The organism is Janibacter melonis, from assembly GCF_003721155.3.
Lineage (GTDB): Bacteria > Actinomycetota > Actinomycetes > Actinomycetales > Dermatophilaceae > Marihabitans > Marihabitans melonis.
In genome coordinates, this window is record NZ_CP044548.2 from 1414514 (window position 1) to 2312140 (window position 897627).

At 72.7% G+C, this 897627-nt stretch carries 859 protein-coding genes, 16 tRNA genes, 3 pseudogenes and 2 riboswitches (2 of these 880 only partly in view); of the genes and pseudogenes, 340 read left to right on the forward strand and 538 right to left on the reverse strand.

What is annotated here, in order from left to right:
• On the reverse strand, window positions 1-1150 hold the 5' portion of the coding sequence (locus EEW87_RS06645; RefSeq protein WP_123093314.1) for an acetolactate synthase large subunit. 755 nt of this gene lie to the left of the window's left edge; 1150 of the gene's 1905 nt are visible here — the first part of the coding sequence; the start codon lies at window positions 1148-1150; the stop codon falls past the left edge of the window.
• Window positions 1151-1491: 341 nt separating this feature from the next.
• On the opposite strand from EEW87_RS06645, the gene EEW87_RS06650 reads away from it, so the two are divergent.
• A complete protein-coding gene (locus EEW87_RS06650; RefSeq protein WP_123093315.1) occupies window positions 1492-2412 on the forward strand; it encodes a GNAT family N-acetyltransferase in 921 nt (306 codons plus the stop codon).
• Window positions 2413-2498: 86 nt separating this feature from the next.
• On the opposite strand, the gene EEW87_RS06655 is transcribed toward EEW87_RS06650, so the two are convergent.
• From EEW87_RS06655 to EEW87_RS06665, 3 genes are all read right to left on the reverse strand, one after another.
• Complete coding sequence (locus EEW87_RS06655) at window positions 2499-2948, reverse strand: DUF4189 domain-containing protein (protein WP_123093316.1); 450 nt, start codon at window positions 2946-2948, stop codon at window positions 2499-2501.
• A gap of 97 nt (window positions 2949-3045) precedes the next feature.
• Window positions 3046-3567: a SixA phosphatase family protein gene (locus tag EEW87_RS06660; protein WP_123093317.1), complete on the reverse strand. Its 522-nt coding sequence runs from the start codon at window positions 3565-3567 to the stop codon at window positions 3046-3048.
• 38 nt (window positions 3568-3605) lie between these two features.
• Entirely contained in the window at window positions 3606-4526 is a 921-nt protein-coding gene (locus tag EEW87_RS06665) for a 2-hydroxyacid dehydrogenase (RefSeq protein WP_123093318.1), read from the reverse strand.
• Between the two features lie 116 nt (window positions 4527-4642).
• On the opposite strand from EEW87_RS06665, the gene EEW87_RS06670 reads away from it, so the two are divergent.
• On the forward strand, window positions 4643-5260 hold the full coding sequence (locus EEW87_RS06670) for a hypothetical protein (RefSeq protein ID WP_123093319.1): 618 nt from the start codon (window positions 4643-4645) through the stop codon (window positions 5258-5260).
• A gap of 66 nt (window positions 5261-5326) precedes the next feature.
• On the opposite strand, the gene gatB is transcribed toward EEW87_RS06670, so the two are convergent.
• From gatB to EEW87_RS06695, 5 genes are all read right to left on the reverse strand, one after another.
• The gene (gene gatB / locus EEW87_RS06675; protein WP_123093320.1) at window positions 5327-6880 is read right to left on the reverse strand and encodes an Asp-tRNA(Asn)/Glu-tRNA(Gln) amidotransferase subunit GatB; all 1554 of its coding nucleotides are present in this window, start codon (window positions 6878-6880) and stop codon (window positions 5327-5329) included.
• Window position 6881: 1 nt separating this feature from the next.
• Window positions 6882-8408, reverse strand: a complete 1527-nt coding sequence (gene gatA, locus EEW87_RS06680) for an Asp-tRNA(Asn)/Glu-tRNA(Gln) amidotransferase subunit GatA (protein ID WP_123093321.1) — start codon at window positions 8406-8408, stop codon at window positions 6882-6884.
• Window positions 8409-8482: 74 nt separating this feature from the next.
• On the reverse strand, window positions 8483-8779 hold the full coding sequence (gatC, locus tag EEW87_RS06685; protein ID WP_123093322.1) for an Asp-tRNA(Asn)/Glu-tRNA(Gln) amidotransferase subunit GatC: 297 nt from the start codon (window positions 8777-8779) through the stop codon (window positions 8483-8485).
• A gap of 208 nt (window positions 8780-8987) precedes the next feature.
• The gene (locus EEW87_RS06690) at window positions 8988-9788 is read right to left on the reverse strand and encodes a carbon-nitrogen hydrolase family protein (RefSeq protein ID WP_240341668.1); all 801 of its coding nucleotides are present in this window, start codon (window positions 9786-9788) and stop codon (window positions 8988-8990) included.
• Complete coding sequence (locus tag EEW87_RS06695) at window positions 9781-10326, reverse strand: SRPBCC family protein (RefSeq protein WP_123093324.1); 546 nt, start codon at window positions 10324-10326, stop codon at window positions 9781-9783. The genes EEW87_RS06690 and EEW87_RS06695 overlap by 8 nt, the downstream gene beginning before the upstream one ends.
• 30 nt (window positions 10327-10356) lie before the next feature.
• On the opposite strand from EEW87_RS06695, the gene EEW87_RS06700 reads away from it, so the two are divergent.
• Both EEW87_RS06700 and tpx read left to right on the forward strand, forming a co-directional pair.
• A complete protein-coding gene (locus EEW87_RS06700; RefSeq protein WP_068274472.1) occupies window positions 10357-10794 on the forward strand; it encodes an HIT family protein in 438 nt (145 codons plus the stop codon).
• 66 nt (window positions 10795-10860) lie between these two features.
• On the forward strand, window positions 10861-11355 hold the full coding sequence (gene tpx, locus EEW87_RS06705) for a thiol peroxidase (protein WP_068274468.1): 495 nt from the start codon (window positions 10861-10863) through the stop codon (window positions 11353-11355).
• A gap of 124 nt (window positions 11356-11479) precedes the next feature.
• On the opposite strand, the gene EEW87_RS06710 is transcribed toward tpx, so the two are convergent.
• Window positions 11480-11929 carry a mycothiol transferase gene (locus EEW87_RS06710; RefSeq protein ID WP_148041619.1) on the reverse strand — a complete coding sequence of 150 codons (450 nt, stop codon included), beginning with the start codon at window positions 11927-11929 and terminating at the stop codon, window positions 11480-11482.
• A gap of 5 nt (window positions 11930-11934) precedes the next feature.
• Window positions 11935-14166 (reverse strand): NAD-dependent DNA ligase LigA, encoded by a 2232-nt coding sequence (gene ligA, locus EEW87_RS06715; protein ID WP_123093326.1) that lies wholly within the window; start codon window positions 14164-14166, stop codon window positions 11935-11937.
• Window positions 14167-14224: 58 nt separating this feature from the next.
• On the opposite strand from ligA, the gene EEW87_RS06720 reads away from it, so the two are divergent.
• The 3 genes from EEW87_RS06720 (at window position 14225) to EEW87_RS06730 (ending at window position 17027) form a co-directional block, all read left to right on the forward strand.
• Window positions 14225-14836, forward strand: coding sequence for a hypothetical protein (locus EEW87_RS06720; RefSeq protein ID WP_123093327.1), 612 nt, complete (start codon window positions 14225-14227; stop codon window positions 14834-14836).
• A gap of 103 nt (window positions 14837-14939) precedes the next feature.
• Window positions 14940-16439, forward strand: a complete 1500-nt coding sequence (locus tag EEW87_RS06725; protein WP_123093328.1) for a long-chain-fatty-acid--CoA ligase — start codon at window positions 14940-14942, stop codon at window positions 16437-16439.
• Window positions 16440-16538: 99 nt separating this feature from the next.
• Window positions 16539-17027 (forward strand): DUF4395 domain-containing protein, encoded by a 489-nt coding sequence (locus tag EEW87_RS06730; RefSeq protein WP_123093329.1) that lies wholly within the window; start codon window positions 16539-16541, stop codon window positions 17025-17027.
• Here the strand turns inward: EEW87_RS06730 and EEW87_RS06735 are convergent.
• Window positions 17024-17674, reverse strand: coding sequence for a response regulator (locus EEW87_RS06735; protein ID WP_068274458.1), 651 nt, complete (start codon window positions 17672-17674; stop codon window positions 17024-17026). The genes EEW87_RS06730 and EEW87_RS06735 overlap by 4 nt on opposite strands.
• Window positions 17671-18921: a sensor histidine kinase gene (locus EEW87_RS06740; protein WP_123093330.1), complete on the reverse strand. Its 1251-nt coding sequence runs from the start codon at window positions 18919-18921 to the stop codon at window positions 17671-17673. Before EEW87_RS06740 ends, EEW87_RS06735 begins: the two co-directional genes overlap by 4 nt.
• A gap of 119 nt (window positions 18922-19040) precedes the next feature.
• Between EEW87_RS06740 and EEW87_RS06745 the strand changes: the two genes are divergently transcribed.
• The gene (locus tag EEW87_RS06745) at window positions 19041-19772 is read left to right on the forward strand and encodes a GAP family protein (protein ID WP_123093331.1); all 732 of its coding nucleotides are present in this window, start codon (window positions 19041-19043) and stop codon (window positions 19770-19772) included.
• On the opposite strand, the gene EEW87_RS06750 is transcribed toward EEW87_RS06745, so the two are convergent.
• From EEW87_RS06750 to EEW87_RS06760, 3 genes are read right to left on the reverse strand one after another with little or no spacing between them, the layout of a single operon-like run.
• Window positions 19769-20239, reverse strand: coding sequence for a hypothetical protein (locus EEW87_RS06750; RefSeq protein WP_123093332.1), 471 nt, complete (start codon window positions 20237-20239; stop codon window positions 19769-19771). The genes EEW87_RS06745 and EEW87_RS06750 overlap by 4 nt on opposite strands.
• On the reverse strand, window positions 20236-21237 hold the full coding sequence (locus EEW87_RS06755) for a uroporphyrinogen decarboxylase/cobalamine-independent methonine synthase family protein (RefSeq protein ID WP_318825908.1): 1002 nt from the start codon (window positions 21235-21237) through the stop codon (window positions 20236-20238). Before EEW87_RS06755 ends, EEW87_RS06750 begins: the two co-directional genes overlap by 4 nt.
• Window positions 21238-21263: 26 nt before the next feature.
• The gene (locus EEW87_RS06760; protein ID WP_123093343.1) at window positions 21264-21539 is read right to left on the reverse strand and encodes a DUF1905 domain-containing protein; all 276 of its coding nucleotides are present in this window, start codon (window positions 21537-21539) and stop codon (window positions 21264-21266) included.
• A 311-nt stretch (window positions 21540-21850) separates the two neighbouring features.
• Between EEW87_RS06760 and EEW87_RS06765 the strand changes: the two genes are divergently transcribed.
• On the forward strand, window positions 21851-23290 hold the full coding sequence (locus EEW87_RS06765; protein ID WP_163562391.1) for an HNH endonuclease signature motif containing protein: 1440 nt from the start codon (window positions 21851-21853) through the stop codon (window positions 23288-23290).
• A gap of 52 nt (window positions 23291-23342) precedes the next feature.
• On the opposite strand, the gene mnmA is transcribed toward EEW87_RS06765, so the two are convergent.
• The 10 genes from mnmA to EEW87_RS06815 all read right to left on the reverse strand — a co-directional run bounded on the left by mnmA (window position 23343) and on the right by EEW87_RS06815 (window position 32604).
• Window positions 23343-24494 (reverse strand): tRNA 2-thiouridine(34) synthase MnmA, encoded by a 1152-nt coding sequence (mnmA, locus tag EEW87_RS06770; protein WP_123092350.1) that lies wholly within the window; start codon window positions 24492-24494, stop codon window positions 23343-23345.
• Window positions 24495-24499: 5 nt separating this feature from the next.
• Entirely contained in the window at window positions 24500-25684 is a 1185-nt protein-coding gene (locus EEW87_RS06775) for a cysteine desulfurase family protein (RefSeq protein WP_123092012.1), read from the reverse strand.
• Between the two features lie 76 nt (window positions 25685-25760).
• Window positions 25761-26579 (reverse strand): undecaprenyl-diphosphate phosphatase, encoded by an 819-nt coding sequence (locus EEW87_RS06780; protein ID WP_123092013.1) that lies wholly within the window; start codon window positions 26577-26579, stop codon window positions 25761-25763.
• A gap of 105 nt (window positions 26580-26684) precedes the next feature.
• Entirely contained in the window at window positions 26685-27554 is an 870-nt protein-coding gene (locus EEW87_RS16960; protein WP_123092014.1) for a VldE C-terminal domain-containing protein, read from the reverse strand.
• Between the two features lie 170 nt (window positions 27555-27724).
• Window positions 27725-28681, reverse strand: a complete 957-nt coding sequence (locus tag EEW87_RS06790) for an electron transfer flavoprotein subunit alpha/FixB family protein (RefSeq protein WP_123092015.1) — start codon at window positions 28679-28681, stop codon at window positions 27725-27727.
• Window positions 28682-28714: 33 nt separating this feature from the next.
• Window positions 28715-29497 carry an electron transfer flavoprotein subunit beta/FixA family protein gene (locus EEW87_RS06795; RefSeq protein WP_068277733.1) on the reverse strand — a complete coding sequence of 261 codons (783 nt, stop codon included), beginning with the start codon at window positions 29495-29497 and terminating at the stop codon, window positions 28715-28717.
• A gap of 176 nt (window positions 29498-29673) precedes the next feature.
• Window positions 29674-30333: an acyltransferase gene (locus tag EEW87_RS06800; RefSeq protein ID WP_123092016.1), complete on the reverse strand. Its 660-nt coding sequence runs from the start codon at window positions 30331-30333 to the stop codon at window positions 29674-29676.
• Window positions 30330-31283: a class I SAM-dependent methyltransferase gene (locus EEW87_RS06805; protein WP_123092017.1), complete on the reverse strand. Its 954-nt coding sequence runs from the start codon at window positions 31281-31283 to the stop codon at window positions 30330-30332. Before EEW87_RS06805 ends, EEW87_RS06800 begins: the two co-directional genes overlap by 4 nt.
• Window positions 31283-32059 carry an enoyl-CoA hydratase/isomerase family protein gene (locus EEW87_RS06810; protein ID WP_068277739.1) on the reverse strand — a complete coding sequence of 259 codons (777 nt, stop codon included), beginning with the start codon at window positions 32057-32059 and terminating at the stop codon, window positions 31283-31285. The genes EEW87_RS06805 and EEW87_RS06810 overlap by 1 nt, the downstream gene beginning before the upstream one ends.
• Window positions 32056-32604, reverse strand: a complete 549-nt coding sequence (locus EEW87_RS06815; RefSeq protein WP_068277741.1) for a T3SS (YopN, CesT) and YbjN peptide-binding chaperone 1 — start codon at window positions 32602-32604, stop codon at window positions 32056-32058. The genes EEW87_RS06810 and EEW87_RS06815 overlap by 4 nt, the downstream gene beginning before the upstream one ends.
• A 35-nt stretch (window positions 32605-32639) precedes the next feature.
• Here EEW87_RS06815 and glgX point away from each other — a divergent pair, with 35 nt between their 5' ends.
• Window positions 32640-34832, forward strand: coding sequence for a glycogen debranching protein GlgX (gene glgX / locus EEW87_RS06820; protein WP_123092018.1), 2193 nt, complete (start codon window positions 32640-32642; stop codon window positions 34830-34832).
• A 160-nt stretch (window positions 34833-34992) separates the two neighbouring features.
• On the opposite strand, the gene EEW87_RS06825 is transcribed toward glgX, so the two are convergent.
• Both EEW87_RS06825 and glgP read right to left on the reverse strand, forming a co-directional pair.
• Window positions 34993-35697 (reverse strand): maleylpyruvate isomerase family mycothiol-dependent enzyme, encoded by a 705-nt coding sequence (locus EEW87_RS06825; RefSeq protein ID WP_123092019.1) that lies wholly within the window; start codon window positions 35695-35697, stop codon window positions 34993-34995.
• A 98-nt stretch (window positions 35698-35795) separates the two neighbouring features.
• Complete coding sequence (glgP, locus tag EEW87_RS06830; RefSeq protein ID WP_123092020.1) at window positions 35796-38375, reverse strand: alpha-glucan family phosphorylase; 2580 nt, start codon at window positions 38373-38375, stop codon at window positions 35796-35798.
• Window positions 38376-38507: 132 nt separating this feature from the next.
• On the opposite strand from glgP, the gene EEW87_RS06835 reads away from it, so the two are divergent.
• From EEW87_RS06835 to glgB, 3 genes are read left to right on the forward strand one after another with little or no spacing between them, the layout of a single operon-like run.
• Window positions 38508-40583, forward strand: coding sequence for an alpha-1,4-glucan--maltose-1-phosphate maltosyltransferase (locus EEW87_RS06835; protein WP_396326605.1), 2076 nt, complete (start codon window positions 38508-38510; stop codon window positions 40581-40583).
• On the forward strand, window positions 40583-41986 hold the full coding sequence (locus EEW87_RS06840; RefSeq protein ID WP_163562392.1) for a maltokinase N-terminal cap-like domain-containing protein: 1404 nt from the start codon (window positions 40583-40585) through the stop codon (window positions 41984-41986). Before EEW87_RS06835 ends, EEW87_RS06840 begins: the two co-directional genes overlap by 1 nt.
• Window positions 41983-44304 carry a 1,4-alpha-glucan branching protein GlgB gene (gene glgB / locus EEW87_RS06845; RefSeq protein WP_123092021.1) on the forward strand — a complete coding sequence of 774 codons (2322 nt, stop codon included), beginning with the start codon at window positions 41983-41985 and terminating at the stop codon, window positions 44302-44304. Before EEW87_RS06840 ends, glgB begins: the two co-directional genes overlap by 4 nt.
• A gap of 78 nt (window positions 44305-44382) precedes the next feature.
• On the opposite strand, the gene EEW87_RS06850 is transcribed toward glgB, so the two are convergent.
• From EEW87_RS06850 to EEW87_RS06870, 5 genes are all read right to left on the reverse strand, one after another.
• Complete coding sequence (locus EEW87_RS06850; RefSeq protein WP_224766976.1) at window positions 44383-44865, reverse strand: C40 family peptidase; 483 nt, start codon at window positions 44863-44865, stop codon at window positions 44383-44385.
• 285 nt (window positions 44866-45150) lie between these two features.
• The gene (locus EEW87_RS06855; RefSeq protein WP_123092023.1) at window positions 45151-46116 is read right to left on the reverse strand and encodes a co-chaperone YbbN; all 966 of its coding nucleotides are present in this window, start codon (window positions 46114-46116) and stop codon (window positions 45151-45153) included.
• Window positions 46117-46144: 28 nt separating this feature from the next.
• Window positions 46145-47113: a hypothetical protein gene (locus EEW87_RS06860; RefSeq protein WP_123092024.1), complete on the reverse strand. Its 969-nt coding sequence runs from the start codon at window positions 47111-47113 to the stop codon at window positions 46145-46147.
• The gene (locus tag EEW87_RS06865; protein WP_123092025.1) at window positions 47110-47910 is read right to left on the reverse strand and encodes a hypothetical protein; all 801 of its coding nucleotides are present in this window, start codon (window positions 47908-47910) and stop codon (window positions 47110-47112) included. The genes EEW87_RS06860 and EEW87_RS06865 overlap by 4 nt, the downstream gene beginning before the upstream one ends.
• A gap of 109 nt (window positions 47911-48019) precedes the next feature.
• The gene (locus EEW87_RS06870) at window positions 48020-49492 is read right to left on the reverse strand and encodes a serine/threonine-protein kinase (protein WP_123092026.1); all 1473 of its coding nucleotides are present in this window, start codon (window positions 49490-49492) and stop codon (window positions 48020-48022) included.
• 132 nt (window positions 49493-49624) lie between these two features.
• On the opposite strand from EEW87_RS06870, the gene EEW87_RS06875 reads away from it, so the two are divergent.
• Window positions 49625-50131 carry a hypothetical protein gene (locus EEW87_RS06875; RefSeq protein WP_123092027.1) on the forward strand — a complete coding sequence of 169 codons (507 nt, stop codon included), beginning with the start codon at window positions 49625-49627 and terminating at the stop codon, window positions 50129-50131.
• Here the strand turns inward: EEW87_RS06875 and meaB (EEW87_RS06880) are convergent.
• Both meaB (EEW87_RS06880) and EEW87_RS06885 read right to left on the reverse strand, forming a co-directional pair.
• Window positions 50112-51089, reverse strand: a complete 978-nt coding sequence (gene meaB, locus EEW87_RS06880) for a methylmalonyl Co-A mutase-associated GTPase MeaB (protein ID WP_307785248.1) — start codon at window positions 51087-51089, stop codon at window positions 50112-50114. The genes EEW87_RS06875 and meaB (EEW87_RS06880) overlap by 20 nt on opposite strands.
• 2 nt (window positions 51090-51091) lie before the next feature.
• Window positions 51092-52291 carry an acetyl-CoA C-acetyltransferase gene (locus EEW87_RS06885; RefSeq protein ID WP_123092028.1) on the reverse strand — a complete coding sequence of 400 codons (1200 nt, stop codon included), beginning with the start codon at window positions 52289-52291 and terminating at the stop codon, window positions 51092-51094.
• 141 nt (window positions 52292-52432) lie between these two features.
• On the opposite strand from EEW87_RS06885, the gene mce reads away from it, so the two are divergent.
• The gene (gene mce, locus EEW87_RS06890) at window positions 52433-52888 is read left to right on the forward strand and encodes a methylmalonyl-CoA epimerase (protein ID WP_123092029.1); all 456 of its coding nucleotides are present in this window, start codon (window positions 52433-52435) and stop codon (window positions 52886-52888) included.
• Between the two features lie 155 nt (window positions 52889-53043).
• Here mce and EEW87_RS06895 read toward each other — a convergent pair whose 3' ends face one another.
• The gene (locus EEW87_RS06895; protein WP_123092030.1) at window positions 53044-53832 is read right to left on the reverse strand and encodes an SDR family NAD(P)-dependent oxidoreductase; all 789 of its coding nucleotides are present in this window, start codon (window positions 53830-53832) and stop codon (window positions 53044-53046) included.
• A 234-nt stretch (window positions 53833-54066) separates the two neighbouring features.
• Here EEW87_RS06895 and ccrA point away from each other — a divergent pair, with 234 nt between their 5' ends.
• Both ccrA and EEW87_RS06905 read left to right on the forward strand, forming a co-directional pair.
• A complete protein-coding gene (gene ccrA, locus EEW87_RS06900) occupies window positions 54067-55407 on the forward strand; it encodes a crotonyl-CoA carboxylase/reductase (protein WP_083969113.1) in 1341 nt (446 codons plus the stop codon).
• Window positions 55408-55517: 110 nt separating this feature from the next.
• Window positions 55518-56492 (forward strand): SDR family NAD(P)-dependent oxidoreductase, encoded by a 975-nt coding sequence (locus EEW87_RS06905; RefSeq protein ID WP_123092031.1) that lies wholly within the window; start codon window positions 55518-55520, stop codon window positions 56490-56492.
• A 142-nt stretch (window positions 56493-56634) separates the two neighbouring features.
• Here the strand turns inward: EEW87_RS06905 and EEW87_RS06910 are convergent, their stop codons facing one another.
• Both EEW87_RS06910 and EEW87_RS06915 read right to left on the reverse strand, forming a co-directional pair.
• Complete coding sequence (locus tag EEW87_RS06910; protein ID WP_123092032.1) at window positions 56635-56913, reverse strand: hypothetical protein; 279 nt, start codon at window positions 56911-56913, stop codon at window positions 56635-56637.
• Between the two features lie 209 nt (window positions 56914-57122).
• Window positions 57123-58358, reverse strand: coding sequence for a 3-hydroxyacyl-CoA dehydrogenase family protein (locus EEW87_RS06915; RefSeq protein ID WP_123092033.1), 1236 nt, complete (start codon window positions 58356-58358; stop codon window positions 57123-57125).
• A 98-nt stretch (window positions 58359-58456) separates the two neighbouring features.
• Here EEW87_RS06915 and nucS point away from each other — a divergent pair, with 98 nt between their 5' ends.
• Window positions 58457-59152, forward strand: coding sequence for an endonuclease NucS (gene nucS, locus EEW87_RS06920; protein ID WP_068277795.1), 696 nt, complete (start codon window positions 58457-58459; stop codon window positions 59150-59152).
• 37 nt (window positions 59153-59189) lie between these two features.
• Here nucS and EEW87_RS06925 read toward each other — a convergent pair whose 3' ends face one another.
• Window positions 59190-59555: a hypothetical protein gene (locus EEW87_RS06925; protein WP_123092034.1), complete on the reverse strand. Its 366-nt coding sequence runs from the start codon at window positions 59553-59555 to the stop codon at window positions 59190-59192.
• 76 nt (window positions 59556-59631) lie between these two features.
• Between EEW87_RS06925 and EEW87_RS06930 the strand changes: the two genes are divergently transcribed.
• Window positions 59632-60165, forward strand: coding sequence for a type 1 glutamine amidotransferase domain-containing protein (locus tag EEW87_RS06930; protein WP_068277800.1), 534 nt, complete (start codon window positions 59632-59634; stop codon window positions 60163-60165).
• 156 nt (window positions 60166-60321) lie between these two features.
• A complete protein-coding gene (locus tag EEW87_RS06935; RefSeq protein WP_123092035.1) occupies window positions 60322-61341 on the forward strand; it encodes an aldo/keto reductase in 1020 nt (339 codons plus the stop codon).
• 58 nt (window positions 61342-61399) lie between these two features.
• Here the strand turns inward: EEW87_RS06935 and EEW87_RS06940 are convergent, their stop codons facing one another.
• Complete coding sequence (locus EEW87_RS06940; RefSeq protein ID WP_240341685.1) at window positions 61400-63415, reverse strand: protein meaA; 2016 nt, start codon at window positions 63413-63415, stop codon at window positions 61400-61402.
• Window positions 63416-63572: 157 nt separating this feature from the next.
• Complete coding sequence (locus EEW87_RS06945) at window positions 63573-63935, reverse strand: STAS domain-containing protein (protein ID WP_163562393.1); 363 nt, start codon at window positions 63933-63935, stop codon at window positions 63573-63575.
• 178 nt (window positions 63936-64113) lie between these two features.
• On the opposite strand from EEW87_RS06945, the gene EEW87_RS06950 reads away from it, so the two are divergent.
• Window positions 64114-64746 (forward strand): cob(I)yrinic acid a,c-diamide adenosyltransferase, encoded by a 633-nt coding sequence (locus EEW87_RS06950; RefSeq protein ID WP_123092038.1) that lies wholly within the window; start codon window positions 64114-64116, stop codon window positions 64744-64746.
• Here EEW87_RS06950 and EEW87_RS06955 read toward each other — a convergent pair.
• The 19 genes from EEW87_RS06955 to rpmE all read right to left on the reverse strand — a co-directional run bounded on the left by EEW87_RS06955 (window position 64733) and on the right by rpmE (window position 80628).
• Window positions 64733-65164, reverse strand: a complete 432-nt coding sequence (locus EEW87_RS06955; protein WP_068277819.1) for a DUF2550 family protein — start codon at window positions 65162-65164, stop codon at window positions 64733-64735. The genes EEW87_RS06950 and EEW87_RS06955 overlap by 14 nt on opposite strands.
• Before the next feature lie 12 nt (window positions 65165-65176).
• A complete protein-coding gene (locus EEW87_RS06960; protein ID WP_068277824.1) occupies window positions 65177-65440 on the reverse strand; it encodes a F0F1 ATP synthase subunit epsilon in 264 nt (87 codons plus the stop codon).
• Between the two features lie 75 nt (window positions 65441-65515).
• Window positions 65516-66025, reverse strand: a complete 510-nt coding sequence (locus EEW87_RS06965) for a DUF2752 domain-containing protein (RefSeq protein WP_123092039.1) — start codon at window positions 66023-66025, stop codon at window positions 65516-65518.
• On the reverse strand, window positions 66022-66525 hold the full coding sequence (locus tag EEW87_RS06970) for an NINE protein (RefSeq protein ID WP_123092040.1): 504 nt from the start codon (window positions 66523-66525) through the stop codon (window positions 66022-66024). The genes EEW87_RS06965 and EEW87_RS06970 overlap by 4 nt, the downstream gene beginning before the upstream one ends.
• A gap of 87 nt (window positions 66526-66612) precedes the next feature.
• Entirely contained in the window at window positions 66613-68079 is a 1467-nt protein-coding gene (gene atpD, locus EEW87_RS06975) for a F0F1 ATP synthase subunit beta (RefSeq protein ID WP_123092041.1), read from the reverse strand.
• Window positions 68080-68091: 12 nt separating this feature from the next.
• Window positions 68092-68994: a F0F1 ATP synthase subunit gamma gene (locus tag EEW87_RS06980; protein ID WP_123092042.1), complete on the reverse strand. Its 903-nt coding sequence runs from the start codon at window positions 68992-68994 to the stop codon at window positions 68092-68094.
• 106 nt (window positions 68995-69100) lie between these two features.
• The gene (gene atpA / locus EEW87_RS06985) at window positions 69101-70735 is read right to left on the reverse strand and encodes a F0F1 ATP synthase subunit alpha (protein ID WP_123092043.1); all 1635 of its coding nucleotides are present in this window, start codon (window positions 70733-70735) and stop codon (window positions 69101-69103) included.
• A gap of 91 nt (window positions 70736-70826) precedes the next feature.
• Entirely contained in the window at window positions 70827-71642 is an 816-nt protein-coding gene (locus EEW87_RS06990; RefSeq protein WP_123092044.1) for a F0F1 ATP synthase subunit delta, read from the reverse strand.
• Complete coding sequence (locus tag EEW87_RS06995; protein ID WP_123092045.1) at window positions 71642-72274, reverse strand: F0F1 ATP synthase subunit B; 633 nt, start codon at window positions 72272-72274, stop codon at window positions 71642-71644. Before EEW87_RS06995 ends, EEW87_RS06990 begins: the two co-directional genes overlap by 1 nt.
• Window positions 72275-72326: 52 nt before the next feature.
• A complete protein-coding gene (locus EEW87_RS07000) occupies window positions 72327-72536 on the reverse strand; it encodes an ATP synthase F0 subunit C (protein WP_191563861.1) in 210 nt (69 codons plus the stop codon).
• A 106-nt stretch (window positions 72537-72642) separates the two neighbouring features.
• On the reverse strand, window positions 72643-73464 hold the full coding sequence (gene atpB, locus EEW87_RS07005; protein WP_123092046.1) for a F0F1 ATP synthase subunit A: 822 nt from the start codon (window positions 73462-73464) through the stop codon (window positions 72643-72645).
• Window positions 73461-73826 carry an AtpZ/AtpI family protein gene (locus EEW87_RS07010; protein ID WP_123092047.1) on the reverse strand — a complete coding sequence of 122 codons (366 nt, stop codon included), beginning with the start codon at window positions 73824-73826 and terminating at the stop codon, window positions 73461-73463. Before EEW87_RS07010 ends, atpB begins: the two co-directional genes overlap by 4 nt.
• Window positions 73823-74242, reverse strand: coding sequence for a Cg1360 family ATP-synthase-associated protein (locus EEW87_RS07015; RefSeq protein ID WP_123092048.1), 420 nt, complete (start codon window positions 74240-74242; stop codon window positions 73823-73825). Before EEW87_RS07015 ends, EEW87_RS07010 begins: the two co-directional genes overlap by 4 nt.
• Window positions 74243-74860: 618 nt before the next feature.
• A complete protein-coding gene (locus EEW87_RS07020; protein ID WP_123092049.1) occupies window positions 74861-75997 on the reverse strand; it encodes an MraY family glycosyltransferase in 1137 nt (378 codons plus the stop codon).
• Window positions 75998-76054: 57 nt separating this feature from the next.
• Window positions 76055-77332 carry a serine hydroxymethyltransferase gene (locus EEW87_RS07025; protein ID WP_068277860.1) on the reverse strand — a complete coding sequence of 426 codons (1278 nt, stop codon included), beginning with the start codon at window positions 77330-77332 and terminating at the stop codon, window positions 76055-76057.
• Window positions 77329-78075, reverse strand: coding sequence for an L-threonylcarbamoyladenylate synthase (locus EEW87_RS07030; RefSeq protein WP_123092050.1), 747 nt, complete (start codon window positions 78073-78075; stop codon window positions 77329-77331). The genes EEW87_RS07025 and EEW87_RS07030 overlap by 4 nt, the downstream gene beginning before the upstream one ends.
• A 271-nt stretch (window positions 78076-78346) precedes the next feature.
• On the reverse strand, window positions 78347-79243 hold the full coding sequence (prmC, locus tag EEW87_RS07035; RefSeq protein ID WP_123092051.1) for a peptide chain release factor N(5)-glutamine methyltransferase: 897 nt from the start codon (window positions 79241-79243) through the stop codon (window positions 78347-78349).
• Window positions 79240-80325 carry a peptide chain release factor 1 gene (prfA, locus tag EEW87_RS07040; protein WP_123092052.1) on the reverse strand — a complete coding sequence of 362 codons (1086 nt, stop codon included), beginning with the start codon at window positions 80323-80325 and terminating at the stop codon, window positions 79240-79242. The genes prmC and prfA overlap by 4 nt, the downstream gene beginning before the upstream one ends.
• Before the next feature lie 87 nt (window positions 80326-80412).
• On the reverse strand, window positions 80413-80628 hold the full coding sequence (gene rpmE, locus EEW87_RS07045) for a 50S ribosomal protein L31 (protein WP_068277874.1): 216 nt from the start codon (window positions 80626-80628) through the stop codon (window positions 80413-80415).
• Between the two features lie 207 nt (window positions 80629-80835).
• On the opposite strand from rpmE, the gene EEW87_RS07050 reads away from it, so the two are divergent.
• Window positions 80836-81399: a GNAT family N-acetyltransferase gene (locus tag EEW87_RS07050; RefSeq protein WP_123092053.1), complete on the forward strand. Its 564-nt coding sequence runs from the start codon at window positions 80836-80838 to the stop codon at window positions 81397-81399.
• On the opposite strand, the gene EEW87_RS07055 is transcribed toward EEW87_RS07050, so the two are convergent.
• From EEW87_RS07055 to argS, 10 genes are all read right to left on the reverse strand, one after another.
• On the reverse strand, window positions 81329-83356 hold the full coding sequence (locus EEW87_RS07055) for an ATP-binding protein (RefSeq protein WP_123092054.1): 2028 nt from the start codon (window positions 83354-83356) through the stop codon (window positions 81329-81331). The two genes, EEW87_RS07050 and EEW87_RS07055, sit on opposite strands and share 71 nt — an antisense overlap.
• Window positions 83356-84807, reverse strand: coding sequence for a glycosyltransferase family 2 protein (locus EEW87_RS07060; RefSeq protein ID WP_123092055.1), 1452 nt, complete (start codon window positions 84805-84807; stop codon window positions 83356-83358). Before EEW87_RS07060 ends, EEW87_RS07055 begins: the two co-directional genes overlap by 1 nt.
• Window positions 84807-85922, reverse strand: coding sequence for a HEAT repeat domain-containing protein (locus EEW87_RS07065; protein WP_123092056.1), 1116 nt, complete (start codon window positions 85920-85922; stop codon window positions 84807-84809). Before EEW87_RS07065 ends, EEW87_RS07060 begins: the two co-directional genes overlap by 1 nt.
• 1 nt (window position 85923) lies before the next feature.
• Window positions 85924-86298: a response regulator transcription factor gene (locus tag EEW87_RS07070; RefSeq protein ID WP_123092057.1), complete on the reverse strand. Its 375-nt coding sequence runs from the start codon at window positions 86296-86298 to the stop codon at window positions 85924-85926.
• A gap of 175 nt (window positions 86299-86473) precedes the next feature.
• Complete coding sequence (gene rho, locus EEW87_RS07075; RefSeq protein ID WP_123092058.1) at window positions 86474-88534, reverse strand: transcription termination factor Rho; 2061 nt, start codon at window positions 88532-88534, stop codon at window positions 86474-86476.
• 176 nt (window positions 88535-88710) lie between these two features.
• Entirely contained in the window at window positions 88711-89727 is a 1017-nt protein-coding gene (thrB, locus tag EEW87_RS07080; RefSeq protein ID WP_123092353.1) for a homoserine kinase, read from the reverse strand.
• Between the two features lie 11 nt (window positions 89728-89738).
• Window positions 89739-90839, reverse strand: coding sequence for a threonine synthase (gene thrC / locus EEW87_RS07085; protein ID WP_123092059.1), 1101 nt, complete (start codon window positions 90837-90839; stop codon window positions 89739-89741).
• Window positions 90840-90843: 4 nt separating this feature from the next.
• On the reverse strand, window positions 90844-92181 hold the full coding sequence (locus EEW87_RS07090; protein WP_123092060.1) for a homoserine dehydrogenase: 1338 nt from the start codon (window positions 92179-92181) through the stop codon (window positions 90844-90846).
• A gap of 20 nt (window positions 92182-92201) precedes the next feature.
• Window positions 92202-93653 (reverse strand): diaminopimelate decarboxylase, encoded by a 1452-nt coding sequence (lysA, locus tag EEW87_RS07095; protein ID WP_123092354.1) that lies wholly within the window; start codon window positions 93651-93653, stop codon window positions 92202-92204.
• A 16-nt stretch (window positions 93654-93669) separates the two neighbouring features.
• Window positions 93670-95313 carry an arginine--tRNA ligase gene (gene argS / locus EEW87_RS07100; protein WP_123092061.1) on the reverse strand — a complete coding sequence of 548 codons (1644 nt, stop codon included), beginning with the start codon at window positions 95311-95313 and terminating at the stop codon, window positions 93670-93672.
• Window positions 95314-95446: 133 nt separating this feature from the next.
• Between argS and EEW87_RS07105 the strand changes: the two genes are divergently transcribed.
• A tRNA-Arg gene (locus EEW87_RS07105) sits at window positions 95447-95519 on the forward strand.
• A 426-nt stretch (window positions 95520-95945) separates the two neighbouring features.
• Here EEW87_RS07105 and EEW87_RS07110 read toward each other — a convergent pair.
• From EEW87_RS07110 to EEW87_RS17215, 6 genes and pseudogenes are all read right to left on the reverse strand, one after another.
• Window positions 95946-96110: a methionine/alanine import family NSS transporter small subunit gene (locus EEW87_RS07110; RefSeq protein ID WP_123092062.1), complete on the reverse strand. Its 165-nt coding sequence runs from the start codon at window positions 96108-96110 to the stop codon at window positions 95946-95948.
• Entirely contained in the window at window positions 96107-97693 is a 1587-nt protein-coding gene (locus EEW87_RS07115) for a sodium-dependent transporter (RefSeq protein WP_123092063.1), read from the reverse strand. Before EEW87_RS07115 ends, EEW87_RS07110 begins: the two co-directional genes overlap by 4 nt.
• 123 nt (window positions 97694-97816) lie before the next feature.
• Complete coding sequence (locus tag EEW87_RS07120; protein WP_123092064.1) at window positions 97817-98845, reverse strand: hemolysin family protein; 1029 nt, start codon at window positions 98843-98845, stop codon at window positions 97817-97819.
• A complete protein-coding gene (locus EEW87_RS07125) occupies window positions 98842-100176 on the reverse strand; it encodes a hemolysin family protein (RefSeq protein WP_123092065.1) in 1335 nt (444 codons plus the stop codon). The genes EEW87_RS07120 and EEW87_RS07125 overlap by 4 nt, the downstream gene beginning before the upstream one ends.
• A gap of 428 nt (window positions 100177-100604) precedes the next feature.
• Complete coding sequence (locus tag EEW87_RS16965; protein WP_225985836.1) at window positions 100605-100778, reverse strand: hypothetical protein; 174 nt, start codon at window positions 100776-100778, stop codon at window positions 100605-100607.
• 62 nt (window positions 100779-100840) lie between these two features.
• A pseudogene (locus tag EEW87_RS17215) lies at window positions 100841-100942 on the reverse strand (hypothetical protein); the annotation flags it as partial.
• A gap of 357 nt (window positions 100943-101299) precedes the next feature.
• Between EEW87_RS17215 and EEW87_RS07135 the strand changes: the two are divergent.
• The 5 genes from EEW87_RS07135 (at window position 101300) to EEW87_RS07155 (ending at window position 107886) form a co-directional block, all read left to right on the forward strand.
• Window positions 101300-102262 (forward strand): ABC transporter ATP-binding protein, encoded by a 963-nt coding sequence (locus EEW87_RS07135; protein ID WP_123092066.1) that lies wholly within the window; start codon window positions 101300-101302, stop codon window positions 102260-102262.
• Window positions 102259-103059 carry an ABC transporter permease gene (locus EEW87_RS07140; protein ID WP_123092067.1) on the forward strand — a complete coding sequence of 267 codons (801 nt, stop codon included), beginning with the start codon at window positions 102259-102261 and terminating at the stop codon, window positions 103057-103059. Before EEW87_RS07135 ends, EEW87_RS07140 begins: the two co-directional genes overlap by 4 nt.
• A 122-nt stretch (window positions 103060-103181) precedes the next feature.
• A complete protein-coding gene (locus EEW87_RS07145; RefSeq protein ID WP_123092068.1) occupies window positions 103182-107030 on the forward strand; it encodes a multifunctional oxoglutarate decarboxylase/oxoglutarate dehydrogenase thiamine pyrophosphate-binding subunit/dihydrolipoyllysine-residue succinyltransferase subunit in 3849 nt (1282 codons plus the stop codon).
• Between the two features lie 10 nt (window positions 107031-107040).
• The gene (locus EEW87_RS07150; protein WP_068277920.1) at window positions 107041-107226 is read left to right on the forward strand and encodes a DUF6104 family protein; all 186 of its coding nucleotides are present in this window, start codon (window positions 107041-107043) and stop codon (window positions 107224-107226) included.
• A 12-nt stretch (window positions 107227-107238) separates the two neighbouring features.
• A complete protein-coding gene (locus EEW87_RS07155; protein WP_123092069.1) occupies window positions 107239-107886 on the forward strand; it encodes a GDSL-type esterase/lipase family protein in 648 nt (215 codons plus the stop codon).
• 273 nt (window positions 107887-108159) lie between these two features.
• Here EEW87_RS07155 and EEW87_RS07160 read toward each other — a convergent pair whose 3' ends face one another.
• From EEW87_RS07160 to rfbB, 3 genes are all read right to left on the reverse strand, one after another.
• Window positions 108160-108996 (reverse strand): lysozyme, encoded by an 837-nt coding sequence (locus EEW87_RS07160; RefSeq protein ID WP_123092070.1) that lies wholly within the window; start codon window positions 108994-108996, stop codon window positions 108160-108162.
• Window positions 108997-109216: 220 nt separating this feature from the next.
• Window positions 109217-110602, reverse strand: coding sequence for a sugar nucleotide-binding protein (locus EEW87_RS07165; RefSeq protein WP_123092071.1), 1386 nt, complete (start codon window positions 110600-110602; stop codon window positions 109217-109219).
• A gap of 2 nt (window positions 110603-110604) precedes the next feature.
• Window positions 110605-111603 carry a dTDP-glucose 4,6-dehydratase gene (gene rfbB, locus EEW87_RS07170; protein ID WP_123092072.1) on the reverse strand — a complete coding sequence of 333 codons (999 nt, stop codon included), beginning with the start codon at window positions 111601-111603 and terminating at the stop codon, window positions 110605-110607.
• Window positions 111604-111692: 89 nt separating this feature from the next.
• Here rfbB and EEW87_RS07175 point away from each other — a divergent pair, with 89 nt between their 5' ends.
• From EEW87_RS07175 to rfbA, 3 genes are all read left to right on the forward strand, one after another.
• On the forward strand, window positions 111693-111878 hold the full coding sequence (locus EEW87_RS07175) for a helix-hairpin-helix domain-containing protein (RefSeq protein WP_123092073.1): 186 nt from the start codon (window positions 111693-111695) through the stop codon (window positions 111876-111878).
• 66 nt (window positions 111879-111944) lie between these two features.
• The gene (locus tag EEW87_RS07180) at window positions 111945-112406 is read left to right on the forward strand and encodes a PGPGW domain-containing protein (protein ID WP_123092074.1); all 462 of its coding nucleotides are present in this window, start codon (window positions 111945-111947) and stop codon (window positions 112404-112406) included.
• A gap of 64 nt (window positions 112407-112470) precedes the next feature.
• Window positions 112471-113331: a glucose-1-phosphate thymidylyltransferase RfbA gene (gene rfbA / locus EEW87_RS07185; RefSeq protein ID WP_123092075.1), complete on the forward strand. Its 861-nt coding sequence runs from the start codon at window positions 112471-112473 to the stop codon at window positions 113329-113331.
• A 112-nt stretch (window positions 113332-113443) separates the two neighbouring features.
• On the opposite strand, the gene EEW87_RS07190 is transcribed toward rfbA, so the two are convergent.
• Window positions 113444-114031, reverse strand: coding sequence for an arsenate reductase/protein-tyrosine-phosphatase family protein (locus EEW87_RS07190; protein WP_123092076.1), 588 nt, complete (start codon window positions 114029-114031; stop codon window positions 113444-113446).
• A gap of 80 nt (window positions 114032-114111) precedes the next feature.
• On the opposite strand from EEW87_RS07190, the gene EEW87_RS07195 reads away from it, so the two are divergent.
• The 11 genes from EEW87_RS07195 to EEW87_RS07245 all read left to right on the forward strand — a co-directional run bounded on the left by EEW87_RS07195 (window position 114112) and on the right by EEW87_RS07245 (window position 125998).
• Window positions 114112-115584: a tyrosine-protein kinase domain-containing protein gene (locus EEW87_RS07195; protein ID WP_240341669.1), complete on the forward strand. Its 1473-nt coding sequence runs from the start codon at window positions 114112-114114 to the stop codon at window positions 115582-115584.
• 85 nt (window positions 115585-115669) lie between these two features.
• Window positions 115670-117412: a polysaccharide biosynthesis protein gene (locus EEW87_RS07200; protein ID WP_240341670.1), complete on the forward strand. Its 1743-nt coding sequence runs from the start codon at window positions 115670-115672 to the stop codon at window positions 117410-117412.
• A complete protein-coding gene (locus tag EEW87_RS07205) occupies window positions 117409-118533 on the forward strand; it encodes a DegT/DnrJ/EryC1/StrS family aminotransferase (RefSeq protein ID WP_123092078.1) in 1125 nt (374 codons plus the stop codon). The genes EEW87_RS07200 and EEW87_RS07205 overlap by 4 nt, the downstream gene beginning before the upstream one ends.
• Window positions 118530-119129 carry a sugar transferase gene (locus tag EEW87_RS07210; RefSeq protein WP_123092079.1) on the forward strand — a complete coding sequence of 200 codons (600 nt, stop codon included), beginning with the start codon at window positions 118530-118532 and terminating at the stop codon, window positions 119127-119129. The genes EEW87_RS07205 and EEW87_RS07210 overlap by 4 nt, the downstream gene beginning before the upstream one ends.
• Window positions 119129-119752, forward strand: coding sequence for a NeuD/PglB/VioB family sugar acetyltransferase (locus EEW87_RS07215; RefSeq protein WP_205473789.1), 624 nt, complete (start codon window positions 119129-119131; stop codon window positions 119750-119752). The genes EEW87_RS07210 and EEW87_RS07215 overlap by 1 nt, the downstream gene beginning before the upstream one ends.
• Entirely contained in the window at window positions 119749-120972 is a 1224-nt protein-coding gene (locus EEW87_RS07220) for a glycosyltransferase family 4 protein (RefSeq protein ID WP_163562394.1), read from the forward strand. Before EEW87_RS07215 ends, EEW87_RS07220 begins: the two co-directional genes overlap by 4 nt.
• Window positions 120969-121991, forward strand: coding sequence for a polysaccharide biosynthesis protein (locus EEW87_RS07225; RefSeq protein ID WP_123092082.1), 1023 nt, complete (start codon window positions 120969-120971; stop codon window positions 121989-121991). Before EEW87_RS07220 ends, EEW87_RS07225 begins: the two co-directional genes overlap by 4 nt.
• Window positions 121988-123103: a polysaccharide biosynthesis C-terminal domain-containing protein gene (locus EEW87_RS07230; RefSeq protein WP_123092083.1), complete on the forward strand. Its 1116-nt coding sequence runs from the start codon at window positions 121988-121990 to the stop codon at window positions 123101-123103. Before EEW87_RS07225 ends, EEW87_RS07230 begins: the two co-directional genes overlap by 4 nt.
• A complete protein-coding gene (gene wecB, locus EEW87_RS07235; RefSeq protein WP_123092084.1) occupies window positions 123100-124233 on the forward strand; it encodes a non-hydrolyzing UDP-N-acetylglucosamine 2-epimerase in 1134 nt (377 codons plus the stop codon). The genes EEW87_RS07230 and wecB (EEW87_RS07235) overlap by 4 nt, the downstream gene beginning before the upstream one ends.
• Window positions 124234-124442: 209 nt before the next feature.
• Window positions 124443-124793, forward strand: a complete 351-nt coding sequence (locus EEW87_RS16975) for a DapH/DapD/GlmU-related protein (RefSeq protein ID WP_275898490.1) — start codon at window positions 124443-124445, stop codon at window positions 124791-124793.
• Between the two features lie 23 nt (window positions 124794-124816).
• A complete protein-coding gene (locus tag EEW87_RS07245; protein WP_148041580.1) occupies window positions 124817-125998 on the forward strand; it encodes a glycosyltransferase in 1182 nt (393 codons plus the stop codon).
• 1317 nt (window positions 125999-127315) lie between these two features.
• On the opposite strand, the gene EEW87_RS07250 is transcribed toward EEW87_RS07245, so the two are convergent.
• Genes EEW87_RS07250 through EEW87_RS07275 form a run of 6 tightly spaced genes read right to left on the reverse strand, consistent with a single transcriptional unit; the run spans window position 127316 to window position 134084 of the window.
• Complete coding sequence (locus tag EEW87_RS07250; RefSeq protein WP_123092087.1) at window positions 127316-128830, reverse strand: hypothetical protein; 1515 nt, start codon at window positions 128828-128830, stop codon at window positions 127316-127318.
• Window position 128831: 1 nt separating this feature from the next.
• Window positions 128832-130097 carry a lipopolysaccharide biosynthesis protein gene (locus EEW87_RS07255; protein WP_123092088.1) on the reverse strand — a complete coding sequence of 422 codons (1266 nt, stop codon included), beginning with the start codon at window positions 130095-130097 and terminating at the stop codon, window positions 128832-128834.
• A 10-nt stretch (window positions 130098-130107) separates the two neighbouring features.
• On the reverse strand, window positions 130108-131097 hold the full coding sequence (locus EEW87_RS07260; protein WP_123092089.1) for a Gfo/Idh/MocA family protein: 990 nt from the start codon (window positions 131095-131097) through the stop codon (window positions 130108-130110).
• 1 nt (window position 131098) lies between these two features.
• Window positions 131099-132187 carry a DegT/DnrJ/EryC1/StrS family aminotransferase gene (locus EEW87_RS07265; RefSeq protein ID WP_123092090.1) on the reverse strand — a complete coding sequence of 363 codons (1089 nt, stop codon included), beginning with the start codon at window positions 132185-132187 and terminating at the stop codon, window positions 131099-131101.
• Window positions 132184-132780 (reverse strand): acyltransferase, encoded by a 597-nt coding sequence (locus EEW87_RS07270; RefSeq protein ID WP_123092091.1) that lies wholly within the window; start codon window positions 132778-132780, stop codon window positions 132184-132186. Before EEW87_RS07270 ends, EEW87_RS07265 begins: the two co-directional genes overlap by 4 nt.
• Window positions 132777-134084 carry a nucleotide sugar dehydrogenase gene (locus EEW87_RS07275; protein WP_123092092.1) on the reverse strand — a complete coding sequence of 436 codons (1308 nt, stop codon included), beginning with the start codon at window positions 134082-134084 and terminating at the stop codon, window positions 132777-132779. Before EEW87_RS07275 ends, EEW87_RS07270 begins: the two co-directional genes overlap by 4 nt.
• Window positions 134085-134260: 176 nt before the next feature.
• Between EEW87_RS07275 and cysD the strand changes: the two genes are divergently transcribed.
• The 11 genes from cysD to EEW87_RS07330 all read left to right on the forward strand — a co-directional run bounded on the left by cysD (window position 134261) and on the right by EEW87_RS07330 (window position 149800).
• Window positions 134261-135175, forward strand: coding sequence for a sulfate adenylyltransferase subunit CysD (gene cysD / locus EEW87_RS07280; RefSeq protein WP_191681395.1), 915 nt, complete (start codon window positions 134261-134263; stop codon window positions 135173-135175).
• Complete coding sequence (locus EEW87_RS07285; protein WP_123092094.1) at window positions 135175-136536, forward strand: sulfate adenylyltransferase subunit 1; 1362 nt, start codon at window positions 135175-135177, stop codon at window positions 136534-136536. The genes cysD and EEW87_RS07285 overlap by 1 nt, the downstream gene beginning before the upstream one ends.
• Window positions 136537-137162: 626 nt before the next feature.
• The gene (locus EEW87_RS07290; protein WP_275898495.1) at window positions 137163-138221 is read left to right on the forward strand and encodes an HNH endonuclease signature motif containing protein; all 1059 of its coding nucleotides are present in this window, start codon (window positions 137163-137165) and stop codon (window positions 138219-138221) included.
• A gap of 189 nt (window positions 138222-138410) precedes the next feature.
• Window positions 138411-139718, forward strand: a complete 1308-nt coding sequence (locus tag EEW87_RS07295; RefSeq protein ID WP_123092096.1) for a glycoside hydrolase 5 family protein — start codon at window positions 138411-138413, stop codon at window positions 139716-139718.
• Between the two features lie 192 nt (window positions 139719-139910).
• Window positions 139911-141086: a GNAT family N-acetyltransferase gene (locus tag EEW87_RS07300; RefSeq protein WP_123092097.1), complete on the forward strand. Its 1176-nt coding sequence runs from the start codon at window positions 139911-139913 to the stop codon at window positions 141084-141086.
• Window positions 141083-142534, forward strand: coding sequence for a sugar transferase (locus EEW87_RS07305; protein ID WP_123092098.1), 1452 nt, complete (start codon window positions 141083-141085; stop codon window positions 142532-142534). Before EEW87_RS07300 ends, EEW87_RS07305 begins: the two co-directional genes overlap by 4 nt.
• Window positions 142524-144623, forward strand: coding sequence for a glycosyltransferase (locus EEW87_RS07310; RefSeq protein WP_123092099.1), 2100 nt, complete (start codon window positions 142524-142526; stop codon window positions 144621-144623). The genes EEW87_RS07305 and EEW87_RS07310 overlap by 11 nt, the downstream gene beginning before the upstream one ends.
• Window positions 144620-146059, forward strand: a complete 1440-nt coding sequence (locus EEW87_RS07315) for an oligosaccharide flippase family protein (RefSeq protein WP_163562395.1) — start codon at window positions 144620-144622, stop codon at window positions 146057-146059. Before EEW87_RS07310 ends, EEW87_RS07315 begins: the two co-directional genes overlap by 4 nt.
• Window positions 146056-148014 (forward strand): O-antigen ligase family protein, encoded by a 1959-nt coding sequence (locus EEW87_RS07320; protein ID WP_123092101.1) that lies wholly within the window; start codon window positions 146056-146058, stop codon window positions 148012-148014. The genes EEW87_RS07315 and EEW87_RS07320 overlap by 4 nt, the downstream gene beginning before the upstream one ends.
• A complete protein-coding gene (locus EEW87_RS07325) occupies window positions 148011-148781 on the forward strand; it encodes a polysaccharide deacetylase family protein (RefSeq protein WP_123092102.1) in 771 nt (256 codons plus the stop codon). Before EEW87_RS07320 ends, EEW87_RS07325 begins: the two co-directional genes overlap by 4 nt.
• Window positions 148781-149800 (forward strand): glycosyltransferase family 4 protein, encoded by a 1020-nt coding sequence (locus tag EEW87_RS07330; protein ID WP_123092103.1) that lies wholly within the window; start codon window positions 148781-148783, stop codon window positions 149798-149800. The genes EEW87_RS07325 and EEW87_RS07330 overlap by 1 nt, the downstream gene beginning before the upstream one ends.
• 99 nt (window positions 149801-149899) lie before the next feature.
• Here EEW87_RS07330 and EEW87_RS07335 read toward each other — a convergent pair whose 3' ends face one another.
• On the reverse strand, window positions 149900-151060 hold the full coding sequence (locus EEW87_RS07335; protein ID WP_123092104.1) for an NAD(P)-dependent malic enzyme: 1161 nt from the start codon (window positions 151058-151060) through the stop codon (window positions 149900-149902).
• A gap of 188 nt (window positions 151061-151248) precedes the next feature.
• On the opposite strand from EEW87_RS07335, the gene EEW87_RS07340 reads away from it, so the two are divergent.
• The 4 genes from EEW87_RS07340 (at window position 151249) to sodN (ending at window position 156149) form a co-directional block, all read left to right on the forward strand.
• Window positions 151249-153150: a hypothetical protein gene (locus EEW87_RS07340; protein ID WP_123092105.1), complete on the forward strand. Its 1902-nt coding sequence runs from the start codon at window positions 151249-151251 to the stop codon at window positions 153148-153150.
• Window positions 153151-153290: 140 nt separating this feature from the next.
• On the forward strand, window positions 153291-155333 hold the full coding sequence (locus EEW87_RS07345) for a zinc-dependent metalloprotease family protein (protein ID WP_123092106.1): 2043 nt from the start codon (window positions 153291-153293) through the stop codon (window positions 155331-155333).
• A gap of 2 nt (window positions 155334-155335) precedes the next feature.
• Window positions 155336-155707, forward strand: coding sequence for a S24/S26 family peptidase (locus tag EEW87_RS07350; RefSeq protein WP_205473791.1), 372 nt, complete (start codon window positions 155336-155338; stop codon window positions 155705-155707).
• Between the two features lie 40 nt (window positions 155708-155747).
• Window positions 155748-156149 carry a superoxide dismutase, Ni gene (gene sodN / locus EEW87_RS07355; protein ID WP_123092107.1) on the forward strand — a complete coding sequence of 134 codons (402 nt, stop codon included), beginning with the start codon at window positions 155748-155750 and terminating at the stop codon, window positions 156147-156149.
• Between the two features lie 81 nt (window positions 156150-156230).
• Here sodN and EEW87_RS07360 read toward each other — a convergent pair whose 3' ends face one another.
• From EEW87_RS07360 to EEW87_RS17140, 3 genes are read right to left on the reverse strand one after another with little or no spacing between them, the layout of a single operon-like run.
• On the reverse strand, window positions 156231-157562 hold the full coding sequence (locus EEW87_RS07360; RefSeq protein WP_148041581.1) for an HD-GYP domain-containing protein: 1332 nt from the start codon (window positions 157560-157562) through the stop codon (window positions 156231-156233).
• Complete coding sequence (locus EEW87_RS07365; protein ID WP_123092109.1) at window positions 157559-158944, reverse strand: HD domain-containing phosphohydrolase; 1386 nt, start codon at window positions 158942-158944, stop codon at window positions 157559-157561. The genes EEW87_RS07360 and EEW87_RS07365 overlap by 4 nt, the downstream gene beginning before the upstream one ends.
• Before the next feature lie 19 nt (window positions 158945-158963).
• Window positions 158964-159098, reverse strand: a complete 135-nt coding sequence (locus EEW87_RS17140; RefSeq protein WP_264156495.1) for a hypothetical protein — start codon at window positions 159096-159098, stop codon at window positions 158964-158966.
• A gap of 188 nt (window positions 159099-159286) precedes the next feature.
• Between EEW87_RS17140 and EEW87_RS17260 the strand changes: the two genes are divergently transcribed.
• Complete coding sequence (locus tag EEW87_RS17260; RefSeq protein WP_370670760.1) at window positions 159287-159361, forward strand: 50S ribosomal protein bL37; 75 nt, start codon at window positions 159287-159289, stop codon at window positions 159359-159361.
• 91 nt (window positions 159362-159452) lie between these two features.
• Here the strand turns inward: EEW87_RS17260 and galE are convergent, their stop codons facing one another.
• The 3 genes from galE to EEW87_RS07380 are packed head-to-tail and all read right to left on the reverse strand — an operon-like array spanning window position 159453 to window position 161450.
• Window positions 159453-160472, reverse strand: a complete 1020-nt coding sequence (gene galE, locus EEW87_RS07370) for a UDP-glucose 4-epimerase GalE (protein WP_123092111.1) — start codon at window positions 160470-160472, stop codon at window positions 159453-159455.
• 4 nt (window positions 160473-160476) lie between these two features.
• Window positions 160477-160776 carry a mycothiol system anti-sigma-R factor gene (gene rsrA / locus EEW87_RS07375; protein ID WP_123092112.1) on the reverse strand — a complete coding sequence of 100 codons (300 nt, stop codon included), beginning with the start codon at window positions 160774-160776 and terminating at the stop codon, window positions 160477-160479.
• Window positions 160773-161450: a sigma-70 family RNA polymerase sigma factor gene (locus EEW87_RS07380; RefSeq protein WP_123092357.1), complete on the reverse strand. Its 678-nt coding sequence runs from the start codon at window positions 161448-161450 to the stop codon at window positions 160773-160775. The genes rsrA and EEW87_RS07380 overlap by 4 nt, the downstream gene beginning before the upstream one ends.
• 300 nt (window positions 161451-161750) lie before the next feature.
• On the opposite strand from EEW87_RS07380, the gene EEW87_RS07385 reads away from it, so the two are divergent.
• A complete protein-coding gene (locus EEW87_RS07385; protein WP_123092113.1) occupies window positions 161751-162620 on the forward strand; it encodes a hypothetical protein in 870 nt (289 codons plus the stop codon).
• A gap of 216 nt (window positions 162621-162836) precedes the next feature.
• Here the strand turns inward: EEW87_RS07385 and EEW87_RS07390 are convergent, their stop codons facing one another.
• Together EEW87_RS07390 and EEW87_RS07395 are read right to left on the reverse strand one after the other, a co-directional pair.
• The gene (locus EEW87_RS07390; RefSeq protein WP_123092114.1) at window positions 162837-164078 is read right to left on the reverse strand and encodes a fatty acid desaturase family protein; all 1242 of its coding nucleotides are present in this window, start codon (window positions 164076-164078) and stop codon (window positions 162837-162839) included.
• Complete coding sequence (locus tag EEW87_RS07395) at window positions 164075-165202, reverse strand: ferredoxin reductase (RefSeq protein ID WP_123092115.1); 1128 nt, start codon at window positions 165200-165202, stop codon at window positions 164075-164077. The genes EEW87_RS07390 and EEW87_RS07395 overlap by 4 nt, the downstream gene beginning before the upstream one ends.
• 100 nt (window positions 165203-165302) lie before the next feature.
• Between EEW87_RS07395 and EEW87_RS07400 the strand changes: the two genes are divergently transcribed.
• The gene (locus EEW87_RS07400) at window positions 165303-166598 is read left to right on the forward strand and encodes a PucR family transcriptional regulator (RefSeq protein WP_240341671.1); all 1296 of its coding nucleotides are present in this window, start codon (window positions 165303-165305) and stop codon (window positions 166596-166598) included.
• On the opposite strand, the gene EEW87_RS07405 is transcribed toward EEW87_RS07400, so the two are convergent.
• Together EEW87_RS07405 and EEW87_RS07410 are read right to left on the reverse strand one after the other, a co-directional pair.
• On the reverse strand, window positions 166579-167217 hold the full coding sequence (locus EEW87_RS07405; protein WP_123092117.1) for an alpha/beta hydrolase family protein: 639 nt from the start codon (window positions 167215-167217) through the stop codon (window positions 166579-166581). The two genes, EEW87_RS07400 and EEW87_RS07405, sit on opposite strands and share 20 nt — an antisense overlap.
• Window positions 167214-168056, reverse strand: a complete 843-nt coding sequence (locus EEW87_RS07410) for an SOS response-associated peptidase (RefSeq protein ID WP_123092118.1) — start codon at window positions 168054-168056, stop codon at window positions 167214-167216. Before EEW87_RS07410 ends, EEW87_RS07405 begins: the two co-directional genes overlap by 4 nt.
• Before the next feature lie 90 nt (window positions 168057-168146).
• Between EEW87_RS07410 and EEW87_RS07415 the strand changes: the two genes are divergently transcribed.
• From EEW87_RS07415 to EEW87_RS07430, 4 genes are read left to right on the forward strand one after another with little or no spacing between them, the layout of a single operon-like run.
• Window positions 168147-168650 (forward strand): DoxX family membrane protein, encoded by a 504-nt coding sequence (locus EEW87_RS07415; protein ID WP_068277524.1) that lies wholly within the window; start codon window positions 168147-168149, stop codon window positions 168648-168650.
• 5 nt (window positions 168651-168655) lie between these two features.
• A complete protein-coding gene (gene aroA, locus EEW87_RS07420; protein WP_123092119.1) occupies window positions 168656-169951 on the forward strand; it encodes a 3-phosphoshikimate 1-carboxyvinyltransferase in 1296 nt (431 codons plus the stop codon).
• The gene (gene rsgA / locus EEW87_RS07425; RefSeq protein WP_123092120.1) at window positions 169951-171024 is read left to right on the forward strand and encodes a ribosome small subunit-dependent GTPase A; all 1074 of its coding nucleotides are present in this window, start codon (window positions 169951-169953) and stop codon (window positions 171022-171024) included. Before aroA ends, rsgA begins: the two co-directional genes overlap by 1 nt.
• A 43-nt stretch (window positions 171025-171067) precedes the next feature.
• Entirely contained in the window at window positions 171068-171865 is a 798-nt protein-coding gene (locus tag EEW87_RS07430) for an inositol monophosphatase family protein (RefSeq protein ID WP_068277516.1), read from the forward strand.
• A gap of 70 nt (window positions 171866-171935) precedes the next feature.
• Here the strand turns inward: EEW87_RS07430 and EEW87_RS07435 are convergent, their stop codons facing one another.
• The 4 genes from EEW87_RS07435 to ggt all read right to left on the reverse strand — a co-directional run bounded on the left by EEW87_RS07435 (window position 171936) and on the right by ggt (window position 178033).
• Window positions 171936-173333, reverse strand: a complete 1398-nt coding sequence (locus EEW87_RS07435) for a M16 family metallopeptidase (RefSeq protein WP_123092121.1) — start codon at window positions 173331-173333, stop codon at window positions 171936-171938.
• Window positions 173330-174628, reverse strand: a complete 1299-nt coding sequence (locus EEW87_RS07440; RefSeq protein WP_068277509.1) for a M16 family metallopeptidase — start codon at window positions 174626-174628, stop codon at window positions 173330-173332. Before EEW87_RS07440 ends, EEW87_RS07435 begins: the two co-directional genes overlap by 4 nt.
• 54 nt (window positions 174629-174682) lie before the next feature.
• Window positions 174683-176095 (reverse strand): NAD(P)/FAD-dependent oxidoreductase, encoded by a 1413-nt coding sequence (locus tag EEW87_RS07445; protein WP_240341672.1) that lies wholly within the window; start codon window positions 176093-176095, stop codon window positions 174683-174685.
• 75 nt (window positions 176096-176170) lie between these two features.
• Window positions 176171-178033, reverse strand: coding sequence for a gamma-glutamyltransferase (ggt, locus tag EEW87_RS07450; protein WP_123092123.1), 1863 nt, complete (start codon window positions 178031-178033; stop codon window positions 176171-176173).
• A 90-nt stretch (window positions 178034-178123) separates the two neighbouring features.
• Here ggt and EEW87_RS07455 point away from each other — a divergent pair, with 90 nt between their 5' ends.
• The 3 genes from EEW87_RS07455 to EEW87_RS07465 all read left to right on the forward strand — a co-directional run bounded on the left by EEW87_RS07455 (window position 178124) and on the right by EEW87_RS07465 (window position 180113).
• The gene (locus tag EEW87_RS07455) at window positions 178124-178324 is read left to right on the forward strand and encodes a hypothetical protein (protein WP_123092124.1); all 201 of its coding nucleotides are present in this window, start codon (window positions 178124-178126) and stop codon (window positions 178322-178324) included.
• 116 nt (window positions 178325-178440) lie between these two features.
• Complete coding sequence (locus EEW87_RS07460) at window positions 178441-178950, forward strand: VOC family protein (RefSeq protein ID WP_123092125.1); 510 nt, start codon at window positions 178441-178443, stop codon at window positions 178948-178950.
• A complete protein-coding gene (locus tag EEW87_RS07465; protein WP_123092126.1) occupies window positions 178947-180113 on the forward strand; it encodes an alpha/beta hydrolase in 1167 nt (388 codons plus the stop codon). The genes EEW87_RS07460 and EEW87_RS07465 overlap by 4 nt, the downstream gene beginning before the upstream one ends.
• Before the next feature lie 69 nt (window positions 180114-180182).
• On the opposite strand, the gene EEW87_RS07470 is transcribed toward EEW87_RS07465, so the two are convergent.
• Both EEW87_RS07470 and EEW87_RS07475 read right to left on the reverse strand, forming a co-directional pair.
• Window positions 180183-180259 (reverse strand) — tRNA-Met (locus EEW87_RS07470).
• A 348-nt stretch (window positions 180260-180607) separates the two neighbouring features.
• Window positions 180608-183580, reverse strand: coding sequence for a UPF0182 family membrane protein (locus tag EEW87_RS07475; RefSeq protein ID WP_225985140.1), 2973 nt, complete (start codon window positions 183578-183580; stop codon window positions 180608-180610).
• 82 nt (window positions 183581-183662) lie between these two features.
• Here EEW87_RS07475 and EEW87_RS07480 point away from each other — a divergent pair, with 82 nt between their 5' ends.
• Window positions 183663-184232 carry a PPA1309 family protein gene (locus EEW87_RS07480; protein WP_123092127.1) on the forward strand — a complete coding sequence of 190 codons (570 nt, stop codon included), beginning with the start codon at window positions 183663-183665 and terminating at the stop codon, window positions 184230-184232.
• A gap of 59 nt (window positions 184233-184291) precedes the next feature.
• Here the strand turns inward: EEW87_RS07480 and EEW87_RS07485 are convergent, their stop codons facing one another.
• Window positions 184292-185371 (reverse strand): YlbL family protein, encoded by a 1080-nt coding sequence (locus tag EEW87_RS07485; RefSeq protein ID WP_123092128.1) that lies wholly within the window; start codon window positions 185369-185371, stop codon window positions 184292-184294.
• An 87-nt stretch (window positions 185372-185458) separates the two neighbouring features.
• Between EEW87_RS07485 and EEW87_RS07490 the strand changes: the two genes are divergently transcribed.
• Window positions 185459-186910 carry a zinc-dependent metalloprotease gene (locus EEW87_RS07490; RefSeq protein ID WP_240341673.1) on the forward strand — a complete coding sequence of 484 codons (1452 nt, stop codon included), beginning with the start codon at window positions 185459-185461 and terminating at the stop codon, window positions 186908-186910.
• Window positions 186903-187454 carry an NUDIX hydrolase gene (locus EEW87_RS07495; RefSeq protein ID WP_123092129.1) on the forward strand — a complete coding sequence of 184 codons (552 nt, stop codon included), beginning with the start codon at window positions 186903-186905 and terminating at the stop codon, window positions 187452-187454. Before EEW87_RS07490 ends, EEW87_RS07495 begins: the two co-directional genes overlap by 8 nt.
• On the opposite strand, the gene EEW87_RS07500 is transcribed toward EEW87_RS07495, so the two are convergent.
• Window positions 187438-188007 carry a M48 metallopeptidase family protein gene (locus tag EEW87_RS07500; RefSeq protein ID WP_123092130.1) on the reverse strand — a complete coding sequence of 190 codons (570 nt, stop codon included), beginning with the start codon at window positions 188005-188007 and terminating at the stop codon, window positions 187438-187440. The two genes, EEW87_RS07495 and EEW87_RS07500, sit on opposite strands and share 17 nt — an antisense overlap.
• Before the next feature lie 116 nt (window positions 188008-188123).
• On the opposite strand from EEW87_RS07500, the gene EEW87_RS07505 reads away from it, so the two are divergent.
• Window positions 188124-188990, forward strand: coding sequence for a hypothetical protein (locus EEW87_RS07505; protein WP_123092131.1), 867 nt, complete (start codon window positions 188124-188126; stop codon window positions 188988-188990).
• Window positions 188990-190309: an ABC1 kinase family protein gene (locus EEW87_RS07510; RefSeq protein WP_123092360.1), complete on the forward strand. Its 1320-nt coding sequence runs from the start codon at window positions 188990-188992 to the stop codon at window positions 190307-190309. The genes EEW87_RS07505 and EEW87_RS07510 overlap by 1 nt, the downstream gene beginning before the upstream one ends.
• Window positions 190310-190394: 85 nt before the next feature.
• On the opposite strand, the gene EEW87_RS17145 is transcribed toward EEW87_RS07510, so the two are convergent.
• The 5 genes from EEW87_RS17145 to nudC form a co-directional block, all read right to left on the reverse strand.
• Entirely contained in the window at window positions 190395-190520 is a 126-nt protein-coding gene (locus tag EEW87_RS17145; RefSeq protein WP_263596791.1) for a hypothetical protein, read from the reverse strand.
• A 25-nt stretch (window positions 190521-190545) separates the two neighbouring features.
• Entirely contained in the window at window positions 190546-190842 is a 297-nt protein-coding gene (locus EEW87_RS07515) for a WhiB family transcriptional regulator (protein ID WP_083969036.1), read from the reverse strand.
• A 102-nt stretch (window positions 190843-190944) separates the two neighbouring features.
• Entirely contained in the window at window positions 190945-191115 is a 171-nt protein-coding gene (locus tag EEW87_RS07520) for a hypothetical protein (RefSeq protein ID WP_163562396.1), read from the reverse strand.
• A 119-nt stretch (window positions 191116-191234) separates the two neighbouring features.
• Entirely contained in the window at window positions 191235-193352 is a 2118-nt protein-coding gene (locus EEW87_RS07525) for an ATP-dependent DNA helicase UvrD2 (RefSeq protein ID WP_192826162.1), read from the reverse strand.
• A 12-nt stretch (window positions 193353-193364) separates the two neighbouring features.
• The gene (gene nudC, locus EEW87_RS07530) at window positions 193365-194273 is read right to left on the reverse strand and encodes an NAD(+) diphosphatase (RefSeq protein ID WP_123092132.1); all 909 of its coding nucleotides are present in this window, start codon (window positions 194271-194273) and stop codon (window positions 193365-193367) included.
• Between the two features lie 67 nt (window positions 194274-194340).
• Between nudC and EEW87_RS07535 the strand changes: the two genes are divergently transcribed.
• A complete protein-coding gene (locus tag EEW87_RS07535) occupies window positions 194341-195519 on the forward strand; it encodes a phosphotransferase (RefSeq protein ID WP_148041582.1) in 1179 nt (392 codons plus the stop codon).
• Between the two features lie 24 nt (window positions 195520-195543).
• On the opposite strand, the gene EEW87_RS07540 is transcribed toward EEW87_RS07535, so the two are convergent.
• The gene (locus EEW87_RS07540) at window positions 195544-198846 is read right to left on the reverse strand and encodes an ATP-dependent helicase (protein ID WP_123092134.1); all 3303 of its coding nucleotides are present in this window, start codon (window positions 198844-198846) and stop codon (window positions 195544-195546) included.
• On the reverse strand, window positions 198843-202079 hold the full coding sequence (locus tag EEW87_RS07545; RefSeq protein ID WP_123092135.1) for a UrvD/REP family ATP-dependent DNA helicase: 3237 nt from the start codon (window positions 202077-202079) through the stop codon (window positions 198843-198845). The genes EEW87_RS07540 and EEW87_RS07545 overlap by 4 nt, the downstream gene beginning before the upstream one ends.
• A gap of 99 nt (window positions 202080-202178) precedes the next feature.
• Here EEW87_RS07545 and EEW87_RS07550 point away from each other — a divergent pair, with 99 nt between their 5' ends.
• The 3 genes from EEW87_RS07550 (at window position 202179) to EEW87_RS07560 (ending at window position 203572) form a co-directional block, all read left to right on the forward strand.
• Window positions 202179-202859 carry a TetR/AcrR family transcriptional regulator gene (locus EEW87_RS07550; protein WP_123092136.1) on the forward strand — a complete coding sequence of 227 codons (681 nt, stop codon included), beginning with the start codon at window positions 202179-202181 and terminating at the stop codon, window positions 202857-202859.
• A 43-nt stretch (window positions 202860-202902) separates the two neighbouring features.
• Entirely contained in the window at window positions 202903-203124 is a 222-nt protein-coding gene (locus EEW87_RS07555; protein WP_123092362.1) for a DUF3107 domain-containing protein, read from the forward strand.
• A 181-nt stretch (window positions 203125-203305) separates the two neighbouring features.
• Window positions 203306-203572, forward strand: coding sequence for a GlsB/YeaQ/YmgE family stress response membrane protein (locus EEW87_RS07560; RefSeq protein ID WP_123092137.1), 267 nt, complete (start codon window positions 203306-203308; stop codon window positions 203570-203572).
• A 69-nt stretch (window positions 203573-203641) separates the two neighbouring features.
• Here EEW87_RS07560 and EEW87_RS07565 read toward each other — a convergent pair whose 3' ends face one another.
• Window positions 203642-204352: a ferritin-like fold-containing protein gene (locus EEW87_RS07565; RefSeq protein WP_123092138.1), complete on the reverse strand. Its 711-nt coding sequence runs from the start codon at window positions 204350-204352 to the stop codon at window positions 203642-203644.
• A 207-nt stretch (window positions 204353-204559) separates the two neighbouring features.
• Between EEW87_RS07565 and EEW87_RS07570 the strand changes: the two genes are divergently transcribed.
• Both EEW87_RS07570 and EEW87_RS07575 read left to right on the forward strand, forming a co-directional pair.
• Window positions 204560-206152, forward strand: a complete 1593-nt coding sequence (locus EEW87_RS07570; RefSeq protein WP_123092139.1) for a DEAD/DEAH box helicase — start codon at window positions 204560-204562, stop codon at window positions 206150-206152.
• A gap of 12 nt (window positions 206153-206164) precedes the next feature.
• Window positions 206165-207847, forward strand: a complete 1683-nt coding sequence (locus EEW87_RS07575; RefSeq protein WP_148041583.1) for a glycosyltransferase family 4 protein — start codon at window positions 206165-206167, stop codon at window positions 207845-207847.
• 117 nt (window positions 207848-207964) lie between these two features.
• Here EEW87_RS07575 and EEW87_RS07580 read toward each other — a convergent pair whose 3' ends face one another.
• The 4 genes from EEW87_RS07580 to EEW87_RS07595 are packed head-to-tail and all read right to left on the reverse strand — an operon-like array spanning window position 207965 to window position 213558.
• Window positions 207965-208564, reverse strand: coding sequence for a hypothetical protein (locus tag EEW87_RS07580; protein WP_123092141.1), 600 nt, complete (start codon window positions 208562-208564; stop codon window positions 207965-207967).
• 56 nt (window positions 208565-208620) lie between these two features.
• Window positions 208621-210366 (reverse strand): glycosyltransferase family A protein, encoded by a 1746-nt coding sequence (locus tag EEW87_RS07585; RefSeq protein WP_123092142.1) that lies wholly within the window; start codon window positions 210364-210366, stop codon window positions 208621-208623.
• Window positions 210367-210424: 58 nt separating this feature from the next.
• Window positions 210425-212455 (reverse strand): glycosyltransferase family A protein, encoded by a 2031-nt coding sequence (locus EEW87_RS07590; RefSeq protein ID WP_123092143.1) that lies wholly within the window; start codon window positions 212453-212455, stop codon window positions 210425-210427.
• A gap of 2 nt (window positions 212456-212457) precedes the next feature.
• Window positions 212458-213558: an NAD(P)-dependent alcohol dehydrogenase gene (locus tag EEW87_RS07595; protein ID WP_404811900.1), complete on the reverse strand. Its 1101-nt coding sequence runs from the start codon at window positions 213556-213558 to the stop codon at window positions 212458-212460.
• An 84-nt stretch (window positions 213559-213642) separates the two neighbouring features.
• On the opposite strand from EEW87_RS07595, the gene EEW87_RS07600 reads away from it, so the two are divergent.
• Entirely contained in the window at window positions 213643-215034 is a 1392-nt protein-coding gene (locus tag EEW87_RS07600) for a hypothetical protein (RefSeq protein ID WP_148041584.1), read from the forward strand.
• A 135-nt stretch (window positions 215035-215169) separates the two neighbouring features.
• Here the strand turns inward: EEW87_RS07600 and EEW87_RS07605 are convergent, their stop codons facing one another.
• The 3 genes from EEW87_RS07605 to purU form a co-directional block, all read right to left on the reverse strand.
• Window positions 215170-215943, reverse strand: coding sequence for a ParA family protein (locus tag EEW87_RS07605; RefSeq protein WP_068277444.1), 774 nt, complete (start codon window positions 215941-215943; stop codon window positions 215170-215172).
• 70 nt (window positions 215944-216013) lie between these two features.
• A complete protein-coding gene (locus EEW87_RS07610) occupies window positions 216014-216862 on the reverse strand; it encodes a PHP domain-containing protein (protein ID WP_068277442.1) in 849 nt (282 codons plus the stop codon).
• A 34-nt stretch (window positions 216863-216896) separates the two neighbouring features.
• Window positions 216897-217811: a formyltetrahydrofolate deformylase gene (purU, locus tag EEW87_RS07615; RefSeq protein WP_123092145.1), complete on the reverse strand. Its 915-nt coding sequence runs from the start codon at window positions 217809-217811 to the stop codon at window positions 216897-216899.
• Between the two features lie 107 nt (window positions 217812-217918).
• Between purU and EEW87_RS07620 the strand changes: the two genes are divergently transcribed.
• Entirely contained in the window at window positions 217919-218428 is a 510-nt protein-coding gene (locus EEW87_RS07620) for a SigE family RNA polymerase sigma factor (RefSeq protein ID WP_123092146.1), read from the forward strand.
• Window positions 218418-219539, forward strand: coding sequence for a hypothetical protein (locus EEW87_RS07625; protein ID WP_123092147.1), 1122 nt, complete (start codon window positions 218418-218420; stop codon window positions 219537-219539). Before EEW87_RS07620 ends, EEW87_RS07625 begins: the two co-directional genes overlap by 11 nt.
• Before the next feature lie 3 nt (window positions 219540-219542).
• Here EEW87_RS07625 and EEW87_RS07630 read toward each other — a convergent pair whose 3' ends face one another.
• On the reverse strand, window positions 219543-220334 hold the full coding sequence (locus EEW87_RS07630) for an enoyl-CoA hydratase/isomerase family protein (RefSeq protein WP_123092148.1): 792 nt from the start codon (window positions 220332-220334) through the stop codon (window positions 219543-219545).
• Between the two features lie 146 nt (window positions 220335-220480).
• On the opposite strand from EEW87_RS07630, the gene EEW87_RS07635 reads away from it, so the two are divergent.
• Window positions 220481-221536 (forward strand): MaoC family dehydratase, encoded by a 1056-nt coding sequence (locus tag EEW87_RS07635; protein ID WP_123092149.1) that lies wholly within the window; start codon window positions 220481-220483, stop codon window positions 221534-221536.
• 158 nt (window positions 221537-221694) lie between these two features.
• Here EEW87_RS07635 and EEW87_RS07640 read toward each other — a convergent pair whose 3' ends face one another.
• Window positions 221695-222612, reverse strand: a complete 918-nt coding sequence (locus tag EEW87_RS07640) for a GxxExxY protein (protein ID WP_123092150.1) — start codon at window positions 222610-222612, stop codon at window positions 221695-221697.
• Window positions 222613-222913: 301 nt separating this feature from the next.
• On the opposite strand from EEW87_RS07640, the gene EEW87_RS07645 reads away from it, so the two are divergent.
• From EEW87_RS07645 to EEW87_RS07655, 3 genes are all read left to right on the forward strand, one after another.
• Window positions 222914-223999 carry a hypothetical protein gene (locus EEW87_RS07645; protein WP_123092151.1) on the forward strand — a complete coding sequence of 362 codons (1086 nt, stop codon included), beginning with the start codon at window positions 222914-222916 and terminating at the stop codon, window positions 223997-223999.
• A gap of 91 nt (window positions 224000-224090) precedes the next feature.
• The gene (locus EEW87_RS07650) at window positions 224091-225581 is read left to right on the forward strand and encodes an aminopeptidase P family protein (RefSeq protein ID WP_123092152.1); all 1491 of its coding nucleotides are present in this window, start codon (window positions 224091-224093) and stop codon (window positions 225579-225581) included.
• Window positions 225554-226195 carry a cation efflux transmembrane domain-containing protein gene (locus EEW87_RS07655; RefSeq protein ID WP_240341675.1) on the forward strand — a complete coding sequence of 214 codons (642 nt, stop codon included), beginning with the start codon at window positions 225554-225556 and terminating at the stop codon, window positions 226193-226195. The genes EEW87_RS07650 and EEW87_RS07655 overlap by 28 nt, the downstream gene beginning before the upstream one ends.
• Here the strand turns inward: EEW87_RS07655 and EEW87_RS07660 are convergent.
• Together EEW87_RS07660 and pdxR are read right to left on the reverse strand one after the other, a co-directional pair.
• Window positions 226192-226923, reverse strand: a complete 732-nt coding sequence (locus EEW87_RS07660; RefSeq protein ID WP_123092153.1) for a PIG-L deacetylase family protein — start codon at window positions 226921-226923, stop codon at window positions 226192-226194. The two genes, EEW87_RS07655 and EEW87_RS07660, sit on opposite strands and share 4 nt — an antisense overlap.
• 37 nt (window positions 226924-226960) lie before the next feature.
• Window positions 226961-228430 carry a MocR-like pyridoxine biosynthesis transcription factor PdxR gene (gene pdxR, locus EEW87_RS07665; protein ID WP_163562397.1) on the reverse strand — a complete coding sequence of 490 codons (1470 nt, stop codon included), beginning with the start codon at window positions 228428-228430 and terminating at the stop codon, window positions 226961-226963.
• A gap of 86 nt (window positions 228431-228516) precedes the next feature.
• Between pdxR and pdxS the strand changes: the two genes are divergently transcribed.
• Together pdxS and pdxT are read left to right on the forward strand one after the other, a co-directional pair.
• Entirely contained in the window at window positions 228517-229473 is a 957-nt protein-coding gene (gene pdxS / locus EEW87_RS16980) for a pyridoxal 5'-phosphate synthase lyase subunit PdxS (protein WP_225985138.1), read from the forward strand.
• Window positions 229470-230096 carry a pyridoxal 5'-phosphate synthase glutaminase subunit PdxT gene (gene pdxT / locus EEW87_RS16985; RefSeq protein WP_240341676.1) on the forward strand — a complete coding sequence of 209 codons (627 nt, stop codon included), beginning with the start codon at window positions 229470-229472 and terminating at the stop codon, window positions 230094-230096. Before pdxS ends, pdxT begins: the two co-directional genes overlap by 4 nt.
• A gap of 106 nt (window positions 230097-230202) precedes the next feature.
• Here the strand turns inward: pdxT and EEW87_RS07675 are convergent, their stop codons facing one another.
• The 4 genes from EEW87_RS07675 to EEW87_RS07690 form a co-directional block, all read right to left on the reverse strand.
• On the reverse strand, window positions 230203-231195 hold the full coding sequence (locus EEW87_RS07675; RefSeq protein ID WP_123092155.1) for a hypothetical protein: 993 nt from the start codon (window positions 231193-231195) through the stop codon (window positions 230203-230205).
• Window positions 231196-231264: 69 nt separating this feature from the next.
• Window positions 231265-231852 carry a general stress protein gene (locus EEW87_RS07680; RefSeq protein ID WP_068277412.1) on the reverse strand — a complete coding sequence of 196 codons (588 nt, stop codon included), beginning with the start codon at window positions 231850-231852 and terminating at the stop codon, window positions 231265-231267.
• An 84-nt stretch (window positions 231853-231936) separates the two neighbouring features.
• Window positions 231937-232806, reverse strand: coding sequence for a trypsin-like serine protease (locus EEW87_RS07685; protein WP_123092156.1), 870 nt, complete (start codon window positions 232804-232806; stop codon window positions 231937-231939).
• A gap of 59 nt (window positions 232807-232865) precedes the next feature.
• A complete protein-coding gene (locus EEW87_RS07690; RefSeq protein WP_068277408.1) occupies window positions 232866-234068 on the reverse strand; it encodes an acyl-CoA dehydrogenase family protein in 1203 nt (400 codons plus the stop codon).
• Window positions 234069-234248: 180 nt separating this feature from the next.
• Between EEW87_RS07690 and EEW87_RS07695 the strand changes: the two genes are divergently transcribed.
• Window positions 234249-235100 (forward strand): serine protein kinase RIO, encoded by an 852-nt coding sequence (locus EEW87_RS07695; protein WP_068277406.1) that lies wholly within the window; start codon window positions 234249-234251, stop codon window positions 235098-235100.
• Between the two features lie 6 nt (window positions 235101-235106).
• On the opposite strand, the gene EEW87_RS07700 is transcribed toward EEW87_RS07695, so the two are convergent.
• The 4 genes from EEW87_RS07700 to EEW87_RS07715 all read right to left on the reverse strand — a co-directional run bounded on the left by EEW87_RS07700 (window position 235107) and on the right by EEW87_RS07715 (window position 239128).
• On the reverse strand, window positions 235107-236006 hold the full coding sequence (locus EEW87_RS07700) for a L,D-transpeptidase family protein (RefSeq protein WP_123092366.1): 900 nt from the start codon (window positions 236004-236006) through the stop codon (window positions 235107-235109).
• 198 nt (window positions 236007-236204) lie between these two features.
• Window positions 236205-237002 (reverse strand): L,D-transpeptidase family protein, encoded by a 798-nt coding sequence (locus EEW87_RS07705; RefSeq protein ID WP_123092157.1) that lies wholly within the window; start codon window positions 237000-237002, stop codon window positions 236205-236207.
• A gap of 173 nt (window positions 237003-237175) precedes the next feature.
• Window positions 237176-238045, reverse strand: a complete 870-nt coding sequence (locus EEW87_RS07710; RefSeq protein WP_123092158.1) for an HpcH/HpaI aldolase/citrate lyase family protein — start codon at window positions 238043-238045, stop codon at window positions 237176-237178.
• Between the two features lie 3 nt (window positions 238046-238048).
• Entirely contained in the window at window positions 238049-239128 is a 1080-nt protein-coding gene (locus EEW87_RS07715; RefSeq protein WP_123092159.1) for an HpcH/HpaI aldolase/citrate lyase family protein, read from the reverse strand.
• Window positions 239129-239243: 115 nt separating this feature from the next.
• Here EEW87_RS07715 and EEW87_RS07720 point away from each other — a divergent pair, with 115 nt between their 5' ends.
• The 4 genes from EEW87_RS07720 to EEW87_RS07735 all read left to right on the forward strand — a co-directional run bounded on the left by EEW87_RS07720 (window position 239244) and on the right by EEW87_RS07735 (window position 242862).
• On the forward strand, window positions 239244-239756 hold the full coding sequence (locus tag EEW87_RS07720; RefSeq protein WP_123092160.1) for a hypothetical protein: 513 nt from the start codon (window positions 239244-239246) through the stop codon (window positions 239754-239756).
• Window positions 239757-239807: 51 nt separating this feature from the next.
• Window positions 239808-241076, forward strand: a complete 1269-nt coding sequence (locus tag EEW87_RS07725; protein WP_123092367.1) for a magnesium transporter MgtE N-terminal domain-containing protein — start codon at window positions 239808-239810, stop codon at window positions 241074-241076.
• The gene (locus tag EEW87_RS07730) at window positions 241069-241644 is read left to right on the forward strand and encodes a DUF1003 domain-containing protein (protein ID WP_123092161.1); all 576 of its coding nucleotides are present in this window, start codon (window positions 241069-241071) and stop codon (window positions 241642-241644) included. Before EEW87_RS07725 ends, EEW87_RS07730 begins: the two co-directional genes overlap by 8 nt.
• Window positions 241645-241716: 72 nt before the next feature.
• Complete coding sequence (locus EEW87_RS07735; protein ID WP_123092162.1) at window positions 241717-242862, forward strand: Mrp/NBP35 family ATP-binding protein; 1146 nt, start codon at window positions 241717-241719, stop codon at window positions 242860-242862.
• A 115-nt stretch (window positions 242863-242977) separates the two neighbouring features.
• On the opposite strand, the gene EEW87_RS07740 is transcribed toward EEW87_RS07735, so the two are convergent.
• From EEW87_RS07740 to sigE, 3 genes are read right to left on the reverse strand one after another with little or no spacing between them, the layout of a single operon-like run.
• Window positions 242978-243388 carry a twin-arginine translocase TatA/TatE family subunit gene (locus EEW87_RS07740; protein WP_123092163.1) on the reverse strand — a complete coding sequence of 137 codons (411 nt, stop codon included), beginning with the start codon at window positions 243386-243388 and terminating at the stop codon, window positions 242978-242980.
• Window positions 243389-243391: 3 nt separating this feature from the next.
• A complete protein-coding gene (locus EEW87_RS07745) occupies window positions 243392-244969 on the reverse strand; it encodes a S1C family serine protease (RefSeq protein ID WP_192826161.1) in 1578 nt (525 codons plus the stop codon).
• Between the two features lie 34 nt (window positions 244970-245003).
• Window positions 245004-245675, reverse strand: a complete 672-nt coding sequence (gene sigE / locus EEW87_RS07750; protein ID WP_123092164.1) for an RNA polymerase sigma factor SigE — start codon at window positions 245673-245675, stop codon at window positions 245004-245006.
• A 131-nt stretch (window positions 245676-245806) separates the two neighbouring features.
• Between sigE and EEW87_RS07755 the strand changes: the two genes are divergently transcribed.
• Window positions 245807-246439, forward strand: coding sequence for an O-methyltransferase (locus tag EEW87_RS07755; RefSeq protein ID WP_123092165.1), 633 nt, complete (start codon window positions 245807-245809; stop codon window positions 246437-246439).
• Window positions 246440-246443: 4 nt separating this feature from the next.
• Here EEW87_RS07755 and EEW87_RS07760 read toward each other — a convergent pair whose 3' ends face one another.
• From EEW87_RS07760 to dapE, 7 genes are all read right to left on the reverse strand, one after another.
• Window positions 246444-246800, reverse strand: coding sequence for a hypothetical protein (locus tag EEW87_RS07760; protein ID WP_123092166.1), 357 nt, complete (start codon window positions 246798-246800; stop codon window positions 246444-246446).
• Between the two features lie 184 nt (window positions 246801-246984).
• Entirely contained in the window at window positions 246985-247158 is a 174-nt protein-coding gene (locus tag EEW87_RS07765; RefSeq protein WP_123092167.1) for a DUF3117 domain-containing protein, read from the reverse strand.
• A 143-nt stretch (window positions 247159-247301) separates the two neighbouring features.
• Window positions 247302-248558, reverse strand: coding sequence for a hypothetical protein (locus EEW87_RS07770; RefSeq protein ID WP_192826160.1), 1257 nt, complete (start codon window positions 248556-248558; stop codon window positions 247302-247304).
• On the reverse strand, window positions 248558-249037 hold the full coding sequence (locus EEW87_RS07775; RefSeq protein ID WP_123092168.1) for an SRPBCC family protein: 480 nt from the start codon (window positions 249035-249037) through the stop codon (window positions 248558-248560). Before EEW87_RS07775 ends, EEW87_RS07770 begins: the two co-directional genes overlap by 1 nt.
• On the reverse strand, window positions 249034-249399 hold the full coding sequence (locus tag EEW87_RS07780; RefSeq protein ID WP_123092169.1) for a DivIVA domain-containing protein: 366 nt from the start codon (window positions 249397-249399) through the stop codon (window positions 249034-249036). Before EEW87_RS07780 ends, EEW87_RS07775 begins: the two co-directional genes overlap by 4 nt.
• A complete protein-coding gene (locus tag EEW87_RS07785) occupies window positions 249399-250127 on the reverse strand; it encodes an LOG family protein (protein WP_123092369.1) in 729 nt (242 codons plus the stop codon). Before EEW87_RS07785 ends, EEW87_RS07780 begins: the two co-directional genes overlap by 1 nt.
• Window positions 250128-250191: 64 nt before the next feature.
• Window positions 250192-251265, reverse strand: a complete 1074-nt coding sequence (gene dapE / locus EEW87_RS07790; RefSeq protein WP_123092170.1) for a succinyl-diaminopimelate desuccinylase — start codon at window positions 251263-251265, stop codon at window positions 250192-250194.
• A gap of 179 nt (window positions 251266-251444) precedes the next feature.
• On the opposite strand from dapE, the gene EEW87_RS07795 reads away from it, so the two are divergent.
• The 4 genes from EEW87_RS07795 (at window position 251445) to EEW87_RS07810 (ending at window position 254394) form a co-directional block, all read left to right on the forward strand.
• Window positions 251445-252173 carry a type IV toxin-antitoxin system AbiEi family antitoxin domain-containing protein gene (locus EEW87_RS07795; protein WP_123092171.1) on the forward strand — a complete coding sequence of 243 codons (729 nt, stop codon included), beginning with the start codon at window positions 251445-251447 and terminating at the stop codon, window positions 252171-252173.
• Entirely contained in the window at window positions 252143-252352 is a 210-nt protein-coding gene (locus EEW87_RS07800; protein ID WP_163562398.1) for a DUF559 domain-containing protein, read from the forward strand. Before EEW87_RS07795 ends, EEW87_RS07800 begins: the two co-directional genes overlap by 31 nt.
• A gap of 219 nt (window positions 252353-252571) precedes the next feature.
• Window positions 252572-253498 (forward strand): 2,3,4,5-tetrahydropyridine-2,6-dicarboxylate N-succinyltransferase, encoded by a 927-nt coding sequence (gene dapD, locus EEW87_RS07805; RefSeq protein WP_123092173.1) that lies wholly within the window; start codon window positions 252572-252574, stop codon window positions 253496-253498.
• A gap of 2 nt (window positions 253499-253500) precedes the next feature.
• Window positions 253501-254394 (forward strand): hypothetical protein, encoded by an 894-nt coding sequence (locus EEW87_RS07810; protein ID WP_225985136.1) that lies wholly within the window; start codon window positions 253501-253503, stop codon window positions 254392-254394.
• Between the two features lie 99 nt (window positions 254395-254493).
• Here the strand turns inward: EEW87_RS07810 and EEW87_RS07815 are convergent, their stop codons facing one another.
• The 3 genes from EEW87_RS07815 to fdxA all read right to left on the reverse strand — a co-directional run bounded on the left by EEW87_RS07815 (window position 254494) and on the right by fdxA (window position 257416).
• Window positions 254494-255777, reverse strand: coding sequence for a citrate synthase (locus EEW87_RS07815; RefSeq protein ID WP_123092174.1), 1284 nt, complete (start codon window positions 255775-255777; stop codon window positions 254494-254496).
• A 143-nt stretch (window positions 255778-255920) separates the two neighbouring features.
• Complete coding sequence (gene dapC, locus EEW87_RS07820) at window positions 255921-257093, reverse strand: succinyldiaminopimelate transaminase (RefSeq protein WP_123092175.1); 1173 nt, start codon at window positions 257091-257093, stop codon at window positions 255921-255923.
• Window positions 257090-257416: a ferredoxin gene (fdxA, locus tag EEW87_RS07825; RefSeq protein ID WP_068277350.1), complete on the reverse strand. Its 327-nt coding sequence runs from the start codon at window positions 257414-257416 to the stop codon at window positions 257090-257092. The genes dapC and fdxA overlap by 4 nt, the downstream gene beginning before the upstream one ends.
• A gap of 12 nt (window positions 257417-257428) precedes the next feature.
• Here fdxA and EEW87_RS07830 point away from each other — a divergent pair, with 12 nt between their 5' ends.
• Complete coding sequence (locus EEW87_RS07830; RefSeq protein ID WP_420810349.1) at window positions 257429-258442, forward strand: GNAT family N-acetyltransferase; 1014 nt, start codon at window positions 257429-257431, stop codon at window positions 258440-258442.
• Window position 258443: 1 nt separating this feature from the next.
• Here the strand turns inward: EEW87_RS07830 and EEW87_RS07835 are convergent, their stop codons facing one another.
• From EEW87_RS07835 to typA, 6 genes are read right to left on the reverse strand one after another with little or no spacing between them, the layout of a single operon-like run.
• Window positions 258444-259052 (reverse strand): 4'-phosphopantetheinyl transferase family protein, encoded by a 609-nt coding sequence (locus EEW87_RS07835; RefSeq protein WP_123092177.1) that lies wholly within the window; start codon window positions 259050-259052, stop codon window positions 258444-258446.
• Complete coding sequence (locus EEW87_RS07840; protein WP_123092178.1) at window positions 259049-260812, reverse strand: VanW family protein; 1764 nt, start codon at window positions 260810-260812, stop codon at window positions 259049-259051. Before EEW87_RS07840 ends, EEW87_RS07835 begins: the two co-directional genes overlap by 4 nt.
• A gap of 4 nt (window positions 260813-260816) precedes the next feature.
• Window positions 260817-261302, reverse strand: coding sequence for a flavin reductase family protein (locus tag EEW87_RS07845; protein ID WP_123092179.1), 486 nt, complete (start codon window positions 261300-261302; stop codon window positions 260817-260819).
• Window positions 261299-262168: an N-acetyl-1-D-myo-inositol-2-amino-2-deoxy-alpha-D-glucopyranoside deacetylase gene (gene mshB, locus EEW87_RS07850; RefSeq protein ID WP_123092180.1), complete on the reverse strand. Its 870-nt coding sequence runs from the start codon at window positions 262166-262168 to the stop codon at window positions 261299-261301. The genes EEW87_RS07845 and mshB overlap by 4 nt, the downstream gene beginning before the upstream one ends.
• Window positions 262165-263910, reverse strand: coding sequence for an ABC transporter substrate-binding protein (locus EEW87_RS07855; RefSeq protein WP_123092181.1), 1746 nt, complete (start codon window positions 263908-263910; stop codon window positions 262165-262167). The genes mshB and EEW87_RS07855 overlap by 4 nt, the downstream gene beginning before the upstream one ends.
• Before the next feature lie 31 nt (window positions 263911-263941).
• On the reverse strand, window positions 263942-265837 hold the full coding sequence (typA, locus tag EEW87_RS07860) for a translational GTPase TypA (RefSeq protein ID WP_123092182.1): 1896 nt from the start codon (window positions 265835-265837) through the stop codon (window positions 263942-263944).
• 335 nt (window positions 265838-266172) lie between these two features.
• Here typA and EEW87_RS07865 point away from each other — a divergent pair, with 335 nt between their 5' ends.
• The 5 genes from EEW87_RS07865 to EEW87_RS07885 all read left to right on the forward strand — a co-directional run bounded on the left by EEW87_RS07865 (window position 266173) and on the right by EEW87_RS07885 (window position 272112).
• Entirely contained in the window at window positions 266173-267795 is a 1623-nt protein-coding gene (locus EEW87_RS07865; protein WP_404811913.1) for an ABC transporter substrate-binding protein, read from the forward strand.
• 109 nt (window positions 267796-267904) lie between these two features.
• Window positions 267905-268912, forward strand: coding sequence for an ABC transporter permease (locus EEW87_RS07870; protein ID WP_123092184.1), 1008 nt, complete (start codon window positions 267905-267907; stop codon window positions 268910-268912).
• The gene (locus tag EEW87_RS07875) at window positions 268909-269892 is read left to right on the forward strand and encodes an ABC transporter permease (protein ID WP_225985135.1); all 984 of its coding nucleotides are present in this window, start codon (window positions 268909-268911) and stop codon (window positions 269890-269892) included. The genes EEW87_RS07870 and EEW87_RS07875 overlap by 4 nt, the downstream gene beginning before the upstream one ends.
• Before the next feature lie 4 nt (window positions 269893-269896).
• Window positions 269897-270952, forward strand: coding sequence for an ABC transporter ATP-binding protein (locus EEW87_RS07880; protein ID WP_123092185.1), 1056 nt, complete (start codon window positions 269897-269899; stop codon window positions 270950-270952).
• Window positions 270949-272112 (forward strand): ABC transporter ATP-binding protein, encoded by a 1164-nt coding sequence (locus tag EEW87_RS07885; RefSeq protein WP_123092186.1) that lies wholly within the window; start codon window positions 270949-270951, stop codon window positions 272110-272112. The genes EEW87_RS07880 and EEW87_RS07885 overlap by 4 nt, the downstream gene beginning before the upstream one ends.
• Before the next feature lie 83 nt (window positions 272113-272195).
• On the opposite strand, the gene EEW87_RS07890 is transcribed toward EEW87_RS07885, so the two are convergent.
• From EEW87_RS07890 to EEW87_RS07925, 8 genes are all read right to left on the reverse strand, one after another.
• Complete coding sequence (locus EEW87_RS07890; RefSeq protein WP_123092187.1) at window positions 272196-273395, reverse strand: ABC transporter ATP-binding protein; 1200 nt, start codon at window positions 273393-273395, stop codon at window positions 272196-272198.
• Complete coding sequence (locus tag EEW87_RS07895) at window positions 273388-274419, reverse strand: ABC transporter ATP-binding protein (RefSeq protein ID WP_225985134.1); 1032 nt, start codon at window positions 274417-274419, stop codon at window positions 273388-273390. Before EEW87_RS07895 ends, EEW87_RS07890 begins: the two co-directional genes overlap by 8 nt.
• Before the next feature lie 2 nt (window positions 274420-274421).
• Window positions 274422-275354, reverse strand: coding sequence for an ABC transporter permease (locus tag EEW87_RS07900; RefSeq protein WP_123092189.1), 933 nt, complete (start codon window positions 275352-275354; stop codon window positions 274422-274424).
• On the reverse strand, window positions 275347-276273 hold the full coding sequence (locus tag EEW87_RS07905) for an ABC transporter permease (RefSeq protein ID WP_123092190.1): 927 nt from the start codon (window positions 276271-276273) through the stop codon (window positions 275347-275349). The genes EEW87_RS07900 and EEW87_RS07905 overlap by 8 nt, the downstream gene beginning before the upstream one ends.
• Before the next feature lie 93 nt (window positions 276274-276366).
• A complete protein-coding gene (locus EEW87_RS07910; RefSeq protein WP_224766799.1) occupies window positions 276367-278040 on the reverse strand; it encodes a peptide ABC transporter substrate-binding protein in 1674 nt (557 codons plus the stop codon).
• A 200-nt stretch (window positions 278041-278240) separates the two neighbouring features.
• Window positions 278241-280361, reverse strand: a complete 2121-nt coding sequence (gene malQ / locus EEW87_RS07915) for a 4-alpha-glucanotransferase (RefSeq protein WP_123092372.1) — start codon at window positions 280359-280361, stop codon at window positions 278241-278243.
• A 66-nt stretch (window positions 280362-280427) separates the two neighbouring features.
• The gene (locus EEW87_RS07920; RefSeq protein ID WP_123092191.1) at window positions 280428-281372 is read right to left on the reverse strand and encodes a universal stress protein; all 945 of its coding nucleotides are present in this window, start codon (window positions 281370-281372) and stop codon (window positions 280428-280430) included.
• A gap of 26 nt (window positions 281373-281398) precedes the next feature.
• A complete protein-coding gene (locus tag EEW87_RS07925) occupies window positions 281399-281845 on the reverse strand; it encodes a deoxycytidylate deaminase (protein WP_123092373.1) in 447 nt (148 codons plus the stop codon).
• Between the two features lie 57 nt (window positions 281846-281902).
• On the opposite strand from EEW87_RS07925, the gene glsA reads away from it, so the two are divergent.
• A complete protein-coding gene (glsA, locus tag EEW87_RS07930) occupies window positions 281903-282883 on the forward strand; it encodes a glutaminase A (protein ID WP_163562399.1) in 981 nt (326 codons plus the stop codon).
• On the opposite strand, the gene EEW87_RS07935 is transcribed toward glsA, so the two are convergent.
• The 3 genes from EEW87_RS07935 to EEW87_RS07945 form a co-directional block, all read right to left on the reverse strand.
• Window positions 282874-283338 carry an SRPBCC family protein gene (locus tag EEW87_RS07935; protein ID WP_123092193.1) on the reverse strand — a complete coding sequence of 155 codons (465 nt, stop codon included), beginning with the start codon at window positions 283336-283338 and terminating at the stop codon, window positions 282874-282876. The genes glsA and EEW87_RS07935 overlap by 10 nt on opposite strands.
• Before the next feature lie 55 nt (window positions 283339-283393).
• Complete coding sequence (locus tag EEW87_RS07940) at window positions 283394-283720, reverse strand: DMT family transporter (RefSeq protein WP_123092194.1); 327 nt, start codon at window positions 283718-283720, stop codon at window positions 283394-283396.
• 14 nt (window positions 283721-283734) lie between these two features.
• Window positions 283735-283799, reverse strand: a riboswitch (guanidine-III (ykkC-III) riboswitch).
• Between the two features lie 69 nt (window positions 283800-283868).
• Window positions 283869-284390 carry a glycine cleavage system transcriptional repressor gene (locus tag EEW87_RS07945; protein ID WP_123092195.1) on the reverse strand — a complete coding sequence of 174 codons (522 nt, stop codon included), beginning with the start codon at window positions 284388-284390 and terminating at the stop codon, window positions 283869-283871.
• A gap of 131 nt (window positions 284391-284521) precedes the next feature.
• Here EEW87_RS07945 and EEW87_RS07950 point away from each other — a divergent pair, with 131 nt between their 5' ends.
• The gene (locus tag EEW87_RS07950; RefSeq protein ID WP_123092196.1) at window positions 284522-286201 is read left to right on the forward strand and encodes an HNH endonuclease signature motif containing protein; all 1680 of its coding nucleotides are present in this window, start codon (window positions 284522-284524) and stop codon (window positions 286199-286201) included.
• Between the two features lie 28 nt (window positions 286202-286229).
• Here EEW87_RS07950 and EEW87_RS07955 read toward each other — a convergent pair whose 3' ends face one another.
• From EEW87_RS07955 to EEW87_RS07965, 3 genes are all read right to left on the reverse strand, one after another.
• Entirely contained in the window at window positions 286230-286679 is a 450-nt protein-coding gene (locus tag EEW87_RS07955) for a DUF6357 family protein (protein WP_148041585.1), read from the reverse strand.
• 35 nt (window positions 286680-286714) lie between these two features.
• A complete protein-coding gene (ychF, locus tag EEW87_RS07960; RefSeq protein ID WP_123092198.1) occupies window positions 286715-287800 on the reverse strand; it encodes a redox-regulated ATPase YchF in 1086 nt (361 codons plus the stop codon).
• Between the two features lie 96 nt (window positions 287801-287896).
• The gene (locus tag EEW87_RS07965) at window positions 287897-288442 is read right to left on the reverse strand and encodes an NUDIX domain-containing protein (RefSeq protein WP_123092199.1); all 546 of its coding nucleotides are present in this window, start codon (window positions 288440-288442) and stop codon (window positions 287897-287899) included.
• A 77-nt stretch (window positions 288443-288519) separates the two neighbouring features.
• Here EEW87_RS07965 and EEW87_RS07970 point away from each other — a divergent pair, with 77 nt between their 5' ends.
• Window positions 288520-289815: a DNA recombination protein RmuC gene (locus EEW87_RS07970; RefSeq protein WP_123092200.1), complete on the forward strand. Its 1296-nt coding sequence runs from the start codon at window positions 288520-288522 to the stop codon at window positions 289813-289815.
• Between the two features lie 89 nt (window positions 289816-289904).
• Here the strand turns inward: EEW87_RS07970 and dacB are convergent, their stop codons facing one another.
• From dacB to hutH, 5 genes are all read right to left on the reverse strand, one after another.
• The gene (dacB, locus tag EEW87_RS07975; RefSeq protein ID WP_123092201.1) at window positions 289905-291293 is read right to left on the reverse strand and encodes a D-alanyl-D-alanine carboxypeptidase/D-alanyl-D-alanine endopeptidase; all 1389 of its coding nucleotides are present in this window, start codon (window positions 291291-291293) and stop codon (window positions 289905-289907) included.
• A 167-nt stretch (window positions 291294-291460) separates the two neighbouring features.
• The gene (gene hutI / locus EEW87_RS07980) at window positions 291461-292630 is read right to left on the reverse strand and encodes an imidazolonepropionase (protein ID WP_123092202.1); all 1170 of its coding nucleotides are present in this window, start codon (window positions 292628-292630) and stop codon (window positions 291461-291463) included.
• The gene (gene hutG / locus EEW87_RS07985; protein WP_123092203.1) at window positions 292627-293544 is read right to left on the reverse strand and encodes a formimidoylglutamase; all 918 of its coding nucleotides are present in this window, start codon (window positions 293542-293544) and stop codon (window positions 292627-292629) included. The genes hutI and hutG overlap by 4 nt, the downstream gene beginning before the upstream one ends.
• Entirely contained in the window at window positions 293541-295229 is a 1689-nt protein-coding gene (gene hutU / locus EEW87_RS07990; RefSeq protein WP_123092204.1) for a urocanate hydratase, read from the reverse strand. Before hutU ends, hutG begins: the two co-directional genes overlap by 4 nt.
• 79 nt (window positions 295230-295308) lie before the next feature.
• On the reverse strand, window positions 295309-296898 hold the full coding sequence (gene hutH, locus EEW87_RS07995) for a histidine ammonia-lyase (protein WP_123092205.1): 1590 nt from the start codon (window positions 296896-296898) through the stop codon (window positions 295309-295311).
• 90 nt (window positions 296899-296988) lie between these two features.
• Here hutH and EEW87_RS08000 point away from each other — a divergent pair, with 90 nt between their 5' ends.
• The gene (locus EEW87_RS08000) at window positions 296989-297744 is read left to right on the forward strand and encodes an IclR family transcriptional regulator (RefSeq protein ID WP_224766989.1); all 756 of its coding nucleotides are present in this window, start codon (window positions 296989-296991) and stop codon (window positions 297742-297744) included.
• 120 nt (window positions 297745-297864) lie between these two features.
• A complete protein-coding gene (locus EEW87_RS08005; RefSeq protein WP_123092207.1) occupies window positions 297865-298437 on the forward strand; it encodes a hypothetical protein in 573 nt (190 codons plus the stop codon).
• 27 nt (window positions 298438-298464) lie between these two features.
• On the opposite strand, the gene EEW87_RS08010 is transcribed toward EEW87_RS08005, so the two are convergent.
• The 4 genes from EEW87_RS08010 to EEW87_RS08025 form a co-directional block, all read right to left on the reverse strand.
• Window positions 298465-299028, reverse strand: coding sequence for a universal stress protein (locus EEW87_RS08010; protein WP_123092208.1), 564 nt, complete (start codon window positions 299026-299028; stop codon window positions 298465-298467).
• A gap of 11 nt (window positions 299029-299039) precedes the next feature.
• Entirely contained in the window at window positions 299040-300518 is a 1479-nt protein-coding gene (locus tag EEW87_RS08015) for an MFS transporter (RefSeq protein ID WP_123092209.1), read from the reverse strand.
• Between the two features lie 157 nt (window positions 300519-300675).
• Window positions 300676-301689, reverse strand: coding sequence for a 4-hydroxy-3-methylbut-2-enyl diphosphate reductase (locus tag EEW87_RS08020; protein WP_123092210.1), 1014 nt, complete (start codon window positions 301687-301689; stop codon window positions 300676-300678).
• Between the two features lie 81 nt (window positions 301690-301770).
• Window positions 301771-302358, reverse strand: coding sequence for a GNAT family N-acetyltransferase (locus EEW87_RS08025; RefSeq protein ID WP_318825911.1), 588 nt, complete (start codon window positions 302356-302358; stop codon window positions 301771-301773).
• Between EEW87_RS08025 and xseA the strand changes: the two genes are divergently transcribed.
• Together xseA and EEW87_RS08035 are read left to right on the forward strand one after the other, a co-directional pair.
• Complete coding sequence (gene xseA / locus EEW87_RS08030; RefSeq protein ID WP_068277234.1) at window positions 302357-303592, forward strand: exodeoxyribonuclease VII large subunit; 1236 nt, start codon at window positions 302357-302359, stop codon at window positions 303590-303592. The genes EEW87_RS08025 and xseA overlap by 2 nt on opposite strands.
• Before the next feature lie 10 nt (window positions 303593-303602).
• On the forward strand, window positions 303603-303851 hold the full coding sequence (locus tag EEW87_RS08035; RefSeq protein ID WP_123092374.1) for an exodeoxyribonuclease VII small subunit: 249 nt from the start codon (window positions 303603-303605) through the stop codon (window positions 303849-303851).
• 36 nt (window positions 303852-303887) lie between these two features.
• Here the strand turns inward: EEW87_RS08035 and EEW87_RS08040 are convergent, their stop codons facing one another.
• Window positions 303888-304448 (reverse strand): DUF4245 family protein, encoded by a 561-nt coding sequence (locus tag EEW87_RS08040; RefSeq protein WP_068277231.1) that lies wholly within the window; start codon window positions 304446-304448, stop codon window positions 303888-303890.
• 138 nt (window positions 304449-304586) lie between these two features.
• Here EEW87_RS08040 and glpX point away from each other — a divergent pair, with 138 nt between their 5' ends.
• Together glpX and EEW87_RS08050 are read left to right on the forward strand one after the other, a co-directional pair.
• Complete coding sequence (glpX, locus tag EEW87_RS08045; RefSeq protein ID WP_068277652.1) at window positions 304587-305588, forward strand: class II fructose-bisphosphatase; 1002 nt, start codon at window positions 304587-304589, stop codon at window positions 305586-305588.
• A 5-nt stretch (window positions 305589-305593) separates the two neighbouring features.
• A complete protein-coding gene (locus EEW87_RS08050; RefSeq protein WP_123092212.1) occupies window positions 305594-306493 on the forward strand; it encodes a carbohydrate kinase family protein in 900 nt (299 codons plus the stop codon).
• Between the two features lie 192 nt (window positions 306494-306685).
• On the opposite strand, the gene EEW87_RS08055 is transcribed toward EEW87_RS08050, so the two are convergent.
• The 4 genes from EEW87_RS08055 to EEW87_RS08070 form a co-directional block, all read right to left on the reverse strand.
• Window positions 306686-307663: a carbohydrate ABC transporter permease gene (locus EEW87_RS08055; RefSeq protein ID WP_123092213.1), complete on the reverse strand. Its 978-nt coding sequence runs from the start codon at window positions 307661-307663 to the stop codon at window positions 306686-306688.
• Window positions 307663-308703, reverse strand: coding sequence for a carbohydrate ABC transporter permease (locus EEW87_RS08060; RefSeq protein WP_307785194.1), 1041 nt, complete (start codon window positions 308701-308703; stop codon window positions 307663-307665). The genes EEW87_RS08055 and EEW87_RS08060 overlap by 1 nt, the downstream gene beginning before the upstream one ends.
• Before the next feature lie 83 nt (window positions 308704-308786).
• Window positions 308787-310154: an ABC transporter substrate-binding protein gene (locus EEW87_RS08065; RefSeq protein ID WP_123092214.1), complete on the reverse strand. Its 1368-nt coding sequence runs from the start codon at window positions 310152-310154 to the stop codon at window positions 308787-308789.
• A gap of 252 nt (window positions 310155-310406) precedes the next feature.
• Window positions 310407-311855, reverse strand: coding sequence for a GH1 family beta-glucosidase (locus EEW87_RS08070; RefSeq protein WP_123092215.1), 1449 nt, complete (start codon window positions 311853-311855; stop codon window positions 310407-310409).
• Between the two features lie 46 nt (window positions 311856-311901).
• Between EEW87_RS08070 and EEW87_RS08075 the strand changes: the two genes are divergently transcribed.
• A complete protein-coding gene (locus EEW87_RS08075) occupies window positions 311902-312429 on the forward strand; it encodes a beta-class carbonic anhydrase (RefSeq protein WP_068277218.1) in 528 nt (175 codons plus the stop codon).
• Window positions 312430-312462: 33 nt separating this feature from the next.
• Here EEW87_RS08075 and glmM read toward each other — a convergent pair whose 3' ends face one another.
• The gene (gene glmM, locus EEW87_RS08080; RefSeq protein WP_123092216.1) at window positions 312463-313812 is read right to left on the reverse strand and encodes a phosphoglucosamine mutase; all 1350 of its coding nucleotides are present in this window, start codon (window positions 313810-313812) and stop codon (window positions 312463-312465) included.
• Between the two features lie 150 nt (window positions 313813-313962).
• Between glmM and EEW87_RS08085 the strand changes: the two genes are divergently transcribed.
• Window positions 313963-315114: a glutamate--cysteine ligase gene (locus EEW87_RS08085; protein ID WP_123092217.1), complete on the forward strand. Its 1152-nt coding sequence runs from the start codon at window positions 313963-313965 to the stop codon at window positions 315112-315114.
• 38 nt (window positions 315115-315152) lie between these two features.
• Here EEW87_RS08085 and truA read toward each other — a convergent pair whose 3' ends face one another.
• From truA to rplM, 3 genes are read right to left on the reverse strand one after another with little or no spacing between them, the layout of a single operon-like run.
• Window positions 315153-316046 carry a tRNA pseudouridine(38-40) synthase TruA gene (gene truA, locus EEW87_RS08090; protein ID WP_123092218.1) on the reverse strand — a complete coding sequence of 298 codons (894 nt, stop codon included), beginning with the start codon at window positions 316044-316046 and terminating at the stop codon, window positions 315153-315155.
• 23 nt (window positions 316047-316069) lie between these two features.
• Window positions 316070-316576 (reverse strand): 30S ribosomal protein S9, encoded by a 507-nt coding sequence (gene rpsI, locus EEW87_RS08095; protein WP_068277213.1) that lies wholly within the window; start codon window positions 316574-316576, stop codon window positions 316070-316072.
• Between the two features lie 33 nt (window positions 316577-316609).
• Window positions 316610-317053, reverse strand: a complete 444-nt coding sequence (gene rplM / locus EEW87_RS08100; protein WP_068277211.1) for a 50S ribosomal protein L13 — start codon at window positions 317051-317053, stop codon at window positions 316610-316612.
• 176 nt (window positions 317054-317229) lie between these two features.
• Here rplM and EEW87_RS08105 point away from each other — a divergent pair, with 176 nt between their 5' ends.
• Together EEW87_RS08105 and arr are read left to right on the forward strand one after the other, a co-directional pair.
• Complete coding sequence (locus tag EEW87_RS08105) at window positions 317230-317802, forward strand: winged helix-turn-helix domain-containing protein (RefSeq protein ID WP_123092219.1); 573 nt, start codon at window positions 317230-317232, stop codon at window positions 317800-317802.
• Window positions 317799-318218, forward strand: coding sequence for an NAD(+)--rifampin ADP-ribosyltransferase (gene arr / locus EEW87_RS08110; RefSeq protein WP_123092220.1), 420 nt, complete (start codon window positions 317799-317801; stop codon window positions 318216-318218). The genes EEW87_RS08105 and arr overlap by 4 nt, the downstream gene beginning before the upstream one ends.
• Window positions 318219-318291: 73 nt before the next feature.
• Here the strand turns inward: arr and EEW87_RS08115 are convergent, their stop codons facing one another.
• From EEW87_RS08115 to infA, 8 genes are all read right to left on the reverse strand, one after another.
• Complete coding sequence (locus EEW87_RS08115; RefSeq protein WP_123092221.1) at window positions 318292-321402, reverse strand: pullulanase X25 domain-containing protein; 3111 nt, start codon at window positions 321400-321402, stop codon at window positions 318292-318294.
• Window positions 321403-321593: 191 nt separating this feature from the next.
• Entirely contained in the window at window positions 321594-322145 is a 552-nt protein-coding gene (gene rplQ / locus EEW87_RS08120) for a 50S ribosomal protein L17 (RefSeq protein WP_123092222.1), read from the reverse strand.
• Between the two features lie 54 nt (window positions 322146-322199).
• The gene (locus EEW87_RS08125; protein ID WP_123092223.1) at window positions 322200-323225 is read right to left on the reverse strand and encodes a DNA-directed RNA polymerase subunit alpha; all 1026 of its coding nucleotides are present in this window, start codon (window positions 323223-323225) and stop codon (window positions 322200-322202) included.
• 168 nt (window positions 323226-323393) lie between these two features.
• Entirely contained in the window at window positions 323394-324002 is a 609-nt protein-coding gene (rpsD, locus tag EEW87_RS08130; RefSeq protein ID WP_123092224.1) for a 30S ribosomal protein S4, read from the reverse strand.
• A 26-nt stretch (window positions 324003-324028) separates the two neighbouring features.
• Entirely contained in the window at window positions 324029-324427 is a 399-nt protein-coding gene (gene rpsK / locus EEW87_RS08135) for a 30S ribosomal protein S11 (protein WP_068277192.1), read from the reverse strand.
• Window positions 324427-324804 carry a 30S ribosomal protein S13 gene (rpsM, locus tag EEW87_RS08140; protein ID WP_068277189.1) on the reverse strand — a complete coding sequence of 126 codons (378 nt, stop codon included), beginning with the start codon at window positions 324802-324804 and terminating at the stop codon, window positions 324427-324429. Before rpsM ends, rpsK begins: the two co-directional genes overlap by 1 nt.
• A 254-nt stretch (window positions 324805-325058) precedes the next feature.
• Entirely contained in the window at window positions 325059-325172 is a 114-nt protein-coding gene (rpmJ, locus tag EEW87_RS08145) for a 50S ribosomal protein L36 (RefSeq protein ID WP_006592630.1), read from the reverse strand.
• Window positions 325173-325254: 82 nt separating this feature from the next.
• On the reverse strand, window positions 325255-325476 hold the full coding sequence (infA, locus tag EEW87_RS08150; RefSeq protein ID WP_007928045.1) for a translation initiation factor IF-1: 222 nt from the start codon (window positions 325474-325476) through the stop codon (window positions 325255-325257).
• A 285-nt stretch (window positions 325477-325761) separates the two neighbouring features.
• Here infA and EEW87_RS08155 point away from each other — a divergent pair, with 285 nt between their 5' ends.
• Window positions 325762-327423, forward strand: a complete 1662-nt coding sequence (locus tag EEW87_RS08155) for a BCCT family transporter (protein WP_123092376.1) — start codon at window positions 325762-325764, stop codon at window positions 327421-327423.
• On the opposite strand, the gene meaB (EEW87_RS08160) is transcribed toward EEW87_RS08155, so the two are convergent.
• The 4 genes from meaB (EEW87_RS08160) to EEW87_RS08175 form a co-directional block, all read right to left on the reverse strand.
• Window positions 327396-328388 carry a methylmalonyl Co-A mutase-associated GTPase MeaB gene (gene meaB / locus EEW87_RS08160; RefSeq protein ID WP_123092377.1) on the reverse strand — a complete coding sequence of 331 codons (993 nt, stop codon included), beginning with the start codon at window positions 328386-328388 and terminating at the stop codon, window positions 327396-327398. The genes EEW87_RS08155 and meaB (EEW87_RS08160) overlap by 28 nt on opposite strands.
• On the reverse strand, window positions 328381-330576 hold the full coding sequence (scpA, locus tag EEW87_RS08165) for a methylmalonyl-CoA mutase (RefSeq protein WP_123092225.1): 2196 nt from the start codon (window positions 330574-330576) through the stop codon (window positions 328381-328383). The genes meaB (EEW87_RS08160) and scpA overlap by 8 nt, the downstream gene beginning before the upstream one ends.
• A complete protein-coding gene (locus EEW87_RS08170) occupies window positions 330573-332453 on the reverse strand; it encodes a methylmalonyl-CoA mutase family protein (protein ID WP_225985133.1) in 1881 nt (626 codons plus the stop codon). The genes scpA and EEW87_RS08170 overlap by 4 nt, the downstream gene beginning before the upstream one ends.
• A gap of 168 nt (window positions 332454-332621) precedes the next feature.
• The gene (locus EEW87_RS08175) at window positions 332622-333128 is read right to left on the reverse strand and encodes a winged helix-turn-helix transcriptional regulator (protein WP_123092226.1); all 507 of its coding nucleotides are present in this window, start codon (window positions 333126-333128) and stop codon (window positions 332622-332624) included.
• Window positions 333129-333235: 107 nt separating this feature from the next.
• Between EEW87_RS08175 and EEW87_RS08180 the strand changes: the two genes are divergently transcribed.
• The 3 genes from EEW87_RS08180 to EEW87_RS08190 are packed head-to-tail and all read left to right on the forward strand — an operon-like array spanning window position 333236 to window position 334881.
• Window positions 333236-333877 (forward strand): dihydrofolate reductase family protein, encoded by a 642-nt coding sequence (locus tag EEW87_RS08180; protein WP_123092227.1) that lies wholly within the window; start codon window positions 333236-333238, stop codon window positions 333875-333877.
• A gap of 12 nt (window positions 333878-333889) precedes the next feature.
• Window positions 333890-334456, forward strand: coding sequence for a dihydrofolate reductase family protein (locus EEW87_RS08185; protein ID WP_123092228.1), 567 nt, complete (start codon window positions 333890-333892; stop codon window positions 334454-334456).
• Entirely contained in the window at window positions 334453-334881 is a 429-nt protein-coding gene (locus EEW87_RS08190) for a YybH family protein (protein WP_123092229.1), read from the forward strand. The genes EEW87_RS08185 and EEW87_RS08190 overlap by 4 nt, the downstream gene beginning before the upstream one ends.
• 3 nt (window positions 334882-334884) lie before the next feature.
• On the opposite strand, the gene map is transcribed toward EEW87_RS08190, so the two are convergent.
• The 34 genes from map to rpoB form a co-directional block, all read right to left on the reverse strand.
• Window positions 334885-335733, reverse strand: a complete 849-nt coding sequence (gene map / locus EEW87_RS08195; RefSeq protein WP_123092230.1) for a type I methionyl aminopeptidase — start codon at window positions 335731-335733, stop codon at window positions 334885-334887.
• A gap of 14 nt (window positions 335734-335747) precedes the next feature.
• Window positions 335748-336311 carry an adenylate kinase gene (locus tag EEW87_RS08200; protein WP_068277172.1) on the reverse strand — a complete coding sequence of 188 codons (564 nt, stop codon included), beginning with the start codon at window positions 336309-336311 and terminating at the stop codon, window positions 335748-335750.
• Window position 336312: 1 nt separating this feature from the next.
• Entirely contained in the window at window positions 336313-337638 is a 1326-nt protein-coding gene (gene secY / locus EEW87_RS08205; protein ID WP_123092231.1) for a preprotein translocase subunit SecY, read from the reverse strand.
• Window positions 337639-337842: 204 nt separating this feature from the next.
• A complete protein-coding gene (gene rplO, locus EEW87_RS08210) occupies window positions 337843-338325 on the reverse strand; it encodes a 50S ribosomal protein L15 (RefSeq protein WP_068277166.1) in 483 nt (160 codons plus the stop codon).
• 2 nt (window positions 338326-338327) lie between these two features.
• Window positions 338328-338510 (reverse strand): 50S ribosomal protein L30, encoded by a 183-nt coding sequence (gene rpmD / locus EEW87_RS08215; protein WP_123092232.1) that lies wholly within the window; start codon window positions 338508-338510, stop codon window positions 338328-338330.
• Window positions 338510-339175 carry a 30S ribosomal protein S5 gene (rpsE, locus tag EEW87_RS08220; protein WP_068277159.1) on the reverse strand — a complete coding sequence of 222 codons (666 nt, stop codon included), beginning with the start codon at window positions 339173-339175 and terminating at the stop codon, window positions 338510-338512. Before rpsE ends, rpmD begins: the two co-directional genes overlap by 1 nt.
• 37 nt (window positions 339176-339212) lie before the next feature.
• Window positions 339213-339587 carry a 50S ribosomal protein L18 gene (gene rplR, locus EEW87_RS08225; RefSeq protein WP_068277158.1) on the reverse strand — a complete coding sequence of 125 codons (375 nt, stop codon included), beginning with the start codon at window positions 339585-339587 and terminating at the stop codon, window positions 339213-339215.
• Between the two features lie 3 nt (window positions 339588-339590).
• Window positions 339591-340127: a 50S ribosomal protein L6 gene (gene rplF, locus EEW87_RS08230; RefSeq protein WP_068277153.1), complete on the reverse strand. Its 537-nt coding sequence runs from the start codon at window positions 340125-340127 to the stop codon at window positions 339591-339593.
• 11 nt (window positions 340128-340138) lie between these two features.
• Complete coding sequence (gene rpsH, locus EEW87_RS08235) at window positions 340139-340537, reverse strand: 30S ribosomal protein S8 (RefSeq protein ID WP_068277152.1); 399 nt, start codon at window positions 340535-340537, stop codon at window positions 340139-340141.
• 145 nt (window positions 340538-340682) lie between these two features.
• Entirely contained in the window at window positions 340683-340868 is a 186-nt protein-coding gene (locus EEW87_RS08240; RefSeq protein ID WP_068277143.1) for a type Z 30S ribosomal protein S14, read from the reverse strand.
• A gap of 1 nt (window position 340869) precedes the next feature.
• On the reverse strand, window positions 340870-341448 hold the full coding sequence (rplE, locus tag EEW87_RS08245; protein ID WP_123092233.1) for a 50S ribosomal protein L5: 579 nt from the start codon (window positions 341446-341448) through the stop codon (window positions 340870-340872).
• A 1-nt stretch (window position 341449) separates the two neighbouring features.
• A complete protein-coding gene (gene rplX, locus EEW87_RS08250) occupies window positions 341450-341788 on the reverse strand; it encodes a 50S ribosomal protein L24 (RefSeq protein ID WP_225985132.1) in 339 nt (112 codons plus the stop codon).
• A 3-nt stretch (window positions 341789-341791) separates the two neighbouring features.
• The gene (rplN, locus tag EEW87_RS08255) at window positions 341792-342160 is read right to left on the reverse strand and encodes a 50S ribosomal protein L14 (RefSeq protein ID WP_068277134.1); all 369 of its coding nucleotides are present in this window, start codon (window positions 342158-342160) and stop codon (window positions 341792-341794) included.
• Window positions 342157-342417, reverse strand: a complete 261-nt coding sequence (gene rpsQ, locus EEW87_RS08260; RefSeq protein ID WP_123092380.1) for a 30S ribosomal protein S17 — start codon at window positions 342415-342417, stop codon at window positions 342157-342159. Before rpsQ ends, rplN begins: the two co-directional genes overlap by 4 nt.
• A gap of 23 nt (window positions 342418-342440) precedes the next feature.
• Window positions 342441-342698 (reverse strand): 50S ribosomal protein L29, encoded by a 258-nt coding sequence (gene rpmC, locus EEW87_RS08265; protein WP_068277123.1) that lies wholly within the window; start codon window positions 342696-342698, stop codon window positions 342441-342443.
• Entirely contained in the window at window positions 342698-343117 is a 420-nt protein-coding gene (gene rplP / locus EEW87_RS08270; protein ID WP_068277117.1) for a 50S ribosomal protein L16, read from the reverse strand. Before rplP ends, rpmC begins: the two co-directional genes overlap by 1 nt.
• On the reverse strand, window positions 343117-343935 hold the full coding sequence (gene rpsC / locus EEW87_RS08275; RefSeq protein WP_068277115.1) for a 30S ribosomal protein S3: 819 nt from the start codon (window positions 343933-343935) through the stop codon (window positions 343117-343119). The genes rplP and rpsC overlap by 1 nt, the downstream gene beginning before the upstream one ends.
• Window positions 343935-344342, reverse strand: a complete 408-nt coding sequence (gene rplV / locus EEW87_RS08280; RefSeq protein ID WP_123092234.1) for a 50S ribosomal protein L22 — start codon at window positions 344340-344342, stop codon at window positions 343935-343937. The genes rpsC and rplV overlap by 1 nt, the downstream gene beginning before the upstream one ends.
• Window positions 344342-344623: a 30S ribosomal protein S19 gene (rpsS, locus tag EEW87_RS08285; protein WP_068277107.1), complete on the reverse strand. Its 282-nt coding sequence runs from the start codon at window positions 344621-344623 to the stop codon at window positions 344342-344344. The genes rplV and rpsS overlap by 1 nt, the downstream gene beginning before the upstream one ends.
• Before the next feature lie 15 nt (window positions 344624-344638).
• Complete coding sequence (rplB, locus tag EEW87_RS08290) at window positions 344639-345475, reverse strand: 50S ribosomal protein L2 (protein WP_068277103.1); 837 nt, start codon at window positions 345473-345475, stop codon at window positions 344639-344641.
• Between the two features lie 18 nt (window positions 345476-345493).
• Window positions 345494-345793, reverse strand: a complete 300-nt coding sequence (gene rplW, locus EEW87_RS08295; RefSeq protein WP_068277101.1) for a 50S ribosomal protein L23 — start codon at window positions 345791-345793, stop codon at window positions 345494-345496.
• Window positions 345790-346440, reverse strand: coding sequence for a 50S ribosomal protein L4, sunset domain variant (rplD, locus tag EEW87_RS08300; RefSeq protein WP_068277100.1), 651 nt, complete (start codon window positions 346438-346440; stop codon window positions 345790-345792). The genes rplW and rplD overlap by 4 nt, the downstream gene beginning before the upstream one ends.
• 1 nt (window position 346441) lies before the next feature.
• Window positions 346442-347098, reverse strand: coding sequence for a 50S ribosomal protein L3 (rplC, locus tag EEW87_RS08305; protein ID WP_123092235.1), 657 nt, complete (start codon window positions 347096-347098; stop codon window positions 346442-346444).
• A gap of 16 nt (window positions 347099-347114) precedes the next feature.
• Window positions 347115-347423 (reverse strand): 30S ribosomal protein S10, encoded by a 309-nt coding sequence (gene rpsJ / locus EEW87_RS08310; protein WP_012867945.1) that lies wholly within the window; start codon window positions 347421-347423, stop codon window positions 347115-347117.
• Between the two features lie 370 nt (window positions 347424-347793).
• Entirely contained in the window at window positions 347794-348897 is a 1104-nt protein-coding gene (locus EEW87_RS08315) for a YihY/virulence factor BrkB family protein (RefSeq protein ID WP_205473692.1), read from the reverse strand.
• Window positions 348898-349025: 128 nt separating this feature from the next.
• Window positions 349026-350219: an elongation factor Tu gene (gene tuf, locus EEW87_RS08320; protein WP_123092236.1), complete on the reverse strand. Its 1194-nt coding sequence runs from the start codon at window positions 350217-350219 to the stop codon at window positions 349026-349028.
• A 110-nt stretch (window positions 350220-350329) separates the two neighbouring features.
• A complete protein-coding gene (gene fusA / locus EEW87_RS08325; protein WP_123092237.1) occupies window positions 350330-352444 on the reverse strand; it encodes an elongation factor G in 2115 nt (704 codons plus the stop codon).
• A gap of 101 nt (window positions 352445-352545) precedes the next feature.
• Complete coding sequence (rpsG, locus tag EEW87_RS08330; protein ID WP_123092238.1) at window positions 352546-353016, reverse strand: 30S ribosomal protein S7; 471 nt, start codon at window positions 353014-353016, stop codon at window positions 352546-352548.
• Window positions 353016-353390: a 30S ribosomal protein S12 gene (rpsL, locus tag EEW87_RS08335; protein WP_068277083.1), complete on the reverse strand. Its 375-nt coding sequence runs from the start codon at window positions 353388-353390 to the stop codon at window positions 353016-353018. The genes rpsG and rpsL overlap by 1 nt, the downstream gene beginning before the upstream one ends.
• A 324-nt stretch (window positions 353391-353714) precedes the next feature.
• A complete protein-coding gene (locus EEW87_RS08340) occupies window positions 353715-354263 on the reverse strand; it encodes a GNAT family N-acetyltransferase (protein WP_163562400.1) in 549 nt (182 codons plus the stop codon).
• A complete protein-coding gene (locus EEW87_RS08345) occupies window positions 354260-354553 on the reverse strand; it encodes a hypothetical protein (RefSeq protein WP_068277080.1) in 294 nt (97 codons plus the stop codon). The genes EEW87_RS08340 and EEW87_RS08345 overlap by 4 nt, the downstream gene beginning before the upstream one ends.
• 126 nt (window positions 354554-354679) lie before the next feature.
• Window positions 354680-354955, reverse strand: coding sequence for an HU family DNA-binding protein (locus EEW87_RS08350; RefSeq protein ID WP_068277078.1), 276 nt, complete (start codon window positions 354953-354955; stop codon window positions 354680-354682).
• Window positions 354956-355152: 197 nt separating this feature from the next.
• Window positions 355153-359052 carry a DNA-directed RNA polymerase subunit beta' gene (locus tag EEW87_RS08355; RefSeq protein ID WP_123092239.1) on the reverse strand — a complete coding sequence of 1300 codons (3900 nt, stop codon included), beginning with the start codon at window positions 359050-359052 and terminating at the stop codon, window positions 355153-355155.
• Between the two features lie 127 nt (window positions 359053-359179).
• Window positions 359180-362662: a DNA-directed RNA polymerase subunit beta gene (rpoB, locus tag EEW87_RS08360; protein WP_123092240.1), complete on the reverse strand. Its 3483-nt coding sequence runs from the start codon at window positions 362660-362662 to the stop codon at window positions 359180-359182.
• Between the two features lie 329 nt (window positions 362663-362991).
• Here rpoB and EEW87_RS08365 point away from each other — a divergent pair, with 329 nt between their 5' ends.
• Window positions 362992-364224, forward strand: a complete 1233-nt coding sequence (locus tag EEW87_RS08365; protein ID WP_123092241.1) for a phospholipase D-like domain-containing protein — start codon at window positions 362992-362994, stop codon at window positions 364222-364224.
• A 126-nt stretch (window positions 364225-364350) separates the two neighbouring features.
• On the opposite strand, the gene rplL is transcribed toward EEW87_RS08365, so the two are convergent.
• The 7 genes from rplL to EEW87_RS08400 form a co-directional block, all read right to left on the reverse strand.
• Window positions 364351-364737: a 50S ribosomal protein L7/L12 gene (gene rplL / locus EEW87_RS08370; protein WP_068277068.1), complete on the reverse strand. Its 387-nt coding sequence runs from the start codon at window positions 364735-364737 to the stop codon at window positions 364351-364353.
• A gap of 84 nt (window positions 364738-364821) precedes the next feature.
• Window positions 364822-365445: a 50S ribosomal protein L10 gene (gene rplJ / locus EEW87_RS08375; RefSeq protein ID WP_068277066.1), complete on the reverse strand. Its 624-nt coding sequence runs from the start codon at window positions 365443-365445 to the stop codon at window positions 364822-364824.
• 335 nt (window positions 365446-365780) lie between these two features.
• Entirely contained in the window at window positions 365781-366521 is a 741-nt protein-coding gene (gene rplA / locus EEW87_RS08380) for a 50S ribosomal protein L1 (protein ID WP_068277064.1), read from the reverse strand.
• 198 nt (window positions 366522-366719) lie between these two features.
• Entirely contained in the window at window positions 366720-367157 is a 438-nt protein-coding gene (rplK, locus tag EEW87_RS08385; protein ID WP_123092242.1) for a 50S ribosomal protein L11, read from the reverse strand.
• Between the two features lie 92 nt (window positions 367158-367249).
• The gene (gene nusG / locus EEW87_RS08390; protein ID WP_123092243.1) at window positions 367250-368152 is read right to left on the reverse strand and encodes a transcription termination/antitermination protein NusG; all 903 of its coding nucleotides are present in this window, start codon (window positions 368150-368152) and stop codon (window positions 367250-367252) included.
• Between the two features lie 76 nt (window positions 368153-368228).
• A complete protein-coding gene (secE, locus tag EEW87_RS08395) occupies window positions 368229-368489 on the reverse strand; it encodes a preprotein translocase subunit SecE (protein ID WP_068277056.1) in 261 nt (86 codons plus the stop codon).
• Between the two features lie 57 nt (window positions 368490-368546).
• Window positions 368547-368619, reverse strand: a tRNA-Trp gene (locus EEW87_RS08400).
• A gap of 207 nt (window positions 368620-368826) precedes the next feature.
• Here EEW87_RS08400 and EEW87_RS08405 point away from each other — a divergent pair.
• The 5 genes from EEW87_RS08405 (at window position 368827) to EEW87_RS08425 (ending at window position 375348) form a co-directional block, all read left to right on the forward strand.
• Complete coding sequence (locus tag EEW87_RS08405; protein ID WP_163562401.1) at window positions 368827-370167, forward strand: aspartate aminotransferase type Ic; 1341 nt, start codon at window positions 368827-368829, stop codon at window positions 370165-370167.
• Between the two features lie 5 nt (window positions 370168-370172).
• A complete protein-coding gene (locus EEW87_RS08410) occupies window positions 370173-371234 on the forward strand; it encodes an adenosine deaminase (protein ID WP_123092245.1) in 1062 nt (353 codons plus the stop codon).
• The gene (locus EEW87_RS08415; protein ID WP_205473694.1) at window positions 371231-372529 is read left to right on the forward strand and encodes a D-arabinono-1,4-lactone oxidase; all 1299 of its coding nucleotides are present in this window, start codon (window positions 371231-371233) and stop codon (window positions 372527-372529) included. The genes EEW87_RS08410 and EEW87_RS08415 overlap by 4 nt, the downstream gene beginning before the upstream one ends.
• On the forward strand, window positions 372526-373728 hold the full coding sequence (locus EEW87_RS08420; RefSeq protein WP_123092246.1) for an amino acid deaminase/aldolase: 1203 nt from the start codon (window positions 372526-372528) through the stop codon (window positions 373726-373728). The genes EEW87_RS08415 and EEW87_RS08420 overlap by 4 nt, the downstream gene beginning before the upstream one ends.
• Window positions 373729-373848: 120 nt before the next feature.
• Window positions 373849-375348 carry a S8 family peptidase gene (locus tag EEW87_RS08425; protein ID WP_123092247.1) on the forward strand — a complete coding sequence of 500 codons (1500 nt, stop codon included), beginning with the start codon at window positions 373849-373851 and terminating at the stop codon, window positions 375346-375348.
• Window positions 375349-375422: 74 nt separating this feature from the next.
• On the opposite strand, the gene EEW87_RS08430 is transcribed toward EEW87_RS08425, so the two are convergent.
• From EEW87_RS08430 to EEW87_RS08475, 10 genes are all read right to left on the reverse strand, one after another.
• Entirely contained in the window at window positions 375423-376496 is a 1074-nt protein-coding gene (locus EEW87_RS08430) for a UDP-N-acetylmuramate dehydrogenase (RefSeq protein WP_123092248.1), read from the reverse strand.
• Window positions 376496-376921 (reverse strand): MaoC family dehydratase, encoded by a 426-nt coding sequence (locus tag EEW87_RS08435; protein WP_068277035.1) that lies wholly within the window; start codon window positions 376919-376921, stop codon window positions 376496-376498. The genes EEW87_RS08430 and EEW87_RS08435 overlap by 1 nt, the downstream gene beginning before the upstream one ends.
• Window positions 376918-377370: an FAS1-like dehydratase domain-containing protein gene (locus EEW87_RS08440; protein WP_123092249.1), complete on the reverse strand. Its 453-nt coding sequence runs from the start codon at window positions 377368-377370 to the stop codon at window positions 376918-376920. The genes EEW87_RS08435 and EEW87_RS08440 overlap by 4 nt, the downstream gene beginning before the upstream one ends.
• 88 nt (window positions 377371-377458) lie before the next feature.
• Entirely contained in the window at window positions 377459-377629 is a 171-nt protein-coding gene (gene rpmG / locus EEW87_RS08445) for a 50S ribosomal protein L33 (protein WP_068277029.1), read from the reverse strand.
• 143 nt (window positions 377630-377772) lie between these two features.
• Window positions 377773-377846, reverse strand: a tRNA-Met gene (locus EEW87_RS08450).
• A 43-nt stretch (window positions 377847-377889) separates the two neighbouring features.
• Window positions 377890-377962, reverse strand: a tRNA-Thr gene (locus tag EEW87_RS08455).
• 95 nt (window positions 377963-378057) lie between these two features.
• Window positions 378058-378474, reverse strand: a complete 417-nt coding sequence (locus EEW87_RS08460; protein ID WP_240341570.1) for an acyl-CoA thioesterase — start codon at window positions 378472-378474, stop codon at window positions 378058-378060.
• Complete coding sequence (locus tag EEW87_RS08465; RefSeq protein ID WP_123092251.1) at window positions 378467-379075, reverse strand: DNA-3-methyladenine glycosylase I; 609 nt, start codon at window positions 379073-379075, stop codon at window positions 378467-378469. Before EEW87_RS08465 ends, EEW87_RS08460 begins: the two co-directional genes overlap by 8 nt.
• Window positions 379072-379503 (reverse strand): hypothetical protein, encoded by a 432-nt coding sequence (locus EEW87_RS08470; protein ID WP_123092252.1) that lies wholly within the window; start codon window positions 379501-379503, stop codon window positions 379072-379074. Before EEW87_RS08470 ends, EEW87_RS08465 begins: the two co-directional genes overlap by 4 nt.
• Before the next feature lie 81 nt (window positions 379504-379584).
• Window positions 379585-379665 (reverse strand) — tRNA-Tyr (locus tag EEW87_RS08475).
• Between the two features lie 89 nt (window positions 379666-379754).
• On the opposite strand from EEW87_RS08475, the gene EEW87_RS08480 reads away from it, so the two are divergent.
• Complete coding sequence (locus tag EEW87_RS08480) at window positions 379755-380249, forward strand: YajQ family cyclic di-GMP-binding protein (RefSeq protein ID WP_068277021.1); 495 nt, start codon at window positions 379755-379757, stop codon at window positions 380247-380249.
• On the opposite strand, the gene EEW87_RS08485 is transcribed toward EEW87_RS08480, so the two are convergent.
• Complete coding sequence (locus EEW87_RS08485; protein WP_123092253.1) at window positions 380240-380905, reverse strand: hypothetical protein; 666 nt, start codon at window positions 380903-380905, stop codon at window positions 380240-380242. The genes EEW87_RS08480 and EEW87_RS08485 overlap by 10 nt on opposite strands.
• A 99-nt stretch (window positions 380906-381004) precedes the next feature.
• Between EEW87_RS08485 and gntA the strand changes: the two genes are divergently transcribed.
• Window positions 381005-381730, forward strand: coding sequence for a guanitoxin biosynthesis heme-dependent pre-guanitoxin N-hydroxylase GntA (gene gntA / locus EEW87_RS08490; RefSeq protein WP_163562402.1), 726 nt, complete (start codon window positions 381005-381007; stop codon window positions 381728-381730).
• Window positions 381730-382401 carry a DUF1989 domain-containing protein gene (locus tag EEW87_RS08495; RefSeq protein WP_123092255.1) on the forward strand — a complete coding sequence of 224 codons (672 nt, stop codon included), beginning with the start codon at window positions 381730-381732 and terminating at the stop codon, window positions 382399-382401. The genes gntA and EEW87_RS08495 overlap by 1 nt, the downstream gene beginning before the upstream one ends.
• Here the strand turns inward: EEW87_RS08495 and EEW87_RS08500 are convergent.
• From EEW87_RS08500 to fabG, 11 genes are all read right to left on the reverse strand, one after another.
• On the reverse strand, window positions 382398-383219 hold the full coding sequence (locus EEW87_RS08500) for a hypothetical protein (RefSeq protein ID WP_123092256.1): 822 nt from the start codon (window positions 383217-383219) through the stop codon (window positions 382398-382400). The two genes, EEW87_RS08495 and EEW87_RS08500, sit on opposite strands and share 4 nt — an antisense overlap.
• Window positions 383220-383336: 117 nt before the next feature.
• Entirely contained in the window at window positions 383337-384683 is a 1347-nt protein-coding gene (locus EEW87_RS08505; RefSeq protein WP_123092257.1) for an MFS transporter, read from the reverse strand.
• A gap of 127 nt (window positions 384684-384810) precedes the next feature.
• Complete coding sequence (locus EEW87_RS08510; RefSeq protein WP_123092258.1) at window positions 384811-386481, reverse strand: AMP-binding protein; 1671 nt, start codon at window positions 386479-386481, stop codon at window positions 384811-384813.
• Window positions 386482-386495: 14 nt separating this feature from the next.
• Window positions 386496-389687 (reverse strand): carboxyl transferase domain-containing protein, encoded by a 3192-nt coding sequence (locus EEW87_RS08515; protein ID WP_123092259.1) that lies wholly within the window; start codon window positions 389685-389687, stop codon window positions 386496-386498.
• Window positions 389688-389716: 29 nt separating this feature from the next.
• Window positions 389717-390913, reverse strand: a complete 1197-nt coding sequence (locus tag EEW87_RS08520) for an acetyl-CoA C-acyltransferase (protein WP_123092260.1) — start codon at window positions 390911-390913, stop codon at window positions 389717-389719.
• Window positions 390914-390958: 45 nt separating this feature from the next.
• Window positions 390959-392041, reverse strand: a complete 1083-nt coding sequence (locus EEW87_RS08525) for an acyl-CoA dehydrogenase family protein (RefSeq protein ID WP_123092261.1) — start codon at window positions 392039-392041, stop codon at window positions 390959-390961.
• A complete protein-coding gene (locus EEW87_RS08530; RefSeq protein WP_123092262.1) occupies window positions 392038-393207 on the reverse strand; it encodes an acyl-CoA dehydrogenase family protein in 1170 nt (389 codons plus the stop codon). Before EEW87_RS08530 ends, EEW87_RS08525 begins: the two co-directional genes overlap by 4 nt.
• Window positions 393200-394417, reverse strand: a complete 1218-nt coding sequence (locus EEW87_RS08535; protein ID WP_123092263.1) for an acyl-CoA dehydrogenase family protein — start codon at window positions 394415-394417, stop codon at window positions 393200-393202. Before EEW87_RS08535 ends, EEW87_RS08530 begins: the two co-directional genes overlap by 8 nt.
• A gap of 19 nt (window positions 394418-394436) precedes the next feature.
• On the reverse strand, window positions 394437-395969 hold the full coding sequence (locus tag EEW87_RS08540; protein ID WP_123092264.1) for a class I adenylate-forming enzyme family protein: 1533 nt from the start codon (window positions 395967-395969) through the stop codon (window positions 394437-394439).
• Complete coding sequence (locus tag EEW87_RS08545) at window positions 395966-396784, reverse strand: SDR family NAD(P)-dependent oxidoreductase (protein WP_123092265.1); 819 nt, start codon at window positions 396782-396784, stop codon at window positions 395966-395968. The genes EEW87_RS08540 and EEW87_RS08545 overlap by 4 nt, the downstream gene beginning before the upstream one ends.
• Before the next feature lie 14 nt (window positions 396785-396798).
• Entirely contained in the window at window positions 396799-397560 is a 762-nt protein-coding gene (gene fabG, locus EEW87_RS08550; protein WP_123092266.1) for a 3-oxoacyl-ACP reductase FabG, read from the reverse strand.
• Window positions 397561-397674: 114 nt separating this feature from the next.
• Between fabG and EEW87_RS08555 the strand changes: the two genes are divergently transcribed.
• Window positions 397675-398145, forward strand: a complete 471-nt coding sequence (locus EEW87_RS08555) for a MaoC family dehydratase (RefSeq protein WP_068276990.1) — start codon at window positions 397675-397677, stop codon at window positions 398143-398145.
• On the opposite strand, the gene EEW87_RS08560 is transcribed toward EEW87_RS08555, so the two are convergent.
• Genes EEW87_RS08560 through EEW87_RS08570 form a run of 3 tightly spaced genes read right to left on the reverse strand, consistent with a single transcriptional unit; the run spans window position 398135 to window position 400623 of the window.
• Window positions 398135-398641, reverse strand: a complete 507-nt coding sequence (locus tag EEW87_RS08560; RefSeq protein WP_123092267.1) for a thioesterase family protein — start codon at window positions 398639-398641, stop codon at window positions 398135-398137. The two genes, EEW87_RS08555 and EEW87_RS08560, sit on opposite strands and share 11 nt — an antisense overlap.
• Window positions 398638-399588: an NADPH:quinone oxidoreductase family protein gene (locus tag EEW87_RS08565; protein ID WP_123092268.1), complete on the reverse strand. Its 951-nt coding sequence runs from the start codon at window positions 399586-399588 to the stop codon at window positions 398638-398640. The genes EEW87_RS08560 and EEW87_RS08565 overlap by 4 nt, the downstream gene beginning before the upstream one ends.
• A gap of 33 nt (window positions 399589-399621) precedes the next feature.
• Window positions 399622-400623: an NADP-dependent oxidoreductase gene (locus tag EEW87_RS08570; RefSeq protein ID WP_123092269.1), complete on the reverse strand. Its 1002-nt coding sequence runs from the start codon at window positions 400621-400623 to the stop codon at window positions 399622-399624.
• Between the two features lie 161 nt (window positions 400624-400784).
• Between EEW87_RS08570 and EEW87_RS08575 the strand changes: the two genes are divergently transcribed.
• The gene (locus EEW87_RS08575; protein ID WP_123092270.1) at window positions 400785-401567 is read left to right on the forward strand and encodes an SDR family oxidoreductase; all 783 of its coding nucleotides are present in this window, start codon (window positions 400785-400787) and stop codon (window positions 401565-401567) included.
• Between the two features lie 332 nt (window positions 401568-401899).
• Here the strand turns inward: EEW87_RS08575 and EEW87_RS08580 are convergent, their stop codons facing one another.
• The 4 genes from EEW87_RS08580 to EEW87_RS08595 are packed head-to-tail and all read right to left on the reverse strand — an operon-like array spanning window position 401900 to window position 405596.
• Entirely contained in the window at window positions 401900-402577 is a 678-nt protein-coding gene (locus tag EEW87_RS08580; protein WP_068277624.1) for a TetR/AcrR family transcriptional regulator, read from the reverse strand.
• Window positions 402578-402587: 10 nt separating this feature from the next.
• On the reverse strand, window positions 402588-403619 hold the full coding sequence (locus tag EEW87_RS08585) for a phosphotransferase family protein (protein ID WP_068276974.1): 1032 nt from the start codon (window positions 403617-403619) through the stop codon (window positions 402588-402590).
• 22 nt (window positions 403620-403641) lie between these two features.
• Window positions 403642-404865, reverse strand: a complete 1224-nt coding sequence (locus EEW87_RS08590; protein WP_068276973.1) for an acyl-CoA dehydrogenase family protein — start codon at window positions 404863-404865, stop codon at window positions 403642-403644.
• A 56-nt stretch (window positions 404866-404921) separates the two neighbouring features.
• Entirely contained in the window at window positions 404922-405596 is a 675-nt protein-coding gene (locus tag EEW87_RS08595) for an HAD family hydrolase (RefSeq protein ID WP_123092271.1), read from the reverse strand.
• Window positions 405597-405668: 72 nt separating this feature from the next.
• Here EEW87_RS08595 and EEW87_RS08600 point away from each other — a divergent pair, with 72 nt between their 5' ends.
• Window positions 405669-407057 carry an MFS transporter gene (locus EEW87_RS08600; protein WP_240341571.1) on the forward strand — a complete coding sequence of 463 codons (1389 nt, stop codon included), beginning with the start codon at window positions 405669-405671 and terminating at the stop codon, window positions 407055-407057.
• Window positions 407054-407869 (forward strand): enoyl-CoA hydratase-related protein, encoded by an 816-nt coding sequence (locus tag EEW87_RS08605; RefSeq protein ID WP_123092272.1) that lies wholly within the window; start codon window positions 407054-407056, stop codon window positions 407867-407869. The genes EEW87_RS08600 and EEW87_RS08605 overlap by 4 nt, the downstream gene beginning before the upstream one ends.
• 3 nt (window positions 407870-407872) lie before the next feature.
• Here the strand turns inward: EEW87_RS08605 and EEW87_RS08610 are convergent, their stop codons facing one another.
• Genes EEW87_RS08610 through EEW87_RS08620 form a run of 3 tightly spaced genes read right to left on the reverse strand, consistent with a single transcriptional unit; the run spans window position 407873 to window position 409457 of the window.
• Complete coding sequence (locus EEW87_RS08610; RefSeq protein ID WP_123092273.1) at window positions 407873-408454, reverse strand: methylated-DNA--[protein]-cysteine S-methyltransferase; 582 nt, start codon at window positions 408452-408454, stop codon at window positions 407873-407875.
• Entirely contained in the window at window positions 408451-408915 is a 465-nt protein-coding gene (locus EEW87_RS08615; RefSeq protein ID WP_123092274.1) for an RNA polymerase sigma factor, read from the reverse strand. Before EEW87_RS08615 ends, EEW87_RS08610 begins: the two co-directional genes overlap by 4 nt.
• Before the next feature lie 2 nt (window positions 408916-408917).
• Window positions 408918-409457, reverse strand: coding sequence for a methylated-DNA--[protein]-cysteine S-methyltransferase (locus EEW87_RS08620; protein WP_225985126.1), 540 nt, complete (start codon window positions 409455-409457; stop codon window positions 408918-408920).
• Between the two features lie 99 nt (window positions 409458-409556).
• On the opposite strand from EEW87_RS08620, the gene EEW87_RS08625 reads away from it, so the two are divergent.
• Window positions 409557-410546 carry an NADPH:quinone oxidoreductase family protein gene (locus tag EEW87_RS08625; RefSeq protein WP_225985125.1) on the forward strand — a complete coding sequence of 330 codons (990 nt, stop codon included), beginning with the start codon at window positions 409557-409559 and terminating at the stop codon, window positions 410544-410546.
• A 6-nt stretch (window positions 410547-410552) separates the two neighbouring features.
• Here EEW87_RS08625 and pepN read toward each other — a convergent pair whose 3' ends face one another.
• The 3 genes from pepN to htpX are packed head-to-tail and all read right to left on the reverse strand — an operon-like array spanning window position 410553 to window position 414541.
• Complete coding sequence (gene pepN, locus EEW87_RS08630) at window positions 410553-413018, reverse strand: aminopeptidase N (protein WP_123092276.1); 2466 nt, start codon at window positions 413016-413018, stop codon at window positions 410553-410555.
• Between the two features lie 27 nt (window positions 413019-413045).
• A complete protein-coding gene (locus EEW87_RS08635; protein ID WP_123092277.1) occupies window positions 413046-413675 on the reverse strand; it encodes a class I SAM-dependent DNA methyltransferase in 630 nt (209 codons plus the stop codon).
• Entirely contained in the window at window positions 413675-414541 is an 867-nt protein-coding gene (gene htpX / locus EEW87_RS08640; protein WP_068276942.1) for a zinc metalloprotease HtpX, read from the reverse strand. The genes EEW87_RS08635 and htpX overlap by 1 nt, the downstream gene beginning before the upstream one ends.
• A 166-nt stretch (window positions 414542-414707) precedes the next feature.
• Between htpX and EEW87_RS08645 the strand changes: the two genes are divergently transcribed.
• The gene (locus EEW87_RS08645; RefSeq protein ID WP_123092278.1) at window positions 414708-416231 is read left to right on the forward strand and encodes a M28 family metallopeptidase; all 1524 of its coding nucleotides are present in this window, start codon (window positions 414708-414710) and stop codon (window positions 416229-416231) included.
• Window positions 416232-416299: 68 nt separating this feature from the next.
• On the opposite strand, the gene EEW87_RS08650 is transcribed toward EEW87_RS08645, so the two are convergent.
• From EEW87_RS08650 to EEW87_RS08695, 10 genes are read right to left on the reverse strand one after another with little or no spacing between them, the layout of a single operon-like run.
• A complete protein-coding gene (locus EEW87_RS08650; RefSeq protein WP_123092279.1) occupies window positions 416300-417787 on the reverse strand; it encodes a proton-conducting transporter transmembrane domain-containing protein in 1488 nt (495 codons plus the stop codon).
• Window positions 417784-419298: a complex I subunit 4 family protein gene (locus EEW87_RS08655; protein ID WP_123092280.1), complete on the reverse strand. Its 1515-nt coding sequence runs from the start codon at window positions 419296-419298 to the stop codon at window positions 417784-417786. The genes EEW87_RS08650 and EEW87_RS08655 overlap by 4 nt, the downstream gene beginning before the upstream one ends.
• The gene (locus EEW87_RS08660) at window positions 419295-421052 is read right to left on the reverse strand and encodes an NADH-quinone oxidoreductase subunit 5 family protein (RefSeq protein ID WP_123092281.1); all 1758 of its coding nucleotides are present in this window, start codon (window positions 421050-421052) and stop codon (window positions 419295-419297) included. Before EEW87_RS08660 ends, EEW87_RS08655 begins: the two co-directional genes overlap by 4 nt.
• Window positions 421049-421357, reverse strand: coding sequence for an NADH-quinone oxidoreductase subunit NuoK (gene nuoK, locus EEW87_RS08665; protein ID WP_068276927.1), 309 nt, complete (start codon window positions 421355-421357; stop codon window positions 421049-421051). Before nuoK (EEW87_RS08665) ends, EEW87_RS08660 begins: the two co-directional genes overlap by 4 nt.
• Complete coding sequence (locus tag EEW87_RS08670; RefSeq protein WP_123092282.1) at window positions 421354-421869, reverse strand: NADH-quinone oxidoreductase subunit J; 516 nt, start codon at window positions 421867-421869, stop codon at window positions 421354-421356. Before EEW87_RS08670 ends, nuoK (EEW87_RS08665) begins: the two co-directional genes overlap by 4 nt.
• Complete coding sequence (locus tag EEW87_RS08675; RefSeq protein ID WP_123092283.1) at window positions 421862-422401, reverse strand: 4Fe-4S binding protein; 540 nt, start codon at window positions 422399-422401, stop codon at window positions 421862-421864. Before EEW87_RS08675 ends, EEW87_RS08670 begins: the two co-directional genes overlap by 8 nt.
• A complete protein-coding gene (gene nuoH / locus EEW87_RS08680; RefSeq protein ID WP_123092284.1) occupies window positions 422398-423363 on the reverse strand; it encodes an NADH-quinone oxidoreductase subunit NuoH in 966 nt (321 codons plus the stop codon). The genes EEW87_RS08675 and nuoH (EEW87_RS08680) overlap by 4 nt, the downstream gene beginning before the upstream one ends.
• The gene (locus EEW87_RS08685) at window positions 423356-423886 is read right to left on the reverse strand and encodes an NADH-quinone oxidoreductase subunit C (RefSeq protein ID WP_123092285.1); all 531 of its coding nucleotides are present in this window, start codon (window positions 423884-423886) and stop codon (window positions 423356-423358) included. Before EEW87_RS08685 ends, nuoH (EEW87_RS08680) begins: the two co-directional genes overlap by 8 nt.
• A complete protein-coding gene (locus EEW87_RS08690; protein ID WP_123092286.1) occupies window positions 423879-424499 on the reverse strand; it encodes an NADH-quinone oxidoreductase subunit B in 621 nt (206 codons plus the stop codon). Before EEW87_RS08690 ends, EEW87_RS08685 begins: the two co-directional genes overlap by 8 nt.
• Complete coding sequence (locus EEW87_RS08695) at window positions 424499-424855, reverse strand: NADH-quinone oxidoreductase subunit A (RefSeq protein WP_123092385.1); 357 nt, start codon at window positions 424853-424855, stop codon at window positions 424499-424501. Before EEW87_RS08695 ends, EEW87_RS08690 begins: the two co-directional genes overlap by 1 nt.
• 182 nt (window positions 424856-425037) lie before the next feature.
• On the opposite strand from EEW87_RS08695, the gene EEW87_RS16990 reads away from it, so the two are divergent.
• From EEW87_RS16990 to EEW87_RS08710, 3 genes are all read left to right on the forward strand, one after another.
• Window positions 425038-425592, forward strand: coding sequence for a DUF4870 domain-containing protein (locus EEW87_RS16990; RefSeq protein WP_225985123.1), 555 nt, complete (start codon window positions 425038-425040; stop codon window positions 425590-425592).
• Window positions 425593-425619: 27 nt separating this feature from the next.
• Window positions 425620-426093, forward strand: a complete 474-nt coding sequence (locus tag EEW87_RS08705) for a hypothetical protein (RefSeq protein WP_123092287.1) — start codon at window positions 425620-425622, stop codon at window positions 426091-426093.
• A 765-nt stretch (window positions 426094-426858) separates the two neighbouring features.
• On the forward strand, window positions 426859-428481 hold the full coding sequence (locus EEW87_RS08710; protein WP_123092288.1) for an HNH endonuclease signature motif containing protein: 1623 nt from the start codon (window positions 426859-426861) through the stop codon (window positions 428479-428481).
• Between the two features lie 63 nt (window positions 428482-428544).
• On the opposite strand, the gene EEW87_RS08715 is transcribed toward EEW87_RS08710, so the two are convergent.
• The gene (locus EEW87_RS08715) at window positions 428545-429363 is read right to left on the reverse strand and encodes a crotonase/enoyl-CoA hydratase family protein (RefSeq protein ID WP_123092289.1); all 819 of its coding nucleotides are present in this window, start codon (window positions 429361-429363) and stop codon (window positions 428545-428547) included.
• A gap of 208 nt (window positions 429364-429571) precedes the next feature.
• Between EEW87_RS08715 and EEW87_RS08720 the strand changes: the two genes are divergently transcribed.
• The 4 genes from EEW87_RS08720 to rarD all read left to right on the forward strand — a co-directional run bounded on the left by EEW87_RS08720 (window position 429572) and on the right by rarD (window position 435837).
• Window positions 429572-431440, forward strand: coding sequence for a 2-oxoacid:acceptor oxidoreductase subunit alpha (locus EEW87_RS08720; RefSeq protein ID WP_192826159.1), 1869 nt, complete (start codon window positions 429572-429574; stop codon window positions 431438-431440).
• Between the two features lie 2 nt (window positions 431441-431442).
• A complete protein-coding gene (locus EEW87_RS08725; protein ID WP_123092291.1) occupies window positions 431443-432594 on the forward strand; it encodes a 2-oxoacid:ferredoxin oxidoreductase subunit beta in 1152 nt (383 codons plus the stop codon).
• A 160-nt stretch (window positions 432595-432754) separates the two neighbouring features.
• Window positions 432755-434830 carry a PhoX family protein gene (locus EEW87_RS08730; protein WP_192826158.1) on the forward strand — a complete coding sequence of 692 codons (2076 nt, stop codon included), beginning with the start codon at window positions 432755-432757 and terminating at the stop codon, window positions 434828-434830.
• A 77-nt stretch (window positions 434831-434907) separates the two neighbouring features.
• Window positions 434908-435837: an EamA family transporter RarD gene (gene rarD, locus EEW87_RS08735; protein ID WP_068276890.1), complete on the forward strand. Its 930-nt coding sequence runs from the start codon at window positions 434908-434910 to the stop codon at window positions 435835-435837.
• On the opposite strand, the gene EEW87_RS08740 is transcribed toward rarD, so the two are convergent.
• The 17 genes from EEW87_RS08740 to EEW87_RS08820 all read right to left on the reverse strand — a co-directional run bounded on the left by EEW87_RS08740 (window position 435821) and on the right by EEW87_RS08820 (window position 455151).
• On the reverse strand, window positions 435821-436825 hold the full coding sequence (locus tag EEW87_RS08740) for a polyprenyl synthetase family protein (protein ID WP_123092388.1): 1005 nt from the start codon (window positions 436823-436825) through the stop codon (window positions 435821-435823). The two genes, rarD and EEW87_RS08740, sit on opposite strands and share 17 nt — an antisense overlap.
• 5 nt (window positions 436826-436830) lie before the next feature.
• Complete coding sequence (gene nuoN, locus EEW87_RS08745; protein ID WP_123092292.1) at window positions 436831-438411, reverse strand: NADH-quinone oxidoreductase subunit NuoN; 1581 nt, start codon at window positions 438409-438411, stop codon at window positions 436831-436833.
• Window positions 438411-440042, reverse strand: coding sequence for an NADH-quinone oxidoreductase subunit M (locus EEW87_RS08750; protein WP_123092293.1), 1632 nt, complete (start codon window positions 440040-440042; stop codon window positions 438411-438413). Before EEW87_RS08750 ends, nuoN begins: the two co-directional genes overlap by 1 nt.
• A complete protein-coding gene (gene nuoL / locus EEW87_RS08755) occupies window positions 440042-441886 on the reverse strand; it encodes an NADH-quinone oxidoreductase subunit L (RefSeq protein WP_123092389.1) in 1845 nt (614 codons plus the stop codon). Before nuoL ends, EEW87_RS08750 begins: the two co-directional genes overlap by 1 nt.
• Window positions 441887-441992: 106 nt before the next feature.
• Window positions 441993-442292: an NADH-quinone oxidoreductase subunit NuoK gene (nuoK, locus tag EEW87_RS08760; RefSeq protein ID WP_068276877.1), complete on the reverse strand. Its 300-nt coding sequence runs from the start codon at window positions 442290-442292 to the stop codon at window positions 441993-441995.
• On the reverse strand, window positions 442289-443062 hold the full coding sequence (locus tag EEW87_RS08765) for an NADH-quinone oxidoreductase subunit J (protein ID WP_123092294.1): 774 nt from the start codon (window positions 443060-443062) through the stop codon (window positions 442289-442291). The genes nuoK (EEW87_RS08760) and EEW87_RS08765 overlap by 4 nt, the downstream gene beginning before the upstream one ends.
• Entirely contained in the window at window positions 443059-443667 is a 609-nt protein-coding gene (gene nuoI / locus EEW87_RS08770) for an NADH-quinone oxidoreductase subunit NuoI (protein WP_068276870.1), read from the reverse strand. Before nuoI ends, EEW87_RS08765 begins: the two co-directional genes overlap by 4 nt.
• Window positions 443660-445066, reverse strand: coding sequence for an NADH-quinone oxidoreductase subunit NuoH (gene nuoH / locus EEW87_RS08775; protein ID WP_123092295.1), 1407 nt, complete (start codon window positions 445064-445066; stop codon window positions 443660-443662). The genes nuoI and nuoH (EEW87_RS08775) overlap by 8 nt, the downstream gene beginning before the upstream one ends.
• Entirely contained in the window at window positions 445063-447537 is a 2475-nt protein-coding gene (locus tag EEW87_RS08780) for an NADH-quinone oxidoreductase subunit G (protein ID WP_123092296.1), read from the reverse strand. The genes nuoH (EEW87_RS08775) and EEW87_RS08780 overlap by 4 nt, the downstream gene beginning before the upstream one ends.
• On the reverse strand, window positions 447534-448859 hold the full coding sequence (gene nuoF / locus EEW87_RS08785) for an NADH-quinone oxidoreductase subunit NuoF (RefSeq protein WP_123092297.1): 1326 nt from the start codon (window positions 448857-448859) through the stop codon (window positions 447534-447536). Before nuoF ends, EEW87_RS08780 begins: the two co-directional genes overlap by 4 nt.
• A 3-nt stretch (window positions 448860-448862) precedes the next feature.
• Entirely contained in the window at window positions 448863-449756 is an 894-nt protein-coding gene (gene nuoE, locus EEW87_RS08790) for an NADH-quinone oxidoreductase subunit NuoE (protein WP_068276858.1), read from the reverse strand.
• Window positions 449756-451096, reverse strand: coding sequence for an NADH-quinone oxidoreductase subunit D (locus tag EEW87_RS08795; protein ID WP_068276855.1), 1341 nt, complete (start codon window positions 451094-451096; stop codon window positions 449756-449758). The genes nuoE and EEW87_RS08795 overlap by 1 nt, the downstream gene beginning before the upstream one ends.
• On the reverse strand, window positions 451096-451980 hold the full coding sequence (locus EEW87_RS08800) for an NADH-quinone oxidoreductase subunit C (protein WP_083968989.1): 885 nt from the start codon (window positions 451978-451980) through the stop codon (window positions 451096-451098). The genes EEW87_RS08795 and EEW87_RS08800 overlap by 1 nt, the downstream gene beginning before the upstream one ends.
• Entirely contained in the window at window positions 451977-452564 is a 588-nt protein-coding gene (locus EEW87_RS08805) for a NuoB/complex I 20 kDa subunit family protein (RefSeq protein WP_123092298.1), read from the reverse strand. The genes EEW87_RS08800 and EEW87_RS08805 overlap by 4 nt, the downstream gene beginning before the upstream one ends.
• 19 nt (window positions 452565-452583) lie before the next feature.
• On the reverse strand, window positions 452584-452943 hold the full coding sequence (locus EEW87_RS08810; RefSeq protein WP_068276849.1) for an NADH-quinone oxidoreductase subunit A: 360 nt from the start codon (window positions 452941-452943) through the stop codon (window positions 452584-452586).
• A 75-nt stretch (window positions 452944-453018) separates the two neighbouring features.
• The gene (locus tag EEW87_RS08815) at window positions 453019-454344 is read right to left on the reverse strand and encodes a geranylgeranyl reductase family protein (protein WP_068276846.1); all 1326 of its coding nucleotides are present in this window, start codon (window positions 454342-454344) and stop codon (window positions 453019-453021) included.
• A 111-nt stretch (window positions 454345-454455) separates the two neighbouring features.
• A complete protein-coding gene (locus tag EEW87_RS08820) occupies window positions 454456-455151 on the reverse strand; it encodes a demethylmenaquinone methyltransferase (protein WP_123092299.1) in 696 nt (231 codons plus the stop codon).
• 97 nt (window positions 455152-455248) lie between these two features.
• Between EEW87_RS08820 and EEW87_RS08825 the strand changes: the two genes are divergently transcribed.
• Window positions 455249-456574, forward strand: coding sequence for an isochorismate synthase (locus EEW87_RS08825; RefSeq protein WP_123092300.1), 1326 nt, complete (start codon window positions 455249-455251; stop codon window positions 456572-456574).
• Between the two features lie 47 nt (window positions 456575-456621).
• Window positions 456622-457881, forward strand: coding sequence for a GNAT family N-acetyltransferase (locus EEW87_RS08830; protein ID WP_163562404.1), 1260 nt, complete (start codon window positions 456622-456624; stop codon window positions 457879-457881).
• A gap of 334 nt (window positions 457882-458215) precedes the next feature.
• Here the strand turns inward: EEW87_RS08830 and EEW87_RS08835 are convergent, their stop codons facing one another.
• The 10 genes from EEW87_RS08835 to EEW87_RS08880 form a co-directional block, all read right to left on the reverse strand.
• Window positions 458216-459139 carry a carbohydrate ABC transporter permease gene (locus EEW87_RS08835; protein ID WP_083968986.1) on the reverse strand — a complete coding sequence of 308 codons (924 nt, stop codon included), beginning with the start codon at window positions 459137-459139 and terminating at the stop codon, window positions 458216-458218.
• Window positions 459139-460059 (reverse strand): carbohydrate ABC transporter permease, encoded by a 921-nt coding sequence (locus EEW87_RS08840; RefSeq protein WP_123092302.1) that lies wholly within the window; start codon window positions 460057-460059, stop codon window positions 459139-459141. Before EEW87_RS08840 ends, EEW87_RS08835 begins: the two co-directional genes overlap by 1 nt.
• An 88-nt stretch (window positions 460060-460147) precedes the next feature.
• On the reverse strand, window positions 460148-461479 hold the full coding sequence (locus EEW87_RS08845; RefSeq protein ID WP_068276832.1) for an ABC transporter substrate-binding protein: 1332 nt from the start codon (window positions 461477-461479) through the stop codon (window positions 460148-460150).
• A gap of 210 nt (window positions 461480-461689) precedes the next feature.
• Window positions 461690-463423, reverse strand: a complete 1734-nt coding sequence (menD, locus tag EEW87_RS08850; protein WP_123092303.1) for a 2-succinyl-5-enolpyruvyl-6-hydroxy-3-cyclohexene-1-carboxylic-acid synthase — start codon at window positions 463421-463423, stop codon at window positions 461690-461692.
• Between the two features lie 25 nt (window positions 463424-463448).
• Window positions 463449-464294 (reverse strand): DNA-formamidopyrimidine glycosylase family protein, encoded by an 846-nt coding sequence (locus tag EEW87_RS08855; protein ID WP_123092304.1) that lies wholly within the window; start codon window positions 464292-464294, stop codon window positions 463449-463451.
• Between the two features lie 56 nt (window positions 464295-464350).
• Window positions 464351-465937, reverse strand: coding sequence for a hypothetical protein (locus EEW87_RS08860; RefSeq protein ID WP_123092305.1), 1587 nt, complete (start codon window positions 465935-465937; stop codon window positions 464351-464353).
• Window positions 465934-466275 carry a hypothetical protein gene (locus EEW87_RS08865; protein WP_123092306.1) on the reverse strand — a complete coding sequence of 114 codons (342 nt, stop codon included), beginning with the start codon at window positions 466273-466275 and terminating at the stop codon, window positions 465934-465936. The genes EEW87_RS08860 and EEW87_RS08865 overlap by 4 nt, the downstream gene beginning before the upstream one ends.
• Before the next feature lie 95 nt (window positions 466276-466370).
• Window positions 466371-467318 (reverse strand): o-succinylbenzoate synthase, encoded by a 948-nt coding sequence (locus EEW87_RS08870; RefSeq protein WP_240341690.1) that lies wholly within the window; start codon window positions 467316-467318, stop codon window positions 466371-466373.
• A gap of 38 nt (window positions 467319-467356) precedes the next feature.
• Window positions 467357-467764: a VOC family protein gene (locus EEW87_RS08875; protein ID WP_123092307.1), complete on the reverse strand. Its 408-nt coding sequence runs from the start codon at window positions 467762-467764 to the stop codon at window positions 467357-467359.
• Window positions 467765-467793: 29 nt separating this feature from the next.
• Complete coding sequence (locus EEW87_RS08880; protein WP_123092308.1) at window positions 467794-468135, reverse strand: DUF2200 domain-containing protein; 342 nt, start codon at window positions 468133-468135, stop codon at window positions 467794-467796.
• A 33-nt stretch (window positions 468136-468168) separates the two neighbouring features.
• Between EEW87_RS08880 and EEW87_RS08885 the strand changes: the two genes are divergently transcribed.
• Window positions 468169-469584 carry an MFS transporter gene (locus tag EEW87_RS08885; protein WP_232311889.1) on the forward strand — a complete coding sequence of 472 codons (1416 nt, stop codon included), beginning with the start codon at window positions 468169-468171 and terminating at the stop codon, window positions 469582-469584.
• Here the strand turns inward: EEW87_RS08885 and EEW87_RS08890 are convergent.
• The gene (locus EEW87_RS08890) at window positions 469527-470486 is read right to left on the reverse strand and encodes a hypothetical protein (protein ID WP_148041586.1); all 960 of its coding nucleotides are present in this window, start codon (window positions 470484-470486) and stop codon (window positions 469527-469529) included. The genes EEW87_RS08885 and EEW87_RS08890 overlap by 58 nt on opposite strands.
• Window positions 470487-470629: 143 nt before the next feature.
• Between EEW87_RS08890 and EEW87_RS08895 the strand changes: the two genes are divergently transcribed.
• The 3 genes from EEW87_RS08895 (at window position 470630) to EEW87_RS08905 (ending at window position 473924) form a co-directional block, all read left to right on the forward strand.
• Window positions 470630-471577 (forward strand): 1,4-dihydroxy-2-naphthoyl-CoA synthase, encoded by a 948-nt coding sequence (locus tag EEW87_RS08895; RefSeq protein ID WP_123092310.1) that lies wholly within the window; start codon window positions 470630-470632, stop codon window positions 471575-471577.
• Window positions 471578-471862: 285 nt separating this feature from the next.
• Entirely contained in the window at window positions 471863-472444 is a 582-nt protein-coding gene (locus EEW87_RS08900) for a TMEM165/GDT1 family protein (protein WP_123092311.1), read from the forward strand.
• Window positions 472445-472511: 67 nt separating this feature from the next.
• Window positions 472512-473924, forward strand: coding sequence for a GntP family permease (locus EEW87_RS08905; protein ID WP_123092312.1), 1413 nt, complete (start codon window positions 472512-472514; stop codon window positions 473922-473924).
• Window positions 473925-473988: 64 nt separating this feature from the next.
• Here EEW87_RS08905 and EEW87_RS08910 read toward each other — a convergent pair whose 3' ends face one another.
• Window positions 473989-474462, reverse strand: a complete 474-nt coding sequence (locus EEW87_RS08910; protein ID WP_225985117.1) for a DoxX family protein — start codon at window positions 474460-474462, stop codon at window positions 473989-473991.
• Between the two features lie 82 nt (window positions 474463-474544).
• Between EEW87_RS08910 and menE the strand changes: the two genes are divergently transcribed.
• Genes menE through EEW87_RS08925 form a run of 3 tightly spaced genes read left to right on the forward strand, consistent with a single transcriptional unit; the run spans window position 474545 to window position 477912 of the window.
• Window positions 474545-475729, forward strand: coding sequence for an o-succinylbenzoate--CoA ligase (menE, locus tag EEW87_RS08915; protein ID WP_240341572.1), 1185 nt, complete (start codon window positions 474545-474547; stop codon window positions 475727-475729).
• A gap of 38 nt (window positions 475730-475767) precedes the next feature.
• Window positions 475768-476637 (forward strand): 1,4-dihydroxy-2-naphthoate polyprenyltransferase, encoded by an 870-nt coding sequence (locus tag EEW87_RS08920; RefSeq protein WP_123092314.1) that lies wholly within the window; start codon window positions 475768-475770, stop codon window positions 476635-476637.
• Between the two features lie 18 nt (window positions 476638-476655).
• On the forward strand, window positions 476656-477912 hold the full coding sequence (locus EEW87_RS08925; RefSeq protein ID WP_123092315.1) for a PQQ-dependent sugar dehydrogenase: 1257 nt from the start codon (window positions 476656-476658) through the stop codon (window positions 477910-477912).
• A gap of 115 nt (window positions 477913-478027) precedes the next feature.
• Here the strand turns inward: EEW87_RS08925 and EEW87_RS08930 are convergent, their stop codons facing one another.
• The 7 genes from EEW87_RS08930 to EEW87_RS08960 form a co-directional block, all read right to left on the reverse strand.
• Window positions 478028-478921, reverse strand: a complete 894-nt coding sequence (locus tag EEW87_RS08930; protein WP_148041587.1) for a DUF6226 family protein — start codon at window positions 478919-478921, stop codon at window positions 478028-478030.
• 70 nt (window positions 478922-478991) lie between these two features.
• Window positions 478992-479291, reverse strand: coding sequence for a DUF4229 domain-containing protein (locus EEW87_RS08935; RefSeq protein WP_123092317.1), 300 nt, complete (start codon window positions 479289-479291; stop codon window positions 478992-478994).
• Window positions 479291-480328, reverse strand: coding sequence for a c-type cytochrome biogenesis protein CcsB (gene ccsB, locus EEW87_RS08940; protein WP_123092318.1), 1038 nt, complete (start codon window positions 480326-480328; stop codon window positions 479291-479293). The genes EEW87_RS08935 and ccsB overlap by 1 nt, the downstream gene beginning before the upstream one ends.
• Window positions 480325-481965: a cytochrome c biogenesis protein ResB gene (gene resB, locus EEW87_RS08945; protein ID WP_240341573.1), complete on the reverse strand. Its 1641-nt coding sequence runs from the start codon at window positions 481963-481965 to the stop codon at window positions 480325-480327. Before resB ends, ccsB begins: the two co-directional genes overlap by 4 nt.
• Window positions 481962-482702 (reverse strand): cytochrome c biogenesis CcdA family protein, encoded by a 741-nt coding sequence (locus EEW87_RS08950; RefSeq protein WP_068276782.1) that lies wholly within the window; start codon window positions 482700-482702, stop codon window positions 481962-481964. The genes resB and EEW87_RS08950 overlap by 4 nt, the downstream gene beginning before the upstream one ends.
• 7 nt (window positions 482703-482709) lie before the next feature.
• Window positions 482710-483321: a TlpA family protein disulfide reductase gene (locus tag EEW87_RS08955; protein ID WP_123092319.1), complete on the reverse strand. Its 612-nt coding sequence runs from the start codon at window positions 483319-483321 to the stop codon at window positions 482710-482712.
• On the reverse strand, window positions 483318-484127 hold the full coding sequence (locus EEW87_RS08960; protein ID WP_083968981.1) for a histidine phosphatase family protein: 810 nt from the start codon (window positions 484125-484127) through the stop codon (window positions 483318-483320). The genes EEW87_RS08955 and EEW87_RS08960 overlap by 4 nt, the downstream gene beginning before the upstream one ends.
• Window positions 484128-484325: 198 nt before the next feature.
• On the opposite strand from EEW87_RS08960, the gene EEW87_RS08965 reads away from it, so the two are divergent.
• The gene (locus EEW87_RS08965) at window positions 484326-484793 is read left to right on the forward strand and encodes a VOC family protein (RefSeq protein WP_123092320.1); all 468 of its coding nucleotides are present in this window, start codon (window positions 484326-484328) and stop codon (window positions 484791-484793) included.
• On the opposite strand, the gene rsmI is transcribed toward EEW87_RS08965, so the two are convergent.
• Window positions 484769-485593: a 16S rRNA (cytidine(1402)-2'-O)-methyltransferase gene (gene rsmI / locus EEW87_RS08970; protein WP_123092321.1), complete on the reverse strand. Its 825-nt coding sequence runs from the start codon at window positions 485591-485593 to the stop codon at window positions 484769-484771. The genes EEW87_RS08965 and rsmI overlap by 25 nt on opposite strands.
• Window positions 485594-485621: 28 nt before the next feature.
• Here rsmI and EEW87_RS08975 point away from each other — a divergent pair, with 28 nt between their 5' ends.
• The 5 genes from EEW87_RS08975 to EEW87_RS08995 all read left to right on the forward strand — a co-directional run bounded on the left by EEW87_RS08975 (window position 485622) and on the right by EEW87_RS08995 (window position 493053).
• A complete protein-coding gene (locus EEW87_RS08975; RefSeq protein WP_123092322.1) occupies window positions 485622-487256 on the forward strand; it encodes a dolichyl-phosphate-mannose--protein mannosyltransferase in 1635 nt (544 codons plus the stop codon).
• A 30-nt stretch (window positions 487257-487286) separates the two neighbouring features.
• On the forward strand, window positions 487287-490871 hold the full coding sequence (locus EEW87_RS08980) for a TM0106 family RecB-like putative nuclease (protein WP_123092323.1): 3585 nt from the start codon (window positions 487287-487289) through the stop codon (window positions 490869-490871).
• A 104-nt stretch (window positions 490872-490975) separates the two neighbouring features.
• Window positions 490976-491365, forward strand: coding sequence for a DUF1304 domain-containing protein (locus tag EEW87_RS08985; RefSeq protein ID WP_123092324.1), 390 nt, complete (start codon window positions 490976-490978; stop codon window positions 491363-491365).
• A gap of 141 nt (window positions 491366-491506) precedes the next feature.
• On the forward strand, window positions 491507-491965 hold the full coding sequence (locus tag EEW87_RS08990; RefSeq protein WP_068276760.1) for a MerR family transcriptional regulator: 459 nt from the start codon (window positions 491507-491509) through the stop codon (window positions 491963-491965).
• Window positions 491966-492012: 47 nt separating this feature from the next.
• Window positions 492013-493053, forward strand: coding sequence for an NAD(P)-dependent alcohol dehydrogenase (locus EEW87_RS08995; RefSeq protein WP_123092325.1), 1041 nt, complete (start codon window positions 492013-492015; stop codon window positions 493051-493053).
• Window positions 493054-493128: 75 nt separating this feature from the next.
• Here the strand turns inward: EEW87_RS08995 and EEW87_RS09000 are convergent, their stop codons facing one another.
• Entirely contained in the window at window positions 493129-493587 is a 459-nt protein-coding gene (locus tag EEW87_RS09000) for an Lrp/AsnC family transcriptional regulator (RefSeq protein ID WP_205473695.1), read from the reverse strand.
• 115 nt (window positions 493588-493702) lie between these two features.
• Between EEW87_RS09000 and EEW87_RS09005 the strand changes: the two genes are divergently transcribed.
• Window positions 493703-494518 carry a hypothetical protein gene (locus tag EEW87_RS09005; protein WP_123092327.1) on the forward strand — a complete coding sequence of 272 codons (816 nt, stop codon included), beginning with the start codon at window positions 493703-493705 and terminating at the stop codon, window positions 494516-494518.
• Window positions 494519-494530: 12 nt separating this feature from the next.
• Here the strand turns inward: EEW87_RS09005 and EEW87_RS09010 are convergent, their stop codons facing one another.
• The 3 genes from EEW87_RS09010 to EEW87_RS09020 are packed head-to-tail and all read right to left on the reverse strand — an operon-like array spanning window position 494531 to window position 497395.
• Entirely contained in the window at window positions 494531-495565 is a 1035-nt protein-coding gene (locus EEW87_RS09010) for an NAD(P)-dependent alcohol dehydrogenase (protein WP_163562405.1), read from the reverse strand.
• Entirely contained in the window at window positions 495562-496341 is a 780-nt protein-coding gene (locus tag EEW87_RS09015) for a metal-sulfur cluster assembly factor (RefSeq protein ID WP_123092395.1), read from the reverse strand. Before EEW87_RS09015 ends, EEW87_RS09010 begins: the two co-directional genes overlap by 4 nt.
• 10 nt (window positions 496342-496351) lie before the next feature.
• Entirely contained in the window at window positions 496352-497395 is a 1044-nt protein-coding gene (locus EEW87_RS09020) for an amidohydrolase family protein (RefSeq protein WP_123092328.1), read from the reverse strand.
• Between the two features lie 288 nt (window positions 497396-497683).
• Here EEW87_RS09020 and EEW87_RS09025 point away from each other — a divergent pair, with 288 nt between their 5' ends.
• Both EEW87_RS09025 and EEW87_RS09030 read left to right on the forward strand, forming a co-directional pair.
• Window positions 497684-499171, forward strand: a complete 1488-nt coding sequence (locus EEW87_RS09025) for an AAA-type ATPase lid domain-containing protein (RefSeq protein WP_123092329.1) — start codon at window positions 497684-497686, stop codon at window positions 499169-499171.
• A gap of 44 nt (window positions 499172-499215) precedes the next feature.
• Window positions 499216-499701, forward strand: a complete 486-nt coding sequence (locus EEW87_RS09030; protein ID WP_123092330.1) for a cupin domain-containing protein — start codon at window positions 499216-499218, stop codon at window positions 499699-499701.
• 5 nt (window positions 499702-499706) lie between these two features.
• Here the strand turns inward: EEW87_RS09030 and EEW87_RS09035 are convergent, their stop codons facing one another.
• Window positions 499707-501284 carry a bifunctional NAD(P)/FAD-dependent oxidoreductase/class I SAM-dependent methyltransferase gene (locus EEW87_RS09035; protein WP_123092331.1) on the reverse strand — a complete coding sequence of 526 codons (1578 nt, stop codon included), beginning with the start codon at window positions 501282-501284 and terminating at the stop codon, window positions 499707-499709.
• Window positions 501285-501351: 67 nt separating this feature from the next.
• Between EEW87_RS09035 and EEW87_RS09040 the strand changes: the two genes are divergently transcribed.
• Window positions 501352-501912, forward strand: a complete 561-nt coding sequence (locus EEW87_RS09040) for a helix-turn-helix domain-containing protein (protein WP_123092332.1) — start codon at window positions 501352-501354, stop codon at window positions 501910-501912.
• Between the two features lie 73 nt (window positions 501913-501985).
• Here EEW87_RS09040 and EEW87_RS09045 read toward each other — a convergent pair.
• A tRNA-Ala gene (locus tag EEW87_RS09045) sits at window positions 501986-502061 on the reverse strand.
• Between the two features lie 99 nt (window positions 502062-502160).
• Between EEW87_RS09045 and EEW87_RS09050 the strand changes: the two genes are divergently transcribed.
• Window positions 502161-503483, forward strand: coding sequence for an AI-2E family transporter (locus EEW87_RS09050; RefSeq protein WP_123092333.1), 1323 nt, complete (start codon window positions 502161-502163; stop codon window positions 503481-503483).
• Between the two features lie 100 nt (window positions 503484-503583).
• Here EEW87_RS09050 and EEW87_RS09055 read toward each other — a convergent pair whose 3' ends face one another.
• The 3 genes from EEW87_RS09055 to EEW87_RS09065 form a co-directional block, all read right to left on the reverse strand.
• Window positions 503584-504504 carry a hypothetical protein gene (locus EEW87_RS09055; protein ID WP_123092334.1) on the reverse strand — a complete coding sequence of 307 codons (921 nt, stop codon included), beginning with the start codon at window positions 504502-504504 and terminating at the stop codon, window positions 503584-503586.
• 291 nt (window positions 504505-504795) lie between these two features.
• The gene (locus EEW87_RS09060) at window positions 504796-505455 is read right to left on the reverse strand and encodes a GNAT family N-acetyltransferase (protein ID WP_240341574.1); all 660 of its coding nucleotides are present in this window, start codon (window positions 505453-505455) and stop codon (window positions 504796-504798) included.
• Entirely contained in the window at window positions 505452-506846 is a 1395-nt protein-coding gene (locus tag EEW87_RS09065) for a UTP--glucose-1-phosphate uridylyltransferase (protein WP_123092335.1), read from the reverse strand. Before EEW87_RS09065 ends, EEW87_RS09060 begins: the two co-directional genes overlap by 4 nt.
• A gap of 24 nt (window positions 506847-506870) precedes the next feature.
• Between EEW87_RS09065 and EEW87_RS09070 the strand changes: the two genes are divergently transcribed.
• Entirely contained in the window at window positions 506871-507479 is a 609-nt protein-coding gene (locus tag EEW87_RS09070; protein ID WP_240341575.1) for a 5-formyltetrahydrofolate cyclo-ligase, read from the forward strand.
• On the opposite strand, the gene EEW87_RS09075 is transcribed toward EEW87_RS09070, so the two are convergent.
• A complete protein-coding gene (locus EEW87_RS09075) occupies window positions 507454-510114 on the reverse strand; it encodes a penicillin acylase family protein (protein WP_318825912.1) in 2661 nt (886 codons plus the stop codon). The two genes, EEW87_RS09070 and EEW87_RS09075, sit on opposite strands and share 26 nt — an antisense overlap.
• A gap of 38 nt (window positions 510115-510152) precedes the next feature.
• Here EEW87_RS09075 and EEW87_RS09080 point away from each other — a divergent pair, with 38 nt between their 5' ends.
• The gene (locus EEW87_RS09080) at window positions 510153-511679 is read left to right on the forward strand and encodes a potassium/proton antiporter (protein ID WP_123092337.1); all 1527 of its coding nucleotides are present in this window, start codon (window positions 510153-510155) and stop codon (window positions 511677-511679) included.
• A gap of 174 nt (window positions 511680-511853) precedes the next feature.
• A pseudogene (locus EEW87_RS16995) lies at window positions 511854-511994 on the forward strand (FmdB family zinc ribbon protein); the annotation flags it as partial.
• A 14-nt stretch (window positions 511995-512008) separates the two neighbouring features.
• Here the strand turns inward: EEW87_RS16995 and EEW87_RS17000 are convergent.
• The gene (locus tag EEW87_RS17000; protein WP_240341699.1) at window positions 512009-512176 is read right to left on the reverse strand and encodes a hypothetical protein; all 168 of its coding nucleotides are present in this window, start codon (window positions 512174-512176) and stop codon (window positions 512009-512011) included.
• A gap of 68 nt (window positions 512177-512244) precedes the next feature.
• Here EEW87_RS17000 and EEW87_RS09090 point away from each other — a divergent pair, with 68 nt between their 5' ends.
• Both EEW87_RS09090 and EEW87_RS09095 read left to right on the forward strand, forming a co-directional pair.
• Window positions 512245-512883, forward strand: coding sequence for an SAF domain-containing protein (locus tag EEW87_RS09090; protein ID WP_123092339.1), 639 nt, complete (start codon window positions 512245-512247; stop codon window positions 512881-512883).
• A gap of 120 nt (window positions 512884-513003) precedes the next feature.
• Entirely contained in the window at window positions 513004-513378 is a 375-nt protein-coding gene (locus EEW87_RS09095; RefSeq protein WP_123092340.1) for an MscL family protein, read from the forward strand.
• Between the two features lie 76 nt (window positions 513379-513454).
• On the opposite strand, the gene EEW87_RS09100 is transcribed toward EEW87_RS09095, so the two are convergent.
• Genes EEW87_RS09100 through EEW87_RS09110 form a run of 3 tightly spaced genes read right to left on the reverse strand, consistent with a single transcriptional unit; the run spans window position 513455 to window position 517938 of the window.
• Window positions 513455-513655 (reverse strand): hypothetical protein, encoded by a 201-nt coding sequence (locus tag EEW87_RS09100; RefSeq protein ID WP_123092341.1) that lies wholly within the window; start codon window positions 513653-513655, stop codon window positions 513455-513457.
• Window positions 513652-517257 (reverse strand): DUF4011 domain-containing protein, encoded by a 3606-nt coding sequence (locus EEW87_RS09105; RefSeq protein ID WP_148041588.1) that lies wholly within the window; start codon window positions 517255-517257, stop codon window positions 513652-513654. Before EEW87_RS09105 ends, EEW87_RS09100 begins: the two co-directional genes overlap by 4 nt.
• 24 nt (window positions 517258-517281) lie before the next feature.
• On the reverse strand, window positions 517282-517938 hold the full coding sequence (locus tag EEW87_RS09110; RefSeq protein ID WP_163562406.1) for a hemerythrin domain-containing protein: 657 nt from the start codon (window positions 517936-517938) through the stop codon (window positions 517282-517284).
• A gap of 235 nt (window positions 517939-518173) precedes the next feature.
• Between EEW87_RS09110 and katG the strand changes: the two genes are divergently transcribed.
• Window positions 518174-520444, forward strand: coding sequence for a catalase/peroxidase HPI (gene katG, locus EEW87_RS09115; RefSeq protein ID WP_123092344.1), 2271 nt, complete (start codon window positions 518174-518176; stop codon window positions 520442-520444).
• A 64-nt stretch (window positions 520445-520508) separates the two neighbouring features.
• On the opposite strand, the gene EEW87_RS09120 is transcribed toward katG, so the two are convergent.
• Window positions 520509-520685: a hypothetical protein gene (locus EEW87_RS09120; RefSeq protein ID WP_163562407.1), complete on the reverse strand. Its 177-nt coding sequence runs from the start codon at window positions 520683-520685 to the stop codon at window positions 520509-520511.
• A gap of 81 nt (window positions 520686-520766) precedes the next feature.
• Between EEW87_RS09120 and EEW87_RS09125 the strand changes: the two genes are divergently transcribed.
• Together EEW87_RS09125 and EEW87_RS09130 are read left to right on the forward strand one after the other, a co-directional pair.
• Window positions 520767-521306: a 2'-5' RNA ligase family protein gene (locus tag EEW87_RS09125; protein ID WP_123092345.1), complete on the forward strand. Its 540-nt coding sequence runs from the start codon at window positions 520767-520769 to the stop codon at window positions 521304-521306.
• 204 nt (window positions 521307-521510) lie between these two features.
• Window positions 521511-521774, forward strand: a complete 264-nt coding sequence (locus EEW87_RS09130; RefSeq protein ID WP_068276707.1) for a GlsB/YeaQ/YmgE family stress response membrane protein — start codon at window positions 521511-521513, stop codon at window positions 521772-521774.
• Between the two features lie 123 nt (window positions 521775-521897).
• Here the strand turns inward: EEW87_RS09130 and EEW87_RS09135 are convergent, their stop codons facing one another.
• The gene (locus EEW87_RS09135) at window positions 521898-522080 is read right to left on the reverse strand and encodes a hypothetical protein (RefSeq protein ID WP_148041590.1); all 183 of its coding nucleotides are present in this window, start codon (window positions 522078-522080) and stop codon (window positions 521898-521900) included.
• A gap of 85 nt (window positions 522081-522165) precedes the next feature.
• On the opposite strand from EEW87_RS09135, the gene EEW87_RS09140 reads away from it, so the two are divergent.
• A tRNA-Arg gene (locus EEW87_RS09140) sits at window positions 522166-522237 on the forward strand.
• Between the two features lie 83 nt (window positions 522238-522320).
• On the opposite strand, the gene EEW87_RS09145 is transcribed toward EEW87_RS09140, so the two are convergent.
• From EEW87_RS09145 to merA, 4 genes are all read right to left on the reverse strand, one after another.
• Window positions 522321-522749 (reverse strand): tyrosine-type recombinase/integrase, encoded by a 429-nt coding sequence (locus EEW87_RS09145; protein WP_123092346.1) that lies wholly within the window; start codon window positions 522747-522749, stop codon window positions 522321-522323.
• On the reverse strand, window positions 522667-523578 hold the full coding sequence (locus EEW87_RS09150) for a DDE-type integrase/transposase/recombinase (protein WP_123092347.1): 912 nt from the start codon (window positions 523576-523578) through the stop codon (window positions 522667-522669). The genes EEW87_RS09145 and EEW87_RS09150 overlap by 83 nt, the downstream gene beginning before the upstream one ends.
• Window position 523579: 1 nt before the next feature.
• Window positions 523580-524182 (reverse strand): recombinase family protein, encoded by a 603-nt coding sequence (locus EEW87_RS09155; RefSeq protein ID WP_123092348.1) that lies wholly within the window; start codon window positions 524180-524182, stop codon window positions 523580-523582.
• 220 nt (window positions 524183-524402) lie between these two features.
• The gene (merA, locus tag EEW87_RS09160; protein ID WP_017838447.1) at window positions 524403-525803 is read right to left on the reverse strand and encodes a mercury(II) reductase; all 1401 of its coding nucleotides are present in this window, start codon (window positions 525801-525803) and stop codon (window positions 524403-524405) included.
• A 105-nt stretch (window positions 525804-525908) separates the two neighbouring features.
• On the opposite strand from merA, the gene EEW87_RS09165 reads away from it, so the two are divergent.
• Complete coding sequence (locus EEW87_RS09165; RefSeq protein ID WP_007928756.1) at window positions 525909-526298, forward strand: heavy metal-responsive transcriptional regulator; 390 nt, start codon at window positions 525909-525911, stop codon at window positions 526296-526298.
• Window positions 526299-526603: 305 nt separating this feature from the next.
• On the opposite strand, the gene EEW87_RS09170 is transcribed toward EEW87_RS09165, so the two are convergent.
• Window positions 526604-526966 (reverse strand): ArsR/SmtB family transcription factor, encoded by a 363-nt coding sequence (locus EEW87_RS09170; RefSeq protein WP_123092349.1) that lies wholly within the window; start codon window positions 526964-526966, stop codon window positions 526604-526606.
• Window positions 526967-527055: 89 nt separating this feature from the next.
• Here EEW87_RS09170 and EEW87_RS09175 point away from each other — a divergent pair, with 89 nt between their 5' ends.
• From EEW87_RS09175 to EEW87_RS09205, 7 genes are all read left to right on the forward strand, one after another.
• Window positions 527056-527523 carry an ArsI/CadI family heavy metal resistance metalloenzyme gene (locus tag EEW87_RS09175; protein ID WP_151914859.1) on the forward strand — a complete coding sequence of 156 codons (468 nt, stop codon included), beginning with the start codon at window positions 527056-527058 and terminating at the stop codon, window positions 527521-527523.
• An 83-nt stretch (window positions 527524-527606) separates the two neighbouring features.
• Window positions 527607-528614, forward strand: coding sequence for an ACR3 family arsenite efflux transporter (gene arsB / locus EEW87_RS09180; protein ID WP_240341692.1), 1008 nt, complete (start codon window positions 527607-527609; stop codon window positions 528612-528614).
• Complete coding sequence (locus EEW87_RS09185; RefSeq protein WP_123093785.1) at window positions 528611-529228, forward strand: arsenate reductase ArsC; 618 nt, start codon at window positions 528611-528613, stop codon at window positions 529226-529228. Before arsB (EEW87_RS09180) ends, EEW87_RS09185 begins: the two co-directional genes overlap by 4 nt.
• Before the next feature lie 93 nt (window positions 529229-529321).
• A complete protein-coding gene (locus EEW87_RS09190; RefSeq protein ID WP_205473827.1) occupies window positions 529322-529684 on the forward strand; it encodes an arsenate reductase ArsC in 363 nt (120 codons plus the stop codon).
• Window positions 529685-529746: 62 nt separating this feature from the next.
• Window positions 529747-530103 (forward strand): arsenate-mycothiol transferase ArsC, encoded by a 357-nt coding sequence (locus EEW87_RS09195; RefSeq protein ID WP_123093789.1) that lies wholly within the window; start codon window positions 529747-529749, stop codon window positions 530101-530103.
• Window positions 530104-530276: 173 nt separating this feature from the next.
• Window positions 530277-530636: a Cd(II)/Pb(II)-sensing metalloregulatory transcriptional regulator CmtR gene (cmtR, locus tag EEW87_RS09200; protein WP_123093783.1), complete on the forward strand. Its 360-nt coding sequence runs from the start codon at window positions 530277-530279 to the stop codon at window positions 530634-530636.
• Entirely contained in the window at window positions 530633-531235 is a 603-nt protein-coding gene (locus EEW87_RS09205; protein ID WP_048695616.1) for a cadmium resistance transporter, read from the forward strand. Before cmtR ends, EEW87_RS09205 begins: the two co-directional genes overlap by 4 nt.
• A 222-nt stretch (window positions 531236-531457) precedes the next feature.
• On the opposite strand, the gene EEW87_RS09210 is transcribed toward EEW87_RS09205, so the two are convergent.
• Together EEW87_RS09210 and EEW87_RS09215 are read right to left on the reverse strand one after the other, a co-directional pair.
• Window positions 531458-532633, reverse strand: a complete 1176-nt coding sequence (locus EEW87_RS09210; RefSeq protein WP_123093782.1) for a sensor histidine kinase — start codon at window positions 532631-532633, stop codon at window positions 531458-531460.
• Window positions 532630-533349 carry a response regulator transcription factor gene (locus tag EEW87_RS09215; protein WP_275898482.1) on the reverse strand — a complete coding sequence of 240 codons (720 nt, stop codon included), beginning with the start codon at window positions 533347-533349 and terminating at the stop codon, window positions 532630-532632. Before EEW87_RS09215 ends, EEW87_RS09210 begins: the two co-directional genes overlap by 4 nt.
• 257 nt (window positions 533350-533606) lie before the next feature.
• Between EEW87_RS09215 and EEW87_RS09220 the strand changes: the two genes are divergently transcribed.
• From EEW87_RS09220 to EEW87_RS09230, 3 genes are all read left to right on the forward strand, one after another.
• Window positions 533607-534221, forward strand: coding sequence for a DUF305 domain-containing protein (locus tag EEW87_RS09220; protein WP_123093781.1), 615 nt, complete (start codon window positions 533607-533609; stop codon window positions 534219-534221).
• 65 nt (window positions 534222-534286) lie between these two features.
• On the forward strand, window positions 534287-536635 hold the full coding sequence (locus EEW87_RS09225) for a heavy metal translocating P-type ATPase (protein WP_275898483.1): 2349 nt from the start codon (window positions 534287-534289) through the stop codon (window positions 536633-536635).
• 130 nt (window positions 536636-536765) lie between these two features.
• Window positions 536766-537383, forward strand: coding sequence for a CueP family metal-binding protein (locus tag EEW87_RS09230; protein WP_123093780.1), 618 nt, complete (start codon window positions 536766-536768; stop codon window positions 537381-537383).
• A 255-nt stretch (window positions 537384-537638) separates the two neighbouring features.
• Here the strand turns inward: EEW87_RS09230 and EEW87_RS09235 are convergent, their stop codons facing one another.
• Entirely contained in the window at window positions 537639-538076 is a 438-nt protein-coding gene (locus EEW87_RS09235; protein ID WP_123093779.1) for a hypothetical protein, read from the reverse strand.
• 161 nt (window positions 538077-538237) lie between these two features.
• Entirely contained in the window at window positions 538238-538657 is a 420-nt protein-coding gene (locus EEW87_RS17295) for a DUF7878 domain-containing protein (RefSeq protein WP_455429290.1), read from the reverse strand.
• A 480-nt stretch (window positions 538658-539137) separates the two neighbouring features.
• Between EEW87_RS17295 and EEW87_RS09245 the strand changes: the two genes are divergently transcribed.
• The 4 genes from EEW87_RS09245 to EEW87_RS09260 all read left to right on the forward strand — a co-directional run bounded on the left by EEW87_RS09245 (window position 539138) and on the right by EEW87_RS09260 (window position 541049).
• The gene (locus EEW87_RS09245) at window positions 539138-539473 is read left to right on the forward strand and encodes a cupin domain-containing protein (protein WP_123093777.1); all 336 of its coding nucleotides are present in this window, start codon (window positions 539138-539140) and stop codon (window positions 539471-539473) included.
• Between the two features lie 20 nt (window positions 539474-539493).
• Window positions 539494-539781: a hypothetical protein gene (locus EEW87_RS09250; protein WP_123093776.1), complete on the forward strand. Its 288-nt coding sequence runs from the start codon at window positions 539494-539496 to the stop codon at window positions 539779-539781.
• 157 nt (window positions 539782-539938) lie between these two features.
• Entirely contained in the window at window positions 539939-540640 is a 702-nt protein-coding gene (locus tag EEW87_RS09255; RefSeq protein ID WP_123093775.1) for a helix-turn-helix transcriptional regulator, read from the forward strand.
• A 241-nt stretch (window positions 540641-540881) separates the two neighbouring features.
• Window positions 540882-541049, forward strand: coding sequence for a CsbD family protein (locus EEW87_RS09260; RefSeq protein WP_123093774.1), 168 nt, complete (start codon window positions 540882-540884; stop codon window positions 541047-541049).
• A gap of 9 nt (window positions 541050-541058) precedes the next feature.
• Here the strand turns inward: EEW87_RS09260 and EEW87_RS09265 are convergent, their stop codons facing one another.
• Complete coding sequence (locus tag EEW87_RS09265) at window positions 541059-541475, reverse strand: hypothetical protein (protein WP_123093773.1); 417 nt, start codon at window positions 541473-541475, stop codon at window positions 541059-541061.
• Window positions 541476-541600: 125 nt separating this feature from the next.
• On the reverse strand, window positions 541601-541810 hold the full coding sequence (locus tag EEW87_RS09270; RefSeq protein WP_123093772.1) for a hypothetical protein: 210 nt from the start codon (window positions 541808-541810) through the stop codon (window positions 541601-541603).
• Between the two features lie 70 nt (window positions 541811-541880).
• Between EEW87_RS09270 and EEW87_RS09275 the strand changes: the two genes are divergently transcribed.
• The 3 genes from EEW87_RS09275 to EEW87_RS09285 all read left to right on the forward strand — a co-directional run bounded on the left by EEW87_RS09275 (window position 541881) and on the right by EEW87_RS09285 (window position 544393).
• Window positions 541881-542675 (forward strand): mechanosensitive ion channel family protein, encoded by a 795-nt coding sequence (locus tag EEW87_RS09275; protein ID WP_123093771.1) that lies wholly within the window; start codon window positions 541881-541883, stop codon window positions 542673-542675.
• A gap of 123 nt (window positions 542676-542798) precedes the next feature.
• Window positions 542799-543599: a DUF2382 domain-containing protein gene (locus EEW87_RS09280; RefSeq protein WP_123093770.1), complete on the forward strand. Its 801-nt coding sequence runs from the start codon at window positions 542799-542801 to the stop codon at window positions 543597-543599.
• A gap of 92 nt (window positions 543600-543691) precedes the next feature.
• Entirely contained in the window at window positions 543692-544393 is a 702-nt protein-coding gene (locus EEW87_RS09285) for a hypothetical protein (protein WP_123093769.1), read from the forward strand.
• Between the two features lie 537 nt (window positions 544394-544930).
• Here the strand turns inward: EEW87_RS09285 and EEW87_RS09290 are convergent.
• From EEW87_RS09290 to EEW87_RS09300, 3 genes are all read right to left on the reverse strand, one after another.
• Window positions 544931-545350: a leucine zipper domain-containing protein gene (locus EEW87_RS09290; RefSeq protein WP_123093768.1), complete on the reverse strand. Its 420-nt coding sequence runs from the start codon at window positions 545348-545350 to the stop codon at window positions 544931-544933.
• Between the two features lie 63 nt (window positions 545351-545413).
• Window positions 545414-545746: an ArsR/SmtB family transcription factor gene (locus EEW87_RS09295; protein ID WP_123093786.1), complete on the reverse strand. Its 333-nt coding sequence runs from the start codon at window positions 545744-545746 to the stop codon at window positions 545414-545416.
• A 110-nt stretch (window positions 545747-545856) separates the two neighbouring features.
• Window positions 545857-546507, reverse strand: a complete 651-nt coding sequence (locus tag EEW87_RS09300) for a TetR/AcrR family transcriptional regulator (RefSeq protein WP_240341576.1) — start codon at window positions 546505-546507, stop codon at window positions 545857-545859.
• A 190-nt stretch (window positions 546508-546697) separates the two neighbouring features.
• Between EEW87_RS09300 and EEW87_RS09305 the strand changes: the two genes are divergently transcribed.
• Window positions 546698-547573: a MerR family transcriptional regulator gene (locus EEW87_RS09305; RefSeq protein WP_123093766.1), complete on the forward strand. Its 876-nt coding sequence runs from the start codon at window positions 546698-546700 to the stop codon at window positions 547571-547573.
• A 774-nt stretch (window positions 547574-548347) separates the two neighbouring features.
• Here EEW87_RS09305 and EEW87_RS09310 read toward each other — a convergent pair.
• From EEW87_RS09310 to EEW87_RS09325, 4 genes are all read right to left on the reverse strand, one after another.
• Window positions 548348-549052 (reverse strand): DUF4304 domain-containing protein, encoded by a 705-nt coding sequence (locus EEW87_RS09310; RefSeq protein WP_123093764.1) that lies wholly within the window; start codon window positions 549050-549052, stop codon window positions 548348-548350.
• A gap of 464 nt (window positions 549053-549516) precedes the next feature.
• Window positions 549517-550749, reverse strand: coding sequence for a hypothetical protein (locus tag EEW87_RS09315; protein ID WP_163562411.1), 1233 nt, complete (start codon window positions 550747-550749; stop codon window positions 549517-549519).
• Window positions 550750-550828: 79 nt separating this feature from the next.
• Window positions 550829-551431: a hypothetical protein gene (locus EEW87_RS09320; RefSeq protein ID WP_123093806.1), complete on the reverse strand. Its 603-nt coding sequence runs from the start codon at window positions 551429-551431 to the stop codon at window positions 550829-550831.
• Entirely contained in the window at window positions 551428-551925 is a 498-nt protein-coding gene (locus tag EEW87_RS09325; protein WP_123093807.1) for an RNA polymerase sigma factor, read from the reverse strand. Before EEW87_RS09325 ends, EEW87_RS09320 begins: the two co-directional genes overlap by 4 nt.
• 464 nt (window positions 551926-552389) lie before the next feature.
• Between EEW87_RS09325 and EEW87_RS09330 the strand changes: the two genes are divergently transcribed.
• Window positions 552390-552914: a hypothetical protein gene (locus EEW87_RS09330; RefSeq protein WP_148041650.1), complete on the forward strand. Its 525-nt coding sequence runs from the start codon at window positions 552390-552392 to the stop codon at window positions 552912-552914.
• Between the two features lie 86 nt (window positions 552915-553000).
• Here the strand turns inward: EEW87_RS09330 and EEW87_RS09335 are convergent, their stop codons facing one another.
• Window positions 553001-555355 carry a transglycosylase domain-containing protein gene (locus tag EEW87_RS09335; protein WP_163562412.1) on the reverse strand — a complete coding sequence of 785 codons (2355 nt, stop codon included), beginning with the start codon at window positions 555353-555355 and terminating at the stop codon, window positions 553001-553003.
• Between the two features lie 442 nt (window positions 555356-555797).
• Between EEW87_RS09335 and EEW87_RS09340 the strand changes: the two genes are divergently transcribed.
• Window positions 555798-556598: a hypothetical protein gene (locus EEW87_RS09340; RefSeq protein ID WP_148041652.1), complete on the forward strand. Its 801-nt coding sequence runs from the start codon at window positions 555798-555800 to the stop codon at window positions 556596-556598.
• A 156-nt stretch (window positions 556599-556754) separates the two neighbouring features.
• Here EEW87_RS09340 and EEW87_RS09345 read toward each other — a convergent pair whose 3' ends face one another.
• The 3 genes from EEW87_RS09345 to EEW87_RS17270 form a co-directional block, all read right to left on the reverse strand.
• A complete protein-coding gene (locus EEW87_RS09345) occupies window positions 556755-557741 on the reverse strand; it encodes a glycosyltransferase (protein ID WP_163562413.1) in 987 nt (328 codons plus the stop codon).
• Window positions 557742-558555: 814 nt separating this feature from the next.
• Entirely contained in the window at window positions 558556-559080 is a 525-nt protein-coding gene (locus EEW87_RS17265; protein ID WP_123093688.1) for an RES domain-containing protein, read from the reverse strand.
• A gap of 69 nt (window positions 559081-559149) precedes the next feature.
• Window positions 559150-559524, reverse strand: a complete 375-nt coding sequence (locus EEW87_RS17270) for an antitoxin Xre/MbcA/ParS toxin-binding domain-containing protein (protein WP_123093689.1) — start codon at window positions 559522-559524, stop codon at window positions 559150-559152.
• A gap of 118 nt (window positions 559525-559642) precedes the next feature.
• On the opposite strand from EEW87_RS17270, the gene EEW87_RS09360 reads away from it, so the two are divergent.
• A complete protein-coding gene (locus tag EEW87_RS09360) occupies window positions 559643-560833 on the forward strand; it encodes a hypothetical protein (protein ID WP_123093690.1) in 1191 nt (396 codons plus the stop codon).
• A gap of 198 nt (window positions 560834-561031) precedes the next feature.
• On the opposite strand, the gene EEW87_RS09365 is transcribed toward EEW87_RS09360, so the two are convergent.
• The 7 genes from EEW87_RS09365 to EEW87_RS09395 all read right to left on the reverse strand — a co-directional run bounded on the left by EEW87_RS09365 (window position 561032) and on the right by EEW87_RS09395 (window position 566580).
• Window positions 561032-561123 (reverse strand) — tRNA-Phe (locus EEW87_RS09365).
• 146 nt (window positions 561124-561269) lie between these two features.
• Window positions 561270-561839 (reverse strand): hypothetical protein, encoded by a 570-nt coding sequence (locus EEW87_RS09370; RefSeq protein ID WP_148041640.1) that lies wholly within the window; start codon window positions 561837-561839, stop codon window positions 561270-561272.
• Window positions 561840-562499: 660 nt separating this feature from the next.
• Window positions 562500-563498, reverse strand: a complete 999-nt coding sequence (locus tag EEW87_RS09375) for a hypothetical protein (protein WP_123093692.1) — start codon at window positions 563496-563498, stop codon at window positions 562500-562502.
• 101 nt (window positions 563499-563599) lie between these two features.
• On the reverse strand, window positions 563600-564052 hold the full coding sequence (locus tag EEW87_RS09380) for a hypothetical protein (RefSeq protein WP_123093693.1): 453 nt from the start codon (window positions 564050-564052) through the stop codon (window positions 563600-563602).
• Window positions 564053-564607: 555 nt separating this feature from the next.
• A complete protein-coding gene (locus EEW87_RS09385; protein WP_123093694.1) occupies window positions 564608-565156 on the reverse strand; it encodes a Pycsar system effector family protein in 549 nt (182 codons plus the stop codon).
• Entirely contained in the window at window positions 565146-565766 is a 621-nt protein-coding gene (locus tag EEW87_RS09390) for a type II CBASS E2 protein (protein ID WP_123093695.1), read from the reverse strand. The genes EEW87_RS09385 and EEW87_RS09390 overlap by 11 nt, the downstream gene beginning before the upstream one ends.
• Window positions 565767-565776: 10 nt before the next feature.
• Entirely contained in the window at window positions 565777-566580 is an 804-nt protein-coding gene (locus tag EEW87_RS09395) for an adenylate/guanylate cyclase domain-containing protein (RefSeq protein ID WP_205473700.1), read from the reverse strand.
• A 379-nt stretch (window positions 566581-566959) separates the two neighbouring features.
• Here EEW87_RS09395 and EEW87_RS09400 point away from each other — a divergent pair.
• Window positions 566960-567058: transfer RNA gene (locus EEW87_RS09400), tRNA-Ser, on the forward strand.
• Between the two features lie 137 nt (window positions 567059-567195).
• On the forward strand, window positions 567196-567378 hold the full coding sequence (locus EEW87_RS09405) for a hypothetical protein (protein WP_123093696.1): 183 nt from the start codon (window positions 567196-567198) through the stop codon (window positions 567376-567378).
• A gap of 9 nt (window positions 567379-567387) precedes the next feature.
• On the opposite strand, the gene EEW87_RS09410 is transcribed toward EEW87_RS09405, so the two are convergent.
• Entirely contained in the window at window positions 567388-567903 is a 516-nt protein-coding gene (locus EEW87_RS09410; RefSeq protein WP_148041641.1) for a hypothetical protein, read from the reverse strand.
• Entirely contained in the window at window positions 567900-569186 is a 1287-nt protein-coding gene (locus EEW87_RS09415; protein ID WP_123093698.1) for an alpha-hydroxy-acid oxidizing protein, read from the reverse strand. Before EEW87_RS09415 ends, EEW87_RS09410 begins: the two co-directional genes overlap by 4 nt.
• A 95-nt stretch (window positions 569187-569281) precedes the next feature.
• Here EEW87_RS09415 and EEW87_RS09420 point away from each other — a divergent pair, with 95 nt between their 5' ends.
• Window positions 569282-570700 (forward strand): HNH endonuclease signature motif containing protein, encoded by a 1419-nt coding sequence (locus EEW87_RS09420; protein ID WP_123093699.1) that lies wholly within the window; start codon window positions 569282-569284, stop codon window positions 570698-570700.
• A 19-nt stretch (window positions 570701-570719) separates the two neighbouring features.
• Here the strand turns inward: EEW87_RS09420 and EEW87_RS09425 are convergent, their stop codons facing one another.
• The 4 genes from EEW87_RS09425 to EEW87_RS09440 form a co-directional block, all read right to left on the reverse strand.
• Window positions 570720-572201, reverse strand: coding sequence for a glycoside hydrolase family 15 protein (locus EEW87_RS09425; protein ID WP_123093700.1), 1482 nt, complete (start codon window positions 572199-572201; stop codon window positions 570720-570722).
• A gap of 90 nt (window positions 572202-572291) precedes the next feature.
• Entirely contained in the window at window positions 572292-573197 is a 906-nt protein-coding gene (locus tag EEW87_RS17150) for a C40 family peptidase (RefSeq protein WP_275898484.1), read from the reverse strand.
• 3 nt (window positions 573198-573200) lie between these two features.
• Window positions 573201-573371, reverse strand: a riboswitch (cyclic di-AMP (ydaO/yuaA leader).
• A 108-nt stretch (window positions 573372-573479) separates the two neighbouring features.
• Window positions 573480-574202 (reverse strand): iron-dependent transcriptional repressor DtxR, encoded by a 723-nt coding sequence (locus tag EEW87_RS09435; protein ID WP_123093701.1) that lies wholly within the window; start codon window positions 574200-574202, stop codon window positions 573480-573482.
• Window positions 574199-575443, reverse strand: coding sequence for an MFS transporter (locus EEW87_RS09440; RefSeq protein WP_225985113.1), 1245 nt, complete (start codon window positions 575441-575443; stop codon window positions 574199-574201). The genes EEW87_RS09435 and EEW87_RS09440 overlap by 4 nt, the downstream gene beginning before the upstream one ends.
• A gap of 64 nt (window positions 575444-575507) precedes the next feature.
• Here EEW87_RS09440 and EEW87_RS09445 point away from each other — a divergent pair, with 64 nt between their 5' ends.
• Entirely contained in the window at window positions 575508-576287 is a 780-nt protein-coding gene (locus EEW87_RS09445; RefSeq protein WP_123093703.1) for a hypothetical protein, read from the forward strand.
• On the forward strand, window positions 576284-577567 hold the full coding sequence (locus EEW87_RS09450) for a hydroxyacid-oxoacid transhydrogenase (RefSeq protein ID WP_123093704.1): 1284 nt from the start codon (window positions 576284-576286) through the stop codon (window positions 577565-577567). The genes EEW87_RS09445 and EEW87_RS09450 overlap by 4 nt, the downstream gene beginning before the upstream one ends.
• A 13-nt stretch (window positions 577568-577580) precedes the next feature.
• On the opposite strand, the gene EEW87_RS09455 is transcribed toward EEW87_RS09450, so the two are convergent.
• On the reverse strand, window positions 577581-579572 hold the full coding sequence (locus EEW87_RS09455) for an acyltransferase family protein (RefSeq protein WP_123093705.1): 1992 nt from the start codon (window positions 579570-579572) through the stop codon (window positions 577581-577583).
• A gap of 46 nt (window positions 579573-579618) precedes the next feature.
• Between EEW87_RS09455 and EEW87_RS09460 the strand changes: the two genes are divergently transcribed.
• The 4 genes from EEW87_RS09460 (at window position 579619) to EEW87_RS09475 (ending at window position 585321) form a co-directional block, all read left to right on the forward strand.
• Window positions 579619-581622: an acyltransferase family protein gene (locus EEW87_RS09460; RefSeq protein WP_163562416.1), complete on the forward strand. Its 2004-nt coding sequence runs from the start codon at window positions 579619-579621 to the stop codon at window positions 581620-581622.
• An 84-nt stretch (window positions 581623-581706) separates the two neighbouring features.
• Window positions 581707-582630 (forward strand): LppX_LprAFG lipoprotein, encoded by a 924-nt coding sequence (locus tag EEW87_RS09465; RefSeq protein WP_123093707.1) that lies wholly within the window; start codon window positions 581707-581709, stop codon window positions 582628-582630.
• Entirely contained in the window at window positions 582627-583751 is a 1125-nt protein-coding gene (serC, locus tag EEW87_RS09470; protein WP_123093708.1) for a phosphoserine transaminase, read from the forward strand. Before EEW87_RS09465 ends, serC begins: the two co-directional genes overlap by 4 nt.
• A gap of 4 nt (window positions 583752-583755) precedes the next feature.
• Window positions 583756-585321 carry an ArnT family glycosyltransferase gene (locus EEW87_RS09475; protein ID WP_123093709.1) on the forward strand — a complete coding sequence of 522 codons (1566 nt, stop codon included), beginning with the start codon at window positions 583756-583758 and terminating at the stop codon, window positions 585319-585321.
• A gap of 165 nt (window positions 585322-585486) precedes the next feature.
• Here EEW87_RS09475 and EEW87_RS09480 read toward each other — a convergent pair whose 3' ends face one another.
• From EEW87_RS09480 to EEW87_RS09490, 3 genes are all read right to left on the reverse strand, one after another.
• Window positions 585487-586770 carry an MFS transporter gene (locus EEW87_RS09480; protein ID WP_123093710.1) on the reverse strand — a complete coding sequence of 428 codons (1284 nt, stop codon included), beginning with the start codon at window positions 586768-586770 and terminating at the stop codon, window positions 585487-585489.
• Window positions 586771-586774: 4 nt separating this feature from the next.
• Window positions 586775-587146: a MarR family winged helix-turn-helix transcriptional regulator gene (locus EEW87_RS09485; RefSeq protein ID WP_083968156.1), complete on the reverse strand. Its 372-nt coding sequence runs from the start codon at window positions 587144-587146 to the stop codon at window positions 586775-586777.
• 233 nt (window positions 587147-587379) lie between these two features.
• On the reverse strand, window positions 587380-588864 hold the full coding sequence (locus EEW87_RS09490) for an NCS2 family permease (protein ID WP_123093711.1): 1485 nt from the start codon (window positions 588862-588864) through the stop codon (window positions 587380-587382).
• A gap of 31 nt (window positions 588865-588895) precedes the next feature.
• Here EEW87_RS09490 and EEW87_RS09495 point away from each other — a divergent pair, with 31 nt between their 5' ends.
• The gene (locus EEW87_RS09495) at window positions 588896-589189 is read left to right on the forward strand and encodes a DUF2530 domain-containing protein (protein ID WP_083968158.1); all 294 of its coding nucleotides are present in this window, start codon (window positions 588896-588898) and stop codon (window positions 589187-589189) included.
• A 16-nt stretch (window positions 589190-589205) separates the two neighbouring features.
• On the opposite strand, the gene EEW87_RS09500 is transcribed toward EEW87_RS09495, so the two are convergent.
• The gene (locus EEW87_RS09500) at window positions 589206-589958 is read right to left on the reverse strand and encodes a DUF3027 domain-containing protein (RefSeq protein WP_123093712.1); all 753 of its coding nucleotides are present in this window, start codon (window positions 589956-589958) and stop codon (window positions 589206-589208) included.
• Window positions 589958-590353 carry a cold-shock protein gene (locus EEW87_RS17155; protein ID WP_068269679.1) on the reverse strand — a complete coding sequence of 132 codons (396 nt, stop codon included), beginning with the start codon at window positions 590351-590353 and terminating at the stop codon, window positions 589958-589960. Before EEW87_RS17155 ends, EEW87_RS09500 begins: the two co-directional genes overlap by 1 nt.
• A gap of 206 nt (window positions 590354-590559) precedes the next feature.
• Here EEW87_RS17155 and EEW87_RS09510 point away from each other — a divergent pair, with 206 nt between their 5' ends.
• Window positions 590560-591894 carry an MFS transporter gene (locus tag EEW87_RS09510; protein ID WP_240341577.1) on the forward strand — a complete coding sequence of 445 codons (1335 nt, stop codon included), beginning with the start codon at window positions 590560-590562 and terminating at the stop codon, window positions 591892-591894.
• A gap of 3 nt (window positions 591895-591897) precedes the next feature.
• Here EEW87_RS09510 and EEW87_RS09515 read toward each other — a convergent pair whose 3' ends face one another.
• Entirely contained in the window at window positions 591898-592806 is a 909-nt protein-coding gene (locus tag EEW87_RS09515) for an aldose 1-epimerase family protein (RefSeq protein WP_123093713.1), read from the reverse strand.
• A gap of 109 nt (window positions 592807-592915) precedes the next feature.
• Here EEW87_RS09515 and EEW87_RS09520 point away from each other — a divergent pair, with 109 nt between their 5' ends.
• On the forward strand, window positions 592916-595138 hold the full coding sequence (locus EEW87_RS09520) for a helicase-associated domain-containing protein (protein ID WP_123093714.1): 2223 nt from the start codon (window positions 592916-592918) through the stop codon (window positions 595136-595138).
• 87 nt (window positions 595139-595225) lie between these two features.
• Here the strand turns inward: EEW87_RS09520 and EEW87_RS09525 are convergent, their stop codons facing one another.
• The gene (locus EEW87_RS09525; protein ID WP_229299946.1) at window positions 595226-596164 is read right to left on the reverse strand and encodes a hydroxymethylglutaryl-CoA lyase; all 939 of its coding nucleotides are present in this window, start codon (window positions 596162-596164) and stop codon (window positions 595226-595228) included.
• 33 nt (window positions 596165-596197) lie between these two features.
• On the opposite strand from EEW87_RS09525, the gene EEW87_RS09530 reads away from it, so the two are divergent.
• From EEW87_RS09530 to EEW87_RS09545, 4 genes are all read left to right on the forward strand, one after another.
• The gene (locus EEW87_RS09530) at window positions 596198-596695 is read left to right on the forward strand and encodes an O-acetyl-ADP-ribose deacetylase (protein WP_123093716.1); all 498 of its coding nucleotides are present in this window, start codon (window positions 596198-596200) and stop codon (window positions 596693-596695) included.
• A gap of 103 nt (window positions 596696-596798) precedes the next feature.
• Window positions 596799-597287 (forward strand): hypothetical protein, encoded by a 489-nt coding sequence (locus EEW87_RS16815; protein WP_201467742.1) that lies wholly within the window; start codon window positions 596799-596801, stop codon window positions 597285-597287.
• A gap of 51 nt (window positions 597288-597338) precedes the next feature.
• Entirely contained in the window at window positions 597339-598982 is a 1644-nt protein-coding gene (locus tag EEW87_RS09540) for a DNA repair helicase XPB (RefSeq protein ID WP_123093717.1), read from the forward strand.
• A gap of 48 nt (window positions 598983-599030) precedes the next feature.
• Entirely contained in the window at window positions 599031-599252 is a 222-nt protein-coding gene (locus EEW87_RS09545) for a hypothetical protein (protein WP_068269701.1), read from the forward strand.
• A gap of 63 nt (window positions 599253-599315) precedes the next feature.
• Here EEW87_RS09545 and EEW87_RS09550 read toward each other — a convergent pair whose 3' ends face one another.
• On the reverse strand, window positions 599316-599741 hold the full coding sequence (locus EEW87_RS09550; RefSeq protein WP_148041642.1) for a hypothetical protein: 426 nt from the start codon (window positions 599739-599741) through the stop codon (window positions 599316-599318).
• Window positions 599742-600061: 320 nt separating this feature from the next.
• Window positions 600062-600226 carry a hypothetical protein gene (locus tag EEW87_RS09555; protein ID WP_157089943.1) on the reverse strand — a complete coding sequence of 55 codons (165 nt, stop codon included), beginning with the start codon at window positions 600224-600226 and terminating at the stop codon, window positions 600062-600064.
• 133 nt (window positions 600227-600359) lie between these two features.
• On the opposite strand from EEW87_RS09555, the gene EEW87_RS09560 reads away from it, so the two are divergent.
• From EEW87_RS09560 to EEW87_RS09580, 5 genes are all read left to right on the forward strand, one after another.
• Window positions 600360-601085: a response regulator transcription factor gene (locus EEW87_RS09560; RefSeq protein ID WP_123093719.1), complete on the forward strand. Its 726-nt coding sequence runs from the start codon at window positions 600360-600362 to the stop codon at window positions 601083-601085.
• The gene (locus EEW87_RS09565) at window positions 601085-602605 is read left to right on the forward strand and encodes a sensor histidine kinase (protein WP_123093720.1); all 1521 of its coding nucleotides are present in this window, start codon (window positions 601085-601087) and stop codon (window positions 602603-602605) included. The genes EEW87_RS09560 and EEW87_RS09565 overlap by 1 nt, the downstream gene beginning before the upstream one ends.
• A gap of 245 nt (window positions 602606-602850) precedes the next feature.
• Window positions 602851-604146, forward strand: a complete 1296-nt coding sequence (locus EEW87_RS09570; protein WP_123093721.1) for a S1C family serine protease — start codon at window positions 602851-602853, stop codon at window positions 604144-604146.
• Window positions 604147-604401: 255 nt separating this feature from the next.
• On the forward strand, window positions 604402-606456 hold the full coding sequence (locus EEW87_RS09575; protein WP_163562417.1) for a DUF2339 domain-containing protein: 2055 nt from the start codon (window positions 604402-604404) through the stop codon (window positions 606454-606456).
• Between the two features lie 47 nt (window positions 606457-606503).
• Complete coding sequence (locus tag EEW87_RS09580) at window positions 606504-606800, forward strand: WXG100 family type VII secretion target (RefSeq protein ID WP_068269721.1); 297 nt, start codon at window positions 606504-606506, stop codon at window positions 606798-606800.
• A gap of 70 nt (window positions 606801-606870) precedes the next feature.
• Here the strand turns inward: EEW87_RS09580 and EEW87_RS09585 are convergent, their stop codons facing one another.
• The 9 genes from EEW87_RS09585 to EEW87_RS09625 form a co-directional block, all read right to left on the reverse strand.
• Window positions 606871-609393: an ABC transporter permease gene (locus EEW87_RS09585; RefSeq protein ID WP_123093795.1), complete on the reverse strand. Its 2523-nt coding sequence runs from the start codon at window positions 609391-609393 to the stop codon at window positions 606871-606873.
• On the reverse strand, window positions 609390-610139 hold the full coding sequence (locus tag EEW87_RS09590; protein ID WP_198150271.1) for an ABC transporter ATP-binding protein: 750 nt from the start codon (window positions 610137-610139) through the stop codon (window positions 609390-609392). Before EEW87_RS09590 ends, EEW87_RS09585 begins: the two co-directional genes overlap by 4 nt.
• 151 nt (window positions 610140-610290) lie before the next feature.
• On the reverse strand, window positions 610291-612210 hold the full coding sequence (locus EEW87_RS09595) for a potassium transporter Kup (protein WP_123093793.1): 1920 nt from the start codon (window positions 612208-612210) through the stop codon (window positions 610291-610293).
• A gap of 237 nt (window positions 612211-612447) precedes the next feature.
• The gene (gene groL / locus EEW87_RS09600; RefSeq protein WP_068269732.1) at window positions 612448-614073 is read right to left on the reverse strand and encodes a chaperonin GroEL; all 1626 of its coding nucleotides are present in this window, start codon (window positions 614071-614073) and stop codon (window positions 612448-612450) included.
• A 267-nt stretch (window positions 614074-614340) separates the two neighbouring features.
• Window positions 614341-614910 (reverse strand): hypothetical protein, encoded by a 570-nt coding sequence (locus EEW87_RS09605; RefSeq protein WP_123093792.1) that lies wholly within the window; start codon window positions 614908-614910, stop codon window positions 614341-614343.
• A gap of 118 nt (window positions 614911-615028) precedes the next feature.
• Window positions 615029-615481, reverse strand: a complete 453-nt coding sequence (locus EEW87_RS09610; RefSeq protein ID WP_123093791.1) for a hypothetical protein — start codon at window positions 615479-615481, stop codon at window positions 615029-615031.
• A gap of 85 nt (window positions 615482-615566) precedes the next feature.
• Window positions 615567-615857, reverse strand: a complete 291-nt coding sequence (locus tag EEW87_RS09615) for a DUF3263 domain-containing protein (RefSeq protein WP_068269737.1) — start codon at window positions 615855-615857, stop codon at window positions 615567-615569.
• Window positions 615858-615989: 132 nt separating this feature from the next.
• Complete coding sequence (locus EEW87_RS09620; protein WP_123093790.1) at window positions 615990-617366, reverse strand: pyridoxal phosphate-dependent decarboxylase family protein; 1377 nt, start codon at window positions 617364-617366, stop codon at window positions 615990-615992.
• Between the two features lie 46 nt (window positions 617367-617412).
• A complete protein-coding gene (locus EEW87_RS09625; protein ID WP_068269745.1) occupies window positions 617413-617772 on the reverse strand; it encodes an ArsR/SmtB family transcription factor in 360 nt (119 codons plus the stop codon).
• 83 nt (window positions 617773-617855) lie between these two features.
• Between EEW87_RS09625 and EEW87_RS09630 the strand changes: the two genes are divergently transcribed.
• The 5 genes from EEW87_RS09630 (at window position 617856) to EEW87_RS09650 (ending at window position 621364) form a co-directional block, all read left to right on the forward strand.
• Window positions 617856-618323, forward strand: a complete 468-nt coding sequence (locus EEW87_RS09630; protein ID WP_123093814.1) for an ArsI/CadI family heavy metal resistance metalloenzyme — start codon at window positions 617856-617858, stop codon at window positions 618321-618323.
• An 83-nt stretch (window positions 618324-618406) separates the two neighbouring features.
• Complete coding sequence (gene arsB, locus EEW87_RS09635; RefSeq protein WP_240341693.1) at window positions 618407-619414, forward strand: ACR3 family arsenite efflux transporter; 1008 nt, start codon at window positions 618407-618409, stop codon at window positions 619412-619414.
• On the forward strand, window positions 619411-619824 hold the full coding sequence (locus EEW87_RS09640) for an arsenate reductase ArsC (RefSeq protein WP_123093510.1): 414 nt from the start codon (window positions 619411-619413) through the stop codon (window positions 619822-619824). The genes arsB (EEW87_RS09635) and EEW87_RS09640 overlap by 4 nt, the downstream gene beginning before the upstream one ends.
• Before the next feature lie 47 nt (window positions 619825-619871).
• A complete protein-coding gene (locus tag EEW87_RS09645) occupies window positions 619872-620546 on the forward strand; it encodes a uracil-DNA glycosylase (protein WP_201467756.1) in 675 nt (224 codons plus the stop codon).
• Window positions 620543-621364, forward strand: a complete 822-nt coding sequence (locus EEW87_RS09650) for an SGNH/GDSL hydrolase family protein (protein ID WP_123093512.1) — start codon at window positions 620543-620545, stop codon at window positions 621362-621364. Before EEW87_RS09645 ends, EEW87_RS09650 begins: the two co-directional genes overlap by 4 nt.
• Window positions 621365-621397: 33 nt before the next feature.
• Here EEW87_RS09650 and EEW87_RS09655 read toward each other — a convergent pair whose 3' ends face one another.
• A complete protein-coding gene (locus EEW87_RS09655) occupies window positions 621398-622552 on the reverse strand; it encodes an LCP family protein (RefSeq protein WP_123093513.1) in 1155 nt (384 codons plus the stop codon).
• A gap of 61 nt (window positions 622553-622613) precedes the next feature.
• Between EEW87_RS09655 and EEW87_RS09660 the strand changes: the two genes are divergently transcribed.
• Window positions 622614-623777, forward strand: coding sequence for an acyl-CoA dehydrogenase family protein (locus tag EEW87_RS09660; RefSeq protein ID WP_123093514.1), 1164 nt, complete (start codon window positions 622614-622616; stop codon window positions 623775-623777).
• A 36-nt stretch (window positions 623778-623813) separates the two neighbouring features.
• Here EEW87_RS09660 and EEW87_RS09665 read toward each other — a convergent pair whose 3' ends face one another.
• A complete protein-coding gene (locus tag EEW87_RS09665; protein WP_148041624.1) occupies window positions 623814-624761 on the reverse strand; it encodes an alpha/beta fold hydrolase in 948 nt (315 codons plus the stop codon).
• A gap of 77 nt (window positions 624762-624838) precedes the next feature.
• On the opposite strand from EEW87_RS09665, the gene EEW87_RS09670 reads away from it, so the two are divergent.
• The 3 genes from EEW87_RS09670 to EEW87_RS09680 all read left to right on the forward strand — a co-directional run bounded on the left by EEW87_RS09670 (window position 624839) and on the right by EEW87_RS09680 (window position 627012).
• Window positions 624839-625603 (forward strand): SDR family NAD(P)-dependent oxidoreductase, encoded by a 765-nt coding sequence (locus tag EEW87_RS09670; protein WP_123093592.1) that lies wholly within the window; start codon window positions 624839-624841, stop codon window positions 625601-625603.
• Window positions 625604-625684: 81 nt separating this feature from the next.
• Window positions 625685-626608: a hypothetical protein gene (locus EEW87_RS09675; RefSeq protein WP_123093516.1), complete on the forward strand. Its 924-nt coding sequence runs from the start codon at window positions 625685-625687 to the stop codon at window positions 626606-626608.
• Window positions 626605-627012: a GntR family transcriptional regulator gene (locus EEW87_RS09680; RefSeq protein WP_123093517.1), complete on the forward strand. Its 408-nt coding sequence runs from the start codon at window positions 626605-626607 to the stop codon at window positions 627010-627012. Before EEW87_RS09675 ends, EEW87_RS09680 begins: the two co-directional genes overlap by 4 nt.
• Window positions 627013-627048: 36 nt before the next feature.
• On the opposite strand, the gene EEW87_RS09685 is transcribed toward EEW87_RS09680, so the two are convergent.
• From EEW87_RS09685 to EEW87_RS09750, 14 genes are all read right to left on the reverse strand, one after another.
• Window positions 627049-627759, reverse strand: coding sequence for a class III extradiol ring-cleavage dioxygenase family protein (locus EEW87_RS09685; RefSeq protein WP_123093518.1), 711 nt, complete (start codon window positions 627757-627759; stop codon window positions 627049-627051).
• Window positions 627756-628622, reverse strand: a complete 867-nt coding sequence (gene folP, locus EEW87_RS09690; protein WP_123093519.1) for a dihydropteroate synthase — start codon at window positions 628620-628622, stop codon at window positions 627756-627758. Before folP ends, EEW87_RS09685 begins: the two co-directional genes overlap by 4 nt.
• Window positions 628619-629596 (reverse strand): glucosyl-3-phosphoglycerate synthase, encoded by a 978-nt coding sequence (locus EEW87_RS09695; protein WP_123093520.1) that lies wholly within the window; start codon window positions 629594-629596, stop codon window positions 628619-628621. Before EEW87_RS09695 ends, folP begins: the two co-directional genes overlap by 4 nt.
• A gap of 137 nt (window positions 629597-629733) precedes the next feature.
• Window positions 629734-630303, reverse strand: coding sequence for a DoxX family protein (locus EEW87_RS09700; RefSeq protein WP_123093521.1), 570 nt, complete (start codon window positions 630301-630303; stop codon window positions 629734-629736).
• Between the two features lie 152 nt (window positions 630304-630455).
• Window positions 630456-631733 (reverse strand): 4-aminobutyrate--2-oxoglutarate transaminase, encoded by a 1278-nt coding sequence (gabT, locus tag EEW87_RS09705; RefSeq protein WP_229300360.1) that lies wholly within the window; start codon window positions 631731-631733, stop codon window positions 630456-630458.
• Between the two features lie 53 nt (window positions 631734-631786).
• Window positions 631787-632632 carry a glycosyltransferase family 2 protein gene (locus tag EEW87_RS09710; protein WP_123093523.1) on the reverse strand — a complete coding sequence of 282 codons (846 nt, stop codon included), beginning with the start codon at window positions 632630-632632 and terminating at the stop codon, window positions 631787-631789.
• Entirely contained in the window at window positions 632625-633599 is a 975-nt protein-coding gene (locus tag EEW87_RS09715) for a glycosyltransferase (protein WP_123093524.1), read from the reverse strand. The genes EEW87_RS09710 and EEW87_RS09715 overlap by 8 nt, the downstream gene beginning before the upstream one ends.
• Window positions 633596-634666, reverse strand: a complete 1071-nt coding sequence (locus tag EEW87_RS09720; RefSeq protein WP_123093525.1) for a glycosyltransferase — start codon at window positions 634664-634666, stop codon at window positions 633596-633598. Before EEW87_RS09720 ends, EEW87_RS09715 begins: the two co-directional genes overlap by 4 nt.
• A complete protein-coding gene (locus tag EEW87_RS09725; RefSeq protein ID WP_123093526.1) occupies window positions 634667-635377 on the reverse strand; it encodes a glycosyltransferase in 711 nt (236 codons plus the stop codon).
• Window positions 635374-636750, reverse strand: a complete 1377-nt coding sequence (locus EEW87_RS09730; RefSeq protein WP_123093527.1) for a bifunctional PIG-L family deacetylase/class I SAM-dependent methyltransferase — start codon at window positions 636748-636750, stop codon at window positions 635374-635376. Before EEW87_RS09730 ends, EEW87_RS09725 begins: the two co-directional genes overlap by 4 nt.
• A complete protein-coding gene (locus tag EEW87_RS09735) occupies window positions 636747-637769 on the reverse strand; it encodes an acyl-CoA dehydrogenase family protein (protein ID WP_123093528.1) in 1023 nt (340 codons plus the stop codon). Before EEW87_RS09735 ends, EEW87_RS09730 begins: the two co-directional genes overlap by 4 nt.
• Entirely contained in the window at window positions 637766-638785 is a 1020-nt protein-coding gene (locus EEW87_RS09740) for an SDR family NAD(P)-dependent oxidoreductase (protein ID WP_123093529.1), read from the reverse strand. The genes EEW87_RS09735 and EEW87_RS09740 overlap by 4 nt, the downstream gene beginning before the upstream one ends.
• Window positions 638782-639963, reverse strand: coding sequence for a zinc-dependent alcohol dehydrogenase (locus EEW87_RS09745; protein ID WP_123093530.1), 1182 nt, complete (start codon window positions 639961-639963; stop codon window positions 638782-638784). Before EEW87_RS09745 ends, EEW87_RS09740 begins: the two co-directional genes overlap by 4 nt.
• Window positions 639964-639976: 13 nt before the next feature.
• The gene (locus EEW87_RS09750) at window positions 639977-642061 is read right to left on the reverse strand and encodes a catalase (protein ID WP_123093531.1); all 2085 of its coding nucleotides are present in this window, start codon (window positions 642059-642061) and stop codon (window positions 639977-639979) included.
• A gap of 147 nt (window positions 642062-642208) precedes the next feature.
• Here EEW87_RS09750 and EEW87_RS09755 point away from each other — a divergent pair, with 147 nt between their 5' ends.
• The 4 genes from EEW87_RS09755 to EEW87_RS09770 all read left to right on the forward strand — a co-directional run bounded on the left by EEW87_RS09755 (window position 642209) and on the right by EEW87_RS09770 (window position 644518).
• Window positions 642209-642922 carry a helix-turn-helix transcriptional regulator gene (locus EEW87_RS09755; protein ID WP_224766850.1) on the forward strand — a complete coding sequence of 238 codons (714 nt, stop codon included), beginning with the start codon at window positions 642209-642211 and terminating at the stop codon, window positions 642920-642922.
• A gap of 3 nt (window positions 642923-642925) precedes the next feature.
• Window positions 642926-643387: a transporter substrate-binding domain-containing protein gene (locus EEW87_RS09760; protein ID WP_123093532.1), complete on the forward strand. Its 462-nt coding sequence runs from the start codon at window positions 642926-642928 to the stop codon at window positions 643385-643387.
• Window positions 643384-644379, forward strand: a complete 996-nt coding sequence (locus EEW87_RS09765) for a cation diffusion facilitator family transporter (RefSeq protein WP_123093533.1) — start codon at window positions 643384-643386, stop codon at window positions 644377-644379. Before EEW87_RS09760 ends, EEW87_RS09765 begins: the two co-directional genes overlap by 4 nt.
• 66 nt (window positions 644380-644445) lie before the next feature.
• Window positions 644446-644518: transfer RNA gene (locus EEW87_RS09770), tRNA-Thr, on the forward strand.
• Window positions 644519-644596: 78 nt separating this feature from the next.
• Here the strand turns inward: EEW87_RS09770 and EEW87_RS09775 are convergent.
• The 5 genes from EEW87_RS09775 to EEW87_RS09795 all read right to left on the reverse strand — a co-directional run bounded on the left by EEW87_RS09775 (window position 644597) and on the right by EEW87_RS09795 (window position 650439).
• Window positions 644597-645325 carry a transglycosylase family protein gene (locus tag EEW87_RS09775; RefSeq protein WP_123093534.1) on the reverse strand — a complete coding sequence of 243 codons (729 nt, stop codon included), beginning with the start codon at window positions 645323-645325 and terminating at the stop codon, window positions 644597-644599.
• Window positions 645326-645640: 315 nt separating this feature from the next.
• Window positions 645641-646363 carry a transglycosylase family protein gene (locus EEW87_RS17160; RefSeq protein WP_123093535.1) on the reverse strand — a complete coding sequence of 241 codons (723 nt, stop codon included), beginning with the start codon at window positions 646361-646363 and terminating at the stop codon, window positions 645641-645643.
• A gap of 128 nt (window positions 646364-646491) precedes the next feature.
• Window positions 646492-648138, reverse strand: a complete 1647-nt coding sequence (locus EEW87_RS09785) for a threonine/serine exporter family protein (protein ID WP_123093536.1) — start codon at window positions 648136-648138, stop codon at window positions 646492-646494.
• 10 nt (window positions 648139-648148) lie between these two features.
• Window positions 648149-649927, reverse strand: a complete 1779-nt coding sequence (locus tag EEW87_RS09790) for a serine/threonine-protein kinase (RefSeq protein ID WP_123093537.1) — start codon at window positions 649925-649927, stop codon at window positions 648149-648151.
• 83 nt (window positions 649928-650010) lie between these two features.
• On the reverse strand, window positions 650011-650439 hold the full coding sequence (locus EEW87_RS09795; protein ID WP_123093538.1) for a CBS domain-containing protein: 429 nt from the start codon (window positions 650437-650439) through the stop codon (window positions 650011-650013).
• An 81-nt stretch (window positions 650440-650520) separates the two neighbouring features.
• Between EEW87_RS09795 and EEW87_RS09800 the strand changes: the two genes are divergently transcribed.
• Window positions 650521-651966 carry an alpha,alpha-trehalose-phosphate synthase (UDP-forming) gene (locus EEW87_RS09800; protein ID WP_123093539.1) on the forward strand — a complete coding sequence of 482 codons (1446 nt, stop codon included), beginning with the start codon at window positions 650521-650523 and terminating at the stop codon, window positions 651964-651966.
• On the forward strand, window positions 651963-652730 hold the full coding sequence (gene otsB, locus EEW87_RS09805) for a trehalose-phosphatase (RefSeq protein WP_224767008.1): 768 nt from the start codon (window positions 651963-651965) through the stop codon (window positions 652728-652730). The genes EEW87_RS09800 and otsB overlap by 4 nt, the downstream gene beginning before the upstream one ends.
• A 124-nt stretch (window positions 652731-652854) precedes the next feature.
• On the opposite strand, the gene EEW87_RS09810 is transcribed toward otsB, so the two are convergent.
• Window positions 652855-653904 (reverse strand): LacI family DNA-binding transcriptional regulator, encoded by a 1050-nt coding sequence (locus EEW87_RS09810; RefSeq protein WP_123093540.1) that lies wholly within the window; start codon window positions 653902-653904, stop codon window positions 652855-652857.
• Window positions 653905-654090: 186 nt separating this feature from the next.
• Between EEW87_RS09810 and EEW87_RS09815 the strand changes: the two genes are divergently transcribed.
• From EEW87_RS09815 to EEW87_RS09825, 3 genes are all read left to right on the forward strand, one after another.
• Window positions 654091-655194, forward strand: a complete 1104-nt coding sequence (locus tag EEW87_RS09815) for an ABC transporter ATP-binding protein (RefSeq protein ID WP_068269844.1) — start codon at window positions 654091-654093, stop codon at window positions 655192-655194.
• 106 nt (window positions 655195-655300) lie between these two features.
• Window positions 655301-656548: a DUF4032 domain-containing protein gene (locus EEW87_RS09820; RefSeq protein ID WP_068269847.1), complete on the forward strand. Its 1248-nt coding sequence runs from the start codon at window positions 655301-655303 to the stop codon at window positions 656546-656548.
• Complete coding sequence (locus EEW87_RS09825; protein ID WP_123093541.1) at window positions 656545-657147, forward strand: RDD family protein; 603 nt, start codon at window positions 656545-656547, stop codon at window positions 657145-657147. The genes EEW87_RS09820 and EEW87_RS09825 overlap by 4 nt, the downstream gene beginning before the upstream one ends.
• A 25-nt stretch (window positions 657148-657172) precedes the next feature.
• Here the strand turns inward: EEW87_RS09825 and rlmB are convergent, their stop codons facing one another.
• The 3 genes from rlmB to ptsP form a co-directional block, all read right to left on the reverse strand.
• On the reverse strand, window positions 657173-658123 hold the full coding sequence (gene rlmB, locus EEW87_RS09830) for a 23S rRNA (guanosine(2251)-2'-O)-methyltransferase RlmB (RefSeq protein WP_163562420.1): 951 nt from the start codon (window positions 658121-658123) through the stop codon (window positions 657173-657175).
• Window positions 658123-659556: a cysteine--tRNA ligase gene (gene cysS / locus EEW87_RS09835; protein ID WP_123093543.1), complete on the reverse strand. Its 1434-nt coding sequence runs from the start codon at window positions 659554-659556 to the stop codon at window positions 658123-658125. Before cysS ends, rlmB begins: the two co-directional genes overlap by 1 nt.
• A 62-nt stretch (window positions 659557-659618) precedes the next feature.
• A complete protein-coding gene (gene ptsP, locus EEW87_RS09840) occupies window positions 659619-661316 on the reverse strand; it encodes a phosphoenolpyruvate--protein phosphotransferase (protein WP_123093544.1) in 1698 nt (565 codons plus the stop codon).
• Between the two features lie 200 nt (window positions 661317-661516).
• Between ptsP and EEW87_RS09845 the strand changes: the two genes are divergently transcribed.
• Genes EEW87_RS09845 through EEW87_RS09860 form a run of 4 tightly spaced genes read left to right on the forward strand, consistent with a single transcriptional unit; the run spans window position 661517 to window position 665656 of the window.
• Window positions 661517-662284: a DeoR/GlpR family DNA-binding transcription regulator gene (locus EEW87_RS09845; RefSeq protein WP_123093545.1), complete on the forward strand. Its 768-nt coding sequence runs from the start codon at window positions 661517-661519 to the stop codon at window positions 662282-662284.
• Window positions 662281-663243 (forward strand): 1-phosphofructokinase family hexose kinase, encoded by a 963-nt coding sequence (locus EEW87_RS09850; RefSeq protein ID WP_123093546.1) that lies wholly within the window; start codon window positions 662281-662283, stop codon window positions 663241-663243. Before EEW87_RS09845 ends, EEW87_RS09850 begins: the two co-directional genes overlap by 4 nt.
• A gap of 40 nt (window positions 663244-663283) precedes the next feature.
• Window positions 663284-665377 (forward strand): PTS fructose transporter subunit IIABC, encoded by a 2094-nt coding sequence (locus EEW87_RS09855; protein WP_123093547.1) that lies wholly within the window; start codon window positions 663284-663286, stop codon window positions 665375-665377.
• Window positions 665378-665395: 18 nt separating this feature from the next.
• Window positions 665396-665656 carry an HPr family phosphocarrier protein gene (locus EEW87_RS09860; RefSeq protein ID WP_068269872.1) on the forward strand — a complete coding sequence of 87 codons (261 nt, stop codon included), beginning with the start codon at window positions 665396-665398 and terminating at the stop codon, window positions 665654-665656.
• A 407-nt stretch (window positions 665657-666063) separates the two neighbouring features.
• Here EEW87_RS09860 and EEW87_RS09865 read toward each other — a convergent pair whose 3' ends face one another.
• On the reverse strand, window positions 666064-666714 hold the full coding sequence (locus tag EEW87_RS09865) for an MBL fold metallo-hydrolase (RefSeq protein ID WP_225985109.1): 651 nt from the start codon (window positions 666712-666714) through the stop codon (window positions 666064-666066).
• A complete protein-coding gene (locus tag EEW87_RS09870; RefSeq protein WP_123093548.1) occupies window positions 666714-667802 on the reverse strand; it encodes an S-(hydroxymethyl)mycothiol dehydrogenase in 1089 nt (362 codons plus the stop codon). Before EEW87_RS09870 ends, EEW87_RS09865 begins: the two co-directional genes overlap by 1 nt.
• Before the next feature lie 129 nt (window positions 667803-667931).
• Here EEW87_RS09870 and EEW87_RS09875 point away from each other — a divergent pair, with 129 nt between their 5' ends.
• Together EEW87_RS09875 and EEW87_RS09880 are read left to right on the forward strand one after the other, a co-directional pair.
• Window positions 667932-668288, forward strand: coding sequence for a hypothetical protein (locus EEW87_RS09875; RefSeq protein ID WP_123093549.1), 357 nt, complete (start codon window positions 667932-667934; stop codon window positions 668286-668288).
• Window positions 668281-669000 carry a type 1 glutamine amidotransferase gene (locus EEW87_RS09880; protein WP_123093550.1) on the forward strand — a complete coding sequence of 240 codons (720 nt, stop codon included), beginning with the start codon at window positions 668281-668283 and terminating at the stop codon, window positions 668998-669000. Before EEW87_RS09875 ends, EEW87_RS09880 begins: the two co-directional genes overlap by 8 nt.
• A 3-nt stretch (window positions 669001-669003) precedes the next feature.
• Here the strand turns inward: EEW87_RS09880 and EEW87_RS09885 are convergent, their stop codons facing one another.
• The 3 genes from EEW87_RS09885 to ispF form a co-directional block, all read right to left on the reverse strand.
• Window positions 669004-669663: a hypothetical protein gene (locus EEW87_RS09885; protein WP_148041625.1), complete on the reverse strand. Its 660-nt coding sequence runs from the start codon at window positions 669661-669663 to the stop codon at window positions 669004-669006.
• Window positions 669660-670721: a hypothetical protein gene (locus tag EEW87_RS09890; RefSeq protein ID WP_148041626.1), complete on the reverse strand. Its 1062-nt coding sequence runs from the start codon at window positions 670719-670721 to the stop codon at window positions 669660-669662. Before EEW87_RS09890 ends, EEW87_RS09885 begins: the two co-directional genes overlap by 4 nt.
• Window positions 670722-670797: 76 nt before the next feature.
• The gene (ispF, locus tag EEW87_RS09895) at window positions 670798-671283 is read right to left on the reverse strand and encodes a 2-C-methyl-D-erythritol 2,4-cyclodiphosphate synthase (protein WP_123093553.1); all 486 of its coding nucleotides are present in this window, start codon (window positions 671281-671283) and stop codon (window positions 670798-670800) included.
• Between the two features lie 57 nt (window positions 671284-671340).
• On the opposite strand from ispF, the gene EEW87_RS09900 reads away from it, so the two are divergent.
• Window positions 671341-672462 (forward strand): NAD(P)-binding domain-containing protein, encoded by a 1122-nt coding sequence (locus EEW87_RS09900; protein ID WP_123093554.1) that lies wholly within the window; start codon window positions 671341-671343, stop codon window positions 672460-672462.
• On the opposite strand, the gene ispD is transcribed toward EEW87_RS09900, so the two are convergent.
• Complete coding sequence (ispD, locus tag EEW87_RS09905) at window positions 672401-673114, reverse strand: 2-C-methyl-D-erythritol 4-phosphate cytidylyltransferase (protein WP_123093555.1); 714 nt, start codon at window positions 673112-673114, stop codon at window positions 672401-672403. The genes EEW87_RS09900 and ispD overlap by 62 nt on opposite strands.
• Before the next feature lie 10 nt (window positions 673115-673124).
• Complete coding sequence (locus tag EEW87_RS09910) at window positions 673125-673607, reverse strand: CarD family transcriptional regulator (protein ID WP_068269899.1); 483 nt, start codon at window positions 673605-673607, stop codon at window positions 673125-673127.
• 127 nt (window positions 673608-673734) lie between these two features.
• Between EEW87_RS09910 and EEW87_RS09915 the strand changes: the two genes are divergently transcribed.
• Window positions 673735-674259: a hypothetical protein gene (locus EEW87_RS09915; protein WP_123093556.1), complete on the forward strand. Its 525-nt coding sequence runs from the start codon at window positions 673735-673737 to the stop codon at window positions 674257-674259.
• Between the two features lie 100 nt (window positions 674260-674359).
• On the opposite strand, the gene EEW87_RS09920 is transcribed toward EEW87_RS09915, so the two are convergent.
• Both EEW87_RS09920 and EEW87_RS09925 read right to left on the reverse strand, forming a co-directional pair.
• Window positions 674360-675040, reverse strand: a complete 681-nt coding sequence (locus tag EEW87_RS09920) for a response regulator transcription factor (protein ID WP_068269902.1) — start codon at window positions 675038-675040, stop codon at window positions 674360-674362.
• A complete protein-coding gene (locus tag EEW87_RS09925; RefSeq protein WP_123093557.1) occupies window positions 675037-676215 on the reverse strand; it encodes a sensor histidine kinase in 1179 nt (392 codons plus the stop codon). The genes EEW87_RS09920 and EEW87_RS09925 overlap by 4 nt, the downstream gene beginning before the upstream one ends.
• A gap of 165 nt (window positions 676216-676380) precedes the next feature.
• Here EEW87_RS09925 and phoU point away from each other — a divergent pair, with 165 nt between their 5' ends.
• A complete protein-coding gene (phoU, locus tag EEW87_RS09930; RefSeq protein ID WP_123093558.1) occupies window positions 676381-677040 on the forward strand; it encodes a phosphate signaling complex protein PhoU in 660 nt (219 codons plus the stop codon).
• 185 nt (window positions 677041-677225) lie between these two features.
• Here phoU and EEW87_RS09935 read toward each other — a convergent pair whose 3' ends face one another.
• From EEW87_RS09935 to EEW87_RS09950, 4 genes are read right to left on the reverse strand one after another with little or no spacing between them, the layout of a single operon-like run.
• Window positions 677226-677957, reverse strand: coding sequence for a phosphoglyceromutase (locus EEW87_RS09935; RefSeq protein WP_123093559.1), 732 nt, complete (start codon window positions 677955-677957; stop codon window positions 677226-677228).
• 10 nt (window positions 677958-677967) lie between these two features.
• Window positions 677968-678528 (reverse strand): type III secretion system chaperone family protein, encoded by a 561-nt coding sequence (locus EEW87_RS09940; protein ID WP_123093560.1) that lies wholly within the window; start codon window positions 678526-678528, stop codon window positions 677968-677970.
• Window positions 678525-679766: a D-inositol-3-phosphate glycosyltransferase gene (mshA, locus tag EEW87_RS09945; protein WP_123093596.1), complete on the reverse strand. Its 1242-nt coding sequence runs from the start codon at window positions 679764-679766 to the stop codon at window positions 678525-678527. Before mshA ends, EEW87_RS09940 begins: the two co-directional genes overlap by 4 nt.
• Window positions 679767-679786: 20 nt before the next feature.
• Window positions 679787-680575, reverse strand: a complete 789-nt coding sequence (locus EEW87_RS09950; protein WP_148041627.1) for a hypothetical protein — start codon at window positions 680573-680575, stop codon at window positions 679787-679789.
• A 33-nt stretch (window positions 680576-680608) separates the two neighbouring features.
• Between EEW87_RS09950 and EEW87_RS09955 the strand changes: the two genes are divergently transcribed.
• A complete protein-coding gene (locus tag EEW87_RS09955) occupies window positions 680609-681412 on the forward strand; it encodes a class I SAM-dependent methyltransferase (RefSeq protein WP_123093562.1) in 804 nt (267 codons plus the stop codon).
• On the opposite strand, the gene EEW87_RS09960 is transcribed toward EEW87_RS09955, so the two are convergent.
• The 7 genes from EEW87_RS09960 to EEW87_RS09990 form a co-directional block, all read right to left on the reverse strand.
• Window positions 681401-681709, reverse strand: a complete 309-nt coding sequence (locus tag EEW87_RS09960) for a DUF2516 family protein (RefSeq protein ID WP_068269924.1) — start codon at window positions 681707-681709, stop codon at window positions 681401-681403. The genes EEW87_RS09955 and EEW87_RS09960 overlap by 12 nt on opposite strands.
• The gene (dtd, locus tag EEW87_RS09965) at window positions 681706-682164 is read right to left on the reverse strand and encodes a D-aminoacyl-tRNA deacylase (RefSeq protein WP_123093563.1); all 459 of its coding nucleotides are present in this window, start codon (window positions 682162-682164) and stop codon (window positions 681706-681708) included. The genes EEW87_RS09960 and dtd overlap by 4 nt, the downstream gene beginning before the upstream one ends.
• A gap of 2 nt (window positions 682165-682166) precedes the next feature.
• Window positions 682167-683147 carry an asparaginase gene (locus tag EEW87_RS09970; protein WP_123093564.1) on the reverse strand — a complete coding sequence of 327 codons (981 nt, stop codon included), beginning with the start codon at window positions 683145-683147 and terminating at the stop codon, window positions 682167-682169.
• A gap of 34 nt (window positions 683148-683181) precedes the next feature.
• Complete coding sequence (locus tag EEW87_RS09975; protein ID WP_068269933.1) at window positions 683182-683799, reverse strand: hypothetical protein; 618 nt, start codon at window positions 683797-683799, stop codon at window positions 683182-683184.
• Window positions 683800-683822: 23 nt separating this feature from the next.
• Entirely contained in the window at window positions 683823-684347 is a 525-nt protein-coding gene (locus tag EEW87_RS09980) for a helix-turn-helix domain-containing protein (protein WP_123093565.1), read from the reverse strand.
• A gap of 195 nt (window positions 684348-684542) precedes the next feature.
• A complete protein-coding gene (ygfZ, locus tag EEW87_RS09985; RefSeq protein ID WP_123093566.1) occupies window positions 684543-685571 on the reverse strand; it encodes a CAF17-like 4Fe-4S cluster assembly/insertion protein YgfZ in 1029 nt (342 codons plus the stop codon).
• Window positions 685568-686005: a Fur family transcriptional regulator gene (locus EEW87_RS09990; RefSeq protein ID WP_123093567.1), complete on the reverse strand. Its 438-nt coding sequence runs from the start codon at window positions 686003-686005 to the stop codon at window positions 685568-685570. The genes ygfZ and EEW87_RS09990 overlap by 4 nt, the downstream gene beginning before the upstream one ends.
• A gap of 55 nt (window positions 686006-686060) precedes the next feature.
• On the opposite strand from EEW87_RS09990, the gene EEW87_RS09995 reads away from it, so the two are divergent.
• Window positions 686061-687080 carry an LCP family protein gene (locus EEW87_RS09995; protein ID WP_229299900.1) on the forward strand — a complete coding sequence of 340 codons (1020 nt, stop codon included), beginning with the start codon at window positions 686061-686063 and terminating at the stop codon, window positions 687078-687080.
• A gap of 30 nt (window positions 687081-687110) precedes the next feature.
• On the opposite strand, the gene EEW87_RS10000 is transcribed toward EEW87_RS09995, so the two are convergent.
• On the reverse strand, window positions 687111-687605 hold the full coding sequence (locus EEW87_RS10000; protein WP_068269948.1) for a heme-binding beta-barrel domain-containing protein: 495 nt from the start codon (window positions 687603-687605) through the stop codon (window positions 687111-687113).
• Window positions 687606-687686: 81 nt separating this feature from the next.
• Window positions 687687-688514, reverse strand: a complete 828-nt coding sequence (locus EEW87_RS10005) for a hypothetical protein (RefSeq protein ID WP_123093569.1) — start codon at window positions 688512-688514, stop codon at window positions 687687-687689.
• Between the two features lie 42 nt (window positions 688515-688556).
• Between EEW87_RS10005 and EEW87_RS10010 the strand changes: the two genes are divergently transcribed.
• From EEW87_RS10010 to pstB, 8 genes are all read left to right on the forward strand, one after another.
• Window positions 688557-689249 carry a winged helix-turn-helix transcriptional regulator gene (locus tag EEW87_RS10010; RefSeq protein ID WP_068269953.1) on the forward strand — a complete coding sequence of 231 codons (693 nt, stop codon included), beginning with the start codon at window positions 688557-688559 and terminating at the stop codon, window positions 689247-689249.
• On the forward strand, window positions 689246-690133 hold the full coding sequence (gene mshD / locus EEW87_RS10015) for a mycothiol synthase (RefSeq protein WP_123093570.1): 888 nt from the start codon (window positions 689246-689248) through the stop codon (window positions 690131-690133). Before EEW87_RS10010 ends, mshD begins: the two co-directional genes overlap by 4 nt.
• Window positions 690134-690140: 7 nt before the next feature.
• Window positions 690141-692390, forward strand: coding sequence for an RNA degradosome polyphosphate kinase (locus EEW87_RS10020; protein WP_123093571.1), 2250 nt, complete (start codon window positions 690141-690143; stop codon window positions 692388-692390).
• Window positions 692390-693349 carry an NUDIX hydrolase gene (locus EEW87_RS10025; protein ID WP_123093572.1) on the forward strand — a complete coding sequence of 320 codons (960 nt, stop codon included), beginning with the start codon at window positions 692390-692392 and terminating at the stop codon, window positions 693347-693349. The genes EEW87_RS10020 and EEW87_RS10025 overlap by 1 nt, the downstream gene beginning before the upstream one ends.
• Before the next feature lie 201 nt (window positions 693350-693550).
• Window positions 693551-694663 (forward strand): phosphate ABC transporter substrate-binding protein PstS, encoded by a 1113-nt coding sequence (pstS, locus tag EEW87_RS10030; RefSeq protein WP_224766741.1) that lies wholly within the window; start codon window positions 693551-693553, stop codon window positions 694661-694663.
• A gap of 96 nt (window positions 694664-694759) precedes the next feature.
• Complete coding sequence (gene pstC / locus EEW87_RS10035) at window positions 694760-695704, forward strand: phosphate ABC transporter permease subunit PstC (protein WP_123093573.1); 945 nt, start codon at window positions 694760-694762, stop codon at window positions 695702-695704.
• On the forward strand, window positions 695704-696822 hold the full coding sequence (pstA, locus tag EEW87_RS10040; RefSeq protein WP_123093574.1) for a phosphate ABC transporter permease PstA: 1119 nt from the start codon (window positions 695704-695706) through the stop codon (window positions 696820-696822). Before pstC ends, pstA begins: the two co-directional genes overlap by 1 nt.
• A gap of 28 nt (window positions 696823-696850) precedes the next feature.
• Complete coding sequence (gene pstB / locus EEW87_RS10045) at window positions 696851-697630, forward strand: phosphate ABC transporter ATP-binding protein PstB (protein ID WP_123093575.1); 780 nt, start codon at window positions 696851-696853, stop codon at window positions 697628-697630.
• A 101-nt stretch (window positions 697631-697731) separates the two neighbouring features.
• Here pstB and EEW87_RS10050 read toward each other — a convergent pair whose 3' ends face one another.
• The 9 genes from EEW87_RS10050 to EEW87_RS10090 all read right to left on the reverse strand — a co-directional run bounded on the left by EEW87_RS10050 (window position 697732) and on the right by EEW87_RS10090 (window position 705886).
• Entirely contained in the window at window positions 697732-698724 is a 993-nt protein-coding gene (locus EEW87_RS10050) for an inorganic phosphate transporter (RefSeq protein WP_068269976.1), read from the reverse strand.
• Window positions 698725-698727: 3 nt separating this feature from the next.
• Entirely contained in the window at window positions 698728-699351 is a 624-nt protein-coding gene (locus tag EEW87_RS10055; protein WP_068269979.1) for a DUF47 domain-containing protein, read from the reverse strand.
• 78 nt (window positions 699352-699429) lie between these two features.
• Window positions 699430-699627 carry a hypothetical protein gene (locus EEW87_RS10060; protein ID WP_123093576.1) on the reverse strand — a complete coding sequence of 66 codons (198 nt, stop codon included), beginning with the start codon at window positions 699625-699627 and terminating at the stop codon, window positions 699430-699432.
• Between the two features lie 255 nt (window positions 699628-699882).
• Window positions 699883-700431, reverse strand: coding sequence for a hypothetical protein (locus EEW87_RS10065; protein ID WP_123093577.1), 549 nt, complete (start codon window positions 700429-700431; stop codon window positions 699883-699885).
• Window positions 700432-700490: 59 nt separating this feature from the next.
• Window positions 700491-701222, reverse strand: coding sequence for an enoyl-CoA hydratase/isomerase family protein (locus EEW87_RS10070; protein WP_163562421.1), 732 nt, complete (start codon window positions 701220-701222; stop codon window positions 700491-700493).
• Between the two features lie 14 nt (window positions 701223-701236).
• Window positions 701237-701887, reverse strand: coding sequence for a LutC/YkgG family protein (locus tag EEW87_RS10075; protein WP_123093579.1), 651 nt, complete (start codon window positions 701885-701887; stop codon window positions 701237-701239).
• On the reverse strand, window positions 701884-703347 hold the full coding sequence (locus EEW87_RS10080) for a lactate utilization protein B (RefSeq protein ID WP_123093580.1): 1464 nt from the start codon (window positions 703345-703347) through the stop codon (window positions 701884-701886). Before EEW87_RS10080 ends, EEW87_RS10075 begins: the two co-directional genes overlap by 4 nt.
• A complete protein-coding gene (locus EEW87_RS10085; RefSeq protein WP_123093581.1) occupies window positions 703344-704144 on the reverse strand; it encodes a (Fe-S)-binding protein in 801 nt (266 codons plus the stop codon). The genes EEW87_RS10080 and EEW87_RS10085 overlap by 4 nt, the downstream gene beginning before the upstream one ends.
• The gene (locus tag EEW87_RS10090) at window positions 704141-705886 is read right to left on the reverse strand and encodes an L-lactate permease (RefSeq protein WP_123093582.1); all 1746 of its coding nucleotides are present in this window, start codon (window positions 705884-705886) and stop codon (window positions 704141-704143) included. Before EEW87_RS10090 ends, EEW87_RS10085 begins: the two co-directional genes overlap by 4 nt.
• Before the next feature lie 146 nt (window positions 705887-706032).
• On the opposite strand from EEW87_RS10090, the gene EEW87_RS10095 reads away from it, so the two are divergent.
• Window positions 706033-706764, forward strand: a complete 732-nt coding sequence (locus EEW87_RS10095; protein WP_123093583.1) for a FadR/GntR family transcriptional regulator — start codon at window positions 706033-706035, stop codon at window positions 706762-706764.
• A 15-nt stretch (window positions 706765-706779) separates the two neighbouring features.
• Here the strand turns inward: EEW87_RS10095 and EEW87_RS10100 are convergent.
• The 7 genes from EEW87_RS10100 to EEW87_RS10130 form a co-directional block, all read right to left on the reverse strand.
• Window positions 706780-706852 (reverse strand) — tRNA-Lys (locus EEW87_RS10100).
• A 162-nt stretch (window positions 706853-707014) separates the two neighbouring features.
• Entirely contained in the window at window positions 707015-707722 is a 708-nt protein-coding gene (locus tag EEW87_RS10105; RefSeq protein WP_148041628.1) for a helix-turn-helix transcriptional regulator, read from the reverse strand.
• A gap of 92 nt (window positions 707723-707814) precedes the next feature.
• Complete coding sequence (locus EEW87_RS10110; protein ID WP_123093585.1) at window positions 707815-708177, reverse strand: hypothetical protein; 363 nt, start codon at window positions 708175-708177, stop codon at window positions 707815-707817.
• 2 nt (window positions 708178-708179) lie between these two features.
• On the reverse strand, window positions 708180-709118 hold the full coding sequence (locus tag EEW87_RS10115) for a hypothetical protein (protein ID WP_123093586.1): 939 nt from the start codon (window positions 709116-709118) through the stop codon (window positions 708180-708182).
• A 75-nt stretch (window positions 709119-709193) separates the two neighbouring features.
• Window positions 709194-709793: a helix-turn-helix domain-containing protein gene (locus tag EEW87_RS10120; RefSeq protein WP_123093587.1), complete on the reverse strand. Its 600-nt coding sequence runs from the start codon at window positions 709791-709793 to the stop codon at window positions 709194-709196.
• A gap of 1 nt (window position 709794) precedes the next feature.
• A complete protein-coding gene (locus tag EEW87_RS10125) occupies window positions 709795-710232 on the reverse strand; it encodes a VOC family protein (RefSeq protein WP_123093599.1) in 438 nt (145 codons plus the stop codon).
• Between the two features lie 56 nt (window positions 710233-710288).
• Window positions 710289-711545, reverse strand: a complete 1257-nt coding sequence (locus EEW87_RS10130; RefSeq protein ID WP_123093588.1) for a DUF445 domain-containing protein — start codon at window positions 711543-711545, stop codon at window positions 710289-710291.
• Between the two features lie 40 nt (window positions 711546-711585).
• On the opposite strand from EEW87_RS10130, the gene EEW87_RS10135 reads away from it, so the two are divergent.
• From EEW87_RS10135 to EEW87_RS10190, 12 genes are all read left to right on the forward strand, one after another.
• Window positions 711586-713022 (forward strand): GuaB1 family IMP dehydrogenase-related protein, encoded by a 1437-nt coding sequence (locus tag EEW87_RS10135; protein WP_123093589.1) that lies wholly within the window; start codon window positions 711586-711588, stop codon window positions 713020-713022.
• Between the two features lie 88 nt (window positions 713023-713110).
• Window positions 713111-714175, forward strand: a complete 1065-nt coding sequence (locus EEW87_RS10140) for a PHP domain-containing protein (protein ID WP_123093590.1) — start codon at window positions 713111-713113, stop codon at window positions 714173-714175.
• A 102-nt stretch (window positions 714176-714277) separates the two neighbouring features.
• Window positions 714278-714350, forward strand: a tRNA-Glu gene (locus tag EEW87_RS10145).
• A 44-nt stretch (window positions 714351-714394) separates the two neighbouring features.
• A tRNA-Asp gene (locus tag EEW87_RS10150) sits at window positions 714395-714468 on the forward strand.
• Window positions 714469-714493: 25 nt separating this feature from the next.
• A tRNA-Phe gene (locus tag EEW87_RS10155) sits at window positions 714494-714567 on the forward strand.
• A 212-nt stretch (window positions 714568-714779) separates the two neighbouring features.
• Window positions 714780-715337, forward strand: a complete 558-nt coding sequence (locus tag EEW87_RS10160) for a DUF2231 domain-containing protein (RefSeq protein ID WP_123093591.1) — start codon at window positions 714780-714782, stop codon at window positions 715335-715337.
• Window positions 715338-715447: 110 nt separating this feature from the next.
• Window positions 715448-716899, forward strand: coding sequence for an HNH endonuclease signature motif containing protein (locus tag EEW87_RS10165; RefSeq protein ID WP_163562422.1), 1452 nt, complete (start codon window positions 715448-715450; stop codon window positions 716897-716899).
• Window positions 716900-716973: 74 nt separating this feature from the next.
• Entirely contained in the window at window positions 716974-717837 is an 864-nt protein-coding gene (locus EEW87_RS10170; RefSeq protein WP_205473702.1) for an NAD(P)-dependent oxidoreductase, read from the forward strand.
• Between the two features lie 134 nt (window positions 717838-717971).
• Entirely contained in the window at window positions 717972-718376 is a 405-nt protein-coding gene (locus tag EEW87_RS10175) for an ArsR/SmtB family transcription factor (RefSeq protein WP_123093725.1), read from the forward strand.
• A complete protein-coding gene (locus tag EEW87_RS10180) occupies window positions 718373-719275 on the forward strand; it encodes a cation diffusion facilitator family transporter (protein ID WP_123093726.1) in 903 nt (300 codons plus the stop codon). Before EEW87_RS10175 ends, EEW87_RS10180 begins: the two co-directional genes overlap by 4 nt.
• 67 nt (window positions 719276-719342) lie before the next feature.
• Entirely contained in the window at window positions 719343-721220 is a 1878-nt protein-coding gene (locus EEW87_RS10185) for a glycosyltransferase family A protein (RefSeq protein ID WP_148041644.1), read from the forward strand.
• 20 nt (window positions 721221-721240) lie between these two features.
• Complete coding sequence (locus EEW87_RS10190; RefSeq protein WP_123093728.1) at window positions 721241-723403, forward strand: glycosyltransferase family 4 protein; 2163 nt, start codon at window positions 721241-721243, stop codon at window positions 723401-723403.
• 160 nt (window positions 723404-723563) lie between these two features.
• On the opposite strand, the gene EEW87_RS10195 is transcribed toward EEW87_RS10190, so the two are convergent.
• The 4 genes from EEW87_RS10195 to EEW87_RS10210 all read right to left on the reverse strand — a co-directional run bounded on the left by EEW87_RS10195 (window position 723564) and on the right by EEW87_RS10210 (window position 728967).
• Window positions 723564-725687, reverse strand: a complete 2124-nt coding sequence (locus tag EEW87_RS10195) for an acyltransferase family protein (RefSeq protein ID WP_163562423.1) — start codon at window positions 725685-725687, stop codon at window positions 723564-723566.
• Window positions 725684-726775, reverse strand: a complete 1092-nt coding sequence (wecB, locus tag EEW87_RS10200; RefSeq protein ID WP_123093730.1) for a non-hydrolyzing UDP-N-acetylglucosamine 2-epimerase — start codon at window positions 726773-726775, stop codon at window positions 725684-725686. The genes EEW87_RS10195 and wecB (EEW87_RS10200) overlap by 4 nt, the downstream gene beginning before the upstream one ends.
• Window positions 726776-726838: 63 nt before the next feature.
• Window positions 726839-727996, reverse strand: a complete 1158-nt coding sequence (locus tag EEW87_RS10205; protein ID WP_123093731.1) for a glycosyltransferase family 2 protein — start codon at window positions 727994-727996, stop codon at window positions 726839-726841.
• Window positions 727993-728967 (reverse strand): glycosyltransferase, encoded by a 975-nt coding sequence (locus EEW87_RS10210; RefSeq protein WP_123093732.1) that lies wholly within the window; start codon window positions 728965-728967, stop codon window positions 727993-727995. Before EEW87_RS10210 ends, EEW87_RS10205 begins: the two co-directional genes overlap by 4 nt.
• Before the next feature lie 104 nt (window positions 728968-729071).
• On the opposite strand from EEW87_RS10210, the gene EEW87_RS10215 reads away from it, so the two are divergent.
• On the forward strand, window positions 729072-729629 hold the full coding sequence (locus EEW87_RS10215; protein ID WP_123093733.1) for a hypothetical protein: 558 nt from the start codon (window positions 729072-729074) through the stop codon (window positions 729627-729629).
• Here the strand turns inward: EEW87_RS10215 and EEW87_RS10220 are convergent.
• On the reverse strand, window positions 729617-731020 hold the full coding sequence (locus tag EEW87_RS10220) for a glycosyltransferase family protein (protein WP_163562424.1): 1404 nt from the start codon (window positions 731018-731020) through the stop codon (window positions 729617-729619). The two genes, EEW87_RS10215 and EEW87_RS10220, sit on opposite strands and share 13 nt — an antisense overlap.
• A gap of 132 nt (window positions 731021-731152) precedes the next feature.
• Between EEW87_RS10220 and EEW87_RS10225 the strand changes: the two genes are divergently transcribed.
• The 5 genes from EEW87_RS10225 to EEW87_RS10245 all read left to right on the forward strand — a co-directional run bounded on the left by EEW87_RS10225 (window position 731153) and on the right by EEW87_RS10245 (window position 736522).
• Entirely contained in the window at window positions 731153-732412 is a 1260-nt protein-coding gene (locus EEW87_RS10225) for a nucleotide sugar dehydrogenase (protein WP_123093735.1), read from the forward strand.
• Window positions 732413-732444: 32 nt separating this feature from the next.
• Window positions 732445-733320, forward strand: coding sequence for an ABC transporter permease (locus EEW87_RS10230; protein ID WP_240341578.1), 876 nt, complete (start codon window positions 732445-732447; stop codon window positions 733318-733320).
• Window positions 733307-735037, forward strand: coding sequence for an ATP-binding cassette domain-containing protein (locus tag EEW87_RS17220; RefSeq protein WP_123093737.1), 1731 nt, complete (start codon window positions 733307-733309; stop codon window positions 735035-735037). Before EEW87_RS10230 ends, EEW87_RS17220 begins: the two co-directional genes overlap by 14 nt.
• Window positions 735034-736173 (forward strand): glycosyltransferase family 4 protein, encoded by a 1140-nt coding sequence (locus EEW87_RS10240; RefSeq protein WP_123093738.1) that lies wholly within the window; start codon window positions 735034-735036, stop codon window positions 736171-736173. Before EEW87_RS17220 ends, EEW87_RS10240 begins: the two co-directional genes overlap by 4 nt.
• Window positions 736174-736324: 151 nt before the next feature.
• The gene (locus EEW87_RS10245; RefSeq protein ID WP_123093739.1) at window positions 736325-736522 is read left to right on the forward strand and encodes a DUF3073 domain-containing protein; all 198 of its coding nucleotides are present in this window, start codon (window positions 736325-736327) and stop codon (window positions 736520-736522) included.
• Window positions 736523-736540: 18 nt separating this feature from the next.
• Here EEW87_RS10245 and EEW87_RS10250 read toward each other — a convergent pair whose 3' ends face one another.
• Window positions 736541-737161 (reverse strand): helix-turn-helix transcriptional regulator, encoded by a 621-nt coding sequence (locus EEW87_RS10250; protein ID WP_123093740.1) that lies wholly within the window; start codon window positions 737159-737161, stop codon window positions 736541-736543.
• The gene (gene purM, locus EEW87_RS10255; protein ID WP_123093741.1) at window positions 737161-738267 is read right to left on the reverse strand and encodes a phosphoribosylformylglycinamidine cyclo-ligase; all 1107 of its coding nucleotides are present in this window, start codon (window positions 738265-738267) and stop codon (window positions 737161-737163) included. The genes EEW87_RS10250 and purM overlap by 1 nt, the downstream gene beginning before the upstream one ends.
• 139 nt (window positions 738268-738406) lie before the next feature.
• On the opposite strand from purM, the gene EEW87_RS10260 reads away from it, so the two are divergent.
• The 3 genes from EEW87_RS10260 to EEW87_RS10270 are packed head-to-tail and all read left to right on the forward strand — an operon-like array spanning window position 738407 to window position 740679.
• Entirely contained in the window at window positions 738407-738964 is a 558-nt protein-coding gene (locus EEW87_RS10260) for a DinB family protein (protein WP_123093742.1), read from the forward strand.
• A 48-nt stretch (window positions 738965-739012) separates the two neighbouring features.
• Window positions 739013-739453: a MarR family winged helix-turn-helix transcriptional regulator gene (locus EEW87_RS10265; protein WP_224766745.1), complete on the forward strand. Its 441-nt coding sequence runs from the start codon at window positions 739013-739015 to the stop codon at window positions 739451-739453.
• A 14-nt stretch (window positions 739454-739467) separates the two neighbouring features.
• Window positions 739468-740679 carry an MFS transporter gene (locus tag EEW87_RS10270; RefSeq protein ID WP_123093743.1) on the forward strand — a complete coding sequence of 404 codons (1212 nt, stop codon included), beginning with the start codon at window positions 739468-739470 and terminating at the stop codon, window positions 740677-740679.
• Window positions 740680-740815: 136 nt separating this feature from the next.
• Here the strand turns inward: EEW87_RS10270 and purF are convergent, their stop codons facing one another.
• Window positions 740816-742387, reverse strand: a complete 1572-nt coding sequence (gene purF / locus EEW87_RS10275) for an amidophosphoribosyltransferase (protein ID WP_123093744.1) — start codon at window positions 742385-742387, stop codon at window positions 740816-740818.
• 39 nt (window positions 742388-742426) lie between these two features.
• Window positions 742427-742735: a hypothetical protein gene (locus EEW87_RS10280; RefSeq protein WP_123093745.1), complete on the reverse strand. Its 309-nt coding sequence runs from the start codon at window positions 742733-742735 to the stop codon at window positions 742427-742429.
• A 60-nt stretch (window positions 742736-742795) separates the two neighbouring features.
• On the opposite strand from EEW87_RS10280, the gene EEW87_RS10285 reads away from it, so the two are divergent.
• A complete protein-coding gene (locus tag EEW87_RS10285; RefSeq protein ID WP_225985107.1) occupies window positions 742796-743875 on the forward strand; it encodes a Gfo/Idh/MocA family protein in 1080 nt (359 codons plus the stop codon).
• 14 nt (window positions 743876-743889) lie between these two features.
• Here EEW87_RS10285 and EEW87_RS10290 read toward each other — a convergent pair whose 3' ends face one another.
• Window positions 743890-744264 carry a sterol carrier family protein gene (locus EEW87_RS10290; RefSeq protein WP_123093760.1) on the reverse strand — a complete coding sequence of 125 codons (375 nt, stop codon included), beginning with the start codon at window positions 744262-744264 and terminating at the stop codon, window positions 743890-743892.
• Between the two features lie 33 nt (window positions 744265-744297).
• Between EEW87_RS10290 and EEW87_RS10295 the strand changes: the two genes are divergently transcribed.
• From EEW87_RS10295 to EEW87_RS10315, 5 genes are all read left to right on the forward strand, one after another.
• A complete protein-coding gene (locus tag EEW87_RS10295; protein ID WP_123093746.1) occupies window positions 744298-745110 on the forward strand; it encodes a spermidine synthase in 813 nt (270 codons plus the stop codon).
• A 176-nt stretch (window positions 745111-745286) separates the two neighbouring features.
• Window positions 745287-746327 carry an iron-siderophore ABC transporter substrate-binding protein gene (locus tag EEW87_RS10300; RefSeq protein WP_123093747.1) on the forward strand — a complete coding sequence of 347 codons (1041 nt, stop codon included), beginning with the start codon at window positions 745287-745289 and terminating at the stop codon, window positions 746325-746327.
• Window positions 746328-746334: 7 nt separating this feature from the next.
• The gene (locus EEW87_RS10305) at window positions 746335-747390 is read left to right on the forward strand and encodes a FecCD family ABC transporter permease (protein WP_123093748.1); all 1056 of its coding nucleotides are present in this window, start codon (window positions 746335-746337) and stop codon (window positions 747388-747390) included.
• A 71-nt stretch (window positions 747391-747461) separates the two neighbouring features.
• Window positions 747462-748475, forward strand: a complete 1014-nt coding sequence (locus EEW87_RS10310; protein ID WP_123093761.1) for a FecCD family ABC transporter permease — start codon at window positions 747462-747464, stop codon at window positions 748473-748475.
• On the forward strand, window positions 748472-749335 hold the full coding sequence (locus EEW87_RS10315) for an ABC transporter ATP-binding protein (RefSeq protein ID WP_123093749.1): 864 nt from the start codon (window positions 748472-748474) through the stop codon (window positions 749333-749335). The genes EEW87_RS10310 and EEW87_RS10315 overlap by 4 nt, the downstream gene beginning before the upstream one ends.
• Here the strand turns inward: EEW87_RS10315 and EEW87_RS10320 are convergent.
• Both EEW87_RS10320 and EEW87_RS10325 read right to left on the reverse strand, forming a co-directional pair.
• A complete protein-coding gene (locus EEW87_RS10320) occupies window positions 749293-749970 on the reverse strand; it encodes an HAD family hydrolase (protein WP_163562425.1) in 678 nt (225 codons plus the stop codon). The two genes, EEW87_RS10315 and EEW87_RS10320, sit on opposite strands and share 43 nt — an antisense overlap.
• A gap of 22 nt (window positions 749971-749992) precedes the next feature.
• Window positions 749993-750457: a MarR family winged helix-turn-helix transcriptional regulator gene (locus tag EEW87_RS10325; protein WP_123093751.1), complete on the reverse strand. Its 465-nt coding sequence runs from the start codon at window positions 750455-750457 to the stop codon at window positions 749993-749995.
• A 123-nt stretch (window positions 750458-750580) separates the two neighbouring features.
• Here EEW87_RS10325 and EEW87_RS10330 point away from each other — a divergent pair, with 123 nt between their 5' ends.
• Window positions 750581-751756 carry an MFS transporter gene (locus EEW87_RS10330; protein ID WP_123093762.1) on the forward strand — a complete coding sequence of 392 codons (1176 nt, stop codon included), beginning with the start codon at window positions 750581-750583 and terminating at the stop codon, window positions 751754-751756.
• 31 nt (window positions 751757-751787) lie between these two features.
• Here the strand turns inward: EEW87_RS10330 and purL are convergent, their stop codons facing one another.
• From purL to EEW87_RS10350, 4 genes are read right to left on the reverse strand one after another with little or no spacing between them, the layout of a single operon-like run.
• A complete protein-coding gene (gene purL / locus EEW87_RS10335) occupies window positions 751788-754064 on the reverse strand; it encodes a phosphoribosylformylglycinamidine synthase subunit PurL (RefSeq protein ID WP_123093752.1) in 2277 nt (758 codons plus the stop codon).
• Window positions 754061-754732, reverse strand: coding sequence for a phosphoribosylformylglycinamidine synthase subunit PurQ (purQ, locus tag EEW87_RS10340; RefSeq protein ID WP_123093753.1), 672 nt, complete (start codon window positions 754730-754732; stop codon window positions 754061-754063). The genes purL and purQ overlap by 4 nt, the downstream gene beginning before the upstream one ends.
• Complete coding sequence (purS, locus tag EEW87_RS10345) at window positions 754729-755022, reverse strand: phosphoribosylformylglycinamidine synthase subunit PurS (protein ID WP_123093754.1); 294 nt, start codon at window positions 755020-755022, stop codon at window positions 754729-754731. Before purS ends, purQ begins: the two co-directional genes overlap by 4 nt.
• A gap of 43 nt (window positions 755023-755065) precedes the next feature.
• Window positions 755066-755761, reverse strand: a complete 696-nt coding sequence (locus tag EEW87_RS10350) for a hypothetical protein (RefSeq protein WP_148041645.1) — start codon at window positions 755759-755761, stop codon at window positions 755066-755068.
• A gap of 174 nt (window positions 755762-755935) precedes the next feature.
• On the opposite strand from EEW87_RS10350, the gene EEW87_RS10355 reads away from it, so the two are divergent.
• Window positions 755936-757699, forward strand: a complete 1764-nt coding sequence (locus EEW87_RS10355) for an alpha/beta hydrolase (RefSeq protein ID WP_163562426.1) — start codon at window positions 755936-755938, stop codon at window positions 757697-757699.
• Between the two features lie 193 nt (window positions 757700-757892).
• Window positions 757893-759653, forward strand: a complete 1761-nt coding sequence (locus EEW87_RS10360; protein WP_163562427.1) for an alpha/beta hydrolase — start codon at window positions 757893-757895, stop codon at window positions 759651-759653.
• A gap of 69 nt (window positions 759654-759722) precedes the next feature.
• Here the strand turns inward: EEW87_RS10360 and EEW87_RS10365 are convergent, their stop codons facing one another.
• The 3 genes from EEW87_RS10365 to soxR all read right to left on the reverse strand — a co-directional run bounded on the left by EEW87_RS10365 (window position 759723) and on the right by soxR (window position 761897).
• Complete coding sequence (locus tag EEW87_RS10365) at window positions 759723-760688, reverse strand: phosphoribosylaminoimidazolesuccinocarboxamide synthase (protein WP_123093122.1); 966 nt, start codon at window positions 760686-760688, stop codon at window positions 759723-759725.
• Window positions 760689-760854: 166 nt separating this feature from the next.
• Window positions 760855-761325: a hypothetical protein gene (locus tag EEW87_RS10370; protein ID WP_151914995.1), complete on the reverse strand. Its 471-nt coding sequence runs from the start codon at window positions 761323-761325 to the stop codon at window positions 760855-760857.
• Between the two features lie 107 nt (window positions 761326-761432).
• A complete protein-coding gene (gene soxR, locus EEW87_RS10375) occupies window positions 761433-761897 on the reverse strand; it encodes a redox-sensitive transcriptional activator SoxR (RefSeq protein WP_240341579.1) in 465 nt (154 codons plus the stop codon).
• A 55-nt stretch (window positions 761898-761952) separates the two neighbouring features.
• Here soxR and EEW87_RS10380 point away from each other — a divergent pair, with 55 nt between their 5' ends.
• On the forward strand, window positions 761953-763365 hold the full coding sequence (locus EEW87_RS10380; protein ID WP_123093119.1) for an MFS transporter: 1413 nt from the start codon (window positions 761953-761955) through the stop codon (window positions 763363-763365).
• Window positions 763366-763496: 131 nt separating this feature from the next.
• Here the strand turns inward: EEW87_RS10380 and purD are convergent, their stop codons facing one another.
• A complete protein-coding gene (purD, locus tag EEW87_RS10385) occupies window positions 763497-764777 on the reverse strand; it encodes a phosphoribosylamine--glycine ligase (protein ID WP_123093117.1) in 1281 nt (426 codons plus the stop codon).
• Between the two features lie 269 nt (window positions 764778-765046).
• On the opposite strand from purD, the gene EEW87_RS17030 reads away from it, so the two are divergent.
• Window positions 765047-766054 carry a helix-turn-helix transcriptional regulator gene (locus EEW87_RS17030; RefSeq protein ID WP_123093115.1) on the forward strand — a complete coding sequence of 336 codons (1008 nt, stop codon included), beginning with the start codon at window positions 765047-765049 and terminating at the stop codon, window positions 766052-766054.
• Between the two features lie 83 nt (window positions 766055-766137).
• Window positions 766138-768375, forward strand: a complete 2238-nt coding sequence (locus EEW87_RS10395) for a HelD family protein (RefSeq protein ID WP_123093113.1) — start codon at window positions 766138-766140, stop codon at window positions 768373-768375.
• 82 nt (window positions 768376-768457) lie between these two features.
• Here the strand turns inward: EEW87_RS10395 and EEW87_RS10400 are convergent, their stop codons facing one another.
• The gene (locus EEW87_RS10400; protein WP_068272198.1) at window positions 768458-768637 is read right to left on the reverse strand and encodes a DUF5302 domain-containing protein; all 180 of its coding nucleotides are present in this window, start codon (window positions 768635-768637) and stop codon (window positions 768458-768460) included.
• Between the two features lie 186 nt (window positions 768638-768823).
• Between EEW87_RS10400 and EEW87_RS10405 the strand changes: the two genes are divergently transcribed.
• Window positions 768824-770113, forward strand: a complete 1290-nt coding sequence (locus EEW87_RS10405; RefSeq protein WP_123093111.1) for an adenylosuccinate synthase — start codon at window positions 768824-768826, stop codon at window positions 770111-770113.
• A gap of 33 nt (window positions 770114-770146) precedes the next feature.
• Here the strand turns inward: EEW87_RS10405 and EEW87_RS10410 are convergent, their stop codons facing one another.
• The 5 genes from EEW87_RS10410 to EEW87_RS10430 form a co-directional block, all read right to left on the reverse strand.
• Window positions 770147-770932: a helix-turn-helix transcriptional regulator gene (locus EEW87_RS10410; protein ID WP_163562428.1), complete on the reverse strand. Its 786-nt coding sequence runs from the start codon at window positions 770930-770932 to the stop codon at window positions 770147-770149.
• Window positions 770933-771248: 316 nt separating this feature from the next.
• Window positions 771249-771656 carry a DUF3151 domain-containing protein gene (locus EEW87_RS10415; protein ID WP_123093107.1) on the reverse strand — a complete coding sequence of 136 codons (408 nt, stop codon included), beginning with the start codon at window positions 771654-771656 and terminating at the stop codon, window positions 771249-771251.
• Between the two features lies 1 nt (window position 771657).
• Window positions 771658-772692: a class II fructose-bisphosphate aldolase gene (gene fbaA / locus EEW87_RS10420; RefSeq protein ID WP_123093105.1), complete on the reverse strand. Its 1035-nt coding sequence runs from the start codon at window positions 772690-772692 to the stop codon at window positions 771658-771660.
• A 114-nt stretch (window positions 772693-772806) separates the two neighbouring features.
• A complete protein-coding gene (locus EEW87_RS10425; protein ID WP_123093103.1) occupies window positions 772807-773280 on the reverse strand; it encodes a hypothetical protein in 474 nt (157 codons plus the stop codon).
• A 260-nt stretch (window positions 773281-773540) separates the two neighbouring features.
• A complete protein-coding gene (locus EEW87_RS10430) occupies window positions 773541-774740 on the reverse strand; it encodes an aminotransferase class I/II-fold pyridoxal phosphate-dependent enzyme (RefSeq protein WP_123093101.1) in 1200 nt (399 codons plus the stop codon).
• A gap of 113 nt (window positions 774741-774853) precedes the next feature.
• On the opposite strand from EEW87_RS10430, the gene EEW87_RS10435 reads away from it, so the two are divergent.
• Window positions 774854-775378 (forward strand): SigE family RNA polymerase sigma factor, encoded by a 525-nt coding sequence (locus EEW87_RS10435; RefSeq protein WP_123093099.1) that lies wholly within the window; start codon window positions 774854-774856, stop codon window positions 775376-775378.
• Window positions 775375-776853 carry a hypothetical protein gene (locus tag EEW87_RS10440; RefSeq protein WP_123093097.1) on the forward strand — a complete coding sequence of 493 codons (1479 nt, stop codon included), beginning with the start codon at window positions 775375-775377 and terminating at the stop codon, window positions 776851-776853. The genes EEW87_RS10435 and EEW87_RS10440 overlap by 4 nt, the downstream gene beginning before the upstream one ends.
• Here the strand turns inward: EEW87_RS10440 and EEW87_RS10445 are convergent.
• On the reverse strand, window positions 776813-777433 hold the full coding sequence (locus tag EEW87_RS10445) for a LysE family translocator (protein WP_123093095.1): 621 nt from the start codon (window positions 777431-777433) through the stop codon (window positions 776813-776815). The two genes, EEW87_RS10440 and EEW87_RS10445, sit on opposite strands and share 41 nt — an antisense overlap.
• 94 nt (window positions 777434-777527) lie before the next feature.
• On the opposite strand from EEW87_RS10445, the gene EEW87_RS10450 reads away from it, so the two are divergent.
• Window positions 777528-778826, forward strand: coding sequence for an acyltransferase family protein (locus EEW87_RS10450; protein WP_123093093.1), 1299 nt, complete (start codon window positions 777528-777530; stop codon window positions 778824-778826).
• A gap of 164 nt (window positions 778827-778990) precedes the next feature.
• Here the strand turns inward: EEW87_RS10450 and EEW87_RS10455 are convergent, their stop codons facing one another.
• The gene (locus EEW87_RS10455) at window positions 778991-779812 is read right to left on the reverse strand and encodes a response regulator transcription factor (protein WP_123093091.1); all 822 of its coding nucleotides are present in this window, start codon (window positions 779810-779812) and stop codon (window positions 778991-778993) included.
• 251 nt (window positions 779813-780063) lie between these two features.
• Here EEW87_RS10455 and putP point away from each other — a divergent pair, with 251 nt between their 5' ends.
• Window positions 780064-781572 (forward strand): sodium/proline symporter PutP, encoded by a 1509-nt coding sequence (gene putP, locus EEW87_RS10460; protein WP_123093089.1) that lies wholly within the window; start codon window positions 780064-780066, stop codon window positions 781570-781572.
• A gap of 65 nt (window positions 781573-781637) precedes the next feature.
• Here the strand turns inward: putP and EEW87_RS10465 are convergent, their stop codons facing one another.
• Entirely contained in the window at window positions 781638-782285 is a 648-nt protein-coding gene (locus EEW87_RS10465) for a TrmH family RNA methyltransferase (RefSeq protein ID WP_123093087.1), read from the reverse strand.
• A 143-nt stretch (window positions 782286-782428) separates the two neighbouring features.
• Here EEW87_RS10465 and EEW87_RS10470 point away from each other — a divergent pair, with 143 nt between their 5' ends.
• A complete protein-coding gene (locus EEW87_RS10470) occupies window positions 782429-783085 on the forward strand; it encodes a DedA family protein (RefSeq protein WP_123093085.1) in 657 nt (218 codons plus the stop codon).
• A gap of 147 nt (window positions 783086-783232) precedes the next feature.
• A complete protein-coding gene (locus tag EEW87_RS10475; RefSeq protein WP_123093083.1) occupies window positions 783233-784036 on the forward strand; it encodes a DUF6226 family protein in 804 nt (267 codons plus the stop codon).
• A gap of 91 nt (window positions 784037-784127) precedes the next feature.
• On the opposite strand, the gene EEW87_RS10480 is transcribed toward EEW87_RS10475, so the two are convergent.
• The 4 genes from EEW87_RS10480 to EEW87_RS10495 all read right to left on the reverse strand — a co-directional run bounded on the left by EEW87_RS10480 (window position 784128) and on the right by EEW87_RS10495 (window position 788334).
• Entirely contained in the window at window positions 784128-785297 is a 1170-nt protein-coding gene (locus EEW87_RS10480; RefSeq protein ID WP_123093081.1) for an ABC transporter permease, read from the reverse strand.
• Entirely contained in the window at window positions 785294-786244 is a 951-nt protein-coding gene (locus tag EEW87_RS10485; protein ID WP_123093079.1) for an ABC transporter ATP-binding protein, read from the reverse strand. Before EEW87_RS10485 ends, EEW87_RS10480 begins: the two co-directional genes overlap by 4 nt.
• Before the next feature lie 90 nt (window positions 786245-786334).
• Window positions 786335-787015 carry a response regulator gene (locus EEW87_RS10490; RefSeq protein ID WP_123093132.1) on the reverse strand — a complete coding sequence of 227 codons (681 nt, stop codon included), beginning with the start codon at window positions 787013-787015 and terminating at the stop codon, window positions 786335-786337.
• On the reverse strand, window positions 787012-788334 hold the full coding sequence (locus EEW87_RS10495; RefSeq protein WP_123093077.1) for a sensor histidine kinase: 1323 nt from the start codon (window positions 788332-788334) through the stop codon (window positions 787012-787014). The genes EEW87_RS10490 and EEW87_RS10495 overlap by 4 nt, the downstream gene beginning before the upstream one ends.
• A gap of 164 nt (window positions 788335-788498) precedes the next feature.
• On the opposite strand from EEW87_RS10495, the gene EEW87_RS10500 reads away from it, so the two are divergent.
• Window positions 788499-788885 (forward strand): hypothetical protein, encoded by a 387-nt coding sequence (locus tag EEW87_RS10500; RefSeq protein WP_163562429.1) that lies wholly within the window; start codon window positions 788499-788501, stop codon window positions 788883-788885.
• Here EEW87_RS10500 and EEW87_RS10505 read toward each other — a convergent pair.
• From EEW87_RS10505 to serS, 9 genes are all read right to left on the reverse strand, one after another.
• Window positions 788871-789968: a hypothetical protein gene (locus tag EEW87_RS10505; protein WP_123093075.1), complete on the reverse strand. Its 1098-nt coding sequence runs from the start codon at window positions 789966-789968 to the stop codon at window positions 788871-788873. The genes EEW87_RS10500 and EEW87_RS10505 overlap by 15 nt on opposite strands.
• Window positions 789965-791077, reverse strand: a complete 1113-nt coding sequence (locus EEW87_RS10510; RefSeq protein WP_123093073.1) for an aminoglycoside phosphotransferase family protein — start codon at window positions 791075-791077, stop codon at window positions 789965-789967. The genes EEW87_RS10505 and EEW87_RS10510 overlap by 4 nt, the downstream gene beginning before the upstream one ends.
• The gene (locus EEW87_RS10515; protein ID WP_123093071.1) at window positions 791074-792915 is read right to left on the reverse strand and encodes an ABC transporter ATP-binding protein; all 1842 of its coding nucleotides are present in this window, start codon (window positions 792913-792915) and stop codon (window positions 791074-791076) included. Before EEW87_RS10515 ends, EEW87_RS10510 begins: the two co-directional genes overlap by 4 nt.
• A complete protein-coding gene (locus tag EEW87_RS10520; RefSeq protein ID WP_123093069.1) occupies window positions 792912-794069 on the reverse strand; it encodes a glycosyltransferase family 4 protein in 1158 nt (385 codons plus the stop codon). Before EEW87_RS10520 ends, EEW87_RS10515 begins: the two co-directional genes overlap by 4 nt.
• Entirely contained in the window at window positions 794066-795391 is a 1326-nt protein-coding gene (locus EEW87_RS10525) for a glycosyltransferase family 4 protein (protein WP_123093067.1), read from the reverse strand. Before EEW87_RS10525 ends, EEW87_RS10520 begins: the two co-directional genes overlap by 4 nt.
• Complete coding sequence (locus tag EEW87_RS10530; protein WP_123093065.1) at window positions 795381-796583, reverse strand: glycosyltransferase family protein; 1203 nt, start codon at window positions 796581-796583, stop codon at window positions 795381-795383. Before EEW87_RS10530 ends, EEW87_RS10525 begins: the two co-directional genes overlap by 11 nt.
• Before the next feature lie 197 nt (window positions 796584-796780).
• Window positions 796781-797440: a response regulator transcription factor gene (locus EEW87_RS10535; protein ID WP_123093063.1), complete on the reverse strand. Its 660-nt coding sequence runs from the start codon at window positions 797438-797440 to the stop codon at window positions 796781-796783.
• Between the two features lie 62 nt (window positions 797441-797502).
• The gene (locus EEW87_RS10540; protein ID WP_123093061.1) at window positions 797503-798939 is read right to left on the reverse strand and encodes a sensor histidine kinase; all 1437 of its coding nucleotides are present in this window, start codon (window positions 798937-798939) and stop codon (window positions 797503-797505) included.
• Window positions 798939-800258: a serine--tRNA ligase gene (serS, locus tag EEW87_RS10545; protein ID WP_123093059.1), complete on the reverse strand. Its 1320-nt coding sequence runs from the start codon at window positions 800256-800258 to the stop codon at window positions 798939-798941. The genes EEW87_RS10540 and serS overlap by 1 nt, the downstream gene beginning before the upstream one ends.
• A gap of 34 nt (window positions 800259-800292) precedes the next feature.
• Between serS and EEW87_RS10550 the strand changes: the two genes are divergently transcribed.
• Complete coding sequence (locus tag EEW87_RS10550; protein WP_240341580.1) at window positions 800293-801429, forward strand: diacylglycerol/lipid kinase family protein; 1137 nt, start codon at window positions 800293-800295, stop codon at window positions 801427-801429.
• Between the two features lie 64 nt (window positions 801430-801493).
• Here the strand turns inward: EEW87_RS10550 and EEW87_RS10555 are convergent, their stop codons facing one another.
• On the reverse strand, window positions 801494-802897 hold the full coding sequence (locus EEW87_RS10555) for a GntP family permease (protein WP_192826147.1): 1404 nt from the start codon (window positions 802895-802897) through the stop codon (window positions 801494-801496).
• Window positions 802898-803044: 147 nt separating this feature from the next.
• Here EEW87_RS10555 and EEW87_RS10560 point away from each other — a divergent pair, with 147 nt between their 5' ends.
• Window positions 803045-803767, forward strand: coding sequence for a FadR/GntR family transcriptional regulator (locus EEW87_RS10560; protein WP_123093057.1), 723 nt, complete (start codon window positions 803045-803047; stop codon window positions 803765-803767).
• A gap of 134 nt (window positions 803768-803901) precedes the next feature.
• Here EEW87_RS10560 and EEW87_RS10565 read toward each other — a convergent pair whose 3' ends face one another.
• Together EEW87_RS10565 and EEW87_RS10570 are read right to left on the reverse strand one after the other, a co-directional pair.
• Complete coding sequence (locus tag EEW87_RS10565; protein ID WP_123093055.1) at window positions 803902-805323, reverse strand: HAD-IB family hydrolase; 1422 nt, start codon at window positions 805321-805323, stop codon at window positions 803902-803904.
• Window positions 805324-805376: 53 nt separating this feature from the next.
• Window positions 805377-806852: a cryptochrome/photolyase family protein gene (locus EEW87_RS10570; RefSeq protein ID WP_123093053.1), complete on the reverse strand. Its 1476-nt coding sequence runs from the start codon at window positions 806850-806852 to the stop codon at window positions 805377-805379.
• A 45-nt stretch (window positions 806853-806897) separates the two neighbouring features.
• Between EEW87_RS10570 and EEW87_RS10575 the strand changes: the two genes are divergently transcribed.
• The 3 genes from EEW87_RS10575 to EEW87_RS10585 all read left to right on the forward strand — a co-directional run bounded on the left by EEW87_RS10575 (window position 806898) and on the right by EEW87_RS10585 (window position 809039).
• Window positions 806898-807452: a nucleosidase gene (locus tag EEW87_RS10575; protein WP_205473704.1), complete on the forward strand. Its 555-nt coding sequence runs from the start codon at window positions 806898-806900 to the stop codon at window positions 807450-807452.
• Window positions 807453-807611: 159 nt separating this feature from the next.
• Window positions 807612-808415 (forward strand): endonuclease I family protein, encoded by an 804-nt coding sequence (locus EEW87_RS10580; RefSeq protein ID WP_123093049.1) that lies wholly within the window; start codon window positions 807612-807614, stop codon window positions 808413-808415.
• A 21-nt stretch (window positions 808416-808436) separates the two neighbouring features.
• The gene (locus EEW87_RS10585; protein ID WP_123093047.1) at window positions 808437-809039 is read left to right on the forward strand and encodes an ATP-binding protein; all 603 of its coding nucleotides are present in this window, start codon (window positions 808437-808439) and stop codon (window positions 809037-809039) included.
• A gap of 142 nt (window positions 809040-809181) precedes the next feature.
• Here the strand turns inward: EEW87_RS10585 and EEW87_RS10590 are convergent, their stop codons facing one another.
• Window positions 809182-810705: an amidohydrolase gene (locus EEW87_RS10590; RefSeq protein WP_123093045.1), complete on the reverse strand. Its 1524-nt coding sequence runs from the start codon at window positions 810703-810705 to the stop codon at window positions 809182-809184.
• Window positions 810706-810805: 100 nt separating this feature from the next.
• Between EEW87_RS10590 and EEW87_RS10595 the strand changes: the two genes are divergently transcribed.
• Together EEW87_RS10595 and EEW87_RS10600 are read left to right on the forward strand one after the other, a co-directional pair.
• Window positions 810806-810967 carry a hypothetical protein gene (locus EEW87_RS10595; RefSeq protein WP_157089963.1) on the forward strand — a complete coding sequence of 54 codons (162 nt, stop codon included), beginning with the start codon at window positions 810806-810808 and terminating at the stop codon, window positions 810965-810967.
• Window positions 810968-810970: 3 nt separating this feature from the next.
• Window positions 810971-811792, forward strand: coding sequence for an NAD-dependent epimerase/dehydratase family protein (locus EEW87_RS10600; protein WP_123093043.1), 822 nt, complete (start codon window positions 810971-810973; stop codon window positions 811790-811792).
• Here the strand turns inward: EEW87_RS10600 and EEW87_RS10605 are convergent.
• Both EEW87_RS10605 and EEW87_RS10610 read right to left on the reverse strand, forming a co-directional pair.
• The gene (locus EEW87_RS10605) at window positions 811765-812244 is read right to left on the reverse strand and encodes an EVE domain-containing protein (protein ID WP_123093041.1); all 480 of its coding nucleotides are present in this window, start codon (window positions 812242-812244) and stop codon (window positions 811765-811767) included. The two genes, EEW87_RS10600 and EEW87_RS10605, sit on opposite strands and share 28 nt — an antisense overlap.
• A complete protein-coding gene (locus EEW87_RS10610) occupies window positions 812241-812942 on the reverse strand; it encodes a maleylpyruvate isomerase N-terminal domain-containing protein (RefSeq protein WP_123093039.1) in 702 nt (233 codons plus the stop codon). Before EEW87_RS10610 ends, EEW87_RS10605 begins: the two co-directional genes overlap by 4 nt.
• 79 nt (window positions 812943-813021) lie before the next feature.
• Between EEW87_RS10610 and EEW87_RS10615 the strand changes: the two genes are divergently transcribed.
• A complete protein-coding gene (locus EEW87_RS10615; protein ID WP_123093037.1) occupies window positions 813022-813888 on the forward strand; it encodes an oxygenase MpaB family protein in 867 nt (288 codons plus the stop codon).
• Window positions 813889-813954: 66 nt separating this feature from the next.
• Window positions 813955-814371 (forward strand): tetratricopeptide repeat protein, encoded by a 417-nt coding sequence (locus EEW87_RS10620; RefSeq protein ID WP_123093035.1) that lies wholly within the window; start codon window positions 813955-813957, stop codon window positions 814369-814371.
• A gap of 190 nt (window positions 814372-814561) precedes the next feature.
• Here EEW87_RS10620 and fumC read toward each other — a convergent pair whose 3' ends face one another.
• Entirely contained in the window at window positions 814562-815968 is a 1407-nt protein-coding gene (gene fumC / locus EEW87_RS10625; protein WP_123093033.1) for a class II fumarate hydratase, read from the reverse strand.
• A 122-nt stretch (window positions 815969-816090) separates the two neighbouring features.
• On the opposite strand from fumC, the gene EEW87_RS10630 reads away from it, so the two are divergent.
• Complete coding sequence (locus EEW87_RS10630) at window positions 816091-816567, forward strand: SRPBCC family protein (RefSeq protein WP_123093031.1); 477 nt, start codon at window positions 816091-816093, stop codon at window positions 816565-816567.
• Here EEW87_RS10630 and EEW87_RS10635 read toward each other — a convergent pair.
• Both EEW87_RS10635 and EEW87_RS10640 read right to left on the reverse strand, forming a co-directional pair.
• A complete protein-coding gene (locus EEW87_RS10635; protein ID WP_123093029.1) occupies window positions 816557-817192 on the reverse strand; it encodes a DUF5701 family protein in 636 nt (211 codons plus the stop codon). The two genes, EEW87_RS10630 and EEW87_RS10635, sit on opposite strands and share 11 nt — an antisense overlap.
• Window positions 817193-817203: 11 nt before the next feature.
• Complete coding sequence (locus EEW87_RS10640) at window positions 817204-817794, reverse strand: LOG family protein (RefSeq protein WP_240341583.1); 591 nt, start codon at window positions 817792-817794, stop codon at window positions 817204-817206.
• A gap of 241 nt (window positions 817795-818035) precedes the next feature.
• On the opposite strand from EEW87_RS10640, the gene EEW87_RS10645 reads away from it, so the two are divergent.
• The 4 genes from EEW87_RS10645 (at window position 818036) to EEW87_RS10660 (ending at window position 820879) form a co-directional block, all read left to right on the forward strand.
• Entirely contained in the window at window positions 818036-819199 is a 1164-nt protein-coding gene (locus EEW87_RS10645) for a sterol desaturase family protein (RefSeq protein ID WP_123093025.1), read from the forward strand.
• A gap of 70 nt (window positions 819200-819269) precedes the next feature.
• Window positions 819270-820052 (forward strand): PIG-L deacetylase family protein, encoded by a 783-nt coding sequence (locus tag EEW87_RS10650; protein ID WP_224766956.1) that lies wholly within the window; start codon window positions 819270-819272, stop codon window positions 820050-820052.
• A 65-nt stretch (window positions 820053-820117) separates the two neighbouring features.
• Window positions 820118-820300 carry a hypothetical protein gene (locus tag EEW87_RS10655; protein ID WP_123093021.1) on the forward strand — a complete coding sequence of 61 codons (183 nt, stop codon included), beginning with the start codon at window positions 820118-820120 and terminating at the stop codon, window positions 820298-820300.
• 54 nt (window positions 820301-820354) lie between these two features.
• Complete coding sequence (locus EEW87_RS10660; RefSeq protein WP_123093019.1) at window positions 820355-820879, forward strand: ferritin; 525 nt, start codon at window positions 820355-820357, stop codon at window positions 820877-820879.
• A 4-nt stretch (window positions 820880-820883) separates the two neighbouring features.
• Here the strand turns inward: EEW87_RS10660 and EEW87_RS10665 are convergent, their stop codons facing one another.
• The 7 genes from EEW87_RS10665 to EEW87_RS10695 form a co-directional block, all read right to left on the reverse strand.
• Window positions 820884-821381 carry an ASCH domain-containing protein gene (locus EEW87_RS10665; protein ID WP_123093129.1) on the reverse strand — a complete coding sequence of 166 codons (498 nt, stop codon included), beginning with the start codon at window positions 821379-821381 and terminating at the stop codon, window positions 820884-820886.
• 4 nt (window positions 821382-821385) lie between these two features.
• The gene (locus EEW87_RS10670) at window positions 821386-822057 is read right to left on the reverse strand and encodes an HAD-IA family hydrolase (protein WP_123093017.1); all 672 of its coding nucleotides are present in this window, start codon (window positions 822055-822057) and stop codon (window positions 821386-821388) included.
• A gap of 44 nt (window positions 822058-822101) precedes the next feature.
• Window positions 822102-822392 (reverse strand): GNAT family N-acetyltransferase, encoded by a 291-nt coding sequence (locus EEW87_RS10675; protein WP_123093015.1) that lies wholly within the window; start codon window positions 822390-822392, stop codon window positions 822102-822104.
• Between the two features lie 5 nt (window positions 822393-822397).
• Window positions 822398-822646, reverse strand: a complete 249-nt coding sequence (locus tag EEW87_RS10680) for a hypothetical protein (protein WP_123093013.1) — start codon at window positions 822644-822646, stop codon at window positions 822398-822400.
• Window positions 822647-822717: 71 nt separating this feature from the next.
• Window positions 822718-823398, reverse strand: a complete 681-nt coding sequence (locus EEW87_RS10685) for a DUF998 domain-containing protein (RefSeq protein WP_123093011.1) — start codon at window positions 823396-823398, stop codon at window positions 822718-822720.
• Between the two features lie 6 nt (window positions 823399-823404).
• Window positions 823405-824334 carry an alpha/beta hydrolase gene (locus EEW87_RS10690; protein WP_123093009.1) on the reverse strand — a complete coding sequence of 310 codons (930 nt, stop codon included), beginning with the start codon at window positions 824332-824334 and terminating at the stop codon, window positions 823405-823407.
• 99 nt (window positions 824335-824433) lie between these two features.
• A complete protein-coding gene (locus EEW87_RS10695; protein WP_123093007.1) occupies window positions 824434-825309 on the reverse strand; it encodes an aminotransferase class IV in 876 nt (291 codons plus the stop codon).
• A 40-nt stretch (window positions 825310-825349) separates the two neighbouring features.
• Between EEW87_RS10695 and EEW87_RS10700 the strand changes: the two genes are divergently transcribed.
• Window positions 825350-826561: a cysteine desulfurase-like protein gene (locus EEW87_RS10700; RefSeq protein WP_318825913.1), complete on the forward strand. Its 1212-nt coding sequence runs from the start codon at window positions 825350-825352 to the stop codon at window positions 826559-826561.
• Window positions 826562-826622: 61 nt separating this feature from the next.
• On the opposite strand, the gene EEW87_RS10705 is transcribed toward EEW87_RS10700, so the two are convergent.
• From EEW87_RS10705 to EEW87_RS10715, 3 genes are all read right to left on the reverse strand, one after another.
• Window positions 826623-827630: an aldo/keto reductase family protein gene (locus EEW87_RS10705; RefSeq protein WP_123093005.1), complete on the reverse strand. Its 1008-nt coding sequence runs from the start codon at window positions 827628-827630 to the stop codon at window positions 826623-826625.
• Window positions 827631-827657: 27 nt separating this feature from the next.
• Window positions 827658-828212 (reverse strand): antibiotic biosynthesis monooxygenase, encoded by a 555-nt coding sequence (locus EEW87_RS10710; RefSeq protein ID WP_123093003.1) that lies wholly within the window; start codon window positions 828210-828212, stop codon window positions 827658-827660.
• A gap of 89 nt (window positions 828213-828301) precedes the next feature.
• Entirely contained in the window at window positions 828302-828682 is a 381-nt protein-coding gene (locus EEW87_RS10715; protein ID WP_123093001.1) for an MmcQ/YjbR family DNA-binding protein, read from the reverse strand.
• A 132-nt stretch (window positions 828683-828814) separates the two neighbouring features.
• On the opposite strand from EEW87_RS10715, the gene EEW87_RS10720 reads away from it, so the two are divergent.
• Window positions 828815-829201 carry a hypothetical protein gene (locus EEW87_RS10720; protein WP_123092999.1) on the forward strand — a complete coding sequence of 129 codons (387 nt, stop codon included), beginning with the start codon at window positions 828815-828817 and terminating at the stop codon, window positions 829199-829201.
• Window positions 829202-829255: 54 nt separating this feature from the next.
• Here EEW87_RS10720 and EEW87_RS10725 read toward each other — a convergent pair whose 3' ends face one another.
• The 4 genes from EEW87_RS10725 to EEW87_RS10740 are packed head-to-tail and all read right to left on the reverse strand — an operon-like array spanning window position 829256 to window position 833611.
• Window positions 829256-829864, reverse strand: a complete 609-nt coding sequence (locus EEW87_RS10725) for a nucleotidyltransferase family protein (RefSeq protein ID WP_240341584.1) — start codon at window positions 829862-829864, stop codon at window positions 829256-829258.
• Complete coding sequence (locus tag EEW87_RS10730; protein ID WP_123092997.1) at window positions 829861-831969, reverse strand: xanthine dehydrogenase family protein molybdopterin-binding subunit; 2109 nt, start codon at window positions 831967-831969, stop codon at window positions 829861-829863. The genes EEW87_RS10725 and EEW87_RS10730 overlap by 4 nt, the downstream gene beginning before the upstream one ends.
• Window positions 831966-832973 (reverse strand): FAD binding domain-containing protein, encoded by a 1008-nt coding sequence (locus tag EEW87_RS10735; protein ID WP_123092995.1) that lies wholly within the window; start codon window positions 832971-832973, stop codon window positions 831966-831968. The genes EEW87_RS10730 and EEW87_RS10735 overlap by 4 nt, the downstream gene beginning before the upstream one ends.
• Window positions 832970-833611, reverse strand: coding sequence for a (2Fe-2S)-binding protein (locus EEW87_RS10740; RefSeq protein ID WP_240341585.1), 642 nt, complete (start codon window positions 833609-833611; stop codon window positions 832970-832972). The genes EEW87_RS10735 and EEW87_RS10740 overlap by 4 nt, the downstream gene beginning before the upstream one ends.
• 220 nt (window positions 833612-833831) lie before the next feature.
• Here EEW87_RS10740 and fdh point away from each other — a divergent pair, with 220 nt between their 5' ends.
• The 5 genes from fdh to EEW87_RS10770 all read left to right on the forward strand — a co-directional run bounded on the left by fdh (window position 833832) and on the right by EEW87_RS10770 (window position 841839).
• Window positions 833832-837158 carry a formate dehydrogenase gene (gene fdh, locus EEW87_RS10750; RefSeq protein WP_123092991.1) on the forward strand — a complete coding sequence of 1109 codons (3327 nt, stop codon included), beginning with the start codon at window positions 833832-833834 and terminating at the stop codon, window positions 837156-837158.
• Entirely contained in the window at window positions 837155-838291 is a 1137-nt protein-coding gene (locus EEW87_RS10755) for a 4Fe-4S dicluster domain-containing protein (RefSeq protein WP_205473708.1), read from the forward strand. Before fdh ends, EEW87_RS10755 begins: the two co-directional genes overlap by 4 nt.
• A complete protein-coding gene (nrfD, locus tag EEW87_RS10760) occupies window positions 838288-839424 on the forward strand; it encodes an NrfD/PsrC family molybdoenzyme membrane anchor subunit (protein ID WP_123092989.1) in 1137 nt (378 codons plus the stop codon). The genes EEW87_RS10755 and nrfD overlap by 4 nt, the downstream gene beginning before the upstream one ends.
• 31 nt (window positions 839425-839455) lie before the next feature.
• Window positions 839456-840751 carry an L-lactate MFS transporter gene (locus tag EEW87_RS10765; RefSeq protein WP_123092987.1) on the forward strand — a complete coding sequence of 432 codons (1296 nt, stop codon included), beginning with the start codon at window positions 839456-839458 and terminating at the stop codon, window positions 840749-840751.
• 230 nt (window positions 840752-840981) lie between these two features.
• Window positions 840982-841839 (forward strand): SCO6745 family protein, encoded by an 858-nt coding sequence (locus tag EEW87_RS10770; RefSeq protein ID WP_205473709.1) that lies wholly within the window; start codon window positions 840982-840984, stop codon window positions 841837-841839.
• Window positions 841840-842066: 227 nt separating this feature from the next.
• On the opposite strand, the gene selD is transcribed toward EEW87_RS10770, so the two are convergent.
• Window positions 842067-843074: a selenide, water dikinase SelD gene (gene selD / locus EEW87_RS10775; RefSeq protein WP_123092983.1), complete on the reverse strand. Its 1008-nt coding sequence runs from the start codon at window positions 843072-843074 to the stop codon at window positions 842067-842069.
• Window positions 843075-843137: 63 nt separating this feature from the next.
• Window positions 843138-843233 (reverse strand) — tRNA-Sec (locus tag EEW87_RS10780).
• Between the two features lie 91 nt (window positions 843234-843324).
• Between EEW87_RS10780 and EEW87_RS10785 the strand changes: the two genes are divergently transcribed.
• From EEW87_RS10785 to EEW87_RS10800, 4 genes are read left to right on the forward strand one after another with little or no spacing between them, the layout of a single operon-like run.
• Window positions 843325-844428: a C2 family cysteine protease gene (locus tag EEW87_RS10785; RefSeq protein WP_123092981.1), complete on the forward strand. Its 1104-nt coding sequence runs from the start codon at window positions 843325-843327 to the stop codon at window positions 844426-844428.
• Window positions 844425-844793, forward strand: coding sequence for a hypothetical protein (locus EEW87_RS10790; protein WP_148041607.1), 369 nt, complete (start codon window positions 844425-844427; stop codon window positions 844791-844793). The genes EEW87_RS10785 and EEW87_RS10790 overlap by 4 nt, the downstream gene beginning before the upstream one ends.
• A gap of 51 nt (window positions 844794-844844) precedes the next feature.
• Entirely contained in the window at window positions 844845-846137 is a 1293-nt protein-coding gene (gene selA / locus EEW87_RS10795) for an L-seryl-tRNA(Sec) selenium transferase (protein WP_123092979.1), read from the forward strand.
• Window positions 846134-847891, forward strand: coding sequence for a SelB domain-containing protein (locus EEW87_RS10800; protein WP_123092977.1), 1758 nt, complete (start codon window positions 846134-846136; stop codon window positions 847889-847891). The genes selA and EEW87_RS10800 overlap by 4 nt, the downstream gene beginning before the upstream one ends.
• Before the next feature lie 126 nt (window positions 847892-848017).
• Here EEW87_RS10800 and EEW87_RS10805 read toward each other — a convergent pair whose 3' ends face one another.
• From EEW87_RS10805 to ppk2, 4 genes are read right to left on the reverse strand one after another with little or no spacing between them, the layout of a single operon-like run.
• Window positions 848018-848851 (reverse strand): SGNH/GDSL hydrolase family protein, encoded by an 834-nt coding sequence (locus EEW87_RS10805; RefSeq protein ID WP_123092975.1) that lies wholly within the window; start codon window positions 848849-848851, stop codon window positions 848018-848020.
• Complete coding sequence (locus tag EEW87_RS10810) at window positions 848848-849201, reverse strand: DUF952 domain-containing protein (protein ID WP_123092973.1); 354 nt, start codon at window positions 849199-849201, stop codon at window positions 848848-848850. The genes EEW87_RS10805 and EEW87_RS10810 overlap by 4 nt, the downstream gene beginning before the upstream one ends.
• Window positions 849198-850220, reverse strand: coding sequence for an LLM class flavin-dependent oxidoreductase (locus EEW87_RS10815; RefSeq protein WP_268884191.1), 1023 nt, complete (start codon window positions 850218-850220; stop codon window positions 849198-849200). Before EEW87_RS10815 ends, EEW87_RS10810 begins: the two co-directional genes overlap by 4 nt.
• 13 nt (window positions 850221-850233) lie before the next feature.
• The gene (ppk2, locus tag EEW87_RS10820) at window positions 850234-851130 is read right to left on the reverse strand and encodes a polyphosphate kinase 2 (protein WP_123093125.1); all 897 of its coding nucleotides are present in this window, start codon (window positions 851128-851130) and stop codon (window positions 850234-850236) included.
• Window positions 851131-851252: 122 nt separating this feature from the next.
• On the opposite strand from ppk2, the gene EEW87_RS16825 reads away from it, so the two are divergent.
• From EEW87_RS16825 to recD, 6 genes are all read left to right on the forward strand, one after another.
• A complete protein-coding gene (locus EEW87_RS16825; protein ID WP_191563631.1) occupies window positions 851253-851417 on the forward strand; it encodes a hypothetical protein in 165 nt (54 codons plus the stop codon).
• A gap of 112 nt (window positions 851418-851529) precedes the next feature.
• Window positions 851530-852153, forward strand: a complete 624-nt coding sequence (locus tag EEW87_RS10825) for a DUF3105 domain-containing protein (RefSeq protein WP_123092969.1) — start codon at window positions 851530-851532, stop codon at window positions 852151-852153.
• Window positions 852153-852776 carry a DUF305 domain-containing protein gene (locus EEW87_RS10830; protein WP_123092967.1) on the forward strand — a complete coding sequence of 208 codons (624 nt, stop codon included), beginning with the start codon at window positions 852153-852155 and terminating at the stop codon, window positions 852774-852776. The genes EEW87_RS10825 and EEW87_RS10830 overlap by 1 nt, the downstream gene beginning before the upstream one ends.
• Before the next feature lie 149 nt (window positions 852777-852925).
• A complete protein-coding gene (gene recC / locus EEW87_RS10835; RefSeq protein ID WP_123092965.1) occupies window positions 852926-856324 on the forward strand; it encodes an exodeoxyribonuclease V subunit gamma in 3399 nt (1132 codons plus the stop codon).
• Window positions 856321-859764: a UvrD-helicase domain-containing protein gene (locus EEW87_RS10840; RefSeq protein WP_123092963.1), complete on the forward strand. Its 3444-nt coding sequence runs from the start codon at window positions 856321-856323 to the stop codon at window positions 859762-859764. The genes recC and EEW87_RS10840 overlap by 4 nt, the downstream gene beginning before the upstream one ends.
• Window positions 859761-861623: an exodeoxyribonuclease V subunit alpha gene (recD, locus tag EEW87_RS10845; protein WP_123092961.1), complete on the forward strand. Its 1863-nt coding sequence runs from the start codon at window positions 859761-859763 to the stop codon at window positions 861621-861623. Before EEW87_RS10840 ends, recD begins: the two co-directional genes overlap by 4 nt.
• A gap of 116 nt (window positions 861624-861739) precedes the next feature.
• Here recD and EEW87_RS10850 read toward each other — a convergent pair whose 3' ends face one another.
• From EEW87_RS10850 to EEW87_RS10870, 5 genes are all read right to left on the reverse strand, one after another.
• A complete protein-coding gene (locus tag EEW87_RS10850; protein WP_123092959.1) occupies window positions 861740-862546 on the reverse strand; it encodes a M57 family metalloprotease in 807 nt (268 codons plus the stop codon).
• Between the two features lie 366 nt (window positions 862547-862912).
• Window positions 862913-863746, reverse strand: a complete 834-nt coding sequence (locus EEW87_RS10855) for an ABC transporter permease (RefSeq protein ID WP_123092957.1) — start codon at window positions 863744-863746, stop codon at window positions 862913-862915.
• Window positions 863743-864726 carry an ATP-binding cassette domain-containing protein gene (locus EEW87_RS10860; RefSeq protein ID WP_404812064.1) on the reverse strand — a complete coding sequence of 328 codons (984 nt, stop codon included), beginning with the start codon at window positions 864724-864726 and terminating at the stop codon, window positions 863743-863745. The genes EEW87_RS10855 and EEW87_RS10860 overlap by 4 nt, the downstream gene beginning before the upstream one ends.
• 59 nt (window positions 864727-864785) lie before the next feature.
• Window positions 864786-865769: an NAD(P)H-binding protein gene (locus EEW87_RS10865; RefSeq protein WP_123092953.1), complete on the reverse strand. Its 984-nt coding sequence runs from the start codon at window positions 865767-865769 to the stop codon at window positions 864786-864788.
• On the reverse strand, window positions 865766-866320 hold the full coding sequence (locus EEW87_RS10870; protein WP_163562432.1) for an SRPBCC family protein: 555 nt from the start codon (window positions 866318-866320) through the stop codon (window positions 865766-865768). The genes EEW87_RS10865 and EEW87_RS10870 overlap by 4 nt, the downstream gene beginning before the upstream one ends.
• A gap of 40 nt (window positions 866321-866360) precedes the next feature.
• Between EEW87_RS10870 and EEW87_RS10875 the strand changes: the two genes are divergently transcribed.
• The gene (locus EEW87_RS10875; protein WP_123092949.1) at window positions 866361-866804 is read left to right on the forward strand and encodes a VOC family protein; all 444 of its coding nucleotides are present in this window, start codon (window positions 866361-866363) and stop codon (window positions 866802-866804) included.
• A gap of 52 nt (window positions 866805-866856) precedes the next feature.
• On the opposite strand, the gene EEW87_RS10880 is transcribed toward EEW87_RS10875, so the two are convergent.
• On the reverse strand, window positions 866857-867804 hold the full coding sequence (locus tag EEW87_RS10880) for an SPFH domain-containing protein (RefSeq protein ID WP_163562433.1): 948 nt from the start codon (window positions 867802-867804) through the stop codon (window positions 866857-866859).
• Window positions 867805-867904: 100 nt separating this feature from the next.
• Here EEW87_RS10880 and EEW87_RS10885 point away from each other — a divergent pair, with 100 nt between their 5' ends.
• From EEW87_RS10885 to EEW87_RS10925, 9 genes are all read left to right on the forward strand, one after another.
• On the forward strand, window positions 867905-868573 hold the full coding sequence (locus EEW87_RS10885; protein ID WP_123092945.1) for an alanyl-tRNA editing protein: 669 nt from the start codon (window positions 867905-867907) through the stop codon (window positions 868571-868573).
• Entirely contained in the window at window positions 868573-869592 is a 1020-nt protein-coding gene (locus EEW87_RS10890; RefSeq protein WP_123092943.1) for an NAD(P)H-dependent flavin oxidoreductase, read from the forward strand. The genes EEW87_RS10885 and EEW87_RS10890 overlap by 1 nt, the downstream gene beginning before the upstream one ends.
• A 17-nt stretch (window positions 869593-869609) precedes the next feature.
• Window positions 869610-870416, forward strand: a complete 807-nt coding sequence (locus EEW87_RS10895; RefSeq protein WP_123092941.1) for a MerR family transcriptional regulator — start codon at window positions 869610-869612, stop codon at window positions 870414-870416.
• 168 nt (window positions 870417-870584) lie between these two features.
• On the forward strand, window positions 870585-871631 hold the full coding sequence (locus tag EEW87_RS10900; RefSeq protein WP_191680416.1) for a Gfo/Idh/MocA family protein: 1047 nt from the start codon (window positions 870585-870587) through the stop codon (window positions 871629-871631).
• Window positions 871628-872602, forward strand: coding sequence for an NAD-dependent epimerase/dehydratase family protein (locus EEW87_RS10905; protein WP_123092938.1), 975 nt, complete (start codon window positions 871628-871630; stop codon window positions 872600-872602). Before EEW87_RS10900 ends, EEW87_RS10905 begins: the two co-directional genes overlap by 4 nt.
• Before the next feature lie 2 nt (window positions 872603-872604).
• Window positions 872605-873747, forward strand: a complete 1143-nt coding sequence (locus EEW87_RS10910; RefSeq protein WP_123092936.1) for a DegT/DnrJ/EryC1/StrS family aminotransferase — start codon at window positions 872605-872607, stop codon at window positions 873745-873747.
• Entirely contained in the window at window positions 873744-874388 is a 645-nt protein-coding gene (locus EEW87_RS10915; protein ID WP_123092934.1) for an LbetaH domain-containing protein, read from the forward strand. Before EEW87_RS10910 ends, EEW87_RS10915 begins: the two co-directional genes overlap by 4 nt.
• Window positions 874388-875491, forward strand: a complete 1104-nt coding sequence (locus tag EEW87_RS10920) for a DegT/DnrJ/EryC1/StrS family aminotransferase (RefSeq protein WP_123092932.1) — start codon at window positions 874388-874390, stop codon at window positions 875489-875491. The genes EEW87_RS10915 and EEW87_RS10920 overlap by 1 nt, the downstream gene beginning before the upstream one ends.
• A gap of 4 nt (window positions 875492-875495) precedes the next feature.
• Complete coding sequence (locus EEW87_RS10925) at window positions 875496-876941, forward strand: oligosaccharide flippase family protein (RefSeq protein ID WP_123092930.1); 1446 nt, start codon at window positions 875496-875498, stop codon at window positions 876939-876941.
• Window positions 876942-877004: 63 nt separating this feature from the next.
• Here EEW87_RS10925 and EEW87_RS10930 read toward each other — a convergent pair whose 3' ends face one another.
• From EEW87_RS10930 to EEW87_RS10940, 3 genes are read right to left on the reverse strand one after another with little or no spacing between them, the layout of a single operon-like run.
• Window positions 877005-877802, reverse strand: a complete 798-nt coding sequence (locus tag EEW87_RS10930) for a WecB/TagA/CpsF family glycosyltransferase (protein ID WP_205473711.1) — start codon at window positions 877800-877802, stop codon at window positions 877005-877007.
• Complete coding sequence (locus EEW87_RS10935; protein ID WP_123092928.1) at window positions 877799-878878, reverse strand: hypothetical protein; 1080 nt, start codon at window positions 878876-878878, stop codon at window positions 877799-877801. Before EEW87_RS10935 ends, EEW87_RS10930 begins: the two co-directional genes overlap by 4 nt.
• 49 nt (window positions 878879-878927) lie before the next feature.
• A complete protein-coding gene (locus EEW87_RS10940) occupies window positions 878928-879620 on the reverse strand; it encodes a hypothetical protein (RefSeq protein WP_148041606.1) in 693 nt (230 codons plus the stop codon).
• Between the two features lie 136 nt (window positions 879621-879756).
• Here EEW87_RS10940 and EEW87_RS10945 point away from each other — a divergent pair, with 136 nt between their 5' ends.
• Together EEW87_RS10945 and EEW87_RS10950 are read left to right on the forward strand one after the other, a co-directional pair.
• Entirely contained in the window at window positions 879757-880605 is an 849-nt protein-coding gene (locus EEW87_RS10945) for a YveK family protein (RefSeq protein ID WP_123092924.1), read from the forward strand.
• On the forward strand, window positions 880605-881963 hold the full coding sequence (locus EEW87_RS10950) for an O-antigen ligase family protein (protein WP_192826196.1): 1359 nt from the start codon (window positions 880605-880607) through the stop codon (window positions 881961-881963). The genes EEW87_RS10945 and EEW87_RS10950 overlap by 1 nt, the downstream gene beginning before the upstream one ends.
• A gap of 11 nt (window positions 881964-881974) precedes the next feature.
• Here EEW87_RS10950 and EEW87_RS10955 read toward each other — a convergent pair.
• From EEW87_RS10955 to EEW87_RS10970, 4 genes and pseudogenes are all read right to left on the reverse strand, one after another.
• Window positions 881975-882310 (reverse strand): annotated as a pseudogene (locus EEW87_RS10955) (NUDIX domain-containing protein); the annotation flags it as partial.
• 122 nt (window positions 882311-882432) lie between these two features.
• A complete protein-coding gene (locus EEW87_RS10960) occupies window positions 882433-883374 on the reverse strand; it encodes a hypothetical protein (protein WP_148041605.1) in 942 nt (313 codons plus the stop codon).
• On the reverse strand, window positions 883371-885761 hold the full coding sequence (locus EEW87_RS10965) for a glycosyltransferase (RefSeq protein ID WP_163562434.1): 2391 nt from the start codon (window positions 885759-885761) through the stop codon (window positions 883371-883373). Before EEW87_RS10965 ends, EEW87_RS10960 begins: the two co-directional genes overlap by 4 nt.
• A 55-nt stretch (window positions 885762-885816) precedes the next feature.
• Window positions 885817-886725 carry a glycosyltransferase family 2 protein gene (locus EEW87_RS10970; RefSeq protein WP_163562435.1) on the reverse strand — a complete coding sequence of 303 codons (909 nt, stop codon included), beginning with the start codon at window positions 886723-886725 and terminating at the stop codon, window positions 885817-885819.
• 52 nt (window positions 886726-886777) lie between these two features.
• Here EEW87_RS10970 and EEW87_RS10975 point away from each other — a divergent pair, with 52 nt between their 5' ends.
• Both EEW87_RS10975 and EEW87_RS10980 read left to right on the forward strand, forming a co-directional pair.
• Window positions 886778-887980, forward strand: a complete 1203-nt coding sequence (locus EEW87_RS10975; protein WP_123092918.1) for a glycosyltransferase family 4 protein — start codon at window positions 886778-886780, stop codon at window positions 887978-887980.
• Window positions 887977-888828: a glycosyltransferase family 2 protein gene (locus tag EEW87_RS10980; protein WP_123092916.1), complete on the forward strand. Its 852-nt coding sequence runs from the start codon at window positions 887977-887979 to the stop codon at window positions 888826-888828. Before EEW87_RS10975 ends, EEW87_RS10980 begins: the two co-directional genes overlap by 4 nt.
• Window positions 888829-888998: 170 nt before the next feature.
• Here EEW87_RS10980 and EEW87_RS10985 read toward each other — a convergent pair whose 3' ends face one another.
• Both EEW87_RS10985 and EEW87_RS10990 read right to left on the reverse strand, forming a co-directional pair.
• On the reverse strand, window positions 888999-889565 hold the full coding sequence (locus EEW87_RS10985; protein ID WP_123092914.1) for an acyltransferase: 567 nt from the start codon (window positions 889563-889565) through the stop codon (window positions 888999-889001).
• Between the two features lie 4 nt (window positions 889566-889569).
• Complete coding sequence (locus EEW87_RS10990; protein ID WP_123092912.1) at window positions 889570-894369, reverse strand: DUF4082 domain-containing protein; 4800 nt, start codon at window positions 894367-894369, stop codon at window positions 889570-889572.
• 226 nt (window positions 894370-894595) lie between these two features.
• Between EEW87_RS10990 and EEW87_RS10995 the strand changes: the two genes are divergently transcribed.
• Both EEW87_RS10995 and EEW87_RS11000 read left to right on the forward strand, forming a co-directional pair.
• Entirely contained in the window at window positions 894596-896050 is a 1455-nt protein-coding gene (locus tag EEW87_RS10995; RefSeq protein ID WP_123092910.1) for a protein adenylyltransferase SelO, read from the forward strand.
• Window positions 896051-896190: 140 nt separating this feature from the next.
• On the forward strand, window positions 896191-897627 hold the 5' end (the start) of the coding sequence (locus tag EEW87_RS11000; RefSeq protein WP_123092908.1) for an AfsR/SARP family transcriptional regulator. It continues 1500 nt past the right edge of the window; 1437 of the gene's 2937 nt are visible here — the first part of the coding sequence; the start codon lies at window positions 896191-896193; the stop codon falls past the right edge of the window.

Here is an 897627-nt window from a genome sequence, read left to right on the forward strand (position 1 = left end):
CCCAGCCCTGAGTGCGGCGCACCCAGCCCGACAGGTCGGGGCGGGGGGCCTCGGAGGCGGCGACGGCGGCGGTGAGCTCGGCGATGATCGCCTTCGCGTCACCGACGATCGGCACGTCGGCGATCCGGTTCTTGCCGATCTCGGCCGGGTCGATGTCGGCGTGGATGACCTTCGCGTCCGGGGCGAAGGAGCTCAGCTGGCCGGTGACCCGGTCGTCGAAGCGGGCGCCGAGGGTGATGAGCAGGTCGGCGCGCTGGAGCGCGGTCACCGCGGCGACCGACCCGTGCATGCCCGGCATGCCGAGGTGCAGCGGGTGCTGGTCGGGGAAGGCGCCGCGCGCCATGAGGGTCGTGACGACGGGGATGCCGGTCGCCTCGACGAGCGCGGCGAGCTCCTCGTGGGCCCCGGCGCGGATGACGCCGCCACCGACGTAGAGCACGGGCTGGCGGCTGGCCGCGATGAGCTTGGCCGCCTCGCGGATCTGCTTCGCGTGCGGCTTGGTCACCGGGTGGTAGCCGGGCAGGTCGACCTGCGGGGGCCAGGCGAAGGTGGTGCGGGCCTGCAGGGCGTCCTTGGCGATGTCGACGAGGACCGGGCCGGGTCGGCCGGTGCTCGCGACGTGGAAGGCCTCGGCGATGACGCGCGGGATCTCCGCGGCGTCGGTCACGAGGTAGTTGTGCTTGGTGATCGGCATGGTGATGCCGCGGATGTCGGCCTCCTGGAAGGCGTCCGTCCCGATCGCGGCCGAGGCCACCTGACCGGTGATGGCGACCATCGGCACGGAGTCCATGTAGGCGTCGGCGATGGCCGTCACGAGGTTCGTCGCGCCCGGGCCGGAGGTGGCCATGCACACGCCGACCTTGCCGGTCGCGGTGGCGTAGCCCTCGGCGGCGTGGCCGGCGCCCTGCTCGTGGCGCACGAGGATGTGGCGGACCTTCACCGAGTCCATGAGCGGGTCGTAGGCCGGGAGGATCGCACCGCCGGGGATGCCGAAGACGACCTCCGCACCGACCGACTCGAGCGAGAGCACGAGGCTCTGGGCGCCCGTCACCGGGACGGGGGCAGGGGGGTGCGCGGCCTGCGCCTGACGAGCGATGCTCGCCGGGCTGGGTGCAGGCGGCGTCGACGACTGGGTCGCGCTGTCGCTCACGGCTTGGCTCCACTTCTCGTGTCGGTCCGGACCATCATCCGCCCCATGAAAAAACCCTCCAGTCCTGGGGCGAGGACATGAAGGGCGCGCGCTGCGGTCGAGCGAGTCGCTCAGGCAGCGCGCCGGTGAAGTACGAGGGTGATGGCCACGGGAGCACTGTCCTCCCGGCCTCGCCGCGGTGTCAAACTTCGAGACAGAGGGGACCACATCGTGGACAATCGCTGGAGCGAAGGGAGAGGTCTCGAGGCTCCTCGCTGCGCTCGTCGCACCTCGACCGCCACCACGGGGGCTCGACCCGATAACCGGGTGACAGGGGCGGGCGGGTGCGCGAGCCTTCGGGGATGGACGCCTCACCCACCCTCGACATCGCCCTGCCCGAGGGCCTCGCCGCCCGCCCCTTCACCGCGGCGGACGTCTCCCCCTTCGTCACGCTCGTCCGGGCGACCGAGGCGCTCGACGCCGGCGAGGCGCTCATCGAGGACGCGGACGTCTCGGCCGAGTGGCGCGGGCCGAGCCTCGACCTCGCGCGCCGCTCGATCGGGGTCTACCGCGGCGAGACGCTCGTCGCCGGGGGCTTCCTGCGGCCGAGCGACACCGGCCTGCTCGCCGTGCACCCCGACCACCGCGGTCAGGGCATCGGGACTGCCCTGCTCGCCTGGGCCCGTCGCACGGTGGCGCGCGACGGCGGCACCACCCACGGGCAGAGCGTGCCCGTGGGCAGCACCGCCGAGGAGCTCCTCGTCGACGCGGGCGGGCGGGCGACCTACGACGCGTGGATCCTCGAGCTGCCCGCCGACAGCCCGGTACCCACGGGGGTGCCGAGCGGCTACGAGCTCGGGCTGGCCCGGGCCGAGGAGCTGCCCGACGTGCACCGGGTCGTCGAGACCGCCTTCGGGGAGTGGGAGGGGCGCCGGCCGGTCGGCTACGAGGACTGGCGCGCCTTCTTCGTCGAGCGTGACGACGCCGCGCCGTGGCACCTGCAGGTCGCGCGCGACGGGTCCGGCCAGGTGGTCGGCGTCGCGATCGTCACGGGGGCCGAGGGCGACGTCGCCTTCGTCCACGAGCTCGCCGTCGACCGCGAGCACCGCGGTCGCGGTCTCGGTGCGGCGCTGCTCGGGGTGGCCTACGCCGCCGGCCGTGAGCGCGGGCTCCCCGTCGGGCAGCTGTCGACCGACTCGCGCACCGGGGCGCTCGGCCTCTACGAGCACATCGGGATGCACGTCACCTCGACGTGGCGTCACCTCGAGCTCGACGCCGGCTGACCCGCCACGTACAGCAGCGGCGGCCGACCGTGAGGTCGACCGCCGCTGCTCGTCAGGTCACGCAGACCGTGGTGTCGATGCGTTGCTCAGTAGTAGCGCGTCGTGCACAGGTAGATGCGGGTCTTGACCGTGCCGGCAGAGGAGCTGCCCTGGGCCTGGCGCTGGGCCTCGCGGACGGCAGGCCACTTCGCGAAGTCCGTGCCGTAGCCGTAGCGGACCGGACGGTTCTTGCTGTCGTACTTCACCGCGACGGCGGCGCAGCCGTTGCGGACGGCGACGATGTTCTTGCAGTAGCCGTCGTTGCTCGAGTACTGCGTGTTCTTCTTGCAGCGGTTGAGCGCGTACTGCTTCGCCAGGGTCGAGCTGCCGTAGTCGTTGATGTAGCCGACGTCGAGCGTGCGGGTGTTCATCGCGATCGCGCCGTAGTAGACGCGGCGGCTCTCGTCGCTCGGCGCCGAGGTGGAGGGCAGGGCGGTCGCGGCGGTCAGGCCCACGGCGGCGAGGGCGACAGCAGCGCCCCGGATCATCGTCTTCATGTTCACTTTCTTCCCCTGTGACGTGGTGCGGCCGGTCGCCGCACACGGAGGCTATCGGCTGGGGGGCCTGGCTACGACGGGGAGCACTCCCCGCTCGTCACGGGGTGCGGAAGTCCTCGAGGGAGGCGGCGCCGAAGCTGAGGTCGCTCCACTGCCCCTGGTAGCGCAGCACCGCCGCAGCACCGGGCGGGAAGCCGAGCGAGAGCGCCTCGTGCGCCGCGTCGGCACCCTCGCCGTCGGCGAGCAGGCTCACCGCGGCCGGCACGGTCGGCGCGTGACCGACGACGAGGACGAGCTCGGCGTCGGGTGTCGACTCACGCAGCACCTGCAGGACGTCGTCGACCTCGCCCTCGTAGAGCCGCCGCTCGACCTGCACCTCGGCCTCGGCGCAGCCGCCGCAGGCGATCGCCTCGACGGTCTGCCGCGCGCGGGCGGCCGGCGAGGTGATGACCTCGTCGCACCCCATGCCGTGCGCCCGCAGCCAGCGCCCGAAGTCCTCAGCGCGCTCCTGCCCCTGCTCGGTGAGGGCCCGCTCGGCGTCCTGGCCTCCTGGCGGGGCAGCGGCCGCCTCGGCGTGACGCACCAGCACGATCGTCTTGGACTCCGCTGCCCGTGTCATGGCGCTAGTCAACTCTCATCGGGGCCTGCTCGCCAGGGTCAGCCGTGCCCCACGACGTTGATCGGGTCCTCACCGGCGCCGAGAGCGCGCAGCTGCTCGCGCAGCAGACGCACCCCGCGGGGCCGGAAGGCGGTGCTCATCCCACCGACGTGCGGCGTGACGAGCACGCCCGGCGCGGACCACAGCGGGTGGTCGGCGGGCAGCGGCTCGGGGTCGGTGACGTCGAGCGCGAAGGAGATCCTCCCTGCGTGGCGCAGCACCGCGTCGGTGTCGAGGACGGGTCCGCGGGCGACGTTGACGACGAGCGCGCCGTCCGGCAGCGCGCCGAGCAGCTCGTCACCGAGCAGCCCCGCCGTGGCGTCGGTCAGCGGCACGATGACGACGACGACGTCGTGCTGCGGCAGCAGCTCGGGCAGCTCGTCGACGCCGTGGACGCTGTCGACGAGGTCGTCGCCGGCGCGGGCCCGGGAGGCCACCGCGGTGACCGAGACCTCGAAGGGGGCGAGCCGCCGGGTGATCGCGCGGCCGATCGAGCCGTAGCCGAGGAGCAGGACCCGGCTGTCGGCGAGCGAGCGGCGCTCGCGGCGGTGGGCGGTCCAGCTGCCGCTCGTCATGTCGCGGGCCGCGTCGTCGATGCCGCGCAGGGAGGCCAGGGCCAGACCCACGGCCAGCTCCGCGGTCGAGTCGTCGTGGACCCCCGCGCCGTTGGCCAGCGCCACCCCCTTCGGCAGGACGGGAAGGACGTCCTCGTACCCGGCGGAGAAGAGCTGGACGAGGCGGACCGACGGCTTCTGCGCGACCGGCTCGACGCTGCGCGCGCCGCCCATGTACGGCGCGACGAAGACCTCGACGTCCTCGTCGGGCACCGGGCCCTCCGGGTCCCAGACGACGGGCGTGATCCCGTCGACCGGGCCGACGTCGTCGAGCCAGGACTGGTCGGGGAAGGAGACGGTCACCATGGCGGCGAGTCTAGGTTGAGTACTTCTGCTCATGGACAGCGCGGGCCTGTGGTGGGTCCCTATGAGGACGGCGCTGGAGCCGTCGGCGCCGACGAGCACGAGAGCAGGGACCCATCATGCACCGACAGCGTCATCTCGCCCGCTCCGCGGCCGTCCTCGCAGGGGCGGCCCTCCTCGCCGCGGCGAGCGCCGTGCCGAGCAGCGCCGCCCCGGACCCGCGGGGCGCCGGGCGCGACATCACCCCGACGACCGACCACCGCTACGCGACGAGCTGGGTCGTGCTCGGCGGGGGCTTCCAGAACGAGTTCGGCCCGCCGATCCGGGGCAACCGGCACCAGGTCAAGCTGACGACGGACAACGGCGTCGTCAGCGGGTCGATGCGCTCCTACTACTGCCCGGCCGGCGCGAGCGTCAGCCCGACGTGGGCGTCGTCGCGGTGCGTGCACCGTCAGACGATGACCTTCGAGAACTTCGAGCGGCAGAAGGTCGGCCGGGTCAGCTCTACCGGCCTCTCTGCGAAGCAAGAGGGCCTCATCGTCGGGCGCCGCGGCACCGATCGCTGGCCGATCGAGCCGGACTTCACCCTCTACGCCAGCGGACCGGTGACCGACGACGGCGACGGGACCTTCTACTCCTTCTGGCGCGAGGCGACCGTCTCCGGCTCGTTGTCCGGGCGCCCGATCCTCACCGGCGCGAAGCAGGAGGGCTACATCGGCGGCTACGGACCGGCCTGACCGCGAGGACGCGCGAAGGGGGCCGCCCGGGTGATCCCGGGCGGCCCCCTTCGGGCGCTGCGTCGCTCAGGCGCCGAGGCGGGAGAGGATGATCTCGCGGGCCCGGCCGGCGTCGGCCTGGCCGCGCATCTCCTTCATCACCTGGCCGATGAGCGCGCCGGCGGCCTGCACCTTGCCGGCGCGGATCTTGTCGGCGATGTCGGGGTTGGCGGCGATGACGGTGTCGACGGCCGCCTCGAGCGCACCGTCGTCCTGGACGAGCTCGAGGCCCCGGGCGTCGGCGACCTGGGTCGGTCCCCCTTCGCCGTCGAGGACGCCCTCGAGGACCTGGCGGGCCATCTTGTCGTTGAGGCGACCGGAGGCGACGAGCGACTCGAGCTCGGCGACGTGCGCCGGGAGCAGACCGACCTGACCGGCGTAGGTCACGAGGTCGACCCCCTCGCCGTTGGCCCGGCGGGACGGCTCGCCGAGCCACCACTTGCGGGCCGCCTGCGGGGTCGCACCCGCCGCGACGGTCGCCTCGACGATCTCGAGCGCGCCGGCGTTGAGGACGTCGCGCATCTCGAGGTCGGAGTAGCCCCACTGCTCCTGCAGGCGCTTGCGGCGCTGGGCCGGCGGCTCGGGCAGGGTGCCGCGCAGCTGCTCGACCCACGCGTCGTCGGGGGCGACGGGCACGAGGTCGGGCTCGGGGAAGTAGCGGTAGTCCTCGGCGTCGGACTTCTCGCGGCCCGAGGTCGTCATGCCGGTGTCCTCGTGCCAGTGACGCGTCTCCTGCACGATCGAGCCGCCGGACTCGAGCACGGCCGCGTGGCGGCAGATCTCGTACCGCACGGCGCGCTCGACGGAGCGCAGAGAGTTGACGTTCTTGGTCTCCGAGCGGGTGCCGAGCGGCACGGCGAGCTGCTCGGGCGAGCGGGCGTCGTCGCCGGCCTTCGCGCGCAGCGAGAGGTTGACGTCGCAGCGCATCGAGCCCTGCTCCATCTTCACGTCCGAGACGTCGAGGGCGCGCAGCAGGTCGCGCAGCGCGGCGACGTAGGCGCGGGCCACCTCGGGCGCGCGCTCCCCCGCACCGACGAGCGGCTTGGTGACGATCTCGATGAGGGGGATGCCGGCGCGGTTGTAGTCGACGAGCGAGTACTCGGCACCGTGGATGCGACCGGTGGAGCCGCCGACGTGCCAGCTCTTGCCGGTGTCCTCCTCCATGTGCGCGCGCTCGATCTCGACGCGGTAGACCTCGCCGCCGTCGAGCTCGACGTCGAGGTAGCCGTCGAAGCAGATCGGCTCGTCGTACTGCGAGGTCTGGAAGTTCTTCGGCATGTCCGGGTAGAAGTAGTTCTTCCGGGCGAAGCGGCTCCACGGCGCGATGGAGCAGTGCAGCGCCAGACCGATCCGGATCGCCGACTCGACGGCCGTGGCGTTGACGACCGGCAGGGCGCCGGGCAGGCCGAGGCAGACCGGGCAGACCTGGGTGTTGGGCTCGGCGCCGAAGGTCGTCGCGCAGCCGCAGAACATCTTCGTCGCGGTGCCGAGCTCGACGTGGACCTCGAGGCCCATGACCGGGTCGTAGACGCCGAGGGCCTCGTCGTAGCCGAGGACGGCGTCGGCGCGGGTGGTGCTCATCTCAGGCTCCCTGGGTGGTGGTCGTGCCGGTCAGGGCCGGGGCGCGGTCGAGGAGGTGGCCGCCCCACTGCGCGACGAGACGCTGCTCGAGCGCGGCCCCGACGGAGTAGAGGCGGTCGTCGGCCATGGCGGGCGCGAGCACCTGGAGACCGGCGGGCAGGCCGTCCTCGTCGGCCAGGCCGCTCGGCAGGGACATGCCCGGCAGACCGGCGAGGTTGGCCGGGATCGTCGCGATGTCGCCGCGGTACATCGCCATCGGGTCGTCGGTCTTCTCGCCGAAGCGGAAGGCCGTCGTCGGGGCGGTGGGGCTGACGAGGACGTCGGCGCTCTCGAAGGCCTTCGCGAAGTCGTCGGCGATGAGGCGGCGCACCTTCTGGGCGCTGCCGTAGTACGCGTCGTAGTAGCCCGAGGAGAGGGCGTAGGTGCCCAGGATGATGCGGCGCTTGACCTCGTCGCCGAAGCCGGCGTCCCGGCTGGCCGCCATGACCTGCTCGGCGGAGGGGGCGTCAACCCCCTTCGGGCCGACGCGCAGGCCGTAGCGCATGGCGTCGAACTTCGCGAGGTTGCTGCTCGCCTCGCTCGGGAGGATGAGGTAGTAGGCGGCGAGCGCGTAGGTGAAGCTCGGGCACGAGACCTCGACGACCTCGGCGCCGGCGTCGACGAGGTGCTGGACGGCCTCGTCGAAGCGGGCCTGGACGCCGGGCTGGAAGCCCTCGCCGGTGAGCTCGCGGATGATGCCGATGCGCATGCCGGAGACGTCGGCGCGCTCGGCGGCGGCGACGACCGCGGGCACCGGGGCGTCGATCGACGTCGAGTCCATCGGGTCGTGGCCGGCCATGACCTCGTGGAGCAGCGCGGTGTCGAGGACGGTGCGGGCGCACGGGCCGGCCTGGTCGAGCGAGGAGGCGAGCGCGACGAGGCCGTAGCGCGAGACCCCGCCGTACGTCGGCTTGACCCCGACGCTGCCGGTGACGGCGGCCGGCTGGCGGATCGAGCCACCGGTGTCGGTGCCCGTCGCGAGCGGCGCCTGGAAGGAGGCGACGACGGCGCTCGAGCCGCCGCCGGACCCGCCGGGCACGCGCTCGAGGTCCCAGGGGTTGCGGGTGACGCCGTAGGCGGAGTGCTCGGTGGACGAGCCCATCGCGAACTCGTCCATGTTCGTCTTGCCGAGGATCGGCAGGCCCGCGTCCTTGAGTCGGCGCACGACGGTCGCGTCGTACGGCGGCTCCCAGCCCTCGAGCATCCGGCTGCCGCACGTCGTCGGCATGCCGATCGTCGTCATGACGTCCTTGACCGCGATCGGGACGCCGGCGAGACGGTGGAGGGACTCCCCCTTCGCCCGGCGGTCGTCGACCTGCTGGGCCTGCTCCATCGCCACCGCGCCGGCGACGTGGAGGTAGGCGTGCACCGACTCGTCGACGGCGTCGATGCGGTCGAGGTGGGCGCGGGTCGCCTCGACGGAGGAGATCTCTCCGGAGGCGAGGGAGTCGGCCAGGGCGGCGGCGGTCAGCCGGGTGATGTCGCTCAAGTTCGGTCCTTCGGGGCGGGTGTCGCGGCGGGCTCGGGGTGCGAAGGGGGCGTGGCCGCCCCCGTCGGCGGCGCTCAGTCCTCGGTGAGGATGCGCGGGACGGAGAAGCGCTGCTCCTCGGCCAGCGGGGCGGCGGCGAGCGCCTCCTCCGGCGTGAGGGAGGGGCGGACCTCGTCGGGGCGGGTGACGTTGACGAGCGGCATGGGGTGGCTCATCGGCTCGACGCCCTCGGTGGGCGCCTGCTGCACCTGCGCGACGTGGCTGAGCACGGTGTCGAGGTCGCTGACGAGCCGGTCCAGCTCCTGCGGCTCGAGCTCGATCCGGGCCAGGGAGGCGAGGTGGGCGACGTCGTCGCGGGTGAGGTCGGACATGGCGGCCAGTCTACGGACCGCTGCGGCTGGCCCGTCCACCTCCCGGCCGCCCCCGACCCGGGGCCGGGACGACGAGGCCGCGGCCCCCTTCGCCGTGCCGCGACCGGGCAGCCCGGTCGTGACCGGGCAACCCCGGGCCGACCGAGACATACCTCGGCCCACGAAGGGTTGCCCGGTCACCGCTGGGCTTCCCGGTGGACGCAGGCGGTCAGAGGATGGGGACGCGACGGCGGGTGGCGGCGACCGGGGCGGGGTCGAGATCGGCGACGAGCATCCCCGGGGCGGCGTCGAGCCGGGAGCGGACCGCGCCGGTCGGGTCGGCGAGGACCGAGCGCCCGATGCCGAAGGGGCCGTCGCCGGACTGCGGGGTCCAGGCCTGGCCGACGCCGAGGAGCCAGGCCTGCGCGTCGTGGGCGCGGGCCTGGGTGAGCAGGTCCCACTGGTCAGCCTTGCCGGGGCCGTCGCCCCACGACGCCGGCAGGACGACGAGCTCGCTGCCCCGCCGGCCGAGCTCGGTGAAGTGGTCGGCGAAGCGGACGTCGAAGCACGTCGCCAGCCCGACGGTCCAGCCGTCGACCTGCGCCGTGACGACCGCGTCGCCCGCGGCGACGGTGTCGGACTCGCGGGAGTCGAAGGCGTCGAAGAGGTGGATCTTGCGATAGCTCGCCTCCTCGACCCCGGCGCCGGTGAGCAGGAGCGTGTTGTGCACCCGGTGCCGCACCTGGCCGTCGACCTCGACGTCGTCGGCAGGGGTGAAGAGCCCGACGACCGCGACGACGCCGTGGTCGGCCGCGGCCCGGCGCACCCCGTGGGCGAAGGGGCCGTCGAGCGGCTCCGCGGCGGTGTCGAGCCGCCGGCTGAAGGGCGCCATCGTCGCCTCGGGGAAGACGACGAGACGTGCCCCGGCCTCGGCAGCTCGCCGCACGCCGTCGACGACCTGCGCGAGGTTGTCCTCGACGTCGTGCGAGGCGACGAGCTGGACGCCGGCAACGCGCATCGGCTCAGGCACGCGGCTCCCCCTTCGCGCTCTCCTGCGCCTCGAGCGCCGCGCGGGCCTCGAGGTCGGCTCGCGCGACGAAGACGACCTGCTCGTCGCGGCACGCGGCGGCGAAGGCGTCGATCCGCTTGCGGATCTCGCGCCCGAGCAGCCACTGCCCGATCGTCACGCCGATGCGGCGGAACCACGGCGGGCCGACGATGTCATAGGTGTACTTCCACACCGCGCGGGTGCCGTCACCCTCGGGCGTGAAGCGCCACCCCCCGCCGAAGCGGGAGAAGAAGGGCGGGCCGCTCACCATCGTCATCCCGACCGACGTCGGCGGGCGCCACGACACGTACTCGCTGACCATCGTCGGGCTGATCGGGCCGAGGAAGGCCGACCGGGTGAAGGTCCGCACGCCGGTCGCCGGGTGCTGCGCCCCGTCGAGGAAGTGCTGCTCGCGGATGAAGGGGTCCCAGCCGCGGCGGATCGCGCCGTGGGTCTGCGAGACCGCGAAGGCCAGCTCGGGCGGGACGGGCACGTGGACGTCGGCGCTCACCTGGGGCATGACCCCACCGTAGGCCCCTAGGGTGGCGCCATGGCCACGCTCTTCAGCCAGATCATCGCCGGCGAGATCCCCGGGCGCTTCGTGTGGGCCGACGACGTGTGCGTCGTCATGCTCACCATCGAGCCGCTCACCGACGGGCACTGCATGGTCGTGCCGCGCGCCGAGCTCGAGCAGTGGACCGACGCCGACGAGCAGACCTGGGCCCACCTCCAGCGGGTGGCGATGGCCGTCGGTCGGGCGCAGCAGGCCGAGTGGGAGGCGCCGCGGGTCGGGATGCTCCTCGAGGGCTTCCTCGTGCCGCACCTTCACGTGCACGTGTGGCCCGCGTGGTCGCCCGCCGACGTCGAGCCGCACTCGCCGATGCGTGATGTGCCCGACGACCGCTTCGAGTCGGCGGCGCAGCGTCTGCGGGAGCGGCTGCGGGCCGACGGGCACGGCGAGCACGTCGTGGGTCCCGGACCGCTCTGACCCGCCCGGTGCCGCCAGGCGGACCCCGGCGTGACATCGGGGCTCGTCGTGGGGTTGGCTGGGCTCATGGCTAACACCGCACTCAAGGGCAACCGCGTCACGACCGTCGGCGAGCTCCCCGCCGCCCGCACGAAGGCCCCGGCCTTCGAGCTCGTCGGCGAGGGCCTCGCGCCGCTCACCTCCGGCGACCTCACCGGCCGCGTCGTGCTCAACATCTTCCCGAGCGTCGACACCGGCATCTGCGCGCAGAGCGTGCGCACCTTCAACGAGCGCGCCGTCGACCTCACCGACACCACGGTCGTCAACGTCAGCAAGGACCTCCCCTTCGCGCAGGCCCGCTTCTGCGGCGCCGAGGGCATCGACAAGGTGAAGATGGGCTCGGCCTTCCGCTCCTCCTTCGGCGAGGACTACGGCGTGACCCTCACCGACGGCCCGATGGCCGGGCTGCTCGCCCGCGCGGTCGTCGTGCTCGACGCGGACGGCACCGTCCTGCACAGCCAGCTCGTCCCCGAGATCGGCCAGGAGCCGGACTACGACGCGGCCATCGCCTCGCTCGGCTGACCCTCCCCCTCCAGACCTCGAGAGCCGCGCCGTCGCACCAGACGGCGCGGCTCTCGTATGTCATGGGCGAAGGGGGGACAGCCCGGGCGTCGTCGACCCCGCCGGACGGCGGGCCGGCAGCAGGTCAGGACCGCAGCAGGTCGACGGTGAGGTCGACGTGGCCGAGGTGCTGGAAGAGCTCCTCGACGACGTGCAGCGCGACGAACTCCTGGGTGATGACCTCGGGGTCGCCGTCGTCGCGCGGGGCGGGCCCGCGGGGGGCCGCCCCCGGCTCGAAGCCGACGAGGTCGTCGACCCAGCGCCGCCGCTGGGCGGCGACGAGCTCCTCGAGCTGGGCGAGCGTGCCGGTGGCGGTGAACTCGCTCGCGCGGTCACGGCTGATGGTGCGCCCCGCGATGGCCTCGCCGCCCCAGCGCTCCATGACCCCGCAGCAGTGGACGACGAGCGCGTAGACGCTGTTGGCCCCCTCGACGTCGGGGCGGGTGCTCAGCAGCTCGTCACCGAGGTCCTCGGCCCGGCCGAGCATCTTCACCAGGGCCGTGTCGACGTACCACTGGACGCTCTCGCGGGTCACGCCGCTCACTGCTCCCCCGCCGAGCTCTCGTCCTGCTCCACGTCCCCTTCGCCCTCGTCCTCGCGGCTGTCCTCGGTGGCGAAGGCCGCGACCGTGCCCGTCTCGAGCAGCTCGCGGAACTGCTCCTCGTCGAGGATGCGCAGCCCGAGGTCCTCGGCCTTCGTCGCCTTCGACCCGGCGTTCTCGCCGACGACGACCCAGTCGGTCTTCTTGCTCACCGAGCCCGACGCCTTGCCCCCACGGGAGAGGATCGCCTCCTTCGTCTCGTCGCGGCTGAAGCCCTCGAGCGAGCCGGTGACGACGACGGTGAGGCCCTCGAGCGTGCGCGGCGTCGACTCGTCGCGCTCGTCCTCCATCCGCACCCCGGCCGCCGCCCAGCGGTCGACGATCTGGCCGTGCCACGAGGCACCCGGCCCGTCGAACCACTCACGCACCGAGTCGGCGATCGTCGGGCCGACGCCGTCGACGGCCGCGAGCTGCTCCTCGCTGGCCTCGCGGATGGCGCTCATCGACCCGAAGTGCTGGGCGAGCGCACGCGCCGCGGTCGGGCCGACGTGGCGGATCGACAGGGCGACGAGCACGCGCCACAGCGGCTGCTGCTTGGCCTGCTCGAGGTTGGCGACGAGCCGCGCGCCGTTGGCCGACAGCACGCGCCCGTCGACGACCGCCTCGGGCGGGTCGGACTTCTTGGCCGCCCGTGTGTAGAGCGGCACCCGGGCGACGTCCTCGTCGGTGAGGTCGAAGAGGGTCGACTCGTCGGCGAGGACCCCGGCGTCGAGCAGGCTGATCGCGCCCTCCCAGCCGAGCGCCTCGATGTCGAGCGCCCCGCGCCCGGCGAGGCTGAAGAGCCGCTCGCGCAGCTGGCTGGGGCAGGACCGCGCGTTGGGGCAGCGGATGTCCTTGTCGCCCTCCTTCTGCGGGGCGAGGCGCGTGCCGCAGGACGGGCAGTGGGTCGGCATCTCGAACTCGCGCTCGCTGCCGTCGCGCAGCTCGGCCACCGGGCCGAGGATCTCGGGGATGACGTCGCCGGCCTTGCGCAGGACGACGGTGTCGCCGATGAGCACGCCCTTGCGGCGCACCTCGTGCGCGTTGTGCAGGGTGGCCATCGAGACCGTGGACCCGGCGACGGTCACCGGCTCCATGACGCCGAAGGGGGTGACCCGCCCGGTCCGGCCGACGTTGACCTGGATGTCGAGCAGGCGGGTGTTGACCTCCTCGGGCGCGTACTTGTACGCGATGGCCCAGCGGGGCGCGCGCGACGTCGAGCCGAGCCGCCGCTGCAGCGCGATCTCGTCGACCTTGACGACGACCCCGTCGATCTCGTGCTCGTAGTCGTGCCGACGCCGCTCGACCTCGGCGATGAAGTCGGTGACCTCGTCCATCGAGCCGAGCACCCGGTAGTGCGTCGAGGTCGGCAGGCCCCACGCCTGCATGAGCTCGTACGCGTGGCTCTGGCTGTCGATCTCGAAGCCCTCGCGGCGGCCCGTGCCGTGGACGAGCATGTGCAGCGGCCGCGACGCGGTGACCCGCGGGTCCTTCTGCCGCAGCGAGCCGGCCGCGGAGTTGCGCGGGTTGGCGAAAGGGGCCTTGCCCGCCTCGACGAGCCCGGCGTTGAGCTCGGCGAAGCCCTCGAGCGGGAAGAAGACCTCGCCGCGGATCTCGACGAGGTCGGGCACCGGGGCGTCGCCGCCCTCGAGGCGCTCGGGGACTTCGGCGATGGTCCGCACGTTCATCGTCACGTCCTCGCCGGTGCGCCCGTCGCCGCGGGTGAGCGCCCGGGTGAGGCGCCCCCCTTCGTAGAGGAGGTTCACGGCCAGGCCGTCGATCTTCAGCTCGCACAGGTAGTGCACGTCCGAGCCGACCTCGCGCTCGACGCGGGCGGCCCACTCCTGCATCTCCTGCGCGCTGAAGGCGTTGTCGAGGCTGAGCATGCGCTCGAGGTGGTCGACGGCGGTGAAGTCGGTGGAGAAGATCGCCCCGCCGACACGCTGCGTCGGGCTCTCAGGGGTGCGCAGCGAGGGGTGCGCCTCCTCGATCTCCTGCAGCCGCCGGATGAGCCGGTCGTACTCGCCGTCGCTGATCGTCGGCGCGTCACGCACGTGGTAGGCGAACTGCGCCGCCGTCGCCTGGTCGGCCAGCTCGCTCCACTCCTCGCGCAGGGCGTCGGGCACCTGGTCCGGGGTCTCCGGGGTGTGCTCGGCGGCGGCGTCGCCGGAGGTCTCGGGGATCTCGCTCACCCGCCAATCCTGCCGCACCCCACCGACAGCGTGACGCGGGCAGTGCGACGATGTCGCCATGGACGAGACGCCCCGCCCGCACGACGCCCGGGTCGACCTCGGGCGCCCGGAGCCCGGGCGGGCGGGCCTGCGCTGGGGGCTTGCCGCCCTCTGGCTGCTCGTCTGCGTCGTCATGATCCTGCGGGCCTTCCTCACGACCCGCTCGCCCGGGGTCGGCGCCTTCGTCCAGGTGGCCGTCTTCGCGGCGCTCGCCACCCCGGCGGGCAACCTCCTCGCCGCCGCGTGGCGCGCCCGGACGCACCCCACGACCGTCGAGAAGGTGGGCGACGACCTCGTCATCACCTCACCCGCCTTCCTCACCGACGCCCTCGTGGTCCCGGTCGAGGACGTCGCCGAGGTCCGACACGGGCAGGTCGGCCCTCCCGGCGAGACGAAGGGGTGGCCCGCGCTGAGCGCGGGGCCCGACCCCGAGGTCGGGCTGCTCCTCGCCCGGCCGACCGCTCTCCCCGCACGCGAGCCCGCGCCCTGGACCGGCCACGAGATGCCGCGACGCCAGCGTCTCGCCGTCGCCGTCCTCATGACCTCGTCCGACCCGCGCACCGCCGCCGAGGCGATCGGCGCGCTCGTCGGGGTGCCCGCCGTGGAGGTTCGAGACGCACGGGTCTCCTGACCGGCGGACCCCCCTTCGCCGGACAACCCCCGGACCCGCTCTTCCGCTGAGGGGCTCGGCGGGTGAGGATGAGGGCTCCCGCCGACCTACCGAGGAGTCACCGATGACGAACCTGGCGAGCAACCTCGTCGCAACCGCCCAGAAGCACCCGGACGAGGTGGCCATCCGGCTCGACGACGCCGAGCTGACGTGGAGCCAGCTGCACGGCCTCGCCGCGAAGGCCGCCGGGGCGATCCGGGCGGCCGGTGTCGAGCCCGGTGACCGGGTGGCGCTCATCCTGCCCAACGTGCCGGCCTTCCCCGTGCTCTTCTACGGCACGCTCCTCGCCGGCGGCACCGTCGTGCCGATGAACCCGCTGCTCAAGTCCGGCGAGATCGAGTACTTCTTCTCCGACTCGGGCGCGAAGCTCGCCTTCGTCTGGGGCGACTTCGTCGACGAGGCGGTGAGCGGTGCGCAGGACCTGAGCACCCGCGTCATCCGCTCCGGCCCGCTCGGCCCATCGGAGGAGGACCTCTCCCCCGCGGACCCGATCGCCGAGCCGACGGAGCGCGACCCCCAGGACACGGCGGTCATCCTCTACACCTCGGGCACGACCGGGCGCCCGAAGGGGGCCGAGCTCACCCACCGCAACCTCGACCTCAACGCGCAGCGCTCCGCCGAGAACATCATGGAGATGACCTCCGACGACGTCATCATGGGCTGCCTGCCGCTCTTCCACGTCTTCGGCCTCACGTGCGGGCTCAACGCCGCCGTGCGCTCGGGCGCGACGCTCACCCTCATCCCGCGCTTCGACCCCGCGAAGGCGCTCGAGGTCGTCCAGCGCGACCGCGTGACGATCTTCGAGGGCGTGCCGACGATGTACGGCGCGATGCTGGGCCACCCGTCGGCGCAGACCACCGACACCTCGAGCCTGCGCACCTGCGTCTCCGGCGGGTCGGCCCTGCCCGAGGACACGATGCGCCGTTTCGAGGAGGCCTTCGACACCCAGATCCTCGAGGGCTACGGCCTGTCGGAGACCTCGCCGGTCGCGTCCTTCAACATGCCCGACGCCCCGACGAAGCCCGGCACCATCGGGCGGGCCATCCCCGGCTGCGAGATGAAGCTCGTCGACGCCGACGGCAACGACGTCCCGCCCGGCGGCGGGGTCGGCGAGATCGCGATCCGCGGCGACAACATCATGAAGGGCTACTGGGGCAAGCCCGAGGAGACCGCGACGGCGATCCCCGACGGCTGGTTCCGCAGCGGTGACCTCGCGACGGTCGACGACGAGGGCTACTTCACCATCGTCGACCGCAAGAAGGACCTCATCATCCGCGGCGGGATGAATGTCTACCCGCGCGAGGTCGAGGAGGTCCTCTACTCGCACCCGGACGTCGTCGAGTGCGCCGTCGTCGGCGTGCCGGACGAGCTCATGGGCGAGGAGATCGGCGCGGCCGTCGCGCTCGCGCCGGAGTCGACGACGACGCTCGAGGAGGTCCAGGCCTACGTCAAGGAGCGGATCGCCGCGTACAAGTACCCCCGCCGCATCTGGCAGCTCGACGAGCTGCCGAAGGGGCCGACGGGCAAGATCCTGCGCCGCTCGGTCGAGGCGCCCGCGGAGTGACCCGCGGCGCGACCCGGTGGTCGTGACGTGACGAAGGGGGTGGCCCAGGCCACCCCCTTCGTGCTTATGGCTCCCATAACCCGACGTTATGATCTGGCGGTGAGCTTCTTCGTCTTCCCCAACCCCGTCAACGAGAAGGCGGCCCGCACCGTCGCGGCGGTCGTCGCCGCGACGAGCGCCCTCGTCCTCGTCACCGGGTGGTGGTGGCTCACGGTGCCGCTCGCGCTGGGATTCCTCGGCCGGGTCCTCGCCGGGCCTCGGCTCAGCCCCCTCGGCTGGGTCGCGATGCGGGTCGTCGCGCCCCGTCTGGGCGAGCCGGTCCTCACGCCGGGACCGCCCAAGCGCTTCGCCCAGGGCATCGGCGCGGTCGTCTCGACGACCGCCGCCGTGCTCTCGTTGGGGCTGGGGCTGACCACCGCCGCCGCCGTGCTGCTCGGCGTGCTCACGATCTTCGCGCTGCTCGAGTCGGCCGCCGGCTTCTGCGCCGGGTGCTGGGCCTTCGGGCACCTCATGCGCCTCGGCGTCATCCCCGAGGAGACCTGCGAGGCCTGCGCCGACATCCGGCTGCGCAGCCGCGCGACGGTCTAGGCCAGACCGCGCTCGCGGGCGAGGATCGCCGCCTGCACCCGTGATGCGCAGCCGAGCTTGGCGAGGACGCGCGACACGTGGGTCTTCGTCGTGGCCTCCGAGATGTGCAGCTCGGCGGAGATCTGGGCGTTCGACAGACCCTGGGCGAGCGCACGCAGCACGTCGACCTCGCGGGGCGTGAGGGCGAAGGGGGAGCCCCCCTCGACCTCCTCGGCCGGCGGCGAGGGCTCGGGAGCCGCCGCGAAGCCGGCGATGACGTGCCGGGTGACCTCGGGCGCGAGGACCGCTTCGCCGGCCGCGACGCGCTCGACGGCGTCGACGAGAGGGCCGGCGTCGACCGTCTTGAGCAGGTAGCCGTCGGCCCCCGCCCGCAGCGCACCGGAGACGTGCTCGTCGATCTCGAAGCTCGTGAGCACGAGCACCCGCGACAACGACTGCTCGACGATCTCGCGGGTCGCGGCGATGCCGTCGACGCCGGGCATCCGCACGTCCATGAGGGTGACGTCCGGCCGCAGGGCGCGGGCCTGCTCGACCGCCACCCGGCCGTCTCCCGCCTCGCCGACGACGTCGAGCCCGTGCGCCTCGAGGAGCAGGCGCAGCCCGGAGCGGACGGTCGCGTGGTCGTCGGCGATGAGGACGGTCGTCATGCGCTGCTCTCCTGGGTGCCTGTCTTCTGGGTGCTCTCCTGGGTGCCTATCGTGCGGGTGCTCGTCTCGTAGGTGCTCGTCTCGCGGGTGCTCACACGGTGGAGGGGGACGGCGGCGCGCACGCGCCACGAGTCCCCGGACGGGCCGGCCTCGAGGTGGCCGCCGAGCGCCTCGACGCGCTCTCGCATCGAGCGCAGCCCGAGGCCCAGTCCCGGCTCGTCGCGGTCCGGCCCCTGGGGCAGCGGCGAGACGACGGTGAGGACGAGGTCGTCCTGCACCGCGACGGCGACCTCGGCCCGCGGGGAGGCGGCGTGGCGGGCGACGTTGTGCAGGGCCTCCTGGAGCACCCGGTAGAGCGCCTGGCCGGTGGGGGCGGGCAGCTCGGGCAGCGGGTCGGGGTCGAGGCGCAGGGCGACCTCGGTGCCCCGCGACCGGGAGTGCTCGACGAGCGCGGGGAGGTCGGCCAGGGAGGGCGAGACGGTCATCGGCACGTCCGGTCGCAGGACGGCGAGCATCGACTGGAGCTCGCGGACCGCGTCCTTCGAGGTGGCGCGGACGACCTCGAGGGCGCGCCGCTGCGACCTCTCGTCGTGCAGCCCGGCCTCGGCATGGATGGTGATCGCCGCGAGGCTGCCGGAGAGCGCGTCGTGGAGGTCGCGGGCCATCTGCTCGCGCTCGCCCCGCCGCTCCTCGCGGGCGCGCAGCTCGGCGAGCCGGGCCTCGTCCTGGGCCTGCCGGCGCTGCGCGGCGAGGAGGTCGAGGGAGCGACGGCTCGAGCGCCCCCACCAGAAGGACGTGCCGAAGACGGCGAAGACGGTGAGCGCGGTGAGCACGCCGTCCTGCAGGTCGCCGGTGAGCGCCCAGACCGCGAGACCGCTCGCGGCGACACCGATGCCGATGGCCCAGTCGAGGGAGACGACGGCGCGTCCTCGGCCGTGCAGCCCGGCGGCGTAGACGAGCTCGATGATGACGAGGAGCGAGCCGATGCTGCCGCCGTACGCCGTCTCGACGGCGAAGACGACGACGCCCAGGGCGAGGCAGGTGAGGGGCCGCACCCTGCGCCACACCATGACCGCGCACAGCAGGAGCAGGGGCACGAGGTGCCACCAGCGCCCGCTCGGGCCGCGCGTGCCCTGGCCCCAGATGTCGACGAGGTCGATGGCGACGAGGACCGTGCCGAGGAGCGCCATGAGCGCTGCCCCGCGCAGGTCGAGGCCGATCGCCTCGGCCCTGCGCTGCGTCGTCACGACGTCATCGAACCACGGGGCCCGGCACCGGGCGTCATCCGAAAGGCGGACGCCGCGGCCGAGGCTGCTCCCCCTTCGGCCGATGTGCGCGACACGTCGCGCGGGTCACGGTGGCTGCCATGGACCTGCCCCAGCTGCTCACCCTCGCCGTGCTCGCCCTCGTCGACTCGACGAGCTTCGGCACCCTGCTCATCCCGCTGTGGTTCATGCTCGCGCCGGGCCGGGTGCGCCCTGGCCGGGTGCTCGTCTTCCTCGGCACGGTCGCGGGCTTCTACTGGGTCCTCGGGGTGGCGCTGGCTACCGGGCTGCTCACCGTGGCCGGCGACCTCGGGCAGTGGCTCTCGACGACGACCGGCACCCGCGTCCAGGTGGCCGTCGGCGTGCTGCTGCTCGCGACCGGCGTCCTCATGCCGACGAGGAAGAAGGGCGACGGGGGCGGCACGACGAGCCGGCGGGTGCACCGCTGGCGCGACCGGGCGATGGGTGTCGACGGGCAGCGCGGCGGCACGGGGGCCCTCGTCGGTCTGGCTGTCGCCGCGGCCGCGATCGAGGCGGCGTCGATGATCCCCTACCTCGCCGGCATCGGGATCGTCACGAGCGCGCCCGTCGGCGCGGCGGAGCGGGCGCTCGTGCTCGCCGGGTACTGCGTCGTCATGGTGCTCCCGGCGCTGCTCCTGCTCGGTCTGCGGCTGGGGCTCGGGCGACGTCTCGAGCCGGTGCTGCGGCGCGTGGCCGCGTGGATGGAGCGCACGTCCGGCGAGACCGTGGCCTGGGTGCTCGCGATCGTCGGGCTGCTGATCCTGAGCAACGCGGGCGACGCGGGGCTCCCGGGATGGATGCCCTTCGGCTAGCGCCGGCGGCGCCGCTCGTTCCACATGACGACGGCCGTGAGGATCGAGCTCGCGAGGAGGGCGGCCTTGGGCAGCTGGGTCCACAGCGACCACGTCGAGTAGTCGTAGCCCCGACGACCGGGTGCGACCCAGAGCTCGCGCCGGTCACCGGTCTCGACGCGGCCGTCCCCGCGGCAGGCGACCCACCAGCCCGTGCGGGTCCGGCCGTCGTCGTCGGTCCACCTGACGTCCACGCGGTCACCGACGTCGTTCTTCGCGCACCGGTCGGTGTTCGCCGTGACGTGGGTGACCATCACCTCGCGCCGGTCGGTGAGACCGAGCGCGTGGTGCCGCCAGTCCCCCATGAAGACCATCATCCCGAGCGCGACGACGACGAAGAGCCCGAGCATCCACCGGGTCATCTGCCACCACGTGCGCCAGAGGCGCCGGGCGAAGGGGGGCCGCCCCGGGGAGCCGGTCTGCGTCACCGGCCGCTCTCGGCCAGGGCCTCGGCGAGGTCCTTCGCGGTGCGCAGGGTCGCGACGGCGGACGCCGGGGTGGCCCCGGCCAGACCGCACGTCGGGGTGACGACGACGTCGGCCAGGCTCGCCGTCGTCAGACCGATCCGCCCCCAGGCCCCGGTGAGCCGGTCGTGGGCGGTGCGCCAGTCGGCGCCGACCCGCACCGCTCCTGCCCACAGGTGCGCTCCCCCTTCGACGGCCGCGGCGAGCTGCTCCCAGCGCGAGCCGTCGAGGAGGGTCGTGTCGAGCGAGAGCCCGTCGGCACCGGCCTCGTGCAGGAGCGTGACGGGGACCTCCGCGGCGCAGCAGTGGACGACGGTGCGGTGGTCGCCGGCGGCGTCGAGGACGACGCGAAGGGAGTCGCGCACCTCCGAGCGGTCGACGGCACGCAGCCGCCCGTACCCGGACTGCGTCGGCAGCCGCCCCTCGAGCACTGCGGGCACCGCGGGCTCGTCGACCTGGACGACGAGGTCGGCGCCGGGGACGAGCCGGGCGACCTCGGCGACGTGCGTGCGCAGGCCCTCGGCGAGCGACTCGGTGAGGTCGCGACGCGCGCCGTGGTCGCTGACGACGCGCTCGCCACGGGTGAGCTCGAGGGTGGCGGCGAGGGTCCACGGACCGCTGACCTGGAGCTTGAGCGGGCCCTGCCAGCCGTCGTAGGCCTCGGCGAGCTCGTCGAGGTCGTGGCGCAGGTGGGCCGCGGCCCGGCCCTCGTCGCGGCCGGGGCGGTCGACGAGCCGCCAGCCGAAGGGCTGGGTCTCGACGTGCAGGCCCTCGAGGAGCGATGCCGCGCGGCCGACCATGTCGGCCCCGACCCCGCGGCCGGGGAGCTCGGGCAGGTGGGGCACGCCGTCGCCGAGGAGGTCGCGCACGGCCCGGACGGCCTCGCGGGGGCTCTCGCCCGGCCAGCTGCCGACGCCGCTCACCCGGGTCGTCATGGGCAGGTCGGGGCTCGTCGAGGTCACGCCGGGCATCATCGCACCGGCGTCGCTCACAGGGTGAGCCGCAGCCGCACGGTGTCGCCGACGCCCACCCTCTCGGCGCGCTGGACCGCGACCTTGATGGGCACGTAGTAGCCGCCCTCGCGGGGGAAGAGCGAGGTGGTGAAGTCGGTGGCCCCCACCCGGCCCGACACCGGGATGCACCCCCAGCCGTAGGTGAGGTCTCGCGCGACATCGGCCACCTCCTGCGCCTGCGCGGCCGGCATCACCGCGAAGACGTAGGGCGCCGGCCCCCGCCACTCGACGACCTCCGCCTCGAAGTCCATGTCCACCCCGCCATCGTGGCACCACCCCCCGTCAGCCTTGGGAAGGCTGATGGTCGAGGGGGGAGGGGCGCTTGGTGGTTGAGGTGCGAGGGCCGCCAGGCCCGAGCCTCGAGACCACGGGGCCGTCGATGGTCGAGGTGCGAGGGCCGCCAGGGCCCGAACCTCGAGGCCACCCGACAGCTGGAGGTCGAGGTGACGCGCCATCGGCGGTTGAGGCGCGAGGTCCGCCAGGCCCGGAGCCTCGAAACCCTTGCTGACCGTTCACCGACAAGGCCTGGCCTGTTCGAACACCTGTTCGATATCGTGGAGCCATGGCGACGATGCCGCAACTCCTCGACCCGGGCACCCCGGGCCAGAGCCGCGTGCCAGCCCTCCTCGACCAGGCCCACGCCGTCGTCGACAGCCTCCAAGAGGCGATCGCCGCCGACCAACGCACCGCTGGGCGGGCCCTGCGCGCCGATCTCGTCGAGGTCGAACGCCTCGCCCGACGTGTCGAGGCCGCACGGCTGCGCCTGGTCGCCCGGGCGGACTCCGTGCGCGTGGCGGAGCGCACCGGGCACACCGACACCGGGGCCTGGGTCGCACAGTCCACGAACGGCGACCGACGACCCGCCTCACGCGACGTACGCCTCGCCACCGCCTTGACCGCGCCCAGCACGCCACCCCCAAGTGACTCCCCTGATCAGACCCCTGTCGGTCTGACCCTCGTCGGCTCTGAATCCCCTAGCACCCCGCCCGAACCGCCGCAGCCCGAGCTCGCCCGCACCGCCGCAGCCCTCGACGACGGGCGGATCAGCGCCGACCACGCCCGCGTCATCACCCAGGCGATGGACGACCTCCCCGACGGGCTCACCCTCGAGCAGCGCCGCGCCTGCGAGGCCGAGCTCCTCCTGCTCGCGGTCAACCGGGCACCGGCCAAGCTACGGATCGCCGCCAGGCGCGTCCTCGAAGCCGTCGAACCCGACGAGGACGTCGTCGACGCCCACGAGGATGACGTCCTGGCCTCCGAAGAAGCCCACGCCCGCGACGAGTCGGCCTTCTGGATCCGCGACAACCACGACGGCACCATGACCGGGCACTTCACCGTCCCCTGGGCCGCCGGCGCCATCCTCGGCAAGGTCATCGACGCCATGACCGCACCCCGACGCCGCACCCAGCCCGGCTCGGACACCGTGATCACCGAGCCCAGCGACCTCGCCCGCCTCACCGGCGACACCCGCGTCGACGAGCTCGACTGGCAGCACCGCCGCGGCCTGGCCTTCGCCGACCTCCTCACCCGCATCCCCACCGACCACCTCTCCCGCAAGGTCGCCGCCACCCTCCTGGTCACCACCCGACTCGACGACCTCACCGCAGACCTGCGCCGAGCCGGGAGCACCGACGCCGGCGACCACCTCGACGCCGGCACCATCCGCCGCATGGCCTGCGCCGCCGGGATCATCCCCGTCGTCCTCGGCGGACCCTCACAACCCCTCGACCTCGCCCGCCAGAAGCGGCTCTTCACCGAAGCCCAAGCCCTCGCCCTATCCCTGCGCTACGACACCTGCGCCGCCCAAGGATGCGAACGCCCCTTCGCCTGGACCGAGATCCACCACCTCCACGCCTGGCGAGACGGCGGCCAGACCGATCTGCTCAACGCCATCCCCCTGTGCGGCTACCACCACCGCATGATCGACGGACCCGACTGGCAGCACACCGTCCACCGCGCACACGACGACACCGCGACGATCCACTTCCACCGGCGCACGTAGAAGGACGCACGCGGTGATGACGCGGCGGCGGTCCCGGAGGGGGTGTGCGCGGTCAGCGGGCGGTGGACGCGATGGTCGCCGAGCCGACGACACGAGTGCCCTCGTAGAGCACGACCGACTGGCCCGGCGCGATGCCGCGCACGGCCTCGTCGAGGTCGACGACGAGGCGAGGGCCAGAGCCGTCTCCGTCCTCAAGGCGAGGGCCGGAACCGTCCTCGTCCTCACGGCGAGGGCCGGAGCCGTCTCCGCCCTCGAGGCGGGCGCGGGCCGGGATCTCCTCGCCGTGGGCGCGCAGCTGCGCACCCACGCGCACCTCGCCGGTCGGCGCGGGACCGCACCAGCGCGGCTGGGTGCCGACGACCTGGCGCACGCCGAGCAGGTCGGAGGTGCCGATGAAGACGCGGTTGCTCGAGGCGTCGACCCGGGTGACGAAGCGCGGCTCGCCGTCGAGGCTGCTGCGCTCGAGGCCCAGGCCCCGTCGCTGACCGACGGTGAAGCCGTAGGCGCCCGTGTGGGCGCCGACGACCTCGCCCGAGCGCTCGTCGACGACCTCGCCGGGCCGCTCACCGAGCCGGCCTGCGAGCCAGCCGCGGGTGTCGCCGTCGCTGATGAAGCAGATGTCGTGGCTGTCGGGCTTGCGGGCGACGGAGAAGCCTCTCTCCTGCGCCTCCTCGCGCACCTGCGGCTTCGTCGAGCGCCCGAGCGGGAAGAAGGTGCGGGCCAGCTGCTCGGCGTCGAGGACACCGAGGACGTAGCTCTGGTCCTTGGCCGGGTCGACGGCGCGGTGCAGCTCGCGGCCTGCTTGACCCTGCTCGACCTGCGCGTAGTGACCCGTCGCGACGGCGTCGAAGCCGAGGGCGAGCGCCTTGTCGAGGAGCGCGGCGAACTTGATCTTCTCGTTGCACCGCAGGCAGGGGTTGGGCGTGCGCCCGGCCTCGTACTCGGCGACGAAGTCGTCCATGACGTCGCGCTGGAAGGCCCCGGCCATGTCCCACACGTAGAAGGGGATGCCGAGCCGGTCGGCCACCCGGCGGGCGTCGCCGGAGTCCTCGATCGTGCAGCACCCGCGCGCGCCCTCGCGCAGCGTCGCGGCGCTGCGCGACAGCGCGAGGTGGACGCCGACGACGTCGTGGCCCTCGTCGAGCATCCGGGCGGCGGCGACGGCGGAGTCCACCCCACCGCTCATGGCGGCGACGACACGCATGGCGATCAGGCAGCGCCGCTGGCGCGGCGGGCACGGTCGACGGCGTCGGGCAGCGCGGAGAGCGCGGCGTCGACGTCGGCCTCGGTCGAGGTCCACCCGAGCGAGACGCGCAGCGAGCCGCGGGTCTCCTCCTCGCTGCGCCCCATGGCGAGCAGCACGTGGCTGGGCTGCGGCACACCGGCCTGGCAGGCCGAGCCGGTCGAGACCTCGACGCCGGCGGCATCGAGCAGGTACAGCAACGAGTCGCCGTCGCAGCCGGGGATGGTGATGTGGGCGTTGCCGGGCAGACGACGGGTGACGTCACCGAGCTCCCAGCAGCCGGAGACGCGGATGCTCGGGTCGATCTCACGGGCGCGGGTGAGGAAGCGGTCGCGCAGCGCGGCGACCCGGGCGGCCTCGGTCTCGATCTCGCCGACCGCCTCGGTGAGGGCGGCGGCGAGGCCGGCGATGCCCGCGACGGCGACCGTGCCGCTGCGCAGCGAACGCTCCTGGCCCCCGCCGTGGCTCGTCGGGACGAGCCGGGCGTCGCGCCGGGCGAGCAGCACGCCCACCCCGGTCGGCCCGCCGAACTTGTGCCCGCTCACGGCGAGCGTGTCCGCCTCGACCGCGGCGAAGTCGACGGGCAGGTGGCCCGCGACCTGCACCGCGTCGGTGTGGAAGGGGATGGCGTGCTCGTGGCACAGCCGTGCCATCGCGGCGACGTCCTGGACCGTGCCGACCTCGTTGTTGGCCCACATGACGCTGACGACGGCGACAGAGGCCGGGTCCTCCTTGACGGCGGCGCGCACGGCGTCGACCTCGATCGTGCCGCACTCCCCCGGCTCGACGAAGGTCAGCCGCGCCCCGGAGGTGTCGGCGAGGTGGGTCGCCGCGTCGAGCACCGCGTGGTGCTCCATCCCGGACAGCACGACGCGGTCGCGGGCGGGGTCGGCCTGGCGCGCGGCGAGGTAGGAGCCGAGCAGGGCGATGTTGTCGGACTCGGTGCCGCCGGAGGTGAAGATCACCTCGGACGGACGGGCACCGAGGGCATCGGCGACCGCCTCGCGCGACTCCTCGAGGACGCGCCGGGCCGCGCGGCCGGCGGAGTGCAGGCTCGAGGGGTTGCCGACGCGAGCCATCTGCGCGAGGACGGCGTCCCGGGCGACCGGGCGGATCGGGGTGGTCGCCGCGTGGTCGAGGTAGGTGCTCATCGCCGTCGAGTCTAGGCCGCCCACCTGTGGGGGCGGCCCGCCCGTCCTGCGGGGTCGGATCCCCCTTCGCCCTCGGTCAGGCGGCGATGACGCCGGTGCCCAGGAGGACGAAGAGGACGAGGGCGAGCCCGATCCGGTAGATGACGAAGGGGCGGAAGGTGTGGGTGGAGATGTAGCGCAGCAGCCAGGCGATGACCGCGTAGCCGATGACGAAGGAGATGACCGTCGCGACGGCGATCGGGCCCCACGCCGGCTCGACCGGCTCGTCCGCGATGTCGAAGAGCTGCTGGAAGCCCGAGAGCAGCACCGCGGGGATCGCGAGGAGGAAGGAGTAGCGGGCGGCGGCCTCACGGGTGTAGCCCATGAAGAGACCACCGGCGATCGTGCCCCCCGAGCGCGAGACGCCCGGGACGAGCGCCAGCGCCTGCCACAGGCCGTAGTACAGGCCGTGCCGGACGGTCAGCTGCTCGAGCTGGCGGTCCTGCTTCGCCCGGCGGTCGGCGACGTCGATGACGAGCGCGAAGACGAGCAGCATCGTCGCGGTGATCCACAGGTTGCGCGCCGGACCGGTGATGACGTCCTTGAGCGCGATGCCGAGCAGGCCGATGGGGATCGAGCCGAGGATGACCATCCACCCCAGGCGTGCCTGCGGGTCGCTGTGCGGGAGCTTGCCCGCGACGGCGAGGCACCACGACCGGATGATCCCGGCGATGTCCTTGCGGAAGTAGACGAGGACCGCCGCCTCCGTGCCGAGCTGGGTGATCGCCGTGAAGGCCGAGCCCGGGTCCTCGCCGAAGAAGCGCCCGACGATCGACTGGTGCGCGCTCGAGCTGATGGGCAGGAACTCGGTGAGCCCCTGCACGACGCCGAGGACGATCGCCTGCAGCCAGTCCATGTGTGGTGCTCCTGTGGGGTGGGGGTGGGTCGAGGAGGATCATGCCCTGCCGGACGTGCGAGACCCCGGGCGGGTGGTCCCGCCCGGGGTCGTGCGGGGGCTGGGTCAGCCCACCGAGATGTGCACGTGGTCGAAGTGGTTCTGGGTCGGGTCGCCCCGGTCCTCCATCGGCTTCCACGAGCCGCCGGGCATCCAGATCCGCTGCTTCCAGATGACGTACTTCACGTTGAGCTCGCTCGCGTGCTGCTGCACGAAGGCCGCGACGGCGTCGCCGTCGGCCGAGCCGCACATGACGTCGACAGCGTTGCCGGTGCCGTGGTCGCCGGGGTCGCCGGCGCGGTAGCCGCCGATGTTCGTCAGGTGGGGGTACTGCGAGCGGACCGCGGAGTAGACCGCCTGGGCGTTCGGGCCGAGGCCGACGGCCTGGGCCTGCGCGAGGTAGCTCGTCGTGTCGAGGCCACCGGCGGGCGCGGGGGCCTGCGTCGTCTCCTCGGGCGTCGCCTCGGGCTCGGGAGCCTCCTGCTCCTGCGGATCGGGCTGAGCCTCCTCGGTCTGCTCGACCGGCTCCGGGGTCTCCTGCTCGACCAGGGGCTGGGGCTCCGGCTTCGGGACCGGCTTGGGCTCGGGCTTCTTCACCGCGCCCACGTCGAGGTCGCCGGCCGACATCGCGCTCTGCAGCACGGGGGCGGGCAGGTCGGTCGGGACGGCGAGGGCGACGCGAGCGGTGCTGCGCTGCGCGGCGTCGTCGCCGCGGCCCTCGAGCATCGAGCTGGCCCGCGAGGACGCGGAGGCGTCGGGGGTGGGCTCGGCGGAGGCCGCACCGGTCGCGGTCGGCGCGGCGACGAGGGCGGAGGCGCCGACGACGAGGCCGACGCAGGCGGCGGACTTCAGGGCCGCGCCGCGGGGCAGCGTGCGCGAGAGGGAGCGCCGGGCAGGGGCACCGTGACGCGCCGCGTGCTTGGGAGGCTGGGTCACAGGGGGCAGACCTTCGCTTCGGGGGCAGAGCAGACCCGGCTCTGGCGAGCCGGGGTACCACCACAGTAGCGAGACCCGGGCGTGAAGTCACATTTCGATAACGCGCCGTGACGCACGTCGCCCCCGGCCGGTCGGCCGGGGGCGAGCTGCGCGTGCGGGCGAAGGGGGTGTCAGCCCTTCTTGCCCTTGACCGCCTCGGTGGCCTGCGGGAGCACCTGGAAGAGGTCGCCGACGACGCCGAAGTCGACGAGCTCGAAGATCGGCGCCTCCTCGTCCTTGTTGACGGCGACGATCGTCTTGCTCGTCTGCATGCCGGCGCGGTGCTGGATGGCACCGGAGATGCCGGCCGCGACGTAGAGCTGCGGGCTGACCTGCTTGCCGGTCTGGCCGACCTGGCTGGTGTGGGGGTACCAGCCGGCGTCGACCGCGGCGCGCGAGGCGCCGACCGCGGCGCCGAGGCTGTCGGCGAAGGCCTCGACCGGGGCGAAGTCGCCGCCGGTGCCGCGGCCACCGGAGACGACGATGGCCGCCTCGGTGAGCTCGGGACGACCGGAGGCCTTCTTCGGCTCGGACGCGGTGATCTTCGCGGCCTTGGCGGCGTCGGAGATCTGCGGGGTGAGCTCCTCGAAGGCACCAGCACCGGCGGCCTGCTCCGGGGTGGCGGAATTGGGCTTGACGGTGATGATCGCGGCGCCCTGGGTGACGCGGGACTTCACGCTGTAGCTGCCCGCGAAGACGGACTGCGTCGTGACGGGGCCACCCTCGCCGGCCTGGACGTCGACGGCGTCGGTGATGAGACCGGAGCCGGTCTTGACGGCCAGACGCGCGGCGACCTCCTTGCCGGCGGCGTTGCTCGGGATGAGCACGGCCACCGGGCTCGAGGCCTCGACGATCTGGGCGAGGACCTCGGCCTGGGGGGCCACGAGGTACTCCCCGACGGCGGGGTCGGAGACGGAGATGATCTTCTCCGCGCCGTAGCGGGCGAGCAGGTCCTTCGCGGTCTCGGCGCCGGGGCCGATGAAGACGGCGGTCGGCTCGCCGAGGCGGCGGGCGATCGTCAGCATCTCGGCGGCGGGCTTCTTCACCACGCCCTGGGCGTGGTCGACGAGCACGAGTACTTCAGCCATGGTTGTGTCTTTCCTCCTGGTCCTGGGCGCGGCTCAGACGAACTTCTGCGCGGCGAGGAAGTCGGCCAGCTTGCTGCCGCCCTCGCCCTCGTCGGTGACGATCTCGCCCTGCTCGCGCGGGGGACGCTTCGTGGTCTCGAGGACCTCGGTCCACGCGTTGGCCTGGCCGACCTGACCGGCGTCGACGCCGAGGTCGGCGAGGCTCCACGTCTCGACCGGCTTCTTCTTGGCCGCCATGATCCCCTTGAAGGAGGGGTAGCGCGGCTCGTTGATCTGGTCGGTGACCGAGACGAGGGCCGGCAGCGAGGACTCGATGGTCTCGCTCGCGGTGTCGCCGTCGCGGCGGATCGTCACGGTGCCCTCGGAGACGGTGAGCTCGGAGGCGTAGGTGACCTGGGGCAGGCCGAGACGCTCGGCGAGCATCGCCGGGACGACCGACATCGTGCCGTCCGTCGACGCCATGCCGGTGAGCACGAGGTCGGGGGTGCCGAGCTTGGTGATCGCCTCGGCGAGCACGAGCGAGGTCGCGGGGGCGTCGGAGCCGGCGATCGCGTCGTCGAGGACGTGCACGCCCTTGTCGACACCCATCTGCAGCGACTTCTTCACGGCGTCGGCGGCCGCCTCGGGGCCGATGGTGAGGACGGTGATCTCGCCCTCGCCGGTGGCCTCGACGATCTTCAGGGCCTCTTCGACGGCGTACTCGTCGAGCTCGGAGAGGAGGCCGTCGACCCCGTCACGATCGGTGGTGTGGTCCTCGGTGAACGTGCGGTCGGACTGTGCGTCCGGCACGTACTTGACGCAGACGACGATGTTCATCGCTGGCTCGTCCTCTTCCTCGTGTGGGTCTGGTGTCCGCCGGCCCCGCCTCGCCCCTGGGTGTGCCCCGGGTCGGGTGCAGGCCGACTCCCCCCGACGGTATCCCTCTGCCTGCGCCGCGCGGCCATCGAGGCGCCATGACCCTCACCACACGTCCACGCACGAAGGGGGGCGGATCACCCCTTCGTCGGCGCCGCCGGGTCCTCGCCCCGGGTGCGCACGACGCGTCCGGGGACGCCGACGACGATAGAGCGGGCCGGATAGCTCGCGCGGGCGATCGTGCCGGCGGCGAGGACGCTCTGGTCGCCGACGTCGGTGCCGCGCAGGACGACGCACTTCGTCGCGACCCACACGTCGTCGCCGATGCGCACGGGCGACTTGACGATGCCCTGGTCCTTGATCGGGATCTCGAGCGAGTCGGTGCGGTGGTCGAAGTCGCAGACGTAGACGTCGTCGGCGAAGAGGCACGAGCTGCCGATCTCGATGTCGAGCCAGGTGTTGATCGTGTTGCGGGTGCCGATGACCGTCTTCGCGCCGATGCGCAGGGTGCCCTCGTGGGCGCGCAGGCGGGAGTGGGGGCCGATGTGGACGAAGGGGCCGACGACGAGCCGCCCGAAGCCGGGCCGGACCTCGAAGCGCACGTCCGGGCCGATGAAGCACGGGCCCTCGAAGACGAGACCGGGGTTCGCCGCGCGGGCGCGGATCATCCGCAGGTAGCCCAGGAGGTGGTGGTGGGTCCACGCGCGGTTGCTCACGACCCAGGCGACCCAGCGCGCGGCGCCCCAGCGCTCCCCCGCCGCGAGGGGCGGGCGGCGCAGCCGCGCGACGAGGCTCACCGCGGCTTCACGCCGGTGACGCCGACGTTGTAGAAGAAGCGCTGCGGCACGACCCGGGCGAGCACGTCGTCGACGCGCATGAGGCGCTGCCAGCCGCGGTAGGCGAAGATCGCCCAGCGCAGCCCGAGCGCGTCCTCGCGCACCGCGCACTCGAAGGTCCGCACGGGCCAGCCGAAGACGGCCGAGGCGAGCTCCTCGGTCGCGGTGCCCACGTGCTCCGCCCCGGCCCGGCGGGCGGTCTCGGCGAGCTCGTCGGGGTCGAAGGTGTGCAGGTCGACGACCGCCTCGAGGGCGGCCGCTCGCGAGGACTCGTCGAACTCGGCCTGCGGGCGGGCCCAGCGACCGCGCAGCGGCGGCAGCGCGACGACCCGGGTCGCGACCTCCCACGTCGCCCGGCCGAGCGCGCGGGCGTACTGGTGGCCGATCCGGGTCGGCTCCCCCGCGATGACGAAGCGCCCGCCGGGGCGCAGCACGCGCAGCACCTCGCGCAGCGTCGCCTCGACGTCGGGGATGTGGTGGAGCACGGCATGGCCGACGACGAGGTCGAAGCTGTCGTCGTCGTAGGGCAGCGACCCGGCGTCGGCCACCCGGCCGTGGGCCTCGAGACCGAGCCGGCGCGCGTTCTCCTGCGCCGCCTCGACCATGCCGGGCGAGAGATCGGTGACGTGGACCTCCCGCAGGAGGCCGGCGAGCACGAGGTTGAGCGAGAAGAAGCCGGTGCCGGCGCCGAGCTCGAGAGCGCGCCCGTAGGGCACCTCCTCGCCCGGCAGCCGCCGGCCCCGCACGACCCGCTCGAAGCGGTCGCGCACGACGGCGGTGCACCGCTCGTCGAAGCTGATCGACCACTTCTCGTCGTAGGTCTGCGCCTCCCAGTCGTGGTAGAGCACCTGGGCGAGGGTGTTGTCCTCCCAGGCGTGCTCCACGTCCTGCGCGCTCGCCGGCTGCGGCATCAGGCGCCCTCGAAGGTCGCCTTGCCCGGGCCGTCCTCGACGAAGGAGCGCATGCCGGTCGTGCGGTCCTTCGTCGCGAAGAGCCCGGCGAAGAGCATCCGCTCGATCTCCAGCCCGGTCTGCAGGTCGACCTCGAGACCGGCGTCGATGGCCTGCTTCGCGGCGCGCAGGGCGTACGCCGGGCCGGTGACGTAGGGCGCCACCATCTCCTTGGCCGCCTCGAGCACGTCGCCCTCGACGACCCGGTCGACGAGGCCCATCGCCAGCGCCTCCTCGGCGTCGACGAAGCGGCCCGAGAAGACGAGGTCCTTGGCCTTGGCCGGCCCGACGAGGCGGGCGAGACGCTGGGTGCCCCCGGCCCCGGGGATGACCCCGAGGAGGATCTCGGGCTGGCCGACCTTCGTCCCGACCTTCGCCACCCGGAAGTCCGCGCACAGCGCGACCTCGTAGCCCGCGCCGAGCGCGAAGCCGGCGATCGCGGCGACGGTCGGCTTGGGGATGCCAGCGAGCTTGCGGGTGAAGTCCTGCAGCGCCTGGGAGTGGTCGACCATGTCCGTGTAGGACATCGTCTGCATCTCCTTGATGTCGGCGCCGGCGGCGAAGACCCGCTCCCCGCCGTAGAGGATGACGGCGCGCACGTCGGAGCGCTCTGTCGCCTCCTCGGCCGCGGCGACGAGCTCGCGCTGCACCTGGGCGTTGAGCGGGTTCATCTTCGGGCGGTCGATCCGGATGACCCCGATGCCGCCCTCGACCTCGAGGGTGACGAAGTCGCTCACCGGGGCAGCTCGCCCTCGCCCGGGGCGGGGGCCGCGGCGTCGGCGCCCGGCTCGCCCTCGCCCGGCTGCATGCCGGGGACCTGGCCGGTCGCGCGCTGGTGCCACAGCTGCACGCCCTGGATGACGAGGGGCACGGCGATGCCGAGCAGCCCGCGCACGTCGGCGCCGCGGGGCAGGATGTGCTCGCTCGTCACGAGGAGGGTGTCGTTGGCGACGGCGGCCTTGACGAGGTTGAAGGCGACGTTGACGTCGTTGCTGATCTTGAGGCGCTCGAGCTCGTCGGCGGGCACCGGGTCCTCGAGGGACCACTGGCCGAAGACGCGCAGGACGTTGGACTCGTCGTCGGCGCAGCGCACGAAGAGCTGCTGGTCCTCGAAGGCGAAGGCGACGTCGCCGTCGTCGTCGATGCGGGACTCGACACCGAGCTCGGTGAGGGCCTCGTTGACACGGTCGCGAAGGGGGGCCTCGGCGGGGGCGTCGTCGCCGCCCTGGGCGGGGCCGCCGGTGCTGGGGGTGAAGTTCGGCAGTGCGGTGGGATCGCTCATGCCCCCCAACGTACCTACTGCCTACAGTTGCGACCATGCCGCCGCACACCCGCCTCGACGACGTCGCGGCAGCAGCCCCGCGTCGAGACGCCACCCCGCTCGACCACGCCCCGGTGCCGGGGGCTCACCTCGTCGCCGGCGGGCTCGAGGTGGCGGTGCACGCCCCCTTCGCCACGGCGGTGACGCTGTGCCTCTTCGGGCCCAGCGGAGACCCCGCGCAGGAGCGTCAGGTGCGGCTCGTCCAGCGGCGGCGCGGCTGGTGGTCCGGCCGGGTCGACGGGGTGGGCGCCGGCGAGCGCTACGGGTACCGGGTGGACGGGCCGTGGGAGCCGGAGGCGGGCCACCGGCACAACCCGGCGAAGGTGCTCCTCGACCCCTACGCGCGGATGGTCGACCGGGTGCTCGACGCCTACCCGCCCGCGCTCTTCGGCCATGTCGTCGGCGATGACGGCCGCGCCGACATCGCCGTCCGCAGCGATCTCGACTCCGCGGGCGTCGCCCCGCTCGGGGTCGTCGTCGACGAGCGCTTCGACTGGGGCGAGCACCCCCGACCGCGTCGCGAGCTCGCCGACAGCGTCGTCTACGAGGTGCACGTGCGCGAGATGACCGCCACGATGCCCGGGGTGCCCGAGCACCTCCGCGGCACCTACGCCGGCATGGCGCACCCCGCGTGCGTCGAGCACCTGCTCTCGCTCGGCGTCACGGCGGTCGAGCTGCTGCCGGTGCACCACTTCGTCTCCGAGCCCGAGGTGCTCGCCCGGGGGCTGGTCAACCACTGGGGCTACAACACCCTCGGCTTCTTCGCCCCGCACCTGCCGTACGCGTCGACCACCGACCCGCAGGGCGCGCTCGACGAGCTCAAGGGCATGGTGAAGATGCTCCACGCCGCCGGCATCGAGGTCATCCTCGACGTCGTCTACAACCACACGGCGGAGCAGTCGGTGCAGGGCGCGACGCTGTCCTGGCGGGGTCTGGCCGGGCGCACGTCCTACCGGCTCGACGAGCGCGGCCGTGACGTCGACGTCACGGGGTGCGGCAACACCCTCGACCTGCGCGACGCGACGACGCAGCGGATGGTGCTCGACTCCCTTCGCTACTGGGTGACGCAGTGCGGGGTCGACGGCTTCCGCTTCGACCTCGCCGTCGCGCTCGCCCGCGGCACCCACGACGACTACGACCCCGGCCACCCCTTCCTCACCGCGCTGCGCACCGACCCCGTGCTCAGCGGCGTGCACCTCATCGCCGAGCCGTGGGACGTCGGGCCGCACGGCTGGCGCACCGGGCAGATGCCCCCGCCGCTCGCGGAGTGGAACGACCGGTACCGCGACGCGGCTCGGGAGTTCTGGCTCTCCGACCTCGCGGTCGCGCGCGGCGCGCGTCAGGGCTCGAGCACCCATGGCGTGCGCGAGATCGCGACCCGGCTCGCGGGCTCGCGCGACCTCTTCGGCAGCGGCGAGCGAGGCCCGGCGAGCTCGATCGGCTTCGTCACCGCGCACGACGGCTTCACCCTCGCCGACCTCACCGCGTACGACGTCAAGCACAACGAGGCCAACGGCGAGGACGGTCGCGACGGCAGCGACCACAACCGGTCGTGGAACCACGGGGTCGAGGGGCCCACCGACGACGCCGAGGTGCTCGCGCTGCGCCGGCGCTCGCGGCGCAACCTCCTGGCCACCCTCCTGCTGTCGACCGGGGTGCCGATGATCGCCGCGGGCGACGAGATCGGCCGCACGACGCAGGGCAACAACAACCCGTACTGCCAGGACGGGCCGCTCACGTGGCTGGACTGGGAGCTCGGGGCGGAGCAGGAGGACCTGCTCGCGACGACCCGCGCCCTCAGCGGGTGGCGCCACGAGCTGGCGACCCTGCGCCATCGCCGCCACTACACGGGGAGCCCGCTCGACGACCACGGGGCGAGCGACATCGGCTGGTACGACGAGCACGGGTCGGCGATGACCCACCAGTGGGGCGAGTCCTCGCGCCGGGTCCTCCAGATGCACCTCGACGGCGCTCCGCTCGGGCACCGGTCCGCGCTCGTCGTGCTGCACGGCGCCGGGCACGACGGCCGCGTCGTCCTGCCCGCCCCGCCGGGCGTGGCGGGCTTCGAGCTGTGGTGGGACTCGGCCTGGGAGCGCCCCGACGAGGGCGAGCGGGTGCACGTGCCCGCGGGCGAAGGGGTGGACGTCACCGCCGCGAGCATCCGCCTCTACGTCGCCACCCCCGCCTGACCCGTCGCTGGCCGAGCCCCTCGGTGGTCGAGGTGCGAGCGCCAGCGAGCCTCGAGACCACTGCGTCCTTGTTGGTCGGAGGTGCGAGCGCCAGCGAGCCTCGAGACCACCTTGCTGGTCGAGGTGCGAGCGCCAGCGAGCCTCGAGACCACCGGCCTCGCTACGGCGTGAGGGGCATCCGGAGCACCTCGCGGGCGACGACCTCGTCGCCCGCGTACGTCGTGCGCTCGTCGTCGAGAGGGGCGCGCTGCCACAGCGCGAGGTAGAGGTCGGCGGCGGGGGCGCTCACCTGGGCGACCGGGTCGCCGTCGCCGATGACGACCTCGACCGGGGCGTCGGTGGCGACGAGCCGGACCGCCGCGGGGATCGGGTCGAGCCACCCCTTCGCCAGCCTCCGGGGCACGAAGACCTCGACGACCTCGGCCACCCCGTCCGCCGCCACGTCGACGGGGACCGGGCTCGTCTCGCCGACGAGCGCGAGCTCGACGTCGACCCGGTGCACGGTGTGCTCGTGCACCTGCCGCCGCTGCCAGAAGCCGACGGTGCGGTCACCCCGCTCGAAGGTCCACGCAGGTCTCGCCGGGTCGCCGGCGATCGTCTCGCGCAGCTCGCGGGCGCCCTCGTCGAACCACCCGGCCAGCCCCTCCGGCTGCGGTGGCGTGCTCTCCGTGCGCCCGTGCCCCTCGCGGACCGCGCCGACGACCCAGCGGTGCACGCCGCCGAGGTGCCCGACGAGGTCGGCGAGCTCCCACCGCGGGCAGGTCGTCAGCGACCGGCTCCAGTCGTGCGCAGACGCGTCGCGCAGCAGCGCCTCGATCCGGGCGATCTCGTCGTCGAGGGCGGCAGCGCTGCGTGCGGGGTCCATGACCCGATGATGCCGCCCCGGACTACGCCGAGGTATGGCGATCGGCCCCGGATCCACGGATCCGGGGCCGATCTGCCATACCTCGGCGAAGGGGAGGGTCAGGCGTTGGTCACGAGACCCATCGAGGACTGGAAGGCCATGTGCTCGTGCGTGGGCAGCACGCGCACGGTGTAGCCGAACTGGCCGGTGGTCTCGATGGCGACCGACCCGGCGTACTTCGCCGTGCCGTTGTCGTAGCGCTCGACGAAGGACAACGAGCTCGCGGTCCAGTCCGAGATGTCGTCCGTGGCGATGGCCGCGGTGCCGGTGACGACCTGGACGTCGACGTCCTTCGGGTCGAGCCCGTCGAGCGAGACGTAGGCGTCGACGTGGAGGGTCTCGCCGACCTGCGGGTCGTCGGACAGGCCGCTGGCCTCGACGTGGTCGACGCTCAGCTTCGGCCAGGCGGCGCGCACCTTGCCCTTGTAAGCGGCGAGGTCACGAGCACCGGCGTGGCCGTCGGCGCTCACGGCGGCGTTGCCCCGAGCCGTCGGCGTGTAGAGCCGCTCGGTGTAGTCGCGGACCATGCGGGTGGCGAGGACCTTCGGGCCGAGGGTGCTCAGCGTGTGGCGCAGCATCTCCAGCCAGCGCACGGGCAGGCCCTGCTCGTCGCGGTCGTAGAAGATCGGGGCGACGTGCTTCTCGACGAGGTCGTAGAGCGCGGCGGCCTCGATGTCGTCACGACGGTCGGGGTCCTCGACGCCGTCGGCCGTCGGGATCGCCCAGCCGTTCTCGCCGTCGAACCACTCGTCCCACCAGCCGTCGAGGATCGAGAGGTTGAGACCGCCGTTGAGCGCGGCCTTCATGCCCGACGTGCCGCAGGCCTCGAAGGGGCGCAGCGGGTTGTTGAGCCAGACGTCGCAGCCCGGGTAGAGGTCCTTGGCCATCGCGATGTCGTAGTTGGGCAGGAAGACGATGCGGTCGCGGACCTCGGGGTCGTCGGCGAAGCGGACCATCTGCTGGATGAGCTGCTTGCCCGTCTCGTCGGCGGGGTGGGACTTGCCGGCGATGACGAGCTGGATCGGGCGCTCGGGGTGGGTGAGCAGGGCCTTGAGCCGCTGTGGGTCGCGGAGCATGAGCGTGAGGCGCTTGTACGTCGGCACGCGTCGGGCGAAGCCGATCGTCAGCACGTCGGGGTCGAGCACCGAGGTGGTCCACCCGAGCTCGGCCTCGCTCGCACCGCGCTTGAGCCAGCTCGAGCGCAGCCGGCGGCGAGCCTCGTCGACGAGCTGCTGGCGCATCTCGCGCTTCGTCGCCCAGACGCGGTCGCCGGGGATCGCGCCGATCTCGGACCAGCGGTCGCCCGTCTCGAGGTCGGCGCCGCCGATGTGCTCGCGGGCGAGGTCGAAGACCCGGTCGTCGACCCAGGTCGGCGCGTGGACGCCGTTGGTGATCGACGTGATCGGCACCTCGACGTCGTCGAAGCCCGGCCACAGCCCGTCGAACATCTCGCGGGAGACGACGCCGTGCAGCTGGGAGACGCCGTTGGCGCGCTCGGCCATCCGCAGGCCCATGACCGCCATGTTGAAGACGCCGCGGCTGCCGCCCTCGTAGGTCTCGGCGCCGAGCTCGAGGAGACGCTCGGTGGGCACGCCCGGCAGGGCCTGCTCGCCGCCGAGGTAGAGCTCGACGAGCGAGGCGTCGAAGCGGTCGATGCCCGCGGGGACGGGGGTGTGGGTCGTGAAGACCGTGCCGGACTTCGTCGCCTCCATCGCCTCGTCGAAGGTCATCGAGCCCTGCTGGGTGAGCTCGCTGATCCGCTCGACGCCGAGGAAGCCGGCGTGGCCCTCGTTCGTGTGGAAGACCTCGGGCGCGGGGGCGCCGGTGAGCCGGGACCAGGCGCGCAGGGCGCGGACCCCGCCGATGCCCAGGAGCATCTCCTGCTGCAGGCGCTGCTCGCCGCCGCCGCCGTAGAGCCGGTTGGTCACCTGGCGCATCGCGTCGTCGTTGCCCTGGACGTCGCTGTCGAGCAGCAGGAGGGGCACGCGGCCGACCTGGGCGCGCCACACGTGGGCGTGCAGCTCGCGGCCGTGCGGCATCGCCAGGGTGATCGTCACGGGGGTGCCGTCGTCCTCGCGCAGGAGCGAGAGCGGCAGGCCCTGCGGGTCGAGCACGGGGTAGTCCTCGCGCTGCCAGCCGTCGGCGTTGAGGGACTGCTTGAAGTAGCCGGTCTTGTAGAAGAGCCCGACGCCGACAATCGGCACGCCGAGGTCGCTCGCGGCCTTGAGGTGGTCGCCGGCGAGGATGCCCAGACCACCGGAGTACTGCGGCAGCACCTCGGTGATGCCGTACTCCGGGCTGAAGTAGGCGATGGCGCTCGGCGCGCCCTCGGTGCGCTCGGCGTACTCCTGGTACCACTGGCGCGACCCGAGGTAGCGGTCGAGGTCGGCCTTGGCCTCCTGGACCCGCTGGACGAAGGCGGGGTCCTCGGCGAGCGCGCGGAGCTCGGCCGGGCTGAGGGCGGAGAGCAGCCGGACCGGGTCGCGGCGCACGCTGTCCCAGCGCGCGGGGTCGATGCTCGCGAACAGCTCGCGGGCGGGGCTGTACCAGCTCCACCGCAAGTTGGTCGCGATCTCGCCCAGGGCGGCGATCGGCTCGGGCAGGACGGTACGGACGCTGAAACGACGGATGGCCTTCACACCCCGAAGGGTAAGCGCACGGGCTCCCCCTTCGCCAGGTTCTTGCAAACGATGACGTGACCTTGCAGGTCACGGCGATGCACCTGCCCCTTCCCTCGTCCGTGCTCCCACCGGGCCGGTAGCGTCGCGACGGTGAGGACCGACGCCGCACCCGACCCCACGCCCGCCACGACCTCGCGCCTGCGCGTGCCACGCAGCCAGGCGCCCCAGGTGCCGCTCGGGCGCATCCCCGTGCTCGACGTGCGCCCGTGCGTCGACCACGGCGACCGACCCGCGAAGTCGGTCGTCGACGAGCCCTTCGACGTCACCGCGACCGTCTTCCGCGAGGGCCACGACGCCGTCGCGGCGAGCGTCGTGCTCACCGACCCCGACGGCGCCGAGAGCGTGCTGCCGATGACGTGCGTCAACCCGGGCCTGAGCCACTGGCTGCGCGAGGTGAGCGCCGACCGCCCCGGCTGGTGGAGCTATCGGGTCGAGGGCTGGTCCGACCCCTGGGGCACATGGCTGCACGACGCGACGGTGAAGATCGACGCCGGCGTCGACGAGGAGCTCATGCTCGCCGAGGGCGTCCTCGTCCTCGAGCGCGCCCTCGACGTGCCGGGCCGCTCCCCCGGCGGTCGCCAGCTCGTCCGCGACGCCCTCGAGGCGCTCACCGCCCCCGGCGACCACAGCCCGCGTGCCCGGCTCCACGCCGCGTCGACGCCCGAGCTGCGCACCGAGCTCGAGGTGACGCTCCCCCTACGTGAGCTCGTGACCGCCAGCGACGACCTGCCCCTGCTCGTCGAGCGCGAGCTCGCCCTCGCCGGTGGCTGGTACGAGATCTTCCCCCGCAGCGAGGGCGCCTACCTCGACGAGGAGACCGGGCGCTGGGTCTCGGGGACCCTGCGCACCGCTGCCGAGCGGCTGCCGGCGATCGCGGGCATGGGCTTCGACGTCGTCTACCTCACCCCGATCCACCCCATCGGCACGACGGCGCGCAAGGGCCCGAACAACACCCTCGACGCCGGCCCGGAGGACCCGGGCTCGCCCTACGCCATCGGCTCCCCCGACGGCGGGCACGACGCGATCCACCCCGACCTGGGCACCTTCGAGGACTTCGACGCCTTCGTCGCCCGGGCCCGTGAGGTGGGGCTCGAGGTCGCCCTCGACATCGCTCTGCAGTGCTCGCCGGACCACCCGTGGGTCACCGAGCACCCCGAGTGGTTCACCACGCGCGCCGACGGCACCATCGCCTACGCGGAGAACCCGCCGAAGAAGTACCAGGACATCTACCCGGTGAACTTCGACAACGACCCGGCCGGTATCTACGCCGAGGTGCGCCGGGTCATCCAGGTGTGGGTCGACCACGGCGTCACCCTCTTCCGGGTCGACAACCCGCACACGAAGGCCGTCGAGTTCTGGCAGTGGCTCATCGCCGACGTCGCCCAGGACCACCCTGAGGTCATCTGGCTCTCCGAGGCCTTCACGAAGCCGGCGATGATGCACACCCTCGCCAAGGTCGGCTTCCAGCAGAGCTACACGTACTACGCGTGGCGCAACAGCGCCTACGAGCTCGACGAGTACCTCACCGAGCTCTCCGGCGAGTCCGCGGCGTACATGCGCCCGAGCTTCTGGCCGACGACGCACGACATCCTCACGCCGTACATGCAGTTCGGCGGTCCGGCGGCGTGGAAGGTCCGCGCGGCGCTCGCCGCGACCCTCGTGCCGACGTGGGGCATCTACGCCGGCTACGAGCTCATGGAGCACGTCGCCCGCCCCGGCGCCGAGGAGCAGATCGACAACGAGAAGTACCAGTACAAGGACCGGCGCTGGTCGGACTACGAGCCCGGCGGGCCGCGCGAGGGGCAGTCGCTCGCCGGGTGGCTGACGATGCTCAACCGGATCCGGCGCGACCACCCGTCGCTGCGCCTGCTGCGCAACTACCGCCGCCACCACGTCGACGACGAGAACTTCCTCGCCTTCAGCAAGTCGCGGGCCCTGCCCGACGGGAGCACCGACACGGTGCTCGTCGTGGCCAACCTCGACCCGCACAGCACCCGCGAGTCCACGGTGCGCCTCGACATGGGCGCGCTCGGCATGGAGGGCTGGGAGCGCTTCGAGGTCGAGGACCTCGTGACCGGCGCGGTGTGGGAGTGGGGCCAGGACGCCTTCGTGCGCCTGGGCGCCGACGGCGAGCCGGTCCACGTCCTCGCGGTGCGGGGGCGCTGATGGCCACCGTCCACGACGTCACCCTCACCCCCGGCAAGGACGACCTCGTCCTCGCCTGGGTCGGCGCCCAGCGCTGGTACCAGGCGAAGGGGCGCACCCCCCGGCTGCGCCGGCTCGACTCGTGGCGCCTCGACGACCCGGCCGGCGAGGTCGGCATCGAGACCCTCGTCTACGAGGACCTCTCCGGCGCCGACGGCGGGCCGGGCGTCACCTACCAGGTGCCCCTCACCTACCGCGGCGCCCCGCTGCCGGGGGCCGACGACGCCCTCGTCGGCGAGCTCGACCACCCCGTCCTCGGGCACCGGTGGGTCTACGACGCCCCCCACGACCCGGTCTACGTCTCCCAGCTGCTCGCCCTCGTGCGGGGCCGGGCCCAGGCGCAGGAGGGCTCGGTCTCCGACACCCCGAGGCCCGACGTCGCCGGGGCGCCGCACCTGGCGTGGACGAGCGATCCCGAGGTCGTGACCAGCTCGGTCCTGCGCGGCGAGCAGTCGAACACCTCGGTCGTCGTCGAGACCGGCGCCGAGCCGGTCATCGTCAAGGTCTTCCGCACCCTCTCCCCCGGCGACAACCCCGACGTCACCCTCCAGGGCGCGCTCGGCGCGGCGAACTGCCCGTACGTCCCCGCGACCGTCGGCCACGTCGCCGGCGCGTGGCGGGACGCCGACGGGCAGACCCACCTCGGCCACCTCGCCGTCGCCCAGGAGTACCTGCGCGGCAGCCGGGACGCGTGGCGGGTGGCGCTCGAGCGGGCGAGCTCGGGCACCCCCTTCGCCGACGAGGCCCGCGCCCTCGGGGTCGTCACGGCCGACATCCACCACACCCTCGCCCGGGTGCTGCCGACCCGGCCGGCCGACGACGATCTCGTCGCCGCGCAGGTCTCCGGCATGCGCCGCCGGGCCTCCCTCGCCCTCGGCGAGGTGCCGGCCCTCGCCGAGCACGAGCCGGCCTTCCGCGACGTCTTCACCCGGGCCCGGGCCGCTCGCTGGCCGGCGATGCAGCGCATCCATGGCGACTACCACCTCGGCCAGGTGCTCCACGTGCCCGACCGCGGGTGGGTCGTCATCGACTTCGAGGGCGAGCCGCTGCGCCCCCTCGCCGAGCGCAACGCCCTCGACGCCCCCCTTCGCGACGTCGCGGGCATGCTGCGCTCGATCGACTACGCGGGCGCCTCCAGCGGGCTGCCCGACGCCGAAGCGGCGGCCTGGGCGGCCGAGACCTCCCGGGCCTTCCTCGAGGGCTACGCCGAGGCCGGGCACGACGCCCGCGACGACGCCGCCGTCCTCACCGCGCTCACCCTCGACAAGGCCCTCTACGAGGTCGTCTACGAGGCGCGCAACCGACCGACCTGGCTCGCGATCCCCGTGCGAGCCGTGACCCGACTCCTCCAGGAGGACGTGTGACCCCGATCCCCGAGTCCGCCCTGCCCGGCGCCCTGTGGGCGCTCGCGCACGGGCGGCACAGCCAGCCCCACGACGTGCTCGGCCAGCACCTGCTCGACGAGGGCCTGCAGGTCCGCGTCCTGCGCCCCCTCGCCGAGCGCGTGCGGGTCCGCTTCGAGGACGGCGTCGAGATCGACCTCGAGCACGAGGACCACGGCATCTTCGCCGGCACGCGCCCCGACGCCGAGCGCACGATGGACTACCGCGTGCTCACGACGTGGGGCGGTCACGAGGTCGAGCAGGACGACCCGTACCGCTTCGCGCCGACGCTCGGCGACCTCGACCTCCACCTCGTCGGCGAGGGCCGCCACGAGGAGCTGTGGACCGTCCTCGGCGCGCACGTGCGCCGCTACCCCGGGCCGCTCGGCGAGGTCGAAGGGGTGAGCTTCGCCGTGTGGGCGCCGCGGGCCAAGGCGGTCAGCCTCGTCGGCGACGTCAACGGCTGGAACGAGACGGCGCACCCGATGCGCGCGCTCGGCAGCTCGGGCGTGTGGGAGCTCTTCGTGCCGGGCATGGCCGCGGGCGACCTCTACAAGTTCGCGATCCGCGGCGCCGACGACGTCGTGCGCCACAAGGCCGACCCGATGGCCCGGCGGGCCGAGGTCGCCCCGGCGACGAGCTCGGTGGTCACCGAGAGCACGTACACGTGGCAGGACGAGGAGTGGTTGACGCAGCGGGCCGAGCGCAACCCGCACACCGGGCCGATGAGCATCTACGAGGTGCACCTCGGCTCGTGGCGCCAGGGGCTCAGCTATCGCGAGCTGGCCGAGCACCTCGTCAACTACGTCGCCGACCTCGGCTTCACCCACGTCGAGCTGCTGCCCGTCATGGACCACCCGTACCCGCCGTCGTGGGGCTACCACGTGACGAGCTACTACGCGCCCAACTCGCGCTTCGGCTCCCCCGACGACTTCCGCTACCTCGTCGACGCGCTGCACCAGGCCGGCATCGGGGTCATCCTCGACTGGGTCCCGGGGCACTTCGCCACCGACGAGTGGGCGCTCGTGCGCTTCGACGGCCTGCCCCTCTACGAGCACCCCGACCCGCGCAAGGGCTGGCAGCCGGACTGGGGCAGCTACGTCTTCGACTTCGGCCGGCTCGAGGTGCGCAACTTCCTCGTCGCCAACGCGCTGTACTGGCTCGAGGAGTTCCACGTCGACGGGCTGCGCGTCGACGGCGTCGCCTCGATGCTCTACCTCGACTACAGCCGCAAGGACGGCGAGTGGGTGCCCAACGCCCACGGCGGCCGCGAGAACCTCGAGGCGATCGGGCTGCTCCAGGAGGCCAACGCGACGGCCTACAAGCGGGTCCCCGGCGTCATCACCATCGCCGAGGAGTCGACGGCCTGGCCGGGCGTCACCCGCTCCACCGACCAGGGCGGTCTCGGCTTCGGCCTCAAGTGGAACATGGGGTGGATGAACGACTCGCTGCGCTACCTCGGCGAGGAGCCGGTCAACCGGCAGTACCACCACAACCTGCTGACCTTCGCGATGATGTACACGTACGCGGAGAACTACCTGCTGCCGATCAGCCACGACGAGGTCGTCCACGGCAAGGGCTCGCTGCCCCGCAAGATCCCCGGCAGCGACTACGACCAGCTCGCGACGCTGCGCGCCTTCCTCGCCTACATGTGGGCCCACCCCGGCAAGCAGCTGCTCTTCATGGGCATCGAGTTCGCGCAGACGAGCGAGTGGGCCGACGGACGCTCGCTCGAGTGGCACCTGCTCGACCACGCGTCGCACTACCGGGTGCACAACCTCGTCAAGGAGCTCAACGCCACATACACGGCCGGCACCGCGATGTGGGCGCTCGACACCGAGCCGGCAGGCTTCGAGTGGCTGGACGCCGACGACAACGGCGGCAACACGCTGTCCTTCCTGCGCTTCGGCGAGCGGGACCGCACCGGTGACGTCCTCGCCGTCGCGGTGAACTTCGGCGGCGCCGACCGCGAGGTCGTCCGGCTCGGGCTGCCGCGCGGCGGCGACTGGGAGGTCGTCCTCGACACCGCCGGCTTCGACGAGCACAGCTCGCCGAGCCAGGGCGGGGTCGTCCTCACCGCGCAGGAGCACCCGTGGCAGGGGCAGCCCTGCTCGGTCGAGGTGCGCATCGCACGGCTCAGCGCGATCTACCTCCGCCCGGTCGCCGCGTCCTCGGACGCCGAGGACGGGCGGTCCGTGGAGAGCTCCGTCGAGCCGACCGGGACGCCGGCTCCCGTGGCCGCCGCCCCGGCGCCCCGCCCGGCCCCGGACCCGCCGATCGGTGGCGTCGGCGGCGCCTGAGCGGCCCGCCGAGAGCATGACGAAGGGGGTGACCCGGCCAGGTGCCGGGTCACCCCCTTCGTCGTGGGCGGGGTGCGCTCAGGAGGCGCGGAGCGTGCCGTAGCGCACGTCGGAGGTCCAGATCTTGCGCTTCTTGACCGTGGAGCCGGAGCGGGAGGCGTCGACGACGTAGCCGTTGCCCGCGTAGATGCCCATGTGGTACGCCGGGGCGCCGAAGAAGACGAGGTCGCCCGGGCGGGCCCAGCGCTTCGAGATCGCGCGCACGGAGCGGCGCTGCTGCTCGGCGGTGCGGGGCAGGTTGGCCCCGGATCGCTTGTCGTAGACCGTCTGGGTGAAGCCGGAGCAGTCCGCGCCCGTCCACAGCGAGGTGCCGCCGTAGCGGTACGGGGTGTCGCCGACGCGGCTGTTGGCGAGCACGTAGGACTGCCAGATGTTCGAGCGCGAGGTCGTGATGTCGCTGGCGGAGGCGCTCGAGGGGGCGAGCACCTCGCTCACGGCGGTGCCGGTGGCAGCCAGGGCGACGGCGGCGAGCAGGGCGGAGGTCTTGCTGAGATGGCGCACAGGGGGTCGTTTCTCACGGGGACACGGCCGGGCCGGACCGCGACGCAGCCCCCGGGATCACCCGAGGGCTGTGCGCACGGCGCCCCCACGACCCACCCGCGAAGGGGGATCCAGGCCGCGCCGGCCGTCGTCAATGGTCACGGAGAGGTCACGGTGATGTCAAGGCGAGGTCACGACCCCCGTCCCAGCTTTCCCGCCCAGGGCGGGAAAGCTCGACCTCGGGAAAGAACATTTCCTTCCCGAGGTCGAATGTTCCCGCCCTGGGCGGGAAAGTGAGCAGGCCGCTCAGAAGAGGGCGCTCATGAGGGCGGTGCGGCCGCGGCGGACGCGCTCGTCCTGGGCCCCGACGACCTCGAAGAGGTCGAGCAGGTGGGCCTTGGCGCGCTCGCGCTCGTCCTCCTGCGTCGCGCGCACGACGTCGACGAGGCGGGCGAAGGCGTCCTCGACGTGCCCGCCGAGGACGTCCAGGTCGGCGACCATGATCGCCGCGTCGACGTCGGTGGGGTCGGCGGCCGCGGCCTCGCGTGCCTGCTGGAGGTCGACGCCCTGGGTGCGGGCCATGAGCGAGACCTGAGCCAGGCCGAGGCGCGCGTCCTCGTCGGACGGGTCCTGGGTCAGCGCCTGCTCGAAGGCTGCCGCCGCCGCCGCGAGGTCACCGCGCTCGACGGCGTCGTACGCCTCGACGTGCAGCGGCAAGAGCTCCTCCTCGACCTGCTCGGCCCCGAGGTCACCGATCTCGACACGACCGGTGACGCCCTGCTTGACGGCCAGCTGGAGGAACTCGGCGAGCACCCGGTCGAGGTCCTCCGCGCTCGGCACGTCCGGGAAGAGCGGGATCGCCTGGCCCTGGAGCAGCCCGATGGTGATCGGCATCTGCGGCGGGCGCAGCGCCTGGAGGATGCCGGGGTTGGTGGCGAGGTCGATGCTCACGACCTGCACCCGACCCTGCAGCCGCTCGGCGGCCGGCACGACGACGTCGAGCGCGGCGCGGCTCTGCGGGCTCTGCGAGGACCACAGGACGGCGAGCGCGGGCACGCTGACCGAGCGCTGGACGAGCTGGTTGAAGCTCGCGTCGTCACCGACGACGACGACCGGCGAGGCGAAGGGGTCGCCCCCGGCGGCCGCACCACCCGCGGCCGCGCCACCCGCCCCGGTCGGTCCGGCGCCACCCCCTGCAGCAGGGGCGGGAGCGGGCTGGCCAAGGGCGCCGAGGTCGACGGCGCCGCGGAGCGAGGAGTGCGGTTCGGTCATGCCCCGATCTTCGCAGACGGCCCCGGGGTCAGGATCCCTTGGCCGAGGAGAGCTGCTCGGAGGCGCCGACGACGGTGACGTCGCCCCCCTTCGGCGCGACGACGGCCACCGTCTCGAGGTGCTGCACGCTCAGCCGGTCACCGACGGTGTCCTCGCCGACGAGGTCGGTGAGCTCGTCGGGCAGGGTGAGCTCCTTGGCGTCCTCGCCGGCAGAGATGGTGTCCGTGCGGGTGAGCGTCGTGATCGTCAGCGTGCCGCCGTCGGCGAGCGGGAAGACCATCCCGTCCGAGGAGGGCTGGTGCGAGACCTTGTAGCTCGCGAGGTCGCCGAGCCGGTCGGCCTGCTTCGCGGCGTTCGTGCGCAGCGCGCTCGAGAAGGGGTCGTCGACGGCGACGCCCTTCGGGTCGCTCTTCGGTGCGGGGTAGGACACGGCCTTCGCCCACCGGGCGACGGGCTGGAGGTCCTTCGAGCCGACCTTCGTCGGCACCTCGACCGCGCCGTCGCTCTCGGCGAGCGCGGGCACGGTGGCCCCCGCCGCCATCGGCACCGAGGCGTAGAGGCGGTACTGCGAGCGCGGGCTGTCGGCGACGAGCACGTGGAGGTGCTGCTCCTCGTCCTGCTGCGAGGTCGCGAGGATCGTGCGCGGCCAGGACGTGCCCTTGCTCACGGCGATGACGGTCGGCTCGGCGGAGGGGGCCAGAGCCGCGCCCTCGCCCTCGACCTGCTCGACGTCGACCTTCGCGTCGGCCGCCTCGAGAGCCGGGCCGGTGAGCACGGTCTTGCGGTCCTTCGCGCTGCCCTTGCCCTCGGCGTCGAGCGCGACGCCGACCTCGCCGAGCACCCGCTGGGTGACCTGCGCGCCGGCGGAGTCGGAGATCGACTGGCCCTGGGTGTCCTCGGCGGGGGCGTCGTGCAGGCCGGCGAGCGAGGAGCAGCCGCCCAGCGCGAGCGGGGTGGCCAGGGCCAGGGCGGCCAGACGGGTGCGGCGGGGGGTCATCGGGTCTCCTTCGTCGTCGGGTCTGCCGGCTGTGCGGGCGTCCCGGTCTCGTCGGTCGTGTCAGGGGTGGCCGTCGCGTCGGCCGTGCTGAGCACCTGCGTCTCGTCGGTCTCGACGGCCCCGTCCGCCGCGTCGGTCTCGACGGCCTCGTCCCGGCGGCCGTCCTCGGACTCGCGGCCGTCCTCGACCGGTCCGCCGGCTCGCGGGCCACGCCCGCCGCGCACTGCGAGGTAGACGCCGCCGATGAGCAGCACGAGGCCCACGACGAGCAGGACGAGCGCCCGGGTGGACCAGCCGCTGTCGGTGACGGTCATCGTCACCTCGCTCAGCCGGGCGTCGTCGCCCGCGGTGACGACGAGGGTCTGGGGCGCGGCGTCCTGGGTGACGGTGAGGGCGGCCTGGCCCGTGCCGCGGGACTCGCCCTGCCACAGGTCGTAGGTCTGGGGGTCGGCGCTGCCGGAGCCGCTCGTCGTCGTCTCGAGCTCCCAGCCCGTGACGGACACGCCCTGCGCGCGGGCGGCCTTCGCGTCCTGCATCACCGAGTCGACGTCCGAGGGACGGGCCAGGCCCATCCACACGGGGGCGTCGCCGTCGGCGGCCGCGCGGACGGTGACGTCGGAGTCCGTGCGGTTGAGCACGTCGGGCGGCAGGACGAGCGTCGAGTCGCCGGGGGCGGCCGTGAAGGTGGCCGTCCCGGACGTCCCGAGCTGGGTCACGAACCACCCGCCGACGAGCGCGCAGACGAGCCCGAGCACCGCGACGGCGGTCCCCAGGGCACGGGTGATAGGTCGGTGCACGATGTGCTTCCTTCAGCTCGACGACGGCCGCCGGAGGGACGGCCTGACCATCCAGGGTGGCAAAGATCGCCGAAGGTCACAAAATCGTAAAGAGATTCTCAGCCGGCAGTCAGCCGGCGGAGTCGATCTTCAGGGCCCCGTCCTCGCGCACCAGCGTGATGCTCTGACCGCTCATCGTCTGGGTCCCGTCGTGGTCACGGGTGAGGGTGAAGCTCACCTCTCCGGTGTCCTCGTCGACCTCGACCTGGGAGGCGCTCGTCGAGGAGAAGCCGGACCACAGCTCGACGTAGGCCGCCTCGCCGCCCGCGGCCTGCTGCATCCGCGGCGTGAGCGAGCGCCAGGTGGCGCGCGGGTCCGAGGACAGCCGGGAGTAGTGGTCGGTGACGAAGGTGCGCACCTCGTCCTCGGGGAAGGCCGGGGCGTCGCCCGCGGGCTGCGCGGTGCTCGCCCCGCCGGCCGAGCTGGACAGGGCACCGGTGCCCTCGCGCGCACCCCCGGCCCCGTCGTCGCGGCCCGCGAGCAGGGCCAGACCGGCGGCGAGGAGGAGCAGGACGCCGCCCACGGCGAGCCAGGGCACCCACCGGCGCCGCGGCGAGCGGTGCGCGCCGCGGTGCGCCGGGACCGGGACCGGCCGCGCCTGGCGCAGGTCGGAGCGGGTGGGCGGCGCGGACGCCCGGGAGGGCGGGGTCGAGGTCGACGGCGGCGAAGGGGGAGCCACCGGCCGCATCGCGGCCGTGGGCGCGGAGGTCGCCGGGACGCCCTGGCCCTCGGCGACGCGCTGGAGGTCGGCCCGGGCCTGCGCCGCGCTCCCCCGCCTCGCGGGGTCGCGGTCGAGGAGCCGCTCGAGCACGGGTGCCAGGGGCCCCGCAGAGGTCGCCGGCTCGGGCGGGTTGGTCGCGATGTGACGCAGGGTCGCCAGCGGGTTGCCCTGCGAGCGGTACGCGTCGTGCCCCTCCACGGCGAAGTAGATCGTCGCGCCGAGGGCCCACAGGTCGCTCGCCTCGCTCGGCTCGTGCCCGTCGGCCACCTCGGGGGCCATGTACGTCGGCGTGCCCGTCACCATGCCGGTGCTCGTCAGCTGGTCGTCGGCGCCGGCCCGCGCGGTGCCGAAGTCGGCGAGCTTGGGGCGCCGGTCGCCGATGAGGACGTTCGCGGGCTTGATGTCGCGGTGCACGACGCCGGCCGCGTGGGCGGCGACGAGCGCGGCGGCGAGCTGGGCGCCGAGATCGGCCGCGCCCCGCGGTCGCAGCGGCCCCCGGGCGCGCACCGCCTGGGCGAGGGTCGGCCCGTCGACGTACTCCATGACGAGCCACGGGGCGCCGTCGTGCTGGACGACGTCGTAGACGGCGACGACGTTGGGGTGGTTGAGCGCGGCCGCGTGCCTCGCCTCGCGCATCGCGCGGCTCGTGCGGTCGTCGGTCTCGCCGGGGAAGGCGCCGAGCTGCTTGATCGCCACGTGCCGGCCGAGCCGCTCGTCACGGGCCAGCCACACGACGCCCATGCCGCCGCGACCGACGGGCCGCTCGGTGCGGTACCGCCCGGCGACGAGGCCCGGTCCGGGCTCGGTGGTCTTGACGCTCACCGACCCCACGATAGGTGGGTCGGTGCCGTCGGTGGCCCCACGTCCCCTTACCCGCCCGGTCGTGGCACCCGCGCGGGCCCCAGGCCGGGGGCCTAGATTGTCCCCGTCAGCATCACGAGCAAGGGGAGCACCATGTCCTACCAGCAGCCCGGGTACCCGGGCGCCGCGCCGTCGCCCTACGGGGCCCCGAAGAAGGACAACACCCTGTGGTGGGTCCTCGGCGGGATCGGTGCCGTCGTCCTCCTGTGCTGCTGCGGCGTGCTCGGCTTCTTCGGCTTCGCCGCCTACCAGGCCGACCAGGCGATCGAGAGCTACACCTCGTCGTCCTCGAGTGGCAGCGCGGGCACCCCGGTGACCGAGGGGCAGGCCGTGACGATCTCGGACGGCAGCATCGCCTCGGGCTGGGAGATCACGTCCAACGCGCTCGGCCTCGAGCCCTCGGGCATCGAGGTCACCAACACGACGTCGACCGCGCAGACCTACTTCTTCTACGTCAACTTCACCCAGGGCGGCACCGAGGTCGAGGACGCGCTGTGCACGACGAGCTCGGTCCAGCCCGGCGAGTCGGCGACGGCCAGCTGCCTGTCGACGGTGCCCGAGGGCACCGACTACGACGGGCTCACGATCTCGACGAGCTGAGCCCCGCCTGCTCGAGCAGGCGGTCCGCCGCGGCGAAGGGGTCGAGCCCGCCGTCGAGGACCTCCTGGGCGAGCGCGTCGAGCCGGTCCTCACCGGCGTCGCCGGCGAAGCGGCGGCGCAGCCCGGCGAGGGCGAGCGCCTCGATCTCGTCGACGGTGCGCCGCCGACGGCGCGCCTCGAGCCCGCCGTGCTCGCGCGACCACGCGAGGTGGGCGTCGACCGCCTCGACGATCTCGCTCATGCCCGTGCCGTCGAGGGCGACGGCCCGCACGACCGGCGGGCGCCACAGGTGCGGCTCGGTGCGGTCGCCGAGGCTGACCATCCGGCGCAGGTCGCGCACGGTGTCGTCGGCCCCGGCCCGGTCGGACTTGTTGACGACGAAGACCTCGCCGATCTCGAGGATGCCGGCCTTGGCCGCCTGGATCCCGTCGCCCATGCCCGGGGCGAGGACGACGACCGAGGTGTCGGCGAGCCGGGCGACCTCGACCTCCGACTGACCGACGCCGACGGTCTCGAGGAGCACGACGTCGAAGCCGGCGGCGTCGAGCACCCGGATCGCCGAGGGGGCCGTCGCGGACAGGCCCCCGAGGTGGCCCCGGCTGGCCATGGAGCGGATGAAGACGCCGTCGTCGCCCGCGTGCTCGCTCATCCGGATGCGGTCGCCGAGCAGGGCCCCGCCGGAGAAGGGCGAGCTGGGGTCGACGGCGAGGACCGCCACCCGGCGCCCCGCCGCCCGCAGGACCGAGACGAGCGCGCTCGTCGTCGTCGACTTGCCGACCCCGGGCGCACCGGTGAGCCCGACGACATGGGCTCCCCCGACGTGCGGCGCGAGCGCCGCGACGATCTCAGGAAGTGCCGGGTGCTCGTCCTCGACGAGGGAGATGAGCCGCGCGACGGCACGCGCAGTCCCCTCCCTCGCCGCAGCGACGAGAGAGGGGACGTCGACGGGTCGGGGCACGATCAGGCGCTGGGCACCCGCAGGACGAGGGCGTCGCCCTGGCCGCCGCCACCGCACAGGGCGGCCGCACCGACACCGCCGCCCCGGCGCTTGAGCTCGTGGGCGAGCGTCAGCACGACGCGGGCGCCGGACATGCCGAGCGGGTGCCCCATCGCGATGGCGCCGCCGTTGACGTTGACGATCTCGGGGTCGATGCCCAGCTGCTTCGTCGACGCGATGCCGACAGCGGCGAAGGCCTCGTTGATCTCGACGAGCTGGAGGTCGGCGGGGCTGATGCCCTCCTTCGCGCAGGCCGCCTCGATGGCGTTCGCGGGCTGCGCCTGGAGGCTGGAATCCGGGCCGGCGACGACGCCGTGCGCCCCGATCTCGGCGAGGTAGTCCAGACCCAGCTCCTCCGCCTTCGCCTTGCTCATGACGACGACCGCGCAGGCCCCGTCGGAGATCTGCGAGGCCGAGCCGGCGGTGATCGTGCCGTCTTTGGCGAAGGCGGGACGCAGCCGGCCCAGGCTCTCGGTGGTGGTGTCGGCGCGGATGCCCTCGTCCTGGGCGAAGACGACCGGGTCGCCCTTGCGCTGGGGCACCTCGACCGGCACGACCTCCTCGGCGAGCCGGCCCTCGGCCCACGCCTTCGCGGCGGCCTGGTGGCTGCGCGCGGCGAAGGCGTCCTGCTCCTCGCGGGAGAGCTGCTCGCCCGAGCTGTTGCCGGTCTCGGTGAGCGAGCCCATCGCCTGGCCGGTGAGGACGTCGTAGAGGCCGTCGTAGGCCATGGAGTCCTGCAGGGTCGCGTCGCCGTACTTGATGCCGTCGCGCGACTTGGGCAGCAGGTGCGGGGCGTTGGTCATCGACTCCTGGCCGCCGGCGACGACGACGTCGAACTCGCCGGCGCGGATGAGCTGGTCGGCGAGCGCGATGGCGTCGATGCCGGACAGGCAGACCTTGTTGACGGTGAGCGCCGGCACGGTCATCGGGATGCCGGCCTTGACGGCCGCCTGCCGGGCGGGGATCTGGCCCTCGCCGGCGGTGAGCACCTGGCCCATGATCACGTAGTCGACGTCCTGCGGCGAGACGCCCGAGCGCTCGAGCGCGCCCGCGATCGCGAAGCCCCCGAGGTCGGAGCCGGAGAAGCCCTTGAGCGAGCCGCTCATGCGGCCCATCGGGGTGCGAGCTCCCGCGACGATGACGGAGACGGGACGGTCAGACATGCCAGGCCCTCCAGAGGGGTTCGTGGGGTCGCCGACGTCGACGTCGACTGCCAGGCACTCTAGCCACGCCCGCCGACGGCGTCGCGGTCGCTGGGTGGCAGGTCACAGACAGCCCCGCGCCGCCGCTCCTATGCTCCGCCCATGACGCCCAGCACCAGCCCCCAGCCGCACGGCGACCTCTTCACCCACATCGACCACGTCGGTGTCGCGGTGCCCGACCTCGACGACGCCATCGCCTTCTACCGGGACACCTACGGCATGGAGCTGGCCCACGAGGAGGTCAACGAGGAGCAGGGCGTGCGCGAGGCGATGATGCGCGTCGGCGCCTCCGGCTCGTGCATCCAGCTCCTCGCGCCGCTCGACGAGACCTCGACGATCGCGAAGTTCCTCGACCGCAACGGCCAGGGGATCCAGCAGCTCGCCTACCGGGTCGAAGACATCGACGCCGTGTGCGCGACCCTGCGCGAGCGTGGCCTGCGCCTGCTCTACGACACCCCGAAGCGCGGCACGAGCGACAGCCGGGTCAACTTCATCCACCCCAAGGACGCCCGCGGCATCCTCGTCGAGCTCGTCGAGCCCGCCGCCGCCCCTCACTGACGAGACACCGGCGCCGGCTTGTCGGCCCGGCCCCGGGAAACCCTCGCGCACCCGGGCAATGACCCGGGGGCGCGGGGGTTTCCCGGTCGCGGCACGGTGTCCCGGGCGTGGTGCGAAGGGAGCGCCGTCACCGGCACGTCGTCGGCGGCCGGGCCTCAGGGGCGCAGGTAAGACGCCCCGTTGAGGTCGAGCACCGCGCCCGAGGCCCACTGCGCCTGCGGCGAGGTGAGGTAGAGGACCGCCTCGGCGACCTCCTGAGGGGTCGCCACCCGTCCGAAGGGGCTCTGGGCACGGACCGCGTCGCCCCGCGGCCCGGCGAGGGTCTCGTCCTGGCGCTCGGTGGCGACGAAGCCCGGGGCCACCGTCGCCACGCTGATGCCGTGCGGGGCGAGCGCGATGGCGAGCGACTGCCCCATGGCGTGCAGACCCGCCTTCGCCGCCCCGTACGCCGGGTGGTCGGGCTCGCCGCGGTAGGCCCCGCGCGACCCGATGGTGACGACCGCCCCCGCGGTCCCGGTCGCGATCATCGAGCGGGCGACGAGATGGGTGACCGCCGCCGGTGCGAGGAGGTCGACGTCGACCATCGAGCGCCACGCGCGCTGCCACGTCTCGAAGTCGACGTCGTCGACCCGGTGGTGGCTCGCGGCGCTCGGGGCGACCGCGGCGTTGTTGACGAGCACGTCGAGGTGACCGAGCGCGTCGACCGCCTCGCCCACGACCCGCTGGGCGACGTCGTCGTCGGTGAGGTCGCCCCCGACGAGGACGTGCCCCTCCCCCGCGAGCATCTCGATCGTCTCCTGCCCGGCAGACCGGTCGGAGCCGAAGTGCACGGCGACCCGGTCGCCGCGACCGGCCAGCGCGACGGCGACGGCGCGCCCGATGCCGCGCGAGGCGCCGGTCACGAGGGCGGTGCGGCGCGGGGTCGGGTCGGGGGTGTCGGGCATGTCGGCTCCTCGAAGGGGGTGGCGGTCCCAGCACCGTAGACGCCCCCGGGGCAGCACCGCCGGGCAGCGCCGACGGCACTGCCCCTTCACGGCACGACGGTGAGAGCCAGGTCACCGCGTGACCGGTCTCTCACCGCCGCCGTGGCTCCCCCTTCGCTGGCTACCTTGACCACCAGGCGCCCGCCGGGCGCCGTCCACCCCGACCGACCGAGAGGCCGAGGAGCACACATGTCGATCGACGCGATCCGCGACGCGATCCTGACCGGCGACCGCAGCGAGGAGACCTACGCGGGTCTCGCGGTACCGACGACCTACCGGGGCGCGACCGTGCGCAAGTCCGAGGTCGAGATGTTCGCCGGGCTCGACAGCCGCGACAAGGACCCCCGCAAGTCGCTGCACATCGACGAGGTCGAGATCCCCGAGCTCGCCCCGGACGAGGCGCTCGTCGCCGTCATGGCGAGCGCGATCAACTACAACACCGTGTGGACCTCGATCTTCGAGCCGGTGTCGACCTTCGGCTTCCTCGAGCGCTACGGCCGGCTCAACGAGTGGTCGAAGCGGCACGACCGCGACCACCACGTCGTCGGCTCCGACCTCGCCGGCGTCGTCCTGCGCACCGGCAGCCACGTGAGCCGCTGGCGCACCGGTCAGGAGGTCGTCGCGCACTGCCTGTCCGTCGAGCTCGAGGACCCCGAGGGCCACGACGACACGATGATGGACCCGCAGCAGCGGATCTGGGGCTTCGAGACCAACTTCGGCGGGCTCGCCGAGCTGGCGATCGTCAAGGCCAACCAGCTCATGCCCAAGCCGGACCACCTCACGTGGGAGGAGGCGGCGGCCCCCGGCCTGGTCAACTCCACCGCCTACCGCCAGCTCATCTCCAAGAACGGCGCCGCCCTCAAGCTCGGCGACCGCGTGCTCATCTGGGGCGCCTCGGGCGGTCTGGGCTCCTACGCCACCCAGATGGCGCTGGCCGCCGGCGCCGAGCCGATCTGCGTCGTCTCCTCGCCCGACAAGGCCGAGATCTGCCGCCGCATGGGCGCCGAGCTCATCATCGACCGGCGGGCCGAGGGCTACCGCTTCTGGGACGAGGCCGGCACGACGCAGGACCCGAAGGAGTGGCAGCGCCTGGGCAAGAAGATCCGCGAGCTCACCGGCGGGCACGACGTCGACGTCGTCTTCGAGCACCCGGGCCGCGAGACCTTCGGCGCGAGCGTCTACGTCGCGCGCAAGGGCGGCAAGATCGTCACCTGCGCGTCGACGTCGGGCTACATGCACGAGTACGACAATCGCTACCTGTGGATGAACCTCAAGAGCATCATCTCCAGCCACTTCGCGAACTACCGCGAGTCGTGGGAGGCCAACGAGCTCATCAACCGCGGTCTCATCCACCCGACGCTGTCGAAGACCTACCCGCTCGAGCAGGTCGGCCAGGCCGCCCTCGACGTGCACCACAACCTCCACCAGGGCAAGGTCGGCGTCCTCACGCTCGCCCCGGAGGCCGGTCTCGGCGTGAGCAACCCGGAGAAGCGGGCCCGCTTCGAGAGCCAGATCAACGCCTTCCGGGACGTCTGAGCGGGGCTGCCGGGTCTGACCGGACCGAGGGCGAAGGGGGGCGCACCCGGGCGGGTGCGCCCCCCTTCGCGTCGGCGTCCCGGCACGACCGCCGCGGCTAGCGTGACGTCATGACCCGCATCCGCAGCCGCTTCGACGACCGCACCACCGCGCTCGAGGTCGTCGCCGACGTCGACCTCACCGGGCGGCGGGCGGTCGTCACCGGCGGCGCATCCGGCATCGGGGTCGAGACCGCACGCGCTCTCGCCCACGCCGGGGCGCAGGTGACGCTCGCCGTGCGCGACGTGGAGGCCGGTCAGCGGGTCGCCGCCGACATCGCCGAGAGCAGCGGTGGCCCCGCCCCGTCGGTCGTGCCGCTCGACCTCGCTGACCTCGCGAGCGTCGACGCGCTCGTCGCGGCGTGGTCCGGGCCGCTCCACCTGCTCGTCGCCAACGCCGGGGTCATGGACACCCCGCAGGGCACGACGGCGCAGGGCTTCGAGCTCCAGCTCGGCACGAACCACCTCGGCCACCTCGCCCTCGCGACCGGGCTGCACGACGCGCTGGCGGCCGGGGCCGCCGAGGTCGGCCAGGCCCGGGTGGTCGTCGTGTCCTCCAGCGGCCACGCCGCCTCGCCCGTCGTCCTCGACGACCTCTTCTTCGAGCGCCGGCCGTACGACCCGGGGCTGGCCTACGGGCAGTCCAAGACCGCCAACGTCCTCTTCGCCGTCGAGGCCACGCGCCGGTGGGCGCACGAGGGCATCACCGCCAACGCGCTCATGCCCGGCGGCATCTGGACCCCGCTGCAGCGCCACTGGTCGCCCGAGCGGCTGGCCGCGGCACGTGAGCAGGCGGCGCAGGCCGAGGCGGCCGGGGCCTTCCGGACGAAGACCACCGAGCAGGGCGCGGCCACCTCGGTCTTCGTCGCGACCTCGCCGCTGCTCGACGGCGTCGGGGGGCGCTACTTCGAGGACTGCCAGGAGGCCGAGGTCGTCGAGGAGCTCCAGGGGCTGCGCGGGGTGCTCCCCCACGCCCTCGATCCCGACGCCGCCGCCCGGCTGTGGGAGGTCAGCGAGGATCTCCTGCGCTCCGCCCGCGCCGCCTGAGGCCCCCTCCTCCCCCCTTCGCCACGGGGGGCTACAAAACCCTGCCAGCAGCCTCTTGACGTGCCAGCAGGGTCTCGACACCCTGCTGGCACGTCAAGAGGCAGCCAGCAGGGTCTTGTAGACCCGGGGGCCGAAGGGGTGGTCAGCCGCCGCGGCGGGCGCGCCAGCACACGGTGTGCCAGTGGCGGCGGTCGTCGACCGACCCGAGGGCGTCGTCGGGCCAGACGACGACGTGCGGGGTGCCCGGGGCGATCTCGTGGTGGCACTCCGGGCAGCGGTAGGCGCGGGTCGAGCTGTGGCCCGACAGCGGCCGCACGAGCCACGCCCGCCCGAGCCAGGTGACCCGCTGCGGCCCGCCGCGGTGCACGGCGCCGGGCAGGGGGAAGGGCTCCTCACGGCGGCGACGGTTGGCTCTGGGCACGCGACCATCATGCGTCAGGACGCGGATGAGGCCCGCACCTGCGTCGCAGGTGCGGGCCTCGTGTCCTCCCCCCGGAGGTCCGCGTCGGCGGCTGCTCCAGACGCTGACCTCGGGGGTCAGAGGTGGGTCTCACCGCGGCCGGGAGGATCGCTCCCGACCTGACACCTGACACATTGGCACATCGTGTCGGGTGACCGCAGAGATTCGAGCTACTTCGTGTAGGTGAGGAATCCCGAGCCCGTCTTGCGGCCCAGCCGGCCCGCCTCGACGTGCTCGACGAGGCGTTGAGCAGGCACGAGACCCGGGTGGCCGAACTCCGCGAGCAGCTCGCGCTGGATCGCCAACGAGACGTCGAGACCCACGACGTCGAGCAGCGCGAAGGGGCCCATGGGGTACTCGTGCTCGGCCACGACGGCGGCGTCGATGTCCTCGGCGCTGCCGTGCCCCTCCTCGAGCGCCCGCACCGCGTCGTTGAGGTAGGGGAAGAGCAGCGCGTTGACGATGAAGCCCGAGCGGTCGGCGCACGAGACCGGCACCTTGCGCGTGCGGGCGCAGAGCGTGCGCACGGTGTCGAGGACGTCCTGCGCGGTCTGGTCGGTGCGCACGACCTCGACGAGTCGCATGACCGGGGCCGGGTTGAAGAAGTGCATCCCGACGACGTCCTGCGGGCGGCTCGTCACCGCGGCGAGGTCGGCCACCGGCAACGAGGAGGTCGTCGTCGCGAGGATGGCCCCGTCCCGGCAGACCCGGTCGAGGTCGGTGAAGAGCTCGGTCTTGACGTCGATGTCCTCGGCGATCGCCTCGACGACGAGGTCGGCGTCGGCGAGCGCGTCGCGGCTCGTCGCCCCCGTGAGGCGTCCGAGCACCGCGTCGGCCTCCTCGCGCGTCGTGCGCCCCTTCTCGACCGACCGGTCCAGCGCCCGCGAGATCGAGGAGCGCACCGCGTCGACCTTGTCCTGCGTCCGGGCGACGTAGGTCACCGGGTACCCGGCCTGGGCGAAGACCTGGACGATGCCGGTCGCCATCGTGCCGGAGCCGACGACGCCGACCGTCTCGACGGTGCGCACGTGCTCGTCGGACCCGGCGGGTGCCGGGGTGCTCTCGTCGGGCACGACCTCGTCGGAGCCGGGGGCGGCGTACGTGTAGAAGCCCACGCCGGCCGCGCGACCGGTGCGGCCCTGCGCGACGAGCGCGTCGAGGACGGGGCGGGGCTGGTGACGCACGTCGCCGGTCTGCGCGTAGAGCTCGGCGAGCGCGTCGCGCACCCGGTCCAGCCCGAGCTCGTCGACGACGGCGAGCGGGCCGCGCGGCAGACCGCAGCCGAAGCGCATGCCGGCGTCGATGTCCTCGCGGGAGGCGTAGCCCTCCTCGTACATGGCCACGGCGTGGTTGAGGTAGGGGTAGACGAGGGTGTCCGCGATCGTGCGGCTGGCAGTTGCTGACATGACGGAAGTGTTGTGGACCCGACGCTCCCGCCGACAGCCCTTGACCGCGTGACGGTCCCCACCTGAGGCCTTCGTCACGGCACGTAGGGTGGTCGGCCGTGAGACTCGTGATCGCGACGTGCAGCGTCGACTACGACGGGCGCCTGTCGGCGCACCTGCCCCTGGCCGACCGGCTGCTCCTCGTCAAGGCCGACGGATCCGTCCTCGTGCACAGCGACGGCGGCTCCTACAAGCCGCTCAACTGGATGTCGCCGCCGTGCGCGATGGCCGAGGTCGAGCCGGACGAGACGGAGGCGGCCGAAGGGGTGCGCCTGGTCTGGGTGGTCCAGCACGCGAAGTCTGAGGACCGGCTGCGGGTGAAGATCCACGAGGTCCACCACGACAGCTCCCACGCCCTCGGGGTCGACCCCGGGCTCGTCAAGGACGGCGTCGAGGCCCACCTGCAGAAGCTGCTCGCCGAGCACATCACCACTCTCGGCGAGGGCTGGACGCTCACCCGGCGCGAGCACATGACCGCCATCGGACCCGTCGACATCCTGTGCCGCGACGCCGCCGGCGGCCACGTGGCCGTGGAGATCAAGCGGCGCGGCGAGATCGACGGCGTCGAGCAGCTCACCCGCTACCTCGAGCTGATGAACCGCGACCCGGCCCTGCGCCCCGTCACCGGCATCTTCGCGGCCCAGTCGATCAAGCCCCAGGCGCGCACCCTCGCCGAGGACCGCGGGATCCGCTGCGTCGTCCTCGACTACGACGCGCTGCGCGGCATCGACTCCAGCGAGCACCGCCTCTTCTGACGGCCGTCCACGCCCACCGGTGCGCTCGCACCGACCGTCACGACCGGCGCGGCCACGGCAGCCGGGTGATCCCGTCCTCGTCGACCTCGAGGCGGGCGACCGCCCCTTCGCCCAGCGGCTCCTCGCCGACCACCGAGGCGACCTCGCCCGGTCCGGCGAGCGCGAGCACGCACTCGCCGCGGTAGCGGTCGGCGACCTCGACGATCGCACCCGTGCGGAGCGCGGGCAGCGTCTCGACGGCCACCCCGAGGGCCTCGGCGAGCCGGGCCGCCGCCGCGCCGTCGACCGCAGGGCCGTGGAGCACCACCGCGACGCGCTCGCCGCTGACCTGCGCAGACACCCGCGGGACGTCGCCGGCGGCCCACGTCACGAGGAGCACCGTCGCCGGGCAGAAGAGCGCCATCTCCGCACCCTACGAGCCCCCTTCGTCTGCCTACAGTGACAAGACCCCCTCATCGTCCAGTGAAGAAGGAGCCGACATGGCTGACCAGAAGAAGGTGGCCTTCGCGGTCGCCGCCGAGGGCATCGAGCAGGTCGAGCTCACCGAGCCGTGGCAGGCCGTCAAGGACGCCGGCGCGCAGCCGGTGCTCGTCTCCGTCGAGTCCGGTGAGGTCCAGGGCTTCAACCACCTCACGGCGGCCGACACCTTCCCCGTCGACCAGACCTTCGACGCGGTCTCGGTCGACGACTTCGACGCGCTCGTCCTGCCCGGCGGCGTCGCCAACCCCGACGCGCTGCGCACCGAGGAGGCGGCCGTGGGCTTCATCCGCGACTTCGTCACCTCGGGCAAGCCCGTCGCCGTCATCTGCCACGGCCCGTGGACCCTCGTCGAGGCCGGTGTGCTCGACGGGCGCCGCATCACGTCCTGGCCGAGCCTGCGCACCGACATCACCAACGCCGGTGGCCAGTGGGTCGACGAGGAGGTCGTCGTCGACGGCAACCTCATCTCGAGCCGCAACCCCGACGACCTGCCGGCCTTCAACCGGGAGATCACCAAGGCCCTCGGCGCCTGAGCCCGTCCGCTGCGCCCCGTCGTCCCCGCCCGGGACGGCGGGGCGCGGCGCTGCCCGGGGGCCGCCGCGTCGAGACCGCGCAGCCGCCCAGCCCACCCCGCCCCACCCTCGACGCACCCTTGACGCCGACCGGGTCGACGGGAGCACCGTAGGGGGATGACCACAGAGCACACCCCCACCGCTCCCCTGGCCCGCCGCACCCTCGGCTCGGCCGCCCACGGCACCGACCTCGAGGTCTCCGCCCTCGGCCTCGGGTGCATGGGCATGAGCGAGTTCTACGGCACCCCCGACGAGCAGGGCGGCATCGAGACGATCCACCGCGCGCTCGACCTCGGCGTCACCTTCTTCGACACCGCCGACATGTACGGGCCCTTCACCAACGAGCGTCTCGTCGGGCGCGCCCTCGCCGGGCGCCGCGACGAGGTCGTCCTCGCGACGAAGTTCGGCAACAAGCGCGGCGAGGACGGCGCGCGCCTGGGCATCGACGGCTCCCCCGACTACGTGCGCCAGGCGTGCGACGCCAGCCTCGAGCGGCTCGGTGTCGACCACATCGACCTCTACTACCAGCACCGCGTCGACCCCACCGTGCCGATCGAGGAGACCGTCGGCGCCATGGCCGAGCTCGTCGCGGCCGGCAAGGTGCGCCGCATCGGCCTGTCCGAGGCCTCGCCCGAGACCATCCGCCGGGCGCACGCGACCCACCCCGTGACCGCCCTGCAGACCGAGTACTCGCTCTTCACCCGCGACCTCGAGGACGAGATCCTGCCGACCCTGCGCGAGCTCGGCATCGGTCTCGTGCCGTACTCCCCGCTCGGCCGCGGGATGCTCACCGGCGCCCTGCCCGAGCCCGGCCAGGGCGACAGCCGCACGAGCGCGTACTTCCCGCGATTCCAGGGCGAGGCGCGAGAGACCAACCTCGCCCTCGTCGAGCGGGTCCGCGAGATCGCGCAGACGAAGGGGTGCACCCCCGGCCAGCTCGCCCTCGCCTGGGTCCTCGCGCAGGGTGACGACGTCGCCCCCATCCCCGGCACGAAGCGGGTGCGCTACCTCGAGGAGAACCTCGCGGCCACCGCCGTCGAGCTCACCGAGGACGACCTCCAGGCGCTCGAGCACGCCGTGCCGCGCGACGCCGTCGCCGGCGACCGCTACGGCGACATGTCGACGATCGACGGCTGAGCCGGTCCGCAGACGCACGAAGGGGGAGGCGCTCGCCTCCCCCTTCGCCCGTCCGACCTCAGACCGGCTGGGCCTGCCCCGCCGGCAGCTCCCGCGAGGCACGGATCACCTCGACGAAGCGGGCCATGATCTCGTTGAGCCCGAAGTCCTTGGGGGTGAAGACCTCGGCGACGCCGAGGGCCTTGAGCGCGGCCGCGTCGGACTCGGGGATGATGCCGCCGACGATGACGGGGATGTCGCCCGCGCCCGCGTCGCGCAGGCCGTCGAGCACGTCGGGCACGAGCTCCATGTGCGAGCCCGAGAGGATGGAGATGCCGACGAGGTGGACGTCCTCGGCGACCGCCGCCGAGACGATCTGCTCGGGCGTGAGCCGGATGCCCTGGTAGATGACCTCGAAGCCGGCGTCCCGGGCGCGCACCGCGATCTGCTCGGCGCCGTTGGAGTGGCCGTCGAGCCCGGGCTTGCCGACGAGGATGCGCAGCCGCTCGCCGAGCTCGGCCTCGGTGCCCCGCACCGCCTCGCGCACCGCGACGAGCTCGGCGCTGCCGCCGTCGGCCGCGCCGACGGACCCAGAGACACCGGTCGGCGCGCGGAACTCGCCGAAGACGTCGCGCAGGGCCTGGGCCCACTCGCCGACGGTGATGCCGGCGCGGGCGCACTCGAGCGAGGCCTCCATGAGGTTCTCCTCCGTGCCCGCCGCCGTCCGGAGGCGCTCCAGGGCGGCCGCGGCACGCGGGCCGCGCTCGGCGTCGGCGTCACGCTCCTCGCGCCAGCTCCGCACGGCCTGCGCGGCCGCGGCCTCGACCCCGGCGTCGACGGTCTGGATCGCGCTGTCGAGGTCGGCGGTCAGGGGGTTCGGCTCGGTGCTCTCGAAGCGGTTGACCCCGACGACGACCTCCTGCCCGTCCTCGATGCGCTGACGACGCAGCGCGTGGCTGGCGACGAGGGCCGACTTCATGTAGCCCGACTCGACGGCCGCGACGGCCCCGCCCAGCTCGGCGACCCGGGCCATCTCGGCGCGCGCCCCCTCGACGAGCTCGGCGACCTTGCCCTCGACGACGCGCGAGCCGGCGAAGAGGTCCTCGTGCTCGAGCAGGTCGGTCTCGTAGGCGAGCACCTGCTGCATGCGCAGCGACCACTGCTGGTCCCACGGGCGCGGCAGGCCGAGCGCCTCGTTCCACGCGGGCAGCTGCACAGCCCGGGCGCGGGCGTCCTTGCTCAGGGTGACGGCGAGCATCTCGAGCAGGATGCGCTGGACGTTGTTCTCGGGCTGGGCCTCGGTCAGGCCGAGGCTGTTGACCTGGACCCCGTAGCGGAAGCGGCGCTGCCGGGCGTCCTCGACGCCGTAGCGCTCGCGCGTCAGCTCGTCCCACAGCTGGACGAAGGCGCGCATCTTGCACATCTCCTCGACGAAGCGCACCCCGGCGTTGACGAAGAAGGAGATCCGGGCGACGACCGTGCCGAAGTCCTCGGGAGCGACGACGCCGGAGTCGCGCACGGCGTCGAGCACGGCGATCGCCGTGCTCATCGCGTAGGCGATCTCCTGCACCGGGGTGGCCCCCGCCTCCTGCAGGTGGTAGCTGCAGATGTTGATCGGGTTCCACTTCGGGATCGTCGTGACCGTGTAGTTGACCATGTCGGTGATGAGCCGCATCGAGGGCCCGGGCGGGAAGACGTAGGTCCCCCGGCTCAGGTACTCCTTGATGATGTCGTTCTGCGTCGTGCCGGCGAGCCGGGCGACGACGTCGGCGGGGTCCTCGCCACTTGTCTCGGCCTGCTCCTCGGCGGCGACCTGGTACATCGCGAGGAGGTACATCGCGACGGCGTTGATCGTCATCGAGGTGTTCATCTCCCCCAGGGGGATCTCCTCGAAGAGCTGACGCATGTCGCCGATGTGCGAGATCGGCACCCCGACCTTGCCCACCTCACCGCGGGCGAGGACGTGGTCAGGGTCGTAGCCGGTCTGCGTCGGCAGGTCGAAGGCGACGGAGAGCCCGGTCTGCCCCTTCGCGAGGTTGCGCCGGTACAGGGCGTTGGAGGCGGCGGCCGACGAGTGGCCGGCGTAGGTGCGCATCACCCACGGCCGGTCCCGCTCGGGTCGCGCGGGGGCGGCCGCGGGGGTGGGCACGTCGGTGGCGTCAGGCATGTCGCGAAACTACCGGCGCGGCTCGCGCGTGGGCAGACCTCCTGACGGTGAAAGGCACCACACCGAAGGGGCGAGCCCGGCCTCGTCAGACCGCGGCGGCCCGACGTCGGGCCGGCACGACAGGCCGCTCGGCGGCCGTCTGCTCGAGGAGGATCCGGCGCCGGCCGGCTCGCAGGAGGAGGCGGCGGGTGCGCTCGTCGGCGCCGACGACGCGCAGCCGGCGACCGTGCTCCGCCGCGCGGACGTGGGCGGCGACGAGGGTGGCCATCCCGGCGGGGTCGAGGACCCCGGAGGCGCTCATGTCGAGCAGGATCGGGCCCTCGCCGCTGCGGATGAGGCTGGCGAGCTCGTCGCGCACGTCGGGTGCCGTCGCGCGCGAGAGCGGGACCTGCACCCTGACACGGCTGCTGCCGCCCCCGACCGGGACGAGGCTGGCGATGCTGCTCATCATGCTCCCTGCCGGCGCCGCCCCCGCGGCGCCTGTCACGAACTATGACGCGTGAGCAGCCCGATCGGTTGGCACCTCGCCGTCACGATCGGGTCACGACCCACGGGTCACATGAGTCGAGGTCGACCGGCTCACCTGCGTCGACGTCGACCGGCCCGCGCTCTGCGACGATGGCGACATGGTCCACCTGACGAAGATCTACACGCGCACCGGCGACGACGGCACGACGGCGCTCGGCGACTTCGGTCGCACGCGCAAAACCGACCCGCGCCTGGCCGCTTACGCCGACACCAACGAGGCGAACGCCGCGATCGGCGTGGCACTGGCGTCTGGCGAGCTGCCGCAGGACGTGCGCGCGACGCTCCTGCGCGTGCAGAACGACCTCTTCGACTGCGGCGCCGACCTCTCGACCCCGCTCGCCACCGACCCGGAGCACCCGCCGCTGCGGGTCCTGCAGCAGTGGGTCGACGAGCTCGAGGCGGACTGCGACACCTATCTCGAGCGGCTCGAGCCGCTGCGCTCCTTCATCCTGCCCGGCGGCAGCGTGGCCTCGGCCCACCTCCACGTCGCGACGACGGTCGTGCGGCGCGCCGAGCGCTCGGCCTGGGCCGCGGTCGAGGAGCACGGCACCGAGCCGGGCGAGGGTCGGGGCAGCGGCGGGATCAACCTCGTCGCGGTGACCTACCTCAACCGCCTGTCGGACCTGCTCTTCGTGCTCGCCCGGGTGGCCAACCTCGAGGCCGGCGGTGACGTGCTGTGGCAGCCCGGCGGCGGCCGGTCGCAGGAGCCCGAGCGGGTCAGGCGACGTTGACGTCGCGCCCGGGGGGCGAGGACTCCAGCCACGAGCGCATGGCCATGTAGATGCCGCGCTCGACGGCGAGGGGCGTGGGCTCGCTCGTCGTGTGGTCGCCGACGTCGACACGCAGCGCGCCGACGAGACCCGGGATGGTGATGCGCTCCTCGGCGGGGGTCGACAGCTCGAGGTGGGCGCGGTCCCACTCGAGCCCGGGACGACGCCGGGTCGAGACGACGGGGTACCACGAGAGGGTCTGGGGCCCCAGGCGCAGCAGGCCCAAACGCCACCGGCGCCCGTCGCGGCTGACCGCGGCGAGCGCCAGGGGGTAGCCGCCGGAGATGGCCCGGCGGCGCAGGACGAGTCCTGCGAAGAGGAGGACGACGAGGAGCAGCGCGAGACCCAGGACCAGCTCGGCGACCTGGAGCGCGCTCACGACGTCGTCAGATCAACGAGTCGTCGTGGAGACGGTCTCGGCGACGATCGTCACCGTGTCGTGGTCGACCGAGAGGAAGCCGCCGTCGACGCTCGCGGTGCGCTCACCGCCCTCGGTCGTGATGACGACGTCACCCTCGACGAGCACGCCGAGGAGGGGCGTGTGACCCGGCATGATGCCGATCTCGCCGTCGATGCTGCGGGCTCGGACCATGCGGGCCTCGCCGGACCAGACCTTGCGGTCGGCGGCGACGAGCTCAACGTTCAGGGCGCTCACGTGGGAGTCCTTCGGGGTCGGGAGGGTTGTCCAGGGTCCATCGTACCGGCGCCCCGGGGGTGCGCCCGACCGGTCTCAGGCGACGACGACGGACCAGGTGTCGTGGCCCTGCGAGATGCTCCACACGCGGAAGACCGACCAGCCGATCCACAGCCCGAAGAGCACGACCGCGGGCTTGGCCGAGATCCAGCCGAGCATCCGCTCGGGCGGTCGGCGACGCACGAGCGCGTACGCGACGTAGAGCGCGGCGAAGGCCGCCATCGCCATGAGCAGCAGGCCGAAGGGGTTGTACCAGAAGGCCCCCGCCACGTCCCCGTGGGCGACGTGGACCCACGCGCGGGTCATGCCGCACCCGGGGCACGGCATGCCGAAGAGGAGGCGGAAGACGCACGAGGGCCGGCCCGAGTCGACGTCGCCGACCGGCCACAGGGCGGCGATGCCGATGCCGACCGCGCCGACGGCGCCGAGCGCGATCGCGGTGGCGCGCGCGCTCAGGCTGTACCCGCGGGCTAGATGGACCGGCCCCTGCGGGGCGGGAGGCCCCGGGGGGTTCTGGGGCGGTCCGCCCACGGGTGCGTGGGTCACGGCAGCGGGCGTCCGTCGGCGTCGACCATCTTGCGGGTGGCGACGAGGATGACGTCGACGAGGGACCAGATGCCCAGCCCGCCGCACGTGAGGAGCTTGAGGACGCCGAGACCGGTCTGCCCGAGGTAGAAGCGGTCGACCCCGAAGCCGCCGACGAAGATCGACAGGAGCAGCGTCGTCATCCACTCGCGGCTGCTGAAGAGCCCGGGCACCTGCTTGGCCTGGAACCACTGGCCCTGCGGCGAGGTGCGCACCGGGGCGTCGCCCTTGAGCTGGCCCGACATCGCCATGCCGGCGAGGTCCTGGTAGCTCATCGGGCCGTACTCCTGGCCCATGGCCGAGACGTAGTACTGGCTGCGCGAGGCGTCGCCGCCGGGACCGCCGGGAGCCTGGTAGGACGGCGCGGAGCCGTAGCCCTGGCCGGGCGTCTGGCCCTGGCCGGGCCCCTGTCCCTGCGGGTATCCGTGCGGCTGACCGGAAGGCGGCGGAGGCATGCTCATGCGCGTGATCCTATCTGGCGCCGGGCACTGCGAGAGCCCGCCCCCGACGACGTCGGGGACGGGCTCTGGCTGACCGGTGCTGCGAGGTCAGAGGTTCTTCTGGATCTCCGCCCACTGGCGCTCGACGTCGTCGAGGCCACCGCACATGAAGAAGGCCTGCTCGCCGACGTGGTCGTACTCACCGTCGCAGATCTTCGTGAAGGCCTCGATGGTGTCCGCCAGGGAGACCGTCGAGCCCTCGATGCCGGTGAACTGCTTCGCGACGTAGGTGTTCTGCGACAGGAAGCGCTGGATCCGGCGAGCCCGGTTGACGAGGATCTTGTCCTCCTCGGAGAGCTCGTCGATGCCGAGGATCGCGATGATGTCCTGCAGCTCCTTGTTGCGCTGGAGGATCGACTTCACGCGCACCGCGGTGTCGTAGTGCTCGGCGGTGATGTAGCGGCGGTCGAGGATCCGGCTCGTCGAGGTGAGCGGGTCCACGGCCGGGTAGATGCCGAGCGAGGCGATCTCACGGGAGAGCTCGGTCGTCGCGTCGAGGTGCGCGAAGGTCGTCGCCGGGGCCGGGTCGGTGTAGTCGTCCGCGGGCACGTAGATCGCCTGCATCGAGGTGATCGAGTGACCACGCGTCGAGGTGATGCGCTCCTGGAGCACACCCATCTCGTCGGCCAGCGTGGGCTGGTAGCCCACGGCGGAGGGCATGCGACCCAGGAGGGTCGAGACCTCGGAGCCGGCCTGCGTGAAGCGGAAGATGTTGTCGATGAAGAGGAGCACGTCCTGCTTCTGGACGTCGCGGAAGTACTCCGCCATCGTCAGCGCCGACAGGGCGACGCGCAGGCGCGTGCCCGGCGGCTCGTCCATCTGGCCGAAGACCAGAGCGGTCTGGCCGAGGACGCCGGCCTCCTCCATCTCGACCATGAGGTCGTTGCCCTCACGGGTGCGCTCGCCGACACCGGCGAAGACGGAGACACCACCGTGGTCGCGGGCGACACGGGCGATCATCTCCTGGATGAGGACGGTCTTGCCGACGCCCGCACCGCCGAAGAGGCCGATCTTGCCACCCTGGACGTACGGGGTGAGCAGGTCGATGACCTTGATGCCCGTCTCGAACATCGTGGTCTTGCTCTCGAGCTGGTCGAAGGAGGGCGCGTTGCGGTGGATGCCCCAGCGCTCCTGCACGTCGAGGGTCTCGCCCTCGGCGAGGTTCATCACCGCGCCGGTGGTGTTGAAGACCTTGCCGAGCGTGACGTCGCCGACGGGCACCGTGATGGGGCCGCCGGTGTCCTGCACCTGGGTGCCGCGGACGAGGCCGTCGGTGGGCTGCAGGGAGATCGCGCGGACCATGTTGTCGCCGATGTGCTGGGCGACCTCGAGGTTGATCGTGCGGCTCTCGCTGCCCTGACCGGTGCTCGCGATCTCGCTGGTGAGCAGGTTGTACTGCTCGGGCATCGCGTCAGCCGGGAACTCGACGTCGACGACGGGGCCGATGATGCGGGAGATCCGGCCGACGCCGCCGGCCTGGGGGGTGTCCTGGGTGGACTCGATGGTGGCAGTCATTACCTGTCCTTCTTACTTGGACTCGGCGAGGGCGCTCGCGCCGCCGACGATCTCGGAAATCTCTTGCGTGATCTCAGCCTGGCGGGCCTGGTTCGCCAGACGGGTGTACATCTTGATGAGCTCCTCGGCGTTGTCGGTCGCCGACTTCATCGCGCGCTGACGCGCCGCGAGCTCGGAGGCGGCCGCCTGGAGGAGGCAGTTGAAGATCCGCGCGTTGACGTACTTCGGCAGCAGCGCGTCGAGGAGCTCGTCCACGCTGGGCTCGAACTCGTAGAGCGGGAAGATCTCCGACTCCTCGGGCTCCTCGACGCCGTCGACGACCTCGAGGGGCAGCAGCCGGATGACCTCGGGCTCCTGCGCGACCATCGAGACGAAGCGGGTGAAGACGACGTGGACCTCGTCCACTCCCCCTTCGCCCTCGGTGTCCTTGACGAAGTCCTCGACGAGGCGGCTGCCGATCTCGCGGGCGTCCTCGAAGGTCGGCTTCTCGGAGAAGCCGGTCCACTGCGCCGCGAACTCGCGCTTGCGGAAGCTGTAGAAGTTCACCGAGCGACGGCCCACGAGGTAGGGGACGACCTCCTTGCCCTCGTCCTGGAGGCGGGCGACGAGGCGCTCGCTCTCCTTGAGCACGTTCGCGTTGTAGCCACCGGCGAGGCCACGGTCCGCGGAGATGATGAGCACGGCGGCCCGACGGACCTGCTCGGCCTCGCTGGTGAGCGCGTGCTCCTCGTCGGAGAAGGTCGCCACGGCCGAGGCCGCGCGGGTCAGCGCGCGGGCGTACGGCGTGGATGCGCGCACTGCCTGCTGCGCCTTGACGACGCGGGAGGCCGCCATGAGCTCCATGGCCCGCGTGATCTTCTTGGTCGCGCTGACGGACCGGATGCGCTGCCGGTACTCCCGGATCTGCGCTCCCATACGTTGCCGCCTCTCTGGGTCTTGTCGCGAAGGGGATGTCTGTGGGTGGCCGCGGGTGCGGCCGGCTGACCGGTCCGGGCGGGCGGTGCCCGCCCGGACCTCGTGGTCAGCGCTTCTGGCGGACGATCTGCTCCTGGTCGGAGTCGAGGGCGTCGTCGCCGTCCTCGGAGCTCTCGACCGTGGTGCCCGCGTCGCCCCGGGGCTGGAAGCCAGCCTTGAAGGAGTCGATCTCGGACTGGAGCGCGGACTCGGTCGAGTCCTCGAACTTGCCGGTCTCGCGGATCGCGTCGAGCAGCTCCTGCTTCGTGCGGCGCAGGTGGTCGAGGAAGTCGGCCTCGAAGCGCTGGACGTCCTCGACCGGGATGCTGTCCAGCTGACCGGTGGTGCCGGCCCAGATCGAGACGACCTGCTCCTCGACGGGCAGCGGGTCGGCCTGCTTCTGCTTGAGCAGCTCGACGAGACGCGCGCCGCGGGCGAGCTGCTGCTTGCTCGCGGGGTCGAGGTCGGAGGCGAACATCGCGAAGGCCTCGAGCGCGCGGTACTGGGCGAGGTCGAGCTTGAGACGACCCGAGACCGACTTCATCGCCTTGATCTGCGCGGCACCGCCGACGCGGGAGACGGAGACACCCACGTCGATGGCCGGGCGGACGTTGGAGTTGAAGAGGTCGGCCTGGAGGTAGATCTGGCCGTCCGTGATCGAGATGACGTTGGTCGGGATGTACGCCGAGACGTCGCCCGCCTTCGTCTCGATGATCGGCAGACCGGTCATCGAGCCCGCACCGAGCTCGTCGGAGAGCTTCGCGCACCGCTCGAGCAGACGCGAGTGCAGGTAGAAGACGTCACCCGGATAGGCCTCGCGGCCCGGCGGGCGGCGCAGCAGCAGCGACATCGAGCGGTAGGCCTCGGCCTGCTTGGACAGGTCGTCGAAGACGATGAGGACGTGCTTGCCCTGGTACATCCAGTGCTGGCCGATCGCCGAGCCGGTGAAGGGGGCGAGGTACTTGAAGCCGGCGGCGTCGGACGCGGGGGCCGCGACGATGGTCGTGTACTCCATCGCGCCGGCCTCCTCGAGGGTGCCCTTGACCGCGGCGATCGTCGAGCCCTTCTGGCCGATGGCGACGTAGATGCAGCGGACCTGCTTCTCCGGGTCGCCGGTCTCCCAGAACTGCTTCTGGTTGATGATCGTGTCGACCGCGACCGTCGTCTTGCCGGTCTGCCGGTCACCGATGATCAGCTGACGCTGGCCACGGCCGATCGGGGTCATCGCGTCGACCGACTTCAGACCGGTCTGCAGCGGCTGGTGCACCGACTTGCGCTGGACGACGGTCGGCGCCTGCAGCTCGAGCGCGCGGCGCTCCTCGCTGGTGATCTCGCCGAGACCGTCGATGGGCTGACCGAGGGGGTTGACGACGCGGCCGAGGAAGGAGTCGCCGACGGGGACCGAGAGGACCTCGCCGGTCCGCTTGACCTCCTGGCCCTCCTCGATCTTGGCGAAGTCACCGAGGACGACGACACCGATCTCGTGCACGTCGAGGTTGAGCGCGATGCCGAGGGTGCCGTCCTCGAACTCGAGCAGCTCGTTGGTCATCGCCGAGGGCAGGCCCTCGACGTGGGCGATGCCGTCACCGGCGTCGGTGACGCGGCCGACCTCTTCACGGGAGGCCGCGCCCGGGTTGTAGGACTGGACGTAGCCGTCCAGGGCGTCCCGGATCTCCTCCGGACGGATCGAGAGCTCCGTCATCTGTCTCTTCTCCTCGGGTGCCGGCTGTGGTGAGCCGGCGGTCGGTGTGTGGTGCGTGGGGTTGTGTGCGTCGGTCGAGCCCGAAGGGGGCTCAGCCGCCGGCCAGGTGGCGGCGGGCCTCGTCGAGACGCCGCAGGACGGTCCCGTCGACGACCTCGTCGCCGACCTGGACCCGGATGCCGCCGATGACGTCCGGCTCGATGAGCTGCTGGACGAGGATCGGCTTGCTGTAGATGCGCTGCAGCGCGGACGCGAGGCGACCGGTCTGCTCCGTCGTGAGCGGCGCCGCAGTCGTGACGACCGCGGTGAGCTGCTCGCGACGGGCCGCCGCGTACCGCAGGTAGGTGTCGAGCACGGTGTCGAAGCGACGCCCGCGCGGGGCGAGCACCGCCTGACGAGCGAGCCGGACGCTCTCCGGCGCAGCCTTCTCGCGCAGCAGGGTCGAGACGACCTCTGCCTTGCCGGCGGCGTCGCCCTGGCGGTTGGTCAGGGTGTCGCGCAGCTCAGGGCTGGCCGCGACGACCCGCTCGAAGCGGAAGAGCTCGTCCTCCACCGTGTCGATCCGGCCCTCCTGCTCGGCGCCGACGAGCGAGGCCTCGACGGCCAGCCGCTCGGTGGTGTCGGACAGGTCGCGCTCCTGCGACCAGCGGCCCGCGACGAGCGCCGAGACGATGCTCGACGCGGCCTCGGACACCTTGCCCGCGAGCAGACGCTGCGCCAGCGCGGCCTTGTCCGAGCCCTCGCGAGAGGGGTCGGCCAGGGCACGGCGCAGCGTCGCGTTGTCGTCGAGCAGGGCGGTGACCGCGAAGAGCTCGTCGGCGAGGACGGCCTTGTCGGCCACCGTGGGCAGGGCGGCGTCGAAGGCCGCCCGTCCCTGCCGGACGGCTCCGCGCGAGCTGCCGCGCATCAGGAACCCTGACCGTCGACGTCGAGCGTGCCCTGCGTCGGCGTCGAGGAGGCGCCGACCTTCTCCGGCTGGACCTGACCCGACTCGAGCTCGGCGAGGAAGCGGTCGATGATCGACTGGCGCGACGCGGAGTCGCTCAGCTCGTGACCGACGATGCGACCCGCGAGGTCGGTGGACATCCGGCCGACCTCACCACGCAGCGACACCGACGCCTGCTGGCGCTCCGCGTCGATCTGCTTGTGAGCGGACTCGGTGATGCGAGCAGCCTCGTCCTGAGCCTGCTGACGCATCTCCGCGACGATGCTCGCACCCTCGGCGCGCGCGTCCTCGCGGATCTTCGCGGCCTCGGCACGGGCGTCGGCGAGCTGGGCCTCGTACTGGGCCTTGGCCGCCTCGGCCTCGGCCTGGGCGTTCTCGGCCTGGGCGATGCCACCCTCGATAGCGGCGTGGCGCTCTTCGTAGGCCTTCTCGAGGTTCGGGGCGACCTTCTTCGCGACGACCCAGTAGAGGATCGCGAACATGATCAGCCCGAAGATGAGCTCCTCGAGGTGCGGGATGAGAGGCATGGTCTCGCCTTCTCCACCCGCCGTCGCGAGGCTCACGACCGACGTTGCGGTTGCCGTGATGTGCACGGAGTACTCCTAGGGGACGTCGAGCTGGTTCTGACGAGGTGTCTGACCGAGGTCAGAGGACGAACGCGAGAACCAGACCGAAGATCGCGAGGGCCTCGGCGAGCGCGAAGCCGAGGATGGCGATCGGCTGGAGGAGGTTGCGGGCCTCGGGCTGGCGGGCGACACCGTTGATGTACGCGGCGAAGATCAGGCCGACGGCGATGGCCGGGCCGATCGCGGACAGGCCGTAACCGATGAGCGAGAGGGAGCCGGTGATTTCCATGAGTCTTTTTCCTCTTCCGTTTCTGTGGTTCCCCCGGCGACGCGGCGCCGGGAAGTTGTGGGGTGCTATTCGGTTGTGCGGTGGTGCAGCTTCGTAGCGCCGTCGATCAGTGGTCGTCGGCGAGGGCGCCGGCGATGTAGCTCGCGGCGAGCAGGGTGAAGACGAACGCCTGGAGGAACTGCACCAGGGCCTCGAAGAGCATCATCACGCCGGCCATGAGGAAGGTCGGCAGGGACAGCGCCTTCATGAGCGCACCGTCGGACTCGAGCAGGAAGTACGCGCCCGCGGTGACGAAGAGGTAGATGAGCATGTGCCCGGCGAACATGTTGCCGAAGAGTCGCAGCGCGAGCGTCAGCGGCCGGGTGATGAAGTAGGTGACGAGCTCGAGGACGAGGATCACCGGGGCGATCCAGCCCGGCAGGCCCGGGGGCACCATGTGCTTGAAGTAGCCGACGAAGCCCATCTTCTGGAAGCCGATCCAGTGGTAGACGACGTAGACGACGAGCGTCAGGGCGATCGGGAAGCCGATCTTGCCCGTGACGGGGTTCATCGCGAGCGGGAAGATCCCCATGAGGTTGTAGAAGAGGATCATCGTGAAGAGCGTCGCGAGGAGCGGCACGAAGCGCCGGAACTCCTTGGTGCCGATCATGTCGCGGGCGACCGAGTTGCGCGGGAGGTTGTAGAAGCCCTCGAGCATCCACTGGCCCTTGGAGGGCACGACAGCCGCGCGGCGGCTCAGCGCGATCATCACGAAGGACAGCACGCCGGTGACGATCGCGGCCCAGGCCATCTGGTTGGTGACGGTCAGACCGCCGACCTCGAAGAGGGGCTGCCAGAAGATCTCCGGCGTGGGGGCCGTGTAGCCCTCGCCCTCGCCGGCGGCCATGGGCGCGAGCGCGGCGATGTGCGCGGGCGCAGTCAGGATCACGGGTTCTCCTCGTTGTGTGGCTTGGCTCCGGGCAGCGCGGTATCGCCGCCGCTCGTGGGTGCCTGAGACGTACCGTACCGGAGCCAGATGACGTAGAGCGACAGCCCCATCCCGACCACGACGCCCACCGCGACGATCAGCGACGTGCCGAGCCATCGGTCGAGCAGCCATCCGGCGCCGCCGAAGAGCACGGGTCCGGTGACCAGGTAGGCGAGGACGGTCGCGCCGAGCGCGTCCGCCTGGGCGGTGGGGCTCGGCCCCTCGGTCTCGGTGGACCAGCGGTGTGCGTCCGGGGCCACCCCTTCGCGCCGGGTGACGAGGCGCGGTGCAGGGGTGTCGGTCTTGCGGGGACGGGGGCTCATCGCGCCCCTCCGGGGTAGATCTCGTGGCGAGCACGGGCGTACCCGGCGATCTGGCCGGCCTGCAGCACGACGGTCTGGGCGACCGTGGCGGCGGCGAAACCCGCGCTGTGGAGCCATTCCTGGTCCCTCACGGCGAGCAGGACGGCGACGAGGATGATGAGCTGGCCGATGTACACGACGAGGGCTCCAGCCATCGTCGCGCCCGGGTCTCCCGACATGATGAGGCGCATCGCGACGAGGCCGACGAGCATGATGACGGAGGCGGTCGCTGCTCCGGCGAGGGTGGACCAGCCGGCCCTCTCCCCCGCGGCGAGCCACCCGATGACCGGCGCGGCGACGCACCCGGCGACGCCTGCGATCACGACACCGCGAAGCATGCCCGTGATGGGCTCGCGGGTGGTGCGCGTGGCGGTCATGGCGTCCTTCGGCACGGGATCTGGTCGAGGCTCGAGCGGGCCCTCACGGCCCGTCGTCGGCGCTTGTGAAAGTTATCACAAGCGCCTCCGACCCCGCGACTCGAGCGCGACGAGCGGCCGCCGTCCCACCCCTTCGGGCGGTCGTAGCGCGAAGGCCCCAGGGCCCAGGCCTGGACACCACCTACCCCCGAGAAGTTGGCGCCAGCACCGGTTGCAGCACGAGCATCTGCCAACTTTCCGAGCACACGGGTCGTCTCAGGGCTCGCTGACGCTCGCACCTCGACCACCAACGCCCTCTCGCTGGTCGAGGTGCGAAGGCCGCCAGGCCTGAGCCTCGAGACCACCCGCCCCCGAGAAGCTGACACCAGCACCGGTTGCAGCACGAGCATCTGCCAACTTCCCGAGCAGCGACGTGGTCTCGAGGCTCTTCGTCGCACCTCGACCACCAACGCCCTTGCGCTGGTCGAGGTGCGAAGGCCCCCCGGGCCTGAGCCTCGAGACCACCCGCCCCGAGAAATTGGCACCAGCACCGGTTGCAGCACGAGCATCTGCCAACTTCCCGAGCACCCGGTCGTCTCGGGGCTCGCTGACGCTCGCACCTCGACCAACCAAGAACGGTCAGGCGTCGAGGCGGCGGCCGTGGCGGTCAAAGGTCTTGGGGCGGTGGCCGGGGCGGGAGAAGCGCGGGAGCCACGCGGTGAGGACGACGGCGACGGCGAGCAGCGCGAGGACGCCGACCGAGGCGAGCTCGGCCGGCATGACGACGAAGCTCACCGAGCCGGCGGCGACGACGAAGGCCCACCACCACAGCAGGAGCACCGCGCGGCGGTGGCCGTGGCCGATCCGCAGCATGCGGTGGTGCAGGTGCTGGGCGTCGGGGTGGAAGGGGCTCTGGCCCCGAGCGGTGCGGCGCACGACGGCGAAGAGGACGTCGAGCAGCGGCAGCAGCATGATCGCGATCGGCACGAGCAGCGGCAGGATCGTCGCCGCGACCGGGTTGTCGCTCACCTGGCTCGGGTTGACCGCACCGGTCGTGCTGATCGTCGCGGCGGCGAGGAGCAGCCCGAGCAGGAGCGCCCCGCTGTCGCCCATGAAGAGCCGGGCGGGGAAGAAGTTGTGCGGCAGGAAGCCCAGGCAGCACCCGAGCATCGCGGCGGAGATGAAGGTCGCCGAGCTGAAGACGTTCGGCGGGTTGTACGAGGCCGAGATGAGATAGCTGTACACGAAGAACGACCCCGCGGCGATCGCGACCGTCCCCGCGGCGAGCCCGTCGAGCCCGTCGATGAAGTTCACCGCGTTCGTCGCGAGGACGACGACGAAGATCGTCAGGATGACGAGGACCGGCGCCGGCAGGACCGTGACGACCCCGAGCGGCAACGAGAAGAACTGCACGCCGGAGAAGGCCATGATCCCGGCGGCGACCAGCTGCCCGCCCAGCTTCGTCGCCGGGTCGAGGTCGCGGACGTCGTCGATCGCGCCGACGAGGCAGACGACCGCCCCGGCGGCGAGCACCCCGACGAGCTCGCGCGTCTCGAAGACCTGCGAGAGGAAGGGCAGGCGCCACGCGAGCAACGTCGCGGCGGCGTACCCCATGAGGATCGCCACTCCCCCGAGACGAGGGATCGGCACGGTGTGCACGTCGCGGCTGCGGACCGGGGTGTACGCCCCGGTCCGCACCGCGATCGCCCGCATGGCGGGCACGCACAGGTAGGTCGTCGCCAGCGCCACGAGGACGACGAGCAGGTACTCACGCACGCGCCGCCTCCGTCGTCACTCGTGATGTGGTCAGCCCCGGGCCCGGTCGGGCCCGGCTCAGCGAGGGTAGGCGGGGAAGGCGGTGACGAGCTCGTCGACGCCCGCGCGCACCTGCTGGCTCACGGCGTGCTCGGGGTCGGCGTCGCCCTGGGTGACGGCGACGTGGATGAGCTCGGCGATGGTCGCCATCTCGGCCTCGCCCATGCCCTGGGTCGTGACGCACGGGGTGCCGACGCGCACGCCCGAGGCGATGCCCGGCTTCTGCGGGTCGTTGGGGATGGCGTTCTTGTTGAGCACGATCCCGGCCGCGTCGGCGCGCGCCTCGGCGTCCTTGCCCGTCACGCCGACACCCTGGAGGTCGAGCAGCGCGAGGTGCGTGTCGGTGCCACCGGTCGTCGGGCGGATGCCGCGCTCGGCCAGGCCGGCCGCGAGCGCCTGGGAGTTGGTGATGACGCGCCGGGTGTAGTCGGCGTACTCCGGGCTCGCGCACTCCTTGAAGTTCACGGCCTTGGCCGCGATCGTGTGCATCTGCGGCCCGCCCTGCATCATCGGGAAGATCGCCTTGTCGAGCGCCGCCGCGTGCTCGGCCTTGCAGACGAGAGCGCCTGAGCGGGGGCCGCGCAGGACCTTGTGGGTCGTGAAGGTCACGACATCGGCGAAGGGGACGGGGCTGGGGATCGCCTTGCCGGCCACGAGACCGATGAAGTGGGCCGCGTCGACCCAGAAGATCGCGCCGACCTCGTCTGCGATGGCGCGGATCCGCTCGAAGTCGATGAGGCGCGGGATGGCCGAGCCGCCGGCGCAGATGACCTTCGGGCGGTGCTCCTTGGCCAGGCGCTCCATCTCGTCGTAGTCGACGTCCTCGGTCTCGGGGTGCACGCCGTAGTGGACGGCGTCGAACCACTTGCCGGAGAAGGAGACCTTCGTGCCGTGGGTGAGGTGGCCGCCGTGGGGCAGCGACATCGCGAGGATCTTCTCGCCGGGCTTGAGGAAGGCGCCGTAGACGGCCTGGTTCGCGCTGGCGCCGGAGTGCGCCTGGACGTTGGCGTGGTCGGCGTCGAAGAGCGCCTTGCACCGGTCGATGGCGAGCTGCTCGGCCTTGTCGACCTCGCTGCAGCCGCCGTAGTAGCGCCGGCCGGGGTAGCCCTCGGCGTACTTGTTCGACAGCGTCGAGCCGAGCGCGGTGAGCACCTCGGGGCTCGAGAGGTTCTCGCTGGCGATAAGCTGCAGGCCCGAGCGGATCCGGCCGAGCTCGGAGAGGAGCACGTCGGCGATCTCGGGGTCGAAGGCGCGCAGGCCCCCGAAGTCGGAGCCGTAGAAGGTGTCGTCGGTCATCGCGTGGGTCCTTCGCTCTCTGCGGTGTCGCTGTCGATGTCGCTGGTGTCGAGATGGGTCGTGGAGGTGTCGTCCACGGAGGCGGACGGCGGGGGCGGCTCGGCCGGCTGGGCGTCGGCGAAGACCTGGCGCACCCGCGAGGCCGGCAGGGCCCCGCTGCGCAGGATGACCGGCTCGTCGCCGGTGCAGTCGACGATGGTCGACGGCTCGCCGCTGGGACGGGGCCCGCCGTCGAGGTACACGGCGACCGACGCACCGAGCTGCGAGGCGGCCTCGACCGCGGTGCGGGCCGGCGGCTCGCCGGTGCGGTTCGCGCTCGTCACGGCCATCGGGCCGACCTCGGCGAGGACGGCGAGCGCCAGCTCGTCGTCGGGCATGCGCAGGGCGACGGTGCCGCGGGTCTCGCCGAGGTCCCAGTGCAGTGAGGGCTGGGCGTGCACGACGACGGTGAGCGGCCCGGGCCACTCGGCCTCGACGAGGTCGCGGACCCAGGCCGGCACGTCGCGTGCCAGGCCGTCGAGGGTGCGCTGGTCGGGCACGAGGACCGGCGGCGGCATGTCACGACCGCGACCCTTGGCGTCGAGGACGGCCTGGACCGCCTCCGCCGAGAAGGCGTCGCAGCCGATGCCGTAGACGGTGTCGGTGGGGATGACGACGACCTCTCCGGCGCGCACCGCGTCAGCGGTCGTCGTGATGGCGTCCTCGCGGCTGTCCGGCGAGGTGGCGTCGACGACGGGGCTCATGGGCCACACCCTATGGGGCGTCGCCCAGATGCCCCCTCCCCCCTTCGCCCCACGGACGCGGCTGACCCTCTAGGTTCGGGCCACGTGACGCCCCCGTCACCCATCGAGAGGAGATCTTCATGCGTGGTTCCGGGACCATCTGGACCATCGTCGGCGTGCTCGCGATCATCGCGCTGCTCATCTGGATCCTCGCTCGCGTCTGACGCGACGGCGACGCACGAGGCCCCGCCGAACTCCCTGCCGGCGGGGCCTCGCTGCGTCTGCGGGCAGGTCAGGGCAGGCGACGGGCCCGCGTCATCCGGGGCCGACCGGTGAGGTCCTCGACGTCGTCGACCGCTGACCACAGCCCGGTCGCCGAGATCGCGCGCGGCAGGCTCTCGCCCTGGGTGTCGGCGTGCTCCATGACGAGCAGCCCGCCGGGTCGCAGCAGCACGGCCGCGCTCGCGGCGACGGCGACCGGCACGGCGAGCCCGTCGGCGCTGCGCCCGTAGAGCGCGATGCCCGGGTCGTGCTCGGCGACCTCCGGGTCGACCGGCACGGCACCGTCGGGGATGTACGGCGGGTTGCTCACGACGACGTCGACGGCGCCCACGAGGTCGGCGACCTCGTCGATCGACCGCGGGTCGGCGGACGCGTCGCCCTCGACGACGCGCACCGGGAGCCCGGTGCGCTCGACGTTGTGCCGCGCCCAGGCCACGGCCTCGGGGCTCAGCTCCACCGCGACGACCTGCGCCCCGGGGGCCTCGTCGGCCACGGCGAGCGCGAGCGCCCCCGACCCGGTGCACAGGTCGACGACGACGGGGGCGGCTCCCTCTTCGCCCTCCCGGCGGGAGAGCTCGGCGAGGACGAGGTCGACGGCGAGCTCGGTCTCGGGCCGGGGCACGAAGACCCCGGGGCCGACCGCGAGCTCGAGGTGACGGAAGGGCGCGACCCCCGTGAGGTGCTGCAGCGGCACCCGGCGGGCGCGCTCGGCGACGAGCCCCGCGAGACGCTCGCCCGCGGAGGCGTCGAGGTCGGAGCCCAGGAGCAGCCGGCGCTCGACCTCGCCGCGCCCCACGTCGAGGACGTGGGCGAGGAGCAGGACCGCGTCGGTGCGGGCGGAGGAGATGCCCGCCGCGGCGAGCTCGGCCTCGGCCGCGCGCACGACGTCGCGCAGCGGACGGCTCATCCGTCGAGGGCGGCGAGCTGGGCGGCCTCGTCGGCCGCGACCGCGGAGTCGACGACGGCGTCGAGGTCGCCGTCGAGGACGCTGTCGAGGTTGTGCGCCTTGAAGCCGGTGCGGTGGTCGGAGATCCGGTTCTCCGGGAAGTTGTAGGTGCGGATCCGCTCGGAGCGGTCCACGGTGCGCACCTGGCTGCGCCGGGCGTCGGCCGCCTCGGCCGCGGCCTCGTCGACCGCCAGCTGGTGCAGGCGGGCGCGCAGCACGCGCATCGCCGACTCCTTGTTCTGCAGCTGCGACTTCTCGTTCTGGCACGAGACGACCAGGCCGGTGGGCAGGTGGGTGATCCGCACGGCGGAGTCGGTCGTGTTGACGCTCTGGCCACCGGGGCCGCTCGAGCGGTACACGTCGATCTTGAGGTCGTTCGCCGCGATGTCGACCGTCACGACGTCGCCGACGTCGGGCATGACCCACACACCGGCGGCGGAGGTGTGGATACGCCCCTGGCTCTCGGTGACGGGGACGCGCTGGACGCGGTGGACTCCCCCTTCGTACTTGAGGCGGGCCCACGGGGCCTCCCCCGGCGCCGGCGTGCCGCGCGAGCTGATCGCGACCTGCACGTCCTTGTAGCCGCCGAGGTCGGACTCGGTGGAGTCGAGGATCTCGGTGCGCCAGCCGTGCTTCTCCGCGTGGCGGAGGTACATCCGCAGGAGGTCGCCGGCGAAGAGGGCCGACTCGGCTCCGCCTTCGCCCGCCTTGACCTCGAGGATGACGTCGCGGTCGTCGTCGGGGTCGCGCGGGATGAGCAGCCGGCGCAGCCGGTCCTCGGCCTGCTCGAGCCGCTCGGCGAGCGCGGGGAGCTCCTCGGCGAAGGAGGGGTCCTCCTGCGCGAGCTCACGGGCGGCCTCGAGGTCCTCGCCCGCGCCGACCCACTCGGCGTGCGCGGCGACGACCGGGCCGAGCCGGGCGTAGCGCGAGTTGATCTCGCGCAGCCGCTCGGGGTCGCCGACGACCTCCGGGTCGCCGAGCTGGGCCTCGAGGGCCGCGTGCTCGTCGACGAGGCTCTGCCCAGAGGACGACGGGTCGAGCACGGCAGGGACCTCCAGGAGGTGGACGACAGGGGTGCGGAGACGACGACGCGCCGGCCAGCGTGATCGCTGACCGGCGCGTCGGAGGCGTTACTTCGCGGCGGTCTGGCCGTAACGCTTCTGGAAGCGGGCGACGCGGCCGCCGGAGTCCATGAGCTTCTGCTTGCCCGTGTAGAACGGGTGGCAGGCGCTGCAGACCTCGACGCGGATGCGGCCGCCGTCGGCGGTGCTGCGCGTCGTGAACTCGTTGCCGCAGGTGCAGGAGACCGTGGTCTCCGCGTAGCTGGGGTGGATGTCCTTCTTCACGTGATCTCCTTGGATCTCATCCGGGTCGGCGGGCCCACCGCATCTGGGATGCGTGCGGTGCAGGTCCTGCGCTCGAGGCGCCAGCCGTGAACCGGTCCAACGGGTGATTCTGCCAGAGGATCTGACGTGGTCCATAACCGCGCCCGCCCGCGCGGCATTCCCCGACCGCCCCGACGGCCGCTCGGACCGGTGCGGCATCATGCGGGCATGGCCCGACGACCGCTGCGCCGTGACCGCCGACCCGCCCTCGAGGAGCGCCCCGGGCCGGTGGAGGGCTCGGTCGTGCGGGCCGCGACCGCCGCCGACATCGGCTCGGTCATCGAGCTGCGCATCCTCATGTTCGAGGCCATGGGCACCCCGGACGAGGACCTCTACGACCCCCGGTGGCGCGCTGACGCCGCCCGGTGGCTCCAGCTGCACCTCGACGACGCCGGGGTCGCCGTCGTCGTCGCCGACGTCGGGGGCGCCGTCGTCTCGTGCGCCATGGGCCAGGTCGTCGACCTCATGCCCTCCCCGACCCGTCGCGGTGACGTCGGCGGGCTGCTGACGAACGTCGCGACCTTCCCGAGCCACCGTCGCCGCGGGCTCTCGCAGGCCTGCGTCGAAGGGGTCCTCGACTGGTTCACGCAGTCCACCCGGGTCGACGTCGTCACGCTCAACGCGACGGCCGAGGGTGCCCCGATGTACGAGGCCCTGGGCTTCACGCCGTCGCAGTTCCCGGAGATGCGGGCTCGGCTGACGCGTGAGCCGACCCCGCCCGAGGCAGGGTGACCGTCACCGTCGTGCCGACGCCGACGCTCGACGCGAGCTCGACACCGCCGCCGTGCATGCGGGCGATCGTCTCGACGATGACGAGACCCAGCCCGGTGCCCTGCACCTGCTGCTCGCGGGCGTTGCTCGCCCGGTAGAAGCGCTGGAAGAGGTGGGCCTGGTCCTCGTCGGGGATGCCCATGCCGGTGTCGCGGCAGATGACGCGGACCCACGCGTCGTCGGCCTCGATGCGCAGCTCGACGCGGCCGCCGCGCGGGGTGAACTTCACGCCGTTGCTCGTGAGGTTGCCGATGGCCCGCTCCACCTGGTCGCGCTCGACCTCGACCGGCTGCGAGTGGGTGCCGGTGCTCACGACGAGCTCGACGCCCGCCGCGTCGGCGACGGGCTTCATCGACTCGCCGACGGAGGTGACGAGCAGACGCATGTCGAGGACCCGGCGCTCGGCGCCGGCGGCGCCGCTGTCGAGGCGGTTGAGCAGGAGCAGCTCGTCGATGAGCAGGCGCAGCCGCGAGACGTTGCGCGAGATGACCTCGAGCGCGTGGGCCTGACGGGGCTGCAGCGGCCCGAAGTCGCCGTCCTCGATGAGCTCGAGGTAGCCGGCGATCGAGGTGAGCGGGGTGCGCAGCTCGTGGCTCGTCGTCGCGACGAAGTCGGACTTCTGCGCGTCGAGCGCGGAGAGCTCGGCGACGACGCGCCGCTCGGCGAGGGCGTGCCCTGCGTACTCGGCGACGCGCCGGATGGCCTGCTCCTCCGAGGCCTCCCAGTGGTGCTCGCGCATCGCGGCGATCGACAGGATGCCGACGACCTCGCCGGAGACGACGAGCGGGTGCAGCGCCCAGGCCCGCACCCCGTGGAGGTCGGCGGTGCCGGCGAGCCGGTCGGGGAAGAGGGCGAAGATCTCGTCCGGCGTGTGGCCGAAGAGGGCGGGGACGTCCGCGAGCATCTCGCGCAGCGACGGCACGGAGATGTCGACGAGCAGCGGGGTGAAGTCGGCCGACGGCGAGCGGTAGCTGCCGGCGGTGACGATCTCGTCGCCCTCGATCTCGTAGATCGTCGTCGCGTCGACGCCGAGCCGCGCCGAGAGCTCGCGGCAGGCGTCGTCCCACGTGCCGTCGGCCTCGTCGTCGCGCCGGGAGAGCTGCCCGACGACCCGACTGGTGAGCCGGTAGAGGTCGAGCTGTCGCTCGCGCTCGCGGCGCATCGAGTCGTTGACCTCGGCGAGGGAGTTGAAGGCGGTCGCGACGGCCCGGACCTCCTGGGCGCCGCGGGTCGTGTCGGCGCGGGCGGCGACGGCGCCGGCCTCGTGGTTGACGACGGTGCTGTACAGGGAGCGAAGGGGGGAGATGAGGTAGCGCCGCACCTTCCAGCTCTGGCGCAGGGTCGCGCTGAGCGCGACGAGGCTGGCGAGGATGATCGCGACGAGCGAGATGCTCATGGCCGCGCGGTAGCGGTCGCGACGCCCCTCGCGGGCCGCGCTCACCTCCTCGACGAGGTCGTCGTGGGCGACCTCGACGCGGTCGAAGGTGGCCGCCGTGCTCGAGATGTCGCCCTCGCGGCCGTCGGCGACACGCGTCACCTGCACGTCGACGGCCGCGAACCACCGGTCCCCCGCGTCGACGAGCTCGTCCATCGCCTCGGCCCCGACCTGGCCGCCGGCGAGCTCGCGGAACTCCGCGGTCTCCCGGCGGAACTCCTCGCGGTCGGCGCGGTAGCGCTCGAGGTACATCCGGTCCTTCGTCAGCAGGTAGCCGCGGTACTCCGACTGGGCGTCGGTGATCGCGACGCGCATCCGGCTCGAGCCGTCGATGAGCGGGGTGAAGCGGGTGGCCGTCGTCGTCACCTCGTGCCGGATGTAGACGACCGCGCCGGCCGACAGCGCCGAGATCGCGAGGATGACGCACGACAGGAGGAGCACGAGGCGCTCGAGGACCCGCGCGACGGTGTGCTGGGGGCTCATCAGCCCTTGCCCTCACCGGTGTCGAAGCCGGTGCGGGTCATCGTGCCCCACACCTGCTTGCGACCGGTGAGGCTCTGCACCCAGCCCTCGATGCGCCACACGGCCGTGGCCTGCCGGTACCCGACGTTCTCGACGACCGCGGCCGCGAGCGTGCTCGCGAGGTCACGCCAGCGCGGGTACTTGTGGAAGCTCAGCTCCTCGACGGTCATCGCCGCGAGCGTGACGAGCGCGGCGTAGACGTACGCGACGGCCATGAAGAGCAGGAAGTACGAGACGTCGATGACCCCGAGCAGCGTGCCGAGGACGACGAGGACGAGCCCGAAGAGCTCGAGCGCCGGGGCGATGAGCTCGAAGAGCCAGTAGTACGGCAGCGCGATCATGCCGACCCGGCCGTAGCGGGGGTTGAAGAGCATGCCGCGGTAGGCCCACAGGGTCTCCCACAGCCCGCGGTGCCAGCGGGCGCGCTGCTTGCGCAGGACCTTCGCCGACTCGGGGACCTCGGTCCAGCAGATCGGCTCGTTGATGAACTGCACGCGGTAGTCGCGCTTCTGCCGGCGCAGGTGCTTGTGCACCCGCAGCACGAGCTCGAAGTCCTCGCCGATGCTGCTCGGGTCGAGCCCGCCGACCTCGACGAGCACGTCGCGGCGGAAGATGCCGAAGGCCCCGCTGATGAGGATGAGCGACTTCAGGCGGGACCAGCCGGAGCGGCCGAGGTGGAAGGCGCGCAGGTACTCGACGACCTGGATCCGGGCCAACCAGTTCTTCGGCATCCGCACCTCGGTGACACGACCTCCTCGCACGAGGCAGCCGTTGACCGCGCGGATGACGCCGCCCGCGGCGACCATGCGCACCGGGTCGTCGGCGAAGGGCTTGACGACCGACAGCAGCGCGTCGGGGTCGAGGATCGAGTCCGAGTCGACGAAGACGACGAGGTCTTGCGAGGCGTAGTTGATGCCGACGTTCATCGAGTCCGAGCGACCGGAGTTGGCCTTGCGGACGACGGTCAGGCGGGTCCGGCCGTTGCGCGGCACGTGCACCGAGGTCGGCTGCTCGCGCACGGTGATGTCGCCGGGCATGCGCCGCGGGATCTCGACGAGGTCGAACGTCTCGCGCAGCACCTCGAAGCCGCCGTCGGTGCTGCCGTCGTCGACGACGATGACCTCGTGGCGCGGGTAGTGCAGCGCGAGCATCGACTGCACCGCGAGCCGGATGCCCACCTCCTCGTTGTGCATCGCGGCGACGACGGAGACACCGGGCACGAGGCCGGAGCCGACGAGCTCCTCGCGGCCCGCGTACGGCAGCTGGCGCATCGAGCGGCGGAACTCCAGGCTCGACATGACGACGAGCACGAGATAGCTCGTGTTGATGACGAGGAAGTAGACGAGGACCGGCAGCGCGATGACGGAGAAGATCGTCTCGACGACCGGGCGAAGGGGTTCGAGCCAGTCCATCAGCGACCACCGGCCCCGGAGCCGGCGCGCAGCTCGAGCAGGGCCCTGCCGTAGCTCGTCGCGGCGCGGGTGACGTCGTCCTCGGGCGAGGTGCGCTCGGCGACCTCGTGGAGGGCGGCGATCCCGGGGCTGTCGAGGTCGACGAGGGACTGCGCGGCGAGCTCGCCGACACGGGCGTCCTCGTCGGAGAGCAGGTCCGCGAGCGCGGCCACGGAGGCGCGCCCGCCGAGCTCGGAGAGGGCGCGGACGGCGGAGAGCCGCACCGTCTGGTGGTGGCCGGGGGCGGCGAGGTCGACGAGCGACGGGATGTCGTCGGGTCGGCCCACGCGGCCCAGGGCCTCGGCGACGGCGGCGAGCACGGTCTGGTCCTCCTCGATGGCGAGCAGCGAGCGCAGGGACTCGCGCTGCGAGACGTGCTGGGCGACGCCGATCGCGCGCGCGGCGACGGCGCGGGTCGTCGGGTCGTCGCTGAGCAGCGCGGCGCCGACGGTGTCGGCGGTGCCCGGGCCGAGCTGGGCGAGGGCCTCGGTGACGACCCAGGCGGGCAGCGCGCCGCGGCCGCGGCGGGCGGGCTTGACCGAGCGCAGCAGCGGGCCGGCGGCGACGTCCTCGCGCAGCATGCCGAGCGCGCGGGCGGCGGTCACGGCCGCGCCGCGGTCGCTGTCCTGGAGCAGGGGCGCGACGGAGCGGGCCTCCCCCTCGACGCGCATGAGCCCGATCGCCCACGCGGAGCGGGCACGGCGTGTGCCGGAGGACGAGGCGAGACCGTCGCGCGCCCGGCGCACGACGCCGTGGCGCTGGAGCAGGCCGACGAGCTGCTGGGCCGGTGCACCCCGGACCTTCGACAGGAGGGAGACGAGATACCCGTCGACCGCCTCGAGACCGCTGAGCGGCACGGACAGCAGGCGCTGCACGGAGCTGCCGTCCTCGTCGTCGCCGGAGGCGATGGTGAGCACGTCGCGACGGATGGGGTCGATCTGGCGGCGGTCGCGCGCCGCCTTGCGGCGGCGCTGGATCCGGGCGAGGACGATCGTCGCGGCGAGCAGCACGGCCGTGACGGCCATGATCCAGAGCGACAGCCGCAGCACCCAGGCGCTGACGACGAAGTCGGGCATGTCAGCCGCGGGCGAGCAGCGAGCTCACCCGGTGGACGAGCTCGCGAGGGCTGAACGGCTTCGTGAGGTAGTCGTCCGCCCCGGAGCTGAAGCCCGCGTCGACGTCGACGTCGCGCGACCGGGCGGTGAGGAGGATGACCTTCGTCTCGGCCAGGCTGTCGTCGGCGCGGATCTCGCGCAGCACGTCCAGACCCGACATGCCCGGCATCATGACGTCGAGGACGGCCAGGGTCGGGCGCACCTCGCGCACGCGGTCCCAGGCGGAGTCGCCGTCAGCCACGGAGATCACCTCGTAGCCGGCGTTCTCGAGCTTGAAGGCGACGAGGTCTCGGATGTCGTCGTCGTCGTCGGCGACGACGACCGTCTGCTCCGCCATGCGCTGAGCTCCCCAGATCTGGTGTGGCGTGGGCTGTGGATGCGGCGATCGTACCTGCCGAACCGTGCGCCCTCGACCGGACGCCCGTGGCGCGTCGGGACGCGAAGGGGGGGACCGCCACCTCGTGGTGACGGTCCCCCCTTCGTCCGGCGAGACCCGGATCGGGTCGGCCCGGTCAGGCCATCTCGTCGTCGTCCATCTTGATCGAGCTGTTCTGCGAGACCTGGACGAGGAACTCGTAGTTCGTCTTGGTCTTCTTCAGCCGGTCGATGAGGAGCTCGACACCCTGCTGCTGGTCGAGGGCCGCGAGGACGCGACGCAGCTTCCACATGATCTTCAGCTCCTCGGGGGCGAGGAGGATCTCCTCGCGCCGCGTGCCCGAGGCGTTGATGTCGACGGCGGGGAAGATGCGGCGGTTGGCCAGCCCACGGTCGAGCTTGAGCTCCATGTTGCCGGTGCCCTTGAACTCCTCGAAGATCACCTCGTCCATGCGCGAGCCGGTCTCGACGAGCGCCGTCGCGAGGATGGTCAGCGAGCCGCCGTCCTCGATGTTGCGCGCGGCGCCGAAGAACTTCTTCGGCGGGTAGAGCGCGGCCGAGTCGACACCACCGGAGAGGATGCGCCCGCTCGCGGGGGCCGCGAGGTTGTAGGCGCGACCGAGCTTGGTGATCGAGTCGAGCAGCACGACGACGTCGTGGCCCATCTCGACGAGGCGCTTGGCCCGCTCGATGGCCAGCTCGGCGACCGTCGTGTGGTCGTCGGCCGGGCGGTCGAAGGTCGAGGAGATGACCTCGCCCTTGACGGCCCGCTGCATGTCGGTGACCTCCTCGGGACGCTCGTCGACGAGGACGACCATGAGGTGGCACTCGGGGTTGTTCGTCGTGATCGCGTTGGCGATGGACTGCATGACCATCGTCTTGCCGGCCTTCGCCGGGGCGACGATGAGCCCGCGCTGGCCCTTGCCGATCGGGGCGACGAGGTCGATCATCCGCGTCGTGAGGACGTTGTGCTCGGTCTCGAGGCGCAGGCGCTCCTGCGGGTAGAGCGGGGTGAGCTTGCCGAACTCCGGACGACGGCGGGCGTCGTCGGGCGTCATGCCGTTGACGGTGTCGAGGCTGACGAGCGGGTTGTACTTCTGGCGGTTGTTCTTGCCGCCGACCGTGTGCATGCCCTCGCCGTCGGTGCTCGTGCGGACCTTGCCGGTCACGGCGTCGCCCTTGCGCAGGCCGTGGCGCTTGACCATGCCGAGCGGGACGTAGACGTCGTTGCTGCCGGGCAGGTAGCCGCTCGTGCGCACGAAGGCGTAGTTGTCGAGGACGTCGAGGATGCCGGCCGCCGGGACGAGCACGTCGTCGTCGTGGACCTGCACCTCCTCCTGGTCCTGACCGCCACCGGCACCGCCGCGGCGCTTGTCACGACCGCGGTTGCGACCGCGGTTGCGACGGCGGCGGCCGCCCTCGTCGTCGTCGTCACGGGGGCCGTTGTTGCCCTGCTGACGGTCGCGGTTGCCCTGCGCGCCGCCCTGGTCGCGGCTGCCCTGTCGGTCGTCACGACGCTCGTCACGACGCTCGCCGCGGGAGTCGTTGCCGCCCTGCTGACGGTCGTTGCCCTGGCGGTCGCCCTGCTGGCGGTCGCCACGGGACTCGTTGCGGTCGCCCTGCTGACGGTCGCCACGGGACTCGTTGCGGTCGCCCTGCTGACGGTCGCCACGGGAGTCGTTGCCGCCCTGCTGACGCTCGCCCCGGGAGTCGTTGCCCTGGCGGTCGCCCTGCTGGCGGTCGCGACGCTGCTCGCGCTGCTCGCCCTGCTGGCTGTCGTCGCGACGGCTCTCGCGCTGCTCGCGGTCGCCGCGGGAGTCCTCGCCCTGAGCACGCTCACGGGTCTGCTCCTCGCGGGCCGGCTGCTCGTCGCGGGCCTGAGGGGCGCTGTCGCCGCCCTGGCCGGAGCCCTCGGGACGCTCGGCGCGGCGGCGACGCGGCTCGGCGCGCTCCCCCGTCGCCTCGGCGGGGGTCTCGCCCTGATCGGCCGCGGGGGCCTGGGGGGCCGAGCCGGAGCCGGACTGCTTGGTCTTGATGGCGGCGACGAGGTCGCTCTTGCGCATCTTCGCGGTGCCGGAGATGCCCATGCTGCTCGCGAGCTGCTGGAGCTGGGCCAGGCGCATCGCGCTCAGGGCGCCGGATCGGCGCGGGGGCTGCTCGGCGGTGGCGCCGGGCTCGCCGGTGATGGTGTCGGTCACGAAGGATCCTTTCCCCTCGCTCGTGCCTGCTCAGGGGCAGGCCAGGTGCGCCCCGTCAAGTGCGGGGTCTCAAGGAGTGCCACCGCTGCGCGCCCGCGGACCGGGCGAACCTGCAGGTGGTGAGAAGCTCCGCCCAGCTCAGCGCACGGGAGGCGCCGGGGCTCGTGGAGCTGGCTTCAATGTATCACCGTGACGACGGCGCACCCGTCATCCGGCACATCTGGGGACAGCACGCGCCAGCCGGGCGTGCTCTGCGCGACGACGCGGGCCTGCTCGACCCGGGTGCTCGTCGTGAGCACGAGGACCGACGGGCCGGCCCCGGAGATGACGCCGGCGTGGCCGTGCGCGCGCAGCTCGTCGACGAGCGACATGGCCGCGGGATAGCTCGCGCGGCGGTGCTCCTGGTGGAGCACGTCGACCGTGCCCGCCATGAGCGCGGACGGGTCGTTGGTCAGCGCGTGGACGAGCAGGGCGCCGCGGGCGGTGCTCTGCGCGGCGGTCGACAGCGAGACCGACTCGGGCAGCACGCTGCGCGCGAGGGCGGTGCTCAGCCGCGTGCTCGGCACGCAGACGAGGACGGCGACGTCGTCGTGCAGCGGCAGCCGCGTCGTCGCGGTGACCTGTCCCGCGTCGCCGGGCGTCATCACCGACACCGTCGCTCCCCCGTAGACGCTCGCGGAGGCGTTGTCGGGGTGGCCCTCGAGGGCGCTCGCGACCTGGTTGACGACGTCGAGCAGCCGCGCGCGGACGTCGGGGTCCGTCGCGTCGTCGAAGGGGGTGGCCTGCGGGCAGCACAGCGCGGCGGCCGCGAGGGCGCCGGTGACGATGGCCGTGGCGGAGGAGCCCAGGCCGCGGCTGTGCGGCACGGCGTTGGTGCAGCGCAGGTGCAGTCCGGCCGGGGTCGGCAGACGGAGGTGCGCGGTTGTCGCCGCGAGGCTGCGCACGACGAGGTGCGACGCGTCGAGGGGGACGGCCCCCTCCCCTTCGCCGCTCACCTCGACGACGACGCCGGGCTGCTCGGTCACGGTGACCGTGCACTCGTCCCAGACGCCGAGCGCGATGCCGACGCTGTCGAAGCCCGGGCCGAGGTTGGCGCTTGAGGCGGGCACGCGGACGGTGACGCTCGCGCCCGCCCGCGGCTCGCGCCACGCACCGGCCGCGGCGTCGGCGGTGCTCGTCCCCACGGTGCTCATCGCGGGGGTGCTCACCCGTCGAGACCGAGGGCGCGGGCGACCTCGAAGGCCTCCGCGGTCACCCGGACCGGCTCGACCTCGTCGCCGTCGGCGGTGCGCAGGGCCCACTGCGGGTCCTTGAGACCGTGGCCGGTGACGGTGCACACGATCGTCGCGCCCGGGGGGACGGCGCCGGCGGCGTGCTGCTTGAGCAGGCCGGCGACGCTCGCCGCGCTCGCGGGCTCGACGAAGATGCCCTCGGTCGAGGACAGCAGCCGGTGCGCCTGGAGGATCTCGTCGTCGGTGACGGAGTCGATGAGACCGCCGCTGTCGTCGCGGGCCTGCACGGCCTGGTGCCACGACGCGGGGTTGCCGATGCGGATCGCCGTCGCGATCGTCTCCGGGTCGTCGACGGGGTGGCCGTGGACGAGGGGTGCGGCGCCGGCGGCCTGGAAGCCCCACATCGCCGGGGTGCGCGTCGCGACGGGGGCGAGCTCGCCGGAGACGCCCTCGGTCGGCTCGGCGTACTCGCGGTAGCCGCGCCAGTACGCAGTGATGTTGCCGGCGTTGCCGACGGGCAGGACGTGGATGTCCGGGGCGTCGCCGAGCGCGTCGACGATCTCGAAGGAGGCGGTCTTCTGGCCCTCGATGCGCGCGGGGTTGACGGAGTTGACGAGCTCGACGGGGTAGGTCTCGGCGAGCTTGCGCGCGACGTCGAGGCAGCCGTCGAAGTTGCCGTCGACCTGGAGCAGGGTCGCGCCGTGCGCGATGGCCTGGCTCAGCTTGCCCATGGCGATCTTGCCCTCGGGCACGAGGACGGCGCACGTCATGCCGGCCTTCGTCGCGTACGCGGCCGCGGAGGCGCTCGTGTTGCCGGTCGAGGCGCAGATGACGGCCTTCGCCCCGGACTTCGCCGCCATCGACATCGCGGTCGTCATGCCGCGGTCCTTGAAGGAGCCGGTGGGGTTGAGGCCCTCGTACTTGACGAGCACACGGGCGCCGACGCGCTCGGAGAGCTGCTCGGCCTCGATGAGCGGGGTGCCGCCCTCGTGCAGGGTGACGACCGGCGCCCCCGTGAGCATCGGCAGACGGTCGGCGTACTCGCGGATGACCCCGCGCCACTGGTGCGCCACGGCGCTAGCTCCCTTCGACCCGCATGACCGAGGTGACATCGCCGACAGCGGGGAGGGCGGCGAGGGCGTCGACGGTCGCGGCGAGCGCGGCGTCGGGCGCCATGTGGGTGACGACGATGAGCTGGGCGTGAGAGGTGCGCTCTCCCCCGGGCTCGCCGTCCTCGTCGACGACGACCTGCTGGCGCACGGTCTCGATCGAGACGTCGTGCTCGGCGAAGGCCTGGGCGACCACGGCGAGCACGCCCGGGCGGTCGGCCACGTCGAGGCTGATGTGGTAGCGCGTCTGGGCGCTGCCCATGGGCAGGACCGGCAGGTCGGCGTAGGCGATCTCGCCCGGCCCGCGGCCGCCGGAGACGTGGTGGCGGGCGACGGCGACGACGTCGCCGAGGACCGCGCTGGCCGTCGGGTCGCCACCGGCGCCCTGGCCGTAGAACATCAGCTCGCCCGCGGCGTCCGCGCCGACGAAGACGGCGTTGTACGCCTCGCGGACGGCGGCGAGCGGGTGCGTGCGCGGGATCATCGCCGGGTGCACGCGCACCGAGATGCCCTCGGCGCCCCCGTCGTCGCTCGTGCGCTCGCAGATGGCGAGGAGCTTGACGACGCAGCCCATCTCGCGGGCGGCCCGGATGTCGCTCGCGGTGACCTCGGTGATGCCCTCGCGGTAGACGTCGGCGCTCGAGACGCGGGTGTGGAAGGCAAGGGAGGCGAGGATCGCGGCCTTCGCCGCGGCGTCGAAGCCCTCGACGTCGGCGGTCGGGTCGGCCTCGGCGTAGCCGAGGGCCTGGGCGCGCTCGACGGTCTCGCCGAAGCCCGCGCCGGTCGTGTCCATCGCGTCGAGGACGAAGTTCGTCGTGCCGTTGACGATGCCGATGACGCGGCGCACGTCGTCGCCGGCGAGCGACTCGTGGATCGGCCGCAGGATCGGGATCGCCCCGGCGACGGCGGCCTCGTAGTAGAGGTCGACGCCGGCCGCGTCGGCGGCGGCGTAGAGGGTGGGGCCGTCCTCGGCGAGGAGCGCCTTGTTGGCGGTGACGACGCTCGCGCCATGCTCCATCGCGCGCAGGATGAGCCCGCGGGCGGGGTCGATGCCGCCGATGACCTCGACGACGATGTCGGCGCGGGTCACCAGTCCTTCGGCGTCGGTGGTGAAGAGCGCGGGGTCGAGCCCGAGCTCGCTGCGGTCGCGCCCGGCGCGCCGCACGGCGATGCCGACGAGCTCGATCGGGCGCCCGACGCGGGCCGCCAGCTCGGCGGCGTTGCCGGTGAGCTTCTGGGCCACGGCGCCGCCCACGGTGCCGCACCCGAGCAGGGCGACCCGGATCGGGGTCTTGTCGCTGTCCATGCCAGCTCCTCCTTGGTCCATCACTCGTCGACGTCCAGCGCGAGGATGTCCTCGACAGTCTCGCGACGCACGATCACCCGTGCCCGGCCGTCCCGCACCGCGATCACCGGCGGACGAGGGGTGTGGTTGTACTGGCTCGACAGGCTGCGGCAGTACGCCCCGGTGCCGGGCACCGCGAGCAGGTCGCCGGGGCCGACGTCGGCCGGCAGGTACTCGTCCATGACGACGATGTCCCCGCTCTCGCAGTGGCGGCCGACGACACGGGTCACGGCGGGCGCGGCCTCGGAGCTGCGGCCGGCGAGCGTGCACGAGTAGTCGGCGCCGTAGAGGGCGGTGCGCACGTTGTCGCTCATGCCGCCGTCGACGCTGACGTAGGTGCGCACGGCGTCGCCGGTGACCTGCACCTGCTTGACCGTGCCGACCTCGTACAGCGACAGGGTGCTCGGGCCGGCGATGGCGCGGCCGGGCTCGATGGAGATGCGCGGGCGCGGTGCGGGGGCGTCGCCCTCGACGAGCTCGTCGAGCACGCGCATCTCGCGGTCGCAGACGGCCGCCATGTCGGCGCCGAGGTGCGCCGGGGTCATCGGGTCGTGCTCGGAGGTGTAGGCGATGCCGTAGCCGCCGCCGAGGTCCATCTCGGGCATGTGCAGCCCGTGCTCCTGCAGGACGGCGACGTGCAGCCCGACGAGGCGACGGGCGGCGATCTCGAAGCCGGAGACGTCGAAGATCTGGCTGCCGATGTGGCTGTGCACGCCGCGCAGGTCGAGCACGCCGTCGTGCGCGAGGACGGCCTCGATCGCCTCGGCGGCGGAGCCGGAGGCGAGGGAGAAGCCGAACTTCTGGTCCTCGTGGGCGGTGGCGATGAACTCGTGGGTGTGCGCCTCGACGCCGACGGTGACGCGCACCATGACGGGGGCGATGACGCCGAGCTCGGTGGCGACCTGCGCGACCCGCTCGACCTCCTCGAGGGAGTCCAGGACGATGCGCCCGACGCCGTAGGACAGGGCCTGGCGGATCTCGGCGAGGCTCTTGTTGTTGCCGTGCAGCGCGAGCCGCTCGGGCGGGAAGCCGACGCGCTGGGCGACGGCGAGCTCGCCGCCGCTGCACACGTCGAGGCTCAGCCCCTCCTCCATGACCCACCGCGCGACGGCGGAGCACAAGAAGGCCTTGCCCGCGTAGTAGACGTCGGCCCCGCCGCAGACGGCGACGAAGGGGCGGGTGAAGTCGTCGGCGAAGGCGCGGGCCCGGGCGCGGAAGTCGTCCTCGTCGACGACGTAGGCCGCCGTGCCGAAGTCGCGGGCGATCTGCGTGACGGGCACCCCCGCGACGGCGAGGACGCCGTCGTCACCGCGGGTGACCCCCTTCGACCACAGCTGCGGGAGCAGCTCCATGACGTCGTTGGGGTAGGGCAGCCAGTGCGGGGCGGCGCCGTAGCCCTCGGCGTGGAGGGCGCCGGCCTCGTGGGCGCGCATGTTCAGAGCCATGAGGTCACATCCGGTCCGGTGCGGAGACCCCGAGCAGGGTCAGGCCGTTGGCGAGCACCTGGCGGGTGGCGTCGTTGAGCCACAGCCGGGTGCGGTGGGTGTCGGTGACCTCCTCGTCGCGAAGGGGGCGCACGCGGCAGGTGTCGTACCACTTGTGGTAGCGGGTGGCGAGGTCCTCGAGGTAGCGCGAGACGCGGTGCGGCTCGAGCAGCTCGGCCGCCTGGGCGACGACGCGGGGGAAGTCGCCGATGATCGCCAGGAGCGCGGCCTCGGTCGGGTCGACGAGCAGCTCGGGGGCGAAGCCCTCCTCGCGCAGCACGCCGTCCTCGATCGCCAGGCGCGTGACGTTGGCCGTGCGGGCGTGGGCGTACTGCACGTAGAAGACCGGGTTGTCGTTGGTCTGCTTGCGCAGCTCCTCGCCGTCGAGCGAGAGGGGGCTGTCGGCCGGGTAGCGCTCGAGGTTGTAGCGCACGGCGTCGGCGCCGATCCACGACACGAGGTCGCGCAGCTCGATGATGTTGCCGGCGCGCTTGGACAGCTTCGCGCCGCCGAGGTTGACGAGCTGGCCGATCTTGACCTCGATGTTGTGCTGCGGGTTGTCGCCCGCGCACGCCGCGATGGCCTTGAGCCGGCCGATGTAGCCGTGGTGATCCGCGCCGAGGAGGTAGATCTTCTCGTCGTAGCCGCGGTCCTTCTTGCTCAGGTAGTACGCGGCGTCGGCGGCGAAGTACGTCGGGATGCCGTCGGCGCGGATGAGGACGCGGTCCTTGTCGTCGCCGAAGTCGGTGGTGCGCAGCCAGACGGCGCCGCCCTCGTCGTAGACGTGGCCCTGCTCGCGCAGCCGGGCGACCGCGCCGTCGACGGCGCCGCCGTCGTGCAGCTCGACCTCGGAGAACCACACGTCGAAGTGCACGCCGAAGTCGGCGAGGGTCTGCTGGATGTCGCGCAGCTGGGCCTGGTAGGCCAGCGAGCGCACGAGCGGCAGGGCCTCGTCGTCGGGCAGGTCGGCGGCGTCGGGGCGCTGCTCGCGCACGGTCGCGGCGAGGTCGTCGACGTAGGCGCCGGGGTAGCCGCCCTCGGGGGTGGGCTCGCCGCGCATGCTCGCGAGGACGGAGGCGCCGAACTTGTCCATCTGGGCGCCCGCGTCGTTGATGTAGTACTCGGCCGTGACGTCGGCGCCGGTGGCCTGGAGCAGCCGGCGCATCGCGTCGCCGAGCGCGGCCCAGCGGGTGTGGCCGATGTGCAGCGGGCCGGTCGGGTTGGCCGAGATGAACTCGAGGTTGATCGTGCGCCCGGACTCGCTCGTGCCGTGGCCGAAGGTGTCACCGGCCTCGACGACGGTGCGGGCCAGCTCGCCGGCGCTCGCGGCGTCGAGGGTGATGTTGAGGAAGCCGGGACCGGCCACCTCGACCTCGGCGACGCCGTCCGCGCGGCCGAGGTGGTCGGCGATGACGGTCGCGACGTCGCGCGGGGGCCGACCGGCCCCCTTCGCCAGCTGCATCGCGACGTTGGTGCTCCAGTCGCCGTGGCCCTTGGCCTTGGGTCGCTCGACGCGCACGACGTCGGGGACGTCGACGGCGAGGTCACCGGCGTCGACGGCAGCGGTCAGGGCATGACGGATCGCGGTGGCGAGCTCTTCGGGGGTCACCCGCAGGAGTCTAGGAGCCGTGGCGCGGGGCCCGGGCGGGTGTCCAGCACGGCCGGGTGCCGCGATGGTGCGGATGCGAGGCCCCGGCCCGCGCGGTGCTAACCTGCACCGGCGCCCGCACCGTCGGGCGCACGCCTCCGTAGCTCAGGGGATAGAGCACTGGTTTCCGGTACCAGGGGCCGCAGGTTCGAATCCTGCCGGGGGCACCGATCGGCAGCCCGCTCCGCGGGCGCCGAGCGGAGCCCATGGCAGAAGCAACAGGCGCCTCGAACGCAGTGAGAGCACCGACGGGGGCACCCCACACAGCCCATGGCAGAAGCAGCAGACGCCTCGAATGCAGCGAGAGCGCCGACGGGAGCACCGAGCACCGGCCGCGACGAGATCGCCAGGCCCAGAGCGAGACTTCTCCCCCTCTTCGCGTGACTAGAGCCCTGCCCCGTACGTACGGGGCAAGGGCGGAGTCACCCGGCACGGACCCCGCCAGCACGTCCGACCCGCAGCAGGTCGTCCCCCTTCGCGGCGGTCCGACCCACCCACCGACGACGCGGGCCACCACGCCGTAGTGGTCGTGATCACGACCAGTACGGCGTGGTAGCCGGGGGTCTAGCGGGGTTGGGTGGCAGCGAAGGGGGTCAGCCCTCCCCGCGCGTGGTCCCCGCCCCGGTCCCACCGGCGCGCGCCGCCTCGCGGGCGGCGACCCGGCGGTCGCTTCGCACGAGCCAGATCACCGAGACGACCAGGCCGCCCCAGATCGTGCCCATGGCCAGCAGCATCATGAGGATCGCGGTCGTCGTCATCGGGCACCCCCGGTCGTGTCGGCGTGGTCGTCGGCGAGCTGGTCGCTGCCCGGGTCGTCGAGCTCGATCCCCCGCTGCCACGGCAGCCGCGCGAGCAGGAGCGCGATGACGGGCAGCGCGATGACGAGGCCCCACCCGAAGGTCCACAGCAGCGAGCTCGGGTAGCCCTCGTACGGCGTCTCGACGTTGTCGACGAGCTCGAGGACGAGCATGACGACGAGGACGAGGGGCACGAGTGCGGCGACGAGCACCCGCCACCAGGCGCCGAGCCGGATCGAGCTGTGGACGTTCATGTGGTCGGCGAGCGGGCGGAGCCGGCGCCACACCCACCCGATGGCGAGCATCGACAGCGCGGCGACGAGCAGGATGCCGAAGCTGTTGATGAAGTTGTCGACCGTGTCGAGCACGTACAGCCCGCCGGTCGTGCCGAGCAGCACGCAGGAGACGACGGCCATCGGCAGCCCGATGATCATCGTCGCGGCGACACGGCCCGCGCCGGTCTTGTCACGGATCGCGCTGATGCCGACCTCGACGATCGAGATGAGCGAGGTGAGCCCGGCGACGACGAGCGAGCCGAAGAAGAGCACGCCGAGGAGCACGCCCGCGGGGGCCTCGTTGAGGATCGCCGGGAAGGCGACGAAGGCCAGCCCGATGCCCTGCGCGACGACCTCGTCGACCGGCTGGCCCGAGCTGCTCGCGAGGAAGCCGAGGACGGCGAAGACGCCGAGACCGGCGAGCAGCTCGAAGCTCGAGTTCGAGAAGGCGACGACCGCCCCGGACCCGGTGAGGTCGGTCTTGCGACCGACGTAGCTCGCGTACGTGATCATGATGCCGAAGCCCACCGACAGGCTGAAGAAGATCTGCCCGAAGGCGCTCACCCACACCCCGGGCTCGGCGAGCGCAGACCAGTCGGGGCTGAAGAGGGCGTTGAGCCCGACGCTCGCACCCGGCAGCGTGAGCGCGACGACGACGAGGATCGCGAAGGCGATGACGAGCGCGGGGATGAAGATGACCGCGGTCCGCCCGATGCCGGCCTGGACGCCGAGCGCGAGGACGCCGAGCGTCACGACCCACACGACGACCATCGGGATGAGCACCCCCGGCACGACGTCGAGCGTCGGCCCGGGGGTCTCCGCGGCCCGGAGGAAGTCGCCGAAGAGGAAGGCCTCGGGGTCGCTCCCCCACGCCTTGTCGACCGAGAAGCCGGTGTAGCGGATCGCCCAGGCGATGATCGCGGGGTAGTAGATGCCGATGACGACGGTGATGAGCACCTGCCACCAGCCGAACCACTCGCCCCGCTTCGAGATCCGCCGGAAGGCCAGCGGCGCGGACCCGCGGTAGCGGTGCCCCATCGCGTAGTCGAGGAAGAGCATCGGGATGCCGGCGAGCAGCAGCGCGACGAGGTACGGCACGAGGAAGGCGCCGCCGCCCCCTTCGTAGGCCACGTACGGGAAGCGCCAGATGTTGCCCAGGCCGACCGCCGACCCGATGGCGGCGAAGATGAAGGCCTTGCGGGTGCCGAAGCCGCTCTTCTCGGACGCCCCGGCGAGCTCGCCGGAGGTGGTGCTGCTGGTGGTGCTCACGTCACTCCCTCGTCGGTGCACCGCGGGCAGACGACCTGGCTCGCGGCACCGCGCACAGTGCCACGGACGTCGGGGCACCCGCAGCGGGCGTCGCGGGCTGAGACCGCGCCGGGCGAAGGGGGGTCAGCGCTGGGTGGAGTCGGTGACCTCGCCGACGAGCTCCTCGATGACGTCCTCGAGGAAGACGACGCCGAGGGTGGCCCCCTCGTCGCCGATGACCCGGGCGACGTGGGCACCGGTCTGCTGCATCGTGCGCAGCACGTCCTCGACCTCGTCGGCGCGCTGCACGGTCGCCAGGCGACGGACCCGCTTGACCGGCACGGGCTGAGAGCGCTGGACGTCGTCGGCGTAGAGGACGTCCTTGAGGTGCAGGTAGCCGCTCAGCTCGCCGGAGCCGTCGACCGTCGGGTAGCGCGAGAAGCCGTGCCGGGCGACGAGCCGCTCGATGTCGTCGGGCGTCGCGTCGACCGGGACGGTGACGAGGTCGGCGACGGGGATGCCGACGTCCGCGGCGTCCTTGTCGGAGAACTCGAGCGCGGCGCCGACGAGGCCGTACTTGTCGGTCTCGACGAGGCCCTCGCGGTGCGACTCCTCGACGATCGTCTGCACCTCCTCGACGGTGAAGGCGGTGGCGAGCTCGTCCTTGGGCTCGATGCCCATCGCCCGCACGAGGGCCTTCGAGAGCCAGTCCATGCCGGCGATGATCGGGCGGGTGAGGCGCATGACGACGACGAGCGGGGGCACGAGCCAGCGGGCCGCGCGCTCGGGGCCGGAGATCGAGATGTTCTTCGGCACCATCTCGCCGACGACGACGTGGAGGTAGACGACGACGAGGATCGCCAGGACGAGCGAGGTCGCGTCGGTGAGCCCCTCGGGCACGCCGAGGCGGATCATCACGGGCTCGAGGGCGTGGTGCAGGGCCGCCTCGGAGATCGCACCGAGGAGGACCGAGCACACGGTGATGCCGAGCTGGCAGGTCGCGAGGATGACGCCCGTGTGCTGCAGCGCCTCGACGGCGAGCGCGGCCCGCTTGTCCCCCGCGTCGGCGAGCGGCTCGAGCTGGCTGCGCCGGGCGGACATCGCGGCGAACTCGGCACCGACGAAGAAGGCGTTGAGCAGCAGCAGGACGACGGTGATGATCACGGTGATCACGCGCGCTCACCCCCTTCGGTCGTGGCCTGGTCGTCGGTCGAGGTCGGGGTGAAGCGCAACCGGTCGACCCGGCGCGCCTCCATGTCGACGACGGTGACCTGCCACCCGTCGAGGGTGGCGACGTCGCCGACCGAGGGCACGCGGCCGAGCTCGTGCATGACCCAGCCGCCGACGGTCTCGTAGGCGGACCCCTCGGGCACCTCGGCGCCGAAGCGCTCGCGCACCTCGTCGGGGCGCCACAGGCCCGGCACGGTCCACGACCCGTCGGGCAGCTGGCGGCCGGTCGTCTGGCTGCGGTCGTGCTCGTCGCTCACCTCGCCGACGATCTCCTCGACGAGGTCCTCGAGGGTGACGACACCGGCGGTGCCGCCGTACTCGTCGACGACGACGCCGAACTGCAGGCCGGCGTCGCGCAGCTGGAGGAGCAGCGGGTCGAGGCGCAGGGTCTCGGGGACCATGACCGGCGCGACCATGAGGGCGGAGATCGGCACGGCCGCGCGCTTCTCGTGGGGCACGGCGATGGCCTTCTTCACGTGCACGACGCCGTCGACGTCGTCCCAGTCCTCGCCGGTGACGGGGAAGCGGGAGTGCCCGGTCGCGCGGGCGAGCGCGACGAGCTCCTCGGCGCTCGCGGTGCGGTCGATGGAGGTCGCGCGGTTGCGCGGGGTCATGACGTCCGCGGCGGTCTGCTCGCCGAAGCCGAGCGAGCGGGTGACGAGACGGGCGGTGCCGGAGTCGAGCGTGCCGGCCTCGACGGAGGTGCGCACGAGCGAGGCGAGCTCGGCGGGGCTGCGGGCCGCGGAGAGCTCCTCCTGCGGCTCGATGCCCAGGCGGTGGAGCACCCAGTTCGCGGAGCCGTTGAGCACGAAGAGCATGGGGCGCAGGAGGGTGGCGATGACGCGCATCGGGGTGGCGACGACCTTCGCCGTGCCGAGCGGGGCGGAGACCGCGAGGGTCTTCGGCACCATCTCGCCGACGATCATCGAGAAGCCCGTCGCGAGGAGCAGCGCGATGACGCTCGCGGTGTTGGCCGCCCCGCGCGGGCCGAGCCCGGCGGCCTCGAGCAGCGGGGTGATGAGCGCACCGATCGCGGGGTTGGCGACGAAGCCGAGGACGAGGGTCGTGATCGTGATGCCGACCTGGCACGCACCGAGGAGCGTGGAGAGGCGGCGAAGGGAGATGAGCACCGGCTGCGCCCGGGAGTCCCCCGCGTCGACGGCCCGCTGGACCGTCGGGCGGTCGAGGGCGACGAGCGAGAACTCTGCGGCGACGAAGAGGGCCGTGCCGAGCGTGAGGAGCACACCGAGGAGCAGGAGTAACCAGGGCGTCATGATGTCGCGATCCTACGGTCCGCGTCGTTGGTGGAGGTGCGGAAGCCTTCGCCGGCCGAGGTGCGAGAGCCTTCGCTGGCCGAGGTGCGAGGAGCGGTGTTGCTGGTCGAGGTGCAGGAGCCTTCGCTGGTCGAGGTGCGACGAAGGAGCCTCGAGCCACGGCCGCGCGGTTTCGAGGTGCAGGATCCTTTGCTGGTCGAGGTGCGAGGAGCGCAGCGACGAGCCTCGAGACCACCGCCGCGCGGTTTCGAGGTGCAGGAGCGTTCGCTGGTCGAGGTGCGACGAAGGAGCCTCGAGACCACCCCCGCACGGTTTCGAGGCTCAGGCCTGGCGGCCTTCGCACCTCAACCACCAAAGGCCCCTTCGCTGGTCGAGGTGCGAGGAGCGCAGCGACGAGCCTCGAGACCAACCCCGCGTGGTTTCGCACCTCAACCACCAGGGGGACGGCCACCCCTTCGCCGTGATCTCTTGACGATGACGTCCCACTGGTCGGCGATCAGCGCCTCGCGCTTGGCTCGCGACCAGCCCTGGACCTGCTTCTCGAGGGCGTAGGCCTGCGGGATCGTCTCGGTCTCCTGAGACCAGACGAGCTCGACGGGCATGCGGGAGCTCGTGTAGCGGCTGCCCCGCCGGTCGCGTGCTGCTGCAGACGCTTCTGCAGGTCGCGGGTGCTGCCGACGTAGTAGCTGCCGTCGGCGCAGCGGAGCATGTAGACGTGGGGCATGGCTGATCTCAGCAGAGGCCCCGCTCGCGGCCGGTGAGTCATCCACAGGGTCCGTGGTCTCGAGGCTCCTCCGTCGCACCTCGACCACCAACGGTCTTCCCCGCACCTCGACCAGCGGGACGTTCGGTGGTTGAGGTGCGAAGGCCGCCAGGCCTGAGCCTCGAAACCCGGCTGTGTGGTTTCGAGGCTCCTTCGTCGCACCTCAACCACCAAGAACTCCTTCGTCGCACCTCGACCGGCAAAGACTCCTCGCACCTCGACCAGCAACGGCTCATCCCTCGGGGGGAGGGGGGCTCAGACCTGGGGTGGATGTGCGGGGTGAGGTGGCACTGGTTCGATGGGTCTCGACCGAGAGACCGTAGTGACGACCCGGCGCGCGTGCGCCAGAGGGAGAGCAGGATGGCCGACCGCGGCACCGCGATCGAGGTGCGCAACCTGTCCAAGCGTTTCGGGGGCTTCACCGCCGTCGACGACGTGAGCTTCGACGTCAGACCAGGGAGGGTGACGGGCTTCCTCGGGCCGAACGGCGCGGGCAAGACGACGACCCTGCGGATGCTGCTCGGTCTCGTCGAGCCCTCGGCCGGGCAGGCGACGATCGGCGGCACGCGCTACCGCGACCTGCCGAGCCCGCTGACGACGGTCGGTGCAGCCCTCGAGGCGACCTCCTTCCACCCCGGGCGCAGCGGCCGCGACCACCTGCGGGTCATGGCCTCGACGGCCGGCATCCCCGACTCTCGCGTCGACGAGCTGCTCGAGCTCGTCGGCATCCCCGCCGCCGCCCGCAAGCGGGCCGGCGGCTACTCGATGGGCATGCGCCAGCGCCTCGGTCTCGCCGGCGCCCTCATCGGCGACCCCGAGGTGCTCCTCCTCGACGAGCCGAACAACGGTCTCGACCCCGAGGGCATCCGCTGGATGCGCGGCTTCCTGCGCCACCTCGCCAGCGAGGGCCGCACCGTCCTCGTGAGCAGCCACATGCTCGGCGAGGTCCAGCAGACGGCCGACGACGTCGTCATCATCGCCAACGGCCGCCTTGTGCGCTCCGGCACGCTCGAGGAGGTGCAGGGCGGGGCGAAGAGCTTCGTGCGCACCTCCGACGCCGACGCGCTCGCCGGTGCCCTGCGCATCGCCGACGTCACCGCCGAGCCCGCCGACGGCGGTCTCGTCGTCGAGACCGACGACCTGCGCCTCATCGGTGACGTCGCCCTGCGCGCCGGCCTCCCGGTGTGGGAGCTGACGAGCCGCAGCGGCGACCTCGAGTCGCTCTTCTTCGCGCTCACCGACGGCACGAGCCGCAACTACTCGACTCAGGACGCCCCGGTGGAGCAGGACGCTCTCATCGGTCAGGAAGGGGCGAACGAATGATCAGCGTCATCCGCTCGGAGATCCGCAAGCTGCGCACGACGCGGATGTGGTGGGCGATGGCCCTCGGCATCTTCGTCGCGGGCGCCGTCTTCGCCGGCTTCTTCGCCGTCGTCTACACGATCGACGACCCCGGCACCGGCGCCCCGGCGATGACCGGCACCGACGCCCAGGTCGCCAACACCGTCTACACCGCGGGTCTCGGCGTCGGCTACCTGCTCCTGCTGACCATCGGTGTCATGCAGATCGGCTCGGAGTACCGGCACAAGACGATTACCGGCACCTTCCTGGCCACCCCGCGCCGGATGAAGGCCCTGCTCGGCAAGGTCCTCGCCCTCGTCGTCATCGGCATCGGCTACGGCCTCGTCAGCCTCCTCGGCTCGGTGAGCGTCGGCGCCGTCGTCCTCAGCATGCGCGGCATCGAGCCCTTCCCCGACGTCGAGATCCTGCGCTCGCTCGCGCTCAGCCTGCTCGCCCTCGCCCTGTGGGCGCTCATCGGGCTCGGCGTCGGCATCCTCATCCCCAACATGGTCGCCGCGCTGCTCGTCGGCATCGGCACCGCGTGGATCGTCGAGCCCCTCGTCGGCTTCGGGCTGTCCTTCAACGACTTCGCCAACGAGCACGTCGTGAAGTTCTTCCCGAGCCAGGCGACGAACGCGATGATCGACCCGGTGACCGTCTCCGGACCGGGCATGGCCGAGCCGCTCTCGTGGTGGGCCGGCGCCCTGACGCTCACCGCGTACGCGGTCGTCCTCGCCGGTCTCGGCGTGCTCCGCGCGTCGCGCCAGGACGTCACCTGATCGAGCCTGCTCGAAGCGCGAACGCCCCTCCGACCTGGAGGGGCGTTCGCGTTAGGCTTGCCGGGTGCGGCCCGTGGCTGCGGGCTGACCTGACGCGACCTGTGGAAAGAGGCGTACCCGCCGTGCCCGACCAGCCTGATGGCCCCACCAACCTCAGCGACTTCGGTCCGAACGAATGGCTCGTCGACGAGCTCTTCGAGCAGTACAAGCAGGACAAGAACCTCGTCGACAAGGCGTGGTGGTCCTACTTCGAGAGCTACCGACCGGGTGAGGCGAAGGGGGGCAACGGCCAGTCCCCCGCCGCCCCGGCGCAGGAGGCGAAGGCTCCCGCGAAGGCGCCGGTGACCCAGGAGGCCAAGGCACCCGCGAAGGCTCCGGCCAAGGCACCAGCCAAGGCCCCGGAGAAGAAGGCCGAGCCGGCCACCTCCGAGCCCAAGGCCTCCCCTGCCGCGAAGAGCTCGACGGCGAGCGAGAAGAACGCCGACGTCAAGGAGGCGACGGCGCCCACGCCGCGCGACCCCGACAAGCCGAAGGTCGAGGCGCCCTCGCAGCGCGAGGACGAGACGGTCCCCCTTCGCGGCGCCGCTGCCCGCGTCGTGTCCAACATGGAGGCCTCTCTGGAGGTGCCCGTCGCGACCTCGGTCCGCGCGGTCCCCGCGAAGCTGCTCATCGACAACCGCGTCGTCATCAACAACCACCTCGGCCGCGCCCGCGGCGGCAAGGTGTCCTTCACGCACCTCATCGGGTACGCGATGGTCAAGGCGCTGACGAAGATGCCGTCGATGAACGTCGGCTACACGACCGACGAGAAGGGCAAGCCGGTCCTCGTCAACCCGGCGCACGTCAACCTCGGCATCGCCATCGACCTGCCCAAGCCGGACGGCTCGCGCTCGCTCGTCGTGCCCTCCGTCAAGGGCGCCGAGACGATGACCTTCAGCCAGTTCTGGGCGGCCTACGAAGTCGTCGTGAAGAAGGCGCGCGACAACAAGCTCACCGTCGAGGACTTCCAGGGCACGACGATCTCGCTGACCAACCCCGGCGGCATCGGCACGGTCCACTCCATCCCGCGGCTCATGAAGGGCCAGGGCGCCATCATCGGCGTCGGGGCGCTCGACTACCCCGCCGAGTGGCAGGGCGCGAGCGCCGAGACGATCGCGCGCAACGCCGTGAGCAAGCTGCTCACCCTCACCTCGACGTACGACCACCGGATCATCCAGGGCGCCGGCTCCGGCGAGTTCCTCGCAATCATCCACCAGCTGCTCCTCGGGCAGCACGGCTTCTACGACGAGATCTTCGAGAGCCTGCGCATCCCCTACGAGCCGGTGCGCTGGGTCCAGGACATCTCCGCCACGCACGACGACGACATCAACAAGGTCGCCCGCGTCCAGGAGCTCATCCACGCCTACCGCGTGCGCGGCCACCTCATGGCCGACATCGACCCGCTCGAGTACAAGCAGCGTCGCCACGCCGACCTCGACATCACGAGCCACGGCCTGACCCTGTGGGACCTCGAGCGCAACTTCGCCACCGGTGGCTTCGGCGGCGAGTCCTTCCTCAAGCTGCGCAAGATCCTCGGGATCCTGCGCGACAGCTACTGCCGCAGCACCGGCATCGAGTACATGCACATCCAGGACCCCGAGCAGCGCAAGTGGATCCAGGACCGCGTCGAGGTCGGCTACAAGCGCGCGACGAGCGACGAGCAGCTGCGCATCCTGCGCCGGCTCAACGCCGCCGAGGCCTTCGAGACCTTCCTGCAGACGAAGTTCGTCGGCCAGAAGCGCTTCTCGCTCGAGGGCGGCGAGTCCGTCATCGCGATGCTCGACCGCATCCTGTCCAACGCCGCGACCGAGGGCATCGACGAGGTCGGCATCGGCATGCCGCACCGCGGGCGCCTCAACGTCCTGGCGAACATCGCCGGCAAGAGCTACGGCCAGATCTTCCGCGAGTTCGAGGGTCAGCTCGACCCCCGCTCGGTCCAGGGCTCCGGTGACGTCAAGTACCACCTCGGCACCGAGGGCGAGTTCACCGGCGACGACGGCTCGAAGACCAAGGTCTACCTCGCCGCGAACCCCAGCCACCTCGAGGCGGTCAACCCGGTGCTCGAGGGCATCGTGCGCGCCAAGCAGGACCGGCTCAACCGCGGTGGCGAGGACTTCCCCGTCCTGCCGATCCTCATCCACGGCGACGCGGCCTTCGCCGGCCAGGGCGTCGTGGCCGAGACCCTGCAGCAGTCGCAGCTGCGCGGCTACCGCACCGGCGGCACGATCCACGTCGTCATCAACAACCAGGTCGGCTTCACCACTGCGCCGTCCTCGAGCCGCTCGTCGGTGTACTCCACCGACGTGGCCCGGATGATCCAGGCGCCGATCTTCCACGTCAACGGTGACGACCCGGAGGCGTGCGTGCGCGTCGCCGAGCTCGCCTTCGCCTTCCGCCAGGCGTTCCACAAGGACGTCGTCATCGACATGGTCTGCTACCGCCGCCGCGGTCACAACGAGGGCGACGACCCCTCGATGACCCAGCCGCTCATGTACAACCTCATCGAGTCCAAGCGCTCGGTGCGCAAGCTGTACACCGAGTCGCTCATCGGTCGTGGTGACATCACCTCCGACGAGGCCGCCGCGGCGCTCAAGGACTACCAGGCCCAGCTCGAGCGGGTCTTCGTCGAGACGAAGGAGGCCCTCAAGGCCGGCACCCCCGTCGCCCAGGAGCGGGACGAGGACTCCTCCTCCGAGGTCGACGACAACGCCGGTCTCGAGCGCCCGACCTCGCAGTCGAGCGACGCCCCGCGTCGCACCGCTGCGGAGACGGCGATCTCCGAGACCGACCTCCACGCGATCGGCGACATCTTCGCCAACCCGCCGAGCGACTTCACCGTGCACCCGAAGCTCGCGCAGGCCATGGCCAAGCGTGCCGAGAGCACGCACAAGGGCGGCATCGACTGGGCCACCGGCGAGCTCCTCGCCTTCGGCTCGCTGCTCCTCGACGGCACCCCCGTGCGCCTCACCGGTCAGGACAGCCGCCGCGGCACCTTCGTGCAGCGGCACGCGGTCCTCATCGACAAGGCGACCGCGGAGGAGTGGACGCCGCTGAACTACCTCGGCGCCGGTCAGGCCCGCTTCTGGGTCTACGACTCGCTGCTCTCCGAGTTCGCGGCGATGGGCTTCGAGTACGGCTACTCCGTCGAGCGGCCCGACGCCCTCGTCCTGTGGGAGGCGCAGTTCGGCGACTTCTGGAACGGCGCGGCGACGATCGTCGACGAGTTCATCTCCTCCTCGGAGCAGAAGTGGGGCCAGAACTCCTCCGTCGTCCTGCTGCTCCCCCACGGCTACGAGGGCCAGGGGCCGGACCACTCGTCCGCCCGCATCGAGCGCTTCCTCACGCTGTGCGCGCAGAACAACATGACGGTCGCCTACCCCTCGACGCCGGCGAGCTACTTCCACCTGCTGCGTCGTCAGGCGTACAGCCGGCCGCGTCGTCCGCTCATCGTCTTCACCCCGAAGTCGATGCTGCGGCTCAAGGCCGCGGCCAGCGCGCCGGAGGACTTCACGCAGGGCAGCTACCAGCCGGTGCTCCCCGACCGTGACGGCCCCACCGGCGAGAAGGTCGACCGCGTCATCATCGCCAGCGGCAAGGTCATCTACGACCTCGAGGCCGAGCGCAAGAAGCGCGGCGACGACGCGACGGCGATCCTGCGTCTCGAGCGCTTCTACCCGCTCGCCGGCGCCGAGCTCGCCGAGGCGCTCGCGCAGTACCCGAACGCCGAGGTCGTCGTCGTGCAGGAGGAGCCGCAGAACATGGGCGGCTGGCCCTTCCTCGCGCTCAACCTGCCGCAGGCCCTGGCCGAGCACGGCGAGCAGCGCCCGCTGCGCGTCGTCGCCCGTCCCGCGAGCGCCTCGCCCGCGGCCGGCACGGCCAAGAAGCACGCGGCGGAGCAGGCGGCGCTCATGCAGGCCGCCTTCGACCGCTGATCGGGGCCGCGTGTACTTCACCGACCGCGGGATCGAGGAGCTGACCGCACGCCGGGGTGACGAGTCCGTCACCCTGGAGTGGGTCAGCGACCAGCTGCGCACCTTCGTCGACCTCCACCCGGAGTTCGAGACGCCGGTGGAGCGGCTGGCCTCGTGGCTGGCGCGGCTCGACGACGACGAGCTGGACGACGAGTAGGTTGGCGACATCATGAGCACCGACCCGCAGTTCACCCCCAGCGCCGCCGTCGCGAGCGCGCCCGGAGACGACGGAGAGCGGCGCGTGAGCGTCGTCTTCATCGGCGACTCCTTCGTCGCCGGCGTCGGTGACCCGAAGGCCCAGGGCTGGGTGGGTCGCGTCATGGGCCGCACGGTCCTCGACGGGGCCCACCTCGCCCACTACAACCTCGGGGTCGGCGGGCAGACCTCGGGCGACGTCTCGCAGCGCTGGCTCACCGAGGCACCGCTGCGGTGGGAGGGCGCGAGCGACCGTCGGCTCGTCGTGTCCTTCGGTCGCGCGGACGCCGAGACCGGGGTCTCGCTCGCGCGTCACCGGCTCAACCTCGCGAACATCCTCGACGAGTGCGCGAGCCGGGGGGTCGCCCCCTTCGTCGTCGGTCCGGCACCCGCCGCCGACGCGGAGGTCGACGCCCAGCTGACGCAGATCACCGAGGCGCAGCGCGACGTGTGCGAGCGCCGCGGCGTCCCCTTCGTCGACGTCTTCGCGCCGCTCGCCGGCCACGAGCAGTGGGACTCCGACATGGCGAGCAGCCTCGACGGCGTCCACCCCGGCCAGGCCGGCTACGGCCTCATCGCCTGGCTCGTCCTGCACCACGGCTGGAGCGACTGGATCGCCTGACCGGTCCGCTGCGACCCCGTTCGTGCCCCGGCGCGACGGGGGTCGCTGCATGTCCAGCCGGTGGTCTCGAGGCTCCCGCCCTGGCGGGCAGTCGCACCTCGACCAGCGACGCTCGCCGCAGCGCCCCGCCGACCAAGCCCGGATGGGGCGGTCGACGGGACGCTGTGGGCGTACCCCCTTCGCCTGTGGATGCCGAGTCGAGGTACCCGAGCGAGCCCTGACTCACGCGAGCACCTCGACCCGGTCAGGGGGAGGCGAAGGGGGACGGAGGGGTCAGCCGGTCGCGAGCGCGCGGAGGCGGTCGAGGCTGCCGTTGAAGACGTTCTGGTCGATGGGGGTGTCGGAGTACTGCCAGAAGGTGTAGTAGCTCCACCCGGTCGGCAGGGTGCCGGCGGCGGTGCTGTACCGCGCGATCCACAGCGGCACCTCGGCTGCGAAGCGGGTGTCGTGGCCGACGCACTGGTTCCACCAGTTCGTGTTCGTGTAGATGACCGGCGCGCGACCGGTGCGGGCCTTGTACCGCTTCACGAAGTCCTGGATCCACGTCACCATGCCGGCCTGCGTCTTGCCGAAGCACGTGGCGCCGTAGGGGTTCCACTCCATGTCGAGCGCGCCGGGGAGGGTCTTGCCGTCCGCCGACCAGCCGCCGCCGTTGTTGACGAACCAGTCCGCCTGGGCGGTACCGCTCGAGCGGTCCGGCAGCGCGAAGTGGTACGAGCCGCGGATGAAGCCCTGGGTGTAGGAGCCGGTGTACTGGTGGTTGAAGGAGGGGCTCTTGTAGCTCGTGCCCTCCGTGGCCTTGACGTAGGCGAAGCGCTTGCCGGCCGCCCACTGGCCCGCCCAGTCGACCTGGCCCTGCCAGTTCGAGACGTCGATGCCGCTGACCGTCGCGGTCACACCGGACTCGCGCGCGGTGCTCTTGTCGAGCTGGCTGGCCTTGAGCGGGGTGCCTCGCTCGCGCCAGCCCATGTAGGCCTGACCGGGCTCGGTGATGCCCGCGGAGCGGGCGCCGGAGGTGGGCTCGGGGGCCGGGGCGTTCCCGGCCGTGGCGGTGGGGGCCACCGCGGTGAGCGCGGCGACGGCGGCGGTGGCGATGAGGGCTCGGCGCATGCTCGAAGGCTAGAAGCGAGCCCAATCCCCCTGCACCCCATGGGGATCCATCGTCTGGTCAGGAGTGCGTCAGCCCAGGTCAGTGCGCGGTCAGATGAGTCAGCGGGGCGTCGTGTGGTTTCGAGGCTCAGGCCTGGCGGCCTTCGCACCTCAACCACCAAAGCCCTTCGATGGTCGAGGTGCGACGAGCGCAGCGAGGAGCCTCGAGACCACCGAAGCCCTACCGCGCGAGGTGCGCTCGAAGCCTCTCGTCCTGGTCCACCGGCTCCCAGCCGGTGGCGGCGATCTTGTCCAGCGAGAGGGTGCTGTGGCGGGGGCGGGGGGCCATGGGGCGGCCGTCGGCGTACTCGGCCGTGCTCACGCCGGTGACGTCGGACCCGGACCTCCCCCGCAGCTCGAAGACCGCCGTCGCGACATCAGCCCACGACCGGCTCGCTCCCCCGCTCGTCACGTCGTACGTCCCGGCCGGAGCCCCGACCTCGAGTAGGTGCGCGACCGCGCCCGCGAGGTCGTCGGCGAAGGTGAGCCGCCCGTGCTGGTCGTCGACGACGCGGGGTGACACCCCTTCGTCGGCCAGGCGGGCCATCGTGTCGACGAAATTCGCCCCGTCACCGATGACCCACGACGTGCGCAGCACGTAGTGGCGCGGGACGACGGAGACCGCGAGGTCGCCGGCAGCCTTGCTCTGCCCGTAGACCCCGAGCGGCGCGAGACCCTCCTCCTCGTCGTGCACCTCGGCGGTGCCGTCGAAGACGTAGTCGCTCGAGACGTGCACGAGGGTGAGGTCGTGGCGCACGGCGAGCGCGGCGAGCCTGGCGACGGCGGTCGCGTTGGCGGCCCACGCCTCGCGCCGGCCGGGCTCGCTCTCGGCATGGTCGACGGCGGTCATCGCGGCGGCGTTGACGACGACGTCGACCCCCGACCAGTCGAAGGCCTCGAGCGCCGCCGGGTCCGAGATGTCGAGGTCGGCGCGGGTGACCCCGCGCGCGTCCGGCAGGGCCCGCATGAGCGCGCGGCCCACCTGGCCGTGGGCGCCGAGGACGAGCACCCGCTGCGCGGTCCGGGCGAAGGGGGTGACCCCCGCCAGGGTCGGGTTGCCCCGGTCCTTGTCGCTGATCTCCGCGCGCTCGAGCGGGATCGGCCAGTCGATCGCGGCATCGGGGTCGTCGAGCGCGAGCGCGGGGTAGGTGAGCCCGGGCTGCCAGTGCGCGTTGACGAGATAGCTGTACGCCGTGCCGTCCTCGAGGGCCTGGTAGGAGTTGCCGACGCCACGCGGCACGAAGACCGCGACCCCCGGGTCGACCTCGACGGTCACCGTCGTGCCGAAGCCGTCGCCCTCGCGCAGGTCGACCCACGCGCCGAAGACGCGCCCGGTGACGACGGAGACGAGCTTGTCCCACGGCTCGGCGTGGATGCCACGCGTGGCTCCCGCGCTGTCGTTGTACGAGACGTTGTGCTGCACCGGCCCGAAGTCCGGCAGCCCGAGCGCGGTCATCTTCGCCCGCTGCCACGACTCTTTGAACCAGCCGCGGGCGTCCCCGTGCACGGGCAGGCGCAGGACGAGCAGCCCCGGGATCGCGGTGGTCTCGACGCTCAGCTCGGCCACGGTCAGTGCCCCTTCGCCGCGTACGTGGCCTCGGTGGCCGCCTTCTGCGGGCGCCACCAGTCTTCGTGCTCGCGGTACCACTGCACCGTGCGCTCGAGCCCCTCGCGGAAGTCGCCGTACCGCGGCTCCCAGCCGAGCTCGGTGCGCAGCCGCGTCGAGTCGATGGCGTAGCGCATGTCGTGCCCGGCCCGGTCGGTGACGTGATCGAAGTCGTCGGGGTCGCGCCCCATGATCTCGAGGATCGTGCGCACGACGGTGAGGTTGTCCTGCTCCCCGTCGGCGCCGACGAGATAGGTGCGGCCGCTCTCCCCCTTCGTGAGGATCGTCCACACGGCGCTGGAGTGGTCGTCGGCGTGGATCCAGTCGCGCACGTTCGCCCCGGCGCCGTACAGGCGCGGGCGGACCCCGTCGATCAGGTTGGTGATCTGGCGCGGGATGAACTTCTCGACGTGCTGCCACGGGCCGTAGTTGTTCGAGCAGTTCGAGATCGTCGCGGGGATGCCGAAGGAGCGCACCCACGCGCGCACGAGGTGGTCGCTGCCGGCCTTCGTCGCGGAGTACGGGCTCGACGGCTGGTAGGGCGTGGCCTCGGTGAAGCGGGCCGGGTCGTCGAGCTCGAGGTCGCCGTAGACCTCGTCGGTCGAGACGTGGTGCAGCCGGGTGCCGTGGCGGCGCACCGCCTCGAGGATCGTGTACGTGCCGACGATGTTGGTCCGCACGAAGGGGGACGGGTCGGCCAGCGAGTTGTCGTTGTGCGACTCGGCGGCGTAGTGCACGACCGCGTCGGCCTGCTCCACGAGCGGGTCGACGGTCTCGGCCTCGGCGATGTCGCCGACGACGAGCCGCACCCGGTCGGCGGGCAGGTCGGCGAGCGAGGCCTCGCTCGAGGCGTACGTCAGCTTGTCGAGGACGGTGACGTGGGCGTCGGTCGTCGCGACGACGTGATGGACGAAGTTGCTGCCGATGAAGCCGGCTCCGCCGGTGACGAGCAGTCGCTGCATGCCTTGCAGGGTATGGGTGCCCGAGGTGCGCGCACCGGGCTTCGGGCAGATCCCGTGCGGTGCAGGGCTGCCCGTCCTACCGTGGGCGCATGAGCGAGGACCGGGGACCGACCTTCGACGGGGTGCGCATCGGACGGCCCGCGACCGGGGCGCTCGTCGACGCGGGCTACCGCTCGCAGGCCGACCTCCCGGAGGACCTCGAGGAGCTGCTCGCGCTGCACGGGGTCGGCCCGAGGGCCGTCCGGCTGCTCGACGAGGCACGCAGGGCCACGTGAGGGCCTGATCTCCCGGCTGACGCGCTTACGATCCCCGCAGCCCGTCACCCACCCGAGGAGCTCACGATGGCCGGTCCGGCCGTGATCAAGAAGGTCGCCATCCAGGTCGCCGGATGGCTGCTCGTGCTCGTCGGCATCGCCGCGCTCTTCCTGCCCGGCCCGGGGCTGCTCGCCCTCTTCGCCGGCATGGCGCTGCTCGCGACGCAGTACGAGTGGGCGGAGCGCCGGCTCGAGCCGGTGAAGAAGGCGGCCCTGCGCACCGCGGCCGACAGCGTCTCGAGCTGGGGCCGTATCGCCCTGTCGGGCCTGCTCATCGTCTTCCTCGTCGGCGCCGGCGTCGTGTGGGGCCTGCAGCCCCCGGTCCCGTCGTGGTGGCCCCTCGACGCGAGGTGGTGGCTCCCCGGCGGCTGGGGCACCGGCGGCTCCCTCATCGCCTCCGGCGTCATCGCCGCGGCGATGCTCGTCTACAGCTATCTCAACTTCCGCGGCATCCGCGACGACGAGGCCCGCGAGGACCAGCGGGTCTGACTCCCCCTTCGCCTGATCCCCCGAACGCCGGACGCGAAGGGGTGCGCCGCCCTACCGTCGTCGCATGCGCGGCATCATCCTCGCCGGGGGGACCGGCTCGCGACTGCACCCGATCACGCTTGGGACGAGCAAGCAGCTCGTGCCGGTCTACGACAAGCCGATGGTCTACTACCCGCTGTCGACGCTCATGCTCGCGGGGATCCAGGACGTCCTGCTCATCACGACCCCGCACGAGGCCGACGGCTTCCACCGGCTGCTCGGCGACGGCTCGCAGATGGGCATCAACCTCACCTACGCGGAGCAGCCCTCGCCCGACGGGCTCGCGCAGGCCTTCGTCATCGGCCGCGACCACCTCGCCGGCGGCAAGGCGGGCCTCGTCCTCGGCGACAACATCTTCTACGGGCCGGGTCTGGGCACCCAGCTGAGGCGTCACCACGAGATCGACGGCGCCGCGATCTTCGGCTACCGGGTCGCTGACCCGACCGCCTACGGCGTCGTCGAGGTCGACGGCGAAGGGAGGGCGATCAGCCTCGAGGAGAAGCCCACCCATCCGCGGAGCGACCTCGCGGTGCCGGGTCTGTACTTCTACGACGAAGGGGTGGTCGACCGTGCCGCCGCCCTGCGTCCGAGCGCACGGGGCGAGCTCGAGATCACCGACCTCAACCGCGGATACATGGAGGAGGGGCGCCTGCAGGTCGAGGTCCTCCCCCGCGGCACGGCGTGGCTCGACACCGGCAGCTTCGACTCGCTCAACGACGCGAGCAACTACGTCCGCACGCTCGAGGGCCGGCAGGGCCTCAAGGTCGGGTGCCCCGAGGAGGTCGCCTGGCGCATGGGCTACATCGACGACGACGGCCTGCGCGAGCGCGCCGAGCCGCTCATCAAGAGCGGCTACGGCCAGTACCTCCTGAGCCTTCTCGCCTGAGGCGCCCCTCGCCGGTCGAGGTGCGAGCGAGCCCTTCGCTGGTCGAGGTGCGAGCGAAGCGAGCACCCTGCTGGTCGAGGTGCGAGCGCAGCGAGCCTCGAGACCACCGACCTCACCCCGTGACGCGTTCCAGCCACACGACCCGCTCGACCGCGGCGTCGATCTCACGAGCCATGACGTCGAATGCAGCGTCCTCTCGGCGGTACGGGTCGGCGACGTCGTCGACGCCCTCCCCCACACGCGCACGACCACGCTCACGCGCGAGATGCGTCGGGATTGCGGCCCAACGCTCCTCGGGAGTCGTCAGGCCGGCGAGCCGCTCGGTCCACGGCTGCGTCTGCTCGGCAGAGTCGATGAGCCGGGCGATCTCCTTGATCGTGTACGCGCGCTTGAGCAGACGAGGCGCGTAGGACAGCACGGCCTTGCGGTGGTCGACCGCCATCGGCAGCACGAGGTCGATCCCGTCGAGGTCGCGCTCGGAGATCTGACGGGCGCGGAAGTCCGTGTGGACGATCCCCTTCGCGTCCAGGTGTCGTGCGCTGCCCGGGTCGACCGCGTTGTCCACCAGAGCGCCGACACCGGCGCTGGTCACCTCGAACGCACCGGGGCGCACCGTCTCGAGGCCCTGGGCGAGCAGCAGGTGAGCGTAGGGAGAACGGCAGATGTTGCCGGTGCACACGGTCATGATCCGCACGGTCATGGCTCCATCATGCCTGCGCGACGAGCTCCGCTGGGGCACACCCCGCCTGCACAGTCGCCGCACGCGGCCTCTGACCCGGTGTGCGAGAATCTCACCGCTTTGGCACACAAATCTCAGGGGTCACACACGTGGAGCTGCAGGACTACATCAGGATCGTTCGGAAGCGCTGGCTGACCATCGCTCTGACGACCCTCGTCGTCGTCGGATTGGCCGCCCTCATGACGGCGACGGCGACCAAGCAGTACGCGGCGAGGACGCAGTTCTTCGTCTCGGTGTCTGGCGCCGACGACAGCACCCAGCTCCAGCAAGGTGGGACCTTCGTGCAGCAACGCGTGAAGTCCTACGCGGAGCTGTTCAAGACCGCGAAGGTTCTGGCACCAGTCGCGGAGGAGCTCGGCGACGGTACGACCTCGGCGGACCTCGACGGGACCATCACCGTCACCACCCCGCCCGACACGGTGATGCTCGAGGCGGCCGTCACCGACCCGAACCCGGAGCGTGCGCAGAAGGTGGCCGCCGCGATCGGCGAGACCTTCCCCGCGGTGATCGACGAGCTCGAGCGTCCGTCGGACAGCAGCAAGCGCAGCCCGGTCAAGGTGAGCCTCGTCGCACCTGCTGAGGCCTCCGGCAGCCCCGTCTCCCCCCAGCCGGTTCGCAACATCGTTCTCGGAGTGATCCTCGGTCTGCTGCTCGGCCTCGGCCTGGCAGTGGTTCGCCACCTCATGGACACCACGGTGCGGTCCACCGACGACGTCGAGGAGATCACCGAGGACCCGATCATCGGCGCGGTCCACTTCGACCCGCGGGCGGGCAAGGAGCCGCTCATCGTCGAGACGGATCCGACCTCCCCGCGCTCCGAGGCCTTCCGCTCGCTGCGGACCAACCTCATGTTCGTCAACGCCGCCACGCACCCTCGCACCATCGCGCTCACCTCCTCGATCCCCGGTGAGGGCAAGAGCACGACGATCGCGAACCTCGCCCTGACGCTGGCGCAGTCGGGCTCACGCGTCTGCCTCATCGAGGGCGATCTGCGTCGCCCGCGCCTGCTCGACTACCTCGGTCTCGAGGGTGCGGCTGGCATCACCGATGTGCTCATCGAGCGCGCGACCCTCGACGACGTCATCCAGCCCTACGGCGAGCACGGCCTCGACATCATCGGCGCCGGCCCGATCCCGCCAAACCCGAGCGAGCTGCTCGCCTCGGACGCGATGTCGATGGCGCTTGCCCAGCTCTCGGCACGCTACGACTACGTGCTCATCGACACCCCCCCGGTGCTCCCGGTCACCGATGCCGTGGTGCTCTCGACGAAGGTCGACGGCCTCATCGTCCTCGTCGGCACGACGATCGTGCGCAAGGAACAGCTCGAGGCCACGATCGACGCGATCAAGGCTGTCGACAACAACCTGCTAGGACTCGTCCTCAACCGTGTCGGCACGAGCGCGGGCGACGGCAATGCCTACTACGGCTACTACGACTACCAGCCGGACCCGAGCAAGATGGTCGATGCCTCGCGGGCTGACAAGCGTCGCGCACGAGCACGGGTCGGCCGCTGAGAGCACGCTGATGCGAAACTCCACCCCCCGCAGATCGGTGCGCTGGCTATGGGCAGCGGTTGACTCGCTAATCGTCGTGGGGTCAGTGGTCATTGCCGCCTTCCTGCGGTACGACTTCGACGCCGACCTCGCACTCGCCACACCCGTCCTGACGTTGACCGCGCTCGCGGTCGCGGGCCAGCTCGTCCTGGGCTCGATCATCGGGCCGTATGCCGTCGGCCACGAACGAGGGTCGTACGAGGAGATCGTCGACGTCGGCAAGACGGTGGTCGCCTGGACGCTCCCGCTCGGCATCGTCGGCATGTTCGTCGACCAGCGCTTCGGCCCACGCAGTCTCGCCTTCACGGGCGGAGCGTTGGCCATGCTCGGGATGTTCGGTGCGCGCTTCGTGCTGCGTGCCGCGCGCACCCGTCCTGATCAGCTCACCGCCAGCCACAAGCGCGTCCTCATCATCGGCGCGGGTGACGGCGGCCGCCAGGTCGTCCGGTCGCTGCGTCGTGACCGCGGCGCCGGCCTCATGCCAATAGGGCTGCTCGACGACGACTCGCACAAGCGACGCCTGCGCATCGAAGGTGTGAGGGTTCTCGGCACCAGGGCCGACCTACCGGAGGTCGCAGAGCAGACCGAGGCCACCACGGTGGCAATCGCCATCCCGAGCGCCGACGCCGGCATGATCAAGGACGTCCGCGACACGGCTGCGGAGCTCGGCCTCGACGTCATGATCCTGCCGCGCACCTCAGAGCTCTTCGGTCGACCGGACGCCAACAGGCTGCGTTCACTTGATCTCGCCGATCTGCTCGGGCGTCGACCGATCGAGCTCGACCGGTCCGCGATCGCCGAGCACATCCAGGGACGCACCGTCCTCGTGACCGGAGCCGGCGGGTCGATCGGCTCCGAGCTGTGCCGGCAGATCGCTCGGTTCGGACCGAGCAAGCTGCTCATGCTCGACCGCGACGAGTCAGCGCTGCACGCCACCCAGATCTCGGTGACCGGCAAGGGACTCCTCGACGACGACAGCGTCGTGCTCGCCGACATCCGTGACGAGGACCGACTCCTCGAGGTCTTCGAGCAGCATCGTCCCGAGGTCGTCTTCCACGCTGCCGCGCTCAAGCACCTCCCCTTGCTCGAGCAGTATCCGATGGAGGCGTGGAAGACGAACGTCCTCGGGACTCTCAACGTGCTGCGCGCGGCGCACGCGGTCGGTGTGCGCACCTTCGTCAACATCTCCACGGACAAGGCTGCCAACCCGAGCTGCGTGCTCGGCTACAGCAAGCGGGTGACCGAGCGCCTCACCGCCGACTACGCCGAGCGCGACGAGCACACGTACGTATCGGTGCGGTTCGGCAACGTCCTCGGTTCTCGGGGATCGGTGATCACCGCCTTCACCGCGCAGATCGAGCAGGGCGGCCCGGTCACCGTCACCCACCCGGACGTCGAGCGGTACTTCATGCTTATCCCCGAGGCCTGCCAGCTCGTGCTCCAGGCCGCGGCGATCGGTCGCGACGGCGAGGTCATGGTGCTCGACATGGGCCAGCCCGCGAAGATCCTCGACGTCGCCGAGACCCTCATCGAGATGTCGGGGCGCCGAGACGTCGACATCGTCTTCACCGGGCTACGTCCAGGCGAGAAGATGTCCGAGGAGCTCTTCACACCGGGCGAGAGCATCCGCGAGACGGGGCATCCCCTGGTGTCCAGCGTCGACGTGCCGATGATCTCTGCGGACGCGGTCGCACGGACCCGCCACCAGCACCCGCCAGCGAGCGCCGACTGGATGCGGCGGGCCGCTGTCCCCGTGACCGACTCCAGCCGTGAAGGGGCTACCGCGTGAGCGAGCGCATCTACCTGTCGAAGGCGCACGTCACCGAGGTGGAGGAGGGGTTCGTCCTCGACGCCGTCCGGTCCGGCTGGGTCGCTCCACTCGGTCCGCATGTCGACGCGTTCGAGGCCGAGATCGCGGAGCGAGCGGGCGTCGAGCACGCCCTGGCACTGTCTTCGGGGACTGCCGCTCTGCATCTCGCCCTGCTGCATCTCGGCGCGCGGCCCGGGTCCGTCGTCCTCTGCGCGTCGATGACCTTCGCGGCCACCGCCAACGCCATCGCCTACACCGGCGCAGAGCCGGTCTTCGTCGACTCCCGCGACAGCGACGGCAACGTCGACGCTGATCTCATGCTGAAGGCCGCGGACGACCTCGCTCGCGAGGGCCGCGAGGTCGTCGCCGCGTGCTCCGTCGACCTCTTCGGCCGGGCGTGCGACTACCCGACGCTCGAGGCCGGCCTGGCCGACCGCGGCATCCCCCTCGTCGAAGATGCCGCGGAGAGCCTGGGCGCGAGCTTCGCCGGACGCCCTGCGGGATCTTTCGGCCGGGCCGCGGTCCTCTCCTTCAACGGCAACAAGATCATGACCACCTCCGGCGGGGGCATGCTCGTCAGCGACGACGCCGACCTCATCGCCCATGCCCGCAAGCTCTCCACGCAGGCGCGCGAGCCGGTGCCGTGGTACGAGCACACCGAGATCGGGTACAACTACCGGCTGTCGAACGTGCTGGCGGCGCTCGGACGCGGCCAGCTCTCCCGGCTCGACGAGATGATCAGTCGTCGACGCGAGATCCGCTCGACGTACGTCGCTGGCTTGGGCGACCTGGAGGGAGTGCGGTTCCTCTTCGACGACGACGCCCGTTACGTCGACAACTGCTGGCTCACCACCCTTGTCGTCGACCGCCACGATGTGTCGGCAGACATGATGGTCGCCGCGATGGATCGCGAGCAGATCGAGGCCCGCCACCTCTGGAAGCCCATGCACCTCCAGCCCGTCCACTCGACGTCCCGCATCTTCGACGAAGGGGTGAGCTCGCGTCTCTTCGCGCAGGGTCTGACCCTCCCCTCGGGGTCTGCTCTCACCGATGCTGAGATCGAGCGTGTGATTACGACGCTGAGGGGCGTCCTGTCGTGATCGACGCCAAACGCGGTCTGGATCTCGCGCTGACTCTTCCTGTGTTCGCCCTGACGTTGCCCATCCAGGCAGCAGCGGCCCTCGCGGTCCGACGCAGTGTCGGACGGCCGATCCTCTTCCGTCAGCGGCGCCCCGGACTGCACGGAGAGGCCTTCGAGATGGTCAAGTTCAGAACCATGATCGCTCCCGATCCGGAGCGCGGTCTCGTGACAGACGAGCAGCGCCTGACCAAGGTCGGAGCCTTCCTCCGGAGCACGAGCATCGACGAGCTTCCGACCCTCTGGAACATCGTCAAAGGAGACATGAGCCTCGTCGGCCCTCGCCCTCTCCTCATGCAGTACCTAGAGCGGTATACCGACGAGCAGGCGCGCCGTCACGAGGTGCGTCCTGGCCTCACCGGCCTTGCCCAGGTCAACGGGCGTAACAACATCTCCTGGGAGGACCGCTTCGCCTACGACGTCGAGTACGTCGAGAGTCGGAGCATGCTGATGGACCTTCGCATCTTGCTTCGCACCGTCCGGCAGGTGCTCAGACGGGACGGGATCTCCGCTGAGGGGCATGCGACGATGTCCGAGTTCATGGGCTCGCGGCGCTGATGCGTGATCTTGTCATCGTCGGAGCCGGCGGCTTCGGGCGCGAGACCGTCGACACCGTGCGTGCCATCAATCGTGGCAAGCCCACCTGGAGGATCCTCGGTGTCATCGACGACTCCCCCTCTCCTGCCAACCTTAACCGGCTTGCGGCTCTCGACCTGCCGCACCTCGGTGGGTTGGCTGCGCTTCCTCCTCGATCTGCGGTCGCACTCTGCATTGGTGCTCCGGCGGACCGCTCACGCTTGGCGCAGCGCCTCGAACCTGATGTCGAGCTGCCGTCTCTCATCCACCCGAGCACTCAGATCGGCAGCCTCTTTCGGCACGGCCACGGCTTGATCACGCTGGCCGGGACCTCCATCGGTACGAACGTCCGCGTCGGCGATCACGTGCATCTCAACGCGCACGCGGTGATCGGGCACGACGTGCACCTCTCGGACTTCGTCAGCGTCAACCCGAATGCCACGGTCTCAGGCGAGTGCGCAATCGGCACTCAGGTGCTTGTCGGTGCGGGCTCGACTGTCCTCCAGGGCCTGACTGTGGGCCGTGGATCGACCGTCGGCGCCGCTGCATGCGTCACCCACGACGTGCCCGCCACTCGGACCGTGAAAGGGGTCCCGGCACGATGAAGGTCGGTTTCGTTTCCCAGTGGTACCCGCCCGAGCTCGGCACTGGTGTTCCACGAGCAATCGCCCAGGGCCTCGCGCGCCTTGGCAATGAGGTCCATGTCCTCACAGGATTCCCGAACTACCCCTCAGGGCAGCTGTACCCCGGTTACTCAATCTCTCGCTACATGTGCGAGCAGGACGAAGAGGTCAAGGTCCACCGGGCCCCGCTCTACCCCGACCACAGCCGAAGCGCTGTCCGAAGGATGGCCAACTACGTCTCGTTCGCCGTCGGGGCCTCCGCCGTCAGCCTCCGCAACCTCCCAACGCCCGACGTCTGGCTGACATACAGCTCCCCGGCCACAGCCGCGATTCCTGCGATGCTGCCCCGTCGCCATCGGGCCCCGCACGCGATGATCATCCAGGACCTGTGGCCGGACAGCGTGATCGGGAGCGACATGGCGGGCGGGCGGGCCTCACAAGTCATGGCCGGGCCGCTCCACGCATTCTCCCGGGCAACGTACAGGTCAGCAGATGGAATCGGTGTGATCTCGCCGGGCATGCGACAGGTGCTCGTGAGCCGCGGAGTGGATCCGGCGGTGATCCACGACACGCCCAACTGGGTGGATGGAGGGAGCGGTCCTCGTCCCTCTCAGGCCGAGGACCGCACTTCCCTCAACCTGCCTACGAACGGCGCGATATTCCTCTATGCCGGCAACCTCGGTGAGATGCAGGAACTTGTACCTCTTATCGAGGCGTTCGACCGCGTGACCGGCGCTCATCTTGTCCTCATGGGGGGTGGCGCGTCACGCGACCGTGTCGTCGAAGCTGCGCAGGGTCGCACCAACGTGCACGTACTGCCGCCGGTGGACGCGGGTGTCGTCCGGGCTTACCAGCACGCAGCGGACGTCCTGGTCGTCTCTCTCCGGGACACACCCCTGCTCCGAGTCACCATGCCCAGCAAGGTCCAGTCTTCGATGGCGGCCGGAAGAGCGATCTTCGTCCACGGCGCGGGCGATGTCGCGGATGTCGTACGTCGAGCCGGTTGCGGGGCGGCGGCCGTCCCGCGTTCTTCCGAGGTCGCGGTATCGATACAGCAGCTCGTCGACGCGGGCGCCCAAGCCCGTGAGCAGATGGGCGCGAGGGCGCGTGACTTTTACGACGCCAACTTCTCGGCCGCGGCGGGGTCGCGTCGAGTGCACGACCTACTGATCAGCACTGTGGAAAGGCACGGCAACCGATGACCGACTTCAGCGGAGCGACGATTGCCATCTCGGGAGGGACGGGCTCCTTCGGCAGGACCATGGTGCGTGATCTCCTCCAGGAGGGCGCCGGAGCCATCCACGTGCTCAGCCGCGACGAGGCCAAGCAGGACGAGATGCGCCAGTCGCTCGGCGACTCCCGGGTGAAGTTCTTCATCGGTGATGTCCGCGACCGGCACAGCGTCGACTCCGCGATGGTCGGGGTCGACTTCGTCTTCCACGCAGCCGCGCTCAAGCAGGTCCCGAGCTGCGAGTTCTTCCCGGACCAGGCGGTCAAGACCAACGTCGTCGGCAGCCAGAACGTCATCGAGTCGGCTCACGCCCACGGTGTGCGCTCGGTCGTCTGCCTCAGCACGGACAAGGCCGTCTACCCGGTCAACGCCATGGGCATGTCGAAGGCGCTCATGGAGAAGACGGCTCAGGCCTTCGCCCGCAACAACCCCGACTCCCCCACGACGGTCTCGGTCACCCGCTACGGCAACGTCATGTACAGCCGAGGCTCGGTCATCCCGCTCTTCGTCAGCCAGATCCGGCAGGGCAAGCCGCTCACGCTCACCGAGCCGACGATGACCCGCTTCCTCATGTCCCTCGGAGAGAGCGTCGACCTCGTCAAGCACGCCTTCCACCACGCCGAGCCCGGTGACCTCTTCGTGAAGAAGGCCCCGGCCTGCACGGTCGAGACCCTCGCCCGCGCGGTCTCCGAGCTCATGGGCGTCGAGCCCAACCTGCGCAAGATCGGCATGCGCCACGGCGAGAAGATGTACGAGACCCTCCTCTCCCGCGAGGAGATGATCAAGGCCACCGACCAGGGCGACTACTTCCGCGTCCCGCTCGACGCGCGTTCGCTCGACTACAGCGTGTACGTCGAGGACGGCGAGGACGGCGCGCTCCAGGCGCACGACTACGACTCCGGCAACACCGAGCAGCTCAGCCTCGAGCAGACGAAGGCCCTCGTCGCCGCCCTGCCGGAGATGCAGATGGTCATGGGGGTCAGCGCGTGAAGATCCTGCTGACCGGCGCCCACGGGTTCCTCGGGTGGCACACCCGCCTGCGGCTGCACGCGCTCACCGACCACGAGGTCGTCCCCGTCGGCCGCCAGGAGTGGTCCGACCTCCCCGAGCTCCTCGAGGGCTGCGACGCGGTGATCCACATCGCCGGCGTCAACCGCGCGGACAGCGACGACGAGGTCGAGGGTGGCAACGTCTCGCTCGCCGACGGACTCGCCGCCGCCATCACCTCCAGTGGAGGCGCGACGAGGGTGGTCTACGCCAACTCCATCCAGGCTGGCAACGGCACCCCGTACGGCCGAGGCAAGGAGTCCGCCGAGCGCGTCCTGCGCACGGCTGTCGAAGGGGTGGGCGGCCACCTCGTCGACGTGCGTCTGCCGAACATCTTCGGCGAGCACGGCCGTCCGCGGTACAACTCTTTCGTCGCGACCTTCGTCGACTCCACCGTGCGCGGTGAGTCGCCGACGATCAACGACAACCAGGTCGGACTCCTGCACGTGCAGGACGCCGCCCAGGCGCTTCTCGACGGGTTGACGACCGAGCAAGGCGTTGTCGACCCCGAGCCCGAGACGCACGGCGTGGTCGAGGTCTGGGACCTGCTGCAGGAGTTCAAGGCCAGCTACGTGCCCAGTGGCGAGATCCCCGATCTGAGCACGAAGTTCCGGATCGACCTCTTCAACACCTTCCGGGCGGCACTCTTCCCGGACCACTACCCCATCCAGCTCGTCCCGCACAGCGACCCTCGTGGCTCCTTCGTCGAGACCGTGCGGTGCCGCGGTGGTGAGGGGCAGACGTCCTTCTCCACGACGGTCCCCGGCATCACCCGCGGCGAGCATTACCACCTGCACAAGATCGAGCGTTTCGCCGTCATCTCCGGGACGGGGACGATGGAGCTGCGCAAGATGTTCACCGACGAGGTTCTGACCTTCCCCGCCAGCGGCGACCAACCGGTGGCGATCGACATGCCCGTCGGGTGGGTGCACAACATCACCAACACCGGCGACGAGGTGCTGCTCACGCAGTTCTGGAGCCACGAGCTCTTCCGCCCAGACGCACCCGACACCTTCGCCGAGCCCGTCCGTCCCATGAAGGAGCAGCCCGCGTGAAGGTCATGACCGTCGTCGGCACCCGCCCCGAGCTCATCCGCCTCGCGCGCGTCCTGCACCGACTCGACGACACCGAGGGCATCGAGCACGTGCTCGTGCACACGGGCCAGAACTACGACTACGAGCTCAACCAGGTCTTCTTCGACGACCTCGGGATCCGCAAGCCCGACCACATGCTTGGCGTCGACACCTCAAGTCTCGGAAAGGTCCTCGGAGGGACTCTCGCAGCTGTCGAGGAGGTCATCCTCGCGGAGCGCCCGGACGCGATGCTCGTGCTCGGCGACACGAACAGCTGCATCGCCGCGCTCATGGCGCGCCGGATGCGGGTGCCGGTGTACCACATGGAGGCGGGCAACCGCTGCTTCGACCTCAACGTGCCGGAGGAGACCAACCGGCGCCTCGTCGACCATGTGAGCGACTTCAACCTCGTCTACACCGAGCACGCACGACGGAACCTCCTCGCAGAGGGCCTGCACCCGCGTCGCATCCTCAAGACCGGCTCGCCGATGCGTGAGGTGCTCGACGCCTACCGCACGCAGATCGACGCGTCGACAGTGCTTGATGACAAGGGCCTCACCGAGGGCGGGTACTTCCTCGTCTCCGCGCACCGCGAGGAGAACGTCGACTCGCCGGATCGCCTCCGGATGCTGCTCGACTGCCTCACGGCCGTGCACAGCACCTTCGACCTGCCCGTCTTCGTGTCGACTCACCCGCGGACCCGTAAGCATCTCGAGGCACTCCCCGACTGGTCCGAGCCCGAAGGGGTGATCTTCAGCGACCCGCTCGGCTTCCACGACTACAACAAGCTCCAGCTGTCGGCAGCGTGCTGTCTGTCCGACTCGGGCACCATCGCCGAGGAGAGCTCGATCCTCGGCTTCCCGGCGATCACCCTCCGCGACTCCATCGAGCGGCCAGAAGCCCTCGACACCGGCGGGATCATGATGACCGGGCTGCACACCGACGACGTCGTAGCGGCCGTTCGCCTCGCCATGGGTTCCGGGTACCGGCGCGAGGGCATCAGCCACCTCACCCCGGACGACTACCTCATCGACAACACCAGCGAGCGCACGGTGAAGTTCATCCTGTCCACCGCGCATCGGCACCACGACTGGGAGGGGATTCGACGATGACCCTGATCAGACGATCGAGCGGCACATACCGTGCCCTTCGCAGAGCGCGATCGCTTTCCGTGCGTTATGCAAAGCGCCTGGGGAGTGTCCACCCCACGGCCTCGGTACACCGGACGTGCCGAACGGCAACGGATCTGCGTGCAGACGAGTGGGTCTATATCGGTCCCGAGTGCTGGATCGCCCCGATGACCTCGGTAGGTAGGTACACGATGCTCGGCCCTCGCGTTGCCATCGTCGGCGATGACCATGTCTGGGACTCCGCAGGGACCCCAACGCAGTTCGCTGGACGGCCGGTGGAACGTCGCACGGACATCGGACGAGACGTGTGGATCGGTTATGGCGTCACCGTGATGCGAGGCGTCACCATCGGCGACGGCGCCGTAGTTGCGGCAGGGGCAGTCGTGACCCGGGACATCCCCGCGTTCGAGGTGTGGGCCGGCGTGCCCGCACGGAGGATCCGCGATCGGTTCGGCCCAGACGAACGCACAGCGCATCTCGCGACGCTCGATGGGCCCCTCCTCGATCGGCCCTCCTTCGCACAACCCCAGGCCCGGGCGTGACGGGGCGCCCGCAGGTCCTCTTGGTGATCGGGTACTTCGACTGGTTCAGCGGCTACCAGGAGACGGGTCTGGCGCGAGCCCTTGCGGCGCGTGCGGACGTTCAGGTGCTGTGCAGCAACAGGGTCAACCCGCTCTTCACCGACGAGCACCTCGCCAGCATCGGCGTCCCCCGCTCGTACCCGACCGGTACGACCCATGAGCAGGGGGTGACGATCACGCGCCTGGCAGTGCGCGAGTGGAGGTCGATGGTGTGGCCTCGCCCCTCCGCCGATCTCCCAGTCGACAAGATCTACGATCTCGTCATCCAGATGATGCCCGGCCAGCTCTTGCCGGTACTGACTCGCCCTGGAAAGACCCCGCGATCCCGCGTAGTGCTCTACGGCGACAACCAAGCCATGTACGCCAACCTCACCGGGTGGCAGGCGCGGATCAAGCAGGGAGTCTTCTCGGCTACCAAGGGCTCGCTCTACCGGCGGCTCAACAGGGGCGCGGACTCGATCCTCTGCTATACGCCGAACACCGTGTCCAAGATCCGCCGGTACAGCGCAGGCAGCCCGGTGGATCTGCTGCCACTCGCGTACGACCCAGATCTCTTCTTTGTCGATGCCGCTGCGAGGTCAGCCGGCAGGCAGGAGATTGGGGCCCAAGAAAACGACCTCGTCCTGATTGCTCCCGGCAAGCTGCAGACGCAGAAGCGCTTGGACACGGTGGTACGTGCGGTGTCGCAGCTCCCTGCATGGCGAGAGCGAGTGCACCTGTTGTTCGTCGGTGGGGCATCGGGACCGGTAGCGGATGCCATTCGGAGGGCCGCATCGGAGGCCGGGCTCGACGCCCAGCTCACTATGCTCCCGTTCGCTGACTCTCACCGCCTCAACATGATGTTCAATGCCGCTGACGTCGGGGTGTGGCCTCTCATGCCGGCTATCACCATCCAGCAGGCGATGGCCACCGGTCTATTTGTGGTGCTGCCAGACAACGACCTCGTGCGGCACCTCGTGCGGCCATCCACCGGGCGGCTCTACGACCCCGGCCCCGCTGACCCAACTGCGCCGCTGGCCGCGAGCCTTGGAGCAGCATTCAAGGAGCTAACTGTCGTCGACCACCCTGACGCTCGCCAGGACCGGGCAGAGATCAACGGCTGGCTCGCGACTCCAAGCCTTGCAGAACGTCTTCTCCGAACGATCGAGGACGGGGACGCCCGATGACCGCCAAGACCAGCAATGACCCTGTGTCTTCTGACGCACCAGCAATGCCACGGAGGACCGGGCGCTGGTTCGTCATCTCCCTCGTATCGATCACGATCTACGCACTAGCGATCCAGTACACCTACACCCAGGTCATCGCCCCCACTTTCGGATACCTCGGCGAGCGTTCCCGTACACCCGACTTGCTAGCCTACGCAATCGGCATCTTCGCCACTGTGCTTCTCAGCTACACGCTGCCCACGCGCATCAATACACTAGTCAACTTCTCCTTGTGGGTGTTGTTCGCCTTCATGGTCGTCCCTCTGATCTTGGTTCCATTCTTCGCGGACCTGGGAACGGATCGACAAGCGCTGACAATCGCTGGTACCGCGTTCATCTCGTTCGGCGGCGTGAGCCTCGCGGTTCGCGACCGGAGGTGGGAAGGCGTTCCAGTCAGCCCGCTCCCACCAGTTGCGTTCTGGTTCTGCATTGGTGTGTTCAGCCTGGCCACCCACGCATACATCTTCAGCGTTTCCGGGTTCCAGCTCGCCAGCATCTCGCTCACCCAGGTGTACGACATCCGCGACACCTACCGGGAGACTGTCCTCCAAGCTGGGCCGTTCTATGCATATGCGGTGCGTCTGCAAGGCAATGTCGTCAACCCGCTGATCCTGACGAAGGGATTGCTCGGGGGACCCCGTTGGCTCGTAGCCGCGGGTGCCTTTGGCCAGCTGGTTATCTACTCAGTCACGGGCTACAAGCTCACGCTGCTGTCCGCCGTCGCAGTAGTAGCTGTCACCACGCTCTACCGGTTCCGGCGGCGATCTCGCGGCGCCGACATCCTGCTCGGAGCAACCGGTGTCGCAGTGCTGGCAATCGTGTTCGACTACGTCACGGGCTCGATCGTGGCCTCCACAGTCTTCGTCTACCGCCTCATGATCGTGTCGGGGACCCTGCCAGCGGTGTACTTCGATTTCTTCGAGAGCCAACCGCACGCACTGTGGGGGGACTCATTCCTGTCGTCATTCGTTACTTACCCATATAGCACCTCGGTGGCGCACCTCATCGGCGCTTACCACACGGGTAGCCCCGAGGTCACCGCGAACAGCAACTACATCGCTGACGGTTACGCCAACCTAGGACTAACGGGTGTCGCGGTGGAAGCGATAGTTCTGGCTCTGCTCCTCCTGCTACTCGGAAGCGCCGCTCGTGGATTGCCCGGAGCAATGACAGCCGGCCTGATGGTCACTCCGCTGTTCGCCCTGGTGAACTCAAGCCCCTTCACATCGATCCTTTCCAACGGGTTCCTCCTGGCTGGCATCATCCTCATGTTCGCCCCTAGAACGGGCTGGGGCCCCTTCGACGAAGAGACCGGGACGCCCGAAGCGACGCGTAGAGATCGTCGACGACACCGAGGTTCCTCGGGTCACCGACGAGCGGCCCCGCTCGAGACCCGGAAAAGTTGAGCCGGTAGGCGACCAGCCCGTCAAGTGCCCCTTCCCGCACCAGCTGCGCCATGTCACCGGTGACAGCTCTCACGTACGGGGCGTCGGCCGCGCCCGGCGAGTCTTGCTCGACGCCAAGTCGAGCTGTGTAGAACATGCCTATCAGGGGTACACGCGACACGGACTCCATGGATGCTGCGCCAGATGTCTGCCGCGTCCAGGGCCCGTTCGGCGTCAGACCGAGTGGCGCTGCTCCGTCAAGGCTGACCTGGTCCAGCACGACAGCAACACCCCGTGGGCTCGCGGCCCTGTGTACGCGGATGGTCAGCGTCCGATGCCCAGCAAGGTCGTCGGGAACCTCAGCCATGAGCACCGATGCCGACCGCTGCTGAATGCGTCGGGTTACGAGAGCCCGGCCATCGAGAGAGATGGAGATGGAGTACTGCCGAGACTGATCCGGCGGGGCGTTGTCAAGGAAGGTCATCGAGAGCTTGCCCGGTCGGCCCGGGATCTCCACGCCGTGGGTGATCTGTGCCGCCCCCTCTTCGCCCGGCCCATGCGTGCTCGCCGGGAAGGTCACCTGCCAGCAAGGGTCCGACGTTTGGCAGCTCGAGACAGACCGGATGAACCGCGTGGTCTCGATCACTCCCTCCGGGTCCGTCGTGTTCTGCGGCGCGTGGCTGACCTGCCGAGGTCCGGCGAAGGCGTAGATCACCCCATCAAGGACGTTCCGGAAGCGGGGAAAGGTAGCGGTGTCCCCGGCGAAGTCCTGGCCGTACATCACACCTAGCACGTCTAGCCGGGGAGCCTCGGCGCGCGCTGCAGCTCTCATCTCGACCAGGTCCGCCGGCGCAAACCTGAGGTGGATCCCGTCGTCCGCGCGCAGGTCTGTCGCAGAACCCAGGTCGTCGATGGCGATCGCGACGATATTCGGATGGGCCGCCGCCACCTTGCCAATCGCCCGGAACCACGCCACGTAGTCCCAACCGTACGGCCGGTAGGTGCCCGGCCCCGACTGGAGGGGCGGGACGAGGTACACCACCACCTCGATGTCTGCCTCCGCGGCTTCCTCCGCAAACCGGGGTAAGTCCTCCCAATCGGAAAGCCCAAGATGAGTCGGAACGCTGCCCCCCAGCCGATCTGCAAGATGCTGACGATCAGGGATGAGGTAGTAGTACCGGTCAACGCCCGTCTCCTTGAGCGCTTCGACGGTTCCAGAGATGTCCATGCGTCCATCCTCGGTCAGCAGGGGTGCGCCGTAGCTCCCTAGACCTGCGGGAGGCGACCACTCAGCGTCCTGCTGCTGGTCGCTCTGCATGATCAGCAGACTGACGAGCACTCCGACGAGCAGGATGGCAAGACCTGCGACGACGCGGAGTCGTCCGGTCTCGCTGAGGCAGGCCCTCACCTCAGCTCTCGCCCACTGCAGCCAAGGACAGGCCCCACAGCGCCGCGTAACTCAGCACCATCGCTCCACTCAGCAGCCAGGTGGTCTGGAGTGGCGGCAGGCCCATCGCAGCACCCCCGAGGACGGCTCCTGCGCACAGCAGGAGCCTGCCGACGTCCCAGGTGGCCTGCCAACCCAGACGTCCCATGACGACCAGAGTCTGCGACAACGGAGAGGCCACGAGCTGCAACATCAGCGCTGGCGCCAAGGCACGCGCATACTCCCCACTCGCCTCCCACTCCTCGCCGAGGAAGATCCGGAAGAGCAGCGGGCCCGCTGCGAGAAGCACTAAGGCACCCAGGGCGCCAACGGCAATAAGGGTGCGCGACGTTTTCACGAACTGCCTCCGCAGGCCACCTCGGTCATGACGTCGCGCCTCGGCGAACTCCCCGAGGAAAACCTGCGCTACGGAGACCCCGAACAACGCGACTGGCATGGCGAGCACCCGCTGGGTCATGCCCAACCAGCCCGCGACCGTGGCGCCGAAGACGCTCGACGCGAGGAGGACCGGCGCTTGGAGGCCGAGAGAGTTCACTAGACCAGACGGCGCCATGATGAGCGGGAACCGTCGGTACTCCCGCGCAAGCGAACGCCGAGCTGCGGCGTCCGACGGGCCCAGCTCGCCGCGGACGGCCGCCAGCAGGGCCCATACCCCAACCAGCTGTCCGAGCAGCAGCCCGCCCGCGAGGCCGTGTGCGCCTAGCCCGAGCAGGCCGGCCGAGAGCTGGAAGAACACGACTCCAGCGGCCTGGAGGACGTTCCGACGCGCGATAGCGGCGTACATCTTGAGTCGGATTGCGGTCTGGTTGAGGAGGACGAAGGCCCCCATCGCGCCAGCCGTCAGGGGAACCCACATGAGGATGTTCGCGTCATCCGGACTCAGGCCGAGCAGGGAAGCGAACCACGACTTGGCCAGTAGCACGGTCGCGAGGAGCGCGACTGTGACGAACGCGCAGATCCTCATCCCGAGCGCGAGCAGCTCTCGCGCATCGTCGTCTCGGCGAGGTAGTGGGATCGCGAGCTCGAAACGCAGCGCCATGATCACGGCTGCGGGGATGAGCAGTGCATTGGCGACGGCGAACGGACCGAACTGCTCGGGCGCGAAGAGCCTCCCGAGCACCGGGGATGACAGCAGAAGTATGAGCTGAGCCCCAGCGGTGCCCGAGAGGATCGCCAGGATGCCCTTGCGCCCAGCGCTGAGCTTGGGCCAGCGTCGAAGCGCGGGCATCAGCTCGAGGTCACGACAACGACACGGATTGGCCGGACGTGGCAGACTCCAAGCAGGCCTGAGCCACAGTGACCGTGGCCAGCCCCTGCTGGAGGGTGACGATGTCTGCGTCCTTACCCAGCACCGCGTCCCTGAAGTTCTCGTGCTCTACACGGAGGGGCTCGGGCTTGGGGATCGCGTATCGGTGGACATCTCCCTCGGAGACGCCTCGGAACTGGCTCAACCCGGCCCAGGTGGTCGCGACCTTGCCGTTTTCGAAGAAGGTGAGGTCCGCGGTCAAGGTGTCCGCGACGAGAGTCCCCTTCTCACCCGTGATGACCGTCGAGCGCTCCTTGAGGGGAGAAAGCCAGTTGACGAGGTGGTTGACCACCGTGCCGTTGCTCAGCAGACCTGTCACGGCGACGAGGTCCTCGTGCGGCCGTCCGGACCGATGCGCGGTCTGCGCCGAGACAGAGGCGTAGCTCTGCTGGGTGACCCAGGCCGTGAGGTCGATATCGTGGGTCGCGAGGTCCATGACCACGCCGACGTCTGCGATCCGGCCCGGGAATGGCCCCTGACGGCGGGTGACGACCTGGTAGACGTCGCCGAGGTCACCGGCCTCGATGCGCGCCCGCGCCGACTGAAGGGCGGGGTTGTACCTCTCGATGTGCCCGACCCCGCCGACGAGGTCCCTGCTCTCGAAGGCCTCTGCGAGCTGAGTTGCTACGGCGACGTTCTCGGCCAGCGGCTTCTCGACGATCGCGTGCACTCCGGCCTCAGCCAGGACCAGACCGACCTCGAGGTGGAATGCGGTCGGAACGGCGACCACCGCGTAGTCGACCCCGAGGTCGACGAGAGCCTCGACGGTGTCGACCACAGGCCTGCCACCAGCGACGCCGTGCTTGTCCCCGTCGGGGTCGACGATCCCGACGAGATCCACCCCGTCGAGACTGCCCAGGACGCGCGCGTGGTGGCGGCCCATCATCCCGGCGCCCACCAGGCCGGCGCGCAGATTCGCCATCTCAGGCACCCGCCTTCGCGAGCGAGCCGACGGCCGAGACGATCCGCTCGAGGTCTGCCTCCGAGACCGACGGGTGGACGGGCAGTGAGAGACACTGCGCGGCCGCTACCTCGGTCGCCGGCAGATCGACGTCCGCGCGGAAAGGTGAGAGCCGATGGTTCGGCACGGGATAGAACATGCCGGAGCCGATCCGGTGCTCCTCCTTGAGGGCCCGCGCGAAGCCGTCCCGGTCGTCCTCCACCCGCACCGTGTACTGGTGGTAGACGTGCACGGCACCATCGGCGACCGGGGGCGGCGTCACGCCGTCGAGGTGCTCGGTGAGGAATCGGGCGTTCTGCTGCCGGCGCGCAGTCCATGCGTCGACCTTGGTCAGCTGCACCCGGCCGATAGCGGCGTGGATGTCGGTCATCCGGTTGTTCAGGCCGACGACCTCGTTGTGGTACTGCTGCTCCATGCCCTGGTTGCGGTACAGGCGCACCTGACGGGCAACGTCGTCGTCGGCGCACGAGACCATCCCGCCCTCGCCGGAGGTCATGTTCTTCGTGGGGTACAGCGAGAACATCGCGAAGGTGCCGAACGCCCCGACGGGCGTGCCGTGCAGCGAGGCCCCGTGTGCCTGTGCGGCGTCCTCGAAGATCTTGAGGTCGTGACGTCGCGCGATCTCTCCGAGCGCGGTCATATTCGCGGGGTGCCCGTAGAGGTGCACGGGCATGATGCCAAAGGTCCGGTCGGTGATCGCGGCCTCGACGGAGGCGGGATCGAGGCAGAACGTCTCGGGGTCGATGTCGGCGAAGATCGGAGTAGCCCCGGTGAGCGCGACCGAGTTCGCCGTCGCGGCGAAGGTGAAGGAAGGCACGATCACCTCGTCGCCGGCTCCGACACCGGCTGCCAGCAGACCCACGTGCAGACCTGAGGTGCCCGAGTTGACCGCGGCGCACGGTCGCCCGAGGCCGAAGTGAGTCGAGAACTCCTCTTCGAACGCCTTGACCTCGGGCCCCTGGGCGATCATGCCGCTGCGCATGACACGCGTGACCGCCTCGATCTCCTCCTCACCGATGAGGGGCTTGGCCGGGGGGATGAAGTCGTTCATCGGGTCTCCTCCGTCAGCTGGCCGTCGACCTCGACGTACCGCTCACCGGTTCGCGGGCACACGTACACACCTTCTCCTTCTGGGTCGAGCGGGACGCCGGCGCGGCCGACCCACCTGATGCGTCGAGCGGGGACGCCCGCGACGAGCGCGAAGTCGGGCACGTCCTGGGTGACCACCGATCCGGCGGCGACAAGGGCCCATCGTCCGATCGTCACGGGTGCGACGCAGACCGACCGGGCGCCGATTGAAGCGCCGGTACGACAGGTCACGCCGACCGCCTCCCAGTCGTCGCCACGCTTGAGCGTCCCGTCCGGTGCCACGGACCGGGGGTAGTGGTCGTTCGTGAAGACGACCGCCGGGCCGACGAAGACCCCGTCCTCGAGGACGGCGGGCTCGTAGACGAGGGCGTAGTTCTGCAGCTTGCAGCTGTCTCCCATGCGCACGCCTGTGCCGACGTACGCTCCGCGCCCGACGATGCAGTTCGTACCCAGGGTGGCACCCTCACGGACCTGCGCGAGATGCCACACGGAGGTCCCGTCGCCGAGGGTCGCAGAGGGGTCCACGTCAGCGGAGTCGACTACCCGGACGCTCATCGGCGAGCACCTTCTCCGACCACCAGGACCGGGACACCGTCGAAGCGGCTGCGGTCCAGCACCCGGCGACCGTCGACGACCAGCGCGACCCCAGGCACCTCGTCCTTGCCGATCTCCCGGTACTCGGGGTGATCGGCCTGCACGACGACGACGTCGACCTGCTCGCCGAAGGTATAGGGGCTCCATCCGAAGCTCGACAGCTCCTCGTCGGAGTACATCGGGTCGTGGACCAGGGCGTCACCGCCGGCGGATCGGATGGCGTCCACCGTGGCGAAGACCCCGGAGAACGCGGTCTCCTTCACCGACCCTCGGTACGCCGCACCGAGGACCGCGACCCGCTTGCCGCTCAGGGAACCACCGAGAGCATCGACGGCCAGGCCCACCGTGTAGGCGGGCATCCCGGCGTTCGCGGCACGGGCCTCACGCACCACCGTCGCGTCGGGGTCGTTCCAGAGGTACAGGCGCGGGTAGACCGGGATGCAATGGCCGCCGACCGCGATACCGGGGCTGTGGATGTGGCTGAAGGGCTGGGAGTTGCTCGCCTCGATGACCTGGTGGACGTCGATCCCGTTGGCCGCCGCGAACTTGCCGAACTGGTTGGCCAAGCCGATGTTCACGTCGCGATAGGTCGTCTCGGCCAGCTTCGCGAACTCGGCGGCCTCGGCCGACCCGAGATCCCACACGCCGTTGCCGCGCGGGAGGTCGGGTCGCTCGTCGAACTGCAGCACCTGCTCGTAGAAGCTCTTCGCCCGCTGCGTCCCCTCGTCCCCGAGCCCACCGATGAGCTTCGGGTACTTGCGCAGGTCAGCGAAGACGCGCCCCGTGAGCACCCGCTCGGGGCTGAAGACGAGGTGGAAGTCCTCCCCTTCGACCAGGCCGGACACCTCCTCCAGACGCGGCTTCCACCGCGTGCGGGTCGTCCCGACGGGGAGAGTGGTCTCGTAGACCACGAGCGTGTTGTTCTCCCGCCGCAGGCCGCGCCCGATGTCGTCGGTCGCCGAGTCCATCCAGCCGAAGTCCGGCCGAGCCTCGTCATCGACGAAGAGTGGGACGACGACGACGACGACGTCGCTCTCGCTCACGGCCTCTGCCGTGTCGGTGGTGGCGACGAGGCGCCCCGACGCGACGACCTCGGAGAGCCGCGCGTCCAGATCGGCCTCACCCGGGAATGGTTCTGATCCCCTGTTCACCTGCTCGACGACCGAATCGCTGACATCTGCGCCGAAGACATGGGCTCCGGATGCTGCGAACTGAACTGCCAACGGGAGGCCGATCTTCCCCAGACCGACGACGGTGACCTTCACGGTGCTCCATTCATGAGTACGGCAAGCCGTCGCGAGTGTATCGGGGAGCGATCGGGCGGGCTCCGCGGCCCGCGGTGACCCGCGTCCGGCGGCCCCATCCAACACCTGAGCACGAGTTTGGGCTGGCATAACGCGTCGTTATGCTTCGAAGGTCGTCCCCAGAGAGGTCTCCCTTCGTGCCCCCCACCGCTCCCCCGCGTGCGCTGACGCACCTCGACGTGCTCGAGTCCGAGTCGATCCACATCATCCGTGAGGTCGCCGCGGAGTTCGAGCGACCCGTCTTGATGTTCTCCGGCGGCAAGGACTCGATCGTCATGCTCCGGCTGGCCGAGCGCGCCTTCGCACCCGCCCGGATCCCCTTCGGCCTGCTGCAGGTCGACACCGGCTACGACTTCCCCGAGGTCCTCGCCACCCGCGACCGCTGGGTCGATCGCCTGGGCGTCGAGCTGCACGTCGCCTCCGTCGAGGAGGCGATCGCCGACGGCACGGTCGTCGACGACGGCAAGACCTCGCGCAACCGCCTGCAGATCGGCACGCTGCTCAACGCCATCGAGGAGCGCGGGTACACCGCTGCCTTCGGCGGTGGCCGGCGCGACGAGGAGAAGGCCCGCGCCAAGGAGCGCATCTACAGCCACCGCGACGACTTCGGCCAGTGGGACCCGAAGAACCAGCGCCCCGAGCTGTGGTCGCTCTACAACGGCCGGATCCACGAGGGCGAGCACATGCGCGTCTTCCCCCTGTCGAACTGGACCGAGCTCGACATCTGGCAGTACATAGCCCGCGAGGACCTCGACATCCCCGAGATCTACTACTCGCACCGTCGCCGGGTCTTCGAGCGCGACGGGATGCTGCTCACGGAGAGCGAGCACAACCCCCTCCGCCCCGGTGAGGAGGCGCAGGAGCGCCAGGTGCGCTTTCGCACCGTCGGCGATCTCACTCTCACCGGGTGCGTCGAGTCCGACGCCTCCACCGTCGAGCAGATCATCGACGAGATCTCCATCGCGCGGCTCACCGAGCGCGGCGCCACCCGTGGCGACGACCGCTTCAGCGAGGCCGCCATGGAGGACCGCAAGAAGGAGGGGTACTTCTGATGGGCATCGACCTGCAGACCACTCAGCTCGAGGCCGAGGAGGCCCTGGTGACCACTCCTTCGACCGCCACCGATCTCGACCTCGGGATCCTGCGGGTCGCGACGGCCGGGTCCGTCGACGACGGCAAGTCCACGCTCATCGGGCGACTGCTGCTCGACAGCAAGGCGATCTTCGAGGACCAGCTCGAGGCGGTAGAGGCGACGAGCCGCGCGAAGGGTCACGACCACACCGACCTCGCGCTGCTGACCGACGGCCTTCGCAGCGAGCGTGAGCAGGGCATCACGATCGACGTCGCCTACCGGTACTTCTCGACGCCGCGGCGCAAGTTCATCCTCGCCGACACCCCCGGGCACGCCCAGTACACGCGCAACATGGTGACCGGCGCCTCCACCGCCGACCTCGGGCTCGTCCTCGTCGACGCCCGTCACGGGATCACCGAGCAGTCGCGCCGGCACACCGTGCTCCTGTCACTGCTCCAGGTCCCGCACATCACGCTCGTCGTCAACAAGATGGATCTCGTCGGGTACGACGAGGCGGTCTTCACGCAGATCCGCGACGAGTTCGAGGACTTCGCCGGCCGGCTCGACGTGCCGACGACGAGTGCCTTCCCGATCAGCGCGCTCGCCGGCGACAACGTCGTGACTCCCAGTGACGCGATGCCGTGGCACAGCGGGGGCAGCCTGCTCGACCACCTCGAGACCGTCGAGACGGCCTCGGACCTCGGCAGCGAAGGGGGCGTCCCCTCCCGTTTCCCGGTGCAGTACGTCATCCGGCCGCAGCAGGGTGAGTACCGCGACTACCGCGGCTACGCCGGGCGCGTCGAGGCGGGGACCTTCGAGGTGGGGCAGCAGGTCGTCGTGCTGCCGAGCGGCATGCGGACGACGATCTCCGGCATCGACGTCCTCGGCGAAGAGCTCGAGCAGGCCGTGACCTCGCAGTCCGTCGTGCTCCGGCTCGCGGACGACGTCGACGTCTCCCGTGGCGACCTCGTCGCGGGGGCTGGCGAGCACGAGCCCGAGGTGACGCGAGAGCTGACGGCGACCGTGTCGTGGATGGCGACCGGTGAGCTGCACGAGCGGCAGAAGCTGCTCCTCAAGCACACCACCCGCACCGTGCGCGCCGTCGTGCAGGGCGTCAGCTCGCGTCTCGACATCAACTCGCTCGAGCGCGACCGTGACGCGAGCACGCTGGAGCTCAACGAGATCGGCTCGGTCACGCTGCGGCTCGCCCAGCCCCTCGTCGTCGACCCGTACGCCGACATCCGGTCGACCGGGTCCTTCATCCTCATCGACCCCGCGACCGGTGCGACAGTCGGCGCCGGGATGATCTCGGGGACGCACGGCGAGGACTACGCGATCTGACACCTGGGGTGGTCTCGAGGCTCGTTCCTCGCACCTCGATCAGCACAGCCGTGGTGATTGAGGTGCGAAGGCCGGTTTCGAGGCTCGGGCCCTAGCGGGCCCTTCGCACCTCAACCAGCAGGCCCCTTGGTGGTTGAGGTGCGAAGGCCCCCTGGGCCTGAGCCTCGAAACCTGGGGGACCGCGCCTCGAAACCCTTGCTGACCGCTCACCGACAGGGTCTGGATTGTTCGAACACCTGTTCGATAATGTGGGGTCATGGCGACGATGCCGCAGCTCCTCGACCCGGGCACCCCGGGCCAGAGCCGCGTGCCAGCCCTCCTCGACCAGGCCCACGCCGTCATCGACAGCCTCCAAGACGCGATCGCCGCCGACCAGCGCACCGCCGGGCGGGCGCTGCGCGCCGACCTCGTCGAGGTCGAGCGCCTCGCCCGACGCGTCGAGGCCGCCCGACTACGCCTCGTCGCCCGCGCCGACGCCATCCGAGTCGCCGAGCGCACCGGGCACACCGACACCGGAGCCTGGGTCGCGCAGTACACCAACAGCGACCGGCGACCCGCCTCACGCGACGTCCGCCTCGCCACCGCCCTGACCGCACCCAGCACGCCACCCCCGGGCGACTCCCCTGATCCGACCCCGACCGGCCTCACCCTCGTCAGCACCGACACCCCCAGCACCGCCGCAGGCCGAGCTCGGCCGCACCGCCGCCGCCCTCGACGACGGGCGGATCAGCGCCGACCACGCCCGCGTCATCACCGGTGCGATGGACGACCTCCCCGACGGGCTCACCCTCGAGCAGCGCCGCGCGTGCGAGGCCGAGCTCCTCCTCCTCGCGGTCAACCGGGCACCGGCCAAGCTGCGGATCGCCGCGCGCCGCGTCCTCGAAGCGGTCGAAGAAGACCAGGACGTCGTCGACGCCCACGAGGACGACGTCCTCGCCGCCGAAGAGGCCCACGCCCACGAAGAATCCGCCTTCTGGATCCGTGACAACCACGACGGCACCATGACCGGGCACTTCACCGTCCCCTGGGCCGCCGGTGCGATCCTCGGCAAGGTCATCGACGCCATGACCGCACCCCGACGCCGCGTCCAGCCCGGGTCGGACGCCGTGGTCACCGAGCCCAGCGACCTCGCCCGCCTCACCGGCGACACCCGCGTCGACGAGCTCGACTGGCAGCACCGCCGCGGCCTGGCCTTCGCCGACCTCCTCACCCGCATCCCCACCGACCACCTCTCCCGCAAGGTCGCGGCCACCCTCCTGGTCACCACCCGACTCGACGACCTACGAGGGGACCTCCACCGGGCCGGGAGCACCGACGCCGGCGATCACCTCGATGCCGGCACCATCCGTCGCATGGCGTGCGCCGCCGGGATCATCCCCGTCATCCTCGGCGGGCCCTCACAACCCCTCGACCTCGCCCGCCAGAAGCGTCTCTTCACCGAAGCCCAGGCCGTTGCCCTGTCCCTGCGCTACGACACCTGCGCGGCCCACGGGTGCGAACGGCCCTTCGCGTGGACCGAGATCCATCACCTCTTCGCCTGGCGAGACGGTGGGCTGACCGACCTGCTCAACGCGGTCCCCCTGTGCGGCTACCACCACCGCATGATCGACGGACCCGACTGGCAGCACACCACCCAGCGCGCACCCGACGACACCGTCACGATCCACTTCCATCGGCGCACGTGAGCGGGCGGGCAGTATGCGGGTCGAGCCTGGGCACGTGACCGTTTCGACGCCGAAACGCGACTGAACTGAGTCTCGACAGACGGTGCCGTGGGTCACAGGTGCGCCAATACCTTTCTCGCACAGGCCCCGTCGCCCCCTCGGCGTGGCCTGCTCCCCCGCCCGCCTCGCGCTGAGGAGCGTGCTGTGCGAATGACGCAACCCCCTGCCCACGCCCATCTGCTGCGTCGAACGGCCGGTCTCGTCGCCGCCGTCGCCGCCGCCGGACTCGTCGTCACGGCGACCACCGCAGCGCCACCCGCCGAGGCCTCGTCCTCGACAGCTGCCGGGTCGAAGCCCACCCCCGCACCGACGAGCACCAGCAAGCCCAAGACCACCGCGAAGCCGAAGACCACCGCAAAGCCGAAGACCACGGCGAAGCCCAAGGCCACGAGCACCCCGAAGCCGACCGCCAAGCCCAAGCCCAAGCCCGCGAGCACCCCGAAGCCGACCGCCACCCCTTCGCCCGCCGTCATCTCCGCTCCCGCCGCCGGCACGACGAACCCCCGACCGGCCCTGGGCGTGCAGTACCACGGCATGTGGTCGGACCAGACGCCCGCGATGCGCGCGAAGGTCCTCGACCAGCTCGCCGCCAACGGCTCCGAGTGGGTCCGCATCGACGTCTCCTGGGCGATGATCGAGCCCAAGCACCAGCAGTACGACATGCAGTGGGGCGTCCCCTTCGTCGACACCGTGCTCAAGGAGGTCGAGGACCGGGGCCTCAAGGCGATGGTGACCTTCTGGCTCACTCCCGACTGGGCCAGCTACGGCAAGGGCGAGCGCTACGCGCCGCGCTACCCGACCGCCTACGGCCGCGCGGCCGGCTGGGCCGCCAAGCGGTGGGGCCACACGGTCGACGCGTGGGAGATCTGGAACGAGCAGAATCACCCCGACTTCTTCACCACGGCCGACCCCGTCGCGTACACGAAGATGCTCTGCTCGGCCTACACCGAGGTCAAGAAGGCCGACACGAGCCCGGTCGTCTACGGCGGGCTGCAGTACAACGACGCGGCCTTCGTCAAGAAGACGTACACGGCCGGGGCGAAGGGGTGCTTCGACATCCTCGCGACCCACCCGTACTCGGCGCCCTCGGACTTCTCCCCGTCCCGCGACGGCGGGGCTCCCTGGGGCGTGACCCGGGTGCGCGACGTGCGCGCCGTCATGATCGCCCAGGGCGACGCGGCCAAGCCGATCTGGTTCACCGAGCTCGGCTGGTCGACCGGGCAGATCCCCAACCCGCAGCCCTGGCAGCGGGCGGTGAGCGAGGCCACGCAGGCCGACTTCCTCGAGGAGACAGTGGCGCTCACCCGCAGCAGCTATCCCTACGTCAAGGGCATCATCTGGTTCCGCGAGCGGGACCGCACCGGCGGCAACCCCTACGAGGACGGGTACGGCCTCATGCGGGCCGATCTCACCCCGAAGCCGGCCCTCGCCCGGCTCAAGGCGGTGGCCTCCTCGTGACGCGCTTCTTGACCATCTCTTGACGATTTCCTGACCAACCCTGGACAAACGGTGATTGAAGGATCACCCTCATGGCACGATGCACCTTGGATTACTCGGGGGTAACGAGCTGTAGGGGGCTGGGTCATGGGGACAGGTCTAGGCACGACGGAGGTCGCGCGCGCGACGGCTCACGCGCCGACACCGCCGACGGTGCGCAGGGGTGATCTCTCAGAGCTCGGTGAGCCGGTCGCCCGGCTCCACGACCTCGCCGGGGTCCCCCTGCGCACCCACGCCCGCGACCTGATCTCGTGGGCTCGGACGGTCGGGCAGGACGTCACCGTCGTGCTCGTCGAGGACGAGACAGGTGCGCCCGTGGCCGCTGCGCTGCTCGAGGTGCGGGTGCGCCGGACCCCGGTGGGGTCCTTCGCCTCCGCCCGGCTCGCCGGGCACGCAACCCTCGACCACCAGCGCCTCGTGGCCCTCGACGACGAGGCCGCCCGCGCGCTCGCCGGGGGCATCCACGACCTGCTCGCCGCGCACACCGCGTGGCGGTGCGAGCTCGAGCTGCTGCCCGTCGGCGACCCGGTGGTCGCCGAGCTGGCACGGCTCTCCCCCTTCGCCGAGACCACGGCGGACGACGCGACCCCGCAGGTGATCTGGCCGACCGAGCGCACCGAGCGCACCTGGGCGGCGAAGAAGACGCGTCAGCGCACCCGCACCGCGCAGCGACGGGCCGATGAGAGCGGGCGCGACTGGTCGGTGACCCACGCAACCGAGGCGAGCTGGGTGCTCGCCGCGCTGCCGGCGACCCTCGACCTGCGTCTCGAGCGCGAGCTGGAGTTGGGGCGCAGCGACTCGCTCGCCGACACCCGCCAGCGGGCCGCCCACGTCGAGCTCTCCGAGAGCCTCGCCGCGCGCGGCGTGCTCGAGCTGTGGCAGCTGCACGTTGACGGGATGCTCGGGGCCTACCTGCTCGCGGCCCGCGACGGCGACATGATCCGGCTCGTCGACGGGCGGATCCACCCCGACGCCGAGGACCTCTCGCCGGGCGTCATCCTGCACGGGCACGCCCTGCAGACCTGGCACGCCGACCCCAGCATCACCGGGGTCGACCTCGGCCGGGGGCTGACGAACTTCAAGCGCTCGCTGCGCACGCAGGACATCGACTCCGAGGCCACCGTGCTCTGGTCGCACCCGGCGCTCGCGCGGCTGGAGCAGCAGCGCACCGCGGTGGTGGACGGTGCGAGGTCTGCGCTGCGCGCCGCCCGCGACCGCTCCCCCGCTGTCGCGCGGGCCGTGCACGCCGGGCGTCGCGCCCAGACCTGGGCCCGCGCCCACCGCCCTGCTGCCACCGGCGGGAGCGCAGCACACCGGGACGTGTCGTGAAGCGCGGCGGCGAGCGCGAGCTCGTCGGCGGGGGTGGCGGTGGCGTCACGGCGGTGTCGGCCCCGGTGCCGGCGGCTCGGGCCGCGGCCGAGCGGATCCGCTCGCGGCGCCGGCGCGGGTGGATGCGGGCGGTCGACGTCACGGTGCTCGCGCTGCTCGTCGCAGCCGACCTCGCGGTGCCCGCGTTCACGCTCGTGGCTCACCCCGACCAGTGGCTCTCGGCGCTCGGCCTGGCACTGGGCATCCTCGCGATCGGCAGCTGGGCGGGCCTGTACCGCAGGCGCTTCCACAACAGCGTGCTCGACGAGCTGCCGTGGATCCTCGTGGCCGGTGCGGTCGGCGTCGGGGCCGCGGCGGTGCTGCCGCTGCTCGTCGGCGAGCCCACCCCGGACCGCCTCCGGGCCGTGCTGCTCGAGCTCGCGATCGCGCTGCCGCTCGGGCGCGGGCTCGTCTACGCCGGTCTGCGTTGGTGGGTCGGGGCGCACCCGGCGCGCCAGACCCGGGTGCTCGTCGTCGGCGAGGACGACCGCGCCGCGCAGCTCATCGAGCGCATCGAGTCCCACCCCGGTGAGGGCGTCGTCATCGCGGGGGCGGTGGCGGACGGCGAGCCGGCGACCCCGGAGGTCGAGGTGCTCGGCGGGGTCGCAGACCTCACCGACGTCGTGCAGCGACGCCGGATCGACGCGGTGATCCTCACCGACGCGAGCGCGCCGGAGTGGCGGCTCGCGCACTCGCTGCGGCGGCTGCCGCGGCGGCTCAAGGTGCTCACCGTGCCGGCCGGGTACAGCCTGCGGCTGCGCGGCGGGCGGGTGAGCGACCAGCTGTGGGACATCCCGGTGCTGCCGGTGACGCCCGGCCCGCTGAGCGGGCCCGGGTGGTGGGCCAAGCGGGCCTTCGACGTCGTCGTCGCCGGGACCGCCCTGCTCGTGCTCTCGCCGCTCCTGCTCGTCGTCGCCCTCGCGGTGCGCCTCGAGATCGGGCGGGGCGTGATCTTCCGCCAGGAGCGCATCGGGCGCGACGGTCACCCCTTCGTGCTCTACAAGTTCACCTCGCTCAAGCCCACGGCCAGCCGCGAGGCGGAGACGACGTGGAGCATCGCGCACGACGACCGGGTCGGCCCGGTCGGGCGCTTCATCCGGGCGAGCTCGATCGACGAGCTGCCGCAGCTGGTCAACGTGCTGCACGGCGACATGAGCATCGTCGGGCCGCGACCCGAGCGGCCGCACTTCGTCGAGCAGTACGCCGACCTCTACCCCGGGTACGAGGACCGCCACCGGGTGCCGGTCGGGCTCACCGGGTACGCGGCGGTCAACGGGCTGCGCGGCGACACCTCGATCTCCGACCGAGCCAGCTTCGACAACAGCTACATCGACAACTGGTCGATGTGGGAGGACGTGAAGATCATCGTCAGGACCGTGCGCAGCGTCATCGGTCGTCATGGTCGCTGAGGCCGCCGTCACCCAGGAGACCCAGGGCACGCGCCTGCGGGTGTGCGTCGTGCTGCCCTCGGCCACCCGTGGGGGCGCCGAGATCTGGCAGGAGCGGCTCGCCGCCGCCGGCTCGCGCCTCGACCTCGAGGTCGTCGCGCTCGCCGAGGGCGACGCGGCCGCGCAGTGGCGCCGCCTCGGCGTGCCCGTCACCGTCGTGCCCACCGGCACCCGGGCGAAGGGGGCGGCACGCACCGTCGCGCAGGTGGCCGCGCGGCTGCGCCGCACCCGTCCGGACCTCGTGCTCGGGCACGGCGTCAAGGCCGGTCTCGTCGCCGCGGCCGCCGGGGCGATGTCGGGGACGCGCTCGGCCTGGGTGCGCCACGACGACTCCTTCGAGGGCGGGCTGGTGCGGCTGCTCGACACGCTCGTCGACGGCCGGGTGAGCTCGGCGCAGCGGCTGACGACCGGTCGGCCTGCAGGTCTCGTCGTGCCGCCGCCGCTGCCCACCGGCACGGTGGGTCGCGCCGAGGCGACGGCCCGGCTCGGGCTGGCCGACGACGGGCTGCTCCGGGTCGCGATGGCGACGCGGCTCGCGCCGTACAAGGGGGTCGACGACGCGATCCGGGCGGTGGCGCAGGTGGACGGGTGGGCGCTGCACGTCTACGGGGTGGCCGACGCGGCGTACCCGGGCGAGCGGGGACGGCTCGTCGCTCTCGCGGAGAGCCTCGGGGTCACCGGGCGGGTGCACCTGCACGACCCGGTCGACGGCATCGGCTCGCTGCTCGCCGCGCACGACGCGCTGGCAGTGCTCACCCGGGCGGACCGTGACGCCCGGGTGACGGGCGAGTCGCACAGCATGGCGGCGCACGAAGCGCTCGCGTGCGGGGTGCCGGTCGTCGCGACCCCGCCGCTGGAGCAGACGCTCGGCGAGGGCTGCCTCGCCGTGCCCGCCGGCGACCCGGCGGCCGTGGCCGCCGCGCTCGTCGGGCTCACCGACGCCGCCGTCCGCGCTCGGGTCGCCGCCGCCGGTCGGGAGGTCGTCGCGGGCGAGGACCCGCACGCCGCTGCCGCGGCTCTCGAGCGCCACCTGGCGGCGGTCGCCCTTCGTCCCGGTGCGGGCCGCGTCGACGGTCCCCCGGTCTCGGTCATCACCACCGTCCTCGGCGAGGCCGAGGGGCTTTGCACGCTGCTCGACCAGCTGCGCCCCCAGCTCGGGCCGCACGACGAGGTCGTCGTCGTCGACGGCGGGTCGCGCGACGCGACCGTCGACGTCGCCCGGGCGCACGCGCAGGAGGACCCGCGGGTCACCGTCGTCGTCTCGCCCGGCGCGGGCATCTCGGCCGGGCGCAACATCGGCATCGAGCGCGCCCGCCACGACCTCGTCGCGTGCACCGACGTCGGCTGCGAGCCGGCGGCGGGGTGGCTGACCTCCCTTCGCCGGGCGGCCGCGGACCACCCGGGTGCGCTGCTCACCGGGGTCTACGACGTCACCGCGACGACGCCGCTGCAGCGCGCGCTCGCCGTCACCGGGTACCCCGTCGTCGAGGAGTCGACGCACCCGACGCCGCTCACGCGGCTGCACGGGCGGCTCTTCGGGCGCGCCTTCGACCCGACGATGCCGACCGGGCGCTCGATGGCGCTGCACCGGGACGCGTGGCGCGAGGTCGGCGGCTTCCCCGAGCACCTCGCGACCGGTGAGGACGTGACCTTCGGTCGGGCGGTCGCGCAGCGCCGACCGGCGGTGCTCGTCACCGACGCGCTCGTCACCTGGGAGCAGCGCCCGACCCTGCGCAGCACGCTGCGGATGTACTACCGCTACGGGCAGGGGTCGGGGCACTCGCGCGACGCGCTGCTCCTCGCCCGCGACGCGGTGCGCGCCCTGGCCTACCCGGCCGGGGTCGCGCTCGTCGCGCGCGGTGGTGCCGCGCGGGGCCTCGCGCTGGCCGCCGGCGCGCTCTACCTCAGCGTCCCCGCCCTGCGCGCGGCCCGCGGGCCGCAGCCCGTGCGCACCACCCTGCTCGTCGCGCCGGTGAGCGCGCTGCGCGACGGGGCGAAGGTCCTCGGCGCGCTCGACGGCCTGCGCCACCCTCCGGACGGGGACGCGTGACCCGACAGGCAGAGGCACGTCGGATGACCCGGGCCGCCGTGACGCTCAGCGTCGGCGAGGTGCTCGGCAAGCTGGCGACCCTGCTCATGCTCGGGCTGCTCGCCCGGGCGCTCGGGGTGGCCGACTTCGGCGCCTTCTCCTTCGGGCTCGGTCTCGGGCTGCTCCTCGCGTCGGCGACGACGCTCGGCCTCGACCAGCGTCTCGTCCAGCTGACGGGCGGCGACCCGCAGAGCCTGTCGGCGCGGCTGTCCTCGCTGCTCGCTGTGCGGCTCTCGCTCGCGGCGGCGGTCGTCGTGCTCAGCGCGGTCGTGCTGCCGCTCGCCGTCGCTGACGACGTGCGCTGGCACGTCACCCTCGCCCTCGTCGCGGCGGCGTGCTGCGACGGGGTGACCGAGGCCTTCCGCTCGGCAGCGAGCGCGCGGCACGTGCAGGGCGGGCCGGCGGTGGTCCTCGTCGTCCAGCGCTTCCTCGCGCTCGGGCTCGTCGTCGCCGCGGTCGAGCTCGGCGGGGGCATCACCGGGGCGGCGGTGGGCTACCTCGCGGCGTCGGTCGTCGGGGTGGTCCTCATGGCGCTCGTCGCGCGGGTGCGGGCCGACGTGCGGCCGTCGCCCGCGGCCGTGACGCGGGGGCACGTGCGCGACTACGTCGTCGCGGTGCGGGTGACGGGGCTCAACGACCTCGTCTCGATGGCGCTCTTCCGCATCGACGTCGTCATCATCGCCTGGCTCGCGGGCACCGTGGCCGTCGGCTACTACACGGCGGCCTACCGCCTGCTCGAGACCGTGCTCTTCATCAGCTGGTCGATTGCGCGCGTCATCCTGCCGGCCCTGGCCGACACCTCGCTGCGGGCGGTGGAGCGCTCGCGGACGGTCGCGACGGCGCTCGTCGTCGTCACCGCGGTGTACCTGCCGTACACCGCGCTGCTGCTCACCCGGGGCGAGGAGCTCGTCGCGCTGCTCTTCGGCGAGGACTTCGGGTCGCGGGCGATCATCCTGTGGCTCGCCCCGGCGCCGCTCTTCTTCGGGGTCGCGCAGGTGGCGCTCATCGCGCTGCTCGCGCTGCGCCCCGACCCGGCCGTGCTGCTCGCGAGCACCCTCGCCCTCGTGACGAACGTCGCGCTCGACGTCGCGCTCATCCCCCTCTACGGGCCGGTTGCGGCCGCGGCGGCGACCACCGCCGCGTACGCCGTGCAGGCGGTCGTCGTCGTCATCGCCCTGCGCCGACGGGTGGCACCGGTGCACGTGCGGCGGGCGCTCGTCGTGTGCACCGGGGCGGCCCTCGTCGCCGGCGCGACGATGCTGCTCCCGGTGCACGTCGTGCTCGCCGCGGTCGTCGGCGGGATCGTCTACGTCGGGCTGTGGTGGCTGGCGAGCCGGCGCTGGGACCGACCGACCCACGACCTCGTGCGCTCCGTGCTCACGTCGGGGGCGTCATGAGCACCGTGGCGGCGCGTCCGGCGCCGGTGGCCGGCGCGACGCCGCAGGGCTCGGTGGCCGAGAGGGGTCACGAGGTGCCGACCGCCCGGGCCGCCGGTGCACCCGGTGCCGTCGGCCCGGCGGCGCCGTACGCCCTGCCCGACGCGATCACCGGCGCGCTCGTCGTCCTCGCTCTCGGCGCGCCGTGGGCGCCGGGCCTCGTCCTGCCGGTGAGCCTGCTCGTCGCGGTCCTCTGGGGGCTGCGCGTCGTCGACACGCGGCGGCTCGCCCTGCCGCCTCTCGTCGTCGTCGCCGCGGGCATCCCCCTCGCCCAGGCGGTCGCCGTCCCCACCGCCGTCGACCCGGTGCGCTCGGCCGTGCTCACGGTGGCGAGCGCCCTCGGGTGGGCCTGCGCTGCGGCCCTGGCGACCCTGACCCCGCGCCGCCGCGCGGTGGTGCTCGGCTCCCTCGTCGTCTCGCTCCTCGTCGTGTGCGCCCAGGCGAGCACCGACCTCGGCGGGCTGACCAGCCGAGCCGGTGGGTCCGTCGTCGACGGCCGCGCGCAGGGCCCCTTCGCCCAGCCCAACGAGCTCGGCGCATACGTCGTGCTGCTGCTGCCCGTGTGCGTCGCCCTCGCCTCCCGCCCGCGCAGCCGGGCCGCTCGCGCGCTCCTCGGCCTGGCCGTCGTGCCGGTGCTCGCCGCGCTCGCGCTCAGCCTGTCGCGCGGGGCGTGGATGGGCGCCGCCGCCGCGACCGCCGTGCTCGTCCTCGTGCTCCCCCGGCTCGTGCCCGCCGTCGCCATCGCCCTCGGCGGGGTGAGCACGGTCGTGCTCGGTCTCGCGCTGCTCGGCACGACCGGGCCGGCGGCGGTCGTCCTGTCGCGCATCGGCTCGCTCGGCGACCCGTCGCGCTCCCCCGACGACCACCGCCCGCAGATCTGGGAGCTGGCCCTCGACGCCGCGGCGCACCGACCCGTGACCGGGGTCGGGGCCGGGGGGCTCGAGACCTGGGCGACGCGCACCGACTCCGCCCTCACCCTCGAGACCCCGCTGCACGCGCACAACCTCGTGCTCACCGTGCTCAGCGAGACCGGCGCCGTCGGCGCCCTCGTCCTCGTCGCCCTCGCCCTCGTGCTCCTGCACGGGCTCTGGCGCGCGGCCACGAGCACCACCTCGTGGCTCGTGGCCGCGCCGCTCGCCGGTCTCGCCGGCGCCGCCGTCCACGGCCTCATCGACATGCCGTGGCGCAACCCCGCTCTCACCGCGACGGCCTGGCTCCTCGCCGGCGCCGCGGCCCACGTCCACCGACCCCTTCGACCTCGAGCTGAGAGGCCCACCGTGACCCCCAGGACCACGCGCGCCCACGACCAGGCCGCGACCACCGACCGTGCCCCCGAGCGGGCCGTCGACCGCACCCCCGAGCAGGTCGTCGACCCGACCCCGGTCCGGCGCCGCCGGGCCTGGCCGCTGCCGACCGTGCTCGCGGTCCTCGCCTCCGCCGCGCTGGTCGCCGGCCTGTACTACCTGCCGACCCAGCACGAGGCGACCGCCGTCGTCGGGCTGCGCAGCGAGGCGGCGAGCGAGGGTCAGGCGACGACCGGGCCCGACGAGCTCAAGCTCATCGCCCAGCAGTACTCGGTCGCCCTGTCCGACGAGGCCGCGGTCGACGAGCTCGTCGACGAGCTCGGCATCCCCGCGATGAGCACCGCCGAGGCGACGGTCGACCCGGAGACGACGACCGTGCGCATCGCCGCCCGCTCGGACGACCCGCAGGAGGCGAGTGACCTCGCCGACCGGATCGCGCGCAGCGCAGAGGCCCGGGCCGACGAGGACCCGCAGGTCGTCGCGACGACGCTGTCGACGGCCAGCCCCGACCACACCCGGGTGACCCCGCCGAAGCCGCTGCTCCTCGCGTGCGGGCTGTCGGCGATCCTCGTGCTCGCCGTCGGGCTGTGGCTGCTGCGGCGGCAGCGATGAGCGGGCGCACGCCGCTGGTGCTCATGTACCACGGCATCGGCGACGTCCCTGCGGCGTCGGACCCGGACAACCTCTACGTGCCCGAGGCGGCCTTCGCCGCCCAGCTCGACCACCTCGCCGCGCGCGGGTGGACGGTGCTCGACGAGGCCGGCTACCTCTCGGCGCTCGACGGCGCGCCGACCCCGCGGCGCTCGGTGCTCATCACCTTCGACGACGGCTACGTCTCCGTGCTCGAGCGGGCCGCGCCACAGCTCGCACGACGCGGCATGAGCGCGATCTGCTACGTCTCGCCGGGGCTCGACGGGCAGGCGCCGCTGCCCGGGATGCCGCCGGAGTCACGCCTCATGACGGCCGCCCAGATGCGCGAGCTGTCCGCGGCCGGTGTCGCGCTCGGGTGCCACGGCTGGGCGCACGAGTCGATGCCGGGCATGAGCACCGAGCAGCTCGAGCAGTGCACGGTCCGTGCTCGCGACGAGCTGCACTCGCTCGTCGGCGAGCGTGTCGCGACCTTCGCCTACCCCTACGGCCACCACGACCAGGCGGCCCGCGAGGCCGTCGCGGCCGCGGGCTTCGCGTGCGCGCTGGCGACGTACGACGGCGCGGGGCGCCTCGCGATCCCCCGCGTCGACATCAACGCCACGGACACCGCGCGGACCTTCGAGCTCAAGCTGAGCCGGGTCTACCCGCTCGCCCGGCGGGCCCTCGGATCCGCACCCGCGGTGCGCCGCGCCGCGCACCGCGTCCTCGGCCACGCGGCGAGGTCGTGATGCGCCGGATCCTCCACGTCACCGACTGCTACAGCACCGGCGTCGGGCGGGCCATCGACACCGTCGTGTCGCTGACGCCCGAGCACGAGCACCACCTGCTGTGGGCCGGCGAGGACGACCCGAGCGGGGTGGGCTTCGCGAGCACGCGCCCGCTGCCCCGCGGTCTGCCCCAGCGGGTGCGGGCGGTGCGCGAGAGCGTCGCCCGGACCGGCAGCGAGATCGTCCACGCGCACTCGAGCCGGGCCGGGGTCTACGCCCGCCTCACCGGTCTCGACGCCCGAGTGCTCTACCAGCCGCACGCCTACAAGCTGCTCGACCCGGCGCTGCCCGCCCCCGCCCGGGCCGCCGTCGCCCTCGTCGAGCGCGCGCTCGGCCTGCGCACCGACACCGTCGTCGTGCTGTCGGAGGAGGAGCGCGCCCTCGCCGCGCGGCTCACCCCTTCGGCCGCGAAGGTGCTCGTGCCCAACGTGCCGAGCCTGGCCCGGCCCGCCCCCGTCGTCACCGACCCGGGTCGCACGGGGCCGCCGCCGCGCACCGTCGTCATGTCGGGGCGGGTCAGTGCGCAGAAGGACCCCGAGTACCTCGTCGCCGTCGCCACCCGGCTGCGCGAGCTCGACCCCGGGGTGTCGGTGCGCTGGCTCGGGAGCCCCGACGACGCCCGCCTCGCGGCGCGGCTGCGCGCGGCCGGGGTGGAGGTCACCGGGTGGCTGCAGGCCGACGAGCTCACCGCCGCCCTGCGCGACGCCGGGGTCTACCTGCACAGCGCCGCGTACGAGGGCTTCCCGCTCAGCGTGCTCGACGCCGCCGCGTGCGGCCTGCCGGTGCTCGTGCGCGACATCTCGGCCTTCGCCGGGACGCCGCTCGTGCGGGTCGCCGGTCCCGAGGACGCGACGACCCGCGTGCTCGAGGTGCTGCGCGGGGGCGAGGCGTGGCAGGCCGCGGCGGCCGGTGGCCGCGACCTCCTCGCATCGATGGACCCCGCCGTGCAGCGGGCGCGTCTCACCGATCTCTACGGCTGAGGGACTCGCCCTTCGAGGCTCGCTGGCGCTCGCACCTCAGGGAGCGAAGGGGGCGGTGCCGGGTCGCCCGGCACCGTCCCCTTCGACGTCTCGTGGCTGTCAGCCCGCGTGGGCGGCGACGGCGGCGGCGACCGCCTCGGCGACGCCGTCCTGGAAGACCGGCGGGATGATGAGGTCGGCGCGCGGCTCGGGGACGAGGTCGGCGATGGCCTGGGCCGCCGCGAGCTTCATCTCCTCGGTGATCTGCACGCCGCCCGCGTCGAGCGCCCCGCGGAAGATGCCGGGGAAGGCGAGGACGTTGTTGATCTGGTTCGGGTAGTCGCTGCGACCGGTGGCGACGACCGACGCGTAGCGGTGGGCGACGTCGGGGTGCACCTCGGGCGTGGGGTTGGCCAGCGCGAAGATGATCGGACCCTCCGCCATCGAGGCCACCTGCTCCTCGGGCACGGTGCCGCCGGAGACCCCGACGTAGACGTCGGCGCCGACGAGCGCGTCGCCGAGCGAGCCGGTGAGGCCGCGCGGGTTGGTCTGCTCCGCGAGGCGCTGCTTGTGCGCGACGAGGTCTGTGCGACCGGGCTCGATGATGCCGCGCGAGTCGGCGACGATCACGTCCTCGACACCGGCGAGCTGGAAGAGGTCGCTCACGGCGACCCCCGCCGCGCCCGCGCCCCCGATGACGACGCGCAGCGAGGACAGATCGCGGCCGACGACGCGGCAGGCGTTGATGAGACCGGCGAGCGCGACGATCGCCGTGCCGTGCTGGTCGTCGTGGAAGACGGGGATGTCGAGGCGCTCGCGCAGCCGGCGCTCGATGTCGAAGCAGCGCGGCGCCGAGATGTCCTCGAGGTTGATCCCGCCGAAGGACGGGGCCATCCGGGCGATGGCGTCGACGAGCTCGTCGACCGAGCCCGACTCGATGGTGATCGGCACGGCGTCGACCCCGGCGAAGTGCTTGAAGAGCACCGCCTTGCCCTCCATGACGGGCATCGCGCCGAGGGGGCCGATGTCACCCAGGCCGAGCACCGCGGTGCCGTCGGAGATGACGGCGACGGTGTTGTTGCGGGCGGTGAAGCGGCGCGAGAGCGAGGGGTCCTGCGCGATCGCGAGGCACACGTCGGCGACACCGGGGGTGTACAGCAGCGACAGGTCCTCGAAGCCGCGCAGCGGCTTCGTCGCCCGTACCTCGACCTTGCCGCCCTCGTGCGCGGCGAAGGCGGGCGCCGTGAGGTCGTAGGAGGTGGTCTGCTCGGGCTGGCTCACGCGAGCGATCCTCGCACAGGGGGCGAAGGGGTGGGCAGGGCGTCCGGGCGTGGTGTCGGCCTCATCTGCCGCCCTGGACCATGCGCTGCGAACCGTCCGTCCGGGTCATGCCGGGGAGCCTCCGGCGGGCCTACCCTGCTCCCCTGAGCCGCGCCACCGGCTCACCCTTCGCGCCACCCGAGGTCGACATGGCTGCTCCGCTCCGCATCCTCGTCCCGCTCCTCTCCGCCGTCGTCCTGGCCGCCGGCGCCGCCGCTCCTGCCAGCGGCTCGCCGCCGGGCGCCTCCGCCGCGGCGGGCACCGTGCGGATGACGGGCGTCGTGCTGCGCACCCCCGCCGAGCCGGGCCAGCCCGCCCGCACCGGGCTGCGCGTGGGCAGCCGGCTCGTCGCGACGAGCGGTGCCGGCATCGAGCGCACCCCGGCCGGCTCGCAGGTCACCGTCGACGTCGGTGTCCCGCCGACGGCCGGCCCGTCGGGCGACCGGGTCGCCGCGAGCATCGACGCCGCGTCGCGGCAGGGCGCGCCCGCGCTCGCCGTGCAGCGGGTCGTCAGCTCGACTCCCCCGGTCGCGCAGGCGTACACGCCCGCGACCCGGGCGCTGACGATGGTCAACGTCACCCCGCGGGGAGCCACCCCGGACCCGATCGGCACCCCCGCCCTCACCACCCAGGTGAGCGCGTCGAGCACCTTCTGGCAGCAGCAGTCCCGCGGCGAGCTGCGCCTGGCGATGTCGGGCGCGCTGCGCCCGTCGTACACCGCGTCGGTCGACTGCTCCGACCCCTTCGCCCTGTGGGACGAGGCCGCCCGCCGCACCGGGTACGTCGACGCCGACAACACCTCGCTCGTCCTCGTGCTGCCCGGCAACGCCGCGTGCTCCTACGGGCTCGGCACGATCGGCGGCTCGCCGAACAGCGGGGGCTACATCTACTACACGGGCGACAGCCCCGACGTCCTCAGCCACGAGGCCGGCCACAACATGTCGCTCATGCACGCCGACCGGCTGGCCTGCCCGACGCCCGACGCCCGCCAGCTCGGCTGGGACGACTTCGGCACGTCGTGCGAGCTCGCCGCCTACGGCGACGGGCAGGACATCATGAGCGTCGACCTCATCGGCTCGCCCTCCCCGATGCTCTCGACGCCCCAGGCGCTGCGCACGGGGATGCTCGAGGCGAGCGCGGCGACCGTGCTGCCCGGCACCGGTACGTCGAGCGTCACCCTGCTGCCGGTCGCCGGGCGGACCGGGCTGCGCTCCGCGCGGGTGACCAACCCCGCGACCGGGGTGACGTACTACGTCGAGTACCGGCGGGCGAGCGGGCTGGACGCCGAGAACGCCTGGGGCCACCGCACCGGCGTGCGGGTGCTGCGGTGGAACTACGACAGCACCAACGAGACCGTCCTGCTCGACCCCTCTCCGACGGGCACGTGGGACGACGCCGACCCGGTGCTCGACGTCGGCGAGACGCTGACGACCTACGACGGAGGTCTGCGCATCCGCACGGTCTCGGCGGGCACGAGCTCGGCGACCGTCGAGGTGACCAGCTCGGTGACGCTGCGCGACTTCACGATGAGCGCCGGTCCGTCGATCAGCGGCACCCGGGGGGTCGGGCGCACGCTCACCGCGAACCGCGGCGCGTGGAGCCCGACGCCGAGCAGCACGAGCTACCGATGGCTGCGCGACGGCGTCGCGATCTCGGGGGCGTACTACAGCACGTACACCCCGCGCACGGCTGATGCCGGCCGGTACCTCAGCGTGCGGGTCACCGTGCGGCGCCTCGGGTACCGCGACGCGACGGCGACGAGCTCGCGGGTCGGCATCCCGATCTACGCGACGACCGCGCCGCGCATCGGGGGCACCGCTCAGGTGGGTCGCACGCTCACCGCGTACGTCGGGTCGTGGACGCCGACGCCGTCGACCTACGGCTACCAGTGGTACCGCGGCAGCACGGCGATCTCCGGGGCCACGGCGAAGACCTACGTCGTGCGCTCCTCCGACGCCGGGGCGAAGATCCGGGCGCGGGTCACCGCGCGACGCACCGGGTACAGCAGCGGGTCGGCGTACACGGCGTACACGGCGGCGGTCACGCGCTGAGGGGGTCGGGAAGGGGGCGAAGGGGGCGTCGCCTCCTCGTCGTGAGGGGCTGACACCGGCCGCTACTACGCTGCCCCCGGGGCCGGACCCGGGCCTCAGGGCGGCGGCCCGACGTCACGCACCGCACAGCTGAGGACCCCATGACCCACCGACCTGTCGTCGGCGCGATCGCCGCGTGCGCTGCCCTCGCCGTGGCCGCCCCGGCCGCCGCCACCCAGAGCCCGTCGACGGTGTCGTCCTCGAGCAGCGCCACGCCGCTCGTCCGGCTCACCGGCACGCTCCTGACGACCGCGGTGGAGCCGGCCCACGGGTCCACGCTCACCCCCGGGCCCGCTCACGCCGCCGTGCGGGTGTCCGGCCGGCTCGTGCCGGTCGACGCCGGGGCCGTCGCCGACGTGCCCTCCGGCAGCCGGGTCACCCTCGACGTGCGCGTGCCCGACCCCGTCGTCGACGCCGCCGAGCAGGGCGACCGGCTGCGGGTGCCGACGCTCGCCGGCCGGACCGCTACCCATGACCTCGGAAGCGCCGACGTCGACGCCGCGAGCGACGACTCCCCCGCCACCGCGGGATCCGACATCGGCCGGGCGACGACAGACCAGGCGATCGCCCCGGGCAGTGAGCCGCTCGCCGTCGAGGAGGTCGTCTCGACCCGGGCCGCCGCGGCCGCGGCGTACACCCCGGCGACCCGTGAGGTCACGGTCGTCAACGTCGTCCCGCGCGGCGGCACCGCCGACCCCGCGACGAGCGCCGAGATCAGCAGCATGGTGAGCGGCACCGACGCCTTCTGGCGGGCCAACTCGCGCAGCACCCTCAAGGTCTCGCTGGCGCGGGTCGCCCCGTCCTTCCGCTCCTCCTACGGGTGCGACGAGCCGTGGAAGATGTGGCAGGACGCCGCCGCCCGGCTCGGGTGGCCCGGCAGCTCGGACACGACGCTCGTGCTCGTGCTGCCCGAGCGTCTGCCCGAGTCGCTGGGCTGCGGGTACGGGCTGGGATCGCTCGGCGAGTCCCCCAACAGCTCGGGCTACGTCTACGGGATGGGCACGGCCGTCGACCTCCTCGCCCACGAGATCGGGCACAACATGTCGCTCGACCACGCCGACGTGCTCACCTGCGAGACGAGGGCGCAGGACGCGGCCGTCAGCCGTGGGCGGTGGCCGAGCCGGTGCAGCGAGTGGGAGTACGCCGACGGCCAGGACATCATGAGCCTCGACGGCGAAGGTCCGTCGGGCATGCTCTCCACCCCCCGCGCGTGGCAGCTGGGGCTGCTCGAGCGCTCCGCCGTCACCTCGGTGCCGAGCGGTCGGACCACGCGGGTCACGCTGCGCCCGCTGGCCGGGCGCACCGGGGTCCGCGGCGCCACCGTCGTCAGCTCCTACTCCGGGGCCCGCTACTGGGTCGAGTACCGCACCCCCGCCGGCCGCGACCGCTACAACACCCTCGGCCAGCGCACCGGCGTCCGCGTGCTGCGCATGGGCCCGAGCGGCACGACGGTCCTGCTCGACCCGACGCCCACGGGCGACATGGACGACGAGCTGCGCCTCACCGCCGGCCGCACGCTGCGCAGCTACGACGGGCGCATCCGGGTCACGACCGTCTCGACCTCGAGCACCGCCGCGGTCGTCGACATCACGGCGTCCTCGAGCGCGACGTCCTTCTCCCGCGTCTCGGCCCCGTGGGTCGCCGGCACCCGGGGCGTCGGCCGGACGCTCACCGCACGCGACGGGGGCTGGCTGCCCGTCCCGGCGTCGTACACCTACCGCTGGTACCGGGGCGGCTCCCCGATCAGCAGCGCGACCGGGCGCACCTACCGCCCGACGACCGCCGACGCGGGCCGCTACCTCTCGGTGCGCGTCATCGCCTCCGGGCCGGGCCTGCTCGCGACGAGCCGCACCTCGGCCGCGGTGGGCATCCCGATCTACGCGACGACCCGGCCAAGCGTCGCGGGCAACCCGCGGGTCGGGCGCACCCTCGAGGCCCGGGTCGGGAGGTGGACCCCGTCACCGACGAGCTACGCCTACCGCTGGTACCGCGACGGCCGGGCGATCTCGGGTGCGACGGGCAAGACCTACCGGGTCACGTCCGTCGACGCCGGGCACCGGCTCCGGGCCGTCGTCACCGCCCGCCGGTCGGGGTACAGCACCGGATCGACCTCGACCTCCTCCACGGCCGCCGTGACCCGCTGACCGTGGCTCTCCCCTTCGCACTCGTCCGCGTCACCGGCGCCTCGATGGAGCCGACGCTGCGCGCCGGCGACCTCCTGCTCGCGCGGCGCGGGGCGAGCGTGCGACCCGGCGACGTCGTGCTGTGCGACCTGCCGCCCGACCCGTGGGGCCGGCCGCGCCCGACCGCCGTCAAGCGCGTCACCGGCACCGACCCCGACGACCCCGGTCGCTGGTGGGTCGAGAGCGACGACCCACGGGCCGGGGTGAGCTCCTTCGACCCGACGGTGGGGTCGCTGCCGCCGGAGGCCGTCCACGCGCGCGTGATCCTGCGAGTCCGTTGCAGGAAGTGGGATCTGCGGGTCCGCCGAGTAGGTCCGGCGCCCGCGCGCGACTAGGTTTGGACGTGGACCTGCCCACCATGACGAGAGGACAGACATGCGTCTGCGTGACCTCCTGCACATCCCCACCGTGAGCGCCCACTGCGACCTGCCCTGCGGTGTCTACGACCCCGCCCAGGCCCGCATCGAGGCCGAGTCGGTCAAGGCCATCATCAAGAAGGTCGCCGACAGCGACGACCCCGACTTCCGCACCCGCGCGGTCGTCATCAAGGAGCAGCGCTCGCAGCTCGTCAAGGAGCACCTGTGGGTGCTCTGGACCGACTACTTCAAGCCGCCGCACTTCGAGAAGTACCCGCAGCTGCACAACCTCGTCAACGAGGCCACGAAGCTCGCCGGCGCCTCGGGCACCAAGGGCGAGTTCGACGAGGCCAAGGCCGACGAGCTCCTTGCGAAGATCGACGAGATCGACAAGATCTTCAAGGAGACCAAGCAGGCCTGATCTCGGCCCGCTGACGAAGGGGGACCCACGCGATCTCGCGCGGGTCCCCCTTCGTCGTGCTCGGGGTCGTCCAGCGCGCGCTCAGCCCTGCGAGACGACCTCGTCGAGCGCCTCGACGACCTCCGGGTCGTACTCGTAGCCCAGCCCGAGGTGGAGCCGCTCGAGGGCGAGGTGGACGACGCGCTGCCCGTGGGCACCCTCGGTGAGGTCGTCGTAGGCGTTGACGACCTTGATGATGCGGGCCTCGACCGGCAGCTCGCGGCCGATCTCGAGCTGCTGGCGGTAGGGCTCGTGGACGGCGGCGAGGACCTCCTCGAGACCGGGGGTGTCGAGCGCGGTCCGGGCGATCCGGCGCGAGGACTCGATGACGGTCTCGAGCGACTGCGGCGACGCGTCGATCGTCATGCCGTGCTCGAGCGGCACCTCCAGACCCACCTGGCCGATGTCGTGGAGCAGCGCCGCGCGCTCGACCGAGTGCAGGCTGCGCTCGGTGAGGCCGAGGCGGCGGCCGACCTCGACGGAGAGGTCGGCGACCCGCTGCGGGTGCCCGGGGCGGCCGCCCGCGGCGATCGCCGGGATGCGCGAGAGCACGACGAGCGCCTCGCCCTGGGCGCGCTGCACCGCGAGGTAGCGCCGCTGCGAGAGCAGCACGAGCGTGACCGGCAGGACGTACAGCGGCAGGGCGACCAGCCCGAGCACCGGGTAGCTCACGGCGATGAGCGGCCCCGAGGCGGCCACCGCGCCCGAGGTCACCGAGTCGAGGAGGAGCGCGCGCTGGGCGCCAGGGGCGCCGACCTCGCGCGAGCCCACCTGGACGAGCACCTGGGCGGTGCGCTCGACGAGCCAGCCGAGGAGCGCGCACAGCAGCAGCAGGGTCGCCGTGGCCGGGCTCGACAGGTCACCGCCCCAGGCCCACTGGAGCAGGGTGCCGCGGTCCTGCGTGGAGATCCCCCGGCAGGCGACCGTCGTGGCCGCCGCGCCGAGGAAGCGTGCGGCCGCCGGGCCGAGCTGCACCGGGCGGCCGAGGAGCCACGCGATGAGCTGGCTGGCGAGGAAGAAGACCCCGAGGATCGCGATGACCCGTGCGGCGGAGGCGAAGCCGCCGGGCGTCACCGCCGGGGTCATGGCCAGAGCGACCGCCGCGGCGGTCGAGATCGGGGCGGCGTGCCGCGAGACCGCGAGGCTCGGCATGACCTCGCCGAGGACGATGCTCGTCCCGGTGATGAGGACGAACCACGTGGGGAAGGACAGCCCGGGCGGGTCGAGGAGCAGGGCGACGCCGAGGACGAGGGCGGCGGTGGCCAGGACGATGCGGGGGCCGACGACCATGAGGGCGCGGGGCGGGCGCAGCCGTCGCTCGCGACCGCCGGGTCGGCTCGGGCCGATCGACGGGTGGGTGCTCGGCGCGCTCATCGGCGCTTCCTCGCGCTCGCGGCGACCCACCGGGTCATCTCGGGATCGGCCTGCTCGACGACGGACCACGACCGGGTGATGAGGTGCAGCTCGTCGTCGTCGACGGGAGCCGGGCGGGACCCGCCCTCGCGCGTCGGCTGGAGGACGGAGGGGTGGCGCTCGGCGATTGTGGTCAGGGCCTCGACGCAGTAGGGGTCGAGGCTGCGGCCGGACTTCTCGGCGCACCGGCGCAGCGCTTCTGCCGTGCTCAGCCCGTCGCCGACGTGCGGCTGGACGAGGCTGACCCAGGTGTCGGCGACGGTGACGATGCGCGCCTCGAGGGGGATGTCGCCGCCGGACCTGCCGTAGGGGTAGCCGCCGCCGTCCCACAGCTCGTGGTGGGCGAGGACGGCAGGAACGGCCGAGCGCAGCGGGCGCACGCCGTGGAGCATCTCGGCGGCGACGTCGGGGTGACGCACGAGGGTGTCGAGGTCGCGCGCCGCGACCTGCTCCTCGAGCAGACGTGCGCGGTCGAGCGAGAGCAGACCGATGTCGTGCAGGGCACCCGAGGAGCGCACCGCCTCGACCTCGCGATACGACAGCGCGAGCTCCTCGGCGACGGCCGTCGCGACGCGGGCGCACAGCTCGGCGTCGGCGCGTGCGCCCGGGGCGCGGATGTCGAGCGCCTCGACGAGACCCTGGAGCATCGTCTCGTAGACCTGGTGCTCACGCGTGTACTGCATCAGGCCCCATTGCGCGAGGACGAGCGTGGGCAGCAGCAGCACCACGGCGAACCAGCCGAGACCGACGGGGTCCCAGAGCAGGACGAGGAGGTACGCCGTGATGCCGTACCCGAGGTAGGCCGGCGTGATCTGCGGCGAGAGCCCGGCGATGATCGTGCTCACCGGGGTGCCCTCGGTGATCCGCAGGATGCCTGCAAGGCTCAGCAGGTTGGTCAGGCCCAGACCGAGTGCGAGGAGCGCTGCCCCCAGTGCGATAGAGGCCGGTGACGAGCCCGACGACAAGGTCCCGGGCAGGACGGTCGTCGCCAGACCGGACCCGACGAAGACGCCGAGGACAGGCCATGACGCGTTGAAGGCAAACCGGCTGACGCTGCGGCGGTAGACCCATGCCGTCGAGATCCCATGGATCAGCATCGCCCCCGCAGGACCGACGAGCTGCACCGAGGCGAGCAGCACGACCGAGTGCAGCTGGATCGACACGTGCCTGATCGGCAAATTAGGGATGGCACGGGCGACGAAAGCGAGGAGCAGCAGCGGAACGGCCGCTCCCAGACGGTCCGGTAGCCCCCAGGTGACGGCTGCCAGAACGACGCTCGCGCTGCTGGCAGCAGCCAGCAGCGCGAGGTACAGGTTGGTCCCGCGCTCGACAGATGAGGTCATCTACGCGCGGGACGTGACGTCAGATCCAGTCGAAACCGCGGACGATCTTCGGAGCAGCAGAGGACGCGTCGTCCGCCGAAGCGGCCGAGGCGGCAGCGACACCACCGATGAGGGCCGCGACGGCCAGGGCGAAGGCGACAACAGTGCGCTTCATGATCACACCACACTTTCGAGATAACCCGGGAGGGGACCGGGGGCGGACCGTAGCCGCGCCTCAGTGGCGTGCGCTGGTCTCGTGTCCGCACGGTAATCTTGCCACAGCGGGTCATGAATCCGTATGGGATAGTTGAAGAAATCACCAAACCGGATGCGTCCCGTCCGGCACGACGGAGGAGGTCCCCCATGAGCAAGCGCGCGCGCAAGCGTCGGTCCCGCAAGGGCAAGGCCGCGAACCACGGTCGCAAGCCCAACGCCTGACCGGCCCGTCCCCGCAGGGGACGACGAAGGGGGCGCCCCACCATCTGGTGGGGCGCCCCCTTCGTCATGCCCGAGCCCTGCTCGAGCCGGCTCAGCCGGGGAAGCCCTCGGGGTTGGCCGACTGCCAGCGCCACGTGTCGGCGCACATGTCCTCGATGGTGCGGGTGGCCCGCCAGCCGAGCTCGCGCTCGGCGCGCTCGGTGCCGGCGTAGACGACGGCGAGGTCGCCCGCGCGCCGGGGCGCGATGTCGTAGGGCACCTGCGCACCGCTCGCCCGCTCGAAGGCGTCGACCATCTGCAGCACCGAGGTCCCCTGCCCCGTGCCGAGGTTCCAGGCGCGCGCCCCGATCTCGGGGTGCTCGGCGAGGTGGTCGAGCGCCGCGACGTGGCCCTCGGCGAGGTCGACGACGTGGATGTAGTCGCGCTCGGCGGTGCCGTCGGCCGTCGGGTAGTCGTCGCCGAAGACGGCAAGCCGCTCGCGGCGGCCGACCGCGACCTGGGAGATGAAGGGCATGAGGTTGTTCGGGATACCCTGCGGGTCCTCGCCGATCCGGCCCGACACGTGCGCGCCGACCGGGTTGAAGTAGCGCAGCAGCGCGACCTGGAAGCCCGGGGAGGCGGCGGCGACGTCGGTGAGGATCTGCTCCTGCATGACCTTCGTCCACCCGTACGGGTTGGTCGCCGAGGTCGGCAGCTCCTCCGTCATCGGCACGGGAGCGCCCTCGCCGTAGACCGTCGCCGATGACGAGAAGACGAGGCGGCGCACGTCGTGCCGCTCCATCGCCCGCACGAGCGAGAAGGTCGAGCCGATGTTGTTGCCGTAGTACTCGAGCGGCTGCTCGGTGGACTCCCCCACGGCCTTGAGCCCGGCGAAGTGGATCACCGCGTCGAAGTGCTCGTCGGCGAAGAGCTGGGCGGTCTTGTCCTCGTCGCGCAGGTCGAAGCCGTGCACGGTGATCGCCGCGCCCGAGAGCTCCTCGAGCCGGGCGACGACCGTGGGCTTGGAGTTGACGAAGCTGTCGACGACGACGGGCTCGTGCCCGGCCGCGAGGAGCGAGAGGACGGTGTGCGAGCCGATGTAGCCGGCGCCGCCGGTGACGAGGACGCGCATCCGCTCAGCCGTCGTAGCGGATCTCGGTGTACTCCTGCACGACCCCGCCGTCGACGGAGTAGGTGCTGAAGGACTGCATGATCGTCGTCCGCAGCGCGGCCGGCGCCTGCTCGCGACCGCACGAGCGCTTGACGAGCGCCTTGACCATGCGCTCGAGGTCGTGCTCGTCGAGGCAGGGCTGGCACCCGCGCAGGTGCTCGGCGATCCGCTCGTGGTCGGCCTCGGTCATCTCGCCGTCGAGGTACTCCATGATCCGGTACATCGTCTCGGAGCAGTCGACATGGTCCTCGGCGTGCTCGCTCATGACGTCCCCCCTTCGCGTCCGGTGGTCTCCTGGGCCGCGCCACCGATCCCTCGGTCGCGCGCGTAGTCGGCGAGCTTCTCGCGCAGCAGACGGCGCCCGCGGTGCAGGCGCGACATCACGGTGCCGATGGGCGTGCCCATGATCTCGGCGATCTCCTTGTAGGCGAAGCCCTCGACGTCGGCGAGGTAGACCGCCATGCGGAAGTCGTCCGGCAGGTCCTGCAGCGCCCGCGTCACCTCGGTGTCGGGCATGTGGTCGAGCGCCTCGACCTCCGCGCTGCGCAGCCCACGGCTCGTGTGCGACTCGGCCTGGTGCAGCTGGTAGTCCTCGACCTCGGGGCTGCTCGACTGCTTGGGCTCGCGCTGCTTCTTGCGGTACGTGTTGATGTAGGTGTTGGTGAGGATGCGGTACATCCACGCCTTGAGGTTGGTGCCCGGGCGGTACTGGTGGAAGGCCGCGTAGGCCTTCGCGTACGTCTCCTGGACGAGGTCCTCAGCGTCGGTCGGGTTGCGCGTCGTGCGCATGGCCGCGGAGTAGAGCTGGTCGAGCAGGGGCATGGCCTCGCGCTCGAAGCGGGCTCGACGCTCCTCGGGCGACTCGGACGAGACGTCGACGCCGGCATCGGCGGCAGCCTGCTCCTCGTCGCTGAGCGGTGGGGTGATCGGCTTGGTCATCGCGCTCCAGCCTAGCGGGGCGCTGGTGCGGTCGACGGCGGGCAGCACGAGCACGTGGTGGCCTCTCGCAGTCGGGACAGGGTCGCTCATCTCAACATCCCTCCCCCACCCGGCATTCCCCCGCCCGCGCGATGCCCCGCCCCCCCTTCGCCGAGGTATGGCAATCGGTCCGCTGACACCTGCGGATCCCGGCAGATCTCCATACCTCGGCGATCCACAGGGGCGCTGCGGCCGGGTCCTCGGTCCACAGGCGGGCGGACCCGTCTCGCGCGGGGGCGGGCGAAGGGGGAGAACCGAGCCATGGACCTCCCGGTCGCCCTCGGCGACGCCTTCACCCTCGAGCACGCGCGAGCGCAGGAGCGCACGGGCGCCTTCCGCTCCGGCTTCGACATCCCGTCCTCCGGCATCCGGGTGCGGCGCGGGGTCGAGCTCACGCTGCCCGAGCGGCTGGGGCTCCTGCGCGCGGTGCTACCACCTGACATCGCCTTCTCCCACGACACCGCGGCCGAGCTCTGGGGCCTGCCCCTCCCCGCTCGGGGCGCGGCGCCCGACCCCTCGGTGCACGTGATCCGACCGATCCACCGACCCCCCGTCGTGCGGCGAGGAGTCGTCTCGCACAAGGGCATCGGCACTCGTGACATCGCCGAGGTCGAGGGCCTGCCGGTGACGACGGTCGTCGACACGTGGTGCGACCTCGCCGCCAGCTGGTCCCGGGCAGCCCTCGTCGCCGCCGGCGACGTCCTGGTGCGCGAGCACGGTGACGAGCACCTGCGCGAGCTCGTCAGCGACCTTCGCGGCTGCCGCGGCGTGCGGACCATGCGCGAGCTGCTGCCCCTGCTCCGCGCGAGGTCCGCGTCACCTACCGAGTCGCAGGCCCGGCTCGTCTTCCACGACGCGGGGCTGCCCGAGCCGGAGCTCAACGTCGAGATCTTCGACGACGTCGGCGGCGGGCTCGCCACCCCCGACTTCACCTGGCGCGCCCAGAAGGTCGTCGGGGAGTACGACGGCGACCAGCACCGCACGGATCGCACCGCGTGGCAGTACGAGCGAGATCGCCGTGCGCGCCTCGAGGACCACGGGTGGACCTATGTCGAGATGGCCTACATCCACCTCGTCGACCCGGCGCGGCGAGAGCAGCTCGTCCGTCGTCTCGCGGCGCACCTGCTCTGAGGCCGGTCGCGCCGACGCCTCACGGCTGACCGCGCGCCCCCTTCGCCCGTCCCCCCTTCGCCCCTCGCGCTCCCCCTTCGCCCCTCGCCGAGGTATGGCAATCGGCCCTGATCCACGCTGGATCAGGGCCGATTGCCATACCTCGGCGGGGCTGGGGGGACCCGGGCCCGGAGGTGGCGGGGCTGGGACGACCGAGCCCGAAAGGGGCGGGTCGGGTCAGGCGTAGATGTGCCGGGTGGCGCGGGCGCGCTTCTTCAGGCCCTTCATCCCCTGGGTGGCGAGGATCTTCAGGGTCTGCGCCGAGCTCGTCGCGTTCGGGCGCGAGAGGCGGAAGATCTCCGACCACGCGGAGGCGACCTGGCGGGGCAGGCTGCCCTCGACGTAGGTGAGGTCGTACTTCTCGAAGAGGGCGCGCACCTTCGGCTGGACCTCGGCGAGCTTGATGCTCGGCATGTCCGGGAAGAGGTGGTGCTCGACCTGGTGGCTGAGGTAGCCGGTCATGACGTGCATCGCGCGGCCGCCGCTGATGTTGGCCGAGCCGAGCATCTGACGCAGGTACCACTCGCCGCGGGTCTCGCCGTCGATCGAGGTCTTCGTGAAGGTCTCGACGCCGGACGGGAAGTGCCCGCACATGATGACGCTGTGCGTCCAGTAGTTGCGCACGACGTTGGAGACGACGTTCGCGGCGAGGGTCGGCAGGAAGTTCGGGCCCGACAGCAGCGGCCACAGCACGTAGTCGCGCGCGGCGAGCTTCTTGATCTTGTTGACGACGACCTTCGCGTCCCGCTGGAACTCCGGGTTGGACTTGCGGCCCTTCCAGTTCTTGCCGAGCTCGAGGTCGTAGGCGGCGATGCCGTACTCGAAGAAGGTCGCGTTGACGGCGTTGAGCAGCGGCTGCGCGAGGTAGATCGGGTACCACTTCTGGGCGTCGTCGACGCGCATGATCCCGTAGCCGAGGTCGTTGTCCTTGCCGACGACGTTCGTGTACGTGTGGTGGACCTCGTTGTGGCTGTGCTTCCAGTGCTCCGAGGGCGAGACGTTGTCCCACTCCCACACGCTCGAGTGGATCTTCGGGTCACGCATCCAGTCCCACTGGCCGTGCATGATGTTGTGCCCGATCTCCATGTTGTCGAGGATCTTGGCGACGGACAGTCCGGCGGTGCCGACCACCCAGGCGATCGGGTTGCCGGAGAAGAGCAGGACGCCCCGGCTACCGATCTCGAGGTAGCGCTGGGTCGCGATGATCTTGCGGATGTAGGCGGCCTCGCGCTCGCCGAGCGAGTCCATCGCCTCGCGGCGGATCTCGTCGAGCTCGCGGCCGAGCTCCTCGATCTGCTCGGGGCTCAGGTGCGAGATGGGGCTCGGCGTCGCGTTGACGACAGTGTGGATCTCCTCCGACCGGCCGCCGGTGATACGGGCGTCGGTGCGGGTGGGGGTGCGCTCCAGGGTGGCAGTCATGCTCGCTCCTTCTGCTGGATCGTGCAGGCGCCCGCGGCGGCCGAGATGCAGGTCTGCACCTTCACGGGCGGGTCGTCGGTCGTGGTCTCGGTGACGATGCCGGTGCGCAGGTCGCGCACCGCGCCGTCGGTCAGGGGCAGGACGCAGCCCATGCAGATGCCCATCCGGCACCCGCTGGGCATGAGGACGCCGGCGTCCTCGGCGGCGTCGAGGATGGTCGTGGCGCCGTCGACCTCGAAGGTCGGGCTGGCCGTGGGCCGGGCGGTGTCGAGCATCGTCACCGAGCCGCCGTCGCCGGTCACGGCGAGGACGGGGCGGAATCGCTCGACGTGCATGGCCTCGGTGAGGCCGTGGCCGGCGAAGTGCTCCTCGAAGGCGTCGAGCATCGGCGTCGGGCCGCAGGCCCAGGCCTGCCGCTCGCGCCAGTCGGGCACGACGTCGTCGAGCATCTGCGGCGAGAGCATGCCCTCGTCGTCGGTGTGCCGGACGACGACCCGCACGCCGGGGCGCTCGGCGGCCAGCTCGGCGGCGAAGATGACGTCGGCCGGCGTCGGCGCGCTGTGCAGCAGCACGACGTCGGTGCCCGACAGGTCGTGGCTGCGCAGCATGCCCATGACGGGGGTGATGCCGGAGCCGCCGGTGACGAAGAGGAGGCGCTCCGGGAGCACCTCGGGCAGGACGAAGTCGCCGCTGGCCTGGTCGAGCATGACGAGGGTGCCGGGGCGGGCGTCGTGCACGAGGTGGCGGCTGACGAGACCGTCGGCCATCGCCTTGACGGTGATGGTGATGAGCCCGTCGGTGCGGTCGGCCGGCGAGGTGATCGAGTAGGCGCGCCAGCGACGCACCCCGTCGATGTCGATGCCGAGGCGGATGTACTGACCGGCGCGGTGGCCGGCCCAGTCGCGACCGGGGCGCAGGGTGATCGTCGCGGCGTCCGCGGTCTCGGGGGTGATGGCGACGACCCGGGCGCGCAGCTCGGCGCCGGCGCGCAGCGGCGCGACCATGTCGAGGTAGTCCGTCGGCAGCAGCGGGGCGGCGAGGACCTCGGCGACGCGGGTCGCGGAGGTGCGCAGCCGGGCGAAGGGGGAGCCGGCCACGCGGTCGGGTCGGGCATCAGTGGTCATACATCCATGATGTCGGTCCGGACCCCCCGCGGGACTGTCCACCCGGCGTAGTCTTCACCTCCAGATGTTGTGCGCAACGAACAAGATCGAGGTGGATGTGGTGCCGGACACCCCCAAGACCCGCTCTCAGGGCAGTAGCGAGCGGACCCGCACGTCGTCCCCGTCGCCGCCCCCCGCGGCCACCCGTACGGCTGCACAGGCGGCCGAGCTCGCCCTCGACGAGCAGACCGCGCGCTCCCTTCGCTCCCACCTGCCGGAGGTCGCCGAGTCGGTCATCGCCGCGATCATCGAGGAGGTCCCGTCCTACAGCGCGCCCTTCCAGGGCCGGATGGGCCGGGTCATCGAGCAGGCGGTGCGCACCTCGCTCGACTCCTTCCTCGACGCGGCCTCGGCGGCGTCGGCGTCGGGCGCGAGAGAGGGCGAGCAGACCTCGATCGGGGTCGGGGTGCAGGCCGCCGAGCAGCTCGGCCGTGCCGAGGCCCGCGCCGGCCGACCGGTCGACGCCCTGCTGTCGGCCTACCGCGTCGGCGCCCGGGTCTCGTGGCGCGAGGTCTCGCGCATGGCCGTCGCCCAGGGCGCCGAGGCCGCGACGCTCGGACGCTTCGCCGAGGTCGTCTTCACCTACATCGACGAGCTGTCGGCCGCGAGCGTCGCCGGGCACAACGCCGAGACGCACACCGCCGAGCGCGCGCGCATCGTCAACCTCGACCGGCTCGTGCGCAGCCTGCTCGTCGGCGCCCCGGAGACCCGGCTCGTCGAGGCCGCGCAGCTCGCGCGATGGACCCCGGCGCGCACCTTGACCGTGGTCCTCGTCGCCGGCGAGCGCGCGCTCAACACCGCGGCGATGCTCGACCCGCGCACGCTCTCGCTCGGCGAGGACCTGCCGCCGGTGCGGGGGCTCCCCGCCCCGGACCGCGTCGCCGCCCTCCTCGTGCCCGACGCCGGCGGCCGGGCCCGCGGCGCCCTGCTCGACCTGCTCTCCGGGCGCGACGCCGTCGTCGGCCCCGCCGTCCCGTGGACCGAGGCCGACCGCTCCTACGCCCGGGCGGTGCGGGCCGCGGTGCTCCCCCGCGAGAGCGGCACCGTCCTCGACACCGACGCGCACCTCGCCCAGATCGTCCTCGCCGCCGACCCCGAGACCCTCGCCGACCTGCGCGAGTCGGCGCTCGCCCCCTTCGCCGATCTCACCGAGGGCAGCGCCGAGCGGCTCGCCGAGACCCTGCGGGCCTGGCTGCTGCTCCAGGGCCGGCGCGAGCTCGTCGCCGAGGCGCTCCACGTGCACCCGCAGACGGTGCGCTACCGCATGGGGCAGGTGCGCGAGCTGCTCGGCGACCGGCTGCAGGACCCCGACGCCGTGCTCGAGCTCGTGCTCGCCCTCAGCGCGCGACCGAGCTGACGAAGGCGGTCACCGCCGGCACGACGTCGCGCTGCGGGGCGGTGAGGCTGTGGGTGCCCGCCACCTCGCTGACGACGACGGAGCGCACGCGCTCGCCGAGCGCCTCGCAGACGTCCTGCGGCCCGCCGAAGGGGTCGGCGCGCCCCTGCACGACGGCGAGCGGCAGACCGGACTCGACCGGGGCGAGGAGCTCGCCGACGCGGCTGTGCCCGAGGTCCTTGCCGGGCGGCACGAGGGGGAAGGACAGCGCGAGGACAGCGTCGGCGTCGACCGCGACGCACGTGCGGCACGCGACCCGGGCGCCCGCGCTGCGACCGCCGACGACGAGCGGGCGGGGCAGCGCCCAGCGGCCCCGGGTGAGCGAGCCGAGCAGCGGGACCCAGGCCGCGTCGAGACGTGAGGGTGGCGAGGCGACCCGCCGGCCCGCGACGCGCCACGGCATCTCGACGAGGGCGACGGTCCACCCGAGCGAGGGCAGTGCCTGCGCGATCGCCTGGAGGTCGGTGGCGTCGACCCCGCCGCCCGCCCCGTGGGTGAGCACGACCGACCCCGCGTCGCCGCGCGGGCCGAGGTGGACCCGCGCCGGACCCTCCGGCGTCTCGACGGCGCGCTGCCTCATCCGCCGATCACCTCGCCGGTCTCCGGGTCGACGACACCGACGAGCTGCGAGGTCGGGATCGGCTCGACGAGGCCGGGGCCGTTGCCGGCGCTGCCGTTGACCGCGGTCGAGACGGGGTGCGCCGCGAGGCGCCCGGGCAGGCTGATGTCGAGCATCTCCTGGACGTGACCAGGATCGGTGAGGTGCGGGTCGAGCCAGTCGTCCCAGACGTCCGGGTCGAGGACGAGCGGCTGGCGGTCGTGGATGCGGTCCATCCCGGGGTCGGCCGCGGTCGTCACGACGGCGAAGGTGGTCAGCCAGGCGGCCGGGTCGTCGGGGTCGGCGACGCCCGGGTCGCGCCAGAACTCGTAGAGCCCGGCGAGCGCGAGCGGGGCGTCGTCGCCGCGGTGGATGTAGAAGGGCTGCTTGCGCGGCTTGCCCTTCGCGTCGAGGGCGACCGGCGAGCGCTGCCACTCGTACCAGCCGTCGGCGGGCACGAGACAGCGCCGGCTCGTCGCCGCCTTCGCGTAGGACGACTTCTCCAGCGCGGTCTCGGCGCGGGCGTTGATCATCCGGATGCCGACCGAGGGGTCCTTCGACCAGCTCGGCACGAGACCCCACGTCATGAGGCGCAGCTGGCGGGCGGGCTCCCCCTTCGTGCCGTCCTCCTCGCGTACCGCCCGGGTGAGCACGACACGGGCCTGCTTCGTCGGCGCGACGTTCCAGTCCGGGGTGCCCGGTGGCGGCTGCTGCGGGTTCTTCAGCACGGAGCGGCTCGGCTCCGCGGTGCGGTCGAGCTCGACCTGCAGCGCAGCGACGATCTCCTCCATCTCGGCCGATGCCGCATAACGCCCGCACATGCGGGTCAGCCTAGGCACCCCGCGAGGATCACCAGTCCCGCAAGACGTCATACGGTAGGCGCGTACCTGTCCAGCGACCCAGGAGTGACCATGCTCGTCCGACGACTCGCCCGTCCGATGCTCAGCGCCATCTTCATCTCCGGCGGCATCGGCGCCCTCCGCCACGCGCAGGGCCACGAGCCCATGACCGAGAACGTCAAGCCCTTCCTGAAGAAGATCGGCGTGCCGACCGACGACATGGAGACCCTCATCCGCGCCAACGGCGCCGTGATGGTCGGTGCCGGTGCCCTCCTCGCGATCGGCCGCCTCCCCCGCCTGTCCAGCCTGGCCCTGCTCGTCTCGCTCGTCCCGACCACGGCCACCCACGACTTCTGGGCGCAGAGCGACCCGCAGGCCAAGCAGATGCAGCAGATCCAGTTCTTCAAGAACCTCGGTCTGGCCGGCGGCCTGCTCCTCGCCGCGGTCGACACCGAGGGCAAGCCCGGTCTCGGCTACCGCGCGAAGATGGCCGGCGACAGCCTCGGCCGCTCCGCCCACACCGCCAAGCTCGAGGCCCGGCTCGCCGCCGCGAACGCCAAGAGCGCCCTGAGCTGACCCGCATGGATCATCCCGACTGGTCGGCGCCGGCGAGCCCCGGTCCCCTCGACGCCAGGGTCGCCCTGCCCGGCAGCAAGTCCCTGACGAACAGGTACCTCGTCCTCGCCGCGCTGGCCAGCGGCACCTCCCGGCTGCGCGCCCCGCTGCGCTCGCGCGACACCGAGCTCATGGCCCAGGCGCTGCGCGCGCTCGGGACCGGGGTCGAGGACGCGACGGCCGCGCGCGGCGCCCTCGCCCCGGACTGGATCATCACCCCGTCGGCGCTGCGCGGTGGCGGTGAGGTCGACTGCGGCCTCGCCGGCACCGTCATGCGCTTCGTCCCGCCGGTCGCGGCGCTGTGCGACGGGCCCGTGGCCTTCGACGGCGACGAGCACGCGCGGGTGCGCCCGATGGCGGCGGTGCTCGACGCGCTGCGCGACCTCGGCGTGCGCGTCGAGGACGACGGCCGGGGCGCGCTGCCCTTCGTCGTCCACGGCACCGGGTCGGTGCGCGGCGGCCGGGTCGTCATGGACGCCTCGGCCTCCTCGCAGTACGTCTCGGCGCTGCTCCTCGCGGGGTCCCGCTTCGAGGAGGGGATCACCGTCGTGCACGAGGGCGGCCCGCTGCCCTCCCTCCCCCACGTCGAGATGACCGTCGAGGCGCTGCGCGACGCCGGCGCGGTCGTCGACGACTCCGAGCCGAGCACGTGGCACGTCGAGCCCGGCGAGCTGCTGCCGCTCGACGTCACGGTCGAGCCCGACCTGTCCAACGCCGCCCCCTTCGTCGCCGCGGCCCTCGTCTGCGGCGGCACGGTGAGGGTGCCGCACTGGCCTCAGCACACGACGCAGGCCGGCGACCGGATCCGCGAGCTGCTCGCGGGCATGGGCGCCGAGGTCGTGCGCGAGGGCCAGGACCTGCGGGTCACCGGTCACGGCCAGGTCGGAGCCTTCGACGTCGACCTGCACGACACCGCCGAGCTCACGCCCGTCGTCGCCGCGCTCGGGGCGCTCGCCGACGGCCCGTGCCGCATCCGCGGGGTCGCCCACATCCGCGGCCACGAGACCGACCGGCTCGCCGCCCTGCGCACCGAGCTCGAGGGCTTCGGGGTCGGGGTGGAGGAGCTCGAGGACGGGCTCGTCATCCGACCGGCGCCGTTGCGGGCGCACTCGATGCGCACCTACGCCGACCACCGCATGGTCATGGCCGGTGCGGTCCTCGCGCTGCGCGCGCCCGGCACGGTCGTGCTCGACCCCGGCACCGTGGCCAAGACCCTGCCGAGCTTCACCGGCCTGTGGTCGGACATGCTCGGGCAGCGCTGATGCCGGGCCGGGGACGCGTCTACGACGAGCGCGACGTCCGCGTCCGGCCCAGCCGCCGCGGCACCCGCCCGCGCACGAAGGAGCGTCCCGCCCACGACGACGCCGTCGTCGGCATGGTCACGGCCGTCGACCGCGGCCGGTGGACGACCCTCGTGCCGGCCGACGCCGCCGGGCCCGAGCGGGTCGTCATCGCCATGCGGGCGCGCGAGCTGGGGCGCAGCCCCGTCGTCGTCGGCGACGAGGTGGGCATGGTCGGCGACACCTCCGGCGTCGAGGGGTCGCTGGCCCGGATCGTGCGCATCCAGGAGCGCCGCACGCTGCTGCGCCGCACCGCCGACGACACCGATCCCTTCGAGCGGGCGATCGTCGCCAACGCCGACCAGCTCGTCGTCGTCTCGGCCCTGGCCAACCCCGAGCCGCGTCCCCGCCTCATCGACCGCTGCCTCGTCGCGGCGTACGACGCAGGTCTGGACCCGCTGCTCGTCCTCACGAAGTCCGATCTCGCGAGCGGCGAGGACTTCCTCGCCCAGTACGCCCCGCTCGACGTGCCGCACGTGACGACCGCCGTGCTCGAGCCGGGCAGCGAGGGCCTCGCCGACCTGCAGCATCGGCTCGCCGGTCGGATGAGCGTGCTCGTCGGTCACTCCGGCGTCGGCAAGTCCACGCTCGTCAACGCGCTCGTGCCCGACGCCGGGCGAGCCATCGGTCACGTCAACGACGTCACCGGGCGCGGCCGCCACACCTCGACCTCCGCCGTCGGCCTGCGCCTGCCGCCCCTCGACGGGTCGGACGACGCCCAGGGCAAGGACACCCCGTCGTCCGGGTGGATCATCGACACCCCGGGCATCCGCTCCTTCGGTCTCGCGCACGTCGAGCCCGACCGGATCATCGGGCACTTCCCCGAGCTGTCGCAGGGCGCCGAGGAGGGATGCCCGCGCGGGTGCACGCACGACGAGCCCGACTGCGGGCTCGACGAGTGGGTGGAGCAGGGGCACGCCGGGCCCAACGGCGAGCAGCGGCTGGACTCCTTCCGACGCCTGCTGCGCGCCCGCACGCCGCAGACCGGGGACTGAGGGGTCCCGGGGACGGGGCCGCCCGTCGGCTACGTTGACCGGCATGGATCCCAGCCCCTACGGAGACGACCTGCGCCTGGCGCACGTGCTCGCCGACCAGGTCGAGCCGATCACCATGGGGCGCTTCCGCGCCAGCGACCTCGTCGTCGAGTCCAAGCCCGACCTCACCCCGGTGACCCAGGCCGACCGCGACTGCGAGGCGACGATCCGCTCCCAGCTCTCGCGCTACCGCAACCGCGACGCCGTCATCGGCGAGGAGTTCGAGCCGACGGGGCACAGCAAGCGGCAGTGGGTCATCGACCCCATCGACGGCACGAAGAACTACGTGCGGGGCGTGCCCGTGTGGGCCACGCTCATCGGGCTCGTCGAGGACGGCGAGTGCGTCATGGGCCTGGTCTCGGCCCCGGCGCTCGGCCGACGCTGGTGGGCGGCGAAGGGTGCCGGCGCGTGGTCCGGCCGCTCGCTCGCCAAGGCCGAGCAGATCCACGTCTCGAAGGTCGGCGAGGTCTCCGACAGCTCCTTCTCGTACTCCTCGATCGACGGGTGGCGCGAGGCCGGACGCGGCATGTCCTTCCTGCGGCTGACCTCCGAGGTGTGGCGCACGCGGGCGTACGGGGACTTCTGGTCCTACATGCTCCTCGCCGAGGGCGCGGTCGACGCCGCCGCGGAGCCCGAGCTCGAGCTCTACGACATGGGGGCGCTCGTCGCGATCGTCACCGAGGCCGGTGGGCGCTTCACCTCGCTCGAGGGCGAGGACGGCCCGTGGGGTGGCAACGCCCTGGCGACGAACGGCCTGCTCCACGACGCCTACCTCGATCGTCTCGCCCCCGACGAGTCCTGACGCGAGCTACCACGCAGTACTGGTGGTGATCACGACCAGTACTGCGTGGTAGCCGGAGGGGTAGGCGGCGTCAGGCGGGGACGACGCTCACGGGACCGATGCCGAGGGCCTCGACCTCGTCGCGGTACGCGGAGGCGTCGCCGACGACGACGACGGTCCAGTCGGTGCCCACGTCCTCGCGCCACGCGGCGTCGAGGTCTTCCGGGGTGAGCCGGCGCATCGCGGCGACCGTGTCGGAGGTGAAGGTGAGCGGGAGCCCGTCGGCCGCGAGGTGGGCCAGCTCGTCGGCGAGCGCGTCGGCGGTCGCGTACCGGCCCGGCGCGGTGAGCGTCATGAAGTCCACGCCCGACGTCGCCTCGACCGGGGTCACCCCGTCGGCGACGCCGCGCAGGATCTCGTCGAGGAGGCGAAGGGAGTCGACCGTCGCGTCGGCGCGCACCGACCCTGAGACGACGAAGGTGCCGCCGACCTGGCGCGGGCGGAAGCCGCTGCGGATGCCGTAGGTGTAACCCTTCTCCTCGCGCAGGACCGCGTCCATCCGGGCGTTGGGGGCTCCGCCGATGACGTAGCCGAGCACCGGGAAGGCCGGCCACCGCGGCGCCCGGCGGTCGGGGCCGGACGTCGCGAGGATGAGCTCGGACTGCACCGAGCCGGGGCGGTCGACGAGGACGACCCGCGCGGCGTCCTGCGCCCGCGGGGCGGGCACGCGCTCCCACTCCTGCGCCGGGCCCGGCGTCGTCCACGATCCGAGGCTGGCCTCGAGCAGGCCGTCGACGTCGACGTCGGTGAGGTCCCCGGCGACGACGACGGTGCCGCCGTGGGGGTGGACGTGCTCGCGGTGGAAGGCGACGACGTCGTCACGGGTGATCGCGGCGACGCTCTGCGCCGACCCCGCGCCGGGGCGGCTGGCCCGGGTCTGCGGGTCGTAGTACGTCGCGGCCAGCTGGCGCATCGCGCGGTGCGGCGCCGACGCGCGCTCCTGCTCGATGTCCTGCAGCCGGGTGCGCACCGCCCGGGTGACCTCGCCCGGCGCGAAGGCCGGCTCACGCACGATCTCGGTCATAAGGGTGAGCGCCTCGCCGAGATGACGCTGCGGCACGTCGAGGTCGACCCCGAGCGAGCCCTCGCTCATTCCCGCGCCGATCCCGACCCCGAGCCGCTCGAGCATCTCGGAGAGCTCGCGCTGGTCGTGCTGCTGGGTGCCCTCGTCGAGCAGCCCGGCCATGACCCACGCGACGCCCTCGAGCTCACGCGGCTCCGCGCGAAGGGGGAGCGGCAGGGTGAGGCGCACGGATGTCACGTACTGACCGGGCACGTCGAGGACGAGCGCGGTGAGGCCGTTGGGCAGCTCGCGCACGCGCGGCTCGGGGAAGGTCCACTCCCCCGCGGCCGCGACCTCGGGCCGCCCCGGCTGACCGCTCGCCTCGTCGGTGCTCGTCTGGTCGGTGCTCGTCTGGTCGGTGCTCATGCGGCCACCTCCGTGCCGGCGCTCGTGCGGTAGGCGACGACGGCGCGCGCCTGCGGTCGCAACCACCGGGCCGCCGCCGCGCGCACCTCCTCGGCGGTGATCGCCGCTGCCTCGTCGAGGAAGGTGTTGATGTGCTCGGGGTCGTCGTGCAGCGAGGTGTAGTGGCAGATGATGTCGGCCCGCTCGTCCTTTGCCGCGAGCGCGGAGAGCCACGCCCGCTCGGTCTGGGCGAGCACGGCGTCCATCTGCGCAGCGGTCGGCCCCTCCTGCGCGAAGCGCTCGAGCTCCTCGCAGATGCTCGTCTCGACCTCGTCGAGCGAGGCGCCGTCGGCGATGTCGGCGACGACGAGCCCGAGGCTCACCCCGTCGACGAAGCCCATCGCCGTCGACTGCACGTGGTTGGCGCTGCCCTGCTCGCGCACGAGCTGCTGCTCCAGCGGCGAGAAGCTCAGGCCCGCGAGGCAGTCGAGCGCGACGGAGCAAGCAAGGAAGTCCCGCCGGCTCTGCCCCGACTCGGCCGGCAGCCGGAAGGCGAGGTGCAGCCGGTCGTTGGGCACCTCGGCCTCGGTGATCTCGTGGCGCACGGGAGAGGTGAGCGGCTCGAGCTGGGCGAGGGGCTCCCTTCGCGGCTCGGCACGGTGCTCGACCCACCCGAGGTAGCGCTGCGCGAGCTCGAAGCCGCGCTCGGGCGTGACGTCGCCGCACAGCGTGAGCACCGTGTTGTCCGGAGCGTAGTGAGCCCGGAAGAACGCGTGGACGTCCTCGAGGGAGGCGGCGTCGAGGTCCTCCATCGACCCGATCGTCGGGTGGTGGTAGGGGTGACCCTGCGGGAAGACCGTCTCGTACACCGTCGTCATCGCCTGCCCGTAAGGCTGGTTGTCGTAGCGCTGACGCTTCTCCTCCTTGACGACGTCGCGCTGGTTGTCCAGCGCCTCCTGCGTCACGGCGGCCAGGAGTGCGGCGTGCCGGTCGCCCTCGAGCCACAGCGCGAGCTCGAGCGCCCCCGTCGGCACCGTCTCGAAGTAGTTCGTGCGGTCGAACCACGTCGTCGCGTTGAGCCGCCCGCCGACGCCCATGAGCGCCTGGAAGTGCTCGCCCTCGGCGACGTGAGCGCTGCCCTGGAACATCAGGTGCTCGAAGAGGTGCGCGAAGCCGGTGCGGCCGGGCGCCTCGTGACGGCTGCCGACCCCCACCCAGAGGTTGACGGTGACGGTCGGGCTCGTGTGGTCGGGCTGGACGACGACGCGCAGCCCGTTGCCGAGCGTCCTCGTCTCGATCGGGTAGTCCAGGGGCATGGCGTCACCCTAGACGCCGCCCCTGGGCCACCCGCCCGCCAGGACGGGCCGGGCTCAGGCGGCGGAGCCGGCCCCGCCCTCGGCGCGGCTGTCGTCCTCGTCGTGGTCGTCCCGTTCCTCGCCGACGCGCGGCATGCGCGGGTAGGCCGCCTCGTGCCCGAGGTCGTCCATCGCGTTGCGCGCGAAGACCTGCTGCATCGTCATGACGCGCTCGCCGCGGCTGTCGCCGAAGAAGGTGATGAACCAGTTGAGCAGGGTCGACACACGCGTCTTGAAGCCCACCATCGCCATGAGGTGCACGGCGAGCCACGCCATCCACGCGATGAAGCCGCTGAAGTTGATCTTGCCGACGGAGGCGACGGCGGAGAACTTCGAGATCGTCGCCATCGAGCCCTTGTCGCGGTAGACGAAGGGGTCGGCCGGCGCCCTGCCCTCGAGACGCCGCACGATCTGGTCGGCCGCGTAGCGCCCGCCCTGGATCGCGAGCTGGGCGACGCCCGGGTAGCCCTTGAGGTTGACCATGTCGCCGATGACGAAGATCTCGGGATGACCCGGCACGGTGAGGTCGTCCTCGACGTGCACGCGGCCCGCGCGGTCGACCTCGGCACCGGTCTGCTCGGCGACCATCCGGCCGAGGGGCGACCCTGCGACGCCGGCGGCCCACACCTTCGTCATCGCGTCGATGCGTCGACGCTCGCCGCCCTCGTCCTCGACCTCGATGCCGGTCTCGTCGACGTCGACGACCTTCGCGCCGAGCTGGACGTCGATGCCGCGCTTGGTGAGGCTGGTGCGCGCCTTCTCCGAGAGGCGGTCCCCGAAGGTCGGCAGCACCTTCGGCGCCGCGTCGAGGAGCACGACGCGGGCGTCGTGCGGGTCGATCCGGCGGAACTCGCGCTTGAGCGTGCGCTGCGAGACCTCGGCGATCTGGCCGGCCATCTCGACACCCGTCGGGCCCGCGCCGACGACGACGAAGGTGAGCAGCCGCTCGCGCTCCGCCGGGTCGTCGGCGAGCTCGGCGAGCTCGAAGGCCCCGAAGATCCGACCGCGCAGCTCGAGGGCGTTGTCGATGTCCTTCATGCCCGGCGCGTGCCGCGCGTAGTGGTCGTTGCCGAAGTAGGACTGACCGGCGCCGGCGGCGATGACGAGGCTGTCGTAGGGCGTCGTCGTGTCGCGACCGACGGCGCGGTGGGTCACCGTGCGGGCCTCGACGTCGATCGCGTGCACGTCGCCGAGCAGCACCTCGACGTTGGCCTGGTGGGCGAGCACGTCACGCGTCGTCGGGGCGATGTCGCCCTCGGAGAGGATGCCCGTCGCCACCTGGTAGAGCAGCGGCTGGAAGAGGTGGTGGGAGGTGCGCGAGACGAGGGTGACGTCGACATCGGCGCGGGCGAGCGCCTTGGCGGTGAAGAGACCGCCGAAGCCCGATCCGATGATGACGACACGGTGCCGGCCAGTACGTGCGTTCACCCCATCCATTGTGCCCGCCTCCCTCTCCTGGCGACGAAACGGCGGCACCTCGCTGTCCACCCTTCGGTCGGCCGCCTAGTGCAGTCCGTGGCCACGACGACCACGCACGACCCGGGCCGCCCCGCCGTCCCCGCGCACGGTCTCGGCGGCCGCGACGAGGGAGCGTCCCTCGGCCGCCACCCCCGAGGCGTTGCCGATCCAGCGCTGCGGCGAGAGCCGGTGACCGCGGGCGGTGAGCTCCACCCCGATCGGGCTCGTCGCCAGACCCAGGTCCGCCCCTTCGGCGGCGTTGCGCGAGCTGAGCCGGGGTGCCGCGATGGCGTCGACGAGGTCGAGGTCGCGGTCGAGGTAGCCCAGGAGGATCTGGGCGACGCTCGTGATGATCGTCGCGCCACCGGGCGTGCCCGCGGTGACCTCCGGGCGCCCGTCGCGCAGGACGACCGTCGGGCTCATCGACGAGCGCGGCCGCTTGCCGGGACCGGGCAGGTTGGGGTCGGGCACGCCCGGGGTGAGCGGCACGAAGTCGAAGTCGGTGAGCTCGTTGTTGAGCAGGTACCCGTAGCCGGGCACGGTGATGCCCGAGCCGCCGGTCTGCTCGATCGTCAGCGTGTACGAGACGACGTCGCCCCACCGGTCGACGACGTTGAGGTGGGTCGTCGACTGGCCCTGGGTGGGCTGCCCCTGCCGGCCGCCCCCGCCCGGGGCCTCCTCGTAGTCGCCGTCCGGCGAGCCGAAGGGGACGGGCCGGGCCATCGCCCGCTGCGGGTCGAAGAGCAGCGCGCGCTCGCGGGCGTAGCCGGCCGAGAGCAGCTCGTCGACCGGGACGCCGGGCACGTCACCGACGTAGCGGTTGCGGTCGGCGAAGGCGGTGGCGCTCGCCTCGGAGAACCAGTGGTAGTAGTCGGCCTCGGGCAGGTCACGCACCCGTCGCCCGGTGCGCTCCTCGTAGGCGCGCATGAGGAGCAGGATCTGGCCGACGGCGATGCCGCCGGAGCTCGGCACGTCCATGCCGCGCACGTCGTGGTCGCGGTAGCGCACCCGGGTCGGGGCCTGCACCGGCGCCCGGTAGCGCTCGAGGTCACGCATCGTCAGCTGCCCGCGGTAGACGTCGACGCCCGGCGCGGTCGTGGGGTTGCGCACCTCGTCGACGATCGCCCGGGCGACCCGCCCGCGGTAGAGCTCGCCGACGCCGTGACGACGGATGAGGGCGTAGGTGTCGGCGAGATCGGGGTTGCGCATCGTGTCGCCGACCTCGGGGACCCGCCCGCCGGGCAGGTAGACCCGTGCGGTCTCGGGGAAGCGGCGGAAGCGCTCCTCGTTGGACTCGGTGTGGCTGCGGTAGTACGCGTCGACGACGAAGCCGCGACGGGCGAGCTCCTCGGCGGGGCGCAGCAGCTGGCGCAGGCTGCGCCGGCCGAACTGCCGGGCCGCGACCTCCCAGGTCAGCGGGGTGCCGGGGACGCCGACGGACAGCCCGGAGCTCACCGTCGCGTCGAAGGGGAGGGCGGTGCCGGCCCCGTCGGTGAGCGAGGTGTCGGTGAAGCTCGCGGGCGCCGTCTCGCGCCCGTTGATCGTCCACGTCCGCCCGGTGCGGGTCTGGTGGTAGACGAGGAAGCCGCCGCCGCCCAGCCCGCACGAGTACGGCTCGGTGACGCCGAGGGTGGCCGCCATGGCGATCGCGGCGTCGACGGCGTTGCCGCCCGAGCGCAGGACCTGGATGCCCACCTCGCTCGCATAGGGGTCGACGCTCGACACCGCTCCCCCGGAGCCGATCGCCTCGGGCACCTTGAGCGGCTCGGGGACCGGCCGCGGGTGGTGGGGTCGGTGACGGCGGGACGAAGGGGGTGCCGGCGCGGCTCCCGCAGCGGGGGCGGCGAGCGCGCCGACGGCGCCCGCCCCGGTCGCGGTGAGGACGGTACGACGGGAGATCTCGGCCATGTCAGCTCCTGTGATGACGCGGGGTCTCCATCGTGGCCCAGGTCACCCGATCTCGCCTCCGGGGGCCGACGAGCGGTGCAGGATGCGGGGATGACGATCGGTCACGAGCACCCGACGAACCCACCCCAGCTGGTCTGCCCGCTGTGCAGCGGCACGAGCTTCCAGAAGGAGATCGCCAAGAGCGACTCCCGCTGGGGCTTCACGACGCACAAGGTGACGATGATGATCTGCACCCGCTGCGCTCACATCCTGCACTTCTACAACCACCGCTCGATCTTCGACATCGACTGAGCGGGCCGGGCCGGGCCGGGCCGGGTCGGGTCGGATCGGTGATTGTTGAAGGAACAAGTTCTTCGGGTATGTTGCTGGTTAGAGCAACAACCATCAGCGACTCGAAGGACCGCACCATGACCGTCAGCCCCGTCCGCCTCAACCACGCCGTGCTCTTCGTCGCCGACCTCGAGCGCAGCGTCGACTTCTACTCCCGTGCCTTCGGCATGGTCGTCATGGCCCGCGAGTCCCGCGCCGACGCGGCCTTCCTGCGACTGCCCCGATCGGGCAACCACCACGACCTCGGTCTCTTCGGGGTCGGGCAGCAGCCGCCCCGCCCCCGCGGGTCGATCGGTCTGTACCACCTCGCCTGGCAGCTCGACACGATCGACGAGCTGGCGCAGGCCCGCACGACGCTCCTCGAGCTCGGCGCGTACACCGGAGAGTCGAGCCACGGCGCGACGAAGAGCGTCTACGGCGCCGACCCCGACGGCAACGAGTTCGAGATCATGTGGATGCTCCCCCGCGCGAGCTGGGGCGACTTCGAGGACAGCGCCCCGGTCGAGCGCCTCGACCTCGACGCCGACATCGCCCGCTGGGCGGGCGTACGGACCGCCGCCGAGCTCGTCCCGGTGGCCGTGGCGTGAGCGCCACCCCCTTCGCCCCTCCCGTCGTCGCGACCCACGGGTCCACCGACCCGGCCGCCCCGCTCGTCGTGCTGCTGCACGGCCGCGGCTCGGACGAGCAGCAGATCCTCGCGCTGGCGCCGCACCTGCCGACCGGCGTGGCCTACGCGGCGGTCCGCGCCCCTATCGCCGAGGGCGGCGGCTACGCGTGGTTCGCCAACCGCGGCATCGGGCGGCCCCAGGCCGACTCGCTGCGCGAGACAACCGCGTGGTTCGGCCAATGGCTGGACGAGGTCGCCCCCGCCGGGCGCCCCGTCGTCCTCGTGGGCTTCAGCGGTGGCGCGGCCTTCGCGGGCGCGCTCGTGCTCGCGGACCCGGCGCGGTACGCCGGCGCGGCGGTCCTCTACGGCACCCTGCCCTTCGACGCCGGCCTGAGCACCGACCCCGGCCAGCTCGCCCACCTGCCGGTCTTCGTCGCGCAGGGGGACGCGGACCACGTCATCCCCCGCGAGCTGCTCGACCGGACCTGGCAGTACCTCCTGTCCGAGTCCGGCGCCCCGACCGTGGCGCTGCGCCAGCCCGGTGGCCACCAGCTGACCGCCGAGGTCGTGCACCGGCTCGCCGAGTGGGTCGCCCACCGGCTCGGTCACGTGATGCACCAGGGAGCGGTCGAGGCCGGCACCCGTCCGGCACCGACCTGGCCGACCCTCAGCGGCGAGCTGCCCCACCGCACGGGCCCGCGCCCCGCGGTGAGCTGGACCATCCCGCAGCAGCAGGAGTCGCAGACAGCTCCCGTCGAGCTGCAGGAGAGGCTCTACGAGCACCTGCGCTCGCTCCGCGGCGTCGAGACCGGCCCGTCCCGGATCTCGGTCCCCGGCGCCCGCGGTCTCGTGCTGCACGAGGGCTCGGAGGACCCGCAGGCCTACCTCGTGGCGGAGGTCGGCGAGTTCGCCCACCTGCACCCGGCGCACGACGGGTCGATGCACCTCGTGCTCCCGGCCGATCTCGCCGCGGACGTCTCGGCGAAGGGGTGGGGTCGCCCGCACATGTGGGCCGGCACCCGGCTCTCGCCCGGCTTCATGATGGTCTTCGGGCCGCGTGACGAGGTCGAGCTCGCCGTCGTGCGAGGGATCGTCGAGGCGAGTCACGCGTACGCCTCGGGCGCCACGGCTCTCGCCGTCTGACCGCCCGGCGCCGCGAGGCGCGGGAGCACGACGAAGGGCCCGGACCAGATGGTCCGGGCCCTTCGCGGGTGGTAGCGGGGGCAGGATTTGAACCTGCGACCTCCGGGTTATGAGCCCGGCGAGCTACCGAACTGCTCCACCCCGCGTCGTTGCTCTGCCAAGGTTACGCGTCCGCGTCCCCTGGACCAAATCGAGGTCCGAGGCGGTGGTCTCGAGGCTCGCTGCCGCTCGCACCTCGACCCGCAAACCCTTGGTGGTCGAGGTGCGAAGGCCGCCTGCGGCCTGAGCCTCGAGACCACGGCTTCGTGGTCTCGAGGCTCGCTGACGCTCGCACCTCGACCAGCGACGGCCGGCTCGCTGCCGCTCGCACCTCGACCAGCGAAGACCGGCTCGCTGACGCTCGCACCTCGACCAGCGAAGACCGGCTCGCCGGCGCTCGCACCTCGACCAGCGAAGACCGCCTCGCCGGTGCTCGCACCTCGACCGACAAGCGGTCAGCTGGCGGCGGACTCGTCGAGGGTCGCGGAGCCGCCACCGGGCTGGTTGCGGGCGGCCTCGGTGAGCGCCTTGCGCAGATCTGCCTGGGCCTTGCCGTAGGCCTCGAGGTCGCCCTTCTTCAGCGCCTCCTGACCGCGCTGGTAGGCGCCCTGCATGTCCTCGATCGCCGCGCGCAGCGCCCGCTCCTTGGAGGTGAGCGGACCCGTCGGCTCCTGCTCCCCCTTCGGCGGCTGCGTGCCCCCGTCGTCGCCGCTCGGGGTGTCGGCGCCGGAGTCGCCCTCGAAGAGCTGGTCGAGCGCGCCCTCGAGCGTGCGCGCCCAGGCGATCCGTCCGCCGAAGGAGACGATGACGACGCGCATCGAGGGGTAGGAGTTCTCGTTCGTGCCGGAGAGGTAGACCGGCTCGACGTGGAGGAAGCCCTCGCCGACGGGCAGGGTCATCTGGTTGCCCAGGAGCACCTTGCTCGACCCGCGGTTGTTGTTGTTGAGGTAGTCGGTGAGCGTCTGGTCGGTGTCGGCGCCCTTGACCGAGCTGCTCGCGATGTCGTTCTGCACCTGCCCCGGTCCGGGCACCGTCGTCGAGCGCGGCACCGCGAGCATCCGCAGCTGGCCGTACCCGGAGGCCGGCTTGCCCGCGATGTCACCGGCGTCGGAGTCGACGGCGAGATAGCCCGCCATGACGTCGCGGTCGCCGTTGGGGATGTACGTCGAGGTGAGGGACCACGAGGCCTCCTGCTGGCTCGGCATCGCCATCGTGAGGAAGTACGGCGGCTGGGCCACCTTCTTCTCGGCGAGGACCGTCGGGTCGCTCGGCACGCGCCAGCGGTCCTGACCGGCGCGGAAGTCGCCGGCCGAGGTCACGTGGTACTCCGCGAGCACCGCGCGCTGCATCCGGAAGAGGTCCTCCGGGTAGCGCAGGTGCGACATGAGGTCGCCGCTGATCTCCGAGCGGGGCTTCATCAGCCCTGGGAAGGCCTTGTCCCAGGCGGAGGCCACCGGGTCCTGCTCGTCCCAGCGGTAGAGGGTCACGGTGCCGTCGTAGGCGTCGACCGTGGCCTTGACCGAGTTGCGCATGTAGTTGATCCGGTCGGCGTTGATCGCCGCCGCCCGCTGGGTCTCCACGGACGAGACCGTGCCCTCCTGCACCCCGGAGACGCTGAAGCGGCTCGCGTAGGGGTAGGTGCGCGACGTCGTGTAGCCGTCGACGACCCACTGGATCCGGCCGTCGACGACGGTCGGGTAGGGGTCGTTGTCGAGCGTGAGCCACGGCGCGACGCGGGCGACGCGCTCCTTGGGCGTGCGGTGCTCGAGCAGGCGCGACTGGCTGCCGACGGCGTCGGACAGGACGAACTTGAGGTCGCGATGGGTGATCGCGAAGGCGGCCTGGCGAAGGGGGGACCCGATGGAGACGCCGCCGTCACCGGTGTAGGTGTAGCGCCCCTCCTCGCCGCCCGACGGGCGGTCGACCTCGCGGGCGGGCGCGCCCTCGTCGCCACCGACGATGGAGAACTGCGTCATCCGCTCGCCGAAGTAGATCCGCGGCTCGTACTCCTCGACCTCGGAGAGGTCGAACCACGCCGGGGTCCCGCTGCCCGAGACCTCGGACCCCTTCGCCGCGACGAGGCCGTAGCCGTGGGTGTAGACGGTGTGGTCGTTGACCCAGTCCCGCCGGTCCGCCGGGAGCTTCGACAGGTCGAGCTCGCGGGCCCCGACGACGGTGTCGGTGGACTCGCCGTCGATGTCGTAGCGGTCGACGTCGAGGTCCTCGGGGAAGGAGTAGTACGGCTGCTGGGCCTGCAGCTGCTGGAAGGTCGGGGCGGCGACGTTCGGGTCGAGCAGACGGATGCCGGGGATCGTCGCGGCGTCCTGGCGCAGCTGACCGGCGGAGATCTCGGAGACGGCGTCGTACTCCTCGGTCTCGACACCGGCGACGTCGTACGCGGCGCGCGTCGCGTCGATGTTGTGCTGCAGGTAGGGCTGCTCGAGCGAGGAGCGCGACGGGGTGACGCGGTAGGTCTCGACGAGCGCCGGGTAGATGTTGCCGACGATGATCGACAGGCCGACGAGGGTCGCGACGCCGATGACCGGCAGGCGCCAGCTGCGGCTGCGCACCGCGGCGAAGAAGAGCCCGGCGCAGATGACCGCCGCGACGGCGAGGATGTACTTCGCGGGGATCACGGCGTTGGCGTCGGTGTAGCCGACACCGGTGAGCACGGAGGTCTCGTGCGTCGTCAGGGAGTGCGCGTCGAGGACGTAGGAGACGCCGCGCAGCAGCGCGAGGACGGCGCCGACGACGGCGAGGTGGAGGAAGGCGGCCCGCGTCGAGCGCCCGCGGCCCGGCGGCTGCAGGCCCCCGTAGATGTAGTGCGCGAAGGCTGCCGCCACGAGGCAGCAGATCGCGACGACGGTGAGGTAGCCGACGACGAAGGAGTAGAAGGGCAGGCCGAAGAGGTAGTAGGCGAGGTCGCGACCGAACTGCGGGTCGGTGACGCCGGTCGCCGCGCCGTTGCGCCACAGCAGCCACTGCTGCCACTGCCCGGCGGCGGTGAGGCCGCCCATGAGGCCGAAGAGCAGCGGCACGCCGATGGCGATGTGCCGGCGCAGGGGGGCGATGACCTGGCGGTACTGCGACAGCGCCTGCTCCCCCGGCGACGTCGGCCAGCTCATCGGGCGGGAGCGGAAGGGGATGACGAGGCTCGCGGCCAGCGGGAGCGCGATGAGCAGCCCGCCGAGCACGAAGAGCAGGGTCTGCGTGCGGATGCGGCTCCACCACTCGCCGCTGTAGCCCAGGGCGTCGAACCACAGCGCCTCGGTCCAGATCGAGGCGAGGACGAGCACGGCGACGACGAGCGCCGCGACGACGGCGAGGACCCTCAGGCCCCGTGTGCGCATCGACGAGGGCGCCGCGGCGGCCCCGCCCTCACGACCGGTCTGGGCGTCCCCGTCCTCGGGTGGCTGCTGCGTGCTCATCGGTCACCTCGTGATCGTCGCGACCCCATCGGTCGTGGCGGGGCCCAACCTACCTACCGGACCTGGGCGCCCGTGCGGCAGCATGTCATCCGTGCCTGACACCCCTTCGCCGACCGCTGACAAGCCCTCCGAGCCGACGACCGAGCCCCTCGCCCGGTGCGCCCTCGAGACCGAGCGCCACGTGGCCGAGGGCGGCTGGGACCAGCCGCCCAGGCTCTTCGCGCTCGTCGAGACGGCCGAGCTCGTCGCCGCCGAGCCGAGCCTGCGCGACTCCATGGACGTCACCGACGTGCTGCCCGGCTCGCTCACCGCCATCGAGCAGGAGGGCGTGGCCCGCACGAGCGACGTCGAGTCGCTCCTCGGCCGCCTCGCCTGGCCCGAGACCGTGCACGGGGCGGCCATCGCCCTCGAGCGCGTCGTCGTCCCGGCGGGCGCCGAGCGCGACCTTCCCTCGGACCCCGTCGCCGCGACCGAGCAGCTGGCCCAGCACCCCGAGCGCGAGGACATCCGTCTGCTCGTCGCGGTGCACCGCGACGGACGCGCCATCTGCCTGCTGCGCCAGCGCTCGAACGACAGCGACGACCGCGTCGCCACCGGCGAGGACATCGCCCCCGGGCTCGTCCACGCGCTGCGCGCGACGCTCGAGGACTGACCCCGCGGGGCTGGCCCCGCAGGGCTGACCCCCGAGGGCAGACGCGTCGGGAGCGACCCTCAGCGGGTGCCGCAGGACGGGAGGTCGCCGACCTCCCCCTTCGCCGCTCCCTCGACGGCGTCGACCGCCGCGTCGAAGTCGTCGACCTCGAGGACGGTGAGCCCGTCGGGCACGTGCCCGGCGACCTCGTCGCAGTTGTCCGTCGGGGCGAGGAAGTACTGCGCCCCCGCGTCCCGGGCGCCGATCATCTTCTGCCGGATGCCGCCGATGGGGCCGACCTGGCCGGAGTCGTCGATCGTGCCGGTGCCGGCGACCGAGCGCCCACCGGTCATCTCCCCCGGGGTGACGAGGTCGCGCACGGCGAGCGCGAACATCGTGCCCGCGCTCGGGCCTCCGACCTCGCCGGCGTCGATGCGCACCTCGTAGGGGTAGTCGAAGAGCGGCTCGAGACCGACCCCGATCCCGGCCCGCCCGCCTCCGAGGTCGGCCGTGCGCAGGGTGATCTCGCGCTCGGCGCCCTTGCGGCGCACGGTGAGGCGCACGTCCTCTCCGGGCTCGCGGTCCGAGATCGCCGAGACGACGTCGCTCACGTGCTCGGTGGCGACGCCGTCGACGGCGGTCACCTCGTCCTTGAGCTCGAGCCGGCCGTCGGCCGGCAGGTCGCCCGCGATGGAGGCGACGACGTTGTCCTGGGGCACGTCCTCGCCGGTGCTGCGCAGCGCCACCGCGATCGCGCTCTTCTGCGAGCCCTGCATCTCGGCGGCGTTGAGCTGCTGGATCTCCTCCTCGGAGCGCCCCGTGCCGAAGACGGTCTGCTCGGGCACGACCTTCGCGTCGCGGTCGACCTTGCCGAGGACCCACTCCCACAGGGTGATGTGCTCCTCGGGCCCACCCTGGACGGTCACCGTCGTGAAGTACAGGTGCCCCGAGGTCGGGTAGGTCCGGTGGCCCTCGACGTCGACGACGCGCTGGGCCGCGCTGCCCTCGCCGCGCGAGGCGAGGGTGTCGCTCACCGGGCCGGGGGCCTCGATCGCGTACGGGACGCGGATGGTCGCGAGGACGAGGGAGACGCAGAGGAGCACCATCGACCACCGCATCACCCGCCACGCGAGATCGTCCACGCGTCGGGTGTCGATCATGCTGGCTCCGGATCCTCAGGGGGTGCGGGAACCTTTGGTCGGCGCCCGTGGTTGGGTTCTACGTCGACGCCATCCTAAGGAGGCACCGTGACAGACCCCGTAGACCCCGGTACCGGACCCGACGACGAGCTGCCCGAGGAGATCGCCGCGATCTTCCGCGAGCTCACCGGGGGCGCTCCGCTGCCCCCCGAGGTGGCCCGTCAGCTGGGCGCCATGGGCATCGCCGACGCCGACCCGTCGGCCGTGCGCGCGATGGCCGACCAGATGCGCGCGATGTTCAGCCCCACCGCCACGGCGAAGGGGGTCGACCTCGCCGCCGCGACGGCGGCGGCCTGCGAGGCCGCCCGGGCCGAGGGCGACGTCAGCGTCGGCGAGCGCGAGGTCGCGCTCGCCGAGCAGGCCGTCCGCGTCGCCCAGCTGTGGCTCGACGAGGTGACCGACCTCGAGGCGCCCGCCCTCACCGGCACCGCGATGTCCCGCTCGACGTGGGTCGAGGAGACGATCGGCACGTGGGCGCGCGTCGTCGAGCCCGTCGCCGACGGCGTCTCCGGCGCGATCCGCGACTCGATGACCGCCCAGCTGACCGGTCCGGACGCCCCCGACCTCAGCGCGCTCGGCGTGCCCCCGGGCACCAACCCGCTCGCGCTCGCCGGGCAGCTCACCCCGATGATCAACCGGATGGGCAGCGCGCTCGTCACGGCCCAGGTCGGGCAGGCCGTCGGCGCGCTCGCGACGAGCACCGTGAGCGGGACGGAGGTGGGCATCCCGCTGCTCACCGACCGCGTCGCGCTGCTGCCGGCGAACATCGCCCAGGTCGCCGACGGTCTCGACGTGCCGGTCGACGAGGTGTGGCTGCACCTCGCGCTGCGCGAGACCGCCCGGATGCGCCTCTTCACCGACGTGCCGTGGCTCGGCCCGCAGATCCTCACCGCGGTCGAGGAGTACGCCCGGGGCATCGCCATCGACACGAGCGCGATCGACCGCGCGGTCGCCGAGCTCGACCCGCAGGACGTCGGCGGGATGCAGCAGGCCCTCGGCAGCGACCTCTTCCGCCCGGCGCCCTCGCCCGCCCAGAAGGCCGCGCTCACCCGTCTCGAGACCTGGCTCGCCCTCATCGAGGGGTGGGTCGACGTCGTCACCGCCCAGGCCGGCGGCGCCCACCTGCCGAGCACCGACGCGCTCGCCGAGACCGTGCGCCGGCGGCGCGCGACCGGCGGTCCGGCGGAGCGGACCTTCGCCACCCTCGTCGGGCTCGAGCTGCGTCCGCGCCGGCTGCGCGACGCGGCGAACCTCTTCGCCGCCCTCGAGGACGCCGGCGGCGCCTCGGCCCGTGACGCGGCGTGGGCCCACCCGGACGTCGCCCCGACGGGCGCCGACCTCGACGACGTCCTCGGCTACGTCGAGCGCAGCACCGGCTCGACCTCCGGGGCGCAGGACGTCACCGGTGGCATCGACATGGACGCCGAGCTCGCCGCCCTGCTCGACGCCGAGACCCGCGGGGAGGGCGACGGCGAGGGCGACGGCCGCACCGGTGGCTGACCTCGCGACCGACCTCGAGCGGGTCCTGCGCACCTGGCAGGCGCCCGACGAGGAGCAGGAGCAGCTGCGCCGCGACTACCTCGAGCACCTCGCCGCCCACCCGGGCGCCGTGCTGCGCGACGGGCCGCCGGAGCACTTCACCGTCGGCGTGCTCGTCCTCGACGCGACGCTCACCTCGGCGCTGCTCACGCTCCACGGCAAGGCGCACCGGTGGTTCCAGCTCGGCGGCCACCTCGAGCCGGGTGACGCCGACGTGCTCGCCGGCGCGCTCCGCGAGGCGGTCGAGGAGTCCGGGCTGCCCGCCGACCAGCTGACCCTGCACCCCGAGCCGGTCCATCTCGACCGGCACGAGCTCGTCGGGTCCTTCGGGCGGTGCCGCGAGCACCTCGACGTGCGCTACGTCGCCGTCGCCGCGCAGGACGCGCGCGAGATCCGCAGCGAGGAGTCGCTCGACCTCGCGTGGTGGCCGGTGGGGGCGATGCCGGCCGACTCGGCCGACGAGCTCGACCCCCTGGCCGCCGCCGCGCTCAGGCGGGTGGGCTGACCCCGTCGCCCTCGGCGGTCTCGGGCGCCGGCTCGGGCCCGTCGTCCCACGCCGTCTCGTCGCGACCGGACCACCCCTCGAGGTAGCCCCGGGCGCGCTCGCACGACGGGTACCGGTCGAGCAGCGCGTAGAAGTCGCGCCCGTGCCCGGGCACCAGCAGGTGCACGAGCTCGTGGGTGAGGACGTAGTCCTGCACGTAGCCCGGCATCCCCTGCAGCCGGTGGCTGAGCCGGATCGTGCCCTGGCTCGGGGTGCACGACCCCCACCGGGTGCCCTGGTTGGTCACCCAGCGCACGCTCGTCGGCACGGCTCGGCCCTCGAGGTGGCGCCGGGAGAGGTCACGCGCCCGCTCGACGAGGTCGACGTCGCTCGGGCGGCGTCGGGCCTCGCGGGCCAGGACCTTCTCGCCCATCTCGCGCACGTAGCGCTGCTCGACCCGGTCGGCGAGGCCGGCCGGGAGGAGGACGACGAGGCGCTCGCCGTCGCGGTGGGCCGACACCGTCTTGCGCCGGCGCGCGCTGCGGCGGATCTCGACGTCGGCGAAGCCTTCCATGGGCTCGACCCTAGGGCCCGGCGGCGACAGCGCGGGCGAGGGGTGTGGACAACCCCGGACCTCGAGCGCGGGGCCAGTGGCAGTCTGCGACGACCACCCCGGCGAGACGAGGACCCATGGAGCGCCACCCCCGGTTGACCCGGCCGATCCACCCCCTGCTGCGCCCCGACGGGTCCATCCAGCTCGGTCTCGACCCCGGCAGCGCGCTCGTCGCGACCGGCGTGAGCGCGGCGGAGTGCCGCTGGGTCACCACCCTCGACGGGTCGCGCAGCGAGGAGCAGGTCCTCGCCGACGCGGCGCAGCACGGGCTGACCCCCGAGCGCGCGGGCGAGCTCGTCCGCGCCTTCGCCGCGCAGGGCGTGCTCGACACCGAGGGCGTCCTCGAGCCGCTCGAGCGCCGCGTCGTCGTCGTCGGCGCCGGGAGCGTGCCCGGCCATCTCGTCGACGTCCTGCGCGAGGCCGGCATCGGCGAGGTCGTGCGGTGCGTCGAGGACGCCGACCCGACGAGCACCGACCTCGCCGTCATCACGAGCACGGTCCCCGTGCCGGCCGGAGCCGGCGAGCCCTGGCGCCGCGCTCGGGTGCCCCACCTGCCCGTGTGGTGCGGGCCCGACCACGCGAGCGTCGGGCCGCTCGTCGTCCCCGGCGAGGGGCCGTGCCTGCAGTGCCTCGAGCTGACCCGCGTGCACCTCGACCCCGCCTGGCCGTGGATCCGTGCGCAGATCAGCCGCCCGCGGGTCGGGCCGGTCGTGCCCGTCGAGACGCACGCGTGCGTGCGCAGCCTCGTCGTCGGCATCGCGGCGTCGGTGGCCCTCGACGTCCTCGCCCACGGCCCGAGCGCCTCGGGCTGGTCGCTCGACGCGTGCGCGCCGGGCCCCAGCTTCGAGCGGCGGCACTGGGAGCGTCACCCCGGGTGCCCCCGCTGCGCATCGGTCACCTCGTCTGCGGTCGGATCTCAGGTCCAGCAGTCACAATGGGCGTGATGTCTCAGATCCCGCGCAACGCTGCCCGACGGACCGCCCGCCTCGCCTCCATCCCCCTCGGCGCAGCAGGGCGCAGCGCCGTCGGCCTGGGCCGACGTGCCCGCGGCGAGTCGGCCGAGGTCGTCAACGAGGAGATGCGCCGGCGCACCGCCGAGCAGCTCTTCGCCGTCCTCGGCTCGCTCAAGGGCGGTGCGATGAAGGTCGGGCAGACCCTGAGCGTCCTCGAGGCCGCGATGCCCGAGGACCTCGTCGAGCCCTACCGCGAGATGCTCGTGCGCCTCCAGGACGCCGCTCCCCCGATGGACCAGGCCGAGGTGCGCCGCATCCTCGACCTCGAGCTCGGCCGCGACTGGCGCACGACCCAGATCCGCGACCTCACGCCCGAGCCGGTGGCCGCGGCCTCGATCGGGCAGGTCCACCGCGGCACGTGGCACGACGGGCGCACCGTGGCCGTGAAGATCCAGTACCCCGGCGCCGACTACGCCCTGCGCAGCGACCTGCAGCAGCTGGCCCGCCTCGCGCGCGTCATGGGCACCCTCGCCCCCGGCATGGACGTCAAGGCGGCGACGACCGAGCTGCTCGAGCGCGCCGACGAGGAGCTCGACTACCCGCTCGAGGCCCGCAACCAGCAGACCTTCGCCGACGCGTACGCCGGCGACGACGAGGTCGCCGTGCCGGCCGTCGTCATGCACACCGAGCACGTCCTCGTCACCGAGTGGCTCGACGGCGTGCCCCTCAGCCAGATCATCCGCGAGGCGGACCAGGAGGTGCGCGACACCCTCGGCACGCTCTACCTCGAGCTCGCGGTGCGCTCCCCCACCCGCGCGGGTCTGCTCCACGCCGACCCCCACCCCGGCAACTTCCGCCTCACCCCCGACGGCCGCCTCGGCGTCGTCGACTTCGGGGCGGTCGCCCATCTGCCCGACGGGCTGCCGCCGGCGGTCGGCCGGCTGGCCCGCCGCGCCCTCGAGGGCGACGCCGCGGCCCTCGTCGAGGGGCTGCGCGAGGAGGGCTTCGTGCGGCCGGGGGTGCGCATCGACGCCGACGACCTGCTGAGCTACCTGCGCCCCTTCATCGAGCCGCTGAGCCACGAGACCCACCACTTCAGCCGCGAGTGGCTGCAGCAGGTCTCCGCCGGGGCGATGGACATGCGCAGCCGGGAGTTCGTGACCGGCGCACGTCTCAACCTGCCCCCGGAGTACGTGCTTGTCCACCGCGTCTTCCTCGGCAGCACCGCCGTGCTCTGCCAGCTCGGCGCTCGGGTCTCGGCGCGCTCCATCATGGAGCGCTACCTGCCCGGCTTCGCCGACCCCGCGTAGGTCCGGGCACAGGTCGACCCCGCACCGGGGGTCGGTACGGGGTCGACGAGGGCGGCCGGCACGCGGTCCGACGGGCACCTGCCCGTCATCGGATCCGGATGTGCATCGGCACGGGCTGACGCAGCTCGGCCCGCTCACGGCGGGAGAGCACGTGCTGCGGCTGCGGCACGTGGCGGCGGCGCGACTGCAGGATGCGCTGGACGGGGGTCATCGGCGGGCACCTCCTCTCAGGGGGCTCAGACGGGCAGCGGATGCTTGCGGGGACGGCCTCGCGGCCGCTTGCGGGGGATGACCCGACCGGCGTCGAAGAGCTCGCCGCCCCACACGCCCCAGGGCTCGCGGCGCTCGAGGGCGCCCTCGAGGCACCGCTGACGCACGGGGCAGGTGGCGCACAGAGCCTTGGCGAACTCGACACCGTCGGGGGTGTCGGCGAACCAGATCTCCGGCTCCTCGGTCAGGCACGGTGCGCTGCCCGTCAAGGACGGCAGACGCACCTGCTGATGCGGTGGGTGGGTGGTCGGTACGGCAGACATGAGGGTGCTCCTGGGGGGTGATCTGCGGGGGGACAAGAAAAGGCCGCGGTATCCGATGGATGCCGCGGCCTGTGTGGCGAGGACGAGAGGTCCTCCCTTCGTCTAGCGAAGGGGGGATCCCGGTCCTGGAGGTCGCGGGTCATCGAGAGGGGCGGCGCCGAAGAGATTGACGATGCCGAAGGGGGCACGGGTACGTCCGGCGAGGGACGGCACGAGACCCAGGTGGGCAGCGCGGGACGCCAGCTCGACGGTGATGACGATCTGCTTCTCCATGTGCACTGCCCTCCTCTCGTGGGATCTGCGACTCGATCACGCCCAGGCGCGACCGACTGACCTTCCGAAGGTTAGGGCACCTGCGATCGGGGCCACAACCTATTTAACGAGCGGCTTCGTCAGGGGGTCTGCGAGGGCTCTCGGCCGGCGACGATCGCGAGCACGTCCTCGCCGTACTGGTCGAGCTTGCGCGCCCCGACCCCGCTGATGGCGAGCAGCCCTCGGGTGTCCTTCGGCTCGGCCTCGGCGATCGCCTCGAGGGTCGCGTCGGTGAAGACGACGAAGGCGGGCACGGCCTGGGTCTTCGACAGCTCGCGGCGCCATGCGACGAGCCGCTCGTAGAGGGCCTCGTCGTAGGTGGGCGGGCAGGCGGGGCAGCGCCCGGAGGCGCGCTGGGTCGCGGTGACGAGCTCGGCGCCGCACCCCTTGCAGTGCCGCACCCGGGCGGTGCGGGCCGTGCGACCGCCGCCCGAGCCACGGCCCCCGCCGCTGCGCTTGGGCTCGGAGATGGCGCCCTCGCCGAGGACCTCCGACAGCGGGGCGAGGAAGCGGCTGACGCGCCGGCTAGGGCGCGCCCCGGGGGTGCGCGCCCGGGCCCACGACAGGTGCAGCTCGTCACGGGCACGGGTGAGCCCGACGTAGAGCAGCCGGCGCTCCTCCTCGATCTCGTCGAGGCCCTCGGCCATGACGATGGGCATGAGCCCGTCGGAGCAGCCGACGAGGTGGACGACGGGCCACTCGAGCCCCTTCGCCGCGTGCAGGGAGGCGAGGGTCACGCCGTCGACGGCGGGCGCGTGCTGCGCGGCGGCCCGCTCGTCGAGCTCGCGCACGAGATCGGCGACCCGGGTCGTCGGGGTCGTCGCGGCGAGCGACTCGGCGAGGTCGACGAGAGCCTTCAGCGACTCCCACCGGGCCCGCACGGCACCCGAGCTCGCCGGCGGCTCCGGCTGCCAGCCGACACCGGTGAGCACGTCGGCGACGAGATGGCCCAGGGCCGCCTCGCCGTCGTCGGTGCGCGCGGCGCCGCGCAGCAGGACGATGGCGTCACGGACCTCGCGGCGGGAGAAGAAGCGCTCGCCGCCGCGCACGAGGTAGGGCACGCCGACCTCGGACAGGGCCGACTCGAGCGCCTCCGACTGGCCGTTGGTGCGGAAGAGCACCGCGATGTCGCTCGCGGGGGTGCCGGCCTCGACCCGGCGACGGATCTCGCCGGCGACCCAGGCGGCCTCCGCCGGGTCGTCGTCGAGCGCCGTGAGCGTGGGCGCGGACCCGCCCGAGCGCTGCGCGGCGAGCTCGACCCCGGCGCTGCGCCGGCTCACCGGGGCGGTCGAGAGCATGCGGTTGGCGAGGTCGACGACCTGAGGGGTCGAGCGGTAGTTGCGCACGAGCCGCACGGTCTGCGCCCCCGCGTGGGTGCGCCCGAAGTCGAGCAGGTGGCGCGGGCTGGCGCCGGTGAAGGAGTAGATCGTCTGCATCGGGTCGCCGACGACGCACACCTCGTGACGCCCGCCGAGCCACAGCTCGAGGAGACGCTGCTGCAGCGCGTTGACGTCCTGGTACTCGTCGACGACGAAGTGGCGGTACTGCTGGCGCACGGTCGCGGCGATGTCCTCGCGGTCCTGGAGGATGCCGACGGTGAGCAGCAGGACGTCCTCGAAGTCGATGACCCCGCGCTCGCCCTTGACCTCCTCGTAGACCCCGAGCAGCCGCGCCATGCCGCTCTCGTCCATGCCCGGCGGCTCACGTCGCGCTCGCCGGGCCGCCGCGGCGTAGGTCTCGGGGGTGAGCAGGCTGACCTTCGCCCACTCGACCTCGGAGGCGATGTCGCGCAGCTCGGTGCGGTCGAGGCGCAGCTGCAGGCGCGAGGCGGCCTCGGCGACGACCGACGCCTTGTGCGGCAGGATCTCCGGCGCCGCTCCGCCGATGGCCTGGGGCCAGAAGTAGTGCAGCTGGCGAAGGGCCGCCGCGTGGAAGGTGCGGGCCTGGACCCCGCCGACACCGAGGTCGCGCAGCCGGACACGCATCTCGCCCGCGGCCCGGGCGGTGAAGGTCACGGCGAGCACGCGCTGGGGCTGGTAGACGCCGCTGTGCACGCCGTAGGCGATGCGGTGGGTGATCGCCCGGGTCTTGCCCGTGCCCGCGCCGGCGAGCACGCACATCGGACCCGTCGGGTGCGCGGCGACCTCGCGCTGCTCGGGGTCGAGGGCGTCGAGGACGTCGTCTGCGGAGGGGGTCACGACCGCATGGTCTCAGAGCGCGCGGACAGCCCCGATGTCGGAGGGGCGGGTCAGCGGGCCGCCGAACCACTGCTCGATGAGCCGCGCCGAGATCGACACAGGGGCGGGGCGGCGCAGCTCGCCGTGCTCGAAGGCCTCGGCGAGCTCGGCCCGGGTGAACCACCGGGCGTCGGCGATCTCGGTGCCGTCGGGGGTGAGCTCTGCGGAGGTGGCGCGCGCGGTGAAGCCGACCATGAGCGAGCCGGGGAAGGGCCAGGGCTGGTCGGCCTGGTAGGTGACGTCGACGACCTCGAGGCCGACCTCCTCGCGCACCTCGCGCGCGACGGCGCCGGCGAGGGTCTCGCCGGGCTCGACGAAGCCGGCGAGCACCGACATCCGCCCCTGCGGCCAGCCCGCGCCCTGGGCGAGCAGGAGGCGGTCGTCGGCGTCGACGACGGCCATGATGACGGCGGGGTCGGTGCGCGGGTGGTGGTCGCTGCCGTCCTGCGGGCAGTGCCGCACCCAGCCCGCCTGCGCGAGCTCGGTCTGCGCCCCGCAGCGCGGGCAGCGCGGGTGCGTGCGGTGCCAGTTGTCGAGCGCGACGGCCGTCGCGGCGTGCCCCGCCTCCTCGGGGGTGAGCAGGTCGGCGACCTGGCGAAGGGGGGTCCCCCCGTCCCCGCCGAGCGCGGCGAGGAGGAGGTGGGGACCGAGGCGGCCGAGGAGGGCGAGGTCGCGTCCGGCGTCGCCGGGCTCGACCGGCCGCGTGGCCAGCCGCGCTCCGTCGCCCGAGCGCTCGACCGCCACGGCCATGCCGCCGGCCTCGAGGACGCGGGCCGCGGGGTCGCGTCGCAGCGTCTCGAGGGCGTCGGGGTCGGCGCGCAGGTGCGCCTGACGGTCGAGCACGGCCCCGGAGAAGACGAGCTCGTCGAAGGGGTGCACCATGCCCGCCACTGTAGATCCGTCGTGGCGCTCCCCCGCGCCCGGAGCCCCGCGCCGTACCGTGGGGGCCGTGACTTCTCCTGCCGGTCGTGGACCTCTCGCCCTCGCCGCGCTGGCCAGCGCTGCCGTCCCCGGTCTGGACCCGGTGAGCGTCGAGCCCGTCGCTGGTGCGACGGGGGCGCGCTACGACGTCGCCCTCGTGCAGGACGCCGAGCACCGCCGGTGGGTCATCCGCTGCCCGCGCTCCGCGGCCGCCTCCGCCCAGCTCGAGCAGTCCTCGGCCCTCACCGCGCTCCTCGCGCGCCGCCTGCTCCTGTCCGTCCCCGTCGTCAAGGGATGGGTCGCACTGCCCGAAGGGGGACGCGCCGCCGTGCACCACTACCTCGCCGGTCGCCCCGTCGAGCTCGAGCTCCTCGGGCCCGGCCCGGGTCTCACCGCCAGCCTCGGACGCGCCGTGGCCTCGGTGCACAACCTCGACGTCGCGATCTACGACGAGGCCGGCGCCGCGACCTACGACGCCGAGGCCTACCGCAGCCGCCGGCTGGCCGACCTCGACCGCGCCGCCGCGACCGGCCGGGTGCCGACCGGTCTGCTCGCGCGGTGGGAGTCCCAGCTCGAGGACGTCGGCCGATGGCGCTACAAGCCGACCGCGACGGTCGGGCGGCTCACCGGCGAGCAGGTCCTCGTCGGCGAGGACGAGCAGGGCGAGCTCGTCGTGCGCGGGCTGCTCGGCTGGGAGGACGCACGGGTCGCCGACCCCGCCGACGACCTCGCCGAGGTCGTCGGCCGGCTCGAACCGGACGCCCTCGACACCTTCATGGAGGCCTACGCGCACACGCGGGTCGACCGGCCCGACCGGCACCTGCTCGAGCGCGCCCGGCTGTCGTACGAGATGACGCTCGTGCGCCAGATGATGGCGGCGGTCGCGGCCGGAGACCTCGACCGGGCCGAGGAGCACGCCGCCGCGATGCGTCGCCTGGAGCAGCAGACGGGCAGCCCGGACGAGGCCGACGACACATCCGCGGGTGCACCCGCGACCTCCGGGGCGGCCCCGGCCGGTGCGAGCCCTGCCGCGGGGCTCGCGGACCTCGACGACGACCAGCAGCTCGACAACCTCGTCGACGGGCCCGTCCACGTCGACGTCACCGACGTCGACGTGGTCGGGCAGACCCAGCCGATGGAGGCCAGGCCCACGGGCGAGGAGCCCGACGGGTCCGCCGAGCCCGGCAGCGGGCCCGTCCGCGGCTGACCTCGAGCCGCCCAGGCCTCAGGCTCAGGCCTCGTCAGGCCCCAGCAGGGCGGCGATCTCGGCCTCGTCGGCGAGCGGGGGCTTGACGGTCTCGCCCGTCGCGCCGTAGTAGAAGGCTGCACGCACCTGCTCCGCGGGCAGACCCGTCCAGCGCGCGTACGCCACGCGGTAGACGCTCAGCTGCAACGCGGCTGCTGCCGCGCTCTCGCCGGTCGGCGGGCGCCCGGTCTTCCAGTCCACGATGGTCACCCCGCCGTCGGGGTCGGCGAAGACCGCGTCGACCCGCCCGCGCACGGCGCGCCCGGAGATCACGACCTCGAGGCTGAGCTCGACCTCGACGGGGGTGCGCTCGGCCCACGGGCTGGCGAGGAAGCGCTCGCGCAGCGCGGGCAGACCCGGGTCGTCGACCGCGGCGTCGGCCCGACCCGGCAGGTCGTGCACGTCGACCATCGCCGCGGCGCCGTAGTGCTGCTCGACCCACGCGTGGAAGGCGGTGCCGCGCCGGGTGTGCGGGGAGGGGGCCTGGGGCATGGGCCGACGCAGCCGGGAGGCGAAGTCGGCCTCGTCGCGGGCCAGGGAGACCAGGGCCGAGGTCGACAGGTGCTCGGGCAGGGCCACCTGGGGCGAACGGCGGGCCCGCGCCGCGTCACGCTCGCGCAGCAGCAGGGTGATCTCGTCGTCGAGCGGGTGCCGGTCGGTCGCGCCGTCGAGCGCGGGTGCCCCGCCGAGGACGACGGGCACCGCCTGCTCCATCGCGGGCCGGTCTTCCGAGGTCACGGGGGCCGGCCACACGACAGCACGTTCGAGCTCGAGGAGGGGGTTGGGCTCGCCGGGCTCGGGCATCGGGGCCTGGGCGATCTGGTGCACGCCGGGCAGGGCGACGACCTCGTCGAAGAAGCGCGAGGGCAGGCGCGGGGTGCGACCGGTGCTCGCCCATACCGCCGAGGTGAGCAGCAGGTGCTGCCGGGCCCGGGTGAGCGCGACGTAGGCGAGGCGGCGCTCCTCGGTGATGACCTGCTCACCGCCCGCGCTCTTGAAGGCGTCGACGTCGTCGCGGATCTCGTGCGGGGTGGCACCGTGCTCGGCGAGCTCGGGCAGCCCCCCGCGGTCGCCGCGCAACGGGTACGGGAGCCCTCCCTCGGTCGCGGCGAGCCAGCCCGGGTCGGTGACCCGTCCGAGCTCCCAGCCGCCGTCGACGGCGCGCGCCCGGGCCGCGTGCGAGGGGAAGGTGCCCTCGACGAGACCGGGCACGGCGACGACGTCCCACTCGAGCCCCTTCGCCGCGTGGCAGGTGAGCACCTGCACGGCGTCGGGAGTCGGCTCGACGACGGGCCGGTCGAGGCCGCGCTCCTCGGCGATGGCCGCCTCGACCCAGTCGACGAAGCCGCCGAGCGTCGCCCGGTCGGCACCGGCGGCGAACTGCGCGGCGACGTCGGCGAAGGCGTCGAGGTGAGCCCGCGCCGCGCCGGCGCTCCAGCCGGGGCGGGCGAGGACCTCGACGTCGACGCCGAGGACCCGCTCGGCCTCGACGACGAGATCGGGCAGGGGCTGTCCAGCGGCGAGGCGCAGCCGGCCGACCCCGGCGGCGAGGGCCCGCAGCCGCGACAGGCCGCGGGCGCTGATGTGCTCGCCCCCCGGTCCCCGCCACTGCTCGTCGGGCAGGTCGTCGAGCGCGTCGACGATCGTCAGCTCGTCGCGAGAGTCCGGGGCGAGGTCCTGGCCGACCCCGCGCTGGGGCGGACGCCCGCTCGCCCGCGCGTACGCGGCGAGGGCGGCGATGTCCGCTGCGCCGAGCCGGCAGACGGGCCCGGTGAGCAGCCGCATGAGCCGGTCGCCGCGGGCAGGGTCCTGCACGACGGTGAGGAGGGCGACGACGTCGGCGACCTCGGGGGTGAGCAGCAGACCGCCGAGGCCGACGACCTCGTGCGGGATGTCACGGGCCGCCAGGGCAGCCGTGATCGCGGTGAACTGCGAGCGCTTGCGGCACAGCACCGCGGCCGAGCGTCGTCCGTCGCCGCGTCGCTCCTGCACCCACCGTGCCACGAGGTCGGCCTCGGCGGCGGCGTCGCTCACGCGCGCCGCCCACACCTGGCCGCGGCCCGCCCCGGGCCGGGCGTCCAGGGGCAGCACCGGCACGGCGCTGCCCGCCCGCAGCGGCTCTGCCACGGCGTTGGCCGCCTCGAGCACCGCGTCGTCGTTGCGCCAGCTGCGCGACAGGTGGAGCACCGGCGCGCCGCCGAAGCGCTCGGGGAAGGTCGCGAGCGTCGTCGCGCTCGCCCCTCGCCAGGCGTAAATCGACTGGTGCGGGTCGCCGACCGCCGTCACCGGGCTCGGCGGGCGCCCCTGCGGGGCGAAGAGGCTCGTCATGAGCACGAGCTGCGCCTCGGAGGTGTCCTGGAACTCGTCGAGCAGCACGACGCGGTAGCGGCCCCGCTCCCCAGCACCGACGACCGGCACCTCCTGCGCCAGCCGGGCAGCGAGCGCCATCTGGTCGCTGAAGTCGAGCACCCCACGCTCGTGCTTGAGGTCGAGGTAGCGGCGCACGACGGGGAGCACGAGCGCCCGTCGGCGCAGGGCGGTCGCCTGGTCCCGGACGGCCTTGAGCCCCTTCGGCGCGGCGGCGTCGGCGGCGAGCCACCGGCCGGCGACCGTCTCGAGGTAGGCCTGCGCCTCCTCGGGCGCCCTCAGGTGCTCGGCGAGCTCGCCGGACAGCGCGAGCACCATCGAGGTGACCGTCGACTCGACCCAGTCGAGCTCCTCCATCGGGCCGTCGTAGGACAGGACGGCCTCGTGCGCGAGCTGCCACGACGCCGCCTCGGTGAGCAGCCGCGCGTCGCGCTCGCGTCCCAGCAGCGGCCCGTGCTCGCGCACGAGCGCGCCCGCGTACGAGTGGTAGGTCGTCACGGTGGGCGCCCCGGGCAGCACGAGCGCGCCGGCGTCGTCGCGCTCGGGCGGCGACCACAGCCCCGAGTCGGCGAGCGCCGCGAGCCGGGCACCCACCCGGTCGGCGAGCTCGCCCGCGGCCTTGCGGGTGAAGGTGAGCCCGAGGACCTCCTCGGGGCGCACGAGGTCGTTGGCGACGAGCCAGACGACGCGCGCGGTCATCGTCTCGGTCTTGCCCGACCCGGCCCCGGCGACGACGAGCTGGGGCTGCAGCGGGGCCTCGACGATCGCGGCCTGCTCCGGCGTCGGGGCATGCTCCTGCCCCAGGGCACGGCTGACGTCGAGCGCCGAGTAGCGCGGTCCGTCGGCGACCGCGGTCGTGCTCGCCCGACCGGCCGGGAGCAGGTCGGCGAGGTCGTCGAAGAGGCTCGGCTGGTCGCTCATCGCAGGGTGCCCCCTTCGTGATGGGTCGGGCAGGAGGTGCGCACGGGGCACCGCGAGCACATCGCCTCCTCGGGGCGGGCGACCATGTGCGCCGCGGACATGCCGTCGGCGGCCGCCGCGACCGCGTCGTGCGCCCACCGCGGGTCGTCGGCGTCGCGCAGGGGCACCTGCGCCTGGACGAAGGTGCGCGACGTCGCCGCCCGCCCGAGCTGCACGAGCACCGCGCCGGCGCTGCTCGAGCCGTGCTCGCCGAAGCCGCCCTCCTCGACGGCGACCTGGTACGCGCCGAGCTGGCGGTGCTCGGCGAGCTCGTCGCCCGTGGGCTTGGTCGAGCCGGTCTTGAGGTCGACGACCCGCAGCGCCCCGTCGGCGTCACGACGCTCGAGCCGGTCGACCCTGCCGCCGATGCGGGCCCGGCCGACGGTAGCGGCGAAGGGGATCTCGACCCCCGCGAGCGACCACCCCTCGGTGCGGGCGCGCACGTAGTAGTCCGCGAGCCACCGGCCCATGACCTGGGCACGGCGCAGGTGCTGCTCGCCGACCCAGCCCGGGGGCTGCCCGAGCTGGGGCCAGCGCCGCTCGATCTCGGCGGCGATGCTCGCGTGGTCGGCGTCGGGCAGGTCCTCGGCGACGGCGTGGACGAGGGTGCCGATGTCGGCGGAGACGTGACTGGCTCCCCCGCCGCCCGAGCTCGTGAGCAACCAGCGCAGACCGCAGGTGTCGAAGGCCTCGACCTGCGAGGGCGAGACCCGGACGAGCTCGTCGGGACCGCGCAGCGGGCGCTCGTCGCTGCGGTCGCGCAGCGCCCACCACTGGTCGGGGTCGGCGCCGCGCACGCCGACCTCGCGCAGGTGCGCCAGCCGGGTCGCCGCGAGGTGCGCCCGCTCGGGCTCGGCGAGCTCCTGGCGCAGCCGGGCGACGACACCGACGAGGTCGAGCGGCATCGGCGCCTCGTGCGTCTCGCGCCGACCGACCCCCGCCGGCAGCGGGTCGACGACGGAGAGGAAGGGCGAGGGCTGCTCGTCCTCGGAGGACACGGCGGTGAGCAGCACGTGCTCGCTCGCCCGGGTGATCGCGACGTGGAGCATCCGCGTCTCGTCGTAGCGGACCTGCGCGCGAGCCGCCTCAGCACGGTCGTCGGCGCCCGGGTCGCCCGGTCCCGAGCCGACCGCGGCACGACCGGTGACGACGTCGACGAGCTCGGTCGAGCCCAGCAGCGACCCGCGCAGGCGCAGGTCGGGCCACACGCCCTCCTGCACCCCGGCGACGACGACCCGTCGCCACTGCCGGCCCGCGGCGGCGGCCGGCGTGACGATGGCGACGGCCCCGGTGTCGGGGCTGCGGTCGGCCAGGGAGTCCGCGGCGACCTCCTCCTGGGCGACGGAGAGCAGGAAGGACTCGGGTCCGCTGCCGGGCCGGGCGTCCTCGTGGGCCGCCGCAGCCGAGAAGAGCGCGACGACGGCGTCGAGGGCCTCGTCGGCCCGGGCTCCCCCGGCGCCGCCGGCGAGCGCCCGCTCGCGCCAGAGGTCGGCGACCTCCACGGCCTCCCACGCCGCCCAGAGCACCCCTTCGCCGCTCACGCCCTGCGCCCACCGTCCGTCCTCGACGACGGCCGCGGCGCGCGCAGAGGCGACGACCCGGGCGAGCCGCGCCAGCGGCGCGACGTCGGGGCGCTCGAGGAGGAGGTGGTCGACCCAGGCCGGGTCGACGGTGCCGTGCTGGAGCAGCTCGTCGCTGGAGCGCCCGCCCTCGTCGGCGAGCTCGGCCGCACGCAGCGCGCGACGCAGCCGGCGCACGGCGACGGTGTCGGCCCCGAGCAGCGGCGAGGTGAGCAGGGCCAGGACCTCCTCGACGTCGGGCAGCTCGCGGTGCCCGCGCTGGAGGTCGACGACGAGACGCAGGAGGAGCAGCAGCGGGGCGACGCTCGGCTGGTCTCGAAGGGGGACGTCGGCCGAGGCCGAGGTGACGGGCACGCCCCGGGCGGCGAGCACCCGGCGCAGCGTCGACTGCCGCCCCGCCCCGCGGACGACGACGGCGAGCTCGTCCCACGGGACGCCGTCGACGAGGTGGGCCCGGCGCAGGGCGTGCGCCACGTAGCCGGCCTCCTGGGCCTGGGAGCGCAGCACCCGCACGGTGCACGTGCCGTCGTCGTGCGCCGCGCTCGCGCCGCGGTGCACCCCGCCGCCGAGCGCCCCGATGCGGGCGACGACGCGTGCGTCCGCCTCGGCCACCGCGGCGGCCACCCGGTAGCCCGTGCGCAGGACCACCCGCTCGACGCGGCGACCGGCCCAGTCGCCGAGGAAGAGCGCGGGGTCGGCCCCACGGAAGCCCTGGACGCTCGAGTCGGGGTCTCCGAGGAGCACGAGGGGCACTCCCGAGGCGGCGAAGACCCGCAGCAGCCGGGCTGCCGGGGCGGTGAGCTCGTGCGCGTCGTCGACGACGACGCAGCCGACGGAGCGCAGCGCGCGCACCCGGGCCTCGGCGTCGCCCTCGAGCAGCTCGGCCGCGGCGGTGAGCACCCACGCCGGGTCATAGGCGCCGGGTGTCGCGAGCGCACCGACCTGCTCGTACTCCTCGAAGACCTCGGCCGCCGCGACCCACTCCGGGCGCCCGTGACGCGCCCCGAGGTCGCGCAGGTCGTCGGCGGTCAGCCCGTGCTCGACCGCCCGCATGAGCAGGTCGCGCAGCTCGTCGCGCATCGCCCGGGTGGGCAGGGCCTCGTGGAGGCGCTGCGGCCAGCGCGGACCGGTACCGGTCTCCGCGTGGCCGGCGAGCAGGTCCGAGAGCACGAGGTCCTGCTGGGCGCCGGAGACCAGGCGTGGCGGCGGCAGCCCGTCGACCGCTGCCTGCGCGCGGAGCACGGCGAAGCCCAGGCTCTGCACCGTGCGGGCGAGCGGGACCGCGGCCGCGCCTGTGAGCCCCGAGGTCACCGCGTCACGCAGGTCGGCGGCCGAGCGACGGGTGGCGCCGACGAGGACGACCTCGTCGGGCCGGCACTCCCCCGTGCGGACGCGGTCGAGGGCGGCCTCGACCGCCACGGCGGTGCGGCCCGTGCCCGGTCCGCCGAGCACGACGAGCACCTCGGCCCGCGCGTCGACCGCCGCGGCCTGGTCGTCGTCGATACGCTCCCGGCCGAGCCGGCGCACCCCGCCGACCCGAGGGCTCAGGTGACGCGCGAGGGCGACCGAGGTCGCCCCCTTCGCCCCCGGTCCACTCGTCTGCGTCGTCGTCATGCACCCATCCCATCACCCGTGCCCGACAGCCCACCGACGCCCGCCGCGGGGGCTACCCGTGGGTACGATGAGGGGTACGGCTCAGACGCGGGAGGACCCATGACCAGCACGCCCCACCGGGTGCAGCGGCTGCCGCGCGCGCAGCGCCGAGCCCAGCTCCTGCAGGCCGCCCAGACCGTCTTCGTGCGCAAGGGCTACCACGCCGCCGCGATGGAGGACATCGCCGACGAGGCGGGGGTCTCCAAGCCCGTCCTCTACCAGCACTTCCCCGGCAAGCTCGAGCTCTACCTCGCGCTCCTGGAGAGCGAGTGCGACCGCCTCGAGAGCCTCGTCCTCGAGGCCCTCGACAGCACCGACGACCACAAGGAGCGGGTCTACGCGACGATCGCGGCCTTCTTCGAGTTCGTCGGCGACGAGGGCGAGGCCTTCCGCCTCGTCTTCGAGTCCGACCTCACCGGCGACTCGCGGGTGCGTCATCGCATCGACGCGCTCGAGGCACAGCTCGGCGACGCGATCAGCCACCGCATCGCGCAGGACACCGGTCTGCCCAAGAGCTTCTCCGACCTGCTGGGCGTGACCCTGGCGGGCATGTCGCAGGTCTCCGCCCGGGCGTGGCTCGCGCACAGCGCGACCATCCCGCAGGCCGACGCGGCCCTGGCCGCGGGCCACCTCGCGTGGCGCGGCCTCAGCTCCTACCCCAGCCAGGCGACGCTGCGCGGCGGTGCGGGCACCGAGACGGGCGAAGGGGGAGCCGCGGGCGGCGGTGACGGCGGCGCCTGACAAGATCGGCTCGTACACCGCACCTGCGAAGAAGGGACCCTCCGTGGAGGTCAAGATCGGCATTCAGAACGTCGCCCGCGAGATCGTCATCGACGCCACGGGCAGCGAGGACCAGATCGTCGCCGCCGTCGAGGCGGCGCTGGGCGGGCAGGCCCTCGACCTGCGTGACGAGCGCGGTCGCCGCGTCGTCGTGCCCGCCGGCGCCCTCGGCTACGTCGACCTCGGCGAGCCCTCGCGCGGCCGAGTGGGCTTCGGCGCCTCCTGACGTCGTCCGCCCAGGTCAGCAGCCTGGCGGACGTCACGGGGCGGCGTCCAGCGGTCTCTCAGGATCCCTGGACGCCGTCCCCGATTTCGTGCCTCAGGTGTCCTAGCATCGAGCGCATGGCCGGGTCTCCGGCCAGTCACCCCCCGGCGCACCCTGCCGGGATCTTGAAAGGAAGGCTCCCATGCTCTGGACCATCATCGTGGCCATCATCGTCGGCGCCATCATCGGTGCCCTCGCACGTCTCGTGCTGCCGGGCCGTCAGTCGATCTCGATGGTCGTCACGATCATCCTCGGCATCCTCGGGTCGCTCATCGGCTCCTGGATCTACGCCTCCCTCGGTGGCGGCGAGACCAATGGCATCGACTGGATCGCCAACGCCATCGGCGTCGTCTGCGCCGCGGCTCTCATCGTCATCTACGGCATGGTCACCGGACGCAAGCAGGTCTGAGCGTCACGAACCTTCGCGAAGGCCCCCGGCTCCCGCCGGGGGCCTTCGTCGTGCCAGGGCTAGGCCGCGCTAGGCCGAGAGGCCGAGACGCGCCATGCGCTGCTGGTGGGCGTCGGTGAGCCGCTGCATGATCGCGCCCATCTCGCCGAGGTCGGCACCGGGCCGCGAGTGGCTCTGGCCGAGGATGAGCTCGACGAGCGCCTCGCGGTGCGCCGCGACGAGCTGGCCCTGCGAGAGCGCCTCACCCATGAGCCGGCGCCCCCACAGCGCGAGCGGCCCGGCGAGGTGGCGGTCGGCCCGGATCTGGGCCCGCACCTCCTCGACGATGACGTCGGTGCGCCCGTCGTCGGCCGAGGCCGCGGCGATGATCGCCCGCGACTCGTCGTCGACGAAGACGGAGATCTCACGGAAGAAGTCGTCGGCGATCCCGTCGCCGATGTAGGCCTTGACGAGCGCCTCGGCGAGGTTGCGCGGCGCGGTGCGCGCGTGGAAGGAGTCGAAGGCCTCGACGAAGGGGGACATCGCGGCGACGGGGTCGGCGCCGAGGGCGCGGATGTGCCCGACGAGCAGCTCGTGGCTGTGGAACTCGCCGACCGCCATCCCGGCGACCGCGGTCTTGAGGCGCAGGTCGTCGGTGAGCTCGCTGTCGGCCGCCATCTGGGTGAAGCCCGACATCGTGCCGTAGGCGATCGCGCCGAGGAGGTCGACCACCCCTTCGCGCTCTCGCTCGCCGAGGTGCGCTCCGGCGCTCGCGGCGCTCGTCGAGGGGCTGTCGCTCATGAGACTTCAGCGTAGTCGTCGTCTCGGGGGCAGGCGGCTACCATGGGAGGGACCACGGTGCCCGGTCGGCACGCATCTTCTCGCCGGTCCGCGACGGACCGGCAGGCGGCGCCCAGCACGACGCCCCGCCCGCAGACCTCCGATCGGCCCGCCACGACGGCGTGACCCCACGTGCCCGCCGCTGATCGAGAGACCTCTGCACACCACATGAGCGACATCACCGAGCAGACCCCTGCCGCGACCGAGCCCGAGACCCTCCCCACCGTGGAGGAGACGGTCGAGCCGGTGGCGCAGGACGCCCCGCAGCCCACCTTCGCCGACTTCGGCGTCCACCCCGACATCGTCGCGAGCCTCGCCGACGGCGGGATCATCCACCCCTTCCCCATCCAGGCGATGACCCTGCCCGTGGCCCTCGGCGGCCACGACATCATCGGCCAGGCCAAGACGGGCACCGGCAAGACCCTCGGCTTCGGCGTCCCGATCCTCGACGGCATCGACACCGAGACCGACGACACCCGCCCCCAGGCCCTCGCCGTCGCCCCCACCCGTGAGCTCGCCGTCCAGGTCGCCAGCGACCTCGAGAAGGCCGGCAAGCGCCGCGGCATCAAGGTCCTCACCGTCTACGGCGGCCGGGCCTACGAGCCGCAGATCGAGGCGCTGCGCGAGGGCGTGCACGTCGTCGTCGGCACCCCGGGCCGTCTCATCGACCTCGCCCAGCAGAAGCACCTCGACCTCTCCGCCGCACGCACCGTCGTGCTCGACGAGGCCGACGAGATGCTCGACCTCGGCTTCCTGCCCGACGTCGAGAAGATCATGGCGATGACCCCCGCGGGCCGCCACACGATGCTCTTCTCCGCGACGATGCCGGGCGCCATCGTCGCCCTCGCGCGTCGCTACATGAACCAGCCGACCCACATCCGCGCGATGACGGAGGACGGCGAGGACCGCCAGACCGTCAAGGCGATCGAGCAGTTCGTCTACCGCGCCCACGCGATGGACAAGGTCGAGATGCTCGCCCGCGTCCTGCAGGCCAAGGACCGCGGTCTGACGATCATCTTCAGCCGCACCAAGCGCACCGCCGCGAAGGTCGCCGACGAGCTGACCGACCGTGGCTTCGCCGCGGCCTCGATCCACGGCGACCTCGGCCAGGGCGCACGCGAGCAGGCGCTGCGCGCCTTCCGCAACGGCAAGGTCGACGTCCTCGTCGCGACCGACGTCGCCGCCCGCGGCATCGACGTCAGCAACGTCACCCACGTCGTCAACTACCAGTGCCCCGACGACGAGAAGACCTACGTCCACCGCATCGGTCGCACCGGTCGCGCCGGCAACACCGGCGTCGCGGTGACGCTCGTCGACTGGGACGACATGACGAAGTGGTCGGTCATCAACCGTCAGCTCGACCTCGGCATCCCCGAGCCCGTCGAGACCTACTCCTCCTCGCCCAACCTCTACGAGGACCTCGACATCCCGCAGGGCGCGAAGGGGCGTCTGCCCCGGGCCCAGCGCACCCGCGAGGGCCTGTCGGCCGAGGTCCTCGAGGACCTCGGCGAGACCGGCAAGTCCGGCGGTCGTCGCCCCCAGGGCGGTCGTGACGGCGGTCGCGGTCGTGGCGAAGGGGGTCGTGGCGACGGTGGCCGTGGCGATGGCGGTCGTGGTCGTGGCTCCCGCGAGGGCGGGGAGCGCCGCGAGGGCGCCTCGGCGTCCGGTGAGGGCGCCCCGCGCCGCAACCGCAACCGTCGCCGCACCCGCGGCGGGCAGGACGGCCAGACGAGCACGGGCTCGGCCCCGGCCCAGGGCTGAGGACTGCCGCCGGTGCCCTCGGGCCCTCGCGCCCGACGGGCGCTCACCAGTGCTGCGCGACGCGGGTACCGCGTCGCGCAGCGGCTGCGTCCGCGGGCGAGCGCGTCCGACGGCCGCCCGGCCGCGTCGGTGTGCGCCGAGCTCGAGGCGCTGACGCAGGAGGGCCGCGGTGACGCCGCGGTCGCCCTCGTGCGCCGTGAGCTCGACGCGCTGGGCCGCGACGTCGTTTTCCTCGACCTCGCCCGCCGCGCCGCGTCGCGCGCCGGCGAGCCGACGCTCCAGCTCGAGGTCGTCCGCGCACAGCTCGCCGCGACCTCGCGGCTCGAGGCACCGGTCCGGGCGCGCCTCGAGCGCGCCCGCCGGCAGGTCGAGGGCCGGCTGCGCGAGACCGACCCGTCGTGGGCGCCGGGCGTGCCCGCCGAGGTCGTCAGGAGCGCCGTCGAGCTGCTCGACCAGGCCCGCGCCGAGCGGGGCGGGGGTCTCCCCCTTCGCCCGGCTCACCTGCTGAAGATCGCGCTCCCCCAGCGCCAGTCCGGCTACTCCGTGCGCACCCGGTACAACCTCGCGGCCCAGGTCGAGGCCGGGCTTGACCCGGTGGCGGTCACCGCGCTCGACTTCGCCGCCGACGACGACTCGCCGCAGGACGTCCACGGCGTGCCGCACCACCACCTCCGGCGCGCCGAGGTGCCGGTGCACGAGACCCACGACGAGCACCTCGACGCGTACGCGAGCGCGCTCGCGCCGGTGCTCGCCGGTCTCGCCCCCGACCTGCTCCACGTGCACTCCGGCGGCCGCGGGTACGAGGCCGCGCTCGTCGGCGGCGCCGTCGCCCAGGCCCTCGGTCTGCCGTGGGTCTACGAGGTGCGCGGCTTCTTCGAGGCGACGTGGAGCCCGGACCCCGAGCACGCCGAGGTGGCCGAGACCTACCGGCGCCGGCGCGCGGCCGACACCCGCGCGATGCTCGCCGCCGACGCCGTCGTCACCCTCTCGGAGTCGATGCGCGGCGACATCGTCGGTCGTGGGGTGCCCGCCGAGCGGGTGCACGTCGTGCCCAACGGCGTCGACGCGCAGGCCTTCTCGCCGCGCGAGCGGCGCCCCGAGCTCGTGCAGCGCTACGGGCTCGAGGGCCGCTTCGTCTTCGGCTACGTCTCCAACCTCGACCACTACCGCGAGGCGCAGGAGCTGCTCGTCGACGCCGCGATGGCGCTGCGGGCGAAGGGGGTCGACGCCACCGCCCTCGTCGTCGGCGACGGGCAGCGACGGGCCGAGGTCGAGGCGCACGCCGCGGCCGTCGGCGCGGGCGACGCCGTGGTCTTCACCGGGCGGGTCCCGCACGACGAGGTCCTCGACCACTACGCGCTCATGGACGTCTTCGTCGTCCCGCGCGTCGACGAGCAGGCCGCCCGGCTCGTCACCCCGCTCAAGCCCTTCGAGGCGATGGCGGCGGGCCTGCCCGTCGTCGTCTCCGACCTGCCCGCGCTCACGGAGATCACCGGGGCGGGTGCGCGCGGCGAGTCCTTCCCCGCCGGCGACGGCACCGCGCTCGCCGACGTCCTCGCCCGCCTGCACGCCGACCCCGCGCGGCGGGCCGAGCTCGCCGCGGCCGGTCGCGAGTGGGTGAGCACGCAGCGCTCGTGGAGCGCCAACGGCCCCCGCTACCAGGCCGTCTACGACGCCGTCCTGCGCGACCGCTGACCCCGCCGCTCCCCCTTCGCCCCGGGCTACGAAACCCTGCTGGCTGCCCTTCGACGAGCCGGGACCCTTTCGAAAGGGTCCTGACTGATCAAGAGGCAGCCAGCAGGGTTTCGTCGGTCAGGGGGTCCCGTCGAGGATCGGCGAGCACTCGCGGCCCTTCGTGGCCGGCGTGCGCCCGCACAGAGTGTGCTGGAGCACGAAGGTCTGCTCCTGCTCGCGGCCGTCGACCTCGTAGGTGACTCGCACAGCGCGGATGGGCACGTCTTGGACGCGGTCGACCGTCAGCCCGAGGACCAGCGACCACGTCCGGGAGCCTCGCGGCAGCGGTCCCGCCGGCAGGCCGGTGCGGAAGTGGTCCGCCGCTCCTGGGTACCTCGCGAAGATCGAACGCGGCGGGAACCTCGACTCCGCGAAGGCCATCTTCGACCCGCTCGAGTCCATCCAGCCCACGCCGGCCAGCGTGACGCCGTCGCCGGCGTCGATCGCCACGTCGGTGACCGTGACCGGTCTCTGAGCGGGGTCGGAGTGGACCGGTCCGAGCGACCACGACATCGGCACGTCCACGTCTGCCGTCGTCGAGAGCGCGGCGTTGGTCAGCTCTCGGATCGACAGGGCGTCGGCGGGCCCCTCACGCCACTGCGCGGTCGACCACCAGCCCAGACCGGCGACGAGCACGAGGGCGACGACGGCCAGGGCCGCGACGACGGGACGCTTCATGCCCGGACGCTAGCGGCACGAGAGACCCGTCGCAGCCGGTCGGCGCAGACGCGCCGTCAGACGTCGACGTGCTCACGCGGGTCGCCGTAGAAGGCGACGCGCCCCGAGGCGTTCATGAAGCGCGCGTCCTCGATCGTCCACGTGTGCGCGTGCCGGTCGGTCCCCCGGATCGACACGTAGCCGAAGCGGTCGGAGGAGTACGTGCGCATCCCCGCCGCCTGCACCCGGTCGAGCAGGTCGGTGTCGACGGCCCGCGGCAGGTCGGAGAAGCGCAGCCGCCGCATGACCTCGCCCTCGACGAGGATCGAGCCGCCCTGGACGAGCCGTGTGTACCGGTGCTCGTCCTTGGGGAAGCGCAGGACGACCGCGCCGGTGCTGCGCAGCCACGTGTAGTGGCACCACTTGCCGACGACCTGTGCGCCGGAGACGGCGAAGGCGTCGACGAGGTCGGTGAGGTAGTGCCGCCCGTAGTAGTTGTCGTCGTCGACCTTCGCGACGTAGCGCCCGTCCGCGGCGTCGACGCCGAGGTTGAGGCAGGCCCCGAGCGTGAGGTCGGAGCGGGCCTGGCGCACGACGACGTCCTCGATCCCGCGGTCGCGCATCATCGCCTCGACCTCGGCGGGACGGTCGTCGAGGCCGTGGAGCACGAGGACGAGCTGGACGTTGCCGTGCTGCGTCTCGACCTGCCGGGCGATGTTGTCGGCGACGGTCGTCAGCTCGTGCGACCTGTTCGTCGACACGACGGCGCTCACCCCGCGGTCGCCGCACACGCCGAGCGGGGTGCGCCGGGGCGGGTCGACGAGACCGGCGAGCCGGGAGATCGAGCTCACCCGGTCGGCGAAGGTGTGCCCGGCGCGGGCTGCGCGACCGGCGACGAGACCGGCCCGGTCGACGAGCTCGTCCTGCCACAGCGCGGCGACGACCTGCTGACGCATCGCGTCGTCGCCCTCGGCGACCGCGACCCCTTCGGCGATGTCGGCGGGCAGCCGGTCGGCGGCCTCGGGCGTGGCGAGGACGGGCGTGCCGGAGGCGGCGGCCTCGACGACCTGCCACCCCACCTTCGGCCGGTCGGCGACGACGGCGAGCGACCGGTAGTGGGCGAGCATCGGCCGGTCGCCGTCGGGTGCGGAGGCCGAGCCCTGGGCGCCGAGGACGTCGAGACGGGTGGGCTGCGCCGGCGCGAGCCGCGTCACGTCGTAGCCGGGGTCCCCGGTGATCGCGACGGCCTGCTCGCGCCGGCGGGCGGGCCCGGTGCGGGCGGGCGAGTGGACGAAGGGGTCGGCAGCCGGCCCGAGATGGGTGACCTCGCCGCCGAGCTCGGCGGCGTAGGCGGCGACGGCCTCGGCGTCGTCGACGGCCACGCGCAGCCGCGGGTCCGCCTCTCGAAGTCGCTGCAGCGCACGGGAGCCCGCCATCTCGACCTGGCTGCCCGTCACCCAGGCCACGACGGGGATCCCGCAGCCGTGCGCGGCGGCGGCGAGCCGGACCTGGTCCTCGAGCGGCGCCTGCGCCGCGACCTCGCTGCTCGCGTCGACCTCGAGGAGCACGACGTCGGCCCCGACGACCTCGTCCTGCAGCCGCAGCAGGGGCGCGAGCCCGCGACGGACCCGCTCCCCGGCGTGGACGACGGCCCGCGGTGCGCTGGCGCGCGGTGCCGGCACCTCCTCGACGAGGGGCGCCGCGACGAGCGCGTGCCGGGCGCGGGCCGCGCGGGCCGCGCGCTGGTCGGCCGTCGCGTCACCGACGAGGCGTCGTGCCCGCTGCACGGGTCGGCGCAGGCTCGTCGACAGGTCCTTGGCCATCATGCTCCTCGCACGCGTGAGTGCCGCCCGGTCCCGGGCAGGCGGTGGTCACAGGATGTCAGGTGCGCGGGCGCACCTGGACCGCGACCTCGTCGCGGGCGGCGGCGGCCGGCACCCACCGCGGGGCGGGCACCCCCCACGTCGCGAGCTCGTCCTCGACGGCGGCCCGGGTCCACGCCAGGGTCACCCGGTGCGTGTGCGCGCCGTCGGGCTCGCCGACGAGCACCGCCCCGGCGCTGACGAGCGGTGCCGGGCGTCCCGCGACGGCGACCTCGGGCGTGCGCACCCACACGACGACGGCCTCGACGGCCTCCTCGGGGTGCACCTGGGTGACCGTCCCGGCGTCGACGAGACGCCGCACCGCGGCCTGCAGGCCCTTGCGGTACAGGCGCATCCGCGCGGGGTTCTCCCGGTGCAGGAGCGCGACGCGCAGACCGCTGGCGGCGAGCGCCTCGAGGTCCGCGGCGAGCGATGCCGGGTCGACCATCGTGTCGGCCGCGTCGTCGACGACGAGGACGTCGACGCGAGGGTGCGGCGCGTCGCTCGTCCACGCGCGCGGGGCGGCGAAGGGGGCCCGCTCACCCAGGGTGACGGGCTCCCCCTTCGGCAGGGTGCGGTGCCACGCCTTGTAGGCGGAGCGGTAGGCCAGGCGGCCGCCGACGCCCCACCCGACGCCGAAGTCGGCGCGCGACAGAGACCCGGGCCGCAGCCGCGTGAGCTGCAGCGCCGGCTCGACCGTCGGGGGCTCGACCCCGGTGACCGCGACGACCCGCGCGTCGTACTCGCTGTCCGCGCTCTTGCGGACCTCGTCGAAGGGGCCGACGAGGGCCAGGGTCGAGCGGCGCAGCATCGGGCCGGCGGCGTTGTGCCGCACGGCGGGGTAGCCGGGCCAGGCGAGGTGGAGCCGGTCGTCGCCGCGCAGGGCGAGCGAGCGGGTCATCGGCAGGTCGGGGTCGGCGAGGAGCGGCAGCAGCGCGCGCTCGACCCGCTCGGGGTGGATCCAGTCGTCGGCGTCGAGGAAGGCGACGTACTCCCCCGTCGCCGCCGCGACTCCGTCGTTGCGTGCGCGGTAGGCGCCGCCGTTGCTCTCCCGGGTGACGACCCGGGCCCGCGGGTGCAGCGCCGCCGCACGGGCGATCGTCTCGGCGTGCTCGGGGCCCGAGGCGTCGTCGACGACGACGACCTCGACCTGCGGCCAGGTCTGGTCGAGCAGGGCGCGCATCGCCGTCGTCAGCCACGGACCGGGGCGGTAGGCGGTGACGACGACGCTGACGAGCGGCAGCACGGCGGGGTCGCCACCGGCCTCGCGGACCCGCGCGGGCAGACCCTCGCGGAGCACGGCGAGCTCGGCCGGGTCGGGACCGACCCGGTCCAGCACCGGCAGCTCCTCGAAGGCGGCGACCGCCTCTGCGCCGACGACGTCGGCGAGCTCGTCGTCGTCGAGCAGCCGCGGCACGAGCATCCCCGCCTCGCGCCACCGGCGGGTGACGCCGGACCACCACGTCGCCTCGTCGCCCCCGAGGTCGGGGTGCGCGAGGTCGGTCTCGATGTCGGCCCGCTCGTCGGCGGAGAGGGTCGTGAGCAGGGCGAGCTCTCGGCGCAGCTGCTGCTCGCCCGGCCCGGCGACGACGAGCGGCCCCGGCTCGGCCGCGCCACGCATCCCGCGCAGGAGCGCGTGGGCGTAGAGCAGCGCCTGGCGCCCGGTGAGCTGGTCGGCCGCGCCGTCGGCGACGAGCCGCGAGACGACGTCGACGCCTGCCCGGACGTCCTGCCCGTCGTCGCCGACGAGGAGGAGCTCGGCGTGCCCGGCGCGCCAGCTCGGCGACCCGGTGCGCTCGGCGAGGAGCCCGGCGACGTCGCGCAGCAACGCCCCCTTCGTCCGCAGACCCGTCGCGACGACGTCGTCGACCCCGATCTGCTCACCCGCCCGGGCGTACGCGGCGAGCAGCGGGTCGACGTCGCCGAGACGCGTCGGGCGCAGCCGTGCCCGCAGCGGCTGGAGCACCCGCCGACGCGCGGCGGGGTCGCCGCTGACGACGGCTCGGACCCCTCCCGCGGCGAGGGTGCGAGCGCGCTGCAGGCTGGCCACGCTCAGGCCGGGGTGATGGTGGAGGTGTCGATGACCGCGCGGTAGCGCACGTCGCCGGCGACGACGCGCTCGTAGGCGGCGTCGACCGCCGTCGTGTCCGTGGCGTCGACGTGCTCGACCGTGGCGGCGATGCCGTGCTCGGCGCAGAAGTCGAGCATCTCCTGGGTGTCGGGGATCCCGCCGATGTTCGACCCGGCGATCGCCTTGTTGCCGACGATGAGCGAGCCGGGCGCGACGACGAGGTCGCCCGGGGGCAGCCCGACGTTGACGAGCGCGCCCTGGGGACGCAGCAGGCGCACGTAGTCCTTCATGTCGAGGTCGGCGCTGACGGTGTTGATGATGAGGTCGAAGGAGCCCTTGGCCGCGCGGAGCGCACCCTCGTCCTTCGTCGCGATGTGCGTGCTCGCCCCGAGGTCCTTCGCGTCCTGCGCCTTGGCGTCCGAGCGGCTGATCGTCGTCACCTCGGCACCCATCGCCGCGGCGATCTTCACCGCCATGTGCCCCAGTCCGCCGACGCCGACGACGGCGACCCGACGACCCGGCCCGGCCCCCCAGCGCTTGAGCGGGACGTACGTGGTGATCCCGGCGCACAGCAGCGGGGCGGCGACGTCGAGATCGATCGCGTCGGGGACCCGCACGACCATGCTCTCGCTGACGACGACCTGCTGGGCGTAGCCGCCCTGCGTGATCTCGCCGTGGTAGTCCTTCGCGTTGTACGTGCCGACGGACCCGCGCTCGCAGAACTGCTCGTCGCCGTTCTTGCACTGCTCGCACTCGTGGCAGGCGTCGACGAGGCACCCGACACCCACGCGGTCGCCGACCGTGTACCGGGTGACGGCGGCACCGACGGCCGCGACGGTGCCGGCGATCTCGTGGCCGGGGGTCATCGGGTAGTGCGCGGGACCCCACTCGTCACGCACGGTGTGGATGTCCGAGTGGCAGATGCCGGCCCACGCGATGTCGATGAGGACGTCGTCGTCACGCAGCGCGCGACGCTGCAGACGCACCGCCTCGAAGGGGGCCCCGGCGGACGGGGTGGACAGCGCCGCCGTCTCGAAGGGGGTGCTGCCGTCGCGCTGGTCGGTGGTGGCCGAGCTGCTCACATGTGCCTCCTGGTCTCGCTCGCGGGGAGGGCTCCCCGCATCACGTCATCGTGACACGGCGCGGGCTGTGCCAGGGTGTGCGGGGTGAGCAGGTGGGGACGGGCAGCAGCGGTCGTGGCGCTCTCGACGGGGGCGCTCGGGCTCTCGGGGTGCGGCGACAGCGCGCCCGAGCGGGCGGCCCAGCTCAAGAGCGACCTCCAGGGGGTCCAGGGGGTCGCCTCGGTGGAGACGTCGACACCGAGCACGGGCCTCAGCCGCGCCGTCGAGGCGGAGGTGACCCTGTCGGGCGATCTCGACCGCGCCGCCTACGAGCGGGTCGCGCAGGCCTACCAGGACTTCCGCGACGACGACAGCAAGGGGATCTTCGGCAGCGAGGCCCAGGTGAGCGTCATCAGCGGCGAGGACAGCGCCCAGGTGCCCCGCGAGTCGGACGACCTGCCCCGCGCGGCCGGCTACGTCGAGCGGCTGTCGGGCGAAGGGGACCCGGTCACCGGCTTCGAGCTGCTGTGGTCGACGCGGCCCCGGATGAGCGTCATGACCGACGACCCGATGGCGACGATGCGCTCGTTGGCCACCGGCGACCGGGCGCTGCAGGGCGGCGGCGACCACCCGGTGCGCCTCACGACGACGACCAGCGGCACCGACGGCGACCTCGACCTCGAGGTCGAGCTCGGCACCCCGGGCATCGGCGGCGTGCTCGACGAGGTCGAGCAGGCGCGGGGCGCCCTGGAGAGCAGCGACCTCAGCCCCGTGCTCCGGCTGCGCGACGACGCGCTCACCATCGAGATCGGCGGGGGCGGCACCTCCGGCGGTGTCACGCCGCAGCGGGTGCTCGACACCCACGACGACGTCGCGCGGGCGGTCTGCCCCGACGTCACGCTGACGACCACGAGCGGCGCCTCCCGGATCTTCGGCTGCGTGGACACCCAGCCCATGCACACCGCGCTCGACGGGCTCGGCGACGTGGAGCCGACCAGCCTGCGCAACCGGGACCGCGACCGCGACCGGCTCACCATCGCGCTGGGCTCGCCGGACGACCTCGCGAGCGCGGCCACCGCCGACCTCGGTGACGGCGACGTCGTGCTGTCCTCGGGCACCGGCACCAACGGCACCGTGAGCATCGGGGGCACGGCGTCGCAGCGCTCCAGGCTCGCGCCGCTCGCCCTCGCCGCGCACGCCCCGGGCCTGCACGTCACGGCCGGCAGCGCGTCGGAGCACGACGGCGTCGACCTCGCGATCCGCGGGCGCCTGGGCAACCCGCAGACCACCTTCCGCGCGATGCGCGACGCCGGGTGGGAGGGCGATGTCGTCCTGGGCTACCGGTCCTTCGGCCGCGACCGCTCCGAGCTGCGCTGGCGCAGCAGCGCGACCGGCCCGGCCGTCGACATCGGCCCGCTCGACGGGGACGCCGACGGCAAGCGGATCTCCGACCAGTCCCAGCGCATCATCGACGCCTGGGACGCCAGCGCCGGCTGACGCCATCCCGCCCGAGATCTTGGCACCCGCGCTGGTTGCAACCCGAGCGCGTGCCGGCTTCTCGGGAGGCAGACCCGAGATCTTGGCGCCAGCGCTGGTTGCAACCCGGGCGTGTGCCGGCTTCTCGGAAGGGGTCTAGAGGCGGGGCAGGAGCGACGCGGCGACGTCGCGGTAGGCCTGGGCGCCCTTGCTCGTGCGGGCCGTGTCGAGGACCGAGCGACCGATGGCGGGGGCCTCGGCGAAGCGCACGGTGCGCGGGATCGGCGGGCTGAGCACGGGCAGGCCGTAGCGCTCCCCGAGGTCGGCAAGCACCTCGCGGGCGTGGTTGGACCGGCCGTCGTACATCGTCGGCAGGATGCCGATGACCTCGAGCTTCTTGTTGAGCAGGCGGCGCACGTCGCGCACGGTGTCGAGCAGCTGGCCCACCCCGCGGTGGCTGAGCATCTCGGCCTGCATCGGGATGATGAGCCCGGTGCTCGCGGTGAGCGCGGCGAGGGTGAGCACGCCCAGGCTCGGGCTGCAGTCGAGCAGGACGACGTCGTAGTCGGCGCGCACCTCGTCGATGACGGAGGAGAGGACGAACTCACGGCCGGGCTTGGTGAGCAGCTGCGCCTCGGCCCCGGCGAGGTCAATCGAGGCGGGCAGCAGGTCGATGCCCTCGCCGGCCTCGACGAGCGCGTCACCGATCTCGGCCTGGCCGAGGACGACCTCGTGGGTCGAGAGCTCGACGACGTCGGGGTCGATGCCGAGGCTGAAGGTCAGGCTCGCCTGGGGGTCGAGGTCGATCAGCAGCACCCGCTTGCCGTGCTCGGCGAAGGCTGCGGCGAGGGAGGCGACGGTGGTGGTCTTCGCGACGCCGCCCTTCTGGTTGGCGACAGCGATGATCGCGGCCTTCTTCTTGCGTGGCACGGGCTTCCTCCGGGTGCGGGCTCGGTCGGGGGACCGCGGCCATCGTCTCAGGCCGGGGTGCCGATCGGGGTCAGGCCCGCAGGACCGCGACGGGGCTGCTGGCGAGAGCCTCGACACGTGCGAGCGACTCGGCAGAGGTCGTGTGCTCGGCGAGCCGGTTGGGCTTGCCGTCGCCGTGGAAGTCGCTGCTGCCCGTCGGGACGAGGTCGAGCTCGGCGGCGAGGTCGGCGGCCAGGGCCCGCCCGGCGTCGTCGTGGTCGCGGTGCATGACCTCGATGCCGCTCAGCCCGCCGGCGGCGAGCTCGCGGACGTCGTCGGCCCCGATGACGCTGCCCCGGGTGATCGAGAAGGGGTGGGCGAGCACGGGCACCCCGCCCGCCTCGCGCACGAGCCGCACCGCGTCGGCGGTCTCGAGGGAGAAGTGGCGCACGTAGTACGGGCTGCCGTTGTAGAGCCAGCGCCCGAAGGCCGCGCTGCGGTCGGGCACGACCCCCTTCGCCACGAGGACGTCGGCGATGTGCGGGCGGCCGGGCGTCGTGCCCGGCACGAGGAGGGCGTCGACCTCGGGCCAGCTGATGTCGATGCCGTCGGCGGCCATGAGCTCGACCATCTCGCGCAGCCGTGGCAGCCGGTCGTCGACGACCCGCTCCATCGCGGCCCGCAGCTCGGGGTGGTCGCGGTCGAAGAGGTAGGCGAGCAGGTGCACGCTGCGACCGCCGTGCTTCGTCGACAGCTCGGCGCCGCGGACGAGTCCCACGCCGTGCTGCGCGGCCGCGTCGGCCGCCTCGTCCCACCCGGCCGTCGTGTCGTGGTCGGTGAGGGCGATGACGTCGAGCCCGCCCTCGGCGGCCTGGGCGACGAGCGACGTCGGGGAGTCCGTGCCGTCGCTGACCAGGCTGTGGGTGTGCAGGTCGATCACGGCGCCAGCCTACGGGCTGGCCCCGACAGCGCGGTCAGCTGAAGACGACCGTCCGCTCGCCGTGGAGCAGGACCCGCGACTCGGCGTGCCAGCCGACGGCACGGGCGAGGACCCGCGCCTCGACGTCGCGCCCGGCGGTGACGAGCGCGTCCGGCGCGAGGCGATGGTCGACCCGTGCGACGTCCTGCTCGATGATCGGCCCCTCGTCGAGCTCGGGGGTGACGTAGTGCGCCGTCGCGCCGATGAGCTTGACCCCGCGCCGGTGCGCCTGGTGGTAGGGCTTGGCGCCCTTGAAGGACGGCAGGAAGGAGTGGTGGATGTTGATGACCTGTCCGGCCATCCGCCGCGCCAGCCCGTCCGAGAGCACCTGCATGTAGCGGGCGAGGACGACGAGCTCGACGTCGTGCTCGTCGACGATCTCGAGCAGCCGCGCCTCGGCCTCGGGCTTGGTCTGCGCGGTCACCGGCACGTGGTGGAAGGGGATGCCGTAGCTCGCGGCCAGCCCCTCGAGGTCGCGGTGGTTGGAGACGATGGCGGGGATCTCGATCTGCAGCGACCCGGTGCTCTGGCGGAAGAGCAGGTCGTTGAGGCAGTGGCCGAAGCGGCTCACCATGACGAGGGTGCGCAGCGGCCGACGGGCGTCGTGCATCTGCCACGTCATCGCGTGGCGCTCGGCGACCTGCGCGAAGTCCTCGCGCAGCTGCTCCAGGCCCACTCCCCCTTCGTCCGCGAAGTCGACGCGCATGAAGAAGTCACCGGTGAGGGTGTCGCCGTACTGCTGGCTCTCGGTGATGTTGCCACCGCGCTCGAAGACGAACCCGGAGACGGCGGCGACGAGACCGGGCCGGTCGGCGCAGGCCAGGGCGAGGACGACATCGGTCGTCGGGGCGGGCGAAGGGGTGGCCGGTGCGGTCACGGATGGGTCTCCTCGGGCGGGTGGTCGGGCCATTCTGCGGGCCGACACGGCAGGATGCCACGGCATCTCAACCTTCTGGCCGGTCGCCACGTCGTAGAGGTGAGCAGGCCCGACCGGGCCGAGGACGAAGGGGTGAGCGCATGGGCATCCGAGCCGCAGGCGCCGTGGAGGCGGAGTTCGCGGACTTCGTCCGCGAGGCGTCGCCCCGGTTGCTGCGCACCGCGTACTGGGTGTGCGGCGACGCCCACCAGGCGCAGGACCTCGTGCAGTCGGCGCTGGAGAAGGTCTACCTGCGCTGGTCGCGGCTGCGGGGCGGCGACCCCGTCGCCTACGCCCGGCGCTGCCTGGTCAACGAGCACACCGACACGTGGCGGCGCCGCCGCCGCGAGTCGCTCACCGAGGTGCCGGCGGAGCAGCCGGTCACCGACGCGGAGCCCGAGGACACCCGGGCCCTGCACCGCATGCTCGCAACGCTTGCACCGCGCGAGCGCCAGGCGGTCGTCCTACGTCACTACGTCGGTCTCAGCGAGGCCGAGACGGCGCAGACGCTCGGCTGCTCGGTGGGCACCGTGAAGAGCAGCTGCTCGCGCGGCCTGGCCCGGTTGCGCGAGCAGATGACGCAGGAGGAGGGGACCAGCCGTGCGCAGTGACACCGACACCCGAGGACCCGGTGGGGGTGACTTCGGGGAGGGGGACCTCGAGGCGCTCTTCCACGCGGCGCCCGTGCCCGACATGGGCGTCGACACCGGAGCCGTCGTCGCCGGGGCCCGTCGTACCCGGACCCGCCGCCGCGTCGCCGCCGTCTCCGGCGTCACCGCCCTCGCGCTCGTCGTGGGCGGGGCGTGGCTCGGCCTGCCCGGGAGCCGCGACCGCGCGAGCACCGACCCCGCTGCCCCGACGTCGACGAGCGCGTCGACGGCACCCGTCCGCACGACGCTGGAGGTGGCAGACATGTATCTCGAGGGGTCCCGGGTCCCCGGCGTCACCTACGACCTCCGGCTCGACCCCGGTGCAGGAGCCGACGGCTCGGACCGGGTCTCCGTGACCGGCGGCGGCCACCGCACGCAGGTCGACCTGCGGGCCGACGAGGTCGTCGGCACCGCCGGCGTGACGCGGCGTCTGGGCCCACGGGACTACGTCGTCGTCGTGAGCACCTCGGTGGACGGCGTGAGCGTCCAGCGACGGGCCGACGACGACCTCGAGGGCGGCTCGACGACCGGCCGGGCCGAGCTGGGCGGCAGCGGCCTGCGGGTCTTCGCCGTCCGCTTCGACCGCACGGTCCGGGCCGCCGACGTCGTCGGCACTCTCTCCTACGACAGCTCGTCCCGTCGCGTGCTCTCGGCCCTCCCCGACGGCCGGCCCGGCCCGGCGCAGTCGGCGCCGGTCCCCGGTCACGACGCCGTGCTCTACGTCGACGAGGCCCTCGGGGTCATCGGGGTCGAGGGAGGGGTCGGGGGCGTCAGCGCGCCGCTGACGGGGATCGACGACCTCGTCGCGCTGTCCTGGGGCGACGACACGGCGATCCGCGCCGCCGGCGTCTTCCCCGAGGGCGCCGACGCGGTGTCTGCGACGGCACGGTGGAGCGCTCCTGGCGGGTCGGGCGGCGGGGCCGACGCCGTCCTCGTCACCCTGTCGGGCGGCCGCCGGGCATGGTTCGCCGAGCTCCCGTCGCCCGACCTCGACCGACGCGCCACCGCCTCCCTCAGGTGGACCGACGCCGACGGCGTCGTCCACGCAGGAGGCGGCGAGCAGCGTCGCTGACCCTCACCCCAGCCCGGGCCACCGGGGCGCGCGCTTCTCGGCGAAGGCGCGCACCCCTTCGGCCCGGTCGGCGCTGAAGGCGGTGTCGTGCCAGCGCGCGTCCTCGACGTCGAGGCCCTCGTCGAGCGGCAGGTCGAGCCCGACGCGCATCGCGGCCTTGGCGTTGCGGACCCCGATCGGCGAGTGCCGGGCGATGCCCGCGGCGAGCTCGAGGGCCCCGTCGCGCGCGTCCTGCACGACCCGGTCGGCGAGCCCGATCCGGTAGGCCTCCTGCGCGTCGAGCCGGCGGGCGGTGAAGACGACGTCGGCGGCCCGCGACCAGCCCACCCGGCGGGCGAGCAGCTGGGTGCCACCGGCACCGGGGATCACCCCCACGGAGACCTCCGGCAGCGCGAAGACCGCCCCCTCCCCCGCCACGATGAGGTCACAGGTGAGCGCCAGCTCGCAGCCCCCGCCCATCGCGAAGCCGCCGACGGCCGCGACCGTGGGCACCGGCAGGTCGAGCAGTGCCCGGTACGCCACCCGGTTGCCGGGCCGCTGCGCCCGCAGCTCGTCGTCGCTCAGGCCGTTGCGCTCCTTGAGGTCCGCACCGACGCAGAAGGCTTTCGGGTGGCTCGAGGACAGGACGACCGCGCGCACCGAGGTGTCGTCGCGCAGCTCCTCCCCGGCCTCGCGCAGCGCGGTGGCCATCGCCGTCGAGACGGCGTTCATCGCCTCCGGCCGGTCCAGGACCACCTCGACCACGCCGTCGGCGTGGCGCTCGAGTCGGATGAGGGGCGTCGTCGCACTCGTCATAGGGCACTTCTAGCAGTCCGGGCCGACCGCCCGGCGGGGCGGGCGGGTCCCCCTTCGCGCTGTAAGACGGCTCACGAAGGGGTCAGCCGCCCGCCGACCCGGTGCGAGGATGACCGCCGCACCCACCCCCGCCCGAGAGGTCATGCATGTCCACCAAGACGGTCGCCGGCAACTACTTCGAGGACTTCGCGGTCGGGCAGGAGATCGTCCACGCGACGCCGCGCACGGTGACCGAGGGCGACATCGCGATGTACACGGCGCTGTACGGGTCGCGCTTCGCCGCGACGAGCGCGTCGACCGTCGCCGCCTCGATGGGCCTGGAGCGGATGCCGGTCGACAGCCTGCTCGCCTTCCACCTCGTCTTCGGCAAGACCGTGCCCGACATCTCGCTCAACGCGGTCGCCAACCTCGGGTACGCGGGCGGGCGCTTCGGGGTGCCGCTCTACCCGGGCGACACGGTGAGTACGCGCAGCACGGTCATCGGCCTCAAGCAGAACAGCAACGGACGCACCGGTGTCGTCCACGTGCGCTCGGTGGGCACGAACCAGCACGGCGAGACCGTCCTCGACTACGTGCGCTGGGTGATGGTGCACAAGCGTGACGTCGACGCCCCGGCGCCGGAGACGGTCGTGCCGGAGCTGCCGGGTGCGGTCGCCCCGGAGGACCTGCACGTCCCCTTCGAGATCGCGACGGGGGCCTACGACACCGTCCTCGCCGGGTCGCCCCACCTGTGGGACGACTACGAGGTCGGCGAGCGCATCGACCACGTCGACGCGATGACCGTCGAGGAGAGCGAGCACATGCTCGCCACACGGCTCTACCAGAACACCGCGAAGGTCCACTTCAACCAGCACGCGCAGGCGGCGACGACGATCGGGCGCCGGCTCGTCTACGGCGGTCACGTCATCAGCCACGCGCGGGCGCTGAGCTTCAACGGGCTCGCCAACGCGCAGATGGTCGCGGCGATCAACGGGGGGACGCACGCGAACCCGACCTTCGCGGGAGACACGATCTACGCCTGGTCGGAGGTGCTCGACGTCCTCGAGCTACCCGGGCGCACCGACGTCGGCGCCCTGCGGCTGCGCACGGTCGCGACGAAGGACCTCCCGTGCGCCGACTTCCCCTACCGCGGCGAGGACGGCCGCTACCTCCCTCAGGTCGTCCTCGACCTCGACTACACCGTCCTCGTCCCCCGCCGCTGACCGGACCGCCTCGCTGGTCGAGGTGCGAGCGCCAGCGAGCCTCGAGACCACCCAGAGCCCACGAGACCGCCTCGGCCGCCGCGCACCGGGAGACCTGCGACGGGCCGGGACGCGTCTCGGTCGGCTCCGGGTTTCCCGGTCCGGGGCGGTGTGCCCGGTCAGTCGGAGCGGACGAGCGCGGCGGAGATGAGCTGGGCGACCCGCAACGGGTGGTCCAGGTCCGACCAGACGAGGCGGACGACCTCGAGACCGAGCGAGCGAAGGGAGTCCTCGCGCCGCTTCTCGAGGACGAGTGCCTCTCGCCCCTGGGCGCCCTCGTACTTCACCAGGCCGTCGAACTCGACGACGACCTTGCCCGACACGAGGAAGTCGACCCGACCCACGAGCCGGCCGTCGGGACCGCGCACGTCGACCTGGCTCTCGAAGGGCACCCCCATGTCGGTGAGCAGGAGACGGGTCCGCGTCTCGCCGGGTGACTCGCTGGCGGGGTCGGCCAGGGCCAGCACCGAGCGCGCCCTCTCACGGCGAAGGGGGCCCGAGGCCCGGCGCTCGAACGCCTCGGCGACCTCTTCCCTCGTGCACACGGACGTGCGCAGGGCGTGGTCCAGCGGCACGAGTGCCGCGGCCACCCCGGCCTCGAGACCCACCTGCGCGACCGCCACGGCGACCGGCACGCAGCGCACGCCGCCGGCCCGGACCGGGTTCTCACCGGTCCGCGACGGGTGGAGCCGCACCCCGTCGCGGTGACGGAGGCGGTCGACCTCCACGACGAGGTCGACCCTGCTCAGGTCGACCCCCCAGAGGGGCAGACCGTGCAGCGCCAGGGCGGCCTGGTGCGAGGCGCTCGACCTCGGTCGACCGAGCATCACGGCTCGTGCCCGCAGCGCCAGACGCACCTCGGGGGTCGCTGCCGACCAGATCTCGCCGGCGACGTAGGCGTCGCGCCGCACGCGGACGAGCTCTCCCCGTCGCACCAGCCCGGCGAGATCGGCCTCGCTCGTCTCGCACTGGCGCGCCTGCGTGGAGGTGCACACCCCTGCCTGCCCGATCATCAGCGCCTGGAGCCGTGTGTTCATCCCGCCATCGTGGCGAGGGACGCGACGACGACCGCGGCGTCATCCACAGGCCCGCGCCGGGCAACCCTGCGCGGACCGGGACGTCGGGCACGCCCCGGGACATGTCCCGGTCCGGGGCGGGCATCCCGGTCCGGGGCGGGCATCCCGGTCCGGGGCGGACGTCCCGGTCCGGGACGGTGTGCCCGGCCCGCCCGGCACGAGACCCGACCGTGACATCACGCCCGACAACCGACTCGTCGTGACCGGAGTCAGAGAGGCAGAGCCACCGCAGGGGCTGGCTCACCTCAGGGGAGGACCCACCATGACCCGCACCACCGCCCGCCGCGCCGCGCTCGTCGTCGCCGCCGCCGCCCTCGTCGCACCCGTCGCCACCTCGGCCCAGGCCGCCGTCGGCGCGGCGCCCACCGCCTCGCCCGGCTGGAGCGTCAGCGCCCACCTGCCGACCGGGTCACCGTCGTGGCGCGGCCAGGACCTCGTCCTGTCGAGCCCGGGTGGCACCTCGAAGACCGTCCTCGGCCGGGTCGGTCGGGGCGAGCGCGTCGTCGACGTCTCCGCCGACGGGCGCCGCGTGCTCACCGTGGACCGTCGCGGCGGTGACCCCCGGGTCGTCGCCCACGACACGACGGCGGGGACGCGCTCCACCTTCGCCGTCTCGAAGCTGGAGCAGGTCCGGTACCTCGACGCCGCCGGGTCGAAGGTCGTCGTCGTCCGCGGCTGGGAGGAGACCGACCGCGTCGTCGAGGTCCGCAGCCCCGGGGGCACCCTCGTGCGCACGCTGCACACCCCCCGCCGCGGCACCCTGGACGCGCCGAGCGTCATCAGCACCCCCGACGGCTCGAAGGTCGTGCTCAACCGCTCCGGCCGTCTGCGCAGCGTCGACGCGAGGACCGGCGCCACCATCAGCACGCTCTCCGGCCGCACGGGCTACTCGGCGTGCGCCCCGACCCGCTGGTGGGGCACGAGCGGGCTCGTCGCGACGTGCTCGGTGACGAGCGGGTCGCTCCGGGGCACCGAGCAGGTGCTGCGCGTCCCCTTCGTCGGCACCTCCTCGCGGGTCACGACGACGGCGGGCGGCATGGGCATCGGATGGATGGACGCCTGGGCCCACCCGAAGGGGACGGTCGCGCTGAGCATCAACGGCTGCGGCCCGGCCACCGCCCACCGCCTCACCGCGGGCGAGCCGGAGATCGCGCTCGGCGTCCCGAGCGACCACACCGAGGTCCAGACGGTCGTCGGCGACGGCCTGTACCACCTCGCCAGCGGCGCCAGCTGCGGCGGCCCCGGCACGGTCCGCCTCGCGCGCCACGACCTGTCGACCGGCCGTAACACGACGGTCCTCGGTGGCGGCACCGTGAGCAGCGTCGCCGTCGTCGACATGTACCAGTGACACGAGGCGAAGGGGGACCCGGCCGCGTGCAGTCGGGTCCCCCTTCGCCGTCGCCGGGTGCCCTGACGGCGGGTCGTGCCACGATGGGCCGGTGAGCGAAGAGCAGACCAAGCCCGAGAACCGCGCCCGCCCGACCACCGACGAGTTCCGCACCTTCGTCGCGCAGGGCTGGGCCCCGCGCTCGACGCAGCTGCCGGAGCTGACCGAGGCGGCCCGCCGCGCCGCCGTGCGCCGCGACGAGCTGTCGGCCGCCTTCCCCGGCGACCGCCTCGTCATCCCCGCCGGTGGCCTCAAGGTCCGCTCCAACGACAGCGACTACGTCTTCCGCCCGCACACCGCCTTCGCCTACCTCACCGGTCTCGGTGCGGACCGCGAGCCCGACGCGGTGCTCGTCATGGAGCCGACGGAGCAGGGCGGGCACGAGTCCGTCCTGTACTTCCGCCCGCTGGCCGGCCGCGACACCGAGGAGTTCTTCGGCGACTCTCGCTACGGCGAGTTCTGGGTCGGTGCCCGCCCGAGCATCGAGGACGTCGAGGCCGAGCTGGGCCTCACCGGTGCGCACGTCGACGGCTTCGCCGACGCGGTCGGCAAGGACGCGGGCGCCGTCACCGTGCGCGTCGTGCGCGACGCCGAGGCCAGCCTCACCGCGCGCGTCGACGAGCTGCGCACCCAGAACGGCGCGCAGCCCGAGGCCCTCACCGCTGCCGACGACGAGCTCGCCCACCGCGTCTCGACGATGCGCATGGTCAAGGACGACTGGGAGCTCGGGCAGATGCAGGACGCCGTCGACGCGACCCGCGTCGGCTTCGACGCCGTCATCGCCGAGCTGCCGACCGTCGCCGAGCGCGGCCGCGGCGAGCGCTGGGTCGAGGGCGTCTTCGGCCTCCACGCCCGCCACCAGGGCAATGGCGTCGGCTACGACTCGATCTGCGCCGCGGGCGACCACGCCAACACGCTGCACTGGATCAAGAACACCGGCGACATCGCCCCCGACGAGCTCCTCCTGCTCGACGCCGGGGTCGAGGTCGACAGCCTCTTCACCGCCGACGTCACCCGCACCCTGCCGATCAACGGCACCTTCACCGACGCGCAGCGCGAGGTCTACGACGCCGTGTGCGACGCGCAGCAGGCCGGCATCGACGCGATCCGCCCGGGCGCGAAGTTCTCCGACGTCCACGCCGCCGCCATCCGGGTCATCGCCGAGCGCCTCCACGGCTGGGGCCTGCTCCCCGAGGGCGTCTCCGTCGAGGACACCCTCGACACCGAGCACGGCCAGTACCACCGCCGCTGGATGGTGCACGGCACGAGCCACCACCTCGGTCTCGACGTCCACGACTGCGCGCTCGCCACCCGCGCCGAGTACATGGACGCCGAGCTCGCTCCCGGCATGGTCCTCACCGTCGAGCCCGGCCTGTACTTCAAGGCCGACGACCTCCTCGTCCCGGAGCGCTTCCGCGGCATCGGGGTGCGCATCGAGGACGACGTCGTCGTCACGCAGGACGGCTCGCGCAACCTCACCGGCGAGTGGCCGCACACCTCCGCCGAGGTCGAGGCGTGGATCGCCGAGGTGCAGGGGCGCTGACCGGCACGGCCGACAGGGCCCGGCTGCGCCGGGTCGTCCTCGTCGTCGCCGGGCTCAACCTCGCGTACTTCGTCGTCGAGGCCGCGGTCGCCCTCGCGGCGGGGTCGGTGGCGCTGCTCGCCGACAGCGTCGACTTCCTCGAGGACGCGTCGATCAACCTGCTCGTCGCGCTGGCGCTGGGCTGGCCGCTGGCCCGCCGAGCGGCAGCGGGCAAGGCGATGGCGGCGGTCATCCTCGTCCCCGCGCTGGTCGCGGGGTGGCAGGCCGTGCAGCGCGTCGGCGACCCCGTCGCGCCGGACGCGGGCCCGGTCGTCCTCGCCTCGCTCGGCGCCGTGGTCGTCAACGGGGTGTCCGCGTGGCTCCTGCTCTCGGGGCGCAGCCACGGGGGCTCGCTGAGCCGGGCGGCCTTCCTGTCCGCGCGCAACGACGTCCTCGTCAACCTCGCGATCATCGCGATGGCAGCGCTCACGGTCGCGACCGGCTCCGGCGTGCCGGACCTCGTCCTCGGCTGCGCGATCATCGCGCTGGCCCTGCACGCCGCCCACGAGGTGTGGGAGGCCAGCGAGGTCGAGCGTCTCGACGCGCGGGCGCTGGCCGGCGAGCCGATCGGCTAGCGGGTGAAGACCTCGAGCAGCAGCGCGTGCGTGATGTCTGGGTCGCCGAGACGCTCCGCTCCCCCGCCGAGCGAGCCCTCGACGATCTCGCGCGGGCTGGGGAAGCTCTCCGGCAGCGCCGCGTTGTAGAGCCGGTGCTCCTCGAGCGACTCGACGGCCCGCTCCGCGTACCCGGTGACGTCGACGTAGTGCGTCGCCTCGGGCGAGGCGGCGAAGGCGATCATCCGCACGTGCCAGGGCTCGAGACCGTCGGCGGCCAGCTCGGGGTGGATCCACCTGTTGCCCGCGTCGGCGCAGGCGTCGATGACGGCCTGGCCCACGGCGCGGTGGTCGGCCTGGTTGAGCTGACCGGGGCCGAAGACCTCGTGCCGGTTGAGGCTGACGACGAGATCGGGCCGGGTCCGACGGATCTGCTCGGCGACGAGCCGGCGAAGGGGGATCCCGTACTCGATCGTGCCGTCGGCGAGATCGGCGAACTCGACCCGGTCGACGCCGACGACCGCGGCGCTCACACGCTCCTCGTCGGCGCGCGCCGGAGCCGCGTCGACCGGGTCCATGCCCTCGATCCCCGCCTCGCCGCGGGTGAGCAGGTAGTACGAGACGTCCTTGCCGTCGTCGGTCCAGCGGGCGACCGCGGCGCTCGTGCCGTACTCGATGTCGTCGGGGTGGGCGACGACGCACAGGACCGTCTCGATCCCGTCCTCGTCCAGGGGCTGCAGCTCGCTCATGCCGCCAGCGTAGGGATCCCGCTCGTCCAGCGAGCCGCTATCGGGCGGATGACCCGGCACCGGCGAGCAGCGGGCGCAGCCGGCGCAGCCCGCGCTCCAGATGGGGCGAGCCGAGCCCGATGACGAGCCCGTGCCGGGGCAGGTCGGCGCTGACGACGAGACCTCCCGGGTCCGCCCAGTAGTCACCCATGCCGGCGACGAGCACCCCGGCCCGGGCCGCGGCGTCGACGACGGCGTGCTCGCGCTCGGCGTCGGCGCCGAGCAGCTCGACGACCCCGTGCAGACCGCCGTCCATAGGACGCAGCCGCGCCTCGGGCAGGTCCGACAGGGCAGCGACGGCGAGATCGCGTCGCGCCCGGTAGCGGCGGCGCATCCTCCCGGTGCGCCGCCGCAGGGCCCCGGCGTCGAGGTACTGAGCGAGCGCGTCCTGGACCGTGGCGGGCACCGGCGAGCCGAGGTCGCCGCGCAGCGCGAGGACGTCTGGGCGCAGCCCGTCGGGCACGAGGGCGTGACCGACCCCGATGCCGGGGGCGAGGACCTTCGCGAACGACCCGAGGGTGACGACCACCCCGTCGTCCTCGCCCCCTCGCCGGTCGAGAGCGGCCAGCGCCGGCACGGGTTCGCCCGTGAAGCGCAGCTCGCCGTCGTAGTCGTCCTCGACGACGACGGCCCCGTGCGCCCGCGCCCAGCCCACGAGCGCGAGCCGGCGGGCGACGGGCATCGCGCCGCCGAGGGGGTACTGGTGGCCGGGTGTCACGAGGACGACGTCGGCCCCCGGCTCGTCGTCGAGGAGCTCGACGGACAGCCCGTCGCCGTCGACGGGCACGGGTCGGACCTCGTGCCCGAGGGCGGCGACGACCCGCCGCAGCGCCGGGTACCCGGGGTCCTCGACGACGACGCGAAGGGGGCGTCCCGCCCGCCGGGAGAGGGTCGTGAGGACGAGCTGCAGGCCCTCGCGGACCCCGGCGGTGACGACGACCGCATCGGGGTCGACGGCCGTCCCCCGGGCGACCCGGACGTGCTCCGCGAGCGCGGCGCGCAGCGCGGCCGAGCCCTGCGACGGGTGCTGGGTGCCCGCCCCGGCGGCGGCCTCGCGCCACGCCGCCCGCCACGTCGGGTCGACGATGCCGCTGACGTCCGGCTGCCCCGGGCGCAGGTCGGCCACGGACGCGTCGACCCGACGTCCAGGTCCGGCCGATGATGTCGAGGTCGGCCGGGTCGCCCGGCCGGGCACCGGGTGGTCGGCGAGCCCGGGGTCGACCCGGGTCGCTCCCTGGTCCGCGACGAGCCAGCCCTCGCCGTGCAGCTGGTCGAAGGCGGCGACGACCGTGCCCCGCGAGACCCCGACCCGCTCGGCGAGCGTGCGGGTCGAGGGCAGGACGTCCCCGCCCCGCAGCGCACCCGACTCGATGGCACGCCGGATCCCGTCGGCGACCTGCACGACGAGCGAGATGCCGGCGCCGCGGTCGACGACAAGCGGCAGGTCGACGTCGTGGGGATGTCTCACCCCGCCCACGCTACTCGAAGTGGTCCATCGCAGATCCGCCGTTCTGGATCTTCTCACTGGACCACTCCGCGTCGCACGCTGTCCGCATGAGCACGCAGACCCCCCTTCGCCCGACCGACCCGACCGACCCGATCACCCCGAGCGCCGACGGGCCCCGCGCCGGCACCGACCTCGTCAAGCGCGGTCTGGCCGAGATGCTCAGAGGCGGCGTCATCATGGACGTCGTCACCGCCGAGCAGGCGCGCATCGCCGAGGACGCCGGCGCCGTGGCCGTCATGGCCCTCGAGCGCGTCCCCGCCGACATCCGCGCGCAGGGCGGCGTCGCGCGCATGTCCGACCCCGACCTCATCTCCGACATCGTCGACTCGGTCTCGATCCCTGTCATGGCCAAGGCGCGCATCGGCCACAGCGTCGAGGCGCAGGTCCTGCAGCACCTCGGGGTCGACTACGTCGACGAGTCCGAGGTCCTCTCCCCGGCCGACTACACGCACCACATCGACAAGCACGCCTTCGAGGTCCCCTTCGTCTGCGGCGCGACGAATCTCGGCGAGGCGCTGCGTCGCATCGCCGAGGGCGCCGCGATGATCCGCTCGAAGGGGGAGGCCGGCACCGGCGACGTCTCCGAGGCCGTGCGGCACATCCGCACGATCCGCTCCGAGATCGCCCAGCTGCAGGCGCTCCACGCGAGCGCGCCCGAGGAGCTCTACACCCGGGCCAAGGAGCTCGCCGCGCCGATCCAGCTCGTCACCGAGGTGGCCCGGACCGGCCGACTGCCCGTCGTGATGTTCACCGCCGGCGGCGTCGCGACGCCGGCCGACGCGGCGATGCTGCGCCAGATGGGCGCCGAGGGCGTCTTCGTCGGCAGCGGGATCTTCCTCTCGGGCAACCCGGCCGCCCGCGCCGAGGCGATCGTGCGCGCGACGACCTTCTACGACGACGTCGAGGCGATCACGGCCGCGTCGCGCGGGCTCGGCGAGGCGATGGTCGGCATCAGCGTCGCCGACATCCCGGCGCCGCACCGCCTCGCCGACCGCGGCTGGTGAGCGCGGCCCGGGTCGGCGTCCTCGCCCTGCAGGGCGGGGTCGCCGAGCACGAGCGGATGCTCGCCGGTCTCGGCGCGACACCGGTCCCCGTCCGCTCCCCCGCGCACCTCGTCGGGCTCGACGCCCTCGTGATCCCCGGCGGTGAGTCCTCGGTGCTCGACCGTCTCGTCGACGTCGCGGGCCTGCGCGAGCCGCTGCTCGAGGCGGTGGGCGGCGGGTTGCCCACCCTCGGCACGTGCGCCGGGCTCGTCCTGCTCGCCGCGAGGGTCGAGAACCCCGCCCCCGGCCAGCGCAGCCTCGGCGTCCTCGACGTCACCGTGCGCCGCAACGCCTTCGGGCGCCAGGTCGACTCCGTCGAGACGTGGGCGAGCTGGCGGGTGCCGGGCGGCCCCGACCGCATCCGGGCCGCCGCGATCCGCGCCCCCGAGGTGCTCGACGTCGGTCCGGGTGTCGAGGTCGTCTCGACGATGGCCGTCGACGGCGTCGACCGCGTCGTCGGCGTGCGCTGCGGCGCGGTCCTCGCGATCTCGCTGCACCCCGAGCTCACCGGCGACACCACCGTCCACGAGGCCCTCCTCGCGCAGATCCGCTCGGACGCCCCAGCCCCCGCCCTCACCCGCTGACCCGCCCCCTCGTTCGCCGAGGTATGGAGATCGGTCGCCGGAGGCTCGCTCTGACGACGGATTGCCATACCTCGGCGAAGGGGGGTCAGGGCTGGGCGAAGGGGGGTCAGGGCTGGGTGGTCGTCCGGCGCAGCAGGGCGACGACCTCGTCCGAGACGTCGGCCTCGAGCGCGCCGTTGCTCACGACCCCGCCGGGGCCGCACGCGCCGGTCGTGACGTCGAGGACGACCGGGGCTCCCCGCTCGTAGCGCGCCTCGACCTGCCAGCGGTCGGCGGTGTCGTCGACGCACAGCAGGTCGCCCGACGCCGCACGGGTGTGCAGCGCCCTGAGCGCCGCGAGCAGGCGTGGGCGGTCGGCCCGCAGGACCGCGAAGGTCCCGCTGCTCGGGCCCGGTACGTCGGAGTCGACCCGGCAGACCCACATCACCTCCGGCTCCCCCGGCACGAGCTCTCGCTCCACCCCGGCCCGCCCGACCGGTTGCGACCCACCGCACACCGGCCGCTCGCCCTGCGTCGGCACGACCCAGCCGCCGTCGGCGACTGCCTTGGCGACCTGCTGGCCGACGCCGCCACCGGCGCTGAAGTCGCCGTTCGAGCTGAGGACGCACGCGTTGACCTCGTCGGTCGCCGACACCCACACCGTGCCGGTCGGGTAGCCGAGCCCCAGGAGCTGGCGGGTGATGGGGCCGTCCATCAAGGTGCACGCGTCGATCTGCTGGGCCCGTGGCGCACCGGTCAGGTCTGCGGCCATCTGCTCCAGGCCCTCGGTGAGCACGACCTGCTCCGTGAGCGGTCGCGGTGGTGCCGCTGGGGCAGAGCTGTGCCCGGCGTCGTAGCGGCACACCAGGGCCCGGGTCGGGGCCTGCGCCGGTGCGAGGGCATCACCCGGGTCGAAGCCGTCCGGCGCGTCGTACGTCGGGACGACAGGGCGGTCCTCGGTCCCGTCGTAACGGGCGGGGCAGCTCAGCAGAGCGGGCGGCGGGGGTGTCGCCACGGGCGCGCCGTCACCGGCGCGGGCCGCCGCGGCGGTCGTCCCGGCGAGACCGGCGGCGAGCAGGCCGCCCACGACGAGGGCGATGGTCGGACGAGGAGATGCCATGACGGCTCCTGACGGCGGGGGTGGTCCCCCTTCGACGCCGTCGGCGCGCGTCTGGTTCCCCCGGGTGCGTCAGGCGCGCGGGTGGTCGCGCGTCTCGCGCGCCGCGCGGGCCGCCGCGGCGCGGTCGGCCTCCTCGCGCATGATGCGGGCCTTCTCGACGGCGGCACGCATCGGGTCGTGCTCGGCGAGCAGCTCGCGCGCCTGCTGAACGTGACGGTGCTCGACGAGGACCTCGTACCGGGTCGCGACGACCTGGCTCACCGAGGTGAAGTCGCGCTGCCCGCCGGTCGCCTTGTAGCCCAGCCAGCCCCACACGAGCCCGAAGAAGGCACCGATGATCATCGTCGAGAGCATCCGCACGAGGAACTGCTCGCCGCCCTCGAAGACCGCGAAGACGAGGCCGACGAAGACACCGATCCACACGCCCGAGAGCGCCCCGCCGAGCAGCACGCGCCCGGTCGTGAGGCGTCCGGTGACGCGCTCGATCTGCTTGAGGTCGGTCCCGACGATCATGACGTCCTGCACGGGGAACTCACGGTCGGCGAGGAAGTCGACCGCCTGCTGCGCCTCGGGGTACGCGTCGTACGTGCCGAGCGACTGGGGGAACTCCAGGTGCAGGATCTGCTGACGGGCCGCGGTCAGCGGGGTCTGGCTCATGGCGCGATTGTCTCACCGTCCGCTGGACGAGGGCTGTGAGGGCCGTGCCCCGGTCACCCGACCGGGGCACGGCCCGTCGCGGGGTCAGCGCAGGGTCACGAAGGGGGCGAGGAAGGCCCGGGCGGGGGCGGTGTCGAGGCGGTAGACGACGTTCGTCGCCTTGCACGGGACGTCACCGGTGATCGTCGTCCCGGCGAGGACCTGCTGGCCGGCGACGGTGACGAAGTTCGGGCCGCCGCTGTCGCCGTAGCAGGCGCCGCCGTACCCCTTCGACTCGTTGATCGACAGGCGCACCCAGCTCTTCGTCAGGGCGTTGAAGCCCTCGCTGGCCTTGAGGCGCACGCCGCCACCGGGGTGCGTGTGACCGCCGGGCCCGTTCTGCGCCTCGGCGGTGCCGTAGCCGACGACCGTCCACGGCGCGCGCGCCAGGGTCGTCCCGCCGACCCGGTCGAGCTGACCCGCGGTCGGGAGCGTCGCCGGGGTGAAGTCCCAGATGTCCGCCGGGGTGAAGTCGCGCCCGGCGAAGTCGACGACGGCGATGTCGGCGGTGTCGCTCGCCGGGCCGGGGTAGCGCGCGTCCTGGTGCGGGTCGCCCTCGACGACCCAGCCGTTGGCGAGGAAGAGGTCGGCCTGCGCGCTCGGCGAGAGGTCGGCGTGCTCGTCGAGCAGGCTCTGCACGTCCTCCTCGAGCGAGACGAAGGTCCGGGTGCCCGCCGGGGAGCCGTCGGTGCAGTGCGCCGCCGTGAGGAAGGTGTCGTCGTCGACCATCGTCCCGCTGCACCGCCAGTCGAAGCGGTCGGGCACGCCGTCACCGGTCGTGTCCCACAGCGCGAGGTAGGCGCCGACCTCGGTGCGCTCCGGGGCGGGCTGGGCGTTGTAGGTGTTGATCGCCGCGGCCGGCGAGGCGGCGAGCAGGGTCACCGCACCGGCGGCGACGATGGTGGAGCGCTTCATGGGTGTCCTCTCGAGGGGCGGGCCGAGCGACCCGGCTGGCAGGAGGGTAGACCCCCCGCTCACCCCTTCGCGGGGTAGTCCTTGAGGATCGAGCGGCCGATGATCATCTTCTGGATCTCGGCGGTGCCCTCGCCGATGAGGAGCATCGGGGCCTCGCGGTACAGGCGCTCGATCTCGTACTCCTTGGAGTACCCGTACCCGCCGTGGATGCGGAAGGACTGGCCCACGACGTCGGCGCAGTACTCCGCGGCCATGTACTTCGCGATCCCCGCCTCGAGGTCGTTGCGCTCGCCCTTGTCCTTCAGCCGCGCCGCCTTGACCATGAGCTGGTGGGCGGCCTCGACCTTGGCGGCCATGTCGGCGATGCGGAAGAGGATCGCCTGGTGGTCGACGATCTTCTTGCCGAAGGTCTCGCGCTGCTGCGCGTACGCCACCCCCAGCTCGAAGGCCCGCATCGCCAGCCCGCACGCCCGGGCCGCGACGTTGACCCGGCCCACCTCGACCCCGTCCATCATCTGGTAGAAGCCCCGACCGGGCTCCCCGCCGAGGATCTGCGCGGTGCTCGTGCGGTGGCCGTCGAGGACGAGCTCGGTGGTGTCGACGCCCTTGTAGCCCATCTTCTCGATCTTGCCCGGCACCGTCACGCCCTGAGCCGTCTCGCCGAAGCCCTCGGTCTTGTCGACGAGGAAGGTCGTCATGTTCTTGTGCGCGCTGTCCGCGCCCAGGTCGGTCTTGACGAGCACCGCGACGAGGTTGGCGCTGCCCCCGTTGGTCAGCCACATCTTCTGACCCGTGATCGTCCAGTCGTCGGACTCCCCGTCCCGCACGGCCTTGGTCTTGATCCCCGCCACGTCCGAGCCCAGCCCCGGCTCGCTCATCGAGAAGGCCCCCCGGATCTCCCCGGTGGCCATCTTCGGCAGGTAGTGCTCCTTCTGCTCGGTCGTGCCGTGCTTGAGGATCATGTACGCCACGATGAAGTGGGTGTTGATGATCCCCGACACCGGCATCCAGCCCCGCGAGATCTCCTCCACGCACAACGCGTACGTCAGCAGCGACTCACCCAGCCCGCCGTACTCCTCGGGGATCATCAGACCGAAGATCCCCATCTCCTTCATCTGGTCCACGATCCCCTGCGGGTACTCGTCCGCGTGCTCCAGCTGCTGAGCCACCGGGATGATCTGCTCGTCGACGAACTCACGCACCAGACCCAGCAGGTCGTGCTGCTCCTCGCTCAGGCCGTCGGTCGTCTGCAGTCGGGACATGATCGGTGAGCCGCCTTCGCGTCTGGGGGGCGCGCCGGGGCGCGCGAGAACTCCTCGATCCTGCCTCAGCGCACCGTCGCGGGGACAGGCCCGCCGGGCGTGGGATGGGACACGCTGCGAGCCGCCCGCAGCCGGTAATTCGGTTGCCGGGCGAAGGGGTGCAGCGCTTCCCTGGACGGCATGGCTCACCAACCCTTCCACCTCCCCGCGCGGGAGGGACTCGCCCCGGCGGGCGCCTTCGCCGTCGACTCGGCGCCCGACGCCCCGCCCGAGGGCGAGCGCTGGACCTCGTGGGACCGCGCCAGCCACGGCCCCGGTCCGCTGCCCGAGTGGGTCGTCACCGACCTCGGCGCCGTCGACGCCGATCTCGGCGTGCTCAAGACCGGCAAGGAGGCCGACGTCCACCTCGTGCGGCGCTGGGTGCCCGGCACCGGTCGCGCGTGCCTCATGGCGGCCAAGCGCTACCGCAGCGCCGACCACCGCCTCTTCCACCGCGACTCCGGCTACCTCGAGGGCCGCCGGGTGCGCAAGAGCCGCGAGATGCGGGCGATGGCCCGCCGCACCGCCTTCGGCAAGGAGATGATCGCCGGCCAGTGGGCGATGGCGGAGTTCGCCACGCTCTCTCGGCTGTGGGCCGAGGGCCTGCCGGTCCCCTACCCCGTCCAGCTCGACGAGACCGAGATGCTCATGGAGCTCGTCGGCAGCGACGGCGCCGTGGCACCCCGCCTCGTCCAGCTGCGCCCCGGCCCCGACGAGCTCGCCGACCTCTTCGAGCAGCTGCGGGGCTTCATGCTCGACCTCGTCGAGCTCGGCTGGACCCACGGCGACCTCTCGCCGTACAACGTCCTCGTCCGCGACGGCGACCTCGTCGTCATCGACTGGCCTCAGGTCGTCGACGTCGTCGGCAACCCGCGCGGCATGGACTTCCTCGACCGGGACCTGCGCACGATGTGCACGTGGTTCGTGCGCCGCGGTCTCGAGGTCGACGTCGAGGAGCTCGTCGGCGAGGTGTGCGCGGCAGCCTTCGGGTGAGATCCGTCAGCGCACGACGACGGTGCTGCCCACGGGCATGAGGTCCTGCGACCAGATGAGGTCCATCGCCGGGTCGCTCACCCGCGCGCACCCGTGCGACGCGGGCCAGCCGGGCACGGAGGCGGCGCCGTGGACGGCGATGCCGCCGTTGAAGTACCGCGGGCGGTAGAGCGTGCCGAGCTTCGCGACCTCCGACCCGTCGTAGACCCGCCCGACCGCGAAGGTCCCCGGCGGCGTCACCGCCACGGCGAGACCGTCGTAGGAGCTCTCGTAGGTCTCGCCCGAGCCGGTGCTCGTGCTGATCGCCCAGCGCACGCTGCCGTCGCGCACGACGTAGAGCAGCTGGCGCTCGAGGTCGATCTCGACGCGGTCCGGCGCGCCCGCCCCGACCGTCGGCCGGGTCCCGTCGGCCACGGCGCGCAGCGTGCGCGGCCCGGCGACGCCGTCGCGGTCCAGGCCCGCCTGCTTCTGCAGCGCGAGGACCGCCTGCTCGGTGAGACCGCCGTACGTGCCGTCGGCCGTGCCGCCCCAGTAGCCGAGCCGTGTGAGCGAGCGCTGCAGCGAGCGGACCCGTGGTCCGGAGTCACCCGGGCGAAGGGAGGTGTCCCGCGGCGTCGCCGACGGCGAGGGCGTCGAGGTGCTCGACGACGAGCTGCTGGACGGCGCGCTGCTCGAGGAGCCCGTGCTGCTGGGCGAGGTGCTGCTTGACGAGGTGTCGCTCGTCGACGTGCTGGTGGACGACGCGCTCGGCGCGGTCGTCGACCGGCCGGTGGAGGTCTGGCTCGCGGGCCCGCCCGCGTCGCTCGTGCCGCCCCCGGCGCAGGCCCCCAGCCCGAGCACGAGACCGGCGACGAGCGCTGCCGACCCGGTCGCGCGACGGCGCTCCCCCTTCGCCCTGCCGACCATCACCATCACCTGTCCTGACCGCCCGAGGGCGAGAAGCTGGTGTGGCGGCGCCCCCTGCGCGCCGCCACACCCCTAGGACGCGGCGACCCCGACGACGGTTGCCCTCGAGCGCCCTTCGTGACCTGCTCGTGACCTGCGGGCAGACCACGGGCCGCGCACCCGGTGAGGTGCGCGGCCCGTGGTGGCGGACGAGAGGGGTCAGTAGACCCAGACGCGGCTGCCGATCGGGGCGAGGTTCGCCGACCAGATGTAGTCGATCGCCTTGTTGTCCAGGCGGGCGCAGCCGTGGCTGGCCGGGTAGCCGGGGATCGAGGGCGAGCCGTGGATCGCGATGCCGCCGTTGAAGTACCGCGGGCGCCACAGGTTGCCCAGGGGCGCACGACGCATGCCGTCGATGGCCCGCTGGAAGGCGAAGCGCCCGCTCGGGGTCGTCGCGTAGAGGTAGCGCCCCGAGGCCGAGGACCAGTAGCGCTCGCCGTTGCCGGTCGAGGTGTTGAAGACCCACTTCACCTTGCCGGCGCGCACGAAGAGGATGACCTGGCGGCCCTTGTTGATCTCCATGATGTTGCCGCTCTTCGTCCGCGAGACGGGGCGGTAGATCGTGTCGACGGCCTTCCACGTGTTCGGGCCGCAGACCCCGTCGCGGGAGAGCCCACGCATCTTCTGCAGCGCCATGACGGCCTGCTGGGTGCTGCTGTCGTAGACGCCGTTGGCGCCCTTGCACCAGTAGCCGTTGGCCCGCAGCTTGGTCTGCAGCGACTTCACCTGCCAGCCGCGCGAGCCGAGCTTGAGGGTCGGGCGCGAGGCGGCACCGGCCACCGAGGGCGCGGCGAGCGCGGTCGCGCCGACGGCGACGGTGGCCGCCCCGAGACGCAGGACGGTGCGGCGGTCGGACCGGGCGGTCTCGACCGGCGCGATCTCGAGCGGTGCGATCTCGAGCGGTGCGATGTCGACGCGGGTGGTGCCGACGGCGTGACGAGGCTGATAACGAGACATGTGTACGTGCTCCCCTGGACTGATCGGTGCCGGCACCCGATGTGGTGCCCCCCTGCTTCGACGACGCACCGGCCCGTCCGGTTGTCTCGAGCCGCTGACAATCTACTGCGACCTGTCAACACCCGCGAGCACTCGTCCCCAGGCGCGCCGGGACGGACGCGGCGTCCGTGACCTCAGCCGCGGGCGGAGATCACCTCGTGGGTCGCGAGCACCCGCTGCGCGACGTCGACGTGCAGCTGCTCGACCATCTTGCCGCCGTAGGTGACGACGCCGCCGCCGGCGCCCTCCTCCCAGGCCGCGAGGACCCCCTTCGCGTCCTCGACGGCCTCGGCCGACGGGGCGAAGACCTCGTTGCACACCTCGACCTGGCCGGGGTGGATGAGGGTCTTGCCGTCGAAGCCGAGGTCGCGGCCCTGCTCGCACTCCGCGCGGAAGCCCTCGACGTCGCGCACGTCGTTGTACACGCCGTCGAGGATCGCGACGCCCGCCTCGCGGGCCGCGAGGAGCGACCACGACAGAGCGGTGAGCAGCGGGGCACGGCCCGGCACGTGGTCGGCCTGCAGCTCCTTGACGAGGTCGTTGCTGCCGATGACGAGGGCGGCGAGGCGGTCCGAGGCACGGGCGATCTCGCGCACGTCGAGCACCGCGGTCGGCGTCTCGACCATCGCCCACAGCCGCGTGCTCTCCGGCGCCCCGGCGGCCTCGAGGGCGACGACGAGCCGGCGGACCTCGTCGGCGCTGCTCACCTTCGGCACGACGACACCGGCCGGACCTGCCTGGGCGACCGCGTCCATGTCGTCGTCGTGCCACTGAGTCCCGATCGCGTTGACGCGGATCGTCAGCTCGCGCTCGCCGTACTCGCCCGAGGCGACGGCGGCGCACGCCGCGTCGCGGGCGGCGGGCTTGTCGGCCGGTGCGACGGCGTCCTCGAGGTCGAGGATGAGGGCGTCGACGGGCAAGGTCTTGGCCTTCTCGAGGGCCCGGGCGTTGCTGCTCGGCATGTAGAGCACCGAGCGGCGGGGGGTGTAGGCGAGCTCGCTCATCGCTCAGGCCTCCTGCGTCGCGTAGAGCTCGGCGAGCTCGGGGTCGCCGGCGGAGAGGCGGTCGGCGAGCTCGAGGATGACGAGGCACTGCTTGAGGCTCGCGTCGTCCTCCATCTTGCCGTCGAGCATCACCGCGCCCGTGCCGTCGCCCATCGCCTCCTTGACGCGGCGCGCGTGCGCGACGTCCTCGGCGGAGGGGCTGAAGACGCGCTTGGCGATGTCGACCTGGACCGGGTGCAGCGACCACGCGCCGACGCAGCCGAGGAGGAAGGCGTTGCGGAACTGGTCCTCGCACGCGACGACGTCCTTGATGTCGCCGAAGGGGCCGTAGTACGGGAAGATCCCGTGCATCGCGCAGGCGTCGACCATCCGCGCGATCGTGTAGTGCCACAGGTCCTGCTGGTGGACCGAGCGCGGCGCGGTCACGGGGTCGACCCCCTCACCGAGGTCGCGAGAGGGGTCCTCGCGCACGAGGTAGCCGGGGTGGCCGCCGCCGACGCGCGTCGTCTTCATCCGCCGGTCCGCGGCGAGGTCGGCCGGGCCGAGGCTGATGCCCTGCATGCGCGGGCTCGCCCCGCAGATCTCCTCGACGTTGGCCATGCCGCGCGCGGTCTCGAGGATCGCGTGGACGAGGATCGGGCGGGTCAGACCGGCCTTGGCCTCGAGCTGGGCGAGCAGGCGGTCGACGTAGTGGATGTCCTCGGCGCCCTGGACCTTCGGGACCATGACGACGTCGAGCTTGTCGCCGATCTGCGTCACGAGGGTCGTGAGGTCGTCGAGGGCCCACGGGCTGTCGAGGCTGTTGATCCGCGTCCACAGCTGGGTGTGCTCGCCCAGGTCGGTCGCGCGGGCGATGTCGACCAGGCCCTGGCGGGCGGCCTCTTTCGACTCCGCCTTGACCGCGTCCTCGAGGTTGCCGAGCAGGACGTCGACGGTGCCGACCATGCCGGGGACCTTCGCCGCCATCTTCGGGTTGCTCGGGTCGAAGAAGTGGATCATCCGGCTGGGTCGGGCGGGGACCTCGCGGACCGGGGCGGGCGCCCCGACGGCGAGCGGGGCGAAGAAGTCCTTGGCGCTGCGCATGACGGGGTGCAGGTCCTTTCCGAAGGGGGCAGGGCGAGTCGGTCGCGAACGTACCAGCGTGCGCCCCGGCCCGGTTATGACGCACGACACCCGCCCTCCTGCGAGGATCGGGCCCATGGTCAACCTCAGCGCGGTGACGAGCGAGGCGCTCTCGAAGTCGGACCTGCTGTGGCTGCGCACCCCCGAGCGCGAGCGCGCGACGTGGTTCGCCGTCGTCGGCGCGGGCACCGACCTGCCCGAGGGCTCAGTCCTGCTCGTGAGCGGCGGGGGCGAGCCCGACCTCGGGGCGCTCCCCGACCCGGTCGAGCTCGTCCTGCGCTCGAAGGGGGACGGCCGCCGCCTGCTCGTCCTGCAGGCCCGGGCGCTCGCCCTCGACCCGGCCGACGAGCGCTGGCAGCCCGCCGCCGAGACCGCCCTGGCCGCCCGGCTCAACGCCTCCGACGGCACCCTCGAGCGCTGGCGCGAGGGCGCGACGCTGTGGCTGCTCTCCCCCTTCGGCCAGCCCCTCGACTCCCCGGCGGCCGCGCCCTCGACCGAGCTCGTCGCGGCCCCCGTGCGTCCGAGCGCCGCCGCCCCTCAGGTCCGTCGACCCTGGCACCTCGGGGGTCGGCGCACCCGTCGTCGCTGAGGCTCGACGGCGGCTCGGCCGCACGACGGGTCGGCCACTACTGTGGTCGGCGTGAGTGCCTCGTCCCGCTTCTTCGTCGCCCGGCTGGCGAGCCTCAACGTCTTCGACCCGCTCGGCGACCAGGTGGGCCGGGTGCGCGACGTCGTCGTCACCTTCAGCTCCGGTCGCCGCCCGCGCGTCATCGGCCTCGTCGTCGAGGTCCCCGGTGCCCGCCGCGTCTTCGTCCCGATGACCCGGGTCACCTCCGTCGAGGGCGGGCAGGTCATCACGACCGGGCTGGTCAACATGCGCCGCTTCGAGCAGCGCGCCAACGAGACCCTCGTGCTCGCCGAGCTCCTCGAGCGCACCGTGAGCGTGCGCACCGACGACGGCCCGGTCGAGGCGACGGTCGAGGACATCGGCGTCGAGCAGGCGAGCAACCGCGACTGGATGGTCACCCGCGTCTTCGTGCGCGCCGGCCGACGCAGCACGCGGGGGCTGCTCACCCGACGCCGCGGCGAGACCTTCACCGTCCCCTTCGAGGACGTCACCGGGCTGCACACGAGCGACGCCGACCAGTCGGCCGCGAAGTTCCTCGAGCAGTTCGAGGACTCCAAGCCCGCCGACCTCGCCGAGGTCGTCACCGACCTCACCCCGAAGCGGCGCGCCGAGGTCGTCGCCGCCCTCGACGACGAGCGCCTCGCCGACGTGCTCCAGGAGCTCGACGAGGAGGAGCAGTCCGAGATCATCGGCACCCTCAAGCAGTCGCGTGCCGCCGACGTCCTCGAGGCGATGGACCCCGACGACGCCGCCGACCTGCTCTCCGCCCTCGCGCCCGAGCGCGCCGAGGGGCTGCTGCAGCTCATGCGGCCCGACGACGCCGCCCCCCTGCGCCGGCTGCTCACCTACGAGGAGAACACCGCGGGCGGTCTCATGACGACCGAGCCGGTCGTCCTCGGCCCCGACGACTCCGTCGCCGAGGCGCTGGCCGTCGTGCGCCGCGAGGAGATCGCCGCCGGCCTGGCCGCGACCGCCTACGTCTGCCGCCCGCCGCACGAGACGCCGACCGGCAAGTACCTCGGCATGCTCCACATCCAGCGCCTGCTGCGCGAGCCCCCGCACGCCTCGGTCGGGTCCTTCCTCGACACCGGAGTCGACCCGCTGCGCGCCGACGCGCCGCTCGGCCAGGTGACGCGCACCCTCGCGACGTACAACCTCATCTCGGTGCCCGTCGTCGACGACCAGCAGCGTCTCATCGGCGTCATCACCGTCGACGACGTGCTCGACCACATCCTCCCCGAGGACTGGCGCGACGAGCGGCACGAGGTGACCGATGGCTGAGCGCGACGGCAAGCCCCGTCAGCGGCGTCCCGACGCCCGCTCCGACGTGCGCGTCGACCAGCCGCGCGAGCTGAGCCGGCGCACCCTGCGGCGCCCCTCGAACCTCAGCACCGAGTCCTTCGGCGTGCTCTCGGAGAAGTTCGCCCGCTTCATGGGCACCCCGACCTTCCTGCTGTGGATGTCGGTCTTCGTCGTCGCCTGGCTCGCGTGGAACACCTTCGTGCCCGAGGCGGCGCAGTTCGACCCGCGCTCGCTCAACTACACGCTGCTCACGCTCATCCTCTCGCTGCAGGCCAGCTATGCCGCGCCGCTCATCCTCCTCGCGCAGAACAGGCAGGACGACCGCGACCGCGTCGCGCTCGAGCAGGACCGCGTGCAGGCCGAGCGGGCGCTCGCCGACACCGAGTACCTCACCCGCGAGGTCGCGGCCCTGCGGATCGCGCTGCGCGACGCCGCGACGCGAGACTTCGTGCGCAGCGAGCTGCGCTCGCTGCTCGAGGAGATGGAGGAGAAGGGTCTCGAGGTGCGTCTGCGCGAGCAGGCGGAGGGCCCCGCCCCGAAGGGGTGAGCTCGCTCCCCCTTCGCCCCGGACGCCGGAGGCGATGACAGCGGTGTCGCCGACGGCGCCTAGCATGGAGCAATGCCCTCGACCCACCCCACGATCACCGACGAGATGCTCCGCGAGGCGTTGAGCACCGTCATCGACCCCGAGATCCGCAAGCCGGTCACCGAGCTCGGCATGGTCGAGTCCGCCGAGGTCGACGCCTCCGGGCACGTCGCCGTGACGATCCTGCTCACCGTCTCCGGGTGCCCGATGAAGGACACCCTGACGACCGACACCGAGCGCGCCCTGCGCGGTGTCGAGGGCGTCACCGACGTCACCGTCACGCTCGGCGTCATGTCCGACGAGCAGCGCGCCGAGCTGCGCCAGATGCTGCGCGGCGGCACGGCCGAGCGCGCGATCCCCTTCGCCAAGGCCGGCTCGCTCACCCGCGTGTACGCCATCGCCTCGGGCAAGGGCGGCGTCGGCAAGTCCTCGATCACCGCCAACCTCGCGGCCTCGCTCGCGCAGCAGGGCCTCAAGGTCGGGGTCGTCGACGCCGACATCTACGGCTTCTCGATCCCGCGCATGCTCGGCGTGACCCACCAGCCGACGCAGGTCGACGACATGATCCTGCCGCCCGTCGCGCACGACGTGAAGGTCATCTCGATCGGGATGTTCGTCCCCGGCAACCAGCCCGTCGTGTGGCGCGGCCCGATGCTCCACCGCGCGCTGCAGCAGTTCCTCGCCGACGTCTTCTGGGGCGACCTCGACGTCCTGCTCCTCGACCTGCCGCCCGGCACCGGCGACATCGCGATCTCCATCGCCCAGCTCATCCCGAGCAGCGAGATCCTCGTCGTCACCACCCCGCAGCAGGCGGCCGCCGAGGTCGCCGAGCGGGCCGGCTCGATCGCGATGCAGACCCACCAGCGCATCGTCGGCGTCGTCGAGAACATGTCGTGGCTCGAGCTGCCCGACGGCTCCCGCCAGGAGATCTTCGGCTCCGGTGGCGGCCAGTCCGTCGCCGACAGCCTCACCCGCACCGTCGGCGCCCCCGTGCCGCTGCTCGGGCAGATCCCCCTCGACGTCACCCTGCGCGAGGGCTCCGACGGCGGCACCCCCGTCGTCCTCGGCCACCCGGAGAGCGCGGCCGCGGTCGCGATCCGTGGCGTGGCGAAGGGGCTGGCCTCCCGCTCCCGCGGCCTCGCCGGCCGCTCGCTCGGGCTGAGCCCCACCGGGCGCTGACCCGCGCAGGGTCACCCACCGAGGTCACCCACGACGAGGGCCCCCGCCGCGCATGCGGTCGGGGGCCCTTCGTCATGACCGGGCGGGTCGGACCCAGGGTGGCAGGCGAGCTGCGTCAGGTCGCCTCGAGGTCGTAGGGCGTGCCCTCGAGGGGCTCCGGCGCGGCGTCGTCGTGGCGCACGTCCTCGTCGCGGTCACGACGCCGACGGGACAGCCCGTCGATGTCCGCGCGGGTGGAGGTGCCGATCTCGCGCACGTCGCGCACCGAGTCCTCGATCGGCTCGAGGAGCGCCTCGCGCACGATCCGCCGCGGGTCGTACTGGCGCGGGTCGTACTGACGCCAGTCGATGTCCTCGTACTCCGGGCCGAGCTGGTCCTGGAGCTGGCCCCGCGCGTCGTTGGCCATCCGGCGGGCGCCGACGACGAAGCGTGCCAGCTTTTGCGCGTACTCGGGCAGGCGGTCGGGTCCGAGGATCACCACCGCGAGCACGATGAGGATGATGAACTCCCAGCCGTTCATCGGCATGGCTCAGTCCTCCTCCGCGGCCTCGAGCGTCATGGTCAGCTGACGCTCCCTGCCGTCGCGCTGGACCGTCAGCTGCACCGTATCGCCCACGGCCTTGGCCCGGATGCGCACCACCAGCTGGTCGTTGTCGCTGACCCGTCGGCCGTCGATCTTCGTGATGACGTCGCCCGCCTCGACACCGGCCTTGTCGGCCGGCCCGTCGGGCACGACCGGCTCGGTGCCCTGGACCGCGTCGGGCAGCACGCGGGCGCCCTCGCCGGAGTACTGCGTGTCGAGGTGCACCCCGATGACGGGGTGCACGGCCTCACCGGTGCTGATGAGCTGGTCGACGGTGCGACGCACCTGGGTGCTCGGGATCGAGAAGCCGACGCCGATCGAGCCCGACGCCGAGTCGCGGGCACCCCCGGGGATCTGCGCGATGGCCGAGTTGACGCCGACGACCTCGCCACGGGCGTTGAGCAGCGGCCCGCCGGAGTTGCCGGGGTTGATCGCGGCGTCGGTCTGGATCGCGCTGATGTAGGACTGGTCGCCCTGCTCCCCCGCCGCCACGGGCCGCTCGAGCGCGCTGACGATGCCCGCGGTGACCGTGCTGTCGAGGCCGAGCGGCGAGCCGACGGCGACGACCTGGTCGCCGACGACGACGTCGTCGGAGTTGCCGACGGGCAGCGGCTTCAGGCCCTTGGGGTCGACCTCGAGGACGGCGAGGTCGTAGCTGACGTCCCGGCCGACCAGCTCGGCGTCGCGCCGGGTGCCGTCGGCGAGCTCGACGACGATGGTGCCGTCGTCACCGGCGGCGGAGACGACGTGGTTGTTCGTCACGACGTGGCCCTTGCCGTCGTAGACCCAGCCCGAGCCCGTGCCCCCGCGGCCGGAGCTGCCGACGCGGATCGTCAGCACGCTCGGCACCGCGCGACCCGCGATGGCCGCGACCGAGCCCTCCGGGCGCTCGACGGGCGGGCCGTCGAGGGTGACGACGCCCGTCCCTGCCTGCTGGTCGGCCGCGAGGCCACCGATGGCGCCACCGGCCGTGCCGGCGAGCAGCGCGGTCGCGGCGACCGCGGTCGCGGCACCGAGGAAGGAGACCTTGCGCCGTTCGCGCCGCGGCGCCGCGGCCACCGGGGCCGGGCCGGGCTGCGGGGCGCCTGCGGTCCACGTCGGGTAGCCCTGCTGCTGCGGCTGCCCGTAGCCGTAGCTCGCGGCGTAGGGGTCGTGCTGGGGCTGACCCGCGTAGGGGTCGTGCTGCGCCTGCGGCGCGGCGTACGGGTCGTCCTGCGGGGCGACCTGGGGGTCGTGCGGCCCGGCGTACGGGTCGGGCGCGGACTGGTCGCCCGGCTGCGCTGCGGACCACCCGGGGGCGAAGGGGTTGTCCCCCGCCGGCGCGGGAGCCTCCTGCGCGCCCGCCGGCGCGGCAGCGTCCTGCGCGGGCTGCGAGGCGCCCTCGTGCTGCTCGGAGGGCAGCGCGTCCTGCTGCGGCGACACCGGCTGCTGGGGCGGCAACGCCTGGGTGTCCTCCGCCGCGGGCAGCGGCTGGGTGCCGTCGGCCCGCTCGGGGGTCTCCGGGTGGTCGCTGCTCTGCGTCATGTCGTCGATTCTGCCTTGCCGGGGCGGGCAGCCGTCACTGCACGGGGGCGGCGACCGGGAAGCCGGACACCGTGGGCCGACCGCGGCGTCCGCCGCCGGTGCGGCGCGGGGCGCTCGGGCGCTCGGCGGGCTGGCGGTGGGCGAGCGACTCCCGCAGACGGGCCCGGCCGCGGTGGATCCGCGAGCGGACCGTGCCGAGCTTGACCCCGAGGACGTCCGCGACCTCCTCGTAGGTCAGCCCCTCGAGGTCGCACAGCACGACCGCGGCGCGGAACTGCGGGGGCAGTGCGTCGAGAGCGGCCTGGATGTCGGCGTCGAGGTGGGTGCGCTCGTAGACCTCGTGGGGGTCGGGGCTCGTCGTGCGCAACCGGGCCGCGAGGCCCTCGCCGATCGCGTCGAAGCGCAGCCGCTGAGAGCGGCGGGCACGGTCGAGGAAGAGGTTGGTCGTGATGCGGTGCAGCCAGCCCTCGAAGGTGCCGGGGCTGTAGGAGTCGAGCGAGCGGAAGACGCGCACGAAGACGTCGTGGGTGAGGTCCTCGGCGTCGTGGTGGTCGCCGGTGAGGCGGTAGGCCAGCCGGTAGACCTGCGGGCCGTGCTGCTCGACGACCTCGTGCCACGTGGGCGGGGTCCAGTCGAGCGACTCCTGCGTGCTCACGTCGCCTCCTGTGCGTGCTGCGCTCGGCGGCCGGTCCCGCCGACGTCGCATCTGCCGACACGGGAATCTTGGGCCATCCACCTGGGGAAAGCCTGAGCGCTGTCCAGGCCTGCGCGGTGAGTGCACGGGTGCGTGGACGGCGGCCCCGGGCCGTCCGGAGGCTGCGACTAGGCTGGCCCGCCATGAGCGGATCGCGCCTGAACAGCTATGTCTATGCCGAGGACTTCGTCTCCGAGCCCGAGATCGCCGAGACCGCCCGCCGCTCGGGCGAAGAGCTCGGCGCGACCCCGGTCGGCACCGGGGCAGGTGCCGCGCTGCGCCTGCTCGCCGCCGCGAGCCGGGCCCAGCACGTCGTCGAGATCGGCACGGGCGCCGGCACCTCAGGCCTGTGGCTGCTCGCCGGCATGCCCGACGACGGCGTCCTCACGAGCATCGAGCTCGAGCCCGAGCACGCCCGGGCGGCCCGACGGGCCTTCGCCGACGCGGGCATCCCCTCGCAGCGCACCCGCGTCATCGTCGGCCGCGCCGACGAGGTGCTGCCCCGGATGACCGACGGCGCGTACGACATGGTCCACGTCGACGCCGACACGGGCGCCTACCCCGCCTACGTCGAGCACGCGATCCGGCTGCTGCGCCCGGGCGGGGTGCTGGCCCTCGACAACATGCTCTGGCACGACCGCGTCGCCGACCCGGCCCAGCGCGACGAGACGACGCGCGTGCTGCGCGACCTCGGCAAGTCGCTGCGCGACGACGACCGCCTCCTGCCGGCACTGCTGCCGGTGGGCGACGGCCTGCTCGCGGCCGTCAAGCGCTAGCGGGTCAGAGGGTGCCTGGGCCGGCGCCGCGGCGGAACTGCGCCGGGCCCTCGGCCACGGCGACGACCTCGAAGGCCTCGATGCTCAGCGGCGCGGACCCGATGATCTCGCTGCCCGGCGACTGCGCCGCCCGGCCGGCGAAGTCGGCCTGGAAGTCGTCGCGGGCCTTCTCCTCGCCGAAGACGTAGGTCCCCTCGAACCACTCGCCCTCGCGCATCCGCCACGTCTTGAAGGCGAGCCCGTCGAGGAACATGAAGCTCGCCATCGACGTGCCGACGACGTACTCCCGCAGCTCCTGGGCGACCTCCGGCGAGGTCTCGGTGAGGGACCAGCGCACGGCGAGCCCGTAGCCAGCGTTCATGGATGAGGCCTCCCAGCCGTCAGGGGTGTCAGGAGCGTGCACCGTAGCCCGCGGCCTGCCGGACCGTCAGCCGGATGTCATCATCCGGGCGCCTCGCGGCGGTGAGGGGCCACCCCTTCGCCTGCGCCCCCCGGGGACGACGACGGCCCCCGACGCGGGTGCGTCGGGGGCCGTTCGGCGGGTCCTACTTCAGGCCCTCGCAGCTGTCGATGGCCTGGCCCAGGGCCTTGACCTCGTCGGGGGTCATCTCGACGACGAGACGGCCGCCACCTTCGAGGGGCATGCGCAGGACGATCCCCCGTCCTTCCTTCACGACCTCAAGGGGTCCGTCGCCGGTCCGAGGCTTCATTGCCGCCATGATGCAATCCCTTCTCGTCACCGCCCGACCACCGGGTGGTGGCAACGGCGCCGGTCGCGCCGCCGTACGTTACCCGCCATTATCCCAGGCGATCCGGATCACTCCTAATCCGACGTGGGCGCGTCGCTCCCCGTCGCCCGTGCTCACGGAGGTGTGACGTGCCACGGGACGTACGGCAGCAGGCCGCACGACCACGCGAGGATGCCGCCGACGAGGCAGACGGCGACGACCGCGACCCGCAGCCGCCAGTGCCGTACGACCTCGCGGCCGGTCGAGGTGCGCATCGCCACCGACGCGACGAGCGCCGCCAGGGGGAAGTCGAGGAGCAGGAAGCGCCACATGCTCGTGATCGGGCGGACCACGGCGAAGAGGTAGAGCGGGTAGGCCATCGCCCACATGCGCACCTCGAGCGGCATCCACGCGCCGTGCCGCCCGATGACCAGGGCGACGTAGGTCGCGACGAGCGCCACCATGACGAGGACCGAGATGAGGCCGTGCTCGCCCCACGCCCAGCTGAACCACAGGACGAAGGGGCCCTGGTCGGGGCGCTGCCCCCACGCCGCCTGGACGTCGAAGAAGGCCCCCGGCAGGCCGGACACGTAGCCGACCGTGAGCGGCCAGGCGACCGCCGAGAGGGCGGTGGCCAGGAGCATGACGACGACCTGCGGGCGGTCGTGGCGAAGGGGGGCCGTGCCGGCCGCGCGGTCCTCGCGCCACCGCAGCCACAGGTGGACGAGCACGGCGAGACCGAGCGCCGGGGCGACCGCGCGGGTGTAGCCCAGGACGAGCGCGACGACGGCGAAGGCGAGGTACTGCCGCCGCATGAGGAGCAGCAGCGCCCCGGCGATGAGGCACGCGGCGAGCGCCTCGGTGTACGGCAGGACCATGACGCCGGTCGCCGGGTAGAGGCACCACAGCGCGGCGGCGACGAGGGCGAGCCGCTCGCGGGCGGGCTGGGAGCCGGCGTGGACGGGGAAGGACAGGACCTTCCACACAAGGACGACCGCGAGCGCCCCGAGGACGAGGTTGAGCAGGACGGCGGCGGTCGTGAAGCCCAGCCCGGTCGTCATGAGCAACCGCACGAGGAGGGGGAAGACCGGGAAGAAGGCCCACTGGCTGTAGGTGATCTGGCCCGTCGTCGGGTCCGCCGGCAGCGGCACCGGGTAGCCCTCGCGCACGATCCGCTCGTACCACTCGGCGTCCCACAGCTGGAGCATGTCGGTGAGGGTCGGGTCGAGATGCCCGACGCCGGCGGGCGCCTGGTAGTACCGGGCGGCGACCCAGATGGCGGCGAAGGCGACGAGCCGCGAGACGACGTAGACGGCGAGCAGCGTCCGCACGGGGTGGCGCAGCACGGTGGTGCTCCACCGCTCGCGGGCGGCGAAGGACAGCCCGCTCATCAGCCCCTGCCGTGGGGCGGGACCGGCGGCAGCGCCGGCAGGCCCGCGAGGGTCCCGTCGAGGATGCGGGTGAGCAGCTCGGAGGTGGCGCGTCGCGAGAGCCGGTCGGCCGGACGGCTGAGGGCGCGCAGGAGCGCCGAGGTCGGCACGGCCTCCTCGGTCCAGGAGACCTCGGATCCTCCGTCGACGGGGCGCACGACGATCTCGGCCCAGCCGGAGAGCAGCCGCCCGGACTTCACCAGCCGCAGCCGCGCGGGCTGCGCCGGTGGCGGGTCGAAGCCGGTGACCGTCATCGGGTCGTCGAAGCCGAGCGGCCCGAGCGAGGTCCGCATGACGAAGGTCCCGCCGAGGGCGAGCTCCTCCTGCCGCGTGATCCGGGTGAGCGGGACGTGGCGGCCGTGGGCCGCCATGTCGGTGACGCGGTCCCACACCTCCTGGACGTCGGCTGCGACGCGGCGACGCTCGGTGACGGCGCTCATGCGCGCTCCTGGGTAGTGGAGGGCTCGGTCGTCGACGGCGTGGTGGTCGGGCGCGAGGTGGTCGCGGGCGAAGGGGGAGCCGCCTCCCCCGAGGGGGTCACGGGCTGCTGCGCCTCGAGCTCGGCGATGCGGGCGTGGAGCGTGTCGAGGACGTCGTCGACCTGGTCCATCCGGTAGCCGCGCAGCGCGGTGTCGAAGCGGATGTCGTGGATGTCCGCGGCGTGGACGTCGGCGCCCAGGCCGGTCGACGGGGTCGTCGAGACCGGGGGCGGTACGGGGTCGACGCTCGCGCGGCCGACGACGAGCGACCCGAGGCCCACGACGAGCAGGATCGCGACACCGATGAGGAAGACCCAGACCATCACTCGGGTCCTTGCTGGGTGAAGTGCGGGTGCGGGCGCTCGTCCTCGTACTCGCTGACGATGCGCACGGCGTGCGCCGGGTCGTCGGTGAGGTGGAGCAGGTCGACGTCGACCTCGCTGATCGTGCCGGCCGGCACCGCGGTGCCGCGCAGCCAGTCGAGCAGCCCGCCCCAGTAGTCGGTGCCGAGCAGGACGATGGGGAAGGAGGTCTTCTTCTGCGTCTGCACGAGGGTGACGGCCTCGAAGAGCTCGTCGAGCGTGCCGAAGCCGCCGGGCAGGACGATGAAGCCCTCCGCGTACTTGATGAACATCGTCTTGCGAGCGAAGAAGTAGCGGAAGTTCACGCCGAGGTCGACGTAGGGGTTGAGCCCGGCCTCGAAGGGAAGCTCGATCCCCAGACCGACGGAGACGCCTCCCCCTTCGCGCGCCCCCTGGTTGGCCGCCTCCATCGCGCCCGGCCCGCCGCCGGTGATGACGCCGTAGCCGGCGAGCGCGAGCCGGCGACCGACCTCGACGCCCATCGCGTACTCGCGGGTGCCGGGCTTGGTGCGGGCGCTGCCGAAGACGCTGATCGCCGGCCCGAGCTCGGCGAGCGCGCCGAAGCCCTCGACGAACTCCGCCTGGATGCGCAGGACGCGCCACGGGTCCGTGTGGACCCAGTCGGCGGTGCCCCGGGTGTCGAGGAGACGCTGGTCGGTGGTCGAGCTGGGCACCTGGGCGCCGCGCATGACGACCGGCCCCTTGTGGTACGCCCGCTCGCTGTCCTCGTGCCGCTGGCTCACGCCGCCGACCCTACGCGAGCCAGCGCATCATGGCGGCCTCCGCCTCGCGCAGCTGCGCGGTGGGGCAGCGCTCCTCGTCGTGGTGGGCGAGGTTGGGGTCGCCCGGGCCGAAGTTGACCGCCGGCACCCCGAGCGCGGAGAAGCGGGCGACGTCGGTCCACCCCTCCTTCGGGCCGACGGGCACGTCGAGCGCGGCGACGAAGGACTGGGCGGCGGGCCGGTCCAGACCCGGGCGGGCCCCTTCGGCGAGGTCGGTGACCGTCAGCTCGTAGCCGGGCAGGACGCTCTGCACGTAGGCGAGCGCGTCGTCAGCGCTCTTGTCCGGCGCGAAGCGGTAGTTGACCGTGATCGTGCACGCGTCGGGGATGACGTTGCCGGCGATGCCGCCGGTGATGGCGACCGCCTGGAGCGCCTCGTGGTAGGTCAGCCCGTCGACCTCGACCGAGCGCTCCTCGTGCTCGCCGAGGCGGCCCAGCACGTCGGCGGCGTCGTGGATCGCGTTGTGCCCCTTCCACGGGCGGGCGGAGTGGGCGGCGATCCCCTTCGTACGGATCTCGACGCGCATCGTGCCCTTGCACCCGCCTTCGACGGCGGCGGCGGTGGGCTCGAGGAGCACGGCGAGGTCGGCGGCGAGCAGGTCGGGGCGGGTGTCGCCGAGGGCCTTGAGCCCGTTGTGGCTCTCCTCGATCTCCTCGGCCTCGTAGAAGATGAAGGTGATGTCGCGGGAGGGCTCGCGCACCTCGTGGGCCAGGCGCAGCTGCACCGCGACCCCGCCCTTCATGTCGACGGTCCCGCGGCCGTAGAGGACCTCCTCGCCGTCGACGACCTCGCGTCGCACGGGCAGGTTCGGCGGGTCGGTGAGCGGCACCGTGTCGATGTGCCCGGCGAGCACGACCCGCTCCTCCCGCCCGAGGTCGGTGCGCGCGACGACCGTGTGCCCGTGCCGGGTCGTCGTGAGGTGCGGCAGCGCGCGCAGCGCCTCCTCGATCGCGTCGGCGATCGCCTCCTCCCCCAGGCTCACCGACTCGACGTCGCAGAGAGCTGCCGTGAGGGTGACGATGTCCGTGCTGAGGTCCAGGCCCATGCCCCGCACCCTACAAACCCCCCTCCGACCCGTGACAAAACCCTGCTGGCTGCCCTTTGGTGAGCCAGCAGGGTTTCGAGAAGGTCCTGCCACATCAAAGGGCTGTTGGCAGGGTTTCGTAGGAGCAGGGCTGTGGAGAGACGATCGGCGCGAAGGGGGATCCGGGCCAGACTTCGGCGATGGAGGACACCCTGCCGCTGCTCGCCGCGATCGAGGTCAACGGCGTCTTCACCACCGGGGCCGCCGGCAGGGCCGGCGTGCATCGCCTCGTCCTGCAGCAGATGCGTCGGGCCGGTCTCATCACCCAGGTGGTCCGGGGCGTCTGGAGCATCTCGCCTCCCGCGGATCCCGCAGACATGCATGTCTTGCGCACCGTGGCGTACCTGTCGCGTCTGACCCGCCGCACAGCCGCCGACTCGGTATCGGCCCTCCTGCTGCACGACCTGCCGGTCGTCGAGGCCGACCTCGGGCTCGTCCACCTCGTGCGGGCCGAGGCGGCGTCGACCCGGCTCGAGAAGGGCTACACGTTGCGGACATATCGTCGGGACGTCGTCACCTCGGACCGCCACCCGCTGGTCGCGACCCCGGTCCCCGCAGTCGGACCGGCGGACGCCGCAGTCGCCGCAGGTCTGACCGAGCGGCCGATCACCGCGCTCGCCGCCGCCGACGCGGCGCTGCACGAAGGGCTGGTCGCGCCCACCGACCTCGAGGCGGCCGTGGCCCGGGTCCCGAGAGGGACGCGCGGCATCGGGGCCGTGAGGAGCGCACTTCGGCTCGCTGATGGTCGGCGCGAGTCACCGGGCGAGAGCTTCACCGCGCTGGTGTGCGACCTGCTCGACGTGCCGCTCACCCCCAGGTCGACATCGGCCCGTGGCGCGTGGACTTCCTCATCGCGGGCACCCGGGTGATCCTCGAGTTCGACGGCGCGCTGAAGTACACGGACCGCCAGGTCCTCGTCGACGAGAAGACACGCGAGGACGACCTGCGTGCCCGGGGGTACGTCGTGGTGCGGCTCATGTGGCGAGACCTGAGGCAGCCGACGATCGCACGGGCCAAGATCAGTCGCGCCCTCGCCCTGGCCGCCTGACCCCCCTTCGCCACCACCCCCTCTAGTCAGCCTCTCCGGGCACACCCCGCCGGCCTGCAAAACCCTGCCAGCAGCCCCTTGACGTGCCAGGACCCTGTCGAGACCCTGCTGACTCATCAAGACCCAGCCAGCAGGGTTTTGTAGCTCCCGGGCCAGGCGACCACGGGGAGACGGCAAGCGAGTTCGGGGCAACGGGCAGCAGTTCGTAGACTCCGGGGCATGACGACGCGCGCAGCCTGGGGCCATGGGATCGCCACGACGACGACGGACGGCACGGTGCTCGACACGTGGTACCCGCAGCCGCGGCTCGGGCAGGCCCCTGAGGCCGACCAGGTGCCCACCGAGCTCACCGCCCTCGCCGGGCAGGACGAGGCCCGGGGCGTGCGCACCGAGGTCGTCACCGTCGCGGTCGACCTCGACGCGGCCCCGCAGGACGCGAGCGACGCCTACCTGCGCCTGCACCTGCTCTCGCACTGCCTCGTCGAGCCCAACTCGATCAACCTCGACGGGCTCTTCGGGGTGCTCACCAACGTCGTGTGGACCAACCACGGCCCGTGCGCGGTCGAGGGCTTCGAGACCACCCGCGCCCGGCTGCGCACCCGCGGCCAGGTCACCGTCTACTCCGTCGACAAGTTCCCGCGTCTCGTCGACTACGTCATCCCGGCCGGCGTGCGCATCGGCGACGCCGACCGCGTGCGTCTCGGCGCCCACCTCGCCAGCGGCACGACCGTCATGCACGAGGGCTTCGTCAACTTCAACGCCGGCACCCTCGGCACCTCGATGGTCGAGGGCCGGATCAGCCAGGGCGTCGTCGTCGGCGACGGCTCCGACATCGGCGGCGGCGCCTCGACGATGGGCACCCTCTCCGGCGGCGGCACCCAGCGCGTCGCCATCGGCCGGCGCTGCCTCGTCGGCGCCGAGGCCGGCGTCGGCATCGCCCTGGGCGACGACTGCGTCGTCGAGGCCGGGCTCTACCTCACCGCCGGCACGAAGGTCGCCCTCCCCGACGGCACCGTCGTCAAGGCGCGCGACCTCTCCGGCCGCAGCGGCCTGCTCTACCTGCGCAACTCGGTCACCGGCGCCGTCGAGGCCAAGGACCGCACGGGTGACGGCGTCGCCCTCAACGAGGCCCTCCACACGAACTAGCCATGCCGCCCCGCCGTCCCACCGCCGACCGCCCGCCCCTCGCCGAGGAGCGGGCGGTCTCGCGCGCCCGGGTGCGCCGCAACCGCGCGCTCGTCGCGAGCGTGGCCGTGCTCGGGCTCCTCGGCTGCGCCGCGTGGTGGGTGCGCGACAAGGTCATCACCCCGTGGAGCGAGTCGTGCGAGGCGACCGCGCTCGAGCAGGACGTGAGCTTCACCCCTGAGCAGATGCACAACGCCGCGACGATCGTCCAGGTCGCCGAGCGCCGCGGCCTGCCCGCCCGCGCCGGCTCGATCGGGGTCGCCACGGCGATCCAGGAGAGCAAGCTGCGCAACATCACCTACGGCGACCGCGACAGCGTCGGCCTCTTCCAGCAGCGCCCGAGCCAGGGCTGGGGCACCGTCGAGCAGATCCTCGACCCCCGCTACTCGACGAACGCCTTCTACGACGCGCTCGTCAAGGTCGACGGCTGGCAGGACATGCGGATCACCGAGATCGCCCAGGAGGTCCAGCGCAGCGCCTACCCCGAGGCCTACGCCGACCACGAGCACGAGGGCCGCACCATCGCCTCGGCGATCTCCGGCCACTCCCCCGAGGGCCTGGTCTGCCGCCTCGACCCGCCGACGGGCGTGGGCGACCGCGAGCGTCTCGTCGAGAGCCTGCGGACCGAGACCGGGTACCGCGCCGACACCGGGGACGGCGTCGTGGTCGTCCGGGCCTCGCAGGAGCGTCGCGCGTGGGGTGTCGGGGCGTGGGCGGTCGCGACGGCGAAGGGGCACGGCGTCACCTCCGTGCAGGTCGGCGACCGCGTGTGGACCCGCGAGGACGGGTCCAGCTGGTCGGCCGCACCGGACCCGGTCGACGCCTCGACCGTCCGGATCACCCTCGCCGACGGCTGACCCGCCCCACGCCGAACCCGCTCCGAGCACGACGAAGGGGGACCACCCGGCCGGGTGGTCCCCCTTCGCTCGACCTCGAGGTCAGCGCCTATCGATGAGTCAGCGCTCGTCGATGCCGACGTAGTCGCGCTCGGTCTCGCCGATGTAGATCTGGCGCGGACGGCCGATCTTGGTCTTCGGGTCCTCGATCATCTCGCGCCACTGGGCGATCCAGCCCGGGAGGCGGCCGATGGCGAAGAGCACGGTGAACATCTTGGGCTGGAAGCCCATCGCCGTGTAGATGAGGCCGGTGTAGAAGTCGACGTTCGGGTAGAGCTTGCGCTCGACGAAGTAGTCGTCCTTGAGGGCGATCTCCTCGAGCTTCATCGCGATCTCGAGCTGCTCGTCGCCGCCCATCTTCTCGAGCACGGTGTGCGCCGCGTCCTTGACGATGGCCGCGCGCGGGTCGTAGCTCTTGTAGACGCGGTGGCCGAAGCCCATGAGACGGACGCCGTCCTCCTTGTTCTTGACCTTCTTCATGAAGGTCTCGGCGCCGTCGTCGGACTTCTGGATCTGCTCGAGCATCTCGAGCACGGCCTGGTTGGCGCCGCCGTGGAGCGGGCCGGACAGGGCGTGGATGCCGGCGGAGACCGAGTTGAAGAGGTTCGCGTGGGCCGAGCCGACGAGGCGGACGGTCGACGTCGAGCAGTTCTGCTCGTGGTCGGCGTGGAGGATGAAGAGCTGGTCGAGCGCCTTGACGATCTCGGGGTCGAGGTCGTAGGGCTCGGCCGGGAAGCCGAAGGTCATCCGCAGGAAGTTCTCGGTGAGCGAGAGCGAGTTGTCCGGGTACAGGAAGGGCTGGCCGACGCTCTTCTTGTGCGCGTACGCGGCGATGGTCGGCAGCTTCGCGAGGAGGCGGATCGTCGAGATCTCGACCTGCTCGTGGTCGAAGGGGTCGAGGCTGTCCTGGTAGAAGGTGCCCAGCGCCGAGACGGCCGAGGAGAGCACCGGCATCGGGTGCGCGTCGCGCGGGAAGCCGTTGAAGAAGGCCTTGAGGTCCTCGTGGAGCATCGTGTGGCGGCTGATCCGCTCCTCGAAGTCCTCGAGCTCGGAGGTCGTCGGCAGCTCGCCGTAGATGAGCAGGTAGGCGACCTCTGTGAAGGTGGACTTCGAGGCCAGCTGGTCGATCGGGTAGCCGCGATAGCGCAGGATGCCCTGGTCGCCGTCGATGTAGGTGATCTTCGACTCGGCCGAGGCGGTGTTGACGAAGCCGACGTCGAGCGTGGTGTTGCCGGTCTCCTTCATCAGGCTCGAGATGTCGTAGCCGCTGTTGCCCTCGGCGGCGGGGATCAGCGGGAAGCTCAGGTCCTTGCCCCCGGCGGAGAAGGTGGCGCTGTCAGTCATAAGAAGAACTCCTGCCCTTTCGCAGTCGTGACGCCTGGCCCGTCACGCCCGGGTGAGGGCAGACGCACCGCGTGGTCTCGTCCGAAACTACCCCAGCCGTCGCGGCCCGATCCACACGGGCCCACCCTGGGGAACGCCGGCGCTCAGGCCGTGAGCCGGGCTGCGGCAGCGGCGATCTGGGCGTCGGTGGCCGTGAGGGCGATGCGCACGTGGTGCGCGCCGGCCGCCCCGTAGAAGGTGCCCGGCGCCACGAGCACGCCCCGGTCGGACAGACGGCGAAGGGTGGTCGCGGCCGGCTCGTCGGCCGTCGCCCACAGGTACAGCCCGGCCGCGGAGTCCTCGACGCGCAGGCCGAAGGCCTGCACGGCTGGCAGGAGCACGTCGCGGCGGGCGGCGTAGCGGGCCCGCTGCTCGGCGACGTGGGCGTCGTCGGACACCGCCGCGGCGAGGGCGGACTGGACGGGGGCGGGCACGATCATGCCGGCGTGCTTGCGGACCTCGAGGACGCGGCGCACGAGGATCGGGTCTCCGGCGACGAAGGCGGCGCGGTACCCGGCGAGGTTGGACTGCTTGCTCGTCGAGTACACGGCGAGCAGGCCCTCGTGGGAGCCCTCGCACACGCGCGGGTCGAGGATGCTCGGCGTGGTGGGCAGCTCGTCGTAGGACTGGCCGCGCTCCTCCTCGGAGCGCCAGTCCAGCTCGGCGTAGCACTCGTCGGAGGCGACGACGACACCGCGCTCGCGCGCCCAGCGCACGACCTTGCGCAGGTGCTCGACCCCGAGGACGCGCCCGGTCGGGTTGCTCGGGGAGTTGAGCCACATGAGGCGCGGGGCGGAGGCGCCGCTCACCGGCCCCAGCGCGGTCGTCGCGTCGGCCGGCACCGGGGTCGCCCCGGCGATCCGGGCGCCGACGTCGTACGTCGGGTACGCGACGGTCGGGAAGACGACGGACTCACCGGCACCGATGCCGAGCAGCGTCGGCAGCCAGGCGACGAGCTCCTTGCTGCCGATCGTCGGCAGGACCCCGTCGGGGTCGACGTCGGGCGCACCGCGACGCCGGGCGAACCACGCGGCGACGGCCTCGCGCAGCGGCGGGGTGCCGTACGTCTGGGGGTAGCCCGGGGCGTCGGCGGCCGCGCGCAGCGCGTCCTGGACGACGGCCGGGGTGCTGTCGACGGGGGTGCCGACGGAGAGGTCGACGAGCCCGTCGCCCTGCGCCTGGTCCGCGCCGGAAAAGGCTCTCGCCCGCTCCTTGAGCGGAGCGAGCGAGTCCCAGGGGAAGTCCGGCAGGCCGGAGAGCCCGGACGCCGTCGTCACTCGTCGTGCTCCTGCGGGGGCAGCGCGGCGATGAGGGGGTGGTCCTTCTTGATCATGCCCATCTTGGCGGCGCCGCCGGGGCTGCCGAGGTCGTCGAAGAACTCGACGTTGGCCTTGTAGTAGTCGGCCCACTCCTCGGGGGTGTCGTCCTCGTAGTAGATCGCCTCGACCGGGCACACCGGCTCGCACGCACCGCAGTCGACGCACTCGTCGGGGTGGATGTAGAGACTGCGCTCACCCTCGTAGATGCAGTCGACCGGGCACTCCTCGATGCAGGCCTTGTCCTTGAGGTCCACACAGGGCTGGGCGATCACGTACGTCATGGCGGCAATACTATGCCGCTCGTGACGGCGTCGGCGGTGAGGTACCCCTTAGGTTCGCGGATGGCGATCCGGACCCGGATCCCGGCGGGCGCGCCCGACCTGCCGGGCTCCCCCACCCTCACCGACACGGTCGGCGAGGTGCTCGCCGTCGACGACGAGAGCGTCGTCCTGGCCACCCGCCGCGGCGAGGTGGCGCTGCCCCTCGGGTCCGTCGTCGCCGCCCGCGTCATCCCGCCGCGACCGACCCGTCGGGGCGCCCCGGAGCGGGCGATCGGCATCGAGGACCTCCACCGCGTCATGACGAAGGGGAACCCCGGCCTCGAGGTCGCGTGGCTCGGCACCCCCGGGCGGGGCTGGATGCTGCGCGCCGGGCTCGGCTTCACCGGTCGCGCCAACTCCGCGCTCCCCCTCGGCGACCCGGGCACGACCGATGAGGAGGCCGTCGAGCACGTCGTCGCCTGGTACCGCGAGCGCGACCTCGTGCCGCGCCTGCAGGTGCCGCTGCCGCTCCACGTCGCGCTGGCGGACGACCCCTTCGCCGCGCGGCTCCTCTCCCAGGGGTGGACCCCGATCACCCCCGCCCTCGTGCTCACCGGGCGGGCCGTCCCGGCCAGCCCGGCGCCGCCGGGGTGGCGGCTCGAGCAGCGCGACAGCATCGACGACGCGTGGCTCTCGGCGAGCGGGGCGGGCATCACCGACCACCGCGAGGCGGCACGAGCCGTGCTCGGCGCGCCCCGGGAGCAGGTCTTCCTCCACGCCCGCGACGCCGACGGCGAGCTGCTGGGGGTCGGGCGGGCGAGCATCGACGACGGGTGGACCGGCGTGTACTCGGTGCACGTCGCCGAGCGGGCCCGACGTCTGGGCGTCGGGCGATGGCTGACGACGGCGGCGACCGCCGCCGGGGCGCAGCGCGGCGCGAGCCTGGTCTACCTCCAGGTCGAGACCGACAACCTGCCCGCGGTCCGTCTCTACGAGGACCTCGGGCTGCGCCGGCACCACCACTACGCGTACCTGCGCCTGCTCTAGCTCAGGTCAGGCACACCCACGCGACGGCGCCCGTGGGGGCGTCGAGCCGCTCGAGGCGGCCCTGCGGCGCGCTCCCGTCGAGCAGGACGCTCCGGTCCTCGGCCACCTGCACCGACGACATCGGCAGGGCCAGACCGGTCCCGAGGGCCTTGAGGTAGGCCTCCTTGGCCGCCCACAGCAGGGCGAAGCCCTCGGCGTCGGCAGGCTCGGGCTCGCCGGGCGAGACCACCCGGGCGACGAGCGCCGCCGACGGCGGGCGCGACCGGACGAGCTCGACGTCGACGCCGACCGGCCGCGCGGACGCGGCGACGAGGACGTGCGGGCCCGAGTGCGACGCGCTGACGTGCCACCCCTGCGCGGCTCCCGTGGGCACGGGCCGGCCGTGCGGCAGGTCGCAGTCGGGGCAGTCACGCCGCAGGCCGACGTCGGCCGGGTCGCAGCCCGCGAGCTCGCCGACCACCCGCCGCATGAGCGCGGCGGCCCCGACGAAGCGCGCCTGCTCCTCGGGCGCGGACTTGGCCGCGAGCCGCTCGCGCTCCCCGTCGTCGAGCACCGAGCGCCAGCCCGGGTCGACGTCGGCGACCGCGAGCCACCGCACGAGGGAGGTCACGGGTTGGTGCAGGTGACGTCGTCCTCAGGGATGTAGTGCGTGTCGAAGGTGCTCGTCGTCGCGGCACCGCCGGCGACGGGCTTGAGCACGCGCGTCACCGTGACGTCGAAGCCCGGGGTCGGCGCCTGGGGCACGCACCCCTTCGAGTCGTCGGTGATCGTCTTGGGCTGCACGACATTGCGCCGCGGGCCCTTCTTCGCCTCGACGTCCCACGTCTTGACGCCGTAGAAGCTCACCGTCACCTGCGAGTTCGTGGCGTTCGCGCGGATGAGGATGCCGCCCTTGGTGTTGTTCGTGAAGCGGTTGTCGACGTCCGGGTAGCTGATCGTCGCCTCTCGGCCCTCGGGGTAGCGCGAGATGTAGAAGGAGTGGGGGTGGAACTCCTCGATCCGCGCCCCGGAGAAGAAGACGGCGTTGAAGAGCGTCGTCGACAGCTGGCTGATGCCGCCGCCGTAGTCCTCGGCGAGGCGGCCGTTCATGATGACGCCCGCCGACTTGTACCCCTTCGCCGCGGTGCGCGGCCCGAGGTGGTCGTTGAGGCTGAAGGTCTGTCCCGGGCCGACGTAGGCGCCGTTGAGCCGGCTCGCGGCGAGCTTGATGTTCTCGACGCGGGGCCCGTAGGTCGACATGTACGTCGTGAAGGTGGAGATCTCCTCCTTCGGGATGGTCTTGCGCGCGATCGCGGTCGTCACCTCGGGCTTCGTCGCCTCGGAGGGCACGGCGGCGGTGCGCTGGTCGCCCGACTTCGCCATCGCGGCGACGACGGGCGCGGCTACCCCGTCCTTCTTCAGGCTCAGGCCGGACTGGCTCGGCGTGACCGAGAAGTCCTGGGAGCCGCTGAGGACGACCTCGGCGTCCTTGGCCGGGCGAAGGGTGCCCGAGCTCGTGCCCGCAGCGACGACCGCCGCGGAGACCTTGGCCTCGTCGACGTCGTAGGACAGCTCGCCATTGTCGGCCGACACCGTGACCGCCTTCATGAGCTCCTTCGCGGGGACGCTGAAGCTCACGCTCCGCGCCGCCCCCTTCGCCGCCGGGTCGGTCGTCGTGATCTTCACCGGGCCGTCGGCGAGGGGGTCGAGCTCCTCGGTGGTGAAGCGCTCGATCTCGTCCTGGGCCAGCGTCGGCTCGAGGGTCGAGATCTTCGCGGAGTACGTCCGGGTCTGCGGCCAGCCGGAGGAGATCTGCTCGACGAGCGCGTCGCGGTCGACCGCGCGCCCGGTGGCGGACTTCTTCGTCACGACCTCGCCGTCGGTCACCGCGACCGACCCCTCGACGGGCTTCTTCTCGAAGGTCTTCGCGGCCGTGGCGACGGCGCTGGTCAGCGCGTCGTCGTCGACCTCGGCCTCGAGGTCGCGCGAGGTGCCCCCGCGCACGTGGGCGACGACGTCGGCGGGGTTGAGGCTGAAGCCGGTGAGCCCGGCCAGCGACGCGTCGTAGTCGACGGTCAGGCCGGCCTTCGCGGGATCGATGCGGGTCTTCGTGCCGGCGCCCTCGACCTGCAGGGGCTGGGTCACGGCGTCCTTCGTGCCCCGCTCGAGGGCGGCCCGCGCCTCCGACTCGTCCATGCCGCCGATGCTCACGCCGCCGACGGTCGTGCTCGCGGGCACCCGGTCGCCGAAGTACACCGCGGTGCCGACGTAGAGCGCCCCGAGGACGAGGAGCACGAAGAGCCCGGCGAGGACCCCACGGCCGCGGCGGCGCGGCCCCTGGCCGTCCAGCTCCTCGTCCGTCAGGCGGCCGTCGTCGCGGCGGTCACTCATGCATTCACCTCGTGCTCGTGTACGTGCTGCGGTAGTAGACCAGCGGGCTGCCGCTGTCGGCGTGGTCGGCCCTGACGACCTCGGCGACGACGATGACGTGGTCGCCCGCCACGTGCTCCTCGACAGTCTCGCACTCCATGGTGGCCAGGGCTCCGTCGAGCAGGACGACCCCGGACTCGCCGCGGTGGTGCGGGACCCGGGTGAGCTGGCCCTGCAGGGGGCGCCCCGGGGTGCTCAGCCAGCTCGCGATGCGCCGGTGCTCCTCGGCGAGGACGCTCACGCCCCACCGGCGCGCCGTGCTCACGGCGTCCTGGAAGCCGCTGTCGAGACGCACGCAGAGCAGGACGAGCGGCGGCTCGAGGGAGACGGACGTGAAGGCGTTGGCGGTCATCGCGTGGTCGTGGCCGTCGACGGTCGTCGTCACGACGCACACACCCGTCGCGAGCCGGCTCATCGCCTGGCGCAGCGCGGCGCTGGGCTCGAGGCTCATCGGCGCACCGCCTCGGCGAGGGGTCGGCGAGCGGGGGACGAAGGGGGGACGAGCGCCCCGGTCTCGACGTCGAGCTCGGCGTAGCCCTCCCGCCCCGAGAGCCGGGCCGCGATGTCGTTGGACAGCGCGTACTGGTCGCCCTCGACGCTCACCTGGGTGCGGTGCTCGCGCAGCGCGGCGACCTGGCCGGCGACGGCCTGCGGGTCGACGACCTCGAAGGCGACGAGCTCGTCGGGCACGACCTGGGGCGGGTGCTCGCCCGTCGGCAGGGTCCACGAGGCGCGTGCCGGGCCGTGCTGCGCGAGGTGGGCCCGGTCCTCGTCGGCCCAGGTGCGCGGGGTGAGCACGGCGAGGACGACCGGGCGGGCGGCCGTGGGCAGGGCGGCGACCGCGGCGCAGACGACGCGGTGCGTCTGGACGTGGTCGGGGTGGCGGTACCCGCCCTGCGGGTCGTAGGTGATGACGAGGTCGGGGTCGACCTCCTCGACGACGGCGCGCACGAGGGCCGCCGCCTCGGCGACGTCGGCCCGGGCGAAGGCGCGGGGGTCGTCCTGCGAGGGGGTGCCGACCATGCCCGAGTCCCGGTAGCGCGAGAGCGTGCCCGCTCCCTCGCCGAGGACGCGGTGCTGCGCGCCGATCGCGCTCATCGCGCGGCGCAGCTCCTCACGGCGGTAGGGCCCGAGGGTGTCGTCGTGATCGGCGTCGAGGTGCGCGAGCTCGGGCGGGATGACCTCGCCCTGCTCGCCGAGGGTGCACGTGAGCACGTGCACCTCGTCACCGGCGGCGACGTGGTGGGCGAGGCAGACCCCCGTGGCGATGCTCTCGTCGTCGGGGTGGGCGTGGACGAGGAGCAGGCGCAGGCTCACCGAGCCACGCCGATCGTGCCCATCTCCGGGGTGCCCCCGAAGACGGCGTTGCTGCTCAGCCCGGTGACCTCCTGGCCGGCGACGAAGGTCGACCGGTGCTGCACGAGCGGGACGTAGCTGCCCTGCTCGAGCAGGGTGGTGTCGACCTTCGTCCACGCCGCGGCTCGCCGGTCGGCGTCGGCGACGGCCATCGCCTTGTCCATCGCCGCGTTGACCGCGTCGTCGCGCACGTAGCCGTAGTCGCGTCCGGAGGAGGCGCTCGTGATGTTGATCCGGTCGTCGAAGAGCGGCGGGAGCACCGTCGCCGCCGAGGGGTAGTCCGCGCCCCAGCTCGACCAGAAGACGTCGTACTTCTTCGCCGAGGCCGGCTGCGCGATCGTCGTGTAGTAGTCCTCGCCGAGGCCCTCGAGCTCGACGACGAAGCCCGCCTTCTCCCAGCCGTACTTCAGCGCGGCCATCGCCGCGTCGCTCTGCTCGCCCGAGCGGTAGGCGACCCGGATGCGCGGGCTCTCCTGCTTCGCCCGGGTGAGCAGGGCACGGGCGGCCTCGGGGTCGCCGGTGGGGCCGCGGTCGAGGACCGGCTCGTGGGCGGAGGGCAGGGCGGTGCTGAGCAGCGACCACACGGGGGTGGCGACCGCCTGGCCGCCGAGGGCCCGTGCGTAGCCCTCGCGGTCGGTCGCGAGAGCGAGGGCGGTGCGCACCCGGGCGCTGCGCATGACCTCGCTCGTGTGGTTCGGCGCGAGGTAGTCGACGATCTGGCCGTCGCCGGTGACGCTCTGCACCTGGTCGGCGGCGTCGGCCACGGGCTGCTGCAGCCCGTCGGGCAGCGGGTCGAGGAGCACCGAGCGCGAGCCGTCGTCGCCGTCGGTGATCGTCTCGACCGCCTCGACCGGCTCGACTCCCTCGCGGTGGACGATGCGCTCGAGGGTGGGCTCGCGCACCGGGTCGCTCTGCTCGTCCCACTCCTCGTTGCGCACCCACGTGCCGCCCTCACCGGGCTGCCACGCGTCCTCGAGCTTGTACGGGCCGTTGGAGTAGGCGAGGTAGGCGGAGTCGTCGCCCTTGTCGGTGCTGCGCTTGACGGGTGCGAACTCGGGGGTGGAGACGACCTCGCCGAAGTCGGCGACGGGCTCGCTGAGCCGGTAGGTGATCGTGTCGCCGGAGCACGTGACGGCGGCCTGGATGAGGTTCGTCGCCCCGGCGCTGCGACCCGCGCTGCCGAAGGGGCCGGGGTAGCGCGAGCTGCCGTCCGGCTTCTTCGGGATGTCGAGGTAGGTCAGCGCGTACCCGGCGGAGGCGGTGTCCTTGCTGAAGGAGCGGGAGACCCCGTAGCGGAGGTCGCCGCAGGTGATCCGCGAGCCGTCCTGCCAGCTGACGCCCTTGCGCAGGGTGAAGGACCACCGCGTCTGGTCCTTGCTCGCCCGGCCGGTGCTCGTCGCGAGGTCGCCGACGAGCTCCTTCTGCCCGGCGAGGTCGGTCGCGGGCGCGTAGGTCGTCAGCGTGCGCAGGTAGGTGCGGCCGGCGAAGGCCGACTGCTGGCGCGAGGTGATCCGCTGGGGGTCCCAGGAGAGGACCGGGCCCTGGGAGAGCACCGTGAGCTGCTGCTCCGGGCCCGCGAGGGGTGTCGTGCTCGCGCCCGACGCGCCCCCTCCCCCGCCGCCGTCTGCCGAGGTGCACGCGGAGACGAGCAGCAGGCCGCTCGTCGTGACGAGCGCCGCGGCGCGGCGGGGGGTGGGGGTCATCGGTGAGGTCCTCCTGGGGACGTCCTGGGGCTCAGCTGCGCGAGCGGGCCAGCCGGTTGCGCAGCACCTGGTCGAGCTCGACCTTGCGGATCCGCACGGCGTCGGGGGTGACCTCGACGCACTCGTCCTCGCGGCAGAACTCCAGCGACTGCTCGAGCGAGAGCTTGCGCGGGGGCACGACCTTCTCGAAGTTGTCCGCGGAGCTGGCGCGCACGTTGGTGAGCTTCTTCTCCTTGGTGATGTTGACGTCCATGTCGTCGGCGCGGGAGTTCTCCCCGACGATCATGCCCTCGTAGACCTCGGTCGTCGGCTCGACGAAGAGCGTGCCGCGCTCCTGGAGGTTGACCATCGCGTAGGCGGTGACGGGACCGCTGCGGTCGGCGACGAGCGAGCCGGAGATGCGCGTGGTGATCGTGCCGAACCACGGCTCGTAGCCCTCGAAGACGTGGTGGGCGATGCCGGTGCCCCGCGTCTCGGTGAGGAACTCCGTGCGGAAGCCGATGAGCCCGCGGCTGGGCACGAGGAACTCCATGCGGATCCAGCCGGTGCCGTGGTTGGTCATCTGCTCCATGCGCCCCTTGCGGGAGGCGAGGATCTGGGTGATTGCGCCGAGGTGCTCCTCGGGGGTGTCGATCGTCAGGCGCTCGACCGGCTCGTGGGTCTTGCCGTCGACCTCGCGGGTGACGACCTGCGGCTTGCCGACGGTGAGCTCGAAGCCCTCACGGCGCATCTGCTCGACGAGGATGGCGAGCGCGAGCTCACCTCGGCCCTGGACCTCCCAGGCGTCGGGACGCTCGGTCGGCAGGATGCGCAGCGAGACGTTGCCGACGAGCTCGCGGTCGAGCCGGTCCTTGACGAGGCGGGCGGTGACCTTCGTGCCGCGGGTGGCGCCACGGCCGACGAGCGGCGAGGTGTTCGTGCCGATGGTCATCGAGATGGCCGGCTCGTCGACGGTGATGACGGGCAGCGCGACGGGGTTCTCGGCGTCGGCGATGGTGTCGCCGATCATGATCTCGGGGATGCCGGCGATGGCGATGATGTCGCCCGGACGCGCGGGCTTGTCCTCGAGCGGCTTGCGCTCCAGGCCCTCGGTCATGAGCAGCTCGGTGATCTTCACGCGCTCCTGCGAGCCGTCGTGACGGCACCACGTGACCTGCTGGCCCTTGCGGATCTCGCCGTTGAAGACGCGCAGCAGGGCCAGGCGACCGAGGAAGTTGCTCGAGTCGAGGTTGGTGACGTGCGCCTGGAGCGGGGTCTCGTCGTCGTAGGCCGGCGCCGGAATGGTCTCCATGATCGTGCGGAAGAGCGGCTCGAGGTCGCCGTTGTCGGGCAGCCCGCCGTCCTCGGGACGGTTGAGGCTGGCCGCTCCCGCCTTCGCCGAGGCGTAGACGATGGGGAACTCGATCTGGTCCGCGTCGGCGTCGAGGTCCATGAAGAGCTCGTAGGCCTCGTCGACGACCTCGGCGATGCGGCTGTCGGGACGGTCGACCTTGTTGATGCACAAGATGACCGGCATCTTCGCGGCGAGCGCCTTGCGCAGGACGAAGCGGGTCTGGGGCAGCGGGCCCTCGGACGCGTCGACGAGCAGGACGACGCCGTCGACCATCGACAGGCCGCGCTCGACCTCGCCGCCGAAGTCGGCGTGGCCGGGGGTGTCGATGATGTTGATGGTGACGCCCTCGGGGGCGTCGAAGTCAGAGGCGGACGGACCGGTGTAGCGGATCGCGGTGTTCTTCGCGAGGATCGTGATCCCCTTCTCGCGCTCGAGGTCACCGGAGTCCATGACGCGGTCGACGGAGCCGCTCTTGTCGTGCTCGCCGAAGGTGCCGCCCTGCCACAGCATCTTGTCCACGAGGGTGGTCTTGCCGTGATCGACGTGGGCGACGATGGCGACGTTGCGCACGTCTGAGCGGGTCTTCATGGGCATGAGCGCGATTGTCTCAGCAGGAGCGCCGATGCCGGAAATCCGCGGTCGCGCCCGCGGCCCGCTCCCGACCCTCCGGGCGAAGGGGGACCCCCTTCGCCTGCTCGGTCTCAGACCGGTAAAGGCGTCGCCGACGGCCTACCCAGCGGGTGCTCACTCGATTAGGTTCACCAACCAGCCGCGTCCATGGCGCCTCGGCCCCCTCCGGGTGACCGCGTCACAGGGTGGCTGCCGAGGGTCACCGACTCCTCGGTCGACCGAACGCCACACCAGCGAGGTAGACGATGTCCATGCGGAAGTCCACTCCCGTGGTCCTCCTGGCCACGGCCGCTCTGACCATGAGCGCCTGTGCCCAGAGCGACCGCGAAGACAGCGGCAGCGGTGACAGCGGCGGCGACTCCGCCGCCACCGACGCCACCTTCACCTTCGGCGCCGCGGGCGCGCCGGAGGTCTTCGACCCCTTCTACGCCAGCGACGGCGAGACCTTCCGCGTCACCCGCCAGATGTTCGAGGGCCTCGTCGAGGTCAAGCCCGGCAGCGCCGAGATCGGCCCGGGCCTGGCGGAGAAGTGGGAGCCCAGCGAGGACGGCAAGACCTGGACCTTCACCCTGCGCGAGGGCGTGAAGTTCACCGACGGCGAGGAGTTCAACGCCGAGGCCGTCTGCGCGAACTTCGAGCGCATGGCCGACCAGAACGAGACCGCGCAGGCCGGCCCGGCCGAGTACTGGGCCTACTCCATGGAGGGCTTCGGCGACGACTCGCTCTACCGCTCCTGCAAGGCCACCGACGCCAAGACCGTCGAGCTGAAGATCTCTCGCGCCACCTCGAAGTTCCCGGCGATGCTCTCGTTGTCGGCCTTCGCGATGCAGTCGCCCAAGGCGCTCGAGTCCGGCGACGCGAACAACGTCAAGAAGCAGGGCGAGGGCTTCGCCTACCCGAAGAACGCGCAGGAGCCCGTCGGCACCGGCCCGTACACGCTGGAGAAGTACGACACCGCGAACAGCACGGTGACGCTCAAGCGCAACGACGAGTACTGGGGCGAGAAGGCCAAGAACGCCGAGATCGTCTTCAAGATCATCCCCGACGAGTCGACCCGTCGTCAGGAGCTCGAGGCCGGCTCGATCAACGGCTACGACCTGCCGAACCCCGTGGACTGGAAGGGCCTGGAGGACTCCGGCAACACCGTCGAGGTCCGCCCCGCCTTCAACATCCTCTACGTCGGCCTCAACCCCGAGAAGAACACCAAGCTCAAGGACCTCAAGGTCCGCCAGGCGCTGTCCATGGCCGTCGACCGCGAGAACCTCGTGACCTCCCAGCTGCCCGAGGGCGCTGTCGCCGCGTCGCAGTTCATGCCCGACACCGTCAAGGGCTACAACTCCGAGCTGCAGCCCATGAAGAAGGACGTCGAGGGCGCCAAGAAGCTGCTCAAGGAGGCCGGCGCCGAGGGCATGGAGCTGACCTTCGCCTACCCGAGCGAGGTCACCCGGCCGTACATGCCGAACCCGCAGAAGATCCACGAGGCCATCCGCCGCGACTTCGAGGCGGTCGGCATCAAGGTCAAGGTCGTCACCAAGCCGTGGAACGGCGGGTACCTCGACGGCGTCGACAACGGCCAGTTCGACGCGTGGCTGCTCGGCTGGACCGGTGACTACGACTCGGCCGACAACTTCATCGGCACCTTCTTCGGCAACCTCAAGAGCAACGACTTCCACACCTCGGCGACCGACTTCGGCTCCGACCTGAGCAAGGAGCTCAAGGAGGCCGACCAGACGGTCGACGAGGCCGAGCGCACGACGATGTACGAGGAGCTGAACAAGAAGATCGCCGAGGAGTACATCCCCGGGCTGCCGATCTCGCACAGCCCGCCCGCGCTCGTCGTCGGCGAGGGCGTCGAGGGTCTCACCGCGAGCCCGCTGACGGCCGAGCAGTTCGACACGGTCACCGTCGAGGGCGGCAAGTAAGCCCTACGTCGGCCGATCTGTCCCGACACCCAGGCTGGGGCCGTCTGCTCCGGGTCACCCCCGGACCAGGCGGCCCCACCGCCTGTCGAGCGCTAGGAGGCACCTACCCGTGCTGAGATTCATCGTCCGCCGGCTGCTCCAGCTGGTCCTCGTCGTCTTCGTCCTGTCGATCCTGCTCTTCGCCTGGCTGCGCGCGCTGCCCGGCGGCGTCGTCTCCGCGATGCTCGGCGAGCGCGCGACCCCCGAGAGCCGCGCCGCTCTCACCGCCGAGCTGGGGCTCAACGACCCCCTCCCCGTGCAGTACTGGCGCTTCCTCCAGCGCGCCCTCCAGGGCGACTTCGGCGCCTCGACCTCCGTGCAGGTCGGCCGGCCCGCGATGGAGGTATTCCTCGAGCGCTTCCCCGCGACGATCGAGCTCGCCCTGGGCGCGATGCTCATCGCGCTCCTCCTCGCGATCCCGCTCGGCTACGTCGCCGCCCGGCGGCGCGGCAGCGCGCTGGACAACCTCTCGGTCGTCGGCTCGCTCGTCGGCGTGGCCGTCCCCGTCTTCTTCCTCGCCTTCCTGCTGAAGTACTACTTCTCGATCAAGCTCGGCTGGCTGCCGGTCTCCGGTCGTCAGGACGTCGGCGACGCGACCCGGGTCACCGGCTTCTTCGTCCTCGACGGCATCCTCACCCGCGAGTGGGACGCCTCTCTCGACGCCCTCAAGCACCTCGTCCTGCCGAGCATCGCCCTGGCCTCGATCCCCTTCGCGATGATCTTCCGGATCACCCGGGCGAGCGTCCTCGACGTCCTCGACGAGGACTACGTGCGCACCGCCCAGTCCAAGGGCCTGGGCTCGCGGGTCATCCGCGGGCGGCACGTCATGCGCAACGCGCTCCTGCCGATCGTCACCGCCGTCGGCCTGCAGACCGGCGCGCTGCTGGGCGGTGCGGTGCTCACCGAGACCGTCTTCAACTTCCCCGGCATCGGCCAGGCGCTCTCGCAGTCCTTCAGCAGCCGCGACTTCGCCGTCCTGCAGGTGATCATCCTCGCGGCGGCCATCGTCTACGTCCTCGTCAACCTCGTCGTCGACGTCCTCTACGCCGTCATCGACCCCCGAGTGAGGACCCGATGAGCACGACCCCCACCACCCCCGAGCCCGGCACGCCGCGTCCCATGCCGCGTCCCGGCGACCGCAAGCGGGCCCGCATCGACGCCCTCGCCGAGGCCGGCGCGGTCTCCGACTCCCCCGGGACGAGCCTCATCGCCTCGGCGTGGAAGCGGCTGCGCCGCAACCCCGTCTTCCTCGTCGGGCTGGCGATCACGACGGTCTTCGTCCTCATCGCGCTGCTCGCGCCGCTGCTGGCGCCGAACGACCCCACCGAGTGGCTGCTCAAGGTGAGCGCCCAGAAGGACCCGGTCCCCGCTCCCCGGGACGGCTTCCCCCTCGGCGGTGACGACAAGGGCAGAGACCTGCTCTCCCGCCTCATCGTCGGCAGCCGGCAGACCCTCGTCGTCGGTGTCATGGCCACCCTCATCGGGCTCGCCGGCGGCGTCGTCCTGGGCACCCTCGCGGGAGCCTTCAGCGGCTGGGTCGACAGCGTCATCATGCGCGCGGTCGACGTCATGCTCTCCATCCCCAGCCTGCTGCTCGCCTTCTCGATCTCGGCGCTCGCCGCCCGGCCCAGCCAGTGGACGCTCATCATCGCGATCGCCATCGTGCAGATCCCGATCTTCGCCCGGCTCCTGCGGGGCGCGATGCTCGCCCAGCGCAGCAAGGACCACGTCCTCGCGGCCCGGGCCCTCGGCGTCAAGCGCTCGGCGATCGTCCTGCGCCACATGCTGCCGAACTCGCTCGGCCCGGTCATCGTCCAGGCGACGCTCGTCCTCGCGACGGCGATCATCGACGCGGCCGCGCTGTCCTTCCTCGGCCTCGGCAACCCCGACGACCGGACCCCGGAATGGGGCCAGATGCTCGGTGCGTCGCAGAAGTACTTCTACGACTACCCGCACCTCGCCTTCTACCCGGCGATCTGCATCATCGTCGTCGCGCTCGGCTTCACCCTCATGGGCGAGTCGCTGCGCGAGGCCCTCGACCCCAAGACCCGGAGGTGACGCCATGACGGCGACGAGCACCCAGCACCCCCGCCCCACCGGTGGCGGCGCGACCCCGCTGCTGTCCGTGCGGGACCTCACCGTGACCTTCACCCGCTCCGGCGAGCAGCCCTTCACCGCGGTCGACGGGCTGAGCTTCGACGTCTCCCCCGGTCAGACCGTCGGCCTCGTCGGCGAGTCCGGCTGCGGCAAGTCCGTGACCTCGCTGGCGATCATGGGCCTGCTGCCCGCTCGCGGCAACACCGTGACGGGCACGGTCGACTTCGAGGGCACCGACCTGCTGACGCTCTCGGACAAGGCGATGCGCGACCGGCGCGGCCAGGAGATCGGCATGATCTTCCAGGACCCGCTGTCCTCGCTCAACCCCGTCGTGCCGATCGGGCGCCAGGTCACCGAGGTCCTCGAGCGGCACAAGGGCCTGTCGAAGAAGGCCGCCCGCCCGCTCGCCCGCGACATGCTCGCCAAGGTCGGCATCCCCGACCCCGAGCGTCGTCTCTCCGAGTACCCGCACCAGCTCTCGGGCGGTATGCGCCAGCGCGCGCTCATCGCGATGGCGCTGGCCTGCGAGCCGCGCCTGCTCATCGCCGACGAGCCGACGACGGCCCTCGACGTGACGATCCAGGCGCAGATCCTCACCCTGCTGCGCGACCTCGTGCAGGAGATGGGCACCGCGCTCATCATGATCACCCACGACCTCGGCGTCGTCGCCGGCCTGTGCGACGAGGTCAACGTCCTCTACGGCGGCCGGCTCGTCGAGCGCGGCGACCGTCACCCGCTCTTCGCCGAGCCGCGCCACCCCTACACCGGTGGCCTCCTCGCGTCCGTCCCCGGTCTCGAGAGCGCTCGCGGCGAGCGGCTCAACCCGGTGCCCGGGTCGGTCGCCGACAACCTGCCGTGGACGAGCGCGTGCGCCTTCGCGCCGCGCTGCTCCAACGCCGTGGACCGGTGCCGCGAGGAGACCCCCGGTCTCGCCGAGCGCGACGCCCGCGTCGTGCGCTGCTTCAACCCCCTCCACGGCGAGCCCTCGCCGGCGGAGCAGACGACGGAGGTGACCCGATGAGCGCGCGGTCCACGACGAGCACGGACGGCACCCGGACGAAGGGGAAGGACGGCGACGTCCTCGTCGACGTCCAGGGCCTGAAGGTCCACTTCCCCATCAAGCGGGGCGTGATCTTCGACAAGACCGTCGGTCACGTCTACGCCGTCGACGGTGTCGACCTGCAGATCCGGCGCGGCGAGACCTACGGGCTCGTCGGCGAGTCCGGCTGCGGCAAGTCGACGATGGGGCGCGCGATCCTCGCGCTCGAGGAGATCACCGAGGGCACCGTCACCTTCGACGGCGAGGCGCTCACCGACCTGCGCGGCGACGCGCTGCGCCGGCGCCGCCAGGACCTGCAGATGGTCTTCCAGGACCCCATGGGCAGCCTGGACCCGCGGCAGAGCGTCGAGTCGCTCCTCGTCGAGGGCATGCAGGCGCACGGGATCGTCAAGGACGCGAAGGAGGCGGCTCCGCGCCTGAAGCAGCTGCTCTCCGACGTCGGCCTGCCCGCCGCCGCGCTGAAGAAGTACCCGCACGAGTTCTCCGGGGGCCAGCGCCAGCGCATCGGCATCGCCCGGGCGCTGTCGGTCAACCCCGAGCTCGTCGTCGCCGACGAGCCGGTCTCGGCGCTCGACGTCTCGGTGCAGGCGCAGGTCATCAACCTCCTGTCCGACCTCCAGGAGGAGTACGGCCTGACCTACCTCGTCATCGCCCACGACCTCGCGGTCGTGCGGCACATCTCCGACCGCGTCGGGGTGATGTACCTCGGCGGTCTCGTCGAGGAGGCCGACGCCGACGACCTCTACGCCCAGCCGCTGCACCCGTACACGCGGGCGCTGCTGTCGGCGGTGCCCGTCCCGGACCCGGTCGTCGAGGACTCCCGCGAGCAGATCCTGCTCAGCGGCGACCTCCCCTCCCCCGCTGCCCCGCCGAGCGGCTGCCGCTTCCACACGCGCTGCCCGTGGCGTCAGGAGACCCGCTGCGACGACGAGCGGCCTCAGCTGCGGGTCGTCGAGGTCGACGGCGTCCCCGCGGGGCACAAGGTCGCCTGCCACTTCGCCGAGGAGATCGAGCGCGGCGAGATCCAGCGCCACGCCGTCGAGACCGTCGTCGAGGACAAGCCCCAGGCCCTCCGCGACGCCGAGGCGGCCGCGATCACCGACGAGATCCCCTTCTCGTAGGACGTCTCCCCCGAGCACGACGAAGGGGGCCGGTCACCTCACGGTGACCGGCCCCCTTCGTTCGTGCGGGGCGACGTCGACGCTCAGGCGCCGAGCTCTCGAGAGTCGGAGCCAGGTCGCTCGTCGACCCGCGCCGGGTCACGGTCGACGTCGTCAGCCGGGGTGTCGGGCTCGTCGCGGTCGGGCGCGATGCCCGCCTGGTCGTCCGGGTCGACGTCGACGATGCCGGTGCCGAAGAGCGTCGAGTGCTCGCTCGCACGGACGTCCTCGGTGGCGATGACCTCGCGCACCTCGGCGAAGTGGCAGCGCGAGAGGTGGCCGCCCTCGCCGTCGGGTCGGATCTCGAGCAGCGGGGTCTCCTCACGGCACAGGTCCTGGGCTCGCCAGCACCGCGTGTGGAAGTGGCAGCCCTTCGGCGGGTTCGCCGGCGAGGGCACGTCACCGGTGAGCGTGATCTGGTCACGCTTGCCGCGCAGCGTCGGGTCCGGCACCGGCACCGCGGAGAGCAGCGCCTGCGTGTACGGGTGCGTCGGCCGGCTGTAGACCTCGTCCTCGTCGCCGATCTCGACCATGCGGCCGAGGTACATGACCCCGACCCGGTCAGAGATGTGGCGCACGACCGAGAGGTCGTGGGCGATGAAGACGTAGGAGAGGTTGAGCTCGCGCTGCAGCTTCTCCATGAGGTTGATGACCTGCGCCTGCACCGACACGTCGAGCGCGGAGACCGGCTCGTCGCAGATGAGCACCTTCGGGTTGAGCGCGATGCCCCGGGCGATGCCGATGCGCTGACGCTGACCGCCCGAGAACTGGTGCGGGTAGCGGTTGATGTGCTCGGGGTTGAGCCCGACGAGGTCGAGCAGCTCCTGCACCCGCGCCCGGCGCCCCTTCTTCGGCACGACGTCCGGGTGGATGTCGAAGGTCTCGCCGATGATGTCGCCGACCGTGCGCCGCGGGTTGAGCGAGGTGTACGGGTCCTGGAAGACGATCTGGATGTCGCGACGCATCTTGCGCATCGCGGCGCCCTTGAGCGAGTGCATCTCGACGCCCTCAAACTCGACGGTGCCCTCGGTGGGCTCCTCGAGACGCATGAGCAGCCGGCCGAGCGTGGACTTGCCGCAGCCGGACTCGCCGACGATGCCGAGCGTCTCGCCGCGACGCAGGTCGAAGTCGACCCCGTCGACGGCCTTGACGGCGCCGACGGTGCGCTGCAGGACGCCGCCCTTGATCGGGTAGTGCTTCTTCAGGCCTCGGGCCTTGAGGATGATGTCGCTGTCGTCAGGCATTGAGGACCTCCTGCGAGTAGTGGCAGGCCGCAGCCCGGTTGAGGCCGACCGGCTCCAGCGGCGGGCGCTCCTGGACGCAGTTCTCCCGGGCGAGCACGCAGCGCGGGTGGAAGGCGCAGCCGCTCGGGATCCGCATGAGGTTCGGCGGCAGGCCACCGATCGCCGCGAGCTCCTGGCCCTTCTGGTCCAGGCGCGGGATCGACTCCAGCAGGCCCTTGGTGTACGGGTGCGCCGGGTTGGCGTAGATGTCGTGGACGTCCGCCTCTTCGACGATGCGCCCGGCGTACATCACGGCGATGCGGTCCGCGACGTCGGCGACGACGCCGAGGTCGTGGGTGATGAGGATCAGGCCCATGTTGTACTCGGCCTGCAGCTCCTCGAGCAGCTCCATGATCTGCGCCTGGACGGTGACGTCGAGGGCGGTGGTCGGCTCGTCGGCGATGAGCACCTTGGGGTCCAGGGCGATCGCCATGGCGATCATGATGCGCTGACGCATGCCGCCGCTGAACTGGTGCGGGTAGGCCTTGACGCGCTCGCGGGCCGCGGGGATGTTGACCCGCTCCATGAGGCGCACGGCCTCGTCGTAGGCGTCGGACTTGTTCATCCCGCGGTGCTTGCGGAACATCTCGCCGATCTGCCAGCCCACCGGGAAGACCGGGTTGAGCGCGCTCAGCGCGTCCTGGAAGACCATCGAGATCTCCGGGCCGCGGGTGCTGCGGCGACGGTCCTCCGGCATGGTCAGCAGGTCCTCGCCGCAGTAGCGGATGGCGCCACCGGCGATGCGGCCCGGGGGCATCGGGAGGATGCCCATGATCGCCTGGGCGGTCACGGACTTGCCCGAGCCGGACTCGCCGAGGATGGCGAGGGTCTTGCCGGCCTCGAGGCTGAAGTTCACGCCGTTGATCGCCTTGGCGACGCCGTCGTCGGTGACGAACTCGACGTGGAGGTCGTCGACCTCGAGGAGCTTGCCGTCGACAGGGGTGAAGTCGTTCCCCGTGGTGGGGGCGGTACGGGTACGTGCCATGGTCATCGGCTCCTCGGGTCGAAGGCGTCGCGCACGGCGTCGCCGAGCATGATGAAGGCCAGCACGGCCAGGCTCAGGAAGAGGCTGGGGAAGACGAGCGGCCACCACGCGACGCGGATGTAGTCCAGCGAGCCGGAGATGTCGATGCCCCAGGAGACCGCGGGCTCGGCCAGGCCGATGCCGAGGAAGGACAGGGTCGCCTCGGCGGCGATGTACGCACCGAGGTTGATCATCGACACGACGATGACCGGGGCCATCGCGTTTGGCAGGACGTGCGAGCGGATGATCCGCCAGGGGCTGGCGCCCAGGGCGCGGGCGGCCTGGACGTAGTCGTTGGGCTTGACCTGCAGCGCGGAGCCGCGCATGAGGCGGGCGACGCTCGGCCAGCCGAGGATCGACAGGGCGATGACGACCTTGAGGACGACGGCGAAGTAGCCGCTGTCGACCTCGTTGGGGAAGGTCGACATGAAGAGGATGCCGCCGAGCAGCAGCGGGATGGCGAAGAAGATGTCCGTCACCCGCATGAAGATCGTGTCGAAGATCCCGCCGAAGTAGCCGGCGAGGATCCCGATGACCGAGCCGACGGTCAGGGTCGCGAGCGTCGTGAGCACGCCGACGAGGATCGAGGCGCGGGCGCCGTAGATGCACCGGGCGAGGACGTCACGGCCCTGGAGGTTCGTGCCGAAGAGGTGCTCGCTGCTCGGGGGCAGGTGGCTGTCCTTGAGCGCGCCGGAGGCGCCCGGATCCTGGCTGGTCAGCAGCGAGGGGAAGACGGCCATGAGGATGAAGGCCGTGATGAGGACCAGCGAGGCCCAGAAGATCCAGTTGCGGCGCAGCTGACGCCAGCCGTCGGACAGCAGCGAGCGGGACTCGTCGACGTCGCCCCCCTCGGGGGTGTCCTGGCGCACGAGCATCTCGTGAGTGGCCTCAGTCATTGCTGATCCTCGGGTCGAGCACGCCGTAGAGAAGGTCGACGAGCAGGTTCATGAGCAGGTAGACGAGCACGAGCGCGGTCACCGACCCGACGACGGAGACGCCGTCACGGACGCGGACCGCGTTCGCGATGAAGCCGCCGACACCGGGGATGTTGAAGATCGCCTCCGTGACGATCGCGCCGCCGAGCAGGGCGCCGAAGTCGGCGCCGGCGAAGGTGACGACCGGGATGAGCGAGTTGCGCAGGGTGTGGACGCCGATGACGCGGTTCCGGGTCAGGCCCTTCGCGGTCGCGGTGCGCACGTAGTCGGCGCGCAGGTTCTCGACGAGGCTCGTGCGGGTGAGTCGCGCGACGTAGGCCAGCGAGAGGGACCCGAGGACGAGGCCGGGCAGGAGGAGCTCGTAGAAGGTCGCCTGCGAGCTCACGGTCACCGGGAAGATCTGCAGCTTCACGCCGAAGGCCGTCTGGGCGACCGAGCCGAGCACGAAGCTCGGGATCGCGATGACGAAGAGCGTCGAGACGAGCACGAGGCTGTCGACGAAGCCGCCCTTGCGGATGCCGGCGAGGACGCCGGCGAGGACACCGACGACGAACTCGAAGCCGAGCGCGATGAGGGCCAGCTTGGCGGTCACCTTGAAGCGGCTCGCGAGCTCGGAGGCCACGTCGAGGTCCTGGTAGGTGGTGCCGAGATCACCGCGGACGACGTTGCCGAGGTACTTGACGTACTGCAGCAGCAACGGGTCGTCGAGGTTGTTCTCCTTGCGGAACTGCGCGATGAACTCTGGCGAGCACGGCTTGTCTCCGCACTTGTTGGCCGTGGGATCACCCGGTAGGGCGAAGACCATCCAGTAGATCAAGAACATCGCGATGAGCGCGACCGGCAGCATCTGCAGCAGTCGCCTCAGGACGAACTTCGTCATCGTCTCTTCTTCCTGTGCTCGGCGCGCCCGCGTCAGCGAGGGCGCGCCTGCGGCGGCGCCCCCCGGGTGTGGGGGACGCCGCCGCAGGTTACGTCACTTGACCGTGACAGTCGCCACGTCGATGGTGCCGAAGGGGGTCAGCTTGACGTTGTCCACCTTGTCGCTCCAGCCGGCGATGGCCTGGCCGTACCAGAGCGGGATGACCGGGAAGCCGTTGGCCAGCTCGGCCTCCGCCTCCTGGTACTTGGTGTTCGCGGCCTCGGCGTCCTCGCCGGCAGCGGCCTCCTTGAGGAGGGTGTCGAACTTCTCCGAGGAGTAGTCACCGTCGTTGGAACCGGCGCCCGTGCCGTACAGCGGGGCGAGGAAGTTCTCGATGGACGGGTAGTCCATCTGCCAGCCGGTGCGGAAGAGGCCCTTCATCTTCTTGTCGGTGACGAGCGCGCGCATCGTGGCGAAGTCCGGGTAGGACTTGCCGACGCACTTCACGCCGAGGGCGTCGGTGATCGAGGAGCAGGTCGCGTCGACCCACGCCTTGTGGTCACCGTCGGCGTTGTAGGAGATGGTGATCGTGCCGTCGTAGCCGCCGGCCTGGTCGAACATCTCCTTGGCCTTGGCCTTGTCGTAGGTGCACGCGTCGCCGCACGCACCCTCCTTGTAGCCGTCGACGGCCGGGGAGACCCAGCCGGTGGCCGGCTGACGGGTGCCCGCGAAGATCTTGTCGATGATCGTGTCGCGGTCGATGGCCATGGAGATGGCCTTGCGCAGCTCGAGGTTGTCCTCGAAGGTCTTGTCGGCCTTCGGCGAGGGGAAGCTGATCGACTGGAAGACGCCGGTCGCCTTCTGCTCGGTGCGGTCGGGCAGGTCGCCCTCGTACTTCTTGCCCGCGAGAGCCGAGGTGGGGAGCTGGTCGAGGATGTCCAGCGTGCCCGCCTGCACGTCCTTATAGGCGGCGTCGGTGTCCTGGTAGAACTTGAAGGTCACCTCGTCGGCGTTGCCCGCGAAGTCGCCCGTGTACTCCGGGTTCTTCTCGAGCACGACCTGCTGGCCCTTGTCGTAGGTCTTGACCATGTACGGGCCGGCGCCGACCGGCTTGTCGCCGAAGGCCTTGCCGTCGTCCTCGAAGAAGGACTCGGGGAGCGGCGCGAAGGCGGTGTAACCCAGGCGGACCGGGAGGTTCGAGACCTTCTCGGTGGTCTTGATGGTGAAGGTGGTGTCGTCGACGACCTTCAGGCCCGACATCTCGTCGGCCTTGGCCGGGCTGCCCTCGCAGTCCGGGACGTCGACCATCTCGCCGGACTCCTTGTCCTTCTCCTTCTTCGTGCCGCAGTCCATGTCGGCCGCGCCGTCGATGACGTCGAAGAAGTAGGAGGAGAGGGTGGCGTTCTTGCCGGCGCGGTTCCAGTTCCACGCGTCGACGAAGCTCTTGGCGGTGACGTCGGTCCCGTCGGAGAACTTGCGGCCCTCCTTGAGCTTGACGGTGAAGGTCTGGTTGTCCTCGGTCTCGATGGACTCGGCGAGGTCGTTCTCGGGCTCGGCGGTCTCGGGGTTGTAGTGGACCAGCTTCGCCGTGACGGCGTCGAGGATGTTGCCACCGCAGGTCTCGTTGGTGTTACCCGGCACGAGCGGGTTCTGCGGGGTGCAGCCGTGGATCGAGAAGGAACCGCCAGCCTGGCCCTCGCCCCCGCCACTGCCGCTGTCCGAGCTGCTGTCGCCACCGCCGCACGCAGTCGCGACGAGCGCGGCTGCGGAGATTCCGGCAATGGCCATCGCGCGAGAGTTGACTCGCATAGATGTCCTCCTACGAATAAGCCGCCACGTTGGCGGACTCCCCGGACCGAGTCCGGTCTTGGTCGCAGCACGGTCGTCGCTGCAGGGGCAATCTCAACTGATGAGAAGTCGGTTGCGCCACGGTCGTGGAGGTGTCGAGACCCAACTGTGACCCGTCCGTCACCCTCAGGGGTGACTCGTCAGACAGGATCGCCGGCCCCGGCGACGACGTCCTCGAGGGTCAGCGGGCGGCCCTGCGCGTCGGCGAGCGGGAGCCGCCAGTTCGGGTACTCCTCGTCGGTGCCGGGCTGGTTGATCGTCCGCGTGTCGCCGACGAGATCGGTGAGGGCGACGCCGCGCAGGACCGACGGGGTGGCGGCCAGCCAGCGGTGGAGCGCGGCGACGACCTCGGGCACGTCGCCCCGGCGCTCGGGGGCGAGATGCCCTGCCTCGACGAGCGCCTCCTCCATCGTCGCGACCGTGTCGCGCTCGGCGGCGAGCTCCTCCTCCATCGACCGGGTGAGCAGCCCGAGCCCGTCGCGCAGCTCGACGTGCCGCAGCTCGAGGTAGCCCGCCGTGGGCGGCAGGTCGTGCGTCGTCACCGAGGCCAGGCACAGGCGGCGGTAGTCCTGCGGCGGGAGCGGACGTCCGTCCTCGCCCTGCTCGAACCACACGATGCTCGTGCCGAGCACCCCGCGCTGGAGCAGGTACTCGCGCACCCAGGGCTCGACGACCCCGAGGTCCTCGCCGACGACGACGGCGCCGGCCCGGTGCGCCTCGAGCGCGAGGATGCCGATCATCGCCTCGTGGTCGTAGCGCACGTAGGCCCCGTCGGTCGGCGCGTGGCCCACGGGGATCCACCACAGACGGAAGAGCCCGATGACGTGGTCGACCCGCACTCCCCCGGCGTCGCGCAGCACGGCGCGGATCATGTCGCGGTAGGGCGCGTACCCGAGCTCGGCGAGACGGTCGGGGCGCCACGGCGGCTGCGACCAGTCCTGGCCACGCTGGTTGAACTGGTCCGGCGGCGCCCCGACGGTCACCCCGCGGGCGAGCGCGTCGCCGAGGGCCCACGCGTCGGCCCCCTTCGGGTGGATGCCGACGGCGAGGTCGTGGACGACCCCGAGCCGCATGCCCGCGTCCACGGCGGCCTCCTGGGCCGCCGCGAGCTGCTCCTGGAGCACCCACTGGACCCAGCAGGCGAAGCTGATCTCGCCCGTGTGCGCACGCTGGAAGTCCGCGACCGCGGGCGAGGCCGGGTCGCGCAGCTCGGCCGGCCAGTCGGTGGCGAAGTGGGGCCCGTGCACCTGGGCGACGACCCACCACGTCGCGAAGAGGAGCAGCCCCTCGCCCTCGGCCTCGTACCAGGGCTGCATCCGCTGCGCGTGCAGCGGGCCGAGCTCGGCGTAGGCGATGCGCAGCGCCTGGTGGCGCAGCGCCCAGCTCGCGTCGCGGTCGAGGACGTCGGTGCGGTTGAGCGGCGCCGCCTCGGCGGCGAGGTCGTCGATCCTGGCCCGCGTCCCGGGCTCGAGCCGGTCGAGGTCGGGCAGGGTCGCGATGTCGACGTAGAGGGGGCTGACGAAACGGCGCGAGGTCGGCAGGTACGGCGAGGGCTCGACCGGCGCGACCGGCTCGGCCGCGTGCAGCGGGTTGACGAGGACGAAGTCGTGACCGTGCTCCCGGGCGGCCCACCGCGACAGCTCGCGCAGCACCCCGAGGTCGCCCAGGCCCCAGGAGGTCTCGGAGCGCACCTGGTAGAGCTGGGTGGTCAGACCGGTCGCGGCCCGCTCGTCGAGACCGGCCGGCAGCTCGAGGGCGTCGGGGACGGCGACGAAGGTCGCCCGTCGGGTCGTCGGGTCCGGCAGGGCGTCCTCGCCCTCCACCTCGGCCACGAGCTCGTGGTAGCCCAGGGGCAGGCCCGCGGGGATCTCGAAGGCGGCCTCGCCGACGAGCACCCCGTCGACCTCGACCGGCGCCACGTCGTGGGGCACCTGGTCGAGGTCGAGACGGCCTCCCCCTTCGAGCTCGACGTGCACCCGCACCGCGCGGCCGTGCTGCACGTGGACCGCCAGTCGGTAGGGGTGCGACGTACGGGCGACGACCGTCGCGGGCAGCGTGCGCCGCCAGGGCGCCTGCCGGGTCCGGCGAAGGGAGCCGCGCACCGCGTCGTCGTCGGAGACGTCCTCGCCGAGCGCCGTGAGCACCTGGCGCAGGGCGTCCTGCGGGATGTGGGTGTGCACGCCCTTCCAGTCCCAGTACTCGGTCGAGACCCCCTTCGCGTGGGCCAGGTCGACGAGGTCCGAGGGCAGGGTGTCACTCACGACGCCCACGATGTCCGATGGGACGCCGCGCGAGGACGAAACACACCGACGATCTTCGCCGTCGGCTCAGCCGCGGGTGACGAGGACCGGGCAGGGCGCGGCCTCGAGCACCCGCTGGCTCACCGAGCCGAGGAGCAGACCCCGGAAGCCGCCGCGCCCGCGAGTGCCGACGACGATGAGGTCCTCGTCGCACACCTCGTCGAGCAGGACGTCGGCGGCGCGCCCGCGGCGCACCTCGACGCTCACCTCGGGCATCCCCTGGGCCTTGGCCTCGATGCCCGGCGCCGTCGTCATGCCGTGCTCGACGTCGGCGCGGGCCTCGGCGAGGACGCCCTCGGCGACCTTGCGGTACCGGGTCTCCACCTGCTCCCACGCGGGCGTGCCGGGCTCGGTGACGACGACTCCGTCGACGACCTCGACCCGCCAGGCGGTGAGGACGAGGACCGGGGCGCCGGCGTGCCGGGCGACGTCGAGCGCGGAGCGGGCCGCGGCCCGGGAGTGCGAGCTGCCGTCGACGCCGACGACGACGCGGGCCGGGCCCGCGCCCGAGCCCTCGGGGACGAGGACGACGGGAGCGCTCGCGTGCTGGATGACGGCGGCCGAGACGCTGCCGAGGACGACCCGCTCGAGGCGGCTCGCCCGGCTCGACCCGACGACGACGATGGCGGCCTGCTCGGCGGCGTCGACGAGGACGCGCGAGGGGCTCCCGGTGAGCGACTGCGAGGTGACGGGCACGTCCGGGGCGATCTGGGCGATGCGCTCGAGGGCGTCGGTGACGGTCGCGTCGGCACCCGCGAGGAGCTGGTCGACGACCGCCCCCGCCCCCGCTGACTCAGGTCCCCCGAAGGCGGACACCCCGATGTCCGCGACGCTCACGACGTGCAACGACGTGCCTCGTCGCTGGGCGGAGCGGGCCGCCCAGGCGAGCACCGCCTCGTCCTTGCTCGTGCCGTCGACCGCGACGACGACGGCGCCTGCTGGAGTGCTCTGGTGCTCTGCTGCGGTGCTCATGCCTCATGGTGGCACCGGTGGGCGGCTCACGCCCAGGTTGTCAGCGAGTTTCTGTCGTGCTCTCCCCCGGGCCAGACGGCGCGCACGATCCCGGCCGCGGCGAGCGCCTTGCGGCAGCCCGGGCACGGCGGGTCGGTGATGTAGGCCGTCGCCCCCTTCGTGTCACGGGTGGCGAAGAGCAGCGCGTTGACCTCCGCGTGGATCGCGATGCAGAAGCCGGGGGTGCCGGGGCGGTCGTAGTCGCCCAGGCCCGGCACGGTCTCGTAGTCGAGCGCGCCCCGAGGGCAGGCCCCCTGGAGGCAGTCCGGCTCCCCCGGCGCGGCGCCGTTGTAGCCGGTCGCGATGATCCGGTGCTCGATGGTGAGGACGGCGCCCACCCGGCGCCGGGTGCACTTCGCCCGGGCGGCGACAGCCGTCGCGATGCCGAGGAAGTACTCGTCCCACCCGGGGACGGTGGCTGGCTGCACGCTCATGGCGGGCAGGCTAGTGCGGTGGGGGGACCCGGCAGGCCCGCGCATAGTGTGGGGCCGGTGACCCGCTCCTTCGCCGAATACCTCTCCTCCACCCTCGACGCGGTGCGGGAGGACTCAGGCGGCGAGGTGCACGGGGTCCCGTCGGCGCTCGCCGAGGCCGACCCCGACCGTCTCGGCGTCGCCCTGTGCACGACCGAGGGCGAGATCTTCGACTCCGGCGACTCCGAGCACGAGATGACCATCCAGTCCGTCGCCAAGGCCTTCGTCTACGCGCTCGTCCTCGACGAGTACGGCGTCGAGGAGGTCATGGAGCGGGTCGACGTCGAGCCCTCCGGAGAGGCCTTCGACGTGCTCTCCGTCGAGCCGGAGACGAAGCGGCCGCGGAACCCGATGATCAACGCCGGTGCGCTCGTCGTGCACGGCATGGTCGGTGGCCCGAGCTCGAGCTGGGAGGACCGCGACCGGCTCGTCCTCGAGGGCCTGTCCCGGCTCGCCGGGCGCGAGCTCACGCTCGACGAGCAGGCTGCGGAGGAGGAGCTCGCCGCTGCCCACCGCAACCTCGCCATCGCGCACATGCTCCGCGGCGAAGGGGTGATGGAGGACGACCCGCGCGACGTCGTGCAGGGCTACATCCGGCAGTGCTCGGTGCTCGTCACCACGCGCGACCTCGCCGTCATGGCGGCGACGCTGGCCACCGGCGGGCGCCAGCCGATCACCGGCGAGCGCGTGCTCTCGGTCGCCTCGAGCCGCCAGGCGCTGAGCGTCATGACGACGTGCGGCATGTACGACTCCGCGGGCGACTGGATGTCGGAGATCGGCATCCCCGCCAAGAGCGGGGTCTCCGGCGTGCTCGTCGGGGCGATCCCCGGCCGCTTCGGGCTCGCGACGTACTCGCCGCGCCTGGACCGCCACGGCACGAGCACGCGCGGGCGCGCGGTCTTCGAGCGGATGAGCCGCGAGCTCGACCTGCACCTGCTCACCGACCCCGCCGCCCGGCAGGACCTGTGGACCGAGCTCGTGGAGTCCGGTCAGGCCTGAGGTGTACCGCCGGCGGCCTCGGCGCGCTGCGCGAGCTTGTCGAGCGAGGCGCTGAGGTTGCGCTCGGTCGTGGACTCCGCTCGCGCACGGCGGCGCTCGTCGGTGAGCTCGCGCCAGTCGTAGGTGTGGGTCGCACGGCAGCGGCCCTCGCCGAGCGGCTCGACCTCCCAGCGCCACTCGTGACCGGCGGGCTCGCCGCCGTCGTCGCCCGGCCGCCACGCGATGAGCCGACCCTCCTCGAAGACGACGACGCGGTTGTCCCGGACGTTGCCCTTCGTCGTGCGCATCGCGAAGACCTCGCCGGTCGCCCGGACCCGGCCGCCGCGCACGAGCTCGACGACGTTGTCGTTGCCGTCCCAGCTCGCGTGCTGGGCGGGGTCGGCGACGAGCTCGAAGACGGTGGCGGCGGGGGCGTCGATCTCGCGGCTGGCGGAGATCACCTGGGGCTGGCTCATGGGCTCAGTCAACCCGCCCGCGGGGCTGGGGGCCACCCCTTCGCCCCCGGTCGGGTCAGTGGCCGCCGTCGCTCACGAGCTTGAGGCCGATGATGCAGCCGACGAGGCCGGCGATGAGCAGCATCTTGGCGACCGAGGCGGTCTCTGCGCCGGTCGCCATGCCGTAGATCACCGTGAGGGAGGCGCCGACGCCCACCCACACCGCGTAGGCGGTGCCCGTCGGCAGGTCGCGCATGGCGTAGGCGAGACCGCCCATGCTCGCGAGGAGCGCGACGGCGAAGACCGTCGTCGGGACGGGCTTGCTCAGGCCCTCCGAGCGGCCGAGAGCGGTGGCCCAGACGGCTTCGAGGACACCGGAGATGATGAGGACGACCCAGGGCATGGCACGACTCCTTCGACGACACGTCTTGTCGCGATCCGGGTACGTGACCTCGTCCGGTCGCCGCGGTGCGCGGCTTGCCTCCTACTGTGCCGGGCCGGGGCGGAGAAGGCCAGTCGGGGCTCGGCGGAGGGTCGCGACGGGGTCGGCGTCAGGTGGTGACGGGGTCGGCGAGGTCGAGGTCGACCATGAGCTCGTCGGCGATGGCCTCGAGGCGCTCGCGCAGCGGGACGCCGGCCCCCTCGGGGACGACGAGCCGCGCCCGGACCTCGAAGAGCAGACCGCCCGCCATCGGCGCCTCGCTCGTCGCCGTCTGCATCTCCTCGATGCCGACGCCGGCGGACGCGATCGCGGCGGAGACCTGGGCGACGATGCCCGGGCGGTCCTGGCCGACGAGGTGGAGCAGGGTCGGCTCCCCCGCCGTGGCCGGCTGCGGCTGGGTCTCGCGGACGACGACCGTGATGCCGTCGGCGGCCAGACCCTCGAGGGCGGAGCGAAGGGGGGCCACGCCCTCAGCGGGCACGGAGACGAGGACGACCCCGGCGAAGGTGCCGGCCAGATGGGCCATCGAGCTCGTCGTCCAGCTGCCGCCGCGGTCGGCGACGACCTGGGCGAGGCGCGAGACCAGGCCGGCGCGGTCGTCGGCGGTGACGGTGAGCACGAGGTCGGTCATGGGCTCAGCGTAGGGGCGGGTGGGGACAGGGGGTAGGGCTGACCACGGTCGGCGGCGGGCGGCGTCGTGGGCTGTCGGTGGGCTGCCCTGGGCTGCCGTGGGCTGTCGGTGGGGCTCGTATATTCGTACACATGTTCGACGACGCCATGAGATTCGCGGAGCAGGCCCGGTTGGGGTTCGGGGCGTGCGCGGCCACGGCGGAGGTCGTCGGCGGGTCGATCGCGACCTCCGATCTCGCCGAGATGCTCGTCGCTGTCGAGCGCGCCCGGCGGGCCGCCGACGCGGCTGAGCTCGCGCTGCTCGCCGAGCTGTCCCGGCGCGAGCGGGACCCGTCGGGTGCGGGCGAGATCCGGCTGCCCGACGGGGCGACCGCCGACTTCTGCGGCGACGAGGCCGCGATGACGCTCGACTGCTCGATCGCCGTCGCCGACCGCAGGTGCCGCCTGGCTGCGCGCCTGTCGAGCGACCTCGCTGCTCTCGTCGCGCCTCTCGTGGCGGGCGAGGTGCCCGAGCGGACGGTGCAGCTCGTCGCCACGGAGACGCGCGACGCGTCACCCGAGGCCGTCGCGGCCGTCGTCGCGCACGTCCTTGCCCAGAAGCGCGGCAGCGAGCACTCGCGGCTCGTCGCGCTCGAGCACCGCGAGCTCGCGCGGGCCTGTCGCCGGGTGCTGATGAACGTCGACGAGGGCATCCTCGAGCGGCGCGCGGCGCAGAACCGTCGCGACCGCACCGACGTGCACCTCGACCCCGGCCCGCTCGGGACGAGCGTCGTCTCGGCGGTCCTGCCGACGGAGCTCGCCGTCGTCGTCTATGCAGCGGTCGAGGACCTCGCCGCCCGGGCGGTGCGCGACGAGCCGGGACTGCGCCTCGGCGCAGCGCGGGCTCAGGCCTTCGTCGACCTCGCACTTCGAGGGGTCGAGGTGCGTACGCGGCTCGACCTCACCGTGCCCGTGATGACCGGTGCTTGCGCCGGGCCGGACCGCACGGCGTCCGCCCCCACCGGCGGGGGCGAAGGGGGCGAGCCCGCTGGGTCCGTGCGAGGAGCCACCCCAGGTATGCGGCCCGGCGGCGAGGACGTCCGTGGCGTGCGGCTCGACGGCGAGGACACCCGCAGCGTGCGCCTCGGCGGCGTCGAGGTGCCGGGCGCGGGCTGGATCCCCGCCGAGGTCGTCGACGCGATCCGTCGGAGCGATGACCACGAGCTGGCCCGGGTGCTCCTCGACGCAGACGAGGGTCATGTCGTCGCGTCCGGTCAGCCCCAGCCCGGGTACGTCCCCCGTCCGGGGCTGCGTCGGCTCGTGCAGACCCGCGACGGGACCTGCCGGATGTGGGGGTGCACCCGCCCAGCGGTGCAGTGCGACCTCGACCACGCGCAGGCCTGGCCCCTGGGAGAGACCTCCTCGCGCAACCTCGGCTCCCTGTGCCGGCGCCACCACCGGCTCAAGCAGCACCCGCGGTGGGGCTACGAGCTCGACGCCGAGGGTCGGGCGACCTGGACGGCGCCAGGAGGGACGAGCCGGGTGACGTGGCCCCGGACGTGGGCGGTCGAGAGGCCAGCGCCTGCGAGACGGGCGCCTGAGAGATCGAGACCCGCGAGATCGAGACCCGCGAGAGCGAGATCGGAGCCGTGGGCCTCGGAGTTGGAGCCCGGAGCGCCAGAGACGTCACCAGAGCCCGTGACACGACAGCCGACCGCACCGGGGGCCTCGACACCAGGGACCCCTGCCCACGAGGCACCTGCGGGCGGGCGAGGTGACGACGAGCTCGCCCTGGCCTCGCCCCCCGTCCCGGGGGCGGACCCACCCTTCTGAGGCGGCTGGTCCGCGAGCGCCGCTGGTCTCAGACGCCGAGGTGCTTGCGGACCCTGGCCCAGTCCGACTCCGCCGTCGCCGACTGCGCCGCCTCGTAGTAGCGACGGGACTTGAGCAGCTGCAGGCTCACGTGATGGGCGACGAGGACGCGCCGGTCGACCCGGGCCCGGCGCAGCGTCTCGTCGACCTCCTGCGGGGTGCCGAGCAGCACGGGATCCAGCAGCGCTGCCGCCGCCTCCTCGTCCCACGGCCCGGCGACACCGGCGTCGTAGCACAGCGGCAGCAGGGCGGCGTAGAGCAGCAGGTGACGGCGCACGCTCATGCGCACGACCTCGGCGTGCTCGTGCGTCACCGGGACGGTGAAGGTCCGCGGGCCGTGCAGCGCGTCGGCCCCGCCGACGACGTCGAGGAGCAGGCGGCCGTCGTCGTCGACGACGGCCGGCATCCAGGTCCCACGGGAGAAGAGAACCTCAGGCATGCGCCGATCCTCGCCCCTTCGCCCGATCGACGGGATCAGACGTTGAAGCGGAACTCCACGACGTCGCCGTCCTGCATGACGTAGTCCTTGCCCTCCATGCGCACCTTGCCGGCCTCCTTGGCCTTCTGCATCGTGCCGAGGGTGTCGAGGTCCTCGAAGGAGACGATCTCGGCCTTGATGAACCCGCGCTGGAAGTCGGTGTGGATGACCCCAGCCGCCTGCGGCGCGGTCCAGCCCTGACCGATCGTCCAGGCGCGTGACTCCTTCGGGCCGGCCGTGAGGTAGGTCTGCAGCCCCAGCGTGTGGAAGCCGGTGCGCGCGAGCTGGTCCAGACCCGACTCGGTCGCGCCGAAGCCCTCGAGCATCTCCTGGGCGTCCTCGGGGGACATGTCCATGAGGTCCATCTCGAGCTTGGCGTTGAGGAAGACGGCGTCCGCCGGCGCGACGAGCGCGGCGAGCGAGGTCTTCAGCGCGTCGTCGGTCAGCTGGTCCTCGTCGAGGTTGAAGACGTAGATGAAGGGCTTGGTCGTCAGCAGCCCGAGCGAGCGCGCCTCGTCGAGGTCGACGCCCGCGGCCTCGCCCGCGGCGTAGAGGGTCTTGCCCTCCTCGAGGACCTTCTGCGCGGCGAGCGCGTTCTCGTGGAGCGGCTTGGACTCCTTCTTGATGCGGGCCTCCTTCTCGAGGCGCACGACGGCCTTCTCGAGGGTCTGGAGGTCGGCGAGGATGAGCTCGGTGTGGATCGTCTCGATGTCGGACTCGGGCGAGACCTTGCCGTCGACGTGGACGACGTCGCCGTCCTCGAAGGCGCGCACCACCTGGCAGATCGCGTCGGCCTCACGGATGTTCGCAAGGAACTTGTTGCCCAGCCCCTCGCCCTCGGACGCGCCGCGCACGATGCCGGCGATGTCGACGAAGGAGACCGTCGCGGGGAGGATCTTCTCGGAGCCGTGGATCTCGGCGAGCCGCTCGAGCCGGGGGTCCGGCAGAGGGACGACGCCGACGTTCGGCTCGATGGTCGCGAAGGGGTAGTTCGCGGCGAGGACGTTGTTCTTCGTCAGAGCGTTGAACATCGTCGACTTGCCGACGTTGGGGAGACCGACGATTCCGATGGTGAGTGCCACGGGGACAGGAGTCTACCGGCGGGCGAAGGGAGGTCCTGCCCACCCCTTCGCGCCGGGGCCGGTGCGGCCCTCGGTCGGGGTCGCCCGAGGGCGTCCTCAGCGGTCCTGCGAGTTCTCCAGGTAGCGGGTCGGGCCGGGCGTCGCGACCTGCCGGATCATCTCGACCGTGTACGGCGCGACGTGGTCCGCGAGGTCGTCCGGTGCGACCCAGTGGACCGCCCGGATCTCGCGGGGCTGGAGCACCGCACGCTCCATGAGCGCGGAGTCGACGGTGCCGAGGTCGAAGAGGAGGAGCAGGGCGTCGTCCCACCCGCGGTAGGGCGGCAGCCAGTTGACCGCGGCGAGGGACCCGACGGGCAGGTCGAGACCGAGCTCCTCGGTGACCTCGCGATGGACGCAGGTGGCCGGGGACTCCCCCGGGTCGACGACCCCGCCGGGCAGGTCCCACGCGCTCTTGTAGACGAGCTCGCACAGGAGCACCTCGCCGCGCTCGTTGCGCAGCAGGCCCTGGGCGATGAGCCGCTTGGTCGGCAGCCGGTCGTTGAGGACCTGGATGAAGGCGAGCTGACCGGACTCCGTGCTGAGGTCGGGGCGCGGGGCGGAGGCCTTCACCTCCTCCTCGCGGGGCTCGTCACGAGTCATGCTGCGAGGCTACCCGCGCCGGCGCGTCGCGCCCCGGGCGGACCCCGGCTGTCGGAGGGCGGTGGTTGGGTGACGCCATGGACATCACCGCCCTGCTCCTCGGCACCGTGCTCGGCGTGCTCCTCGGTGCGGCGACCCTCTGGGGCCTGACCCGCTCCGAGGTGGCCGGCGTGCGCGCCCGCGCGGCCGAGGACGGGTCGGCGACCCGCGAGGGCCTGGCCGCCGCGAGCGCGGAGCGCGACGTGCTGCGAGCACGCGTCGTCGACCTCGAGGCGAGCCTGTCCGAGGACGCCCAGACCGCCGCGACCCTGCGCCCGATGCAGGACGCGCTGCGCCGCGTGGCGACCCAGGTCGAGACCCTCGAGCGCGACCGGGTCGACCAGTTCGCCACGGTGCGCGAGGTCCTCGGCCGGGTCGAGACGAGCACCCGGCGCGTCTCCGACGAGGCGAGCTCGCTCGCGTCGTCGCTGCGCGTCTCGTCGGTGCGCGGCGCGTGGGGCGAGACCCAGCTGCGCCGGGTCCTCGAGGTCTCCGGCATGCTCGCCCGCTGCGACTTCGACGAGCAGGCCCGGGGCACGACCCCCGACGGCGGCGCGGTGCGCCCCGACGTCGTCGTGCGCCTGCCCGGGGGCAAGCACCTCGTCGTCGACGCGAAGGCCCCGATGAGCGACTGGCTCGCGGCCCAGGGCGAGGGTGTCGACCCGGCCGAGCACGAGCGGCTCCTCCGTCGGCACGTCGCCGCCCTGCGAGGACACGTGCGCGTCCTGTCCGGCAAGCAGTACTGGTCGGCCTTCGAGCCCTCGCCCGAGATGGTCGTGTGCTTCGTCCCGTCGGAGGCGACCCTGTCGGCGGCCCTGGCCCGCGACCCGGGTCTGCACGAGGAGGCGATGCGGGCGCACGTCGTGCTCGCCTCCCCCGGCACGCTCCTCGCCCTGCTGCGCACCGTGGCCTACGGGTGGCAGCAGGACGCGCTGACGCGCAGCGCGCAGGACCTGCTCGCCCTCGGTCGCGAGCTCTACCAGCGCCTGTCGACCCTCGGCGAGCGCACGAGCGCGCTCGGCCGCCAGCTGACGAAGAGCGTGGAGAGCTACAACGCGATGGTGGGCACCCTCGAGACGAGGGTCTTCGTCTCCGCCCGGCGGATCGCCGAGATGGGCCTGTCGACCCAGGCGATCGACGAGCTCGAGCCCTCGACGGCGGCCCCCCGCCCGCTGAGCGCGCCCGAGCTCGTGGGCACCGACGACTCCCGACCGCGCTCGCTGGGAGAGGAGCTCGACTCCGCCGCCGGCGATCTCGGCCGCGCCGAGCTGGACCTCGACCTCGCCCCACGGACCCGACGGGACAGCCGTCCGGACGTGGCCGACGCAGGCTGACCCGACGCCGCAGGCCGTCCCCGGCCCGCCCGCACGCCGGTCTCAGCGCACGGTCGTCACACGCGCGCGGTCGTCACATGCGCACGTCGTCACATGCACAGGGTCGTCGTCGCGACGAGCGCGTCGATGCGCCCGCGCAGGTCGGCGTCGTAGGGCTGACCGTTGCTCACGACCGCGAAGACGCGCTCCTTGCCGTCGGTGCCCTTCGCGATGCCGGCCATGGCGCCCGCGTCGCGCAACGACCCGGTCTTCGCCCGCACCCGACCGACGGCGCACGACGCCGGCGCGGTCTCGAAGCGGTTCTGCAGCGTGCCGGTCCGGCCCGCGATCGGCAGGGAGGCGTCGGCGAAGATCACCGGTCCGAGCGAGGGGTGCTTGCGCAGCGCGAGGACGAGCTGGGCGAGCGTGTGGCTCGTCAGCCGGTCCGAGCGCGACAGTCCGGAGCCGTCGGCGATGACGGAGCCGTAGGTCGACACGCCGTACCCGGCCACTTGCGAGCGCGAGTAGGACGTGACACCGGCCCAGGTGCGCGAGGTGCCGGCCTTCATGCCGGAGGCCCAGAGCAGCTTCTCGGCGTAGTCGTTGTGGCTGACGCGCAGCATGTCGCCCACGATCGTGCGCAGCTCGGGCGAGCGGCCGGACGCGATCTGCTGAGCACCCGACGCGGTCGCGCCGCGGCGCAGGTCGCGCACGCTGATCCCCCGCGAGCGCAGCTCGGAGCGGAAGCGGTCGCCCGCGTCCATCGAGGTGTCGGAGACCATCCGGCCGTCGTGCACGAGCGCGCGCACGGGCGTCACCCACTGCCCGACGTCCGAGGCCTCCCACCCGGTCGCGTTGCGCGGTGCGGGGAAGAGCGTGTCGTCGACCCGCAGCGAGATCGAGCGGATCCCCCGCTTCTTCAGCTGGTAGGCGGTCGACGCCGCCATCTGGTCGAGGCGGTAGCTGCTCACCGTCGGGTCGCCGACGCCCTTGAGGTAGACGTAGTCCCCGCGGCTGCCGGCCCGCAGCACCGGGGTGACGAAGCGGTGCCGGGTGCCGAAGGTGCGCAGCGCGGTCGTCGCGGTGAGCAGCTTCATCGTCGAGCCGGGACGCAGCGCCTTCGTCGCCTGCTTGCTCCAGATGCGCGACCCGCTGCTCGTGTCGAAGACCGACCCGCTGAAGCTCGACCCGAAGCTCGTGCTGCGGGAGCTGAGCCGTGTCGGCAGGCCGCTCGCCGGCAGGCCCGCGGTGGAGCGCGCCGTGCCGTCGACGCTGCGGGCCGGGCCCGTGTGCGACGGGGCGACGAAGGGAGGGACCACTCCCGTCGTCGTCTCGCTGTGCTCGCCGCTGCCGCCGGGGTCCGGCGGCGTCGTGGCCTGCGCCGGCACGCGGGCCGGCGCGGGGTCGGCGGTCGCGGGAGCGGCCAGCCCCAGCGCGGCGACGAGACCCGCCGCCGTGAGGAGGGTGGTCGTGGTGGCGGTACGGCGGGGGTGGCGCATGGGGTCCCTCGGTCCTGGTGCGGGGCCAGGGTCGGGGTCCTGCGGATGCGCGGCACCCCCTGGCTGGTGCGCGCGACGAGCATAGCCAGGCGGGCCAGACCCCGCCCGCCGGCGCGGAGGACGACGGCACCCGTCAGGCCCGGAGCAGGACCGGGGCGCGACCGCCCTCAGACCTCGAGCACCCGCGCGAGCGGCACGCCCGCGCGATAGCTGAGGTGCAGGTGGTTCGGCGCGTCGAGGACCGCGAGATCGGCCCGCGCCCCGACCTCGACCCGGCCGATGTCGTCACGCCGCAGGGCGCGAGCCCCGCCCCGGGTGGCCGCGACGACGGCCTCGCTCGGCGTCATCCCCATCTCACGCACCGCGAGGGCGACGACGAAGGGCATCGAGCTCGAGAAGCACGTCCCCGGGTTGCAGTCGCTCGCGAGCGCGACCGACACCCCGGCGTCGAGGAGCGCCCGGGCGTCCGGGTACGGCGAGCGGGTGGAGAACTCCACGCCCGGGAGCAGCGTCGCGGTGGTGGTCCCCGCGCTGTCGACGAGCGCGTCGACGTCGGCGGTCGACAGGTAGGTGCAGTGGTCGACGCTCGCCGCGCCGAGCTCGCAGGCCAGCTGCACGCCGGGGCCGTGGCCCAGCTGGTTGCCGTGCACCCGCAGCCCGAGACCGGCGTCCCGACCGGCGACGAGCACGGCGCGCGACTCCTCCCCCGTGAAGGCGTGCGGCGACGCGGGCTCGCAGAAGACGTCGACCCACCGGGCGTACGGCGCGCAGGCTGCGAGCATCTCGCCCGTCACGAGGTCGACGTAGGCCGACCGGTCGGCCCGCATCTCCTCGGGCACGACGTGCGCCCCGAGATAGGTCGTCTCCGGCGTGACCTCCCCCGCCAGCCGCAGCGCCCGGACCTCGTCGACGACGGTGAGCCCGTAGCCGGACTTCACCTCGACGGTCGTCGTGCCCTGGGCCCGCATCTCGGCGACCCTGCCCGCGAGGAGCGCCCTCAGCTCGTCGTCGCCGGCTGCCCGGGTCGCCCCGACCGAGACCCCGATGCCGCCCCCGTCGTAGCGCTCGCCGGCCATCCGGGCGGCGAACTCCGCCGAGCGGTCCCCCGCGAAGACGAGGTGTGCGTGGCTGTCGACGAAGCCGGGCAGCACGCACCGGCCCTCGACGTCCACCACCGCGTCCGCGGAGGGCGCCGACGCAGCCGGACCGACCCACGCGACCCGTCCGTCCTCGACGACGAGCGCATGGTCGCGCCGCACGCCGGCTCCCCCGTCGCCCGTGCCGTCGCACGTGACGAGCTCGCCGATGCCCGTGACGAGGGTCGAGCCGGCGCTCATGCGCCCCGCCGCCGGGCGGTCTCGCGGGTGATGACGCGGTGGATCAGCCGGGCTGCGACCCGGGCGGTCCGGGCGTCGGCGTCGAGCCTCGGGCACAGCTCGGTGACGTCGAGGTGGACGAGGCGGCCGCTGTCGACGACCGCGTCGCAGATCGCCTGGATGACGACGGGGGGCACCCCGAGGGCGGCCGGAGCGCTCACCCCGGGGGCCGCGGACCCCGGCAGCACGTCGAGGTCGATGGAGAGGTAGACCTCGTCGACGTCGGCGACGAAGCGGGAGACGAGCTCGAGCGGCGCCTCCGCGTCCTGGCAGTCGTCGTCGAGCACCCACTGGGCGCCGATCTCGCGCGCGGTGTCGAAGAGGGCCGTCGTGTTGCTCGCGGTGCTCACCCCGATCGCCGCGTAGCGCACGTCGAGCCCGCGCTCGCGTCGGTCGCGCGCGATCTGGAGGAAGGGCGTGCCCGACGTCGGCCGGTCCGCCTCGCGCAGGTCGAGGTGGGCGTCGAGGTTGATCACCCCGAGCCGCGGCGGGTGGCCGAGCCCGAGATAGCTCCCGTACGCGCTCTCGTGCCCGCCGCCGAGCACGACGGTGAGCGGGGCGTCACGACGCGCGCGGGCCACCGCCTCACCGAGCCGGCGCTGGGCGTCCTCGAGGTCGTCGTCCTCGACCGTGACGTCGCCGTGGTCGACGAGGGTGAGGTCGTCGTGGACGGCGAGCGAGGCCAGCGCCGTGCGCAGCGCCGCCGGGCCCTCCACCGCACCGACCCGACCACGGTTGCGCCGCACCCCTTCGTCGCTCTCGAAGCCGACGATCGCGGCGTCCGCGGGCCCGCCGGGCTCGCTCACCGTGTGCCAGAGCCGACGGTGCGCGGGACCGGGCCCGTCGTGGCGACCCTTCCAGACGAAGGGGGTCACGCCCCCTCCCCGTCGCGGACCACCGGGGTCATCGGGACCCGCACGCCGCGCTCCTCCGCGACCTTGACGGCGCGCGAGTAGCCGGCGTCGGCGTGGCGCAGGACGCCCATGCCGGGGTCGTTGGTGAGCAGGCGCTCGAGCTTCGCGGCGGCGAGGTCGGTGCCGTCGGCGACGCCCACCTGACCGGCGTGGATGGAGCGGCCGATGCCGACGCCCCCGCCGTGGTGGATCGACACCCACGTGGCGCCCGAGCTCGCCGCGGTGAGCGCGTTGAGCAGCGGCCAGTCGGCGATCGCGTCGGAGCCGTCGAGCATCGACTCGGTCTCGCGATACGGCGAGGCGACCGAGCCGGAGTCGAGGTGGTCGCGCCCGATGACGATCGGCGCCTTGACCTTGCCGTCGCGCACGAGCTCGTTGAAGAGCAGCCCGGCCCGGTGACGCTGCCCGTAACCCAGCCAGCAGATCCGCGCCGGCAGCCCCTCGAACTCGACGTGCTCGGCGGCCGCGTCGAGCCAGCGGTGCAGGTGCTCGTCGTCGGGGAAGAGCTCCTTGAGCGCGGCGTCGGTGACGGCGATGTCCTCGGGGTCGCCCGAGAGCGCGACCCAGCGGAAGGGGCCGAGCCCCTCGCAGAAGAGCGGGCGCACGTAGGCCGGGACGAAGCCGGGGAACTCGAAGGCCCGGGCGTACCCCGCCTGGCGCGCCTCGTCGCGGATGCTGTTGCCGTAGTCGAAGACCTCGGCGCCCTCGTCCTGCAGCTCGACCATCGCCTGCACCTGGGCGGCCATCGACTCGCGCGCCTTCTTCGTGAAGCCCTCGGGGTCGGCCTCGGCCTCGCGCTGCCACTCGTCGACGGCGATCTCGGCGGGCAGGTAACTGAGCGGGTCGTGCGCGCTCGTCTGGTCGGTGACGACGTCGACGCGGATCTCGCCGGCCCGGTGCCGACGCAGCATCTCCGGGAAGACCTCCGCCGCGTTGCCGACGATGCCGATCGACAGCGCGCGGCGCTCCCCCTTCGCCCGCTCGGCACGGGCGACCGCGTCGTCGAGGTCGTCGGCGATCTCGTCGAGGTAGCGCTTGGCGACGCGCCGCTCCAGACGCGAGCGGTCGACGTCGACGACGAGGCAGACGCCGCCGTTGAGGGTGACCGCGAGCGGCTGCGCGCCGCCCATGCCGCCGCACCCGCCGGTGAGGGTGATCGTCCCGGCGAGCGTCCCGTCGAACCGGCCACGGGCGACCGCGGCGAAGGTCTCGAAGGTGCCCTGGAGGATCCCCTGCGTCGCGATGTAGATCCACGACCCGGCGGTCATCTGGCCGTACATCATCAGGCCCTCGGCCTCGAGCTTGCGGAACTCCGGCCACGTCGCCCAGTCGCCGACGAGGTTGGAGTTGGCGATGAGCACGCGCGGCGCCCACTCGTTGGTCCGCAGCACGCCGACCGGCTTGCCGGACTGCACGAGGAGGGTCTCGTCGGGCTGCAGGTCGCGCAGCGTCTCGACGATCGCGTCGAAGGCCTCCCAGCTGCGCGCCGCCCGACCGGTGCCGCCGTAGACGACGAGGTCGTCGGGGCGCTCGGCCACCTCGGGGTCGAGGTTGTTCATGAGCATCCGCAGCGGGGCCTCGGTCTGCCAGCTGCGGGCGGTGATCTGGGTGCCGCGCGGTGCGCGGACGGGACGGGCGCCGTCCATGGGGTGCTCCTCGGGTGGGTCGGGTCGGTGGTCGTCGGGCGAAGGGGGGTCAGTGCGAGTGATCAGCGCACTCCGAAGATCAGTGCAGGGGGCCGGTGACGGACTCGGCCGCGAGGACCGGGCCGCCGTCGTGCACGGTGAGGTAGCAGATCTCGAGGTCCCGGCCGAGGTCGCGGTCCGGGCCGGGGGCGGTCGAGGTGAGCGAGTCGAGCTCGGCGATGACGGCGGCGGTGGCCGGGGCGGGCTCCAGTGGCGCGCGGAGCGCGATGCCTCGGGCGGCGGTGACGAGCTCGACGGTGAGGACACGGGTCAGGGCGTCGACCGAGCGGCGCAGCTTGCGCGCGCCGGCCCAGCCCATCGACACGTGGTCCTCCTGCATCGCGCTGCTCGGGATGGAGTCGACGCTCGCGGGCGCGGCGAGACGCTTCATCTCCGAGACCATCCCGGCGGCTGTGTACTGCGCGATCATCAGGCCCGAGTCGGTGCCCGGGTCGTCGGCGAGGAAGGGCGGCAGCCCGTGCGAGCGGGAGACGTCGAGGAAGCGGTCCGTCCGGCGCTCGCTCATGCTCGCGACGTCGGCGGCGACGATCGCCAGGAAGTCCAGGACGTAGGCGACGGGTGCGCCGTGGAAGTTGCCGTTCGACTCCACCCGGCCGTCGAGGGTGATGACGGGGTTGTCGACCGCCGAGGCGAGCTCGGCGTCGGCGACCCGGCGGGCGTGGGCGAGGGTGTCGCGCGCCGCCCCGTGCACCGAGGGGGCGCAGCGCAGCGAGTACGCGTCCTGGACGCGGGTGCAGGCGTGGGGGTCGCGGTGGCTCTCGCGGATCGGGCTGCCTGCGAGCACGGCCCGCAGGTTGGCCGCCGACTGCGCCTGCCCAGGGTGCGGGCGCAGCGCCTGCAGGTCTGCGGCGAAGACGTCGTCGGTGCCGAGCAGCCCCTCGACGCTCATCGCGCACGCGATGTCGGCGGTCGTCAGCTGCACGTGGAGGTCGTGGATCGCCAGGCACAGCATGCCGAGCATGCCGTCGGTGCCGTTGATGAGGGCCAGGCCCTCCTTCTCGTGCAGGAGGACGGGGGTCAGGCCGGCCTGGGCCAGCGCCTCGGACGCGGGCATCGCGTCGCCCGGCACCGACACGTCGTGGGCAGCCATGACCTCCCCCTCGCCGATGAGGACCATCGCGCAGTGCGCGAGCGGGGCGAGGTCGCCGGAGCAGCCGAGCGAGCCGTACTCGCGCACGACCGGGGTGATCCGCTGGTTGAGGAGCGCTACGTAGAGCCGCAGCGTCTCCTCGCGGATCCCGGTGCGCCCGGTCGCGAGGGTCTGCACGCGCAGGAGCATGAGGGCGCGCACGACCTCCTCCTCGACGGGGTCGCCCATGCCCGCGGCGTGGCTGCGCACGAGCGAGCGCTGCAGCTGAGTGCGCTTCTCGTGCGGGATGTGCGTCGTCGCGAGCGCGCCGAAGCCGGTCGACACCCCGTAGTGGGCGACGGTGTCCTCGGCGAGGTCCTCGACGACGGTGCGCGAGACGCGCACGCGCTCCCACGCGGCGTCGGAGATCTCGACCTGCGCCTCGAAGCGGGCGACGGCGACGACCTCCTCGACGGTCAGCGGGCGGTCGCCGATGCGGATGGTGGTCTCGGGGGTCTCGACGTCGACGATGTGCGGCATGCATCCATGGAAGCGCGCGGGTCACCCCCGCGACCACCGCGCACGCGCCACTACTGTCTCGGATCCGAGACATGGGCGTACGCTCGGGCGGTGCCCCAGGTCCCCGCCGCCGGCCACGCCCTGCGCCTGCTGTCCTACCTCGCCGGCCGCGTCGAGCCGGTGCCCGCCGCGCAGCTCGCGCGTGACCTCGAGCTGCCCCGCAGCACGACCTACCACCTGCTCGCCGAGCTGGCCGAGCACTCGTACGTCACCCACTACCCGGACGAGCGCCGGTGGGGCCTGGGCGTGGCCGCCTTCGAGCTCGCGAGCGGCTACCAGCGGCAGAGCCCGCTGCAGCGCCTGGCCCGCCCGGTCCTCCAGCGCCTCGTCGACGAGACGACGCACAACGGTCATCTCGCCGTCCTGCACGGCCGCGACGTCCTCTACGTCGTCGAGGAGCGCGCGCCCGGGCGGCCCCTCCTCGTCTCCGACGTCGGCGTGCGGCTGCCGGCGACGACGACCGCGAGCGGGCTGGCCATGCTCGCGGCCCTGCCCGCCCGCCAGGTCACGGCCCTCTACCCCGACGCCGCCTCGGTCGTCGCGAGCGCCGGGTCACCGGCCACCCCGTCCGCCCTGCGCCGTGAGCTCGTCGCCGTGCGCCGCCGCGGTCACGCCCTCGAGAGCGGGTCGGTGACCCAGGGCTTGGCCTCCGTGGCGCTCGCGGTCCTCGACCGCACCGGGCAGCCGCTCGCGGCGGTCGCCCTCACTTACCCGGAGGGCACGGTGACGGGGCCCGAGGAGCTGCTCGTCCCCCTTCGCCGCTCGGTCGCGACGATCCACCGCCGGCTCGGGACGCCCGCCACCTGACGAGGAGGTGGCCGGCTGATGAGCCCCCTCTCATCGACGGCTCACCGTGGCCTCACGCGGACCCGGCAGCGTTGCTCTCGCGGCGCACCGGCGCCGCTGCCACTCACCGAGGAGACCAGCATGTCGACCACCCGGATCATCAGCACCCTCGCCACCGCCGCCCTCGCCACGACCGGCCTCGTCGCCGTCGCGGCGCCCGCCCAGGCCGACCGGACGTGCTCCGGCACGATCACCGGCCGCACCATCGACGACGACGTGGTCGTGCCGGCCGGCGCGACGTGCAAGCTCACCAAATCGGTCGTCAAGGGCAACGTCATCGTGCGCCGCGGCGCGACCCTGCAGGGCTGGCAGAACAGCATCGACGGCAACATCCAGTCCGAGGGCCACCGCTACGTGCGCAACACGTGGGGCCGGGTCGACGGCGACGTCCAGCTCGAGGGCGGCAGCATGCACCACCTGCGCGGCCTCACGGTCGACGGCAACATCCAGCTCGAGGGCAACCGCTCGACGCAGAACGTCATCCGCAACCGGGTCAAGGGCGACATCCAGCTCTTCTCGAACCGCTCCGGCACGAAGTACGTCTACGACAACTCCGTCGACGGCAACCTCCAGTGCAAGAGCAACACCCCGGCGCCGAAGGGGTGGAACAACACCGTGCGCGGCACCAAGGAGGACCAGTGCCGCCGGCTCTGACCGGCGGCACTGGTCACCCCTGGCCCCCTAGCGCCGGGCGGGCGGGCGGTAGCCCGGCCGCCCGGCCGTGCCGGCGGAGCGGACCGCGGCCCGCCCGACGGCGCGGCCGGCGCGCTCGACGAGCCCCGGCTCCTGGCCCGAGATGTGCGGCGGCATGACGACCACCGGGCAGCTCGCGTCGTAGATGAGCCGCTGCGCGAAGAGCGGTGCCCCCGTCAGCGCCCGTGGCGCGTCGATGACGAGGAGGTCGGCGCCGACGGCGGCGTCGAGCAGGACCTGGCGGTCGCTGCCGCGGACGAGCCGGACCTCGGCGTGGTGGTCGGGCCCGAGGACCTCCTCGACGTCGCGCTCGAGGGCGGTGCGCTCGGCACCCTCCAGCTCGCCCTCGGTCGGCCCGGCCGCAGCCATGACCCCCGCGGTGCTCGCCTGGGGGGCGCCCACCCGCCAGGCGCGCACGGCGACGAGGTGGCCGTCGTTCGCGGCCACCTGGCCGGCGGCCCACCGCAGGGCGGTCGGCGACTTCGAGGTCGCGCTCACGCCGACGACGACGGTGTACGGACGCTCTCCCGCGTCCGGACGCATCTCGCTCATGTCGTCCTCCCTCAGACCGGCAGGTTGACGGTCTCGTTGCCGTGCTCGTCGTAGCTCGTGAGCGGCGGGGCGATCTCCTCGAGGGACTTGCCCTCGGCGTCGACACCCCAGACCGCCGCGACGAGCGCGCCGACGAGCATGATCCCGGAGGCGATGAGGTACCCGACGAACATCGGCCCGCGGTCGCCCCCGTCCCCGATGAGCCAGCCGTAGAAGACCGGACCGATGGCGCCGAAGACCTGCGCGATGGCGAAGAAGTACGAGATCGCCTGGCCGCGCACCTCGAGCGGGAAGATCTCCGAGACCGTGAGGTAGCCGGCCGAGGCGCCCGCGGAGGCGAAGAAGAACGCCACGCACCAGAAGATCGTGTGGGTGAGCGGGCTCAGCACGTCGGCGTTGAAGAGGAAGGCCGAGATCGCCAGGACGACCGCCGCGAAGGCGTAGCACCCGCCGATCATCTTGCGCCGGCCGACGGTGTCGAAGAACGGCCCGAGCAGGAGGGGCCCCAGCAGGTTGCCGAGCGCGAAGGGGAAGAAGTACAGCGCGGCGCTTGAGGGTGTCTGGTCGTAGAAGTTCTGGAGCACCAGGGAGTACGTGAAGAAGATCGCGTTGTAGAGGAAGCTCTGCGTGATCATCAACGTCGCGCCGAGCACCGTGCGCGTCGGGTACATCTGGAAGAAGACGTAGGACAGCTGCTTGGGGGTCAGGCCCTCGCGGGCCTTGATCCACATGCCGTCCTTCTCCTCGTCGTGGTCGGGCAGGGTCTTGCCCTCCGACCGGACCTTCTCCTCGATCGCGGAGACGACCCGCTCGGCCTCCTCGCCGCGCCCGTGGGTGACCATCCAGCGAGGGCTCTCGGGGATGTGCCGCCGCAGGTAGATGATGCCGAGACCGAGGACCGGGCCGATGAGGAAGGCGATCCGCCAGCCGATGTTCTCGCCGACGATGTCGGGGTTGAGCAGCCAGTACGAGGCGAAGGCGCCCATGCCGGCGCCGAACCAGTACGTGCCGTTGATCGCGAGGTCGACCCGGCCGCGGAAGCGCCCCGGGATGAGCTCGTCGACCGCGGAGTTCACGGCGGAGTACTCGCCGCCGATGCCCATGCCGGCGACGAAGCGCAGCGCGAAGAAGACCCACATGTTCGGCGAGAAGGCCGCGAGGCCGGACGCGACCAGGTAGAGCGCCAGCGTCATGACGAAGAGCTTCTTGCGGCCCAGGGTGTCGGTGAGCCGGCCGAAGAGCAGCGCACCGGTCACCTGACCGATGAGGTAGACCGTGCCGGCGAGCCCGACGTCGGTCGCGTCCATCCCGAGGGTCTTCTCGAAGCCTCCGGAGGCGACGATCTGGACCTCGAGCCCGTCGAGGATCCACGCCGTGCCGAGACCGAAGATCACCATCCAGTGGAACTTCGACCACGGCATGTCGTGCATGCGCGCGGGGATCAGGCTGCGGACCGGCTTGTCCTGCTCCGTCGCCTCAGCTGTGGACATCCATACCTCCCAGGGCCACCGGCTCGTCGCGCCGTCGCGTCGAGCACCGAGGGGGACGTTACGCCTGGGAGTCGGCTGAGAGGGGTCGACGACGGGGGGTCAGAATCCGCCCCCTTCGCCCGGGTGTCTGCGCAGGTCAGGCCACTGCCTGAGCAGGTCAGCGCAGCTGACCGGCGTCCTCGAGGGAGCCGGCGTCGTGGCGCATCTTGTCGTCCATGCCGGCCGCCTTGAGGTCGCGGCGCAGCTCCATCGGCAGGGCGAAGAGCAGGCTCTCCTCCGCGGCGACGACCGGCTCGACGTCGGCGTAGCCGTGCTCGGCGAGCAGGGCGAGGACGTCGCGCACGAGGATCTCGGGCACAGAGGCGCCGGAGGTGACGCCGACGGTGCGCACGCCCTCGAACCACGCCGGGTCGATCTCTTCGGCGTAGTCGACGAGGTGCCCGTCACGGGTGCCGTGCTCGAGGGCCACCTCGACGAGACGCACGGAGTTGCTCGAGTTGCGCGAGCCGACGACGATCATGAGGTCGCACTGCGCGGCCATCTGCTTCACGGCGAGCTGGCGGTTCTGGGTGGCGTAGCAGATGTCGTCGCTCGGCGGGTCCTGCAGCGCGGGGAACTTCTCGCGCAGGCGGCGCACCGTCTCCATCGTCTCGTCGACCGAGAGGGTGGTCTGCGAGAGCCAGACGACCTTCTCCGGGTCGCGGACCTCGATCTCGGCGACGTGATCGGGCCCGTCGACGAGGGTGATGTGCTCGGGCGCCTCGCCCGAGGTGCCGATGACCTCCTCGTGGCCCTCGTGGCCGATGAGGAGGATGTCGAAGTCGTCGGCGGCGAAGCGGACGGCCTCGCGGTGGACCTTCGTCACGAGCGGGCAGGTCGCGTCGATCGTCTTCAGCGACAGGGCCTTGGCCTCCTCGTGGACGACCGGGGCGACGCCGTGCGCCGAGAAGACGACGGTCGCACCCTCGGGCACCTCGCCGGTCTCGTCGACGAAGATCGCGCCGCGCTTCTCCAGCGTCGTCACGACGTGCTTGTTGTGCACGATCTCCTTGCGGACGTACACGGGCGGGCCGTAGAGCTCGAGGGCCTTCTCCACCGCGACGACGGCGCGGTCGACGCCGGCGCAGTAGCCACGGGGGGCGGCGAGCAGGACGCGCGGGCTGTCAGACATGTGCTCATCGTAGGCGAGCGCCCTGGGCGGACTCTGTGCGGCGGTGGCCGAGACCGGTGCCCGGCGACGGGCGAGGGCGCCCTAGCCCAGCACGAGCTTCATCCCCACGTGGCTCACGGTGAAGCCGAGGCGCTCGTAGAAGCGGTGCGCACCCGTCCGGCTGCTGTCCGAGGTGAGCTGGACGAGCTCGCACCCCTCGGCGCGGGCCCTCTCCAGCGCCCACCGCACGAGCTGCTCCCCCACCCCCGCGCCGCGCATGTCGGCGGCGACGCGGACCCCTTCGAGCTGGCCGCGCAGCGCACCCCGCCGGGACAGCGACGGCAGGACGGAGAGCTGGAGGGTGCCGACGACCTGCCCGTCGAGCTCGGCGACGACGAGGACCTCGCCGGGGTCGCCGGCGATCCGCACGAAGGCGGCGTCGTACGGCGCGAGATCTGCGGGGTCCTCACGGGACTGCCCCAGCGGGTCGTCGACGAGCAGCGCGACGATCGTCGGCACGTCCTCGAGGGCGGCCTCGCGGACGACGACCCCGCCGGCGGGGTCGCGGGGCGGCTCGATCTGCTCGGGCGAAGGGGTCATGAGCGGCCACCCTGCCACGCCCCCTTCGCCCCGGCCCAGCCGTCCGCCCGCCGGGGCGTCGTCACCGGTGCGACCTACAGTGACCCCCATGAGCGCCCTGCCGGAGAAGGCTGCCGACACGACGGCCGAGCAGCCGTGGCCGGTGCGCGTGCTGTCGATGAAGATCCAGGACTACGTCGAGCGGATGTCGGTCACCTGGGTCGAGGGCCAGGTCGTCCAGCTGACCCGGCGGCCCGGCGCCCGGACCGCCTACCTCACCCTGCGCGACCCGGACGTCGACATGTCGTTGTCGTGCTCCGTGCGCGTCACCGCGCTGGACGCGATGGCGACCCCGCTGAGCCAGGGCGCGCGCGTCGTCGTCCAGGCCAAGCCGAGCTACTGGAGCCAGCGCGGGTCGCTGTCGATGGACGTGCGCCAGATCCGTCCCGTCGGCATCGGCGAGCTGCTCGCCCGCGTCGAGTACCTGCGTCAGCACCTCGCCGCCGAGGGGCTCTTCGACGCCGACCGCAAGCAGCCGTTGCCCTTCCTGCCCCGCCGCGTGGGGCTCATCTGCGGGCGGGCCAGCGCGGCCGAGCGCGACGTCGTCGAGAACGCCCACCGCCGGTGGCCGGGGCTCGACTTCGAGATCCGGCAGGTGGCGGTGCAGGGCGCGCAGGCCGTGACCGACGTCGTCGAGGCGCTCCGGGCGCTCGACGCGATGCCCGAGGTCGACGTCGTCGTCATCGCTCGGGGCGGCGGGGCGGTCGAGGACCTCCTGCCCTTCAGCAACGAGTCGATGCTGCGCGCGGTGAGCGCGGCCCGCACCCCCGTGGTGAGCGCGATCGGCCACGACGTCGACCGTCCCCTGCTCGACCTCGTCGCCGACGTGCGCGCCTCGACCCCGACCGACGCCGCCTCGCTCGTCTGCCCCGACCACGACGCCGAGCTGCGCACGGTCGCGACCGCCCTGAGCCGGATGCGCGGGCAGGCACGCAGCAGCCTCGACCGCGAGCGCCGTGCGCTCGTGCAGCTGACGTCGCGGCCGGTGCTCGCCGACCGGACCGCGCTCGTGCGGGCCCAGCGCGAGGTCGTCGCGACGCTGCAGCACCGCGCCCGCTCGCGGACGGAGTCGATGCTGCACCGCGAGCGCGACCGCGTGGCCCACCTGCGGGCCCAGGCCCGGGTGCTGTCCCCGCAGTCGACGCTCGACCGGGGGTACGCGATCGTCCAGCACCGCGGCGGCGCGGTCGTCCAGTCGCGCGGAGACGTCGAGGCCGGCGAGCTGCTGCGGGTCACCGTCGGCGACGGCGACTTCGCCGTCGAGGCCGTCGGTGGCGGGTCGTAGGGTGGCGGCCATGAGCCAGGAGCAGACCGAGCCCCGCCCGGTGGCCGAGCTGAGCTACGAGGAGGCCCGCGACGAGCTCGTCGCCCTCGTCGCGACGCTCGAGTCGGGGCGCAGCGGGCTCGAGGAATCGATGCGGCTGTGGCAGCGCGGCGAGGAGCTCGCCGCCCACTGCACGACGTGGCTCGACCGCGCCGAGCGCAGCCTCGGCGAGGACGGGTCAGACGACGACGGGTCGGCGCAGGACGCCGAGCAGGACTGAGCGGCTCGCTCGGGGCGCTCGCGCCCCGCGGGTGGGTCAGCGGTTGACGGGGGCCGCGACGAGGTGGTCGGCGAAGGTCTCGAGCTGCTCGAAGGTCCCCGTGCCGGTGACGAGCGTCGTCAGCTCGCCCGTGCCCTCCTGGCGGTCGACGAGGCTGCGCTGCACCTTGCCCTCGCGGTCGCGCTTGACCCAGGTGGTGCCGTCGTCGGTGGTCACCGTGCCGACCCGGGCGCCGTTGTTGGTCTGGGTGTCGACCCATGAGTCGGTCGCGTCGACGGCCTGCTGCACGGCGACGTACGCGCCGTCCGGCGTCGTCCACGTCGCGCTCCACATCTGCACGTCGTCCTTGCTGCGCACGAAGCGCTGCGAGACCGGCGTCCACCCCTCCGGCAGGTCCTCCGCGTACTCGTACGGGACCCCCGACTGCTGGGCGCGCTGCTCGGCGGCGGCGACGACGTCGACCTGCTCGGCGGTCACCGAGCTCGTGCGGGCGACGGCGAAGAAGATCACCGCGGTGAGCCCGCCGACGACGAGCAGGGAGCGGATGACGTTGGCCACCGACCCCTTCGCGTAGTGGCTGACCGAGCTCTGACTCATGCTCGAGATTGTCGCATCCCGACCTGACCGCGCCGACCACCCGTGGTCGGGTGCACCCCCACCCCCGCGCCCTCGATAGGCTCGGCGCAGGCGCCCCGCGCCCGCACGACGACGCGCCACGACAGTGAGGACCGGCCGATGAGCCCGACGACGACCCCCGACCGCAACCTGGCCCTCGAGCTCGTCCGGGTGACCGAGGCCGCCGCGATGGCCGGAGGCCGCTGGGTCGGCTTCGGCGAGAAGAACCTCGCCGACGGCGCCGCCGTCGAGGCGATGCGCGCGATGATCTCGACCGTGCAGATGCGCGGCACCGTCGTCATCGGCGAGGGCGAGAAGGACGACGCCCCGATGCTCTACAACGGCGAGGAGGTCGGCGACGGCGCCGGCCCCGAGTGCGACGTCGCGGTCGACCCGATCGACGGCACGACCCTCACGGCGAAGGGGATGCCCAACGCGGTCTCCGTGCTCGCCGTCGCCGACCGCGGCAGCATGTACGACCCGAGCGCCGTCTTCTACATGGACAAGCTCGTCACCGGTCCCGAGGCGGCCGACGTCGTCGACATCCGCCTGCCCGTCGCGGAGAACGTGCGCCGCGTGGCCAAGGCGAAGGGGTCCGACGTCGAGGACGTCACGGTCGTCATGCTCGACCGCCCCCGCCACGAGGCGCTCGCCCGCGAGGTGCGCGACGCCGGCGCCCGCATCCAGTTCATCTCCGACGGCGACGTCGCGGGGGCGATCACCGCCGCCCGCTCCGACAGCGGCGTCGACCTGCTCCTCGGCATCGGCGGCACCCCCGAGGGCATCATCACCGCCTGCGCCATCAAGTGCCTCGGCGGCATCATCCAGGGCCGTCTCGCGCCGGTCGACGACGACGAGCGCCAGCGCGCGATCGACGCCGGGCACGACCTCGACGCGGTCCTCACGACCGACGACCTCGTGCGCACCGACAACTGCTTCTTCGTCGCGACCGGCATCACCGACGGCTCGCTGCTGCGCGGGGTGCGCTACCGCGGCGGCGGCGCGGTGACGCACTCGCTCGTCATGCGCAGCCGCTCGGGCACGATCCGCACCATCGAGGGCCACCACCGCCTGACGAAGGTCGAGCAGTACTCCGCTCTCGGCCCGTCCTCGCAGGGCTGAGCGCCGTGCACCGGGTGCTCGTGGTCGGCGAGGCGCTCGTCGACGTCGTCGACCGCGACGGGGCTCGCTCCGAGCACGTCGGCGGCAGCCCGGCCAACGTCGCGATGGGCCTGGCCCGGCTGGGCCACCCGACGGTCCTCGCCGCGTGCGTCGGTGACGACGAGCGCGGCGACGTCGTCGTCGAGCACGTCACCGGGCACGGCGTCGAGCTCAGCCACGGCACCGTGCGCCCCGGGCGCACCTCGACCGCCCAGGCGCTGCTCGCGCCCGACGGCTCGGCGACGTACACCTTCGAGATCGAGTGGGACCCGACGCTCGACGGCCTCGGCGAGGCCGGGCACGTGCACACGGGGTCGCTGGCGACCGTCCTGCAGCCCGGTGCGGTCGACGTCGTCGCACTCGTGCGGGAGCGGCGCGAGGCCGCGAGCATCTCCTACGACCCGAACATCCGCCCCGCCGTCGTCGGCGAGGGCGACCACCGCACGGGCGTCGAGGAGGTCGTCGCGCTGTCCGACGTCGTCAAGGGCAGCGACGAGGACGTCCGCGAGCTCTACGGCGACGTCGACCTCGACGACGTCATGACCCGCTGGCTCGGACTCGGCGCCGGTCTCGTCGTCATCACCCGCGGCGCCGACGGCGTGGTCTGGCGGGCGGCGTCCGGGGCGTCCGGCTCGGCCCCCACGCGCGCGCCCGAGGTCGCCGACACCGTCGGCGCGGGTGACTCCTTCATGGCCGGGCTGCTCTCGGGCCTGCTCGACGCGGGTCTGCTCGGTCCCGCCACCCGCGAGGCCCTGCACGCCGCGGACGAGGCCGCCCTCGCCCCGGCCCTGGACCGGGCGCTGACGACGAGCGCGATCACCGTCGGCCGCCCCGGTGCCTACGCCCCCGACCGCTCCGAGCTCTGACCCCCCTCCCCCTTCGTCCACGACCCCACGCGCCCCACGTTTCTCGGGTGACCCGATAAACCCCGGCTTTGCATGAGTAAGAAACTCGTGCGAAGCCGGGGTTAGTCATGCTGAGCGGGCCGCAACCGCCCGCCGCACGCGAGACGGCCGGCACCCGAAGGGGGGTGCCGGCCGTCTTCGGTCGAGCCCGGGTCAGCCCTTCGTGCCACCGGCCAGCAGGCCGCGGACGAAGTAGCGCTGGAGGGCGAGGAAGACGATCACCGGCAGCGCCATCGAGATGAAGGCTGCGGCCGACAGGAGGTACCAGCGGCCACCGAGGGTGCCCGAGATCTGGTTGAGCTCCATCGTCAGCGGTGCCCGGTCCGGCGAGCCGCCGAGCATCGTGATCGCGACGAGCAGGTCGTTCCAGACCCACAGGAACTGGAAGATCCCGAAGGAGGCGAGCGCCGGGGCCATGAGCGGCAGCATGATCTTGAAGAAGATCCGCACGTGCCCGGCGCCGTCGACGCGGGCCGCCTCGATGAGCGAGGCCGGGATGTCCTTCATGAAGTTGTGCAGCAGGTAGACCGCCAGCGGCAGCGCGAAGATCGCGTGCGAGATCCACAGCGCCCAGAAGGACCCGCCCATCGTCCAGCTGCCGATCTTGATCTGCTGGTACATCTGCACCAGCGGCAGCAGGGCGATCTGCAGCGGCACGATCTGCAGCGCGAAGACCGCGACGAAGAGCGCGTTCTTGAAGGGGAAGTCCATCCACGCGAAGGCGTACGCCGCGAGCGAGGCGAGGAGCAGCGGCAGCATGACCGACGGGATCGCGATGACGATGGAGTTGATGACGAAGTCCGTCATCGACACCGGCATCTCCGCGCCGCCGCCGAGGACGTCCTTGTAGTTCTGCAGCGTGAAGCCGCCGTTCCACAGGGCCGACCACCAGCCGGTGCTCTGGATGTCCTCCTGGTTGCGGAAGGAGGTGACGAGCAGGCCCACCGTCGGGGTCGTCCACGCGATGGCGAGGACGACGGCGAAGAAGGACCCCCACGGCGAGGTCACCGCACGGGCGGCGTTGCCTGCGGCACCGCCGCGCTTGCGCCGGCGCGGCCCGGCCGCGTCGGGAGAGGCCTGCTTCGGGTCCGGGGTGTCCGCTGGGTCGATGGCGGGGGTGAGGGTGCTCATCAGGCGTCCTTCCTCATCTGGATGACGTTGAAGATGATGATCGGCATGACGAGCAGGAAGATGACGAGGGCGATGGCCGCGCCGAGACCGGGCTCCTGGGTGACGAAGGAGCGCCGGTAGAACTCGTTGGCGAGCACCGAGTTGCCCTGCGTGCCGCCGTCGGTGGCCTGGACGATGTCGAAGGCCTTGAGGGTCGCGATCGAGATCGTCGTGAGCACGACGACGATCGAGGGGCGGATGCTCGGCAGGGTGATGAAGCGGAAGAGCTTCATGCCCGAGACGCCGTCCATCTTCGCGGCCTCGATGATGTCGTCGGGGATGCCCTTGATGGCTGCCGAGAGGATCGTCATCGCGAAGCCGGCCTGGATCCAGATCATGATGACGATGAGGGCCAGGGTGTTCGTCGGGATCGCCCCGTCGGGCGCCCGCAGGAAGTCGACCATCGGCAGCCCGACGGCGTTGAGGATCGCGTTGATGAGACCGATCTGGGTGTCGCCGCCGCCGTTGTAGCTGTAGACGAACTTCCAGATGAGGGTCGCGCCGACCATGGAGATCGCCATGGGCATGAAGATGAGCGCCTTGGCGACGGCCTCGCCCTTCGCCCGGTCGACGAGCACCGCGTAGAGCAGGCCGAAGGCGGTCGCGACGAGCGGCACGAGGATGACCCAGAGGAAGGTGTTGCGGATGACCTCGGGCAGACCGGGGGTCGTCCACAGCTTGGCGAAGTTCTCGAAGCCGACGAACTCGGGCTTGCTCGAGGTGTACCCGCCGAAGTTGATGTCGAAGAACTTGCCGTTGTAGAAGGACCGACGGATCGTGAGGATCGCCGGGTAGATCAGGCCGATCGCGATGAAGAGGAGCGTCGGCCCGACGAAGGCGGCGGCCTGGACGCGCTCGCCCACCCGTCCCTTGAAGACCGATGCGAGCAGCAGGATGCCGAGGAAGACGGCACCGAAGACCGCCAGGCCGACGAGCATGGTGACGAACTTGCCGGACGTCTCTCCGGCCGTGGCCGCGGGCAGGATCAGGGCGTGGAGCACGGGCACCTCCTTTGGTGCGGGGATGACGATGCCTCGGCGGGCGGGTGGGCACCCGCCCGCCGAGGCATCAGGGCGACGTCAGATCAGCTGGAGGGCCAGGACTTCTCGATGTTGTCGAGGGTGGTCTTGTCGTCCTGACCGTTGATCCAGTTGGTCATCTCCGACCAGAAGGTGCCGGCACCGACGGCGCTGGGCATCATGTCCGAGCCGTCGAAGCGGAAGACAGCCTTCGGGTCCTGGAGGATCTCCGCGGACTGCTGGTCGAGGGGGCTGACGAGGTTCTTCGGGTCGAGACCCTTGTTGGCGCTGACCCAGCCGCCGCTCGTCGTGGCCTTGGCCTTGGCGTTGGCCCAGTCGGGCGAGGCGAGGAAGGTCTGGAAGGCCTTGACCTCGGGGGCGTCACGGAAGGCGGCGACGAACTCGCCACCACCGAGGACCGGCTTCTCCTCGCCGTTGCTCGGCAGGTAGAAGGCCCACACGTCGCCGTCCTCGGCCACCTTCGTGCCCTTGGGCCAGTTGGCGGCGTAGAAGGACGCCTGACGGTGCATGTAGCACTTGTTCTTCAGGATCGGCTGGCCGCCGTCCTGGAAGGTCGTCGTGGCGATCGACTTCACGTCGCCGAAGCCGCCGTTGACGTACTTGCTCTCCTTGAGGATCTTCGCGTCCGCGGCGAGGGCCTCGGCGACCTTCGGGTCGTTGAAGGGGATCTCGTGCGCGACCCACTTGTCGTAGGTCTCAGAGTCCGCCGTGCGCAGGAGGGTGTCCTCGAGCCAGTCCGTGCCCGGCCAGCCAGTGGCGGTGCCCGAGCCGAAGCCGGCGCACCAGGGCTTGGCGCTGGAGTCGTCGGCCGCGATCTTCTCGGTGAGGGTCATGAGGTCGTCCCAGGTCTCGGGGACCTCGTAGCCCTTGTCGGTGAAGGTCTTCGGGGAGTACCAGACGTAGCTCTTGACGTTGGCTCCGAGCGGGGCGGCGAAGAAGGTGTCGCCGACCGTGCCGTACTTCTTCCAGTCCTCGCCGAAGTGCTCGTCGACCATCTTCGCGGTCGACTCGGGGGCGGGGACCATCTTGCCGGTGTCGGCCATCGTCGCGAGCAGGCCCGGCTGCGGGATGAAGGCGATGTCGGGCAGGTTGCCGCTCTGGGCGCGCTGCGGGAGGTTCTTCTCGAAGTCCTTGTCACCCTCGTACTTGATGGTGATGCCGGTGCACTCCTCGAACTCCTTGTAGGACTCCTTGTGCGGGGCGTCCTCGGGGGTGACGATCGAGGTGTAGATGGAGACGGTCTTGCCCTGGAGCTCGGACTTCATGTCGCACCACTTGGAGTAGTCCGTGGTGTCCATGGCGGCGCCGCTCTCCTCCGTGGAGGACGACCCGCCGCAGGCTGCGAGGCCGACGACCGCGAGCGCGGCGATGCCGACCGAGGCGCGCGCCCGGCGCGAGGTGTTGAAGGACATGTGGATCCCTTTGCTCTTCGTCGCACCGACGGACCTCGACGGCGCCACCGACCACAGGTGGTCGAGCGGTCCACGCGGCGAGCCGACTCCCCCGCAGACCTGCGGTGACAGTGAACCGCTCACCGCAGGAGGTGCGCCACGGAATCGCCCCAACTCAGCCGTAACGATCCGGTAACCCGGTCGACGCACGAAGGGGGACGAGCCCACGCGAGAGGGCCCGGCGGCCGTGGCCGCCGGGCCCTCCTCACCTCCTCAGCGCCGGTCGCGGTGCGACCTCGCGAGGTCCCGCAGCCACAGCGCCGAGTCCTTCGGCGTGCGCTCCTGGGTCTCGAAGTCGACGTGGACCACCCCGAAGCGGCGGTCGTAGCCGAAGGCCCACTCGAAGTTGTCGAGCAGCGACCAGGCGAAGTAGGCCCGCACGTCGACCCCGTCGTCGATCGCGTCCGCGACGGCGCTGACGTGCCCCGAGTAGTAGCTCGTGCGGTCGAGGTCGTGGACGGCACGGCCGCCGTCCTCGTCGGTGCTCACCTCGTCCTCGTAGGCGGCGCCGTTCTCCGTGATGATCAGCGGCAGACCGGGGAAGTCGTCGCGCAGGCGGCGCAGCATGCCCGACAGCGCGGACGGCTCGACGAGCCACCCCATCCGGGTGCGCTCCCCCTCGGGCTCGACGAAGTCGACGCCGGTCGCCCCGACCCAAGGGGTGGCCGAGCCCTCGCCGTGGCCGCCGCTGCTGCTCGGCTCCTCGCCCTCGGCGAGACCGCGCACGATCGTCGGCGTGTAGTAGTTGATGCCGAGCGCGCTCACCGGCACGTGCGCGAGCGCCTCGTCTCCGTCGCGCACGAAGGACCAGTCGGTGACGTGGGCGGTGTCCTCGAAGAGGTCCTGCGGGTAGGCGCCGCGCAGCATCGGCCCGGTGAAGATCCGGTTGCCGACGGCGTCGAGCCGGCGGGCGGCGTCGACGTCGGCCGCGCTGCTCGGGTCGGCCGGGCGGATCGCGTGGTGGTTGAGGGTGACCATGACCGACGCGTCGTCGCCGAGCTCGGCGCGGATCGCCCGGGCGGCCAGGCCGTGGCCGAGGTTGAGGTGGTGGGCCGCCGCGAGCGCGGCGGCCGGCTCCGTGCGACCCGGCGCGTGCACGCCGGAGGCGTAGCCGAGGAAGGCCGACACCCACGGCTCGTTGAGCGTCGTCCACGTGCTGACGAGGTCGCCGAGCTCGCGGGCCAGCACCCCGGCGTACTCGGCGAAGCGCTCGGCGGTCTCGCGCACCGGCCAGCCGCCGGCGTCCTCGAGCGGCTGCGGCAGGTCCCAGTGGTAGAGCGTGACGACGGTGTCGACGTCGCGCTCGCGCAGACCGGTGAGCACCCGCTTGTAGAAGTCGAGCCCCTCCTGGCTGACCGCTCCCGAGCCGGTCGGCACGATCCTCGGCCAGGCGACGGAGAGGCGGTAGGCGTCGAGACCGAGGTCGGCGACGAGCTCGACGTCGCTCTCCCACCGGTGGTAGTGGTCGCACGCGACGTCGCCGGTGTCGCCGCCCATGATCATGCCCGGGGTGTGGCTGAAGGTGTCCCAGATGGAGGGGCCACGTCCCCCTTCGTCCACCGCCCCCTCGATCTGGTACGACGCGGTCGCGGCTCCCAGTCGGAAGCCGGCGGGCAGCCGGGCGGCGAGATCGGCGGGCGGGATGACGGGGTATCGCTCCATGGGGCCATCCTGCCGGTCGTAGGCTGGTGCCGTGACGCAAGAGAGCATGAGCACCAGCCCTGTCGACCTCGGCGCGACCGACCACGCCTTCGACGACCTCCTCCAGGCCAACCGCGACTTCGCCGAGGACTTCGCCCTCGCCGGCTTCGACGGCGTGGCCCGGGCCGGCGTCGCCGTGGTCACGTGCATGGACAGCCGCATCGACCCCCTGGGGATGCTCGGCCTGTCCCCCGGCGACGCGAAGATCTTCCGCAACCCCGGCGGGCGGGTCACCGCCGCCGCGCTCGAGGCGATCGTCCTCGCCGTGCACCTGCTCGGGGTCGAGCGCGTCCTCGTCGTGCCGCACACGCGGTGCGCGGTCGCCTCCTCGACGGAGGAGCAGCTGCGCGAGGCCGTCGCCGCCTCGGCCGGCATGGACGCGTCGTGGCAGGCCTTCAACGTCGTCACCGACCAGGTGCAGACGCTGCGCCAGGACGTCGCCGCGGTGCGCGCGCACCCCCTCGTCGCCGGGCGCGTGCGCGTCGGCGGCTTCATCTACGACGTCGACAGCGGGCTGCTGCAGCAGCACGTCTGACCGGGCCCGGGGCAGCCGCCCCGACCCCCAGGGTCAGAGCGCGAGGCGCTCCCGGACGACCCCGGCGAGCGCCTCGCCGACCTGCTGCGCGTGCTCCTGCGTCGGGGCCTCGACCATGACGCGCACGAGCGGCTCGGTGCCGGACTTGCGCATGAGGACACGACCCGAGCCGGCGAGGCCCGCCTCGTGCTCCTGCACCGCGCTGCGCACGCCCTCGTCGGTGTCGACGCGGGACTTGTCGACGCCCCCGACGTTGATGAGCACCTGGGGCAGCCGGGTCATGACGGAGGCCAGCTCGGCGAGCGGGCGCCCGGTCGCGGCCACCTGCGCGGCGATCATCAGACCGGTGAGCACGCCGTCGCCGGTCGTGCCGTGGTCGAGCATGATGACGTGCCCGGACTGCTCGCCGCCGAGCGAGTAGCTGCCGCGGCGCATCTCCTCGAGGACGTAGCGGTCGCCGACGCCGGTCTGCTTCACGGCGATGCCGGCCTCGCGCATGGCGTTGAGCAGACCGAGGTTGCTCATGACGGTCGCGACGAGCGTGTCGTCGGCGAGCCGGCCGCGCTCCTTGAGCGCGATCGCGAGCACCGCCATGATCTGGTCGCCGTCGACGACCTGACCCGTCGCGTCGACCGCGAGGCAGCGGTCGGCGTCGCCGTCGTGGGCGATGCCGAGATCGGCGCCGTGGGTGACGACGGCCTCCTGCAGCTGCTCGAGGTGGGTCGAGCCGTAGCCGTCGTTGATGTTGAGCCCGTCCGGGCTGGCGCCGATGACGTGCACCGTCGCGCCGGCGAGGCGGAAGACCTCGGGCGAGACCTCGCTCGCCGCCCCGTGCGCCGCGTCGAGGACGACCGTGAGGCCCTCGAGCGAGCCGGGGACCGCGAGGAGGAGGTGGCGGATGTAGCGCGCCCCGCCGTCGGCCATGACCTGGACGCGGCCGACCTCGGCGCCGGTCGGGCGCAGCGGCTCCTGGCCCATGCGGGCCTCGATCTCGTCCTCGACGGCGTCGGGCAGCTTGTGCCCGCCCCGGGCGAAGAACTTGATGCCGTTGTCGGGCATCGCGTTGTGCGACGCCGAGAGCATGACCCCGAAGTCGGCGTCGGTGTCGGCGGTGAGGTAGGCGATCGCCGGGGTCGGCAGGACGCCCGCGTCGTAGACGTCGACGCCGGCCGAGGCGAGCCCGGCGACGACGGCGGCGGAGAGGAACTCACCGGAGGCCCGCGGGTCGCGGCCGACGACGGCGCGGGGGCGGTGCCCGTGCTCGTGGTCGCGCCGTCGCAGGACGACGGCGGCGGCCTGTGCGAGGGAGAGGGCGAAGTCCGCGGTGATGACGTCGCCGTTGGCGAGCCCGCGCACGCCGTCAGTGCCGAAGATTCGTGCCATGTCGCTCTCGGTGCCTTCCAGTTGGGGATCGGCCCCCCGGCAGGCAGCCGGCGTGAGGACCTTGCGGCTCGCAGCACGATACCCGCGACCTAGGCTGGAGTCCTCCGCGACCCACGGCAGGTGGGCCGACGAGCAGGAAGGGCTCCGCCCGTGATCGACTTCCGCCCCTCCGCGGGCCCGACGCTCGGCGTCGAGTGGGAGCTGGCCCTCGTCGACGGCGACACCCTCGACCTCGTGCCGCGCGCCGACGACGTCGTCGCCGGCGTGGCCGAGGCCCTCGACGACGAGCACGTCTCCGCCCGCGTCCACCGCGAGCTGCTGAGCAACACCGTCGAGATCGTCACCGGCATCTGCGACGACGTGCCGCAGGTGAGCGCCGACCTCGACTCCTCGCTGCGCGCGCTGCGCCAGGTCACCGACCCGCTCGGTCTCGAGCTCATGTGCGCCGGCACCCACCCCTTCGCCCAGTGGCAGAGCCAGCAGGTGAGCGAGGGCGAGCGCTACGCCACCCTCATCGACCGCACGCGGTGGTGGGGCCGCCAGATGGTCATCTACGGCGTCCACGTCCACGTCGGCATCACCGACGCCGCGAAGGTGCTGCCCATCCTCAACGGCATGCTCACCTACGCCCCGCACCTCCAGGCGCTCTCGGCGTCCTCGCCCTTCTGGGCCGGCGAGGAGACCGGGTACGCGAGCAACCGCGCCCAGATGTTCCAGCAGCTGCCGACCGCCGGGCTGCCCTTCCAGTTCGACACGTGGCCGGAGTACGAGCGCTACGTCGACGACCTCATGATCACCGGGGTCATCGACGAGCTCAAGGAGATCCGCTGGGACATCCGCCCGGCGCCCCACCTCGGCACGCTCGAGATCCGCGTCTGCGACGGCATCCCGACGCTGCGCGAGCTCGCCGCGATCACCGCGCTCGTCCAGTGCCTCGTCGTGTGGCTCGACGACCGGCTCACCGACGGCGGCACCCTGCGCACGCTGCCGCCGTGGCACGTCCAGGAGAACAAGTGGCGCACCGCGCGCTACGGCATGGACTCGATCATCATCTGCGACGACCGCAACCGCGAGCGGCTCGTCACCGAGGACCTCGCCGACCTGCTCGAGCGCCTCGCCCCGGTCGCCCGCCGCCTCGGCTGCGAGACCGAGCTCGCCGACGTCGAGCAGATCACCCGCACCGGCGCGAGCTACCAGCGCCAGCTGCGCGTCGCGCAGGAGGAGGGCACCCTCGTCGGCGTCGCCCGCTCCCTCGTCGACGAGCTGCGCACCGGGCAGCCGGGTCGACCCGGCCTCGCCTGACCGAGGGCGAAGGGGGACGCGGGCCGACGGGAGACCCGTCAGTCCCGGCGGGCGCGGGCCTCACGGGCGCGCGCGGCCAGCCGGTCGTCGTCGGGGTAGCTGACCTCGACCAGGCTCAGCCCGTGCGCGGGCATGACCTTGACACGGGGGTCCCGCACCCCGGCGGTGAGCACCTCGAGGGGCCATCCGGTCCCCTGCCGGCCCTGCCCGACGGGCACGACGGCACCGACGAGAGCACGCACCATCGAGTGGCAGAAGGCGTCGGCGACGACGCGGCCCTCGACGAGCCCGTCCTCGGTGCGCCGCCACGAGTGCTCGACGAGTGTGCGGGTGGTCGTCGCGCCCTCGCGCCGCTTGCAGAAGGCGGCGAAGTCGCGCAGCCCGAGCATCGCCGTGGCCGCCTCGTCCATCGCCGCGACGTCGAGCGGCTCGCGCAGGGCGACGACGTCGTGACGTCGCAGCGGGTCGCGCCGGCCCGGGTCGTCGCCGATGAGGTAGCGGTAGCGCCGCTGCAGGGCGGAGAAGCGCGCGTCGAAGCCCTCGGGCGCCCGGGTCACGGCGTGCAGCGCGACATCCGGGGGCAGCATCCCGCGCAGCCGGGCGAGCAGGGCCTCCTGCGGGCTGCGTTCGCGACGGCCGCGTGCGGCCTCGAGCGCCTCCGGCGGCAGGTCGACGTGGCAGACCTGCCCGGCGGCGTGCACCCCGGCGTCGGTGCGCCCCGCGACGACGACACGGACCCCCGAGGTGCGGCAGATCGTCTCGAGCGCGCTCGTCAGCTCGCCCTCGACGGTGCGCAGGCCCGGCTGAGCAGCCCACCCCGCGAATCCCCCGCCGTCGTAGGCGAGGTCGAGGCGCAGGCGCACGACGAAGGGCCCCACCGCGTGGTGGGGCCCTTCGCCGTCGGCGGGTCGGGTCGAGGAGGGCAGAGCCATCTGACGAGACCGCGCCAGCGCGATCAGCGCTTCGAGTACTGCGGCGCCTTGCGCGCCTTCTTCAGACCAGCCTTCTTGCGCTCCGGGACGCGGGCGTCACGGGTGAGGAAGCCGGCCTTCTTGAGGGTGTCGCGGTTGAGCTCGGGGTCCACGCCGTTGAGGCTGCGGGCGACGCCGAGGCGGACCGCACCGGCCTGGCCGGAGGGGCCACCGCCGTGCACGCGGACGAGCACGTCGTAGGCGCCGTCGAGCTCGAGCACCGTGAAGGGCTCGGCGACGATCTGCTGGTGGACCTTGTTCGGGAAGTACTCCTCGAGCGTGCGCCCGTTGATCTTCCACTCGCCGGTGCCGGGGACGATCCGCACGCGGGCGATGGCCTGCTTGCGGCGCCCGGTGCCGGCGCCGGGGGCCGAGGCCGAGGGACGACGAGCCGGCTCGGCGTCGCCGACGGGGCCGTCGGACTCGGAGGTGTAGGAGGTGAGCTCGACGTCGTCGCCGAGCTGCTCGGTGGTGTCGGTGGTGTCAGCCACGTGTCAGTCCTTCGTCGTGATTCTGCGCGCGGCTTACTGCGCGACCTGGGAGATCGTGTAGGGGGTCGGCTGCTGGGCGCCGTGGGGGTGCTCCGCACCGGCGTAGACCTTGAGCTTGCTCAGCTGCTGGCGGCCGAGGGAGTTGCGGGGCAGCATGCCGCGGATCGCCTTCTCGACGGCGCGCTCCGGGTTCTTCTCGAGCAGCTCGGTGTAGGAGGTCGAGCTCAGACCACCCGGGTAGCCCGAGTGGCGGTAGGCGCGCTTCTGCTCGGCCTTGGAGCCGGTGAGCGCGACCTTGTCGGCGTTGATGATGATGACGAAGTCGCCGGTGTCGACGTGCGGGGCGAAGGTCGTCTTGTGCTTGCCGCGCAGGAGGATCGCAGTCTGGCTCGCGAGACGGCCGAGGACGACGTCAGTGGCGTCGATGACGTGCCACTGACGGGTGATGTCGCCCGCCTTGGGGGTGTAGGTACGCACAGGTGCAGCCTTTGTGTCGTGTCGTTCGGGGTACCCGACAATTCTACGGGCGGGCCGCACACCGCCCGAAATCGCGGGCGCACCCCCTGGAGCCCTACGGGCGAGCGGGATCCGGCGGACTCCGCCCGGCGCGACGCGCTTGCCCCGCCGCGGATCGCACACTTATTGTGCGATCCATGAGCACCCCGGGCACCCCCGACGGCTGGCGTCTGCTGGCCCACCCGCTGCGCACCCGCATCCTCGCGCACCTGCGGCTGCACGGCGGCTCGACGTCGGCGGAGCTGGCCCGGGCGCTCGGCACGAACTCGGGCGCCACGAGCTACCACCTGCGCACGCTCGCCGAGGGCGGGCTCGTCGAGGACACCGGTCTGGGCAACGCCAAGACCCGGGTCTGGGCCCTGCCCGACGAGGACGACGACGACCTCGTCGTCACCCGTGTCGGCACGGACGACGACGACCCGCTGAGCGCGCAGGACGAGGCCTGGCTGGCGCACGACCACGTCGAGCACCTCGCCGCGCGCGCCCATGCCTGGGTCGACGCCGCGCCGACGTGGCCCCTCGTGTGGCAGGAGGAGGCCGGTCTGCACGACCAGGCCGTGCTCGTCGACGAGGAGCAGCTCGTCGCGCTGCGCACCGAGGTCATGCGCACCCTCGAGCGCTACCGCCGGATCGGCGCGGGCACCCCGGGCGCGAAGCGCGTGGCCGTCACCCTCGCGGTGCACCCCGTCGACCGGACCCCGCGGTCATGACCGGCGAGCGCCCCCTCGACGAGGGGCCCTTCTTCCACGGCACGCGGGCCCCCCTTCGCCCCGGTGACCACCTCGTCGCCGGACGCCCCTCGAACTACCGCGCCGGCCTGACGATGCGCCACGTCTACATCACCTCGCTCGTCGACGGGGCCGCTCTGGCCGCCGAGCTCGCCGTGCTGCTCGGGCCGGAGGGCAGCGAGCCGCACGTCTACCGCGTCGAGCCCACCGGCCCCTACGTCGACGACCCGAACGTCACCGACAAGAAGTTCCCCGGCAACCCCACGCGCTCCTACCGCACGAGCGCCCCGGTCCTCGTCGTCGAGGAGGTCACGGGGTGGACCCGGCTCACGCCGGAGGCCCTCGACCTCTGGCGCGAGCGCCTGGCGGCTCTGAGCCAGGCCGAGATCATCAACTGATCCGGCCGGGTCGACGAAGGACCGTCACCTCGAGGTGACGGTCCTTCGTCGAACCATGCGAAGGGGGCGCCCCCTAGCTGCTCGTCGCCTGGCCGACGTGCGTGGCCGAGTCGTAGGAGAAGACGGTCTTCGCGCCGTCGGCCGGCACGGTGACGGTGATGTTGCCGCCCGTCGGCGACCCGCCGGCCCCGTAGCTCGTCGTCCACGACAGGTCGTGGGCAATCTTGAAGCTCCACGTACCCGCGGGGATCTTCGTCGTCGCCCACGTGTACGTGCCGTCGCCGTCCTTGTCCTGCAGCCACGGGCGCATGCACGCCGGCGACCAGTCGGCCGCGCAGCCGAGCTCGGACTGGTAGTCACCGGGCGCCGTGACGACCGGGCCGTCCTCGGACGTCGTCGCCCAGTGCGTCGTCGGGTCGTAGTAGAAGCTCACGGGGCCGTCGGTCTCGTAGGAGATGTTCGCGCCGTCGCGCTCCCCCTTCTCGCCGTAGTTCTCGGTCCACGTCCGGTCGAGCGCGGCCTTGAAGGCGTAGGGCCCGGCGGGGAGGGTGTAGCTGCCCTTCCAGATCGAGTCCTGCGGGTCCAGCGTCAGCTGCGCCTGGTCGCACCACGGCTCCCAGTCGGCGGCGCAGCCCATCTCCGAGTTGTGGGTGCCCGCGACGGCGACAGCACCGGGCTGCGTGGCCGGCGGGTCGCCGATCTCGGCCTCGGGCGCCGGGCCGGTGGCGGAGACGACGCTGGCCCAGTCGCTGTCGGCGGAGACCCGGCCCGCGGCGTCCTCGACGACGACGCGGTACTCGAGCATCGTCCCGAGCGCCATGCCCTCGACGTCGTGGAAGACGCGGTAGGGCGCGTTGTCGTCGGTGCCCACGGTGCGCCAGGTCTTCGTGCCGACCGGGCGGTAGAGGACGGTGGCCTGGGCGAAGGTCCCCGAGGTGACGTCGGCGGAGATCTCCGCGCGCCCGCCGACGGCGTGGTCGGTGCCGGCGTTCAGCTCGACCGTCGGCGCCGCGGTGCCGGTCGAGATCGTCCGGTTGGCCTTCCACACGCGCACCGACAGCGGAGGCACGGTGACGCTCACACGGCCGTCGGCGCCGGGGCGCACCGACGGGGCGCCCGGCGTCACCGGGGTGAAGAGCGCGCCGTCGTAGCGACCCTTGCCGGCGCGGGCCGACCCCTTCGTCCACGTCGCGAAGCTCGCGGTCTGCGTCGTCGTCGAGTTGTTCGCCGCGACGACGTACTCGATCTTCTTCGACGCGTCGAGACGGGACACGGCGAAGATGCCGGCGTCGTCGGAGGCGTACCGCGCGACCTGCGCCCCGTCGGCGAGCGCGGGGTGCTTCGCGCGCATCCGGGAGAGCTCGGCGACGTGGCGGTAGAGCGGGTGGGTGCGCGAGTAGCGGTCGCGCGATCCCTCCGGCCCGGCGAGGACGTCCTCGGCGTTGTAGATCGAGGTCTTGCTGGCGAACATGTCCTGGCGCGCGAGCTGGTCGCCGCCGGTGCCGATGAAGCCCTGCTCGTCGCCGTAGTACGTCACCGGGTTGCCGCGGGTGGTGAACATCAGGCTCTGCGCGAGGCGCACGCGGGCGAGGTGCTGCTTCTCGTCCGTGCTCGAGTCCTTCAAGAACATCGAGGCGCGGCCCATGTCGTGGTTCCCGAGGAAGGTCGGCAGCTGGTAGGCGTTGCTGTCCGCATCGGTGTACCAGTCGTCCTTGGCGAAGAAGTCGGCGAGCGTCGCGGCCGACTTCCCCTTCGCGAAGTCGACGCCCTGCTGCTGGAAGCCGAAGTCGAGGGTGGCCTGGAGCTTGCCGCGGGTCGTGTACTCCGACATGACCGCGGGGTTGCCGTCGTAGACCTCGCCGAAGGCGAAGAAGTCGTCGTTCTTCTTCTGCGCGTGGGTGAGCAGGTCGGGCATGAACTGCTGCCAGAACTCGAGGTTGACGTGCTTGACGGTGTCGATCCGGAAGCCGTCGATGCCGAAGTCGGCCCACTGCTTGTAGATCTCGCCCATGCCCTCGACGACCTCGGGGCGCTCGGTGAAGAGGTCGTCGAGACCGATGAAGTCGCCGTACGTCGAGCTCTCGCCGGCGAAGGTCGAGTCACCGCGGTTGTGGTACATCAGCGGGTCGTTGAGCCACGCCGGGACCTTGACGTCCTTCTCCGCGGGACGCACGAAGGGGGTGTACGGGAAGGACGTGCGGTCCATCGCCGGCCACTGCGAGGCGGGCTTGCCGACGAAGTCGCGGTCGTCGAAGGCCGTGCCGCTCGTGTCGGTGTACGGCGAGGACTTCTTGCTCTTGTACGTGTACGCGCCCTCCTCGTAGTCGATGACGTCCGCGGTGTGGTTGGTGATGATGTCGAAGAAGACCTTCATCCCCTTCTTGTGCGCGGCGTCGATGAGGGTCTTCATCTCGGCGTTCGTGCCCAGGTGCGGGTCGATCTGGGTGAAGTCGGTGATCCAGTACCCGTGGTAGCCCGCGCTCTCCTCGCCGGCCTTGCCCTGCACCGGCTTGTTCTTGAAGCTCGGGGTGAGCCAGATCGCGGTCGTCCCCATGCCCTTGATGTAGTCGAGCTTGCCGGTGAGGCCCTTGAGGTCACCCCCGTGGTAGAAGGCCTTGTCGCTCGGGTCGTACCCGGTGCTCAGGCGCCCGCCGGTGAGCCCCCCGCGGTCGTTGGCGGTGCTGCCGTTGGCGAAGCGGTCGGCCATGACGAAGTAGAAGCGCTCGCGCCCCAGCGGCCCGCGCAGCGAGTCGGCGGCGGCCTTCTTGTCCGCGCTGCTCGTCGCCCCGGCGAGGCCGAGCGGCGTCATGGTGGTGACGTGGCTCGTCTCGTCGTAGCTCACCCGCAGCCGGGCCGGGCCCTCGAGCACGAGCGGCACGTTCGAGCCGTCCTTGACGCCCCCGGCGCCGTAGTTCTCGGCCCACCCGTCGTCGATGGCGACCTTGTACTCGTAGCTGCCGGCGGGCAGCGAGATCGTCGCCGACCACGTCTTCCCGGAGGCATCCTGGACGAGGTGGGCCTTCGCGCACGCGGGGTCCCAGTCGGCGGCGCAGCCGAGCTCGTCCTGCAACGAGCCGACGAGGGTGACGCTGCTCGGCTCGGCGGCGCTGGCGGGGGCGGACAGGGCGAAGGGGGCGGCCGCGAGGGCGATCGCGAGGGCTGCGGCGTGGGGGCGTCGGACCATGGGGTGCTCCTTGCGGGTCGCCCTCGCCGTCGAGGGCAGTCGGGCGGAGCGTAGGCCCGCCGTGACCTGCGGCGACAGGTGATCGCGGACTTCTTGGACAACCCTTTACCGAGCAGCCCTCCCGGGCACGACGAAGGGGTGAGCCCCCGCTGCTGCGGGAGGCTCACCCCTTCGTCAGGTGAGGGCCTGGGTCAGGCCTTCTCGCCCTCGGTCGACTCCGTCGACTCGGTGGCCTCGGTCGAGTCCGTGGCCTCGGCCGCGGGGGCCTCGGTCTCGGTCGTCCCGTCCGTGGTCTCCGGCGCGTCCTGCGCCTCCTCGTCCTTGGCCGAGCGCGCGGTGGCGGCCTCTGCCTCGGCGACGACGGCGCGCTTGGGCTTGGCGGAGACGGGCTCGCGCACGAGCTCGATGACGCACATGGGGGCGTTGTCGCCCTTGCGCGGCGCGATCTTCGTGATGCGGGTGTAGCCGCCCTCGCGGTCGGTCATGTCGGGCGCGATCTCGGTGAAGAGACGGTGCACGACACCCTTGTCCTTGACGACCGTCATGACCTTGCGACGGGCGTGCAGGTCACCGCGCTTGGCGAAGGTGACGAGACGCTCGGCGAGCGGGCGCAGACGCTTGGCCTTGGCCTGCGTCGTCGTGATCTGGTCGTGCTCGAAGAGCGACTGGGCCAGGTTGCCGAGCATGAGGCGCTCGTGCGCCGGGCCGCCACCCAGACGACGTCCCTTGGTGGGGGTGGGCATGGTGATTCTCCTTGAGTTGCAAGCCGACCCGGACGGGTCAGGCCGTCGGGTGGGTCAGAGCTGCTCGTCCTCGACGAAGGACTGGTCGTCCTCGTAGTCCTCGTCGCCGTAGCTGTCGACGATCTGGCTCGGGTCGAAGCCGGGAGGGCTGTCCTTGAGGGCCATGCCCATGCCGTGCAGCTTGGCCTTGACCTCGTCGATCGACTTCGCGCCGAAGTTGCGGATGTCGAGCAGGTCGGCCTCGCTGCGACCGACGAGCTCGCCGACGGTGTGGATGCCCTCGCGCTTGAGGCAGTTGTAGGACCGGACGGTGAGGTCGAGGTCCTCGATCGGCAGCGCCATGTCCGCGGCGAGCGCGGCGTCGGTCGGCGACGGGCCCATGTCGATGCCCTCGGCCTCGACGTTGAGCTCACGGGCCAGGCCGAAGAGCTCGACGAGCGTCTTGCCGGCGGAGGCCATGGCGTCGGCCGGGGTCATCGAGCTCTTCGTCTCGACGTCGACGACGAGACGGTCGAAGTCGGTGCGCTGCTCGACACGGGTCGCCTCGACCTTGTAGGTCACGGCGAGGACCGGGCTGTAGATGGAGTCGACCGGGATGCGGCCGATCTCCTGCTCGCCGGACTTGTTCTGCTGGGCCGAGACGTAGCCGCGGCCGCGCTCGACGGTGAGCTCCATCTCGACGGAGCCCTTGTCGTTGAGCGTCGCGATGTGCAGGTCCGGGTTGTGGACCTCGACGCCGGCCGGCGGGTTGATGTCCGCGGCGGTGACGGGGCCGGAGCCGGTCTTGCGCAGGTACATGACGACCGGCTCGTCGTTCTCCGAGGAGACGACGAGGCTCTTGAGGTTGAGGATGATCTCGGTGACGTCCTCCTTGACCCCCGGGATCGTGGAGAACTCGTGGAGCACGCCGTCGATCCGGATGGAGGTGAGGGAGGCACCCGGGATGCTGCTCAGCAGGGTGCGACGCAGGGAGTTGCCCAGCGTGTAGCCGAAGCCCGGCTCGAGGGGCTCGATGACGAACCGCGAGCGGTTGTCGGCGACGACGTCCTCGCTGAGGGTGGGGCGCTGTGCGATGAGCACGGTTGTTCCTTCCCACGGGCGACCGCTATATGACGCCTCGTGATGCTGCCGGTGCGACCCGGCTGGTCGTCGCGCATCGGTCCGCGACGACGACCCTGGTGGTCCTCGGACCGGGGGCTCCCCCTTCGCCTCAGGGACGAAGGGGGAGCCACCCGGCAGATCCGAGGATCAGTTCTTCGAGTAGAGCTCGACGATCAGCTGCTCGGTGAGCGGGGTGTCGATCTGCTCACGGGTCGGCAGCTGGTGCACGAGGATCTTCAGGCTGCCCGGGACGACGTGGAGCCACGCCGGGACGGGACGCTCGCCGAAGGTCTCACGCGCGAGCTGGAAGGGGAAGGTCTCGACGGACTGCTTGCGCACCGTGACGATGTCGTACTGCTCGACGCGGTGGCTGGGGACGTCGGTCCGCACGCCGTTGATCTCGAAGTGACCGTGGGTCACGAGCTGACGCGCGTGACGACGGGTCCGGGCTAGACCGGCGCGGTAGATGACGTTGTCGAGACGCGACTCGAGGATGATGAGCAGGTTCGAGCCGGTCTTGCCGGGGCGGTTGGCCGCCTCCTTGTAGTACCGGACGAACTGCTTCTCCATGACGCCGTAGGTGAAGCGGGCGCGCTGCTTCTCCTGGAGCTGGGTGAGGTACTCCTTCTCCTGGATCCGGCGACGGCCGTGCTGGCCGGGCGGGAAGGGACGGAGCTCGAAGTTCTTGTCGCCGCCGACGAGGTCGAGCTTGAGGCGACGGGACTTCTTGGTGATGGGGCCGGTGTAACGAGCCATGGTCTATATCTCCTAGGTTCCCGTGCTCAGACGCGACGGCGCTTGGGCGGACGGACCCCGTTGTGCGGGCTGGGCGTGACGTCGCTGATCGCGCCGACCTCGAGGCCGGCAGCGGTCAGGGAGCGGATCGCGGTCTCACGACCGGAGCCCGGGCCCTTGACAAAGACGTCGACCTTGCGCATGCCGTGCTCCATGGCGCGACGCGCGGCGGCCTCGGCGGCCATCTGCGCGGCGTAGGGGGTCGACTTGCGCGAGCCCTTGAAGCCCACCTGGCCGGCGGAGGCCCAGGAGATCACCGCACCGGTCGGGTCGGTGATGGAGATGATCGTGTTGTTGAACGTGCTCTTGATGTGGGCCTGGCCCACGGCGACGTTCTTCTTGACCTTGCGACGCACCTTGGCGCCGGAACGGGTCTTGGGGGGCATTACTTACCAACCTTCTTCTTGCCGGCGACGGTGCGCTTCGGGCCCTTGCGGGTGCGCGCGTTGGTCTTGGTGCGCTGACCGCGCACGGGCAGACCGCGACGGTGACGCAGACCCTCGTAGGTGCCGATCTCGACCTTGCGGCGGATGTCGGCGGCGACCTCGCGGCGGAGGTCACCCTCGAGCTGGCAGTTGGCCTCGAGCCAGTCGCGCAGGGCGACGAGCTGGGTGTCGTCGAGGTCCTTGACGCGGGTGCTCGGGTCGACGCCGGTGGCGGCGAGGGCCTTCTGCGAGGTCGTGCGACCGACGCCGAAGATGTAGGTCAGTGCGACCTCGGCGCGCTTCTCGCGCGGGAGGTCCACTCCAACAAGACGTGCCATCTTGTGGTGTTTCCTTGTCTGTGCATCCGGAGGTCGTGGTGCAGCACCGGTCCGAGGAGCTCTCCCCGCACCTGGGCGGGGTCCTGCGGTCCTCGGCCTCCGGGCCGAGGGTGACGTCCTGCGCGGCGCGACTGCGCCGCCAGATCCGGCCGCGAGGCGGCCTTCTTCAGGGGTCGGGTGCTGCGTGCGGTGTGTACGTGTCGTGAAGCTCTATGACGTGGTGCTGGGCCCGTGAGGGCCCGGGTGGGTCGCGATCAGCCCTGGCGCTGCTTGTGGCGCAGGTTCTCGCAGATCACCATGACCCGACCGTTGCGGCGGATCACCTTGCACTTGTCACAGATCTTCTTGACGCTCGGCTGAACCTTCACTGCCAACTCGTCCTTGGTCGATCTGTCCCGAGCCCCAGATGGGTGCCGGGTCGTACATGCGTCGTGTCGGGTGGCCCGACCGTCAGCGGTAGCGGAAGACGATGCGGCCGCGGGTCAGGTCGTACGGGCTGAGCTCGACGACAACCTTGTCCTCGGGGAGGATCCGGATGTAGTGCTGACGCATCTTGCCCGAGATGTGGGCGAGAACCTTGTGACCGTTCGTCAGCTCGACCCGGAACATCGCGTTCGGGAGTGCTTCGACGATCGTGCCCTCGACCTCGATGACACCGTCCTTCTTGGCCATATCCTCTCAATCCGTGTGATTGGGGCCCTCTGGATGAGGACGCCCGGGGACGCCCCGTGCGCGCAGCACGCACACGAGAGCGACGCCCCATCCTACGGGACCGGGTGAGGACCCACGAAATCGGGTGAGCGTCAGCGGCGGGGCGCCCACCTCACGAGATGGTGACGATCCTCTCGAGCCCCCGGGGCTCGGCTTGCCCCGCCGGGGGCGTCGATGACACACGTGGAGGTCGGCCGCGACGCACCCCTTGCCCGCACGTGGCCGTCGACGACCCGGAAGGTACCCGTGGACGCTTTTGCCCGCAGGCTCGGACTGCGCACCCAGCCGACGATCTTCTTCACCTCGGCAGGACTCATGGTCCTGCTGCTCGCGGCCCTCCTGATCTTCCCCGACCAGCTCGGGTCCGCCTTCGGCGCCGGACGCGAGTGGGTGGTGACGAACCTCGGCTGGTACTTCATCTTCGGCGTGACGGCCTGGCTGGTCACCCTCCTCGTCGTGGCCTTCGGCCCGTACGGCCAGATCACCCTCGGCGACCCCGACGACCGCCCTGACTACTCCTTCCTCTCGTGGTTCGCGATGCTCTTCGCCGGGGGCATCGGCACGGTGCTGATGTTCTGGGGGGTCGCCGAGCCAATCTCTCACCTCTCCGACCCCCCGCTCGGGGCCGACCCCTACACGCCGGCTGCCGCGCAGGACGCGATGGACGTCGCGCTCTACCACCTGAGCCTGCACACGTGGGCGATCTTCGCCCTGCCCGGCCTGGCCTTCGCGTACTTCATCCACCGTTACCACCTGCCGGTCCGGGTCAGCTCGGTCTTCTACCCGCTCATCGGTGAGCGCATCTACGGACCGCTGGGCCGGGGGATCGACGTCCTCGCGATCCTCGGCACGCTCTTCGGCGTCGCGGTCTCGATCGGCCTCGGCACCCAGCAGATCGGGGCCGGCCTCGGCGCGCTCTTCGGCTGGGAGAACTCCACGACCCTTCAGGTCGTCGTCATCGCCGTGCTCACCACCGTGGCGACCGGCTCGATCGTCGCGGGGCTCGACCGGGGCATCAAGCTGCTCTCGAACCTCAACATCGCCATGGCGGTCGGGCTCATGCTCTTCGTCTTCCTCGCGGGGGGCATGACGCTCTTCCTCACGCGTGAGCTCTTCGAGACGCTCGGGAGCTATCTCACCTCCCTGCCGCGCCTCGCGCTCTGGCAGGACGCCCTGGCCGACGAGACCGGCGACGGATGGGGCTGGCAGGCGGGCTGGACCGTCTTCTACTGGGCGTGGACCGTCAGCTGGGCACCCTTCATGGGGATCTTCCTCGCTCGCATCTCGAAGGGGCGCACCATCCGGGAGTTCGTGCTCGGGGTCCTGCTCGCGCCCTCCGCCTTCACCCTCGTGTGGTTCGTGACCTTCGGCTGGTCGGCCATGTCCCTCGACGGCATGGACGGCACGCAGGGACCCATCTCGGCGGCCGTGGCCGACAGCGTGCCGCTGGCGATGTTCGAGCTCTTCGAGTCCTACCCGCTGACGACCGTGCTCCAGGGACTCGGCGTGGTCATCGTCGCTCTCTTCTTCGCCACGAGCGCCGACTCGTCCTCCCTCGTCGTCGACATGCTCTGCACCGGAGACGGGGAGGCCGGACCGGTCCGCCAACGCCTCTTCTGGGGCCTGTCCCAGGGCGCGCTCGCCGCGCTCCTGCTCGTCCTGGCGGGCGACGCAGGGCTCACCGCGCTGCAGGAGGTCATCACCGTCGTCGGGCTGCCGATGTTCACGTTGATGTTCCTCGCCGGCATCGGCCTCGTCGTGGCCCTGCGCAAGGAGCGCCTGCGCTACGTCACCCAGGTCGTCGGGCTGCCCCCCGAGGCGGCAGAGGCCGGCCAGGAAGCCCTCGACCGCGGCGAGATCCTCACCGAGGGCTCGCAGGCTCAGGCCGAGCCGAGGTCGCGGGCGTAGGCGTCGAGCACCCGGCGAGCGGCGTCGACGGCGCTCACGCGACCCGAGGCGACGTCCTCGCCGACGTCGGCGACGACCTCGCGGACCGCGGGGCTGCGCCGGACCCCGTCGCGCAGCTCGGCGTCGACCATCGCCCACATCCAGCTCGTCTGCTGCTCGCGGCGCCGGGCCTCGAGCGAGCCGTGCTCGGTGAGGTAGGCGCGGTGGTCGAGGACCGCCTGCCACACCTCGTCCAGACCGGCGCCGGTCTGGGCGCTGCACGTGAGGACCGGGGGTCGGCGGGCAGAGGGGTCGGGGTTCATGAGGCGCATCGCGCCGCTCAGCTCGCGGGCGGCGACGCGGGCGTCGCCCTCGTGCGGCCCGTCGGCCTTGTTGACCGCGATGACGTCGGCCATCTCGAGGATGCCGCGCTTGATGCCCTGGAGCTGGTCGCCGCCGCGGGCGAGGGCGAGCAGGAGGAAGGTGTCGACCATCTCGGCGACGGCCACCTCGGACTGGCCGACGCCGACGGTCTCGACGAGCACGACGTCGAAGCCCGCGGCCTCGAGCACGAGCATCGACTCCCGGGTGGCCCGGGCGACACCGCCGAGGTGGCGGCCCGACGGCGAGGGCCGCACGAAGGCGTCCTCGGTGCTCGTCAGGCGCGCCATCCGGGTGCGGTCGCCGAGGACAGAGCCGCCGGTGCGCGAGGACGAGGGGTCGACGGCGACGACCGCGACCCGGTGGCCCTGCTCGACGAGCCGGGTGCCCAGGGCGTCGATGAAGGTCGACTTGCCGGCCCCCGGGATGCCGGAGATGCCGACGCGCACTCCCCCGCCGGTCTCGGGCGCGATCTGCTCGAGCAGGGCTCGAGCCTGGTCGCGGTGGTCGGGGCGCGAGGACTCGACGAGGGTGATCGCCCGGGCGACGTGCGCGCGCGAGCGCGCCCGCACCCCGGCGACGAGATCGGCGACCGGGTCAGGCATCGCCCGACGCACGCTCCTGCAGCCGCGCGACGAGACGCACCGCCGCGTCGGCGATGACGGTCCCGGGCGGGTAGATGTCGTCGGCCCCCGCGGCCCGCAGCTCCTCGAAGTCCTGGTCGGGGATGACCCCGCCGACGACGATCATGAGGTCCTGGCGCCCCAGGGCGTCGAGCTCGCGGCGCAGCGCCGGCACGAGGGTCAGGTGCCCCGCGGCCAGCGAGCTCACCCCGACGACGTGCACGTCCGCCTCGACCGCCTGACGGGCGACCTCGGCCGGGGTCTGGAAGAGCGGGCCCACGTCGACGTCGAAGCCGAGATCGGCGAAGGCGGTCGCGATGACCTTCTGCCCGCGGTCGTGCCCGTCCTGGCCCATCTTCGCGACGAGGATGCGCGGGCGACGCCCCTCCTGCTGCTCGAAGTCCTCGACGGCGGCCTGGGCCTCTCGCACCGAGCCGCTCCCCTTCGCCTCGTCGCGGTACACACCCGAGATCGTACGGATCTGGGCGGTGTAGCGGCCGTAGACCTCCTCGAGCGCGGCCGACATCTCTCCGACCGTCGCCTTGGCGCGCGCCGCGTCGATGGCGAGCGCGAGGAGGTTGGTCTCCATGTCGCCGCCGTCGGCCCGGGCGGCCTGCGTGAGCGCCGCGAGCGCGGCCTGCGTCTCCTCCTCGTCGCGCTCGGCGCGCAGGCGCTCCAGGCTCGCGACCTGGCTCGCGCGCACCGCGGCGTTGTCGACCTTGAGCACCTCGATCGGCTCGTCCTCGTCGACGGGGTAGGTGTTGACGCCGATGACCGGCTGGGCCCCGGAGTCGATGCGCGCCTGGGTGCGGGCGGCCGCCTCCTCGATGCGCATCTTCGGGATCCCGGCCTCGATCGCCTTCGCCATGCCGCCGGCCGCCTCGACCTCCTCGATGTGCGCCCACGCCCGCTGCGCGAGGTCGTGGGTGAGCCGCTCGACGTAGGCGCTGCCGCCCCAGGGGTCGATGACGCGGCAGGTGCCCGACTCCTGCTGCAGGACGATCTGGGTGTTGCGGGCGATCCGCGCGGAGAAGTCGGTCGGCAGCGCGATCGCCTCGTCGAGCGCGTTCGTGTGCAGGCTCTGCGTGTGGCCCTGGGTGCTCGCCATCGCCTCGACCCCGGTGCGCACGACGTTGTTGAAGACGTCCTGCGCGGTGAGGCTCCAGCCGGAGGTCTGGCTGTGGGTGCGCAGCGAGAGCGACTTGGGGTTGCTCGGCTCGAAGCCCTCCTGCACGAGCCGGGCCCACAGCAGCCGGGCGGCCCGCAGCTTGGCGACCTCCATGAAGAAGTTCATCCCGATGGCCCAGAAGAAGGACAGCCGCGGGGCGAAGCGGTCGACGTCGAGCCCCGCGTCGCGCCCGGCGCGGATGTACTCGACGCCGTCGGCGAGCGTGTACGCGAGCTCGAGGTCCTGCGTCGCCCCGGCCTCCTGCATGTGGTAGCCGGAGATCGAGATCGAGTTGAAGCGCGGCATCCGCCGGCTGGTGAAGGCGAAGATGTCGGAGATGATCCGCATCGACGGCTCGGGCGGGTAGATGTAGGTGTTGCGGACCATGAACTCCTTGAGGATGTCGTTCTGGATGGTGCCGCTCAGCTGCTCCGGGCTCACCCCCTGCTCCTCGGCCGCGACGACGTAGAGCGCGAGGACCGGCAGGACAGCGCCGTTCATCGTCATCGACACCGACATCTGGTCCAGCGGGATCCCGTCGAAGAGGGTGCGCATGTCGTAGATGGAGTCGATCGCCACGCCGGCCATCCCGACGTCTCCCTCGACCCGGGGGTGGTCGGAGTCGTAGCCACGGTGGGTCGCGAGGTCGAAGGCGACCGAGAGCCCCTTCTGCCCGGCGGCGAGGTTGCGCCGGTAGAAGGCGTTGGACTGCTCGGCCGTCGAGAAGCCCGCGTACTGCCGGATCGTCCACGGCTGGTTGACGTACATCGTCGGGTAGGGGCCGCGCAGGTAGGGCGCGGCGCCGGGCACGGTGCCGAGGAAGTCCAGGCCCGCGGTGTCGGCCTCGGTGTAGACGGGCGCGACGGTGATGTGCTCGGGGGTCTGCCACCCGTCGGCCGCGCCGGGCACCTGCTCGAGCAGCTCGGCCCAGCGGGCGGCGGCGTCCTCGCCGGGCAGGCCCTCGCCGAGCGAGGCGGTGGACAGGTCGGGGATCGCGCTCATCGGGCGTCTCCATCCGTCGTCGTGGTCACGTCGTCCCCGGCCCCGAGCCGGGTCAGCAGGTCGGAGAGGAGGGCGACGACGTCGACGCCCTCACGGGCCTCGACGACGCCGTGGTCGCCCTCGCCGAGCTCGCCCGCCCGTCCGGCGAGCACGACGTGCTCGACGCCGGCCCCGCGCAGCGCGGCGAGGACCTCGAGCCCGTGCTCGGCGTTGACCCGGGGCGAGGTCGCGAGGACGGCGACCGGCAGGGCGCTGTCGCGGGCCTCCGCAGCGGCCGTGTCGGCGTCGGCGCCGTCGACGAGACGGGCGCCGATGCCGGCGACGGCGAGCAGGTTCGTCGCGAAGGTCTGACGGGCCCCGAAGTCCCGGCGGCTGCCGGGGCTGACGACGAGCACCGTCGGGTCGTCGAGCCGGGCGGCCCGGGCGCGCAGACGCTCGAAGACCTCGCCGTCGCGGTGGCGGGGCAGACCCCCCGACGGGGGCTGGGGGCGGGGTGCGCGCTGCAGCGGCGTCTCGCCGGCGAGCGGGAAGGTGGAGGTGCCGGTGAGCGGGACCTGCCGGGTCGTGAGGCCGCGCAGGCGCTCCTGCCACATCGCCTCGAGCCCGCGGGCGAGCGAGCCGTCGGCGAGTGCTGCCGCCACTCCCCCGGACGCGTCGAGCTCGCCGAGCCGCGCCCAGGCGCGCTCGGCCATCTCGTCGGTGAGGGCCTCGACGTACCAGGAGCCACCGGCGGGGTCGGCGACGGCCGCGACGTGGCTCTCGAGCGCGAGCAGGCTCTGGGTGTTGCGGGCCAGACGCCGGGAGAAGGCCTCCGGCAGCCCGAGCGGGGTGTCGTAGGGCAGCACGGTGATGGCGTCGGCGCCGCCGACGCTCGCGCCGAGACAGGCGATCGTGCCGCGCAGGACGTTGACCCAGGGGTCGGTCGCGGTGAGCATCCGGCCCGAGGTCACGGCGTGGACGCGCGCCGCCCGGGCCCGCTCCGGCACGTCGGCGAGCTCGCCGACGCGGGCCCACACCCGCCGCAGGGCGCGCAGCTTGGCGATCGTCGTGAACTGGTCGGCGGTCACGGCGACGCGCACGTCGATGCTCGCGAAGGCCTCGGCGGCGCCGACCCCCTGCTCCTCGAGCGCGCGGACGTAGGCGACCGCGGTGGCCACGGCGAGCGCGACCTCCTCGACGTCGTGCGCCCCGGCGTCGTGGTAGACGCGGGTGTCGACGGTGAGGGCGCGCACGTCCGTCAGCGCTGCCGCGCGGGTGACGAAGGGGGCGAGCCCGGCGAGGTCGGCGGCTCCCCCGGTCGCCGCTGCGGCGCCGAGCGGGTCCAGCCCGAGACCGGAGCCGGGGGCGAGCTCGGGCGCGGCCTCGAGGAGGTCGAGCAGCGCCGCGGCCGCAGGCCGCTGGGCGATCGTCGAGGAGACGACGACGGGGGCCATGCCGAGGTGGACGCCGTCGAGCGCCCTGGCGAGATCAGCGGGCTCGAGGTGGCCGTCCCCGACCGCGAGCCACAGCGAGGTGACACCCCGCTCGAGGTCGACGAGGGCCGCGCGGCTCGTCGCCGCCGCGTCTCCCCCTTCGTGCAGGGCGCGCACGTCCCACGGCTGGTCGGGCCGGCGCGGGCCGGTGCCGCGGGTGAAGGGCATGGCCCCGGGCACCCCGAGCGGTCGCTCCTGCGCGGGCCGGGTGTAGAGCGGGCGCACGACGACGCCGTCGGGCAGGGTCGTCGACAGCGCCTCGACCGCCTCGTCGGGTCCGAGCGCGTCGTCCTCGGCGCGGCTCTTGCCGACGACCTGCGCGGCCAGCTCGCGCCAGCGTGCCTCGTCGGTGGGCGCGAAGCCCTCGGCCAGCGGCATGACCTCGGTCGGCCGGGCAGACATCATGTGCGCATCGCTCCTCGGGGGCGGCTCGGACGGCTCCTGCGCGCATGCCGGGCAGCGGCGGGACGTCGTCAGGCTACCGGCGGGCGGACCGGTCCAGACTGAGAGATCCCGCACAGCGGCACGGCCCTGGCGGGTCGGCGGGACACCCGCCTCCGGCACCCGTCCGGCTCACCCGTCGACGGGCCCGCGGACGACCTCGGCCTCGTAGGCGGCGCGCAGCCGCTCGCTCGCTCGCGGCCCGGTCGCGGGCGGCAGCGGCGTACCGAGGTGGGCGGCGCGCAGCTCGTCCATGAGCTCGGCGACGAGAGCGGGCCCGCCCTCCTCGAGCAGCCGCTGGCGCACGGTGAGCTCTGGCGACGTCTCGCGGTGCGCCCGCCCCCACGTGCCGAGCGCGACGAGCACGGGCAGGGTCTGGATGCCGGCCTCGGTGAGGGAGTACCTGGCGCGGTGACCGCGCCCGGCGTCCTCGCGCACGAGGAGGCCCGCGGCGACGAGGTCGCGCAGCCGGGCGGCGAGGACGTTGCTCGCGATGCCCTCGAGCGACCCGGAGAGCAGCTCGCGGAAGTACCGACGGTCGCCGAAGATCATGTCGCGCAGGACGACGGCGCTCCACGGGTCGCCGAGCACCTCGACCCCCCGGTTGATCGGGCAGCCCGATCTCGGCTCGGTGCGCATCGTCCCCCTTCGTCCCGCTCGTCCGGCAAGTGGTTGCGCTGCGCAATCACCCTACTCTACGGTGGGGAGCGGTTGCGCATCGCAACCACCTGACCGGCAGGAGCGCCATGTCCGAGGTCGTCGTCACCCAGCTGAGCGTCTCGCTCGACGGCTACGCCACGGGCGAGCCGCAGACCCTCGAGCAGCCCATGGGTCATGCCACCGGCCGTCTCCACGAGTGGATGATGCCGCCCGGCCAGCCCGGGGGCGGGAGGGCCCGCGACGGCGTCGACGGGGCCTTCGCCGCGCTCGGGTGGGACGGCTCGGTCGGCGTCGAGATCATGGGGCGGCGCAAGTTCGGGCCGCAGACCGGGCCGTGGACCGACGAGCAGTGGCAGGGGTGGTGGGGGCCGCGCCCTCCCTTCGAGACCCCCGTCGTCGTCCTCACCCACCACCCGAGACCGACCCTGCACCTCGAGGGGGGCACGAGCTTCCACTTCGTCGACGCCTCCCCCGCCGAGGCGCTCGAGGTCGCCCGCGGGCTCGCCGACGGGCGTGACGTGCGCGTCGGCGGCGGCCCGAGCACGGTGCGCGACTTCGTCGCCGCCGGCCTCGTCGACCGGATGCACGTCGTCGTCGTGCCCGTCCTCCTCGGCCGCGGGGTCTCCCTCTGGGAGGGGCTCGAGGGTCTCGAGGAGCGCTACGACGTCGAGACCGTGGTCTCGCCCGCCTCGGGCGTGAGCCATCTGACCTTCGTGACGAAGCACTGACAGGAGAGCGGCATGGGACGGCTGATCTACGCGATGACCACCACCCTCGACGGGTTCGTCGACGACGCGGGCGAGGCCACCGAGCCCGACCGCGAGCTGCACGAGCACTTCAACCGGATGCAGGAGCGGCTCGTCCTCGACGTCTACGGGCGTCGGATGTGGGAGACGATGCGCTACTGGCAGGACCCGCCCGCCGAGGACCTCGAGGTCCCCTACGTGCGCGAGTACACGCAGGCCTGGCAGGACACCGACCGGGTCGTCGTCTCGCGCACCCTCACGTCGCTCGACGCGCCGCGGACCACCCTGTGGCCCGAGCTCGACGTCGACCGCCTGCGAGCCCTCGTCGCCGAGGCCGACGGCGACGTCTCCGTCGGCGGGCCGACCCTCGCGGGCGCCGCCCTGCGCGCCGGCCTCGTCGACGAGGTGAGCGCGTACGTCGGGCCTCGGGTGGCGGGCGCCGGGTCGCGCCGCTTCGTGCCCGAGGGCCTGCCCCTCGAGCTGCGCCTGCGCGAGACCGAGCGCTTCGCGAGCGGCGTCGTCGCCCTCGTCTACGACGTCGTCGGCGGGGGCACGCGGTGAGCGCCGAGCAGGAGGTGCGGGCGCTGCTCGACGAGCGGGTCGCCGCGGTCGCCGCGAAGGACCCCGCTCCCCTGCTCGCCCGCATGGCCGACGAGCTCGACAGCTTCGGCGTCACCCCGCCGCACCGGGTCCGGGGTCGCGAGGCCATGGCGGCCGGCCTGGAGGCGTGGTTCGCCGGGTACGCCTCCGACATCGGGTACGCGGTGCACGAGCTCGAGGTGCGCGCCGACGGCGACCTCGCGGTCGCGACCTTCGTCTACGCCGTGAGCGGCACGCTGCGCTCGGGCGACGCGGTCGACATGTGGGTCCGGGCGACGGCGGTCCTGCAGCGGCGTGCCGGGCGCTGGCTGGTCGTGCACCAGCACGAGTCGGTCCCGTGGGACCCGACGACCGGCCAGGGCGTCATGCGCCCCGGGTCGGCGTAGCCGTCAGTCGAGCGGGCCGAAGGGGGCGCCCGCCGCCGTGAGCTCGGCCTCGCCGCCGTCGATCGCGGTGAGCACCCACAGGCCGCGCTCGGTGATCGCGACGGAGTGCTCCCAGTGCGCGGCCCGCGAGCCGTCGTCGGTGACGATCGTCCAGTCGTCGGGCAGCACGTGGTTGTCCTGCGAGCCGAGGGTCACCATCGGCTCGACGCAGATCGTCGTGCCGACCGGGGTCGCCGGGCTCCGCCCGGTGTGCCGGTAGTTCGGCACCTGCGGCGGCATGTGCATGTCCTCGCCGATGCCGTGGCCGACGTAGTCGAGGACGATGCCGTACTCGTGGTCGTGCTCCTGGCCGGAGGCGATGATCGAGTCCTCGACGGCGGCGCCGACGTCGCTGATCCGTCCCCCGGCCCGCAGCGCGGCGATGCCCGCCCACATGGAGGCGCGGGTGGCCTCGGACAGGCGCAGGTCGCGGGGTCGCGCCGCCTCCTCGCCGCCGACGACGACGGTCATCGCCGCGTCGCCGTTCCACCCCTGCACCTGGGCGCCGCAGTCGATGCTCAGCAGGTCGCCGGCAGCCAGGACCCGCTCACCGGGGATGCCGTGGACGACCTCCTCGTTGACCGAGGTGCACAGCGTGTGCGAGTAGCCCGGCACGAGCTGGAAGTTCGGGATGCCGCCGTGGTCGCGGATGTGCTGCTCGGCGAGGGCGTCGAGCTGGGCGGTCGTCACGCCCTCACGCACCTCGCCGCGCAGCATCTCCAGGGTGCGGCCGACGAGGAGCCCGGCGACGCGCATGAGCGCGATCTGCTCCGGCGTCTTCGCGACGACGCGCTCGCGCCCCATCCAGCCCATGTGACGACCTGCGCTCAGGCCTGCAGGGCAGCGGCGATGCGCTCGCTGACCTCGTCGACCTCGCCCATGCCGTCGACCTCGACGAGCAGGCCGCGCTCGCGGAAGACCGCGGCGAGGGGCTCGGTCTCGCGGGTGTAGATCGCCTGACGCTCGCGGATGACCTCCTCGGTGTCATCCGCGCGACCCTCGGTCTGCGCGCGCTTGAGCAGCCGCGCGACGACCTCGTCGGTCTCGACGGTGAGCATGAGCACCTTGTCGACGGCCCGGTCGTGCTTGGCGAGCATCGTGTCGAGCGCACTCACCTGACCGGTCGTGCGGGGGTACCCGTCGAGCAGGAAGCCCGGCTCGCAGTCGGCCTCGTCGAGACGGGACTCGACGATCGCGTTCGTCACGTCGTCGGGCACGTAGCCGCCCGCCGCGGTGATCTCCTTGACCTGCAGGCCGAGAGGGGTCTCGGCCTTGATGTTGGCGCGGAAGATGTCACCGGTGGAGATGGCGGGGATGCCGTAGCGCTCGGCGATCCGGGTCGCCTGCGTGCCCTTGCCGGCCCCGGGCGGGCCGAAGATGATCAGTCGCATGTCAGCGGAGGAACCCTTCGTATTCACGTTGCTGGAGCTGGGACTCGATCTGCTTCACCGTCTCCAGACCGACACCGACCATGATGAGGATCGAGGTGCCGCCGAAGGGGAAGTTCTGGTTGGCGCCGACGAGGACGAGGGCGATGAGCGGGATGAGCGAGACCAACGACAGGTAGATGGCGCCCGGGACGGTGATCCGGGTCAGCACGTAGCTCAGGTACTCGGCCGTGGGTCGCCCGGCCCGGATCCCTGGGATGAAGCCACCGTACTTCTTCATGTTGTCCGCGACCTCGGTGGGGTTGAACGTGATCGAGACGTAGAAGAAGGTGAAGAAGAAGATCAGCCCGGTGAAGACGGCGATGTAGACCCACGTCGGCTGCGAGGGGTTGAAGTGCGTCTGCAGCCAGGTCACCCAGCCGGCGGTGTTGCCGCCGGGGTCCTGACGGAACTGCGAGATCATCAGCGGCAGCGAGAGCATCGAGCTGGCGAAGATCACCGGGATGACGTTGGCCATGTTGACCTTGATGGGGATGTACGTCGAGGTCCCGCCGTACATCTGGCGCCCGACCATCCGCTTCGCGTACTGCACGGGGATGCGGCGCTGGCTCTGCTCGACGAAGACGACGGCCGCGATGATGAGCAGCCCGATGCCGATGACGAGGAAGAAGATGTCCCAGCGGCCCTCGCGCTGCTGGATCGCCCACAGCGAGCCGGGGAAGGTCGCGGTGATCGAGGTGAAGATCAGCAGGGACATGCCGTTGCCGACGCCCTTGTCCGTGATGAGCTCGCCGAGCCACATGATCAGGCCCGTGCCGGCGGTCATCGTCAGCACCATGATGAGGATGCTCGGCATCGACTCGCGGTAGAGGATATTCGTGCAGTTCGCGTTGCCGAAGAGCTGGCTGGGGTTGCGGGCGAAGGTGATGAAGGTCGCCGACTGCAGCACCGCCAGCGCGATCGTCAGGTAGCGCGTGTACTGGGTCATCTTCGCCTGACCCTGCTGGCCCTCCTTCTTCAACGCCTCGAAGCGCGGGATGACGACCGTCAGCAGCTGCACGATGATGCTCGCCGTGATGTACGGCATGATCCCGAGCGCGAAGATCGACAGCTGGAGCAGCGCTCCCCCGCTGAAGAGGTTGGCCATCCCGAGGAAGGTCGAGCTCGCGTCGTCACGGGCACCCGCGACGCAGGCGCGCACGGCGGCCGCGTCGACGTTCGGGGTCGGCACGTGCGACCCGAGGCGGAAGAGCACGACGATGCCCAGCGTGAAGAGCAGCTTGCGACGCAGGTCCGGCGTACGGAACGCACGGGTGAAGGCGGAGAGCACCTGATCCTCCAGGTTTCACCGGGTCCACCCGTGATCGACGGGTGCTCCGGTGGCGGGGGGCGAAGACTGAAGCACGATACCCGGCGCACCCGGGGCGGGCGAACGGGGTGGGCGTGAGGGGTGACGCGTCACACGTCGTGACCGACGGCGAAGGGGTCCGCCAGGCTGTGCCCGTCGGACCCCTTCGTCAGTGGCCGTGGTGGATCAGGCGCCGGTGATGGAACCGCCGGCAGCCTCGATCTTCTCCTTGGCGCTCGTGGAGAACGCGTCCACGGTCATGTCGACCGCGACGGTGATCTCGCCGGAGCCGAGGACCTTGACGAGCTGGCCCTTGCGGACCGCGCCCTTGGCGACGAGGTCGTCGACCGTCACGGAACCACCCTCGGGGAAGAGAGCGGAGACGCGGTCGAGGTTGACGACCTGGTACTCCGTCTTGAAGGGGTTCTTGAAGCCGCGGAGCTTCGGCAGACGCATGTGCAGCGGCGTCTGCCCGCCCTCGAAGCCGGCCGGGACCTGGTAGCGGGCCTTCGTGCCCTTCGTACCGCGACCGGCCGTCTTGCCCTTGGAGCCCTCACCGCGACCGACACGGGTCTTCGCGGTCTTGGCGCCCGGGGCGGGACGCAGGTGGTGGACCTTGAGAGCGTGGCTCGAGGCCTCGTTCTCAGTGGTCTTCTTGGCGTCAGCCATGATCAGTCAACCTCCTCGACGGCCACGAGGTGCGCGACCGTACGGACCATGCCACGGATCTCCGGGCGGTCCTCCTTGACGACGACGTCGCCGATGCGCTTCAGACCGAGGCTGCGCAGCGTGTCACGCTGGTTGCTCTTGCCACCGATCTCGGAACGGGTCTGGGTGACCTTCAGCCGCGGCATCAGGCACCTGCCTTCGCGTCGGCGGCCTCACGGGCCTCCTGGCGACCGGCGGCCTGGGCGCGCAGCATCGCGGCCGGGGCGACCTCGTCCAGCGGCAGACCGCGGCGGGCGGCCACGGCCTCCGGACGCTCGAGACCCTTGAGGGCCGCGACCGTCGCGTGGACGATGTTGATCGCGTTGTCCGACCCGAGCGACTTGCTCAGGACGTCGTGGATGCCGGCGCACTCGAGCACCGCACGCACCGGACCACCGGCGATGACACCGGTACCGGGCGAGGCGGGACGGAGCAGGACGACACCCGCGGCGGCCTCACCCTGGATGGGGTGAGGGATGGTGCCCTGGATGCGGGGCACCTTGAAGAACGACTTCTTGGCCTCCTCGACACCCTTGGCGATCGCCGCGGGCACCTCCTTGGCCTTGCCGTAGCCCACGCCCACGGTGCCGTCGCCGTCACCGACGATGACGAGAGCGGTGAAGCTGAAGCGACGACCACCCTTGACGACCTTGGAGACGCGGTTGATGGTCACGACGCGCTCGAGGTACTGGCTCTCGGCGGCGCGGTTGTCGCGGCCGCCGTCGCGGCGGCCCCCGCGGTTGTCACCGCGGCTGTTGGAGCGCTCGTTGGTGCCTGCGGCACCGGCGCCTCGACGCTGGGGTCCGGGCATCAGATGTTCCTCTTCTCGACAGTCTGCTTCTGCGACATCACAGGGCCAGCCCACCTTCGCGGGCACCGTCGGCGATCGCGGCGACGCGGCCGTGGTACTTGTTGCCACCACGGTCGAAGACGACGGCCTCGACACCGGCAGCCTTGGCGCGCTCGGCGACGAGCTCACCGACCTTCTTGGCCTGCTCGGTCTTGCCACCGGTGACGGTGCGGACGTCGGCCTCCATCGTCGACGCGGAGGCGACGGTCTTGCCCACGGTGTCGTCGACGACCTGGACGAAGACGTGCCGGCTCGAGCGGCTGACGACCAGGCGCGGACGGACCGCGGTACCGGTGATCTTCTTGCGCACGCGCAGGTGGCGGCGGCCTCGCGCGGCAACCTTGCCCTTGGCGCGCTTGACAGTCATAGCCATGGCTTACTTACCAGCCTTTCCGACCTTGCGGCGGATGTGCTCGCCCTCGTAGCGGACACCCTTGCCCTTGTACGGGTCGGGCTTGCGGAGCTTGCGGATGTTGGCGGCGACCTCACCGACGAGCTGCTTGTCGATGCCCTGCACCGAGAAGCGGGTGGGGTTCTCGACGGCGAAGGTGATGCCCTCCGGCGCGTCGACCGTGATCGAGTGGCTGTAGCCGAGCGCGAACTCGAGCGAACCGCCCTTGTTCTGCACGCGGTAACCGGTGCCGTGGATCTCGAGCTTCTTCGTGTAGCCCTCGGTCACGCCGACCACCATGTTGTTGATGAGCGAGCGGGTCAGCCCGTGCAGGCTGCGGGACTCGCGAGCGTCGTCGGGGCGGGTGACGGCGACGCCGTCCTCACCCTTCTCGACGGAGATGGGCTGGGCCACGACGTGGCTCAGCTCGCCCTTGGGACCCTTGACGGTCACCGTCGGGCCGTCGATGGTCACGTCGACACCGCTGGGGATGGCGACCGGGAGTCGTCCGATACGCGACATGTTGCTCTCCCTTACCAGACGTAGGCGAGGACTTCCCCACCCACACCCTTGCTAGCGGCCTGCTTGTCCGTGAGGAGACCGGAGGACGTCGAGATGATCGCGACGCCCAGGCCACCGAGGACCTTCGGCAGGTTGGTCGACTTGGCGTACACGCGCAGACCGGGCTTGGACACCCGGCGCACCCCGGCGATGGAGCGCTCGCGGTTCGGGCCGTACTTGAGGTTGATCGTCAGCGTCTTGCCGACGGTCGCGTCGGCGACGGTCCAGCCCGCGATGTAGCCCTCGGCCTGGAGGATCTCCGCGATGTGCGACTTGAGCTTGGAGTACGGCATGGAGACGTCGTCGTGGTGCGCCGAGTTGGCGTTCCGCACGCGGGTCAGCATGTCCGCAATCGGGTCGGTCATGGTCATGGGCTTCTCTTGCCCTTCCTCATCGCGGTTTCACGGTCGGAGGGGATCTCCGGGCGACCTGCGATGTAGAACGTCGGGGGTTGCGGCGGGTGCCGCGGTGGCCGGCGGGCCGAGGTGTCTCACCTCGGCCCTCCGGCCGGGGTGGTTACCAGCTCGACTTGGTGACACCGGGCAGCTCGCCGCGGTGCGCCATCTCGCGCAGGCAGATCCGGCACAGGCCGAACTTGCGGTAGACCGAGTGGGGACGGCCGCAGCGCTGGCAGCGGGTGTAGCCCCGCACCTTGAACTTCGGCTTCTTGTTGGCCTGGTTGACCAGGGCAGTCTTCGCCATGTCAGTTCTCCTTGAAGGGGAAGCCGAGCTGCTTGAGCAGGGCGCGGCCCTCGTCATCGTTGGTCGCCGTGGTGACCACGGTGATGTCCATGCCGCGGACCCGGTCGATCTTGTCCTGGTCGATCTCGTGGAACATCGACTGCTCGGTGAGGCCGAAGGTGTAGTTGCCACGACCGTCGAACTGCTTGGGCGACAGACCGCGGAAGTCGCGGATGCGCGGCAGGGCGACGGAGACGAGGCGGTCCAGGAACTCCCACATGCGGTCGCCCCGCAGCGTGGTGTGCGCACCGATCGGCATGCCCTCGCGCAGCTTGAACTGCGCGATGGACTTGCGGGCCTTGGTCACCTGCGGCTTCTGGCCGGTGATGGCGGTGAGGTCGCGGATCGCGCCCTCGATGAGCTTGCTGTCCTTGGCCGCGTCGCCGACACCCATGTTGACGACGACCTTGACCAGACCGGGGATCTGCATGACGTTCGAGTAGCCGAACTGCTCCTGCAGGGCGCCCTTGATCTCGTCCTGGTAGCGCGTCTTGAGGCGCGGGGCGACCGAGGTCGCGGGGGTCTCGATGGTCTCAGTCATCTCAGAGGTCCTTGCCCGAGCGGCCCGCGATGCGGGTCCGGCTCGTCTTCGTCTTGCCGTCACGCTCGACGCTCTCGACGCGGGTCTTGATCCGGGTCGGCTTGTTGTCCTCCGGGTCGACGACCGCCACGTTGCTCACGTGGATCGGCGCCTCCTGGACGACGAGGCCGCCGGCCTGGCCACCCACGCCCGCCTTGGTGTGGCGGGTGACGCGGTTGACGCCCTCGACGACGACGCGCTGCGTCTCGGTGTGGACGGCGATGACCTTGCCCTGCTTGGTCTTGTCCTTGCCGGACAGGACCTGCACGAGGTCACCCTTCTTGATCTTCATCTTCGCCATGGCTCAGAGCACCTCCGGCGCCAGCGACACGATCTTCATGAACTTCTTGTCGCGCAGCTCGCGGCCGACAGGGCCGAAGATGCGGGTGCCACGGGGGTCACCGTCGTTCTTGAGGATCACGGCGGCGTTCTCGTCGAACTTGATGTAGGAGCCGTCGACGCGGCGACGCTCCTTGGTCGTGCGCACGATGACGGCCTTGACGACGTCACCCTTCTTGACGTTGCCGCCAGGGATCGCGTCCTTGACGGTCGCCACGATGGTGTCGCCGATGCCGGCGTAGCGACGGCCGGAGCCGCCGAGCACGCGGATGCACAGGATCTCCTTGGCGCCGGTGTTGTCGGCCACCCGGAGACGGGACTCTTGCTGGATCACTTGGCCTTCTCCAGAATCTCGACGAGGCGCCAGCGCTTCGTCGCCGACAGCGGGCGGGTCTCCATGATGAGGACGTGGTCGCCGATACCGGCGGCGTTCGCCTCGTCGTGCGCCTTCACCTTGTGGCTCTTGCGCATGACCTTGCCGTAGAGCGCGTGCTTGACGCGGTCCTCGACCTCGACGACGACGGTCTTGTCCATCTTGTCGCTGACGACGTAGCCACGGCGGGCCTTGCGGTAGTTGCGCGCCTCGGTCACGGTCTCATCCTTCACGTTCTCGCTCACTTGCTCTCACCGGTCCCGTCCGTCGTGCTGGGGCCCTGACCGATGCGCAGCTCGCGCTCACGCATCTCGGTGTAGATCCGGGCGATGTCCTTGCGGACGGCGCGCAGCCGACCGTGGGACTCCAGCTGGCCGGTGGCCGACTGGAAACGGAGGTTGAAGAGCTCCTCCTTGGCCTTGCGCAGCTCGTCGACCAGACGGTCGTCGGCCAGCTCACGCAGGTCCGAGGGAGTCAGGTCCTTGGATCCGACTGCCATCAGATGTCACCACCTTCACGCGCGATGAAGCGGCACTTCATCGGCAGCTTGTGCATGGCCAGACGCATGGCCTCGCGGGCGACCTCTTCCGAGACGCCGGAGAGCTCGAACATGACGCGGCCGGGCTTGACGTTGGCGACCCACCACTCGGGCGAACCCTTGCCGGAACCCATGCGGGTCTCAGCAGGCTTCTTCGTGAGCGGACGGTCGGGGTAGATGTTGATCCACACCTTGCCGCCACGCTTCATGTAGCGGGTCATGGCGATACGAGCAGACTCGATCTGGCGGTTGGTGACGTAGGCCGGCTCGAGAGCCTGGAGGCCGTAGTCACCGAAGGCGATCGTCGTGCCGCCCTTGGCCATCCCCGAACGCTTCGGGTGGTGCTGCTTGCGGTGCTTCACTCGACGAGGAATGAGCATCAGCGGTTCTCTCCCTCGGTGCTCGGGGCGGACGCGGCCGGGGCCTCGGCGGGAGCCTCGGTGGCCTGCGGGGCGGAGCCCTGGTCGTTGCGACGGGCACGGGCGGGACGGTCGTCGCGGTCGCGGCGGGGGCCGCGGCCACGCGGGGCGGCGGACGCCTGCTGCGCGGCGAACTCCTTCTCCGTCATGTCGCCCTTGTAGATCCAGACCTTGACGCCGATGCGGCCGAAGGTCGTGCGGGCCTCGTAGAAGCCGTAGTCGATGTTCGCGCGGAGGGTGTGCAGCGGCACGCGACCCTCGCGGTAGAACTCGCTGCGGGACATCTCGGCGCCGCCGAGACGACCGGAGCACTGGATCCGGATGCCCTTGGCACCGGCGCGCTGCGAGGACTGGATGCCCTTGCGCATGGCGCGACGGAAGGTCACGCGAGCAGCGAGCTGCTCGGCGATGCCCTGGGCGACGAGCTGAGCCTCGATCTCGGGGTTCTTGACCTCGAGGATGTTCAGCTGGACCTGCTTGCCGGTGAGCTTCTCGAGCTCGCCGCGGATGCGGTCGGCCTCGGCGCCGCGGCGACCGATGACGATGCCCGGACGCGCGGTGTGGATGTCGACGCGGACGCGGTCACGCGTGCGCTCGATCTCCACGCGGGCGATGCCGGCGCGCTCCATGCCCGTCGAGAGCAGCTTGCGGATCGCGACGTCTTCCTTGACGTAGTCGCGGTAGCGCTGCCCCTCCTTGTTGGAGTCGGCGAACCAGCGGCTCTTGTGGTCGGTGGTGATACCCAGGCGGAAGCCGTGCGGGTTGATCTTCTGACCCATCAGCGGGTCCCTCCCTTCGCGGCCTTCTCAGGCTTCGCGGTGACGACCACGGTGATGTGGCTCGTGCGCTTGTTGATCCGGCCGGCGCGACCCTGCGCACGCGGACGGAACCGCTTCATCGTCGGGCCCTCGTCCACGAAGGCGGCCGAGACGACGAGGTTGCGCTCGTCGAAGGGCTCACCGAGCTCGTCCGAGCGGACGCGCAGGTTCGCGATGGCGGACTGCAGGACCTTGAGGGTCTGCTCCGAGGCAGCCTGCGGCGCGTACATGAGCGTCGCGATGGCGGTCTGGGTGTCCTTGCCACGGATGAGGTCGACGACCCGTCGGGCCTTCATCGGGGTGATGCGCGTGTGACGCGCGACAGCCCGGGCCTCGAGGGCGGGGGTCTGGGTGGTGTCGGTAGCCATCAGCGACGCCGTCCCTTCTTGTCGTCCTTCACGTGACCGCGGAAGGTGCGGGTCGGTGCGAACTCGCCGAGCTTGTGACCGACCATCGCCTCGGTGACGAACACCGGGACGTGCTTGCGGCCGTCGTGCACGGCGAAGGTGTGCCCGAGCATGTCGGGGCTGATGACCGATCGGCGAGACCAGGTCTTGATGACGTTCTTGCTGCCCGCTTCGTTCTGAGCGTCCACCTTCTTCTGAAGGTGGTCGTCGATGAAGGGGCCCTTCTTCAAACTACGAGGCATGTCTCAGGCTCCTACTCAGCGCTTCTTGCCAGTACGACGGCGGCGGACGATGAGCTTGTCGCTCGCCTTGCCCGGACGTCGGGTCCGGCCCTCCGGCTGGCCCCACGGGGAGACGGGGTGACGGCCACCAGAGGTGCGTCCCTCGCCACCGCCGTGCGGGTGGTCCACGGGGTTCATGACGACACCACGGACGGTCGGGCGCTTGCCCTTCCAGCGCATGCGGCCTGCCTTGCCCCAGTTGATGTTGCTCTGCTCGGCGTTGCCGACCTCGCCGACGGTGGCGCGGCAGCGCACGTCGACGCGACGGATCTCACCGGAGGGCATGCGCAGCGTGGCGTAGGGGCCCTCCTTGCCGAGGAGCTGGATGCTCGTGCCGGCCGAGCGGGCCAGCTTGGCGCCGCCGCCCGGACGCAGCTCGACCGCGTGGATCGTCGTACCGGTCGGGATGTTGCGCAGCGGCAGGTTGTTGCCCGGCTTGATGTCGGCACCAGGGCCGGCCTCGATCGGGTCGTGCTGCTTGAGCTTGTTCGGCGCGAGGATGTAGCGCTTCTCGCCGTCGGCGTAGTGCAGCAGCGCGATGCGCGCGGTGCGGTTGGGGTCGTACTCGATGTGCGCGACCTTGGCCGGCACCCCGTCCTTGTCGTGACGACGGAAGTCGATGACACGGTAGGCGCGCTTGTGGCCACCACCGATGTGACGGGTCGTGATACGACCGCTGGCGTTGCGGCCACCGGACTTGCTCAGCGGACGGACGAGGGACTTCTCCGGCGTGGACCGGGTCACCTCGACGAAGTCGGCGACGGAGCTGCCGCGGCGACCGGGCGTGGTCGGCTTGTACTTACGGATACCCATGGTTACGTTCCTCTACCTTCAGCCCTGGCCACCGAAGATGTCGATCGAGCCCTCGCGGAGGGTGACGATCGCACGCTTGGTGTCCTTGCGCTTGCCGATCCCGAAGCGGGTACGGCGCGTCTTGCCCGGGCGGTTCATGGTGTGGACCGAGTCGACCTTGACCTCGAAGATCTGCTCGACGGCGATCTTGATCTCGGTCTTGTTGGCCCGCGGGTCGACGAGGAAGGTGTACTTGCCCTCGTCGAGCAGCGCGTACGACTTCTCCGAGACGACCGGACGGATGAGGATGTCGCGGGGGTCCTTGACGGTGGTGCTCACTTGGCGACCTCCTCGGTCTTCGTGGCGGGACCGGCGACGAAGGCGTCGAGCGCGGCCTGCGTGAAGACCACGTCGTCCGCGCAGAGCACGTCGTAGGTGTTGAGCTGGTCGGCCCACAGGACGTGGACGTCGGCGAGGTTGCGCACGCTCTTGGTCGACAGGACGTCCGAGCGGTCGAGGACCACGAGGAGGTTCTTGCGCTCCGAGAGCGAGCCGAGGACGCCGGCGACCGACTTCGTCGACGGGGCGTCGCCCTCGACGAGGGCGGACATCACGTGGATGCGGCCGTGGCGAGCCCGGTCCGACAGGGCCCCGCGCAGGGCGGCGGCCTTCATCTTCTTGGGCGTGCGCTGGCTGTAGTCGCGCGGCTGCGGGCCGTGGACGACGCCACCGCCGGCGAACTGCGGCGCGCGGGTCGAGCCCTGACGGGCGCGGCCGGTGCCCTTCTGGCGGTACGGCTTGCGCCCACCGCCGCGGACCTCGCCGCGGGTCTTCGTCGAGTGCGTGCCCTGGCGCGCCGCGGCGAGCTGGGCGACGACCACCTGGTGGATCAGGGGGACGTTGGTCTGCACGTCGAAGATCTCGGCGGGCAGGTCCACCGTGCCGGACTTCTGGCCGGCCGGGCTGAGGATGTCGATGGTCGGCACGTCAGGCTCCCTTCACCGCGTTGCGGACGAGGACGACGCTGCCGCGGGGGCCGGGGACGGCGCCCTTGACGAGCAGCAGACCCTTCTCGGCGTCGACGGCGTGGATCGTCAGGTTCTGGGTGGTCTGGCGCACGCCACCCATGCGGCCGGCCATGCGCATGCCCTTGAAGACACGGCCCGGGGTGGCGCAGCCACCGATGGAGCCCGGCTTGCGGTGGTTCTTGTGCGCACCGTGCGAGGAGCTCACGCCGTGGAAGCCGTGGCGCTTCATGACGCCGGCGAAGCCCTTGCCCTTGGTCGTCGCGGTGACGTCGATCTTCTCGCCACCGGTGAAGGTCTCGGCGGTCAGCTCCTGGCCGAGCGAGTACTGCGAGGCGTCAGCCGTGCGCATCTCGATGCTGTAGCGGCGCGGGGTGACCCCGGCCTTGGCGAAGTGCCCGGCCTCCGGCTTGTTCACCTTGCGCGGGTCGATGGACCCGTAGGCGATCTGGACGGCGTCGTAGCCGTCGGTGCCGGTGGTGCGGACCTGGGTGACGACACACGGGCCAGCCTGGATGACGGTCACCGGGACGAGGCGGTTCTCGTCGTCCCAGACCTGGGTCATACCGAGCTTCTCGCCGAGGACACCCTTGACGGTCTTGTCGATAACAGTAGTCATAACGTCGTCCCTGCGATCAGAGCTTGATCTCGATGTTGACGTCCGCCGGCAGGTCGAGTCGCATGAGCGAGTCGACGGCCTTCGGCGTCGGGTCGATGATGTCGATGAGGCGCTTGTGGGTACGCATCTCGAAGTGCTCGCGGCTGTCCTTGTACTTGTGCGGCGACCGGATCACGCAGAAGACGTTCTTCTCCGTGGGCAGCGGCACAGGGCCAACAACGGTGGCGCCGGCACGGGTCACCGTGTCGACGATCTTGCGCGCCGAGCTGTCGATGACCTCGTGGTCATACGACTTCAGTCGGATGCGGATCTTCTGTCCGGCCATCTGAGCCTTGTCTCTTTCTCGCCGTCGTGCAGTGGTCTGTGGTTCGTCTCGCCCGGGCGTCCGACCCACGCGGTCGGGTGTGTCGCACCCGTTCCGCGGCGCACGTCATCCCATAGGTATGACGTCCGAGTCGGCAGTCCGGTCGAGCCGGAACTTGATCCATCCGGTGTGTCGCCCCGCCGTCGTGCAGCGGTTCGATGCGTTTCACCAGGGTCCACGACGGGCACGTGAGTACCCGGCGTGCATCAAGCAACCCACCCAGTGTGCCAGAGGCGGGGCGAGGCGGCCAAATCGACCTAGCACTCCCCCTTCGCCGGCGCCCGCACCACGTCGTGCGTGGCGCGTCGCGCCGGGGGCGAAGGGGGACCGCTCAGCCGCGCTCGTCGCGCGGCGGGGCCTCGTCGGCGAGCGACCCGCCGCGGGTGCGCACGCCCTCGTAGCGCAGCGCCCGCCCCTCCTCGACCTGCTCCTCGAGCTTCTCGGCGGCCTTCTGCGAGCCCGAGCTGTCGCGCGGCGGCAGCTGGAGGGTCTCCTCGGCCTCGATCCCGGCCTGCAGCTGGCGGCCGCGCTCGACCTCGGCGTCGACCTGCGCACCGAGCAGCAGGACGTTGTTGATGATCCACAGCCACAGGAGGAAGACGATGACGCCGGCGAGCGAGCCGTAGGTCTTGTTGTACGAGCCGAAGTTCGCGACGTAGAAGCCGAAGCCGACGGAGGCGAGCACCGCGACACCGATGGCGATCGCCGCCCCGAGGCTCATCCACTTGTAGCTCGGCTGGCGCACGTTCGGGGTGAAGTAGTACAGCAAGCTCACCATGACGACGACGATGGCGAGGATGACGGGCCACTTGAGCACGCCCCACACGAGGACGGCGGTGTCGCCGAGCCCGATGGCCGAGCCGATCGCCTCGGCGACTCCACCGGAGACGACGAGGCCGAGCAGCACGATCGCGGCGAGGACGACCAGGCCCGCGGTGAGCAGGAGCATCTGCGGGCGCAGCTTCCACACCGGACGGCCCTCGTCGACGTCGTAGACGGTGTTCATCGCCCGCCCGAAGGCGCCGACGTAGCCCGAGGCCGACCACAGCGCGCCGGCGATGCCGACGACGAGACCCACGCCGGCCCCGGAGGCGGTGACCATGCTCGTGATGACCGGCTCGAGCTGCTTCGCGGCATCCGCCTGCCCCATGTCGCGCAGGAGGTCGAGCAGGGTCTGCACCGTCGACTCCCCCTGCCCGACGACGCCGAGCAGCGAGATGAGCGCGAGCAGCCCGGGGAAGAGCGAGAGGACGGCGTAGTAGGTGAGCGCCGCGGCGAGGTCGGTGCACTTGTCGCGCTGGAACTCCGCGAGGGCGTTCTTCAGCGAGTAGCGCCAGGTCTGCTTCGTCAGCCTGGCCGGCGAGGACGGCTTGCTCGGGGCGTCCGGCTCGGGTGCGGTCGACTCCTTGGCGGCGGCTTCGCCTGCGGTGGCCATGAGGGTGCTCCTAGGTTGAGATGGGCTGCCCGTCAGCCTAGGCGCGAGCCCCCCACCTGCGGGGACGACGAAGGGGCCCTGCCGTGCGGCAGGGCCCCTTCGGTGTGCTGACCGAGGTCAGCGGGAGATCACTTGATGATCTTGGTGACGCGACCGGCGCCGACCGTACGACCACCCTCGCGGATGGCGAACTTCAGGCCCTCCTCCATGGCGATCGGCTGGATGAGCTCGACCTTCATGTCGGTGTTGTCGCCGGGCATGACCATCTCGGTGCCCTCGGGCAGGTCCACGACACCGGTGACGTCCGTGGTGCGGAAGTAGAACTGCGGACGGTAGTTGTCGTAGAACGGCGTGTGACGGCCGCCCTCCTCCTTGCCGAGGATGTAGACCTGGCCCTCGAACTGCGTGTGCGGGGTGATCGAGCCCGGCTTGCAGATGACCTGGCCGCGCTCGACGTCCTCGCGCTTGGTGCCGCGCAGCAGGAGGCCGACGTTCTCGCCCGCACGACCCTCGTCGAGGAGCTTGCGGAACATCTCGATGCCGGTGACCGTGGTGGTGGTCTTCTCGTCCTTGATGCCGACGATCTCGATCTCCTCGTTGACGTTGAGGATGCCGCGCTCGATACGACCGGTGACGACGGTGCCACGACCGGTGATCGTGAAGACGTCCTCGACGGGCATGAGGAACGGCTTGTCGATGTCGCGCTCGGGCTCGGGGATGTACTCGTCCACCGCGTCCATGAGCTCGGCGACCGAGTTGCCCCACTTCTCGTCACCCTCGAGGGCCTTGAGCGCGGAGACCTTGACCACCGGGACGTCGTCGCCGGGGAACTCGTAGGAGGACAGCAGCTCGCGGACCTCCATCTCGACGAGCTCCATGATCTCCTCGTCGTCGACCATGTCGGCCTTGTTGAGGGCCACGACGATGTAGGGGACGCCGACCTGGCGGGCCAGGAGGACGTGCTCCTTCGTCTGCGGCATCGGGCCGTCGGTGGCGGCGACCACGAGGATCGCGCCGTCCATCTGAGCGGCACCGGTGATCATGTTCTTCACGTAGTCGGCGTGCCCGGGGCAGTCGACGTGCGCGTAGTGACGCTTCTCCGTCTGGTACTCGATGTGCGCGATGGAGATCGTGATGCCGCGCTGCTTCTCCTCGGGCGCCTTGTCGATCGAGTCGAACGGGGACGCCTCGTTCAGGTCCGGGTACTTGTCGTGCAGGACCTTGGAGATCGCGGCCGTCAGCGTCGTCTTGCCGTGGTCGATGTGACCGATGGTGCCGATGTTGACGTGCGGCTTGGACCGCTCGAACTTTGCCTTCGCCACTTGCTTGTCCTCCTCAGGACTTTCTTCTTCGGGTTACGCCTTGGTCCGGCAGGACATGGCGTCGTACGTGGTGGTGCTGGTGAGCGCCGGGTTTCGGGTAATGCTACCCGTCACTCGCCGCGGGTCTTCTTGATGATCTCCTCGGCGACGGCCTTGGGGACCTCCGCGTAGGAGTCGAACTCCATGGAGAAGTTCGCCCGGCCCTGCGTCTTGGAGCGCAGGTCGCCGACGTAGCCGAACATCTCCGACAGCGGGACGAGACCGCGGACGATCTTGGCGCCCGAGATGTCCTCCATGCCCTGGATCTGGCCACGGCGGGAGTTGATGTCGCCGATGACGTCGCCCATGTAGTCCTCGGGCGTGCGCACCTCGACGGCCATCATCGGCTCGAGCAGGACCGGGTCGGCCTTGCGGACGGCCTCCTTGAGGACCATCGAGCCGGCGATCTTGAACGCCATCTCCGAGGAGTCGACGTCGTGGTAGGCGCCGTCGAGCAGCGTGGCCTTGATGCCGACGAGCGGGTAGCCCGCGAGCACGCCGTACTGCATGGCGTCCTGGATGCCGTTGTCGACGCTGGGGATGTACTCCTTGGGCACACGGCCACCGGTGACGGCGTTCTTGAACTCGTAGAGCTCGCCCTCGGTCGTGTCGAGCGGCTCGATGGTCACCTGGACCTTCGCGAACTGGCCCGAGCCACCGGTCTGCTTCTTGTGCGTGTAGTCGTACTTCTCGACCGCGCGACGGATGGTCTCGCGGTAGGCGACCTGCGGCTTGCCGACGTTCGCCTCGACCTTGAACTCGCGCTTCATGCGGTCGACGAGGATGTCGAGGTGGAGCTCGCCCATGCCGGCGATGATCGTCTGACCGGTCTCCTCGTCGAGCGAGACCTGGAAGGTCGGGTCCTCCTCGGCGAGCTTCTGGATCGCGGTGCCCAGCTTCTCCTGGTCGCTCTTCGTCTTGGGCTCGATGGCGACCTGGATGACCGGCTCGGGGAAGGTCATCGACTCGAGGACGACGGGGTTGTCGACGTCGCTCAGGGTGTCACCGGTCGTCGTGCTCTTGAGACCGATGGCGGCGTAGATGTGGCCCGCCATCGCCTCGTCGACCGGGTTCTCCTTGTTGGCGTGCATCTGGAAGAGCTTGCCGATGCGCTCCTTCTTGCCCTTGGTCGAGTTGATGACCCCGGTGCCGGAGGAGATGTGCCCGGAGTAGACCCGGATGAAGGTGAGCGTGCCGAAGAAGGGGTGCGACGCGACCTTGAAGGCGAGCGCCGAGAAGGGCTCGTCCTTGCTCGGCTTGCGCACGACCTCGACGTCCTCCTTGCCCATGGCGTGACCGTGCATGGGGGGCACGTCCAGCGGGCTGGGGAGGTAGTCCTTGACGGCGTCGAGGACCGGCTGCACGCCGCGGTTCTTGAAGGCGGAGCCGCAGAAGATCGGGTAGAGCTGCGAGGTGATCGTCAGCTGGCGGATGCCGGCCTTGAGCTCGTCGACGGTGAGCTCCTCGCCACCGAGGTACTTCTCCATGAGGGCGTCGTCGGACTCGGCGACACGCTCCACGAGGTGGTTGCGGTACTCCTCGGCCTTCTCGAGCAGGTCCGCGGGGATCTCCTGGACCTCGTAGGCCGCACCCATGGTCACGTCGCCCTTGGCGTCGCCGGGCCACACGAGAGCGCGCATGTAGATGAGGTCGACGACACCGACGAAGTCGTTCTCGGCACCGATGGGGAGCTGCATGACGAGCGGCTCCGCGCCGAGGCGGTCCTTGATGGTGTCGACGGTGAAGTAGAAGTCGGCGCCCAGCTTGTCCATCTTGTTGACGAAGGCGATGCGGGGGACGTCGTACTTGTCCGCCTGGCGCCAGACCGTCTCGGACTGGGGCTCGACACCCTCCTTGCCGTCGAAGACGGCGACGGCGCCGTCGAGGACGCGCAGGGAGCGCTCGACCTCGACGGTGAAGTCGACGTGCCCGGGGGTGTCGATGATGTTGATCTGGGTGCCCTCCCAGAACGAGGTGACCGCGGCGGACGTGATCGTGATGCCGCGCTCCTTCTCCTGCTCCATCCAGTCGGTGGTGCTCGCACCGTCGTGGGTCTCACCGATCTTGTGGTTGACACCGGTGTAGAAGAGGATGCGCTCAGTCGTCGTCGTCTTGCCGGCGTCGATGTGCGCCATGATGCCGATGTTGCGGACCTTGTTGAGATCCGTCAGGACGTCCTGTGCCACGTATGTCTCTCTCGCTCGTGCGGGTGGTCAAGCTCTGGGGTGGGCCGGTCGGCCCGGAGGCGAAGGGGGACCGGTCCGGTCCCCCTTCGCAGGGGCGCTGACTACCAGCGGTAGTGCGCGAAGGCCTTGTTCGACTCGGCCATCTTGTGGGTGTCCTCGCGACGCTTCACCGCGGCGCCGAGACCGTTGCTCGCGTCGAGGATCTCGTTCATGAGGCGGTCGGTCATCGTCTTCTCGCGACGCTGACGGGCGTAGCCGACGAGCCAGCGCAGCGACAGGGTCGTCGCGCGGTTCGGCTTGACCTCGATCGGGACCTGGTAGGTCGCACCGCCGACGCGGCGGGACTTGACCTCGAGGCTCGGCTTGACGTTGTCGAGAGCGCGCTTGAGCGTCTGGACGGGGTCGGTGCCGGTCTTCTCACGCACGCCCTCGAGCGCGTCGTACACGATCGACTCGGCGATGGACTTCTTGCCGTCGAGGAGGATCTTGTTGACGAGCTGGGTGACGAGCGGGCTGCTGTAGACCGGGTCGATGACCAGGGGGCGCTTCGGGGCGGGACCCTTGCGAGGCATTACTTCTTCTCCTTCTTGGCGCCGTAGCGGCTACGAGCCTGCTGGCGACCCTTGACACCCTGGGTGTCGAGGGAGCCGCGGACGATCTTGTAGCGGACACCGGGGAGGTCCTTCACACGGCCGCCGCGCACGAGCACGATCGAGTGCTCCTGGAGGTTGTGACCGACGCCCGGGATGTAGGCGGTGACCTCGATGCCGGACGTGAGACGCACGCGGGCGACCTTACGAAGGGCGGAGTTCGGCTTCTTGGGGGTGGTGGTGTACACGCGCGTGCACACACCACGGCGCTGCGGCGAGCCCTTGAGGGCAGGCGTGGTCGTCTTCGTGACCTTGTCCTGCCGGCCCTTGCGCACCAGCTGGTTGATGGTAGGCAACCTGATGTCTCCGTACGGGTTGATGTTCTTGCGTGGGCGGCCGGGGCCACGTCACGCTCCTTGGACTACCGCCCAGCCCCCGAGGTCGGGAGTGTCGAGCGGTGCTCTCCCCTGCACTCCCCGGCGGCTCACCTGCGAGCAGGAGGCCGTGCGAGGCGCCCGGCGAGAGGGGTGGTGCGATCCGGGTCCGAAGACCTTCGCCGCACCGGCGGTGGCACCTGCCACCTCACGGCGGCGCATGCACACGAAGACCTACGATACCGGCGGGGTGCACACCGTCACAAATCGCCCCGTCGAGGTCCCCCGCGGACGCGCCTGCTCGTGCTAGCCCTCGATGCGCTCGAAGGCCGGGGCGTACCGGAAGGCGCCGGCCATCTCCGGTCGCCACGCCCGCAGCGGCTTGGCCTGGAAGTAGGCGTCGCGCCAGGGCCCGGGCGAGGTGATGCCCAGCGTGCTCGCCGGCACGAAGCCGAAGTAGCCGTAGTAGGCCGGGTCGCCGAGCAGGACGACGACGGCGTCGCCGCGCTGGTCGGCCGTGGCGACGACCGCGCTCATGAGCGTGCCGCCGATGCCGCGGCGCTGCAGGTCGGGACGCACGCTGATCGGGCCGAGGCCGATCGCTGGCTGCTCGCCGATCGTGCCCCACGAGCAGGCGACGTGCCCGACGAGCTCGGCGTCGACCTCGGCGACGACGGTCAGCTCGGGCACGAGGTCCCCGTCGGCGGCGAGCTCGCGCAGCAGCCGGCGCTCGACGCTCTCCTCCCCCACCGCGACGAAGGCGGCGTCGGTGAGCGCGGCGATCGCGTCGTCGTCGCCGGGCGCCGCCTGGCGCAGCACGAGCCGGTCGCGCAGGGCGCGCTGGTCGAGGGTCATCGGGTGTACCTGTCTGTGATCCATGCGGAGTTGCCGGTGAGGAAGGCGAGGACGAAGAAGGCGGCGATGAGGCCGAGGGCGACGGCGAGGATCGTCGCGCTGCTGCGGTCGCGTCGCACGAGCACGCTCACGGCCGCGACGCCGAGGGCCAGACCGAGGAGCTTGGAGACACCACCGGGCTTGAGCAGCAGGACGAGCGCCCCGACCGCGAGGACGGCGCCGAGGGCCCATCGGGCGGCGCTGGCGCGCACGCTCATCGCCACGTCCTCGCGCCTGCGCTCGTCGACCACGCCCTCATCCTCGCCCGCGGCGCTCCCCCGGCGCCACCCGGCTCCCCCGCGCGCCACCCGGGGACGCCGCAGGGCGCGTGCCGGGCGGTGAGCCCGGGCACGCGCCCTGCGCGGTCGCGGTGGCGATCAGCCCTTGGCGGCAGCCTTGAGGGCGGAGCCGGCCGAGAGCTTGGCGGCGTAGCCACCGGGGATGGTCATCTCGGCGCCGGTCTGCGGGTTGCGGCCCTTGCGCTCGGCGCGCTCGACGCGCTCGAGGCTGAAGAAGCCGGGGACCGTGACCTTCTCGCCCTTGGCGACCTGCGTGGAGAGGACCTCCTGCAGGGCGGTGATGACCTCGGCCGCCGAGGAGGCGGAGACGCCGGCCTTCTCGGCGACGGCGCTGGCGAGCTCGGACTTGTTCATGTGGGATCTCCCAATCTGTGCGGTGGTGCGTCGCGAACCCTCTTACTCCACCACGTCGGTGCGGGTTTGGCGAACCAGCACGCAGGGCGTGTCCCCCCATTTCTCGGGCTTCTGCTCCCCCGGAGGGTCTGCGGACGACGAAGGGGGACCCCCCGCGACGTGCGCGGGAGGTCCCCCTTCGAGGGCGACGCGGTGACTCAGAGGCGGTCGAGACCGAGCTCTGCGTCGTCGAGGCGGACGGCCTCGCCGCTGCCCGGGCCGAAGACCGGGTAGGCGTACTCGTCGTAGCTCGGCAGCGTGTACATCGCCGCGCGGGCCTCCTCGGTCGGCTCCACCGTCGTGTTGTTGTAGCGGGCCAGGCCCGTACCGGCGGGGATGAGCTTGCCGAGGATGACGTTCTCCTTGAGGCCGAGCAGCGGGTCGCTCTTGCCCTCCATCGCGGCCTCGGTGAGGACGCGGGTCGTCTCCTGGAAGGAGGCGGCGGAGAGCCAGGAGTCGGTCGCGAGCGAGGCCTTGGTGATGCCCATGAGCTCGGGACGACCCGCGGCGGGACGACCGCCCTCGGCGACGGTGCGGCGGTTGGCCTCCTCGAAGCGGGCGCGCTCGGCGAGCATGCCCGGGAGCAGACCCGTCTCGCCCGACTCGAGGACGGTGATCCGACGCAGCATCTGGCGCACGATGACCTCGATGTGCTTGTCGTGGATCGACACGCCCTGCTGGCGGTAGACGTGCTGCACCTCGTCGACGAGGTGCTTCTGCGTCGCCCGCGGGCCGAGGATGCGCAGGACCTGCTTCGGGTCGATCGCACCGACGACGAGCTGGGTACCCACCTCGACGTGCTGGCCGTCCTCGACGAGCAGGCGCGCGCGCTTGCTCACCGGGTAGGCGTGCTCCTCGCCGTCGGCGTCCGTCGTCAGCAGCAGACGGCGCGCCTTGTCGGTGTCCTCGATCGTGATGCGGCCGTTGGCCTCCGCGATCGGGGCGACACCCTTGGGCGTGCGCGCCTCGAAGAGCTCGACGACGCGCGGCAGACCCTGCGTGATGTCGTCACCGGCCACACCACCGGTGTGGAAGGTGCGCATCGTCAGCTGGGTGCCGGGCTCGCCGATCGACTGCGCCGCGATGATGCCGACGGCCTCGCCGATGTCGACGAGCTGACCGGTGGCCAGCGAGCGGCCGTAGCACTTCGCGCACGTGCCGACCTTCGACTCGCAGGTGAGGACCGAGCGGACCTTCACCTCGTCGACGCCGGCCTCGTAGAGCTGGCCGATGACGACGTCGCCGAGGTCGGAGCCCGCGGCGGCCAGGACGGAGCCGTCCTCGCCGGTGACCTCGCTGGCCAGGCAGCGGGCGTACGCGGTGAACTCGACGTCGTCGTGCAGCCGGCGGGTGCCGGTGGTCTCGTCGTACGCGGCGACGAGCATCGGCAGGCCGCGCTCGGTGCCGCAGTCGTCCTCGCGGACGATGACGTCCTGGGAGACGTCGACGAGACGACGGGTGAGGTAGCCCGAGTCGGCCGTCCGCAGCGCGGTGTCGGCCAGACCCTTGCGGGCGCCGTGCGTGGAGATGAAGAACTCGACGACCGACAGACCCTCACGGAAGTTCGTGCGGATCGGGCGGGGGATGATCTCGCCCTTCGGGTTGGCCATGAGGCCACGCATGCCGGCGATCTGGCGCAGCTGGAACCAGTTACCACGGGCACCCGAGCTGACCATGCGGTAGATCGGGTTGTCCTTGGGGAAGTTCTGCTGCATCTCCGCCGCGACCTCGTTGGTCGCCTGCGTCCAGATCTCGATGAGCTCCTGACGGCGCTCGTCGTCGGTGATGAGACCGCGCTCGTACTGCGTCTGGACCTTCGTCGCCTTCGTCTCGTAGCCCTCGAGGATCTCGGGCTTGCGCGACGGGGTGACGACGTCGCTCAGCGCGACCGTCGTGCCGGAGCGGGAGGCCCAGTAGTAGCCGGCCTCCTTGAGCGCGTCGAGGGACGCCGCGACCTGACCCTTGGAGTAGCGCTCGGCGAGGTCGTTGACGATCGTCGACAGGCGCTTCTTGTCGACCGGCTCGTCGACGAAGGGGTAGTGCACCGGCAGCGCCTCGTTGAAGAGGGCGCGACCCAGGGTGGTCGGGGCGGTCCAGACGGCGACCGCGCCGTCCTCGTCGCGCTCGACGCCCTCGGGCAGCTCGGCGGTCAGCGGCGGCACGACGTCACCGAGGCGCACCCGGATCGGCGTGCCGACCTGGATCTGACCGGCGTCGTAGGCCATCCGCGCCTCGGCGACCGTGGAGAAGGAGCGCAGCGGCGCCTCCTCGTCCTCGACCGCGAGGGCGGAGGTGAGGTGGAAGAGGCCGATGATCATGTCCTGGGTGGGCATGGTCACGGGACGGCCGTCCGCCGGCTTGAGGATGTTGTTCGAGGACAGCATGAGGATGCGGGCCTCGGCCTGGGCCTCCGCGGAGAGCGGGAGGTGCACGGCCATCTGGTCACCGTCGAAGTCCGCGTTGAAGGCGGTGCAGACGAGCGGGTGGATCTGGATGGCCTTGCCCTCGACGAGCTGCGGCTCGAAGGCCTGGATGCCCAGACGGTGCAGCGTGGGCGCACGGTTGAGCAGCACGGGGTGCTCGGTGATGACCTCTTCGAGGACGTCCCACACGACCGAGCGCTGACGCTCGACCATCCGCTTGGCGGACTTGATGTTCTGCGCGTGGTCGAGGTCGACGAGCCGCTTCATGACGAAGGGCTTGAAGAGCTCGAGCGCCATGACCTTCGGCAGACCGCACTGGTGGAGCTTGAGCTGCGGGCCGACGACGATGACCGAACGGGCCGAGTAGTCGACGCGCTTGCCGAGCAGGTTCTGACGGAAGCGCCCCTGCTTGCCCTTGAGCATGTCGGAGAGCGACTTCAGCGGCCGGTTGCCCGGGCCGGTGACGGCGCGACCGCGACGGCCGTTGTCGAAGAGGTTGTCGACGGCCTCCTGCAGCATCCGCTTCTCGTTGTTGACGATGATCTCGGGCGCGCCGAGGTCGAGCAGTCGCTTGAGGCGGTTGTTGCGGTTGATGACCCGGCGGTACAGGTCGTTGAGGTCCGAGGTCGCGAAGCGACCGCCGTCGAGCTGGACCATCGGGCGCAGGTCCGGGGGGATGACCGGGACCACGTCGAGGACCATGCCGGCCGGCTCGTTGTCGGTGATGAGGAAGGCCGTGACGACCTTGAGGCGCTTGAGGGCGCGGGTCTTCTTCTGGCCCTTACCGGTCGCGATGATCTCGCGCAGTGCGAGCTGCTCGGCCTGCAGGTCGAAGGTCTCGAGACGCTTCTGGATCGCCGCGGCGCCCATCCCGCCCTCGAAGAACATGCCGAAGCGGTCACGCATCTCGCGGTAGAGGACCTCGTCGCCCTCGAGGTCCTGGACCTTGAGGTTCTTGAAGCGGTCCCAGACCTGGTTGAGACGCTCGATCTGCTGGTCGGCGCGCTTGCGGATCTGGTTCATCTCGCGCTCGGCCGAGTCGCGGACCTTGCGCTTCGCGTCGGACTTGGCACCCTCGGCCTCGAGGGCCGCGATGTCCTGCTCGAGCTTCTTGGCCCGGGCGTCGACGTCGGCGTCGCGACGGTTCTCCATCGCCTTGCGCTCGGTCTCGATGCCGGCCTCGAGCGAGGGCAGCTGCTCGTGGCGGGCGTCCTCGTCGACGCTGGTGATCATGTAGGCCGCGAAGTAGATGACCTTCTCGAGGTCCTTCGGGGCGAGGTCGAGGAGGTACCCGAGACGGCTCGGGACGCCCTTGAAGTACCAGATGTGGGTGACGGGGGCGGCGAGCTCGATGTGGCCCATCCGCTCACGGCGCACACCGGCGCGGGTCACCTCGACGCCGCAGCGCTCGCAGATGATGCCCTTGAAGCGGACGCGCTTGTACTTGCCGCAGGAGCACTCCCAGTCCCGGGTGGGTCCGAAGATGCGCTCGCAGAACAGACCCTCCTTCTCGGGCTTGAGGGTGCGGTAGTTGATGGTCTCCGGCTTCTTGACCTCGCCGTGGCTCCAGGTACGGATGTCGTTGGCGCTGGCGAGGCCGATGCGCAGCTCGTCGAAGAAGTTGACGTCGAGCACGTGTGTCCTTCTCTCGTCTCTCTCGATGGTGGTGTCGAGAAGTCGTGTGGGTCGTAGAGGTCTGTGGGGGTGGTGGGGCCGTCCGGCCGGCCGAAGGGGTGAGATCTCACCCCTTCGGCCGATCGGCTCAGACCTCTTCGACCGAGGCGGGCTCGCGGCGGGACAGGTCGATCCCGAGCTCCTCGGCAGCGCGGAAGACGTCGTCCTCGGAGTCGCGCATCTCGATGGTGCCGCCCTCGGAGTTGAGCACCTCGACGTTGAGGCAGAGGGACTGCATCTCCTTGATGAGCACCTTGAAGGACTCGGGGATGCCCGGCTCGGGGATGTTGTCCCCCTTGACGATGGCCTCGTAGACCTTCACGCGGCCGTTGACGTCGTCGGACTTGATGGTGAGCAGCTCCTGCAGCGCGTAGGAGGCGCCGTAGGCCTCGAGGGCCCACACCTCCATCTCGCCGAAGCGCTGGCCACCGAACTGGGCCTTACCACCGAGCGGCTGCTGGGTGATCATCGAGTACGGACCCGTGCTGCGCGCGTGGATCTTGTCGTCCACGAGGTGGTGCAGCTTGAGGATGTACATGTAGCCCACGGACACCGGGTCCGGGTACGGCTCGCCGGAGCGGCCGTCGAACAGGCTCGCCTTGCCGCTGGAGTCGATGAGGCGCACGCCGTCACGGGTGGGCCGCGTCGAGTCGAGCAGACCGCGGATCTCGTCCTCGCCCGCACCGTCGAAGACGGGGCTGGCGACACGGGTGTTCGGCTCGGCCGCACGCGCGTCCTGCGGGATCATCCGGGCCCAGTCGGGGTTGCCCTCGATCTCCCAGCCGCGGCTGGCCGCCCAGCCGAGGTGCAGCTCGAGGATCTGGCCGATGTTCATACGACCGGGCACGCCGAGCGGGTTGAGCACGACGTCCACGGGGGTGCCGTCCTCGAGGAAGGGCATGTCCTCGACCGGGAGGATCTTGGAGATGACGCCCTTGTTGCCGTGGCGACCGGCGAGCTTGTCGCCGTCGGTGATCTTGCGCTTGTTCGCCACGTAGACCCGCACGAGCTGGTTGACGCCCGGGGGGAGCTCGTCGCCCTCGTCCTTGTCGAAGACCTTGACGCCGATGACCGTGCCGGTCTCGCCGTGGGGGACCTTCATCGAGGTGTCGCGGACCTCCCGCGCCTTCTCGCCGAAGATCGCGCGGAGCAGGCGCTCCTCCGGGGTGAGCTCGGTCTCGCCCTTCGGCGTGACCTTGCCGACGAGCAGGTCGCCGTCGCGGACCTCGGCGCCGATGCGGATGATGCCGCGCTCGTCGAGGTCGGCGAGGACCTCCTCGGAGACGTTCGGGATGTCCCGGGTGATCTCCTCGGGGCCGAGCTTGGTGTCGCGCGCGTCGACCTCGTGCTCCTCGATGTGGATCGAGGACAGGACGTCGTCCTGCACGAGACGCTGGCTGAGGATGATCGCGTCCTCGTAGTTGTAGCCCTCCCAGGGCATGAAGGCCACGAGCAGGTTGCGACCCAGCGCCATCTCGCCGCCGTCGGTCGCGGGACCGTCGGCGATGAGCTGGCCGGCCTCGACGCGGTCGCCCTCGGCGACCATGACGCGCTGGTTGTAGCTGTTGCCCTGGTTGGAGCGGGAGAACTTCATGATCTTGTACGAGCGGCTGCCGCCCTCGTCGTGGGTGACCGTCACGAGGTCGGCGGAGACCTCGGTGACGACACCGGCCTTCTCGGAGCGCACGACGTCACCGGAGTCGAGCGCCGCGCGGTACTCCATGCCGGTGCCGACGAAGGGGGCCTCGGCCCGCACGAGCGGGACGGCCTGACGCTGCATGTTGGCGCCCATGAGCGCGCGGTTCGCGTCGTCGTGCTCGAGGAAGGGGATCATCGCGGTGGCCGCGGAGACCATCTGGCGCGGGGAGACGTCCATGTAGTCGACGTCCTCGGCCGGGATCTGGTCGACCTCGCCGCCCTTGGTGCGGGCGAGGACGCGGTCACCGACGAAACGGCCCTTGTCGTCGAGCTCGGCGTTGGCCTGGGCGACGACGAACTTGTCCTCCTCGTCCGCGGAGATGTAGACGACGTCGTCGGAGACGACCCCGTCCTCGACCTTGCGGTACGGCGTCTCGATGAAGCCGAAGGAGTTGATCCGCCCGTAGCTGGCGAGCGAGCCGATGAGGCCGATGTTCGGGCCCTCAGGGGTCTCGATCGGGCACATGCGGCCGTAGTGCGACGGGTGGACGTCACGGACCTCCATCTGGGCGCGGTCACGCGAGATGCCGCCGGGGCCCAGCGCCGAGAGGCGACGCTTGTGCGTCAGGCCCGACAGCGGGTTGTTCTGGTCCATGAACTGCGAGAGCTGGCTGGTCCCGAAGAACTCCTTGATCGACGCCACGACGGGGCGGATGTTGATCAGGGTCTGCGGGGTGATCGCCTCGACGTCCTGGGTCGTCATGCGCTCGCGCACGACGCGCTCCATCCGGGACAGGCCGGTGCGGACCTGGTTCTGGATGAGCTCGCCGACGCTGCGGACGCGACGGTTGCCGAAGTGGTCGATGTCGTCGGTCTCGACGGGGACCTCGACGGCCTCGCCGTTGCGCGTCCCGGGCAGGGTCGCGGAGCCGGCGTGGAGGGCGACGAGGTACTTGAGCGTCGCGACGATGTCGTCGAGCGTGAGGACCGAGGCGTCCAGACCGACCTCGACACCCAGCTTGCGGTTCATCTTGTAGCGACCGACCTTGGCCAGGTCGTAGCGCTTGCCGTTGAAGTAGAGGTTGTCCAGGAGGTTCTGGGCGGCCTCACGGGTCGGCGGCTCGCCCGGGCGCAGCTTGCGGTAGAGGTCGAGCAGCGCCTGGTCCTGGCTCTCGAGGTGGTCCTTCTCGAGGGTGAGGTTCATCGACTCGTACTGGCCGAACTCCTCGCGGATCTCGGCCTCGCTCATGCCGAGCGCCTTGAGCAGGGTGGTCACCGGCTGCTTGCGCTTGCGGTCGACGCGCACGCCGACCATGTCGCGCTTGTCGATCTCGAACTCGAGCCACGCACCGCGGCTGGGGATGACCTTCGCCGAGTAGATGTCCTTGTCGGAGGTCTTGTCGGCGCTGCGCTCGAAGTACACGCCGGGGCTGCGCACGAGCTGGGAGACGACGACACGCTCGGTGCCGTTGATGATGAAGGTGCCGCGGTCGGTCATGAGCGGGAAGTCGCCCATGAAGACGGTCTGGCTCTTGATCTCGCCGGTCTCGGCGTTCATGAACTCCGCGGTGACGAAGAGCGGCGCCGAGTAGGTCTGGTCGCGCTCCTTGCAGTCGTCCGTGGAGTACTTGGGGTCCTCGAAGCGACCCTCCGAGAAGGAGAGGGACATCGAGCCGGAGAAGTCCTCGATCGGGGAGATCTCCTCGAAGATCTCGTCGAGGCCGGACTTGCGTGACAGCTCACCGCGCCCGGACGCCTCAGATGCGGCGACCCGCTCCTGCCAGCGCTGGTTGCCCAGCAGCCAGTCGAAGCTCTCGGTCTGCAGGGCGAGGAGGTCAGGGACCTCCAGGGGCTCGCGAATCTTCGCGAAGGACAGACGGCCAGAAGCCGTCCGAGCGGTGGACATCGGGGAAGCGGTGCGCGAGGCAGCCAAGGATGGGTCCTTCCACGGGCCGTGTTGGTCGGGCGGCGCGGGTCCCCGTCGACCCGTCCTTCGGCTCGTCGTCGTCACCCACAGCGGTGGGAGCGAAGGACGTGCGAGCTGGGGACGGAGGAGAAAGGGCAGCGCAAACGGCTACGTTAGTCGATAAAGGGCATGACTGTCCAGCCCGGTCAAGTGCAGCGACCTGACGGTGGTCTCGCGCTCTCCTGACGTGGGCCAGGCCGTGGCGAAGCGACGCCATGATGGTGCGCCATCGCCCACGGCGACGTCAAGGCAGCAGCCCCGCGTGTCCGGGGTTCGGCTCCCCTAGGGTGACGGCCATGTCCCGCTTCTCGCCGCGTCGCACGATCCGCCAGGGTCTGGCCGCGACGCTCGCGGCCCAGGCGACCACCGTCGCCGCCCTGCTCTTCGTCGACTCGCGGCGCAAGCGCGACCGCCCCTCGCGCCGTCTGCCCCGCGTCGAGCCGCACGACGTGCCGGTGCCCGGGGGCGACCTGCGGATCTACACCTCCGGCGAGTCCCTCTTCGACGACATGCTCGCCGACATCGACGCCGCGACCCACCGCGTCTTCTTCGAGTCCTACATCTGGAAGGGCGACGAGATCGGGCACGCCTTCCGCGACGCCCTCGTGCGCGCCCACGAGCGCGGTGTCGAGGTCTTCGTCGCCTTCGACGAGTTCGCCAACCTCGTCGTGCCGCGGTCCTTCTTCGCCGGCCTGCCGGACGGCATCCACGTCAAGCGTCACCCCCTGCTCGGCCGCTTCCCCTTCGTCACCCCGCGCCAGAGCGGGCGCAACCACCGCAAGCTCCTCGTCGTCGACTCCCGCGCGGCCTACCTCGGCGGCTACAACGTCGGCAGCCTCTACGCCGACCGCTGGCGGGACACGCACGCGCGGGTGAGCGGCGAGATGGTCGTCGAGCTGGCGAACGCCTTCGTCGACTACTGGAACGTCGCCCCGGGGCGCTGCTCGCCGCACCTGGAGCACCCCGACTCGCGCACCTGGTCGACCACCATGCGCGTGCACCGCAACATCCCGACCGACATGGTCTACCCGATCCGCAACATGTACCTCGAGGCGATCGACCGGGCCGACGAGCGGATCCTGCTCACCGCGGCGTACTTCATCCCCGACGACGTGCTCACCCGCGCCCTCGTCGAGGCCGCGCGCCGCGGGGTCGACGTGCGCATCCTCGTGCCGCACTTCAGCAACCACGTCGTCGCCGACTGGCTGAGCCGGCGCAGCTACACCGAGCTGCTGAGCGGTGGCGTGCGGATCCTGCGCTACGAGAACGCCATGGTCCACGCGAAGACCGCGACGATCGACGGGCGCTGGACGACGCTCGGCACGGCGAACATCGACCGGCTGAGCCTGGCCGGCAACTACGAGATCAACCTCGAGATCCTCGACGCCGACGTCGCCGCGCAGATGGAGGAGGTCTTCGCCGCCGACGCCCTCAACAGCACCGAGATCACGCTCGCGCAGTGGGTCGAGCGCCCCTTCGTCTCCCGCCTCGCCGAGGGTCTGCTCTCCCCCTACCGCCCCCTCCTGTAGCCCTGAGGCCCGGGCCGCGCCCTTTCGAGGATCGTGCGTCGCACCTGAGGACACGCGAAGGGCGGGCCGCACCGTGAGGTGCGACCCGCCCTTGCGTGGATCAGATGACCCCCGAAGGGGTCGAGATCACTTGAGCTCGACGGTGGCGCCGGCGCCCTCGAGGGCCTCCTTGGCCTTCTCCGCGGCAGCCTTGTCGACCTTCTCGAGGACGGGCTTGGGGGCGCCGTCGACGAGGTCCTTGGCCTCCTTGAGGCCGAGGGAGGTCAGCGCGCGGACCTCCTTGATGACCTGGATCTTCTTGTCACCAGCAGCGGTGAGGACGACGTCGAACTCGTCCTGCTCCTCCGCGGCGGGGGCGTCGCCGCCACCGGCCGGGGCGGCGCCCGCGACGGCCACGGGGGCCGCAGCGGTGACCTCGAAGGTCTCCTCGAACTGCTTCACGAACTCGGAGAGCTCGATGAGGGTCATCTCCTTGAAGGCCTCAAGGAGCTCGTCGGTGCTGAGCTTCGCCATGTTGGGCGTCCTTTCTACAGATGTTTCAGCCGTGAGTGGCGTGTGTGTGTAGTCGAGCCGGGCTCTCCCCCGAGGGGGCGGGCCTCAGCTCTCGTCGCCACCCTCGGCGACGGTCTGGGTGTCCTCGGCAGCAGCCTCGGACGGGGCCTCCTCGGCCTCGGCAGCAGGGGCGGCCGTGTCGGCCGGACCCTGCTCCTCGACCTTGGCGCGCAGGGCGTCGACGACGCGAGCCGTCTGTGCCAGCGGCGCGTTGAAGAGGTAGGCGGCCTGGGTCAGCTGGGCCTTCATGGCGCCAGCCAGCTTGGCCAGGAGCACCTCGCGCGACTCGAGCAGCGCGAGCTTGTTGATGTCCTCGGCGCTCAGGGTGTTGCCGTCGAGCACACCACCCTTGATGACGAGGAGCGGGTGGTCCTTGGCGAAGTTGCGCAGAGCCTTCGCGGCCTCGACCGGGTCGCCCTCGACGAAGGCGATGGCGTTCGGCCCGACGAGCTGGCCCTCGAAGGCGGACTCGACGCCCGCCTCCTTCGCGGCGAGCTCGGTCAGCGTGTTCTTCACCACGGAGTAGGTGGCGTTGCCACGGAGGTTGGTGCGCAGCTCGGCGAGCTGGGCCACGGTCAGACCGCGGTACTCCGTGAGAACGGCCGCGCTGGAGCTGCGGAACTTGTCCGTCAGCTCGGCGATGGCGGCAGTCTTCTCAGCGTTCGCCATGCGGGCCTCCTTCTCGTGATTTCTGTGGGGCGATCACCCCCGGCGTCCGGCCCCGGTCACGAGAAGAGCCCCGGCGCAGGGCGCACCGGGGCTCGCACAGCATCGCCCTGAGGCGAGTGGTCGATCGGTTCGTCCTGCGCTGGTCGCCCTGCTCGTGGCAGGACCTTCGGCTGGTCGACCCGGGTGGGTCGGCCGGCAAACCGGCGGTCATCGGTCGGGACCAGCGTACGGGCGCTCGCCCGCACGACCAAATCGTCCCCGGGGACGACGACGGGGGACCGGGCTGGCCCGGTCCCCCGTCGTGCGGTGCGCCTCGGATCACCGGGCGCGTGAGGTCACTGCGCGGCGACGTCGGCCGAGCTGGCCGGCGCGGACTCCTCGAGGAGGTCCTTCGTGCGCGTGAAGTCGAGCGGGATGCCGGGGCCCATGGTCGTGCTGAGCACGGCCTTGGTGATGTAGCGGCCCTTGCTCGCGGACGGCTTGAGGCGGGTGATCTCCTCGAGCGCGGCGGCGTAGTTCTCGACGAGGTTCTTCTCGTCGAAGGAGACCTTGCCGATGATGAAGTGGAGGTTCGCGTGCTTGTCGTTGCGGAACTCGATCTTGCCGCCCTTGATGTCCGTGACGGCCTTGGCCGTGTCCATCGTGACGGTGCCGGTCTTCGGGTTCGGCATGAGGCCGCGGGGGCCGAGCACCTTGCCGAGACGACCGACCTTGCCCATGAGGTCCGGGGTGGCGACGACGGCGTCGAAGTCCATCCAGCCGCCCTGGATCTTCTCGATCATGTCGTCGGAGCCGACGTGGTCGGCGCCGGCCTCGCGGGCGGCCTCGGCCTTGTCGCCGTTGGCGATGACGAGGACACGGGCGGTCTTGCCGGTGCCGTGGGGCAGGTTGACCGTGCCGCGGACCATCTGGTCGGCCTTGCGGGGGTCGATGCCCAGACGGAAGGCGACCTCGACGGTCTCGTCGTAGGTGCCCTTCGCGCCCTGCTTGGCCAGGCGGATGGCCTCGAGCGGGGCGTACATGGCGTCGCGGTCGACGGCCTCGGCCGCTGCGCGGTAGCTCTTGCTGCGCTTCATGGATCTCTCCTTGGTGGTGATGGTGGAGGTGTGGTGCGGGCCAGCGCCGGCCCTCCCACGAGGGGGTGCGGCACTCGGGCCGTCAGGCCCGGGTCCCGCGGGAGCATCAGACCTGCTCGGTCTGCCTGCCGCGGATCTGATTCGACTCCGGCTCGGCCGGCGGCTCGTACCTCACCGCCGACCTCGCCTTCGTCTGCATCAGACCTGCTCGGTCTCGATGCCCATCTGACGCGCGGTACCGGCGATGATCTTCATCGCGGCCTCGACGTCGTTGGCGTTGAGGTCGGGCATCTTCGTCTCGGCGATCTCGCGCAACTGGTCGACGCTGAGCTTGGCGACCTTCGTCTTGTGCGGCTCGCCCGAGCCCTTCTGGACGCCGGCGGCCTTCTTGATGAGCTCGGAGGCCGGCGGGGTCTTGGTGATGAAGGTGAACGAGCGGTCCTCGTAGACCGTGATCTCGACGGGGATGACGTTGCCGCGCTTGTCCGCCGTGGCGTCGTTGTACGCCTTGACGAACTCCATGATGTTGACGCCGTGCTGACCCAGCGCGGGGCCGACGGGGGGCGCGGGGGTGGCCTGACCGGCCTGGATCTGCAGCTTGATGAGGCCGGAGACCTTCTTGCTCTTGGGAGGCATCCCAAGCTCCTCACATGATCGTGGGCCGACGCCATGGGCGATGACCCGGTTGCATGCCGGTCCGAGGTGTCAGACCGGCCGCCGTCCTGCGCTCAGATCTTGGCGACCTGGCTGTAGGACAGCTCGACCGGGGTCTCCCGGCCGAAGATGGAGACGAACACCTTGAGCTTCTGGGTGTCCGGGTGGACCTCGGCGATGCTCGCCGGCATGGTCTCGAAGGGGCCGTCGGTGACGGTGACCGACTCGCCGACCTCGAAGTCGAGGGTCGTGCCCTGGCCGGAGCCGTCGGCGCCCTTGCTCGCTCCCCCGCCGGAGGTCGCGCCCGCGGCGGACTTCTCCAGGTCGGCGGGCTTGAGCATCGTGTAGACCTCGTCGAGGCTCAGCGGGACCGGGTCGTGGGCGTTGCCGACGAAGCCGGTGACGCCCGGGGTGTGCCGCACGGCGCCCCACGACTCGTCGGTGAGGTCCATGCGCACGAGGACGTAGCCGGGCATGCGCGGCTGCTTGCGCGTCTTCTTCTGGCCAGACTTGATCTCGGTGACCTCGTCGATCGTGACGGCCACCTCGAAGATGTAGTCCTCCATGTTGAGGTTCGCGACGCGCGTCTCGAGGTTGTGCTTGACGCGGTTCTCGTAGCCCGCGTAGCTGTGGATGACGTACCAGTCGCCGAACTTGCTCGCGAGGTCGTCCTTGAAGGCCTGGACCGGGTCGGCCTGGTCCTCGGGGAGCAGGTCGCCGTCCTCGTCCGTCGTGGGGGCGCTCTCGTCGCTCACCTCGACGTCGACGTCCTCGGTGGCGTCGTCCTCGCTCGCGCCGTCCTCGTCGGAGGAGGCGTCGAGGGCGAGGTCGGCGTCGGCGTCGAGCGCGCGCTCTGCCTCGACCTCGTCGGCGCTGGGCAGGTCGGGCGTGGCGAGGCCGCTGGCGGCGGCCTCGGCCTGGGCAGGCGTCAGCTCGTCGTCGGAGCCGGCGAAGGGGCTGGTCGGCTGGTCGGACATGGCCTGGTGCTACCTCACGTGTTGTGGACGGGCGGCGCGGGGCGCCGCAGGACGTACGGGTCGTGCGGGGGCGGGGTCAGCCGCCGAAGACCCACATCACGAGCCTGGTGAAGCCGAAGTCGACCAGCGACACGAAGAGCATCATCACCGTGACGAAGACGATGACGACGAGCGTGTAGTTGACCAGCTCCGAGCGCGTCGGGCGGACGACCTTGCGGAGCTCGTCGAGCACCTGGGTGATGAAGAGCCCGATCGACCCGAAGAACCGGGACACCGGGTTGCCGCCCTTGGGCTCCTGACGTCGAGCCTTCGACGGCTGCGCACCGAGCTCGGTCACGTCGTCACTTCTCTCGTCGTCGGGGACACCATGCTGCGCGGTGGGTACCGCGTAACGCAGGGCAGGAGGGACTCGAACCCCCAACCGCCGGTTTTGGAGACCGGTGCTCTACCAATTGAGCCACTGCCCTACGGGCCCCGGGCTGGGTCCGGGTCCCGCGGTCAACCCCCTTCGTCAGGCCTGCCCGGGGGCATGGCGGAGACTCTGGTCGAGGTCAACCAAGGGACCACCATACGTGAGCCGGTGGCCCGGGCGCGAACCGGCGCCGAGCCGCCCGGCCCGCAGCGGGCGGGACGCCCCCGCCCGCGCCGACCACGGCGGTGCCAGACTGGCGCTCGTGACCGCCCAGCGCAGCCCTCGGCCCCTGTCCGACCTCGCCCCCGACGAGCTCGACGAGCTCCTGGCGAGCACGCGCGAGGACTACGAGGCGTTGCGCACGAAGGGCCTGGCCCTCGACGTCACCCGCGGCAAGCCCAGCGCTGCCCAGCTCGACCTCTCCGACGCCCTGCTCCGCCTGCCGTCGACGACGACCGACCGCTCCGGCACCGACGTGCGCAACTACGGCGGCCTGGCCGGTCTCGTCGAGATCCGCGAGATCTTCGCCGACCTGCTCGGCGTCGACGTCCCCCAGCTCGTCGCCGGGGGCAGCTCGTCGCTCACCCTCATGCGCGAGTGCCTCGTCGACCTCCTGCTCTTCGGCGGCGTGGACTCCCCCCGGCCGTGGAAGGACGAGGAGTCCGTCACCTTCGTGTGCCCGGTGCCGGGCTACGACCGCCACTTCGCCCTCCTCGAGGAGCTCGGCATCTCGATGGTCACGGTGCCGATGCGCGAGGACGGGCCCGACGCGGCCGCGGTCGCCGCGCTCGTCGCCGACGACCCGGGCGTCAAGGGCATGTGGCTCGTGCCCACGTACGCCAACCCGACCGGGGCGGTCTGCAGCCAGGAGGTGGCCGCCGAGCTCGCCGCGATGCCGACGGCCGCGCCGGACTTCAAGATCTTCTGGGACAACGCCTACGCCGTGCACCACCTCGGGCTGGACGAGGCCAAGAGTGCCGACGTCCTCGGCCTCGCGGCGGCCTCAGGCCACCCCCACCGGCCGATCATGTTCGCGTCGACGAGCAAGATCACCTACGCCGGGGCCGGCGTCGCCTTCCTCGCGAGCTCGACCGAGCAGGTGGCGTGGTACCTCGAGCACCTCGGCAAGGGCTCGATCGGCCCGGACAAGGTCAACCACCTGCGCCACGCCGAGCTCTTCGGCGACGCCGAGGGCGTGCGGGCGCACATGCGCGAGCACGCCGCGATCATCGCCCCGAAGTTCGCCGAGGTCGACCGGGTCCTCGGCGAGCGCCTCGGGGGGCTCGGGATCGCCCGGTGGAACTCCCCCACCGGCGGCTACTTCGTCAGCCTCGACGTCGTGCCGGGCACCGCGAGCCGGGTCGTCGAGCTGGCGAAGGGGGTCGGCGTCGCCCTCACCCCGGCCGGGGCGTCCTTCCCCTACGGGCGGGACCCGCAGGACGAGAACATCCGCCTCGCCCCGACGATGCCGCCCCTGGACGAGGTGCGCGAGGCGATGGAGGTCGTCGCGACCTGCGTCCTGCTCGCCGCCGTGGAGCACGCGACCGCCGGCAGCGGTCGCCACCGACCCAGCGGCGTCGCCGGCCAGGGTGACCAGGGGTAGGGGCGGTGCCCCGGCGCGATCTCGCCGCCCTGCCCAAGGCGCACCTCCACCTGCACTTCACCGGCTCGATGCGGGTCGAGACCGTGCGCGAGATGGCCGCCGAGCACCGGCTGCGGCTGCCGAGCGCGCTCGACCCGGGCTCCTACCCGCCCGAGCTCTCGGCCGCCGACGAGCGCGGGTGGTTCCGCTTCCAGCGGCTCTACGACGCGGCGCGGCACTGCGTGCGCGGCGAGGCCGAGATGCGGCGGATCGTGCGCGAGGCCGCGGCCGACGACGGCGCGGAGGGCTCGCGCTGGCTCGAGCTGCAGGTCGACCCGACGTCGTACGCCCCCTTCGTCGGCGGGATCACCCCGGCCATCGAGATCGTCCTCGACGAGGCCCGGGCGGTCTCGCGCGGCGCGCGGCGCACCGGGTCGGCCCAGGTCGCGATCGTCGTCGCGGCGAGCCGGGTGCGCCACCCGCTCGAGGCCCGCACGCTCGCCCGTCTGGCCGCCCACCACGCCGGCGACGGACCCGGCGAGGTCGTCGGCTTCGGGCTGTCCAACGACGAGCGGCGCGGTGACACCGCCGACTTCGCCCCCGCCTTCCGCATCGCCGAGCGGGCCGGTCTGCTCCTCGCGCCGCACGCGGGCGAGCTGCTCGGGCCGACCGCCGTCGAGACGACGGTCGAGGCCATCGGCCCGCAGCGTCTCGGCCACGGCGTGCGCTCCGTCGAGGACCCCCGCGTCCTCGACCTCGTCGTCGAGCGCGGCATCGGTCTCGAGGTCTGCCCGGGGAGCAACGTCTCGCTCGGGGTCTACCCCGAGGCGGGGGCGGTCCCCCTTCGCCGGCTCGTCGACGCCGGCGCCCAGGTCGCCCTCGGCGCCGACGACCCCCTCCTCTTCGGCTCCCGGCTCGTCGACCAGTACGAGACCGCCCGCGACCTCGGGCTCGACGACGCCGCCCTGGCCGACCTCGCCCGCGCCTCCTTCGCCATGAGCCGCGCGCCGCAGGAGGTGCGCCGCCAGGCCGAGGCCGACGTCGACGCGTGGCTCGCCCAGGACCCCGGCGACGGGTCGGGATCGTGACCTGGCAGAACTGGGCGGGCACGGAGCGGGCCGACCCGGCACGGGTCGTCTCGCCGTCGTCGACCCAGGAGGTCTGCGACGCCGTCCGTGCGGCCGTGCGCGACGGGCTCGGGGTCAAGGCGGTCGGTGCCGGTCACTCCTTCTCCGGCGCGGCCGTCGCCCCGGGCGTGCAGCTGCTGCCCGACCGGCTGGACGCGGTGCACGAGGTCGACCGCGCCTCGGGCCTGGTGCGTGTCGGGGCGGGGATGCCGTTGCACCGGCTCACCCCCCTGCTCGCCGAGCACGGGCTGGCCCTGGAGATCCTCGGTGACATCGACCGGCAGACCGTCGGCGGTGCGGTGAGCACGGGCACCCACGGCAGCGGCGAGAGGTTCGGGAGCATCTCGACGCAGGTGCGCGCGCTCGAGCTCGTCCTCGGCGACGGGAGCGTCGTCACCTGCTCGCCGACGCAGCGCCCCGAGCTCTTCGCGGCGGCCCGGGTCGGCATCGGCGCCCTCGGCGTCATGACGAGCGTGACGCTCCAGTGCGTGCCGCTCTACGCGCTGCACGCCGTCGACGCGAAGATGCCGATGGAGCAGCTGCTCGAGGAGGTCGACGAGCTCGCCGCGGCGAACGACCACTTCGAGCTCTTCTGGTTCCCGCACACCTCGACCGCGCTCACCCGGCGCTTCGAGCGGCTGCCCGAGGACGCGCCGCTGCGGCCGATGAGCACCCTCGCCCGGCTGCTCGACGACGAGATCGCGACGAACGTCGGGCTCGAGGCGCTGCTGCGGGTCGGCACCCGGGTGCCACGCCTCGTGCCGGGCATCACCTCGCTCGTCACCCGGGCGATCTCGGCCCGCGAGTTCACCGACCTCGCGCCGCGGGTCTTCGCGTCCCGGCGGGACGTGCGCTTCCGCGAGGGCGAGTACTTCGTGCCCCGCGACGCCCTCGTGCCGGTCCTGCGCGAGCTGTGGCGGTGGGTCGAGGAGCACGACGAGCCGGTGTCCTTCCCCTTCGAGATCCGCTTCGTGCGCAGCGACGACATCTGGCTCTCGCCGGCGTACGAGCGCGAGAGCGCGGTCGTCGCCTTCCACCAGTACCACCGCATGCCGCACGAGCGGTGGTTCTCGGTGTGCGAGGACGTGCTCGGCGCGGCCGGCGGGCGGCCGCACTGGGGCAAGATGCACCGGCTCGACGCGAGCGCCCTGCGCCCGCTCTACCCCCGCTTCGACGACGCCCTCGCGGTACGCGACGAGATCGACCCCGGACGGGTCTTCGCCAACCCCTACCTCGAGCGGGTGCTCGGACCATGAGCGACGACCCCCGCGCCCGACCCGTCGACCACGACGCCCTCGCCCGTGCGACCGCGCACCTCGAGCCCCCCTTCGCCGTCGTCGACCTCGGCGCGCTGCGCGCGAACACCGCCGACCTCGTCCGGCGGGCCGGCGGCACCCCGATCCGGGTCGCGAGCAAGTCGGTGCGGTGCCGCGAGATCGTGCGGCGCACCCTCGCGACCCCCGGGTACGCCGGGGTCCTCGCCTACACCCTGCCCGAGGCGCTGTGGCTCGCCGAGGAGGTCGAGGACGTCGTCGTCGGGTATCCCAGCGTCGACCGCGCGGCGCTCGCCCGGCTCGGGGCCGACGAGCGCCTGGCCGCCCGGGTGACCCTCATGGTCGACAGCCGGGAGCACCTCGACCTCACCGCCGCCCACGTCGGGGCCGACGGCCCACCGGTGCGGGTGTGCGTCGAGCTCGACGCGTCGCTGCGGCTGGCCGGCGGCCGGGTGCACCTCGGGGCGCGCCGCTCGCCCGCGCACACCCCGCAGGAGGTCGCCGCCCTGGCCCGGGCGGTCCACGACCACCCACGGCTCCACCTCGTCGGGCTCATGGCCTACGAGGGTCAGGTCGCCGGTGTCGGCGACGACCAGCGCGGGCTGCGTCGTCTCGCCGTCCGCGCGGTGCAGCGACGCTCGGTGGCCGAGCTCGCGCAGCGTCGGGCCGAGGCCGTCGCCGCGGTGCGCGAGGTGGCGCCGCTCGACTTCGTCAACGGCGGCGGCACCGGCAGCCTCGAGACGACCTCCGCCGAGGCCGCCGTCACCGAGGTCGCGGCGGGGTCCGGGCTGCTCGGCCCGCACCTCTTCGACCACTACACCCGATTCCGACCCCGCCCGGCCGCCCACTTCGTCCTGCCCGTCGTGCGGCGCCCCTCCCCCCGGCACGCGACGGTGCTCGGCGGCGGCTGGGTCGCCTCGGGCGCGGCCGGGCGCGACCGCCTCCCGCTCCCGGTGCACCCGCCCGGCCTGCGTCTGCTCGGGGCCGAGGGCGCCGGCGAGGTGCAGACACCGCTCACCGGTCCTCGCGTCGACGACCTGCGCATCGGCGACCGCGTGTGGTTCCGCCACACGAAGGCCGGCGAGCTGAGCGAGCACGTCGACGTCCTGCACCTCGTCGACGGCGACGAGGTCGTGCAGAGCGTGCCGACCTACCGCGGGGAGGGCCGGGCCTTCTTGTGACGCGGTCCGTCACGAAGGCGTGACCCGTGGGGGTCTGGCGCGAGCGAGCCCCGCCTGCCAGGATCGCCGGAGCCCGCCGCGCACCCTGTCGGCGGGGCAGCCCGAAGGAGAAACTCCCCCATGGCTTCAACGAGGAAGCGCACCACCCCCTGGATCGTGGCGACCGCCGCGATCGGTCTCACCCTCGTCGGCTCGCAGTCCGCGGCCGGCTCGAGCAGCGCGGCCGAGCCGCCGTCGACCCCGGTCCCCGTGAGCACGCCGGACGGTCAGCTCGCGAGCTATGTCGTCAACGCCAAGATCGTCAACCCCGGCCAGGTCCGCAAGGTCGAGAAGGCTGTGGAGGCCGCCGGCGGCGTCGTCGTGCAGTCCTGGCCCCAGATCGGCGTCGTCGTCGCCCACTCGAAGAACGGCGACTTCCGCACCGAGGTCGTCATCAAGGCCAAGGGCGCCGTCGCGTCGGCCGGCCCGACCCGCACCGCCACCGTCCTCGAGGGCACCCCCGAGGGCGTCCAGGCCCCCTGGGGCCCGGGCAAGGGCCAGATCAAGGCGATCCCCCGCGCCGAGGACCCCGTCGAGGGCCCGACCACCCCGGCGACCGGAGTCCCGGAGCAGTACGAGTCGCTCCAGTGGGACATGAAGAACATCGGCGTCCCCGAGGCCCACAAGACGACGACCGGCTCCTCGAAGGTCACCGTCGGCGTCCTCGACAGCGGCATTGACCCCGACCACCCGGACCTCGCCAGCCAGATCGACGTCGCGCAGTCCGTCAACTGCACGGCCGGCGGTCGTCCCGACACCTCGGCCACCGGCTGGGCCCCGACGACGAGCGACCACGGCACCCACGTGGCCGGCACCATCGGTGCCGCCCGCAACGGCGTCGGCATCGTCGGCGTCGCCCCGGGCGTGAAGATGGCCTCCGTCAAGGTCGTCAGCGACGAGGGGTACATCTACCCCGAGTACGCGATCTGCGGCTTCATGTGGGCCGGCGAGAAGGGCATGGAGGTCACGAACAACAGCTACTACGTCGACCCCTTCGAGTTCTGGTGCGGTGACCAGCCCGAGCAGGCCCCGGCCCTCGAGGCCGTGCGTCGCGCGGTGAAGTGGTCGCAGGACGAGGGCACCGTGCACGTCGCCGCGGCGGGCAACAGCTCCTACGACCTGTCGAACAAGACGACGAACGCCTCGAGCCCGAACGACGGCACGGCGGTCAACCGCACGATCAACTCCTCGTGCAAGGACATCCCGACCGAGCTCGACGACGTGCTCACCGTCTCCTCGATCGACCAGGCCGGCAAGCTGTCGTCCTTCAGCAACCGTGGCCTCGGCTCGATCGACGTCGCGGCGCCGGGCAGCCGGATCCTGTCGACGATCGTCACGAACAACGGCTGGGGCTACAAGAGCGGCACCTCGATGGCGTCCCCGCACGTCGCCGGTGTCGTGGCCCTCATGCGCTCCGCTCACCCCGAGCTGAGCGCCTCGCAGGTCGTCGAGCGCATCCGCGCCCAGGCGACCGACACCCCGTGCTCGACGACCGCGGCCGGTGCGCCGTGCGTCGGTGACGCCTCGGAGAACAGCTACTACGGGCAGGGTGTGGTCGACGCGGCCGCGGCCGTGCGCTGACCCACCGCAGCAGCAGCGGCAGGGCCCGGCACCCGAAGGGGTGCCGGGCCCTGCTGCGTGCAGGGGGGGAGCGGCTAGAGCGCGTGCCCGACGAAGACCGGCTCGTTGACGAGGGTCACGCCGAAGGCCTCGCGGACGCCGTCGCGCACCTCGCGGGCCAGCGCGGCGACGTCGGCCGCGCTCGCGGACCCGCGGTTGGTCACCGCGAGCGTGTGCTTCGTCGACAGCGCGGCCGGGCCCGGCATGCCGTAGCCCTTGCCGAAGCCGGCCCGCTCGATGAGCCACGCAGCGCTCGTCTTCGCCTGGCCGCCGGGGGCGTCGAAGCGGGGCGGCGGCGGTGCGTCGGGCCCGAGCCGCTCCGCCGCCCGGGCGACGAGGACGTCGTGGTCGGCGGCGGGCAGGACGGGGTTGGTGAAGAAGGACCCGCAGCTCCACGTGTCGTGGTCGGCCTCGTCGAGCACCATCCCGCGGCGGCGGCGCTGGGCGAGGACGGCCTCGCGGGCGTCGGCGAGCGGGACCCGCTCGCCGAGCTCGACGCCGAGCTGCTGGGCGAGGTCCGCGTAGGCGACCGGTGCGGAGAGGTCGGCGAGGGCGAGCTGGAAGCTCACGTCGAGGACGACGAAGCGGTCGGTGCCCTTGAAGACCGAGTGCCGGTAGGTGAAGCCGCAGTCGGCCGCCGCCATCGTGCGCACCTGACCGGTCGTGCGGTCGAGCACCCGGACCCGGGCGATGGTCTGGGCGACCTCCTGGCCGTAGGCGCCGACGTTCTGCACCGGCGTCGCACCGGTGAGCCCGGGGATCCCGCTGAGCGCCTCGATGCCCGACCAGCCGGAGGCGACCGCGTGGGCGACGAGGTCGTCCCACGGCTCGCCGGCGGCGACGGTGACGAAGGCCCCCGAGCACAAGTCCTGGGACTCGACGGTGATGCCGCGGCTGGCCATGCGCAGGACGACGCCGTCGAAGCCCTCGTCGGCGACGACGAGGTTGGAGCCCCCGGAGACGACGAGCAGCTCACGCCCGGCGGCGTCGACCTCGCGCACGACGGCCACGGCCTCGTCGGCCGACTCGACGGTGACGAGGGTGGCGGCGGGGCCGCCGACCCGCATCGTCGTCAGCGGGGCGATCGGGGCGTCGTGGTCGGTGCGCATCAGTCGAGCTGGACGGTGACCCGGCAGCGGCCGAGCACCTTCTCGCCGGCGCACGTCGCGGTGACGTCGACGACGGCCCGGCGGGTCTGCTCGTCCAGGCTCGTGACCTTCGCGCTCACCTCGACGTCGGCGCCCTCCTCGTAGGGGACGACGACCGGACGGGTGAAGCGGGTGCCGTAGTCGACGACCCGGCCGGGGTCGCCGACCCACGAGGTGACGACCTCGACGGCCGCGCCCATGGTCCACATGCCGTGGGCGATGACGTCGGGCAGGCCGACGGAGCGCGCGAAGCGCTCGTCCCAGTGGATGACGTTGCGGTCGCCGGAGGCGCCCGCGTAGCCGACGAGGGTGGCCCGGTCGACGTGGAGGGTCAGACCCGGCAGCTCCTCGCCGACGCTCACCTGGTCGTGGGTGCGCACGCTCATGCCGACTCCTCCCCGCGGATGACGATCGTGGACAGCGACGTCGCGACCGGCTGGTCCTCGGGGTCCAGCAGGTCGCTGCGCATGACGACCATCGTGTGGCCGCCGGCGGCGCGCACGGAGTCGATCGTCAGCACCCCGCGCAGCTCGTCGCCGGCGACGATCGGGCGGTGGTGGACGAAGCGCTGCTCGCCGTGGACGACGCGGGAGTAGTCGACCCCCGCCTCGGGGTCGGTGACGAACTGGCGGTCGGTGCGCTGACCGGCGATGACCGCGAAGGTCGGCGGCGCGACGAGGTCGCGGTAGCCGGCCGCCCGGGCGGCCTCGAGGTCGCGGTGCAGCGGCGAGCTCGCGCCGACGGCGTCGGCGAAGTCGCGGATCGCCTCGCGGCCGACCTGGTAGGGCTCGGTCGGGGGGTACGTGCGCCCGACGAAGGACTCGTTGACAGCCATGGGCCTCACCCTAGTGCCGTGCCGGGACAGCGCGACGCCGCCCCAGGCCGGTGGCCGGGGCGGCGTCGAGGTGCGCGGTGCGGGACGCTCAGCGGGTCTCGCGGTGCAGCGTGTGGCGCCCGTCGCGACGGCAGTACTTCGACAGCTCCATGCGGTCGGGGTTGTTGCGACGGTTCTTCTTGGTGATGTAGTTGCGCTCCTTGCACTCCGTGCACGCCAGCGTGATCTTGGGACGGACGTCGGCGCTCTTGCTAGCCACGGGACAACCTGCTCTCGGAACGGGGGTGGAGACGATCTGGTCGGGCACACGCGCCCTGGGCGGCGGCCATCGACATACCAGGATAGGGCACGCACCGAGGACGGCGAAATCCGCGCTGCGGATGCCACCGGCACCGGTGCTCGTAGCGGGAGCGGGACTCGATCCCGCGACCTCACGATTATGAGTCGTGCGCTCTAACCAGCTGAGCTACCCCGCCGTGCGGTGCGGCACCGACCGGACGAGCCGGCGATGCCATACCGAGCCCCCTGTCGGAATCGAACCGACGACCTTTTCCTTACCATGGAAACGCTCTGCCGACTGAGCTAAGGGGGCGTGCCGCACACGTGTGCGCGGCGCCTCGCAGACATTACACGGCGAGGCGGTCGGGGCGGAAATCGGGGCCCGCGGGCTCCCCCTTCGCCCCGCTCCTAGGCCTGCTCGGGCCGCGCGATCGAGGTCATCGCGGCGCGCAGGGAGCCCTCGATCGGCACCGGGGTGCGGGTGGCCCGCTCGACGAAGACGTGGACGACGTGGCCGGTCGCGACGGCGGCGCCGTCGCTCGCCCGGGAGAGCTCGAGCGACCACGTCACCGAGGTGCGCCCGAGACGGGCGACGGACAGCGCGACGACGAAGCGGTCGGGGTAGGAGATCTCGGCGTGGTAGCGGCAGCCGCTCTCGGGCACGAGGTCGACGACGTCGCCGGCGGGGTCGAAGCCCTGGGCCTGGAGCCAGTCGTTGATGACCGTGTCCATCACCTGGTAGTGCACGGCGTTGTTGACGTGGCCGAACTGGTCGTTGTCGAGCCAGCGGGTCGGGACCTCGGTGACGAAGGGGTGGTCAGGCACGGGTGCCATCCTCTCGCCACAGCCCGGACGTCCCGCGCCGGTGGCTGCCGACGAGGTGGGTGTCGACGACGCCGACCGCCTCCATGAGCGCGTGCATCGTCGTCGGGCCGACGAAGGCGAAGCCGCGTGCCTTGAGCTCTCGGGCGAGGGCGACGGACTGCGGCGAGGTCGTCGGCACCTCGGCCTGGGCTGTCGGCACGGGGGTGGTCTGCGGCTGGTGCGACCACACGAGCCCGGGGAGCCCACCGTCGGCGCGCAGCTCGAGGGTCGCGCGGGCGTTGGTGATCGTCGCGGCGACCTTGCGCGCGTTGCGCACGATGCCGGCGTCGGCCATGAGGCGGGCGACGTCGGCGTCGTCGTAGCCGGCGACACGCTCGGGGTCGAAGTCGTCGAAGGCGGCCCTGAAGGCGGGCCGCTTGCGCAGGATCGTCGCCCACGACAGCCCGGACTGGAAGGCCTCGAGGCTCAGCCGCTCGAAGAGGCCGCGCTCGCCGCGCACCGGCATGCCCCACTCGGTGTCGTAGTAGGCACGCAGCAGCGGGTCGGTGCTCGCCCAGGGCGGGCGGGCCAGCCCGTCCTCGCCGACGACGAGGTCGCTCACCGGGGGTCCTCGCCCTCGTCCTGCGGGGTGGGGTCGAGCGCCGTGGCGAGCAGCGAGATCGCGGCGCCGCCGAGGCCGAGGACGAGCCGGGGGTGCCCGGTCGTGCGCTGCGCCCAGCGCTCGACGGCAGCCTGACCGCGCAGCCCGAGCTCGCCGCCGGCGGCGAAGGTCACCGCGGCGAGGGTCCCGAGACCGATCGAGACGGGGAGGGGCACGCGCTGCCGGGGCCCGTCGGCGGGCTCGGGGCTGCCCTCGCGCCACCCGGCCGCCGCGCCGGTCGCGACGGCGACCCCGGCGCCGGCCGCGACGACGAGGGTGACCCCACGCAGCAGACGGGGGTGCTCCTGCGCGCTCAGGGCGGCGGTGGCCAGGCCGGACGCGGCGGCGAGCGCGACCCCGCCCCGGGTGATCATCGGTCGGTCGGTCATCAGCGGTCCCTCCAGGAGGCGGTCACGGCCGGACGACGAAGGCCTCGGACCGGTGTCGGTCCGAGGCCTTCGCTGCACGGGTGGCGGGTGAAGGATTCGAACCTTCGAAGCTTTCGCGACGGATTTACAGTCCGCTCCCATTGGCCGCTCGGGCAACCCGCCGTGCGCGTGGAAGGATAGCAAGCCGCGGCACGCAGGCTAAATCGTGCGCGTGCACCCCGTCCCCGACCCGCACCCCAGGAGCACAAAGCATGGCCGACAGCAGCTTCGACATCGTCAGCAAGGTCGACAAGCAGGAGGTCGACAACGCCCTCAACCAGGCCGCCAAGGAGGTCGCCCAGCGCTACGACTTCAAGGGCGTCGGCGCCTCCATCGAGTGGAGCGGCGAGTCGGTGACGATCAAGGCGAACACCGCCGAGCGCGTCCTCGCGGTGCTCGACGTCTTCGAGACCAAGCTCGTGCGGCGCGGCGTCTCGCTGAAGAACATCGACTTCGGCGACAAGGAGCCCAAGCCCTCGGGCAAGGAGCACGTCCTCGCCGGCCCGCTCAAGGAGGGCATCGACCAGGAGAACGCGAAGAAGATCTCCAAGATCATCCGCGACGAGGGCCCGAAGGGGATCAAGGCCCAGATCCAGGGTGACGAGCTGCGCGTCTCGGGCAAGTCGCGCGACGACCTCCAGGCGGTGCAGCAGCTGCTCAAGGGCAAGGACCTCGAGGTCGCGCTGCAGTACACGAACTACCGCTGACCGACTCCGACCGGGCTCGCCGCCGCGCGGGCCCGGTCTGCGGTGGTCCGCACCGCGCGGGCCCACGTGGGTGAGAAGACCTCGGGGTCGGCCAGCCACTTAAGGAGCGAGGACTCCACCCCTTCGAGCCCGCGCAGCTCGTCCGCGACGGCGGACACGACGAGCAGACCGGCCCGGGGCAGCTGGGTGCTCTCCCCCGCCGTCCGCACCTCGAGGTCGCGCTCGAGCTCGACGAAGGTGTCGTGGTCGAGCGCACCGAGCCGAGCCCGGCGCAGCCGCCGCGAGAGGCCGGCGAGCCCGTCCGCGCGAGCCTGCTCTCCCTCGACCGCCCGGATCTGGTCCGCGAGCAGCGCGAGGTGCTCCTCGAGCAGGACCGTGGGCATCCCCCGCGCCGCGAGGACCTGGGCCAGCCACGAGACCTGGCCCCACGCGTGGTCCGGGTCGGCCGTGCCGAGCCGGGCGAGCCAGCCCGAGTCGCTCGAGGAGAATCGTCGGCCCCGCTCGGAGTACCGCGCCGCGTAGTACGGGTGGCGCTCGTAGGTCACCTCGATGGCGCGCTCGCACGCGGCGAGCAGCTCGGGGTCGGCGACGACGCGGTGCTCCCCGGCCTCGGGGTTGACCGTGACGGCGGGCTGCGTCTGGGATCGATCGCTCACGGCGGGCGATCCTAGGGCCTGCCGGAGCTCGTGGGGCAGATGGGGCTCACACCCGCAAGGAGGCATCGTCGGCCTCCCCGCCGACCTAGCGTCGAGGCCATGACTGTGCCCGAGACCGCTCCCCGCTCTCTCGAGCACCACCTCCAGGAGCAGGCCGACGCCGGTCTGGCCGAGGCGGGCAGCGACGACGTCGTCGCCGCGGTCGGCGCGATGATCGCCCACCCGGAGTACCCCTGCCTCGGCGCGCGCTCGGTCTTCCGCCGCGACGACGCGACCGTCGTCGTCCTCGACGACATGTCCTCGCCGCACGACGTCCACGAGCTCGCCCGGGCGCTGGCGGAGTACGGCCGCAGCGCCGACCCCGCGGGGCCCTTCGTCTCCTTCGTCGCCGTCTTCCGCGGCCCGGAGGTGGACGACGAGCGTCACTTCGAGCAGATGCTGTGGCAGGTGCTGCAGACGCTGCACGACGAGGACGAGGTGCCGTGGGCGTCGGGCGTGGACCAGGAGCCCGACCAGGCGCACTTCGCCTTCAGCCAGGCGGGGGTCGCGTACTTCATCGTCGGGCTGCACCCGCAGGCCTCGCGCGTCGCCCGCCGTGCGCCGCTGCCGATGCTCGTCTTCAACCTCCACGAGCAGTTCGAGACCCTGCGCAGCCAGGGCTCCTACGAGCGCATGCGCGACACGATCCGACGCCGGGACATCGCCGTGCAGGGCACGACCAACCCGATGGTCGCCGACCACGGGTCGTCCTCGGAGGCACGCCAGTACTCCGGTCGTAGGGTCGACGAGGACTGGCACGCCCCCTTCACCCCGAGAGAGCCGTGATGACTCCCCCTTCGCAGCACCCCCGCACGCCCGCGCCCGACGCCCGCCGCGCCTACGCCGGCGGCGAGGACGCACCGGCCGAGGGCTTCACCCGTCTCGCGCCGCAGACGGGCACCGCCGTGCGGCTGCCGAAGGGGGCGACCCTCACCGTCGTCGACCCGTGCGGGGAGCAGGTGAGCGACCTCTTCCTCTTCGCCGCCGAGGACCACGACGAGTGGTTCTCCAGCGGGCGCACGACCGACTACGCGAACACGATCTACGTCGGGCCGGGCAGCAGCCTCTACAGCAACCGCTCGCGCGTCATGGCGACCGTCGTCGAGGACAGCGTCGGGGTGCACGACCTCACGCTCACGCCGTGCAGCCAGGACACCTTCGACATCCTCTACCCCGACCTCGGCGGGGCCGAGCACCCGAGCTGCTTCGCCAACCTCGCCGGGGCCTTCGCGCCGCACGGGATCTCGCCGGACCGGATCTCGACGACGCTCAACGTCTTCATGGACGTGTGGACCGATCTCGACGGCGAGCTGCACATCGACCCGCCGCCGACGGTGCCCGGCGACCGCTTCGTCGTGCGCGCCGAGATGGACCTGCTCGTCGGCGTCACCGCCTGCTCCGCGGAGAAGTCGAACAACGGGCGGTGCACCCCGATCGACCTGCGCGTCGACGCCTAGCGCGGGATGACGGTCATGCCGGTCGCGTTGCCCACGAGGAGGGCGACGAGGCCGAGCAGGAAGCTCGCGACGAGGGCGGTGAAGAGCCCCGCGACCCCGCCGTCCCGCCTCGCCCTCGGTCGCGGGGCGAGGTGCTCACGGCGCGCGTAGGCCAGCCACCCCAGACCTCCCGGCACGATGATGATCACCCAGAGCCAGTACCACCGGTTGCCGTACGTCGGCCGGGCGTTGACGAGGACCCCCAGCGCAGCGAGAGTCACGAGCATCGGCACCACGGCGAAGCCCACGTCCCAACCCACCCCGTCGACCCAGGGCTCGGGCGCCGCGTCGACCCGGGCCTGGGGGATCTCGGCGTCGACGCGCTCGAGCAGCGCGTCCCGGTGGCTGAGCTCCTCGCCGTACCAGTCGACCCACCCGCCGGAGAAGGTCCCCCAGGCCCACGGTGCGTCCGTGCCCGAGGACGTGGGCACGACGACGTAGCTGCGAGGGAAGAGGTCGTCGGCCCTCGTGTAGACGATCGCGCCGGAGGCGGGGTCGGACGCGCTCTCGCCGGGGGCGCCGTCCCACCACGAGGAGACGGGTACGCGCTGGTCACGCGCGATCTCCCCGATCGAGCCGTCCCTGAGATCTGACTCGAGGCGGTCGAGAGAGACGACCTGCGACCCGGCCAGCCAGGCGTACGCGGCGACGACCACCCACAGGACGACGAAGGCCCGCCCGATCCGGCGGCCCCACCGGGTGGGCGCCGGGCGGGCACCCCCTTCGCCCTCGGGTGCGGCGGGCTGCGGGACGTGCGGGTCCCGGGTCTCGATGCTCATGACGTGCTCCCCTGCTGCTGAGCGAGCAGCATCGCAGGTCACGGCCGGCCCGGCACCCCGGCACGCACGACGGCCACGACCCGGTGGGGTCGTGGCCGTCGCGTCCGGCGCGGGTGGTCAGATCGCGCTCGGGACCGACTCCTCGACCGGGCGCACCGCGTGGGTGCGGTCGTGGCGGGTGAGCAGGACGCGCAGCAGCGGCACGCACAGCAGGCCGACGCAGGTCGCGGCGATGAGGACCCACAGCCCCGAGGACGGCGAGCCGGTCGCCTTCTCGGTGAGACCGAAGGCGTACGGCCCGACGAAGGCGCCGGTGAGACCGATGGTGTTGACGAAGGCCAGACCAGCCGCCGCGGCGACGCCGCCGAGACGGGCCATGAGGACCGACCAGTAGAGCGGCTGCACGCCGACGATGAAGAGCATCGTCGCGCTGAGGATGACCATGCGGGCCACGGGCTGGTCGACCGCGACGAAGACCAGCGCCATGACGATGGCCGCGGCCGTCGCGATCGCGATGAGCACGACCTCGTTGCCGGTGCGGGCGAGCACCCGCGGGATCGCGATGACGCCCACGACGGCGCCGATGCCGACCGAGCCGGCGATGAGACCGATCATGAAGGGGTCGGAGACATTCATCGACTCGACGATCGAGGGGACGAAGAAGACGACGCCGTAGGTCGCGATCTGGTTCATGAAGTAGATCGCCGCGATGGTGAGCAGGAAGGGCTTGGACATCGCGTTGCGGATGATCGCGCCGGGGGTCTCCACGACGTGGCCCTCGTCGCCGACGGCGCGCCGGGTGAGCTCGGCGGCCTCCTCCGGCTCGAGCCAGGTCGCCGTCTGCGGCGAGTTCGGCAGGCGGAAGAAGATGTAGACGCCGAGCAGGACCGTCGGGATGCCCTCGAGGACGAAGAGCCACTGCCAGCCGTGCAGCCCGCCGAGGCCGTCGAGCGTCATGATCGCGCCGCCGATGGGGTTGGCGACGATGAAGGCGACCGAGGACGCGGTGAGGATGAGACCGACGACCTTCGCGCGGTCCTTCTGCGCGAACCACATCGTGATGAGGTACATGATCCCGGGGTAGAGACCGGCCTCGGCGGCGCCGAGGAGGAGGCGCAGGACGTAGAAGACGGTCGGGTTGGAGATGAACATCATCGACATCGTCAGCAGGCCCCACGTCACCGCGATCCGGCTGATCCAGACCTTCGCCCCGACCCGGTGGAGGATGAGGTTGCTCGGCACCTCGAGGAAGGCGTAGGTGATGAAGAACAGCCCGGCGCCGAGCCCGTAGGCGGCGGCGTCGATGCCGGCGTCCACCTCGAGCGAGGTCTTGGCCAGGCCGACGTTCGTCCGGTCGACGAAGGCCATGAAGTACGCCGCCATGAGCAGCGGCACGAGGCGCGTGAGCGCCTTCCTCGTGGCCCGCTCGTGGATCAGGTCCGACGACGCTGTCGGTGATGTCATTGCCCGCTCCTTAGGTGAATGAACATTCGGGTTCATGTTGAACCCAGGTTCAGGTCTTGTCAACACCTCGGGCACCGCCGTGGACGTCGCCGGCCCGACCTGTGGGCGGTGACCCCGGCGAAGGGGGTCAGCCCCGGGCGTCGAGCAGGTCCTGGGCGCGGCCCAGCAGCTCGCCCTTGCGGATCTTGCCGGTGTCGGTGAGGGGGAAGGTGTCGAGCACGTGGACCACGGGGACCTTGTAGGACGACATCTGCTCCCCCGCCCAGCGCTGGAGGTCCTCGGCGTCGACGGAGCACCCCTCGCGCGCGGTGACGAAGGCGACCGGACGCTGGCCGGTCCGCGGGTCGTCGGCGGGCACGACGGCTACCGAGGCGAGGTCGGGGTGGCGCACGAGGAGCATCTCGACCTCGGCGGGGAAGACGCTCATCCCCTTGACCTTGATCATGTCCTTCGTGCGCGCGAGGTAGTGCAGGCAGCCGTCCTCGTCGAGGTAGCCGGTGTCCCCCGTGTGCAGCCAGCCGTCGCGCAGCTGCTCGGCGCTCGCCTGCGGGTTGCGCCAGTAGCCGGTCATGATCGAGGGGCTGCGCAGGAGGATCTCGCCGTGCTCGCCGACGTCGATAGGCCGTGCGCTCACGGGGTCGACGACGAGGACGTCGGTGCCGGGCACGGGCAGCCCGCAGAAGACCGGCTCGGCGAGCAGGTCGTGGTCGCCCTCGTGGAAGCCGTACGGCACGACGTCGACGGTGTGGCTCTCCGTCATGCCGTAGGAGCCCTCGCGCAGCACCGAGCCGGCACCGACGACCTCGGCCCACCGCCGGCGCACCTCGGGCGTCAGCTTGCGGATGAAGGACATCGTCATCGGGGCGGTGAGGCTGCTGAGGTCGCGCTCGGCCACCCCGGGCACCTCGAGGATCTCCAGATAGCTCTCGACCGTGGCAGCCGTCGTCGTCACGCCGTGCTGCTCGACGAGGTCGACGACGCGCGCGGCGTCCCACCGCTGCAGGAGCACCGACGTCCCGCCCATGACGAGCGGGATGAGGATGCCGAGGTCCTCCCCCGCGATCCAGAAGACCGGGATGAAGCACAACGACACGACGTGGGTCCCGAGGAAGCCGTTGGCCCCCGCCGCACTCACCGCCGTGTAGACCATGTGCCGCTGGGTGTGCTCGCACCCCTTCGGCACCCCGGTCGTGCCCCCGGTGTAGTTGAGGGCGGCGAGCGCGTCGAGATCACGGGCCGGGTCGCGAAGGGGGTCCGCCGCCACCGCCTCGGACCAGCGCAGGACCCTCAGGCCCGGCTCCTGCGGCAGCGGGCCGTCGCCGACGACGACGAGCGCGCCGACGCCGGACTCCGCCGCTGCCGTCGCGGCCCGCTGCGCGAGGTCGGCGCTCGTCACGACGACCGCCGCGCCGGAGTCGCCGAGCTCGTGGACGAGCTCGGCGTGCTGGAACATCGGGTTGACCGGCACGTGCACGCACCCGGCGCGCAGCGTGCCGAGCATCGCGACGACGAAGTCCGGCACGTTGCCCAGGTGCACCGCCACGCGCTCGCCGGGGTCCACCCCGGCCGAGCGCAGCCAGCCGGCCCACCGCGCGTGCTCGTCGGCGAGCTCGGCGTAGGTGAGGACGCGCTCGTCGAGGACGACGGCGGGCTGCTCCCCCTTCGTCCTCGCCCAGGCGTCGACGTGCTCGGGGACGGTGAGCTCGCCGAGGGGGTGCACGACGTCACGGGGCACGCCCGGGGGTCGCACCCGCTCCTGCCGACGACGGATCTCGACCAGTGCCTCGTCGTAGTCCACGACGGCTCCTTCGCTCACCAGGTGTCGACGTACCGGCCCGGCACGTCGGGGACGGGTGCGGACGCGAGGGCGGTGAGGACCCACCGCCTCGTGTCCGCGGGGTCGACGACGTCGTCGAGCTCGACGACCGACGCCGCGGCCACGGCCCGCCCGCGCTCGTAGAGGTCGTCGAGGAGGGCCTGCTCACGGACGGCCCGCTCGGCCGGGTCAGCGATCGCCTCGAGCTCACGCCGATAGCCCAGGCGCACGGCTCCCTCGAGCCCCATGCCCCCGATCTCGCCGGTCGGCCAGGCGATCGTCGCCGCGGGGCGGTGGAAGCCGCCGGCTGCCATCGCCTGGGCGCCGAGCCCGTAGCCCTTGCGCAGGACGACGGTGATCATCGGGACCCGCAGGTGGGCGCCGATGACGAAGAGGCGCGCGAAGTGCCGGACCGCCGCCGTGCGCTCGTGCTCCGGCCCGACCATGAAGCCCGGGGTGTCGCACAACGAGACGACCGGCAGGCCGTGGGCGTCGCACAGCTGGAGGAAGCGCGCGAGCTTGTCCGCCGCCGGGGTGTCGATCGCCCCGCCGAGGTGCGCCGGGTTGTTGGCGACGAGCCCCATCGGCCGGCCCTCGACGCGCACGAGCGCGGTGACCATCCCGGGCGCGAAGCCGGCTCGCAGCTCGAGCACCGAGCCCTCGTCGGCTAGCGCCTCGACGGCCCGGCGCACGTCGTACACGCGCACGCGGTTCTCGGGCACGACGTGGCGCAGCAGGCGCTGGTCGGGGGCGGACCACGTGTCGTGGGTGCCCTGGAAGTACCCGAGGTAGCGCCGGGCGACGTCGACGGCCTCCTCCTCGTCCTCGACGACGACGTCGACGACGCCGTTGCTGCCCTGCACCTCGATCGGGCCGACGTCCTCGGGGCGGTGCACGCCGAGGCCGCCGCCCTCGATCATCGCCGGCCCGCCCATGCCGATCGTCGAGTCACGGGTGGCGATGACGACGTCGCAGCACCCGAGCAGCGCGGCGTTGCCGGCGAAGCAGCGTCCGGCGGCGATGCCGACCGTCGGGACGAGCCCGCTGAGGCTGCCCATCGTCGCGAAGGTGCCGACGTCGAGACCGCTCGCGACGGTCGTGTCGGTGTCGCCGGGGCGACCGCCTCCCCCTTCGGCGAAGAGGACGACCGGCAGGCGCTGCGCCCGGGCGATCTCGAGGACGCGGTCGGTCTTCTTGTGGTTGAGGTAGCCCTGGGTGCCGGCGAGCACGGTGTAGTCGTAGGCCAGGACGGCGCAGCGGGTGTCCTGCGCCCCGGAGGACGCGCTCACCCGGCCGATGCCGGTGACGATGCCGTCGGCGGGCGTCGAGGCGATGAGGTCCTCCTCGCTGCGGCGCGCGCGCTGGGCGGCGCGGGCCAGCCCGCCGTACTCGACGAAGCTGTCCTCGTCGCACAGGTCGGCGACGTTCTCGCGCGCGGTGCGCTGACCGCGCTCGTGCCGTCGGGCGACGGCGTCGGGCCGGGCCGCGTCGAGACGGCGCTCGGCGCGCTCGCGCAGCCGGCGCAGGTCGTCGCGCTCGACGTCGAGGTCGAGCACCTCCTGCTCGGCGCGCTCTCCACCCCCGAGGTCGTCGACGGCGATCTCGACGAGCAGGTCGCCGGCCGCGGTCGTCGTCCCGCGGTCGGGACGCACCGTGGTGACGACGCCCCCGGCGGGCGCGGTGACGACGTGCTCCATCTTCATCGCCTCGAGGACGAGGAGGGGGGCTCCCGGCTCGACGCGGTCGCCGGGGGCGACGAGGAGGTCGACGACCGTGCCGGTCGTCTCCGCGAGCACCCGGCCGTCCCCGGACTCGTGCGTGCCGCCGAGGCCGTCGAGGACCCCGCTGCCCTCGATCCAGCGGGTCGTCACCCGCCACGCGGCGAGGTCGTCGTGGTCGAGCACGGCCCGCAGGACGGGCAGGTTGGTCTCGACCCCGCCGACGACCATCTGCTCGGCGGCCTGCCGGGCCTTGCCCAGCGCGGCGGCGAGGTCGACCTGGCTGTGGGTGACGACCTTCGCGACGAGGGAGTCGAAGGTGCCCTCGAGACGGGTCCCGGGCACGAGGTGGGTGTCGACGCGCGTGCCCGGCCCGGCGGGCAGGACGAGCTCGTCGACGACGCCCTGCGCGGCGAAGGACTCGCCGCCGGCGCCGACGCGCTCGGCCGCGACGCGCAGCTCGACGGCGCTGCCGCGCACGGCCGGCGAGGTCTCCAGACCGATCTCGGCCAGGCTCGCGCCCTGCGCGAGGCGCAGCTGGGCGAGGACGAGGTCGACCCCCGTGACCATCTCGGTCACGGGGTGCTCGACCTGGAGGCGGGGGTTGACCTCGATGAACCACCAGCGGGTCGGGTCGTCGGCGTCGAGGAGGAGCTCGACGGTGGCCAGCCCGCGGTAGCCGCGGCCGCGCAGCAGCGCCGCGGAGGCCTCGGCGAGATGGGTGCGCACCTGCTCGGGCAGATCCGGGGCGGGGGCGACCTCGAGCACCTTCTGGAAGCGCCGCTGCAGGGTGCAGTCGCGCTCGCCGAGGGTCGTCACGGCGCCGGTGCCGTCGCCGACGACCTGCACCTCGACGTGCCGGGCCCGCTCGAGGTAGAGCTCGGCGAAGAGGGCCGAGGAGCCCGAGCTGCGCTCGGCCTCGGACCCGGCGCGCCGCCAGGCCTCGGCGACGTCCTCGCCCGCGGGCACGGCGCGCATGCCGCGCCCGCCGCCGCCCGCGGCCGCCTTGATCATGACGCCCGCGGGGTGCTGCGCGGCGGCGAAGGCGACGGCCTCGTCCTGCCCGATCCCCACCGCGGTGGCGGGCAGGACCGGCACGCCGACCTCCTGGGCCGCGCGGCGCGCGGCGCCCTTGTCGCCGAAGAGGGCGAGCAGGTGCGACGCCGGGCCGACGAAGGTCACCCCGGCCGCCTCGCACGCGCGGGCGAGGTCGGGGTGCTCGCTGAGGAAGCCGTAGCCCGGGTGGAGCATCGTGCAGCCGTGCTCGCGCGCCGCCGCGACGAGCGCGGCGGCGTCGAGGTAGGCCCCGGGACCTGCTCCGGGCAGGACGTGCACGGTGCCGGCCAGACGCGCGGCGAGCGAGTCCGTCTCGTCGCGGGTCACCGCGACGACGGCGGCCAGGCCGGCCTCCTGGGCGGCCCGCACGACACGGACCGCGATCTCCCCACGGTTGGCGACGAGGACCGACATCGGGCTCGCCCTCCCTTCGTCGATACGGGTCAGTAGATCTCGAAGAGGCCGGCCGCCCCCATGCCGCCGCCGACGCACATCGTCACGACGCCGTAGCGGGCGCCGCGACGACGACCCTCGAGCAGGACGTGACCGGTCATCCGGGCCCCGCTCATGCCGTACGGGTGGCCGATGGAGATCGCGCCGCCGTCGACGTTGTAGCGCTCGGGGTCGATGCCGAGACGGTCACGGCAGTACAGCGCCTGCACGGCGAAGGCCTCGTTGAGCTCCCACAGGTCGATGTCGTCGACGGTGAGCCCGTGCTGCTCGAGCAGCTTCGGCACCGCGAAGACCGGGCCGATGCCCATCTCGTCGGGCTCGCAGCCGGCGACCGCCATGCCGCGGAAGGCGCCGAGCGGGGTCAGCCCGCGGCGCGAGGCCTCGGCGGCCTCCATGACGACGACCGCGGAGGCGCCGTCGGAGAGCTGCGAGGCGTTGCCCGCGGTGATCGAGAAGCCCTCGGTCGCCTCGCCGGCGAGCACCGGGCGCAGCCGCTGGAGGTCCTCGATGGCCGTGCCGGGGCGGTTGCCCTCGTCGCGGGTGAGGGTCGTCTCGCGCGAGCTCACCTCACCGGTGGCCTTGTCGGCGACCTTCATCACCGAGGGCAGCGCGACGATCTCCTCGTCGAGGCGGCCGGCCTCCTGCGCGGCCGCGGTGCGGCGCTGCGACTCCAGGGCGTACTCGTCCTGCGCCTCGCGCGAGACGCCGTAGCGGTTCGCGACGACCTCGGCGGTCTCGAGCATCGACATGTACGTGGCCGGCACGTGCTCGACGAGCCACGGGTCCTTCATCCGGTAGGTGTTCATGTGCTCGTTCTGCACGAGCGAGATCGAGTCGACGCCGCCGCCGACGGCGACGTCCATGCCGTCGTGGACGACCTGGCGCGCGGCGGTCGCGATGGCCATGAGCCCGCTCGCGCACTGGCGGTCGACGGACATGCCGGCGACGCTCACGGGCAGGCCGGCGCGCAGGGCTGCCTGGCGGCCGATGTTCATCGAGCCCGCGCCCTGCTGGAGGGCGGCGCCGATGACGACGTCCTCGATCTGGGCCCCCTCGACACCGGCCCGCTCGACCGCGTGGCGCACGGCGTGGCCGACGAGCTCCTGGGGCTGGGTGTCGTTGAAGGCTCCGCGGTACGCACGCCCGATGGGCGTGCGGGCGGTGGAGACGATGACGGCTTCGCGCATGGGTGGATCTCCTGGTCTGTGCGGGGTGTCGGGGTGGTCGGGTCGTCAGAGGGTGAGGTCGAGCAGCACCGCGAGGTCGGCGCGGTGGCGCTGCGGGGTGCCCAGGGCGAGCTGGTCGGACTTCGCCCGCTTGAGGCGGGTGTGCACGGGGTGCTCCCACGTCATGCCGATGCCGCCGTGCAGCTGCAGCGCCTCCTCTGCCGCGCGGACCGCGGCGTCGGAGCAGCTCACCTGGGCGAGGGCCTGGGCGACGTGCTCGTCCGGGTCGTCCTGCGCGAGCGTCGCGGCGGCGTAGCGGGCCGCGGCCTGGGCGCCGACGACGACGAGGTAGAGGTCGGCGAGGCGGTGCTTGATCGCCTGGAAGGAGCCGATCGGACGGGCGAACTGCACGCGGGTCTTCGCGTACTCGACGGTCGTCTCGAGGCACCACTGGGCCAGCCCGAGCTGCTCGGAGGCGAGCAGCGCCTGCCCGGCGCCGAGCGCGGCGTCGACGGCGGCGTCCGCCTCGACGCCGCGGGCGATCTCGCGGCCCTCGCCGGTGGCACGGACGCTTGCGAGCGGACGGGTCATGTCGAGCGAGGTGATCGCCTCGACCTCGACGTCGTCGCGGGAGAGCAGGCGAAGGGAGGTCGCCCCGTCGCGCAGCACGGGGGCGACGAAGAGGTCGGCCGTCCGCCCGCCGACGAGGGCGCCCGCGACCGGCTCGACGGGGGTGCCCGGGTCGACCGCGTGCCACGCACCGCGGCGGGCGGTCCACGGCAGGACGAGGGCGGCCACCTGCTCGCCGTCGGCCAGGGCCGGCAGGCTCTCGGTGTCGCCGACGCGCACGAGCGCGGTCGTCGCGACGACGGCGCTCGTGAGGTAGGGCAGCGGGGCGACGGTGCGGCCGAGCTCCTCGAGCACGACGGCGACCTCGCGGGGCCCGGCGCCGAGACCGCCGTGTTCCTCGGGGACGAGCAGGCCGGCGAGACCGAGGTCGGAGGCGACGGCCCGCCACAGCGCCGACACGTCGGTGCCGGGCTCGTCGTAGACCCGGGCGGGCAGGTCGTCGGGCAGCGCCCGGCGCAGCGTCGAGCGCAGGCTGTCGCGCAGCGACTCCTCGACGTCGGTGTAGAGCAGGTCGGTCATCGCGGCACGTCCTTGAAGGGGATGCCCTTGTCGGGGCGGTGGTCCGGGGGCAGGCCGAGGACGCGCTCGGCGACGACGTTGCGCATGACCTCGCTCGTGCCGCCCTCGATGGAGTTGCCCTTCGCACGCAGGTATCGGAAGCCCGGGCCGCGGCCGAGGAAGGAGGCCGAGCCGGACCGGCGCATCGTCCAGTCGTCGTAGGTCAGCCCCTCCTCCGGGGCGATCTCGAGGGCGAGCCCGCTCACCTGCTGCGCCTGCTGGGCGAAGGCGAGCTTCATCGCCGAGCTCTCCGGGCCGGGCTGACCGGCCTCGAGCTGCTGGCGCAGGCGCTCGCCGGCCAGGCGGGTCACCTCGCACTCGACCCACCAGTGCAGCAGCTCGCTCTGCGCCTCGGGCGTGCGGACCTCGGGGTCATCGCGCCAGCGGCGGGTGACGACGCCGATCTGCCCGGCCTCTCGCTCGGCGCCGGCGCCGATGGCGACGCGCTCGTTGTTGAGCGTCGTCGTCGCGACCCGCCAGCCCTCGCCGACCGCGCCGACGCGGTCGTGGTCGGGCACCCGGACCCCGGTGAGGAAGACCTCGTTGAACTCCGCCTCGCCGGTGATCTGGCGCAGCGGTCGCACGTCGACGCCCGGGTCGCTCATGTCGAGCACGAAGTACGTCATGCCCGCGTGCTTGGGCACGGAGGTGTCGGTGCGCGCGAGGAGGATGGCGTGCTGGGCGTTGTGCGCGCCCGACGTCCACACCTTCTGCCCGTCGACGACCCAGCTGTCGCCGTCACGGACCGCCCGGGTGGCGACCGCGGCGAGGTCGGAGCCGGCGCCGGGCTCGCTGAAGAGCTGGCACCAGATCTCCTCGCAGGTGAAGAGCGGGCGCAGGTAGCGCTGCTGCATCTCCTGCGTGCCGAAGGCGAGGATCGTCGGCGCGGCCATGCCCAGCCCGATGCTGTTGCGGCCGAGGTCGGGCTCGGGGGCGCCGGCGGCGGAGAGCATCGCGTCGACCTCGACCTGCCGGCCGCGCGGGAGCCCGAGACCGCCGAGCCCCTCGGGGAAGTGCACCCACGCCAGCCCGGCGTCGAAGCGCGCGCCGAGGAAGGTCGTGGTGTCGGTCGTGCCCGGGTCGTGCGCGGCGAGGAGCTCCTCGACGCGCTGCTGCAGATCAGGCACGGGCGCTCCTGCGACGGATCTCGTGACGGGCCAGGGCGTTCTTGTGGACCTCGTCGGGCCCGTCGGCGAAGCGCAGCGTGCGCACCTGGGCGAACCACTCGGCGACGGGGAAGTCCTGGCTCAGCCCGCCGGCGCCGTGCACCTGGACCGCCTTGTCGACGATCCACTCGACGGTGCTGGGCGCGGCGATCTTGATCGCCTGGATCTCGGTGTGCGCGCCCTTGTTGCCCACGGTGTCCATGAGCCACGCGGCCTTGAGCGTGAGCAGGCGCAGCTGCTCGATGCGCACCCGGGACTCGGCGATCCACTCGCGGATGACGCCCTGGTCGGAGAGCGGCTTGCCGAAGGCGACCCGCTCGGCGGCGCGGTCGATCATCAGCTCCAGCGAGCGCTCGGCGATGCCGATGAGGCGCATGCAGTGGTGGATGCGGCCGGGGCCGAGGCGGGCCTGCGCGATGGCGAAGCCCTCGCCCTCGCCGCCGATGAGGTTGCTCGCCGGCACGCGCACCTCGGCGAAGTCGATCTCGGCGTGGCCGCCGTGGTCGCGGTCGTCGTAGCCGAAGACCTTCATGCCACGCCGGACGTCGACCCCGGGGGTGTCGCGCGGGACGAGGATCATCGACTGCTGGCGGTGCCGGTCGGCATCCGGGTCGGTCTTGCCCATGAGGATGAAGACCTTGGCGTCGGGGTTCATCGCGCCGGAGATGTACCACTTGCGCCCGGTGATGACGTACTCGTCGCCGTCGCGCACGATCGAGGTCTCGACGTTCGTCGCGTCCGAGCTGGCGACCCGCGGCTCGGTCATCGCGAAGGCGGAGCGGATCTGCCCGTCGAGCAGCGGGCGCAGCCACTGCTCCTTCTGCTCGTCGGTGCCGAACATGTGCAGCACCTCCATGTTGCCCGTGTCGGGCGCGGCGCAGTTCGTCGCGACCGGCGCGATGTGCAGGCTGCGGCCGAGCACCTCGCACAGCGGGGCGTACTGGAGGTTGGTCAGTCCCGCTCCTTCCTGCCCGGGCAGGAAGAGGTTCCACAGCCCCCGGCTGCGCGCCTCATCCTTGAGCCCGTCGACGACCGGCGGGGGCGACCACCGGTCCGGGGCCGCGTCGAGCTGCTCCTGGTAGGTGGCCTCGGACGGGTAGACGTGCTCGTCCATGAAGTCGACGAGCCGCTCGCGCAGGCTCGTGGTGGTCTCGTCGAGGGCGAAGTCCACGACGGCTCCCTTCGGTCGGTCAGGCGGTGGGTGTGCTCGCGCGGGAGGGGCGCTGGCCGCTCCGGGCGATGTCGGTCCGGTCGATGTCGCGCTTGAGGATCTTGCCGGTGGCCCCCTTCGGGAGCTCCTCGACGAGCTGGTAGATGCGCGGCACCTTGTAGGCGGCGAGCCGCTCCTCGAGCCAGGCCCGCAGCTCGGCGGGGTCGAGGGTCGTGCCGTCCTGCGGGGAGATGACGGCGGCGAGCTCCTCGCCGAGCCGCTCGTCGGGCACCCCGATGACGGTGGCCTCGCGGATGCCGGGGTGGCCGTAGAGGACCTCCTCGACCTCGCGGGGGTAGACGTTGTAGCCGCCGCGGATGACGAGGTCCTTCTTGCGGTCGACGATCCACAGGTCGCCGTCCTCGTCCATCCGGCCGATGTCGCCGGTGAGGAACCACTCGCCCGAGCGCACCTCGTCGGTCGCCTCGGGCCGGCCCCAGTACTCGCGCATGACGACCGGGCCGCTGATGGCGACCTCACCGGTCTCTCCGGGCGGCAGCGGGCGACGGTCGTCGTCGAGGACCGCGAGCGCGCACCCGGGCAGGGCCCGGCCGACGCTCATCTCCTTGCGCGGGTGCTCGGCCCGGTTGAAGGTGGCCGCGCCCGTCGTCTCGCTCAGCCCGTAGCCGTCGAGGACCATCGCGCCGAAGCGGTCGCGGAAGGCCTTGGCGACCTCGAGCGGCAGGGCGGCGCCGCCGGAGCAGGCCAGGCGCAGGTCGGCGAGGTCGTCCGCGGTGACGTCGGTGTCGGCGTGGAGCATCGCGTTCCACATCGTCGGCACCCCGGCCACCCCGGTGAGGCGCTGGTCGGCGGCCATCCGCAGCAGGGCCCTCGGCTCGAAGGGGCGCAGCAGCGACAGGCTGCCGCCGGCGGTCCACGTCGTGAACATCACCGCGGCCTGGCCGAAGACGTGGAAGAGCGGCAGCGCCGTGCCCATCCGGTCATCGGCCGTGAGGTCGAGCGCCTCCGCGAGGGCGGCGCCGCACGACAGGAGGTTGCCGTGGGTGAGGACCGCGCCCTTCGGCGTGCCCGTCGTGCCCGAGGTGTAGAGCAGGACCGCAGCGTCGTCGACGCCGGCGGCGGCCGGGTCGATCGCCGGACCCTCGGCCGGGACGGCACCGGGCTCGAGGACCCACAGCGGGATGTCGTTTTCGGCGGCGGTGCGGGTCACGGCCTCGGCGCCCTCGTGCCAGCCGAGGGCGTAGGTGCACCCGGCGTCGCGCACGAAGTGCTCGAGCTCGCGCGGCGTGCACAGCGGGTTGACCGTCACCGCGGTCGCGCCGAGCGCGAGGAGCGCGTGGTAGGTGAGGACGAACTCGGCGCTCGTCGGCACGACGACGAGCACCCGGTCACCGGGGCGGACCCCGCGACGGGCGAGCTCGGCAGCCGCGCCGCGGACCCCTTCGCGCAGCTGGGCGAAGGTCCACGACCGATCGCCCTCGCGCAGCGCGACGGCGTCGGGGCGCTCCTGCGCCCCGGCCCACACGAGCGAGGCGGCGTTCTGCGTGCTCATCGGCCCTCCAGGGTGCGGTTGTAGCGCTGCATGCCACGGATCCAGCGGTCGTGGTCGTCGACCTTGCGCCGCTGGTACTCGGCGACCTCCGCGTGCGGGAGGACGAAGAAGGTCTCGTCCGCGAGCGCGGCGACGACGGCGTCGGCGACGACGAGCGGGTCGAGCACGTCGCCGGCGCCGGTGACGGCCGCGGCGGCGAGGGCTCCCCCGTCACCGGCGTCGGGCGACATGCCGGTGCGCAGCATCTCGGTGTCGACGCCCATCGGGCACAGGCAGCTGACGTGCACGCCCTGGTCGCCGTACGTGATGGCGAGCCACTCGGCGAAGGCGACGGCGCCGTGCTTGCTCACGGAGTAGGTCGCCGACCCGAGCTGGGTGAGCAGGCCCGCGGCCGAGGCGGTGCTGACGAAGCAGCCCTGCCCGCGCTCGACCCACCCGGGCATGAGCTGGCGGGCGGCGCGCACGTGGGCGCGGACGTTGACGTCGAGGGCGAGGTCCCACTGCGCCTCGGTGGCCGACAGGCCGGAGCCGTCGCCGACCCCGGCGTTCGCCGCGTAGATGTCGACGGGCCCGTGGGCCTCCTCGGCGGCGGCGATGCTCGCCGCGATGTCGTCCTCGGACGAGGCGTCGCCGGCGACGGCGACCACCTGCTCGTGACCGAGGTCGCGCAGGCGCTGCGCGCTCGCCTCGAGACGGCTCGCGTCGAGGTCGGTGATGGTGACGGCGGCTCCCCCTTCGAGGAGGCGCTGCGCGAGGGCGGCACCGATGCCGCCCGCGGCGCCGGTGACGACGGCGCTCGTGCCGGAGATGTCCATGACGTCCTCTCCCCTCAGTCGCAGGGTCCGCCGGCGACGTAGAGCACCTGACCGGTCGTGAAGCCGGCGCCCTCGCTGACGAAGAAGGAGGCGGCGTGGGCGATGTCCTCGGGACGGCCGGTGCGGGCCACGGCGGCCTGCGAGGCCGCCGCCTTCTTGAGGTCCTCGAAGTCCATGCCGATGCGCGCCGCGGTCTCGGCGGTCATCTCGGTCTCGATGAAGCCGGGGGCGATCGCGTTGGCGGTGACGCCGAACTTGCCGAGCTCGATGGCGAGGGTCTTGGTGAAGCCCTGCAGACCCGCCTTCGCCGCGGAGTAGTTGACCTGGCCGCGGTTGCCCTGGGCGGAGGTCGAGGAGAGGTTGACGACGCGGCCGAACTTCGCCTGGGTCATGTAGCCCTGGCAGGCCTTGGTCATGAGGAAGGCGCCGCGCAGGTGGACCGCCATGACGGAGTCCCAGTCGGAGAGCTCCATCTTGAAGATGAGGTTGTCGCGGATGATGCCCGCGTTGTTGACGAGCACCGTCGGGGCGCCGAGCTCCTCGGCGACGCGGCGCACGGCGACCTCGACCTGCTCGGGGTCGCTGACGTCGGCACCGACGGCCAGCGCCCGTCCCCCGTCGGCCTCGATCTGCTCGACGACGCCCTGGCAGGCGGACTCGTCGAGGTCGAGGACGGCGACGGCCAGGCCGTCGGAGGCCAGACGGCGGGCGATGCCGGCGCCGATCCCTCGCGCCGCACCGGTGACGACGGCGACGCGCTGCTGCGGGGTGGTCATACGAGCTCCTTCGATCGACGACTGCTGCTCTCGCACCATACTTGAACCCGTCTTCATGTTCAATTACGTTGGCGTCATCACCCATCGGCATCTCGACCCCCTCAAGGAGCACCCATGACCGACATCGCCCAGCGCCGCCCGACGTCCGTGCAGGACCTCAAGGACCTCCTCGGCGTCACCCTCGGCCCGACCCAGTGGCACACGGTCGACCAGGCGAAGATCGACGCCTTCGCCGAGCTCACCGGCGACCACCAGTGGATCCACGTGGACCCCGAGCGCGCGGCCGACAGCCCCTTCGGCTCGACGATCGCGCACGGGCTCTACAGCCTGTCGCGCACCCCGGCCTTCCTCGAGGAGCTCATGGCCTTCGACGGCTTCGCGCACAGCCTCAACTACGGCTACGACCGGGTGCGCTTCATCCACCCGCTGCCCGTCGGCTCGCGGATCCGGCTGCACGCCGAGCTGACGAAGGTGGAGGAGACCAAGCCCGGTCAGGTCAACGTCGTGACGACGCTGACCGTCGAGGCCGAGGGCATCGACAAGCCGATCCTCGTCGCGGAGTCGATCGGTCGCTTCAGCGCCTGACCCCGACGGCCCCGCTCGTCGGGGCCGGCCAGGGCAGCTCCTCGTGGGCCCTCACCGCGTCGTCGATCCTGGCGGCGAGGGTGGGGGCCCACGAGCACGCCCGGCGGGTCGTCAGGTCGACGTGGGCCTCGAGCATCTCGAGGACGTTGACCACCCGTCCGGTCGTGCGGTCGACGACGAAGGACATCGCGTGGAGCACCTTGTCGCCGCGGGCGACCCAGCGCAGGTGCACGCTCACCTCGTCGCCGACGTGGACCTCGTCGAGGTAGCGGATGTGCTGCTCGACGCTGAAGACGCTCTGGCCCGTGGAGGTCCGGTAGTCGTCGTCGAGCCCGATGGCGGTGAGCGCCGCGTGGGCGCCGCGCATGTGCAGGTCGTAGAAGCGGCGCACGTTGACGTGGCCGTTGCCGTCCTGCCACTCCGGGGGCGCGACCTCGACGAGGGCGGCCGGCAGGGCGAGGACGTCCTCGACGGCGGGGCGGGCGACGACGCTCATGGCCGCAGGAGGACCTTGCCGACGACCTGGCGCGTCTCGAGCGAGCGCAGCGCGGCGGAGGCGTCGTCGAGCGGGTGGGTCGAGCCGACGAGGGGGGCGAGGGCGCCGCTGCGCAGGTGCGGGAGCATCGCCTCCCACTCCGTCGCGACGTGGCCGGGACGGGCCAGGGCGTAGGCGCCCCACCCGACGCCGACGGTGTCGACGTTGTTGAGCAGCAGGCGGTTGACCTTGACGGTGGGGATCTCGCCGGCGGTGAAGCCGATGACGAGCAGCCGACCCTGCTCGCGCAGCACCCGCAGCGAGTCGGTGAAGCGGTCGCCGCCCACCGGGTCGACGACGACGTCGACGGTGCGGCCGACCGCCTCGCGGAAGCCGTCGGCGAGGACGACCTCGTCGGCGCCGGCGCGAGTCGCGACCTCGCCCTTCTCGGGGGTGGAGACGACGGCGACGACGCGGCCGGCCCCGAAGGCCTTGGCGACCTGGATCGCCGCGGTGCCGATACCTCCAGCGGCGCCGTGGACGAGCACGCTCTCCCCCTTCGCCAGGCGTCCGCGCTCGACGAGCGCGAAGTAGGCCGTGCAGTAGTTGAAGAGGAAGGCCGCCCCGGCGTCGAGCCCGACCTCGTCGGGCAGGACGAAGGTGAGGTCGGGGCGGGCGAGCACCTCCTGCGCGAAGCCACCGAGCAGGGTGAGCGCGGCGACCCGGTCGCCCTCGCGCAGCCCGCTGCCCTCGGGGGCGGAGATCACCGTGCCGGAGACCTCTGCCCCGGGGACGAAGGGGAGGTCGGGCTTGACCTGGTAGAGACCTCGGGTCTGGAGCAGCTCGGGGAAGGCGACGCCGGCCGCGTGGACGCGGATGCGCACCATCGACTCGTCGTGCGGCTCGGGCAGCTCGACGACCTCGATCGCGTCGGGGCCCTCGAGGGTGGAGATGTGGATTGCGCGCATGGGGTGTCCTGTCGTCGGTCGGTCGGGCGGGTGTCAGACGGCGAGCAGCAGCTTGCCGGTGTTGACCCCGTCGAAGAGGCCGAGGAGGGCCTGCGGGAAGCCGGCCACTCCCCCGTCGAGGGTGGTCTCCGTCGCGACGAGCCGACCCTCGCGGATGAGCTCGGAGATCGCGGCGACGCCCTCGGGGTAGCGCTCGAGGTAGTCCATGACGAGGAAGCCCTGCATCGTCGCGCGGAAGACGAGCAGCGACATGTAGCGCCGCGGGCCCTCGGGCAGGCGCTCCTCGTTGTACGTCGAGATCGCGCCGCAGATCGCGATCCGGGCGCCGCGGGCGAGGTTGGCCAGGGCGGCGTCGAGCAGCTCGCCGCCGACGTTGTCGAAGTAGACGTCGACCCCGTCCGGGGCGGCGCGGCGCACCTGGCGCAGCAGGTCGCCGTCGCGACGGTCGATGACCTCGTGCAGGCCGAGCTCGCGCAGCCAGGCGACCTTGTCCGGTCCGCCGGCGACACCGATGACGCGACACCCCTTCGCCAGGGCGAGCTGGGCGACGACGCTGCCGACCGCCCCCGCGGCGGCCGAGACGAGGACGGTCTCGCCGGGCTGGGCCCGGCCGACGTCCTCGAGCCCGAAGTAGGCAGTCATGCCCGGCATGCCGAGCGCGCCGAGCCAGGTGGCGAGCGGCGCGACGTCGAGGTCGACCTTCGTCACCCCGCGGCCGTCGGAGAGCGCGTGCTCGCGCACGCCGAAGGTGCCCGTCACCGTGTCGCCGACGGCGAAGTCCTCGTGCTGGCTGGCGACGACCGTGCCCCCGGCGAAGGCCCGCATGACCTCGCCGATGCCGACGGGCGGGATGTAGGAGCGCACGTCGTTGAGCCAGCCGCGCATCGCCGGGTCGAGCGAGATGAGCTCGAGACGTACGACGAGCTCGCCGGGGCCGGGGTCGGGGACCTCGGTGGTCGCGATCTCCCACGTGCTGTCGTCGGGCCGCCCGGCGGGGCGCTGGGCGAGGCGGACCTCCTGCGAGGACCAGGTCATGTCGGCTCCTGCGATGCGTCGGACGGGCGCCGGACGGCGGCCCGCGCTCACCCTCGCAGAATCTGAACCCGAGTTCAACTGATCCTTGAACCCCGATTCAGGTTGGGTTACGGTCCCTGTGACCGGCGCGCACGCGCACCTGCCCAGCCCCAAGGACGCCCATGGACCTCTCCTCGCTCTTCTCCCTCGACGGTCGCGTCGCCCTCGTCACCGGCGGCTCGCGCGGGATCGGCCTGATGATCACCCAGGGCCTGCTCTCGCAGGGTGCGACCGTCTACATCACCGCGCGCAAGGCCGAGGCGGCTCAGGCCGCCGCGCAGGAGCTGAGCGCCGAGCACGGCGAGGGCCGGTGCGTCGCGCTGCCCGCCGACGTCTCGACGACCGAGGGCATCGCCGGTCTGCTCGCGCAGCTGCGCGAGCACGAGGACCACCTCGACGTCCTCGTCAACAACGCCGGGGCGGCCTGGGCCGAGCCCTTCGACGAGTTCCCCGAGAGCGGCTGGGACAAGGTCATGGACCTCAACGTCCGCACGCCCTTCTTCCTCACCCAGGCGGCCAAGGACCTGCTCCTCGCCGGGCACGCCCGCGGCCATCTCGCGAAGGTCGTCAACATCGCCTCGATCGACGGCCAGTCGCTCAACCCGCTCGAGACGTACTCGTACCACGCGAGCAAGGCCGGCCTGATCCACCTCACCCGCCGGATGGCCGTGCGCCTCGCCCCGGAGGGCATCGTCGTCAGCGCCATCGCACCCGGCGCCTTCGCCTCCTCGATGAACAAGGAGGCGCGCGACCACGGCGACGAGGTCGCCGGCCAGATCCCCTCGGGCCGCATCGGGCGCCCCGAGGACATGGCCGCCGCCGCGGTCTACCTCGCCTCCGACGCCGGCGACTACGTCGTCGGCGAGACCCTCACCGTCGACGGCGGCGTGACGATCAACCGCTGACGACGAGACGAAGGGGGGTCCGCCGGCTCGGTGGACCCCCTTCGTGCGTCCCGGTGGCCGCTCAGCAAGAGAAACCCCGGCTCCGCAAGGGTTTCTTTCTCATGCTGACCCGGGGTTTATCGGGTGACCCGAGAAACTTGAGAAAGGTGAGGCCTGGCCTGGGGCTCGAGGTCTGCGGACGACCACGAAGGGGGGTCCGCCGGCTCGGCAGACCCCCCTTCGCGCGTCTGCGTGACCGCTCAGCAAGAGAAACCCCGGCTTCGCACGAGTTTCTTACTCATGCGGACCCGGGGTTTATCGGGTGACCCGAGAAACTTGGGACAGGTGAGGTCTCAGTCGGCGCGCAGCTCGGGGGAGGTGAGGCCGAGGGCGTTCGTCCACAGGCGGGTGGCGGTCTCGACGAGGTCGTCGACCCGCTCCTCGTCGTCGATGACGAAGACGTCGTAGGCGAGGCGGGCGATCATGCCCGAGAGGGCCTTGGCTGCCATCTCCGGGTCGACCTGGCGGTCGGCGAGGCCGCGGGCCTGGAGGTCGGAGATGGCGCGGGCGTTGCGGGTGACGAAGGCCGCGGACCGGGCCCGGCGCATCTCGCGGAAGCGCGGGTCCACCGCCGAGACCTGCTGGAGCAGCTGGTTGAGCCGGGCGTTGCGGCGGTAGGCCTCGAAGTAGGCGCGGTTGCTCGCCCCGATGATCGCCACCGGGTCGTCGCTCGTCTCGATCCGGCCGGTGCCCGGGTGGAGCATGTCGCTCTGCGCCTCGTGCAGGACCGCCGCGAAGACCTCGTCCTTGCTGTCGAACCACGTGTAGAAGCTGCCGATCGAGCACTTCGCCTCGGCGACGATGTCGACGAGGCGCGAGTCGACGTAGCCGTCGCGCTCGAAGACCGTGCGCGCCGCCCGCACGAGGTTGTCGCGGGTGCGCTGCCCACGCGCGGTCTGCGGCTGGGTGCCCAGGCGCTGCGGGTCGACGAGGTCGGGCACCTCGGTGCCGGTGTCGCTGTCGCCGGGCATGGCAACCACCCTAGTGCTCCTCGTCGAGCACGAGGTGGGCGTAGCTGACGAGCTCGTCGACCGTCTGGGCGGGGATCGCCCCGGCCGCGGTGAGGTTGCGCGGGTCGTCCTGCTGACGGCGGCGCACGCCCTCGAGGATGATCGCGAGCTTCCACAGCCCGAGCCCGTGCCAGAAGGTCACCGCGCCCACGTCGCGCCCGCTGCGCGCCGCGTAGTGCTCGACGAGCTCGTCGCGGGTGGCGAAGCCCGGCACCGTCGAGGCGTCGAAGCGCATCGTCGGCGGGTCGCCGGGCATCGGCCAGTAGGCGAGCAGGGTGCCGAGGTCGGCGAGCGGGTCGCCGAGCGTGCACAGCTCCCAGTCGAGGATCGCGCGGACGGCGGCGTCCTGCGGGTCGATGATGACGTTGCGCAGGTGGCTGTCGCCGTGGACGAGCGCCACCTCGCCCGGGCCGGGGTCGCGCTCGACCAGCCGCTGCGTGAGCGACTCGAGCTCGGGCAGCTCGCGGGTGCGCGAGAGCTCCCACTGCTGCGACCAGCGGCGCAGCTGGCGCGCGCCGTACGGCTTGTGGCTGGCCAGGTCGGCCAGGCCGACGGCCTCGAGGTCGACCTCGTGGATGCTCACGAGGGTCTCGACGAGGCTGAGACCGACCCGGTGACGCGCCTGCGGCGAGAGCAGCTCGGCGTCGGAGCGGTCGTCGAGGACCGCCCCGTCGACGAAGGACACGGCGAGCACCGGCACGTCGGCGACCGCGGGGTCCTCGCACAGCCCGTGCACGACGGGCACGGGCACGTCGGTGCCCTGCAGCGCCGAGAGGATCCGGTGCTCACGGGCCACGTCGTGGGCCGAGGCGAGCAGCTCGCCGAGGGGCGGGCGCCGCAGGACGACCCGCTCCCCCGTCGCGTCGGTGACGAGGAAGGTGAGGTTGGACTGGCCGAGACCGACCCGCGCCACCTCCAGCGGCGGGGTCACCCCCGCCCGCTCCTGCAGCCACCGTCCGACGGCCTCGGCGTCGAGACCCTCGACCTCGGCGTGCTCGCTCATCGCGTCCCTCTCGTCCTGCGCCTCAGCGCTTCCGACCCCACTCGGGGCTGCGCCGGCGGTACTCGCGCCGTGCGATGGTCATCTTGTGCACCTCGTCCGGCCCGTCGGCCAGACGCAGCGTACGCATGTGGGCGTACCACATGGCCAGCGGGAAGTCATCGCTCACGCCACCGCCGCCGTGCACCTGGATCGCCCGGTCGAGGACCTTGAGCGCGACGTTGGGGGCGGCGACCTTGATCGCGGCGATCTCGGTGCGGGCCTGCTGGTTGCCGACCGTGTCCATGAGGTAGGCCGTCTTGAGCGTCAGCAGGCGGACCATCTCGATGTCGATGCGCGACTCGGCGACCCAGTCCTGGACGTTGCCGCGGTCGGCGACCGGCTGGCCGAAGGTGACGCGCGACTGGGCGCGGTCGATCATCATGTCGAGCGCGCGCTCGGCGACGCCGATGGCACGCATGCAGTGGTGGATGCGACCGGGGCCGAGACGGGCCTGGCTGATCATGAAGCCGTCGCCCTCGCCGGCGAGCAGCGCCTCGCGGGGCACGCGGACGTCCTCGAAGACGACCTCGGCGTGACCCTCGCGGTCCATGTAGCCGAAGACGGGCAGCCCGCGCACGACGCGCACGCCCGGGGTGTCGAGCGGGACGACCATCATCGACTGCTGGCGGTGGGTCGGGGCGTCCGGGTCGGTCTTGCCCATGACGATGAGCACCTTGCAGTTCTTGTGCAGGGCGTTCGAGGTCCACCACTTGCGGCCGTTGATGACGTACTCGTCGCCGTCGCGGACCATCGAGGTCTCGATGTTCGTCGCGTCCGAGCTCGCGACGGCCGGCTCGGTCATCGCGAAGGCGGAGGCGATCTTCCCGTCGAGGAGGGGGCGCAGCCAGCGCTCCTTGTGCTCGTCGGTGCCGAAGAGGGTGAGCACCTCCATGTTGCCCGTGTCGGGCGCGTTGCAGTTGATCGCCTCGGGCGCGATCTCGAGGCTGCGGCCGGTGATCTCGGCGAGGTGGGCGTACTCGAGGTTGGTCAGGCCCGGGCCCCACTCGGGATGGGGGTGGAAGAGGTTCCACAGCCCCCGGCTGCGCGCCTCGGCCTTGAGGTCCTCGAGGACCTGCGGGTGGTGGTTGGCGTCGCCGGACGCGGCCATCTGCTCGCGGTAGACCGGCTCGGCCGGGTAGACGTGCTCGTCCATGAAGGCGAGCAGCTTGTCGCGGTACTCCTGGCCGCGCTCGCTGAGTTCGAACATCGTGACCGTCCTTGGGTGTGGTGGGTCGAAGGGGGCGTCGAAGGGGTGTCGCGTGGTCAGGGGGTCGCCGGGACGGGCAGCCCGAGGCTGCGCCGCACCTGCGGGGCGGAGAGCGCGGCGTCGCGGTGGTGGACGCCGAGGACTCCGAGGCGGGCCGCGCCGGCGAGGTTGTGCTCGAGGTCGTCGACGAGCACGCACTCCTGCGGCGCGACGCCGAGCCGCTCGCAGGCGATGGTGTAGATCCGCCGCGAGGGCTTGCGCACGCCGACCCGGCCGGAGATCACGGCGACGTCGAAGAGCTCGTCGAGGTCGACGCGGTCGTAGCAGCCGCTGCCCAGCGAGTTCGACACGAGCGCGACGGGGATGCCGGCGGCCCGGACCTCGCGGACGAGGTCGATCATCGCGGTGTCGAGCTCCATGTGGGCGTCGAGGGTGGCGAGCAGGCTGCGGTCGGGCAGGTGCCCGCCGGCGCGCACGACCGCGGCGCCGAGCGCCTCCTCGAAGCCGGCGTCGTCGAGCCGGCCCTCCTCGTGCTCGACGAGCGCGCTGCGCGCCTGCTCGTCCTGCGTGAGCAGGCGCAGGGCCTCCCCCTTCGCCAGCCCGCACTCCTGGCTGAGCGCGGCGAAGGCGTCGAGGACCGGGCTGGTGAGCACGCCGCCGAAGTCGACGAGCAGGGCGGTGCGGGTGACGCCCTCGTCGAGGACGCCTGGGGTGGTCGCGGCGCTCGTCATCGTGTCTCCTTCGCGGTGAGGTGACTCAAGGTATACTTGAACTCTGATTCAGATTCAACTGCGGGAGGTGCGGTGAGCGTCGAGCCCTCGACGTCGGTGCCGACGCGCCGCGACGGCCTGGCGACGGCCCTCGCCGTGCTCTTCGGCGTCACCGGTCTGGGCAGCGCGGCCGTCGCCGTCGTCCTGCCGGTCCTCGCCGCGGACCTCGACCTCACCCCGGGCCGGGCGACCCTCGTCGTCAGCTGCTACTCCCTCGCCCTCGCCGTCGGCAGCGCCGTGTACGGCCGGCTCGGCGACATCCTCGGCATCCGCGGGCCGCTCGTCGTCGGCATCGCGATCATGGTCACCGCCGCGTGCGCCGGGGCCCTCACCGACTCGCTGCCCGCCCTCGTCGCGGCCCGGGCGCTGCAGGGCCTGGGCGCCGCCGCGGTCCCCGCACTGACCCTCGCCGCGGTCCAGGCGGTCTTCGAGGGGGACTCGCGGGCCCGCGCGATGGCGACCTACGCGGCCGTCGGGGCGACGGTCAACGCGCTCGGGCCGGTCGTCGGCGCGATGCTCGTCGAGCCGCTCGGCTGGCGGCCGGTCGTCGCGATCCCCGTCGCCACCCTGCTCCTGCTCCCCGTCGTCTGGCGCGACCTGCCGACCCGCCGCCAGCCCGGCGCCACCCTCGACGCCGCAGGGGCCGCGCTCGTCGCCGTCGCCGCCGTCGGGGCCGTGCTCGCGCTCCAGGCCGCGACCCTCGGCGTCGTCGTCGCCCTCGTCGGGCTGGTCTGCCTCGTCGTCGCGCTGCCCGTCGTCGTCCTGCGCTCGCGGCGGCGCCCGGACGGCATCGTCCCGGCCGTGATGATCGCCGACCCCGCCTCGCGGCGCAGCCTCATCACCGCGATCAGCCTGTCGTCGGCGTGGTTCGGCATGCTCGTCGCGGTCCCGACGACGCTCGTCGGCGAGGGGTGGTCCGGCGTCTCCGTCGGACTGCTCCTCGTGCCGTGCGCGGCGGCCGGCCTCGTCGCCCCGCGGATCACCGGGCCGGCGCTCGTGCGTCTCGGCCCGGCGCGGGGCCAGCTCGTCGCGACCCTCGGCACCGCCCTCGCGCTGCTCCTCGCCACGCTCGGCGTCGGCCTCGTCTCCCCCGCCCCGCTCGTCGCCGCGACCGTCGTGCTCATCGTCTCCTTCGGCCTGGGCCAGCCCGCGATGACGACGCTCGTCGCCGACGCCGTCCCGCTCGCCTCGCGCGGCGGCGCCCTCGGGCTGCTCACCCTCGTCTTCCTCATGGGCGGCAGCCTCGGCGCGGCCGCCGTCGGCGGGCTCGGCGACGCGATCGGGCTCACCTGGGCCCTGCTCGTCGTCACCGTCCTGCCGCTGAGCGCCGCCCTCGCCTTCGCCACCCTGCCCACTACCCGACCCGACCGGCCCGCGGACCCGCCGCGCGCCGGCCCCTCCCCGACCCAGGAGATCTCGTGACCCAGACCGACACCGACCACGTCCTGCTCGACCTCGCCGACGGGGTCGCGACGATCACCCTCAACCGGCCCGACCGGCGCAACGCGATGTCGACGGCGATGATCGAGCGCCTCGGCGAGCTGCTCGAGCAGGCCGAGTCCGACCCCGCGGTCCGCGTCGTCGTCCTCACCGGCGCCGGGCGCGCCTTCTGCGCGGGCGGCGACGTCCAGCAGTTCGACGAGGACGGGGGCGAAGGGGGCGGCGCGAGCGAGGTCGACGAGGAGGCCGTCGCGGCGCAGATCCGCCACCAGGAGGCCACCGTCGGGCGCATCCACGCCTACGCGAAGCCCGTCATCGCCTCGCTGCCGGGCGCGGCCGCCGGCGCGGGACTGGGTCTCGCCCTGGCCGCCGACCTGCGCATCGGCACCCCGCGCACCGTCATCGCGACCGCCTTCGCCACCGTCGCGCTCTCGGGCGACTTCGGGGTCGCGTGGCTGCTCGACCGGCTCGTCGGCCCCGCGCACGCCCGCGAGCTCATGCTGCTCAACCCGCGCCTGGACGCCCAGGCCTGCTCCGACCTCGGGCTGCTCACCCAGGTCGTGCCCGAGGACGAGCTCGAGGCCGCGACGGCGCAGCTCGCCCGGCGGCTCGCCGACGGGCCGGCGCTCGCCCTCGCCCACATCCGCAGCAACCTGCGCGAGGTGCCGACCCAGAGCCTCACCGAGGCCATGCGCACCGAGGTGCGCCGGCACAAGGAGACGGGGCTGACCGCCGACCACGTCGAGGCGGCCCGCGCCTTCGTCGAGAAGCGTCCCCCCGTCTTCGGGCGCTGAGCCTCAGGCCTCGAGGGCGAGCAGGTCGCGCTTGGCCTGCTCGCCGCCGCGGTAGCGACCGGTGCCCCCGTCGGAGCGCACCACCCGGTGGCAGGGCAGGACGAGCGGCAGCGGGTTCGTCGCGCACGCCGTGCCGACGGCGCGCACCGCCCGCGGCCGGCCGACGAGGCCGGCGACCTCGCCGTAGGACGCAGTCCGGCCGTACCCGATCCGGGGCAGGGCCGAGACGACCTCGCCGCGGAAGCCGGTCGCGAGCGAGAGGTCGAGGGCGAGCTCGAAGACCTCGCGCCGCCCGTCGAGGTACTCCTCGACCTGCTGGGCGGCGATGTCGAGACGGCCCGGGCTGCGCAGCACCCGGGGACTGACCCGTGTCGCGACGTCGACGAGCACGGCCTCCTCGCCCTCGGTCGCACCGAAGCCGATCCGCACGAGCCCGCGCGGGGTGGCGGCGAGGACGAGCGGGCCGAGCCGGCTGTCGACGACGCGGTAGGCGACGTCGAGGTCGCCCGTGCGACCGGCGCGGGTGACCAGACGCGAGTGGAGACGGTCCATCGTCTCGGCGTCGACCTGAGGGGTGGTGCTCATCGGATCTCCTTGGCTCGCAGCGAGCGCAGCCCGTCGGAGGCGGCCCGTCGGGCCGCGGCCTCGGTGCCGCCGGTGAGAGAGGCGATCTGCGCGAAGGCGAGACCGCCGAGGTAGCGGTAGGTGATGACCTGGCGCTGCTTGGTCGGCAGCTCCGCGACGTGACGCCACACCCCTTCGTCCCGCGGCTCCACGGGCGGCAGCGCGATCTCGGGCAGCCGCTCGGAGGGCGCCGCCCGGCGGGCCCGGGCGCGCAGCTGGTCGAGGCACTTGCGGCGGGCGACGACGGTGAGCCAGGCCCGGGGGTCGAGGTCGTCGGGCAGGTCGGGCCAGGCCCGCAGGGCCGCGAGGAAGGTCTCGCTCCACGCGTCCTCGGCCTCGCTGCCGCCGACGATCGCGGCGCAGACGTGCAGGACGTGGGGGCCGTGCTCGCGCACGACGGCCTCGAAGGGGGTGGTCGCCATGGTCAGAAGAGTGCCCCACGCGAGGCGGGGCCCGGCTCCTCGAGCTCGAGGAGCGCCCGCTTGCGCTCGATGCCGCCCGCGTACCCGGTGAGGCTGCCGTCGCTGCCGACGACGCGGTGGCACGGGACGACGACGGAGACCGGGTTGGCCCCGACGGCCCGGCCGACGGGCTGCGCCGAGGTGCCCAGCCGGGCGGCGATCTGCCCGTAGGTCGTCCGCTCGCCGTAGCCGATCTCGCGCAGCACCGCCCAGACCCTGCGGTAGAAGTCGCCGCCGCGCAGCTCGACCGGCAGGTCGAAGTCGCGCCGCTCCCCGGCGAGGTACTCCTGCAGCTGGCGCGCCGTCTCGGCGACGAGCGGCTCGCCCGTGCGGCGCGGCCCGAAGGTCGCGACGTCGGGCAGGGTCCAGTGCCCCGGGAAGTAGATGCCGAGCAGCACGTCGTGCTCGTCCGCGGCGCCGTCGGCGACCGTGCCGACGACGACGGTCAGCTCGCCGAGACCGGTCCGGACGAGCTCGTGGCGCACCTGCCCCGTCGTGGTCATGGTGGTGATCATGCCCCCAGGACGTCCGTCCGCCCGGATGTGTGAGATCGACCGCGCCCGGGGGCGTCGGCGGGGTCGCCGCGGCTAGCGTCGCGGCCCATGAGCATGCGCGCGTGGCAGGTCGTCCGGCACGGCACCCCGGAGGAGGCGCTGCACCTCGGCGAGGTGGCCGTGCCCGACCCCGGGCCGGGTCAGGTGCGGGTCGCGGTGCGTGCCGCGGCGGTGAACTTCGCCGACACCCTCCTGTGCTCGGGCGAGTACCAGGTGCGCCCCGAGCTGCCCTTCGTGCCGGGCCTGGAGGTGTGCGGCGTCGTCACGGCGGTGGGCGAAGGGGTGAGCACCCCCGCCGTCGGCGACCGCGTCCTCGGCATGACCGCGCTGCCGCACGGGGGCTTCGCCGACGAGGCGCTCATGGACGCGGCGACCGCGTACCCGGCCCCGGCCTCGCTCACCGACGCCCAGGCGGCAGCCTTCGTCATCAGCCATCACACCGGGTGGCTCGCGCTGCACCGGCGCGCGGCGATCCGACCCGGCGAGCACCTGCTCGTGCACGCCGCGACCGGCGGTGTCGGGTCAGCCGCGGTCCAGCTCGGGCGGGCGGCCGGCGCGCACGTCATCGGGGTCGTCGGCGGGCCGCAGAAGGCCGACCTCGCCCGGCGGGTCGGGTGCGACGTCGTCGTCGACCGGCGCAGCGAGGACGTCGCGGCCGCCGTGCTCGAGGCGACCGGCGGGCACGGCGCCGACGTCGTCTACGACCCGGTCGGCGGGCCGGCCTTCGAGGCGAGCACGCACTGCGTGGCGCTCGAGGGCAGGATCCTCGTCGTCGGCTTCGCCTCCGGCACGCGCCAGCAGGCGCGGCTGAACCACGCGCTCGTCAAGGGCTACTCGGTCCTCGGTCTGAACGTCGGTCGCTACCGCGAGGAGCTGCCCGACGTCGTGCGCTCATGCCACGCCGCGCTCGTCGAGATCGCCGACGCCGGCCACCTCGACCCGCTCGTCGGGACGGCTCACCCCTTCGCCGAGGTGCCGCAGGCGCTCGCCGCGATCGCCGGCGGCACGACGAGCGGACGCCCCGTCGTCGTGCCCTGAGCCGGGTCAGGCGCCGTAGCGCGCCCGGGAGCGCACGACCTCCTCGAGCTGCGACTGCTGGTCGACGACCGCACGCCGCACCGTCGGGTCGAGGTCGTCGCGCGCGAGGCAGGCCTGCGAGAGGGCGAGGGTCTCGGGCGTGCCGAAGCGCGAGGGGTAGGCGATCGAGGCGACCCGGGCGAGCGCGCTGTCGCCGAGGTGGCCGGCCATCGCCGGCACGTCCTCGAAGTACCGCGCGACGTAGGGCTCGACGAGGGAGCGGTCCGCCGGCCCCCAGAAGCCGGACGCGACCGCGACGAGCTCGTAGTTGCTCAGCGAGCGGTCGGTCGTCAGGGACGCCCAGGCCTGCGCCTTCGCCTCCGGGGTCGGGATCGCCGCACGCGCCGTGAGGGCACCGAGGTTGCCCGCCATCGTGCGGTCCTGCTCCTGTGCCGCCGCGACGCCGTCGGCGTCGAGCAGGCCGCGGCGGGCGAGCTGGCCGAGGACCACCCAGCGCAGGTCGGCGTCGTCCTCGAGCCCCTGCGGCAGGCCCTCGCCGTCGGCCCACGGGCGCAGCCGGCCCTCGACGTCGTCGGTGGTGCGGGCGACGAGCCGGGCCGCGTGCAGGGCGCGGCTGCTGCCCGGCTCGGCGTCGGCGAGGATGCGCTCGCCGAGAGCGGCCATGCGGGCACGGGCCGGGGCCTCCTCGGCCGGCGGCAGGTAGGAGCGCACGACCGTGCCGGTGAGGTGCATGCCCACCGAGGCGAGGACCGAGTCGTCGCTCTCGTGCGGCAGCGCGACCTCGGCGAGGTCGACGAGCAGGCGCGGGTCGACGAGGCCGAGGGCGAGCTGGTCGCGCAGCCCGACCCAGACGACCGCGCGGGTCTGCGCGTCGGTGACCGCCGGCAGCTCGCTCGTCAGGGCCGCCAGGCTGCGCTCGTCGAGCAGCCCGGTCGCCCAGGTGAGGTCGGCGGCGTTGGGCACGACGAGCGGCGCCGTCGTGTCGAGACCGGGCAGCGGGGTGGCGTCGTCGGTCGCCGTGAGCTCGACGCGCGAGGTGAGCGACCCGCCGCTCCACGTCGCGACGTCGAGGGCGTGCGGGCGCTGCGCCGGCTGCTCGGCGGGCGGCGTGCGCACGAGCTGCGCGGTGGCCCGGTCGACGGCGAGCGCGTCGACCCCGGCGGTGCTCAGCCAGGCCTGCGCCCAGTCGGCGAGCGAGCGGCCCGACGCGCGCTCCATCGCGGCGAGGAAGTCGGCGAGCTCGCCGTTGCCGAAGGCGTGGGCGCCGAGGTAGTCACGGATCCCCGCGAGGAAGGCGTCGTCGCCGATGTAGGCGATGAGCTGACGGATGACGGCGGCCCCCTTCGCGTAGGAGATGCCGTCGAAGTTCGCGAGCGCGGAGCGGGCGTCGGGGGCGGGCGACCCGGCGACCGGGTGGGTCGACGGGGAGCGCTCGGCGGCGTAGCCCCACGCCTTGCGGGTGGCGGTCGAGTCGACCCAGGCGTCCTCGAAGTCGGTCGCGGCGACGAGGCAGCGGTGCGCCATGTACTCGGCGAAGGACTCGTTGAGCCACAGGTCGTCCCACCACCGCATCGTCACGAGGTCGCCGAACCACATGTGCGCCATCTCGTGGCTGATGGTGTTCGAGCGGGTGAGGACCTCGCTGCGGCTCGCGGCGCCCCGGAAGAGGTAGGAGTCGCGGAAGACGACGCACCCCGGGTTCTCCATCGCCCCGGCGTTGAACTCGGGCGCGAAGACCTGGTCGTAGTCGTCGAAGGGGTAGCGGATGCCGAAGATCGAGTGGAAGTAGTCGAAGCTCGCGCGGGTCACCTCGAGCATCTGCGGGGCGTGCCGCTCGAGCTCGGCGCGCAGCGAGGCGCGGCCGTGCAGGCCGAGCCGGATGCCGTCGTGCTCGGCCGTGACGCTGGCGTAGGGCCCGGCGCACACGGAGACGAAGTACGTCGCGAGCGGCTGGGTGCGACGCAGGTGCCACACCCCCTCGACCAGCGTCGCCCGGCCGTTGCCGATGACGCTCCAGCCCTGCGGGGCGCGCACCGTCATCGTGTACGGAGCCTTGAGGTCGGGCTGGTCGACGCACGCGAAGACCGTCGGCGCCGCGTCGAGGAAGAGGTGTCCGTAGACGTAGTCCTGCCCGTCCGCCGGGTCGGTTGCGCGGTGCAGCCCCTCGCCGTCGTGGCTGAAGGCCATCGTCGCCTCGACCTCCACGACGTGGTCGCCGGCGGTGAGGGTCAGCGGGTAGCGGCGCTCGGCCTGGAGCGCGACGTCGAGCTCGACGCCGTCGAGGCGGATCGCGTGCAGGCTCACCGGGTCGACGTCGACGAAGGTCTGCCCGTCGCCGCTCGCCCGCAGGTGCAGCCGGGTGACCGACCCGAAGTGCTCGGCCCCCTGGTCGAGGTCGAGGTCGACCTCCATGTCGGTGACCTGCAGCAGGTCGGCGCGGGCTCGGGCTTCGGCGAGGGTCAGCGAGGGCACGGGCCCATCGTGTCAGGCGGGCACGGGTCAGGCGGGCGCGCGCGCCACGAGGAGGAAGAGCGGGTACTCGCGCTCGTGGCCCGGCTCCCCCTTCGTCATCGTCGTCGCGGTGCTCGTCGAGACCTCGACGAAGCCGGCCTCGCGGACCGTCGCCTCGAGCTCGGCGCGCTCGAAGCCGGTGTGACCGGCGAAGCCCTCGCCGTGGAAGCTGCCGTCCTCGCGGTCGAGGTCGGACACGGCGAGCCACCCGCCGGGCACGGTGAGCTCGCGCAGCGCGCGGAGCACGGCCGGCACGTCGCTCACGTGGTGCATGGCCTGGAGGCTGACGACGACGTCGTAGCGCTCGTGCGGCACGGGGTCGGTGAGCAGGTCGAGCCACACGGCGCGGACGTCACCGGTGATCTCGCCCGTCGCGACCCGCTCCTGGGTGAGCCGCGTCATGCCCTCGGAGGCGTCGGCGAGGGTGATCGAGGCGACCCGGTCGGCCAGGGCGCGGCCGAGCAGCCCGGTGCCGGCGCCGTAGTCGAGCAGCCGTTCGTCCCCGCGCAGCGGCACCGCCGTGACGACGGCCTCGGCGACCCGCTGCGCGCGGGCCACCTTGTCGGGCTGGTCCCACTGCGCGGCCTGCTCGTCGAAGTACGCGCTGTCGTAGCCCATCAGCGGATGTCGTGCCCGTAGGCCATGGCCTCGAGCCGCGCGATGCGGTCCTTCATCGGGGGGTGGGTCGCGAAGAAGCGCGAGACGTCGCCGGCGCGGAAGGGGTTGGCGATCATGAGGTGCGAGCTGCTCTGCAGCTGCGGGGTGGGCTGCAGCGGGGCCTGGGCGACGCCGGACTCGAGCTTCCGCAGCGCGGAGGCGAGTGCGAGAGGGTCGCCGGTGAGGCGCGCCCCGTCCTCGTCGGCGTCGTACTCGCGGGTGCGGGTGATCGCCATCTGGATGAGCATCGCGGCGAAGGGGGCGAGCAGCGCCATCGCGATCATCGCGATCGGGTTGGGCCGGTCCTCGTCGCTGCCACCGCCGCCGAAGAAGAGGGCGAACTGCGCGACCGAGGAGATGACCCCGGCGAGCGCCGCGGCGACCGAGCCGGTGAGGATGTCGCGGTTGTACACGTGCATGAGCTCGTGGCCGAGCACACCGCGCAGCTCGCGCTCGTCGAGGAGGTGCAGGATCCCCTCGGTGCAGCACACGGCGGCGTTCTTGGGGTTGCGGCCGGTGGCGAAGGCGTTCGGCGCGGCCGTCGGCGAGATGTACAGGCGCGGCATCGGCTGGTTCGCGCGCTGCGAGAGCTCGGCGACGATGCGGTGCATCTCGGGGGCCTCCTGCGGCGAGACCTGCCGGGCGCGCATCGAGCGGATGGCGATCTTGTCGGAGTTCCAGTACCCGACGAAGGTCATGACGACGCCGACCATCGCGAAGAGCCAGATGAAGCGGCCGCCCCCGACGAGCCCGCCCATGAGCAGCAGCAGCGCCCAGATCACGCCGAAGAGGGCGGCGGTCTTCAGCCCGTTGTAGTGCTTGTGCATACCCGGTCAACGCCGCTCGACCGGCGGAAAGTTCCCCGGTCCCCGTCGTCAGGTCACGAGGAGGTCACGATCGCCGACCGGTGTGGTGGCCCCCCTCCTGCGCCACTACCTTCCGAGCCACGACCGGTCAGCGTGGCCCGGTCGACCCACCGAGAGGTAGATCATCGTGAGATCAGCACGACAGGCAGCCGTCACCGCGGCCGCCGCGACTGCAGCACTCGCCGTCTCGAGCTTCGCGGCCTCACCGGCCCAGGGCGCGGCGAACCCGAACAACTCCGCGAAGATGCGCCAGGCCGTCACCGTCGACGGCGTGATGCGTCATCTCCAGGCCTTCCAGGACATCGCAGACGCCAACGGCGGCAACCGCGGCGCCGGCACGTCGGGCTACGAGGCGAGCGGTCGGTACGTGGAGCAGAAGCTCCGCGCGGCCGGCTGGACCACCGAGCGCCAGTACTTCCCCTTCGTCTACGAGCAGACCCGCAGCACGAGCCTGACGGAGATCTCGCCCGACGCCCGCACCGTCGAGAACATCCCGATGTCGTACAGCCAGCCCACCCCGGTCGGCGGCGTCACCGGTCAGCTCGCGGCTCCCTCGGTGGCCACCGGGTGCGTCGTCGGCGACTACGCCGGGGCCGACCTCACGGGCAAGATCGCGGTCGTCAGCCGTGGCGCCGGGTGCTCCTTCGCGCAGAAGGCCCAGGTCGCCAAGAGCGTCAACGCGAGCGCGATCATCATCTACAACAACACGACGGGCGCGCTCAACGGCACGCTCGGCGGGATCGACCCGACGACGGCCCCGGCGACCGGTGTCACCCAGGCCGAGGGCCAGGCGATCCTGGCGAAGATGGCGCGCGGTCCGGTGACCATGCGCTTCGTCCTCGACAAGACGATCGAGGAGCGTCAGACCTTCAACGTCATCGCCGAGACCCCGACCGGTCGCGACGACAACGTCGTCATGATGGGCGCGCACCTCGACAGCGTCGAGGACGGCCCGGGCATCAACGACAACGGCTCCGGCACGGCCGGCGTCCTCGAGACCGCCATCCAGCTCGGCAAGGTCAACAAGCTCAACAACAAGGTGCGCGTCGCCTTCTGGGGCGCGGAGGAGCTCGGGCTGCTCGGCTCGACGGAGTACGTCGCGGACCTGCAGGAGAACGACCCCGCAGAGCTGAAGAACATCGCGACGTACCTCAACTTCGACATGATCGGCTCGCCGAACTACATCATCGGCGTGTACGACGCGGACCAGTCGACCTACCCCGCGCCGGGCGTCGTGCCTCCGGGCTCGATCGAGACCGAGGACGTCCTCACCGACTACTTCGACAGCGTCAAGCAGCCGTGGGTGGACACCGAGTTCTCGGGCCGCAGCGACTACAAGGCCTTCATCGACGCGGGCATCCCCGCCTCGGGCCTCTTCACCGGTGCCGACGGCACGAAGACCCCGGCCGAGGTCGAGAAGTTCGGCGGCACGGCCGGCGTCATCTACGACCCGAACTACCACACGCCCGCCGACGACATCACCAACGTCAACCGGCGCGCGCTCGACATCATGAGCGACGCGATCGCGCACTCCGCGATCACGCTCGCCCAGTCGACGGAGAAGATCAACGGCAAGCGCAGCAACGGCAAGTCGGGCAAGCCCGCGAAGCCGGCGCCGAGCGTCCTGCCGGAGGGTCGCACCGCGGCCTGACCGCGGACGACCCAGCACGCGCGACGCCCCGGGCCAGGTGGCCCGGGGCGTCGTCGTGCGTGGGGTGGCTAGAGAAGCAGCGCGGGGGCGAGCGAGGTGACGACGACGAGCGCCGCCGCGACGAGCGCGACGACCGGCGCGGCACCGCGCCGGCCGGTGACGACCTCGACCGCGTCGTCGGAGAGGTCGTCCTCGGGGCCGTCGGGCTGCACGAGAGCGGTCGGCACCGGACGGAGGGCGACCGCGAGCCAGCGCAGGTAGACGGCCAGGGCGACGACGGCACCGACGACCGCGGCGCCCGCGAGCCACCAGGACCCGGCGGTGACGACGGCGTCGAGGACGACGACCTTCGCGAGCAGGCCGACCAGCGCGGGCGGCAGACCGGCGAGGGCGAGCAGCCCGGCGGCCAGGGAGAGACCGACGAGGGGGTCGCGGCGCAGCAGGCCCGTGTGGTCGACGAGACGGGTGCCCGTGGCGGCGACCGCGGCGAGGACGGCGACGACCGCGACGACGTAGACGGCGAGGTACCCCGCCGCCGGGGCGCTCCCGCCGACCGACGCGGCGGCGGCGACCCACCCGCCCTGGGTGACGCCGGACCACGCGACGAGGCGCAGGAGGTCGTCCTGGCGCCAGGCCATGACGGCGCCGAGCACGAGGCTCACCGCGGCGAGCACGCCGAGGGCCAGGCGCGGGCCGGGCAGGTCCGCCCGTCCGACCGCCTCGACGACGACGAGGATCGCGCCGAGACCACCGGTCACGGAGACCCCGGCGAGCGCGGTCGCGACAGCGGGTCCGCCACGCTCGTAGGACAGCGGCGCCCACAGGTGCACGGGCACGAGCGCGAGCTTGAAGCCGGCGGCGAGGACGAGCAGCACGCTCGCCGCCGTGAGCGCGGCGCGCTGGGGCTCGGCGAGAGCGCCGAGCGCCGTCCCGTCGGTGGTCGTGCCGTCGAGGAGCAGGGTGCCGGTGCTCACGACCCACAGACCGGCACCCAGCGCCGCGAGGGCGAAGGACAGGACCGCGGTGACGAGCAGGTCGAGCGCCGCCGAGCCGCGCGCTCGCACGGAGCGCAGGGCGAGGACGGCGACGAAGGGGAGGGTGGCGAGCTCGAGACCGACGAGCCAGCTGCCGAGGTCGCGGGCCCCGAGGGTGACGGCCGCACCGGCGGCGCCGGCGAGCACCCCGGCGACGACCGCGACGTCGTCGCTCGCGTCGTCGTTCGGGTCCCCTGCCCCCCGCGCTGCCAGCAGGAGCGCGAGCGCGGCTCCGGCGGCGAGCAGGGTCACCGCCTGGAGGGTGCTCCCCGCCGGGCTGACGTCGACGAGGCACGTGCTGCCGGCAGTGCTCGTGCCCGGTGGCAGGCAGAGGCTGCGGGCGTCGTCGGCGAGCCGGCCCACGACGGCGCCCACGACGCCGACGAGCAGACCGAGGCCCGCGGCCGCGCCGAGCGGGCCGCGACGGCCAGGCAGCACGAGGTCGACGACGAGGACGAGGACGGCGGCCAGCGCCGGCCCGAGGACCGGCAGGAGTGGCAGCCAGGAGATCTCGACGCTCATCGGACCACCCCGGGCAGCGCGTCGAGGACGGGCGTGGTGAGCGAGGTGACGACGCCGGGCGCCACGCCGAGCACGACGGTGAGCACGGCGAGGACGACGAGCACGAGCAGGTCGGCGCGCGGCACGACGACGCCCGCGCCCTCCGGGTCGCTCCCGGTCGCGCTCACGCCGTGGCTCGCGTCGCCGAGCCACACGGCGCGCACGGCGCGCACGGCGTAGGCGCCGCCGAGGGCGGCCCCCGCAGCGGCGAGGACGGCGAGCACGTCGTAGGCGGCCTGGGGCCGGTCGGTCGCGGGCTGCCACGCGGAGACGAGTGCCCCGAGCTCGCCCCAGAAGGGCGCGAGCCCCGGCAGGCCGGCACCGGCGGCGAGCCCGACGAGGAGGAGCACCCCGAGCCGGGGGTGGGTGTCGCGCAGGGCGGCCCGGTCGCGCAGCAGGCCGCTCCCCCACCCCGAGCGCAGCACACCCACGACGGCGAAGAGCAGCGCAGACACGACGCCGTGGGCGAGGTTCCCGAGCACCGCGGCGACGACGCCGGTCCGGGTGCCGGTCGACAGCGCGAGGACGACGAAGCCCATGTGCGCGACGGAGGACCAGGCGACGAGCCGCTTGAGCTCGAGCTCGACGAGGCAGACGAGCCCGCCCCAGAGGATGCCGACGACACCGAGCACGCCGAGCACCGGCGCGATCTGCGCGAAGCCGTCGGGCACGGTCGCCAGCGGCAGCCGGATGAGCCCGTACGTGCCGAGCTTGAGCAGCACGGCCGCGAGCAGCATCGACCCGGCGGTGGGTGCGCTCGAGTGGGCGACGGGCAGCCAGGAGTGCAGCGGCCAGACGGGCACCTTGATCGCCAGCCCCGCGGTGAGCAGACCGGCGACGAGCAGCTGCTGGCCGCTCGTCAGCCCGCTGCCGGCCGTCGCCGCGAGCGTCTCGAGGTCGGAGGTGCCGGACAGCCGGACGAGCAGGAGCACGCCGAGCAGCAGCACGACCGAGCCGAGCCCGGTGGCGAGCACGAAGAGCCAGCCCGCCTCGCGGCGCGAGCGGGGGTCGCCGTAGCGGGTGATGAGCACCCACATCGGCACGAGCACGCACTCGAGCCCGACGACGAAGAGGATCGCGTCGCGCGCGGCGAAGGTGAGCAGCGCGGCGGCCGCGGTGAGCAGCAGGCAGGCGGCGAAGGTCCCCTCGCTCGCCTCCTCGCCCTCGCTGCCGTCGCCCGCGTCCGCCGGGCGCGAGCGGTGGACGAGCGCGGCGAGCGCCGTGACGAGCAGCGTGAGCGCCATGAGCGGCCCGGAGAGCCCGTCGACCGCGAGCGCGAGGCGCAGCCCGAGGGCCGGCAGCCACGGCAGGTCGACGGCCCCGCCGCCGGCCCACGCCACGACGAGGAGCACGAGCGAGACGAGCGAGGTGACGACGACGACCTGGGCAGACCGGCCGCGGCCCGCGCCGCCGATGAGGGCGACGGCGGCGACGACGGGCAGGGCGAGCGCCAGGGCGAGGACGAGGCTCATCCGAGCACCCCCGGCGACGCGGCGGGCTCGGTGAGCAGGACGACGAGGGTGGCCCCGAGGAGGAGCAGGAGCGCCAGCGCGACGAGCAGGGTGGCGCTGCCGGGCCGGCTGCGCCGGTGCGCGACCTCTCCGGCCCCGCCGAGCCCGGCGACGAGCCACCCGGCGCCGCGCACGTAGGTGCCGATGACGGCGTCGTCGACGAAGCGCACGAGCCGGGCGAGCGCGAGCACCGGTACGACGACCCCCGCGACGTAGACCCGGTCGGCGTGCAGCCCGGCGGCGGCGAGGCGGGAGGCGCGGCCCGTGCCGTCGCCGACGGGGTCCCGGTCGAGGCAGGCCCACGCGCCGGCGGCCCCGCCGAGCAGGACGAGCAGGGTGACGAGGAGGAGCAGGAGCAGCGAGGCGTGCCCCGCGGGGTCGAAGGCGCCGAGCCAGATGGCGATCGCGCCCAGCGTCGTGCCGGCGGCGAGGACGACGAGGACGGCGACGATCGCCGGCGGCATGACCGCCCGGGTGCGCGCCACCTCGTCGCGCCGGCCGACCGCGAGGACGACGAACGCCCGCGCGCTGTAGGCGGCGGTGAGCACGACGGTGAGCAGGAGCGCGCCGAGGACGAGGACCGGCAGCCACGCGGGCTCGCCGGACCGTCCCGCGTCACGGGTGGAGGCGAGGGCGACGGCGACGACGTGCTCCTTGCTCACCCCGCCGACGAGCACGGGCACCCCGGCGAGGGCGGCGAGCCCGAGGGCCCACGACACGAGCGCGACGGGGTGGCGTCGCGCCGCCCCGGTCAGACGCGTCGCCGCGGTCCCGCCGGCCGTCGTCGCGAGCCAGCCGAGGGTGAGGAAGAGCAGCGCCTTGAAGAGCGCGTGGCCGTACATGTGGGCCAGGCCCGCGCCGACCGCGCCGTGGTCCTGGGGACCGGCGCCGACGAGGGCGAAGGGGGAGAGCATGATCGCGACCTGGCTCACCGTCGACCACGCGAGGAGGCGCTTGACGTCGGCCTGCAGGGCCGCGAGGAGCGCGCCGAGGACCATCGTCGCCGACACGCTGAGGCCGAGCAGGACCCGCGCGCCGGTGGCCGACGCGAGCAGCGGGGCGAGCTGGGCGAGGAGCACGGTGCCGGCGGCCACCATCGTCGCGGCGTGGATGAGGGCCGAGGCCGGGGTCGGGCCCTCCATCGCGTCGGGCAGCCAGTCCGAGAAGGGCAGCTGCGCGGCCTTGCCGAGCACGCCGACGACGACCATGAGCAGCGCCCAGGTGACGAGCGGGGCGCCGAGCAGGCGTGCCCCGGTGCTCTGCCAGTGCTCGGTGATGCCCGCCAGCGAGGTCGTGCCCGCGCCCGCGACGAGCAGCGCGACACCGCTGACGAGCGCGATGTCGGCGGCCCGGGTGACGAGGTAGGCCTTGTGCGCCGCCCGGCGGGCGGCGGCCCGCCCGGAGTCGTGCCCGACGAGCAGGTACGAGCACCAGCCCATGACCTCCCAGCCGACGAGGCTGAGGACGAGGTCCCCGGAGAGCACCAGGAGGAGCATCGCCGCGCCGAAGAGCGTGACCGTGCTCTGGAAGGAGCGGCGTCGGGGGTCGTCGCGCAGGTACCACAGCGAGTACACCTGGACGCAGAGCGTGACGAGCAGGACGACGGCCGCGATGGTCAGCGTCGTCGCCGTGAGCGAGAGCGCGGGGTCGAAGGAGACGCTGCCGATCTCGGCGCCGGGCAGGGGGATCTCGCGTCCCGAGAGCGCGGCCCTCACCGGGCGTCCTCGTCGGCGGGACGGTCGAGGTCGACGTGGCCGCGGGCGCGGTAGGCGGCGACGAGGACGGCGAGCGCGAGGACGACCTCGGCCGCCGCGATGGTGATGACGAAGAGGGTGAGGACGTTTCCGCTCGCGGTCGTGTCCGGCCCGTGGGCGCCGGCGGTGACGAGGAGGACCCCGGCGGCGAGGAGCACGAGCTCGAGGGCGACGAGGACGAGCATCGCGTTGCGCCGGGCGAGCACCCCGTAGACCCCGACCCCGGCGAGGACGGACGCGACGACGACGGCGATCTGCGCGCTCATCGCCGACCACGCGTCGAGGTGCCGCGCTCCCGGGTGATCGCGAGCGCGGCGACGAGGGCGACGAGCAGGAGCAGCGAGAGCAGCTCGAAGGGCCACACCCACGTCCCGAAGACCTGGCTGGCGATCCCTTCGCTCGAGGCGGCCCGCGGCTCGCCCTCCTCCCACGACCGGGCGAGCGGCAGCAGGACGAGGAGGAGCAGACCGGTGGTCCCGAGCCCGGCGAGGGCGGCGACGACCCGCCGCGCGGGCGGGCCGCTGTGCTCGGCGAGGGGGCGAAGGGGTGAGCGCGTCACCATGAGCGCGAGGACGAAGAGGACGACGACGGCCCCGACGTAGACGAGGACCTGCACGAGCGCGACGAGCTCGGCACCGAGCGCGAGGTAGATGCCCGCGCCGCCGAGGAGGGCGACGACGAGCCAGAGGACGGCGCGCAGCAGCCGGGCCGAGGTGACGGCGCGGACGGCGGCGAGTACGGTGACAAGACCGAGGACGACGAGGGCGCTCTCAGCCACGTGCGCGACCTCCCCGCGCGGGCTTGCTCGCGGCGCTCACCTCGGACGCGGGCTCGGCGCCGGGGTCGAGCGGCGGCGGCGCGGGGGCGGTCTCGACCCACTGGCCGAGCCGCTCCTTCTCGTGGAGCAGGTCGCGGATGTCGCCCTCGGCGTACTCGAAGGCCGGGCTCCACAGCAGCGCGTCGAAGGGGCAGACCTCGACGCAGATCCCGCAGTACATGCACAGCGAGAAGTCGATGGCGAAGCGGTCGAGGACGTTGCGCTGACGGGCGCGGCCGCCGCCGGCCGGGGCCTCGACGGTCTCCTTGTGCGAGTCGATGTAGATGCACCAGTCCGGGCACTCTCGGGCGCAGAGCATGCACGAGGTGCAGTTCTGCTCGACGAGCGCGATGACCCCGCGCGAGCGGGCCGGCAGGTCCGGCGCGACGTCGGGGTACTCGGCCGTGCGCACGGGCGCGAGCATCTGCTTCGCCGTCGTCACCATGCCGGTGACGAGGCCGGGCACGATGCTGCGGTCTCCCTTCGGGCTCATGCGGTGACCACCACCCCGACGGCCGTCACGGCGAGCTGGAGCAGCGCGAGCGGGACGAGGCGCGCCCAGGCGAGGTGCTGCAGCTGGTCCTCGCGCAGCCGCGGCCAGCTGACGCGGACCCAGATGAGCACGAAGGCGACGACGCCGGCCTTCGCGAGCACCCACAGGACGCCGAGCGCGGGCACCGCGTCGACGCCGACGCCGCGCCAGCCGCCGAGGTAGAGCACGGCGAAGAGCACGGACATGACGACGATGCCGGCGTACTCGGCGAGCATGAAGAAGGCGAAGCGCAGCCCGGAGTACTCGGTCCACGGACCCATGACGACCTCGGAGTCGGCGATCGGGGCGTCGAAGGGGGGCCGCTGCAGCTCGGCGACCGCGGCGACGAGGAAGACGACCGCACCGACGACCTGCCAGAGCAGCCACGCCGGGTGCCACGCGAGGACGACCCCGCTCAGCGAGAGGCTGCCCGCCGCCATGGCGACGGAGGCGACGGCGAGGACGATCGGCAGCTCGTAGGAGATGAGCTGGGCGGCCGAGCGCATCGCGCCGATGAGGGCGTACTTGTTCGCGGAGGCCCAGCCGGCCATGAGGGTCCCGAGCGCGCCGACACCGGTGACGGCGAGCACGGCGAGGACTGAGCCGGGCACCTCGGCGAGCGCGCCGGCGGGGTGCATGGGGAGCAGGGCGATGGCGAGGACGTAGGGGACGAGGGCGACGGCGGGGGCGAGCCGGAAGACACGGCGGTCGGCGGCGGCGGGGGTGATGTCCTCCTTCTGGACGAACTTCACCCCGTCGGCGACGAGCTGGGCCCAGCCGTGGAAGCCACCGGCGTACATCGGGCCGAGCCGGCCCTGCATGTGCGCCATGACCTTGTGCTCGCCGTAGCCGACGACGAGCGGCAGGACGAGGACGGCGAGCAGCGCGCCGAGGCTGCGCGCGAGCACCTCGAGCTCACTCATCCTCGCTCCCCCACTCGGGCCCGGGCACCCCGGGCGCCTGGACGCGGCGCCGCGACGGCGAGCGCGTCGAGTGGCCCTCGCCGGGCTCCTTGCCGCCGGGCCAGGGCTTCGTCGCGCGGGAGGCGAGGACGAAGGACTTGCGCAGGGGGTGCCCCTCGAAGCCGGTGGGCAGGAGCAGCGGCCGCATCCCGAGCCCGGACCCGTCGTCGAAGCCCTCGACCTCGACGCCGAACATCTCGTGGGTCTCGCGCTCGTGCCAGGCCGCGCCGGCGAAGACGCCGGTGATGCTCGGCAGCGCCGCGCCGTCGGCGACGCGGGTGCGCAGCAGGAGGGTGCGCTGGTCACGCTCGGGCGACGGTGTCGGGTCGAGCAGGTGGCACAGGACGTCGAGGCCGGGCTTCTCGGCGTCGTCGTGCTGGTCGACGGCGCTCAACCAGTCGAAGAAGACGTAGCCCTGGTCGCGGGCGTCGCCGACGGCGCGCACCCACTCCTTGAGGGCGGCGGTGAGACGCACCTCAGTCATCGCTCGCCCCGCCGGGTCGGGCCGCTGGCGGCGAGACGAGCCCGCGCTGCACCTCGGCGGCGTCGGCGAGACGGTGGCCGGCGTACTTGCGGCGCAGCCCCTGGGTGCTCAGCTCCTCGGCGGCGATCCGCTCCTGGAGCCGCATGATGCCGTGGAGCAGCGCCTCGGGGCGCGGCGGGCAGCCCGGCACGTAGACGTCGACGGGCACGATCTGGTCGACCCCCTTCGTCACCGAGTAGCTGTCCCAGTAGGGCCCGCCGGAGTTGCTGCACGCGCCGAAGGAGATGACGTACTTCGGCTCGGGCATCTGGTCGTAGAGCCGGCGCACGGCCGGCGCCATCTTGTCGGTCACCGTGCCGGAGACGACCATGAGGTCGGCCTGACGGGGGCCGGGGGCGAAGGGGATGACACCGAGCCGCATGAAGTCGTGCCGGGACATCGACGCGGCGATGAACTCGATCGCGCAGCACGCGAGCCCGAAGTTGAAGACCCACAGGCTGTACCGGCGCCCCCACGAGAGGACGACCTTCATCGGGCGGGGCGCGTGGCCGCCGACGACACCGACGCGCGGCTCGTGCTCGCGGGGGCGGGGCATGGGCAGGTCGGTCGTCATCACGCCCACCTCAGCAGACCGCGGCGGGCGGCGTGGAGCAGGCCGACGAGGACGACCCCGATGAAGATGGCGACCTCGATCAGGCTCGCGACCCCGAGGTCGGTGCGCAGGACGAGCGCCCACGGGAAGAGGTAGACGGCGTCGACGGCGAAGATCACGTAGAGGTAGGCGTAGGCGAGATAGCGCACCTGCCCCTGGGTCCACCCGTCGCCGAGGGGGTCGACGCCGGACTCGTAGGTGGTGGTCTTCGCCGGCGTGGGGGCCGAGGGGGCGAGGAGACGGCGCGCTGTCCACGCCGCGACCACGAGCGCGATGCCCGCGAGCAGCGTCCCGGCGACGACGACATAGCCCTCCACCTGCCACACCCTAGTCACCGGTCCGCCGCCTCCTGGGCCGACACGTGGGGGCGCAGGCGGGGACAGGAGTGCGACGGGGTGGGGACAGCCCCACCGCACGTCGGGGTGGGCCCGCCATGGTGCGAGGAGCGGTGAGGATGGGAGGTTGGAGCCTCGACGCAGGCACGACGAAGGAGCTCACGATGACGCAGCCCCACGACCACGACCAGCACGACACGCAGCCGCAGGACCCCCGGGACCCGCACGGCCAGGCGCCCCCGCCCCCGGGTGGCGGTGACCCGCAGGGCTACCAGGGCACCGGCCAGCAGGGCTACCAGGGCGCTCCGCACCAGGGCTACCAGGGCGTGCCGCAGCAGGGCGTGCCCCAGCAGTGGCAGCAGCAGCAGGTGCTCTCTCCCCAGGACCAGCGCAACTACGGGATGCTCGCCCACCTCGCCCCGGCGATCGCGATCCCGCTGTCGGCCGGCACGCTCGGCTTCGTCGCGAGCCTCGTCGTCTACCTCATGTACAAGGACCGCGGCGACTTCGTGCGGGCGCACGCCGTGAACAGCCTCAACGTCCAGATCGTCACGGCGATCGGGCTCATCCTCTCGACGCTGCTCATGGTGATCCTCATCGGGTTCATCACCTACCCGCTCATCTGCGTCGTCGCGGTCGTCATCCACGTCATCGGCGCCTCGAAGGCCCGTAACGGCGAGCTGTGGAGCCCGCCGCTCACCCCCGCCTTCGTGCGCTGAGTGCCCGCTCCCCCCCACACTGGGGCGATGAGCACGAGCAGCGTCGAGCGGGTCGAAGGGGTCGTCGTCCGCGGCCACGGGGTTGCCTCGGGGACCGGGGCGGCCTCCCCCTTCGCCGCGGGGACGATCGAGCTGCAGGCTCCCCATCTCGCCGCGCGCGGGGTCGACCTGTCCGGCTTCCACACCGCGACGATCAACCTCGACATCTCCCCCTTCGCGCTGCACCTCCTCGCGCCGCGGTGGACCGTCGAAGGGGTCGAGTGGACCGACGTGCACGGGGCTGAGACCTTCTCCTTCGTCGAGTGCACGGTGACGCACGAGGGGCGTGAGGTCGCCGCGCTGGTCTACCACCCGCACCCCGAGACCAAGCCGATGCACCACCAGCCCGCGACCGTCGTCGAGCTGCTCGCGCCCCTGCTGCCCGGGCTCGGGTACGGCGACAGGCTGGGCTTCGCGCCCGCTCGCGGCCAGGCCGAGCTGGTCGAGGGTCAGCCGGCGTAGGCGGTCGGTCGGACGCTGAGGGTCGGTCGGACGCCGATGGTCGGGCGGACGCCGACCGCCCCGGCCGACGGCCAGCGGCCTCGCCCCCGCCGAGGAGAACGAGCCCACATCCCGCAGACCCGGCCCGATCGGGCCCTCGCTCGAGTCCCCGTCAGTGGTCGCTCCTGCCCAGGGGGACGGACGCACCTTCCCGCCGACTTGGCCGATCGGACCCTTCGGCACGCCCTCGCACTTGCTCGTCCCCGCCCAGGGGGACGAACGCGCCTTCCCGCCGACCTGGCCGATCGGACCCTCGGGCACGCCCTCGCCCTTGCTCGTCCCCGCTCAGGGGGACGAACGCGCCTCCCCGCCGGTCCGGCCGATCGAGCCCTCGGACGGCTCCTCGTCCGGACGTGTCCTGGGCCCGGGGACGACAGGTCCCTGGCCGGTCTCACCCCGTGACCGCGCGGCGAGCGGGCGGACGGCACTCGTTCCCACCCACGGGGACCACCCCGGCGCCCGCCTGACGACCGGCACGAGCACCGGCAGGAGCGCGACGCGCAGAGCCGGCAGACGACGGCCCTCCTCGGGCACCTCGGCCGTAGGGCCGCACCCTGCCGTGCGCTCCTGGGTCCAGACCTCCCGCCACCCCCGTCCCCCTTCTGCCCCCTCTCTCCCTGCCCCCTCTCTTTGTGCCCCTCTCTCCCTGCCCCTCTCTCCCTGGCTCCTGTCTCTGTCTCCTCGTCCTGGAGGACGTTGTCAGGCCCCTCGACCATGATCGAACACATGTTCGACGAGATCGAGGGCCTCTGCGACAAGGTCGTCTCCGGGATGCAGGTGACGACGATGACCGCCGCCACCCTGGCGCCGTCTCAGGACGTCGCCATGCTGACCGCCGCTGCCGTCGCGGTCGAGCGCGTCCGGCGCTCGGCCGACGCCGCGCAGCTGGCGATCCTCGCCGAGCTCGCCCGGCGCGGGTTCGAGACCGGACCGGACGGCTCGACGCTGGAGACGCGTGCCCCGGCGGGCGAGGTGGCCGAGCTGGCGTGCGACACGATCGCCCTCGCGCTCGGCTGCAGCGATCACGACGCCCGGACGCGCAGCCGGCTGGCCGTGCGCCTCGGCGACGACCTCGACCCCCTCATCCGCCCGCTCATGGACGGTGCGGTCACCGAACGCACCCTGCGCCTCGTCGCCGACGAGACGCAGGACGCCTCCCGCGACGCGGCGGCGGCCGTCGTGGCCCATGTGCTCGCGCCGATGCGCGGCACCGACGTGCCCCGGATCGAGGCCCTCGACCGGCACGACCTCGCCCAGGCCTGCCGGCGCGTGCTGGACCGCACCGACCCCGGCTGGCGCGAGTCCCGGGCCGAGGTCAACCGGCGCGAGCGGACCGACGTGCGCACCTATCCCGGCCCGCTCGGCACCACCGAGCTCGTCGCGTGCCTCCCGAGCGAGACCGCTCACGTCCTCATGGCCGGGGTCTGCGAGATCGCTCGCGAGCGTCAGCGCAAGGACCCCGACCTGCGCGTGGGGCCCGCACGTGCGCTGGCCCTGGCCGACCTCGCCCTGCGCGGGGTCGAGGTGAGCACCCACATCACGCTCGGGCTGGCGCTCGTGCGCGGGCCGAGCGACCCGGGCGAGGCGGAGGTCGCGGGCGACGTCAAGACTGCGGGCGAGACGAGGACTGCTGGCGAGATGAGGACCGCGGGTGAGACGAGGACCGCGGGTGACGACAGGACTGCTGGCGAGACCGGGACCGCGAGTGGCGCGCGGGCCGTCAGCGCTGCGGAGGGCCGGCTGATCGACGTCGGCGCGACCGGGAAGCCCTGGGTCGGTGGCGTCGAGATCCCCCGCATCGGCTGGGTGCCGGGCTCCGTCGTCCAGCAGGTCGTCGAGCGCCTCGACAGCCGGGTCACCCGAGCCCTGCTCGACCCGGAGACCGGCACCGTGCTCGAGACCTCGACGACGGGATATGTGCCCCCGCCGTCGGTGAGGCGACTCGTCGAGCTGCGCGACACCCGGTGCCGCATGTGGGGCTGCGACCGACCGGCGGTCGCGTGCGACCTCGACCACGCGACGGCCTGGCCCGGCGGGCCGACCTGCGGCGCCAACCTGTCGGCCCTGTGCCGGCACCACCACCGCGTCAAGCACGCACCGGCGTGGAGCTACGTCTTGCACGCCGACGGGAGCGCGGAGTGGGTCTCGCCCGGTGGTACCCAGCGGCTCACCTGGCCGACCGCGTACGCACCCGCGGAGGCACCCGCTCAGGCACCTGCAGAGGCGGCCTCGCACGAAACCACGGGCGCACCCGATCCGTCGACACCGACGCAGCCCACGACGCCCGACGCCGGTGCCGGCCATGAGGCCGTCGGCCACGGCGCCGTCTCGACCGCCCCACCCTTCTGATGCGGTGCCGTCGACCCGTGACGCGGTGCGGTCGACGCGTGGTTCAACGCCGCCGACGCGCGGTCAGCGGCCCGTGTAGGTCCCAGGACGTCGCTCGAGCAGCGCGTCGACCGCCTCGCGGTGGTCCTGCGTCGTGTGGGCGACCGCCTGCATCGCCGCCGCCGTCTCGAGGGACGCGCGCAGCGAGACCTCGGGCGCGTCGCGCAGCAGAGACTTCGCCATCCGCACGGCGGACGGAGGGTTCTTCGCGACCCGCCCGGCGAGCGCGCGGGCGACGTCGAGCAGCTCGTCGGGCTCGGCGACGGCGTTGACGAGCCCCCAGTCGAGCGCCTGCTGCGCGTCGACCCGGTCGCCGGTGAGCACCATCTCCGACGCCCGCGTCGGGCCGAGCAGACGGCTGAGCAGCCACGCACCCCCGTCGCCGGGGACGATCCCGAGCTGGACGAAGGACTCGGCGAAGAAGGCCGAGGTCGAGGCCACCCGCAGGTCGCACATGAGCGCGAGGTCGCAGCCGGCGCCGACGGCCGGGCCGTTGACGGCCGCGACCACGGGCACGTCGAGCCGCGCCATCGCCGTCGGGATGCGCTGCACCCCGCGCCGGTAGCCCTCGCGGCTCCCGCTCACCGGGCCGCCGAAGGGGGGATCGCCGCGCCGCATCGCCTTGACGTCGCCACCGCTGCTGAAGGCCGAGCCGGCGCCGGTGAGGACGACGACCCGCAGCGAGCCGTCCTGGGCGTCGTCGTTCGCCGCGTCGACCGCGGCCTCGATCGCCTCGATCATGTCGGCGCCGGTCACGGGGTTGCGCTGATCGGGCCGGTCGAGGGTCCACAGCCGCACGTGGCCGTCGTCCTCGACCCGCAGCGGGGCGGTCGTCTCGCTCATCTCGGGCTCCTTCGCTCGGGTGCGCACATGATGCCCGCACCTCCCCCTACGCCCCGCCCCACCCCGAAGGATGCATAACACGACGTTATGCATCTCATAAGGCAGACGATTCGGTGCAGAGGTGAGGTCAGACTTACCATCGAAGATGGCTCTCGGTCATCTCCGTCGGGGGCTCGACCCGGACACGTCAGGGGCAGCAGCGCCAACCATGAGCACCAAGACCGTCGAGACCAAGAGCCAGGTCATCATCCGCTTCGCCGGCGACTCCGGCGACGGGATGCAGCTGACGGGAGACCGCTTCACCGCGGACACCGCCCTGCTCGGCAACGACCTCTCGACCCTGCCGAACTTCCCCGCCGAGATCCGCGCGCCCCAGGGCACGCTCCCCGGCGTGAGCTCCTTCCAGCTCCACTTCGCCGACCACGCGGTGCTCACCCCCGGTGACGCGCCCGACGTGCTCGTCGCGATGAACCCGGCGGCGCTCAAGGCCAACCTGCGCGACGTGCCCCGCGGGGCGACGATCATCGTCGACACCGACGAGTTCTCCAAGCGCAACCTCAAGAAGGTCGGCTACGAGACCTCTCCGCTCGAGGACGACACCCTCGAGTCCTGGCACGTGCACGCCGTGCCGCTGACGAGCATCACCGTCGAGGCCCTCGCCGAGCACGACTCCCTCACCCGCAAGGAGAAGGAGCGGGCGAAGAACATGTTCGCCCTCGGCCTGCTGTCGTGGATGTACTCGCGCCCCACGAAGGGCACCGAGGACTTCCTCGCCCGCAAGTTCGGCGCGAAGCCCGACATCCTCGCGGCCAACCTCGCCGCGCTCAAGGCGGGCTGGAACTACGGCGAGACGACCGAGGACTTCGCCGTCTCCTACGAGGTCGCCCCGGCGACCGCCGCGCACGGCACCTACCGCAACATCACCGGCAACGCCGCGCTCGCGCTGGGTCTCGTCGCGGCCTCCCACCGCGCCGGCCGCCCGCTCGTCCTCGGGTCCTACCCGATCACCCCGGCGAGCGACATCCTCCACGCGCTGTCGGGCTACAAGCGCCACGGCGTGACGACGATCCAGGCCGAGGACGAGATCGCCGGCATCGGCATCGCGCTCGGCGCCTCCTTCGGCGGGGCGATCGGCGTGACGACGACCTCCGGCCCGGGTGTCGCGCTCAAGGCCGAGACCATCGGCCTGGCCGTGAGCCTGGAGCTGCCGCTCGTCGTCATCGACGTCCAGCGCGGCGGCCCGAGCACCGGCCTGCCGACGAAGACCGAGCAGTCCGACCTCCTCCAGGCGCTCTACGGGCGCAACGGCGAGTCGCCCGTGCCCGTCATCGCGCCGCAGACCCCGGCCGACTGCTTCGACGCCGCCGTCGAGGCCGTGCGCATCGCGACGACCTACCGCACGCCCGTCATGCTCCTGTCCGACGGCTACCTCGCCAACGGCTCCGAGCCCTGGCGCATCCCCGACGTCGCCGACCTGCCCGACCTCACCGTCGAGCTCGCGACCGGCCCCAACGCCACCGACGAGTCGGGCGAGGAGGTCTTCCTGCCCTACCTGCGCGACCCCGAGACCCTCGCCCGCCCGTGGGCCGTGCCCGGCACGCCCGGTCTCGAGCACCGCATCGGCGGCATCGAGAAGGCCGACGGCACGGGCAACATCAGCTACGACCCGGACAACCACGACTTCATGGTCCGCACCCGTGCGGCCAAGGTCGCCGGCGTCGCCGCGACGAGCCCGCAGCTCGAGGTCGACGACCCCAGCGGCGAGGCGAAGGTCCTCGTCCTCGGTTGGGGCTCGACGTACGGCCCCTGCGCGGCCGCCGTGCGCCAGGTCCGCGACACCGGCACCCCCGTCGCGCACGCCCACCTGCGTCACCTCAACCCCTTCCCCGCCAACACCGGGGACGTGCTGCGCGCCTACGACCGCGTCGTCGTGCCCGAGATGAACCTCGGCCAGCTCGCGATGCTGCTGCGCGCGGAGTACCTCGTCGACGTCCGCTCCCACACCTCGGTGCGCGGGCTGCCCTTCACCACGACCGAGCTCGCAGAGGTCATCACCTCCGCGGCGAAGGAGGTCTGACCATGTCGATCGATCTCGGCATCCCCACCACGGCCCGCGGCACCGACGGCGTCCCCGCCCTCGGCGATGACGACGCGCGCCAGACCAAGCGCGACTTCACCTCCGACCAGGAGGTGCGCTGGTGCCCCGGCTGCGGCGACTACGCGATCCTCGCGGCCGTCCAGGGCTTCCTGCCCGAGCTCGGCCTGCGTCGCGAGAACATCGTCTTCGTCTCGGGCATCGGCTGCTCGTCGCGCTTCCCGTACTACCTCGACACGTACGGCATGCACTCGATCCACGGCCGCGCGCCGGCGATCGCGACGGGTCTGGCGACGAGCCGCGAGGACCTGTCGGTGTGGGTCGTCACCGGTGACGGCGACGCGCTGTCCATCGGCGGCAACCACCTCATCCACGCGCTGCGCCGCAACGTCAACATGACGATCCTGCTCTTCAACAACAAGATCTACGGGCTGACCAAGGGTCAGTACTCCCCTACGTCGGACCCGGGCACGGTGACGAAGTCGAGCCCGATGGGCAGCCTCGACGCGCCCTTCAACCCGGTCTCGCTCGCGCTCGGCGCCGAGGCGACCTTCGTCGCGCGCACGATGGACAGCGACCGCAAGCACCTCACGTCGGTGCTCAAGGCCGCCGCGCAGCACCGTGGCACCTCGCTCGTCGAGATCTACCAGAACTGCCCGATCTTCAACGACGGCGCCTTCGAGCTCATCAAGGACCGCGACCAGCAGCAGGCGCGTCTCGTCCACCTCGTCGACGGCGAGCCCGTGACGGCCGGCGACGCCGAGGCCCGTCAGGTCCTCGTGCGCGGCGACTCCGGCGGCGTCGAGTTCGTCCCGGAGGGCGAGATCAGCGCGAAGGGGTGGGCCGACCGCGTCGTCGTCCACGACCCCGCCGCGCCGGACCCGAGCCAGGCCTTCGCCATCAGCCGCCTCGACTCGACGGCGATGACCCACGTGCCGATGGGCATCTTCCGCGACGTCGAGCGCCCGACGTACGACGACCAGGTCCGTGCCCAGGTCTCCTCGGCCGTCGAGGTCGCCGGTGGCCCGGCGGACGACGCCGCGCTCACCGAGCTGCTCCACGGCCACGACACGTGGTCGGTCCTCGTCGACCCCTCCGTCACCGAGGCCGAGGACGGTGACCCGGAGGAGAGCTGAGGCTCCCCCTTCGGGCCCACCCGACACCCCAGGGCGACCCCTGCCGGCCCGACCGGCGGGGGTCGCCCGACGTTTGCCTCCTGCTCACCCGGGCGACACCCCGTGTGCGCGAGCCGTCCCTAGGTTGCGAGGGCACCCCTCGCCGAGACCTAGGACAGCCATGAGCCCGCACGCCGGACCGCGCACCCAGCTCCCCCTCGCCGTCGCCCACCGCGACGGCAGCCGCTCCCCGATGACCTGCACGTGGAAGTGCGCCGACGCGTGCTCGCAGCCGGTCCCGAACACGAGCGAGAACGCCTACTTCGGCGACGTCGTCGCCTCCTCGCGCCGCTCCGTGCTGCGCGCCGGCGCGCTGAGCGCCACCGCCGCCACCCTCGTCGGCCTCGCCGGCGTCGCGGGGGCGCAGCCCGCCGCCGCGGCCCCCGGGCCCGGGACGAAGGGGCGTCCGCACCTCCCGCGCCCGACCTCCCCCTTCGGCTTCGAGGGCATCGACCCCGTCCCCGCCGGCACCGACGAGGTCGTCGTGCCCCAGGGCTTCCAGTGGGCGCCGATCATCGCGTGGGGCGACCCCATCCTCGCCGGCGCGCCGGCCTTCGACTTCGACCGCCAGACCTCGGCCGCCCAGGCCGGCCAGTTCGGCTACAACTGCGACTACGTGGGGGTCATCCCGACGCACCGGGGCGGCAAGGAGGCCGTGCTCGTCGCGAACAACGAGTACACGAACAACGAGCTGATGTTCGCCGGGTACGCGGGCGCGTCCTCCCTCACCGACGACCAGGTGCGGATCACGATGATGGCCCACGGCATGTCCGTGGTCGAGATGCGCCGCCGCGACAAGCACTCGCGCTGGACCTACCGCAAGGCCGCCCCGCTCAACCGCCGGATCACCGTGGTCACCCCCTTCGACATCGTCGGACCGGTCCGCGGCAGCGAGCTCGTGCGCACCTCCGCCGACCCCCGCGGCGTCCGCGCGCTCGGCACCTTCGGCAACTGCGCCGGCGGCACGACCCCGTGGGACACCGTCCTGTCGGGCGAGGAGAACTTCAACGGCTACTTCACCCAGCCCGCGAGCGCCGGCTCCGACCGCGCCGGCCAGGCCCTCACGCGCTACGGCCTCGCCTCGGGCAGCACCGCCCAGCACGCGTGGGACCGCGTCGAGCCCCGATTCGACCTCACCCGGGAGCCGCAGGAGGCCAACCGCTTCGGGTGGATCATCGAGGTCGACCCGCTCGACCCCACGTCGACGCCGAAGAAGCTCACCGCGCTCGGCCGGATGAAGCACGAGGGCGCGAACGTCATCATCAGCGACAGCGGCCATGTCGTCGCGTACATGGGTGACGACGAGCGCTACGACTACATGTACAAGTTCGTCAGCGCGAAGCGCTATCGCAAGGGCGACCGCCGTCACAACGCGACCCTGCTCCACCAGGGCGACCTCTACGTCGCGACCTTCGACGGCGAGGCCGACGGCACCCACGACGGCCAGGGCCGCTGGGTCCCGCTCACCCAGGGCGGGCGCTCTGCCGTCCCAGGCTTCACCCACGAGGAGGTCCTCGTCTACACGCGCCTCGCGGCCGACGCCGTCGGCGCGACGAAGATGGACCGCCCCGAGGACGTCGAGCCCAACCTCGTCACCGGCAAGATCTACGCCGCGCTGACGAACAACAGCCGCCGCACGGCCGCCGAGGTCGACGGCCCCAACCCCCGCCCGAGCAACAAGCACGGCCAGGTCCTCGAGATCACCGAGCGGCGCGGCGACCACACGGGCACCCGCTTCGCGTGGCGGCTCGTGCTCGTGTGCGGCGACCCGCAGGATCCGCAGACCTACTTCCTGGGCTACGACAAGAGCGAGGTCAGCCCGATCTCGTGCCCGGACAACCTCGCCTTCGACGGCGACGGCAACCTGTGGATCTCCACCGACGGCAACGCGCTCGGCCACTGCGACGGGATGTACCTCTACCCGCTCGAGGGCCGCGAGGCCGGTCACCTCCAACAGCTCCTCTCTGTGCCCGCGTACTCCGAGTGCTGCGGCCCCCTCATCCAGTGGGACGACCGGGTGGTCTTCGCCGCCGTGCAGCACCCGGGCGAGGACACCGGCGCGAGCACGACGAACGTGCTCTCGACCTTCCCCTACCAGGGCAACACGCAGCCGCGCCCCGCGGTGATCATGGTGTGGCCGAAGAACCGCGGCAAGGGGCCGCAGCACGGCGAGGGCCACGGCCACCCCAAGCGCTGAGCCGGACCACCACGAAGGGGGACCGGCCCGCACCAGGCGGGTCGGTCCCCCTTCGCGTGCGGTCGTATCCTCACGTCGTGACGCCACCCTCCCCCGACCAGCAGCGATCGCACCGACTCGGTCTGCTGGCCGCCTGGTCGGCCTACCTCATCTGGGGGCTCTTCCCGCTGTACTTCCACGCGCTCGAGCCCTCTGGCGCATGGGAGATCCTCGCCCACCGCATCGTGTGGACCCTCGTCGTGTGCCTCGGGGTGCTGCTCGTGCGCGGCGAGCTCGTCGGGCTGGCGCGGCTGCTGCGCAGCCGCCCACGGCTGGCGCTCGCCGTCGCGCTCGCCGCCTACGTCATCGCCGTCAACTGGGGCGTGTACGTCTACGCGGTGACCCAGGGCCGCACCCACGAGGCGGCGCTGGGCTACTTCCTCAACCCCATCGTCACCATCGCGCTCGGCGTCCTCGTGCTGCGCGAGACGCTGCGGCCCCTCCAGTGGGTCGCCGTGGCCATCGGCGCCAGCGCGGGGATCTACCTCGCCGTCGTCGCCGGCACGGTGCCGTGGATCTCGCTCGTCCTCGCGGCGTCCTTCGCCACCTACGGCCTCATCAAGAAGCGCCTCGGCGCCTCGCTGCCCGCCCTGCAGTCGTTGAGCGCCGAGACCGTGGCCCTTGCGCCGCTGGCCGCGGGCGTGCTGCTGTGGCTCGGGCTGACGGGGGTCTCGACCTTCACCCTCGACGCGCCGCTCCACCCGGCCCTGCTCGTCCTGTCCGGCGTCGTCACCGCCGTGCCGCTCGTCCTCTTCGCGGAGTCGGCCCGGCGGATCCCGCTCGTGACGATCGGGCTCATCCAGTTCATCACCCCGGTGGCCCAGCTCGTCATCGGGCTGGCGCTGCTCGGCGAGCACATGCCGAGCAGCCGGTGGGTCGGCTTCGGGATCGTCTGGGTCGCCCTCGTCGTCCTGTCGGTCGACTCGGTGCTCGCCGCGAGGCGCAGCCGGGTCAGCCGGCGCGGGTGACGACGCTCTCGGCGAGCGCGAGGAGCGCAGCCTTCGCGTCGCTGTCCGGCAGCGGGGCGAGCACCTCGCTCGCACCACGACCGACCGCGAGGGTCTCCTCGCGGGCCAGGTCCATCGCGCGGTGGGCGCGCAGCAGCTCCAGGGCGCGGGCGAGGTCGGCGTCGTCGTCGAGGTCGGAGAGCAGGAGACGCTGCAGCTCGGCGTCGGCCGGGTCGTCCGACGCGAGCGCGTGGAGCACCGGGAGGGTGCGCTTGCCCTCGCGCAGGTCGGTGCCCGGCGTCTTGCCGCTCTCGCCCGAGAGCGACGCGACGTCGATGAGGTCGTCGGCGAGCTGGAAGGCGACGCCGAGGCGCTCGCCGTACTCCGTGGCCATGGCGACGACCTCGGGGGTCGCCCCGCTGAACATCGCGCCGTAGCGGGCCGCCGTCGCGACGAGGACGCCCGTCTTGTCGGCGAGCACGCTGCGGTAGTACGCCTGCGGGTCCTCCCCCTCGGGGCAGGGCCGGTCGTCGCGGATCTGACCCGTGCACAGCCGGATGAAGGTCTGCGCCTGGATCTTCACGGCCTGCGGGCCGAGGTCGGCGATGATGTCCGACGCGCTGCCGAAGAGCAGGTCGCCGACGAGGATCGCCGTGGAGTTGTCGTACTTCGCGTTGGCGCTCGGCGCCCCGCGCCGCATGTCCGCCTCGTCCATGACGTCGTCGTGGTACAGGCTCGCGAGATGGGTCAGCTCGACCCCCGCCGCCGCGGCGACGACCTCGTCGGTGATGCCGTCGCCGAGCTCGGCGACGAGCATCGTGAGCATCGGGCGGAAGCGCTTGCCGCCCGCCTGCGCGAGGTGGAGGTTGGCCTCGCTGATGAAGTCGTCCTCGTGGCGCGTGCGCTCGAGGATGACCCGCTCGACCCGCTCGAGACCGTCGAGCAGCCGTGCGGTGAGGTCGTCGCTGGCCCCGGGGACCGCGATGATGCCAGGCGTCGAGCTCGTCACCGAGGTCACCGGACGAAGACGCTCGAGGACGCCGCGAGGTCGAGGAGCGGGCCGGGGAAGACGCCGAGCAGGACCGTGAGGACGACGCCGACGGCGATCGCGACGACGGAGAGCAGCGCCGGCTGGGCGAGCGTGACCTCGCCCGCGGGCTCGGTGAAGTACATGAGGACGATGATCCGCACGTAGACGAAGGCGGTGACCGCGCTGGCGAGCACGCCGATGACGACGAGCACGATGCCCGACAGGCCGCCGTGCTGGACCGCCGGCACGAAGGCCGCGACCTTCGCCGTGAAGCCTGACGTCAGCGGGATGCCCGCGAAGGCGAGCAGCATGAGCGTCATCGCCGCGGCGACGAAGGGGTGGCTGCGCCCGAGGCCCGCCCACTGGGAGAGGTGGGTGGCCTCGGCGCCACGCTCGCGAACCATGGCGATGAGGGCGAAGGCGGCGATCGTCGAGGCGCCGTAGGCGACGAGGTAGAAGAGCACGCCGGAGACCGCGGTCTGGTCGAAGGCGAGGACGCCGACGAGGATGAAGCCCGCGTGCGCGACCGAGCTGTAGGCCAGGAGGCGCTTGATGTCGGTCTGGGTCACCGACAGCACGGCGCCGACGACCATCGTCAGGGCGGCGATCGCGACGACCCCGATGTGCCACTCCCAGCGGGTGGTCTCGAGACCGACGTAGACGAGGCGCAGCAGCGCGCCGAAGGCGGCGATCTTCGTGCACGCAGCCATGAAGCCGGTGACGGCGGTCGGGGCGCCCTGGTAGACGTCCGGCGTCCACGAGTGGAAGGGCACGGCGCCGACCTTGAAGAGCAGGCCGACGAGGAGGAAGACGACGCCCGGCAGGAGCAGGCCCTCCATCTCACCGGTCGAGGTGCTCGCGGCCTGCGCGATGGCGCTGAGGCGCACCGAGCCGGCGTAGCCGTAGAGCAGGCCCGCGCCGAAGAGGAAGAAGGCCGAGCTGAAGGCGCCGAGGAGGAAGTACTTCAGCGCCGCCTCCTGCGAGAGCAGCCGACGACGGCGGCCCAGCCCGGTGATGAGGTAGAGCGGCAGCGAGAGGACCTCGAGGGCGATGAACATCGACAGCAGGTCGTTCGCGGCGGTGAACATCATCATGCCGGCGAGGGAGAAGAGCGTCAGCGGGAAGACCTCGGTGGTCGCCCAGCCGGCGCGCGCCGCGGCGCTCTCCATCTGCGAGCCCGGGGTCGCCGAGCCCATCGGCGTGAAGGCGTCCGGGCCGTCGCCGCCGAAGCGCTCGGCCATGGCGAGCAGCCCGACGAGACCGAGGACGAGCAGCGCCCCCATGAGGTAGCGGCTCGGCCCGTCGATCGCGAGGGTGCCGTCGACGGTGGCCCCGGTGACGTCGTCGCCCGAGGGCACGACGAGCGCGACGAGCGCGCCGAGGAGGGCGACGACGGAGATGCCCAGCTGGAGCGGGTAGCGCAGCCGCCGGGGCGCGAAGGCCTCGACGAGCACCCCGAGGATGGCGCCGGCGAAGACGACGACCATCGGCGCGACCGCGGCGTACGCGATGTCGGCCATCTCGAAGTCGCCTGCCATCGGCAGGCTGGTGAGCACGGCGGGCATCAGTGGTCACTCCCGTGGGTCGAGGCGGTGTCCGCCGGGGCGTCGTGTGCCGGGTCGCTGACCCCGACGACCTGCAGCGTGCGCTGCACCGCCGGGTCGAGGACGTCGAGCACGGGCTTGGGGAAGAAGCCGATGACGAGGAGGGCGGCGAGCAGCGGTGCGACGACGACCTTCTCGCGCAGCCCGAGGTCGCGCACCGGGCCGATCTGGGCCGGGGTCACCCCTTCGTCGAGGTCGGCACGCACGTAGGGCAGGTCCTGGCCGCCCGTGTCCGGGCCCTCGAGACGCGTGACCGCGCCCTCGACGACGACCGGCGCGGGGCCGGTCATGACGCGCTTGTACATGAGCAGCACGTACAGCGCAGACAGGACGAGGCCGAGCGAGGCGACGACACCGGCTGCCGGGTAGCGCTGGAAGGTGCCGGTGATGACGAGGAACTCCGAGACGAAGGTCGACAGGCCCGGCAGCGACAGCGCGGACAGACCGGCGACGAGGAAGACGCCGGCCAGGGCCGGGGTCACCCGCTGCCAGCCGCCGTAGGCGTCGATGCGACGGCTGCCCCGGCGGGCGATGAGCATGCCCGCGACGAGGAAGAGCGCCGCCGTCGAGAAGCCGTGGTTGATCATGTAGAGGTTCGACCCGGCGTGGGCCGTCGAGGTGAAGGCGAAGATGCCCAGGACGATGAAGCCGAAGTGGCTCACCGACGTGAAGGCGATGAGGCGCATCATGTCGGACTGGCCGATCGCGAGGATCGCGCCGTAGACGATCGAGACGAGCGCGAGCACGACGACGACCGGCGTCGCCCACTGGCTGGCCTCCGGGAAGAGCTGGAGGCAGAAGCGGATCATCCCGTAGGTGCCGACCTTGTCGAGCACGCCGACGAGCAGGGTCGCGACCGCGGGCCGCGACTCGGCCGCGGCGTCGGGCAGCCACGTGTGCAGCGGCCACATCGGCGCCTTGATCGCGAAGGCGATGAAGAAGCCGAGGAAGAGCCAGCGCTCCGTGTCCTGCGCGATGTCGAGACCGGTGAGGCGCTCGATCATGAAGCCGTCCGTGCCGCCGGGGCCGACGACGTACAGGCCGATGACCGCGACGAGCATGATGAGCCCGCCGGCCAGCGAGTACAGGAGGAACTTCACGGCCGCGTACTGGCGCCGCTCACCGCCGTACATCCCGATGAGGAAGTACACCGGGATGAGCATCGCCTCGAAGAAGACGTAGAAGAGGAAGACGTCCGTGGCGGCGAAGACGCCGACCATGAAGGGCACGAGCGAGAGCAGGAGCGCGAAGTACGTGCTCTCCGAGCGCCCGCCGGGCACGTCGTCCCAGGCGGCCACCATGCACACGGGCGCGAGCACGAGGGCCATGAGGATGAGGGCCAGCGAGATGCCGTCGACCCCGAGGGCCCACGAGACGCCGAGCTGGGGGATCCACGAGTACTGCTCGGCGAGCTGGAACTGCTCCGAGGACCCGATGACGAACTGCGAGGCCGCCGCGATGCCCACGACGAGCGTGAGCAGCGAGGTGCCGAGCGCGAAGCGCTTGGCGAGGGCGGCCGGCAGGGCAGCCGTGACCGCGGCCCCGACGAGGGGCAGCGCCACGAGCAGCGACAGCCAGGGGAGGTCGGTCATCAGTTCATCACCCACAGTGCACCGAGGAGGACGACGACGCCCGTGAGCATCGTCAGGGCATAGCTGCGCGCGTAGCCGGACTGCACGCGACGCAGGCGAGACGAGGAGCCGCCGACGGCGGCGGCGAGCCCGCTGAAGACCCCGTCGACACCGGCCTTGTCGGTGAAGGCGAGGCTGCGGGTCAGGTGGATCCCGGGCCACTGCAGGAAGTTCGCGTTGAGCTGGTCCTGGTAGAGGTCGTCGCGGGCGGCGCGCGTGGCGACGGAGCCCCGCGGTGCGACCTGCGGCACCTCCTCGCGCACGTAGCGCAGGTAGGCCAGCGCGGCCCCGGCGAGGACGAGGACGATCGTCGCGGCCATGAGGACGGGGATCGGCAGGACCGGCTCCTCGTGCTCGTGGTGGCCGAAGACCGGCTCGAGGAAGGTCGGGAAGTCGAAGAGGACCATCGCGCCACCCAGTGCGGCGGAGCCGACGGCGAGGACCATCATCGGGATCGTCATCACCGCGGGCGACTCGTGCGGGTGCACGTCGTCGGTCCACCGGCGCTTGCCGTGGAAGGTCATGAAGAACAGGCGCGACATGTAGAAGGCGGTGACGCCGGCGCCGAGGAGCGCGACCAGCCCGAAGACCCACGGGCGCCAGCCCTCGCCGACGAAGGCAGCCTCGATGATCTTGTCCTTGCTCCAGAAGCCGGAGAAGGGCGGCAGGCCGAGGATCGCCAGCCAGCCGAGGGCGAAGGTGATCCAGGTGATCTTCATGGCGCGGGACAGCCCGCCGAAGCGGCGCATGTCGACCTGGTCGCCCATGCCGTGCATGACCGAGCCGGCGCCGAGGAACATCCCGGCCTTGAAGAAGCCGTGGGTGATGAGGTGGAAGATCGCGAAGGCGTAGCCGACCGGGCCCAGACCCGCGGCGAGCATCATGTAGCCGATCTGGCTCATCGTCGAGGCGGCGAGGGCCTTCTTGATGTCGTCCTTCGCGCAGCCGACGACCGCGCCGTAGACGAGCGTGATCGCACCGACGATCGCGACGACGAGCTGCGCGTCCGGCGCCGCGTCGAAGATCGTGTGGCTGCGCACGACGAGGTAGACACCGGCGGTGACCATCGTCGCGGCGTGGATGAGCGCCGAGACCGGCGTCGGGCCGGCCATCGCGTCGCCGAGCCAGCTCTGCAGCGGGAACTGCGCGGACTTGCCGCAGGCGCCGAGGAGGAGCAGCAGGCCGATCGCGGTGAGCGCACCGGTCGAGGCGCCCCCGACCGCGGAGTCGACGCTGGCGAAGTCGACCGCGCCGAAGGTGGCGAACATCAGCGCGATGGCCAGGGCCATGCCGAGGTCGCCGACGCGGTTGGCGACGAAGGCCTTGTTCGCGGCGGTCGCGTAGGCGGCGCGGTGGTTCCAGAAGCCGATGAGCAGCCAGGACGCCAGACCCACGCCCTCCCAGCCGACGAAGAGCAGCAGGTAGCTGTCCGCGAGGACGAGCAGCAGCATCGAGGCGACGAAGAGGTTGAGGTAGGCGAAGAAGCGCCGGCGGTCGGGGTCGTGCTCCATGTACCCGAGCGAGTACACGTGGATGAGCGACCCGACGAAGGTGATGAGCAGGACGAAGCTGATCGACAGCGGGTCGACGAGCATGCCGGCCGAGAGCTGGAAGGCCCCGGCGGGGATCCACTCGTAGAGGTCGAGGTGAGAGGCCCGCTCCCCCGCGTCGACGCCGAGCATCGCGACGAGCAGCGCAGCACCGAGGAGGAAGGACGCCCAGGACAGGGCGGTGGCCAGGTAGGGGCCGAAGGCGTCCGTCGCGCGTCCGCCGAGCAGCAGCAGGGCTGCGCCGGCGAGCGGCATCGCGACGAGCAGCCAGCCCCAGGCCGTCAGACCGGTCGCTGCGTGGGCAGCGGCCGACCCTTCGGTCGTGAGGGAGACCAGGATCTGGTTGGGCACCAAGGGCTCCTTACAGCTTCAGCAGGTTGGCGTCGTCGACCGAGGCCGACCGGCGGGCACGGAAGATCGCCATGATGATCGCCAGGCCGACGACGACCTCGCAGGCGGCGACGACCATGACGAAGAGGGCGATGGCCTGCCCCTCGACCGTCCCGTGCATGCGCGCGAAGGTGACGAAGACGAGGTTGGCGGCGTTGAGCATGAGCTCGACGCCCATGAAGACGATGATCGCGTTGCGGCGCAGCAGCACCGTGGCCCCGCCGATGGCGAAGAGGACCGACGCGAGGTAGATGTAGGCCATGTAGGTCATCGGCGGCCGCCCTCCTCGATCTCGTCCTCGGTGCGCGCCTCGAGCTCGGTGTACCGGGTGGGCACGGTGACCTGGTCGCGGGCCGCGAGGACCTTGTTGATGGACAGCTCGGAGATGCTGCCGTCGGGCAGCAGCGCCGGGGTGTCGACGGCGTTGTGCCGGGCGTAGACGCCGGGCACGGGCAGACCGGCGAGGTGCTTGCCCTCCTTGAAGCGACGCTCGCTCCACGCGCGCTGCGTCGGCTTGGGGGCGAGGCGCTCGCGGTAGGCGAGGACCATCGCGCCGAGCGCGGCGGTGATGAGCAGCGCGGAGGTGGTCTCGAAGACCCACACGTACCGACCGAAGATGTAGTTCGCCATGGCGTTGACGTTGCCCGGGTCGGCGTTGACCTCCGCCAGGCTCGGCGTCGCGGTGTAGCTGACGCGGCGGACGGCGGAGACGAGCAGGCCGACGATGCCGAGGGTGAGCACGACGGTCGCCAGGCGGTGGCCCTTGAGCGTCTCGACGACGCTGTCGGAGTGGTCGACGCCGACGAGCATGACGACGAAGAGGAAGAGCATCATCACCGCGCCCGTGTACACGAAGATGTGCACGACGCCGAGCAGCGGCGCCTCGAGGGTGACGAGGTAGAGCATGCCGAGGCAGATCATCGTCACGACCATGCCGAGAGCGGCGTGGACGGCCTTGCGGGCGAAGAGCAGCCCGCACGCGGCGACGGTGGCGATGACGGCGAGGACCCAGAAGGTCACCCCTTCGCCCGTGGACATCATGACTGGCCCTCCTGCGCCGTCGCGGCGGCGTGGTGCTCCTGCGCCCACCGGGTCTGCTCCGGCGTGGCCGCCGTGACCTTGCCCTGGTAGTAGTCGCGCTCCTCGAGGCCCTCGACCATGGGGTGCGGTGCGGGCACCATCCCCTGCTGGATCGGGGCGAGCAGCTGCTCCTTGGTGAAGATGAGGTCGGCGCGGTTGTTGTCCGCGAGCTCGTACTCGTTGGTCATCGTCAGCGCGCGCGTCGGGCAGGCCTCGATGCACAGCCCGCAGAAGATGCAGCGCAGGTAGTTGATCTGGTAGATCCGCCCGTAGCGCTCGCCGGGGCTGAAGCGCAGGCCCGACGCGTCGTCGTTGCTCTCGCCCTCGACCATGATCGCGTCGGCCGGGCAGGCCCACGCGCACAGCTCGCAGCCGACGCACTTCTCGAGACCGTCGGGGTGACGGTTGAGCTGGTGGCGGCCGTGGAAGCGCGGCTGGGTGGGCCACTTGACCTCGGGGTACTCCTGGGTGGCGACCTTGCGGAACATCGTCGCGAAGGTCACGCCGAAGCCGGCGACCGGTGCGAAGAGGTCCGAGAAGAACCCGCCCTTGCTCTCGTCAGCCACGGTGCTGCTCCTTCTCGGTGCTCGTGGTGGTGTCGGTGCTCGCGGGGGCGTCGGCCAGGGCCGTCGCGCCGCGACGGTCGGGCTCGACGAGCCGCTGGCCGGGCAGCGGCGGCACGGGGTAGCCGCCGGCGAAGGGGTCGACCTCGTCGGGGACGTGCGCCGCCTCCTGCTCCGCGGCCGTGCGCTTCTCGACGCGGGTCTCCCACAGCCACGTCCCGCCGAGGACGAGGACGGCGATGAAGCCGACGACGACGAGCGAGGCGATGGAGATCTCGCGGCCGAGCAGGCTCACGGTGCCGTCGCCGAAGTAGCCCAGCTCGGGGCTCGCGGCGCGCATGAAGGCGACCGCGATGACCCAGACGAGCGCGACGGGGATGAGGAACTTCCAGCCGAAGCGCATGAACTGGTCGTACCGGGTGCGGGGCAGCGAGCCGCGCAGCCAGACGAAGAAGAACATGAAGACCCACAGCTTGGCGGTGAACCACAGCACGCCCCACCAGCCCTGGTCGAGCATGCCGTCGCCGATCGCCGCGATGCCGGGAGGGGCCGCGGGGCCGCCGAGGAAGAGCGTCGTCGCCAGCGCGGAGACGGTGAACATGTTGATGTACTCGCCGAGGAAGAACATCGCGAAGCGCATGCCGGAGTACTCGGTGAAGTAGCCGCCGACGATCTCGCCCTCGCCCTCGGCGAGGTCGACCGGCAGACGGTTGGTCTCGCCGACCATCGTGATGACGTAGATGACGAAGGAGACGCACGCCGGGATGATGAACCACAGGTCGCGCTGCGCGTAGACGATCTGGCTCGTGCTCATCGACCCCGCGTAGAGGAAGACGGCGACGAGCGAGAGGCCCATGGCGATCTCGTAGGAGATGATCTGCGCCGTCGCGCGCAGCCCGCCGAGGAGCGGGTAGGTCGAGCCGGAGGACCAGCCCGCGAGGACGATGCCGTACGCGGCGACGCCGGCGACGGCGAGGACGAGCAGGCTCGCGACCGGCAGGTCGGTCAGCTGCAGCGGGGTGCGGTGGCCGAACATGCTCACGTCGCCGCCCATGGGCATGATCGCGAAGGAGACGAAGGCCATCGTCGCGAAGATGATCGGCGCGATCGTGAAGATCAGGGCGTCGGCGGCCTTGGGCCGAACGTCCTCCTTGAGCATCGACTTCATGCCGTCGGCCAGCGTCTGCAGCAGGCCGAAGGGGCCGTTGCGGTTCGGGCCGGGACGCTGCTGCATCCGGCCGATGACGCGGCGCTCGAACCAGATGACGAGCAGCACCGAGAGCAGCAGGTAGACGAAGAGGAAGAGCGCCTTGACGAGCGAGAGCCACACCGGGGTGTCGCTGAAGTCTGCCCGCGGCACCGAGGGGTTGACCTCGGTGACGAGGTAGGCGAGGTCGATCATGCGGCACCACCTGGGGTCACGGTGACGACGGCGCCCGAGCGGGCAGCCAGGGATCGGAGGTCGCAGCCCTCGGAGCGGGTCGGCAGCCACACGACGTGGTCGACCATCTCCGTGATGTGGACCGGTGCGGTGACCCGCACGCCGTCACCGGTGACGGTGACGAGGTCGCCCGGCACGACGCCGAGGGACTGCGCGCTCACCGGCGACATGAGGGCTCGCGGCGTCGGCGCGGTGCCGGCGAGGAAGGGCTCCCCGTCCTGCAGCGAGCCGCGGTCGAGCAGGTGGTGCCAGGTCGCGAGGACGAACTGGCCCGGGCCCGGCTGCGGGACGGAGACCGGCGCGGCCGGCGCGGGCGCCGAGGTCGGGGCCGTCGTGCGGGCCGGCAGCGTCGCGAGCTCGCGGCGCACCTCGCCCACGGTGCGGGTGCCGAGGAAGACGCCCATCTCGTCGGCGAGCATCGACAGCACGCGGTGGTCGCCCATCGCGGTCGTGTCCAGCGCGGCGGCGAAGGGGCGCTCGCGGCCCTCCCAGTCCAGGAAGGTCCCCTCGCTCTCGGCGTGGGGCGCGATCGGCAGGACGACGTCGGCGTGCTCGGTCACCGTGCTCGGACGCATCTCGAGCGAGACGACGAAGGCGCGCTCCAGCGCGGCCCGGCCGTCGGCGTGACCGATGTCGTCGACGTCGACGCCCGCGACGAGCAGCGCGTCGAGGCGGCCGATCGCGGCGGCCTCGAGCATGCCGGCGGTGTCGCGGCCGGAGCTGTCGGGCAGCTCGCGCTCGGTCTGCCAGGCGGCGGCGACCTCGGCGCGGTCGGCGGCGGAGGTGGCGGCGCGGCCACCGGGCAGCAGGCCCGGGAGGGCGCCGGCCTCGAGCGCACCGCGCTCACCGGCGCGACGCGGCACCCAGGCCAGACGGGCGCCGGAGGCCTCGGCCAGCTCGGCCGCGGCGGAGAGGGCACCGGGCACGGTGGCCAGGCGCTCGCCGACGAGGACGACCGTCCCCGGCTCGCGCAGCGCCGTGCGGGCCGCGGCGAAGGCGTCCCCGCCCATCTGCTCGGTCGTGCCCTCGCCCGCGAGCGCGCGCAGCACCTCGGTCTCGGTGCCGGGGGCGCTCGGGATGAGCGTGCCGCCGAGCTTCTCGAGCCCGCGGGTGGCCAGGGGCGCGACGGAGTAGACCGACGTCTTGGCCTTGCGGTACCCGCGGCGCAGCCGCAGGAAGACGATGGGGCTCTCCTCCTCGGGCTCGAGCCCGACGAGGACGACCGAGGAGGCCGAGCCGAGGTCGTCGTAGGTGACCCCGCCGGTCTGCGGCGTGGAGCCGATGACGTGCGCGGCGAGGAAGTCGGCCTCCTCGGCCGAGTGCGGCCGGGCGCGGAAGTCGACGTCGTTCGTGCCGAGGACGACCCGGGCGAACTTCGCGTACGAGTAGGCGTCCTCGGTGCTCACGCGACCACCGACGAGGACGCCGGCGCCGCGGGCGGCACGCAGTCCGTCGGCCGCGGCCGCGAGGGCCTCGCGCCACGACGCGACCCGCAGCTCGCCGTCCTCGCGGATCATCGGCAGCTCGATCCGGTCGCCGGTGGTGGCGTAGGTGAAGGCCCAGCGGCCCTTGTCGCAGTTCCACTCCTCGTTGACGGCCGGGTCCGCGGCGGCCATGCGGCGCAGCACGGTGCCGCGGCGGTGGTCGGTGCGCAGCGAGCAGCCGCTGGCGCAGTGCTCGCAGGTCGTCGGGGTGGAGACGAGGTCGAAGGGGCGCGAGCGGAAGCGGTAGGCCGCCCCGGTGAGCGCGCCGACCGGGCAGATCTGCACGGTGTTGCCCGAGAAGTAGCTCTCGAAGGGTTGCTCCTCGTAGATGCCGACCTGCTGCAGCGCGCCGCGCTCGACGAGGGCGATGAAGGGGTCACCGGCGACCTGGTCGGAGAAGCGGGTGCACCGGGCGCACAGGACACAGCGCTCGCGGTCGAGCAGCACCTGGCTGGAGATGTTGATCGGCTTGGGATAGGTGCGCTTGACGTCCTCGAAGCGAGACGTGGCCCGGCCGTGGCTCATCGCCTGGTTCTGCAGGGGGCACTCGCCGCCCTTGTCGCACACCGGGCAGTCGAGCGGGTGGTTGACGAGGAGCAGCTCCATGACGCCCTGCTGCGCCTTGTCGGCGACGGGCGAGGTGAGCTGGGTCTTGACCTCCATGCCCGGGGCGACGGTCATCGTGCACGACGCCTGCGGCTTGGGCATCGGCTTGACGTTGCCCTCGCGGTCGGGCATCGCGACCTCGACGAGGCACTGCCGGCAGGCCCCGACCGGGTCCAGGCCCGGGTGGTCGCAGAAGCGCGGGATCTCGATGCCGACCTGCTCGGCGGCACGGATGATGAGGGTGTCCTTGGGGACAGAGACCTCGACCCCGTCGATGGTGAGCTCGACGGTCTCGACCGCCGGCTTCGCGGCGGCCGAGCTCTTGTCGCTCGTGACGGTCATGCGGTCACCTTCGCAGTGTCGTTCTGGGAGAAGAGCACGGACGCGGCCGGGGGGAAGAGCTCGGCGGCCGGCGTGTGGCAGCCGGCCTCGAACTCCTCGCGGAAGTACTGGACCGCCGAGGTCACCGGGCTCGTCGCGCCGTCCCCGAGCGCGCAGAAGCTGCGGCCGAGGATGTTGTCGCAGATGTCGACGAGCTTGTCGATGTCCTCCGGGGTGCCCTGGCCGTGCTCGATGCGCTCGAGGATCTGGGCGAGCCACCACGTGCCCTCACGGCACGGGGTGCACTTGCCGCAGGACTCGTGCCGGTAGAAGTCGATCCAGCGCGAGACCGCGCGCACGACGGAGACCGTCTCGTCGAAGATCTGCAGCGCGCGCGTGCCGAGCATCGAGCCGGCCGCGGCGACGGACTCGAAGTCCAGCGGCACGTCGAGGTGCTCGTCGGTGAAGATCGGCGTCGAGGACCCGCCCGGGGTCCAGAACTTCAGCTTCTTGCTCGGGTCGCGCATGCCGCCGGCCATGTCGATGAGCTCGCGCAGGGTGATGCCCAGCGGGGCCTCGTACTGGCCGGGGTTCTTCACGTGCCCGGAGAGGCTGAAGATGCCGAAGCCCTGGGACTTCTCGGTGCCCATGTCGGAGAACCACTCGGCGCCGTGGAGCAGGATCGGCGGCACGGAGGCGATGGACTCGACGTTGTTGACGACCGTCGGGCGGGCGTAGAGGCCCGCGACGGCCGGGAAGGGGGGCTTGAGGCGCGGCTGCCCGCGACGGCCCTCGAGGCTGTCGAGCAGCGCGGTCTCCTCGCCGCAGATGTACGCGCCGGCGCCGGCGTGCACGGTGACGTCGAGGTCGAAGCCCGAGCCGAGGATGTCCTTGCCGAGGTAGCCCGCGGCGTACGCCTCCTCGACCGCGCGCAGCAGTCGGCGGTAGACGTGGACGACCTCGCCGCGCAGGTAGATGAAGGCGTGGTTGCAGCCGATGGCGAAGGAGGTGATGGCCACCCCTTCGATGAGGAACTGCGGCGCCGCCATCATGAGCGGGATGTCCTTGCACGTGCCCGGCTCGGACTCGTCGGCGTTGACGACGAGGTAGCGGGGGCCGCCGTCCGGCGGCGGCAGGAAGCCCCACTTCATGCCCGTGGGGAAGCCGGCGCCGCCACGGCCGCGCAGACCGGAGTCCTTCGTCATCTGCACGAGGTCGGCTGGGTCCATGGTGAGCGCGGTGCGCAGGGCCTGGTAGCCCTCGTTGCGCTCGTAGGTCTCCAGCGTCCAGGACTGCGGCTCGTCCCAGAACTTCGTGAGGATCGGGGTCAGCTGAGTGCTCATCGTCTACTCCCCCTCGGCCTTGTTGTCGTCGTCGGCGATCTTCGTCGCCTCCGCCGAGCGAGCGTCCTCGCCGCCCGGCTTCTCGTCGGGCTCGTTGGCCGGCGCGTTGACCGAGCCGTAGGCGCCCTGCGCCACGCCGCCCGGCGCGTCCGCGCTGGCGGAGGTGCTCGTGGCGTCGGACCCGCCGGGGGCGGTCCAGCCCTCGCGCCGGGCGATCTCGACACCGCGAAGGGAGGCCGGCCCGGCCCCGACGCCCTCGTCGGCGAGACCGTCGGAGAAGCCGGCGAGGACGCGGGAGACCTGCTTGAAGGTGCACACGCGCGAGGGCCCGCGGCTCGGGGCGACGCTCTCGCCGGCGCGCAGGGCGTCGACGAGCTCGACGGTCGAGGCGGGGGTCTGGTTGTCGAAGAACTCCCAGTTCGCCATGACGACGGGCGCGTAGTCGCACGCCGCGTTGCACTCGACGCGCTCGAGGGTGATCTTGCCGTCGGCGGTCGTCTCGTCGTGGCCGATGCCGAGGTGCTCGGAGACCTCGTCCCAGATCTGGTCGCCGCCCATGATCGCGCACAGGGTGTTCGTGCAGACGCCGACGGTGTACTCGCCGTTGGGGTGCCGCTTGTACTGGGTGTAGAAGGTCGCGACGCCGGAGACCTCGGCCGTGGTGAGCTCGAGGGTCTCGGCGCAGAACTCGATGCCACGACCGGTGATGTAGCCGTCGACGGACTGGACGAGGTGCAGCAGCGGCAGCAGCGCGGAGCGCTTCTGCGGGTAGCGCGCGACGACGAGCTCGGCCTCGGCGGCCAGCTGCTCGAGCACCTCGGCCGGGTAGGGCTCCTTGCTCTCGCTCGGGACGTGGAGGTGCCCCGAGGCGGTCTGCTCTGCGAAGTTGCCGGACATCAGCGGTCCACGCCTCCCATGACGGGGTCGAGCGAGGCGACGGCGACGATGACGTCGGCGAGGTTGCCGCCCTCGCACATCGCCGCGGTGGCCTGCAGGTTGTTGAAGCTCGGGTCGCGGAAGTGCGCCCGGTAGGGGCGGGTGCCGCCGTCGGAGACGAGGTGGCAGCCGAGCTCGCCCTTCGGCGACTCGACGGCGACGTACGCCTGGCCCGGCGGGACCCGGAAGCCCTCGGTGACGAGCTTGAAGTGGTGGATGAGCGCCTCCATCGAGGTGCCCATGATCGTGCGGATGTGCTCGAGGCTGTTGCCCATGCCGTCGCCACCGACCGCGAGCTGCGAGGGCCACGCGATCTTCTTGTCCTCGACCATGACCGGGCCGGGGTTGGCCTGGAGCTCGTCGGTGACCTGCTCGATGATCCGCAGGCTCTGGTGGATCTCGTCGAGACGGATGCACAGCCGGTCGTAGGAGTCGGCACCGGTGCGGGTGATGACGTCGAAGTCGTACTTCTCGTACCCGCAGTAGGGGCTGAGCTTGCGCAGGTCGTGGGGCAGGCCCGCCGAGCGCAGCACGGGACCGGTGATGCCGAGCGCCATGCAGCCGGTGAGGCTGAGGTAGCCGACCCCCTTCGTGCGGCCCTTGAGGATCGGGGCCTCGAGGAGGAGCTTCTCCAGCTCGTGGATGCCCTGGCGGATGAGCGGCACGTTCTCGCGGATCTTGTCGATCGCGCCGTGCGGCAGGTCCTGGGCGACGCCGCCGGGACGGATGTAGGCGTTGTTCATCCGCAGGCCGGTGATGTTCTCGATGATCGACAGGATCCGCTCGCGCTCGCGGAAGCCGATCGTCATGACCGTCGTCGCGCCCATCTCCATGCCGCCGGTGCCCATGGCGATGAGGTGGGAGGAGATGCGGGTGAGCTCCATCATGAGCACCCGGATCGCGCTCGCGCGCTCGGGGATCTGCTCCTCGATGCCGAGGAGGCGCTCGATGGCCAGGCAGTAGGCCGCCTCCTGGAACATCGGGGTGAGGTAGTCCATGCGGGTGCAGAAGGTCACGCCCTGGGTCCAGGTGCGGAACTCCATGTTCTTCTCGATGCCCGTGTGGAGGTAGCCGATGCCCGCGCGGGTCTCGGTCACCGTCTCGCCGTCGAGCTCGAGGATGAGCCGGAGCACGCCGTGGGTCGACGGGTGCTGCGGGCCCATGTTGACGACGATCCGCTCCTCGGGGTGCATCCCGAGCTCGCCGATCTGCTCGTCCCAGTCTCCGCCGGAGACGTCGACGACGTAGCCCTGCGTCGCCTCGTCGGCGGCGCCGGTCGCGTGGAAGGTTTGAGCACTCATCAGCTGTACGACCTCCGCTGGTCCGGCGGCGGCACGGTGCCGCCCTTGTACTCGACGGGCACGCCGCCGAGCGGGTAGTCCTTGCGCTGGGGGTGACCGGGCCAGTCGTCCGGCATGAGGATCCGGGTGAGGTCCGGTCGGCCCTCGAAGAGGATGCCGAACATGTCCCACGTCTCGCGCTCGTGCCAGTCGGCGGCGGGGTAGACGTGGACGATGCTCGGGATCCGCGGGTCGGCGTCGGGGACGGCCACCTCGACGCGCACCCGGCGACCGCCGTGGGTGATGGAGAGCAGGTGGTAGACGGCGTGGAGCTCCTCGCCGACCTGCTGGGGGTGGTGCACACCGGAGACCGACACGCACATCTCGAAGCGCAGCCGGGGGTCGTCGCGCAGCGCCTGCATGACCGAGGGCAGCTCGGCCGGTGCGACGTGGAGGGTCAGCTCGCCGCGGTCGACGACGACGCTGCGCACCGGCGTGCCGCCGGTCGCGTCCTGCAGGTGGTCGACGACCTCGTCGAAGTAGCTGCCGTAGGGCCGCTCGGCGGCGCCCGGGAAGAGGATCGGGGAGCGCAGGCCGCCGTAGCCGGAGGTGTCTCCCCCCTTCGCCGCGCCGAACATGCCGGTGCGCTCGCCGACGACGACCGCGCCGGCGGGGTCGCCCGCGGTCGAGCGGGTCGTGCCGTCGCCGGGGCCCTGGCCCGAGCTCTGCTGCGGGGTGGCCGACGGCGCGTCGGCGACGACGTTGGTCCGCTCGACGGGGCGCTGCTCGCCCTGCAGCCCGCTCACGGGCGGCAGGTCGGGGTTGCCGGTGCCGGTCAGGCCCGCGCCCTCGGGGCGCACGGGGTCGCCCGTCGTGCCCGGGGTGTCCTTGTCCTGCTCGCTCATGCGAGGAGATTCCTTCCGACGAGGCCCTCGTGGTCGTGCGTGGGCGCGAGCAGCTCGGTCGGGGTCGCGCCGAGCGCGGCCTGCTCGGCCGCGCGGGCGGCGGCGACGCGGTTGACGCCGAGCTTGCTGCCCTGGATCTGGCCGTGCAGCTCGATGATCGCGTTGAGCAGCATCTCCGGGCGCGGCGGGCAGCCGGGCAGGTAGATGTCGACGGGGATGATGTGGTCGACGCCCTGGACGATGGCGTAGTTGTTGAACATCCCGCCCGAGCTCGCGCAGACGCCCATCGAGATGACCCACTTCGGGTTGGCCATCTGGTCGTAGACCTGGCGCACGACGGGGGCCATCTTCTGGCTCACCCGGCCGGCGACGATCATGAGGTCGGCCTGGCGCGGGGTCGCGGCGAAGCGCTCCATGCCGAAGCGGGCGAGGTCGTAGTGCGGGGTGCCGACGGCCATCATCTCGATGGCGCAGCAGGCCAGGCCGAAGGTCGCAGGCCAGATCGAGGCCTTGCGCATGTAGCCGGCGACGTTCTCGAGCGTCGTCAGGGCGATCCCTGCCGGCAGCTTCTCCTCAAGTCCCATCAGTGTGCTCCCTTTCGCGTCAGTCCCACTCGAGGCCGCCGCGACGCCACACGTAGGCGTAGGCGACGAAGATGGTGATCATGAAGAGCACCATCTCGACGAGTGCGAAGAGGCCGAGGTTGTCGAAGGCGACGGCGAAAGGCAGCAGGAAGAGCGTCTCGACGTCGAAGATGATGAAGAGCATCGCGGTGAGGTAGTACTTCACCGGGAAGCGGCCGCCCTCGGCGGCCTGGGGGGTGGGCTGGATGCCGCACTCGTAGGCCTGGGCCTTGGCGGAGTTGTACCGGGCCGGGCCGACGACCAGGCTGGTGCCCACCGACAGGAGGGCGAAGCCCAGACCCAGGGCCAGCAGGATGCCGAGCGGGATGTAGGGGTTCATCGCGTCATGACCTCGCTTTCCGTCAGCACGCTGTGACGCATGTCATTCATCCTAGGGGTCGTCATCGAAGCCTCCTCAGGCGCTCGGCGCCAGGCGCGTCATCGCCTGGATGACGCGGTCGTCGAGGCCGCCGCCGCTCTCCTGCGGCAGGTTGGCCATGAGCTTGAGCATGAAGCGCATGAGCGTCGTCCGGGGGAGACCGTACTTCGTCGCCAGGCGCATGATCTCCGGCTTGCCGATGAGCTTGGCGAACTCTGCACCGATCCGGAAGTAGCCGCCGTGCATCTGCTTCATCCGCAGGACGTAGCGCTGCAGCACGGCCTCGCGGGCCGCCAGGCTGCTCGCGCGCAGCGCCTCGTCGATGACCTCGGCGGCGACGAAGGCGGCCTCGAGGGCGTAGTCGATGCCCTCGCCGTTGAAGGGGTTGACCATGCCGCCGGAGTCGCCGACGAGGAGCAGGCCCCGGTCGTACAGCGGCTGGCGGTTGAAGGCCATCGGCAGGGCCGCGGACTTGATCGGGCCGGTGATCGTCGCCTCGGAGATGCCCCACTCGTCGGGCATCGAGGCCACCCAGCGGCGCATGACGTCCTTGTAGTCCGTGCGCCCGAAGGCCTCGGAGGTGTTGAGGATGCCCAGGCCGATGTTGCTGCGCCCGTCGCCGAGACCGAAGAGCCAGCCGTAGCCGGGCATGAGGATGTCGCGGCCGTCCTCCCCCTTCGTCCACAGCTCGAGGTGGGACTCCATGTAGTCGTCCGTGTGGCGCGGCGTCTCGTAGTACGCGCGCACCGCGACGCCCATCGGGCGGTCCTCGCGCTTCTCGCGGCCGAGGGCCACGGCCAGGCGCGAGCTCACGCCGTCGGCGGCGACGACGACGGGCGCCCGGTAGGTGACCCGCTCCCCCGTCGCGCGGCCGGTCTCGGACATGACCTTCGCGACGACGCCGACGACGCGGCCGTCGTCGTCGAGGACGGGCTCGGTGACGTTGCGCCGCTCGACCAGCTCGGCGCCGCAGCGCTCGGCGTGCCGGGCGAGGTACTCGTCGAGGTCCTCGCGGCCGCGGGCCATGCCGAAGGAGGGGAAGGAGTCGACCTCGGGCCAGTCGAGCTGGAGGCGCATGCCGCCGCCGATGATCCGCAGGCCCTTGTTGTGGGCCCAGCCGTCGGTCTCGGCGGTGGGGACCTCGAGGTGGATGAGCTGGCGGACCGCGCGCGGGGTGAGCCCGTCGCCGCAGATCTTGTCGCGGGGGAAGGAGGTCTTCTCGAGCAGGACGACGCGGCGGCCGGCCTTGGCCAGCCAGGCGGCGGTCGCGCTGCCCCCCGGACCGGCGCCGACGACGACGACATCCGCGTGCACGACGTCGCCGTCGAGCCGCGGGGTGGGGGCGTCAGCAGGGGTGGTCACGCTCGTCCTCGGGTGCTTGTGAAGGGATTCACGAACTACGACAGGGTACGTGCCGGTCGCGAAGGGGTGCAGTGAGGTTGTCCTAACCTGGCCCGTCGGGCCCGGGTCGGGTCAGGCCGGGTTGATCCCGCGGTGGAGGGCGACGATCCCGGCCGAGAGGTTGGTCCACTCGACGTCGTGCCAGCCGGCGGTGGCGAGGTCGCTCGCCAGCTCGCGCTGGCCGGGCCAGGCCTGGATCGACTCGGCGAGGTAGACGTAGGAGTCGGGGTTGGAGGAGATCCGGCGGGCCACGGCGGGCAGCGCGCCCATGAGGTAGCGCTTGTAGATCGTGCGGAAGCCCGGGACGACGGGGTCGCTGAACTCGCAGACGACGAGCCGGCCCCCCGGACGGGTGACCCGCCGGAACTCCGCGAGCGCGACGTGCCGGTCGGCGACGTTGCGCAGGCCGAAGGACATCGTCACCGCGTCGAAGGTGTCGTCGGCGAAGGGGAGGCGCATCGCGTCGGCCGCGGTGAGGGCGAGCGCGGGGTTGCGCCGGCGACCCTCGCGCAGCATCCCGAGGGAGAAGTCGGCGGGGACGACGTCGACCCCGCGGGCCGCGAAGGGCTCGCTCGAGGTGGCGGTGCCCGCCGCGATGTCGAGGACCCGCTCGCCGGTCTGCGCGTCGACGGCCTCCACGACGGCCGTGCGCCACGCGCGGTCCTGGCCGAGGGAGAGGACGTCGTTGGTGAGGTCGTAGCGCTTCGCGACGTCGTCGAACATCGTCGCGACGTCCTTGGGGTCCTTCTCGAGGGAGGCGCGGATCATGGACCCATCCTCGCACCCGGGACCCTGCCGCACGGACGGGCAGGAGGACGGCCGTGAGGACGGCCACGCCCGGGGGCAGGCGTACGCTGATCGGGCGATGACCACCCTCGACCCCGCCCTGGCGCGCCTCGACGCCCGCACCTCCCCCTCGTCGTCCCCGCGCCTGGTCTGCCGGACCGTGCGGGTGCCCGCGACCCGGGTGGGTGACCTCCTGGCCCTGCTGCCCGACGACACCTCGCAGGTGCTCTCGTGGGTGCGACGCGGCGAGGGTCTCGTCGGCTGGGGCGAGGTGGCCGGGCTGTCGGTCACCGGCGAGGACCGCTTCGGGCGGGCGCAGGACTGGTGGCGCGAGATCACCGCGGTCGCCGACGTCGATGACGAGGTCGAGGTTCCCGGCACCGGTCCGATCTGCTTCGGCTCGATGGCCTACTCGGCCCGCTCGCAGACCCCCTCCCGGCTCGTCGTCCCCGCCGTCGTCGTCGGCCGCCGGGGCCGGGACGCCTGGGTGACGACGACCTGGCTCGAGGGCGAGAAGCCCTCCCCCGTGGACGACGCGGTCGAGATCTCCCTTCGCCCCTCCCCCGCGCCGCGCGCGCCGGAGTCGATCCGCTTCAGCGACGGCGACCTCTCGGCCGGCTCGTGGGCCGGGATCGTCGAGCAGGCCGTCGCGCGGATCAGCGCCGGCGAGCTCGACAAGGTCGTCCTCGCCCGCAGCCTCGACGTCGAGGCCGACTCGCGGATCGACCCCCGATGGGTGCTGCAGCGCCTCGCGCAGGACTACGACACGACGTGGGTCTTCTCCGTCGCCGGTCTCGTCGGCGCGACCCCGGAGATGCTCGTGCGCCTCGAGCGCGGCCTCGTCACCTCGCGGGTGCTCGCCGGCACGATCCGGCGCACCGGCGACGACAGCCACGACCTCGCGCTCGCGGGCTCGCTCGCGCGCAGCAGCAAGGACCTCGAGGAGCACGAGTACGCCGTGCGCTCGGTCGCCGACGCCCTCGCCGCGCACACCTCCTCGATCAACGTGCCGGAGTCCCCCTTCGTCCTGCACCTGACGAACGTCATGCACCTCGCGACCGACGTCGCCGGGGTCGTCGACGACACGTCGACCTCGCTCGCGCTCGCGGCCTCGCTGCACCCCTCCGCCGCCGTGTGCGGCACGCCGACCCCCGTCGCCGACGGGCTCATCGGCGAGCTCGAGCAGATGGACCGCGGCCGCTACGCCGGGCCGGTGGGCTGGATGGACGCGACCGGCGACGGCGAGTGGGGCATCGCGCTGCGGTGCGGCGCGCAGACCTCGCCGACCTCGCTGCGCCTCTACGCGGGCTGCGGGATCGTCGCCGGGTCCGACGCCGCGAGCGAGGTGGCGGAGTCGGACGCGAAGTTCCTCCCGATGCGCCAGGCGCTCACCCCTCCCGCCTGACCCGTAACTCGCGTGACACCCGTGCCCGGCGCGGGCAGGGTGGACGGGTGAGCACCCACCCGCAGCACGCCGTCACCGCCGACCCCGACGTCGAGCGCTTCGCCGCGATCGACGACCTCGTGTGGTTCGACGACATCGGCTTCGACGAGGCCGTGTCGCACGCGCGGGCGGTCCCCCACCGGTGGGCCGTCACCGCTGCCGGTGGTGACGACGGGTCGCCGTACCGCGGCATCGCGGGAGCCTTCGAGATGGAGCTCACCGTGCCGGGGGCGCCGGGCGGCGAGCCGACGCAGCTGCCCGTGTCGGGGCTGACCTGGGTGGGGGTGCACCCCGACCACCGGCGCACCGGCGTGCTCACCGCCCTCATGGACGCCCACCTCAGCTGGTGCCGCGAGCAGGGCCTGGCGCTCGCCGCGCTGCACGCCTCGGACGTGACGATCTACGGCCGTTTCGGCTACGCCGTCGCCTCGACCGCGGGCGAGATCTCGCTCGGTCACGGGGCGACGTTCGACGCACCGGGGGTGAGCACCGAGGGCATCACGACCTCGATGCACGACCTCTCCGACGAGCACGTGCTCGCCCGGGTGCACGCCGCGCACCGGGCTCTCGCCGCCGGCCGCGTCGGCTCGGTCACGCGCACCCTCGAGCTGGCCACCCGCGTCTACACCGACCCCGCGTCACGGCTGCGGGGCACGGAGCGGCGCCGCGTCGTCATCGCCGCGCGCGACGGTCAGGACGTCGGCTACGCGATCCTGCGGCGCCGCCCCAAGTGGGAGGACGGGCGCAGCGCCGCCACGCTCGACTGCGAGGAGTGGGCCTGGGGCGACAGCGCGGCCCAGCTCGCCCTGGCCCGGCGACTCACCTCCGTCGACCTCGTGACGCGCACGAGCCTGCGGGTCACCTCCGACGACGCCCTGCTGTGGTGGTGCGGCGGCCCGCGCACCGTCGTGCACAAGACCGGCGACGAGCTGTGGCTGCGTGTGCTCGACCTGCCCGCCGCGCTCTCCGCCCGGGGCTGGTCGGCCGACTGCGACGTCGTGCTCGAGGTGCGGGACGGGCTCTTCGAGGACCAGGCCGGTCGGTGGCGGGTGACGGCCCGCGACGGGCGCGCCGAGGTGACGCGCACCGACGACCCCGCCGACCTCGGGCTCGACGTCGGGGTGCTCGGGGCGACCTATCTCGGCGGCCGCCGCCTCGCCGCCCTCGCCCGCCAGGGCCTCGTCGAGGTCCACGACCCCGCCGCCCTGCGAGCCCTCGACGAGGTCCTGTCCACCCCCACCCTCCCCGTCCCACCCGTGAGCTTCTGACCCCGCGCCTCGCACCTCACCTGCCCCAAGTTTCTCGGGTCACCCGATAAACCCCGGCTCAGCACGAGTAGGAGACTCGTGCCGAGCGGGGGTTTGTCTTGCTGAGCCTGCCCGCGACGAAGGGGGCGCCCAGTCGCCGCCCGCTTGCCCCCCCCCTTCGGTCCCGTGCGCCCCCAAGCCCCACACGTCTCGAGTTTCTCGGGTCACCCGATAAACCCCGGCTCAGCATGGGTAAGAGACTCGTGCGAAGCGGGGGTTTGTCGTGCCGAGCCGCGCCACAACGAAGGGGGCGCCCCACCGGTCGGTGGGACGCCCCCTTCGCGCGTGGTCGGGTCTACTTCACCGAGCCCGACATCAGACCGCCGATGAAGTAGCGGCCGAGCAGGACGTAGACGAGCAGGGTGGGCAGCGAGGCGAGCAGGACGCCGGCCATGATCTGCGCGTAGTCGGGGTTCTGGCCGCCGGCGAGCTCGTTGAGCGCGTAGGTGACCGGCCCGTTGTTGCGGTTGGTGAGGAAGAGCGCGAAGAGGAAGTCGTTCCACGCGCTCGTGAACTGCCAGATGAGCGTGACGACGAAGGCCGGCGCCGAGACGGGCAGGACGACCGAGCGGAAGATCCGCCACATGCCCGCGCCGTCGATCTTCGCCGCCTCGAGGATCTCCTTGGGCACGGCCGTCGCGTAGTAGTTGCGGAAGATCAGCGTGCAGATCGGGATGCCGAAGATCGTGTGCACCGCGATGAGCTTGACGATGCCGTCGAACCACGGAGCGACCGCCTGGACGTCGAGGAGCATCGCCTGGAGCGGGATCATCACCGCCTGGTACGGGATGAACATCCCGAAGAGGAAGAGGGTGAAGACGGTCTGCGCGCCCGGGAAGCGCCAGCGCGCGAAGACGAAGCCGTTCATCGAGCCCAGCGCCGAGGACAGCACGGCCGCGACGACCGCCATGACGGCGGTGCGGCCCATCGCCGGGGCGAGCCGCTCGATCGCGCCGCGCCACCCCTCGAGGGAGAGGTCGGTCGGCAGCGACCACGCGGAGGACGGGTTGACCGCACCGCGCCCCTTGAGGCTCGTGACGACGACGACGTAGAGCGGCACGAGGACGAGGACGGCGAAGAGCACGAGCAGCCCGATGCGCACGGCCTTGGCCCGGCCGGTGCTGCGGGTGCCCGGTGCGCCGAGGTCGCGGCGGGGGCCACCGCGGACGACTCCGGAGGTGCTGACGCTCTCGGCGGGGACGGTGACGTCGGCGGCCATCAGTCGCGCTCGCTCTCTGCCTTGACGGTGTAGACGAGATAGGGGACGACGACCACCGCGACGATGACGAGCAGGATCGTCGCGTTGACCGCGGCGGCGACCGGGTCGTCCTGCGCGAAGAGCTGCGTCCACATGAGCGTCGCGGGGACCGAGGCCGTGTACGAGCTCGGCCCGGCGATGACGTAGATGAGGTCGAACATCTTCATCGACATGTGCCCGAGGATGATCAGGGCCGACAGCGCGATCGGCGAGAGCTGCGGGAAGAGCACGTGGCGGTAGACCTGCCACTCGCTCGCGCCGTCGATCCGGGCCGCCTCGCGCTGGTCCTCGGAGATCCCGCGGAAGCCGGCGAGGAAGAGCGCCATGACGTAGCCGGAGAGCTGCCAGATCGCGGGCAGGGCCATGGCGGCCATGTTGAAGCGGCCGTCACCGGACCACCAGCTCGACTGCAGGGAGTCCAGCCCGAGCTTGGCGAAGAGCTGGTTGAGGCCGACGGCCCCCTCCCCCTTCGCCGGGCTGAGCAGCCAGCGCCACACGACACCGGCGGCGATGAAGCTCACGGCCATCGGGAAGAGGTAGGTCGAGCGGAAGAAGCCCTCGGCGGAGACGCCCTTCTCGAGGAGCACGGCCCACAGCAGACCCATGAGCATCGTGCCGACCATGAAGACGACGGTGAGGACGAGGAGGTTCCACAGCGCATGCTGGTAGCCGTCGCTGCCGAGCAGCTCGGTGTAGTTGCTGTACCCGCCGGCGTGCTGGACCTTCTCGACGAACTTCCCACCGACGACGGCGCGCTTGGTCGAGACGTTGAGCGAGGTCCACACGTTCTGCGCGAGGAGCCAGTAGACGAAGACGCCGATGAGCAGGATCGACGGCGTGACCATGAGCAGTCCGGGCAGCCAGTTCTTGGCGCGGCGCACGGGTCCTCCAGGGGTGAGGGAGATGGCGAAGGGGGGCCCCACGGCCGGGACGGGTGCGTCCCGGCCGCGGGGCGATGAGCCGGTCGGCTCAGGCGTTCTTCTCGGCCGCGGCCGAGAGCTCCTTGACGAGGGTCGCCTCGTCCTTGCTGGAGGAGAACTTCGCGACCGCGGTGGAGATGTCGGTGCTCCACGCCAGCGGCACGGCGGCGCCGTGCGCGATCGAGCTGACGATGGTGTCGGAGGTGAAGTCCTCCATCGCGCTCTGCTGGTAGGCCGGGAAGTCGTCCATGGCCACGTCGGTGCGTGCGGGGATGGAGCCCTTGGCGAGGTTGAAGGCCTTCTGGCCGTCGGCGGAGCCGACCGTCATCAGCCAGTCCTTGGTGCCGTCGGGGTTCTCCGTGCCGCGGGGCAGGGTGAAGGAGTCCGCGAGGAAGTCGAAGACGCCGTCGGTCCCGGGGACGGGGAAGTAGGTGTAGTCCTCGCCCTCCTTCGCGCCGCGGTCGTCGAACTGCGCGACCGCCCAGTCGCCCATGACGTTGTAGGCGGCCTTGCCGTCGACGACGGCGTCGGTGGCCGGCGGCCAGTCGTCGCCGTCCGAGGCGGTGTTCGCGTACGACAGCAGGGTCTTGAAGTCGGAGACCGCGGTCTTGACCTCGTCGGAGTCCCACTTCGTCGTGCCGTCGAAGAGTCCGGAGTAGCCGTCGGCGCCGAGGTCGGACAGGAGCACGGTCTCGAAGAGCTGGACCTGGGTCCACGTGCCGCCGATGGACAGCGGGTTCTCGACGCCGGACTTCTTGACCTTCTCCATGTCGGCGATCCACGCCTTCATGTCCTTGGGCGTCTCGTTGATGCCGGCCTTCTTGAGCACCTGCGGGTTGGCCCACACGACGTTCGCGCGGTGGATGTTGCTCGGCACCGAGTAGATGCTGCCCTCGACGCTCAGCCGGTCGAGGAGGTCCTTCGGGAAGACCTCGTCCCCGCCGAGGGCGTCGACGACGTCGTTGACCGGCTCGATCTGGCCGGCGGCGATGTAGTCGGTGAGCTCGGCACCGGCGTGACCCTGGAAGGAGCCCGGGGGCTGGTCGTTCTTGAGGTCGGAGGCGAGCTTGGCCTTCGCGTTCGAGCCGGCGCCACCGGCGACGGCGAGGTTGACGAAGGTGTCGTTCGGGTACTGCTTCTTGTACTCGGCGACGAGGGCGTCGAGGCCCTTCTTCTCCGAGCCGGCCGCCCACCAGGTGAAGACGCCGACGTCACCGCCCGCGCCCCCCTCCTTCGGCTGGTAGGCCTCGGCGGCCGAGCTGCTGCTGCCCGAGCCGCTGCTCGAGCCCTCTGTGGTCTCGCCGCCGCCGGTCGCGCAGGCGCTCAGGCCCAGCGCCCCCACGGCGAGCAGGGCGGCGGCCCTGGAGGTGGTGCGTTGCATGTCGTTCCTTCCCGCGGGGGTCGGAGCGGTCGCCCCGACGCTGGAGCAGCGCGGCCCGAGGGCGGCGCGGCCCGAGAAGTATGGACCCGCGGTGTCGAGGATCTGGGCAGGTCGTCACGTATCCGTGACCATGCCGGTACCCGCGTGACCGCTCGGCGCTCCCAGCCGACCGCTCGTCCCGGGACTCCGACCGCCCGTCCGCGCCAGAGGTCAGCCGAGCGCGCGCAGGCGCTCTGCGACCGCCAGACCGGTGGCCCGTCGGTCACCGAGGTCGAGCGGCACGACGACGACCCGCAGCCCCGGGGCGGGGGCGAGCGCGGCGCGCAGCTCGTCGGGGGTCGTGACGGTCGTCGCCGGCCACCCGTGGGCCCGGGCGAGCGCGGCGACGTCCGTGCCCGTCGGTGTGGCGAAGACCCGCTCGAAGTCGTCCTCGAGCTCCTTCGCGCCGTACTCAAGCGTGGCGAAGATGCTGCCCCCGCGGTCGTCGAGCACGACGACCGTGAGGTCGGGCACCGGCTCGCTCGGCCCGACGAGGAGCGCGCCGGAGTCGTGGAGGAAGGTGAGGTCGCCGACGGCCGCGTAGGTCGGGACGCCCGGGTCGGCCAGGGCGAGACCGGCCGCGGTCGAGACGCACCCGTCGATGCCGGCCAGCCCGCGGCTGACGACGACGTCGACGTCGACGCGGGGGCGGGCGACGAGCTGGTGGTCGCGGGCGACCGAGCTGCTGCCGAGGAAGAGCCGGGCACCCGTCGGGAGGGCCTCGTCGACGACGCGGACGACCTCGGCGCCCGTGGTGAGGCGGTCGTGCGACCCGCCGGGCAGCTCGACGAGGGCCTCCTCGACGCGACGGCCGAGATCGGCCCAGTCGCGGGCCCAGGTGGGGTCGGCGCGAGGACCGGAGCGCTCGGCGAGCGTGGCGAAGGGGTGGACCCCCGCCGCCTCGTGCGTCGGGTCGGCCCACCGCGGGACGGTCGAGACGACGTGCACCTCGGTGCGTGGGTCGCGGGCCAGGGCCGCGACGGACCGGCCGAGCGTCGTGCGCCCGACGAGCACGAGACGCTCCGGACGGTGCGCCTCGACCCAGTCGGCGGCAGCCAGGGCGAGCGCGCCGTGCGGCAGGAGGGTCGGGGCGTCTGCGGCGCCGGGCCCGGTCTCGGCGAGCACCGGCACGTCGTGCGCCCCGGCCCAGGCGAGCGCCGCGTCGCGCTGGCCACGGGTGGCGAGGTCGCCGACGACGGCGAGGGTGCGGGGCGCGACGAGGTCGGCGGTGCCCCCCTCCCCGCCCCCGGTGGGTGCGGTCACGGTCGGCAGGGCGACCCATGGTCGTCCGTCCGGGCGCCCGGCGCAGTCGTCGGGCAGCCACGGCCCACCCACGGGCGGGGCGAGCGGGTCGCGGTAGGGCAGGTCGAGGTGGACCGGCCCGGGGTCTCCCCCGAGGGCCCCGGTGGCGGCGGCGACGGCTCGGGCGGCGGTCGAGCGCAGCGCGCGGACCTGAGCGGCGAGCCGGTCGGCGGACGGGGTCTCGACGTCGACGACGAGCCGGCAGTGACGGTGGTCGAGCAGACCGGGCTGGTCGGTCGCCTGGTTGGCCCCGACCCCGCGCAGCTCGGGCGGCCGGTCGGCGCTCAGCACGAGGAGGGGCACCTCGCCGTGGTGGGCCTCGAGCACCGCGGGGTGGAGGTTGGCCACCGCCGTGCCGCTCGTCGTGACGACAGCGGCCGGCACCCGGCTGACCTTCGCCAGCCCGAGGGCGAGGAACCCCGCGGCCCGCTCGTCGACCCGGACGTGCAGCCGCAGGCGTCCCTCGCGGTCGAGCTGCTGCGCGGCGTAGGCCAGCGGAGCCGACCGGGACCCCGGCGACAGGACGAGGTGACGCAGCCCGAGCCGGACGAGCTCGTCGAGCAGTGCCCGGGCGGCGACGGTCGCGGGAGGTGTCGGCTGCACGGGTCGATGGTGCCATCCCGGTGGGTCAGGGCACGGCGGCCCGCACCCTCGCCTCGGGGCCCGGCCCCGGCTGGCAGGACCGGCACCACCACGTGCGCCGGTTCGCGGCGTCGCCGGGGATCTCGGCGCTGACGCTCACCGGGCCGCGGCAGCGCCGGCAGCCCTGACGCTGCCGGCCGGTCACCCAGTGGGTGTCTCCCCTGGCGCGCGAGCCGGTCGTCACCTGGTAGGCGCCCTCGACCGTCGCCGACTGGCGCAGCATCCGCGCAGCCCGGTCGACGAGCCGGGGCAGGTCGACCTCGCCGACCGCCGTCCACGGGCTGACGCCGGTGAGGAAGGCGAGCTCGTTGGCCCACAGGTTGCCCAGGCCCGCCATGGCGCGCTGGTCGAGCAGGGCGCTGACGAGCGGCGTGCCCGGCCGGGCGCCCAGCCGACGGACCGCCTCGGCAGGGTCCCAGTCGTCACGCAGCGGGTCCGGGCCGAGATGCCCGACGACGTCGTGCTCGCGTGCGGTGGGCACGAGGGCGAGGTCGTGCAGCCGGATGCCGTGGACGGCTCGGCCGTCGTCGAGCCCGAGGACCAGTCGGACGTGAGGCCTCACGTCACGGGGCAGGTGCTTGCCCGGGCGCAGCGTCGACCACGACCCGTCCATCCGCAGGTGGCTGTGCAGGGTCGCCGCCGGGGAGCCGTCGAGACCGGAGAAGCGGGTCAGCAGGTGCTTGCCGTGGGTGACGTGCTCGAGCACCTCGCGCCCGGACAGGTCGCGGGTCGCGAGGGCGGGCGTGCGGAAGTCGGAGCGCACCACCGTGCTGCCCACCAGCTGGCGGTCCAGCCGCCGGGCGAGCCTGAAGACGCTGTCTCCCTCGGGCACGCGACCAGCCTCGCAGGCACGACCGACAGCGCCCGGACCGAGAGAGGACGCCGACCTCACCCACCCGGTCGCACCCGGCGCACCTCGTAGTCGACGACGACCGGACGCGCCCCGGCGGCGGGCTGCGGGTCGACGTGCTGGGCGTCGACGCGCCCGGCGTCGAGGAAGTCACCGGCGCCCTCCCGCCACCGGAGCAGCGACGGGTCGGTGACCGTGCGCTCGTCGACGAGGGCACCCGTGCTCTCGTAGAGACGAGCGGAGTGCGCCCCCGTCGCGGTGGGCGCCGCGTCCGGGAGGCGGCGCAGGTCGCCTGGCAGGTCACCCCTCAGGTCGCGGCGCACCGTCACCCAGCCGGCCCGGTCGGGGTTGCGCGCCCCGTCGAGCGCGGGGACGAGGTCCTGCACGTGCTCGAGCGAGAGGACCGAGACCCCCTCCGGCACGGGCACGCCGCCGATCGGCGCCCCGGTCGTCACGACGTGGCTCAACCCGGGGTGCTGCGCGCGGAAGACCGGGTCGGCGGCGAGCGCCGCCGCCGTGATCCCGCCCTGGCTGTGCCCGCCGAGCAGGACGGGGTCGGCCACCCCCTTCGCCCCTCGGCCGGTGCGCGCCCGCGCGTCGCTCAGGGCGGCGGTCACCGCGGTCATCGTCAGGGTGCGCTCGTGGGCCTCGAGCAGCTGGTTGCTCGTCTGGTCCCACGGGTTCGTGCCGGGTCGCGGCGAGAAGGTCTGGGTGCCGGGCACGTCGACGACCCAGGCGTACCGGCCGTCCGTCAGCGGGATGCCGGTGACCCGCACGTGGTCACCGCCCGAGACGGGGCCGTCCGCGGCGACGAGGTCGGACACCCCACGGGGCGGGCGCCAGCCGGCCGTGCTCACGGGGTGCGCCCGCACCTCGACCTCGAAGCCCGACTCGTCGAGCACGTGCCCGCCCCCGGCAGCGGTGACGACGGCGACCGCCTCGGCCTGCGTCCGGGGCGGGTAGCGCAGCCCGGCGCGGTCTGCCCGGTCGGCGAGGTAGAGGCCCAGCGGCGGGAAGCCGAGCCCGAGGCCGACGACGAGCCCCTCCGCGCCGGCGACGGAGTGCTCGAGGAGCCAGGGGTGCTCGCCGAGGACGCGGTCCACGCGCGGCCCGGCTCGTGACGGGAGCTCGCGCACCACACCGATGACCGAGCCGACGTAGGCACCGAGCCAGACCGGCGACGGTCGCGTGCGCAGGGCGGCCGCACCGAGCACCGTCGCGGCCGAGACGGGCAGGACGACGGTGGGCACCGCGATGCCGAGGACGAGGCCGGCGGTGCGGTCGACCCCTTCGACCGCCTGGCGCGCCCCGCCCTCGCCCGCGCGGTAGAGCTCCGCGGCCGCGGCCACGGTGCCGGCGAGCACCCGCAGGTGCAGCGAGGTGCCGAGCAGACCGCTCGGGCCGGCGACCGCCAGCAGGTCCGCCCCCGTCCGCGCGGTGCGGCCGGGCGCGACGAGCGCCGCCGCGACGAGCGCGGGGTCGGCGAGGACGAGGGCGAGGTCGGCGGCGCTGTCGGCGAGGTCTGCGGCGACGGCACGCAGAGCCGGGGCGGCGACGTCGAGCGCGTCGAGGGCCACGGCGATGCCGCCCGCGCCGCCGGAGATCTCGATCCCCGGCTCGCTCATGGCAGCAGGCCGATGACGGGCAGGCGGGCCGCGCGGACGAGGTCGAGCCGGTGCGAGACCGTGGTCGACAGCGTCTCGAGGTCGCGGGCGAGCGCGCTGAGGTCCTGCCCGACGACCGCGAGCTCGGCGAGGACCTCGTCCATCTCGCGCTCGTAGAGGTCCGCGGCGCCGGAGCGCCACTCGAGCTCGCCGCACCGGTGCACCACGAGGACCGCCGCCTCGAGACCGGTGCCCGCGTCGGCGACCCGGCGCGCGAGGCCCAGGAGGGCACCGGGCACGTCGGCACCGAGCAGCCCGGCGAGCGCGCCGTCGTCGAGATGGGGCAGGTCGATCTGCATGCAGCCCAGCACATCCGGTGCGGCGGCCAAGCGAGGTGGCGACGAGCCGGTTGTGGAGGCGGGCCCGGTCCGGGGCCCGGGTGTGGACGGGCGCGTCAGAGGTGGGCGTGCGCGGCGCGCAGCCGCTCGCGCCACCACCGCACCCGCTCTGCGGGTGCCTCGTGGTCGTCGAGCAGGGCCTCGTCGACCTCGACCGGGCGCACCGGCACGTCGCCCCCGACCGGGACGAGAGGGTCGCGCGTGACGTCGCCGGCGAGCAGGCCGACGGTGCCGAGACCGCAGGCGTGGGGCAGCTCCGGCAGCGCAGCCGCGAGGGCGACGCCCGCCCGGATCCCGACGCTCGTGTCGAGGGCGGAGGAGACGACCGCGGGCAGGCCGCACGCGTCGACGACCTCGAGCGCGCGGGCGACGCCACCGAGGGGGGCGACCTTGACGACGACGACGTCGGCGGCCTCCTCGCGGGCGACCCGCAGGGGGTCCTCGGCCTTGCGGATGGACTCGTCGGCGGCGACCCGGACGTCGACCCCGGCGCGGGCGAGCCCGAGACGGACGGCCCGCAGGCCCTCGACGTCGGCGCACGGCTGCTCGACGTACTCGAGACCGAAGGGGGCGAGCGCGGCGACGGCATCGAGCGCCTGGTCCACCGACCACCCGCCGTTGGCGTCGACCCGCACGGCGGCGGCCGGGCCCATCGCGTCGCGGACCGCGGCGACCCGCTCGACGTCGTCGGCGAGGGTCTGCCCGCGCTCGGCGACCTTGATCTTCGCCGTCGTGCACCCGTCGAAGCGGGCGAGCACCTCGGGCACCCGCTCGGGCCCGACGGCGGGCACGGTCGCGTTGCACGGCACCTCGTCACGGACCGGCGGGGGCCAGCCCCGCCACCCGGCCTCGACCGCCGCGGCCAGCCAGCGCGAGGTCTCCTGGGGGCCGTACTCGACGAAGGGGGAGAGCTCGGCCCACCCCTTCGGCCCCCGCAGCAGCGCGGCCTCGCGCACGTCGACGCCCCGGAAGCGCACGCGCATCGGGATCGAGACGACGCGCATCCCCTCGAGGAGCTCGTCGACCCCGGGGGTCTGCGGGCTCACCGGTCGCGGCGGGAGAGGACGCAGAACTCGTTGCCCTCGGGGTCGGCGAGGACGGTCCACGTGACGTCACCGCTCTGGCCGACGTCGACCTGGGTCGCACCCCGCTCGACCAGTGCCGCGATCTCGGCGTCACGGTCCTGGCTGAGGTGCGGTGCGAGGTCGATGTGCAGGCGGTTCTTCACCGTCTTCGCCTCCGGCACGGGCACGAAGACGAGGGAGGGACGCTGGGCCAGCCAGGCGTCGAGGTCCTCGACCGGGTGCTCCTCCTCCTCGGGGTCCGCGGCGATCGCGACCTCGTGCTCGTCCTCGTAGACGACGTGCCAGTCGAGGGTCTGCGCCCACCAGCGCGAGAGCGAGGCGATGTCGGTGGCGTCGACGACGAGGGTGTACCAGGCGAGGGTCATGCCAGCACGCTAGCGGCGGCCGGGGCGCCTCAGCTCCGCAGGACCTTCTCCATCGGGCGTCCCTTGGCGAGCTCGTCGACGAGCTTGTCGAGGTAGCGCACCTGGCGCATCAGCGGGTCCTCGACCTCCTGCACCTTGACCCCGCAGACGGAGCCGGTGATGAGGGCTACGCCCGGGTTGAGCTCGGCCTGGGCGAAGAAGTCCTCGAAGGTCGTGCCGGCCTCGAGGTGCGCGCGCAGCTGGGCGCCGTCGAAGCCGGTCAGCCAGCGGATGACCTCGTCGACCTCGGCCTGGGTCCGGCCCTTGCGCTCGACCTTCGTCACGTAGTGCGGGTAGACCGACGCCACGCTCGTCGTGTAGATCCGGTGCACACCCCCAGGGTAGGACGGCGCACACTGTCTGTCGTGCCCGTCTCTCCCGCTCCTGCCGAGGGGATCTTCGGCACCACGTACCGCACGAGCAGCATCGGCGCCTTCGCGCTCATCGCCATCGCCGCCTTCGAGGCCCTCGCCGTCACCACGGTGATGCCGACGCTCGCCCGCGAGCTCGACGGCCTCTCGCTGTACGCCCTCGCCTTCTCGGCGCCCCTGGCGTCCGGCGTCATCGGCATGGTGGCCGCCGGCCAGTGGAGCGACCGCCATGGACCGCGCCGGGCGCTCGAGGTCGCGATCGTCACCTTCTCGCTCGGTCTGCTCGTGTGCGGTCTCGCGCCGGCGATGGAGCTCTTCGTCGTCGGTCGGCTGCTGCAGGGGCTGGGCAGCGGGGCGCTCATCGCCGCGCTGTACGTCGTCGTCGGCGAGGTCTACCCCGCCGACCTGCAGCCCTCGCTCTTCGCGAGCTTCGCCGCCGCATGGGTGCTGCCTGCGCTCTTCGGCCCGGCCCTGGCCGCGGTCGTCGCCGACGTCGCGGGGTGGCGGTGGGTCTTCTTGTCCGTCATCGTCCTCGTCGCGCTCGCGACCGTCTTCGTCGTGCCCGCGCTGCGCATGCTGCGACCCCGCTCGGCCACCGAGGTCGAGGCCGCTGCCGCCGCGCCGGCCCGGCGCGGCCTGCTGCTGTGGGCGACGGTCGCCGCCGTCGCCGCGCTGGCGCTCGAGCTGCTCGGCTCGCTGCCGGGGCTGCGCGCGGCGCTGGCGGCGGTGCCTCTCGTCGTCCTCGTCCTCGCCCTGCGCCCGCTCCTGCCGGGCGGTTCCCTCACCGGGCGCCGTGGGCTGCCGTCGGTCATCGCCGTGCGCGGGCTGCTGTCGGCGTCCTTCTTCTGCGCCGAGTCCTACATCGTCTTCGTCCTGCAGGAGCAGTGGCAGGTCACGGCCGTGCGCGCGGGTCTCGCGCTCACGGTCGTCGGGGTCGTGTGGGCGACCGCCAGCCAGGTGCAAGCCCGGCTGCGGGCACGGCTCGACGACACCACGGTCATGTCGATCGGCTCGGCAGTGCTCCTCGCTGGCGTGCTCGTCCTGCTCCTCGCCGTCGTCCTCGACGTGCACCCCGTGCTCGCGGCCGCGGGCTACGCGCTCGGCGGGGCGGGCATGGGCTTCGCCTACCCCCGCACCGGTGTCGCCACGCTCGCGGCGTCCTCCGACGCCGACCGCGGCTTCAACTCCTCCGCGCTGACGATCTCGGACTCGCTCGGCGGGGCCGTCGCGCTGTCGATCAGCGGCGCGATCTTCGCCGCGGCGGAGCGCGGCGACAGCGACCCCTTCTCGGCGGTCTTCGCCCTCGCGGTCCTCCTCGCCGTGGGAGCGGCCGTCGTCGCCCGCCGGACCGGCTACCGCGCACCGGTCGCGCCCGACCCCGCGGCGAGCCGCACCGCCCGGTCGCGGTAGACGACGAGATCGCTGCGGAAGCAGGACAGCAGCAGCGCGGGGTCGCCGAGGACGTACACGTCCGGCACCTCCGTCGGTCGTCGGCCGTGCGGCCACCCCGACCCGCCGACCAGCGTCGCCAGCCGGCGTGACCGGTCGGAGGGGTAGCCGGAGACGCCGACACCGCGCAGGATGCTGCGCATCGGGTGGCCGAGGGTCGGCGCGCCGAGCGCGCTCGCCTTCGCCGCGCAGTGCACGACCGCGGCGGCGACCTGCTCGGGCAGCGCGCCGTGCCACGCCTCGAAGGCTCCCGCTCCTGCCGCCCGCACGAGCAGCCGGCGGCAGGCCGTGAGCAGCTCCGGCCCGACGAGCTGGTGGCCGAAGGCGCCCTGCACGTGCTCGTCGACGAGACGTGCCCGCTCGCGCGCCCAGCCGGGCACGGCGCCGAGGTCGAGGTCCTCGACGGGCAGCGGCTCGTCGTCGAGAGCGGCGAGCGCGGCCTCGCCGCCGACGACACGGGCGAGCCAGTCGAGCATCGCCTGCTCGGGCTCCTCCCGGACCACGACTGTGCGCGGCGGCTCGCGACGCAGCACCCCTCGAGCCTGCAGCTCGTGCGCCGCGCACTCGTAGCCGCTGCCCCCGACCGGCCCCTTGCGCACGTCGATCAGGTGGCCGTCGAGCAGGACGACCTCGGTGATCATGCCGCGGTCGTCGCCGAAGCCTCCCCCGCCGCCGTACTGCTCGGCGAGCGGGTAGCTGACGATCCCGGAGAGGCAGTCGTCGCACAGGCACCGGCCACCGCTCCCGCCCCCGACCTCGCCCGGCGGCCCGCCCCACCCGTCACCCAGCCAGCCGTCGCTCGCCCGCACCTCGCCCCCGTCGCCCTCGTCGCCGCCCACGGCCCGCAACCACCGCTGTCCCATCTCTCCTCCTCGCTCCCCCGGGGCCCGTCCCCGCCGACCCAGGACACCGCGGACGAGGAGGGGGCGGCACCCCCTTCGCCCGGGGTGTGGACGCGGACCGAGGTGACGCCGGGGCTGTGGACGACGCACGTAGGCTCACCCCCGTGAGTGCACTGGACGGCGTGAGTCAGACCTTCGACCCGCAGGCGTGGCAGGAGGTCGAGGGCTTCGAGGACCTCACCGACGTCACGTACCACCGGGCCCGCGACCTCGGGTGCGTGCGCATCGCCTTCGACCGGCCCGAGGTGCTCAACGCCTTCCGCCCGCACACCGTCGACGAGCTCTACCGCACCCTCGACCACGCGCGCCGCTCCGCCGACGTCGGCGTCGTCCTGCTCACCGGCAACGGCCCCACCCCGCGCGAGGGCAGCAGCGCGACGACGCAGGGCTGGTCCTTCTGCACCGGGGGCGACCAGCGCATCCGCGGGCGGTCGGGATACCAGTACGCCGACGGCGAGAGCGCCGAGAGCGTCGACGAGCGCCGGGTCAAGGCCGAAGGGGGACGCCTGCACATCCTCGAGGTGCAGCGCCTCATCCGCACGATGCCGAAGGTCGTCATCGCGCTCGTCAACGGGTGGGCCGCCGGCGGCGGGCACTCTCTCCACGTCGTGTGCGACATGACCCTGGCCAGCCGCGAGCACGCGCGCTTCAAGCAGACCGACGCCGACGTCGGCTCCTTCGACGGCGGCTACGGCAGCGCCTACCTCGCGCGCCAGATCGGGCAGAAGCGGGCCCGCGAGGTCTTCTTCCTCGGCGAGGCGTACACCGCGCAGGAGATGCACGAGATGGGCGCGGTCAACCGCGTCTACGACCACGCCGAGCTCGAGCGCGAGGCGCTCGGCGTCGCCCGGACGATCATGGGCAAGAGCCCGCAGGCGATCCGGATGCTCAAGTTCGCCTTCAACCTGCCCGACGACGGGCTCATGGGCCAGCAGGTCTTCGCCGGCGAGACGACGCGCCTGGCGTACATGACCGACGAGGCCGTCGAGGGTCGCGACCAGTTCCTGCAGAAGCGCGAGCCCGACTGGTCGCCCTTCCCCTGGTACTTCTGAGGTCCGCGCCCACCGACCGAGACGGGTGGTCGGGGCTGTCCCTCGTCCCGTCTACACTGGTGGCCATCGAGAGGGAGTAGTCCTCAACGGTCGTGTCGACACACTGCCGCCCAGCCTCACCGCTGAGCGACCGGCACGGCAGGCCACGGGTCACCGTGGCGGACGAGACTTTCGACCAGCACGAGTCGTGCGCCCGCACCCGGGTGCGCGCCGCCACCGTGCCTGGTCGAGCCGTCCTCCCCCGAGCCGGTCGTCCGGGCACCTGAGCCAGACAGGTCCTTCCCCGTGTACGCCTTCCTCCTCTCCACCGCGGTGATCTTCGTCGCCGAGCTCGGTGACAAGTCCCAGCTCATGGCGATGACCTTCGCCACCCGATACCGCGCACGCGACGTCATCCTCGCCATCACCGCCGCGACGGCGATCGTCCACCTCGCCTCCGTCGCCATCGGCTTCTGGGTCGGCACCGCCTTCGCCGACTACCAGGACTGGATCGCGATCATCGCCGGCATCGCCTTCGTGGTCTTCGGCCTGTGGACGCTGCGCGGCGACGAGCTCACCGACGAGGAGGCCGCCAAGGCCCGCAAGGCCAAGGGCGCGGCGATCCTCGCCGTCGGCATGGCCTTCTTCCTCGCCGAGCTCGGCGACAAGACGATGCTCGCGACGATCACCCTGGCCACCCAGCACGGCTGGTTCGGCACGTGGGTCGGCTCGACCCTCGGCATGGTCGCGGCGGACGCCCTGGCCATCGGCGTCGGCGCTGTCCTCGGCCGCAAGCTGCCCGAGCGCACCATCAAGATCGGCGCGGCCGTCCTCTTCTTCCTCTTCGGCGCGATCCTCATCGCCGAGGGCCTGGGCTGGATCGGGTGAGCCCGGCCCGCCCCGTCGCCGCGGGTGCCGCCGCGTGATCGCGGTCACGCCCCTCTAGGCTGCACGGATGGACGTCCTGCACGCAGCCATCGCCATCGCGCTGGCGATCCTCCTCATCATCCGCTTCAAGGTCGACCCGGTGATCTCGCTGGTGCTGTCCTCGCTCTACCTCGGCCTCGCGGCCGGGGTCGGGCTCGAGGGGACGGTCGCCGGCATCACCGGGGGCTTCGGCGAGATCATGGCCGAGGTCGGACTGCTCATCGGCTTCGGCGTCCTCATCGGGTCGTTGCTCTCGGCGACCGGCACCTTCCGCACCCTCGTCGAGATCATCGCGCGCCGGGTCGGCGGCAAGCTGCCGTACGCCATGGCGGGCGTGCTGTCGACGATCTTCCCGAGCATCTACGTCGACGTGCAGGTCGTCCTCGCCTCGCCGATGGCGCGCCAGGCCGCCCCCGTCGTCGACCGGACGAAGGGCCTGCCCTGGCTCGCCGGGTCGATCGGCATCGGCATCTTCGCCGGGTACGTCTTCGTCGTCCCCGGCCTCGCCGCGGTCGCCGTCGCCGGCCTGCTCAAGCTGCCGCTGGGCCGCTACCTCGTCTTCGGCCTGCCGCTGGGCATCCTCACGGCGCTCGTCACCGCGTGGCTCTTCCGCCAGCTGCTGACGCGCACCCGCTACTGGGACCCCTACACCGACATCGACGAGGACGAGCTGGAGCACCCCGACCACCCGCGGCACGAGGAGTTCCTCACCAGCCGCACGGTGGACGACCGTCAGGCGGCGAGCGCCGAGGGCGACGAGCACGCCATCCCCGCCCGCGCCGCCGGGCTGCCCCTCGGGGTCCGGCTGCTGCCGATCCTCGTCCCGCTCGTCCTCATCGCCTTCGGCGCCTTCGCGGACCTGCTCGAGTTCTCCAACGGCGTCATCGCCTTCCTCGGCGACGCGAACATCGCCCTCTTCATCGGGCTCGTCATCGCCTTCGTCCTCGCCCGCTGGGCCCTGGGCACCGACAGCACCGGCGAGGCGCTGTCCTCCGGATTCCGCACCACCGGCGAGATCCTGCTCATCACCGGCATCGGCGGCTCGCTCGGCGCGATCATCACCGAGACCGGCCTCGGCGACACGCTCAAGGAGCTCTTCTCCGCCGACTCCGGCGCCCCGGCTCTCGTGAGCATCCTCCTCGCGTGGTTCGTCGCCGCGGTGCTGCACTTCGCCATCGGCTCGGTGTCGGTCGGCGCGATCACGGCGGCCGGCATCATCGGCCCGGTCGTCGCGAGCACCGGGGTCGACCCGGTGGTCATCGCCCTGGCGATCGCCTCGGGCGCGATGTTCGCGCTGCACGTCAACAGCAACTTCTTCTGGATGTTCAAGTCGCTGCTCGGCCTGTCGACGAAGGGGGCGCTGAAGACCCTGACGATGGCGACCTCCCTCGGCGCGGTCGTCTCGCTGCCGGTCGTCCTCGTCCTCGGCCTCGTCCTGTAAGGACCGCCCCGGACGCACCGACGCCCCCTGCTCCGCATCGGAGCAGGGGGCGTCGTCGTGCCGGTCAGGCCGAGACCATCTCCCGGGCCCGCTCCGGGGAGCGACGACGGGCGAAGGGGGCGTCGAGCGACCACGCGCCCGGTCCGGTGAGGACGAGGGTGAGCGCCATGGCGGCGAGCACGAGGACGAGCTCGCACCCTCCGTCGGCGGCGTAGAAGCCGGCCGACCAGTGGACGATCGCGATCGCGCCCACGCTCACGACGACGACCGCCGCGGCCGCCACCCGGGTGGCCAGGCCGAGGACGAGCAGCACCCCGCCGACGAGCTCGACGAGCATCGTCGCCGGGCCGGCGACCTGCGCCTGCGGCACACCCATCTGGTCGAACATGCCGCCGACGCCCTCGAGACCGGGGCCGGTGAGCTTCTGCCAGCCGTGGGCGAACATCGTCACACCGAGGACGGCGCGCAGGACGAGCAGCGCGGGGTCGAGCAGGACGCGGTTCGTGGAGAGGCTCCTTCGTGTCAGTTGTAAGGACAACCGAGACCGTCGCACCCCCACCTGAGCATCCCCTGGACGGTCCACCTGCTGAGCCCGGGCTGCCGTCGGCCAGGATGGACCGGTGCCCACCGTGATCACCGACCTGCCGATCCCGCCCGGGGACGGAGCCCTCGAGGCGCTGCCCGCGCTCGAGCGTGCCCTCGCCGGCGGGGCCCCCGTGCGGCCGCACGCCCCCGACGCGCCCCCGGCATCGCTCCCCGCGCACGACGGCCCGCTGCCCGACGACCTCGCCGTCGTCGTGAGCACCTCGGGCTCGACCGGCACCCCGAAGCCCGCGATGCTCGGGACCCAGGCCCTCGCCGCGAGCGCCGCCGCCACCCACGACCGGCTCGGCGGGCCCGGCCAGTGGCTCCTCGCCCTCCCCCCGCACCACGTCGCCGGTCTGCAGGTCCTCCTGCGCTCCGTGCACGCCGGCACGCGGCCCGTCCTCACGGACCCGGCGCTCACCCCCTTCGCCCTCGTCCAGGCCGTCGCCGCGATGAGCGGCGAGCGTCGCTACGCCTCGCTCGTCCCTGCCCAGCTGACGGCCATGGCCACCGACCCGGTCGGCATCGAGGGGCTGCGCCGGCTCGACGCCGTGCTCGTCGGCGGGGCCGCCGCCGACCCCCAGGTCGTCGCCCGGGCCCGCGAGGACGGGGTGCGCGTCGTGCTCACCTACGGCATGAGCGAGACGTGCGGCGGCTGCGTCTACGACGGGCGTGCCCTGAGCGGGGTGGCCGTCGACGTCGGCCCGAGCGGCACGCTCCTGCTCGGCGGGCCGGTCGTCGCCCACGGCTACCTCGGGATGCCCGAGCTCACCGCCGAGCAGTTCGTCCAGCGCGACGGCATGCGGTGGTTCGTCACGAGCGACCTCGGCTCGGTCGACGAGCGCGGCGTCGTCAGCGTGCTCGGCCGGGCCGACGACCTCATCAACTCCGGCGGCCTCAAGGTCGCCCCGCGCGTCGTCGAGGAGGGCGTCCTCGCGCACGTCCCGGCGATCACCGCCGCCCTCGCGGTCGGCGTGCCGCACGAGCGGTGGGGCGAAGGGGTGGCCCTCCTCGTCGTCACCTCGCCCGGCGGTCCGCCGGTCGGCGAGGTGCCGCACGAGGGGGTCGGGCAGATCCGCGAGATGCTGCGTCCCCACCTGCCCGCGCACGCGCTCCCCCACCGGGTGCGCGTCGTCGCCGAGCTGCCCACCCGCGGGCCGGGCAAGCCCGACCGCGCCGCGGCGAGGGACCTGCTCGGCGGGGCCTCGGGGCCTTCGTAGGATGGGGCGGCACACTCCCCTTCGCTGAATCGAGCTCGATGGCCTCCCTCGCACAGTGGGTCGCTGGCGCCCGCCCGCGCACCCTGCCCGCCGCCACCGCCCCCGTGATCGTCGGCACGGCGGCCGCTGCCGCCATCGGCGAGAGCGACCTCGCGCTGGCCGTCCTGGCCCTCGTCGTCGCGCTCAGCCTGCAGATCGGCGTCAACTACGCCAACGACTACAGCGACGGGATCCGCGGCACGGACGAGGAGCGGGTCGGGCCGGTGCGGCTCGTCGGGCAGCGCCTGGCGGACCCGGAGAACGTCAAGCTCATGGCCTTCGCCTTCTTCGGCTGCGGGGCGCTGGCCGGGCTGGCGCTCGTGGCGCTCGCCCAGACGTGGGTCCTCATCCCGCTCGGCGCGCTCGCGATCCTCGCCGCGTGGCGGTACACCGGGGGCGACAACCCGTACGGGTACCGCGGGCTCGGCGAGATCTACGTCTTCGTCTTCTTCGGGCTCATGGCCACGCTCGGCACTCAGTACACGCAGGCCCACGAGATCACCGTCGTCGGGGTGCTCGGCGCCGTCGCGGCGGGCTCGCTGTCGAGCGCGATCCTCGTGGCGAACAACCTGCGCGACATCCCCACCGACATCGAGTCGGGCAAGCGCACGCTCGCCGTGCGCCTCGGCGACGACGGCACCCGCGTGCTCTACCTCGCCCTCGTCGGCGTCGCGGCGGTCTGCACGCTGGCGATGGCGATCTGGCACGTCTTCGCCCCGGTCGCGCTGCTCGGCTTCCTCGTCCTGCTGCCCGGCATCCGGGCGATCACCGGCGGGGCGACGGGCCGCGCGCTCGTGCCCGCCATCGGCACGACCGGGCTCGCGCTGCTCGCATGGTCGGTGCTGCTCGCCTACCCGCTGGCTCGCTGAGGACGGCAGGCTAGGGGCATGTCCCCTCGCCCCGCCGCCCTGGCCGCCGCCGCCCTGCTCGCCTCCGCCGGCCTCGCGGGCTGCTCCTCGGACACGCCGTCGCGGGGCGGGTCGGGTTCGACGACCGTCCCGACTGCCTCGTCGGGCTCGAGTGGGTCGGGCGGGTCCGGGTCCGAAGGGGGCGGCGGAGGTCTGCAGGTCGACGTCGTCGCCGAGGGCCTGGCCAACCCGTGGGACATCGCCTTCCTGCCCGACGGGGGCGCGGTCGTCACCGAGCGCTCCGGCGAGCTGAGCTATCTGCCGAGCCTCGAGCCGGGCACCGAGCCGGTCGCGATCTCCGCGCCGCTCGACGACGTCTACGCGCAGGGCGAAGGGGGCCTCATGGGTCTGGCCCTGCTGCCCGAGCCCGCCCAGGGCTGGGACCAGCCGAAGCTCGTCGCCTGCCTCGCGCACGCCGAGGACGGCGAGCCGGTCGACGTCCGTCTCGTCGAGCTCACCGTCGACGTCGAGAACTCGCGGGCCACCCGCGACCGCGACCTGCTCACCGGGCTCCCGGTCGCCGACGGCGGGCGCCACTCCGGCTGCCGCCCGACCATGGGCGAGGACGGCCTGCTCTACGTCGGGACGGGCGACACCGCCGACCCTGCGGCCCCCCAGGACCGCACGAACCTCGGCGGCAAGGTCCTGCGACTCGACCCGGCGACGGGCGAGCCGGCGGAGGGCAACCCCTTCGCCGACGCCGCCGACGAGGCCGAGCGCTACGTCTACTCCTACGGGCACCGCAACGTGCAGGGCGTCGCACAGCGGCCCGGCACCGAGGAGATCTGGACGGCGGAGCACGGGCCGTCCTTCGACGACGAGGTCAACCGCATCGAGGCGGGGGCGAACTTCGGGTGGGACCCGGCGCAGGGCGGCTCCGTCGACAGCTACGACGAGTCCGTGCCGATGACCGACACCGAGCGCTACCCCGACGCCGTCGCCGCCGCGTGGAGCTCGGGCGAGACGACCGAGGCGATCTGCGGCGCCGCCTTCCTCGAGGGCGAGCAGTGGGGCGAGCGCGAGGGCCTGCTCGCGATCACCGCGCTGCGGGGCGCGAAGCTGCTCCTGCTGAGCATCGGGGACGACGGCTCGGTCGACGAGGTCGAGATCCCGCAGGACCTCGTCGACGACTTCGGGAGACTTCGAGCCGCCCGCACCGCCCCCGACGGCGCGCTGTACGTGACGACGAGCAACGGAGAGGACGACAAGGTCCTGCGCATCACCCCGGAGTCCTGAGGGCTCGCTGGTCGAGGTGCGACGGGCGCTCGCTGGTCGAGGTGCGACGGGCGCTCGCTGGTCGAGGTGCGACGGGCGCTCAGCGCCCGAGCCTCGAGACCACCGGCCCCCTTCGCTACTCCCGGATCCGCACGACGAAGTGCCCAGCGCGGCGAAGGGCGTCCGCCTCCTCGTCAGACAGCGGCGGCCCAGGCCCCACGAGCTCCCTGGGCGGGAGCTCGGACGGCCCCTCCACCCAGGCACGCCGAGCCGGGAGGACCCCGCCTGGCAGGTGGTGCGGACCAGTCGTGACGGCGGCGCAGAAGAGGTCGTCGACCTCGTCGAGCAGGTGCTCCGACCCGTCGTCGCACGCATCGCACCCGCACTGGGGCAGGCTGCCGATCACGCTGTCAGGCTCACCGACCGCGACCATCACACCCGGCACCGGCGGGTCCTCGTCCTTCCACGCCGTGTGCCGCTCGATGACGAAGAACGGTGCCGTACCCGGGGTGATCGACGCGAGCCGGACGCCACGGGCCCGGCGGGCGTCCCCTGGGGCTGCTCCCAGCCCTTCGGCCGACATCTCATCCGACCTCACCCCGTCGAGTTCGCAGAGCACCTCGACCCACAGCCTCGCGCGCTGCAGCAGCACCTCGTGACGCCCCGGGTCGCTCACCCGGCCATACTCCTCGTCCGCCGGTGAGGCGAGATCAGGATGCGGGTCGGGCCAGCTCGGCAGGTCGAGTTGCGCGTACCGCTCGTCGACGACCGCGCGCAGGCCCGTGATGTCCATCGCCCCATGACACCAGAGAGCGGGTCGCAGGGCATGCGGTGCTCTCATGCCCGGCTTGATCGACACGGGCCGGGAGACCCGGGCAGGACCGGGACGTGTTTCGGTCGCCAGCGGGCTTCCCGGCGAAGGACGGGTTTCCCGGTCATGGACGGGTTTCGCGGACCGGACGACCCCGCGCTCCACAAGTGTGCTCGGCGAAGGGGAGACCGGCGGCGCGGGAGTCAGCAGCACCTGCACGCGTCAGCAGGAGCACGTACTGCGGCAAGCGCGACGAGCTGTTGCATGCAGCAGCTCGTCCGAAGGGGGGTCAGCGGAAGGTGTCGCTGTCCGCGTCCTCGGCGTCCTCGTCGCTCACCGCGGGGCGGCGGCGGGAGCGGGTGGGGCGGGACTCCCCTTCGCCCGTCTCCTTCGCGGCCCGACGGGCCTCGATGGAGCGGACCGCGTCGTCGCGGAAGGGGCGCAGGACGAAGAAGCTGACGACCATCGACAGCAGGGCGGCGCCGACGACGAGCCAGGGCTGCTCGGAGCGGTCGCGCAGCCCGGCCAGCCACAGAGCGGCCAGGCAGGCGAGGAAGACGAGCGCGCGCAGCAGGGTGTAGCGGACCATCAGCTCGTGCCCGCGTAGCTGTGCTGACCGATGAAGTAGAAGTTGACGATCGTGTAGTTGATGACGATGCAGGCGAAGCCGGCGAGCGCGATCCACGCGGCGGTGCGGCGGTTCGACCCCTTCGTCACCCGGGCGTGCAGGTAGGCGGCGTAGACGATCCAGATGACGAAGGTCCACACCTCCTTGGGGTCCCAGTTCCAGTACGAGCTCCACGCCTGGCGGGCCCAGATCGCGCCCGCGATGAGGGTGAAGGTCCACATCGGGAAGGCGACGACGTGCATGCCGTAGGACAGGCGCTCGAGACGCGCGGCAGCGGGCAGCTTGGTCCAGAAGGAGCCGGGGCCGGCCTTGTCGCGCACGAGGTAGAGCGCGGCGAGCACGGCGCCGACGATGGACAGGCCGGTCGCGAGGGTCGCGATGGAGACGTGGATGACGAGCCAGTACGAGTCGAGGCTCGGGACGAGCTCGGCGGCCTCGGTGTACCAGATCGTGCCGGCGAGCCACAGCAGCAGCGTCACCGGCGCGAGGACGAAGAGCCCCAGCCAGTGCATGCCGCGACGCAGCGGGCCGATGCAGTAGACGAGCATGGCGAAGAAGGCGCCCGCGACGGAGAACTCGAAGAGGTTGCCCAGCGGCGCCCGGTCGACGGACATGCCGCGCAGCACGAGCGAGACGAGGAGCAGCGCGGTGCCGAGGTAGGACAGGGTGCTGCCGATGCCGGCGCCCTTGCGGGCCCGCTCGGGGTCGCCCTGGGGTGCCGCGGCGTCGTCGACCGTGGTCCCGTCGTCCGCACCCACGGACCCGGTCGCCGGGCTCGTCGCGACCGACCCGCCGGAGACCGCGGCGACGCGCTCGGCGCGCGCACGCGCCCGCTCGGCGGCGGCCTGCTCGTCGGCGTCCAGCGTCTCGTCCTCGCGCTCGGAGGCGGGGACCGCCCCGGCGAGGTAGACGGCGTACGCGATCATCGCCAGGGACAGCACCCCGACGGCCGAGTACAGCGCGTAGTTGGCGTAGGTGGCCAGCACTTCGTTCGTCATGACGTCCTCGATTCTCCCACCGACGCCGGGGTGCGGTCACCCTCGTCGTCGAAGCTGCTGCCGAGCTGGTCGGCCAGGTCGGAGACGACCCGGGCCAGCCGGTCGTCGTCCCCCTTCGTCATCGCGCCGAGATGGAGCACGCTGCGCCCGTCACCGGCGGGCACGACCCGCGCGAAGACGCGGCGGCGCCGCAGCGTGAGCGAGGTGATGAGACCGAGCAGCGCGACGACCGAGCTGCCGAGCACGAGCCCCTTGCCGGGGTCGTGCCGCACGGCGAAGCCCGCGAAGCGGTCCACCCGGTCGAAGGTGATCGAGCCGCGGTCGCCGGGCAGCTGGGCGGTCTCGCCGGGCTGCAGCCACAGCCGCGCGATGTCCTCGCTGTCGTCGTCGGGCGCGACCGGCGTCATCGCCTCGGTGTCGATGCTGAAGACCGACTGCGCCCCGCCCTGCGGGAAGAGCTCGCCCTCGTAGAGGCTCATCGCGAGCGCCGGGTTGCGCAGGTCGGGGAAGATCGAGATCGGGCCGTTCGTGTCGTCGACGACCGCGGTCGGCAGGAAGAGCCCGACGAAGCCGAGCTGCTCGGGCTGGGCCGCGCCGACCTTGATCGCACCGGTCGAGCGATAGCTGCCGTCCTGCGCGAGGAAGGGCGTCGCGCCCCGGTAGATGACCCTGCCGGCGTCGTCCTTGACCGTGACGACGGGCGCGTAGCCGTTGCCGAGGAGGAAGACCGTCGACTCGTCGAGCTCGAGCGGGTGGTTGACCTGCACGGTGTCCTTCTTCATCGCCCCGCCGAGCCGGTCGGCGTAGGTGACCTCGGCCGAGAAGGCGCGCGGCATGCCGATCTGGCTCTGGTGGTCCTCCTCGAAGCGCGCCGACATCTGGTCGACGGTGAGCTCGAAGGGGGTGAGCGAGGACTCGTCGACGAGCGGGCCGGGGGCCCAGGTGTCGTAGCGGGTCACCGTGCTGACGAAGGACTCGCCCTCGGGCACGACGATGTCGGCGCGCCAGCCGTAGAGGTGGCCGATCGCCAGCCCGACGATGAGGGTCAGCAGGGAGCCGTGGAAGGCGAGGTTGCCGATCTCCTTGACGTACCCGGACTCGGCCGAGATCGTCTGGTCGTCGTGCCGGGCCACGCGGTAGCGACGGCGGCGAAGGGCGCTCGCGGCCGCGTCGAGCGCGGCGGGCACGTCCTCGTCGCGCACGACGAGCGCGTCGTGGGCGTCGAGCCGCTCGAGCCGCCGCGGGGTGCGCGGCGGGCGGCCGCGCAGCTGCCGGGCGAGGGTGAGCGTGCGCGGCACGATGCAGCCGACGAGCGAGGTGAAGAGGAGCAGGTAGATCGCCGAGAACCACGGCGAGGAGTACACGTCGAAGGCGTAGAAGCGGTCGAGGACCGGCCCGGCCTCGGGGTGGCGCTGGATCCACGCCGCGGTCTGCGACGGGTCGAGCGAGCGCTGCGGGAACATCGAGCCGGGCACGGCGCCGATGGCGAGCAGGAGGAGCAGGAAGAGCGCGGTCTTCATGCTCGTCAGCTGCCGCCAGGCCCATCGGGCCCATCCGACCGGTCCCAGCCGGGGCTGGGTGACGGGCTGCCCGGACGTCTTCTTCGCGCCGCGGGTCGTGGGGTCGGTCGTCGTCACAGGATCACCTCGAAGCCACTGATCCACCGGGACTGGAGCCACACGGTGATCGTCGTCCACCAGCCGGTGACGAGCAGGACACCCACGGCGAGCAGCAGCAGCCCGCCGACGACCTGGATGGCGCGCAGCCGCGGTCGCAGCCACGCGGAGACCGAGCCCCAGCGCTCGTAGGCGCCGGCGACGAGGACGAAGGGGAGCCCGAGCCCGACGCAGTAGGCGATGGCGAGGACGACGGCGCGGCTGGTGCCGGCGTCGCCGGTCAATGAAAGGGTGAGCACGGCGGCGAGGGTCGGCCCGACGCAGGGCGCCCACCCGAGACCGAAGATCGCGCCGAGGAGCGGGGCGCCGGCCAGGCCCGTGGCCGGCTTGATCGGCAGGCGCACGGTGCGCTGGCTGCCCGCGCCGAGGAAGACGAGCGCCATGACGATGACGACCACCCCGCCGATGCGGGTGAGCAGCTCGCGGTTCTCGACGAGCGCGCGACCCGCGGTCGCGACGAACATCGCGGTGAGCACGAAGACGACGGTGAAGCCGGCGACGAAGAGGACCGCGCCGAGCATCATCCGGCGGGTGGAGCGCCGCTCGAGGGAGACATCGGACAGGCCCGTGACGTAGCCGAGGTAGCCGGGCACGAGCGGGAGCACGCACGGGCTGGCGAAGGAGACGAGCCCGGCGAGCGCCGCGACGAGCGCGGCGAGCGGGAGCGCGCCGCTCTCGACGGCGCCGGACGGATTCATGCCGGGGTCACCCCTTCGCGCCCTCGGCGAGGACGTCGTCGACGAGACCGGTGAGGGTCGACTCGGTCGTCGCGCCATTCACCACCGCGGCGACGCGACCCTGACGGTCGAGGACGGCGGTCGAGGGCGTCGCCTTGAGGTATCCCTGCATGTCGATGGCGGAGCGGCCGCTCTTGTCGAAGACCGACGGCCAGGTGAAGCCCCACACGTCGGCCTGGGCCTTGCCCGTGTCGACGGAGGGCTCGCGGAAGTTGATGCCGACCATCTGCACCGGCTTCTTCGCCTTCTTGTAGCGCTCGGCGACGGCGACGAGGTGCGGGGCCTCGCGCTCGCACGGCCCGCACCAGCTCGCCCAGGAGTTGACGACGACGACCTCGCCGCGGTGGTCGGCCATGGAGAAGGGCTTGCCGTCGAGGGTGTCGCCCTGGAGCTCGACGGGTTCCTTGCGGTCACCCTCGGCGCGCACGACGATCGAGCCGTCGCCGGCGATGTAGCCCGCATCGGGGTTGGCCTTGGCCTGCTCGGCGACGGAGTCGGCGTCGGAGCAGGCGCCCAGGCCCACGGCGAGGGCGCCGGCGGCCAGGGCCGCGGTGAGGCGGCGGGTCGTGCGGGACATCATGCTCCGGGCAGCTTCTCGGCGTGGACGTAGAGGTGGGCGGCGGGCTCCGAGTACTCGACGGACTCCAGCTCGTCACCGACGTAGGTGAGGGTCGTCAGCGAGGCGAGGTTGCACTCGCGGCGTCGCGGGTCGTGCCACAGGCGTTCGCCGCGCATCGCGCTGCGGATGGTCCAGATCGGCAGCTGGTGGCTGACGACGAGCACCTCGCGGCCGCGGGCGTGGTCACGCGCGTCCTCGATGGCCTCGGTCATCCGCTTCGCGATCGCCTTGTAGGACTCGCCCCAGGTGGGCTTCGTGGGGTCGCGCATCCACCACCAGCGGCGCGGGTCGAGGAGCAGACGCTTGCGGAAGCGGCGTCCCTCGAACTTGTTGCCAGCCTCGATGACCCTGGGGTCGACGACCGCCGTGAGGCCGTGGCGCTCGAGGGTCGGCGCGGCGGTCTCCGCGGTGCGCACGAGCGGGGAGTGCACGACGAGGCCGATGTCGGCGTCGGCGAGGTGGTCGCCGACGACGCGGGCCATCTCGTGGCCCAGCTCGGAGAGGTGGAAGTCCGGCAGGCGCCCGTAGAGGATCTTCTGCGGGTTGAAGACCTCGCCGTGGCGCAGGAGGTGGACGACGGTGCGCTCGGTGCCACCGGTGCCGGTGCGGTGCGCGGCGGCGACACCGGCGGCCGCCTCGGCGGCGGCCTGCTCGGCGGCCTGCTCGCTCTCGCGCAGGACGGGGACGTCGGTCCCGGACTCCGGGGTCGCCTCGGGGTCGTCGAAGGGGGTGCCCTCGGCCGGCCGGGGGTCCTGCGGCGTGGTCATGACCTGGATTGTCGCAGGCGCACCTGGGTGCTCGGTGAGCCCCCGGGTCCGACGTCCCACCCGCCCCAGGTTTCTCGGGTCACCCGATAAACCCCGCCTTTGCAGGAGTAAGAGACTCGGGCGAACCCGACGAAAGTCTTGCTGAGCACCGATCCTCCGACCCCTGCGGGGCACGCCAGGCTCAGTAGCGTGGGTAACATGCCCATCGCGCTGGAGAACGTCGGGATCGCCGTCCGGGACCTCGAGGAGGCGATCGCCTTCTTCACCGACCTCGGTCTGAGCCTGCTCGGGCGCGACGAGGTGAGCGGCGAGTGGGCCGACACGGCGGTCGGCCTCGACGGCAACCACGCCCGGATCGCGATGCTCCAGACGCCCGACGGCCACGGGCGGCTCGAGCTCTTCGAGCACATCCATCCCGAGCCGGTCGAGACCGAGCCGACGCAGCCGCACGAGATCGGCATGCACCGCGTCGCCTTCACCGTCGACGACATCGACGAGTCCCTGGCGGTCGCGGCCCGGCACGGGTGCCACCCGCTGCGCGACGTCGCGACCTACGAGGACGCCTTCCGGCTCACCTACCTCCGCGGCCCGAGCGGGATCATCGTCATGCTCGCCCAGGACCTCACGAAGGGGGACCCGCCTCAGGCGCCGAGGGTCGAGTCGTAGAGGGCCTTCTTGCTCAGACCCGTCTCGGAGGCCACCTGCGCGGCGGCCTCCTTGCGGCGCACTCCCTGGGCGACGAGCTCGGCGACCCGAGCTGCGCCGTCCTCGATCGTCGCCGCCACCGCCGCGGGGTCGACGCCCTGGACGACGACGGTGATCTCGCCGCGGGCGCCCTCGACCGCCCACTGCGCGAGGTCGGCGAGGCCACCCCTTCGCACCTCCTCGTAGGTCTTCGTCAGCTCGCGGCAGACGGCGGCCGGGCGGTCCGCCCCGAGCACCTCGGCCATCGTCGTCAGGGTTGCGGCGAGCCGGTGGGGCGCCTCGAAGAAGACCATCGTGCGGCGCTCGGTCTGCAGCTCGGAGAGCGTGCGGCGCCGCTCCCCCTCCTTGCGCGGGAGGAAGCCCTCGAAGCAGAAGCGGTCGACTGGCAGCCCCGACACGGCGAGCGCCATGAGGACCGCGCTCGGCCCGGGGACGCAGGTGACCGGCAGGTCGGCGGCGGCGCACGCCGCGACGACCCGGTACCCGGGGTCGGAGACCGAGGGCATGCCCGCGTCGGTGACGAGGACGACGCGCTCCCCCTTCGCCACCGCGTCGAGCAGGTCCGAGGTCCGCGACGCCTCGTTGTGCTCGTGATAGCTGACGACCCGGCCGCGCGGGGTGACGTCGAGGGCGGCGCACAGGCGGCGCAGCCGGCGGGTGTCCTCCGCGGCGACGACGTCGGCACCCGCGAGCTCCTCGGCGAGGCGGGGCGCGGCGTCGCGCGGGTCGCCGATCGGGGTCGCAGCGAGGATCAGGGGCATAGCAGCAGTCTCGCCTACGATGCGGCCCATGGATCGCGTCGGCTCTGTCGCGGGTCGACGCGCCTCCTCCGCGGGTCGACCCGGGCCTGACGCGGCCCGCCTGCAGGACCTGCGCACCCGCCTGCTCGGCCTGCTGCCCACCTGGGACTCGCGCCGCGAGCGGCTGCTCGGCTGGTGGGGGCCGCTGACCTTCGCCGTCCTCGGCGGCATCCTGCGCTTCTGGCGGCTCGACCGTCCCCACCAGCTCGTCTTCGACGAGACGTACTACGTCAAGCAGGGCGTCTCGATGCTGCAGTACGGCACCGAGATGCGCTGGAAGGGCGAGGGCGACGTCGTCGACCCGCTCTTCACGGCCGGCACGCTCGACGTCTTCCGCTCGACCGAGGGCGACATGGTCGTCCACCCGCCGGTGGGCAAGTGGGTCATCGCCTTCGGCGAGTGGATCTTCGGCTCGACGAGCTCGTGGGGCTGGCGCTTCTCGGTCGCCCTGCTCGGCACGATCTCGATCGTCATGATCGGGCGGATCGCGCGGCGCCTCTTCGCGAGCAGCTTCCTCGGGACGGCGGCGGCCTTCCTCACCGCCTTCGAGGGGCACCACTTCGTCCACAGCCGGACGGCGCTGCTCGACATCGTCCTCATGTTCTTCGTGCTCGCGGCCTTCGGGGCGCTGCTGCTCGACCGCGACTGGTCCCGCGAGAGACTCGCCAGGGTGGTCGCGTCGGCACCCGCCGGCACCCGGTGGCGGCTGGGGCCGATGCTGTGGTGGCGCCCGTGGCGGCTCGTCGCGGCCCTCATGCTCGGCCTGGCGACCGGCACGAAGTGGTCTGGCCTGTACGTCTTCGCCGCCTTCGGCCTCATGACGCTCTTCTGGGACATCGGCGCCCGCCGCGCCGTCGGCGTGCGGCACTGGATGGCCGGCGGGGTGCTCAAGGACGGCGTCCTCGCCGGCGTCTCGATGACGCTCGTCGTCCTCGCGACCTATCTCGCGAGCTTCGTCGGGTGGTTCCGCAGCGACGTCAGCTACGGGCGGCACTGGGCGGCCGACAACCCCGGCCAGGGCGTGACGTGGCTGCCGGAGTCGCTGCGCTCGCTGCTGCACTACCACCACGAGATCCTCACCTTCCACAACGGGCTCACCTCTCCGCACACGTACGAGAGCAACCCGTGGTCGTGGATGGTGCAGTCGCGCCCCACCTCCTTCTTCTACGAGTCGAAGGGGGCGGGAGACATCGGCTGCGAGGTCGAGAAGTGCTCGAAGGCGATCACCTCGCTCGGCTCCATCTCGATCTGGTGGGTCGCGACCGCCGCGCTGCTCGTGCTCGTCGTCGCCTGGGCCATGCGCAGGGACTGGCGGGCCGGTGCGATCCTCGCGGGCTTCGTCGGGGGCTGGTTCCCGTGGTTCTTCATCCAGCACCGCACGATCTTCACCTTCTACACGATCTCCTTCGAGCCCTTCGTCGTGCTCGCGGTCGTCTACCTGCTCGCGATGCTCGTGCCGCCCGCCGGGGCGAGCGAGCGGCGCCGGCAGGTCGGGTACGCCCTCATCGGCGCCTACGCCCTGCTCGTGCTCGCGAACTTCGCCTTCTACTGGCCCGTGTGGACCGCCCAGGTCATCCCCTACGAGCACTGGCAGTGGCGGATGTGGTTCCCCAGCTGGGTCTGAGGTGTCAGACCTCGCTCGTAGCCTGGCGGCATGCTCCTCATCGACCGTGACGCCACCGGGCCCGACGCACCGCAGCACGTCGTGCTCTCGGCCTCGGACCTGCGCGCCGCGACGGCCTGCGAGCACGCCCTGCTCGCCGAGCTCGACGTGCGCACCGGCCGCTCCCCCGAGGTGCGCCGCGAGGTCGACCCCGTCGTCGAGCGCGCGGCCGAGCTCGGCACCGCCCACGAGCAGCGTCATCTCGCGGCGCTGAGCCGGGCCCACCCCGGCGCGGTGCGGGGTGCGACCGCCCCCGAGCGCACCCCCGCCGGCTACGCCGCCGGGATGCAGCAGACCCTCCAGCTCATGGCCGACCCCGCCGTGCGCGTCATCCACCAGGCCTGCGTCTACGACGGCGACTTCCTCGGCTTCGTCGACTTCCTCGTCCGTGAGGACGACGGGTCCTGGGTCGTCGTCGACGCGAAGCTCGCCCGCAGCGAGTCCGTCACCGCCCTGCTCCAGACCGGCGCCTACGCCGAGGTCCTCGGCGCGGCCGTCGCCGCGCTCGACGGGGTGGGGCTGGCCCCCTTCGTCCGCCTCGTCCTCGGCGACGACGAGGTGAGCGACACCCGGCTCGCCGACCTGCTGCCCGTCGTCCGTGCACGGCGCGAGCGGCTCGCGGACGTCGTCGGCGCCCACCTGCGCGACGACGGCCCGGTGCGGTGGGGCGACGAGCGCTGGGAGGCCTGCCTGCGCTGCGAGCACTGCACCGCCGAGCTCGAGGCCCGCGACGACGTGCTCCTCGTCGCCGGGGTCCACGTCGAGCAGCACGGCCAGCTCCTCGCGGCCGGTGTGCGCACCGTCGCTGACCTCGCCGACCTGCCTCAGGGCACCGTCGTGCCGGGCATGCGACCCGAGCGTCTCGACGCCCTGCGCGAGCAGGCGCAGCTGCAGCGGGTGGCGGCCGAAGGGGGCGACCTCCCCTTCGCGGTGCACCACCCGCAGGGCCTGGCCGCCCTGCGCACGGAGAGCGACGGCGACGTCTTCTTCGACTTCGAGGGCGACCCGATGTGGCACGTCCCCGGGTCGGGCGACTGGGGGCTCGAGTACCTCTTCGGGTGCCTGTGGGTCGAGGACGGCATCGAGCGCTACCGCGGCTTCTGGGCCCACGACCGCGTGAGCGAGCGGCAGGCGCTGCTCGACTTCCTCGACTGGCTGCAGGAGCGTCGCCGGACCTGGCCGGAGCTGCACGTCTACCACTACGCCGACTACGAGCGGGCAGCCCTGCTGCGTCTGTCTGCCCGGCACGCCGTCGGCCAGGAGGTCGTCGACGGTCTGCTCGCCGACGGGGTGCTCGTCGACCTCTACCCGGTCGTGCGCGCCGCGGTGCGGGTCGGCTCCTCGTCGTACTCGATCAAGCGTCTCGAGCCGCTCTACATGGAGCGCGGCGAGGACCGCGACCACGAGGGCGTGACCGGGGGTGCGGACTCGATCGTCGAGTACCACCGCTACACCCAGGCCGTGCTCGACGGCGACACCGCGCTCGCCGCGAGCCGGCTCGAGGACATCCGCCAGTACAACGAGTACGACTGCCTCTCGACGCTGCGGCTGCGCGACTGGCTGCTCCGGCAGGCGCGGGAGCACCGCGTCGAGCCCCAGCCCGGGCGTGCGAAGCCCGACCCGGACACCGCGGTGCAGCCCGTCAACCCGCTCGAGGTGGCGCTCCGCGAGCTCGCCGGCGAGACCCCGCCCGAGCAGCGCACGCCGCAGCAGCAGGCCGTCGCCATGCTCTCGGCCGCCGTCCAGTACCACCGCCGCGAGGACAAGCCCTACTGGTGGGGCCACTTCGACCGGCTCGAGGCCCCGCCGGAGCAGTGGGCACGTGGCACCGACGTCGTCGTCGTCCGCGAGGCCGAGACGGTCACCGGCTGGGCCCAGGGCACGAGCGGCAACCCCCGGCGCACGGTCCGCGTGCTCGGTGAGGGCAGCGGCATGCGCGCCGGGGTCGGCAGCAAGGTCCTCGCCGTCTACGGGCCGGACCGCCCCGAGTGCCTCGCCAAGGAGGACCTGCCGCACGGGTGTCGCGACATGACGGTGCTCGCCCAGGAGGAGCGGGTCGACCCCGAGACCGGCGAGGTGCTCCTCGAGCTCGTCCTCGTCGAGGTCCTGCCCAAGGACGCCGACCCCTACGACGACCTGCCGATCGGTCTCGGCCCGTCCGCGCCCCCCGGCACGGCCACCATCGCCGCGGCGATCGCCGAGGTGGGCCAGGGCGTGCTCGCCGCCGGCGGCGTCGGCACGGGCGCGGGTGACGACACGACGACGCCGACCCTCGGGCGCTCGGCACTCGACCTGCTGCTGCGGCGCCCGCCGCGGCTGCGCGACGGCTCGGCCCTGCCCGCCGGCGGCACCCCGATCACCGACATCCGCGACGCCCTGCTCGCGATGGACGACTCCTACCTCGCCGTCCAGGGGCCTCCCGGCACCGGCAAGACCTACGTCGGCAGCCGCGTCGTGCGCGACCTCGTGCTCGAGCACGGATGGCGCGTCGGGGTCGTCGCCCAGAGCCATGCCGCGGTCGAGCACCTGCTCGGCTGCGTCGTCGCCGCGGGGGTGCCCCGCGACCAGGTGGGCAAGGCTGCGCAGGGGGGCCGGGCCGCCCAGGGCGAGGAGTCGAGCCACACCACGCTGCCCAAGGACGGGCACGCCGCCTTCGCCGCCGCTCACGCAGCCGCCGGGCGGGGCTACGTCATCGGCGGGACGACGTGGGACCTCACGAACACCAAGCGCATCGAGCGCCGTCAGCTCGACCTCGTCGTCGTCGACGAGGCCGGGCAGTTCGCGCTCGCGCCGACCATCGCGTGCTCGGCAGCCGGTGCGCGGCTGCTGCTCCTCGGCGACCCCCAGCAGCTCGGTCAGGTCAGCCAGGGCTCGCACCCCGAGCCGGTCGACCGTTCCGCCCTGGGCTGGCTCCTCGGCGACCGCGCGACGATCCCCGCCGAGCACGGGTACTTCCTCGCGACGACCTGGCGGATGCATCCCGAGCTCACCGAGCACGTCTCGCGGCTCGCCTACGACGACCAGCTCGGCTCCCACGAGGCGGTGACGACGGCCCGCTCGCTCGAGGGCGTCGAGCCCGGTCTCCACGTCGTCGAGGTCGACCACCTCGCGTGCCGCACGAGCTCGCCCGAGGAGGCCGCGGCGGTCGTCGACCTCGTCCGCTCACTCGCCGGGCGGGCCTGGGCCGACGAGCACGGCACTCGGGCGCTCACCCCAGGCGACGTCATCGTCGTCACGCCCTACAACCACCAGGTGCGCACCCTGCGCGGCATCCTCGAGGCGGCCGGCCTGGCCGAGGTCGAGGTCGGCACGGTCGACAAGTTCCAGGGCCAGGAGGCCCCGGTCGCGGTGCTGTCGATGGCGGCGTCGTCGGCGCACGACGTGAGCCGCGGCCTGCGCTTCGTGCTCGACCGGCACCGCCTCAACGTCGCGATCTCGCGCGGGCAGCACGCCGCGTACGTCGTGCTGTCGCCGCGCCTGCTCGACGCCGCACCGCGCACCCCCGGCGAGCTCCGCTCGCTCGGCGCCTTCATGGGTCTGGTGCAGGCCGGAAGCCGCCGAGCGCTCGCCGTCTGAGCGCGGGGCTCCGGCCGCCCGCGCGTCCGGGAGCGGTCCGCCGACGGTCGTGGGACGCTTCGAGCGGACCCGGGCCGGCCGGGCCGTCGACGAAGGGATGCCCCGTGCTCGCCATCGGACTCGTGCTCGCGGCGGTCGCCGCCCTCATCCACGTCTACATCTTCGTCCTCGAGTCCCTGCAGTGGACCGGTGACGCGGCGCGGCGCACCTTCGGCATCGAGAGCCCCCAGGTCGCCGAGATCACCAAGCCGCTGGCCTACAACCAGGGCTTCTACAACCTCTTCCTCGCCATCGAGATCGCGCTGGGCATCGTCCTCGTCGTCGCCGACCAGCGCGCGGTCGGCCTCACCCTCGTGCTCGTCGGCACCGGCTCGATGGTCGCCGCCGGGCTGGTGCTCATGCTCTCGGACCGCACGAAGACCTCGGCCGCGCTCAAGCAGCTGCTGCCGCCCTTCCTCGCGATCCTCGCGATCGTCGTCGCCCAGCTCGCCTAGCCCTCGTCGACCCGGGCTCGCACGGCATGCGCCGCTCGCCCCGGACGCCCGCACGTGCTCCGGCACTCGCCGTGAGCGACCCTGGACACGGCTCACGAGCGCTTTGACTTCAAGTACTCGAAGTTCTTAGCGTCGTCATCTGTGAGCACGACGACCGAGCGCGAGTACACGATCAAGGAGGCGGCGGCCCTCACCGGTCTGCCCGCGAGCACCTTGCGGTACTACGAGTCCATCGGCGTCATCGACCCCGTGCGCCGCGGCGAGAGCAGCGGTCACCGGGTGTACGACGACGCCGACCTCGACCAGCTCACCTGGGTCGCCTGCCTCGCGGCGACGGGCCTGTCCGTCGCCGACATGAGGACCTACGTCGCCAACGGGCGCCTCGGCCCCTCCGCAGCCGCGGAGCAGGCCGAGCTGCTCGCCGAGCAGCAGCAGCGCCTCGCCCGCGAGGCGGAGGCCATCGCCCTTCGCCAGCGCTACGTCGCCCTCAAGGTCGACTACTGGCGTGCGGTCCAGGCGGGCGACGACGCCCGCGCCGCCGAGCTCTCCACGCGGGCCAGGGCTCTCGCCGACGACCTCACGCGCGTCGGCCGGTCCTGACCCCCTTCGTCACCCCCATCCCCACCCCGAGAACCGAGGACACACCCATGCAGGTCAACGCCTACGCCGCGCCCGCCGCCGGCGAGCCGCTCGTCCCCACGACGATCGAGCGCCGCGAGGTCGGCGCGAACGACGTGCTCATCGACATCGAGTACGCCGGCATCTGCCACTCCGACATCCACACCGTCAACGGCGACTGGGGCCCGCAGGCCTTCCCGCTCGTGCCGGGCCACGAGATCGTCGGCATCGTCCGCGAGGTCGGCTCCGACGTCAGCACCCACGCGGTCGGCGACCGCGTCGGGGTCGGCTGCATGGTCAACTCCTGCGGCCGCTGCGAGAACTGCACCAACGGCGACGAGCAGTACTGCGTCGAGGGCAACGTCGCCACGTACGGCGCGACCGATCGCGACGGCACGATCACCCAGGGCGGCTACTCCACCCACGTCGTCGTCGACGCCGACTTCGTCCTCAGCGTGCCCGAGGGCCTCGACCCCGCCGCCGCGACCCCGCTGCTGTGCGCCGGCATCACCACCTACGCGCCGCTGCGCAAGTGGGGCGTCGGCCCGGGCTCGAAGGTCGCCGTCGTCGGCCTCGGCGGTCTCGGCCACATGGCCGTGAAGATCGCGCATGCCCTCGGCGCGCACGTCACCGTGCTCTCCCAGTCGCTGAAGAAGCAGGAGGACGGCCTGCGTCTCGGCGCCGACGAGTACTACGCGACCTCCGACGAGACGACCTTCGAGGACCTCGCCGGCCGCTTCGACCTCATCATCAACACGGTGAGCGCGAAGATCGCCATCGACTCCTACCTCGGCCTGCTCGCCGTCGACGGCACGATGGTCAACGTCGGCGCCCCGCCGGAGCCGCTCGAGGTCAACGTCTTCTCGCTCATCGGCGGCCGTCGCTCCTTCGCCGGCTCGATGATCGGCGGCATCGCCCTCACCCAGGAGATGCTCGACTTCTGCGCCGAGCACGGCATCGGCTCCGACATCGAGGTCATCGAGGCCGCGAAGGTCAACGAGGCCTACGAGCGCGTCCTCGCCTCGGACGTGCGCTACCGCTTCGTCATCGACGCGAAGACCCTCGCCTGATCCAAACCCCCGAGCGCCCCGCCCGACACCCGTCGGGCGGGGCGCTCGTCTGCGTCCGGGCGGGCGAAGGGGTGGTCACAGGTCGAGCAGGCGACTCTGGTCGATCTCGATGTCGTGCAGGACGAGACGACTGCGGCACTCGCGCACCCCGTGCTCGCGCTTGAGCACGTCGACGACCCCCTCGAACTCGGTCGCGTCGACGCAGACCACCCGGATCTGGAAGTCGTACTCCCCCGTGAGCCGGCTGCCCGAGACGACCTGGGGCACCTCGTGCACGCCGTCCTCGAAGACCGAGCGCTCCATGCCCTCGCGCAGACGGATGTCGCTGATCATGACGAGCTGGCGACCGAGCGCGGAGGGGTCGAGCTCGGCCCGGTAGGCCTTGACGACGCCCGAGGTGCGCAGCCGCCGGACCCGCTCGGAGACGGTGTTGGCCGACAGCCGTACCGCGCGCCCGAGGTCGTGGTAGGTCGTGCGGGCGTCCTCGTGGAGCAGGCGCAGCAGGCGGCGGTCGATGGCGTCCATACGGGCCATGGTCGCAGGATCCGTGGTCATGTGCGTCAATCACCGCAGATACCTCGGCACAGCGGGGTGTGGGACCCAGAGGTCCGCACCACCTGAGGCACCATCCGTGGAAGCGTCAGAGGACGTGGAAGCACTCCTCCTCCGTCTCCTCTTCCCCCCGCTCACCGTCCTGCTCGCCGGCTGGGCCCAGCACCGCCTCGGCCCGCGCCGCTCGGGCCAGCTCATCGGGCTGCCGCTCACCTCCGGCCCCTTCCTCCTCGTCCTCGCGTGGGGCGAAGGGGTGCCCGCCGCCACCGTCGCGGCGCGGGGCGTGCTCGCCGGCCAGCTCCTCGTCCTCGCCTTCGTCACGCTCTACGCGCTCGGGACCACCGCCACCTCACGACCTCTGCATGTCATGGCCTGCGTCGTGCCGACGCTCCTCGTCGTCGGTGCCGCGACCCACGCATGGACCGACCGAGCCCCCTGGGCGATCGCCCTCGTCGTCGTGCCGCTGGCGCTCCTCGCCCTGGCGCGGTGGCGCCCCGCCCCCTTCGCCGGCCGCGGTGAGCGGCCTCGAGACCACTCCCTCTCGACCACCGGCGGGCCGAGCGCCCGCGAGCTCACCGGCCGGGCCACGCTCACCGGCGTGCTCGTCGCGACGCTCGTCGCCTCCAGCTCGGTCCTCGGGCCGTCCCTGGCCGGGATCCTCGCGGCCGTGCCGCTCGTCGTCTCCGTCGTCGTGCCGGGCACTCACCGGCACGAAGGGGGAGCCCCCGCCCGGACTCTGCTGCGCGGCACCCTCGCCGTCGTGCCCGGCACGGCGACCTTCGCCGCCGTGGTCGCCGTGGCCATGGGTCCGCTCGGGGTGGGGACCGCGCTCGCCCTCGCACTGGCGTCGATGCTCCTCGTCAACCAGGCGGTGGGGAGGCTCGACCGCCTCCACCACCGCCCGTGCCGCTGACCTCGGCGGATCTCAGGGCACGAGGATCGCGCGCCCTCGCACCGCCCCCTGGTCCAGATCGGTGACCGCCTGCTGGAAGTCGTCGAGCGCGTACTTCTGCGTGTGCAGGGTGACCGCCCCCGAGGCGGCGAGCGCCATGAGGTCCTGCAGGTCGTTGTACGAGCCGACGAGGTTGCCGATGACGTTCTTCTCGCTCGAGACGAGGTCGATCGTCGGGACGTCGACGTTCTCGCCGTAACCCACGACGTGGTAGTCGCCGGCCTGGCGGGTCATCGCGATGCCCTCGGCGGTCGACCCGCCCTCGCCGACGAAGTCGACGACGACCTCTGCACCGACCCCGCCGGTGAGCTCGAGGACGGCCTCGACCTGAGACCCGTCGCCGAGGACCCCTTCGTGCGCGCCGATCTCCCGGGCCAGCGCGAGCGCCGCCTCGTTGCGGTCGACGACGACGAGCCGCGCCGGGCTGAGCGCCCGCAGCACCTGGATGCCGATGTGGCCCAGACCGCCGGCGCCGATGACGACGCACGTGTCGCGCGGGGTGAGACGGCGGGCCGCCTTCGCCGCCGCGTGGTACGCCGTGAGACCCGCGTCGGCGAGCGCGGCCACGTCGGCGGGCTCGAGGGAGTCGTCGATCTTCACGACCGAGCGGGCCGAGGTGCGCAGGTACTCCGCGTAGCCGCCGTTGGTGTCGATGCCCGGGAAGGCGCTCGTCTCGCAGTGCACGTCGTCGCCGCGCCGGCACGCACGGCACAGACCGCACGTGATGAGCGGGTGGAGGATCACCTTGTCGCGCTCGCGCACGTTGGTCACCGCCGAGCCGACGGCGTGCACCCACCCGGCGTTCTCGTGGCCGATCGTGTACGGCAGCGCGACCTGCGACTTCTCCGCCCACTGCCCCTCGAGGATGTGCAGGTCGGTGCGGCACACCCCCGCCCCGCCGATCCGCACGACGACGTCCCAGGGCCCGGAGGCCTCCGGCACCGGGACCTGCGTCATCTCGAGGTCTTGGTGGTAGCCGACGACCTGGACGGCTCGCATGCTGCTCATCGGGTGGGCTCCTTCACGGTGAGGGGGATGAGGTGGTGGTGGTCGCCCGGCTCGGCGCCGTCGAGCCGGGGGGTCTGGTCGGCGCCGGACCCGTCGTAGCGGGTGCGCAGCAGCCCGCGGCAGAAGTGGGCGTTGCCGTCGATGGAGACCCGGGTGGCGCGGGCCCGGCGCAGCGCCATCAGCACCGCGTCGGGGGCGTACCCGCGCCCGTCGTGGTCGACGAGGACGAGGGCGTCGTCGTCGAGGCTCAGACCGAGCGCCTCGCGCCGGCGGCGCAGGGCGTCGGTGGTCCGGCCCGGGGGCAGGTCACCGAGCCGGACCCTGCCGACGTCGCCCTCGCGAAGGGAGGGCTCGGCCCGGAGCAGCTCGGCGAGACTGCGCTCGGAGGCGGCGGTGTGCGCCTTGCGGCGGAAGACGGACCGCAGCCCCTCCAGGCTCTCCTCGGCCTCGCGCCCGAAGGTCCCGACGTAGCCCGCGTCGGCTGCGAGCCCGGCGTTGATGAGGGCCGAGTCGTGGTGGCCGTCGAGCTCGACGACGACGCGCTCGACCCCGTCGAGCGCGTCGAGCGCGTCCTTGGCGTCGGAGGCCATGAGGTAGGCGAAGCTCGGCGAGCAGAAGGACGTCGGCAGGCGCAGGTGGACGACGGCCGTGCCCTCCCCCACCTCTGCCGAGCGCACGAAGCCCAGGTCGGTGATCGGCTCGTCGAGCTCGGGGTCGAGCACCGTGCCGAGGGCTCGTCTCACGTCGTCGAGGGTGACCTCGCACCCCTTCGTCATGACGCTCACGTCACACGCTCGCGAGGTCGGCGGCCGACGGGTCGCGCGGGCCAGTCTCCGTCGCCCCAGCGTCCGGCAGCTGCAGCTCGGCGGGCACGTCGATGCCGTACATCTTCGCGGCGTTGAGACCGAGGATCTTCTTCTTCTGCTCGAGGGTGATCGGCGCGTACTCCGTCATGTCCTCGGGGATCTGGAAGTCGACGAAGGTCTCGACGAGCCACCGCGGCGTCCACAGCGCGTAGTCGCTGGAGAAGAAGATGCGGTCCTCGCCGATCCAGTAGAGGAGCTCGCCGATGATCTGCGCGAAGTAGCGCGGCCGGGTGTGCATGAAGGGCATGGCGACGGCGAGCCCGCCGTAGACGTTCGGCTCCTGGGTCGCGATCCAGCAGAAGTCCTCGAGGCGCGGCAGCCCGACGTGCTCGACGACGAAGTTGAGATCGGTGAAGTCGGTCGCCGCGTGATCGACGTCGGCGACGTCGAAGGCGTCCCGGTCGAGCGGGCGGATCGTCGGGCCCTTGTGGACGTGGACGTTCGTGATGCCGAGGGCACGGCACTCCTCGAAGTACTTGTACGCCCACGGGTCGTCGAGCTTCCACCCGCGCGACTCGCCGTGCCACTCGGCGGTGTAGAGCTTGACCCCCGTGAAGCCCATCCGCTCGTGGTCGGCCCGCAGCTGGTCGAGCCCCTGCTCGCCGTAGCGCGGGTCGAAGTTGTGGTTGTACGTCAGCTTGTCGGGGTGCGCCTGGGCCAGCCCGAAGGCCTCCTCGGTCTGCCCGAAGCCGCGGTGGTAGAACTCGGTGAGCGCGGCCGGCTGGAAGATCGCGTGGTCGACGTAGCCGTCCTCGAAGAGATCCTTCATGAGGCGGTCACCGCCCTGGTAGAGGTAGTCCTCGTAGCTCCACGTCTCGCTCTCGGGCGAGAGGTTGCGGTGGTAGTCGTAGAAGCAGTCGATGAACTGCTTGCCGTGCTCGTTGCGCAGGTTCTCCGGCCGCGCGTCCCACAGGGCGATGTGGGCGTCGACGATGAAGTAGCTCTCGCCGTCCTTGGTGTACATGGACCTCTCCTTCCCGCGACCTCGTCGTCGCGGACGGTGACCCCGACGTCGTCGTCTCGGGACGCCTCCGACGCTAGGCAGCCGGCGAAGGGGGCAGAAGGGGGTCCCCGTCTCACTTTGAGACACCCGCCCCCTCCGCTGGTCGAGGTGCGACGAGCCCAGCGAGGAGCCTCGAGACCACCTCCTTGATGGTCGAGGTGCGACGGAGGAGCCTCGAGACCACTCCCCTCGGCCCCTCGCGCGCCCCAGGTCCGAGGGCTACCGTCACCTCAGCGAAGGAGGTCGACGATGACCGCCGAGGACCACGTCGTGCCGCAGCGGGCGATGACGCGCGCGAAGGGGGATCCCGTCGCGCCCTCGCACCGCCTGCTCGCCTCCTGGCGACGCAGCGAGGAGTACGGCGTGCCGCTCGACGGCGTCGACCCGGCCTGGGCGGGCTCGATCTCGACCGACTCCCTCTTCTACGAGTGCGGCCAGGCGGTCCTCGCCGGGCTGCACAAGACGCTCGTCGACGAGCCGCTCAGCCTCATGCTCACCGACGCCGACGGGCTCGTCCTCGACCGGGTCTCCGGCGACACCTCGCTCCTGCGGGCGCTCGACCGCGTGCACCTGGCACCCGGCTTCGCCTTCTCGGAGCGCCACGCGGGGACCAACGGGCTGGGCATGGCCCTGGCCGACCGCACCCCCTCCCTCGTGCGCGCCGAGGAGCACTACAGCGCCGGCCTGGCGATCTACACCTGCGCCGCGGTGCCCGTGCTCAACCCCGTCACCGGCGACCTCGAGGGCTGCGTCAACCTCACGACGTGGTCGCGCTCCTCCGCCGGCCTGCTCCTCGCGCTCGCGGAGTCGGCGGCGACCTCGACGAGCGCCCTCATGCTCGCCCGCTCCGGCGGTCACGCACCACGGCCACCGGCCCGCGGCGGGGTCTTCCGGGTGCAGCGAGCCCGTCTCGAGCCGGCCGCCGGCACCCTGCGCGCCATGTCGACGTCGTGGACGGAGGCGCAGGCCGCGACGACTCGCGCCCTGCACGACGGGCAGGTCGTCGCGGTCGTCGGCGAGCCCGGCTCCGGTCGGGCGACGCTCCTCGGCCAGGCCCTGCGGGCCGCGCACCCACGCATCCGCATCCTCAGCGCCGACGTCCCCGCCCCCGACGACGTCGAGGCCTGGTTGTCGTTGTGGACCCCCGAGCTCGCCAAGCCCGACACCGCGGTCGTCGTCGAGAACGTCGACCTCCTGCCCGCCTGGGCTGCGCAGGAGCTGTACGCCCGGGCGTCCTCGGCGGTCGCCTCGCGCTCGAGCGCGCCGGGGACCCTCACCTGGGCGGTCACCGCCCGCGACCTCGACTCGGTGCCCGCACCGCTCGCCGCCCTCGTCGGCACCGTCGTGCCGGTCCTCCCCCTTCGCGAGCGCCCCGACGACGTCCTCGCCCTCGCCCGCTGGGCCGCCCACCAGACCCGGATGCGCGAGATCGACCTCACCCCCGCCGCCGAGCGCGCGCTGCTCGCGCACGACTGGCCGGGCAACGCCGACGAGCTCGTCCGGGTCGTCCACGACGCGGCGACTCGTGCCGAGACCATCGACGTCCGGCACCTGCCGCCGGCCTTCTCCGCGTCCGGTCCCCGGCTCTCCCGTCTCGAGACGGTCGAGCGCGACGAGATCGTCCGCGCTCTTGCCGACCCCGGTCGCAGCGTCGCCGACGCGGCCGCCGAGCTCGGCATGAGCCGGGCCACGATCTACCGCAAGCTGCGCCACTACGGGATCCGCCGCCCGGGCTGACCGCCGCCGACCACCCCTTCGCGAAGGACAGAGAGGATCCGTCGATGTCGCTCCCCCGCCCCTACCCGCCGCCGACCTACGAGGCAGCCGAGGGCGAGGCGAGTGCGTGGCTGCGGCGCTCTGAGACCCCGCCGGAGATCAGCTACCGGGGCGGCGGGACGTGCGAGTACCTCGCGACCGGCGACCAGACAGATCACCGCTTCGGGCTCTACCGGTGGACCTTCGGCGAGAGCGAGTCCGGGCCCGACCCGCACTTCCACCGCTCGATCTCCGAGCAGTTCTACGTGCTCTCGGGCGAGGTGCGCCTCTACGACGGGCGCGCGTGGGTGACGGCCCGGTCGGGAGACTTCCTCTACGTGCCCGAAGGGGGCATCCACGGCTTCCGTGGGGCGGGGCCGGCCTCGATGCTCCTCATGTTCGCGCCCGGCGGCCCGCGCGAGGACTACTTCGAGACCCTCGCGCGGGGCGAGCCGATGAGCGAGCAGGAGCGCGCCGACTTCATGGACCGGCACGACACCTACTGGGTCTGAGCGGGTCAGCCCACCCGGCGGGCGCGCAGCACCGCGTCGGTCACGGCGATCTCCTCGCCGGTCTCGGGGTGCGCCTGGGTCCGCGGTCGCGCCGCGCAGACCTCGACATCGAAGCCCTCGGGCAGCGCGGGCGCGAGCTCCTCGGCGGTGAACATGAAGGTCGCGTGCCCGTGGCGCAGACCCGTGCTGAGGTCGCCGGGGTGGTGGCCGACGACGAGCAGGGTGCCGCCGGGGGCGACGGCCGAGGCCAGCCGGCCCACGACGTCGGGCATGCCGCCGTCGGGCAGGTGGAAGAAGTGCGAGGTGACGAGGTCCCACGTCTCGCCGCCCGGCTCGAAGGTCCGCACGTCGACACGACGGGTCTCGACGCGGTCGCCGACCCCGACCTGGGCGGCGTGCTCAGAGGTGCGGGCCAGCGCGGCGTCGGCGAAGTCGACGGCCGTCACCTGCCATCCCTGCTCCGCGAGCCAGATCGCGTCTCCCCCTTCGCCGCAGCCGATCTCGAGCGCGCGACCCGGCGTGAGCGACGGCGCCTCCGCGGCGAGCTGGGCGTTGGCCCGGCCGCTCCACACGCGGTCGCCCGAGTAGCGCTCCTCCCACGCATCCCGCTCGAAGAAGCCCTCCCGGCGCTGCGCCGCGGCCCGGGTCGCGTCCGCCGTGGCGAGCTCGGCGTTGATCCAGGCACCGACGCGCACGCCGTGGGCGGCGGAGGCGACGAGGATCATCGCGATGTCGGTGGCGTTGCCCGCGGCGAAGACGCCGGGCACGCTCGTCGCGCCGGTGGGCTCGACGGCGATGACCGAGCCGAGCTCGGTCCCGTGCATCTCGAAGGGGGTCGCCTCGATGCCGAGGGGGCGCAGGTAGTCGGTGCGCACGTGGGGCCTGCTGGCGACGACGACCGCGTCGCGCTCGAGGAGCGTGCCGTCCGCGAGGCGGAGGCCGACGAGGCGGTCCCCGTCGGAGACGACCTCCTGCGGGGTGCCGTGGACGACCCGCACCCCGATCGCGCCGACGCGCTCGAGCTCCTCGTCGGGGATCTCGACGCCGTCGTGCACGACGACGACGACGTCGTCGCTCAGCTGGCGGAAGAGCAGGGCCTGGTGACCGGCGAGCGGCGAGGTGGCGAGCACGGCGATGCGCCGGTCGCGGACCTCCCAGCCATGGCAGTAGGGGCAGTGCAGGACGTCGACGCCCCAGCGCTGCGCGAGACCGGGCACGTCGGGCAGCTCGTCGACGACGCCGCCGGTGACGAGGACACGGCGGGCCATGACCCGACGTCCGCCCTCGGTGGTCACGAGGAAGGCGTCGACCTCGCCGGAGACGGCGACGACGCGGTCGGAGAGGATCTCGACCCCGTACTGGGCGACCTCGGCGCGGCCGATCTCGAGCAGCTCGAAGGGGGAGACCCCCTCGCGCCCGAGGTAGTTGTGGGCGTGGTCGGCGGGGGCGTTGCGGGGCTCGCCGGCGTCGATCACGAGGACCGAGCGCTTCGAGCGGCCGAGCGCCATCGCGCCGCTGAGGCCGGCGGCGCCGCCGCCGATGACGACGACGTCGTAGGTCTGGGGGGTGGGGTTCTCGTCCATAGGACGATGGTGCGACCACTCTCGCACTTTTGACAAACATTCTTGCCGTCCTGGCAAACTAGGACGCATGACCGACGACGACGTGCTCCGCGGGGTCGGCCCCCGCCTGCGCCAGCTGCGCCTCGAGCGCGAGGCGACCCTCACCGATCTCGCCGAGGAGACCGGCATCTCGGTGAGCACGCTGTCGCGGCTCGAGTCAGGCCAGCGCAAGCCGACCCTCGAGCTCCTGCTCCCCCTGGCCCGCGCCCACCGGGTCGCGCTCGACGAGCTCGTCGACGCCCCCGAGACCGGCGATCCCCGCATCCGCTCCAAGCCGGTCGTCCGGCACGGCCGGACCTTCATCTCGCTGACCCGCCGACCCGGCGGGCTGCAGTCCTTCAAGATGGTCATGCCCGTCGAGACCAACCCGGCCCCGACGCTGCAGACCCACGAGGGCTACGAGTGGCTCTACGTCCTCAACGGCCGGATCCGCCTGCTGCTCGGCACGCGAGACCTCATGCTCGAGCCGGGCGAGGTGGTGGAGTTCGACACCCGCACCCCGCACTGGATCGGCAACCCCGGACCCGCACCCGCCGAGGTGCTGGCGATCTTCGGGCCCCAGGGCGAGCGGATGCACGTCCGCTCATGAGCGCTGCCTGACCGCCGCCGTGAGCGGCCAGAGACGACGAAGACCCCGGCCGATCCCGGCCGGGGTCTCACGCTGGTGGAGCTGAGGGGATTCGAACCCCTGACCTTCTCATTGCGAACGAGACGCGCTACCAACTGCGCCACAGCCCCAGGTGCAGCGGCAACGATAACCCAGCGTCCGGGCCCGGTCCAAACGGCTAGGCTCCGTCGGTCAGGGCGCTCGCGCCTCCCCCTTCGGCAAGGACGTCCATGCCCACGGACCACGAGCCGGATCCCGCCCAGACGGACGAGACCGACGCCACCCGCTCGCTGCGCCACCGCATCACCGAGGCCGTCGTCACTGCCCGGGAGCGCCAGGCCGGACCTCCCCCGCGACCGCTCGTCGTCGAGGTCCCCGCAGACGCGACCGCCGAGGCCGACCGCAGCCACGTGCCTCCGCTCGTGCGCGCCGCGAGCGAGTGGACGTGGCGCCTGCTGCTCATCGCCGCCGGCATCGCCGCGCTGATCTACCTCGTCGGTTTCCTGTCCGAGGTCACCTACCCGATCATCGTCGCAATCCTCCTCGCGGCGCTGCTCGAGCCGCTCTTCCGCCGACTCGCCTCCTTCATGCCGCGCGGGCTCGCCGCGATCATCACCGTCCTCGGCACGCTGGCGGTGATCGTCGGGCTCTTCAGCTTCGTCGTCAACCAGTTCGCCGCCCAGCTGCCGGACCTCGTCGGGCAGGTCGGCCAGGGCGTCGACCAGATCCGCACGTGGGTCCTCACGACCTTCAACCTCAGCAACAACGAGCTCACCGGCTACCTCGACCGGGCCCGCGAGAGCCTCGGTCAGAGCGAGGTCGGGACGCGGGCCGCGCAGGCCGGCCTCACCGTCGGGCACCTGCTGGCCGGCGCGGCGATCACGATGTTCGCCCTCTTCTTCTTCCTCTACGACGGCCCCCAGATCTGGGGCTGGGTCGTGCGCCTCTTCCCGCGCACCGTGCGCGCGAAGGCCATCTCCGGCGGTCGCATCGCGTGGGGCCAGCTGCAGGCCTTCACCCGCGCGACGATCCTCGTCGCGGCCGTCGACGCCCTCGGCATCGGCCTCGGCGCGCTCGCGCTCGGTGTCCCCTTCGCCTCCGGCATCGGGCTGCTCGTCTTCCTCGGCGCCTTCATCCCCGTCATCGGCGCGCTGCTGTCCGGATTCATCGCCGTCGTCCTCGCGCTCGTCGCGAAGGGCCCCGTCGTCGCGCTCATCATGCTCGGCGTGGTCGTCGTCGTGCAGCAGGTCGAGGCGCACCTGCTCCAGCCTCTGCTCCTCGGCCGCGCGGTCCGCGTGCACCCGCTCGCCGTCATCCTCGGCATCGCCGCCGGTGTCGTCGTCGGCGGCATCTTCGGCGCGCTCGTCGCCGTGCCGCTCATCGCGGTGCTCAACGCCGTCGGGCACCACCTGCTCGACCCGGAGCCGCCGGGCGTCGACGAGCCGGAAGACCTCCTCACGCCCGCGGAGCAGGCGGAGGTCGAGGAGGACGTCGACGAGAGCGAGGAGATGGCCCGCATCGAGCCCGGTGAGCGCGGCCCCTACGACACCTGAGGGAGGCCCCCTTCGCCCCCGCAGGTGGGGACGAAGGGGGGAGACAGACGAGTGGCCGCTACGCGAGATGCGTAGCGGCCACTCGTGCGTGACGGCGGGGTCAGCTGCCGACGGCGCGCTGCGGGGCGACGACGTCGTCGTCGATCGCGTCGAGGACCTGCGGGGTGTCCTCGGCCGGGGCGTCCTCGACGACCGGACGGGCGCCCGCACGGGCCTTCATCGTGTAGGTCGGGCGCGGGACCGGCACCGGCTCCCACGTGCCCTCGCGGTCGTCGACGACCGCTGCGGGCGCCTCGACCTCGGCGGGCTCGGTGGCGGGGGCGGCCTCGACCGGCGCGGAGACGTCGAAGGGGGCGTCCGTCGCGACGGTCTGCGACACGGCGGCCTCGGCGACGACGCGCTCGGGCTCGTCGACGACGACCTCGGTCGTGGTCTCGGCGTGCACGGGCGCGCGGCGCGGGGCCGGGCGACGCACGGGGGCGGCGGCCTCACGGGAGCGGCGACGGGCGAGGTGCTCCTCGCGACGACGCGCCTCGGCAGCCTTGACGTCCTGGCGCAGCCATCCGAAGGAGCCGAGCAGACCGACGAGCAGCAGGCCGGTGACGAGCCACGGCAGCGAGCCGAAGGCGGAGAAGAGGAGGGCGATCGGCAGGAGGACGAGGTGGCCGAGGAAGGCCAGACCGCGGACCTGGCGGGGGGCGTCGACGACGGCGGAGACGACCGCGAGACGGCCCGACCCCTCGTCCTCGAGCTCGGGCTCGTGCACGGGGGCCTCCGGGACGGTGACGGTGCGCTTGACGACGACCTCAGGTCGCGCCGCGCGGGCGGGCGAGACCGCGTAGGAGCGCGTGGGCTCCTCGGTCTGGCTCAGCCGGTGCGAGTCGAGGACGCGCATGGCGGCGGAGAACCGGTCGACGGAACGGACGGTCGCGAGGTGATCACGGCGGCGCACCCAGTACTGCACGAGATACGCAGCCCAGATCGCGACGACGACCACGAAGATGAGGCTGCTCGACTGCACGATCCGAACACTATGGAGGGCAAGGGCGCTCGTCGGTCAGGCCATCCGGTGTGTCGCGGATGTTGCCTGCTGTGAATCGTGGTGCGTGTGTGGTTTCGAGGCTCGCTGGCGCTCGCGCCTCAACCACCAAGGCAACTCGTTGCTGGTCGAGGTGCGACGAAGGAGCCTCGAGACCACCTCGACCAGCGATGGAGCCATTGCTGGTCGAGGTGCGACGAAGGAGCCTCGAGACCACCAGCGAAGGGGCGGTTTCGAGGCTCGCTGGCGCTCGCACCTCAACCAGCGAGCACCTCAGCGGGCGGGGACGCGGCGGGCGCCGACGCGGCCGAGGAGGCCGGCGGGCTCGAGCTCCTCGGCGGTGACGGCGAAGCTGCGGTGGTCGCGCCAGTCGCCGTCGATGTGCAGGTAGCGCTTGCGCAGGCCCTCGTCGCGCAGCCCGAGCTTGCGCACGACGGCGAGCGAGGCAGAGTTCTCCGGGCGGATGTTGATCTCGACGCGGTGCAGGCCGACGTCGCGCAGCACGTGGTCACCGGCGAGCGCGACCGCGGCCGGCATGAGCCCGCGCCCGGCGACGTCGTGGATGACCCAGTAGCCCATCGTGCACGAGCGGAAGGAGCCCAGGACGATCGAGCTGACATTGAGCTGGCCGACGATCTGACGGTCCACCTCGAGCACGAAGGGCAGGGCGGTCCCCCGTCGCGCGTCCGCCTCGAGCCGCCCGAGGTACTCGCGGAAGGCGACGCGCGGGGGCGAGGGCAGCGGCGAGGTCGCGTCCCACGGGCCGAGCCACGTCGCGTTGGCCGCGCGGGCGCCGAGGAACTCGCCCTCGTCACCGGGGCGAAGGGGGCGCAGCAGCACCCGCTCGCCCGCAGAGGTCTGCGCGGCGAGCCGCACCGGCCAGCGCACCGGCTCGGCGGGGCGGCGGCGCAGCCGGCTGACCAGCCGCGTCACGTCAGCTCGTGCCGACCCTGCAGGTGGGTGCCGTCGGGCACCTCGGCCGCGCCGTCGGCGACGACCTCGACGTCGCCCTCGCAGGTGACGTCGGACCCGAAGGTCACCTCGCCGTGCACGGCGAAGGAGGAGCAGCCCGCGAGCGAGGGCGAGCCGTGCGGCAGCAGCCGGTCGAAGTCGGCGATGTACTTGTAGTGGTCGTCGAGGTCGATCGCCGGGTCGGGCTGGTCGCTGAGACCGCGCACGAGCATGTCGTCGTCGAGCTCGAAGAGGTCGCTGCGCAGCAGGAGCAGCTCGTTCGTCGTCTTCACAGGCCGGAATCGGCTGCGCGGCACGCGGATCGCCTGGCTGCCCTCGAAGCGCTCGATCGCCGTGCCCATCGCCGACTCGACCTGGATGACCTTCGTCGAGGTCTTGTCGGTGGGGTCGACGGTCTTGCGGTTGATGACGATCGGCAGGCCGAGGACGCCGTCACTCGCCTCCATCCGCTCGGCGAGCGCGTCGACGCTCACCCAGAGGTTGTTCGTGTGGAACCACTGGTGACGACGGTTGTCCTGGAAGTAGTGGTCCTCGCCGTCGGCGACCATCGCGGTGTCGCGCAGGATGAGCCGACCGTCCTCCTTGCGGATCGCGAGGTGGCCGCCCTTGCGGTCGTTCGCCGTGCGGGTCGTCACCTCGGCGGCGTAGGGGACGTCCTCGCGGAGCAGCCACGCGGCGATGTCGGGGTCGCAGCTCGCGCCGAGGTTGTCGGCGTTGGAGAGGAAGACGTACTTGATCCCCTGCTCCTGCATCTGGGCGAGGATCCCCGACGCGGCGAGCGCGACGTAGACGTCGCCGTGGCCGGGCGGGCACCACTCGAGCGAGGGGTCGGCCGGCCACTCCACCGGGGCGAGGTCGTCGGTGCGCAGCTTCGGCTCGCGGCTCTGGATGAAGTCGAGGGGCAGCGACTGCTCGCGCAGCTGCGGGTACTGCTCGAGCAGCTCGAGGGACTGCTCGTGGGTGCGGAAGGAGTTCATGAGCAGCAGCGGCGGGCGCACGCCGTAGCGCTCGCCGAGCGCGATGATCTGCCGGGCGATGATGTCGAGGAAGGTCAGCCCCTCGAGCGCCACGAGCGCGGTCTTCGGGCCGGACATACCCATGCTCGTGCCGAGCCCGCCGTTGAGCTTGACGACGGCCACGCGCTGCAGCGCCTCGCGTCGCTCGTCGTCGCTGACGTCGAGGTCGGCGAGCTCGGGCAGGTCGCCCATCGGCTCGATCGTGTCCTCGGGGATGACGCCCTGCGCGCCCTCGGCGAGCTGGTGCCAGTACGCCTCGAAGACCGCGATCGCCCGCCGGTCGACCCCCTGGTCACGCATCTTCTCCAGCGACAGCTCCAGCGCCTCAGGGGTCATGGCGCCCACCCTACGATGAGGCAGGTGACGCAGGAGGGTCCCGGGCAGAGCCCGTCCACGGTTGCCGCGAAGCGCGAGCTGCGGGCCGCTCTGCGCGCCCGCCGCCGGGCCGTCGTCGCCGCCCGGGACCTCGCCGCGGATGCCTCGGCGCTCGCCCGCCACGTCCTCGAGCTGGCCGAGGACACCGGCGCCCAGCAGAGTGCCGAGGGCGAAGGGCTGCCCCTCGCCCTGTCGTACGAGTCCCTGCCTCACGAGCCGCCCACCGGCGAGCTCAACCGCGCGCTCGCCACCGCGGGCTGGCGGGTGCTCGTGCCCCTCACGCTGCCCGACCTCGACCTCGACTGGTGCGACGTCGCCGACCCCGAGCGCACCCCGCTCGGCCTGGTCGCACCGTCGCACGCCGACCTCGCCCTCGTCCCGGGGCTGGCGGCCGACCCCTTCGGCACCCGGCTCGGCCAGGGCGGGGGCAGCTACGACCGGGCGCTCGCCCGGCTCTCGCCGCAGGCCCCGGTCGTCCTGCTCCTCCACCCCGGCGAGCGCACCGACGAGCCCCTGCCCGCCGAGCCCCACGACCGGCCGGTGAGCGCGGTGCTCACCGCCGAGGGGGTCACTCCTTCTTCGGCTCGAGGGTGAGCTCGTCGTCCTTCGCGTCCTGGACGGCCGACTCGCTGAAGCCCCACGGGTAGGTCTCGCCGCGCGCCCACGCCTCGGCCTGGTCGGTGTAGTGGTCGCTGAAGGGCCGACCGCTCTGCCCGGTCTGGTTGACCCAGCGCGACGCGTCGAGGTCACCGAGGTCGACGACCATCCGCATCGACGGCGCAGCGGTGACCTCGTACCCCTTCGACGCGTCCCACGACGTCGCGTTGACGATCGAGCTGCCGCCGGCGACCTCGTACCCGCCGCGGTTGAAGAGCGCGCGGACCGGCCCGGGCACGCCCTCGCCGCCGAGCACCTGGTGCTCGAAGTCGGCGGTGTGCAGCTGGCCCCACTGCCAGTCGACCGGCTCCTTGCCGAGCCGCTTCGTCAGCTCCAGGCGCGCGTCGACCATCGCCTGGCGCAGGATCTCGTCACGCCCCTCGACGAGGCCCGGGGTGAGCTTGTTGTCCCACCAGCCCGAGCGCGGCTTGTCGAGCAGGGCCGTCACGGACTGCATCTGGGTCGAGCCGCCGCTGGCCTGCAGGTCGGTCGGCAGGTCGTCGTTGAAGGTGAGGCGCACGACGTTGGACCACACGGCGTTGAAGTACGCGGCCGCCGCGCTGTCCTCCCCCGGCCCCGCTGGCTGGGTGTAGTCCCACTCGGCGAGCAGGTCGCGTGCCTCGGTGACGAAGGGGTCGTCGAGCGTGATGCGCATGAGGTGCGGCACGAGCGTCGGGGCGAACTCGTTGCGGCTGTCGTCCTGGATGCGCAGCATCTTCTCCGGCGTCACCTCCTCCTCGCTCGTCAGCAGGTCGAGGATGCGCTGGGCCCGGTAGCCGTAGTCCCAGTCGGAGGTGAGGTAGGGCGTGCGGCGCTCGGTGACCATCTGGTTGGCCGTGACGACGACGCCGTCGTCGGGGTTGAGCACCCACGGCAGGTCCTCGAAGTCGACGAAGCCCTGCCAGTCGTAGCGGCTGTCCCACCCGGGCGCCGGCAGCTCGCCGGGGGTGACGCCCGTGCCGCGGTCGCGGCGGACCGGGATCGCGCCCGGCGCCTGGTAGCCGATGTTGCCCTCGGTGTCCGCGTAGACGAGGTTCTGGCTCGGCACGGAGAAGTCGCGGGCTGCGTCGCGGAAGTCGTCCCAGTCCTTCGCCGTGTTGAGCGCGAAGATCGCGTCGGCCGTCGTGCTCGGGGTGAGCGCGGTCCACGCGAGCGAGACGGCCTGGTCGCCCGTGCCGCCCCCGTCGTCGCCCCGCTCGCCGGCCTCGGCGACGCCGGGCAGGACGTCGGACATGATCGGCCCGTGCGTCGTCGAGCGCACCGTGAGCTCGACGTCATCGCCGCCGGCGACCTTGATGGTCTCGCGGCGGGTCGTCAGCGGCACCTGCTTGCCGTCGCGGGTGTAGCGGCCGGAGTCGTCGTCGACGAGCTCGAGGTAGAAGTCGGTGACATCGGGCCCGAGGTTGGTGAAGCCCCACGCGATGTCGGCGTTGTGCCCGATGACCACGCCGGGCAGACCGGCGAAGGAGTAGCCGCTCACCTCGAGCGGGCACTGGGCGGTGACCTCGCGGCAGTGCAGCCCGACCTGGTACCAGATGCCCGGCATCGAGATGCCGAGGTGCGGGTCGTTGGCGAGCAGCGGCTTGCCCGTCGAGGAGCGCTCGCCGCTCACGACCCAGGAGTTCGAGCCGATGCCCTCGCCCTGGCCGAGCAGCTGGGGCACGGTGTCGACGGCCTGCTGGGTCGACGCGAGGACCCGGCGGGTCTCGTCGTCGGAGAGCTCGGGCTCCGGCGTCGAGGAGCCGGCGGGCGCCCCCTTCGGCGAGGGGGTGGACGACGGACCGGACGAAGGGGTGGCCGCGGGGGCGACGCTCTGGGCGCCACCGGCGGAGGTCGCGCCACCGCTGCGGCTCGTCGCCGGCCACTCGTCGGGCGAGAGGATCGGCTGGTGGCTCTCGGAGTCGTAGGGCGGGAAGAGGTCGGCGAGCATCGAGTCGGAGACGACACCGGACAGGCGGGCCCGGGTGAGCTCCTCGTCGTAGTTGCCGCGCAGGTCCCAGGCCATCGCCTTGAGCCAGGCGAGGGAGTCGACGGCCGACCACTGCTCGACGCGGTAGTCGGGGTTCTGCTGGCCGAGCACGGTGTACTCGAGCGCCATGTCGCCCGGCTCGCCCTGGTCGGAGATCCACGCGTTGACGCCCTCGGCGTACTCCTGCAGCGCCTGGCGGGTGCTCGGCTCGAGCATCGGCAGCTCGGCCTCGGCGACGCGGCGCCAGCCCATCGTGCGGATGACGCGGTCGGTCTCGACGCCGGGCTCGCCGACCATCTCGGCGAGGCGACCGGCGGTGATGTGCCGGCGCAGGTCCATCTCGAAGAAGCGGTCCTGCGCGTGGACGTAGCCCTGCGCCCGCATGAGGTCGCCGAGCGTGTCGGCGTAGATGTCGGGCACGCCGCGGTCGTCGCGGACCACGGTGACCGGCGCGCTGAGCCCGCTGATCTGCAGGGTGCCGGAGGTCTTCGGCTGGGTCCGGCTCACCTGCATCCAGGCGAGGACGGAGAGCGCGAGGACGACGACGAGGACGACGGCCGCTGCGATGAGCAGGCCGCGCCGGAGGGAGGCGAGCGATGGCACCCTGCGAGACTAACGACCGGACGAGACGGAGGTGAGCGGTGCTGGCGAGCGCAGGTGGGACGGGCTGGGACCCTCAGGACCTCGCACGTGTGCTCCTCGTCGCCTCCGGCGTCCTCGTCGTGTGCATCGCCGCCGTGCGGGCCACCGCCCGGTCGGGCCTGCCGACCCTGCTCATCTACCTCGCCATCGGGCTCGTCCTCGGCGAAGGGGTCATCGGCATCGACTTCGAGTCCGACGCGGTCGGGCAGGTGCTCGGCTACGCCGCGCTCGTGCTCATCCTCACCGAGGGCGGGCTGACGACGAGGTGGTCGGCGATCCGCAGATCCGTCGCCCCGGCGGTCGCGCTGTCGACGGTCGGGGTCGTCGTCTCGGTGCTCGTCACCGCGGTCTGCGCGCACTGGCTGCTCGGGCTCGACTGGCACATCTCCATGCTCATCGCCGCGGTCGTCAGCTCGACCGACGCCGCCGCCGTCTTCTCCGTGCTGCGCCGCGTGCCCCTGCCCCGGCGGCTGTCGGGGATGCTCGAGGCGGAGTCGGGCTTCAACGACGCGCCGGTCGTCATCCTCGTCGTCGCGCTGTCGGCGCGGGCCGCGGACCCGGCGCACGCCGAGCCGTGGTGGCTGCTCGGGCTCACCGCGACGCTCGAGCTCGTCGGCGGCGGGATCGTCGGGATCGTCGTCGGCTACCTCGGCGGGCAGCTCGTGCGGCGGACCGCGTCGGTGACGTCGGGGCTCTTCTCCATCGGGGTCATCGCCGTGTCGGTGCTCGCGTACTCGGTCGCCGTGAGCGCGCACACCTCCGGCTTCATCGCCTGCTATCTCGCCTCGCTCGTCATGGGCAACATGACGATGCCGCACCGGGCGGCGATGCTCGGCTTCGCCGAGTCGGTGGGCTGGCTCGCGCAGATCGGGCTCTTCGTCATGCTCGGCCTGCTCGCCTCGCCGAGCACGCTGCTCGAGCAGGTGCCCGCGGCGCTGCTCCTGGGCTTCGCGCTGCTGCTCGTCGCCCGCCCGCTGTCGGTGATCGTGTCGCTCACCCCCTTCGGCGTCCCCTGGCGCGACCAGGCCTTCTTGTCGTGGGCCGGGCTGCGCGGGGCCGTGCCCGTCGTGCTCGCCACCGTGCCGGTGACGATCGGGGCGCGCGGGGTCGACTGGGTCTTCGACCTCGTCTTCGTGCTCGTCGTGCTCTTCACGCTCATCCAGGCGCCGACCCTGCCGTGGGTGGCCCGCCGGCTGGGGGTGACCGAGGTGGCGCTCGCGACCGACGTCATGGTCGAGTCCGAGCCGCTGGAGCGGCTGGGCGCCGACCTCGTCGAGGTGAGCGTCGGCGAGGGCTCGCGGATGCACGGCGTCCGGGTCTTCGAGCTGCGGCTGCCGAAGGGGGCCAACGTCTCCCTCGTCGTCCGCGACGGCGAGTCCTTCGTGCCCGGGTCGCAGACCCTCGTGCGCGCCGGCGACCAGCTGCTCGTCGTGTGCGGCCGGGGCCTGCGCCGCGACGTCGAGCGCCGCCTGCGTGCGGTGAGCCGCGACGGCCGCCTCGCCGGCTGGCACCGCCCCTCCCCCTGACCCGGCTCGCCCCACCCCACCCCCTTCGCCGAGCACCGCTCGTCGTCCGTGAGGCCCGCTCCTCGCGGGCCGGCGACGACCGGGTCTCGCGGACCACGGGCGGGCTTCGGCGAAGGGGGGGCCGTGGTGGACGTGGTAAGGGGCACCCCTTCGCACTTCTTATACTTGGGACTCGTGCCTACCTATGCCTACGCGTGCGCCGACTGCGGCCATGCCTTCGACGCGGTCCAGTCCTTCAGCGACGACGCCCTGACGCAGTGCCCCGAGTGCGGTGGCACCCTGCGCAAGAAGTTCGGCTCGGTCGGCGTCGTCTTCAAGGGCGGCGGCTTCTACCGCAACGACTCCCGCGCGGCCAACGGCTCGAGCTCGGGGTCGTCGACCTCCTCGAGCGCGACGTCGAGCAGCACGAGCAGCGAGTCCACGAGCAGCAGCTCGGACTCGTCGAGCACGTCGTCGACCTCCTCCTCGAGCGCGTCGTCCACAGGCACCTCGAGCACGAGCACCTCCTCCACACCCTCGGCCTGACACCTGGGCGGCACCGGCGACGCTGCCTAGCGTCACCGGCATGGCCGACCTCCTCGCGACCCAGCTGCCCTCGCTCTTCGGACCGGGCCGCCGCCCCGCGTGGCGACGACGGGTCGCGCGTCGCCTCGTCGCGGCCGCCGCCCTCTGCCTGGCGCTCACGCTGGCTCTCGGTCAGCAGGCACCCGAGCCCACCCGCGCCGTCCTCGTCGCGAGCACCCACGTCCCGCCCGGCACCGAGGTGCTCGCCGAGGCCGTGGCCGTCGTCGACCTGCCGCGGTCCGCAGCCCCCGACGGTGCGCTGACCAGACCCGACGAGGCCGTGGGCCGGATGGCCACCGTCGCCATCGGCCCCGGCGAGGTCATCACCCCCGCCCGGGTCCTCGGCCGGGACCCCGCGTCCGCAGGACGCGGCCGCCGGCTCGTCACCCTCCCCCTCCTCGGTGCGGCGCGATCGCTGACCGTCGGTGACCGGGTCGACGTCTACCGGCCCGGCCGGCGCGAGCCCGTGGCGACCGGCGCCACCGTGGTCGCGATCCCGTCGACGGAGGACGACCTTGCGGCCGTGCCCGAGCCGACGGCGGTCGTCTCGCTCCCCGTCGCCGCAGCCGGTGACGTCGTCGATGCACTGGGGTCGGACGCCGCGACCGGCTTCGTCCTCACCACCCGCGGCGCCGGCTGACCTCGGCGCGCCACGCCGACGGAGGGGCTGGTGTTGCAGATGGGGCCCGCGGACTTTCATCCTTGGTCCGAAGGTGCGCTCCCGCACCTGCACCCCTACCCCTGTGAAGGACGGCTCGTCATGAAGGGTTTCAAGGACTTCCTCATGCGGGGCAATCTCGTCGAGATCGCCACCGGTCTGATCATCGCCACCGCGTTCGCCGCGGTCGTCACCGCGTTCACCAACTTCCTCCTCGAGGCCATCGGCAAGGTGACCGGTGGGGCCGACTTCGACTTCGACAAGCTCGAGATCCTCGGCTTCAAGACCATCGGCCCCTTCCTCACCGCGCTCGTCGCCTTCGTCATCATGGCTGCGGTCGTCTACTTCGGCGTCATCAAGCCCTACCAGCACATGCGTGAGCGCTTCGTCGCCAAGGAGGAGGAGACGACCGCCGAGGACATCGAGCTCCTCCGCGAGATCCGCGACGAGCTGCGCGCCGGTCGCGGCAAGATCTGATCGCACCACCGCGGCCGCCACAGCCGCGACGACGGGGTGAGGGCCGGCCGGCCCTCACCCCTTCGTCATACCTCGGTCAGCCCCAGTGGGGCGGGCGTTGCTCGAGCAACCAGCGCTCGCGCTCGTCGCCGGCCGTCGGCTCGTCGCCGGAGGTCGCCGCCGGACGGCGGCGGGGGCGCTCGTCGGCCTGGGCGCTCGCCGCCCGGGCCGCCTCAGAGGTGCCGGGGTGGGTCGCTCGGCGGTTGCGCCGACGCCGCGGGGTCGGCTCCTCGCTCATCGCCCGCGCTCCCGGTCGATCTCGACGCAGGCCTGGTGGAGGGCGCGCAGGACCTTCGCCTCCTGGCGGGCCGGGTCGGCGAAGATGTCGGTCGCCCACAGCCGCACGTGCCGCCATCCCAGCGCCGTGAGCTCCCCGGGCAGGATCCGGTCGCGCTGCCGGGCTCCGGCTCGGGTCGCGTACTCGGGACCATCGATGCTCACCGCGAGCTGGTAGCCCGGGTAGTCGGGATCGCCCACGGCGATGTCGACACGGTGACCGGCCTGCCCGACACCGAGCTCGACCTCGAGCCCGGCCGAGCGCAGCCGCTCGACGAAGCCGACGACGAGCGGGCCGGGCTCCACCCGCGGGGTGCCCGCGACCGGCGTGGGATCGGCCTCGAGCTCGACGAGCACGTGCCGCAGCGCCTCGACGCCGGAGGTCTTCGGCGCACCCGCGAGACCGGCGGCCCGCAGACCGGTGACCCAGTCGACCTGATGGCGGCCGCGGGTCAGGGCGGTCGCGACGAGACGGTCGCCGCCGGGGGACATGAGCGCGGCGGTCGCACCGGTCGACGGCGCACCGGAGCCTGGCGCGGCGACCGGCCCGACGCTCACGACGACGCGGTCGCGCTGCTCGCGCTGCCAGCGCAGCACCGGCTTGACGACGAAGGGGGCGGGCAGCGCGGCCGCCGCGGCGGCGAGCTCCGGACGGGCGCGGAGCTGGTCGGCGACGGCGGAGCGGATCGCGGCCGCGTGCGCCTCGTCGAAGGTGACGACGCCGAGCGAGCTCGACGGGTCGGCGAGCCCCTCGGCGACGAGGGCGGCGACGAGCTCGACCTCGGCACCAGCGGTGTCGGAGTCCACGCGGCGCAGCCGCGGCGTGGGGTCGCCGGTGGGCGACGGGGTGTGGACGACGCCCCGCTCGCGGGCCGACGGGAGCCAGGGCCGTGGGTCACCGCTCGTGCGAAGGGGGACCACCGGCAGACGGTCCTCGGCGACGTCGGCCAGACCGGGCGCGGTGGGCGCCGGCGGCACGACGGCGGGGTCGGTCGTCCACGTGCCCGGTCGCTGCTGGGTCGTGTCGCCGACGACGACCACCTGGCCGCCCCGGGCCAGCGCAGAGGCGGTGCGGGCGAGGGTGGTCCGGCTCGCGTCGTCGACGACGACGACGTCGAAGCGCTCGTCCGGTGGCAGGAGCAGGCCGACGGCGAGCGGGCTCGCCATCCAGCAGGGCGCTGCCGCGCGCAGCAGGTCGCCCCATGTGCTCACCGCGTCGTACCAGCGCGGGGCACCGGGCCCGCGCCCGGCGGCGGCGTGGGCGACGGCATGTGCCATGCGCCGGTGCCCGCGCGCGGTCTCGCGGTAGCGGCGGCGCTGCTCGGCGGCGAGGTCGTAGGCGTTCGCCCGCACGGTCGCGGCGTCCGCGACGACGAAGTCGGAGAGCGCGGCGTCGAGGTCGGAGCCGGCCACCGCCCCGTACCGCTTGTCGACCTGACCGATCTCGGCGAGCACCGACATCCACCACACGTAGCGCAGCTCGTCGCCCACGGCGGGGCGGGGCACGCGGCGGGTGGCGAGGTCGTCGACGACCTCACCGAGACCCAGCTCGTCGAGCGCGTCGAGGTCGGCCCGCGTCCCCGACGCGGCGACCGCACCGGCGTGGTCGCGCCGCAGCGCCGACAGCCGCGAGCGCAGCTCGTCGGTGGGGAGGTCGACGAGGTGCCCGTCCGCCGGGGGCGCGGCAGCCTCGACCGACTCCAGCGCGGAGTGCACCCGCTCGTAGGCGCGGTGCGCGTCGTCGATGGTCGCAGGGATGCGGGGCCGGCCGCCGCCGCCGACGAGGGCGGCCCAGGCCTGGCGCTGCTCCTGCGCGGCGAGGAGCGCCGCGTGCAGGTCCTCGGGCGGACGCCCAGGGCGAAGGTGGGCGCGGGCCTGGCGCACGAGACGGCGTCGCTCGAGCATGCCGAGCCCGGGCGCCCTGCCGGTCGCGTCGATGAGCGGGTCGATGGGGGCGTCGAAGAGCTCGGGGCGGAAGACGTCGAGGGTGTCGCGGATCCGCTCGACCGCAGCGAGGAAGCGCCCGTGGTCGCCCGGCGACTGGGCGACCGGCTCGGTGATGTCGCGGAAGACCTCGGCCATCGTCGTCTCGAGCGCCGCGAGGTCGCGGTCGAGCAGCGTCGTGATCGTGTCCTCGACGCGCCTCACGTCGTCGTCGCCCGCCACCCGGCCCCGCCACCACGGCGAGGCCGCGCTGCGGCGCTCCCAGCCGAAGGCCGCGGCGACCCGCTCGACGGTCTCGGCCGCGCCCTCCATGGCGTCGAGGTCGAGCCGGGCGAGCACCCCGCGGGGCAGGCGCACCCGCGAGCGCGGGGGCGACGTCGCGGCGGAGAGCGCGACGACGTGGTCGTGGGCGTCGGCGATGCTGACCCCCCACGGCTCGCGGGCGAGGTGCACGGCCTGCGCGTGCCCGTCGAGGACGGAGGCGGCGAGCGCGGCGTCACGACGGCTGGCGCGGGCGTCCCCTTCGCGCTGCGGGTCGGGCTCGGGCCACCGCTGCGTGATGACGTGCGGGTCGACCGGCGCGGTCGGGTCGGTGATGTGCAGGGCGAGGTCGGCCAGGCCGACGGCGTCGAGGCGCTCGCGGACCGCGCTCAGGGCGCCGGTCTTCTCGCAGACGACGAGGACGCGACGCTGGTCGCCCGCGCACTGCGCGACGAGCGCGGCGACGAAGCGGGCGGCGTCGACACCGGGGGGCGCCTCGACGAAGAGGTCCTCGCCCGCGGCGACCCGGTCGAGCGCGCCCTGCTGGTCCTCCGGCAGGTCGAAGACGCTGCGGTCGACCCCTTCGGGCGCGCGGCGGCTCTCGCGCGGGTCGGGCGGGGTGGGCTGCTCGGCGGGCGCGTCACCGACGAGCCGGGTGATGACCGGGTGCGCGGTGACGGCCTGATCGACGGCGGCGAGGTCGGAGATCGCCTCAGCCTTGCCGTAGGGATAGGCGCCGAGGCTGAGCGACGGCGTGATCTCGAAGCCCGGCACCTGGGCGCACAGCGCCGAGAGGGCGGCGTAGACCGGCTCGGGGTTGAAGCCCCCACGCCCGGTGTCGCGCCCCCGGTCGAGGGTGCGGGTGAGGGCGCCGGGGTTGCCGATCCGGGTGCGCAGCGCGGCGACGAGCGCAGGGTTGAGCTCGACGTCGGCGACGAAGTGCAGCCGCATGTCGCCGTCGAGCTCGGTCGGCTCGAGGTCGACGCGGCGCAGGATCACGGGGGCGGCGGGGCGCCGGGCCTCGTCCTTCGTGTGCCAGGTCGCGGTCCCCATCGCGAGGAAGCAGGTGCTCAGCCCGTGCTCCTCGGCGATGACGTCAGCGCGGGCCCGCAGACGGGCGGCCGCGCGCTGCGCCGCGAGGCGTGACTCGGTCTCGCGGACGAGGTCGCCGAGCCGCACCGTGCGACCCGCGAGCAGCATGGCGACGCCGCCCGGGTGGGCGCGGGTGAGCGTGACGACCTCGGAGGTGTCGCGGCGCGGCCAGACGAGCGTGTTCGGCCCGCCGAGGTCCATGAGCTCCTCGCGCCACTGCCGCATCGGGCCCGGTGTCGGGGGCGGTGCGGGGGGCGTCGCGGTCACGCCCCAGAGGCTAACGCGTGGCGGTCACAGCCAGCGGTCCTGGCGTCGGTAGCGCGGCTCGAAGAAACGGCCGTTGAGCGCGAGCAGCGGCCCGGGGAAGAGCGCGAGGGTCGACGCGCTCTCCTCGGCGGTCCGGCCGTCCGTGAGCCAGGGCAGGAAGGCGGGGATCGTCCTCAGCCCCTTCGTCTTGCGCGCGGTGACGCTGTTGGCATGCCAGTCCTGCGCGGTGAGCACCCGCAGCGCGAGCGGCAGGGCGTCCTGCTCCTCGTGCCGCAGGTGGTGGCTCAGCTGCTGGTGCAGCTCGTCGACGGCCGCGGCGAGATCGCTGCCGTCGAGCGGGCCGGCCCCCGCCGGTGCGCTGAGACTGGCGTCGACGACCTCGACGAGCGGGTCGACGATGCCGTGCTCCCACTCCATCGCCTCGAGCACCTCGGCGTCGGCGCAGGCGCTCGTGCGCCGGCGCACCGCCGGCCACAACGAGGTGTCCTCGACCGTGTGGTGGTGGTGCAGCTCGTCGCGGAAGGCGACCCACCCCCGCACCACCGCAGCGCGGCGCTCCGGCCGTCTTGTGAGCCCCTCGGCCGCCCGGGCGAGATGCCCCAGGTCGCGCCGGAATGCCGCGTGCAGCGCGAGCATCATGCCCGCTCCCTGCTCCCCCGCACGTGCGTCAGCTGATCCCATCGTGTCCCTCCCCCGAGTTCCGGTCGTCACGCTAGACCCGGGGACCGACATCGCGTGGGCAGTTCGGGCAAACCGGGCGAAGGGGGACCGAGCCGGCCGCCCGGCCCGGCCCCGGCACCCCCTTCGCCCCCTCCCCTGCACCCCCTTCGCGACGTCCGCCACCGCCGCGCCTAGCACGGCACCACGACCAAAAGCCAGTCTTGACCGATTCCAGATAAGCCCCCATGATCGACGCATGACCGACAACCAGGACAACGACGTCGCCCAGAGCCCGCAGGGAGTGGACCGCAAGGCCGAGGCAGGTTGCCCGGTCATGCACGACTCCGCGACCGCGCAGGGGTCCGAGAGCGAGAACCCCGTCATCGACTCGCCGGAGCCCAAGACCGGCGGACGCCCCCGCACGATCCAGGACTGGTGGCCCGACGCGCTCGACCTGTCGGTGCTCCACGCGCACTCGCCGAAGGGCAACCCGCTCGGCGCCGACTTCGACTACGCCGAGGCCTTCGCCGGGCTCGACGTCGAGGCGCTCAAGGCTGACGTCGTCGAGGTGCTCCACAGCTCGCAGGACTGGTGGCCGGCCGACTTCGGTCACTACGGCGGTCTCTTCATCCGGATGAGCTGGCACTCCGCCGGCACCTACCGCATCTACGACGGCCGCGGCGGCGCCGGTGACGGCGGGCAGCGCTTCGCCCCGCTCAACTCCTGGCCCGACAACGCCAACCTCGACAAGGCCCGCCGCCTGCTGTGGCCGGTCAAGCAGAAGTACGGCCAGCAGATCTCCTGGGCCGACCTCATCGTCCTCGCTGGCAACGTCGCGCTCGAGGACATGGGCTTCGAGACCTTCGGCTTCGCCTTCGGTCGCGAGGACGTGTGGGAGCCCGAGGAGGTCTTCTGGGGACCGGAGGACACGTGGCTCGGCGACGAGCGCTACAGCGGTGAGCGCACCCTCGAGGAGTCGCTCGGCGCGGTCCAGATGGGCCTGATCTACGTCAACCCCGAGGGCCCCAACGGCAACCCCGACCCGGCCGCCTCGGCCCGCGACATCCGCGAGACCTTCGCCCGGATGGCGATGAACGACGAGGAGACCGTCGCCCTCATCGCCGGCGGTCACACCTTCGGCAAGACCCACGGCGCCGGCGACGGCGACCACGTCGGGCCGGAGCCGGAGGGCGCGCCCACCGAGCAGCAGGGCCTGGGCTGGAAGAGCTCGTACGGGTCGGGCAAGGCCGGCGACGCGATCACCTCGGGCCTCGAGGTCACGTGGACCGACGTGCCGACGCAGTGGAGCAACCGGTACTTCGAGATCCTCTTCGGCTACGAGTGGGAGCTGACGAAGTCTCCCGCCGGCGCGAACCAATGGGTCGCCAAGACCGACGACAAGATCATCCCCGACGCCTTCGACGCGGACAAGAAGCACCGTCCGACGATGCTCACCTCCGACCTCGCGCTTCGCGTCGACCCGACGTACGAGGCGATCTCGCGGCGCTTCCTCGAGAACCCCGAGGAGTTCCGCCTCGCCTTCGCCAAGGCCTGGTACAAGCTGCTCCACCGCGACATGGGTCCCGTCGAGCGCTACCTCGGCCCGTGGGTGCCGGAGGCGCAGCCGTGGCAGGACCCGGTGCCGGAGGTCGAGGGCGAGCTCGTCGGCGACGCGGACGTCGCCGAGCTGAAGAAGGCCGTGCTCGACTCCGGGCTGTCCGTCGCCGAGCTCGTCTCGACGGCGTGGGCCGCGGCCGCGAGCTTCCGCACGACCGACAAGCGCGGCGGGGCGAACGGCGCCCGCATCCGTCTCGAGCCGCAGCGCAGCTGGGAGGTCAACCAGCCCGAGCAGCTCTCCGGCGTCCTCGAGCGGCTCGAGTCGATCCGCGGCGACTTCAACGCGAAGGGGGGAGCCCAGGTCTCCCTCGCCGACCTGATCGTGCTCGCCGGCTCGGCCGCGGTGGAGAAGGCGGCGGCCGACGGTGGCCAGCCCGTCGAGGTCCCCTTCCGCCCCGGTCGCACCGATGCGACGCAGGAGCAGACCGACGTCGACTCCTTCGCGGTCCTCGAGCCCCGGGCCGACGGCTTCCGGAACTACCTGCGCGAGGGCCTGCCGGTGCCGGCGGAGAAGCTGCTCGTCGAGCGCGCGTACATGCTCGGCCTCGGCGCGCCGGAGATGACCGCGCTGGTCGGCGGCCTGCGCGTCCTCGGCGCCAACCACGGCGGGTCCGAGCACGGCGTGCTCACCGACCGGCCGGGCGTGCTGAGCAACGACTTCTTCGCCAATCTGCTGGCGCCCGGCGCCGAGTGGGTGAAGACCGGCGACGGGGTCTACGAGATCCGCGACGCCGCGAGCGGCGAGAAGAAGTGGACGGCGACCGGTGTGGACCTCGTCTTCGGCTCGAACTCGCAGCTGCGTGCGCTCTCGGAGGTGTACGCGAGCGAGGACGCGAAGGGCAAGCTCGCGCAGGACTTCGTCACGGCGTGGACGAAGGTCATGGAGGCCGACCGCTTCGACCTTGTGTGACGTCATGAGCAGGTGAGGGCCCGGTCGTCCGCTGACGGCCGGGCCCTCGTCTGCCGTGAGGTGCTCAGCGCTGGCTGCGTCGGAACCACGAGGTGGCGCCGATGCCGATGCAGACGAGCATCAGGGCGACGAGGACGACCGTCGTGACGTCGGCGGCGCCGCCTGGCAGCGCACGGTCCGCGATGCGAGCGGCGACGCCGAGGACGAGCGCGGCGGCGAACCACAGGCGTGCGGGTGACATGGGGTCATGGAAGCAGGTCCTGGGTATCCGGGGACGGTCCGGACGTGCGGCCTTCTGCGGCGCCGACCTAGGGTCGCGGCCATGGGCACGAGCGACACGTCGACCGATGGGCACCTCGTGCTCGTCGTGCCGGTGCCGCAGCTCGAGGACTTCGTGCTCGAGCGGACACGTCACTACGACGACTCCTTCGTGTCCACCGACGCCGCGTTCGTCCACGCCCACATCACCCTGCTCGCGCCGTGGGTCGTCGCCCCGACAGCGGCTGACCTGGCCGTGGTCGCCGAGGTCGCGTCGAGGACGTCGCCGGTCGACTTCGTACTGGACGAGGTGGGGGTCTTCCCCGACGGCACCATCTACCTGGGACCTGACCCGGCGGCCCCCTTCGCCTCGCTGACGGCCGCGCTGGTCGCGGCATTCCCGCAGTGCCCACCGTACGGCGGGCGCTTCGACCCCGTCCCGCACCTCACGGTCGACCACGTGGCGGGCGGGGTCACCGTCGGGTCCACCCGGTCCGCGCTCGGCCCGACCCTGCCGGCTCGGTGCCGGGCCGAGCGGATCTCGCTGCAGAGGTACGCCAACCACGGCTGCCGCACCGTCGCCGAGTGGGAGCTCGGAGCCTGAGGCAGTCGCGAGAGGGCCTCACCTGCGGGAGGCCCACCGCTGTCTCCAGCAAAGTCACAAGGCGCTGACTCGTGCGGTGGACGACCGCGTCCACGCGGGCACGTGCAGATTGGCCCCGTCTCAAGAACCTCGGAGACCTCCTACACCGCCTATCGTCGGCCCGCAAGTGTTGTGTGTGTTTCTGATGTGAAAGGTGTGATTGCCGTGCTCGGACTCGGCTTCATCGGTTGGATCGTGATCGGCGGCCTCGCCGGGTGGATCGCGAGCAAGTTCATGGGCACGGATGCGCAGATGGGCATCCCGCTGAACATCGTCGTCGGCATCGTCGGCGGTCTGCTCGGTGGCTTCCTGCTCAGCCTCATCGGCGTCGACGTCGAGGGCGCTGGAATCATCTTCAGCTTCCTCACCGCGCTCCTCGGCGCTGTGATCCTGCTCTTCGTCGTCAAGGCGGTCACGGGCCGACGCTGATGCGGATGCGCTGACCTCGGGCCGTCCTCGAGACGGTCATGCCCCCCGCACTCCCTCCTCTTCCTGGAGCGAGTGCGGGGGGCGACGTGCGTCGGCGTGGCCAGATCACGAGGATCGCGGGCTTCAGCCTCGCCGAGGACCCTCGCGGCGCCACGCGACGAAGGCGATCACCGCGCACACCAGCGTGAGGATGCCCAGGGCGACGCCGAGGACCGTCTCCGCGTCCCCGTCGAGCGTGGCCATGACGACCCAGCGCAGCACGGTGAAGGTGATGGCGACGAGCAACCACTTCTCGTGAGTCCGCATGGCTGCAGTGTGCCTGCTCTCGCGGTGGCGCCTGACCGGCGGAGGTGCACGTACCCTGGTCCGGTGCCGCTCCGAGGAGCGGCTGGCCCTCGTAGCTCAGGGGAAGAGCACTTCTCTCCTAAAGAAGGTGTCGCAAGTTCGAATCTTGCCGGGGGCACCCTTGAATTTCCGGGCCTGAAGGCCTCTCCGGCACACGCTCGGAGGCGCTCGAGGTGCCTCCCAGGCCGCAAAAAGGCCGCATCACGATCCACCCCGACCTTCTCGAAGACCGTCCAGGGCCGCAGCGATCGCATCGAGCTCGTCGTCGTACAGGTGCGCGTAGATGCGCGCGGTCGTCGTGATGGACTCGTGTCCCATGGCCTTCTGGATGAAGCGAAGGTCGGCGCCGGCCATCCGAGCCAGACTCCCGAACGTGCGACGGAGGTCGTGAGGAGTGATGTCAAGACCGAGCTCTTCGCGGGCCCGGTCGAATCCCGAGCGGCGACGCCAGTTGCGGCTCCTGAGGTACCCGTTCTCCGGAGATGGAAAGACCAGCTCCGAGGGCCCCTTGCTGACGACTCGAGCCTGGAAGGCAGGAAGAACCGCCTTAGGTGGCGATGAAACCGGCGATCGCCTGATCGAGCGCAGGTAGATCCAGTGATGGAGGTGTCTTGGCCCCTGGTGCCAGATGTCCGGGCAGGGTGGCCAGGAGCTCGGTGTTGACTGTGCCGAAGAACCGCTCGATCTTGCCTCGGCCTTGCGGGCGACCGACGGTGGAGAAGATGAGGCGGATTTTCAGTGAGACCGCGGTGTACTCGAGGTGGCGGCTGGTGAAGTCGCTGCCGTGATCGATATAGAGGACGTCGGGTAGTCCGCACATCGCCCAGGCCGGTTCGGTCTTGCGCCAGATCGCCTGTCGTAGCACCAGCGCGGTGTTCATCGCCGATGGCGCCCCGGTGAAGACCATGTACCCGCAGACCGCGCGGGAGTAGTCGTCCATCACCACCGTCAGCCAGGGCCGGTCGGGGGTGCCGCTGGCGCCGGTGATGAGGATGTCGAGTTCGGTGTGATCGGCTTGCCACGTCACATTCGGCCGTTCGGCGCGATGGCGGAACACCAGTTCATAGCGGTCCCGATATGCTGCCGGCCCCTCCAGAGCAAGCGTCACCAGGGCCGGGTCCGAAGCGTGGACGATGGCGCGGACCGTGGCATAGCTCGGGGCCGCCAAACCCAAGCGACCCGCTTCGGCCGTGGTGAGCCGGTGCAATGCAGCGGTGCTCGGGCGTGGGCGGGTCAGCGCGAGGTGCTCGAGAAACGTGACCAGTTCCGCCGGAGTGCGTCGAGATCCCGTGTCGCGTCGTGGCCGCGGCTCCAACGCCGCGATGCCGCCGGTCTTGTAAAGCTGGTGCCAGCGTTGCAGTGTCCGCAGCCCGGTGCCGGTGTCACGGGCCAGGGTCGTCAGCGAGATGCCGTCCTCGACGTGAAGCCGGAGGATTCGCCACCGCTGCGGCCCGTCCATGTCACACCTGCTGGGAGACCATGTCGCGGTCGCGGGCAGCCTGTTGGTGCCGGTACAGCGTGGCGCGAGACCATCCGACCAATCGGGCGGCTTCCTCGGCGGTGCGACCCTTGGCGCGGGCGTCCCGAGCGATGTCGAGTTTCTCCGCAATCACCGCCGGGTCAACAGGCGGCCGACCGAACCGGGTACCGCTCTGCTTCGCCGCAGCGATGCCGGCATTGACTCGCTCGGTGATCAGCTCGCGCTCGTACTCGGCCAGCGTGGCCAGCATGCCCAGCATTAACCGGCCGGAAGTGGTCTCCGGGTCGATGCCGTCCGAAAGCGACTTGATCTTTACGCCCTTGTCGCGCATCAGGTTCAGGGTGTTGAGGACATCGATCAAGGATCGGCCGAGCCGGTCGATGCGCCACACCACGACCGTGTCGCCGGACTCGGCATAGTCCAACAGGCGCTTCATCCCCGGGCGTTCGATCGCGGTCCGGCTACCCGAGGTCACATCCGCGAACACATCCCGCTTCTGCACCCCGGAATCCACGAGTGCATCCAACTGCAACTGCGCGTCCTGACTCGCAGTGCTCACGCGGGTGTACCCCAAGAGCCTCATGACATGATTATGACTCACAAACCCCTACCGAGCACCACCCTGCGACAGTTCACGGTGAGACGACTTCGCGAGAGGCAGAAGGTGCCCATCGGCCCATGAAGCGGTCTCGGCGTCCGGTCCCCGCCTGGTGTCTCATAGGACTGTAGGTTTTTAAGGCACATTCACGGCGCCAGGCGGGCCGCCGCGGGAGCCCTCGTCCACCCCGCTGGGGCCGCGGGTTTCAGGCGCAGCATGACGTCGGCATCTGGTTTCGGAAGAGGCCGGCCACGATGCGCAGGCTTTCGCTCATGGTCAGGTACGGCGCCCAGGTGTCGGCCAGATCGTCGACGGTCATGCCGCTTTTGATGGCGTAGGTGGCCGCCAGCATGATCTCCCCGGCCCCGTCCGCCAGAGCGTGCACGCCCAGAACCTTGCCGCTCACGGCGTCGGCGACGAGCTTCACCGCCCCGCGGGTGTCGTGCTGGACGAGCGCCCGGGGGACATCGGACAGGTCCAGGACGCGGCAGTCGCACGCGTGCCCTCGGGTGAGGGCCTCGTCCTCGGTCAACCCCGCCGAGGCCAGCTGGGGCCGGGTGAACACGACCGCAGGAAAGCCGGCGTAGTCGACCCGAGCTGCCGGCGGGTACCTGTCCTCGGTCAGGGCGTTGAGCGCGGCGGCCCGACCGCCGGCGGCGGCGGCGTAGACGTACTGGGGAGCCCCCGAGACGTCACCGGCGGCCCAGACGCGCGGGTTGGAGGTGCGCTGGGTCTGGTCGACCACGACGAAGCCGCGCTCGTCCACGTCCACACCGGCAGCGGCCAGGTTCAGGCCGTCGGTGCGGGGCAGGCGTCCGGTGGCCACCAGGACCTGCGCGCCGCGCACCTGTTCGCCCGAGTCCGTGGTCACCACCACCTCTCCTGCGGGGCCTGGTTCGCGGGCCACAGTGGTCGCGCGCTCTTCGACCACGGTGATGCCGTCGTCGGTGAAGACTTCCCGAAGTCTCTGGGCCAGCTCCGGCTCGGCGTGCGGCGCCAGACGCCCGACCACAGAGACCCGGGTGCCGAGGTGAGCGAACAGCTGGGCCTGCTCCATCCCGACGTACCCGCCACCGATAACGACCAGGGACTCAGGCAGCTCGGTCAGCTGCATCGCGGTGGTGGACGTCAGCCGGTCCACAGAGTCGAGACCGACCACCTCCGGGATGGCGGGGGTGGCACCGGTGGCGACCAGATAGGCCCGGGCCCGCAGCGCCTGGCCGTCGACGGCCAGGGTGTCCCCGTCCAGGAAGCTGGCCTGGCCTGGGCGGACCTGGAAGCCGTAGGCAGCGGCCACATCGGCGTACTTCGCATCACGCAGGCGCTCGATGAGTGCGTCCTTCTGGGCCACCAGATCGCCGAGGTTCACCGGTGCGGCTGACGTTGGGGCACCTTTGAAGGGATTGGTGAGCGCGGCGTGCCGGGCCCCGGCAGCCGCCAGGAGCGTCTTGGACGGCACGCAGCCGATGTTCACGCACGTCCCGCCCAGAACACCGCGCTCAACCAGCACGACGCTCTTACCGGCCTGGCTGGCCGCGATGGCGGCGGACATCGCCGCGCCTCCTGAGCCGATCACGGCCAGATCGACGTCGTAGTCCACACCCATTTGCCCACCTTCCTTCGCGTGACCCCTCTTCAGCGTCCATAGTGGACGTTCCAGCGCAGGGGAAGGTCAAGGCGAACATGGACGAGAGCCGAGAAAGGGGCCACTGTGCGCATCGGTGAGTTGGCCGTGGCCAGCGGCACCACAACCAAGACGCTGCGCTTCTACGAAGAAGCCGGCCTACTACCTGCGCCTGAGCGCACCGCCAACGGATACCGCGACTACACCCCTGCGGCCCTGGCGCGCCTGGACTTCGTTCGCCGCGGCCGCACCGCTGGGCTCACCCTGGCCCAGATTCGCGAGATCCTCGACATCCGCGACGCCGGAGTCGCACCCTGCCAGCACGTGCACGCCCTGCTCGAAGCCCACCTGGGCGACCTGGACCGCCAAATCGCCGACCTGCAAGCACTGCGACACACCGTCGCGCACCTTCACCACAGTGCCACCACCAGCGACCCCACCAAATGCGACACCACGACCGTCTGCCGCTATCTGTGACCAGACCGGTGCTCGCGTGTATCGCCATGAGCAGATGCCGCCACAGAGCGTCGACAGAACCCCGCCATATAACGGCGAAAGCCACAGCGGGCTAGGCGATCCGCGGCAAATCAAGGGCCGGCCGCACGTCGCAGTTGACGATGGTTTTCGGACGGCGACACGCCGCCTACGTGGGCCGGCTCAGTGTCTGGTTCGAAAGTCGGCGTGAGACGGCTCAGTGAGGTGGTGTCGATCTTTTCGAGCAGGGCCCTAGCGGCGATGGCAGGGATGGTGCAGGACCCGTCATGGGGGTTCGTCTTCGTCGCTCAGACCTCGAGTGCTCGACGAGCGAGAGCGAGGCGCTCGGGCACGAGGGTGAACCACGCCCACTGGCCGCGACGCTCGCGGGTGAGCAGGCCGGCGTCGACGAGGACCTTGAGGTGGTGGCTGACCGTGGGTTGGGAGATACCCAGAGGCTCGGGAAGATCGCATGCACACGTCTGCTGCGCCGGTGAGCACCGCACAATCCCCAGGATCTGCAGTCGTACCGGGTCGGCGACGGCCTTGAGCAGCCGGGCGACGAGCTCGGCGTCCTCGCGGGTGATCGGAGCGCTGCCCTCGGCGGCGCAGCACCGCTCGACGGCCTGGGCCAGCAGCGGGCGTCCGTCGGCGGTCGGGGCGGTCGTCATACCCCCATATTGACATACGTCAATAATGCCTGTCAGTGTTTCTGCATCGACGCCCGTCGATATCACTTCAGATCGTGTGAGGACCCGCCATGAGCCGTGTGCAGCTCGCCCTTGACGTCGTCGACCTCGAGGCGTCCGTCGTCTTCTACTCCACCCTCTTCGGCGTCGAGCCCCACAAGCGCCGCCCGGGGTACGCGAACTTCGCGATCGCCGAGCCGCCGCTGAAGCTCGTGCTCATCCAGAGCGACGAGGCCACGCGCGGCACCGGGGCGAAGGGGGCCCTCAACCACCTCGGCGTCGAGGTCGGCTCCGGCGAGGAGGTCACCGCGGCGCGGACCCGTCTGGCCGACGCCGGGCTGGCGACCTTCGACGAGGACGACACGACGTGCTGCTACGCCCTGCAGGACAAGGTGTGGGTCCACGACCCCGCCGGCGCGCCGTGGGAGGTCTACGTCGTCAAGGACGAGGACCCGGCCGACGCCCGCCCGGCCACCGCGTCGCTGCCGGTGCTCGGCTCCCCTTCGCCCTGCTGCGCCCCCGCGGGTGCCGACGCGTGACGACCACCCACGACGCACCCGCGGACGTCACCGGCCGCCTGTCCACGCTCGACCGCTTCCTGCCGGTGTGGATCGGGGTCGCGATGGTCCTCGGCCTGGCCCTGGGCCGCACGATCCCCGGCCTGGGCCCGGCGCTCGACGCGGTGCAGCTGCACGGCATCTCGCTGCCCATCGCGATCGGGCTGCTCGTCATGATGTACCCGCCGCTGGCCAAGGTCCGCTACGACCGCCTCGGCACCGTCACCTCCGACCGCCGCCTCATGGCCGGCTCCCTGGTCCTCAACTGGGTCCTCGGCCCGGCGCTGATGTTCGCCCTCGCCTGGGTCTTCCTGCCCGACCTGCCCGAGTACCGCACCGGCCTCGTGATCGTCGGGCTGGCCCGCTGCATCGCCATGGTCATCATCTGGAACGACCTCGCCTGCGGTGACCGCGAGGCCGCCGCCGTGCTCGTCGCGCTCAACTCGCTCTTCCAGGTCCTCGCCTTCGCCGCCCTCGGCTGGTTCTACCTCACCGTCCTGCCGGGCTGGCTCGGCCTCGAGCAGGCCGCCCTCGACGTCTCCTTCGGGCAGATCGCCGTCTCGGTCCTGGTCTTCCTCGGGGTGCCGCTGCTCGCCGGCTACCTCTCGCGCCGGATCGGCGAAGGGGTGCGCGGCCGCGCCTGGTACGAGGGCACCTTCCTGCCGCGGATCTCTCCCTTCGCCCTGCTCGGGCTGCTCTTCACGATCGTCCTGCTCTTCGCCCTCCAGGGCGACCAGATCACGAGCCGGCCCCTCGACGTCGCGCGGATCGCCCTGCCGCTGCTCGTCTACTTCGCCGTCATGTGGGGCGGTGGGTACCTCCTCGGCAGCAGCCTCGGGCTGAGCTACGAGCGCACGACGACCCTCGCCTTCACCGCCGCCGGCAACAACTTCGAGCTCGCCATCGCCGTGGCCGTCGCGACCTTCGGCGTCACCTCCGGCCAGGCCCTGGCCGGGGTCGTCGGACCGCTCATCGAGGTCCCCGTCCTCGTCGGGCTGGTCTACGTCTCGCTCGCCCTGCGCCGACGTCCCCGATGGGCGTCCGCCTCCCCGTCCCCCCAGGAGACCCGATGACCGCCGCCCGGCCCGATCCCTACGCGGCCATCGTTGACGACCTGTCCTACTCCTACGAAGGGGTCTTTCCCCGCGAGTCCGTCCAGCTCGCGGTGGACGAGGCGCGCGAACGCCTCGAGCTGGTCTCCACGATCCCGACCTACCTGCCGGTGCTCGTGGCCAAGGACGCCCGGGAACGCCTTACTGCGGCAGCCCAGGCGCAGGGGCGCATCACCAAAAAGGTCCCCGAGCTGCTCTTCGTGTGCGTGCACAACGCCGGCCGCTCCCAGATGGCCGCGGCCCTGGCTGAACGCCTCTCCGGCGGCAGGGTCCACGTGCGCTCCGCCGGATCCCAGCCCACCGACGAGATCAACCCCGTCGTCGTCCAGGCCCTGGCCGAACGAGGCATCCCCCTGAGCGAGGCCTACCCCAAGCCGCTGACCGACTCCGTCCTGCGTGCCGCCGACGTCATCGTGACCATGGGCTGCGGCGACGCCTGCCCGATCTACACCGGGCGCCGCTACGAGGACTGGAGCGTCGCCGACCCCCACGGCGCCGACCTCGACACCGTGCGCGACATCCGCGACGACATCCAGGCCCGCGTCACCGCGCTCCTGCGCGACGTCCTCGACTGACCCTCCCTTTAGACACCGCACCAAGGAGCACCCGTGAGCAGCACCCGCCCCTCCGTCCTGTTCGTCTGCGTCCACAATGCCGGCCGCTCCCAGATGGCCCAGGCCTGGCTCGCCCACCTCGCAGGCGACGCCGTCGAGGTCCGCTCGGCCGGGTCCGCGCCCGGCGACACAGTCAACCCCGCAGCGGTCGAGGCGATGCGCGAGGTCGGCATCGACATCAGCGCCGCGCAGCCGAAGATCCTGACCGACGAGTCGGTGCAGAGCTCCGACGTCGTGATCACCATGGGCTGCGGCGACGCCTGCCCGATCTACCCCGGCAAGCGGTACGAGGACTGGCCCCTGGACGACCCCGCCGGTCAGGGCGTGGATGCCGTGCGCCCGATCCGCGACGCCATCCGCCAGCGCGTGGTGGACCTGCTCGCTTCCCTCGACGTCCCCGCAGGGTCTTCCGCGTGAGCACGCGCGAGGCGCGGCCCTCAGTTCTGTTCGTCTGTGTCAAGAACGGCGGCAAGTCGCAGATGGCAGCCGCGCTCATGCGCCACCGTTACGGCACGTCGGTCGACGTCCACTCAGCCGGCACCCGTCCCGGCGGCTCCTTGAACGCAGCATCCGTCGACGCCCTCGCCGAGGTCGGCGCGAGCGTCGACGGGGAGCATCCCAAGGCCATCGACCCGGCCCTGCTGGAGTCAGTCGATCGAGTGGTGATCCTCGGCGAAGAGGCATCCCTCCAGCAGGTAGGGCGCACGCGGGTCGAACGGTGGATCACCGACGAGCCCTCGACGCGTGGCATCGAAGGAGCAGAACGGATGCGTCTCATCCGCGACGACATCGACAGCCGCGTAGATGCGCTGGCCAAAGAGCTGGGACTGCCCTGACTGGCTGGTCGTCACCAGCATCTGACTGACAGGAGCAGCTGAACACCTTGTCCAGTGACGATCGTCACTGAGCAGGTCACTGCTTGCATCTCATTGGACGATCCCCTTACGGGCATGCGATCTGGGCTGACGCCTGTGACCGAGTGTTCAGTGCGCGCTGTATAGTTCAGTCCATGCTGACTATTGCTTCGCGTCTCGACGTGATGAACCGCCTGGGTCGTGCACTGGCCGACCCCAGTCGATCCCGGATCATCTTGACCCTGCTCGACCATCCCGCTTACCCGGCGGAACTGGCCCGAGATCTGGACCTGACACGCCCGAACGTGTCCAACCACCTGGCATGCCTGCGCGATTGCGGGATCGTCGTCTCCGAGCCCGAGGGTCGTCGGACACGATATGAGATCGCCGATTCGCACCTGGCGCAGGCGCTGACGGCACTGGTCGATGCCACCCTGGCAGTGGACGAAGACGCCCCGTGCATCGATCCCGCCTGCTCGCTTCCCGGATGCGACGCAGCTGGGGAGGGCGCATGATCCTCACCTCGGTCTTGCAGGCGATGGGCCTGTTCGCAGCGACCAACATCGACGACATCATCGTGCTCTCCCTCTTCTTCGCGCGAGGGGCAGGCCAGCGCGGCACTACCGCCCGCATTCTGGCCGGCCAGTACCTCGGATTCGCCGGCATCCTCGGTGCCGCGGTCCTGGTGACTATCGGTGCCGGAGCATTCCTGCCCTCGGCAGCCATCCCGTACTTCGGTCTCATCCCTCTGGGCCTCGGCCTCTGGGCCGCATGGCAGGCCTGGCGCGGAGACGATGACGACGATGACGACGAGGTCAAGGTTGCCGGCAAGAAGGTCGGCGTGTGGACAGTCGCAGGCGTCACCCTTGCCAACGGCGGCGACAACATCGGCGTCTACACCCCTGTCTTCCTCAGCGTGGAACCTCTCGCAGTAGTCGCCTACTGCATCATCTTCCTCGCGCTCGTCGCGGTCCTGGTGGCCCTGGCAAAGTTCGTCGCCACCCGCCCCCCGATCGCCGAAGTGCTCGAACGCTGGGAGCACATCCTCTTCCCCATCGTTCTCATCGGCCTCGGCATCGTGATCCTCGTCAGCGGCGGAGCCTTCGGACTCTGACGTAGCGGCAGCGATCCAAACGGCCCCGACCGGGCGGACCCCTCTCGGTTCAGACCGCGACACCTACCTGCAGCCAGTCCTGCGTGATCGCGGCAACAAGACCGCCACGGAGCGCTGCAAAAACCCCGCCACCAAGCGAACGAAGCCACAGCAGATACCGAACCAACGATGAACTCGAGGGTTGACCTGGGGCCCTTCGGTGGGTTCTAGGTTTCAAGCGGTTTAGTGCTCGGCGGGGTGTTGCCGTCTGTCGAGGGGAGGGGTTACCGCGAAGGGCAGTCCGAGGGGGAGGGTGATGGTGAAGATGGCGCCGTGGCCTGGTCCCGGGGTTTCGGCGCGGATGGTGCCGTGGTGGGCATCGATGATGGCCTTGCTGATGGTCAGGCCGATGCCAGAGCCGGATTGCCAGCGAGTACGGGCTGTGTCGGCGCGGTAGAACCTCTCGAAGAGGTGGGGCAGGTGCTGGGAGCTGATGCCGTCCCCGTTGTCCTTGACGGTGATGTCGACCTCGTCGCCGTGGCGCTCCGCGGACACGGTGACGGTTCCGCCGCTGGGGGTGTGTCGAAGCGCGTTGGTCAGCAGGTTGGTCATGACTTGCCCGATGCGCTGTTGGTCGGCCATGACATTGAGGCCGGCGGCGCCGTCGGGTTGGACCACAAGGTTGACACCTTTGTCGCGGTAGCGCTCTCGTATGCCTTCGGCCGCGTTCCACAGCACGTCGGTGACAGGCATGTGGTCTATTGCCAGGCTCAGGCGTCCTTCTTCGGCGGTGGAGACCTCGTCGATGTCCTCGGCGAGGCGGGCAAGGCGGTCCGTCTGCTCGGCCAGGGCGATCTGGGAGTGCGGGCCGAGGTGGGTGATCCCGTCGTGGAGCCCGTCGTGGTACGCAGCCAGGGTGGTGATGGGGGTCCGCAACTCGTGGGCGAGGTCGGCGAGCATGCGTCGGCGGGTGTCTTCGATGCCTTCGAGCTGGGCGGCCATGTGGTTGAACGCGGCTGCCAGGGTCTCCAGCTCGGTGCCGGAGTCGATGGCCGGTACGCGGGTGGCGTAATGGCCGCGCGAGAGCTCGCGGGCTGCGTGGGTGAGGTCTGCCAGCGGCTTGCGCAGGCGTCGGGTGAAGAACCAGGTGACGGCGGCCGCGGCGGTCACGGAGATGAGCAGGCCGAGCCCTAGTGCCAAGAACGATGCGTCGCGGTAGGCCATCTCGATGTGGAAGACCTCGGGGGAGTTCTCGCTGTGCCCGGCCTCGAGGAGGTGGCGGTGGAAGATCGGTGGGCCGAGCAGGGTCGCGACCAGGGTGATTGTCACGGCGCCAGCGAGGAGCACGATGCTCTGGCCGAGCAAGAGGCGGGTGGCCAGCCCGTGCGGGCGGGCTGGGCGGCGGTGTAAGGGATTCATCCCTTGCCCATTCGGTAGCCGACGCCGCGCACGGTGGTGATGTAGCGGGCGGTGTCGGGGTCGTCGTCGAGCTTCTTGCGCAGATGGGCGATGTGGACGTCGACGAGGTGCTCGTCGCCGATCCATCCCGTGCCCCACACCTCGTCGATGAGCTGGCGACGGCTGAAGGCCATCGCCGGGCGGGTGGCGAGGGTGATCAGCAGGTCGCGTTCGGTGGGGGTCAGGGCCACGGGCTGGCCGTGGAGGTGGACCTGGTGGCCCAGCGGGTCGACGAGCAGCGCCCCGAAGGAGCGGGTACCCCCTTCGGTGCCGCGGGGCTTGCCGTCGCCCCGTGGTCGGCGCAGCAGGGTCTGGACGCGGGCGACGAGCTCGCGCACTCCGAAGGGTTTGGTCAGGTAGTCGTCTGCGCCGACGGACAGCCCGATGAGGGTGTCGACCTCCTCTTTGCGGGCGGTGGTGATGATGATGTAGCAGTCGGAGAAGGTGCGGATCTGTCGGCACACCTCGATGCCGTCCATCCCCGGCAGGCCGAGGTCGAGCACGACGACGTCGGGCGGGTCGGCTCGCACAGCCGCGACGGCGTCGTCGCCGCGGTGGGCGAGCTCGGCGGTGAACCCAGCCTGAGACAGGTAGGCCGCGACCATCCCCGCCAGGGTGCGTTCGTCCTCGACGACGAGGACCCGGCGCGGGGTGTCGGTGCTGAGCTGGTCGTTCACGCCGTCAGTGTGATCCAGCGCGGCCGCGTGGGCAGAGCCTTGAGCGCTGTTGGTGGAGATCTTCGTCAAACCTCAACCCGGGTCGGTGCATGTCTGGCGCCCTCGCCTGCCGGGACCTCGAAGAGCTGAAGCTGTAGCGAGATGTCGCCCGGTCTTGAGGAAATCTCAACACGACCACAAGATGGTGAACACCTTGGTGACGCATCGTCGAGGGACCGCAATTCGCGCGGACCTCGCGCTGATCGAAGGAGCAGACGATGCACCTGACCACCCGCCGTGCCGCTGTCGTGGGCGTGAGCGCCCTGGCCGCGGTCGCTCTTTCCGCTTGTTCCAGCAACTCCGACGGGTCGATGCCGGGCATGAACCATGGCTCGGAGTCGATGTCCTCGAGCACCAGTAGGTCTGCGTCCTCGGGGCAGGAGGGCGACGTGATGTTCGCGCAGATGATGATCCCTCACCACCAGCAGGCGGTCGAGATGGCTGACCTTGCCCTGGACGACAGCTCGGGCGCGTCGGCGAAGGTGCAGGCCTTGGCCAAGGACATCAAGGCCGCTCAAGGCCCGGAGATCAAGACCATGCAGGGATGGTTGGAGCAGTGGGGGGCCGAGCCGGCCAGCGAGGGCATGGGGCACGGCGGTATGGACCACGGCGACGGGATGATGAGCAAGTCCGAGATGACCGATCTCGAGTCCACCTCGGGCGAAGAGTTCGACCAGATGTGGCTGACGATGATGATCAAGCACCATCAGGGCGCGGTGAAGATGGCCAAGGACGTGCAGTCCACGACCTCCAACAGCGAGGTCAAGACCATGGCTGCGGACATCATCACGGCCCAGAACAGCGAGATCACCACGATGAAGGATCTGCTCTGAGCGGGCAGCCCTGATCTGCCGCTCTGCCTTCCCCACCACCCTCGCGTGCGACATCGGAGGTCTTCGTGAGCACTGAGAACGACCGACCTGACCTCGCTGACTCGACCCCGCTTGCCACGGACCCGGTGTGCGGCATGCAGGTCAGGCAGGACACGGCCCTGCGCACGGAGCACGACGGGCAGGAGTACTTCTTCTGCTCCGCGAGCTGCAAGGAGCGCTTCCTGGCAGACCCGCAGGGCTTCGAGGTGGGAGCGGTGGACCGCTCTTCGGCAGCGCCCGACCTGGCAGCACCGGTCTCGGCCAGCGAGTGGACCTGCCCGATGCACCCCGAGGTTCGCCAGGCCGGTCCTGGGGCATGCCCGATCTGCGGGATGGCCCTGGAACCGGTGACCATCTCAGCCGACAGCGGCCCGAGCCGGGAGCTGTCGGACATGACCCGGCGCTTCTGGGCCGCGGTTGTGCTCAGCCTGCCCATCACCGTCCTGGAGATGGGCAGGCACCTGGTGCCATGGATCCACGAGGCCGTCCCGGCGCGGGTCTCGGTGTGGCTGCAGCTGGTGCTGGCCACGCCGGTCGTGCTGTGGGCGGGGGGGCCCTTCTTCGTGCGCGGATGGGCCTCGCTGCGAAGCCGCAACCTCAACATGTTCACCCTCATCGCGATGGGCACCGGGGTCGCCTGGCTGTTCAGCCTCGTGGCCACGACCACGCCCGGGATCTTCCCCGACTCCTTCCGCAACGACGACGGCACCGTCGACGTCTACTTCGAGGCAGCCGCTGTCATCACCACCTTGGTCCTGCTCGGCCAGGTCCTCGAGCTGCGAGCACGCGAGCAGACCTCCGGTGCGATCAAAGCCCTGCTGAACCTCAGCCCCAAGACCGCCCGACGCATCACCGACGGCGTCGACGAGGAGATCCCCCTAGAGCAGGTGCAGGTCGCAGACCTGCTGCGGGTCCGCCCCGGGGAGGCGATACCGGTCGACGGCACCGTCACCGACGGCCGCTCCTCCGTTGATGAGTCGCTGGTCACCGGCGAGTCGATGCCCGTGACCAAGAGCGGCGGCGACACGCTCATCGGCGGAACCATCAACGGCAGCGGCGGCCTGGTCATGCGCGCCGAACGGGTCGGCACCGAGACGATGCTGGCCAGGATCGTGACCATGGTCGCCGACGCCCAACGCTCCCGCGCCCCGATCCAGCGCACCGCGGACAAGGTCTCGGCCGTCTTCGTCCCCGTCGTCATCGCGATCGCCGTCATCGCCTTCGCCGCGTGGGCCCTCGCCGGGCCCGACCCCAAGCTGGCCCACGCCCTCATCGTCTCCGTCGCGGTCCTGATCATCGCCTGCCCCTGCGCCCTGGGCCTGGCCACACCCATGTCGATCATGGTCGGAGTCGGGCGCGGAGCCAGGCTGGGGGTGCTGATCAAGAACGCCGAAGCGCTCGAACGCATGGAGAAGATCGACACCCTCGTGGTCGACAAGACCGGCACCCTGACCGAGGGCCGCCCCACCGTCACCCACATCGAGCCAATCAGCGGCGGTGACCCCGACGACCTGCTGCGCACCGCCGCCACCGTCGAACGGGCATCGGAGCACCCCCTAGCCCAGGCCATCGTCGAAGCCGCAACCGCCAAGCACCTGACCCTGCACGAGGTAGCTGACTTTGACTCCCCGGTCGGGCGAGGTGTCACGGGCCTCGTCGAGCAACGACACGTCACGCTCGGCAACGCCGACTTCCTGGCCTCCCACCACATTGACACCGCTGTGTGGCGCGAACGCGCAGACCAGCTGCGCGCTGACGGGGCGACCGTGATCTACATGGGTATCGACACCCAGCTTGCCGCCCTGTTCGCCATCGCCGACCCGGTCAAGGAGAGCACCCCGGCCGCGCTGGAAGCGTTGCGCGCCGAAGGCATCGACGTCGTCATGCTCACCGGCGACAACCAGGTCACCGCGAACGCGGTCGCGCGATCCCTGGGCATCGAGCGCGTCGAGGCCGAGGTCCTGCCCGACCACAAGAGCGACGTCGTGAAGAACCTGCGCGAAGCAGGCCGAGTGGTCGCCATGGCCGGGGACGGCATCAACGACGCACCCGCCCTGGCCGCTGCGGACGTCGGCATCGCCATGGGATCGGGCACCGACGTGGCCATGGAGAGCGCGGGGATCACGCTGCTTCGCGGCGACCTCACCGGGATCACCAAGGCACGTCACCTCTCCGAGATGACGATGAGCAACATCCGCCAGAACCTCGTGTTCGCCTTCATCTACAACGCCGCAGGCATCCCCATCGCCGCCGGCGTGCTCTACCCCGTGCTCGGGCTGCTCCTCTCTCCCATCCTCGCCGCCGCCGCCATGGCCCTGTCCAGCGTCAGCGTCATCGCCAACGCACTACGCCTGCGCGCCCGCACCATCGACTAGCACGGACGCCGAACGAGCCACGGCACTGAGCAGATCACTCACCCGATCTGCCCTCCCAGACGTGGATGACCCGACCGGACGTCATCGGAGCAAAGCTGATGACTCCCCAAGACCCTGACGGAGAGCGCCGATGTACACCGTTCAAGCACCCATCCGACCTCGCCTGCTCGCTGCCGCTGCTGTCGGTGCCCTGATCCTGACAGGCTGCACGTCCGCACCGTCGCCGGGCGCGCCCGCGCCTTCCTCGGCCACCACCTCACCGGCGGCCGCCGACCTGCTGTCCGAGCACGACCTGACCGGTCTGAGCACCGCAGAGGCCATCGAGCGTCTTGACACCATGCCCATTGCTGAACGTCCCGCCGGCCTCGTCGCATCGGTGCACCCGAGAACGGTGAGCATCACCGGTGGCCAAGGGCAACAAGTTCAGCTACCCATGCCCGAGGACGAGGTGTACATCTCGATCGCGCCCTACCGCCACACGACACACGAGTGCCACTTCCACAGCCTGACCACCTGCGTAGGGGAGCTGCGCAACGCGAACGTCAACATCACCCTGACCGGTGGCAGCGGTGAAACCCTCATCGATGAGACACGTCGGACCTACGACAACGGCTTCATCGGCCTGTGGGTGCCGCGCGGGATCAAGGCAACGCTGACGATCGAGCAAAACGGAGAGGTGGGCACCTGGGAAGTCTCCACCACCGAGGACGATGACCCCACCTGCATCACCGACCTCAAGATCACGTAGACGCTGTCATCGCCAGGCTCAGGATCCGTCGCATTCGTCCCCAGCTACGGCACCCGTCAGAGCGGGCCGGCATCTCTGTGCCCAGGTCGCCGACTGATTGCGCAACGAGATCCGATCCGGCAGTGGATAGCCGCAGCCCGGACGTGCGGACGACGCGCATGCCCCGCGGCGGGGACAAGAACGCACTGTCACGCGTTACGGATGCCAGAAGTCAATCTAGTCACGTCTACGATAATGCCGATAATCTATCTTATGTCAGGTAGTCTCTCTGGGGCCCACCCTCGGACTGGCGGCGCCGGCGCCAAGCGACTGAAGGAGCAACCTGACCTCCTTATCGGAGACCACGCCGTCGATCAGGTCCCCGATCTCGTCAAGACGAACCACCGCCTCAACGATCTCGTCCTCCCAGGCCTCGTCGAAGTCAACGTCAAGGTCGGCGTAGGTTCCTCCCGTCTGTCCGTGGGGCCGGAGCACAAAGGACGCCCACCTGTGCGCTTGGTCAGGACCTACAGAACCGTCAAGCATGCCCTCAAGGACTTGGACTATGGCCTCTCTGCCGAGCGTGAGTGTCCGATCACACTGGCGCACCGCCTGCTCAAGCAACGAGTGCGGGGCGTCGACGACAACAGCAACGCTAGACACGTCTCCGCCCAAGACCAGGCGAAGAGCTGCGGCCACAGCTTCGGGGCCCATCTCGGGCCCCTTACGGCTCCGCTTTCACATCAGGCCCGCGACCTCCTGGAACTAGTCAATTACCCCACGCTGGCTCTCTGTCGGCTTGATCAACCCTGAGCTCGTGCGTGGCCTCCCGTGGCATTTCTACCTTTCGCACGCGGGTGCGCGTGACCGTCTTCTTATTCATTGTAAATGACTGGAATAGGGTCAACGCCGAGAGCGATCAACCCGGCGTGGACCTCTCGGATGAAACTCCGGAATATGCGCACAAGCTCGTCTTGACCGATACCGGAGACACGCAGCTCTGGATCAAAAGACGACGTAATACTCCAACTCGACCCATCCTGACGCAGACAGATAATCTCCTCCTCTTCGTAAGAAAGAGAGTTAAAGATGAAATCAGCGTCTGGCTGCTCGGACATCCAGAACCACAGGCTGCGCGCAAGTTCGGCCACTGGAAATGCCTCCTCCCTGAAGAGGAGAACTCCCTCTTGATAGATGAGAAGATCAGCGTCGATTGCGATTAGGTATTCAACCGTAGTTTTACCCCAAGGACCACCCCTCTTCATGTGAGAAAAAGTTACTTTCACCTGACTCATTTTACATGCACCGGGAACGCATTGATTGCTAACTTACCGAATCCTTACCTCTATTCACCCCGTTGGCAGGAAGTTCGTGCCTCATTGCCCTGCCGCAGCGCCACCAGGGGCCCCAGCCAGATCCCATTACAGCGTAAGCATAGTGATCTCGGTAGATCTGGGTGATTCCAACGCTAGACCCGCATCCCGACTGCTGCTATCCGGGTAGAAGACGTCGCCCTCGTCCCCTTCTGACAACGAGACGAGTGAATCCCGGCGCACCGAGTGGCGCTGCCAGCCCCTGGTGTTCGCCGTCGATCTACCTGCCCCTCGCCATCGTTGGCGCACGTGCCGCCCCAGTCGTCACCCGGCCTGAGCCGATCTGACCCCGAGAAGACACCGCCCGTGCGCTCTGCGAGGCTGGAGGTGCTGAGACGAAGCCCGGCTGGTTCGAAGCGTGCCCCGTCGATCCCCGGGTCTGACACCGACGGTAGGAGCGACATGACCGACGTCCTTTCCCTGAGCACCGTGGCCACCACCCAGCTGGCCGCTGCCCGCCACGCCAGGACCGGCCGCGCAGCCAAGACCATCCATGGCGGGCACGAGGCCACCCTGCGGCAGACCGTGCTGGCCCTGACCGCCGGCACAGCCCTGGGCGAGCACGACAGCCCCGGGCAGGCCACCTTGCAGATCATCAGCGGCCGGGTGCGCCTTCACGCCGGCGAGGAGCAGTGGGAGGCCTCCACCGGTGATTACCTGCCGATCCCGCCAGCCCGGCACGACCTCGAAGCCATTGACGACTCCGTCGTGCTGCTCACCGTGTCCACTACCGCCTGACCACGGCCAGTAGGACGATCATGACGAACCTTCCCGCAGGGCGTAGGAGCCTCGAGGCGACTGAGCAGCAATGGCAGGTAGTCGTCGAGGCCCTCATCCAGGTCTCCACAGCCTGGCGCGAGGTCTCGCCCGAGAGCCAAGGCCCGGTCAACGAGTTGCTCCAGGACGCCCGCAGCAACGTTGCCTACTGGCGCGCACGCAGCAAGGGTCTCGACGAGCGGGAAGCGTCATGCATGCTCCCTCAGGGCCCTCCGACTCCCCGCTACATCGACTACAACGGCATTCGCGAGGAGAATGCGAGCCGGTGAGGACCTCGAACAAGAGTCTGCTCGCTCGAGAACCCGTGGGTGTCTCTCAACGACGTAGCACGCACCTGCTCCCGCTATGCGCACCTGCTTGTCCCCCATGCGCCGAGCACCCATCCTCGCTACTGGTAGGTCCCTACCACGGGTCTACGGTCGGTGGATGGAACTCAACAAGCGGGTGAAGCGAGACACGCCACCCGTGCGGGTCGCGATCCTCAACGACTACGAGGTCGTCGTCCGCGGTATCGCGGCGATGCTCGCCCCCTTTTCCAATCGCGTGGAGGTCGTCGAGCTCGACTCCGGCTTGCCGGTCTCTCAACCGGTTCACGTCCTCTTGTACGACACGTACGCGGCGGCCGCTGTCGATAGCCCGGAGGTTGACCGGCTCGCTCGAGATCCGATGGTGGAGCACACGGTGCTCTACACCTGGGCGATCACTGACGAGGTCATTCAGATCGCCGCTACCCGGCACGTGTCCGGGGTGCTGTCGAAGTCCCTCGGCGGCGCTGAGCTCGTCGACGCGCTCGAGCGGATCTACGCCGCCCAGAGCGTGATCTCAGCGCCGGAAGTCGAGGACGAAGACACCCATGAGGGCGACTGGCCTGGCAAGGAGCAAGGGCTCACACCGCGACAGTCGGAGGTGGTCGTGTTGGTCGTGGCCGGGTTGAGCAATCAAGAGATTGCCCATCGCTGCTACCTGAGCATGAACTCAGTGAAGTCCTACATCAGAGCGGCTTACCGCACGATGGGGGTCAAGTCACGCACTCAGGCCGTTCTGTGGGGCGTCGAGCACGGCTTCCGCGCCAGCCCCCGAGCCCGCCTGCTTCCCCATGGCGACGACCACGAGGTGCCCCGGGCCTGAAAGGCCCCGCTCTAGACGCCCCGCACCCTCGCCGGGGCAGGGGCCAGGACGGCGTGTCGGCCCCTGCCCCGGGGGGCGGACCGCCGTGGTCGGCCACAAGCACCATCGGCGGACCTGATCAGTCAACCCCGGGCCCCCGGGGTCGGGGCTCCACCCGAAGGGGCGCCTTCCGGGCGCGACCTCCCGCCCCGGCTTGACTACGTTGAACGAAAGGACGACGACCGCTTTCGAGGAGACGTAGATGGGCATCGGCGAGAACATCGAGAACGCGAAGGACCGGCTGGTCGGCAAGGCCAAGGAGGTCGTCGGGGAGTCCAAGGGCGACCCGGGCCTGGAGATCGAGGGCAAGGTCCAGCAGGACACGACCCTCCCCGCCCGGGGGCACGCTGAGGACGACCCCGGCACGTGAGCCTGTGGATCAGAGGTCGCGGCGAATGGGGATGACCGGAGAGCGGTAGGCCTCGATGACCGCGATCTGCCGCAGCAACGGGCCCAGGTCGCAGTACTCGGCACGCTGGGCTCGTTCAACCGGGTAACAGGTCGCGTACTCCACGCACAGCGTGTGCCCCCGCTTCGGATCGGAGGCCGAGATGGTCCTCGCGTCCCCTTCCATACCCGGGGCCAGGCCAGAGGGTCGCGAGGGCGGGTACTCCCACCACTCGTCCTCCCACGACTCGTACAGACCTAGGTCCGATGCGTGCAACCACCCCCTGGCGCGCAGCGCCAGATCGACGTCGGTGAGGAAGCGCTCGTAGGCGTTGTCTCGCCGCCGGTCATCTTGGCGGCCAGAGACTCCGGGGTGAAGGACCTGGCCGTCTCCTGGCGTGTCCACCATGACCGACGAGTCTCACAGAACCAGCGCGACCTCGCAGCGCGAACGCCGGTGGGCGGTGCGGACAGCGACGGAGGCCAAACGGGAGAACGAGTCCCCCCGTTTGGCGAGGGGCCCCCTCTGCTAGCTCACTTCGTCAGCGCGTCGCGGACCGTGGCCAGCAGCGAGCGGGGTGAGGCGGGTGCGCTGTCGTCTCTGTAGGTCGTCGTGTGCCCCTGCGAGCACGTCACCGTGTGCTTCTCGTGCTCGCCCAAGGCGTCGAACCGCCGGTCGGTGACCACCGAGATCTGCGCGCACCCGCACTTCGGACACTGGGTAGGCAACGAATGTTCGTCCATGCTTACGACTCTGGCACACTACCCAGCGGACCGTAAATTTACGGTGTAAGCCAAGCGAGAGGTACTCCCCGTGGAGAACGCGTTGAACCAGCTGTGGGTCGCCCTGGCCCTGTACGTGCCCAAGATCGTCATGTTCCTGCTCATCCTGGTCATCGGATGGATCGTGGCCAAGGTCATCGGCAAGGCCGTCGACAAGATCCTCGAGCGCGTCGGCTTCGACCGCGCCGTCGAGCGCGGCGGGGTCAAGCGGGCCCTGGCGAAGTCGCAGTACGACGCCTCCTCGATCGTGGGCAAGCTCGTCTACTACACCCTGATCCTGTTCGTGCTCCAGCTCGCCTTCGGCGTCTTCGGACCCAACCCGATCAGCGACCTGCTCACCCGGGTCATCGCCTTCCTGCCCAGCATCGTCGTGGCCATCGTCATCGTCGTGCTGGCCGCAGCCATCGCCACCGCCGTGCGCGAGCTCATCGCCAACACCCTCGGCGGGCTGTCCTACGGCAAAGTCCTGGCCAACATCGCAGCCGCGTTCATCCTGGGCCTGGGCATCATCGCCGCCCTGAACCAGGTCGGCATCGCCACCACCGTCACCCTGCCGGTCCTGATCACCGTCCTGGCCACCATCGGCGGCATCCTGATCGTCGGCGTCGGCGGCGGCCTGATCAAGCCCATGCAGGCCCGCTGGGAGAGCTACCTCGGGACGATGGAGAGCGAGACCCAGAACATCAAGGCCGAGGCCGCCAAGGCCCCCTCGGTCAAGGAGCAGGCCCAGCAGGCCAAGAACAAGGCCCAGGCCGCCGAGGCCCGCACCCGCCCCACCGGCGGGGCCACCTCCCCCGACGTCCCCTTCGACCGCAACCAGGGCTGAGCCCTGCTGCGCCAGCCGGGCCATGCGGATACACCCTAAGAGGGGGGTCTGCCAGCCCGGCCAGGCCCGGCGACCTCGGCTACGTTTACGAAGTAAGCCAATCGATCGAAAGTGGAGGAATCAATGATTTCTACCGAGCAGATCAACACCCTCGTGGCTGGCGGCAACGTCGTCGACGCGTCCGGGGAGAAGGTCGGCAAGGTCGGCCAGGTCTACCTCGACGACCAGAGCGGTCAGCCCGAGTGGGTGACCGCGAACACCGGTCTCTTCGGCACCAGCGAGACCTTCGTCCCCCTTCGCGGCGCCACCGTGCGCGGCGATGACGAGGTCCAGGTCGCCTTCGCCAAGTCCGTCATCAAGGACGCCCCCCGCGTCGACGCCGACGGTCACCTCGACGCCGACGACGAGGCCGAGCTCTACCGCTACTACGGCATTGCCGACAGCGGCCAGGGCCGCTTCGACAACGCTGAAGGCGTCGCGGACCGCGACGTGCACGGGGAGGGGCAGGACACCTCTGGTCCCAACACCGACGACGCGATGACCCGCTCGGAGGAGCGCCTCAACGTGGGGACCGAGAAGGTCGCCACCGGACGGGCCCGGCTGCGCAAGTACATCGTCACCGAGAACGTCACCACCACCGTGCCGGTCCAGCGCGAGGAGGTCCGCCTCGAGCGCGAGCCCATCACCGACGCCAACCGCGACCAGGCCATGGCCGGCGGTGATCTCACCGAGGAGGAGCACGAGGTGACCCTCACCGAGGAGCGCGTCGTGGTCAACAAGGAGACCGTCCCGGTCGAGCGCGTCAAGCTCGGCACCGAGACCGTCACCGACGAGCAGCAGGTCAGCGAGGAAGTCCGCAAGGAGCAGATCGAGGCCGATCTGCCCGACGAGGCCACCCGGCGCGAGAACACCGAGCGCGGCTGATCCCCACCGGCAGTCCCCCATGGCCCCGGCAGGTCATGGGGGACTGCTGCGTCTGCACCCCGAACCACACCCACACGAATCAGGAGCTGCACATGAGCACCAGCATGGGCGAAGAGAACCACCGCCGAGACCAAGACCGGGACCGCCGCGCTGACGCCGACGGGCTGACCCGCCGCCACACCGGCCGCGACACCCACGACACCGGGCGCACCTCGCCGAGCAAGGACAACCGCCCCACCCACCACGACTCCCTGCGCACGCAGCAGAAGCAGCGATTCGGCGGCATGAAGTTCGGCGCCGCGTTCTTCGGGTGGCTCACCGCAGTCGGCCTGACGGTCCTGCTGGCGGCCCTGGTCGCCGGCACCGGCAGCGCGATCGGGTTCAGCACCGACACCACCGTGCAGGACGCCGCGGACAACGCCAAGGACGTCGGCATCGCCGGCGCCGTGGCCCTGCTCGTCATCTTGCTCATCGCCTACTTCGCCGGCGGCTACGTCGCCGGCCGCATGGCCCGCTTCGACGGCGCCAAGCAGGGCATCGCGGTGTGGCTGTGGGCCGTGCTCATCGCGATCGTCGTCGCCGTCCTCGGCCTGATCGCCGGCGACCGCTTCGACGTCCTCTCCCAGCTCGACGCCCTGCCCAGCATCCCCGTCAGCACCGACGACGCGACGACCACCGGGATCATTGCCCTGATCACCGTCGCCGCGGTCACCCTCATCGGCGCCATCCTCGGAGGCATCACCGGCATGCGGTACCACCGCAAGATCGACAACGCCGACTACACCCTGGACTAACCCCGCGACCTGCGCTCTCATATAGGCGCCCTCCCCCGATGGCAGGCGGGTCCGGTAGCACCTCGTGATGCACCGGACCCGCCTGCTGTCATCGTGCGTCTCTGCATGATGCGCTGCTCCCATCCCCTGCTGGACCAACCTGCCGGGTCAGTACACCTAGGCCACGCCCTGTGCATGCGCAAGAGCAAGGACGCGTGAGCTGATCCGGGGGTAGCGTCGCTGCGGCAGCCGTCGTGTCCGCCCGACGATGAGCCAGGAGGCGCGCCTCCGACGCACGCAGGGTAAAGGCGAGGGCGGCGAGACAACGAGGGAGGAGCCGGGCAGCGTTAGGGGCGTGGACGCCAGGCGAGGCTCGCGCACCACCACTGCCGCTACCCGGCTCTTGTTCTCGCCGCCGTCGTCTCGCGACGCTGCCATCGTCCGGGCACACCCCGAAAGGGATGACGACAGCCCTCAGGGTTCACTTCTACGACGCGTGTGGGGCTCGCGAGAACGTTCGCCGGCGCGGTGCGCTGACACACACTGCTCAAGCAAGGTCTAGCTGTACTCGGTCACGACGTTGGTGACAGGCGGCTGGGTAGGGCAGGTCGTGGCGGCGCAGGATCCGGCTGACCGTTCGAGCAGGGACACCGAGCTCAGCCCGATCCAGTCCTGACCGCGCCGGTGCTCACGCCGGGCCGCGACCACTGCGTCCTCGACCGATGCCGCGGTGCGTCGCGGGCTGGAATGCGGCGCCGAACACCGGTCTGACAGGCCGGCCTGACCCTCGGCGTCGAACCTGGCAACCCAACGGTGAGCGCACTGGCGTGAGATGCCCATCGCCTTCGCCGCGTGAGCCACCGCCCACCCCTGGCGGCGGACTCGGTCGACCAGCAGACGGCGACCATGAACATTGAGACGGGCGTTAGCGTGGGCCACGAGAACCTCCGGGTCGGGCGGGACTTCGACAATCCACACCTCACCCGGAGGTTCTCCTCCTCGTCAACGCCTACGCGTCACCAACCTCTCGGCCGAGTACATCTAGCAGCAGCCCGGGGCCTCCTCGCGGGCTGCGCGCTTGTGGGGCGCCGCGGACCCCTGCGGCGGCCACACCCGGTCGAGGTAGGCCCGCAGATCGGCGATCCCGTCGTGATCCAACGCGTAGATCCGACGGGTCCCCTCGGCCAGGTCGGTCACCAGCCCCGCCCGCTTCAGCACCCGCAGGTGCTGCGAGACCCCGGGCCGCTTGATCGGCAGCTGGGCGGCGAGCACTCCCACCGGTTGCGGGCCGCCAGAGGCGAGCAGCTCGACCACCGTCCGTCGGTTGGCGTCGCCGAGCGCCTCGAGCTGCAGCTCCGCGCGATGTGTGTGCACGGTCCGAAAATCTAGCACCCAGTCTTACGATGTAAGCAGGTGAGAGATCCTGTCCTGCACGCGTTCTCGATCTCCGCCCCTAGCGGCCTGCCGGGGCGAGATGACGGGCGCTACTGGGAGATGTGCAGCTCGATGCGCTCGATGAGGGCTTCCAGACCGATCTCGAACTCGGCCTTGGAGTGGTCCTGGCTCAGCGCTGGCCGCAGCCGTTTGATCGTGGGGAAGTCGTCGAGGTCGAGCTCTGCGTCACCCTCGGGGATGCTGGCCTCCCCTTCGTCGAGGGCGACCTCGACCGGTGAGGTCTCCGCGCCGTGCACGACCGACTCCAGCAGCAGGTGCCCCAGCAGGAACCCGCTGAAGGAGCGGTACACGTGCACGGCACCGTCCTCGGTGAAGCCGTGCCCGATCAGCGTGCTGAGGAAGTCCTCGACCAGGCTCAGGCTGCGAAGAGGCGGGCGCAGCCACGGCGCTGCCGGGTGACGGGTGGCCACCAGCGGGAAGGCGTGGGGGTGGGCCACGGCCACCGCCCGGACCTGGTGGGCGAAGGTCTGCAGATAGCCCTGCCAGGTCTCGGATAGCTCGGCGTCGAGATCTTCCTCCAGACCCCGCAGCATCTGCGCCACGACAGCCTCAAGAAGATCCTCACGCCCAGAGACGTGCCGGTAGAGCGACATCGCCTCCACACCCAGGGCGCTTCCCAAGGAGCGCATCGTCAGCTTCTGGGCGCCCTGCGCGTCGATGTAGGCCAGGGCCGAACGCACGATGAGATCTCTGCTCAGCCGCGCCCGGCTCGGCGTCCCTGACTCCGAGACCATTGGCACCTTCCCCTGTTGAGTGTTCCGTCGCTCAGGAATGACGCTCCGTATCGTACGTGCCCGAACGTCCTACGTCGTCGACCCTTCTCGACAAGCCCAACTTACGGCGTAAGGCTACGATTGTGGCGTGCGAGGTATGCGAATTGGGGAGCTGTCCCGTCGTACGGGTCTGAGCGTGGATGTGCTGCGTGCGTGGGAGAGGCGGTTCGGCCTGTTCAAGCCGCAGCGCAGTACCTCTGGGTACCGGTTGTACTCCGAGCGTGATGAGCGCATCACCCACGACGTCGTCGCCCTGAAGGCGCAAGGGGTGCCGCTGGCCAAGGCCGTCGCGCTGGCTCGAGACACCCCCGCACAGGCACCGACCGCGCAGGTGCTGATCGCCCGGATCGATCAGGCGGTGCGAGGCCTCGATCCCGACGCCGCCAGGAGAGCGGTTCGAGCCTCGAGCGAGGCTCTTGGGGTCGAGGCCGCCATGGTCACGGTGTACTTGCCCTACCTTCGCCTGCTGGGGCAGCAGTGGCTGGACGGGGCCGTCACGGTCGCTCACGAGCACTTCATCAGCCACATCATCCGCAAGCACATCGGGACACTGGCCCAAGACCCCCATCCGGGCGGGCGTCGCACAGCCGTGGTCGCCTGCCCCGCCGGAGAGCGTCACGACATCGCGCTGCTGATGATCGCCACCCTGCTCACCCGCCGGGGCTGGTCGGTGCGCTACCTCGGCGGGGACACCCCGCTGGAGGCGATCACCTCCACAGCAGCGCGCACCCGCGCCGACCTCGTCGTCTTGGCGGTCACGCGACCCGAGATCCTCGAGGCCGCCGTGCCGGCGGCGCGCCAGCTGGCCCAGAGCACCCACGTCGCCGTCGGCGGCCCAGGGGCTTCGATCGAGCTCGCCGAGCAGATCGGCGCCACGCTGCTCGTGGCCAACCCCGTCCACTCGGTCCTTCGCCTCGACGAGCTCGTCCCGGCCTCACGCGAGCGGTTGAAGGCGCAGGGCGCGGCCTCCTAGCTCCCCCACGAACCAGTGCCCGAGCTCCGGGTGACCTCAGGACCTCTTGAGGGACCAGAGGAGGCGCGCGGTGCCCCACTTCCGTGACCGCGCGCCTCCGCCAGCTGGTAGCAGCGTGACGGCGTCGCACCTCATCTTCACGACCCCGTGCCGCGAGCACTCCAGCGAGCCGCACCTCTCACGCCCCCAGGCGATGATCGGGACCAGGCGCATCTGTCCGCAGATGTGGCGTCGGCGGGGTGTGCGGCGACCATGCTCGAGTGCGACTGTGACATCGAGCGATGTCGCCCACGAATCGACCGCCGATCCCACCTGCCGGGCGGGGCGTGTTGCGCACGCGAGGAGGGAAAATCGGGAAAGTCAGGCCGTCTCAAACGGCCGTGCCACCCACTCGAAGCTACCCTGCAGCGCCGCGCCCTGATCGAGGGTGCTACCCGCGCGCAAACCTCACTCGGTCATCGCTTGACCTCTCCCCTAGCCCGGCGAGGGCGCGCGTAGCGACCACACACGAAGCCCAGCACGAAGCCAATGAGTAGCATGGCCAGCGCCCAGAGGAATAGCCCTCGAAACAGATCCCAAAGGGTGATCGTCCACGCCGCGATGCTGGGCATGCTCGCCTCACCCTGCTCGAAAGTCTCCACGTTCGACGTTTCGAGCGACGCTATCAGCGAGCAGGGGTTTCGAACGCCTCTTAAGAGCGCCCTGCAGCCCCTCCCCCGGGCTGCTCGAAAACGATGGTTCTCGGACGGCGACACGCCACGCGTGTTGGTCGGGTCAGTGACGGTTCGGCTGCTCCTCGTTGCCCAGGCGTGCGGCTCGTTCTCGAGCCCACTGGGCGGCGTTGATGGCTTTCGGGCGGGGGTTGCCCCATCGCTCGAGGCGTTGGCATGCGGCTTTGAACCCTGGGCCACCGTGGTCGCTGAGCTGGACGGCGTGCGCGATCAGGGCATCCGGGTAGCCGGCGTCCCAGTGCCACCCGTTGTCGTGGAACTTGGCGAATGGGGGGCTGCTGGTGATGGTGGTCAGGTCGGCGAGGAGCTCGGCGTGGTCGGTCAGGCGCAGGAGGTTGGCGAGCTGGCCGGCGTTGAGGGCTTCGGTCATCTGGCGGGCCACGATTTCGGCGTCGTCGACGGAGTCGATGGTCCAGCCACTGCGGCCGCCCGAGCGGTTGAGCGGGGTGAGCGCCAGGCGAGCGATGCCGTCCCAGTACTGCTCGCGGCCGGGCTTTCTGGGCTCGTACCAGCCTCCTGAGAACTCGCTCTCGAGCCACTCTTTCCAGGCGGGGGTGACGACGGACATCGCGCCCTCGAAGGTGCCGTACGTTCCCTCGTTGTACTGGCCGGCGAGGATGGTGACGACTGCGGTGGTGTCACCGACCTGCAGGCGCCATGTCGGGTAGGTGCCCTTGAACCCAGCGGCGCGCAGGGTCGGGACGAACTCTTCTCGCAGGGCCTGCTTCAGGGCATCTCTTGCTCGCACGGCGTCAGAGCCTGGAGCGGGGCTGAGCTAGGGCAGGTTCCTCGTCGCTTATGCGGCGCTGCTGCAATCGCCAGTTCAAGAGGTTGATCGCGCCCTGGCACAGGGACACTGCGACTAGTAGCACCAGGGCTAGATCCGTCCGACCCTCGTCGAGGATCGGATCATCAGAGAGCAGCCCCTGGGCGCCGAGCGCCGCGACCACCAACGATGCAAGTGCCAAGGCGACCATGACCCACCTGGGAATAACGATCGCCCCTACCGGTCCGCCGTGCCGGTCGCTGGGCTCGCCCCGTCTCGCCCCTGCGCTCATGCGCACAGCGTCCCACCTCACGGGTAGTCAGCGGGGGTGAACCATCTTCGCCGATGCCCGCGAAGGGCGCTCTCGGAATCTGCTCAATGACGATCGTCAGTGGGAAGCGGCCAACGGAGCGGAAGGTCGTACCCGGTCGTGACCTGGTGCAGCCCTACGGGCGCCACGTCGCGACCACCCATCGGCCGGGGCGAGAGCCATCCGTCTTCTTCGGGTAGGCCAGTGTGTCGCCCTGCGCGCGTACTCGACCGTAGGCGCGGGTGGCCCCGAGCTCCGTCTTCTTCTGGGAGGCGATGTCGTAGAGGTACAGGGTGGCATCTCCGCGTCCAGACCCTCGGCCCCAGGCGATGAAGCGATCACCGCAGCTGATCTCGGTCGAGCCGCCGGCGCTGCGAAGGGGGATCCGTCGCGGGTGCATCTCATCGCGCGGGAGGATGTTGATCTCATCCTTCCCGTTCCTTGTCGCCGCCCATGCGATGTAGGTGCTGGTTCCGCACGTCATGGTGATCCTCGTGCTCGCGGTCAGGGCGTCGAAGCGGTAGAGCGTGCGTAGTCTCGAGCCGTCGGTCTCAACGATCCGTGGGGTCCCGTATGTGCGCCCGCTGGTGAGGCGGTCATCGGCGATGTAGATCAGCCGGTCACCTGCTCTGGCGGGACCGTAGGCCCCCTGGGCGACCTGGCTCGTCTTCTCGGACCCGTCCACGGGGGCTGTGAGAATTCGGTAGGTGGGGCGCTCGGGGTACAGCCCACCTCGCTGCTCCGGTGCGGTCGGGGCGTCGGTCGGCCAGTCCCGAATGGACCAGTACGCGCGGTCCTCGACCAGCGCAAGGGGATGCCGGTCGTCGTTAAACATCGGGACGACATCGGCACCGTAGTAGTCGTCGTAGCTGGCGATGACCTGGGCGGCAGGGCCACCTGATGGCGACTGGGCCAAGATGCGCCAGTCCTCCGCCTCGAGGTTCGTCGAGCGAGTCTCACGCCAGATAACGGCGTCGTCGTAGGCGTCAGCGGCCACGAGCTGACTCGCACCGGGCGGTTTGGGTGCGGGGATCATGGCGGGCTCTTCACCGGGGATCCACCACCCCATCTGCGTCGTGCCGGTCAGCAGGGGACCAGACGTTCCTGTGTCCGGCCGGATGCTGGTGACGAACCTGCCGGACGAGGAGATCGCGGCGATAGACGCCGAGCCGCCCCCCTCGATGGGGCCGCCGTAGAGACCCAGACGGGTCAGATCACCGTCGGTGGAGGAAGTCGGCGTCCACAGGCCCGTCGACGTGCGGCCTGACGCCGACACCTCACGCCCCGGCGGGTCGGAGGTGCTGGCGGTGCACGCTGGCGCGGCGATCAGCACGACTAGCGCGAGGGCCCATCGGTACGAACGCATCATCGCCTAGCTCCTTCTCGACTGCAACCTCGGGCCGACGAGATCCGCAACCCCACCGGAACACTCGTCGACGCGGCGACACTCAACTCGATGGTGTCGAGCTATCGGTTGCGGCATCCGGTAGGGGGAAGCCGCTGGCTGGGGTTGGGCTCTGGGCGAGGGGTTCGATAATGATCCTCACACGTGGGTCTCGGTCCTGCAGAGCGATCTGGATGAAGCGGTCCACGTCGCCGTAGACCTCGGCGGCCATGGTGGGGGTCGTCCCGTCGGCGCGCACGCCGATCCGACCGACCTTGATCCCCTCGGCCTCCCATGCCTCTTCGTGCTTGAGCGTCCGCATTATCTGGCGCTCTTGGTAGGAGCCGGCGTAGGCCGAGCCCGTTGAGCCGTCGCCTCGTACCGAGACGGTGGCCGGCAGGGTCGTGGCCGGTGCAGCAGGCGCCGTCGAGGTGCTGCGGGACGAGCTCGACGCCGGCGGGGCGGGTTCCGTGGTCTGGTTGATCGCCACCGCGACGGCCCCAAGCGCTAGCGCCGCAGCGACTCCCGCCGCCGCGAGGTGGGTCGCTCGACGACGCCGGCCTCGGACGGCCCCACGATCCAGGAGGTCCTGGAGTGGGGGCATCCGGTGCTGGGTGCGGGCCTCTTCTTCTTCGAGAGCTGTCCTGATGGCCTCGTCGATGTTCATCGGGTGCTCCCCTCCTGGGTGTGCAGCTCGGAACGGACGTGCTGGCGGGCACGGGAGAGACGGGACTTCACGGTCCCGAGCGGGATCCCCAGCTCGTGGGCGATCTCGTCGTCGGCCAGGCCGCGAACATGGAGCACCAGCACCGATCGTTGGGCGGGACTGAGGGTCTTCATCGCTGCGAGGACATCGACTGTCGTGCCCTCGACACCGGCAGAGCGGCCCGGCTCCGTCAGCTGCGTAATCGAGGTCAGGCGCCCTCTTCGACGCCGCTCGTCGACGGCGAGGTTGTGGGCAACCCGCCGAGCCCACGCGCCGGGGCGGTCGAATCGCGACAGCCGGTCCCAGCGGTCGGCGAGTCTGGTGAAGGCCTCACTGACGCAGTCCTCGGCCAGGGCGCGGCTACCGGTGATCAGGATCAGCTCGGCAACCAGCCGCGGGTACTCAGCGGCGTAGAGCTCAGCCAGGCCGGGGGGCGGGCGCATCTGACGCGTCATGCCAGACACACGCTCAGGCAACGCGATCGTTCCATCACCGAGATGCAGCACCCCAGGTCGGGGTAAGAGGTCGGGTGCATGCAGCTCGGACGCGAATGCGGCGCGCGCGGTTCCACGCTGCGCCCCGCAAAGAAGCCGACTGTTCGACCTACTTCTGCTGCTACTCCCGTGGTCCGGGTAGCAGCAACCGGGCGGGCCGGCGAGGTCGGCGCTGGCCGGGCTCGACCACCGAGCAGCACCACGGATTGACCTGCGCGGTTGAGGCGGGGCCCATACGATCAGCCAGTGCCCGCGCTCGAGCTGACTTCGCGACCGTGACGACGCCTCGATCAGTAGCGCCCTGGTCTGCTCGAGATGTGGCGACCGGTAGCCGCTGGGCTGTTCGTTCGACGGGCAGGCTTGCTCTGCTCGTTGCGGTCACCATGGCGGTGGGGTCGTGCACAAGCGCCAGCGGTGACCGGACGGTGAGCACGACGGACGACTCGCCCTTCACACCAACTAAGGGCTTGTTCGGGTTTGTCGCCAGCTGGAACTCCGGTGAGGACTTCACGGTCGCGTTGACGCCGCTGCGGCTCAAAGACCCGAAGGTTGCGGTGACGATCGAGTCGGTTCGGTTCGTCTCGGATGAGCCGATCGAGATCGTGGGTGCCGGGGTGATCGCCCCTGGCGCCGGTCAGCGCTCGTGGGCGGGTCCGGGGTGGAGCCAGAAGGTGGCCGTCGGCGGTTCCAAAGCAGCCATCACGGCGTTTCCCACGCAGATCACCGGGTCCGGGCAATGGATTCTTGCCGTGGGTGGTCGAGTTCCCGCCACCGACCGCGTGACCAGCACCGCCATGACCCTCACCTACTCGACAGCGCACGGCAAGAGCGACTACACGATCACGACGCCGATGATCATCTGCGGCAACGCCAAGACCCGTGAGAAGGAGTGCCTGCCCCGGGCCCGAAAGGACCATGACCGGATGATGGGTCAAGGCTCGGCCCTGTAGGTCAGCTGACTGCGCAGCGCCGCGTCACGCGCGCTCGGGCGACCTCACCATCCGATGTTGAAGGATCGACGACGCCCCGGGGCGGGTCAGCCGATGTACTTCTTGGGCTTGTCGCCGGTGGTCTTCGGCTTGCCGTTCGTCTTGGGGTTCTCCGGCCCCTTCGTGCGGGTGTGCGCCGCGCTCGTCGACGTGGAGGTCGACGCCGGCGGGGCCGCCTGGGCCTGGGTGGTCGTGCTCAGGGGAGCCGCGGCCTGCGTCTGGGTGGGCGCCGGGGGCGCGGTCACCGGTGCGACGCCGTTGGAGACGTAGTACTCGACCGTGCCTGCCTTGAGCGCCTGGCCGGAGGGCGAGGTGTAGGCGACGGTCCCGGCCGGCGCGGTGCCGTTCGCGGAGCCGGCGTTTCGGGGGTTGAAGCCCGCACCCTTGAGGATGGAGTCTGCCTCAGCAGGGGTCTTGCCGACCACTGAGGGGATCGCCGTCAGGTCGCCGTTGACGACCTTGCCGCCGGGGTCCTTGAAGTCCTTCTTCGGCATGCCGTCGCTCGCCTCGTCCATCATCTGCTTCCACAGCGGGGCGGCGATCGTGCCACCGAAGACGGCCTGCGGAGGACGTCCGCCGATGCTCAGGCCGTCCATGCTCTTCTCGGTGATCGGGGTCCCGACCCACACGGCGGTGGCGAGCTGGGGGGTGTAGCCGACGAACCAGGACTGGCGGTGCTTGTCCGTGGTGCCGGTCTTGCCGGCCGCGATCCGGCCATCGGCTAGCTGGGCACCGGTGGCGGTCCCTGACGTGATGGGCGCCTCGAGCAGGCTCGTGACACCACGCGCGACGGCGGGGTCGAGCACCTGCTTGCAGGCGGGCGGCTTGATCTTGATCTGCTTGCCGTTGGCCCTGGTGATGGACTCGATGGGGTTTGGCGGGCAGTACTTTCCGTCCGCGGCCAGAGTCGCGTAGCTCGAGGCGAGCTGCAGGGGCGAGGTCGAGTCCGAGCCGAGGACGAGGTTGGCGATCGAGTAGTCGCCCTTGATCTTCTTGCTGGTCTCCTGGTTGACCGTCAGTCCGTAGGTCTGGCCGTTGCCGTCAGTCAGACCCATGGCGGCCATCGCCTTCGGGATGTTGCACGAACCGACGTCGGAGGCGAGCTGGGCGAAGGCGGTGTTGATGGACTGCTCCGTCGCGTAGCGCAAGGTGAGCGGCTTGCCACCGCTGTCGAAGTCGTTCTGGACCTCCCACGGCGCTCCCGCGGTGCATGACGGGTCGAACTCGGTCGGCATGAAGGTATGGGGCTTGCCCAGACCGGCACGCGGGGCGTTGACCGTCGACTCCATCGGCTTGCCCTGCTTGAGGGCCGCGACGAGGGCGTACATCTTCGCCGTCGAGCCGATGGCGAAGCCGTTGGTGCCGCCGTAGCGGGCGGGGTAGGTCCAGGCCTGCTCGGAGTACTTGGTCGAGGCCCGGTCGAGGCCGACCTTGTACTGCGACGTCTGCGCGATGGCGCGGACCTTGCCGGTGCCGGGCTCGATCATCGCCGAGGCCGCCGCAACACCGCTCGGGTCGCCGTTGGGCACCCGCTCGGTGAGGTCCTGGTGCATCTTCTTCTGCCAGTCACGGCGCAGCGTGGTCTTGATCTTCAGACCACCGGTGTTGACCGCCAGCAGCCGGGCGTCGGGGTCGGGCCCGAGCTCGGGCATCGTCTTGAGGTACTCCATGACGTAGTTGCAGAAGTACGGGTCGACGGCCTTGGTGCAGGTGCCGCCCTCGCTGTCCTTGATCCGGACCATGTCCGAGACCTTCTGCTTCGTGTACTTCTTGTGCTGCCACTCGCTGATGTCGCCGAGCGAGAGCATCCGGTCCAGGACGAGGTCGCGGCGTTCCTGGACCTCCTTGGGGTTGTCCCGGATGTCGAGCCGGCTCGGCGACTGCACCACGCCGGCGAGGGTCGCGGCCTCGCCGACGGTGAGCTTCTTGGCCGAGGTGGAGAAGAAGTGCCGGGCGGCGGCCTCGACCCCGTAGGCCTGGTCGCCGTAGTAGACGATGTTGAGATACCCGTTGAGGATCTGACCCTTGGTGTGCGTCTTCTCGACGTCGAGGGCGTACTTCATCTCCTGCAGCTTGCGGCTGTAGGTCTGCTCCGTGGCTCGTCGCGCGCCTTCCTGGTCGTCGGCGCGCAGGGCCTTCTCCTGCAGCATGATCTTCACGTACTGCTGGGTGATCGACGAACCACCCTGAGTGGCGCCGCCCGCGACGTTGGAGAACAAGGCGCGGCTCGTGCCGCGCAGGTCGATCCCGCCGTGCTCGTAGAAACGGCTGTCCTCGATCGCCAGCTGCGCGTTGATCATGTTCTTGCTGATCTTGGACATCGGCACGATGATCCGGTTGGCGTCGTAGGGCGTCGCCAGGACCTTGCCGTCCGCGGAGTAGATCTTCGACTGCTGCGCCAACGTGACGGTGGTGAACTCCCCGTCAAGGTCCTCAAAAGCCCCCACGGTGCCACGCGCAGCACTGCCGACAGCACCCGTGAACGGCATGAGCAACCCGGCGCTGATCAACCCCATACCCACCGCAACAGCGAGAAACGCCCCCAGCAGCCGGACGACGTTAGGCATAGCAAATCGCGACATGCCCACACCCTAGGTGCGCACGACCAACGGCGAACCTGCCCAGAAACATCCCCGCCCATCTGTCACACAGATGCAACCCCCGGCGTAAGACCACCCACGTCATCGTCGAAGGTCGTTGACGGTGGGCAGACAGTCCTCGTCGAGCGTCCGTCGATGAAGGCATTCTGTGGTCATCTCGCTCGTGAGCCTCGCCGGCCGCAGTGAAAGAGTGCGACTCCGGATCGGCGGTGCGATGCTTGTCCTCCCTGACAAGGAGAAGGACATGACCTCCGAGGCCGCGGCAACCTCTGACATCTACGCCGCGACCGCCGCCGCGGACAAGCCGAAGGACCCTCGGGGCCTGTTTGCCCGATTTATCGGGCCCATGCTTGTGACGATGTGGGTGCTCGTTCTGGTCGGTGCGTGGCTGACCGGCTCCCGGGTAGTCAGCCTGGACCAGCTCGAGGCCGACATCGCTGCCGACAATGTCAGCGTCCTGTCCTCACCGCAGAGCTCGCCGAAATCAGCGTGGTTGCACGACAACAGCACCGACGACATCTCCGGCAACGAGTCCGGAGTGGCCCAGTACCAGCGCAGCAACGAGACCCTGGGCCGCACCTACGTCGTGGCCCCCGCAAAGCCCGCGCTGGACGGCACCTGGAGCTGGGGGATGACCTCGGGCAACAGCTTCACCTGGGCCGGTGAGCAGCTCGAACGTCGCGACGCGGCCCTAGGGCAGCTGCAGCACGAGCATCCCGAGAAGCGCATCCCAGAGACCACTGCGCATTGGCCTCCCATATTCACTCTCGTGATGATCGGGTGCTCGATCGTCTCCTTGGGCGTGCTGTTGTCGACTCGCCCCGGCTATGGCAACCGCTGGTTCTGGTTCTGGCTCATCGTGGGCCTACCCGCTGGCCTGGGCTGGCTGGCCTACGCTCGCCTTGAGCACCTTGCCCCGCAGACCAAGGAGCGTCGCGATGGAGGTTTCGTCGGCTTCTTCACCATGATCGTGGGCAGTTTCGTCTTTGGTATCGCCCTGATGCTCCTTGCCAACGCCACCGGCATGAGCGTCATACCCAGCTGAGCAACCGGCCATCCCAGTTGATCATCTTCACCGCACACAGGCGCCAGATCTCTGCCCAGTTGAGCCCCCGTCGGCAGAGCATGGTGCGACGATGGTGGGCGTAGGCGGGCCTGCGGTATTCCCCTGCTCGCGGGCCCGTCTACCCCGTTGACGTCGCTACGGCCTCTGGCGGCGGGGTGCCGAGGTCACGAGTGATTCCTCGGGGCGGTCGGCGTGGGCGAGCACGGTGGGGAAGAGACGGGCGAGGTCTTCGTCGAGGTGCTCGAGGTGGTAGGCGTCGGTGGGGTTCTGCACGGGGTCTGCGGCGAGGTCGCGGTCCTGCTGGTCGTGGAGCAGGCGCAGGTAGGCGACCTCGCGGGAGTCGACGGCCACGGGCATCTCGCGGTGCGCGCGCACGTGGCTGACGAGCGGGGGGAAGGTCGGGCTGCCGGAGCGGTCGACCGTGCCGACGAAGGTCTGCCCCATCGAGGCCATCGTGCGGTTGGTCAGCCCGAAGCGGTGCAGCCGACCGTCCTCGTACTCGGCCGTCAGGCCTTTGCCGAAGGAGACCGACCACCCGTCGTGGACGGTCGTCACGAGCGGGATCAGCCGGTCGAGGAAGGTCGTGGCGAGCAGGTCGTCGTCGTCGACGCGCAGCCAGGCCACCGGGCCGGGCCCGGCGTCGCGGGCGCGCAGGTCGTCGCGGATCGCCCCGACCCGGTCCTGCCAGCGGTGCGAGGGCACGGGCAGCAGCACGGGGTAGGTCGCCGCGGCGTCGAGCAGGGCGTCGCGCCACCGCGCCGGCATCTCGGCGCTGTACTGCACGACATGGCGGTACCCGTACGCGTCGTGGAAGCCCTGGTAGATCGGCGTCGCCCACTCGAGGAAGACCTGCTGGCGCGGGCCCATCCGCTCTGCCGACCACAGCCGCTCCCGGTAGGCCTGCTCATCCTCGCCCGTCGAGGACAGCTGCCACTCCAGGCTCCCGGGGACGAAGACGCTGTAGCGCGTCGCACCGTAGACCGGGGGCACCCGGTCCGTCCTGACCGCTGAGTCGGCCCGATCCAGCGCTGCCTCGAGCTCGACGATCCGCGCGGCCCGCTGCCTCGACCGTGCGGCGTGGTACTGCGCCTTCTTGCGCATCGCGGCATACCGCTCATCCATGCTGTCTCCCCTGCTACGTCCGAGCACCCCACCCGGATCGAACCGCGACCGTACCCAGCAAAAGGCGGGCTGATCTGCGCGAACGACCGACCGAGTGCTTCTGTTACCGATTGGTTGCCTACTGGGACGGCACGAGGTGCGCGCCGGTTCCACGGCCGGGGACACCCGTCGTCGACGCGTCGCGAGGCGCCGTCCTCAGCCCTTCGAGGCGTGGGTACCTAGCCCCCCTGCGGGAGTGACTCGCCGTCGCACCGACCCCGAAGAGTGGACAACGTGTTGCCGGTCTCGGAGACGACCAACTTGTGTTCGCTCATGACCTTCGGACTGTGGATCTCGGTGCTGCCGCTGCTCGTCGTCGCGGCAGCCTGCGTGTCCCTCCTCGTAGCCAAGCCCCGCTAACGCATCGGGACGCCCAGCAAGATCGCCACCGCAGTCCCTGGGTCGCCCACTCCGAACGCAAGCCTGATGACGCGTCGACCAAGGGTCGTCGTCGGCGCGAATAGCGGGGGGCGATTTCCCGAGGATCCTGCTGAGCTGCGCGCTCCTCCCTCCGCCCGAGCACGCCGACCGGCAGGTGATTCGCGACGAATTGCTCTCAGTCGCAGTCGCACTTGACCATCGTCTCCGCACCGCCCTCTTGTCGCAGACGGGTGACCCGTAGGCGCAGATCGATGTGATCTCGACGTAGCGGGACCGCGGGGACAGTGGGCTGATGGAGGTTGCTTCGGACCAACCACTACGAGAATCGAACCGGCCGAGGGGGAGCGCAGGACTTGGGCCTGGACCAGTTGGGGAACAGTGACGTCGCGATCAGTCAGGGACCCCGAACTAGCCGGAGGCCGCCCTTGCCTCGAGGGTCTGGTGGGAGATGCTCCCACTCGCTCTCTGCACTGATCTGCGGCCACTCGTCTTCCGGTAGCAGATCGGTGAAAAGGACCAGCGTTTCCCCAAGATTGGTAGCAGCCGGAGCCACAAGTCCATAGAGACCGAGCTGGTGGGCGGCCGAGGCGACTTCTCTACATGCCTCATAGGAGAGCTTGTCGTCTGGTAGCGACTGGAGCGTTGCTAGGTCTAAGCCAGCAGTTGCGCGGCCCCCTGCGGTGCGCAGATCAAGGATATTTGAGACCTCGACATCGCAGGTAAATAGGGCGCGTGGTGCAACCAGCTCTGGCCTCATGCCCTCCGACTTATCCACCAAGTGGCGGTACGCCTCAACTGTGACCGATTCAACCGGTCGACCGAGGTAGAGCACGGGAAAACTGTTGCGGCGGGACCAGCGGCCGTCGGCGGCCAGCCCGACCAGGCCCTCCGCTCGGTAGCGGATGGGAACGTGGCGCATCCACCTTCCGGAGACAGTGGTTCGTGGTGCCGAGTTGATCCGATTTGCTAGCGACTCGGAGGGTGCCACTCACCATCCCCCTACGAGGGATTCGACCTCTTCCCGGACGCGATCGATCTCGCCTTCTTGAAGCAGCTCCATAGGGCGCCGCATCTCAAAAGCTGAGTTTCGCGAATTTAGCCAGATGTTGATCCCCTCGGGGGTGTAGAGCTCCCCGAGCTTGCTCAGCGTCAGCTGTACGTCCAAGAGCCTGGAGGCCCGCACCCCTGACGGGCGACTAGAGCCTGCTGCCCACGTCTGCACAGTCCGGGGACTGGCCCCTACGGCCTTTGCAAGTACCGGCACGGTCAGTCCCGACTGCCGAACCTCCTGCAGCACGGCTACGTACGACTGCGGTGCCCGTCGAGCATTGCTCGCAGAACTACGTTGAGTGACCCTCGCCATGACGGCTCCTTCCCAACCTGGGCGCCAGTGACCAGTCGTACGTTACACCAGTTGATGCACCCTAGATTGCGCGTTCACTGCGTATGATGGAACGACCTGCACGCGACATGGGGGTTGTATGTCCGACCTGTTGATCCGCCCTGGGCTGGCCGACGCGAGCCTTCTGCCAAGACTCCTGGCTGAGCGAGGGGATGGGCTCGCCAGGCTGCGCGTGGTGCTGGACGCCCATGCCGCGTTGAGGAACAGCTCTCTGTCCATCTCCGCGCGCAACGCGGGTGTCCCGCTGCTCATCGACCCGCAGACCTACTTCCTGCAGGACGCGCCGGCCTCCTCTGACCCGTGGCAGGACGTGCCCTTCGCGAGTACCCGAGCGATGGTCCCCGGGTACTACGATCACGCAGCCATCGATCGGCTGATCGCAGACTCCACCCGGTTCCAGGTTGAGCGCGACGCGACGGCTGTAGTCCTGCCTTACTTCTTCCTGGGCCGCATGGAAACCGGCTGGATGGACGTGCAGGCCTCCGTCTGGCGACGAGCTCGGCCGGTCCTGGCCGATCTCGATGTCGGCTTGCCCATCATTGCCCCGGTTGCACTCGACTGGTCGCGACTGTCGGGTTCGAGTCCCTTCGCACGGGGCGAGCAGCTTGACCGTGCTCTGCGGGCGCTGTCCCCGGATGAAGTTGCGCTGGCCGCCTCGAAAAGTCACCTGGGGAAGAAGCCGGAAGATCGTCTGCGGGCCTTGTGCGCGGAAGTCGCACGGCTGTCTGCCATCGCCCCGGTCGTCGCGTGGAGCCAGGGAGTGCTCGGCGAGGCATGTGTAGCGGCAGGGGCAGTCGGCTACGAAACGCGCCTGGGGTACCGAGAGGCTCTTGACATGACCAGCGTGTTTGCAGCCCACCGTGTCCCACCGAAGCCAGGCCCGCGGACACCCCGGATGGTGTACGTCCGTCCGCTGATGCGCGGCGTTGCCAAGCGCACGATCGAGGCAGTCTCGGCAAATCCTAGGATTTGGCCGTCAGTCTTCTGCTTGGACCACACCTGCTGCGCACCCGGGGGATCGGCCATGCTGGGCGACGCCCGGATGCATAGCGTTCACGCACGCCGCCGGGCACTCGACGAACTCGACGCGATCGCAAGTCCGGCCTGGCGATGGGGTGCAATCGCCGACCGCAGCCAGGTGGGCCTGGACCTAGCGGCCCGGATCAACCGCCTCGACATTCGTCAGCGTGTGGACGTGACAGCCCTGCGCGGCATGAACGCGCTCGGCGAGTCCCTACGCCAGGGCGAAGGGCAGATCCGGACGGCCTAGTCAGTTCGGGGACCGCCGGGGAGCCGCCCGGGCGACGCCAGCGGTCTTGGCCGCCAGCGCACTCCTGCTTGCGCTCGGTTTGCAGCAGAGTGTGGACGCCGGATCCACCGTGCACAGCGGCGCTCAGAGCCCAGCCGATTCGTCACGAATCACTACGCCTCAAGGTCGCACATGACGGACCCTCACCGCACGCATGGAGGCGAGGGTAAGGGATTCGAACCCTCGTACGGAGTCTCCCCCGCCTACGCATTTTCAGTGCGCTGCCATCAGCCAGACTCGGCCAACCCTCCCCGGATGGGAGTCGCTAAGCGGATCGAGCGATCGAACACTTAACGGCGCTGTCGACTGTAGCGGTCAAACGCGTCTACAGCAGAGGGAAAACGAGGTCGACGAGGCCTGGGTGCGCGCTCCACCACGCTGGCCAGCACCTAGGGGCCTAGGGGGCCGCGAGCTTGGTGGGTTCCTTACTGAGACCGCCAGGTATCACCCGATAGACGTTGCGCTTAACCCGCAGCCCCCAGTCCTCGTCGTCGCTGACGAGTTGGGGAGTAACTTCGATGAGCCCGTGGGCAACGAGTTCGTCGCACCCACGCTTCCAGGTGTCGGGTGACAGCCCGTACTCCGCGCGTCGTCGCCTGGGGACCGAAGCGCCATCGGCGCGGCCGCCCGTCACCTCGCGGAGGACCAGGTAGATCGCCAGTGCCCGCCCGGACAGGGCAACTATCCAACCGTTCGTCCACATCTCGAGCGGGATGGTGATCCAGCGCTTTCCCGAGACGACCCACGGCCGTCCCGACCGATCGCAGCGGAGCATGGTGATCTCGGGGGGCTGCTGGGTGGCGTCTCGGGAGATGTACTTCTGGCTGGCCAGCCAGCGCTGCGCACCGTTGACCCGTCGCGAGCCCTCGCCTTCGGGGTCGGCCATGTCAAGCATGCGCGCGTAGCCAGGAGCGGCGCGGTGCAGCTTGTGAGGCGCCCGGGTTGCGAACATCAGCATCGACAGCATGAGCCGCAGACGAAGGCCTTCCCCACGACCATCCTGCTGGATGTGCTTAAGAGGGGTCTGCCCGTCTGCAGTCCGAACGAACTCGATTGGCAGCTGGACCGACGAGGTGCGCTTGGAGCGGTCCACAGCGGAGCGAAGCAGGCGAAGAGAGTCGCTGCTGAGGGGTGAGTGGACCATCGTCTCTACCTTTGCTGCGGGGTGGCGTGTGGTTCCCGGAGTCCCTGGGGTACTTGGGGTCCAGTACTTCTTTTATATAGATACCGCACTAACGCACTACCGGTCAAGCAACAAAGCACCTTCGGCAGTAAGGGCAACGCACTCATGGTGACTCTGACAAACGCCTAATAGGTGCCGCAGCGATGCCAAAATGTAGCCCTTGCCCCCGCCCTCACGCCACCGCATGCTCGATCTCGACACCATCCGAACCAGCCCCACCGCCGCAGCAGTGCGGTCGCGAGAGAAAGGAGAACTCTGATGACCTCGAGGACGTTCAAGCTGACGGTCCGCCTTCACCGGCGGGGCGTCACCATCACTCTCGAGCCCTGGTAGCTACGCCCGGGGCGACGGGTTCCCACGTCACCCCGGGCCAGACACCGCGCGGCCTGCCTCAGTGGACAGACATGAAGATGCCGTCGCGCCTCCCCGGCGCGGCGGCATCTTTCACGCCGGGACGACCGCGACGACGTGAAGCCGCTTGAGCCCGTGGCGGCACGGGACGAGGGCTTCCCTGTGCCCTTCGACCTGCAGCCTCGGGGCGAAGACCAGGGCTTCCCGCTCGGTGGCTGCGTTGCCGTCAGACCGCCCTGTGCGCTCGACGCGGTTGCCTGCGTACAGCAGCTGCGAGGTGGTGATCTCCAGCAGCCAGGAGTCGTCATCGCCGCGCGGTGCCAGGCCGTCGCTGTGGAGCGTGAACTCACTGCTGCTCGCGCCGGCCGGGTCGATGCTGCACGACATTGGGATGCGGGTGCGGGTCAGGATGTCACCCGGCCGGGCTGAGCGGACGGCCTCGGCGAACTCGGGCATGTGGGGGTTGGGGTGCTCGCCGCGCCAGAGGGTGACCGGTCGCGGTGCGCGCGCAGCGGGTGATTGCAGGAGCCGGATGAGGTCGGGGTCCGCCTCGGGGTACCCGACCTCTTCGTAGTACTCCCGGCTTCCCGACGTCCACGCTTGGTGGGGCTTGCTGACGAAGGACCGGCGACGCAGCACGGAGAAGTCGTCCTCGCTCAGATCCAGGGCCAGGCGCTCGACCAGCCGCAGGTCATCCTGGTCGAGGGCTAGCACTGCGTCTCGGTAGATCCGTCGGGCCACGTCCTCCTTGTCGACGAGGATGTGCTTGTCGAGGCTGTCGAGCTCGTCGAGGACGTGGCGGATCTCGGGGCGCCACTGCCACGGGTGCTGCGGGGAGACGCTGACCGCCAGAACTCGCTCAGCGGCTTCGTCGATGAGGTCGTCGCGAAGGTCGTACTGGATGTACCGAAGTCGTTCTTCCCGCGCCCAGTAGAGGCTCTCAGCCCGCCTCCTCTTCGGCGCCCAGCGCGAGCTGCGACCGGGGTCGTCGCGGGCGCAGGCAAGGAGTTCGTGGGCCTGGCGCAGGGCGTCAGTGACGGGCGACTCGGGCGAGGTGGGTTGTTGCTCGAGCTGGGGTGATGCGCCGGGCATACCGACAACGGTGGCATCGGTGGTCCTGCGGCGCGACTTGTCAGTGGGCCATCGCGAGGGCGCGGGGTCGACCAGGAGGCTGTGCCTCGTCGATGACTGGGTCAATACCGCCCTGGGCGCAGCTCGCGCGCCATCTGGCTGTTGACCTGGAGGTCCATCTTGGCGTCGGTGAGGCGGGCGAGGGCCTGGCGCAGCGTGCTGTGACCGCTGATCGTGTACGCATCGAAGGCGGCCAGGTCGACGCCGATTCGGGCGGACGGATCGTCCTCGAGCTCGGCGATGTCGTTGCCGACCGCTTCGAGCTCGACCTGCACCCGGGCGAACGCGGCACGCACGCGGCGGACATCGATACGGATGCGTTCGTCGAGGATGTGTTGGACCTGCTCGATGGTGGGGAGGAGATCGGTGCGCAGACGGTAGGTGTAGCGATCGACTCGCACGACTCCAGGCAAGGCCTGACCCTCGCAGAGCTGCTTCAAAGTCGACGTCGAGATCCCCGTCAGCCTCGATGCCTCACCCGGTGTGACGGTGACTGGCTGATCCGCGTCGCTCACCCTGCGGCTCTAGGTCGTTCGAGCGGGCGAGGCTGCCGATTCGGGAGGGGCCGGACGTACCTCACTTGAAGGCGCCGGCACCCTCCCGGCGGGAGCGGACGAAGTTGCCGAATTCACCTCTATTAGATCAAGGGGCGCCTTCGGCGCCAGCCGACGGGCCTGCGGCCCGCCGCCGTGCCGGGCATGCGGCCTGGCGGCCGTTCCGGGCGCGGCGGCGATCCTGGTCCCGTCGGCTCACGCAGGGAGGGCGCCGCCGAAATAGTCTAATGGCGAGGTATCGATCCGGCGTGCCAGTCTTCGACCTACAGATCACCGCGTCAAGCGACACTGGCGTATCGGTTCAGGAAGGTGCTCCGCACCTGCGGGTCTCGCCCTGGTCCACCCGGTCGCTTGACCCGATGACCTTCCAGTCGATGGGCTCCGCTATCGGATCGGCGGCCCGGAATGATTTAGCCGCGCCCACGGTAGGAGCCAGACACGATTCGGACGGCCTGGGCCATTCTCGAAGACCAAGATCGCTGCGCCTGCACTACATTGCCTCGTAAAGTGTTGCGATCAGGCCGTGAGCCCGGTGGCGACGGCAACGCAAGCGAGTCCGAGGACTGCCAGCGCAGCAAATCCGTGAACAGCCTTACCGCAGGAGTCAAACTTTCGGTTTGCGAGTGCGGAGAGATCGATGACTTGCTGCCAGATGTCGGTCTGGACATCGACGCACTGGGCGTGCTGGGACAGCTCATTTGGGGTGGCGTTGAGAAGTGATGGCCAGGCGAACCGGTTCAGATGGGAGTACTGAATCGCGTTCTGCGGTGCGATTGCCCGCACGAGCCAATAGAGCGTCCAGGCAGCCGCGAGGACCGCCCCTACGGCGAGCACACCCACTACGGAAGCGGCGAGACAGCCCTCACTCAATGCACGGGCAATGGTCCGTGCGTTGGAGATGAGCATGGTCACCAGGACCCCGAATCCGGCGGTGAGAATGGTGGCCTTGCTGTCCGCGAAGCGCACCCAGTTGGCCATCTGGTCCAGCGCCTGGAAACCACCGTCGATGGGGTCACCTTTCTTGCCCGCCCCAGGCGGGGGGTTCGAGGCGCGGTTACGCCGCACTGGACCGTACGCCCTCCACCGGCCAACGGCGGGTCATGCGCCACTCCGTATAGGCGGCGAGCCAATGCGCGGCCCACGCGGTGGCTGTGGCGGCGGTGTGCCCATCAGGCTCCCAGTCTGCCCGGTCGGCGACGCACAGGTTTCCGTTCAGATACAGATGAGGCGAGGGAATCCAGCTGCGACCGGCACTGACCCCGAGCCGGGGTCCTCCAATCACTTTCACCGACGGCAGTCCTCGGTCGCGACGGAGAACGACACCGACTTCGAACTTGCCGCGCCCAGTATCAATCTCGCCGATCCAGCACGGGGCGAGCTTCTCGCTGGCGGGGATAAAAACGAACTTGGGAAAGCACTTTGCCATGGCCTCGATGTGCCGTGCGAGCTCGTCGCTGTCGTCCCACCAATGGGTGGGGGCATCCGGGCCATCGTCCGGTTCTTCTTCTCCACCATGGAAGGTGTGATTGGCAACGGGCGTGACGGCGCCGTGGTCGGTGTGGGTATAACTGCCATCGCCGGACGCGGAAACACCGTTGAAGACAATCTGGCCGTCCATGGTGACGTAACGGGGCACGTGGATCTTAAAGTGGCCAAGTAGAGCAGCGATAGTCATGTTGGCGTCCTTACTGAGTCGAAATGAGCGAGGTGGGGGTGCCGTCGAGCTGCGAAACGGCACCGGGCAGCAGGGGCAGAGTGTTGCGCCAGCGGTACTCGTAATATCGATAGTGCTTGCTCTCGTAGTTACGGGTGTACACCTTGGGGGAGTCATCGTGCTCGACGAAGTCCTGATACGTCGGCAGCAGGTCGCGGAGCCCCTGGCCGACGACGATCTCCCATGACTTGGCCTTCTTCTCGCATTTTGCGGCAAAGTTGGCGGCGAAGCCGAGCGGGTTGATCTCGCTACGCTTGTGGCTGCCGCTACGGACGAAGGTCGTGCGGCCATAGTCCAGCCCTGCTCTGGCCTGGATGCGAGCAATGCCGCGCTCGTCTAGCCAGGGGTTCACCTCCCTTTCGATACCGTCGAGCGCAAAGGCGCATGCGGAAAGTGCCATCGCGCAGGTGACGTCGGGCTGACCCGGGCTGAACCCGGCGAAGAGCCCGTCTCCCCGGAGACCCAAAGGGTGTCCGCCGAAAAGAGTGGTGACCTCGATGAAGCCTGAGAGCACGGCGTGGGCGAGATCCACAACCTCATCCTGATCGTCCCAAAAGGTGCGCCCAGTGAAGTTAGTTAGATCGAGGAAGACCGTCACCATCGGCGCCGTTCGCCGCTCCCCGATAGCGAGGGTCTCGTAGTCGGGGTGCCCAAGTGCTTTGGTCTCCAAAGCAGCGCTTGCCCACATCGACTTATCGACCGACTGCGTTGCGCGACGGCGCGAGAAGTCCTCGCGTACGGTGGCACCAAACTGTGCCCTTGTGTAGCTGCTCATCTCGCGGTCCTTCCTGCGGCGGCGGCAACCGAAGGGCTGCAGGTGAAGGATACGTAGTGGCACCGACAGCCGTGTCGATTCGGGAGTTCATTGGGAGGCGGGGTATGTCGGAAGCGCGCTCGCTACTTCACACTGCCTGTGGTAGCGCGAGGGTCTCGCGATGTCGAGGTGGCCATGTTCGCGCGATGGACTTGCGAGGTCTGTCGTCGCCAGGCTTCGGTCATCGCCTGCAGCGCCGCACTGAACCAATCCGGATCGGGCGGTTGTCAAGCCAACCACCCGACCCAGCTCTGCGAGTTATGACAACGAGCCGATGCTGCCCGAGGCCGCATTTTGGACGTACGACAGCCGACACGACGACTCCGACCGACCCCGGCGGGCCCGAGTTTCTGCGGTTCACACGGTTGCCAGACGTGCCAATCACTCCCTCGCGACTCTCCTAAAGAAGGTGTCGCAAGTTCGAATCTTGCCGGGGGCACCGCCATTTACCGGGCTTCCCGCCCTCCCTCGACCCCGCGCGCGGGCGGTCGAGGTCGCATTGTGGACGCACCCGTTGCTGAAGCCCACGACGCACCCATGACTGAAGCCCCACGACCCACCCGGCAGACTGCGCCCATGCCGACCTACCGCAAGTGGTCCATCGCGATGTTCGCGATCATCGCCGTCTACTGGACGGCTCGGCTCACCCTCGAGGGGAGCGCCGCCGACATCGCGATGCTCGTCATCGCACCCCTCATGCTCCTCGTCGGGGCGATCACGCTCTTCTCCTGGTTCCGCTGGACCCAGCGCGAGAGGTGACGCGGCGGTTTACAGACCGCAGGTCTCCCGCCACTCGATCCTCGTCGACGTGTCCGCGGCGCGACCGCGCCAGCCGGACCGGTAGTGCACGCGGATGCCCTCGAGCGTCGCCGGGACCTCCTCGACGACCACGCGGAGGACGAGGACCCGGCTCTCCCCCTTCGTCATCGTCTCCCCCTCCGCAGGCCGGCGGTCCCGCCAGATCGGGCCGTCGACGTCGACGAGCTCGCCGGGCCACCCCGGCGAGGTCCCGGGGATCGTCGTCGGGCCTCCCCCCAGGGTCGACAGCGACGACTCCTCGAGCCGCACCCCGTCGGCGCCCACCAGCTCGAGCTCCTCGATCTCGAGGTCGGTGCTCGCGTCGGCCGTGTGGTTCGCGACCGTCCAGTCGCCGGGGCGCGAGGCGCTCGTGCACGGCGTCGACTCACCGCCGTCCTGCCCGACGTCGAGCGCCGGCGGCCCGCCGCACGCCACGGCGGCACCCGCGCACGTGACCACCACGGCGACCGCACGGAGCCTCCTCATCGCTCCACGAGCACGTCTCGCGTGATCGACGCCAGGTCTGGCACACCGGCGAGCGCCATCGTCAGGTCGAGCTCGGCGACGACGTTGGCGATGACCTCCTCGACGCCACGCTGACCCGCGATCGCCATCCCGTACATGTACGGCCGCCCGAGCAGCACGGCGTCGGCGCCGAGGGCGAGCGCCACGAAGACGTCCGCGCCCGTGCGGATCCCGCTGTCCATGAGCACCGTCGCGTCCGGCCCGACGGCGTCGCGCACCCGCACGAGGGCGTCCAGCGACGCGACGGAGCTGTCCACCTGCCGCCCGCCGTGGTTGGAGACGACGATGCCGTCGACGCCGAGGTCGAGGGCGCGGCGCGCGTCGTCCGGGTGCAGGATCCCCTTGAGCACGACCGGCAGCGTGGTCCGGTCTCGCAGGGTGGCGATGTGGTCCCACGACAGCCGCGGGTTCGAGTACGTCTCGAGGAAGGTCTCGACCGCCGCCCGCGGCCGTGGTGAGCGCAGGTTGTCGCGGAGGCGTCCCGGGTGGTGCCGTGTGATCGACAGCAACGACCGGATCGCCGACGGGGTGACCTTCGGGCGCTCGGCGGGCTCCCCCTTCGCCGCCGCGGCCACCCGCTCGTCGACGAGACCCATGAAGTGCTCGTCGCTCGTGTACTGCCCGATCCCCTGACCTCGGGCGAAGGGGAGGGAGCCGAGGTCGAGGTCCTGCGGTCGCCACCCGAGCACGGTCGTGTCGAGCGTGACGACGAGCGCTCTCGCGCCGGCTGCCTCCGCGCGGCCGATGAGGCTGTCGACGAGACCCTCGTCGGTGCTCCAGTACAGCTGCATCCAGTGCGGGGTGGTGCCCATCGCCGCAGCGGTCTCCTCCAGCGGCGTCCCGCCCTGGTTGGTGAAGACGTAGGGCACCCCGGTCGCGGCCGCGGCGCGCGCGGTGACGAGATCGGCGTCGCGGTGGACGAGCTGACCGGCGCCCACGGGCGCGAGGGCGAAGGGGGCGGGCAGCCGCGTGCCGAGGACGGTGCGGGAGAGGTCGCGGTCGGCAGCACCGGCGAGCATCCGGGGGACGATCGCCCACCGGTCGAAGGCCTCGCGGTTGTTGCGCATCGTGCGCCCTTCGCCCGCGCCGCCGGCGACATAGGCCCAGGCACGGCGGCTCATCGCCGACTCGGCCGCCTCCTCGAGCCCGGCCGCGTGGGTCGGCACCGCCGGCCGGTCGCCCACCACCCCGTCACGGTAGATCTTGCTCTGCCGCTCACGGCCGGGTCCGGGGCTCGGGCTCATCGGTCCTCCTGGGTCGGGTGCGCCCAGGCTAGGGCCGTCGACCGTTCGTCGACAGGGTCTGGCCTGTTCGAACACCTGTTCGATAGTGTTGGGCCATGGCGACGATGCCGCAGCTCCCAGATCCCGGGACCCACCCGGGCGAAGGGGGTGTGCCGGCACTCCTCGACGAGGTCCACGCCGGGGTCGACCGGCTGCTCGAGGCGATCGCTCGTGACGAGCGCACGGCAGGTCGGGCGCTGCGAGCAGACGTGGCCGAGGTCGAGCGGCTGGCGCGGCGCGTCGACTCCGCGCGACTGCGCCTCGTCGCCCGGGCGGACTCCGTGCGCGTGGCCGAGCGCACCGGGCACACCGACACCGGGGCGTGGCTCGCGCAGACGACGAACGGCGACCGCCGGCCCGCCTCGCGCGACGTGCGCCTGGCCGCCGCCCTCAACGCACCGACCGCCCCGGCGCCGGGCGACCCGACCGCCGGTGAGGGCGACGGGCTGCTGAGCCTCCTTACTCCCCCGCCCGAGCCAGAACTCGCGCAGACCGCGGCCGCTCTGGACGACGGGCGGATCAGCGCCGAGCACGCCCGCGTCATCACCAGCGCGATGGCCGAGCTGCCCGAGGGGCTCGGCACCGAGGCACGGCGGCAGTGCGAGACGGAGCTGCTGCGCCTCGCCACCAGCCACGCCCCAGCGGTGCTGAGACGGCACGCCAGACGCGTCCTCGAGACCGTCGAGCCCGACGAGGACGTCGTCGACGCCCACGAGGAGTCCTTGCTCGCCGACGAGGAAGCACACGCAGTCGATGCGGCAGCCTTCTGGATCAAGGACAACTCCGACGGCACCATGACCGGCCACTTCACCGTCCCCTGGGCCAGCGGCATCATCCTCAAGAAGGTCATCGACGCCATGACCGCCCCGCGCCGCAGGGCAACCAGCGGTGGCGCCGTCGGCACCGCACCCAGCGACCTCGCCGCCCTCACCGGCGACGCCCGCGTCGACCAGCTCGACTGGCAGCACCGCCGCGGCCTCGCCCTGGCCGACCTCCTCGCCCGCATCCCCACCGACCACCTCTCCACCAAGATCGCCGCCACCCTGCTGGTCACCACCCGACTCGAGGACCTGCGCGGCCAGCTCACCCGAGCCGGACGCACCGACGCCGGCGACCACCTCGACGCCGGCACCACCCGCCGCATGGCCTGCGCCGCCGGCATCATCCCCCTCGTGCTCGACGGCGCCTCCCAACCCCTCGACCTCGGCCGCCAACGCCGGCTCCACACCGAAGCCCAACGCCTCGCCCTCACCACCCGCTACGACCAGTGCGCCGCCGACGGGTGCGACCGACCCTTCGCCTGGTGCGAGATCCACCACCTCGACCCCTGGGCCCAGGGCGGCAGCACCGACGTCGACGACGCAGCACCACTGTGCGGACGACACCACCGCATGCTCCACGGACCCGACTGGCAGCACACCACCACCCGAAGACAGGACAGGTCCGTCTCGATCCGCTTCTACCGACGGACGTAGAGCGATGGCGCGGCAGGGATCAGGCGGGGCCGAAGGGGGGTACCGGCTGGGCGGGAAGTGTCGGCTGTGCAGGAGGTGCCGGCTGGGCGGGAGGTGCCGGCTGGGCAGGGGACGAGGCCGGGGAGCCCGGGACGGGCGCGGGACCGGGCTGGGCGGGGGGCGAGCTCGGGACCGGCGCGGCACCGGGCTGGCCCTGGGGGGTGGTGGCGGCGAGGGTCTCGACCGCGAGCACGGAGACGGCGGCGGTCCAGGCGAGGGGTGCGGGGCCGGCGGAAGTGCCGTCGTGGAGGACCTTCTCGGGCAGGGAGCCGCCGCGGGTGCGGTGCACGGCGAGCCAGCCGAGCGCGTCGCGGGCCTGGTCGTGCGAGTCCGCGGAGCTCGCCCAGGCGCCGGCGAGCAGGGCGACCTCCGGGGTCCAGGCGACGCCGTCACCGCGCCAGTCCTCACCCGGGGCGTAACCGCCGTTGCTGCGGGCCATGCGGCGGCTGGCCGACTCGAGCGCCGAGCGCAGGCTCTCCTCGGCCCGGCCTGCGGCCCGGTAGGGCGGGAGCATGAAGGCGATCGACGCGTCCCGCGAGAGGCGGCCCCGCTGCCGCGGCCAGCCGGCGGCGCCGAAGACCTCGATCATCGCGGTCTCGAGCCGCCGCGCGACCTGACCGCACCGGTCGGCGAGATCGAGGTCGCCCTCTCCGCCGAGACGGGCGAGGACGAGCTCGGCGTGCTCGAGACCGACGAGGATCGGGGCGGCGGTGCCCAAGGTGAGGCGGGGGGCGTCGACCTCCCAGTAGTCCGGGCTCGGCCGGGGCAGCCCGGACGCACGGACCTGGCCCAGGGCGAGCCGTGCGCACCGGCGCACGAGCGCGGCGACGTCGTCGCGGGCCGAGGACCCGAGCCAGTCGTCCACGGTGCGGCCGGCCGACCACAGCACCCAGCCCATGCCGTCGGACTGCGGGTGACGGCCGTCGGGGGTGCCGCCGTCGGGGAGGTAGCGGGCCTCGACGTGGTCGCCGACGACGAGCCGTGAGAGGGCGTGCATCTGCCGGACGGCCCCGGGGGCGTCGCCGAGCGCCTGGAGCGCGACGGCGACGTGAGCGGTGTCGCGGGGCCACGCGTAGCGCCAGCGGCCCTCCCAGCCGGCGACGGCGACGGGCAGACCCCACGAGAGCACCCACAGGTCGAGCGCGGCCTCGGTGAGCAGCCCGCCGTGCGGGCCGTCGAGGTCGAGCGGGACACCGGCGAGCAGCGCGTCCTGGGCGTCGACCGCCTCCGCGGCGAGCGGGCCGTCGATCGTGCGTCGGCCCCGGACGAGCAGGCCGAGCTCGCCGACCGAGACGTTGCGCCGCGACGCGCGCCACGGCTGCTGCCCCGTCGTGGCCACGGTCGCGCCGAAGGACAGCTCGCGCGCGCGTCGCTGACCGTCCCGGTGGTCGTTGCCCGCGGCGGTCAGGCCGAGCGCGAGCAGACCGCCGCCCCCGGCGAGGAGGCTACGACGGCTGGGCACCGGCCCATGGTGCCAGGACACGCCGAAGGCCCCCGCCGGTGGCGAGGGCCTTCGAGCGTGTCGAGCGCGCTGGCGTCGAGCGAAGGGGTGTCAGCTCACCCGGCCGTAGCCGGAGACCCCGTCGAAGACCGGGCGGACCGAGATCGAGGACCCGGTGCGCGGGGCGTCGATCATCATGCCGTCGCCGACGTAGATGCCCATGTGGTACGCCGGGGAGCCGAAGAAGACGAGGTCACCGGGCTGCGGGTTGCTCACCGGGGTGGTGGCGGCCTGCTGCTCGGTCGTCGTGCGCGGCAGCGACTTGCCGGCCTTGGCGAAGACGTACTGGGTGAAGCCCGAGCAGTCGAAGCCGGACGGGGTGGTGCCGCCGTAGACGTAGGGGACGCCGATGTACTGCTTGGCGATCGAGATGACGTCGCCCGACGCGGCCGGGGCCTGCGTGGTCTCGGCCTGCTGCGTCGGGGCCGACTCGGTCGGGGTCTGCGTGGGCGCCTGCGTCGGGGCGGGGGTGCGCTCCTGCGAGCGGCTGGCGCTCTCGTCCTCCTGGCGCTCCTGCTCGGCGGCGGCCGCCTGCTCGCGCTCGCGCTCGGCCTGCTCGCGGGCGGCCTGCTGCTCCGCGGCGATCTCGGCGCGGCGCTCCTGCACGAGGCGGACCATCCACGGCGGCGGGCCCTGGGGCTTCTCGACCGCGCCGACGGTCAGCGCGCCGAAGGTCTGCTGACCGGCGCTGGGGGTCGTGGTCTGCGGGGCGGCGACGGCGGGCACGGCCGCGACGGTGCTGACGTCGGCGGCGGCGACCTCCTGGCGACCCTGGTCGACGGGGGCGTCAGCGGCCGAGGCCGGGACGGCGACGGCGGCGATGAGCCCGCCGGACGCGGCGACGACGGCCGCGCCCTTGACGAGGGGGGTCGTCGCGTCGGAGACGATGGTGGTCAGCTCGGTGACGGGGTTGTACCGTCCGGCGGCGCGGTGGCGCCCGTGGCTGCGCTCGGTCACAGTGGTGCCTCTCGATGCCTACGAGGTGAGCTGTCGGGTTCGGGTGGAGGACACCCGGCCCAGCAGGACGCCGCGCGAGCGACGACCTAGAGGACTTCACCCCGAGGGGCGAGCACGCTCGCCCCGATGGTGGGTCCCCCGCTCCTGCCCGGTGGTGGAACCGGACGTCGGCACGGGGGCAGGACTCGGCGGTCCGTGTCGACGGTCCGTCCTCAGGGGGTGGACGGACTCCAGCACCGTACACACGACGTGAGCGAAAGTCACGTTCGGGTCACGGCAGTGTCACGAGATGGTCAGCGGCTCCGCCGGCTGGACGAAGACGTGGCTCGCGACGTCGCGGGGCAGCGACACCCCTTCGCTCTCCTGCGCGCCCTCGAGGACGACGACGACGCGGTCGTCCTCGTCGTCGCGCACGACGACCCGGGCGCCGGGACGGACCTTGGCCAGCGTGAGCAGCGGCAGCGCGGCCTCGTCGACCTGGACCGGCTCGCCGAGACGACGCACGACGAAGGGGCCGGCCATCGACCCGTCGACGACCTCGGTGAGGCTGCTCAGGCCCTCGCGGAACTCGTCGACCTCGGTCTCGCCGAGGAGCTCGTCGAGCCCGGGGATCGGGTTGCCGTAGGGCGACTCGCGGTGCTCGCCGAGCAGGCCGACGATCTTGCGCTCGACCCGGTCGGACATGACGTGCTCCCAGCGGCAGGCCTCCTCGTGGACGAACTCCCACTCGAGGCCGACGACCTCGGTGAGCAGCAGCTCGGCGAGGCGGTGCTTGCGCATGACCCGGGTCGCGAGGACGCGGCCGTGGTCGGTGAGGACCAGGCGGCGGTCGGTCCCGACGTGCACGAGGTCGTCGCGCTCCATCCGCGCGACGGTCTGCGAGACCGTCGGGCCGGAGTGGCCCAGACGCTCGGCGATCCGGGCGCGCATCGGAGGGATGCCCTCCTCCTCGAGCTCGAAGATCGTGCGGAGGTACATCTCGGTGGTGTCGACCAGGTCCTTCACGAGACCGATTGTGCCCGCTCTTCGGCTCTGGACCTATCGCGCAGGCGGCGCTGGTCCGCCCGCAGCACCCAGTACGTCACCCAGCCGGAGCCGACGAGACCGGCGAGGCCGAGCGTGAGGGCGGCGGCGGTGAGCGAGACGAGACCGGTGAGCGCGGCGACGGCGAGCGCGCCTCCGGCGTTGCCGATCTCGCCGCAGAAGCGCCACCCGCCGAGGAACTGCGCACGGCCGAGAGCCGGGGCGTTGTCGGCGCCGATCGTCATGACGATGCCGGCGCCCAGACCGTTGGCCGCGGCCATGCCGCACGCGACGACGACGAGCCCGACGAGGTCGGTGGCGAGCGGCAGCGCGATCATCGTCGCGCCGAGCAAGAAGCTCATCGGGCCGGCGATCGCGGCGCGGCCGAAGCGGTCCATCGCCCATCCGGCGGGGTAGACGAGGAAGAGCTCGACGACCCCGGCGACGGCGAAGACCGCCGAGCTCTGGGCGCCGTCGAGCCCGATCTGCGTCGCCCACAACGGCAGGATGACCAGCCGCGCCTGGCGCAGCCCGCTGATGACGAGCACGCCGAGGCCGAGGGTGAGCAGGACGCGGGAGTGCTCGCGCAGCACCCGAAGCATCGTCGGCGTGCCCTCCGCCTGCTCGCGGGCGGCCATCGCGCGCTCGTGCGAGCCGGTGATGTCGGGGGTCGACACGACGATCGCCAGCGACAGCGCGGCGAAGGCGACGGCCACGCCGAAGGCGCCCTGCAGCCCCGTCGCGGCGACGACCGCGCCGCCGACCGCCGGACCGAGGAGCATCCCGACGCGCAGCGAGCCGCCGAGCAGCGACATCCCCCGGGCCAGCCGGTCCGGCGGCAGGACGTCGATCATGAAGCCCTGGCGGGCGAGGAAGAAGACGCTGCTCGCCAGCCCGGTGACGAACATGCCGACCGCCATGAGCCACAGCGTCGGCGCGAAGCCGGCGACCGCGATGGCGACGACGTCGACCACACCGGCGAGGACGAGGGCGCGCCGCTCGCCGAGCCGGGCGACGAGCGCACCGCCGGGCAGGGCGCCGAAGAGCTGGCCGACCCCGATGAGCGCGACGACGAGCCCGGCGGTCGCGAGCGAGGCCCCGAGGTCGTCGTGGGCCCGCAGCGCCGCGACCGGGAGCAGGGCACCCGTGGCCGCCCCGGTGGCGAGGGTCGGGCCGTAGGCCGGCAGCGCGATCCGGCGCCAGGCGAAGGGGGGCGAGGTCATCACCGGCATCGTCTCAGGTCGGGGGTCGCCGGACCGGTGTCGTCCGTCGCTAGGGTCGGTGACCATGACGCCGTCGTCCGCCCTGGCTCCCCCGTCGCCCACCGTCGTCGACGCCGACCACCAGGGTCCGCCCGGGTGCGGCAACGGGGGGTGGGTCTGCGGCCTGCTCGCCGACCGCCTCGAGGCCCTCGCACCGGGGTCGGGCGAGCTGCCCGCCACCGAGGTGCGACTCGTCGCGCCCACGCCGGTCGGCCGGCCGCTGCGCTGGGAGGTCGAGGGACGGGCCGGTGACCGCGATGTCGCGGTGCGGCTCCTCGACGCCCACACGGTCCTTGGCGTCGCCCGGCCGGCACCCTCCCCGTCGCTCGACGTCCCTGACCCGGTCTCGCTCGACGAGGCCCGCACCGCGGCCGACGGCTACGACCTCACCGGGCACCCCTACCCCGGGTGCTACGTGTGCGGGCCGGACGCGAGCGCCGGGCTGCACGTCTACGCCGGCGCAGTCGCCGGACGTGAGGGCGTGCACGCGGCGCCGGTGACCCTGCCCGACGCCGAGCTGCCGACCGTCTTCGCCGCGCTGGACTGCCCGGGCGCCTTCGCCGTCGGCTTCGGGGTCGACGCGCTCCTGCTGGGGACCTTCGTCGCCGAGGTGCGCTCGCCCGTGCCGGTCGGCCGCGAGCTCGTCGTCATGTCGTGGGACGAGGGGCGCGAGGGGCGCCGTCGCCACTGCGGCACGGCCCTGCTCGACGGCGACCGCGTGCTCGCGAGCGCGGCGGCGACCTGGGTCGACGTCGGGCGGCGACGGATCCCTGGGACGGCCCCGGCGGCGGGAGACGCGCGATGAGCGAGACCGTCTTCACCTACGCCGCGCCCGCCCTCAAGTACGGCCCCGGCGCGCTCGACGAGCTCGGGCACGACGTCGCAGGTCTCGGCGCGACCCGGGCGCTCGTCGTCACCGACGCCGGGGTGCTCGCCACCGGTCATCCCGAGCGGGCGGCGCAGTCGTTGCGGGCCGCAGGCGTCGAGGCGGTCGTCCACGACAGCGCCCGGGTCGAGCCGACCGACGCCTCCCTCCTCGCCGCGGTCGAGCGGGCCCGCGCCGAGGGCACCGTCGACGCGGTGGTCGCCGTCGGCGGCGGGTCGAGCATCGACACCGCGAAGGCGGTCTCGCTCATGCTCACCAACCCCGGCGAGCTCATGGACTACGTCAACCGTCCGGTCGGCGGCGGGCAGGCACCGAGCCGGCCCGTCCTGCCGGTCGTCGCCGTGCCGACGACGACCGGCACGGGCAGCGAGTCGACGACGATCTGCGTGCTCGACGTGCTCCAGGCGCAGGTGAAGACCGGCATCAGCCACGCCCGGCTGCGCCCCGTGCTCGCCGTCGTCGACCCCGACCTCACCCTGAGCCAGCCCGCCGGCGTCACCGCCGCCGCGGGCATGGACATCCTGTGCCACGCCCTCGAGAGCTGGACGGCGCGGCCGTACACGGGCTTCGCGGCGAAGCAGCCCCACGAGCGGGTGCCGTACTGCGGCGCCAACCCGATCGCCGACATGTGGTCGGAGCGCTCGCTGCGGCTGCTCGCCGGGTCCTTCCGCCGGGCCGTCGCCGACGGCTCGGACCGCGAGGCGCGCGGGCAGATGGCGCTCGCGGCGACCTTCGCCGGGCTGGGCTTCGGCAACGCGGGTGTCCACGTGCCGCACGCCGACGCCTACCCGGTCGCCGGCCGGGTCCACGACATCGGCTCGGACTTCCGGCCCGCGGGCTACGACGTCGACGAGGCGATGGTCCCCCACGGCATGGCGGTCGCGCTCACGGCGCCGGCGGCCTTCGCGCTGACCTTCGACGCCGACCCGCAGCGCCATCTCGCCGCGGCCGACTGGCTCGACCCGACCGGCGAGGTCACCGCCGACGAGCCCTCTGCCCGGCTGCCCGCAGTGCTCACCGCGCTCATGCGTGACATCGGCATGCCCTCCGGGCTGGCCGAGGTCGGGTACGGCGAGGCAGATCTCGACGGGCTCGTCGAGGGCGCCCTGCAGCAGCAGCGCCTGCTCGCCACCGCGCCGCTCGAGGTCACCGGGGAGCACCTGCGCGGGGTCTTCGCGGCCTCGCTCCACCTGTGGTGACGGGCGAAGGGGGTCAGCCCCGGGTCCGCCAGGCCTGGCTGACCTGACCGAGCAGCCAGCGCCAGATCATCGGCGAGGCCTCGGGCGAGAAGTGCACGGCGTCGTCGTAGAGCGGCAGGCCCTGCACCTCCTCGGTGTACCCGTCGGCGCACACGGCACCGTGCAGGTCGAGCAGTCGGGTGTCGGGGTGCGCCTCGACCCAGTCGCGCAGCAGCGCGTTGGTGCGCACCGGGTCCGAGTACTCGTCGAGGTACTCCGGCGTGGCCTCGCGGATCGCGTCGAACTCGTCGTTGCCGGGCCCCTTGGGGAAGCTGCGGCAGGTGACGGTGACGACGTAGAAGTCCCGGATGCCGGCCTCGCCCGCCCGCTCGTGCATCCGGTCGAGCTGGCTGAAGACCATCTGGGTGTGCCCCGGGTCGCCGAGACGCACGACGGTGCCGTCGGGCTGCTCGTGGGGCAGCGAGAGCAGCGTGCTCCCCCACACCGCGACCGCCTCGACGCCGGCCTCCTTCGCCCGCCGGGGCCACGAGTCCTTCGCCTCCTGGCACTGCGGCGTCGTCGCCTTGGTCTCGAAGGCGTTGACGAGCGGCGCGTCGAGCAGGTCGCAGCCCTCGTGGGCGAGGTTGACCGGCTGCGCGTCGGGAAAGAGCCGCTCGGGGAAGCGCTCGACGAGGTACCACGGCACGGAGTCGCCGACCATGCCGATCCGGGTCGGCGAGCCGGGCACGTACTCGGGCTGGCCCTGCACGACCTGCGGCGCGGCGTCCATCGTCGTCGGCTCGGCGGCGAGCGCCTCCTGGGTCGGGGCCCGCATGAGGGTCGCGCCGACGACGAGCGCGGGCACGGCGACGGCCGCGACGGTGAGCAGCACCGGCCGACGGGCGCGCGGCAGCAGGGCGCGCACGCCACCGCGCAGCACCGGTGCCTCGACGTAGCGGTCGCTGAGGTGGGCGAGCAGGGCGGTCAGGCTCAGGCCGACGACCGCGCTGAGCAGCACCTGGTCGCCGATGGGCGATGCGAGCAGGGCGACGTGCACCGGCCAGTGCCACAGGTACAGCGAGTAGGTCAGCCGGCCGACCTCGCGCACGGGCCGCCACTCGAAGACCGCGGCGATCGCCCGCGGCCGCGCCGGGTCGGCGATCCCGATGATGATCGCCACCGTGCCGAGGTTGGCCAGGAGCATCCCGCCGCGCTCCCACACCCACGACGAGTAGGGCCCGATGGAGAAGAAGGCGGCGACGAGGCTCAGCACGCCGACCCACGCGAGCGGCGAGACCCAGCGGCGCGGGACGCGGGGCACGACCCCGTCCCGCCCGGCGGAGAAGAAGGCGCCGAGCGCCGAGCCCATGAGCAGGGCCGAGACCCGCGTGTCGGTGCTGTAGTACAGCCGGGGGAAGCTCGCGCCGCTCGACGCGACGACCACGAGGTGCACGCTCGCGACCAGCGACAGCACGGCGAAGGCGATGCCGAGCCGCTTGCGCGAGCGCAGGACGGTCATGAGGAGCAGGAGCACGAGGGGGATGAGCAGGTAGTACTGCTCCTCGATCGCCAGCGTCCACGCGTGGCGAAGGGGTGAGGGGTTGGCCTGGTCGCCGAAGTACTGGTCGCCCTGGACGACGAGACGCCAGTTCATCGCGAAGCCGAGGGTGGCCAGGACGTCGCCTCCGATGCGCCGGGCCTGCCCGGCGGGCGCGAGGTCCAGGGCCCACACGGTGATCGCGGAGACGACGAGGAGCAGCCCGGGCAGCAGCCGGCGGGCCCGGCGCTGGTAGAAGCGCCACGCGTCGACCCGGCCGGTGACCGCCCGCTCCTCGACGAGCAGACGGGTGATGAAGAAGCCCGAGAGGACGAAGAAGGTGTTGATCGCCAGCCACAGCCCGTCGGCGTGCGGCAGCCCGAAGTGCCCGACGAGGAAGAGGGCCATGAAGAGCCCCCGGAACCCGTCGAGGGCTGGGGTGTGGCCGTAGGCGGACCGGTACCGCCGCGGGCTCCTCGGGCCGGACATCGCAGCGATGCTACCCGCGGGTCAGGCGCTGCTTAGTCTGTCCTCCATGTCGCGGGCGATGGGGGTCATCAGGGCGGCGGTGAGCACCGACCGGCACCGTCACGGCTCGGCGTACAGCGCGCCCGTCGACGGCTACCGCGGGCTCTTCGTCCTCCTCGTCGTCGCCTACCACCTCGGTGTGCGCCAGCTCGGCGGCGGCTGGATCGGCATCAACCACTTCTTCGTCTTCTCCGGCTTCCTCATCGCCGGGATCCTCCTGCGCGAGCACCAGCGCTACGGCGACATCGACGTGCTGCGCTTCTACGCCCGCCGCGCCCGACGGGTCCTGCCGGCGATGCTCCTGCTCGTCGTCGGCGTGCTCGCGGTGACGACGGCGACCGGCTGGGGCGACCGGCGCCAGACCGCCGGCGACGCGGCCGCGACGGCGACGCTGTGGATCAACTGGCGGCTCGTGGCCCGCGACGACCAGTACTTCGACCTCTTCGCCGAGCCCTCCCCCCTTCGCCACGCGTGGACCCTCGGGGTGGAGGAGCAGTTCTACCTCCTCGCCCCCTTCGTCGTCCTCCTGGCGCTGCGGGTGCTGCGCACCCGGGCCCAGCGGGTCGGGCTCATGGTGGCGCTCGCCGTCGCCCTCGCCGGGTGGAGCCACCACCTCGTCGGCACCGACGTCAACGCCGCGCGGCTCTACTACGGCACCGACGTGCGGGCGCAGGCCTTCGTCATCGGCATCGCCGCCGCCTTCTACTTCGCGCCGGACCGGCGAGGGCGACGGCCCGAGCTGCCGCTGGCCGTCTCGCACGCCATCGGGTGGATCGGCACGGCCGTCTCGCTCGCCGCCTTCTTCGTGCTCGACGAGACCTCGATCGGGGTCTTCGCCGGCGGCGGGATGCTCGTCTTCGCCGTCGCCGCGGCCCTCATGGGCGTCTCGGCGCTCGACCCCCGCCCGATGCTGCTCAACCGGGTCATCTCCGTGCCGCCCCTCGTCCACCTCGGGCAGGTGTCGTACGGGCTCTACCTCTTCCACTGGCCGATCGGGCTGTGGTGGCAGCGCCTCGACCTCCACCCGGTCGTCTCGGGCGTCACCGCCTTCGCCCTCAGCTGGGTGCTCGCCGTCGCCTCGTACCGCCTCGTCGAGATGCCGGTGCTCACCGGCGGGCTGCGCCGGGTCCTACGCCGTCGTGGGCTCTCCGCGACCGCCGTGACGACCGGCGCCGTCGCGGCGGTCACCGCCGTCGCCCTCGTCATGGCCGCCCGCACCCCGGCCCTGGAGGACCAGCCGTGGGACGGCCGCCCGATCGACGCCGCCCTCACCTGGCGAGAGCCGGCCGAGCCGCTGCGCGTCGCCGTCGTCGGCGACTCGGTGCCGGCGAGCCTGCTCTCGGGGTGGGACCCCGGTCGCTACCGCGGGCTCGAGGTGCTGCGCTACGCCGAGTACGGCGGGTGCAGCGCGACCCCGGTGACGATGCAGGTGCTCGACCGGCAGGTGCCCGAGTCGCCGGTCTGCCCGTCGTGGCGCCAGCTGTGGCCGCGCGAGGTCCGCGACAAGAGCGCGGACGTCGTCCTCGCCCCCGCCGGGCTGCGCTTCGTCCTGCCGACCGTCGTCGACGGCGAGGTCGTGCCCCCGCGCTCGGAGCAGCTGCGCGGGCTCGTCGAGGCAGATCTCGACGCGATGCGCGAGCAGACCGAGCGCTCCGGGGCCGCGCAGCTCGACATCCTCAACGTCCCCTGCCGGGTCCTCGACGGCTCGAGCCAGCCGCGTCAGCAGCTCGAGCAGATCCGCGCGCAGCTCGGCATCACCGACGGCGAGCTCGTCCTCGACCCGACATGGGTCAACGGCGTCATCGACGACTGGGCGGCGCGGCAGGGCGATGACGGCCCGCGGGTCACCGTGCTCGACCTCGACGCCCAGCTGTGCCCCGGCGGGCGCCACCAGCGGGTCGTCGGCGGGGCGCTGCTGTACGAGGAGGGCGTGCACTTCACCCCCGAGGGTGCGCGCGCCGTGTGGTCCTGGCTCGCCCCGGCCGTCGTCGAGGCGGCCGGCGAGCGCTGAGCGCGCCCCCGGCATGATGTGGGACGAGATCGACCCGCCCCCGCCCGCTCGGGCACAGTGGGGCCGACCACCGATGGAGGCGAGATGACCCGAGAGCACGCGCACCGGCACCGGCGCGCCGCCCGGCGCGCCCTCCCGGCCCTCGCCGGGTCGGCGGTCCTCGGCCTGCTCGGCGGCTGCGCCCTGCCGACCGACCCCGCCCCCACCGCGGGCGACAGCTCGACCCCGACCGACCCCGTGCCCTGGGAGACGAGCACCGGGTCGGGCAGCACCTCGTCGGGCGGCAGCTCGTCCGGCACGAGCAGCCCCTCGAGCCGCACGAGCACGAAGGGGGCGACGCCCACCTCGCGCAGCGGGACCGGCACCTCGACCTTCCCCTCCCCCTCGAGCACCGGCGAGAGCGTCGACCGCGACGACTTCGTCGAGCGGGTGCGGCGCGGGCTGCGCGACAGCCCGAGCGCCGAGGTGCAGGCCGAGGTCGAGCTCGGCGGCACGACCGTCGAGGCGACCGGCGCCCAGGACCTCGACGCCGACGCGCTCGAGATGACGGTGAGCGCCGACACCCTCACCTTCGACTACCGCGCCGTCGACGACCGCTACTTCCTCGCCCAGCCGCCGCGCTGGGTCGAGATCGACCCCGACAGCGCCGACTCGACGGTGCGCGCCACCCTCGACCAGATCCAGCTGCTCTCTCTGCAGCGCCAGCTCGACGGCTTCCTCGGCGGGGTGACGAGCGTCGGCGAGCAGGGCAGCGAGGACGTCGACGGCGAGGAGACGACCCGCTACACCACCGTCGTCGACACCGAGCGCGCCCGCGACGCCGTGGGCGGCGACCCGCTGCCGACGACCTCCGACCAGCTCCTCTACGACGTGTGGCTCGACGAGGACGACCTCATCCGCAAGCTCGTCGTCGACCTCGACGGCACCACGGTGACCCTGCGGGCAGACCGCTGGGGCGAGCCCGTGGACATCCAGACCCCCGACGCCTCGGAGATCGTGCAGCAGTGACGACCATCCCCGCCCACCTCCTGCCCCGTGACGGCCGCTTCGGCTCCGGCCCGAGCAAGGTCCGCCAGGCCCAGGTCGACGCGCTCGCCGCAGCCGGTGCCACCGGCGGCCCCGGCCCGGCCCTGCTCGGCACCTCGCACCGCCAGGCACCGGTCCGCGAGCTCGTCGGCTCCGTCCGGGCCGGGGTCGCCGAGCTCCTCGGCGCCCCCGACGGCTACGAGGTCGTCCTCGGCAACGGCGGGTCCACCGCCTTCTGGGAGGTCGCCGCCTTCGGCCTCGTCCGAGAGCGCGCCCAGCACTGCGTCTTCGGCGAGTTCTCCTCGAAGTTCGCCGAGGTGACGCGCTCCGCCCCCTTCGTCGGCGAGCCGAGCGTCGTCTCCGCCGAGCCCGGCTCGATCGCCCTCCCGGTCGCGCAGGACGGCGTCGACGTCTACGCCTGGCCGCACAACGAGACCTCGACCGGCGCGATGGCCCCCGTCGAGCGGCCCGAGGGCACCGACGGCGCGCTCGTCGTCGTCGACGCGACCTCGGCCGCGGGCGGCGTCGCCGTCGACCTCGCGCAGAGCGACGTCTACTACTTCGCGCCGCAGAAGTGCTTCGCCTCCGACGGCGGCCTGTGGCTCGCGGTGCTCAGCCCGGCCGCCCTCCAGCGCGCCGAGCAGGTCCGCGCGTCGGGCCGCTGGGTGCCGCCGAGCCTCGACCTCGTCACGGCGGTCGAGCAGTCGCGCAAGGACCAGACGTACAACACCCCGGCGATCGCCACCCTCGTCATGCTCGACGCCCAGCTGCGCTGGCTGCTCGAGCAGGGCGGGCTCGCCTGGGCCGACGCCCGCACCCGCGAGTCCTCCGGGCTGCTCCACGCGTGGGCCGACCGGCGCGAGGAGGTCACCCCCTTCGTCACCGACCCGGCGCACCGCTCGCAGGTCGTGACGACGCTCGACCTCGCCGAGCACGTCGACGCGGCCGCGATCGCGGCGACCCTGCGCGAGCACGGCGTCGTCGACGTCGACCCGTACCGCAAGCTCGGGCGCAACCAGCTGCGGGTCGCGACCTTCCCGGCCGTCGAGCCCGACGACGTCGCGGCGCTCGTCGCGTGCCTGGACCACCTGCTCGACCGCTGAGCGGGTGAGCCTGCCGCACGCGGGCGGTCACGGGGGCGTCCGGCCGCGCCACCTCCTGCTGCTCCTCGCGAGCCTCGCCGGGGTCGTCATGGCCACGTGGCGCCTCGGGGTCGCCTCGACCCGCGGCGACGAGATCTACTACCGCGACGCCGCGCTGGACCACCTCGCCGGCGACTGGCTGGCCAACGCGCAGCACCCGCCGCTCGCCAAGGAGCTCATGGCGCTGTCCATGGGGGTGCTCGGCGACGGGACGATCCCCGGCCGGCTGCCGGCGGCGACGTGCGCCTGGCTCACCGGCTTCGTCGTCGCGGGCCTCGTGTGGGAGATCACCGGCCGGACGAAGGGGGGTGTCCTCGCCGGCGTCGGGGCGGCCCTGCTGTGGTGGCTGCTCCCCTTCGAGCCGGCGCGGATGGCTACCCTCGAGGCGCCGCTCGCCCTCTTCGTCGCGCTCGCGACCTGGGCCTGGCTGCGCGCCCGCGTGGGCTGGTCGTCGTGGTGGTTCCTCCTCGGCGGCGCCGCCGTCGGGCTCGCCGTCGCGACGAAGCTCACGGGCGCGCTCGCCGTCGCCGGGCTGCTGCCGGTGCTGCTCCTCGGCGTCCGCGACCGGCGCGACCCGGCCGTGCTCAGCCGGCTCGACCCCCGCGCCCGCCGACGCCTCGACCGGCTCGCGACGAGACCGGTCCGGCGGACCGTGACCGCGCTCGCCGTCGCGGCCGTGGGCGCGCTCGCCGCCTGGGCCGCGTGCTACCTGCCGCTCGGCGGCGATGCGCTCGAGGCCGTGCGCACGTCGGTGACCTTCCAGGCCGAGCACGCCGCCCAGGGCCATGCCCACCCGGTCGCCGGGCGAGACCAGCTCTTCCCGCCGTGGTGGTCGGGGTGGTGGTACCAGGCGCAGCACCTCGGGCCGGTCGCGACGACGGCGCTGTGGGCGCTCGCGGTCGCCGGCGCCGTGCGTCACCGTCGGCGCAGCACCCCGGTGGTCGCCACGCTCGCGGCGAGCGCCCTGGCCCTCGCCGTGTCACCGCTGCAGCTGCCCCACTACCAGTACGTGTGGTGGCCGACCCTGCTCGTCCTCGGGGCCGCCGCCTGGGTCCCGGGGCCGGGCGCGACCGCTCCCCGGCGCGCGCCGTGGGCGCCGAGGGTGGCCTCGGCCCTCGCGCTCGCCCTCACCCTGCCGGTCGCCGGCGTCGCCGCCCAGCACGTGCGCGGGGTGCTCACGCTCGAGGTCGACGACTACCGGGCAGCCGCGCTGCTCGTCGAGCGCTCGGTGCCGGAGCAGACCCCGGTGACGGTGTGGGCGCAGATGCGGGCGGTGCGGCTCGGTCTGCCCACCCAGGAGCTGTCCACCCGCCTGCCTGCGGACGCCAACCCCGCGGTGCTCGTCGTCGACCTGCAGTGGGCCCAGCGCAAGGGGCTCGACCTCGCGCTGTGGGAGCGCTGCCGCTCGGCGCAGTACGACCGGCAGCCGCTCGGCGCGGTCGTCGTGTACGTCCGCGACGACTCGGTGCAGGCCGACCCGTCCGGGGGTCTGCCCGAGGGCTGCGAGGCACTGCCCCGCCAGGGCGGCTGACTCCCCCGTCGCCTGCGCTGCTGGCCCCGTCGCCGGCGCGACGGGCTCTCCCTTCGCCCGTGCGGACGAGGAGGAGCCGCACGGGTCAGAGCAGGGCGCCGGCCGCGACGGCGAGGACGAGGGCGAGCAGGACGACGATCGTCGTCGTGCGGCGGACCTTGGGGCTCACTTGGCTGCCTCCGGCATGATCTGGGTCGGACGGACGGTCACGCGCACGTGGGGACGCCGCTGCGACTCGTAGCTCACGGTGACATCCTCTCGCCTGATGAGCCAGGCCGACACCGCGACGAGGGTGAGACCGACCGCGGCCGCGCCGATGCCGATCGTCCAGCGCGGGCCGAGGACGTCGCCGATCCAGCCGACGAGCGGCGCGCCGAGCGGGGTGCCGCCGAAGAAGATCGCCATGTACAGCGCCATGACGCGGCCGCGCATCGAGGGCTCGGTGCGCATCTGCACCATCGCGTTGGCCGTCGTCATCGCCGTGAGCGCGCTCAGCCCGCAGGCCGCGAGCGCGATGGCGAAGGTGAGATAGCTCGGGGCCACCGCGGCGGCGCCGGAGGCGACGGTGAAGCCGACGAGCGCGAGGAGCAGCACCCGCAGGCGGGGCTCGCCGCGGCGGGCGGCGAGCAGCGCGGCCGAGAGCGAGCCCACCGCCATGACCGAGCCGAGCAGGCCGTACTCCTGCGAGCCCTTGTCGAAGACCTGCGTGGCCATGAGCGCGATCGTCAGCTGGAAGTTCATCCCGAAGGTGCCGAGCACGAAGATCAGCACCATGACGAGCTTGATGTCGGGGCGGCTGCGCACGTAGCGCAGGCCCTCGACGACCGACCCGCGGCGGGCCGAGCGCGGGGCGGGGGTGAGCTCGGAGGGGCGCATGAGCAGCAGCGAGGCGATGACGGCGGCGAAGGTCACCGCGTTGGCGAGCATCGTCGGGCCCGAGCCGATCGCGGCGATCGTCAGACCGGCGACACCGGGGCCGACGAGCCGGCCGAGGTTGAAGGAGGCGCTGTTGAGCGCGACGGCGTTGGCGAGGCGCTCGGCGGGCACCATCTCGCCGACGAAGGTCTGCCGCGCCGGGTTGTCGAAGGCGGTCGCGACCCCGGTGAGCAGCGCGAGCAGGTAGAAGTGCCACAGCTGGGCGGTGCCGCTCACGACGAGCAGACCGCCGATGAGCGCGCTGAGGCCGAGCGTGGCCTGCGCGACGAGGATGAGGGCGCGCTTGGGCATGCGGTCGGTGACCGCACCGGTCCACGGCGCGAGGAGGAGCATCGGGGCGAACTGCAGGCCGGTGACGATACCCAGAGCTGTCGCGGAGTGGTCGGTGAGCTCGGTGAGCACGACCCAGTCCTGGGCGACACGGCCCATCCATGTGCCGACGTTCGACACGAGGGCGCCAGCGGCCCAGATGCGGTAGTTGCGGATCGACAGGGAGGCGAAGGTGGGGCTCACCGGCTCACCTCGCCGCGATCTCGGCGAGGATCTTCGCGGCGTCGGCGAGGGTGGCGCGCTCCTGCGCGCTGAGCTCGGCGACGCGGGCGACCATCCAGGCGTCACGGCGGGCGCGGGTCGCGCGCAGGACCTCGCGGCCCTGGGCGGTGATCGTCACGAGCACCTGCCGGCCGTCGTCGGGGTGCGCGGCGCGCTCGGCGAGGCCGTCCTCGACGAGGCAGCCGACGGTGCGAGTCATGCTCGGCGCCGACACCTTCTCGATGTCGGCGAGCGCGCGGGGGGTGAGCGGTCCGTCCTCGATGCGGGACAGGACGGAGAACTGGTGGGGTGCGACCTCGTGGTCGCTCTCGAAGCGGACGCGTCGGCTGATCCTCATGCAGGCCAGTCGAAGGTCCTCCGAGAGCCGCCGGGTGGCGGCTGCTTCCTTCGTCGGCACGGGGCTCCCTTCGTCAGGTACTTAGCATAACTCATTACCTGTGCTAAGCATTCCGACGAGGGCCACCCCCCTTCGCCCGGTCGGGTGAGCGCGAGTCGCCGCTACGCCAGTGGCGTAGCGGCGACTCGCGCTCATTCAGGAGGGGGTCGAGGGGAGTCGCCCTCGCTCACCGGCTACTGGACGCCGAGGAGGCTCTTGATCGGGTCGATGCCGAAGTAGAGGACGAAGAGCACAGAGACGAGCCACATGAGCGGGTGCACCTGGCTGGCCTTGCCCCGGACGAGCTTGAGGAAGACGTAGGTGACGAAGCCGGCCCCGATGCCCGCGGTGATCGAGTAGGTGAAGGGCATGAGGACGATCGTGAGGAAGGACGGGATCGCGATCTCGAGGTCGTCCCAGCTGATCTGGCCGACCTGCTGCATCATGAGGAAGCCGACGAGCACGAGCGCCGGGGTGGCCGCCTCGTAGGGCACGACCGCGACGAGCGGGCTGAGGAAGGTCGCGAGCAGGAAGAGCACGCCGGTCACGACCGCCGACAGACCCGTGCGGGCCCCTTCGCCGACGCCCGTGGCGGACTCGATGTACGAGGTGTTCGAGGAGACGCTCGCGGCGCCACCGGCGATCGCGCCGATCGAGTCGACGACGAGGATGCGCTGGCTGTGGGGCGGGTTGCCGTCCTCGTCGAGCAGACCGCCCTCCGCGCCGACGGCGACCATCGTGCCCATGGTGTCGAAGAAGTCCGCGAGCATGAGCGTGAAGATCAGCAGGAAGGCCGCGACGACGCCGATCTTGTCGAAGGAGCCGAGGAGGTTGAAGTCGCCGATGAGCCCGAGGTCGGGCACGGAGACGAGCGTGTCGGGCAGGGCGGGCACGTTGAGGCCCCAGCCGGTGGGGTTCTGCACGACGCCGTCCGGACCGACGATGCGCGGGCCGACGTCGGCGACGGCCTCGACGACGAGCGCGAGCACGGTCGTGCCGAAGATGCCGTAGAGGATCGCGCCGTTCACCCCGCGCGAGTACAGGCCGATGATCGTCAGCAGGCCGATGACGAAGACGAGCAGCGGCCAGCCGGCGAGGAAGCCGCCGACGCCGAGCTCGCCGAGGGGGCCGCCGGCCGCCTTGCGCACGAAGCCCGCGTCGACGAGGCCGACGACGGTGATGAAGAGGCCGATGCCGACGGAGATCGCCGTCTTCAGCTGGGCGGGCACCGCGAGGAGCACGGCCCGGCGGAAGCCGGTGAGGACGAGGAGCAAGATGATGATGCCCTCGAGGACGACGAGGCCCATCGCGTCGGCCCACGTCATGCCCGGCAGCTTGGCGATGCCGAAGGCGACGAAGGCGTTGAGGCCCAGCCCGGCGGCGAGCGCGAGCGGGAAGTTCGCGACGACGCCCATGAGGATGGTCAGCAGGCCCGCGACGAGGGCGGTGCCGGCGGCGACGAGGAGCTTGGCCTGCTCGACGTCTCCCCCACCGAGGAAGCCACCGGTCGAGTCGGCCTGGGTCCCGATGATGAGCGGGTTGAGGACGACGATGTAGGCCATCGTGAAGAAGGTGGCCAGGCCACCGCGGATCTCGCGGCCGAGGGTCGAGCCCCGCTCGGTGATGCGGAAGAAGCCGTCGAGGGCGCCCAGGCGCGCCGTGTCAGGGGTGGAGGACATGCGCGCAGAGTAGTGCGCCTACGCTGACCCCGTGACGAGCGGGTCGAAGGGCGAGCAGGGCACCGACGCCCCGGACCTCGTGCGCGTACGGGCCGACCGGGTCGCCGCCGCGGGCATGATCCTGTGGGCCGTCGCCCTCGTCGTCGTCCTCGCCGTGCCGTCCCTGCGCACGGGCGATCGCGACTGGTGGCCGTGGGCCTGCGTCAGCGGCCTCGCCGTCGGCGCGCTCGGCTGGGTCTACCTGCGCCGCGGGCGCGGCAACGCCGCCGACGCGGACGCGCCGATCCGTGTGCCGGACGCCGTGCGACGCGTCGGCGAGCGCTGACCGGGCGCCCACCGGCTCAGAGCTCTTCGAGCGTCTCCTCGTCGAGCACCGGCGCGGACACGCGCTCGGGCTCCGGGGCGTCCATGTCGACCTCGGAGTGCGCACCGCACCCGTGGTCGAGGCTGACGACCGAGCCGTCGCTCGGCGACCACTCGTTGGCGCACACCCCGAAGACGGGGCGCAGCGCGCCGGCCATCGGCACGAAGTAGCCGCACGACGAGCAGTGCTCGCTCGCCTTGACGGCGACCGCGGCGCTCGGGCCGTGCTCGCCGTCGTACCAGCGCTGGGCCGCGGCCTCGCGCCCCTCGGCCGACAGGACGCGGGGGCGACCGAGGCCGAGCTCGAAGAAGCCGACCTCGTCGACGTCCTCGTCACCGGTCGCCTCGAAGCCCGCGACGAGGTTGGGGTCGTCGTCGATCTTCGGGGTGACGTCACCGGGGCCGACGTCACCGGGCTGGAGCCGCTCGGCCCACGGGAGCCACTGCGGCGACAGGAGCGCCTCGGCGCCGGGCACGAGGTGGGTCTCGCACACCGTCGCGACCTTCGCGCGGGGCACGCGGGCGAGCGAGACCGCCCAGCGCCAGCCGTGGTAGCCCGGCGCGGTGCACGTGAAGTAGTGGGTGCCGAGCCGGTCCTCGTCCATCGCGAAGGACTCGTGCTCGCCGACGGTGCCGGGGTCGGCGACGGCGACGACGGCCTCGCGCGCGGTCTCCACCGCGGCCGCGAGGACGGCGTCGCTCTTGACCGCCCGGGTCCTGGTCGCCGCCATCAGACGTCGAGGTCGTCGGCGACGCGGCGCATGACCTGGGCAATCTTCTTGCCCTGGCCCTTCTCGGGGTAGCGGCCCCGGCGCAGGCCGGCCCCGACCCCGTCGAGCAGCTTGATGAGGTCCTCGATGATGACCTCCATGTCCTCGGCCGGCTTGCGGTCGCGCTCGCGGCGGTTGGCCGCGACGCTCGGAGCGGGCTCGAGGACGGTGACGGAGAGCGCCTGGGCGCCGCGGCGCCCCTCGACGATGCCGAACTCGACGCGCGTCCCGCCGCCGAGCGTGCTCACGCCCTGCGGGAGGGCGTTCGCGTGGAGGAAGACGTCCTCGCCGTCGTCGCCGGAGATGAAGCCGAAGCCCTTCTCCTGGTCGTACCACTTGACCTTGCCAGTCGGCACGGTGAACCCCTTGGTCTTGTCGTGTGCACGGCCGCGCTCGCGTGGGCGTCGCGTCGCCGTCGATGTCTGTGCGGCCCGTGGGCCACCCTCAAGGCTAACGCCCGCGCCCACCTCGCCGTGCCCCACCGGCGTCCGGCCTGGTCGAGGCGGTGCTCCGGTGCGCCTCCAGATGCAGGCCGTGCGCGGATGGGGCACAGTGTCACCTCGTGACTGCCCATCGGACCTCCGCCCTCCCGGTGGACGTCCCGGCCGACGAGATCGGCCCCGGGATGCGCGGCTTCTGGGCCGCCCTCCCGCGCGAGGGCCGCTACCTGCTCTCGACCGTCGCGCTGCAGCACCTCGGGCGCGGCATGACCCTGCCCTTCACCGTCATCTACCTCCACGAGGTCCGCGGCTTCAGCCTCGAGCTGTCCGGCACCCTCATGGGTCTCATGGCGGTCATCGCCGCCATCTACGGGCCGATCGCGGGCACCTTCGTCGACCGGGTCGGCGCCCGGCTCGTCGTCATGAGCGGCAGCGTCCTCGCCTCGATCGGGACCGTGGCGCTCGCCTTCTCCTCGACCCTGCCGATCGCGCTCGTCGCCTGCCTCTTCCTCGGGCTCGCGCACGGCACCGGCTGGTCGGCGTCGAACTCCCTCATCTCCGCGATCGTCGCGGGCCGGATGCGCCAGCGCTACTTCGGCGTGAACTTCGCCCTGCTCAACCTCGGCATCGGCCTCGGCGGGGTGCTCGCCGGCGCGGTCGTCGACGTCGACCGGCCGATCACCTTCGAGGCCCTCTTCCTCCTCGACGCGGTGCTCGTCCTCATCCCCGTCATGTGGCTGCTCGGCCCGCTGCGCCACGTCCACGGGCGGGCCGCGCACACGGACGCCTCCGAGCCGCGGTCCTACGCCGCCGTCCTACGCCGCCCCGGCTTCGGCTGGATCCTCGCGGTCACCGCGCTGACGAGCACCGTCGGCTACGGGCAGATGGAGGCCGGCATCCCCGCCTTCGCCCGGACCGTCTCGCAGGTGAGCACCGAGGCGGTCGGCCTGCTCTTCGCCGCCAACACCGCGGTCATCGTCCTGCTGCAGTTCGTCGTCCTCCACCGCATCGAGGGCCACCGCCGCACCCGCGTCATGATGACCCTCCTCGCGATCTGGGCCGTCTCGTGGGGCCTGCTCGGGCTGTCCGGCCTGCTGCCGGGCACCCTCGCCGCCGCGATGCTCGTCGTCGCCTACGGCGCGGTCTTCGGTCTCGGCGAGACGATGCTCCAGCCCTCGATCCCGGCGATGGTCAACGACTCGGCCCCCGACCACCTGCGCGGCCGGATGAACGCCGCGAGCTCGACGGCCTTCATGCTCGGCGCGATCGTCGGACCGGTCCTCGCGGGCGTCCTGCTCGGGCGTGGCCTGGCCGCCGTCTTCATCGGCTGCATGCTCCTCGGCCTCGTCGTCAGCGCCTGGATGCTGCTGCGCATCGAGCGCATCGTCAGCCCCGAGGTCAACGGCCTGCCCGCCGCGAGCCCCTCGACCTCGCCGCGCACGCAGCGCGCCGGCTGAGCCTCAGACCCGCTGCGCCTCGAGACCCCACTGGGCGGTCCACGTCTGCCCGGGCTCGAGACGCACGAGCCCGACCCCGGTGTTGTAGGCGTCCGCCGGGCACGACAGCGGCTCGACGGCGACCCCGGGGGCTCCCCCTTCGTCGCGCGCCTTGCCGGTGAAGACCTGCACCCAGTCCAGGCCCGGCCCGCCCCACACCCGGCTGACGAGCCGGTCCGTGGCCATCTCGACCTGCCAGCAGCGGTCATCGCCCCGCTCGAGGTCGGTGTAGGCGTTGTCGACGTCGCGCTCGCCGAGCGGCTCGCCGTCACGCAGGTCGAAGGGGGTCCCGCCCACCTCGACGAGGTCGGCCGGGAGCATCCGGTCGTCGACGAGGAGGACCCGGCCGGCGGGCACACGCACGCGCGACTGCGCGGCGGGCGTGCCGGCGAGCGCGAGGTAGGGGTGAGCGCCGTAGCCCCACGGCGCGACGGTGTCACCGACGTTCGTCGCCTGGGTCGTGCACGTCAGGCCCGAGCCGTCGAGCACCCAGGCGACGACGACCTCGACGTGGAAGGGCCAGCCCGGCCGGGGGTGGATCGTGTGGCTCACGACGACCGCGTCGTCGTGCCGCTCTCGCAGCCGCCAGCCCTCCCAGCGGGTGAGGCCGTGGCTGGCGTTGCCGGTCTCCGGCTCGGTGATCGGCAGCTCGTGGGTCGTGCCGTCCATCTCGTAGCGCCCGTCGCGCAGCCTGTTCGGCCACGGCACGAGGACCTGGCCGCGGCCCGACGAGGCCATCTCGTCGGCCTCGTAGCCGGCGACGACGTCGAGATCGCCCAGGCGCAACGACCGCAGCCCGCCGCCGACCTCGGTGACCACCGCGACGAGGTCGCCGTGCTCGATCTGCCACTGCTCTCCGCTCGGGTGCGCCATCCCCCGAACCTAGACGAGGTGCTGCAGGCAGCACCTCGCAGCGCGAGCCGCTTCTCGTCGTGCTGCTCGTGCGTCGAGGTGCTGCTGGGTCCCGGAGTAGCGTGCACTGGTGCGTTCGCTGGCCGAGGACATCCGCTCCCGCTCCGAGGAGGAGCTGGCTGAGCTCCTCCGGCGACGTCCGGACCTCACCCGGCCCGCCCCCGCCGACCTCACCGCGCTCGCCGCCCGGGCCGCCACCGTCGCGAGCACCACCCGCGCGGTCGACCACCTCGACGCCACCCACCTCGCCGTCCTCGAGGCCGCCGCGCTGCTCGACGGCTCGCCGCGCGCAGCGCTCGACGGGGTGGCCGAGCCCGTGCCCGAGGGACTGGCCGAGCTCACCGGTCTCGACGGGCCCGGTCTGGCCGTGCCGGTCCTCGCCCTGCGCGACGCCGCCCTGCTGTGGCGCGCACCCGACGGGCTGGCCCCCACCCGCACCGTCCTCGACGTGCTCGGCCCCGCCCCCGCTGGTCTCGGCCCCCGGGCCGCCGATCTGCGCCTGCCCGTCGTCGACCCCGACGACGTCGACCAGTTGCGCGAGGAGGCCCCGCCCGCGGCGCGGACCGTCCTCGACCGGCTCGTCGACGGCGGGCCCGTCGCGACGGTGAGCAGCGACAGCCAGGCGGCGACGGCAGCGCGGTGGCTCGGCGAGCACGGCCTCGCGGCGGTGCGCGAGGACGCCGACGACACCGCCCGTCTGCGCGTCACCCTCCCTCGCGAGGTCGCCCTGCACCTGCGCGGCGGGACGACCCGCCGTCGCCCGGACCTCACGGCCCCGGCCGAGAGCGGCCCCTCCCCCGATGTCGACACCCAGACGGCGGCCGTCGTCCTCGACCTCGTCGCGCTCCTCGACGAGGTCCTCGAGCACCTCGAGTCGGCCCGGCCCCGCGTGCTGCGGTCCGGCGGCATGGCCGTCGTCGACCTGCGCTCGCTGGCCCGCCAGACCCAGCTCGACCCCGACGACCTGCGCTTCCTGCTCGACCTCGCCCTGGGCGCGCGGCTCCTCGCCGACGACGAGGGGGCCGAGCCGACCTGGCGCCTCACGACCCTCGTCGAGACCTGGCGCGAGGCGAGCACCGCCCAGCGCTGGGTCGACCTCGTCGTGCCGTGGACCACCTCGCTGCGCACCACCCTGCAGATCGGCGAGAGCGCACCGCGGGCCCTGTCCGACGACATGGTCTGGCCACCGATCCGCGGTCTGCGGGCCGACGTCCTCGACGTGCTCGCGCAGGGCGTGCCCGCCGCCGAGGTCACGACAGCGCTGCGCGAGCGCCGTCCCCGCCGCATGCCCCAGGACGCCGAGGGCGTCGTCGGCTCGGTCCTCATCGAGGCCGAGCGCCTCGGCGTCACCGTGCAGGGCCGCATCGGCACCGCGGCGACCGCCGTCGTACGGGGGGCCTCGCCCCAGGCGGTCGAGATCCTCCAGGGCGACCTGCCCGAGCCGGTGGACCACGCGCTCGTCCAGGCCGATCTCACCGCCGTCGTACCCGGTCCGCCGAGCCCGTCCCTCGCGACCACCCTGCGCCGCAGCGCCACCCTGGAGTCGCGCGGCGGCGCCTCGATCTACCGCTTCAGCGACGCCTCGGTGCGCCAGGCCCTCGACGCCGGCCTCGACGGGGAGCAGCTCCTCGCCGAGCTCGCGGCGATCAGCCGCACGCCCCTGCCGCAGGGGCTGGAGTACCTCGTGCGCGACGTCGCCCGCCGGCACGGGCAGCTGCGCGCCGGCAGCGTCGGCTCCTACCTGCGCAGCGACGACGAGGCGCACCTCGACCGCCTGCTCGCCCTGCGCGACCTCTCGCACCTCCAGCTGCGCCGGCTCGCCCCGACGGTGCTCGTCTCCCCCGCCTCTGCCCCGGTCCTGCTCGAGAGCCTGCGCGAGGTCGGTGCGTCACCCGTGCGCGAGAGCTCGGGCGGGGTCGTCACGGCGGCGGGCGCGGTGCGCCGCGTCAGCCCGCCCCGTGAGGTGCCGCCGCCGGTGACGGTGGCGGCCGACCCGCCGGCGCTCGTCGCCGCGATGCGCCGCGGCGAGCAGGCCGCCCAGGCCCGCGCGCTCGTCAGCCCGACCGGGCCCCCGCTGCCCCCGATGGACCCCGCGGGGGTCGCCGGTGTGCTGCGCGAGGCGGCGGCCGACCGGGTGCACGTGTGGCTCGGTGTCGCCGACGCGATCGGCGACGTGCGCCGGGTGCTCCTGCTGCCCGAGGCGGTCGAAGGGGGACGCGTGCGCGGGAGCGTCGAGGACGAGCAGCGGACCTACTCGATCCACCGGATCACCGGCGTCGCCGTCGCCGGCTGACGCGGCCGCAGACCGGCCGCCCCCGGCCACACCTGACCGCCCCGCGGTCACATTGGCCGCCCCTGACCGCCGCCGCGGACCCGTCCCTCAGCCCCCGGAGAGCGCCTTGACGACCCGCGAGGGCGCCGGACGACCGAGCTGCTCGGCCATCCACACGCTCGTCTCGACGAGCGCGCCGAGGTCGACCCCGGTGCGGATGCCCAGCCCGTCGAGGGCCCACACGAGGTCCTCGGTCGCGAGGTTGCCCGTCGCCGACCTCGCGTACGGGCAGCCGCCGAGCCCGCCGGTGGAGGCGTCGACGACCCGCACGCCGGCCCGCAGGGCGGTGAGGGTGTTGGCCAGCGCCTGCCCGTAGGTGTCGTGGAAGTGCACGCCGATGACGTCGGCGCCGATGCCGCGACGCTCGAGCTCGAGGAGCAGCGCCTCGACGTGCCCGGTGGTACCGGTGCCGATCGTGTCGCCGAGCGAGAGCTGGTGGGCGCCGAGCTCCATGAGGGACTCGCACGCGTCGGCCACCTGCGTGACCGGTACCGGGCCCTCCCACGGGTCGCCGAAGCACATCGACACGTAGGCCCGCACCCACAGGTCGCTGTCGAGCGCGCGGCGCACGACGGGGGCGAACATCTGCACCGACTCGGCGAGCGAGCGCCCGAGGTTGCGCTGGGCGAAGGTCTCCGTCGCGCTGCCGAAGATCGCGATCGCGCCGACCCCGTGCTCCATCGCGCGGTCGAGCCCGCGCTCGTTGGGCACGAGGACCGGCCGGCGGTGGCCGAGGCCCTCGTCGCCGAGCTCGGTGAGCAGGTCCTCGGCATCGGCGAGCTGGGGCACCCACCGGGGGCTGACGAAGGAGGTCGTCTCGACCGTGCCGAGCCCCGCGGCGACGAGCCGCCGCACGAAGTCGGCCTTGACCGCGGTCGGCACGACCGTCGACTCGTTCTGCAGCCCGTCACGCGGCCCGACCTCGTAGATCGTCACCGCGTCGGGCAGGTCGGCTCCGGGGACCACCTGGGGCAGCGTCGCACTCACCCGGTCATCCTCCCACCGGTGCAGCATGGGGGCATGCCGACACCGCACGCCGTCCGCGGCGACATCACCCAGGCCCGCGTCGACGCCGTCGTCAACGCCGCGAACCGCGCGATGCGCGGCGGCGGGGGCGTCGACGGCGCGATCCACCGCGCGGGGGGGCCGGCAGTCCTGCGCGACTGCGTCGAGCGCTTCCCGCACGGGCTCGCGACCGGCGACGCGGGCTGGACCACCGCGGGCGAGATGCCCGCCCGCTGGGTCATCCACACGGTCGGACCGAACTACTCGGCGGGCGAGCGCGACCGCGACCTCCTCGCGTCCTGCTACCGCCGCAGCCTCGAGGTCGCCGAGGAGATCGGCGCGCGGACGCTCGCCTTCCCGCTCGTCAGCGCGGGGATCTACGGGTGGCCGAAGGGGGACGCCGTCGCCTGCGCGGTCGAGACCATCTCGGCCTCGACCGCCGACGTCGACGAGGTGACGCTCGTGGCCTTCGACGACGCGACGCTCGCGCTCGTTGAGCAGCACCTGCGCTGAGCGGCCGGGGACCGCTCCCCGTCGTGGGGCAGGCCGTGCCCGCGTACCCTGGCGACCCAGCGGGGGGACGCGCCTCCCGACGACGCCAGACGAGGACTCGCACGTGAGCATGGACCCCTACCCGCAGCAGCAGCCCGGCCAGGACCCGCAGCAGCCCGGGGGCCAGAGCTCGGGTGGCCCGCAGGGCCAGCAGCCGAGCCCGTACGGCGCGAGCCAGCCCGGCTACGGCCAGCAGCCCCAGTACGGCCAGCAGCCGCAGTACGGCCAGACCCCGTACTCCCCGAATCCCTACGGCCCGCCGCCCGCCGGGGGCAGCAGCGACCTCAACGTCTCGGCCCTGGTGCTGACGATCCTGTCGGCGCTGCTCACGCTGTCGTGCTACTGCACGCTCGTCGGCATCGCCCCGCTGATCCTCGGCATCATGGGTCTGGTCAAGCAGTCCTCCGACCCGGCCTCCGCCTCGAGGCTGACGAAGATCGGCTGGATCGTCTTCGCCGTCCTGTCCGTCCTCGCGATCATCGCCGTGGCCTCCTTCTTCGCCTGGGCGATCAGCCAGGACAGCAGCAGCGGTTACGACTACGACACCTACTGAGCCGGCGCCGCCGGACCTCACCCACACCCGCACCCTCCCGAACGGGGCTCGATGCCTGACGGCGCGCTCATCGTCCAGTCCGACAAGACCCTCCTGCTCGAGGTCGACCACCCGGCGGCGGCGCAGGCGCGACGCGCCATCGCCCCCTTCGCCGAGCTGGAGCGCAGCCCCGAGCACATCCACACCTACCGGGTCACCCCGCTCGGGCTGTGGAACGCTCGGGCGGCCGGGCACGACGCCGAGCAGGTCGTCCACGCGCTCGTCACCCACTCGCGCTACCCGGTGCCGCAGGGCCTGCTCGTCGACATCGCCGAGACGATGGACCGCTACGGGCGCCTCACCCTGCGCAAGGACGACGAGGGCCAGCTCGTCCTCGTGACGACCGATCGCGCCGTGCTCACCGAGGTCCTGCGGCACAAGAAGATCAAGCCCCTCCTCGGCGACCGCGTCGACGAGGACACCGTCCTCGTCCACCCCTCCGAGCGCGGGACGCTCAAGCAGGAGCTGCTCAAGGTCGGCTGGCCGGCCGAGGACGAGGCCGGGTACGTCGACGGCGAGGCGCACCCCATCTCGCTCGCGCAGGACGGCTGGACGCTGCGGCCCTACCAGGAGCAGGCGGTCGACGGCTTCTGGGACGGCGGGTCCGGCGTCGTCGTCCTGCCGTGCGGGGCGGGCAAGACGCTCGTCGGCGCCGCGTCGATGGCCAAGGCGAGCGCGACGACCCTCATCCTCGTGACGAACACCGTCTCGGCCCGGCAGTGGAAGGACGAGCTCATCGCCCGGACCTCGCTCACCGAGGACGAAATCGGCGAGTACTCCGGGGCGCGCAAGGAGATCCGCCCGGTCACCATCGCGACCTACCAGGTGCTCACCCTCAAGCGGAAGGGCGTCTACCCCCACCTCGAGCTGCTCGACGCCCGCGACTGGGGCCTCGTCGTCTACGACGAGGTGCACCTGCTGCCCGCCCCCATCTTCCGGATGACCGCCGACCTGCAGGCCCGGCGCCGGCTCGGTCTCACGGCGACGCTCGTGCGCGAGGACGGCCGCGAGGGCGACGTCTTCAGCCTCATCGGCCCCAAGCGCTTCGACGCGCCGTGGAAGGACATCGAGTCGCAGGGCTACATCGCCCCCGCCGACTGCGTCGAGGTGCGGGTGTCGATGTCGGAGTCGATGCGGATGGCCTACGCGACCTCGGAGCCCGAGGACCGCTACCGGATGGCCTCGACGACCCCGGCGAAGCTCGACGTCGTCGAGGCGCTCGTCGCGAGGCACGCCGACGAGCCGACCCTCGTCATCGGTCAGTACCTCGACCAGCTCGACGAGGTCGTCGAGCGCCTGGGCTGCGACCTCATCACGGGCCAGACCCCGGTCAAGGAGCGCCAGCAGCTCTTCGCCGACTTCCGTGAGGGGCGCACCCGCCTGCTCGTCGTGAGCAAGGTGGCCAACTTCTCCGTCGACCTGCCCGAGGCGACCGTCGCGATCCAGATCAGCGGCACCTTCGGCTCACGCCAGGAGGAGGCCCAGCGGCTCGGCCGCGTCCTGCGCCCGAAGGAGGACGGCCGCACCGCGCACTTCTACACCGTCGTCGCCCGGGACACCGTCGACGCCGAGATGGCCGCACACCGCCAGCGCTTCCTCGCCGAGCAGGGCTACGCCTACCGGATCATCGACGCCGAGGACCTGCTCGAGCGCTGACCCTCTCGGCCCGGCCGCAGACGCCTGATCTGCGACTACGTTGAGGACATGAGCACACACGACGACTCCCGCCCCGACGACCAGGAGGGCGGCACCGTCTCCGAGGCCGGCTCGAGCGCCCTCAACGCCGAGACCTCCGTCGGCGGTGCCGACAACGTCCCCGAGACCCCGGACGTCAACAAGGGCGGCGGCATGGGTGCCACCGTCGACGAGACCGACGAGCACCCCAACCCCGACTACGTCCCCGACGAGGGCGACGCACCGCGCTGACGAGGCCAGGTGACGCGAGAGGGCGAAGGGGGATCCCCCTTCGCCGTCAGCAAGGCCTCCGGCTCACTCGCCCGCGAACGCGTATGCCAGCCGGCCTCCGTCGGTGACGTAGACGCGGTAGCCGACGTAGTAGCCGAAGGAACTCTGCATCTGCCGAGCGTCCGAGCGGCTGATGAGGCCGGAGCGGACGGCCTCGTCCCACGCGCCCGAGGTGTTGTCGTAGGCGACGCGCGGCCAGACCGAGTACGTCGCGCCGTTCCACCGGTAGGTGCGCGGCCTGGTCTGCAGCGCGCGGACCGTGTCGGCGTACCGCTTGTACGAGGGAGAGCCCGACCGGTTGTCCGGGGTCGCCCAGGCCTGCGACGGCGTGACCAGGCCGAGGCTCAGCAGGGTCTTGTCGCGCGTGGAGCGCCACACCAGACCTCGCTTGTCGCACGTCTTCGCGTCGTAGATCACGGCGCGAGCGGTGTCCCTGGCCCGGCTCGACATCGTCCAGTTGATGGTGGCCGGCCCGTACAAGCCCCGTCCGGAGCAGGTCGCGGTAGCGGCTGCAGCTGCGTCGGAGGCGGCGGGTCTGGCCCCGGCGGCCGCAGCCGGGCTCGACGACAGGGCTACGACGGCCGCACCGGCCGCGACCGTCAGGGCGCACTTCTTCAGATCCACAGCTCATCCCCTCGCTCGGCCGACGTGGGTCGTCGGCCCAGACCCGAGGGTAGGGCGCGGCCCGTCCCCGCGCAGGGGAACGAGGCCAGGTGACGCGAGAGGGCGAAGGGGGGATCCCCCTTCGCCCTTCGCTGTCGAGGTCTGCGTCAGAGCGAGGTGCCGCCGCTGTTGTTGTGGTAGCGCAGCGAGGTGCCGGCGTCCTTGGCGACGTTGGAGGGGTCGGACTGCATCGACGCCCCCTTGTGCGTGCGGTCGTACGCGACCGCGATGACGGCGATGACTGCGGCGATGCCGCCGGCGATCCACAACATGACTGGCTCCGTCCTGCCGGCCCCCCTGGGCCGGGCGAGTCACCTCATCCTCGCAGGTCTGGCGCCGGGCGCACCCGCAGATCACCCACCCAGCGCACAGGCCTCTCCCAGGATCCGCGCCCACACTGGGAGCATGGTCCCGAGCCCCACGTCAAGCCAGGCGCCGGTCGAGGCGCGACTGCTCGTCGTCGAGGACGAGCCGAACATCCGCGAGCTCCTCGCGACCTCGCTGAAGTTCAACGGCTTCGAGGTCGAGGTGGCCGGTGACGGCCGCACGGCGCTCGACCTCGCCGCGACGATGCAGCCCGATCTCGTCGTCCTCGACGTCATGCTCCCCGACTTCGACGGCTTCGAGGTGACCAACCGGCTGCGCGGCCGTGGTCAGCACGTGCCCGTCCTCTTCCTCACCGCGCGCGACAGCCTCGACGACAAGCTCAAGGGCCTGACCGTCGGCGGCGACGACTACGTGACGAAGCCCTTCAGCCTCGAGGAGGTCGTCGCGCGCATCCGCGTCATCCTGCGCCGCACCCTCGAGGAGGGCGACGCCGAGTCGGTCCTGCGCTTCGCCGACCTCGAGCTCGACGAGGACGCCCACGAGGTGCGCCGGGCCGGCAAGGTCGTCGACGTCTCGCCGACGGAGTTCAAGCTGCTGCGCTACCTCATGCTCAACCCCAACCGCGTGCTGTCGAAGGCGCAGATCCTCGACCACGTGTGGGACTACGACTTCCGCGGCGAGATGGGCATCGTCGAGTCCTACATCTCCTACCTGCGGCGCAAGATCGACACCGAGGGCCTGCCCCCGCTCATCCACACCAAGCGCGGCTTCGGCTACCTCCTGCGGATGCCGCCGGAGGCCTGATGATCCTGCGTCACACGGCGAAGGGGGACACCCTCACCCCGTCGTCGGGAGACGAGGAGCCCACGCCGCGCCGACCCGCCTCGGTCGGCCCGCGCCGCGAGTGCACCCGCGAGCGGGTGGTGCGCGGGCTCGAGTCGATCCCGCTCACCTACCGGCTCGTCGTCATCCTCCTCGTGCTCCTCATGGCAGCGCTCACGCTGTCGAGCTTCGCGACCTCGTACCTCATGCGCCGCGACCTCCTCGCGAGCACCGACCAGCAGCTGCGCTCGGTCAAGGACCCGGTGGCCCGGCAGCTCATCTACTACAGCGACGACGACCGGACGCTGCCCAACGCCTACGCCTTCGCGTACATGCCCGTCGACGAGGACCGTCGCCAGGCGATCAACCCGACGGCGGAGCAGAGCCAGCCCGCGCTGCCCTACCTCGCCCCCGACGACTCGCGGGTCGTCACCGGCCGCCCCTTCACCGTGCCCTCGACGGACGGCACGACGGAGTGGCGCTTCATCGCCGGCACCGTCGACACGCAGGGCACGACCTACGCCGTGGGGATCCCCCTTCGCGGGCAGCAGCACACCGTCGCCCGTCTGCTCTCCCTCACCTTCGTCATCGGCGTCGTCGTGTCGATCATCTCCGGCGTGCTCGGCTGGTTCGCCACCCAGCGCGCCCTGCGACCGCTGCGCAAGATCGAGGACGTCGCCGCCGCCATCGCCGCCGGCGACCTCAGCCGCCGCGTCCCGGTCCGCACGAGCCATGACGAGGTCGCCTCGCTCTCGGACTCGCTCAACGTCATGCTCGGTCGCATCGAGGGCTCCTTCTCCGCCCAGGAGGCCTCAGAGACGCGCATGCGCCAGTTCGTCGCCGACGCCTCGCACGAGCTGCGCACACCCCTGGCCACGGTCCGCGGGTACGCCGAGCTCTACCGCCAGGGCGCCATCGCCGACGAGGTCGCCCTCGACACGTCGATGCAGCGCATCGAGGGCGAGGCCTCTCGGATGAGCGTTCTCGTCGACGACCTGCTGACCCTCGCCCGGCTCGACGACGAGCGCCCCCTCGAGCACACGGAGGTCGACCTGCTCGTCCTGTGCGCCGAGGCCGCGCACGACGCCCGCGCCCGCGACCCCGAGCGCCCGATCCACCTCGTCGGGCTGACCGGCGAGCTCTCCCCCGTCGTCGTGCGCGGCGACGACGCCGGGCTGCGCCAGGTCGTCGGCAACCTGCTCTCCAACGCCCTCATGCACGCCGGCTCCGGGGTGCCCATCGAGGTCGCCGTCGGCACCGCGGACGGCCGGGCGGTCGTCGAGGTCCGCGACCACGGCGTCGGCATGGACGACGAGACCGCGGCACGGGTCTTCGAGCGCTTCTTCCGGGCGGACAAGGCGCGGTCGCGGGCGAAGGGGGGATCCGGCCTCGGCCTGGCGATCGTCGCCGCACTCGTCGAGCAGCACCACGGGGAGGTCTCGGTCGGCCCGACCCCCGGTGGCGGCGCGACCTTCCGCGTCACCCTCCCGCTGGCCGCCTGACTCCCCCTTCGCCCTCCTCGCGACCAGCTACGAAACCCTGCTGGCTGCCTTTCGTCGTACCAGGACCCTCTCGAGAGGCTCCTGGTACGACGAAGGGCTGCTGGCAGGGTCTTGTAGCCCGCCCGCCCGGCTCGCGAGGCACAGAGTCCTCACAGCCCATCACCAGGGCCGTCACGACTCGCAGGAGTCTCATAGGAGTCGTAGGCATCCGCGACGCGGACCGCACGACCCGAAGGAGCAGCACCATGCACGACGACACCTCCCCCCTCCCCCGTCCTGATGAGACGCAGCCCTTCGGCGCCCACCAGACCCCCCAGAGCGGCGCTGGCTACCCGCCTCCCCCGCCGGCGTCCGTCGGCACCCTCCCGCCCCAGCAGCCGCGCCGACGCGGCGGGCTGCGCCGCGTGGGCGAGCTCTCCGCGGTGGCCGTGCTCGCCGCGGCCCTGGCCAGCGGCGGCACCTTCGCCGCGACGACCCTGGCCGACGGCGACCAGGGCACGACGACCTCGGCCTCCTCGCAGCTGCCGCAGAGCAGCGTCGTCCCGGTGACCGACGCGCAGAAGTCCGCCCCCGACTGGCAGTCCGTCGCCTCGGCCGTCGGCCCGAGCGTCGTGTCGATCACCGTCAAGAGCGCGCAGGGCGAGGGCCAGGGCTCCGGCGTCGTCATGGACGACAAGGGGCACGTCCTCACGAACAACCACGTCGCGACCGGTGCCGGGGAGGGCGCGGGCTCGCAGATCACCGTCACCCTCTCGGACGGCAACACCTACGCCGCGACGATCGCCGGCACGGACCCCTCGACCGACCTCGCCGTGCTCACCATCACCGACCCGCCGAAGGAGCTGACCCCCATCACCTTCGGGGCGAGCGACTCCCTCGCCGTCGGCGACCCAGTCATGGCGATCGGCAACCCGCTCGGCCTGTCCGGCACGGTCACCACAGGTGTCGTCAGCGCCCTCGACCGCCCGGTCTCGACGAGCGACTCCTCGAGCCAGGACCCCTTCGCCCAGGGCCAGAGCCAGGGCGAGACCGTCGTCACCAACGCCGTGCAGACCTCGGCCGCGATCAACCCCGGCAACAGCGGCGGCGCTCTCGTCGACGCGTCGGGCCGCCTCGTCGGGATCAACTCCTCGATCGCGAGCACGGGCAGCAGCTCGGGGGGCCAGTCCGGCTCGATCGGCATCGGCTTCGCCATCCCCGTAGACCAGGCCCGGATGATCGCCAACCAGCTCATCACGGACGGCTCCGCCCAGCACGCCTTCCTCGGCGTCACCCCGAGCGACGGCACCGCGAAGAGCGGGTCGGCGACCCGCTCGGGCGCGAGGATCGAGCAGGTCTCGCAGGGCTCCGGCGCCGCGAAGGCCGGCCTGGAGGTCGGCGACCTCGTCGTCGCGGTCGGCGACACGCCGGTGACCTCCGCCGAATCTCTCGTCGCCCACGTGCGCGAGGAGGCGGTCGGCTCGACGGTGAAGCTGACCGTCATCCGCGACGGCAAGAGCACGCAGGTCGACGTGACCCTCGGCGAGCGCACCGAGGGCTGAGACCCGGACCCCGTGGCCCGAGAAGATCAGCCTTTTCCCAGGTGGAGAGCAGGGTCGTCCAAGGCCACGGGTGTCCACTAGGAGTCAGGAAGCACGGGTGCCGGCAACGGATCCCACCGTCTCCTCCCCGACGGGCCAGCCGGTCCCGGGCTTCCTGACTAGGGGTGCTACCCCCTCGACCAGGTGTGGCGTCTGGTCGAGGCTGTGAGTAGCCAGACTCATGCCCCCGGCGTGTTGTGGCGGCACGCTGGGGGCATGAGCATCCCGCCCCGCACCTCCGGCTACCGTGACGAGCTGAGCACGCTCGAGGACGAGTTCGCCGAGGCGATGAGCCAGCTGTACCGCGTCGGCAACCACCTCGCCCGCGTGCGCGTCGCCCTCGAGCGCGACGCCGGGGCCGAAGGGGTGAGCGCCCCGCCCCCCGTCGCCGCCCCGGTCCCGTCGAGCGGACCGGTCGTCACCACGGCTCCCGCAGGCCCTGCCCCCGCCCCGCGCACCACGCCCGCCGGCGCGGTCCCCGCGCCGCCGCAGGCCCCCGAGCCCGTCCGGGTGGGGGCCCCCGTCGCAGGGGCCGCGCCGGCGCCCGCCGCAGCCGCGCCCGCCGCAGCCGCGCCCGCAACAGCCGCGCCCGCCGCGCCCCCTCGCGGCCCGGTCACCGCCCCGCCCGCGCCGCCGGCCTCCCCCTTCGCCCCGGCGCCCCTCGAGCCCTGGTGGCAGCGCGAGGGCGTCGTGGCCCGGCTGCTCGCCGTCGTCGGCGCCGGCATCACGCTCATCGGCGTCGCCTTCCTGCTCGCGATCGCGATCCAGGCCGGGATCTTCGGCCCGCTCGCCCGCGTCCTGTCCGGCGCGGTCCTCTCGGCGGCTCTCCTCGGGGCCGCGGCGGTCGTGCGCCGTCGTCAGGAGAGCCCGGTCGGCGCGCTCGGGCTCGCGGCGACCGGTGTCGCCGCCGCCTACCTCGACGTCCTCGCCGTCACGCGGATCTACGACTGGGTGCCCGCCGCCCTCGGCCTCGTCGTCGCCGGTCTGCTCGCCGCGGGCGGCCTCGTCATCGCCCGGGCCTGGCGCAGCCAGCTGCTCGCCGTGCTCGTCGTCGTCGGGGTCGCGGTGCTCGCCCCGGTCGTCGGCGGCTCCGAGGTGCTCCTCGTCGGCGCCTTCCTGCTCACCCTGACGATCGCCAGCTACCCGGCGCAGGTGGGCCGCAGCTGGCCGGCCCTCGAGGTGGCGCGCGTCGTCCCCACGACCCTCTACGCGGTCGTCGCCGTCGCCGCCCAGGACGACGGCCACGAGGGCACGCTCATGGCCCTCGTCCTCGCGCTCTTCGTCCTCGCGACGACCCTCGCCCCGCTCGTGCGCGGTCTCGGCACCCGAGCGGGCCTGCCCGCCCCGCTGGCCGCCCTCGCGCTCGTCGCCGCGCTCCCCGCCCTGCTCGCCGGGGGCACCGAGGACCGGCCCGTCGCCGTCGTCGTGCTCCTCGTGCTCGCCGCGGCCCACCTCGTCGCCGCATGGGTCGGCCCCGTCGCCGGTGTGCCGGCCCTCTCCCGGCTGCGCGAGCTGAGCCTCGTCGTCGCCGCGCTCGCGCTGCTCCTCCTGGCCACCCGGGGCCCGGGCGAGTCCTTCGTGCCGCTCGCGCTGCTCGTCGTCGCCGTCGGCTGGGTGGCGGCCGCCGCCGGGCTGCGCTCTACCTCGGTCGGCGTCGTCGCCCTCCCCGTCGCCCTGCTCGCCCTGCTCCCCGCGACCCGGCACCTGCCGGCGCTCGTCTCTCGCAGCCAGGCCGACCGGGTCGACGCGGTGCACGTCCTCGAGGCGGTCTGCGTCGTCGTGCTCCTCGCCCTCGTCGCCCTGGCCCTGCGCGCCCTCGTGCCCGGCTCGCCGGAGGCCTCCCGGGTCGCCGTGTGCGCCGCGGCGCTCGCCCTGCCTCTGCCCCTCGTGCTCGGCGGATCCGTCCTCGGCCGGGCCGCGGGTCTCGGCGACGACCCCGCCGCCTCGGGCTTCCTCGTCGGGCACGCCCTGGCGACCGTCGTGTGGATGGCCCTGGCGGCCGGTCTGCTCGTGCGCGGCCTCGGCCGCAGCGAGGACGCCGGCGTCTCTGTGCTCGCCGGTCTCGGTCTCGCGGCGACGGCCGTCGTCAAGCTCCTCTTCTTCGACCTCTCCGCGCTCGACGGCCTGCCGCGCGTGCTGAGCTTCATCGTCGCCGGGGTGCTGCTGCTCGCGATGGGTGCCGGCTACGCCAGCGCGCTGGAGCGGGCGCGTCGCGCCCGGGGGGCTGTGGAGAACCCCGCGGCGCAGGGGCCGCCGGCTCCTACCGTCTGAGGGCAGGGGTCGCACCGGCCCCGCAGCACACCGACAGGAGAGCCACCATGAGCAGCACCTTCGCCGTGAGCACCGCGACCCTCGCCGCGGGGTCGGGCACCGTCGCCTCGATCTCGGCCGACGTCGAGAGCTCGGTCGCCTCGATGATGAGCACGCTCGTCGCGATGCAGGACGAGTGGTCGGGCACCGCGTCCTCTCGCTTCCAGGACCTCGTCACCGACTGGCGCACCACGCAGCGGCAGGTCAAGGAGAGCCTCGAGGAGATCGGCCGGGCCCTGGCCGACGCGGGCGAGGCCTACGACGCCGCGGAGGCCGGGGTCCAGGCCGCCTTCGGGCGACGCTGAGCCGGGGCGAAGGGGGACCGGACCGGTCCCCCTTCGCCGCCTCACGGGCGCTCGACCGCCCGGTCGTCGGCTACTCGCTGCCGATCGCCCGGAGCACGTCCATCCGCGAGGCGCGCCACGCGGGCCACAGGGCGGCGAGGACGCCGATGATCGCGGCGAGGACGAGGAAGACGACGATCTGCACCCACGGGATCGCCAGCTCGGTGATGCCGTCGTCGACGAGCGAGCGCTGGATCGCGACCCCGGCGACGACGCCGAGCACGATCCCGAGGATCGCGCCGAGCAGGGCGATGGCGACCGACTCGAGGCGCACCATGCGGCGCAGCTGGCCGCGCGAGAGCCCGACGGCGCGCAGCAGGCCGATCTCGCGGGTGCGCTCGAGCACCGACAGGCTCAGCGTGTTGATGATCCCGAAGACCGCGATGACGATCGCCATGGCGAGCAGGCCGTAGATGAGGAAGAGCACCTGGTCGATGCTCGCCCGCTGCTCCGCGGCGTAGTCGGCCTGGTCCTTGAGCGAGACGAGGGGCTGGCCCGAGATGATCTGCTCGAGACCGCTGACGACCTGCGCCCGGTCGGCCCCGTCCTCGAGGAAGACGAAGGTCGAGCTGTCCGCCTCGGGCGCCCCGAGGGCGGAGAGGGTGTCGAGGCTGACGAGGACGTCGGGCTGGCTGCCCGGGTTGGCGTAGATGCCCGACACCGTGAGCTCGCGGGACTGCCCGCCGAGCCTGACCGTCACGGGGTCGCCGGGCTGCAGGTCTCCGGCCCGGGTCGCCGAGATCAGCACGGTCGAGCCCGACAGGTCCGCGTCGCCGCGCTGGATGTCGATGGTCTGGATGCGCTCGACGGTGGCCGGGTCGACGGCCTGGACGAAGCGCCGCTCCCCGTCGACCTCGAGCGGCGCGTAGCGCACCGGCGAGACCTCGGCGACGCCCGGCACCTCCGCCGCCTCGGTGGTGAGGGTGTGCGAGAAGGGCTGGTTGACGGCGTTGGAGAGCACGTAGTCGGCACGGAAGCTGTCGGCGATCTGCTGGTCGACCGTGGCCTTCGTGCTCGAGGCGAGCACGCCCATGAGCGCGACGAGGGTCATCCCGATCATCAGGGCCGAGGCCGTCGCCGCGGTGCGGCCGGGGTTGCGGATGGCGTTCTGCTCCGCCATGTGCCCGATCGGGCCGAAGACCCGGCGGTAGACCCAGCCGAGCGCGCGGATGAGCGGGCGCCCGACGAGCGGGGAGAGGAAGGCCAGGCCGAGGAGCATCCCGACCGTGCCCAGACCCACCCAGACGAGCTCGTCCGTGTCGACGACGAAGAGCCCGGCGAGGAAGGCGGCGACACCGAGCACGAGCACCGCGACCTCGAGGGCCAGACGCACGGGTCGCGTGCGGGTCGACTCGCTCGTCTGCTCGCGCATCGCCTCGACGGGCGCGACCGAGCCCGCCCGGCGGGCCGGGACGTAGGCGGCGAGGACCGTCACGAGGACGCCGACGGCGTAGGCCGCGACGACCGTGCGCGGCGCGAAGATCAGCCCGGACCCGCTGAGGTCGAGGCCGAGGAGCGAGAAGAGCCCCTGGATGCCCAGGGCGAGGAGCACGCCGACGACGAGGCCGACGGTGGACCCGACGAGGCCCACGACGAGCGCCTCGATCATCACCGAGCGGGTGATCTGGCCCCGGCTCGCCCCGATCGCGCGGAGCAGGGCCAGCTCGCGCCCGCGCTGGGCGACGAGGATCGAGAAGGTGTTGACGATGATGAAGGAGCCGACGAGCAGGGCGATGCCGGCGAAGACGAGCAGGAAGGTCGTGATGAAGCCCAGCGCCTCCTGCACCTGCGTCGCCGTCCGCTCGGCGACGGCGGCGCCGGTCTCGGCGGTGTACCCCTTCGGGGTGATCGCGGCGGCCTCCTTCGCGACGTCGGCGGGAGCGGCGTCGTCGGTCGTCGTCAGCCACACCGAGCTGTAGACGTCCTGGCCGTCGAGGAAGTACTTCTGGGCGCTCTTGGTGTCGAAGACCGAGATCGAGGCGCCGACGACTCCCCCTTCGCCGAACTCGAGGATGCCGACGAGCCTGGCGTCGATCTGCGGGTACTGACCGGCGGTGACCATCTCGACGTCGTCGCCGAGGCTCAGCCCCGCGCGCTCGGCGGTCTGCGCGTCGATGGCGACCTCGCCCTCGCGCTCCGGCGGGCGGCCCTGGTCGTAGGTGACGACCTGCCGACCCAGCTGGTTCGGCGCGTCGTTGTGGTTGAAGGCGAGCGCCGGTGCCCCCTGCCCGCCGACGACGTTGCCGTTCTCGCCCACGACGAAGACGCCGAAGGCCTCGACGTTGCCGTCGACGCGGGCAACCCCGTCGAGGTCCTCGAAGCGGGCCACCTCGGCCGCGCTGATCGTCGCGGTGGAGAATCCCTCGCCGGAGTCGGACGCGGCGACGACGACGTCGCCGACGGTGCCCTCGGTGATGCCCTCGAAGGCCCGGCCGAGGGTGTCGGTGAAGATCAGCGAGCCCGCGACGAAGCCGACGCCGAGGACGACGGCGACGGCCGAGAGGAGCAGCCGCAGCTTGCGCGCGAGCAGCGACGTCAGGGCCGCGCGGATCATCCCTGGGTCCCCGTGCGCGCCGACAGCGCCATCATCGCGTCGAGCACCGACTCCCGCGTCGGCTGCCACACCTCGTCGACGACCCGGCCGTCGCTGAGGATGAGCACCCGGTCGGTGTGGCTCGCGGCGACGGGGTCGTGGGTGACCATGACGATGGTCTGCCCGAAGTCGTCGACGCTGCGACGCAGGAAGGCGAGGACCTCGGCCGAGCTCGTCGAGTCGAGGTTGCCGGTCGGCTCGTCGGCGAAGATGATCTGCGGCCGGCTGACGAGCGCACGCGCGCACGCGACGCGCTGCTGCTGACCGCCGGACAGCTCGGAGGGGCGGTGGCCGAGACGGTCCTCGAGCCCGACGGTGCGCACGACGTGGTCGAACCACTCCTGGTCGGGCTTGCGCCCGGCGATCGTCATCGGCAGCAGGATGTTCTCGCGGGCCGAGAGCGTCGGCACGAGGTTGAAGGCCTGGAAGACGAAGCCGACGCTGTCGCGCCGCAGCCGGGTGAGGGCCTTGTCGCCGAGCCCGGTGATCTCGACGTCGCCGATCCGCACCTGCCCCGACGTCACCGAGTCCAGCCCGGCGAGGCAGTGCATGAGGGTGGACTTGCCCGAGCCGGACGGGCCCATGATCGCGGTGAACTGCCCCGCGGTCACCTCGATGCTCACGCGGTCGAGGGCGACGACGGTGGCGTCTCCCCGGCCGTAGGTCTTCGTCAGCTCGGTCGTGCTCGCGGCGACATCGGTCGTCATGGGTGGTCCCCTCCTCGGTGGCCCTGACGAGCCTAGGGGGCACCCCTGCGGCACCGACCATGTCATCTGTCACGCACCGCCCGGGGGCGTCCCGGTGGGTCGACCCGGGGGCGAGCCGAGCGACGACGGGGGGATCCCCCTTCGCCCGCTCCTAGAGCTTGACCTGAGCCCCCATGGTGATCGTGCGGCCGAGCGGCAGGTTGAAGTAGTCGGTGGGGTCGGCGGCGTTGTGCGCGAGCGCGATGAAGAGACGCTTGCGCCACGGGTGCATCCCGGGCCGCTGGCTCTGGTGCACGGTGATCCGCGAGAGGAAGTACGTCGTGCCGTCGAGGTCGATGTCGAGGCCCTCGTCCCGCGCGATCGCCAGCCCGGCGGGGATGTCGGGCTCCTGGCTGAAGCCGTAGCGCAGCAGGACGTGGCTCACGTGGTCGTAGGGGTTGCCGAGGTCGTCGACGACGACCCGCTCGGAGTCGGGGACGAAGGGGACGTTGAGCGACTGCGTCGTGACGATGACGACCTCGTCGTGCAGGACGTGGTTGTGCTGGAGGTTCTCGCGCAGCGCGAGCGGGGTCGTCTCGGCGTTGGGGTGGAGGAAGACAGCCGTGCCGGGCACGCGCAGGATCTTCGTGCTCGTCGCGACCTCGTCGAGGAAGGTGCTCAGCGGCATCTCGAGCTTCTCGCGGCGGGTGGTGACGAGCTCGCGGCCGCGACCCCACGTCGTCATCACCGTCGCGAGGGTGCACGCGACGAGCAGCGGCAGCCACCCGCCGTGCAGGACCTTGGCGATGTTGGCGCTGAAGAAGAGCAGCTCGACGGTGCCGAAGACCCCGGCGAAGAGGACGACCTTCGGGGTCGACCAGCGCAGCGCCGCGACGGCGTAGACGCTGAAGAGAGAGGTCGTGAGCAGCAGGTCGAGGGTGACGGCGACGCCGTACGCCGTCGCGAGGCGCTCGGAGTCGCGGAAGGTCACCATGAGGATCATGACGCCGGCGAAGAGCAGCCAGTTCACCGACGGCACGTAGATCTGCCCGCCCGAGCTCTCGCTCGTCTGGCGCACGGTGAGGCGGGGGAAGAAGCCGAGCCGCTCGGCCTGGCGGGCGACGGAGAAGGCCCCGGAGATCACCGCCTGGCTGGCGATGATGGTCGCCAGCGTCGCGAGAACGACGAGCGGCAGCTGGGCCCAGCCCGGCGCGAGGTGGAAGAAGGGGTTGGCCGTCTCGTGGCTGTCCTGCATGACCAGCTGGGCCTGCCCGAGGTAGTTGAGGGTGAGGCACGGGAAGACGAGGAGGAACCACGCACGAGCGATCGGGGGCCGCCCGAAGTGCCCCATGTCGGCGTAGAGGGCCTCGGCACCGGTGATCGCGAGGACGACCGCGCCCATCGCGACGAAGGCGACGAAGGGGCGGTCGAGGACGAAGAGGGCCGCGTGGTGGGGCGAGAGCGCGAGGAGGACCTCGGGGTCCTGGACGACGTGCCACAGCCCGAGCCCGCCGAGGGTGAGGAACCACACGACCATGACCGGGCCGAAGAAGCGCCCGACGCTGTGGGTGCCGAAGCGCTGGACGCTGAAGACGACGACGACGATCACCGCGGCGATGGGCACGATGTAGTCCGACAGGGCCGGTGCGGCGACGCGCAGGCCCTCGACGGCCGAGAGCACCGAGATCGCCGGGGTGATGAGGCTGTCGCCGAAGAAGAGCGAGCCGCCGAAGACGCCGAGGATCATCGCCAGGGCGAAGCGGCGACCCCCGGGGCGCACGCTGCGGCGGGTGAGGTGGGCGAGCGACATGATGCCGCCCTCTCCGTCGTTGTCGGCCCGCAGGATGAAGCCGATGTACTTGATCGAGACGACGAGCGTCACCGACCAGAAGATCATCGACACGACGCCGAAGACGTCCTCCTGCGAGGCGCCGACGATGCCCCCGTCGAGGGCGAAGACGGTGCGCAGGGCGTACAGGGGGCTCGTGCCGATGTCGCCGAAGACGACGCCGAGGGCGGCCAGGACGAGCCCGGCGGCGCCCCCATGATGTGTGCTGCCGTCGCGCTCGACGGCACCAGGTGCTGAGGTCACGGAGGAGGACAGTACGCCTGCCGGGACGACGAAGGGGTGGACCCCCCAGATCTGGGAGGTCCACCCCGTCGTCAGCGGTGGTGCAGCGGTGTCGGTGGTCTCGAGGCTCCTCGCAGAGCTCGTCGCACCTCGACCAGCGAGGGGGGCTCGATCAGAAGCCCAGCCCTCGGGTCTTCTTCGTCGACTCCGCCTCAGCCGGCAGCTCGTTCCTCGCCGCCAACCTCGGCTACGCCTTCCTCAGAAGCCCATCCCACCCATCTCGTCGCCACCCGGCATCGCCGGGGCGGCCTTCTCGGGCTTGTCGGCGACGACGGCCTCGGTGGTGAGGAAGAGCGCCGCGATGGAGGCGGCGTTCTGCAGCGCGCTGCGGGTCACCTTGGCCGGGTCGATGATGCCCGCGGCGATGAGGTCGACGTACTCGCCGGTCGCGGCGTTGAGGCCGTGACCGGAGGGCAGGTTGGCGACCTTCTCGGAGACGACGCCGCCCTCGAGACCGGCGTTGACCGCGATCTGCTTGAGCGGGGCGGAGGCGGCGACGCGCACGATGTTCGCGCCGGTGGCCTCGTCACCCTCGAGGGACAGACCCGCGAAGGCGGCCTCGGTCGCCTGGAGCAGGGCGACGCCACCACCGGCGACGATCCCCTCCTCGACGGCAGCCTTGGCGTTGCGCACGGCGTCCTCGATGCGGTGCTTGCGCTCCTTGAGCTCGACCTCGGTGGCCGCGCCCGCCTTGATGACGGCGACGCCGCCGGCGAGCTTGGCGAGGCGCTCCTGGAGCTTCTCGCGGTCGTAGTCCGAGTCGGAGTTCTCGATCTCGGCCTTGATCTGGTTGACGCGACCGGCGATCTGGTCCTGGTCGCCCGCACCCTCGACGATCGTCGTCTCGTCCTTGGTGACGACGACCTTCCGCGCACGGCCGAGCAGGTCGAGCTCGGCGGTGTCGAGCTTGAGGCCGACCTCCTCGGAGATGACCTGGCCACCGGTGAGGATGGCGATGTCGGCGAGCATGGCCTTGCGGCGGTCGCCGAAGCCCGGGGCCTTGACGGCGACGGACTTGAAGGTGCCGCGGATCTTGTTGACGACGAGCGTCGACAGGGCTTCGCCCTCGACGTCCTCGGCGATGATGAGCAGCGGCTTGCCGGACTGCATGACCTTCTCCAGGAGCGGCAGGAGGTCCTTGATCGAGCCGATCTTGGAGTTGGCGATGAGGACGTAGGGGTCCTCGAGCACGGTCTCCATGCGCTCGGTGTCGGTGACGAAGTAGCCCGAGATGTAGCCCTTGTCGAAGCGCATGCCCTCGGTGAGCTCGAGCTCGAGACCGAAGGTGTTGCTCTCCTCGACGGTGATGACGCCTTCCTTGCCGACCTTGTCCATCGCCTCGGCGATCTTGGACCCGATCTCGGGGTCGGCGGCGGAGATCGAGGCCGTGGCCGCGATCTGCTCCTTGGTCTCGATGTCCTTGGCCATCGACAGGAGCTGGTCCGAGACGGCCGAGGTGGCCTTCTCGATGCCGCGCTTGAGGGCCATCGGGTTGGCCCCGGCGGCGACGTTGCGCAGACCCTCGCGCACGAGCGCCTGGGCGAGGACGGTGGCCGTCGTCGTGCCGTCACCGGCGACGTCGTCGGTCTTCTTCGCGACCTCCTTGACGAGCTCGGCGCCGATCTTCTCGTACGGGTCGTCGAGCTCGATCTCCTTGGCGATCGAGACGCCGTCGTTGGTGATCGTGGGGGCGCCCCACTTCTTCTCGAGGACGACGTTGCGGCCCTTGGGGCCGAGGGTGACCTTGACGGCGTCGGCGAGGGTGTTCATACCCCGCTCGAGACCGCGGCGGGCCTCTTCGTCGAAGGCGATGAGCTTTGCCATTCGGGTGGTCCTCCACACGAGTTGGTTGGTGGTGACCGGGAGGTGCCCGCGACGGACGGCCCCCTTCGCACGGCTCACGTCGCCGCGACGTCGAGGACCTCACCTGCACCGGTCGGTTCTGTCACTCTCACGAGGAGAGTGCTAATGCCGATATTGGCACTCTCGACCGTCGAGTGCAAACGCCGTCGAGGCCCGCGAGACGCGCCCCGGTGCATGACGACGGGGCGGCCCGCCCCCTGCGGACCACCCCGTCGTCGTGCGTCCAGGTCAGGCGCGCTCGTGCCGGTGGATGCCCGAGCCCTTGCGCTCCTCGTAGCGGACCGTCGCGCCCTGCAGCTCTCCGGAGACCGTCGCCTCCACCGACCGGGTGACCGACCCGGGGTACCAGCCCCCGACCTCCTCGTCGCCGTACGCGCGCAGCGTGAGGTCGGCGACGAGCGAGGTCTTCTCGGTCTGGACGAGCCCCACGACCCGCGCCGAGCGCATCGTGCTGCTCACGCGGTAGTCGGAGCGGTCGTAGGTGAGGAAGGTCGTGCCCCGGTAGACGCAGCGGCTCGAGGTCCAGCTGTTCGTGATCCGGGCGCCGGAGGGGCAGTAGTAGGACTGGATCTTCGCGGCGTGCCGGGGGTCCGACATCCCCTCGATGTCGGTGACGAGGCGCAGGCGGTGCTGGTTGCCCTTGATGACCGGGCCCATCGCACCGTCGAGGACGGTCTGCACGCTCACGTGCTCGGCGACGACCTCACCGGAGGCGTGCTGCTGCGCGGTGGCCGAGGCCGCCGGGAGGGCGGTGAGAGCGGTGACGCCGACGGCGATGGCGGCGAGCTGTGTCTTCATGATCTGGTCCCCTGTCTGGTCGGAGAGCGTGTCTCGCTCCCTCGTAGACCAGGACGCGGCAGGTCGAGGACCGGTTGGTCACGAGTCCGTCACGGCGCGACGGCCGGCGCGGGTGGCCTCAGGTGCGCTCGAGCGCCGCCCGCATCTCGCCGTCGGCCTCGCTCGTCACGGGGTCGGCGAGGTCGGCGACGAAGACGGCGACGACCTCGCGCCCGGGGTTGCCCTCGAGCTCGGCACGCACCCGGCGCCAGTCGGCGAGGTTCGGGTGCTCGACCTCGGTGCAGGCCTGCGCCGGCTCGAGCGAGGTGATCGCGGCGTCGAGGTGAGCGGTCGTCAGCGGCACGGTGGCCGTCGAGCCGTCGTGCCCGATGACCGTCGCGAGGACGACGGCGGCCAGGCCGTGACGCCCGCCGACGGGGTTGAGGTGGCCGATCTCCCACTCGGGGTCCGAGGTCGCGGGGCTGAGCGCGACCGCGAAGGTCGCCGGCTCGCGCCAGCCGTCGATCTCGCCGGCGAGGTGCTCCTTGATCGCCGCGAGGCCCTGCGTCGTGCTCCAGTCCAGCTCGCTCATGCCCCCACCCTGCCGCACGCACGGGCCGGGCAGCACGAAGGGGGACCCGTGGGTCCCCCGTCGTCGCTCACCGCCGGTGGTCGGCTCAGGCGTCGAAGCCGAGCCGGCGCGCGCTGCGGCTGCGCTGGCGGGCCTGGCGCATGCGCCGCAGCCGCTTGACGAGCATCGGGTCCTCGGCGAGCGCCGCCGGGTTGTTGATGAGCGCGTTGAGCACCTGGTAGTAGCGCGTGGAGCTCATGTCGAAGAGCTCCTTGATCATCTGCTCCTTCGCGCCCTGGTAGGTCCACCACTGGCGCTCGAAGGCGAGGATCTCGCGGTCGCGGTCGCTCAGCTGCGCCGACGGGCTCTGCGTCTGCTGCTGGGAGGCGGGTGTCACGGGTGACCTCTCGTGGACGGCGGGGACTGCCCGCGCAGCCTATCGCGCGAATGACACGGATGTCATTCGTGCGGCGTGGCGGCTGGACACCGTCTCAGCACACGTGCTCAGCCGTCCCACGAGCCCCTGCGGTCACTCGCGCATCGTGTCGAGGATGGCGTCGATGTCGCCCTCCGTCGTCTGCGGGTTGACGATCGCGAAGCGGGCGAGGGTCTCGCCGGCATGGGTCGTCGGGACGACGAAGGCGAACTCCTCGCCGAGCATCCGGTCCGACCACGCCTGGTAGTCGGCCGGCTGCCAGCCCAGACGACGGAAGACGACGACCGACAGGTCGCGGTGCCGCACGAGCTCGAGCTCGGGGCGGGCGGCGATCTCGCGCTCGGCGTGCCGGGCCACCTCGAGCGTGCGCTCGACGGCGTCGGTGTACGCCCGGGTGCCGTGCGTCGCGAGGCTGAACCACAGCGGCAGCCCGCGAGCGCGCCGGGTGAGCCCGACGGAGTAGTCGGTGGGGTTCCAGTCCGGCGCCTCCGTGAGGACGTCGAGGTACCCGGCCTTCTGGGTGTGCGCGGCCCGGGCGAGGAGCGGGTCGCGGTAGAGCAGCGCGCAGCAGTCGAAGGGGGCGAAGAGCCACTTGTGGGGGTCGACGATGAAGGAGTCGGCCCGCTCGACACCGGCGAAGAGGTGGCGCACGCTCGGGGCCGCGAGACCGGCGCCGCCGTACGCCCCGTCGACGTGGAACCAGATGCCGAGGTCGGCGCAGACCTGGGCGACGGCCTCGAGGTCGTCGACGACCCCGAAGTTCGTCGTGCCGGCCGTGGCGACGACGGCGAAGAAGCTCTCGGGCCCCTCGCGCTCGAGGACCTCGCGCAGGGCGGGACCGGTGAGCCGCAGGTCGGCGTCGGGCTCGACGGTGACGAGCTCCGCGTCCATGACGTCGCACGCCGACTGGATCGAGGAGTGCGCGCCGGCGGTCGCCGCGACCCGCCACGGGCGCAGCGTCGGAGAGCCCTCGGCGGTCGCGCTCGCGGCCCGGGCCCGCGCGCTGTGGCGCGCCGCGACGAGCGCGGAGAGGTTGCCGATCGTGCCGCCGGGCACGAAGGCGCCGCCCGCCTGCGGGGGCAGACCGGCGAGGTCGGCGATCCAGCGCAGCGCCTGGTTCTCGGCGAAGACCGCGCCGGAGCCCTCGAGCCAGGACCCGGCGTAGACCGAGGAGGCGCCGACGACGAGGTCGAACATCGCCGCCGCGTCGCTCGGCGCGCACGGGATGAAGGAGAGGTAGCGGGGGTGGTCGACCGACAGGCAGGCCGGGGCGAGGACCTCGGCGAAGATGTCCATCGCCCGCTCGCCACCGAGCCCGTCGGGGGTCACCGTCTGGCCGGCCCGGTCGAGGAGCTCCTCGGGGGTCAGCGTGTAGTCGAGCGGCACCGGGTCGAGCTTGAGCCGCCCCTCGGCGTACTCGAGGACCTGGCGGCCCAGCCGCTCGATGGTCGCGTCAGTCTGGCCATGCATGGGGCGCACTCTACGAGCACGGCGGCCCCGACGTCGCCCGTCCCGCTCAGACCTCGAGGGCGCGGCGCACGAGCGCGAGCCGCTCGGGCACGAGGGTGAACCACGCCCACTGGCCGCGCCGCTCGCGGGTGAGCAGGCCGGCGTCGACGAGGACCTTGAGGTGGTGGCTCACGGTGGGCTGGGCCAGCCCGAGCGGTGCGGGCAGGTCGCACGCGCAGACCTCCTGCTGCGGCGAGCAGCGCACGACGCCGAGGATCTGCAGGCGCACGGGGTCCGCCACGGCCTTGAGCAGGCGGGCGACGACCTCGGCGTCCTCGCGGGTGATCGGCGCACTGCCCTCGGCGGCGCAGCACCGCTCGACGGCCTGGGCCAGCAGCGGGCGTCCGTCGGCGGTGGGGGCGGTCATGCCTCCATATTGACATACGTCGATATGCGGTGCCAGGGTCTGGCATATCGACACCCGTCGATATCTGACCGGGAGGACCCGCCATGAGCCGTGTGCAGCTCGCCCTCGACGTCGTCGACCTCGAGGCGTCCGTCGCCTTCTACTCCACCCTCTTCGGCGTCGAGCCCCACAAGCGCCGCCCGGGGTACGCGAACTTCGCGATCGCCGAGCCGCCGCTGAAGCTCGTGCTCATCCAGAGCGACGAGGCCACGCGCGGCACCGGGGCGAAGGGGGCCCTCAACCACCTCGGCGTCGAGGTCGGCTCCGGCGAGGAGGTCACCGCGGCGCGGACCCGTCTGGCCGACGCCGGGCTGGCGACCTTCGACGAGGACGACACGACGTGCTGCTACGCCCTGCAGGACAAGGTGTGGGTCCACGACCCCGCCGGCGCGCCGTGGGAGGTCTACGTCGTCAAGGACGAGGACCCGGCCGACGCCCGCCCGGCCACCGCGTCGCTGCCGGTGCTCGGCTCCCCTTCGCCCTGCTGCGCCCCCGCGGGTGCCGACGCGTGACGACCACCCACGACGCACCCGCGGACGTCACCGGCCGCCTGTCCACGCTCGACCGCTTCCTGCCGGTGTGGATCGGGGTCGCGATGGTCCTCGGCCTGGCCCTGGGCCGCACGATCCCCGGCCTGGGCCCGGCGCTCGACGCGGTGCAGCTGCACGGCATCTCGCTGCCCATCGCGATCGGGCTGCTCGTCATGATGTACCCGCCGCTGGCCAAGGTCCGCTACGACCGCCTCGGCACCGTCACCTCCGACCGCCGCCTCATGGCCGGCTCCCTGGTCCTCAACTGGGTCCTCGGCCCGGCGCTGATGTTCGCCCTCGCCTGGGTCTTCCTGCCCGACCTGCCCGAGTACCGCACCGGCCTCGTGATCGTCGGGCTGGCCCGCTGCATCGCCATGGTCATCATCTGGAACGACCTCGCCTGCGGTGACCGCGAGGCCGCCGCCGTGCTCGTCGCGCTCAACTCGCTCTTCCAGGTCCTCGCCTTCGCCGCCCTCGGCTGGTTCTACCTCACCGTCCTGCCGGGCTGGCTCGGCCTCGAGCAGGCCGCCCTCGACGTCTCCTTCGGGCAGATCGCCGTCTCGGTCCTGGTCTTCCTCGGGGTGCCGCTGCTCGCCGGCTACCTCTCGCGCCGGATCGGCGAAGGGGTGCGCGGCCGCGCCTGGTACGAGGGCACCTTCCTGCCGCGGATCTCTCCCTTCGCCCTGCTCGGGCTGCTCTTCACGATCGTCCTGCTCTTCGCCCTCCAGGGCGACCAGATCACGAGCCGGCCCCTCGACGTCGCGCGGATCGCCCTGCCGCTGCTCGTCTACTTCGCCGTCATGTGGGGCGGTGGGTACCTCCTCGGCAGCAGCCTCGGGCTGAGCTACGAGCGCACGACGACCCTCGCCTTCACCGCCGCCGGCAACAACTTCGAGCTCGCCATCGCCGTGGCCGTCGCGACCTTCGGCGTCACCTCCGGCCAGGCCCTGGCCGGGGTCGTCGGACCGCTCATCGAGGTCCCCGTCCTCGTCGGGCTGGTCTACGTCTCGCTCGCCCTGCGCGGGCGTCCCCGATGGACGCCCGCCTCCCCGTCACCCCAGGAGACCCGATGACCGCCGCCCATCCCTCCGTCCTCTTCGTCTGCGTCCACAACGCCGGGCGCTCGCAGATGGCCCAGGCCTGGCTCGCGCACCTCGCCGGTGGCGCCGTCGAGGTCCGCTCGGCCGGGTCCGCGCCGGGCGACGCGGTCAACCCCGCAGCCGTCGATGCGATGGCCGAGGTCGGCATCGACATCAGCGCCGCGCAGCCGAAGGTCCTCACGCCCGAGACGGTCCGCTCCAGCGACGTCGTCGTCACCATGGGCTGCGGCGACGCCTGCCCGGTCTTCCCCGGCACGCGCTACGAGGACTGGCCGCTCGACGACCCCGCCGGTCAGGGGGTCGAGGCCGTGCGCCCGATCCGCGACGCCATCCGCGACCGGGTCGTCGCCCTGCTCGACTCGCTCGGCGTCGACCGGGCCTGACCACCCGGCGGGGTGCCATCCCCTTCGCCGGGGTTAGGTTGGCGCTCGTGCCCCGCGACCTCGCCGACCTCGTCCACCCGTCGTGGGCGCAGGCCCTGGAGCCGGTGGCGGGCACCATCGCCGCGCTCGGCGACTTCCTGAGAGCCGAGGTCGAGGCCGGCCGCGGCTACCTGCCGAGCGGCGAGCACGTCCTGCGCGCCTTCACCATCCCGCTCGAGGACGTCCGCGTCCTCGTCGTCGGCCAGGACCCCTACCCGACCCCCGGGCACGCGATCGGGCTGTCCTTCGCCGTCGCGCCGGACGTCAGCCCCGTGCCGCGCAGCCTGGGCAACATCTATCGCGAGCTCGTCGACGACCTCGGGGTGCCGATGCCGAGCACCGGCGACCTCACCCCGTGGACCGAGCAGGGCGTCATGCTGCTCAACCGCACCCTCACCGTGCGACCGGGTGCCCCGGCCTCGCACCAGGGCAAGGGGTGGGAGGAGGTCACCGACCGCGCCATCGAGGTCCTCGCCGCCCGCGGCGGTCCGCTCGTCGCGATCCTGTGGGGCCGCGGCGCCCGCTCCCTCGCCCCCGCCCTCGGTGACGTCCCGGTCGTCGAGTCCGCCCACCCCTCGCCGCTGTCCGCCCGGAACGGCTTCTTCGGCTCCCGTCCCTTCTCGCGCACCGACGAGCTGCTCACCCGCCAGGGCGCGCAGCCGGTCGACTGGAGGCTCCCATGACCCGCACCTGGTCCAGCTACGTCGCGATCGGCGACTCCTTCAGCGAGGGGATGTCCGACCCGGACCCCCGGGTCGAGGGCTCGTACCTCGGCTGGGCCGACCGGCTCGCCGACGCGCTCGCCCAGCGGCACGAGGACGCGGCCGGCGACGCGGACCAGCCCTTCCGCTACGCGAACCTCGCCGTCCGGGGGCGCAAGCTCGACGACGTCGTGGGCCGCCAGCTCGAGCTCGCGCTGCCGATGGGGGCCGACCTCGTCTCCCTCGTCGGCGGTGGCAACGACATCCTGCGGCCGAGCGTCGACCTCGACGCGATCGCCGACCGGCTCGAGGCCGCCGTCGTCCGGATCCGCGCGACCGGCGCCGACGTGCTCCTCGCGACCCCGACCGACCCGGCGAAGGCGGGGCTGCTGGCCTCCCTTCGCCCCCGGCACGCGGTGCACACGGCCAACCTCTTCTCCATCGCCCAGCGGCACGGCGCCCACGTGCTCAACCTGTGGACGATGCGCTCGCTGCGCGACTGGCGGATGTGGTCGCAGGACCGCATCCACCTCTCCCCGGAGGGCCACCGTCGGGTCGCGCTCGCCGCCCTCGACGCGCTCGGCGTCGAGACCGACCGCGGCGCGTGGGACGCCCCGCTGCCGCCGGCAGCCCTGGCGCCGCGCCGGGAGCGTCTCGCCGAGAGCAGCCGGTGGGCCAGGGAGTACGCCGGGCCCTGGGTCCACCGTCGGCTCACCGGCCGGTCGTCCGGGGACGCGCTCGACGCGAAGCGGCCCGAGCTGGCGCCGCTGCGGCCGGGCGAGCTGCCCTTCGGCGGCTGAGGTCCCACCGTCGCGGGCACCCGGGACGGCTCGTCAGCCGCTGATGCGCCCGTCGCGGAAGTCGCGGAAGGCGGCCCGGGAGGCGTCGTCGAGGCGCACGACGGACTGGCCGGCGGCGGTGCCGGTCGGCCCCTTCGCCACGGCTCGGCCCACCTGTCCCGGGTCGACCCGGTAGAAGGAGGCCGCGAAGAGGAGCATCTCCTCGCCGGTGAGGTCGGACTCGGTGTGCCGGTCCACGACGGTGAGCGCGCGGGGCAGCGCGGAGGGGCCGGCGAGACGGGCCTGGAGCGCGGCCGCCGCGAGGAGCAGCCCCTGGTTGCGCGAGCGGTCGAAGTCACCGCCGGGCAGGCTCTTGCGCTCGCGCGACCACGCGAGCGCCTGACGGCCGCTGAGCCGGCGTGCGCCCTTGTCGATCTGCCCGCCGGTGAGATGGCTGTCCATGCTGAAGGGCGCGCGGAAGCTCAGCCCGCCGAGGTCGTCGACGACGCCCTCGAACCCCTCGAAGCCGGTGAGCACGTAGCCGGTGGGGGTGATGCCGGTGAGGCGGCGCACCGTGTCGACCTGGCCCTGCGGGCCGCCGTAGACGAGGGCGGAGTTGAGCTTGCCCTCGCCGTGACCGGGGATCGGGACCCACAGGTCGCGCGCGAAGCCCATGAGACCGGCGCCGCCGGTGCCGTCGACGCCGAGCAGCTGGAGGGCGTCGGCCCGGGTGCGGGCGGGGTCCTCGCCCGGGCGGGCGTCCGAGCCGATGAGCAGGACGTGCCCACGGCCGCCGAGCTGCGCCTTGCCCTTCGTCGGGCCGAGCGAGGGCCACCAGCCGCCGACGACCTTCCAGCCCTGGCGTCCCCTCGGGCGCACGGCGAGGGTGACGTCGCCGTCCTGGTCGCCGCTGCCGGTGACCACGGCGACGTCGTCACCGCGCCAGCGGCCGCGCTCCGCCGAGCCGGTCACGGCCGAGCCGTAGCGGGCGGTGACGACGTCACGCAGGCCCGCCGGGGCGCCGGAGATCCGGGAGGTGGCCGTCGCGGCCGCGGTGGCCGGGGACGACGAGGTGGTCGACGACGGGGCGGCCGACGTCGCCGGGGCTGCCGGGTCGGACGCCGGCTCGTCGGCGGAGCCGGTGCAGGCGGCGAGGGCGAGGGCGCTCACCGCGGCGGTGAGCGTCACGGGCAGGGCTGAGGTGCGCACGCCCCCATGGCACCACACGGGGCTCGGTGGTCTCGAGGCTCGCTCGTCTACGCTGCGAGACATGCCCGCAACCCGGCTCATGCCCACGGAGATCGGTGACGACCTCATCGAGATGACCCGCACGATCTGCGACCGGGTGCTGCGCCCGGCCGTCGACGAGACCGAGCGCGCCGCCGAGGGTGGTGAGGTCTTCCCGCGCGAGATCTTCGCCGAGCTCGGCGAGGCCGGTCTGCTCTCGCTGCCCTACCCGGAAGAGCTCGGCGGCGGTGGTCAGGCCTACGAGGTCTACCTCCAGGTCGTCGAGGAGATCGCCTCGGTGTGGATGTCGGTGGCCGTCGGCACCTCCGTGCACGGGCTCACCTGCTACCCGGTGGCGGCCTTCGGCACCCCGGAGCAGCAGCAGCGGATGCTCCCGGAGATGCTCTCCGGTACTCAGCTCGGCGCCTACGCGCTCTCCGAGCCCCTCGCCGGCTCCGACGTCGGCTCGATGACGACCCGGGCGACGCGCACCGACGACGGCTGGGTCGTCCGGGGCCGCAAGGCGTGGATCAGCCACGCCGGGCACGCCGACTTCTACACGACCTTCGCCCGGACGAGCGACGACGGCGGCCGGGGCATCACGTGCTTCGTCGTGCCCGCGGACGCGCCCGGCCTGACCTTCGGCACCCCCGAGCGCAAGATGGGCCTGCACGGCGACACCGTGCGCGAGGTCTACTACGAGGACGTGCCGGTCGCCGACGACCACCGGGTGGGCGAGATCGGCCAGGGCATGACGATCGCCCTGTCCGCCCTCGACGCCGGCCGCCTCGGCATCGCCGCCGCCTCGACCGGTCTGGCCCAGGGCGCCCTCGACGCCGCCGCCCGGTACGCGGCCGAGCGCCAGCAGTTCGGGCGGAGCATCGCCGACAACCAGGGCCTGGCCTTCCTCCTCGCCGACATGGAGGCCGCGGTCACCTCGGCCCGGGCGACCTACCTCCACGCCGCGCGGCTGCGCGACGCCGGGCGCGCCTTCGGCCGCCAGGCCGCGGTGGCCAAGCTCGTCGCGACCGACGCCGCGATGCGCGTGACGACCGACGCGATCCAGGTGCTCGGCGGCGCCGGCTACACCGCTGACTTCCCCGTCGAGCGCTACTTCCGCGAGGCGAAGGTGACGCAGATCTTCGAGGGGACCAACCAGATCCAGCGTCTCGTCATCTCGCGGGACCTGCTGCGCTCGGTGCGCTGAGGCGCGCGCCGGCGCAGGCACCGGCCGGCGAGCCGGTCAGCGCTCGACGTGCTCGCGCTCCCAGCGCCGCACGATCTCGGCGGTCTCGGCCGGGATCTCGAGCATCGGCACGTGGCCGACACCGCTGAGCTCCTCGTAGGTGATGTCCGTGGCGACCTTCGCCGCCCAGCGGGCTGCTGAGACGTCGACGAGCCGGTCCTCGGTGCCGTGCACGAGGAGCACCGGCACCGACATCCGGCGCAGCCGCTCGGCGACGACGCGGTGACGCCCGAGGGCGGCGATCATCGTGCGCCCCGCCTCGGTCTGCGCGCGGGCCAGCTCGGTGAAGCCGTGCTGGCTGCGCGCCATCACGACATGGGCGTCGAGGGCGTCGCGGTCCATCCGGCTCCAGTCGCCGACGCACATCCGCAGCGAGCGCTCGACCTCCTCCTCGAGGGTGATCGGAGTGCCGCGGCGCGTGCGCACCGCGCGGCTCAGGGCGGGCCGCACGAGGGTGGCGAGGGTGCGCGCCTGCACGTGGGGACGGCTGCGCGGCGCCGGCAGCGCCGGGTTGAGCAGGACGACCCCGGCGATCCCGCGCTCGTCCCGCGAGGCGACGAGGGTGACGACGAGCCCGCCCATCGAGTTGCCGACGAGGAGCACCTCGTCGGCGCCGGTGCGCGGCAGGACGACCTCGTCGACGAAGCGGCGTACGAGCTGGGCGTTGGACCCGACGCTCGGCGCGTGCACGTCGGCGCGGGTCAGCCCGTGACCGCCGAGGTCGACGGCGTAGACGTCGCGCTCGCGGCGCAGCTCGTCGGCGAGCAGGACCCAGTTCGTCACGTGCCCCCCGAGCCCGTGCACGAGGACGGCCGGGGTGGCGCTCGCCCCCTCCGGACCGGCGAAGACGGCCATGTGCGCGTCGCCGTCGAGGTCGACGGTCTCGAGCCGGCCGCCCCAGCGGTCGACGGCGGCCTCGAGGGGCGTGCGCTCAGCAGGGGTCATGAGCACAGAGTCTCTCCCGCGAGCCCCCGGGTCCGGCCAGCGGGGTGGAGGTCGTCTGGCTCACTATGCTCGCGGCCATGCGCATCACGGACACCACCGTCGCCCTGGTCACCGGCGGGGCCTCGGGCCTCGGCGAGGCCACGACCCGCCACCTCAACGACCTGGGGGCCGCCGTCGTCATCGCCGATCTCGCCTCGAGCCCCGGCGAGCAGCTCGCCGCCGAGCTCGGGGAGCGAGCCCGCTTCGTCGCCACCGACGTGCGCGACGAGGACCAGGTCCTCGCCGCCGTCGCGGCCGCCTCCGAGCTCGGCGAGCTGCGCATCGCGGTCACCTGCGCCGGGATCGGCACGCCCGGCCGGGTCGTCGGCCGCAAGGGCCCGCTCGCCCTCGAGACCTTCCGCCAGGTGATCGAGGTCAACCTCGTCGGCACCTTCAACGTCCTGCGCCTCGCCGCCGCCGCGATGGCCGAGCTCGAGCCGGTCGACGGCGACCGGGGCGTCGTCGTCATGACCGCCTCCATCGCCGCCTACGACGGCCAGGTCGGCCAGGCCGCCTACGCCTCCTCGAAGGGGGGCGTCGTCGGGCTCACGCTCTCCGCGGCCCGCGACCTGGCCGACAAGGCCGTCCGCGTCACGACGATCGCGCCGGGGACCTTCGCCACCCCGATGCTCGCGGGCCTGCCCGCCGAGGCGACGGCCGTCCTCGAGGCGCAGGTGCCGCACCCCTCGCGCCTCGGCCAGCCGGCGGAGTACGCGAAGCTCGTCGCCCACGTCGTCGACAACTCGATGCTCAACGGCGAGGTCATCCGCCTCGACGGCGCGCTGCGGATGCCCCCGCGCTGACATTTGTCCTGTCTCCTTGACACAAGGTGACCGACGGGTGGATCCTCTGCTTGTCATATTCGCTTGATACAAGGAGTGGTCATGGCCGGTCTGCTCGTCCTCCCCCTCGCCCTGCTGGCGCTCGTCGCCGGGGTCGTCGTGGCCGTCCTGCGGCGCCAGTCCCTCGTCGTGCCGCCCGAGGCTCACGACGAGGTCGCGCGGACCCACCGCCGGCTCGTGCTCCTGCGTCTCGGGGCGCTCGTCGCGGCCGCGGTCACCGGTGTCGCCGTGACCTCCGGTGCCGGCGGCGGCCTGGGCGGCCCCGGTCAGGTCGCCTCGGCCGGGCCCGCCCTCGCCGCACTGGTCTTCCTCGCCGGCTGCTGCCTCGCGGAGCTCACGGTGCGCCGGGCCGCGACCCGGGTCCGCACGGCGAGCCTCGCGCCGCGCTCGGTGCTCGAGGTGCTCCCTCGGGCGCATGCCCGGACCGCCGCCGTGGCGCTGGGGGCCGTCGCGGCGACTCTCGCCCTCGGGACCGCCCTGGGCGACGCGGACGACCTCGGACGGGCCGGTCGCGCGCTCGCGACCCGGTGCGTCGATGCCTCGGGGCTGGAGGTCTCGCACCTGCGCGGGCCCTGGCCCGGGTCGTTCTACGCCCTCCCCGTCGCCGCAGCGCTCACCCTGGCAGCCCTGCTCGCCGCGGTCACGCTCGTCGTCGTGGCGCGGCGGCCGGTGGTCTCGCAGGACCGCGCCCTCGACGCCGCGATGCGACGTTGGTCGGCACGAGACGTCCTCCTCGGCCTGACGCTCGCGTCCTGCGTGACCCTCGTGCCGGTCCTGCTCCTCATGACCGCCGGCCTGGCGGGGGCGAGCTGCCGGCCGACGGGCTACGGCGCACTGGCGCTGCTGTGCGGGGCCCTCGCTCTCGCCGCGTGCTTCGGCACGGCCTGGGCGGCGAGCAGCCTGCTCGTCCGACCGGCCCTCGTCGCGATGCCCACCACGCAGCCGAGAGAGGTGGCCGGCCGATGAGCGAGGTGAGCGTCGACGTCGCGGACCCCACCCCTCCCTTCGAGCAGGTCCGTCGCCAGCTCGCGGCCCTCATCGAGACCGGTCAGATCCCGCACGACGAGCGCTTGCCATCCGTCCGCCAGCTCGCCGGCGACCTCGGTCTGGCGACCGGCACGGTGGCCCGCGCCTACAAGGAGCTGGAGGCCGCCGGGCTGGTGCAGACGCGCCGCGGCGGGGGCACCCGGGCCTGGCACCCGGTGAGCGGCGGAGCGGAGGCGCGCCTACGACGCTCGGCCGCAGTCTTCGTCGCCGAGATCGCCGCCCTCGGGGTGACACCGCACCAGGCACGAGCAGCCGTGGACGACGCCTTCGCCGCCCTGCGCGACGAGCCCGGCCCCGCATCGGCCCGCGCTACGGCGCAGTAGTGGTCGCGATCGCGACCAGTTCTGCGCCGTAGCGCGTCAGCGCGGGAGCCAGGTCGCGACGAGGTAGCCGACGCCGTACGGCGCCTCGTCGAGCACGACGTCGCCGCGCAGCACGGTCGCGTCGGCGGCGCCGCCGAGGACCTGCAGGGCGGGGCGGCCGCGGCACCACAGGGCGTCCGCGAGGTGCGGGTCGACGGCGAGCAGGGCGGGGCCGTCGACGGCTGCCAGCGCCCGTGAGAGCTCCGCGTCGAAGGCCTCGCTGCGCTCGTCGAGGTGACCCGGGGCCTTGAGGGTCCGGGTCGCGGAGCCGTCGCCGACGACGACGAGCACCGTCGGGGCGTCCCCGACGAGCCGGGCGCCGAGGGTCGCGCACTCCGCCGGGGCCGCGTCGTCGGCCACGCTGATCAGACGCACCCGCTCGTCTGCGCCGAGCCCGTCGAGCAGCTCGCGCCCGATCTCCAGCCCCGTCGGCAGGGCGTCGGGCATGACGCGGCCGTGCGTGTACCGGGGCGCCCCGGACGGCGCGTCGAGCGGCCACTCCTGGCGCACCGGCCGACGGGCGGCTCCCCCTTCTCGATGGGTCGCGGACGCGACGACGACGACCCGTGCACCCGGCGCCGCGGCGAGGGCCCGGGCGACCGCGTCGCGGGCGGTCGAGCGAAGGGGGCCGAGCGGGTCGGCGGAGCCGCCGAGACCGGGCAGCAGGGCGGGGGCGGCGGGGACGACGACCGCGGCGACGAGGCTCATGCCAGACCTCGCACCGTGCGGGCCGGCGGGCGCTCGCCGCGGAGGGTCGCGACCATGTCGAGGACCTGACGCGTCTCGGCGACCTCGTGCACCCGGTAGACGCGCGCACCGAGCCAGGCAGAGACCGCGGTCGTCGCGAGCGTGCCGACGACCCGCTCGTCGACAGGCCGGTCGAGGGTCTCGCCGACGAAGTCCTTGTTCGACAGCGAGACCAGGACGGGCCACCCGGTCTCGACCATCTCGTCGAGGCGGCGGGTCACCTCGAGCGTGTGGTGGGTGTTCTTGCCGAAGTCGTGCGCCGGGTCGACGAGCACCGACTCGCGGTGGACGCCCGCGGCCACCGCGCGGCGGGCGTAGTCGAGGACGCCGTCGAGGACGTGCTGCACGACGTCGCCGTCGTAGCCGGTGCGGAAGGGACGGGTGCGCACGGCGGCACCACCCGTGTGCGTGCAGACGACCGCCGCGCCGTGCTCGGCGGCGACGTCGAGCAGCCGCGGGTCGACCCCGCCCCAGGCGTCGTTGAGCACGTCGGCACCGACGGCGCACACCTCACGGGCGACCTCGTGGCGCCACGTGTCGACGCTGATGACGAGGTCGGGGTGGCGCTCGCGCACGGCGGCGACGAAGCCGACGACCCGGTCGACCTCCTCGGCGACCGACACCTCACCGCCCGGCGCCGCCTTGACCCCGCCGATGTCGACGAGGTCGGCGCCCTGCGCGACGACGGCGTCGACCCGGGCCATCGCCGTGTCGTCGGCGAAGGTCGCCCCCCGGTCGTAGAAGGAGTCGGGCGTGCGGTTGACGATCGCCATGACGAGCAGATCGGTGTCGGCGAAGGTGCGCCGCCCCAGGCGCAGGCTCATCGGGGTCCTCCTCCGCCCGGGGTCGCCCCGGGCACGTCGGCGGCCGGTGGCCGCGCGGCGAGCGGCACCGGCCGCTCCCGCCAGCCCTCGGCCCGGGTGTGCTGCTGGAGGACCGCGGCACGCGGCGCCCCCGCGTCGCCGTCGCACCGCGAGCGGGCGACGGCGAGCAGCTCGGCGGCCATGACGGCCAGGTCGTGGTCCTGCTGGTGCTCGTGGGCGCGGACGCCGAGGTCGACCTGGGCGATCGCGTCGAGGCCGTACCGCGCGTAGGTGTCGAGCAGGGTCGCGATCTCGACGCCGTAGCCGGTCGGCACGGCGAGCGAGCTCATGAGCTCGCGGCGCGCCGCCCACTCCCCCGCGAGCGGCTGGATGACGCCGGCCAGCTCGGGCCACCACAGGTCGAGAAGCGGCCGGGCGACGAGCTCGGTCACCCGACCGCCCTGGGTGCTCGCGGCCTCGCCCTCGCGGTCGAGCACCCGGTCGTAGTAGCCCTTGACGAGCTGGGTCTGCGGGTGGGCGAGCAGCGGGCCGAGCAGCCCCGTGACGAAGTGGGTGCCCCACAGCCGGAGGTCGGCGTCGACGAAGACGAGGAGGTCGCCGCTGGTGACGAAGAGCGACTTCCACAGCGCCTCGCCCTTGCCGGGGTGGGTGCCGAGGTCGGGGCGGATCGCGGCGCTCGCGTGGACGACCGCGCCCGCGGCCCGCGCGATCTCGGCGGTGCCGTCGCGGGAGTCGGAGTCGACGACGATGAGCTCGTCGACGAGCGGGTGCCCGTGGTCGCGCGCGGCCCGCTCGACGAGCTCGGCGCGGATCCCCCCGACGACGTCGGCCACGGTGGCGGCCTCGTCCTTCGCGGGGACGACGACGCTCACCCGGGTGCCGCCGGCGACCTTGCGGGCGACGAGATCGGCGAGCGGCCAGTCCTCGTGGCTCGAGCTGCGCGCGCCGAGCCAGGCGAGGGTCTCCGCGCGCATGCCGTCTCCGTCCGTCAGCCGGGGCGACCCGGCGGTCGCCCCGGGCCGACGCTAGCCGACGCCTCCTCCCCCTTCGCCGGGAGATGCCTGACGGCTCCCCGGGAGATCTCCCGGGGAGCCGTCAGGGTGCGGCGCGGTCAGCGCAGGAAGCCGTCGCCGACGACCCGGCCCCACCACCGGCCGATGCCGAGGGTGTCACCGCTGAAGGTGTAGGCCAGGGCGAGCAGCGCGAGCGCCTCGACCCAGTGGCTGTCGACGAGCGGGTTGGTGAAGCCGGCGTCGGGACGGCCGATCGGCAGCTCGGCGAGGTACATGAGGCCGAGGAGGACGACGCCCGCCCAGGCGGCGACCTTCATGCCCGCGCCGAGCAGGACCGCGACGCCGATGCCGAGCAGACCGGCCATGAAGAGCCAGTCCCAGACCCCGCCGGCGAAGCCGGCGAAGACGTCGCCCAGGGGGCCCTCGGTGACCGCGGGGTTCTTCGTGAGGAAGCCCGTCGTCGGCGAGCCGCCGTCGAGCCAGCCGGCACCGGCCGGGGTCGTGTAGCCGAAGCCGAAGAGCTTGTCGACGAAGGCCCAGAGGAAGGTGAAGCCGAGGACGACCCGCAGCGCGCCCATGACGTACCGGGCGATCGGCGAGCGGACGACGTCCTCGTGGTGGGTGACCTGCGCACCGGTGGTGCGGCGGGCGTCCTGTGTGGCGGTCATGGTGTCCTCCTGGTCGGGAACCGGGTCCGGCAGGATCCCTTCCTGCTGGCACTACCCAATGTAGTACTACGCGGTGTCGTAGACAACTCCCCCGGATGTGACGCACGCCGCCTCCCGCGGACGGGAGACGGCGTGGGCACGGGCGAAGGGGGTCAGCGCAGGGCCTGCGCGAAGGCCTCCTCGAGGATGTCGAGCCCCTCGGCGAGGAGGTCGTCGCCGATGGTGAGCGGGGGCAGGAAGCGGAAGACGTTGCCGTAGGTGCCGCAGGTGAGGGTGACGAGACCGCGCTCGTGGCACGCGGCGTTGACCGCGGCGGCCAGCTGGGGCGCCGGCGTCTTGAGGTCGAGGTCCGACACGAGCTCGATCGCGATCATCGCGCCCCGGCCGCGGACCTCGCCGATGACGCCCGTCGAGTCGGCGAGCGCCTGCAGGCGCGGGACGAGGATCGCCTCGATCTCGCGGGCGCGCCCGGCGAGGTCCTCCTCGCGCATCGTCTCGATGCTCGCGAGGGCCGCCGCGCAGGCGACGGGGTTGCCGCCGTAGGTGCCGCCGAGACCGCCGCCGTGGACGGCGTCCATGAGCTCGGCGCGACCGGTGACCGCCGCGAGCGGCATGCCGCCGGCGATGCCCTTGGCCGTCGTCATGAGGTCGGGCACGACGCCCTCGTGGTCGCTGGCGAACCAGTCACCGGTGCGGCAGAAGCCCGACTGCACCTCGTCGGCGACGAAGAGGATGCCGTGCTCGCGGCACCAGTCGGCCACCCGCTTCGTCCACCCGGCGGGCGGGACGATGAATCCCCCTTCGCCCTGGATCGGCTCGAGGATGACGGCTGCGCAGTTCTGCTCGCCGACCTGCGCGTGGACCATCGAGGTGAAGGCGTCGAAGGCCTCGTCGGCGCACTGCTTCTCGCCGGTGAGCCAGCGGTAGGGGTAGGCCATCGGCGCCCGGTACACCTCGCCCGCGAAGGGGCCGAAGCCGTCCTTGTACGGCATGTTCTTCGCCGTGAGCGCCATCGTGAGGTTGGTGCGGCCGTGGTAGCCGTGGTCGAAGGCGACGACCGCGCTGCGGCCGGTCGCGTGCCGCGCGATCTTCACGGCGTTCTCGACCGCCTCGGCGCCGGAGTTGAAGAGCGCGGACTTCTTCGCGTGGTCGCCGGGAGTGACCTCGGCGAGCGCCTCGCACACCTCGAGGTACTCCTCGTAGGGGGTGACCATGAAGCACGTGTGAGTGAAGTCCTGCACCTGCGCGGTCACGGCGTCCATGACGCGCTGGTTGCGGTTGCCCACGCTCGTCACGGCGATGCCGGAGCCGAAGTCGATGAGCTGGTTGCCGTCGACGTCACGCACGATGCCGCCCTCGGCGGCCTCGACGTAGACCGGCAGGCCGGTGCCGACCCCGTCGGCGACGGCGGCGAGCTTGCGCTGCTGCATCTGGACCGACCGCGGGCCGGGGATCTGGGTCGCGAGGACGCGCTGCTGGGTGATCACGAGCCGATGGTAGGGCCGGGGACCGACTCCCCCGCAACCACCGGTCCGTCGGCCTCCCAGCGCACGAGCCCGAGCGCCTCGAGCTCGGCAAACCATCCCCGCATCGGCCAGCGGCCCCACCGCCGGTGCGCCACACGGGCGTTGCGCACGATGTCGACGACGTGCTCGACCGGCGGCGAGGAGACGGGGTGCCACTGGTGGTACGCCTGCGCGCCGCCCACCCAGGTGAGCCCGACGCCGCGGTCGCGGGCCGTCCACGCGAGATCGGTGTCCTCGCCGCCGTACCCGACGTACTCCTCGCAGAAGCCGCCGAGCGTGCGCCAGGTCGACGGGGTGACGGCGAAGGAGAGCGACCAGAAGAGGTCGTGGTCGCCGTCCCTCACGAGCTCCCCCGGCGGGGGTGCCGGACGGGCGGGGTGCGGCCGGGAGAGCCCGGCGAGCTCGTCGGCCAGCTCGGGCAGGACCCCTTCGGGCAGGTAGGTGACCGGCCCGCAGAGCAGGTCGTCGGGCACCTGGGCCGCGGCCCGTTCGTAGCCCTCGAGCAGTCCCGGTCCGGGCAGGCAGTCGACGTCGAGCAGGACGACGAGATCGGCGCCGGAGTCCAGCGCGGTCGAGACGCCCGCGTTGCGGGCGGCGGCGAGCGGCAGCCCGTCGGGGTGGCCGGCCACCTCGACGACGCCGACGTGGGGGTCGTCGCGCAGCAGGGCGACGATCTGTGCGTCGTCCATCGCGACGACGACGTGCGGGGTGCCGGGGGCCACCTCGCGCAGCAGGCGGCGCTGGCGCAGCAGGTGGTCGTGGCGCCCGTGCGCGACGGTGACGACGACGGTGCCCTCAGCCACGGCCGACCCTCAGGATGACCTCGGCGGCTCGCTCGGCGGCCCCGTCGGTGCCCCAGTCCTGCCACCGGGTGGGGAAGTCCTGGGCCGCGTGGACGACGTGCGACCAGTCGACCTCCTCGGGGTGCGCGGCGAGGGCCGCGCCGACGGTGACGCAGTAGCGGCCCTGGGCGAGGGCGAGACCCATCCAGTCCTGCTCGTCGAAGGGGCGCGGCTGCGGCACGACGACCGCCGGCACCTCGAGGGCGGCGAGATCCGCGACCGCGTTCTGGCCCGCGTGGCTGACGACGACGCAGGCCCGCTGGAGCAGCGGTCCGAGGTCGCTCACCCAGCTCGACCCGCCGACGACCTGCCAGCGCAGGTCGGGCACGGCCGAGGTGACCATCTCGGGCAGCGCGGGGTCGGGCCAGCCGTCACCCCCGCCGAGGAGGACGGCGAGCGGCTCGCGGGGCACCGGCGGGCCGGGGCGCAGCGCGCTGATCCCGCCGACGTGGGCGACCTTGTCCTCCCAGCGGCGCAGGTGCGGCGCCGGGCAGACCGACGAGGGCCAGGGCGCGATGATCGCCTCGGCGAGGCGGCAGCCGAGCTCGTGGGCCGGGTCGTCGCGCAGCCCGGGCTGGGCGACGACGACGACGGGGACGCCGAGCAGGCGGACGAAGGCGGTGACCTCGACGGAGACGTCGACGACCATGACGGCGGGGTCCTCCTGCGCGACCCAGGCGGCGACCGCCGCCATCCGCTCGCGCAGTCCCTCGTGGCGAAGGGGGACCCAGTGCAGCTGCCCGTCGGCGGTGGTGCCGACGAGGTCGGCGGGCGGCCCGTCGTCGTCGCGGGGCAGGGCGATGTCGACGTCGCCGCGCGAGCCGAGCAGGGTGACCTCGGCCCCCCGTGCGCGCAGCTCCTCGGCGATCGAGCGGGCCCGGCGCAGGTGGCCTGCGCCGTGGTGGTGCACGTAGATCCCGACCTTCATCGCGACCTCACGACGTCCTCGAAGAGCTGCTCGTAGCGGTCGACCATGAGCTCGATGTCGTGGGTGCTGCGCGCCCAGTCCGCGACGTCCTGGCGGTCGAGGCGGAGGGCCGCCCGTACCCCCTCGACGACGCGGCAGACGAGCCCGTCGTCCTCCTGGCCCGGCACGAGCACACCGCCGCGCGGCCCGACGACCTCGCGCAGACCCCCACGGTCGAGCGCGACGACCGGGGTGCCGCGCACCATCGACTCGGCCGCGACGAGACCGAAGGGCTCCTCCCAGCGCGAGGTCACCAGGCTCACGGCGCTGTGGTCGCGCTCGTGCACGAGCTCCTCGGAGCTGAGGTGGCCGAGCAGCTCGACGTCGGGGCCGAGCACCGGGGCGATGACGGACTCGAAGTACTCGGGGTCGTAGACGGGTCCGGCGATGCGCAGCCGGCACCCCATGGCCCGGGCGACGGCGATGGCGATGTCGACGCCCTTCTCGGCGGTGATCCGACCGACCCACAGCAGGTGGTCGCCGCCCGGGCCGGGAGGGCCGCCGCCGGTGGGCACGCCGTTGCGGATGACCGTCGCGGGCTGCGGCAGGGTCGTCCAGGCACGGGCCGTCGTCTCGCTCACGCCGACGTAGCGGTTGCGGGGGTCGGCGAGCGCGACGCCCATCTCCATCATCGGCAGGGGCGGGGTGTGCAGGGTCGTGACGAGGGGGAGGTCGAGCACCGCGCTCATCGCGAGCGGCAGGTGGTGCAGGCTCTGGTTGTGCACGAGGTCGACCCCGCCGTCGCGCAGCAGGAGCGACATCGCGCTCGTGAAGGCCGCGTGGTCGCGCATCATCGCCGGCGGGGGCACGTCGGGGTCCGCGGCGGCCGCCACCGACAACGGCGGCAGGTCGGGGTAGGGCACGATCTCATCGGCCAGCGCCGGGTCCGACCCGGGCCGGGCGTGCAACGTCACGTGGTGCCCTCGAGCGCGCAGGGCCTGCGCGAGCAGGCCGGTGTGCGACTCCTGGCCCCCGAGCCAGGGCTGGCGAAGGGGGTTGCGAGACGTCGCGAGGACCGCGATGCGCATCTAGACCGCCTCTCTGGTGATCTCGTCGATGTAGGTGGCGAAGCCCCCGTCGCAGCGGCCGGCACGACGGCCGGAGCTGCAGACGCGGGTGCGGTCCGTGGCGACCCAGCGGTCGGTGGTCGCGCGGACCGCGTCGACGAGGACGGCGTCCTCGTGGAGCGGGAGGGGCGGGTACCCGCCGACGGCGAGGTAGGTGCTGGCGCGCACGCCGAGGTTGGCGCCGTGCACGTAGGGGTGGCCCTCGCCGAGCTCGTGGCGGCAGTGCCAGGCGAGGAGGGCCCGCGGGTCCTCCACGTCACCGGGCTCGACGGTGCCGACGACGGCGTCGAGGCCGCCCTCGGCGAGCTCGACCTGGACGGCCAGCCAGTCGACCGGCACGACGGTGTCGGCGTCGGTCGAGGCGAGCCACAGCGCGTCGTCGGGCACCCCGGCGGCACGGGACCGGGCGAGCACGCCCCGGGCGCCGGCCGCGCGGGCCGCGCCCACCTGGCCGTGGTCGCTGACGACCGCGGAGACACCGGCGGCCGCGACGACGGGTGCCGTGGCGTCGGTGCAGCGGTCGAGGACGACGAGCAGGTCGACGACGACGTCGGGGCGTGAGCGCCGGAGGTGGTCGCGGCTCGTGAGCAGGGCCGCCAGGCACGAGCCGACGAGCAGCTGCTCGTCGCGGGCGGGCACGACGACGGCGACCCGCGCGACCCGGTCGCTCACCGGACCTGCCCGCCGTAGACGTCGAGGAGCACGTCGGCGTCGCGGTAGGCGACCCGTGGCTCGCCGAGCACGGAGCGCACCTGGGCGTGCACGGCGACGCCGTCGAGCGGGATGTCGGCCGTCGGGTGGCTCCAGTGGACGAGCACGAGCTCGCCGCCGTCCGCGAGCAGCCGACGGACCGACCGCAGCGTCGAGAGCAGCTCGGAGCCGGTGAGGAAGTAGCCGATCTCGGAGAGCACGACGAGGTCGTAGACCTCGCCGGTCTCGAGCAGCTCGCGCAGGACGTCGGGGCACTCGCCCTGCACCCACCGGACCTGCGGCGCCGAGCGCGCCGGCGGACGGGCACGGGCCATCTCGAGCGCGCTCTCGCTGAGGTCGACCGCGGTGATCGCGTCGGCCCGCCCGGCGAGCCCGTGGGTGAGCTCACCGGTCGCGCAGCCGAGGTCGAGCACCCGGCCGTAGCGCTCCTTCGCGAGCACGGCGAGCGTCAGCGCCCGCTTGCGCCGCTCGTACCAGGACCCGAAGTCCCACGGGTCGTCGTCGGCGGCGTACATCGCGTCGAAGGCCGCGCCGCGCTCCCAGGACCCGTCCTCGCGGGGGATGCGGGGCAGCGGCGTCGTGCGGATGATCGTCTCGACGACCCGCTCGAAGCGCACGCGCACGTGCTGCCCCAGCAGCACGCCGTCGCCGTGCCCCGGGCCGAGCGGCTCGACCTGGCTGCGGTGGCTCGCCACGGCGGCAGCCTTCGCGCGGAGCTCGGCCGGCCCGAGGTCGACGAGCTCGAGCTGGTCCCACGGCAGCTCGTCGGGGGTGGCCCAGTGCCACAGCCACACGGGCACGAGGGCCACCTGGGCCTGCGTCGTGCGCTCGACGAGGCAGGCCGCGTCGGCGGCCGCGTGGTGGTCGGGATGCCCGTCCTCGCGCCACGGGGCGAGGACGAGGGCGAGCCGGTCGCCGACGAGGTCGACGACCGCCGCGGCCATCGTCTCGACGTGGTCGGCGAGCCCGCCGTCCGGGAGGGCGAGGCGGTGCAGCTCGACCGAGGCGCCGAGGTGCGCCACCGCGGCGGCGACCTCCTCGCGCCGCACCGCGGCGAGCGCGGCGGGGTCGGTCGATCCCTGCGGGTGCGAGCGCTCGCCGTCGGAGGCGAGGACGACGTGGGTGGGGATCCCGGCGGCCGCGGCGGCCGCGAGGACCCCGCCCGGGCCGAGGCTCTCGTCGTCGGGGTGGGGGGCGATGACGACGACCTGCTCGAAGGGGGCGACGAGGTCGGCTGCCGAGGTCGAGGGCACCGTGTCCCACCGCGGGTCGAGCAGCCAGGTCGCCTCGTCCGTGCCGGGGTCGGCGGCGTCGAAGGGGCGGGGCCCGCTCATCGCCCGCCCCCGAGCACGAGGGAGCCGAGCCGGGCGAGGTCGCGCTCGGCGTGGTGCTGGCGGACGTAGACGGTGAGGTCGGCGACCCGTCGGGCGTGCTCCTCGTCGCCGGTGAGCGGGCCCGGCCCGAGGGCGTGGCCGGTGATGCGCACGAGCTCCTCGGCTGCCTCGGCGCACGTCGCCCGGACCCGCGCCGCGAGCAGCTCGCCCGCGCCCCCGGTGGCCTGCCCGGCGTCGATCGCCCGAGCCGCGTCGTCGAGCACGCAGGTCGCGGCGTGGAGCAGCGTGTCGGCGCGACCGAGGTGCACGAGGGCCACCTGGTCGGGCTCTCGTCGGCTGCTCGCGGCGCAGAGCGCGTCACGCAGCGCCGTCGCCGCACCGAGCCACACGGCGGCGACGCCGATCCCGCCCCAGGCGAAGCCCGGACGTCGCAGGTACCAGCCGTCCTCGCCGAGAGGGAGGGCGGGCACGCCGTCGAGCTCGAGGCTCGTCGAGCGCACCCGGGTCAGCCCGCGCGAGACCCACCGCTGCTCGGGGTGCGAGACGCCCGGGTGCCCGAGGTCGACGGCGAAGGCGCGTCGCGTGCCCGGACCGGTGTGGGCGGTGATGACGGCGTGGCTCACCTCGGAGGCCAGCGAGCACCAGGGCTTGCGACCGGTGAGCGTCCACGTGCCGTGCTCGTCCGGCGTGCCGGCGAGGTGGTGGCCGGGCCCCTCGGCGGCGTACACGCCCCACACGCCGTCGCTCGTCACGTCGCTCGTCTCGTGCGCGACGGCGTTCTGGGCGAGGATCGCGACGGCGTCGAGGTGCGGCTCGACGACCCGGGCGACCGTGAGGTCGCCCGCGCCGACCGAGAGCAGCGCGGTGAGGTAGGGCGCGCTGTCCGACCCGAGGCGCTGGGCCGTCGGGCTCAGCTCGCGGGCGAGGGCGAGCACCTCGTCGAGGTCCCCGCCGTCGGCGACGGCCGCGCCGAGGGTGCGCGCGCGGTCGACGAGGCCGGGGTCGGGTCGCAGGCTCATGCGCCGCCGTCCACGCGCTCGTTGGTGCGGCGGGCGGCGCGGTCGCCGAGGACGCTCAGGGCGTCGACGACGCGCGAGCCGAGGCGCTCTCGAGCCGTGGCCCCGGTGACCCGGGGACGCTCGCCGGACATCGACGGGCCGCGGTCGGGCCCGTCGGGCAGCAGCCGGGCGGCGAGCCCCATGACGCCGACGGTGAGGGCGGGGGCGATGCCGTGGACGCGTCGCCCGATCATCGTCAGGGGGGTGAGCTCGACCTGCGAGCGGCCGGCGAGCACGCCGTCGACGATGCGCCGGGCCGCGCGCTCGGCCCCGATCGACAGCACCGGCAGCGAGGCGCCGGGGGCGAACCACGCGTAGTCGCGCTCGGCGTCCCCGACGAGCTGGGCGGCGACGTGGCCGCCGGTGCGCATGAGGCCGGGCACGACGGTCGTCGCGGTGACGCCGGTCCCGGCGAGCTCGGCCCGCAGGCCCTCGGTGAGCCCGACGGCACCGAACTTCGCGACGGAGTAGGGCAGGAGGTGCGGCACGCTGACGACCCCGCCGACGGAGCTGACGACACCGATCCGCCCGCTGCCGGCGGCGCGCATCGAGGGCAGCACGGCGAGCGCGACGTGGACCGGGCCCATGAGCATCGTGTCGACGGCGTCACGGAAGTGCCCGAGCGTCGTCGAGGACACCGGCCCGACCTGGATGATCCCGGCGACGTGGATCGCGACGTCGACCCCGCCCTCGAGGTCGACGACGGAGCGCACCCAGCTCTCGACGGCGTCCGCGTCGCGGACGTCGCACACCGCGGGGACGAAGGGGGAGCCGGCTCCCCCTTCGCCACGCCCGGACCGGGCCGCGACGATGGTCGCGGCCCGGTCGAGGGTCCCTGCGTCACGGCCGCAGCCGTGCACCCGGTAGCCGCGGCGGGCGAGCTCGACGCTCACGAGCAGGCCGAGCCCGCGCGACGCCCCCGCGACGAGGGCGACGCCCCCGGACGCGGGGACGGCGTGGGACGCGTCGGTGCTCACGGCTTGAGGACGACCTTGATGCAGCCGTCTTCCTTCTTCTGGAAGATGTCGTAGCCGTGCGGCGCGTCCTCGAGCGGCAGCCGGTGCGTCGCGAGGGTCTCGACCCCGAAGACGTCGGCGTCGTCGGTGAGGACCGGGATGATGTCGTCGACCCAGCGCCGCACGTGGCACTGGCCCATCCGCAGCGCGATGCCGCGGTCGAACATCTCCATCATCGGCATCGGGTCGGACTGACCCCCGTAGACCCCGCTCACCGAGACCGTGCCGCCGCGACGGACGGACTTGATGGAGTCGTAGAGCGCGGCGAGACGGTCGACCCCGGCCTTCTTGATGAGCGGCTTGGCGATCGCGTCGGGCAGCAGGCCCGCTCCCTTGACGGCCGCGCCGAGGACCGGCGTGCCGTGCGCCTCCATGCCCACCGCGTCGAGAGTGCCGTCGGCGCCGCGGCCGTCGGTCATCTCCTTGATCGCCGAGGGGATGTCGTCGACCTCGTCGGTGCTCAGCACCTCGACCCCGTACGCCTGGGCGGCGGAGAGCCGTTCGGGCACGTTGTCGACACCGATGACGCGGATGCCGCGGTGACGGGCGATGCGCGTGGCGAGCAGACCGACCGGGCCGAGCCCGAAGACCGCGAGCGTGTCGCCCTCGCTCACCTCGGCCCACTCCACGCCCTGCCAGGCGGTGGGCAGGATGTCGGAGAGGTAGAGGAAGCGCTCGTCGGGCACCCCGTCCGGCACCTTGATCGGCCCGAAGTGCGCCTGCGGGACGCGCAGGTACTCCGCCTGGCCGCCGGGCACCGAGCCGTAGAGCTCGGTGTAGCCGAAGAGGGCCGCCCCCTTGTCCTGCGAGGTGACCTGGGTCGTCTCGCACTGGGCGGTGTAGCCGCGCCGGCACATCCAGCAGTGCCCGCAGGAGATGTTGAAGGGGATGACGACGCGGTCGCCGGGCTTGATGTGGGTGACCTCGGCGCCGACCTCCTCGACGACGCCCATCGTCTCGTGGCCGAGGACGTCGCCCTGGGCGAGGAAGGGCCCGAGGGGCTCGTAGAGGTGGAGGTCGGACCCGCAGATCGCCGTCGACGTCACCTTGATGACGGCGTCGGTGGGCTCTTGGATGCGGGGGTCCGGCACGTCGACGACCTGCACGTCGCGGGTGCCCTGCCAGGTGAGTGCTCTCATGCTGCTCCTCTCGTCAGGCCGTGATGGCCCGGTCCCAGTGGCGGGGTCCCGCGCACCGGGTGATGAAGGTCTGCGCGTCGTCCGCGCCGGACACCGTGAGGACGGCGTCGTCGGCGTCGACCTTGCCGTCGAGACCGGCGGCGGCGACGAGCGTGCTCGTCGCTCCCCCGAGCCCGATGACCTTGAAGTGGGTGAAGGCGTCGGTGACGAAGTCACGGGCGGCCGGCTCGTCGGCGAGCGCCGCGCCGCCGGCATCGCCGGCGATGATCGCGACGGCGTCGTAGAGCACCGAGGGGGCCCCGGCGATCGCCTGGTCCGCCGGGATGCGGCGACCGTCGGAGAGGGTCGTGCCCCCCACGGCGATCGCGATGACCTCGACCATGCCGCCCGCGTCGGTGACCGACTTCTCGACGGCGGCCACGGTGCCGGCGTCCGCGCCCTCGCCGAGGAGCAGCCCCAGCTTGCGCCCGGCGAAGGTCTCCGGGGCGTTGGCCAGGATGCTCAGCGCCGGCGAGGGGTCGAGGTCGGTGCGGGTCTCGACCGCGGCGGGGCTGGCCTCCGGCAGGTCGAGGGCCAGGCCCTTCGCGACCCGGCCGGCGAGCTCCTCGTCGACGTTGCGCAGGTTGGCGACCATCCGTGAGCGGATGGCCTCGACCTCGCACTTGCCGAGCTCGAAGACGTAGGCCGAGACGATGTGGTCCTGCTCGACCGGGGTCTGGCTCACCCAGAACTGCCGCGCCTGGCTGTAGTGGTCGGAGAAGGACTCGCTGCGGATGCGCCGGGTCGTGCCCTCGACGCGCTCCGGCACGGGCACGTGGCCCTCGGCGCCGGCCTCGCGGGGACCGCGCTCGGCGCCGCTGAAGGAGTTCGGCTCGTAGGTCGCGCGCCCCGGCTGCAGCGAGGTCTGCATGTGGCCGTCGCGCTGGAAGTGCGCGACGGGGCAGCGCGGCGCGTTGACCGGCAGCTGGCTGAAGTTCGTGCTGCCGAGCCGCTTGAGCTGGGTGTCGAGGTAGGAGAAGTTGCGCCCCTGGAGCAGCGGGTCGTCGCTGAAGTCGATGCCCGGCGGCACGTTCTGCGTCATGAAGGCGACCTGCTCGGTCTCCGCGAAGACGTTGGTCACCGTGCGGTCGAGGGTCATCCGGCCGATGGGGCGGACCGGCAGGACCTCCTCGGGGATGATCTTCGTCGCGTCGAGGACGTCGAAGTCGAAGGAGTCGGCGAAGTCGTCGTCGAAGACCTGCACGCCGAGCTCCCACTGCGGGAAGTCACCGGACTCGATGGCGTCGTAGAGGTCGCGCCGGTGGAAGTCGGGGTCGGCGCCGTTGATCTTCACCGCCTCGTCCCACACGACCGACTGCATGCCCTGCAGCGGGGTCCAGTGGAACTTCACGAAGGAGCTCTTGCCCTCGGCGGTGACGAAGCGGAAGGTGTGCACGCCGAAGCCCTGCATGGTGCGGAAGGAGCGCGGGATCGCGCGGTCCGACATCTGCCACAGGGTCATGTGGGTCGACTCGGGCATGAGCGAGGCGAAGTCCCAGAAGGTGTCGTGCGCCGACTGCGCCTGCGGGAAGCCGCGGTCCGGCTCCTCCTTGACGGAGTGGACGAGGTCGGGGAACTTCAGCGCGTCCTGGATGAAGAAGACGGGGATGTTGTTGCCGACGAGGTCCCAGTTGCCCTCGTCGGTGTAGAACTTCGTCGCGAAGCCGCGGACGTCGCGCGCGAGGTCGAAGGAGCCGAGGTTGCCCGCGACCGTCGAGAAGCGCACGAAGACCTCGGTCTTCTTGCCGGCCTGCGCGAAGACGCTCGCCCGGGTGATGTCGGCGAGCGACTCGTAGGCCTCGAAGACGCCGTGCGCGCCGTAGCCGCGGGCGTGGACCACGCGCTCGGGGATGCGCTCGTGGTCGAAGTGGAAGATCTTCTCGCGGAAGTGAGCGTCCTCGAGCAGGGTCGGGCCCCGGTCACCGGCACGAAGGGAGTTCTGGTCGTCCTCGACGGGCACGCCGTGCGCGGTCGTCAGCGGGGGGCTGTCGCCGCCGCTGCGCTGGTGGAGCTCGTCGCCGGCCCCGCGGACGTCCTCGGAGGTGTTCTTGGCTGCCATGGCTGCTTCCCGGTCGGGTCGGCGCGAGGTCTCGCGCCGTCCCTCGACACAAGCACGCGGGTCCGTCGCAGGACGCGGGAGGAGGCACCCCCCTTGGGGTGTATGCGCGGACTCGGCAGTGAGCATCGGACGGGCTATTTTGGGCCCATGCACGAAGCCGGTCCCAGCGGGCCCATCCGCCTGTCTGTCCTCAACGACTACGAGGTCGTCGTCCACGGCGTCGCGGCCATGCTCGCCCCCTTCGCCGACGAGATCCGCGTCGTCGAGCTGGACTGCGACATGCCGCTGTCGCAGCCCGTCGACATCGCGCTGTACGACGCCTTCGCCGCGCCGTCGAACGCCCCCCGCAAGCTCGACACGATCGTCTCCGACGACAAGGTCGGGCACACCGTGCTCTACACCTGGGCCGCCGGGCCCGAGGTCATCGCCGCGGCGCGCGACCGCGGCCTGTCCGGCGTGCTCTCGAAGTCGATGAGCGCCCAAGAGCTCGTCTCCGCGCTGCGCCGGATCTGCGCCGGCGAGACCCTGCTCACCCCGCAGGCCGCGACGGACGTCGAGCCCCGCGCGGCCGGCTGGCCCGGGCAGGAGCAGGGCCTGACCCCGCGCCAGTCCGAGGTCATCGCGCTCGTCACCGAGGGGCTGAGCAACCAGGAGATCGCCAAGCAGTGCTACCTGAGCATCAACTCGGTGAAGTCGTACATCCGCGCCGCCTACCGGACGATGGGCGTCTCCTCGCGCAGCCAGGCCGTGCTGTGGGGCATCGACCACGGCTTCCACCGCGACCAGCTGCGTCTCATCGCCCGTGACGGCGACGGCGCCCGCACCTCCTTCGTCGTCGACGACGGCCAGACGTCTGGCTGAGCGATGCGTGCGGCGGCTCTGCTGCTCGTCCTCGCGCTGCTCACCGGCTGCGCGAGCATCCCTCGCGACCCCGACGGCACCCTGGAGCAGGTCCGCTCCACCGGCGAGCTGAGGGTCGGGGTCTCGCACCACCCGCCGTGGACCGACGTCACGACCGACCCACCGACGGGCTCCGAGGTCGAGCTCGTCACCGCGTGGGCGGAGTCGCTCGGCGCCCGCCCCACCTGGCGGGTCGACGGCGAGGAGGCGCTCGTCGCCGCCCTCGAGCGCGGCGACGTCGACGTCGTCGTCGGCGGGCTCACCGACAAGAGCGCCTGGAGCTCGAAGGTCGGGATGACCCGTCCCTACGTCGAGATCTCCGGGCCGGACGGCAGGCACGCGCACGTCATGGCCGTGCCGGCCGGTGAGAACGCCCTGCAGTCCTCGCTCGAGCGCTGGCTCGACGACCACGGGAGGGCGCCATGAGCACCGAGGGGGCTCTGTCCTTCGGCCGCACCCAGCTGCCCGACGAGCAGCGCCGGGCCCTGACGCGCGCGATCCACCTCGAGTGGGTGACCATCGCCTTCATGACGACCGCCGTCGCCGTCGTCTACCTCGCGATGGGCAGCTCGCAGGCGATGAAGACGGCGTGGGTCGAGGACCTCCTCGCCTTCACCCCGCCGATCGCCTTCCTCCTTGCCCAGCGCCGGGCCCGCCGCCCGGTCGACCCCGACCACCCGTACGGCTACCACCGCGCCGTCGGCGCCGGTCATCTCGCCGCAGCCGTCGCCCTGCTCGGCACGGGCACCTACCTCGCCGTCGACTCCGCGATGGGGCTGATCAAGGCCGAGCACCCCCCGGTCGCCACCGTCGAGCTCTTCGGTCACGCGGTGTGGGCGGGCTGGGTGATGATCGCCGCCATGGTCTACACGGGTGTCGGCCCGGTGATCCTCGGACGGATGAAGATGCCGCTCGCCGACGCGCTGCACGACCGGGTCCTCTACGCCGACGCCGACATGCAGAAGGCCGACTGGCGCACCGCCGCCGGGACGGTCGTAGGCGTGCTCGGCATCGGTCTCGGGCTGTGGTGGGCCGACGCGGTCGTCGCCATCGCCATCTCCTTCTCGATCATCCACGACGGCTGGACCAACGTCCGGCACGCGTCCGGGGCGCTCGTCGACTCGCAGGCCCGCACGGTCGAGGGCTCGCAGCCGCACCCGCTGACCCGCCAGGTCGACGAGGCGCTCGAGGAGATCGCCTGGGTGCGTCGCAGCGGCAGCCGCGTGCGCGACATGGGCCACGTCTTCCACGTCGAGAGCTTCGTCGTACCGCACGCCGGCCACACCCCCGACCTCGGCGACCTCGAGCACGCCGCGCAGGTCGCCCGGGGGCTGGACTGGAAGGTCGACGACGTCGTCGTCGTGCCTGTCCGCGAGATCCCCGAGGAGCTCGACCGTCGAGGACGGGCGAAGGGGTGACCCCTCCCCTGCCGTAGCATCGTGGCCGCGTCCCGCGCGGGGCGCAGGGCGGCCCCGGCCGCCGCCGCTGGCGTGGCGCAACTGGCAGCGCACCTGTCTTGTAAACAGGTGGTTGGGGGTTCGAGTCCCCCCGCCAGCTCTCCCCCTTCGCCGCAGCATGCCGATGGCCGCGACCTGTCAGGTCGCGGCCATCGGTGCGCCCGGGTGGGCGAGCGGGTCAGCGCAGGACGTTGCCGTTGAGGTAGCTCTGCAGGCGCGAGGTGGTCTGCGGGCCCCAGGCGCCGTCGGGGGTGGCGCCGACGCGACGCTGAAGGGCCTTGGTCGTCAGCGGGCCGATGGCGCCGTCGCGGGCGACGCCGAGCTTGCCCTGCATCTTCATCTTGTCGCTCGTGTCGAGCCAGCCGTTGACGGAGCCGCCGACCCAGGTCTCGATGCCGGCGTTCGTGCGCGGGCCCATGACGCCGTCGACGGCGAGCTTGCCACCGGTCGAGGTGACCGGGGGGCGGGTCTCGTCGCGCGAGGGGCGGTCGCCGCCGGTGTAGGGGTTGACGGCCAGGCCGTTGGTGCGGGTCAGGCCCGCGCGACGCGAGCACACCGGCCAGGCGCCGGGGCCCTGGACCCGGAGCACCTTCTGTGCGATCTCGATCTGCTGCGAGCGCGTGGCCTGGTGGGCGTAGGCGGCGTAACGCCCGCCGCCGAAGCCGCTCCACGTCTGCGCGGAGAACTGCAGCCCGCCGTAGTAGCCGTTGCCGGTGTTGATCGACCAGTTCTGGCCGGACTCGCACGCGGCGACGCGGTCCCAGACCGTGCCGGCGGCGCCGGCGCTGCTCGCCAGGCCGATCCCGCCGACGACGGCACCCGTCGCGCCGAGGACGGCGACACCGGCGCGCAGGCGCATCCGGCGGCGAAGGGAGGAGCGGTCGGGGAAGTCGGTGGTGGCGAGCATGTGGCGGGCCTTTCGGTTGGCGCGAGGTCAGGGGGTCCTCGCGGGAGCCGTCCGCGACGCTATGTGCACTCCAGTCACACCAACAACACCTGGCGCGTAAATACAGACCTGTAACTCAGGCCCCATCCGCCCCACCCCGGCCCGTCCAGACCCCGGCTACCACGCCGTACTGGTGGTGATCACGACCAGTACGGCGTGGTAGCCGGGTGTCTCGTCGAGTGGGGTCGAGCGTGGGGGCTGCCAGGGCGCCCGGGCACGGCGAAGGGGGCCTGCTCACCGTGGTGAGCGGGCCCCCTTCGCTGGACGCGGGTCGGGTCAGCCGACCGTGTTGAGGTGGTTCTGCAGCGCCTTGACCGTCCTGACGTCCCACGAGCCCGTCCGGCTCACGCCGAGCGTGCGCTGGAGCGCGGAGACGAAGGTCGCGTCGTTGATGTTGCCGTTGCGCTGCGCGGCGGGCACGCCGACCTTGCGCTGGAGGCGGTGCACCTCCCACTTCGCGGAGAGGACGCCGTTGCGCGCCTGGCGCGAGCCGATCCAGCTCTCGATGGCCCGGTTGGTCTGGCGGCCGCGGATGCCGTCGACGGCGACGTAGCCGTTCTCGGAGACGCGCACCTGCGAGCGGGCGGCGCGCTGCGGCTCTGTGCCGACGGCCAGGCCGTTGGCGGTCGTCAGACCGGCACGGCGCGAGCACACGGGCCACGCGCCGGGGCCCTGGGCCTTGAGGACCTTCTTGGCGATCTCGATCTGCTGCGACTTGCTCGCCTGGTGGGCGTAGGCGGCGTACCGGCCGCCGCCGAAGCCGCTCCACGTGCGCGGGTGGAACTGCAGGCCCCCGTAGAAGCCGTTGCCCGTGTTGATCGACCAGTTGCCGCCGGACTCGCACGCGGCGACGCGGTCCCACACGGTGCCGGCGGAGGCGGAGCCCGCGGTCGCGACGGTGCCGACGGCGGCGGTCGCACCGGCGACGGCGACACCGGTGACGCGCCGGCGGGCGGTCGAGCGGTGGGTGGGCAGGGCGTGCTTGGGCGCGTAGAACATCAGGGGAGGGTCCTCTCAGGGGGATCAACGCACGTGCGCGCCGTCCAGGGGTCAGAGGCGCGACGCGCACGGACGTTACCTTCCCGTGACCTTTCGGGTCAACCGCCCCTCGACGAAGGGGGACCCGCTCACGTCCCCGGGTGGCTCGTCCCCGAGGGGTCGTCTCGCGTGTCCCGCACGCCCGCGAGACGTCGTCTCTGGTTGACCGGCGAGTCCAGCGGGGCGGCGAGCACCTCGCCGAGGGTGACGCCGGTGGCGATGGCCAAGATGATGCCCAGCGCGGTGAGCACGCTGGTCCACCCCTGCGCACCGGCGTCCGACCCTGGCACCGTGAGGTGGTAGAGCCCGATGAAGATCGACAGACCGGGCATGAGGCCGAAGCTCGCGGGGATGCCGAGGGTGATCGGCGGCGAGTCCATCCGCAGCGCGACGAGGCGGGCGGCGAAGCCGAGCGTCACCGCCGCGACGCCGGTGGCCGTCACCCGGCCGAGGCCGCTCTGGGTGAGATAGCTCGCGAGGCCGACGGCGACGACCCCGAGCAGGGCCGCAGGCACGAGCATGCGGCGTCGCGCCTGCACGGTGATCGCCCCGGCCGCGCCGACGATCGCCGAGCCGATGAGCACCGTCTGGGGGCTCGCCGATGCCCAGGCCAGCCGGCCGACGTCCGGCGGGCTGAGCACGACGCCGAGCATCTCGACGACGGCCAGCGAGGCGGTCAGACCTGCGGCGACGCCGACGATGAGGCCGAAGGAGTGCAGGAGCACCGCGAAGAGCCGGGCGGTGCCGGTCACCGGGTAGCCCCCGATGATGTCCTCCATCGCCGAGGTGATGGTGCGCGCGGGCAGGAGCATGACGATGCCGCCGGCGACGACGTAGGCGAAGTCCGAGGGCGTCATCGGGAACCACTCGATAGACCCCAGGGCGTATGCGACGAAGGCGACGACGGTCGCGACGGCGCCCCCGATCGCGCCCGTGTAGAAGTCGGGCAGGTGCACCGCCGACAGGGCCCGCAGCACGCGGTCGACGACGATCGCGGTGAGCAGCGCGACGAGCACGCCGACCCATCCGGCGCCGAGCGCCATCGCGACGCCCGCGGCGACCGCGCCCTGGCTCGTCGTGACGATCCACCGGGCCCACGTGCGCGGCGCCCGACGGATCTCCTGCAGGCGCACCCGCGCCTGGTCGATGCTCGTCTCGCCGGAGATGACGTCGTCGACGAGAGAGTGCACGGACGCCAGCCGTCCGAAGTCCATCTGGGGCGCGCGCACGACCCGCAGCCGCGAGATGCTCGACCCCGACGGCGTGCGCGCCTGGATGTGCAGGGACTGCATCGTCAGGTCGATGTCCATCTCGTCGACACCGGCCGCGACGGCGACCCCGATGACGGCGGCCTCGACGGACGGGGCGCCGGCGCCGCTGCGCAGCATGAGCTCGCCGACGCGCAGGCAGACGTCGATGACCTCGGCGACCGCGTGCTCCTCGGCGACGGCGCGGGTGACACGGGGGTCGCGGTAGGGCGTCCCTCGCAGCGACCCGAGCATCGGCAGGGTCTCCGTCGGGGCCTCGCCGCGCACGGTCGGGCGGCGCCGCGGCCTCGGCTGGGCCGGCTTGGTGCCCTGCGGCGGCTTGGTCGGTGCGGTCGCCGGCTTGACGGGGATCGGCTGGCTCGGCAGACCGGGCTGGGTCGGGATCGGCTGGGTCTGGCGCGGCTGGCGGTACTGCCCGGGCAGCCAGGCCTGCCGACCGGTCCGTGCGCCTCTGGGTCGATCGCTCACTGCTGCTCGCTCACCGCGCCGGGAGCCAGGTCGTGTCGGGCAGGGGCGACTCGACGAGCGGCCACCACGTCGAGGGGAAGCCCGCGCTCAGCGCAAGACCGAGCAGGACGACGCCGAGCGCCCACAGCGCGAGCGTGATGCCCGTGCGTGCCGCGGGGCTGCCCGTCAGCGACCGGGCGATGCTCCGGGTGCCGCGCCGCAACGAGGCGCTGCCCGGGCCCCACCACACGACGAGCGCCGTCATCAGCCCGGCGAGCGCGAGCCCGGCCGGGTGGTCGGGGCCGACGTCGACGGCGAGCAGCGAGAAGGCGACGGAGACGAGCAGCAGCGTGCTCGCACCGACCGCGAGGGGCAGGAGCATCGCCGCGAGCGCGCCGACGACGGCGACGACGAGGTGGAGCGGGGACTTCGCGGCGGCGACCGCGCCGTCGCTGCGGCGCCGGCCGTGCTGGTAGCGGCGCATGACCGTCGAGGTCATCGAGCGGTCGACGAGACGGGCGAGCGCCGAGCCGACGAGGACGACGACCGCGGTGAGCAGCGGCGCGACCGCCGCTCCCCCGACGACGGCCGCGAGCAGACCGAGGAGCACGCCGGTGCGCCGAGGCAGCCCGATCCGGGGGTCGCCCTCGCGGGAGGACGGCGTCGTGCCCGGCCAGGCCTGGGGCGAGGGGTCGAGCTGATGCGGCGCGGGCTGGGGGGCGAGCTGCTGCGAGGCGTAGGCCTGCGGCGAGTACGGCTGGTGCGCGGGCGGCTGGGGCGTCGGCCGCGGGGCGACGGAGGGCGCGGGCTCGGGCCGGGGGGCCGGGGCGGGGGCGACCGCGGGCAGCACGGAGGTCTGCGGCGCGGCCGGCACGACGCTCGTCGGCTCGCTGCCGGGCATCGCCCGCGCGCGCTGCGGGAGCGCCTCGGTGACGGGGTGCCCCTTCGCGTACGTCTCGAGGGCCTCGAGCACCTCGTCGGCGTGCGGCCGCCGGGCGGTGTCGGGGGTGAGCGCGGCGTAGAGGAGCGGCGCGAGGCGGGGGTCGACCCCGGTGAGGTCGACGTCGCCCCGGGTGACGCGCGACAGGACGGCCTCCATGCCGCCCCGGCCGAAGGGGGGATGCCCGCTCGCCGCGAAGACGAGGGTGGCCGCCCAGCCCCACCAGTCGGTGGCGGCGTCGACCTCGGCGCCCTCGATGATCTCGGGCGAGAGGTACCCGGGGGTGCCCATGACGAGACCGGTCATCGTCATCCGCGACGCGTCGGCGTCGTGGGCGATGCCGAAGTCGATGAGCACGGGGTCGCCGTCGACGAGCAGGACGTTGCCCGGCTTGAGGTCGCGGTGGACGACGCCGATCTCGTGCAGCGATCGCAGCGCCTCGGCCAGACCCCGCCCGAGGCGCAGCAGCTCCTCGGCCGAGAGGGTGCCGTGCTCCTTGACATGGGCGTCGAGCGAGGGCCCGGGGACGTAGCGGGTGACGATGTAGGGCTGGTCGCCGTCGAGGTCGGCGTCGAAGACCGGGGCCACCCGGGGCGAGCGCACCCGCGCGAGGGTCGCGACCTCGCGGGCGAGCCGGGCCCGGGCGTCCTCGTCGTGGGCGACGTGGGGACGCAGCACCTTCACCGCGACGGCGCGACCGCGCTGGTCGAGGGCGAGGTGGACGACGCCCATCCCCCCTTCGCCGAGCTGCTGGACCACCCGGTAGGGGCCGATCCGCGCGAAGTCGTCGACGACGAGGTCCTCGGAGGTGCTGTCCTGGCCGTCCGGCTCCTCGGGCGCGGGATCTCCCGGAATGAGCTCGGTCGTCATGCCGTCCAGGGTAGGGGCACCGCGCTGGGCGCTCTCGCAGCACCGGCTGTGCGCCGGCTGAGCGTGTCGGGCCGCGCCGCGTCCTACTGGCGGATGTAGGCCTCGAGCTGGTCGCGCTCGGCGGCGAGGTCGCGGATGCGGTGCTTGACGACGTCGCCGATCGAGACGATGGCGACGAGCCGGCCGTCCTCGACGACGGGCACGTGGCGGATCCGCCGCTGGGTCATCGCGCTCTCGAGGTCGACGAGCTGGTCGCCGGCGCTGCACGTGTGCACCTCGGCAGTCATGATCGAGCGCACCGGCCCGTCGACGATCGCCACACCCTCGGAGTGCAGGTGCCGCACGACGTCGCGCTCGCTGACGATCCCGTCGACGCTCGCCCCGTCCGTGGAGACGACGACGGCGCCGATGCGGTGCTCGGCGAGGAGGGCGAGGAGCTCGCCGACGGTGGCGTCGGGACCGATGGTCACGACGTCTTGGCCCTTGTCCCGCAGCACGTCCGAGATCTTCATGATCAGACGGTAGTCCCCAGCCCTCTCCACGTGAAGGGGTCATATGGTGGCGGGGCAGGGGCCGCCGCAGTGAGGGAGACCATGGCACGCCGCACGACCTTCGACTTCGTCATCGCAGCCAACCGGCTGCCCGTGGACCGGGTCGTCGGACCGGACGGCGAGGTCGAGTGGCACCGCTCCCCCGGCGGTCTCGTCACGGCGATGGACTCGGTGATGCGCGGCCGCGACGGCGCCTGGGTGGGCTGGGCCGGCGACACCGGTGACGCGCCCGAGCCCTTCGACGAGGCGGGCATGTGGCTCCACCCGGTGCCGGTCTCGGCCGAGGAGGTCGAGCAGTACTACGAGGGCTTCAGCAACGACACCCTGTGGCCGATCTACCACGACGTCATCGTCCCCGCCCGCTTCCGCCGGGTGTGGTGGCAGGCCTACGAGCGGGTCAACCGGCGTTTCGCCGAGGCCATCGCCGAGGTCGCCGCGAAGGGCGCCGTCGTGTGGGTCCACGACTACCAGCTCCAGCTCGTCCCGGCGATGGTCCGCGAGCTGCGCCCCGACGTGCGGATCGGGTGGTTCGACCACATCCCCTTCCCGCCGGTCGAGCTCTTCGCCCAGCTCCCGTGGCGCCAGCAGCTCCTCACCGGCCTCCTCGGGGCCGACTACCTCGGCTTCCAGCGCCAGGCCGACGCGCAGAACTTCGTGCGGGCCTGCCGCCAGCACCTCGGCGCGAGCACGAAGGGGGAGACCGTCACCCTCCCCTCCGACGAGGGGCGCCCCCAGCGCACCGTCCGCGCGAGCGCCGTGCCGATCAGCGTCGACTTCGAGGGCCTCGACGCCCTCGCCCGCACGCCGGAGGTCCAGGAGCGGGCCGCGGAGATCCGGGCCTCGCTCGGCAGCCCGAAGACCCTCCTCCTCGGCGTCGACCGGCTGGACTACACCAAGGGCATCCGGCACCGGCTCAAGGCCTACGAGGAGCTCCTCGCCGACGGCCGGCTGAGCACGCCCGACGTCACCTTCGTCCAGGTCGCGACCCCGAGCCGCGAGCGGGTCGAGGCGTACAAGCAGCTGCGCACCGAGGTCGAGACGACCGTGGGTCGGATCAACGGCAACCACGGCGCGATCGGGTCGCCGGCCGTGCACTACCTGCACCAGAGCTATCCGCGCGAGGAGATGGCCGCCCTCTTCCTCGCCGCCGACGTCATGCTCGTCACCCCCCTTCGCGACGGGATGAACCTCGTGGCCAAGGAGTACGTCACCTGCCGCCACGACAACGGCGGGGCGCTCGTGCTCAGCGAGTTCACCGGCGCCTGGCACGAGCTGCACCAGGCCTTCGTGTGCAACCCCCACGACATCGAGGGGCTCAAGCAGACGATCCTGCGCGCCATCGGCACCGAGACCAAGGACAAGGAGCGCCTCATGCGCGCGCTGCGCCGGCGGGTCGCCGACCACGACGTGCGGGTGTGGGCCGACCGCTTCCTCGCCAACCTCGAGGCCGCGCCGGAGCGCCCCGAGCGCCGGCGGGACGCGTCGTGACCGCAGGCCTGCCCGACGACCTCGTCGCGGCGCTGCAGCGGGTCGCCGGGGTCGAGCGGCTGCTCGTCGCCTCCGACTTCGACGGGGTGCTCGCCCCGCTCGTCCTCGACCCCATGCAGGCCCGTGCTCAGGAGGGCACGCTCGAGGACCTGCGCGCCCTCGCCGCCGTCCCGGGCACGGACGCCGCGCTCGTCTCCGGGCGTGATCTCGAGACGCTCGTGACCCTCACCGGGTCCGACGACAGGCTCACCCGGCTGGGCAGCCACGGCGGGGAGTCCAGCCGCGGCACCGCCCCCGAGCTCGACCCCGCCGCCCGGGCCCGGCTCGCCGCGCTCGTCGGGCACCTCCAGGCACAGGTCGCGCAGCGCAGCCCGCGGGCGCGTCTCGAGCTCAAGCCCAGCGCGGCGGTCCTGCACACCCGCGGGCTCGACGAGGCCGACGTGGCGGTCGTCGACGAGATCGCCGACGACGCGGCGACGGCCGAGGGGGTGCGTCTCATGCGGGGCAAGTCGGTCGTCGAGCTGAGCGTCGCCGAGGCCGACAAGGGCACCGCCCTGCTCGCCCTCGCCCGCGAGCTCGGCAGCGACGCGCTCGTCTACCTCGGCGACGACGTCACCGACGAGCACGTCTTCGAGGCCGCCGGCCCCGACGACGTGACGATCAAGGTCGGCGAGGGCGACACCGCCGCCCGACACCGCGTCGAGCGCTGCGAGGACGTCCCCGCCGTGCTCGCGCTCCTGCGCTCCCTGCGCTCGGGGGGCTGACCCCCCTTCGCCCCGCCTCAGCTTTCCCGCCCAGGGCGGGAAAGCTCGACCTCGGGCAAGAACATTTCCTTCCCGAGGTCGCATGTTCCCGCCCTGGGCGGGAAAGTTCGGGCTCCAGGGCGGCTCAGGTCGGGACGGCCCCGGTGGAGCGGCGCACGACGAGCTCGGGGCGGAAGACGAACTCGCCGCGGGCCGCGGCGTCGCCGGCGATCTCGTCGGTGAGCGCACGCACCGCTGCCTGGCTCATCGCCTGCACGCTCTGGCGGATCGTCGTGAGCGGCGGGTCGGTGAAGCCGACGAGCGGCGAGTCGTCGTACCCGACGACCGAGACGTCGTGCGGCACGGAGCGCCCCGTCGTGCGGATCTGGCGGATCGCGCCGAGCGCCATGAGGTCGGAGCCGCACACGATCGCCGTGACGCCGCGCTCGACGAGGTCGGCGGCCGCGACCGCTCCCCCTTCGACGCTGAAGAAGGTGTGGACGACGTGCTCGTCGGGCACCTCGAGCCCCAGCGCCGCCATCGACGCGCGGAAGCCGGCGACCTTGCGCCGCGCCGGCACGAAGCGCTCCTGCCCGAGCGCCAGGCCGATCCGCTCGTGGCCGAGCTCGGCGAGGTGGGTGACCGCGAGATCCATCGCGGCGACGTCGTCGTCGGAGACGAAGGGGGCGTCGACCCCCTCCATGTAGCCGTTGACGAGGGCGATCGGCAGCCCGCGCTCACGCAGCCGGGCGTAGCGCTCGGGCGAGGTGCCGGCGTCGGCGTGCTGGCCGGAGACGTAGATGATCCCGGCGACCCCGCGGCTGAGGAGCATCTCGACGTACTCGTCCTCGTGGACGCCGCCCTCGGACTGCGTGCACAGCACCGGGGTGAAGCCGCGGTGCGCGAGCGAGACCTCGATGGCCTGGGCGAAGGCGGGGAAGATCGGGTTGGTCAGCTCGGGGATGACGAGACCGACGAGCGAGACCGCCGTCGTGCGCAACCGGGTCGGGCGGTCGTAGCCGAGGACGTCGACCGCGGTGAGGACGGCCTGCCGGGTGCTCTCGGAGACCCCCGGCCGCTCGTTGAGGACCCGCGAGACGGTCGCCTCACTCACGCCCGCGTGCGCCGCGAGGTCGGCGAGCCGGGAGCGGCGCGCGGCCGGGCTCCCGGGCGCGGGCTGCGAGGGATGGTCCACGGGCGCACGATAACCGGGGCTGCAAGAAGTCGGCAACGGCCGACACTTCTTGCAACCGGCGGGTAACGGTTGGGGCGACCACCGGGCGAAGGGGACGCCGCCGGGCTACGATCGGCGCGCACCACCCCACCCTTTACGACGGATCGTCCGGCACGTACCTGCCGGTGAAGGAAAGGCAACGACGCCATGGCAACAGTGAAGTTCGACAGCGCCACCCGGGTCTACCCGGGCAACGACACGCCCAGCGTGGACGCTCTGGACATCGACATCGAGGACGGCGAGTTCCTCGTCCTCGTCGGCCCCTCGGGCTGCGGCAAGTCCACGTCCCTGCGCATGCTCGCCGGCCTCGAAGAGGTCAACGACGGCAAGATCTGGATCGGGGACCGCGATGTCACCGACCTCTCGCCGAAGGACCGCGACGTGGCGATGGTCTTCCAGAACTACGCGCTCTACCCGCACATGTCGGTCGCCGACAACATGGGCTTCGCCCTGAAGATCGCCGGCACGGACAAGAGCGAGATCCGCAAGCGGGTGGAGGAGGCGGCGAAGATCCTCGACCTCACCCAGTACCTCGACCGCAAGCCCAAGGCCCTCTCCGGTGGTCAGCGTCAGCGTGTGGCCATGGGCCGCGCGATCGTGCGCTCGCCCCAGGTCTTCCTCATGGACGAGCCGCTGTCGAACCTCGACGCGAAGCTGCGCGTGCAGACCCGCACCCAGATCGCCAGCCTCCAGCGCCGTCTCGGCGTCACGACCGTCTACGTCACCCACGACCAGGTCGAGGCCATGACGATGGGCGACCGCGTCGCCCTGCTCAAGGACGGCATCCTCCAGCAGTGCGACACCCCGCGCCGCATGTACGACCACCCGGACAACGTCTTCGTCGCCGGCTTCATCGGCTCGCCCGCGATGAACCTCGTCTCGACCCCCGTCAAGGACGGCGGCGTCCGCTTCGGCTCGACGACCGTCCCCGTGGAGCGCGACGCGCTCTCGCAGGCCGGTGACCGGGTCATCGTCGGCGTGCGTCCCGAGGACGTCGAGCTCACCCGCGAGGGTGACGGCCTGGCGATCACCGTCGACGTCGTCGAGGAGCTCGGCGCCGACGCCTACATCTACGGCACCGCCGAGGGCGCCGAGCAGGTCGGCACCACCGACGACGACACGGCGAAGCCCTTCATCGCACGCGTCGACGGCCGCCGCCCCCCGATGAAGGGCGAGACCGTCTACATCAAGCCCACCCAGGGTCACCTCCACGTCTTCAACACCGAGTCCGGTCTGCGGATCGGCGACTGACGACGCGCAGCACGCGACGACGGGCCGGCACCTCCACGGGTGCCGGCCCGTCTCTGCCTCCTCCGACCACGGACCGGCAGCCTGCCCCGCGTGACACGATGAGGTCGTGACGCTCGAGATCTCCGCGGCCCAGCCCGACCCGGCCCTGCTGAGCCTGCCCTGGAGCACCCCGCTCGAGGAGTGGCCCGAGGACCGCCTCGCCGCGCTCCCCCGAGGCATCTCCCGGCACGTCGTGCGCTTCGTGCGCCTCTCCGGCGGGGTCATCGCCGTCAAGGAGATCAAGGCCGAGATCGCCCGGGGCGAGTACCAGATGCTGCGCCAGCTGCGCCGCCTGGACCAGCCGTGCGTCGAGCCGCTCGGCGTCGTCACGGGGCGGGTCGACGAGCACGGCGAACCGCTCGACGCCTGCCTGCTCACCCGGCACCTGCAGTTCTCGCTGCCCTACCGCGCCGTCTTCAGCCAGCACCTGCGCGCCGACACGGCGACCCGGCTGCTCGACGCCCTCGCCGTCCTCCTCGTGCGCCTGCACCTCATCGGCTTCTGGTGGGGCGACGTCTCGCTGTCGAACACGCTCTTCCGGCGCGACGCGGGGGCCTTCGCCGCCTACCTCGTCGACGCCGAGACCGGTGAGCTGCACAACGCGCTCACCCGTGGGCAGCGCGAGCACGACATCGACATCGCACGCGTCAACATCGCCGGCGAGCTCATGGACCTCGAGGCCTCGGGCGTGCTGCCCGAGGGGGTCGACCCCGTCGCGGTCTCGGAGCAGATCGTCACCCGCTACCACGCGCTGTGGGCCGAGCTCACCGAGGACGAGTGGTTCGACAGCGGGGACACGTGGCGGGTCGACCAGCGCGTGCGACGGCTCAACGCGCTCGGCTTCGACGTCGACGAGCTGTCCATCGCGACCGACCTCGACGGCACCCGGCTGCAGATCCAGCCCAAGGTCGTCGACGCCGGGCACCACAGCCGACGTCTGCTGCGCCTCACCGGTCTCGACGTCGAGGAGAACCAGGCCCGCCGCCTGCTCAACGACCTCGACAGCTACCGCGCCGGGACCGACCGCCAGGGCGAGGACGAGGAGATCGTCGCCCACGCGTGGCTCTCGCAGATCTACGAGCCGACGACCCGCGCCATCCCGGCGACGCTGCGCGGCAAGCTCGAGCCCGCCGAGCTCTTCCACGAGGTCCTCGAGCACCGGTGGTACCTCGCCGAGCGCCTCGGCCACGACGTGCCCATCGACGAGGCCGTCGCGGACTACCTGCGCGACGTCCTGCCCGGCAAGCCCGACGAGCGCGCCGTCCTCGGCACCGACACCCAGATGCTGCCCGTCACCACGAAGGAGAGCCCGTGAGCGACACCCCGCCGGTCCCGCCCCGCCCCGGGCAGCCGATCCCGGCGCCCGGTCTCGCCATGGCGATGGGCGACCCGGCCCAGGTCCCGGGCACGAAGGCCTACGTCGAGGCCCGTTTCGGTCGGCAGGCGACCTTCGTCGAGCGGATCCTGCCCTCGCTCCTCGACAGCCTCCTCACCCTCCCGGTCGTCCTCGTGCCGGTGCTCCTGGGCACCTGGCTCGTCGTCGCCGGCAGCCCCGACGAGGTGTCGTGCGGGAGCTACGACGGCACGTGCACGGTCCCGGGCACCGGCAACGGCGCGCTCGTCGCCCTCGGCGTCCTGGCCATGCTGCTCTCGGTCCTGCTCGCGCTCGCCTTCGAGCTGTGGAACCAGGCCTACCGCGTCTCGCGCACCGGCCAGAGCCTCGGCCGCAAGATCTGCGGCCTGCGGGTCGTCAACGCCCGCACCGGTGAGCTGCCGACCTTCGGGCAGGCCCTGCTCAAGGCGCTCGTCGCCGGCTTCGCCGGTCTCATCAGCGCCGTGTGGATGCTCTTCGACGACGAGGGCCGCACCCTCAGCGACAAGGTCGCCGACGCCGCGGTCCTTCGCACCCGCTGACTCCCCCTTCACCCCACCGGGGGGGTCAGGCGTCGGCGCGCCGCCGCGAGATCTCGTACATCGTCACGCCGACGGCCATGCCGGCGTTGAGCGACTCGACGGCGCTGCTCATCGGGATCGAGACGATCTGGTCGCACGTCTCGCGCACGAGACGCGACAGGCCCTTGCCCTCGCTGCCGACGACGACGACGAGAGGCTCGGTCGCCAGGGACAGGCCTGGCAGCTCGACGTCCCCGTCCATGTCGAGACCGACGACGAAGAAGCCGGCCTTGCGGTAGTCCTCGAGCGCGCGGGTGAGGTTGCTCGCCTGCGCGACGGGCACGCGCACCGCGGCGCCCGCGGAGGTCTTCCACGCGCTCGCGGTCATGCCGACCGAGCGACGGCTCGGCACGACGACGCCGTGCCCGCCGAAGGCGGCGACGGAGCGGATGATCGCCCCGAGGTTGCGTGGGTCGGTGATGCCGTCGAGGGCGACGACGAGCGGGGCATCGGTGCCGGCGACCTGGACGAAGTCGCTCGGGTGGGCGTACTCGTAGGGCGGCACCTGGATGGCCAGACCCTGGTGGGTCGCGCCGTCGGTGATGCGGTCGAGCTCGGTGCGCGGCGTCTCGAGGACGGGCAGACCGCGCGACGCGGCGATGGTCAGCGCCTCGCGGACCCGGTCGTCGCTCTCGACCCGGCCCGCGACGTACATCGTCGAGACCGGCACCTCGGCACGCAGCGCCTCGATGACGGGGTTACGACCGGCGACGATCTCGGACCCGCCGGACTTCTTGCGACCACCGCTGCCGGGCTTCGAGCGCGAGCTCGTGCGGTCGGGCTTCGTGTACGCCTTGTGGTTCGGGCGGTCCGATGCCTTGGGCGTCGGTCCCTTGCCCTCGAGACCCCGACGGCGCTGGCCGCCGGAGCCGACCTGGGCACCCTTCTTGGACCCGGTGCGGCGCACCGCGCCCCGGCGCTGGCTGTTGCCTGCCATCAGCTCTCCTTCTTCGCCAGGCTCCACCGGGCACCGCGGGCGGTGTCCTCGACGGTGATGCCGGCTGCGGTCAACGCGTCACGGATCTTGTCTGCGGTCTCGAAGTCGCGAGCGGCGCGAGCCTGCTCACGGGTCTCGACCTGCAGCTGGACGAGGGCGTCGAGGGCATCGACGAGCTCGTGGTCGGTGCTGCCCGCTCCACGGCCCCACGTGGCCGAGAGGGGGTTGAGCCCGAGGACGTCGGTCATCGCGACGACCGTGCGGGCGATGACGGCGGCCTCCTCGCGGTCGCCGTCGTCGAGGGCGATGTTGCCGCGGCGCACGTGCTCGTGCACGACGGCGAGCGCACCCGCGACGCCGAGGTCGTCGTCCATCGACGCCGCGAAGTCGGCGGGGATCGCGACGGTCGGGTCGGCCTCGAGGGTCGTCTCGTCGGGCAGCGCCCGGCGCAAGAAGCCCTCGATCCTCTCGACGGCGGCGCCGGCCTCCTCGAGCGAGCCCTCGTGGTACTCGATCATCGAGCGGTAGTGGGCGGCGGTGAGGAAGTAGCGGATCGTCAGCGGTGCGTACGTGCGGGTGAGCGCGGAGACCTCGAGCGCGTTGCCGAGGGACTTGCCCATCTTCTCGCCGCGCACCGTGACCCAGCCGTTGTGCAGCCAGTACTGGGCGAAGCCCAGCCCCGCCGCGTGCGACTGCGCCTGCTCGTTCTCGTGGTGCGGGAAGCGCAGGTCGATGCCGCCGCCGTGGATGTCGAAGGCGTCGCCGAGGTACTTGCGCGCCATCGCGGAGCACTCGAGGTGCCAGCCGGGACGACCCGCGCCGAAGGGGGTCGGCCAGCTCGCCGTCGCCGGCTCGTCGCTCTTCGCGCCCTTCCACAGCGCGAAGTCACGGGGGTCGCGCTTGCCCCGGGGGTCGGCGTCGTCGGCGGCGACCATGTCGTCGAGGGACTGGTTGGACAGCTGGCCGTACGTCGGCCAGCTGCGCACGTCGAAGTAGACGTCGCCGCTGCCGTCCTCGGCGGCGTACGCGTGGCCCGCCTCGACGAGCATCTCGACGAGGGTGACCATCTCGGTGATGTGACCGGTGGCGCGCGGCTCGTAGGTGGCCGGCAGGACGCCGAGGGTGTCGAGGGCCTCGGAGGTGAGGCGCTCGTTGCGGTAGGACAGCGCCCACCACTGCTCGTCGGAGTCCGCGGCGCGGCGCAGGATCTTGTCGTCGATGTCGGTGACGTTGCGCACGAGCGTGACGTCGTAGCCGTGGCCGCGCACGAGCCAGCGGCGCAGCACGTCGAAGGCGACGGCGAAGCGCAGGTGGCCGATGTGGGGGGCACCCTGGGTGGTCAGCCCGCAGATGTACATGCCGACGTGGCCAGGGGTGAGCGGCTCGAAGTCGCGCGGCTCGCGGGTCGCGGTGTCGTGCAGGCGAAGAGTCACCCGCGCAAGGCTACCGGCGGGTCGGGGCTGCCCCTGCCACTGCGGGGCAGGGGCAGCCCTGCTCACCCGGCGAGGGCGGCGGTGGCCGCCTCGCGGGCCTGGGCCGGGGAGGAGGCGGCGAGCGCGGCCCGGGCGGCTGACGCGCACTGCTCGCGCGACACCTGGGCGAGGCGGGCGCCGACGCCGGGCAGGGCCCCGCCGGCCATCGACAGCGAGGTGATGCCGAGACCGACGAGGACGACGGCGAGCGCCGGGTCCGCGGCGGCCTCGCCGCACACGCCGACCGGCTTGCCCGCCGCGGTACCCGCGGCGGCCGTCATCGCGACGAGGCGCAGGACTGCGGGCTGCCACGGGTCGGTGAGACCGGCGAGCGAGGGCGCCATGCGGTCGGCGGCCATCGTGTACTGCGAGAGGTCGTTCGTGCCGATCGAGAGGAAGTCGACGTGATCGAGGACCTGCTCGGCCTGCAGGGCGACGGAGGGCACCTCGACCATGACACCGGGCTTCATCCCGCGCTCGCGCACGAGAGCCGCGAAGTCGGCGGCCTCCTGCGGTGTGGCGATCATCGGGGCCATGACCCACGTGTCGGCGAGCGGACGGCCGACCTCGCCGGCCGCCTGCGCGAGGGCGTCGAGCTGACGGGTCATCATGCCGGCGTCGAGCTGGACGATCCGCGCACCGCGCACGCCGAGCGCCGGGTTGGGCTCGTCGGGCTGGGTCACGAAGGCCAGCGGCTTGTCCGAGCCCGCGTCGAGGGTGCGGGTGACGACCTTGCCGTCGGGGAAGGCACGCAGGACCCCGGCGTAGATCTTCGCCTGCTGCTCGACGGAGGGCTCGGTGTCCCGGCCGAGGAAGCACAGCTCGGTGCGGAAGAGGCCGACGCCCTCAGCCTGGCCGCGCGCGGCGACCGCGGCGGAGTCGCCGTCCTGGACGTTGGCGAGCAGGTCGACGCGCTGCCCGTCGCTCGTGGCGGCCGGGCCCCGCCACGCCCGGACCCGCTCCATCTCTTGCGCGGAGGCCTCGGCGCGGGAGCGCGCCAGGTCGGCGTCGGGCTCCACCTCGAGCAGACCGGTCTCGCCGTCGACGAGCACGTAGGACCCGTCGGCGACGACGTCGAGCCCGGAGGCGGCGACGACGCACGGGATGCCGCGCTGCCGCGCGATGATCGACGTGTGGCTCGTCGGCCCGCCGAGCGAGGTGACGAGCGCCTGGACGAGGGCCGGGTCGAGGTCGGCGGTGTCGGCCGGCGCGAGGTCCTCGGCGAGGAGGACGAAGGGGTGGTCGGGGTGGGGCACGCCCGGCTCGGGCAGCCCCTCGAGCTCGGCGACGACCCGCGAGCGGATGTCGCGCAGGTCGGTGGTGCGCTCGGCCATGACGCCTCCGAGCTTCTCGAAGAGGGCGACGAAGTGGTCGACGGCGCCGACGGTCGCGGCGGTGGCGTCCGCCCCCTTCGTCACGCGCTTGCGCGCCTCGGCGATCCAGCCCTTGTCGCGGGCGAGACCGGCGGTCGCGCTGAGCACCTCGGCGGCGACCCCGGTGACGCGCCCGGCGCGCTCCTCGAGCCGCGAGGCGACGGCGTCGGCGGCGGCGACGAGGCGCTCGACCTCGGCGTCGCGCTGCTCGGCGGGCACCTCCTCGGTGCGCACCGGCACCTCCGGCTGGGGCTTGGCCCACACGGCCCGGGCGTAGGCCACCCCGGGCACCACACCGGTGCCCTGGACGGCCGTGGGGCTCGTCGCGGTCTCGGACGTCGTCGTCATCTCGCCTCCGTGAGGTCACAGGTCGGCGCCGACGACGGCGCCGTTGAGGGTCGTGAGCCCGACCTTACTCCCCAACCCTTGACAAAGCCACACATACGGGCATACAAATCTCTATAAGTCCACATGAACGGGCACAACCGGTGACCGTTTCGGACTCTCGCCCGGGACATCCCCGGCCGCCGCACACGCAAGGAGGCGTCGTGTTCGCCGACGAACGTCAGCAGCTCATCGCCGACCTCGCCCGCCGGGACGGTCGAGTCGTCGTCACCGCGCTCGCGGCCGAGCTCGACGTCGCGCCCGAGACGGTGCGCCGCGACCTCGACGCCCTCGCCACCCAGGGCCTCGTGCGGCGGGTGCACGGCGGCGCCGTCCCCGTCGACGAGACCTCCGGCCGCGAGGCGAGCGTCGACCACCGCGCCGAGGTCAGCTCGGAGGCCAAGGCCCGTATCGGCCAGGCCGCCCTCGCGCTCATCCCGCAGGGGCGCACCTCGATCGTCCTCGACGCCGGCACGACGACCGCCCAGCTGGCCGCCGCGCTCCCGCCCCGCCCCGAGCTGCTCGTCGTCACCAACTCCGTGCCGATCTCCGCCCAGCTCGCGAGCGACCACCCGGGCGAGGTCCACCTCCTCGGTGGCCGCGTCCGTGGGGTCACCCAGGCGACCGTCGGCGAGACCGGGGTGCGCCAGCTGCAGCGCCTGCGCACCGACGTCGCCTTCCTCGGCTCCGACGGGCTGACCGTCGAGCACGGCCTGTCCACGCCCGACCAGAGCGAGGCCTCGGTCAAGCGGGCCATGCGATTGGCCGCGCGCACCGTCGTCGCCCTCGTCGACTCCTCGAAGGTCGGGCGCGAGCTGCTCTACTCCTTCGCCCGCCTGTCCGACGTCGACGTGCTCGTCACCGACCGCGACGTCGACGTCCGTACCGTCGCCGCACTCGAGCAGACCGGGATCGAGGTCGTCATCGCATGATCACCACCTTCACCGCCAACCCCAGCGTCGACCGCTCGGCCGCCCTGCCCGGGCCGCTGTCGCGCGGCGCGGTCCTGCGCCTCGCCGAGGTCCACGACGAGCCGGGCGGCAAGGGCGTCAACGTCGCCCGCGTCGTGACGATGGCCGGTGTCGCGGCGACCGCGGTGCTGCCGGTCGGGTCCGAGGACCCGCTGCACCGGCTGCTCGACGCCGCGGGCGTCGGGTACGCCGAGCACCGCACCGCCCACCCGGTGCGCACCAACCTCACGATCACCGAGCCCGACGGCACGACGACGAAGCTCAACGAGCCGGGCGCCCCCCTTCGCGCCGAGGACGTCGCGGCCCTCGAGACCCTCCTGCTCGAGCGCACGACTGGGTCCCGCTGGGCCGCCCTGTGCGGCTCGCTGCCCCCCGGCGCCCCCACCGACTGGTACGCCCGGCTCGTGCCGCAGCTGCGCGCGGCCGGCGTCTCCGTCGCCGTCGACACCTCCGACGCCCCCCTCCTCGCGCTCGCCGAGGCCGGCCCGCAGGCCGCCCCCGACCTGCTCAAGCCCAACGCCGAGGAGCTCACGCAGCTCGGCGGGGGCGACCCCGAGGAGCTCGAGGCCGCGGCGGCAGCCGGCGACCTGCGCCCAACCGTCGTCTCCGCCCGCCGGCTCCTCGAGAGGGGCGTGGGTGCCGTCCTCACCACGCTCGGCGGCTCCGGCGCCGTCCTCGTCACCGCCGAGGGCGCCTGGTTCGGCCGGGCCCCGAAGATCACGGTCCGCAGCACCGTCGGCGCGGGCGACTCCGCCCTCTCCGGCTACCTCCTCGGCTCCCTGCGGGGCCTGCCCGAGCGCGACCGCGTCGCGCTCGCCGTCGCCTACGGCTCGGCCGCCGCGCAGCTGCCCGGTACCGGCCTGCCCGGCCCCGACCACGTCGACCCCGCCGGGGTCGAGACCTCCGACATCCACCTCTGACACCCGCTCCGCCCGGGGCACCACTCATGGAAGGCCAGTCATGACAACGCCGTCACCAGACCTCATCACCACGGACCTCGTCCGCCTCGACCAGCCCCTCGGGGCGAGCAAGGACGAGGTCATCGCCGCTCTCGCCGGCCTCGTCGCCGACGCCGGCCGCGCCACCTCGACCGAGGGGCTCGTCGCCGACGCGATGGCCCGCGAGGAGAAGTCGGCCACCGGTCTGCCGGGCGGCATCGCGATCCCGCACTGCCGCTCCGCCGCGGTGACGCAGGGCTCGCTCGCCTTCGCCCGGCTCTCTCCCCCCGTCGACTTCGGCGCGAAGGACGGCCCCGCCGACCTCGTCTTCCTCATCGCCGCGCCCGAGGGCGGGGGCAGCGACCACATGAAGCTGCTCACCAAGCTCGCCCGCGCGATGGTCAAGAAGGACTTCGTCGCCTCGCTGCGCGCCGCCGGCAGCGACGCCGAGGTCGTCGCGCTCGTCGAGGGCGTCGTCAGCCCGGCCCCCGAAGGGGGGTCCGCCCCCGCGTCGAGCACGACGGGGAGCACCACGGCCGGTGCGGCCGCCGCAGCCCCTGCCGCGGCGGCCGTCACCTCCGCCGAGCCGGTCCGCCGCCGCTCGGTCGTCGCCGTGACCGCCTGCCCGACGGGCATCGCGCACACCTACATGGCTGCCGACTACCTCGTCGCCTCCGGCCAGGAGAAGGGCATCGACGTCCACGTCGAGCCCCAGGGCAGCTCGGTCACCGACCCCCTCTCGGCGGAGCAGATCGCCGCCGCCGACGCCGTGATCTTCGCGACCGACGTGGGCGTCAAGGGCCGCGAGCGCTTCGCCGGCAAGCCGGTCGTCGAGTCGGGCGTCAAGCGGGCCATCAACGAGCCCGGTGTCATGCTCGACGAGGCCGTCGCGGCCGCCGACAACCCCTCCGCCCCGCGCGTCGCCGCGGCGAGCGGCAGCGGGGACGAGGTCGTCGGGTCCACTGGCCGCCAGCTCGGCTGGGGCAAGCGCATCCAGCAGGCGCTCATGACCGGTGTCAGCTACATGATCCCCTTCGTCGCGGCGGGCGGTCTGCTCATCGCGCTCGGCTTCCTCTTCGGCGGCTATGACATCACCGGCACCGCCGGCGACATCGTCTCCGGCAACAGCCTGACCAACCTGCCGGCCGCCGGCGAGCACGCCCTCTTCGGGTCGGCGCTCATGACCTACATCGGCGCGGTCCTCTTCACCCTCGGCGGGCTCGCCTTCGGCTTCCTCGTCCCGGCCCTGGCCGGCTACATCGCCTTCGGCCTGGCCGACCGGCCCGGCATCGCCCCCGGCTTCGTGGCCGGCGCCGTCGCCGTCGCCACGGGCGCGGGCTTCATCGGCGGTCTCGTCGGCGGTCTGCTCGCCGGTCTCGTCGCGTACTGGTTCACGACGCTGCGGCCGCCGCGCTGGCTCGCCGGGCTCATGCCGGTCGTCATCATCCCGCTGGCCACCTCGCTCGTCGTCGGCGGCCTCATGTACCTCTTCCTCGCCCGTCCGCTCGCGGCGATCACCGAGGGCCTCACCGACACGCTCAACGGCATGACCGGCAGCTCGCTGGCCGTCCTCGGCATCGTCCTGGGCCTGATGATGTGCTTCGACCTCGGCGGTCCGGTCAACAAGGCGGCTTACCTCTTCGCCACGACCGGTCTCGACCCCGACAACCCCGCCTCGCTGAAGATCATGGCTGCCGTCATGGCCGCTGGCATGGTCCCCCCGATCGCCCTGGCGCTCGCGACGACGATCCGCCCGGCCCTCTTCAGCAAGCAGGAGAAGGAGAACGGTCGCGCGGCCTGGCTGCTCGGCGCGTCCTTCATCTCCGAGGGGGCCATCCCCTTCGCCGCGGCCGACCCGCTGCGCGTCATCCCCTCGATGATGCTCGGCGGCGCCGTCACCGGCGCGCTGTCGATGATCTTCGGCGCGGCCTCCCGCGCCCCGCACGGCGGGATCTTCGTCTTCTTCGCCATCGACCGCTTCCTGCTCTTCGCCCTGGCCATCGCCATCGGTACGGTCGTGGCATGCGTGAGCGTGCTCGCGCTCAAGCAGGTCTGGAAGCGCGGCCAGCCGGCCGCGTCGAGCACCACCCCCGAGCCCGCGACCGCCGCGGCCTGACCCCCGAGGAGACACCACATGCCCAGCACGAAGGTCGTCGTCGGCTCCGCCGTCGGACTGCACGCCCGCCCCGCCGGGATCATCGCCGAGCGGGCCGAGGCCCTCGACGCCGAGGTCACCCTCGCGGTCGACGGCGAGGAGCCGGTGGACGCCGCCTCCGCGCTGCTCATCATGACCCTGGGTGCCGAGAAGGGCACCGAGGTCACCGTCGAGTCCGACAGCCAGGAGGCCGTCGACGTCATCGCCGACCTCGTGCGTCAGGATCTCGACGCGGAGTGACCCCGCACGACGAAGGCCCCCGCACCACCGGTGCGGGGGCCTTCGTCATGTGCCGGTGCTGGTCGAGGTGCGACGGGCGGCTTCGCTGGTCGAGGCGCGACGGGCGCCCGGGCAGCTTCGCTGGTCGAGGTGCGACGGGCGCTCTGCGCCCGAGCCTCGAGACCACCGCCACGCCCGACGGCGATACCTGCACCTGGCACGGGGTATGTCGCGTACCAGGTGCACGCATCGACGTCAGGCACCGGGCGGACGTGCGCCGGTGGTCTCGAGGCTCCTTCGTCGCACCTCGACCAGCGAAGAAGGCGACCTCTTCGTCGCACCTCGACCAGCGAAGAAGGCGACTTCTTCGTCGCACCTCGACCAAGACGAAGGCGACCCCGCCGTCGCACCCCAACCGGCGAAGGGGGCTACTCGCCCCAGCTGTCGCGGCCCGCCGCCTCGGCGCCGATCGTCGTGGAGTCGCCGTGACCGGTGAGGACGACGGTCTCGTCGGGCAGGGTGAGCAGGCGTTCGGTGATGGACTCGACGATGGTCCCGAAGTCGGAGAACGAGCGCCCCGTCGCCCCGGGACCGCCGTTGAAGAGCGTGTCACCCGAGACGAGCAGCCCGAGGGCCGGCAGGTAGAGGCAGCACGCGCCGGGCGAGTGCCCCGGGGTGTGGATGACGTGCATCTCGAGGTCGCCGACGACGATCACCTGCCCGTCGGACAGGTCGGCGTCGGGCACGCGCTGCGGGTAGGTCATCTCCCACAGCTCGCGCTCCTTCGGGTGCACCCAGATCGGCGCCCCGAGCGCCTCGGCGAGCTCGACGGCGACGTCGACGTGGTCGTTGTGCGCGTGGGTGCAGATGATCGCGTCGAGCGTACGGTCGCCGACGGCGTCGCGGATCGGCCCGGCCTGGTGGCCGGCGTCGACGACGACGCACTGCTCGTCGTCGCCGATGACCCACACGTTGTTCTCGACCTCCCACGAGCCCCCGTCGAGCTCGAAGGTCCCCGAGGTGAGGACCCGCTCGACGCGGACCCCCATCGGCGAGGTGGGCAGCTGCTGCTCGGCCATCAGATCGTCACCACCGAGCGCAGGACCTCGCCGGAGTGCATCTTGGCGAAGGCGGCCTCGACGTCCTCGATCCCGATCCGCTCGGTGACGAAGGCGTCGAGGTCGAAGCGTCCCTGGCGGTAGAGGTCGACGAGCATCGGGAAGTCGCGGCTGGGCAGGCAGTCGCCGTACCAGCTCGACTTCAGCGCGCCGCCGCGCCCGAAGATCTCGATGAGGGGCAGCGTGACCTCGAGGTCGGGCGTCGGGACGCCGACGAGGACGACGGTGCCGGCGAGGTCGCGCGCGTAGAAGGCCTGCTCGTAGGTCTCGGGACGGCCCACCGCCTCGACGACGACGTCGGCGCCGAAGCCGCCGGTGAGCTCGCGGATCCGCGCGACGACGTCCTCGTCCTTGCCGTTGACGGTGTGGGTCGCGCCGAAGCCCTTGGCGGTCTCGAGCTTCCGGTCGTCGACGTCGACGGCGATGATCGTCGTCGCACCGGCGACGTGCGCGCCGGCGATGGCCGCGTCGCCGACACCGCCGCAGCCGATGACCGCGACGGAGTCGCCGCGGGTCACGCCACCGGTGTTGACGGCCGCGCCGAAGCCGGCCATGACACCGCAGCCGAGCAGGCCCACGGCTGCCGCGTCGGCGTCGGGGTCGACCTTCGTGCACTGGCCGGCGGCGACGAGCGTCTTCTCGGCGAAGGCCCCGATCCCGAGCGCCGGGGTGAGCTCCTCGCCGGTCTCGGCGATGGTCATCTTCTGCTCGGCGTTGTGCGTCGCGAAGCAGTACCAGGGCTGGCCCTTGGCGCAGGCGCGGCACTGCCCGCAGACGGCGCGCCAGTTGAGGACGACGAAGTCGCCGGGCGCGACCTCGGTGACCCCGTCGCCGACGGCCTCGACGACACCGGCGGCCTCGTGGCCGAGGAGGAAGGGGAACTCGTCGTTGATCCCCCCTTCGCGGTAGTGGAGGTCGGTGTGGCAGACCCCGCACGACTGGATCGCGACCACCGCCTCCCCCGGTCCGGGGTCGGGCACGACGATGTCGACGAGCTCGACGTCGGCCCCCTTCGTGCGGGCGATGACGGCCTTGACGGTCTGCGGCATGTGGACTCCTTGCTCGAGCGGGTGGTCTGCCCCCATCTTGTCGCGAAGGGGGTGGCCACGGGCGGGCGGGTTCGACCCCGTCGCCGGACCGGCGGGCACGGCCCGCCCCCGCGGCCTACGATCGCGGCCATGGGCATCCACCTCCACGAGATCACGCGCTGGTTCATGTGGTCCGCGCCGTTCCTGCTGCTCGGGGCGGGCATGATCGCCGTGGCGCTCATGCGCCGCGACTCCGGCCGGTGGTGGCAGCTGCTCGCCGGCGCCGGCGTGATGATGCTCGTCTCGCAGATGTGGCAGGTGATCTCCGTCCTCGCGACCCCGCGCCTATACCGGACGGGCCTGCCGTGGTGGATCCTCTCGGCCCCCCAGACGATCCTCACGCTCGTGACCTTCGGCCTGCTGCTCGGCGCCGTCCTCGTCGACCGGCCCCGCGCGGCGGGCACCACCAGGGCCCCCGGCGCCGTCCCGCCCCCGCCCCGTGCCTGAGCGCCGCGTCCTCGTCGTCGAGCACCAGCAGTCCTGCCCGCCGGCCCTCGTCGGTCGGTGGCTCGAGGACGCCGGTGCCACGCTCGACGTCGTGCGCCCCTACCTCGGCGAGAGCGTGCCGGACACGCTCACCCACGACGGCCTGCTCGTCCTCGGCGGGTCGATGGGGGCCGAGCAGGACGACCGCGCGCCTTGGCTGCCCGCGGTCCGAGCGCTCATCCGTGACCACGCAGAGGCGGGGCGACCGGTCCTCGGCATCTGCCTGGGCCACCAGCTCGCCGCGGTGGCCCTCGGCGGCGAGGTGACCCGCAACCCCCTCGGCCAGACCGTCGGGGCGCGCGCGGTGACCCGGGTGCTCGCCGACGACCCGCTCGGCGCGGCGCTGCCGGAGGACTGCCACGTGCCGCAGTGGAACGACGACACCGTCGTCGCCCTGCCGCCCGGCGCGAGCGTCGTGGCCGTCAACGACCGCGCCGACGTGCTCCTCGCCCGGCTCGCGGGCTCGGTCTGGGGCATCCAGGGCCACCCCGAGGCGACGAAGGAGGTCGTCGAGGTCTGGGCGCGCACGGACCTGGCCGAAGGGGGCCTGACCGGCGCCTCGGAGGACGAGCTGCCCGCCGTGCTCGAGGAGGTCGCCCGTCGCCAGCCCGAGACGGACGCGGCCTGGCAGCCCGTCGTCGCGGCCTGGGCGGGCCTGCTCGGCCCGCGCTGATCCTCAGAGCGGGATCGGCAGCGGGAGGTCCTGCTCGACGACGGTGCGCTCGTCCTCGACCGTCCCGTCGGTCGCGACCGTGAGGACGTGCCGCACGAGGTCGCGGTCCTCGGTGGACCAGCGCTGGGTGCGCCAGCCGCCGTCGAGCGCCGTCACCGACCGGTCGGCGACGTCCGCGCCGTGCTCGCGCTGCAGCTCCTGCGCCTGGTCCGCGGCGCCGGAGGGCAGGTCGAGGTCGTCGATCGAGTCGAGCAGCCTGGCCCCCCCGGTGGTCGGGCGCAGCGCCGCAGAGTACGCGTCGGCGACCTGGGTCGCCGTCTCCTCGTCCGCGACGGTGACGCCCTTGACGACCTCGGCCCAGCGCTCGGGGTGACCCGACAGGACGACGCCGCGCGGCTCCCCTTCGCGCGTCACCGCGACGACCTGCAGCCGGTGACGCGCCTCGAGCTGGATGACGAACCACCGGTCGGTGAAGGGGGTCGCGATCGGGCGCGGCCTCGTCTCGTCGGAGCGGGCGAGAGAGGCGACCGAGGGGTCGCTGCTCTCGAAGGCCTCGACCGTGCGCTCCTGCATCATCTGCGTGCCCTCCGTGCTCGTGTCCTGTCCACCGCACCCTGCCAGCAGCCCGCCCGCGACGACGAGCGCCGCGACCCGGCGGCTCACCACCAGGGCCACCAGTCGTGCCGGTCGTCCCAGTCCTCGCGGTGCCGGTCGTAGTAGTTCTGGCCGTCAGTGGACTGCGAGTAGTTGACGCTGGGGTGCTCGCCGCGGAACATCAGCTCGATCTCGTCGTGCCCGGCCTGCGCGGCCTCCTCCTGCGAGGCCCCGCCGGCCAGGGCCGCGTCGTAGGCGTCGCGCCAGGCCTGCTCGTCCGCGCCGACCGGCACGTCGATGCCCTCCCGGCGAGCCTCCTCGTTCCACGTCCACCGGTCGACCTGACCCTCGATCTCCTCGTCGACCTGCGACTGCACGTACTCGTCACGGTCGTCGTGGCTGATCTCGAGACCCTCGTCGCGAGCGTCCCACTGCGCGTGGTTGGCCTCGTGGATGAGCGTGTCCGGGGTGTCGTTGTACTGCCGCTCGTCCTCCGGCAGGCTCGGGTCGTCGACGCCGAAGGTGATGGAGTTCGAGCCCGGGTCGTACCAGGCGCCGGCCTCGCCGTCGTCGTAGCGGATCTCGATGTCGTTGATCCGCAGCCACTCGAGCATCTCGCGCCCCGAGGGCGTGGCCATGAGGTCGCGGGCGAGCTGGGAGTCCGGGTCCAGACCGTCGGGCATCTCGACGTCGGGACCGGGGTCCCCGTCGGTCTCGTAGTCGGCCTCGTCCTTGCGGTCCCACCACCAGCGGTTGTCGCGAGCGTCGTTGTTGTCGGCCCGGGCGTCGCCACCGGGGCCGCCGGTGTCCTGGGCCCGGGGGCCGCCGCCGGTGCCCGCGCCCGCGCCACCGGCCCGCGCGCCCGACGCCTCGTCCTGCTGGTCGGCCTGGTCGACGAGCCGCGCGGCGAAGGCGATGAGGGCCTGCTGAGCGCCGTCGAGACGGCCCTGCGAGTCGCGCGCCGCCTGGAGCAGGTACGCGGAGTCCGGGCCCTGCCAGCCGACGTCGAGCACCCCGGCCGAGTGCGCGATGACCTGCCCGCAGTCACCGATCCGGCGTCCGGACTCGACGAGCTGGCGGGCCACCTCCCGCATCTGCTGCGGGTCACCACCGTGAGTGAGGCTCATCGCGCCGCGCACCTCCCCTGTCGTCGCGGTCCCGGCCGATGCTAGCCAGACCCGACGGCGGCGCCCATGGGGAGGACTACCCGCTGACGACGAGAGCCGTCGCGATCGCGGCGGCGCCCTCGCCCCGGCCGGTGAGCCCGAGCCCGTCGGTCGTCGTGCCGGCGAGCGAGACCGGCGCACCGCACGCGTCGCTCATCGCCCGCTGCGCCTCGTCGCGCCGGGAGCCGATCTTCGGGCGGTTGCCGACGACCTGCACGGCGACGTTGCCGATCTCGAAGCCCGCCTCGCGCACGAGACGCGCCGCCTCGGCGAGCAGGGTGAGCCCGGAGGCGCCCGCGAGCTCGGGCCGGTCGGTGCCGAAGTGCGCGCCGAGGTCACCGATGCCGGCAGCGGAGAAGAGGGCGTCGCAGGCGGCGTGGCAGGCGACGTCGGCGTCGGAGTGGCCCTCGAGGCCGGTCTCGCCCGGCCACAGCAGCCCGCCCACCCACAGCTCCCGCCCGCTCGCGGGGTCGGCGAGGGCGTGGACGTCGACACCGATGCCGGTGCGGGGCAGCGCAGTCATGGCGCCAGTCTCCCCCAGCCCGGGCACAACCAGGCGGGGGCCGGTGTTGCACCCGACGTGCAGATCTGGGAGTCGGTCGTCATCGGCGCGGGGCAGGCGGGCCTGTCGACGTCCTACCACCTGCGCCGGCTCGGCGTGGAGCACGTCGTCCTCGACGCCGACGAGCGTCCCGGTGGCGCCTGGCAGCACCGCTGGGACTCGCTGACGATGGACGACGTGCACGGCGTCGCCGACCTGCCCGACGCCCCCGCCCCGGGCCGCGGCGACGAGCCGGCCAACCAGGTCATCGCCTCGTGGTTCGACGAGTACGAGCAGGCCCAGGAGCTGCCGGTGCTGCGCCCCGTGCGGGTCGACGCCGTCACCGACGAGGACGGGCTGCTCGTCGTGCGCTCGGGCGGACGCTCGTGGACCAGCCGCACGCTCGTCAACGCGACGGGGACGTGGACCCACCCCTTCGTCCCGACCTACCCGGGTCAGCGCGACTTCGCCGGCGAGCAGTGGCACACCGTGTCCTACCCGGGCCGCGAGCACTTCGCGGGCATGCGCGTGCTCGTCGTCGGGGCGGGCGCCTCGGCCGTGCAGCTCATCGGCGAGATCGCGACCGTCGCGGACGTCGTGTGGGCGACCCGGCGGCCGCCGCGGTGGTCCGGCGGGGACTTCTCCGGGCGCGCGGCGATCACCGCGGTCCAGGAGCGGCTCGATGCCGGGCTCCCCCCGGCGAGCGTCGTGAGCGTCACCGGTCTGCACCTGCGCCCGCAGGAGGAGGCAGCCGCCCGCACGGGGGTCTACGACCGGCGTCTGCCGATCTTCGAGCGGCTGGAGCGCGACGGGGCGCGCTGGGCCGACGGGCGGCTCGAGCGGGTGGACGCCATCGTGTGGGCGACCGGCTTCCGGCCGGCCCTGCGCCACCTCGCGCCGCTCGGCCTGCGAGGCCCGAGGGGAGGGATCCCCCTTCGCCGGGGCGGGTCCGACGTGCAGACGACGGTGACGAGCGTGCTCGACCCCCGCGTGCAGCTCGTCGGGTACGGGCCGTCCGCGAGCACCATCGGCGGCAACCGGGCCGGTCGCGCCGCGGCACGGGCGGTCCGGGACCGGCTCGACGCCGAGCTGACGGAGGTCAGCGCCCCTCGACGAGCCAGCGCTCGACCCGCCGCAGGTCCTCGACCGTCGTCACCTTGAGGGCCCGCTCGTCGCCCTCGACGACGAGCACCTCGTGACCGAGCGCCTCGACGAGCGCGGCGTCGTCGGTGGCCTGGACCCCTGTGGCGTGCGCCGCCCGCAGGAGGTCGGCGCGGAAGCCCTGCGGCGTCTGCACGGCCCGCAGGCTCGCGCGGGCCGGGGTCGCGGTGATCGCCCCGCACTCGTCGACGACCTTGATCGTGTCGACGACGGCGAGACCCGGGACGGCGCCGGCAGCCCCCGCCCGCACCGCGGCGGTCACCCGCTCGAAGAGAGAGGCCGGGGCGAGGCAGCGCGCCGCGTCGTGGACGAGCACGACGTCGAGACCCGGCGGCAGCGCCGCGAGCCCGGCGGCGACGGAGTCGGTGCGCTCGGCCCCACCGGGCACGACGGTGAGGACGGCCTGGGTGCGCACGCGGGCCACGACCCCTTCGGCCTGCGCGAGGTGGTCGGCCGGGGCGACGACGACGACGTGCCCCGCGCCCGAGCCGGTCGCCCCGACGAGCGCGTGCTCGAGCAGGGTCGCGCCGGCGACCTCGACGAGCGCCTTGGGGCGGTCCGCGCCGAGGCGGGTGCCAGAGCCCGCCGCCACGACGACGACGCCCGCACCGTCATCGGTGCGGGCGTCGTGCGTGACGTGCTGCGTCAGCATGCGTCGTGGATCAGGACGCGAGGACCTCGTCGAGCATGACCTCTGCCCGGTCCTCGTCGGTCTTCTCCGCGAGCGCGAGCTCGGAGACGAGGATCTGCCGCGCCTTGGCGAGCATCCGCTTCTCGCCCGCGGACAGGCCGCGGTCCTTCTCGCGGCGCCACAGGTCGCGGACGACCTCCGCCACCTTGATGACGTCGCCGGAGGCGAGCTTCTCGAGGTTGGCCTTGTAGCGGCGCGACCAGTTGGTCGGCTCCTCGGCGTGCGGCGTGCGCAGGACCTGGAAGACCTTGTCCAGACCCTCCTTGCCGACGACGTCGCGGACACCCACGAGGTCGCAGTTCTCCGCCGGGACCTCGATCGTCAGGTCGCCCTGGGCGACCTTGAGCTTGAGGTACTGCTTCTCGACACCCTTGATGGAACGGGTCTTGATCTCTTCGATCAGTGCGGCCCCGTGGTGGGGGTACACGACCGTCTCGCCGACCTTGAAAACCATATGGAGGAAACCCCTTTCGCGACCCTCAGGATATCACGGCGTGTCGCTTGACTCCTGGGCTCACGAGATCGACGGGCCCCCTGGGCGCCCTGCTGCGGGCGATCCGGCGGCCGGTACGCTGTGCCTCGTGAAGCCTTCCCAGACCACGCGTGCACGCGCGGGTGCAGCCGCGCTCCTGGCCGTCGCTGCGACCACCGGGTGCAGCTACACCTCCCCCTTCCAGACCGACGAGACGATGTCGCTGGGCGACGGCGTGCCCGTCGACGTCGGCGACCTCGAGCTGCGCAACCTCGTCGTCGTGAGCGGCGAGGAGGGCGGCGAGGGCACCCTCACGGGCACGGCGGTCAACACCGGGTCGAAGGACGTCCAGCTGCAGGTCGCGGTCGCCGACGGCGGCGAGCCCGTCACCGCGGACGTGCCCCCGGGCGAGGTCGTCCTGCTCGGCGAGGGCTCCGACGCCGTCAAGCTCTCGAAGGTCCCCGCACCCCCCGGCGCGATGGCCGAGATGACCGTGGCCACCGGCTCCTCCGACGTCACCCCGGTGAGCGTGCCCGTGCTGCCCCCCACCGGCTACTACGAGGAGTTCGCTCCCCCCGGCTACACCCCGCCGGCCGAGCCGTCGGAGTCCGAGACGGAGTCCGAGGAGCACTGAGCTTCGTAGGGCACTGAACCTCGTAGGGCACTGAGCCTCGAGGTGCACGCATGACGAAGGGGGCCGGGTCACCGGCCCCCTTCGTCGTCCCCTGGGGGTGTCAGCCCTCGAACTTGTAGCCCAGGCCGCGCACCGTGATGATGTGCACCGGGTGGCCGGGGTCGGGCTCGATCTTCGCGCGCAGGCGCTTGATGTGGACGTCGAGGGTCTTCGTGTCCCCGACGTAGTCGCTGCCCCACACGCGGTCGATGAGCTGCACACGGGTGAGCACCCGCCCGACGTTGCGCAGGAGCATCTCGAGCAGCTCGAACTCCTTGAGCGGGAGCGGGGTGGGGGTGCCGTCGATCGAGACGACGTGGCGCTCGACGTCCATGCGCACTGGCCCGCCCTCGACGGTCGACGGCAGCAGCTCCTCGGGCTCGGCGTTGCGCCGCAGGACGGCCTTGATCCGGGCGAGCAGCTCGCGCGAGCTGTACGGCTTGGTCACGTAGTCGTCGGCGCCGATCTCGAGACCGACGACCTTGTCGATCTCGCCGTCCTTCGCGGTGAGCATGATGACCGGCACGTTCGAGCGCTGCCGGATCGAGCGGCACACGTCGATGCCGGACAGCCCGGGGAGCATGAGGTCGAGCAGGACGAGGTCGGCGCCGTTGCTGTCGAAGGCGACGAGCGCGGCGGGGCCGTTGTCGACCACCTCGACGTCGTAGCCCTCCTTGCTCAGCAGGTAGGACAGCGGGTCCGAGAAGGAGATCTCGTCCTCGACCACGAGGATGCGGGTCATCGTGCGGTTTCCCTTTCGTGCGGCTCTCGCTCGGCGGCGAGAGTCTCCTGTGCGGCGGGCAGGCGGATGGTGAAGGTCGAGCCGTGACCGCCCGAGCTCCAGACGGAGACGTCGCCCCCGTGGTTGGCGCAGATGTGCTTGACGATCGACAGCCCGAGGCCGGTGCCCCCGGTGGCGCGGCTGCGCGCGGCGTCGATGCGGTAGAAGCGCTCGAAGATGCGGCCCTGCTCCTCGGCCGGGATGCCCGGGCCCTGGTCGGAGACGGCGATCTCCACCCGGTCGCCGACGAGGCGCGCGCCGACCCCGACCCGGGTGCCCTCTCCCGAGTACGCGACGGCGTTGCCGACGAGGTTGCGCACCGCGGTGACGAGCAGGGTGTGGTCGCCGAGCACGTAGAGGTCGTCCGCGCACTTGTCGGCGAGGCTGACCCCCTTCGCGTTGGCCGCGACCCGCAGGTGGTCGAGGGCCTCGTCGACGACGTCCTCGACGTCCACGAGCTCGGGGTCGATGAGGACCTCCTGGGCCTGCAGGCGCGAGAGGTCGACGATCTCCTTGACGAGGGCCGAGAGGCGCTCGGCCTCGACCTGCATCCGGCTGGCGAAGCGGCGCACGGCGACGGGGTCCTCGGCGGCGTCGAGGACGGCCTCGGCGAGCAGGGCGAGACCGCCGACGGGGGTCTTCAGCTCGTGCGAGACGTTGCCGACGAAGTCGCGGCGCACCTGCTCGACGCGGCGGGCCTGCGTCATGTCCTCGACGAGGAGCAGGACGTGCTTGTCGCCGAGGGGGGCGACCCGGGCGTGGACGAAGGTGCCGGCGCCGTGGGACTCCGCGCGCTGGTCGGCGCGGTGGAGCTCGAGCTCGACCTCGCGGATGACGCCGTCGGCGCGCACGGCCCCGGCGAGGTCGGACAGCGACGGGTGGGCCAGGCGGCCGTGCCGCACGAGCCCGTGGGCGACCGCGGCGGGCGAGTTGTTGACGACCCGGTTGTCGGCGTCGACGACGATGCCGCTCGAGCGCAGGACGGCGAGGACGTCGCCGACGCCCGAGGGCAGCTCGGGCTCGGGGGCCGGCGGGGCCGACCGCTCGTGGTCGCTCCAGGCGATGCCCGCCCAGGCGAGACCGACGATGACGACACCGGCGAGGCCACCGAGAATTGCCGCTGTCGTCGGGTCCACGTCACCGAGAGTACGCGTCGGGGCGGGCACACTGAGGAGCGCACACGTCTCGGCTCCGGGGCGCTGGGTGTTGTTCACCTGCCCGCCAGCACGCGTTCACAGATCCCGGGCAGAGTGGCACGCTGATGCACCCGACGGGCCCCGCGCCCACCCGAGAAGGACACCATGCGCACTGTCTTCCACGACGAGCTCGCCCAGATCACCGAGGACCTCGTCGGCATGGCCCGGCTCGTCTCCTCGGCGGTCACGCAGGCGACGACCGCGCTGCTCGACGCCGACATCCAGACCGCCGAGCAGGTCATCGACGCCGACGAGGCGATCGACCTCAAGCGCAACGACCTCGACGCCCACGCCATCGACCTGCTCGCCCGTCAGGCGCCGGTCGCCACCGACCTGCGCACCATCGTCACCTCGATGCGCATGTCCGCCGACCTCGAGCGGATGGGCGACCTCGCCCGCCACGTGGCCAAGCTCGCCCGGCTGCGCCACCCCGAGCCGGCCGTGCCCACCGAGCTGCGCGAGATCGTCACCGACATGTCTCACGTGTGCGAGCGGATCGTCGCGAAGGTCGCCGACTGCCTGATCAGCCAGTCGATGGAGCTCGTCGACGAGATCCAGCTCGTCGACGACGAGCTCGACGAGCTGCACCGCCGGCTCTACGCCCACTTCGCCGACGGCCAGTGGACCCACGGCACCGAGGCGGCCGTCGACATGGCGCTGCTCGCCCGCTACTACGAGCGCTTCGGCGACCACGCCGTCTCGATCTCGCAGCGCGTGCGCTTCCTCGTCACCGGCCAGGAGGTCCACACCGACCTCGCGGACTGACGCAGGCCGCCGCACGACGAAGGGGTGGCCCCGGGATCTCCCGGGGCCACCCCTTCGCCATGGTGGGGTCAGGACGGCTCGACATGACAAACCCCGGCTTCGCACGAGTTTCTTACTCATGCGAAGCCGGGGTTTATCGGGTGACCCGAGAAACTGGTGACGGGTGGGGCGACCGGCGAAGGGGGTCAGCGGCCCTGGTTGGCGACCGCGGCGGCCTCGGCGGCGGCGGCCTCGGGGTCGAGGTAGCGGCCGGGACCCGTGGGCATGAGGTCGTCGCCCAGCTCGTAGACGAGCGGCATACCGGTGGGGATGTTCAGGCCCGCGATGTCCTCGTCGCTGATGCCGTCGAGGTGCTTGACGAGACCGCGCAGGCTGTTGCCGTGGGCGACGACGAGCACGGTGCGCCCGGCGCGCAGGTCCTCGGCGAGCGGGCCCTCCCAGTACGGCATGAAGCGCTCGATGACGTCCTTGAGGCACTCGGTGCGCGGCACGTCGATGCCGGCGTAGCGCGGGTCGTCGGTCTGCGCGTACTCGTCGTCGGGCTCGATCGGCGGCGGCGGGGTGTCGAAGCTGCGGCGCCACAGCATGAACTGCTCGTCGCCGTACTTCTCGCGGGTCGCGGCCTTGTCCAGCCCCTGCAGCGCGCCGTAGTGGCGCTCGTTGAGACGCCAGTCGCGGCGCACCAGGATCCAGTGCCGGTCGCACGCGTCGAGCGCGAGGTTGGCGGTGGTGATGGCCCGGCGCAGCACCGAGGTGTGCACGACGTCGGGCAGGATCCCCGACTCGGCGAGCAGCTGCCCGCCGCGCACGGCCTCCTCACGGCCGCGGTCGATGAGGTCGACGTCGACCCACCCGGTGAAGAGGTTCTTCTCGTTCCAGTCCGAGCGCCCGTGGCGCAGCAGGATCAGTGTCGGCATGACGCCCAGACTAGTCACCGGCCGTGGCGGGCGCCGGGTCGTCCGGGCGCTGCAGGACCGAGCGGAAGGCCTCGAGGTTGCGCAGCGACTCGCCGTTCTTGACCCGCCAGTCCCACTCCTTGCGCATCGAGGACAGGAAGCCCATGACGAGCAGCTCGTCGAAGGGGCCGTCGGCCGCCTCGAGGACGACGCCGAGCAGTCCGTCGAGGAGCTCGTCGTCGACGGAGCGAAGGGGGAGCCGCCCGGAGACGTAGACGTCGCCGGAGGAGTCGACCGAGTACGCGAGCCACGGCATGCGCAGGTTGCGGCGCAGCAGGTAGCGGTAGACCTGCTCGTGCCCCTCGTCGGGGTTGCGGATGACGAAGGCGGAGACCGATAACGCCCGCTCCCCGACGACGAGGGAGACGACGGTGCGCAGCTTGTGCTCGCCGGGCAGGGTGACGACGAACTCGCCGTCGCGCGCCCCGCGCTCCCACTCGACGTCGCCCCCGGCGAGGTAGGACTCGACGGCGGCGCGGGCCGCGGCCGTGTCGTCGCCGCGGTCCTGCGGGGTGGTACCTGGCGTGCTCATCGGGCCTCCTCGTGCCGCGCCTGGCGGGCGGCGGCGATCGCGTCCTCGTAGACGCCCACGAGGGCGTCGGTGGTGTGCTCCCAGCCCATCTGCGACGAGCGCTCGACCGCGCGCTCGCGCATCCGGCGGGCCCGGTCCGGGTCGTCGACGACCTCGAGGACGGCGTCGGCCCAGACCTCGGGGTCGTGCGAGTCGAGCAGGACGCCGCCGTCGCCGACGGCGTCGGGCAGCCCGCCGCGCCGGGCGGCGACGACGAGCGCCCCGCTGGCGGCGGCCTCGACGGCGACGAGGCCGAAGGACTCGTTGTACGAGGGCACCGCGACGACGTCGGCGGCCTGGAACCATCGCGCGAGATCGGGTCGGCTCACCGGCGGCGCGAGCCGCACGACGTCGCGCAGCCCCAGCTCGTCGACGAGGTCGCCGAGCCACGTGGGTGCCGACAGCCCGCTGCCCGACGCCCCGCCGAGCACGGCGACGACGAGCCGGTCGCGCAGGTCGGGGCGCTGCTCGGCGACGCGGGCGGCAGCGCGCACGAGCACGTCGGGCGCCTTGAGCGGCTGGATCCGGCCGACGAAGAGCAGGAGCACGGCGTCACGGGCAACCCCGACGTAGTCGCGGGCGGCGTCGCGGTCGCCGGGCACGAAGGTGCGCAGGTCGACCCCCGGGGGCACGACGGCGACGCGGGCGGGGTCGGCGTCGTAGAGCTCGACGAGCTGGCGGGCCTCGGTCTGCGTGTTCGCGACGAGCCGGTCGGCGATGGCCACGACCTGCGCCTCGCCGATCTCGCGACCCGGGGGCTCGAGGGCGTCTCCCTGCGCCGGGCTGGCGTTCTTCACCCGCGCCATCGTGTGCATGGTGTGCACGAGCGGGACCTGCCAGCGCTCCGCGGCGAGCCAGCCCACCTGACCCGAGAGCCAGTAGTGCGAGTGGACGACGTCGTAGTAGCCCTCCTCGCGCGCGGCGAGCTCGCGCATGAGGCCGGCGGTGAAGGCGCACAGCTGACCGGGCAGGTCCTCCTTGGCCAGGCCCTCGTACGGCCCGGCGAGGACGTGGCGGACGACGACGCCCGGCTCGACGTGGACGACGTCGTCGTCGGCCGCGGCGGTGCGCCGGGTGAAGATCTCGACCTCGACGCCGCGCCGGGCCAGCTCTCGGGCGGTCTCGAGGACGTAGACGTTCATCCCGCCCGCGTCGCCCGTGCCGGGCTGGGCGAGGGGCGAGGTGTGGACGCTGAGCATCGCGACGCGGTGCAGCTCGCTCACGACTCCTCCTCCGGCTCCGGCTCGGGCCGCGCCGAGCTCGTGACGCTGAGGTCGAGCACAGAGCCCCAGGCGTGCAGGTCGGTGTGGCCGCGGCGCCGCAGGTCGACCGCGCGGGCCACCCCTTCGGGCCCGAGGGCCTGGTCGGTGCGGCGGTCGCTCGTCATCACGGGGGTGGCCCGGCCGATGCCGGGCTCGACCCACCACGCACGACCGCGCAGCAGACGGTCGGGCAGGGCGGGCGGGTAGCCGAGCGAGCCGAGCTCCTCGGCGCCGTGGAGCACGACCGCGTCGGCGCCCTGGACGTCGACGTAGAGGCGCACCCAGCGGTCGTCGAAGGTCACGGTGATGACGGTCGGCAGCGAGCCCCCGTCGGAGGACAGCGTGCCGGTGTAGCGCGCGATGCCGGGCGAGACGCCGACCCGGTCGATGCGCAGGTCGGACACGGCGTCCTCGACGTCCTCGCGCGGCGAGTCGCCGGAGTCGTCGAGAGTGCCGCGCAGCGCCGAGACCGGGGACCCGCCCCGGACCGTGCGGTAGAGCACGTCGTCGCCGTCGGTGATCCGCAGGCCGCTCTGGTCGAGGGCGACGGCCCGGCCCTCGCCCAGGGTGATCACCCCGCCGACGCCGTCGGCGATCGTCAGCATGCCGGGCGTCACCGCCTGCACCCCGCTGTCCTTGCCGATGAGCGAGGGCACCCAGCCGATCGCGCCGAGCAGCGCGGCCCCGGCGAGCGAGGCGACGAGCGCGAGCATGCTCCAGCTGACCCGACGCTCCCTGACACGCACGAGGCCACCATAGGCGCCGCCTACCCTGGTCCCGTGCCCAGCCAGCGCCCCGTCGGGTCCCCCACGCGCGGCACGACGGCACCGAACAGGCTGCGCCGGGCCGACCGCTGGCTCGTCGGCACCCAGGCGCCGCGCATCCGGCTGGGCGACGACCCTCCCGTCATGGTCGACCTCGGCTACGGCCGGCTCGGCACGACGACGCGCGAGTGGGCCGACCGTCTGGCCGCGGTGCGCGACGACCTCGACGTCGTCGGCGTCGAGATCTCGCCCGATCGCGTCGCCGCGGCCCAGCCGCTCGCCCGGCCCGGTCTGCGCTTCGTCCTCGGCGGCTTCGAGGTGCCGACCCCGCCCGCGCGCGTCATCCGCGCCTTCAACGTCCTGCGCCAGTACGACGAGGGCGAGGTCGCCCAGGCCTGGGCCGGGCTGCAGGCGGCCCTCGACGAGCACGGGGTCGTCGTCGACGGCACGTGCAGCGAGCTCGGCCGGCTCGGCGCGTGGGTGATGCTCGACCGCGAGGGACCGCGCAGCCTCACCCTCTCGTGGCGGCTGCGCGACCTCGACCTCGACGCGACGCCCCCGTCGGTCGTCGCCGAGCGCCTGCCGAAGGCGCTCATCCACCGCAACGTGCCCGGCGAAGGGGTCCACGACCTGCTGCGCGACCTCGACGACGCGTGGGCGCGCACCGCCGGCTGGGCGACGTACGGCGCCAGGGCGCACGCGGTCGAGGCCTTCGGGCTGCTCGCCCGGCGCTGGCCCTTGCTCGACGGGCCGCGGCGCTGGCGGCTCGGCGAGCTCACGCTCGCATGGGAGCCGGTCGCGCCGGCGTCACCAGCGTGAGCGCCCGCTGCCCCGTCCCATGACCTGGTCGATGGCCGGCTTGACGTCGGCGAGGTAGACCCCGGCCGCGACGACGCCGATGAGCCCGAAGAGACCCAGGCCGCCGAAGGTGGCGACCCCGAGGAGGACCGCGACGGCGAGGATGCCCAGCCAGATCGGCTTGGTCTGCTTGCCGGCCGCGACGAAGGCGTCGGCGCGCTGCGTCGCCGCGTGGACGAGCGCGTAGACCTCGATGGCGACGGCGATCACGCCGAGGCCCATGACGACGAGCCCCTGGATCATCGCGACGGTGTTCATGCGGGCGAGCCTACGGGGGGCACGTCCACGACGATGGTCACGGGGCCGTCCCCGACGAGCGCGACCTCCATCATCGCGCCGAAGCGACCGGTCGCGACGCCGATCCCGCGCTCGCGCAGGCCGTCCGCGACGGCCGCGACCACCGGCTCGGCCACCGGGCCGGGCGCGGCGGCGCCCCACGACGGCCGCCGCCCCTTGCGCACGTCGGCGTGGAGGGTGAACTGGCTGACGACGAGGACCTCGCCGCCGGTCTCCTCGACCGAACGCTCTCCCCCTTCGCCCTCGGGCGTGAAGAGGCGCAGCTCGGCGATCTTGCGCACGGTCGTCGCGACCTCGTCCGGCCCGTCCCCGTGGGTGACGCCGACGAGCGCGACGAGACCGGGGCCGATCGCGCCGACGACCTCGTCGTCGACGCGGACCTGGGCCGAGCTGACCCGCTGCAGGACGGTGCGCACGCTCAGAGCCCGACGACGCGGACCTCGCCGACGCGGCGGCCGTGGCCGAGCGTCGGCGAGGTGGAGTGCTCCCGGGTGGCCGGCGAGTCGACGCCGAGGCGCAGCAGCGCTGCCGCGAGGACCGCGGTGCGCGCGCGGGCGAAGGGGGCGCCGTCGCTGATCTTCACGGCGAGGCCGAGCCCGTCGGCCGTGCCCGCGGCGAAGACCGCCTCGGCCCCGTCCTTCGCGACGAGGCCGGGCGTGCGGGCCATGAGGTCGGTGACCTCGCGGCCGTCGCCGCCCACGTGCTCGGGGTGGGCGCGCATCGCGTCGGCGACGCGGCGAGCAGCCGTGCCCTCCTCGGCACCGGCGAGCCGACCGAAGGCTGCCGCGAGCCCGTCGAGCGGGACGGCCGGCAGGGGGGCGCCGCAGCCGTCGACGCTCGTCGTCGTGATCGGGCCGATCTCGCGGGTGACGACCTCCATGACGGCCTGCTGCAGCGGGTGCTCGGGGTCGAGGTAGTCGTGCGTCGACCAGCCGTTGACGACGCAGGTGACGAGCATGCCGGCGTGCTTGCCGGAGCAGTCCTGGGCGATCGGCTCGGGGGCGCGACCGGCGGCGAGCCACTGCGCGTGCTCGAGCTCGCCGATGGGCAGGGCGGGGGTGTTCTGCAGGGCGGAGATCTCCAGCCCGACGCTCGCGAGGATCTCGGTCACCGCGGTGAGGTGGCGCTCCTGCGCGGAGTGGCTCGAGCACACCGTCGCGAGGTGGTGGGGGGCGAGGTCGAGGCCGTGCTCGACCATCGCGAGCGCCTGGATCGGCTTGAGGGTGGAGCGCGGGTAGACCGCCGCCGCGGTGTCGCCGACCGCGAGGCGGGTCCGGCCGCCGGCGTCGACCGCGGCGACGCGGCCGTGGTGGGCGGACTCGACGAGGCCCCCGCGGGTCACGTGGACCAGCACGGGGGCCTCGTCGAGGGCGGTGGTGTCAGGGGTCGTGGTGCTCACGGGCCCTGACGATAACCGCCCGGTGCGAAGGGCTTCAGTCGCCGACCTTCTCGGCGGCCTTCTCGGTGGCGGTGGTCGCCTTGGCCGCGGTCTTGCGGGCGCTCGTCGAGGTGGACTTCGCGGTGGAGCGGGTGCGGGTCGCGCCCTTCTTCGCCGTCGTCGTCGTGCGCTTGGCGGCGGTGCGGGTGCGCTTCGCGGAGTCCTTGACGGCCTTCTGCGCGGCGTCGGTGTCGACGGTGACCTCGACCGACTCGGCGACGGCGTCGGCGGCCTTGGCGGCCTCCTTGCGACCGATCGTCAGCGTGGCCTTGGCGGAGCGCTCGACCTCGGCGACCGCGTCGCGGGCCGTGGTGACCAGGCCCTTGCCGAGGGCGACGGTGGCGCGAGCCTGACCGGCGAGGTCCTGGGTGGCCTTCTGCTTGCGGACGCGCTCGACGAGCTTCTCGCCGCGGGCGGCGAGGTCGGCGTAGGACTTCTGGGCCGCCGCGGGGGCGCCGGAGATGCGGGCCTGGACCTTCGCGGGGGCCTCGTCGCGCAGCGACTCCACGCGGGCGCTCGCCGTGCGGACGCGCTCGACCGCGAGGTCGGTGGCGCCGAGGGCGGCGTACGGGTAGTCGGTGACGACCTTCTTGACGGTGGTGGTGACAGTCATGGTGGTGCTCCTTGCTGCTGTGATCAGGACGTGGTCTTCGTGGAGCGCGACGTCGCGCTCGAGGTCCGGGTGGCGCTGGTGCGCTTCCGGGGCGTGGTCGTGCGCTTCTTCGGCGTCGTCGACGAAGGGGTGGCCTCCCGCGAGCGGGCGGCGGTCTTCTCCGGGCGGGGCGGCGCCGGGGCGTCCGCCGGCGACCCGACGAAGGAGTCGTAGATGTCGATGAGGGTCTGGCGCTGCCGGCTCGTGAGCCGCAGGTCGGCGGCGATCGCCTCGCGGGCGGTCGGGCGCTCGGCCGGGGCCTCCTCGTCCGGGTCGAGCAGGCCCGCCTGGACGTAGAGGGTCTCGGCGCTGATCGACAGCCCCTTCGCGATCTGCTGGAGGATGTCGGCGCTGGGGCGCTTGAGCCCCCGCTCGATCTGCGAGAGGTAGGGGTTGGATACCCCGGCGAGCTCGCTCAGCTGGCGCACCGACAGGCGGGCGCTGAGCCGCTGCTCGCGGAGGTAGTCACCCAGGCCGTTGCCCAGGTCTCCCAACGGATTTCGTGCCATGTCCCCAGTGTGCTTGCCAGAGCAAGCACAATGCAAACTCCAGGCACCTCACGTGACCGACCTCACCCTGGGCCGCTGGACGTCGGTCGTGCCGCTCGGCAGGCCGGGCCGGGCCGCGAGCGCGCCTCTCCGGGGTCGAGGTATCCGGGTGAGCCCGGGCTCGCCCGATCACCTCGACCCGCGAAGGGGGTGCGGTCAGGGGGCGACGACGACGCTCTGGGCGGCGGCGACGGGGTGCTCCTCGCCGGCGGCGAGGGTCGCGGTGGGGTCGACGTTGCGCTTGATCAGCCCGAGGGCGATCGGGCCGTCCTCGTGGTGACGGGCGACGGAGGTGAGATGGCCGACGACCTTCTCGCCGATGCGCAGGGGCTCGCCGGCCGAGGGGAGCAGGTGCCCCGAGCCGTCGAGGTGCAGGGCGACGAGGCGGCGCGGCGGGCGACCGAGGTTCTTCACCCGGGCGACCGTCTCCTGGCCGCGGTAGCAGCCCTTGTGCAGGTGCACGGCGCTGCGCAGCCAGTCGACCTCGTGCGGGATGGTGCGGTGGTCGGTCTCTGCGCCGAGCCGCGGGCGCCACGCGGCGACGCGCAGCGCCTCCCACGCCCACAGACCGGCGAGCTGGCGGTCGCCGATCGCCGACGCGACCTCGTCGGCGGGCACGAGCAGCTCGCGGGTGCGCCACAGCCGGCCCGGGTGCTCCTCGCTCGGCGGCCCGTACTCGAAGGTGTCACCCACGGGTCCCGGCCACGGGTCGACCCAGGCGAGGGGCTCCCCTTCGCCGCTCTCGCGCGACCCCGCCTCGCCGAGCACGACGTACTCGCCCGTGCGATCGGTCACCGTGACGTCGAGCATGAAGCGCATCGAGTCCAGCCAGCCGGCGACGGCCTCGTGTGTGCCGGGCTCGACGGTGATCCACGTCTGCTCGCCGTCGTCGACGACGTGCAGGTCGTGCTCGACGTGGCCCTTCGGCGTGAGGATCAGGGTCTGGGCGCTCGTGCGCGGCGCGAGGTCGGTGACCTGCTGGGTGGTGAGCGAGTGCAACCAGGACAGGCGGGCCGACCCGGCGAGGGTGATGACGCCGCGGTGGCCGAGGTCGACGGCGGCCAGGCCCTCGGCGAGCAGGCGCTGCTCGCGCATCGGGTCGCCGTAGTGGGCGGCGACGGCGCTGTCACGACCCTCGCCGGCGACGGCTCCCGGGGACTGCAGCAGGGGGCTGGGGGTGCTCATCTGTCTCCTTCGCTCGCGGAGCAGCTCGCGCAGTACCCGTGGATCGCCATGTGCGTCGGGTCGGCGCGGAAGCCGGTCTCCTGCCTCAAGGCTGCCACGAGCGGGTCGGCTCGCTGCACCTCGACCTCGAGGACGGCCTTGCAGCTGCGGCAGACGAGGTGCAGGTGGCCGTGCGGGCGGGCGAGGTGGTAGGTCGGCGGGCCGTGGTCGAGATGCGTGTGCGTGACGATGCCGACGTCCTCGAGGCTCTGCAGCGTGCGGTAGATCGTCGAGGGCGGCAGCTCGGCGCCGCCGTCGCGTCCGACGAGGTGGGTGAGGACCTCGGGCGTGAGGTGCTCGCCCCGCGCGAGCACCCCGAGCACGCGGCGTCGCGGAGCGGTGAGCCGCAGCCCGCGAGAGCGGACGAGCGCGCCGAGCGGGTCGGTGGCAGCCATGCCGACAAATCTAGACGCCGACGAGATCCCAGGTGCCGCACCTAGACTCGGCCGGGTGATCGACGACCTCCTCGACGAGCCCGACGACCAGCGGGACCCGCCGCCGAAGAAGAAGCGGCGGCTGCGACGCGCCCTGCTGGTCATCGCCAGCGTCGTCGTCCTCGTCCTCGCCGGGGTCGCCGGCTACGTCGGCTACCTCAGCACGAAGGTGGACGACATCGCCCGCGAGCCGCTCCTGCCGACGCAGGAGGACGGCCAGGAGGGCACGACGAGCGAGGGCACGAAGCTCGTGAGCGGCCGCGGCACGAACTACCTCGTCATCGGCTCCGACGCCCGCCCCGGCGAGTCCGCGTCGCGCGCCGACGTCATCCAGCTCGTCCACGTGCCGGCCGACAGCAGCGGCGTCTACCTCGTGCACTTCCCCCGCGACCTGTACGTGCCGATCCCCGGCAAGGGCGAGGACAAGATCAACGCGGCCTACGCCTACGGCGGGGCGCCCCTGCTCGTGCGCACCATCCAGGACCTCGTCGGGGTGAAGATCGACCACGTCGCCAAGACCGACTTCGAGGGCTTCAAGCAGATGACCGACGCCGTCGGCGGCGTGCGCGTCTACGCCGAGGAGGCGAGCGGCTCTAGCGGCAACGGCGGGGTGGCCATCACGAAGGGGTGGAACGACCTGGACGGCGAGCAGGCCCTGGGCTTCGTGCGCGAGCGCTACCAGCTGAGCGAGGGCGACATCTCGCGCGGCCAGCGCCAGCAGGCCTGGATGAAGGCGATCATGACCAAGGCCCTCTCCCCCGGCGTCCTGCTCAACCCGATGAAGTTCTCCAGCTTTGTCGAGGCCGGCACGTCGAACTCCGTCGTCGACGACACCCTGACGAGCAAGGAGATCCGCGACCAGGCGCTCGCCCTGCGCAGCATCCGCGGCGACGACATCCACTTCATCACCGCGCCCTTCTCCGGCTACGGCACGAGCCCGGGCGGGGCCTCCATCGACGTCCTCGACGAGGAGGGCATGGCCGAGCTCGGCGACGCCCTCAAGGCCGACGAGATGGACACCTACGAGGCGCGCTGATCCCCCCTTCGCCGGGGTGGGACGAGCGCCTCAGTCGACGCGCTTGAGCTCGGCCGAGACGTGGCTCTGCAGCTGCTGGCCGACCGCGGCCATGTCCATGACCCACATGAGGTTGCTGTTGACGTAGCCGTACATCCGTGAGGCCGCCGCGTACTCCTTCGCGTGCGGGCTGCGGATGACGCCGTCGGTGCGCACCTCGACGCGGGCCGGCTCGACGCTGCCGTAGTACATCTCGACGATGCCCGTCGGGTGGCTGAGCAGCAGCTCCGCCTCGCCCTGCCCGCCCGGCCGCCAGAAGCCGAGCTCGGTCGCGAGCGGGCGCACCCGGGTGCCCGCGTCGTCGAGCAGCCAGGTCTGCGACTCCCACCGCAGGAAGGGCCGTCCGTCGTGGGTGCAGATGATCTCCTGCCCGAAGTTCGCGGACTCGATCGTCGGGTAGCCGACGACGCCGGCCCCCTCCCACCGGCCGACGAGCCAGGCCAGGGGGGCGATGTCCGGGTGCAGGGTGGGGTCGATGGTGAACACGGCGCCAGCCTAGGACCCGATAAGTTGGCAGCCGCCCGGGTTGCAACCAGCGCGCGTGTCGGGATCTCGGGCGAAGGGGGGTCAGCCCAGGAAGGTGCGGGCGAGGGTGAGGACGACCGGGCCGACGACGAGCACGGAGGTCGCCCCGGCGGCGAGCGCGGCGACGGGGTGCTCGAGGGCCTGCTGGCGCGAGACGAGACGGCGCACCGCGAGCGCGACACCGGCGCTGAGGACACCGACGAGGACGGCCCACAGGAGCACCTCGCCGCTGACGACGAGCTCGACGAGGAGCCCGGCGGCACCGCCGGCGACCATCGCGACGGGCAGCATCCACACGTGCAGCCGGGGCCGCTCGAGCGCGAGGTCGACGAGCGCCGAGACGGCGACGGCCACGCCGGCGACGACGACCGGGGCCCGCTCGTCGCTCTCGACGATCGTCAGCACGATGCCGCACAGGGCGACGGCGATGCCCATGGCCGTCGCCGTGAGCCACGGCGTGAGCTGGGCGCGGGCACGGGCGTGCACGAGCGGCACGAGGCACATGAGGACGATGCCGATCCCGGCGGCGACGGGCGCCACCTCGAGCAGCGGCTCGGTGTCGGTGGCCAGCCGGGCGCCCGCCAGGCCGATCGCGGTCGCCGCGACGACGAGCCCGGAGGCCGTCGGGGCGAGCACCCCGGCGAGCCGGGGCAGGCCCGCGGCGACGGCGAGCGAGGCGAGGGTGACGACGAGCACGAGACCGATCGGGGACGCGGCACCGGCGGCGAGGGCGAGCGCCAGACCGAGGACGATGCTCGCCGCGGCGACGACCGGACGGGGCCGGGAGGGCTCGCCGGCGGGCAGCTCGGAGCGGGTCGCGTGCTGACCTCGGCGCGAGGCGCGGGTCGGCGCGGTCTCCGGGTTCGACACGCGCCGACCATATCCGACGCCCCCTTCGTAGACTGACGCCCGATGGCCAGGCTCATGCTCCTCACCGACGACCTGGCGCCGAGCGCCGAGGTGCTGCCGGCGCTGGCGCTGCTCGGGCACCACGTACGGACCCTCCCCGCGGAGGCGTCCGCCCTCGTCGACGCCCCGGAGATCGACGTCTGCCTCGTCGACGCCCGCCGTGAGCTCATCCAGGCGCGCACCCTGTGCCGCGTCATCGACGCCACCGGGTCCTCCGCGCCGGTCATCGCGATCCTCACCGAGGGGGGCCTGACCGCCGTCACGGCCGAGTGGTCGGTCGACGACGTCGTCGTCGACACCGCCGGGCCGGCCGAGGTCGAGGCGCGCATCCGCCTGGCGATGGGCCGCGCCAACGCCGACGTCGACGACGAGATCGCCGCGGGCGGCGTGAGCATCGACGAGGCGAGCTACACCGCGCGCCTCGACGGCACGCCCCTCGACCTCACCTACAAGGAGTTCGAGCTGCTCAAGTACCTCGTGACGCACCCGGGGCGGGTCTTCACCCGCGCCCAGCTGCTGCAGGAGGTCTGGGGCTACGACTACTTCGGCGGCACCCGCACCGTCGACGTCCACGTGCGCCGGCTGCGGGCGAAGCTCGGCGTCGACCACGAGGTGCTCATCGGCACCGTGCGCAACGTCGGGTACCGCTTCGTGCCGGACGCCACCGACGCCGAGGAGATGGAGACCACCTCATGACCCGCGAGAGCCCTCGCCCGACGACCCTCGACGAGACCGGGGCCCAGGGCGTGCGCGCCCTCGCGGACGCGGCCGCCCAGGCCGACGGCGTCGCACCGCTCGGCGAGGACTTCCTCCTGCGCCTGGGCACCGAGGAGGGCACCCACCTCGTGAGCCCGGTGGGTCCCCCCTTCGCCGGGTACGCCGGGATCGCCCCCGACGGCGCCGCCGAGCTCGTCGTCCACCCCGACGAGCGCGGGCACGGGCTCGGCACCGAGCTCGCCCGCGCGGTCCTCGACCGCGAGGCGCAGGCCCGGCTGTGGGCGCACGGCGACCTGCCCGCCGCCCAGGCCCTCGCCGCCGGGCTCGGGCTGACCCGCGTGCGCGAGCTGCTCGTGCTGCGCCGCCCGCTCGCCGGGGTGCCCGACGCGCCGCCCGCGCCCGACGGCTTCGCCCTGCGCACCTTCCGCCCCGGGCAGGACGAGGACGCCCTCCTCGCGATCAACGCCGCGGCCTTCGCCCACCACCCCGAGCAGGGACGCCTCGACCGGGCGGGCCTGGCGCAGCGCACCGAGCAGGCGTGGTTCGACCCCGCCGGTCTCTTCCTCGTCGAGGACGCGAGCGGTGACCTCGCCGCCTTCCACTGGACGAAGGTCGCCGACCCGGCGAGCGGCATCGGCGAGGTCTACGTCGTCGGGGTGAGCCCGCAGCACCAGGGCCACGGCCTCGGCGGCTACGTCACCGCCGTGGGTCTGGCGCACCTCGCGGGCCTCGGCCTGAGCACCGTCGAGCTCTACGTCGAGGGCGACAACGCGCCGGCGCTGGCGACCTACGCACGCGCCGGCTTCGGTCGTCACGCGGTGCACTCGATGTACGCGCGTGCCACCCCTGACGCGCTGCCATGATGGGCGCATGAGCGCGGAGCCCTCGACCGAGTCCGAGACGGGTCGCAGCGAGATCTCGACCGTCACCTCCTCCCCCGGCGACAGCCCCGACCTGCGTCCCCGCGCCGCCAACGGGCGCTTCGTGCGCGCGACCGGCGCGACGCCGCCCGCCCCCGACGGCCTGCCGGCCGACCGCTTCCTCGACCGCGAGATCTCGTGGCTGCAGTTCAACGAGCGGGTCCTGCAGATGGCCGCCGACCCCGACATGCCGCTGCTCGAGCGGGCCCGCTTCCTCGCGATCTTCACGAGCAACCTCGACGAGTTCTTCATGGTCCGGGTCGCCGGGCTCAAGCGCCGCATCGCCACGGGCATCGCCGTGCGCAGCGCCTCGGGCCTCGAGCCGCGCGAGGTCCTCGAGCAGATCTCGAAGGTGTCGCACGACCTCACCGCCGCCCACGCCCGGATCTTCGAGGAGTCGGTGCGCCCCGCCCTCGTCGAGGAGGGCATCTCGATCATCACGTGGTCGGAGGTCGACGACGCCGAGCAGGCCCGCGTCAGCGAGATCTTCACCCACGAGATCTTCCCGGTGCTCACCCCGCTCGCCGTCGACCCGGCGCACCCCTTCCCCTACATCTCGGGGCTCTCGCTCAACCTCGCCGTCGTGCTCATCAACCCCAAGACGGGCAAGGAGCACTTCGCCCGGATCAAGGTCCCGCCGTCGCTGCCGCGCTTCCTCGCCGTCCGCCCGGCCCAGGCCAGCGTGACCGCGGAGCTCTTCGAGGCCCGCTTCCTCGCGCTCGAGGAGGTCATCGCGGCGCACCTCGACCAGCTCTTCCCCGGCATGGAGGTGCACGAGCACTACACCTTCCGGGTGACGCGCAACGAGGACCTCGAGGTCGAGGAGGACGACAACGAGAACCTCCTCACCGCGCTCGAGCGCGAGCTCACCCGGCGCCGCTTCGGACCGCCGGTGCGCCTCGAGGTCGAGGAGGGCATGGACGACCACGTCATGGAGCTGCTCACCCGCGAGCTCGCCGTGCACGAGGACGAGGTCTACCGCCTGCCCGCCCCGCTCGACCTGCGCGGGCTCAACACGATCGCCGACATCGACCGCTCGGACCTGCACTTCGCCCCCTTCGTCGCACGGACGAACGCCGAGCTGGCCCCCACCGAGTCGGCCAAGCCGCGCGACATCCTCGCGAAGATCTCGCGCCAGGACGTCCTGCTCCACCACCCCTACGACTCCTTCTCGACCTCGGTCCAGGCCTTCGTCGAGCAGGCCGCCGCGGACCCGAAGGTCCTCGCGATCAAGCAGACGCTCTACCGCACGAGCGGCGACTCCCCGATCGTCGACGCCCTCATCGACGCCGCCGAGGCCGGCAAGCAGGTCCTCGCGGTCGTCGAGATCAAGGCGCGCTTCGACGAGCAGGCCAACATCGAGTGGGCCCGCAAGCTCGAGCACGCCGGGGTCCACGTCGTCTACGGCATCGTCGGGCTGAAGACCCACTGCAAGCTCTCGCTCGTCGTGCGCCAGGAGGCCGAGGGCGTGCGCCGCTACTGCCACATCGGCACCGGCAACTACAACCCCAAGACCGCGCGCCTGTACGAGGACCTCGGTCTGCTCACCGCCGACCCCGAGGTCGGCGAGGACCTCACCCGCCTCTTCAACCAGCTCTCCGGGCTCGCGCCGCGCAGCAAGTTCAAGCGCCTCCTCGTCGCCCCCCGCTCGCTGCGACCCGGTCTCGTCGAGCGCATCGAGCGCGAGGCCGAGCGCGCCCGTGCCGGCGAGGACGGCTACGTCGGCATCAAGGTCAACTCGATGGTCGACGAGGAGCTCATCGACGCGCTCTACCGGGCGAGTCAGGCCGGCGCCCGCGTCGACGTGTGGGTGCGGGGCATCTGCGCGCTGCGCCCCGGCGTCGAGGGCCTGTCGGAGAACATCCGGGTCCACTCGGTCCTCGGGCGCTTCCTCGAGCACAGCCGGGTCTTCGTCTTCGGCACCGACGAGCACCGCGAGGCGTGGATCGGCAGCGCCGACATGATGCACCGCAACCTCGACCGCCGCGTCGAGGCGCTCGTGCGGATGCGCGACCCGCGGCACGTCGACGAGCTCTTCGAGCTCATGGCGAAGGGGATGTCCGGGGACTACGCGCACTGGAGCCTGCGCGGCGACGGCCGGTGGACCCGCCAGCACCGCGGCGAGGAGGAGCTGCTGCCCGACGTGCAGGCCCAGCTCATCGCGATGTACGCGAAGCGGCGCCGCAAGGCGCGCCGCTGATGCCCGTCGTCTGCGCCGCGGGCACGCTCCCGTGGCGTCGTCGGCGCGGGCACCTGCAGGTGGCGCTCGTCCACCGCCCGCGCTACGACGACTGGGCGTGGGCGAAGGGCAAGCTCGACCCGGGCGAGATCTTCCCCGTCGCCGCGACCCGCGAGACCCACGAGGAGACCGGTCTCGAGGTCCGTCTCGGCCGGCCCCTGCCCTCCTCGACCTACCGCATGCGCGACCGCTGCGGCGAGCCGGTCGTCAAGGACGTCCGGTACTGGTGCGCCGAGGTCGTCGGCGGGCGCGGCCTGCTCGAGCACGAGATCGACGAGGTCGCCTGGCTCGGCGCCGAGGACGCCCGACGCCGGCTGACGTACCGGCGCGACCTCGACCAGCTCGAGGCCCTCGTCGAGGCCGACGCCGCCCGCACCCTCACGACGTGGCCGCTCGCGCTCGTACGGCACGCGAAGGCCCACCCCCGCTCCCGGTGGACCGGGGAGGACTCCCTTCGCCCTCTCGACGAGCGCGGGCTGCGTCAGGCCGACGAGCTCGTGCCCCTGCTGCGGGCCTTCGGGGTCGAGCGGGTCGTCAGCTCGCCGTCCGTGCGCGCCGCCGGCACCGTCTCCCCCTTCGTGCAGAGCACCGGCACCCGGCTGCGGCTCAAGCCCGGCCTGTCGGAGGAGGGCTACGCCGAGGACCCGACCCGCGCGGTCCACCACCTCGAGCGGCTGCTCGAGCGCGGCACGCCCGCCGCCCTCGTCTCGCACGGACCCGTCCTGCCCGACCTCGTCACCGCCCTCCTCGCCCGCGTCGACGGGCCGAGGCGGCAGCGCACGCTGGCCCGCGCGGTCCTGCAGGACCATCCCGAGGACGGGATGGCGAAGGGGGAGGTCCTCGTCTGCCACGTCGTCGGGACCGGGGCGGACGCCCGGGTCGTCGCCGCCGAGCGGCACCACCCGGAGGACCGCGCCTGAGCCGCGATACCCCAGGTGCGGGTGGTCCCGCCTCCTGAGGGCGGCCTGGGGATGCTCTGTGCAACCACCGTTCACTGCTCGTTCACCGTCGACCGACCATCCGGTCACCGACGCTCCCTAGCGTCCTCGGTGTACGGCACGGGTGCCGTCCTCATACTCCCTTCGCCCAGGACCGGGCGAGAACCTCAGAGAGGCCCTTTCGTGAAGAGCTCCACGATGAAGCGCGGTGGCATGTCCCTCGCCGCGATGTCCCTCGTCCTCGGCGTGGCCGCCTGCGGCGCCGCCAACGAGACCTCCTCCAGCGCCGGCGGCTCGAGCGAGAGCTCCGGCTCCTCTGCCGCCGGGTCCATCAAGGGCGCGGGCGCCAGCTCGATGGAGAAGGCCCAGGGCGAGTGGATGGCCAAGTTCACCGACACCAACCCCGACGCCACCGTCGAGTACTCGCCGGACGGCTCCGGCACCGGCCGGGAGAAGTTCATCAACGGCGCGGTGAACTTCGCCGGCTCCGACTCGGCGATGGACGAGGAGGAGATGGCGCAGGCGAAGGACAAGGGGTGCACCGGCGAGACCATCCAGTTCCCGGTCTACGTCTCCCCGATCGCCGTGGCCTACAACCTCGAGGGCGTCGACGAGCTCAACCTCTCGCCGGAGGTCATGGCCGACATCTTCAACCGCAAGATCACCCAGTGGGACGACGCGAAGATCAAGGCGGACAACCCCGACGCCGAGCTGCCCTCGACGAAGATCACGACGGTCAACCGCTCTGACGACTCCGGCACCACCGAGAACTTCCAGAACTACCTCGCCGCTGCTGCGCCGGAGAACTGGCCGCACGAGCCGGGTGACGCCTGGCCGGTCAAGGGCGGCGAGGCGGCCAAGGGCACCTCTGGTGTCGTCGACGCCATCGGCGCCGGTGAGGGCACCATCGGCTACGCGGACGCCTCGCAGATCGGTGACCTCGGTGCGGCCAAGGTGAAGGCCGGCGACGAGTTCATCGAGTACAGCCCCGAGGCCGCGGCGAAGGTCCTCGAGACCGCGAAGCGCACCGACGAGGGCAGCAAGACCAACTTCGCCGTCGAGCTCGACCAGGCCAACGCCGGGGACGGCGTCTACCCGGTCGTCCTCGTGTCCTACGCCATCGCGTGCACCGACTACGACGACGCCGAGGCGGCCACGACGACGAAGGCCTACCTCGAGTACATCTCTTCGCAGGAGGGCCAGGACGCCGCCACCGAGGCTGCCGGCAACGCCCCGCTCTCCGAGGCCGCGCAGGAGAACGCCAAGAGCGCGCTGAGCAACATCAAGGTCGACTGAGTCCCCTGGACGCTCCTCGACCACGCATCGATGGCCCCGGACACCCGTCCGGGGCCGTCGGTCTGCCCCTCTCCCTGATCTCCTGAGGACCCCCACGTGAGCACGACAACCCCCACCAGCGGCCCCGCGAAGGCGGTGACCCGCCGCGGCGACCGGATCTTCTCCGGCCTGTCCGTCGGGTCCGGCATCCTCATCCTCGCGACCCTCGCTGCCGTCGCCGCCTTCCTCGTCTACATGGCGATGCCCGCGGTGACCGCCGACTCGACCGACGTGCGCGGGGGCGAGGGCCTGCCCAGCTATGTCGCGCCCCTGATCTTCGGCACGCTGTACTCGTCGATCATCGCGCTGCTCATCGCGATGCCCCTGTCGATCGGGATCGCGCTCTTCATCACCCACTACGCCCCGCGTCGTCTGGCCGCCGGGCTCGGCTACGTCATCGACCTGCTCGCCGCCGTGCCGTCGATCATCTTCGGTCTGTGGGGCCTGCAGATCGCCGGCAACGCCGTGCCGGCCTTCGGGTGGCTCAACCGCAACCTCGGGTGGTTCCCGCCCTTCGGCGGCGACGTCACGGTGACGGGTCGCACGATGCTCATGATCGGGATCGTCCTGGCCATCATGATCCTGCCGATCATGACCGCGGTGAACCGCGAGGTCTTCCTCCAGACGCCGCGTCTGCACGAGGAGGCCTCGCTCGCCCTCGGCGCGACCCGGTGGGAGATGATCCGCCAGGCGGTCATCCCCTTCGGCAAGTCCGGTGTCATCTCCGGGGCGATGCTCGGCCTCGGTCGGGCCCTCGGCGAGACGATGGCCGTGGCCATCGTGCTGTCGGCGAGCGGCTCGGTCATCTCGTGGGAGCTGCTCAGCTCCAACGCCTCGGGCACGATCGCCGGGGACATCGCGCTGAACTTCCCCGAGTCCTTCGGCGTGGAGCGCAGCACGCTCTTCGTCTCCGGGCTGGCGCTCTTCGCCGTCACCCTCCTCGTCAACATCTTCGCCCGGTGGATCATCTCGCGCCGGTCCGAGTTCTCCGGAGCCAACTGATGACCGACATCGACGACAAGGCCCCCGACGCGGCCCCGACGACCACCGGCCAGACGCTCACCGGGTCGAGCAGCCTGGGATCCGGTCCGCGGGCCGGCGCCCTGAGCCAGACCGTCCGCTGGGCCGTCCTCGCGTGCTCCGTCCTCGCCGGTGCCGCCCTGGTGACCCTGGTGTGGGGCTTCAACCTGCTGGGCGTCATGGCGGTCGCCGCGCTCGTCTACTCCGTCGCGATCTACACGACCGCACGTGTGGTCGAGGGCAGCCGGCACGCGACCGACCGCCTCGTCACCGCTGTCGTGACGACGATGTTCCTCCTCGCGCTCACCCCCTTGCTGTCGGTGATCTGGACGATCGTCTCCAAGGGCGTCAACCGGCTGGACGGCGCGTTCTTCACCTTCTCCATGCGGGGGGTCGGGGCCGGGGAGATCGGCGGCGCGTACCACGCGATCATGGGCACCCTCATCGTCACGAGCCTGGCGGCCGTCATCTCGATCCCGATCGGGATCTTCGCGGCGATCTACCTCGTCGAGTACGGGCGCGGCAGCAGGCTGGCCAAGGCGCTGACCTTCTTCGTCGACGTCATGACCGGCATCCCCTCGATCGTCGCCGGCCTCTTCGCCATCTCGCTCTTCACCCTCTTCTTCGGGCCGGCCTACCAGGCCGGGATCGTCGGTGCAGTCGCGCTCGCGGTGCTCATGATCCCCGTCGTCGTCCGCTCCACCGAGGAGATGCTGCGCCTCGTGCCCAACGAGCTGCGTGAGGCGAGCTACGCGCTGGGCGTGCCGAAGTGGCTTACCGTGACCAAGGTCGTCCTCCCGACCGCCATCGCCGGGATCGCCACCGGCGTCACCCTCGCGATCGCGCGGGTCATCGGCGAGACCGCGCCGCTGCTCATCACGATGGGCGCGGCGAAGGGGGTCAACCTCAACCCCTTCGAGGGCTCGATGTCGGCCCTGCCGCTCTTCGCCTACAGCTCGTACTCCAGCCCGGGCCTGAACAAGCAGGACAGCCTCGACCTCGCGTGGACCGCTGCGCTGACGCTCATGGCGATCGTCATGCTGCTCAACATCGTGGCCCGGCTCATCAGCAAGTACTTCGCCCCCAAGACCGGCCGCTGACCCGGCCTGCAGAAGGAAGACAAACGACGTGTCCAAGCGCATCGACATCCGCGACCTCGACATCTACTACGGCGACTTCAAGGCCGTCGCAGGGGTCAACATGGTCATCCAGCCCCGCAGCGTCACCGCCATGATCGGCCCGTCCGGCTGCGGCAAGTCCACCGTCCTGCGCTCGCTCAACCGCATGCACGAGGTCATCCCCGGCGCCTACGTCGACGGGCAGGTCCTCATGGACGACGAGAACCTCTACGGCAAGGGGGTGGACCCGGTGAACGTCCGACGCAAGATCGGCATGGTCTTCCAGCGCCCCAACCCCTTCCCGACGATGTCGATCCGCGAGAACGTCCTCGCCGGGGTCAAGCTGAACAACAAGAAGATCAAGAAGGCGGACGCCGAGGAGCTCGTCGAGTCGAGCCTGCGGGGCGCCAACCTGTGGAACGAGGTCAAGGACCGGCTCGACAAGCCCGGCTCGGGCCTGTCCGGCGGCCAGCAGCAGCGCCTGTGCATCGCCCGGACGATCGCGGTCAAGCCCGACGTGGTCCTCATGGACGAGCCGTGCTCGGCCCTCGACCCGATCTCGACGCTCGCCATCGAGGACCTCATCCACGAGCTCAAGGACGAGTACACGATCGTCATCGTCACGCACAACATGCAGCAGGCGGCGCGCGTCTCGGACATGACCGGCTTCTTCAACCTCGAGGCGACGGGCAAGCCGGGCCAGCTCGTCGAGTACGACGAGACGACCCACATCTTCAACAACCCGTCCCAGAAGGCCACCGAGGACTACATCTCGGGCCGCTTCGGCTGACCGGGCCAGCACCCAGACCGAGGGCCGGTCGCACCTGCAGGGAGGTGCGACCGGCCCTCTTGTCGTGCCGGCGGGCGAAGGGAGCTCGCACCCCCGTCGTCTCAGAAGAGGCGCAGCAGGCCCATGGTGACCGCGGCGGAGATGCCGGCGCCGGGGAAGGTGAGCACCCAGCCGCCGACGATGGACTTCGCGACGCCCCAGCGCACGGCCTTGAGCCGCTTCGTCGCGCCGGCGCCCATGATCGCCGAGGTGATCGCGTGGGTCGTCGAGATGGGGGCGTGCAGCGCGGTCGCCGTGTAGAGGATCGCCGCGGCGGTCGCCTCGGCGGCGAAGCCCTGCGGCGGCCCGAGGTCGATGATCCGGCGGCCGAGGGTGCGCATGATCCGCCACCCGCCGGCGTAGGTGCCCGCGCTGATGACGACGGCGCTCATGACGAGCACCCACAGCGGGATCGAGTCGTCGCCGACGGTCTGGAAGCCGCCGACGGTGAGGGCGAGGACGACGACGCCGGCGGTCTTCGCGGCGTCCTGCATGCCGTGGCCGAAGGCCATGGCGGCGGCTGACCCGGTCTGCGCGATGCGGAAGCCGCGCCGCGTGCGGCCCGGGTGGGAGTGGCGGAAGGCCCACAGGATCGTCGTCATCACGAGGTAGCCGACGATGACGCCGATGATCGGGCTGAGCACCATCGGGACGACGACCTTCTCGAAGATCCCGAGCCAGTGCACGACACCACCGCCGACGAGGGCCGCGCCCCCGAGCCCGCCGATGAGGGCGTGCGAGGAGGAGGACGGCAGGCCGAACCACCACGTGAGGAGGTTCCACACGATGGCGCCGACGAGGGCCGCGGCGCAGATCTTCAGGCCGAGGGTGCCGGAGGGCGCGTCGATGATGCCCTTGCCGACGGTCTGGGCGACCTTCGTGCCGAAGAAGGCGCCGAAGAGGTTGGCGACGGCAGCCATGGCGAGCGCGGCGCGGGGGGTGAGCGCGCGGGTCGAGACCGAGGTCGCGATCGCGTTCGCCGCGTCGTGGAAGCCGTTCGTGTAGTTGAACCCCATCGCGAGCAGCACGACGAGGGCGACGGGGATCCAGTCCACCGGTCAGGACTCCTTGACGGCGATCATCTCGACGTGCTGGGCGACGACCTCGAAGGAGTCGGCAGCGCGCTCGAGGCCCTCGATGAGGTCCTTGCGCTGCACGACCTGGATCGGGTCGGTGATCGACCCGTCGAAGATCTGGGTGAGCAGCCGGCGGTAGAGCTGGTCGGCCTGGTTCTCGAGGCGGTTGACCTCGATCCAGTAGTCGTCGAGCGACTTCATCGACTGGAGGCGGGGCATCGCGTCGGCGGTCACCTGCGCCATGCGCGAGATGATCTCGATGACCGCGACGACGTCCGCGGGCAGGTCCGGGATCCGGTAGAGCCCGATGAGGAAGCCGACGCTCTCGATCTCGTCGACGCAGGTGTCGATCGCCGCGGCGAGCTCGACGATGTCGACGTGGTCGAAGGGGGTGATGAAGGCGGCATTGACCTTGCGGACGACCTCGTGGGTGGTCTCGTCCGCCGCGGCCTCGACGTCACGCAGCTGCTCGGTGATCCGCAGCGCCTCCTCGCCGCGCGCCCCGAGGAGGTCGGTGAGCAGGCGCGAGGCCTCGACGCCGTGCTGCGCGGCCGTCGCGAGGAGGTCGAAGAAAGAGGTGTCCGACGGGGTGAGGCGGAAGGCCACGGGGGAGCTCCGGTGCGTGAGGGGCAGACGGTCGTCGCAAGCGTAGGCGCTCCCCGACACCTCCTGCTAACCCGGAGTTCAGCCGGAGGTCGTCCGGGGCCGGCCGTCGGGGCTGCTGCCAGGCTGCACGCCGAGCGCTGCGTCGATCTCGGGCTGGCTCAGCGGGTGGTCGGCGTCACGCGCGACCTCGATGAGGGCTCGCACGAGCTCTCGGTCATGACCCGGGGCGACGACACCGGGCTCTGCCTCGTCGGCACCCTGCTCTGTCGTGGACATGCGACCACGGTAGGAGCCTGCTGCGGGGCGTCGGCGTCGCGACGGCCCCTCCGTGCGCCGAACGGTCTGATGTGCGCCGGGCCGGGAGCGCCTCTCGGCACGAGGCCGCTCGTGGCGGCTATTTTTGGGACCCGGGGCTACCGCGACCCGGCGCACAGACGAGAGTAACGCCTCTCCCCCGGGGAGCATTCCCGGACGGGGGTGATCCCCGGACGGGGTGCCTCGGACGCCGGCAGGTCGCAGGAGCCGGCGGGCTCAGACGAGCTGGCCGGCCCGCCAGAGCACGGCGCACGCCGCGAGGTCGTCGGCCGTGGTCGCCAGGGCCGCGGCCGAGCCGACGTCGGAACGCTCGTCGGCGGCCCGTCCGGTCGCCGCGACGGAGCAGAAGGCCGCGCACCGGTCGAGGGCGACGTCGAGGTCGCGGTGGAAGGCCCCGCCGAGGACGCCGTCGATCATCTCGCGCACCTCGCCGGGCTCCGGCGGGTCGGGGACACCGGCGATGACGTGCTCGACGGGTGCGACGTGCATGCCGGTCGCGTACTCCCGGCTGGCGCTGTCGGGGCTGCGCTGCACCCACTCCCGCACGAGGTAGAGCCGCCACAGCGCACCCGGCAGGCTGCGGGCCGGGCGGTGCGACCACAGCTCGGCGAGGGTGTCGAGCCCGACCTCCTGGACGAGCCCGACGAGCCGGGCGCCGACCTGCGGGTCGGCGCTGCGGCCCGCGTCGACGACGAGCATCGCCGCGGCGTGAGCGGCCTCGGCCGCCTCGGCCGGGCCGGGGGTCGTGCCGCCGTGCGCCTCCATGGCCTGCGGTCCGTAGTGCAGCGGACGGCGCGGGCGCCGGGGCTCCTCGCCGGTCAGGGTCAGACCTTCGCCCGCAGCATCGCGCGGACCATCGTCGCGGCCTCGGACTGGGCCAGGGAGGTGCGGTCGGTGTCCCACGACGCCCGGAGCAGGCGACGGGTCTCGCCGTTGGCCCACAGGCCCTCGCCGGTGAGCGAGCGGGCGATCCCGTCGACCGCGGCCGGGAGGTCGCCCTCGACGACGGTGACGACGCCCCAGCTCTCCGCGGTCGTCGCGTCGATGGTGCGCCGGCCGAGGGCGAAGGAGAGGGCGCGCTGCTGGCCGATGGCGCGCGGCAGCTGCCAGGCCAGGCCCGGGTCGGGGGCGCCGAGACCGCCGTGGGGTGCGACGCGGAAGGTCGCGTCGGGCGTGCACAGGCAGATGTCCGCCGCGAGCGCGATGCCGAGGCCGGAGCCGGCGGCCAGCCCCTGCACCCCGGCGATGACGGGCTTGGTCGAGGCGTTGAGGATGCCGAACATCTCGTCGAGGGCGGCGGCCTGCTCGAAGACCTGGGTCGTCGGGTCGTCCGCCTGACGGGCGGCCTCGGTGTCCGTGCCGACGCAGAAGTCGCCGCCGGTCGACGTCAGCTCGAGGACGTCGACCGTGTGCGAGCGCAGCGCGCGCTGCACCGCGTCGCGCAGCTGGTGGGTCATCGTCAGGTCGAGCGTGTTGCCGAACTCCGGCCGGGCCAGCTCGATGTGCGCGACGCCGTCGGAGGCGGAGTAGGTCACGTAGGCGCGGTTGTCAGACACGTCGGACAGCCTAGTCAGGAGTGCTCGACGAGCACGACGACGAGGGTCCTCGGCCCGTGCACCCCCTCGACCCGCTGCAGCTCGATGTCGCTCGTCGCGCTCGGGCCGCTCACCCAGGTGAGCGGACGACCCCGGTGAGCCTGCCCGCCGAGGCGGGCGACGGCCTCCGGGACGTCGTGCACGACCTGGTCCGCGCGCACGACGCAGACGTGGCAGTCGGGCACGAGGGTGAGCGCCCGGCGTCCCTGGTCGGGCCCGTGGTCGAGGACGATCGTGCCGGTCACCGCGATGCCCAGAGCGCTCGCGGTGACGACCGCGTCGACGGCGTCCAGCGCACCCGCCGAGGCCCCCCGGCCCTCGGGGACGACGGTCGCGACCTGCTCGAGCGCGGCCCGCCACGCGGGGTCGAGCCCGTCGGGCAGGACGACCGAGGTCCGGCCCAGGTCGCGCAGCGCGCCGGCCACGACGTCGGCGACCTCGTGCTCCTGGGCGCGCAGGACGCTCGCGCGGTAGTCGGCGACCCGCTCGACGAAGAGCTCGAGCGTCGCCTTCGGGCTCGACGCGGTCTCCTCCACGACGACGGGGGCTGGTCGCTCCCCCTTCGCCGTCGTGATGTCGGCGGTCGCCGCCCGCACGCGGGCGAGGATCTCGTCACGGGCGCTCATCGCTCGCCCCCCTCTGCGCGCTCGCGCTCCCACCACTGGCGGAAGGTCTCCTTCGGCGGCGTCGGCACGTCACGGGCGTCGCTCCACGCGCCCAGGCCCGGGACGGAGCGGATGGTGCGGTCGCCGACGAGCCGTCCGGCGACCGTGGCGGCCTTCTGCGCGGCGGCGAGCCGGCGCGGGTCCGACAGGACCCAGGCTGCGGCGCTCATCGCCGCGGACTCGGCACGGTGGCCGCCCTGCTGGACGACCTCGCCGCGCAGCTGGACGAGCATCTCCGGGATGTCGATGCGCACCGGGCAGGCGTCGAAGCACGCCCCGCACAGGCTCGACGCGTACGGCAGGGACTGGTCGACCTCGCTCGCCGTGCCGCGCAGCTGGGGGTTGAGCACCGCGCCGATCGGCCCGGGGTAGACCGAGCCGTACGCGTGCCCGCCGGTGCGCTCGTAGACCGGGCAGACGTTGAGGCAGGCCGAGCAGCGGATGCAGCGCAGGGCCTGACGACCAAGGGCGTCGGCGAGGACGTGGCTGCGACCGTTGTCGAGCAGGATGACGTGGACGTCCTGCGGCCCGTCGCCGTCGTGCGCCCCGGACCACATCGTCGTGTACGGGTTCATCCGCTCCCCCGTGCTCGAGCGCGGCAGCAGCTGGAGCATCGGGGCGAGGTCGGCCCACGTGGGGAGGACCTTCTCGATGCCGACGACGCTGACGAGCGTCTCGGGCAGGGTGAGGCACATCCGGCCGTTGCCCTCGGACTCGACGACGACGAGCGTCCCGGTCTCGGCGACGGCGAAGTTCGTGCCCGAGACGGCGACCTTCGCGCGGAGGAACTTCTCGCGCAGGTGCAGGCGCGCGGCCTCGGCGAGCCGGGCAGGGTCGTCGGTGAGGTCGTCGGGCGCCGGGCGGCCCACCTCGCCCATCTCGCGGGCGAAGATCTCGCGGATCTCGCTGCGGTTGCGGTGGATCGCGGGCACGAGGATGTGGCTGGGGCGGTCGTGACCGAGCTGGACGATGAGCTCGGCGAGGTCGGTCTCCCAGGCGCTGATCCCGGCCTCCTCGAGCGCCTCGTTGAGCTCGATCTCCTGGGTGGCCATCGACTTGACCTTGACGACCTCGTCGGCCCCCTTCGCGCGGGCGATCTCGACGACGACCGCGTTGGCCTCCGCCGCGTCGCGCGCCCAGTGCACGGTGGCGCCGGCGGCGGTGAGGCTCGCCTCGAGCTGCTCGAGGTAGTCGCCGAGGTGGTGCAGCGCCTCGTCCTTGGCCGCCGCGCCGCTGACCCGCAGGGCCTCCCAGTCCTCGATCTCGCCGACGACGCCGGCACGCTTGGCGCGGATCGTGCGCGTGGCGTGGTGGAGGTTGGCGCGCTGCTGGGTGTTCGCGAGCGCCTCCCGGGCGGCCTCGGGGAAGGCCGGCATGCCGACGAAGGTCGGCGAGGTCTGCTGGACCGGTCCGATGCTCATGCGGGGTCCCCTTCGGTCGAGGCGAGGATCTCGGCGAGGTGCATCGTGCGCACCCCGGTGCGCTGACGGCCGAGGATCCCGCCGATGTGGGCCAGGCAGGAGTTGTCGCCGGCGACGACGACCTCGGCGCCGGTCTCGACGACGTGCTGGGCCTTGTCCGTGCCCATCGCGACCGAGACGTCCGAGTTCTTCATCGCGAAGGTCCCGCCGAAGCCGCAGCACTCCTCTGCGCCCGGCAGCTCGACGAGGTCGATCCCGCGCACCGCGCGGAGGAGCTGCAGGGGCCGGTCGGCCACCCGCAGCATCCGCAGCGAGTGGCACGTCGGGTGGTAGGTGACGCGGTGCGGGAAGGACGCGCCGACGTCGGTCACGCCGAGCACGTCGACGAGCAGCTCGGAGAGCTCGTAGACCTTCGGGGCGACGGCGTCGACCTGCGCGACGAGGTCGGCGTCACCGGCAGCCGCCGCGATGGTGCGGTGCTGGTGGCGCACCGACCCGACGCACGACCCGGAGGGGGCGACGACCGCGTCGTAGCCGCCGAAGACGTCGACGAAGCGGCGCACGAGGGGCAGCGCGCGGTCGGCGTACCCGGTGTTCGTCATCATCTGGCCGCAGCACGTCTGCGCCTGCGGGAAGTCGACCTCGCAGCCGAGCCGTTCGAGGAGGCGGACGGTCGCCTTGGGGGTCTCGGGCCACATCGTGTCGTTGAAGCAGGTGGCGAAGAGCGCCACCCGCAGACCGGTGGTCCTCGGGGTGCCGGGCTGCCCGGTGGCCGGGCTCGGGGTGCGCGCGCTCATGGCAGCATCCAAGCAAGGATCGTCGACTGCAGACCGACGAGGAGGCAGACGGCGAGGATGAGCCCGACGCTCCACGGCAGCACCTTGCGCAGGATGTCGGCCTCGCGGCCGACGAGACCGACGGCCGTGGCCGCGATCGTGAGGTTCTGCGGGCTGATCATCTTGCCGACGACTCCTCCGGAGGTGTTGGCGGCGACGAGCAGGGTCGGGTCGAGCCCGGCTTCCTGCGCGGCGGCCTGCTGCAGGGTGGCGAAGAGCGCGTTCGCGCTCGTGTCGGAGCCGGTGACGGCGGTGCCGATCCAGCCCAGGAGCGGGGAGAGGAAGGCGAAGGCCCCGCCCGCCCCCGCGATCCACGTGCCGATGGCGATGGTCTGGCCGGAGAGGTTCATGACGTAGGCGAGGGCGAGCACGCTGGAGACGGTGAGGAAGGCGAAGCGCATCTGGCGGGCCGTCGCCGCCATCTCCGCGCCGAGCCCGCTCACGCCGACCCGGTAGACGAGGGCGACGACGAGCGCGGTGAGGAGCAGGAGCGTGCCGGGCGAGCTGAGCCAGGCGAAGGTGTACGTCGTCGCCGTGCTCGGGGTGCCGGCGGCGGTGAGGACCTCGCCGGACAAGCCCGGCCAGGCGATCTTCACGTCGGTGCCGAGGAGCCACTCCTTGACGGCGGGGACGAGCTTGGCCACGGAGAAGACGGCGATGACGAGGACGTAGGGGAAGAGCGCCATGGCGATGCGGCCCGGGGTGAGGGAGCGGGCGCGGGCGTCGAGCTCGGCGACGGAGACCGAGTGGTCGGTGCCGGCCTTGTCGACGGCGCCGGTCGAGGGGGTGCCCGTCGTCGCGTCCCCCTTCGCGCCGACGAGGGCGAGGTCGCGCTGCCGCTCGACCTCGAGCACCTCGAGGGCCTCCTCACGGCCGGTGGGCTGCCACACGCGCAGGAAGACGACGGCGGCGGCCAGGCCGGCGAGCGCCGCGACGATGTCGGCGAGCTCGACGGAGATCCACGTCGCCGAGACCCACTGGGCGACGGCGAAGGCGAGACCGACGACGACGGCGATGGGCCAGGTCTGGCGCACCCCGCGGCGGCCGTCGGCCATGAGCACGAGGAGCAGCGGCACGAAGATCGCGATGACCGGGGTCTGGTGACCGACGTACGCGCCGATCTCGGTGTAGGGGATCTTCGTCAGGGCGCCGGCGGTGATGATCGGGGTTCCGATGGCGCCGAAGGCGACGGGCGCGGTGTTGGCGAGCAGGACGACGGCGGCGGCGCGCAGCGGTGAGAAGCCGACCGCCATGAGCATGACGCCGGTGATGGCGACGGGTGCGCCGAAGCCGGCGAGCGCCTCGAGCAGGCCGCCGAAGCAGAAGGCGATGATGATCGCCTGCACCCGGGGGTCGTCGGAGATGAGGTGGAAGGTCGCCCGCAGGTCCTCGAAGCGGCCCGACCTCACCGTCACCTGGTAGAGCACGATCGCGGTGAAGACGATCCACATGATCGGGAAGAGGCCGAAGACCGCTCCCTCTGATGCCGAGAGCACCGCGAGGTGGACCGGCATCTCGAAGGCGAGGACGGCGACGGCGACCGCCACCGCGACGGCGCTGAGCCCGGCCCAGTGGGCCTTCCACCGCAGCACCCCGAGGGTGGTGAAGACGGTGAGGAGCGGCAGCAGGGCGACGAGCGCGGACAGCAGGAGGCTGTCGGCGACCGGTGACAGGTCGGGCTGGAATGCGGCTGGTGCGGTCATGGGGGCCTCCGAAGGGCGCTGGACGCGGCGTTGAGTCGGCGCACCGAATGGTCGGACCATTCGACGGAAGATGACGATAGGGGTCACCGCGTCCCGCCGTCAAGAATGGTCGGACCATTGACCGCTCGTCGTGCGATGATCGGTCGGTGACGACCGCTCATCCCCTGCCCGAGGCCCGTGAGAGCCGACGCGCCTTCGAGGTCGTCCTCGCCTGGGTCGAGGAGCGGATCCTCGCCGGCGACCTCGGCGTCGGCGACCAGCTGCCCGCCGAGCGCGACCTGGCCCAGCAGCTCGAGGTGAGCCGCTCCGCGGTCCGCGAGGCCGTGCGCACCCTCCAGGCGCAGGGCGTCGTGCGCTCGTCCGTCGGGGCGGGGGCGGCCGGGGGGACGACGATCACCTCGGTCCCGAGCGACGCCCTCGGGCGACTGCTGCGCCTGCACGTCTCGCTCACCCACTTCGAGCTGCCGGACGTGCTCGAGGTGCGCATCGCGCTCGAGCGGCTCAGCGTGCGGCTCGCCGCCGCGCACGCCACCGAGGACGACCTCGAGACGATGCGCGGTCTGCTCGAGACGATGGCCGACCCCGACGTCGACCGCCGGGTCTTCAACGACCACGACACGGCCTTCCACGTCGCGCTGGCCCGGGCGGCCGGCAACCGGCTCGCGACCGACCTCACCGCCGCGATCCGCGAGTCGATGCAGCTGCCCATCCTCGACCGCTTCCGCACCCTCGCGTCCTGGGACGACGTCGCCGACGAGCTGCGGCGCGACCACCAGGCGATCTTCGACGCCGTGGCGGCGGGCGACGGGGACGCCGCGCAGGAGCAGGTCGAGACCCACATCCGCTCCGCCTGGGCGGCGCTGTCGACGGGGGCGTGACCGCCCCTTCGCCGGTGGGCCCCGTCGGGCTCGAACCGACGACCAACGGATTAAAAGTCCGTAGCTCTACCAACTGAGCTAGAGGCCCCTGCTGCGCCAGGTCGCCTCCCGGGACGTCCACCGGACGACCCGCGGGACGACCACCGACCGTCCCGACGACCTGCCTGGCGAAGACTAGCCGAGGACGCCGAGGCGACGTCCGTCACGGACCCGAGCAGCGGGGACGCACCCAGAGGTGGTCGAGCGGCCGTCAGCCACGCGTGCACGACGTGGGCTCGTCGTCGTCGGCGAGCATGAACCGCGATCGGGAGCTGTTCCGGAAGTCGTGGTCGACGCCCCACAGCACCGCCTGGGTGCGTGAGCGCACGCCCATCGTCCGGTACGCGGCGCGGATGTAGGACTTCACGGTGTTCGTGCTGAGGTAGCAGCTGCTCGCGATGTCTCTGTTGTCGAGACCCGCGACCACGAGGGTGATGATCTCGGACTGGCGGGGGGTCAGCCCCTGGGCCTTGCCGGGCCAGTTGTTCCAGCTGGGCTGGTCGTCGTGGGGCTCTCCGGGGTCGGCGGGCAGCACCACCCGCTCTCCGGCGTGGATCCGTTCGAGGGCCTCGACGAGTCGACCGGCGCCGACCGACTTCGACACGACACCGGACAGACCGTGGGCCTCCGCGAACTCCACCGACTGCGCGGTGACCTCCCAGGTGTAGAGCACCGCCCGACTGGCGAGAGGGTTCGACATGAGCAGGTCGAGGTCGAGGTGGACACCGCTCTTGGTCCTGGCGAAGGCGTCGTAGAGCACGAGGTCGACGGGCTCGGAGACGTGCAGGTACACGTTCACCTCGGCGACACGGACACGCCTCGGGTAGTCGGCCAGCATGGCCGCCACACCCAGGGCGACGACCTCGTAGTCGTTGAGCACCGCGATCCGGACCGGCTCTACATCTGTAGCAGGGCTCATCTTGTGACACTAGTCCCCGGCGTGGGGGGCTCGACGTGGTGTGACGTGACCCCCTGGGCCGGTCGAGCAGCGCCCCGACCTCGGGCCACGGCCTAGCCACGACCAGCCGGGTGCTCCGGGTGGCGTCTGCGCAGCTCGGCGCGCAGCGCCCGCACCAGCGGTGTGGCCTCGAGCCAGGCCGCCGAGGTGATCTCCCACGGGGCCGGCGCACCGGCCGACCGGGCGACGAGCTCGGCGGCCCACCGGCCCTCGGCCACCGTCGCCGTGTCGTCATGGGTCACGCCCACCTGCCACCACGTGCGATAGGTGTCGGCGTGCACGAGGAGGTGACCGATGACGTTGCTCAGGTACTCGTCGGTCATCTCGGCGAGCCGGTGCGGCCGGTCCTCGACGTCGACCCACCACGTGCCCTGCCCGAGCGCCGCGAAGGAGCTGGTCGGGGCCGGCTCGTCCATCGCTAGTCGTCCTCGGGCTCGCCGAGGATCTCGGTGAGGGCGTCGGCGAGACCGTCCTCGGCGACGACGGAGATGTGCCCCGCCTCGTCGACCTGGGTCGCCTGGACGACCTGCCCGTCGGCGGCCCGGTGGAAGACGTGGGGGCTCACCGGGCCGGGCTGGGTCTCGTGCTCACCGCGGGCGAAGGCGACCATCCAGCGCAGCGCGGCCAGGACGCCAGGCCCGACCAGCGGGTGGACGACGAGGACGTGGCGGCAGGGCGCGCACAGCAGGACGCCGCCCGGGCCGACCTCGACCCCGGCCCGCTCGAGCAGCTCGTCGAGGACGAGCAGGCGCGCGGCGCCGAAGAAGTCGTCGGTGACGAAGAGGTGCACCTGCGAGGTGGGGTCGTCCTCCTCGGGGCAGTAGCTCTGGTGCTCCGGCGGAGGCAGCTCGCGCAGGTTGCTGCGCGCCAGCGTCATCGCGGTCGCCGTGTCGGGGATGCCGTCGGGCAGGTCGACGGACTCGACGACGTGGTCGGGGAAGTCCAGGGCGATCATCGCGATGACGCCCGGCAGCGGCTCCTGGGCCGGGTAGGCCGGCTGGGTCGGGATCTCGCTGCGGGTCCGCAGCTGGGCGAGGACCTGACCGGGGTCGGGCGGGCCGCTCGTGTCGGGCGGGTTGAGCAGCGCGTCGAGGTGGGAGGCGACGACCTGCGGCCACCGTCGCTCACGGGTACCGGCGGCGACGACGGAGAGGTTGTGCAGCCCGAAGACCTGCCCGCCCGACAGCTGCAGGGCCCCGGCGTCGATCGTCGCCTCCAGCCCGCGGCTCGCGAGCTCCGATCGGGTGAGGGCCAGCAGCCGGTCCGCCGCGTCGGGGGCGAGCGCGGGCAGCACCGACCCCTCGTGGCCGCCCGTCGGGGGCGGGGTCGGTCGCTGCCATCGGTCGAAGAGCCCCATGGCGGCAGTCTCTCAGGAGGGACAGGTCGTGGTCTCGAGGCTCACAGGGCCGTGCCACCTCGACCGGCGAGCGGCTCAGCGGGCGCCGGACAGGGCGACGGTGCGCACGAAGACGCACGCCGTCGCGCCGGCATTGGCGTACCGGTAGGCCCGGTCGCTGAGCAGCCGGGCGGAGGAGCCGGCACGGACGACGACCCGGTCGTCGTCCGCGGTGAGGGTGAGCTCACCCTCGAGGACGTGGAAGAGCTCCTGCGAGCCGGCCGGGTCGGCCAGCCCCTGGTAGCCCGCGCCGGGCTCGAGACGCCACCGCCACAGGTCGGCGGCCCGCCCGTGGCTCGTCGCGACAAGAAGGTGGGCGCTGCTGCCCCCTTCGTCGGACCACACGAGGACCTCCGCGCCCGCCTCGACGACCGAGATCGCACCGCTGGGGCGAAGGGGGTCGAGCAGCTCGGTGAGCTCGGTCCCGAGCGCGCGGGCGACCCGGGTGATCGAGACGAGGCTCGGGTTGGCCTGGCCGTGCTCGACCTGGGTGAGCAGCCGGCGGCTGATCTCGGCGCGGTCGGCGAGCTGCTGGACGGTGAGGCCCTGCTCGGTGCGGGCGGACCGCACCCGGGCGCCGACCTGGGCGAGGAATCCCTCGCTCAGCGCCCCCTCGTCGGTCCGCTCCGCACCCACGTCAGACCGCGAAGAGCTGGTCGAGGTCGGCGAAGGCCTTGAACTCGAGGGCGTTGCCGGAGGGGTCGAGGAAGAACATCGTCCACTGCTCGCCGGGGGTGCCCTCGAAGCGGACGTAGGGGTCGATGACGAACTCGACACCGGCGCCCTGGAGGCGCGCGGCGAGCTCCTGGAAGCGCGGGACCGGCAGCACGAGGCCGAAGTGCGGCACCGGGACCATCTTCCCGTCGACGGGGTTGTGGCCCGCGACCGCGTTGGAGTGGTCGTCGACCATGTGCGTGACGACCTGGTGGCCCTCGAGGTCCCAGTCGGTCCAGCGCTCGTCCTCACGGCCGCGACCGAAGCCGAGGACCTCGCCGTAGAAGTGCCGGGCGGCCTCGATGTCGTGGACCGGGATGGCCAGGTGGAAGGGGGGACGGCTGCGCTCGTTCTCGCTCATGACGAGCACGTTAGTGCACATACGGTGCGCACACCAGTGCGCATCCATCATCCGGTCTACGTGACGAGCTGGCTCACGGCATGGATGACGAGACCGACGAGCGCGCCGACGACCGTGCCGTTGATCCGGATGAACTGCAGGTCGCGCCCGACGTAGAGCTCGATGCGGCTGCTCGCCTCGTCGGCGTCCCACCGACCGACGGTGACGGAGATGACCTGGGCGAGCTCGTCGCCGTAGGTGTTCACGGCGAAGGCGACGGCCTCGCCGAGATGGCCCTCGAGCCGGTCGCGCCAGGCCGGGTCCTGCTCGAGGTGCTCGCCGAGGTGGGCGAGCAGCTCCTCGCCGCGGGACCAGAAGTAGCTCTCGCGGTCCTCCATCGCGCCGACGAGCGCGACCTTGAGCGACTGCCAGATCGCGACGGCGCTGCGGGGCACCTGCGGGTGGGCGAGCAGCGCCTCCTTGAGCCGCTCGGCGCTGGCCTGGACCTCGGGGTCGTGCTGGAGGTCGTCGGCGAGCCGGCGCAGCAAGCCGTCGAGCGCCTTGCGGGCGGGGTGGTCGCGGTCGCTGCGCACCTCGGCGAGCCACTCGACGGCCTGCTTGTAGCCCCAGCCGATGACGCGGTCGTCGAGCCACGGCGGGGTCCACCACGGGGCCTTCTCGCCGACGACGTCGGCGAAGGCCTCGGGGTTCTCCGCCAGCCAGGCACCGACCTGGTCGAGCCCGAGGTCGACGAGCCCGGCGTGGGTGCCCTGGGCGACGACGGAGTCGAGCAGCGAGCCGGCGATCGGGCTGATCGGCTCGCGGGCCAGGCGCGGCAGGAGCAGCGAGGTGAGGAAGTCCTCGACGTCCTCGTCGGACATGCGCTCCAGGGCCGGGCGACCGGCGCGGGCGATCTCCGTGAGCACCCGCTCTCGGCTCGCCGGGCGGCCGAGCCAGCGGCCCAGCCGCAGCCCGACCTCGGCGCTCGCGAGACGCTCGCGGGCGATCTCCTCCGTGAGGAAGTTCTGCGCGACGAACTCCTCGAGGCTGCGCCCGAGCTCGTCCTTGCGCCGCTTGATGAGCGCGGTGTGGGGGATCGGCAGGCCGAGCGGGTGCTTGAAGAGCGCGGTGACGGCGAACCAGTCGGCCATCGCGCCGACCATCGCCGCCTCGGCAGCGGTGTTGACGTAGCCCCACACGCCGTCGTGGTCCATCCGCACGGTGAGCAGGTAGACGACCGCGGCGACGACGAGCAGGGAGGTAGCCACCACGCGCATGCGGCGCAGACCGGCCCGTCGGGCCTGGTCCGCGGGGGTCTCGACGAGGAAGCTCACGGGGCGATTCAACCCCAGCCCGGCTCCCTAGACTCGCCGGGTGGACTTCCTGCCCGGACACCAGCCGCCCCATGACCTCACCTACGACGACGTCTTCATGGTGCCGCGCCGCAGCGAGATCACCTCGCGGCACGGCGTCGACCTCGCGAGCGTCGACGGCACGGGGACGACGATCCCGCTCGTCGTCGCGAACATGACGGCCATCGCCGGGCGGCGGATGGCCGAGACGACCGCCCGCCGCGGCGGGCTGACGATCATCCCGCAGGACATCCCGACCGATGTCGTCGCCGAGGTCGTCGCGTGGGTGAAGTCGCGCCACCTCGTGCACGACACCGCGATCGAGCTCGACCCGACCGTCACGGCCGGCGAGGCGCTCGTCCTCATCCACAAGCGCGCCCACGGCGCCGGAGTCGTCACCGTCGACGGCCGCCCGGTCGGCATCGTCACCGACAGCGACCTCGACGGGGTGGACCGCTTCACCCAGGTGCGCGACGTCATGCAGACCGAGGTCGTCACGCTCGCCGAGGACCACGACCCGGCTGCCGCGTACGACGAGCTGCACCACGCCCGCCGCCGCGTCGCCCCTGTCGTCGGGGCCGACGGTCGGCTCGTCGGCATCCAGACCCGCATGGGCGCCGTGCGCTCCTCGCTCTACCGCCCGGCCCTCGACGCGCAGGGCAGGCTGCGCGTCGGCGCCGCCGTCGGCATCAACGGCGACGTCGCCGGCAAGGCGCGAGCCCTGCTCGACGCGGGTGTCGACGTCCTCGTCGTCGACACGGCGCACGGCCACCAGGCGAAGATGTTCGACGCGCTCGCGGCGGTCCGCGAGCTCGACCCGCAGGTGCCGGTCGTCGCCGGCAACGTCGTCTCCGCGGAGGGCGCCCGCGAGCTCGTCGAGGCGGGCGCCGACATCGTCAAGGTCGGCGTCGGGCCGGGCGCGATGTGCACGACGCGGATGATGACGGCGGTCGGCCGCCCCCAGCTCTCCGCCGTCCTCGAGTGCTCCGCCGCGGCGCGCGAGCTCGGCGCCCACGTGTGGGCCGACGGCGGCGTGCGGCACCCCCGTGACGTCGCCCTCGCGCTGGCAGCGGGCGCGAGCAACGTCATGATCGGCTCGTGGTTCGCCGGGACGCTCGAGTCACCCGGCGACCTCTTCACCGACGCCGACGGTCGGCGCTACAAGGAGTCCTTCGGCATGGCCTCCGCCCGAGCCGTGCGCAACCGCACGGCCGAGGACTCCCCCTTCGAGCGGGCCCGCAAGGGCCTCTTCGAGGAGGGCATCTCGACGGCCCGGATGTACGTCGACCCGGCCCGGCCGAGCGTCGAGGACGTCATCGACCAGATCGTCGCCGGCGTGCGCAGCTCGTGCACCTACGCGGGCGCCGCCTCCCTCGAGGAGTTCCGCTCCCGTGCCCTCGTGGGCGTCCAGTCGACCGCGGGCTACGCCGAGGGCCGCCCGCTCCACACGTCGTGGTGACCACCCGTCCGCCCCGCGTGCTACGGCGCAGTACTGGTCGCGATGACGACCAGTACTGCGTGGTAGCCGGCGGCGAAGGGGGGTCGACGTGCACTCGCTGAGCCCCCTCGAGGCCGGGGTCGGCCCGCACGAGGCGCTGCGGCGCACCGCCTTCGTCCTCGAGCGCAGCCGGCAGCACAGCCGACGGGTCGAGGCCTTCCGCGGGGCGGCGAAGGTCGTCGCCGAGGTCGGGGAGGACGAGATCGCCGAGCGGGCCCGCCAGGGCACCCTCACGGACCTCCCGGGCATCGGCTCCTCGACGGCCGGCGTCATCGAGCAGGCCGTCGCCGGTGAGCTGCCCGCCTACCTCGAGCGCCAGCAGGACGAGCACGGCGGTCCGCTCGTCGAGCTCGACGACGACGGCGCTGCGCTCTTCGAGGCGGTCGTCGGCGACTGCCACACCCACTCCGACTGGTCCGACGGCGGCTCGCCGATCCAGGAGATGGTCCTCGCCGCCGTCGAGCTCGGCCAGGAGTGGCAGGTGCTCACAGACCACTCCCCCCGGCTGCGCATCGCCAACGGGCTGAGCGCCGAGCGCCTCGCCAAGCAGCTCACCCTCGTCGACGGGATCAACGACGCGCTCGGTGACCGCTTCCGCCTGCTCAAGGGCATCGAGGTCGACATCCTCGACGACGGCTCTCTCGACCAGAGCGAGGAGATGCTCGGCCGGCTCGACGTCGTCACCGCGAGCGTCCACAGCAAGCTGCGCATGCCCGGCGGCGCGATGACCAAGCGGATGCTCGGCGCGGTCACCAACCCTCGGGTCGACGTCCTCGGCCACTGCACCGGGCGCCTCGTCACCGGTGGTCGAGGCACCCGACCGCAGAGCGACTTCGACGCCGAGGCCGTCTTCCGCGCGTGCCTCGAGCACGACGTCGCCGTCGAGATCAACAGCCGCCCCGAGCGCTGCGACCCGCCCGATGAGCTGCTGATGCTCGCCTCCGAGATGGGCTGCACCTTCGCGATCGACTCCGACGCGCATGCCCCCGGCCAGCTGGAGATGAAGGCCTACGGGTGCGCGCGGGCGGCGGCCCTGGGCATCGAGGCCGACCGCATCATCACGACGTGGGAGGTCGAGCGGTTGCTCGAGTGGTCGGCCCGCCGACGGGGGTGAGCGGGGCCGTTTTGGCATCCGCGCCGATCGGCACGTATGCTCCTGAACGTCCTCGACGGATCCGGGCGCTGCCTGCTGCGTGGCGAGGGGTCCAAGAGATTGGTCCCCATCGTCTAGCGGCCTAGGACCCCGCCCTTTCACGGCGGTAGCACGGGTTCGAATCCCGTTGGGGATACGCAGTACTGGTTTGATCGCAGCACATCGGCCTTGCACCATCAAGGCCCCGTAGCGCAGTTGGTTAGCGCGCCGCCCTGTCACGGCGGAGGTCGCGGGTTCGAGTCCCGTCGGGGTCGCTCGTCACGTCGTCGGACGTGACTCGGCCAGGTAGCTCAGTTGGTACGAGCGTCCGACTGAAAATCGGAAGGTCGGCGGTTCGACCCCGCCCCTGGCCACACATCGCACCTCACGAAGGCGCCACGCACATCGCGTGGCGCCTTTCGCGTGCTCGGGGCGCGGGGACCTCCCGGGGCGAAGGGGCCGGGGCGAAGGATGCGAAGGGGGAGCCCGGCGAAGGGGGCACCCGTACGGGTGTGCAGCCACACCCTTCGGTCGGGGCACGGTGAGGGCGGCGCGTCCGCGCCGCACCCCGGGCGAAGGAGCAGCGATGAGCCTCACGGAGCACACCCCCGCGATCGTGCGGTGGACCCGCCGGCTCGAGGAGACGACCGGTCTCGACGGGGTCGTCGACGCGATCGAGCCGAGCATCCAGGCCGCCTTCGGCAGCGGGACGCGCGGCGAGCTGCTGCGGGGCGAGTGGCTCGGGCACGCGCTGCACCCGATCCTCACCGACCTCGTCGTCGGCCCGTGGGTCTCGGCGAGCGTCCTCGACCTCGTGGGCGGGCGCGAGTCCTCGACCGCGGCGAAGACGCTCGTGGGTGTCGGGCTGCTCGCCGTCGGGCCGACGGCCTGGACCGGCTGGGCGGAGTGGTCGCAGACCGGGCGGCGCGACAAGCGGGTCGGCCTCGTCCACGCCGCGACCAACGCCGTGGCGATCGGCGCGTACACCGGGTCGTGGCTGGCCCGGCGCAGCGGCCGGCACAGCACCGGGGCCCGGCTCGCCCTCGTCGGCGCGACCGTCTCCGGGGTCGGGGCGTACCTCGGCGGCCACCTGGCCTCGGCTCGCGACGTCGCGAGCAACCACCCCGCCTTCGACGAGAGCTGAGCCCTTCGCGGCGCTCCGTGTGAAGACCGGCCTACCCCCGGGCCGTCGTCGGGTTCGGGTGCGTCGTCAGGACTCGATGCGTTGTCGGTGGTCGCCTCTAGCGTTGGTCCATGGCACCGACGCCCGCTCCGACCACCCCGATCAGGGGTGTGTGGTCCGTGCCCACGGGCAGTGCCGCGGTCGGCTGGGCCTGTGCTGGTCCGGCTCCCGGCGTCCCGATCCGACAGGCGACCGCTGCTGGTGCCGGCACCGCGCCCGACGACCCGATCACCTGGGCCGAGCGCCGCGGCGCGCTCGACGCCGCGGTGCGGGCCCTGCGCGGTCTGAGCAGCGCGATCCACCAGGCCAACGGACCCGAGCTGATGGAGGTCATGGGCGTCCTGGACGAGCTGACCACCCTGGCCGCCGCTGGGCGCTACGTCGTCACCGCGCAAGCCCACGAGCGCGGCGAGGTCGCCCAGTCCGACGCCCCGTCCCTACCGGCCTGGGTCCGCCAGCACGCCACGAGCACCCGCCAAGGAGGGTGCGGCACCATCGCCCAAGCCGTGCTCGACCTGTCCCGACCCGTCAACACCCTGCTGCGCGACGCGGTCGAGGACGGCACCCTGACGCTGCCCGTCGCGCGCACCGTCATCACCGAGATCTCCCGGATCGAGTCACGCCTCGTCGACGGCGCCCGCGACACCGTCCTGACCGCGATGATCGAGATGGGCCACCTGCACGGCTCCCCCGGCGTGCGATCCGTGCGCCCCGAGCTCCTCGCCCGCCACGGCATCCCCGGCGAGCTCGACACCGAGCAGGACCGGCTGCGCCGCGGGCGGGCCCTGTCCCGGCCCGTCGTCGACGACGGGCTGCACGAGTACCGCCTCGTCCTCGACCCCGAGGGCGCCGCCGTCCTCGAAGCCGCCATCGAGGCCCTGTCCGCACCAGCACCCGCCCACGACCCCGACACCGGCACCCGCGAGCCCGACCTGCGCACCAGCGACCAGCGCCGCGCCGACGCCCTCCTCGACCTCGTCCGCACCGCGGTGGCAGGCATGGACACCAGGGCCGGACGCGGAGCCAAGGCCACCCTGCTGCTCACCATGAGCCTGCAAGACCTGCGCACGCAGACCGGCGCGGCGCGCACCCTCGGCGGCCTGGACACCGGCACCCTCCTCGCGCCGGGCACCGTGCGACGGCTGGCCTGCGACGCCGAGGTCATCCCCGTCGTCCTGGGCAGCCGCAGCCAGGTCCTCGACCAAGGCACCGCGATACGGCTCTTCACCCCCGCCATGACCCGCCAGCTGTGGCTGCGCGACGGCGGCTGCACCTACCCCGGCTGCACCGCCCCCGCCCGGTGGACCGACGCCCACCACCTCATCCACTGGGCCGACGGCGGACCCACCGACCTCAGCAACGCCGCCCTGCTCTGTGCACGCCACCACACGATCGTCCACACCCGCCGCCTCCACGGACACCTCGACACCGACCCACCCGACAACGGGCCACCACGCGTCGTCTGGGACCTCACCCCCGGCTCCTACGACCACGCCCTGACCATCCTCCCCCGCGCCGGCTGAGGACGACCCCGCGTCGGCGTGGGCAGAGACCGCGGTGACGGCCCGCCAGCCACGAGCGCTGGCAGGATCAGGCCATGACGACGATCGGCATCCTCTGGCCCGGCGCGATGGGCAGCGCGCTCGGACGCGCCTGGCGCTCGGCGGGGGTCGAGGTCGTGACGAGCCTCGACGGACGCAGCGCACGCACGCGTGACCTCGCCGGCGACCTCACCGCCCTCGGCTCGCTGGAGGAGGTCGTCCGGGTGTGCGACGCGGTCGTCAGCGTCGTGCCCCCGGCGCACGCGGTGACCCAGGCCGAGCAGATCGCGGCCGCGGTCCGACGCACCGGGAGCACCCCCGTGGTCGCCGACCTCAACGCGGTCTCCCCGGCGACCATGGGGCAGGTCGCGACCGTCCTGGAGGCCGCGGGGTGCGTCGTCGTCGACGGCGCGATCAGCGGCCCGCCGCCGCGGCCCGACGGCGACACCGCGCTCTTCCTCTCCGGGGCGAGCTGCTCCCCCTTCGCCGATCTCGCCGCACCCGGTCTGCGGGCGGTGGTCGTCGGCAGCGAGGTCGGTGCCGCCTCGGCGACGAAGATGAGCACCGCGGCGGTCTACAAGGGCACGAAGGCCCTGCTCCTGCAGTCCCTGCTCACCGCCCGCCACCACGGGGTGCTCGACGCGGTCGTCGCGGACCTCTCGACGGGTGCCCCCGAGCTCACCGCGCACCTCGCCCGCGACCTGGCTGTCGCCGCCTCGAAGTCCGACCGCTTGCCCGCCGAGATGCGCGAGATCGCGAGCACCCAGGCGGCGGCCGGTGCCGGAGCAGAGCTGTACGAAGCCGTGGCGGAGGTCTTCGAACGAGCGGACGCGAGCGCGGCGGGCGCCGCGACCCCCGAGGAGGCCGCGAGCGCGATCGATCTCGACGCGGTCCTCGACGCCCTCACCAGGCACCGCTGACCGGGCACCGACCCGACGCCGCTCGACACCGACCCGCTGCCCTCCCGACACCGACTGCGCCCGCGCACGGCTTGACTCCCGGACGACCCTCGTCGACGATGACATCTGATCATCCGCTCAGACATGGAGGACTCATGCGCCCGGTCTCCTCGCTCGACGGGTGCGCCGTCGAGGGCGTCCACCCCGACAAGGTCGCGCTCGTGCTCGCCGCGGCGCCCGACCCCGACGAGCTCGCGACCGTCACCGGCGTCTTCCGGCTGCTCGGCGACCCGACGCGAGCCCGGCTGCTCTACGCCCTCCTCGAGGCCGGCGAGCTCTGCGTCTGCGACCTCGCCGCGTCGACGGGCACCGCCGAGTCGACGGTGAGCCAGTCGCTGCGGATGCTGCGGGCCTCCGGGGTCGTCACCGGACGGCGCGAGGGTCGCAACGTCTACTACCGGCTCTCCGACGGCCACGTCCGGATGCTCCTCGACGTCACCCGCGAGCACGTCGTCCACACCGCAGCGCTCGACGACGCCCCGACCCGGCCGCGCCGATGAGCGGCGGGCACTCGCACGGCGCGGCGGGACACGCCGGCGGACGGCACCGGTGGCGCCTGCTCGTCGCCTTCGTGCTCGTCGGCTCCTACTTCGGGGTCGAGCTGGCCGCGGGCCTGGTCTCGGGCTCGCTCGCACTGCTCTCCGACGCCGGCCACATGGCCGCCGACGTCGTGACGCTCGGGGCGGCGCTCGTCGCCACGCGGGTCGCGACGCGTCCTGACACGACCGGGCGGCGCACCTTCGGCTCCTACCGTGCCGAGATCTTCGCCTCCGGCTTCGCGGTCCTCATGATGATCGGGGTCTCGGTCTACGTCGTCGTCGAGGCGCTGAGCCGGATCGGCTCGGCCCCCGAGGTGGGCTCGACGGCGATGCTCGTCGTCGGTGGGCTCGGCCTCGCCGTCAACGTCGTCGCCCTGCTCCTCCTGCGCGGCGGGGCCGGGGAGAGCCTCAACGTCAAGGGCGCCTACCTCGAGGTCGTCGCCGACACCGTCGGCTCGGTCGGCGTCGTCGCCGCAGCGCTCCTCGTCGTGACGACCGGCTCGGCGGTCTGGGACACCGTCGTCGCCCTCGCGATCGGCGTCTTCGTCCTCGTCCGTGCGCTCCACCTCGGTCGCGAGGTGCTCGCCGTCCTCGGTCAGCACGCCCCGGCAGGGGTCGTGCCCGACGACGTGACCCGCGCGCTCGAGTCCGTCGACGGGGTCGCCGAGGTCCACGACCTCCACGTGTGGACCCTCACCTCGGGCATGGACGTCGCCACGGCGCACCTCGTCGCCGACGACGACGCGGACGGTGTCCTCGTCGTAGCGAGCGCCGTGCTGCGCGAACGCTTCGGCATCGCGCACGCCACCCTGCAGGTCGAGACCCGGGGCTCTCGGCAGTGCCAGGGCGTCGACTGGTGACCTGCGCTGCGCCCGGCGCGGTGCGCCAGAGTGGCGCGCGCCACGCGGGGTGCGAGGATGTGTGCCCGTGAGCACCAGGGACTCCGCCGTGACCAAGCTGCGCCGAGCCGTCGCCCGCAGCGCCACCACGCTGGCGTCGGCCGCGGCGCCCGCAGCCGACCCCCGCGCCGCCGCGCCGGCCCCCGCGCAGCCCGCGACCCCGGCACCGGCGCCCAAGCCGGCCCGCCCGAGCGGTCCGCACCGGGTCGACGACGGGCGACCGGTCACCTCCGTCGGGGCGCCGCACTCCCCCTTCGCGCCGCTCGACCTCGACGTCGCCGCCGCGGTCAGCCCGCGGCTGGCCGAGCTCCTCGCGCCCGAGTGGCGCCAGCACCCCTTCGACCGGCACGGCTGGCGGGCGACGCTCGAGAGCACCGGCCCCGACCTCGTCCTCGTCGAGCACTGCGCCGGCGCCGTCACCGGGTGGACCGGTGCGGTCGACGAGCTCGTCACCGCCCTGTCGGCCGCCCGTGACGCAGGCGCGCGGATCGCCCTGTGGGTCACCGACCGGGCCGTCCCCCCGACCGAGCTGCTCGTCGCGGCCGACGTCGTCGGCGGGGTCGACGAGGCCACCGTCTCCGCCCTTGAGGGCGCCGGGACCGCCGCCCAGCTGTGGCCCGCCGCCGGTCAGCCGCGCCAGTCCGGGCTCGCCCGCGACGACGAGACGACGACCCGTCGCGGTGGGGCCCTGCTCGTCGTCGACGGCTTCGGCCGCCTCGGTGACGACACCGCGCTGCGCGAGGTCGCTCGCGGCATCGCCCCGCTCCCCCCGAGCCAGGCCGCCCTGGTGCGGCTGTCCGGCAAGTCCGCCTCGGTCACCCTCCCGCCGACCCTCGCCGAGCGCCAGGTCGCCCACGGCCCGTGGGCCGCGGAGGCCGGTGTCCTCGCCGACGCACGCGTGCTCGTCGACCTCGGCGACGGCGCCCCCGGCTCGGCGTGGACCACCGTGGCCGCGGCGACCGCCCGCACCCCCGTCGTCGGTCTTACCTCCCTCGCGAGCCCCGCCCCGCCCGAGATCGCAGCGCTCGTCCCGCGCGTCGAGGACGAGAAGTCCCTGCGCAGCGAGGTCGTCGCCCGGATCCACCAGGAGGAGCTCGTCTCCCGCGAGGGGCTGCTCCTCCAGCGCGCCGTGCTCGAGGGGCACACCGCGGCGCACCGTGCCCGGGCGATCACCCAGGCCGTGCTGCCCGACCGGGCCACGCCGCTCACGGTGCCGACGATCTCCGCCGTCGTGCCGACCAACCGCACCCACGAGCTCGACAACGTCTTCGCCAACCTCGGCCGTCAGCGCCACGAGGCGCTCGAGCTCGTCCTCGTGCTCCACGGCCTCGACACCGACGACGAGGACCTGCGTCGTCGCGCGCAGCACGCCGGGGTCGAGCACCTCACCCTCGTGCACGCCGACGCCGACCTCACCCTCGGCGCGTGCATGAATCTCGGCGTCGACGCCGCGAGCGGCCAGTACGTCGCGAAGATGGACGACGACAACATCTACGGCCCGGGCTACCTCTCCGACCTGCTCGCGACCTTCGCGTACACCGACGCCGGGGTCGTCGGGAAGTGGGCGCACTACGTGTGGCTGCGCTCCACCGGCGCCGTCGTCCTGCGCTACCCCGACTCCGAGCACCGCTACGAGCGCCGCATCCAGGGTGGGTCGATGCTCTTCGCCGGCGACGTCGTGCGCGACGTGCGCTTCTCCGACATCCCCCGCGCCGTCGACTCCGACATCCTCGACCGCAGCGCCGAGGCCGGCGTGCGCATCTACTCCGGCGACCGGTACAACTACGTGTCGGTGCGCGGCGACGACCGCCTCGCCCACACGTGGACGGTCACCGACTCGACCTTCTTCACCGCCACGGGCCGCCTGCTCTTCTACGGCGACCCCACCACGCACGTCAGCATCTGATCGTCGACTCGAAGGACACCATGGCCAGCATCGACCCCGCATCCGCCAAGAGCGCAGGGCGCCGCGCCGCACGAGCCGTCGTGCGTCGTGCCCCGCTCGGGCCCGTCGCCACCCTGCCCTCCTCCGGGGGCGCGGTCGGGCAGCGCGCCGTCTTCACCCAGGCGCGGATGCTCATGGTCAACGGCTCGCAGCACGCCCGCGGCGTGCGCCTGCTGTCGCGCCTGCCCGAGCCGGCGCTCGGCGCGACCGGGCACGCGATGCTCGCGTGGAGCCACCTCAACCTCGGCGAGGTCGACCTCGCCCTGCCGCACGCGCGGAGCGCGCTCGACCTCGGCCCGGACGCCGAGGCGGCCGGCCTCGTCCTCGCCGTGGCCCGCCGTGGTCACGACGACGAGCTGCACGACCGGGTCCGCGAGCTCGCCATGACGGTCGTGCCGAGCACGACGCGCGACGCCGAGCGGATCATCTCGTGGTTCTCGACCTCCGACCCCGTGGTCGCGCAGCGCTTCATCGACCACGTCGAGAGCTGGCAGGTCAGCTACACCCGCTCCAGCCTCGACCGGATCAAGGCCGAGACCCGCATCCGCTCTGCCGGCGACCGCGAGGCTCAGGCGGCGGAGGCCTTCGCCGTCGGGCAGGAGGGCGGGCAGGTGAAGTTCAAGGCCGCCGTCACCCTGCTCAACGAGATCGCCGGGTACGACGAGCTGCGCGAGCTCTACGCGGCCGCCCCCGCGGACCACCTGCGCGCGATCCACCACAAGAACGTCCTGCCCATGGCGGCGAAGGCGGCCCGCGCCGGCTGGCTCGACACCGCCCAGACGATCGCCGGCCGGGTCATCGAGGAGCGCAACGACAAGCGCGCCCGCGCCCTGCACGCCCGCGTGAGCGACCAGATCGCCATCGGGCGCACCGGCTGGCCGGTCGACGAGGCGCAGGAGCGCTCCTACGAGCCGCGTCCCGGCGCCGTGCTCTCCGTGCTCGCCCAGTCGCTGCCCCACCGCTCCGGCGGCTACGCGACCCGCAGCCACGGCGTCCTCACCGGTCTGCGGGCCCTTGGCTGGGACATGCAGGCCGCGACCCGCCTCGGCTTCCCCTACGACTTCTGGTCGCCGGCCGACAAGCGGGTCGTCGAGGAGCGCGACGTCGTCGACGGCGTGCCCTACGTGCGTCTGCTCGAGCCGGGCGAGCGGGTCTACGAGACCGTGCCGATGGCCGGGTACATCGAGCGCTTCGCCCGCCGCATCGAGGAGACCGCCCGCGAGCACCGCGCCGGGCTCATCCACGCGAGCAGCTTCCAGAACAACGGGCTCGCCGGTCTGCGCGCCGCCCGCCGCCTGGGCATCCCCTTCGTCTACGAGATGCGCGGTCTCGAGGACCTCATGAAGATCTCGCGCAACCCGGCCTTCGGCCGCACCGACGCGTACCGGTACATGACGACGCTCGAGCTGCACGTCGTCCAGAACGCCGACCTCACCTTCGTCATCACCGAGGCGCTGCGCGAGGAGATGATCGCCCGCGGCGGCCCCGCCGACCGCATCAAGGTGCTGCCCAACGGCGTGCACACGAGCCAGTTCGAGCCGCGCGAGCCCGACCAGGCGCTCATCGACGAGCTGGGGATCCAGGGCAAGACGGTCATCGGCTACGCCGGCAGCCTCGTCGACTACGAGGGCATCGAGCTGCTGCTGCGCGCCGCGGCCCAGCTGAAGACCGAGCGCTCGGACTTCGCGGTCATCATCGTCGGCGACGGCCACCACGAGGGCTTCCTGCACCGGCTGGCCCGCGAGCTCGACGTCATGGACGTCGTGACCTTCACCGGGCGCGTGCCCCACGAGGACGTCGCGCGGTACCTCTCGATCTTCCAGATCACCCCGCTCATGCGCCTGCCGCTGCCGGTCTGCGAGCTCATCAGCCCGATCAAGCCCTTCGAGTCGATGGCGATGGGCAAGGCGATGATCTCGAGCTCGGTCGCCGCGCTCGCCGAGATCGTCAAGGCCGACGAGCGCGGTCTCGTCTTCGACAAGGGCGACGCCGGCTCGCTGGCCACCCAGATCCGCCGCTACCTCGACGACCCCGAGCTGCGCGAGCGGATGGGCCGCCAGGCCCGCGAGTGGGTCCTCGCCGAGCGTGACTGGAGCGACGTCACCCAGATCGTCGACCGCGAGTACCACCGCCTGCTCGGCTGATCTCGCCGCTGGCTGGAAGAAGGACCGTCACCTCGAGGTGACGGTCCTTCTTCGATCCCGGGGATCTTGGCGCCGGTGGTCGCCGAGGCGCACCCCGCACCCCTCGGACATGACGAAGGGGGAGCCTCTCGGCTCCCCCTTCGCCCTGCTCGACCCCCGCTCAGCCCTTGGCGGAGCCGGTGGGAGCGGGGATGTCGTCGACGGTGATGTCGGCGACGGGGGTGGAGGTGACCTTCGCCGCGGAGAGCTGACGCCAGATGATCGGCGTCATCGTCCGGGCGTAGGTCGCGGTGACGTGCGAGCCCTGGCGGTAGACGAGCGTGCCCGCGACGGCCGGCGGGCACTCCTTCACGCCCTCGGGGCAGATCCACTCGTCGACGGGCACGAAGGTCGCACCGAGCTCGTCGGCGGCCTGGCCCAGGCTCGCGTCGGTGTCCTCGCGCGGGAAGTCGCACGACGCGTAGTCGCCGTCCCCGGCCTCGGCCACGCAGTTGTAGACCTCGGAGCCGGGGTGGATGTTGTCCGCGAGCACGACGACCTTCGCGCCGCCGTCCTGGAGCGTCTTCAGCGGGGCGGCCAGGTCGGCGGCCTTCGCGTCGTCGGTGCCGGCCGAGCTGACGACGACGTCCGGCGTGCGATCGCCCTCGCCCATCGCCGTCACGGCGTTGCCGGTGAACTCCGCGCACTCGTCCTTGATGCTCGCGCCCTCGCCGAAGGCGCACGCGGACTTGAGGTACAGGTCCAGCCGCATGCCCTCGCGCTTGGCGATCTCGTCGAAGACCGGGAACCACTGGCCCATCTTCGAGTCGCCGACGAGCGCCATGACCTTGTCCGAGCCCGTGTCGCCGTAGGTGCACGAGGTCTTGACGGCGGTGTCGCCGGCGAGCACCTGGCAGTCGTCGTCGTAGTACGACGGGACGTCCTTCGTCGCGACGGCGGGGTTGGGCGTGAGCTCGCCCGAGGTGGTGAAGACCGACTCCGGGTCGGAGCGGACCTCCCACGTCGAGGCGGAGGTGTCGGCGACGAGCGCGGTCGCGCCCTCGACGTCCTTCGTCGTCCCGAGGTCGGGGACGGTGCGCATGACGGCGAAGCCCGCGAGCACGCAGACCGTCATGAGCACGCCGCCCATCGTCAGCGCCTTGCGCGGCTGGGCCGAGATGCCCTTGTTGAAGCGGATCGGGTCCTCGACGAGCTTCTTCGTCACCCAGGCGAGGACGACGGAGAGCAGGCCGAGCGCGATCTTGTGCCGGATGCGGATGTCGGGCCACCGGGCCGCCGCGATGGTGATGAGCGGCCAGTGCCACAGGTACACCGAGTACGACAGGCCGCCGAGCCAGGTCATCGGCTTGAGGCTGAGCAGCCGCGCCGGGATCGTCGTCTGGCTGGCGCAGCCGGCCGCGATGACCAGGGCGGTGCCCACGGTCGGCACGAGCGCCGCGGATCCGGGCCACGGGGTGCCCTTGGAGAAGACGAGCGCCGAGTAGGCGATCATCAGCAGCCCGACGGTGGCCATGACCGTCGCGACCGTGTGCGACAGCGTGCGCCGCAGGCGGTCGACGGCGAAGGCGGTGAGGGCGCCGATGGCGAGCTCCCACACGCGGGTCGTCGTGTAGAAGTACGCCGTCGCGGGGTCGGCCGCGGTGTGCACGACCGAGTACGCGAGCGACGCGGCGGCGACCACGGCGAGGACGCCGAAGAGCATCCGCATCGGGCGCACGCCGAGACGCCGGGCCACGACGAGCCCGACGAGGATGATGAGCGGCCAGAAGACGTAGTACTGCTCCTCGACCGACAGCGACCAGTAGTGCTGCAGCGGCGAGACGTCGGCGCCCTCGTTGAGGTAGTCGACCGCCCGGAAGGCCAGCCCCCAGTTGATGACGTAGAGGGTCGCCGTGATGACGTCGGTGCCGAGGTCGCCCCGGCCGGCCGGCGGCATGAGCAGGTACCCGGCGACCGCGGTGAAGAGGAGCACGACGCTCGCGGCCGGCAGCAGCCGCCGCGCCCGGCGGGCGTAGAAGTCGACGATCGAGATGCTCCCGCTGCGACCCGCCTCGCGCAGCAGCAGCGAGGTGATGAGGAAGCCGGAGATGACGAAGAAGATGTCGACCCCGGCGAAGCCGCCGTCGACCCACGGCACGCCCATGTGGAAGAGCAGCACCGTGCCGACCGCGACGGCCCGCAGGCCCTCGATGTCTCCGCGCAGGTGGGGCTTCTTCGCCGGCTTGGCCTCCGAGGGGCCCTCGCTCGCGGCGGCGGGGGCGGCGACGCCGGGGGCCCCGCTCACGACCGGGTCACTCCGAGGGACCCGGCGAGCACGTCGGCGATGCGCTCGCCGGCGTGGCCGTCCCAGAGCGGCGGCGTCGGCCACTGCGTCAGCTTGCCGGCCGCGAGGATCTCGCGGACGCGCTCGGCGAGGGTGTCGCGGGTGACGAGCTGGTTGGTGCCGTGGGTGATCGTCACTGGGCGCTCGGTGTTGGGGCGAAGGGTGAGGCACGGGACGCCGAGGATGGTCGTCTCCTCCTGCACACCGCCGGAGTCGGTGACGACGCCGACCGAGCCGCGCACGAGCCCCATGAACTCGAGGTAGCCGAGCGGGTCGACGACGCGCATGCCCGGGTGGTCGAGGAAGCCGGCCTCCTCGAGACGGGCGCGGCCGCGCGGGTGCAGCGGGATGACGACCTGGGCCTGGTCGGCCACGGCGTGCATCGCGGCGACGAGCGCGCGGACGTCGTCCGGGTCGTCGACGTTGCCCGGGCGGTGGAGGGTCGCGACGAGGTAGTCGCCCTCGATGCCGAGGTCGGCGCGCACCGCCTCGGCGTCGAAGCGCTCGCGGTGCGTGAGCAGCGTGTCGATCATCGGGTTGCCGACGAAGTGGATCTTCTCCGGCGCCGTGCCCTCGTTGCCGAGGTGCGCGATCGCGTCGGTGCTCGTCGTGAGCAGCAGGTCGGAGAGCTTGTCGGTGACGAGGCGGTTGATCTCCTCGGGCATCGTCATGTCGAAGGAGCGCAGCCCGGCCTCGACGTGGGCGAAGGTGATGCCCATCTTCGAGGCGACGAGCGCGGCGGCCACCGTGGAGTTGACGTCGCCGTAGACGACGACGAGGTCGGGGCGGCGCTGCGTGAAGAGCTCCTCGAGGGCCTCCATGACCTTGGCCGTCTGCGCGCCGTGCGCACCGGAGCCGACGCCGAGGTTGACGTCCGGCTTCGGGATGCCGAGCTGACGGAAGAAGACGTCGGACATCTTGTCGTCGTAGTGCTGACCCGTGTGGACCAGGAGCTGCTCGACGGGGTAGGCGGAGAGCGCCTTGAGGACCGGAGCGGCCTTGGGGAAGTTGGGGCGCGCGCCGGTGACGTGCACGACAAGCGGAGCCATGAGAGCCCTTCTGCCTCGGTGATGATGACGCTCCAGTTTGTCACGGCGCCCACCGTGGGCCGTTCAGGTCGCGGTCGTGCCCAGCTCCGGGCGGCGCAGCAGACCGAGCCACTGCTCGCGCGCGCTCACGAGGAAGTGCCCGGCGTCGGCCGCCCACGTGTGCCCCTCGGCCGAGCCCTCGGGCCGGCGGTGGCGCACGTAGACGTAGCCGAGGTCGTGGGGCCGGTAGACCCGCCCGCCCGCCGAGCGCACGCTGCGGATGAGGGCGCTGTCGACGGCCCGCGGCACGTCGGACCACCCGCCCACCTCGGCGAGGTCGGCCCGGCAGAGCAGGATCGTGCCCCCGGCGACGCGGTGCACGTAGGACTCCGGCGTCCCGAAGACCCGCCGGACGGTGACGTCGAGGTCCTCGAGGTGGACGATCGTCGTGCTCTTGCCGACGAGCGTCGCGCCGGAGACGCGATGGGCGAGGACGAGGTCGAGGACGTGGTCGGGCCCGTAGTGGTCGTCGTCGTCGAGCTTCGTCACGAGCTCGCCCTCGGCGGCGTCGCAGCCGACCTGCAGCGCCCGCCCGAGGCTCGCCTCGGCGGGCGCGGCGACGACCCGCACCTGCCGTCCGGGCACGTCGACCAGGGGGAGGGCGTCGGGGTCGCCGCCGTGGACGACGACGACGACGTCGAGCGGCCCGTAGGTCTGCGCGGCGAGCATCGCGGCCACCCGGCCGAGCAGCTGCGGGCGCCGGGTGGCGACGACGGCGGTGACGGTCGGCAGGTCCGCGGGCAGGGCGCCGGCGAGGACGCCCCGCCGTTGCCCGACGGAGGCGAGGTCGTGGGCGAGGTCTCCGGGTGCACCGGCCACCCCGCGCAGCGCGACGGGGACGGCCCCCCCGAGCGCGTCGGGCAGGTCGGCCAGGACGAGGGTTCCGCGGGCCACGGCCCGCCGGGCGAAGGGGGCGACCACCGTCTCGACGTCGGCGGCGGCCACCCGCCCGCCCGGGTCGTCGCACGCCCGGACCTCCAGACGGTGGACGTCGTCGAGGTCACCCACCCGGGCCGCGAGCGCGGCGGGCCCGTCGGCCCAGCGTCCGCGGCGCGGGCGGCGACGGGGGCGGCGCAAGACCCAGCCCTCGCGCGACACCTCGAGACGTGCGCGGCGCTCTACGCCGGCCCCGGGGACCCGCCCGACCGGCGTGTCCCCCGGCTCGAGCACCGGGTCGCTCATCGGCGCTCGACCGTCAGCGACTGCGTCGGCAGCTCGCTGTGCGCGACGACGGTGGGGAAGAGACGGGCGAGATCACCCGCGAGGTCCTCGACCTCGTACATGTCGGTGGGGTTCTCGACCGCCTCCACCGACAGCTCGCGGTCCTGCTGGTCGTGGAGGAGGCGCAGGTAGGCGACCTCGCGGGAGTCGACGGCCACGGGCATCTCGCGGTGGGCGCGCACGTGGCTGACGAGCGGGGGGAAGGTCGGGCTGCCGGAGCGGTCGACCGTGCCGACGAAGGTCTGCCCCATCGAGGCCATCGTGCGGTTGGTCAGCCCGAAGCGGTGGAGCCGGCCGTCCTCGTACTCGGCCGTCAGGCCCTTGCCGAAGGAGACCGACCACCCGTCGTGCGCGGTCGTCACGAGCGGGACCAGCCGGTCGAGGAAGGTCGTGGCGAGCAGGTCGTCGTCGTCGACGCGCAGCCAGGCCACCGGGCCGGGCCCGGCGTCGCGGGCGCGCAGGTCGTCGCGGATCGCCCCGACCCGGTCCTGCCAGCGGTGCGAGGGCACGGGCAGCAGCACGGGGTAGGTCGCCGCGGCGTCGAGCAGGGCGTCGCGCCACCGCGCCGGCATCTCGGCGCTGTACTGCACGACGTGGCGGTACCCGTACGCGTCGTGGAAGCCCTGGTAGATCGGCGTCGCCCACTCGAGGAAGACCTGCTGGCGCGGGCCCATCCGCTCGGCCGACCACAGCCGCTCCCGGTAGGCCTGCTCGTCCTCGCCCGTCGAGGAAAGCTGCCACTCCAGGCTGCCGGGGACGAAGACGCTGTAGCGCGTCGCGCCGTAGACCGGGGGCACCCGGTCGGTCACCGGGAGCGCCGCTCGGGCCTCCTCGAGCTGCTCCTCGAGCTCGGCGATGCGCGCGGCCCGGGCCTTCGAGCGCGCCGCGTGGTACTGCGCCTTCTTCTGCGTCGACGCGAGCTCGTCGCTCATCGCTGCACCCTCCCCTGCGCACCGGGACCCGCGCCCGGCTCGGCGGCAGCGAGGCTACCGTGCACGCCCCCGGCCGGTGCGGTGCCGCCGCTACCCTGCGCCGTATGAGCCGGACGAGCACGTCGTCGCTGCGCGAGGTCTGCGGGCCGCAGGACGCCGCACCCCTGAGGGCTGCCGCCACGGACCCGGACGTCGCCGCGGTCCTCGTGCACGACGGGGTCGACCTCGCCGACGGCGCGGCGCAGCGCCTGCTCGCCGAGCTCTCCCGACCGGGCCGCCGCGTCGTGCGGGTCGCGTGCGCACCGGCGCGCTGCGTCGCCCTCGACCGCGAGCTGCTCGCCGCCGCGCTCGGAGCCCTCCCCGTCGAGCAGCTCCTCGCCGCCGACGACGACCTCGACGCCCGTCTCGCGCAGGTGCTGGGCCTCGACCCCGACGCCCCGGTCACCGACGTCGCCGACCTCACGACCGGCGCCTGGCGGCACTGGGTCGACGGAGATGCGGTCGGCGTGCGGGCCCATGGCGCGGCGACGCCGCAGTGGCAGGCGGCGGTGCGCCGGGCGCACTCCCCCGCGCGCCGGGCGAGGACCCGCGCCCGGCAGGTGCTCGGCGGCGTGCGCCGAGGTCTCTCCCGGCGCCGGGACCGGCGCTCTCAGGAGCGGTAGACCCAGCGGGCGACCCTCGCGCGTGCCCGCCGGTACTGCGGCGAGGACCCCGCGACGAGGTGCTCGACGGGCTCGTCGCCGAGCCGGTCGGGCAGGTCCTGCGTGAGGTGGAGCGTCGGTGCGTCGCGGTGCTGACGCGCCCCGTCGACGCTCACCGGGGTGCGCAGATCGGGCAGCGCCGAGCGCCAGCGCGGCGGGCCGAGGCCCTCGCCGTCACCGAGCCCGGCCGGGGCGGGAGCGCCGGCCGCCAGGGCGCCGAGCGCCTGCGCGGCCTCGGCCGCGCCGGTCGGGGCAGGCAGGGCGGCGCACGCCGCGGCGAGGTCCTCACGGGTGGCCGCCCGTAGGAGGCGGGTCACTCCCCCTTCGAGCGCGGTCGGGTCGTCCGGGCGGGCGACGAGGGCCGCACCGAGGTCCGCGGCCCCCTCGGCGCGACCGAGCTGGTCGTCGGCGCCGAGCGCCAGACCCGGCACGAGGAGGGTCGGCACCCGGGCGCCGAGGAGCTCGTGGACGGAGTTGTAGCCGGCCGCGCTCACCGCGGCGTCGAAGGCCGCGAGCGAGCGGGCGAGGGGGTAGGTGTCGCGCAGGAGCACGACGTCGGCCTCGTCGCCCAGGCCGTGGCGGGCCAGCGCCGGGCTCGTCACGGCGACCTGCCAGTCCGGCTGCTCGCGCCGCACGGTCGCCAGGGCCGCCCGGACCGGCGACGCGACGTCCTCGAGCGCCCCGGTGCCGGGGGTGAGGAGCAGCGCGGGGCGGTCCGGGTCGAGCCCGAGGGCCTCGCGCGCCTGCGCGCGGTCGTGCAGGCGCAGCGCCGACGCGATCGAGATGGAGGCGATCCGCTGGGCGTCGTCGCGCTCACGGGTGAGCCCTCGGTCGCGGGCGGCCGCGACGTCACCGGGCTCGAGGACGTGGTCGAAGACCGTGGCGTGCGTCAGCCAGTCGGCGCCGACCCCGGCGCGCCACATCCCGCGCCGCATCCACACGAAGGGGGTCCCCGGCAGGGACGCGCGCGCCTCTCGTAGCCCGCGGTACGGCACGACCCCGTCGAAGAGGACGAGGCGCGCACCGGTCTCGGCGACGAGCGCCCGCAGCCGGTCGCGGAAGTACGGCTCCCACTGGTAGGGCGGGTAGCGCCGCCGCAGCGCGGCGGCCGGGCCCCGGCGGGGCAGCCACCCGCTGCGCCGGCTCGGGCAGTACTCCGTGCGCAGGCCGGCGAGCTCGGGCAGGGCGCCCCGGGCCACGGCCGACGCGACCGTCGGCAGCGCACCGGACAGGGACATGAGGACCGGGTCGAGGTCGGCGGGCGCGCTGGCCGCGACGGCGAGCTGCCGGGTGAGGTGCCCCATGCCCACGCCGTTGCTCGTGACGAGCAGGACGGGCAGGGGGTGCGGCATGGCGGTCATGCTAGACGCGGCGTGCGGGGCGGGAGCGGGCTGGCGGGTATGCTCGACGCGCCCCTGGCGCCGCCGGGGGCGCACCTGCACGTCCCGGCACCGGTCGGGTCCGCACTGACGAAGGAAACGACTGTGGCATTCGACGTCGCGATCATCGGGCTGGGCTATGTCGGCCTGCCCCTGGCGCAGGAGGCCTCGCGTGTCGGCCTCAAGGTCCTCGGCTTCGACGTCAACCAGGGCGTGGTCGACGCCCTGAACGCCGGGACGTCCCACGTCGACGACCTCACCGACGACCACATCTCCGAGATGATCGGTGCGGGCTTCGAGGCCACGACCGACGCGAGCAAGCTCGGCGAGGTCAAGACCCTCGTCATCTGCGTGCCCACCCCCCTCGCCGAGGACGGCGGCCCCGACCTCGGCCCCGTCAACGCCGCCGTCGCGACGATCGCCGAGCACCTCACCACGGGCCAGACGGTCATCCTCGAGTCGACGACCTACCCGGGCACGACCGACGAGGTCGTCCGCCCCGTCCTCGAGGCCAAGGGCCTGACCGCCGGCACCGACTTCCACCTCGCCTTCTCGCCCGAGCGCATCGACCCGGGCAACGAGACCTTCGGCGCGAAGAACACCCCGAAGGTCGTCGGCGGCCACACCCCTGCCTGCGGCGACGCCGCCGAGGCCTTCTACGGCCAGTTCGTCGACACCGTCGTGCGCGCGAAGGGCACCCGCGAGGCCGAGACGGCCAAGCTGCTCGAGAACACCTACCGCCACATCAACATCGCCCTGGTCAACGAGATGGCGCGCTTCTGCCACGACCTCGGCATCGACCTGTGGGACGTCATCGACGCGGCGAAGACCAAGCCCTTCGGCTTCCAAGCCTTCTACCCCGGCCCGGGCGTCGGCGGTCACTGCATCCCGATCGACCCCAACTACCTCTCCTACAACGTCCGCGCGAAGCTGGGCTACCCCTTCCGCTTCGTCGAGCTGGCCCAGGAGATCAACTCGACGATGCCGGCCTACGTCGTGCAGCGTGCGCAGAACATCCTCAACGAGGACAGCAAGTCGCTGCGCGGCTCCTCGGTCCTGCTCCTCGGCGTGACCTACAAGCCCGACATCGCCGACCAGCGCGAGTCGCCCGCCGTGCCCCTGGCCCAGCAGCTCGTCGCGAAGGGCGCCACCGTGCGCTACCACGACGACAAGGTCGAGCAGTGGCGCGCGGTGCCGGACGCCGAGCGGGTCACCGACCTCGACGCGGCCGTCGGCGACGCCGACCTGACGATCCTCGTGCAGAACCACAAGGGCTACGACGTCGACGCCCTCGCGGCCAAGGCCAAGCGCTTCTTCGACACGCGCGGTGTCGCCACCGACGGCGAGCGGGTCGAGCGGCTGTGACGACGGGCCCGTCCCGGGCCCCCCTCACCCCGGTGCCGAGCCTGAGCAGTGCCGAGGCGACGGCCCTCGCGCAGCGCCACGGGCTGACCGAGCTCGGCACCCGGCCCCCCTTCGGGCGCTACCTGCGTGACCTGTGGCGACGCAGGGCCTTCTTGTGGACCCTGTCGTCGGCGCAGTCGTACGCGAAGAACCACGACAACCGGCTCGGCCAGCTGTGGAACCTGCTCAACCCGGCGCTGCTCATCGCGAGCTACTTCCTCATCTTCGGGGTGCTGCTCGGGACGACCGGCTCGGTGAGCAACAAGGTCGGCTTCCTCTCGATCGGCGTCGTGCTCTTCACCTTCACCTCGAGCGTCATCACCCGGGGCTCGAAGTCGGTCACGAGCAACCTCAACCTCGTGCGGGCGCTGCACTTCCCCCGCGCGGTGCTGCCGCTGTCGGTCGCGCTCACCGAGCTCATCGCCGCGCTGCCGGCCTTCGCGCTGCTCCTCGTCGTCATGGTGCTCACGGACGAGACGCCGAGCGTGCGCTGGCTCCTGCTCGTCCCGGCGATCCTCCTGCAGACCGGTGTCCTCGCGGGCTTCGCGCTCATCGGCTCACGGCTGGTCAACGCGAGCAAGGACATCGGCCAGCTCATCCCTGTCGTGGTGCGCCTGCTGCGCTACACCTCGGGGGTCTTCTTCCCCGTCGCGCAGTACGCCGACCGGCTGCCGGGGCTGTGGGGCGACGTGCTGGTCTACCAGCCCTTCGCGCTGCCGCTCGAGGCCGCCCGCCAGGCCCTCATGTCGCCGGCCGACCACCCCTTCGACCTCACCGTGTGGTGGGCGCTGGCCGCGTGGGCGGTCGGGCTGCTCGCCGTCGGCATGGTCGTCTTCTGGATCGACGAGGCGCGCTATGGCCGAGGCTGAGCAGCGCCCGACCGTCGTCGTCGACGGGCTCGACATCGTCTACCGCGTCGTCGGCGGCAGCCGGCGCGCGTCGACGACGAGCGGGGACGGCGGCCTCGTCTCCCGGCTGCGGCGCCGCGGCGACCAGCCCGCGGTCGCCCGCGAGGTGCCCGCCGTCACCGACGTGAGCTTCGTGGCCCACCACGGCGAGTCGATCGGGATCATCGGGCGCAACGGCTCGGGCAAGTCGACCCTGCTGCGGGCCGTCGCCGGCCTCATCCCCCCGACGAAGGGGCGGATCTGGGTCGCCGGCGAGCCCTCGCTGCTCGGCGTCAACGCCGTCCTCATGAGCCAGCTGAGCGGCGAGCGCAACATCTACATCGGCGGCCAGGCGCTCGGTCTGAGCCGCGCGCAGATCCGCGAGCGCTTCGACGAGATCGTCGACTTCTCCGGCATCGGCGACGCGGTCTACCGCCCGATGCGCACGTACTCCTCCGGCATGGGTGCGCGTCTGCGCTTCGCCATCTCGACCTCCGCCGCCCCCGACGTGCTGATGATCGACGAGGCGCTGGCGACCGGCGACGCCGACTTCCGCGAGCGCAGCGCCGAGCGGATCGCCTCGATCCGCGAGAGCGCCGGCACCGTCTTCCTCGTCTCGCACTCCAACGGCAGCATCCGCCAGATCTGCGACCGCGTCCTGTGGATGGACCAGGGCCGGCTCGTCATGGACGGCCCGACCGAGGAGGTCCTCGGCGCGTACGAGGAGACCCTGCCCAAGCGGCAGCGCCGTCGGGCGAAGGGGGAGGACCCCACCCCCTCCGAGCCGGACGTGCCGGGCGTCGAGCGCGTCGGCGGGCGCAACCGCGTCGAGACGGCCGCCCGCCTCAGCGCGCGCACCTACGACAGCGGCGTCGAGGGCGCCTTCGTCGTGCCGAGCCGCGGCGCCGCGATCATGCGTCAGGTCGTGCCGGCCGCCGCCCGGCTGGGCTGGCCCGTCCTCTTCTCGCACAAGGGCAATGCCCCGGGCTCGACCCGTGACGAGCTCTCGCGGCTGCAGCCCGCGCGGGTCGTCGTCGTCGGCGACGAGGACCAGCTGAGCAGCCAGGTCGTCGACCAGCTGCGCAAGATCGGGCCGACCGACCGGGTCGACGGCCGCACCTCGGCCGAGATCGGCCGCAGGGTGCTCGAGATCGCCCCGCCGCAACCGGGCGCGACGCTGCGGGTGCTGCGCGACGACCCGGGCTCGATGAGCACGTTGTACTCGGCCGAGGCGGCGCTCGACGGCCAGCCGCTGCTCGTCGTCGACGACGCCGGTCTCGACGACGAGACGCTCGCCGCGGTCGCGTCGTGGGCCCCGGCCCGCGTCGTCGTCGGCGGCGAGGAGGGCGTCCTGCCGGCGACGGACGTCGAGCGGCTGGGCGCGATCGCACCCGTCGAGCACGACGCCCGACGCGGGCCGATGCAGCAGCTCGTCGACCGCTCCGCCGCGACCGGCCGGACCGCGCCGGACGCGCTCCTCACGACCCTCGTCACCGCCACCGGCGAGGCCCTCGTCACCGTCCTCGCGGCCGCGCAGACCGGACGCCCCGTCCTGTGGCTGCTCACCGACGAGGTGCCCCCGCCCGTGCTCGACGAGGTGCGCCGGCTGCGCCCGCGGTCGGTCGTCGTCGTCGGCGGCCCCGACCGGGTCGGCCACGGGGTGCGCCGCGAGCTCGGCGAGCTCGTCGGCGAGCAGTGAGCCCGGCCCAGACCTCCGGCGCGCCGCGACGCGCGCTCGTCGTCACCGTCGTCCACCACCCCTCGGACTCGCGGATCCGCCACCGCGAGGTCCGCGCCCTGCTCGACGCGGGCTGGCAGGTCACCTACGCCGCCCCCTTCGCAGGGTACGACGTCGCGCCGGACCCGGCGGAGGGGCTCACCGTCGTCGACCTGCCCCGGGCGGCCGGGCGCCGGCGCCTGCGTGCCGCCGTCGCGGCCCGCCGGCTCGTGCGACGACTCGCCCCCGAGCACGACGTCGTCGTCGTCCACGACCCCGAGCTCGTCCCGGCTCTCGCCGGTCTGGCCCGAGGCCGGCGCGTGTGGGACGTCCACGAGGACCCGGCGGCGGCCCTCGTCGTCAAGGAGTGGCTGCCGCGCCCCCTTCGCCCGGTCGTCGCGCGCGGATGGCGCCGCGTCGAGCGTCTCGTCGAGCGTCGGTGGCAGCTGCTGCTCGCCGAGCCGGGCTACCAGGAGCGCTTCGCGCGGACCCATCCCGTCGTGCCCAACGCCGCGAGCGTCCCCCCTCGGGTCGCCGCACCAGGTCGCGACCGGGTCGTCTACCTCGGCAACGTGACGATGGCGCGCGGTGCCGCCGAGATGGTCGAGGTCGGGCGCGCCCTGCGCGCGAGCGGCCCGCGGGCGCCGGTGCTGCACGTCATCGGCCCGGCCCGTGACGCCGCGACGCAGCACGCCCTGGACGAGGCCGCGGCGGCCGGCGACCTCGTGTGGCACGGCTTCGTACCTGCCGAGCAGGCCGGCGCCATGCTCGACGGCGCGCTCGCGGGGCTCTCGCTGCTCCACGACCTGCCGAACTACCGGCCGAGCACCCCGACGAAGGTCGTCGAGTACCTCGCGCACGGCGTGCCCGCGGTGACGACGCCGTTGCCGCTCGCCGTCGAGCTCGTCGAGGCCTGCGACGGGGGGGTCGTCGTCCCCTTCGGCGACGCGGCCGCCGCGGCGGGGGCCGTCCTCGCCCTGCACGCGGACCCCGAGCGGGCCGCGCAGATGGGCCGACGGGGCCACGCGCTCGCCCGTGAGCGCTACGACTGGGCCGTCCAGGCGCCCCTCTTCGTCGCGGCCGTGTCAGCGGCGGCGCGGCCCGTGCGCGACGCGTAGGGGCGGGCCGGGCCGAGGCGCGGAATCGTCGCCGTCTCATGTAGCGTTAGGCCCACGACAGACACCACAGATCCGGGACCGCCCAGCCGCTCGTGAGCTCGCCTCATGGGAGGTCATGGCCGTCCCGCACTACGCATGAGGGGGTCACGCCATGGGGCGCGGCCGAGCGAAGGCCAAGCAGACCAAGGTCGCACGCGAGCTGAAGTACTACTCGCCTGACACCGACCTCCGGGCGCTTGAGCGGGAACTCCACACACAGACCGGTCACGACGAGCGGCGGTCCGTCGGCGACGACCGCACCTCGGATGACGACGACGGCTACGACGAGTGGGCCCCTCGCGACAGGTGATCTCAGCCGGGTGCGCCCCTAGGGGAGCACCCGGCGCCTGCGGGCCTCGGCGATCGCCGCAGCCCGGTGCCGTACCCCGAGCCTGCCGAAGGCGTGCGAGAGGTGCGACTTCACCGTCGACACGCTGACGTAGAGCCGACCGGCGATCTCCTGGTTGCTCAGCCCCTCACCGGCGAGCGCGAGGATCTCGACCTCCTTGGCGGTCAGCGGGCTGGCCTCGTGGCTCACGCGCTGCACGAGCGGCCCCGTGACGGGGACCATGCCCGTGTCGGTGTCGACCCTCGCACCACCGGCGGCCGCGTGCACCGCGGCGACGACCTGCGTCGGCGCTGCATCGGCGACGAGAGCTCCCGCAGCTCCCTGCTCGATGGCCTGCGGCACGAGCTCGTCCGTCGCCGTGGCGGCGAGGACGACGACCGGGGTCTCGCTGCGGTCGGAGACGGCGGCGAGCAGCTCGGGCATCCGGGGTGCCGTGCGGTCGCCGACGACGAGCAGGACGACGTCGGCCGACTCGCACCTCTCGACGAGCTCCGCGGCGCTCACTGCGGGCCGGGCCCGCAGGTCGCGCTCGGCCTCGAGCAGCGCCACCCACCCCGATCGTGAGGTGGGGTCGGCGTCCGCGACGAGGACCCGCAGCATCAGCCGTGCTCGCCGACGACCTGGACCGCTCCCCCGTCGACGCCCTTCGCGCCCTGGACCACCTCGACGCCGTCCTCGACCGGCGCCCCCTCGCGCTCGTGCACCTCGCCGAGCACCCAGGCCGGCAGGTCGCGCTCGGCGAGCCGGGCGATCGCCGCGTCGGCGTGCTCCGGCGGCACGACCGCCACGAAGCCGACGCCGAGGTTGAGCGTGCGCTCGAGATCGGCGCGGGGCACCTGGCCCAGCGACCCGACGAGCGAGAAGATCGGCGGCGGGGTCCACGACGCCCGGTCAACGCGCGCGAGCGTGCCGGCCGGCAGCACCCTCGCGAGGTTGGCAGCCAGCCCGCCGCCGGTGACATGGCTCAGGCCCCGGACGTCGACGTCGGAGCGGATGAGGTCGAGCAGGTCGAGGGTGTAGATGCGGGTGGGCTCGAGCAGCTCCTCGCCGAGGGCGCGGCCCAGCTCGGGCACCTCGCGGTCGTAGGACCACCCCGCCTGGGCGAGGACGGCACGCACGAGGGAGTAGCCGTTGGAGTGCAGGCCCGAGGAGGCCAGACCGAGGACGACGTCGCCGGGACGCACGGTCTGCGGCCCGATGATCGCGTCGCGCTCGACGACACCGGTCGCGGCGCCCGCGACGTCGTACTCGTCGGGCTCGAGCAGCCCGGGATGCTCGGCGGTCTCGCCGCCGACGAGGGCGACCCCCGCGAGCTCGCACCCCTTCGCGATGCCGCTGACGATCGCCGCGACGCGCTCGGGGACGACGGAGCCCGTCGCGATGTAGTCGGTCATGAAGAGGGGCTCGGCGCCGCAGACGACGATGTCGTCGACGACCATGGCGACGAGGTCCTGGCCGATGGTGTCGTGCCGGTCCATCGCCTGGGCGACGGCGACCTTCGTGCCGACGCCGTCGGTGCTCGTCGCGAGGACCGGCGATCGCATGCCGACGAGGGCGGAGGCGTCGAACATGCCGGCGAAGCCGCCGAGCCCGCCGAGGACCTCCGGGCGTTGGGCCCGCCGGACCGACTCCTTCATCAGCTCGACGGCCTTGTCGCCCGCCTCGACGTCGACACCGGCGGAGGCATAGGTGATGGGCTCGCTCACGCGGCCAGGGTAGTGCGTCGGCGGCGTCGGGCCACCGCTGGTCCGGCCGGCAGGGGGTGACGTCGTCGGTGGTCGCCCCTACCGTGAGAGATGTGCAGCGGGCACGGGGAGCGCCCGCCGGTCGACGAAGGGGGCGGGCATGGCCGAGCGAGACGACATCATCGAGAGCCTGGGGCGGCATCGCGGCTTCCTGCTCCAGACCGCCGAGGGGCTGAGCGAGGAGCAGGCGCGCACCGCGAGCACGGTGAGCGCGCTGACCATCGCGTCGCTGCTCAAGCACGTCGCCGACACCGAGGAGCAGTGGGTCGACTTCGCCCGACGAGGGGCGGACGCCTTCGGCGGGTCCGGGGTGTACGAGTCCGATGTCGACTGGGAGGCGGTAGCGGCGGAGGGCGCGAGCAACGACGGCGACTGGTCGGGCAGCGAGTGGGAGGACACCCGCTTCGTCCTGCACGAGGGCGACACCCTCGCGCACCTGCGCAGCCGGGTCGAGCAGGTCGCGGCCGGCACCGAGGACTTCCTGCGCGAGGCCGACCTCGACCGCTCGAGCCCGCTGCCGCAGGCGCCGTGGTTCGAGCCCGGGGCCAGCTGGTCGGTGCGCCGGGTCGCCCTGCACCTCCTCGCCGAGATCAGCCAGCACGCGGGCCACGCCGACATCATCCGCGAGAGCATCGACGGCCAGCGGACGATGGGCTGACGTCCATCCCGGTGGATTTACATAGGTTATCTATGTAATAGTCGGGAGGTGACGACCTCCGACGCCCTGCCCGACGAGCTCCTGCGGACCTCTGCCCGGCTGTCCCGCTGGGCCACCCGCGCGGCCGACCTCGGCATGCCCTCGGCCCAGGCGCGCGTCCTCGTCCTCGTCGACGAGATCGGTCCCGCGCGGGTCACCGCGCTCGCCGACGCCGACGAGAGCTCACAGCCGTCGATGACGACGGCCGTCCAGCGCCTCGAGGGCCTCGGTCTCGTCGCACGCACCCCTGACCCCGCCGACGCGCGCGCCACCCTCGTGACGCTGACCGCCGCCGGCGCCGAGCGCATCGCCGGCATCCGCCGGTCGCGTGGCGCGGCGCTGGCCCCGGTCGTCGAGCGGGCCGCCGTCGACGAGACGAGGCTGCGCGACGCCGTCGCGGTCCTCGGCGAGCTCCTCGAGGCGACCCGGCCGGCGTCGGACCCTTCGTAGAGAGGACTCCTCACATGTGGCGTCAGCCCCGGACCGTCTGGTCCGTCGCCTTCGCGAGCGTCGTGGCCTTCATGGGCATCGGCCTCGTCGACCCCATCCTCAAGCCCATCGGTGACCAGCTCGGCGCGACCCCGTCGCAAGTCTCGCTGCTCTTCACGAGCTACATGGCCGTCATGGGCGTGGCCATGCTCGCCACCGGCTGGGTCTCCAGCCGGATCGGGCCCAAGCGCACCCTCATGCTCGGCCTCGCGATCATCATCGTCGGCGCCGGCCTGGCTGGCGCCCAGGACTCCATCGGGGGCATCGTCGGCTTCCGCGCCGTCTGGGGCCTGGGCAACGCGCTCTTCGTCGCGACCGCGCTCGCGACGATCGTCCAGGCGGCGAAGGGGTCGGTCGGCCAGGCCATCGTCCTCTACGAGGCCGCCCTCGGACTGGGCATCGCCGCCGGCCCGCTCATGGGCGGGGCCCTGGGCTCCGTCTCGTGGCGCTGGCCCTTCTTCGGCGTGAGCGCGCTCATGCTCGTCGCCCTCGTCGTGACGTGGGTGACCCTGCCCGACACCGAGCCGGCCGGCCCACCCACCTCGCTCGGCGCCCCGCTGCGGGCCCTGCGCCACCGCGGCCTGCTGACCGTCGGCCTCACCGCCCTGCTCTACAACGTCGGCTTCTTCACCCTGCTCGCCTTCACCCCCTTCCCGCTCGACCTCTCCGAGCGCCAGGTGGGTCTTGTCTTCTTCGGGTGGGGGCTGCTCCTCGCGGTCTTCTCCGTCGTCGTCGCCCCCGTCGTCCAGCGCCGGGTCGGAGCGCTCGCCGGCATGGCCGGGGCGCTCGTCGCCTTCGCCGCGGTGCTCGCAGTCATGGGCGTGTGGACCGAGCACAAGCCGGTGCTCGTCGTCGGCACGATCGTCAGCGGCGCCCTGCTCGGCATCAACAACACGCTCATCACCGAGACGGTCATGAAGATCGCGCCGGTCGAGCGCAGCGTGGCCTCGGCGGCCTACAGCTTCGTGCGCTTCGCCGGCGGCGCGGTCGCGCCGTGGATGGCCGGCGTCCTCGGCGAGCGCTCGGCGCACCTGCCCTTCTGGGTCGGCGCGGTCGCCGTGCTCCTCGGGGTCGCGGTCCTGCTCACCGGCCGCACCCTCGTGCGGGCGATCGACGACCAGCCCGACCACGGCGCGGAGCCGGTCGGCTCCGAGGTCGAGGCGGCCGCGGTCACCGTGGGGACCTGACTCCCCCTTCGCCCTTCGCCCTTCGCCCCACCGAGCTACCACGCAGTACTGGTCGTCATCACGACCAGTACTGCGTGGTAGCTCGCGTCGGAGGTGGGGCGGTCGGGACGGGAGACCGTGCCGAGGGGCGAAGGGGTCAGCCCCGGGTCGCGCGCTCGACGTCGAGCGTGCCGACCTCGGTGACGTCGGCGTGCTCGTCGATGCCGAGCTGGAGCTCGAGGACGCCCTTGCCGAGACGCTCGCTCGACGGCAGCTCGATGGGGTAGACGCCGGAGAAGCACGCGGTGCACAGCGCCTCGCGGGGCTGCTCGGTCGCGGCGATCATGCCGTCCTCGCTGATGTAGCCGAGGCTGTCGGCGCCCAGCGAGGTGCAGATCTCGGCGGTGCCGAGGCCGGTGGCGATGAGCTCGGCCCGGGTCGCGAAGTCGATGCCGAAGAAGCAGGGCCAGCGCACGGGCGGGCTCGAGATGCGCACGTGCACCTCGGCGGCCCCGGCCTCGCGCAGCATGCGCACGAGGGCACGCTGGGTGTTGCCGCGCACGATCGAGTCGTCGACGACGACGAGACGCTTGCCCTTGATGACGTCCTTGAGCGGGTTGAGCTTGAGCCGGATGCCGAGCTGTCGGATCGTCTGGCTGGGCTGGATGAAGGTCCGGCCGACGTAGGCGTTCTTCACCAGGCCCTGACCGTAGGGGATGCCCGACTCCTGCGCGTAGCCGATCGCCGCGGGGGTGCCGGACTCCGGCGTGGGGATGACGAGGTCGGCCTCGACGGCGTGCTCGCGGGCGAGCGCCCGGCCCATCTCGACCCGCGCCTCGTGGACGGCGCGACCGTTGATCGTCGTGTCCGGGCGGGCGAGGTAGACGTACTCGAAGACGCAGCCCTTCGGCTCCGCCTTCGCGAAGCGGTGGCTGCGCAGGCCGTCCTCGTCGATGGCGATGAGCTCGCCGGGCTCCACCTCGCGGACCATCGAGGCGCCGACGATGTCGAGCGCCGCGGTCTCGGAGGCGACGACCCAGCCCCGCTCGAGGCGCCCGATGACGAGCGGGCGCAGGCCCTGCGGGTCGCGGGCGGCGTAGAGGGTGTGCTCGTCCATGAAGACGAAGCAGAAGGCGCCCTTGCAGCGCGGCAGCACGTCGAGCGCCGCGGCCTCGAGGGTGCGGTCGGGGTTGTCCGAGAGCAGTGCGGTGACGAGCGCGGTGTCGGTCGTGTTGCCGTAGCGCAGCTCGCCGCTGGGCGTCGCGTCGCGCCACGTGCCGTCCTCGGCGGGGCGACCACGCTCGGAGAGGCGGGCGTCGACGAGGTCGCGCAGCTCGGCGGAGTTGACGAGGTTGCCGTTGTGGGCGAGCGCCACGGTGCCGTCGTCATGACCGCCGAGGGTGGGCTGGGCGTTCTCCCACGTCGAGCCGCCCGTCGTCGAGTAGCGGCAGTGGCCGACCGCGAGGTGACCCCGCAGGGCACCGAGGGCCCGCTCGTCGAAGACCTGGCTCACCAGGCCCATGTCCTTGTAGACGAGGATCGAGCGGCCGTCGGAGGTCGCGATGCCCGCCGACTCCTGGCCGCGGTGCTGGAGGGCGTAGAGCCCGTAGTACGTGAGCTTGGCGACCTCCTCGCCGGGTGCCCACACCCCGAAGACGCCGCAGGCGTCCTGCGGCCCCTTCTCCCCGGGCATGAGGTCGTGCGACAGCTGTCCGTCTCCGCGAGCCACGTGCCTCATCCTCCCACAGCGGGCGTGCTGCCCAGGTCTCTACCGGCGGTCGCGGCCCATGACGAGCGCGAGCACGACGGCGGCGACGAGCGCCCCGATGCACGCGCCGAGCATGCCCATGAATCCGACGGCCGTCGTCGCCGAGTACGACTGCCGGGTCGCCTCGTTGACGTTGTCGCTCGTCATCGCGTAGGCGCCGAGCAGCGCGAAGCCGATGATCGCCCCGGTGCCGATCCAGCGCCACACCATCGGGGCCCCGCGCCGCCGACGCCGGCGCACGCGCGCCGGCAGGGGCTGCTCCTCCCCCGTCGCGACGGGGGTCTCACCGGTCTGGTCATCAGGTCTCACCCCTCCATGGTCTCACCGCGGGCAGTAGCGTCGCCTGCGACCACCTGAGCAGGAGTGACGATGAGCGGACGACGCACGGCCGACGTGCCCGAGATGAAGCTGCCGACCTCGACCCGGCCCGACCCGGCAGAGGTGCCGGGGCTGCGGTGGGGGGTGCTCGGCGCGGGCTGGATCGCCAGCGAGATGGTGCACGCGATCGAGGTCGGCGAGCACGGCAGCACCCAGCAGCAGGTCGTGGCCGTGGGCTCGCGCGACCTCGGGCGGGCGCAGGCCTTCGTCGACGAGCACTGCGGCGCCCACGTGCGCGAGCACGGCCCGGTGCGCGCCCACGGGTCGTACGCCGATCTCGTCACCGACCCCGACGTCGACGTCGTCTACGTGGCGACCCCCCACAGCGAGCACCTCGAGCACGCGCTGCTCGCCGTGCGCGCCGGCAAGCACGTGCTCGTCGAGAAGGCTTTCACCGCCGACGCCGCCCAGGCCCGCGAGCTCGTCGCGGCGATCCGCGAGGCCGGGGTCTTCGCGATGGAGGCGATGTGGAGCCGCTTCCTGCCGCACTACGACGTCGTCCGCCAGGTGCTTGACCTCGGGCTGCTCGGCGAGCTGTCCACCGTGCTCGCCGACCACGGCCAGCGGCTGTGGCCCGACGGCCCCCGGCGTCTCGCGGACCCGGCCCTGGCCGGCGGCTCGCTGCTCGACCTCGGCATCTACCCGCTGTCCTTCGCCTCGATGGTCCTCGGCGGGATCGACCGGGTGGCCGCCGCCGGGACCCTCACCGACGAAGGGGTCGACGCCCGCGTCGCGATGTCGGTCCGCGGCCCGAGCGGTGCGGTCGGGTCGCTGTCGTGCGACATGTCGACGCGCACGCCGACGACCGCGGTGATCGCCGGCCGGTGGGCCCGCCTCGAGCTCGACGGCGAGTTCTACGGGCCGACGACGATGCGCCTCGTCGGCAGCGACGACGTCGTGCTCGACGAGATGACCGGTGACCCCGTCGAGATGCACCGCGGGCTGCGCCACGAGACCTGCGAGGTCGCCCTTCGCGTCCACGCGGGCGAGACCGAGTCGCCGCTCATGCCCCTCGACGAGTCCGTCGCCCTCATGGAGCACATGGACTCCATCCGCTCCCAGCTCGCCTGACTCCCCCCTTCGCGCTACGACGTGCTGCCTGCAGCAGCTCGTAGGGGGAGGTGGGCGGAGAGGTCGGTGCGGTTGCCGCTCGTGCGCAGGGCCCCGGCCGACTGGGCGTCGGCCCAGGCCGTCTGCCCCGCGGCCAGGCGCAACCAGGTCGCGGCGTCGGTCTCGACGACGGCCGGGGGCGTGCCGCGGGTGTGGACCGGGCCCTCGACGCACTGCACGGCGCCGAAGGGAGGGACCCGCACCTCGACGGAGCGGCCCGGGGCCGCCTCGGAGAGCAGGGTGAGGGTCCAGCGCACCGCCGTCCCCGTCGTCGCGCGGTCGGGGCTCTCCGTCGCGGCCCACCGGGCCAGGGCGGCGCGGCCGTCCTCGTCGCTGATCCGTCGTGGCATGGCGACATCCTCGCCCACACCTAGGGTGAGGGCGTGAGCGAGGTCGAGCTGGTCCATGACGAGCACGGTGGTGTGAGCGTCGTCGTCGGCGGTCAGCCGCAGTCCTACGTCTCGCTCGACGACCCCGAGGGCCTGGTCTTCGAGTACGTGCAGCACCTCGCCGCCGTGATCGACGCCCTCCTGCCCGCGTCGACCCACCCGCGGGTCGCGATCACCCACGTCGGCGGCGCCGGCCTGAGCCTGCCGCGCTGGGTCCACGCCACCCGCCCGGGCTCGCCCCAGGTCGTCCTCGAGCCGGACACCGCCCTCACCGAGCTCGTCCGCCGCGAGCTGCCGCTGCCCCGCGGGCACCGGATCCGGGTGCGCCCGCAGCGAGGACGCGAAGGGGTGGCCGCCCTCGCCGACGCGGGCGCGGACGTCGTCGTCGTCGACGCCTTCGCCGACGGGGCCGTGCCCGCCGACCTCGTCACCCAGGAGTTCTTCGCCGACGTCGCGCGAGTGCTGCGACCCGGCGGCGTCGTGCTCATGAACTGCCCGGACGACCCGGGGCTGCGCTACCTCGTGCGGGTCGCCGCCGGGATGCGCGAGGGGGTCGGCCCGGTCGCGCTCGTCGCGCTGCGTGACGTGCTCAAGGGCCGCCGCTACGGCAACGCCGTGCTCGTGGCCTCCCCCGAAGGGGTCGACGTCGACGCGATCACCCGCCAGCTGCGCCGCTGGCCCTTCCCCTCGGGGGTGATGACGCCGGGCGAGCTGCTCGCCCGCGCCGGCGGGGCCCGACCGATCCACGACGGCGAGGACGTGCCGCCGCCCACCGCGCCGGACCCCGGCGCGTGGCGCGTGCGCTGACCGCCGCCCCGCCCCTCCCCCCTTCGCCCTCCCCCCTTCGCCGAGGTATGGCAATCGGCCCTGCGCGGCCATCTCAGCCGACCGATCCCCATACCTCGGCGAAGGGGTGGTGCGCGCGGCACTCCGGAGGTGCCCTAGGGTTTAGGTAAGCCTTACCTAATCGAAGGACTCACCTCATGCGCATGTCCCGTCTCGCCGCCCCCGCCGCGGTCACCCTCGCCCTCACCCTCGCCGCCTGCGGCACCGACACCCCGAGCAGCTCCGACGCGGCCTCCGGGTCCGGCTCGGCCAGCGGCGAGTGGGAGCCGGTGACCGTCGAGCACGCCTTCGGGTCGACGACGATCGAGGAGAAGCCCGAGCGCGTCGCCACGGTCGACTTCGCCAACCAGGAGGTGCCGCTCGCGCTCGGCATCGTGCCCGTCGGCATGTCGAAGATGACGTGGGGCGACGACGACGGCGACGGCGTGCAGCCGTGGACGGCGGAGAAGCTCGAGGAGCTCGGCGCCGAGACGCCCGTGCTCTTCGACGAGACCGACGGCATCGACTTCGAGGCCGTGTCCTCCACCGAGCCCGACGTCATCCTCGCGGGCTACTCGGGCCTGTCGAAGGAGGACTACGAGACGCTGTCGAAGATCGCTCCCGTCGTCGCCTACCCCGACGCCCCGTGGGCGACCCCGTGGCGCGACTCGATCGTCCAGAACGCCAAGGGCCTGGGCATGGAGGCGGAGGGCGAAGAGCTCGTCGCCGACCTCGAGGGCCAGATCGAGGAGACGCTGGCCGAGCACCCGGACCTCGAGGGCACGACGGCGATGTTCATGACCCACGTCGACACGTCCGACCTCAGCGAGATCAACTTCTACAGCGCCGCCGACACCCGCTCGCAGTACGTCGAGGACCTCGGCATGGAGATCGCGCCGAGCGTCGTCAAGGCCAGCGGGAAGAGCAGGGACTTCTCCGGCTCGATGAGCGCCGAGCGGGCCGACGAGCTCGCCGACGTCGACGTCATCATCACCTACGGCGGCGACGAGCTCATCAGCGCGCTGGAGGGCGACCCCGTGCTCTCGAAGCTCCCGGCCGTGAAGAACAAGGCGATCGTCAACCTCGACGGCACGAAGCCGATCGGCACCGCCGCCAACCCGACGGCGCTGTCGCTGCCGGCGCTCATCGGCGACTACGTCACCCTGCTCGACGACGCCGCCGCGTACACGAAGAAGTGACCCACGCGTGACCCAGGCCGAGACCGCGGCCACCACGTCGCCCGCCGAGAGCGCTGCACCCCTGCAGCGCTCTCGGCGGGTCCGTGCCACCTGGCTGGCCGTCACCGCCGTCGTCTTCCTCGCGCTGTGCGCTCTGTCGGTCGTGCTCGGCTCGCGCGGCGTCGGCTGGTCCGACGTCGTCGCCGGGGCGACCGGCTCGACCGACACGTACGCCCAGGCGGCCGTCGCCAAGCGGGTGCCGCGCACCGCGCTCGCCGCCCTCGCCGGCGCGGCCCTGGCCGTCTCGGGCCTCGTCCTCCAGGGCATCACGCGCAACCCCATCGCCGACCCGGGCATCCTCGGCGTCAACACCGGCGCCTCCCTCGCCGTCGTCACCGGCATCGCGTGGTTCGGCCTGGCGTCGGCGACGAGCTACATCTGGGTCGCGATCCTCGGGGCCGCCATCAGCTCGGCCTTCGTGTGGGGCGTCGGCTCCTCCGGGCGCGGCGGCGCCACGCCGCTCAAGCTCACCCTCGCCGGCGCGGCAACCACCGTCGCCCTTACGTCCTTCGTCACCGCCGTCGTCCTGCCCCGCCCCGACATCTCCGAGAACGTCGTCTCGTGGCAGATCGGCGGGGTCGGCGGCGCGACCGCGGACAAGCTGTGGCAGATGCTGCCCTTCCTCGCCGTCGGCGCGCTCCTGTGCGCGTGGAAGGCCCGGGGCCTGAACATGCTCGGCCTCGGCGACGACATGGCGGCCGGTCTTGGCGAGGACGTGCACCGCACCCGGCTCGTCGCCGCCCTCGGCGCCGTCGTCCTCGCCGCGGCGACGACCGCGATCGCCGGGCCCATCGCCTTCGTCGGGCTCGTCGTCCCGCACTTCTGCCGGCTCCTCGTCGGTGTCGACCACCGGTGGCTGCTCCCCTTCGCCGCGCTCGGCGGTGCTTGTCTGCTCCTTGTCGCCGACGTCCTCGGCCGGGTCGTCGCGCCGCCCTCGGAGGTCGACGTCGGCATCATCACCGCCCTCGTCGGCGCCCCCGTCTTCATCTCCGTCGTCCGCCAGCGCCGGGTGCGCGAGCTGTGAGCGCCCCGGCCACCGCCCCTGTCCCGGGCCAGGTCCCGCGCCCGGCACCGAGCGAGCGCACCGTGCACCTCATGCGCACCGGACGCCGGCAACGACGCGTCCGCCGCGCAGCCGTCGTCACCGCGCTCGCGGTCCTCGTGCTCCTCGCGCTCGTCCTCAGCCTCTGCCTGGGCCAGAAGACCTACAGCCCGGGCGAGGTCCTGCAGGTCGTCCTCGGCGAGAGCGTCCCCGGCGCGAGCTTCGTCGTCGGCGAGCTGCGGCTGCCCCGCGCCTGCCTCGCCGTGGTCGTCGGGCTGAGCTTCGGGCTGGCCGGATCGGCCTTCCAGACCCTGCTGCGCAACCCCCTCGCCAGCCCGGACATCATCGGGGTCACCGAGGGCGCGAGCGCCGCGGCCGCCATCGCCATCGTGTCCTTCGGGCTCAGCGGGCTCACCGTCTCGGGCCTGGCCGTCGGCGCCGGGCTCGCCGTCGCGCTGACGATGTACCTCGTCGCCTACCGCCGGGGCACTGCCGCCGGCACCCGGCTCATCCTCGTCGGCATCGGGATCGCGGCGATGATGCAGAGCGTCATCGCCTGGCAGCTCGAGCGGGCCACCAACACCCAGATCCTCCAGGCCCTGCGCTGGCTCACCGGCTCGCTCAACGGCGCGCGGTGGCAGGAGGTCGTGCCGGTCACCGCGGCCCTGCTCGTCCTGGGCACCGTCGTGCTCCTCCAGGCGCGCAGGCTCGAGATCTCGCACCTCGGCGACGACGCGGCGAGCGCCCTCGGCGTGCGGGTCGAGCGGCTGCGCCTGCTCACCGTCGTCGCAGCGGTGGGACTCGTCTGCGTCGCGACCGCGGCGGCCGGGCCGATCGCCTTCCTCGCCTTCCTCTCCGGGCCGATCGCGTCCCGCGTGGTCGGCCCGCACGGCTCGGTCCTCGTGCCGGCCGCTCTCGTCGGCGCCCTGCTGACGCTCGTCGCCGACTTCGCGGGCCAGCACGCCTTCGGCACCCGCCTGCCGGTCGGCGTCGTCACCGGCATCCTCGGCGCCCCGTACCTGCTCTACCTCATCGTCCGGATCAACCGAGTCGGAGGCACGTCATGAGCCCTGCACCGCAGCCCCGCCTGGTCGTCGAGGACCTCACCGTCGGCTACCCGGGTGCGCCCGCCGTCATCACCGGGCTCGACCTCGCCGTGCCCACCGGGGCGATGACGGCGATCGTCGGGCCGAACGCCTGCGGCAAGTCCACGCTGCTGCGCTCGATGTCCCGCCTCCTCGGGCCCCGCGCGGGGCACGTGCTGCTCGACGGCCGCGAGGTGCACCGCACCCCGGCCAAGCAGCTCGCCCGTGAGCTCGGTCTGCTGCCGCAGTCGCCCATCGCCCCCGAGGGCATCACCGTCGGTGACCTCGTCTCGCGCGGTCGCCACCCGCACCAGCGCGCCCTGGCCCGCTGGAGCGCCGAGGACGAGCGGGCCGTCGGCCACGCCCTCGAGGCGACCGGCACCGTCGAGCTCGTCGACCGGGCCGTCGACGAGCTGTCGGGCGGGCAGCGCCAGCGGGTGTGGATCGCCATGGCCCTCGCGCAGGAGACCGGCGTGCTGCTCCTCGACGAGCCGACGACCTTCCTCGACGTCAGCCATCAGGTCGAGGTCCTCGACCTGCTCACCGACCTCAACCGCAGCCGCGGCACGACGGTCGTCATGGTCCTGCACGACCTCAACCTCGCCGCCCGCTACGCCGACCACCTCGTCGCGCTGCGCGAGGGCGGGCTGCACGCGTGCGGCGAGCCCGGCGAGATCCTCACCCCCGAGCTCGTCGAGGCCGTCTTCGGCATCGAGAGCTCGGTCATCGTCGACCCCGTCTCGGGCAAGCCCCTCATGATCCCCATCGGCCGTCATCACGCGGCCCGGGGCGAAGGGGGTCAGCCGGCGGCGAGCAGGTCGGCGGCCACCGCCGGTACCTGAGCCATGTCGGTGACGACGGCGTCGGCCTCGGCGAACCACGCGTGCGGGGTCATGTCGGACTCGTAGCCGACCACCCGCATCCCGGCCGCCCGGCCGGCAGCGACGCCGGCGAGGCTGTCCTCGACGACGACGCACCGGGCGGGGTCGTGCCCCATGGAGCGAGCGGCGAGGAGGAAGACGTCGGGCTCGGGCTTGCCGCGCTCGACCTCCTCGCTGCTGAAGCGGGCGGACGGCGGCAGCAGCCCGGCGAGCCCGGTCGCCTCGAGCTTGTACTCGAGCGCCTGGCGCATCGACCCCGATGCGACGCACACCTCGAGACCGCCCGCGACGCAGGCCTCGAGCGCGTGCCGGGCGCCGGGGATGATCTCGAGCTCGGCGTGGCTCGCGCGGAACTCCGCCCGGAAACGGCGCTCCCAGGCGGGGTCGAGGTCACGCCCGACGAGCTCGGTGAGGCGCACCCGGTTGTCGGCGTAGGCCTTGCCGACGAAGGTGTGCACGACGTCCTCGTCGCTGAGGTCGAGACCGAGGTCGGTCGTCATCCGGCGCCAGGTGCGCACGTTGAGGCGCTCGGAGTCGACGAGCACCCCGTCGCAGTCGAAGATCACCAGACCGGCGGGCCCGTGAGGCTCAGACATCGGGTGCTCAGGCATCGCGGACTCAGGCATCGGCGGGCTCCGGGGCGGCCGGCAGGGCGTGGAGGGCCTCGACGAGCGGGGCGAGCTCGGGACGCCCCGACGCCGTGGCCAGCGTCTCGGACAGGACCCGGTCGTGGGTGGGCAGGGCCTCGCGCAGCGCGTCGCGGCCCGCCGCGGTGAGCTCGGTGTAGATGCCGCGGCGGTCGTCGGCGCACAGGACGCGGGTCAGCAGACCGCGGTCCTCGAGCCGGGTCACGAGCCGGGTGGTCGCGCTGCTCGACAGGGCGGCGGCCCGGGCGAGCTGCTGCATCCTCATGTGCCACCCGTCCTGGCGGTCGAGCGCGTCGAGGACGGTGAGCTCGACGACGGAGATGCCGTGCTCGCGCTGCAGCTCGCGCTCCATCGCGGTCTCGACGAGCCCATGGAGCGCCGCGAGCGTGCGCCACCCCCGAGCCCGGATCTCCACGGCGTCATCAGCGATACCCATGGCACTGAGTTTATCAGCGACTTGCAGTAGTCAGCGCGTGCAACTACCTTCGTCCGCGTGGAAACTACTTGCACACGCTCACTACCTGCTCACGACACCGCGCCCGAGGTGCCGGCCCGACGCATCCCTGCGGGGCTCGTCGCCCTCGCGGTCGGCGGTTTCGGCATCGGCCTCACGGAGTTCGTCATCGCGGGCCTGCTGCCGCAGGTGGCCTCGGACTTCGCCGTCGACGAGGCGACCGCCGGCTGGCTCATCTCCGGCTACGCACTGGCCGTGGCCGTCGGGGCGCTGGGGCTCACCGCGGCGGTGACCCGGCTGCCGCGCCGCCAGGTGCTCCTCGCCCTCATGGTCCTCTTCGTCGCGGGCAACGCCCTGTCGGCGCTCGCCGACACGTACGCCGTCATGCTCGCCGGTCGCGTCCTCGCGGCGCTGTGCCACGGCGCCTTCTTCGGCATCGGCTCGGTCGTCGCCGCCTCCCTCGTGCCGCCGCACCGCCAGGCCGGTGCGATCGCCGTGATGTTCACCGGTCTCACCGCGGCGAACGTCCTCGGCGTCCCCTTCGGCACCCTGCTCGGCCAGCAGCTCGGCTGGCGCTCGACCTTCTGGGCGATCACCGTCATCGGCGTCGTCGCCCTCGCGTCGATCGCGCTCCTCGTGCCGAAGGGGGCCGGCGAGGAGGGGGGGACGACCTCCCTTCGCCGAGAGCTCACCGCCTTCGGGTCTCCTCAGGTCTGGCTCTCCCTGCTCGTCACCGTGCTCGGCTTCGGCGGGATGTTCGGCGCCTTCACCTACATCGCGTACACGCTCACCGGCGTCACCGGCTTCGCCGCGACGACCGTGCCGTGGCTCCTCGTGCTCTTCGGCGTCGGGCTGCTCGCCGGCAACGCGCTCGGCGGGCGCGCCGCGCAGGTCTCGGTGCCGCGCACCCTCGTCGTCACCCTCGGGATGCTCGCCGTCGTCATGACCGGCTTCGCGCTCACCGCGTCGTCGCAGGTGCTCACGGTCGTCTCGCTCGTGCTCATGGGCGGCTTCGGCTTCGCCACCGTGCCGCCGCTGCAGATGCGCGTCATGAGCCACGCCGGGCAGGCGCGCACCCTCGCCTCGGGGGCGAACATCGCGGCCTTCAACGTCGGCAACGCGATCGGCGCGTGGATCGGCGGCACGACCATCGCGGCGGGGCTGGGCTACACCTCGCCGATCTGGGTCGGCGCGGGCATGGCCGCGCTCGCCCTGCTCGTCGTCGTCGTGGCTGAGCGGCTCGCGTCGTCGCGCACCCCGGGACGCACGACGGCCGCCTGACCCGTGGGTCAGACGGCCGGTCGTGCGGGTGTCAGGACGCGAAGTACGAGCGCATCGTCGCCGTGTGCGCCAGGCGCATCGCGTCGACCTCGAGCTCGAGGGCTCCCTTGACCTTGAGGGTCGACCCGCCGGTCGTGCCGATCCGCGCGACGGGCACCCCGTGCTCCGCCGCGAGGTTGACCACGGTCGCGAGCGACTGCTCGTCCGCGACAGTGACGACCGCGCGGGCGACCGACTCCGAGAGCAGCGCGGTCGTCAGGTCGACCCCGTCGCGCTCGCACACGGGGGTGAGGTCGAGGCTCGCGCCGACGCCGTGCCGCAGCGCGGACTCGGCGAGGGTGATCGCCAGACCGCCGTCGGAGACGTCGTGCGAGCTCGTGAGCACACCGGCGCGCACCGCGGCGACGAAGAAGTCGGCGAGCGCCTTCTCCGCGGCGAGGTCGACCTGCGGCGGCACACCGCCGAGGTGGCCGTGCAGGGCGTGCGCCCACTCGCCGCCGTCGAGCTCGTCGCGGGTGCGACCGAGGGCGAGGACGACCTGGCCGTCGTGCGCGAAGCCGGCGCCGACCCCCTTCGCCACGTCCTCGATGACGCCGAGGACGCCGACGACGGGCGTCGGGTGGATCGCGACGTCGCCGGTCTGGTTGTAGAAGGAGACGTTGCCGCCGGTCACGGGGATGCCGAGCTCGAGGCAGGCGTCGAAGAGGCCGGCGACCGCGCGCTCGAACTGCCACATGACCGCGGGGTCCTCCGGCGAGCCGAAGTTGAGGCAGTCGGTGACGGCCAGCGGCAGCGCGCCGGTCGTCGCGACGTTGCGATAGCTCTCCGAGAGCGCGAGCTGCGCGCCGGCGTACGGGTCGAGCCGGCCGAAGCGGCCGTTGCAGTCCGTCGAGACGGCGATGCCGAGACCGGTGCGCTCGTCGATGCGCACGAGACCGGCGTCGGCGGGCATCGCCTGGCGGGTGTTGCCGAGGACGTAGCGGTCGTACTGGTCGGTGACCCACGACTTGTCGCACAGGTTCGGCGAGGCGAGCAGGTCGAGGACGACCTGGCCGAGCTCGTCGGTGCCGGGGCGCGGCAGGGAGGCGCTCGTGTCGGCCTGGACGGCGTCGAGCCACTGCGGCCGGGCCATCGGACGGTCGTAGACGGGGCCGTCGTGGGCGACGGAGCGCGGCGGCACGTCGACGATCGTCTCGCCGTGCCACGTGATGACGAGCCGGCCCGTGCCGGTGACCTCGCCGAGGACCGTGGCCTCGACGTCCCACCGGTCGGTGATCGCCATGAAGGCGTCGACCTGGTCGGGCGCGACGACGGCCATCATCCGCTCCTGGCTCTCGGACATGAGGATCTCCTCGGCCCGCAGCGTGGAGTCGCGAAGGGGGACCCGGTCGAGCTCGACGCTCATCCCGCCGTCGCCCGCCGAGGCGAGCTCGGAGGTCGCGCAGGACAGGCCCGCGCCGCCGAGGTCCTGGATGCCCTCGACGACACCGGCCCGGTAGAGCTCGAGGCAGCACTCGATGAGGACCTTCTCGGCGAAGGGGTCGCCGACCTGGACGGCGGGGCGCTTCGTCGGTCCCCCTTCGTCGAAGGTCTCCGACGCGAGGACCGAGACGCCTCCGATGCCGTCGCCGCCGGTCTTCGCCCCGAAGAGGACGACCTTGTTGCCGGCGCCGGAGGCCTTGGCGAGGTGGAGGTCCTCGTGGCGCAGGGTGCCAACGCACAGGGCGTTGACGAGGGGGTTGCCCTGGTAGCACTCGTCGAAGACGATCTCGCCGCCGACGTTGGGCAGGCCGAGGGAGTTGCCGTAGCCGCCGATGCCCTTGACGACGCCGGGCAGGACCCGGGCGGTGTCGGGGTGGTCGATGGCGCCGAAGCGCAGCGGGTCCATGACGGCGACCGGGCGGGCGCCCATCGCCATGATGTCGCGGACGATGCCGCCGACGCCGGTCGCGGCACCCTGGTAGGGCTCGACATAGCTCGGGTGGTTGTGCGACTCGACCTTGAAGGTCACCGCCCAGCCCTGGCCGACGTCGATGACGCCGGCGTTCTCGCCGATGCCGGCGAGGGTCTCGCCGAGCGGCGTCGTCTGCGGCAGGTCGCCGAAGCGGCGCAGGTGGACCTTGCTCGACTTGTACGAGCAGTGCTCGGACCACATGACCGAGTACATCGCGAGCTCGGCGATCGTCGGGCGGCGGCCGAGGATCTCGCGGATCCGGGCGTACTCGTCCTCCTTGAGACCGAGGTCGGCCCAGGGCTGGTCGAGGTCGGGGGTCTGCCCGGCGTGGGCGACGGTGTCGAGCGTGCTCACGCGGAGACCATCTCCTGCAGGACGGAGGTGAAGAAGCGCCGGCCGTCCAGGCTCGGGCCGTAGCCCTCCTCGACGCAGTGCTCGGGGTGGGGCATGAGGCCGACGACGTTGCCGCGCGCGTTGGAGATGCCGGCGATGTCGCGGTAGCTGCCGTTGGGGTTGGCGCCGAGGTAGCGGAAGGCGACGCGGCCCTCGCCCTCGAGCCGGTCGAGGGTCTCGGCGTCGGCGACGAACTGGCCGTCCTGGTTCTTCAGGACGATGGTGATCGCCTCGCCGTCCTCGAAGTCGCCGGTCCACGCGGTGCTCGTCGACTCGACGCGCAGACGCTGGTCGCGGCACACGAAGGTGCGGTGGTCGTTCTGGATCATCGCGCCGGGCAGGAGGTGCGACTCGCACAGGATCTGGAAGCCGTTGCAGATGCCGAGCACCGGCATGCCCGCCTCGGCACCGCGCACGACCTCGGTCATGACGGGCGCGAAGCGCGAGATGGCACCGGCGCGCAGGTAGTCGCCGTACGAGAAGCCGCCGGGGATGACGACGGCGTCGACGCCGCGCAGGTCGGCGTCACGGTGCCAGAGGGCGACGGCCTCGCCGCCGCACAGGTCGACCGCGCGCCGGGCGTCGTGGTCGTCGAGCGAGCCGGGGAAGGTGACGACGCCGATCTTCACCGGGCGCCCTCGCCGGTGAGCGGGGCCTGCTCGGGCTCGTCGTGGACGAGCTCGTGGACGTCGACGACGTCCTCGATGACGGGGTTGGAGAGCAGGGTCTCGGCGGCCTCACGGGCGCGGGCGAGGTGCTCGGGCGTGACCTCGCCGTCGACGGAGAGCACGAAGCGCTTGCCCTGCCGCACGTCGGTGAAGTCCGTGAGCCCCAGGCGCGGGAGCGCGCCGCGGACCGCTTGGCCCTGGGGGTCGAGGATCTCTGGCTTGAGCATGACGTCGACGACGATGCGTCCCACTGGGGCTCCTGTGGAGAGGGTTCGGGGGGGCCTTCGAGCGAGTCTATCGACGGGCCGAAGGGGGGTCGACCACGGCCGAGTCGTGGTCACCGCGTCGACGGGCCCGCCACCAGGCGACGGCGAGGGCGAGGGCGACGGCCCCCGTCACCGCGGCGACCGGCCAGGCCTGCGGCACGAGGACGAGGACGAGGACCGCGCACAGGGCGTCGAAGGCGGCGACGGCCGGGTAGACGGCACGCGCCGTGACCTCCTTCGAACGCTGCATCACCTGCTCGACGGGCTCCTCGGGGTCCGAGCCGAGGGTGGTCTTCGCGCGACGCGCATGCACCGCCCCGAAGAGTGCGACGTTCGTCCAGACGAGCATCAGGGCGATCAGGACGCTGGAGTTCGCAGATCCGGCGCGCGCCTCGACGACGACCTTGATGAGGAAGACCAGTGCGAGCAGCGCTCCGAACCACCCGAAGCCCCGGCTCCGCCGAAGCGCGTCCTCGTACACCTCACGCCGCTGCTCGGGGGTCGCACCGCGCGGGTCCCACACCCCGCTCGTCGGCGCCGGGTCGGTCCACCGCGACGGGGACGCCCGCGGTGTCGAGGCCGACGACGGGCCCGACCTCGGCCGCCGCGCGCCGGCGCGCGGCTCGCCCCGACGCCCCGTCGACGCCGACGTGCGGAAGACGTCGTCGCTGTCCGAGACCCGCCGCCGCGGGGCGCGGCGGGCTCCCCCTTCGTCCCCCGTCATGGCCGCAGGCTAGCCAGCGGGAGACGGTCGGGCACCGCTCGTCGGCCGACGAGATGACCTCGAGGTGACCACCTGGTGGCCGCTGCGCCTCTCGCCGTGCGGACCGGGGCCGGGACCACTACGTTGACGCGCACCGGGCGCCGCCGGCGCTCACGGCAGAGCAGGGGACAGATCATGAGAGCACCACGCACGCTGGTCGTCGGGGCGGTCGCCGCCTCGATGCTCGCCGGCACGCTCGCCACGGCGAGTGCCGCGCCCACGACGAGCAGCGCACCGAGCGCCGCTGCCGTCAGCACCGCGACGAAGCCGTCCGAGAACGCCAAGCTCGACAAGACCGCGACGCCACGGCTGCGCTGGTTCAGCTGCTACGGCGGCGCCGAGTGCGCGAAGGTCGCGCTGCCGCTGGACTACGACAACCCCAAGGGCGCGAAGACCGACGTCGCGGTCCTGCGCACCAAGGCGACCGGCAAGCGCCTCGGCACGCTCTTCGTCAACCCCGGCGGCCCCGGCGGCTCGGCCACCGAGCTCGCCTACTTCGCGGACCTGTGGGCCAGCCCGACCATCCGCAAGAACTTCGACGTCGTCGGCGTCGACCCGCGCGGCATCGGCTTCAGCGACACCGTGCAGTGCCTGCCCGTCGAGGAGCAGGACACGACGTACGCGCCGCTCGCCGATGCCTTCCCCGTCGGCTACACGAAGCAGCAGCGCTACATGCGCTCGATGAAGAAGATCGCCCGCGCCTGCTCCACCAACAAACTCGCCACGGCCATGTCGACCGCCGAGGTCGCCCGCGACATGGAGATGGTCCGCCGTGCGCTGGGCGAGGGCAAGCTCAGCTACCTCGGCTTCTCGTACGGCACCCAGCTCGGCACGACCTACGCGAACATGTTCCCCTCCAACTTCCGCTCGATCGTCATCGACGGGACGATCAACCCGCGCTCCTGGTCCGGCATGCCGTGGAACAAGAGCCGACCGCTCGACTTCCGGCTCGGCTCGGGCAAGGGCGCGTGGACGGCGATGCGCCAGATCCTCGCCGAGTGCCAGAAGGCCGGCGAGGCCCGGTGCGACTTCGCCGCCGTCGGCGACACGCGCAAGCGCTTCGACGAGCTCGCGGCACAGCTGGAGCGCAAGCCCCTGCCGGTCGTGGACCCCTACACGGGCGAGAAGTACTCCATCGACTACCCGACGATGGTCGGGACCCTGCTCAGCGCGCTGTACTCGTCCGACGCCCCGCAGTTCGTCGACTCGCTCCTCACCGAGCTCGACTACCTCGCCACCGAGGCGCAGGGCGGCACGGCGAAGACCCCGGCCCCGACCAAGGCCTCCCGCAAGGCCCTGCTCGCCGCCGTCTCGAAGGCGACCGGGGTGCCCCGCCGCGACTTCGCCTACGACAGCTCGCTCGACGCCTTCCTGTCGGTGACGTGCACGGACTCGCAGGAGACGACCCGCCTGGCCGACTACCCGCGGTACGACACGCAGTCCGAGACGACGGCGCCGCACTTCGGCAAGGTCTGGCTGTGGAGCTCCTCCGGTTGCGCCGGCGACGCCTTCACCGGTCAGGACGAGGACGCCTACGTCGGTCCCTACGACCGGTACACGCCCAAGGGTGTCCTCATCGTCGGCAACTACTGGGACCCCGCGACCGCGTACACCGGCGCCGTCGAGACCCGCAAGGTCCTCGGCCGCTCCCGCCTCGTCTCCAGCGACTCGTGGGGCCACACCGCCTACGGCGTGTCCGCCTGCGCGACGAAGGCCGTCGACACCTACCTCGTCACCGGCGCCTCGCCGCTGCGCGACCGCACCTGCCCGGCGGAGTCGCCGGCCTTCCCCACCCGTGAGGAGGAGGCCCGGGTCAGCGCGCCCCAGGTCGCCGAGACCAAGAAGTTGCCGAAGGCCCCGGCGGGCCAGTCCTTCCCGGAGCCGACCGTCGTGCGCTGAGCGACGGCCCACCCGGGCGAAGGGGGCGTGGACAGCCGTCCACGCCCCCTTCGTCGTGTGCGGACGGTCACCCTCGCCTGCGCGCCCGGGCCCGATCGCGCGGATGTGCCTGTGCCCGGCGCGCCGCCCCACTACGTTGGGCGGCGTCTGAGCGCCGTCGGCGCCCACCGAAGAAGCAGGGGAACCACCGATCATGAGAGCACCACGCACGCTGGTCGTCGGGGCGGTCGCCGCCTCGATGCTCGCCGGCACGCTCGCCACGGCGAGCGCCGCGCCCACGACGAGCAGCGCACCGAGCGCCGCTGCCGTCAGCACCGCGACGAAGCCGTCCGAGAACGCCAAGCTCAACAAGACGCCGACGCCGAAGCTGAAGTGGTTCCGGTGCTATGCGACCTCGGAGTGCGCCACCGTCGACCTCCCCCTGGACTACGACGACCCCAAGGGCCCGAAGACCAAGGTCGCCGTGCTGCGCACGAAGGCCACCGGCAAGCGGGTGGGCACCCTCTTCGTCAACCCCGGCGGGCCCGGCGGGTCCTCGACCGACCTCGCCCAGGCGGCGAGCAGGTGGGCCAGCCCGACGATCCGCAAGAGCTTCGACGTCGTCGGGGTCGACCCGCGCGGCATCGGCGCGAGCGACAACGTGCGTTGCCTGCAGCCCTGGCAGCAGCAGTCGACCTTCGCGCCGCTCGAGGACGTCTTCCCCGTCGGGTGGACGAAGCAGCAGCGCTACATGGGCTCGATGAAGAAGATCGCCCGCGCCTGCTCAACCAACAAGCTCGCCACGGCCATGTCGACCGCCGAGGTCGCCCGCGACATGGAGATGGTCCGGCGTGCCCTCGGCCAGGGCAAGCTCAGCTACATGGGCTTCTCGTACGGCACGCAGCTCGGCGCGACGTACGCGAACATGTTCCCCTCGAACTTCCGCTCGATCGTCATCGACGGGACGATCAACCCCCGTTCCTGGTCGGGCACGCCGTGGAACAAGAGCCGCCCGCTCGACTTCCGCCTCGGCTCCGGCAAGGGCGCGTGGAAGGCGATGAAGCAGGTCCTCGCCGAGTGCCAGAAGGCCGGTGACCCGCGCTGCGAGTTCGCCGCCGTCGGCGACACGCGCAAGCGCTTCGACGCCCTCGTCGCCCAGGTCCAGCGCACGCCGCTCGTGCTGCGAGACCCCGACAGCGGCCAGAAGTTCACGGTCGACTACCCCACGATGATCGGCGCGCTCCTCAGCGTCATGTACGGGTCCGACGCCCCGACGCAGGTCGACGCCATCCTCACCGAGCTCGACTACGCCGCCACCGAGGCGCAGGGTGGCCGGGCGAAGACCCCGAAGCCGACCCGCGCGTCGCGGCAGGTCCTCCTCGCGGCGGTCGACGACGCGGTCGGTGCGCCGGCTCGCGCCATGTACGACAACTCCTACGACGCCTTCCTGTCGGTGACGTGCACGGACTCGCAGGAGACGACCCGCCTGGCCGACTACCCGAGGTACGACACCCAGGCTCAGACGACGGCCCCGCACTTCGGCAAGGCCTGGCTGTGGAGCTCCTCCGGCTGCGCCGGGGACGCCTTCACCGGCCAGGACGAGGACGCCTACGTCGGCCCGTACGACCGGTACACGCCCAAGGGCGTGCTCATCGTCGGCAACTACTGGGACCCCGCCACCGCGTACACCGGCGCCGTCGAGACCCGCAAGATCCTCGGCCGCTCCCGCCTCGTGTCCAGCGACTCGTGGGGCCACACCGCCTACGGCGTCTCGAGCTGCGTCACCAAGGCCGTCGACACCTACCTCGTCAGCGGCTCCTCGCCCGCGCGCGACCGGACGTGCGCGGCCGAGACCCCGGCCTTCCCGACCCGCGAGGAGCGGGCCCGCAAGACCGCTCCGGAGATCGCGGAGATGACCGAGCTGCCGAAGGGGGCCGGGGAGCAGACCTTCCCCGAGCCCGTCGTCGTGGACTGACGTCTCGACGACCCCATGGCGAAGGGGGCGTGGACAGCCGTCCACGCCCCCTTCGTCGTGCTCGGGCGGTCAGCGCCCCGCGGGCACGAAGGGGGTGCCGGTGAGCCGCTCGTAGGCCTCGACGTAGCGGGCGCGGGTGGCGGCGACGACCTCGTCCGGCAGAGCCGGCGGAGCCTCGCCCGAGTGCCGGTCCCAGCCGGAGGCGGCGGAGGTGAGCCAGTCGCGGACGTACTGCTTGTCGTAGCTGGGCTGGGGGTGGCCGGGCTCCCACGCGTCGGCCGGCCAGAAGCGCGAGCTGTCGGGGGTGAGCACCTCGTCGGCGAGGACGATCTCGCAGGCGGCGCCGCGCGCGCGGATCACCTCGCCGAGGTCCTCGCCGGGCGCGAGGTCGAGACCGCGCAGGCCGAACTCGACCTTCGTGTCGGCGAGCAGGATCCCGCGCTCGGCGGCGACGTCGTTGCCGCGCGCGAGGATCGCGATCGTGAGATCGCGCACGCGCTCGGCGAGCTCAGGGCCGATCTCGGCGACGACGCCCTCGAAGGGGATCGGCTCGTCGTGCTGGCCCATCGGCGCCTTCGTCGAGGGGGTGAAGACCGGCTCGGGCAGGCGCGAGCCGTCGACGAGGCCCTCGGGCAGCGCGACACCGCTCACCGAGCCCGTCGCCTCGTACTCGGAGAGCCCGCCGCCGGTGAGGTAGGCGCGGGCGACGCACTCGACGGGCAGCATGTCGAGCCGCTCGACGAGGACCGAGCGGCCGGCGACCTCGTCGGGCACGTCCGTGCTCACGACGTGGTGAGGCAGCAGATCGGCGAGCTGGTCGAACCACCACAGCGAGAGCTGCGTGAGCACCGCGCCCTTGTCGGGGATGGGGCTGTCGAGGACGAAGTCGTAGGCGCTCATCCGGTCGCTCGCGACGAGGAGCAGCCGGTCCGCGCGCGCCTCGCCCGCGTCGTCGAGCGGTGCGTAGAGGTCACGGACCTTGCCCGAGTAGACGTGCGCGAAGCCGGGCAGGGTGGGGTGCGAGCCGTCAGCCATGCGCCCATCCTGCCGTGACTCGCCCTCACCCGAGCAGCAGGTCCGCGATCACCCCACCCGCCTCGACCTCCGCCTACCCCTCCGTACGTGGGGTGATCACCCCACGTACGGAGGGGTAGGCGGAGATCAGGACGGAGGCGAAGGGGGAGGGAGGGCGACGGGGGCGTCAGCGCAGGCGGCGGACGGCGGCGGCCGCGAGGCCGGCGGCGACGAGGGTGGTGCCCAGGACGAGGAAGGGCACGGGCGCGACGAGCACGGCGTAGGCGCGGTAGGGCAGACCGGCCTCGAGGACGCTCTGGCTGATCGCCCGGGAGACCGGCCCCGGTGCGCCGAGAGCCAGCGCGAGCACGACGGTGAGCACGCCCGCCAGGACGGTGCCGACCGAGGACCACGCGGTGACCGCCGCCCACAGCAGGGCAGCGAGCAGGAGGACGACGAGCGCGGCGAGCAGCAGGCCGAGCGACCGCTCGCCTCGGGCGTAGACGCCGCGCTGCCACTCCCCGGCGAGAGCGATCCCCGCGACGGTGAGGAGCCACGGCGCGACCGCGACGAGCGGCGAGAGCGCGCGGGCGAGCCCGCGCGAGCGGGGTCTCCCCTCGAGGCGGTACGGGCTGGCGTCGTCGGTCGTGGTCGTCACGGGTCCCCCTTCGGTCGGCTGGCGCCATCCTGGCACCCGGCTACCCACCCGTAGGTGGGGTGAACACCCCGCTTACGGGTGGGTAGGCGGGGGCGAAGGGGACCCGCTCACCCCTCGCGCAGGGCGTCGGGCCAGCGTCGGGCACCCGAGCCGGTGGCGGCGAGCTCGTCGTCGGTGTTGTAGATCGGGCACCGGGTGGTCGACAGGCAGCCGCACCCGATGCAGCCGTCCGTCGTGTCGCGCAGCCGCTCGAGCGCCTCGATGCGCTCCTGGAGCACGTCGTGCCAGCGCCGCGAGAGGCGAGCCCAGTCCCCCTTCGTCGGGGCCCGGTCGGCGGGGAGCGTGTCGAGCGCCTCGCGGATCTCGGCCAGGCTCAGCCCGAAGCGTTGCGCCGCGCGCACGTAGGCGATGCGGCGCAGGGTGTGGCGCGCGAAGCGGCGCTGGTTGCCCGCCGTGCGGCTCGAGGCGATGAGCCCGCGCTCCTCGTAGAAGCGCACCGTCGGCACGCTGATGCCCGCACGGTGCGCGATCTCGCCGACGGGGAGCAGGTCGTCCTTGTGCCGCTGGTCCACGCCCCGACGATAGCCGGTTGACCTCAAGCGCGCTTGAGCATCGAGCATCAGCGGCATGACCGCCGAGTCCCCTACGACACCCCCCACGACGGCGCCCGCCGACGTCCACGCGCCCCCGCGCGACCGCCTCCTGTCCCCCGCCCACCTGCCGATGGTGCTCGCCGCCCTGTGCGTCGTCACCCTCGGCGCCTACGAGAACAGGGCGGTCACGACCGTCCTGCCCGTCGTCGCCCGGGAGCTCGACGGGCTGCAGTGGTACGGGCTGGCGACGGGCGTCTCGAGCCTGACCTTCCTCGTCGCGACCGCCGTCGCGGGGGTCCTCGGCGACCACCGCGGCCCGCGCGCGCTCATCCTCACCGGGGTCGTGACCTTCGTCGTCGCGCAGGTGCTCACCGGGCTCGCCCCGTCGATGCCGGTGCTGCTGCTCGGCCGCGCGACCTCCGGCGTCGCCGAGGGGCTGCTCGACATCGGTCTCGTCGTGCTCGTCGCCGACGTCATGCCCGAGCACCTGCGCGCCCGGGTCTTCGCCGGCTTCGCCGTGGCGTGGGTGCTGCCCTCGCTGCTCGGCCCCTTCGCCGCGGGGCTCGTCGCCGAGCACTGGGGGTGGAGGGCGGTCTTCGTCACCCCGCTCGTCCTCCTCGCCGTCGCGCTGCCGCCCCTGCTCACCGCGCTGCGCGACGCCCTCCCCCGCCCCGGTGGTCGGTGGCGCGCTCGGGACCGCGCGACGGTCGGGGCCGCGCTCCTCGTCGCCGCCGCCGTCGGCGCCCTCACCTGGGGCACGGCTGCATGGGCGACGTCCACCCTCGCCGCTCCGACGGCGGCCGCCGGAGCCGTCGTGCTCGTCCTCGCCGGGCGCCGGCTGCTCCCCGCCGGCACGGCGACGCTCTCTGCCGGCATCCCCGCGGCCGTCGGCCTGCGCCTGCTCGTCAGCGCGACCTTCGCCGCGATGGGCACCTACCTCCCGCTGCTCCTCGTCGAGGTCCACGGCACCGGGCCACGGCTGGCCGGGACGAGCCTGGCGGTGACCGGGGTGTGCTGGGCCCTCGGCTCGAGCGTGGCGAGCGGCGACGCCGTCCGCGAGCGCACGAGCGCGGTCCAGCGGTTGCGCACGGGCCTGCTGCTCATGTCCGCGGGCGCGACCGGGCCGCTCCTGCTCGCCGTCGGCGCGATCGGGCTCGCCCCCTCGATGCTCGGGTGGTGCGTGAGCACGCTCGGCATGGGCGTCGCGACGAACACGCTCAGCGTGCGCACCGTCGAGCTCGCACCGGCGCAGCGGCAGGGCGAGGTCAACGCCGCCGCGACGCTCGCCGCCGCCATCGGCACCGCCCTGGCGACGGCCGGCGGCGGCGCGCTCGTCGCGGCGCACGCGGACCACCTCACCGGGTCCCCCTTCGCCGTCGTCGTCGCCGCCGGCGCCGTCCTCGGGCTGGTCGGGACCGCCGCGGCCCATCGAGTCGACTCCCCCTGACGCCGAGACCCGCTCGTCGTCCGCGAGACCCGGTGGCCGCGGACCGGCGACGACCGGGGGTGACGGACGACGAGCGGGTCTCGGCGAGGGTGAGGGGGTGCCGGAGCGGGCGGGGCGGAGGGGGTAACCGGTCAGCGGGGCGTGCGGATCTCCCCGCGGGCGGCGCGCAGCGCGATGTCGGTGCGGTGGTGGCCGCCCTCGAGCTCGACCTTCGCGACGCCGGCGTACGCATGCTCGCGCGCCTCGTCGAGGTCGGCGCCGAGGGAGACGACGGAGAGCACGCGGCCACCGGCGCTGACGACGGTGCCGTCCGGGCCGGCGGCTGTGCCGGCGTGCAGCACGTAGGTGTCGGTGTCGCCGACGAGCTCGAGACCGCCGATCGGGTCGCCGGTGCTCGGCGAGGCCGGGTAGCCCGCCGCCGCGACGACGACGGTCACCGACGCCTGCTCGCGCCAGCGCAGCGGCTCGACCTCGCCGAGCCGGCCCTGGGCCGCCGCGTGGAGGAGCCCGCCGAGCGGGGTCGCGAGCCGCGCGAGCACCGACTGGGTCTCGGGGTCGCCGAAGCGCACGTTGAACTCGATCACCCGAGGCCCGCGCGAGGTGAGCGCGAGGCCGACGTAGAGCACCCCGACGAAGGGGGTGCCCCGCCGCCTCATCTCGTCGACGACCGGCTGCGCGACCCGGGCGACGACGTCGTCGACGAGCCCCTCGGGCGCCCAGTCGAGCGGTGAGTACGCGCCCATGCCCCCGGTGTTCGGGCCCTCGTCGCCGTCGAAGACGCGCTTGAAGTCCTGGGCGAGGTCGAGCGGCACGACCCGCTGCCCGTCGCAGATGCAGAAGAGCGAGGCCTCCGGGCCGTCGAGGAACTCCTCGACCACGACCTGGGCGTCCTCCCCCTTCGCCAGGCAGGCCAGGCCGTGCGCGAGCGCGGCACCACGGTCGTCGGTGACGACGACTCCCTTGCCGGCGGCGAGCCCGTCGTCCTTGACGACGTAGGGGGCGCCGAAGGCGTCGAGCGCCTCGGCGAGCTCGGCCTCGGTGCGTGCGACGTGGGCCAGGGCGGTCGGCACCTCGGCGGCAGCCATGACCTCCTTCGCGAAGGCCTTGCTCCCCTCGAGGGTGGCCGCGGCCCGGTCGGGGCCGAAGCACGCGATGCCGGCCGCGCGGACCGCGTCGGCGACGCCTGCGACGAGCGGGGCCTCCGGGCCGACGACGACGAGGTCGACGCCGTGCTCGCGCGCGAGGTCGGTCACCGCCTGCGGGTCCTGCGTGTCGACCGGCACGCAGAGCGCGACGACGTCGATGCCGGGGTTGCCGGGTGCCGCGACGACGGCGTCGACGGCGGGGTCGACGAGCAGCGCGCGGACGAGGGCGTGCTCACGGGCACCTGATCCGATGACGAGTACCTTCACGCCCCGAAGCCTAGGACGCGAACGGCGGGGGCGACCGGTGGGTCGCCCCCGCCGAGATGCGCGAGGGGGGCGCGAGGGAGCCAGCGTGCAGGGGGGTCTCGCTGGCTCGACCTCGCGCCCCGATCGCTCGCGCGGGACCAGGGGGGGACGTCCCGCGCAGCGAGCCGACCCGAAGGCCAGCAGATGCGAGTGTGACCAAATCCGAGGGCGAAATCAACCTGACGCTGTCGGTCTCCCGACGATGTCGGCTTGTCGCCATACTTCTCGTCATGTCCGCGCCCGACCTCCCGGTCCACCTCGACGTCGCGATGCCCGAGGAGGAGATCACCCGGCTCTACCTCGCGCTCATCCACGACCCGGCCGCGACGCGAGAGTCCTTGGTGGCCGCGGGGATCAGCGCCGCGCAGGTCGACCTCGGGCTGCAGATCCTCACCCACCGGGGCCTGGCCGAGGTCGACGACGACGGGGCGATCTCGATCCCCCCGCCCGAGGGTGCCCTCGCGGCCTACACCGCCGAGGTCGAGCGTCAGCTGCGCCGGGTGCGGGCCTCGGCACCCCAGCTCGGGCTCATCCACCGCAGGGTCCGCGCCCTCGAGGACGCTCGCACGAACCCGCTGCGGGCCAGCACCCTGGACTCCCTCGCCGAGATCCGCTCGGCGAGCATCGCCGTCGTCGCGGGCGCCGAGCGCTCGATCCTCGCGATGCGCGCGTACGGCGAGCGCAGCATCCAGCTGCTCACCTCGCCGCTCGTCGACCACGACAGCCCCACCCTCGACAGCGCGGGCCAGCCGCTGCGCTACCTCGCCGTCTACGACTCTCGCCTGCTCGAGCTCGACGACGCCCTGCAGACCCTGCGGCGTCGGCAGGCGTCCGGCGAGGACGTGCGGATCGCCGAGGACGTGCCCTTCTCGGCGATCGTCGTCGACGGGCTCCAGGCGGTCGTCGACCTGACGAACATCGAGCCCTCGGGCGCCGGGTCGGTCTCCCTGTGGGACAGCCCGCTCATCACCGGCATCGGCAACCTCGTCGAGCGCCTGCACGCCCGCAGCCTCCCGCTGCCCGCCGTCGACCTCGACGTCGACGGCGAGCTGTACTCGCAGCGCGACCAGACGATCCTCACCCTGCTCGCCGCCGGCGCCTCGGACGCCAACGTCGCCCGCCAGCTCGGGGTGAGCGTGCGCACCGTCGAGCGGCGGGTCCGGCTCGTCATGGAGCGGCTCGGCGCCCAGTCCCGGCTCCAGGCCGGGGTCGAGGCCGTGCGGCGCGGCCTGGTCTGAGCGACGTCGGTGCTGGCGTCTAGACTCGATGGCTGCCCAGGTCGCCGCCGCGCGACACACGTGAGACAGGTAGAGCAGCAGACGTGACCGACGGCTCCCTTCGCCCCTCCACCACCGACGTCCCGCCGCACGTCGCGACCGAGATCGCGACCGAGCAGGCCCACCTCGACCGGGTCCGCGACGAGCTCGTCAAGGCCGAGACCCGCGCCGGTCTCGTCGCCACCGACGGCATGTCGCGCGGTCGCACCGATCGCACGGGCGACGTGCGCGACGAGGAGATGTCGGGCCTCTTCGAGCGCGACGCGCTCGTCTACCAGGCGGCCCGGCGCCTGGCCACGCTCGAGCACCAGCACGAGGGCCTCGTCTTCGGCCGGCTCGACATCGACCACGGCGACGCCATGGCCGCGGCCGACCGCGAGATCCGCTACGTCGGCCGCCTCGGCGTGCGCGACGACGAGTACGAGCCGCTCGTCATCGACTGGCGCGCCCCGGCCGCCTCGCCCTTCTACCGCGCGACCCCGGTCGCCAACCACGGCGTCATCCGCCGCCGGGTGCTGCGCTCGAAGGACGACACCGTCGTCGGCGTCGAGGACGACCTCATGGTCCCCGAGGCTCCCGAGGACATCGTCGTCGTCGGCGACGGCGCGCTGCTCGCCGCCCTGACCCGGGCCCGCGGCACGCGGATGCGCGACATCGTCGCGACGATCCAGGCCCACCAGGACGAGGCGATCCGCGCCAGCGACCGCGGCGTCACCGAGATCACCGGCGGCCCCGGCACCGGCAAGACCGTCGTCGCCCTGCACCGCGCGGCCTACCTGCTCTACAACGACCGTCGGCGCTACGAGAGCGGCGGCATCCTCGTCGTCGGCCCCTCCGCCGCCTACACGGCGTACATCGAGCGCGTGCTGCCCTCGCTCGGCGAGGACTCCGTGGCCCTGCGCGCCCTCGGCGACCTCGTCGACGCCATCGGCACCGAGCGCCTCGACACCCCCGAGGTCGCCGCCGTCAAGGGCTCGCTGCGGATGCGTACCGTCGTCGCCCGCCTGCTCCAGGAGCCGGTCCCGGGCGCGCCCACCGAGCTGCGGACCTTCGTCGGCGGCATCGCCATCCGGATCGGCCCCGACGCCCTCGCGTCGATCCGCCGTCGCGTCCTGCGCGACCGGACCCGCAACCAGGGCACGAAGGCCGCCCGAGAGATGCTCGCCGAGGCCGCGTGGGCCAGCCACCGCGAGGGCGAGCGCGACGAGTTCCTCGACGCCTTCGACGAGTCCATCGCCGTCGACTCCTTCATGGAGGCGTGGTGGCCCCAGGTCGACCCGCGCCAGGCCCTGCTGTGGCTCGCCGACACGGAGCGGGCCTACCGGATCACCCAGGGCGTGCTCTCCCAGGGCGACGCCGCGGCGCTGGCCCACTCGATGCGCGAGGCGCTCGAGCTCGGCACGTGGTCGGTGGCCGACGTCGCCGTCGTCGACGAGCTCGCCGTGCGCCTCGGCCAGGTCGAGGAGGCCGCCGACGAGGAGCGCGGCTTCTACGAGATCGACGAGCTCGACGGCCGTGCGGCCGAGCGCGAGCTGACGACGATGGGCTCGGCGGTCCGCGTCCGCGACGTCGAGAGCCACGTGACCCCGACGTTGGCCCGCGAGCGCCTCCTCACCGGACGGGTGGGCCGCCCCGGCTCCTACGCCCACGTCCTCGTCGACGAGGCGCAGGACCTCTCGCCGATGCAGTGGCGCATGGTCGGGCGTCGTGGTCGACGCGCGTCGTGGACCGTCGTCGGCGACGCCGCCCAGGCCTCGTGGGCCGACGCGCGCGAGGCCGAGGCGGCGCGCGAGGACGCCTTCGGCAGCAACGAGCGGCGTCGCTTCCACATGAGCACGAACTACCGCAACGCCCGCGAGATCTTCGACTACGCGCGCGACGTCATCCTGCCCGTCGTCCCCGACGCGGACATCCCCGACGCCGTCCGGGAGACCGGGGTCGAGCCGGTCGAGACCCGCTTCGGCGATGCCCTCGACACCTCCGCCCCGTCGGTGGACGCGGCCGCCCGCGCCGCGGTCGACGCTCTCGTCGACGAGGTCGACGGCTCGGTCGCGGTCATCGCCCCCGCCCGTCACCTCGAGCGGGTCGCACCGCTCGTCGCGCACGAGAGCGGCCGGGTGGTCGTCCTCGACCCGATGTCGACGAAGGGCCTCGAGTGGGACGCCACGGTCGTCGTCGACCCCGACGCGATCGTCGCGGAGTCCCCCGGCGGCGCGCGCGTGCTCTACGTGGCGCTCACCCGCGCCGCCCACCGGATGAGCGTGCTGCGCCCGACCGCCTGACCGGGCCGGGTCCCCCTTCGCCCGGGCACGACGAAGGGGGCGACCCGGTGCGTGACGCACGGGCCGCCCCCTCCGGGTGCGCTCAGCCGGACTTGCGGCGGAACATCTGCTGGGAGCCGGAGGTCTCCGGGCCGTGGGAGGACTCGACCTTGCCGTGCCCTCCCTCTGCCGAGACGTCCCGGCCCGCATGGGCCTGCTTGCGCTCCAGCGCCTGCCGGAACTTCTCCTTGACGTCCTCGGGGGCGCTCTCGTGCTTGCTCATGCGCACCACCTCCTCGTGTCGGGGTTGCCGCGACGGCGCGTGCCGCCCGGAGCGACCACGCTCCCAGCCACGGCCGCCGGGCGCAACGCAGTATCGGGCCCGCCGGTACAGTGGCGGGGTCGCGCGGCCGACGGCCGCGACGGGCACCCACCACCGACGAGGGCCGCAGGGCCACGAGGAGTACACATGCCGGCGATCGTGCTGGTCGGAGCCCAGTGGGGCGACGAGGGCAAGGGCAAGGCCACCGATCTCATGGGCCGCGACGTCGACTACGTCGTGAAGTTCAACGGCGGCAACAACGCCGGCCACACCGTGGTCATCGACGGCGAGAAGTACGCCCTGCACCTGCTGCCCTCGGGCATCCTGTCGCCGAACTGCACGCCGGTCATCGGCAACGGCGTCGTCGTCGACCTCGCCGTGCTCTTCGAGGAGCTCGAGGGCCTCACCGCCCGCGGCGTCGACGTGAGCAAGCTGCGGATCAGCGCCAACGCGCACGTCATCGCGCCGTACAACCGCACCCTCGACAAGGTGACCGAGCGCTTCCTCGGGTCGCGCAAGATCGGCACGACCGGCCGCGGCATCGGCCCGACCTACGCCGACAAGATGAACCGCACCGGCATCCGCGTGCAGGACATCTTCGACGAGTCGATCCTGCGCCAGAAGGTCGAGGCCGCGCTCGCGCTGAAGAACCAGGTGCTCGTCAAGGTCTACAACACCCGTGGCGCCGAGGTGGACCGCGTCGTCGAGGAGCTGCGCTCCTACGCCGACCGCCTCGCCCCGATGGTCGGCGACACGACCCTCGAGCTGGAGAAGGCGCTCGACGCCGGCCAGAACGTCTTGCTCGAGGCCGGGCAGGCGACCCTGCTCGACATCGACCACGGCACCTACCCCTTCGTCACCTCCTCCTCGGCGACGGCCGGCGGCGCGTGCACCGGGTCGGGCATCCCCCCGACCCGCGTCAGCCGCGTCATCGCGATCCTCAAGGCGTACACGACCCGCGTCGGCGAGGGCCCCTTCCCCACCGAGCTCTTCGACGACGACGGCGAGTTCCTGCGCAAGACCGGGCACGAGTACGGCACGACGACCGGGCGCCCGCGCCGCTGCGGCTGGGTCGACACCGTCATCGGGCGGTACGCGACGCGGATCAACGGCGTCACCGACTTCGTCGTCACCAAGCTCGACGTCCTCACGGGCCTGGAGCAGGTGCCGATCTGCGTGGCCTACGACGTCGACGGCGTGCGTCACGACGAGATGCCGGTGAGCCAGAGCGACTTCCACCACGCGACGCCCATCTACGAGACGATGCCGGGCTGGTGGGAGGACATCAGCGGCTGCCGCACCTTCGAGGAGCTGCCCCAGGCGGCGCAGGACTACGTGCTGCGCGTCGAGGAGCTCATCGGCGCCCGCGTCTCGGCGATCGGCGTCGGGCCGGCCCGCGACGAGATCATCCAGCGCCACCCCCTGCTCGACAGCTGACCGCCGGGCGCCCGCCCCACGACGCGGCGGGCGTCAGGCGCGGTCGTCGTGCGCCAGGGCCGCCCCGAGCTGGAAGCGGGTGTGCACCTGGTAGTCGTCCATGAGGCCGGCGACCCGCCGACGCACGGTGCGCAGCGCGACCCCCAGGTGGCGGGCGATGGCCTCGTCCTTGTAGCCGAGCGCGAGCAGCTCGACGATGCGCTGGTCGACCGGTGCGCCGTGGTCGCGCGTCGGTGTCGCGCTCCACACGTGGTCGAACCAGCCCTGGAAGGCCCCGATGAGCACGGGGTTGCGGATGACGAGGTAGGCCGAGCCGGGGTCGCCCCACGTCGAGGGGGTCACCACGACCTCGTCGCCGAAGATCGCGAACTCGTGCTCGAAGGTCTCGACGACGTGCTGCTCCTGCCCGGCGTTGCGCAGCGCGTCGAGGCGGCGGGTGCTGTCGGCCACGTCGATGACGGCCCGGGTGTAGATCGTGCGCTGACGCTGGCCGTCCCGGGCCCGGTCGAGCGCGTGGCTCGCGTGCTCGACGTCGGTCACCGCACCCACCTCGCCGTCGAGGAAGACGCTGTCGACCTGTCCGACCGACATCGCGATCCGTCCGAGGACCGGCGCAGCGACGGGCTGCTCGAGCACCTCGACGCCCAGGCGCACCGGGGAGTCCTCCGTCGCGACCTGGCTGCGCAGCGCGAGGAGCGCGTCACCGAGGTCGGCCAGCTCGTCACGTCGTCGGCCGAGCCGCTCGAGCTCGGAGGCGAGCATGGACTCCAGGCGCTGCAACGGGGAACGGGGGCCGATGCCGGGCACGTCTGTCATCATAGTGCCAGTGTCATCTCGATGCCGAAAAGCGGGGTGCGTCAGGCGAGAAGTCGTGCACAATACAACTCATCGGGAGCACATCACCGGTTGCGGATCAGGGGACTTCTGCAGACGGTGTCGCTCCGGTACATGTCCACAGGGGGTGGCGTGTACCAGCAGGACCCGTGTCCACAGGGGGTGGCGCGGGCCCGGGGCCCGGCTCCGGTCGTCATCGACCGGGCCGGGCCCCTTGCTGCGTCCCGGGGCTGTACTGAGCCCCCGGCACGACGAAGGGGGACCCCGGCGGGGTCCCCCTTCGCGCTGCTCTACGGTCGGCTCAGCCGAGCAGCTCGCGGGCTGCCTCGGGGGAGCTGTCGGAGAGGAAGGTGCGGCAGCGCTCCTCCTCGTCGACCTCGCCGATCGCGTCGGCGGCCCGGGTGAGCGCGGCCAGCGCGCGCAGGAAGCCGCGGTTGGGCTCGTGGCTCCACGGGACGGGTCCCTGGCCGCGCCAGCCGCTGCGCCGCAGCGAGTCGAGCGCGCGGTGGTACCCGGTGCGGGCGTAGGCGTAGGCCTCGACCCGGTGGCCGTCGTCGAGGGCCTCCTCGGCGAGGACGGCCCAGGCCAGCGAGGACGTCGGGTGCGCCGCGGCGACGTCGGCCGCGGGCGCGCCGTCGGCGAGCAGCCCGGCGGCCGGGTCCTCGGGCAGGTAGGTCTCGGGGATGCCGAGGAGGTTCTCGCCCGCCACGTCAGGCCTTGACCGACGTGCCGGCGGAGCGCAGGTTCTCGCACGCGGTGACGATCCGCGCGGCCATCGCGGCCTCGGCCTCCTTGCCCCAGGCGCGGGGGTCGTACTGCTTCTTGTTGCCGACCTCGCCGTCGACCTTGAGCACGCCCTCGTAGTTCTTCATCATGTAGCCGACGACCGGCCGGGTGAAGGCGTACTGGGTGTCGGTGTCGACGTTCATCTTCACGACGCCGAAGTCGACGGCGTCGGAGATCTCCTGGGCCGTCGAGCCGGAGCCGCCGTGGAAGACGAGGTCGAGCGGGCGCTCGCCCTTGTCGGACCCGTACTTCGCGACGATCGCGTCCTGGCACTGCTTGAGGATCTCGGGGCGCAGCTTGACGTTGCCCGGCTTGTACACGCCGTGGACGTTGCCGAAGGTCAGCGCGGCCATGTACCGGCCCTGCTCGCCCAGACCGAGCGCCTCCACGGTCGCGAGGGCGTCCTCGGGGGTCGTGTAGAGCTGGTCGTTGATCTCGTTGGCGACACCGTCCTCCTCGCCGCCGACGACACCGATCTCGACCTCGAGGATGATGTCGGCCGCCGCGGCCAGGGCGAGCAGCTCCTGGGCGATCTCGAGGTTCTCCTCGAGCGGCACGGCAGAGCCGTCCCACATGTGCGACTGGAAGATCGGGGTGCCGAAGGTGTCCTTGTGCTCCTGGCTCGCGGCGAGCAGCGGGCGCACGAAGCCGTCGAGCTTGTCCTTGGGGCAGTGGTCGGTGTGCAGCGCGATGTTGACGTCGTAGTTCTTCGCGACCTCGCGGGCGTAGGCGGCCAGGGCGAGCGAGCCGGTGACCATGTCCTTGACCGTCGGGCCGGAGAGGTACTCCGCGCCGCCGGTGGAGACCTGGACGATGCCGTCGGAGCCGGCCTCGGCGAAGCCGCGGATCGCGGCGTTGAGGGTCTGGCTGGACGTGACGTTGATGGCCGGGTACGCGAAGGAGCCTGCCTTCGCGCGGTCGAGCATGTCCCGGTAGACCTCAGGGGTGGCGATGGGCATGGCGTCGTGCTCCTTGTCAGCGATGTGTGGTCCTGCCCACGATCCTTCCACGTCGCCCCGCCACGCCGCTCCCCTGCCCGTCAGGTGCCCGAAGGGGGACCCGGCGGGCCCGGGTCAGGCCGGCTCGAGCTCGAGCGAGCCCAGCACCTGGTAGAGCTCGTCGACCCGCGTGGAGGGCAGGTCGGTGACCGGCGCCTCGGTGAGCAGCACGACGGCGAAGGTGTCGGGCGAGCCCTCGGGCTGGTGGAGGAAGGTCATGATCCCCGTGTCGCCCTCGGCGCCCCCGCCGTCGTCGACGAGCACGGTGAAGGTGCGACCAGCGACGTCGACCGTCGTCTGCTGGACGGTCGAGTCCTCCTCGGCGAGCTCGCGGTAGTCCAGCTCGCTGTCGACGAGGTCCATCCCGGGCTTGCCGCCGACGACGAGCTGGAAGGCGGTGCCGTCGTCGTCGCACCGCGCGCTCGAGGGCTTCGTCGCCTCGTAGCAGTCCGCGGGCAGGCGCCAGCTGATGCTCGACGCCGCCCCCTCGAGCGTGACGTCGGAGCGGGCCTCGTCGAGCCGGTCGTCGCCCGGGGCGTCGAGCGGCACGGTCGGGCTGCCCGGCGCGGGGATCGCCGACGAGGACGACGACGCGGGTGGCTGGGAGGACCCGGCGTCCTGCGCGTCGCCCCGCCGCAGCCGGCGAGGAGGGCGACGGCGGCGAGGGCGGTCGCCGCACGGGTCGAGGACGTGGTGATCACGAAGGGGCTCCTGGCGACGTCGGGGGTGGCCGGGTCACCGTAGACGAGCCGGGGCGCGAGGTATCGACCTGCCCGCCGCCTGCCCGTCACGGCGCGACCAGGAGCGCCTCAGAGACCGGCCTGCCAGGCCACGATGCGCTCGACCGCCTCGGCGACGGCCTCGGGCCCGGCGGCCAGGCTGAGCCGGACGTGGCGGTCGCCGGCGCGCTCGTCGAAGTCACCGCCCGGGGTGACGGCGACGCCGGTCGCCTCGAGCAGCGCCGCGGCGTAGGCGGCGGAGTCGGGCCAGCGCTCCAGCTGCGGCCCGAGGTCGGCGTAGTAGTAGAAGGCACCGTCGGCCGGGGCCGCCTCGCCCCAGCCCAGCCGCGGTGCGAGCTCGAGCAGCACCTCGCGGGTGCGCGCGAAGCCGGCCACCGCCTCCTCGCACTCGAGCAGCGCCTCGTCGGTGAGCGCGCTGAGCGCGGCCATCTGCGCCGGCGCGGGCGGGCACAGGGCGATGTTGCCGGCGAGCGCGTCGACCGGCCCGACGAGGTCGTGCGGCACGACGGCCCAGCCGAGCCGCCACCCGGTCATCCCCCAGTACTTGCTGAAGGAGCTGATGACGACCGCGTCGTCGTCGACCTCGAGCGCGCACACGCCGCGGGGGTCGGGCGCACCCGGCTCGGGGTAGGTGATGCCGTGGTAGATCTCGTCGCTCACGAGGCGCACGCCGTGCTCGGTGCACCACCGGGCGATCGCGGTGAGCTCGGCGCGGCCGATCATCGTGCCCGTCGGGTTCGCCGGCGAGGCGAGGACGAGCCCGGCGAGCGGCTGGCGGGCGTGCACCTCCGCGAGCTGCTCGACGGTCGGCTGGTAGCGCACCTCCGGCCCGCAGTCGAGGTCGACGACCTCGCAGCCGAGCCCGCTGAGGATGTTGCGGTACGCCGGGTACCCGGGGCGGGCGAGGGCGACCCGGTCGCCCTGGTCGAAGGCGGCGAGGAAGGTCAGCACGAAGGCCCCCGAGCTGCCCGTCGTCACCGCGACCCGCTCGGCCGGCACGTCCAGCCCGTACCAGTCGCGGTAGTGCTGGGCGATGGCGCTGCGCAGCTCGGTCAGGCCGAGAGCCGGTGTGTACGTGAGGGGCTCGCGCGACTCGTGGATCGCGGCGGCAGCCCGCGAGACCGCGGTCGGCGCGCCCCCGGCCGGCTCGCCCGCGCACAGCGAGATGACGTCACGCCCCTCCTCGCGCATCCGGGCGACCCGGGCGAGGACCTCCATGACCTCGAAGGGGGTGACCTGGCTGCGACGCGACGGTGACGGCCTCGACATGGGGTCATCCTCCACCTTCGCCCGGATCGAGCGAGCGCCGCATCCACCCGGATCGAGGTGCCGTGCGTCTGACCCGGTGAGAGGGTGACCGGGTCAGGGGCGAAGGGGTGTCGATGGAGCAGGACCAGGAGGCGTTCACCGCCTTCGTCCGCGAGCGGTCGACGGCGCTGCTGCGCACGGCCTACCTGCTGACGGGCGACCGCGCCGACGCCGAGGACCTGCTGCAGGAGGCGCTCGTCGCCCTCGCCCGGCACTGGAGACGGGTGGCCCGCGAGGGCAACCCCGAGGCCTACGTCCGCACGGCCCTGCACACCCGAGCGATCGACGGCTGGCGACGGCGCTCGGTGCGCCCGAGGGTCGTCGGTGAGCCGAGCGAGCACACCCCGCTCGAGGGTGACGCGTACTCCGAGGCCGCTGCCCGGCTCACCCTCGCTGACGCGCTCGCCCGGCTGACACCGCGCCAGCGGGCCGTGCTGGTGCTGCGCTTCTACGAGCAGCACACCGAGGTCGAGACCGCGCGGGTGCTCGGCTGCTCGACGAGCACCGTGAAGTCTCAGACCCGGCACGCGCTGGCCCGGCTGCGTACGCTCGCGCCCGAGCTGGCGCAGACCTTCGACCGTGAGGAGGTGCGGCGATGAGCACCTCGCTGCACGACGCGCTCGCCGAGCTCGCCGACGACATCGTGCCCGAGGACGTGCCGGGCGGGCTCGCCGAGAGCGCCTGGTCCATGGCGCGGGTAGAGCGTCGTCGCTCGCTGAGCCGCCGCTCGGTCGCGCTGCTCGCCGCGGCCGCGGTCACCGTGCTCCTCGCGTGGGTCTCCTTCGGCGGGGTGTCGCGGGTCGACACCCTGCCGGCGGCGCCGACCGGGCCGGTCGGGTACCCCGAGCGGGTCCGCTTCCAGGCCGACCCGCCCCAGCTGCCCCTGCGCTCCGGCCCGGTCGCGGGGCTCATCTCGGTGGGTGTGGACGACGAGGCCGCCGCGGCGGACGACGCCCCGATCGGCTACCCGGTGGTCAACGGCGGGAGCTCTTGGCAGGCCGTGCTGCCGAGCGGCGAGCTGCGCAGCCTCGACGACGTCATCCCCGCCGGGGACCTCCGGCCCGACCAGGCCAGCGAGATCCTCGATCCCGTCGCGCTCTCCCCCGACGGGACGAAGATCGCCGCCGTGCGCCACACCGCGACGGTCCTCTCGGACTCGATGTCGAGGGATTCGAGCTATGACCTCCACATCCACGACCTCTCGACCGGTGAGCACCACGTCGTCGAGGGCCGACGGATCGGTCTGAGGTACGACCTGTACGACCTCGCATGGAGCCCGGACGCCAGCAGTGTCGCCGTCCGGCTCGGTGACAGCGGGGGCCTCGCCGTCGTCGGGGCGGACGGCGCGATCCGGAGTGCGATCACCAACGCGTCGCACGAGCGGTATGCGAAGGGATCGAGGACGGTCTTCCTCGCCGGGTGGACCGACGACGACACGGTGCTCCTCGCGACGCTCTCGGCTCGCAGCCGGGCGGTATGGCCCACGCAGGCCGACGCCGCGACGGGACGGATGACCCACCTGCCGCACCAGCCGGGCAAGGACACGTCCGGCTACGGCAACGGCGGGTACGGCTCACCGAAGGTCACCGTCTACGACGGGTCCCTCGCCGTCGCCACCAACGCCTCGAAGATCTCGCGCTGGAGCATCTACCGCGACCTCACCCGGACCGGCGAGCGCGGGACGCTGGAGTGCTGCCGTCATACCGAGCGCTCGACCGGCGAGGACGACACGTGGTACGGGCAGATCTACGACGTCGGCGACTCCATGGCGGTCGTCGGCAGCTCCGGTGCAGGCCACGTGTGGCTCGGTGACCCGGCCGACGTCACGCAGCGACGCACCCTCACCGTCGTCGACCCCTCGCTCGGCGGGACCTACGTCATCGCCCCCGAGGTCTACGCACAGGGGCGGGCGAGCCGTTCGCCCTTCGGCACCTGGGACGCAGCCATCGCCTGGCACCCGTGGTGGTCTGTCCTCATCGCCGTCGCATCGGTGCTCGTCGTGTGGTGGGTCCTGAGCAACGACTCTCGCCCGGTCAGGCCTCCATGGCGAGAGCGCCGGCGAAGCCGAGCATGACGACACCGGTGCCACCGTCGACGCCGCGGCGCACCCGGGAGCGCTGCAGCGCCCCCTTCGCCCGGTCGGCCGCGAGGACGACGCCGAGCAGGACGACCGCCCCGAGCGCGACGAGGGTCATCGCGTAGATCGCGAAGGTGAGCGCCGAGGCCTTCGCGCCGACGAACTGCGGCAGCACGGCGAGGTTGAACATCAGCACCTTGGGGTTGGTGATGTTGCTGAGGAAGCCCGAGCGCAGCTCGCGCCACGGGCGGCGGGCGCGCGGGCGCAGCCCCTCGACCTGCCAGCCCTCGCCGCGGCGCAGGGCCGCGCGGATCGCGACCGAGCCGAGGTAGACGAGGTAGGCGACGCCCGCCCAGCGGATCGCCTCGAAGACCGGCTCGGCGTGCGCGATGACCGCGCCGAGACCGGCGGCGGCGAGCAGCCCCTGCACGGTGCCGGCGAGGCAGATGCCGATCGCCGTCCACGTCCCCCGACCCCGACCGCCGACGACGGTGTTGCGCAGGGTGAGGAAGGTGTCGGGCCCCGGCGCGAGGGCGACGAGAGCGGCGAAGGCGACGAAGGACAGGTACTGGCTCACCGACGGAGCGTAGGGCCGCCCGAGCCCGCCGCACCAGAGATGTCAGGTATTCGGACTCAGGCGGGGCGGGTCCCCCTTCGCCAGGCTCGAGGGCATGACCACGCACACCGTCAGCCGCCTCGTCGAGGCGACGCCGCAGACCCGCAACCGGGTCGTCGATCTCTACCGGGCCGTCGCCATCACGGTCGTCGTCCTCGGTCACTGGCTCATGGCAGCGGTCGTCGTCCGCGACGGCGACGTCAGCCTCGTCAACACCCTCGAGCGGGTGCCGGTCCTCCAGGGGCTCACCTGGGTCTTCCAGGTCATGCCCCTCTTCTTCCTCGTCGGCGGCTACGCGAACGCCACGTCGTGGCGCTCCGCGCGGGCGAAGGGGGCGACCTGGGCCGGGTGGCAGCGGGCCCGGCTGCGGCGCCTCATGACCCCGGTCGTGCCCCTGCTCCTCACCTGGCTCGTCATGGTGAGCGTCGCGCACGCCGCCGGGGTGCCCGCCGACCTGCTGCGCACCGCGTCGCAGACGGCGCTCGTGCCGACGTGGTTCCTCGCGGCCTACGTCCTCGTCGTCGCCGTCACCCCGGTGACCCTGCGGCTGTGGGAGCGCCTCGGCTGGTGGAGCGTGCTCGGCGGTCTGACGCTCGGGGGACTCGTCGACTACGTCTCGATCAGCACCGGTCAGGTGCTCGTCGGCTTCGTCAACTACCTCGTCGTCTGGGCGACGGTGCACCAGCTCGGCTACGCCTGGCGCGACGGGCGCCTCGACGGCACCGGCCGCCGGCTCGGCCTCTCGCTCGTCGGGCTCGTCGGCGTGACGACCCTCGTCGCGCTCGGGCCCTACCCGCTGTCGATGATCGGCATCGGCGGCGAGGTCGAGAACTCCTACCCGACGCGCATCACGATGGCTCTGCTCGGCATGGCCCAGATCGGGCTCGCCCTGCTCGCCGAGGCCCCGCTGCAGCGCTGGCTGCAGCGTCGCGGGCCGTGGACGGCGACGGTCGCGGTCAACGCCCGGATCATGACGCTCTACCTGTGGCACCTCACGGCGATGGTCGTCGTCGTCGGGGTCGGCGTGCTCCTCGGCGGGCCGGGGATGGACATCGATCCGGGCACGGCGCAGTGGTGGCAGACCCGTCCGGTCTGGGTCGCCGTGCTCGCCGCGGTGACCTTCGCCCTCGTCGCCGGGCTCGGGCGGCTCGAGGACCCGCCGGCCGAGACGCGGCCCGCCCCGCGCACCTGGCAGCCGCTCCTCGCGACGGTCGCCGTCTGCGGCGGGCTCGCCGTCATGGCGAGGTCGGGGATCGTCGGTGACGACGGCGTCCAGTGGGTGTGGCCCCTGCTGCCCGTCGCCGGGCTCGTCGCGACGCGGGTGATCCCCCTTCGCCGGCGGGCCGGGATCTGAGCCGACCGCGACCCGGGCAGACCACGCAGAGCGCCGGTGCCGTCGTGTGACGGCACCGGCGCGCGCGGCGGTACGGCGTCGGCCGGCCGTCGAACCCCTCCGCGGTCATGCCCTCGTCGCCTGCCCTGGCCGCACGAGTGAGCCCCCTGTGCTCGCCCACACGGTCAGGGCTCCAGGATCGGCGCCGCAGGAGGATCGGTCGAGGTGGCGAATGCGCCACCTCGGCTCCACCACGCCGCGAGCTGCGAGCGGCTCGCGCACCCGACCCGCTCGAAGAGGTCCTCGACGTGCTTGCGCACGGTGCGCTCCGAGATCGACAGCCTGCGACCGATCTGCGCGTTCGTCAGCCCACGGGCGACGAGGACGACGACCTCGAGCTGGCGCGGGGTCAGCCGCACCTCGTCCGGCCCGCCCGACCAGTCCGAGCGCGGCTGCGCCGGGTCGGCGAGGCCGACGAGGCGGCGGCGCAGGAGCACGGCGTCGTGCACGGCGGCCCGCACCCCCTCGACGACCTCGAGCGCCGCGTCGTCGAAGTCGTGGGTCTGGCGCCACAGGCACACCAGCGTCATCGTCGTCGGCCCGCTCCCGAGCGTCGCGGCTGCCTGGTAGCGCATCCCGCGCGGCGCGAGCAGCTCCTCGTAGACCTGCGACCCCCAGACGTCCTCGGGCACGACGCACTCGGTCATCCGGGTGGTCAGCGTCGGCCGGCTCGCGAGGTACCGGGCGTAGGGGTGGGTCGGGAGCAGCTCCCGCCACCGCGCACGCTCGGTCTCGGTGAGGTCGTCGCCGTGCACGAGGACCCGCGGCACCGGGTGCACGAGGTCGAGGCCGAGGTCGACCGACAGGGTCGTCGTGTCGGCGCCGACGTGCCGCGCGAGCAGGGCCAGGAGGTCGGGCCCGACGTCGTCGCCGTCGACGACGGCGTGGGCGATCTCAGCGGTCTCGCGCACCAGCGCGGCGCGCCGGGCGTACGGGTCGGCCACCATCGACGGCCCCCTCCGGGCCGGGGCCACCCCTCCGCGGCCCGCCTCCGCCCAGCATCCCACCGGCGTGCGACCCGTGACCGCGTGCGGCACCCGCGATCCCGTCCACCGAGAGGTCGCGAAGGGGTCGCCGCGAGTTCGTCACGTATCTCCCCCTTCGGGCGGTTTGGTGTGATAAGGGGAGTCGTGGGTAGGGTGCCACCCGCCGCGATCCCCTGCGACGGCCACGCCACACACCAGAAGGGCACGACCTCGTGTCAGAGACGACATACCAGCTCATCGCCATCGCGATCTACTTCGCCGCGATGCTGAGCATCGGCTACTACGCCTACACCCGCACGCGGAACATCGACGGCTACATGCTCGCCGAGCGCGGGCTGCGCCCCTCGGTCGCCGCCCTGTCCGCGAACGCCTCGGACATGTCCGGCTGGCTGCTCATGGGTCTGCCCGGAGCCATCTACACCTCGGGGCTCATCGAGGCATGGATCGCCATCGGCCTGACCATCGGCGCCTACCTCAACTGGACCTTCGTCGCGCCCCGGCTGCGCGCCTACACCGAGATCGCCGGCGACTCGATCACGATCCCGAGCTTCTTCGAGCGCCGCACGCGCGACACGACGCGGCTGCTGCGCGTCGTCGCCGCCCTCGTCATCCTCGTCTTCTTCACCTTCTACGTGTCCTCGGGCATGGTCGCCGCCGGCAAGTTCTTCGAGAGCTCCTTCGGCTGGGGCTACCTCAGCGGGATGGTCCTCGTCGCAGTGATCACCCTCGCCTACACGCTCTTCGGCGGCTTCCTCGGCGCCACGCTCACCGACGTCGCCCAGGGCCTGCTGATGTTCGCCGCGCTCGTCGCGGTGCCGGTCGTCGCCCTCGTCAAGCTCGGCGACCTCGGTGACGTCGTCGCGCAGGCCGAGAGCGTCAACCCCGACGCCTTCAACCTCTTCACCGGCATCGACGGCGGCGCGATCGCGTGGGTCATGGGGATCATCTCCACCGCGGCGTGGGGCCTGGGCTACTTCGGGCAGCCGCACATCATCGTGCGCTTCATGGCGCTGCGCACCCCGGCCGAGGCCAAGATCGGCCGTCGCGTCGGCACGACGTGGATGGTCATCACCGCCCTCGGCGCCGTCGGCACCGCCCTCATCGGCATCGCGTACTTCGCGGGCGACCCCGCCAAGCCGATCGAGGACCCGGAGACGGTCTTCCTCCTGCTGAGCCAGATCTTCTTCCACCCGCTCATCGCCGGTCTCGTCCTGGCCGCGGTGCTCGCCGCGATCATGTCGACGATGAGCAGCCAGCTCGTCGTGTGCTCCTCGGCCCTCATCGAGGACCTCGTCAACCTCACCGGCCGCAAGGCCAGCCCTGAGCGTCTCCTCGCGTACGGCCGCCTCGGCGTCCTCGCCGTCGCGCTCGTCGCCTTCGTCCTCGCGCTCGACTCCGACTCGGCGATCCTCGAGCTCGTCGCCTTCGCGTGGGCCGGCTTCGGCGCCGCCTTCGGCCCGATCGTCCTGCTGTCGCTGTACTGGCGCCGCCTGACGGCCATGGGCGCCCTCGCCGGCATGATCACCGGCGCGGTCGTCGTCTTCGTCTGGGGCAACATCGACGCCCTCTCCGACGAGATGTACGAGATCGTCCCCGGCTTCCTCGCCGCGCTGCTCGTCGCCGTCGTCGTCAGCCGCCTCACGGCGACCGACCAGCCGGGCGTCGACGAGGAGTTCGACCAGATGATGGTCGAGCTCGACCGCCCCCGCGTCACCGTCTGAGCGCAGACCTCACGACGACGCCCTCCCCGGGTCACCCGGGGAGGGCGTCGTGCGTCACGGGGCCGTCAGCCGGAGGCGACGGGGCGCTGGTGGTGGACGTGGCGGCGCACCCACGCGTGCATGACGATCGCGGCGGCGGCCCCGGCGTTCATCGAGCGGGTCGAGCCGTGCTGACCGATCTCGACGACGTCGTCGCACACCGCGAGCATCTCCGCGGTGATGCCCGGCCCCTCCTGCCCGAGGACGAGGACGCACCCGTGGGGCAGGTCGTAGGTCTCCAGCGGCAGCGCGCCGGGCACGTTGTCGACGGCGACGAGGCGAAGGGGTGCGCCCCCCTCTCCCGCCGTCTGGGCCCACGTGTGCAGCGCCTCGGCGTCGGCGTGGTGGTGCTCGACCTGGTAGCGGTCGGTGACCATCGCGCCCCGCCTGTTCCACCGGCGTCGCCCGACGACGTGGAAGGCGGCGGCGCCGAGCGCGTTCGCCGTGCGCACGACGGAGCCGATGTTGAAGTCGTGCTCCCAGTTCTCGATGGCGACGTGGAAGCCGAGACGTCGTGTCGCGAGGTCGGCGACGATCGCGTCGTGGCTCCAGTACCGGTAGCGGTCGACGACGTTGCGCCGGTCCCCCGCCTCGAGCAGGGCCGGGTCGAGACGGTCGTCCTGCGGCCACGGGCCCTGCCACGGACCGACCCCGACCTCGCGCTCCTCGCTCACGGGGGCCCAACCTACGCGGGGCGGGCGGGTCCCCCTTCGCCCCCTCGCCCGGCGGTCCGTCCAGCGCTCTCCCAGGCCCGGACCTCTACCCTGGGTCGCGGCCCGTCCCGACCGGGACGGCCACCAACCGCGGGAAGGGCGGCATGCAACAGCTCATCGACTGGGTCCTCTCGGTCATGGAGTCCGTCGGCGGTCCGGGGATCGCGCTGGCGATCTTCCTCGAGAACGTCTTCCCGCCGATCCCGAGCGAGGTGGTCCTGCCGCTCGCGGGGTTCACCGCCGCCAACGGCGAGTACACGATCGTCGAGGCCATCGCCTGGGCCACGCTCGGCTCGGTCGCCGGCGCGCTCCTGCTGTACGCGATCGGCGCGGTCGTCGGGATGGACCGGCTGCGCCTCGTCGCCCAGAAGATGCCGCTCGTCGACGTCTCGGACGTCGACAAGGCCGACGTGTGGTTCAGCAAGCACGGGAGCAAGGCGGTCTTCTTCGGCCGGCTCATCCCCGGAATCCGCAGCCTCATCTCCATCCCCGCCGGTGTCGACCGCATGCCGATGGGGCGCTTCTTCCTCATGACCCTGGCAGGCAGCGCGCTGTGGAACACCGCCCTCGTCAGCGCCGGGTACGCGCTGGGCAGCCGCTACCACCTCGTGGAGCAGTACATCGACCCGATCAGCAAGGTCGTCTACGTCCTCATCATCGTGACCTTCCTCGTGTGGGTCGGCTTCCTCGTGCGCCGCTCGCGGCGTCGCTCGCACGACCCGGACGACCACATCGACCTCGAGGCCGGCACCGACCGCTGAGCCCAGGCCCGCCGGCTCGCCGAGGTATGGCAATCGGGCCCCGATCCGCACCGGATCGGGGCCCGTTGCCATACCTCGGCGGACGACGGGGGGCTCGCGAGGGGATATCTCGTGGCGTCGTCGCCCGGCGGCTGAGAGGGTCGGCAGATGACCGTGGCCCGCACGTGGTGGCACGCGCACAACGCCGAGCTCGAGGCGCTGACTGCCGAGGACCGGCGGTGGCTCCCCGAGGACGCCGACCTGCCCACCCACGTCCTGCAGCTTCTCGACGCCGTGGAGGCCCGCTTCGCCGCGGCGCGCACCGTCGCCGACTGGGCAGACCCGCACGACGACCCCGCGGCCCCGGGCGAGCACGCCGAGCCGCGCGAGGAGGAGTACTCACGGGTCAGCCACCCAGAGCGTCATCTTGTCGTCGGCGAGCGGGTGCAGGCCTGGGTCGACGAGCTCGTCGCCCGCGGCCTGGCGGGCCGCGAGGAGGTCCCGCCGCCCCGGCCTGCCGGTCCGTCGGAGCCGCCCCGCAGCGGTGACGGCTGGCTGCTCCGCCCCTACCTCGCGCTCGACCGGGTCGTCGTGCTCCGTCCGCACCGCGCGGGCGCGCTGCCCCTCGTCCTGGGGCAGATCGGGTCCGAGGCGGTCGTCGTCGCGGCGAGCTCGCCCGCCGTCGAGCTGGCCCTGCTCCCCGACTGCGGGTGCGACGCGTGCGACAGCGGCTCGGCCGCGCTGCTGCAGGAGGTCGACGAGGCCGTCCTGCCCGTCGTCGACGGGTCGCTGCGGGTCCGGGTCACCGCCGAGCGGGAGCAGGTCGCGAGCGCGGGCTCCGCGCGCACCGCCTCGTGGGCGCGGTCCGACACCCGGGCACGTCGACGTGCGCTCGGGCGCGGGGCGTACGAGCACGCCGGGCCCCCGTGGGACCCGGCGTGGCCGGTGCGTCGTCCTTCCCCCTTCGCCTGAGCCCTGGCTCGCCGAGGTATGGCAGACGGGCCCCGATCCTCACCGGATCGGAGCCCGTTGCCATACCTCGGCGGACGACGGGGTGACCGCCTCAGATCTCGGCGTTCCACGCCTCCTTGTAGCCCAGCTTGCCGCTCGTCTGGAGCAGCGCCCGGCGGTAGATCCGGGTGGCGACCGCGAGGACGAGGGTGGTGAGGGCGAGGAGGAGCAGGAGCGCGACGAGGGCCTGCCACCACTGCGCCTGGCCGGTGACGAGCCGCATCGGCATGAGGACCGCCGAGAAGGGCGGCAGCCAGGACAGCACCGAGGCGATCGTGCCGCTGGCGAAGATGCCGGAGAAGAAGACCGCCATGATGAGCAGGGTGACCGGCGTCGACGTCGACTGCACGTCCTCGACCCGGCTGGCCAGCGCCCCCGCCATCGCGAAGAGCGTCGCGACGAGGACGAAGCCGGCGAGGTAGAAGGCGACGTACCAGAGGATGCCCGAGGACAGCGAGGGCAGCAGCGACCCGAGGTCGGTGAGCGTGAGGCCGACGAGACCCACCCCGACGAAGAGGGCCAGCTGGCCCACGGCGAGGACGAAGTTGCCGAGGATCTTGCCGGCGAGCAGCTGGGTCACCGGCATCGACGTCGCGATGATCTCGACGATGCGCGACTGCTTCTCCTCGACGACGCTCATCGCGAGCGTCATGCCGAACATCATCGCGCTGAAGTAGAAGAGGATCGCCATGACGAAGCCGACGGCCTGCGCCAGACCGGCTCGCTCGGCGTCGCCCTTGAGCAGGGTCTGGGTGACCTCGCTCCCCTTCGTCAGCTCGGCGGTCGTCGTGCCGGCCGCCTCGGCCCGCTCGGCGAGCACCTGCTGGGCGACCCCCTCGGTGACCGCGCTCGACAGCGCGCCGTCCTGCTCGTCGTAGGCGGTGAGGGTCCACGTGCCGTTCTGCTCGTGCAGCCAGCCGTCGGCATCCCCGGACTCCAGCGCCGCGCGGGCCGCGTCGGCGTCCGGCGCGTCCGTCACCGTGATCGTCAGCTTGTCGTCGGCCTCGGCGGGCGTCGCGACCGCCTGGGCCATCGACGTCGCCTCAGGCGTCGCGACGAGGGTGACGTCGCGGTGCCGCTCGGCCTGCCAGGCCTGGAAGCCCATGAGGCCGGCGACGAGGGCGAGGGACATGAGGGTCCCGAGGATGAAGGACTTGTCCCTCAGCTTGACCATGACCTCGCGCTGGGCGACGAGGCGCCACGGAGCGGTGCGGGTGCTCATGCCGTGACCTCTCGGTAGATGTCGGACAGGGCCGGGACGACGCGGGTCAGCTCCCGCACGCCGCCGCGCTCCAGCGCGGCCCGCACGAGGGCGTCGACCCGCGGGTCGCTGCCCGTGGAGGTGGGGTCGACCCCGGCAGCGGCCCCTGTACCGCCACCGGGATCGAGCTCGATGAGGGCCGTCGGCCCGTCCACGTCGACCGTGTGGATACCGGGCAGGTCTCGGACCCAGCCGGCGTCCGACCCGAGCGTGACGCGGTACCGCTCAGGTCCGGCGGTGCGCAGCTCCGCCGAGGTGCCCTGCGCCCGGACCTGCCCCTGGGCGAGGACGACGAGGCGGTCGCACAGGCGCTCGACGAGGTCGAGCTGGTGGCTGGAGAAGAGCACCGGCACCCCGCGCGCGGTGTGCTCGCGCAGCAGGTCGGCCATCGAGTCGACGGCCTGCGGGTCCAGCCCGCTGAAGGGCTCGTCGAGGACGAGCGCGACCGGCTGCGACATCACCGCGGCGATGATCTGCACCCGCTGCTGGTTGCCCAGCGAGAGCTTCTCGACGGTGTCACCGGCGCGGTCGAGGAGCCCGAAGCGGTCGAGCAGCTCGCTCGCCTCCGTCGTCGCAGCCGCCCTGTCGGCCCCGCCGAGGGTGGCGAGGTAGACGAGCTGCTCGAGGATCTTCTGCTTCGGGTAGAGGCCGCGCTCCTCGGGCATGTACCCGAAGCGGCGGCGGTCGGCGGTCGTGATCTCGTGCTCGCCGTAGCGCACCGTGCCCTCGGAGATGCCGAGGACGCCCATGATCATGCGCATCGTCGTGGTCTTGCCGGCGCCGTTGCCGCCGACGAAGCCGGTCATCTGACCGCCCGGCACGGTGAAGCTCACGTCGTCGACGACGGCCCGGTCGCCGAAGCGGCGCGTGAGGCCCTCGACGCTGATGGAGTCAGGGGTGGAAGCCATGACCAGGACACTAGGTCGGCCCCCTGCCACGGCGGATCCACCGCGGGGGTGACCCGGGACGGCCCCGTCCTCCCCCTGAGGAGGGAGGGCTCAGCCGACGACGCCCGCCTGGTGGGCGAGCACGACGGCCTGCACCCGGTCGCGCAGCTGCAGCTTGGCCAGGACGTTGCTCACGTGGGTCTTCACCGTGGCCTCGCCGATGTAGAGCTCGCGCGAGATCTCGGAGTTCGACAGCCCGCGCCCCACCGCGACGAGCACCTCGCGCTCGCGCTCGGTGAGCACGCCGAGGTCGGGGGTGTCGCCCGACGAGGCGGCCTCGGTCGTCTCGCTCGTCACCATCGCGCTGATGACGCGGCGGGTGACCTCCGGCGCGAGGAGGGAGTGGCCGCGGCCGACGGCCCGCACGGCGTCGACGAGCTGCTCGGCCTCGGCGTTCTTCAGCAGGAAGCCGCTCGCCCCCGCCCGCAGCGCGTCGAAGAGGTAGTCGTCGCGGTCGAAGGTCGTGAGGACGACGACCTGCCCGAGGCCCTGCCGCACGATCTCGCGGGTCGCGGCGATGCCGTCCATGCCGGGCATCTGGACGTCCATGAGGACGAGGTCGGGGCGCAGCTCGGCGGCCCGCTCGACCGCCTCGGCACCGTCGCCGGCCTCGCCGACGACCTCGATGTCGGGCTCGACGCCGAGCATCATCGCGAAGCCGGCCCGGATGAGGCGCTGGTCGTCGACGAGGAGGAGCCGCAGCGGTGCCTCGTGCGTCGCCTGCTCGCTCATGCGTCTCCCCCTTCGAGCGGGACCCTGAGCCGCACACGGTAGCCGCCGGTCGCCCGCGGCCCGACCTCGACCGTGCCGCCGAGGAGCCCGGCCCGCTCGCGGATGCCCATGTGACCCAGGCCGGAGCCGGTGCTCCCGGCCCGGGCGCGACCGTCGTCGGTCACCTCGACCTCGGCGAAGGGGGAGCCCGACCGGGTCCGCACCCGCACGACGACCCGGGCGGTCCGGGCGGTCGAGTGCTTCGCGACGTTGGTCAACGCCTCCTGGGCGGTGCGGTACATGCTGTGCCCGACGGCGGCCGGCACGGCGTCGAGGGCCTCCTCGCAGTCGAGCACGACCTCGTGCTCGACGTGGAGCACCGGCCCGTCGCGCTCGGCGACGAGCCGGGCGATGTCGCCCAGGTGCGGCTCCGGGCCGCGGTGCTCCTCCTGGGTGACGACCGGCGTCGCCGTGCGCAGGGTGCGCAGCAGCGATCGCATCTGGGTGACCGCCTCGCGGCTCGAGCTCTCGATGACCCCGAGGGCGTCCGTCGCGGCGACCGGGTCGCGCTGGAGCACGCGCCGCGCGCCGGCTGCCTGGACGCCGATGACGGAGACGTGGTGGGCGACGACGTCGTGCAGCTCGCGGGCGATGCGCAGCCGCTCCTCGACGACGGCGCGCTCGCTCAGCTCCTCGGACTGCGCCGAGATCGTGCTCGCCTGGTCCTCGAGACGGGCCCGCTGCCGGCGGTTGCGCCAGGCGCTCTGGCCGACGAGGACGGCGCCGCCGAAGTAGACGACGTTGATGAGGGTCGTCAGCGCGATGCCGGCGACGATCGCGCGCGACCGGTTGGCCGGGTCGCTCCCGGCGAGCATGTCGTCGACGGCGCTGCCCACGGCGAGGCTCCAGACCAGCCAGGCGAACATCCCGACGAGCACGGCGCCGACGACGAGGACCATCTCGGAGCGCCGGCGGGCGTAGGCGACACCGGAGTAGACGACGGCGAAGTAGACGAGCTGCGTCGACAGCAGGCTCGCCATCGGGCTGGCGAAGGTCGCGATCGCCCAGTAGGCCACCGAGCCGACGACGAGCATCGTGAGCGGCCACCGGCGGCGGCCGAGCAGGAGCAGGCAGGGCCCGGCGGTGACGAGCCACTGCACCCAGACGGGGTGGTCGACGGCCTCGAGCACCCCGACCCCGCGCATGAGCTCGACGGTGAGCAGGCTGAGCACGGCGGTCCCCGCGGTGATGAGCGCGTCCTGGCGGGTCACCTCGCTCCCCGGGCGCTCCCAGGGGTCGTCGATCGCGAAGAACCGGCGCAGGGTGTCGATGAGGACCACCCCGACACCCTAGGAGAGCGCAGGTGCGCCGCGCCTCCGTCGCGAGACGGAGACACGGCGCACGGGAGCCAGCAGACGGGCGAAGGGGGTGGCCTCAGTCGTCGTCCCACTCGTCGTCGTCGCGGTCCTCGGTCTCGACGTCGTCATCGTCGTCGTCGTCGTAGGTGCGCGGGCTCGGGGCGACGGTGCGCGGCGAGGGCGGTGCGGTCGTCGTGCGCGCCGGGGTGCGGGTCGTCGAGGACGTGGGCCTCGTCGGGGTCTTCGACGACGAGCTCTTCGTCGACGAGCTCTTCGAGGAGGAGCTCGTCGAGGAGGAGCTCGTCGAGGAGGACGTCGAGCTGCTCGAGCTGCTCGAGGTGCTGCGGGCCGCGGGCTCCGTGGTCGCGCTGCCGATGCGCACGCCCGGGACGGTCTCGGGGGCGGGGGCGCTCGCCTGGACCCAGAGCAGGACCGATGCGGCGCCCACGAGGAGGAACCCGACGACTGCTGCCATGACCTTCATGACGCCCAGCCTCCCAGCCGAGCATGACGGCGCGCTAAGACCCGCATGAGAGCGCTCTCATGAGAGGCGGTGCCGACGCCACCAGCTCGAGCTCGGTGCGGGCGAGACCCGCCCATCTCGGCCGGAAGAGGTAGATCCCCGCGAGGCGCAGCCGGGTCGCGGCGCGGTAGGCGGCCAGCCGCCGCGGGTCGGCACCGACCCGCTCGGCGGCCCGGCGCACGCCCTCCTCGCCGAGCGCGACGACCGCCGGCGACCACAGGCCCTGCCGGCCGCGCAGGCGCACGTGCTCGAGGAGGTTGGCCAGGTCGAGCTCGGGCTCGGCACGAGCGGCGGTGTCGAGGTCGAGCAGCCCGAGACCCTCGCCGACGAGCAGCTGCTTGTCGTGGAGGTCGCGGTGGCTGGGCACGGCGGGGGCCCCCGCGTCGTCGAGCAGCGCGGCGACCGTGAGGTCGAGCGCTCGCTCGACGCCCAGGCGGACCTGCGCCGGGGGCGACCACGCGTCGAGGGCCTGACGCACGGCCCGCTCGGCGACCTGGACCTCGGCGCTCGCGTCGTGCGCGGGCAGCTCGCTCGCGTCACCGGCGACGACCTCGGGCCAGCCCTCGGCGAAGGCGCCCCACCCCCTGCGCACCGCCTCCTCGTCACCGCGCAATCCGAGGTCGTGCAGGGGCGCGCCGGGCACGGTGCTCAGCCGGATCGTCCCGGGCCGACCCGGCACCACCTCGGCGGCGGGGGCGGCCCAGCCGGCGCGTGCGGCGAGCCGGGCTCCGGTGCGATGGGCCTGCAGCACCGCGTCCAGCGCACCCGGGCGGACGACCTTCGTGTAGGACCCGGCCTCTCGCAGCACCGCTCGACGGCCGCCGCGGTGGACGAGCAGGGTGCCGTCGAGCCCGGCCAGCCCGGCCAGCCCGGGCAGACGCGGGTCGGTCGCGAAGGGGAGGACCCTCACCTCGCCGACCTGCCAGCGTCCGCGCGACCGGGTGAGGTCGAGCTCGCCGGCGCGCAGCCGGTCGGAGCCGTCGCGGCCCTCGACGCGTAGAGAGAGCCGGTCGGCGGACAGGTCCTTCGGCCAGGCCCGACCGACGCGCAGCTCGTCCCCGCCGAGGTCGACCCGCTCGGGCACGACGCTCATCGCAGCAGCTCCTCGGCGAGGTCGAGGGTGCGCCCGACCCCGTCGCGCCACGTCGGCTCCGCCCGGCGCAGGGGCTCCTTCGCCCGGGACAGGAGAGCGGCCGCGCTCGCCGACCGCACCGCGGCGTCGCCGGGCCAGCTCCCGCCGCCCTCCTCGTACCCGGTGCGCAGCCCGGCCGCGCCCGCCCCCTCGGGGTCGCCGGTCCGCAGCGCCTCGACGGCGAGATAGGAGGCGAGGTCCCGCAGCGCCGGCCCGGAGCCGGCCCGGTCGAGGTCGATCATCCGCGCGCCGTGCTCGCCGACGACGAGCTGGTCGCTCGACCAGTCGCCGTGCAGCAGCACCGGTGCGCCGACGGGGACCGCGGGGAGCCGGTCGACGAGACCGGCGGCGCGAGCACCGAGCTCGGCGTCGACCTCGGCCAGACCTCGGGCGGTGGCGCGCAGGGCCCCGTCGTCCCAGCCCGCGCGCTGCGGCAGCCGCTCGTGCGCACCGGCTGGTACGGGGACCTGGTGCAGCCGGGCGAGCAGCCCGCCGGCGATCTCGCCGGCGCGACGCGCGCCGAGGTCTCCGCGGCCGGAGATGGCGTCGAGGCTCTCGCCCGGCACCCACTCCCACCGGGTGACCCGGCTCGAGGCGCGCCCGCGGGGGGCCGCGGCCAGGCTCTCCTCCGCGAGGGCGGGGACGAGCCGGTGCACGTCGGGCTGGGCCTTCGTCGTGACGCGGATCTGCGTCGTGCCGCGCCGCAGGACGAGGCGGCGCAGCGGGTTGTGCCGCACGACGACGGAGGCGTCGACGAGATCGGCCGCACGGTGCAGCACCCGCGCCAGACGGGGGTCGGTCCACAGGTCGCCGTGCACGAGGACGAGGCCGTCGGCCTCGACCACCTCGACCCGACGCCCGACACGCGCCGCGCGTTCCGCGTCGCGCGCCGCGCGGTCCTGGTGAGGGGTGAGCCGCAGCCAGCCGGTCGGGCCGGTCGCGTCCGCGAGCGCCGCGACGGTGTACTGCCCCGGCTTGTGCCGCAGACGGGTGACCCGCACGTCGGCGCCGACCAGCTCGCCGACCCGGTCCGGGTCGAGGGCGACGTGCAGCGTCGCGTGGCGGCTCATGCCCGCACCGGGATCGGCACGGTGTCCTCGGCGCCGTCACGCACGACCCGGTGGTCGCCCGGGACGAGCGCCGTGCCCGGGTCATCAGGTCGGAAGGCATGGCCGCTCGGCATCTCGTCGTGGGGGCCTCCGTCCCAGCGCACCCGGCCGTCCTCGAGCCAGATGATGCGGTCGCACGCCCGCGCGGTCTGCTCGTCGTGCGTGACGACGAGGGTCGTGCGACCCCGGGTCAGCTCGTCGAGCCCGGTCCGCACGGCGGCGGCGTTCTTCGGGTCGAGCCCGCTCGTCGCCTCGTCGAGCACGACGACGGCGCTGTCGCGCAGCATCGCCCGGGCGATGGCGATGCGCTGGCGCTGCCCGCCCGACAGCGTCGAGCCGCGCTCGCCGACGACCGTCTCGTAGGCGTCGGGCTGCTCCATGACGAAGTCGTGGGCGCGAGCCCGACGGGCGGCCTCCCACACCTCCTCGAGCGTGGCGTCCGGCCGCCCCTGACGGATGTTGTCGGCGATGGTGCCGGTGAAGAGCACGGACTCCTGCAGCAGGAGGGTGACCTCACGACGCACGAGCGACAGCTCGAGGTCGCGCAGGTCGTGCCCGTCGAGCCGGACCGAGCCGCCCTGGGGGTCCTGCAGCCGGGCGAGCAGCGCGGTGAGCGTGGACTTGCCGGACCCGCTCGGGCCGACGAGGGCGACCCGCTGGCCGGCGGGGATGTCGAGGTCGACCCGGTCGAGCACCCGCCGGCCGGGGCCGTACCCGGCGACGACGTCGCGCAGCGTGAGCGCACCGCGGACGCGGGAGGGGCGCACGGGCTCCTGCGGCGAGAGGATCTCCGGCACCTCGTCGAGCAGGTCGGCGACCCGCTCGCCCGAGGCGGCCGAGCGCGAGATCCGCCCGGTGTACTTCGCGATGTCGCGCAGCGGCTTCATCGAGGTCTTGAGGTAGGTGAGGAAGAGGACGAGGTCGCCGGGGGTCATCACCTGCTGCACGACCCGCCAGCCGCCGACGAAGATCACGGCGGCCGTCGCGAGCCCGACGACGACGTCGGTCGAGCGCTCGAGACCGGCGGCGAGGCGACGGGCCCTCACCCCGTCGCGCAGCGCCCGGTCGTTGCTCCCGCCGAAGGAGCGCGAGAGCGCGCCCTCGAGCGTGTACGCCTGGACGACGGGGATCGCGCCGATGGCCTCCTGCGCGACCCCGGCCAGCTCGCCCTCGCTGCGGCGCGTCTTGCGCGAGGCGACGGTGATCTGGCTCGTGCTGCCGCGCGAGAGGAGCACGAAGACGAGCGACGCGGCGACGACGACGAGCGCGAGGAGCGGGTCGAGCCAGATCATCACGCCGGTCATGACGACGAGGGTGAAGACGTTGACGAGCAGCGGCAGACCCGCGGTGACCGCGACCTCCTGGAGCTTGCCGACGTCGCCGACGAGCCGCTGCACGATGTCGGCCGACCCGTTGCGCGAGTGGTACCCCTTCGACAGCGCGGTGACGTGGTCGAAGGTGCGCTGGCGCAGCTGGGTGGCGACGCGGCTGCCGACGAGCGCGAAGGCGATCGTCGCGAGGTAGTTGCACACCGCGCGCAGCCCGACGAGGGCGATCGTCGCGAGCGCGGCGGCGCCGAGCAGCGCGGGTCCGGCCTCCGGTCCGCTCGTCGCGAGGTCGGCGCCGAGCGAGCGGGTCACGGCGTCGACGACGACCTTGACCGGCCACGGCTCGAGGACCCGGAAGAGCACCTCGAGGACGAGGGCGAGGGCGCCGGCCCCGATGAGCAGGCGCTGCTCGGGCAGGTGGGGCCGCAGGACGCCCAGGGTCCGGCGCAGCGCGCCCTGGTCGCGGCTCATGCCGTCGCCTCCTCGCGCGCGCCCGCCCAGGGCAGGGCCAGCCCGGCCGTCGCGCGGTCGAGCACGTGGAGCCAGGTGTGCTGGCGCACGACCCGGCGGCGGCCGGCGCGTCCCATCCGCTCGGCCCGGTCGGGGACGGACACGAGCGCGTCGACGGCGGCGGCGAGCGCCTCGGGGTCCGACGGCGGCACGAGCAGCCCGGTGACGCCGTCGTGGACGAGGTCGCCGAGCTGGCCGACGTCGCTCGCGACGACGGGCAGGGCGGCGGCGCTGTACTCGAGCACCTTGAGCGGCGAGAAGTACTGGTCCTCCCCCGCCGGGTAGGGCGCGACCGCGACCGCGGCTCCCTCGAGGTGCGTGGGCACCTCCTGCGGGGTCACCGCACCGCGGAAGTCGACGCTCAGGCCGAGCCGGTCGGCGCGCTCGCGCAGGGCGCTCGCCTGAGGGCCGTCGCCGACGACGCGCACCTGCCACGGTCGACGGGCCAGGGCAGCCGCGTCGAGCAGGTGCTCGACGCCGTGCCACGGCTTGAGCGTGCCGACGAAGACGACGACCGGCGCGCCCACGCGGTCGGGCGCGACGGCGTGGATGCGACCGGGGTCGACGCCGTTGGGGGTGATGACGACCCGCGCCGAGGGCACGTGCGTGCGCACCCAGTCAGACACGGGGCCGGAGACGGCGAGCACCCGGTCGGCGGCCGCCGCCTGGGTCCGGAGCGCGGCCAGGGCGCCCGCGGCGTCGTCGAGCTCGCGGTGCTGCGCCTGCTCCTCGACGAGCGGGGAGTTGACCTCGAGCAGGCCGACGGCGCCGGTGCGAGCCGTCACCTGAGCGAGCGCGGTGGAGAAGAGGGAGTAGCGCTCGTGCACGACGTCCGCGCCGTCGGCGAGCACGGCCCGGGCCAGCGCGTCCGCGGCGACCCGCTGCGCGCGCTCGCGCCCGGCCGTCCCGCCGTCGGCCGGTCGGCCGACCGGCACGTGGGTCACCGGGACGTCGAGGAGGTCGTCGGGCACGTGGTCTCCGGTGCGGACGACGTAGAGGTGGACCTGCGCCCCCTTCGCCCGCCAGGCCCGGACCATCTCCTGGATGTGGACCGAGGCCCCCTTCGTGCCGAAGGCGGGGACGCCGGGGTCGGCGCAGACGTAGGCGACTCTCATGCGACGGCTCCTGTCGATCGGGCCAGGAGGGCGGCCTGGCGGGTGGTGTCGTGGTCGCGCTCGACGAGGTCGCGGGCGCGGCGGGCGACGTCGGCGCGAGGGAAGGCGTCGGCCGCGACGGCGCGCAGCGCGTCGGCGAGGGCACCCGGGTCCCCCGGCTCGAGGAGCACCCCGGTGACGGGGTCGGCGACGGTGCCGCGGACGACCTCGGGGATCCCGGTGACGGCGGTCGAGATGACGGGCGTGCCCACCGCCATCGCCTCGAGGATGACCGTCGGAAGCCCGTCGGCGTTGCCGTCGGCGCCGACGACGCACGGCGCGACGAAGACGTCGGCCTGCCGCAGCAGCGCGAGCACCTCGTCCTGCGGCCGCGCGCCCAGCCAGGTGACGACGTCGTCGAGACCGAGCGCGTGAGTGCGGGCGAGGAGGTCGGGGCCGAGCTCGCCGGACCCGGCGACCTCCGCGCGGACCTCGAGCCCGGCGGCGCGGGCGGTCGCGAGCGCGTCGAGGAGGACGTCGAAGCCCTTCTTCTCGACGAGCCGGCCGACGGCGAGGACGCGAAGGGGGTCCGCGACCGGCCCCGGCTCGCGGTAGCCGAAGCCGGTGAGGTCGAGACCGTTCGCGACCCGGGCGACGCGGGCCCGCGGCGCGACCCGGCCGAGGTGCTGCTCGTTGTACGCGCTGATCGCGACGACCGTGCTCGCGCCGTGCAGCAGGTCGGCGAGAAGGTCGAGGTCGACCTCGTCGTGGAAGATGTCCTTGGCGTGGGTGGTGACGCTCCACGGGACCTGGGCGAGGTGCGCGGCCACCGCGGCGACGCGGGCCTGCGCCGACGCGAAGTGCGCGTGCAGCCGGGTGATCCCCCGGGTGCGCACGGCGATCGCGAGCTCGACGCCCTGGGCGACCTCGTCCGCGGCCAGCCGCGTCGTGAGGGGAAGCAGCTCGGCCAGGCGCGGCCCGAGGTCGGGCAGCACGGCATGGGCGCGGGCGATGCTCGCCCACAGCTCGGAGGCCTTGAGGGCACGGGGCAGGTAGGTGACGGGGGCGTGCACGCGGGCGAGCGCCGGGTGGAAGTGGGTGTCGGTCGTCGGGCGCAGCGCGAAGATCTCGAGGTCCTCGCCCTGGGCCTCACGGGCGAGGACCTCGGTGACGACGAAGGTCTCCGAGAATCGCGGGTAGACCTTGACGACGTAGCCGACGCGCTCGGTGGCGGTCGCGGGGGCGCCGCACGACGCGGTGGTCGGGGACGGCGTCGTCGACGGCGGGGCGGACGGCGACGGCGGGGCGCTGGTGCGCGCGGGGGCGAGGGTCTCAGACCGCATGGCGGATCTCCTGGGGGGTCGTGGCGAGCAGGTCGGCCGCGTGGCCGGCGACGGCGGCCAGCCCGTCGCGGCGCAGGTGGCTGCGGTCGACGCTGCGGTGGAGGTTGTCGGCGAACCAGCGGCCGAGCCGCTCGGGGGTGAGCTCGGCGGCGCGGATGACGTCGAGGGCGCCGGTGGCCTCGAGCGAGCGGGCCCGGATGAGCTGCTCCTGGCGCGGCTCCTCCCGGGGCACGACGACGGCGGGTCGGTCGGTGCTCATCACCTCGCACACGGTGTTGTAGCCGCCCATGCAGGCGACGGCCTCGGCGGAGCGGATGGCCAGCAGGCCCTCGGGCACCTCGTCGAGCACCTCGGTGCGCGGCCCGGCGAGCGCCTGCAGCTCCTCGCGCCGGCTCGGGGTCGCCTGGGGGCCCACGACGACGACGTGGCCGAGGCCCTCGGGGACCGGCGCCTGGACCGCGGCCCGGCACAGGTCCTCGCCGTCGTGCCCGCCGCCGACGGTCGTCAGCAGGTACGGGCGCTGCAGCTCGCGCAAGAAGCTGCGGGTCGCGCGGTCGGCGGAGAGGTAGCCGGTGTGGACGACGAGGTCGTGCAGCTCGGCGGGCACGGCGCCCGTGGCGCGCAGGTCGGTGACCCGCTCGTCGCCGTAGACCCAGATCGCGTCGAAGAGCTCGCGCACCCGCTCGGAGCCGACGCGACGCCACTCGCGCACGGCGACCTCGGGCTCGTCGAGCACCTCGCGCAGCCCGAGGACGACGCGGGTGCCGGGCTGCTCGCGGCGCAGCCGGCGCAGGGGCTCGAGCAGCTCGTCGTCGACGCCGAAGGCGTGCCGGTCGACGACGACGAGGTCGGGGGCGAGGGCCCCGAGCGCGCCGGAGAGGATCGCGCGACGCACGTCGATGAGGTCGGTCATCGGCACGCTCATCTCGCGCGGCGCGTAGCCGTGGGCGTCCTTGGCGATGCCCGGCAGGCGCACGACGTCGAAGTCGGCCGGCAGGTGGCCGACGACCCGCTCGACGCCGGTGAGGAGCAGCCCGGTGACCTCACGCCCGGTGAGGGCCGGCAGGTGGGTCCGCAGGGCGTGGGCTATGGCGAGGTTGCGGCGCTGGTGGCCCAGCCCCACCGAGTCGTGGGAGTACAGCGCGACGCGCAGGGGCGCTGAGGTCGGTGCGGGCGAGGTGGCGATGCGCATGCGGACATGCAACTGCGTCGCGATGAGCCGCCCGTGAGCCGATGGTGAGAGCCCTCTCATCCGCGCGGCGCCCCCTTCGCCTTCCCCCGTCGCCCCCCCTTCGCGAGGTATGGAGATCTGCAGGCCAGAGGGGGGTCTGGCCGACCGATTGCCATACCTCGGCGAAGGGGGGCGAGGGCGAAGGGGAGCCGCGCGGCTCAGGCGAGGCGGTAGCCCAGCCCGCGGACGGTGACGATCCGCTCGGCGCCGATCTTGTGCCGCAGGTAGCCGATGTACACGTCGACGACGTTGCTGCTCGTCTCGGCGCCGTCCCAGACGCGCTCGATGAGCTGCTCGCGCGAGAGCACCTGACCGGGGTGCTCGAGGAAGGTGCGCAGCAACGAGAACTCGCGCGCCGACAGGGTCACCGGGGCGCCGTCGAGGCGCACCTCACGGGCGACGACGTCGAGCGAGACCTCGCCGCGCTCGAGCACCGTGACCTCGGGGGTGCCGGGGGCGCGGTCGCGCAGCCGCAGCCGGATCCGGGCGAGCAGCTCGGCGAAGGTGTACGGCTTGGCGAGGTAGTCGTCGGCGCCGCCCTCGAGACCGGCGACCTTGTCGTCGGCGGAGTCACGTGCGGTGCACATGATGACCGGCACCTCGACGTCCATGCCGCGGATGAGCTTGAGCACCGTGAAGCCGTCCATGCGCGGCAGCCCGACGTCGAGGACGACGAGGTCGACGCCGCCGCCGGTCGCGTGCTCGAGCGCGGTCATGCCGTCCGCGGCGACGACGGTCTCGAAGCCTGCCTTGCGCAGGCCCTTGTCGATGAAGCGGGAGAGGTGCTCCTCGTCCTCGACGATGAGGATGCGCGCCATGGGTGTGCCCTCCTGCGGGCCGGGGACGGTCCGGGTCGGGCGGGTGCCCGGGTGCGGCCAGGCTACCGAGCCCGCGGTGACGGCTCGGGCTCGGGCGCCGGGACGACGAGGGAGAAAGTGCTCCCCTCCCCCGGTCGCGAGTCGAGCTCGATCTCGCCGCCGTGGGCGTGGGCGATGGCCCGCACGATGGGCAGCCCGAGGCCGCTGCCCTCGACGGCGCGCTGGCCCTCGGCGCGGCCGAAGCGCTCGAAGACCGCCTCCTGCTCCTCTGGGGCGATGCCGACCCCGTCGTCGGCGACGGAGAGCACGAGCGCGCGGTCCTCGCCCGCCCCGCGCCAGGCGGTGCGCAGCCGGATCTGCGAGCCGGGCTCGGAGAACTTCACGGCGTTGGCGCACAGCTGCTGCACGGCCTGGACGACCCGGTCGCGGTCGACGTGGACGACGCCCTCGACGCACCCGTCGTCGACCCACTCGTGGTCGCCGAGCGCGGGGACGAGCGCGAGGAGGTCGGCGTGGAGGTCGCGAGCGTCGATGGGGGCCGGGCGCACGAAGTCGGGCCGGTCGAGCCGGGCGAGGAGGAGCAGGTCGTCGACGATGCGGCGCATGCGGTCGATCTCGACGAGCTCGATGTGGCGGGTCGCCTCGACGTCCTCGACGTCCTCCGCGTCGAGCACCTCGAGGTTGCCCCGCATGATCGTCAGCGGGGTGCGCAGCTCGTGCGCGGTGTCGTCGAGGAAGCGGCGCTGGGCGACGAAGGAGGACTCGAGCCGTTCGAGCATCGTGTTGAGCGAGGTCGCGAGCGAGGCCACCTCGGTGCGCTGCTCGGGCACGACGACCCGGCGCGAGAGCTCACGGTCGTCGATCTGCTCGGCCGCCTCGACGAGGTCGCCGAGCGGGGAGAGCAGGCGACGCACGGCGACGAGGAGGACGGCCCCGGCGAGCAGCAGGGTGAGCAGGGCGCCGACCCCGTAGGCGCTGAGGAGGGAGTCGACCCGGTCGAGGCGGGCACCGCGGTCGATGCCGACGACGAGCGTGCCCTGGCCGTCGTCGCCCTGCACCGGGGTGATCGCGATGCGCAGGTCCTGGGTCGGCGTCTCGACGGTGGTCAGCACGGTCTCGTCCGGCCGGCGCTGGGTGAGCACCGCGTCGATGACGGCCGGCTCGGTGAGGTCGATGCGGCGCTCGCCGCCGGAGACGAGGGCCGGCACGCGCGAGTCGCCGACGAAGGCGATCATCGACTCGTCGCTGCCGGGCACGCTGAAGCGCAGGAAGTCCTCGAGGAGGACCCCGACGTCGCGGTAGGGCCGGTCGGCCGCGGACTGGTCGGAGAGCTGGCGCAGCTCCTCGACCTCCTGGAGCAGCTCGCCGTCGGCCTGCTCGAGGACCTCGGCGCGCTGGACGACGTAGGCGATGACACCGGCGAGGACGAGCGCGAGCGCCAGCGTGGCCGTCACCAGGGCGACGAGCCGCCCGGCGATGCCGTGCTGGCGCCCGACCATCAGCGAAGGGGGGTGAGGACGTCCTTGCCGAGGAAGGGACGCAGCGCCTCCGGCACGCGCACCGACCCGTCCGGCTGCTGGTGGTTCTCGAGGATCGCGACGAGCCAACGGGTCGTGGCGAGCGTGCCGTTGAGCGTGGCCGCGACCTGGGTGCGCCCGTCGCCGTCCTTGAAGCGGGTGCCCAGACGGCGTGCCTGGTAGGTCGTGCAGTTCGACGTCGAGGTGAGCTCGCGGTAGCGGCCCTGGGTCGGCACCCACGCCTCGCAGTCGAGCTTGCGGGCGGCCGGCCCGCCGAGGTCCCCGGCTGCGGTGTCGATGACGCGGTAGGGCAGCTCGACCTTCGCGAGCATCTCGCGCTCCCAGGCGAGGAGGCGCTCGTGCTCGGCGGCGGCGTCGGCCGGGTCGCAGTAGACGAACATCTCGAGCTTGTTGAACTGGTGGACGCGGATGATGCCGCGGGTGTCCTTGCCGTAGCTGCCGGCCTCGCGGCGGAAGCAGGTCGACCACCCGGCGTAGCGGCGCGGGCCGTCGGCGAGGTCGATGATCTCGCCCGAGTGGTAGCCCGCGAGGGCCACCTCGGAGGTCCCGGTGAGGAAGAGGTCGTCCGCCGGCAGGTGGTACACCTCCTCCTCGTGGCTGTCGATGAAGCCCGCCCCGGCCATGACGTCGCGCGACACGAGCGCCGGCGTGATCATCAGGGTGAAGCCGGCCGCCGTCGCCTGGGCGACCGCCATGTTGAGCAGCGCGAGCTCGAGCTGCGCGCCGATGCCGGTGAGGAAGTAGAAGCGCGAGCCGCTGACCTTCGCCCCGCGCTCCATGTCCAGGGCGCCCAGGCCCTCGGCGAGCTCGAGGTGGTCGCGCGGCTCGAAGCCCTCGGCCGCGAAGTCCCGCGCGGTGCCGACCTCGTCGAGCACGACGTAGTCGTCCTCGCCGCCGGTCGGGACGCCGGGCTCGATGACGTTGCCCACGGTGCGCAGCAGCCGGTCGAGCTCGGCCTGGGCCTCGCCCTGGGCCGCGTCGAGCCGCTTGACCTCCGCGGCGAGCGCCGCCCCCTTCGCCTTGAGCTCGTCGGCCTCGGCCTGCAGGGCGCTCGTGTCCTCGCCGGACGTCTTGGCGGCCTTGATCTTGCCCATGATCGGGCCGAGGCCCTTGCCCGAGGCCTTCTGCTCGGCGCGGACCAACTCGAAGCCGGCGATGGCGGAGCGGCGGCGCTCGTCGGCGGCGAGGATCGCGTCGACGACGGAGTCGTCCTCGCCCCGGGCGCGCTGGCTCGCGCGGACGAGGTCGGGCTGGTCACGCAGCTGCTTGATGTCGATCACCGGGTCAGCCTAACGACGGGGTAGCGTCCGGCTCGTGCCTGGATCCTGGACCCTGCTCGCGCTCGCCGTCGCGCTCTGCCTCCTGCTGTGCGCGCTCGTCGTGTGGATGGTCCTCACCGACCCCGGCCCGCGGGGACGTGGTCGGCACCGCGCCCGTCGTCCCCCGCGCAGCGCCTTCCGCCCCGAGGCCGACCCGGAGGCCGAGCCCCCGCGCCGTCCGCGGGCCGCCGTCGTCGTCAACCCGACGAAGGTCGACGACCTCGCGGCGACCCGCGCGAGCCTGGCCCAGGCCAGCGCCCGGCTGGGCTGGGACGACCCCGTCGTCCTCGAGACGACCGCCGAGGACCCGGGGACCGGCCAGGCCCGCCTCGCCCTCGAGCAGGGCGTCGACCTCGTCTGCCCGCTCGGTGGCGACGGCACGACCCGCGCGGTCGCCGCGGCGCTCGCCGGCACCCGCACCCCGATGGGCCTGCTCCCCCGCGGCACGGGCAACCTCCTCGCCCGCAACCTCGACATCCCCGCCGGCGACCTCGAGGCGGCCTTCGAGGTCGCGTGCACCGGTCGCAACAGGGCGATCGACGTCGCCTGGCTCGACCTCGACCCCGTGGCCGAGGTCGTCGCCGACGACGAGGGCCAGGCGGAGGAGCCGGTGCGCGGCGAGCCCGTGCGCCGCCACCCCTTCCTCGTCATGGCCGGCATGGGCTTCGACGCCGAGATCATGGGCAGCACGAGCGAGGGCCTGAAGAAGAGCGTCGGCTGGCCCGCGTACTTCGCGACCGGGCTGGGCAAGATCTTCGTGCGCCGCTTCAAGATCCGGTGGAGCGTCGACGGCCAGGAGCAGACCCCCGTCGCCGCGCGCACCATCGTCTTCGGCAACTGCGGCACGCTCACCGGCGGCATCCAGCTCATGCCCTCGGCGCAGATCGACGACGGCCGGCTCGACTGCGTCGTCGTCAGCCCCCGGACGATCGTCGGCTGGGCCTCGCTGGCCGGGAGCGTCCTCTCGCGCTCCGAGCGCGACATGCCCCACCTCGCCCGCACGTCGGGCGAGCGCTTCGAGGTCGAGGTCGACGAGCCCCACCCGGTGCAGGTCGACGGCGACGTCCTCGGCGAGGCGCGCCACGTCGTCGCCACGATCGACCGGCAGGCGCTCATCGTCCGCTCGCGCTGACCCGACGACGACGAAGGGGTGGCCCCACCGACCGGTGGGACCACCCCTTCGCCCGTCGTGCGGGCTAGAAGATCAGGCTGAGGGTGAGGGCGAAGGCGAAGCCGACGACGCCGATGAGGGTCTCCATGACCGTCCACGTCTTGAAGGTCGTCTTCTCGTCCATGCCGAAGAAGCGGCTGACGAGCCAGAAGCCCGAGTCGTTGACGTGCGAGAGGACGGTCGCGCCGCAGGCGATGGCGATGACGATGAGCGCGAGGTCGATGCTGCTCAGACCGCTCGCCGCCTCGACGGTTGGCGCCATGAGGCCGCCGGCGACGGTGAGGGCGACGGTCGCGCTGCCTTGGGCGACGCGCAGCGCTGCGGCGACGACGAAGGCCGCGACGATGACGGGCAGGCCGAGCGAGGACAGGCTGCTCTCGAGGGCCGTGCCGATGCCCGAGGCGCGGAGCACGCCGCCGAACATGCCGCCCGCGCCGGTGACGAGGATGACGACGCACACGGGGCCGAGGGCGTCGCCGAGCAGGGTCTCCACCTCGTCGCGGCTGCGGGTGCGCCAGCCGAGGACGACCATCGCGACGAGGGTGGTGATGAGCAGGGCGACGGGGGTCTGCCCGAGCAGGACGAGCCCGTCGGCCCAGGCCTGGCCCTCGGCGATCGCGCCGGTGGACACGAGGGTGGAGATGCCGGTGTTGAGGAAGATGAGGGTGAAGGGCAGCAGGAGGATGAGCAGCACGGTGCCGAAGGACGGCAGCGGGCCGCGGACCCCGCCCTCGGCCTCGAGGTCGTCCTGGACGGTCATCGCGGCGGGGACGGGCAGCTCGAAGCGGCGCCCGGCCCACAGGCCCCACAGGTAGCAGGCGATGAACCACGTCGGGATGCCGATGATCAGGCCGAAGACGATGACGAGGCCGACGTCGGCACCGACGAGCCCGGCCGCGGCGACCGGTCCGGGGTGCGGCGGGACGAAGGCGTGGGTCACGGCGAAGGCGCCGGCGGCGGGCAGGGCGTAGGTGAGCACCGAGCCGCCGAAGCGCCGGGCGACGCTGAAGATGATCGGCAGCATGACGACGAGACCGGCGTCGAAGAAGATCGGCAGGCCGAAGAGGAAGGACGCGACGCCGAGGGCGAGCGGGGCCCGCTTCTCGCCGAAGCGCCCGATGAGGGTGTCGGCGAGCACCTGGGCGCCGCCGGTGACCTCGAGCAGACGACCGATCATCACGCCGAGCCCGACGAGCAGGGCGACGTTGGCCAGGGTGCCGCCGAAGCCGTCGAGGAGGGTCGACGGCACGTCGGCGAGGGGGATGCGGGTCGCGACGGCCGTCAGCAGGCTGACGAGGACGAGCGCGACGAAGGCGTGGATGCGCAGCTTGATGATGAGCAGGAGCAGCAGCGCCACCGCGGCGAGCGCGATGAGCAGCATGACCGGCGCGCCGTACGCGGCGACCGGTGGGGCGTCCTCGAAGACCATGACGTGACCTCTCGTCGGGGTGCGCGCGTGCACCCGGGACCACGCAGCGCCCACCACGTGCAGGCCGCGAACCACGTCGTCCGACGTCACGGATCTTGGCGCAAAAGTATGACTATTGCCAGCCGACGCGTCGGCGCGAGGCCTAGGATGCGCCGGGTGAGCACCCCCGCGCCGCGCCGCGACCTGCACGTCGCGCTCCTGCGCGACCTCGGCGCCGACCTGCTGGGCGGCGTCCTCGGCGTGGGCACCGCGCTGTCGACCGAGCAGCTCGAGGCGCGCTACGGCGTGAGCCGCACGGTGGTCCGCGAGGCGGTCAAGGTCCTCGAGTCGGTCGGCGTGCTCACCGCACGTCGCCGGGTCGGGCTCGTCGTGCGCCCGCCCCAGGAGTGGGACGCCCTGTCACCCCTCGTCGTCGGCTGGCGCCTCGCCGGGGCCGACCGGCACCGCCAGCTCGCGGAGATCAGCGAGCTGCGCCGCGGGGTCGAGCCGGTCGCGGCCGCCCTCGCGGCCCGGCGCGACGAGGCCGAGCACGTCGCCCGCATGCGGGCGGCCGTGGAGGGGATGGCGGCGACCGGTCCGGCCGGGGACCTGCGGGCCTACCTCGCCCACGACGTCGACTTCCACACCGCGCTGCTCCAGGCGAGCGGCAACCGTGCACTCGCCTCGATGGCCGGTCTCGTCGAGCAGGCCCTCGCCGGTCGCACGGAGCACGACCTCATGCCCGCCGTCCCCGAGCCGCAGGCCATCCGGTGGCACCGCGAGATCGCCGAGGCGATCGCGTCCGGCGACGCGGTGCGGGCCGAGGCGACGATGCGTCGCGTCGTCGACGAGGCCGCCGACGCGATAGCGCGGCAGGACCCGGCCGGCTGAGAGGTCGGTCGCCCGCCACCAGCGGTGTCGTGACCCGCGGGTAGGACGACCGCCGATCGGTCTCTCCGTCAGGGGGCCGCCCTAGGAGCGAGGCCGCGAGCGGGCGGGAGGTCAGTGGTCGTCGTACCCGCGCGTCACCCGTCGACCGCGAAGGCCCGGTCCTGGGCGGGCACGACGCCGTCGGGGTAGGTGCGGGCGAGCTCGGCGAGGGTCGGCCGGCGCGGCTCGCGCAGCTCGTCGGGCAAGAGGTCGGCGATGGCGGCCATGATGCGGTCGGTGTCGCGGGCCTCGCTGCGGTGCTTGAGCTCCACCGGCGGGCCGAAGCGCACCCGCACCGTCGGCGGGCGGCGCAGCGCGAGCACGTCGGGCAGCCGGGCCGAGCGCGGCCACACCTGCTCGGTGCCGCTGAGGGCGAAGGGGATGACCGGCGCGCGGGTGATCGCGGCGAGCCGGGCCGCGCCGGGCTTGCCGCGCAGGACGGGGTCGAAGAAGTCGGGGCCGCGCGGGATCGTCCCCTCGGGCAGGATCGCGACGAGCTCGCCGCCGGCGATGGCCCGGGCGGCGGGCACGAGCGGGTCGTCGCGCTCGTCGTCGTCACCCTGGCGGTCGACCCGGATGCCGCCGAGCGCGGTCATCACCTGGCCGAGCACGGGCACGTCGAAGATCTCCTTCTTGCCCAGGAAGCGACCGGTGCGCCCGGCCTGACGCATCGCGACGAGCATCGTCGTGACGTCGAAGTAGCTGCGGTGGTTGCCGACGAGGATGGTCCCGCCCGTCTGCGGCAGGTGCTCGACCCCCTCGACCTCGAAGCGGGCGTAGGGGATGAGCTCGGGCCGCGCGATCGCCATGGCGACCTGCTGCACCTCGAGCCCGACGACCGGCACCTTGACGACTCCTGGCGAGGTGTCGAAGTGCAGCACCGGCCAGCGGCGGGCGATCGCGACGCCGAGGAGCCGGGGGTCGGGGTTGACCGCGCCGGGCTCGCCGACGGCGTGCAGGAGCGGCAGGTCGTAGACCGAGTCGGAGTATGCGTAGGAGTCGGCGAGGTCGACGTCGTGCTCGTCGGCCCAGGCGCGCACCGCGGCGAGCTTGCCCCGCGACCACACGAAGGGGCCGTCGAGCGCCCCGGTGAAGCGCCCGTCGCGCACCTCGAAGCGGGTGCCGATGACGTCGTCGAGCCCGAGCCGGCGGGCGAAGGGGCGGATGAGGTGCTCGGGCGTCGTCGTCGCCAGGACGACGGGGCGACCCGCCCGGCGGTGCTCGTCGAGGAGCAGCCGGGCGAAGGGCTCGACCCGCTCGGCGAGCCGGTCGGCGGCGACCTCCGCGGCCTCGTCGAAGGCGTCGGCGGCCCGGCCGCGCACGAGCAGCCCGCCCTGGCGGGCGAGCGCGATCGAACCGAGCGTCTCGCCGAAGAGGTCGAAGTAGCCGAAGATCGCGCGCTCGAGCGGCAGCGCCGCCGAGGTCACGCCGGTCTCGCGCATCGCCTCGGACAGGGCCGGCCCGGAGGCACGGCGCAGCAGGGTGCGGTCGAGGTCGAAGAAGGCTGCTCCGGGCACGTGCCCGACCCTAGGGCGCCAAGGCCCGCCGGAGGGCGCGGCGGTGGGGCCGGTCACCCCAGCAGCGCGCGGCCCCGCTCGAGCAGGTCGTCCTGCTTGGCCTGGGCGAAACCGTCCCACAGCGCCGGGATGCGCCGGGAGCGGAAGTTCTCCTCGAAGACCTCGCGGTGGTCGACGACGAAGGTCCAGTACAGCGCGTCCCAGTCGTCGCGCCACTCCCCTGGCGGCAGGTCCGACATCTTCTTGAGGTAGTTGCTGCCGGAGACGTAGGGCTTGGTCGTCATCGCCTCGCCGGCGGCGAACTGGCTCATCGCGTAGACGTTGGGCACCATCACCCAGTCGTAGGCGTCGACGAAGAGCTTCATGAACCACTCGTAGGCCGCGTCGGGGCGCACCCGCAGCAGGCACATCGCGTTGCCGAGCACCATGAGGCGCTCGATGTGGTGGCAGTAGCCGGTGTCGAGCACCCGCTGCACGACGAGGTCGACGGGCAGCAGCCCGGTGCTCGCGTCCCACCAGCCCGGGGCGAGGTCCTCGTCGTGGTGCAGCCGGTTGCTCGTGCGCATCCGTCGCCCGTAGAGGTGGTAGGTCGCCCGCATGTACTCGCGCCACCCGATGACCTGGCGCACGAAGCCCTCGAGCGAGGCGATCGGCACGTCGTGCTCGTCGGCGTGCGCGAGCACCGCGTCGAGGACCTCGCGCGGGGTGATGAGGCCGATGTTGAGCATCGGCGTGATGAGGGCGTGGTGGACGAAGGGGTGGTCCGCCGAGATCGCGTCCTCGTAGGGACCGAAGTCGGCCAGGCGCTCGTCGAGGAAGGCCGCGAGGTGGTCACGCGCCTCGGCCGCGTCCGTCGGCCAGGCGAAGGTCGCCGGGTCGCCCGGGGCGTCGGGGAACTCCTGCGCCACCCACTCGACCGCCGCCCGCACGTCCGCGCCGTGCTCGGTGGCGAGGTCGACGCGGGGCGGGTCGTACCCCTTCGGCAGCTTCTTGCGGTTCTCGGTGTCGAAGGACCACCGCCCGCCGACGGGCTGGTCGCCGTCGACGAGGACTCCGAGACGGCGGCGCTGCCAGGTGTAGAAGTGCTGCATCCGGGCCGGGTGCTCGGCGAACCAGCCACGCAGCTCCTCGCGGGTCGTGAGGAAGCCGGGGGTCTCGAGCACGTCCTGCGCGCGCAGGTCGTAGCCGCCGTCGTGCAGCGCCGTCGTGATGTCGCGCGAGAGCCAGTCGTCGTGGACGTCGAAGACCTCGACCCGGTCGGGGCCGATCTCGCGGATCAGCGCCGTGAGCCGCGGACCGGTGGGCTCGTCGGCGCGGCTCTCGACGACGTCGACCTCCAGGCCCGCCCCGCGCAGCCGCCGGGCGAAGCGGCGCGTGCTCGCCCGGTGCAGCACGAGCTTGTGGGCGTGGAAGGCATACTGCCGGAAGAGGAGGTCGTCCTCGACGAGGACGACACGGGTGCCCTGCGGCACCTCGAGGTGCTCGTCGAAGAGCTGGTGGGGGTAGACCAGGCGCACCGTGACTGCCACGGCGCCACCCTAGGTGCGCGCACCGACGGCGATAGCGTGCAGCCCGTGGAGATCCTCGTCGTCGCAGCCATCGCCGCCGAGGCGGCCTACGTCCCGTCGGGGATGCCCGTCGTGCTCACCGGCATCGGCAAGACCCTCGCCGCCGTCCAGGTGACCCGGGCGCTCGCCGAGCACCCGCGACGCGACGAGGTCGAGGTCGTCAACATCGGCACCGCGGGCGCGCTGCGCCCCGACGTCACCGGGCTGCACGAGGTCGGCACCGTCCTCAACCACGACCTGTCGGCCGACGAGATCCGCCAGCTCGGCATCGACCCGCGCGAGCGGCTCGTGCTCGACCCCGCCCTGCCGACGACGCTCGCGAGCGGTGACCTCTTCGTCACCGACCCGGTGGTGCGCGACCGCATCGCGCGGCGGGCGCACCTCGTCGACATGGAGGGCTACGCCGTCGCGCTGGCCTGCCACGAGATGGGTGTGCCGGTGCGCCTGGTGAAGATGGTGAGCGACGGCGCGGACGAGACCGCGCACGACTGGTCGGCCGCGGTCGACGGCTGCGCGCGCGAGCTCGGGGCGTGGCTCGAGGCCTACGCAGCGAGGCGCTGATCCCCCTTCGCAGACTCGCCGCTGACCGACCCCACCCGATCCGGACGCACCTCTGACGCGACCCTGACCGGACGTCCACCCTCCCTCGACCTGGTCCCGGACACGATGGCCGTGCGGCGGCCCGACCGGTCCGGCGCCCCCTTCGCCCAGAGGTGCCCCATGACCCCGACCCGTCGCGTCGCCGCCCTCGCCGGAGCGCTCGCCCTCGTCGTCGCCCCCGCCGCCCTCCCCGCCCAGGCGCTCGCGCCGGCCGCCACGACCACGGTCGCCGCGTCCGACCCCGGCACGTACTACGACGGCGTCGAGGGGCTGTCCGGCGCCCAGCTGCGCGCTGCGCTCACCGACCTCGTCAGCGACCAGCGGGTCCTGTCGTACTCGCAGGTGTGGGACGGCATCAAGGACGTCGACGAGGACCCGCAGGACACGAGCAGCGTCGTCCTGCTGTACTCAGGCACCTCCTCGCCGAAGAGCAACAACGGCGGCGGGGTCGACAACTGGAACCGCGAGCACGTCTGGGCCAAGAGCCACGGCGACTTCGGCACGACCGCGGGCCCGGGGACCGACCTGCACCACCTGCGCCCGACGGACGTCACGGTCAACTCCGCGCGGGGCAACCTCGACTTCGACGAGGGCGGCACGCAGAACCAGGAGGCGCCCGGCAACTACGCGGACGGCGACTCGTGGGAGCCGCGCGACGCCGACAAGGGCGACGTCGCGCGGATGATCTTCTACATGGCGGTGCGCTACGAGGGTGCCGACGGCTTCGCCGACCTCGAGGTCAACGACCGCACCGGCAACGGCTCCGCGCCGTACATGGGCCGGCTGTCGGTGCTCAAGGAGTGGAACGAGCTGGACCCGCCGAGCGCCTTCGAGCAGCGTCGCAACGACCGCATCCACGACGGCTGGCAGGGCAACCGCAACCCCTTCGTCGACCACCCCGAGTGGGTCGAGTCGATCTTCTAGACGGCCCGCTACGGTCGCACGATGGACGAGCGCAGGACGTGGACGGTGACGACCCACGACTGGACCACCGACGTGGACACCGAGCACCTCGCGACGGTCCGTGCGCACCCCGATACCTTCGGCGAAGGGGGACGACGTCACCTCCTCCTCGAGGTCCTCGCCTACGCGGCCGACGAGGCAGAGGCGCTCGGACGGATCGGCCGGGTGGTCGTCACGCACCACCCGGACGGCTCGGTCACGGTCGCCGACGACGGGCGCGGCACCGACACCCGTCGCGACGCCCAGGGGCGGGTCGTGCGCAAGCCGGTGATGGCGACGCGCGACGTCCGGTTCGTCGACGGCGCCGTCACCCCGCTCCCCGACGGCCTGCCGCGGCGGGTCATGTCGGTCGTCGCCGCGCTCAGCGAGCGCCTCGTCCACGAGAACCACCGTGCCGAGGGCTCGTGGTCGCAGACCTACCGGCACGGCATCCCGGACGCTGGGCTGAGGGGTGTCGAGGGCACCGGCGCCTCGGGGACGCGGTTGACCTTCCGGACGGACCTGCCGGGCCCGGCCCGTCTCACGCCCGAGGACCTCACCGCCTTCGCCTGGCTGGAGGTCGAGGTCCGCACCGTCACGAGGTGACCTCCGGACTGCAGGCGACCGGGGAACCCGTCGGCGACCGGGTTGTCCGTGCGGGGCCGGGACATGTCCCGGTCACCTCTCGACATCCCGGTCACCTCTCGGCATCCCGGTCCGGCGCCGGCATCCCGGTCCGGCGGAGGCGTCACCCCTCGTGCGTCACCCGGCCCCCGAGCACAGTGAGCGAGACGCGCACCTCGCGCAGGCGGGCGGCGGCCTCGGCGGTCGCCTCGCCGTCGCGGGGGTCGACCTCGACGGCGAAGGGGTCGGACGCGAGCAGGACGACGTCGGCCCGGTCGCCGACCCGCAGGTGCTGCCCGTCGGTCGAGGCAGCGAGCGCCTGGAAGGGGGTGATCGCCTGGTCCGGCACCCAGGGAGCGCGGTCGTCGGCGCTGCGGTGCACCGCGGCGGCCATCGCCTCCCACGGGTCGAGCGGGGCGACGGGGGCGTCAGACCCCAGCCGCAGCTCGACCCCGGCGTCACGCATCGCGGCGAGCGCGAAGCAGCGCTCCGCCCGGTCGGGCCACAGCGCGTCGGTGACGTCCCGGTCGTCGAGCAGGTGGGCCGGCTGCACGCTCGCGGCGATGCCGAGCCGCGCCATCCGGGGCAGGTCCTCGAGCCGGACGAGCTGGGCGTGCTCGATGCTGCCCCGTGCCCCCGACGCCTCGAAGGCGTCGAGCGCGTCGGCCAGCGCCGCGTCGCCGATCGCGTGCACCGCCGCCTGCAGGCCTCCGGCCGCGGCCCGGCGCAGCATCTGGGCGAGCTCCTCTGGCCCCACGTTGCTCTTGCCCCGTGGGTCTGGCAGCACGTCGTCGGTGACGAAGGGCTCGCAGCACCACGCGGTGCGGGTGTTAAGCGACCCGTCGCTGATGACCTTGAGCGGGCCCATCGTCACCAGGCCGAGGTCGTCGAGGACGTCGCCGGTGCGCACCCCTTCGGCGAGGGCGTCGTCGAGGGTCGTCGGGTAGGTCGCCGGACGGACCCGGAGGCGGTCGAGCCCGGCGGCGACCCGTCGCGGCCACTCGCGCCACAGCCCGGTCGCGTGCTCGAGGTCGGTGATGCCGACGACCCCGCGGGCGGCGGCCTCGCGCAGCACGCGGTCGAAGGCGGCGTGGACGGCGCGCGGGTTCTGCGGCAGCTCGCCGAGGCGGGCCCACAGCGCGAACCACTCGTCCTCGTCGACATGACCGGCACGAGGCTCCACGCCGAGCGCCCGGTACGCGGCCGAGCTGAGCCAGCCGCCGTGGCAGTCGCCGCTGATGAGCACGACCGGTCGCGACCCGGCGACCTCGTCGAGTGCGGATGTCGAGGGCAGGTCGGCCCATCCTCCGAGCCGCCAGCCGAATCCCTCGACGAGGGAGTCGTCGTCCGGCTCGCCCGCGTCGAGGTGCGCGCGCACCCGGGCGAGCACCTCGCCCGGCCCGGAGGTGTCCGCGAGGTCGACCCGTCGCCCGAGCGCCGCCCACTGCCCCATGTGGACGTGCTGGTCCCACAGCCCGGGGACCGCCCAGGTGCCGCTCACGTCGAGGAGCTCGGCCCCCTTCGCCGGCAGGTCCGGACCGCGCTCGGCGACCCGGCCGTCGCGCAGCCGCAGGTCGACCGGCTCGTGGTCCGACCCCGCCGGCCGGACCCCCCGCAGCAGCAGGTGAGGGGTGCTCGTCGTGCTCATGGGTCGCACCCTAACCACGGACGCGGGGGTGCTCGCGACGGGCGCCCGTGCCCACCCGCGCAGCCACCGCCGACCCCCTCCGCAGTGGTTGACTTCCGTCATGAGCGACACGCAGCAGACCCCCGACCCGCAGCCCGACAACCAGCAGCGCGAGGACGAGGCGCAGCAGCGCACCGAAGGGGTGGAGGTCGAGACCGACCAGGGCCCCGACGACGGCGACGGCGGGCAGCGCCCCGAGGACAGCCCCACCGCGTCCATCTGAGCCATCAGCACCCGGACAGCGACCCTCCTCGGCTGCGGCGACCTCGGCAGCCGCGTCGGGCTGCGCCTCGCGCAGGAGGGCGTGACCGTCACCGGCGTGCGTCGTGACGCCGCCCAGGTACCCCCGCCGATCCGTGGCGTCGCGGCGGATCTCGCCGACCCCGACGTCGACCTGCCCGATCTCGACGCCGACCTCCTGCTCGTCTGCCTCACGGCCGACGGCCGGGACGAGGACGCCTACCGGCGCACGTACGTCGACGGCATGCTGCGCGGCATCGAGGCGGTCGTGCGCGAGCGGACCCCGTCGCGGGCCGTCCTCGTGTCCTCGACCGGTGTCTTCGGCGACGTCGAGGGCGAGGTCGACGAGTCGACGCCGCCCGCCCCCTCCCGGCCCACGGCCCGGGTCCTCCTCGAGGCCGAGCGGGCCTTCGCCGAGGCCCTCCCTCACGGCGTCGTCGCCCGGCTCTCCGGTCTCTACGGTCGCCCGCACCCACGGGTCGTCGACGAGGTGCGCCGCGGCGACGACCACGACCCCGGGCGCTGGACCAACCGCGTCCACCGCGACGACGCCGCCTCGGCGCTCGCCCACCTGCTGACCCGCGTCGACGACCCGGACCGCCTCTACGTCGTCACGGACGACGAGCCCTGCACGTCCGGCGAGCTGCGCGCCCTCGTCGCGGCCGAGCTCGGCGTCCCGTGGTCGAAGGGGGACGACGTCACCCCCGTCGGTCGTCGGCTGAGCAACGCGCGGCTGCGGGCGACCGGCTGGCAGCCGGAGATCCCCAGCTACCGCGAGGGCTACCCGCCGCTCGTCGCCGGCAGCTGACCGGGACCGACGACCTCGCGCAGCGCGTCGAGCTGCTCGCGATCGAGGTAGGAGGGGTTGCTGCCCCACGGGCTGCGCAGCACCTCGAGCCCGCTCAGGACGGGGTGGGCGAGCAGCGCAAGCCGCAGCACGGGCGGGTCGAGAGGGCGCAGCCGCATCGGCAGGTCGTCGACCGGGCCCGGGTGGAGGTCGCGCTCGACCGGGCCGGTGACCTCGCCGACCGCGTGCACCCCTGACGGCACCCGTGAGCTGCCGCCGCTCACCCACAGCAGCACCGGGGCGCCGGGCTCGACGAGCTCGGTGCGGTACGAGCGGCGCACGCACCACCGCCGCACCTCGGCGAAGCCCTGCGCGCGCATCGTCTCGACGTCGCTCGCACCGGGGCTGGCCTTGACCAGCCAGGCCCCGACGTCCTCGGCCCGCACCGCCCTCGCGCTGCCGCGGGCGGTCACAGGACGGGCACCTCGTCGGCGAGCGGGCCGAGGAGGTGGCGCTCCTGCGGGGTCGGACGGCGGCGGCCGGACCCGAGGAGGGCGGCGTCGACGTCCGAGATCGCCTCGTCGAGGGGCATGCCGAGGAGGGCCTCGACCGTGGCCCGGGCGAGGCGCAGCGCTGCCGGCGGGGGTGGCGGCCCCGCCACGTCGAGGTCGAGGTGGTGGACGGCGAGCTCGACCGCCCACGTCGCGAGGAAGTCGCCCGCCGCGAGCACCTGTCCCTGGAAGTCCACGGGGCGGTCGCCCATAAGCGCGGAGGCCGAGCGCACCGCCCCGGTGGTGGCGACGAGGTGCTCCCAGGCACCCCGGGGTCGTCGGTAGGCGCTCGCGGTGCGACGGGTCCACAGGATCGCGGCGACCGTGTCGTCGTCGCTGCCCTGCGCGCCCGGCCCCTCGCGCCAGTACGAGGCGGCGTCGTGGTCCGGGGTCGCCCCGGTGGGGCTGACGCACCCGCCGAGCATCTCCTCGAGCCCGGTGCGCACGTGGACGAGGACCTCGAGGCGGGACCACCCGCGGCAGCGGCTCGGCTCGAGGAGGTCGAGATCGGGCAGGTCGCCGGCCGAGACGAGGGCGTCGAGCGCCTCGTCGAGGGCGCCGCGGCCGTCCTCGAGCGTCACGCGAAGGGGGACGGGCCGGCTCCCGAGGTCGCTCGCCATGCCCTCGACCCTAGGTCCGGCGGCGACTGGGCAGGCGCTTGCGGGCCGGGCTGTCGGTGGCGCGACCTACTGTCGGGGCATGACCTCCACCGTCATCGGGCGCGCGGCGGGAGCGGCGCAGACCCGCCTCGCCCACGCCCTTCGCAGCCGCGTCGCCGGCCCCGACGCGCAGCGCGCCGCCGACCGCATCTGGCGCAGCGAGGGCCCGCGCTGGTTCACCGAGGACGACCCTGTGTGGCGGGTGCACGCCGAGGCCTCGATGTTCCCCGGTGGCATCGCCGCGCTCCTCCTGCAGTCCCTCCATCCGTCCACGATGGCCGGTGTGGCCGGTCACAGCGGCTTCCGCGGCGACCCGTGGGGCCGGCTGCAGCGCACGAGCCACTACCTCGCGACGACGACGTACGGCACGATCGAGCACGCCGAGGAGGCGATCGCCGTCGTGCGCGCCGTGCACTCCCGGGTCCGCGGCGTCGACGACCTCGGTCGGCCGTACTCCGCCGACGACCCCCACCTCCTGCGCTGGGTGCACGTCGCCGAGGTCTGGTGCTTCCTGCGCGCCCACCAGCTCTACGCGGCCAGCCCGCTCGACGTCACCGAGTGCGACCGCTACGTCGAGCAGGCCGCGCTGCCCGCGAGCCGGCTCGGGGCGACGGACCTGCCGACGAGCGTCGCCGAGCTCGAGGCGGCGCTCGAGGAGTACCGCCCGGAGCTGCGCACGACCGAGGCGGCCCGCGACGCCGCCTCCTTCCTGCTGCGCGAGCCCCCGCTGCCCGTGCCTGCCCGGCCGGGCTACGGCCTCATCGCCAGCGGTGCGCTCGGCGTGCTCCCGCCGTGGGCGGGCGAGATGCTCGACCTGCCCGCCCGGCGGGGGCTGGCCCGGTCGCTGGCCCGCGGTGCCGGGGTCGGCGCGACCCGTCTCGTGCGCTGGGGCATGGCGGCGGCATGAGCCCCGGGTCGTGGGCAGCCGGTCCGCCGGAACACCCGGAGCCCGAGCGCTGTTGAGGCCCGCGTGATGGTCACCTACGGATACGAGCACTACGACCGGGCCCGCCACTACTTCGAGGACGGGCAGTACCTCGACGCAGCGCGCGAGCTCGAGGAGCTCTTCACCGACGTGGCTGCCGCCCGGGCCGAGACGCCCGAGGGCGGCGACGGCCGCGACCCGGTGGGGCACGGGCTCTCCGAGCCCCGCCTGCTCCTCGCCCGCTCCTACTACCACTCCGCCCAGCTGCGCCGGGCCGAGGAGGCCGCGCGCCAGGTCCTCGACGAGGACCCGCAGGACGCCTACGCGCACCTGCTCCTCGGGCGCACCCTCGTGCGCGCCGGCCGCGCCGACGAGGCGAAGGGCCCGTTGCGCATGGCCGAGCTGCTCGGCGGCTACGAGACCTCGCAGGCCCCGGGCGCCGAGGTGAGCGACGAGGGGATCTGACCCCCCCTTCGCCCCTGGCGCACGACGACGGGCTGCCCACCGCATCTGCGGTCGGCAGCCCGTCGTCGTCTCTGCCCGCCCCCGTCGGATCGCCCCGACCCGCCTTCGTCGCGAGCTACGGCGCAGTAGTGGTCGTGATCACGACCGGTACTGCGCCGTAGCGCGAGTCAGAGTGGTGAGGCGAAGGTGGTCAGGCGCTGGGGTGGGTCATGTCCATCGGGACGACCCAGGCGTCGAAGTCGGCGCCGTCGACACCGGAGGCCACGGCGGACTCGCGCAGGGTCGTGCCCTCCTTGTGCGCCTTCTTCGCGATCGCCGCGGCCTTGTCGTAGCCGATGTGGCGGTTGAGCGCGGTGACGAGCATGAGGTTGCTCGCGAGGTTTGCCTCGATCCGCTCGTGGATCGGCTCGAGCCCGACGGCGCAGTTCGCGTCGAAGGAGACGCACGCGTCGCCGATGAGGCGCGCCGACTCGAGGACGGCGTGCGCCATGACCGGCTTGTAGACGTTGAGCTGGAAGTTGCCCTGGCTGCCCGCGAAGCCGACGGTCGCGTCGTTGCCGAAGACCCGGGTGGCGACCATCGTCATCGCCTCGGCCTGGGTCGGGTTGACCTTGCCCGGCATGATCGAGGAGCCCGGCTCGTTCTCGGGGATCGCGAGCTCGCCGATGCCGTTGCGGGGGCCGGAGGCGTACCAGCGCACGTCGTTGGCGATCTTCATCAGCGCGCCGGCGAGGGTGCGCTGAGCGGCGCTCACCGCGACGAGCGCGTCGTGCGCCGACAGGCTCGCGAAGAGGTTGCCCGCCTGCGAGAACTCGTGACCGGACTCGGTGGAGATGTGCTGCGCGCACAGCCGCCCGAAGTCGGGGTGGGCGTTGAGGCCGGTGCCGACGGCGGTGCCGCCGATGGCCAGCTCGCGGGCGCGCTCGTCGGCGCGGCGCACGTCCTCGACGGCGAAGTCGATCTGGGCGACCCAGCCGCCGATGACCTGGCCGAGGGTGACGGGGGTGGCGTCCTGCAGGTGGGTGCGGCCGACCATGACGACGTCGGCGTACTGCTCGGCCTTCGCGGCGAGGGTGTCGCGCAGCTGCTGCACGCCCGGGTACATCGTCTCGGCGAGCTCGAGGACGACGGCGACGTGCATGGCCGTGGGGAAGGTGTCGTTGCTGCTCTGACCGCGGTTGACGTGGTCGTTGGGGTGCACCGGGTCCTTGCCGCCGCGGCTGCCGGTGGCGATCTCGTTCGCGCGGCCGGCGATGACCTCGTTGGAGTTCATGTTCGACTGCGTGCCCGAGCCGGTCTGGAAGACGACGAGCGGGAAGTGGTCGTCGAGCTCGCCGTCGACGACCTCTTGGGCGGCCTGGGCGACGAGGTCGGCGATGTCGCGCGGCAGCTGGTCGAGCTCGGCGTTGGCCAGGGCCGCGGACTTCTTGAGGATGCCGAGGGCGCGGATCATCGTGCGCCCCCAGACGAAGGTGTCACGGCCGATGTCGAAGTTGCCGAGGCTGCGCTGGGTCTGCGCGCCCCAGTACCTGTCGGCGGCCACCTCGACGGGGCCCATGCTGTCGCTCTCTGTCCGGGTACCGGCGGTGTCAACCATGGGCGTCACGCTACCGGGGCCCGCCGGGCGCGTCGGCGCGAGTCCGGCGGCACTGCGCCGAGCGAGGACGAAGGGGGCGCGGCCACCCCTTCGCCCGCCGCCCGACTGGTTGACTCGACCCCATGAGCGAGCCCACGACCGAGACCATCACCCTCGACGTCGACGCCCCGGCGCAGCGGGTCTACGCGCTGCTCACCGACCCGGCGCAGCACCCCTCCGTCGACGGCAGCCGGATGGTGCGCGAGCGCCTCGAGGGCGAGCGTCTCACGCAGGTCGGGCAGGTCTTCTCGATGCAGATGCGCCGTCGTCTGCCGGGGCGCGACGCCGAGGACTACGTCATGGACAACCACGTCGTCGCGCTCGTGCCCGACCGGGTCGTCGCCTGGCGACCCGGGCCGCAGGGCGGCCGGCCGATCGGGTGGGAGTGGCGCTACGAGCTCGACCCGATCGACGAGCACCGCACGCGGGTGCGGCAGACCTTCGACTGGACCGACGTGCCGGAGCACGTCGTGCGCGACCTCGGCATCTCCATGCCGGCCCTGCCGACGCAGGTGCGCGAGGAGTCGCTGCGCCGCCTCGCGGCCGCCGTCACGCAGTGAGCGCGGCGCCCGCCTGACGTCCGGCGGCCGAGGCGTGGCCGAGCCACGTGTGCCGGTTGCCGGCCCAGCACCAGCCGACCTTGGGCGCGCCGTCGCGCTCCGGGCCGCCGTCGCGCGGTGCCCCTCCGCTGATCCAGATGGCAGGGACACGCTTGTCGTAGCCGGCGCCCTTGGGCTTGCGGGAGCCGATCGTCATGAAGCAGTGGTTCGGCTCGAGGACCGCGGGCTGCTGGAGCAGCCAGCTGATCCCCTCGGTGAGGGTGAGCGGGGTACGCCCGCGCTCGAGGATGCGCGGCAGCGCCTCGTCGGGGCTGACGTCGCGCAGGTCGTCGCCGCGCTCGACGCCGGTGACGACGTAGAGCGGGGTGTCGGGCACCTCGACCTGCGGGATCGGCCCGAAGGCCGCGAGGTCGGTCATGTCGGGCACGACGAAGCCGGGCTTGCCGCCGCGCTCGAGCAGGGCGGTCAGCCGGGCGGCGGGTACGAGGCTCGGGTGCACGGCGAGCAGGCCCGTCGTGCACAGCAGGTCACCGCCGAAGGACTCGACGAGCTGGTCCTCGTCGACACCGGCGAGCTCGGCCAGGCCGAGGTCGAGCAGCCGGTCGAGCTGGGACGCGACGAACATGGCGGGTCTCCTCAGGTGCCCGGGCGCAGGAGCCGGGAGTCGGTGGGGCGCTGCGCCAGCCCGGCGAGCGCGCTGTCGAGGTCGGGGGCGACGACGACGTCCGCGAGGCTCTCCGCGCTGACGAAGCCGGCGTCGGCCAGGCCCTGCAGGGCGGTGAGCAGCGGCTGCCAGAAGCCCGTGCCGGACGCGGTGGGGAGGTCGAGGAGGGCGATCGGCTTGCCGTGCAGGCCGATCTGACGCCAGGTCCACACCTCGAAGAGCTCCTCGAGCGTGCCGATGCCCCCGGGCAGGACGAGGAAGGCGTCGCACAGGTCGGCCATCTTCGCCTTGCGCTCGTGCATCGAGGTGACGACGTGCAGCTCGGTGATGTCGTCGCGGCCCCACTCACGCTGGACCATGAAGTCGGGGATCACCCCGACGACCTCTCCCCCGGCGCCCATCGCGCCGTCGGCGACGGCACCCATGAGCCCGGCTCCACCCCCGCCGTAGACGACGCCGATCCCGCGGCGGGCCAGCTCGGCCCCGACCTCACGGGCGGCGTCGACGAGGGTCGGGTCGGTGCCGGGGCTCGACCCGGTGAAGATGCAGACGCTGCGCAGCACCCGCCCAGCGTAGGCACCACACCCCTGCGGATGCCCAATCCCGCAGACGAGCCGGGCGAAGGGGGGGCCAGCCCCCTTTGCTGGTGCGGGTGGTCTCGAGGCTCGCCGGCGCTGGAACCTCAACCACCAAGGCCTCGGCGCTCGCGCCTCGACCACCAAGGCCACCGACGAGGCGCTGATCACTGACGGGACCGGGCGGGGCGGCCTAGGGTGACCGCCGTCCCCCATCTAGGAGTGCACCGTGGCACGTCCCGATCTCACCGTCCTCGCCATCCCCGGCTTCGTCGCCGCGATGGGGGCCGAGTACGCGTGGCAGAAGCGCCACCCGGCGCCCGAGGGCGAGGAGCGCGCGGGCGACTACGAGCTCCAGGACACGATCGCCAGCCTCGCGATGGGGGTCGGCAGCCTCGTCGTCCCGCTCGTCACCGCCCCGGCACTGCGACGACTCGCCCCCGGCAGCGGCCGGCTCGGCACGGTCCTCGCGGGCGTGGGCCTGACGGCCGCCGTGGTGACGACCGTCGGCGACGTGCTGCGCCGCCGCCGCGAGCTCGGTCATCTGCCCGAGGCGGGCACCCTGCCCTCGCAGCAGGTCGAGCCCGAGCTCGTGCGCTCCCGGGTCGACGCCCTCGGTCGGCTCACCGCCGGCTCCGCGGTCGCCGCCGTCGCGACCGCGGCCCTGTCGGCCGCGACGCTGTGGAGCACCCAGACCTCCGCGACCCGGCTGGCGCGGTGGTCCCCCTTCGCCCTGCACGGCAAGGTCGGAGCACTCGTCGCGATCGCCGGCTGGGACGTCATCTACTACTGGAACCACCGGCTCTCCCACGAGTCGCGCTGGCTGTGGGCGGTGCACGTCGTGCACCACTCGAGCGAGCGGTACAACCTCTCGACCGCGCTGCGCCAGCCCGTGGCCGAGGGCATCACCATGGCCGTCCCGTACGGCCTGCTCACGCTGCTCGGGGTGAGCCCGCGCGCCATCGAGGACGCCAGGGCGATCAACCTCATCTACCAGTTCTGGATCCACACCGAGGCGATCCGCTCCATCGGCCGTCTCGAGCGCGTGCTCAACACCCCCAGCCACCACCGCGCCCACCACGGCAGCCAGCGGCAGTACCTCGACATCAACCACGGCTCGATCCTCATCGTGTGGGACAAGCTCTTCGGCACCTTCGAGCCCGAGGACAAGCGGGTGCGCTACGGCCTGACGCGCAACCTCGAGACCTACGACGTGCGCACCATCGCCACCCACGAGTGGCGCGACATCGCCCGCGACGTCGCCACCGCGCCGACCTGGTCCGACCGCGCCGGCTTCCTCCTGCGCGGACCCGGGTGGGCCTACGAGCGGCGGGCCGAGCTGGCGGCGCAGGCCACCCCACCGCGTCCCGTGGCCACCCCGGTGGCCGGCTGAGCCCCCCTTCGCCCGACCCGCCCTCGACGACCCGGCCGAAGGGGGTTGCCCGCTGAGACATCATGGGCGGGTGACCATCGTCTTCCTCCACGCCCATCCCGACGACGAGGCCTCCGGCACGGCCGGCTCGATGATCCTCGCCAGCGACGCTGGACAGCGGGTCGTCGCCGTCTACGCGACGGGCGGCGAGCTCGGCACGGTGCCCGACGGGGTCGGCGTCGACGGCCTGGCCGCCCACCGCCGTGCCGAGGCCGAGGCCTCCGCCCGGGTCACCGGGACGGCGCGCGTCGAGTGGCTCGGCTACCGCGACTCCGGGATGCACGGGTGGGAGCAGAACTCCCACGACGGCTCCTTCCACGGCGCCGACGTCGACGAGGCCGCCGGGCGTCTCGCCGCGATCCTCGACGAGGAGGACGCCGACGTGCTCGTCGGCTACGACTGGCACGGCGGCTACGGCCACCCCGACCACGTCCAGGTCCACCGCGTCGCCCACCGGGCCGCCGAGCTGGCTGCCCGCCGACCCCGCCTGCTCGAGGGCACGATGAACCGCGACGAGATCCGCCGCGGCATCGCCGCCGCGAAGGAGATGGGCATGGACCCCGGGTGGGACGCCGACGAGCCGATGGCGGACGGCGAGCCGATCGGCCTGCCGCAGGAGCAGATCCACCACCGCGTCGACGTCACCGGCGTCCTCGACCGCAAGCGCCGCGCGCTGGAGTGCCACGGCAGCCAGGAGGACGTGCAGGGGATGCTGCAGATGCCGCCGCCGGCGTACACGGCGATGTTCGGCGTCGAGTACTACACCGAGCCGGGCGCGGAGCCCGGGATGGTGGACGGCAACCCCTTCGTCTGACCAGGCGCGTTCCGTCCTGCGGAAGATGGTGAGGCAAGGCTTACCTTTGCGCTACCGTTCGTCTCGTGAGCAAGAAGGTCCGGATCGGCAAGATCAAGGTCAAGCAGAAGTGCTGCGTGTCCAAGAAGCGCTGCGACTCCTGCCCGATCCGCCTGCTCAAGGAGGGCAAGATGCCCGAGGGCTACGCCGTCCACAAGCGCAAGCTCGTCACCGTCGAGGCGAAGTCGAAGCTGAGGAAGGCCGCCTGAGGCTCGCCTGTCCTCACGTGACAGCAGCCCCCCGTCTGCCTAGCCTTGCGCGGTATGACGACCTCGCGCTTCGCCGCCCAGCTCAACGTCCAGATCGGTGAGGAGTTCGCGGCCCACCAGCAGTACGTCGCGATCGCCGTGCACTACGACGCGCTGACGATGCCGCAGATGGCCGGCTTCTTCTACCGCCAGGCGCGCGAGGAGCGCGACCACGCGATGATGATGATGCGCTACCTCATCGACACCGACCAGCCGGTGCAGATCCCCGCCGTGTCCGCGCCGGTGAACGGCTTCGAGGGTGTCGTCGCCCCCGTCGAGCGGGCCCTCGCCCAGGAGCGCGAGGTCACGACGCAGATCCACGGGCTGACCCGCACGGCGCGCCAGGAGGACGACTTCGCCGCCGAGCAGTTCATGCAGTGGTTCATCAAGGAGCAGGTCGAGGAGGTCGCCGTCATGGACGACCTGCTCGCCGTCGTCGCGCGCAGCCAGGACGACGTCAACGACATCGAGGCCTACGTCGAGCGCGAGCTGCAGGCCGGCGGCGAGGACCCAATGGCACCGCGCGTCGCCGACGCCTGAGCCCTCAGGGGTAGACGACCCGCAGCCGCTCGAGGACGACGGGCATGTCCGGCCGGTAGCCGCCGGCCGCGTGCGCCTCGAAGTAGTGCTCGTGCGCGAGCCGCCAGTAGCGCAGGCTGCGATCGCCCTCGCCCTCGGCGTGCGCGTGGTCCTCGTCGACGTCCTCGAAGGGGATGACCCGCACGTGAGTCGTCTGCACGAGGGCCCGGGGGTGACCCGCCCCGTCGAGGACGATACCGAGGTCACCCGCCTCGGGCAGCGGCTCGCCGGCCGAGAGGTAGTCGGAGTGGGCGCTCGCGGTGGCGGTCTTCGTGCCGTCGAGGACGAGCGCGAGGAGCCGGTCGGCCTGCTCGGGCGTCGAGCCGAAGGCCCACGACGGCGGGCGGAGCAGCCCCAGCGGGTTGACCCCGGTGTAGGTCGGGACGCCCGGCAGACGCAGCCGACGACTGGCCAGAGACCAGAAGGTGTCGAGCTCTCGGTCCTGCTGCGTGCGCTCGACCATGACCTCAGCCTGCCACGGGCGTGACGCGCACTCGCCCATCGACGACCTCGAAGGAGACGTCAGCGAGCGAGTCGACGACGAGGTCGGCGTCGCCGAGGTCGCCGGGCTCGGTGGTCGTGGTGACCGCGAGCACCGCGCACCCGGCGGCCCGGGCCGCGGCGATGCCGCTCGGGGCGTCCTCGCACACGAGGCAGTCGGTCGGGTCCACGCCGAGCCGCTGCGCGGCGAGGAGGAAGGGGTCGGGCGCAGGCTTGCCACGCTCGACGTCGTCGACCGTGACGAAGGCCTCGGGGGCGTCGATGCCGGCCGTCGCGAGGCGCACCTGGGCGAGCTCGCGGTGGGCCGAGGTCGCGACGGCGTAGCGCCCGCCCTGCGCGGCGAGCGCCTCGATCGCCACGAGCACGCCGGGCAGCGCGACGATGCCCTCGACGTCGGCGAGCTCGAGCTCGTCGATCCGGGCGAGCGCGGTCGTCGCGTCGAGGTGGGGGGCGACGGAGTCGATGATCGCCGCCGCCGGCATCCCGTGGTGGCCGGCGAGCGTGCGCGGGTCGACGTCGTGCTCCTGCGCCCAGCGCACCCACGAGCGCTCGACGGAGCCGCTCGAGTCCACGAGGGTCCCGTCGTTGTCGAAGATGACGGCGGCGAAGGTCCGGTCGGCGAAGGGGGATGAGCTCACCTCCCCATCATCCCCGGCACGCCTGGTCGGCGCCCCGGGCGGGGTCAGGAGCCGGTGACGACGAGGTCGGCGTACTCGTCGTGACGCTCGACGTACGACGCGATGAAGGGGCACGTCGGGACGACGAGCTTGCCCTGCGCGCGCACGTCGTCGAGCGCGCCGCGTGCGAGCGCCGAGCCGACGCCCTGACCCTCGTACGCGTCCTCGACGACGGTGTGCGGCAGCTGGATCGCCTCACCGCGGTCGCGGTACTCGGCGTACCCGGCGACCTGGCCGTCGACGACGGCCTCGTAGCGGGAGCGCTGCTCGTCCTTGCGGATCTCGATGTCGGCCATGTCCGTCATCGTGCCACCGCAGGCCCCCGGCGACGGGTCCGCGAGTCCCGCAGCCCGGCGCCGAGGTAGACGAGGCCGACGAGGGGCAGACCGAGGACGAGCGTGACCGGCAGGACGAGGAGCGTCCACCCGAGCACCTGACCGACGGCGCCGGGCTGCGGCGCCGAGGACCGGTCGACGGCCGCGGTGACGGCGACGAGGGCGAGCCACAGGAGCAGCGGCACCGAGGGCAGGAGGCCGGCGAGGACAGCCACCGCGTGCCGACGACGACCGCTTCGGCGAGGCGCGCGCGCATCCCCCGGGTCGAGCGGCGGCATGGGGGTGCTCATGGCGCGGCGACCGCGCGAGGCCCGCGACGAGCTGCGGCCCGGGCCGGCACGACCAGCAGCACCGACCCCACGACGACCTGCCAGGCGATGGGGGCGTAGACGGCGACGCGCTCGGTGAGCCCCTGCAGGTCGGGCAGCACGGCGAAGCCCACCCCGCCCGCGGTGCCCGCCACGGCGAGGACGGCCGCCAGCAGGGCCGCCCCGGGGTGGTCGCGGCGCAGGGTCGCCGCGAGCAGCACGAGGACGAGCACGCCGCCCCCGATCGCGAGGAGCGCGGCGACCCCGTGACGCAGCGCCTCGGGCGAGCCGGCGACGGCGGCGTCGGACAGGGGCGCGAGACCGACGCCGGCGATGCCCGCCCCGTAGACGAGCGCGGCCCCGGCGGTCACGACCCCCAGACAACCTGCGGCTCCCCGCAGCAGCGACAAGCCGACGGCGACGGCGAGCACGACCCGCACCCCCTGGGCGAGCATCATCGCGTTGATGACCCCGTGCCACGGCGAGCACGCCGGGACGGCACCGCCCCCGCAGTCGGTGCGACCCAGCTCGCTGATGACGGTGCCGGTCCACGAGTACGCCGGCCCGGTCCATGCCGAGGCCGTGACGACCTCGGCGACGACGAAGGCGCCGGACAGGAGCAGCAGCAGCCCGAGCACCCGCGTGCGAGCGGCGCTCACGCCGGGTCAGCCGACGCGCGCGACGGTCTCGTCGAGCCAGGTCACGAGGTCGTCGACGACCTCGTCGCGGTTGGTCTCGTTGAACATCTCGTGCCGCCCCTGGGGGTAGACCCGGGCGGTGACGTCGGTCAGCCCGACCCGCTCGTACTGCGCCTGCACGGCCTCGACGGCGGCCTGCCCGCCGACGGGGTCCTGGCTGCCCGACAGCAGGTAGATCGGCAGGTCCTTGCGGATCCGCTCGGCGTTGGAGTCCTTGGCCAGGTCGCTCACGCCGGCGAGCATGTCCGCGAAGAAGCCGGAGGTGAAGACGGCGCCGCAGCGGGGGTCGGCGACGTAGGCGTCGACCTCGTCGGTGTCGCGCGAGAGCCAGTCGAAGTCGGTCCGCGCGGGCGAGAACTCCTTGTTGAAGGAGCCGAAGGTCAGCGTGTTCATCAGCGACGACGGGTGGCGTCGGCCCCGCAGCCGCGCCTCGAGCGCGGCGACGCGCGCCCCGACCTTGCCGAGCGCACCTGGGTCGCCCATGGTCCCCGAGAGCACGAGCGCGTCGATGCCCGCGCTGCCGCGCGAGACGAGCTCGCGGGAGAGGAAGGAGCCCATCGAGTGGCCGAGGAGGACGAAGGGGACCCCGGCGAAGCGCTCCCGCGCGGCGGCCCCGACGGCACGCATGTCGACGATCGCGGCGCTCCACCCACCGGCGTCGGCGAGATAGCCGGCGTCCTTCGGGTCGTCGACGGTCGCGCCGTGCCCGCGGTGGTCGTGGGCGACGACGGCGTACCCGGCCGCGGTGAGCCGCTGGGCGAGCCGGTCGTAGCGCTGCGCGTGCTCGGCCATGCCGTGCGCGACCTGCACGACCGCCTTCGGCGCGCCGGCGGGCTCCCACACGTAGGTGGCCAGGGCCAGCCCGTCGTGGGGCGAAGGGATGCTCAGCGTCTCCATGGCGGGGAGCCTAGCCACGTCGAGGGCTCTGCGCGCCAGGACGCGGGGCGGGTCGAGGGACCAGGGTGCACCCGGGCATGCCCAGGGACCGCGACCGGGTCAGAACCCGGCGTACCGGGCGGCCGTGGCCACGAGGTCGGGGTCGACGCGAAGGGGGCGGCCGTCGAGCTCGCCGACCGGCGTCGGGCCGCGGCTCGAGGCCACGAGCCACACCCCGTCGGAGTCGTAGAGGTGCTCGACCGGCACGAGCTCGAAGGCGCTGTCCTGCCCGTCCTCGGCGGCGGCCCGCAGGATCGTCGCCACCGACAGCGACTCGAGGATGCCCGTGGGCCCGGTGGGCGTGGAGAGCCAGCGACCGTCGCGCACGACGAGCAGCCCGGCCATCGGGGCGTCGAGCGCGTACCCGTCGGTCGAGGTGAAGACGACGTCGTCGGCCCCGCGCCGTGCGGCCTCGCGCTGGGCGGCGACGTTGACCACGTAGGAGAGGGTCTTCGCCCCGCCGAGGAGCCACGGGGCGTCCTCGAAGGCGTCGCTCGGGTGACCACGGGTGAGCGTCACCGCGCGGACAGGGTCGCTCCCCCCTTCGCCGCGCTGCGGCCGGCCCGACGCACGTGGCGAGACGACCGCCCAGGCCGTCGGACCCGCGTCGGGGGCCCACTCGCGGCCGCGGGTGAGGACGAGCTTGAGGGAGGCGTCGCCCGGGGTGTCCCACGCGGCCAGGGCCGCGTCGACGAGCGAGACCCATGCCTCGCGCGGCGGAGGGATGATCTCGAGCGCTGCGGCCGAGCGCGCCAGCCGCTCGAGGTGGTCGTCGAGGCCGCGCACGACGTGCCCGTCGCCGTCGTCGGTGACGAGACCGGAGTCGAAGCACCCGTCGCCGCGGGTCAGGCCGAGGTCGTCGACGGTGATGACGGGCTGGGCCGGGTCGACGACCTCGGGGCCGTCGGGGCGGAGGACGGCGACGACCCGGGGCATGCCGCTCACGCTACGCGGCGCAGGGGGCACGATGTGCCCCATGACGACCGCCTACGACGTGCAGCGCATCCGCTCCCACTTCCCCTCGCTCGTGCAGGGCCTGGCCCACTTCGACGGGCCCGGCGGCACCCAGACGCCCGACGTCGTCGCGGACGCGATCGCCGCGACCCTCGTCTCCTCGATCTCGAACAGGGGCGCGGTCACCTCCTCCGAGCGACGGGCCGAAGGGGTCGTCGCGGGCTGCCGGGCCGCCATCGGCGACCTCGTGGGCACCGACCCGCGCGGCGTGATCTTCGGGCGCAGCGCGACCGCCATCACCTACGACCTGTCCCGCGCGCTCGCGTCGACGTGGGGCCCGGGCGACGAGGTCGTCGTCAGCCGGCTCGACCACGACTCGAACATCCGCCCGTGGGTCCAGGCCGCCGAGCGAGCGGGTGCGACGGTGCGCTGGGCCGAGCTCGACCCGACCACCGGCGACCAGCGGCTCGAGCACTTCGAGGCCGTCGTCACCCAGCGCACGCGGCTCGTCGCCATGACGGCCGCGTCGAACCTCGTCGGGACGATCCCACCCGTCGCCGAGGTCTCGGCGCTGGCCCACGGCGTCGGGGCGCTGCTCTGGGTCGACGGGGTGCACTCGAGCGCGCACCGCCTGCCCGACCGGACCGGTCTGGGTGCCGACTTCTGGGCGTGCTCGCCCTACAAGTTCCTCGGCCCCCACAGCGGCACGGTGAGCGCCGACCCCGCGCTCCTCGAGACCCTCCACATGGACAAGCTGCTGCCCTCGAACGACGCGGTCCCGGAGCGCTTCGAGCTCGGGACCCTGCCCTACGAGCTCATGGCGGGTGTCACCGCAGCGATCGACTTCCTCGCCGATCTCGCACCCGGTGACGGCGCCGAGGAGTCGCGCCGCGCGCGGCTGCAGCGCAGCTTCGCCGCGCTCCACGAGCACGAGAGCGCCCTGCTGGCCCGGCTCGAGCCCGCGCTGCGCGAGCTGCCGGGCGTCTCCCTTCGCTCCGGGGCGCCGGACCGCACGCCGACGCTCCTCGTGACCTTCGAGGGGCGCGACCCCCAGGACGTGCGCGCCCACCTCGCGCAGCGCGGTGTCGCCGCACCGGCGGGGCACTTCTACGCGATCGAGCTCAGCCGGGCGCTCGGCCTGGGCGAGACCGGGGGCGTGCGCATCGGGCTCGCCCCGTACACCGACGACTCCGACGTCGACCGGCTGCTCGAGGGCTTGCGCGAGCTCGCCTGAGCAGACGCGAAGGGGGCGGGGCCGGATGACCCGGCCCCGCCCCCTTCGTGCGCGTGGTCCGTCAGGCGACGCGTGACTTCGGCGAGCGCGCGGCGGTCTGACCCGCGTCGCGCTGCACGACCGAGCCGAGGGCCTCGTCGATCTTCGTCATGACGGAGTCGTCGAGACGCACGCCGGCGGCCTTGACGTTGTCGACGACCTGCTCGGGACGCGAGGCCCCGACGAGAGCCGCGGCGACGTTGTCGTTCTGCAGGACCCACGCGATCGCGAGCTGGGCCATGCTCAGCCCGGCCTCGTCGGCGACGGGCTTCAGACCCTGGACGGCGCTGAGGATGTCGTCCTTCATGAAGTCGCGCATGCTCGCGCCGGCCTCCTCGTGGGCGGCGCGGCTGCCCTCGGGCGGCTGCGCACCCGGCTGGTACTTGCCGGACAGCACGCCCTGGGCCATCGGGCTCCACACGATCTGGCTGATGCCGAGCTCCTCGCACGTCGGGACGACCTCGGGCTCGATGACGCGCCACAGCATCGAGTACTGCGGCTGGCTCGAGATGAGCTGGATGCCGAGCTCGCTCGCGAGGCGGTGGCCCTCGCGGATCTGGTCGGCGGTCCACTCGCTGACACCGATGTAGAGCGCCTTGCCCTGGCGCACGACGTCGGCGAAGGCCTGCATCGTCTCCTCGAGCGGGGTCTCCGTGTCGTAGCGGTGGGCCTGGTAGAGGTCGACGTAGTCGGTCTGCAGGCGCTGCAGGGAGCCGTTGATGGACTCCATGATGTGCTTGCGGGACAGCCCGGTGTCGTTCTTGCCGCCGGGGCCGGTGGGCCAGTAGACCTTCGTGAAGATCTCGAGGCTCTCGCGGCGCTCGCCCTTGAGGGCCTCGCCGAGGACCGACTCGGCCTTGGTGTTCGCGTAGACGTCTGCGGTGTCGAAGGTGGAGATCCCCTGCTCGAGCGCGGTCCGCACGCATGCGTGCGCCTGCTCGTTCTCGACCTGGGACCCGTGGGTCAACCAGTTGCCGTAGGTGATCTCGCTGATCTTCAGCCCGCTGTTGCCGAGGTACCTGTACTCCATGCCGTCACGCTACGTCCGTGACCGGCCTCAGCGGCGCACGAGCCAGGGGCGGAAGAGACGCACGAGCTGGGGCATGACGACGTAGGTGACGATCGCGACGACGAAGACCGTGAAGATCGCGACCCGCGGGACGAAGGGGAGTGCGGCGATGAGGGGGTTGAGGACGAGCTGGAGCAGGGCGACGGTGGGGAAGATGCCGCACCACGTGACGACCGCCATCTTCCAGCGCAGCGGTGGCTTGTGGCCGGGCACCTCGGGCCGGGCGAACCACGCCTCGAGCCCGGTGAGCACCTGGTAGTCCGGGTCGCCCTCGGCGACCGCGGCGAGGCGCGCGTGCCACTCGTGGCGCACCGGCGACGCGTCCCAGGCCGCCAGCCCCTCGTCGTCCTCGAAGCGCAGGATGGTCTGGTGCTCCCCGTCCTGCGTGGACGGCGGGATGACCTCGGCGCCGATGAAGCCCGGCACCTGACGGACGTCGCCGAGCATGCCGCCGACGAGTGCCTCGTACGCAGCGGCGCACCCGGGCTTCGCGCGTCGGCGGGCGACCCGGATGACGGGCTGGTGGGGTGCGGGGACGGACATGGCTCACCTCGGTGTCGGCGCGGGTGCCAGCACCGTAGGGCGCGCGCCGCTCCCCTCGCCGACCTCGCACCGCCTGGCGGAACGCGTCCTCAGCGGGTGGGGCCGAAGGTGGACGGGTCGACGGGCCGCAGCCGCCTCGGCAGCCCCTCGACGACGAGGAGGTAGGACTCGGTGACGACGTCCTCGACGAGCTGGGCGTCGAGGTCGCCGGGGCGAAGGGTGATCCAGTGCCGCTTGTTCATGTGGTAGCCGGCGGTGATGCACTCGTGGGCCTCCCGCAGGCTCTGCGCGTCGGCCGGGTGCGCCTTGACCGTGAGGATCGGGTCGCCCGTGACGGCGGTCTGGAGCATGAAGACCTTGCCGCGCACCTTCCACACGTCCCACTCCGCGCCGAAGGGGTGGCCCAGCTCGCTCCCCGGCAGCTCGCCGGCCCGGGCACGCGCGATCTCCTGCAGCTGCGCCCCGTCCATGCGACCTCCCCGTCCTTCGAGCCCCCGTTGTCGGGCTGTCCGCCGACCTTATGAGCCCCCACCGACACCGGACAGGACGAGATGAGCAGGACGACTCATGCCCGGGTGCGGGCCGGGCGCGACGATCCGGCCATGAGCGACGACACCTCCTGGGTCCGCACCGCCCTCTCCTACGGCCTGGTCGTGCTGGGACCGGCCGCGGCCTGGCTGGTCTGGGTCTCCCGGAGCGTCGACAAGGCCTCTGACATGGCGCATGTCGCCTGGTTCGTCACGGTCGCGGTCTGCTGCTTCGCCGCGGGCGTCCTGGCACCGCGACGCCGGGTGCTCTTCGCCCCGCTCCTCGTGCTGGCACCGGTCGCGGCGCTGGTCGTCCTCTACCTGTGGTGGTCGACCGAGGAGGAGCCCGGCTTCTACCTCATCGGCATCGCCATGGCTGCTGTCTTCTTCCCGATCGTCGGGACGGCGCTGCTGCTCCTGGGGCGCACGACGACCGCGACCCGCGCGAGACGTCGCACCTGACCCGGAGCAGCAGCGGTGCCAGCGCAGACCCGCGCGAGCGATGCGCGGTCGCGCTCAGCGCGCCCGGCCGAGCTCCTCGGGGGTGTCGACGTCCTGCCCGGTCGCGAGATCCGCGCACGGCACGCCCTCGCAGCCCGCCCCGACGAGGTAGCGGCGTCCCCCTTCGTCGCCCGAGAGGCTCTCGACGAAGGGGGTGACGTGCACCCTCCCGAGGAGGACCGGGTGACCCGGTCGGCCGTCGTAGGTGGCCCGCCGGAGCGCGTCGTCGTGGGGGCCCTCGCCGACGACGCGGGTGACGACGTCGGGTGTCACGTCGGGCAGGTCGACGAGGGTGATGAGCACGGCGTCCGGGTCGAGCCCCTCGGCGGCGCCCAGGCCGGAGCGCAGCGAGGCCGCCATCCCGGTGCCGTGGTCGGGCACGTCGACGACGGTGGTCCCGGGCTGGGCCAGCGCCTGCGCCTGCGCGCGTGCCTCGTCGGCACCGGCGCCGAGGGCGACGACGACCTGGGCGCACCCGCCCGCTCGCACGGTGCGCACGGCCCGGTCGAGCAGCAGCTCGCCGGACGGCGTGCGGGCGAGCGCCTTCGGCCCGCCCATCCGCCGACCCGACCCGGCGGCGAGGACGAGCCCGACGACGCCGGGCCTGGCCTCGCCGCCGGTCACAGGAAGTGGTCCGGGGTGAGCGGCAGCTCGCGGACCCGCACCCCCGTCGCCGCGTAGGCCGCGTTGACGACCGCAGGGGCCACTCCCGTGATGCCGATCTCGCCGATGCCGCGCGAGCCCATCGGGTTCATCACGTCGTCGCGTCCTTGCAGCCAGTGCGCCTCGACGTCGAGCACGTCGGCGTGCGCGGGCACGTGATAGCTCGCGAGGTCCTGGGTGACGACGTGCCCGAAGCGGGGGTCACGCACCGACTCCTCGTGCAGCGCCGCGCCGAGGCCCATGACCATCCCGCCGACGAGCTGGGAGCGGGCACCGCGCGGGTTGAGCACGCGGCCGGCGGAGTAGACCCCGAGCAGCCGACGTGCACGCACCACGCCGGTCCACCGGTGCACACCGACCTCGGCGAAGACCGCCCCGTACGACTGGGTGACGTACCCCTCCTCGCCCGGGTCGTCCGGGGCGGGCGTCGTCACCGACGACCCGGGGGCCGGGTCGGCGCCGAACTTGTCGTGCAGCGCACGGGCAGCGCCCGTGATCGCCGTGCCCCACGACGAGGTGCCCGCCGACCCACCGGCGACCGAGGCGGGCGGCAGCGAGCTGTCCCCGATGCGCATCTCGACCTGGTCGCGCGGCACGCCGAGGGCGTCTGCCGCGACGAGCCGCAGGACCGTCCACGCGCCGGTCCCGATGTCGGTGGCGGCGATGGAGACCTCGTAGCGCCCGTCGTCGAGGACGGTGACGCAGGCCTGGTTGCCGGGCATGGACTCACCCGGGTAGGTCGCGGTCGCGACGCCGCTGCCGAGGAGCCAGTCGCCCTCGACCCGCGAGCGCGGCTCCTGCGGACCGCTCCACCCGAAGAGCTCGGCCCCGCGGTCGAAGCACTCGAGCAGGCGCCGCTCGCTGAAGGGGTCGCCAGAGTCCGGGTCGACGTCCGTGTCGTTGCGACGGCGCAGCTCGACGGGGTCGATGCCGAGGTCGACGGCCAGCTCGTCCATCGCGACCTCGTGGGCGAAGACCCCCGGGAAGACGCCCGGCGCCCGCATCCACGACGGGATCGCGACGTCGAGGTCCTGCAGCCGGTGGCTCGTGCGCCGGTTGGGGGCCGCGTACAACGAGCGCGTCGAGACCGAGGTCTGCTCGGCGTACTCCTTGACCCGGCTCGACGGGGTGAAGGAGGCGTGCTCGATGCCGGTGAGCGTGCCGTCGTCCTGCGCGGCGAGCCGCATCTGCGAGGCGGTGATCGAGCGGTACCCGGTGAGCGCGAACATCTGCTGACGGGTGACCGCCAGCCGCACCGGCCGCCCCGGCACGGTGCGCGCCGCCATGGCCGCCGCGAGGTCCGGCGGGTGGGGCAGCCCCTTGCTGCCGAAGCCGCCGCCGACGTGCGGCGCCCGCACGCGCACCTGCTCGGGCTCGAGCCCGAGGAGGGGGGCGAGGGTCGTGGCGACGCCCGGTGCCGACTGGGTCGAGACGGTCATCTCGAGGACGGGGCCGTCGCCCCCTTCGCGCCACGTGGCCGTCGCCGCGTGCGGCTCCATCGGGTTGTTGTGCTCGAGCGGGGTGACGTAGGTCTGCTGCACCGTCGTCGCGGCCTGCGCGACGGCCGCGTCGACGTCACCGGTCTCGGAGTCGGTGGGGAAGCCGGCGTTGACCTCGTCGGGCTTGCGCCGGGCCTGCCCGATCTCGAAGCGGGTCGCCGCCTCGCGCTGCGCCCCGTCGACGCGCACGAGGTGCGCCCCGTGCCGCGCCGCGGCGAGCGACTCCCCGAGCACGATGGCGACGACCTGGCCGTGGTAGTCGACCCGACCGGACTGCAGCAGGTCCATCTCGAGGTCCTCGACGCCCTCGAGCCGGGGGGCGTTGGTGTGGTCGACGACCGAGTGCACACCGGGCGCGGCGAGCGCCTCGGAGGCATCGACGGTCACCGACCCCAGGGCGAAGGGGGCCCCGACGAGGACCGCGTAGAGCGGGTCCTCGACCGGGTGCTCGACGGCGTAGGGGGCGGTGCCGGTGACCTTGAGACGGGCGTCGTCGCGGGCGACGTCGGTCCCCATGGCCGAGGCGGTCAGCGGCGCGAGGCGCTCGCCGGAGTCGTCGGTGCTCATGCTGCGGCTCCTGCCGGACGGGTCGCGAGCTGCTCGATCGCGTGGGCGGTGGTGCGGGCGAGGAGAGGCACCTTGAAGGCGTTGCCCGGCCAGGTGCGGGCCTGGCTCAGCTCCTCCTGGCACGCGGCGAGGACGGCGTCGGTGTCGACGGGCCCGCCGACGAGCGCGGTCTCGACCCCGGTCGGGCGCCACGGGGCGTGGGCGACCCCGCCCCACGCGAGCCGCAGGTGCGAGATCGTCTCGCCGTCCGTGACGAGCTCGGCCGCGACGGACACGAGCGCGAAGGCGTAGGAGGCCCGGTCGCGGACCTTGACGTACGTCGCCACGGCGCCGGGCGTCGGGGGTGCGAGCTCGACGGCGGTGATGAGGTCGCCGTGCTCCAGCGTCGTGTCGAGATCCGGCCGGTCGCCGGGCAGCCGGTGCAGCTCGCCCATCGGGACGCGGCGCTCGCCGCCCGTGCCCCGCACGACGACGACGGCGTCGAGGGCGCGCAGCGCGACCGCGAGGTCGCCGGGGTGCACCGCGACGCAGTGCTCGCTCGTGCCGAGGACGGCGTTCTCCCTCGTGCGCGCCTCGTCGTGGTCGGCCGAGCACCCGGTGCCCGGCTCGCGCTTGTTGCACGGCGTCGTGAGGTCCTGGAAGTACACGCACCGCGTGCGCTGGAGCAGGTTGCCGCCGGTGCTCGCCTGGTGACGCAGCTGGCCCGAGGCGCCGGCGAGCAGGGCCCGCGCGACGAGGGGGTGGTCACGCCGGATCGCGGGGTGGGCGGCGAGGTCGCTGTTGCGCACGTTGGTGCCGATGCGCAGCCCGCCGTCCTGCGTCGGCGTGATCTCGTCGAGCCCGAGATGCCCGACGTCGACGAGACGCGACGGCGTGCGGATCCCGAGCTTGAGGTGGTCGAGCAGGTTGCTGCCGCCGTCGACGTACGCGACGTCGGGGTCGCCGCCGTGGCGCGCGACGGCGTCGGCGGGGTCGGTGGCCCGCTCGTAGGCGAAGGGGTTCATCGCGCGGCCCCGTCGCCCGCGCCGGAGACGATCTCGGCCTCGGCCACCCGGTCCGGCGGCGGGTCGCCCGCGGCCTGGCAGATCGCGTCGACGATGTTCGGGTAGGCCCCGCAGCGGCACAGGTTGCCGCTCATCCGCTCGCGGATCTCGTCTCGTGTCAGCTGTGCCCCGCCGTCGAGGCCCTCCTCGAGGTCGTCCGTGACGTGGCTCGCGTGCCCCTTCGCGATCTCGTCGAGCACCCCGACGGCGCTGCAGACCTGACCGGGGGTGCAGTAGCCGCACTGCAGGGCGTCGCGGTCGACGAAGGCCTGCTGCACCGGGTGCAGCTCCGCGTCGTCGAGCGCGGTGAGCGAGGGGTCGCCGTGCGCCGTCGCGTCGACGCCCGCGAGCCCGGCGGCGGTCGTGATCTCGGCGCCGTCCTGCTGCACGGCGAGGGTGAGGCAGGTGAGGTGCCGGCGGCCGTCGAGGAGCACCGTGCACGAGCCGCACTGGCCGTGGTCGCAGCCCTTCTTGGCGCTCGTCACCCCGAGCCGCTCGCGCAGGGTGTCGAGCAGCGTCGTGCGCGGCTCGACCTCGATCTCGTGGCTGCGGCCGTCGACCGTCAGGGTCACGGTCGTCGTGGTGCTCCGATCCGTCACGGGGCGTCCTCTCCTGGGGGGTCCGGCACGCCGCGGACGCGGCCGTCCCACCATGCCACCGACATCGGGCCAGGTGGGCGGCCCGCCGCCCCCCTGTCTGGCTGCCGAAGCCGTCACCCCTTCGTCACACCCGAAGGGGGGTCCTGCCGCCCGCGACGGTGCGAGCGCCGTGTGCGAGAGTGACGTGGAGCACCAGCACCGACGCCCGACGGAGGCTCCCATGGCCATCACCCCGCTCGACTGGCCGGTCGTACGACAGCTACGGACCGGCGACTACCTGGGCCGAGGGAAGTCGGTGCAGAGCAAGCGCACCCGCGAGATCGAGCCGCGCACCTCGACGGCCGACCGCGTCGTGCAGAGCGTGTGCCCCTACTGCGCCGTCGGCTGCGGCCAGCGCGTCTTCGTCAAGGACGAGAAGGTCGTCCAGATCGAGGGCGACAAGGACTCGCCGATCAGTCGTGGTCGGCTGTGCCCGAAGGGGGCGGCGAGCGAGCAGCTCGTCAACTCGCCGTCGCGGCAGAAGCAGGTGCTCTACCGCGCGCCGGGCGCGAGCGACTGGCGCCCGATCGACCGCGACGAGGCCATCGAGATGGTCGCCGACCGCTTCATGGCCTCGCGGGCCGCGGGCTGGCAGGAGCACGACGAGCAGGGCCGGCGGCTGCGTCGCACGATGGGCATCGCAGCGCTGGGAGGAGCGACCCTCGACAACGAGGAGAACTACCTCATCAAGAAGCTCTTCACCGCCGCGGGAGCGATCCAGATCGAGAACCAGGCGCGTGTTTGACACAGCTCCACGGTTCCCAGTCTGGGATCCTCCTTCGGTCGCGGTGGCGCCACGCAGTACCTGCAGGACATGGCCAACGCCGACTGCATCATCATCCAGGGCTCGAACATGGCCGAGTGCCACCCGGTGGGCTTCCAGTGGGTCTCCGAGGCCAAGGCCCGCGGTGCACGTGTCATCCACGTCGACCCGCGCTTCACCCGCACCTCGGCGATCGCGGACACGCACGTCCCGATCCGTGCGGGCAGCGACGTCGTGCTGCTCGGCGCGCTCATCAACCACGTCCTGAGCAAGGACCTCTACTTCCGTGACTACGTCGTGGCGTACACCAACGCCGCGACGCTCGTGAGCGATGACTTCCGCGACACCGAGGACCTCGACGGCGTCTTCTCCGGGTACGACCCGAAGACCGGCCACTACGACATGTCGACGTGGGCCTACGCCGAGCGCGAGGACCCCGCCGAGGGCGAGAGCGCCGACGGCGAGGTCGAGGGCCCGGACGGCACGAGCGAGCACGGGTCGAGCAAGTCGGCCCGCGCCGCGGGCGACGAGACCGGTGGTCACGGCGCCCCGCTCGAGCACGCGAAGGTCGAGCGCGACGAGACCCTGCAGCACCCCCGCTCGGTCTTCCAGGTGCTCAAGCGGCACTACCAGCGCTACACGCCCGAGATGGTCCAGGAGGTGTGCGGCATCCGTCCGGAGCAGTTCCACGAGATCGCCGACGCGATCGTGGACAACTCCGGGCGCGAGCGCACGACGTGCTTCGCCTACGCGGTGGGCTGGACCCAGCACTCGCTCGGCGCGCAATTCATCCGCACCGCCGCGATCCTCCAGCTGCTCATGGGCAACGTCGGCCGCCCCGGCGGCGGCATCATGGCGCTGCGCGGCCACGCGAGCATCCAGGGCAGCACCGACATCCCGACGCTCTTCAACCTCCTGCCGGGATACCTGCCGATGCCCGCGGCCGGTCAGCACGACAGCTACGAGGAGTACCTGTCCTCGATCGCGTCACCGCTGCAGAAGGGCTTCTGGACCAACGCCGACGCCTACACCGCGAGCCTGCTCAAGTCGTGGTGGGGCGACGCCGCCACCCCGGAGAACGACTTCGCCTTCGACTACCTGCCGAAGATCAACGGTCCTCACGGCACGTACCAGACGGCGATGGACATGCTCGAGGACAAGGTCGAGGGCTACTTCCTCCTCGGTCAGAACCCCGCGGTCGGGTCCGCCCACGGCCGGATGCAGCGCCTGGCGATGTCGCACCTGAAGTGGCTCGTCGTGCGCGACCTGCAGATGATCGAGTCGGCGACCTTCTGGAAGGACGCGCCGGAGATCGCGACCGGCGAGCTGCGCACCGAGGACATCGACACCGAGGTCTTCTTCTTCCCCGCGGCCACGCACGTCGAGAAAGCCGGCACCTTCACCCAGACCCAGCGCCTGCTCCAGTGGCGCCACCGCGCGGTCATGCCGCCGGGCGACTGCCAGAGCGAGCTCGAGTTCTTCTACGAGCTCGGGGTGCGCATCCGCGAGCGTCTCGCCGGATCCACCGACGAGCGCGACCGCCCGCTGCTCGACCTCACCTGGGACTACCCGAAGGACGAGGAGGGCGAGATCGACGGCGAGGCCGTGCTGCGCGAGATCAACGGCATGCACCTCACCGGCGACAAGGCGGGTCAGCCGCTGTCGACCTTCAACGAGATGAAGGCCGACGGCTCGACCTCCGGCGGGTGCTGGATCTACTCCGGCGTCTACGCCGGCGGCGTCAACCACTCCGCGGACCGCGTGCCGGGCCAGGAGCAGGACGAGGTCGCCAAGGACTGGGGCTGGGCCTGGCCGATGAACCGGCGCATCCTCTACAACCGCGCCTCCGCCGACCCCGAGGGTCGTCCGTGGAGCGAGCGCAAGAAGTACATCTGGTGGGACGCGGAGCAGGGCAGGTGGGTCGGCAAGGACGTCCCGGACTTCCCCGTCGACCGCGACCCGTCCTTCCGGCCCGACCCCGGCGTCGGTGGTCCCGCGGCGATCGCCGGCGACGACCCCTTCATCATGCAGGCGGACGGCAAGGGCTGGCTCTACGCGCCGAAGGGGATGGTCGACGGCCCGCTCCCCACGCACTACGAGGCGCAGGAGTCACCCGTCGTCAACCCGCTCTACCCCCAGCAGCGCAACCCCGGGCGGGTGCTCTTCCCGCGCAAGGACAACCTGTGGGCACCCTCGGGCGACGAGCCGGGCAGCGGGGTCTACCCCTTCGTCTTCACGACCTACCGGCTCACCGAGCACCACACGGCCGGCGGCATGAGCCGGTGGCTGCCCTACCTCTCCGAGCTCCAGCCGGAGATGTTCTGCGAGGTCAGCCCTGCGCTGGCGCAGGAGCGGGGCCTGACCAACGGCGACTGGGCGACGATCGTCTCCGCGCGCTCGGCCATCGAGGCCCGGGTGCTCGTCACCGACCGCATGCGACCGCTGCTCGCCGGCGGGCGCACCGTGCACCAGATCGGCCTGCCCTACCACTGGGGCGTCGGCCGTGACGCCGTCGTCGAGGGCGACGCCGCCAACGACCTGCTCGGCCTGGCCCTGGACCCCAACGTCCAGATCCAGGAGAGCAAGGTCGGCTCGTGCGACATCCGTCCCGGTCGCCGCCCCCAGGGCGACGACCTGCTGCGGCTCGTCGCGGAGTACCAGTCGCTCGCCGGCGCCACGACCGAGACCGGCAACGCCCGGGTCGCCGAGGACGTCGTCGAGATCATCGAGCAGGAGGACACGTGACCTGGTTGACCGAGCAGCTCTCCGGTGCCACCGACGTCGCGCAGGACGCCGGCTGGGTGGACCCGCCGTCTCGCAAGGGCTTCTTCACCGACACCTCGATCTGCATCGGCTGCAAGGCCTGCGAGGTGGCCTGCAAGGAGTGGAACGCCGTGCCCATGGACGGGCTGGGCCTGTCCGGCAACTCCTACGACAACACCGGTGACCTCGGCGCGAGCACGTGGCGCCACGTCGCCTTCGTCGAGCAGGGCCAGGAGCGCATCGAGGCGGCCCGGGCCTCCGGCAAGGCGCTCGTCGACCTCGGCATGCCGAGCATCGGGGCCCCCGCCCCGCAGCCGGCCCGCGGCGGCACCCCCGCCGGGTACGGCAGCCTCCCCGCGCCCGTCGAGGACCACGGCCCGGCGCTGTCGGACATGCTCGCCGCGAAGGGGGCGCAGGAGGGCATCACCCCGTCGACGAACGGCGGGTCCCCCTTCGGCACCACCGTCGACGGCCAGCCAAAGGTCGGTCCGCTGCCGGAGTTCCGCTGGCTCATGGCCTCCGACGTGTGCAAGCACTGCACGCACGCCGGCTGCCTCGACGTCTGCCCGACCGGAGCGCTCTTCCGCACCGAGTTCGGCACCGTCGTCGTCCAGCCCGACGTGTGCAACGGCTGCGGCTACTGCGTCGGCGGCTGCCCCTTCGGGGTCATCGGGCGCCGTGACGAGAGCGGTGTCGAGGACTCCCGCGGCAGCGGCGCTCACGACCACGTGCCCAACATCGGCGTGGCCCAGAAGTGCACGCTCTGCTACGACCGTCTCGGCCACGACCAGACGCCGGCGTGCGCGCAGACCTGCCCGACGACCTCGATCAAGTTCGGCGACCACGACGACATGGTGGCCTCGGCCCAGGAGCGCGTCACCCAGCTGCACTCCCAGGGCTTCACCGAGGCCCGGCTCTACGGCGCCAACGACCAGGACGGCGTCGGCGGGACCGGCTCGGTCTTCCTGCTCCTCGACGAGCCCGAGGTCTACGGCCTGCCGCCGGACCCGGTCGTGCCGACCGCGCACCTGCCCGAGATGTTCCGCAAGGCCGGTCTGGCCGCGCTGGGGCTCCTCGGCGCCGCGGCCGTGTCCTTCGTCGGGGCGCGCCGATGAGCACGAGCGCCTTCGACAGCTACCGCCCGCCGGAGACCCAGGGCCGGCGCGAGCGCCGCCGGGCCGGTGAGCACCGCGACCCGCGCGGCCTCGCGGCCCGTGGCAGCGACTGGCTCTCCGGGCGGCAGCGCGGACGCGGCGAGCAGGCCGTCGTGCCCGACGCGGAGTTCCGCAGCTACTACGGCCAGCCGGTCATCAAGCCGGTGCCGTGGAAGCACGAGATCCCCGCCTACCTCTTCACCGGTGGCGTCGCCGCCGGCTCGGGCATGATCGGCGCCGCGGCCCACGCCGTCGGGCTGGAGGCGCTGCGCCGCAACGCGCGGCTCACCTCGATGACGGCCGTCGCCGTGAGCGGCGGGCTGCTCGTCTCCGACCTCGGCCGGCCCGAGCGCTTCATCAACATGCTGCGCACGGTCAAGCTCACCTCGCCGATGTCGGTCGGCACGTGGATCTTCTCGGCCTTCTCCGCCTTCGGGGCGCTGAGCACCGCGGCCGAGTTCGACCGGATGCTCGGTGGGCGCAGCGGCGGTCGCGGCCTGCCCGTCCTCGGCGGCGTCGTGCGCCCGCTCGAGACGATCGGTTCGCTCGGCAGCTTCGCCTTCGGGCCGCCGCTCGCGGCGTACACCGCCGTCCTGCTCTCCGACACCGCCACGCCCGTGTGGCTCGAGTCGCGACGCACCCTCCCCTTCGTCTTCGTCTCCTCCGCGGCCATGGCCTCCTCCGGCCTGCAGCTCGTCCTCACCCCGGCCTCGCAGACCCGGCCGGTCCAGCGCCTCGCGGTGCTCGGCGCGGTCGGCGACCTCGTCGCCACCGAGGCCGTCGAGCGTCGGCTGCGCGAGCTCGACATCGACGACACGATCCACCACGGCCGACCGGGCGCGATGATGCGCGCGGCGAAGGTCCTCACGATCGCCGGCGGCGTCGGCTCGCTGCTCGCGCGCCGCTCGCGCACCGTCGCGGTCGCGAGCGGGCTGGCCCTGGCCACCGCCTCCGCGCTCACCCGCTTCGCCGTCGTCGAGGCCGGGATCGAGTCGGCGAAGGACCCCCGCCACACGGTCGCCACGCAGAAGGCCCGTCTCGAGGAGCGCCGCGCCCGCGGCGTCGTCCACGACAGCATCACCACGGCGCGCTGAGCGCGCCACCGCCACCTGAGAAGGAGTCGTCATGAGCACCCCTGCCACCACGCCACGCTCGACCACCACGAGCGCAGGGGGCAACCGCTGGCTCATCCTCGTCGGAGGCGTCCTCGTCCAGCTCGCCATCGGCGCCGTCTACGCATGGAGCACCTTCGCCAAGGCGCTCCAGGCGGACGGCTCGGCCTTCGACATCTCCAAGGTGCAGGCCGCGATCCCCTTCGAGGTCGCGATCGGCATGATCTTCGTCGGGACCTTCCTCGGCGGGCGGATCCAGGACAAGCGGGGGCCGCGCACCGTGGCCCTCGTCGGCGTCGCGATCTACTCGGTCGGCATCATGCTCGCCAGCCTCGCGCGGGACGGCAGCGACCTGTGGCTGCTCGTGCTCGGCTACGGCGTGCTCGGCGGCTTCGGTCTCGGCCTGGCCTACATCGTCCCGATCGCCATGCTGCAGAAGTGGTTCCCGGACAAGACGGGCCTCATCACCGGCATCGCCGTCGGCGGCTTCGGCTTCGGCGCGGTCATCACCAGCCCCCTCGCCCAGCGGATGATCGCCGGCAGCGAGGACTACCAGCGCTACCCGACGAAGGTCTTCCTCTGGCTCGGCCTGGCCTACCTCGTCGCGGGCGTCATCGGCGCCTCCGTCTTCCGCAACCCGCCGGAGGGCTACACCGTCGCCGGGGCGACGCAGAGCACCGCGGCGAAGGGGGACACCACCGCCCCCGCGGCCCGCGACTTCACGCAGGCCGAGGCGCTGTCGACCCCGCAGTGGTACCTCCTCACCCTCATCCTCACGATCTCGGTCACCGCGGGCATCTCGCTCATCTCGATCGCGGCGGGCACCGCGACCGACGTCGCCGGCTTCAGCGCCGGTGCCGCCGCGACGCTCGTCGGCGTCATGGGTCTCTTCAACGGCGTCGGGCGCATCGCCTGGGCCGCCGTGTCGGACAAGATCGGCAAGATGACGGCCTTCGTCGGGATCCTCGCGATCCAGGGCCTGGCGCTCATCGCGATCCCGCACGCCGGCAACGTCGCCATCTTCTACGTCCTCGCCGCGCTCATCTACCTCTGCTACGGCGGCGCCTTCGGGACGATGCCGTCGACCGCCGGCAGCTTCTTCGGCGTGAAGAACGCCGGTGGGATCTACGGCCTCATGCTCATCGGCTGGTCCATCGGCGGCGTCGTCGGCCCGCTGCTCATCTCCGCGCTCGTCGGCGAGGACAAGGCGTACACCGTCGGTTACACGGTCGTCGGCATCATCGCCCTCGTCGGTGCCGCCATCCCCCTCATCACGAAGAAGCCCGCCGGCCGCACCGCCGACGCCTGACCCCCCTCTCCCGTCGCCCGAGTGAGCGCGAATCGCCGCTACGCACCCCGCGTTGCGGCGATTCGCGCTCATTGGGCATGGGGCGGGGCTGGTCACGTGGCGAAGGGGGCATGGCGGTCGAGGCGCGAAGGCCCCCGACTCCTCGCTGGGCGAGGTGCGAGGGCCCCCCGGGCCTGAGCCTCGACACCGCACCCTCCCCCTTCGCCCGGGTGACCCGTAGGGTGCCAGACGTGACTTCGACGCTGGCCCGCACCGCCTACGAGACGCTCGAGCCGTACCACGTCCTGGCGTACTTCAACCCGCATCTCAAGACCGAGTCGGTGCCGCTGCGGCTGTCGCGGGCCGGCATGTACGTCGGGGGGCGGGCGGCGCCGCTGGGCCGGACCTCGGCGGCGACGGTCGCGGCGACCTTCTACAACTTCAACCCCGCGCTCATCACCTTCGGCTGGTCCGAGGCGCTGTCGACCGGTCTCGACGAGACCGACGCCGGACGGACCCGCGCGGTCGACGCCTCGCTGCGCGACGCCCTCGGCGAGCGCGTGTCCGACCCCGAGATCGCCTCCGTCGTCGGCGCGCTGCGGGCGGGCGTCGTCGACGCGCGCTTCGAGGGCCGGCCCCTCGCCGCCGCGTGGGCCGCCCACCCGTGGCCGGACGAGCCGCACCTGCAGCTCTGGCACGCGATCACCGTCGTGCGCGAGCACCGGGGCGACGGGCACATCGCGGCCCTCGTCCTCGCAGACCTCTCCCCCGTCGAGGCCCTCGTGCTGCACGAGGCGCCCCACCCCGACCCGGCGATCCGTCGGCGCACGCTCGGTCGCTCCCTGCTGCTCACGACGCGCGGCTGGGAGGACTCGGACTGGGAGAGCGCGTCGCAGTCGCTGCGCTCGCGCGGGCTGCTCGACGCGGACGGCGCGATGACCGCTGCCGGCGCCGAGCTCTACGACCGGGTCGAGCGCGAGACCGACGCCGCCGCCGCGGGCCTGTGGGCCGGGGTGCCGGAGGCCGAGGAGACGCTGCGGCGGGCACGCCCCTTCGTCAAGGCCGTCATCGACGTCGGGTACCTCCCGGGCACCCGCCCCCGCTCCTGACCCCTGCCCCCCTCAGCAAGCTGCTGCATGCAGCAGCTCGTCATACCCAGCCGCACCTCGTGCTGCTGCTCGCGCGTCGAGGTGCTGCTGGGTCCCCCTTCGCCCCCCGCTGCCTACGAAACCCTGCTGGCTGGGTCTTGACGAGCCAGGACCCTCTCGAGAGGGTCCTGGCTCGTCGAAGGGCTGCTGGCAGGGTTTCGTAGCCCCAGCCGACGAGCGCGAAGGGGTCAGCGCACCCGGAGGGTGATCCCCTCGCCGAGCGAGCCGCCGGGGACGGTGCGGCCGACGACGGGGGCGCCGGGGATCTCGCCGACGACGAGCAGGCCGCCGGAGGTCTGGGCGTCGGCGAGCATGACGAGCTCGTCCTCGCTGACCCCGTCGGCACTGAGGTGGGGGCGCACCCAGTCGAGGTTGCGCCGCGACCCGCCGGGGACGTGCCCGGCGGCGAGCGCCTCACGCGAGCCGCTCACGTACGGCACCGCCGCCGCGTCGATCTCGGCCGCGACGCCGCTCGCGCGGCACAGCTTGTGCAGGTGCCCGAGCAGACCGAAGCCGGTGACATCGGTCGCCGAGCGCACCCCCGCCGCCAGCGCCGCCTCGGACGCCTCGCGGTTGAGGGTCGTCATCACCTCGACCGCCTCGGCGCTCAGCTCGCCGGTCGCCTTGTGCCGGTTGTTGAGGATGCCCAGGCCGAGGGGCTTGGTGAGGCTGATCGGCAGCCCGGGCTGCGCGGCGTCGTTGCGCAGCAGGTGGTCCGGGTCGGCGGTGCCGGTGACGGCCATGCCGTAGATCGGCTCGGGGTTGTCGATGCTGTGCCCGCCGATGACCGGGCAGCCGGCCTGGGTCGCGACGTCGAGACCGCCGCGCAGCACCTCGGTGAGCAGGTCGGTCGGCAGGACGTCGCGCGGCCAGCCGACGAGGTTGATCGCCATGACGGGCGTGCCGCCCATGGCGTAGACGTCGGAGAGCGCGTTCGCCGCGGCGATCCGGCCCCAGTCGTAGGCGTCGTCGACGACGGGGGTGAAGAAGTCAGCGGTGGAGATCGCGGCGAGGCCGTCGGCGACCCGCACGGCGGCCGCGTCGTCGCCGTCGTCGAGACCGACGAGCACCTCGGCGGTCGAGGCGGTGCGCACCCCGCGCAGGCCGGCGACGACCTGCTCGAGCTCACCGGGCGGGATCTTGCACGCGCACCCTCCGCCGTGGGCGTACTGGGTCAGTCGCAGCTGCTCCGCCATGCGCTCACCCTAGGTCGGGCCCTCCGGCGAAGGGGGCGGCGGGCCCCCTTCGCCGGTGGTGGCTGGCGGAGGCGGACGGGAATCGAACCCGCCAGACCGAGATGCTCGGCCTCACCGGTGTTGAAGACCGGGGAGCCCACCAGGTGCCCAGACGCCTCCGCCGCTCACGCTATCGCAGGGGAGTCCTGCCCTGGCCGCGCCCACCACGCCGCCACTAGCCTGCGCAGGGACGAGGGCAGGGAGGCCGGTCATGACGCTCACCGACGGGATGGACGTCGCCCGGGTGCGCCAGGTGGGGGCGCAGCTGAGGGCGACGGAGCAACGGCTCGACGAGGTGTGCCGCACCGGGCGGGCCGGGCTGGCCACGCTCGACGAGGCCTGGCAGGGACCGGATCTCGCGTCCTTCGGCGACCGGTGGTCGGCGGCCGAGCGGGTCGTCCACGCCGCCGCCGACAGGGTGCGGGCGTACGCGGACGAGCTCGAGCGCCAGGCCGACGCCCAGGACTCCGCCTCCGACTCCCCCGGTGGTCGCGGACCGGGCGGACCCGCCGGGCCGGGCGGCCGCGACGGGGGCGCCGGTGGGGCCGACGACGCAGGTGCCGGCGGCAGCACGAAGGAGAAGGACAACCCGAACTTCGACCCCGACGCCGAGGACGCCGTCGACACCGAGATCGAGGGCCCGCTCTTCCGCGACGGGGCGGCGCCGACCGACGTCGAGCAGGGCAGCCTCAACGACTGCTGGTTCATCGCCTCGCTCCAGGCGGTCGCCGCGACCCACCCCGAGGTCCTCGAGCAGGGCGTCGTCGACAACGGCGACGGCACCTACGACGTCACGCTCTACGTCGACGGCGAGCCGGTCGTCTACCGCGTCGACGCGGTCGTGCCGGCCGACGACGGCGACCCGGTCTTCGCCGACAACGCGAGCGCCTCGGACCGCGAGCTGTGGCCGCTGCTCTACGAGAAGGCGATGGCCCAGCACATGGGCGGCGACTGGCGCAACCTCGACTACGACACCGCCGAGCGCGCCCTCGAGGCGATCACCGGCCAGGACGTCGACACCGAGAACACGAGCAGCGGGATCTTCGACTGGAACGCCCCGCCGGACTCCGACGAGATCCGCGAGGTGCTCGACACCGGCGGACAGGTTCTCCTGTCCTCGCACGACGACGTCGGCGGCCGCCCGCTGTACGAGGACGACACGATCGCGACGAACCACCTCTACTGGGTGAGCGGCGTGACCGAGAGCGGGGACCTCGAGCTCACCAACCCCTGGAGCCCCGGAGACGACCCGATCGTGCTCACCTACGAGGAGTTCCAGGACAACTTCGGCCACATCAGCACGAGCCGTCCATGAGGTGCGCGGCGATCGCGACCGGCCTCGCCCTCCTCGTCGGGGCGAGCGCCTGCGGCAGCGGGCCGGACCCCGCGTCCACCAGCACGAGCACCTCGACCCCCAGCGCACCGCAGGAGAGCCCCATGGCCGACGCCATCGTCCTCAAGCAGAACCTCCCGACGAAGGTCGACGGCACCCGCGTCGTCGCCTACAACGTCACCGACGACGGGGCCGGGCTGCAGACCCCCGACGGCCGGGTCTCGGTCGACCTCGACGGCACCGTCGAGCTCGACGGGCGCAGCTACACCGTCGTCGAGACCGTGCCGCACAGCGACGAGCGCGAGGGCACCAAGCCCAACGGGTGGGTCTCCCTCCGGCGGCGGTGAGCCACCCCGCCCGAAGGGGGAGCCCTCGGGCCGCGTCGTAGGGTCGAGACCATGACGCAGGACCCCCGGCGGCGCGTGCCGCGCACCGACGCCGTCCTCGCCGACCCGCGAGTGGTCACCGCGCTGGGCACGCACTCCCGCGAGCGGGTCAAGGCCGCGGTCGTCGCCGCCCAGCAGCGCGCCCGCTCCGGCGAGATCGAGCCCGAGCGCGTCGTCGACGAGACGCTCGCCGGGCTGCCGAGCCGGGCGAGCAGCCTGACCCCCGTGCTCAACGCGACCGGCGTCGTCATCCACACCAACCTCGGCCGCGCGTCCCTCTCCCCCCGCGCGATCGAGGCCGTCGTCGACGCCGCCGGGTACGTCGACGTCGAGATGGATCTCGGGACCGGGCAGCGCTCGCGCCGCGGGGCCCAGGCCCTCGCCGCCCTGCGCTCGGCCGTGCCCGACGCCGGTGACGCGCTCGTCGTCAACAACGGCGCCGCCGCCCTCGTCCTCGCGACGACCGCGCTCGCCGCCGGCCGCGAGGTCGTCGTCAGCCGGGGCGAGATGGTCGAGATCGGCGACGGCTTCCGCCTGCCCGACCTCATCGCGAGCACCGGCGCCCGCCTGCGCGAGGTCGGCACGACGAACCGCACGCACCTGCGCGACTACGTCGACGCCGTCGGACCCGACACGGGCTGCATCCTCAAGGTGCACCCGAGCAACTTCCGCGTCGAGGGCTTCACCCGCTCGGTGCCCGCCGGCGACCTCACCGACCTCGGGGTGCCGGTCGTCGAGGACATCGGCTCCGGCCTGCTCGCCCCCGACGCGGCCCTGCCGGACGAGCCGGACGCGACGACCTCCCTTCGCCGGGGGGCCCATCTCGTGACCGCGAGCGGGGACAAGCTCCTCGGCGGCCCGCAGGCCGGGCTCGTCCTCGGCCGCGCCGACCTCGTCGAGCGGCTGCGTCGTCACCCGCTGGCCCGCGCGGTGCGGGTCGACAAGCTCACCCTCGCCGCGCTCGAGGCGACCCTCACCGGTCCGCCCACCCCGACCGCGCAGGCCCTGCACGCCAGCCCGGACGACCTGCGGGCGCGCACCGAGCGTCTCGCCGAGGCTCTCGGTCGGCAGGTCGTCCCGGTCGACGGGCGGGTCGGCGGTGGCGGCGCTCCCGGGGTGCCGCTCGACGGCCACGCCGTCGAGATCCCCGCGGACCTCGTGCCCGGGCTGCGCCGGCCGAGCGGCGACGTGCCCGCCGTCGTCGCCCGCGTCGACGGCGGCCGCGGCCTCGTCGACCTGCGCTGCATCCCGTCCGAGGCGGACGGGGACCTGCTGCGCGCGCTTCGTCAGGCGCTCGCCGGATGAGGCGCGTCCTCGCGACGGCCGGGCACGTCGACCACGGCAAGTCCACCCTCGTGCGCGCCCTCACCGGGCGTGACCCCGACCGGCTCGCCGAGGAGCGCGAGCGCGGTCTGACCATCGAGCTGGGCTTTGCCTGGACCCGCCTCGGCGACGACGTCGACCTCGCGATCGTCGACGTGCCGGGGCACCGACGCTTCATCGGCACGATGCTCACCGGGCTCGGACCGGCCCCCGCGGTGCTCCTCGTCGTCGCCGCCGACCAGGGCTGGCAGGCGCAGACGAGCGAGCACGTCGCGGCGGTCGCCGCCCTCGGGATCCGCGACCTCCTGCTCGCGGTGACGCGCAGCGACCTCGCCGACCCCGAGCCGGTGCGCACCGAGGCGCTCGTCCGCCTCGCCGAGCTGGGCTGGCCGGACGTGCCCTCGGTCGTCGTGTCGGCGACGACAGGGTTCGGGGTCGAAGACCTGCGGGCCGCCCTGACGACCCTGGTCACCGCGCTCCCCGAGCCCGACCCCGCGGCGCCCGTGCGGCTGTGGGTGGACCGCTCCTTCACCATCGGCGGCGCGGGGACCGTCGTCACCGGCACCCTCGGTCACGGCACGCTCTCCGTCGGCGACCACCTCGAGGTGCACGACCCGGGCACGGGGCGTCATGCCGTGACGGTCCGCGGGCTGCACAGCGAGGACACCCGGCACGAGAGCCTCACCGGGATCACCCGGGCGGCGGTCAACCTGCGCCGAGTCGACGTCGACGCCGTGGGACGCGGGGCGGTCGTCGTCACGCCGGACGCCTTCGTCCTCTCGCGCACCGTCGACGTGGCCGTCGAGTCCGCGGACCTGCCCGAGCAGCTCACCGTGCACGTCGGTACCGCCGACCACGAAGGGGTGGTGCGCCCCCTGGGACCTGAGCACGCCCGCGTGCGCGTCGAGACCGCGCTCCCGTGGCGCGTGGGCGACCGCCTCGTCCTGCGGGACCCGGGCAGCCGCCGGACGTGGGGCGCGCAGGTGCGCGACGTCGACCCGCTCTCCCTGCGTCGCCGCGGCGCGGCCGTGGCCCGGGGCGAGGCGCTCTCGATCACGGACCCCCGGGCGCTGCGTCTCGCCGAGCGCCGCGTGCAGCGCGCCGACCACCTGGGTCGCCTCGGGCTGGGCACCGCCGGCGCCGACGAGGTCCACGTCGGCGACCACGTCGTCGACCCGGCCGCCTGGGCCGGGTGGCGAGCCGAGGCTCCCCGCCTCGTCGACGCGCTGCGCGACCGCGACCCGCTGAGCGCCGGCCTGCCGGTGGCCGAGCTCGCCCACCGCCTGCGCCTGCCCGCCGACGCCGACACCCTCGTCGCCGCCGTCGCCGCGGCTGCCGGTCTGGAGGTCACGGAGGGCCGCGTCCACCGGGCGGGGCCCGCCGGGCTCGGTCCGGCCGAGGCGGGGGTCGCGGAGGTCGAGCGGAGGCTGAGGGAGTCCCCCTTCGCCGCCCCGGAGCGCGACGACCTCGCCGCGCTCGGGCTCGGTGCGCGCGAGCTGGCCGCCGCCGCCCGGCTCGGGCGGCTGCTCCGCCTGCCCGACGACGTCGTCCTCCTGCCCGACGGACCGGCCCGCGCGATGCGCGAGCTCGCCGGGCTGGGCGGTCCCTTCACCCTCAGCGAGGCGCGGCAGGCGCTCGGCACGACCCGCCGCATCGCCGTGCCGCTCCTCGAGCACCTCGACGCGAAAGGGTGGACCCGCCGCCTCGACTCCCGACTGCGCGAGGTCGCCCGCTAGGCGACCCGCCCGGATCTTTGCATCCGCACGAGCTGCAACCCGCGCCGGCGCCAGCTTCTCGGGACAGAAGCACGGGATCTTGGCAGCCGCGCGGGTTGTAACCCGCGCTGGTGCGGACTTCTCGAGCTAGAGCGGGGGACGCCGCATCGCACGGCCGGTCATGACGTCGCGCAGGGCGAAGGTCGGGGCCGTGCCGACGCAGGCCCCGTGCTCCACCTGCGGAGGTGCGACACCGGCCACGACCTCGGCCTCGACCGGCACGGCGAGCGCCGAGACGGCCCGCGCGTAGGCGGCGTGGCCCGCCGCCGTCGGGTGGTAGGACTCCTGCGTCGGCCACGACAGCCCGTGGACCCACGGGTCCGGGTCGCAGATCTGGTGGCCGTCGAAGGGGGCGCGGACGTCCACCCCTTCGCAGCCCTCGTCGGAGGCGACGCCGAGGATCGTCTCGGCGAGCCGGTCGGCCGCGTCGCCGAGGCGACGCATCTCGTGCACGGACACCGAGGTGATCCACGAGCAGTCCGAGACGCCGTTGAAGAGGTGCGGGTAGCCGGTGACGACGACGCGGGCGTCGGGGGCGCGCCCCCGGACCGCACGGAGCACCTCGCGCAGACGGCCGGGGAGCACCCCCGAGATCACCCCGAGCGCGTCGTCGATCGCGCCGTCGGAGCTGCCCGCCCAACCGGGCCGCGCGACCGAGAGCAGCACCGGCACGAAGCCCGCGTCGTTCCCGCCCACGGTCACCGTGACGAGCTGCGTCTGCGCCCCGACGGCGCCGACCTGGTCCCGCAGGACGTCGGCGCAGGTCGCGCCGAGCACTGCCTGGTAGGCGATGTCGAGACCGGTCGCGCGGGCGACCGCGAGCGGGTACCCGGCGTCGGTGCGGTACGGCCCCGGCTCGCGACGACCGGCCCCGACGCCTGCGGCGTAGGAGTCGCCGAGCGCGACGTAGGCCCGGCTCACACCCCGGCGACCCCGCGCTCGAAGGGGGAGACGTCGACGACCGTGCTCACCGGCAGCGGGCCGCCGTAGACGTGCGGGAAGAGGTCGGCGCCCGGGGCCGGGCGCTCGCGGCGCACCGTCAGGCCCGCGGCGGTGAGGGCCTGCTCGGAGATCGACAGCACGACCAGCGGTGCGTCGACATCGGCGTAGTACCGCTGCGCCACCCCGTCGAGCTGGGCGCGGTCCTCGCACGCGTGGAGGTAGCCCTCCTCCTCGATGCTCACGCCGAGCGTCGACGTGCCGTACGAGCCCTCCGCCGTCGCCTGCTCCCACTCCGAGGCCAGCGCGAGGTGGAGGATCGTGCCGCTCACGCCGCCGCCCGGATGTCCGCGAGGACCCGCAGCGTGCGCTCGCGGGCGTCGCGCCCCGGCGCGACGTTGGCGACGATGAGCTCGTCGGCGTCGGCGGTCCGCTGGAAGTCGGCGAGCCCGGCGGCGACGGCCTCGCGGTCGCCGTGGACCGTGTACGTCGCCATGTGCAGCGCCTGCTGGCCCACGGGGGTGTCCATGAGCTCGGCGACCATGTCGTCGTCGATGTCGACCCCGGCGAGCTGCGGCATCCGACCGGCGAGCGAGCGCACCCGCGAGGAGAGCACCTGGGCGCGCAGCTCGTCGGCCTCCTGCGTGCTGTCGGCGGCGACGACGTTGAGCGCGGCGATGACGTAGGGCTCGGCGAGCTGCTCGGAGGGGCGGAAGCCGTCGCGGTAGGCGGCGACAGCCGCCTGCAGCGCGTCCGGCGCGAAGTGGGAGGCGAAGGCGTACGGCAGGCCGAGCTGCGCGGCGAGCTGGGCCCCGAAGAGCGAGGAGCCGAGGATGTAGAGCGGGACCTTCGTGCCCTCGCCGGGGTAGGCGTGGATGCTCTCGATGCGGGTCTGCTCGGAGAGGTAGCCCTGCAGCTCGAGGACGTCCTGGGGGAACTGGTCGGACGCGACCGGCGAGCGGCGCATCGCGCGCATCGTCACCTGGTCGGTGCCGGGGGCTCGGCCCAGCCCGAGGTCGATCCGGTCGCCGTGCAGCTCGGCGAGCGTGCCGAAGTCCTCGGCGACGGTGAGGGGGGCGTGGTTGGGGAGCATGATCCCGCCGGAGCCGACGCGGATCCGCTCGGTGCGGGCCGCGACGTGGGCGATGAGCACCGCGGTCGCGGACGAGCTGATCGAGCGCATGTTGTGGTGCTCGGCGAACCACAGCCGCTCGAAGACCCCCAGCTCGTCGGCCACCTGCGCGAGGTGGACGCTGTCGGCGAGCGCCTCGCTGATCGGCTGGCCGGAGCGCACCATGGCGAGGTCGAGCAGGGAGAGGCGAAGGGGGCGGGTCGGGTTCGAGGCAGTCACCTGGGTGCCAACCTCAGTCACCGACCGTCTTCTTCCCGCGACCGACGATCTTCTTGTCCGGGGCGTGGACGACATCCGTGTCTTTGCCCTCGTAGTCGAACTGGTCGAGGAAGAAGCGCAGCGCGTTGACCCGGGCCCGCTTCTTGTCGTTGGAGCGCACCGTCGTCCACCGCGCGTGCTTGGTGTCGGTCCGCTCGAACATCTCCTCCTTCGCCGCGGTGTAGGCCTCCCACTTGTCGAGGGACTCGAGGTCCATCGGCGAGAGCTTCCACCGGCGCACCGGGTCGAGCTGGCGGATCGCGAAGCGGGTGCGCTGCTCCTGCTGGGTGACGGAGAACCACAGCTTCGTCACGTGGACCCCGGACTCGCTGAGCAGCCTCTCGAGCTTGGGGGCCTGGTCCATGAAGACCTCGTACTCCTCGTCGCTGCAGAAGCCCATGACCCGCTCGACGCCGGCGCGGTTGTACCAGGACCGGTCGAAGAGGACGATCTCGCCGTCGGTCGGCAGGTGCTGGACGTAGCGCTGGAAGTACCACTGCCCGGCCTCGCGGTCGGTCGGCTTGTTGAGCGCGACGACGCGGGCACCGCGCGGGTTGAGGTGCTCGGTGAAGCGCTTGATCGTCCCGCCCTTGCCGGCCGCGTCGCGGCCCTCGAAGAGCACGACGAACTTGCGCCGCTCGTCCTGCGCCCAGTACTGGAACTTCAGCAGCTCGACCTGGAGGCGGTACTTCTCCTCGTCGTACTCCTCGCGCGGCATCAGCTCGTCGTAGGGGTAGCCCTCCTTCCACGTCTCGACGGCCTTGCCGTCGGGCATGAGGAGCACGGGGTCCTCCTGCTTGCTGCCGCCGACCGTGTACCCCTTCGCCTGCAGGTCGTCGATGAACTCGCGTAGGCCCATCTTCTGCGTCATGGACCGATCCAATCACCGGGAGACGGCGCGCAGGTGACGACGGGCCCCCGTGACAGCCGTCATGGGCAGGTCCGGCCCGCTGTCATGGGCGAAGGGGGAGCCTCCGCGGCACCGTAGGACACATGGATCGCCGCGTGCTCGTCTTCGTCGCCCTCGCCGTCACGATGCTCTACGGGGTCACCGTCGGGCTGTCCGACGCCCGGGACGTCGTCGCCCCCGTCGGCGGGGTCGTCGTCGCCCTGTCGTGGATCGCGGTGGGGATGTTCGGACGCACCTCGAGGGACTGAGCGAAGGGGGTCCCCCCCTTCGCCCGGTCCTCCAGGGCGGGTCTCATGGTGCTCTCAGGTGGCCCGTGCACGATGATGGGGCCAGTCCTGCCCCGTCTGCCGCTGAGGAACGATGAGCAAGAAGAACACGACGACGACCAACGCCCGCCAGGAGCGTCTCGAGGCCGCCCGCAAGGAGCAGCAGGCCGCCGAGCGCCGACGCAACGGCATCCTCTACGGCGCCGCGGGCCTGGCCGTCGCGCTCATCGCCGGAGCGGTCTTCTGGGCGATCAGCAACGACGAGGGGCGCAAGATCGCCGCGGCCGACGAGATCGAGGGCGTCGAGACCTACGACTACCCGGGCGGCAACCACGTCGAGGGGACGGTCGACTACAAGGAGACCCCGCCCGTCGGCGGCGAGCACAACCAGCGCTGGCTCAACTGCGGGGTCTACGACAAGCCGGTGCCGAACGAGAACGCCGTGCACTCCCTCGAGCACGGCGCGGTGTGGATCACCTACCAGCCCGACCTCGCGGAGGACCAGGTCGACAAGCTCGTCGACATGACCCCGAAGACCTACGGGCTCATCTCCCCCTTCGAGGGCATGGACTCGCCGATCACCATCTCCGCGTGGGGCACCCAGCTCAAGGTCGACTCCGCGGACGACCCGCGCCTCGAGCCCTTCATCAAGAAGTACCGCCAGGGCCCGCAGACGCCGGAGCCCGGCGCCGCCTGCACCGGCGGCGTCGGCGCCTGATGTCGCCGAGGGCCATCGTCGCGGCCCTGGTCGCTCTCGCGATCGGGGTCGCGGCCGGGGTCTTCGTCGGCCGCTCGACGAGCGGTGACGCCCCGGGGGACCTGAGCATCGACGCGGGCTTCGCCCGTGACATGCAGACCCACCACGACCAGGCCGTGGAGATGTCCTTCATCGTCCGTGACCGCACGGACGACGAGTCCGTGCGGTCGCTGGCCTACGACATCGCGCGCACCCAGTCGCACCAGTCCGGCCAGATGGCGGGGTGGCTCTCTGCCTGGGGCCTGTCGCCGACGAGCTCGCAGCCGGTCATGGGCTGGATGGACGACAGCCACGACCACACGATGCCTGCGACGCAGGACGGTGCGCTCATGCCCGGCATGGCCGTGCAGAGCGAGCTCGACCGGCTCGGCCGCCTGTCCGGCAAGGAGGCGGAGGTCTACTACCTCCAGCTGATGATCCGCCACCACGAGGGCGGGGTGCCCATGGCCCAGGCCGCCGTCGACGGCGCCTCCCAGCCCGAGGTCCGCCGCCTCGCGCAGTCGATCATCAACAGCCAGACCCTCGAGACCGAGACGATGACCCAGATGCTCCAGGAGCGCGGGGCCGAGCCCCTGTCCTCGTAGACCCGTCGCTGGTCGAGGTGCGAGGGCGCGCAGCGCCCGCGTCGCTTCGCTGGTCGAGGTGCGAGGGCCCGCCAGGGCCCGAGCCTCGAGACCACCCGCCGTCCACACCGCCCCCGCGCGATGTCCGTCCTCCTGGCTAGGTTGCTCTCGTGACCCTGCACCTCCACCGGGCGGTCCGCACCGCCGAGCTCGCCGACGACCTCGGCGCGCTCCTCGCGGACCCGCTGCCCGACCCCTTCGCCGAGGAGGTGGTCGTCGTGCCCGAGCACGGCGTCGAGCGGTGGCTGGCGCAGCGGCTCTCGCACCGCCTCGGCGCGGGCGAGGCGGGCTCCGACGGCGTGTGCGCGGGCGTGCGCTTCGTGCGGCCGGCCTCCCTCGTCACCCTGCTCACCGGGCGCGAGCTCGACGACCCCTGGCTGCCCGCCCACCTCGTGTGGCCGCTCCTCGCGAGCATCGACGCCGCGCTCGACGAGCCGTGGGCGGCGGCGCTGGCCCGTCACCTCGGCCACGGCCAGGACGAGGACGACGTGCGCCGCGGTCGGCGCTACGGCCTGGCCCTGCGCCTGGCCCGCCTCCTCCACCGCTACGGGGTCCAGCGCCCGGCCGTGCTCACCGCGTGGCGCGAGGGGCGTGACGAGGACGGCGCCGGCCAGCCGTTGCCCGACGACCTGCGCTGGCAGCCCGAGCTCTACCGCCGGCTCCTCGACGTCGTCACCGAGCCGCCGCCGGACGTGCGTCACGCGCAGACCCTGAAGCGGCTGGGTGACGACCCCGGGTCCCTCGACCTGCCCGACCGGCTCTCGCTCTTCGGCCACACCCGCCTCGCGGTGACCGAGGTCGAGCTGCTCCGCGCGCTCGCCACCCACCGCGAGGTGCACGTGTGGCTCCCGCAGCCCTCCCCCACCGCCTGGTCGGCGACGGCGGCCGCCCTCGCCGGGGCCGGCGTCGTGCCCCGCGCGCAGGACGACCCCGAGCTGCTCCCCGCCCACCCGCTGCTCGCCTCGCTGGGCCGCGACAGCCGCGAGCTCGTCCGGGTGCTGCGGCCCGGCGTCGACGACGTCGACCACGACGGCGGTGCCGGGCCTGCACCGACCGGTACCGTCCTCGGCTGGCTGCAGTCCGACATCGCCGCCGACCACGTGCCGGGCGCGCCGGAGCGGGCCGCCCGTGTCCCCGCCCCCGACGACCGCAGCCTGTCCATCCACGCCTGCCACGGCCCGACGCGCCAGGTCGAGGTGCTGCGCGAGGTACTCGTCGGGCTGCTCGAGGACGACCCGAGCCTCGAGCCGCGCGACGTGCTCGTCATGTGCCCCGACGTCGAGGTCTACGCCCCTCTCGTCGGGGCGGCCTTCGGGCTGGGCGACCACGGCACCGAGGCCGAAGGGGTGGACGCGCACCCCGCGCACGGCATGCGCGTCTCGCTCGCCGACCGCTCGCTCGCGGCGACCAACCCCCTCCTCGAGGTCGCCGAGCGGCTCGTCGCCCTCGTCGGTGGCCGGGCCAGCGCCAGCGAGGTCCTCGACATCATCTCCAGCGCACCCGTGCGCGCCCGCTTCCGCCTCGACGACGAGGACCTCGAGACCCTCACCTCGTGGGTCGGCGCCACCGGGGTGCGGTGGGGCTTCGACGCGGCGGGCCGCTCCCCCTTCGCCCTGTCCGCGGAGCGGCAGAACACGTGGGACTTCGGGCTCGACCGGCTGCTCGCCGGGGTCGCCGTCTCCGCCGACGGGCCGCTGTCGATCGGCGGGCACACCCTGCCCTACGACGACGTCGGCAGCGGCAGCATCGAGCTCGCCGGCACCCTCGCCGAGGTCGTCGACCGGCTCCGTGCCGCGACCGAGGCGCTCGGCGTCGCCCGGTCGGCCTCGCAGTGGACCGACGCCCTGCGCGAGGCCGTCCTCGACCTCACCGACGTGCCGACGACCGACGCCTGGCAGGTCGGTGAGCTCGAGCGGGTGCTCGCCGAGGCGTCGCGCCACGCCCCCGAGGACCTGCCCCTGCGCATCGCCGACGTGCGCGTCCTGCTCGCGGACGCCCTCGCGGGCCGCCCGGGACGCGCGAGCTTCCGCACCGGCGGGATCACCGTGTGCACGATGGTGCCGATGCGCTCCGTCCCGCACCGCGTCATCTGCCTCGTCGGGCTCGACGACGACACCTTCCCCCGGCAGCAGGCCGTCGACGGCGACGACGTGCTCGCCCGCACCCCGATGACCGGTGAGCGCGACGCGCGCAGCGAGGACCGCCAGCTGCTCCTCGATGCCGTCATGGCCGCGCAGGAGCGTCTCGTCATCACGTACACGGGCGCCGACGAGCGCAGCGGGGAGCGGCGCCCGCCCGCGGTGCCGCTCGGCGAGCTCATCGACGCGGCGGCCGACACCGTGGCCCCGGTCGAGCGAGATGCCGGCGCCGAGCACGACCCCGAGGGGGCTGCCGTCGCGGCGTCGAGCGCGGTCGGCGAGGTCCGCCACCCGCTGCAGCCCTTCGACCCGCGCAACTTCGAGCCCGGTGCGCTCACCGTCACCGGCTCCTTCTCCTTCGACCAGGCCGCGCTCGGCGGCGCCCGGGCCATGCTCGGCCCGCGCCCCGAGCCGCCACCCCTGCTGGACGGTCCCCTGCCGGCCGAGGCGCTGAGCGAGATCTCGCTGGCCCAGCTCGTCTCCTTCGTCCACTCGCCCGCACGCACCTTCGTCCACGACCGCCTCGGCGTCGCCACGAGCTGGGAGGTCGACGAGGTGAGCGATCGCATCCCCGTCGACCTCGACAACCTCGAGCGCTGGTCGATCGGCGACCGCGGCGTCCGTGAGCGCCTCGCGGGGCGCACCGCCGAGGAGGTGTGGACCGCCGAGCTGCTCCGTGGCGAGCTGCCCCCGAGCGGTCTGGCGCGCCACGCCCTCGGGGCGATCTGCCAGCGGGCCGAGGGGCTCGTCGCGAGCGTGGAGCAGCTGCGGGGCACCCAGCCGGGCCGTACCGTCCACGTCGACATCTCGCTGCCCGGCGGTCGCCGGGTCACGGGTGCGGTCGACTCCGTGCACGGCGACCGGCTCGTCGCCGCCGGCTACAGCGGCATCGGCGCGAAGCAGCTGCTCGGGGCCTGGGTGCACCTGCTCGCCCTCACCGCCGGCCACCCCGACGGCGGCTGGCAGGCGAGCCTGCTCGGCACGAGGCCCCGTGGCACCGACACCCGCGAGATCGGACGACTGGAGCCGCAGCTGGCCCTCGCCCGTCTCGGCGACCTCGTCGAGCTCTACCTCCTCGGTCGCACCGCGCCCCTGCCGCTGCCACCGAAGACCGGGTACGTCTACGCCCAGGCCGTCCATCACGACCCGCGGCGCGCACGGGCGGCCCGGCAGGCGGCGAAGGGCGAGTGGGAGCCCGGCGACCGCGGCTTCAGCGCCGAGCGCGACGACCGCTGGTGGCGCCTCGCGATCGGCGCCGGCTCGAGCATCGACGACCTTCTCGTCCCCGTGGCCGGGCCCGGCACCGACCTCGCCGCGCTGGCGAGCCGGCTGTGGGACCCGCTGCTCGACAACCTCGGAGGTGGACGATGAGCGAGCCGGCCCTCGCATCTCAAGACGACGCCCTTCGAGGCTCCTCCGTCGCACCTCAGGACGACGCCTCCGTCGCACCTCAGGACAGCGCCTTCGACGTCGTGGGCGACCTCCCCGGGCCCGGCGACACCGTGCTGCTCGAGGCGAGCGCGGGCACGGGCAAGACGTGGACCATCGGCGCGCTCGTCGCCCGCTACGTCGCCGAGGGCCTGCCGCTGGAGTCCCTGCTCGTCATCACCTTCGGCCGGGCCGCCAGCCAGGAGATGCGCGAGCGGGTGCGCGAGCACCTGCGTCTCGTCCACCGCGGCCTGGTCGACCCGCAGACCGCGGACGGCGACCCCGTCGTCGCGCTGCTGCGCTCGGGCGCTCCCGACGAGGTCGCCCTGCGCGAGCGCCGGCTGCGAGAGGCGCTCACCCACTTCGACGGCGCGACCATCGCGACGACACACCAGTTCTGCCAGCTCGTGCTGCGCGGCCTCGGCGTGGCCGGTGACACCGACCCCCGGGCGCGGCTCGTCGAGGACCTCACCGACCTGCGCGACGAGGTGGTCGACGACCTCTACCTGCGCGGATTCGCGGCGAGCGAGGGCCCGCCCGCCTTCTCCCGCGAGGAGGCCGGGGCCATCGCGCGGGTCGTCGTCGAGCACCCGCACTCGGCGATCAGCCCGCACGAGCTGCCCGGTGCGACCGTCGCGGCCCGCAAGCTGCGCTTCGCCCATCTCGTCCGCGACGAGATGTCCCGACGCAAGCGGCGACTGGGCGTGCTGAGCTTCGACGACCTGCTGAGCGAGCTCGCCGACGCCCTCGCCGACGACACGAGCCCGGCCCGGCAGCGCATGCGCGACCGGTGGCAGGTCGTGCTCGTCGACGAGTTCCAGGACACCGACCCGGTGCAGTGGCAGGTCCTCGAGCGGGCCTTCGCCGGGCACAGCGCGCTCGTGCTCATCGGCGACCCGAAGCAGGCGATCTACGGCTTCCGCGGCGGCGACGTCCACACCTATCTCGCCGCGGCGGCCACCGCCACGCGCCGGCACACCCTCGTGCGCAACCACCGCTCCGACCCTGCCCTCGTCGGTGCCCTGACGACGATGATGCGCGGCGCCCGGCTCGGGTCTCCCGAGATCGTCGTCCACCCCGTCGAGCCGGCGAAGGGGGAGTCCCGCCTCGCCCTGCCCGGCGCCGACGAGGACCCCCTCCTCTCCCCCGTCCGGCTGCGCGCCGTGCCCACCGCCCTCGTCGCCGGCGACGACGGCAAGGTGAGCATCGGCTCGGTGCGCCCCGTCGTGGCCCGCGACTGCGCCGCCGAGGTGGCGCGGCTGCTCGCCTCCGGCATGACCTTCGAGGGGCGTCCGCTGCGCGCCGGCGACATCGCCGTGCTCGCCCACAAGCGCGACTCGCTCGAGCAGGTGCGGGGGGCCCTGCACGACATCGGCGTCGCCTCGGTCGTCGTCTCCTCCGAGTCGATCTTCGCCACCCCGGCCGCGGACGACTGGCTCACCCTGCTCGAGGCGATGGCGCAGTCGCACCGCGCCGACCGGGTCCGCGCCGCGGCCCTGACGACCTTCGTCGGGCACCGGGCGGCCGATCTCGACGCCGGCGGAGACGACCTCGTCGACGAGGTCGCCCGGGTGCTGCGCACGTGGTCCGAGGTCCTCGGCCGGCGTGGGGTCGCGGCCGTGCTCGCCGCGGCGACGACGGGAGGTCTGGAGAGCCGTGCGCTGGGCCTCGAGGGTGGCGAGCGCCGCCTCACCGACCTGCGCCACCTCGGCGAGGTCCTCCACGAGCGCGCCGTCGTCGAGGGCGACGGTCTCGCCGCGCTCACGACCTGGCTGCGCGAGCGCATGCAGGCGGTGCGGCAGGAGGAGCGCACCCGCCGGCTCGACAGCGACGCCGACGCGGTCGCCCTGGCGACGATCCACGCGAGCAAGGGGCTGCAGTACCCCGTCGTCCTGCTCCCCTTCGTCGCCGACCGCTTCGTCACCCGCGCCAACCGGCTCACCCATCTGCGCTTCCACGACGACGAGGGCCGGCGCTGCCTCGACATCGGCATCACCGAGGACCCCGACCGCGGCGAGCGGGTCACCCGCCACCAGGACGAGGAGGACGGCGAGGCGCTGCGCATGCTCTACGTCGCCCTCACCCGGGCGCAGAGCCAGGTCGTCACGTGGTGGTTCCCCTCGGGGATGAACACCCCGCCCTCGGCGCTGCACCGCATGCTCTTCGGGCGCGAGCCCGGTCAGGGCCAGCTCCCGCCCCGGGTCGCCGTGCCCTCCGACGTCGAGGCCGCGGGCCGCCTGCGCGCGTGGGAGCGCGAGGGCGCCTTCGCCCTCGAGGTCGTCGACGAGGTGGTCGTGCAGCGCGCCGACCCCGAGGCCGTCGGTCGTGAGCTCACGGCCCGCACGTGGTCTCGCGTCGTCGACGACGGGTGGATGCGCACCTCCTACACCCGGCTCACCCGGCCCCTGGAGTCCGGCACCGTCGGCGTGCCGACCCCGTCGGCCCCGGACGACCTCGTCGGCAGCGAGCCCGAGCACGGACCGCGCGAGGGCGAGGACGAGGTCGGCCCGCTCGCCCGCCCGGGTGACGGAGACGGCGGCCGGCCCTCGACCCACGCCGTGCTGCCGTCGCCGATGGCCGACCTGCCGGTCGGCGCGACCTTCGGCAACCTCGTGCACGCGGTGCTCGAGGAGGCCGACCCCCAGGCGCCCGACCTGCACGCCGAGCTGCTCGCTCACGTCGAGCACCAGGCGGGGCGGTGGCCCGTCGCCGGGCTCGAGCGACCCGCTCTCGCCGAGGCCATCGAGCTCGTCTGCGAGACCCCCCTCGGGCCCCTCCTGCCCGGGGCGACCCTGCGGTCGGTCGGGCGCGACCGGTTGTGCGAGATGGACTTCGAGCTGCCGCTCGCGTCGGGCGACGCCGCTCATGCCGGCGACGGGGTGCTCCTCGGCGAGCTCTCGCGCCTGCTGCGCCACCACCTGCCGGAGGGCGATCCCGTGCGTGGTCTCGCCGAGACCCTCGACGACCCCGCGGTCGGCGACCAGCCGCTGCGCGGGTACCTCACCGGGTCGGTAGACGTCGTGCTGCGCCACGAGGGTCGATACGTCGTCGTCGACTACAAGACGAACTGGCTGGGCGCCGTCGACGAGCCGCTCACCACCGACCACTACGGCCCGATGGCCCTGCACGAGGCGATGGGTCACAGCTCCTACCCGCTGCAGGCACTCCTCTACGCCGTCGTCCTCCACCGCTTCCTGCGCTGGCGCCTGCCCGGCTACGACCCCACGACGCACCTCGGTGGTGTCCTCTACCTCTACGTGCGTGGCATGGCGGGGCCGTCGACACCGGTCGTCGGCGGTCATCCGACCGGGGTCTTCTCGTGGCTGCCGCCGGTCGCGCTCGTCGAGGCGGTCTCCGAGCTGCTCGACGGGAGGGCGCCATGAGCACCGAGCACCCCACGGCCGACGCCCCGCTGGCGGCCGCGACCCCCTTCGTCCCGACCGGCCCGCACGACCGCCGGCTCGCGGCGCGCGCCACCGGTGTGCTCGGCGACGCCAACCGGACGGGATGGGTCGAGTCGCCCGACGTGCACGTCGCGACCCGGCTCGCCGGGCTCGTCGGCGGTGATGACGACGCGGTCCTGCTCGCGCTGGCGCTCACCGTGCGTGCCGTGCGTGAGGGGTCGAGCTGTCTCGACGTCGCCGCCCTGCACGACGCCATCGCGGCACCTCCGGCCGACGACGTCGAGGACCCCGAGCGGTCCGCGGCCGTGCGCGCCGTGCTGCCGGCCACCCCGCGTGACTGGCTCGACGCGGTCGCCTCGAGCCGGTGCGCCGAGGCCGGCGTCGTCCACGTCGACCACGACCTCGTCTACCTCGACCGCTACCACCGCGAGGAGGTGCAGGTCGCCGACGCCCTCGCCCGTCGGGCCGAGCTGCCGCCTGTCGAGGTCGACGTGCCTCGGCTCGAGGCGGGGCTGACCCGCGTCTTCGTCGGCGAGACCTGGCAGGAGCAGCGCGACGCGGTCCGGGCGGCCGCCGCGCGGCGCACGAGCATCCTCGTCGGCGGTCCGGGGACCGGCAAGACCTCGACCGTCGCGGGTCTGCTCGCGCTCCTCGTCGAGCAGAGCGAAGGGGTGACCCGTCGCCCGACGATCGCCCTCGCGGCACCGACCGGCAAGGCTGCCGCCCGGCTGCGCGAGTCCGTCCTCGAGTCCGTCGCCGGATTCGAGGAGGCCGACCGCGACCGGGTCGGGACGGTCGAGGCGGTGACCCTGCACCGTCTCCTGGGCTGGCGCCGCGACAGCAGCACGCGATTCCTGCGCGACCGCACCAACCCCCTGCCGCACGACGTCGTCGTCGTCGACGAGGCCTCGATGCTGTCGCTGACGATGACCGCCCGGCTGCTCGACGCCCTGCGCCCGAGCGCGCGTCTCGTGCTCGTCGGCGACCCCGACCAGCTGGCCTCCGTCGAGGCGGGTGCCGTCCTGGCCGATCTCGTCGCCGGCTACGAGGAGCACCCGGCGAGCCCGGTGACCCGGCTGCTCACCTCGCGCCGTTTCGGCAGCCGGATCGGACGCCTGGCCGCCGCGGTGCGCGACGCCGATGCCGACGAGGTGATGCACCTCCTGCGCACGGCGGCGGGACCCGAGAGCGAGGACGACAGCGTCGACTTCGTCGAGGTGGACGACCCCACCGGCGCGGAGGAGGCACTGCGCGGGCATCTCCTCGGCCGAGCCGAGCGGCTGCGCTCGCTCGCGCTCCGCGGCGACCCCGGGGCGGCGCTCGCGGCGGTCGACGAGCACCGCCTGCTCTGCGCCCACCGCGACGGCCCGTGGGGCGTGTCGTCGTGGAACGCCCGGGTCGAGCGCTGGCTGAGCGAGGCGACCGGGCACCATGCCCGGCAGTACGCGGGTCGCCCCCTGCTCGTCACGGCGAACGACTACCGGCTGGGCCTGTCCAACGGCGACACCGGTGTCGTCGTGCTCGGCCCGGCCCACCGCCTGGTCGCCGCCTTCGGCGACCCCGACGACCCCACGCTCTACGGCGCGAGCACGCTCGCCGACGCCGAGACCGCGCACGCGATGACGATCCACAAGAGCCAGGGCAGCCAGGCCGCGCACGTCAGCGTGCTGCTGCCCGACGCGGACTCCCGCCTGCTCACCCGCGAGCTGCTCTACACCGCCATCACCCGGGCACAGAGCCGGGTGACCGTCGTCGGCTCCGAGGAGTCGATCCGCGCCGCGGTGCCACGACGCACGGCGCGGGCGTCGGGGCTGCGCCACCGCATCGCCCGTCGCTGAGGACCACGACCCGCCGGACGCGCTGCACGGGGCTGCCGTCCGGAGGAGGAGACGGCAGCCCCGTGCGGGGGTGGTGCGACGAGCAGGCTGACCAGGCCGCTCGCTCGGGCGCGGTGTCAGCCCGGATAGACCGACTGCACCCCGGCGCGGTCGGTGGAGGTCATGCTGAGGTCGGCCGAGGAGCCGTTGCACTGGGGGTAGTGCATGATCGACGCCGAGTCGTACGGGGTCAGCGGACGCCAGCTCGAGTCCTCGAAGCAGGTGCCGGCCTCGGGCCGGGTGTGCTCGTGCCGGAAGCCCAGGGCGTGGCCCAGCTCGTGGGCGACGATGTTCGAGGGCGACCAGCCGCCGGCGGAGAAGAACTGGTCGGTGTTGATGAGCACGTTGCGCTGCGACTTGCTCGTGCTGGGGAAGAAGGCGCGCGCGATGTAGCTCGCGCCCGTGACCGGCTCGACGGAGAAGGTGACGTTGCTGTTGCTCGTCGTGCACCGGGAGTCCTGGGCGCTGACGTAGGTGAAGTCGATGCCCGAGGTGGCCGACTCCCACTGGTTGCCACCGCTGCTCATCGCCGAGACGACGGCCGCCTTGTTGCTGCCGAAGCGGTCGCTCACGCAGTAGGTGAGGGCCTTGGCCTGGCTGGCGCTCCACACGTCGTCGCGACCGTAGACCGTGTTGACGATGAGCTCGTTCTCCGGCGTGGGCGCTGCGATCTCCTCGTAGAAGGTCTTCAGGGCCTTCTCGCCGCTCAGCGGGATGTCGCCGTTGACGATGTACTGACCATCGGCGTCCTGGTAGGTCGAGCTCTTGAACTCGCCGTAGGACGGGGCGTCCGGGTCCTGGGCGTTGCTGGCCGTGGCACCGGTGATGCCGGCCAGACCGACGACAGCCGCCGCGGACAGCACGCGGGTGGTCATGCTCTTCATGGGAGCTCCTGGGGTGACGTGGACCGAGGCGGCTGATCGCGTCCCGGGTGCCACCGACCGTAGGAAGCGCTTGCTCAGCGGGACTGCCGTGGACCGTAAGATCGCCGCCCGGACTTCACCAAGATCGCCCCATGAGCACCACCGGCACCCCAAGTGGGTAGCGGCCCAGTCAAGGCGGACGAGCACAACCCCCGCTGCCCGACCCGTCCGTCACACCCGACCAGCGAGAGATCCCCGACGGTCGAGGTGCGAAGGCCCGCCAGGGCCTGAGCCTCGAGACCTCGGGGGCGGTGGTCTCGAGGCTCCTTCGTCGCACCTCGACCAGCGAAAGAGCCCCTCCTTCGTCGCCCCTCGGCCCGCCAGGGGCTACTTCGTCATCGCCCGCTTGTACTCGCGGGTGGAGAGGGGCACGAAGATCACGAGGATAATGGCGACCCAGACGAGGGTGTAGATCTCGGCGTTCTCCAGGGCCCAGGTGTACTCGGCCGCGGAGCGCACGGACTCCTCGCTCATCCCGGTGCCGCCGCCACCGAGCGCGCCGAGGTTGCCGAAGTTGTCTCGCGCCGCGTGGGTGAGCGTCGAGACGGGGTTCCACCCGGCGAAGGTGCGCAGCACCGAGGGGAGGTTTTCGCTGGGTACGAAGGTGTTGGCGATGAAGGTCAGCGGGAAGATCACGAGGAAGGAGGCGTTGCCGACGACCTCGGGGGTGCGGACCTTCAGCCCCACCCACGCCATGATCCAGCTCACCGCGTAGGCGAAGAGCAGCAGGATGAGGAAGCCGATCATCGCCCCGACGACGCCGTCGCGCAGCCGCCAGCCGATGAGCAGACCGGTCAGCGCCATGACGACGAGCGAGATGACGTTGTTGACGACGTCGGACAGGGTGCGCCCGACGAGCACCGCACTCGGGTGCATCGGCAGGGTGCGGAATCGGTCGATGACGCCCTTCTGCATGTCCTCGGCCATACCGAAGCCGGTGAACGTGCCGCCGAAGACGACGGTCTGGGCGAAGATGCCCGCCATCATGAACTCGCGGTAGCCGGCCCCGTCGCCCCCGGCGATGCTGCCGAAGACGAAGCCGAAGAGCAGCACGAACATGATCGGCTGCATGGTGGTGAAGACGAGCAGGTCGGGGACCCGCTTGATCTTGATGAGGTTGCGCCTGACGATCGTCAGGGAGTCGCTGACCAGGGCGCTCATGCGGGCTGCTCCTGCGTGGTCTCGTCGGGCTCGGCGCTCTCGGCGCGGTGCCCGGTCAGGGAGAGGAAGGCGTCGTCGAGGGTCGGGCGCCGGATGCCGATGTCCTGCACGGTGACCCCCGCGTCGGACAGCCGCTGCACGGCGTCGACGAGGGCGGTCGTGCCCGTCTGGATGGGCAGGGTGAGGGTCCGTGTGTGCTCGTCGACCGCGGCGTCGCCGATCCCGACCGGGCGCAGCGTCGTCGCGGTCTCGCCCAGCCGGTCACCCTGCTCGATGGTGACGAAGAGACGCTCGCCGCCCACCTGGGCCTTGAGCTCGTCGGAGGTGCCGCGGGCGATGACCTCGCCCTGGTCGATGACGACGATGTCGTGGGCGAGCTGGTCGGCCTCCTCGAGGTACTGCGTCGTGAGCAGCACCGTGGTGCCGGCCGCCACGAGGTCGGTGATGACCTGCCACATGTCGCCGCGGCTGCGTGGGTCGAGCCCGGTCGTGGGCTCGTCGAGGAAGACGACGGGCGGTCGCACAACGAGCGCGCCGGCGAGGTCGAGGCGCCGCCGCATGCCGCCCGAGTAGGTCTTCGCCGGACGGTCCGCGGCGTCGTCGAGGCGGAAGTCCCGCAGCAGCTGCTCCGCCCTCGCCCGCGCCTCGCGCCAGGACAGGTGGTAGAGCCGGCCGATCATCTCGAGGTTCTCCCGGCCCGAGAGGTACTCGTCGACCGAGGCGTACTGCCCAGCGACACCGATCGACTCGCGGACGCCGACGGGGTCGGAGACGACGTCGCGACCGGCGATGGTGGCCCGCCCGGCGTCGGGCGGGATGAGCGTGGAGAGGATGCGGACGGCGGTCGTCTTGCCCGCGCCGTTGGGTCCGAGGACCCCGAGGACCGAGCCCGTCGGTGCCGCCAGGTCGACCCCCCGCAGTGCCTCGACCGTGCCGTAGGTCTTGCGCAGGCCCTCGGCCTGGATGGCGTAGTCAGTCACGACGGCCATGCTAGGGATGGCCGCCGACAGCGACCACCGGGTTTGCGGCGGGCGCGCGCCTACCGCGACCAGACGGGGTCGCCGAGCGAGGGCCGGTGGGGGTCCTCCCCCGTCGCCGCGCCGTCGTGCGCGGGGTCGAAGGGGAGCAGGGAGCGGCTCATCGACTCGCGCACCCCGACGAGGGTGCGCCCGGGCTCGCCGAGCACGTCACGGGCGTCGAGATGGCAGATCATGTCGTGCTCGAGCGAGTGCACGAGCGCCTCGACCGTCTCGGTGGGCACGTCGGTGAGGGCGCCGGCGATCGAGCCCATGAGCCCGGCGGGCATCCACGGCAGGGGCACCTGCACCCGGGTGGCCAAGACGACGTCGGCGTAGACCCGCAGCAGCTCGGGGTAGGTGAGCACGTCGGGGCCGCCGATGTCGAGGTAGCCCCGGGTCCCGGGCGACTCGAGCGCGAGCACGAGGTACTCGACCGTGTCGCTCACCGCGATCGGCTGCACCCGGGTGCCGCGCATCCACACGGGCACCGGGCGCACGAGCGGGATGCGCCGAGAGACCTGGCGCACGACCTCGAAGCTCGACGACCCCGACCCCATGACGATCGCGGCACGCAGCGTCAGGCTGCTCCCCTCGCGCGCGGTGAGCACGTCCTCGACCTCGAGGCGCGAGCGCAGGTGGTCGGAGAGGTGCTCGTCGGGGGTGCCCTGCGGCACCAGCCCGGAGAGGTAGACGAGGTGCTCGACCCCGGCGGCGTCGACCGCGGCGCGCATCGTCTGCGCGGCCTGCCGGTCGCGCGCGACGTAGTCGCGGTCGTCGAGGCCGTGGATGAGGTAGGCGACGGCGTCGACCCCGTCGACGGCGCGTCGGACCTGCCCGGCGTCGAAGACGTCCATCGGCCGCCACTCCACCGCGTCGCGCCAGGGGTACCCGGTGCGCGAGCTGCCGTCGGAGCTCGTCGCGACGACCTCGTGACCGCGGGCGAGCAGGGCGGGGACGAGCCGGGAGCCGACGTACCCGCGGGCCCCCGTGACGAGGACCCTCATCGGCCGCGTCCGAAGCGGCCCAGCACCGAGCGGCCGTACGACGCCACGAGCCCGGGGAGCACCGCGCGCCCGACGTCGAGCGGCTCGTCGTCCGGGCCGCCCTCCTTCGCCGAGGCCGGGCCCGCGAGGCAGTGGACGAAACGCTCGATGAGCGGGTCCGAGGCGCGCTGGGCGATGCCGCCGCCGAGGTTGGTCGGGGCACCGCGCACGTCGAGACTCGTCGTGAGGTCGACGCCCGTGCGGCCGCCCTCCACCTCCGAGAGCTCGAGGTCGATGACGATGTCGGCCTTGCCGAAGCCGTGACGCTCCGCCCCCTTCGCCCGGATCTGCGCGTGGCGGGCCGACTCGTCGGCCTGCGTGAGGGTGCCGTCGCCGTCGTAGGTGAGGGTGACCGGCCCGAGCTTGACCTTGAGGGCGCCGACGAAGTCGTCGCCGGTCACCTCGGTGACCTGCGCCCCGGGGAAGCAGCGCCCGACCCGACGCAGGTCGGTGAAGGCGGCCCAGAGGTGGTCGACGCTCGCGTCGACCTCGTGGTGATGACGTAGCTGCACCCTGGCGACCCTAGCCGCGCTCAGCCGTTAGGTTCGTCGTGTGATCACCGCAGTGCACACCCTCATCTACAGCGACGACGCGGTCGCGACGCGGACCTTCTTCAAGGACGTCCTGGGCCTGCCGCACGTCACCGACGCCGGGTCCTCCGACGACCCCACGGTCGCCGCCGGCGACCCGGCCGGCTGGCTGGTCTTCGACACCGGTCCGAGCGAGCTGGGCGTGCACCCGACGAAGGGGGAGTTCGCCGGCGAGGCCTTCACGGCGCCGCGGCACCACCAGATCAGCCTCATGGTCGACGACATCACCGCGACGGTCGCCGAGCTGCGCGAGCGCGGCGCCGTGTGCGACGGCGAGCCGCGCGACCTCGGCTTCGGCATCGGCATCGAGGTCGACGTGCCGGGCACCGACCCCGTCCTCGTGTACGAGCCCCGCCACGCGACGGCCTACCGCCGCGCGACCGCGGCCCGCCCGACGACGAGCTGACCCGCTCGGGCCCGAGCGGGCTGGTACGGGCCCGATCTGAGTCGGCCCGCCCTCAGCGGTCCCGCGACGTCCCGTCGACGAGCACGCCGTCGGCGCCGGACGCGCCCGGCCAGCAGCTGAAGCCGACCGGCACGGTCTGGCCCTTCTCGACCATCGAGGCGAGGGTGTCGAGGCACTTGCTCACGAGGACGTTCGGGTCCTTCGAGATCGACGCCGACAGCGTCCGGTTGGCCTCGGACTCCGCCTTCGCCGTCTCCTTGCGCTGCTCGGCGATGCGGGTGTTGCCGATCTCGACCTGGTAGGCGTCGATGCGCGACTGCGTCTTCTCGTCGAAGTCGATCTTGGTGATGATCACCGAGTCGATGATGAGCCGGTCGCCGATCGACTCCTCCATGCGCTCCTTGACCTGCCCGGCGAGGTCGTCGAAGTCCTTGGCCTCGGCGCTGTCGGTCGCGTCGCCCGTCGCGGCCGCCTTCGCCTGCGCGAGCGGGTTGTAGTCGGCGAGCGCCTGGTTCATCGCCGCCGCGAGCTCCTGCTCCTGCAGCGCCGGCCCGATGTTCTCGAAGGCCCGGTGCGCCTTGTACAGCTCGGCCGCCGCCTCGGGCTTGATCCGCCAGCGCACGGAGTTCTGCACGTACGCGGTGGACTGGTTCTTCAGCCGGATCTCCGTGCGCTCCTCGCCGAGGTTGTTGTCGATCTGCACGGTCGCGTCCATGAGCGCGATGTCGGTCCACGGCGCCTTGAGGTGCAGCCCGTTGCCGATCGGGGTCCCGGGCTTGCCGAAGGTGATGGGGATGCCGACCTGCTGCGTCGGCACCATCGTCGTCAGCGAGATGGCGAGGACGACGGCGGCGAGCACGGCGCTCGCCCAGCCGACCGGCCGCCCGTAGCGGGTGAGCGACGCCGGGTCGGCGGGCTCCCCCTTCGGCCGTCGTCGGGCGACGGCGAGGGCGACGACCGCGATCACCGCGAGCACCACCGCGAGGACGAAGAGACCCATGACCGCTCCCTGCTGCTGACGACACCCCGATGACGCGGTCATCCTGCCAGGGGCGGGGGGTGGCCTGGCCGCAGGCCGGGCGCTGGGGTTGGATCGGGGCATGAGCGTCGAGCAGAGCCGTGCGTACTGGCAGGACACCTACCTCTTCACGACCCGGACCGAGGTCGTCGCGACCTCGACCGAGCCCGCGGGCATCGCGGTCCGCGAGGGCGTCGTCCACCCGAAGGGGGGCGGCCAGCCCGACGACGTCGTCACCGTCGACGGGTCCCCGGCCTCGGTGAGCAAGGACGCGGACGGCGTGGTGTGGCTGCACCCCGAGTCGGGCGTCGCGCAGGAGGGCAGCGAGGTCGACGTCGCGATCGACCCCGACGTGCGGCGGCGCCACGCCGCGCTGCACTCGGCCGGCCACCTGCTCGACGCGTGCGTCACCCCGCTCGGGTACCGCAACGTCGGGCTGAGCCACACGCCCGGCCAGGCCTTCCTCCTCTACGACCTCGACGGCGGGTCGTTGCCCGAGGGCGAGGACGAGAAGGCCGCGCTCGTCGAGCGGGTGCTCGAGCGCGCCCGAGAGCACGTCGCCGCCTCGCTCGCGTACTCCGCCGAGGTCGACGACGAGGGCGTGCGGCGCGTGAGCATCGAGACCCTGCAGACCGACCCCTGCGGCGGCACCCATGTGCGCTCGACCTCCGACCTCGCCGGCATCGCGATCACCCGCGTGCGCACGAAGAAGGGCCAGCTGAAGCTCAGCTACACCGCCGAGCACGCCTGATGGCCCTCCTCGCCAGCCGGCGCCCGCTCGCCGCGGCCCCGATGGCCGGCGGCCCGACGACCGCACGGCTCTGCCTCGCGGTCGCCGCGGCGGGGGGCTTCCCCTTCGTCGCCGGCGGGTACAAGACCCCGGACGCGTTGGCCGAGGAGGTCGAGACGGTGCGAAGGGGTGGTCACCCCTTCGGCGTCAACCTCTTCGTGCCCGACCGCCGGGTCGTCGACGCCGACGCCCTCGCCCGGTACGCCGAGCGGCTGGCCCCCGACGCCGCCCGGCACGGCGTGACCCTCGACCCGACGCCGGTCGTCGACGACGACGCGTGGGACGCGAAGCTCGCGCTGCTCCTCCACCGCCCGGTGCCCGTCGTGTCGCTGACCTTCGCCCTCCCGCCCGCGGATGAGGTCGCGGCGCTGCGGGCGGCCGGCACGACCGTGCTCGCCTCCGTGACGACACCCGAGGAGGCCGAGCGGGCGCGCGCGACCGGTGTCGACGGGCTCGTCGTCCAGGGCCCGCGGGCCGGCGGGCACAGCGCGACCCTCGACCCCGACCGGGTCGTCGAGGACGTGCCGACCGCCGACCTCGTGCGCGCGGTGCGGGCGGCCTGCCCGCTGCCCGTCGTCGCCGCGGGCGGGGTGGACGGGCCCCGCGCCGTCGCCGCGCTGCTCGACGCCGGGGCCGAGACGGTCGCCGTCGGCACGATGCTCCTGCGCGTCGACGAGGCGGGCACCTCCGCCGTGCACCGGGCCGCGCTCGCCGACCCCCGCTTCACCCGGACCGCCCTCACCCGCGCCTTCACCGGTCGTCCGGCCCGGGCGCTGCGCAACGCCTTCGTCGAGGCCCACGACGCCGACGCGATCACCGCCTACCCCGCCGTGCACCACCTCACCCGCGCGATGCGCCAGGCCGCCGCCGCGGCCGGTGACCCCGACGGGGTGCACCTGTGGGCGGGCACCGGGTGGCGTCACGCGCCGACCGGCCCGGTCGCCGAGGTCCTCGCCGGGCTTGACCCTCACGCGACGTGAGGCGCCACGGTGGATCCATGACCACCGCACCCGGGCAGACTGCAGCCGTGGACCGGACGTGGACCGTGGGGCAGGTCGCGCGGACCTTCGGGATCTCCGTGCGGACCCTGCACCACTACGACGAGCAGGGTCTCGTCGTGCCGTCGGGGCGCACGGCCTCGGGCTACCGGCTCTACGACCACGGCGACCTCGAGCGGCTGAGCACCGTCGTCGGCTACCGCCGGCTGGGCTTCGCGCTCGAGGACGTCCGGGACCTGCTCGAGGCAGACGGCCCGGGCCGGCTGGCGCACCTGCGCCGGCAGCAGGCGGCGGTCAGGGCGAGGCTGGCGCAGACCGCCGACCTCGCCGAGGCCATCGAGCACGCACTGGAGGCAGAGATGCAGGACCGACCCGCGACCACCGAGGACCTCAGAGCGATCTTCGGCGACGGCTACTCCGAGGAGTACCAGGCCGAGGCGCAGGAGCGCTGGGGCCAGACCCCGCAGTGGGAGCAGTCGCAGGCGCGCACCGCGCGCTTCACGCCCGCCGACTGGGTGCAGATCAAGGAGAGCACGGAGGCCTTCGAGGACGAGCTCGCGCAGGCCGTCGCCGACGGCGTGGACCCCGCGTCGGACGAGGGCGTCGCCCTCGCCGACCGCCACCACGCGAGCATCGAGGTCTACTACGACTGCTCGGACGAGATGCACGCGAACCTCGCCGAGCTGTACGTGAGCGACGAGCGCTTCACGCGCCACTACGACGAGCGCCGCCCCGGCCTCGCGCAGTGGCTGCACGACGCGATCCTCGCGCGCGTCGCGCGCCACGACGGAGGGCACGCGGGCTGACGCCGCGCAGATCCCCCCGGGCGCGAATCCCCCTTCGCCCCGGGGGATCTCGCGTCCCGCGCGACTTTCTGCGATAACCCAGCGGGGGTGCACGGGCGCTGTCTACAGTGACGAAGGCCGATCAGACCCTGGTCGGCTTCATCATCATCACGCACCGTGGGGGACAGCGTGGACAAGCTGGGCGTCGCCGTCATCGGGTCGGGGTACTGGGGGACCAACCTCGTCCGCAACTTCCGCAACCACCCGGACTGGGATCTCGTCGCCGTGTGCGACCTCGACCCGGCCCGGGCTGCCCGCGTCGTCGGGCAGCGCAGCACCATCGACCTGCTGAGCGACGTCGACGAGCTCCTCGCTCGCAGCGACGTCACGGCCGTCGCCATCGCGACGCCGGCGAGCACGCACCACGCGCTCACCCTGCGTGCGCTCGCCGCCGGCAAGCACGTGCTCGTCGAGAAGCCGATCGCCGAGTCGCTCGACCAGGCGGCGGAGATGATCGCGGCTGCCCAGGCGGCGGGCCGGGTGCTCATGGTCGACCACACCTTCTGCTACACCCCGGCGGTGCGCTACATCCGCGACGCGCTCGCGGCCGGCGACCTAGGCGACCTGCTCTACGTCGACTCGGTGCGCATCAACCTCGGGCTCGTGCAGCCCGACGTCAACGTCTTCTGGGACCTCGCCCCGCACGACCTGTCGATCCTCGACTTCGTCCTGCCCGGCGGGCTCGCCCCGGAGACGCTGAGCGCCGTCGGCACCGACCCTCTCGGCGCGGGCACCGAGTGCGTCGGCCACCTGTCGATGCCGGTCGCCCCCGAGGTCCTCGCCCACGTGCACGTCAACTGGCTCTCGCCGGTCAAGGTGCGCCAGATGATCTTCGGCGGCAGCCGGCGCACCCTCGTGTGGGACGACGTCAACCCCGCCCAGCGCATCTCGATCTACGACCGCGGGGTCGACCTGCCGACGCAGCGCGAGAACGCGAGCGACCGGCGCGCGAGCACGATCTCCTACCGCCTCGGCGACGTCGTCGTGCCCGCCCTGCCCGAGCGCGAGGCGCTCTCGAGCATGGTCGGCGAGCTCGCCGCCGCGATCCGCGAGGAGCGCGCACCCCTGACCGACGGGCACGCCGCGATGCGCGTGCTGCGGCTGCTCTCCGCCTCGGACAGCAGCCTGGCCACCGGCGCCCCCGTGCGCCTCGACGACAGCAGGAGCGCGGCATGAGCGACCTCCACGGAGCGAAGGTCCTCGTCACCGGGGGCGCGGGCACGATCGGCTCGACGATCGTCGACCAGCTCCTGGCCGAAGGGGTGGGCGACGTCGTCGTCCTCGACAACCTCGTGCGCGGCCGGCGGGGCAACCTGCGCGACGCGCTCGCCGACGACCGGGTGAGCCTCGTCGAGGGAGACATCCGCGACCGCGACCTGGTCCACGACCTCGTCACCGGCAGCGACGTCGTCTTCCACCAGGCGGCGATCCGGATCACGCAGTGCGCCGAGGAGCCGCGGCTGGCCAACGAGGTCCTCGTGGACGGCACCTTCAACGTCGTCGAGGCCGCCGCGCAGCACAAGGTCGCCAAGCTCGTCGCCGCTTCCTCGGCCTCGGTCTACGGCCTCGCCGAGCAGTTCCCGACGACGGAGCGGCACCACCACCACAACAACGACACGCTCTACGGCGCGGCGAAGTCCTACAACGAGGGCATGATCCGCAGCTTCCGCGCGATGCAGGGGCTGGACTACGTGCTCCTGCGCTACTTCAACGTCTACGGGCCGCGGATGGACATCTTCGGTCTCTACACCGAGGTGCTCATCCGCTGGATGGAGCGCATCGACGCCGGCCAGCCGCCGCTGATCTTCGGCGACGGGCAGCAGACGATGGACTTCGTCAGCACCGTCGACATCGCCCGGGCCAACGTCCTGGCGGCCCGCAGCGACGTCGTCGAGGGCGTCTACAACATCGCGAGCGCGAAGGAGACCTCGCTGCTCGAGCTCGCCCAGGCGATGCTCGCGGCGATGGACAGCGACCTGCAGGTCGAGCACGGCCCGGATCGCGCGGTCAACGGCGTCACCCGACGCCTGGCCGACATCTCCGCCGCCGAGCACGACCTCGGCTGGCGCCCGCAGATCGACCTCGTCGACGGGCTGCGCGAGCTCGTCGCATGGTGGCGCTCCGAGCGCGTCCTGGCAGACGCGTAGCCATGGAGCGCATCAACGTCATGCGCCCCTACCTGGGGCGCGAGGAGGCCGAGGCGGCGATGGCCGCCATCGAGTCCGGCTGGGTGGCCCAGGGGCCGCGGGTCGCCGACTTCGAGCGGGCCTTCGCCGAGCTCGTCCAGGCCGAGCACGCGGTCGCGGTCTCGAGCTGCACCGCCGCCCTCCACCTCGCCCTCGTCGCCGTGGGCGTCGAGGCCGGCGACGAGGTCATCGTCCCGTCCTTCTCCTTCATCGCCACGGCGAACGCCCCGACCTACCTCGGCGCGACGCCCGTCATGGTCGACGTCGACGCGATGACCGGCAACATCACCCCCGAGACGGTCGCCCCGGCGATCACCGGGCGGACCCGGGCGATCATCGCCGTCGACCAGGGCGGGGTGCCGCTCGACCTCGCCCCCCTTCGCGCCCTCGCCGACGAGCACGGTCTCGCCCTCGTCGAGGACGCGGCGTGCGCGGCCGGCTCGACCTACGACGGCGCGCCCGTCGGGTCCGGCGCGGACGCGACAGCCTGGTCCTTCCACCCCCGCAAGCTGCTGACGACGGGCGAAGGGGGCATGGTCACCACCGACGACCCGGAGCGCGCCGCCCGCGTGCGCCGGCTGCGCGAGCACGCGATGGACGTCTCGGCCGCCGACCGTCACCAGAGCGTGCTGGCCCCGGCGGAGCAGTACCTCGAGATCGGCTTCAACTACCGGATGACCGACATCCAGGCGGCGGTCGGGATCGTCCAGCTCGAGCGCCTGCCCGGTGTCGTCGAGCGCCGCCGCGAGCTCGTCGCGCGCTACCGGGCGGCGATCGCCGACGTGCCCGGGCTCCGGCTCGTCGAGGACCCGCCGTGGGGCACCACGAACTACCAGTCCGCGTGGGTCGAGGTCGGCGAGGGCTACCCGACCGACCGCGAGGGGCTCCTCGCCGCGCTCGCCGCGCACGGGATCTCGGCCCGTCGCGGGATCATGGCCGCCCACCGGCAGCCCGCCTACGCCCACCTCGGCCTCGACGACGCCGCCCTGCCGGTGACCGCGGCCCTCACCGACTCCACGCTCATCCTCCCGCTGTACCACCAGCTCCAGGAGAGCGACGTGGACCGGGTTGCCGCCGTGCTGCGCGACCCCGGCGCGACGCCATGACCGAGCCGGTCCTTCTCCTCGCGGCGAGCGGGCTGGCCCGCGAGACCCTCGCCGCGATCCGGGCCATCGACGAGCGCGACGGCACGAGCACCCCGGTCGGCATCCTCGACGACGACGAGGCCCGCCACGGCGAGGTGCTCCTCGGCAGCCCGGTGCTCGGGCCGACCGCGATGGCGGCCGACCTGCAGGACCGGCTGGTGCTGTGCGCCGGGCGCGGTGCTGCCCGCCGGGCGATGGCGCAGCGCCTCGACGGGCTCGGCGTCGACCCGGCCCGGTACCGCGCCGTCATCCACCCGGCGGCGTCGGTCGGCGAGGGCAGCCACGTGGCGCCCGGCGCCGTGCTGCTCGCCGAGGTCGTGCTCACCGCCGACGTGCAGGTCGGCGCGCACGTCGTCGCGATGCCGGGCGCGGTCCTCACGCACGACGACGTCGTCGAGGACTACGCGACGATCTGCGCCGGCGTCGTCCTCGGCGGGAGCGTCCGCGTGGGCGTCGCCGCCTACCTCGGCATGTGCTCGAGCGTGCGCGAAGGGGTCCGTGTCGGCCCCGACGCGGTCCTCGGCATGGGAGCGACCCTGCTGGGCGACCTGCCCCAGGGACAGACGTGGGTCGGCGTGCCGGCCCGGAGCAAGGAGTCCTGATGCATGTCCCCCTGGTCGACCTGCGCGCCGCGCAGGCCGAGATCCTCGACGAGATCCGCGGCGACGTCGACGACGTGCTCTCGAGCGCGGGCTTCGTCGGCGGGCCGCACGTCGCGGGCTTCGAGGAGGAGTACGCGCAGCTGTGCGGGACGCAGCACTGCGTCGGGGTCGCCAACGGCACCGACGCCGTCGAGATCGCGCTGCGCGCCGTGGGCGTCGGGCCCGGCGACGAGGTCGTGCTGCCGGCCAACACCTTCGTCGCCACCGCCGAGGCCGTCGCCCGGATCGGGGCGCGCTCGGTGCTCGTCGACGTCGACCCCGACCACCTGCTCATCGACCCCGCCCAGCTCGGGGCCGCGACGACGGAGCGCACGCGGGCGATCGCCCCCGTGCACCTCTACGGCCAGCTCGCCCCGATGGGCGCGGTGCTCGAGCACGCCGACCGGCTCGGTCTGCCCGTCGTCGAGGACGCCGCCCAGTCGCAGGGCGCGACCCAGGACGGCCGGGTCTCCGGCAGCCTCGGCCGGATGGCCGCGACCAGCTTCTACCCGGGCAAGAACCTCGGCGCCGCCGGCGACGCCGGCGCGGTGACGACGGACGACGACGACCTCGCCCGCACGGCCCGGCTCCTCGGCGCGCACGGCAGCCTGACGAAGTACGTCCACGAGGTCGTCGGCTTCAACTCGCGGCTCGACGCGATCCAGGCCGTCGTGCTGCGTGCGAAGCTGCGCCGCCTCCAGCGCTGGAACGCGTGCCGTCGCGAGGCGGCCGAGCGCTACGCGAGCCTGCTCGACGGGCTGCCCGTCACCCTGCCCGCGGTCGCCCCGGGCAACGAGCACGTCTGGCACCTCTACGTCATCCAGGTCGACGAGCGCGACCGCGTGCTCTCGGCGCTGCACGAGGCGGGGGTCGGCGCGGGGATCCACTACCCCGAGCCGGTCCACCTCACGCGGGCCTTCGCCGACCTCGGGTACGGCCGGGGCGACTTCCCGGTGACCGAGGCCGCCGCCGACCGCATCCTGTCGCTGCCGATCTACCCGCACATCACCCCCGCGCAGCAGGAGCACGTCGCGCAGTCGCTCGCCGACGCGCTCGGCGCCTGAGCCGATGGGCACCCCGCCGCAGACCGAGAGCCGCGGGCTCGGGGCGCGCGCGGCGAACGCCCTGGGCTGGAGCCTGGTCAACACCGCGGCGTCGCGCTTCGGCACGCTCGCGATCGGCATCGTCCTCGCGCGGGTGCTCGGCCCGCAGGAGTTCGGCACCTTCGCCGTCGCCGTCGTCGCGCTGCTCGCGATCCTCGCCTTCAACGACCTCGGCGTGAGCCTGGCGATCGTGCGGTGGGCCGACGAGCCGGCGGACATCGCCCCGACGGTGACCTCGGTGACCGTGCTGACGAGCGCGGTGCTCACCGGCCTCGTGTGGGTCGGCGCGCCGTACTACGCGACGGCGATGGGGGCGCCCGCGGCGACCGACCCCGTGCGCTGGCTCGGCATGGCGATCCTCGTCAACGGCCTCGTCGCGACCCCGGCCGCGCTCATGCAGCGCGAGATGCTGCAGAAGCAGCGGATGGTCATCGACCAGGTCAACGTCTGGCTCGGCGCCTTCACCAGCCTCGCCCTGGCGCTGACCGGCTGGGGCGCGATGAGCCTGGCGATCGGGCGCCTGGCGGGGAGCGTCGTCTCCGCCGTGATGTTCGTCGTCGCCTCGCCGCTGCCCTACCGGCTCGGCTGGGACCGCGACGTCGCGCGCCGGCTGCTCGGCTTCGGGCTGCCGCTGGCGGGGGCGAGCGTGCTCGTCTTCGTCATCGGCTACCTCGACCAGCTCGTCGTCGGCGGGGTGCTCGGCCCGGTGCAGCTCGGCCTGTACGTCCTCGCCTTCAACCTCGCGAGCTGGCCGGTCAGCCTCTTCTCGCAGCCGCTGCGCAGCGTGGCGCCGGCCCTCTTCGCCCGCGTGCGCGAGAGCCCCGAAATCATGGCCTCGGGGGTCTCGCTCTTCGTGCGCCTGCTGCTCGGCGTCTCGGCGCCCGCGTGCCTCGTGCTCGCGGCTGCGGCCGGACCGCTCGTGGCCCTCGTCTACGGGCAGGAGTGGGCCGGCAGCGCGCCCGTGCTCGCCTGGCTCGCGGTCTTCGCGCTCGTGCGCATCCTCGCCGAGCTCTGCTACGACCTGCTCGTCGTCATCGGCTCGACCCAGCTGCTGCTGCTCGCTCAGCTGCTGTGGGTGCTCGCCCTCGCGGTCGGCGCGTACGTCGCCGCGCAGAGCGGGCGGGTGTGGGCCGTGGCGGTCGCCCAGCTCGTCGTCGGCCTCGTCGTCGTGCTGCCGCTCTACCTGTGGCAGCTGCACCGCGTCGACCTGCCGGTGCGGGCGCTCGGCGGTCAGGTGGCCCCGGTCGTCGGGGCGAGCGTCGTGGGCGCGGGGGTCGTCGTGGTGGGGGCGACGACGCTGCCCTCGGTGGCCGCCCTCGGCCTGGCGGGCGTCGTCGGGCTCGTCCTGCTCGCCGTGCGACGTCGCGAGCTGGTCTCCGACTGGCAGCGGCTGCGCTCCCTCACCGCCTGACCGGTCCCCCTTCGCCCGGTTCGAAGAAGGAGCGTCACCTCGAGGTGACGCTCCTTCTTCGACTCAGGCGACCCGACGCGGGTCTCGGTACGGCGCGCTCGGCCGGACCCGCTCACGCACGAGGAGCAGCACGAAGAGGGTGTTCGTCACGAGGTAGCGCCGCCACATGCGGCGCGGCTCCTGCAGCAGCCGGTAGGCCCACTCGAGGCCCGCGCGCTGCATCCAGCCCGGGGCGCGGCGGGTGCGCCCGGACACGACGTCGAAGGAGCCGCCGACGCCGTGCAGGACGGGCACCGCGAGCACGTCGCGGTGGGCGTCGACGAAGGTCTCCTTGCGCGGCGAGGGCATGGCGACGAAGAGCAGGTCGGCATGCGCGCGCCCGATCTCGCGGGCGACGTCGTCGTCCTGCTCCGGCGCGAAGTACCCGTCGTGGGATCCGGCGAGGACCGCCCCCGGGTAGCGCATCGCGAGCACCTGCTCGACCCCTGCGAGGACCTCCGCCGTCGCGCCGAGCAGGTAGACCCGCAGCCTGCGCTCGGAGGCGACCTCGAGCAGGCTCGTGAAGAGGTCGATGCCGGCCACCCGCTCGGGCAGCGGGCGGCCCAGGGCCCGGCTCGCCCACACGACGGCCTGGCCGTCGGCGACGAGGAGGTCGCAGCCGAGGAGCGACTCGCGCAGCCGCGCGTCGCGACGCATGCTCACGACCTTCGCCGCGTTGAGCACCCCGATCTCGAGCACCTCGCGGCGCTCGACGGCGGCGACGCACCGGGCGACCACCTGCTCGGAGGTCAGGGCCGCGACGGGCAGCCCGAAGAGGTCGACCTCGTGGTCCGAGACCGGGCCCACGACGGGGCCGGTCACGACCGGCCCCACGCGTAGAGCAGCCACCCCAGCTCGTAGGGGCGGCACTCGTGGTCGACCGCGCCCGGGGGCAGCAGGGCGTCGAGGCCGGGCACCTGGGTGCCGGGGCGAAGGGAGGTCACGGCCGCCCCGATGGCACGCGCGGCCTTCGGGGGCTCGGTCCGGCCGACCTTGCGCCAGATCATGCTGTGGCGCGGGCTCACGAGGTCCTCGAGCGACTCCGGGTGATGCTCGAGCCAGGCCACCCCGGCCTCGGCCTCCGCGCTGCGGTCCGGTCCCCCGGCCTCGTGCAGGTCGCGAAGCGTCATCGGGCCCATCGCGTGCTGGTGGACGCTGTAGACGGGGAAGCGCTCGACGACCTCGGCGCCGCGCGAGTCGTAGTGCCACCACCACTGGCCGGCGCTGCCCTGGAGCCGGCACAGGACGTCGACGGTCCGGGTGGCCCGGCTCAGCGCGTCGGCGTCGTCGCGGGCGCGCGAGAGGCGGGCGAGGGCGATCGCCGGGTAGACCTGGTCGGCGAAGGAGCCGACGTGCGCCCGCAGCGTCCCCGATGCGGGGAGCAGGTGCGGGTAGAGGCCGCCGGGCCCCTGCGCGGGCAGCAGCCGGGCCAGGGCGGCGTCGCGGACCTCGTGCAGCCCCGCCGACCCCTGGGGCACGCTCGTCGTGGCGGTGAGCGCCCACGAGGTGGCGACGGTCGCCACCGACGGCGCGCCCAGCTGGGTGAGCATGCGGCTGGTGAGGACGGGGTCCTCGTCGCCGCAGATCTCGCCGAGGCACCAGGCCGCGAGCGCGATCTCGCCGAGCTCGGCCGACCCCTTCGCCCGCTCGACGACGGTGCGCACGTACGCCGTGACGCCGCCCTCGCCGACGACCGACCGGGCCGCCTCGTCCCCGGCGCGCGACAGGCCGAGCGCGACCATGCCGTCGTAGCGCAGGTTCTCGCCCTCGGGCCGCAGCCGGACGCCGTCGGGCGTGCGCACCAGGCGCATCGTCTGCGGCACCCGACCGGTGCGCGCGTCGTACATCGTGCGCAGGCCCCTCAGTGCCAGGTCCTGCAGGTCCTCGTGGCCCGTCATGGGCGTCCTTCCCCCCGGTGGTCGTCAGCGGACCCACCACGGCGGTCGGTCAGACCCGACCCCCTGGCGCCGCGGTGATCATGATGGCACCGGGGTAGGTGGCGCCGTCCCGGTTTCGCGCAGATCGGCGCAGGCGCTCGACGCTCACGCAGGCGAGCACGCTGAGCGTGGCACCGACGAGCACGACGCCGACGGCGCCGACCTTCGGCCGGCCCGCCGCGGCCTGCACCGTGTACTCGAGGGTGGAGTCGCTGAAGCCGACCCGCGGTGAACCGCTGACGAGCAGGTCGCGCTGCAGCGTCGTCAGCTCGCCGCGCAGGCGGCGGACCAGCTCGTCCATCTGCACGTGCACCGACGCCTCGTCCGGGCCGGCGGCCTCGAGGACGACGATCGGCTCGGTGAAGTTGTGCGCCCACTGACCGCCGCGGTCGGGCAGGAAGACGACCGTGCCGTGGGTGATCCCGCGGTCGATGATCGTCACGTCCGGGGAGTTCGTCGGCACGGCGTCGACCTCGGCGTTCATCCGGCGTTCGAGGAGACCGGCGAGGGGGATCGCGCTCTCACCGGGCTGCACGAGCCAGTTGCGGCTGCCGCCCTGCGCGACGAGCACCGCCCGCACCCGGGCCCAGTAGACCGGCTCCTCGTGGGTGACGGCGAGCGCGGCCCACCCCGTTGCGAGCAGCCCGACGAGGAGGACGACGAGCTGGCGGCGCACGGCCCTGGCCACGTCCCACACGCTCACGGCGATCCCCCTTCGTCACGGTCCACCCGCTGCGATCGCTGCGAAACCCCCACGGCGCGAGGCGATCTGTTCCTAATATGGCACGGACGAGGTGTGGGCGAAGGGGAGTCGGGCCACACCGGAGAGAGGTGGGGACGTGCAGCTGCGCGACGTCGTGTCGGCCGGGCGCCGACGGTGGTGGGTGGTGGTCATCGGGGTGCTCTGCGCGCTCGGTGCGGGGTACGGCGCGTACGCGACGACGCCACCGACCTACGAGGCCACGGCCACGGTCCTGCTCCTGCCACCGCGGGCCACCGTCGAGGAGGGCGACAACCCTCTGCTCCAGCTCGGCGGTCTCAACGAGGCGGTCGACGTGCTCGTCCTCGAGCTGTCCGGGCAGGACGTGCGTCGGCGGGTCGAGGAGCTGCAGCCGGACGCCTCCTACGAGGTGGTCAACGAGCCGAGCACGAGCAGCCCGGTGCTGCTCCTCACGGTGCGCGACGTCACCAGCCAGGGCGCCCTGCAGATCCGCGACGAGCTGCTCGCGACGGCGCCCAAGAGCCTGTCGGCCCTGCAGTCGAAGATCACGAGCGGCTCGGACCAGCAGATCACCAGTCGGGTGGTCAGCTCCGACAAGGTCGCCGAGTCTGTCGGTCGTGACCGTGTGCGCTCCGCCCTCATCGCGCTCGTCGGCGTCGGGGTGCTCACCCTCATCGCGCTGTCCATGATCGACAGCGCGCTGCGACGTCGCGCGGAGCGCCGTCTGACCGGCCCGGGTCGTCGCGGCCGGGGCAGGACATCCCCGCCGACCGGGGTGGTCCTCCCTCCGCCGGTGCAGGGGCACGCGCCAGGTGGCCACGACGGGAAGCTGTCGCCGCCGCCCCCCGTGCACGACGACCTGCCCTCGCCCGAGACGTCCCGGCCCGAGACGGCCCCGCTGCAGAGCAGCCCTGATGCGCCGAAGGCCACCAGTGCTCTGCGGGACCGGAGGGTCCCCCAGCCGTGATGCCGCGGTACGGGGGCTCCGGTCTCGGGGTCGTCGGCGACGGCGTCACCGTGCTCACGGTGTGCGTCGTCGCGACCCTGGCGATCCCCTCGCAGTTCGTCGTCCCCGGTCTCGGCGGGGTCGGCACCCCTGCCACGGTGCTGTGGCTCGGCTGCGGGCTGTGGTGGGCGTGGGAGCGGGTGCACCGCGTCCGCAGCGAGCCGTCGACGCCGCTCGTGGGCGCGCTCGTCGTCTTCCTCGGCGTCGCGGTCATCTCCTTCTCGACGGCGATCGCGCGACCGGCCGCGACGGCCGAGATGGGCGTCGCGACGATGACCCTCATGCTCTACGTGGCGTGGAGCGGGGCGCTCCTGCTCACGCATGACGCGATCTGGGACCCGGGCCGGCTCGTCGTGCTCACCCGGCGGGTTGCGGCGGCGGGCGGGGGCATCGCCCTGCTCGGCATCGTCCAGTTCGCCACGGGGCGGTCCTGGGTCGACGAGCTGCAGATCCCCGGGCTCGTCACCATCCGGGCCATCTCCGAGGGCTACGTCCGTGACGGCTTCACCCGGCCGGCGGGCACGTCGATCCACCCCATCGAGTACGGGGCGGTCCTCGGGATGCTCTTGCCGCTCGCCCTGAGCAGCGCGATGGCCGCCCGGGACCCCGACGACGAGACCAGCACCCTGGGCCGCTGGTGGCCCGCGCTGGCCATCGCCACCGCGATCGGGGTCTCGAGCACCCGGTCGGCCCTCATCGGCCTGCTTGTCGCGCTCGTCGTGCTCTTCCCTACCTGGGACCGCGTGCAGCGGCTGTGGGTGGGTCTCGCCCTCGTGCTCGGCAGCGCCGTCGTCTTCGTCACCGTGCCGGGCATGGTGGGCACGACGCTCGGCCTCTTCACGGGGCTCGACGGCGACACGAGCCTGCAGTCCCGTGTCGACGGCTACGCCGTCGCCGCCGACTACCTCTCGCGGGACACGCTCCTCGGGCGTGGTCCGGGCACCTTCTTGCCGAGATTCCGGATCTTCGACAACCAGTACCTGCTGTCGTCGGTCGAGATCGGCGTCGTCGGGCTCGGCGCGCTCCTCCTCGTCGCCCTGACCGCGATCGGGTGCGCCCTCGCCGCCTACCTGCGCACGACTGATCCCCAGGTGCGGCCGGTCGTTGCCGGCATCGGGGCGGGGGTCGTCGTCGGGACGATCCTGCTCGCCTTCTTCGACGGCTTCAGCTTCCCCATGATGCCGAGCGTGTGGTTCCTCCTCATGGGCATGGCCGGCGCGTCGTTGCGCTCGAGCCGCATCCAGCGCTCGGCGGGCCGGCCCGGCGAGGAGGCGCCGGTGCCGGCGCGCTCGTGGCGCCGGCTCCTGCCCACCCGCTAGAGGGGACCGGCTCAGCCGGCTCCCGCCGCGCTGCGACCAGACGCGCTGCGCAGGATCGCGACGAGGTCGGGCAGCGCTGCGGGGTCGCGCAGCGCTGCGGGGTCGGTCAGGACGAGACCGCCCAGCTCCTCGACACCGAACCAGCCGATCTCGTCGTGCTCGTCCGGTGCGGCGTTGACCGGCTCGCCCGACCAGGTGGTGACGACGAAGGCATGCATCTCGACGGCCGGGTCGGCGAGGGTCAGCCGTACCGGCCGAGGGTCCTCGACGAGGACGCGGATCTCTTCGAGGCCCTCGCGACGCACGGCGTCCTGCGGGGTCTCCCCCGGCTCCACGTGACCCCCGACGAGGTCCCAGCAGTCTGGGTATTAGCGGCGACCCGGGTGGCTGTGCCCGAGCAGGATCGCGCCGTCGCGCACGAGCGCCGCGGCGGCGACACGGTGCACCTCGAGGTCAGCGCGGTCGGCGCTCAGAGCAGCTCGCCGGTGTCGTCCCAGAAGTTGCCCGACGACTCGTTGCCCGGCAGGTCCAGGTCGAGGTGGGCGATGACCCCGAGCGAACCCCCCTTCGGGTAGTACAGGCGGGCGACCCGGTTGTCGAGGAAGCGGATCTTCGACGTCGGGCCGAAGGTCCCGTCACCGCCGTAGAAGATGTATCCGCCGCCGGCGAGCAAGTTGTCCTGCACGAGGTCGTCGGACTGCGTCCCGAAGTCCTGGTAGAGGGCGACGACCGAGGTCTGCGGGTGCTCGTTGAGGATCGTGTTGCGCCGCACCGTGAGGCCCCCGCCGCCCATAGACGCGACGCCGTTGACGTGGCTGAGTCCCGGCACCATCGCGAGGTCGTGGATGTAGCTGTCCTCGACGACGCCCCCTCCAGTGGACACACCGATGCTGCAGCCCTGCATGTCGACGCGGCGCACGGTCGGCTCACCGTCGCCGATGTTGAGCACGCACGCGAGGTCCTGCTCGGACCCCGCAGGGGTGCGCAGCTCGGAGTCCTCGATGACGAGCCGTTCTGCGCCGGGCCGCATGACGACGACCCAGTCCGACGCCCCGGCACCGCGGCCGCCGGTGACCCGCACGTCGCGGATCGTCACGTCAGCGGCGCTGACGCTGATCTCGCCGGTGATGTCGAGGCCCTCGACCACCTGGCCGTCCTCGTCGGCCATGACCGACCCGGACTTCTTCAGGGTCACCCCGTCGCTCACCCCGGTCGTCGTCTCGTCGGGGTACCCGCACCGGCTGGGCGCGTCGACGCAGTCCGTCTCCGTGGGCCCGGCGACGGCGGCCGAGGCACCTGGGGACTGGGTCGCCGGGGAGGTCGAGGGACCCAGGCCCCCACGGACGGACAGGGCGAGGGCGGCCGCGACGGCCACCCCTCCCAGGGCGAAGGTCGTGCGTCGACGTCTCATGACGTCCCCTTGTCTGCGCGTTCGAGCTCGACGAGCAGCGCCCGGGCACGGCTGGCCCAGTCGTGGCCCGCGACACTGCGGCGGATCTCGTCCGGTCCGGTCCCCGCGTGCGCGAGCTCGGCCGCGCGCAGGGCCAGGCCCGGCGCGTCGTGCGCCGGGAGGACGAAGGGGGACCCCACGGGGTCGGTGGCGACGGCGGTCGTCGCGACGGGCAGACCCGCCGCGAGGTACTCGAGGGTCTTCAGTGGCGAGCAGCTGCGGTTGAAGGCGGTGTCGGTGTACGGGCTGAGCCCGACATGGGAGGCGGCGAGGTAGCCCGCGAGCTCCTCGCTCGGCACGCGTCCGGTCCAGCGCACGCCGGGAGAGGCGACGAGCCGCTCGAATCGAGCCCGGGCGGCGGGTGTCGCGAAGACCGCCGGCCCCACGACGAGCAGGCCCAGACCGAGGTCACGCACCTGCTCCAGGCACGCGAGGTCGATGCGCTCGTTGAGCTGGCCGACGACGGCGGCGACCGGCTGGGGCAGGTCCAGCTCGACGGACGCGGCGGACGTCGACGTCGGTGCCCCGGCGTGGCCGTTGGGCAGGACGACGGGTGACACGCCGTCGCGGCGCAGGAGCCGCGCGAGGTGCTCGGAGACGGCGAGGACCCGGCCGGCGCAGCGCAGGTTCGACTCACGCCACTCGTGGAGCAGCCGCGGCGAGATGCCCCACAGGTCGGCAGCGGCGACGACGTCGTCCGTGGCGTAGTAGACGCTCGGCAGGTCGCGGTGCCGGCGCAGCACCGGCTCGGTGCACGAGGCGAGGACCACCTGGGGCACGACGCCCAGCTCGCGCAGCGCCCGCTCCACCGACCGTCCCGACCAGGTGAGCGCGAGCCCCCGAAGCACCGGGCGCGTCACGCCGGGGAGCACCGGGGTCGTCACGCGGGTCAGACCGGGGCGTGGGTGCTCGACCCTGGCCCGCAGGCTGCCGGGCCGCCACGGCCGACCGCTCGGCTCCGGCGGGTCCACCCACAGGACGTCGCGGTCCCCCGCGACGCGTTCCGCGAGGCGCCGGTCGGTGCCCTGGACCGCGTCCCAGGCCACGCCGGCGTACCAGAGCACGGGGTCACGACGACCGCACTCCGCGTCGCCGGGCATCCGCCGTCCGGCCGCGCGGCCGGCGACCGGCGCCGCGTTGAAGTCGTCGGTCGAGCCCCGCCGCAGCAGTCGCGCGGACTTGCGGGCGACCTTGTAGCGGGCCAGCTGGCCGGCGGCGCGAGCCGAGTCGGTGAGATGCCGGGTCCGCGCGGGAGCCGAGGTGAGCGCCTCCTCGTAGATCCGCAGCTGGTCGCGGGCGGCCGCCTCGACCGAGCAGCGCTCGACGAGCCGGCGGCCGAGGGCGGCGCGGCGCTCGCGCAGCGCCGGGTCGCGCAGCAGCGGCACGAGCGCCTCGCGCAGGGCGGCGACGCCGAGCTCGGAGTCGGCCCCCGTCCCGTACCAGCCCTGCCAGGAGAAGACGTCGGCCGTCTCCTCGCTGAGCGGCAGGAAGAAGCCGGACTCGCCCTGGACGACGAGGGGCTTGGCGAAGGCGAGCGCCCGCAGCGCCGACCCGCCCATGCCGATGCACACGTCGGCTGCCGCATAGGCCGGGCGCGGGTCGCGCAGCTCGCCCGCGAGCACGACGACGCGGCGCTCGGCCCGGCGGTTGGCGGCCTCGGCCCCCACGGCGACACGGTCACGGGCCGGGCCGTCGCCGACGACGAGGAGGTCGAAGGCGTCGTCGGTCGCGGCGAGATCGGCGGCGAGGGTCATCGCGTGGAGCAGTCCCTCGAGCTTGAGCTGGTCCGCGAGCCGGCTGACGACGACGACGAGCGGGCGGTCGCCGGTCAGGCCGTGCCGGGCACGCAGAGCGGCGACCGTCTCGTCACCCGGGTGCACGTTGTGCGCGAGGTCGACGGGCGGCTCGATGACGTGCACCCGGTCACGACCGCGGGCGCGCTCGGTCGCCGCGATCTGCTCGGTGCCGACGACGAGGTGCACGTCGTGCGGGACGAAGGGGGCGACCGCCATCGACATCACCGTCGAGACGACCGGGGGCCGGCCGCGCAGACCGCCGGCGGCGACGAGCTCGAGGGTCGGGGGCCACTCGTACCCGTGGAGGAGGTCCAGCCCGCGCTCGTCGACCAGCCGACGCACGCTCGCCGCGACCCGCACGGACGGACGGCGGCCCGGGTCGGGCGTCTCGAGGAAGTCCAGGCCGAGCTCCTCGATCCGCTCGACGAGGGCGCCGGTGCGCCCGACGACGAGCGGCTCGACGCCGGCCGGGCGCATCGCGGCCGCGATCTCGATGGCGTTGAGCTGGCTCCCGCCGATGGCGAGGTCGTGCGGGTAGACGAGTACGCGCATCGCGCCCCCTTCGTGACGGTGCGTCGTCCGACCCCCCGGACGCGCACCCCCGAGGCTACTGCGGGAGCACGCTCCCCCGGGAGGACTTGGCCGATCTGCGGGAGGGCACGACGAGGGCGAGCGCCGCGCGACGGTTGCGCCGGTTCCCCTTCGCCGCCCACCACAGCTCCTGCGCGGTCGACGCGCCGAGGTAGGCCCACCCGTACGCGGTGCCGCGTCGGCGGCGCACGAGGCGGACCCGGTTGAGGACCTGCATCTCGTGCAGCGCGTCGCTCACGCCGGAGCCGCCGCCCTCGTGAATGACCTCCGCCGCCGGCTCGAACCACACCTGCCAGCCGAGGTCGCGGGCGCGCATGCAGTAGTCGGTCTCCTCGGAGTACAGGAAGTACGACTCGTCCCACGGCCCGATGTCCTGCGCGCACTCCCACGAGACGGCGAGGCAGGCGCCGAGGGCCCAGTCGACCGCGTGGGCGTGGCTGTAGGCCTGCGGGTCCCGGACGTACTCGCTGAGCGCTGGGCGGCCGGTCGAGCCCAGCCCGCACGAGCGCAGCAGGCTCGGGTCGCGGCGCAGCGACCACGACGTCGAGCCGTCCGCGTCGCGCACGAGGGGTGCGGTGATCCCGACCCGGGCGCCGTCCGGGCCCTCGCCGAGGCGCTCGACGAGGCGGCGCAGGCTGCCCGGCGCGAGGCGCAGGTCGGGGTTGAGCGCGACGTAGGCGTCGACGCGCTCCAGCGCGGCGATCCCGCGGTTGAGGCCGGCCGCGTAGCCCTCGTTCGTCGAGGGCACGACGGTGACGCCGGTGAGGGTCGCGAGGACCTCGAGCGAGTCGTCCTGCGAGCCGTTGTCGACGACGACGACCTCGCCCTCGAGCCCGGCGAGCGCGGCGGGCACACCGTCGAGGAGCGCACGGGTGAGGTGCGCGCTGTTGTAGTTGACGACGACGAGGCCGACCCGGGCTGGCACGGCTTCACCGTAGCGGCCACGCGGCACCGCCCGTGCGTGGTTTGCTGACGCTGTGCCCCGAGTGCTCCTCATCGCCCCGACGTGCGACGGCCAGGACGTCGGCGAGTCCTGGGTGTCCGCCCAGTGGGCCCGACACCTCGCGCAGCGGTGCGACACGACGCTCGTGACCTACCACAAGCGCACCGCGACCCCGGCGGCCGAGCAGCTCGACGGGCTGCGGGTCGTCGAGTGGGTCGAGCCCCCGCTGCTCGGCCGGGCCGAGCGGCTCAACAGCATCGCCAAGCCGGGCTACGTCGCCTTCTACCGGCGCGCGCGGCGCTGGGTCGCCGACGCCCTCGCCGCGGGCGAGCACTTCGACCTCGCCTTCCAGCCCACCCCGGTCGCGATGCGCTACCCGAGCCCCGTCGTCGGGCTCGGGATCCCGACGATCGTCGGCCCGGTGGGCGGTGGCCTGGCCGACCCGCCCGGATTCAGCGCCGACGGCACGAGCGAGCCCTGGTACTACCGGCTGCGCGAGCTCGACGGGATGCGGCTGCGGCGCGACCGGCTGCTGCGACGCACCTTCGAGGAGGCCGACTGCGTGCTCGGCATCGCCGACTACGTCGCCGAGGCGCTGTCCGGGCTGACGCTCAAGCGCTTCGAGACGATGCCGGAGACCGCGGTCGCGCAGATCCCCGAGCCCGTCGAGCGGGTCGCCGGGCCGCGGGTGCGCGCCCTCTTCGCCGGTCGTCTCGTGCGCTCGAAGGGGGTGCACGAGCTCGTCGACGCGCTCGCCGCCACGACGGCGCCGGTCGACCTCGAGATCGCGGGGGTCGGTCCGGAGGAGGAGTCGCTGCGGCGTCAGGTCGCCGCCCTCGGTCTCGAGGACCGCGTGACCTTCCACGGCTGGGTCGAGCGACCGGCGATGGCCGAGCTCTACCGGCGGGCCGACATCTTCGCCTTCCCGAGCTATCGCGAGCCGGGTGGCAACGCCCCGCTCGAGGCGATGTCCTGGGGGCTGCCGCTCGTCGTCGCCGCCCGTGGCGGACCCGGCGCCTTCACGACCGACGAGTGCGCGATCCGGCTCCCGGTGATCTCGCCCGAGCGCTTCCGCACCGACATCACGGCCGCGCTCGACCGGCTCGGCGGCGACGCCGCCCTGCGCCGGGCCATGGGCGAGGCCGGGCGACGTCACGTCGCCGCGACCGCCACCTGGCCGGCGAAGGTCGACCGCCTCCTCGCCCTGGGCGCCGAGCTCGCCGCGGACCGACGATGACCGTGCCGGCCGCGGTCGCCAGCCTGCTCGTGCCGGCGCACGACGAGGAGCGGGTGCTGCCCCGACTGCTCGCGTCGGTGGCGCGCGCGGCCCGCACGACCGCGGTCGAGGTCGTCGTCGCGGCCAACGGCTGCAGCGACTCCACGGCCGAGGGCGCCCGGCGCAGCGGCCTGGCCCACCACGTCCTCGAGCTGGCCACCCCCTCGAAGCACGGCGCCGTCCTCGCCGCCGACGACATCGCCTCGCACCACCCGCGGATCATCTGCGACGCCGACCTCGAGCTCGGCGAGGGCATGATCGACGCCCTCGTCGCCCCGATCCTCGCCGGCGAGGTGCTCGCGACGGCACCCCGGCGGGTCCTCGAGACCACGGGGTGCTCGGGGCTCGTCCGCGCCTACTACCGCGTCTGGCAGGAGCTGCCGAGCGTGCGGAGCGGTCTCTTCGGGCGCGGGGTCATCGCGCTCGGCCCCGAGGGCATGCGCCGCTTCCGGGCGATGGAGGCGATGCTCTCCGACGACCTCGCGCTGTCCGAGGCCTTCGCCGAGCACGAGCGGCTCGTCGTCGCCGCTGAGGTCGTCGTCCGCGTCCCCCGCACCGTCGCCGACCTGCTGCGCCGTCGCGCCCGGGTCGTCGAGGGCAACACCGAGGCCGACGAGCGCGGTCTGCGCACCGAGGCCGCACGCACCACCCCGGCCGACCTCGTGACGATCGCCCGCGGCGACCTGCGCCGCCTGCCCGACGTCGCCGTCTTCGTCGCCGTCACCCTCGCCGCCCGCCTCCTCGTGCGCCGCCGCGCCCGCAAGGGCCACGACCACTGGCTGCGCGACGAGAGCAGCCGCCAGGGCTGACCCCCTCTCCCCCTTCGCGAACCCCACGAGCCCCACGAGCCCCACGAGCCCCACGTTTCTCGGGTCACCCGAGAAACCCCGGCTCAGCATGAGTAAGAAACTCGTGCTCACCAGGGGTTTATCGGGTGACCCGATAAACCAGTGACGGGTGAGGTTCGGGGCGAAGGGGGTCAGGGCAGCTCGCGCAGGCCGACCTCGGCCTGCTCGTAGGAGCGGCCGCAGGGGCAGGTGAGGTCGGCGGGGAGGCGCTCGCCGCAGCGGCAGACCCAGCCGATCTGGCGGGCCGGGCTGCCGACGACGAAGGCGTGGGGCGCGACGTCGGCGGTGACGACCGCGCCGGCGCCGACGAAGGCGTCGTGGCCGATGACGGTGCCGCACACGACGACGACCCCGGCGCCCAGGGTCGCGCCCTGCTCGACCGTCGTCGGCAGGAGCGCGTCACCGGAGCGCTTGACGTGGGCGCGGGGGCGCATGTCGTTGGTGAAGACGACCCCCGGGCCGAGGAAGACGTCGTCGCCGACGCTCACCCCCTCGAAGAGGAGCACCGAGTTCTTCACCGTGACGCGGTCGCCGATGACGACCCCGCCCTCGACGAAGGCTCCGCCGCAGATGTTGCAGTCCCGCCCGACGACCGCGCCGTCGAGCACCTGGGCGAAGCCCCACACCCGGGTGCCCTCACCGACGCGGTCGGACAAGCAGCGCCCGTCCGGGTGGACGAAGACCCCGTCGCTGCTCACCGGCTCACGCTCCCACGACGAAGACGACGTCGACCCAGTAGTTGGCGCCGTTGTAGCTGCCCGTCGGCATCGCTGAGCTCGCCGTGCCGTAGCGGTAGAGCCCGTTGCCGCCGCTCACGCCGTTGCCGAGCGCCTCGATCGCGCCGCTCGTGCGCGTGCCGGCGTTGAAGTACCCGCCGTCGACGCTGTACCGGCCGCTCGGGGCGAAGTACGACACGACGTAGATCGTCCCAGGGGTGAGCGTCACGGGCGTGCTGAGCTTGACCCGCTGCCACCCGCGGGCGCTCTCCGCGCTCGAGGTCGCCGTCGCCAGCCGCGTGCCGTCAGGGCCCCACAGGTTGACGACGTGCGGCCCGGCGTTGCCCGACCCGCCCTTGTAGAAGCGCAGCGCGGTGACCGTGCCGGCGGCGGTGACGCGGAACTTCATGCCGAGCTCGACGCTGCCGGTGTCGCCGGAGTCGAGCTTGGCCGGGACGACGGAGTCGGGCCAGACGGTCTGCTCGCCGGCCGTCGCCGTCGTGAAGGACCACGTCGACGGGGCCGTCATCGCGTTGCCGTCCGCGTCCTTCGCCCCGCTCACCGTCGCCGTGTACCGCGTCGCCGACGCGAGCGGCGAGCTCGGGGTGAGGGTCGCTGTGCGCTCCGTCGCGTCGTACGCCACGCTCGCCGGCACGGCCGCGCCGCCCGGGTCGCGCAGCCCGAAGACGATGCTGCTCGACACCACCGGCTCGGAGAAGGTCGCCGTGACCGTCGAGGCCACGGGGATCGCCTCGTCGCCCGGCGCCGGGGTGCGCCCGGAGACCTCCGGCGCGGTCGCGTCGACGAAGACGACGTCGACGCCGTAGCTCGTCGCGTTCCACGTCTGCGTCGGGTAGGTCGCGGCACCCGAGGCGAAGACGCCGTTCGGGCGACCGGTCGCCGAGGCGGGCGCGGTGAGCGGGCCGCGCGTGCGCGCCGTCTTCAGCGCGCCGCTGCTCGCCGCGTACCGGCCCTGGGGGGCCTGGTAGGACGCGACGTACTCCGTGCCGCCGGTGACGGGCACCGGGGTGGCGAAGTCCGCCTCCTGCCAGCCGGTCGCGCTCTCGTCGGCGAAGACCGCCGTCGCGAGCAGGGTGCCGTCGGTGCGCCACAGGTGCCCGACGTGCGTGCCGCCGTTGCCCGGCCCCTTGTAGAAGCGGATCGAGGTGATCGTGCCGTCGCCGTCGGGGCGGAAGCGCACGCCGACCTCGATGGCTCCGGTGTCGGAGACCGACGCGACCGTCGGCACGTCGGCGCTCGTCCACAGCGTCGCCGGGGTGCGCCCGACCTCGCTGTCGACGACGAAGCTCCACTGCCGCGCCTCGCCGAGGTTGCCCGCCCGGTCGGCCCCGCGCACGCTCGCCGTCACCGTCGCCCCGCGGGGCAGGGTCGACGACGGCGCGAAGCGCGTGGTGCGGGTGGCCGCGTCGTAGCTCGTCGTCCCGGCGATCGCGCCGGCGGCGGTCCGCACGCTCCACTGCACCGTGCTCTCGACGACCGCCTCGTCGAAGGTCGCCGCGAGGCCCGACCCGGGGGTGACTGCGTGGACCCCCTTCGCCGGCTCGACCGAGACGACCTTCGGCGCCGTCGTGTCGTCCGGCAGGTCGAGGACGACGTCGACCCAGTACGAGGTCTGGTTCCACGTCGACGTCGGCACGGCCCCGCCGCCGTAGCGGTACACGCCGTTGCCGGCGACGGGGGCGGTGAGCGGTCCGCGGGTGCGCGCGGTCGTGAAGTACCCGCCGGTCGCCGCGTAGACGCCCTGCGGCGCGAAGACGGAGGCCACGAGGGTCGTGCCGGCGCGCACGGCCACCGGCGCGGTGAGCGGGGCCTGCTGCCAGCCGCTCGGCAGGCTCGGGTCGAAACTCGCCGAGCCGAGCAGCTGGCCGTCGAGGGTCCACAGGTGACCGACGTGCGTGCCCTCGCTGCCCGGCGCCTTGTAGAAGCGGATCGAGGAGATCGTGCCGTCGGCGGAGGTCGTGATCTTCGTGCCGACCTCGACCGCGCTGCGCTCGGTGACGAAGCGATCGGGCGTGGCCGAGGAGTCCCACAGCGTCGCCGGCGAGTCGTCGTCGGCCGCCACCGTCTGGAAGCGCCAGCTCACGGGCGCGGCGATCGACGCGCCGGAGCGGTCCTTCGCCTCGTCGACGCGCGCGGTGTACCAGGTGCGCCGGCGCAGCGGCTGGCTCGGCGCGAGGCTCGCGGTGCGGGTCGTCGCGTCGTAGGACATCGTGCCCGTGAGCACCTGCCCGTCCGCGTCGCGCAGGCTGATCTTCACCGACGAGCCGGTCATCCCCTCGCTGAAGCGCGCCTGCACCGGCTGGCCGAGGCCGACGGCCTGCACCTGGTCCGAGGGCGTCGTCGAGATGACGGTCGGGGCGGTCGCGTCGTCGTCGCTGAAGGAGATGTCGACCCAGTAGTTCGACGCGCCGTACGTCTGGTTGGGCATGCCCTGGCCGTCGCGGAAGACGCCGTTCGCCCCGTCCTCTCCCGTGCCGAGCGCCCGCAGCGGCGGGAGTGCGAAGGGGGAGGAGAAGTACCCCGTGTCACCGGCGGGGTGGCCGTTGGGCATGAAGACCGAGACGACGTAGGTCTGGTCGGCCTCGATGGCGACGGGGGTGATGGGGGCGGTCTGCCAGCCCGACGCGGTCTCGCCGGTGAAGGTCACCTCGGCGAGCTGGCGCCCGTCGACGGTCCACAGGTGGCCGACGTGGGTGCCGGTGTTGCCCGCGCCCTTGTAGAAGCGGATGCCGCGCACGAAGCCCGGCTCGCTCGCGCGGAACTTCACCCCGACCTCGAGCGGTGTCGTCTCGTTCGTCGCCGGTGTCGCGGGCACGGTGCCCTCGGGCCAGATCGAGCACGGGTAGGCGCGGGCGACGCCCTGGACGGTCACGGTGGCCGGCTGGCCGATGTTGCAGCTGTCGTCGACCGCGCGGACCTTGATCGCGTACGAGCCCAGCGCCATCGGGGTGACGACCGCGCTCCAGCTCGCACGGCCCGTCGCCGGGCGCCACGTCGTGCCGCCGTCCGTCGAGTACTCGACGGCCGCGACGACGCCGCCGCCGGAGTCGACGGCCGTGCCGGTGATCGTCACGGGCGAGCCGACGGGGGCGTGGCTGCCCGACGTCGGGGCGGTGATCGTCACCGTCGGCGGCACCGAGTCGGTGGACTCGACGGCGCGGACGAGACCGGTCATGAGAGTGACCGGCTGGGCGCCCATGTCGGCGAGGACGTTGACCGTCGCCTGCTGCATCGCCTTGTTCGTCGCGGTGCCGGTGTGCGCGACGTGGTACTCGTCGAGGCCGTAGGCCCACTGGACGGTGCCCGTGCCCCACACGAGCGCCTTCGACGGCGCCCGGTAGAGCGTCATCGTGTGCACGACGACGCCCTCCGTGTACGTCTTGCCGTGGTCGCGCAGGATCTGCGGGGCGCTGGCCGAGGTCTCCGAGAGGTGGATGATGCCGCCGGGGCGGAAGCCGTTGTCTGCGTCGACGTCGAACTCGTAGCCCAGGCTGTCCTGGGCCAGGGTCGCGCTCTGGCCGGCCTGGAGGGCGGCGACGTCGGTGCCGCGCCAGAAGCGCAGCGGCGCGTAGTCCCGGGGGACGCGCAGCGCGAGGTTGGGCGCCTCGCCGCCGGGGAGGATGCCGACGAAGAGCTGTCCGGTGAGCTCGTTCTCGGGGAAGTTGCCGTTCGGCTTCGTCGTGAAGCGCGGGTCGCGCCACGTGCCCGTCCACTCCGAGCTCGGGTCGGTCTTCGCCCCGTCGAGCGTCTCCTTGTAGCAGACGATCGTGCGGTCGGGGGTGCTCGCGCCGTCGATCGAAGGGGCGGTGCGCACCCGCCAGAAGTACTCGTTGCCGGTCATGAAGATCAGGTGCATGCCGGCGTCGCGGGCCGCGGTGACGTTGGTCCGCTGGGCCCCGGTGACGTACTCGTCGTGCCCGGAGGAGACGAAAATCTTGCGCCCCTGCAGGACCGAGGCGTCGCGGTGCACGTCGATGCCGCCGCAGTAGGCGACGTCGTAGCCGTTGCGCTCGAGGAAGCGCACGAGCGGGTACTCGGCGTTGAAGAAGTCGTTGTCGAGGCCGTCGCCCTCGCCGAAGGGGCGGTTGTAGCTGACCTTGAAGGAGCGGCCGACGGGCTGGCCGAAGTACAGGCTGTTGCCGCCGTAGCGGTTGTACGCGTGCATCGTCATCTCGGAGGTCTGCACGAGGACGTCGGAGGGGCCCTGGCGGCGGACGACGAAGATCGTGTGGCTGCTCGAGGCGTCGCCGTCGCGGCGCTGCATCTTCGCGTAGTAGACCCCCGAGACCGCGCCGGTGGGCACCGTCCAGCTCGCCGAGACCGCCCAGTTGCCGCAGTCGACGAGACCGCTCGACGCCTCCGTCTTCGGCTCGGGCTGGCTCTGCGGCAGGGTCGCCGTCGGGCTGACGTCCTGCAGCCAGCGCGCGCCGCGCCCGCCGTACCAGCCGAGCCGGTAGATCCGCACGACGTAGTCGCGGGAGTCGGTCTTGATCTTGAAGTCGACCCGCTGCCCGGGCAGCACGCTGTACTCGGTGGTGAAGCCGACGATGGACGTGCTGTCGTCGGACTCCCACTGCTCCGGGAGTGCGCCGGTCTGGGCGTTCTCCTGCGAGATCGTCGGGCTCGTCGCCGCGGCGGCCACGTCGGGCACGAGCGCGGCGGCGGCGCCGGCGGCCCCGGAGAAGGCGAAGAAGCGCCGACGGCTGAAGCCGCTGCGTCCTGCGGTGTCGGTGTCGCTCGGCGGCCGAACGTCGTCCTCGTGCATGTCATCTCCCCGATGCCGGCGCACCGCAGACCCCTGGGTCCCCGACACGCTCGCCCCCGCCGACGGATCCCCCGGCCGGCTCGTACATCGTAGGGACCGGGCCCGCAACCGGGAGGCGAATCCGCAGAAGTGGTGCGTGATCTCGGGACAGGACCTGTCGCCGTCCAGGCGTCACCCCCTGGCGGGCGGTGCCCCGCCCCGGGGCCTGCGTGCGACGCTCTAGGACATGCAGTGGGACAACAGCTTCGTCCGCGACCTCGGCTGGCTCGGCGCCCGGGTCGACCCGGTCCCCGTCGCCGACCCGCACCTGCTCGCCCTCGACGAGGACCTCGCCCGTGAGCTCGGCGCCGACCCGGAGCAGCTGCGCTCCGTCGAGGGCGTGGAGGTCCTCGCCGGCAACCGCGTGGCGACGGGGTCCCAGCCGATCGCCCAGGCGTACGCGGGTCACCAGTTCGGGCAGCTGAGCCCGCTCCTCGGGGACGGCCGGGCGCATCTGCTCGGCGAGGTCGTCGACATCGGCGGGCGGCGGCGGGACGTGGCGCTCAAGGGATCCGGGCGCACCCCCTTCTCCCGCGGTGGCGACGGCCGCGCCGCGATCGGCCCGGTGCTGCGCGAGTACCTCGTCAGCGGCTTCATGCACGCGGTCGGCGTGCCGACGACGCGCTCCCTCGCGGCCGTCGCGACCGGCGAGCAGGTCCGCCGCGAGCGCCCGCTGCCCGGCGCGGTGCTCACCCGGGTCGCGTCGTCGCACCTGCGCATCGGGACCGTCGTCCTGCTCGCCACCCAGGGCAGCCGCGAGCAGCTCGGCGCGCTCGTCGAGCACGTCCGGGCCCGGCACCACCCGCACGTCGCCGAGGGCGACGTCCTCGACCTCTTCGCCTCCGTGCTCGAGCGCCACGCCGATCTCGTCGCGGCGTGGATGTCACTCGGCTTCGTCCACGGCGTGATGAACACCGACAACATGACGCTGTCCGGCGAGACCATCGACTACGGGCCGTGCGCCTTCCTCGACACCTACGCCCCCGAGCAGTGGTTCAGCAGCATCGACCACACCGGTCGGTACCGGTACTCGCAGCAGCCGACGATGGCGGCGTGGGGCCTCGCCCGCCTCGCCGAGGCGCTCGTGCCGCTCGAGCAGGAGAGCCCGGACGACGCGGTCACCCGGGCCCAGTCCCTGCTCGACGGCTTCGACGCGCGCTACCAGGCGAGCCGGCTGGACCGCGCCCGCGCGGCGCTGGGCCTCACGGGCTCCACCGACGACCGCGACGGCGAGCTCGCCGCCGAGCTGCAGGGCATCGCCCGCGACGAGGAGCTCGACCACACCGGCCTGCACCGCGACCTCGCCCGGCTCCTGCGCGGCGAGCAGGCCCGCCACCTCGACGAGGTGGAGGACTGCGAGCGCTGGGCGGCCTGGGAGCGGACCTGGCGCGAGCGGGTCGCGAGCACCGGCCGGACCCCGCACGAGGCGGCGGAGGCGATGGACCGTGTCACCCCCGTCTACATCCCGCGCAACCACCTCGTCGAGGAGGCCCTCGCCGCGGCCGAAGGGGGAGACCTCGCCCCCTTCGCCGCCCTCGACGCAGCCCTGCGCGACCCCTTCGTCGAGCGGCCGGGCCGCGAGCGCCTCGCCGAGCCCGCCCCCCGCTTCACCCGCGACTACGTCACCTACTGCGGCACCTGACCTCTCCCCCCACCAAGCTGCTGCAGGCGGGCCGCCCGGTTGCGAAGCGCTGGTCATCTCTTGACCAGGGCGAGGTAGACCCGCGCGGTGGTGGGGCTGGGATCCTGGGCCTTCGGTGCCACGCGCAGGGGAGTGCATGCATGCCGGACGACGACCCACGACCTCATCTCGGCGTGCTCGGGCCGCTGCAGGTCCACGACGGGAGCGCCTGGCGCACCATCGGCTCGCCGAAGCGCCGGGCCGTGCTCGCCGCCCTCGTCGCCCGCGCACCGCACCCGGTGAGCGTCGAGACCCTCGTCCGCGAGGTGTGGGGCGACGCCCCGCCCGCCTCGGCGCGCACCCAGGTCCACGGCTACGTCCTGCACCTGCGTCGCGCCCTGCCAGCCTGCGCTGCCGACGCGCTGACGACGACGACCACGGGCTACGCCCTCGACGTCGCGACGCTCGGGACCGACGCCGACCGGGCCGAGCGAGGTCTCGTCGTCGCCCGGGCGGCCCTCGCCGCGAGTGACCCCGTGGGGGCGGCCCAGGTGGTCGACGGGGCGCGCGGGCTGTGGCGCGGCGACCCCTTCGAGGACGTCGTGGCCACCCCTGTCGTGCGGGCCCGGGTCGAGCGCCTCGCCGAGCTGCGAAGGGAGGTCGAGGAGACCGGCTTCGCGGCGCTGCTCGGCCAGGGCCTGCACGCCGAGGCGGTCGGACCGTTGACCCGTCATCTCGCGGCCCACCCCGTGCGGGAGCACGTGTGCGCGCAGCTCATGACCGCCCTGCACCGCACCGGGCGGCAGGCCGAGGCCCTCCAGGTCTACCGTCGGCTGCGCCGGGTGCTCGTCGAGGAGCTCGGGGTCGAGCCGTGCGCCGAGGTGCAGGCGCTCCACCACGAGATCCTGCGGGGTGCGACCCGGGCCGCCCGGCCCTCGCCCAGGCGGGCCGCGGCTGCTCCTGCCCCGTCCGCCGCTGCTCCGGCGTCCCCTCCCCCAGACGTCCCCGCTGCCCCGATCTCACGCCCGCGGCCTCGGGTCCCGTGCGCACCGGAGGCGCTCGTCGGGCGTGAGGAGGAGCTCGCCGAGGTCGTGCGCCGGCTGCGGCCCCGAGGCGTGTGCGCACCCGCCCCGGTGGTCGTCGTCCACGGCGGCCCGGGGACCGGGCGCACCGCTCTCGCCCTGCGCGCCGCGTCTGCCGTGGCCGATCGCCACCCCGACGGCCAGGCCTACCTGCTCGGCTGTGAGTTCGACGGCAGCCCCCGACCCCCGGCCGAGCTCGTCGCCGAGCTGCTCGTCCAGCTCGCGATCCCCGACCTGCCCGGGTCGGCCCCGGCACGAGCGGCCCTGCTGCGCGCCCATCTCCACGAGCGGCGGGTCCTCGTCGTCCTCGACGACGCGGTGGACGGCGACCAGGTCCGGGCCGTCGCACCCACCGGTGGCGCGAGCGCGCTCCTCGTCACCGCCCGGCACCACCTGTCCGACGCGCCGGGCACCGCGCGGGTCGCGCTGTCGGCACTGCGCCGCGCTGACGCCGTCGAGCTGCTCGACCGGGTCGTCGGCGACGGGCGCGTCGGCGCCGAACCGGGAGCGGCGGCC

Excerpts from the sequence above, each read along its gene's own strand:
- EEW87_RS08040 (WP_068277231.1), bottom strand. The coding sequence starts at position 304,448 with ATGAGTCAGAGCTCGGTCAGCCACTACGCGAAGGGGTCGGTGGCCAAC.
- EEW87_RS08185 (WP_123092228.1), top strand. The coding sequence starts at position 333,890 with ATGGGACGGCTGATCTACGCGATGACCACCACCCTCGACGGGTTCGTC.
- mnmA (WP_123092350.1), bottom strand. The coding sequence starts at position 24,494 with ATGCGTGTCGTCGCCGCCATGAGCGGTGGGGTGGACTCCGCCGTCGCC.
- EEW87_RS17160 (WP_123093535.1), bottom strand. The coding sequence starts at position 646,363 with ATGTTCTACGCGCCCAAGCACGCCCTGCCCACCCACCGCTCGACCGCC.
- EEW87_RS08340 (WP_163562400.1), bottom strand. The coding sequence starts at position 354,263 with ATGACCCTCGACCAGCGCGCCCTGCGCGACCGGCTCGTGCTGCGCCAG.
- EEW87_RS09735 (WP_123093528.1), bottom strand. The coding sequence starts at position 637,769 with ATGAGCCTGCGACCCGACCCCGGCCTCGTCGACCGCGCGCGCACCCTC.
- gatC (WP_123093322.1), bottom strand. The coding sequence starts at position 8,779 with ATGTCCGACCTCACCCGCGACGACGTCGCCCACCTCGCCTCCCTGGCC.
- EEW87_RS08420 (WP_123092246.1), top strand. The coding sequence starts at position 372,526 with ATGAGCGACGACCCCCGCGCCCGACCCGTCGACCACGACGCCCTCGCC.
- rpsC (WP_068277115.1), bottom strand. The coding sequence starts at position 343,935 with ATGGGTCAGAAGATCAACCCGCACGGCTTCCGCCTGGGTATCACCACC.
- EEW87_RS09765 (WP_123093533.1), top strand. The coding sequence starts at position 643,384 with ATGAGCACCGAGGGGGCTCTGTCCTTCGGCCGCACCCAGCTGCCCGAC.
- EEW87_RS08440 (WP_123092249.1), bottom strand. The coding sequence starts at position 377,370 with ATGGCTGTCAACGAGTCCTTCGTCGGGCGCACGTACCCCCCGACCGAG.
- EEW87_RS09620 (WP_123093790.1), bottom strand. The coding sequence starts at position 617,366 with ATGCATGGCCAGACTGACGCGACCATCGAGCGGCTGGGCCGCCAGGTC.
- EEW87_RS08585 (WP_068276974.1), bottom strand. The coding sequence starts at position 403,619 with ATGAGCGAGCACGCCGAGGTCGAGGGTCTCGACGCCGAGGCCGTCGGA.
- EEW87_RS07620 (WP_123092146.1), top strand. The coding sequence starts at position 217,919 with ATGGGCATCCGAGCCGCAGGCGCCGTGGAGGCGGAGTTCGCGGACTTC.
- EEW87_RS08870 (WP_240341690.1), bottom strand. The coding sequence starts at position 467,318 with ATGCGCGTCGTCTCGATCCCGATGCGCGTGCGCTTCCGGGGCGTCGAC.
- EEW87_RS06790 (WP_123092015.1), bottom strand. The coding sequence starts at position 28,681 with ATGGCTGAAGTACTCGTGCTCGTCGACCACGCCCAGGGCGTGGTGAAG.
- EEW87_RS10980 (WP_123092916.1), top strand. The coding sequence starts at position 887,977 with ATGACCGTGCCGGCCGCGGTCGCCAGCCTGCTCGTGCCGGCGCACGAC.
- EEW87_RS10180 (WP_123093726.1), top strand. The coding sequence starts at position 718,373 with ATGAGCGGCGGGCACTCGCACGGCGCGGCGGGACACGCCGGCGGACGG.
- EEW87_RS07865 (WP_404811913.1), top strand. The coding sequence starts at position 266,173 with ATGAGCGCCTGTGCCCAGAGCGACCGCGAAGACAGCGGCAGCGGTGAC.
- EEW87_RS09790 (WP_123093537.1), bottom strand. The coding sequence starts at position 649,927 with ATGACGACCGAGCTCATTCCGGGAGATCCCGCGCCCGAGGAGCCGGAC.
- fbaA (WP_123093105.1), bottom strand. The coding sequence starts at position 772,692 with ATGCCCATCGCCACCCCTGAGGTCTACCGGGACATGCTCGACCGCGCG.
- EEW87_RS10325 (WP_123093751.1), bottom strand. The coding sequence starts at position 750,457 with ATGGGTATCGCTGATGACGCCGTGGAGATCCGGGCTCGGGGGTGGCGC.
- EEW87_RS08810 (WP_068276849.1), bottom strand. The coding sequence starts at position 452,943 with ATGAACCCCTACATCCCGCTCGGCATCCTGCTGGCCCTGGGTCTGGGC.
- rsrA (WP_123092112.1), bottom strand. The coding sequence starts at position 160,776 with ATGAGCGAGCACGCCGAGGACCATGTCGACTGCTCCGAGACGATGTAC.
- EEW87_RS09050 (WP_123092333.1), top strand. The coding sequence starts at position 502,161 with ATGCCCACGGACCACGAGCCGGATCCCGCCCAGACGGACGAGACCGAC.
- EEW87_RS06745 (WP_123093331.1), top strand. The coding sequence starts at position 19,041 with ATGGACCTGCCCCAGCTGCTCACCCTCGCCGTGCTCGCCCTCGTCGAC.
- EEW87_RS09875 (WP_123093549.1), top strand. The coding sequence starts at position 667,932 with ATGGGCATCCACCTCCACGAGATCACGCGCTGGTTCATGTGGTCCGCG.
- EEW87_RS10380 (WP_123093119.1), top strand. The coding sequence starts at position 761,953 with ATGACCGCCGAGTCCCCTACGACACCCCCCACGACGGCGCCCGCCGAC.
- EEW87_RS10125 (WP_123093599.1), bottom strand. The coding sequence starts at position 710,232 with ATGAGCGAGAACGAGCGCAGCCGTCCCCCCTTCCACCTGGCCATCCCG.
- EEW87_RS09755 (WP_224766850.1), top strand. The coding sequence starts at position 642,209 with ATGCACGAAGCCGGTCCCAGCGGGCCCATCCGCCTGTCTGTCCTCAAC.
- EEW87_RS10475 (WP_123093083.1), top strand. The coding sequence starts at position 783,233 with ATGACCGTGGCCCGCACGTGGTGGCACGCGCACAACGCCGAGCTCGAG.
- hutI (WP_123092202.1), bottom strand. The coding sequence starts at position 292,630 with ATGAGCGCCGGCTCGACCCTCGTCACGGGCATCGGCGAGCTCGTCACG.
- EEW87_RS10470 (WP_123093085.1), top strand. The coding sequence starts at position 782,429 with ATGCAACAGCTCATCGACTGGGTCCTCTCGGTCATGGAGTCCGTCGGC.
- merA (WP_017838447.1), bottom strand. The coding sequence starts at position 525,803 with ATGGGTGTGGACTACGACGTCGATCTGGCCGTGATCGGCTCAGGAGGC.
- EEW87_RS10315 (WP_123093749.1), top strand. The coding sequence starts at position 748,472 with ATGAGCCCTGCACCGCAGCCCCGCCTGGTCGTCGAGGACCTCACCGTC.
- EEW87_RS08960 (WP_083968981.1), bottom strand. The coding sequence starts at position 484,127 with ATGACCACGCCGCAGGACCCCCGGCCGGCCGAGGGCACCCCCTTCGAC.
- EEW87_RS09100 (WP_123092341.1), bottom strand. The coding sequence starts at position 513,655 with ATGAGCGAGGAGCCGACCCCGCGGCGTCGGCGCAACCGCCGAGCGACC.
- nrfD (WP_123092989.1), top strand. The coding sequence starts at position 838,288 with ATGAGCACGAGCGCCTTCGACAGCTACCGCCCGCCGGAGACCCAGGGC.
- EEW87_RS09640 (WP_123093510.1), top strand. The coding sequence starts at position 619,411 with ATGACCGCCGCCCATCCCTCCGTCCTCTTCGTCTGCGTCCACAACGCC.
- prmC (WP_123092051.1), bottom strand. The coding sequence starts at position 79,243 with ATGAGCCGTCCGCTGCGCGACGTCGTGCGCGCGGCCGAGGCCGAGCTC.
- EEW87_RS08890 (WP_148041586.1), bottom strand. The coding sequence starts at position 470,486 with ATGGGACAGCGGTGGTTGCGGGCCGTGGGCGGCGACGAGGGCGACGGG.
- EEW87_RS07585 (WP_123092142.1), bottom strand. The coding sequence starts at position 210,366 with ATGGCCAAGGACCTGTCGACGAGCCTGCGCCGACCCGTGCAGCGGGCA.
- EEW87_RS07695 (WP_068277406.1), top strand. The coding sequence starts at position 234,249 with ATGGCTCACCAACCCTTCCACCTCCCCGCGCGGGAGGGACTCGCCCCG.
- EEW87_RS10855 (WP_123092957.1), bottom strand. The coding sequence starts at position 863,746 with ATGAGCGCCCTGGTCAGCGACTCCCTGACGATCGTCAGGCGCAACCTC.
- EEW87_RS07905 (WP_123092190.1), bottom strand. The coding sequence starts at position 276,273 with ATGACGAAGTTCGTCCTGAGGCGACTGCTGCAGATGCTGCCGGTCGCG.
- sodN (WP_123092107.1), top strand. The coding sequence starts at position 155,748 with ATGCGTCTGCGTGACCTCCTGCACATCCCCACCGTGAGCGCCCACTGC.
- EEW87_RS09940 (WP_123093560.1), bottom strand. The coding sequence starts at position 678,528 with ATGAGCACGCCAGGTACCACCCCGCAGGACCGCGGCGACGACACGGCC.
- EEW87_RS07830 (WP_420810349.1), top strand. The coding sequence starts at position 257,429 with ATGCCGCTCGTGACGGCGTCGGCGGTGAGGTACCCCTTAGGTTCGCGG.
- EEW87_RS07030 (WP_123092050.1), bottom strand. The coding sequence starts at position 78,075 with ATGAGCCCCGTCGTCGACGCCACCTCGCCGGACAGCCGCGAGGACGCC.
- EEW87_RS08175 (WP_123092226.1), bottom strand. The coding sequence starts at position 333,128 with ATGCGCACCGAGCCGAGATCGGGCTGCCCGATCAACCGGGGGGTCGAG.
- htpX (WP_068276942.1), bottom strand. The coding sequence starts at position 414,541 with ATGCACAAGCACTACAACGGGCTGAAGACCGCCGCCCTCTTCGGCGTG.
- atpD (WP_123092041.1), bottom strand. The coding sequence starts at position 68,079 with ATGACTGCCACCATCGAGTCCACCCAGGACACCCCCCAGGCCGGCGGC.
- EEW87_RS08710 (WP_123092288.1), top strand. The coding sequence starts at position 426,859 with ATGTTCGACGAGATCGAGGGCCTCTGCGACAAGGTCGTCTCCGGGATG.
- EEW87_RS07325 (WP_123092102.1), top strand. The coding sequence starts at position 148,011 with ATGAGCGGGCGCACGCCGCTGGTGCTCATGTACCACGGCATCGGCGAC.
- EEW87_RS17140 (WP_264156495.1), bottom strand. The coding sequence starts at position 159,098 with ATGAAGCGCACTGTTGTCGCCTTCGCCCTGGCCGTCGCGGCCCTCATC.
- wecB (WP_123093730.1), bottom strand. The coding sequence starts at position 726,775 with ATGGCTCCGCTTGTCGTGCACGTCACCGGCGCGCGCCCCAACTTCCCC.
- EEW87_RS09135 (WP_148041590.1), bottom strand. The coding sequence starts at position 522,080 with ATGCGGACTCACGAGAAGTGGTTGCTCGTCGCCATCACCTTCACCGTG.
- EEW87_RS10405 (WP_123093111.1), top strand. The coding sequence starts at position 768,824 with ATGCCGGCGATCGTGCTGGTCGGAGCCCAGTGGGGCGACGAGGGCAAG.
- EEW87_RS07780 (WP_123092169.1), bottom strand. The coding sequence starts at position 249,399 with ATGGTCTGGGTCTTCCTCATCGGTGTCGCGATCCTGCTCGTCGTGGGC.
- ispD (WP_123093555.1), bottom strand. The coding sequence starts at position 673,114 with ATGCTGACGCAGCACGTCACGCACGACGCCCGCACCGATGACGGTGCG.
- EEW87_RS09730 (WP_123093527.1), bottom strand. The coding sequence starts at position 636,750 with ATGAGCGGGCCCCGCCCCTTCGACGCCGCCGACCCCGGCACGGACGAG.
- galE (WP_123092111.1), bottom strand. The coding sequence starts at position 160,472 with ATGCGCGTCCTCGTCACCGGCGGCGCCGGCTACATCGGCTCGCACACC.
- EEW87_RS09025 (WP_123092329.1), top strand. The coding sequence starts at position 497,684 with ATGACCGCCGAGGACCACGTCGTGCCGCAGCGGGCGATGACGCGCGCG.
- rplP (WP_068277117.1), bottom strand. The coding sequence starts at position 343,117 with ATGCTCATTCCTCGTCGAGTGAAGCACCGCAAGCAGCACCACCCGAAG.
- EEW87_RS09345 (WP_163562413.1), bottom strand. The coding sequence starts at position 557,741 with ATGGATGAGCGGTATGCCGCGATGCGCAAGAAGGCGCAGTACCACGCC.
- EEW87_RS07940 (WP_123092194.1), bottom strand. The coding sequence starts at position 283,720 with ATGCCCTGGGTCGTCCTCATCATCTCCGGTGTCCTCGAAGCCGTCTGG.
- EEW87_RS06935 (WP_123092035.1), top strand. The coding sequence starts at position 60,322 with ATGACCACAGAGCACACCCCCACCGCTCCCCTGGCCCGCCGCACCCTC.
- EEW87_RS10350 (WP_148041645.1), bottom strand. The coding sequence starts at position 755,761 with ATGACGGGGGACGAAGGGGGAGCCCGCCGCGCCCCGCGGCGGCGGGTC.
- EEW87_RS08065 (WP_123092214.1), bottom strand. The coding sequence starts at position 310,154 with ATGTCCTTCAACACCTCGCGCCGGGCGCGCGCCTCGGTCGGCATCGCC.
- EEW87_RS10880 (WP_163562433.1), bottom strand. The coding sequence starts at position 867,804 with ATGGGTCTCTTCGTCCTCGCGGTGGTGCTCGCGGTGATCGCGGTCGTC.
- EEW87_RS09975 (WP_068269933.1), bottom strand. The coding sequence starts at position 683,799 with ATGACTGTCACCACCACCGTCAAGAAGGTCGTCACCGACTACCCGTAC.
- EEW87_RS09210 (WP_123093782.1), bottom strand. The coding sequence starts at position 532,633 with ATGAATCCCTTACACCGCCGCCCAGCCCGCCCGCACGGGCTGGCCACC.
- EEW87_RS09375 (WP_123093692.1), bottom strand. The coding sequence starts at position 563,498 with ATGCCCGGCGCATCACCCCAGCTCGAGCAACAACCCACCTCGCCCGAG.
- EEW87_RS08685 (WP_123092285.1), bottom strand. The coding sequence starts at position 423,886 with ATGACTGAGGTGCGTCTCACCGCCGCCCTCAAGGAGTGGGTGCGCGCC.
- EEW87_RS09015 (WP_123092395.1), bottom strand. The coding sequence starts at position 496,341 with ATGACGAAGGGGTGCGAGGTCACCCTCGACGACGTGAGACGAGCCCTC.
- EEW87_RS10700 (WP_318825913.1), top strand. The coding sequence starts at position 825,350 with ATGACGACCGCCTACGACGTGCAGCGCATCCGCTCCCACTTCCCCTCG.
- EEW87_RS08470 (WP_123092252.1), bottom strand. The coding sequence starts at position 379,503 with ATGACCGACCGACCGATGATCACCCGGGGCGGGGTCGCGCTCGCCGCC.
- EEW87_RS10510 (WP_123093073.1), bottom strand. The coding sequence starts at position 791,077 with ATGAGCCGCCACGCGACGCTGCACGTCGCCCTCGACCCGGACCGGGTC.
- EEW87_RS07675 (WP_123092155.1), bottom strand. The coding sequence starts at position 231,195 with ATGGCATCTCCTCGTCCGACCATCGCCCTCGTCGTGGGCGGCCTGCTC.
- EEW87_RS08560 (WP_123092267.1), bottom strand. The coding sequence starts at position 398,641 with ATGAGCGTCGTCGCCCGCCCCGCCGTCGAGGACGTCCTCGCCCTGCCG.
- EEW87_RS08845 (WP_068276832.1), bottom strand. The coding sequence starts at position 461,479 with ATGCAACGCACCACCTCCAGGGCCGCCGCCCTGCTCGCCGTGGGGGCG.
- EEW87_RS10935 (WP_123092928.1), bottom strand. The coding sequence starts at position 878,878 with ATGACGGGCCACGAGGACCTGCAGGACCTGGCACTGAGGGGCCTGCGC.
- EEW87_RS07545 (WP_123092135.1), bottom strand. The coding sequence starts at position 202,079 with ATGACGACGACGCAGACGAGTGGACCGGGGGCGAAGGGGGCGACCTCG.
- rpsS (WP_068277107.1), bottom strand. The coding sequence starts at position 344,623 with ATGCCTCGTAGTTTGAAGAAGGGCCCCTTCATCGACGACCACCTTCAG.
- EEW87_RS07390 (WP_123092114.1), bottom strand. The coding sequence starts at position 164,078 with ATGACTGCCACCCTGGAGCGCACCCCCACCCGCACCGACGCCCGTATC.
- EEW87_RS08610 (WP_123092273.1), bottom strand. The coding sequence starts at position 408,454 with ATGAGCACCACCCCTCAGGTCGACGCCGAGACGATGGACCGTCTCCAC.
- EEW87_RS08505 (WP_123092257.1), bottom strand. The coding sequence starts at position 384,683 with ATGACATCACCGACAGCGTCGTCGGACCTGATCCACGAGCGGGCCACG.
- EEW87_RS16825 (WP_191563631.1), top strand. The coding sequence starts at position 851,253 with ATGGATCGCCGCGTGCTCGTCTTCGTCGCCCTCGCCGTCACGATGCTC.
- katG (WP_123092344.1), top strand. The coding sequence starts at position 518,174 with ATGACCGACAACCAGGACAACGACGTCGCCCAGAGCCCGCAGGGAGTG.
- EEW87_RS08920 (WP_123092314.1), top strand. The coding sequence starts at position 475,768 with ATGGCCTCCCTCGCACAGTGGGTCGCTGGCGCCCGCCCGCGCACCCTG.
- EEW87_RS08005 (WP_123092207.1), top strand. The coding sequence starts at position 297,865 with ATGTCGACCACCCGGATCATCAGCACCCTCGCCACCGCCGCCCTCGCC.
- EEW87_RS07265 (WP_123092090.1), bottom strand. The coding sequence starts at position 132,187 with ATGAACGACTTCATCCCCCCGGCCAAGCCCCTCATCGGTGAGGAGGAG.
- EEW87_RS10410 (WP_163562428.1), bottom strand. The coding sequence starts at position 770,932 with ATGATGACAGACGTGCCCGGCATCGGCCCCCGTTCCCCGTTGCAGCGC.
- EEW87_RS09625 (WP_068269745.1), bottom strand. The coding sequence starts at position 617,772 with ATGACCGCCCCCACCGCCGACGGACGCCCGCTGCTGGCCCAGGCCGTC.
- EEW87_RS10165 (WP_163562422.1), top strand. The coding sequence starts at position 715,448 with ATGGCACCGACGCCCGCTCCGACCACCCCGATCAGGGGTGTGTGGTCC.
- EEW87_RS09665 (WP_148041624.1), bottom strand. The coding sequence starts at position 624,761 with ATGACCCCTGCTGAGCGCACGCCCCTCGAGGCCGCCGTCGACCGCTGG.
- EEW87_RS09315 (WP_163562411.1), bottom strand. The coding sequence starts at position 550,749 with ATGATGCGTTCGTACCGATGGGCCCTCGCGCTAGTCGTGCTGATCGCC.
- dapD (WP_123092173.1), top strand. The coding sequence starts at position 252,572 with ATGACGACGCGCGCAGCCTGGGGCCATGGGATCGCCACGACGACGACG.
- EEW87_RS08725 (WP_123092291.1), top strand. The coding sequence starts at position 431,443 with ATGTCGATCGATCTCGGCATCCCCACCACGGCCCGCGGCACCGACGGC.
- EEW87_RS07565 (WP_123092138.1), bottom strand. The coding sequence starts at position 204,352 with ATGAGCGACAGCCCCTCGACGAGCGCCGCGAGCGCCGGAGCGCACCTC.
- EEW87_RS09360 (WP_123093690.1), top strand. The coding sequence starts at position 559,643 with ATGTCCGACCTGTTGATCCGCCCTGGGCTGGCCGACGCGAGCCTTCTG.
- EEW87_RS10060 (WP_123093576.1), bottom strand. The coding sequence starts at position 699,627 with ATGTCCACGACAGAGCAGGGTGCCGACGAGGCAGAGCCCGGTGTCGTC.
- EEW87_RS07925 (WP_123092373.1), bottom strand. The coding sequence starts at position 281,845 with ATGAGCGTGCAGCCAGCCACCGTCCCCGGGTGGGACGAGTACTTCCTC.
- EEW87_RS06720 (WP_123093327.1), top strand. The coding sequence starts at position 14,225 with ATGGACGAGACGCCCCGCCCGCACGACGCCCGGGTCGACCTCGGGCGC.
- EEW87_RS10160 (WP_123093591.1), top strand. The coding sequence starts at position 714,780 with ATGAGCCTCACGGAGCACACCCCCGCGATCGTGCGGTGGACCCGCCGG.
- EEW87_RS10720 (WP_123092999.1), top strand. The coding sequence starts at position 828,815 with ATGAGCGACGACACCTCCTGGGTCCGCACCGCCCTCTCCTACGGCCTG.
- EEW87_RS07880 (WP_123092185.1), top strand. The coding sequence starts at position 269,897 with ATGACGGCGACGAGCACCCAGCACCCCCGCCCCACCGGTGGCGGCGCG.
- EEW87_RS09500 (WP_123093712.1), bottom strand. The coding sequence starts at position 589,958 with ATGGCGGCGACCAGGACCCGGGCGGTCAAGAGCGACGCCGTCCTCGCG.
- EEW87_RS10840 (WP_123092963.1), top strand. The coding sequence starts at position 856,321 with ATGAGCGAGCCGGCCCTCGCATCTCAAGACGACGCCCTTCGAGGCTCC.
- EEW87_RS07435 (WP_123092121.1), bottom strand. The coding sequence starts at position 173,333 with ATGAGCACCGACCAGACGAGCACCGACCAGACGAGCACCGACGAGGCG.
- rpsE (WP_068277159.1), bottom strand. The coding sequence starts at position 339,175 with ATGCCCGGACCCCAGCGTCGAGGCGCCGGTGCCGCAGGCACCAACGAG.
- nudC (WP_123092132.1), bottom strand. The coding sequence starts at position 194,273 with ATGGTGCACCCCTTCGACGAGCTCGTCTTCTCCGGGGCCGTGCTCGAC.
- EEW87_RS10245 (WP_123093739.1), top strand. The coding sequence starts at position 736,325 with ATGGGGCGCGGCCGAGCGAAGGCCAAGCAGACCAAGGTCGCACGCGAG.
- EEW87_RS09920 (WP_068269902.1), bottom strand. The coding sequence starts at position 675,040 with ATGACCCGCATCCTCGTGGTCGAGGACGAGATCTCCTTCTCGGACCCG.
- EEW87_RS09095 (WP_123092340.1), top strand. The coding sequence starts at position 513,004 with ATGAAGGGTTTCAAGGACTTCCTCATGCGGGGCAATCTCGTCGAGATC.
- EEW87_RS09445 (WP_123093703.1), top strand. The coding sequence starts at position 575,508 with ATGACGCCGTCGTCCGCCCTGGCTCCCCCGTCGCCCACCGTCGTCGAC.
- EEW87_RS10710 (WP_123093003.1), bottom strand. The coding sequence starts at position 828,212 with ATGTCCGTCCCCGCACCCCACCAGCCCGTCATCCGGGTCGCCCGCCGA.
- EEW87_RS08795 (WP_068276855.1), bottom strand. The coding sequence starts at position 451,096 with ATGAGTGCTCAAACCTTCCACGCGACCGGCGCCGCCGACGAGGCGACG.
- EEW87_RS10925 (WP_123092930.1), top strand. The coding sequence starts at position 875,496 with ATGGGCACCCCGCCGCAGACCGAGAGCCGCGGGCTCGGGGCGCGCGCG.
- EEW87_RS08105 (WP_123092219.1), top strand. The coding sequence starts at position 317,230 with ATGAGCACCCCGGGCACCCCCGACGGCTGGCGTCTGCTGGCCCACCCG.
- atpA (WP_123092043.1), bottom strand. The coding sequence starts at position 70,735 with ATGACGGAGCTCTCGATCCGTCCGGAGGAGATCCGGGACGCCCTGGAC.
- folP (WP_123093519.1), bottom strand. The coding sequence starts at position 628,622 with ATGAGCCTGCGCCTGGGGCGGCGCACCTTCGCCGACACCGATCTGCTC.
- rpsK (WP_068277192.1), bottom strand. The coding sequence starts at position 324,427 with ATGCCCCCCAAGACCCGTTCCGGCGCCAAGGTGCGTCGCAAGGTCAAG.
- EEW87_RS08950 (WP_068276782.1), bottom strand. The coding sequence starts at position 482,702 with ATGAATCCGTCCGGCGCCGTCGAGAGCGGCGCGCTCCCGCTCGCCGCG.
- EEW87_RS08200 (WP_068277172.1), bottom strand. The coding sequence starts at position 336,311 with ATGCGACTGATCATCTTCGGCCCGCCCGGGGCCGGCAAGGGCACGCAG.
- rpmC (WP_068277123.1), bottom strand. The coding sequence starts at position 342,698 with ATGGCAGTCGGATCCAAGGACCTGACTCCCTCGGACCTGCGTGAGCTG.
- EEW87_RS09545 (WP_068269701.1), top strand. The coding sequence starts at position 599,031 with ATGAGCACACACGACGACTCCCGCCCCGACGACCAGGAGGGCGGCACC.
- EEW87_RS10440 (WP_123093097.1), top strand. The coding sequence starts at position 775,375 with ATGAGCACCTCGCTGCACGACGCGCTCGCCGAGCTCGCCGACGACATC.
- EEW87_RS09195 (WP_123093789.1), top strand. The coding sequence starts at position 529,747 with ATGGCAGCCGCGCTCATGCGCCACCGTTACGGCACGTCGGTCGACGTC.
- EEW87_RS06970 (WP_123092040.1), bottom strand. The coding sequence starts at position 66,525 with ATGAGCATGCCTCCGCCGCCTTCCGGTCAGCCGCACGGATACCCGCAG.
- EEW87_RS07380 (WP_123092357.1), bottom strand. The coding sequence starts at position 161,450 with ATGACCAAGCCGATCACCCCACCGCTCAGCGACGAGGAGCAGGCTGCC.
- EEW87_RS08935 (WP_123092317.1), bottom strand. The coding sequence starts at position 479,291 with ATGGTCCGCTACACCCTGCTGCGCGCGCTCGTCTTCCTCGCCTGCCTG.
- EEW87_RS10885 (WP_123092945.1), top strand. The coding sequence starts at position 867,905 with ATGAGCGTCGAGCAGAGCCGTGCGTACTGGCAGGACACCTACCTCTTC.
- EEW87_RS08555 (WP_068276990.1), top strand. The coding sequence starts at position 397,675 with ATGACCGACATCGCCCAGCGCCGCCCGACGTCCGTGCAGGACCTCAAG.
- rplK (WP_123092242.1), bottom strand. The coding sequence starts at position 367,157 with ATGCCTCCCAAGAGCAAGAAGGTCTCCGGCCTCATCAAGCTGCAGATC.
- EEW87_RS08925 (WP_123092315.1), top strand. The coding sequence starts at position 476,656 with ATGTCCCCTCGCCCCGCCGCCCTGGCCGCCGCCGCCCTGCTCGCCTCC.
- EEW87_RS10490 (WP_123093132.1), bottom strand. The coding sequence starts at position 787,015 with ATGAGCGAGCAGGCGACGCACGAGGCACCGCTGCGGCTCCTCCTCGTC.
- EEW87_RS07025 (WP_068277860.1), bottom strand. The coding sequence starts at position 77,332 with ATGACCGACGACACCTTCTACGGCTCCGACTTCGGGGGCCTGCGCGCC.
- EEW87_RS09280 (WP_123093770.1), top strand. The coding sequence starts at position 542,799 with ATGATTTCTACCGAGCAGATCAACACCCTCGTGGCTGGCGGCAACGTC.
- EEW87_RS09555 (WP_157089943.1), bottom strand. The coding sequence starts at position 600,226 with ATGTTGTGGATCGCCGGCGGCATCGCCGCAGTCATCGCCGTCATCGCG.
- EEW87_RS07705 (WP_123092157.1), bottom strand. The coding sequence starts at position 237,002 with ATGTCTCGTTATCAGCCTCGTCACGCCGTCGGCACCACCCGCGTCGAC.
- EEW87_RS07965 (WP_123092199.1), bottom strand. The coding sequence starts at position 288,442 with ATGACTCGTGACGAGCCCCGCGAGGAGGAGGTGAAGGCCTCCGCCCCG.
- EEW87_RS07735 (WP_123092162.1), top strand. The coding sequence starts at position 241,717 with ATGCCCTCGACCCACCCCACGATCACCGACGAGATGCTCCGCGAGGCG.
- pdxS (WP_225985138.1), top strand. The coding sequence starts at position 228,517 with ATGAGCACGCAGACCCCCCTTCGCCCGACCGACCCGACCGACCCGATC.
- EEW87_RS10020 (WP_123093571.1), top strand. The coding sequence starts at position 690,141 with ATGAGCGCGGAGCCCTCGACCGAGTCCGAGACGGGTCGCAGCGAGATC.
- EEW87_RS08435 (WP_068277035.1), bottom strand. The coding sequence starts at position 376,921 with ATGAGCGTGCGCACCCACGACCAGGTGAGCGTCGGCGAGGAGCTGCCG.
- EEW87_RS10595 (WP_157089963.1), top strand. The coding sequence starts at position 810,806 with ATGAGCGACACGCAGCAGACCCCCGACCCGCAGCCCGACAACCAGCAG.
- EEW87_RS09150 (WP_123092347.1), bottom strand. The coding sequence starts at position 523,578 with ATGGACGGGCCGCAGCGGTGGCGAATCCTCCGGCTTCACGTCGAGGAC.
- EEW87_RS09990 (WP_123093567.1), bottom strand. The coding sequence starts at position 686,005 with ATGGCTGCCACCGACCCGCTCGGCGCGCTCGTCCGCTCTCGCGGGCTG.
- xseA (WP_068277234.1), top strand. The coding sequence starts at position 302,357 with ATGAGCGCCCTGCCGGAGAAGGCTGCCGACACGACGGCCGAGCAGCCG.
- EEW87_RS09910 (WP_068269899.1), bottom strand. The coding sequence starts at position 673,607 with ATGGTTTTCAAGGTCGGCGAGACGGTCGTGTACCCCCACCACGGGGCC.
- EEW87_RS07885 (WP_123092186.1), top strand. The coding sequence starts at position 270,949 with ATGAGCGCGCGGTCCACGACGAGCACGGACGGCACCCGGACGAAGGGG.
- EEW87_RS09260 (WP_123093774.1), top strand. The coding sequence starts at position 540,882 with ATGGGCATCGGCGAGAACATCGAGAACGCGAAGGACCGGCTGGTCGGC.
- EEW87_RS09265 (WP_123093773.1), bottom strand. The coding sequence starts at position 541,475 with ATGGTGGACACGCCAGGAGACGGCCAGGTCCTTCACCCCGGAGTCTCT.
- EEW87_RS10190 (WP_123093728.1), top strand. The coding sequence starts at position 721,241 with ATGGCCAGCATCGACCCCGCATCCGCCAAGAGCGCAGGGCGCCGCGCC.
- EEW87_RS10080 (WP_123093580.1), bottom strand. The coding sequence starts at position 703,347 with ATGAGCATCGGACCGGTCCAGCAGACCTCGCCGACCTTCGTCGGCATG.
- rpsD (WP_123092224.1), bottom strand. The coding sequence starts at position 324,002 with ATGGCTCGTTACACCGGCCCCATCACCAAGAAGTCCCGTCGCCTCAAG.
- EEW87_RS09675 (WP_123093516.1), top strand. The coding sequence starts at position 625,685 with ATGGCCGGTCTGCTCGTCCTCCCCCTCGCCCTGCTGGCGCTCGTCGCC.
- truA (WP_123092218.1), bottom strand. The coding sequence starts at position 316,046 with ATGGCTCTGCCCTCCTCGACCCGACCCGCCGACGGCGAAGGGCCCCAC.
- EEW87_RS09270 (WP_123093772.1), bottom strand. The coding sequence starts at position 541,810 with ATGGACGAACATTCGTTGCCTACCCAGTGTCCGAAGTGCGGGTGCGCG.
- EEW87_RS09490 (WP_123093711.1), bottom strand. The coding sequence starts at position 588,864 with ATGTCCTCCACCCCTGACACGGCGCGCCTGGGCGCCCTCGACGGCTTC.
- EEW87_RS09560 (WP_123093719.1), top strand. The coding sequence starts at position 600,360 with ATGGTCCCGAGCCCCACGTCAAGCCAGGCGCCGGTCGAGGCGCGACTG.
- EEW87_RS07895 (WP_225985134.1), bottom strand. The coding sequence starts at position 274,419 with ATGGCACGTACCCGTACCGCCCCCACCACGGGGAACGACTTCACCCCT.
- EEW87_RS06940 (WP_240341685.1), bottom strand. The coding sequence starts at position 63,415 with ATGCGCACCTACGCCGGCCACTCGTCGGCCGCCGCCTCCAACGCCCTG.
- EEW87_RS08875 (WP_123092307.1), bottom strand. The coding sequence starts at position 467,764 with ATGACCCTCGCCTGGTACACCCTCGTCGTCGACGCCACCGACATCGCC.
- EEW87_RS07225 (WP_123092082.1), top strand. The coding sequence starts at position 120,969 with ATGACCGACTTCAGCGGAGCGACGATTGCCATCTCGGGAGGGACGGGC.
- EEW87_RS06950 (WP_123092038.1), top strand. The coding sequence starts at position 64,114 with ATGGTCCACCTGACGAAGATCTACACGCGCACCGGCGACGACGGCACG.
- EEW87_RS09395 (WP_205473700.1), bottom strand. The coding sequence starts at position 566,580 with ATGAGCAGCTACACAAGGGCACAGTTTGGTGCCACCGTACGCGAGGAC.
- EEW87_RS10300 (WP_123093747.1), top strand. The coding sequence starts at position 745,287 with ATGCGCATGTCCCGTCTCGCCGCCCCCGCCGCGGTCACCCTCGCCCTC.
- EEW87_RS10825 (WP_123092969.1), top strand. The coding sequence starts at position 851,530 with ATGAGCAAGAAGAACACGACGACGACCAACGCCCGCCAGGAGCGTCTC.
- EEW87_RS08575 (WP_123092270.1), top strand. The coding sequence starts at position 400,785 with ATGGACCTCTCCTCGCTCTTCTCCCTCGACGGTCGCGTCGCCCTCGTC.
- EEW87_RS09230 (WP_123093780.1), top strand. The coding sequence starts at position 536,766 with ATGTACACCGTTCAAGCACCCATCCGACCTCGCCTGCTCGCTGCCGCT.
- EEW87_RS10555 (WP_192826147.1), bottom strand. The coding sequence starts at position 802,897 with ATGGTCTTCGAGGACGCCCCACCGGTCGCCGCGTACGGCGCGCCGGTC.
- EEW87_RS07520 (WP_163562396.1), bottom strand. The coding sequence starts at position 191,115 with ATGGAGAAGCAGATCGTCATCACCGTCGAGCTGGCGTCCCGCGCTGCC.
- EEW87_RS10025 (WP_123093572.1), top strand. The coding sequence starts at position 692,390 with ATGCCCGTCGTCTGCGCCGCGGGCACGCTCCCGTGGCGTCGTCGGCGC.
- EEW87_RS08800 (WP_083968989.1), bottom strand. The coding sequence starts at position 451,980 with ATGAGCGAGCAGGACAAGGACACCCCGGGCACGACGGGCGACCCCGTG.
- EEW87_RS09695 (WP_123093520.1), bottom strand. The coding sequence starts at position 629,596 with ATGCGCGCGGAGACCCTCGCCTGGCTCGGCGCGCGCAGCTCGAGCCAC.
- EEW87_RS10830 (WP_123092967.1), top strand. The coding sequence starts at position 852,153 with ATGTCGCCGAGGGCCATCGTCGCGGCCCTGGTCGCTCTCGCGATCGGG.
- recD (WP_123092961.1), top strand. The coding sequence starts at position 859,761 with ATGAGCACCGAGCACCCCACGGCCGACGCCCCGCTGGCGGCCGCGACC.
- rpsM (WP_068277189.1), bottom strand. The coding sequence starts at position 324,804 with ATGGCACGTCTTGTTGGAGTGGACCTCCCGCGCGAGAAGCGCGCCGAG.
- EEW87_RS07550 (WP_123092136.1), top strand. The coding sequence starts at position 202,179 with ATGACCAGCACGCCCCACCGGGTGCAGCGGCTGCCGCGCGCGCAGCGC.
- EEW87_RS08690 (WP_123092286.1), bottom strand. The coding sequence starts at position 424,499 with ATGACGACCGACCTGCCCATGCCCCGCCCCCGCGAGCACGAGCCGCGC.
- EEW87_RS09610 (WP_123093791.1), bottom strand. The coding sequence starts at position 615,481 with ATGAGCGAGCTGGACTGGAGCACGACGCAGGGCCTCGCGGCGATCAAG.
- EEW87_RS06670 (WP_123093319.1), top strand. The coding sequence starts at position 4,643 with ATGCACCGACAGCGTCATCTCGCCCGCTCCGCGGCCGTCCTCGCAGGG.
- EEW87_RS09855 (WP_123093547.1), top strand. The coding sequence starts at position 663,284 with ATGACAACGCCGTCACCAGACCTCATCACCACGGACCTCGTCCGCCTC.
- EEW87_RS09605 (WP_123093792.1), bottom strand. The coding sequence starts at position 614,910 with ATGAAGACACAGCTCGCCGCCATCGCCGTCGGCGTCACCGCTCTCACC.
- EEW87_RS09235 (WP_123093779.1), bottom strand. The coding sequence starts at position 538,076 with ATGGGCCCCGAAGCTGTGGCCGCAGCTCTTCGCCTGGTCTTGGGCGGA.
- EEW87_RS07510 (WP_123092360.1), top strand. The coding sequence starts at position 188,990 with ATGTCTCAGATCCCGCGCAACGCTGCCCGACGGACCGCCCGCCTCGCC.
- EEW87_RS08570 (WP_123092269.1), bottom strand. The coding sequence starts at position 400,623 with ATGACCTGGTCCTCGCAGGAGGTCCGCCTCGCCCAGCGCCCCGCCGGG.
- EEW87_RS10630 (WP_123093031.1), top strand. The coding sequence starts at position 816,091 with ATGAGCGAGCCCACGACCGAGACCATCACCCTCGACGTCGACGCCCCG.
- EEW87_RS17270 (WP_123093689.1), bottom strand. The coding sequence starts at position 559,524 with ATGGCGAGGGTCACTCAACGTAGTTCTGCGAGCAATGCTCGACGGGCA.
- tpx (WP_068274468.1), top strand. The coding sequence starts at position 10,861 with ATGGCTAACACCGCACTCAAGGGCAACCGCGTCACGACCGTCGGCGAG.
- nuoF (WP_123092297.1), bottom strand. The coding sequence starts at position 448,859 with ATGAGCACTCAGCTGACCCCGATCCTCACGAAGTTCTGGGACGAGCCG.
- EEW87_RS10995 (WP_123092910.1), top strand. The coding sequence starts at position 894,596 with ATGCAGTGGGACAACAGCTTCGTCCGCGACCTCGGCTGGCTCGGCGCC.
- EEW87_RS07460 (WP_123092125.1), top strand. The coding sequence starts at position 178,441 with ATGACCGTCAGCCCCGTCCGCCTCAACCACGCCGTGCTCTTCGTCGCC.
- EEW87_RS06980 (WP_123092042.1), bottom strand. The coding sequence starts at position 68,994 with ATGGGAGCGCAGATCCGGGAGTACCGGCAGCGCATCCGGTCCGTCAGC.
- EEW87_RS10580 (WP_123093049.1), top strand. The coding sequence starts at position 807,612 with ATGACCCCGACCCGTCGCGTCGCCGCCCTCGCCGGAGCGCTCGCCCTC.
- EEW87_RS08705 (WP_123092287.1), top strand. The coding sequence starts at position 425,620 with ATGAGCACGAGCAGCGTCGAGCGGGTCGAAGGGGTCGTCGTCCGCGGC.
- EEW87_RS07515 (WP_083969036.1), bottom strand. The coding sequence starts at position 190,842 with ATGTCTGCCGTACCGACCACCCACCCACCGCATCAGCAGGTGCGTCTG.
- EEW87_RS08035 (WP_123092374.1), top strand. The coding sequence starts at position 303,603 with ATGAGCCAGGAGCAGACCGAGCCCCGCCCGGTGGCCGAGCTGAGCTAC.
- EEW87_RS09030 (WP_123092330.1), top strand. The coding sequence starts at position 499,216 with ATGTCGCTCCCCCGCCCCTACCCGCCGCCGACCTACGAGGCAGCCGAG.
- EEW87_RS16975 (WP_275898490.1), top strand. The coding sequence starts at position 124,443 with ATGCTCGGCCCTCGCGTTGCCATCGTCGGCGATGACCATGTCTGGGAC.
- EEW87_RS09570 (WP_123093721.1), top strand. The coding sequence starts at position 602,851 with ATGCACGACGACACCTCCCCCCTCCCCCGTCCTGATGAGACGCAGCCC.
- nuoK (WP_068276877.1), bottom strand. The coding sequence starts at position 442,292 with ATGACCTACATGGCCTACATCTACCTCGCGTCGGTCCTCTTCGCCATC.
- rplO (WP_068277166.1), bottom strand. The coding sequence starts at position 338,325 with ATGGCTGACGCCAAGAAGACCACTGAGAACGAGGCCTCGAGCCACGCT.
- EEW87_RS07090 (WP_123092060.1), bottom strand. The coding sequence starts at position 92,181 with ATGGACAGCGACAAGACCCCGATCCGGGTCGCCCTGCTCGGGTGCGGC.
- EEW87_RS07700 (WP_123092366.1), bottom strand. The coding sequence starts at position 236,006 with ATGGTCGGCAGGGCGAAGGGGGAGCGCCGTCGCGCGACCGGGTCGGCA.
- rpsG (WP_123092238.1), bottom strand. The coding sequence starts at position 353,016 with ATGCCTCGCAAGGGTCCCGCCCCGAAGCGCCCCCTGGTCATCGACCCG.
- EEW87_RS07220 (WP_163562394.1), top strand. The coding sequence starts at position 119,749 with ATGAAGGTCGGTTTCGTTTCCCAGTGGTACCCGCCCGAGCTCGGCACT.
- EEW87_RS08075 (WP_068277218.1), top strand. The coding sequence starts at position 311,902 with ATGAGCACCAGCCCTGTCGACCTCGGCGCGACCGACCACGCCTTCGAC.
- EEW87_RS08520 (WP_123092260.1), bottom strand. The coding sequence starts at position 390,913 with ATGCGCGAAGCCGTCATCGTCTCCACCGCCCGCACGCCCATCGGGCGT.
- EEW87_RS10355 (WP_163562426.1), top strand. The coding sequence starts at position 755,936 with ATGAGAGCACCACGCACGCTGGTCGTCGGGGCGGTCGCCGCCTCGATG.
- EEW87_RS07890 (WP_123092187.1), bottom strand. The coding sequence starts at position 273,395 with ATGCCTGACGACAGCGACATCATCCTCAAGGCCCGAGGCCTGAAGAAG.
- EEW87_RS09040 (WP_123092332.1), top strand. The coding sequence starts at position 501,352 with ATGACCGACGACGACGTGCTCCGCGGGGTCGGCCCCCGCCTGCGCCAG.
- rplC (WP_123092235.1), bottom strand. The coding sequence starts at position 347,098 with ATGACTACTGTTATCGACAAGACCGTCAAGGGTGTCCTCGGCGAGAAG.
- EEW87_RS08350 (WP_068277078.1), bottom strand. The coding sequence starts at position 354,955 with ATGAACAAGTCCGAGCTCGCCAGCGCCGTCGCCGAGAAGGCCGGCGTC.
- EEW87_RS07560 (WP_123092137.1), top strand. The coding sequence starts at position 203,306 with ATGCTCTGGACCATCATCGTGGCCATCATCGTCGGCGCCATCATCGGT.
- EEW87_RS09745 (WP_123093530.1), bottom strand. The coding sequence starts at position 639,963 with ATGAGAGCACTCACCTGGCAGGGCACCCGCGACGTGCAGGTCGTCGAC.
- EEW87_RS06760 (WP_123093343.1), bottom strand. The coding sequence starts at position 21,539 with ATGGACTTCGAGGCGGAGGTCGTCGAGTGGCGGGGGCCGGCGCCCTAC.
- EEW87_RS07680 (WP_068277412.1), bottom strand. The coding sequence starts at position 231,852 with ATGAGCCAGACCCCGCTGACCGCGGCCCGTCAGCAGATCCTGCACCTG.
- fdxA (WP_068277350.1), bottom strand. The coding sequence starts at position 257,416 with ATGACGTACGTGATCGCCCAGCCCTGTGTGGACCTCAAGGACAAGGCC.
- EEW87_RS07360 (WP_148041581.1), bottom strand. The coding sequence starts at position 157,562 with ATGAGCGCGCCGAGCACCCACCCGTCGATCGGCCCGAGCCGACCCGGC.
- EEW87_RS08545 (WP_123092265.1), bottom strand. The coding sequence starts at position 396,784 with ATGGACATCTCCGGCACGAGCGCCGTCGTCACCGGCGCCGCGGGCGGC.
- EEW87_RS07755 (WP_123092165.1), top strand. The coding sequence starts at position 245,807 with ATGAGCGGATCGCGCCTGAACAGCTATGTCTATGCCGAGGACTTCGTC.
- EEW87_RS08070 (WP_123092215.1), bottom strand. The coding sequence starts at position 311,855 with ATGGAGCGATACCCCGTCATCCCGCCCGCCGATCTCGCCGCCCGGCTG.
- EEW87_RS08565 (WP_123092268.1), bottom strand. The coding sequence starts at position 399,588 with ATGCGCGCAATCCACATCTCCACCCTCGAGGGCCCCGACGCGATCGAG.
- EEW87_RS07060 (WP_123092055.1), bottom strand. The coding sequence starts at position 84,807 with ATGGACTGGCTCGAACCCCTTCGCCCGGTCGTCGAGACGATCTTCTCC.
- rplJ (WP_068277066.1), bottom strand. The coding sequence starts at position 365,445 with ATGGCGAACGCTGAGAAGACTGCCGCCATCGCCGAGCTGACGGACAAG.
- EEW87_RS07255 (WP_123092088.1), bottom strand. The coding sequence starts at position 130,097 with ATGCCCGCGCTTCGACGCTGGCCCAAGCTCAGCGCTGGGCGCAAGGGC.
- EEW87_RS08115 (WP_123092221.1), bottom strand. The coding sequence starts at position 321,402 with ATGGTCCGACGCCCCCACGCCGCAGCCCTCGCGATCGCCCTCGCGGCC.
- EEW87_RS07310 (WP_123092099.1), top strand. The coding sequence starts at position 142,524 with ATGGTCGCTGAGGCCGCCGTCACCCAGGAGACCCAGGGCACGCGCCTG.
- EEW87_RS08315 (WP_205473692.1), bottom strand. The coding sequence starts at position 348,897 with ATGGCCACCGCAGGCGAAGCCGCCGCCAAGGAGTCGACCGCACCCGAG.
- EEW87_RS07405 (WP_123092117.1), bottom strand. The coding sequence starts at position 167,217 with ATGAGGCAGCGCGCCGTCGAGACGCCGGAGGGTCCGGCGCGGGTCCAC.
- EEW87_RS07660 (WP_123092153.1), bottom strand. The coding sequence starts at position 226,923 with ATGAGCGAGCTGCAGCCCCTGGACGAGGACGGGATCGAGACGGTCCTG.
- EEW87_RS09410 (WP_148041641.1), bottom strand. The coding sequence starts at position 567,903 with ATGAGGAGGCTCCGTGCGGTCGCCGTGGTGGTCACGTGCGCGGGTGCC.
- EEW87_RS09530 (WP_123093716.1), top strand. The coding sequence starts at position 596,198 with ATGCCGACACCGCACGCCGTCCGCGGCGACATCACCCAGGCCCGCGTC.
- EEW87_RS09405 (WP_123093696.1), top strand. The coding sequence starts at position 567,196 with ATGCCGACCTACCGCAAGTGGTCCATCGCGATGTTCGCGATCATCGCC.
- EEW87_RS07685 (WP_123092156.1), bottom strand. The coding sequence starts at position 232,806 with ATGAAGCGCTCCACCATCGTCGCCGCCGGTGCGGTGACCCTGCTCGCC.
- EEW87_RS08425 (WP_123092247.1), top strand. The coding sequence starts at position 373,849 with ATGGCTTCAACGAGGAAGCGCACCACCCCCTGGATCGTGGCGACCGCC.
- EEW87_RS07875 (WP_225985135.1), top strand. The coding sequence starts at position 268,909 with ATGAGCACGACCCCCACCACCCCCGAGCCCGGCACGCCGCGTCCCATG.
- EEW87_RS10540 (WP_123093061.1), bottom strand. The coding sequence starts at position 798,939 with ATGGTCGGGCGCCAGCACGGCATCGCCGGGCGGCTCGTCGCCCTGGTG.
- EEW87_RS06825 (WP_123092019.1), bottom strand. The coding sequence starts at position 35,697 with ATGGACCCCGCACGCAGCGCTGCCGCCCTCGACGACGAGATCGCCCGG.
- gatB (WP_123093320.1), bottom strand. The coding sequence starts at position 6,880 with ATGAGCACCACCCGCGCCGACGCCGTCCTCGGCTACGACGAGGCCCTC.
- EEW87_RS08480 (WP_068277021.1), top strand. The coding sequence starts at position 379,755 with ATGGCCGACAGCAGCTTCGACATCGTCAGCAAGGTCGACAAGCAGGAG.
- EEW87_RS10890 (WP_123092943.1), top strand. The coding sequence starts at position 868,573 with ATGGCCCTCCTCGCCAGCCGGCGCCCGCTCGCCGCGGCCCCGATGGCC.
- EEW87_RS08240 (WP_068277143.1), bottom strand. The coding sequence starts at position 340,868 with ATGGCGAAGACTGCCCTGGTCAACCAGGCCAACAAGAAGCCGAAGTTC.
- EEW87_RS09170 (WP_123092349.1), bottom strand. The coding sequence starts at position 526,966 with ATGACGACCGCCCCGACCGCCGACGGACGCCCGCTGCTGGCCCAGGCC.
- phoU (WP_123093558.1), top strand. The coding sequence starts at position 676,381 with ATGCGCACTGTCTTCCACGACGAGCTCGCCCAGATCACCGAGGACCTC.
- EEW87_RS09685 (WP_123093518.1), bottom strand. The coding sequence starts at position 627,759 with ATGAGCCTCGTCGCCGCGGTCGTCGTCCCCGCCGCCCCCGCCCTGCTG.
- EEW87_RS07410 (WP_123092118.1), bottom strand. The coding sequence starts at position 168,056 with ATGTGCGGGCGTTATGCGGCATCGGCCGAGATGGAGGAGATCGTCGCT.
- EEW87_RS07215 (WP_205473789.1), top strand. The coding sequence starts at position 119,129 with ATGCGTGATCTTGTCATCGTCGGAGCCGGCGGCTTCGGGCGCGAGACC.
- EEW87_RS09515 (WP_123093713.1), bottom strand. The coding sequence starts at position 592,806 with ATGGCGCACCCGAGCGGAGAGCAGTGGCAGATCGAGCACGGCGACCTC.
- EEW87_RS06905 (WP_123092031.1), top strand. The coding sequence starts at position 55,518 with ATGACCCGCATCCGCAGCCGCTTCGACGACCGCACCACCGCGCTCGAG.
- EEW87_RS09890 (WP_148041626.1), bottom strand. The coding sequence starts at position 670,721 with ATGAGCCTCACTCACGGTGGTGACCCGCAGCAGATGCGGGAGGTGGCC.
- EEW87_RS08975 (WP_123092322.1), top strand. The coding sequence starts at position 485,622 with ATGGATCGCGTCGGCTCTGTCGCGGGTCGACGCGCCTCCTCCGCGGGT.
- EEW87_RS08055 (WP_123092213.1), bottom strand. The coding sequence starts at position 307,663 with ATGAGCACCCTCACCCCCGCCATCGACCCAGCGGACACCCCGGACCCG.
- EEW87_RS09455 (WP_123093705.1), bottom strand. The coding sequence starts at position 579,572 with ATGTCCGGCCCGAGGAGCCCGCGGCGGTACCGGTCCGCCTACGGCCAC.
- EEW87_RS16990 (WP_225985123.1), top strand. The coding sequence starts at position 425,038 with ATGACGCAGCCCCACGACCACGACCAGCACGACACGCAGCCGCAGGAC.
- EEW87_RS10520 (WP_123093069.1), bottom strand. The coding sequence starts at position 794,069 with ATGAGAGTCGCCTACGTCTGCGCCGACCCCGGCGTCCCCGCCTTCGGC.
- EEW87_RS08835 (WP_083968986.1), bottom strand. The coding sequence starts at position 459,139 with ATGGCCGCCGACGTCACCGTCCCCGCCGAGAGCGTCAGCACCTCCGGA.
- EEW87_RS08655 (WP_123092280.1), bottom strand. The coding sequence starts at position 419,298 with ATGAGCCTCGTCCTCGCCCTGGCGCTCGCCCTGCCCGTCGTCGCCGCC.
- EEW87_RS07340 (WP_123092105.1), top strand. The coding sequence starts at position 151,249 with ATGGCTGCTCCGCTCCGCATCCTCGTCCCGCTCCTCTCCGCCGTCGTC.
- EEW87_RS06795 (WP_068277733.1), bottom strand. The coding sequence starts at position 29,497 with ATGAACATCGTCGTCTGCGTCAAGTACGTGCCGGACGCACAGTCCGAC.
- lysA (WP_123092354.1), bottom strand. The coding sequence starts at position 93,653 with ATGCGCGCCCACGAGGCCGGCGCCCTCCACGCCGAGGGCTACGGCGCC.
- EEW87_RS07945 (WP_123092195.1), bottom strand. The coding sequence starts at position 284,390 with ATGACCGACCTCGTGCTCACCGTCACCGCCGACGACCGCGCCGGCCTG.
- EEW87_RS09305 (WP_123093766.1), top strand. The coding sequence starts at position 546,698 with ATGCGAATTGGGGAGCTGTCCCGTCGTACGGGTCTGAGCGTGGATGTG.
- rplA (WP_068277064.1), bottom strand. The coding sequence starts at position 366,521 with ATGAAGCGCAGCAAGAGCTACCGCGCAGCGGCCGAGGCCGTCGACCGC.
- EEW87_RS10695 (WP_123093007.1), bottom strand. The coding sequence starts at position 825,309 with ATGCCCCGGGTCGTCGCCGTCCTCCGCCCCGACGGCCCCGAGGTCGTC.
- EEW87_RS09585 (WP_123093795.1), bottom strand. The coding sequence starts at position 609,393 with ATGATCCGCGCGGCCCTGACGTCGCTGCTCGCGCGCAAGCTGCGGCTG.
- EEW87_RS10430 (WP_123093101.1), bottom strand. The coding sequence starts at position 774,740 with ATGTCGAGGCCGTCACCGTCGCGTCGCAGCCAGGTCACCCCCTTCGAG.
- EEW87_RS09390 (WP_123093695.1), bottom strand. The coding sequence starts at position 565,766 with ATGACTATCGCTGCTCTACTTGGCCACTTTAAGATCCACGTGCCCCGT.
- EEW87_RS06665 (WP_123093318.1), bottom strand. The coding sequence starts at position 4,526 with ATGGTGACCGTCTCCTTCCCCGACCAGTCCTGGCTCGACGACGTCGGC.
- EEW87_RS10105 (WP_148041628.1), bottom strand. The coding sequence starts at position 707,722 with ATGAGCCCTGCTACAGATGTAGAGCCGGTCCGGATCGCGGTGCTCAAC.
- EEW87_RS07190 (WP_123092076.1), bottom strand. The coding sequence starts at position 114,031 with ATGACCGTGCGGATCATGACCGTGTGCACCGGCAACATCTGCCGTTCT.
- gabT (WP_229300360.1), bottom strand. The coding sequence starts at position 631,733 with ATGCAGCAGCGCAAGCTCGCCGCCGTCGCCGACGGGGTCGGCACCGGC.
- ygfZ (WP_123093566.1), bottom strand. The coding sequence starts at position 685,571 with ATGAGCACCCCCAGCCCCCTGCTGCAGTCCCCGGGAGCCGTCGCCGGC.
- EEW87_RS09035 (WP_123092331.1), bottom strand. The coding sequence starts at position 501,284 with ATGGACGAGAACCCCACCCCCCAGACCTACGACGTCGTCGTCATCGGC.
- EEW87_RS08580 (WP_068277624.1), bottom strand. The coding sequence starts at position 402,577 with ATGCCCGGCGACAGCGACACCGGCACCGAGGTGCCCGACCTCGTCGAC.
- typA (WP_123092182.1), bottom strand. The coding sequence starts at position 265,837 with ATGCCCATGAAGACCCGCTCAGACGTGCGCAACGTCGCCATCGTCGCC.
- EEW87_RS06925 (WP_123092034.1), bottom strand. The coding sequence starts at position 59,555 with ATGGCGCTCTTCTGCCCGGCGACGGTGCTCCTCGTGACGTGGGCCGCC.
- EEW87_RS07065 (WP_123092056.1), bottom strand. The coding sequence starts at position 85,922 with ATGCCCGACTTCGTCGTCAGCGCCTGGGTGCTGCGGCTGTCGCTCTGG.
- aroA (WP_123092119.1), top strand. The coding sequence starts at position 168,656 with ATGGATCATCCCGACTGGTCGGCGCCGGCGAGCCCCGGTCCCCTCGAC.
- EEW87_RS06915 (WP_123092033.1), bottom strand. The coding sequence starts at position 58,358 with ATGTCAGCAACTGCCAGCCGCACGATCGCGGACACCCTCGTCTACCCC.
- EEW87_RS09065 (WP_123092335.1), bottom strand. The coding sequence starts at position 506,846 with ATGACCCCTGAGGCGCTGGAGCTGTCGCTGGAGAAGATGCGTGACCAG.
- EEW87_RS07440 (WP_068277509.1), bottom strand. The coding sequence starts at position 174,628 with ATGCCCCTGGACTACCCGATCGAGACGAGGACGCTCGGCAACGGGCTG.
- nusG (WP_123092243.1), bottom strand. The coding sequence starts at position 368,152 with ATGTCCGACCAGCCGACCAGCCCCTTCGCCGGCTCCGACGACGAGCTG.
- purU (WP_123092145.1), bottom strand. The coding sequence starts at position 217,811 with ATGGCCCGACCACCCGCCCGAGGAGACCCATCCGTGACCGCACCGGCC.
- EEW87_RS08820 (WP_123092299.1), bottom strand. The coding sequence starts at position 455,151 with ATGATCCGCGCCTCCCTCGAGAAGGACCCCAAGGACGTCGCGACGATG.
- EEW87_RS09680 (WP_123093517.1), top strand. The coding sequence starts at position 626,605 with ATGAGCGAGGTGAGCGTCGACGTCGCGGACCCCACCCCTCCCTTCGAG.
- EEW87_RS07475 (WP_225985140.1), bottom strand. The coding sequence starts at position 183,580 with ATGAGCACGCAGCAGCCACCCGAGGACGGGGACGCCCAGACCGGTCGT.
- selD (WP_123092983.1), bottom strand. The coding sequence starts at position 843,074 with ATGGCGGAGCAGCTGCGACTGACCCAGTACGCCCACGGCGGAGGGTGC.
- EEW87_RS07175 (WP_123092073.1), top strand. The coding sequence starts at position 111,693 with ATGAGCGAGGACCGGGGACCGACCTTCGACGGGGTGCGCATCGGACGG.
- nuoK (WP_068276927.1), bottom strand. The coding sequence starts at position 421,357 with ATGAGCGCGCAGATCGCCGTCGTCGTCGCGTCCGTCCTCGCCGGGGTC.
- infA (WP_007928045.1), bottom strand. The coding sequence starts at position 325,476 with ATGGCCAAGAAGGACGGTGTCATCGAGGTCGAGGGCACGATCGTCGAA.
- EEW87_RS08980 (WP_123092323.1), top strand. The coding sequence starts at position 487,287 with ATGCTCCTCATCGACCGTGACGCCACCGGGCCCGACGCACCGCAGCAC.
- EEW87_RS08995 (WP_123092325.1), top strand. The coding sequence starts at position 492,013 with ATGCAGGTCAACGCCTACGCCGCGCCCGCCGCCGGCGAGCCGCTCGTC.
- EEW87_RS06700 (WP_068274472.1), top strand. The coding sequence starts at position 10,357 with ATGGCCACGCTCTTCAGCCAGATCATCGCCGGCGAGATCCCCGGGCGC.
- EEW87_RS09775 (WP_123093534.1), bottom strand. The coding sequence starts at position 645,325 with ATGCTCGCCACCACCGACTTCCCCGACCGCTCCTCCCTTCGCCGCCGG.
- EEW87_RS10920 (WP_123092932.1), top strand. The coding sequence starts at position 874,388 with ATGCATGTCCCCCTGGTCGACCTGCGCGCCGCGCAGGCCGAGATCCTC.
- EEW87_RS07330 (WP_123092103.1), top strand. The coding sequence starts at position 148,781 with ATGCGCCGGATCCTCCACGTCACCGACTGCTACAGCACCGGCGTCGGG.
- EEW87_RS10960 (WP_148041605.1), bottom strand. The coding sequence starts at position 883,374 with ATGAGACGTCGACGCACGACCTTCGCCCTGGGAGGGGTGGCCGTCGCG.
- EEW87_RS06875 (WP_123092027.1), top strand. The coding sequence starts at position 49,625 with ATGTCCTACCAGCAGCCCGGGTACCCGGGCGCCGCGCCGTCGCCCTAC.
- EEW87_RS10285 (WP_225985107.1), top strand. The coding sequence starts at position 742,796 with ATGAGCGGACGACGCACGGCCGACGTGCCCGAGATGAAGCTGCCGACC.
- selA (WP_123092979.1), top strand. The coding sequence starts at position 844,845 with ATGACGCAGGACCCCCGGCGGCGCGTGCCGCGCACCGACGCCGTCCTC.
- EEW87_RS09465 (WP_123093707.1), top strand. The coding sequence starts at position 581,707 with ATGACCCGAGAGCACGCGCACCGGCACCGGCGCGCCGCCCGGCGCGCC.
- EEW87_RS06775 (WP_123092012.1), bottom strand. The coding sequence starts at position 25,684 with ATGAGCACCTACCTCGACCACGCGGCGACCACCCCGATCCGCCCGGTC.
- rlmB (WP_163562420.1), bottom strand. The coding sequence starts at position 658,123 with ATGGCAGGCAACAGCCAGCGCCGGGGCGCGGTGCGCCGCACCGGGTCC.
- EEW87_RS09580 (WP_068269721.1), top strand. The coding sequence starts at position 606,504 with ATGAGCAGCACCTTCGCCGTGAGCACCGCGACCCTCGCCGCGGGGTCG.
- EEW87_RS08365 (WP_123092241.1), top strand. The coding sequence starts at position 362,992 with ATGTCCCGCTTCTCGCCGCGTCGCACGATCCGCCAGGGTCTGGCCGCG.
- EEW87_RS07810 (WP_225985136.1), top strand. The coding sequence starts at position 253,501 with ATGCCGCCCCGCCGTCCCACCGCCGACCGCCCGCCCCTCGCCGAGGAG.
- EEW87_RS10525 (WP_123093067.1), bottom strand. The coding sequence starts at position 795,391 with ATGCGGTCTGAGACCCTCGCCCCCGCGCGCACCAGCGCCCCGCCGTCG.
- EEW87_RS06885 (WP_123092028.1), bottom strand. The coding sequence starts at position 52,291 with ATGTCTGACCGTCCCGTCTCCGTCATCGTCGCGGGAGCTCGCACCCCG.
- EEW87_RS08750 (WP_123092293.1), bottom strand. The coding sequence starts at position 440,042 with ATGACCGACCTCCCCTGGCTGTCGCTGCTCGTGGCGCTGCCCCTCGTC.
- EEW87_RS09205 (WP_048695616.1), top strand. The coding sequence starts at position 530,633 with ATGATCCTCACCTCGGTCTTGCAGGCGATGGGCCTGTTCGCAGCGACC.
- EEW87_RS06765 (WP_163562391.1), top strand. The coding sequence starts at position 21,851 with ATGGCGACGATGCCGCAACTCCTCGACCCGGGCACCCCGGGCCAGAGC.
- EEW87_RS10800 (WP_123092977.1), top strand. The coding sequence starts at position 846,134 with ATGAGGCGCGTCCTCGCGACGGCCGGGCACGTCGACCACGGCAAGTCC.
- rfbA (WP_123092075.1), top strand. The coding sequence starts at position 112,471 with ATGCGCGGCATCATCCTCGCCGGGGGGACCGGCTCGCGACTGCACCCG.
- EEW87_RS08905 (WP_123092312.1), top strand. The coding sequence starts at position 472,512 with ATGGACGTCCTGCACGCAGCCATCGCCATCGCGCTGGCGATCCTCCTC.
- EEW87_RS07365 (WP_123092109.1), bottom strand. The coding sequence starts at position 158,944 with ATGACCTCATCTGTCGAGCGCGGGACCAACCTGTACCTCGCGCTGCTG.
- EEW87_RS07635 (WP_123092149.1), top strand. The coding sequence starts at position 220,481 with ATGTCCACCAAGACGGTCGCCGGCAACTACTTCGAGGACTTCGCGGTC.
- EEW87_RS07135 (WP_123092066.1), top strand. The coding sequence starts at position 101,300 with ATGGCCGACCGCGGCACCGCGATCGAGGTGCGCAACCTGTCCAAGCGT.
- EEW87_RS09670 (WP_123093592.1), top strand. The coding sequence starts at position 624,839 with ATGCGCATCACGGACACCACCGTCGCCCTGGTCACCGGCGGGGCCTCG.
- EEW87_RS09460 (WP_163562416.1), top strand. The coding sequence starts at position 579,619 with ATGTCGCGGGCGATGGGGGTCATCAGGGCGGCGGTGAGCACCGACCGG.
- EEW87_RS08525 (WP_123092261.1), bottom strand. The coding sequence starts at position 392,041 with ATGACCGACCTGCTCTACACCGACGTCGAGGAGTCGCTGCGCGACAGC.
- EEW87_RS07690 (WP_068277408.1), bottom strand. The coding sequence starts at position 234,068 with ATGTCCCGACTGCAGACGACCGACGGCCTGAGCGAGGAGCAGCACGAC.
- ccsB (WP_123092318.1), bottom strand. The coding sequence starts at position 480,328 with ATGACGAACGAAGTGCTGGCCACCTACGCCAACTACGCGCTGTACTCG.
- EEW87_RS09090 (WP_123092339.1), top strand. The coding sequence starts at position 512,245 with ATGGCCGACCTCCTCGCGACCCAGCTGCCCTCGCTCTTCGGACCGGGC.
- EEW87_RS07155 (WP_123092069.1), top strand. The coding sequence starts at position 107,239 with ATGAGCACCGACCCGCAGTTCACCCCCAGCGCCGCCGTCGCGAGCGCG.
- EEW87_RS09760 (WP_123093532.1), top strand. The coding sequence starts at position 642,926 with ATGCGTGCGGCGGCTCTGCTGCTCGTCCTCGCGCTGCTCACCGGCTGC.
- EEW87_RS09220 (WP_123093781.1), top strand. The coding sequence starts at position 533,607 with ATGCACCTGACCACCCGCCGTGCCGCTGTCGTGGGCGTGAGCGCCCTG.
- EEW87_RS07630 (WP_123092148.1), bottom strand. The coding sequence starts at position 220,334 with ATGACGAGTGCGACGACGCCCCTCATCCGACTCGAGCGCCACGCCGAC.
- EEW87_RS07640 (WP_123092150.1), bottom strand. The coding sequence starts at position 222,612 with ATGAACACACGGCTCCAGGCGCTGATGATCGGGCAGGCAGGGGTGTGC.
- EEW87_RS09485 (WP_083968156.1), bottom strand. The coding sequence starts at position 587,146 with ATGAGGATCAGCCGACGCGTCCGCTTCGAGAGCGACCACGAGGTCGCA.
- hutH (WP_123092205.1), bottom strand. The coding sequence starts at position 296,898 with ATGCCGCACATCGTCGACGTCGAGACCCCCGAGACCACCATCCGCATC.
- EEW87_RS09540 (WP_123093717.1), top strand. The coding sequence starts at position 597,339 with ATGCCTGACGGCGCGCTCATCGTCCAGTCCGACAAGACCCTCCTGCTC.
- EEW87_RS08170 (WP_225985133.1), bottom strand. The coding sequence starts at position 332,453 with ATGATGTCTGCCCGGCCGACCGAGGTCATGCCGCTGGCCGAGGGCTTC.
- EEW87_RS10790 (WP_148041607.1), top strand. The coding sequence starts at position 844,425 with ATGAGGTGCGCGGCGATCGCGACCGGCCTCGCCCTCCTCGTCGGGGCG.
- arsB (WP_240341692.1), top strand. The coding sequence starts at position 527,607 with ATGGTCCTCGGCCTGGCCCTGGGCCGCACGATCCCCGGCCTGGGCCCG.
- fabG (WP_123092266.1), bottom strand. The coding sequence starts at position 397,560 with ATGACCACCCCGCAGCAGCGCGTCGCCGTCGTCACCGGTGCGGCGCGA.
- EEW87_RS08500 (WP_123092256.1), bottom strand. The coding sequence starts at position 383,219 with ATGAGCATCGAGACCCGGGACCCGCACGTCCCGCAGCCCGCCGCACCC.
- EEW87_RS07775 (WP_123092168.1), bottom strand. The coding sequence starts at position 249,037 with ATGAGCGCCGTCACCGAGCGTCGCCGCGTCGCAGCCGACGTCCAGGAG.
- EEW87_RS08025 (WP_318825911.1), bottom strand. The coding sequence starts at position 302,358 with ATGGGGGTCACTGTAGGTCGCACCGGTGACGACGCCCCGGCGGGCGGA.
- EEW87_RS09450 (WP_123093704.1), top strand. The coding sequence starts at position 576,284 with ATGAGCGAGACCGTCTTCACCTACGCCGCGCCCGCCCTCAAGTACGGC.
- EEW87_RS07385 (WP_123092113.1), top strand. The coding sequence starts at position 161,751 with ATGGACCTCCCGGTCGCCCTCGGCGACGCCTTCACCCTCGAGCACGCG.
- EEW87_RS10115 (WP_123093586.1), bottom strand. The coding sequence starts at position 709,118 with ATGGGGCTCTTCGACCGATGGCAGCGACCGACCCCGCCCCCGACGGGC.
- EEW87_RS08955 (WP_123092319.1), bottom strand. The coding sequence starts at position 483,321 with ATGATGTCCCGCACGACCCGCCGCCTCACCGCGGCCCTGGCCGCCGGC.
- glpX (WP_068277652.1), top strand. The coding sequence starts at position 304,587 with ATGAGCCCGACGACGACCCCCGACCGCAACCTGGCCCTCGAGCTCGTC.
- EEW87_RS09565 (WP_123093720.1), top strand. The coding sequence starts at position 601,085 with ATGATCCTGCGTCACACGGCGAAGGGGGACACCCTCACCCCGTCGTCG.
- EEW87_RS08780 (WP_123092296.1), bottom strand. The coding sequence starts at position 447,537 with ATGACCGTCACGAGCGACAAGAGCTCGGCCGCCGCGAAGCCGGCGGTC.
- EEW87_RS10320 (WP_163562425.1), bottom strand. The coding sequence starts at position 749,970 with ATGTCTGAGCCTCACGGGCCCGCCGGTCTGGTGATCTTCGACTGCGAC.
- EEW87_RS07110 (WP_123092062.1), bottom strand. The coding sequence starts at position 96,110 with ATGACGACGACCGCGATCCTCATGATGCTGCTGGCCATGGGCACGATC.
- EEW87_RS09325 (WP_123093807.1), bottom strand. The coding sequence starts at position 551,925 with ATGACGCGTCAGATGCGCCCGCCCCCCGGCCTGGCTGAGCTCTACGCC.
- EEW87_RS09815 (WP_068269844.1), top strand. The coding sequence starts at position 654,091 with ATGGCAACAGTGAAGTTCGACAGCGCCACCCGGGTCTACCCGGGCAAC.
- EEW87_RS09175 (WP_151914859.1), top strand. The coding sequence starts at position 527,056 with ATGAGCCGTGTGCAGCTCGCCCTTGACGTCGTCGACCTCGAGGCGTCC.
- EEW87_RS10360 (WP_163562427.1), top strand. The coding sequence starts at position 757,893 with ATGAGAGCACCACGCACGCTGGTCGTCGGGGCGGTCGCCGCCTCGATG.
- rfbB (WP_123092072.1), bottom strand. The coding sequence starts at position 111,603 with ATGCAGCGACTGCTCGTCACCGGCGGAGCCGGCTTCATCGGCAGCAAC.
- EEW87_RS10965 (WP_163562434.1), bottom strand. The coding sequence starts at position 885,761 with ATGCGCGTACTCGTCTACCCGCACGACCTCGCCATCGGCGGGAGCCAG.
- pstA (WP_123093574.1), top strand. The coding sequence starts at position 695,704 with ATGACCGACATCGACGACAAGGCCCCCGACGCGGCCCCGACGACCACC.
- EEW87_RS09020 (WP_123092328.1), bottom strand. The coding sequence starts at position 497,395 with ATGTACACCAAGGACGGCGAGAGCTACTTCATCGTCGACGCCCACATC.
- rsmI (WP_123092321.1), bottom strand. The coding sequence starts at position 485,593 with ATGCCCCTGATCCTCGCTGCGACCCCGATCGGCGACCCGCGCGACGCC.
- EEW87_RS09870 (WP_123093548.1), bottom strand. The coding sequence starts at position 667,802 with ATGCCGCAGACCGTCAAGGCCGTCATCGCCCGCACGAAGGGGGCCGAC.
- EEW87_RS08180 (WP_123092227.1), top strand. The coding sequence starts at position 333,236 with ATGTCCGAGGTCGTCGTCACCCAGCTGAGCGTCTCGCTCGACGGCTAC.
- rplE (WP_123092233.1), bottom strand. The coding sequence starts at position 341,448 with ATGACTGAGACCATCGAGACCCCCGCGACCTCGGTCGCCCCGCGCCTC.
- EEW87_RS09155 (WP_123092348.1), bottom strand. The coding sequence starts at position 524,182 with ATGAGGCTCTTGGGGTACACCCGCGTGAGCACTGCGAGTCAGGACGCG.
- arsB (WP_240341693.1), top strand. The coding sequence starts at position 618,407 with ATGGTCCTCGGCCTGGCCCTGGGCCGCACGATCCCCGGCCTGGGCCCG.
- rplX (WP_225985132.1), bottom strand. The coding sequence starts at position 341,788 with ATGGCGAAGATGAAGATCAAGAAGGGTGACCTCGTGCAGGTCCTGTCC.
- EEW87_RS10635 (WP_123093029.1), bottom strand. The coding sequence starts at position 817,192 with ATGTTCGTCGCGTCCCAGCTCGACCGGCTGCTCGACCTCGGCCTGGCC.
- EEW87_RS08805 (WP_123092298.1), bottom strand. The coding sequence starts at position 452,564 with ATGGGACTTGAGGAGAAGCTGCCGGCAGGGATCGCCCTGACGACGCTC.
- EEW87_RS09420 (WP_123093699.1), top strand. The coding sequence starts at position 569,282 with ATGGCGACGATGCCGCAGCTCCCAGATCCCGGGACCCACCCGGGCGAA.
- EEW87_RS10085 (WP_123093581.1), bottom strand. The coding sequence starts at position 704,144 with ATGAGCGCGCGCACCCCGAGCCCGGCCACCGGGCAGCCCGGCACCCCG.
- nuoN (WP_123092292.1), bottom strand. The coding sequence starts at position 438,411 with ATGCCCGCCGTGCTCACCAGCCTGCCGATGGCAGGCGACTTCGAGATG.
- EEW87_RS06725 (WP_123093328.1), top strand. The coding sequence starts at position 14,940 with ATGACGAACCTGGCGAGCAACCTCGTCGCAACCGCCCAGAAGCACCCG.
- EEW87_RS07140 (WP_123092067.1), top strand. The coding sequence starts at position 102,259 with ATGATCAGCGTCATCCGCTCGGAGATCCGCAAGCTGCGCACGACGCGG.
- EEW87_RS08650 (WP_123092279.1), bottom strand. The coding sequence starts at position 417,787 with ATGAGCGTCGAGATCTCCTGGCTGCCACTCCTGCCGGTCCTCGGGCCG.
- EEW87_RS10250 (WP_123093740.1), bottom strand. The coding sequence starts at position 737,161 with ATGCTGCGGGTCCTCGTCGCGGACGCCGACCCCACCTCACGATCGGGG.
- EEW87_RS10365 (WP_123093122.1), bottom strand. The coding sequence starts at position 760,688 with ATGGCTGACGGCTCGCACCCCACCCTGCCCGGCTTCGCGCACGTCTAC.
- EEW87_RS09440 (WP_225985113.1), bottom strand. The coding sequence starts at position 575,443 with ATGACCTCGCCCCCCTTCGCCTGGCGCCGGATCGCGCTGCCGGCCTAC.
- EEW87_RS08730 (WP_192826158.1), top strand. The coding sequence starts at position 432,755 with ATGAGCCCGCACGCCGGACCGCGCACCCAGCTCCCCCTCGCCGTCGCC.
- EEW87_RS10505 (WP_123093075.1), bottom strand. The coding sequence starts at position 789,968 with ATGAGCGTCGTGCCCGAGCGGGTCGACCTCGGCGGGGACGAGCTGCGC.
- EEW87_RS09935 (WP_123093559.1), bottom strand. The coding sequence starts at position 677,957 with ATGCCGACACTGATCCTGCTGCGCCACGGGCGCTCGGACTGGAACGAG.
- nuoE (WP_068276858.1), bottom strand. The coding sequence starts at position 449,756 with ATGTCCGGCAACTTCGCAGAGCAGACCGCCTCGGGGCACCTCCACGTC.
- mshA (WP_123093596.1), bottom strand. The coding sequence starts at position 679,766 with ATGCTCAGCGTCCACACCTCGCCCCTCGCCCAGCCCGGCACGGGCGAC.
- EEW87_RS07710 (WP_123092158.1), bottom strand. The coding sequence starts at position 238,045 with ATGAGCGAGCTCGCCTACACCCCCCGCCGCTCGGTGCTCTACATGCCG.
- EEW87_RS08720 (WP_192826159.1), top strand. The coding sequence starts at position 429,572 with ATGAGCACCAAGACCGTCGAGACCAAGAGCCAGGTCATCATCCGCTTC.
- EEW87_RS07125 (WP_123092065.1), bottom strand. The coding sequence starts at position 100,176 with ATGACGCCCTGGTTACTCCTGCTCCTCGGTGTGCTCCTCACGCTCGGC.
- EEW87_RS08635 (WP_123092277.1), bottom strand. The coding sequence starts at position 413,675 with ATGGGCTACGACAGCGCGTACTTCGACGAGCAGGCCGCGCAGTGGGAC.
- cmtR (WP_123093783.1), top strand. The coding sequence starts at position 530,277 with ATGCTGACTATTGCTTCGCGTCTCGACGTGATGAACCGCCTGGGTCGT.
- EEW87_RS10865 (WP_123092953.1), bottom strand. The coding sequence starts at position 865,769 with ATGAGGGTCCTCGTCACGGGGGCCCGCGGGTACGTCGGCTCCCGGCTC.
- EEW87_RS07480 (WP_123092127.1), top strand. The coding sequence starts at position 183,663 with ATGTCATCCGTGCCTGACACCCCTTCGCCGACCGCTGACAAGCCCTCC.
- ggt (WP_123092123.1), bottom strand. The coding sequence starts at position 178,033 with ATGGCCGAGATCTCCCGTCGTACCGTCCTCACCGCGACCGGGGCGGGC.
- EEW87_RS07645 (WP_123092151.1), top strand. The coding sequence starts at position 222,914 with ATGACCCGCACCACCGCCCGCCGCGCCGCGCTCGTCGTCGCCGCCGCC.
- EEW87_RS10765 (WP_123092987.1), top strand. The coding sequence starts at position 839,456 with ATGAGCACCCCTGCCACCACGCCACGCTCGACCACCACGAGCGCAGGG.
- EEW87_RS07910 (WP_224766799.1), bottom strand. The coding sequence starts at position 278,040 with ATGGCCATTGCCGGAATCTCCGCAGCCGCGCTCGTCGCGACTGCGTGC.
- EEW87_RS07320 (WP_123092101.1), top strand. The coding sequence starts at position 146,056 with ATGAGCACCGTGGCGGCGCGTCCGGCGCCGGTGGCCGGCGCGACGCCG.
- sigE (WP_123092164.1), bottom strand. The coding sequence starts at position 245,675 with ATGCGACGTCGGCGGGACCGGCCGCCGAGCGCAGCACGCACAGGAGGC.
- EEW87_RS10610 (WP_123093039.1), bottom strand. The coding sequence starts at position 812,942 with ATGGCGAGCGACCTCGGGAGCCGGCCCGTCCCCCTTCGCGTGACGCTC.
- EEW87_RS10620 (WP_123093035.1), top strand. The coding sequence starts at position 813,955 with ATGGTCACCTACGGATACGAGCACTACGACCGGGCCCGCCACTACTTC.
- EEW87_RS07015 (WP_123092048.1), bottom strand. The coding sequence starts at position 74,242 with ATGACCGCCACGCGCACCACCCGCGAGCCCATCACGGGCATGCTTCGC.
- EEW87_RS17295 (WP_455429290.1), bottom strand. The coding sequence starts at position 538,657 with ATGAGTCAGGTGAAAGTAACTTTTTCTCACATGAAGAGGGGTGGTCCT.
- EEW87_RS09320 (WP_123093806.1), bottom strand. The coding sequence starts at position 551,431 with ATGAACATCGACGAGGCCATCAGGACAGCTCTCGAAGAAGAAGAGGCC.
- EEW87_RS10530 (WP_123093065.1), bottom strand. The coding sequence starts at position 796,583 with ATGCGCATCGCCACCTCGCCCGCACCGACCTCAGCGCCCCTGCGCGTC.
- mce (WP_123092029.1), top strand. The coding sequence starts at position 52,433 with ATGACGCCCAGCACCAGCCCCCAGCCGCACGGCGACCTCTTCACCCAC.
- rplV (WP_123092234.1), bottom strand. The coding sequence starts at position 344,342 with ATGGCTACCGACACCACCCAGACCCCCGCCCTCGAGGCCCGGGCTGTC.
- EEW87_RS10950 (WP_192826196.1), top strand. The coding sequence starts at position 880,605 with ATGCCGCGGTACGGGGGCTCCGGTCTCGGGGTCGTCGGCGACGGCGTC.
- EEW87_RS17145 (WP_263596791.1), bottom strand. The coding sequence starts at position 190,520 with ATGACCCCCGTCCAGCGCATCCTGCAGTCGCGCCGCCGCCACGTGCCG.
- groL (WP_068269732.1), bottom strand. The coding sequence starts at position 614,073 with ATGGCAAAGCTCATCGCCTTCGACGAAGAGGCCCGCCGCGGTCTCGAG.
- EEW87_RS10455 (WP_123093091.1), bottom strand. The coding sequence starts at position 779,812 with ATGGTGGCCGACCCGTACGCCCGGCGCGCCGCGCTGGTGCGCGAGACC.
- EEW87_RS10485 (WP_123093079.1), bottom strand. The coding sequence starts at position 786,244 with ATGGCTTCCACCCCTGACTCCATCAGCGTCGAGGGCCTCACGCGCCGC.
- rplR (WP_068277158.1), bottom strand. The coding sequence starts at position 339,587 with ATGGCTATGACTGTCAAGCGCGCCAAGGGCAAGGTTGCCGCGCGAGGC.
- EEW87_RS17220 (WP_123093737.1), top strand. The coding sequence starts at position 733,307 with ATGGCCGAGGCTGAGCAGCGCCCGACCGTCGTCGTCGACGGGCTCGAC.
- dacB (WP_123092201.1), bottom strand. The coding sequence starts at position 291,293 with ATGCGCCACCCCCGCCGTACCGCCACCACGACCACCCTCCTCACGGCG.
- EEW87_RS07295 (WP_123092096.1), top strand. The coding sequence starts at position 138,411 with ATGACGCAACCCCCTGCCCACGCCCATCTGCTGCGTCGAACGGCCGGT.
- EEW87_RS07935 (WP_123092193.1), bottom strand. The coding sequence starts at position 283,338 with ATGAGCCAGCCCCAGGTGATCTCCGCCAGCCGCGAGATCGACGCCCCC.
- EEW87_RS08675 (WP_123092283.1), bottom strand. The coding sequence starts at position 422,401 with ATGAGCCCGAAGGGAGACCGCAGCATCGTGCCCGGCCTCGTCACCGGC.
- EEW87_RS09660 (WP_123093514.1), top strand. The coding sequence starts at position 622,614 with ATGCCCGCAACCCGGCTCATGCCCACGGAGATCGGTGACGACCTCATC.
- rsgA (WP_123092120.1), top strand. The coding sequence starts at position 169,951 with ATGCCGGGCCGGGGACGCGTCTACGACGAGCGCGACGTCCGCGTCCGG.
- EEW87_RS07920 (WP_123092191.1), bottom strand. The coding sequence starts at position 281,372 with ATGAGCACCGCAGCAGAGCACCAGAGCACTCCAGCAGGCGCCGTCGTC.
- EEW87_RS06650 (WP_123093315.1), top strand. The coding sequence starts at position 1,492 with ATGGACGCCTCACCCACCCTCGACATCGCCCTGCCCGAGGGCCTCGCC.
- EEW87_RS09865 (WP_225985109.1), bottom strand. The coding sequence starts at position 666,714 with ATGGCCGAGCAGCAGCTGCCCACCTCGCCGATGGGGGTCCGCGTCGAG.
- EEW87_RS08865 (WP_123092306.1), bottom strand. The coding sequence starts at position 466,275 with ATGCAGATCGACCTGCCCCATCTCGACGACGGCGCGCTCGCCGGGCTG.
- EEW87_RS07455 (WP_123092124.1), top strand. The coding sequence starts at position 178,124 with ATGACGATCGGTCACGAGCACCCGACGAACCCACCCCAGCTGGTCTGC.
- EEW87_RS09125 (WP_123092345.1), top strand. The coding sequence starts at position 520,767 with ATGGGCACGAGCGACACGTCGACCGATGGGCACCTCGTGCTCGTCGTG.
- EEW87_RS06815 (WP_068277741.1), bottom strand. The coding sequence starts at position 32,604 with ATGAGCGATCCCACCGCACTGCCGAACTTCACCCCCAGCACCGGCGGC.
- EEW87_RS06780 (WP_123092013.1), bottom strand. The coding sequence starts at position 26,579 with ATGGACTGGCTGCAGGCGATCGTCCTCGGCGTCGTGCAGGGGCTCACC.
- EEW87_RS09860 (WP_068269872.1), top strand. The coding sequence starts at position 665,396 with ATGCCCAGCACGAAGGTCGTCGTCGGCTCCGCCGTCGGACTGCACGCC.
- EEW87_RS06660 (WP_123093317.1), bottom strand. The coding sequence starts at position 3,567 with ATGACACGGGCAGCGGAGTCCAAGACGATCGTGCTGGTGCGTCACGCC.
- EEW87_RS09190 (WP_205473827.1), top strand. The coding sequence starts at position 529,322 with ATGGCCCAGGCCTGGCTCGCCCACCTCGCAGGCGACGCCGTCGAGGTC.
- EEW87_RS10675 (WP_123093015.1), bottom strand. The coding sequence starts at position 822,392 with ATGGCCGACATCGAGATCCGCAAGGACGAGCAGCGCTCCCGCTACGAG.
- EEW87_RS07050 (WP_123092053.1), top strand. The coding sequence starts at position 80,836 with ATGGCCCGACGACCGCTGCGCCGTGACCGCCGACCCGCCCTCGAGGAG.
- EEW87_RS08860 (WP_123092305.1), bottom strand. The coding sequence starts at position 465,937 with ATGAGCGAGCCGGGGATCGAGATCTCCGGCGGCGCGGGCGGCATCGCC.
- EEW87_RS16965 (WP_225985836.1), bottom strand. The coding sequence starts at position 100,778 with ATGCCCGTCGAGCTCGTCTGGTCTCAGGAGACCGAGACGATCCCGCAG.
- EEW87_RS07505 (WP_123092131.1), top strand. The coding sequence starts at position 188,124 with ATGGAGCGCCACCCCCGGTTGACCCGGCCGATCCACCCCCTGCTGCGC.
- EEW87_RS08825 (WP_123092300.1), top strand. The coding sequence starts at position 455,249 with ATGACCACCCTCGACCCCGCCCTGGCGCGCCTCGACGCCCGCACCTCC.
- rplB (WP_068277103.1), bottom strand. The coding sequence starts at position 345,475 with ATGGGTATCCGTAAGTACAAGCCGACCACGCCCGGTCGCCGCGGCAGC.
- EEW87_RS09285 (WP_123093769.1), top strand. The coding sequence starts at position 543,692 with ATGAGCACCAGCATGGGCGAAGAGAACCACCGCCGAGACCAAGACCGG.
- EEW87_RS08430 (WP_123092248.1), bottom strand. The coding sequence starts at position 376,496 with ATGCGCACCGACCACGACGCCCCGATCGCCCCGCTGACGACGATGCGG.
- thrB (WP_123092353.1), bottom strand. The coding sequence starts at position 89,727 with ATGAGCACCGTGGGGACGAGCACCGCCGACGCCGCGGCCGGTGCGTGG.
- EEW87_RS07740 (WP_123092163.1), bottom strand. The coding sequence starts at position 243,388 with ATGCCGATGAACGGCTGGGAGTTCATCATCCTCATCGTGCTCGCGGTG.
- EEW87_RS10735 (WP_123092995.1), bottom strand. The coding sequence starts at position 832,973 with ATGAACCCCTTCGCCTACGAGCGGGCCACCGACCCCGCCGACGCCGTC.
- ispF (WP_123093553.1), bottom strand. The coding sequence starts at position 671,283 with ATGACTGCGCTGCCCCGCACCGGCATCGGTGTCGACGTCCACGCCCTC.
- glmM (WP_123092216.1), bottom strand. The coding sequence starts at position 313,812 with ATGGCACGAATCTTCGGCACTGACGGCGTGCGCGGGCTCGCCAACGGC.
- EEW87_RS10215 (WP_123093733.1), top strand. The coding sequence starts at position 729,072 with ATGAGCCGGACGAGCACGTCGTCGCTGCGCGAGGTCTGCGGGCCGCAG.
- fumC (WP_123093033.1), bottom strand. The coding sequence starts at position 815,968 with ATGGTTGACACCGCCGGTACCCGGACAGAGAGCGACAGCATGGGCCCC.
- EEW87_RS06735 (WP_068274458.1), bottom strand. The coding sequence starts at position 17,674 with ATGACGACCGTCCTCATCGCCGACGACCACGCGACCGTCCGCTCCGGG.
- EEW87_RS07970 (WP_123092200.1), top strand. The coding sequence starts at position 288,520 with ATGGACATCACCGCCCTGCTCCTCGGCACCGTGCTCGGCGTGCTCCTC.
- EEW87_RS07180 (WP_123092074.1), top strand. The coding sequence starts at position 111,945 with ATGGCCGGTCCGGCCGTGATCAAGAAGGTCGCCATCCAGGTCGCCGGA.
- EEW87_RS09650 (WP_123093512.1), top strand. The coding sequence starts at position 620,543 with ATGACCCGCACCTGGTCCAGCTACGTCGCGATCGGCGACTCCTTCAGC.
- ppk2 (WP_123093125.1), bottom strand. The coding sequence starts at position 851,130 with ATGACGCAGAAGATGGGCCTACGCGAGTTCATCGACGACCTGCAGGCG.
- nuoH (WP_123092284.1), bottom strand. The coding sequence starts at position 423,363 with ATGAGTGAGCTCGAGGTGCTCGCGCGCAGCCTCGGCGCGCTGCTCGCC.
- EEW87_RS08965 (WP_123092320.1), top strand. The coding sequence starts at position 484,326 with ATGCCCATCGCGCTGGAGAACGTCGGGATCGCCGTCCGGGACCTCGAG.
- EEW87_RS09980 (WP_123093565.1), bottom strand. The coding sequence starts at position 684,347 with ATGGCACGAAATCCGTTGGGAGACCTGGGCAACGGCCTGGGTGACTAC.
- EEW87_RS07715 (WP_123092159.1), bottom strand. The coding sequence starts at position 239,128 with ATGCGCAGCGCCAAGGACTTCTTCGCCCCGCTCGCCGTCGGGGCGCCC.
- EEW87_RS10205 (WP_123093731.1), bottom strand. The coding sequence starts at position 727,996 with ATGAGCGACCCGGTGCTCGAGCCGGGGGACACGCCGGTCGGGCGGGTC.
- nuoH (WP_123092295.1), bottom strand. The coding sequence starts at position 445,066 with ATGATCGACCTCGCCTACCTCGTCACCGAGGTCAACCCCTCGGTGCCG.
- EEW87_RS10290 (WP_123093760.1), bottom strand. The coding sequence starts at position 744,264 with ATGCCACGACGGATCAGCGACGAGGACGGCCGCGCCGCCCTGGCCCGG.
- EEW87_RS06695 (WP_123093324.1), bottom strand. The coding sequence starts at position 10,326 with ATGCCCCAGGTGAGCGCCGACGTCCACGTGCCCGTCCCGCCCGAGCTG.
- EEW87_RS06855 (WP_123092023.1), bottom strand. The coding sequence starts at position 46,116 with ATGACCGAACCGCACTCCTCGCTCCGCGGCGCCGTCGACCTCGGCGCC.
- EEW87_RS06860 (WP_123092024.1), bottom strand. The coding sequence starts at position 47,113 with ATGACCCCCCGCCGCACCCGTCTGGCCGCCCTGGCCCTGGCCACCCCG.
- EEW87_RS06895 (WP_123092030.1), bottom strand. The coding sequence starts at position 53,832 with ATGCCCGACACCCCCGACCCGACCCCGCGCCGCACCGCCCTCGTGACC.
- EEW87_RS10590 (WP_123093045.1), bottom strand. The coding sequence starts at position 810,705 with ATGAGCACGACGAGCACCCCTCACCTGCTGCTGCGGGGGGTCCGGCCG.
- EEW87_RS07745 (WP_192826161.1), bottom strand. The coding sequence starts at position 244,969 with ATGACGCAGAGCAGCGACCACCCGGAGACCCCCGAGCGGGCCGACGGC.
- EEW87_RS07395 (WP_123092115.1), bottom strand. The coding sequence starts at position 165,202 with ATGACCACTGATGCCCGACCCGACCGCGTGGCCGGCTCCCCCTTCGCC.
- EEW87_RS09370 (WP_148041640.1), bottom strand. The coding sequence starts at position 561,839 with ATGCTGTCGATGCTGATGTTCGCAACCCGGGCGCCTCACAAGCTGCAC.
- EEW87_RS07540 (WP_123092134.1), bottom strand. The coding sequence starts at position 198,846 with ATGAGCGACCAGCCGAGCCTCTTCGACGACCTCGCCGACCTGCTCCCG.
- EEW87_RS07415 (WP_068277524.1), top strand. The coding sequence starts at position 168,147 with ATGCTCGTCCGACGACTCGCCCGTCCGATGCTCAGCGCCATCTTCATC.
- EEW87_RS07785 (WP_123092369.1), bottom strand. The coding sequence starts at position 250,127 with ATGCGCGGCGCCCAGGTGCCCAGCTCGACCACCGACCAGCGTCTCCTC.
- EEW87_RS10110 (WP_123093585.1), bottom strand. The coding sequence starts at position 708,177 with ATGGACGAGCCGGCCCCGACCAGCTCCTTCGCGGCGCTCGGGCAGGGC.
- rplF (WP_068277153.1), bottom strand. The coding sequence starts at position 340,127 with ATGTCGCGTATCGGACGACTCCCGGTCGCCATCCCCAGCGGTGTCGAC.
- EEW87_RS07070 (WP_123092057.1), bottom strand. The coding sequence starts at position 86,298 with ATGGCGGAGCAGACGGTCGTCGTCGCCGACGACGACGACGACATCCGA.
- EEW87_RS06805 (WP_123092017.1), bottom strand. The coding sequence starts at position 31,283 with ATGCCGCAGCCGGCGAGCGCGCAGGACGTGGAGCACGCCTGGGAGGAC.
- EEW87_RS10010 (WP_068269953.1), top strand. The coding sequence starts at position 688,557 with ATGGCCAGGCTCATGCTCCTCACCGACGACCTGGCGCCGAGCGCCGAG.
- EEW87_RS07730 (WP_123092161.1), top strand. The coding sequence starts at position 241,069 with ATGGCTGAGCGCGACGGCAAGCCCCGTCAGCGGCGTCCCGACGCCCGC.
- EEW87_RS09800 (WP_123093539.1), top strand. The coding sequence starts at position 650,521 with ATGGCACGCCGCACGACCTTCGACTTCGTCATCGCAGCCAACCGGCTG.
- EEW87_RS10665 (WP_123093129.1), bottom strand. The coding sequence starts at position 821,381 with ATGGTCGAGCGCACGCAGCAGGACCGAGAGCTCGACACCTTCTGGTCT.
- EEW87_RS06990 (WP_123092044.1), bottom strand. The coding sequence starts at position 71,642 with ATGCGCGGCAGCTCGCGCGGAGCCGTCCGGCAGGGACGGGCGGCCTTC.
- EEW87_RS08010 (WP_123092208.1), bottom strand. The coding sequence starts at position 299,028 with ATGAGCGAGATGCGTCCGGACGCGGGAGAGCGTCCGTACACCGTCGTC.
- EEW87_RS09185 (WP_123093785.1), top strand. The coding sequence starts at position 528,611 with ATGACCGCCGCCCGGCCCGATCCCTACGCGGCCATCGTTGACGACCTG.
- EEW87_RS10210 (WP_123093732.1), bottom strand. The coding sequence starts at position 728,967 with ATGAGCGACGAGCTCGCGTCGACGCAGAAGAAGGCGCAGTACCACGCG.
- EEW87_RS17030 (WP_123093115.1), top strand. The coding sequence starts at position 765,047 with ATGTCCGCGCCCGACCTCCCGGTCCACCTCGACGTCGCGATGCCCGAG.
- EEW87_RS07795 (WP_123092171.1), top strand. The coding sequence starts at position 251,445 with ATGGAGGACACCCTGCCGCTGCTCGCCGCGATCGAGGTCAACGGCGTC.
- EEW87_RS07765 (WP_123092167.1), bottom strand. The coding sequence starts at position 247,158 with ATGGCGGCAATGAAGCCTCGGACCGGCGACGGACCCCTTGAGGTCGTG.
- EEW87_RS06930 (WP_068277800.1), top strand. The coding sequence starts at position 59,632 with ATGGCTGACCAGAAGAAGGTGGCCTTCGCGGTCGCCGCCGAGGGCATC.
- EEW87_RS08765 (WP_123092294.1), bottom strand. The coding sequence starts at position 443,062 with ATGATGTCCACGGGCGAAGGGGTGACCTTCTGGGTCCTCGCCGTCATC.
- EEW87_RS07285 (WP_123092094.1), top strand. The coding sequence starts at position 135,175 with ATGGGCATCGACCTGCAGACCACTCAGCTCGAGGCCGAGGAGGCCCTG.
- EEW87_RS07900 (WP_123092189.1), bottom strand. The coding sequence starts at position 275,354 with ATGACTGAGGCCACTCACGAGATGCTCGTGCGCCAGGACACCCCCGAG.
- EEW87_RS07485 (WP_123092128.1), bottom strand. The coding sequence starts at position 185,371 with ATGATCGACACCCGACGCGTGGACGATCTCGCGTGGCGGGTGATGCGG.
- EEW87_RS07055 (WP_123092054.1), bottom strand. The coding sequence starts at position 83,356 with ATGAGCCCCCAGCACACCGTCGCGCGGGTCCTCGAGCGCCTCGTGCTC.
- EEW87_RS08615 (WP_123092274.1), bottom strand. The coding sequence starts at position 408,915 with ATGGCGACCACCCCCTTCGAGGCCGTCGTGCGCGAGCACGGCCCCCAC.
- rpmD (WP_123092232.1), bottom strand. The coding sequence starts at position 338,510 with ATGCCGCGGCTGAAGGTCACCCAGACCCGTTCCGAGATCGGTGGCAAG.
- EEW87_RS09850 (WP_123093546.1), top strand. The coding sequence starts at position 662,281 with ATGATCACCACCTTCACCGCCAACCCCAGCGTCGACCGCTCGGCCGCC.
- EEW87_RS10450 (WP_123093093.1), top strand. The coding sequence starts at position 777,528 with ATGACCACGCACACCGTCAGCCGCCTCGTCGAGGCGACGCCGCAGACC.
- EEW87_RS09340 (WP_148041652.1), top strand. The coding sequence starts at position 555,798 with ATGACCTCCGAGGCCGCGGCAACCTCTGACATCTACGCCGCGACCGCC.
- EEW87_RS07815 (WP_123092174.1), bottom strand. The coding sequence starts at position 255,777 with ATGACTGACAGCGCCACCTTCTCCGCCGGGGGCAAGGACCTGAGCTTC.
- EEW87_RS10690 (WP_123093009.1), bottom strand. The coding sequence starts at position 824,334 with ATGGAGACGCTGAGCATCCCTTCGCCCCACGACGGGCTGGCCCTGGCC.
- EEW87_RS10615 (WP_123093037.1), top strand. The coding sequence starts at position 813,022 with ATGACCTCCACCGTCATCGGGCGCGCGGCGGGAGCGGCGCAGACCCGC.
- EEW87_RS10915 (WP_123092934.1), top strand. The coding sequence starts at position 873,744 with ATGACCGAGCCGGTCCTTCTCCTCGCGGCGAGCGGGCTGGCCCGCGAG.
- EEW87_RS06655 (WP_123093316.1), bottom strand. The coding sequence starts at position 2,948 with ATGAAGACGATGATCCGGGGCGCTGCTGTCGCCCTCGCCGCCGTGGGC.
- arr (WP_123092220.1), top strand. The coding sequence starts at position 317,799 with ATGACCGGCGAGCGCCCCCTCGACGAGGGGCCCTTCTTCCACGGCACG.
- EEW87_RS08495 (WP_123092255.1), top strand. The coding sequence starts at position 381,730 with ATGACTCCCCCTTCGCAGCACCCCCGCACGCCCGCGCCCGACGCCCGC.
- EEW87_RS10435 (WP_123093099.1), top strand. The coding sequence starts at position 774,854 with ATGGAGCAGGACCAGGAGGCGTTCACCGCCTTCGTCCGCGAGCGGTCG.
- EEW87_RS08590 (WP_068276973.1), bottom strand. The coding sequence starts at position 404,865 with ATGTTCGAACTCAGCGAGCGCGGCCAGGAGTACCGCGACAAGCTGCTC.
- EEW87_RS07570 (WP_123092139.1), top strand. The coding sequence starts at position 204,560 with ATGAGCGACATCACCGAGCAGACCCCTGCCGCGACCGAGCCCGAGACC.
- EEW87_RS09415 (WP_123093698.1), bottom strand. The coding sequence starts at position 569,186 with ATGAGCCCGAGCCCCGGACCCGGCCGTGAGCGGCAGAGCAAGATCTAC.
- EEW87_RS07955 (WP_148041585.1), bottom strand. The coding sequence starts at position 286,679 with ATGCCTGAGGTTCTCTTCTCCCGTGGGACCTGGATGCCGGCCGTCGTC.
- EEW87_RS08625 (WP_225985125.1), top strand. The coding sequence starts at position 409,557 with ATGAGCATGCGCGCGTGGCAGGTCGTCCGGCACGGCACCCCGGAGGAG.
- scpA (WP_123092225.1), bottom strand. The coding sequence starts at position 330,576 with ATGAGCGCGATCCCCGACCTGTCCACCGCCTCGCTCGGCGAGGGCCTG.
- rplL (WP_068277068.1), bottom strand. The coding sequence starts at position 364,737 with ATGGCGAAGCTCAGCACCGACGAGCTCCTTGAGGCCTTCAAGGAGATG.
- EEW87_RS09715 (WP_123093524.1), bottom strand. The coding sequence starts at position 633,599 with ATGAAGGTCGGGATCTACGTGCACCACCACGGCGCAGGCCACCTGCGC.
- EEW87_RS06945 (WP_163562393.1), bottom strand. The coding sequence starts at position 63,935 with ATGAGCAGCATCGCCAGCCTCGTCCCGGTCGGGGGCGGCAGCAGCCGT.
- EEW87_RS07000 (WP_191563861.1), bottom strand. The coding sequence starts at position 72,536 with ATGGAAATCACCGGCTCCCTCTCGCTCATCGGTTACGGCCTGTCCGCG.
- EEW87_RS10175 (WP_123093725.1), top strand. The coding sequence starts at position 717,972 with ATGCGCCCGGTCTCCTCGCTCGACGGGTGCGCCGTCGAGGGCGTCCAC.
- EEW87_RS10515 (WP_123093071.1), bottom strand. The coding sequence starts at position 792,915 with ATGAGCCGCGACCAGGGCGCGCTGCGCCGGACCCTGGGCGTCCTGCGG.
- EEW87_RS09960 (WP_068269924.1), bottom strand. The coding sequence starts at position 681,709 with ATGAACACCGTCGCGATGATCCAGGGGCTCGTCGTCATGGGCCTCGGC.
- EEW87_RS10905 (WP_123092938.1), top strand. The coding sequence starts at position 871,628 with ATGAGCGACCTCCACGGAGCGAAGGTCCTCGTCACCGGGGGCGCGGGC.
- hutU (WP_123092204.1), bottom strand. The coding sequence starts at position 295,229 with ATGGACGGCGCCCGTCCCGTCCGCGCACCGCGCGGCACCCAGATCACC.
- dapE (WP_123092170.1), bottom strand. The coding sequence starts at position 251,265 with ATGGGCCTGGACCTCAGCACGGACATCGTCACCCTCACGGCAGCTCTC.
- EEW87_RS10535 (WP_123093063.1), bottom strand. The coding sequence starts at position 797,440 with ATGGCGCGCATCCTCATCGTCGAGGACGAGGAGCACCTCTCCCGCTTC.
- EEW87_RS10560 (WP_123093057.1), top strand. The coding sequence starts at position 803,045 with ATGCGCCGGGTGAGCACCCCCGCGCCGCGCCGCGACCTGCACGTCGCG.
- EEW87_RS10850 (WP_123092959.1), bottom strand. The coding sequence starts at position 862,546 with ATGAAGAGCATGACCACCCGCGTGCTGTCCGCGGCGGCTGTCGTCGGT.
- EEW87_RS09575 (WP_163562417.1), top strand. The coding sequence starts at position 604,402 with ATGAGCATCCCGCCCCGCACCTCCGGCTACCGTGACGAGCTGAGCACG.
- EEW87_RS09700 (WP_123093521.1), bottom strand. The coding sequence starts at position 630,303 with ATGACCGCCACACAGGACGCCCGCCGCACCACCGGTGCGCAGGTCACC.
- EEW87_RS08515 (WP_123092259.1), bottom strand. The coding sequence starts at position 389,687 with ATGTCGGTCCTCGTCGCCAACCGTGGGGAGATCGCGGTCCGTGTCGTG.
- EEW87_RS09010 (WP_163562405.1), bottom strand. The coding sequence starts at position 495,565 with ATGAGCAGCATGCGAGCCGTCCAGGTCGTCGGCTACCACCAAGACCTC.
- EEW87_RS07430 (WP_068277516.1), top strand. The coding sequence starts at position 171,068 with ATGGATCCCAGCCCCTACGGAGACGACCTGCGCCTGGCGCACGTGCTC.
- EEW87_RS09720 (WP_123093525.1), bottom strand. The coding sequence starts at position 634,666 with ATGCGCATCGCGGTCCTCGCGACGTCTCGCAACCCCCTTCGCCAGCCC.
- EEW87_RS10730 (WP_123092997.1), bottom strand. The coding sequence starts at position 831,969 with ATGAGCACCGACGACTCCGGCGAGCGCCTCGCGCCGCTGACCGCCTCG.
- EEW87_RS07840 (WP_123092178.1), bottom strand. The coding sequence starts at position 260,812 with ATGAGTGACCGCCGCGACGACGGCCGCCTGACGGACGAGGAGCTGGAC.
- EEW87_RS09120 (WP_163562407.1), bottom strand. The coding sequence starts at position 520,685 with ATGTCACCCGCACGCCTGTGGTTCGCCGCCGCGCTCGTCCTCGGCGTC.
- ptsP (WP_123093544.1), bottom strand. The coding sequence starts at position 661,316 with ATGACGACGACGTCCGAGACCGCGACGAGCCCCACGGCCGTCCAGGGC.
- EEW87_RS07720 (WP_123092160.1), top strand. The coding sequence starts at position 239,244 with ATGGTCAACCTCAGCGCGGTGACGAGCGAGGCGCTCTCGAAGTCGGAC.
- EEW87_RS07760 (WP_123092166.1), bottom strand. The coding sequence starts at position 246,800 with ATGAACGCTGGCTACGGGCTCGCCGTGCGCTGGTCCCTCACCGAGACC.
- EEW87_RS10480 (WP_123093081.1), bottom strand. The coding sequence starts at position 785,297 with ATGAGCACCCGCACCGCTCCGTGGCGCCTCGTCGCCCAGCGCGAGGTC.
- EEW87_RS10400 (WP_068272198.1), bottom strand. The coding sequence starts at position 768,637 with ATGAGCAAGCACGAGAGCGCCCCCGAGGACGTCAAGGAGAAGTTCCGG.
- EEW87_RS07010 (WP_123092047.1), bottom strand. The coding sequence starts at position 73,826 with ATGAGCCCCCGTCCCCGCAAGACCGACACCCCTGCACCGCGCCTCGTC.
- EEW87_RS07845 (WP_123092179.1), bottom strand. The coding sequence starts at position 261,302 with ATGAGCCTCGAGCCCAGCGCCGCGCTGCGCCAGGCGATGAGCCGGCTC.
- EEW87_RS09000 (WP_205473695.1), bottom strand. The coding sequence starts at position 493,587 with ATGGCCCGTATGGACGCCATCGACCGCCGCCTGCTGCGCCTGCTCCAC.
- meaB (WP_123092377.1), bottom strand. The coding sequence starts at position 328,388 with ATGCCTGACCCGGTCGCCGATCTCGTCGCCGGGGTGCGGGCGCGCTCG.
- EEW87_RS08540 (WP_123092264.1), bottom strand. The coding sequence starts at position 395,969 with ATGAGCACGCAGAACGCCGCCTCGCTCGTGTGGGCCGGGGCGCAGGAG.
- EEW87_RS08620 (WP_225985126.1), bottom strand. The coding sequence starts at position 409,457 with ATGACCACGACGGGGCAGGTGCGCCACGAGCTCGTCCGGACCGGTCTC.
- EEW87_RS07160 (WP_123092070.1), bottom strand. The coding sequence starts at position 108,996 with ATGCGCCGAGCCCTCATCGCCACCGCCGCCGTCGCCGCGCTCACCGCG.
- EEW87_RS17265 (WP_123093688.1), bottom strand. The coding sequence starts at position 559,080 with ATGCGCCACGTTCCCATCCGCTACCGAGCGGAGGGCCTGGTCGGGCTG.
- map (WP_123092230.1), bottom strand. The coding sequence starts at position 335,733 with ATGGGCTGGATGGGGCGCGAGCGCGTCGTCGCGAAGACGCCGGAGCAG.
- mshD (WP_123093570.1), top strand. The coding sequence starts at position 689,246 with ATGACCCGCGAGAGCCCTCGCCCGACGACCCTCGACGAGACCGGGGCC.
- EEW87_RS10090 (WP_123093582.1), bottom strand. The coding sequence starts at position 705,886 with ATGACCGCACCAGCCGCATTCCAGCCCGACCTGTCACCGGTCGCCGAC.
- EEW87_RS07855 (WP_123092181.1), bottom strand. The coding sequence starts at position 263,910 with ATGACCCCCACCCCCCGCCGCGCCGCGGCGCTCGTCACGACGAGCGGC.
- rpsJ (WP_012867945.1), bottom strand. The coding sequence starts at position 347,423 with ATGGCCGGACAGAAGATCCGCATCCGACTGAAGTCGTATGACCACGAG.
- EEW87_RS10705 (WP_123093005.1), bottom strand. The coding sequence starts at position 827,630 with ATGGAGTACAGGTACCTCGGCAACAGCGGGCTGAAGATCAGCGAGATC.
- EEW87_RS10715 (WP_123093001.1), bottom strand. The coding sequence starts at position 828,682 with ATGGACGGGGCGCAGCTGCAGGAGATCGCGCGTGCCCGGGCCGGCGAG.
- rplQ (WP_123092222.1), bottom strand. The coding sequence starts at position 322,145 with ATGCCCACCCCCACCAAGGGACGTCGTCTGGGTGGCGGCCCGGCGCAC.
- EEW87_RS09245 (WP_123093777.1), top strand. The coding sequence starts at position 539,138 with ATGACCGACGTCCTTTCCCTGAGCACCGTGGCCACCACCCAGCTGGCC.
- EEW87_RS10270 (WP_123093743.1), top strand. The coding sequence starts at position 739,468 with ATGTGGCGTCAGCCCCGGACCGTCTGGTCCGTCGCCTTCGCGAGCGTC.
- EEW87_RS08715 (WP_123092289.1), bottom strand. The coding sequence starts at position 429,363 with ATGAGCGAGACGACCGCCCCGCTGCGGGTCGAGGACGACGGCCACGTG.
- EEW87_RS10910 (WP_123092936.1), top strand. The coding sequence starts at position 872,605 with ATGGAGCGCATCAACGTCATGCGCCCCTACCTGGGGCGCGAGGAGGCC.
- EEW87_RS09255 (WP_123093775.1), top strand. The coding sequence starts at position 539,939 with ATGGAACTCAACAAGCGGGTGAAGCGAGACACGCCACCCGTGCGGGTC.
- nuoL (WP_123092389.1), bottom strand. The coding sequence starts at position 441,886 with ATGCCGCTCGCCGGCGCAGCCCTGCTGCTGCTCGGCGGACGCGCGACG.
- EEW87_RS09250 (WP_123093776.1), top strand. The coding sequence starts at position 539,494 with ATGACGAACCTTCCCGCAGGGCGTAGGAGCCTCGAGGCGACTGAGCAG.
- EEW87_RS10065 (WP_123093577.1), bottom strand. The coding sequence starts at position 700,431 with ATGGAGGCGCACGGCGGCACGACCCCCGGCCCGGCCGAGGCGGCCGAG.
- EEW87_RS10310 (WP_123093761.1), top strand. The coding sequence starts at position 747,462 with ATGCGCACCGGACGCCGGCAACGACGCGTCCGCCGCGCAGCCGTCGTC.
- EEW87_RS08595 (WP_123092271.1), bottom strand. The coding sequence starts at position 405,596 with ATGACGAGCGCCGCGACCACCCCAGGCGTCCTCGACGAGGGCGTCACC.
- glgX (WP_123092018.1), top strand. The coding sequence starts at position 32,640 with ATGCCGCCGCACACCCGCCTCGACGACGTCGCGGCAGCAGCCCCGCGT.
- EEW87_RS09590 (WP_198150271.1), bottom strand. The coding sequence starts at position 610,139 with ATGACGACCGATGTCGCCGCGAGCACGACCGAGCTGACGAAGACCTAC.
- EEW87_RS09110 (WP_163562406.1), bottom strand. The coding sequence starts at position 517,938 with ATGGGATCAGCTGACGCACGTGCGGGGGAGCAGGGAGCGGGCATGATG.
- EEW87_RS09750 (WP_123093531.1), bottom strand. The coding sequence starts at position 642,061 with ATGGCAGCCAAGAACACCTCCGAGGACGTCCGCGGGGCCGGCGACGAG.
- EEW87_RS08015 (WP_123092209.1), bottom strand. The coding sequence starts at position 300,518 with ATGTCCACAGCTGAGGCGACGGAGCAGGACAAGCCGGTCCGCAGCCTG.
- EEW87_RS07950 (WP_123092196.1), top strand. The coding sequence starts at position 284,522 with ATGTTCGACGACGCCATGAGATTCGCGGAGCAGGCCCGGTTGGGGTTC.
- EEW87_RS07770 (WP_192826160.1), bottom strand. The coding sequence starts at position 248,558 with ATGAGCGGGCTGTCCTTCGCCGCCCGCGAGCGGTGGAGCACCACCGTG.
- EEW87_RS10895 (WP_123092941.1), top strand. The coding sequence starts at position 869,610 with ATGACCACCGCACCCGGGCAGACTGCAGCCGTGGACCGGACGTGGACC.
- EEW87_RS07580 (WP_123092141.1), bottom strand. The coding sequence starts at position 208,564 with ATGAAGCGTCCCGTCGTCGCGGCCCTGGCCGTCGTCGCCCTCGTGCTC.
- EEW87_RS09630 (WP_123093814.1), top strand. The coding sequence starts at position 617,856 with ATGAGCCGTGTGCAGCTCGCCCTCGACGTCGTCGACCTCGAGGCGTCC.
- EEW87_RS10660 (WP_123093019.1), top strand. The coding sequence starts at position 820,355 with ATGACGACCTCGCGCTTCGCCGCCCAGCTCAACGTCCAGATCGGTGAG.
- EEW87_RS08020 (WP_123092210.1), bottom strand. The coding sequence starts at position 301,689 with ATGTCTGACAGCCCGCGCGTCCTGCTCGCCGCCCCCCGTGGCTACTGC.
- EEW87_RS09550 (WP_148041642.1), bottom strand. The coding sequence starts at position 599,741 with ATGTCGAGCCGGGCCAGGGACACCGCTCGCGCCGTGATCTACGACGCG.
- EEW87_RS10260 (WP_123093742.1), top strand. The coding sequence starts at position 738,407 with ATGGCCGAGCGAGACGACATCATCGAGAGCCTGGGGCGGCATCGCGGC.
- EEW87_RS07260 (WP_123092089.1), bottom strand. The coding sequence starts at position 131,097 with ATGGCGAATCTGCGCGCCGGCCTGGTGGGCGCCGGGATGATGGGCCGC.
- rpsH (WP_068277152.1), bottom strand. The coding sequence starts at position 340,537 with ATGACCATGACCGACCCGATTGCGGACATGCTGACCCGCGTGCGGAAC.
- EEW87_RS09795 (WP_123093538.1), bottom strand. The coding sequence starts at position 650,439 with ATGAAGATCTCGGACGTGCTGCGGGACAAGGGCCAAGACGTCGTGACC.
- EEW87_RS10990 (WP_123092912.1), bottom strand. The coding sequence starts at position 894,369 with ATGCACGAGGACGACGTTCGGCCGCCGAGCGACACCGACACCGCAGGA.
- EEW87_RS10785 (WP_123092981.1), top strand. The coding sequence starts at position 843,325 with ATGACGCTCACCGACGGGATGGACGTCGCCCGGGTGCGCCAGGTGGGG.
- EEW87_RS10170 (WP_205473702.1), top strand. The coding sequence starts at position 716,974 with ATGACGACGATCGGCATCCTCTGGCCCGGCGCGATGGGCAGCGCGCTC.
- EEW87_RS10075 (WP_123093579.1), bottom strand. The coding sequence starts at position 701,887 with ATGAGCGCCCGTGACGAGATCCTCGCCCGCGTGCGGGCGGCGACCGCC.
- EEW87_RS07345 (WP_123092106.1), top strand. The coding sequence starts at position 153,291 with ATGACCCACCGACCTGTCGTCGGCGCGATCGCCGCGTGCGCTGCCCTC.
- gntA (WP_163562402.1), top strand. The coding sequence starts at position 381,005 with ATGACTGTGCCCGAGACCGCTCCCCGCTCTCTCGAGCACCACCTCCAG.
- EEW87_RS06840 (WP_163562392.1), top strand. The coding sequence starts at position 40,583 with ATGGCCACCGTCCACGACGTCACCCTCACCCCCGGCAAGGACGACCTC.
- EEW87_RS10220 (WP_163562424.1), bottom strand. The coding sequence starts at position 731,020 with ATGCCGCACCCCCTGCCCGTCCTGCTCGTCACGAGCAACGGCGTGGGC.
- EEW87_RS07500 (WP_123092130.1), bottom strand. The coding sequence starts at position 188,007 with ATGGAAGGCTTCGCCGACGTCGAGATCCGCCGCAGCGCGCGCCGGCGC.
- EEW87_RS10585 (WP_123093047.1), top strand. The coding sequence starts at position 808,437 with ATGGACGAGCGCAGGACGTGGACGGTGACGACCCACGACTGGACCACC.
- EEW87_RS07270 (WP_123092091.1), bottom strand. The coding sequence starts at position 132,780 with ATGAGCGTCCGGGTAGTCGACTCCGCTGACGTGGACCCCTCTGCGACC.